Raw genomic sequence first — 907,432 nt, forward strand, 5'->3', positions numbered from 1 at the left:
GGTCCTTGAAAAGCGATGTATCGGTGGCATCGTCAGGCAGCGGAATGCGCCTGTTCTCACCGGATGGGAGATGCAGGAAACTGTGCGATGCGAAGAAATTGATTGCCCGCGCCAGAAACACGTGTCGCTTGTCGCCGTCGAACTCGACGCCCGCGCCAGCGGCGAGATCGTCTTTCTGCGCTTCGAAGATCGGCGTCGCCTCTTCCAGCGCCGTGCCGCGTTTCCACAGCTTGATCACGCGCGGATAGCCGGACTCGGTCTTGTCGGCATCCTCGAAGGCGGCCGAGACGATGACCGTATCCTTGTCCAGCCAGCCGAAATTCGACTTGGAAGCCGGCGCACAAAACCCGCCCTCGATGAACGATCTGGTTTCGATGTCGAATTCGCGCATCTCGCTGGCGTCGCCACCATCGGGCGACATCGAGAGCAGGCAGCGGCTGAAGTCCGGATAGAGCCGGCTGGCGCCGCTGAACACCCATTTTATCCCCTCCTTCGCCGCAAGCTGGTCGAAGTCGATGATGGTTTCCCAGACCGGCTTCTCGGTCTTGTAGGAAGCGACCGTCGTGCGGCGCCACTGGCCGAGCGCATTGGTCTTGTCCTGCCAGAAATTATAGACATGGCCGGCGATCGCCGCGCCGACGGCGATATTGTCCTCGGCCGTCATCAGGTCGAGCGCCGTCTGGAACGACGCCTGATAGGACGGATCGCCCTGCAATTCGCCGACCGCGATCTCGTTCTGGCCATGTACCCAGTCGAGCGACTGTTTGGCGGTCCTGTCCTCCAGCCAGAGGAAGGGATCCGCGGCGCCGGCTTCTGGCTTGGTGATGGGCTTGGTCATGAAACCTCCAATAGGCATGCTTGTGGGCATGCAACATCGACATGCCGCGTCCGATATTCAAGAGTTGCGGCAGCTGGCCAGAGGATTCGGGCCTTCTCGCGACCGAGAAAAAGCAGCCTCGATCATGTCTTGCCGATCCGGCGCACGGACGAGCGATAGAGCGCGAAGACCACCAGGACCGCATCGAGACCGAAGATCACCACGGGCAGACCGAGCGGACCGATCCCTTGCATCAAGAGGCCGGCGCCCGGCGGGCCGACAATGCCGCCAAGGCCCCACAGCAGGGCGAAGGCAGCATTGCCGGTGACGAGCAGCGTGCCCTTGAACCGGCTGCCGAGTTCGACCAGCGCCATCGTATAGACGCCGTAGCCGACCGCGCCCATCACCAGCAGCACGCCCCAGATCAGCGGCGTGGTGATCAGCAGCGGCAGCAGTGCCGCGCAGATTGCCGTCGCCACCGCGCAGGCGACGATCATCGGGCGGCCGCCGAACCGCTCCGCCATTAGGCCGAGCGGAATCTGCAGCAGGATGTTGCCCAGGGAAAGCGCCATCACCAGAGCGGCGAGCATGGCTTCCGGCAGGCCATAGCCGGCGCCGAAGACCGGGACCAGCGCATAGGTGCTTTGCTGGACGGCGGCCGAGACCAGCACGGCCAGCAGCAGCGCCGGCGCCATGCGGGCAAAGCCGATGAAGCTGCCGGCGGGCTGCCCGTCATCCTCGAACCCGGTAAGCTTCGAGGAGACAAGGCGCAGAATGACCGCGCAAAGCAAGAAGCCGCCGATGCCGACGCTGAAGGGCGCCCAACCCGACGTGCCGACGAAGGTCAACGCGAAAGGCCCCGCGGCATAGCCGGCGCCCATCAGCGTGTTGAACACACCCATCACCCGGCCGCGCCGCGAAGGCGGCGCCAGCGACAGCGCCCAGACCTCGCCAAGAATGTAGAGCGGATTGATAACGACGCCGATGATGAAGCGGATGACGTACCAGGCCACCCAGTTCTGCAGATAGCCGATGCCGAGGAAGCACAGCGCGCCGATCAGCGAGCAGCCGACCGCCAGGTTGCGCGCACCGACCAGCCGCACTGCCGCCGGCACGAACGAGGCCGACAGAATCAGCCCGAGCGGCATCATCGCCGCCGACAGGCCGATCAGCCCGGGCGACATACCTTGCTTCTGCATCAGGAGCGTGAACAGCGGCGAGCTCAGCCCTTGCGCGGCGCCGAACATGGCAAGTGCGGCGGTAACGCCGGCGAGCGCTGCCCACTGCGTCCCCGCTTCGCCTTCGCTCGAGCTGGTTGCGACCATTCCATCATCCAGGTGAGGTGCCGGCCATGCGGCTGGCAGGCTTCACCAGCTATTGGTTCGACCAGAGGAAAGGAAGGGCCGGACGGGGAATCCGCTTGCACCAACAATCCCGGACCGATCGGTTGACGCCGACCGGTCGGGGATTGAATGAAGGTCTGGCGCGATTCCTGGCGACACTACGGAAAATACCGGGCAATCGCGCCTTTCTTGCCATCGACATAAGGCTTCAGCCACTTGTCATCGATGGAAATCCCGTCATCGTCAGAGGGTCCCTTGCCGATCGTCCTGCGCCAGGCGCGGAACTTGTAGTGGTCGAAGACGTCAAGCATGTGCACGGCATAGGCCGCGGCAAACGTCTTGTCGCCTTCCACGATCACCAGATTCTCGTCGTTTTCGTAGGACGCCTTGTAACCAAGGTTGTGGCTGCCGGTGATGACGGTGGCGTTGTCCTCCATCGGATCGATGATAACGATCTTGTCGTGCACGATCGCATGGCCGACGGTCAGCACCTCCGCCTGGAAATCGCGCGCGATCGTGGCGCCGGTCAGGTTCGCCGCGCGGACGATGGAGACATTCGGCGCTTCCCAGACCTTCTCCGGATAGACGAAAGGAGCCTTGCCATCCTTATTCGACTTGTGAGTGACCGGATCCTTGGTCGGCGCGACATAGTTGGGCATGGCGGTTTCATCGCTGATCGCGCCTTGCACGATCAAATTCGGATCGGCCTTCGCCGCCGCGACGGCCTGGTCGACAATCGAGTTTTCGCCAAGCAGCGAAGGATTGAACACCAGGAACAGCACCGCCCGCTTCGCCGCCTTGATACGGGCAAAGACATCTTCGAGATCCACCGGCCGCACCGAAATGTCCTTCTTGTTGCGGTTGGGGTCGTTCGGCGAGAACCACACCGTCATGCCGTCCAGCGCCGCCGTGGCGCCGTTGAGCGGATTTGGCATGTGGTTCTCCTTGCGGAACGGCACACCTTGCGTCTGCGCGACGTGCCCGGCGGCGGTTTCGCTGGCTGGTTGAGGAAACACGTCCGCCTTCATGCGCTGCCAATAGTCATTGAAGACCTCGGCCATCGCGGGATCGTCACGGACGAAGGCATTGTTGGACTGGCCGCAAATGCCTGTCGAGGTCCAGTTGGTGCTTCCGGTCATCACCGCTTGCGGTTTGCCCTGGGCATCGCGGTAGACGGCAAACTTGTTGTGGCCGATATGGTTGTTGTTGAAGAGGCGGTCCGTCACCACCACACCCGCATCGTGCAGACGCTGCCTGTACGGTGCATTGCCGGCGTCCCAAGCCTTGGTTTGGTCATCCTTGCCAGAATTGGAAAGGATAACCTCGACGACATCCTTCGCGGCGATGATGGCGTCGCACAATTCGTCATCACCAAGCTCGTAGAGGGCAAGCCTGACCGTGCCTGCCTCGGTCTCGGCCCGTTTCAGAAGGCTGGTCAGGACATCAGGCACGTCGCCATGCAGATAGGCGCGTATCTTGCTGGTCCGGTCCTGCAGGATCGCAGCGATCTTCTCGCGCTGCCCGACCTTGATGCCGGCCTCCTGCAACGCATGCGACATCCATTGCGTCGACAGCACACCATTGGTGAAGGCAACGCGCGCCTTGCCGAACATCTGACCCAGATAGATCGGCGGACTGACCGCGCCCTTGCCGAGATAACCGAGCGGGCGCGCCGGGCCGGTGTAGGCGGGTTTGCCGTCAACGACCTGATCAGGGCGCACCGGCACCGCATCGAGGCCTGGCTTCATGTCACCGACCGGGCGCACCCGGTAGGCGATCATTTCGCCATCCGGCCTAACGTCGATGCTGTCGCGCCGGCGCCGCACGGTAAGATCGCGCCAGAATGTCTTCTGCACCGGCCAGACGCCGGTGTCCTGCGGAATCCATCTCGGATTGCGCTGCCCTTTGAACGGCACCCAGGATGCCAGGCAGCGCTCCTCGCCGGTGTCGGGATAGAGGCGAACGATCTCGAAACCGAGGCAACCCGGGATCATTCCTTCAAGATCCCAGGAAAGGAACGCGACTTCGTTGTTTGTCGCGGCACGCACTTTGACGACGTCAGGCATGGCTGTCCCTCCAAAAAATATTCAACGCACAAGTATGTCAGGAGTAAAAGACAGTATTGTAACGTACCGACATCCTTCCCATCGGCCGCGTTCAGGCGCCGGTCGGCGCGCCGATCTGGCCAAGGCGATGCCGCGGCCACGCGGCTGCCGTTCCGGCATGTCGCTTCCCTCGCCCTAGTGGTCGCCGCCTCCGCAATGGCCGGCGGGCCGCCGGTCCATTATGCCGCCCGCTATTCGCATCGTACGAGGACCATCATGACCGCCGCCCTGAACCCCTTAGAAACGGCTCTGGCGCCCGACCGTGCCCGCCGTGGCGGCCGCGCTGGAAAGCGCGCCGGAGGTTCGACCGCCTTTGAGCAGCCGGCTTTCCGTCAGCTGAAAAACCCGCTGGCGCCGACCAGGCTGGTGTCTGACGACGAACTGGAATCGATCCACCTCGCCTCCCTGCGCGTGCTCAGGGAGATCGGCGTCGACGTTCTGCACGACGAAGCCCGCCGCATCATGAAGGCGCATGGCGCCGATGTGCGCGAACGCTCGGAGCGCGTGCGCTTCGACGGCGACATGATCCTCGATCTGATCTCGAACTGCCCGTCGGAATTCACCATCCATGCCCGCAACCCCGCGCATAACGTCCGCTTCGGCGGCAACAATGTGATCCTGTCGATGATGGCGTCGGCGCCGAACTGCTCCGACATTGATCGCGGCCGCCGGCCCGGCAACCAGGCCGACTACCGCAATTTCCTGCGCCTTGCGCAGATGCACAACATCCTGAACTGCACAGGCGGCTATCCGGTCGAGCCGACCGACATCCATCCGTCGGTTCGCCACCTCGAATGCATCCGCGACCTCGCCACGCTGACCGACAAGGTGTTCCACATCTATTCGCTCGGCAAGGAGCGCAATGTCGACGGTATCGAGATCGCCAGGATCGCGCGCGGCATCAGCCATGAGCAGTTGCTGGAAGAGCCGTCCGCCTTCACCATCATCAACACCAATTCGCCGCTCAAGCTCGACGTGCCGATGATGGAAGGCATCATTCAGATGTCGAGCAAGGGCCAGGTCGTTGTCGTCACGCCCTTCACCCTCTCAGGCGCCATGGCGCCGGTCACCATTGCCGGCGCGCTGGTGCAGCAGAATGCCGAGGCGCTGTCCGGCATCGCCTTTGCCCAGATGGTGCGCAAGGGCGCGCCGGTCGGCTATGGCGGCTTCACCTCCAATGTCGACATGAAATCCGGCTCACCGGCCTTCGGCACGCCCGAATATATGAAGGCGCAGCTCGTCGGCGGCCAGCTTGCCCGCCGCTACAACATCCCCTACCGCACCTCCAACACCTGCGCCGCCAACACGGTCGACGCACAGGCAGCCTATGAGAGCGTGTTCTCGCTGTGGGGCGCCATCCAGGGCGGCGGCAATCTGATGATGCACGGCGCCGGTTGGCTCGAAGGCGGCCTGCGGTGCTCCTACGAAAAGACCATTCTGGATATCGACCTGTTGCAGATGGTGGCCGAATTCCTGACCCCGCTCGACCTGTCCGAAGAGGCGCTCGGCTTCGACGCCATCCAGTCGGTCGGCCCTGGCGGCCATTTCTTCGGCACCCAGCACACGCAGGACCGCTACAAGACCGCCTTCTATTCGCCGATCATTTCCGACTGGCGCAATTTCGAGACCTGGGCGGAAGCTGGCTCGCCAACGGCGATGGAGAAGGCCAACAAGGTCTGGAAGGAACGGCTGGCATCCTATGAAGAGCCCTACATGGACCCGGCAATCCGCGAAGAGCTCAACGACTTCGTCCAGAAGCGCACGGCCGAAGGCGGCGCGCCGACCGATTTTTGATCGTGCTTGTGGTGCGTAGTGACGCCAGCGACCGAAACCTCTGATTCAATTTACGCAAAAACGGACCTATCTTCATGAAATCCCACGTAAAAGCGGTTGTCATCGGCGGCGGCGTCGTCGGCTGCTCGGTGCTCTATCACCTGGCCAAGGCCGGCTGGACCGACATCATGCTGATCGAACGCTCGGAGCTCACCTCCGGCTCGTCCTGGCACGCGGCCGGCGGCTTCCACACGCTGAACGGCGACCCCAACGTCGCCAAGCTGCAGGCCTACACCGTGCAGCTCTACAAGGAGATCGAGGAAATCTCGGGCCAGTCCTGCTCGCTGCACCTGACCGGCGGCGTGATGATGGCCGATACGCCCGAGCGCATGGACTTCCTGCGGCTGGCCCACGCCAAGGGCCGCTATCTCGGCATGGACACCGAGCTGATCACGCCGTCCGAAGCCAAGGCGATGTTCCCGCTGATGGACGAGAAGAACTTCGTCGGCGCCATGTGGGACCCGGTCGAAGGCCATCTCGACCCGTCCGGCACCACCATCGCCTACTCCAAGGCGGCGAAGAAACTCGGCGCCGAGATCGTGCTGCGCAATCGCGTCGTTGATCTCACGCAGCAGCCGGACGGCACCTGGAACGTCGTCACCGAGCAAGGCACGGTCCACGCCGAGCATGTCGTCAACTGCGGCGGCTTGTGGGCGCGTGAGATCGGCCGCATGGTCGGCGTCGAACTGCCGGTGCTGGCGATGGAGCACATGTACCTCTTGACCGAGCCGATGCCGGAGGTCGAGGAGTTCAACAAGTCGACCGGCCGCGAGATGATCGGCGTGCTCGACTTCAAAGGCGAGATCTACACCCGCCAGGAGCGCAACGGCATCCTGCTCGGCACCTATGAAAAGGCCTGCAAGCCATGGTCGCCGGTCAACACGCCCTGGGATTTCGGCCATGAACTGCTGCCGCCCGATCTCGACCGCATCGCGCCGTCGCTGGAAATCGGCTTCAAGCATTTCCCGGGCATCGAAAAGGCCGGCATCAAGCAGATCATCAATGGCCCCTTCACCTTCGCGCTCGACGGCAACCCGCTGGTCGGTCCGGTGCAGGGCCTGACCAATTTCTGGTGCGCTTGCGCCGTCATGGCCGGCTTCAGCCAGGGCGGCGGCGTCGGCCTGGCGCTGTCGAACTGGATGGTGCATGGCGATCCCGGCTTCGACGTCTGGGGCATGGATGTCGCCCGTTTCGGTGAATGGGCCGGCCTGCGCTACACCAACGCCAAGGTGCGCGAAAACTACTCGCGCCGCTTCTCCATCCGCTTCCCCAATGAGGAACTGCCAGCCGCGCGGCCTGCGCAGACGACGCCGCTCTACGACACCATGCTCGCCAATAACGCCGTCATGGGCGACTCGTGGGGGCTGGAAACCCCGCTCTGGTTCGCGCCAAAGGGCAAGGAACCGAAAGACATCGTCTCCTTCCACCGCTCCAACGATTTCGGCCCGATCGGCGAGGAAGTGCGCGCCACGCGCGAGCGCGTCGGCGTCACCGAGATCGCCAACTTCGCCAAATACGAAGTGTCGGGACCTGGCGCGGAAGAGTTCCTCAACCGGCTGATGACCAACCGCATGCCGAAGACCGGCCGCATCGTGCTGACGCCAATGATCAACGAATTCGGCAAGCTGATCGGCGACTTTACCATCGCCAAGGCCGGTGAAGACCGCTTCATGATCTGGGGTTCGTCGGCCGCGCAGAAATACCACATGCGCTGGTTCGAGAAGCACCTGCCGAAAGACGGTTCGGTGCGCATCCATCGCTTCGACCAGACGCTTGTCGGCCTGTCGATCGCCGGACCAAAGTCGCGTGATCTGCTGCAGAAGCTCGTCGACGTCGACATCTCGACCAAAGCCTTCCGCTTCATGGATTTCCGCGAGATGGCGGTCGGCGGCGCGCCCTGCATGGTCAACCGCATCACCTATACCGGCGATCTCGGCTACGAGATCTGGATGGCGCCGGCCTACCAGCGGCTAGTGTACAAAGCGATCAAGGATGCCGGCGAGGAGTTCGGCCTGGTCGATTTCGGTATGCGCGCTTTGTTGTCGATGCGCCTGGAAAAGAACTTCCCGACCTGGTTCCGCGAGTTGCGGCCGATCTACGGACCGTTCGAAGGCTCGATGGACCGCTTCATCAAGCTCGAGAAGAACGATTTCATCGGCCGCGAAGCCGCCGCCAAGGAACAGGCGGAAGGACCAAAACTGCGCCGCGTCTCCTTCATCGTCGACGCCGCCGATGCCGACGTCATGGGTGACGAGCCGATCTGGGCCAAGGTCAGCAAGGATTACGGCACGGTGGAGAAGCCGCATGGCTACGGCGCGCCGCGCTTCGACGACAAGGGCAAGGAAGTGCGGGGCTCCAAGGCCGCCGAGGGCGCTTCCGCCGTGCGCGGCATCGCCGACGGCGAGTGGCGGGTGGTCGGCTGGGTGACGTCGGGCGGCTTTGCCCACTACGTCCAGAAGTCGATGGCGCAGGGCTACGTTCCTGCAGCCCTTGCCGAGGACGAAAGCGCCGGCCTGTTCGAGATCGAGATCCTCGGCCACCGCCGCCCGGCGCGCATCAATGTCGAGGCGCCTTTCGACCCGAGCGGCGAGAAGATGCGGACCTGAGGTTCAGCCATGGACAGCGCGGCGCCAAAGGGCAGCTTCGGTCGCCATCGCAAGATCATGCCGTTCGAGCCCGGCTCGATCGAGGCGCTGCGCGAAGGCTCCCGCCAGAAGGCGGCTTCGCTCAACCAGCATGTGCTGGGCTATGGCGCGCAGGCTGAAGCGGAATGGGCGGCGGCGGGCATTGCCGCCCCCGATCTTCCGGTGATGCGCCAATACCGGCTGGAGCGCATCCGCGCCGAGCTGAAGCGCCGCGGCTATGCCGGCGCCCTGCTCTACGACCCCGTCAACATTCGTTACGCCACCGACAGCACCAACATGCAGCTGTGGGTGGCGCACAATCCGACACGGCATTGCTTCGTCGCCACCGAAGGTCCGGTGGTGCTGTTCGACTATTTCTCCTGCGAGCATCTGTCCGACCATTCCGGCGTCGTCGACGAGGTGCGTCCGGCGGTCTCCTGGATGTATCTCTATGGCGGCGAGCTCACGGAGCAAAAGGTCCGCCGCTGGGCCGCCGGCATTGCCGATCTGGTCAGGGAACATGGCGGCGGCAACAGCCGCATCGCGGTCGATCACCTCAATCCGGAAGGCGTCGAGGAACTCGCGCGTCTCGGCGTCTCCATCGGCAATGGCGAAGCGGTGATGGAGAATGCCCGGCTTATCAAATCACCGGACGAGATCCTCGCCATGCGCCGCGCCATCATTGCCTGCGAGGCGGCGATGGGCGAGATGGAACAGGCTCTGCGGCCCGGCATTTCCGAGAACGAGTTGTGGGCCGAGCTGCACCGCGGCAACATTGCGCGCGGCGGTGAATGGATCGAGACGCGGCTGCTGGCGTCCGGCCCGCGCACCAATCCGTGGTTCCAGGAGTGCTCGTCGCGCACCATCGAAGCCGGCGACCTCGTCGCCTTCGACACCGACCTGATCGGCCCCTACGGCTTCTGCGCCGACCTGTCGCGCACCTGGCTGTGCGGCGATGCCAAGCCGACCAATGAGCAGCGCGACCTGTTCCGCATCGCCGCCGACCAGATCGAGCACAACACGCAGTTGATGCAGCCGGGCATCTCGTTTCGCGACCTTGTCGAGCGCTCGGCGGTGCCGCCGGGAGACTGCTTCCCGACGCGCTATGGCGTGCTCTATCACGGCGTCGGCCTGGCCGACGAATACCCTACCTTGCCGCATGCCAGCGACTGGACGCCGGACACGCCGGACGGCGTGCTTGAACCAGGCATGGTGCTGTGCGTGGAAAGCTATATTGGCCGGCTTGGCGGCCGCGAAGGCGTCAAGATCGAGGAGCAGATCCTGATCACCGAGACCGGCAGCGAGCAGCTTTCAACCTACCCGTTGGATGCGAGGCTGCTCGGCTAGCCCAGCCAAGGCTTCGCGCATTGCCCGGACGGTCTTTTCCGGCGTCGTCCTGGCAGTGATGAAGGGCAGGCCCTTGCGCCGTGCCGTCCAGCCGACAATCGCCACCTTGCGCGCCGCCGGCTCGAAACGCTGCGCTAACGCCCAGCTTTCGCAGTCGATCGCGGCGACATCTGCCCTGCCCTCGGCAACAGTAACGATCGAAGCGCGATGACCGCCGCTTTCGCTGCGCGAGGAAAAGATATCGAGACTTTCGCCGGCCGCCTGCAGATCACGCGTCAGCCCGATCATGCCCGACATGGAATCCAGGCTGTTGAAGGTGAAGCGCTTGCCTCGCATCAGGTCGAGCGGCAGCAGTGCCTTGCCGTCCGCGGGCGAACGGGCTTCCGATCCCTCGCCTGTCCGCATCACCAGCGCGCTGGAATAGAGCTCACCCTGCCCGCCCTCATAGGCGTCATAGCTTGGCTGGCCGATCACTTGCACATGGCTCGACAGGCCGAGTTCCATCGGCCCCCAGCAGGTCTGCGCGAAGAGCAGCGCCGGGTGCAGCCAGAGCTTGTGAAAATCAAGTTCATCCGGCGGCAATGTCGCAGGATCCGGCGCGATCCAGGCTCCCTCGGCATCATGGATGCCGCCCGGCACCGGCGGCAGGTCGCCATTGCGGCGCACGATGGTTTGCGGTGCGTCGATACCCTTTTGCCGGAAGACATCGCACAGCAGCGCCCACTGCGCATCGACCTCGCCGCGCACTTCGGGCCAGTCATACATCGGCAATGCCGCAATCGATTCACTCATGCCGATATCAAATCATCACGTCTGGAAAAAGGATCGCAAAAACGCGGCGTCCAATCAGAATTGGCCGACACGGAACCCGAGGGATGCCCCGAATTATTCCTTGGGCGGCTCGGCGGGCACCGGCGCCGTGCCGAGCCCATTGATGTTGCGCGCCCGGATGCGTGGCTTGAACGCCCGCCCGTGCTCAGGCGCACGCCGCAGCACCGGATGCACGATCGGCTCCTTCGCCTTGAAGGCATAGGCTTTGATCAGCGCGAAATAATTCGGATAAGCATAGCCATTGTTCATCCGCAGCCATTCGTCGCGACGCTCGCGAAACAGTTTCGGCAGCCTGTACCAGGCCACCGTAGGCGTCTTGTGATGGACGAAGTGCAGATTGTTGTTGAGGAACAGGAACGACAGCGGCGAGCGCTCGATGATCACCGTACGGCCTTCCGGATGCTCGGACCACTGATGCTCGGCAAAGGTGCGGATCGCGATCAGCGACTGGCCGAGCCAGACCGGCGCCAGAATGTAGAGCCACAGCGGAATGCCGAAGCCGAACTGCACGATCGGCGCCACGATGGCGAGGCCGATCGCATGCAGCAGCCATGCCTTGCGGATCGCCTTGTCGCCGGCCATCATCTGCTTGAAATCGTCGATGAAGAAGCCGATGCAGGACAGCCAGGGGCCGAAGAAGAAACGGCCGACCATGGTGTTGTTGATCTTGAGCAGGAACTTCATCGTCGGCGGCAATTCGTCATGCTGCCACAGCGCCTGGTAGTAGCTTTCGGGATCATCGAGCGGGTCGGTCAGCCGCTCGTCGGCATGATGGCGCAAATGCAGCGTCTTGAAGCGGCGGAACGGCCAGACCAGACCGATCGGCAGGAAGACGAAGGCTTCGTTGATCAACGCGCTGCGCGTCGGATGGCCATGCAGCACTTCGTGCATGATCGACGACTGCAATGCCAGGATGAAGCCGAGAAGAGCGAGCGCGAGGATGGGATAGGACGGCCAGAGCAGGAAACCGGTGCCAAGCCACGTTCCGTAACAGAAGAAAGCGAGAACCACGGTAGGCCATTCGATGGCCGGTACGTTGCGTCGCTTGATGCTCTTGCCTGTCATGCTATCGACCACTGCCCCTCAGTCGCCGGAACCCCAACTGGTTCCTGACAGCATAGTGTCAGGAGAAACGATTCCACTCAACGCGACAAAGTATACAAAATGTTGCGATTGCGCATTTTTGACCGCACATGTTACACATTGTAAACAACCTTAGGGATTCATTTACGCCTGGGACACCTCACCAAGCTGCTTTGGCGCAAATTTTTCCTCAAGATTCGGAGAAGCAGACGATGGACAAACGCGATCTGTCAGCAATCTTCCGGGAGCGTCTGAAGCTGCTCCTGACACGCTCCGACCTCAACCAGTCGGCCTTCGCGTCAGCAGTCGGCATCGACCGGTCGGCGTTGTCGCAGCTGATGTCAGGCGCGTCGACACGACTGCCGCGCGCCGAAACGCTGCTCAACATCGCCGCCGAATTCAAAGTGTCGCTGGACTGGCTGCTGGGCCTTAGCCAGGACGAAGGCGTCACCGGCGAAATCCGCGAAAGCCTGGAGATCGAGGAAGCGCCTGACGGTTTCGACCGCACGCTGCTCGCCAAATGGTTCGCCGAGGCCGCGGGTACCAAGATCCGCTACGTGCCGGCCGGCATTCCCGACCTGCTGCGGACCCGCGCGCTGGTCGACTACGAGGCCAACATCACCAACAGGAGCCGCCTGGCGCAGGCCAGCGAGACGCAATACCGCATCGAATACAACCGGCGTCCGGAAACCGACATGGAAGTCTGCATGCCGCGCCACACGCTGGAGATCTTTGCCCGCGGCCTTGGTGTGTGGGACCGTTTCCCCGAGGCCGACCGCCGGCAGCAACTCGCCCATATGGCGACGCTGCTCGACGATCTCTATCCGACCTTCCGCCTGTTTCTCTATGACGGCCGCATGCGCTATTCGATCCCGCTCACCATCTTCGGCCCCTACCGCGCCGCTATCTATGTCGGCGACATGTATGTCGTGCTGAACGCCACCCAGCCGGTCCAGGCGCTGACCCAGCATTTCGACAATCTGATCCGCGCCGCCGACGTCAATCCGCACGAGGCCGCCGCCTTCGCCCGAAATCTGGCCGGCATGTCGTTCCCGTCAGGCTCTGTCTGATCGACCGCAATCAGGGTCATCCGATTGCTTGGCTCCGACATGGTCGAGGGCCACGCCATTCGCATTGCCGAAGGTCGCCACAAATCATTGACTAGACATAAAGACTTCTTTATATCCTTATTCGAATTTGAAACACGAAAGCCAATCCGATGACCACCACCAATCCGATCGATGCCCTGCTGGCTGAAAAGGGCGTGCTGCTGGCCGATGGCGCCACCGGCACCAATCTGTTCGCGATGGGTCTGGAGGCCGGCGAGGCGCCGGAGCTGCTGAACGAAACGGCGCCCGACACCATCACCAACCTGCACCAGAATTTCGTCGATGCCGGCGCCGACATCATCCTGACCAACTCCTTCGGCGGCACCCGCCACCGGCTGAAGCTCCACCATGCGCAGGATCGCGTGCATGCGCTCAACAAGCGCGCCGCCGAGATTGCCCGCGCCGTCGCCGACAAGGCCGGCCGCAAGGTGATCGTCGCCGGCTCCGTCGGCCCGACCGGCGAATTGCTGGTGCCGCTTGGCGCCATGACCTATGACGAGGCGGTCGACGCCTTTGCCGAGCAGATCGAGGGTCTCAAGCAAGGCGGCGCCGAAGTCGCCTGGATCGAGACCATGTCGGCGCCCGACGAGATCCGCGCCGCCGCCGAAGCGGCGATCCGCGTTGGCCTCCCCTACACCTATACCGGCTCCTTCGACACAGCCGGCCGCACCATGATGGGCCTGCTGCCGAAGGAAATCCATGGCGTCGTTGACGGGCTGTCCGAAGCACCGCTCGGCGTTGGCGCCAATTGCGGCGTCGGCGCTTCAGACATCCTGGCCTCGCTGCTCGACATGACCGAGGCGAAGCCGCAGGCGACGGTGATCGTCAAGGGCAATTGCGGCATTCCGGAATTCCGCGGTACTGAGATCCATTATTCCGGCACGCCGGAACTGATGGCCGACTATGTTCGCCTCGCCGTCGATGCCGGCGCCAAGATTGTCGGTGGTTGCTGCGGCACTTCGTTCCAGCACCTTGCCGCCATGCGCAAGGCACTCGACGCCCACACCAAGGCGGGTCGTCCGACGGTCGAGACGATCGTCGAGCGCATCGGTCCGATGCGCAACAAGGTGGCGACGGAAAACACCGCCGAGACCAGCGAGGCCCGCCGCGAGCGCCGCCGCAGCCGGGCCTGAGGATTTCGATTATTCGCTGTTGTCGGCGTAGCTCGATTGCGCCGACCTGAAATCGACGACATTGTCGCCGCGCATCGTCATCAGCGCGCCGGAAGAAGCTGGATCGGTGATCTGTTCCAGCATGGCGCGGAAGCGGTCATTGGTCAGCGCCGACATTGCAGTGTGACGCGCCTGCGCGACATCGTCGCTGATGCGTCTGGATTCGGCCGATGGGGCTGATGAAACCGTCGAAGCGTCTCGCACCGGCGGCGGCGAGTTGGCGATAGTCCTGATCTGCAATTCCGGCTCCCTCAAGCCCTGTAAACAAGTCCGGTGTAGCAACAGGAAATTGCGATCCGGTACCGGAAATCTCGCGCAATTTAACGATCATGCCGGTTAACGCTGCGCCAGGATCCGTTGAGATTCAGGTCAGGCCGAGTCGAAAACGATGGGTTCCGAGAACCGGAGCGGAGCGTACTTTTGGGTACGTGAGCACCGGAAGCGCAGGAAACCATCGTTTGCAGGCCGGCCTCACCTGAATATCGACGGATCCAAAAAAAGGCCGGCAAGGGAATGACCCCTCGCCGGCCTGCCTCACCCGCCCGTGGGCCGGTTTCCCCTGTCAGAACGATCCCATCCGAAGGAAACCGGCCGTCATCGCCACTACCGGTTACCGCCCAGCGCCGAGGCAAGGCGCACAAGCGAGAGGAACTCGGACCTGTATCCAAACGGGTCGGCTCCTCGGGCGGCAGTGGCAATCTCCATGATCTTGTCGTAGCCGAACTTCGCGGTCGCATCCTCGTCGCGCAGCTTCTGGCCGAAGGCAGCCACCGCGACGGAGAAACGCTGGTCGGTGCTGGCCTGGTCGAAGGACGCCACCTCGTTGGCCGAGGTCACCGGCGTGGTGATCAGCTTCGAGACGTCCTCGTTGGGCAGCTTGTAGCGGATCTTGACGAAGGCATATTCGTCCGCATTGGCGACGCCGCCATTGTTGACCGTGGCCTGGCCATAGCGCAGCGGATCGATCTGCTCGCCGCCGCTGCCCTTCGGGGTGATCTCATAGATCGCGGTGACCGAATGGCCCGAGCCGATATCGCCGGCATCGACGCGGTCATTGTTGAAATCCTCGCGGTTGAGAGCCCGGGTCTCGTAGCCGATCAGGCGGTATTCGGAGACCTTGTTGGGGTTGAACTCGACCTGGATCTTCACGTCCTTGGCGATCGGGAACAGCGTCGAGGAGGCATCCTCGACCAGCACCTTCTCGGCCTCGGCCAGCGTGTCGATATAGGCGGCGGTGCCGTTGCCGTTCTGGGCGATGGTCTGCATCATCTGGTCGTTCAGATTGTCGTGGCCGAAGCCGAACACCGACAGGAAGACGCCGCTCTTGCGCTCCTGTTCGATCAGGCGCTTGAGATCATCGTCGTCGCTCTGGCCGACATTGAAGTCGCCATCGGTGGCCAGCATCACCCGGTTGACGCCGTCCTTGACGAAGGATTGCTGGGCAAGCTTGTAGGCCTCCTTGATGCCGGCCTCGCCGGCCGTCGAACCACCGGGCGTGAGATTGTCGATCGCGTTGAGGATCTTGTCCTTCTCGGCAGCCCTGGTCGGCATCAGCACGGTGCCGGCCTCACCGGCATAGGTGACGATCGAGATCGTGTCGTCGGCCCTGAGCTTGCTGACCAGCAGCCGGAATGCAGATTTGAGCAGCGGCAGCTTGTCCGGCTCGTCCATCGAGCCCGAAACGTCAATCAAGAAGACCAGATTGGCCTTCGGCTGCTCGGTCGGCTTGATGTCGAAGCCCTTGATGGCGACATGCATCAGCTTGGTTTGCGCGTTCCACGGCGTCGGCATGACGCTGACGGTCGAGTTGAACGGCGTCGACACCGAGTCCGGTCCCTTCCAGTCATAGGGGAAGTAGTTGATCATCTCCTCGACACGGACCGTGTCGGCCTGCGGCACGGAGCCTTCCTTCAGCGAACGGCGCACAAAGGAGTAGGAGGCCGTGTCGACATCGATCGAGAAGGTCGAGACCGGATCTTCCAGCGCGGCATGCACCGGATTGGTCTTGAAGTCCTGGACGCGGTTGCGGTTTTCCTCCTGCGGCGCGATCTGATCCGCCGGCGCCATGGTGGGCTGCGGCGCCATCAGCTTGGACTCGGCAGCCGGCACGCGGGTGAGCCGCGACGTGCTCGGCGCGGTGCTATTCAGCGTGAATTCACCTGTCGGCGCCGGCGGTGCCGGCTCGGCCACCACCGCGCGTTCATTGGCAGTCTGCTGAGCAGTACCGCCGGCCTGGGCCGCTTCGGATTTCGGCGGCGAAGCCGGCGCCACAAGCACGTTGGTCGCATCGCGGCTTTCCACATCCGCGTCGGCCTTCTTGTCCTTGGCCAATTCGGTCGGAGCCTGCTTCGGCTCGGCCGGCTTCAACGTCGCCGGCTTGTCGGCCAGCGTCTCGGTGATCTTTTCGTCGCCGCCGAATTTGGCCGGCTGTTCCCTCAGCAGATGGAAAGTGGCGTATCCGGCGATCGGCAGGGCGACGAGCCCGGCAAGGGCCGGCGTGGCAATGAGTTTCTTTTGCATGATCTCGCTCCAGAGCTTTTGTGCTCGCTCTGTGAGACGAAGGCCGCCGACCGATCCTTGGGTGACAGCAGAAATATCTTCCTGGTCATAGGCGCGCAGGGCGGCTTCGAAGGCGCGCGCCTTCGCGCTCTCGCCCGGCGCCGGTGCCGCGATATCGCGCAGCCTGTTGAGTTCGTTGTCGTCGACCATGGTCACACTTCCCCGGCTGAACGCATCAGCGTCTTCAGCCGTTTCTTCGCTTCATGGATGTGCCAGGAAACCGTCGTCTCCGAGATCGCCATCGCCTCGGCGGCGGCCGCATGGCTCAAGCCCTCGCCATAGACCAGCAGGACGGCGTCGCGCTGCTTGTCCGGAAGCTGCCGCACCGCGGCCCACAGCGCCTCGACCGGGTCTTCCGGTTCGGCCGGGGCCTCGCCCGAAATCAGCGCATGGACACCATAGGCCTCGGTCTTCACCGTCTCGCGCGCGGTCTTGCGCATCATGTCGCGCGCCGCATTCATCGTCACGGAATAGAGCCATGTCGTGAAGGCACCGCCGCCGCGATAGTCGCGGATCGCCTTGCCGAGCCGCACGCAGACTTCCTGGGCGATGTCCTCGGCATCGGCCTTCTTGCCGCACCAGCGATAGGCGGCGCGATAGACGAAGTCGTAGTGGCGCTCCAGCAATTTGCCGAAGGCCCCCCTGTCTCCGCCCTTCGCCCGCCCGATCAGTTCGGCGTCGGAGGCTTCGCTCTCATCCAGCATCATCGCCATCATTTGCCTGTTGGACGAAGGCTAATGGCTAATCCTTGGGGTGATGCAAAGATTTTTTTGGTAAACGGCCTCTCCTTCTGCAGAGGCCTTACCCGAGCGTCTCCGCAAACAGCGTGATCAGCCTTTGCCAATGCCGTTCGGCGCCGGCTTGGTTGTAGACGCTGTGGTCAGGCACGCACCAGCCATGCGCCATGCCGACATAGTTCTCGATCGTGTGGTCGACTTCGGCGTTGCGCAGCGCCTCCTCCAGCCGTGTCGACTGCTCTGGCGGGAAACTCCTGTCGACGCCGGCCATGCCGACATAGACACGCGCCTTGATGGATGCAGCCTTGCGGTGCGGGCTGTCGGCGGCATCGCTGGCGAGATTGCCGCCATGGAAACTTGCGGCGGCCCTGATCCTCTCGGGATAGGCCGCAGCGGCGTTGAGCGCCCGCGCGCCGCCCATGCAATAGCCGACAGTGCCGATCAGTCCCCTAACACCTTCGCCGGCGAGCGCATCGAGAAAGGCCTCGCCGTCGCTGATGGTCATCTGCTGTGTCGTGCCGGTGACCAGCGCCATCAGCGCTGCCTTGCTGTTTTCCTCGGTGAAGGCGGTCTTGGCGTCGAACGGACCATAGGGCGCATTGCGGTAGAAGAGGTCAGGCACCAGCACCGCATAACCTTCGCCCGCCAGCCGCTCGGCTATGCCGTCGAGCGCCGGACGCGGACCGAAGGCGTCCTGGTAGAGAATGACACCGGCTCTGGCCGAGGAGGTCTTGGCCGAGCGGAACAGGCCCGCCTTCGCCACGCCGTCACGGGTCTTGATCCTGAGGTCCTGCTTCGTCATTGCCTGCTCCATTTGTCAGATGCGCGATACATATCCACGCGGCCTGCCACGGCAAGGCATTCCTTGAAAGTACCCGTCAACATTTCGCGCAGCATCGTGTGACGATCACAGGCCGGCGAATGCCGCCATATGGAAGGCCTGGACTTCAGGCGGATAGCGATATTCCGTGCCATAAGGACAGGCATTGCGATCGAGGCAGCCGCCGCACCGGCACGGTTCGCCATTCCTGCCCCGCACATGCGCCAGGCAGGCCTGATAGGCGAAGCCTTCCGTGGAATAGGCATCGACCGGACAGGATTTCAGACAGGGTTTCTCGACACAGGCGTCGCAGAGATGAATTGCCTCGCCCTGCTCCGGAAGCGCGATCTCGTCCTCGAACAGCAACGCGCCGCGATAGGCATGCCAAAGCCCATATTGCGGATGCATGAGGATGCCGAGCGGCGACGGTTTCAGCCCCTCCGCCCGAACAGCCCATTGCTGGAACGGCAGGTAGGGCTTGTCGGAGGGCGAAACGGCGCGCGCACCAAATGCGTGCGCCACATCGCCAATGACCTGCCGCGACCAGCTGTCGAGCGGATTGGCGATTGTGCACGGCTGCTTTTCGCGCCAGCGCAGGAAATGCCGCCAGGGTGCCGCCCCCGCCTGCCCCACCAGCAGCACGGATTTCGCTGGAAAGCCCGAGGCGCCGTGAGGGGCGTCCTCGCCGTCAGAGAAAACAAAGCCGCCGCGCAGGACGAGGCCGTTGGCGCCGAGCGCGGCCGTGATCTCTTCGATCATGCCGCGCGCAATCATCCCTTCTTGTCCGGGTCGGAGAAGGCGCTCCGCCAGACTTCCTTGTGGATGATGTTGGCGACTTTAGCCCCGCCTGACTCGGGCTCCTTTCAAGTGAAGGCGTCGGGCATCGACCCCTTCTTCTTGGCGATGAACTCCTTCAGGGCCTCGTCGATGCTCGGATCAAGATAAGGCGCCTCGTAGCTTTCCAGCCAGCGGCGGGCAAGCTCATTGGCGCGCTGCGGCGCGGTCTTCTCGCCTTCGGCCAGCCACTGTTCGTAGGAATTGTTGTCGGCGATGCTGGAGCGATAGAACGCCGTCTGGAAATTGGCCTGCGTGTGGTCGCAGCCGAGATAGTGGCTGCCCGGGCCGACCTGGCGAATGGCGTCCATCGCCTGGCCGTTCTCCGACAGGTCGACGCCTTCGGAGAATTTCTGCTGCATGCCGAGCTGGTCGATGTCCATCATGAATTTTTCATAGCAGGACGCCAGCCCGCCCTCGAGCCAGCCGGCCGAGTGGAGGACGAAGTTGGTGCCGGCAAGGATCGTCGAGTTCAGCGTGTTGGCGCTTTCATAGGCCGCCTGCGCATCCGGGACCTTGGACGCGCAGAGCGAACCGCCGGTGCGGAACGGCAGGCCGAGACGGCGTGCGAGCTGAGCAGCGCCATAAGACACCAGCGACGGCTCCGGCGTGCCGAAGGTCGGCGCGCCAGACTGCATGGAGATCGACGAGGCGAAGGTGCCGAACAGCACCGGCGCGCCCGGCCGGATGAGCTGCGTGAACGAGGCGCCGGCCAGCACCTCGGCCAGAACCTGCGTCAACGTGCCGGCGACCGTCACCGGGCTCATCGCACCGGCAAGGATGAACGGCGTGACGATACAGGCCTGGTTGTGGCGCGAATAAACCTTCAGCGCGCCCAGCATGGTTTCGTCGAACACCATCGGCGAGTTGGCGTTGATCAGGCTGGTCAGCACCGTGTTGTTCTCGACGAAATCGTCGCCGAAGACGAGCTTGGCCATGGCGACGGTGTCCTCGGCGCGTTCCGGCGCGGTCACCGAGCCCATGAACGGCTTGTCCGAGTATTTTATGTGCGAATAGATCATGTCGAGGTGGCGCTTGTTGACCGGCACGTCGACCGGCTCGCACACAGTGCCGCCCGAATGGTGGATCGACGGCGCCATATAGGCGAGCTTCACGAAATTCTGGAAATCCTCGATGGTCGCGTAGCGCCTGACACCGTCAAGGTCGCGCACGAAGGGCGGCCCATAGACCGGCGCAAAGACGGTAGCATTGCCGCCGATCTGCACCGAGCGCTCGGAATTGCGGGCATGCTGGGTATAGATGGACGGCGCGGTCTTCAGCAGAGAACGGCAAAGCCCCTTCGGGAAATGCACCCGCTCGCCCTTGACGTCGGCGCCGGCCTCTTTCCACAGCTGCAACGCTTCGGCGTCATCGCGGAAGATGATGCCGATCTCTTCGAGCACCGTATCGGTGTTCTTCTCGATCAGCGCGAGGCCTTCCTCGTCGAGCACCTCATAGATGTTGATCTTGCGCTTGATGTAGGTGAGTTGGGTGCCGGGTCCGCCGCCGGAACGCGCGGCGCGCCTTGCCGCCGCTCCGCCGCTCGCGCCTCGCCCACGCCGCGCGTTTGACGCTTCCTGGTCGACTGCCGCGTGTTCGCTCATGATCGCTCTTCCCTGAATATGGCCTGGCCTGACGATGGCTGGTCCGTAGCGTTGTGGCCGCATGGCGCGGCTTTCGCCGGATCGTAGCCATGCACCCTATTCGAAACGGCCCGTCCGCGCCAACGCCTGTCGCAAAATCGACAAGAAAACCAATAGATTTTCCAGTCGCTTTCCTTTTGCGGGAAGTCGCAAATCAGCTATGGATAGCCGCCCGTTGCGGGTTAGGTATGAACGCTAATATTTTGTGCCTTGCGACACAGTCGCGATGCCGTGAGGAGCTGGATAAAAATGTCCGACGACGAGATCATCCTTTCTGAACTTTCCGACGACGAGTTGGTGCAGCAGATGCACGACGACCTTTATGACGGGTTGAAGGAAGAGATCGAGGAAGGCACGCGCATCCTGCTCGAGCGCGGCTGGGCGCCCTATAAGGTGCTGACCGAGGCGCTGGTCGAAGGCATGCGCATCGTCGGCGAGGATTTCCGCGACGGCATCCTGTTCGTTCCCGAAGTGCTGCTGTCCGCCAACGCCATGAAGGCCGGCATGTTCATCCTGCGCCCGCTGCTCGCCGCCACCGGCGCGCCGAAACAGGGCAAGATGGTCATCGGCACCGTCAAGGGCGATATCCACGACATCGGCAAGAACCTCGTCGGCATGATGATGGAAGGCGCCGGCTTCGACGTCATCGACCTCGGCATCAACAATGCGGTCGAGAAATATCTGGATGCGATCGAGCAGCATCAGCCCGACATCATCGGCATGTCGGCGCTTTTGACCACCACCATGCCCTACATGAAGGTCGTCATCGACACGATGAAGGAAAAGGGCATTCGCGACGACTATGTCGTGCTGGTCGGCGGCGCGCCGCTCAACGAGGAATTCGGCAAGGCCGTCGGCGCCGACGCCTATTGCCGCGATGCCGCGGTGGCCGTCGAGACCGCCAAGGACTTCATGAAGCGCAAGCACAATGTCCGCGCTTCGGCCTGACCCAAGGCATCAGGATGAACGATGAGAAAAGCCGCGCCTTGCAGCGCGGCTTTTTTGTTCCCAGATGATGGGAGAGGCTGCCGATCAGTTGGCGACAGTGTCTTTGACCGCCCTTGCCGTCGATTTGACATCCTTGCCGACACCTCGAATGGTGTTGGCGCAGGCGGTGAGTGCAAGTGCGCAGGCAAGGATGGCTATCGGCGCAATACGTAGCAGTTTCATGGACGGTGTCTCCCTCGACAGGTAAATTAGCCCCGCAGCGAAAGCCGCTCGACTTGGTCAAGACGCAAAAAACGAAACCGAATCAAACTGACAGGCTGCTTGTCATCGCCTGCGGGATGATTGCGCGCGAGGTATTGGCCGTCAAGGAACAGCTCGGGCTGGATCACCTGGAACTGACCTGTCTGCCGGCGGAGTTTCATTTTTATCCCGACCGCATCGCGCCCGCCATGGACAAGGCAATCGAGAAGGCCAAGACGGAGGGCTACGAGCACATCTTCGTCGGCTATGCCGATTGCGGCACCGGTGGCCTGCTCGACCGCGTCATCGAGAAGCATGGCGTCGAGCGCATGGCCGGCCCACACTGCTTCGCCTTCTATCAAGGCATGGAGGCCTATGCGAAAGTCGCCGACGACGACATGATGTCTTTCTATATGACAGACTTCCTGTGCCGCCAGTTCGACGCCTTCTTCATGAAGCCGCTCGGCCTCGACAAGCACCCGGAGCTGATCAAGGACTATTTCGGCAATTACGAGAAGCTGGTCTATCTGGCCCAGACCGATGATCCGGAACTCGACAAGGTCGCGCAAAAGGCCGCCGCCCTGCTCGGCCTTGCCTATGAGCGGCGCGCGACCGGCTACGGCGACCTGACGATCGAAATGGCGCAAGCGGCAAAGGTCGCCTGATCCAAATGCGCTAGGCGGCCTCGTCCTCCGCCCTTAGCGCCGCCAGCACGTCCGCAAAGCTCGTCTTGCAGACAAAACCCAGCCGGTCTCTTGCTCGCGACGCGTCATAGACACGGTCGATGGAGGAAAACATCGTCCAGCCCTTTCGCGCATAAAGCGTCGGAAAGTCCGGGAAATGGCGTGCGACGACGGCTGGCGCATCCCTGATCAACGCATCGCAATCGTCGGGCCGAAACGGCGTCGGCGCACAGATGATAAAAGTATCGAAGCCAAGCTGCGGCGCCTTCTCCAGGGCAGCGACATGGGCTTCCGCCGCGTCTTCCACCGTCAGCCGGCGGAACAGCAATTCGTTTGCCTTGGTGTTGGCATCTGATTGTTCGATCGTATGCGCCATGTCATCGGCTTCGGGGAAGAAACGGGCCGTGCGCAGCACGACCACCGGCAGGCCATGCCGCAGATGGTAGAGGCGGCAAAGATGTTCGGCCGAAAGTTTGGTGACGCCATAGATGTTGCGCGGCTCGGGCGACATCGCCTCGGTCAGCCAGGCGGCCTTGCGCGCACCGCCCTTGAAGCCGTCGCGTATCGCCTGCGAGATCATCAGGGAGGTGGTCGAGGTGAAGACGAAGCGCTGCACGCCGCTCGCCACCGCTGCGTCGAGCAGGTTCAGCGTGCCTTGCACATTGGTGGCGACGAAATCGCTGTTGGCGCGGCTCTCTATATTGGGCTTGTGCAGCGCGCCGCTGTGAATGATGGCTTCGATTCGATTATCCCCGATCACCTGCATGACCAGATCGCGATCGGCGATCGAGCCGATCATCTGCGTTTCAACCGAAGGGACAGGGTCGAGGCCGATCACCTCATGGCCAAGCGCGCGCAGGCGCGGCGCCAGCGCGCTGCCCAGCCAACCCGACGATCCCGTGAGCAAGATTCGCATGCGTCACACCATGATTTCTGATGGCGACGCTGTTAAGCACGGATGACAGGCGCGAGCGACCCGGTAAAATCAGCTATCGGCCGGTAATGGTGCCGCTCCGGACATTAACTGCCATTTTTACAGACTGACATTTTAGAGACTCAGGGAGTTCAGGATGATCCTTCGTCCCCTTTTCGCCGCCATCGGCCTGCTCTGCTGCACCCTGCCCGCCCTTGCCGACGGCCAGGTGCAGAAGCTGATCACGCCTGCCGACAAGGTCCGCCTCGACAGATATGGCGAGACGCGCAAGGCGGCGCTCGCCGAGGCGAAAGCGGGCGACCCGGCCGAGGTCAAACAACTCGATGTCTTGCTGGCGAAGCCGCTGGTGTCGTTCTCCGACAAGGATCTGACCGGCAACTGGAAGTGCCGCACCATCAAGGCAGGCGGTTTGAGCCCGCTCGTCATCTATGGCTGGTTCAAGTGCAAGGTGACCGACGATGGTTCAGGCTGGCGGCTTGAAAAGATCAGCGGCTCGCAGCGAACCCAGGGCCGCTTTTTCGACGATGGCGAGAAGCGCGCCATCTATCTCGGCTCCGGCTCCGTCAACAACGATCGGGCAAAACCTTATGGCAGCGGTCCGCAGACCGACCAGGTCGGCTATGCCTTCCGCACCAGCGCCAGCGAATGGCGCATCGAACTTCCCGCGCCCTATTACGAATCGAAGCTCGACATCATCGAGTTCAAGCGCTGAGCGTGGTCATCAAGATTTAACCCCATTCCGGCACAAATCCGGCCAGCATGCGGCAGCCGGCCGCGTGCAAGGCAGGAAAGCGGGCCATGTCTTCACCGGTTGGAACCAGCGCGCCGATCGTCGTCGTGACCGGCGGCGGCCAGCATGTCTGGGCCATGATCAACGCAATCACCGATCGCGTTGGTCCTGTCAGCGTCATCCTCGAAACCCCTGAATCCAAAAAGCAATTGCTGCGTGGGCGAGCCCGCCGCCAGGGTTGGGTCTCGGCCATCGGCCAGCTTGGCACGATGGTGCTGAGCAGGTTGGGCAAGCGCCTCCTGGCTGGCCATGGCGCGCGATTGATCGCGGAGGAAAGACTGGAGGTCGAGCCGCGACCAAGCCAGGAGATCATCCAGGTGGCCTCGGGCAATGGGCCTGAGTGCCTGCAGGCGATCCAGAAGATCCAGCCAGGCGTCGTGCTGCTCAACGGTTGCCGACTGATCTCGGCCGGTATGCTGAGCAAAATACCCTGCCCCGTGCTCAACTACCATGCAGGCATCACGCCGAAATATCGCGGCATGAATGGCGGCTATTGGGCTCTGGTGTCAGGCGATGCGCAGAATTTCGGCACGACCGTCCATCTTGTCGACGCTGGCGTCGACACGGGCGGCGTGCTGAAGCAGGCGCGCGGCAGGCCGAAAAAAGGCGACACCATCTCCAGTCACGCGCTCCGCCAGGCGGCGTTCTCGCGCGACATCTGCGTCGAGGCCGTCAGCGATGCACTGGCCGGAAAACTCACGACGATCGATCCCGGCCTGCCTTCGAAACAGTGGTATCACCCGACGATCTGGTTCTATGTCTGGACCGGCCTCAGAACCGGAATCTGGTAGGTCTCGTCAGCCTGGAGCCGCACAGGGCCAGACGGCTTTTCGGCACGCCGACCCTGCCGCCGCTGCGCCCCGCGAACGAATAAACACGCCTTTCATTTTACGACATTGAAATGCGTCGCTTTTGAATGCGCGCGCGTCGTCCCATAACAAGCGGGTCCATTGCGCATCCGGCAATGCTCTGAGATCGAGGAGCGAGAATTCATGGCCGATCTTATCGTCGTCTACTGGCGCGACATCCCTGCCCAGGTCATCGTCAAGAAGGGCCGGCAGAATGCCAAGCGCGAATTGCCGCTGCGCTTCACCGAGGCCATCGACATGTGCGCCATGCGCACCGGCGCCGGCGGCACCGACGACTATCTGGCCGAATGGCGCAAGGCCGATCCCGTTCCGGTCGGCGACGATCTCGAAGCCGAGGTCGAAAGGGCTTTCCAGGACCTCGACGCGAAATATGACCGCGAGCGGCTGGTCGCTCTGGTCAAGGCGGGCGGCAAAGAAAATGTCTGAGACCCAACCGACTGTTACCCAGGCCACCCTGGTCAAGAAGGCAGCGCCGAAATCCGACTACAAGCCGGCCGACGTGTCGCCGCAGCGGCGCGTGCAGCGCTCCTTCGCGGTGAGATTGTGGTCGATCCGGCATTCGCGCCTGCTCGAATGGTTCTATTCCCGTTTCGCCGACATGTTTCTGCTCCTCCATCCCCTGTGGAAAGGCATCGGCTACGGTCGCGTCGAGGCTCCGATCAAATTCGTCGAGAAGCGCGTCAAGGGTTTCATGTTCGACTGCCGCATGTGCGGCCAGTGCATCCTGTCTTCGACCGGCATGTCCTGCCCGATGAATTGCCCCAAGCAGTTGCGCAACGGTCCCTGCGGAGGCGTGCGCGCCAACGGCAATTGCGAGGTCGAGCCCGATATGCCCTGCGTCTGGGTCAAGGCCTGGGAAGGCTCGCAGAACATGGTCAACTCCGACAAGATTCTGGCCGTGCAGAAGCCGGTCGACCAGTCGCTGCGCGAAACCTCCGCCTGGCTGCGGGTCACCGCGCAGGCCGCCGCCGCCCGTGAAGCCGCGGCCGCGCCAAAGACCGGAGCCGCCGCATGAGCGCCCGTCAGCGCGACGAGAACCCGGCAGGCATTCACCTGCCGCTCGATCCCCTGCCCGGCCACTCGTCCCGCGGCCGGCTGGAGCGCGTGCTGCGGCGCGGTGAATTCGCCGTGACGACCGAGCTCAATCCCCCTGACAGCGCCGATCCGGAGGACGTCTACAACAGGGCCAAGATCTTCGACGGCTGGGTCGACGCCATCAACGCCGTCGATGCCTCCGGCGCCAACTGCCACATGTCCTCGGTCGGCATCTGCGCGCTGCTGACCCGCATGGGCTATGCCCCGATCATGCAGATCGCCTGCCGCGACAAGAACCGCATCGCCATCCAGGGCGACGTGTTGGGCGGTGCCGCCATGGGTGTCGCCAACATGCTGTGCCTGACCGGCGACGGCGTGCAGGCCGGCGACCAGCCCGGTGCCAAGCCGGTGTTCGACCTCGATTCCATGTCGCTGCTCGAAACCATCCGCATCATGCGCGACAACGGCAAGTTCCTGTCCGGCCGCAAGCTGACGACGCCGCCGCAGGTGTTCCTCGGCGCTGCCGTCAATCCGTTCGCGCCGCCCTTCGACTTCCGCCCGATCCATCTCGGCAAGAAGATCGCCGCCGGCGCGCAGTTCGTGCAGACGCAGTATTGTTTCGACGTGCCGATGTTCAGGACCTTCATGCAGAAGGCGCGCGATCTCGGCCACACCGAGAAGGTATTCGTCCTGTGCGGCGTTGGCCCGCTCGCCTCGGCCAAGACCGCCAAATGGATCCGCTCAAACGTGCCCGGCATCCACATCCCGGATGCCGTCATCAAGCGGCTGGAGGGCGCGCAGGATCAGAAGAAGGAAGGCAAGCAGCTCTGCATCGACATCATCAACGAGGTGAAGGAAATCCCCGGCATCTCGGGCGTGCATGTGATGGCCTACCGCCAGGAGGAATATGTCGCCGAAATCGTCGATGAATCGGGCGTGCTCAAAGGCCGCCAGCCCTGGAAGCGCGAAATCCGTCGCGACGACCAGATGGTTGCCGACCGGCTCGACCACATCCTGCACGACGAGATTACCGAAACCCAGGTGGATATGGTGAAGACCGCGCATTGATCCGCGCGGAGGACCACCATTCGCTTGATCGAAAAGAGATAACGATATAAAGAACTCTTTATATCACGACGGAGAGATTTCATGACCCGGACCATCGTTGCCTCGGCGACACGAGAAATCATCATCGGCTTCGACCAGCCCTTCTGCGTGATTGGCGAGCGCATCAACCCGACCGGCCGCAAAAAGCTCGCCGCCGAGATGGTGGCCGGCAATTTCGAGACCGTCATCAAGGACGCGCTGGAACAGGCCGCCTGCGGCGCCACCATGCTCGACGTCAATGCCGGCGTCACCGCCGTCGACCCCAACGCCACCGAGCCGGCGCTGCTGGTGCAGACGCTGGAGATCGTCCAGGGCCTCGTCGACCTGCCGCTGTCGATCGATAGTTCGGTCACCGCCGCGATCGAGGCGGCGCTCAAGGTCGCCAAGGGCCGCCCGTTGGTCAATTCCGTCACTGGCGAGGAAGAAAAACTCGAGGCCATCCTCCCGCTGATCAAGAAATACAACGTCCCGGTCGTCGCCATCTCCAATGACGAGACCGGCATTTCGATGGATCCGGACGTGCGCTTCGCCGTCGCCAAGAAGATCGTCCAGCGCTGCGCCGATTTCGGCATTCCAGCGCACGACGTCGTCGTCGACCCGCTGGTCATGCCGATCGGCGCGCTGGGTGACGCTGGCCGCCAGGTGTTCGCGTTGCTGCGTCGGCTCCGCGAAGAGCTCAAGGTCAACACCACCTGCGGCCTGTCCAACATCTCGTTCGGCCTGCCGCATCGCCATGGCATCAACGCCGCCTTCATCCCGATGGTGATCGGCGCCGGCATGACATCAGCCATCATGAACCCGGTGCGTCCGCAGGAAATGGAAGCCGTGCGGGGCGCCAATGTGCTCAACGGCACCGACGAGAATTGCACCAACTGGATCAGGACCTACAAGGACTACAAGCCGGCCGAAGGCGGCCATGCTGTCGCGGCGCCGACGCAGGTCAATGCGCCTGGCGATGGCGCGGCCAACGGTGGCCGCCGCCGCGGCGGCCGTGAAGCCCGTATGGGTCGGGGGTAAGCGCGCAATCGTGAACCGGACTGCAAACCACGCTGGACCGATCGCATCATCGATGCGGTCGGAGGCGTCTGCGTTGCGGTCAGGCGATACCCAATATGGCGTCGAACAACGCCATTCCCGCCCACGATCCGAATATGCCGGTCACGCCGCCTATGACGAAGTCATCGTCATAGGCGGGCCACAGCCCGTTGAGCAGCAGCATCGCGACAACCGCGCCGAGAATTCCGGTGGCCAGATATTGCGGATTGCGCAGCCACGGTCCCTTCAGCAGCCGCACCATGGTAAAAGCGGTGAATATGCTGGACAGCAGGAGATCGGACATGATTGGCCTCTGGACCATCAGACAGTCCGCCCAATAGTGAAACGATCCGTTAAACGGTATCGACAATCCCTTCCGAGACACGTGTACGCATGAACTCGCCTGCCAACATTACCGATCCACTCGTGCTGTTCATGCCGTCGGGCAAGCGCGGGCGGTTTCCTGTCGGCACGCCGGTGCTCGATGCCGCGCGCCAGCTCGGCGTCTATGTCGAGAGCGTGTGCGGCGGCCGCGCCACGTGCGGGCGCTGCCAGATCGAGGTGCAGGAAGGCAATTTCGCCAAGCACAAGATCGTCTCCTCCAACGACCACATCTCGCCCAAGGGGCCCAAGGAAGAGCGCTACGAGCGCGTGCGCGGCCTGCCTGAGCGGCGTCGCCTCTCCTGCTCTGCGCAGATCCTCGGTGACCTCGTCATCGACGTGCCGCAGGACACGGTCATCAACGCACAGACCATCCGCAAGGATGCCGACACCAGGGTGATCGCCCGCGATACGGCGATCCGCATGTGCTATGTCGAGATCGAAGAGCCCGACATGCACAAGCCGCTCGGCGACCTTGACCGGCTGAAGATCGCATTGATGAAGGATTGGGGTTTTAAAAACCTCGAATTCGATTTCTACCTGCTGCCGCAGGTGCAAGGCATATTGCGCAAGGGCAACTGGACCGCCACCGCCGCCATCCACAAGGATGCCGACAGCGACATCGCGCGTGTCATCGCGCTGTGGCCTGGCCTCAAGAACGAGGCCTATGGGCTGGCCTGCGATATCGGCTCGACCACCATTGCCATGCATCTGGTGTCGCTGCTGTCAGGCCGCGTCGCCGCTTCGTCCGGCACATCGAACCCGCAGATTCGCTTCGGCGAGGATCTGATGAGCCGCGTCTCCTATGTGATGATGAATCCGGACGGCCGCGAAGGCATGACGGTGGCCGTGCGCGAGGCGATCTCCAGCCTTGTCGACAAGGTCTGCGCGGAGGGCAATGTCCAGCGCAACGACATCCTGGATTCCGTCTTCGTCGGCAATCCAATCATGCACCATCTGTTCCTCGGCATCGATCCGACCGAACTCGGGGGCGCCCCCTTCGCGCTCGCCGTCTCGGGCGCAGTGCGTATCAAGGCCTCCGACATCGGCCTCAAGCTCAACCAGGGTGCGCGCCTCTATATGCTGCCCTGCATCGCCGGCCATGTCGGCGCCGACGCGGCGGCGGTGACGCTGTCCGAAGGCCCGCATCGCCAGGACGAGATGATGCTGATTGTCGACGTCGGCACCAATGCCGAGATCGTGCTCGGCAACCGTGCGCGGGTCGTGGCGGCCTCCTCTCCGACCGGTCCGGCTTTCGAAGGCGCCGAAATCTCCGGCGGCCAGCGTGCCGCGCCCGGCGCCATCGAGCGCGTGCGCATCGATCCCGACACGCTGGAACCCAAATACCGCGTCATCGGCTCGGAACTGTGGTCCGATGAGCCCGGCTTCCTCGACAGCGTGCAGGCGACCGGCGTCACCGGCATCTGCGGCTCCGGCATCATCGAGATCGTGGCGGAGATGTATCTCGCCGGCATCATCTCGGAGGATGGCGTCGTCGACGGATCGCTTGCCGCGCGCTCTCCGCGCGTCACCGCCAATGGCCGTACCTTCTCCTATGTGCTGAAGGAAGGCGAACCGAAGATCACCATCACCCAGACCGATGTGCGCGCCATCCAGCTCGCCAAGGCAGCCCTCTATGCCGGCACCAAGCTTTTGATGGAAAAGCAGAACACCGAGCATGTCGACCGCATCCACTTCGCCGGCGCCTTCGGCTCCTTCATCGATCCGAAATACGCCATGGTGCTGGGACTGATCCCCGATTGCGACCTCGACAAGGTCTCGGCCGTCGGCAACGCCGCCGGTGCAGGTGCGCGCATGGCGCTCCTGAACCGTGGTTATCGCCGCGAGATCGAGGAGACGGTGAGCCAGATCGAGAAGATCGAGACCGCGCTGGAACCGAAATTCCAGGAGCATTTCGTCTACGCGATGGCGCTGCCCAACAAGGTCGATCCGTTCCCGAAACTGTCGGCGGCGGTGAAATTGCCACCACGCAAGACGGTCAGCGAGGACGGCATCGCCGGCGACGCCACGCCGCGCCGGCGCTCGCGCGAAGGCCACGCGGCCAGGCGTAGCCGCGAATAGACGCGACCTTCACAGATCGCCTCAAATCTCAAACTCATTTGCATACGAATGTTTCCGGATCGAACCGATCCGGAAACCGAAACGCTGTTTTCGCGAAATCTATCCGATACATGGCAGGCGCATTTACCCCGCATCGAAAGGCGGCCGGAGATAATCCTCGGTCGCCGTTCTTCAAGGGAGATGAAAATGTCGATGTTCGAAAATCTCGGCCGCTTCGGTGTGACCATCAGGCAGAACCATGCCAGGAACAAGGCGATCCGCGCGCTGAACAGCCTGCCGGCGCATGTCCAGAAGGATATCGGCTGGCCGGCCTCGCCGCCCAGCGACCCACAGGCCGCGCTCGCGTCGCTGCTTCTGGGCACGGCGCGCTGATGACCTTTGCCGACAAATGCAAATTGCTTGGCAGGCGCCCGGGATCCCGGACATCCCCGGCGGCTGCCAGCAACCGGCTGCGCGCGGCACTTTTGCCGCGCCGCTGATGGCGGCGGCGCGCATCACACCGCCGTGTGGACACCGGGTAAATCTTGACATTTTCGGCCAAGGTACGATCTTCGCAAGAGAGGGGAAATTCTCTTAGTCGGCTGCAGCCGAAGTTCGTGTATCCGCATGCCAAGTTTGAAAAGCCACTTCGTGTCGTTCGTGCTCAGGTACAGCCGCAAAAAGGCCTTTTCCAGCCCGGAAAACCTGCGGCGCTGGATCGCGGCCGCGCGCAAGACCGAGGATCATCATCCGCCGGCTTCGCTACATCAGCGCTTGCACATCCAGACACGCACAGTCGACGGCTTTCCGGTTTACGAAATCGCCCCCAAGGCCGGCGAGCAGAGGCGAATTCTCTATCTGCACGGCGGCGCCTATGTCTTTGAAATCACGCCCTATCACTGGCACCTGATTGCCGACATGGCCGACCGGCTGGGCTATGGCATCACCGTGCCGATCTATCCCATCGCTCCGGAGCACGATTTCCACGCCATGTTCGGCATGGTCGGCGACGTCTATCGCCAGATGCTCGACGAGACGGAGGCGGAAGACATCGTCTTCATGGGTGATTCCGCCGGCGGAAACATGGCCGTGGTGCTGACCATGATGGCCGCGGAAGAAGGCTTGCCCCTGCCCGCGCGCCACGTGCTGATCTCGCCCGGCCTCGACATGTCGCTTTCCAACCCGAAGCTGTTCGAGGCAGAGCGCAACGACCCCTGGCTCGGCATCGCGGGTGGTCTCGAAGCGATCCGGATGTACAGCGCCGGCATCGATCGCAGCGACTGGCACATCAGCCCGATCTATGGCGACGTGTCGGTGCTGCCGACGACGCTGCTTTTGACCGGCTCGCACGATCTCTTGACGCCCGACAATCTGATCTTCGCGCAAAAGGCGCGGGACGCTGGTGTCGAGGTCGAGGTCGTCCACGAGGAAGGCATGTTCCACGCCTGGCCATTGATCGACATGCCGGAAGCACGCCGCGCGCGCCAGCACATCGTGGCGTTCCTCGGCGAGAATCGCTCGCCGGTCAGGCAAGACGGGAAAACAAGGTTTCAAGCGCCCTCCGCCGAGGCGGCGGAGTAGCGCTTTCAATCCGGCGACGGATCAGAACTTGCCGGTTTCCCGGAACACTTCGAAGGTCGCGCGGATATGGTCGGCGACGGCTTTGACCGGAGCGCTGGCGTCCGGCGCCACCACCATGGCCAGATTGTAGGTGCCGATATCGGGCATGCCGTCCTTCGGGCAGAGCTCGACCATGTCGTTGCCGAGGAATGATCGGGGCAGCGGCGCGACGGCCAGGTCGGCCATGATCGCGGCACGCTGGCCGGCCGTGTGCGCGCTCATATAGGCGACGCGGTAGTTGCGGCCCTCGCGCCCCAGGGCTTCGAGCGCGCCGGCACGCCAGGCGCACCCCTCTTCCCACAATGACACCGGCAGCGGTTCGCGCAGATGCGCGCAGCCGCCCTTGGCGCCGGCCCACACGATCGGCTCGGTGAGCAGCACCTCGGCGCCGAGCGCGCTGGTCTTGTAGGAGTTGGTCAAAAGCGTGATGTCGAGCGCCCGGTCGTCCATGCGCCGGCGCAGATTGCTGCTCTGGTCGATGGTGACGTCGACGGCGATCGACGGATGCGACTGCGCGAAACGCTTCAGCACATGCGGCAGCACGCGCTCGCCATAATCATCCGGCGAGCCGAGCCGCACCACCCCGACAATCTCGGGAATGATGAACTTCGACACCACTTCACGGTTGATCGACAGCAGCCGGCGGGCATAGCCGAGCAGCATCTCGCCATCCGTGGTCAGCGACACCGACCGGGCGTCGCGCGCGAACACTGAGCGGCCGAGAATGTCCTCCAGCTTCTTGATCTGCATGGAGACCGCGGACGGCGTGCGGAAGACGGCATTGGCGGCAGTGGTGAAGCTGCCGGTCTCGGCAATCGCCACGAAAGTGCGCAAAACGTCGAGATCGAGCAGCGGCAGCGGATGATTGAGCGGGGCGTTCATCGGAAGCGACCTTCAAATTTTCTGATACAAAGCATCATTCCATTTCGTTTGATTGAACACCGGATTGGGAGGATAGTCAACTCCATCGGTTGAGGTTGCTGCCACAAGCAGCCACGAAACGACCACGACACAAACCTGCAATCGACATGAAATGGGGTTGAAACACGCCGCGTGTAAGACCTCCCAAATCAAACGCCGGAATGTCCCCGGCCCGGCACCAAAGGAGAATGAAATGTCTATCCTGTCATCCCTCGGTCGTATCGCGACTGAATTCAGCGCGGCACGCGCCCGCTACCAGACCGAACGCGCCATCCGCTCCCTGCCGATCGAACTGCAGAAGGATATCGGCTGGCCTGAGGCTTCCGACACCAAGACCGGCACTCGCAACGGCGTTGGATCCTGGGCTGGAGCAAAGTAGATCGTGTGTACCAAATGCTGAAGGCCTGCCGCGCCCCCAGCCCGGCAGGCCTTCTTTATTTTATTTGTATTCAAATGAGTTCTGAAGCCATGCCGCCAACGCATGACGCATATGAGCAAGCCGCATAGCAGCTCTGATTTCGAATTAATGCCTTGTAAATAATCACAAATTTCAAGCAGCTTGCCCAAATTTGTCGCAATCCGTGTCGCATTTCATATCAAGCGCTTCGTTTTTGCGATTTAGTTTTACGCAGCACAAGCCTATATCAGCGGCAGCAAACGAGCTGCCCCACTCCATCAAGCGAAGGCGACCCGTCTGAGCAACCGATAGGAGATGATGATGAAGCTTTTTGCCCGCCTCTTTACCCGCCGCGAAATGAACCTGACGACCGCTCTCGAGCGTCAGCGCCTTGCCAACACCATGCCCGGCCAGACCGGTGCGATGGCTGCGGCGCGCCTCGGCTTCGTGGCCTGACCATTTTTCAAGGCAGCGTCTCCCTGCCGCTGCTTCAAGACTGTAACGCCGCCTGGCTCCCGCCACGGCGGCGTTTTTGTTTTGCCTTTGTACATTTTGCCTGTCGCGTGAACAGTTGATGCCGCTCCCCGGAGCATTACCGCACACGGATTGCCCATTTGCGACCCATGTCGCAAATATTGTCTCGCAAAGGCAGCGTAGCCAATTGACAGCCAAGGTTTTTCCTGATGTCGCTATGCTATTCGCGACATCCTGTTCGCGCCATGGCCAGATGAGGTTCCCGTGAACGCCATCAAGCATCCGATCAAGCGATCGTTTGTGTTTTTCCTTGTCCCCGACTTCACCATGATCGCTTTTGCGACCGCACTTGACCCGCTGCGCTCCGCCAACCGCATGCTCGGCTACGAGGCCTATCGTTGGCGCCTCGCCAGCATCGACGGCAAGCCGGTGCGCGCCTCGAACGGCGTCGAATGCGCGGTCAACACCTCGCTGGAGGAAGAACGCAAGAAGATGGCAGGCCCCGACCGGCCGAACATGGCCATCGTCTGCAGCGGCGTCAATGTCGAGCGCTACCAGAACAAATCGGCCTTCGCCTGGCTGCGCGAGGAGTACAATCGTGGCGTCGCCGTTGGCGGCCTGTGCACCGGCGCGCACATCCTTGCCGCCGCCGGCCTCTTGTCCAACAAGCGCTGCGCCATCCATTGGGAAAACCTGCCGGGCTTTTCCGAGGCGTTCCCGAAGGCCAATGTCTTTGCCGACCTCTTTGAGGTCGACCAGAACATCTATACCTGCGCCGGCGGCACCGCCGCGCTCGATATGATGCTGAAGCTGATCGGCGACGATTTCGACGAGAGCCTCGTCAACCGGGTCTGCGAACAGGTGCTGACCGATCGCGTGCGCAGCCCGACCGACCGCCAGCGCCTGCCGCTGCGCGCCCGCCTCGGCGTGCAGAACTCGAAGGTGCTGACCATCATCGAACTGATGGAAGGCAATCTCTCCGAGCCGCTGTCGCTGATCGAGATCGCCGACCATGTCGACCTGTCGCGTCGCCAGATCGAGCGCCTGTTCCGCACCGAGATGGGCCGTTCCCCTGCCCGCTACTATCTGGAGATCCGGCTCGACCGCGCCCGGCACCTGCTGATCCAGTCGTCGATGCCGGTGGTCGAGGTCGCGGTCGCCTGCGGCTTCGTCTCGGCCTCGCATTTCTCGAAATGCTACCGCGAGCTCTACGCCCGCTCGCCACAGCAGGAGCGCGTCGACCGCAAGCAGTTGCTGGCGGCCTGATCCCCCGGATCAGGCTCAGGCCGGCTGCGCCTGCGCCGTGCGCATCGCCTCGACGCGGATGTCCTCGGTCAGCCGCGCTTTCAGCGCAGAGAATTCCGGACTGGTCTTCAGCGTGTAGTGGCGCGGATGCGGCAGGTCGATGGCGACATCCGACTTGATGCTGCCGGGCCGCGCTGTCATCACGATGACGCGCGAGGCCATGAAGATCGCCTCCTCGATGTCGTGGGTGACGAACAGCACGGTCTTCTTGCGCCGCTCCCAGATGCCGAGGAGCAGCTCCTGCATCAGCCCGCGTGTCTGGTTGTCGAGGGCGCCAAACGGCTCGTCCAGCAACAGGATCTCTGGATCGTTGGCGAGCGCCCGGGCGATCGCCGTGCGCTGCTGCATGCCGCCGGACAGCTGCTTCGGCCAATGGTTTTCAAACCCCTTCAGCCCGACCAGATCGACATAGGAGGCGACGATGTCGTCCCGTTCCTTTGGCGCCATGCCGCGTTCGCGCAGGCCGAAGGCGATGTTCTCGCTCACCGTCAGCCACGGGAACAGCGTGTAGGACTGGAAGACCATGCCGCGATCCGGTCCCGGCCGCGTCACCGCCTTGTCGTCGAGCAGCACACGGCCTTCACTCGGCGCTTCCAGGCCGGCGACAATTCTGAGCAGCGTCGACTTTCCGCAGCCGGACGGCCCCAGAATGGTGATGAAGTCATTGGCGGCGACCGCCAGGTCGATCGGCATCAGCGCCTTGACCGGCAGTCCGCCACGCACGCCAGCAAAGGTGCGCGAGACGCCCTCGATGAGGAGCTTGCTCACGCCAGGCTCCATGGAAAGAGCCAGCGGTTGAACGCCTTGAAGGCGAAATCGGACAACAGCCCGATCAGCCCGATGACGATGATGCCGAAAATGATCTGTCCGGTCGCCAGCCGCGACTGGCTGTTGATGATCATGTAGCCGATGCCGGAGGACGAGCCGATCAGCTCGGCGACGATGACATAAGTCCAGGCCCAGCCGAGCACCAGGCGCAGCGTCTCGGCGATTTCCGGCGCGTTGGCCGGCATGATCACCCTTTTGACGATGCCGTTGTTGGTCGAGCCCAGCGTATAGGCGGCCTCGACCAGATCGCGCCGCGTCGAGCCGACCTTGACGGCGACGATCAGGATGATCTGGAACACCGAGCCGACGAAGATGACCAGCAGCTTTTCCAGTTCGCCAATGCCAGCCCACAGGATCAGCAGCGGAATGAAGGCCGAGGCGGGCAGATAGCGGGCGAAGGAGACGAAGGGTTCCAGGAACGCTTCCACCGGCTTCCAGGCGCCCATGGCGATGCCGATCGGCACGGCGACGACCGAGGCCAGCACGAAGCCGCCGAAGACGCGCCAGATGGTGATCAATATGTCGAGCCAGAACCGGTCCTCGACCAGCAGCCGCCACCCATCCCGCAGCATCGACAGCGGATCGGCGAGGAAGATGCGGTTGACGTGGCCGCCAAGCGTGATCCAGGCCCAGAAGGCGATGAACAGCACGAAAAAGGAAATGCCGAGCCCGGTTCTCAGGCCCGGCGAGACTGGATGCAAGGGGCGCATCTTCACATCGTCCCCATCAAATTATCACGTGTCCAGGAGAGAGCGGCGGCGCCAGGCGCCACCGCAGGATGGGCAGAGGCCGGACAGTCAGTTCGCCACCGCGCTGGTGTCGGCCAGCGTGGCGACATCGGGCGCTTCCTTGATCAGCCCCATTTGCAGCAACAACGCGCCCGCGGTCTTGGAAAAATCCTGGAATTCTTTAGTGAAGAACTGCTGGTTATCGGCCTTGTCGGCCCATTTCAGGTACTTCGCCGAATCCTCGAATTCCTTGGCCGACTGCTTCACGTCGGCGCCCATGATCTCGTAGGATTTCTGCGGGTCCTTCTTGATCAGGTCGAGCGCCTCGAAATAGCTGTCGGCGAGCGCCTTGGCGGCGTCGGGATTGGCCTTGAGGAATTCGGGCGTGCAGCCGACCGTGTCGAGCACCATCGGATAGTCGAGAGTGGTCGCCAGTATGTGGCCCTGGTCAGCCTTGTCGCGCACGGCCGAGATGAACGGCTCGTAGGTGACCGCTGCATCGTTCTGGCCGGCGAGGAAGGCCTGTGCCGCCGCGTCCGGCTCCAGATTGACGACCGTCACATCCTTGGTCGACATGCCGTTCTTGTTCAGCACCCAGGCGAGCAGGAAATAGGGCGACGTGCCCGGGGCCGAGGAGGCGACGTTCTTGCCCTTGAGATCGGCGACCGTCTTGATGTCGTTGCGCACGACGATGCCGTCGGCGCCATAGGATTTGTCGAGTTGGAAGATCTGCTTGGTGGTCACCCCGCTGGCGTTCCACACCAGCCAGGTCTCGACCGTGGTGGCGGCGCATTGCAGGTCGCCGCTGGCGATGGCGAGCGGACGGCTGGCCTGCGGCACCTTCTTTAAGGTCACGTCGAGGCCGTGCTTCTCGAAGAGCCCTGCCTGTTTGGCAAGTGTCAGCGGCGCGAAGCCGGTCCAGCCGCTGATGCCGATGGTGACCGATGTAGCGGCCATCACCGGCGCGGACAGACCGGCGGCAAACGTCAAAGTCGCGGCGAAAACGGCGATCCTGTTCATGTCGGTTCCCCTTTTTTGTGTGGGCGAAATTGTTCACAGACGCCTATCGGCTTGTCAATCAACAGGAACGTGTTCGGCGGCTGCCAGCAGGCTCACCTCACCACTTACGTTGGGCAGAATTGAAGCCCTGCCCATGGACAGTCGCCGCCACGGCGCTCGGCCGATGAAATGCGATCGTCCTCGTCGTCACCGCTGGTTGGCTCGGTCGGCTCAGCGACTGTCCAACATCCAATTGCGGTTGCGCCACATTTTCTCGCCGATCTGGCAGTCGGCGGCGGGCTTGTCCTGCGTCAGCACCACCGGCGGATGATCCGCCTCCTCCGCCGCCCATTGCGGTGAGGCCGGGCCGGCAAGCTCCAGCACCAGCTTGCGGCGGATGGCTTCGGGAAATTGCGTCCAGTCATTGACCGGGATCATGAAGGCGCCGGGGCCGCCGATGACGCAGTCGCTGTAGTAGCGGTCAAGATCGTTGACGTCGTAGGCGCCGGAAAGGCCACCCCGGGTCATCAGCGGCAGGCCGTTGATGACGATGCCTTGTCTGACCACGCCGTCGCGGGTGAGATTGACCGGAGCGCCCTGGTTGTTGGGCCCGTCGCCGGAAATGTCGATGACCCGCTTGGTCCCCTCATAGCCGCTTTCGGCAAACAGATCGCTGCCGAATTCCAGCGCGCCGGAGATCGAGGTGCGCCGCGCGCTGTTGGGCGGCTGCGCGGACAATTGCGCGACCACCCGCTCCGCGTCGGCACGGTTGGCGATGACAGTCCATGGCACGATGACGCGCTGCCACGTGGTGCCGGCCCATTCGACATAGGTGACGGCGATCTTGCCATGGGCGCCATCGGCGATCGCCTGCAGCACATTGTCATGCGTCAGCGCCGCCGCGTAGCCATGACGCTGGATCTCGAGTTCGTCCGCCGACATCGACAGCGAAACGTCGACCGCCAGCACGAGCTCGACATCGACCGGCTCATCCGCGCGAGACCCAGGCATCAGCCACAACATCAGCGCCAGCGCGGCGCAGCCGGAAAGGAGATGTCTTGCGCGCGACAAAGCAGACATGCCGCGAGGGTAAGCGAAAACCACCTGCTTAAAAAGACAAAAGCCCGGCTCGAAGCCAGGCTTTTGCAATAAGTCCCGTGGTCCGCCCGACCGATCAGCTGCGCGGCTTGAGGTTCTCCGGGTCATAAAGCGGCTTGTAGCCGACACCGGCGACTTCGACCGGATAGGTCTCGCCGAAATACTCGACATTGAGCTTGCGACCTTCCTGCGCATACGAATGCGGCAGATAGGCGAGCGCGATGTTCTTGCCGATCGTCGGGCCATAGGCGACCGAGGTGGTGAAGGAGCGGCGGCCGAGCTCGTCGACCAGCGTTTCCCCGGTGGCCGGGTCCAGCACCGGCATGGTGCCAACGGGATAACGCGCCACGCCCTTGGAATCGGTGTTTTCGGTCATCACCAGCGTGCACAAAGTCGCCGGCTGGTGCTCGCGCGCGCGGTATTCAACATGCTTGGCCTTGCCGCAGAAATCGTTCTCTTTGACCTTCGGTCGGGCGAGATCGGCTTCCAGCAGATTGTACTCGGTCAGAAGGTCGGCATTCTGCAGGCGCAGGCTCTTTTCCATGCGGCGCGTGTTGGCATAGGTCTCGACGCCGAACGGCATGACGCCGGTCGAGCGCAGCGCGTCCCAGACGGCCAGGCCGTCCTCATAGCGCATATGCAGTTCCCAGCCCTGCTCGCCGACATAGGAGATGCGGAAAGCGGTGACATCCTTGCCGCCGATCCTGACCGGCTTGATCGCCGCGAAGGGGAAATTCTCCGGCGAAAGGCCCTCGGGATTCTCGACCACCTTCTTCAAGGTGGTCCGGGCATTCGGACCCCAGATGCCGATGGTGACGTATTTCTCCGTCACATCGGTGATGGTGGCGTCAAAACCTTTGTCCTGCGCGGTGCGCTGCATATAGCGGAAGTCGCGCGGGCCGGCGTCGGCGCCGTCGATCACTCGGCAGCGATCGGCCATGCGGATCACGGTGAAGTCGGCGCGCACCATGCCTTCCTCGTCGAGGAAGTGGGTGTAGATGCCCTTGCCGATGTTGTTGTCGCCGCCGATCTTGGCCGCGCACAGCCATTCCAGCAGCGCGACGTGATCTGGCCCTTCGACGTCATACATAGAGAAATGCGACAGGTTGACGATGCCGCAATCCTCGCTCATCGCCAGATGCTCGGCATTGGAGACGCGCCAGAAATGGCGGTTGTCCCACTCGTTCTCGCGCACGGGAACGCGGTTGCCATATTTCTCGAGCAGGTGCTCGTTGGCGGCATAGCCATGGGCACGCTCCCAGCCGCCCAGTTCCATGAAATAGCCGCCGAGTTCCTTCTCGCGCTCCCAGAACGGCGAACGCCTTATGTTGCGGCCCTTGGAGAAGGGCTCGCGCGGATGCACCGCGGGATTGTAGACCTTCATCGCCGTCTCGGTGCAGCGATCCCAGATGAACTGCTCCTTCGTCTGGTGCGGATAGAAGCGCGCATAGTCGATGGCGTGATGGTCGATCGCCGTGCGGCCATCCGTCATCCAGTCGGCGATCAGCTTGCCCATGCCGGGGCCGTCCTTGACCCAGATGGCGACGGCATACCAGAGCCCCCGCACCTTCTGGCTTTCGCCCATGGACGGGCCACCGTCGGCCGTGACCTGCAGCAGGCCGTTGAAGGAATGGCTTTCATTGTAGCCGAGTTCGCCCAGGATCGGCGTCAGCTCCATGGCGCGTTCCAGCGGCGCCAGGATCTGCTCCATGTCGAGGTCGCGCTGCGACGGCGACAAACGCGCTTCATGCTTTTCAAGGAGATCGCGCGGATGGCAAAGGCGCGGGTTGTTTTCTTCGTAATAGCCCCATTCGATCTGCCCGCCCTCGGCGGTCTTGGGGTCGCCGGTGTCACGCATATAGGCCGAGTTGCCCTGGTCGCGCAGCAGCGGCCAGCCGATCTCCTTGCCGGTGCCGGCGAACTCATTGTAGGGCCCGAAGAACGTCAGCGGATGGTCGATCGGCATAACCGGCAGGTCCTCGCCGACCATTTCGGCGATCAACCGACCCCAGATGCCGGCGCAGACGATGACATAATCGGCCTCGATGGTGCCGCGGTCGGTCACCACGGCGCTGATGCGGCCGTCCTTGACGACGAGCGACCTGGCCGGCGTGTTGGCGAAGGATTTGAGCTTGCCTGACGCTTCAGCCTGGTCGACCAGCTTGCCGGCAACGGTCTGCGAGCGCGGGATGACAAGACCTGCGTCCGGATCCCAAAGGCCGCCCTGCACCATCCCCTCTTCGATCAGCGGGAATTTCTCCTTGATCTCGGCCGGTTCGATCAGGCGCGCGCGTGTGCCAAAGGCCTTTGCCGAGGCGATCTTGCGCTTGATCTCGTCCATGCGGCTGTCGTCGCCGACGCGAGCCACTTCGAGGCCGCCGATGCGGGCGTAATGGCCCATCTTCTCGTAGAAATCGATGGAATAAAGCGTCGTCCAGCAGGACAGAAAATCATGGCTGGTTGTGTAGCAGAAGTCGGAAGCGTGCGCGGTCGAGCCGATATCGGTCGGGATACCTGATTTGTCGATGCCGACAATATCGTCCCATCCGCGCTCGATCAGGTGATGGGCGATCGATGCGCCGACAATACCGCCGAGGCCAATGATGACGACCTTCGCCTTTTTCGGAAACTCTGCCATTGCCCGCGACTCCAGATGCTATTGCGGGCAGCGCCGGCGCCCGTTTGATCGGCGCACAATATGCAGACGACAGGCACGGCGCTACCGCCTGTTTGCGACACGCTGCGGGTGCGGCGCGACCCCGGGAAAACGCCAGCCGTCAGGCGAAGGCCCAGACGTCCTCGGCCTGGAAACCGACCTGGTAGCCCGCCGTCTTCAGCTTGACCACGACCTGGCCGATCTCGGTGGCCGGCAACGCGCCGACCTCGACCTTGATCAAGCCGGGGCGGTAGCGTTTCAGATCAAGCTGTTCGAAGACCATCCAGTCGGCGCCTTCACAATCGACGAGGAAAGCATCGATATGGCTGATGCCGTTGCGGTCGAGCAGCGTCTGCAGCGTTTCCGACGGCACCTCGATATCTCTCAGGTGCGGTGCGAATTTGTTGAAATTGGCGTCGGCCTCGCCCCAGGCATTCTTGCCCGACATCAAATTGGTGTCGGTCACCGAGGAGCAGCCGATGAATTCGATCGGCAGTGTGCCGGCCTCAAGGGCCGCCGCGTCGAAAGTGTGGACGGTGATCGTGCCCTTGGTTTTTGTGACGGCCACCGGCTCGATGATGAAGCGCTCCTTGTCGGGATAGTTGGCGCGCAGCCGCTTCTGATTGTAGGGGATCGGCTCGACCAGCATGGCGCGGGCGCCGGCAATCCTGTGCAGCCACGGCGTCACATCGTCGAACAGCGCGCCATCGCAGGCGCCGACATTGACCATCTGGAACGGCTGAGATGCACCACCGAAGCGCGCTTTCAGCGCCGCCTTGGCCAGGAATTTCGTGCCGCGCAGCGACGGCCCGCGATCGAGCAGGCCGGAGGGAAGGCTGAGCGACAAGGCAATGCGCGCCAGGCTGGAGAGCGAACTCATGGCTTTTCTCCCGGAATGACGTGCAAGGCCGCGCGGTTTTGGCCACGAAACGATGCTTTCCACAGCGCCATGAACGGCGTTGCCAGCAGCAGAAAGGGCGGGATCAGATGCGGGAAATAGATGCGCGTATCGTGGATCGGAAAGACCGTGAATTTCGCCAGCGCGCCCAGCACCAGCGCCGCGAACAGGATGCCGGCGCGCCGATCAGGGCGGAAGCCGGCGCGGCTGGTGGCGAACCAGCCGGCCAGCGCCAGCACCGAAACGCCGACCCATCTGTCCAGGTTGACGGCGCGCAGCATCGATGTTGCAAACGCCCTGAGATAGGCGATGACCGAGAAGGCCGGCTCGAACCCGTCCATATTGTAATGCTGTTCGATGCTGGAGAACCACAGATGCGGCCACCAGCCGGGATGCTGGGCCCAGTGCGAAATGGCGAAATAGGCGACGAAGGACGCGGCAAAGCCGGCCAGCGCGCCCCACGCCTTTTGCCGGAAAGCGGCCAGCAGCACCGCGAATATGGCAAGGAAAACAATATTGTCCGGCCGCACCATGAAGGCGAGGAACAGCAGGATCGCCGTCGCCGCCTCGCGGCCTCTGACATAGGCGTAGAGCCCGCCGAGCAGCAGCGCCGACGTCAGCAGGTCCGGTGTCGAAGCGCGCGCCGCATCACCGAAATCAGCCATGATCAGCACCGCGCCGACCACCGGCGCCAAGGCTAGGGCCTTTTCCCTGTGCAGCCAGAGCAGCGTGATCGCGCCGAACAAGAGCACCGAAAACACCTGCACCAGCCGCATCGCCGCGACCGGCGACATCACCGCGCTCAGTGTCGACAGGATCTCGGCATAGAGGAATTTGATCCGGTACATGCCGAGCAGCGAATGGAAGTCGGCGGCGTTCTCCGTCATGTGGCTGCGGAAGCCGCCGCCATCGTCGGTCAGCACCTTGTAATCGCCGGCCGACACGCCTGATTTGACGGTGCTGTAGGCATAGTCATGCAGCGCCTGCACGTCGGGATAGGTGCCTTCCTCCGATATTGCGAGATAGGGCAGCATGTCCCAATTGGCGTCCGGCATCCCCCACGCCGTGAACGCCGTCAGAAGGATGTAAAGCGCGAAAGCCACAGCGCCGATCGGTGCGGCCAGCCGTGCATAGGTCCCCTCGCCCCACGCCAGACCGGTCTCGGTGAGCCGGTCGAGCGGGTTTTGCGTAGCGGGAGACCTGGTCAGCATTTTTGTGCTCAACGGACTTTCTTTAACGGACCTGGCTTTTGACGAAATCCTTCACGATCGACACGATGCCGCGCGACAGCAGGCTGTCGAAGGCATCGACGAAGCGGTCGACATGCTCGCGCTGGCAGATCAGCGGCGGCTCGAGCCGGATGACGTTGCGGTTGTATTCGGTGAAGGCGACGAGCACGTCGTAGTCGCGCAGCAGCAGCGCGCCGACAAAGCCGGACAGCGAGCCCTTCAGCTTGTCGTCGAGCACGCTGACGATCGGGCGCAGCACCATCGGCAGGGTCTGCGAGAAGTCGTGGAACTCGAGGCCGACCATAAGGCCCTTGCCGCGCACGTCCTTGATGATCTTCGGGTACTTTTCCTTGAGCGCCCGTAGCCGCTGCAGCAGATAGTCGCCGGTGACGGCGGCGTTGTCGATCAGCCCCTCGTCATAAAGCACGTTGAGCGCCTCGATCGAGGTAACGCACGCCTCGCCCATGCCGCCAAAGGTCGCCATGGCATGGATCATCGCCGTCTTGGGCGTGCCATAGGCCTTCATATAGATTTCACGCCTGGCGATCATGGCACCGACAGCCGCCTTGCCGCCGCCGAGCGACTTGGCCAGCGCGGTCACGTCAGGCACGACGCCGTAATGTTCGAAGGCATAGAAGCGGCCCGAGCGGCCATAGCCGCACTGCACTTCATCGGCCACCCACAGCACGCCATACTGGTCGCAGAGCGCGCGCAGCTTCTGCCAGTATTGCGCCTCCGCCTGGATGATGCCGCCACCGCCCTGGATGGTTTCGAGCACGATGACGCCGACCTCCGGATCGCTGCGGAACAGCCGCTCCACCGCCTCGATGTCACCGAAGGGAATGCGCACCGTATTGTCGGCCACCTTGAAATCGGCGCGGTAGAGCTGGCCGTCGGTGATGCCGAGCACGCCCTTGGTCTTGCCGTGGAAGGAATTCTCGGCATAGACCACCTTCGGCCGCTTCGGGCCGGCGGCGCGTTCGGCGAGCTTCACCGCCGCTTCCATCGCCTCCGAGCCGGACGAGCCCAAGAACACCATGTCGAGATCGCCGGGTGAGCATTTGGCGAGGTTGTGCGCCAGCGCTGCCGCATATTGCGACATGAAGGCGATGGCGATTTCCTGGCGCTTCTCCTCCTGGAATTTTTTGCGTGCGTCCAGGATACGTGGGTGGTTGTGGCCGAAGGCCAGCGAACCGAAGCCACCGAAGAAATCGAGGATCTTGCGGCCGTTCTGGTCGATGTAGAACATGCCTTCGGCACGCTCGATCTTGATCTTGTGGAAGCCGAGCAGCTTCATGAAATGCAGCTGGCCGGGATTGAGATGCGCCTTGAACAGGTCGGTCATTCCAGCCACGTCCATCGCCTTGGCCTGCTCGACACTGATCAGATCGGGCTTGGCTATTGCTGCGGGCGACAGTGCCGGCGCGCTCACCAGGGTGCGCGCATTCGTCTGTTCGGGCTTGGCCATGACGGTCATTTCAATCTCCTGTCCGCGCTACGACCAGCGTCGTGCGCCATAAATTTGGCGGGACCACTACTCGGCGGGCACATGTTTGGTGGCGACAGCAGGCCCGGCGTTCTTGGCGCGGTACTCGCTGTAGGCGGCGATCAGCATGTCCTCGTCGCGATATTGCGGCACCCAGCCGAGTTGGCGCTCGGCCTTGGACACGTCGAGTACGCATTCCTCGTCGGCGATCAGATATTGCTCCGGATCCATGATCGGCATGTTCATGAGGTCGAGCAGGTCGAGCGTGCGCTTGACCGCCCAGCCCGGCGTCGGCAGCAGGATCGACTTCGAGCCGGCATGGCGGATCAGGTCGCCGAGCAATTTCTTCACCGGCGGCGGGTTGAGCGAACCGAGATTATAGGCCTCGTTGGGCACGCCGGCCTTCCAGGCGGCGCGGGCAGCTTCCGCGCAATCGAAAACGGAAATGAACTGATAGGGGTTTTTACCCAAGCCGATCATCGGCACCGGAAGGTTCCAGTCAATCAGCTTGAACAGTTTTTCGAGAATGCCGAGCCGGCCGGGGCCGATGATCAGGCGCGGCCGGAACAGCGAGATCGACATGCCGCGCTTGCGCCATTCGGCGGCGAGTTCCTCGGTCTTCTGCTTCGACCAGCCATATTCGCCGAGCGGCGCGACCGGGTGTTCCTCGGTCATCGGCTGGGTGACCGTGTGGCCGTAGATCATATCCGTTGTGTAGTGGACGAGTTTTCGCGCACCAGCCCTGTCCATGGCCTGCATGATGTGCTCGGTGCCATGGAAATTAACTGGGAAAAAGAAGTCGTGCCGCTTGGCGCGCACCTGGATCGGCGACAGCATCTTGGCCGACAGATTGTAGACCATGTCGCCAGCCTTGAGCCCGACAGCAGCGACCGAAGCCGAATCCGTGACGTCGCATTGGACGAACCGGACATTGCGGTAGTGCGCAAGGTCGCTCCTGGCGATGTCGGCGACGATTACCTCTTCGCCATCCGCCACAAGCTTCGGGGCAAGGTGACGGCCGACGAAGCCGTCACCGCCGAAAATCACATGTCTCATCGAACGGTCTCGCTTATCTGGGTCTTGTCGGGCGTGATGGAAGCGGTCTGGTCCTCATGCCCTCGCCCACTTTGCGCGATCAGCACGGTGCCGACGCAGATGAAGGCGATGCCGGCGATGCGCCAGCCATTGATATCCTCGCGGAACACGAAATAGGCGAAGATGGCGACGGCGACATAGGCAAGGCTGAGGAAGGGATAGGCGAAGGAAAGCTCGACCTTGGACAGCACATAGAGGTGCGAGGCCATGGAAATCACGAAGGTGCAAAGTCCCAGGAACACCCAGGGGCTGAAGACGATCTGCAGCAGCTTGAAGAGCGGATTGACGCCCTCGAACGAGATCGGTCCAAGCGACATCATGCCTTGCTTCAGCATGAGCTGCGCGGCGGCATTGGTCATGACCGTAAAGAGAATGAAGACGATATATTTCATGCCCCGCGCGCCCACCCCGTGATTTCTAGTAATACAAACCCGAAAAGATTTCGTGAACTCACAAGACTGTTTTGAGTAAACTTGCCGTTAATCATTCGCTAACTACGATTCATTCCAATTCTATCTATTCGGCGGCCTGCGCGCCGCGCCGCCGCAGGTCGATGCCGCCGGCCGTGCGCGCCCAGAAATCGGACATGAAGGCAGGGTCGCGCAGCACTTCCATCCTCGGCCAGTCCGCGAAGGAGGCGGCGAAAATTTCAGCGCCCATGCGCGCATCCTTGTAGGGATTGACCGCCCCGCCGGCCGCGACGGTGATGCGGTCGAGTTCGCCAAGCAAGGCGAGCGTCGCTGCTCCCTTGTTGGGGAAATCCAGCGTCAGCGTGTAGCCGGGCCGTGGGAATGACAGCAGCGCCGGCGAGCGGATCGAACCGAAGCGTTTCAGCACGGTGAGGAAGGAGCCCTGCCTCACCCGGCGGGCCGTCGCGAGCAGTTCAGGTACAACGATGCGTGCGGCCTCCTCCGGCACCACGCTCTGGTGCTGGAACAGCCCATTGGGGCCATAAAGCCGGTTCCAGTCGCGCACACTGTCAAGCGGGAAGAAAAAGCCTTGATAGCCGGCCTGGCGCGGCGCGATCGCGCGACCTTTCTCCCACCGGTAGGCGGCGTTGAAAGCGGTCAGGAACGGCCGGTTGAGCACATTGAACGGCGGCTGGAACGGCACGGAAAGATTGCTGCCGGCGCGGGAGGCCTCGTGCGAGCCATGCTCGGCGTGGTTAGCGGTGAACAGCAACCCGCGCCCACTGTTGCGGCCGCCGGCGAGCTGATCGATCCAGGCCACCGCATATTCATTGGCCTGGTCCGCCGCTTCGGCCAGATCGAAGAATTCGCCGAGATCACGAAACGGCGCCGTCTTCTCGACGATGTCGAGCGAAGGCACCCGCATCAACCGGATCGAGGCCGAGAGCATCAGGCCGGTCAGCCCCATGCCGCCGATGGTGGCCGCAAACAGGCGCGGATTGTCCGTGGCCGAGCAGCGATAGGTCTTTCCATCGGACCGCAGCAGCGTGAAGCTTTCGACATGGCAGCCGAACGTGCCGCGCCGGTGGTGGTTCTTGCCGTGCACGTCATTGGCGATGGCACCACCGAGCGTGACGAATTGCGTGCCCGGGACGACGGCCGGAAAGAAACCGTAAGGTGCCGCGTGCGCGATGATGTCGGATAGCAGCACACCGGCGTCGGCTTCGAGCACGCCCGTCTCGGCGTTGAAGGCTCCGATATGGTTCAGGGTGCGCATGTCGACGACCGCCCCGGCCTGGTTCTGGCAGGAATCGCCGTAGGAACGCCCATTGCCATAGGCGAGCAGTGAGGCTTCCTTCGCCTGACCGCTCTTCAGCAGCGCAATGGCAGCGTCGGCGTGGATCGCGCGTGGCGCAGGCGGCGTGGCAAGGCCGAAGCTCAAAAAACGTTCGGCCATGCCTACCAGCCCCCGATGACCAGCAGCACGGCGCCGATCGCCACAACGATCTGGCTGCGCCAGTCACGGATGATGAAGACGACCGGGTCGTCGTTCATCTCGTCGCGGCGCGCCAGGATCCAGACGCGCATGGTGAGGTAAAGTACGATGGGTGGCAGCGGCCAGATCAGCCACGGATGCGGGTAGAGCTCGCGCACCGCGACACTGTCCATGTAGAGCGCCAGAACCAGCGCCGAGGAGAAGGCGGAGGCCATGCCGGCCTGGGCGACGATCTCCTGGTCTTCGGTGCGATAACCGCGCCCGGCGATGCGTTCGCCGGGCGGAATGGCGGTGGTGCGCAGCTCGACGAAGCGCTTCACCAGCGCCAGCGACAGGAAGAAGAAGATCGAGAAGGCGAGCAGCCAGAACGAGACGGCGACGCCGGTGGCGGCCGCACCGGCGATCACGCGGATCGAATAGAGACCGGCCAGCGTCAGCACGTCGACCAGCAGCATGCGCTTGAACGACAGCGAATAGGCCGTGGTGACGACCATGTAGCCGCCAAGCACCGCCAGGAATTCGAGCGACAGGAACAGCCCGGTGCCGATGCCGATCGCCAGCAGCACCGCGATCGCACCCAGGCCGAACGGGATCGACAGCGCGCCGCTGGCGAACGGCCTGTTGCGCTTGGTGACGTGCTTGCGGTCGAGCGCGAGATCGAAGAAATCGTTGAGGATATAGATCGCCGACGCCACCGCGCTGAACGAGACGAACGCCAGCAGGCATTGCCAGATCATGTTGGTGTTGAAATATTCGTGCGACAGCACCATCGGCACCGCGATCAGCGAGTTCTTCAGCCACTGGTGGGCGCGCAGCATCTTGACGACGGTGCGCAAGGTCGGCTTCGGCGCCGGCATGGTTTCGGCGCCATGCGCCGCCTGCCAGCGCGCGGCATGGCGGTCGGGCGCGACGACGATTGCATTGCGCGCGGCGTCGAAGACCTGGAGATCGTGGCGGCTGTTGCCGGCATAATCGAAGCCACCATCGCCATAGGCTGATATCAGCGAGGCACGCTTCTTGCCGGAGGTGAGATTGTCGAGACCATCGGTCGCCAGCACCCGGTCGAAAATGCCGAGATGACAGGCAATGGCGTCGGCGAATTTGCGCGGCGTACCGGTCGCCAGCACGATCTTGCGGCCTTCGCCGTGCTCGGCGCGCAGCCGGTCGAGCAGCGTCGCGCGATAGGGCAACGTCGCGGGGTCGATGTCGATGCGCTGCGCGATCGCCTGTTTCAGCCGCGCCGGCCCGCCGGCGGCCCAGAACGGCACCAGGAGAATATAGAGCGGGTTCTTCTTGAGGAGGAGGAACAAGCCTTCCCACAACAGGTCGGTCGCGATCAGCGTGCCGTCGAGATCGACCGCAAGCGGTATTGCGTTCCTGTCCGACCGCGCATCCATGCCCGTCCTGCCCTGCCAGCCTATGACCCGGAAAACCGGAATCCCATTGCGCCGCTTCTCGGCGTCTTGGGGCTGGTATAGCGGGGGATGGCGTAGCGAACGTTAAAACGCCTGGTTGCAGGCGGCTGCCGCGGCGGTATTTCCGGCGTCATTGTTAAACAAGCGCAACCGGAAACGATAAAAGGCCGAGCAAATGCCCGGCCTTTCCAATCATGCCGCCTGGATTACTTGATGCGGGCGACGCCGCCGGAAATTTCGACGGTTTCCGAGCCGGTCAAGGCTTCAAGATCACCGTTCGGCAAGGTGACGAAGCAGCCGTTCTGGCAGAATTCGACGGTTTCACCGCCGGCCAGCGCAAGGTCGGTCTTGCTGCCGCCCTCCGTGACGACCAGCGTGCGGGTCTCGGCGTCCTTGTTGACCGCGCTGGCGGCATGAGCCGAGCCGCTCACGGCGAGCAAGGCCACGGCAGCGACGAGAGACTTCCACATGTTGCAATATCGGTGTTCCCACCGCCTCTGTTGCATTTCGCAAGGCATTCTCGCCCTTTGCATGAGAGCTTATATGAGATGGAAGCTGAACCGCAACTGAATGCCGCATTCATGCCGCAATTGGTTTTGGCTGTCCGCAAGCATACGTCCGACCCTGTTAATTTCGCCAGCCGGCACGATATGATGTCGAGGCGGCAACGCGAAAAGAGACCATGCACGACAACTGGCTTGAAACGATCGGCGTTGGGGTTGAGTCGCGAAGGATTGCCGCGGGGGTGACCCATTATGTACCCGCGTCCATCAACCATCGGCTTGGGATCCACGTCGGAGCGCCGGTCAACGCCTCGTGCCACTGCGACGGCAAACATCACCGCCGGGTCCAGTCGGACGGCGACATCGATATTGTGCCCGCCGGGCTCGATGGCGACTGGAAGGATGACGCGGACTGCACCATCCTGCGGCTGTGGGTCAGTCCGGCGCTGGTTCGGCGCGCTGCCGAGGACCTCGATATCGATCCGGACAGGGTCGTCGTCAATCCGCAGTTCCAGCGCCGCGATGCCAGGATCGAACACATCGCCCATGCGCTGGCGACCGGCCTGAACCCGGACGTGCCATCCGACCGGCTGTATTTCGAAAGCCTGGCCAAAGCACTGGCTGTCCAGATCATCCAGGGCGCTGCGTCAAAACCGGAAGCTCCCGCCAGGCAAACGCTTTCTTTCGGCCAGAAGCGCAGGCTGACCGATTTCATCGAAGCCAATCTCGACCAGGATCTTTCGCTGGATGAGATGGCGCAAGTGGCAGCCATCAGCGTCTCGCATCTGAAAGTGCTGTTTCGCCACACCTTCGGCATGCCTCCCCACCAATATGTCATCCATCGCCGCGTCGATCGGGCCAGGGCTCTGTTGCATCAGGGAAAAATGCCGCTTAGCCAGATTGCGCTGGAAGCAGGCTTTTCGCATCAGAGCCATATGGCGCAAAGCATGAAGCGCCTCCTCGGCGTCACGCCGGCAACACTGATCCGCTTGCAGCGGTAAACTACGGTCTGGCATTTTCGCCGTGCTTTGGCTTTCGAAGCCAATCATCCGTTCTTGCGCTCCACCATCCAAATCTGAGCGACCCGAGCCCGCCGATTTGGCATTCCGGACGTCCCACTGGTCAGGATGAAGGATACGGGCATGTTTGTTGTGTTGGGCGCGGCAGGAAAGATCGGACGGGCCACGATTGGCGCGCTTCGCAGGCATCACGTTCCGGTCAGAGCCGTGGTGCGAAACCCGTCGCACGCCGAGGAGTTCCGTGCACTCGGTTGCGAGGCAGAAATTGCCGATCTACGCGATACGCCAGCATTGGTGCGGGCAACAAAGGGCGCCACCGCTGTTCAGGTCATCTGTCCAGTCAGCGTCCGCGCCGACGATGCGCCAGCGGAGATGGAAGCCACGATCCGGTCCATCGTCGACGCACTCAATCAAGTCAGACCGGAAAGTATCCTGGCAATATCGGACTATGGCGCCCAGCTTGCCGCCGGCACCGGCATAACGCTCACCTTTCATCATCTGGAAGCGCAGCTGGGGACGGTACCAGCGGCGCTGACGGTGTTGCGTTCCGCCGAGCACATGCAGAACTGGAACCGCTTGGTCGGCCGGGCAATCGAGACCGGCGTGCTGCCGAGCCTGCACCATCCCGTGACAAAATCCTTCCCGACGGTGTCGGCCGGCGATGTCGGGCTGATGGCAGCGGACCTGCTCCTTTCGGGCAGCGGCGATGCGTTGCGCGTGGTCCACGCCGAAGGGCCAAACCGCTACAGCACGGCCGATGTGGCGCGAACGCTTGGCGACATTGCCGGCCGCAAGATCGTCGCTCGCGAATTGCCAAGGCAGGACTGGGTTCCCGCCCTTGTCGGCGGCGGCATCGGCACGAGCTACGCTGAACTGGTCGCCGCGATGTTCGACGCCCACAATGCCGGCCGCATCGATGTCGAGCACGGCGTTGGCGAAGTCAGGCGCGGCGATACCGATCTGCGCGCGGCATTGACGGCGTTGGTCGCGAGAAGCTGACGGGAACCGGCCCTAGTCGGGATCCGGCTTGCGCAGCTTGCGTCCCGATTTGGCGAGCTTTTTCGCTTCGGCCGCGGCGTCCGCCTTCGCCTGTTCCTGTTCGACGAAGTCGGCCTCGATCTTGTCGTCGTCTGTCGGCCAGGCCTTGGGCTTGTGCACCTCGACGACGGCACGCGGTGTCGACGGGATCTCGATATGCTGGTCGCTGAATTTTTCCAGCACGGCGAAGCGGACGTCGTTCTGCACGATGTTGCCGTTCGTCACATCGGCCAGGAACACACGGATTTCGAACTCAAGTGCCGCTGGTCCAAAATTGGAAAACAGCACGAAGGGTTCGGGGTTCTTCAGCACCATCGGGTGGCTGCGGGCGATTTCCAGCAGGATGGCATGCACCTGCTTGACGTCGCTGCCATAGGCGACGCCGACCTTGATGTCGATGCGGCCGAGCTTGTTGCGATGCGTCCAGTTGCCGACGGCGTTGTTGATCAGGTTCGAATTGGGCAGGATCACCGACTGCCGCTGGAAAGTCTCGATCTCGGTGGCGCGCACGCTGATCTTCTTGACCGTACCGCTGACGTCGCCGGCGACGATCCAATCGCCGACCTTGAACGGCCGCTCGGCCAGCAGGATCAGGCCGGAGACGAAATTCGACACGACATTCTGCAGGCCAAAGCCGATGCCGAGGGAAAGCGCACCGGCGACCAGCGCCAGGCTGGAGAGGTCGATACCCGCCGCCGATATGCCGACCAGCCCCGCCACGGCGACGCCGGCATAGCCGACCGCCAGCCGGATCGAATTGCGCACGCCGGTGTCGACCTTGCCGCGCGCCATCACCGACCCGTCGAGCCAGCCCTGGAACCAGCGGGTCAGGAAATAGCCGATGATGAAGACGATGATGCCCGAAAGGATGCCAGTGACCGAAATCGTCACCGAGCCGATGGTGATCCCGGTCGCCAGCTTGTAGGCCCAGGCCTGGATGTCGCCGGGCTGGAACCCCCACATCAAAAGGATCAGAGGCAGGAAGACCAGCACGATCATCAAATTGATGGCGACACTGACGACGAGGCCGAGCTGGTCGAGTGCTGCGTCCTCGTAACTGGAGTTGGCCGACAGCCAGCGCCCGACAGTGGTGTTGGCGAACGCCCCCTCCTCGCCGATCGCCTGCGCCGACAGGAAGCCGATATAGGCGGTGATCAGCGCCGTGCCTGTGACCACCACCTGCAGCGAGACGAACAGGGCAAGGCCGATATAGCCAAGCAGGGCGGCGGCGATGGTGAACAGGCCAAGCGCCAGCGCCAGATAGCGCAGCCAAGCCGGCCATGGCCGCCAGCTTCCGTCGCGTGCCTTGAACGGCCGCAGCATCGCCATCAGGATCAGGATGATGCCGACGACAATGGTGGCGACGAAACTGCGGGCGATGGTCAGCGACAGTGGCGAGCCCATCTTGTCGTTGACGATCGACAGGAAATTGTTGACGCCGATGACCACGGCCATGGCGGTTGTCAGCCGCACCAGCCAGCGCGCCGGGCCGGTTTGGACGGGAATGAGCCGCCAGTTCGGCAGCCGCGGCTCAAGCGCGGCATTGGTCAACCGGTTGACGCAGAACACCACCGCGATGACTGCCGCCAGCGCATTCAGGAAGACGCCGATGTCGCCGCGCAACACATTGTAATAGTTGAAAAAGAACACCGTGGAGGCCAGGAACACGCCGACCGCCAGCGTCGGCAGCAAGGTCGACCAGAATGCTACGGACAGGCGGCTGAGATAGGACGGATCCTCGACTGCCGGATCGGCTTCGAATATGCGCCCGAACAGGCGCCTGCCGCCGACCAGCAGCACCAGCGCCAGCCCGAGCGCCACGAAGGTCGCCGCGAGGATGGCCTGGAACTTGAACTTGAACGCGAAGCTCAGCCAAGACGACACCGCCTTGTAAAAGTTGGCGTATTCGTCCCGGGCGTCGGAAAACACCTGTGGGCTCAGCGCCTCGGACAGTGCGTAGCGCTTGGTCAAAAAGTTGCGGAACTGCTCGCTGCGCATATTGCCGATCTTGTCGATCAGCCCGCTGATGCGGATCGACAGGTTCTGCGCGCTGGCGACGACCGCGTTGATCTCGGCCTTTTCCGACGCCAGCGCCTGGCGCTCGCCGGTCACGATGTCGGGCTCCTGCGGCTGGCCCGCGGCCGGCGGCGGACCAAGCACCTCGATGCGATTGTTGATGTCGGTAAGCCGTGGACGGAACACCAGCGCGCTGGTCAGCGCCGCCCGCGACAGATCCTCCAGTTGCAGACGGATGTCCACAAGCGAGGCATCGTCCTCGCCGTTCTGCTGTATCTTCTTCTCGAGATCGTCGGTCTTGGCAGTCAGGCCCTGGATGACTTTCTGCTGATCGGTGATCAAGCCGGCGGAGCCCTGGCCAAGCGCCTGCGCCATCGCCTCGAACGAAGGCGACGCCGAAATGACCAGCGTGAAAACCAAAACGAGGCGAAGCAATCTCAAAAGCATGACTATCGGCGACTCACCGGCGGCAAGGGCATTTAAAAGCCTGTCCTTGATAAAGACGGCCATATCGTGGGGCAAGCCGTCGCATCGCGGCGTCGGCCAGTCGAAAGGCCATGGCGCAATATTGGCTTTGCGGATGCGGCCTGCTCTATAGTCTGCCGCATCGCCCGAACCGGATGACAATGATGGCAGAGTACTCGGCCTTTTCGCTGCTTGCGAACGCGCTCAAGGGAAACAGGGACTGGAAGCCGGCCTGGCGCAAGCCCGACCCGAAGGCTTCCTATGATGTCATCATCATTGGTGGCGGCGGCCACGGGCTGGCGACCGCCTATTATCTGGCCAAGGAACACGGCATCACCAATGTCGCCGTGCTGGAAAAGGGCTGGCTCGGCTCCGGCAATGTCGGCCGCAACACCACGGCCGTGCGCTCGAACTATCTGCTGCCCGCCAATACCCGCTTCTACGAACATTCGATGAAGATGTGGGAAGGCCTGTCGCACGAGCTCAACTATAACGTCATGTTCTCGCAACGTGGCTGCCTGAACCTGGCGCACACGCCGGCCCAGTTCGACGACTATGCAAGGCGCGGCAACGCCATGCGCCATCTCGGCGTCGATGCCGAACTGATGACGCCGGCGCAGATCAAACGCCTGATCCCGGCGATCGATATCTCCGGGGATGCACGCTTTCCCGTGGTCGGCGGCCTGATGCAGCGGCGCGCCGGCACCGCCCGCCACGATGCGGTGGCCTGGGGCTATGCGCGCGGCGCCGACCGGCGCGGCGTCGATATCATCGAGAATTGCGAGGTCACCGGCTTCCTGCGCGATGGCGACCGCATCACCGGCGTCACCACGTCGCGCGGCGATATCAGGGCCAAAAAGGTGGCGGTCGCGGTGGCCGGCAGCACCGGACGCGTCATGCAATTGGCCGGCATCGAGACGATGCCGATCGAGAGCCATGTGCTGCAGGCCTTCGTGACGGAATCGCTAAAACCCTTCATCGACACGGTCGTGACCTTCGGCATGGGCCATTTCTACATGTCGCAGTCCGACAAGGGCGGCCTTGTCTATGGCGGCGATATCGACGGCTACAACAGCTACGCCCAGCGCGGCAACCTGCCCATCGTCGACGAGGTGATGAGCGAGATGCTGGCACTGTTCCCGGGCCTTGCCCGCGTGCGCATGCTGCGTTCGTGGGGCGGTGTGTGCGACATGTCGATGGACGGTTCGCCGATCATCACCACCGGCCCCCTGCCCGGCATGTATCTCAATTGCGGCTGGTGCTATGGCGGCTTCAAGGCGACGCCGGCCTCCGGCTGGACCTTTGCCTGGACCATCGCCAAGGACGAGCCGCACGATTTCAACGCGCCGTTCACCCTCGACCGCTTCCACCGCGGCCTCGTCATCGACGACAAGGGCCAGGGCGCGAATCCGCGGCTCCATTAGGAAACATCCTGTGCTGATCACCTGCCCCTATTGCGGCCCGCGCGACGTCATCGAGTTCACCTATCAGGGTGACGGCAACCGCGAGCGTCCCGACCCCGCCTCGCAGAATTTCGAGGCGTGGAACGCCTATGTCTATGACCGGCTGAACCCGGCCGGCGACCACAATGAGATCTGGCAGCATTCCGGCGGTTGCCGCGCGCACCTGCGCGTCGTGCGCAACACGCTGACGCATGAGATTTCGAGCGTCGCTTTCGTGCGCGGTGATCATGCTTCAACCGCGCGCCGCAAGGCGGAGGACAAGGCATGAGCCCGCGCCGCACCGACACTGGCGGCCGCATCGACCGGCTGAAGACGATCCGCTTCACCTTCGACGGCGTTGCCTATACCGGCCATGCCGGCGACACGCTGGCCTCGGCGCTGCTGGCCAAGGGCGTCATGCTTTTTGGGCGCTCGTTCAAATATCACCGTCCGCGCGGCCTGCTGACCGCGGGCGTGGAGGAGCCCAACGCGCTGGTGACGGTGCTGAAGGGCGAGGTGCGCGAGCCCAACATTCCGGCGACCATGGTCGAAATCCATGACGGGCTTATCGCCGTCAGCCAGAACCGCTTCCCTTCGCTGGCCTGGGACATCCATGCCGTCAACCAGCTCGGTGGCAAGATCCTGTCGGCCGGCTTCTACTACAAGACCTTCATGGGGCCGGTGATCGGTCCGCTGAAAGGCACGCGCTTCTGGATGTTCTGCGAGCACTTCATTCGCCGCGCCGCAGGTCTGGGCAGCGCCGGATCGGCGAAGGATCCCGCCCGCTACGAACGCATGAACGCTTTTTGCGACGTGCTGGTGGTCGGCTCCGGCCCGGCCGGCCTGATGGCCGCCAAGGCCGCCGCCGATCAGGGCGCGCGCGTCATCCTGGCCGATCTAGAGCCGCGTTTCGGCGGCTCGACCAATTGGTCCAATGAAACCATCGACGGCGCGCCGGCAGCCGATTGGGCGCGCCGCACCGTCACCCAGCTCGAAGGCCGCGACAATGTCCGGCTTTTGCCGCGCACCACGGTGTGGGGCTATTACGACAACAACACGCTTGCCGCGCTCGAACGGGTCAGCGACCACAAAGACCAACCCGCCAAGGGCGAGCCGCGTCATCGCTATTGGGCGATCCGCGCCAGATCCGTGGTACTGGCCACCGGCGCCTTCGAACGGCCGCTGGTCTTCCCCGGCAATGACAGGCCGGGCGTGATGCTGGCGCATGCGGCGGAGCGCTATGCCAACGAGTTCGGCGTGTTGCCGGGCGAGCGGATCGCGCTGTTCACCAACAATGACAGCGCCTATCGCGCGGCCATCGCCTTGAAAAAGGCTGGTGCGGCGATCGTCGCCATCGCCGACGTCAGGTCCGAGCTTTCGCCAGAGATGCGCAAGCTGGCGACGGAAGCCGAGGCCGAGATCTTGGCCGGCCATGCCGTCGTCGCCACCGAGGGTGGCAAGGCGCTCTCCGGCGTCAAGGTGCAGCGTTTCGACATGGTCACCGGCGCGCTCTCCGGCGATGAACGAAGCATCCATGCCGACTGCCTGCTGATGTCGGGCGGCTGGTCGCCGACCATCCATCTGGCCAGCCAGGCCGGCGCCAAAGCGCAATGGAATGCAGCACGCCAGGCTTTCCTGCCGCCAAAGCCGACGCAAAAATGGCCAACACAGCAGTGGATTGGAGCCGGCGCTTTTACCGGCAGTTTTTCCACAGCCGAGGCGATCGCTGAAGGCCGTGCCACCGGCCTTGCAGCGGCCGGTGGAACGAGCACGCCAGCGGCATTGCCAACGGTCGAAGCCGTGCCCGGCGACCCCGATCCGGCGCCCGTCTTCGAGATCAGGGCCAAGGGCAAAAGCTTTGTCGACTTCCAGCACGACGTGACGGCGGAGGATGTCCGCCTGGCACACCGAGAAGGCTTCGTCTCGGTCGAGCATCTGAAGCGCTACACCACGCTCGGCATGGCGACCGACCAGGGCAAGAGCTCCAACGTTCCCGGCCTCGCCATCATGGCCGAGGCGCTGGGCAAGCCGATCCCCGAAGTCGGCACGACGCGCTTCCGGCCGCCCTTCGCGCCCGTTTCGATCGGCTCGCTGGCGGCCGAACGCTTCGGCGACCTGAAGCCGGAAAGGCTGACGCCGATGCACGACTGGCACCTCGCCAATGGCGCGACCATGTATTGCGCCGGCCTCTGGTATCGGCCGATGATCTACGGGCTTTCAGGCGAAACGATCGAGCAGGCCTATGTGCGCGAGGCCAAGGCGACGCGCGAAAGTGCTGGCATTGTCGATGTCTCGACGTTGGGCAAGATCGCCGTGCAGGGCCCCGATGCCGCGGCCTTCCTCGACCGCGTCTACACCAACATGTTTTCGACGCTCGCCGTCGGCAAGGCGCGTTACGGGCTGATGCTGCGCGAGGACGGCTTTGCCTTCGACGACGGCACCACCTGGCGGCTCGGCGAACAGGATTTTCTGATGACCACCACCACGGCCAATGCCGGCAAGGTGATGCAGCATCTGGAATATTTCCTCGACGTGATCTGGCCGGACCTCAAGGTTCACGTCACCTCGGTGACCGACGAATGGGCGGGCGCCGCGATCGGCGGCCCGAAAGCCAGGCAGATACTCGCCGCCTGCGTCACCGGCACCGCGGTCGACAATGCGACACTGCCCTTCATGGGCATCGTCCATGGCCAGATAGCGGGCGTGCCGGTGATGATTTGCCGACTTTCCTTCTCCGGTGAAATGGCCTTCGAGGTCTATTCCGGCGCCGGCCATGGCACCCATGTCTGGGAAGCGCTGATCGAAGCCGGCAAGCCGTTCGGGCTGGTCACCTATGGGTTAGAGGCTCTGGGCACGATGCGCATCGAGAAGGGCCATGTCACCGGCGCCGAGATCGACGGCCGCACCACGGCGCGTGACCTGCATCTCGACTGGATGCTGTCGAAGAAGAAGCCGTTCATCGGCTCGGCGATGATGGACCGCGAAGGCCTGATCGCGTCCGACCGGCTGGAACTGGTCGGCCTGATCGCGCTCGACAACCGGCCGCTCAATGGCGGCGCGCATATTGTCGAGGCGTTGGACGAGGCCAATCCGCACGGCTCGATCGGCCACATCACCGCCTGCTGCTATTCGCCGGCACTCGGCAAGCACATCGCGCTGGCGCTGGTCCAGGGCGGCAAGGCCAGGCACGGCACGCGTGCCCATGTCTCCGATCCCTTGCGCAACAGGTTCGGACCGGTCGAGATCGTCTCCAACCATTTCTACGATCCGGAAGGGACCCGCATGCATGGTTGAGCGCCAATCCCCCCTCGAGCCGGAGTTTCATGTCGGCTCGCATGGCAATTTCGAGCATGGCGTCGAGATCCTGCTGACCGAGACAAGGCCGGGCTCGATCGTGCAGCTCGCCGCCTGGCCGGGCGAGGAGAAGAACCTGATCGCGACCATCCGCACCGTCACCGGGCTGACGCTGCCCGACGGCGCAGGCGGGGGCTCGAGCGACGGCGTGAAATCGGTGTTCGGCTTCGCGCCTGGAAAATTCACAGTGGCCGATGAGGCAGAAGGGCTGGCCGCTGCCTTCGCCAAGGCGGTGACGCCGGCCCTCGGCACGGTGACGGACCTGTCGCATGGCCGCACCGCCATCCGCATCGCCGGGCCGAAGGCCGAATGGGTGCTGGCGAAATTCTTCGCCATCGACTTCGCGCTGCCGGCCTTCCCGGTCGGCGCCGGCCGCTCGACCGCCCATCACGATGTCTTCGCCCAGATTCAGCGCACCGGCGCCGACCAGTTCGACATCTATGTCTTCCGCTCCTTCGCGCGCTCATTCTGGAAGGCGCTCTGCCATGCCAGCGAGGAAGTCGGCTACGAGGTGCAGTAGGCGGCGCGACGTCGCTTCTGGCCTCAATGCCGGCCGGTTCTGCCGCTAGAGAATCGCGCCGCCGGCGGCCATGGTGGAAAAACGTGGCCGCCAGATCGGCCCAAGGGGCATAAAAATCCCGTCTCAGGCTCGGCACTTTCGTTTGGTTCGAACATCCCCATGACCGCAGAACTATCCGCCGGCGCCACGGATCGCTCCGATGTGACGGCCAGAGCCTTGCTCCTGCTGCCGCTGACGGTCGCCTGCGGTGTGTTCATGACCAGCCTCGACCAGAATGTCGTGGTGACGGCGCTGCCCGGCATCGGCGAAAGCCTTGCCCGCCCACCGAGCCAGCTCGGCCTGTTGATCACCGTCTATGTCGCCAGCCTGATCATATCGATGCCGCTCGGCGGCTGGGCCGCCGACCGCTTCGGCCTGCGCAATGTCTACTGCTTTGCCTTGCTGGTGTTCGCCACCTCCTCGGCGCTCTGCGGCCTGTCGAACGACATCTGGACACTGGTCGGCGCCCGCGCGCTGCAGGGATTTGGCGGGGCGCTGATGGGCACGCTCGACCAGGTCGTCATCCTGTCGAGTTTTCCCCGCAACCGGACGCTGAAGATCAACATGTATATCTCGGTCGCCAGCCAGACCGGGCCGCTGGTTGGGCCGCTCGTCGGCGGCGCGCTGACCACCTACATTTCCTGGCGCTGGATTTTCTTCATCAATGTGCCGTTCGCGCTGGCGGCGGCAGTCCTTGCCGCCTCACTGTTCCCGACCATGACCAAGCCCGTTCGCACGCGGTTCGATTTTCCAGGCTTCCTGCTGGTCGGCAGCGGCATGATCCTGCTGGTGTTCGGCATGGACTCGCTGGCCGCCAAGGACGCCGGCGGCGGCATGATTGCCGGCGAACTGGCGCTGGCGGTCGTCATCCTGTCGATTGCCTCGCTCTACTGCCTGCGCGTGCCCAATCCCCTGCTCGATTTAAAACTCCTGCGCATCCGCACCTTCCGCATCTCGTTCCTCACCGGCGGCGGGCTGGACACGATCGGGCTGAGCTCCGTCGCCTTCCTGCTGCCGCTGATGTTCCAGCTCGGCTTCGGCATGAGCGCGGTGCAGGCGGGATCGCTGACTTTCGTCGCCGCGCTCGGTTCGGTGATCATGCGCCTCTTCATGCCGCGCGTCCTCAACCGGTTCGGCTTCCGCCGCGTGCTGGTCATAAACACGCCTGTTGTTGCCGCGATGGTCGCCGGCTTCGCCTTGATGCAGGCGACGACGCCGGTCTGGATCGTGCTTGGCTACATCTTTGCTTTCGGCGTTTTTCGTTCCGTCCAATGGGCCTCGACCGGAAATCTCGCCTATTCCGACATCGCCCCCGACCAACTCGCCCGCTTCAGCGCGCTTTACTACATTCTCTGGCAGCTCGCGGTGGCGGTCAGCGTCGGCCTGGCGGCGGCCATGCTGTCGTTCCTGGCCGGCGGCGGGCCTGCCGTGACCAATGATTTCCGGATCCTGTTCGCGATCGAGGGCGTCATCACGCTCTGCGCGCTGCTTGCCTACCTCAAGCTGACACCGCAGGACGGCGCCCATGTCAGCGGCCACGGTGCACAGATGAATACGGAATAGCCTTTGCCGGGCAGCCGCTCTATTCGCTGAACGTCACCCACTCTTCCAGCGGCACGCGGTCGGTGCGGAAGGCGTTTTCCGGCTTGGAGGTGTCCTCATAGCCGAGCGCCATGCCGCAGACGACGATCTCCTCGTCGGGAATGTTGAGCACCGGCCGGATCTGCCGGTGGTAGGGCGCGAAGGCCGCCTGCGGGCATGTGTGCAGGCCCCTGCCCCGCGCCGCGACCATGATGTTCTGCAGGAACATGCCGTAGTCGATCCACGAGCCCTGGTTGAGCCGGCGGTCGATGGTGAAGATCATGCCGACCGGCGCGTCGAAGAAGACGAAGTTGCGGTCGTGCTGGGCACGCATCTTGTCGACCTCGCGGCGGCCAATGCCGAGCGCGCCATAGAGGCCGAAGCCATTGGCGCGTCGTCGCGTCAGATAAGGTTCGAAGAACTGGGTGGGATAGTAGCGATACTCGTCCCAGTCGGCCTTTTCGGCGCGGATACCGGAATTCAGAATGGCATCCGAGATCTGCTGCTTGGTCTCGCCCTTGGTGACGTAGACCCGCCATGGCTGCATGTTGGTGCCGGACGGCGCGCGCGCCGCAACCTCCAGAATGTCGCGGATGGTGTCGTCGTCGATCATGTCGGGCAAAAATGCGCGCACCGAGCGGCGCGACACGATCGCCTCGTCGACGATCTCGGCCTCATCCGCGATTCGAGCCTTCTTTTCCAACATGGGCCGTCCCTTAGCCTTTGCGTCGATCGGACGTCCCCACTCGCCGCTCGCGGCGGAGCCTTTGCATGAACCGTCAAAATCCTGCAAGCAAATCTTGAGCATTGGTGAAAATCTACTTGATTTTTTCATGAGCTTGATTTCTCATGAAATTCGGATTGAAATTTTCATGAAGTGAGCGTTTTGGCGTCTCCTACCGCGCGAACATTGCAGGGACCTGACGAACGCGTGCTGGCCAGCGATATCCGCGCGCTACGCCGGGCGCGCGGGCTGACGCTCGCTGAAATAGCGCTGAAACTCGACCGTTCGGTCGGCTGGGTCAGCCAGGTCGAACGCGGCCTGTCGACGCCGTCGCTCAGCGATCTCAGGGCGTTTGCCGAATTGTTCGGCGTGCCGATCAGCCTGTTCTTCAGCCATGACGTGCCGGTCGAAAGCGAGCGCGGCGTGGTGGTGCGGGCTGGCAGGCGCCGCACCCTTGGCACCAGCGAATCCGGTCTGGTGGAAGAACTCCTGTCACCCGATCTCGGTGGTAGTTTCGAGATGGTGCGCTCGATCTTCGCGCCGGGCGCGCAGATGAAGACCGAGCAGCTGCGGCCGACCGAGGAAGCCGGCTATCTCGCCTCGGGTGTTTTCGAGATCGAGATTGCGGGCGTCTGGCACCGGCTCGGCGAAGGCGATTCCTTCCGCTTCGAAGGCAAGCCCTATCGCTGGCGCAATCCAGGCACCGAGCCGGCGGTTGTCATCTGGGTGGTTTCGCCGCCGGTTTATTGAAATAAGATTTGGGAGAAGAACATGGCGGGTTTGCCGAGCACGGCGCGCGTGGTGATCATCGGAGGTGGCGTCGTCGGCACCTCCTCGCTCTATCATCTCGCCAAGGCGGGCTGGACCGACTGCGTGCTCCTGGAAAAGAACGAGCTGACATCAGGCTCGACCTGGCATGCCGCCGGCAATGTGCCGACCTTCTCCTCGTCCTGGTCGCTGATGAACATGCAGCGCTATTCGACCGAGCTCTATCGCGGCCTCGCCGACGCGGTCGACTATCCGATGAACTACCACGTCACCGGCTCGCTGCGCCTTGCCCATACGAAAGAGCGCATGCAGGAATTCCAACGCGCCAAGGGCATGGGCCGCTATCAAGGCATGGATATCGACGTGGTCGGCGTCGACGAGATCAAGCGCCGCTACCCCTTCATCGAGACGCATGATTTGAAAGGCGCGCTCTACGACCCGAGCGACGGCGACATCGATCCGGCGCAATTGACCCAGGCGCTGGCCAAGGGGGCGCGCGACCTGGGTGCGAAAATCATCCGCTTCTGTCCCGTCACCGGCGTGCGCCGCGAGAAGGACGAATGGGTGGTCACCACGCCGCAAGGCGAGATCCGCTGCGAAATCGTCGTCAATGCCGCCGGTTATCGTGCCGCCGAGGTCGGCCGGATGTTCGGCCGCGAGGTGCCGATGATGGTGATGAGCCACCAGTACATCCTGTTCGAGGAAATCCCCGAACTGGCGGCCTGGTCGAAGGAACAAGGCAAGAAGCTGCCGCTGCTGCGCGATGTCGATACGTCCTATTACCTTCGCCAGGAAAAGGCCGGCATGAATCTCGGCCCCTATGAGCGCAATTGCCGTGCGCATTGGGCCACCCCTGGCGATCCGATGCCGGAGGATTTTTCCTTCCAGCTCTTCCCCGACGATCTCGACCGGCTGGAACATTACCTGGCAGACGCCGTCGCCCGCGTGCCGATCCTGGGCACGGCCGGCCTGTCCAAGGTCATCAACGGACCGATCCCCTATGCGCCGGACGGTAATCCGCTGATCGGGCCGATGCCCGGCGTGCCCAATGCCTTCGAGGCCTGCGTCTTCACTTTCGGCATCGCCCAGGGTGGTGGCGCCGGCAAGGTGCTGGCCGAATGGGTCACCCAGGGCCAGACCGAATGGGATATGTGGTCCTGCGATCCGCGCCGTTTCACGTCCTTTGCCTCGGCGCCGGATTATTGCGTCGCCAAGGGCATGGAAATCTACGGCAATGAATACGCCATCCAGTTCCCGCGCCACGCCTGGCCGGAAGGGCGCGACCGCAAACTGTCGCCGATCCATGATCGCACAAAAGCGCTCGGCGGTCGCTTCGACGCCTATAATGGCTGGGAACGCGCCACCTGGTACGCGAAGGACGGCGACGACATTTCCGAGGAAGCGACGCTGACTTTCCGCCGCGACGGGCCCTGGCAGCATCGCGTGCGCGAAGAATGCCTGGCGGTGCGCGACGCCGCCGGCATCCTCGACCTGCCCGGCTTCTCGCGCTTCCGGTTGCAAGGCCCTGGCGCGCGTGACTGGCTGGCGACGATGATCACCGGCCTGGTGCCGAAACCTGGCCGCATCGGCCTCGGTTACTTCTCCGACGACAAGGGCCGTATCGTCACCGAGATGTCGATCATGGCGCTTGCCGAAGACCTCTTCTTTTTGATCACCGCTTCCGTTGCAGAGCAGCACGACTTCGAGTGGCTGCAGTACCATCTGCCGCAACCCAATGAACTCACTCTGCAAAACCTCACCGAGGCCTTCAGTTGCCAGATCCTGTCCGGGCCGAAATCCCGCGACATCCTCTCGGAATTGACGGCCGCCGACCTTTCGCTGCCCTGGCTTTCGCACCAGTCGGTGCAGATATCAGGGCACTGGTGCCAATTGGTGCGTGTGTCCTTTGTCGGCGAACTCGGGTGGGAAATCCACACCAAGGTCGATGACACGGCAGCGGTCTTCGACGCCGTGTGGGCGGCGGGACAAAAACACGGACTGAAGCCATTCGGCATGTACGCACTGGATTCGCTCAGGCTCGAAAAAGGCTACCGCACCTGGAAGGGCGATCTGTCGACCGACTATTCCATCCTGCAAGGCGGGCTCGAGCGTTTCGTCAAATGGGAAAAGCCCGATTTCCGCGGCAAGGCAGCACTTCAGAACGAGAAGCAGCAAGGCGTGAAGAAGCGCTTCGTCACGCTGGTCGTCGAGAACCCCGGCGATTGCGACGCGCCCTACATGTCGACGCTGTGGCATGGCGGCCAGATCGTCGGCGAGACCACCTCGGGGGGCTGGGGCCATCGCATCGACAAGTCGATCGCGCTCGGCATGCTGCGCGTGGATTTGACCGAGCCCGGCACCTCCGTCGAGGTCGAAATCTTCGGCGACCGTTTCCAGGCGGTCGTGCAGAAGGACGAGCCGCTCTGGGATCCCAGGAACGAAAGGCTGCGCGCATGAAGAATGTCATCCTCACCGATGGTGGCATGGGCCAGGAACTGGTCCGGCGCAGCAAATCCGAGCCGACGCCGTTGTGGTCAGCCAGGGTCCTGATCGACGAACCCGATCTGGTGCGCGACCTGCATGCCGAATTCATTCGCGCCGGCGCCCGCGTGATCACCATCAACACCTATTCGGCGACACCTGAGCGGCTAGCGCGCGAGGGTGCCGAGGACCTGTTCAAGCCGCTGCAGAAGCGCGGCATCGAATTGGCCAGGCAAGCGTGTGACGAGGCCGGCGAGGCAGCGATCGCCGGCTGCCTGTCGCCGCTTTTCGGCAGCTACGCCCCGGCGCTGACCATTTCCTATCAGGAGACGCTCGACATCTACCGCCGTATCGTTGCCGAGCAGGCGGATGGCGTCGATCTCTTCCTCTGCGAAACCATGGCCTCGTCCGATGAGGCGCGGGCGGCCGTCACCGCGGCATCGGAAAGCGGCAAGCCGGTCTGGGTGTCGTGGACGCTCGCCGATCACGGCACGCCGCGGCTGCGCAGCGGCGAAACAATAGCCGCCGCGGCAAGCGCGCTCGATGGCCTGCCGATAGCGGCGCGGCTGCTCAACTGCTGCCGGCCGGAAACGATCGCCGCCGCCTTGCCTGAACTGATCGACCTCGGCGGCCCGGTTGGCGCCTATGCCAATGGCTTCACCTCCACGGAGGCGCTCAAGCACGGCGGTACCGTCGATGTGCTGCACGCCCGCCACGACCTCGCCCCGGACGCCTATGCCGAGCAAGCGATCGGCTGGGTGGAGGCAGGTGCTGACATCGTCGGCGGCTGCTGCGAAGTCGGACCGCCGCACATTGCCGCGCTGCGCGATCGACTGCAGCAGGACAGTTACGAAATTTCGGGGGTTTTGCATGCCTAGACCATCGTCTCGCATTTCCGGCATCGTGCCTTCGGGCAAGGATGGCTGGGAGGTTCACTTCGCTGCCTGGACGCGCAAGGAAGCCGGTGAGGACATCATCATGCTGTCGGTCGGCGATCACGACTTCGACACGCCCTCGCAAACGATCGAGGCCTGCGTGACCGCGGTTCGCGGCAGCAACCACCACTACACCCCGCTGCCCGGCCTGCCGCGCCTGCGCCAGGCAATGGCGGCCGCCTCCAGCGCCTGCACCGGCATCGAGACGACGCCTGATCAAGTGATCGCCACGCCGGGCGGCCAGGCCGCCCTCTATGCGGCCGTGCAGGCCGTTCTCGACCAGGGCGACCATGCCATCGTGGTGGCACCCTATTATGCCACCTACCCCAACACGTTCAGCGCCGCCGGAGCCAGTTTCACCGTCGTCGAGACGCCGGCCGAAGACGGGTTTCAGCCTCGCGCCGACATGATCCGCGCGGCACTCAGGCCCAACACCCGCGCCATCCTGATCAACACGCCGAACAATCCGACGGGTGCGGTCTATTCGCGCGAGCGGCTGGAACAGCTGGCGCAAATCTGCCGCGAGCATGACCTCTGGCTGCTGTCTGACGAGGTCTACTGGACGCTGGGTGGCGGCGAGCATGTCTCGCCACGCTCGCTGCCCGGCATGGCAGAGCGCACGCTGGTCATCAATTCCATGTCCAAGAGCCACGGCATGACCGGCTGGCGCATGGGCTGGCTGACCGGTCCGCAGGACATGATCACGCTGCTCATCAACCTCAATCTGGTGACGACCTACGGCTTGCCGGCCTTCATCTCGATTGCCTGCGCCGAGGCGCTCGAGAACCGTTACGGCGTCAAGGAGATCGCCGAGCGCTATGCGGCGCGCCGGACCGTCCTGCTGGATGCCGTGCGCGGCATGAACAATGTCAGCGTGCGCGGTTCCGAAGGCGGCATGTATGTCATGCTCGACATATCCGATGTCGAGCCGGACGACGAGAAATTCGCCTGGGCCCTTCTCGACCAGGAGAAGGTCGGCGTGATGCCCGGCTCCAGCTTCGGCGAAGCGGCCGCCGGCCACATCCGCATCAGCCTCTGCCAGCCGGAGCCCGTACTGCAGGAGGCCGCCGCTCGGCTGCGCCGTTTTGCTTCCACCTATCGCCGCGAGGCCGCATGACCAGGACCATCCCCACCAAGGCCCGCGCGGTGATCATCGGCGGCGGCGTTTCCGGCTGTTCGGTCGCCTACCATCTGGCCAAGCTCGGCTGGACCGATATCGTGCTCCTGGAACGCAAGCAGCTGACCTCGGGCACGACCTGGCATGCTGCCGGCCTGATCGGTCAGTTGCGCGGCTCGCAGAACATGACGCGGCTGGCGAAATATTCGGCCGACCTCTACGTCAAGCTGGAAGCCGAGACCGAGGTCGGCACCGGCATGCGCCAGGTCGGCTCGATCACGGTCGCGCTGACCGAGGAGCGCAAGCACGAGATCTACCGGCAGGCGTCGCTGGCGCGTGCCTTCGACGTCGATGTGCGCGAGATTTCGCCGAATGAAGTCAAAGAGATGTATCCGCATCTCAATGTATCAGACGTCGTCGGCGCCGTGCATCTGCCGCTCGACGGCCAGTGCGACCCCGCCAACATCGCCATGGCGCTGGCCAAAGGCGCACGCCAGCGCGGCGCCACCATCGTCGAGAATGTGAAGGTCACCAAGGTCCACACCAGGGATGGTCGCGTTACAGGCGTGTCCTGGGCGCAGGGTGACGAACAAGGCATGATCGAGGCCGACATTGTCGTCAACTGCGCCGGCATGTGGGCGCGTGAATTGGGCGCCCAGAACGGCGTCACCATCCCGCTGCACGCCTGCGAGCATTTTTATCTCGTCACCGAGCCGATCCCCGGCCTCAGCCGACTGCCGGTGCTGCGTGTACCGGACGAGTGCGCCTACTACAAGGAAGACGCCGGCAAGATGATGCTCGGCGCCTTCGAGCCGGTGGCCAAGCCATGGGGCATGGACGGCATCCGCGAGGATTTCTGCTTCGACCAGTTGCCCGAAGATATGGACCATTTCGAACCGATCCTCGAAATGGGTGTCAACCGCATGCCGATGCTGGCGACCGCCGGCATCCACACCTTCTTCAACGGCCCCGAAAGTTTCACGCCGGACGACCGCTACTATCTCGGCGAGGCGCCGGAACTGCGGGGCTACTGGATGGCGACCGGCTACAATTCGATCGGCATCGTCTCCTCCGGCGGCGCCGGCATGGCGCTGGCGCAGTGGATCAACGATGGCGAAGCGCCGTTCGACCTCTGGGAAGTCGACATCCGCCGCGCCCAGCCGTTCCAGAAGAACCGCCGCTATCTCAAACAGCGCGTCTCCGAAACGCTCGGACTGCTTTACGCCGACCATTTCCCCTATCGGCAGATGGCGACATCGCGTGGCGTGCGCCGCTCGCCCCTGCATGAGCACCTGAAGGCGCGCGGTGCCGTGTTCGGCGAGGTCGCCGGCTGGGAGCGCGCCAACTGGTTCGCACGGGAGGGCCAGGAGCGCGAGTACCGCTATTCCTGGAAGCGGCAGAACTGGTTCGACAACCAGCGCGAGGAGCATCTGGCGGTCCGCAACAAGGTCGGTCTGTTCGACATGACCTCGTTCGGCAAGATCCGCGTCGAGGGTCGCGATGCCTGCGCTTTCCTGCAAAGGCTGTGCGCCAACGACATGGACGTGGCGCCGGGCAAGATCATCTACACGCAAATGCTCAACCAGCGCGGCGGCATCGAGAGCGATCTCACCGTGTCCAGGCTTTCGGATACGGCCTACTTCCTCGTTGTGCCCGGTGCCACGCTGCAGCGCGATCTGGCTTGGCTGCGCCGGCATGTCGGTGAAGAGTTCGTGGTCATCACCGATGTTACGGCGGCTGAAAGCGTGCTCTGCCTGATGGGTCCGGATGCGCGAAAGCTGATCCAGAAAGTCAGTCCCAACGATTTCTCCAACGAGAACAACCCGTTCGGCACGTTCCAGGAGATCGAGATCGGCATGGGGCTGGCCCGCGCCCACCGCGTCACCTATGTCGGCGAACTCGGCTGGGAGCTCTATGTCTCGACCGACCAGGCGGCACATATCTTCGAGGCGATCGACGAGGCCGGCGCCGATGTCGGCCTGAAACTCTGCGGCCTGCACACGCTGGATTCCTGCCGTATCGAAAAGGCTTTCCGGCATTTCGGCCACGACATCACCGACGAGGACAATGTGCTGGAAGCAGGCCTCGGCTTCGCGGTGAAGACGGCCAAGGGTGATTTCATCGGTCGCGATGCCGTGCTGAAGAAGAAAGACGCCGGATTGAACCGCCGGCTGGTCCAGTTCCGGCTGAAAGACCCGCAGCCCCTGCTCTTCCACAATGAAGCCATCCTGCGCGACGGTAGGATCGTCGGCCCGATCACCTCGGGCAATTACGGCCACCACCTCGGCGGCGCCATTGGGCTCGGCTATGTGCCGTGCCCGGGCGAGAGCGAGGCGGATGTGCTGGCCTCATCCTACGAGATCGAGATCGCCGGCGAACGGTTTGCGGCGGAGGCCTCGCTGAAGCCGATGTATGATCCGAAGGCGGAAAGGGTGAAGATGTAGCCCTCCACCTTCTCCGCTTGTGGGAGAAGGTGGATCGGCGCGTAGCGCCGAGACGGATGAGCGACTATCTGAGGTGTCAAGTTGCATTTGCGAATTCGTTACGCGCGTCGCGTGCTTTTGCATTGAGAATGACGAGCAGCTTGCGGGCGAGCGCAATGCGGATGACCATTTTCTCCTTTCCGGCAGTCTGCAACCGTTGCTTGAAAGCTGCCAGATGCGGATCATATTTGGCAACGATGCTGGCAACGAGAAAGAGGACGCCGCGCGGCCCTGCCCGACCGCCGCGCACTGGTCTTCGACCGCTGCGCTTGCCACTGTCATTGGCGATCGGCGCCAGGCCGGCCAACTTGGCGATGGCCTTGTTGGAGAGGATGCCGATCTCCGGCAACTGCGCCATCAGCCGCGCCACGGTGCGAGAGGCAACACCCTTGAGCGAGCGGAAGGCTCGGTCGAGGCATGCCCACAGCGGATCGTCATCGATGAGCGTGGCGATCTCACCTTCGAGCCTGCGGCTCTGGCGCGCAAGCAGCGCGATCACTTCATCGAGGCTGGCGATAGTTTCGGCGTCGGCGGTGCTCTTGCGCTGCTTTTGAATGGTGAGATCTCCTCCCACCTGGGAAAGCCGCGCAACCAGCGCCTTGAGCCGCTGCTGGGCCGCGCTCGGCGGCGGCGTCGGCTTGAGCCGCTTGACGGCACCATAACGGGCAATCACGGCGGCATCGATTCTGTCGGTCTTCTCCAGGAAACCCATTGCCTCGGCGAAGTAGCGAACGCTCCTCGCGTTGGCCATGCCGCAGGGTTGGCCCATCTCCCACAAGAGCAGGAAGGCCAGCCGTTCGTAGCCGCCACTGGCCTCCATGATGACGAGTTCGACATCATGGTTCTGACACCAGGCGGCCAGATCGGCGATGCCTGCCGCATCGTTGGCGAAGCGGTTTGCCGCTCCCATCGGCTCGATATGGGCGTCGAGCCAGTCTTTCGAAATATCTATTCCACAGAGGGTCGTGTTCACGGTAACCTGCCTTGTGCGTGCGATTGGAGCCAAGCGACTATTCGGTCGTGCGTGACGAAGACGAAGATCCCAGGCTCATCCACGGTTGTAGCCGCAGGGGTGTCGGGCGACTTCGCCAAGCCTCGAATCGGATGGCCGTCCGGTTCGAGGCTCAGTCGCTTCCATCGCACAAAGTCTCCTCCGTGCAGATACAAGGGGTGCGCGACAAAGCGCAGCGTGAAAAGATCGAAGGATCTCAAGCGCTTATTACTGCAAAGCAGAGATCCTTCACGCACCCCTCATCCGACCTCGCTTCGCGAGGCCACCTTCTCCCACAAGGGGAGAAGGGAAAGTCGCGCATCGCTCAAAACCGCTCCAACCTCGTCCGCACCTTCGCCAGAAACGCCGCCCGCGTCTTTGGCGTCGAGGCGTCCATCAGATAGTGCGCCAGGAAGAACGTGCTGCAGCGTCGCGCGCACAATGCCCGCATGCCGCGCAGCAAGGTCTTGCGCCCGGGCTGGCCGACGACGACGCTCCACCAGGTCGGCGCGCCGCAAGTGGTGATGACGCCGACCTTGGTGACATGCGTCATCAGCGATTTGATCCGCCCCTTGCCCGCCGGCAGTTTGAAGGCGACGTCCGTCGCCCACACCCGGTCGAGCCAGCCCTTCAGCATCGCCGGCAGCCCGTACCACCAGGTCGGATAGACGAACAGGATCGCTTCGGCCCATGCCAGCAGTTCGAAATGCGGCTTCAGCGCCGGGTCCTGCGGCGCCTGATTGTTGTAAGTGCGCCGCTCGTCGCAGCCCATCACCGGGTCGAATTTCTCGGCATAGAGGTCGAGCAGCCGCACCTGGCAGCCCCTGGCCTTGAGCACATCCAGAGCGGTGTCGCGGATTGCCGCGCAAAAGCTTTCCGGCACCGGATGGCAATAGACCACGAGGACACGCATCAGAATGCATCCATGCTCGCCGCAACCTTCGTCATGAAGGATTTTCGCGTTTGGTCGGTCGACAGGTTCATCGCGTAATGCGCGAGATAAGTCACCGGCGCGCGGGGCTTTACTGTGGCGCGCAGCATGCGCTTGACCAACCTGCGTGGCGGATCGCCCATCACCATGGCGCGGAACCGGCTGCCGCCATAGGTGGTGACGGCCGCGACCTTACGGATGTTGTGCAGCGACGGCTGCACCTTGCCGTCGACCAGCCTGAACGACACGCCGGGCAGGAAGACGCGGTCGAAAAAACCCTTGAGGATCGCCGGAAAGCCGTAGTTCCAGACCGGATAGGAAAGCACCAGCGCCTCGGCACGCAGCAGGCGCTCGACATAAGGCGACGCCGGGTCCGCGGCGCCGCGCTGGTTGTGATAATCCAGCCGCTCCTGGCGCATCAGCCGCGGGTCGAAATCCTCGGCATAGAGGTCACAGTCATCGATCGTATGGCCCGCTGCGGTCAGCCGCTCGACGATCAACCGGTGCAGGCCGGCATTGAAGCTGGTCTCGACCGGATGGGCGTAGAGGACGAGGATGTTCATCAGCCTGCCTTTTGCAGCCCCTTGAACAAAAAAGTCCGGCCGGAACGATAGTCATAGTCCGGATTTTCCCAGGCGATCATCTTGCCGGGATTGAGCAGGCCTTGCGGGTCGGTCTCGCGCTTGAAGGCGAGTTGCACGGCATCCGTCTGCTTCATGCCACCCTCCTCCAGCGTGTAGCGATGCGGGTTGAAGATCGGGCAGCCATTTTCCTCATGCAGGCGCACGATCTCGTCAAGCCGCGCCTCGGTGGTGAATTTTACCAGCGGCAGGCCGAAACAGGTGATGTTGCCGTCCAGCCGCACGAATTCGAGATGCGAGAACACTTCGCCGGGAAACATCGCATCCATTTTCTCGACCAGCGCCAGCTGGTTGGGAAAGGGATAGAGCGACTGCAGATAGGTGATGTCGGGATCGACGCGCAGCGCCCTCAGCGTCGTGTGGTTCCAGGCCAGCTCATAGGCCGGCGGCAGGCCTTTCTTCTCCTCGGGCGTCGCGGTGGCGGCGTTGAAGATCACCTCGCCGCCGGCGCGCCGGGTGAAGGCGAAGAAAGCATCCAGCCCGTGCTGCGCCACCATGACGACGCAGATGCTTTGCCCCTCCCTGAAAAACTTCTGGTGGCGCTTGAAATAGAGCTGCGGCACAGGCGCGGCGATCGGCGTGATCAGCTTGGTCAGGATGCCGTCCTGGCAGGCCAGCGCATTGCCGTAGCGTGCCGCGTCCATGAAGGCACCGAAGCCGACAATGACGTCAACCCAGTCATAGGCCGCCGTCAGCGGCATCTCGACTTCGGTGATGATGCCGTTGGTGCCGTAGGCGTGGGTCACCTTGTGCAAATCCTCGCCGGTGAGTTCGAGCGCCTTCGGCTCGGCCTCCATCGTCACCACGCGCAGGCGCAGCACATTGCCGAAATCGCGCAACCCGCCGAAATTGATCGAACCGACGCCGCCCGAGCCGCCGGCGATGAAGCCGCCGATCGAGGCGGTGTTGTAGGTCGAGGGCGACAGCCGAAGCTCCTGCCCGGAATGCGCACGTGTTGCCTTGTCGATATCGGCCAGAATAGCACCAGGCCCGGTCACCACGCGCCCCGGCGCGATCGACTTGATCTCGTTCATCTCGGCAAGGTTCAGCACCACGCCGCCCGACAAGGGCATCGCCTGGCCGTAATTGCCCGTGCCGCTGCCGCGCGGCGTCACCGGCACGCCATGCCGGTGACAGGCGGCGAGCACGCGGATCAACTCGGCCTCGGTCTTCGGCGTCACGATCAGGTCGCCGGTGACATGGTCGAGTTGTTGTTTCAGCACCGGGCTGTACCAGTAGAAATCGCGGCTCTTCTGCTGGACGATGGCCGGATTGTCGTCGAGCTTTATCCCGTCGAGATCGCGTTTGAGCGCCGAAACGTCCATCATTCCACCATCAGTCCGTCGAGTTCGGAATAGTCGGGCAATTGCCGCTCGATCGCGCGGCCGCCGCGCACGACGATGCGATCGGATTCGGGCCGCGACAGCAATTCCGTCCAGCTTCGAGCTTTGAACAGGATGAAATCGGCATCGCCGCCGGCGGCAAGCGTGCCAAGCCCATCAAGCCGCATCACCTTGGCCGGCGTCGCGGTGACCGCTAGCGGCCAGTCGGCGACCGGATGATCGAAATGCAGGATGCGCGTCGCCATGCGATAGACCTCCAGCATGTCGAGATCGCCATAGGCATAGAAGGGATCGCGTGTGTTGTCGGAAGCCACGGCGACAGGAATGCCCCTCGCCTTCATCTCGTGCAGCAGCGTCACGCCACGCCAACGCGGCGTGGTCTGGTTCGCGCGCCGATCCTGCAGGTAGAGATTGCACATCGGCAGCGACACCACCGCCAGCCCGGCCTTCGCCACCTTGTCCAGTGTGTCCAGCACCTCGAGATCGGGCTGCCGCGCCAGCGAACAGCAATGGCCGACGAGGATCTTGCCCTCGAAACCGTTCCATAGTGCTGCCTCGGCGATCTTCTTCAGCGAGATCGCCGCAATGTCATCGGTCTCGTCGGCATGGAAATCGAGATCGAGCCCATGCTTGATCGCTTGCGCGAAGACATGATCGAGCAGTTCTTCCAGATCCGGCACCATATAGGTGACGACGCCGAGCACGCCCTTGGCGGCGGCGACCCGTTTCGCCAGCCTGTCGAACCATTTCTTGTCGCGCACGCCTTCGATGCCGAGCAGGCAGGCGCCCTGCAACTCGATGCGGCCGCGCCAGGCCTCGCGCATCGTCTCGAACACCGGCCAGGAGATGTCCTCCTGCGGCGCGACGCTGTCGAGATGGGTGCGCAGCGCCCTGGTGCCATGCGCATAGGCCGAGCGCAGCGAGAAATCCATGCGTTTGGCGAGATCCTCGGCGCTCCAGCGCGCGACGCGGTCGGCGCCGGCGGCATTGAGCGCGCCCATGAAGGTGCCGTCGGGATTGGGCTTCCGCGGCCAGATATGGCCCTTGTCGATATGGGTGTGGCAGTCGACAAAGCACGGCAGAACGATGCGGCCGGCAAGATCGACGGCACCGGGTGGCGCCGCTGCCCGATCATGCACTGCAATGCCGGCGATCTTGCCGTCGGTGACCGTGATATCGGCCAGCGCAAAGCCATCGCCGTCATAGGTCGCAGTGAGCCCCGGCGTCAGCGAGGCGTGAAGGCGGGCGTTGGTGAGCCGGTATGAAGCTGAGTCCGGAATCAAGGCACTACCGCTCCTGCTTCAGCGCGCTTTCGTGCCAGCGCCTGAGAATAAGATGCGAAATCAGCGACAGCACGAGGAAGATCAGGATGCCGGTCAGCGAGATCAGGAACAGCGCCGCGAACAGTCTCGGCGCGTTGAGGCGGTAGCCGGCCTCGATAATGCGCGAGGCGAGCCCGGACGACTGGCCGGTGGCCCCGGCGACGAACTCGGCCACCACGGCGCCGATCAGCGACAGGCCGCCGGCGATCTTCAGCCCGCCGAGGAAATACGGCATCGCCGCCGGCAGCCTGAGATAGCGCAGCTGCTGCCAGCGCGTCGCGCCGTTGAGCTTGAACAGGTCGCGCAGATTGCGGTCGACCGAATTCAGGCCGAGCGTGGTGTTGGACAGGATCGGAAAGAAGGCGACGATCCAGGCGCACAGCAGAAGCTTGGTTGTCTGGTTGTTCACATAGATGTTGATCAGCGGAAAGATCGCCACGATCGGCGTCACCTGCAGCACGATGGCGAACGGGAAGAACGACATCTCCACCCATTTCGATTGCGCGAACAGCACCGACAGGCCAACGCCGCCGATGACGGCCAAGGCCAGGCTGAGGAAGGTGATGCGCAAGGTGACCAGCAGCGAGGAGAACAGCAGGCCGGCATCGTTGTAGAGCGTCTGCAGCACCACGCCGGGGCGCGGCAGGATATATTGCGGGATCTCGTCCCACACGCAGATGCGATCCCACAGCCAGATCGCCAGGATCATGATCGCCAGCGGCAACACCCAGCGGCCGACCCGCTCGAGCCGCTCCTGACGCACACGGCGCGCTTCCTCGGGGTCGAGTTTCAACGTGCCGTCAATGACCGTCATGATGCGGGCCCGCTGTTGAATTGATGGCATTGACCAGCACGTCGGAAGCCTGGCGGCAAAGGGCTGCATAGTCGGGCGAGGTGCGAAACGCCTCGTCGCGCGGATAGGAGGCCTCGATGGCGAGTTCGTCGAACACCCGGCCAGGCCGCGCCGCCATGACGACGACCCGGTTGGACAAAAACACACTCTCAAAGACGCTGTGGGTGACGAAGACGACGGTGAAGCGTTCGTCCTGCCACAGTTCCAGCAGATCGTTGTTGAGCTTGAAGCGGGTGATCTCGTCCAGTGCTGCGAAGGGTTCGTCCATCAACAGCACGCGAGGCTTGGTCACCATGGCGCGCGCGATCGAGACGCGCATCTTCATGCCGCCCGACAGCTCGCGCGGCACGGCGTTCTCGAAGCCGGTCAGGTGCACCCGCGCCAGCATCTGCGTGATCGCCGGGGCGGCCTTGGCGCGGGAAATGCCTTTCAGCCTGAGCGGCAGCCAGACATTGTCGAAGACGCTGGCCCAGGGCAGCAGCGTCGGCTCCTGGAAGACGAAGCCGATATTGGCGCGGTCGAGCGAACCGCCGCCGCGCCAATCGAGCACGCCGGAGGTCGGCGTCGACAGGCCGGCGATCAGCCGCAGCGCCGTCGACTTTCCGCACCCGGACGGCCCGAGCAGGCTGAGGAAATCGCCTTCCCGGATCGTCAGGTTGACATTGCTCAGCGCCGTCACGCCGTTGGAAAACACCTTGCCGACGCCGCGCAGCGCCAGCAAGGTCGGAGCGTCCGATGCCGGCGCTCGCGCCACCTTTTCCCCTATCATACTCAGGCTGGCCTATTTCTTCAGGTCGAGCCCGACGCCCTTGTTGACGAAGGCCAGCGTGTAGGCCTTCGAAATGTCGATGCCCTCCGGCGTAACCTTGGCCTTGACCATCTTGTCATAGAAACTCTTGATGCGCGCGTCGGTCATGGCGCCGATGCCGAGCTTCTCGGTATCGCCGGAATCGGCAAGGCCGAACTTCTTCATCTGCTCGATCGAGAAGGCGATCTGCTCGTCGCTCATGTCAGGATTGTCTTTCTTGATCATGTCGTTGGCGGCCTTGTTGTCGCCGTAGAGGTACTTGTACCAGCCCTTGGCCGAGCCATCGACGAAGCACTGGACCACCTCCGGCTTCTTGTCGATCGTGGCCTGCATCACTTCGATCGTCGTCGAGTAGGTGTCCCAGCCATAGTCGGCGAGCAGGAACTGGTTCGGCACGAAGCCGCCTTCCTTCTTGACCGCGAACGGCTCCGAGGTGACGTAGCCCAGCTGGATCGACTTCTTGTTGGCGAGGAAGGGAGCGGTGTTGTAGGTGTAGGGCGCGCGCTTGGCGGCGTCGAAGCCGAGTGCGGTGACCATCCACTGGAAGAAGGTCTGCACGCCTTCGTCGCCAAGGATGTACTGGTCGGCGTTCTTCAGATCTTCCCACTTGTCCAGCCCCTCGCCGGGATGGGACATGAGGACCTGCGGATCCTTCTGGAAGTCCGCCGCAACCACGCGCATCGGGATGCCTTGCTGGACCGCATCGAAGGCCGACAGCAGATTGCCGCCCATGTAGAAATCGATCTTGCCGGCCAAAAGCATCGGCCGGCCGCTGACCTGCGGGCCGCCCTGCATGATGGTGACGTCGAGGCCGCAGGCGGCGTAGGTGCCGTCCGCCACGGCCTGGTAGTAACCGCCATGTTCCGGCTCGGCCAGCCAGTTGGTGCCGAAGGTGACTTTTTCATTCGCTGCGGCCCCCAGCGTGCTGGCCGCCAGCAGGGCCACCGCCGCTACCGAGATCTTCTGTTTTGCATACATCGACAACCACCCTCTGTTTGCTCCGGCGCCACGCGCCAGGCTCGACACCAAAGATTCAAGAAGCAAGACACATGCCACCGGCGTCTCGCGCCGGAACCCGCCCGCCTGCACCACAGCCATCTGCGAAAGCCGGAAAGGTCGTGCTGCACCGAAGGCATCGTGCCTATTTTTTGAACGCCTGTCCACAATCGCACCGGCAACATGCACCACCATCTTGAAGCTGTGATGCGTCCCGCCTTAGGCTGACGGCATCCAGGAGATTGCCATGTTCAGATTCCTCACCCCGAAATCGATCAAGCCGCCCTTTGCCCGCTACAGCCACGGCGTCGAAGTGCCGGCGGGCAAGCGGCTGGTGCTGTGCTCGGGCCAGGTGGCGATCACGGCGGACGACCAGATTCCCGAGGACGCCGGCGCCCAGGCCGAACTCTGCTTCCGCAACATCGAGGCAATCCTCGGCGAGGCCGGGCTGGGGCTCGCGGACATCGTGCGCATCAACGCCTACGTCACCGACCGCGCCCATTTGCGCCCCTATATGGATGTCCGCGACAGGCTGTTTTCGAGCCCTGCGCCGGCCTCGACGCTGATGATCGTTTCCGGCTTTGCTCGCGCCGAATTCAAGGTCGAGGTCGAAGCCATCGCGGCCGGGTGATCGACAGCAGGCCTGTGCCGCGCTAGGTCTCACCGTTCATCGAAGAGGCATGACATGACCGCTGCAAGAAGACGCGTCTGGTGGGGCGACTACCGGACAACCGAATACGCCTCGATCGATCCGGAGGCGACGATTGCCGTTCTGCCGGTGGCGGCGATCGAGCAGCATGGGCCGCATCTGCCTGTCTCGACCGACACCTCGATCATGAACGGCATGCTGGACACGGTCATTTCGCGCCTGCCAGACGATCTCGACATCCGCATCCTGCCGGTCCAGGCCGTGGGCAAATCGAACGAACACCTGCATGCGCCGGGTACACTCACTCTGCCGGCAACGACGCTGGTCGAAGCCTGGACCGAACTTGGCGTGTCGATCGCCCGCGCCGGGGTGCGCAAACTCATCGTCGTCAACTCGCATGGCGGCAATGAAGAGATCATGGGCATCATCACGCGCGAATTGCGGGTGCGCGAAAAGATGCTGGCGGTGAAGACGAGCTGGCAACGCTTTGGCCGCCCGGCCGGCATGTACAGCGAACTCGAGGACCGTCACGGCATCCATGGCGGCGATGTCGAGACCTCGCTGATGCTGCATTTCCGGCCGGACCTCGTCGACATGGCCAAGGCCGATAATTTCGTTTCCAATGTCACCAGGGCCGAAAAGGAATTTTCGCTGCTGCGCCACACCGGCACCCACGCCTTCGCCTGGATCGCCAGCGATCTCAACCCCAATGGCGTGGTTGGCGACGCCAGCATAGCGACGGCGGAAAAAGGCCGGCTGACCGCAGAGCATCAGGCCGACGGTTTCATCAGCCTGCTCAGGGATGTGCGCAAGGCGAAGCTCGCCGACTGGCTGAAATAGCCGCTTAGCCACAATCGCGCCTTCGCAAAAAACACTCCCGTATATGAGATTTTGACAAACTTTGCCAAAATGGTTCATACTGGACGGGATATGGAGGCCGATATGGCAACAATGAACGTATCATTGCCTGATCCGATGAAGGATTGGGTTGAGGCGCAAACCGAAACGGGTCGCTACGCCAACGCGAGCGACTATGTGCGCGATTTGATCCGTCGGGATCAGGAGCGCAACGACAACATTGCCGCCATGCAGCGCTTTGTCGATGACGGATTGAAGAGTGGTATCGGCAATCGATCCAGGGACGCGCTTTTTACTGAGGCGGTCAAACGCGCTGGAAAGTCACCCGGCAACGGGTAATGGGATTTCGCCTTTCTTTAGCCGCGGAAGAGGACATCATCGGTATTGCCGAGCAAGGGGTGCGCCTGTTCGGTGCTGTGCAGGCCAGACAGTATCATGACGAGTTGTTCGCGATCTTTGACCTGATCGCTGCCGGTCCCCGAATGGCACGGGAGCGGCTTGAATTGTCGCCACCAATGCGTATCCATCCCTTCAAGGCCCATCTTGTCGTCTACCGGATCGAAGCCGACGGCGACGTGTTCATTGTCCGGGTACGCCACGGGCACGAAGATTGGGCGAATGAAGGCACTCGATAGTCCTACAACGATGTATGGGCACAGCTAGCCCTCGATCTTCAGCGCGAACGGCGTGCCTTCGAAGGCGTCGGCGCCGCGCCCGATCGACTGGATCGCCTCAATCATCCGGCCGTTGCGCTCCAGCAGTGCGTCGGCCACGGCGATGAGCCGCGGATTGGGTGTCGCCGAGGGCGACAGCGCCCGCAACGTCTGGGCCAGTTCGGCTTCGTCGCGTTTCGGCGCCAATGCGGCGGCGATGATGTAGGCCGAAGCGGTCGAGCGGCTGATGCCGGCATAGCAATGCACGACCATGGGCTTTGCCCGGTCCCAGCGGCGGGCGAAATCGAGCACGTCGCGGACATGCTCCTCCCCCGGCATGGTCATGCCGTCCTGCGCCACCGCTATGTCGTGCATGACGAGATGCAGATGGTTTTCCCTCGCTATCGAGGCCGGACGCGTCACCTCGGTTCCGATGGAGAGCAGCGACAGCATGCGGTCGGCGCCGGTCCTGGCCACCGTTTCCTCGATCTTCGCCAATGAGCAGACATGGATCATTGTTTTGAACCTTTTTGTCGATCCTCGCGCCGCGTCGCCCATTCGGCAAGGGCCGATTCGAGCCGCCGCCATTCCTCCTGACACCCCGGCAGGCCGGCGCGCAGGACATGCGGCCGATCGCAGAAATGCCGAAGCAGGACGCCGCGTTTGCCAAGCGCTGAAAACAGGCTGGCGGCATCCGGCAGGCTGAAATAGCGGAACAATGTGGTGCCGCCCGCTACAGGCACGCCGAAACGGCCGAAGAGTGCATCGAGCCGCGCCGCGCCCTCGGCCAGGGACGCGCGCATCGCATCCTGCCAGCCAATATCGGCAAGCGCGCGAATGCCATAGTCCAGCGCTGGACCGGCGACGGCCCACGGCCCGAATTGCGTTTCCAGCCAGCCAACCGTCGCTGCATCGGAAAGCGCGAAGCCAAGCCGCAGGCCGGCCAACCCAAAGAACTTGCCGAAGGAACGCAGCACGACGAGCCCGCGCTGATCGACATCACCGGCGAGGCTGTGTTCACGCGGGCCGACATCCATGAAGGCCTCGTCGACGACCAGCAGCCCGCCTCTGGCGCGTAGCCCGGCGGCCAGTGCCAGCAGCCGGTCGCGCTCGATGACGCGACCGTCGGGATTGTTCGGATTGACGATGATAGCAAGGTCGGCATCCGCCAGCGCCGCAAAATCGCTGACTTCGGTCACCTGATGCCCGGCAATCGCCGCTGCACGTGCATGTTCGGCATAGGTCGGCCCCAGCACCAATGCCTTGCCGGGCCTGACCAGCGATGCCACGCGCGGCAGCAGGATCTGCGTGCCGGGCGCCGCGACGACATTGGCCGGCGACGGCGCGCCATAGGTGCCGGCCGCGATCTCCGTCAGTTCACGCGCCCGTGCCGCTTCCGGCAATCGCCACAGCGAGGTGGCGGGCAGCTCGAAAAGCGGGTAGGAGTGCGGGTTGATACCGGTCGAAAGGTCGACGAAAGGCTGAAGAGCGTTGGGGAAAAGCGCCCTCGCCCGGCCAAGACTTCCACCATGGTCCACCGCTCCTTCAAGAAGCTTCATGTCAGTCCTGATCGCTTTCCTGTCATTGGCCGTCGAATTCGTCCTGGGTTACCCGGACTGGCTGTTCCGCGCCATCGGCCATCCGGTGACGTGGTTCGGCAGGCTGATATCCTTTCTCGACTTGAGGCTCAACCGCGCCACTGATCCCGACGCGCTGCGTCGCCAACGCGGCGTCCAGGCGCTGCTGGTCATCGTGCTGGTGCCGGCGGTGATCGGCCTCTTCGTCCAGCTTGTCCTGCTCTGGTTCGTGCCGCTGGGGTTCTTCATTGCCGCGCTGCTGGCGACGTCGCTGCTGTCGCAGAAGAGCCTTTACGAACATGTCGAGGCCGTAGCTGACTCGCTCGATTCGGGCGGCCTCGCCATGGGCCGTGTCGCCGTCTCGCGCATCGTCGGCCGCGATCCCGAGGGGCTCGACCGTGCTGCCGTCTGCCGCGCGGCGATCGAGAGCCTGGCCGAGAATTTTTCCGACGGCATCGTCGCCCCCGCCTTCTGGACCGGTGTTGGCGGACTCGCCGGCGGCGCTGCCTACAAGGCCGCCAACACCGCCGATTCGATGATCGGCCACCGCACCCCCCGCCACGAGGCTTTCGGCTGGGCGGCGGCGCGCTTCGACGACTGGATCAACCTGCCGGCATCGCGGCTGACGGCGCTGCTGATCGTGCTGGCGGCTTTCCTGGTCAAGGACGCCGATCCCCGCAGTGCCTGGCAGGCGGTGTCGCGCGATGCCAAAAAACACCGCTCGCCCAATGCCGGCTGGCCGGAAGCGGCCATGGCCGGCGCGCTTGGCCTGGCGCTTGCCGGGCCGCGCAGCTATGGCGGCATCGTGGTCGATGATGTCTTTATGGGCGAAGGCGGCCGCCGCGACGTCGACAGCGGCGACATCAGGCGGGCGCTGACGCTCTACCGCGTCGCTGACTACCTGCTGATCGCGTTGTTCGCCGTGGTTTCGGTCATCGCCGTTCTTGCGTTCTAGAACTCGATCCCCTGCTGCGCCTTCACGCCTGCCGAGAAGTGGTGTTTGGTCACGCCCATCTCGGTGACCAGATCGGCCGCCTCGACCAGCGCCGGCTTGGCGTTGCGGCCGGTGACGACGATATGCAGGCCCTCGCGGCGCGCCTTCAGCGCCGCGACCACCTTGTCGAGATCGAGATAATCGTAACGCAGCGCGATGTTGAGTTCGTCGAGCACGACAAGGCTGATCGAGGGGTCGGCGATCAACTCGAGCGCCTTGGCCCAGGCGGCCTCGGCGGCGGCGATGTCGCGCTTCAGATCCTGCGTCTCCCAGGTGAAGCCCTCGCCCATCGCGTGCCAGACGACGCGGTCGCCAAAGGCAGAAAACGCATCCTTCTCGCCGGTGTGCCACTTGCCCTTGATGAACTGCACGACGCCGACGCGCTTACCATAGCCAAGCATCCGCAGCGCCAGGCCGAAGGCAGCCGTGGTCTTGCCCTTGCCCGGACCGGTGTTGACGATCAGCAGCCCCTTTTCGACCGTCTTGCTCGCCACCTCGGCATCCTGCACCGCCTTGCGCTTGGCCATCTTGGCGCGATGGCGCTCTTCGTCCTTATTGTCGATGTCGGTCATGTCACCTCACCTTGAGCGGCAGCCCCGCCACCATCAGCAGCACCGTATCGGCGATCGCCGCGACCTGCTGGTTGAGCCGGCCGGCGTCATCGCGAAACCGGCGCGCCAAGGCATTGTCCGGCACGATCCCTTGCCCGACTTCGTTGGAGACCACGAACCAGGGTCCGCGTGGTCGTGACAGCACATCCGCCAGCCGCCGGCACGCGGCTGCGACGTCGTGATCGGCCAGCATGTGATTGGTCAGCCACAGCGTCAGGCAGTCGACAAGCACCGGCTGGTTGTCGGGCAATGCCTCGAGCGCGCCGGCAAGGTCGAGCGGCGCGTCGATGGTCGTCCAGCCCTCGCCGCGCCGCGAGCGGTGCAGCGCGATGCGCTCACGCATCTCGTCGTCATAGGCTTGCGCGGTAGCGATATAGGTCCATGGCGACGGCAACGCCGTCACCAGGATTTCGGCATGCGCGCTCTTGCCGGAGCGCGCACCGCCGATGATGAAGGTCAGCTTGTTGCGATCAGGCAAAGCTGTCGCGCAGGCTGGTCGCCGTGCCGGTAAAGCGTCCGCGCACCACGCCGACGACGGCGCCGAGCACCAGCCAGAACACCAGATTGGTCAGCGTCACCGCCACCACGAACTGGTGGTGCAGACCTTCCGGGATCGGCGTCTCGAAGCTGTCGGGCTGCGGCGCACCCACAATGTGCGGAGCAACGATCAGCGCCACGGCAAGAATGGCCAGCGGCAGCGACTTGCGGAACGCGATCAGGCCGAGCCCGATGGCGGTCGCGATCACGGTCGCCACCCACCAGATCTGGCGCTGCGTCAGGTCGGCGGCAGGCATGGCGGGCAGTTCCGGCGGCAGGCCGAGACCGGGCGCCAATGTGAAGACGGCAAAGCCGGCCAGGCCCCAGAAGACGCCCTGGCGCCAATTGCCGATACCGCCGGCGAATTCCGAAACCGCGACCAGGATCAGCGCGAAGCCGATGCCGGTGACGACATTGGACACGACGTTGAAGGCAAAGCGCTCGAAGCCGTCGGCCGGTGCCCAGCCCTCGTCTTCGGCCGGAGCGGCGGCTACGGCCGGAGCCGGGGTGGCGGCGCTCATCGAATTTGCCGCCGGTGGGGCCGAACTCATCGCGGTGCCGCTGGCGGCCCCGGTTGGCGTCGCGGGTGCGGCGGCATGGTCATGGCTATGGCCGCCTTCGGCCTGTTCGTAGACTTCCGCCTTGAGGATCAGTGGTACGGTGGCATAGGCCTGCATGCAGGCAAGGACAACGCCGGCCACGAGCCCTGCGATCGCCGCGATGAACACGACGTTGCGAAACAGATTCATGATGTCAGATCCTCGTCAGTGGCAGGGAAACGCCATCGAATGCCGGTTGTCATGACCGGCATTGTGCACAGCATCGATATGCGAGAAGCCGACAAAGCCGATGATGAACGTGCCGAGCAGTGCGGCAAGCGCCAGCTGCATGAAGCGCGACTGCGAGGAGACGGAGGTGCCGAGGGAGATGGAAGCGGTATTCATATCTTGTCCTTTCACCCTCCACCCGAGGGCCTGTCAGTTTTGCCGTCGTCGGCAGGTCTCCTGGCTCACGGATCAGCGCCCTTCCCCACCTTCCCGAAGACGAATCTTCAGTGGCATATGGAGAGGACTACCGCACACAGTTGCGGGGGCAGCCACGGCATTGGGCAAGAATTTCGCCCGCACCGCATTCCCTCTTGGCTCCAAAACGGAACCGACGACTGCATGACTATAGGGAAAATCACGACACGCGGCAAACCAAATTCCGCCGGCAAACAGCGCGATTGCGCCATGCCGTTTCCAGGCACGAGAATTGACAATTCTTCCTGCCGGGTGTCGGCTGGCCGCCTCACAGGAAGCCAGCCATGCAGCCCACTGCCAGCGAGCGCGCCCCCTACAATGGCCTGACCCAGGCCGAACCGACCCTGCCCTCGTCGGCCTATTGGGACGGTGAGAGCTACCAGCGCGACCTCGATGCCATCTGGTACAAAAACTGGCTGCTCGTCTGCCGCGAGGCCGATCTGGCCCAGCCACTGGCCTTCCGCCGATTCCGCATCGGCACGCAGGACATCGTCGTGCTGCGCGACGACACCGGCGCCTTGCGCGCCTTCCACAACACCTGCCGGCATCGCGGCTCGCAGCTTTGCCAGGAGAGCGAGGGCCGGCTGAAGGCGCGGCTAATCACTTGTCCCTACCACGCCTGGTCCTATTCACTGCGCGGCGACCTCGTGCGCGTGCCGTCGAAATCGTTGCCGGACGGCTTCGACAAGGCCGACCATCCGCTCTACCGCGTCGCGCTCTCGGTGTGGCGCGGTTTCGTGTTCATCAATCTGCAGGAGGATGCGGCGGGCTCCGCGCAGGCATCCTTCGACCCGGCCTCCGGCAATCTCGGCAACTGGCCGCTGGAAACGCTGTTATCGGGCCATGTGCTGCGCAAGGTGATGCACTGCAACTGGAAGATCTTTTGGGAGAACTTCAACGAGTGCCTGCACTGCCCGGGCGTCCACAAGGACCTGTCGCGGCTGGTGCCGATCTATGGCCGCGGCCTGATGAGCCGGCACGACGACCCCGAATGGACGCACCACGCCGACAATGACGCACCGGAATTTTCCGGCGGCCTGCGCGCCGGCGCCGAGACCTGGTCGCGCGACGGCCAGGCGCACGGGCCGGTCTTCTCCGGATTGACGCCAGCCGAACGCGCCGCCGGCCAGACCTACGCCACCAGCCTGCCCTCGATGTTCATCGTCGGCCATGTCGACTATGTAAGGACCGTACGCCTGGTGCCGCTCGGCCCGGAAGAGACCGAACTTGTCGCCGAGTGGCTGTTCGCGCCCGAGGCGCTGGCCGCGACCGATATCGACAACATCGTCGCCTTCGGCACACAGGTGCTGGAAGAGGACGCCGCGATCTGCGAGGTCAACCAGAGGGGCCTGCGCTCGATGCGTCACCAGGCCGGCGTGCTCATGCCGGAGGAGTATGAACTACACCGCTTCCACAACTGGGTGCGCGAGCGCCACGCGGCGCTTGTACCAAAGCCCTGATCGTCAGAGAGACTTCGGCAAGTAACGCCACGTGACAAAACCGCAAACCGCCGCCAGCAGGCCGAGCGTGACGAACACCGAGCCCAGTCCGAAGAAGGCCAGCACCACCGAATAGACCAGCGGCGGCGTGAGTTCGGAAAAGTCGAGATAAGTACGATAGACCGCCGCCATCTGCGCCCGTTCATAGGAGCGCACCGAACGCATGAAGGCGGTCGAGCCCAACGCATCGAGCGCTATGGTGAAAAAGGCGCCACACAGCAGGAAGGCGCCGGTGAGCAGCGGCACGGTTTCGCCGACGACACCCGCCGCCAGAAGCATCGCCGACATGGCGAAATAGGCGAATGTCATGGTGCGCCGGCCGCCAAAGCGTTTTCCGGCCTTGCCCCAGAAAATCGCCATGAACAAAAGCGCGTTGCCGGCCGAAACCAGCAGGCCGCCGGCCAGCTTACCCTCGCCGGTGATCACCATGAACAGTGGCCCATAGACGAAGAATGTCGTCCAGAAGCAGGAGCGGCCGAAGGCGATCAGCCAGGCAAGCCTCAATCTCGGCTGCGCGACGAAGCGGCCGATATTGGCGAGCGGATTCGCCGGCCGTGTCTTGCCGGGTCGGATCGATGGGTTGTCGCCCAGTCGATAGGTCCAGAACAGCGCCAAGAGCGCCAGCGCGAACACCGCAACCGCGCCATGCGCGGCGTAGATGCCGAAGCGGGTGTAGAGGAAGATGCCGAGCGTCGGACCGCCGGTCCAGGCGAACATCGACCACGCCATGCGCAGCGATTCTGCCTGCATGAAGTCGGTCTTGCGGATGTGGTCCATGATGTAGAGGTTGAGCGTGATCGAAAGCGCACTGGCGCCCATCACCCGACACAGCATGCCTGCCAATTGCCCGGCCAGCGTGTGGGTGACGAAGAACAGCGAACCGATGGCGAGCAGGCAGGCGCCGGCGGTGTAGACCCAGCGCCGGGCAAAGCGGCGGATCAGCATCGGCATGAACAAGGTCACCGACAGGCCGAGCAGCGCCACGATGGTGTAGAGGATCGAGACGATCTGCTCGTTGTGCAGGATTTCGTAGGCCTGGATTGGGATGACGCTCGACACCGTGGCGCGGGCGAAGGATTCGACCGCATAGAGCGAGGCGAAGGTGCGCGCATCCGCGGCCCTGAGGGCCGGGAGCCAGATCGGATGGCGCACATGGGTGGACATTGCTTCCCCAAAGCAGAATCACCGGCCAAATCTGCCTTGGCCGTTCCCGGGCGATTAAGAGGAAACCGACGCATAGGCCGTGAAAAGCGAAGTCGGTCAAAGACTTCCCGGCGCTGGCCCAAGGTGTGTTGAGATTCAGGTCAGGCCGAGCCGAAAATGGCGGTTTTCGAGAACCGGAGTGGAGTGGACATTCAGGTCCGTGAGCACCGGAAGGGCAGAAAGCCGCCGTTTGCAGGCCGGCATCACCTGAATATCAGCATACCTCAAAGCGTCGCTTGATCCGGTGCCCCGGCCTTCTTCTGTCCGGTCCAACCGTGATAGTCCTGAGGCGGGGCTGAATCAGATCGCGAGACCATGACCATCCATACGCCGACCGCACCCGTTCCGGAGCCATCCAGGCGCATCATCGCCATCGACATCGTGCGCGGCATCGCGCTGCTGGCCATGGCGAGCTACCATTTCACCTGGGACCTGGAATTCTTCGGCTACACCGATCCAGGCCTCACCGCCTTCGGCTGGTGGAAGATCTACGCGCGCTGCATCGCCTCGACCTTCCTGTTCCTGGTCGGCGTCAGCCTGTACCTCGCGCACGGCCAGCAAATCCGCTGGAACGGTTTCTGGAAGCGTTTCGCCATGGTCGCCGGAGCGGCGATCGCCATTTCGGTGGTCACCCGCATCGCGACGCCGGACGGATTCATCTTCTTCGGCATCCTGCACCAGATCGCGCTCGCCAGCCTGCTCGGCCTCGCCTTCCTGAGGCTCCCGGCTCTGCTGACCCTTGTCGTTGCAGCGCTGGTCATCGCGGCGCCCATCTATCTGCGCTTCGAGGCGCTGGACCATCCCTGGCTGTGGTGGATCGGCCTCTCGGCGATCAATCCGCGATCCAACGACTATGTGCCGCTGTTTCCATGGTTCGGGGCGGTGCTTATCGGCATTGGGGTGGCGAAACTCGCTTCCGCCTCCGGCCTGCGAGCCCGCCTTGCGAGCCTCATGCCCGGCCGCTGGGCCAATCCGCTGGTTTTCATCGGCCGCCACAGCCTCGCCTTCTACCTGATCCACCAGCCGCTGCTGATCGGCTGCGTCTGGCTGTTCTCGCAAGTCATGCCGGCCCAGGTCGAAACGGTGCAGGTCAATTTCCTGAAGACCTGCCAGCGCTCATGCGAGCAGACGCGCAACGCGACCTTCTGTTCGAGCTATTGCAGTTGCATGCTGACGACGCTCGAGGGCGAGGCCGCGCTTGATCGGCTCGAGAACAACGACCAGAGTGCGGAATTCCGGGCGCATCTGGGCGATCTGGCCGCCAGTTGCACGGGCCAGACCGAGGACAAGGTGGACGAGGGAGGAACACAATGACCGAAACCCAGCCGAAGCCCGGGGTGATACCGTGGCCGCCGGTGATCTATGTCGCGGCAATCGCCATCAGCGTCATCCTCGGCCTGCTCTATCCGCTGCCCTGGATCGGCGACCTGCTGGGCGACCTGCTGTTCGCCGCCGGCTGGGTGGCGCTGTTCGGCGTCGCGGCACTCTGGTTCACCGCCATCCGCACCATGGTCCGGGCCAGGACGACACTCAACCCCAACGCGGTGCCCGACCACCTCGTCACCACAGGTCCTTTCGGCGTCACCCGCAACCCGATGTATCTCGCCAACACGCTGCTTTTGATCGGCGTCGCCTTTGTCACGGGGATTGTCTGGTTCCTGCCGCTGGCGTTCATCGCCGCCTTCGCCACGCAGAAGGTCGCCATCGAGCGGGAGGAAAAGATGCTGGCGGCGAAGTTCGGCAAGAAATACCGCGATTACGCCAAAAGGGTGCGGCGCTGGATCTGAGCGGCGTTAAGTATTGACGCCGAGCTCCACCAGCCGCTCGACGCAGGACTCCTCGGCCTGGTCGAGTTCGGCCAGCGTCTCCTCGAGGTCGCGGCGCTTTTGCCTCAAATCCTCGCGCTTTTCCTCGATGCGCTTGATCATCAGCTTGAGCTGCCCGACCTCGCCCGGCGGCTCCTTGTACATCTGGATGATTTCGCGGATCTCGTTGATCGAGAAACCGAGCCGCTTTCCGCGCATGATCTGCCGGATGAGATGGCGGTCGGACGGGCGAAACAGCCGCGTGCGGCCACGCCGCACCGGTTGCACCAGCCCCTCATCCTCATAGAAACGCAGCGTCCGCGTCGACACGTCGAATTCGCGGGTCAGTTCGGTGATCGAGTAATATTCCCGCATTGTCGCTCCATGCCCGAACCCTAGGCAGCGCCACGCGGCGCTGCCTCCCGTCCCGAACCAACCCTTGCCCGCCGGAATCGACATGGCCCCCGCGCAAGCCTCGCACGGCATTTACGTAAAAGTCAATTGAGGCCGCTACCTCACCCCGAACCACCAGCTTGCAAGGCCGAGGAAAGCGAAAAAGCCGACGCAGTCGGTGACGGTGGTGACGAAAACCGCCGACGCCACGGCCGGATCGATCTTGAACCGGTCGAGCATGAGCGGGATCAGGATGCCGGCAAGAGCGGCCGCGAACATGTTGATGATCATCGCCGCGCCGATGATCCCGCCCAGATTCGGATCGCGAAACCAGGCGGCGGCAACGATGCCGATCAGAACGGCAAAGACAATGCCGTTGATGAAGCCCACACCCATTTCGCGGCGGATGATGCGGGCGGCATTGTAGATGTCGATATCCTTCGTCGCCAGCGCCCGCACGGTGACGGTCATGGTCTGCGAACCGGCATTGCCGCCCATGCCGGCCACGATCGGCATCAGCACGGCGAGTGCCACGATACGCTCGATCGTGTGGTCGAACAGCCCGATCACCGAGGCCGCCAGGAATGCGGTGAAAAGGTTGACGAGCAGCCAGGGAACGCGCGAGCGCGAGGTTGCAAACACCGTGTCGGAGAGTTCCTCGTCGCCGACGCCGCCCATGCGCAGCAGATCTTCCTCGGCTTCCTGCTGGATGACGTCGACGACATCGTCGATCGTCAGCACGCCGACCAGCCGCTCATTCTCGTCGACGACGGCGGCCGACAAAAGGTCGTACTGCTCGAATTCCCGCGCCGCCTCTTCCTGGTCCATGGTCGCCGGTATGGCATGGCGCGTCTCATGCATGACATCCTCGACCTTGACCGCGCGCTTGGTGCGCAGGATCTGGTCGAGATCGATGGCGCCGACGAGCTTGAAGGTCGGATCGATGACGAAGATCTGGCTGAAGCGATCGGGAAGGTTCTTGTCCTCACGCATGTAGTCGATGGTCTGGCCGATGGTCCAGAACGGCGGCACCGCGACGAACTCCGTCTGCATGCGCCGCCCGGCGGTCTCTTCCGGGTAATCGAGCGAGCGGCGCAGCCTGATCCGTTCGGTGAACGGCAGCTGCGACAGGATCTCGTCCTGGTCTTCCTTTTCGAGGTCTTCGAGAATGTAGACGGCGTCGTCGGAATCGAGTTCCTGCACCGCCTGCGCGATCTGCGCATTGGGCAGATGATCGACGATCTCCATGCGGATCGCCTCATCGACCTCGGTCAGCGCGGAGAAGTCGAAATCGGCGCCCAGCAGTTCGACCAGGGCTCGCCGCTGTTCGGGATGCAACGCCTCGATCAGGTCGCCCAGTTCCGACTGGTGCAGGTGGTCGACTTCATGCTTGAGGGTCAGAGTATCGCGGTCGGCGATCGCGGCGCCGATCTGGGCAAGGAAGGACGAAAGGACGGCACCGTCCTCGCCATAGATGTCGGCATGGGCGTCGTCAGTCGCCTTGGCGGAGATCGTCTGCTTGTCCTCCACCAGCGCCTCCCGCCATCCCGGAAAAAATTGTGTCTCAGGTCTAGAGCATCGGAGCTTAAAGCGGAAACCGGTTTCGCGGAAATCCGATGCATCTCGCCTGCGGACGCGATTCGATTTGAGAACTTATCGCTCTAAGGCACGGAATATCAAACGAAACGCGCGCTCCACGCCACCCGGCGAGCGTATCGCGGATGCTTCACCTGACAATGCCTTTCCCGTCAGGAACCAGCCAATCCCGGCTTCAGACGGCGCGACAGCCGATGTCGCTGGGGAAAGAGCACCCCGGCGCGATTGGGGCAGAATTGTCATGATACGGGTCCAGGCCTGAAGCCTGGCCTTTGAGTTGCCGCACAATCAGCCCAGGACAAAAACGGCCCTTGAACAGCAAGCCCGGGAAAACGAGCAAGGCAATTGGCGACCGGCGCATGCGCATTGTCGTCGCCGAGCGCAATCCATTCGTCATATCGGCGCTGCGTGAAATGCTCGAATGCGACGGCCGTTTCGACTTGTTGGGCAGCGTGCAGAGCGGCAAGCAGTTCCTGGATCTCGCTGTCAAGGGCGGCTTCGACGTCGCAATCATCGGCTGGAAGCTCGCCGACATGGACGGCGCGGATGTGCTGGCCGAGGTCCAGAGCCGCAAGCTCGACGTGCGCATCACCGTCTTTTCCAACGACCATGACATCGGCATCCTGAAGCAATGCGTGCGGCTGGGAGCGCAGGGCTACTGTTTCCAGTTCGACGATCCGGCCATCATCTTCGACACGATTCTGGCGGTCGCGCATGGCCGCATCTGCATCCCCTATATCGACATCAACAAGGTCAACGACACGCCGCTGGCGCAGCTCACGGTGCGTGAGCGCGAGTTGCTGGCGGTGCTTTCCGACGGCTGGACCAATCTGCAAATCGCCACGCGCACCGGCATTTCCGAGAACACGGTGAAGTATCACCTCAAGAATCTCTACGACAAGCTCGACGTCCGCAACCGGGCGATGGCCGTCGCGCTCTATGCGCGCGAGAGGCGTACCCAGAAGCAGCCTTTCGGGTAGGCCAACCGGGTAGGCCGTCCCCACCCGCGCGCGGCGAGATCTTACCCGCCAAGGTGTTGTTGGCTTTAGCCGTCGAAACGAAACTCCCCCCACCGCTTTGCTGGATCAGGAGGAGTTCGCATCATGGCCGGTTTCACCCATCTTTTCATTCCCGGGCCGACCAACATCCCCGAACAGGTCCGGCAGGCGATGAACCTGCCGATGGAGGACATGCGCGCCGCGTCCTTCCCCGATCTCACTTTGCCGCTGTTCGAGGACATCAAACGCGTCTTCAAGAACGAGACCGGCCGCGTCTTCATCTACCCCTCCTCCGGCACCGGCGCCTGGGAAGCGGCGATGACCAATGTGCTTAGCCCCGGCGACCGCGTGCTGATGTCGCGCTTCGGCCAGTTCTCGCATCTGTGGGTCGACATGGCCGAGCGCCTCGGCCTCGAGGTCGATGTCATCGACTGCGAATGGGGCACCGGCGTGCCGCTCGAGCTCTATGCCGAGCGGCTGAAGGCGGACAAGGAGCATCGCATCAAGGCCGTCTTCTGCACGCAGAACGAGACGGCGACCGGCGTGACCAGCGATGTCGCCGGCTGCCGCGCCGCGCTCGACGATGCCAACCACCCTGCCCTGCTCTTCGTCGACGGCGTGTCGTCGATCGGCTCGATCGACTTCCGCCAGGAGGAATGGGGCGTGGACTGCGCCGTCAGCGGCTCGCAGAAAGGTTTCATGCTGCCCGCCGGCCTCGGTTTCCTCTCCGTGAGCAAGAAGGCGCTCGTCGCTTCGCGGACCGCCACCCACCGGCGCTGCTTCTTCTCCTTCGAGGACATGATCCGCGCCAACGATGCCGGCTATTTCCCCTACACGCCGGCGACGCAGCTGCTGCGCGGCCTGCGCGCCTCGCTCGACCTGATCGCCGAGGAAGGGCTGGACAACATCTTCGCCCGCCATCATCGCCTCGCCGAAGGCGTGCGCAAGGCGGTCGACGCCTGGGGCCTGAAACTCTGCGCCAAGGCGCCGAAATGGCACTCCGATACGGTCAGCGCCATTCAGGTGCCGGAAGGCATCGACAGCGGCGACATCGTCAAGCGCGCCTACCGCACCTACCAGACGTCGCTCGGCGGCGGCCTCAACAAGGTGATGGGCAAGGTCTTCCGCATCGGCCATCTCGGCTGGCTGAACGAGGTGATGGTGCTCGCCTCGCTGTCGGCGGCCGAAATGGCGTTGCTCGACTGCGGCGTGCGGCTGGCGCCGGGCTCCGGCGTCGGCGCCGCCATCCAGCATTTCCGCGCCTCGGCCGCCGTGCCGGTCGCCGAAGCCGCCTGAGGGAGCCGACGATGAGCCACACCATCAACCATTTGAAAAAATTGCGGCTGCAGCGCAGCGAGCTGGCGGTTCCCGGTTCCAGCCCGGAGATGATCGACAAGGCGGCCAACAGCGCCGCCGACTTCGTCTTCCTCGACATCGAGGACGCGGTCGCCCCGCCCGACAAGGAACGCGCCCGCAAGAACATCATCCAGGCGCTGAACGACATCGACTGGCGTGCCATGGGCAAGACCGTCTCGGTGCGCATCAATGGGCTCGACACCCATTACATGTACCGCGACGTGGTCGACGTCATGGAACAGGCCGGCGACCGGCTGGACACGATCCTCGTGCCAAAGGTCGGCGTGCCGGCCGACCTCTACATGGTCGAGGCCATGGTCAACCAGATCGAGATGGCCAAGGGTTTCAAGACCCGTGTCGGCTTGGAAGCGCTGATCGAAACAGCGCTCGGCATGGCCAATGTCGAAGCGATTGCCGCCACTCCCGGCCGGCTGGAAGCCATGCATTTCGGCGTCGCCGACTATGCGGCGAGTTGCAAGGCGCGCACCGTCAACATTGGCGGCCTCAACCCGGACTATCCCGGCGACCAGTGGCATTTCGCGCTATCGCGCATGACGGTCGCCTGCCGCGCCTATGGCCTGCGCGCCATTGACGGGCCATTCGGCGATTTCTCCGATCCGGAGGGCTACATCGCCGGCGCCAGGCGCGCCGCGGCCCTCGGCATCGAAGGCAAATGGGCGATCCACCCGTCGCAGATCGCGCTCGCCAACGACGTCTTCTCGCCGCCGGAAAAGGAGGTCGCGCGGGCCAGGCGCATCCTTGAGGTGCTCAAGGAAGCCGAGGCCCTGGGCAAAGGCGCCGCCGCACTCGACGGCAAGATGATCGACGCCGCGTCGGAACGCATGGCGAGGAACGTCCTGGTGGTCAACGAGGCCATCGAACGCGCCGGCCAAACCGCCACGCATTGACTGTTCAGGGAGGACGACAATGGACATTCACGAATATCAGGCCAAGGAACTGCTCGCCCGGCACGGCGTGCATGTGCCGCGCGGCGGGCTGGCCTACAGCCCCGAACAGGCGACCTACAGGGCGCGCGAGATCGGCGGCGGCAAATGGGTCTTGAAGGCGCAGGTTCATTCCGGCGCGCGCGGCAAGGCCGGCGGCATAAAACTGTGCGCCAATGACGAGGAGATCTCGAGCGCCGCCGAAGCCATGCTCGGGCGCAAGCTGGTGACGCAGCAGACCGGACCGCGCGGCAAGCTGATCTCCCGGCTCTATCTCGAGGAAGCCGTCGATATCGCCCAGGAGCTCTATGTCGGCTTCGTGCTCGACCGCAAGGAAGAGCGCGTCATGATCGTGGCCTCGGCCGCCGGCGGCATGGAGATCGAGGATATTGTCGAGAAAGAACCCAATTCCATCCTGCGCACATCGGTCGATCCCGGCGTCGGCATGCAGCGCTTCCAGGCGCGCGAGATCGCCTTCGGGCTCGGCCTCGACCACAACCTGATCGGCAAGGCGACCGAAACCATCTTCAGCTGCTACCAGGTGTTCCGCGACTACGACGCCTCGATGCTGGAGATCAATCCGCTGGTGGTGACGCGCGACGGCAATCTGATCGCGCTCGACGCCAAGATGTCTTTCGACGAGAACGCCCTGTTCCGCCGGCCTGAAATCTCCGAGCTGCGCGACAAGAGCCAGGAAGACCCGCGCGAGACTTTCGCCAGCGACCGCGGCCTCTCCTATGTCGGCCTCGACGGCAATATAGGCTGCATCATCAATGGAGCGGGGCTCGCCATGGCGACAATGGACATGATCAAGATCGCCGGCGGCGAACCGGCCAACTTCCTCGACATTGGCGGCGGCGCCTCGCCCGAGCGGGTGGCGAAATCCTTCCGTGCCGTGCTCGGCGACAAGAATGTCGAGACCATCCTGGTCAACATCTTCGCCGGCATCAACCGCTGCGACTGGGTCGCCGAAGGCGTGATCAAGGCGATACGCGAAGTCGGCGTCAACGTGCCGCTGGTGGTGCGTCTCTCCGGCACCAAGGCCGAGGAAGGCCGCCGCATACTGGCCGATTCCGGCGAGGCGGTGATCGTCGCCGACACGCTGGCCGAAGCCGCCGAAAAAGCCGTCGCCGCCTGGCGCGCGGCCGCCAAGAAAAAAGCAGCCTGAGGGAGGTCGAGAAAATGGCAATCCTGCTCAACCGCAGCACCCGCGTCATCGTCCAGGGTTTCACCGGCAAGATCGGCAGCTTCCACGCCGAGGACATGAAACGCTATGGCACCAAGCTGGTCGGCGGCGTCACCCCCGGCAAGGGCGGCCAGACGCATCTCGGCCTGCCCGTCTTCAACACGGTCAAGGGCGCCGTGCGCGAGACCCGCGCCGAGGCGAGCATCGTCTTCGTGCCGCCACCCTTCGCCGCCGATTCGATCATGGAAGCCGCGGACGCCGGCATCAAACTCTGCGTCTGCATCACCGACGGCATCCCCTCGCAGGACATGATGCAGGTCAAGCGCTACATGCGCCGCTATCGTTTCGAGGACCGCATGAGGCTGATCGGCCCGAACTGCGCCGGCATGATCACGCCGGGACAGGCACTGATGGGCATCATGCCGGGCAGCATCTATCTGCCCGGCCGCGTCGGCATTGTCGGCCGCTCCGGCACACTCGGCTACGAGGCCGCCTCGCAGATGAAGGCGCTTGGCATCGGCGTGTCGACCAGCGTCGGCATCGGCGGCGACCCGATCAACGGCTCCTCCTTCAAGGACATCCTGAAGCTGTTCGAGCAGGACGACGAGACCGACGCCGTGGTGATGATCGGCGAGATCGGCGGCCCGCAAGAGGCGGAAGCCGCGATCTGGGCGCGCGACAACATGCGCAAGCCGCTTATCGCCTACATTGCCGGCCTCTCCGCCCCGAAAGGCCGCCGCATGGGCCACGCCGGCGCCATCATCTCCGCCTTCGGCGAGTCGGCGCAGGAGAAGGTCGAGATCCTGAAGGAGGCCGGCGTGATCATCGTGCCGACACCGTCATCGTTTGGCGAGGTGGTGGCGGATACGCTGGCACGGATGAAGAAGGCGGCGTGATTTCCGCGCCTCTGCACGCTGGGGGTCCCTAACATACGCCCGCGCGAGCCTCCCCGGTCATAGGAGAGTCGGCGATCACCCTTGCCGGGCGCCGCTCGCCGAGAATCGAAACCTCTGGCGCCGTGCCGGGCGTGCCAAGCCCCAGCGGCAGCAGCGCCAATGCTATGTCATGGCCAAACGCGTGGGAGCAATCTGCCGCCTGAGCGTCACCATGAGTTTAGTGCGTGCATTCGCTTAGCAAGGTTGTGATTTTCGCATCAAGATCGCGAGCGACGGCAAGAGCCTCCAAACTGCCATAAGGGAGCAGACAACTCTCCATTTTGTCGTAGGAGACATGCACGCCATCGGGACGTTCATCAACAAGGACTGTGACTGGAGCGTAAGATCCAGCATCGGGAACGTGCTTGACCATTTCTTTCATGATGAATGGATTGCCCACCAGGAACCGCATGCTCTTGGGAGTCTCGGTTCCAGTTTCGCGGCGCAGAATGGCGCCCAAGTCGAATTCCGCGAAAAGCATGGGACCTGTGCGGCCCAGGCCGCTTTGCACAACGCGCTCCAAATCCGAGAAGGAATTTACAGCCCTCGTCGCCTTGAAAAATTCGACAATGTCAGGTTGCCCGACCGCTGACTTGAGCGCGGTCACAACGGCGTCGAATGGTTTGGAACACGTCAGGCTGAAACGCTCAACCTCGACCTTTGCGATTGTCATTTCTCTCTCCGCAACAGTTCTCAAGAATAAAGGCGCGCCCGATCGCGCCGGATTATGCCACCGCCGATTACGCTTCCAGGAAGGTCCGGACGTGGCTGACGAACAACTCGTGGTACTGAAACAGGGCGCCGTGGCCGGAATCGGGATAAAGGACCAGCTGGGCGTTGCTCAGAGCCTTGAACATTGCGTAGGCGTTGTCCGCCGGCAGCATGGTGTCGTGGCTGCCGCTGACCACAAGGGCGGGCTGGCGGATGGCGCGCAGAATGGCGTGCTCGGGATCAGGTGTGGCGCACCAGGTAATAAGCGCCTTGGCCTGCGGATCCGTCACCGCGCTGCCGTTATCGGTGTCCCGATCTTCCTTACGCACCTTCGCCCGTTTCAGGAAAGCCAGACCGGCCGACTGGCTGGCGGACGACTTCGTGAAGAATAGTGGCAGGCGGACGTCCGGCGCGTCGGTTTGGGAAAACGCGTCCTGGAGAACCGTCAACAGATGCTCTTCTCCGCCTCTCGGAGCCGTGCCGACGAGGATGAGCTTGCGCACCAGCCGTCCGTGCTCGGCAGCGATCTGCTGGGCGACGCAGCCGCCGAGGGAAAAGCCAAGAAGGTCGACTTCGGAGAGGCCGAGCAGTTTGATAAAAGCGACCGCGTCTCGGGCCATCGCCGCGATATTGTCGGGCGTTTGGCCTGTCGAGCGGCCGACCCCGGCGTTATCGAAAGCGATCACCGGTCGATCGGTGGCCAGGACATTCACGACGGCGGGGTCCCACGCGTCGATGTTGCCCGAGAAATGCTGCAGGAGAACAAGCACCGTTCCGGTCGATGGGCCGAGGCGGCGATAGGCGAAACGGATTCCGCCCCCTTCGATGTAACGGGTGGGCGCTGTTTCTAGCGTTGCGGCGTCCTGGCTCGAGGTGTCGAACTCAGTCATGTCATCCTCCGGATGCTTGGCACAGATAATCGAGTGGGCGTAGCTGGTGCGGTTTTGGCTAGGTTTGAGCCGCTCGCGGACCAAGGCATTCCGTAGTCCGCCGAGCACGCATTGTGCTCCCGGCACGAAGGCGCCGGGAGCACAAACGTCACTTCACCAGCGCGGCCTCTTCAATCACCGCGGCGACTTCCTTCGCGTGGACGACCAGGGAGGCATGGCTGCCGGCGACATCCGTCGTCTGGGCCTTCATCCTTTCGGCGAACAGCTTCTGGACCTCGGGTGCGATGACCTTGTCTTTCGTGCTGATCACATAGAACGTCGGCTTGTCGTGCCAGGCCGCCTTATCGACGGGAGCCTCGAACGCCGTGTGGTTCAACGGGAGCTGATGGTTTGCCAAGGATTCGGCGATCTCCGCGGGAAGGTCAGCCGCGACTGCAGAGGGAAACACTTTGGGATCGATGTAGAGGTTGCCCTTTTCGTCTGGATGAATCGCCGCGGCGCCTTCGGTTGCCGGACCGCTCTTGGCTAAGCTCGCCAGAGATTCTCCCACGTCGGGCGCGAATGCGGAGACGTAGACGAGCGCCGAGACGTTGGGATCGTCACCTGCCTGCGTGATGACCACACCGCCCCAGGAGTGGCCAACGAGGACGGTCTTGCCGTTCTGTTTGGCGAGCGCCTGTTTGGTGGCGTCGACGTCCGCTGCGAGCGAGGTCAGCGGGTTTTCGACGAGCGTTACGTTGTAGCCCTTCTTCGTAAGGATATCGGCAACCGGCTTCCAGCTCGTCTGGTCGACGAAAGCGCCATGGACGAGCACGATATTGTGGGCCGCCCCCTTGGGCAGTTGAGCTGATTGGGCGGGGGCGGCGACTGTTGCTCCGGCCATGAGGACGGTGGCGACTGAGAGTAGAAGATTTCGCATTGGTTGCTCCTGTTGAGATGACGGACGACGCGGGTCCGAGGAAAGGCAGGCGTGTCGGCAACACTCGCGGTTCTCCCATCTGCCGTTCGGGTGATGGTTGCCGCGCGACCTGTTGGCTCGACTTGCGATCAACTAATACGTGGCGCATTTGGACGTTAGGCCTCAATCGTCCGAATATTGTGTCTGACCGTCCGTCGTACTAACATCGGAAGGATGGACATCCTCGCTGAAGTGCTCGATCGCGTTCGCCTTGGCGGAACCTTGCTGTTCCACTTCGAGCTCGGCCATCCCTGGAATCTGTCATTGCCGGCGCGCCCGTACGCCCTGTTCCATTATCTCAGCCGTGGCTCGGCTACCCTCGCGCTCGAAAATGGACGAGAACTCCACATGACCGAGGGCGACTTTGTTGTCGTCACGCGTGGCGAGCCCCATGTGATCTACTCGGATCGCCGGACAGAGCCGTTACCGATTCTCGACATCGATCGACTGGCTGGGCGTCTTGGCCTCATTCGTCACGGAGGCGGCGAGCAACCGCTCGCGACGATGATCTGTGGCAATTTCACTGTGGCGCGGCCCTCGCGCGGCAGCGTGTTGGAATTGCTGCCGCCCCTGCTTCTCCTGAAGCCGACGGAAGACGGCGGATGGCTCGAGGCGATTCTGCAACGCATGGTGAGCGAGGCGGCGCACGCGCGTCCCGGCCAAGGAGTTGCACTCTCACGACTGACAGAAGTGCTCTTCGTCGAGGTGCTGCGAAGCTGGATCAAGTCGCTCGACCCCGGGGAAGGCGGTTGGCTGGGGGCGATGGCGGACCCGCACATAGGACCGGCCCTTCAGTTGATCCACGAACGACCGGATCGACCCTGGACGCTTGGCGAACTCGGGCAAAGCGTGGGACTTGGTCGTTCGGCGTTTTCGGCCCGCTTCACCAAGCTCGTCGGCGAGTCCATGTACCGTTATCTGATCTCACGCCGGATGTCGGAGGCCGCATTTCTGCTCGAAACGAGCGACGAGGGGATAGCACGGATTGCGTTCCGTGTCGGCTATGAGACCGCGGCCGCGTTTTCGAAGCTGTTCCATCGACATCACGGCCTATCGCCTGGCCGTTACCGAGCGGCTCGCCGGTCTGACGGTGGCCGGAGGCAAGGGGGCGTTCTGGAAGCAGAAGTCGCCGATTGACCTCCCGCGCTTGTGATGGCGTGCTCCTACAGGAGCCAAGATCAGGCCAAGATTGCGCAACAAAACTTAACATCACTTCACGCATGCAGCCATTTTCACCTGAGATAGTCCGGAGCATCGGGGGCTCTTACTGCCTCTCTGCTCTGGAGTATGCATGTTCAAAATGGTTTGTGGACTCTTCGCCGGCCGGGCCTCCATCGCGGCGATGGCAATCCTGTTTTCAACGCATTCTGAGATGGTGCTGGCGGCAGACGCCATTGCCGTCGATACCGATGCCGACGATACTGGGGACCTGACCCCGCCGCCCGATCCTTCGCGCTTCGGGCGCTTCGAACAGAAACTGGCCGACTGGCATGTCGTCCTGGGCGGCGGCGCCATCATCGTCCCCAAATATGAGGGCAGCAACGAGTTCAAGGTCATGCCGGTGCCTTTCATATCGGCGACGTTCCTCGACACGGTGAGGGTAGATCCGACGGGCGCCAACATCGCCGTCTATGAACACGGGCCGTTCGAACTCAGCGCGCGGCTTGGCTATGACATGGGCCGCAAGGAAGATGATGCCGATCGTCTGCACGGCCTGGGGGATGTCGACATGGGTGCGGTCGTCGGCGCCAAGGCAGCGGTGAAACTCGGTCCGGCGAAAATCTACGCGCAACTGGACAAGACCATCGGCGGCAGCGACGGCCTGGAGGGCACGCTTGGCGTCGAGGTGACGCGGCCTCTCTCCCAATCGCTGATTGTCGGCGCCGGCGCATCGGTCGTCTTCGCCGACGAAAAATACATGCAGGCCTATTTCGGCGTCACGCCGGAGCAATCGGCTCGCTCGGGGTTGGCCCAGTATGATGCCGGCGCAGGGTTGAAGCGCGCCGATTTTTCGATTTCCGCCACATATATGCTCAATCGCAACTGGATGTTGCGTGGCCAGGCGGGGGTCGGCATTCTTATGGGGGACGCTGCCGACAGCCCCATTGTCGTCAACAAGGTCCAGCCCTCGGGAATGCTTCTCGTCGGATATCGGTTTTGATGCCCACACACAGTGCAATGCAGGCTGCGGCAAGCTCCGGCCGGATCGATCTGAACGCCGAGTTCAAATCGGCGAGGCAAGGCCCGCATATCCTCATTGTCGAAGACGATATCGAGATCGCGCGGATGCTGGGCGAGACGCTCACTGAAAACGGCATGATCGTCGAAATCGCCGGCAACGGCGCCCGCATGAACGCCGCGCTTCGCAACCAGAAATTCGATCTCATCGTGCTCGATATCATGCTGCCTGGCGAGAACGGCCTCAGCATCTGCCGCCGGCTCCGTGCGCACACGAACGTTCCGATCCTGATGCTGACCGCGCTTGGCGAGGAAATCGACCGCATCTTCGGACTGGAAATCGGCGCCGACGACTACGTGACCAAACCGTTCAGCGCGCGCGAACTGACGGCAAGGATAAGGGCGCTGCTGCGCCGCACGGCCTACGCTCCCGACGAACGGGACCGGACAAAGGTGCTTCGCTTCAACGGCTGGCGCCTCGATCCCGTTCGCCGGCAATTGCATGATCCCAGCAATGCGCGGGTTGCGACCACGACGCATGAATTCGATCTTCTGCTGGCGTTTTGCCGCAATGCGGGCCGGGTTCTGTCGCGCGAGGAGCTTCTCAGCGTCACCCATGCCGGGCTTGCCGGGCCGATCGAGCGAAGCGTCGATGTCCATGTCAGCCGGATCCGCCAGAAGATCGAAAAGGATGCGCGCGATCCGGTTCTTCTCAAAACTGTCCGGCTGGGTGGCTATATCTTCACCGCCACGGTGGAGGAAGCGTGAGGGATTTGGTCAGCCGCTTCCTGCCGCAGTCGGTGCGTGGGCAGTTCGCTGCGATCATTTTCATGGCGGTGATCGCGATCATGTCCGCCGGATCGGTCGTCGAAGGCTTGATAGACAATGTCGACCTTCCCGTCGTGGACGACAGCGCCAGGCGGGCTGCCGTTGTCGCTGCCTTGTTGCGCGAAACGCCAACCGAAGCCCGCGGCGCTGTTCTGGCCGCGGCGACACGCGCCGGCTTTGATTTCAAGATCCTGCCCAGGGAACTGGTCAGCACTATTCCAGATTCCTATCTGCAATGGCGAAGCATCACATGGCTTCTGCAGATCGAGAGCAGTTCGATCGCTGGGCGCTGGATAAGGATCGGCGGCCAATACGCGTTTGTTATCGATCTGGACCAGCAGAGCGTCCTGGCACATTTCGGCATGCCCGATTCCTGGCTGACCTCAGGCTTCGTCCGTGTCTCGTTCTACAGGTTCATGGCTTTCGTCGCCTTGCCCGTGCTGCTCTGGCTGTTTGCGGTCTGGGCCGTGACGGAGCCGTTGAAGCGCATCTCGAACGCTGTGGGGGAAGCCGAGATCGAGAATGGCAACGAGCTTTTCGCCGAACGCGGCTCCATCGAAATGGTCGGCCTGGCCCGCGCGCTGAACAGGATGCGAACGCGTATCCGCACCATGATCGAGAACCGCACGCGCATGCTGCGCAGCGTCAGTCATGATCTGCGCACGCCGTTGACGCGGTTGCGGCTTCGCGCCGAGCGCATGGATGACGGCCCCGTTCGAACCGCCATCCTGTCCGACGTCCGGCACATCGAGGACCTGATCGACGAGACCCTGACCTATCTGCGCAACGACGTCTCGACGGAAAAGCTGCAGCGGGCCGACATAGCCAGCGTGCTGCAGACCGTCTGCGCCGAATTTTCCGATGTCGGGTTTTCGGTTTCCTATTCCGGGCCGGACAGGCTTCTGGGCTGGTGCAAGCCCAATGCGCTGGCGCGCGCCATCACCAATCTTTGCGACAACGGCGTCAAATTCGCCGGCAACGTCACCGTCGCATTGATGCAGACCGACACGGCGGCGCGCATCGCGGTTGGCGACGATGGGCCGGGAATTTCGATGACTGCGCGCTCCCGCGTTTTCGAACCCTTCTTCAAGGAGGACATGTCGCGCGGCGTTGCGTCCAAACACGGTTTCGGTCTGGGTCTCTCGATCGTGGCGGATATCATCCAGGGCCACGGCGGCAAGATCGAGTTGCACGACAACCAGCCAAGCGGCCTCGTCGTGAGCGTCGATCTGCCGAATGGACCCGAGGTCCAGCCGTTATAGGAGGGGCGGCGCCGTACTCAGGCTCTGATGATCGCCAGATTGCCGGAGGTTATCTCAAGGCGTCCGAAGGCTTGCTTCAGGAAATTTTGGTGCGGTCGAGAAGACTCGAACTTCCACGGGTTGCCCCACAGCGACCTCAACGCTGCGCGTCTACCAATTCCGCCACGACCGCACGTGGTAGGAGCCGGAACCGACCGGCTCGCGGCGTGTAGCAAATCGTTTCCGGCGAAACAAGTGCGCGATGAGCAATAATATCCGGCGATTGGCACATTGGTCCACAGGATTGGAAAACACGGCCGGAACTGGACGTTTGCGCGCAATATCGCCATATGGGAGCGATGCATGTCGCCCAAAAACCGCGAGGCGGCCTTGGGCCATGATGTGCATAGGCGAAAAAGAAAAACCATGACACAACGCAGCCAGATCGCCACGTCGTTCCTGCCGCTCCCCGGTTCGGCACCGGTCGAGTGGCGCATCGAGCCCGGCCTTACCGCCTATCCCGATGCGCTCGCCTTCATGGAAGCGCGGGCCGAGGCGATCCGCAGCGGCGGCGCCGGCGAAATGGTCTGGCTTGTCGAGCATCCCCCGCTTTACACCGCCGGCACCAGCGCCCGCATCGAGGATTTGATCGAGCCCGACCGCTTTCCCGTCTTTTCGGCCGGCCGCGGCGGCGAATACACCTATCATGGGCCAGGCCAGCGGGTCGCCTATGTCATGCTCGACCTGAAGCGGCGGCGCGAGGATGTGCGCGCTTTCGTCGCCGCGCTCGAACAGTGGATCATCGGCACGCTCGCCGCCTTCAACGTGCGCGGCGAACGCCGCGAGGACCGGGTTGGCGTCTGGGTGGTGCGGCCCGATCGCCCTCGCCTGCCGGACGGCTCGCCCGCCGAGGACAAGATCGCCGCAATAGGCATTAGGCTGCGGCGTTGGGTGAGCTTTCACGGCATCGCCATCAATGTCGAACCTGAGCTAACCCATTTCGGCGGCATCGTTCCCTGCGGCGTGCAGGACCACGGCGTCACCAGCCTCGTCGACCTCGGACTGCCCGTCGGCATGGCCGACCTGGATCTGGCGCTGAAATCAGCCTTCGAGGATGTGTTCGGCCCCGTTGCGGCTTTGCCTGCCGAGGTCGCCCGCAAGACGGGTTGACCCTTTCGGGCCAAACCAGCTCAAAGCAATTGCGCCGACGCCCACAGAACGCCGCAGCCATGGATGACGAACACCGCCAGCAGCGCGCCGGCAATGGCGAAGCGGTCGACGGTACGGATCGGCTTCAGCTCGTAACGCGGCTTCACCCCGCTGCCCATCGTCAGCAGGCTGAGGATTGAAAAGACCGCCCCGGTCGCCAGCAGAAAGCCGGAGGAAAAGCCGGCCTCCCACCCCACCGCCAGGAAAGCCGAGAGCAGGAAGAACGAGGCCAGCGCCAGCGCGACCGGCCCCGGGCAGATCTGGCGCAGCACCTGGCCACCGTCGAATTTCCACACCGGCACCAGATTGGCGATGTTGAACAGGGCCGCGCAGCCGGCCAGCGCGGCCAGCAGCGCGGCCGCGGCCTTGTGCCCCTCGCTGCCCGCAAACGCGCTCGCGGCGATGGCGATCGGCACCAGGAAGGCGGAAAAGCCCGCCCCCATCAGCGCCACGAAGGCCACTTCGAAACGGCTGTTGTAGGGCCGGCCGCCAATGGCGATGCCGCCGAGCAGCGGAATGAAGATCATCCGCGCCTTGCGGTGGCCCATCAGCCGGAATGCCGCCATGTGGCCGAGTTCGTGCAAGGCAACGACCGACGTCAGGATGGCGGCCAGCGCCAGCCCGCCGAGGTGGAGGCCGAAGAACGGCCACAGGATCAGTGCCGACAGCACGGCAAAGCCGACCTGGCTCAGCGGATGCTCGAACCAGCCGCCCTTGCGGTACTGCCCGGTCATCGCCCAACGCTGCAGCTTGGACAGCTCGCGGCGCATGGCGAAGTAACGGAACACCAGAAAGGCAACGCCGCGGTAACGATCCGTCCGGCCGAGCGTCACCCGCGTGCCGCTGCCTTCGGAAACCAGCTCTGCGGTTTCGCGATAGTCTTTCCAGAACGAGGCATCGAGCGCGGTATCCTCAAGCACACGCATCGAGAAGCGGCTGCCCTCGACGACATCGTCAAACCGCGCCCTGCGCTCGATCGGCTCGCCGTCGCGGCCTTCCCACGACAGCATGATGCGGGACACACCCTCCCCGTCCAGCGGCTCAGCCGATAGGATCTCACCGGACCAGCCGGCATCGCTGCCAAGTGGCCACAGCGCCTGCCAGAGGCGCCCGCGGTCCATCGCAATCACGCGGCTGACCCTGACCGTGCGCAAACCAAGCGGCACGGTCATCAAGAGAAAGATCAGCCCGAGATTGCTGGCCACCAGAATGGCCGTGACGATGGGCGACACCTGGATGTTGCTCCCTGCCTGAGAGGCGCACCCTAGCGCCGCGGCGGCAAGAAAGGCTTAACGGGGAAGCGGGCTTCACCCGCCACGAACGACGGCGGCGAGAGCCGCCAGATCACATGGCGCCGATCCAGATCGCCATGGAAATGAGGAAGGTGCTCATGCAAACCAGTGAGATGACATCCTGAACCAGATCGGTCATAACTCTCTCCTGTTGTTGATATGTTCGCAATTTGTTCTAATTTTGTTTCAATGTCAACACGCTGGAGATATAGGAGGCAGAGGGGCAATTTGGCACGGTTAGTGAAAGGTTAACCGTCCGCTGGAAGGGGCGGGTGAAGCTGCTATCGCCTACTGAGGGTTCCGGGCCATTCGCGACAGGAGCGCCGCGAAAGCTACGATTGCGGGCAGCCACAGACTTCCCGGTTGAAGCCCTGTACGCACCGGTATGAACCGCCATGCGGACAACCGAAGATCAATGAATAGACGGCCGTCAGGACGGCTACCAAAAGTAGCAACGCCGCAACCCCGAAAACGATCTTTTTCACGGTGGCCTCCGACCAGCGAGTGCCCGGATCGTATCACGCCGAAGCGGTTCTGCGATCACGCCATTTCGCGCGTGCCTGGCCAGTTGGTCTGGCCACCTGCTCTCCACTATCCAACCGCAACGCGCCCCGGACATGGGCGCCGACCTTTACCTCGGCCGCTTGGTCATTTTCCCACGCGACTTTGGGGAGGACGATGCATCCTTCTCACCAAAGTACCCTCGTCATTGGCAAATTTCTCGTGATATTTCGCCTGTGGCTGTGGAGAGTATTGCAGTGGCTTGGCGGGTTTTCGGAGTTTTGGCTATTGGCTTGGTCCCGGTCGCTTTCCCAAGTTGCGCCTCGGACGCAAAGGCTGCCTCCGCTGGCGCAACCAGTTGCCGCCGCACCATTTGAGCGACTGGTTGCTGCCAGCCAAGGGACAAATTTTCTGCCTCTAACCCATGGCGCCGGCTTGGATCGCCCGCGCACGGCAGCGACACCTGTCAGGCCATCTTTGCCATTATCTTGGCCATATCTGCCGTGTCGAACGCCCTCAGTGTCTGAGTTCTTATGTTGCCTAGCGATGCGATCGACAGAGCTAGTGCCGTCGCTGCAATGTCATCGTCCGCTTCGGCAATCGCCACGACATCATATTGGCCAAGTGTCCACAACAGGGTGTGAACCTTGATACCGCTTTTGCTGGCCATCGCCTTGAAGGCCTCAGCACGCTTCTGAGTATCCCTTATGGTCTTGATACCTTGATCTGTGAAATTCGACAGCAATACGTAGTAAGCCATTGGTTCCTCCCACAGTGGGGAGCGGGCGGGCACTCACGGCGCGTCCGCCGTCTCCCATAGCCCTACGATAACACGAGCCGGGTGTGCGAACCACAGGCGGCCGGACACGCCATCGCGCACCATTGCACAGCCTAAAGCGGCACGACCTTGCCGTCGGCGAGCGTGACGCGGCGGTCCATGCGCGATGCCAGCTCGTGATTGTGGGTGGCGATCAGCGCCGCGAGGCCCGATTGCTTGACCAGCGCGCCCAGCGCCTCGAAGACATAGGAGGCGGTGACCGGGTCGAGATTGCCGGTCGGCTCGTCCGCCAGCAGCACCAGCGGGGCGTTGGCCACGGCGCGGGCAATGGCGACGCGTTGCTGTTCGCCGCCGGAGAGTTCGGACGGACGGTGCGAGGCGCGCTTGCCGATCTGCATATAGTCGAGCAGTTGCGCGGCGCGCTCGGCCGCTTCCTTGCGCGGCAGGCCCTTGATGAGCTGCGGCATCATGATGTTTTCCAGCGCGGAAAACTCCGGCAGCAGATGATGGAACTGGTAGACGAAGCCGACATCGTTGCGGCGGATCGCAGTGCGTTCATCATCGGAGAGCCGCCCGCAGGCCCGTCCAGCCAGGATCACGTCGCCGGCGTCGGGGCGCTCCAGCAGGCCTGCCGTGTGCAGCAGCGTCGACTTGCCGGTGCCCGATGGCGCCACCAGCGCCACCATCTCGCCGCGCTTCAGCGAGAAATCGGCGCCGTTCAAAATAGTGAGCTTGCGCGGCCCTTGGACATAGTGCCGCTCGACGCTCTTCAGCTCGATAATGACCTCGGCCACTACTCGTACCTCAAGGCTTCGACCGGATCGAGGCGAGCCGCCCGCCATGCCGGAAACACCGTTGCCAGGAAGGACAGCCCAAGCGCCATGATGATGACATAGGTCGTCTCGCGCGGATCCATCTTCGCCGGCAGCTGGCTGAGGAAATAGAGCTCCGGATTGAACAGCACCTTGCCGGTCATCCAGGAGAAGAACTGGCGGATCGATTCTATGTTGGTGCAGATGACGACGCCGAGCAGCACGCCGGCGAGCGTGCCGGTGACGCCGATCGCCGCCCCCGTCATCAGGAAGATGCGCAGGATGGCGCCGCGCGAGGCGCCCATGGTGCGCAGGATGGCGATGTCGTGCCCCTTGTCCTTCACCAGCATGATCAGTCCCGAAATGATGTTGAGCGCCGCCACCAGCACGATCAGCGTCAGGATCATGAACATGACGTTGCGCTCGACCTGCAGGGCGGAAAAGAACGTCTCGTTACGCTGGCGCCAGTCGACCATGTCGATCGGCCGCTGCGCCGCCTCTTCCACCTTCGGTTTCAGCGCGTCGACATTGTCGGGATTGTCGACATAGATTTCGATCGTCTGCGCGCGGCCATCCATGTTGAAATAGAGCTGCGCTTCGGAGAACGGCATGTAGACGATGGACGTGTCATACTCCGACATACCGACTTCGAAGATCGCCGCGATCTTGTAGCCTTTCATGCGCGGCGTCGTGCCGATCGGCGTCACGTCGCCATCGGGCGAGATGAGCGTGATGGTGTCGCCGAGCGTCAGGCCGAGATTCTGCGCCATGCGCTTGCCGATGGCGACGCCCTCGCCCGAATCGAAACTGGCGAGCGAACCCTGCTTGATGTTGTTGGCGACGATGGCGATCTTGCCGAGATCTTCGCCCCTGATACCGCGCACCAGCGCGCCGGTGCCGCCGCCGACATTGCCTTGCGCCAGCACTTGGCCGTCGATCAGCGGAATGGCGTATTTGACGCCGGGCACGCCGTTGATGCGGCCGGCGACCTGGGCGTAGTCCTCAAGCGGCGAATCGAGCGGCTGCACGATCAGATGGCCGTTGACGCCAAGGATGCGCGTCAAAAGTTCGGCGCGGAACCCGTTCATCACGGCCATGACGACGATCAGCGTCGCCACCCCCAGCATGATGCCGAGGAAAGAGATCGAGGCGATGACCGAGATCACCGTCTCCTTGCGCCGCGAGCGCAAATAGCGCCAGGCAACCGTGCGCTCGAAGAAGGAGAACGGGCCGGCGCCCGCCGATCTTGCCGCCGCCGCCTCGCTCATGCGGCGACACCAAAGCGTTTTTTCGCGTCGGCGATGGGCAGCGTTTCGCGTTCGCCGGTCCTGCGATTCTTGATCTCGACCTCGCCGGCGGCCACGCCGCGCGGTCCGACGATCACTTGCCAGGGCAGCCCGATCAGGTCGGCTGTGGCGAACTTGCCGCCCGGCCGCTGGTCGGTGTCGTCATAGAGAACATCCTTGCCGGCCGCGGTGAAGGCGGCATTCAGCTCTTCGCTGACACGGTCGCAATCGGCGTCGCCCACTTTCATGTTGATCAGGCCGATGTCGAACGGCGCCACGGCGTCGGGCCAGATGATGCCGTTCTCATCATGGCTGGCTTCGATGATCGCCGCGACCAGGCGCGACGGGCCGATGCCGTAGGAGCCGCCGGAGGCGAAATGGTCCTTGCCGTCCGGTCCGGTCACCTTGGCGCCCATCGGCTTGGAATACTTCTCGCCGAAATGGAAGATGTGGCCAACCTCGATGCCGCGTGCCGAAACCTTGTCGCTCTCGGGCACCTTTTCCCAGGCGGCTTCGTCATGCATCTCGTCGGTGGCGGCGTAGGGCGTCGTCCATGTCTTGACGATATCCGCGATCTCGCCGTCATTGGCGAAATCGGTATTGGCGCCCGGCACGGCAAGCGAAAGATAGTCACGATGGCAGAAAACCTGGCTTTCGCCGGTATCGGCCAGGATGATGAATTCGTGGCTGAGGTCGCCGCCGATCGGCCCGGTGTCGGCGCGCATGGGAATCGCCTGCAGGCCCATGCGGGTAAAGGTCCTGAGGTAGGAGACGAACATCCGGTTGTATGCAGACCTCGCGCCCTCGAAGTCGAGGTCGAAGGAATAGGCGTCCTTCATCAGGAACTCGCGCGAACGCATGACGCCGAAGCGCGGCCGCACCTCGTCACGGAACTTCCACTGGATGTGGTAGAGGTTGAGCGGCAAATCCTTGTAGGATTTCACATAGGCGCGGAAGATCTCGGTGACCATTTCCTCGTTGGTCGGGCCGTAGAGCATGTCGCGATCCTGGCGGTCCTTGATGCGCAGCATCTCCTTGCCATAGTCATTGTAGCGGCCGCTTTCGCGCCACAGATCGGCCGACTGGATGGTCGGCATCAGGATCTCCAGCGCGCCGGCGCGGTTCTGCTCCTCGCGGATGATCTGGCAGACCTTGTCCAGCACCCGCTTGCCAAGTGGCAGCCAGGAAAAACTGCCCTGCCCCTGCTGGCGGATCATGCCGGCACGCAGCATCAGCCGATGTGAGACGATCTCGGCCTCGCGCGGATTTTCTTTGAGGATAGGCAGGAAATAGCGCGACAAACGCATGGACTGGTCCGTGAATGAGAACGGCCACGCCAGAATCGGCGCGACGCAGGCTTGCTTGCCCCGGCTTCATAGCCATTTCATGACGGAATGGAAACCCGGGCATGGCGGCACATCAGCGCGCTACGGCCCAGAATACTCCGGTTTCCGGACCAGGCCGCGCCGGCATCGAGCCTGACAAACCTCTTCGGATTTGGCCGCCAATTCTTTGCGCGCGTCAATCCAGAACATGCCGCAAAGGCTCCGCCGAGCCTTGCTGGTCGTTTCCCAAGCAAAGCATGCCACACTATTGTGCAGTGCAGCACGAGAATGCCTGTTTCGAGGCAAAATTCTTCGTGACATTTTCATTCGGCTTAGGCTAGTGTGCCGCGATAACCGAGAGGGCGGAGAAAAATCTGCCCTCCTACGCGGTCAAAGTCTTGGGAGGATGCGATCTAGGCGCGGTTACTCGCTGCCGCCGGAAACCGGAAACAGATCGGACGCGTTTAATTGCAAGGCCTCGTGCCTTGCATTTTTTTTGTGCAATCATCCGGTTAGCTTGGCGAGTTGCCAAGCCACATGACGCGGCGTCAGCAGGCATGCGACTGCGGAGCACGGCGGCGTCTCAAACCCCGTCCGCAGCTTACCAATACTGTAAGAGTACCCTTGGCGGCCGATCTATTTCGCCGGGGTCTGGCCGAAATCCGGCACGATATGCGGGATGTCGTTGAGGCTGTAGCCGAGCCCGTGCGTCAGCCCATAGAAAATGCCCATGAGGATCGCCGTGGCGATGGTGGTGCGGATCACCGCGCGCAGCATATGCGGCCCGCGCGGCGCGCTTGGAACCGTGCCCAGCGTCACGTCATGATCGTCGTCCTGCGTCCTAACGCTGAACGGCAGCACGGCGAACAGCACCACCCACCAGGTCGCGAAAAACAGGGCGGTGAACGAAACCCAGCTCATGATTGCTCCAGTTCGATCAGCGTGCCGAAGAAATCCTTCGGATGCAGGAACAGCACCGGCTTGCCATGCGCGCCGGTTCTCGGATTGCCGTCGCCCAGCACGCGCGCGCCGGCGCCCTTGAGCTGGTCGCGCGCAGCCAGGATGTCGTCGACCTCGTAGCAGAGATGATGCATGCCGCCCGACGGGTTCTTGGCCAGGAACGCGGCGATCGGAGAGCCCTCGCCCAGCGGTTCCAGCAACTCGATCTTGGTGTTGCCGACATTGACGAACACCACCGTAACGCCATGCTCCGGCAAAGCCTGCGGCTCCGTCACTTCGGCGCCAAGCGTGTTGCGGTAGACGGCAACGGCAGCGGCCAGATCCGGCACCGCAAGCGCGACATGGTTGAGGCGTCCAAGCATGTGCGAGCTATCTCTCTTCTGTCCAGTGGCTGGCGTCATACGGCAAATCGGCTGAGATCAACAGCCATTCACCAGGCGCGCACTGTCGCACTTTGGTGAACATTCTGCCGAATCACGATCGAGGCTATTCCGGCCGGCGACCGCAAAGTACAAACGGCAATGTCTTACATCCGCCCTGCCCGCGCCCGCGTTTTCACCTTCGATCTCGGCTCATTCAAGATTGCTGCCTTGCTCGACGCTGTCGACATCAGAGACAACCTCGCGGCAGCTTTCGCGGCCGGACAGCCGCCAACCGCGGTGCATCAACTCGCGGTCTCGAACTTCATCGACCGGGATCGATTCGAGCATTGTTTCATCCCGACGCTGATCGACACCGGATTCGAAAGGATTCTGTTCGATACCGGATGCGGCGATGAGGGCAGTTCACTCCTGGACTGCTTGCAGGACCTTGGGCTCGGGCCTGATGATATCGATGTGGTGGTCATCACCCACGGCCACCCGGACCACATCGGTGGGCTTATCAGCAACGGCAAACCCGTTTTCGGCCGGGCACGCTATGTGTTCGGCAAGGCTGAATTCGCTTTCTGGACCGAGGCAACAGCGGTGCGCGCGGCCAGGTTGGCCAACCGTGATCTGTTCCGGCAGATTTGCACCGGGCTGGCTGACCGGGCAACGTTCATAGCGCCTGGAGATGAGGTGCTGCCGGGCATTACCGCCATCGACGCGTCAGGCCATTCCCCCGGCCTGCTGGCATTTCTCGTCGAAAGCGGCGGCCAGCGATTGCTGATCTGGTCGGATGCGTTCCTGCACTATGTCGTGTCCATCCAGCATCCGGAGTGGCATGCGGATTTCGATGATGACAAGGAACGGGCGATTGAGACGCGCAAGCGTTTGCTGAAGATGGCGGCGGACCAGCGCCTGCTGGTTGCCGGCCATCACATGCCGTTTCCAGGCCTGGGCTACATCGAATCGGTGAACGGTTCTTTTCGCTGGCTTCCGGTCAGCTATCAGCTGAACGGGTAGCGAACCGCTGCCGCCCCTCACCTGGTGACGAAAACCGTAACCAGTGGCTTCTTGCCCCAGGCTTCGTTGGCAGCGCCGCGCACCGCGCGCCGCACCGCTTCCTGAACCAGGTCGAGGTCTTTGCGCCGCTGGCGGGGAATCGAATCGACCGCACCGACGGCCGCATCGATCATCAGATCCTCCAGCGTCTCGCCGCTGGCGTCGGCCTCGGCGACGCCGATGGCGACCAGATCGGGATCACCGGCCAGTTCGTATTTGTCGTCGAGCACGACATTGACCGCGACATGGCCGGCAAAGGACAGTTTGCGCCGGTCGCGAATGCCCATCGCCTGGTCGGTGCCGATCAGATTGCCGTCCTTGTAGATGCGGCCGAACGGCACCTGGTCGATGATGGTGGCGGGGCCGGGAGCAAGCCGCAGCATGTCGCCGTCGCGCACCTGCGCCACCTGGCCGATGCCGGATGTCGACATCAGCGATCCCTGGGCCACCAGATGCGCCGCCTCGCCATGCACGGGAACGCCGATCTGCGGGCGCACCCATTCATACATCTTGCGCAACTCGCTGCGCCGGGGATGGCCGGAGACATGTACCAGCGCGTCGCCGTCCTCGATGATCTTGATGCCGAGATCGATGAGGCGGTTCTTGATCTCGAGGATCGCCTTCTCGTTGCCGGGAATGGTGCGTGAGGAAAACACCACCGTGTCGCCCGCCGTCAGCGACACCGATTTCATCTCGTCGCGCGACAGTTTCGCCAGCGCCGCCAGCGGCTCGCCCTGGCTGCCGGTGCAGATGATGACCAGGTTTTCGCGCGGGATGAAGCCGAAATCCTCCTCCGCAATGAACTCCGGCAGGCCGTCCATATAGCCGAGCTCGTCGGCGACATCGATGACGCGCTTCAGCGAGCGGCCGAGCACCAGGCACTGGCGGCCGGCATCGCGCGCCGCCTTGGCAATGGAGACGATACGCCCGACGTTGGAGGAGAAGGTTGTCACGGCGACCCGGCCGACGGCACTCTGGATGACGCCCTTGAGCCCCTCGCCAACCGCCACTTCCGACGGTGATTCCCCTTCCCGCAGCGCATTGGTCGAATCGCAGATCAGCGCCAGCACGCCCTTGTCGCCATAGGCACGAAACCGCGCCTCGTCGGTCTTCGGCCCGATCGTCGGTTCAGGATCGATCTTCCAGTCGCCGGTGTGGATGACGGTGCCGGCCGGCGTGGTGATGGCCAGCGACATCGGCTCGGGGATCGAGTGCGCCACCGGAATGGCTTCGATCTCGAACGGACCGACGGTGAATTTCTCGCCGGCCCGATAGATCGTAAGCGGAATCTTCGGTGCCCCCTGCTCGCCCTGCCGCTTGGCTTCCAGCAGCCCGGCACTGAACGGCGTCATCCATACCGGCGCCTTCAGCTTCGGCCAGGTGTCGAGCAGCGCGCCGTAATGGTCTTCATGCGCGTGGGTGATGATGATGCCACGCAGATTGGCGAGGTTTTCCTCGATGAAGCGCGTGTCGGGCAGGATCAGGTCGACGCCCGGATGCGCCGCGTCGGGAAAGGTGACGCCGACATCGATGACGATCCATTCGCGCGCACTCGGCGGGCCGTAGCCGTAGAGGGCGAAGTTCATGCCGATCTCGCCGACGCCGCCGAGCGGCACGAAGACGAGTTCGGCGTTTTCCGCTTTCGCCATGATTTTTCCCTTCCTGGCCCTCAGGCCAGCCCATTATACCCGAGCGGACGCCACTGCGCCGAAATGCACGTCGCCGGCCGCGATCGTCAGGACAGTCCCCTCATCGTCGCGGATCACGAAACGGCAGTCCTCGTCAATGGTCTCGAACACCCCACGCACCACATTACCGTCAATTCTGACGGCAACCTCGCCGCCAAGTCCCGCCGCGCGCGCCAGCCAGCGCCGCCTGACGGCAGAGAGGCCGCGGCCTTCATCCCACAGACGGGCATTCTCGCTCCAGGCATCGGACAGCGCCAGGAACAGCGTCTCGGCATCGCATGTCGCGCCCAGAGCCTGCAGCGATGTCGCGGGATAAGGCAAATCCTTAGGGTGCGCCACCACATTGACGCCGATGCCGACCGCCACCGCAAAGCGGCCACCCTCCAGTATCGCCGACTCCAGCAGGATGCCGGCGAGCTTCGCGCCCGAGGCAAGCACATCGTTCGGCCATTTCAGCTCGAAACGGTTTTGTCCCTGGCTCGCGCCATCAAGCCCGACGGCGACGCGGCCTTTCGGCACCACGGCGTCGAGTGCGTCGGCAAGCGACAGGCCGGCGACGAAACCCAGCGTCGCGGCGAGGCGCAGTTCACCACCGGTGATGACGAGCAGGGTCGCCGCGAGATTGCCTTCAGGCGACACCCAGGCGCGGCCGCGCCGGCCACGCCCGCTTTCCTGCTTCTTGGAAACGACCCACAGCCTGCCCGGGTCGCCTGCCCTTGCGTGGTCCAGCGCCACCGTGTTGGTGGAGCCGACGCTGTCATGGGCCTCGAGCCGGAACCCTTCCGACAACGAGGTTGGGGCCAGCCGAAATGCCATCCCGTCAGAAAAATGTCTTGGCGGCGGCTTCGGCATAGGTGCCGATCGGTCCGCCGATCAGCACATAGAACAGCACGAAGGCGCCGCAGACGCCGAGCACGACACGCAATTCGCTGGCCATCGGCACGAAGCCGCCGACCGGTTCGTCGAACCACATGATCTTGATGATGCGCAGATAGTAATAGGCGCCCACCACCGAGGCCAGCACGCCGATGATCGCCAGCGCGTAGAGGTTGGCGTTGATGGCGGCGAGGAAGACATACCACTTCCCCCAGAAGCCGGCGAGCGGCGGAATGCCGGCCAGCGAGAACATCAGGATGGTGAGGATCGTCGCCATGATCGGGTTGGTCGAAGACAGCCCGGCCAGGTCGCTGATCTGTTCGACATTGCCTTCCTTGCGCCGCATGGCGAGGATGAAGGCGAAGGTGCCCAGCGTCATCACCAGATAGATCAGCATGTAGATGGCGACGCCACGCACGCCGGCCTGGCTGTTGGCGGCAAGGCCGACCAGCGCGTAGCCCATATGGCCGATCGAGGAATAGGCCATCAGCCGCTTGATGTTGCTCTGGCCGATGGCGGCGAAGGCGCCGAGCGCCATCGAGGCGATCGAGATGAAGACGATGATCTGCTGCCAGTCGGCGGCGATCGGCTTGAAAGCGCCCATGGTGACGCGCACGATCAATGCCATTGCCGCCATCTTGGGGGCTGCCGCCAGGAAGGCGGTCACGGGCGTCGGTGCGCCTTCATAGACGTCGGGCGTCCACATATGGAACGGCACCGCCGAGATCTTGAAGGCAAGGCCGGCAAGCACGAAGACCAGACCGAAAACGAGACCGAGCTGGCGCTGGCCACTGCCGAGCGCCGAGGCGATTTCCTGGAAACCGGTGTTGCCGGTGTAGCCGTAGACCAGGCTGATGCCGTAGAGCAGCATGCCCGACGACAGCGCGCCAAGGACGAAATACTTCAGGCCCGCCTCGGTCGAACGCAGATTGTCGCGGTTGATCGCCGCCAGCACGTAGATCGCCAGCGACTGCAGTTCGAGGCCGAGATAGAGCCCGATCATGCCGTTGGCCGAGATCATCAGCATCATGCCGAGCGTGCACAGCAGGATCAGCACCGGATATTCGAACTTGTCGAAACGCTCCGCCTTGGCAAAGCGCATCGACATGACGAGCGTCACCGCCGAGCCGACCAGCGCCAGCACCTTCATGAAGCGGGAGAAGGGATCCTGGATGAAGGCATTGCCATAGGCGCTGCCCTGCCCCGTGGAAAAGATCAGCCAGACGCCGGCGACCACCAGCACGGCGACGGCAAGGCCGGTCACCGTATTGGCGGTGTTGGCGCGCGAATAGGCGCCGACCATCAGCAGCGCGAGCGCGCCGATGGCAAGGATCAGCTCGGGCGTCGAGAGCGACAGGCTGGAGAGAAGGTCCGGCGTCATGGTTCGCAAAACCCCTGGTCAGTTCGCCGCCGCGGTTTGCGCGGCGCCGATGGATGCGGTGACATTGGTGACGAGCGACTTGACCGATTGGGCCGTCGCATCGAAGACGGGAGCGGGATAGACGCCGAAGAAGATGACCAGCGCGACCAGCGGGTAGATGATCACCTTCTCGCGCAGCGACAGGTCGAGCAGCCCCTTCAGGCTGTCCTTGGTCAGCGCGCCGAAGATCACCCGGCGGTAGAGCCAGAGCGCGTAGGCCGCCGACAGGATGACGCCGGTGGCGGCGAAGAACGCCACCCAGGTGTTGACCCGGAACACGCCGAGCATGGTCAGGAACTCGCCGACGAAGCCACTGGTGCCGGGCAGGCCGACATTGGCCATGGTGAAGACCATGAACACGGTGGCGTATTTCGGCATGTTGTTGACCAGGCCGCCATAGGCGGCGATCTCACGCGTGTGCATGCGGTCATAGATGACGCCGACGCACAGGAACAGCGCGCCGGAAACGAGGCCGTGGCTGAGCATCTGGAAGATGGCGCCCTGCACGCCTTCCTGGTTCATGGCGAAGATGCCCATGGTGACGAAACCCATATGGGCGACGGACGAATAGGCGATCAGCTTCTTCATGTCGTCCTGCATCAGCGCCACCAGCGAGGTGTAGATGATGGCGACGACCGACAGCGTGAACACCAGCGGCGCGAACATTTCCGACGCCAGCGGGAACATCGGCAGCGAGAAGCGCAGGAAGCCGTACCCACCCATCTTAAGCAGAATTGCGGCCAGGATCACCGAGCCCGCCGTCGGCGCCTCGACGTGCGCGTCGGGCAGCCAGGTGTGCACCGGCCACATCGGCATCTTCACCGCGAAGGAGGCAAAGAAGGCGAGCCATAGCCAGGTCTGCATGTTGGCCGGGAAGCTGTGCGTCAGAAGCGTTGGAATGTCGGTCGTGCCCGACTGATAGAACATCGCCATAATGGCGAGCAGCATCAGCACCGAGCCGGCAAGCGTATAAAGGAAGAACTTGAACGACGCGTAGACGCGCCGCTTGCCGCCCCAGACACCGATGATGATGAACATCGGGATCAGGCCGGCTTCGAAGAAAACGTAGAACAGCACGATATCCAGCGCGCAGAACACGCCGATCATCAGCGTTTCGAGCAGCAGGAAGGCGATCATGTAGGCCTTGACGCGCTTCTCGATCGCTTCCCACGAGGCCAGGATACAGAGCGGCATCAGGAACGTCGTCAGGATGACGAACAGCATGGAAATGCCGTCGACACCCATGTGGTAGGAAATGCCGGAGTCGAGCCAGGCGGCCTTTTCGACGAACTGGAAGCCGGACTGCGAATTGTCGAAGCCGGTCCAGATGAACACCGAGATGATGAAGGTAAATGTCGTCGTCAACAGCGCGATGGCGCGAATGTTGCGGCGCGCGTTTTCGCTATCATCCCGGATGAACAGGATAAGCAGCACACCAACCAGCGGCAGGAAGGTGACCAGCGAGAGGATTGGCCAGGCGGTCATCAGAGCATCATCCAGGTGACGAGTGCGGCAACGCCGATCAGCATGGCGAAGGCATAGTGGTAGAGGTAGCCGGTTTGCAGCTTGACGACGCGGTTGGTGACATCGACGACGCGCGCCGAAATGCCATCCGGCCCAAGCCCGTCGATGACGGTGCCGTCACCGGTCTTCCACAGGAAATGGCCAAGGCGCTTGGCGGGCCGCACGAACAGGAAGTCGTAGAGTTCGTCGAAATACCACTTGTTGAGCAGGAAGGCGTAGAGCAAGCGATGGTTGGCGGCGACGCTCCGGGGCAATTCCGGTGAGCGGATGTAGAACTTCCAGGCCACCGCGAAGCCGATCAGCATGGCGATGAAGGGCGCCAGTTCGACCCACAGCGGCAGTTCGTGGATTTCGTGCAGGATGTGATTGTCCGGCAGCGTGAACAGCGACGCCTTCCAGAACTCGGCATAGCCTTCGCCGATGAAGGAATTGTGGAAAATGATGCCGGCAAACAGCGCGCCGGCGGCCAGCACGAACAGCGGCACCAGCATCACCGGCGGCGATTCATGCACATGATGCATCACCTCATGGCTCGCCCTGGGCTCGCCGTGGAAGGTCATGAAGATCAGCCGCCAGGAGTAGAAGGAGGTGAAGCAGGCGGCGATGACCAGCAGCACAAAGGCGAGGCCGGCAACCGAATTGTGGCCGGCAAAGGCGCTTTCGATGATGGCGTCCTTGGAGAAGAAGCCGGCGGTGCCGATGACGGTCACAGGAATGCCGACGCCGGTCAAGGCCAGCGTGCCGATCACCATCATCCAGTAGGTGGTCGGGATCAGCGACCTCAGACCGCCCATCTTGCGCATGTCCTGCTCGTCGGAGACGGCATGGATGACCGAGCCGGAACCGAGGAACAGCAGCGCCTTGAAGAAGGCATGCGTGAACAGATGGAAGATCGCCGCGCCATAGGCGCCGACGCCGAGCGCCACGAACATGTAGCCGAGCTGCGAGCACGTCGAATAGGCGATGACGCGCTTGATGTCGTTCTGGACCAGACCGACGGTCGCCGCGAAGAAGGCGGTGAAGGCGCCGATGAAGGTCACCACGGTCAGCGCCGAATGCGACAGTTCGAACAGCGGTGACAGCCGCGCCAGCATGAACACGCCCGCCGTCACCATGGTAGCGGCGTGGATGAGTGCGGAGACCGGCGTCGGGCCTTCCATGGCGTCCGGCAGCCAGGTGTGCAGCGGCACCTGCGCCGACTTGCCCATGGCGCCCATGAACAGGAGCAGGCAGACGACGGTCATGGCCGCCTGCTTGTCCAGCGCATGGCCAAGGAAGGTCAGCACGGCAGCACCTTGCGGCGCGCCTTCGGCCGGAGCGAACGTCGCCGCATTGGCGAAGATGGTGCCGAGATTGACCGACCCGAACAGCACGAACACGCCGAAAATGCCGAGCGCGAAGCCGAAATCGCCGACGCGGTTGACGACGAAGGCCTTGATGGCCGCGGCATTGGCCGACGGCTTCTTGTACCAGAAACCGATCAGCAGGTAGGAGGCGAGACCCACGCCTTCCCAGCCGAAGAACATCTGCACGAGGTTATCGGCCGTCACCAGCATCAGCATCGCGAAGGTGAACAGCGACAGGTAGGCGAAGAAGCGCGGCCGGTTCGGATCGTGGTGCATGTAGCCGATCGAATAGATATGGACCAGCGCCGACACGGTGTTGACCACCACCAGCATCACCACCGTCAGCGTGTCGATGCGCAGCGCCCAGGAGGCGTCCAGCCCGCCGGACTGGATCCAGTGCAGCACCGGCACGGTGAACACCTCGCCATGGCCGAAGCCGACGCTGAAAAAGGCGACCCACGACAGCACAGCCGAAATCACCAGGAAACCGGAGGTGATGTATTCGGACGCCTTGGCGCCGAGCGACGTGCCGAACAGGCCGACGATCAGGAAGCCGAGCAGGGGAAGGAAGACGATGGCCTGATACATGGTGGTTCCGTCAACCCTTCATCATGTTCACGTCTTCGACCGCGATCGAGCCGCGGTTGCGGAAGAAGACGACGAGAATGGCAAGTCCGATTGCGGCTTCAGCCGCCGCGACCGTCAGCACGAACAGCGCGAACACCTGGCCGACCAGATCGCCGAGCGCCGCCGAAAAGGCGACGAAGTTGATGTTGACCGCAAGCAGGATCAACTCGACCGACATCAGGATGACGATGACGTTCTTGCGGTTCAGGAAAATGCCGAACACGCCGAGCGTGAACAGAACAGCCGATACGGTCAGATAATGTGCGATGCCCACGACCATCTCAGACTCCTTCGCCCGACTTGACCTTGCGGATTTCCATGCCGGTGGCCGGCGTGCGGCCGACCTGGGCTGCGATCGACTGCCGCTTGACCCCTTCCTTGTGGCGCAACGTCAGCACGATGGCGCCGATCATGGCAACCAGCAGGATGAGGCCCGAAATCTGGAAGTAGTAGAGGTAGTCGGTATAGAGGATGTCGCCGAGCGCGGCCGTGTTGGAGCGCGTGGCGAGATCGGGGATGGGCTTCGACACCGTCGCGGCCAGCTTCGGCGCGAATGTGTAGCCGCCCAGCACGATGATCAGCTCCGCCGCCAGGATCAGCCCGACCAGCGCGCCGATCGGCGCGTATTGCAGCGCACCCTCTTTCATTTCGGCGAAGTCGACGTCGAGCATCATGACGACGAACAGGAACAGAACCATGACCGCGCCGACATAGACGACGAGCAGGATCATCGCCAGGAACTCGGCGCCGGTCAGCATGAATAGGCCCGCGGCGTTGAAGAAGGTCAGGATCAGGAACAGCACCGAATGCACGGGGTTGCGCGATGAAATGACCATGAACGCCGACGCCACGGCGACAAAGGCGAAGAGGTAGAAAAAGGCCGCCTCTAGTCCACTCAGCATTGGGGTTCCCCCGGGTTCCTGTTCAAACAGGACGCTCGTCCTGTTTGATTTCTGCGACCGCCTCCGGTCGTCAAGTTGCGTGTTCCTTAGACGAGGCCCCTCGCCTCGTCCATGCGTCAAATATCAGCGGTACGGCGCATCCAACGAGATGTTGCGCGCCAGCTCACGCTCCCACCGGTCGCCATTCGCCAGCAGCTTGTCCTTGTCGTAATAGAGCTCCTCGCGCGTTTCCGTCGCGAACTCGAAATTCGGCCCCTCGACGATGGCATCGACCGGGCAGGCTTCCTGGCAGAAGCCGCAATAGATGCACTTCACCATGTCGATGTCGTAACGCACCGTACGGCGCGTGCCGTCATTGCGGCGCGGGCCGGCCTCGATGGTGATGGCTTGCGCCGGGCAGATCGCCTCGCACAGTTTGCAGGCGATGCAGCGTTCCTCGCCATTGGGGTAGCGGCGCAGCGCGTGCTCGCCCCGGAAGCGCGGGCTGACCGGCCCCTTCTCGTGCGGGTAGTTGATCGTCTCCTTCGGCGCGAAGAACTGGCGCATCGACAGGAAGAACGCGCTGACGAAATCCTGCAGAAGCAGCGATTTTGCGGCCTGGGACAAAGCGGACATCACGCAAACCCCGTGATCTTGAGGAACGCTGCAGTGGCGACCACCATGAACAGCGAGATCGGCAGGAACACCTTCCAGCCCAGCCGCATCAGCTGGTCGTAGCGGTAGCGCGGCACGAAGGCCTTCACCATCGAAATGCCGAAGAACACGAAGCAGACCTTCAGCACGAACCAGATGACGCCGGGCACCCAGGTGAAGGGCACGAAGTCGAAGGGCGGCAGCCAGCCGCCAAGGAACAGGATGGTGGCCAGCGCGCACATCAGGACGATGGCGACATACTCGCCGAGGAAGAACAACAGGAACGGCGTCGACGAATATTCGACCATATGGCCGGCGACCAGTTCCGATTCGGCTTCGACCAGGTCGAAGGGCGGCCGGTTCGTCTCGGCCAGGGCCGAGATGAAGAAGATGATGAACATCGGAAACAGCGCCAGCCAGTTCCAGTCGAGGAAGGTGTTGGGCAAGCCAAGCCTGGTGCCGATTCCATCATGCTGCGACAGCACAATGTCGGACAAATTGAGCGAGCCGGCGGTGAGCAGCACGGTGACGATGACGAAGCCGATCGAGACTTCGTAGGACACCATTTGCGCGGCCGAACGCAGCGCGCCGAGGAACGGATATTTCGAGTTCGATGCCCAGCCGCCCATGATCACGCCATAGACCTCAAGCGAGGAGATGGCGAAGACATAGAGGATGCCGACATTGACGTTGGCGATCGCCCAGCCTTGGTTGACCGGAATGACCGCCCAGGCCGAAATCGCCAGCACCGCCGACACCAGCGGCGCCAGAAGGAACACGCCCTTGTTGGCGCCGGACGGGATGACCGGTTCCTTGAAGACGAATTTCAACAGATCGGCGAAGGCCTGCAGCGTACCCCAGGGGCCGACAACGTTCGGGCCACGGCGCAACTGCACCGCCGCCCAGATCTTGCGGTCGGCGTAGAGGATGTAGGCCACGAAGATCAGCAGCACCACGATCAGCACGACCGACTTCAGAAGGATCAGCAGCGCCGGCAGCACGTAGAAGGAGAAGAAGGTGTCCATGCTTATTCCGCCGCCTGCTTGAAGCCGCTCTTGGCCAGTGCCGAGCATTCCGCCATCACGGCCGATGCCCGCGCGATCGGGTTGGTCAGATAGAAATCCTTGACCGGGGAGGTGAAGGTGCCTTTGTTCAGCCGCCCACCGAGCTTCGCCACGCCGGCGATGTCCTCGGCATTGCCGGCCGCGACCTGATCGATGCGGGCCAGATGCGGGTACTCGCCATAGAGTTTGGCGCGCAGTTGCGGCAGCGAATCGAATGGCAGTTTCTTGCCCAGCACGTCGGACAGGGCCCGCAGAATCGCCCAGTCCTCGCGCGCGTCGCCCGGGGCGAAGCCGGCGCGGTTGGTCTGCTGCACGCGCCCTTCGGTGTTGACGTAGGTGCCCGACTTTTCCGTGTAGGCAGCTGCCGGCAGGATGACATTGGCGCGATGCGCGCCGTGGTCGCCATGCGTGCCGATGTAGACGACGAAGGCACCGCCGGTCTTGCCCATGTCGATCTCGTCGGCGCCGAGCAGGAACAGCACGTCCGTTTCGCCCAGCATGCCGGCGACATCCTTGCCGCCCTCGCCCGGCACGAAACCGAGATCGAGGCCGCCGACCCTGGCCGCCGCATTGTGCAGCACGGCAAAGCCGTTCCAGTCGGCGCGGGCGGCATTCACGGCAGTGGCGAGCTTCGCCGCCTGGCCGAGCACGGCCGCGCCGTCGGCGCGCGCCAGCGCGCCCTGGCCGACGATGATCAGCGGATGCGTCGCCTTCTTCAGCGTCTGGAAGAACTTGCCGTTGCCGTCGGCCAGATCCTTGAGCGAATCCGGCCCGGCGCCGAGCAATTCATATTCGTAGCGCGTGTCGCCGACATCGCCGATGACGCCGACCGGCAGGTTGCCGACCCGCCAGCGCTTACGGATGCGGGCGTTGAGCACCGAGGCTTCGAAACGCGGATTGGCGCCAATGATCAGCACCGCGTCGGCCTGCTCGATACCTTCGATGGTCGGGTTGAAGATGTAGCTGGCGCGTCCAAGCTCCGGATCGAGTGCGGCGCCATCCTGGCGGCAATCGACATTCTTGGAGCCGAGCGAAGCCATCAGCAACTTGAGCGCATAGATTTCCTCGACAGCCGCGAGATCTCCGGCAATGGCACCGATCTTCTCTGGCGTCGTCTTCGACACCGCGTCCTTGATTGTCGCGAACGCTTCGGCCCAGCTTGCCGCAACCAGCCTGCCGTCCTTGCGCACATAGGGACGGTCGAGGCGCTGCGTGCGCAACCCGTCCCAGATGAAGCGGGTCTTGTCGGAAATCCACTCCTCGTTCACCTGCTCGTTGACGCGCGGCAGGATGCGCATCACTTCGCGGCCACGGCTGTCGATGCGGATCGCCGAGCCGACGGCGTCCATGACGTCGATGGATTCGGTCTTGGTCAGTTCCCACGGCCGCGCCTGGAAGGCGAAGGGTTTGGAGGTCAGCGCGCCGACTGGGCAGAGATCGATGACATTGCCCTGCAATTCCGAGGTCATCGCCTGTTCGAGATAGGTGGTGATCTCCGCATCCTCGCCACGGCCGATCAGGCCGAGTTCGGAAATGCCGGCGACTTCCGTGGTGAAGCGGACGCAGCGCGTGCAATGGATGCAGCGGTTCATCACCGTCTTGACCAGCGGGCCGATATACTTGTCTTCGACCGCCCGCTTGTTCTCGTGATAGCGCGAGGAATCGACGCCGAAGGCCATCGCCTGGTCCTGCAGGTCGCACTCGCCGCCCTGGTCGCAGATCGGGCAATCCAGCGGATGGTTGATCAGCAGGAACTCCATCACGCCTTCCCGGGCCTTCTTGACCATCGGCGTGTTGGTGAAGATTTCCGGCGGCTCGCCATTGGGGCCGGGGCGCAAATCGCGCACGCCCATGGCGCAGGAGGCCTGCGGCTTGGGCGGCCCGCCCTTCACCTCGATCAGGCACATGCGGCAATTGCCGGCGATCGACAGCCGCTCATGGAAGCAGAAGCGCGGCACTTCCGCGCCCGCGTCTTCCGCCGCCTGCAGCAGCGTGTAGTGGTCGGGTACAGTGATCTCTTTCCCGTCGACCTTGAGCTTTGCCATTCGCTTCAAACCCCTGCGGATTTCCCGCAATCTCATTTCCCGGGCGCGACAGACGCGGCACCCGGCATTTCATTCACTTCTTCGCGGCCAGCACAGCCGCCTGGGCAGTCCAGTCGTCACGGCCGATGCGGCCGTTGAACGACAGATAATCGTCGACCCAGGCGATCTCCTGCGGCGACCAGGCGGCGATCTGGGCATAGGTCCAGATGCCAAGCCCGTTCAGCACCTTTTCCAGCTTCGGGCCGATGCCCGAAATCGCCTTGAGGTCGGACGGTTTCGCCGGCTTGTCCATAGCCTTGGGCTGCCTGAAATCCTCGGGCAGCAGCACATCGGCGGCCTCGCCGGCTGCCGGAGCCGCATTCACCGCCGGTGCCGTGGTGGCGGCTTCCTTGGCGGCGATATCGGTGACCTCCTGCGCGAAGGACTGCGCCTCGGCAATCATGGTCTTGGCCGTCGCCCGCGCCTTGATGGACGACGAGTTCGCGTCCTCGAATTGTTCGACGCGAGCCTCGAAATCCTCGATCAGCGGCTGCATCAGGCGCTGTGATGCCTCGGCGGCTCCTGTGAGTGCCCCCAGCCAGACGCCGAAGGCGTGATTAGCGAACCCGATGCCGAGCGCCGACATCGCCGCCGCGCCCGCGACAGGGTGCACGAAAAGGTTGATGGCGCTGGCCATCTCCTTCGGCATCATCCTGGTCAGGTCCTGGTTCATCTTTTCGATCTGGTCCAAATTGGGCATCAATGGATAGGGTGTCGAATACGGCGCCATAGAATTCTCCCGGTCGTTTCTTCGTTCGCCCGCCCCGTTATTTTCGCTTCGGGCTTTCACCCGCACTCACAATTCCTTTATTCCGCCGCCACCATCACCGGTTCGGCCCGATGCGCGTTGCGCGAAAACTCGTCGATGCGCCGCTCCACCTCGCCGCGGAAATGCCGCATCAGGCCCTGGATCGGCCATGCCGCCGCATCGCCCAGCGCGCAGATCGTGTGGCCCTCGACCTGCTTGGTGACGTCGAGCAGCATGTCGATCTCGCGCTTCTGCGCCTCGCCGCGCACCAGCCGTTCCATCACCCGCCACATCCATCCGGTGCCTTCGCGGCACGGCGTGCACTGGCCGCAGCTCTCATGCTTGTAGAAGTAGGACAGCCGCGCGATCGCCTTCACGACATCGGTCGACTTGTCCATGACGATGACGGCCGCGGTGCCGAGGCCGGATTTGAGGTCGCGCAGCGCGTCGAAATCCATCGGCGTGTCGATGATCTGCTCGGCCGGCACCAGCGGCACCGAGGCACCGCCGGGAATGACCGCCAGCAGATTGTCCCAGCCGCCGCGAATGCCGCCGCAATGCGTCTCGATCAGCTCGCGGAACGGGATCGACATCGCCTCTTCGACGGTGCACGGATTGTTGACGTGGCCGGAGACGCAGAACAGCTTGGTGCCGACATTGTTGGGCCGGCCGAAGGACGAGAACCAGGCCGCGCCCCGGCGCAGGATGGTTGGCGCCACTGCGATCGACTCGACATTGTTGACGGTGGTCGGGCAGCCATAGAGGCCGACATTGGCCGGGAATGGCGGCTTCAGCCTGGGCTGGCCCTTCTTGCCTTCCAGGCTTTCGAGCAGCGCCGTCTCCTCGCCGCAGATATAGGCGCCGGCGCCGTGATGCATGTAGACGTCGAAATCGTAGCCTGACGTGTTGCCCTTGCCGATCAGCTTGGCCTCATAGGCCTCGTCGATGGCACGCTGCAGCGCCTCGCGCTCGCGGATGAATTCGCCGCGCACATAGATGTAGGCGGCAATCGCGCCCATGGCGAAGCCGGCGAGCAGCGCGCCCTCGACCAGCGTGTGCGGGTCGTTGCGCAGGATGTCGCGGTCCTTGCAGGTGCCAGGCTCGGATTCGTCGGCATTGATGACGAGGTAGCTTGGCCGGCCGTCGCTCTGCTTGGGCATGAACGACCATTTGAGGCCCGTCGGGAAGCCTGCGCCGCCACGGCCGCGCAGGCCGGACGCCTTCATCTCGTTGACGATCCACTCGCGCCCCTTGGCGACGATGCCGGGCGTGTTGTCCCAGGCGCCGCGAGCCATGGCGCCGGCCAGCGACTTGTCGAAGAGGCCGTAGATGTTGGTGAAGATGCGGTCTTTATCCTGAAGCATTTTTCGTCCCTCAGACCGGCTTCTTGCCGAAGACGCGGATGTATTCGGCGACGCCGCCCTTGGCGAGCGCCTTGGCCTGCTTGACCCAGTCGTCGCGCTCGATGCGGCCGTGGAAGGAGAGATAGCCGTCGACCCAGTCGCGCTCGGCCTTCTTCCAGGAAGCGACCTGCGCGAAGGTGAAGATGCCCAGCGTATGCAGGACGCCCTCGATCTTCGGGCCGACGCCGGAGATCAGCTTGAGATCGTCGACCGCGGCCGGCCTATCGATACCGGCCGGACGGTTCTTGTCCTCCAGCGACGTTTTTGCCGGCTTTGCCGCCGGCGCCTTGGCTTCCAGCGCCTTGAAGGCAGCAGCCGGCTCGGCATTGGCCTTCGGCCCATTGCGCTGTTTGGAGACCTTCTCGACTTCCGGCGCTGCCTTGTTGGCATTGGCGGCCGAATGCAGCGGCGCCGAAACGCTAGCCGCCTTCTCAGCCGCCGGCGCCACCTTGGTCTTTGACGGTGTCTTCAAGGCCGGGCTGGTTTCAGGCGCGTCGGTCTTCGGCTTGCTGGCATTGGACGGTGCGACAGGAGCAGGTGTCGGAACGGGCGCGGCGATGATCGCGTCGGGTGCCGCCTTGGCGGCCTTTGCGGCCTCCCTGGCCTCCCGATCGCGGGTCGACTTGAGGATCGCCTTTTCGCTTTTCAGCGTCGTCAGGCCGGAAGCCGGCTCCGAGCCGGTGCGGCCATTCTGCGGTCCCGGCGCCACCGAGGCGCCCTTGCCCGCATCATAGAGGTCGATGATTTCAGCCAGCCGCTCCGGTGTCAAATCCTCGAACGTGTCCTTGAAAATCATCACCATCGGCGCGTTGACGCAGGCGCCAAGACACTCGACCTCTTCCCACGACAAGGTGCCCTTGTCATTGGTGTGGAACTGGTCGTGATGGATTTTCGAGCGGCAGACATCCATCAGTGCTTCCGAGCCGCGCAGCATGCAGGGCGTGGTGCCGCAGACCTGGATGTGCGCGCGGGTGCCGACGGGATTGAGCTGGTACTGCGTGTAGAAGGTCGCGACCTCGAGCCCACGGATGCGCGGCATGCCGAGCATGTCCGAAATCGTCTCGATCGCTGCCTTGGTGACCCAGCCTTCCTGTTCCTGCGCCAGCATCAGCAGCGGAATGATCGCCGACTGCTCGCGGCCCTTCGGGTACTTCTTGATCCATTGCTTCGCCGCTGCCGCGTTCGCCCGGTTGAAGGCGAAGGATACTGGCTGGACGCTGGCTTCTGCGAGACGGCGGACTGACATTTAGCGATCGACCTCACCAAACACGATGTCGAGGGAGCCGAGGACGGCGGTGACGTCGGCCAGCAGGTGGCCGCGGCACAGGAAATCCATGGCTTGCAGATGCGCGAAACCGGGCGCGCGCAGCTTGCAGCGGTAGGGCTTATTGGTGCCGTCGGAGACCAGATAGACGCCGAACTCGCCCTTCGGCGCCTCGACGGCCGCGTAGACCTCGCCGGCCGGCACGCGATAACCCTCGGTGTAAAGCTTGAAGTGGTGGATCAGCGCTTCCATCGAACGCTTCATCGCCGCGCGCTTGGGCGGCACCACCTTGCCGTCGAGGTTCGACACCGGACCGGTGCTTTCCTTGCCAAGCAGCAGGTCGACGCACTGGCGCATGATCCTGGCCGACTGGCGCATTTCTTCCATGCGCACGAGATAGCGGTCGTAGCAGTCGCCGTTCTTGCCGATCGGAATGTCGAAATCCATTTCCGAATAGCACTCATAGGGCTGCGACTTGCGCAGGTCCCAGGCCGCGCCAGAACCACGCACCATGACGCCCGAAAAGCCCCAGGCCCAGGCATCGGCCAGCGAAACAATGCCGATATCGACATTGCGCTGCTTGAAGATGCGATTGCCGGTCAGCAGACGATCGAGGTCGTCGATCGACTTCAGGAACGGGTCGATCCACTTGCCGATGTCCTCGACCAGCTGGCGCGGCAGATCCTGATGGACGCCGCCGGGGCGGAAATAGGCTGCATGCATGCGCGAGCCGGAGGCGCGCTCATAAAACACCATCAGCTTTTCGCGCTCGACGAAACCCCACAGCGGCGGCGTCAGCGCTCCGACGTCCATGGCTTGCGTCGTCACATTGAGGATGTGCGACATGATGCGGCCGATCTCGCAATAGAGCACGCGGATCAACTGGCCGCGTTTCGGCACTTCGATGCCAAGCAGGCGCTCGGCGGCGAGCGCGAAGGCATGCTCCTGGTTCATCGGCGCGCAATAGTCGAGCCGATCGAGATAAGGCACAGCCTGCAGATAGGTTTTTGCCTCGATCAGCTTTTCGGTGCCGCGATGCAGCAGCCCGATATGTGGATCGACGCGATCGACGACTTCGCCGTCGAGCTCCAGAACGAGGCGCAAAACGCCGTGCGCCGCAGGGTGTTGCGGGCCGAAGTTGATGTTGAAATTGCGGACGGAGGTCTCAGCCATTGTGGCGCCTCAATTCGTCTTGGCTTTTTCATCGCCAGGCAGAACGTAATCCGTCCCTTCCCATGGCGAGAGAAAATCGAAATTGCGGAATTCCTGCTTGAGCTCGACCGGCTCGTAGATGACGCGCTTGGCTTCGTCGTCGTAACGCACTTCGACAAAACCGGTCAGCGGGAAATCCTTGCGCAGCGGATGGCCTTCGAAACCGTAGTCGGTCAAAAGGCGGCGCAGATCGGGATGGCCGGAGAACAGCACGCCATAGAGATCGTAGGTCTCGCGCTCGAACCAGTCGGCCCCCGGGAATACACCGGTGATCGACGGCACCATCGTCTCCTCGTCGGCCTGCACCTTGAGCCGGATGCGCACATTCTGCTTCGGCGAAAGCAGGTGATAGACGACGTCGAAGCGCTTGGGCCGCGACGGATAGTCAGCACCGCAGACATCGATGATCGAGATGAACTGGCAGCGCTGATCGTCGCGCAGGAAGGTCACGACTTCGATGAGGTTGCGCGGCTCGACATGCATGGTGAGCTCGCCATAGGCGATATCAGCGTCGTTGACGCGACCAATCAGCCTTTCGCCGAGATAGGTCGACAGTTCGCTAAGGGATGCGGCCATGGATTTACCGTTCGATCGTGCCGGTGCGGCGGATTTTCTTCTGCAGGAGAAGAATGCCGTAGAGCAAAGCTTCGGCGCTCGGCGGGCAGCCGGGCACATAGATGTCGACCGGCACGATGCGGTCGCAGCCGCGCACCACCGAGTAGGAATAGTGGTAGTAGCCGCCGCCATTGGCGCAGGAGCCCATCGAGATGACGTAGCGCGGCTCCGGCATCTGGTCGTAGACCTTGCGCAGCGCCGGCGCCATCTTGTTGGTCAGCGTGCCGGCGACGATCATGATGTCGGACTGGCGCGGCGATGCGCGCGGCGCGACACCGAAGCGCTCCGAGTCATAGCGCGGCATCGAGGTGTGGATCATCTCGACGGCGCAGCATGCCAGACCGAAGGTCATGAACATCAGCGAGCCGCTGCGCGCCCAGGTGATCAGCGCCTCGGTCGAGGTGACCAGGAACCCCTTGTCGGCGAGCTCATTGTTGATTTCGAGGAAGAAGGGATCATCCTCCCCCACCGGCCTGCCGGTGTTGGGATCGATGATGCCCTTCGGCTTCGGCGCGACGAGGGTGCCTGAACTGTCGTTCAATCCCATTCCAGCGCTCCTTTTTTCCATTCATAGGCAAAGCCGATGGTCAGCACTGCCAAAAACACCATCATCGACCAGAAGCCGAGCATGCCGATCTTCGAGAAGGACACGGCCCAGGGAAACAGGAAGGCCACTTCCAGATCGAAGATGATGAACAGGATCGACACCAGGTAGAAGCGGATGTCGAATTTCATGCGGGCATCGTCGAACGAGTTGAAACCGCACTCGTACGCGGAAAGCTTTTCGGGATCGGGATTGCGATAGGCCACAAGGAACGGTGCGGCCAGCAGCGCCAGGCCGACGACCAGCGCCACGCCGATGAACAGGACGATGGGCAGGTACGAACTGAGAAGTGCGTTCATGCAGCGGCTTTCCGTTGGCGCCAATCCACTTTGATTACAGCACCGGACCTTATTGCGGAAGCGTGACAGATTAACCGCTGAACCGTTTTAAGGGGCCTATGCTGCAACGCGGCGAGGGTTAGCGCAGCACTTCCAGCGAAGCAAGTCAAACCTTGTTCAAAACGCCGACCTGGACGGCATATCCGGAGAAACTGGTCCGATCCGCTCCTGTTTGATTTCCTTCTATTTTTACTCCACTTTTCTCTCCTGACAGGGTTGCGGCCAAAACCCTGCTAGCATGGACCGGAATCACCCGTCAGACCCACAGTCGAAGCACCTCAGAGTGATGCCTGCATGAAGGAAAAAATCTCGCTTGCGATGGCTCGGCGCATCGCGCTCGCCGCACAGGGGTTTCTCGATCCCCGCCCAAATGGCACACCCGACCGCCGCCACTTCGCCCGCGTGCTCTCCCGCACCGGCCTGCTGCAGATCGATTCCGTCAGCGCGGTGGTGCGCGCGCATTATATGCCGCTTTATTCCCGCCTTGGCCCCTATCCCCTGGCCTTGCTCGACAATGCCGCCGTGACGCGCAAGCGCATGGTCTTCGAATACTGGGCGCACGAGGCGTCCTTCCTGCCGGTCGAGACCTACCCGCTGATGCGTTGGCGCATGCAGCGCGCCGAGCACGGCGACGAGATGTATCTGGGCCTGGCCAAATGGGGCCGCGAGCATGCCGCCTATATAGAAGAGATCTACCGCGAGGTCGTCGCGCGCGGCCCGATCGCGGCTTCGGCGCTGGAAGGCCAGAAAGGTTCGGGCGGCTGGTGGGGCTGGAGCCATGCCAAGCATGCCTTCGAATGGCTGTTCTGGGCCGGGCGCATCACCACGGCACACCGCCGCGGCTTCGAGCGCTTCTATGATTTGCCCGAGCGCGTGCTGCCGCAGGCGATCCTCGATCTGCCGGTGCCGGCGGCCGAGGACGCGCACCGCGAATTGCTGCGCATCTCGGCTCGTGCCCACGGCGTGGCGACATCAGGCGATTTGCGCGACTATTTTCGGCTGTCGCCGGCCGACATGAAAGGCCGGCTGGAGGAACTGGTCGAGTTGGGCGAGCTCGTGCCAGTGCGTGTCGAAGGCTGGGACAAGCTGGCTTATCTCCATAAGGACGCCCGCCTGCCCCGGAAAATCGGGGCCCGCGCCTTGCTGGCACCGTTCGACCCGGTCGTCTTCGAGCGCTCGCGCTCGGAGCGGCTGTTCGATTTCCACTACCGCATCGAGATCTACACGCCCGCCGAAAAGCGCCAATACGGCTATTACGTCCTGCCCTTCCTCCTCGGCGATAGGATCGTCGCGCGTGTCGACCTCAAGGCAGACCGGCCAGCCAGCGTCCTGCGCGTCCACGCCGCCTACGCCGAACCCGGCGCGCCACCTGAAACCGCCGCGCAACTCTTCGAGGAACTGCAGCAGATGCAGGGCTGGCTTGGCCTTGAACGCATCGAAGTGACGCCCGCCGGCGATCTGGGTCCGGCGCTCGCCGACATCGCCATGTCGTAGCCGCGCGTTGACACCACTGCCTCCAAGAGCCTAAATCCGCTCCAGACGGTCCCTTGCCCGCAACGGCAGGGGCTAAGAGGGAATGCGGTGCGGGATTTCGATCTCAAATCCGCGGCTGTCCCCGCAACTGTAAGCGAAGAGCCAAGGCCGAAAGCCACTGGGACGTTCCCGGGAAGGCGGCACCCAAGGCGATGACCCGCGAGCCAGGAGACCTGCCGTCTGCGACAAAAGAATCCGATCGCCCGGCGGGTTTCCGGGCAAGGAGCCCGGCTTTTGGACCAGAACGGCAGTTTTTCGGCTGGCACAGCGGACAATGCGTCCGCCGACGGCGAAGCCTTGGCCGGCGTCACGGTCATCGTCTGCGCCTCGTGCCGCGACGAGACCGGCTCGGATGCCCATCCCCGCGCCGGCGAACTTTTGGCCGAAGACACGCGCCAGGCCGCAGTGGATGAGAACATCCGCATCCGCACGGTCGAGTGCCTAGGCAATTGCAAGCGCCGCCTGAGTGCCGCGATCCTGCGCGATGGCTGCTGGAGCTACGTCTTCGGCGACCTGACCGCGACCAGCGGCACCGACCTCGTCACCGGCGCCAAACTCTTCGCCACTTCGACGGACGGCCTCATTCCGTGGCGCGGCCGGCCCGATTCCCTCAAGCGCGGCCTCGTGGCCCGCATTCCTCCCCTCGACCTGTTGAAGGATTGATCATGAGCGCTTCCGTCACCCGCGTCCCCTGCACTGTCGTCACCGGCTTCCTCGGCGCCGGCAAGACGACGCTGGTCCGCCATCTCCTGGAAAACGCCGGCGGCAAGCGCATTGCCATCATCGTCAACGAGTTCGGCGACATCGGCATCGACGGCGAGATCTTGAAGGGCTGCGGCATCGACACCTGCCCGGAGGAAAACATCGTCGAACTGGCCAATGGCTGCATCTGCTGCACCGTGGCCGACGATTTCGTGCCGGCGCTCGACCAGATCCTGTCGCTCAACCCGAAGGTCGACCACATCCTGATCGAAACCTCGGGCCTGGCCCTGCCCAAGCCGCTGGTCCAGGCCTTTCAATGGCCAACGGTGAAGAGCCGCGTGACCGTCGACGGCGTCATCGCCGTGGTCGATGGCCCAGCGCTGGCCGAAGGCCGCGTCGCCAACGACATGGACGCCCTGCAGGCGCAGCGTGCCGGTGATGACAGCCTCGACCATGACGACCCGGTCGAGGAACTGTTCGAGGACCAGATCGCCTGCGCTGACCTGATCATCCTGTCGAAGAGCGACCTGATGGATGCCGCCGGTTCGGCCCGCGCCAACGCCATCATTGGCGAACACTCCGCCCGCGCCGTGAAGATCGTGTCGACCTCGCATGGCAAGGTGGACCCCTCGGTGCTGCTCGGGCTCGGTCTCGCGGTCGAGGACGATATCGAGAACCGCAAATCCCATCATGACGGCGCCTTCGACCACGAACATGACGACTTCGACACCTTCATCGTCGACATCCCGTCGATCGCCAATCCGGACGAGCTGGCACAACGCGTCGCCGCCGCCGCCGAACAGGAAAACGTGCTGCGCGTGAAAGGCTTCGTCGAGGTCGGCGGCAAGCCGATGCGGCTTTTGCTGCAGGCCGTCGGCCCGCGCGTCAATCATTACTATGACCGTGCCTGGACGGCCGAAGACGACCGCCGTTCGCGCCTGGTCGTGATCGGCCTCAAGGGGCTGAACCGCCCGGCAATCGAGCGTATACTCGCCGGCTGATTTCAGACACGGGCCGCGATGCATATCCTCACCACGACCTCCGCCTCGCTCGACGACCTCGCCGAGCCGGTCGATCTGCGGCAGACGCCGGCGGATATCGTGGCCTTGTCCTTCACCGACAGCGACCTCGCCGGACTGGCGGCCGCCTGGAAAGCGGATGCCAGCCGCCTGCCCTCGATGCGGCTGGCGGCGCTCCGCGACCTGCGCCATCCCATGTCCGTCGACCTCTGGGTCGACAGCGTCGCGCGCCGCGCCAAGATCATCCTGGTGCGCATCCTCGGCGGCTACGACTGGTGGCGCTATGGCTGCGACCAGCTGGCCTCGACCGCCCGAGAGCGCGGCATCCAGCTGGCGCTGTTGCCGGGCGAGAGCCACGACGAGGATTTGCGCCTGATCGAAGCCTCGACGCTGCCGCGCCAGGAATTGGACGCGCTGCTCGGCTATTTCCGCGAGGGCGGCCCGGCCAATATGGGCGCGCTGGTGCAGAGGCTGGCCAGGCTGGCTGGGCAGGACGCGGCCGTTGTTGAGCCGGTGGCGGTGCCAAAGGCCGGCTACTACCAGCCAGGCCGCGGCGTCGTCCCCCTCCCCCTCGAGAGGGAGGGAAAGGTCGCGCCCATTCTCTTCTACCGCTCGATGCTGCTGGCCGCCGACGTCGCGCCCATCGACGTCCTTTTCGACGCGCTGCGGCAGCGCGGCATGACGCCTGTCCCCATCTTCGTCTCCAGCCTCAAAGACCCGACATCCCTGGCCTTCGCGGAAACCGCCCTCGCCACGCTCAGACCCGCCGCCATCATCACCGCCACCGCCTTCGCCTCCGGTGCTGAACCGGGCGTCGAAACCCTGTTCGACCGCGCCGGCGTGCCGGTCTTCCAGGTCATCGTCGCCACCACCCGCCGCGACGTCTGGGAAAACAACCAGCGCGGCCTGGCGCCCGCCGACCTCGCCATGCATGTCGTGCTGCCAGAACTGGACGGCCGCATCCTCGCCGGCGCGATTTCCTTCAAGGGCGAAAGCGATGTCGATCCCGCCCTTGGCCACCGCGCCTTCGCCAACCGGCCGGAACCGGATCGAGTGGCGCAGGTCGCTGACCGCGTGGCAGCCTTCATCAAGCTGCAGGAGACGCCCCGCGCCGAGCGCAAGCTGGCCGTCCTGATCCCCGACTATCCCAGCGCCCCTGGCCGCACCGGCTACGCCGTCGGCCTCGATGTGCCGTCCAGCGTGCTGGCCATGCTGCATGACCTGAAGGAGCAGGGCTATGGCGTTGAGGGGATTCCGCAATCGCCGCGGGCGTTGCTGGATCTATTGGAGCGGGGCGGCGACGGGCTAGGGTTGGAAGACTATGTCGGACTCTCGAAAGAGTTGCCCGCCGAGGTAATGACTGCCGTTGAGGCGGCGTGGGGAAAAGCAGAAGAAGAGACAGGTTTGCGCGAGGGGGGCGCCTCGCACAAGCCTTCGCTATCGAGCAAAAAACACTTCCCTTTCCGCGCCACGACCTTCGGCAACATCACCGTAGCCCTCGCCCCAGACCGCGGCCGCTCCGCCGATCGCCGCGCCGACTATCACGACCCGACACTCGCGCCCCGCCACGCCCTGCTCGCCTTCGGCCTGTGGCTGCGCAAATCGCTCGGCGTGCATGCGCTCATCCATGTCGGCGCCCATGGCACGCTGGAATGGCTGCCGGGCAAGACCGTTGCACTGTCGCAGACCTGCTTCCCCGAGATCGTCACCGGCGCATTGCCCGTCATCTATCCCTTCATCGTCTCCAATCCCGGCGAGGCGGCGCAGGCCAAGCGGCGCATTGCCGCCGTCACCCTTGGCCATCTGCCGCCGCCGCTGACCGGTGCGGGACTTGACGAAAACCAGCACAAGCTCGAACGCCTGGTCGACGAATACGCCCAGGCCGACGGCCTCGACCGCCGCCGCCGCGACCGTCTGGCCAGGCTGATCGTCGACACGGCGCAAAAGACCGGCCTCGCCGCCGAAGCCGGTGTCGCCAGGACCGACGCGCCCGACGAGGCGCTGCGCCGCATCGACGCCTGGCTCTGCGATCTCAAGGACTTCGCCATCAAGGACGGGTTGCATATTTACGGCCGCGCACCCGACGATGAGTCCGACGCCATGCGCCGCCAAAGCGCCGAGGCTGAAAAGGCCGCACTGCTTGCCGCGCTCGATGGCCGCCACGTCAAGGCCGGGCCGGCCGGCGCGCCGGCGCGGGGCCGCTCCGACGTGCTGCCCACCGGCCGCAATTTGTTCACGTCGGATCCCCGCACCATGCCGACGCCGACCGCCTATGATCTGGGCAAGGCGGCGGCCGAAGAAGTGGTGCGCGGCTATCTGCAATCGCATGGCGACTGGCCGCGTTCCCTGGTCATCGACCTCTGGGGTTCGGCCTCGTTGCGCACCGGCGGCGAGGAGATCGCGCAAGGCCTGGCGCTGATGGGCTGCCGGCCGCAATGGGATGCCGCCACCGGCCGCATCACAGGCATCGAAGTGCTGCCGCCGGCCACGCTCGGCCGCCCGCGCGTCGACGTCACCTGGCGCATATCGGGCCTGTTCCGCGACATGTTCCCAACCCAGATCGCGCTGATCGACGCCGCCGCCAACGCCGTCGCCGCCCGCGACGAGGAGGATTCGGAAAACCCGCTCGCGGCCCGGACCCGAGCGGATGGCAAGATCAGCCCGCGCATTTTCGGCACCTCACCCGGCACCTATGGCGCCGGCGTCGAGGATCTCCTGTCTAGCGGCGACTGGGCGGCGCGCGAAGAGATCGGCCGCGCGTATCTCGACGCCACCTCACACGCCTATGGCGGCGCCGGCGGCGAAGGCATCTCGGCGCCCGGCGCCTTCGAAACCCGCATCGCCGAAGCCGATCTTCTGGTCCACACTGGCGACGACCCCGGCCGCGACATCCTCGAAGGCTCCGCCGACGTCGCCTTTATCGGCGGCTTTTCGGCTGCGCTTGCCGCGCTTGGCCGGAATGCCGATGTCATCGTGCTCGATACGACAGACCCGCAAAAGCCGAAGCCGCGCTCGGTCAGCGAGGCCGTATCGCGGGTGGTGCGCGCCCGCGCGATCAATCCCCGCTTCATATCCGGCCAGATGCGGCACGGCCCGCGCGGCGCCTCCGAATTCGCCGAGACGGTCGACCGACTGGTCGGCTTCGCCGAAACCACGCACGCCATATCGGGCGCGCTGATCGAGGCCGTGCACGACGCCTATGTCGGCGACGCGGACGTTCGCGCCTTCATCCTTCGGGAAAATCCGGCAGCCGCCAAAGTCATTGCCGAACGTTTCCTGTCGGCGCGCCGGCGCGGACTCTGGCATCCCTTGCGCAATTCCATCGACGACGATCTCGCCGCGCTGATTGCCGAGGCCGAGGCGCTGGGAGTGGCGGCATGAACGCCTTCTCACGTCGCGGCGCCTGTCCGGCCCTGTCGGCGCCGATGCAGACCGGCGACGGGCTGTTGGTGCGGCTCAACGCGGTCTATGTGGGATTGTCGCCGAAGCTGTCGATCGGTCTGGCCGAATCCGCCCTGCGGCATGGCAACGGCATCATGGAAGTGACAGCGCGTGGAAGCCTGCAGATACGCGGACTGACCAGGGAAAGCGCTGCACTGCTCGCGGCGGAAGTCGATGCGCTGGGCATTGCGGTGCGCACCGGAGTGCCGGTGGAGACAGGGCCGCTGGCGGGCATCGACCCGCGGGAGATCGCCGATCCGCGACCGCTGGCTGAGCGGATCAGGGCGGCGGTTGAAGAGGCCGGGCTGACGCCAAGACTGGGGCCGAAGGTGTCTGTCGTGGTGGATGGCGGCGGGCAGCTAACACTGGATGCGGTGACGGCCGATGTGCGGTTGAAAGCGTTGCGGAGTGGTGCCGGGGTTCGGTGGCAGGTGTCTGTTGCGGGTGATGGGCAGAGTGCAAGATTGCTGGTCGCGGCGGAAGACCACGCGGCCCGCGATGTCACGGTTGCGGTGCTCAGAATGGTGGCCGAGAAAGGCCGCGAGGCTCACGCAAGAGATTTGTCGGAGCGGCAATTAGTATCTCTCGCAGGCTGGCATTCTGTGGCGCCCCCCTCTGTCCTGCCGGACATCTCCCCCACGAGGGGGGAGATCAGCAGCTTCGCCGCCGGCTCCCTTTCTGAAACCATGCCGCATGTTTCGGCGCCTGGAGTTGGCGAAACCGGCGGCGCAGGCATAATCTCCCCCCTCGTGGGGGAGATGTCCGGCAGGACAGAGGGGGGCGCCTCGCGCAAACCTATCGGCCTTTTCCCCATAGCCGGCGACACTTTCACTCTCGGTATAGGCCTCCCCTACGGCAGCATGCCGGCGGATAAAATCATCGACCTTGCGCAAAGCGCCGTCACCCTCGGCACCAGCGAAATCCGCCTCGCCCCGGGCCGCGCCCTGCTCTTCCTCGGCCAACCATCCGCCGCCAACCAATCCCTCCAAACCATCGCCGCCGCCCTCGGCTTCGTCACCTCCCCTTCCGACCCGCGCACGCGCATCGCCGCCTGCCCCGGCACGCCGGCCTGCGCCTCCGGCCGCATCGCCACCCGCACCATCGCCGAGACGATCGCCGCCGAAAACGCCGACACCCTCGACTTCACGCTGCACATTTCCGGCTGCGCCAAGGGCTGCGCGCATCCCGGTCCGGCGGCGCTCACAATCGTCGGCGGCGAAAATGGAGCCGGACTTGTCGTGAACGCGACGGCAAAGGCCCTTCCTGCGGGCTACAGGCCGGGCTATGACGCCGCGCGCGGTATCGGTCGCGTCGCGGCGGTGATCCGCAGCGCACGATTTCAAGGCGAGACCGCCGCTGCTTGCCTGACAAGGCTCGGGCCGGCGGCAATCGCCGAGGCTTACCGACAGGCCCAAACTAAAAAACGGAAATGAGCATGGCCGCCTACGACTACATTCACGACGGCACGGCGATCTACGAGCGCTCCTTCGCCATCATCCGCGCCGAGGCGGACCTTTCTCGCTTCTCCGAAGCCGAGGCTGATGTGGCGATCCGCATGATCCATGCCTGCGGCCAGGTCGAAGCATCGAGCCATTTCGTTTTCTCGCCCGACTTCGTCGCTTCAGCGCGCAAGGCTCTTGCCGCCGGCGCACCGATTTTCTGCGACGCGGAAATGGTCTCCCACGGCGTCACCCGCGCCCGGCTGCCGGCCGGCAACGAGGTGATCTGCACGCTGCGCGACCCGCGCACGCACGACATTGCCAAGGCGATCGGCAACACCCGCTCCGCCGCCGCCATAGACCTGTGGGGCGAACGCATAGCGGGTTCGGTCGTCGCGATCGGCAATGCGCCGACCGCACTGTTCTACCTGCTGGAAAAGCTGCGTGATGGCGCGCCGAAGCCGGCGGCCATCATCGGTATGCCGGTCGGCTTCGTCGGCGCCGCTGAATCGAAAGATGCGCTGGCCGAGAATTCTTATGGCGTGCCCTATGCCATCGTCCGCGGCCGGCTCGGCGGCAGCGCCATGACCGCAGCCGCGCTCAATTCCCTGGCGAGGCCCGGCCTGTGAACGCGCTTCCCAATGCCAATTCACGGGGCAAGCTCGTCGGCGTCGGTACCGGTCCGGGTGACCCCGAACTGTTGACGCTGAAGGCCGCGCGCGCCCTAGCCGAGGCCGATGTCGTCGCCTATTTTGCCAAGCGCGGCAACAACAGCAATGCGCGGGCCATCGTCGAGGCGCGCTTCCGGCCGGATATGCTGGAACTGCCGCTGCTCTATCCCGTCACCACCGAAATCGACAAGGATCACGACGACTACCGCTCGCAGATCACTGGTTTCTACGAGGAGTCGGCGCAGAAGGTCGCCGAACACCTCGAAGCCGGCAAAATGGTTGCCGTCCTGTCCGAAGGCGATCCGCTGTTCTACGGCTCCTATATGCATCTGCATGTGCGCCTCGCCCATCGTTTCCCCACGGAGGTCATCCCCGGCATCACCGCCATGTCCGGCTGCTGGTCGCAGACCGGTGTGCCGATCGTACAGGGCGATGATGTGCTGACCGTATTGCCCGGCACGATGAGCGAGTTCGAGCTGACCCGCCGGCTGGCCGACACCGATGCCGCCGTCATCATGAAGGTCGGCCGCAACCTGCCCAAGATTAGGCGTGCGCTGGAAGTCACCGGTAAGCTGACTCGCGCCGTCTATGTCGAGCGCGGCACCATGGCCGGCAGCGTTTCGACAAAGCTCGCCGACAAACGGGACGACAAGGCGCCCTACTTCGCCATCATATTGGTCGCCGGCTGGTCCGGCCGGCCCGGCGCGCTAGGGGCACAGTCATGAGCGGCCGTCTCACCGTCATCGGCCTCGGGCCTGGCAACGCCGACCAGGTCACCCCGGAAGCCAGCCGCGCCGTGGCCGAGGCAAAATTCTTCTATGGCTACAAGCCTTATCTCGACCGGCTGGATCTGCGCCCGGACCAGACCCGTGTCGCCTCCGACAACCGCGAGGAGCTCGCCCGCTCCAAGGATGCCTTGATCAAGGCCGCCGAGGGCCATGAGGTCGCCGTGGTTTCCGGCGGCGATCCCGGCGTCTTTGCCATGGCGGCCGCCGTCTGCGAGGCGATCGAGGCCGGCCCGGCCGAATGGCGCGCGGTCGATGTCGCCGTCGTGCCCGGCATCACCGCAATGCTCGCCGTTGCCGCCCGCATCGGCGCGCCGCTCGGCCATGATTTCTGCGCCATCTCGCTGTCCGACAATCTGAAGCCGTGGGAGCTGATCGAACTGCGCCTCCTGGCGGCGGCCGGCGCCGGCTTCGTCATCGCGCTCTACAACCCGATCAGCAAGGCGCGCCCCTGGCAGCTTGGCCGCGCCTTCGAATGCCTGACCGCGATCCTGCCCGGCACCACGCCGGTGATTTTCGGCCGCGCCGCCGGCCGTCCGGACGAGCGCATCGAGGTTTATCTGCTGGCTGACGTCGACGCGCAAAAGGCCGACATGGCGACCTGCATCATCATCGGCTCGCCGGAAACACGCATCATCAAGCGCGGCGATAAACGGGCGCTGGTCTACACCCCGCGCTCCGCAGCGGGCTCGACAAAATGATCGACCATCGCGGCGAGTTCATCGACGGTTTCAGCCGAAGGCACGTCCGGCAAAGTCGGCCTGCGGACCATGACCACGTCGATGCCAAGCGCTCGCGCGGCGGCAATCTTGCCGTACGTGGCAGCGCCGCCGCTGTTCTTGGAGACGACCAATTCGATGCGATGCTTTTCGAGCAGCGCGCGTTCGTCCGCCTCGCCAAACGGCCCGCGCGCCAGCAGATAGCTCGCATCCGGCACGGCCAGCTTCGGCTCGACGGGATCGACGCTGCGAATGAGGTAGTGATGCTGGGGCGCTGCTTCGAAAGCGGCAACCTCTTGCCGGCCAAGCGCCAGGAAGACACGCCGCGGCGCCGGACCAAGCGCTTGCGCGGCCTCGCCTGTTGTATCGACCTCAGTCCAGCGGTCGCCTTCGACTGGCTCCCAGCCGGGACGGCGCAAAGCAACGATCGGCACACCGGTCAGCCGCGCCGCTTGCGCGGCATTGGCGGAGATTCGCGCCGCATAAGGATGCGTGGCGTCGATCATCAGATCGGTGCCGGCCTCCCGGAGATAGGCGGCCAGACCCTCTGCGCCGCCAAAGCCTCCGCTTCGCACGGGCACGCGTTGCGCGACGGGGCTTTCGGTGCGGCCGGCCAGCGACAGCGTGACCGAGGTTCGTACCGCCAGCTTGCCAGCCAGTTGCCGGGCTTCCGTGGTGCCGCCGAGGATCAGAATGCGGTGGGTCATCATGCCTGCTGAAAGTTCGCGCGGCGCCGGACCGAAATGGCTGACGGTGATCGGCATCGGCGAGGACGGTTTAGCGGGTCTCGGCGACGAGGCCAAGCAGCGGATTGCCAAGGCCGAGATCATCTTCGGCGGCAAGCGGCACCTGGCGCTGGTCGCGTCCTTCGCCAAGGGCGAGCCACGTCCCTGGCCGGTGCCTTTCGATGCCGGGATGGCCGACGTGCTGGCCCTAGCCGGCAGAAACGTCTGTGTGCTCGCCTCCGGCGATCCTTTTTTCCATGGGGTGGGCGCCACCCTCGCCCGCAAGGTCAAGCCGGGGGAGATGCATGTCATTCCCGCGCCATCGGCCGTTTCGCTGGCGGCCGCCCGCCTTGGCTGGGCGCTGCAGGATATCGAGATTGTCTCGCTGCATGGCCGGCCGCTCGACCTGATCCGACCGCTGCTGCAGCCCAATGCGCGCATCCTGGCGCTGACGTCGGATGCCGAAGCGCCTGATGCAATTGCCCGCCTGCTCACCGAACTCGATTTCGGCGCCTCGCGGCTGACGGTACTGGAGGCGCTGGGCGGGCCAAAGGAGAACCAGCGCTCCGCCCGCGCCGATACCTTCGACCTAGAAAACATCAATCCGCTCAATGTGCTGGCCATCGAAATTGATTCGAATCCGCAAGCCCGCGTCCTGCCGCTCACGGTCGGTCTTGCCGATCATCTGTTCGACCATGACGGGCAGATCACCAAACGCGAAATCCGCGCCATCACCCTGTCGTCACTGGCGCCGAGGCGCGGCGAATTGCTGTGGGACATCGGCGCCGGCTCGGGCTCCATCGGCATCGAATGGATGCTCGCCCACCCCTCGATGCGCACGATCGCCATCGAAGCCGACCCGACCCGCGCCGTCCGCATCCACCGCAACGCCGCCGCCTGTGGCGTTCCCGGCCTTGTCGTGGTGGAAGGCAGCGCACCCAAGGCGCTGGCCAGGCTGGACACGCCGGACGCGATCTTCATCGGCGGCGGCGGCAGTGATAGCGGTGTGTTGAACGCTGCCATCAAGGCGCTGCGTTCCGGCGGCCGGCTCGTCGCCAACGCGGTGACGCTGGAGATGGAAGCCCTGCTTCTCGCGCAGCACGCAAAGCTTGGTGGTGACATCATCCGGATAAACATTTCGCGTGCCTCGCCGGTCGGTTCGATGCAGGCATGGCGGCCGGCCATGCCGGTCACGCAATGGAGCTGGGTGAAGCCATGATGGTCGCGGGCATCGGCAGCCGCAAAGGCGTGAGCGTTGAAGACGTGCTTGCCGCGGTTGAAACCGCTCTGGAAGCGCACGGGCTGGCCATGACGGCGCTTTCCGCACTGGCGACCGCCGCACTGAAGAAGGATGAAGCAGCAATTGCCGCCGCCGGCCGCGCGTTGAACCTTCCGGTCATCATCGTCGATGACGCGGCCCTTCGGGGCGTCTCGGGGGAAACGCTGAGCCACTCCGATCTGTCGCAAGAACTCGCCGGCACGCCCTCGGTTTCCGAAGCATCTGCCCTTGCGGTAGCCGGTGCCGGCGCAAAACTGCTTGGTCCCCGCATTGTGCTTGGCCCGGTCACCTGTGCCATCGCCATCAGCGGAGACGCGCCATGACCGTTCATTTCATCGGCGCCGGTCCGGGTGCCGCCGACCTCATCACGCTGCGCGGCGCCAGGCTGCTGGCAAGCTGCCCGGTCTGTCTGCATGCCGGCTCAATCGTCGCGCCTGAATTGCTGCAGCATTGCGCGCCGGGGACGAAACTGATCGACACCGCGCCGATGTCGCTCGACGAGATCGAGGCGGCCTATGTCGACGCTCACAAATCAGGCCATGATGTCGCCCGCCTGCATTCCGGCGACCTGTCGGTGTGGAGCGCCGTTGCCGAACAGATCCGCCGGCTGGAAAAGCACGACATACCCTACACGCTGACGCCAGGCGTCCCTTCCTTCGCCGCCGCCGCCGCAGCACTTCGCCTCGAGCTGACCATTCCCGAAGTCGCGCAAAGCCTGGTGCTGACCCGCGTTTCCGGACGTGCTTCAAAAATGCCGCCCGGCGAAACGCTGGCCGGCTTCGGCCGCACCGGCGCCACGCTCGCCATCCATCTTGCCATCCACGCAATCGACCGCGTCGTCGCCGAATTGACGCCGCATTATGGCGGCGATTGTCCGGTGGCGATCGTCTTCCGCGCCTCCTGGCCGGACGAGCGGGTGCTGACCGGTACGCTGGAAACGATCGAGGCGCAGCTGGCCGCCGATCCGATGGAGCGCACCGCGATTATCTTCGTCGGCCGCTCGCTGGCGGCGGAAGGTTTTGGCGAAAGTTCATTGTACGACGCCCACTATCAGCGGCGTTTTCGCGGACGGGACGGATTGTGAGCGGCACCAGCAAAAACAATGGCGGCAACGCCACGCTCGAACAGGCGCTCGCCCGGCTGAACTTCAAGCCGCGCCCGCTGGAGCCGGGCCATGTCTGGCTGGCCGGCGCCGGCCCCGGCGACCCCGGCTGCCTGACGCTGGAAGTGCTGGCGGCTTTGGCCGAAGCGGATGCGCTGGTCTACGACGCGCTGGTCTCGCCGGATGTCGTCGCCGTTGCCGCAAACGCCGAGCTGTTCTTTGCCGGCAAGCGCGGCGGCCAGCCGTCGATGAAGCAGGATGACATCACCGCTCTGCTGGTCCGGCTGGCGCGTCAGGGCCGCCGCGTTATCAGGCTCAAGGGCGGCGATCCCTATATTTTCGGTCGTGGCGGCGAAGAAGCCTTGGCGCTCGCACGCGAAAACATTCCATTCCGCGTGCTGCCGGGCCTGACGTCCGGCCTCAGCGCGCTCGCCGCCACCGGCATCCCGGCCACCATGCGCGGCATCAACAAGGCGGTGATCCTGGCGACCGGCCACGCCGCCGGCACTGATGACGATATCGACTGGGCGGCGATCGCCCGCACCGGCCAGCCAGTCGTGGTCTATATGGGCATGGCCAATTTGCCCCTCATCGCCGCAGCACTGCTCGATGGCGGGCTGTCGCCCTCGACGCCGGCGGCGGTGATCGTCGCCGCCACCACGCCGCAGGAGCGGACCGTCGTCGCCACGCTCGCCACAATCGCCGAGGAAGCGGCCGCCGCGGGGCTGACCTCGCCGGCGCTGATCGTCGTCGGCGGCATCGTCGCCATGCGGGCGGCATTGACGAGGCAGGCATGACGGCCCGCGCCATCATCATCGGCGCGCCGCGCTCCGGCTCGGGCAAGACCAGCGTCACCATCGGCATCTTGCGCGCGCTCACCCGGCGCGGCCTGAAAGTGCGCGGCGCCAAATCCGGCCCCGACTATATCGATCCCGGTTTCCACACCGCCGCCACCGGCCTGTCCGGCGTCAACCTCGACAGCTGGGCGATGCCGCCATCGCTGCTCAATGCGCTGGCCGCGCAACAGGCCGACGACACCGATTTCGTCATCCTCGAAAGCGCCATGGGCCTGTTCGACGGCATTCCGGCCGCGCCGGGGCGAACCGGTTCGGCCGCAGATCTCGCCCGGCTCTACGGCCTGCCGGTGCTGCTGGTGCTCGACGTGTCAGGCCAGTCGACCACGGCCGCCGCCGTCGCCAAGGGCTTTGCCACCTACGATCCGGATGTGCGCATGGCCGGCGTTGTGCTCAACCGGCTGGGCAGCGAACGCCATCGCAAGCTGTCCGGCGACGCCATCGAGGCGATCGGCCTGCCCGTCGTCGGCGCCATTCTGCGCGATCCCACGCTCAATCTGCCCGAACGGCATCTCGGCCTCGTCCAGGCTGGCGAGTATGATGATCTGATGGCGCATCTCGACCGGCTGGCCGACATGGCGGAGAAGTCGCTCGACCTCGATGCCGTGATGAGGCTGGCGACGCCCCTCGCTCCGGCGGCTGGCGGATTCGCCGACGCGCTGCAGCCGCCCGGCCAACGCATCGCGCTCGCCGAGGATGGCGCCTTTACTTTCCTTTACCCGCACGTCGCCGCCTATTGGCGCAAGGCCGGCGCGGAGATCGTTCCGTTCTCGCCGCTCGCCGACGAGGCGCCCGACGACAGCTGCGATGTCTGCTGGCTGCCCGGCGGCTATCCCGAGCTCCATGCCGGCAAGCTTGCAGCCGCCGAGACCTTCAAAGCCGGCATGGCAAGATTTGCGGCGACGAAGCCGATCCATGGCGAGTGCGGCGGCTTCATGGTGCTTGGGGAAGCGCTGGAGGATGCATCAGGCGAAACGCATCGCATGCTCGGCCTGCTTGGCCATGCCACCAGTTTTGCAAAGCGAAAGATGAATCTCGGCTATCGCGAGGCGCGGTTGCGCGCCGATTGCCCGCTGGGCGCACAGGGCGCGCTGATCCGCGGCCATGAATTCCACTATGCGCAGATGACGGCCACCGGGAATGACGAGCCGCTGGCCGACCTCGCCGACGGCCTGGGCAATCCGATCGGGGCTTCCGGCTACCGGCGTGGTCATGTCAGCGGTACCTTCTTCCATGCGATAGCGAGGGCCAGTGCATGAAGCTGCCGAATTTGACCCTTTCGCCCCGGCAAATCCTCGACGATGTCGCGCTCTGCCTGGTCTTCTTCACCCGCCTGCCTTTGCCCGACCTCGACTTTCGCGGCCGCGGCCTTGCCGCCGCGATCTGGGCCGCACCGGTCGCCGGCCTCCTCGTCGGGCTGATCGGCGCCATCGTCTTTGCCACGGCGGAACGGTTCGGCCTTGCCATGGGGCCGGCGGCAGCACTTGCCCTTGTTGCAACCGTGATCGCCACCGGATGCCTGCACGAGGATGGACTGTCCGACGTTGCGGACGGCTTTGGCGGTGGCAAGTCGCGCGGCCGCAAACTCGACATCATGCGCGACAGCCGAATCGGCGCCTATGGTGCCATGGCGCTGGCGCTGTCGCTGCTGATCCGCTGGAACGTGCTTTCGGAACTGGTGGATCCCACTCAGGCTCTCTTTGCCCTTGTTGCCGCGCATGCGGCCTCGCGCGGCGTGCTGGGCGCCTTCATGCACCTCTTGCCGCCGGCGCGCTCCGATGGCCTCTCGGCCGGCGCCGGCGCCGTCTCGCTTGAAACCGCCATCGCCGGCGCCGTGCTCGGCGCGATCCCGCTGCTCCTGCTCGGAGCCGGCGGCGCCATCGCCGCGCTCATCCTGCTTGGCCTGCTCTTTGCCGCCTTCCATGCCCTTTGCCTCAACCAGATAGGTGGCCAGACCGGCGACACGATCGGTGCCCTGCAGCAGGTCAGCGAAATCGCGGTGCTTCTCGTCGCTTCCGTAGCGCTTTCCTCTTGACCTGATTCCCTTTCGGAGACCTTGCCCCCATGCCCTTCAAATCCCTCGATGAATTGCGCGCCGCTTGCCTCGATCTGCCCGCCGGCAGCGATACCGCCGCAAAGGCCGTTGCCAGCCGCCAGGACACGCTGACCAAGCCGCAAGGCAGCCTCGGCCGGCTGGAAACCATCGCCGCCTGGCTGGCGCGCTGGCAGGGCCGCGACATGCCCAAACTTGACCGGGTGAAGGTGTTCGTCTTTGCCGGCAATCACGGCGTCACCGCGCAAGGCGTGTCGGCCTATCCCTCAGAAGTCACCGTGCAGATGGTGGCGAACTTCGCCGGCGGCGGAGCCGCCATCAACCAGCTCGCCCGCATCGCCGGCGCCGAGCTCGATGTCATCCCGCTCGATCTCGACCATCCCACCGGCGACTTCACGCAAGTACCGGCAATGGATGAGAAAGCCTTCCTTGCCGCTGTCTCGGCTGGCTATGACGCGGTGACGAAGGACCTCGACCTGGTCTGCTTCGGCGAAATGGGCATCGGCAACACCACACCTGCGGCCGCCATTTCGGCGGCGCTGTTCGGCGGCGGAGCGGAAAAATGGACCGGACGCGGCACCGGCGTCGACGATGCCGGCCTGAAGCGCAAGGTGGTCGCCATCGAAGCCGGCCTCAAGCGCCATGCCGCAGCCCTCGCCGATCCGCTGGGCGTTGCCGCGGCACTCGGCGGGCGCGAACTCGCCGCCATTTTCGGCGCCACGCTAGCCGCGCGCCATCTCGGCATACCCGTGCTGCTCGACGGCTTCGTCTGCACCGCTGCCGCTGCCCCGCTGGCCAGGCTGCATCCGACCGGCCTCTCCCACACAATAGCAGCCCATGTTTCGGCCGAATCGGGCCATCGCCGCCTGCTCGAAGCGCTCGGCCTGCCCCCCCTGCTCGATCTCGGCATGCGCCTCGGCGAAGGCTCCGGCGCCTGCCTCGCCGTCAACATCGTCCGCTCGGCGCTGGAGTGCCATGCGAGGATGGCTAGCTTTGCCGAGGCGGGTGTGTCGGAGAAGTAGGGCAATTCCAGGAAAAGCGTGTAACGGTTTTCTGGGAAAGGCGCGTAGCGCTTCCCCTTGGGAATTGCGTCAAAACAAAGAGATAAAACGGTTCCCCGTTTGCGTGAAACAGGGAACCGCGCTGGTCAAGGACTTTGCTGTAACGGCTCGACGCGGGGCGGTCTCCCGCGCCGAAGACGGTCAAAACTTATACGACACACCAATCGTGACAGTGTGCAGGGCCGGGCTAATGTCTTCGACATAGTTGTTGAAGACGACAGTCTTTGAGCCGAAATCCGCGTAGCGATATTCGCCACGAACCGTGATGTTGTCGGTGAGGGCGTATTCAGCGCCTGCACCTATGGTCCATCCGTTGAATGAAGCCGAGTGACTTTCCTGTCGGCCGACATCTCGAGTGTCTGCTTTTCCATTGAGGTAGGCGTAACCGCCCGTACCGTAGATCAGCACTCGATCAAATGCGAAACCAGCCCTGGCGCGGACGGAAGCAACCCATCTCGCCTTGAAGCCATTGATGTCGCCTCCGCTTCCACCGTCGTCGCCATCTATGCCGGTTGCGTTGATGTCCGCCTCGCCACCGAACACGAAGGAGCCGGATTGCCAGTTGTAGCCGGCATGCAAGCCGCCGACGACACCGCTTCCATCCGCATTGTCCTGGTCAAAGATGTTCGGGCTGGCCTCAGTAAAACCCCATGGCTGATCGACCTTGCTCCACCCGCCGCCGATCTGCGCGCCAATGTAGCCGCCCGTCCAGTTGTAACTCGATGCAACCGGCAACTCGACCGTCGCGTCAGCGGCAAGTGCTGTGCCAGCCATCAGAGCCGCGAAGAATACAGAACCGATAAAAATGGAAGCCCGCATGCCTTTGATCCCTCGAACGAAGCATTGCCCTGATGCTGACAATACTACAGCCCGTTCGCATCAGACGTGACATTTCCGCAACAACTAAAGAAAACAAGCTGTTCAACGCCTAAACCAGGATCGTCCGTGCCACGTCACGGAACCGTGGACGACGACCAGACCGGCAAAACACCGGGTATACCGACGTCTTGCTGTCCCCTCATCAAACCTACGAAAACGCCGTCGCTCGATCTCGGCATGCGGCAACGCCACGAAGCCATAGCATCTGGAACGGAACCAGACACCGGCCGCGCGTTTCCGATCGCGACTCGGAGGATGGCTACAGGTCCGCGATCCGGGCGGCGGCATGCAGGATCTGGCCCATTAAACTCTGAATATCTTCATGGCCGATGCTCAGACCGGCATCGAGCCGTTCCTTGGGGTGTTTCTGCTGGCGCATGGCTGGGAAAGCGGCGGCATTGGCACGGTCGTCGCGGTCACGTCCATGGCTCGAGACGCGCCAAACGCATCTCGCTTTCAGGGTCTTTCCACCAAGTCTTCTAGGAATTTGGTGGGTGCGCACAGGATTGAACTGTGGACCCGCTGATTAAGAGTCAGCTGCTCTACCAACTGAGCTACGCACCCACTCGGCCGGCAAAAACCGGCGTTGGCGGGCATATAGCCGCCACCATCGGTCATGTCTAGCCCTGCCGGAATCATTTCCCGACAAATCGACAAACGCTTTCCGCGATCAGATGAAGAGCTTGCCGTCCGCCACCTTGACCGCATGGCCGCCAATGCGCGCAGAGGCCAGTTTTCCGCCCTGCACGGTCAGTTCCAGGCGGATGCGCGACGGCCGGCCCATCTCCAGCCCCTGCTCGATCCACAGCTGCGAAATGCCATCCGTCGGAGCATCGAAATGCATGATGGCGCCGGCAAAGGCCGCCGCCGCCGAACCGGTCGCCGGATCTTCATAGGAAGGCGTGCCCGGCACGATCATGCGCACATGGAAGGCGCTTTCGTGGTTCACCGTCTCACGGCAATAGACATAGGGGCTGGCGAAGGCCCACTCGCTCTTGCGCGGCGCCAGTTCCGACCAGGCCTGGTTGTCCAGCCGGATGCGGCCCGCCGCTTCGAGATTGGCGACCGGAATGGTCACATAGGGCACGCCCGCCGACCAGAAGGCGACGCGGTGATTCTCGAAGCCGATCTCATGCGGCGCCAAGCCGAGGGCGGCACCGATCGCCTGCGGATCAGCCTCGAGCTGCAATGGCTCCGGCAATTTCGCCAGGTCGAACTCGGCGAAGGCTGCGCCGTCATGCCTGCTGACGGCGCAGCGCACCGGACCGATGTTTTCCTCCAGCACGAAGATGCCGGCCCCGCTTTCGCCAGCCAGTTCGGCCAGCGCGATTGCGGAACCCACGGTCGGATGGCCGGCGAACGGCATTTCATAGTCGGGCGTGAAGATGCGGATGCGGTTTTTATGCTTGGGGTTGTCCGGCGGCAGCACGAAGACCGTCTCGGACAGGTTGAATTCGCGCGCGATGGCCTGCATCGCTATCGTGTCCAGACCTTTGCAATCCAGCACCACGGCCAGCGGGTTGCCGGCCAGTCGCTCGGTCGTAAACACATCGTAAAGCAAGTAATTCCGGGTTTGCATCCCTGCCTCAATCCCAACATGGGCGAAATTTAATTTGATATTTGAACCGGTAACCCTGATCTGTGAACAGATAGGGACATTACGCATCATAGGGGTCCGACGTGGACCAGATTGTCAATCTGCCAAAGACGGAATCGGTTTCCGCCATCGAGACGGCGCTCGGGCTCGATAAGAACGGGCGGAGTAAGACGCGCCGGCGTGGCTGGCTCTATGCTCTGCTGACCCTGATCGTGCTTGCCGCCGGTCTTGGCCTCTATCAGTGGTATGCGGGCACGCCCGCCAGGATCGATTTCACCACGGTGCCGGCCGCCAAGGCCGACCTTACCGTCAAGGTGTCGGCGACGGGCACGCTGCAGCCGCTCACCCAGGTTGATATTTCCAGCCAGCTCTCCGGCATCATCCGCTCCGTCTCGGTCAAAGAGAACCAGCAGGTGAAGAAGGGCGACGTGCTGGCCGCCCTCGACACCGCCAAGCTGCAGGTGCAGATCGAGCGCGCGGAGGCTTCCGCCAAGGGCGCGGCGGCCAATGTCGAGGACGCCACGGTGACGCTCGCCGAGAACGAGAGCGCGCTGGTGCGCGCGGCCGCCTTGACCAAGCGCGGCATGGCGACCGACCAGTCGCTCGAGGCGGCGACCGCGACGCGCGACCGCTCGAAGGCTGCGCTTGATAGCGCCAAGGCCAATCTCGCCATCGCCAATGCCGATCTGAAATCGCAGCAGACCGACCTTGCCAACAGCACCATCTACGCGCCGATCGACGGCATCGTGCTGACGCGCTCGGTCGACCCCGGCCAGACGGTCGCCTCCTCGCTGCAGGCGCCGGTGCTGTTCATCATCGCGGCCGATCTGAGGAACATGGAACTGGTGGCGGCGGTCGACGAGGCCGATATCGGTGCCGTCAAGACTGGCCAGCATGCCCGCTTCACCGTCGATGCCTTCCCGGACCGTCCGTTTGACGCCGAGATCCGCGACATCTCCTATGCCTCGGTCACGACGGACGGCGTCGTCACCTACAATGCGCGGCTCGAGGTCGACAACAACGAACTGTTGCTGCGCCCGGGCATGACCGCCACGGTTTCGGTCGTCACAAGACAGGCCAAGGATGTGCTCACCGTGCCCGCCAGCGCCTTCCGCTATCGCCCGACGCAGCAAGCAACCCGCGCATGGAGCTTCAGCGACCTGTTCACCGGACGCATGGGCCGTCCGGGCGGCAATCGCCAGCGCCAGGCCGCAACGGCCCCGACCGACGGCTCGCGCACGCTCTATGTGCTGGAGAACGGCCGGCCGCATGCGGTCAACGTCAAGATCGGCTCGACCGATGGCGAACTGACCGAAATCACCTCCGGCCTCGACGAAGGCGCGCAAGTCATCACCGCCTCGCAGCTGCGGAGCTGATTCCGTGGCCGCCGGCGCCCCCCTCATCACCTTCGACAAGGTCTGGAAGAGCTATGGCCAGGGCGAGGCCCGCGTGCACGCGCTGGCCGGCGTCGACCTTGCCATCCGGCGCGGCGAATTCGTCGCCATCATGGGCCCGTCCGGCTCGGGCAAATCGACGGCGATGAACATCATCGGCTGCCTCGACACACCGACGGCCGGAACCTACTCGTTCATGGGAATCGACGCCGGCCGGCTCGACCGCAACCGCCGCGCCATGCTGCGCAACCTCTATGTCGGCTTCGTCTTCCAGGGCTACAATCTGCTGGCGCGCACCACGGCGGCAGAAAATGTCGAACTGCCGCTGATCTATCGCGGCGTGGCTAGCCGCGAGCGCCGCGGCCTTGCCATGCAGGCGCTCGCCCAGGTCGGTCTGGTCGGCCGCGAGCATCACACGCCGGCCGAACTCTCCGGCGGCCAGCAGCAGCGCGTGGCCATCGCGCGCGCCATCGTCACCCGGCCGACGCTGCTCGTCGCCGACGAGCCGACCGGCAATCTCGACACCGCCCGCACGCACGAGATCATGGAGTTGCTGACAAAGCTCAACAAGGAGCTCGGCCTGACCGTCACCATGGTCACGCACGAGGCCGACGTCGCCGACTATGCCGAGCGCACCATCCGCTTCCTCGACGGCCATCTCGCCTCCGACACCGTGAATGTCGAGGTGGCCTGACCATGATCTGGGAAACCGTCCGCCTGTCGCTGCGCTCGATCCGCCGCAATGTGCTGCGCTCGTTCCTGACGCTGCTCGGCATCGTCATCGGCGTCGCCGCCGTCATTGCCATGCTGACCATCGGCTCCGGCACCACGCAGAAGGTCAAGGCCGACATCTCCAAGCTCGGCAGCAATCTTCTGGTTGTCCGCGCCGGCCGCCCGGCTGGCCCCGGCGGTCCGGGCGGGCTTGACCAGGTGGTGCGGCCGCTGGCCGAGAAGGACCTCGCGGCGCTGGTCGCGCATCTCACCGGCGCGCGCGCCATTTCGCCGGCCTCGCAAAAACAGGTGCGCGTCATCTTCGGCACCGAGAGCCTGACCTCCGGCGTCACCGGCACCGACAGCGCCTATCTCGATGCGCGCGACTGGAAGCTGGTGTCAGGCCGGCCGTTCAGCGATTCCGAAACCCGCTCGGGCACGGGCGTGTGCCTGATCGGCGAGACGGTGCGCCAGCAATTCTTCGGCGCCGGCGATCCCGAAGGCGAGATCATCCGCGTCAACCGCACCTCCTGCAAGATCATCGGCCTGCTCGAGCCCAAGGGCTACACCGGCTTCGGCCAGGACCAGGACAATGTCGTCCTGATGCCGCTGCATGCCTATCAGCGCCGCATCGCCGGCAATCGTGACATCGACAACATCTACATCGCCGCCGATGACCGCACGCCGACCAGCGAGTTGCAGCCGCGTGTCGAGGACATTTTGCGCGATATCAGGCGCATCACGCCGGATCGCGAAAGCGATTTCGCCATCCGCGACATGACGCAGATCGCCGATGCCATGGCCAGCGCCACCACCACCATGACCGGCATGCTGGGCGCGGTCGCCGGCGTCAGTCTTCTGGTCGGCGGCATCGGCATCATGAACATCATGCTGGTCTCGGTCACCGAGCGCACGCGCGAGATCGGCATCAGGCTGGCCATCGGGGCGCACGAAAAGCACATCCTCATCCAATTCCTGGTCGAGGCGACGGTGCTGTCGCTGCTCGGCGGCATCATCGGCATCCTGATCGGCCTGGGGCTCGCCGGCCTCGCCTCGGCGACGCTGACCATCCCCTTCGCGCCAAGCCCGGCGGTCATCCTGCTGGCCGTCGGCTTCTCGGCGCTGATCGGCATGGTGTTCGGCTTCTTCCCGGCGCTGCGCGGCGCACGCCTCGATCCGATCGACGCGCTGCGGCACGAATAGGGCCACCCAGTCGGAAACGCTGCCGGCGCTCCAATCCGGTTTTTGCACAGCCTTCGACGCTTCCGCCCCGCCCCGCCACTGTCGCCGCGCGGTTCACGATGCTAGGCCAAGATATCTGTGATCGGGGGCGAATAGCGCATGAGCAAGAAGACACGACTGATCGTGACGATGGTCATCATCGAGGCCGCCCTGGCAGGCATCTGGTGGTATCTCGCCCGCTTCGGCATGGCCAATCCCGATCGCGTCACACCGGATTTCCAGGCGGTCGTCGGCCAGACCATGGGAATGGCCATGGGCGGCTTGCTGGGTATCGGCTTTATCATGTTCTTCGTCGCGGCCCGCAACGATCGCAAGGCGGCACAGGACAAGGCGCGCCGTTAGTCAACGCCGGAAAAATGCCACTCGATCAGCGGCTTCATATGCAATGCCAGCCCGTCCGGCAGGTCGCCGGCATGGCGGATGATCACCGGCCCGTCGATCTCCGGATCGGTTTCGCTGGCGACGAAGGCTGAGATTCGCCGCGCGATCTCATCGGCTGGCTCGTCGACATGATAGCGACGGAAGATGACGGTCCCACGCGTGGTTGACAGGGCGTGCCAGCGCACGCCGCGCCTGGCGGCCGAGAGGTCGAGGCCTGTCTCCTCGCGAACCTCGCGGATCATGTTGAAGTCGACATCGACCTGACCGTCGCGAAAGTCGTCCGGCTCGAACGAACCGGCGGCGAAATAGACGCGCCCGGCATTGACCGTGTGTGAGCCCATGCGGATCGCCACCAGCGCACTGTCGCCGGCCACCAGCATGGCATGGGCATAGGCGTGCTCGGCGCCTGAATTCTCGCGCCGCTTCCGCCAAAGCATGAAGGTGGAGTAGTTGACCGCATGGCAGCGCCCGACCAGACGGTTGTCGCGGTACGCGAGTTGCGACAGCAGCACCACCGTGCCGTCGAACAGCGCCGGCTTGACCGCTATCTCGCGCTGCCAGTTCTCGGCGATCGCCTCCGCATTTTCCCTGGCGAAAGGATGTGGGCCGGAATCAAGCCGGACGTCGATTGCATCGACCGGCAGGATGACATTGCGTGGCAGGTCGAAACTCATGCGTATCAGGTCCCAATCCTGCCTATCGAGGCCAAATCTTGCCTATCGAGCCATGTCCAGCGTGATCGCCACCGGGCAATGGTCCGACGCTTTCGGCCGATCCCAGCCGGCGCGCGGAAAGCGCTCGACTTCCTGGCCGGCCGGAAAGATCGTGCGCCAGGGCTGGCCATTGCGGATGATGTCGGGAACGGCAGTGGCGTTCTTCGCCGCCAGCCCCTTGGACAGCAGGATATAGTCGAGCTGGCAGAGATGCCGCTCTTCGGGTCCGCGCGTGTGATAGAACGTCCAGCGGTCCATTTCCGGCCGACGCTCGATGACGTTCTCGCAGAAGCCGCCGGCCGTCAGCACGTTGATGCAGGACTGCGCCTCGTCGACCACCTCGAAACGGTAGCCGTCGACATCATCGCCGGTGATCTTCACGCGCTGGCGGTAATCATTCATGTCGCCACAGATCGCCCATCGCTTGTCGGCGGCATGATCCGGCGCACGGCTTGCGCCTCGGCGATGCGCACCGGCATCGTCGCCTCGCGCCCGTCGAGCCCGTTGCGCGGCGAGCCCATCGACTTGAAATGCACGAGATAGAGCGTCAGCGGCACGCCGCCCACGGTGATGTCGACTTCCAGGCAGTCGCGCCGGAAGATGCGTTCATTGGCCTGGCTGCCGAGGGTCGCCAGTTCCGGCGTGTGCAGCCCGAACTGTTCATAGGTGACGTAGGCGTGGCTGGTCATGCGCACGAATTCGATCGGCTGTCCCTGCGCGGTCTCGTTGCGCATCATCACGGCGACATCGATGCCGCGCGAGTCATTGCCTGCGGTGGTGTATTTCTGCCGGTAGCCCTGCCCCACCATCTTGAACAGATAGCCATATTCGAAGGCCTTCAGCGCCTCGATATTGTCGACCTCCTGCATGCAGATGATGTCGGCGCGGGTGGCGGCGATCGCCAGCGCCGTCAGCTGGCGCGTATCGTCGGACTGCGCGATGGCGCGGGCCTGTTCCAGCATCTTGTATTCGGCTTCGCTCCGTATATCGAACAGCGCCAGCGTCCGATCTTCGTTGAGCTGGTTGCGGTAGCCGGAAAAATCGAACCTGTTCATCAGGTTCTCGACATTGAAGGTGGCAAGGCGCAGCGACATGCCCTGACCTTTGCCTGCAAGAGCGCCGGAACACAAGATCGCAAGACCACAAGCCAAGATCGATTGGACTGACGGCATTCGCGCCATGGTTGACGGAACCTTTCCGTTCATCCGCCGTTCAGACGCAAAGATCCACAGTAGGCCCATTCCAGGGTAGGCGTGGGGCCTTTAGCTGTTGGAGAGTGTTATGAACTCGCTCTTTTCATCCACGGTCAAATCGGGGCTTGTCGCCCTGGGCATCGTTTCAGGCATCACGGCGCCATCCGCTGCCGGACCGATCATGCAACCGGACCTGTCGCTTCCCACAAGCACGGCGGCGCCGACGGTCACGCCGGTCCGCGAAGAATGGGCGGGCGGTAATGACCGCCAATTCTCCAACGACAATTGGAGATGGCGCCGGTCAGGCAATTGGAACGGTGGTCGGCGCTGGAATGGTGGGGGCAACTGGAACGGTGGGGGCAACTGGAACCGCGGAAACTGGAATCGTGGAAACTGGGACCGCGGCGATGACTGGCGTTGGCGTCGCCATCATCACCGCTCCTATGATGACAGTGCGGGTGCCGCGATCCTTGGCCTTGGCCTGGGGCTTGGCCTCGGCAGCATGTACAACAACTACAACAACTACGATTACTATGCGCCAGCACCGCGCCGCTACTACCGCGCCGGGCGGCTTTCGAATGCCCATGTCCGGTGGTGCTATAACCGCTACCGGTCGTATCGCGCCTGGGACAACACGTTCCAGCCCTATGGCGGCCCGCGCCAGCAATGCTGGTCGCCCTATAGCTGAGCAGCAGTAAACGTAGCTAAAATGAAAACGGCGCCCTGGTGGCGCCGTTTTGCTCTGATCAAGAAGAACGGATTTCGCTCAGTTCTTGGCCTTGTCGACCAGCTTGTTCTTCGAAATCCACGGCATCATCGCGCGGAGTTTCGCACCAACCTCTTCGATCTGATGGCTGTCGTTCATGCGGCGGATGCCCTTGAAGCGCGACAGGCCGGCGCGGTATTCCTGCATCCATTCCGAGGTGAACTTGCCGGTCTGGATGTCCTTCAGCACGCGCTTCATCTCGGCCTTGGTCTCGGCGGTGATGATGCGCGGGCCCGAGACATACTCGCCCCATTCGGCGGTGTTCGAGATCGAGTAGTTCATGTTGGCGATGCCGCCTTCATAGATCAGGTCGACGATGAGCTTGACCTCGTGCAGGCACTCGAAATAGGCCATTTCCGGCGCGTAGCCGGCTTCCACCAGCGTCTCGAAACCGGCGCGGATCAGTTCGACCAGGCCGCCGCACAGCACGACCTGCTCGCCGAACAGATCGGTCTCGCATTCCTCGCGGAAATTGGTCTCGATGATGCCCGAACGGCCGCCGCCGACGCCGCAAGCGTAGGACAGCGCCAGGTCGAGCGCATTGCCCGAGGCGTCCTGGTTGACGGCGACCAGGCAAGGCACGCCGCCGCCCTTCTGGTATTCGCCGCGCACCGTGTGGCCCGGGCCCTTCGGCGCGATCATGACGACGTCGACGGTCGACTTCGGCTCGATCAAGCCGAAATGCACGTTGAGGCCGTGGGCGAAGGCTATCGCCGCGCCGTCGCGGATGTTCGGCGCGATCTCGTTCTTGTAGATGTCGGCCTGCAATTCGTCGGGCGTCGCCATCATCATCAGGTCGGCCCATTTGGCGGCGTCCGCCACGCTCATCACCTTGAGCCCGTCGGCTTCGACCTTCTTGGCGGTCGCAGAGCCAGCCTTGAGACCGATGGCGATTTCCTTGGCGCCGGAATCCTTGAGGTTGAGCGCATGCGCCCTGCCCTGGCTGCCATAGCCGATGATGGCGACCTTCTTGCCTTTGATCAGGTTGAGATCGGCATCACGATCGTAATAGACGCGCATTTTTACTTCCTTCCCGTTTCTTGAATCAGAGGCCCTGCGGCCCGGTTTTTGCTCCGAAAAGAGCGAGAAACTGCTGCGTCGCCCGCACGGCATCGCCGCCGATCGTCGCCTCAGTCAATTCCAGCCGGTCGCCGAGCAGCAGACGGATCTGCACGTCACGGGCGACCAGCCCGAAAAAGGTACGGAATGCCGTCTCGGCATCCGCGAAATCGAGAAGCCCGGCCTGGCGCCCGGCCTCGAGCACCGGCTTCAGCCGCCTGGCCAGCGCGAAGCGGCCATTCTCCAGCACGACGGCGCCGAGGTTGTCCTTGCCCGAGCCGGCATGACCGACCGCCACCCGGTTGAGTGCGATCGAGGTGTCGCTGGAAATCACCTTCAGCCAGTCGGAAGCAAAACGCTCGAGGCTTGCCGTCAACGAGCCAAGGTCGAGCCCCTTGCCGTCGACTGGAGCCACGCGCACCTTGGAGGCCTGCCACTGCACGGTTGCCGTCAACAGCCCGTCGCGGTCGCCGAACCATTTGTAGAGCGTTTCCTTGGAGCAACTGGCCCGCCGCGCCACGGCGGTCATGGTCAGCTGATCGCCCTCCTCGACCAACAGCCGCAACGCCGCATCCAGAACGGCCTTCTGCCGCTCCGTCAGCGTCTCGCTGGTGTCGATGTCAGGCACGATGTGCAACACGCTCTTCCCTCGCGGACAGGCAAGCCGATGATTCCGGCAAGCCGTACCGTACGTTACGGTTCGGCATATTGCGCAATCCGTCCTGGCGCGCAAGGGGGCGGTGCGGAAAAAGATCCTGGGCCGCGAGCGCCAGCGCTGTCATTGAGGCGTCGCGGCACAGCGGCCAGGATCAGTCAAGGACGGGCGGATCACGCAGCCGGCCGAGCAGCGCCGACATCATCTTCAGCTCATCCGCTGAAAGTTTGGCGCCAACCAGTTCGGCGATTGACCGTCCGTAGATGGCCCACATCCGGCGGCGCGTCTCGCGCCCCTTGGCCGTGATACGGATGGTCTGGCCGCGACCATCATCGGCCACCGGCAGCTTCTCGACCAGACCGTCGGCTTCGAGCCGGGCCAGCAGCCGCGAGATGTTGTACTGCGCAAACAGGGTGCGCTCGATCAATTGAAACGGCCGCAGGCCACCCTCGCCCGCCTCGGCGAGCTCGTGCAGCACGTCGTACCAGGCGAGCGGCGGCAGGCCGCTTTCCTTCAGCGTGTCTTCGGCACGTTCCACCAGTTGACGCGAAACGCGCATCAGACGGGCCCAAGCCGTGATGGCTTCCGGCGAAGGCGTGGCTTTCTCGGTCATGGCCCACCTTAGGCGATAGATGCAGATGCATCAAGCTTGACGATAAATGCATTTGCATCTATATGAATGCAATTGCATCAACATCGAAAGGCAAGCCGATGAAACACGAAATCTGCAAGGTCGCCGACGTCCCTGAGAGGGGCAGCCTGATCGCCCCGTTCTTCGGCCGCGAGGTCCATGTCTGGCGCAGCGGCGGGCGCATCCGCGCAGCCGCCAATGCCTGTCTGCATTTCGGCGGACCGTTGGACTGCAAGGATGGCAAGCTGGTCTGCCAATGGCACGGCGCCGCCTTCGACATGACATCGGGCGATCGCCTCGACGGCCCAGCCCCCAGGAATTCCCGCCTGATGTTCCTGTCGACGCGCGTCGAAAACGGCGCGCTGAACTATGTCTGGGGAGAGTGAGATGACCGACAAGCTCATCCTCGTCAGCCACCCTCTCTGCCCCTATGTCCAGCGCGCGGCGATCTCTCTGACCGAGAAAGGCGTGCCGTTCGAGCGCATCGACATCGACCTTGCCGACAAGCCGGATTGGTTCAAGGCGATCTCGCCGCTCGGCAAGGTGCCGCTGTTGCGCGTGCAGCGAAATGGCGACGAAACGACAATCTTCGAATCCGCCGTCATCCTCGAATTCCTCGAGGAGACACAGGCCAATCCCCTCCACCCGGCCGACCCCTATGCCCGTGCCCGGCATCGCGCCTGGATCGAATACGGTTCGGCCATCCTCAACGCCATCGGCCGGCTCTACTCAGCGCCGACCGAAGCCGGCTTCCTGGCCGAATCCCGCGCGCTGACGGGGATGTTTGACCGCCTTGAGGCCGAACTGGCGGACGATGCCTTGCGGAGCGGGCCATGGTTCGCCGGCGACCGCTTCTCGCTCGTCGATGCGGTGCACGGGCCTGTCTTCAGATATCTCGACGCTTTCGACCGGATCGGCGATTTCAGCATTCTGGATGGTAAGCCGCGCGTCCAGGCCTGGCGGCAGGCGTTGAATGATCGTCCGTCGATCAGACACGCCGTCGCGCCGGATTATCCGCAGCGCCTCCATGCTTTCCTGCAAGCAAAGGGATCCTTTCTGTCGAGCCTTATCCGCCGAAACGATCCGGCCACTGCGCTTCGACAAGCCCTGCCCGCCTGAACGGATCGATCACCGTGCCGGCGACCATCGAGGCCAGAAACTGCGGTGCCGGCGGAATCTTTGCGATGGTCGCCACCAGCCTGTCGCGGATGAAGGGCAGCGCCGCGGAATCCGACTGGTAGAACGGCGTGAACGCCAATGACAGCGCCTGGAAGACACGCACATGCCAGCGCCGCGCCCTGGCATAGGCTTCGAGCGCTGCCTCGATGCTCTGCGTGCGCGCCAGCGCGTGGCTGAGTGCGGCAGCGTCTAGCAGTGCCATATTGGCCCCTTGCCCGAGCTGCGGGCTGGTCGAATGCGCGGCATCGCCGATGACGGCTAGCCTGCGGCCAACCGGCAGCTCCATCGTATGGTGGCCGTAGCGCGCCAGCGACAGCTGGTCGAAACTGTCGATCTGGCTGGTGAACGCCTCGCTTTGCGGCCACAGCCGCACCACCCTCTCCTTCCAGGCGTCGATGCCGACAGCGCGCACCGCGTCGGCATCATCAGGCTTCAGGCTCCAGAAGAAGGCCGCCATCTTTTCGGCGCCCGGTTCAGGCCTGCCGATCGGCAGCACCCCGATCATCACGCTGGCCCTGTCGTAGCGCTGCAGCAGCGCGTGTTCGTCAAAGCCTTCGCCACGCCAGCCGAGCGATGCCCAGAAGGCGCCATATGCGAGTGGCCGTGGCGCGCCTGCATTGGCCACGCCCTGCCGCAGTTTCGAGCGCGAACCGCTGGCGTCGACGACCAGGTCGAACGGCCCTGCCCTTCGTCCATTGCCACAAAGCAGAACCGCCCGTTCGCCGGTTTCCACCGTCTCGATTTCGACGCCGGTCTCGATGGCGATGGCCTCACGCCCGGCGGCGCGGAAAAGCACGCCGAACAGCGCCGCACGGTGCACGGCCAGGCCGAAACGGCGGCGGCGCTGGGCGTCGTAGCGGACGTCGAGCACGGTGCGGCCGGTCGAGGCATCGGCGCCATGCAGCCGGTCGATGCGGGCGCCGAGCGCCAGTATATCGTCGAGCAGTCCGAGATCGGCCAGAACGGTCAAGCCGGTCGGCTGCAGGATCAGCCCGGAACCGACAGGCTTCGGCTCGTTGAAGCGCTCGAAAATGGTGACCCTGTGGCCGGCACGCTTGAGATAGAGCGCCACGGCCAACCCCGCCGGACCGGCGCCCGCAATTGCGATGTCGTAGGAAATGCCGATGCCCCCAAGCCGAACTGGCCGGGACAATCCTTCAGCCGCCGGATGAAATCAAGTCGCTGCCCCGGACGCTGCCCGGCCGCTCAAGTCTGCGCTGCGTCGAAACCGGCACGTGCCTCGCGCACCGCATCGTGGTTGAGTTCGGCCCATTGGATGAGATGATGCAGGGCGCCGAACATAGAGCGTCCGAGATCGGTGAGGCTGTATTCGACGCTGGGCGGCTTGGTCGGGAACACTTCGCGACGCACATAGCCGTCGCGCTGCAGGTCGTGGAGCGTCTGGGTCAGCATGCGCTGCGAGATGTCGGGCACCAGCCGCCGCAATTCCCCGAAGCGATAGGGCTGCTCGGCCAGCGCCGCCATCAGCAGCGAACTCCATTTGCCGTTGAGCCCCTGGATGACCTCGCGGACCGGGCAATCGGCAAGGTTTCCGCCGCCGGTCATGGCCTTGTAGACGTCGAGTTTGGATCTCAGATTGACGATCCGGCTGTCCATGGCTGGTTCCCTGCATGTGCCTACCTCCCGAAAAACTGCCTTCTTTACGGCGCCGGGTCAATTCCTATTTTAGCGCTGGTCTCTTTTTGAGACCAATGTACGCACTCGCCGCTTGGCGCAACGACAGGACCTCCCAATGACCGAAACCCTTCTCGTCACCGGTGCTGCCGGCCAGCTCGGCCGCGGCGTCATCCGCTATCTCATGGACACGCATAAAGTTCCGCCGGCAAAGATTATCGCCACCACCCGCAATCCGGAAAACGTGGCCGATCTGGCGGCGCGTGGCGTCGTTGTCAGGGCCGCCGACTTCAACGACGCAACCTCGCTGGAAAACGCATTCAAGGGCGCCGACAGGGTGCTGATCATTTCGACCAGCGATCTCGATCTCAAGACCGGCAGACGCCTGAAGCAGCATGAGGCCGCGGTGGCCGCTGCGAAGAAAGCAGGCGTTTCACATTTGCTCTACACCTCGATGCCCAATCCGGAGCCTGTTTCGCCAGTGCTGTTTGCCGGCGACCACTACGGCACTGAGCAGGCGATCAAGGCCAGCGGCATCGCCTATACGATCTTCCGCAACGGCTGGTACCAGGAGAACCTGTTCATAGCCCTGCCGCACGCCATTGCGTCGGGACAGTGGTACACGTCGGCGGGCGATGGCCGCATCGCCCATGGCTCACGCGACGACATGGCCGCGGCCATCGCCGCGGGCCTCGCCTCCGGTTCGACCGACAGCAAGACCTACACGCTGACCGGCCCGCAGGCCTATACGACAGCCGAAATCGCCGCCCTGGTGAGCGAAGTCACCGGCAAGCCGCTGGAGGTCATTCAGCTGCCCGACGAGGCCCTGACGGAAGGCGTGAAGGCGGCCGGCGTTCCTGAGGAGTTCGCTCGCGTCATCGTGTCTTTCGACGCCAACACGCGGTCCGGCCGCATCGCCATGGCGACTGACGCGGTCGAAACGCTTTCCGGCAGGAAGCCGCGGACGCTGAAGCAGTTCCTCGAAGCCAACAAGGCCGCACTGGCTGGTTGAAACGAGAACAATTCCAGGAAAGCTAGAGCGGCGGGAGATCTTCCTGCCGCCGCTCTACTTCTTGAGCAGGCCGAGCCGGACCAGGCTCTCGCCGGTGGCGGCCAGTGCGTCCTCGCACGAGCGTGGCGCCCAGCCGAGCCCACGCACCGCCTTGGCGTTGCTGGCATTCTTGACCTTGCCCAGCTCCGTCACCAGCTGCGCGGCTTCGGGATTGAACAGCCCCATGATCCGCACCAGCCAATCGGGAAGCTCACGCGTCGTGACGCGCGCCGCCGCATCGCCGAGCCGCGTTTTCAAGGTCTGCGCGATTTCCCGCACGGTCATGAAATCCCCCGATACCGCCAGGAAGCGCTCGCCTTTGGCGGCCGGATTGGTCATGGCACGCACATGCGGGTCCGCCACGTCGCGTGCATCGACCACGCCGAAGGACAGACGCGGCAGCCCCGGCATGGCACCGTTCATCATGCGCTGGACGAATTCGGTGGAGGCCGAATGGTCGGAGCCGAGCACAGGCCCGAAATGCTCATGAGGTCGGCCATGGCAAAAGAAAGCCTGTCGCCAGGCTCGACGCCACCGGCCTTGAGCATGGCCAGAACATCGGCTTCACGCTTGGCGGAGCGCACCGTGGTGCGCACGCGGTGGCCCGCGTTCAGCAGGGCAAGGACACAGTGCGCGCCGAGGAAGCCAGATCCGCCGGTGACAAGCAAGGCGATCGAGCTTGTCAGATCGCCACCTGCGTGCCGATCTCTACCACACGCCCGGTAGGGATCTGGAAATACTCGGTCGCGTCGGCCGCCGTACGCGCCAGCCCGATGAACAGTCGGTCCTGCCACACCGGCATGCCGGAATTGGGCGAAGCCTTGAGCGAACGCCGCGACAGGAAGAACGACGTCGTCATGATGTCGAACTTCCAGCCCTGCTTGCGGCAGATCGCCAGCGCGCGCGGAATGTTGGGCTGTTCCATGTAGCCGAAAGTCAGCGTCACCCGCATGAACAGCTCGTTGACCGTCTCCATCTTGACCCGGTCGCTGTCGGGCACCACCGGCTGTGGCGCAGTCACCACCGAAAGGATGACGTTCTGCTCATGCAGCACCTTGTAGTGCTTCAGGCTGTGCATCAGCGCTGTCGGTGCACTCAAGGGATCGCTGGTCAGGAACACCGCGGTGCCGGATACAAGCTGCGGCTTCTTCTTCAACAGATTGCCGGCGAGGAAATCGAGCGGGATCTCGTTGCGGCGGGTCTTGTCGAACAGATAGCGGCTGCCGCGCACCCAGGTCCACATACCCAGCACGATTGTGAAGGCCACCAGCAATGACGCCCAGCCGCCTTCGAACACCTTGACGATGTTGGAAGCGAAGAAGCCGATATCGATGAAGGCAAACAGCACCGTCAAGCTGATCGCAACCCAGAGCCGCCATTTCCAGATGCGGGTCATCACGACATAGAGCAGCACCGTCGTCACCAGCATGTTGCCGGTCACCGAGATGCCATAGGCAGAGGCGAGCTTGCTGGACTCGCCGAAGCCGACCACCAGCATCATCACCACCAATGCCAGCAGAAGGTTGACACGCGGCATGTAGATCTGGCCGGACTGTTTTTCCGAGGTGTGCAGGATTTCGAGGCGCGGCAGCATGTTGAGCTGCACTGCCTGCCTGGTCAGCGAGAAGGCACCCGAAATCACAGCCTGACTGGCGATGACCGTCGCGGCGGTCGCCAGCACCACCATCGGGATCAGTGCCCAGCCCTCGTTCATCTCGAAGAACGGATGACCGACGACGCCATTCTTGGCCAGCACGAAGGCGCCCTGCCCGGCATAGTTCAGCAGCAGACAGGGAAACACGATCGACAGCCAGGCAAGCACGATGGGCTTGCGTCCGAAATGGCCGAGATCGGCATAAAGCGCCTCGGCGCCGGTGACAGCCAGGAAGATGGCGCCGATGGTGACGAAGGCGACGTCGGGCGAATGAATCAGGAAGGCGACGATGTAGTGCGGGCTGATCGCCCAAAGGATTTCCGGATCGGCGATGATGTGCTTGAGGCCCGAAAGACCGATCGCCAGGAACCAGACCGCGGTCACCGGACCGAAGACCAGTCCCACACCGCCCGTGCCGAAACGTTGCACCGCGAACACCACGGCGAGAATCACAAGTGTCAGCGGCACGACATAGGGCTGGAAGGTGGGGGTGACGACATTCATGCCTTCGACCGCCGACAGCACCGAAATCGCCGGCGTGATGACCGCATCGCCGAAAAACAGCGAGGCGCCGACAATGCCGATGCCCAGGATCACCGCCGAGCGCTTCGGGAAACTGCCGCGCGCCAGCGCCATCAGCGACAGCACGCCGCCCTCACCGCGGTTGTCGGCGCGCAGCACGAACATGATGTATTTGATGGTGACGATGATCGTCAGCGACCAGATGATCAGCGACAGCACGCCAAGGATATCGCCGCGTTGCGCGACGGTGCCGTGAGACGACGCCACCAGCGCCTCGCGAAAGGCATAGATCGGGCTGGTGCCGATATCGCCGTAGACAACGCCCAGCGCGCCCAGCATCAGCACCTTGGTGCTATGCTGTTCGATTTCCGGATGGCTCGACTGTTCGACGGGTTCTGCCTCACTACCAGTGTTGGCAAGGGCCATGGACGACACTCCGATAAGCGCGCGGTGCTCTACGCTTGCTGCAATGCAATATCAAGTGCCGTAGCGTGATGGCTCCCATGTTGGCAACGCTAGGCTCCTTGGGAAATGGCCGTAATCCAATGGTCGCGGGCTGAATTCGCGGCCGTGGGGCATGGAGGGCGCCCATAAAAGCTGCCATATCCGCCTTTAGATAGCGACTTGCGTGCCGATTTCCACGACACGTCCGGTCGGGATCTGGAAATATTCGGTTGCATCGGCCGCCGTGCGGGCCAGGCCGATGAACAGCCTGTCCTGCCACACCGGCATGCCGGAATTGGGCGAGGCCTTGAGCGAACGCCGCGACAGGAAAAACGATGTCGTCATGATGTCGAACTTCCAGCCCCGCTTGCGGCAGATCGCCAGCGCGCGCGGAATGTTGGGCTGTTCCATATAGCCGAAGGTCAGCGTCACCCGCATGAACAGGTCGTTGACCGTCTCCATCTTGACCCGGTCGCTGTCTGATACCACCGGCTGTGGCGCCGTCACCACCGAAAGGATGACGTTCTGCTCATGCAGCACCTTGTAGTGCTTCAGGCTGTGCATCAGCGCTGTCGGTGCACTCAAGGGATCGCTGGTCAGGAACACAGCCGTGCCTGGCACCAGGTGCGGCTTCTTCTTCAACAGATTGGCGGCAAGAAAATCGAGCGGGATTTCGTTGCGGCGGGTCTTGTCGAACAGATAGCGCGTGCCGCGTATCCAGGTCCACATGATCAGCCCCATCAGGCAGGCAACCGTGATCGATACCCAGCCGCCTTCGAATATCTTTACGATGTTTGCCAGGAAGAAGCCGCTGTCGATGATGCCGAACAGCAATGTCAGCGGCAGCGCGACCGCCAGCCTCCATTTCCACAGCTTGCGCATGACGACGAACAAAAGGATCGTCGTCATCAGCATTTCGCCGGTCACCGAGATGCCGTAGGCGGAAGCCAGCGAACTCGAACTGCCGAAACCGACGACCAGCAGCATCACCCCCAGAGCGACGAGCAGATTGATGCGGGGCATGTAGATCTGGCCGAGTTGCATTTCGGACGTATGCTGCACCTCTATGCGTGGCAGAAGGTTGAGCTGCACTGCCTGGCGGGTCAGCGAAAAAGCACCTGATATGACTGCCTGGCTAGCGATGACGGTTGCGGCCGTCGCCAGCCCCACCATCGGCATCAGTGCCCAGTCGGGCAGCATCTGGAAGAATGGATTGGTCGGCCTCCCGCCATTGGCCAGCACAAAAGCACCTTGCCCGAAATAGTTGAGCAGCAGGCATGGGAAAACCACGGAAAACCACGCCAACACGATAGGCTTGCGCCCAAAATGGCCGAGATCGACATAAAGTGCCTCGGCCCCGGTCACCGCCAGGAACACCGCGCCGACAGTGACAAAGGCGGCCGTGGGTGTGCTGGCGAGATAGGTGACCGCGTAATAGGGATTGATGGCCAGCAGGATCGATGGATCGTCCAACAGGTGATAGAGCCCTGCTACGCCGATAGCCAGGAACCATAGTGCGGTCACCGGCCCGAACACCGCCGCCACCTTTCCCGTGCCGAAGCGCTGCACCGAGAACAGAATGGCCAGGATGAGCAGCGTGATCGGCACGACGTAGGGGTCCAGTGTCGGCGTCACCACCCTGAGGCCTTCGACCGCCGACAGCACGGAGATGGCCGGCGTTATGATCGAATCGCCGAAAAACAACGCCGCGCCGCAAAGGCCGATTGCCAGAATAAGTCGCGCACCTTTGGGATAGGCGGTTCGCGCCAGCGACATCAGCGACAACGTACCGCCTTCGCCCTTATTGTCGGCGCGAAGTACGAAGGCGACATATTTTATCGTCACGATGATCGTTAGCGCCCAGACGATCAGCGACAGTACACCAAGCACCTGAGCGCGCGTATCGATACCGGGCGAAGCGTGAAGCGCCTCACGGAAAGCGTAGATCGGACTGGTGCCGATATCGCCATAGACAACGCCGAGCGCACCCAGCATAAGAACTTTGGTGCTGTGCTGTTCGGCCCCGGAATGGCTCGATTGCTCGACGGTTTCGGCCTCGCTATCGCGACTGGCAAGGTCCATAGACCACTCCCCGACGAGCGCGCGGTGCTTCACGCATGCTACGATGCGATGTCAGTTGCACGCTATGGCTGCCATACCTGCAAGGCGAAACTCTACCCTTACCAACCGCAGGCCCTGAGAAACCGCCCCACCGTGCCGGCCATGCCATACTCCAACGCGTCGGCTGTCAACCCATGTCCGATTGACACTTCGGCCAATGCCGGAATGCGCTTGGCCAGGGCCGGCAGATTGCCCACCGTCAGATCGTGCCCGGCATTGACCTGGAGGCCGGCGGCGAATGCCGCGTCGGCTGTTTTCCCCAATCTTTCCAGTTCTTTGTCGGCTTTTGCGGAATCGGAATGGTAGCTGCCATAAGGGCCGGTATAGAGCTCGATCCGGTCGGCGCCGGTGTCTCGCGCGGCTGTCATGCCGGCGGGATCGGCGTCGGAAAACAGCGACACCCTGAAGCCGCCCTTCTTCAGGCGCCTGACGATCGGTGTCAGCAACGCCGCATCGGCGACGAAGTTCCAGCCATGGTCGGAGGTTGCCTGCGCCGGATCATCGGGAACCAGCGTCACCTGTTCGGGCTGATGCTTTTCCACAAGCGCCAGGAAATCCTCGCTCGGGTAGCCCTCGATATTGAATTCCGCCTGCGGGAACTCATCGTCGATCAGCGCCCGGATTTCGGGCAGGTCGGAATGCCGCGTGTGACGCTCGTCGGGACGCGGATGCACGGTCAGCCCATGCGCACCGGCGGCAAGCGCAAGCCGGCCGATGCCGGTGACGCTGGGCCATGGCAGGTCGCGCCGGTTGCGCAGCATGGCGATGGCGTTGAGGTTGACGGAAAGCTTTGCGGGCATGTCTGGCGTCCGTGAAATCAGGCGGTTAGCGGCGCACCATGGCCACACGTTAAGCCGCAGCGCGCTCTGGATTGGGCATCTATAGCGCCTTTGATGGGAACAGATAGGGGTTTCCGGTGTTCCAGAAGACCAACGCGTTCCGCCAAAGGAGGCACAACCCGTGAATTTCCTGCAATCCGTGCCGACGATCCGTCGCATCGACACCGATCGCGACGACCTGTTCGCCATCGACGTTGTCGGTCATGTCTCGGCGGCCGATGCGGAAAACATGTTCGGTCTGCTGGAGGCGGCCTATGCGCTCCATCAGCGAATCGACGTGGCCGTGCGCATCGTCGATCACGACGGTGTCGACTGGGCCAACGTTTCCGACGAGACCCTCAAGCTGGGCGCCGCCCATGCACTCGAGCATATAGGCCGCTGCGCGGCGATCGGCATGCCGGACTGGACAGCGGACGCGCGACACGCCTTGCCCACGTCGTCGCCCATCGAATTCCGCCATTTCGACGCCGAGGATGAAGCCGAGGCCTGGGAATGGCTTGGGGTCCGGCACGTCGGCGTGCGAGAAACGCCGTCGTCGTAACTCTATCTGACGATGGTCAATCGCTCGGCAGCTCGCGTGATCGCGGTATAGAGCCAGCGCTGGCGCGTTTCCTTGAAGGCCCAGCTTTCATCGAACAGCACGATTTCGTTCCACTGCGAGCCCTGCGCCTTGTGCACGGTCAAGGCATAGCCGTAGTCGAAATCATCAAAACGCTTCTTCTGCTGCCAGGGGATATCGGCGTCGGGATCCTCGAACGCCGCCTTGAGCAGCTTGATCTTGGCGACTCCGCGGTCGGGATCGTCCTCTTCCGGCGACACAAGAAGATTGATGCCCGGCTTCACCGTCTCGCGGGACGAGGTCATCACCTTCCACAAGGAGCCGTTGAGCAGCCCCTTGGCGGGATCGTTGCGCAGGCAGACCAGCTTGTCGCCGGCCTGGGGATAGTCGGCATTGAAGCCCTTCAGCTCGCGCAGGCGCTGATTGTAGCGGCGGCGGGTGCGATTGGTGCCGACCAGCACCTGGTCGGCCTTCAGCACCAGTTCCTGGGTGACGTCTTCCTTGCCGATCACCTGCGCCGTGCCATAGTCGCCGCGCATGAATTCGCGGCCTTCGCGCACGTCGAGCGCCAGCCGCAGGATCGGGTTGTCGCGCGCCTGCCGGTGGATCTCGGTGAGCAGGAAGTCGGGCTCGTGATCGGTGAAGAAGCCACCGCCCGAGATCGGCGGCAGCTGGCCGGGATCGCCCAGCACCAGGATCGGCGTGCCGAAACTCATCAGGTCGCGGCCGAGCTGCTCGTCGACCATCGAACATTCGTCGATGACGACCAGTTTCGCACGCGAGATCGGGCTCTGCCGGTTGAGCGAAAAAGTCGGCGACATCGAGGTCTTGCCGGTCACCTCGTCTTCCACTGATTCCTCACCCTTGGGCCTGTAGATCAGCGAGTGGATGGTGCGGGCATTGACCGCCCCCTTGGAGCGCAGCACTTGTGCGGCCTTGCCGGTGAAGGCTGCGAACTGCACCTGACCGTCGACATGTTCGGCGAAATAGCGCGCCAGCGTCGTCTTGCCGGTGCCGGCATAGCCGAACAGCCTGAACAGCTGCGGCTTGCCGGCCTGCAGCCAGCGGGCGACCGCTTGCAGCGCCTCGTCCTGTTGGGGAGAAAATTCCATCTGATCGTGTGACCGGATTCGCAAGGGAAAGACAAGACAGCCGCCACCATCATCGACACTGGCGACGGTGAACTCGCCCGCGCTTTCAGGCTATCAGGCAAAAACAAGAACGTAAAGGGAACAAGAGCTGGCCGCGCGCAATCAGCTGGTGGCGCGCGGATCGTTCTCGAGCAGGATCGGCTTGCCGTGCGGAGTGGCGTGCGCGGCGCGCTCCCAGGCCCGCGCCGTCGCATCGACGTCGGACTTGGCGGCTAGCCCCTTTGAGGCAAGCAGGCTCTCCAGCGCCGCCAGCCAATGCTCGTAATAGTCATGACCGTCGGCCGCCGCACCTGGCTTCTTCACCTCCGCCGACAGCGCATCCGCCCACTCGCTCCACGAGAACAGGCCCTTGTCGTGTAGCGCCACTGTCATGGCGAACGCCTCGGCCTGCCAGGGCTCCGCGAAAACCGGCGCGTCGAGACTCGCGGGCAAATCGGCGGTCGTCGCTTTCGCTTCACGCCGGCTCAAGATAGCTCTCCCAGGCGTCTATCGAGATGACAAGCGTCGGATCAGCCCCCTCGCCCCAGATCTCCGTGCCGTCGAAAACCACCGTATAGACCCATTGCGGATTTTCTCCTTGCCCATGCGCGTTGCTGTCGGGAAAGACGAAGCCTTCGCGCACCGCCTCGATCTTGCCTTGCCTGCCACGCGCATAGCGCGGCAGCCTTGTGTGGCCGGTCCGGTTGAAATTCTTCGTCCGCACGGCGTCGCCAGCCTTGAACCGCGCCGGCTCCGCCATCGGCCGGTTGCAGGGACCGCCCTTGGCCAGCACGGCAGGCACGTTCTCCGCCTTCAGCACCCGTTTCGGGGTGGACGCCTTGTCGATCGCCTCGCCCGCCTCGAGATCGCGCTCGCTGACGAAACCGTGGCGCTTGAGCAGGGTTTCCAGCGCCTTGATCCAGATCTGGTAATAGCTGGAGGAATAATAGTCGGCCGGATGCAGCGATTCCCGCGCGTGCCGGCTCTCATCGATGTTCCAGGCACCCATGGCGCCGGCGCAGAGCGTGACGCCGAGTGCGCGCTTTTCCCATTCGGCATGGAAGTAGGGCTCGTCCTCTTCGGGCGCGACCGGCCCGAATCCCATCTGTCCGCCGAGGTCCTGCGGCCCGTTCATGCCGGCTCTCTCGCCAGCGCCGTGCCGATCATCGCGTCACGACTCACCAGTTCGGCCAACTGCTCCTCGCTCCAGCCTTCCGTGCCTGCCGGCCGCATCGGCACGACGAGATAGCGCAGTTCCGCCGTCGAATCCCAGACGCGTATCTTGGTGGTGGCCGCCAGCGTCAGCCCGAATTCCTCGAGCACGCCGCGCGGATCGATCACCGCTCGCGACCGGTAGGGCGGCGCCTTGTACCACACCGGCGGCAGGCCGAGCACCGACCATGGATAGCAGGAGCACAGCGTGCAGACGACGAGGTTGTGCGTCTCCTCGGTGTTGAACACCGCCTGCATGTGCTCGCCCTGGCGGCCGGTATAGCTCAGCGACTCGATCGCCGCCGTCGCATCGCGCTTGAGCCAATCCGCATAGGCGGGGTCGCTCCAAGCCTTGGCCACCACCCTGGCGCCGTTGCGCGGGCCGATCTTGGTCTCGTAAGTATCGACGATGATGTCGATCGCTGCCGGATCGATCAGCCCCTTGCGGGTCAGGATGGTCTCCAGCGCCCGCACGCGGGCGGCAAACGGATCGAGTTCGTTGTCGTGGTCGTGATCATGGGACATGGCCGCAAATTACGGTTCCGCCCCGCCGGCCGCAAGCATGACGGCTTGGGCCAGCAGAAATAGCGCCTGGTGGCCGGCTATTCGGCGGCCGTCTTCTGGGGCTCGGCCGGAATGTCGTCGTTGATGCCGAACAGCGAGGGCTGTTCGGGATTCTCGACCGCAGGCAATTCGGCCTTGCGCTTCGGCATGAGCCCGACCAGCCAGCCCGAGAAATTCTCCATATAGACGTAGATCACCGGCGTCACGAACAAGGTCAGCGCCTGCGAGGCCAGCAGTCCGCCGACAACGGCAACGCCCAGCGGCTGGCGCAGTTCGGCGCTGGCGCCGGTACCGAGCGCGATCGGGAACGTGCCCATCAGCGCCGCCAGCGTCGTCATCATGATCGGCCTGAAACGCATCAGGCAGGCCTTGTGGATGGAGTCCTTGGCCGACATGCCCTCTCGTCGCAATTCAAGCGCCACGTCGACCATCATGATGCCGTTCTTCTTGACGATGCCGATCAGCATCAGAATGCCGATCACCGCGATGACGGACAGATCCATGCCGGCGAAGCGCAAGGCAACGACAGCCCCCAGCACCGCCGACGGCAGGCCGGTGAGGATGGTGAGCGGATGGATGAAGCTCTCATACAGGATGCCGAGCACGATATAGATCGTCAGGATCGCGCCGCCGATCAGCAGGCCCTGGTTGGCCAGTGAATCCTGGAAGGTCTTGGCGGTGCCGGCGAAGGACGTCGAGATCGCCGTCGGCATGCCGATCTGCTCCTTCAGCGCGCTGATGCGAGCGGTGCTGTCGCCAAGCGCCACGCCTTGCGGCAGATTGTAGGAGATGGTCACGGCCGGAAGCTGGCCGAGCTGGTTCACCGTCAGGGCGCCGGCCGTGCGATCGACGCGGGCGAAGGCGCCGAGCGGAACCAGCGAGCCGCTCGACGTCCGCATCTGGATGGCGAGCATCCGCTCGGGCGACCACTCGATCTTGGGATCGAGCTCGGTGATGACCTCGTAGCTGTCGGCCGAGCCGAAGATCGTCGAAACCTGGTCCGTGCCGAACCCGCCATAGAGAGCGGTGCGCAGCGTGTCGGTATCGATGCCGAGCTGGGCAGCCTTGTCACGATCCACCACCAGCGATGCCTGCAGCGCATTGTTCTGCAGGTCGCTGGTGACGTCGGTGAAGGTCGCATGGTCGGCCGCCATTGCGTCATTCAGTTTCTGCGCCCAGATATCGGTCTGGACGGTATCGAGGCCCTGAACCACCAACTGGTAGGCGCTGGCGGACGAGCGCGAACCCAGCCTCAGGTTCTGCACCGGCTGCATGTAGGTTTCGATACCCGGCACGCCAGCCAGTTGCTTGCGCAGATCCGCCTGCACCTTGTCGATGTCGGGTCGCTGGCTCTTGTCCTTCAACTGCACATAGAGCTGGCCCTGGTTCAGTGCATTGCCGCCGCTGCCTGCCGACCATGCCACATGCGAAACATAGGGCGAGTGGGAAAAGACGCTTGCCACCTGCCCTTGCAGCTTCACCATGGCGTCGAACGAAATGTCCTGCCGCGCGATGGTGGTGACCGAGATCTGGCTGATATCCTCTTGCGGGAAGAAGCCCTTCGGCGAGACCTCGATCAGCCATACCGACGCCGCGGCGGTGCCGATGAAGACGAGGAACACCAGGAAGGTGTGGCGCAGGCAGAAGCTCAGGACCCGGTCGTAGCCGCGCGTAACGAGGTCGTGCTTGTGGCCAGGGGCGTGCGCTTCGCGATCGGCCTTGGTAACCGACAGCAGCCGCGAGCACAGCATCGGCGTCAGCGTCAGCGACACGAACATCGATGCCAGGATGGCGACCGTCACCACCACGGCGAACTCGTTGAAGATGCGCCCGATGACACCGCCCATCAGAAGCACCGGGATGAACACGGCCACCAGCGAGATCGAGATCGAGATGATGGTGAAGCCGATTTCGCGCGCGCCCTTCAGCGACGCATCGAAGGCCGACAGCCCATCCTCCTCCATGTGACGGAAAATGTTTTCCAGCATGACGATGGCGTCGTCGACGACGAGGCCCACCGCCAGCGTCAGGCCCATCAGCGATATGTTGTCGATGGAAAAGCCGAACAGGAACATCGCCCCAAGCGTGGCGATCAGCGAGATCGGCACCGCCACGGCCGGGATGATGGTCGCCGTCACCCGGCGCAGGAACACGAAGATGACCATGACCACCAGGGCGATGGTCAACAGCAGCGTGAACTGCACGTCGTCGACCGCCTGGCGGATCGAGGTCGAACGGTCGTTGAGCAGCTTGATCTGGGCGGCGGCCGGCATCTGGTCCTGGAAGGACGGCAGCATCGCCTTGACCTTGTCGACGACGTCGACGGTGTTGGCGTCTGGCTGGCGCTGCACGGCCATGATGATCGCGCGGGTGCCGTCATACCAGCTCGCCGTCGTCGTGGTCTGCACCGAATCGACGACACGGGTCACCTCGCCCAGCCGCACCGGATGGCCGTTCTTGGTGGCGATGATGAGGTTGGAGAAGCCGGCGGCGTTGGTCAGCTGGGTGTTGGCAGTGATGGTCAGCTGCTGCTTGTTGTTCTGCAGCACGCCGAGCGGCGTATTGCTGTTGGCCGATGCGACCGCCGCCTGCAATTGATCGATCGAGATGCCGCGCGCGGCGAGCGCCGTCGGATCGATCTGGATGCGCACGGCATATTTCTGCTGGCCGAAGATCGAAACCTGCGCCACGCCGTCGATGGTCGACAGCGACGGGGAAATGACGTTCTCGGCGAAAGCATCAAGATCTGTCAGCGGAACCGTGTCGCTGACCAGCGACATCAGGAGGATCGGCGCGTCGGCCGGATTGACCTTGCGATAGCTGGGAGGCGATGTCATCTGCGGCGGCAGCGATTTCTGCGTGCGCGCGATCGCGGCCTGCACGTCCGCGGCGGCGGCATCGATATCGCGGTTGAGCACGAACTGGATGGCGATCGAGGTCTGGCCGAGCGAGTTGCTGGTCGAGATCGAATCGATGCCGGCGATGGTCGCAAACTGCTTGATCAGCGGCGTCGCCACCGATGTCGCCATGGTTTCCGGCGAGGCGCCGGGCAGCGAAGCCGAGACATTGACCACCGGGAATTCGGCGCTCGGCAGTGCTGCCACCGGCAGGAATTTGTAGGCGAACAGTCCGCCCAGCACGAGGGCGAACGACATCAGGAGAGTGGCGACGGGCCTGCGAATACAGAATTCGGAAATCATCGGGCCGCCTCGCCGGCGTTGGTTGCCTCGGCCACCTTGGGCGCGGCGGCCGCGGCGCCTTCGTGCACGGCGGCGCCATTCTTCAGCCTTGTCTGGCCTTCCGTGACTACCTTCTCGCCGGCTTTGAGGCCTTGGCTGATGGCGCTGTTTTGGCCATCCGTCAGCGCTACCTGCACCGGCCGCATCTCGACCGTGCTGTCCGGCTTGACCACATAGACGAACGGTCCCTTCTGGCTGGGCTGGACCGCGACGGTCGGAACGGAGGTCATCTGCGGCATGACGCCAGCGTCAAGAACGACATTCACATATTGGCCCGGCCACAGCGAAAGATCGGCATTGGGTATGCTCGCGCGCGTGGCGATCGTGCCCGAGGCGGTGTCGACGCTGGAATCGACGAAATCGAGCGTGCCCTTGCCGATAGCCGTCGGGTTGCCGTCCTTGGTCAGCGTCACCGCCCCTTGCTGGGGATTGGCAAGCGCCTTGTGCAACAGCGCAAGGTTGCTTTCCGGCAGGTTGAAGTTGACCTGCAACGGGTCCATCTGCGTGATGGTCACCAGCGGTGTCGAGCTACTGCTGTTGCCGTTGCTGGTGGTCACCAGATCGCCGACGGCAACGTTGACCGCACCGAGCCTGCCCGCGATCGGCGCCGTGATTGTGGCAAAGCCAAGCTGGACATTGTCCGCGTCGATCGTCGCCTTGTCGGCGTCGACAGTCGCGGCCGCCGCCTTCTGCGCGGCCACGGCCTGATCGTAGGTCTGCTGCGTGCCGGCCTGCTTGGCGACAAGGTCCTTGGCGCGCTGAAAATCGGAATTCGAACTGGCAAGCAGCGCCTGGTCCTTGGCGAGCGTGGCCTGGTCCTTGGCGAGTTGCGCCTTGAGCGCCCGGTCGTCGAGCGAGAACAGGGTGTCGCCGGCCTTCACCATCTGCCCGTCCTTGACGTCGATCGACACGATCTGGCTGGAGACCCGCGCGTTGATGCTGACCACGGCGGGTGAGGAGACGAAGCCGATGGCGTAGCGCCGGATCGGGAAGTCAGCCGTGGTCGCCGTCGCCGAAACGATCGAGGCCGAACGGGCGCCACCGCCACCGGCCCCCTGCTTGCCCCCGGCTGCCTGCTTGTCGGTTGCCGCCTTGTCCGACGCCGCGACCTGCTTGGCGCCGATGAGCTGCTCAACCTTGCCCAGCGTGTCGGGAGACAGATAGAGCCAGGCCGCGCCCGCACAGGCGACGACAAGCAATGAAGGAATGACTTTTCCACGCATCGACAAAAGGCCTCTCCGTCCGACACGCCGCAGTCAGGTGGTCGTATTCTAGCGCAATCCACGGCTCATTGCCGCGATTTCGCCGAATAGATAGGACACGCATTTGTTGGAAAAGGGCCAAAACACGGCATTACGAAGATTTAATGTGCACTGCACAATGAGTGGGCAGTGCCGTCACTGCCGCGGGCCGAAGCCCGTCGAACCGCCGGGGAACCCTATTTCAGCATTGGCCACAGCGTCGCCGCCAAGAGCACGCCCATGGCGATGTTGAACCATTTCAGCCGCACCGGATCCGACAGGAATCCCCGCAGCGCCGTGCCGAATCCTGCCCAGACCGAAACGCTCGGCAGGTTGACGATGGTAAAGGCGGTCGAGATCAGCGCCACCGACAGGAACGGGTGTTCGGCATTGGCATAGACAGCCATGGCGGTGATCGCCATCACCCAGGCTTTCGGATTGACCCACTGGAATGCCGCCGCATCGATGAAGCGCATCGGCCGCGCTTTCGTCTCACCCTTGCCGGTCAGCGAGCGCGACATGGCGATCTTCCAGGCAAGGTAGAGCAGATAGGCGCCCCCGGCGATCTTGAGTGCCGTGTGCAGCGCCGGAAACGCCGTCAACACAGCGCCAAGGCCAAGGCCGACGGCAAGCAGCAGCACCAGGAAGCCCATGCTGATGCCAAGCATGTGCGGAACGGTTCTGGCGATACCGAAATTCACCCCCGATGCCAAGAGCATCAGGTTGTTCGGCCCCGGCGTGATCGAGGTCACGAAGGCATAGACGAGCAGTGCGAGGAATGCGTCGAGTGACATGTTATCCTCCCAGATACGTCAGCATTATTGTCTCTTTTTTGCTGGCCACGCAAAGGCCAGCGCCCGGCCACCGATCGAACCAGGCGTTGTGAGCGTCGGCCCCCTTGCCGGTGGTGTGCCTACATGCCCTGCGGGCCGCGGTTCATGGCCGCCACGCCGGTGCGGCAGATCTCGACCAGGCCGAGCGGCTTCATGATGGCGATGAACTGGTCGAGCTTGGAGCCCTTGCCGGTGATCTCGAAGATGAAATGCTCGGTGTTGGCGTCGATGACGCTGGCGCGAAAAGCGTCGGCCAGCCGCAGCGCCTCGACGCGAGCCTCGCCGGAGCCGGCCACCTTGACCAGCGCCAGTTCCCGCTCCAAGGGCCGCTCCTGCCCAAGCTCGTGCGAGCGGACAGTCAGATCGACCACACGATGGACCGGCACGATGCGCTCGAGCTGGTTCTTGATCTGCTCCATCACATGCGGCGTGCCGCGCGTCACGATGGTGATGCGCGACAGGTGCTTCTCATGCTCCGTCTCGGAAACGGTCAGGCTCTCGATGTTGTAGCCGCGTCCGGAGAACAGGCCGATGACCCGGGCGAGCACGCCGGGCTCGTTGTCGACCAGCACGGAAAGCGTGTGGATCTCCGGCCGCTCCGTTTCCTTGGCGATGAAGTAGGCGGAGCCGGTCGGTTGAAGGTGCTGTGCGTTCATGACATGGATCTCAAATTCTTGATCTAATTCTTTGTTTTCGCACGGCTTCTTCGACAAGCCCTGCCTTGGCCCGTCGATTAAACCAGTTCCCTGCCCTTGGCGTCGATGGCGTTGGCCACGGCCTCGTCGGTGGCCTCGTCCGGCAACAGCATCTCGTTATGCGCCTTGCCGGACGGGATCATCGGGAAGCAGTTGGCGAGGTTCGCCACGCGGCAGTCGAACAGCACGGGTTTCCGGACCGAGATCATCTCCTTGATGGCGTCGTCCAGCTCGTCCGGCTTCTCGCAGCGTATGCCATGGCCGCCATAGGCCTCCGCCAGCTTGACAAAGTCAGGCATCGCCTCGGTGTAGGAATGCGACAGCCGGTTGCCGTGCAAGAGCTGCTGCCATTGCCGCACCATGCCCATATACTGGTTGTTGAGGATGAAGATCTTGATCGGCGCCTTGTACTGCACCGCGGCACTCATCTCCTGCATCGTCATCTGCACCGAGGCGTCGCCGGCAATGTCGATGACCAGCGCATCGGGATGCGCGATCTGCACGCCGAGTGCCGCCGGCAGGCCATAGCCCATCGTGCCCAGACCGCCTGAGGTCATCCAGCGGTTCGGCTTTTCGAAATGATAGTGCTGCGCCGCCCACATCTGGTGTTGGCCGACTTCGGTGGTGATGTAGGTGTCCTTGTCCTTGGTCAGTTCGTAGAGCCGCTGGATGGCGTATTGCGGCATGATCACGTCGTGGTTCATCTTGTAGGCGAGTGAATCGCGCCCACGCCATTTTGCGATCTGCTCCCACCAGGGATAGAGCGCCTTCTTGTCGGCCTTGGCGGTTGCCCGCCACAGCCGCACCATATCCTCCAGCACCCGGCCGACATCGCCGATGATCGGCACCTCGGTGTGCACGTTCTTGTTGATCGAGGACGGGTCGATGTCGATGTGGATCTTCTTCGAGTTCGGCGAGAACGCATTGAGCCGGCCGGTGATGCGGTCGTCGAAGCGCGCGCCGATGCAGATCATCACGTCGCAATCATGCATGGCCATGTTGGCCTCGTAGGTGCCGTGCATGCCGAGCATGCCGACCCAGTTCTTGCCCGACGCCGGATAGGCGCCGAGCCCCATCAGCGTCGAGGTGATCGGGAAACCGGTAAGGTCGACCAGTTCGCGCAGCAGATGGCTCGCTTCCGGACCGGAATTGATCACGCCGCCGCCCGAATAGATGATCGGCTTCTTGGCGCTGGCCATCAGCTCGACCGCGGCCTTGATCTTCTCCAGGTCGCCCTGAACCTTGGGCTGGTAGCTGGTGCGCGGCGCGATCTGCGGCGGGACGTAGAAACCCTTGGCGAACTGCACGTCCTTGGGGATGTCGACCACAACCGGCCCCGGACGGCCCGTGGTCGCGACGTGGAAAGCCTCATGGATGGTCGCGGCGAGCTCGTTGACGTCCTTCACCAGCCAGTTGTGCTTGGTGCAGGGGCGCGTAATACCGACCGTGTCGCATTCCTGGAACGCGTCGGAGCCGATCAAGGAGGTCGGCACCTGGCCCGTCAGGCAGACCAGCGGGATCGAATCCATCAGCGCATCCTGCAGCGGCGTCACCGCATTGGTCGCGCCGGGGCCTGACGTCACCAGCATGACGCCGGCCTTGCCGGTCGAGCGCGCATAGCCCTCGGCCGCATGCCCGGCACCTTGCTCGTGCCGCACGAGAATGTGCTCGACGTCGTCCTGCTGGAAGATCTCGTCATAGATCGGGAGAACCGCGCCGCCCGGGTAGCCGAAGACATGCTTGACGCCATTGTCCTTCAGCGCCTGCACCACCATTTCGGCGCCTGTCATCTCGCGCCGTTCACTTTGTCCGTTGCTCATCGGTCTGGTCCCGTACTGTCGCCATCTGGGCGTTGCCATTTGGGTGTTGTTGGTCGTTTAGTCGTGTTTCGGGCAATAAAAAAGGCCCCCGAGGGAGCCTATGTGTTGCGCATGGGAGGTTTTCGCCCGGCGGTTACACCGCCTTGCCCACGCGCCTTCCTACGAGAATGAGTGCCTTTTTCATGGTCGCGGACACTACGGGCCGGCAAGGCGCCCTGTCAACGGCAAAAATCGAGCCGGCGATGAAGGCGCTTCCCAATTCGACAAATGCGCCGTCACGATTTCGCGATGGACACCGCATCGCGCCGACACCACACCACCGCCCTTCGCAAGAGCGCTCCAAACCGGCTCAGAAACAGCGTTCTCCGGATAAGTCCTTGAAGCCACGCGAAACTATGGTGGGGCGTGACGAAGCCCGTCCTCTCTGCCGATACTTCATCGTCCGGCTTGCAAGTCGGGAGGAGCCACCATGACGGCCTGGATTTCACGGAGGAAAACTTATGCTCGACAAGGCCCCAAGCAAGAAACTGTCCGACCTGCTCGACCAATTCGGCGGCGCCCTGGCCGCCAATGACATCGACAAGGCCATCGGTTGTTTCCAGGAGGATTGCTACTGGCGCGACCTCGTCACCTTCACCTGGAACATCAAGACCATGGAAGGCAAGGACCAGATCCGCGACATGCTGAAGAGCCAGCTGTCGAAGACGAAGCCGGCACATTGGGCGCTCGCCAAGGGCGAGGACGCGACCGAGAGCGGCGGGCTGATCGAGGGCTGGATCAGTTTCGAGACCGAAGTCGCGCGCGGCTTTGGCCATATCAGGCTTAAGGACGGCAAGATCTGGACGCTGCTGACCACCATGGTCGAATTGAAAGGCCACGAGGAACCGGCCGGCTTCGCACGGCCGATGGGCGCCAAGCATGGCTCGGGCAAGAACCGTCCGACATGGAAGGAAGAGCGCGAGAAGGAGGCGGCCGAGCTCGGCTTCAAGACGCAGCCCTACACGCTCATCATCGGCGGCGGCCAGGGCGGCATCGCGCTCGGCGCGCGGCTGCGGCAGCTCGGTGTGCCGACCATCATCGTCGAGAAGAACGAGCGGGCGGGCGACAGCTGGCGCAAGCGTTACAAGTCGCTCTGCCTGCACGATCCGGTCTGGTACGACCATCTGCCCTATATCGATTTCCCGAAGAACTGGCCGGTCTTCTCACCCAAGGACAAGATCGGCGACTGGCTGGAAATGTACACCAAGGTGATGGAGCTGAACTACTGGTCCTCGACGGAGGCCAAGAGCGCCTCCTATGACGACAAGACGAAGGAATGGACCGTCGTCGTCCGCCGCGACGGCAAGGACATCACCTTGAAGCCGAAGCAATTGGTGCTGGCGACCGGACAATCCGGCAAGGCCAATCTGCCGAAATTCAAGGGTATGGAGACCTTCAAGGGCGATCAGCACCACTCCTCGAAGCACCCCGGCCCCGATGACTATGCCGGGAAAAGAGCCGTCGTCATCGGCTCCAACAATTCCGCCCATGACATCGCGGCGGCCCTTTGGGAGGCCGGCGCCGACGTCACCATGGTGCAACGCTCGAGCACCCATATCTCCAGATCCGACACGTTGATGGAGATCGGACTGGGTTCGCTCTATTCGGAGCAGGCGCTGCAGAATGGTATCACCACGGCCAAGGCCGATCTCATCTTCGCCTCCCTGCCCTACAAGATCCTGCACGAGTTCCAGATCCCGGCCTATGCCGAGATGAAGAAACGCGACGCGGCGTTCTACAAGGGACTGGAAAAGGCCGGTTTCATGCTCGACTGGGGCGACGACGAGTCCGGCCTGTTCATGAAGTACCTCAGGCGCGGCTCAGGCTATTATATCGACGTCGGCGCCTCCCAGCTGATCATCGATGGCTCAATCAAGCTGAAGAGCGGCGTCGACGTCGAAGAGATCAAGCAGCATTCGGTTCTGCTCAGTGACGGATCCGAACTGCCCGCGGACCTCATCGTCTACGCCACCGGCTATGGCTCGATGAACGGCTGGGCCGCCGATCTGATCTCGCGCGAAACCGCCGACAAGGTCGGCAAATGCTGGGGCCTCGGCTCCAACACCACCAAGGATCCCGGCCCCTGGGAAGGCGAGTTGCGCAACATGTGGAAGCCGACGCAGCAGGAAGCCTTGTGGTTCCATGGCGGCAATCTGCACCAGTCGCGCCACTATTCGCAGTTCCTGTCGCTGCAATTGAAGGCCAGGCATGCCGGCTTGCCAACGCCGGTCTACGGGCTGCAGAAGGTGCATCACAAGGGATAGCCGGCAAGCGCGGGAGGTTTTCCGCCATCCCGCATCGGCAATGAGAAACCCCGCGCGGCATCTCCGCTGCGCGGGGTTTCGTTTCAGTCACGCAGCATCACCCCCCGCGCCTTGGCCCAGCGCTCGAGGATCTTGCGTTCATCCGGCGTAGCCAGACGATTGCCGAAACCGCGCACCTGCACCGCCCGATGCTGTGGATCGAGCTCGATCGTCAGCAAGCATTCGATCTTGCCGAGCGCCTTGCGCCGCAGCGTCCAGATCGAGGCGTAGCCGCCAATGCATTTGGTCGCGTAGGACGACACGCAGTGATGCATCGCCCTCGACTCGGCAACGAGATCCTCCGCCGTCTTCAGCTGGCGGACAGAGAACCACTCGCCATGCGCCCTCGCTTCCTTGGGCGGCGGATGCCATTCCCAATCCTGCAGGCGCGAGCCGGCCCATGCGTTGTTTTGCGCCGGTGCGCCGGCAGCGGGTTGAGCCCGCGCGGCGGCACGCCGGCGCATCGCCTCGATGCGTTCGATCGCGGCAAGGTCGCGATGCCAATCCGACATCTGCCGGTTCAGCGAGGCAAGCGTGCGGCCCTTCAGGCTATACGCCTTGTCGCGCCGGTGCATGGCGGCGATATAGTCGCTGAGGTCGTCGATCTCCTCCTTCGACGTTGGCTGCCCGCAGAAGAAGCGAACCACCTCGCGCCAGAAGGCCAGATCGCCACGCGGCGTGCGCGCGATCTTGGTGCGCGCAAGGCGAGCGGCCAGTCCGCAATCCTCGGTGTAGGAGCGAGCAATCGCGAACCAGAACGCCTCGTCGAACGTGAAATCGCCAGACAGGTTGAGGAAGCAATGCACCTCCTTGCGCGACAGCCACGCATTGGCGCCTGCCTTGTAGAGCGACCCACCACCTGCAACCACGACGTACCAGGCAAGGCGAAGCGCGATCTCCTGGCCATCCAGCCCCGACCGATCCAGCCAGATGGCCTCGAGCGCGGCCGAAACCGGATAGCGCGCATAGAGGTAGCGCGCAGCCGCCAGCCGCAGCCGCGCCGGGTCGCGCGTCTTCAGCTTCGGACGCCACAAGGCCCTGTCGCGGATCGCCACGCCGGCATGACCTCGGCGTACCTCGTCGAGCGCCCGTTCGAAATCCGGAGCAGGGCGCGGCATGGCGCAAACCCGCCGCAGCGATGCTTGATATGCTTCAATGCGTTGGCGCTCGGCGTCCTGCCTGCGCTGGATCATGGACCTGGCCATGGCCGTCTTTCCCGATTGGAACCCTGTCAGCCGCACGCAATTCCAGCGCCGGCACGGAATGTGTCGATCTGGATTGGCGTGACATTTGACAGGTCTCCTCTGGGATGACGGGTTGGAACGGGCAGGCTCTCTAGGCCCGCAGAAACTTTCGTGCAAGAGCCAATCTTTCAATATTTACAAGGGCCTGAGGGAGTGTTGCAAAGCCGCATCTCAGGCCTTCAGACAGCCACCGTCGTCGGCCGGGAGCGTCGGCTCCCACCGTTCATTGATCTCAGCGGCATCGATACAGTCGCGGACAATGGCCGCGGCAACGCATCGCAGCTTGGCGGCCGTCAGATCGTCAGGAAATGGAATCCGCTGTGGTGCGGATCAGCCCGTTCGACCGCCGTGGAGGCGCGAAATGCGTGAACAAGTTCTCATCATGCCTCCTTCAAGAGTGTGGTCGATACGGGTGCGGCGGATGAAAAAGGCCGCATGTTGGGCGCGGCTAATACTCCGGACCCATCCCGACAGCAATATGGCGCGCTCGGCCGGCATCGGCCGGCTCGAACGAACCGACCGCGCCGAACAGGCTTGGCTCACCTTGGGATACCATCAGTCGTTCGGCGCTAGCGCCACGCAAACGCTCGCGACAGCGCTCCGGCCGGAATGCCATCACCGCATTGTCACCGTCGAAACAGAAACACATGGGCTGCCTCCTGCCTGCAGGGTTGCATCAGGCGTGGTTGCTGAAATCGTGTACCACCCGCTGCAGCAACGGCACGTAATCGCGAAACGCCCGCGTCTTCATGTTCGCGACCTTGCCGCCCTCGTCCCAGATGCGGACCCGCACCGCTTCCTCATGGAATGGGTTCTTGCGAAAATCGGCCACCTCTTCGGCGCTCATCGGCCCTCCCTGCAGCGACAGCGTGTGGACCGAAGCCGGCGACAGCCTGGAGAAATAGGTCGGGTCGGTCGCGCAGAGATAGCGCTTGGCCGCGACATGCAGCCTCACGCATTCGACGATGACAGGCGGAAAGAAAGGCGCCAGCACCTCGCCGCCGGCCTCGTCATGATGCTTGTCCTCGACATCGTCGGGCGAATAGGTGCCGAACTCGCTGGTGTAGTGGCCGATGTCGTGCAGCAGCGCCGCGGCCACCAGCGCTTCGGGCGCACCATCCTGTTCCGCCAGCCAAGCCCCCTGCAGCATGTGCTCGGACATGGTCACCGGCTCGCCGAGATAAGATTCCGCGCCCCGGCGCTCAAAAATGTCGGCGATGAATTCGACGATGTTGTCGGCGTTCAGATCCTGGCCGCTCATTCGGCGGCCTCCTTGAAGCTGTGCTCGATCGCGGCGAGCGTCGACAGCAGGCCGTCCTTGTCGGCGTAGCAACCCTGCAGCCAGCGCTTGCCGGTGCCGGAAAACGCCTTGCGGGCATGCATGACACGCGTGTTGTCGACGATGAAGGCCTGGCCAGGTTGAAGTTTGAACGTCACTTCGAAATCGGGATCCTCGATCAGCTCGGCGAACCGGCGATAGGCGGCATAGTAGGCGTCCATATCGGCGAAGGGCACGTCGACGACAGGCGCCAGCGAGCGGTTGTTGAAGCGGATGCAGATCAGCTCGCCATCCGGCCCGAGCTCGATCATCGGCCGCTTCGCCTGCAGCCGCACGCCGGACGAGCCGGCATATTCGAAGCGCGCCGGACAGGAACTCAACAGCCGGAAGCCTTCAGGGTTTTCGGCCTGCAGCGCGGCCGCGACGGCAAAACCGTCGATGACGCTCGACTCGCCACCCTCCACCGTATTCTCGACACAGGCCAGGATCTGCAACGTCGGCACCGGATCGCGATAGGGATTGTCGGTGTGCGCCTGGAGGCCGAGATTGGTGTAGGCGAGATTGTTCGGATTGACCTCGGCGCGCACTTCGAACCAGCGGCCGTAATTGGTCTCCCTGATATAGCCGAACAGGTCGGAGACCTTGCACAACGCGCCGGATTCGGCCGGCAGTCCGTCCATCACCGCAAAGCCGTAGGTTCGCACCGCCGAAAGCCATTCGCGCAGGACGCTGCGGCCGTGAAAGGCCGCCTTGTAGCTGGCGCGCGGCACCGAATTCTGCATCGTCGCCTTGGTCCAGCGCTGGATGACATCGCCCGTCCAGCCGGGCTCACGAAGCTCGTCGCGATCATAGGCGTTGGCGCTGAGCCACTGCGCGGGAAAGCTGACCGTCTTTCCTTCCGGCACGAAACTGACTTCCAGCGCGCCGCCCTTGATCTCGGCCGCGCCGATCCTCGTCTCGGCCGGAATGTCGAGGATGGTGATCAGCCGCTGGCCATTGCCAGCGCTGCGCGTCTTGTCGTCGAGCGCATTGTCGCGCAGCCACATGGCGTGAAAGCGGGTGCGCCTCCCGCCCTGCCAGCCAAGTTCGATCGTTCTGCCTTCGTCGCCAATCAGCGCGTGGGTGAGCATGGATCCGTTCCTGTCCTCTACGCCCCGCGGCCCGGTCCGCAGGGTTTCGATTGCATGTTGGCGACAAGAAAGGCATAACTCAAATTATCATTTTTTGGCCAAAGACCACAAATTTCTAATGCCTCGAAAACCCATTCCCGCCCTGCCTCCCCTCGACTGGCTGCGCAGTTTCGAGGCTGCGGCACGGCTGTCGAATTTCACGGCGGCCGCGGCCGAACTCGGCCTGACCCAGGCGGCCGTCAGCCAGCATATCCGGCTGCTCGAGGAGCGGTTGAAGACGCGCCTGTTCTCGCGGCTGGCGCGCGGCGTCGCACTGTCGCCGGAGGGTGCCGCCTATCTGCCGCACATCCAGTCGGCTTTCGCCACCATCTCCAGCAGCACGACGGAACTGTTCGAGCCGCGCGCTGTGCAGACCGTGTCGATCCGGGTGCCGATCTCTTTCGCCTTGCTTATCCTGGTCCCGGCGCTGCCCGATCTCGCCGAGGCGCTGCCGCGCATCCAGCTCGATCTGGTGACGATCCATCGGCCGACCGACTATGATTTGCCGGGATCCGCGCTCGACATCCGTTTCGGCAACGGCTCCTTTCCCGGACGCGAGGCCGGCAGGCTGACTGCCGAGCGGCTTGTGCCGGTGGCTAGTCCAGCGCTGGCCGGTGCCGCCGACTGGACGGCCCTGCCGCTGCTTCTGGTCGCCGGTGCGCGCGAAATGTGGGCGGAATGGTTCGCGGCAGCCGGACTGGCCGGCCACCCCCAACGATCGCACCGCTTCGACAGTTTCGTCGCGGCGATGGAAGCGGCGAGCGCCGGCGCCGGCGTGCTTCTGGGGTCGCGGCCGCTTGTTGACGCGGCGCTGAGGAACAGGACCCTGGTGCCGCTTTCCGATTTCGAGCTCTCCAGCAGCTCAGGCCATTTTCTGACCAGCGCATCGACCGCGCGCCTGACCAGCGCCGAACAGGATTTCCGCCAGTGGCTGCTGGGGCACCTGTCCAGAAAGGCCCCGGCCTGATCGTCACGGTCTGGCGCGATGTGGCGCCGACACGCTTCCAGCAGATCAGCGTGCCGATCAGCCCGCCATGCCGGCGTCAATCGAGATGGCGCACGCGGCGTCGCTTGCGCGCGGCCTTGATGGCAGCGATGCGCTCGGTGTCTTCTTCCCGGAGATGCCGTCCACGCTCGAGGATCTCGAGCGTGTATTCCTCGTAGGTCAGGCCCAGCCGTTCGGCCTTGTCCATGCGCATCAGCATCACCTCGCGGCTCGGCGCCTTCCATGCCTTGGCGTGCGCGGCCTGCCAGGCCAGGAAGATGAAGGGATCGCCTTTGCCCCAGGGTGGCCCCTTGTATTCATCAAGAGGCGGCCCCCCATTATGGGAGCGCTTTGGCCGTCTCGCCATGATCTCAGCCCCTGACCAGCGCGACGAGATAGTCGGCGCCTGCCTCCAGGGCATGGAAAGTGCAGTCCGATGGCGCGCCGAGCGCCAGGCAGTCCCCGGGCTCCAGCCTGTGCACCACATCGCCTTCGGTGAATTCGAGCCGTCCGGCAATCAGCCAGATCTGCTGCTTGATGAAGGCATAGGAGGCCGCCGGCAGGCTGACCCTGGCGCCCGCCGGCAGATGCACCTTGACCAGTTCGAGCGGCATGTCGCTGGCCGGTGACAGATGTCGCCTGACATAGCCTGTATCGGGATCGCGCCACGCCGGCTGGTCTGCTTCGCGCAACAGCCCGCCGCCTTGCAATTCCGCGCGCGCGATGAGGGTCGACAGCGTCATGCCGAAAGCCGCCGCGATGCGCACCAGAAGGGTCGCCGTCGGGCTGGTCATGCCGCGCTCGATCGTGCTCAACATGGCCTTGGAGACACCGGACCGCTCGGCAAGCTCGGCCAGCGACCAGTCCCGCATGACCCTCTCCGCGTGGATCCGTCTGCCAATGGTCGAAGAAATATCGTTCGCTATATCATCCATTCGTCCATTATAGCGAAAGACAGGGATCGGAGAAGAGCCATTTCGCGACAATTTTCGCCAGGCACTTAATCCTCTCTACACCATCCGACCTCATCCGACCTTAACCCCGTTCCGCTAGGGTCCGATCTCCAGGGAAATGGGGATTGGCCTGTCCATGTTTGTCGAACGCGAAGCTTCCGTTGGAGAGCCGACATTGCAGGAGCGCCGCGACGCGGAGCAGAATGACCGGCGCATCCTGGGCAATGTCGTGCAATGCGACGGCGCGCGCGCCACAATCAGCGCCTATGCGGACGATGTCGACGGCGCGGTGACCGGCCTGTGGACGGTCGGCAAGATGATTTCCATCAATCTGGGCACGACGCGAACCGTTGGCCTGGTCTATGGCATCGGCAAGTCGGACCGCGCCTGGAGCAATGAAGGCCAGAACGCTATCGAGGTCAGCATCGAGCTGATCGGCGAAGTGCGCGATGGTGCCGAGCCCGGCGCCAAGCCGATCTTCGACCGTGGCATCACCACCTATCCGCATATCGGCGCGGTCGCACACCGCATCCGCAGCCGCGACCTGCAGGCCGTCTACGACCTGGCCGGTCGCCATTCCATCACCATCGGCTCGCTGTCGCAGGATGAGGCGATCGCCGCCAACATCGCCATCGACGACACGCTGGCGCGCCATTTCGCCATTGTCGGCACCACCGGCGTCGGCAAGTCCACCGCCGTCTCGCTGCTGCTGCGCAAATCGATCGCGGCGCGACCGGACCTGCGCATCCTGATCCTCGACCCGCACAATGAATTCGCGGCGTCACTGCCGGAATATTGCGTCAAGGTCGATTCCAAGACGCTCGACCTGCCGTTCTGGATGTTCAAGCTCGAGGAATTCGCCGAGGTGCTGTTTCGCGGCCGTGAAACGGTGCCGGAAGAGATCGACGCCCTGCGCGACCTCATTCCGCTGGCCAAGAGCCTCTACCGCAACCCGAATTCAGGCGCCTATCTCAGGCGCGGCAACGATGCGCTGACCGCCGATACGCCGGTGCCTTACCGCATCGCCGATCTGCTCAAGCAGATCGACGAGCGCATGGGCATGCTCGAAAGCAAGAACGAGCGCCCGACGCTCAAATCGCTGAAGACGCGCATCGAATCGGCGTCCGCCGATCCACGCTATCGCTTCATGTTCAGTTCGCGCCTGATCGAGGACACCATCCACGAGACGATCGGCAACATTTTTCGCGTGCCGCATCATGGTCGCCCCGTGACCTGCTTCGAGATGGCCGGCATGCCTTCCGAGGTGGTCAACTCCGTTTGTTCGGTGCTGGCGCGCCTGGCCTTCGACCTCGCTCTGTGGAGCGAAGGCAAGCTTCAACTGTTGTTGCTGTGCGAGGAAGCGCATCGCTACATGCCGGCCGATCCGCGTCTTGGCTTCGCGCCGACCAGGCACGCGCTGTCGCGCATCGCCAAGGAAGGCCGCAAATATGGCTGCTATCTCGGCGTCGTCACCCAGCGCCCCGGCGAGCTTGACCCGACCATCCTGTCGCAGTGCTCGACCTTCTTCGCCATGCGGCTCGCCAACGAACAAGACCAGGCGATCATCCGCTCGGCCATCGCTGACTCCTCCGCCTCCACGCTTGCCTTCCTGTCGTCCATGGGACAGCGCGAAGCCATCGCCTTCGGTGAAGGCGTGGCGACGACCATGCGACTGAAATTCGAGAGACTGCCCAGCCACCTGCTTCCCGGCACGGCCAAACGTGAAGAGACCGAGTCGCCAAGGGCTGGCGACGATGTCGACCTGGTGGCGATCGTCGAGCGCCTGCGCAACGTGCCGAAACCGACGCCGCAGGCGATGGCCTTCGCCGAAGTGGTCGATTCCGGCCGCCAGGCCGGCGATCCCGACTACCGCAAGCCGGCAACCGGCCGCGTGCAATCAGACGACGATTTCGACATGCGCTACGGCCTGAAGCCCGCCACCTTCGGCCTGCGCCCCCAGAACGACTGAACCCCGAGCGTCACGACCATTTGCTTGGCAGTAGTGAGAAGCCGCGCATCACGCTTCCGGGCATAGGCTTCGTTGGAAAGCTTGGGTAAATCCCGTTAGGAAATTCGTCAGGCTGAGTCGATTGGTGTCGACTTCGAGAACCGGAGCGGAGCGGACATTGAGTACGTGAGCACCGGAAGCGCAGAGCCGGCATCAAGCGACCAGCATCACGAATTTAGTGGCGGGATTTTAGGCGCAGACGCGGTTGCGGCCCAGCCTCTTCGCCTCATAGAGCTGGCGGTCGGCGCGGCGATAGAATTCTTCGGCCGTTTCCTTGCGGTCCCAGACGGCAAGGCCGACGCTGGTGGTGATCTTGAGCCGGACATTGCCGGAGAGGATCGACATGTTGGCGATCGCCTTGCGGATGCGCTCGGCGAATTTGGCCAGCAGGTCCGCCTCCATGTTGGGCGTTACCACGGCGAACTCCTCGCCGCCCAGCCGCGCCACCACGTCGTGATAGCGTGTCATGTCCTTGAGGCAGCTGGCGACGGCCCTGAGCACCTCGTCGCCGACATCGTGGCCGTGGGTGTCGTTGACCTGCTTGAAATGGTCGAGATCGAGGATCATGAGCCCGACCGGCTTCTCGATGCGGCGGAACTCCTCGAGATATTCCTTCAGCGCATCGTCGAAATAGCGGCGGTTCTGCATGCCGGTCAGGCTGTCCGTCAGCGCGGCGTGCTCCAGCGTTTCGGAGCGGGCGCTGAGCGAAACCGTCATGGCGCGCAGCTTGCCTTCTTCCGTCGCCTGTTTGCGGATCAGCGGGTAGATGAAGAAGATGCCGAAGAACAGCGCGGTCGCAAGCAGCACGCCGGTCGCGAACAACAGCTTGTTGAGGTAGATGACCTTGTCCAGACCAGACTGGGTATGGAGTTCCGTGGCGAAGGATTGCAAGAGCCCATAAGCGTGCAGCGTCACCAGGCCAGCGGCCAGGATCACGAAAATAAAGACGAAAAAAGCGGATTCCGCCTTATGGAAACGCATCTGCTCCCCAATGGAAAAGTGCCCATCGACCTTATGGCACGGACCGCCTTACGGAGCGTTAATCCCGGCAACTTCGGCGCGAACCCTTCCGTCATGGTCAACTTTTTAAGTTGCATTAGCAACAAGTGTTTGCATCGTGGTTTCAAGATCGTCACCGGGCCGCAATCTCTGCCATTCCGGCCCCAGCTGATGGCGAAACCAAGTCGCCTGCCGCTTGGCGTATTGCCGGGTTGCGATCTTGGCGCGCTCGATCGCCTCGGGAAAGCTCAGCTGTCCCGCCATCGCCGCCTGCAGGTCGCGAACGCCGATCGCCTTCATAGCCGGCAAATCTGGATCAAGGCCAAGGGCCGCAAGTTGCCTGACTTCCTCCAGCGCACCCTTGTCCAGCATCTGGTCGAAGCGCCTTTCGATGCGATCGACCAGCGCGGCCCGGTCCGGCTCGATGACCAGGAAACGCGCCGTTTGCCTGTCGATGAGCGGCCGGCCGCGCTCCGCTTGCCATTCCAGGATCGATCGGCCGGAGGCGTCGAGCACTTCGAGCGCCCGGACGATGCGCTGGCTGTCGGTTGGCTTGAGCTGCATGGCGGCTCTCGAATCCTCGCGCAGCAGCAGGCCGTGCAGCTTGACCGCGCCTTGCTCTTTCAGCTCGTAGCGCCAGCGGTCGCGAATGCGCGGCGGAATGTCGGGCATTTCCGAAATACCCTCGGCCAGCGCGCGGAAGTAAAGCCCGGTACCACCAACGAAGACCGGCCGCCGCGACAGCATGCCGTCATCGATGAGTTTCATCACGTCACGCAGCCATGCGCCGGTCGAATAGGCGGTGCCGGGATGGACATGGCCGTAGAGAAAATGCGGCACGCGTGCGAGATCGGCCGCTTCCGGCCGGGCGGTCAGCACGTCGAGCACCGAATAGCCCTGCATGGAATCGCTGTTAACGATGACGCCGCCTGCGCGCTCGGCCAAGTCCAGCGCCAGTGCCGACTTGCCGCTGGCGGTTGGCCCGGCTATCAGGATCGCATTCTTCACGCGGCCTTCGCCCGCATCCGCGCCGGAATTCTCGATGCCGCTCATTGCCACGCTTGTTTCCCGTCCCGCTGACCGCGCTCTGTCGCCGTCACTTGCGAATATGGCCTCGCGTTCGGTGGGCGCAAGCACTGTCGTCTGGCTGGCCGAAGGCATTGCCTGCGATCTTGTCCTGCCGCAAGAGGCTGACACCGCCAATACCACGGCTGCCCTGCGCGCCGCATTGGCCGCGGAACCGGTCGATGTGATCGTCCAGCAGGCCCAAACGCGACGCAAGAAAATCCTCATCGCCGACATGGATTCGACCATGATCGACCAGGAATGCATCGACGAACTGGCCGACGAGATCGGCGTCAAGGAGCACGTCGCGGCGATCACCGCGCGATCGATGAATGGCGAGATCGCCTTCGAACCGGCCTTGCGCGAACGCGTCGCGCTGTTGAAGGGGCTCGATGCCGCCGTCGTCGACCGCATCGTCGCCAATCGGCTGACATTGGCCTCGGGTGGCCGCGCGCTGGTCCAGACCATGCGCGCCAATGGCGCCTGGGCGGCGCTCGTCTCGGGCGGCTTCGAGGTCTTCACGACGCGCATCGCGGCCATGCTCGGCTTTCAGGAGAACCGCGCCAACCGCCTGCTCGAACAGGATGGACGTTTCACCGGCCTGGTCGGCGAGCCGATCCTCGGCCGCGCCGCCAAGGCAGAGGCGCTGCTGGAAATTTCCGCACGGCTTGGCCTGACGCCGGCCGACGCCATCGCCGTCGGCGATGGCGCCAATGACCTCGACATGATCCGCCTCGCCGGCACCGGCGTGGCGCTTCACGCCAAGCCGACCGTGGCGGCGCAGGCCAAGGTTCGCATCGACCATGGCGACCTCACGGCACTGCTCTATCTGCAGGGCTATCGCCAGGAAGAGTTCGTCCAATGAAACCCATGCGCACCGAGCGCCTCATCCTGCGCAATTGGGAAGAGCGCGACCGCGAGCTCTTCCATCGCATCAATTCCGACGAGCGCGTCATGGAATTCTTCCCGTTCCGCCGCGACCGTGCCGCGGCGGACGCCAAGATGGACGAATTCCGCGCCTGGATCGATGAGGACGGCTATGGCTTCGCCGCGGCCGAGATTGCCGCGACTGGCGAATGTATCGGTTTCGTCGGTCTCCTCGATACCGATCACGTGCCATCCCTGCCGGCCGGCACCATCGAGATCGGCTGGCGGCTCGCGCCCGAATTCTGGGGCAAGGGCTATGTCACCGAGGCGTCGGAAGCCTGGCTGGCTTACGGTTTCAAGACATTGGCCGTCGACGAGATCGTCTCCTTCGCGGTCGCGGCAAACCACCGCTCGACCGCCGTCATGAAACGCCTCGGCATGACAGCCGACCCAGCGGCTGACTTCGACCATCCCGACATTCCCGACAGCCATCCCGCGCTCAAGCGGCATGTGCTCTACCGGCTTTCGCGCGAGGATTGGCAGGCAAGAAAAAAGGCGGCCGGTTAGCCGCCTTTTTTGAGGTCGCCGGATTGAAATCTCAATCCATCCGGATCGTCACGAAGCGCAACTCGCCTGTCTTCGACGCCAGCATCAGGAGCGCGTTCTTGCGGCCCTGCTCCTTGAGCGCACCGATCCGGTCCATGACATCCTTGGGCGTGGCGACCGATTCCTGCGCGATCTCGGTGATCACCTCACCCGGCTGGATGCCGCGCTCGGCGGCGGCCGAGTCCTTGGCCACGTCGGTGATGACGACGCCGGAGACATCGGCGGCGATGCTGAACTTCTTGCGCGTCTCGTCATTGAGTTCGCCGACGGTCATGCCGAGCACCGAGGCGGTCGAAACGGCCGGAGCCTTGTTGCCCTTATCCTGGTCGGTATTACCGTTCCCGCCACTGGCGAGCTTCTCGCCATCCTCGAGCCGGCCGAGCGTCACCTTCACCGTCTGCTCGACGCCCTTGCGCACGATCAGCACGTCGACGGCCTTGCCGACGGGGCTTTCGGCGACGACGCGCGGCAGGTCGCGCATTTCATGGATGTCCTTGCCGTCGAACTTGATGATGACGTCGCCGGCCTGGATGGTGCCGTTGTCGACCGGCCCGCCCTTGATGACGCCGGCCACCAGCGCGCCCTTGGCTGTCGCCATGCCGAGGCTTTCGGCAATGTCGTCCGTCACCGGCTGGATGCGCACGCCGAGCCAGCCGCGCCGCGTCTCGCCAAACTGGCGCAACTGGTCGACGACGCCCGAGGCAAGCTGCGAGGGGATGGAGAAGCCGATGCCGATCGAGCCGCCGGACGGCGAGATGATCGCCGTGTTGATGCCGATGACTTCGCCGGCGCTGTTGAACAGCGGCCCGCCCGAATTGCCGCGATTGATCGCGGCATCGGTCTGGATGAAATCGTCGTAGGGACCGGAATTGATATCGCGGTTGCGCGCCGAAACGATGCCGACCGTGACCGTACCACCGAGGCCGAATGGATTGCCGACCGCCATCACCCAGTCGCCGACGCGCATCTTGGTGGAATCGCCGAACTTCACCGCGGTCAGCTTGTGGCCCTTCGGATCGACTTTAAGCACCGCGACGTCGGTCTTGGTGTCGGTGCCGACCAGCGTCGCCTTCAGCGTCACGCCATCGGAGAAATTCACTTCGATGTCGTCGGCGTCGGCGATCACGTGGTTGTTGGTGACGACGATGCCTTGCTCGGCGTCGATGACGAAGCCGGATCCCAGTGACTGCACCTTCTGCCCGCTATTGTCCTTGTCGCCGCCTCGGTTCTTGAAGAAGTCGTCGAAGAAGTCCTGGAACGGTGAGCCCTCGGGAAGCTGCGGCATCGGCACCGCGCCCGGCCCTTCCGTGCCCTTCACCGTCTGCGAAGTCGAGATGTTGACCACCGCGCCGAGCACGCCCTGCGCCAGGTCGGCGACCGAAGCAGGCCCATCGGCCGCGAAGACCGGCGTCACGAAGGACGGGGCGGCGACAGTGCCGACAAGCAGCGCTGCCGTGCCGGCGATCAATGTCCGCCGTGCCGCGCGCAAAAGGGGTGTGGATGTCATTCGAGAAGCCTCCCGGTCTTTCTGAAAGAGAAAGCGCAACGGCGAAAACACCGCGTTGCGCTATGTTGGCAAAAAATACGGCACGTTTGCGGCTACGACTACCGGCAGAGGATTAATCGTCCGTTTTGCCACGGACGAAAAACGGCCATCTCACCCGCCCCGCACCAGCCAGACAATGCCGACACCGATGGCGATCGCGACCAGCCCGGCGATCCGCAAGGCGTTCTCCGGCATCGACAGCACCTCGCCCGCGAGCTTCTTCGCCAAGCCGGGAAAGCCGCCATAGACCAGGCCCTCTATGACAAGGACCAGGCCTATTGCCGCGAAAAAGTCCTGCACCGGCTATTGCTTGCCGGTGCTGGGTTGTGTCGCAGGCGCCGCCGGCGTCGGTGAGGCGGGTGCCGCCGGTTTCGCCGGCCCTTCCTTGCCGTCGGGGTCGCGGAAGTAGCGGAAGAACTCCGAACTCGGCGACAGCACCATGGTCGTCCCGGTATTGTCCAGGGCCGTGCCATAGGCATTCATCGACCGGTAGAAGTCGAAGAAGGCCGGGTCGCGCTTGTAGGCGTCCGCGAAGGTGGCGCTGCGCTGGGCTTCGCCCTCGCCGCGCAGGATCTCGGACTCCTTCTGCGCTTCGGCAACGATCTCGACCACTTCACGATCGGCGCGTGCCGTGATGCGCTGTGCCGCTTCATTGCCGCGTGCCCTAAGCCGGGCGGCCTCGGCCAGGCGTTCCGCCTTCATGCGGTCGTAGGTCTGCTGTGAAACCTCGGCCGTGAGGTCGGTGCGGCGGATGCGGACATCCTCGATCTGCAGGCCGAGCGAGGTGGCGTCGGGCCGGAGTTGATCGCGCACTTCGCGCATCATCACCGCACGCTGCTCCGAGAGCGCCGCCTCGAAATCGCGCAGACCGTAAACGCGGCGCAAGGCAGCGTCGAGACGCGTCCTCAGCCGCGCCTCGGCCAATTCGATCTGACCGGACACGGCGGCACGGAAGACGCGCGGATCCGAGATGCGGTAGGCGATGAAGGCATCGACCTCATAGAACTTGCCGCCCGACACCTGGACGCGGATGTTGTCGAGGTCGAAGCGCAGCACCCTGTTCTCGATCAGTTGCACCGTGTCGGCGTCGAAGAACGAGAACGGCGCCTTGAAATAGATGCCGGGCTCGGTCTTGACGTCGACGATCTCGCCGAACCTCAACACCAGCGCTTGCTGGCGCGCATTGACCACGAAGACCGAGGAATAGATCAGGAACAGGATGACCGCCGCGATGACGACGAAAATGGGAAGACGGTTGGCCATCACTGGGTACCTCCCGTGTTCGCGGCAGGCGCGGCCGGAGCCGGCGGTTTCGGCTGCAATGCCGGCAGCGGCAGATAAGGCACGACACCTTGTCCGTTGCCCTGCTCGACGATGACCTTGCTCGAGTCCTTCAGAACCCTCTCCATGGTTTCCAGATAGAGGCGCTTGCGGGTGACATCCGGGGCCTTGGCGTATTCGTCATAGACCGAGATGAAGCGCTGGGCCTCACCTTCGGCTTCCTGCACGACGCGGTTCTTGTAGGCGGCCGCGTCTTCGCGGATCTGTGCCGCCTGGCCGCGCGCCTGGCCGAGCTTCTGGTTGGAATACTGGTTGGCCTGCTCGACGAACTTGTCCTCGTCCTGCTCGGCACGCTGCACCTCGTCGAACGCATCGGCCACTTCGCGTGGCGGTGCCGCATCCTCGATCGACACGGCATTGACGTTGAGACCGGCCTTGTAGCCGTCCAGCGTCGACTGGATGATTTCGCGGACCGACGCGGCTATGCCCTGGCGGTCATCGCGGAAGATGTCCTGTGCCGGCCGGCGGCCGACGGCTTCGCGCATGGCGCTTTCGGCAACCTGCCGCAGCATGCCGTCCGGATCCGAGACGTCGAACAGATAGGCGCGGGGATCGGAGACCTGGTAGGCCACCGAAAACTGCACGTTGACGATGTTCTGGTCGCCCGAAAGCATCAGGCCATTGCCGCTGGTGTTGCCGCCGCCAATGTCGACGAGCTGCTCGGAAATCTTCGCCGTTTCGACGGTTTCAAGCGGCCACCAATGGAAATGCAGGCCAGGCTGGGAGAGTTCGGCCTTCGGCTTGCCGAAGCGCAGTTCGACCGCGACCTCGTCGGGCTGCACCGTATAGACTGCCTGGAATGCCCACAGAGCGACCAGCACCGCGGCGATCAGCCCGAACACCGCCGGACTGGCGCCACCGCCGCCGGGCAGAGCGCGCCGCAGCCGATCCTGGCCGCGGCGGATAATGTCTTCGAGGTCGGGGGGCGACCCTTGCGGGCCGCTTGGCCCCTTTGGCCCCTGCCCCCAGGGCCCCTGATTGTTACCGCCGCCGCCCCACGGGCCGCCGCCTCCGCCACTCTTGTCGTTCCAGGGCATGAATGTCCTTTCGCTTGGAATTCCCTCAAGCGCCGGAGTTACGGCGCAAATCCAGTGTTGTTCTTCTATAGGGACGCCACGGCACGCTTTCAACGCGATGCGCCGCCGGCATCATCCGTTTTGGGCCGGTAGCGACCCTTTGTCGTCCTTCAATGCACGTTTTGTTTATCAAAGTATCTGGCGGCGGCGCTCGTAAACCGAATAGCGCGTTGCGTGGCTGTCCTTTTCCCCGGCCGGAACCTCCTGCGAACTGACCATGCGCCATGTCTCAGCGTCGATCGGCGGGAAATGCGCGTCGCCGTCGACGGCGGCCAGCACATGGGTGACGTGCAGCCGGTCGGCCAGCGGCAGCGCCTGGGCATAGATCTCACCGCCGCCGATGATGCAGGCCTCGTCCACGCCGCTCATGCAGCGGACGCGCACCGTTGCCAGCTGAATCGCGGCCTCCAGCGTATGCGCCACCTCGACGCCCTCGGCGCGCCAGGTCTTGTCACGGGTGACGACGAAGTTGAGCCTGCCCGGCAGCGGCCGGCCGATGCCTTCATAAGTCTTGCGGCCCATGATGATGGGTTTGCCCATCGTGTCGGCCTTGAAGCGCTTGAGATCGGTCGAAAGCCGCCAGGGCAGTCCGCCGTCCCGCCCGATCACGCCGTTCTCGGCGATGGCGACGTAGATTGCCACATGCATCAGTTCGCATCCCCGCCATTACTGTCCGACGGTTGGAGCAGCAGGATATCGATGTCGTGCTCTGGGTAAAAATCGTTCGCGGTCATCTCGAAAGTTGTCGGCCCGACCTTTTTGACATTATCGCCACAGAACGAGACCAGGGCTTTTTGATTGCCCTTGTCGACGGTCAGCTTGAACTTGCCGATGGTGCCCGCCGCCCAGTTGCCGCCGGTGGTCAGGATATAGGCGATGCGGCTTTCATAATATTTGGGATAGCCGTCCGGATTGTCCTTCGCCGCCTTGCGCACCGCGTTCTCGAACGTGTCGTCCATGCAGTAGCGGGTCTTGTATGTCGCGTATTGCCCCTGGAACTGGCCGTCATAGAAGAAGCTGACCGACGACGTGCCGCCGACGCTCGGCTTGTAGCGATGGGAAACGTGAACGTCCTTGTTGGCCGGAAAGGTCGAGCGCCACCAGTAGGTCGAGCGCAATTGCCAGAACGGCGCATAGGAGGATTTCATGCCGCTGCCGTCATCGGCGGTGTCCTCGATGATGATGCCGCGGTTGACCCAGTCGTCGGCCACCGCTTGCGGCAGCTTCGCCAATGCCGCCTTGGCCGCACCGCCGAACGGGTTGAACGGCACATTCTGCGCCTTGAGATCGGCGCTGATATCGATGCCGAGCGCGAACACCTTCTGCTCGAGCTGAGGCTTTGCCGCGACACCGTCGATCGTCACTTCGAAGCCGAGGAAATTGTCGCTCTGGTTTTCGGGGATCGCCGGCATCTCTTCGGGATCGCCCGAAATGTCGGGCATCGGGAAGGCGACGATCGCGTCGACATCCTTGTCGGTGTTGTTGTGGAAGACGTAGTCGACCGTCACCTTTTCGGGCGAGATGAAGAGATCCTCGCTTTGCATCGCAACAGCATCGCTGCGCGACAGGATCAGGCCGCCTGTGCCAAGCTCGGCAACAGAATCGTTGGCCAATGCGGGTGCCGCCGAAAGCGCCAGCGCCGCAGTCAAAACATATCGCAACATCGAAGCCCCCTCGGCAAGAATGCCCTGGTGACCCTAGCCGTTTCAATGTGGCGTTTCAAAGCCCTTCCGCATCCGCGCACGTTCCAAAGCGGTCTGGACACGCAAGGCAGCGGTCTGGACTAACAGCTTCCGATCGGGCAGGAGTTCGCCCATGCGCAAGCTTCTCGTCATCGGCATCGGCGCCGGCAATCCCGACCACATGACGGTTCAGGCCATATCGGGCCTGAACCGTGCCGACGTGCTGTTCATCCCCGACAAGGGCGCCAGGAAGAACGACCTTGCCGAATTGCGGCGCGAGATCTGCGACCGCTTCGTCACCAACCCGAAATCGCGCCGCGTCGAATTCGACGTGCCGGTGCGCGCCGAACCGATATCTTCCTACCGCTCTACTGTCGACGACTGGCACGAAGCCATCGCCGCCATCTACGAAGCCCTGATCCGCGACGAGATTGCGGAAAATGGCTGCGGCGCCTTCCTGATCTGGGGCGATCCCTCGCTCTACGACAGCGCGCTGCGCATCCTCGAACGCGTGCGCCTGAGGAACAATGTCGCCTTCGAACTGGAGGTCATCCCCGGCATCACCGCCATCCAGGCGCTTGCCGCCAGCCACAAAATGGCACTGAACCGCATCGGCGATTCCATCCTGGTCACCACCGGCCGCAGGCTGGCCGAAGAAGGTCTGGCCGGCAATGCCGGCAGCACAATCGTCATGCTGGACGGCAAATGCGCCTTCAACACGCTGGCCGACCCGGACGTCATCATCCATTGGGGCGCCTATCTCGGCACGCCGGACGAGATCATCATCTCCGGCCGCCTCGGCGATGTCGGCGCCGAGATCGAAAAGGTCCGGGAGGAAGCCCGCCGGCAAAAGGGCTGGATCATGGACACCTATCTGCTGCGCAAACCCGGTGAACCTGACGATATGTAGTCACCGGCCTGTAGTCGCATGGCAAGTGGGTAACAAGACCCGCGAGACGGATTGGCAGCCCGCAACACCGGCTTCGAATGGTGTGCTGCAGCCGGTGGCCGTCTACTCGGCGAAGGCCGTGCAGCAGGCGGGCTCCTTCATCAAGACCGGCAAGACCGGCGCCGCGACCGAGAAGCAGCTGTTCGACTGCCTCCTCATCACCAAGGACAATGTCGACAAGTACGCGGCTCGGTTCACGCTCTCGGAGCAGGAAACCGACGAGGGGTGGCCTTCCGGTCGCCCCTCTCCTGCTCCCGCCGATCACTCAGCCCGCATCGATCTCCGCCTGTAGCGCATCCATATGCGTCGCCGCCGCCGCGGTGGCCGCGCGCTCGATGGCGCGGAAACGGCTGACCACCGCCAGGCCGATGGCCGTCAGCTGCGCGCCGCCGCCCTTGCGGCCTCCAGTCTGCGCGGCGACCAGCGGCTTGCCGAACACCCGGTTCATGTCCTCGACGAGATCCCAGGCGTGCTTGTAGGACATCTCCATGCCGCGCGCGGCGGCCGAGATCGAGCCGAAGGTGGCGATCTGCTCCAGAAGCTCGATCTTGCCCGGACCGATCCGCCCGTCGGGATCGAGATTTATCCGCAAGCTCAGCGATGGCATCTTTGCTCCTCTGCGGTCGCCCCAGCCCTGCTGTCAAGTTGCCTCGATGTCAAAGCTGCTTCGGCGAAACCGTTATTCCAAAACAATATAGCGGCGATCGCCGCTTCTGTCAGCCATCGACCTCGAGCGGCAGGCCGGCGCCGGTGTTGGCCCGGTCGAAACTCACTGTCTTGACCACGGCGAAAACGTTGCCACCGAGCCGCAGTTCCAGCGCCTGCCGCGACTGTTCGGTGATGCGGGCGAGCACCGTTGCGCCATTGCAGTCGATGCCGACCTCGACCGCCGGCCCCTCGCCCGGGCTGATCGCGACGATCGTGCCTGGCAGGATGTTGAGCGCGCTGAGGCCTGTCGGTTTCTCGGTGGCGATCATGACATCGCGGGCGCGGATGCGGACACGCACCGGAGCGCCAGTCTGCATTGCAAGGCGCGGCACGCGGATCTCGCCGGCGGCCGAGCCGAGCACGGTCATTCCGAATGCCTCGTCGTGGCGCAGCACCTTGGTGTCCAGCACCGCGCCACCCTCGCCGCGTTCCTCCGCCGGCAGCAGGTCAAGCCTTTGCATCACCGCTTCGGTCGGCCCACTGGCAACGACCTTGCCTTGCGCCAGCATCACCACGTCGCTGGCCAGCCGCGCCACCTCGGCGACCGAATGACTGACATAGACGATCGGGATCTTCGTCTCGTCGCGCAGCCGTTCGATATAGGGCAGGATCTCGGCCTTGCGCGCCTCGTCGAGCGAGGCCAGCGGCTCGTCCATGAGCAGCAGTCCGGGGCTGGCCAGCAGCGCCCGCCCGATCGCCACGCGCTGCTTCTCGCCGCCGGAGAGTTTTGCCGGACGCCGCCCGAGCAGCGGGCCGATGCCGAGCAGGTCGATGACGGCATCCATGTCGGCGTAGCGCTCCTTGGCCGGCGTGAACCAGCGGCCGTAGCGCAGATTGCTGGCCACGCTCATATGGGGAAACAGCCGTGCGTCCTGGAACACCATGCCGATGCGCCGCCTGTGCTTTGGCACGAAAATGCCGGCATCCGTGTCGACCAGCACACGGCCCTCCACCTCGATGCAGCCCTTATCAGGCCGGATCAGCCCGGCGATCATGTTGATGAGCGTGGTCTTGCCCGAGCCTGACGGACCGAACAGCGCCGTCAGCCGCCCGGCGCTCTCGAAGCGCGCCTCGACGGCGAAATCACCGAGCCGGTGGCCGATGTCGACGCGGACGCTCATTCGATGTCCATCCGCCGCCCGACGCGCCGCGCCAGCACTTCCGAGGCGACCAAAGCCGCCATCGAGATGACGATCGAGATCAATGTCAGCCGCAGCGCGCCCTCATCGCCGCCCGGGACCTGCGTAAAGGTGTAGATCGCCGAGGGCAGCGTCTGCGTCTCGCCCGGAATGTTGGAGACGAAGGTGATGGTCGCGCCGAACTCCCCCATCGCCTTGGCGAAGGCCAGGATGGCGCCGGCGATCAGCCCGGGCAGGATCAGCGGCAGCGTGATGGTGGCGAACACCCACAAGGGATTGGCGCCAAGTGTTCCCGCCGCCGCCTCCATCTTTCGGTCCACCGCCTCGATCGACAGCCGGATTGCGCGCACCATCAGCGGAAAGCCCATGACGCCGCAGGCCAGCGCCGCACCCGTCCAGCGAAACGAGAAGACGATGCCGAAATGTTCGGCCAGGAAGGCGCCGGCCGGACCGCGCTTGCCAAAGGTCAAAAGCAGGAGATAGCCGGTCACGACAGGCGGCAGGATCAGCGGCAGATGAACCACGCCGTTGAGCAGCGTCTTGCCCCAGAATTGCCCGCGGGCAAGCAGCAGCGCGATGGCTATGCCCGGCGGCAGGCTGGCGAGCATCGCCACGGTCGCCACCTTGATGGACAGCCGGACCGCATTCCATTCGTCGGGAGTGAGGTCCAGCAGCCAGGTCATATTGCGCTATCAGGCCCTGTTCAGTTGCTCGGCGTGAGCACGGTAAAACCCTGTTCCTTGAAGAGCGCGCCGGCTTTGGCGGACTGCAGGCATTTCAGGAAAGCCGTCGTATCCTTGTCCTTCGAATCGGCGGTCTGGGCAACCGGATAGATGATCGGCGGATGCGAATCCTCCGGGAAGGTGCCGACCACCTTGACGCCCTTGTCGGCATGCGCGTCGGTGGCATAGACGATGCCGAGAGCGGCCTCGCCTGTCGAAACCAGCTTGAGCGCCGCGCGGACATTCTCGGCCTGCGCCACCTTGCCCTCGACCGAGGACCAGACGCCGAGCGATTCCAGTGCCGCCTTGCCGTACTTGCCGGCCGGCACCGCCTTGAAGTCGCCCATGGCGAGCTTGCCGTCGCCGACGAGCTTGGCAAGGTCGAAACCCTTCTCGATCTTGGTCTCGACCGTCGAATCCTGCGGCGCCACCAGCACGATCTCGTTGCCGAGCAGCTTCACCTCGGTGTCGGGCTTGGTCAGCTTCTTGTCGGAAAGATATTTCATCCAGTCGAGGTCGGCCGAAATGAAGACGTCGGCCGGCGCCCCGCCCTCGATCTGCTTGGCCAGCGCCGAGCTCGCCGCATAGGAAACGGTCGCGGCCTCGCCGACATCGGCCTCGCAGGCCTTGTTCACCGCGTCGAGCGCGTCCTTGAGGCTGGCCGCGGCAAACACCACGACCTTGTCTTGCGCATATGCGGCCGGCATCGCTGCCATCAACGCCGCCGCCAGACCGCCAATGGCGATCGCCTTCAACCCGAAACCTTTGCGCGTCATTGAAAACTCTCCCTGGTTTGAAATCCTTGCGGCGCGAAGCCTGCCGATCGATATATCCGCATGAATATAACAAGGAAAGGCCTGGCGCCTGTCGAAAACGCCTATGCCCCGCCGATTGTTCTGGTAAGACGGACGGGAAACCCTAATGCATGTCGCCCAAAAGTGATCTCGGTTTTGGGAGAACGACATGCATAAAAGCAATGGAGAGCCCGATGAAGATCAGTGCCCGCAACGTGCTCAAGGGAACGATCACCGAGATCGTCAAGGGAGCCACCACCTCGCATGTCAGGATCGACATTGGCGGCGGCGCCATCGTCACCGCCTCGATCACCAATGAAGCCGTCGCCGACCTCAAGTTCGAAAAGGGCAAGCAGGCCTATGCCGTGGTCAAGGCCTCGGACGTGATGGTCGGCATCGACTGAGCCGTCTGCGGCTCAAACGGCGATCGGCGCCTGGATCGATGCGTCGGCGACGTAGTTTTCCAGCCGGAAATCCTCGAAGCGGAAGGCGAACAGGTCCTTCACCTCCGGATTGATCCACATCGTCGGCAATGCCCTTGGCGTGCGCTGCAACTGCTCGCGCGCCTGTTCGAAATGGTTCGAATAGAGATGCGCGTCGCCCAGCGTGTGGACGAAATCGCCCGGCTTCAGCCCGGTCACCTGCGCCACCATCAGCGTCAGCAGCGCGTAGGACGCGATGTTGAAGGGCACGCCGAGGAAAATATCGGCCGACCGCTGGTAGAGCTGGCAGGACAGCCGGCCCTCGGACACGTAGAACTGGAACAGGCAGTGGCAGGGCGGCAGCGCCATCGCCTCCACCTCGGCCGGGTTCCACGCCGAAACGATCAGCCGCCGCGATTGAGGATTGCGGCGTATCTCCTTGAGAAGGCCCGCGATCTGGTCGATCGAGCCGCCATGACCGTCCGGCCAGGAGCGCCACTGCCTGCCGTAGACGGGACCAAGGTCGCCATTCTCGTCGGCCCATTCGTCCCAGATCGTGACGCCATGGTCAGTCAGGTATTTGATGTTGGTGTCGCCGGCCAGGAACCACAGGAGTTCATGGATGATCGACTTCAGGTGCAGCTTCTTGGTCGTAGTGACCGGAAAACCGCGCGCCAGGTCGAAACGCATCTGGTAGCCAAAGACGGAGCGCGTGCCGGTGCCGGTGCGGTCGCTACGGTCGGCACCGTTGTCCAGCACATGCTGCAAGAGGTCGAGATATTGGCGCATCGGTTCCGGCTCGATTCGAGATTTCACCAATCATAGCGCATGTGTGCGCCGGCGCCACGCCTGTCTGAGATTCTTTCCCCACCCGGACAGGAAGCGGAGCGCTCTTCAGAACTCACTCCGGCGGACCGAAAGAGCAGAGAGCGTGCCGATCGGTCGCCAGAGCAGAAAATTGTCAGACGTCTCAGAGGGCGCCGAGTTTGCCCAGATCCTTGGCCACCAGATAGTAGAAGGTCACGCGGCTCTTGGTGTTGTCGGCGTGCATCGCCTTGCAGGTCTTCTCGATCGAGGCGTCGGCTTTCGCCCCGTCGCTGACGCCGAGCTTCTTGGCCACCCAGCTCTCCTTGACGCGCTCGAGCTCCTTCGGATCGGTGCAGGACACCAGCGAGGAATCGCGGTTCCTCAGCGCAATGCCCAGATGCTTGACGATCTTTTCGACCGCGTCGGCGCTGGCGCCCGCGTCGTATTTCTTCACGTCCGCAAGATAGTCGGCCATCAAAATTCCCCTCGTCGGCGCCACGGATCCGATCGATGAGGGCTGTGGCGCGCTTCGCTTGTGCGCTAGGTCGGTAACTCCTCACCGCTCGCAAAGCTTCCGTTGAGACCGCGCCCAAGTCAACCCTTGCCGTCGCAATTTGACACAGGGACAAAGCACCATTGCGGCCTTTCATTTCCACGCAACGCCCCCTATATTCGTTTTGTCGGCTTGACCGACTATGGCGATAAATGGGCGATGAAATAAGCCGTTCGGACCCGGGGGCGGTACCCGGCGCCTCCACCAAAAGCCGCTGTTGACGACAGAGCGGTTTTTGCTGGGGGCGAAATAGGATCGACGAAGGTGTAAAGATCGTACTTTTGCCCGGCATTGTACCACCGTCATCGGGCTAAACTTATAGTTGCCAACGACAACTATGCGGAAGCACGTCTCGCTGCTTAATGCAGTGCGATAGCTTCAAATCAAGCCCTAGGGGTTCGCACTTCTAGGCGGGGTTCGGAGGTACCTGGCAACAGAAACCTCCACTTCTCCCTCCCTCAATCCATGTCACGCGCAACCGCGGCCTTTTTTGCCGTCCGGACTGCGCACGGCCTTTGGCCGCGAAGCCGCCGCATCGCGTGTCTCTTTCTCCAGGCCAAGAAATGCAAAACGATTTCGATCGAGTCTTCGTGCTGACCGGTGGCCCGGGCTCCGGCAAGACCACTTTGATCGCAGCCCTGCGTCGGGCAGGCTTCGCGACTTCAGTCGTAGCCGGGCGTGGCATCGTCCGCGACCAGTCCTCGATAGGCGGAACCGCCCTGCCCTGGAGCGACCGCACACTGTTCGCCGAACTCATGCTGTCCTGGGAGATGCGCTCATATCAGAACGCGGTCGAACAGAAGGGACCGGTCTTCTTCGATCGCGGCGTGCCGGAAACGCTCGGCTATCTCAGGCTGAGCGGCCTGCCCGTGGCGGACCACGTCAGTACCGCCGCCAAGCGCTTCCGCTACAATCCGCGCGTGTTCATCGCTCCGCCCTGGCCTGACATTTTCGCGCAGGATGAGGAGCGCAAGCAGACGCCAGACGAGGCCAAGTGCACTTATCATGCGTTGGCCGAAATCTATACGGAGCTGGGTTACGAGCTGGTTCCGCTGCCCCTGGCGCCGGTCGAGACAAGGCTGCGTTTCGTATTGGCCGACGCAGGGTTGAATTAAAAAAGGCCGGGAAAACCCGGCCTTTTCATGCGCTTGCGAGCAGTGCCTACTCCGCCGGCGCTTCCACCGCCTCGCGCGAACGGCCGAGCGTGACCTTGGCCAGCGTGAAGGAAATCACTGCGCAGAGCGTAATGCCGGCGACCATCGGCAGCGGCGTGCCGTCGAAGAACACGCCGGCGACGCCCATGGCGAGCGCGCCGATGGCGAAGTGCAGCGTGCCCATCAGCGCCGAGGCCGTGCCGGCGATCTCGCCATGCTCTTCCATGGCCAGCACCGAGGTGGTCGGAATGACCAGGCCAAGGAAGCCATAACCAACGAACAGCAGGGCTGCCATCACGTCGAGCCGATCGACGCCCGTCGCCATGATCGCGAGCAGCACCACCATCGTCGAGGCGTAGCCGGTCACAGCGACACGCACCACGCGCCGCAGCCCAAAACGCTCGGCCAGCAGGCCCGTCAGCTGCGACATGCCAATAAAGGCCACCGCGTTGATCGAGAAGAACACGCTGTAGACCGAAGGCGACAGCCCGTAGTGGTCGATCAGGATGAAGGACGAACTCGACAGATAGACGAAGAAGCTCGCAATGCCGAAGCCGGCGATCGCCACCAGGCCAAGGAAGTTGCGGTCACCCATCAGGAAGCGGTAGCCGGCAAGCGCGGTGCCGAAGGAGGAACCGACGCGTTCTTCAGCCGGTCGCGTCTCCTTGAGCGAGGTGGCGAGCAGGATGGTGGCAAGGGCTGCCGCACCAGTCACCGTCCAGAACACGGCGCGCCAGCCGAAATTCTCGATGATCTGGCTGCCGGTCAGCGGCGCCAGGATCGGCGACACCGAGAACACCAGCATCAGCAAGGACATCAGCTTGGCCGCCTCATTGCCGGTGTGCAGGTCACGCACGATGGCGCGAGGCACCGCCATACCGGCGCTGGCGCCAAGGCCCTGCAGGAAGCGGAAGGCGATCAGCCACTCGATGGTCGGCGCCATGGCCGAACCGATGCCACCGACCATAAACAGCCCAAGCCCGCCATAGAGCGGCAGCTTGCGGCCGACCATGTCGGAGATCGGCCCGACGACGATCTGGCCGAAACCCATCGACAGGAAGAAGATCAGCAGGCTCATCTGCACAGCGGCGGTGCCGGCGTGCAGATCCGCGCCGATCGACGGCAAAGCGGGAAGATACATGTCGATTGCGAAGGGGCCGATGGCGGACAACAGGCCGAGCACGACCGCGATGCGGAGGAATTTGGGACTCATGATATTGGCTTCTTTCGAATTCTGGTTGCCGCCGCCAGGCGACGTCTAACCCAAGGACGTTCCATCCCGTGAGGTTCCGACACTCCAGCAGCGAATTCTGATCGTCCCGGGCGCGAAATCTCTTTATCGCATGTCCACAAATTTAGACAGTCTTGTCTAAATCGTCAATCACCTCTATATAGATTTTCATGAGAGCGAGCGTTTCTCCTGACATTTTCCCGCCACGCGGCCATGAGGCCAAGCGCCTGTCGATCGTCGACGCCGCCGCTGGCGTGTTCTGCCGCGAGGGCTTCGCCGGCGCCAATATCGACCTGATCGCCGCGGAGGCCGGCGTCTCGCGCCAGACCGTCTACAACCACCATGGCGACAAGGAAAAGCTCTTCATGGCCGTGGTGCGCGACCTCACCGATCGCTGCAATGTCGGCATCTTCGCCACCATTGCCACCTTCCCTGACCAGCCCGGTGATCTCGAAGCGGATTTGATCGGCTTTGCCGTGCGCCTGAACCAGAACTGCATCTGCAACCGCGACGGAAAATTCCTGCGCAAGCTGATCCAGACCGAAGGCGAGCGCTACCCCGAACTGTTTGCCGAATGGCGCGAACAGGGTCCGGGCACGACGTTGCCTGCGATCGCCGCCCGCTTCGCCCGCCTCGCCTATGGCGGTTACCTGACGATCGACGACCCCGACGTCGCGGCGCGCCAGTTCTTCGGCCTGGTCAACGCCGAACTGCAGACCACCTTCATGCTCGGCGGCACGCCGCGCGAGGACGAAGTGGTGCGATCGGCGACGAATGGCGTGCGCACCTTCCTGCGCGCTTTCGGCAAGCGCCCTGCCCCGGGCAGCGTCAAAAAGCACATTGCGCTGGCTAACGCATAACATTTGCGGTTGCCGGTAAGCCGCCTTGCCGATCAAATCGTCGGCAATAGTCCTCGCTTCGACGCGACGGTGGGCTATATCAGGTTTACGCCGCGCTCAAGCTTGATTACAGCTATGCGGACGATTCAACGGAACCCGACCACCACATGGCCGACGACCACATCCGCTACGACATTCTGGCCCAGGAGGCGTTGCGCGGCGTCATGCGCAAGGTCCTGGCCGAGGTCGCACGCACCGGCCTCCCCGGCAACCATCATTTCTTCATCACCTTCCTGACCGGCGCGCCCGGCGTGCGCGTCTCGTCGCGTCTGCGCGAGCGCTATCCCGAGCAGATGACCATCGTCATCCAGTTCCAGTACTGGGACCTCAAGGTGACCGACACCGGCTTCGAGGTTGGCCTGTCCTTCTCCGACGTGCCGGAGAAACTGGAAATCCCATTCTCGGCCGTGCGTGGCTTCTACGATCCCTCGGTCAATTTCGAGCTTGAGTTCGACGTCAAGACCGATGCGCAGCCTGAAGAGGAACCGGCCCAGCCCGCGTCAGAGCCGTTGACCATCGTCTCCGAGAAGAAGCCGAAAGCCGAGAAAAAGGCTGCCGCCGAGCCGGAGAAGAAGCCCGCCGCGACCGAGGCCGGCGCCAAGGGCGCCGAAGTGGTTTCGCTCGACGCCTTCCGCAAGAAATAGGTTCGCGGTCCGCGCCATGGCCGACATCGTCAATCTCCGCCAGGCTCGCAAGCAGAAGGCGCGGGACGAGAAGACGCGCGTCGCCGAGCAGAACCGGGCCCTGCATGGCCGTTCCAAGGCGGAGAAGCACCGCGACCGGCTGAATGCCGACAAGGCTGAGAAATTTGTCGCCGGCCATCGCCTCGACCCGTCCGGCAAGGACGAGCAGTGAGTCTCCGGCCGTGAGCGTCGTCGAAAAGCGCTCAGTGACCATTCGCGGCCATCGCACCAGCTATTCCCTCGAAAAGCCCTTCTATGACGACCTCGTCGCCATCGCCGCGGCGAGAAAGCTGACGCTGGCCGCGCTTGTCGCCGAAGTCGATGAGAAACGGCCCCGCGACACCAACCTATCCTCGGCGCTGCGGCTGCATGTGCTGGAATGGGCGAAGCGCGGAGCCAGCTTGGACTAGACGCCCTCGACCGCGTCCGCCTTTTTCCCGCGCCTGGTGCCGAAGCCAAGCAAGGTCGAATGGTCGCGTTCCTCGGCCTGTTTTCTCGACCGCACGCGCATCAGATCCTTCCAGCCGGCATAGCCGACCAGTTGCAGGCTTTCGCGGGTCACGACCGGCAGATGCGAGACATTGGCCATCAACAGCTTGTCGGAGAGGCCTTCGAGATATTCGTCGGGATAGGCAAGCGTCACCTTGCTTCCGGCAAGCAGGTCACTGAGCCTCGTCGTCCTGTGCTTGCCGGCACGGCGCCAGCGCAGGATCGCCGGTGGATCGATGAGGCCGAGCACCCGCCTGTTCTCGTCGATGACCGGGAAGCTCGGATGCCGGGTTTCCGGCGCGGTCAGGAAGGCGGCGGCGCCGTGCAGCGTCATCGTCGCCGGCACGCTCTCGACCTGCGCCGTCATCACCTCGCGCACCCTGGTCAGCGCGAACGGGTCGACGCGGTATTCGCGCACGAGGTGGTGCCCTCGCCTGGCGATCTTCTCGGTCAGGATCGACCGCTTCATCAGCAGCACGGTGACGGCATGCGCCGCAGCACAGGCCGCGATCAGCGGCACCAGCACATGCGTGTTGCCGGTCAGTTCCACCGCAAAGAACGTCGCCGTCAGCGGCGCCCGCATCGTGCCGCCCATGGTCGCCGACATTGCAAGCAGCGCCCAGAAGCCCGGATCCGCCGCTGGCAGGATGCCGGCGAGCACCGCCCCCATTGCGCCCCCCATGATCAGCAGCGGCGCCAGCACGCCGCCGGAAGTTCCCGAACCGAGCGCCACCGACCAGATGATAGCCTTGATCACCAACAGCAGCAGCGCGGCGGTCGCGACCGTGCGGCCATCCAGCATGTCGGCGATGTTGTCGTAACCGACGCCGAGCGCCCGTGGCTCGATCAGCCCGCCGATGCCGACCACCAGGCCGCCGATCATCGGCCACCACATCCAATGGATGGGCAGTTTCTGGAAAGCGTCCTCGCAGGCATAGACCATCTGGGTGAGCAGCCCCGACAGCAGGCCGGCGCAGATACCGACCAGAACCCAGCCGCCAAGTCCGGTGAACGAGACCGCCATGCCGCCCTGAAACGGAAAGATCGGCCCTGGCAGATGCAGCGCGGTGCGCTCGACCTCGGCAATGATCGCGGCAACCGCCACGGGAATGAAGGAGCGCGGCGTCCATTCGAACAGCAGCAGTTCCACCGCCAGCATGATGGCCGCGATCGGCGTGCCGAACACGGTGGTCATGCCGGCCGCGGCCCCCGCCACCAGCAGCGTCTTGCGTTCATTGTCGCTGACCGGCAGCATCTTTGCGATCAGCGAGCCGATGGCGCCGCCGGTCATGATGATCGGCCCTTCGGCGCCGAACGGTCCGCCGGAGCCGATAGAGATCGCCGACGACAGCGGCTTCAGGATCGCCACCTTGGCGCCGAGCCGTGAACGCCCGAGCAGGATCGCCTCGATCGCCTCGGGAATGCCATGGCCGCGGATCTTCTCGCTGCCGTAGCGCGCCATCAGGCCGATGATCAGTGCGCCGATGACCGGCACCACCACCGCTGCAAGCCCAAGCGGCGTGTCCTGCAATTTCAGCTCGGCGAGCGTGAACTGGCCGAAATAGGCAATGTTGGTGGCAAGCCGGATCAGTTTCAAAAGCGCAATGCCGGCGAACAGCCCCGCCGTGGCGACCACCACGGCTATGGTGGCAATGGTCAGCACCCGCGCGTCGGTGGTGAAATCGCTGAGATGGCTGTTTTCGGAGGGCTTCATGGCGGGCTTTCTGGCGGCGGCCGGATCTCGAATGTGCGGCATGGCGGAGATGCCGGCGGGCTTTTCGGCTCGCTATGTATCGTAACACGATATAAATTCAAGCCGGTTTTGCAGCAAAACCGTTTGAGCCTTTAGCCGGAATGGAACAAATGTCTGGAATGACGCAGCCCAGGAAATCTCGCCCCGCCATCGAACTGGCCGACTATCAGCGGCTGTCCGAGTTCCGCTATCTGATCAGGCGGTTCCTCGAATTCAGTCAGTTGCAGGCGGAAGACGCCGGCCTGACACCGCGCCAGCATCAGGCCTTGCTGGCGATCAAGGGCTATCCGGGCGGCGGACCGGTGACGGTCGGCGATCTGGCGGAGCGCCTGCGCATCCGCCATCACAGCGCCGTCGAACTGGTCAATCGCCTGGGCGACGCCGGATTGGTCGTGCGCGACCAGGACAAGGACGACCATCGCCGGGTGCTGCTGCGGCTGACCGAGCGCGCCGATGATTGCCTGGCCGAGCTGTCGGCGGCGCATCTCGACGAGCTTTCGCGCATCGAACCCATGCTGAGGCGCTTGCTCGATCATGGCCGGGAGTGACCCTCGGCATCCTGCGCTGGATGGCACCTTTATTTTCGGGCGCCCGCATCTTTTGGCTTCCCGGCATCGTCTAGGCGATGAGAGGCTCAAAAGGCGCAAGGCAATCGAGAGGAAGACCAGCGATGAAACGCCAACTGATACGCTACAAGATGAAGCCCGAACGAGCCGACGAGAACGAGCGGCTGATCCAGGCCGTTTTCCAGGAATTGCGCGACAAATCGCCGGACGGCGTCCGCTACATGACGTTGCGCGCCGCCGATGGGACATTCATCCACCTGGTCGAAACGCAGACCGATGCGCATTCTGATAGCATCACCGGCCTGGCCACATTCAAGGCCTTTCAACGCGGCTTCGGGGATCGCTGCAGCGAACCTCCGCAACGCGACGAGATGGCCGTGATAGGCAGCTACCGGATGCTGGATGCGTGATCCAGGCAGATGAGGTCGCAGAACGGAGGCTCATGAACATTCCTATTTCTGGCGGGCAGCATGGGCTCTTCGAGCGCCTGTTTGCGGAATTGCGCCCCAAGCTGCACCGCTACTGTGCCCGCATGACCGGCTCGGTCTTCGATGGCGAGGATGTGTTGCAGGAGACGCTGGCCAAGGCGATCGAGGCCTTGCCCGGTGCCGGCCCGATCGCCAATCCTGAAGGCTGGTTGTTTCGCATCGCACACAATGCGGCGCTCGATTTCCTGCGCCGCCGCGCCCGCGAACAGGCCTATTCCGACGAGGATCTGGACATGATCGTCGACCCGGCGAATCCCACCATCGATCGCCAGGCCGCTTCTGCGGGGCTCCATACCTTCATGCGCCTTCCCGTCACGCAGCGAAGCAGCGTCATCATGATGGACGTTCTGGGCTACTCCTTGCAGGAGATCAGCGCCATGCTCGATACCAGCATTCCCGCGGTCAAGGCCGCGCTGCATCGCGGCCGCGACCGGCTGCGCCAGATTGCCAACGAACCCCACGACCGCCCTCTTCCAAGACTGGGCGCCGCGGAACGTCAGTTGCTCAACGCCTATATCGATCGCTTTAATGCCCGTGATTTCGACGCGGTGCGCGACATGCTGGCTGAAGAGGTGCGGCTGGAACTGGTGGCCAAGACACGGCTGAACGGCCGCGAGGAAGTCGGCACCTATTTCGGCAACTATTCCCGGGCGCAGGATTGGCATCTCGTGCCCGGCTTCGTTGAAAACAGGCCGGCGATCCTCGTGCACGATCTCAACGACCCGGCGACGCGACCCGCTTATTTCATCGTGCTGGCCTGGCACGACGGCAGGCTTGCCGCCATCGGCGATTTCCGCCACGCCCGCTACGTCGCTGACAGCGCCGATATGCACGCTCTTTGAAACGATTTCGGGACGCGAAGGCTTCGCCCTACTGCCCTACTGCCCTATTGCTACTGCAACGACTTCAACAAATTGTCGATCGTGAACGGATTGGACTTCGGCTTGGCTGGCGGCGGCGGGTTGTCATTGGCTTGCGGCAACGGCGCAGGCTCGACCCTGGGCGCCTGTTCAGCGGCCCTGCGCTCGGCTTCGAGCCTGGCCTTTTCCTGTGAAGCGATGCGCATCGCCTCTTCCGCCTTCTGGCGTTCCTGCTCGGCCTGCGCCTTGGCCACTTCGTCGGCGGCCTGCTGCTCGGCCGCGGCCTTGGCATCGGCATCGGCTTTCGCCTTGGCTTCGGCATCAGCCTTGGCTTTCGCTTCAGCGTCGGCCTTCGCCTTGGCCTCCGCTTCAGCCTTCGCCTCCGCATCGGCTTTCGCCTTTGCTTCTGCCTCAGCCTGGGCTTTGGCCTCCGCTTCGGCCTGCGCCTGGGCCTCAGCCTCCGCTTTCGCCTTGGCGTCCGCCTCGGCTTTCAACCGCGCCGCCTCTTCCTGCTGGCGCAGTTCCTCGGCGGCCTTGTCGCGCGCGTCCTGCAGGGCCGCGTAGTAGCGCACCTCGCGCCGCAGCCGCTGCTTTTCGAGCAACGCCGCCTGCATCGCCTCGACGCGCTGCTGTTCCTTCTCCAGCGCGCGCTGGGTCAGGAACTGCGCCAAAGGCTCGCTGTCGAACTGCCGCTTGAGGGCGCCGAACGGCCCCTGGGCGATGAAATTGACGGCCGGCTCGGAGCCGACCAGTGCCTCGTCGCCGGGCCGGTAGGTGATGGCGCCCTTGGCGGAAACCGTGCTGGTGTTGAGATCGGCAGTGACATCGGCGGACAAAGTCGCCGCCGGGTTTTCGAGACTGATCGGCGGCGCCCTCAGCGTACCGCCCGCAATCGTGAAGGCGATGTCGGCATTGCCGGCGGGGAAATTGCCATCGGCGGCGATCCCGGGCGCGAAATCGGCGGTCTTGGCCGCGTCGATGTCGCGCCCGATCGCATCGGCCTTGGCCAGCAAAGCGCTGAACGCGTCGGGATTGACGCCCGCGACCTGCAAACCCTTGAGCGCCGCAGTGCCGGAACCCGAGAGGGCGGCGATCATCGCATCGACCGACTTGCCGCTGGTCGACAGCGTCGTCGAGAAATCGCCGACGCCGCCAATGCCGGCATCCGGCAGCACGTTCGCCAGATCGGCGCCCGCAAGCTTCATCTGGCCGCTGAAAAGCCCAGTGCCCTCATTGTTCTTCAGCTCGAACAGGCCGGTCAACGCCCCGCCAAGGAGTTTTGCCTTCAGGTCCGAAACGCGGATGCCTTCCTGGTCGAGCTTCAGCGAAAAAGCGGCGTCATAGGCGGTGGCGAGCGGTCCCGCTGCCAGGGCCGCCGTCGTCAGGTCGAGATCGGCGGTGAACGGCAGGCTGGACTTCTGGCTGAAGGGGGCTGCCGGCCAGGCGCCGCTCTTGTCGCTCGCGCTCTTGTCGGCTGCATTTTTGTCGGCAAGGAAAGCGGAATCGCCGAACAGCGCCACGGCCATCGGATCGAGGTCGAGCTCGTCGAGTGCCAGCGCGCCGGCCAGATGTGGCACGCCGTCCTTGACGTCGATGTTGACGTCGCCGGACACCGCCGCCTCGTTGATCGCGCCGCTGACATTGTTCAGCACCAGCAGCCCGTTGCCGTAGTCGCTCTGCGCCGAGAGCGATGTCGACATGCCTGCCCCCATGCCCGGCAGGCCAATGCCTGATGTCATCAGCCACGGTTCGATGTCGGCGGCATCGAGGTTGATCTTGCCCTTGGCGGTGGGGCCTTGCGGGGTGTCCGCGACGGTTCCCTCGAAACTGGCCTTGAAGTCATTGCCGGCAAGGCTGAAAGTCGTCGCCAACCCGCCGCCCAATGTGCCTTTGGCCTGAATGTCGGTGGTTGCCTCGCCCAGCATGCCGAGCGGCAGCGCAGGCAGGCCGTAAAGCGCCAGCAGCGCGGTCGCGTCGGGGTTTTTGGCGTTGAAGGTCAGTGTCACCGGCGCCTCGAGAAGCTTGTCCGGCGCGCCCTTGCCCGACAGCGAAGCCGAAAAGGCCGAGCCGCCGGCCTTGCCCTGCCCGCTCACCGCCAGGCCCGTCGTGCCATCGCCATTGTCGGCGGCACTTGCCACGAGGTCGACGCGTGCGTCCTGGAACAGGTCCGGATAGGCGGCAGCACGGCTCGCCAGCCCCTTCAGCACCGCATTGTCCGGATAATGCTGCGCGGCGACGTCGATCAGCGGCTTGAGGTCCACAGCGACAACCGATGCGTCGAGCTTGCCGGTCGGGCTCGCCGGAAAATCCTTGATCCGGCCCGTGGCACTGATCGAGGCGCCGGCCAATCCGCCGACCGACAGCCGGTCGACTTCAAGCAAGCCGTCGCGCAGCCTGAGCGCGGTATCGACGGTGTCGGCGGTCAGCCCGCCGGCGCTGACCGGCCCGGCCTTGATCTGGAAATCGAGATCGCGGTCGGCAAAGCGGTTGGCGCCCTTGTCGCTGACGAAAATCGAGGCGAAGGCCGCCAGCCCGTCGACGTCGAGTTCACCGCCTTCGAGCCGCATCAGCACCGCTGGTCGGGCTTCGTCAGGCTGGCTGGAATCGATGCGGCCGGAGAATTTCGCCTTGCCCAGGATCAGCTCGAGATCGCTGAAGGCCTGACGCTTTTCCGTCAGATCGACCTTGGCCTTGAAGCCGGCGGCGGGCAGACGGCGGATCGCCTCGTCGACATCTTTCGACAGCCAGGCAGCAAAACCGGAAGGCTGCGCCACGGCCAGCAGCAGCGAGCCGCTGAAGCCGAAGTGACCCTCGACGCTGAGCATGCCGTCAGCTTCCAGCGTGGTGCGTCCGGGCAAGGTCGCGGCGAGCGATTTCACCGCCCAGCCGCCCTCGGCCGGCTCGGCGGACAGATGCACGTCACGCACCGTGGTGTCGCCGGCCACCACCGCCGGCAGCTTGACCTCGACGGTGCCGGGGATGGTCGGCTTCGGCAGTGCCAGCAGCGCCTGCTCCAGCCCGGCAATGCGCTGGTCGAGCGTCAGGCCGGCGCCGGCCTCTGCGCCCACCGCCTCGTCGAACTGCACCTGCGCGCCATTGGCCTCGATGGCGAAGTTCGGCTTCTGGCCGAGATCGACAGAAGCCTTGCCATCGGCGGTGTAGGGATTGTCCAGCGGCCCGGTCTCGAAGCGGAATTCGTCGACGCCAAGCTTCTGGTGGTCGAGCGAGAACTTGCCGTTCAGGCGAAAGCCGGGATCAGGCTTGCCGGCGCTGACCTTCACCGTCTCGCCATCGGTGCCGCGCAATTGAGCTGAATTCTTATCGGCGCCGGAGATCTTGAACTGGCCGGAATAGACGGCAGCACCTTTGACGATGCCGGCATTGCCGTCGGTTTCGATGACCAGCGGATAGGCGTCGGGATCGGCCTTCAGCCGCAGCCGCATCTGGCCATTGCCTTCGGCCTTGCCGGTCGATGCCGCGACCGTGGTGCGCAATCCGTCGAGCCGCAACGTGCCATCCAGGCGCCACGGGCCGGCCAGCGACTTGGCCGAAATGGTCGAATTGATCTCGGAGAAGATATGGCTGCGTCCGCCGGCGGCGTGGCGCAGTTCGATCTGCCCCTCCGTCACCGTCAGCTTCTCGATCGAGATCTGGTTGAGGTCGAAGGGCGAGGACGGCCGCATAGCCCAGTCGACGGTGCCGTCATTGGCAATATCGATGGTCGCCTTCGGATGCACCAGCCGCATGTCGAAGATCAGCACCTCTCCGCGCAGGAAGGGCGCCAGTTCCGCATCCATCGAAAACGTCTCGACGGTCATGGCCGGCTGGCCATTGGGGCCACCGGCCACGGCAACGTTGGAGAAGGTCACCGAGGGAAATGGCAGCAGCCTTGCCGTGGCGTCGCCCTGCACGGTCACCTTGCGGCCAAGGATGGCGCTTGCCTCGCGCTCGAACTCGGCGCGGTAGCCGGTCCAGTCCACAAAGTACGGGACCACCAGCGCCGCGCACAGCACCAGCACGAACAGGCCACCGAAGATCACGAACAGGCGTGCGAGCATCAGCTCCGAACAGGTTGATTGAAATTCTGCCGCACTCTACCTGCATCCGCGTGTCGATAAAGAGGCAATTCATCCAGTATTGCGTCATCCCGGGCGATCTGAAACAAATCCGGCAAAAGCGGAGATTTTTCAGATGTCAGGCAAGAACTGGGACCGCGTGCCGATCGACGCGCAGAGCGTCGATGCGCCGCTTTCGCAATCGGCGATTTTTCTTGTCGTCACCGTCGCCGGCGAACAACCGGCCCTTGCCAAGGTTTGTTCCGTGCTCGGCGAGCTTGATGATCTGGTCAAGACTGTCGGCTTTCGCGACCTTGGCGGCCGCCTGTCGTGCATTGCCGGCATCGGCCGCGACCTCTGGGATCGCCTCAGCCCCGGCCGGCGGCCGCTGGAACTGAAACCGTTCGCGCCGATCAAAGGCGCGGTCCATTCGGCGCCATCGACGCCGGGCGACCTTCTCTTCCACATCCGGGCCGAACGATCAGACATGTGCTTCGAGTTCGAGCGTATCCTGCTCGACCGGTTTGGCCCTGATGTGAACGTCGTCGACGAAGTGACGGGCTTTCGCTATTTCGACGCCCGCGACCTGCTCGGCTTCATCGACGGCACCGCTAACCCGACCGGCCTCGACCTGCCGGCCTCGGCGCTGGTCGGCGACGAGGATGGCGACTTTGCCGGCGGCTCCTATGTCGTCGTCCAGAAATATCTGCACGACATGCAGGCCTGGGCGCGCATTCCAACGCCCGAGCAGGAGGCTATCATCGGCCGCACCAAGATCGACAACATCGAAATCGATGATGACGACGCGCCGCGCAAATCGCACAAGTCGCTGGCCACCATCGAGGATGCCGACGGCAACGAATACGACATATTGCGCGACAACATGCCGTTCGGCAGGCCCGGGCAGAATGAGTTCGGCACCTACTTCATCGGCTATTCCAGGTATCTCTGGGTCACCGAAAAGATGCTGCAGCGCATGTATGTCGGCGATCCGCCGGGCGCCTACGACCGCCTGCTCGATGTCTCGACACCGCAGACCGGCACGACATTCTTCGCGCCAACCCGCCCAATGCTGCAGGCCCTTGTCGAGGGCGTGCAGCAGCAGCTTCCCGCAGCACGGTAAAGCGGCTGCCGACAGCCCTTATCGCAGGGATCAGCGTGCGTCGCGCTTGGCTTGCGCCACCTTGCCCGCCTTGCGCTGCCGGCCGAGTTCCGCCGGCCGCACCAGCTTCGGCGCCCGCTCGTTGGTCACGGCCCGCATGCCCTTGTGAGCCGTGCGTGAATTGTGTGCGGGACCGTCCGCCGGCGCACTTTGCTTCATGGCCAGCGCCTTGCGTGCATTCCCGACCAGCGAAATGCGAGCCGCCAGCTGGCGTCGCCGTTCGGCCTCGCCATTCAGCCGCCGCATCGCCATGGCCAGCACCGCCAGTTTCACCTGCGAACCACTATCGGCCTTTGAGGCGGCAGCCCGTTTCGGCGCGCCCTTGCCGCGTATTTCACGCCGGCGGCGGTGTGCTTCGGTCTGCGCCTTGTCGCGCCGCTCGCGCAGCAGCTTGACCAAGCCGGAAAGGTCGGCATCGGAAAGCTCCTGCACCGCCGGATGGTGTGATCTCTCCACCAGTTCCTTTTCGTCGGCGCTCAGCGCGCGGGCTTCTTCCTTGCGTGAAATGGCCATGACAGTTCTCCTCCGCTGGCAACGCCTGACTTGTCAGGCTTGCCGCGGAAGGAGCCTCGACCCGAATGGTGGCGCGGTCAAGACGAGCTATTGGTTGCGGCCTCAGCCGAAAAATTGTCTGCTGGCGATCCACGACAGTGGACTAACTCGGTAGCGATCAAATGACTGGGAGATCGAAATTGGCGAAACGGCTGCCATATCGCGAGGGCTCGGTCTTTCGGATTCCCCTGCCCGATGGAGGCTTTGCGAGCGGAGTGGTGGCGAGAATGGCCCCGCGAGGACGAATACTTCTGGGCTACTTTTTCGGGCCGAAAATGTTTTCGGCGGATATAGCCGCGAGCGATCTTCTGCCGAGTGAAGCTGTTCTCGTCGGGCGATTTGGCGATCTACATCTCATAGACGGCAAGTGGGAGATCTTTGGAGAGATGGGCGGCTGGAACCGGGCCGATTGGCCTATCCCAGAATTCATCCATCACGACGCGCTACACATCTTGCCAGACACGATCGTCCGATATTCAGACGACGATATCGTCCTGGGAACCAGAGAACGGAGACCTGTGATCCCAACAGGCCTCGCTGAAGATGGACTGATGGGTGCGGAGTTTGTCGAAATCAGTTTGAGCGAGCTACTGGCGGACAGACCGTAAATGCGGGTAGTTGGCTTGCGCACCTGCCAATTTTCTAACCTCGACCGATCCACCCCACAGCCGGCAATATCTTGCCGGGATTCATGATGTTTTGCGGGTCGAGCGCCTGCTTGATGGAACGCATGATATCGACACCGTGGCCGAGTTCGGGCCGCAGGAAGCCGATCTTGCCCTGGCCGATGCCATGCTCGCCGGTGCAGGTGCCGTCCATGGCGATCGCCCGCAGGTTGAGCCGCGCGACGAATTTCTCCGACAGCGCGATCTCCTTGGGGTCGTTGACATCCATCAGCACCAGCACGTGGAAATTGCCGTCGCCGGCATGGCCGACGATCGGCGCGATCAAGCCCATTTCGGCGATATCGGCCTCGGTCTCGGTGACGCATTCGGCAAAGCGCGAGATCGGCACGCAGACATCGGTCGACAGGCCCTTGGCGCCCGGCCGCAGCGTCAGCGAGGCCCAGTAGGCATCGTGCCTGGCCTTCCACAGTTTGGTGCGTTCCTCGGCGACGCTGGTCCACAGGAACGGCCCGCCGCCATTTTCCTCGGCAATCATGCCAAAGGTCTCGGCCTGTTCGGCCACGCCGGCATCGCTGCCGTGGAACTCGACGAACAGGCACGGGCTCTCGGGATAATCGAGCTTGGAATAATTCTTCATCGCCCGCATCTGCAGCGCGTTGACCAGCTCGATGCGCGCCACCGGAATGCCCATCTGGATCGTCGCGATGACGGCGTTGCAGGCCGCCTCGACACTTGGAAACGGGCAGACGCCGCCCGAGATCGCCTGCGGAATGCCTTGCAGCTTCAGCGTCAGCGAGGTGATGATGCCGAGCGTGCCTTCCGAGCCGACCAGCAGCCGCGTCAGATCGTAGCCGGCCGAGCTCTTTTTCGCCCGCTTGCCGGTCGTCACTGTCTCGCCGTCGGCCATGACGGCCGTCAGCGACAGCACGTTCTCGCGCATGGTGCCGTAGCGCACCGCATTGGTGCCGGACGCCCGCGTCGCCGCCATGCCGCCGAGCGAGGCATTGGCGCCAGGATCGATCGGGAAGAACAGGCCGGTGTCGCGCAGATGACGGTTCAGGTCCTCGCGCGTCACGCCGGGTTCGACCGTGCAGTCGAGATCCTGCGGATTGACCGCAAGGATGCGGTTCATGCGCGATGTATCGACCGAGATGCCGCCGCCGGGCGCGTTGGTGTGGCCTTCCAGCGAGGAGCCGACGCCAAAGGCGATCACCGGCACGCGATGCGCGGCGCAGGCGCGCACGATCTCCTGCACCTCGGCGGTCGTCTCGGGGAAAGCGACACCATCTGGCGCCTGGGTCGGTATATAGGTGGTGGTGTGCGCATGCTGGGCGCGGATCGCCTGGCCGGTCTGAAAGCGCTCGCCCAGCTGCTGCTTGAGGATGCCGAGCACCGCCGCGATGCCTTCCTCATTGCGTTCGACCGGATTGAGGTCGCTCAGAGCCATGAATTCCTCCGCGAATGGACCAGCGTCCACGCTTGTTATGCGATTATGGATGCGTAGTCTCACCCACCAGGCCGTGTCCAGCACCAGAACAAGGAAGTTTCCATGTCCATCCCCGCCCCCTTCGTCTCCAAGCCCATGGACATCGAGAAGGACTGGATCGACTACAACGGCCATCTCAACATGGCCTATTACAACGTGCTGTTCGACCGCTGCTCGGACGAGGCCTTCGAGGCGATGGGCATGGGGCTGGACTATGTGAAACAGCGCCGTCTCACCATCTACACCGCCGAAGTCCATGTCTGCTACGTCCAGGAACTGCATCTGGACCACAAGGTCCAGGTGTCCTTCCAGCTCATCGACCATGACGAGAAGCGGCTCAGGGCCTACCAGGAAATCCGCCATATCGACGGCTGGCTCGCCGCCACCTCCGAGACGCTGTCGCTGCATGTCGACATGTCGGGGCCGAAGGTCGCGCCCTTCCCCGCCGATGTGATGGCCAAGGTCGAAGCCATGCGCGCCGCCCATTCAGTGCTGCCGATGCCCGAGCGGGCCGGCCGTTCGATCGGTATCAAACGCAAATAGGGCGAAGCCGACACCGCTCCGAACAGAGTGACGGGACCTCAAAGCCACACCGGCAAGCCAAAATCGCGGAACCCTCAAATCGGCCGGCGCCAGTGCTTGATGCCGCCCGGCACCCGCATTAACCTTACCGAGGTTTTAACGGGAACAAGCCAATTGAGCCGTTGAACGACTCAGCGGAGCGGTCGAAAACGTCCGCACTGGGTTGTTTTACGGACGGCGGGGCGAAGCCGGTTCGAGGGACGTGCATGAAAACCGACATCAAGATCGAGGTGGACAGGCTGGCCGCTGATCCGCGCATCACGGACTATGATTTCTGGCGTTCGCTCAAGAACGTCGACAACGAGATCTTCCACATCGCCAACAACAACGAGCCGATCCCGTTCGACATGATCCGCTGGCGCAGCATCTTGAAGCGCGCCCGCCTGAAGCGCGGCCACGCGTAGCCTGGCGAAACGGCTCGCGAAGATCAAATCACGCAGTTCACGGCGACCGCTTCACCGCCGCCAGCGGCGAGCGCGCCACCACCGGTGACGACTGGATGATGGCCGTATTCGTCATCGCATAGGGAATGATCCGGTCGATTACCCGTTCGAGTTCGGCTACCGAGCCGACATGCGCGAGCGCGATGAAGCAATCCTCGCCGGTCACGCGGTCGCATTGCGCGATCTCAGGCGTTTCGCGGATGATCTCGGCCACCACGGACAATTGCCCAGGCACCGGCCGGATGCGCAGCCATGCCGACAGCTTCAGGCCCAGCGCGGCGGGGTTGATCTTGACGCAATAGGCCTCGATCACGCCGTTTTCCTGCAGCCGCTTGATGCGCTCGGCAACACTCGGCGCCGACAGGCCGACCGAACGCGCCAGCTCCGCCGTGCTGGCGCGCGCATCCTTTTGCAGCAGGCGCAGGATCTTCATGTCGGCCGCGTCGAGATCGATATTTTCAGTTCGAAGGCGTTTCACGGATAAATCCTTGCCTTTGGAAATGAGATTGCGAGAGAGGCCGGCCATTCGCCATATAAAGTGGAAAAACTGCCTGCGATACTGATCCGATGAACGATCAGACGCAAGCACCCGCTGCCCGCCCTGCCGCCCTCGACAGCCTGGCGACAAGACTGCCGCCGCATGTCTGGTTCGGCGTCAGCGCCGTCTTCCACTATCTCGGCCCGGCCTTCGCCGTGCTGCTTTTCCCTCATGTCGGCGTGCTCGGCATGGCGTGGCTGCGCATCGCCACCGCGGCACTGATCTTCGCGCCGCTGACGCGCCCCTGGCGAAGCTTCGCCCGCGCCGATCCCCCGACGCGGCTGCTGTTGCTGGCCTTCGGCGCCTGCCTGGCGGTGATGAACTGCTCCTTCTACCTGGCGCTCGACCGCTTGCCGATCTCGTTGGTGGCGGCAATCGAATTCGTCGGCACCATCGGCGTCGCGCTGATCGGCCTCAGGAGCGCCCGCAACCTCGTTGCCCTTGCCGTGGCCGTCACCGGCACCTTGCTGTTGATCGACGTCAAATGGTCCAGCGATCCCGTCGGCCTGTTCTGGGCCTTCCTCAACGGCGCGCTCTTCGTCGGCTACATCGTGCTCGGCCACCGTGTCGCCCGTTCGGGCGCCGGCGACGGCATTGCGGGCCTCGGTGCCGCCATGGCGGTGGCATTCATCGTCGTGCTGCCTATCGGCTTCAGCGACGCGCTGCCGGCGTTCTTCTCGCCGCCACTGCTCATCGCCGCCATCGGCGTCGGCATCTGCTCCTCGGTCATTCCCTATATCTGCGACCAGCTTGCCATGTCGCGATTGCCGCGCTCGAGTTTCGCGCTGATGCTGTCGCTGCTGCCGGTCACCGCGACGCTGATCGGCGTCATCGTGCTGCACCAGATTCCAAGCCTCGGCGATTGCCTGGGGATCGCACTGGTCGTCGCCGGCGTTGCCTTCCACAAGCCGGCGAGCACCGATTAGGCAAACCGCCTACGCCAGCTTCTGCTTCAGGAAAGCGATCGTCCTGCCCCAGGCGAGATCGGCCGCCTTCTTGTCGTAGCGGGCCGCCGACGTATCATTGTTGAAGGCATGGTTGGCGCCTTCATAGACATAGACCGTGTATTCGACATGCGCGGCATCGAGCGCTTTCTTGAAGGCATCGATGCCGGCATTAGTGCGATCGTCCAGCCCGGCATAGTGCAGCAGCAGTGCCGCCTTGATCTTCGCCGCGTCGGCGGCATTCGGCTGCATGCCGTAATAGGCGACGCTGGCAGCGAGGTCGGGCGCGTTGACAGCCAGCATGTTGGCGGTGCCGCCGCCCCAGCAGAAGCCGATGGCGCCGACCTTGCCGTTGCCGTCCTTGTCACCTTTCAGGAAAGCGACGGTCGCCACGGCGTTGGCGACGGTCTGCGCCGGATCGAGTTTGGTGAACATGTCGCGCGCCTTGTCCTCGTCATCAGGCGTGCCGCCAAGCGGCGACAGGAAATCCGGCGCCAGCGCCACGAATCCCTCCAGCGCCACGCGCCGGGCGACGTCGCGTATATGCGGGTTGAGCCCCCGGTTTTCGTGGATGACGATGACGGTGCCGAGCTTGCCGGCCTGGTTCGCCGGCCTAACCAGATAGCCCTTCATCTCGCCGCCACTGCCGGGATAGCTGATGTCCTCGCCTTTCACGCGGGCATCGTTTTCGGCAACGATCGCCGCCTGGGCGGAATTCGCCGCCAGCATCGGCGCGATCGCGGCCGCCGCGGCACCCGATCCGGCAAGCCTGGTCAGCTGTTCCATGAATCGGCGGCGATCGAGCGTCAGATGCGTGTATTCGTCATAGGCATCGATCATCGCCTGCGTGATGACAGGTTTGTCAGCAATGGGGGATCTGGTCACGGGGGCGCTCCTCGACTTTGGTGTCCTTGCGTTCGCAAGATAGGGGCTAGCCTCACATCGTCCAGTCACGGCTCAGTCACGCTCCCGTTCCCTGGCAAGCCGCGGCAACCATCATCACAATTTTGTCATCGGCGACAAATCTTGATGGCGCTGCCACAATAGTGGGGGAAACTGACTATCCGGCCGGTCCATGACGCGGCCGCGGTCCTAAGGGCCTGACGTGAAAGGAAAACTGATGACCATGACCTCGCCGATCCTGGCAACCGCCTTCATGGCTGCCACAGCCGCCATTCTGGCGATGCGCGCAACCATTGTGGCGGCGAACCGGAAGTCCATGGTCAAGGTCCGCAGCCGCCAGCGTCATCCGGCAAACACGAAAACCCAGGGTTGAGGTGAAGTCATGGACGTACAGGATATCGTGAACACCGTCTCGCAGAAGGCCGGCCTCGACCAGGCAACGACCGAAAAAGTCGTCGGCACCATTTTCTCGGTACTCGAGCACGAGGCGGAAGGCACCAGCGCCTCATCCTTCTTCGCCAGGATTCCCGGCGCCGATGCACTGGCGCAGAAATATGACGTCATGGCCGCCGCACCGGCCGGCGGCGGTGGCGGCTTCCTGTCGTCGCTGCAAGGCGCGCTTGGCGGCGTTCTCGGCGAAAAGGCGGGCGCGCTGGTCAACGGCCTCGCCGCCCTCAAGGCATCCGGCCTCGATCTGGCGCAGATCCAGAAGGCCGGCGAGACGTTGGTCCAGCAGGCCGAAGCCGCCGCCGGCCCCGATCTGACCAACCAGGTGCTGGGCTCGGTGCCCAGCCTGAAGAGCCATCTCGGGCTCGGCTAGAGCAATTCCAGGAAAAGCGTGTGCGGTTTTCCCGGGAAAAGCGCGCAGCGCTTTCCCTTGGGACTAGAGCAGTTCGCCGTTTCCGTGAAACGGTGAACTGATCTTGCGCCAGGACCGCTTCTGGCTAGCGCGACACGGCTATTTCGGCAGCGCGTAAGCCATCACATAATCCCCCGGCTTGGTGCCGACCGAGCCGTGGCCGCCGGCGACGATGACCACGAACTGGCGCCCGTCGGCGACCGTATAGGTCATCGGCGTCGACTGGCCGCCGGCGGGCAGCCTGGCCTGCCAGAGTTGCCGGCCCGACGTCAGGTCATAGGCGCGCAGATAGTTGTCGACCGCGGCACCCAGGAAGGCGACGCCGCCGGCAGTGATGATCGGCCCGCCAATGCCCGGCACGCCGACCTTCAGCGGCAGCGGCAGCGGCGTCATATCGTAGACGGTACCGTTGCGATGCTTGTAGGCGATGGTGCCGGTCCGCAGATCCGCGCCCGCGACATAACCCCAGGGTGGCGCCTGGCAGGGAATGCCGAGAGGCGACAGGAACGGCCCCATCACCACTGCGTAGGGCGCGCCCTCGTTGCGGTTCAGCCCCTGCTCGCTGCCCTTGGTGTCATCGCCCGGCGGCGGTACGTCCGCGCGGGGCACGAGTCTCGACGTAAACGCCAGATAGGTCGGCATGCCGAACATCACCTGCCGCACCGGATCGACTGCCACCCCGCCCCAGTTGAAGACTCCGAAATTGCCGGGGTAGATCAGCGATCCCTGCACCGACGGCGGCGTGTAACGGCCTTCGTAGCGCAGCTTGTGGAAGGCAATCCTGCAGGCCATCTGGTCGAACATGGTGATGCCCCACATGTCGGCATCCGTCAGCGGCTTCGGGCTGAAGGAGAGATCCGACACCGGTTGCGTCGGCGACGTGTGATCGCCCTCGACGGCGCCGCCGGGCGCCGGCACTTCCTTGACTGCAACAAGCGGTTCGCCGGTGCGCCGGTCAAGCACATAGAGGTCGCCCTGCTTGGTCGGCCCGACCAGCGCCGGCACCACTGTGCCGTCGGCCTTGGTGATGTCAATCAGGCTCGGCTGCGCCGGCACGTCCATGTCCCAGAGGTCATGGTGCACGGTCTGCCGCACCCAGCGCAACTGCCCGGTGTTGAGGTCGAGCGCGGCGATCGAGGAGGAGAATTTCTCGACATTGGCGCTACGCCCGGCGCCGAGCTGGTCCGGCGTCTGGTTGCCGAGTGGCACATAGAGCAGCCCAAGCTTCTCGTCGGCGCTCGGCGTCGACCACATGTTGGGCGAGTTGGCGGTATAGGTCTGGCCCGCCGCCAGCGGCGTCGTCTGGTCCGGGTTGCCGGAATCCCACTTCCACACCAGGGCGCCGGTGCCGACATCATAGGCGCGGATGACCCCCGACGGCTCCTGCGTCGAATAGTTGTCGTTGACCGCGCCGCCGACGATGATCTTGCTGCCTGATATCAGCGGCGCCGAGGTCGAATAGTAGTAGCCCGATTTCGGATAGGGCATGTTGGTCAGAAGGTTCAGCGTGCCGCCCTCGGCGAAGGCCGGACAGACCTGACCGCTGGCGGCGTCGAGCGCGATCAGCCGCGCATCCGAGGTCGGCAGGTAGATGCGGGTCGCGCAGGGCTGGCCGGCGGCGATGGCGGTATCGGCATAGTAGGACACGCCGCGGCAGGTCTGGTGCTGGCGGTCCTTGTCGAGCTTGATCTTGGGATCGTAGCGCCATTTTTCCTTTCCGGTCGCGGCGTCCACCGCGATGGCGAAATTATGCGGCGTGCAGATGTAGAGCGTGTCGCCGATCTTCAGCGGCGTCACCTGATAGGTGGTCTCGCCGATGTCGTCGGGCCCCTTCACATCGCCGGTGCGATAGGTCCATGCCGGCTGCAGATTGGCGACATTGTCCGGCGTGATCTGGTCGAGCGGCGAATAGCGTTGGCCAAACTGCGTGCGTCCGTAATAGTGCCACTCGCCAGCCGGCACATCATTACCCAGATTGGCTTTGGGAATCACCTTGTCGGTGTCGAGCGCGCCGTCAATGCCTTTCGGGTCGGCGGTCATCGAATAGCCGGCCACCGCCAGCGATGCCAGCACGGCCAGGATCAGCGGCGCGCGCCCGTCAGGCCCGGCAAGGCCCCGCCTTGCCCACGGCGTCAGCAGCCACAGCCCGACCAGCACGATGATGCCGCCGCGCGGGCCGAGCTCCCACCAGTCGAAGCCGATTTCCCAGACCGCCCAGGCCAGCGTGCCGAGCACAATCGCCGCATAGAGCCAGAGCGCCGTGGAACGGCGCCGGTAGAGCAGCCAGGCGGCGATCAGGAAGGCGAGGCCGACGACGATGTAGTACCAACTGCCCCCCAGCGAAGCCAGCCAGATGCCACCGCCACCAAGCGCCAGACCGAGGAGAAAGAGAACGAAGGAGGTGATGGTGACAGCCAAGATGATACTCCTTCGACTGTTGCGCGCTCGCGCGGCCATGGGCAACCCGGCGCATCGCTCCTGCCCTGCGCACAGCTTTCTCCCGCCTGCCCCGCCTGTCAAGCTGCCCACACGCCAAGGTGGCAATCCATCTTGCTTGCGTCAGGGTTTTCCCGCAGTCTCCATGGATCATCTTTCCCGTGGAGCAAGCAAAATGCCGTCATTCCTTCCGCCGCTGACGCGCATGGCGCTTGTGCTCTACTGCCTCGTCCCGCTCATTGCTGGCACGGTGGCCGCGCCGGCGCAGACAATCGGCGAGATCAATAACGCGAACGGCTTTCACGAGATGCTGATGGGCATTGGCCCGGGTTTCACCGCGGCCGTCAAATCGGCGCCGGGAACGCCGCCGCAAAAGGTCCAGGATGCCCTTGCCGCCGCCATGGAAGGTGCCTTTGATCCGGAGAAGATGGAGGCGGCCATCGAAGCCCGGATGGCGGACAAGCTCAGCGCCAGGGACCTGTCCGAGCTGGCTTCGTTTTATGCTTCACCCCTGGGCAGACGGGTCACCGCTCTGGAGATCCAGGCTTCGTCACCGCAAGCAAGGGAGGCCAAGAAGATCGGGGGCGCCAAAATCCTCGACGAGCTTCCATCCAGGGATCCGGCCAGGCTCGCATTGTACAGGAAGATGATGGACGATATCAGCGCCGTCGACACCGGAGAAGCCGTCGGCTTGAACATGGGCTATGCGATGCTTTCCGAAATGCTGGGCGCGGCCGGAAAGCCCCTGCCCGACGACCAGGTAATGGCCCTGCTGCGCAAGCAAACCGAAGGGCTTCGCCGTGACATCGCCAACGATGCCATGGAATCTGCAGCCTATATCTACCGGGATATGTCCATGGCCGACCTGAAGCTCTATGAGGCCTTCCTGGCCTCACCCGCCGGCAGCCGCTATTACGACCAGATGCAGGTCGCCCTGGGCGCGGTGATGACGGACGAGGCGCGCTCGTTCGGCCATCGATTTTTCGTCGCCCTCGGCTACCGCAAGGCCTGAACGACGGTATCCCGGGCGAGCGAGAGCTAAATGGCTGGCGAAAATCGATACTCGCCCATCCTAGTGGGCATCTTCCTGTCACAGATGCTCATCGGCACGCTGGTCGTGGTCGTTTTCCTTTGGATGGGCAAAGCCATCATCCCGAGACATGGCGGCGGTCTGTATGTGCTTGATCGAGTGCAAGACCCTTATCTCTATTGGGGTCTGCTGGCCGGAATTTTGTTCAGCCTCGTGTTCTTGCCCATCAGGTATCTCTACCAAGGTCCCAAGGGTTAAGCCCTGCCCGCATCGCGGAGCCGCATCCGAAGCCCATTCTTACCGCGCGGGCACTTTACCGGGAACAAAACGTAGACAGTTCTGGTCTTTCCCTGCCGAATCACTACATTCGGGGGGAAGATGTCCGGCTTTTCCGAAGACATGCCCTTTTTCGACGAACCCAATGCGCGGCCGACGGCCCCGTCGGGCATTGCCGCGCGCGCCATGGCTGCCCGCGGCGGCCAGAACAGTCCGCCCGATTATCTGAAGGGGCTGAATCCGGAACAAAGGCTGGCGGTGGAGACCACCGAAGGCCCGGTTCTGGTGCTGGCCGGCGCCGGCACCGGCAAGACGCGGGTGCTCACCACCCGCATCGCCCACATCCTTGCCACCGGCAAGGCCTTCCCATCGCAGATCCTCGCCGTGACCTTCACCAACAAGGCCGCGCGCGAGATGAAGCAGCGCATCGGCATCCTGATCGGCGAAGGCAATGTCGAGGGCATGCCCTGGCTCGGCACCTTCCATTCGATCGGCGTGAAGCTTTTGCGCCGTCATGCCGAGCTTGCCGGCTTGCGTTCCGACTTCACCATCCTCGACACCGACGATGTCGTGCGGCTGATCAAGCAGTTGATCCAGGCCGAGGGCCTCGACGACAAGCGCTGGCCGGCCAAGCAGTTCGCGCAGATGATCGACGGCTGGAAGAACAAGGGCCAAGGCCCGGCCGATATCGCCGAGGGCGACGCGCGCAGCTTCGCCAACGGCAAGGGCCGCGAGCTCTACAAGGCCTATCAGGAGCGGCTGCAGACGCTGAACGCCTGCGATTTCGGCGACCTGCTCTGCCACCCCATCCGCATCTTCCGCGCCAATCCGGACGTGCTGAAGGACTACCACCGGCGCTTCAAATACATCCTCGTCGACGAATACCAAGACACCAACACCGCCCAGTACATGTGGCTGCGCCTGCTGGCACAGAGGGCAGAAGGCCGCGCCACCGTTAATATCTGCTGCGTCGGCGACGACGACCAGTCCATCTATGGCTGGCGCGGCGCCGAGGTCGACAACATCCTGCGCTTCGACAAGGATTTTCCCGGCGCCACCATCATAAGGCTGGAGCGCAACTACCGCTCGACCGCGCACATCCTTGGCGCTGCCTCCCACCTCATCGCCCACAATGAGGGCCGTTTCGGCAAGACGCTGTTCACCGACCGCAACGACCCCGAGGATGGCAAGGTCAATGTCCACGCCGCCTGGGATTCCGAGGAGGAAGCCCGCGCCATCGGCGAGACCATCGAGGCCTATCAGCGCCAGAAGCATAATCTCAACGACATGGCTATCCTGGTGCGCGCGTCCTTCCAGATGCGCGCCTTCGAGGACCGCTTCATCACGCTCGGCCTCAACTATCGCGTCATCGGCGGTCCGCGCTTCTATGAGCGCATGGAAATCCGCGACGCGCTGGCCTTCTTCCGCGTCGTTGCCAACAGCGGCGACGACCTCGCCTTCGAGCGCATCGTCAACGTGCCGAAGCGCGGCCTGGGCGAAGCCACCATCCGCCAGATCCACGACACGGCGCGCGCCCTGCGCATCCCGATGCTGGAGGCCGCCGGCAACCTCGCCGAAAGCGACGAACTGAAGCCGAAGCCGCGCGCCGCATTGCGCGAAGTGGCCGCCAATTTCGAGCGCTGGCAGAAGGCGCTGGAAACCAAGCCGCACACCGAGCTCGCCGAGACCATTCTCGAGGAGAGCGGCTACACCGACATGTGGAAGAACGACCGCTCGGCCGAGGCGCCGGGACGGCTGGAGAACCTCAAGGAACTGATCCGCTCGATGGAGGAGTACGAGTCGCTGCGCTCCTTCCTCGAACATGTCGCGCTGGTCATGGATGCCGAGCAGAATGCCGGGCAGGACGCCGTCTCGATCATGACGCTGCATTCGGCCAAGGGCCTCGAATTCGAGACGGTTTTTCTCCCCGGCTGGGAGGAAGGCCTGTTTCCCCACCAGCGCGCGCTCGATGAAGGCGGCCGCTCCGGGCTGGAGGAAGAGCGCCGGCTCGCCTATGTCGGCCTCACCCGGGCCAAGAAGAACCTGCATATCTGGTTCGTCTCCAACCGCCTCATCCATGGGCTCTGGCAATCGACCATCCCGTCGCGCTTCCTCGAGGAACTGCCTGAATCCCATGTCGAGATCGCCGAAAGCGGCAATTCCTATGGCGGCTACGGCAACCCCTATGGCGGCGGCTCCTTCGCCTCCGGCCGTGGCGGCCGCCAGAATCCGTACGGCGCCTCGCGCTTCGACAATGTCGGCGCCAACACCGAAAAATCCGGCGCCTTCTCCAACACCTATTCGACACCCGGCTGGCAGCGCGCGCAGGCCAACCGCACGGAAGCGACCGACCGCAACTGGGGCACGCGCTCCGGCCATCAGGTCGAGCGCATCGGCTATGGTGAGACCGACTCGGGCTACGGCGCCGGCCGCACCAGCGTAAAGGGCCGCACCATCGACGGCGAACTGGTCGCCAAATCCGTCGCAGACAAGCCCTCGCCCTTCAGCGTCGGCGACCGCGTCTTCCACCAGAAATTCGGCAACGGCAACATCTCGGCCATAGAAGGCAACAAGCTGACCATCGACTTCGACAAGGCCGGCCAGAAACGCGTGCTGGACGGGTTCGTCGCGGCGGTGTGAGCTGCCCGGTTCCGAGCAGCTCTCAGCGCAGTTCCGGCAGTGCCTCCCTCACCGATACCTTGCCTGGTTCCACTTATGGCCCAGCAACGACAGGATGATGATCAGGCCGTTGAAGAACTGCACGTAGAAGCCGCTTAACCCTGCCGCCACCACGCCGGTCTGGATGAAGGACACGGTGACCGCGCCGATCGCGCCACCGGCCACCGTGCCGATACCGCCCCAGGTTGGCGTGCCGCCGACGAACACCGAGGCCAGGACCGGCAGGAGATAGCCGTCGCCGGCTGTCGGCCACCAGGTGAAGTTGATCATCACCGAGAACGTGCCGGCGATCGCCGCCCCGATGCCGACGAAGACGAAGACCTTCACCCGCACGCGCTTGACGTCGATGCCCATCTGCTGGGCGCTGTCAGGATTGTCGCCGACCACCCTCACCTGCGCGCCGAAACGATGCCTGTTGTAGAGCATCGCCGACAGTACGACGAAGGCGATGGCCCAGAATATCTGCACCGGAATGCCGTATATCTGGCTGGAGAAGATCTTGTAGGCCCAGCTGCCGCTGAGGCTGGTCAGCGCCATCGATTTGCCCTCGTTGATGATCTGGATCAGCCCACGCAGCAGGAAATTCATGCCGAGCGTGGCGATCAGCGACGACAGCCCGCCATAGACGACCAGCGACCCGACGAGGAAGCCGAGCAGCATGCCTGTGACGAGTGCGGCGGCAATGCCAAGGAACGGATCGTAGCCGGCCTGCACCACCAGGGCGAAGACCCAGGAGGCAAACCCCATCGTCGCCGGAAACGACAGGTCGATCTCGCCGCAGGTGACGACGAAGACCAGCGGCACCACCACGAACAGCGCCACGGGGAGCGTCGTCAGCACGGAACTGTAGAGATACCAGGTGGTGAACACGGTCGGGTTGGCGACCATGAACACCGCCATCATGACGATGAACACGGCGAGCGTGCCGAGCGATGCGCGGTTGTCGAGGACGAAGCCGCGCAGCCAATGGTCGGATGGATGTTTCCACTCCTGGCGGGCGGACCCGGCATGAGCGCGCAGAGGGCTTTCGAGATCGGGTTCCATGGTCTTGCTCATCGTGCTTGCTGCTCCGCTTCGCCGGCCTCGCGCAGTCCGGGCAACCCGCCGGGATGCGCGACGTCCTCCATGAAATTGATCAAATCTTCCGCCGACTTGACCGCGCTGCGGTCGGCGGTCAGCGCCACCTTGCCGCGATCGAGCACCACGAAGCGGTCGGCGATGTCGAAGACGTGATGGATGTTGTGGCCGATGAACAGGATCGAGCGGCCGCTCGCCCGCACCTGGCGCACGAAGTGGAACACCTTGGCGGTCTCGGTCAGCGACAGCGCCGTGGTCGGCTCGTCGAGGATGATCAGCTCGGCCTGCTTGTAGATGGCGCGCGCAATCGCCACGCCCTGGCGTTCGCCGCCCGACAGCTGGCCGACGATCGAGTGCGGCGTGAACACTTTCGAGGTGAAGCCGATCTCGCGCATCAGCCGGCTTGCCTCCTCGATCTCCTTGTTGACCTTCAGCCAGCCCATGAAGCCAGTCAGTTCGCGGCCCATGAAGATGTTGCGCACGATGGTCTGCTGCACGGCCAGCGCCCGGTCCTGGAACACCGTCTCGATGCCGGCGTCGCGGGAGCGCGCCGCGCTCCAGCCGCTCACCGGCTTGTCGCGCACGAGGATGTCGCCGCTGGTCGGCCTGACCACGCCGGACAGGATCTTGATCAGCGTCGACTTGCCGGCGCCATTGTCGCCGATGAGGCCGACCACCTCGCCGCGGTCGACGCTGAGATTGACGCCGCCCAGCGCATAGACCTGACCATAAGACTTCGTGATATCGCGCAGTTCGATGATGCGTTCGGCCATCGGATCCTCGCTTTCATTGTCGCATGCCGGCCTTTGCCGGCGGTCCTGCCGGCCGGGTCCAACCCGGCCGGCAGCCTTGGGAGGTCAGCGCAGCGCCTGCTTGGCGAGCTCTGAGACGATCTCATAGTTCTGCGGCGTGACGAAGCCGGCACCGGTGTCGACATTCATCGGGGCCAGACCCAGCACCACCTGCTGGCAAAGGCTGAGGATCGGCAGATAGCCCTGCATGAATGGCTGCTGGTCGGCTGTCAGCTGCACCCATCCACCCTTGAAGCCCTCGACGATCTGCGGGCTGGTGTCGAAGCCGAAATTGAAGATATCGCCGGGCTTCCGGCCCGCGGCCTGCATGTAGGTCGGCACATTGCCGAGCATCTGCCCGCCGGGATAGCCGACCGCCTTGACACCCGGATTGTTGAGCAACGCCGCGGTGATCACCGGGATGGCGAGGTTGGGATCGGCCGCCCACTCGGTTACGGAATTGATCTGAACGACATCGACGCCCGCCTCTTTCAGTGCGGCGACCGTTCCACGCTCGCGTGCGCCCCGGCTCTCATTGTCGAAGGGGCCGATCATGATCGCCTTGTCGCCGGATTTCAGCCCGGCCAGCTTGAACGCCTCGGCGCCGAGCGCGCGGCCCTGCTGCTCCTGCTGGGCGCCGACATAGCCGCCGCCGAACGCCGCCACCACCTTCGGCACCGGCACGTTCTGGTACATCATCTTGATGCCGTCCTTATGCGCCTGCTCGGCCAGCGGCATGATCGCGTCTTCGCCTGGGTGGCCCATCATGGCGATGCCGTTGGGCTTGACCGCAACCGCCTCGCGCAATTGCTGCACCATCTTTTCGACGTCCCAGCCGGAGAAGATGTAGTCGACTTTCGGCCCGAGATCGGCCGCCGCCTGCTTGGCGCCATTATAGACGATGGTACCGAAAGCGTCGCCCTCGGCGCCGCCGACGAAGAAGCGGATATGGACATCCTTGCACCATTGGGCGTCGAGCGCCCGTGCAGGCAAGGTCGAGATGGCGGCGCAAAGCGCCGTGGCGGCGGCCACGACGGTCGTGCGCAGAAGTGTCGTTCTGATCGCGATGCTCATGCACTTGTCCTCCCTTTGTTTCCCTCGTCAGCCGAGGGGGCTGTTGACGATTGCTTCGCCACTTACGAACCGGCTCCTCCGCCGGCCAATTCTCTCATCAAATTTGTCCTCACGTCGGATTTTGCAGGTAGCTGGCGCCTCCCCGGCATTGTTTGAGATATTCCAACGCCCGCGCCTGCCCCGTGATTTCGAGATCGTCGCGATAGACCGGGTCATGCCAGCCCTCGATGTCGATGGCGCCCTTGTAGCCGGCCAGCCGCAATTCGCTGATCACCCGCGTCCAGTCGCTGTCGCCGAAGCCGGGCGTGCGCATCTGTACGAAAGGCAGGCGGCCAAACACGCCGTGCTCGCGGATGACGTCCCAGCGCACGGTGGCGTCCTTGCCATGGACATGGAAGATGCGCGGCGCCCATTTGCGGATCTGCGGGATCGGGTCGATCAGATAGACGAGCTGATGGCAGGGCTCCCATTCGAGACCCAGATTATCGTCAGGCAATTCGTTGAACATCAGCTCCCAGGCGTCCGGATTGTGGGCGATGTTCCAGTCGCCGACCGCCCAATTGCCGTCCATGGCGCAATTCTCGAAGGCGATGCGCACGCCCTTGTCGGCGGCGCGCTTGGCCAGCGGTCCCCACACCTCGCGAAAGCGCGGCAGGCTGTCGGTCAGTTTCTTGCCGCGCAAGCGCCCGGTGAAGCCACTGACCATGGAAGCGCCGAACAGATGCGCGTTATCGATGACCGTTTCCCAGGCCGCGAGCACGCCGCGATCGACCTCGCCGCTCTCCAGCGGATTGCCGAACACACCGAGGGAAGACACGACGACATCGGCATCGCCGATCGCCTCGCGGATCTCGCCGGCAAGGCGCGGAAGGTCCTTGCCGCCCAGCGTCTGCCAGAAGAAGGGCTGGATGCTCTCGAAACCAAGCGGCAGGATCTGCCTGACATAGGCAGCGGGGTCTTCGAGATTGGCCCGCACCATGGTGCCGATCCGGATGTCGAGAAGCGGGTTTGGCATCATGGTCCTTCCCTTGCAATCGCCACGCGCCGGCCGGTCTCGGCGCTCTCGATGGCGCCAAAAACCATGGCCAGGCTTTTGATGTTATCGGCGCCATGCGTCTCCGGCTCGGTGCCGGTCTCGATGGCGTGCATGAAATCCCTGATGATGCCGAGATGGCCGCCGACGCGGTCGGCTGGATCGAGCGGCGGCACGTCGATCGGCTGGGTCTTGGCGAACAGCCCATCGCGGCCCGTCGCCACCACCTCTGCCGTCAAGAGGTCATGGCCGTCCCAGATGAGGCTGCCGCGCTCGGCGACGATGCGCCAGCTGCCTTCCCAGCTGGTGCGGAAACCGTCGGCGCACCAGGAGCCGGCATAGGTGAAGACCTTGCCACCACCAAGATCGAAGACCGCGCTTGCCGACGATCCCTGCCGGTACCAGGAATTGGCCGGCTCCCATTCCTGGCAGTAGACACCGGCCGGCTCACCGCCGGCCATATAGCGGGCGGCATCGAAAGTGTGGATGGCCATGTCGAGCAGCAGCACATGCGCCATCTCCTCGCGAAAGCCGCCGAAATGCGGCGCGACGAAGAAATCGGCATGGATGCTGGTCGGATTGCCGATGGCGCCGGAGTCGAGAAAGCGCCTGATGCGCCTGACATTGGCAACGTAGCGGCGGTTCTGCACGACGGCGTGGATGCGCCCGGCCTGGCGGGCCGCCTCGACGATGGCGCGGGCATTCTCCGGACTGTCGGCCAGCGGCTTTTCGGTCAAGAGGTGGCAATTATGGGCAAAGGCCGAAAGCGCGACCGCGCGGCGGGCGGCGGGAACCACGACATCGAACACCGCGTCGGGCCTCGTCTGGTCGAGCACCGCGTCAAGGCTGGTGCCGATGATAATGCCGGCGAGGTCGTATTCGTGCGCCCTCGCCTTCGCCCGCTCGGCGTCGAGATCGACAAGGCCGACAATGGCAAGCCCGTCGATCTGCCTCGCGGCATCGAGCCATTGCCTGCTCATCGCACCGCAGCCGACGAGGACGACATTCATCATCCGGCACTCCTCCCGTCCGGTCCCTCCAGACCGAATGTCACGGCATCCACGGCATCGCCGTAAACGTTTTCCGTAAACGTTTACGAGAACACACCCGATAGCGTAGAATGTCAATCGGCTGTTCGCGAAAATCGTCCCGAAGCCTTGGCCTAGGCGGCAGCCAATGATAGCCAAGGCAGAGGGGGAGAATTGTCCTTGGCGTCCAGCATCCACGACCTAGCGCGTCACCTGAACATTTCGATCGGCACCGTGTCACGGGCGCTGAACGGCCGCGCCGACGTCAATGCCGACACGCGCCAACGCGTGCTGGACGCCGCCAAGAAGCTGAACTATTCACCCAATCAGTCCGGCCGCAGTCTCAGACAAGGCGCGACCCACTCGATCGCCTTCATGCTGCAGCCGCATCCTGGCGACCAGCAATATGGCGAACCGTTCTTCATTCCCTTCCTGATCGGGCTGCAGGGCCGCCTTGCCGAAAGCGGGCTCGACCTGACCGTGGTGATGGGCGCGCCGGGCGACTATCAGCAGGAGCGCCTGCGCCGCGTCGTCGAGACCCGCCGCGCCGACGCCGTGCTACTGGCCTGGACGCGGCGCGAGGACGAGCGCATCGATTATCTCACACAGGTCGGCTTCCCCTTCGCCACGCTCGGCCGCAGCCGCAGCGGCGGCAAGGCCTACCCCTCGCTCGACCTCGATTTCGAGAAGGCCGGCAGCGATGCCGTCGACCGGCTGGTGGCGCGCGGCCATCGCCGCATCGCCGCCATCCGCCCTTCCCTCAATCTCAATTTTGGCTATCTGTTCCTCGACGGTTATCGCAAAGCCCTGAAGCGGCACGGCATCGACGTCGACCCCGCGCTGATCGCCGATGGCTTCATCAACGAAGCCGGCGGCTACCAGGTGACGCCGCGCGTGATGCTGGCAAAGGACCGGCCGACGGCTATCATCTTCAACAACGACGCCATGGCGCTCGGCGGCTGCAAGGCGCTCGCCGAGATGGGCATCCGCCCCGGCCACGACATCGCGGTGTGCGTCATCGTCGACACGCCGCTCTGCCGTTATTTTTCCCCGGCGCTGACCGCCTTCCGCCCGCCATTGGAGCCGATGGGAAGGCGGCTGGCCGAAATGCTGCTGGCCTCGCTTCCCGCCTTCGCCGGCCCGGAAGGCCCGCGCATCACCCGCGAAGTCTGGCCGCTGGAACTGATCGCGCGCGACAGCGATTGATGGCGCAGGCGATCAATCCACCTTCTTCTCGCCCCGCTCGCCAGCCTTGACGATATCGCCCGTCGTGAACAGGATTTCCTTCAATTCCGCCCGCCAATCCTTCTTCTGGCGTAGCAGGAATTCCAGGTCCATGCCGAAATGCTTGAACTCCTCGCCTTGCGCGTTCTGCATGATGGCCCGCGCCTGCGGATCCTTCTCCACCGAGATGCGCTGTTCGTACCAGCCGATCGCTTCCGCCTCCTCGATCAGCGACGTGATCATGCGCGCAAAGGTCCGCACCTTCTGCGACAGCTCTTCAGGCGGTTCGTGATACTGGTCGAAACCCATGTCGTCCTCCCCTCGATGGCCGCTAAGGCGACAAAGCCCGGCCGTACCCATGAATGCCTGGAAGCGTCACCGGTTCCGCATCACCGTTGCAATTCCGCCAGCGCACGCTCCAGCGGTGCCGGCGAAATCTGGATCGGTCCGGAGAACGGCACGTCCATGTCGAGGATCAGGTAGATCGCCCCGGCGATGAGCGCGGCCGACACGACGTAGGTCGCAAGCGTGATCGCATTCTTCGGCGCCCTGAACCCGAAACTGGCGAAGATCAGCGCCAGCCACGCAACCAGCATGGCAATCAGCGGCCAGGGGATCGCACCCTCCGACTGTTCGATCAGCACCCAGCGCATTTCCAGCACTTTCTGCAGGCGCTGACGCGCATCCTGCAACAGCGGGCTATGCGTCGCATCGGACAGCGTCAGCGCGTTCAGCCGCGTGCCGATCTCCGTCAAAAGATGTTCGGACAGCTGGTTGGACACGATAGGCGTTTCGCTGGCCTGCAGCGAGCCGGCCGCCACCCGCGGCACATAGGCGACCAGCGGCTGGCGCACCATGTCGGCATCCGCACCGTACTGGCGCAATGTCCTGTCGAGCAGGATCATCTCCGTCGCATAGGCGTGCACATTGTGATCGATCGATTCGAAGGTGTTCTTGGCCGAGTTGATCATCAGGCCGAGCACCAACGAGGTCATGACGCCGAACAAATTGGCGGCGAGCCGCACCACATTGTTCGTGTCGTCGTCGCGATGTCTGGCCGGCAGCCTCGGCCAGATCGCCATGCTGACCAGCGGCGCCGCCGCCAGGCACAGGAAAATCACCAAGGCGATCAGGGCTTCGCGCATGAAGCGCATTTCTGCACGGCGTGCACCGCTTGCCAATGACCCCGGCACCGATCACGCCGCGAAAGTCGCGGCAAGGCCAGGTGTCTCGCGCGAAAGCTCGCCGCTCACGACACCGGTGGCGCGCCGCCCTCTTCGGTGCGCCGCGCGATGAATTCGTCGAGCACTCCGGCGGTGGCGGCAGCCGAAGCTGGCGGCTCGAAATCGGCAAGGATGCGTTTCCAGATGCCGGTAGCGCGCTCGCTGGCGGTCTTTGATCCGCTTTGCGTCCAGTTGCCGAAATTCGACCAGTCGGCCACCAGTGGCTCATAGAATGCGGTGCGGTAGCGCGCCATCGTGTGGCTGGCCGAGAAGAAATGCCCGCCAGGCTGCACTTCGGCGATGGCCTCGAAACCGATCGCGTCTTCGTCGCCAGGCGTTGCCGCGCAAAGCTCGGCAATCGACTGCACCGCCTCGATGTCGGTGATCAGCTTCTCGAACGAGACGCTCAGGCCACCCTCCAGCCAGCCCGCGGCGTGGATGCACACGGTGGCGCCGGCAAGCACCGAGCCCCAAAGGGCGAACTGCGACTCATGGGCTGCCTGCGCATCGGAAATGTTAGCGGCACTGCCGGCGCCCGAACGCCAGGGAAGGCCGATGAAGCGAGCCAATTGGCCGGCTCCCAGTGTGGCCTTGACGTGTTCGGGCGTGCCGAACGCCGGAGCGCCCGACTTCATGTCGACATTGGAGGAGAAGGAGCCGTAAAGCACGGGTGCGCCCGGTCGCACGATCTGCGCCAATGCCAGACCGGCCAGCGCCTCGGCATGCTGCAGCGTCAGCGCGCCGGCGACCGTGATCGGCGCCATCGCGCCTGCCAGGCAGAACGGCGTGATGACCAGGACCTGCCCGGCGCGGGCGAAGTCGATGATGCCTTGCGCCATCGGAATGTCGAGCTGGCGCGGTGAGTTGGTGTTGATGATGGTGTAGCAATGGGCGCCGGCGCGGAATTCATCCTCTGACTGCCCGCGCGCCAGCCGGATCATCTCAAACCCATCCTCGACCTGCGGCGTGCCGCGCGCGAAGACAAAGGGGAACTTGTCGGACTGCGTCAGCTGCGCGCGGTTGACCGCATAGTGGCGAAAACGGTTGTCGACATCCTGCGGCTCGATGCAGGGGCAAAGCATGTGCAGTACGTCGAAATGCTGGATGAGCTTGGTCAATTCCTCGAAGGCGCCGAGCGTTCCCGGCCGGCGGCCGCGTTCGAGATCGGTGACGTTAGGCGCGCCTGCGCCGGCGAGGAACGTCATCGAGCCGAGTTCGAGCAAAAGATCGCGACTGCGGTCGCCCGCCAGCGCTGGAATTGATTTTGGCGCCGAGGCCAGTGCCGCGGCCACGATGTCGCGGCCGATGCGCACCATGTCAGTGTCCGGGTCCACAAGCGCACCGGCGCGAGCGAAGATCTCCCGCGCCTGCGGCAACAGCACCTTGATGCCGAGCTCCTCCAGCACGCGCAGCGCCGTGTCGTGGATGGAAGCCACCTGGTCATCCGAAAAGATCGGCTGCGGCAGGAACGGGTTCTTCAGCGACCGGTAGTTGGGCCGGCGGCTGCTTTCGCTGCCGGCTTCGCCCGTGCGTCCACGCCGGCGCTCGCGCCTCATGTCTCGTGCCGCGTCATCGATCATCGCAAAATCCTCCTCATTGCCGCATCGCCTTGCCCGAGGGATCGTAGGGTGACGCCGCGATGACGCGAGCCGGCCGTTCGACGCCGACAATGTGCACCGAAAGCGCCGTACCCTCCTCGGCAAAATCGCCGTCCACCAACGCCAGCGCGACGCTTCTGCCGATCGTGTAGCCAAAGCCGCCCGAAGTGACGAAGCCGACGCGGCGGCCGTCACGCCAGACCGGCTCGAAGCCGCTGGCGTCGGCATCGAGCGCATTGATCTCCAACGTCACGATCCGTTGCGCGGTGCCGGTATCGCGCTCCTTCAGCGCCGCCTCGCGGCCAACGAAATCGCCCTTGTCGAAGGCAATAAAGCGGTCGAGGCCGGTCTGGCGTGACGTGTAACCCTGCGTGAATTCGCGCGACCAGATGCCGAAGCTTTTCTCCAGCCTTAGCGAGTTGAGCGCGTAGTAGCCGATCTCGGCCAGCCCGAGATCCTCGCCGGCGGCGAGCAGCGTCTCACGCAGCGCGGCATGCATGGTCACGGGGCAGTTGATCTCGAAGCCCAGCTCGCCCGCGATGGACAGGCGGGCAAGCCGTGCCTGCACCATGCCGATGTCGAACGCGCCGCAGGCCATGAAGGGCAGCGCCGCACTGGAGACATCCTGATGCGTCGTACGTTCCAGGATTTTGCGCGCATTCGGCCCGGTCAGCAGGAAGCCGCCCGTCGCGTCCGAGATGTCGGTGACGGTGACGCCCTCTCCTGCCCGGGTCTCGAACCAGCGCATGTGGAATTCCCTGAGATAGTAGGAGCCCATCAGCCAATAGTCGCCGTCGCCCCAGTTGATCACGGTGAGGTCGCCCTTCAGCCGTCCATCCGGCCCGAGCATCGGCGCCAGCCGCGCCTGTCCCGCCTTAGGCAGCCTGCAGGCCAGCAGCCGGTCGAGCCATGCCCGCGCACTTGGCCCCGACACGGAATAGCGCGCATAGGCCGAGATATCGACGAGACCGGCGGCGCGCCGGACCTGCAGCGCTTCATCGCCGACGATGTCGAAGGCGTTGGAGCGCTTGAGCGTGGTGTTCTCGCGAAAGCCCATCGGCGCGAAATAGGCCGGGATTTCCAGCCCCCACGACGCCGTCCATTCGCAGCCCGCCGCACTCATGCCGTCATAGGCGCCGGGGCGTTTCAAGGGCCGGCCCGCCGGCAGCCGCTCATTGGGGAAAGTCATGACGAAACGGCGCGCATAGAATTGCCGCGTCGTTTGTCTGAGATATTCGCGGTTGGCGGCGAAGGCGCCGTAGCGCGCAATGTCCATGCCGAAAATGTCCGCCTGCGGCTCGCCATGGATCATCCATTCGGCCAGCGATTTGCCGACGCCGCCGCCCTGACTGAAGCCGGCCATGACGCCGCAGGCGACCCAGTAGTTTTTCAGGCCGCGCACCGGTCCCACGATCGGATTGCCGTCGGGGGTAAAGGTGAAGGCGCCGTTGACCCATTTGCGGATGCCGGCGCTCGCCAGGCAGGGAAAGCGCTCATGCGCCTTGGCGAGTTCCGGGCTGATGCGGTCTATGTCCTCCGGGATCAGCTCGATGCCGTAGTCCCATGGCGCGCCGTCCATGTTCCAATGCTTGGGGTTCTGCTCGTAGACGCCGAGCAGCACGCCTTTGCGCTCCTGGCGCAGGTAGGAAAAGCCGTCGAGATCGACCGCAAGGCCGAGCTCCCGGTCGAGAGCGGCGATCTCCGGAATGTCCTCGGTGACGAAATAATGGTGCTCCATCGGCGTCACCGGCAGGTCGACGCCGGCCATGCGGCCGAGCTGCTTGGCCCACAGCCCGCCGGCGTTGACGACATGCTCGGCGATGATGGTGCCCTGCTCCGTGACGACGTCCCAATGGCCGTCCGCGCGAGACTTCAACTCGACGACACGGTTGCGCAGGATCACGTCGGCGCCGCGCTTCTTGGCGGCACCCGCATAGGCATGCGTCGTGCCATAGGGGTCGAGATGACCCTCATTGGCATCGTAGAGACCACCAAGCACGCCAGTGACGTCGACGATCGGACAGATTTCCTTGATCTCGTCAGGGGTCACCAGCCTGGCGGTTTCGATGCCGACCGACTGGAATACCGCCCAGGCCGATTTCAACCATTCCCAGCGCTGGGGATCGCTGGCCATGTTGACGCCACCGGTCATGTGCAGGCCGATATTCCAGCCGGATTCGGCCTCGATCTCGCGGTAGAGCTTGATGGTGTAATCCTGCAGAGCCGCGACGTTGGGATCGGCGTTGAGCGCATGAAACCCGGCTGCCGCATGCCAGGTCGAACCGGCGGTCAGTTCGGCACGCTCGATCAGTGCCACGTCAGGCCAGCCGAACCGCGTCAGATGGTAGAGCACCGAGGCACCGACCACCCCGCCCCCGATGACGACTGCACGGTAGTGCGACTTCAAGGCTTCCCTCCCGGTCTGTCAGAAGCGCACCATATACGCACTAGACATAAGTGTCCAGTACTGCGCTTGCAGGCTCGGACGGATGCGTGGGGATGATCCATTCTTCCGCCCCGCCGCGTGTTTTTTCCGGCTTGTGAACGCGCCAGCGGGCGGACATGCCGCACTGTCACGCAAGCATCATGTTCGCGCCGTAGATCGCTTTCGGGGGGCGGCGCGCGGCATCATCGATGTACCGCCTCTTTAAGCTTTTTCGCTCTTCGGCCGCTCCGGCACATCTGTCACAAAGAGGATCATCCATGAAACACCTGCACCGAACCGCCTCGCTCGGCGTCGCGCTGGCCTTGTTCACTGCCTTGTCGCCAGCGCTCGCCGACAGCACCGCGACCGTCGGCGGCCTCGTCAACAAGGGCCTGGTCGGCGTCGGCCGCATCCCAGCCGCGCAGCGCGACAAATTCGGCGAGACGTTCGGCTCGGGTTCCGGCATGGCGATCGACACATCGGGCTGGACGCATGATGCGGGCACCTACAAGGGTTCGCTCTGGCTGCTGCCGGATCGTGGCTACAATGTCGCCGGCACCACCGACTACCGGCCGCGCCTCAACACCATCGGCATCGAATTTACCCCGGCCGCACCTGGCGCCGCTGGCCAGGAACAGACCGAAGTCAAGGCGACGCTTGCCGACACCATGCTTCTGACCGACGACAAGGGCGCCGACGCCACCGGCCTCGATCCGCTGTCGGATGTACGCGCCGCCGCCGGCGATATGCCGATGTTGCCCGCCGCCACCAATGGCAAGCTCGCCCTCGACAACGAGGCGATCGTGCGGCTGCCCGACGGCTCGATGTTCATCTCCGACGAATATGGCCCCAACATCTACCGCTTCTCGGCGCAGGGCCGCCTGCTGTCGGCGACCCAGCCGCCGGCGGCGCTGGTGCCGATGCGCAAGGGCGCGCCGAACTTCTCCTCGGACAATCCTGGCCCCGGTGCCGCCGAGCCCGACCCGAAGGATCCCGAGACCGGCCGCCAAAACAACCAGGGCCTGGAAGGCATGGCGATGACGCCGGACGGCAAGTTCCTGATTGCCGTGCTGCAGTCGGCGACCCGGCAGGATGGCGGAGATTCAGGCTCGACCCGGCAGAACACCAGGGCGCTGGTCTATGACGCCTCCGACCTCGCCCATCTCAAGCTGGCGCATGAATATGTCGTGCCGCTGCCGGTGTTCAAGGACGCCAAAGGCAAGACCAAGGTCGCCGCGCAAAGCGAGATCGTGGCGCTGTCGGACACGTCCTTCCTGATGCTGGCGCGCGACAGCGGCAACGGCCAGGGCGTCAAGGGCGACACCTCGCTTCTGCGCCAGATCTTCGTCGTCGACGTTTCGGCCGCGACCGACATCGCGGGCGGCCCTTTCGACGCCGCCGACAAGCCGGTCGCGCCCAAGGGCGTGCTTGATCCGTCGGTGACGCCGGCCAAGCTGACGCCGTTCATCGACATCAACGACAATACGCAGCTCAATCGCTTCGGCCTGCACAATGGCGCCCCGAACGACGACAACAATCTCTCGGAGAAGTGGGAAGCGATGTCGCTGGCCAGCGTGCTCGATCCGAAGCTGCCCGACGACTATTTCTTGTTCGTCGCCAATGACAACGACTTCCTCGCCCAGGACGGTTTCCAGGTCGGCGCCCCCTACAAGGCCGATGACGGCGCCAATGTCGACACCATCTTACTGGTCTATCAGGTCACGCTTCCCGACCTCGCCAAGAAGTAAGACCGTCATCCAGGCGGGCGCGCTTGGCGCGTCCGCCTGAGATTCTGAAAGCCTACTTCAAGAACTCCGCGTCCTTCGGCACGCCGGCATCGATCGGCTCGGCCGTCCTGCTCGACACGGCCATGATCTTGCCGGCGGCGGACAGGTTCGGCCGCACGAAGACCTGCGCGGGACCGTTGACGCGGCTGTAGAGGTCGATGATGTCCTGGTTCATGAAGCGCACACAGCCCGACGAGGCGTTCTTGCCGATGGAATCCCACTCCGGCGTGCCGTGCAGCCGGTACATCGTGTCCTTGCCGTCGCGGAACAGATAGAGCGCGCGGGCGCCGAGCGGGCTTTGCGGGCCTGGCGGCATGCCGTCCTTGAATTTCGCCAGTTCCGGCCGGCGTTGGATCATTTCCGGCGGCGGCGTCCACACCGGCCACTTCTTCCGCGCCTGGACCACGGCGCTGCCAGTCCAGCCGAAGCCGGCCTTGCCGAGGCTGACGCCGTAGCGGATGGCCTTGCCGCCATCGCGCACCAGATAGAGGAAATGCTCGGAGACATCGACGACGATGGTGCCGGGTTTCTCTCCGGTCGGGTCGGCCACGATCTGGCGCACGAACTTCGGATCGAGCTTGGCCACCGGGATCGCCGGCAGTTGATAGCCCTCGTCGGTGCGCGCCGCGTACATGGTTGCGGTATCGCCGAACGCCGCATCGGGTGGCGCCGCGGCCACCGGTGGCGGCGTCACCACCTCCGTCGTGGTGCACGCCGAAAGAGCCATCGAGGCCGCGCCCAAAGCGGACGCACCGAGAAACGCGCGCCGGTTCAGGCGCTCGGAAAACAGCGGACTATCGGACATGACCCCCCCGGCTATTCGCAAGATCTGATAGGAATGCGGGCCCCACGCCCCCGCGATCAATAGCCCATTCCGGAAGCTTTGAGAACATGGTTAGACCGAGATGCGCCAGGAGACCTCCGGCCAAGCTTTTCCGACGCCGCATCGACCTGCCTCGTTGAATCGGCAATGATGGTGGGGCCAGATCACCTTTGCCGAGTTGCCAGCCATGGACGAAAAAATGCCCGCGCGCCGGCGCACCGGCGACCTGACCAGCGGCCCGATCCCGCGCACGCTGCTGCTGTTTGCCTTGCCGGTGCTGGGTTCCAACGTGCTGCAGTCGCTCAACGGGTCGATCAATGCCGTCTGGGTCGGCCGCTTTCTCGGTGAATCGGCGCTGACCGCGACCTCCAACGCCAACCTCGTCCTGTTCCTGATCCTGGGCACCGTGTTCGGCATCGGCATGGCGGCGACCATCCTGGTGGCGCAGTCGGTCGGCGCCCGCGACCTGCCCGAGGCGCGCCGCATCGTTGGCACCAGCGCTACCTTCTTCTTCTTCGTTTCGGTGGTCTTCGCCGTCTGCGGCTGGATCTGGGTCGATGCGATCCTCAACACGCTTGGCACGCCGGCGGACGCCTTGCCGCTGGCGCGTTCCTATCTGCGCATCATCTTCGTCGCCGTGCCGATGATGAACCTTCTGTCCTTCGTCATGACCGTGCTGCGCGGTGCGGGCGATTCACGCACGCCCTTCATCTTCATGGCGCTGGCGGTCGTCCTCGACATCGTGCTCAACCCGCTGCTGATCCGCGGCATCGGCCCCTTCCCCGAACTTGGCATCGCCGGTTCCGCCACCGCGACGCTGATCGGCCAGACGGTGAGCGTGATTGCCATCCTTGTCGTGCTTTATTCGCGCAAGCATCCGCTGCGCCTTGCCGGTGCCAACCTCGCTCTGCTGCGGCCCGACCCTGCCTTGCTGCGCATCGTCGTCTTCAAGGGCGTGCCCATGGGCCTGCAGATGATCGTCATTTCGGCGGCAGCGCTGACAGTGATGGGCATCGTCAATTCCTACGGTTCGCAGGTCGCCGCCGCCTACGGCATCGCCGCGCAGCTGTGGACCTACATCCAGATGCCGGCGCTGGCCATCGGCGCCGCGGTCTCCTCCATGGCGGCGCAGAATGTCGGCGCCGGCCGCTGGGATCGGATCGGCCGCGTCGCCGCCTCCGGCGTCGGCTTCAACCTCGTCCTGACCGGCGCCCTGGTCGCGCTGCTGTGGCTCTTCGACCGCCCGATCCTCGGCCTGTTCCTGAGCAGCGACAGCGCGGCGATCGACATCGCCGCGCACATCAACACGGCCGCATCCTGGTCGTTCATCCTGTTCGGCATCACCATCGTGCTGTTCGCCACCGTGCGCGCCACCGGTGCGGTGATGCCGCCACTGATCATCCTGGTGATTTCGGTGCTCATCGTGCGCACCGGCTTTGCCTATTTCATGCGCGGCGTGATCGGCGAGGAAGCGCTGTGGTGGAGTTTCCCGGCCGGGTCGATCACCTCGCTGGTGCTGGCCGCCGCCTACTACCGTTTCGGCGGTTGGCGCACATTGCACATGATCGAGAACAGGCCGGCCGCCGGCGAGCCGCCGGACACTGGCCTTGGCGTGCCGCGCGGCCGCGCCAACATGGCGCCCGAGACGCCGAACGGCTGAAAGCTGAGTTTACTGCCGTTGGCGACGCCGAGCCGTCAGCGACTATCGCGCATGCTTCGCGCCAAACGCGAGCGCCACCAAGGAAAAGATCGTGATCATGCCGGCAAAGGCCAGGCTTGCCGTCGTCGCGGTGGTCCAATTCGACAGAATGCCGATACCGATGACTGGCAGCGCATTGCCACAAAAGCAGCAGATGAAAAAGGCCGATACCACCTCGGCGCGCCTTTCGGCAGGCGCAATCTGGTTGACCACTTGCAAACCGCCACGATAGCCGAGCGCCGACGCCACGCCGCAGCAAGCGGTGGCGATGATCATGATGGCCATCGAGCCGAAGAATTGTGCCGCCACCACCAATCCGACAGTGGGGATGATCAAGACCAATGCCGTGAACATGGTGACACGGCTCGAGAGCCGCGTCGTCGCCAGAATGGTCAGGGCGGCCACGATCGTCAGTTCGAAAAACAGCGCGCCGGCTGCGGCATGGTTGGTCACCCGGAGTTGCTGCGCCAGGATGCTCGGCGCAAGTGCTGCGTAAAAGCCGACCAGTGCCATGGCGCCGAAGCCGGTCAGCGCAGGCGCCACGAAGCGGGCTCGGACGTTGCCAGGCACGGAAAGCTTGGGCCGCATCGAAATGTCCGCCAGTTTCCCTGGTCGTGAAACGGTCTCGCGCGTGCGCAGGATCAATATGGTGACCAGGACAAGCACAGCCAGATTGACAACGAAGGTCAGCCTGAGCGGCCATGGTGCATATTCGGCCAGCAGACCCGCTCCCAGCGCGCCAAGTCCGAGACCCAGGAAATTGGTGCTGGTGGCGATCGTAGCGGCACGCGACCTATCGCTGGTCGCGATCAGTTCGGTCAGCCATGCCGTGCCGGTCCCCGTACCGACGCCGATCGCCAGGCCCATCAGAATCCGCGCCGCGTCGAGCCACGCAACATTTTCGGCGAACAGGAAAAGCAACGTGCTGACGACGGCCACACCCATCGCCGCCAAGGCAGCAGGCCGGCGGCCGATTACATCCGACAAGCCGCCGAAGATCAAAAGCGCCGCAAGATTGCCGATCACATACACGGCATAGATCAGGGTCAGCGTGATCTGGGAGAAACCGAACGCCTGCTTGTAGATGATGTAGAGCGGGGTCAATGCCGTGCTGCCGGCAAACAAGACGGCGATCATGGCAGCAACGACCGCCCTTGCCGCAGCACCGCCAAATTCATTGTTACGTGTCAGGACGATGCTGTGAGCGGTCATTTCGACATCTTGGTTGTTGGGAAATCTCATCACCAACGCCTTTGCAGGGCGTGCGTTCCTCGCCCTGAATTCACTCCTGACAAGTTTGAAGTTCGCCCATGGCGCTGGGCGAAATCCTCTCTTACCTTTGACCGGATTGGTAAGGGGGAATCCATGGGCAAAGGCAGGGTCGAGGCATTCACCGACGGCGTGGTGGCCATCATCATCACCATCATGGTGCTCGAGCTGAAAGTGCCGCATGGCGAGGATGTTTCCGCCTTGTTACCGTTGTGGCCGGTCTTCTTCAGCTACGTGCTGTCCTTCATCAATGTCGGCATCTACTGGAACAATCTGCACAACATGTTCCACACCGTGCAGCGCGTCGACGGCCGCGTGTTGTGGGCGAACCTCAATCTTCTGTTCTGGCTGTCGCTGATGCCGGTCACGACGGCCTTCATGGGCGAGAACCATTTCGCGCCGGTGCCGGTCGCCGTCTATGGCGCCGATCTGGCTCTATGCGCGATCGCCTATAATATTCTGGCCGCTGCGCTGCATCGCCTGCACGGCAACGACACCGCCTTCGCCAAGGCGCTGGGCAACGACCGCAAGGGCAAGCTCTCGCTGGCTGTCTACATCGCAGCCGTCCTGCTGACCTTTGTCAATCAGTGGATCGGCGTCGCGCTTTATGTGCTGGTCGCGATGATCTGGCTCGTGCCGGATACGCGCTTCGCGCGGGTGATCGAAAAGTAGCGCTTTTTGTCTGACGCTCTACTTGCGCATCGCCTTCAGCTTTTCGGCGACCGACGCCGCAAGATCGGCATAGCGCTCCTCCAGCCGTTCCGCTGCCTTGATGACCGAGAAGTCATGGCCGAATTTCTCCAGCGCCATGCGCAGCTTCTCGACGAACTCGGCCTGTTTTTCCAGCGCGGAAAACAGTGTCTTCACCTGGGCTTCGCTGATATCGGGGTTGGCCAGCATCTGCGGCACCTCGCGCCCCATCTGGTCACCGGTGGCGGTCTGCTCTTTCAGAATTGCGATCCAGTCCGTCAATCAAAAATCTCCATTTGTGGGGCAGCATGCGCAGCCGCGGCCCTGCTGGTCAACCCGAAGACCTGCTGACGAAGGCTTGCGCAAGCCCGTTCCGGCGCTAAGTTCGGCGCCATCGAGAAAAGGACGCTGTTGCTCATGATCACCGACGCCGAAATCCAGACCGCCCTGCCCGCGCTTGGCCCGGGCAACACCGCCGTCATCACCGGCGCCGCCAGCGGCATCGGTCTGGCAGCCGCCAGGCGGCTTGCACTGATGGGCATGAAGATCGTGCTTGCCGACATTGCCGGCGCGCGCCTTGATGATGCCTCTGGCGCCGTCTCGGCCATTGCAGGCGACGATGCCGTGCTTGCCGTCGCCGCCGATGTTTCGAAGGCCGATGAGGTCGATCGTCTCGCCGACCGGGCATTCGGCGCCTTCGGCGAGGTCTCGCTGCTGATGAACAATGCCGGCGTCGGCGACAATCCGGGAAAACCCTGGGAAAACCGCGATGGCTGGAAACGGCTGCTCGACATTAATTTCTGGGGTGTTGTGCATGGCGTCGAAGCCTTCGCGCCGCGCATGCTGGCGTCGGCCAAGCCGGGCCTGATCATCAACACCGGTTCCAAGCAAGGCATCACCACGCCGCCCGGCAACCTCGCCTACAATGTCTCCAAGGCCGGCGTGAAGACATTCACCGAAGGCCTGGCGCACGCGCTGCGCAACGAACCGGGCGACCGAATGTCGGCGCATCTGCTGATCCCCGGCTTCACCTATACCGGCCTCACCGAGGGTGCGACGGAGAAGCCCGCCGGCGCCTGGACCGGCGAACAGGTCATTGATTTCATGCTGGAATCCCTGGTCAGGGGCGACTTCTACATCCTGTGCCCGGACAATGACGTGGCGCGGCCGCTGGACGAGAAACGCATGGCCTGGGCAATTGGCGACATCATCCAGAACCGCCCTGCTCTGTCGCGCTGGCACCCCGATCACAAGGATGCGTTCGCGGCCTTCATCAAAGGTTGATCCGAAAGCCCTCAAGCCGCGTGCTTTTTCGGAGCTCGCTTTTGCGCCACGGCCTTCTTAGCGGCCATGGCGGCGATTTTTTCGTCATGCCGCCGTGCCGCCCGCTCACACTTGTCGCGGATTTCCTCGACTTCGGATTCCGTCAGGTGCTCGATGCCGATGAAATTGTTATGGCCCTCGCTGACCCGGATCAGTTCATCGAGCTTGGCCTGGATCGCCGCGCCATCGCGGTTCTGGGTGTTCTGGATCAGGAACACCATCAGGAAAGTGATGATGGTCGTGCCGGTGTTGATCACCAATTGCCAGGTATCCGAGAAGCCGAAAAACGGCCCGCTCGTCGCCCAGACGACAACGATCAGGCAGCAGCCGGCGAATGTCAGCGGCAGGCCGGTTATGTGAGCGACCCAATTGGCGATCCTGGTGAAGAGCTTTTCCATCTGTCGAGATCCTCAATGAACGCCGCGACAAGAAAACAACCGGCGACCGTCTCGGGTTCCCGCCGGCAACAAATACATCGGGTGCAATTGGGCACACGCAAAGCGCGAAAGCAGCGGAAAACACACCTTATCGGTTCAATGTCATAGTAGCTGTGCAGGCAAAAGTGCCTGTACGCTCCGCTTCACAGCGGTTTACCTCCAGCCCCTTCCGCCGCGCCACCCCCGCATGGCGGAAGGGGTTTCAGTTCAGAGAGCGCGGATGATGGCCTGCGCGGCGGTGACGGCCAGGGCCAAACCGTTGTCAGCGAAAGCCTAAACGGCGTCGTTTTCCCAACGATCGAGGAAGGCCTCGATCGGCATGGACTGGATGTCGGGAACCGCCCTGGCGAGTTTCTCGACCGGCCAGTCCCACCAGGCGAGTGCTTCGATCCGCGCCGCTATGTCGGGAGCAAAGCGCGGCCGGAGCGGTTTTGCCGGCACGCCGGCGACGATCGTGTAAGACGGCACGTCCTGCGTCACCACCGCATTGGCGCCGATGACCGCGCCATTGCCGATCGTGATGCCGGGCATGATCACCGCGCCGTGGCCGATCCAGACGTCATGGCCGATGGTCACGGCCTTCGCCTGCCGCCGCTCGCGGAACGCCGCATCGACGCCCAGCCATCGAAAATACTCGTTCGGCCGATAGCTGACCTTGTGCTGGGTCAGCCGCTCGATCGGATGCTCCAGCGCATTGATGCGGCTGTTGGCGGCAATCGAGCAGAATTTGCCGATGGTTGTGTAGATGGCTTCCGAATGGCGCTCGAAATAGGAGAAGTCGCCGACGCTCACCTCGCGCAGCACCACCCGTTCACCGATCAAGGCGTAGCGGCCGAGCTTGCACGCCTTCAGCTCCGCGGTCGGATGGATGCGCGGCTCTGGGTCTTTCAGGACGAGGTTTTCGGTGCGGTCCATGCGGCGCTTTACTTCAGGGCAATTGCTCCCGCAAGGCAGGAGCAATTGCCCGTGGGGCCGATCAGCACAAAAAGACGCCCACCGACCTATTTCGGCTTGCCTTTGCTCCACACCACGTTCTGGCCGTAGAGCGGCACTGTGGTGACCGACATCTTGGCCGAGCCGTTCTGGACCTGGCGCGAATGCGAGAGATAGATCAGCGTCTCGTTGGTCTTGTCGTAGATGCGGTTCACCACCTGCTTCTTCCAGATAAGGCTGATGCCTTGCTTGAACACCTCCTCGCCGCCCTCGCTCATGTCGATGTCGCCAATGGTGATCGGTCCGGTCTGGCGGCAGGAGATCGACGAATCGGAGGGATCCTCGAACCAGTTGCCCTTGTGCAGGCGGTCGATGATGCTGCGGTCGAAATAGGACACATGGCAGGTCACGCCATCCACTTTCGGATCCTTGATCGCTTCGACGATGATGTCATTGCCGACCCAGTCGACGCCGACCTTACCGACTTCCTCGGCGACGGCGCTGCCGGCGCCAAGCACGACGCACGCGGCCAAGGCGCCGCCGATCAGTTTTCGCCCAATCCGTTCGCGCCTAACCAGTTCGAGCAAAGGAGCCTCCTGCGGTTCGAGTTGCCGGTATCAGGTGGGACACGTCGTGCGGCTTTGCAAGCGGATGCGTCAACACCACCGCGGTTGCGGCATCGCGGCACTTTGCCTGCGCAAGGCCAAACCGCTAAGAGACTGTTTCGAAATTCGCTCTGGCGAGTCATATGGTGGTGGTTTCGAGAACCGTAGCGCAGCGGACATATGGTCCGTGAGCTCAGTTCTACTGCACGCAGTAGAACGGGGAAGCGCAGAAAACGCCATCAGATGGCCGCCAGAGTAGAATTTCCAAACAGGCTCCAAGACTGTCGCACCGGCGCGGCATCGAGCCGGCGCGATGATTTCTGCAGGCGGACTTTTGTAATGATGCGTTCTATCCTGGTCGGCATTCTCGTCCTGATGGCAGCCGGCATCGGCTGGCTGACCTTCGACTGGTATCGCGGCCATTATGGCGGCGAACCGTTCGGCGCGCCCTTCACCCTCGTGGACCAGAAAGGCGCACCTATCACCGAAGCCGCCTTCCGGGGGCAGCCCAGCGTCGTCTTCTTCGGCTTCACCCACTGCCCCGAGGTTTGCCCAACCACCCTGTTCGAACTGTCCGGCTGGCTGAAGACGCTCGGCGACGACGGCAAGACCTTGCATGCCTATTTCGTCTCGGTCGACCCGGAGCGTGACACGCCGGCGGTGATGAACGCCTATGTGAGCAATTTCTCCGACCGTATCACCGGCATCACCGGCGACCCGGACAAGGTCCATGCCATGGCCAAGTCGTTCGGCATCTACTGGAAGAAGGTCGACACGGGCGACGGCGACTACACGATGGACCACACGGCCTCGGTGCTGCTGCTCAACTCCAAGGGCGACTTTGCCGGCACGATCGCCTATGGCGAAAGCGCCAGCGCCGCCGTGGAGAAGCTGAAGCGCCTCGCGGCCAAGGGTTGACAAGAATTCATATGACCCAGACGCGGCTGCATTTCACCACCGGCAAGATCGAGGCTGAGCGCATTTTCGCGGCGCTTGAGCTGGCCTTCGAGGATGAAGGCCTGCCGATCGCCGTGCTCGAGGTCGACGAAGACCAGGACATCCACGAGGTCTCGCTCTATGCCGATGGCGATGTCGATACGGTCGAGGCGCGGGTCAAGGACATTCTCGCCGGCCTTGCTTTGTCGAAGCCGGTCGAGCGCGAAGTGCTGCCTGACATCGACTGGGTGGCGCGTTCGCTGGAGGGCCTGAAGCCAGTGCGCGCCGGCCGTTTCTTCGTCCACGGCGCGCATGACCGAAGGAAGCGCCACAGCGGCGAACTCGCCATCGAGATCGAGGCCGGCCTTGCCTTCGGCACCGGCCATCACGGCACCACATCAGGCTGCCTGGAAATGCTGGAGAAAGTGGTGCGGCGCGAGCATCCGCGCAATGCGCTCGACCTCGGCACCGGCAGCGCCGTGCTGGCCATCGCCGTCGCCAAGCTGGCGCATATTCCGGTGCTCGCCACCGACATCGACCCGGTGGCGGTGAAGGTCGCCGCCGCCAATGCGCGGCTCAATCACGTCAAGGCGCTCATCGAAACGGTTACCGCACCGGGCTTTCACCACCCGATCTTCGGCAGGCGTGCCCCCTTCGATCTGATCGTCGCCAACATATTGGCGCGGCCGCTGATGCGGCTGGCGCCGCAAATGGCCGGGCACATCGCACTTGGCGGCTCGATCGTCCTGTCAGGCATTCTCGAGCGCCAGCGCGACGCCGTCATCTCGGCCTATGTCGGCCAGAATTTCCGGCACGTGCGCACCTTGTACCGCGAAGGCTGGGTGACGATCCACCTCAAGCACTGAGACCGGCAAGGCAATTGCCGATCCCCGACAGTCCCAACACCTAGAACTTGATGCCCAGATTGGCCTTGAACCCATTGTCGAAGGCATTCCGCCCAAACTGTCCGGCATAGGATAGGCCAAGGGTGGCGTTGCGCGCCAGCTGCACGTCGAAGCCGGCCTCGACCAGCATCGCATCCCTGGCGATCGGCACGCCGGCAATGGTGAAGCCGTCACCGCCGGCAAAGGCGACGGTCGACAGCGGCGTCAAATCGCCGAAGGCATGGCGCCAGCCGAACGTGCCGCGCGCGGTGGCCGCCACGCCGCCAAGGATGATGTCGGTGGAGGCCCTGACGCCGAGCGTAGTGAAGGTCGCATCCGACGTCGAGCTGCTGCTGGTCAGCGCCGCGGCGCCGCCGCTCTCCGCGAAGCCGTCCGTGTGCAGGTTCACATAAGCGAGATTGGCGAAGGGCTCGAAGGCAAACGGCTCGGCATCGGTCTTGTAGACCAGCTCGCCGAAGGCCTGCGCGGTCGCGGCGTCGTAGTCGGCCAAAAGACTGTCGGCAAAACCCTGGAAGGCGACGGAGCGCGATGTCGAGATCCGGTGCCAGGTGTAGGCGGTCCCGGTGCGGAAGGCGATGGCGCCCCAATTGGTCCCGCCATAGAGGCCGAGATGATAGTTGTCGCTGTCGCCGGAGGAATGCCTGTCGTCGGCATCGAAGCTGGTGCGGCTGTAGCCGCCGACCACGCCGATGCGCCAGTCGCCGGCCAGGCCGTCGGCGCCGACCAGTAGGCCACCCGTCGAACGGTCGAAGGCGGCCGCATTGCCGTCGCTGTCGGCACCGCCCCAGGAGCCAAAACCCTGCGACCAGATGGCGAAGCTATCCGTGTCGGCGACAACCGGCTGAACGCCGTCCTCGCCATAGGCCATGACCGGCAGCGAGGCGGTCTTGCCGCTGTCGCCGAAGGCTCCGCGCAGGCGCGCCGTCACCGCGTCCTGCAGCAAGTGGCTGTCCTGGAGAAGCATGCCCTTGGCCGAGGCATGGATTTCGCCCGAAAGCTGGTCGAAAGCAGCCTGCGCCGCCGCATCGCTCGGCAAGGCAAGCATCGCGCTGACCAAGGCACTGCTAGCCGCGCTGCCCAGCCCGTTACCGGTGGCGATCTGGTTCGGTGTCACGCCAGCGGAGCTGAAGGTCTTCGTCTGGGTGACGTCGACATAGGCATGCGTCGCATCCGACGTGGTGCTCAGCTTAACGAAGGCCGAGACCTGCGGATCGCCCACCAGGGTGAAGGTCCCGCCGACGCTGGCGGCTTCGAGCACCGTGTAGCGGGTTCCCGCCACCAGGTCGCTCGGCCCAATGTTGGTCACGGTCAAGCCGGCGCCGCTGACGATAGTGGCCGCGCCGGACACGTGGATCAGATCAGAAAGACCAGCTGAATTGAGTTCCACCGCATAGGTTGAGCCGGCCTCGAACTTGGCGGTGTTGTTGACGGTCAGCGTGCCGATCGCGTTTTTGCCGGGCGCGACCGTGCCGGAGGCATCGAGCACGCCAACCGTGCCGCCGCCGCGGAGTGTGGCGCCGCTGTCGACTGTAACCCCCGCATTGCCAAGCGAGCCGGAGACCAGCAAAGTGCCGGCCTTTACCTCAACCCCGCCCGACAACGGGCTCGAACCCGACAGCTCGAAAGTTCCCGTCCCGTCCTTGATCAGCCCGTTGCCGCCGGTGATGACGCCCGAAAAGACCGTCGAGCCGTTGTTGCCTCCGGTCGTCAGTCTGCCTGCCCCGGCATTGACCGCTCCCGCGCCGGCGAGCGAACCAATCGCCTGGTCGAAATTGTTGAAATCAAGCGTTGCGCCACTTTCGATCGTATAGGCGCTGTTTGCGCTGAAAATGCTGGCGCTCAGGCCCGCCTTCAGCGTGCCCTGGGCGACGTCGGTGGCCGTGGCATAGGTGTTGTTGCCGGCAAAGCCGTCCACCGTCAGCGTTCCGGCTCCTGTCTTGGTGAACGTCCCGCTCGGCGTGCTGTCGTCTCCCATGCTGGCGCTCGTGGTGACGTCGAAGCCGTTCGTGTCGATGGTGCCGCCGGCGGCGCCGAACAGGATCGAAACATTGGCAAGGGTAAGGTTCGCGCCCGCCTGCAGCGTGCCCCCATCCAGCGTGATCGGACCCAAACCCAAAGCATGATCGGCCGTAACCTGGATTGTTCCCTGCTCGATCCGTGCGCCTAAGCCGAAACTGTTGCTGTTGTTGGTCAGCACGAGCGTGCCGGCGCCGGTCTTTACGATCGCAGAGCCCTCGTCATAGTCCGAAATCAGGCCGGTATAGGTGGCCGTTCCCGAACCGACGTGAATGGTCGGGCCGGCGTTGACGAGCAGATCGTTGGCGATCGAAATACCGGACTGGATATCGATCACCGTTCCACCGAAGGCGGAGAGCGGACCGGTTCCAAGCGCGCTGTTGTTGCCGAGGCTGAGCGTGCCGCCATAGAGGTTGGTGCCGCCGGTGTAGGTGTTTGCTCCATTCAAGGTAAGCAAGCCATCACCGCTCTTGGTGAGGCCCGCGCCCGAGATCACTCCATCCGCCGTAAAATGAGCACCGCCATCAACCGTGAAAACGGTGTCGGAGGCCAGATTGAAACTGGCGCTTGCGTCCAGATCGGGAATGAAATTGTTCGTTTGCACATTGATCGCGGCCTGCCCGGAGGCAGCGAAATTCAGGCCGCCGTTTGTAAACCGGTAGCCGCCAGAGGTGCTCGTGGCATTCAAGTTCAGCGTGCCGACCGTGTAAGGTCCGCCCGACAGGTCAACGCCATAGCCGAGCCCCTGATCCGCAGCATCGTGGTTGAAGTTCGCGACCGCATCGACGCCGTTGGGAACAGTTGCGGGAGTCCAGTTCGCGGCCGTACCCCAATTGCCGCTGCCGTGAACGAAATCCTCGGCCGCGGCGGCACCAGACATGATCGGCGTCATGGCGCCCGCAACAAGACCGGCTATCAGCAGAGCCGAAAGCGACGTGGACGACAAAAGCGAGCCCGCAAGCCGGACATACACCTCGCCTTTGGCACGCGCCGCGGAAACAGGTTGTCTCATCCAAATCCCCCCGACCAACCATCTATTGGCTGAATCGACCCCTTGAAGCCCCTGGCGACGCCACGAAACACGCTGCCGAGATGTAAGCCGTAAAGATTACCGGAACCAAGCAACATAGAGCTCGGAAAGAAATCAGAATCCGTTGCGAATTTGCATCAATCAATAGTTGGCCACACCAGATGCCAGACTGCGAACAAGCACGGTTTTTGCCGGCTGACTGGCTCGGAATATAGTCCTCATTTTCAACATCGATCCTGCGACCGCCGCGTGGCCAGCATCGTGGTTTTCGACAACATGCCGGAATCGGTCCATCAACACCAACCTTGACCGGTGGGCCCCCCTTACGACCAAGACAAGAAAACCCGAAACAGATAGCTTCCCGTGCGAAGTGACGCACGCCCAAAAAACAGCGGTTACTGACTTTTTCTGGTTACAATTGTCGGGCGCCGACAGACAGGGCAGCAATGCCGGGTCGTGTCCGGGAGGCAACGACTACCCAACCTTCGTGCCGCCGCTGGACCAGCCCCATTTGGTTGTCAGCCAGCCAGCGCTGTAGCAGGTTGCGCCAACCGGAAATCGATTCCGATTTCCGGACCCATAGGCTACGGTCGCGCAGACATCAGGAGGCCCATCATGTTCCAGACCTTCGATTCCGCGGGCGACCCTTCGGTTGGCAAGCCGCGCGTGGCGGCGCTGCGCCAATGGCTGGCGGCCAATGGCCTCGACGGCTTTATCGTCCCGCGCGCCGACGAGCATCAGGGCGAATATGTCGCCGATCGTTCGGCGCGGCTGAAATGGCTGACCGGTTTCAGCGGCTCGGCCGGTGTCGCCATCGTGCTGCGCGACCGCGCCTTCATCTTCGTCGACGGGCGCTACACGCTGCAGGTGCGCAGCGAGGTCGATCTCGACATTTTTTCGGTCGAAAGCCTGGTCGACAACCCGCCCGCTGTCTGGCTCAAGGACAATATCGGCAAGGGCGCGCGGCTGGGCTTCGATCCATGGCTGCACACGATCGGCGAGGTCAAGGCGCTGCAGACCTCGGCCGACAAGACCGGCGCGGTGCTGGTGCCGCTCGAGAAAAACCCGATCGACATCATCTGGAAGGACCAGCCCGCCGCGCCGGTGACGCCGGTCGAGCTGCACCCGATCGGCTTTGCCGGCGAACTCGCCAAGGACAAGCTGGCGCGGCTGGCGACCGCGATCGGCAAGGACGGCGCCACCCATGCGGTGCTGACCGACCCCTCCTCCATCGCCTGGACCTTCAACATCCGTGGCGGTGACGTGCCGCACACGCCGCTGGCGCTCGGCTTCGCCATCCTCGCAGCGGATGGGTCGCACCAGTTGTTCATGGACAGCCGCAAATTCTCGCGCCAGGTTGCGGCTTATCTCACCCAACTTGCCGATCCGCACGAGCCTGGCGAATTCGAGGCGGCGATCGCAGCGCTTGCCAAGGGTGGCGCGAAAATCGCGCTCGACCCGGTGCTGGCGGCCGACCGGCTGCGCATGCTGGTCGAGGACAATGGCGGCACGGTGGTTGCTGCGCCCGATCCGGCCCGCATCCCGCGTGCCACCAAGAACCAGGCCGAAATCAACGGCTCGCGCGCCGCGCACCGTCGTGACGGCGCGGCGGTGGCCAAGCTTCTGTGCTGGCTAGAGCGGCAAAAACCCGGCTCGCTCGACGAGATCGCGGTCGTCACCAGGCTGGAGGAGAGCCGCCGGCAGACCGGCGAGGAAACGCAAATGCCGCTGCGCGACGTGTCCTTCGACACCATTTCCGGCGCCGGCCCGAACGGCGCCATCATGCATTACCGCGTGTCGCGCGCCACCAGCCGAAAGCTGCAGGCGGGCGAGCTGTTCCTGCTCGATTCCGGCGCGCAGTATCAGGACGGCACCACCGACATCACCCGCACCGTGCCGATCGGCCAGCCGACCGAGGAGATGCGCGAACGCTTCACGCTGGTGCTGAAGGGCATGATCGGCATTTCCACGCTGCGCTTTCCCGCCGGCACGCGCGGCTCGGAGATCGACGCCATCGCCCGCATGGCGCTGTGGAAGCATGGCTGCGACTTCGCCCACGGCACCGGCCATGGCGTCGGCTCTTATCTCGCCGTGCATGAAGGTCCGCAGCGCATTGCCCGCACCGGCACCGAAAAGCTGCTCGAAGGCATGATGCTGTCCAACGAACCCGGCTATTACAAGGAAGGCGCCTACGGCATCCGCATCGAAAACCTCATCCTGGTGACGCCGGCCGAACAGATCGAGGGCGGCGATATCGCCATGCATGGCTTCGAGACGCTGACGCTGGCGCCGATCGACATCAGGCTGGTGCGTTCAGACCTCTTGACGCGCGAGGAGCTGCATTGGCTTGACACCTACCATGCCCGGGTGCTGGCCGAGATCGGGCCGATGCTCGACGGCGAGACCCTGGCCTGGCTGGAAAAAGCGACAGCGCCGCTGCCGCACGACGCCAAGATTTGATTTTCTGACGCACCGGGGGCGTATCGAGATTCAGGGCAGGACGAGCCGGAGTCGAAGACGGGCGCAAGGCAACCAAACAAGGTGGTTTCCGAGAACCGGAGCGGAGCGTACGTTTTGTACGTGAGCTCAGTTCTACTGCGACGCAGTAGAACGAGGAAGCGCAGGAAGCCGCCGTTTGCAGGCCGTCATCACCTGAATATCGACACGCCCTACCCCACGAACTGCCGCGCCAGGATCAACACCGCCGCGCCCGCCAAAAACATCGACATCAGCCCGCCGCGCAGCGAAACCGCGGCCGTGACGACCAATGCCGCCCATTCCGCCGGTCCGGCATTCAGCAGCTCCGGCGCCACCAGCGTCGTCAGCACCGCCGCTGGCACGGCGTTGAGGCCGGCCTCGACGCGCGGATGGATGTTCTCGAAGCGGGAGATGACCAGATGCCCGCCGATACGCGTGAGATAGGTGGCGATCGCGCCGGCGATGATGATCCAGAAAGTCGTGCTCATGGCCTCGTCTCCACGCCGCTATGGTGCGGTGGCAGGATGACGGCGAGCAGCACACCGGCAATGGCGCCGATCGAGACATGCCAGGGCGAGCCGACCGTCTTGTAGGCGATGATCGAGGCGCACGCACTGGCGACCACCACCGGCAGCCACAACGGCCGCTTGCGGAAGCCCATCACCAGGCCAAGGAAATAGATCGGCAGCAGGAAATCGATGCCCAGCGCATGCGTGTCGGGGATGAGCTTGCCGAACACAGCACCCAGCGCGCTTTCGACCACCCAGAACACATAGACCGGCAAGCCAAGCCCCAGATACCAGGCGAAGCCGACCGTCTGGCCGGACGCCGCCCTCGCCTCGGCCACGGCGAACTGCGGATCGGTGAGGATGAAATAGCCGATCACTTGCTGGAAGACAGGCCAGTGCGCGATGCGACGGCCGATGCCGGCGGAATAGAGCACATGGCGGAAGTTGACGGCGAAGATCGACAGCACGATCAGCCACGGCGCGACATGCTGGCCGAACAGCTGGATGCCGACCATCTGGCTGGCGCCGCCATAGACCAGCGCGCTCATCAGAAAGGCTTCGAGGACCGAGAAACCATTGTCGACGGCAAGCGCCCCGAACAGCACCGCGAACGGCGCCGACGCCACGACGACAGGCATGGAAAGCCGCACGCCTTGCCAGAAGTCGCTTCTTGTGCCGCTCTCGGAAATCACGTCCGTCGCCATCGATCGCTCCAGGGTCGAAACCGTCGATGTAGGTAGTGCAGCCCGCCTTGTCACACGAATTCGCTTGAGCCAAACGATCAGCGGAAATGATCGTCGCCGGGTTCGAGATGGAACTCAGTCCTTTGCGATTCTACCCTCGATCGCCCTGCCCCAGTCGAGCAGCGGCTTGGCGCGCATGGTGAAATCGACGAGTTCCTCGACCAGTTCCGGCCCGTGAATGCCGGCCGGATCAACGACATGGCGGACGGCAAAATGCCGGTTGCGGATCGCGGCGACAAGATCCTTGTCCGTGACGTGCTCGAAGCCCCGCGGCGTGCGTTTCATGGCGTCTTCGGCGCTAAGCTCGAGGCCGTTCTTCTTCAGCGCCTTCACCATGGCGCGAAACCTGTCGGGCCACGTCTCGATGGCGCGCCGCATCGCCAGCAGCAGCGCTGCCTCCGGCTGCCACCAGGCGACGCCGGCAAAGCAGCCCTCAAGCCCGATATGGATGTAGAACACGCCCTGCACGGCCTTGCTGCCGTCGGGAGACAGGATCGCCGAGACATGCCGGTTGTACGGCCGCTTGTCCTTGGCGAAACGCACGTCGCGATTGATGCGGAACAGCGACTTCTTGCGGTCACCGCGCAAACCGAGCCCTGCCTCTGCAAAGCGCTGTGTCAGCGTGTCGACGAGATCGCCAAGAGGATCGCGCAGTTCCTGTTCGAACAGGTCGCGATTCTCCAAAAACCACTCCCGGCTCTGGTGGAAATCCAGCGCCTTCAGGAACGGAATGGCCTTTGGGCCGAAGCCTTTGAACGCCATCACGCCTTGCCGACCCGTTGCAGCCAGGTGTCCTCGTCGATGACTTCGACGCCGAGTTCGCTGGCAAGCTTGAGCTTGGAGCCGGCGCCGGGTCCGGCGACCAGCAGGTCGGTCTTGGCCGAAACCGAGCCGGCGACCTTTGCGCCGAGACGTTCGGCCATCGCCTTGGCTTCCGAGCGCGTCATCTTCTCCAGCGTGCCGGTGAAGACGATGGTCTTGCCGGCGACCTCGCTGTCGGCCGAGACGGTGACGATATAGGGCTTGGGCTTGACCTGCTCGAGCAGCTTGTCGAGCACGTCGTCATTGCGCTCATTGCCGAAGAAATCGCACAGCGCATCGATCACCGTGTCACCGATGCCGTTGACCGATGGGAAGACGGTGTGCGGATCCTCCGCCGCCGCCGTCTCTTTGCCGACGCGGATCAGTTCCTCGATGGTGGAAAAGGTCTTGGCGAGCACGGCCGCCGTCGTCTCGCCGATGTGGCGGATGCCGAGCGCGAAGATGAAGCGATCGAGCTCCGGTTCGCGGCGCGAATCGATGGCTGCGAACAGCTTGTCGAGGCCTTCATAGTTGCGATCCTCGACACTGCGCACGTTCTTGCGCGTCTTGCCGGACGCCGCTTCGCGCTGCCTGGCCTGCTCCTCGCGTCGCTCGGCCAGCGCCTTGGTGACGGCGGGACGGCGATCCCTGAGCGTAAAAATATCGGCGGCGGTCTTGATCAGCCCGGCATTGAAGAAAGTGTCGATGTTTTCGGCGCCCAGTCCCTCTATATCGAGCGCCCCGCGCGAGACGAAATGGCGCAATCTTTCCACGGCTTGCGCGGCGCAGATCAGTTCGCCGGTGCAGCGTCGGCGGGAATCCTCCTTGCCGGTCTTCTCGTTGATCTCGCGCGTCGCCGGCGAGCCGCAGACCGGACAGGTGTGCGGGAATTCGTAAGGCACGGCATCGGCCGGACGCTTGTCGATGACGACACTGACGATCTGCGGAATGACGTCTCCCGCCCGCTGGATCACCACCGTGTCGCCGATGCGCACGTCGATGCCGTCGCGGATCGGCAGGCCGTTGCTGTCGAACCCCTTGATGTAGTCCTCATTGTGCAGCGTGACATTTTCGACCACGACGCCGCCAACGGTGACGGGCGCAAGCCTTGCGACCGGCGCCAGCGTGCCGGTACGGCCAACCTGGATGTCGATCTTCTGCACGGTCGTCATTGCCTGTTCGGCCGGGAATTTGTGGGCAACCGCCCAGCGCGGTTCACCGGTGACGAAACCCCAGCGGCGCTGCAACTCCAGCTGGTCGACCTTGTAGACGACACCATCAATGTCATAGCCGAGCGAGGAGCGTTGCTCCTCGATCAGATGGTACTGCGCGACCAGTTCCTCGACCGACTTCGCCCGCACCATCAAAGGGCTGATCTTGAACCCCCAGTCCGCGAATTTTTGCACCGATTCATACTGGGTCGGCGCTGGATCCGCGGTCGTGAAGCCCCAGGCATAGGCGAAGAATTTGAGATTGCGGCTGGCTGTGACCGAAGCATCCTTCTGGCGCAGCGAGCCGGCCGCCGTGTTGCGCGGATTGACGTAATCCTGGCCGCCGGCCGCCGCCGAGCGCGCTTTCAGCGCCTCGAACTCCGCATAGGTCATGTAGACCTCGCCGCGTATCTCGATGACATCCGGCCAGCCCGAGCCTTTCAGCTTCGCGGGGATATCGGCGATGGTTCGGAGATTGGCGGTGATGTCCTCACCGACGGCGCCGTCGCCGCGCGTCGCGCCCTGCACGAACACGCCATTCTCATAGCGCAACGACGCCGACAGCCCGTCGATCTTCGGTTCGGCGGTGAAGGCGATATCGAGGTCCTTGTCGCGGTCGAAGAAGCGCCGGCCGCGCTCGATGAAATCGGTGACATCCTCGTCGGTATAGGCCTTGGCGAGGCTGAGCATCGGCACGGCATGGCGCACCTTGGCAAAGCCCTCCGCCGGCGGCGCACCGACCCTGCGCGACGGCGAATCCTCGCGCACCAGGCCGGGAAAACGCTCCTCGATGGCAAGGTTGCGCCGCCGCAGCGCATCATATTCGGCGTCCGTGATCGTGGGCGCGTCCTCGGCATGGTAGCGCCGGTCGTGCCCGGCGATCTCCTCCGCCAGGCGCTTCAGCTCGGCTTCAGCCTCGCTTTCGCTGAGCGAATCGACAGGTTTTTCGGCCATGCTTTTCTTCCCCGAACGGTGGCGCGCCACAATAGAGCATGATCCCGAAAAGTGGGAACCGCTTTTCGGAAAAGATCATTCCTGAACAGCAGGATGGAGCCATATCCTGACTCGCTGCCATATCCTGCCCCGTCAATGACGCTGGATGGCCTTACGCCGCGTTTGTGTTCTCGCGCAGCAGCCTTTCGGCGGCGGCGCGTGCCTCGTCGGTGATCGTGGCCCCGGCCAGCATGCGGGCGATCTCTTCCTGCCGCGCCGGCCTGTCCATCTCGGCAATGCCCGTCGCCACACGGTCCGTGCTGCCCGATTTTGAGATCAGGAAATGCGTCGCCGCGCGCGCCGCAACTTGCGGCGCATGGGTGACCGACAGTACCTGCACGCGCTTCGACAGACGCGCCAGCCTTTGGCCGATGGCATCCGCCACGGCGCCACCGACGCCGGTGTCGATTTCGTCGAAAACCAGCGTCGGCGCCGAGCCACGGTCGGCCAGCGCCACTTTCAGCGCCAAAAGGAAGCGCGACAGCTCGCCGCCCGACGCCACCTTCATCATCGGGCCTGGCCGCGTGCCGGGGTTGGTGCGCACCCAGAACTCGATCTGGTCGATGCCCTCTTCCATGCGGGTCTCGGCTTCGCTCTTCATCTCGACGATGAAGGCGGCGCGTTCGAGTTTCAGCGCCGGCAACTCGGCCATGACAGCCTTGGTCAGGCCGACCGCCGCCGCGTGGCGAAGCGAGGAAAGCTGTGCCGCGGCGATGTCATAGGCCTCGCGTGCCGCGGCGGCCTGCTTTTCCAGCCCGTGCAGGCGTTCCTCGCCGGCGTCGAGATCGGCGAGATCGGCAACCATCGTGTCGCGCAATTGCGCCAGATCGTCGACGGCGACACTATGCTTGCGAGAGGCCGCGCGCAGCGAAAACAGCCGCTCTTCCGCCTTCTCCAGCCGCTGCGGGTCATACTCCGTGGCGCGAAGTGCCGCCTCGACGCCGGATTGCGCCGCGTCGAGCGACAGCATGGCTTCGTCCAGCGACTTGACCACATCCTCGAGCAGGCCGGGCGCCTCCGTCGCCTTGCGCTGCAGCCGTCTCAGCAGGCTGGCGAGCTGCGGCAAGGGCGAGGACGGGCCGGACAGCACATCCTGGGCGTCATGGATTTCGGAAGCGATCTTTTCGGCGCGCATCATATGGGCGCGCAATTCGGCAAGTTCCGTCTCCTCGCCGGGCTGCGGATCGAGCTTGGTCAGTTCCGTCACCGCGGCACGCAGGTAATCTGCCTCGCGCGCCGCCGCCGCCACCTTGGCGCGGTGGCGTGTAAGCTCCTGCTCGCCGGCGCGCCAATGGCGCCAGGCTTCGCCGGTCGAGCGAACCGCGCCGAGATGGCCGCCGAAAGCGTCGAGCACGTCGCGGTGGGCGCCGGGATCGACCAAGGCGCGCTCGTCGTGCTGGCCGTGGATCTCGACCAAAGCGCGCCCGACATCGCGCATCAGGGTCACGCTGGACGGCTGGTCGTTGACGAACACGCGGGTACGGCCGTCCGCCGTCTGCACACGGCGCAGGATGATGTCGCCATCGTCCTCGATGGCGTTTTCGACGAGCAGCGCCCGCACCGGATGGTTGCGCGGCACATCGAACACGGCAATGACCTGGCCCTGTGCAGCGCCATGGCGCACCAGAGAAGCGTCGCCGCGCGCGCCGAGCGCCAGCGACAGGGCATCGAGCAGGATGGATTTGCCGGCGCCGGTTTCACCCGTCAGCACGGAAAGGCCCGGCTGGAAGTCGATATCCAGCTTCTCGATCAGGACGATATCGCGGATCGACAGTCTGGAAAGCATCAGAACCCGGACCTCAGGCAATTCCAGGAAAAGGGCGTAGCGTTTTTCCCATGGGAATTGCGTAGAACAAAAAGTTAGGACGGCTCAGCGCTTCAATCAAACCACTGAACCGCCGTGGAGCGGCACGCGACCGATCGGAGTCGCAGCGCCGCACTATCTTTTTGTTTCAGCATCGGATCAATCCGAAAAGCGCGCTACGCACGCTTGCGCCTGACAGATCAGGCGCCGGTGATCAGCTTGCCGGCCTTGGAAATCCACGATCCGGCATTCTCGCGCGGCGAAAGCCCATTGCTCTGCAGGAGCTTGTAGGAATCCTTGTACCACGGGCTGTCGGGATAGTTGGTGCCGAGCACCGCGGCGGCCGTCTGGGCCTCCGAGGTCAGCCCCATCGCGTAATAGCTTTCGGTGAGGCGAGCCAACGCTTCCTCGACGTGACGCGTGTTGGAATAGTTCTCCACCACGGTGCGGAAGCGTTTGACGGCGGCGATATATTCGCGGCGCTCCAGATAATAGCGACCGATCTGCATTTCCTTGCCGGCGAGCTGGTCGTTGGCGAAGCGGATCTTCTCCTTGGCGTCGTCGACATATTCCGACGTCGGCCAGCGCGTGACCAGATCCTGCATCGTCTGCAGCGTCTGGCGCGCTTCCTTCTGGTCCTGCGTCACGTCCTTGATCTGGCGATAATAGCTCAGGCCGATAATGTACTGCGCATAGGGCGCGTCATCGGTGGACGGATAAAGCGCCAGATAGCGCTTAGCCGACGAGATCGCTTCGTCGTAGCTGCCCTTTCGATAGTCGGCGAAAGCGCCCATCACCATCGACTTGCGGGCCCATTCCGAATAGGGGTGCTGGCGGTCGACGGCGTCGAACTTCTTGCTCGCCTCGTCCAGGCGTCCGGCATTCAAATTGGCGAGACCCTGGTTGTAGAGAACGTCGGCCGGCTCGGTCTGGTCGACATATTTCGACAGGTCGATGTCTTTCTCCGACGACATGCAGGCCGACAGAAAGAGCGATGGAACAACCAGCGAAAGCGCCAGGAGAACAGACCGCTGGGGCGCTTTCGATTGACCGACTCGCTTGAAGAACATGATTGGATTGCGCCCTTTCGGCGTTATTTCAGTGCCTCTTGCATGCTGTTGTCTCAAAACTGGTCCCCACTTTTGAGCGACATGCACTAATCGACGGCGCAGCCATAAACCATAACCGCCTTGCCCGGCAACGCTATCTCCGGGCAATCGCGCATTTTTGTGGCGGCGCGGCGACGCTGGCGCATCGCTGTAATTTCGTCGAGCGCTGATGCATTCCTGCAACAGTTGGCATCCCGCTGCAGGGTGCGAAAACAGTGCGGAGTTCAGATCATCCAGGGCGCGTAGAGAGGCGCATTGACGGCGCTCATCTCTGCCGCGCGGCCACGCTCGCGGCGGGTCGTCTCGACGATCTCGAAGGCCGTGCGGTCCGACAGCAGACGCCGCAGCGCCGCCGCGTTCAGCCTGTGGCCACCGCGATAGGAACGGAAACAGCCGATGAAGCGGGCGCCGGCCAGAGCGAGGTCGCCCATGGCGTCAAGCGTCTTGTGGCGCACGAATTCGTTGGGATAACGCAGGCCGCCCATATTGATGACGCGGTTGTCGTCACCGATCACCAGGGAATTCTCGAGCGAAGAGCCAAGCGCATAGCCGGCCGCCCACAACCGCTCGACATCCTTCATGAAGCCGAAGGTGCGGGCGCGCGCAATATCGCGGCGAAAAATGTCGGCATTGATGTCCGACGCAAAGAGCTGACGGCCGATGGCCGGGCTTTCGAAATCGATCTCGACCTCGAAGCGGGTGCCGTCATAGGGCCTGAACTCCGCCCAGGAAGCACCGTTCTCGATGCGAACCGGCTTGACGACCCTGATATAGCGCCGCTTGACCGGCAGCGTCTCGATGCCCGCCTGGTCGATGGCCTCCACGAAGGCCATTGCGCTGCCATCGAGGATGGGAACCTCGTGGCCGTCGATCTCGATGAGAACATTGTCGATGCCGAGCCCGAACAACGCGGCCATGATGTGCTCGACCGTGGCGATATGCTCGCCCGAGGGATCGCCAAGCATGGTGCACAGATCGGTGGCGCCGATCTCGGAAAACAGCGCGCGGAACTCGCGGCCCTGCCCTTCGGCGCTGACCAGCTGAAACACGATGCCGGTATCGGCATCCGCCGGCAGGAAACTGATGGAAACTTCTTTGCCGCTGTGAACGCCGGTGCCCGTAAGCGACGCGCGCGTCTTCACTGTCGTCTGGTAGTCGTGCAAGACAATCCCCATAAGCCCGATATGCCTAAGTCCGCTTCTCCAGCCCGAGGGCGCGGCTCTTGTTAAATCGGCAGGCAGGGCCACTTCCCCGAAATCCCGGCAGACCGACTATGGTAGGCAGCGAAGATAATGTCCCGCCAAGGAGACTCCAAATCACGGTTTTTTACCCTCTGTAACCGCGAACCAGAGTAAGCTCCACATCGTAACTATTTGATTCTACAGCACTTAAAACGTTAACAGGCAAGCAATTCCTTGCTTGCCTGTTAACAATTGTTACGGTCCGTTAACCGCTCAGTTGGCCTGGCGGCGCAGGAACGCCGGAATCTCCAGCTGATCGTCGTCCTGAGTCGCCCTGGTCTGCGGCGTCAGGCGGCCCTGGTCGTCCAGCTGGCCGCGGCGCGGCGCATAGAGCTGGGCGTCCTGGCTGGCGAGACGGCGCACTTCAGGCGCTGCCTGGCGCAGCTTCGGCTCGCGCGGTTGCGCCGGCTGCAGCCTTGCGGGTTCCTCCTCGCGGCGGGTCAGGCCGTTGGTCAGGCGCTTCAACAGACCCATCGGGCCGCTGTTGTTCTCGTGGTCCACCGGGCGGCTCTTGGCGTCGACCTCGGCCTTCACCACCGGCGGAAAGTCCTCGACGCGCGGCATGCGCTGCGGTGCCATCGCCACCGGCTGCTGGACCTCGCGCAGCATTTCGCGCGGCTGCGGGGCCGGCTGCATCTGCTGGACAACCGGCTGCGGCATTGGCTGCTGCGGCGGCGCCTGGAAGATCTTGCTCTGCGGGCGGAAATCGTCCGCATGGGCGACAGGAGCCGGACGGGCCTGCGCCATGGCGGCGGCGTTTGCCTCGGCAAGCTGGATGGCCTCGGCGACCGGGTCCGCGGCGCGCGGCTCGTAGACAGGCTGCTGGACCGGCGCCGGGCGGCTCTCCACGGCGGCCACGGCCGGACGGACGGCCGGCTTCGGCGGAGCCGTGCGGATCGAGATCGGCGCCGCGGCGATTTCAGCGGCCGACTTGTCGATGCCGGTGGCGACCACCGAGACGCGGATGACGCCTTCGAGTTCCTCGTCGAAAGTAGCGCCGAGGATGATGTTGGCATCCTGGTCGACTTCCTCGCGGATACGGGTCGCCGCTTCGTCGACTTCGAACAGGGTCAGGTCGCGGCCGCCGGTGATCGAGATCAGCAGGCCCTTGGCGCCCTTCATCGAGGTCTCGTCGAGCAGCGGGTTGGCGATCGCAGCCTCTGCGGCGGCCATCGCACGGCCCTCGCCCGAAGCTTCGCCGGTGCCCATCATCGCCTTGCCCATTTCGCGCATCACCGAACGCACGTCGGCGAAGTCGAGGTTGATCAGGCCTTCCTTGACCATCAGGTCGGTGATGCAGGCGACGCCGGAATAGAGCACCTGATCGGCCATGGCGAAGGCGTCGGCGAAGGTCGTTTTGTCATTGGCCAGCCGGAACAGGTTCTGGTTGGGGATGACGATGAGGGTGTCGACGCATTTCTGCAGTTCCTCGATGCCCAGATCGGCCGTCTTCATGCGGCGCTGGCCTTCGAAGTGGAACGGCTTGGTGACGACGCCGACGGTGAGGATACCCTTTTCGCGCGCGGCGCGGGCAACGACCGGAGCAGCACCCGTGCCGGTGCCGCCGCCCATGCCGGCGGTGACGAAGCACATGTGGGTGTTGGACAGATGATCGATGATCTCGTCGATGCACTCTTCAGCCGCCGCGCGGCCGACTTCCGGCTGTGAGCCGGCGCCGAGGCCTTCGGTGACATGCGCGCCGAGCTGGATCAGCCGGTCGGCCTTCGACATGGTCAGCGCCTGCGCGTCGGTGTTGGCCACGACGAACTCGACACCGCGCAAGCCCGCGGTGATCATGTTGTTCACGGCATTGCCGCCGCCGCCGCCGACACCGAACACGGTGATGCGCGGCTTAAGCTCGGTGATGTCCGGCTTCTGCAGATTGATGGTCATTGTCTCCGTCCTTTGCCTTTCACGCCGCTTCGCCGCCGCGGCCGCCTATGGGGCTGTCCCCGTCAATTAGAAACTGTCTCTCAACCACTGACTCATGCGATGCAGTTTTCCACCCGTTCCGGTCATCCTGAGACCGGAAATGCCTTTTGCAGGATGGCTCTCAAAACTCGCCATCTGCGGATAGATCAGAAGCCCGACGGCGGCCGAGAAGGCCGGTCCCTTCGCCGCTTCGGGCAGGCCCGCCACGCCGAGCGGGCGGCCGATGCGCACATTGCGCCCCAGGATGCGGCGCGCCGCTTCCGGCAGGCCGGCCAGCTGGCTGGCGCCGCCGGTCAGCACGACACGCTTGCCGACGGCATTGCCGTAGCCGGACTTGTTCAGCCGGTCGCGCAACAATTCGAGCGTCTCGTCGATGCGGGCGCGCACGATGCGCGTCATCACCGAACGCGGGATCTGCAGCGGCACGTCGCCATCGTCGCCGATCGGCTGGATCGAGACCAGGTCGCGGTCATCGGCACTGCCCGGCAGCGCCGAGCCATGCATGACCTTCAGCCTTTCGGCGGCGTCGAGCGAGGTCGAGAGCCCCTTGGCCATGTCGAGCGTGACGTGATTGCCGCCGATGGCGATGGCGTCGCCATGAACGAACTTGCCTTCCGAAAACACCGAGATCGTCGTCGTGCCGCCGCCCATGTCGATGCAGGCGGCACCCAGTTCCAACTCGTCGTCGACCAGAGCCGCCAGCCCGCTGGCATAGGGCGTCGCCACCATGCGCTCGACCGACAGATGCGAACGGTTGATGGAAAGCTCCAGATTGCGCATCGGCGCTGCGTCACCCGTCAGCACATGCATGTCGACGCCAAGCGCGTCGCCGACCATGCCGCGCGGATCGCGCACGCCGCGCTCGGCATCGAGCGAGAAGCCGACGGGCAGCGAATGGATCACCTCGCGCTCGGCCTTGAGCGCCTGCTTGGCGCCGGCGCCGAGCACACGCTTGATGTCGGCCTCGTCGGCCTCGTGGCCGCCAAGATTGATGGTCGCCGAGAAGGCTTCGCTCTTCAGCCGGCCGGCGGTCATGTTGACGATGAGCGAATCGACCGTCAGCCCCGCCATGCGCTCGGCGGCGTCGACGGACAGGCGGATGGCATGCTCGGCCCGGTCGAGATCGACGACCACGCCCGACTTCACGCCTTGCGACTTCTGATGACCGATGCCGATCACCTGGATCCGGTGCGAACGGCCGCGCAACAGCTTGCCGTCATCGTTCGGCTTGAGCTTGGCCACCATACAGCAGACCTTGTTCGAGCCGACATCCAGCACCGTCAGAGTGCCGGACCGGCGCGACGAGGCATCGCCTGAACCGCCAAGCCAGCTCATATCTTCGTCTCCGACTTGCGCTTGAGGGTCTTCGGCTTTTCGTTGAGCGCGGCCTCGCGCTGCGTCGCCGCTTCGGGCGTCAGCTCCACGACCAGCCGGTCTGTCAGGCGCATGTCGACAGCGGCGATGTCGCGCGACAAAAGCCCCTTGTCCTTATCCATCTTGGCCAGTTGGGCGAGTGCCTGGTCTTCCTCGTCCTCGGGCAGCTTGACGGTGATGCCGTTGTCGAGCTTCAGGTCCCAGCGGCGATCGCCAACGCGGATATAGCCTTTTACGCGGGTCGCCAGGTCCGGGTACTTTTCGACCTTGGCCAGGAAGTCCGGCGCCTTGGCCGGCGCGCCCTCGCCGATCAGTAACGGCAGCAGCACCTGCTTGCCGCCGGAGAACGGCGCGATGACAGCGCCATCCTTCTCGATGACCGAGAGATCATTGCCTTGCTGCCAGAGCGCGAAAGCCTCGCGCTCCTCGACGCGCACTTCCAGCGTGTGCGGATAGACCTTGCGCACCGCCGCCACTTCGATCCACGGCAGGCCGGAGATGCGCTCGCGCGCGGCCTCCGCGTCGAAGCCGATCAGCGAGGTCCAGCCATCGAGTTCGAGCCTGTCGAGAATGTCGATCTCGGAGGTCTGGCGGTTGCCGACCACCTTGACCTGATCGACGGCGAAGCCGGTGCGGGCGGTGATGCTCTGGATGATGCCGTCGGCATGACCGCCGAGATAGGCACCATAGGCGCCGCTCGAAGCGAGCAGCACCGCCGACATCATCGCGGCGGAGAAGCGCGGCGCCTCGAATTCACCATCACCCAGGCGCGCCAGGATACGCACCGGGCGGCGAAGCATGCGCGGCAGCACGAAATGGCCTGATGACAACGACAAGCCGAACAGCGACGGCCCGGCCGCGCCCTTCCCCTTGCCTTGTCCCCATTTCAACGCAGACACGAAGCGTCCTCCACCATCCAACTCAACAACTCACCAAACGAATGCCCGGCATGGGCCGCAATTTCAGGCACCAGAGACGTCGGCGTCATGCCCGGCTGAGTGTTGACCTCGAGCCATACAACTTCGCCATTTTCGGAGTGACGATCGTCATAACGGAAGTCCGACCGGGAAACGCCCCGACAGCCGACAGCTTGGTGAGCCTTGAGCGCCAGTGTCTGTATTTTTTGGTAAATATTCGGTGAAACTTTTGCGGGGCATTCGTGTTTTGATCCGCCCGCGACATATTTTGAATCGTAATCGTAGAAGGAATGGCCGGTCGGAATGATCTCGCAGACGCCGAGCGCCACATCACCCATGACGGCGCAGGTCAGCTCGCGCCCGTGGATATAGCGCTCGACCATGACGGTATCGCCATATTTCCACTCGGACGAGCCTACGACCTGCGGCGGATGCGACTGCCCCTCCGACACGATGACGACGCCGAAGCTCGACCCCTCATTGACCGGCTTGATCACATAGGGCGGCTTCATCGGATGCTTGTTCTGGATGGCGAAGCGATTGGCGACCTTCGATTCGGCGACAGGCACACCCACCGTTTTGACGATCTTCTTCGCCTGCTCCTTGTTCATGGCGAGCGCCGAGGCGAGCACGCCGGAATGGGTGTAGGGAATGCCGAGATATTCGAGGATGCCCTGGATGGTGCCGTCCTCGCCGAACGGGCCGTGCAACGCATTGAAGGCGACGTCAGGCTTGAGTTCGGCAAGCACCGAGCCGACATCGCGCCCGACATCGACGCGGGTGACCTGGTAACCCTCATTCTCCAGCGCATCGGCACAGGCCTTTCCGGAAGACAGGGACACGGGCCGCTCGGACGAAAAACCTCCCAGCAGGACGGCCACATGCTTGCTTTTCATTCCCCGTCATCCCCTCTCACGGCGGACCAAAAACCAAGATTTCCGCAACATTGAGTCCGAGTCTCCCGGCAGGTTGCCCCCCAGACGGAAAACGCGGGTAACGCGTCGAACGACTCAAATCAGGAAACGCTTTCCAGCAGAGAATCAGAGAGTTGATTCACTGGCAAGTGCTTATGATTCCGAGAGATTCACTTTCTGAGAAAATGGCTGCGAAAACCGTGCCGCTGAGTCCCTGGAGCAACGGTTTTGCGCGTTTTGGGAAGGTGCTGAAGTTCATGCATCACATGAACTTCAGCACAGGTCAGAGAAGCTGACCCAAAAACTCCTGAACGGCATGTCCGGGCCGGAAATTGCCGATGCGCTTGATCTCCCACTGCAGCCGGATGCCCGAATGTTCGAGCACGCGGGCGCGCACCGTCTCGCCGAGATATTCAAGGTCGTAGCCGGTCGCAGTGCCGGTGTTGATCATGAAATTGCAGTGCATCGGCGACATCTGCGCGCCGCCGATCATCAGGCCACGGCAGCCCGCCTTGTCGATCTCCTTCCAGGCCGACGTGCCTTCGGGATTCTTGAAGGTCGAGCCGCCGGTCTTTTCGCGGATCGGCTGCACGGTCTCGCGGTGATTCTGCACCGCATCCATCGCCGCCTTGATGGTGGCCTTGTCCTCGGCAAAGCCTTCGAACACGGCCGAGGTGAAGATCAGCCCGACAGGGGCCGCCGAATGGCGATAGGCATAGCCCATCTCGGCATTGCTCATCGTCTGGACATTGCCCTTGCGGTCGAGCGCACGCACCTCGACCACGCGCTCGCGCGTCTCCACGCCATTGGCGCCGGCATTCATCCTCAGCGCCCCACCGATGGCGCCCGGAATGCCGTGGTAGAAATGGAAGCCACCAATGCCGGCTTCCAGCGCCAAGGCCGCGACACGCTTGTCGGGCGTGGCGGCACCCGCCTTGATCCTGATCGGCGAAACGATCTCGGCCTCACCAAAGCCCTTGGCCGAAAGCCGGATGACGAAGCCTGGAATGCCCCCGTCTCTGACCAAAAGGTTCGAACCGACGCCGACAATCGTCAGGGGGATTTCTTCAGGAACCGCGCGCAGGAACGCGGCAAGGTCTTCTTCATCGGCCGGCTGGAAAAACACCTCTGCCAGGCCGCCGGCGCGGAACCAGGTGATCTTGTCCATCTCGGCATTTGGCGTGAGACGGCCGCGCAGGCCGGCAAGCCGGTCACCAAGTCTGTCGATCAGGGCCTGGCCGTGCATCATGAGGCGGCAAGCTCCTTTGGCAGAGCATAGGCCCATTGGGTGATGTTGCCGGCGCCGAGGAAGACGACGAAGTCGCCGGGCTTGGCCAGGCCGCGAATGATCGGCGCGATCGCTGTCGGCCCCTCGATATAGCGCGCGTCACGATGACCGCCGGCGCGGATGCGCGACACCAGTTCGTCCGAGCTGACGCCGTCGATCGGGTCTTCGCCGGCAGCATAGACCGGCGCGACAATCACCGTGTCGGCGTCGTTGAAGCAGGCGGAGAACTCGTTGAACAGATCGTGGAGCCGGGTGAAGCGGTGCGGTTGGGCAATGGCGATGACGCGGCCCTTGGTGGCGCTGCGCGCCGCCTTCAGCACCGCCGAGATCTCGACCGGATGGTGGCCGTAATCGTCGAACACATCGACGCCGTTCCAGGATCCGGTATGGGTGAAGCGGCGCTTGACGCCGGCGAAGGACGACAGGCCCTTCTTGATCGCCTCGCCGGACAGGCCGAGCTCATGCGCGACGGCGATCGCGGCGGTGGCGTTGGAGACATTGTGGCGGCCGGGCATCGGCAGGCGCAGGCCTGAAATCGTGCTCTGGCTGCCGGTCTTGCGGTCGCGGATCACCACGTCGAATTCGGAGGTGGCGCCCGCCATGCGGTGGTTGGTGAAGCGCACATCGGCTTGCGCGTTCTCGCCGTAGGTGATGACGCGGCGGTCCTCGATGCGGCCGACCAGCGCCTGCACTTCAGGATGGTCGGTGCACATCACGCCAAAGCCGTAGAACGGCACGTTCTCGACGAACTGGCGGAACGCCTCGCGCACCTTGTCGAAACTGCCATAGTGGTCGAGATGTTCGGGATCGATGTTGGTGACGACGGCGATGTCGGCCGGCAATTTGAGGAAGGTGCCGTCGCTCTCGTCGGCCTCGACCACCATCCACTCGCCGTCGCCCATGCGCGCATTGGTGCCATAGGCATTGATGATGCCGCCATTGATGACGGTCGGATCGAGCCCGCCGGCTTCGAGCAAGGTCGCGACCATCGAGGTCGTCGTCGTCTTGCCATGCGTGCCGCCGATCGCCACCGCCTGGCGAAAGCGCATCAGCTCGGCCAGCATTTCGGCGCGGCGCACGATCGGCAGCAGCTTTTCGCGCGCGGCCTTCAGTTCCGGATTGGTCTTCTTGATCGCCGTCGAGACGACCACCACCTCGGCATCGCCGAGATTCTCGGCCTTGTGGCCGACGAAGCATTCGATGCCCTTGTCGCGCAGCCGCTGCACATTGGCGCTGTCGGCCTGGTCGGACCCTTGCACCTTGTAACCGAGATTGTGCAGCACCTCGGCGATGCCGCTCATGCCGATGCCGCCAATGCCGATGAAATGCACAAGGCCGATGGTCTGCGGCATCTTCATGCTTGCGTCCCTTTCTTGAAATCCGAAACGGTTTTTTGGGACGCAATAGCCTCTGTGAGATCGGCGAGCAACCGTGCCGCGTCCGGCCTGCCGACCGATTTCGCGCCCGCGGCCATCGCCGCCAGCCGCTCGGGATTGTCCATCAGCCCGCCAATCAGGGCCGCGATGCGCTCGGGCGACAGCGTCGATTGCGGGTGCACCTCGCCGCCGCCGGCGGCGGCAAGGGCCGCCGCGTTCGCCGCCTGGTCGTGGTCGAGCGCAAAGGGATAGGGCACCAGCAGCGCCGGCCGGCCGATGACGGCGATCTCCGAGACGGTCGAAGCACCGGAGCGCGAGATCACCAGATGGGCAGCGGCCATGCGCGCCGCCATGTCGGTGAAGAAGGGCGAGACCTCGACGGCGACGCCAAGCGCGGCATAGGCCGTCTTCACCCGCGCCACGTCATCCGCGCGCGCCTGCTGGGTGATCACCAGCCGTTTGCGCTGTGCATCGGAAAGCAGCGCGATGGCGCCCGGCATGGCATCGGAAAAGAATTGCGCGCCCTGGCTGCCGCCGAACACCAGCAGGCGGAACGGCTCTTGCCCCGTCGATGCCGCATAAGGCGTCTTGGCCGCTTCCAGCACCGCCGGCCGAACCGGATTGCCCGTCGTCACCGTCTTTTCGCCGGCGGCACTCGTATCCTGCGGCAGGAAGCCGCCGGCTATGGCATCGACACGGCCGGCCAGCGCCCTGTTGGCGCGCCCCATCACCGCGTTCTGCTCATGGATCAGCGTCGGCACCTTGCGCCGCGTCGCCGCATAGAGCGGCGGCAGGGTCGGATAGCCGCCAAAACCGACCACCGCGTCCGGCTTGATCCGTCCGATAATGGTCGAGGCCTGGCGCACGCCGCGCCAGATTTTCCAGAAGGCGCCGAGCACGGCGATCGGATTTTTCGAGCCCATCGTCGCCGACTGGATCGGATGGACTGCGGCAGCCGGGAAATGGCCGGCAAATCGCTCGGCGCGGTCGTCAGTCGCCAGATGCACCGTCCAGCCGCGCCCGTTCAGCTCATGCGCCAGCGCCTCGGCCGGAAACAGATGTCCGCCGGTTCCGCCCGCCGCGAGTAGGATGACGCCTCTCGCCATGTCACTCCGCCGGCAAGGTGCGCTGTGGCAGCGCAAAACCCATCTGCTTGCGCTTCTCCGGCCGCTTGCGGGTCAGCGCCAGAACCATGCCCATCGAAATGGCGATGGCGATCTGCGAGGAACCGCCATAGGAGATGAAGGGCAGCGTCATGCCCTTGGCCGGCACCAGCTGCAGGTTGACGCACATGTTGATGACGGCCTGCAGACCGAACACGGTGACGAGACCGCCGACCGCATAACGGGTGAAATCGTCATGTTCCTTGAGCGCCGTGTTGAGGCCGCGCAGCACGATGAAGGCGAAGATCGACATGATGAAGAAGCACATGATCAGCCCGAACTCCTCGCCAGCGACCGAGAAGACGAAGTCGGCGTGGCTGTCGGGGATGACCCGCTTGACCGTGCCCTCGCCTGGGCCGACGCCGAACCAGCCGCCATTGATCAGCGCGTCGCGTCCCATGTCGACCTGGAACGTATCGCCTTCGCCGGTGAGGAACTTGTCGATGCGCAAGGCAACGTGCGGAAACACCGTATAGGCAGCGAAGACGCCGCCGACGCCGGCAGCGCCCAGCACGATGATCCACAGCCAGGGCAGTCCCGCCATGAAGAACATGATGCCCCAGGTGCCTGTCGTCAGCATGGTCTGGCCGAGGTCCGGCTGCGCCACCAGCAGCGACACGACCAGCACCAGAAGCAGCATGGCGAACAGATTGCCCGGAATGTCGGGCTGGCGCTTGTGTTCGGCGAACAGCCAGGCGCACATGATGACGAAGGCCGGCTTCAGGAACTCGGACGGCTGGATCGACAGGCCGGCCAGCGAGACCCAGCGCCGCGCGCCCTTCACCTCGACGCCGATATAAAGCACCGCCACCATCAGCACCAGCATCAGGCACAGCATGATCAGCGACATGCGCCGGATCTCCCTGGAATCGAGGAAGGAGACGGCCAGCATCACGCCGAGCGCCGGCACAGTGAAGATGATCTGCCTGGTGGCGAAGTGGAAACTGTCGAGGCCGATGCGTTCGGCGACCGCGGGACTGGCGGCGAAGGACAGGACGATGCCCAGCCCCATCAGCGACAGGAACGCCGCCAGGAACCAGCGATCGATCGTCCACCACCAGGTTGCGACAGGACTTTTATCGAGACGGCTCTGCATTATCGTGCCCCTCCGATGGGTTTGACGCCATCTATAGCGCTCGCAGCTTGCCTGAAGGCTTCGCCGCGAACTTCGAAATTCTTGAACTGGTCGAAACTGGCGCAGGCCGGCGACAACAGCACCACCACCTCGCCGCTGTCGTCCTTGGCCGCATCATGCGCTGCGTGCGCGACCGCCGCGGCCAGCGTGCCTGAGATCTCGTAGGGCACCGCCTCGCCCAGCGTCGCCGAAAAGGCAGGGGCGGCCTCGCCGATCAGATAGGCCTTGGCGATGCGCGGGAAGAAGCCGCGCAGCGGCTCGATGCCGCCTTCCTTGGGCAGGCCGCCGGCGATCCAGTAGATGCGCGGAAAGCTCGACAGCGCCGGCGCCGCCGCGTCGGCGTTGGTCGCCTTGGAATCGTTGACGAACAGGACATGGTCCTTGCGGCCGACCTGCTCCATGCGGTGCGCGAGGCCCGGAAAACTTTCGAGCCCCGACTGGATTTCGCCGAGGTCGAGCCCGACCTTGAGGCAAGCGGCGACCGCGGCAAGCGCGTTCTGCGCATTGTGCTGGCCGCGCAACGAACCGATGCCTTCGAGGAAGGCGACCTTGCTGTAGCGGCCGTGCACGGCCTCCATCAGATTGGTGCCGTCGGCGAAATAGCCGTCGGTCAGCGGCAGCCGCTTGGAAATGCGGATGACCTGCTGCCCTGCCCGTTCCAGCCGCTCTGCGATCTGCGCACACCAGGAATCGTCGATGCCGATGATCGCCGTCTCGCTGCCCGCCACCAGCCGCTCCTTGATCGAGGCGTAGTGCTGCATGGTGCCGTGGCGGTCGAGATGGTCCGGCGTCAGATTGAGCAGGATGCCCGCCGTCGGGTTGATCGAAGGCGCGAGGTCGATCTGGTAGGACGAGCACTCGACGACAAAGTGGCGATCGGGCTTCGGCGGATCGAGCGTCATCACCGCGCGGCCGATATTGCCGCCCATCTGGGTGTCGCGGCCTGCCGATTTGAGGATATGTGCCGTCAGCGCCGTCGTCGTCGACTTGCCGTTGGTGCCGGTGATGGCGATGAACGGCGCCGTCGGCGCCTGCAAAATCCGCTCGCGGCAGAACAATTCGATGTCGCCGATCACCTCGACACCGGCGCCCTTTGCCAATTCCACCGTCCAATGCGGCTTGGGATGCGTCAGCGGCACGCCCGGCGACAGCACGAAGGCCGAGAATTTCGCCCAGTCGGCGCCGCGCAGATCGGCGGTTGCGATGCCGGTCGCGGCGGCCTTGGCGACGCTGTCGGGATTGTCATCCCAGGCAAGCACCTGCGCCCCACCCTCGATCAATGCCCGCGCGGTCGCGATCCCCGAGCCACCGAGGCCGAAGAGCGAAACCTGTTTGCCTGCGAAGGATGCGGCGGGGATCAAGGGAGGGCTTCCTATCTGAGCTTCAGGGTGGAGAGGCCGACCAGCGCCAGGATGACGGCGATGATCCAGAAACGGATCACCACCTGGCTCTCGGTCCAGCCGAGCTTTTCGAAATGATGGTGGATCGGCGCCATCAGGAACACGCGCTTGCCGGTCATCTTGAAGTAGCCGACCTGGATGATGACCGACAAAATCTCGACCACGAACAGGCCACCGACGATGACGAGTACGATCTCGTGCTTGGTGGCGACCGCGACCGTACCGATCAGGCCGCCCATGGCCAGCGAACCGGTGTCGCCCATGAAGATCGCCGCCGGCGGCGCGTTGAACCAGAGGAAGCCGAGGCCGGCGCCGATGACGGCGCCCAGCACGACCGCCAGCTCACCGGTGCCGGGAACGAAATGGATCTGCAGATATTCGGCGAACACCGCATTGCCGGAGAGATAGGCAATGACGCCGAAGGACGCCGCCGCGATCATGATCGGCACGATTGCCAGCCCGTCCAGGCCGTCGGTGAGGTTCACCGCGTTCCCGGCGCCGACGATGACGAAGCAGGAGAACGGGATGAAGAACCAGCCGAGGTTGATGATGAATTCCTTGGCGAAGGGAAATGTCAGCGACGAGGAGAACGGCGCCTGGCCATTGTGCATGATCACCCAGGCGGCGATGCCGGCGATGATGAATTCGAGCCCCAGCCGCGCCTTGCCGGAAAAGCCGAGATGCGACTGCTTGGTCACCTTCAGATAGTCGTCATAAAAACCGATCGAGCCGAAGCCCAGCGTCACCAGCAGCACCACCCAGACATAGATGCTCGACAGGTTCGCCCATAGGAGTGATGAGCCGATGATGCCGGACAGGATCATCAGCCCGCCCATGGTCGGCGTACCCGCCTTCTTGAAATGCGTCTGCGGCCCGTCGGCGCGGATCGGCTGGCCCTTGCCTTGCCTGAGCCGCAGCGAATTGATGATGGTCGGTCCGAAGATGAAGACGATCAGCGCAGAAGTGATCAGCGCTCCGCCGGTGCGGAACGTGATGTAGCGGAAGACATTGAAGACCGAGATCTTGTCCGCGAAATCGACCAGCAGTGTAAACATGCGCTTTCGTCCCCCGACTTGACCTAGGTCAGTTTGCTGGTTGTCGTTTCAGCCGGGTACTTGCCCAGCAGCGCATCGACCAGTTTTGCAAAACCGATGCCCTTCGACGATTTGATCATCACCACGTCGCCAGGCTTCAGCGCGGCAAGCAGCACCGGCTTCAATTGCTCGACGCCGGCGCGGTATTCCATCTTGATGTCGCCCGGCAGCGCTTCCGCCAGCGCCCGCATTTCGGGGCCGCCGAGAAAGACCGTCTGCGTGCCGGTGCCGACGATGAGGTCGGCAAGGGCGGCATGCAGCTTGGCCGAGTGATCGCCGAGTTCCAGCATGTCGCCGAGCACGGCGATGCGGCGCCCCTCACCCGTCACCGGCGTCGCGTTGAGCAGCGCCATGGCCGCCGCCATCGAGGCCGGATTGGCGTTGTAGCTCTCGTCGATCAGCGTGATCGGGCCACCGGGGTGGCGCAACACATGGCGCTTGCCGCGGCCGCGCTCCGCCGAGAGATCGGCCAGTGCCAGGGCCACCTTGTTGAGATCGGCGCCGACCAGCTGCGCCGCGCCCAGCACCGCCAGCACATTCTGCACCATGTGGCGGCCAGGCGCGCCGATGCGGGCGATCATGTCATGGCCGCCGATCCGCGCGGCGATGTCGGAATGGTCGGCATGCAATTCGCATTTGGTGAGCTTGAAGGTCGAGCGCGCATTCTCGCCGAAGCCGTAGACATGCTCGACGCCGGCGGCATGCGCCATCTTGTCGAGCAGCTTGAAGCGGCCATCGTCGCGGTTGAGGACGGCGGCGCCTTCGGGCTCCAGCCCCTCGAAAATCTCGGCCTTGGCCTTGGCGATCTCGTCGAGATTGCGGAAGAAGCCGAGATGCGCCGCCGCGATCATGGTGACGATGGCGACATGCGGCCGCACCATCTTCACCAGCGGCCGGATCTCGTCGGGATGGTTCATGCCGATCTCGAACACGGCATAGTCGCAGTTATCGGGCATGCGCGCGAGCGTCAGCGGCACCCCCCAATGGTTGTTGAAGGACTGTGCCGAAGCATGCACCTTGCCGACCGCCGACAGCACATGGCGCAGCGCTTCCTTGGTGGTGGTCTTGCCGGCCGAACCGGTCACCGCGATAATCTTGGCTTGCGAGCGGGCACGCGCCGCCACACCGAGCTTTTCCAGCGCGACCAGCACGTCCTCAACGACGATGATCGGCGCCGTCAGCCGGCCGAGCGACGGCAGCTTGCCTTCCGCCACCACCAGCACGCCGGCGCCGGCCTTGATGGCCGCGGTGGCGAAGTCGTGGCCATCCATCGCCTCGCCCTTGATGGCGAAGAAGGCGTCACCCGGCTGCAGGCTGCGGCTGTCGATCGAAATGCCCGATATGCCCTCGGGCATAGGCCCGAGCGGCCGCCCGTCCATGGCGGCAACCAGCGCGTCGGAGGTCCACAGCAAACTCATGCGGCACGCTCCCGCAGCGCCGCGCGGACTTCCTCGTGGTCGGAGAAATGCAAGGTTTCGGAGCCGATCGTCTGGCCTTCCTCGTGCCCCTTGCCGGCGACGATCAGCGTGTCGCCGGCATGAAGCATGCCGACAGCCTCGTGGATCGCCTTGCGCCGGTCGCCGATTTCGATGGCGCCCGGGGCAGCAGCCAGAATGGCGGCGCGGATCGTCTCGGGCACTTCGGAGCGCGGATTGTCGTCGGTGACGATGACGACATCGGCAAGCCGGGTCGCGATCTCGCCCATGATCGGCCTTTTGCCCCGGTCGCGGTCGCCGCCGCAGCCGAACACGACCATGACGCGGCCGGTGGTGAACGGGCGCACCGAAGCCAGCACGTTTTCCAGCGCATCGGGCTTGTGGGCATAGTCGACATAGACCGGCGCACCACTGACCGTGGTGCCGACGAGATCGAGCCGGCCCGGCGCCCCCTTCAATTTTTCCAATGCGGCCAATGCTTTGGCGACAGGCGTTCCAGTTGAAATGGCAAGCCCCGCCGAGACCAGCGCATTCGAAATCTGGAAATCGCCGGCCAGCGGCAGGTCGATTTCGTAAAGCACACCCTCGGCCTCGACCTCAGCGCGCTGGCGATGGCGTTCGTGCTCGACCCGCTTCAGCGTGAGGAAATCGCCATGGCGGCCAACCGTCAGCACATTGAGCCCGGCTGCCTGTGCCGCCTGGATGGTCGGCGCCGACCACGGATCGTCGGCGAAGATGACCGCCGGCGCGCCCTTCGGCAGCAGCGTGTCGAACAGGCGCAGCTTGGCGCGATGATAATCCTCGACCGTCGGATGGTAATCCATGTGGTCGCGGCCGAGATTGGTGAAGCCGCCGGCTGCGAGCTTCACGCCGTCGAGGCGGCGCTGGTCGAGCCCATGGCTGGAGGCTTCCATCGAAGCATAGGTGACGCCGGCATCGGCCAATTCCCGCAGCAATTGGTGCAGGGCGACCGGATCGGGCGTGGTCAACGAGCCATACTCGTTGCGGCCGGGCGCCACCACGCCGGTGGTGCCGATCGACGCCGCCGCATAACCCGCCTGCTCCCAGATCTGCCTGGTGAAGGCGGCGACCGAGGTCTTGCCGCTGGTGCCGGTCACAGCCACCATAGTCCGCGGCTGCTTCCCGAAATAGCGGGCAGCACTCAGCGCCAGCGCCAGGCGCGGATCGTCGACTGTCAGCACTGGAACCGGCAGTCCGGCAACGGAATTGCTTTTGCCTGCCACGACCGCCAGCGCGCCGCGCCTGGCTGCGTCGGCAGCGTAGGCCGCACCGTCCGCCTTGGTGCCGGCGAGCGCAAAAAAGACGACGCCCGGTTTTACCTGGCGGGAATCGGACGAAATCCCGGTAACCTCCAGATCGGCGGAAGCTGTTCCTTCGACTGGCAGGACACCGGCTAGATCTCTGAGCTTCATCGAGTTCCGTTCACCGCAATAAAATAGCGCGCAGTCGCCGGCGCGCCCTAAGAATCACTCATAGGAAACCAACGTTGCACCATTTTCATGGCTGAAATCTGGTTTCACGCCAAGCATGGCTGCCGACCGTCTGATGATATTACCCGCCATGACCCCCGCATTCGCGGCCGCGACGTCGGTCATCCCGGGCTTTTCCGGGTGGGGAGCATCGGCGATCGTAAACACCAGATATTGTGGATCCTCTATCGGGAAGGCGGCGACGAAGGTGTTGAAATTCAATTCCTTAGAGTAGCGACCGTTAATGACCTTCTCAGCCGTTCCGGTCTTGCCGCCAACTCGGTAGCCGGGGACTCTGGCGTTCCTGGCCGAACCCTTCTCGGCGTTGAGCGAATAGAGGTAGCGCATGCCCTCGACCGTCTTTTCGCTGACGACTTTTTTGGCGATCGCCATTGCCTCCTGCTGGGTGCGCACCAGGAAGGTCGGATTCATCAAATAGCCGCCATTCATCAGCGCCGCGCAGCCAACAGCCGCCTGCAGCGGCGTCGTCGACACGCCATGACCGAAGGCGATGGTGAACGAATTAACCTGTTTCCAGACCTTCGGTTCGGTCGGACGGGCGACTTCCGGCAGTTCGGTCTGCATCCTTTCCAGAATGCCAAGACGATGCAGGAATTCCCGGTGGCCTTCGATGCCGACCAGTTCGGCCTCCCTGGCCGACCCGATGTTGGACGAATAGAGGAACACCTCCGGCAGCGACAGCACACGGTTCTTGCCGTGGAAATCGTGAATGGCCTGATGGCCGACCCGGATCGGATGCGAAGCGTCGAAACGACTGTTCATCGTCGCCTTGCCGGAATCGAGCGCCATGGCCGAGGTGAAGCTCTTGAAGGTCGAGCCCATCTCATAGAGGCCCGCCGACATACGGTTCAGCCGGTCCTTCTCCTGTGCATTGTAAGGGTTGTTCGGATCGAAATCCGGCACCGAGGCCATGGCGATCACTTCGCCGGTCTTGACGTTGAGCACGACGGCGCCGGCGCCGATTGCGCGATAGCGCTCCAGTCCGGCGGCGATTTCGTCGCGCACCACATGCTGGACGCGCAGATCGATCGACAGCTTCACCGGCTTGAGATCCTTGGCCACCGCCAGGCCCGACGCCTGCAGGTCGCTCAGGCCCTGCTCGTCGATATATTTCTCCATGCCGGAGATGCCCTGGTTGTCGATGTTGGTCAGGCCGACAATGTAGGACGAGGTTTCGCCGCTCGGATAGAAACGGCGCTTCTCCGTGCGGAAGCCGAAACCGGGAATGCCGAGCTGCATGATGTCGGCCTGCTGCTTGGGCGTCAGCTGCCGCTGCAGCCAGACGAAGCCGGCGCCGCTCTTGAGCTTGTGGTAGGTCTGCTCGTAATCGATCTCGGGCAGCACGGTCGACAGCTTCTCGATCGCCTCGTCGGCATCGACGATGCGGCGCGGCTCGGCGAAGAGCGACGCTGTCTTGATGTCGGTCGCAAGCACTTCGCCATTGCGGTCGACAATATCGGGCCGCGAGGCGGTGATCCGGCTCTGTGGGCCGCCCGACAGGTCAGGCGTCTGGAAGCCGAGATAGACCAGCCGCCCAGAAATGGTCGAGAAGATGCCGAAGAACACCGCCATCGTCATCACGATGCGCGCCTTGCCCTTGCCGCCGGTCGCCTTGCGGGCGCCCTCGACGACGATCGATCCATCTTCACCCGTCCTGGCGCGACGCTTCAGCAGTTTGCCGATCATTGGGCGATGCCTCCGGTCACGACGGGATCCTTGCCGTCCGCAGGCGCCTTGTCGGAATTGTCGGCCATGCCGCCCTGGCGTCCGTTCAGAATGTCCTGGATGTCCAGGGCCTTGGCCGGCAGATCGCTCAGGCCGACGATCTGGCGCGCGCTAACCGGCTCGAGTGCGAGCTGCGACTTGTAGAGTTCAGCGAGCTTCTGCAGCCGCGACGGCTGGGTGAGCAGGCTCCAGTCGGCCTTGAGCAGGTCGATCGTCTCCTCCTCATAGCGTATCTGGTTGTGGATCTTCTGCACCGCCGCCAACTGGTCCTCGGCCTCGCGCTTGGTCTTGTAGGTCAGGGCCGCCGCCGAAACCATGACGGCGATCAGGACAATGTCGCTGGTACGGAACACGTGCTTACCTCTCCCCCGGGCGATCGATGCCGGGAAGCTTTGGAAGGCCGAAAATCGAAAAATCACCGGCGCGCGCCGGCGCCTCGGTGCGGATCGCCGCGCGCAGCCTTGCCGAGCGGGCGCGCGGATTGGCAGCGACCTCGGCGTCGCCCGCCGTCACGCCGCCGCCGGCCTTGCGGAAGGTCGCCGTGCGCGCCTGCGCCTCGGGTAGATGACGTGAGCCGGTGGCGACGTCGGCGCGGTCGGCGATGAAGCGCTTGACGATGCGGTCTTCCAGCGAATGGAACGTCACCACCACCAGGCGTCCGCCGGGCTTCAATGCACGTTCGGCAGCGAACAACGCCTTGGCCAGTTCGCCGAGTTCGTCATTGACGTAGATACGCAGCGCCTGGAAGACGCGGGTCGCCGGGTGGATCTTGTCCTTCGGCGCGCGGCCAATATGCGTCTCGATGGCGTCGGCCAGTTCCAACGTGCCCTCGAACGGCTTCTTTTCGCGGCGCGCTTCGATCATGCGGGCGATGCGGCCGGCGTGGCGCTCCTCGCCGAGGAAGCCGAAGATGCGGGCAAGATCGCCCGGCTTGAAACTGTTGACGACATCGGCAGCACTCAGGCCCGCCTGCGCCATGCGCATGTCGAGCGGCCCGTCGAAACGGAAGGAAAAGCCGCGCTCGGCCTGGTCGAGCTGCATGGAGGAAACGCCAATGTCGAGCACAACGCCGTCGGCGCTTTCGACATGTTCGTCCAGCGTCGAGAACGGCGCCTGCACCAGTCTCAGCCTGCCGCCCGATTGTACCTCGAGATCGCGGCCGGCGGCGATGGCATCGGGATCGCGGTCGATCGCCACGACGGAAGCGCCGGTCGCCAGAATAGCCCTGGTGTAGCCGCCGGCGCCGAACGTGCCGTCGATGATGATGTCGCGCTCCGCCGGCGCCAGTGCCTCGAGCACTTCGCCAAGGAGGACCGGAATGTGGCGGACCGATCCGCCAACGGCGTGGATGTCATCGCCGTCGCCCACCGTCATTCCGGTCGCTCCCCAGGCTTCGTCCCCTGCCGAAGCTGCAAAAGCCTGGCCCGCGCCTGCGCCCCATAGGCCGCAAGCCGTCCCGGCTCCCAGATCTGAAAGAAATTGCCGCGCCCGACAAAGGCCACCTCCGCCGAAATGCCGGTATGCTCGCGAATGAAATCGCTCATCGTGATGCGGCCGTCCTGGTCGAGCTTCAGGAACGCTCCGTCGCCATGGCAGAAGAACGACATGTCGTCCGCCGTCTGCAGGAAGGGATCCTCCTGCGCGATGCGCTGCTCGTAGCGGTCGAGCAGGTCGAGCCCGCCGACATCCATTGCCGGCAGGTCCAGGCAGCGCAGTGCATAGAGTTCCGAATAGCCGCGCTTCTGCACGACGGCGCGGAAATGCGCCGGAACGGACACCCGCCCCTTCGCATCGATCCTGCTCACCGTGTTCGACAGAAACCGGTCCATTAAACGTTACAGCCGCTTGCGCCGCCGCACCCCTCTTTGTCGTCTTGCACGCGCCGCCGCAGCGCGTTCCCTGCCCCGTATCAGCCTCGCCCGCACGGGCAAAAACCGGCAAACGCGCAGCCGCAGCGGCTGCCCGATTGGCGTACGCTTTACCCTGACGCGGAACGAAGGCTTTGATGTCTCGATGGGATATCATGGGGCACTATGGGCGTCAACGGGAATAGGCTTCACAAACACGCGCCGCAACCATTCCGAGCAGCCGTTACGGCACGTCTCGTCTTTATGGATCATTAAGCCTAACGAACCGTTTAGAGCCCGCTGGCCCAAAAGAGGTGGCTTGCCGCCGATCACCCGCGCGCATAGCGTCGAGCGACGTCTTCCGCCCAGAAAACAAGGATCGAGCTCATGTCCGAGACGGCAAATTCACGCGCCGCCGAACTTTCTCATTTGCGCAGCCGCGATTTCGCCAACGGCGATCCGATCCCCTTGCCGCTGACCATGGCTTCGATCTTTCACACGCCGGGCGTCGAGACCGGGGTCGATCAATATGGCCGCTACGACAATCCAACCTGGCGCGCCGTGGAACATGTGCTCGGCCATTTGGAAGACGCGCAATGCGTGAGTTTTCCCTCTGGAATGGGCGCGATTTCCTCGGTGTTTTTCGCGCTCCTGAAATCAGGCGACCGCGTGCTCCTGCCGGCGGACGGTTATCACGCGACGCGCGCGATGGCCGAACGCTTCCTGAAGCCGCTCGGCATCACCTGCGATACCAGGCCGACGCCGACCTTCCTTGACGGCGGTTTCAAAGGCTATTCGCTGGTCTTCGTGGAAACCCCATCCAATCCGCGGCTGGATATCTGCGACATCTCGGCGATCGCCAAGGCTGTCCACGAACAAGGCGGGGCCCTTGTCGTCGACAACACGACGATGACGCCATTCGGTCAGCGTCCGCTCGACTTCGGCGCCGATATCGTCGTCTCCGCCGACACCAAGGCGGTCAACGGCCATTCGGATGTACTGTTCGGCCACGTCGCCAGCCGCGACGCTGACATCATATCCAAGGTGACGAACTGGCGCGCAATGGCCGGCGGCATTCCCGGACCGTTCGAAGCCTGGCTGGTGCATCGCGGCCTCGAAACACTGGAGGTGCGCTTCGACCGCATGTGCTCGTCCGCCGAAACGATCGCGCAGCGGTTGAAGGAACATCGCGCGGTGCGCGGCCTGCGTTTTCCCGGCCTGAACGGCGACCCGTCGCACAACCTTTCCCGCGCCCAGATGGAGCGCTTCGGCTTCCTCATCTCCTTCGAACTCGCCTCGGAGGACAAAGCCGAGGATTTCATCAACAATTGCCCATTGATAGAGGCCGCGACCTCCTTCGGCGGCGTCCACACTTCGGCCGAACGACGCTCGAAGCGAGGCGATGCCGTACCGCCCGGCTTTGTTCGCCTGTCGGTCGGCTGCGAACCGGTGGAAGAGCTCTGGAAGGCCATCGAGACGTCGCTGAACGGGATCGGCGGCTAATCGCACCAGCTTCGAGCGACGGCCGGGCTTGGTTCTTACAGGCGAACGCCGAAAAGACTTGAATCGACAGGCGCGCCCGAGGGCGCAACCTGCTGATCTCAAAGGACTTCTCTTCGAGGACGAAACTGCCAGCTGGCCTGTAAGCCGGGTTCTGTATGGCCCTCGCCCCTCGCGGGACGAGAACGTGGCGGCCATTCATCTTGGGCGCATGTTGCCATGCGCCTCACGCAACCTACCCGGACGGTGAGCCGGAAACAGCCCTCGAGGGTTTCCCCTCGCACCGCCCCTATTCGGTTTTGCTCCCGGTGGGGTTTACCGTGCCGCTCCTGTTGCCAGTCGCGCGGTGGGCTCTTACCCCACCCTTTCACCCTTACCCCGACAAAGTCGTGGCGGTTTGCTTTCTGTGGCACTTTCCCTGGGGTCGCCCCCGCCGGCCATTAACCGGCACCGTGTCTCCATGGAGCCCGGACTTTCCTCACTTGCGGCCTTTCGGCGTTTGCGAGTGCGGCCGCCCAGCCAGCTGGCAAGGCGTATAAAGGGGTTCAGCCGGGAAAACGCAAATGAAAAAGCCGGCTTGTCCGCCGGCTCTCGCAACTTGCGATCAAAGGGCGGCCATCTGAACCTTGACCTTGCTGCAATAGGCGGCCGAGACCGGGTTCATCCGCGTCGCGGCATGGCCGGCATTGTATTTCAGGATCGTGCCGCAGGTCGTGCCACCGCCAAGGTTCTGCGCCAAAGCGAGATACTTCATGCCGTATTTGATGTTGGTGTCGGGATCGAACAGGCCCTTGGCCGAACCGTTGTAGCCCATCATCCGCGCCGTCGCCGGCTTGACCTGCATCAGGCCGATCTCGCCGGCACTGCCGACCATGTTCGGCCGATAGTTGCTCTCGATGGTGATGACGGCATTGGCCAGCGACACCGGAACGCCGTAGCTTGCCGCATAGCGGGCAACGATCGCGGAATACTGGCTGCTGCTGGCCACGGCTGCCGTCGACGCGGCGACATTCCTGAGACCGATCGATGCCGTTGTCGTCATGTCGACGGTCTTGCGGCCACGCTTCGTCTGCCTTTTGGCGGAGGATTTCTTCGCCTTGGCCCAGCTGGCCTTTTCGACCTTCGCGGAAGCCTGCTTCGCCGTCGCCTTCACACTCCTGCTGCTTTTGGCCGAAATGGCCTTGCCTTTGGCGGTCGCCGCGACGAGCCCTTCATCGGCTCGTGGGCTCAACGGCGCGGCATCAGCCGCGCTGAAGGCAAAAGTCATTACGCCGGCAGCAAGAGCTGCCGTTACAACGGTCAATTTCTGCATGTGATCCTGTTCTGTCTGGACCACGCGAAGATGTTCGCGCGGTGCGGCTTGATTAATATCGGAACATCTGGGGGCTAGAGGTCCGACAAACTGTACGAATTGCCCTTTGAGGCCCGAATTGGCGCCAATGAAGGCGGGGCAAGTCACTTTGAGTGACAGTTTGTAACCTGGCAGTGGAAAAGATTACTTGGGCGACACCTTGCCGCCGCGTCAGCCGCTCACGGAGGCAAGCAAGTTCTGCAGCGTGCGCATGGTCGAGCCATCGGCCAGCCCGTCGATCAGACGGGGCCGGAAATGCCGTTGGAAGGCCTCGACGACAATTTGTGTCTGGTGGTCGAAAATGCCTGATATCTCAACGCCATAGCCATAGAGCGCCAGCATCGACTGCAGCGCTTCGACATCGGCACCGCGTTCGCCGGCCTTCAACGCGGCTCCGCGCCTGATGGGAGCCGCCGGCACGAGATGGCCGACACCGGCCTTGAACAGGGCGGCCCACGGGAACTTCTCGCCCGGATCGATCTTGCGGCCCGGCGCCACGTCGGAATGCGCCAGCACCCGCATGGCGGGGATCGCATGCCGTGCGGCAATTCCCTTGCACAGACCGATCACCGCCTCGATCTGGCGCCGGGGAAACCCGGGATAGCCCAGCGAATGGCCAGGATTGACGATCTCGATGCCCACAGAGCAGGAATTGATATCGGTGCGTCCGAACCAGGAACTCTTGCCGGCATGCCAGGCGCGGTCGCTTTCCCTGACCATCTGCACGATGTGGCCATTCTCATGGACGAGATAGTGGGATGAAACCTCGCTCGCCGGATCGCACAGCCACGCTTCCGCTCCGGCCCCCGTCGCCATGCCGGTATAGTGCAGGACGATCATGTCGGGTTTCAGCACATCGCGCCTTGGCCCGAAATTCGGCGACACCCTGACCTCGGCGCTCGGCTCGTCGGGCAGGAAGCCGCTCATGCGTGCCGCAGGCCCCGCTCGATCATCTCATAGGCGGCGTTGATCGCCGCGACCCTGGTCGTGGCAATCTTGATGAATTCCTGCGGCAGGCCGCGCGCGATCAGCCGGTCGGGATGGTTGTCGGAAACCAGCTTGCGGTAACGCTTCCTGACCTCCTCAAACGGCCTGCCGCGCTCGATGCCGAGCACGACATAGGGGTCGCCGGCGCCAAGATTGACGTGCCGGGCCAGGATCGACTCGTAATGCGCCTCGTCGATGCGGAAGATCTCGGCGATACGGTGCAGGAAGATGCCTTCGCGTTCATGCACCAGCCCATCGGCCTTTGCGATGTGGAACAGGCCGTCGAGTATGTCTTCCAGCATCACGCAATTGGAATGCCCGGATCCGCATAATTGCGCCATGCGCTCGGCATAGGTTTCGAAACCAGCCACGTCCCGCTGGGCGAGATCGAACAGCCGCGCGACGTTGCGCGTCTCCTTCGGCGGCACTTCGAAGATTTCCTGGAAGGCGCGCACCTCATCCTGGGTGACGATGCCGTCTGCTTTTGCCATCTTGGCCGAGAGCGCGATCATCGCCACTGAAAAGGCGACGCGGCGGCGCAGGTCCGCATCGCCGGAGAACACCGTGCGCACGGCCTCCACGACATCGGCAACGCCCGACGAGGCTGAAGACGATACCCGCGTGATGAAGTCGCCGAGGCGGTCCCAAATCGACATGGCCGCTTCTTAGAGCGAACCGGTCCATGCTATCAAGCCAATAACGGGGTTGTGAACGACACGCATCCCGACAAGTCGATGGGTCGGCCTGCGAGAAAAGGCCGGCACAGGGCCGGCCTTCCTCCCAAGACACACTTACTGCTTACTCACTACAAACTACTGCGCGGGCGCAGGAGCAGGCGTTGCCGGAGCCGGCTCGGCGGGCTTGGTCGACTTATCGGCCGGAGCCGCAGGCTTCATCGGCTGCTCCGCAGCCGGCGGATTGGTGCTCTGCGTGGTGGTGGTGTCAGTGCCCTTGCCGCTGTCGCTGCAGGCCGCGACGCCCAGCAGGGCAAGGGCGGACACGGAAGCCAGAATGAGCTGTTTCATAATATCTCTCCTTCAACACACGCTCACATCGCAGTGAACGGTTACAGAGGAAATGCGCCACGCGGCCATGAGTTTCGTAACGTTGCGTTTCCGCGTGTAACATCAACGGGATGCGTTGCTGCCGGCGCCTTGGCGCATTAACAACGAAAGCTGAAAACGAAAAAGCCGGAGACTACAGCCATGGCCGCGAAATGGGATTTCTGGATCGACCGGGGCGGCACCTTCACCGATGTCATCGGCCGTGACCCGCAAGGGCGGCTGCATCCGCGCAAGCTGCTTTCGGAGAATCCCGAAGCCTATGCCGATGCGGCCATCCAGGGCATCCGCGACCTGCTTGGCGTTGAAACGGGCGCCACGATCCCGCCCGGACTGATCGGCGACATCAAGATGGGCACTACGGTCGCCACCAACGCGCTTCTGGAGCGCAAGGGCGACCGCGTGCTCCTACTCATCACCAAAGGGTTCCGCGACGCGCTGAGGATCGCCTACCAGGCACGGCCCGACATCTTCGCCAAGGAGATCATCCTTCCCGAGCAGCTTTATGAGCGTGTCATCGAGATCAACGAGCGCGTGCTCGCCGACGGCCGCGTCGAACAGTTGCTCGACATCGCCGCTTGCCGACCGGCGATCGAGCAGGCCAAGGCAGACGGCATCGACGCCGTCGCCATCGTCTTCATGCATGCCTGGAAATACCCCGATCACGAGAAGGCGGTGGCAAAGGTCTGCCGCAAGATCGGTTTCGCCCAAGTCTCGGTCAGCCATGAGGTCTCGCCGCTGATCAAGCTGGTCGGCCGCGGCGACACCGCCGTGGTCGACGCCTATCTCTCGCCCATCCTGTCGCGCTATGTGCAAAGGGTGGCGGGAGAGCTGGGCGCGGCGCGCGAGAGCGACCAAACCCCTCGCCTGATGTTCATGATGTCGTCGGGCGGCCTCACCGCCGCCGACATGTTCCAGGGCAAGGACGCGCTGCTGTCGGGTCCCGCCGGTGGCGTCGTCGGCATGGTCGAGACGGCCAAGCTCGCCGGCTTCGAAAAAGTCATCGGCTTCGACATGGGCGGCACCTCCACCGACGTTGCCCATTACGATGGCGAGTACGAGCGCGCCTTCGACACCGAAGTCGCCGGCGTGCGCGTCCGCGCGCCGATGATGCGCATCCACACCGTCGCTGCCGGCGGCGGTTCGGTCCTGCATTACGAGGCCGGCCGTTTTCGCGCCGGACCGGATTCCGCGGGCGCCAATCCCGGCCCCGCCGCCTACCGGCGCGGCGGCCCGCTCGCCGTCACCGACGCCAATGTGATGCTCGGCAAATTGCAGCCCGATTTCTTCCCGGCGATCTTCGGCCCCGGCCAGGACCAGCCGCTCGACGTCGAGACCGTGCGCGCAAGATTCGCGGCCCTGGCCGACCAGATCGGTGACGGTCGCTCGCCGGAAGCGGTTGCCGAGGGCTTCGTCACCATCGCCGTCGAGAACATGGCCAACGCCATCAAGAAGATTTCCGTGCAGCGCGGCTACGATGTCACCGAATATCTCTTGAACTGTTTTGGTGGCGCCGGCGGCCAGCACGCATGCCTGGTCGCCGATGCGCTCGGCATGGAAGCGGTGCTGATCCACCCCTTCTCCGGCCTGCTTTCGGCCTATGGTATCGGCCTGGCGTCGGTCTTTGCCTCGCGCCAACAGGCGTTGCTCATGCCGCTTGCCGAGGAGTCCCGAACCGAGATCGCCGGCCTCATCGCCACCTTGAAAAAGGCCGTGATCGCCGAATTGGCCGTGCAAGGCATCGCCGAGGACGCCGTGGCCGCCAAGCCCGTCCTGCACATCCGCTATGATGGTACCGACACGACGCTGCCGGTGAATTTCGAAAGCGACTCGATTTTCCAGGCAAAGCGCGACTTCGAAATCGCCCACAAGGCGCAATTCGGCTTCGTTTATGACGACAAGCCGATGATCGTCGAGACGGTCGGCGTCGAGGGCAGCGAAATCGGCGAGAGCAGCGCCGAAGCCTACGCGCCCGCCGGACCCGCACGGGTTGAAGCCGGCGCTTCCGGAACGCGGCGCATCTACACCGAAGGCCGGTGGCATGAAGCCGGCATCCATCGTCGCGAAAACCTGCGCCCATCCAATCTGGTCGCAGGCCCCGCTCTCATCATCGAACCGAACCAGACCATTGTCGTCGAACCGGGCTGGCAGGCCGAAATCACCAACCTCAACCATGTCGTGATCCGCCGCACCGCAAGGAAAGCGCGCGCCGCCGCCCTTGGCACTGACGCCGACCCGGTGATGCTGGAAGTCTTCAACAACCTGTTCATGTCGATCGCGGAGCAGATGGGTGTCACGCTGCAGAACACCGCCTATTCCGTCAACATCAAGGAAAGGCTGGATTTCTCCTGCGCCGTCTTCGACCACACCGGGGCGCTGGTCGCCAACGCGCCGCACATGCCGGTGCACCTCGGCTCCATGGACCGCTCGGTCGAAACCATCATCCGGCTGAACTCGGGCGACATCCACCCGGGCGACGTCTTTGCCTTGAACGCACCGTACAATGGCGGCACGCATCTGCCCGACATTACCGTGGTGACGCCGGTCTTCGACGACGCCCAGAAAGAGATCCTGTTCTGGGCCGCCTCGCGCGGCCACCACGCCGATATAGGCGGGACCGCCCCCGGCTCGATGACGCCGCTCGCCACCACGGTCGACGAGGAAGGCGTGCTGTTCGACAATTTCCGCATCGTCGACCGCGGCAGGTTCCGTGAAAAAGAGCTGCATGCGCTGCTCACCGACCATCCTTACCCGGCCCGCAATCCGCACCAGAACATCGCCGACCTCAAGGCGCAGATCGCCGCCAATGAGAAAGGCGTCGCCGAACTGCGCAAGATGGTCGCGCATTTCGGCCTCGATGTCGTCGAGGCCTATATGGGCCACGTCCAGGACAACGCCGCCGAGAGCGTGCGGCGGGTGATCGAGCGGTTGCCCGACACATCGGCCTATGAATATCCCACCGACACCGGCCAGGTGATCAAGGTGAAGATATCGGTCGACCGGCAAAAGCGCGAAGCGACGGTCGACTTCACCGGCACCTCGCCAGTCATGAAGAACAATTTCAACGCACCGGAGCCGGTGGCCCGCGCCGCGGTCCTCTATGCCTTCCGTGTCATGGTCGAGGACATGATCCCGATGAATGCCGGGTGCCTCAGACCCATCAACATCGTCATTCCCGACGGCTGCATGCTGAAGCCCGCCTACCCCGCCGCCGTCGTCGCCGGCAATGTCGAGACCTCGCAGCATGTTACCAACGCGCTGTTCGGCGCCATGGGCGCCATGGCCAACGCGCAGGGAACGATGAACAACCTGACCTTCGGCAACAAGAAGTACCAGTACTACGAGACGATCTGCTCAGGCTCGCCGGCCGGCCATATGAACTCCGGCCGCGGCTTTGCCGGCACCTCCGGCGTACACACCCACATGACCAATTCGCGCCTCACCGATCCGGAGGTGCTGGAATTGCGCTTTCCCGTGGTGCTGGAGGATTTCCACATCCGCGAGGGATCCGGCGGCAAGGGCAAATGGAGTGCGGGCGACGGCACCAAACGCAGCATCCGCTTCCTCGAGAAAATGGAATGCGCGATCCTGTCCTCGCACCGCAACCGCCCGCCGCAGGGGCTGGACGGCGGCGGCGATGGCGAGGTCGGCTCGACCAGGATCCGCCGCAAGGACGGCACGACCGAGATGCTGAAGGCCTGCGACCAGACCGTGCTCGAGGCCGGTGATGCTGTGATCCTGGCGACGCCGACGCCGGGGGGCTTTGGCAAGCTGTAAAGAACACGTCAACAGGCTGTCACCGGCCTGTCATGACGCTGCGCTACCCGCTTGCGCCAAAGCAAATGGGGAATCACTTTGCCATGACGGACGTCTCCTCGGATCTGGTTTTTCGCCGCGGCAAGGAAGTTGGAAAGGCCGTCTACCAGAACCGCGCGCTTTCCAAAGCCGGCATCTCCGAGCGGCTGTTCGCCTTCCTGTTTTCCGGCCTCGTCTATCCGCAGATCTGGGAAGACCCCGATGTCGACATGGAGGCCATGCAGCTTGGTCAGGGCCATCGCATCGTCACAATCGCTTCCGGCGGCTGCAACATCCTCGCCTACCTCACCCGTTCGCCGGCACGGATCGACGCCGTCGACCTCAACGCCGCCCACATCGCGCTGAACCGCATGAAGCTGGAGGCGGTGCGCCGTCTGCCCTCGCAGGGCGATCTGTTCCGCTTTTTCGGCGCCGCCGACACCAGCCACAATTCGCAAGCCTATGACCGCTTTATTGCGCCGCATCTCGATCCGGTCAGCCGCCACTATTGGGAGCGCCGCAACTGGCGTGGTCGCCGGCGCATCGCCGTCTTCGACCGCAATTTCTACCAGACCGGCCTGCTCGGCCTGTTCATCGCCATGGGCCATCGCACGGCGAAATTCTTCGGCGTCAACCCGGCCCACATGATGGAAGCCAGGAATATCGGCGAGCAGCGCCGCTTCTTCAACGAGGAGCTGGCGCCGGTCTTCGACAAGAAGCTTTTGAAATGGGCGACCTCGCGTAAGGCCTCGCTGTTCGGCCTCGGCATTCCGCCGGCGCAGTACGATTCCCTGATCACCTCAGGCGACGGCACCATGGCCAGCGTTCTGAAGGCCCGGCTGGAAAAGCTCGCCTGCGATTTTCCCCTGGAAAACAATTATTTCGCCTGGCAGGCTTTTGCCCGCCGCTATCCAAATCCCGGTGAGGCCGCCCTGCCCGCCTATCTGGAAAAGCAGAACTACGAAACCATCCGCGGCAATATCGACCGCGTCGCCATCCACCATGCCAATCTGATCGAATTCCTCGCCGGCAAGGACGCGGGCACCGTCGATCGCTTCATCCTGCTCGATGCGCAGGACTGGATGACCGATGACCAGCTCAACGCGCTGTGGTCGGAAATCAGCCGCACCGCCTCCGCAGGCGCCCGCGTCATCTTCCGCACCGCCGCCGAGCCCAGCCTGCTGCCAGGCCGCGTCTCGACCTCGCTGCTCGACCAGTGGGACTATCAGGACGAGGCGTCGCGCGAATTCTCGGCACGCGACCGTTCGGCCATCTATGGCGGCTTCCACCTCTATGTGAAGCGCACGGCATGAGCATGACCGAGCTGCCGGCCAGCCCCGAATTCAAGGCCAATCATGCCGAACTGATGGACGGCGTCTACCACTGGCAGCGCCACATCTATGACCTGACTCGCAAATACTATCTGCTCGGCCGCGACCGGCTGATCGATGGGCTTGAGGTGCCGCAAGGCGGCACCGTGCTGGAACTCGGCTGCGGCACCGGCCGCAACATCATCCTGGCCGCCCGCCGCTACCCTGATGCCCGCTTCTTCGGCCTGGATATCTCGGCCGAGATGCTGGAGACGGCCGGCAAGGCGATCGACCGCGAAGGCCTGTCCGGCCACGTAACGCTGACACGAGGCGACGCCACCGATTTCGACGCCGCGGCACTTTACGGCATCGAGCGCTTCGACCGCGTCTTCGTCTCCTATTCGCTGTCGATGATCCCAGGCTGGGAAAAGACGGTGTCGGCGGCACTCGCCGCACTATCCCCCAACGGCTCGCTGCACATCGTCGATTTCGGCCAGCAGGAAGGCCTACCGGGCTGGTTCCGTACCTTGCTGCGCGGTTGGCTGAAAAAATTCCACGTAACGCCGCGTGAATCGCTGCGCGAAGTTCTGGAATCGGAATCTCGGCGAACCGGCGCAACCTTCCGTTTCCGCACGCTTTATCGCGGTTACGCCTGGCTGGCGATGATCAAGATCGCCAGCTAACATTGCTGTTGGGACGGCGCACCATCCGCCGATGAAGCGATGGATACTACGATCAACCAGATCGCACATTGTTATGTGACCCCAGGAGTGGTACATTATCTCCATACTGGAAGCATGTGATGATCGTCGGTTTTAGAGACGGATGGCTGCGGGCTTTCTTTGTAGACGACACCCGCTCCCGCAACATTCCGTCCGATCTCGAAAGCCGCTTGTTCCGCAAGCTCCAGATGATTGACGACGCCACGGTCGATCAGGATTTGCGCGTACCGCCCAGCAACCATTTCGAGAAGTTGCGCGGCAATCTCGAAGGCTTCCATTCGATCCGCGTCAACCAGCAGTGGCGACTGATCTTCCGCTGGGACGGCGGTCGCGGTGAAGCGTCGGACATCTATCTCGACGACCACAGTTATAAGTGAGCTGAAACATGTTGATGACCGCACGCAAGCCAACAACGGTTGGCGAGATTCTCACCGAAGAGTTCATGCAGCCGCTCGGCTTGACGCAGGCGGCTTTGGCCGAGGCGATGGGCGTTCAGCGCAAGCATGTGAACGAATTGTGCAACGACCGCCGCAACGTGACGGCGGCAACCGCGCTCATTCTGGCCCGGGTGTTTGGCAACAGCCCGGACTTCTGGCTGAACGTCCAACGCCGCAGCGATCTTTGGGCGGTTATGAATTCGCCCGACGAGCGGGCACGTGTTGACCGCGCCAAGCCTTTGGCGACAGCCGCATAGACAAGATTTCAGGGTAGAGCTTTGTTTTGACGCAATTCCGGACGGAAAACCGCACACACTTTTCCTGGAATTGCTCTAGTGCAGCGCCTTCACCAGCGCCCCCACCATCGTCTGTGGGCGATAACCGACCTTGGCCGGTGTCAGCCCCAGCCGCACGATCACCAGTTGCTCCGAGGGAATGATGGCGACGGTCTGCCCGTCATGCCCTTCCATCCAGTAGGTGTCCTTGGGCAGGCCTGCCGCGACGCCGGCGCCCGGGTTTTCCTCATCGCCCGGCGCCTCGATCCACAGCTGGCCCTTGCCGTAGACTTTCGAGACGGGCGCCGGCTCGCGCATCCAGTCGACGAAGCCCGTCGGCAGGACCTGGTTGCCGTTCCACACCCCGCCCTGCAGCAGGAACTGGCCGAAGCGCGCCCAGTCATGCGCGGTGGCATAGAGATAGGACGAGCCGACGAAAGTGCCCTGCTCGTCGGTTTCAAGCACGGCGCTGTGCATGCCGAGCGGCCCAAACAGTGCCATGCGTGGCCATGTCAGCGCCTTGGCCTTGTCGCCGATCGCGTCCTGCCAGAGCCGCGACAGCATCACCGCCGTGCCGCTCGAATAGGAAAATACTTTGCCGACCTCGCCCGCCAGCGGTTTTGATTCGGCAAAGCCCGCCATGTCGGGCTCGAGATAGAGCATGCGCGTGACATCGGCGACGTCGCCATAATCCTCGTTGAACTCCAGCCCGCTCGACATCGCCATCATGTCGGCAAGGCTGATCGCCGCGCGGCCGTCCGCCTTCCACGGCGCGAACAGGCCCTTGTTGTCGACGGCCATCTTGCCGTCCTTGACCAACGTGCCGACGATCGCGGCATTCACCGTCTTGGTCATCGACCAGCCGAGCAGCGGCGTCTTGGCCGAAAAGCCGTCGCCATAGCGCTCAGCGACGACGCGGCCGTTCTTGACCACGACCACCGCGCGCATGCCCGAACCAGTCAGCGCCGCATCGTCGAGCAGCTTGGCAATCACCGGATCCTGCGATGCCTCGACACGCTCGCCTTCGGGCCACAGCGTATCCTGGCTGGTTGGCGAAGGCTCGACATGGACCGTCGTGCGCCGCGCCTTGCCGACATCCCCGTCGGGGATCGAGGCGCAGCCGAGCCCATCGCGGGAAACCGCCTCGCTTTTGCCGAGGAAGCCCAGCAGGCCCGCCGAAACCGTGCCCCGGTTCTTGTCGACCGAGACCCGCATCAGCCGCAGCAGCGGGTGTCCGGGCGCCTGCACGTCTACGGCAAGCACTTCGTTGGCATCGCGCCCGGCGATGAAGACGTTGGAGCAGACGATCTTGGCCGAATAGCCCGAACCGACGCGGATCAGTTCGGGCGGCGCGATGTAGAGCCAGGCAAACAGGGCGGCGACCGCCAGAACGATCAGGCCAAGCAGCCATTTGACGATCTTGACGACGAACCGCATCCGCTTCCTCCCGGGCTTTCGCCCGACCCTTATGTCATCGAATTGCCGCCATTGCTTCCGCAAAATCAGGGCTGTTGTCGAGCGCCGTCAACGGATTATCAACCATGATCGGCGATCACAGGAGGCATGTCGCCCAAAAGTGCTGAGCGGTTTTGGGACCACGACATGCACGAAAAGGGATAGGCTGGGCGATGCTGTGGGGCGATCGCCTGGAGGGGGCTCGACCAATCGTCGGCCATCGGTTCACAGACCCATCAGCGACCGGCTGTTTCCGGCTTGGAAGTTGTGATGCGCCGTCTTGCGGCCCTTTTCATGCTGACGCTGCTTGGCGCCTGCTCGACCGTGGACGATCTGTCGCCGTTGTCGCCCCCCGGGTCCAGCAGCCCGACAGTCGCCGTACGCGCGCCGCGCTTCGAGGATTCCAAGCCGCATGAATGGGACAGCGGCGCGCCTTGGAACTATGCCGTTCACGGCACCGACGTCTCCAAGTACCAGACCTCGGTCGACTGGCCGACAGCCAAGGCGAGCGGCATTTCCTTCGCCTTCATCAAGGCCACAGAAGGCGGCGACCGCTTCGACGAGTATTTCAACGAGCACTGGGCGCGCACGAAAGCCGCCGGCGTTCCGCGCGCGGCCTATCATTTCTTCTATTTCTGCACCCCGGCTGCCCAGCAGGCGCGCTGGTTCATCCAGAACGTTCCCGTCGACCGCTCCGCCATGCCGCCGGTTCTCGACATGGAATGGAACCCGAAATCGCCGACCTGCCGGCTGCGTCCCGACGCCGCCACGGTGCGCGCGGAGATGACCACCTTCCTCCAGATCGTCGAGCGGCATTACGGCAAGAAGCCGATCATCTACACCTCTGTCGACTTCTTCGACGACAACGAGCTGTCGACCTTCCGCGGCTACGCCTACTGGTTGCGCTCGGTCGCCGGCCATCCGCGCGAGAAATATGGCAGCCACCCCTTCACCTTCTGGCAATACACCGGAACCGGCATCGTTCCCGGCATGACCGGCAAATCCGACATCAACGTCTTCAACGGCTCGGAAGCCGCATGGAACAAGTGGCTGCGGCAGAACACCCGTTGATACCTGGTTCAACGGCAGCGAATCCCTAGATCAAGTTGCTCCAGCGAGACTCCCGTTGAACCGGGTTCAACGGCAGCGAATCCCTAGATCAAGTTGCTCCAGCGAGACTCCCGTTGAACCGGGTTCAACGGCAGCGAATCCCTAGATCAAGTTGCTCCAGCGAGACTCCCGTTGAACCGGGTTCAACGGCAGCGAATCCCTGGACCACATTGTTCCAGCAGGACGCCCGTTGAACCGGGGGCAGCGGCAGCGAAGCCCCAGGGAATAAGTGGTTGCGGCAGAACACCCGTTGACACCGGGCCTGCCGCCTGCTTTTCGACACAGCCAGCGGTAAAGAGTGCAACCGCCCGTAATCCGGGGCATTGGGTTTCCAGCCAAGCACGACAATGCCCTCTTCGTTTCGAAAGGAAGCTGATGCGACTGCGTTCCCAAGCCCTCGCGGCGCTATTCCTGTGCGCCACGGCCTTGCCGGCGATGGCGCAGGAATGCGGCGGCGATTTCGAAACCTGGAAACAGGGCGTGGCGGCGGAAGCCAAGGCCGCCGGTGTCGGCGCCGTCGGTCTCGATGCGCTGGAGGATGCCACCATTGACGAGCGGGCGCTGGCGCGCGACCGCGCCCAGGGCGTCTTCACCCAGACCTTCATCGAGTTCTCCAACCGCATGATTTCGGCCTACCGGCTGAAGCAAGGCGCGGCGAACATGAAGAAATACGCCGATGTCTTCGCCCGTGCCGACCAGCAGTTCGGTGTGCAGGCGCCGGTCATCACCGCCTTCTGGGCGCTGGAGACGGATTTCGGCGCCGTGCAGGGCGATTTCCACACGCTGAGCGCGCTGGTGACGCTTTCGCATGATTGCCGCCGCCCGCAGCTGTTCCGCCAGCAGCTGGTGCCGCTTCTGGAGCTGATCGATCGCGGCGTGCTGCCGGCCGACGTCAAGGGCGCCTGGGCCGGCGAGATCGGCCAGACGCAGATCCTGCCTTCGGATTATCTCGCTCGGGGCGTCGACGGCGACGGCGACGGCAAGATCGACCTGCGCAACAGCGTGCCCGACGTGATCATGACCACGGCCAACAAGGTGCTGTCGCGCGGCTGGAAGCGTGACGAACCCTGGATCCAGGAAGTGCACGTGCCCGACGAGATGCCCTGGGACCAGACCGGGCGCACCAACAAATTGCCGCTGACGCAGTGGGCGCAGTGGGGCGTCACCAATCCCGACGGCTCGCCGCTTGTCGACATGGGCCTCAAGGCCGGCCTGGCGCTGCCCATGGGCCGCAAGGGTCCGGCCTTCCTCACTTACGACAATTTCGACGTCTATCTCGAATGGAACCAGTCCTTCACCTATGCGCTGACCGCGGCCAACCTCGCCGCGCGGCTCGCCGGCGCGCCGGCGCTTGATCCGCGCAACCCGGACCAAGGCCTCAACAACGAGCAGATGAAGGCGCTGCAGACCAAGCTCGAGGCGCGGGGCTACGACGTCGGCACGGTCGACGGCATTCTGGGCACCAACACCCGCGAAGCGATCCGCAAGGAGCAGATACGGCTTGGCCTGCCGGTGGACGGCTGGCCAACGCCGGAGCTTTTGGCGAAGCTGTAACGAGAGCGGTGCTACTCACTATTCACTGCTCTCCTCGCCCGCATGAAATCAATGAACGCCCGCAAGGCCGGCGGCACGTGCCGCGAACTTGGGTGGTATAGATAGAAACCTGGAAAGCTGGGCGACCAGGCTTCCAGAAAACGGACCAGCCTGCCTTGCTCGATCCAGGGCCGAACCTGGTATTCAAACATGTAGGCAATGCCCACGCCATCCAGCACGGCATTGAGCATCAGCTCGGTATCGTTGACGGTCAGGCTGCCTTCGATGGCGATTTCCAGAGCCCGTCTGCCGCGCGCGAACTCCCATCGATAGAGATTGCCGCCGCCCGGCCATTCGAATTTGATGCATTGGTGCTGGTGCAGTTCCTGCGGATGACGAGGTATGGCCCGGTTCTCGAGATAGGCCGGAGCGGCCACCGCGGCCATCTGCAAATCCTCGCTCAGTTTCACCGCCACCATGTCCTTCTCCAGCCGTTCGCCGAGCCGGATTCCTGCATCGAACCGGCCTTCGACAATGTCGGCCAGCGTGTCGTCGACGATGACGGTCAGCGCGATATCAGGATAGGCGCGCTGAAAGTCTCCGAGGATCGGCGCGATGAACCGCATGGCGGCGACACGCGGCACATTGATGCGCAGCGAACCCGCCGGCCGATCGCGCGCCGCATGAACATCGGCAATGGCGCTTTCCAGTTCACCAAAGGCGACGGCAAGGCGCGAAAAAAGTGCATCGCCAGCCGCGGTCGCGGAGACACTGCGCGTCGTGCGGTTGAGGAGCCTGACGCCGACGCGCGCCTCCAACTGCCGGATAGACTGGCTGAGCGCCGGCGGCGACACACGCAGCCTCGCGGCGGCACGAACGAAACTGCCTTCTTCGACGATGGCGGAAAATGCCTTGAGTTCGGTGAATTCGGATCCGCGCATTATGTATCCATGGATTAACAAGCCAATCAGATAATAGGGCATTATCTGATCAATTGCATGCCGCTATTTCTCAGCCATCGGCCACATCGCACCCAAAGCTGCGGGCCAGAATGGTTGAAGGAAATTGATCATGTCCCAGTCTCTGCACGGCAAAACCGCAATCGTCACCGGCAGTTCGCGCGGCATCGGCCGGGCGATCGCCGAAGGGCTCGCGGCTGAGGGCGCTGCCGTCGTCGTCAATTATGTCGGCAACCAGAAAGCCGCGGATGAGGTCGTCGCCGGCATCGCCGGCAAGGGAGGAAAGGCAATCGCCATCCAGGCCGACATATCAAGCGTTTCGGATGTCCGCCGCTTGTTTGACGAGACCGAGAGCAGGCTGGGCGCGATCGACATCGTCGTCGCCAATGTTGGCGTCGCCGTCATCAAACCGCTGACCGAAGCAACCGAAGCCGATTTCGACCTTGTCTTCGGCACCAATGCCAAGGGCACCTTCTTCACGCTGCAGGAAGCAGCGCGCCGGGTAAGGGATGGCGGCCGTATCATCGCCGTCTCCACCGGCGGCACAAAGATGTTCTTCACCCAGACGGCGCTCTACCTCGGCAGCAAGGGCGCAGTCGAACAGTTCGTCCGCGTGCTCTCGCGTGAACTCGGATCGCGCGGCATCACCGTCAATGCGCTGTCGCCGGGCTTCACTGACACAGACCTGCTCCCCGAGCGCGATCGCGCCGTGGCGGCCGGCATGTCGCCCTTCGGCAGGATCGGCGCGCCGCACGACGTTGCCGATGTCGCGGTCTTCCTGGCCAGCGACGAGGCCCGCTGGCTGACCGGCGACAACATCCAGGCCGGCGGTGGCGTGGCGTAAGGATAGGCAGTAGGCAGTAGGCAGTAGGCAGCAGGCAGCAGGCAGCAGGCAGCAGGAAAATAGCAAAGGTGACATTCAAAGCGGCAGTATAATAAACGATCCCTACTCCCTATTCCCCACTGCCTATCTCCTAATCCGCCATCGTCTCCAGGCTGGCGAAGCCCTGCGGCGCGTCGCCCTCGTCGAACGGCGTCGTCACCTCGACGAATGTGTCGGGATAGAAGCCGTTGAAGCGTGTGCGGAGCGACAGCGAGTAGGCGCCGATATGGCCGATCTCGATCCAGTCGCCGGTGTCGACGGTTTCCGGCAGCCAGAACGGCCTGGACAGGATGTCGACGGAATCGCAGGTCGCGCCGCAGACCTTGAACGGCACGACGTTCTTTTCAGCGCCATTGCGGGTCCTGATCGCCGGATCGGGAATGAAGCGTGCCGGCAGCGTGATCTTGCCGGTCCATGAATCCGACAGCGATGCCCAGATGCCGTCATTGATGTAGAGCCGCTTGCCCTTGCGCAGGAGCACGCGCACGATCAGCGACAGGCAGCGCGCCACGATCACCCTGCCCGGCTCGGCCACCAGCGGCATCTGGTCGAACTGATATTCCTTCAGGTCGCCGGAAAGCCGCGACATGATCTGGCCGAGCGACGGCATCTCGATCTGCTTGCGGTTGGGATCATGGCCGTATTCGGCCGGAAAGCCGCCGCCGACATCGAGACCGGCGATGTCGAATGTCAGCCGGTTGCGCACCCAGTCGGCCGAGGCCAGCGCCCGCTCATACGTGTCGGGATCCTCGATCTGGCTGCCGACATGGAAACACAGGCCGACCTTGTAGCCGGTGCGGTTCAGCCGCTCGGCGAGTTCGACCGCATAGGCCGGCCCGGCGCCAAACTTCTTCGACAGTTCGTAGGCCGCCGACCCTTTCGTCTGGATGCGCACGAACACGCTGATCGAGCCCGGGTCGATGTCGAGCGCCCGCACCACCCGCGTCAGCTTGGTGATCTCGTCCTCATGGTCGAGCGAAATGACGCGGATGCCGTATTTCTCCAGCGCCAGTTTGATATCCGACTGCGCCTTGACCGGGTGCATGTAGAGCATCTCGGCATCGGGAGAGACCGCGCGCACGGCAGCGAATTCGCCGGGCGAAGCGACGTCGAAGGCAGTGACGCCGGCCTCGACCAAGGTCTTCAGCACGATCTGCTCGCCATTGGTCTTGACCGCATAGGCGGTCTTGCCGGGGAACATGCCCATGAACTGCCTGGCATCGGCCTTCAGCACCTGCGGGCGAAAGCAATAGACCGGATCGTCAGGACGAAGCGCCAGTGCCGCCTCGCGGGCATTCTCGAATCGCTGCATTGACGAATCCTCGATCTCGGCTGCGCACAATTAATCCAAGCTAGCGGCTAATGAAAACAATTCTGTGTCTCGTGCCCCTGACGCTGCGCGCTAGTCTTGGCAGCATCGTTTGCCGGCGATCAGGTTTCGGGTGGCGCTTGTCGCCGGACCCGATATGCCTGTGTCTGGCCGGGTGACATTCGAGCCGGCATGTCGGGGGGAGGACGATCCGCATGGCAATTGCCGCTACATCCGCACCACGCGGACCGATGACGCTCACCGACTGGGGGCAGTTGCTGTTGCTTGGCGCCATCTGGGGCGGTTCGTTCTTCTTCGCCCGCATCGCGGTGGCGGAGCTTCACCCGCTGGTGCTGGTGCTGTTTCGCGTCGCCATCGCGGCAATCGCGCTGCAGATCTATCTCGGCCTGCGCGGTCCGTCCTTCCGCCTTGCCTTTCCCCATGCCGGCCTGTTCTTCCTGCTGGCCTTCACCAACAATGTCGTCCCCTTCTCGCTGATCTTCGCCGGCCAGACCGAGCTTGGCGCCGGCGTCGCCTCTGTGCTCAACGCGACGACGCCGTTCTGGACGCTGATCCTCGCCAACGCGCTGACATCGGACGAAAAGCTCTCCTGGAACAAGCTCGCCGGCATCGGGCTCGGCGTCGCCGGCACCGCCGTCATGATCGGTCCCGGCCTGCTCGCCGGGCTCGGCGGCCCGGTCTGGGCAAAATTCGCGCTGATCGGCGCGTCTTTGTCCTATGGCGTCGCGCTGATGGTCGCCCGCCGCTTCAAGGGCGTGCCCTCGCCGGTCATCGCCACCGGCCAGTTGACCGCCTCGACCATCATCATGATACCGATCGTGCTGCTCACGCACGGCCCCGCCGACCTGTTCTCGGCCTCGCCGTCAGTCTGGGCGGCGGTGCTGGCGCTGGCGCTTTTGTCCACCGCCTTCGCCTACATCCTCTACTTCAACCTCGTCGCCTCGGCCGGCGCCACCAACGCCTCGCTGGTCACACTGATCGTGCCGGCCAGCGCCATGCTGCTCGGTTTTCTTTTCCTGGGCGAACGGCTGGAACTGTTCGAGATTGGTGGCGTGGTGCTGATCGGCCTCGGTCTCCTCACAATCGACGGACGTGTCCTTGGAAGACGTTAGGCGCGAAAATCGAAGTCGATTTTCGCGGCGGTAGCGCTGCCATGACACAGCATCGACACCTCCCCGCCACAATTTATTCACAGGTCGGAAGCGGGTTTTTGCCGAGAAGTTTCAACGGCTAACGGCAAAAGCAGGGTCGCAATTTTCACAATCACGTCGCAATGCAGCACATTTTCCGCTTGCCTGTGGCACAAATGAACCTAGACTCTTAGGCATAGCTCTTTAAGAGGAGGCTATGTCATGGGACTCACGAGGCCAATCAACGCATTGATGATTTGTGCTGCGTTTGCTTTCATCGGCGCCCTCATTATGGGCGTCCTTCCCTGAACCCGCCAAGACGGGGAAGACCAGCACCTGATAGTCTAAGCAATTCGAAAGGCCGGGTTTTTACCCGGCCTTTTGCTGTTCTGGCTAAAGCGCGTCGCGTCTGAACGGATTCATGCGACGCGCTTTAGGTCTTCGTTCTCGTGCATGTCGTTCTCCCAAAACCGGGGCCACTTTTGGGCGACATGCATTAAACCTCACGCCGCAGCCGAACCTGCCACCTCCGCCTCGTGCGAGCGGATGCCGATCATGTGGCAGATGGCGAAGACGAGGTCGGCGCGGTTCATCGTGTAGAAGTGGAAGTCGCCCACCCCGCGTTCGACCAGGTCGAGAACCTGTTCGGCGGCGACGGCGGACGCCACCAGCGCATGGGTCTGCGGGTCGTTCTGCAGGCCCTCGAAGCGCTCGGCCAGCCATGCCGGCACCAGCGCGCCGCATCGCGCCGAGAAATTGGCGACCTGGGTGAAATTATGCACCGGCAGGATGCCGGGAACGATCGGGATGTAGATGCCCGCCCGGCGCGCACGCTCGACATAGCGCTCGTAGAGATCATTGTCGAAGAAGAACTGGGTGATAGCCCGCGTCGCGCCATTGTCGACCTTGCGCTTCAGCATGTCGATATCGGTGGCGAAGTCCGGGCTTTCCGGATGCTTTTCCGGATAAGCCGAAACCGAAATGTCGAAATCGCCCGCGTCCTTCATCGCGCCGACCAGTTCGGCGCCGTTGGCATAGCCGTCGGGATGCGGGCGGTAGGCGGTGCCAACGCCCGCGGCCGGATCGCCGCGCAGGGCGACGAAGCGCTTGACGCCCATAGCGGCGAATTCCTGGATCACCGCGTCGACCTGATGGCGAGCGGCATCGACGCAGGTCATGTGCGCGGCCGGCGTCAGGCTGGTCTCGTTCAGGATGCGACCGACGGTGCGCGCCGTGCGCTCACGCGTCGAGCCGCCGGCGCCATAGGTCACCGAGACGAATTTCGGCTTCAGCGGCTCCAGCCGCGTGACCGTGTCCCACAGCCGCGCCTCCATCTCGTCATTCTTGGGCGGGAAGAATTCGAAGGAAACCTTGACCTTGTCGCCAATGTCGGGGCGGCGGGAAAAGCGGAACTGGTTCATCAGGCGATTTCCCCTATCGAATTCACTTTGGTCTGCTGGCTGTCATTGGCAGGGTCGGCGATCAGCAGGCGCCGGTCGCGGCCAAGCCAGAGTTTGACGGTGAGCCTGGGCTCGCTGCCGCCGCGCGGCTCGAATTCCTGGGCATCCTCGAGATCAAGGCCGGCCTCGGCAAACCACTCGCCGATCTGCCGGTCGGAAAAGCCGAGCCGCATATGTGCGTGCTCTTCGCGCAGGAATTCCAGCGTGTGCGGCGCGAAGTCGACGATGACCAGCCGGCCCGACGGCCGCAAAAGCCGCGCCGCCTCGTGGATGGCGCGGGCCGGATCGTCGAGATAGTGCAGCACCTGGTGGATGGTGACGAGATCGAAGGCATCGCGCTCGACCGGCGGCGAGAAGATATCGCCTTGCCGCACCTGCGCATTGGAAACGCCGGCCTTGTCGAGATTGGCGCGCGCCACGGTCAGCATCTCGCGCGACATGTCGATGCCGACACCGCGCCGGTAGAGCGGCGAGAAGATTTCCAGGAGCCGCCCGGTACCGGTGCCAAGATCCAGCATCGACTGGAACGGCCGCTTGCCAACCAGCTTCAGCATCGCCGCCTCGACCGCGCGGTCCGGCACATGCAGCGAGCGTATATGGTCCCAGCTTGCCGCATTCACGGAGAAATACTCCGCCGCCCGGTCCTGCCGCTTGCGCTTGACCGAGGCCAGCCGCTCGAGGTCGCGCTCGACCTGCGGATCGGCGCCGCGAATGCTGGAAACCAGCCCCATGACGAAGTCACGCGCGGAATCGGCATCCGACAGGCGGAAGAACGCCCATGATCCTTCCTGGTAGCGGTCGATCAGCCCGGCCTCGAGAAGCAGCTTCAAATGCCGCGAAACGCGCGGCTGCGACTGACCAAGAATTTCGGTAAGATCGGAAACGGTGAGGTCGCCACGCGACAACAGTGCCAATATGCGCAGGCGGCTGGATTCGGCCGCCGCCTTCAGCGTATCCACCATGGTGTCGAGCGAAACATGCATCAGCGTATTCTCTTTTCAGCGCATTCACTTTGAAAAAGATATAAACATATGTTTATGTCGATTTTCAAAACCTTGCAAGCGCTATGTCGCTCCCGGACAAGAAAATGCCGCATGCGTGATTTCCCGGTGCGCGCCGCCCAAAAATGTGGTGCGGTCCTGGGACGATGACAGGCACCAGCACAGAGATGGGCAGAATGACCGGGCCGCGCGAAATGTTCGAGGCACGCGAAGGCGAGCAGAGGCTGGAACAGGATCCGGCAACGATGCCGGCGGATGGCGGCGTCGTCTTCATCGGCCGCATCGCCTCGCCCTGGACGACACGGGAGAGCTGCCCGAAAAACATGCGCACGGCGCGCGAGACCGGGCAGCAGGCGGTGCTGACCATCGACGCGCCCTATCGTGAAGGCCTGCGCGGGCTGGAGCGTGCCAGCCATGTCATCGTCCTGTCCTGGCTGCACCACGCGCCGCGCAATCTGATTGTGCAAAAACCCCGCCATGCGGCTGAAGCCAAAGGCGTGTTCGGCCTGCGCTCCCCTGCCCGGCCGAACCCGATCGGCCTGCATGTGGCAAGGCTCATCGGATTGGACATCGCCGCCGGGCGCATCGATCTCGACGCCATCGACGTGCTCGACGGCACGCCGGTCATCGACATCAAGCCCTACTTCGCCTCGACCGACGCCATACCAGAGGCGATCATCGAAGGACGCGAGGAGCGATGACAGCACCGACCGGCCGCCGCCGCGCCATCGCCAAGGCGCTGACCGCACTTCTGCCGCTGGCGCCCTATGCCGACATGGAAAAGATCCGCGCCGACGCCGGCGCAGTGCATATGAAGACCTTGCCGCCAGGCATTGCCGTGTGGCTGGCGACGATCGCCCACATTCGTCACATGCATACCGACTACGAAAAGCTGCTGGCCGAGGGTTATGACCGCGACTCCGCTCGCTTCTTTGTCATCGAGCAGACCAACATCATGCTCACCCGCTGGCGCGCGACCCGCCTGCTCGATGCCGACGACGAGGAGGAATGAGGCCGCTATTGCTTGGTCAGCACGGCGATCGCATTGTAGGGCTGGCCATCGGCCTGGCCGACCCAGGTCCAGGACAGGTTTCCCTTGAAAAACCGGACGGTGATATCGCCGCCATCGATGCACTTGTCCTGGCCGTAGGTGATGCTCTCATGGAATTCCGCCGACGTCTCGTCCCTCGACGTCTGCGACAGCGATCCGCCGCAGCCGAGTGACGGATAATCGATCGACGCGCCGTCATCGCTGATTGTCATGGCGATCGACCAGTCGGCGCCGGCGTCACCCGCCGGGCTCTGGTGGCCACTGCCGATCCACTTGCCGGTCAGCGTCTGCGCCGGCGCATTCGCCGTGCAAGGCAGGTTCTGGAAGATCGGTGTCAGTTCGGTGCCGGTCTTCTCGCAGCGATAGGTCTGGCCGTTTTGGCAGAGTTCGTCGCCTTGTTTCACGCACTGCGCGCTGGCCTCGCCCGCGGCGAAAATCATCATGGTCGCGATGACCGTCCCAAGCCTGCCCATATCCCCCTCCCGTCCCGAGCTATCGAACTATAAGGCAATTCCAATCCGGTGTATCGGCTGGACCGTCATGGAGGACGAACAGCGCCAGACGGCTGGCCCTACGCCTTCTGTCCGGGGCCGGTAGGCTGATGACCCGTCCCGCCCGCGAGGAGGCCCTGATGGACCAGACGACGGCAACACAGGCTTCAAAGCCGCTGCCCACAGTCGGCGACCGCCACGTCGACCCGCATTCCTACCCCGACGGCATCGCCTTCCTCGACGGCCAGTATCTGCCGATGTCGCAAGCCAAGGTGTCGGTGCTGGACTGGGGCTTCCTGCATTCCGACGCCACCTACGACACGGTGCATGTCTGGAACGGCCGCTTCTTCCGCCTCGACCTGCATCTCGACCGCTTCTTCGGCGGACTGGAAAAGCTGCGCATGACCATCCCCTTCGACAGGGATGGCGTGGCCGAGATCCTGCACAATTGTGTCGCCCTTTCGGGCCATCGCGCCGCCTATGTCGAAATGCTGTGCACGCGCGGCGCATCGCCGACCTTCAGCCGCGATCCGCGCCAGGCGATCAACCGCTTCATGGCCTTCGCCGTACCCTTCGGCTCGGTCGCCAATGCCGAGCAGTTGCAGCGCGGCCTGCGCGTCGCCATCAGCGACAAGGTGCGCATCCCGCCGGCTTCGGTCGATCCGTCGATCAAGAACTACCATTGGCTCGATCTGGTGCGCGGCCTCTACGACGCCTATGACAGCGGTGCGGAGACCGCGCTCATTCTCGACTTCAACGGCAATGTCGCCGAGGGCCCGGGCTTCAACGTCTTCTGCGTCAAGGACGGCAAACTGTCGACGCCGGCCATCGGCGTGCTGCCCGGCATCACGCGCCGCACAGTCTTCGATCTCTGCGCCGAAGAAGGTCTTGCCGCCGCCGCCGCCGATGTCAGCGTCGCCGCGCTCAAGGCGGCCGACGAGGTCTTCATCACCTCGACCGCCGGCGGCATCATGCCGGTGACCGAGATCGACGGCGCGGCGATCGCCGACGGCAAGGTCGGGCCGGTTACCAGCCGGCTAATGGCGCTCTACTGGCAAAAGCACGACGATCCGGCCTGGTCGTCTCAGGTGAAGTATCCCTGATCAAAGGGCGTCCGTTCAAAAAGATTCCCCCTCGCCTCTGGAAAATCACCGTATAGACCGTATATGCCCGAAAGCGGAGAAGCCTCCGCTTTCGTCCAAAATTGCGCCCGCAGGGGCAAGGATTCCACATCATGACAAACAAGGTTTGGTTCATCACCGGATCGTCGAAGGGTTTTGGCCGTGTTTGGGCCGAGGCTGCACTGGCGCGCGGCGACCGCGTTGCCGCGACCGCCCGTGACGCTGGCACGCTCGCCGATCTGGTCGAGAAGTATGGCGACAACATCGCCGCGATAAAGCTCGACGTCACCGACAAGAAAGCCGTCGATACGGCCGTTGCCGAGGCGCACAAGCGCTTTGGCCGGCTCGACGTCGTCATCAACAATGCCGGCTATGGCCATTTCGGCGCCATTGAGGAGGTCAGCGAGCAGGAAGCCCGCGACCAGATCGAAACCAATGTGTTCGGCGCGCTGTGGGTCACGCAGGCGGTACTGCCGATCATGCGGGCCCAGCGTTCCGGCCGCATCATCCAGATCTCGTCGATCGGCGGCGTCAACGCCTTCGCCTCGCTCGGCCTCTACCACGCCTCGAAATGGGCGCTGGAAGCCTTCAGCCAGTCGCTCAGCATCGAGGTCGCGGAATTCGGCATCCATGTCACGCTGGTCGAGCCAGGCGGCTTCTCCACCGACTGGTCCGGTGCCTCAGCCAAGGTCTCCAAGCCGATCGAGGCCTACGCGCCCGCCCGCGCCAAGATGGCCGAGCGCCGCGCCAATTCGGTCGCCGGCGACCCCGAAGCCACCGGTCCGGCGATGCTGGCCATCGTCGACGCCGCCGAGCCGCCGCTGCGGGTGTTCTTCGGCGATGGCGGCCTGCCGATGATCCGCCAGGAATACGCCAACCGCCTCGCCACCTGGGACAAATGGGACCACGTGTCCGTCATGGCACAAGGCGCGAACAAGAACCGCAAGGGCTGAGGCAAGCTTCTGCTACGCCGCTCAAGGGGCGGCGTAGCCCTTCGGCCACGATTCAACCGCGCAGCTATGTCTGGTAAATCCACTGCTCCGGCACCCGCGCCGAGATTTCTTCGCCCGCCCTGATCGTTCCGGGCTTCTCGACCCAGGCGACCACGCCACGCAGCCGCTTGGCCACTTTGGGAAAGAGCAGCGCGCCGGCTTCGATGTCGGCCATTCCGGCATTTTCAGCGATCGATCGCCCGGCGATGCGGCATGGTCCGTTCTGGGCGTCGACCTTGAGGGTCACGCCATCCTTGAAGAACAGCAACGTGCCGGCCGGCAGCATCGACAGATGCGGCACGCCCTCGATCACCAGATTGGCGCCGATCCATTCCGGCTTGATGTCGGGAAGGCCCATCCGCTCGGCGACGATGGCAAGTTCGTCCGCAGCCACGATCGACAGCTGCCGCTCGTTGCGCATTTCGGTGCCGCGCGGATACCAGGGTTCGCGCCCGCCCGAGCGCCGCGTCGATCCGGCATGGAAATCGCCCAAAATGCCATCGAAGCCAAGCCGCAATTCCTCCACCGGTCTTGTCTGGAAATGCTCCGCCGGCGCGACATAGAGCGCTGCGGCGCGAGCGGAAAGCTTCTTCGCCGGAATGATTTCGACCGGCTTCTCGGCTTCGGGGAAAAGATCCAGCATGGCGTTCGGTCCTTGAATCATGCTCCCCGTTTTTGCCCTTCGGGCGGCAAGGCCGCAAGAGCGGTTTGGGCCATAATGCGCAACTCTTCGGCCGAGGCGCCGTCCCGCGCCTGGATCGACATGCCGTTCATGACGCCGGCGATGTATTTGGCGAAGCTCTCGACGGAGAAGCCTTCTGGCAGATCGCCCGCCGCTTGGCCCATGGCCAGACGCTCCGCGATCGCCGCCTCGCTTGCCTTGCGATAGGCCTTGAGTTCATCCGCGATGGCCTGCGCCCGCGGTGAGGCTGCCAGGGCACCGCTGACGAAAAGGCATCCGCCCGGCTTGCCGGGCCTGGAATAGGCCTCCGCCGCGCCCAGCAGCAACCGCCGGATCGCCTCGGGCGTCGGCACCGGCGCGCTCAGCGCGTCCAGCGCAAAGCCGATCTCCGTCTCGTGGTAGCGCGTCAGCGCCTTGCGGAACAAAGTCTCCTTGTCGGTGAAGGCGTTGTAGATCTGCGGCGGCGTCAGCCCCATCGCCTCGCGCAGCATCGCCAGCGACGTCGCCTCATAGCCATGCTCCCAGAACAGATGCATCGCCGCATCCAGCGCCCGGTCGGGGTCGAACGCGCGGGGACGACCACCCCTAGCCTTTTCCAAATTATCCATAGTGATCGATACGAAACCTGTTGACTTGCTCGCCGTGCGTAACGTAACAATTGATACGAAACATGGCAAGCCGGAAGACGATGTTCCGGCAAGGCCGTGCAGCCGAGGACAAGGAGAGACCAAATGCCCATCACCGTGACCGCGCCGGAAGGCGTACTGACAGAGGCCGGAGAACGCGAGATCCTGCCGCGCCTCAGCGCCGCCCTCATCGAAGCTTCCGGCGCCACCGGCAATTCCTTCTTCAGCGCCATCGTCGGCGGCACGGTCCACATCCTGCCGTCCCGCCACATCTATGCCGGCGGCGCCAACAGGCCTGTCGTGATGGTGGAATTGAAATTGCCCAATATCGGCCTTGGCTCGATCGAGGCCCGCCAGGCCTTCATCACCACGGCCGCCGGCATTGTCGTCGAACTCTGCGTGCCCGGGCACAAGCCCGAAAATACCTGGATCAATATCGTCAACGCACCTGACGGCGGCTGGGGCATCGGCGAAAGGCAATTTACCGGCGACGCTCTCATTGCTGCCGCCACCGCCGCCGCGCACTGATCTGACAGGGAAAGACAGGATGCGGCTCTCCCCCTCGCTGTTCTTCGCGACCAATTGCGAGCCGGCACTGGCCTTCTACGAACAATGCGGCCTTGGCCGGGGAACCATCCTGCTGCGCTGGGGCGACAACGGCATGCCGGTGCGCACCGAAGCCATGCGTGGAAAAATCCTGCATGCCCGCTTCGAAGGTCCGGGCGTGCTGTTCCATGCCTCCGACAATGACGATGCCGAGCCGATGAAAGGCTCCGCCATGATGCTGGAATTCGACGAGCTGGAGGCCATGCGCGCACTTTTTGTCCGTATGGCCGCCGGCGGCCGCATGACCGTGCCCCTGGCGCGGCAATATTGGGGAACCAGCTTCGGCATGCTGGTCGACGCGTTCGGCGTGCAGTGGATGTTCAGCTGCTCAGGTGAATGAAGGCGGGGATCACGATCTTCTTACCGGAAATGGAATTGGTGCCGCATTGCCGCCGCGCCGGATCGCTTTCATTGTGGCGAGACACCTCGGAGGTTCTCATGCGACCGGCGACGGCAATCGCGCTACTTTGGCTCGTCTGGGTGGTCACCTGGATTGCGGCCGCCGTGTGGGCTGATCCGGCTCAAAAACGCGCCACCATCGGCGCGGAGGTCCGCTACCGTGTGTTCTGGCTGGCCGGCACCGTCCTGCTGTTCGTCCCGGCGCACGGCTATGAGGGCAGGTTGAGGTTGTGGACACCAAGCCTCGCCGGGGCCTGGGCTTGCATTGCCCTGATCGCCATCGGCCTCATCTTCTCGTGGTGGGCGCGTATTCATCTGGGCAGGCTGTGGTCGGCCTCGGTCACCGCCAAGGCAGACCACCGCATCGTCGATACCGGTCCCTACGGCCTCGTCCGCCACCCGATCTACACAGGATTGCTGCTGGCGCTCCTCGCCACCATGGCGGCGAAAGGCACCGTCTGGGGCATTGCAGGTGTCGCACTGCTCACCATCGGCATCGTCATGAAGGCAAAACTCGAGGAGCGCTTCCTGCGCGGCGAACTTGGCCCCGCATATGACGACTACGCGCGGCGGGTGCCGATGCTGGTCCCCTTTACGCCGGCCTGACACGCCAAGGTGCGTTGGAACGCCAGCTCAGCTCGATTTCCCCGCCCCGCTGCCTTGCCGAAAATGGTCGACGGCACCGTCAATCTGAACCCAATCATGTTTCGATTGCTCGAAGATCGACTTGACCGGAGGCGGATATTTCGGGTCAGTCAGGGCGCCGACGGCGACGCCGATCATTGACGGCAGCCTGTCCGCTTTCCAATAGACCGTCGAGCCGCAGGCGGGACATAAGTAGTTGTGCACTTTGCCGCCGCTCGCCGCATCGCGGGTGAATTCCTTCGCGGTTCCAGAGATGGCAACAGCGTCAGCCGGATAAAAGGCGCCAACGCCGAAGGGCGCGCCGGTTCGGCGCTGGCAATCGAGACAGTGGCAGGCGACAACCAGCATTGATGGTCCTGTCAGCGTCAGCGTAAGGGCACCGCAGCTGCATCGGGCATCGACCATTGGAACTCTCCTTTCTGAAACGAGATCGCATTGATACAAGCCGACCGCGACACCGGCTGTGTCGAGGGTCAGGTTCAGGCTGAACGGGATTGGAAGACGGGCGCTAAGCGGCCCGATTGATGATGAAAGTCCGAATGGCCTTTTCAGGCCAGCGTCACCGCGAGATTGCTCAAAGCATGCGGATAAGCGCGCCGCCTATCGAATACCCCGCGCCAAAGGCGCAGATCAAGCCGAAATCACCGGGCTTCATGTCAGCATGGTTCTCCGACAGCGCGACGATGGCGCCGGCGCCAGCCGTGTTGCCCAGCCGCTCCAGAACCATCGGCGCGCGATCGTGATCGACATCGTGGCCGAACGACAGTTTCAGGATCATCGCATTCATGCGGGCATTCGCCTGATGCAGCCAGAAGCGCCGGATCGCCTGCGGCGTCAGCCCGTGCTCGGCCAGGAACTCGACGATGAATTTCTGGCCGGCGACGGTGACTTCCTTAAACACCTTGTTGCCGACCTGTTTGATCAGATTGCCTTCCAGATTGATCATGTAGGGATCATCCTGGGCCGTGCGGGTGTGGTAGCCCAGATTGGTGCGGATGTTGTTCGACATCTGCGTCCACAGCCGCGTGTCCAGCACCTCGAAACGCCCCGGCCGTTTGTCGCCCTGGGCAAGCCCCTCCACCACCATCGACACCGAGGCGTCGCCGAAGATGAAATGCGTCTGCCGGTCGCGGAAATTGAGATGGCCGGTGATGATTTCCGGCGTGGTTACCAGGATGCGCTTGTGCGCGCCCGAGCGCACCAGATTGACCGCCATGTGCAGCGCCGCCGCCGCGGACGAACAGCCGAGCCCCATGTCGAAGCCGGCGCCGGTCGTGCCGAGCGCCTCCTGCATTTCGATGGCGATCGCCGGATAGGGCCGCTGGTGGTGCGAGGCCGAGCAGATGATCAGGTCGATCTGGGACGGTTCAACTCCGGCATGGTCGAGCGCCTTCCTGGCCGAAGCGATGCCGAACTCGGCCTCCAGCGACAGCGCATCGTCGGGCCGCGCTGGAATGCGCGGCGTCATCCGCGTCGGGTCGAGAATGCCTTCCCGCTCGATGACATGACGGGATTTCACGCCCGAGGCATGGACGATGAAGTCGCTGTCGGATTTCTGCAGCAGCGCCTCGCCGGTGCCTTGACGGCGCGCATTCTCCGTGTCGACCCAGCTGTTGAAGCTCTCGACCAGTTCTTCATTCGTTATGACAGCTTCAGGAATTTCAGCGCCGATGCCGCTGATGATGACGCGATGCATGTTTCAGTCCGTCCCATCCGCAGGCGTTGCGGCTTCATGTGGGCGCCGAAACGCTTCGGCGCAACACTTTTCTCATCCAGCCGGTTTACGCCGGCTTAAACCAAATGTTCAGGCCCGGCTTGAACCAGGATTTCACCAGGCGCACAGCTTGGTGTTGGTCTGCGGGTTGTTCCAGCAGGCGCCGTCGTCGCGGCTACGCACGAACTGCCCCGGCAGCGGCACGTTGCGGCGACCGAGATTGACATAACCATAGGCAAAGCCCGGCCCGTCGATCTCCAGCACATAGGTCGGGTAGCCCGGGGCCGATATCCGGAAGCTGCCGGCATCGTCGATCGCGCGGTAGCTGCACGGAAAATAGCCGTCATCCGACGTAAAGCAGCGCGCCCGCTTCGCTTGCGCCGAAACCGAGAACGCCAGAAGTGCCGCCGCGCACACGCCGCCGCCATAGAGCAACCTTTTCAAACTCATCATTTCCCCCTGCCACGCAGCCATCATGGCCCCAGCGATGAATTGGGCATGACGGCGAAACGGGGTCAAGCGGCCACAATGGACCGCGTGCGAAGTGGATAAATTCTTTCATACGATGTGTTGAGATTCAGGTCAGGCCGAGTCGAAAATGGCTGATACCGAGAACCGGAGCGGAGCGTACTTTCGTACGTGAGCTCAGTTCTACTACGACGCAGTAGAACGGGGAAGCGCAGGTATCAGCCATTTGCGGGCCGGCATCACCTGAATATCAACATATCCTAGCCAGCCCTCTTGGCGACAATGAAGATGCGAGGGAAGCGCAGCAACACCTTGCCGTCGGCGGTCTTCGGATAGGCCTTGGCGATCTTGGCCGTATAGCTGTCGAGGAACATCTTGCGCTCATCGGCGTCCAGCGGATCGAGGAACGGCTTCAGCCCCGTCGATTTCACCCATTCGACGATCGCCTCGGCGTCGGCCAGGGGATGGTTGTAGGCCGTATGCCAGATGTCCAGCCGGTCGGCGAGCGGCGACATCAGGTCATAATAGAACGAGACCGGCGGCAACGGGCCGCGCGCCGCACCCTTGAGCTTGTCGGCGAACGGCATTTCGGCGGCGGTATCCCGCATCATTTGATGCGAGGGCTCAAGCAGGTTATCGGGCATCTGGACGGCCAGCGCGCCACCGGGCGCCAGAAAGCCCATCAGCCGCTGGAACACCGCCGGATGCGTGGGCAGCCACTGGAACACCGCGTTGGCGAAGATCACATTGACCGGTTCGGCCGGCTGCCATGTCGACGCGTCCGCAAGGTCGAAGCTGACATTGGGCAGGCGCACCCTCGCCTTCTCGATCATGTCGGGCGAGGTGTCGAAGCCACTCACCTGCGCATCCGGCCAACGCTGGACCAGAAGCTCGGTCGAATTGCCAGGCCCGCAGCCTATGTCGACGACCCGGCGCGGAAAATCGACCGGCACTTGCGCGACCAGATCGCGTGCCGGCCGCGTGCGCTCATCCTCGAATTTCAGATATTGAGCGGCGGACCAGTCAGCCATTTGAACTCCCCATGTGGCTTTGAGAATTCACCGCCCTGACGATCCCCTACCGCGTCAGCCGCTTGTGCGTCATGCGATGCGGGGCCGCCGCCTCGGCGCCCAGGCGCCGCAGCTTGTCCTTCTCATATTCCTCGAAATTGCCTTCGAACCATTCGACATGCGCGTCGCCTTCGAAGGCGAGCATGTGGGTCGCCATGCGGTCGAGGAACATGCGATCGTGGCTGATGATGACGGCGCAGCCGGCATAGGCTTCGAGCGCGTCTTCCAGCGCTCCCAGCGTTTCGGTGTCGAGGTCGTTGGTCGGTTCGTCGAGCAGCAGGACATTGCCGCCGTTCTTCAGCATCTTGGCCAGATGGACGCGGTTGCGCTGACCGCCGGAGAGGTTGCCGACCTTCTGCTGCTGGTCGCCGCCACGGAAGTTGAAGGACGAGCAATAGGCGCGGCTGTTGATCTCGTGCTTGCCGAGCTTGATGATTTCAGCGCCGCCGGAGATTTCTTCCCACACGGTCTTGTTGCCATCCAGTGCGTCGCGGCTCTGGTCGACATAGCCGAGCTTGACCGTCTCGCCGATGCGCACGGTGCCCGCATCCGGCTTTTCCTGGCCGGTGAAGGTCTTGAACAGCGTCGTCTTGCCGGCGCCGTTCGGACCGATGACGCCGACGATGCCGCCCGGCGGCAGCCGGAACGACAGGTTCTCGATCAAAAGCTCGTCGCCAAAACCCTTGTTGAGGCCTTCGACTTCGATGACCACATTGCCGAGACGCTCGCTCGAGGGAATAACGATCTGCGTATCGGTCGGCTTGCGGTTCTGCGACTGCTCGACAAGTTCCTCATAGGCCTTGATACGCGCCTTCGACTTGGTCTGGCGCGCCTTCGGCGAGGACTGTATCCATTCGCGCTCGCGCCAGATCGACTTCTGACGAGCGTCGTCCTCGCGGCCTTCCTGGATCAGGCGCTTGGCCTTGGCGTCGAGATATCTGGTGTAGTTGCCCTCATAGGGAATGCCGCGGCCACGGTCGAGCTCGAGGATCCAGCCGGTGACATTGTCGAGGAAGTAGCGGTCGTGGGTGATGATCAGCACCGAGCCGGGATAGTCGCGCAGGTGCTTTTCCAGCCACGCCGTGGTCTCGGCGTCGAGATGGTTGGTCGGTTCGTCGAGCAGCAACAGGTCGGGCTGTTCCAGAAGCAGCCGGCAGAGCGCGACGCGGCGACGCTCGCCGCCCGACAGGTTGGTCACTTCGGAATCGGCCGGCGGACACTGCAGCGCGTCCATCGCCATCTCGACCTGCTGGTCGAGATCCCAAAGGTTGAGCCGGTCCATCTCGTCCTGCAGCTTGGCGGACTCGTCGGCCGTCTCGTCGGAATAGTTCATCATCAGCTCGTTGTAGCGCTCGATGATGGCGGTCTTCCTGCCGACGCCGTCCATGACGTTTTCACGCACGGTCTTTGAGTTGTCGAGCTGCGGCTCCTGCGCCAGGTAACCCACGGTCGCGCCCTCGGCCAGCCACGCCTCGCCCTGAAACTCCTTGTCGAGCCCGGCCATGATGCGCAGGATGGTCGACTTACCCGAGCCGTTAGGCCCGAGAATGCCGATCTTGGCGTCCGGATAGAAGGACAGATGAACATTATCGAGCACCTTCTTGGTGCCATAGGCCTTCGACAGGCCGGACATGTGATAGATGAACTGGCGTGCCACGCGCGCTTTCCCTGAAAAACTGACTGGATTTGCCGATTTGAATGGAGGTTGGCCGCTATGTAGGCGATGCAGCGGCGAACGGCAATCGCTTTTGCCAGATCAAGCCGAACACACGGACAAGTGTGTGCTTCCCGCCGAAGTTTTCCGCCGGTCACCAGGCGCGTTGAAATCTCCGGTTAACCCTTCAGCGTCAAAACAGGATGGGGGTGGAATCGCTGGCTGGCCGCGATTCCTGTAGAGAAAGCGGATCGACGGCAGTGCTGAACAGTTTCCTGCTCCTCGCCGAGGCGGTCGTTTACTTCAGCGTCATGGTGACGCTTTTCCGCTTCCGCAAGCGTATTGGCCTCGGCGTCTTCGTCTGCGCGCTCGGCGTCATGCATTTCCTGGAAACCTATCTCGCCAGCGTCTTCTATGTCGCCTTGCCGTTCGGCTTGGTTTCGCCGGGCTCGGCGGTGCTGTTTTCCGGCAAGCTGGTCATGCTGCTCCTGCTCTACATCAAGGAGGACGCCGCCACCGTGCGCCAGCCCATCTATGGCCTGCTGCTCGGCAATGCACTGATGATCGGGCTGGTGCTGCTCTTGCGCCTGCACGTCATCGCGCCGCTCCCCGACGGCAAGCTGCCCGACATCGGCTTCATCGACGAGATGGGCTGGCTGATGGTGTGGGGCACGACGCTCTTGGTCATCGACGCCATCCTGATCATCCTCCTCTATGAAAGACTGGGGCGCACCCTGCGCAAGGCGCAATTCGCGCGCATCCTGATTTGCGTCGCCTGCGTGCTGACCTTCGACCAGGCGGGCTTCTTCACTGCACTGCATTTCGTCGCCGGCGCGCCGATCGCGGTCTTCTTCGGCGGCTGGTTTGCCAAGATGGCGGCGGCGCTGGCCTTCAGCGGCATGCTCGTGGCCTACCTCAGATGGTTCGAGGCCCGCGACATCGCGCTGCCGCGTGGGCTGACCGACATTTTCGAAACGCTGACCTATCGCGAGCGCTATGAGGCGCTGGTCGAGCATGCCGGCCGCGACGGCCTGACCGGCCTGCTGCACCGCGGCCGCTTCGACGCCGACGGTGAAGCCGCCGTCGAGGTCAGCCTGCGCACGGCGAGGCCCCTCAGCCTGCTGATCATCGATGTCGACCATTTCAAGTCGATCAACGACCGTTTCGGCCATGCCGAAGGCGACAAGGTGCTGAAAGGGGTAGCAAGCCTGCTTAGCGAAGTGGCGAGCGCCGGGGACCAGGTGTTCCGCATCGGCGGCGAGGAATTCGCCATCCTCAGTTCGCGCCCGCATCCGGTCGCCAGGCTGTTTGGCGAAAGCATCCGCCACGCCGTCAAGGCATCGGCGGTGGCCAGCCGTTTCGAGCTGACCGTCAGCGCCGGCGTTTCAACCGTCAGCGAAACGACGCGCTGTCTTGCCGATCTGTTCGCCCTCGCCGACCAGCGCCTCTACAAGGCGAAGTCGACCGGACGCGACCGCGTCGTCGGCGAGCCGGCCGGCCATGAGCCGGACGCCGCCATCGCCTGGACCAGGTCGGCGCAGTTCTGATCTAGGATTTTCTCTGTCGCGCAATGCCGGTCAGCAGTGTCCTTACTGGAACCCGATCGCGTCGACGGTGCCTATCGGGCAACCGGCCTTGTTGGTCGGCACCGAGGCGAGCAGCAGGTCCTTGAGCGAAGCGTTCGGGCCGATCGGGCCGGCAAGGCCGAGCGTGAGTTCGCCGATCAGCCGCCGGCCGTTCGACGGATCGATGACGCAGGACACCCGCACGCGATCCCCTGCCCCGGCGCCGAAGGCGGTGTCGAAGGCGCCACGGATCTGGTCCGCGGTCAGCTTGCCGCCAATGGTCTTGGCGAAGAGATCGCGGACCGGCGAGGCGTTGACCTGTCGCATCAGGCCGAGCGCATCGGAGAAGTATTCCTGCTGGCTCTTGCCGTAGCAGGTGCCGTGCTTGATCCATTCATGCCGTTCCAACTGGGAGGCCGTGCCCGGCATCACCTGATCAAGCTCCTTGCGGGTACCGGCGTCCAGATTGACCGGCGGCAGGTCCTTCCAGTGAGCCGGATTGTCGTTGGCCTTGTCGCTTGCCGCCACCTGGCAATAGAAATTGCCGTTCGGCTGCGGCCACAAGCCATGCAAGGTGAAGTTGGTGGCGTCGAACTCGCTCGGGTTCTGCGCCCTGCATTCGGTCTTGCTCGACTTGGTCTCGCAAAAAGCCGGCTGCCAGCTCAGCGCGAAGACATATTCGGGTTTTCCCGAGGCGGCAGGCTTGCCTTGTCCGCCAGGTGCCGCCGGCACCGTCGCCGCACTGCTGCCCGAGAGATGGCCGCAAGTGACCTTCACCCAGCGGCGCTCCGGATCGGCGCGGGGCACCAGGATCAGATAATGCGTCGGCGCGTCCTTGTTGCCGGCAAGCAGCTGGTAGCTCTGCCCGGCCTCGGTCGAGACATTGCCTGGGTTCTTGCCGTTCTTGATGGCCTGCGTTGCCGGACAGGCAGCGTCGGCCACGAAGGTGCCGCTCATCTTGACCTCGGCACGCGCAGCATTGGCCAGCGACACCGCCAGCATGGCCAATCCGAAAACGACACCAATGCGCATGAGAAATCCCCGGCTGAGAAGTGGGCGACAGACTGAAGCTGTCTCCATGTCAGAATTGCGTTATTTTGCGGGTCGAACGCAAGAAACATCGTCGCGCAAAAGCAATTGCTGTGGATTGACGCAAAACCGGCGCCGGCGCAAGAAAAGCCAACAACGATAAAATGAGGGAGAGAGCGGGCGGCCATGCCTTTCAATCAACAACGCATGGTCCGTTCACCGACCGGCGCCGATCTCAATCTCCTCGTCAGCCAGGCTGAAGACGAACCACGCGCGGTCGTCCAGATCAACCACGGCCTGGCCGAGCACGCCGCGCGCTATGCCCGCTTTGCCGATTTTCTCTCCGCGCGCGGCTTCCACGTCTATGTCCATGACCATCGCGGTCACGGCGCGACCAAGGCGCCTGACGCACCGCTCGGCAAATTCGCCGACGAGGATGGCCCGGCCAAGGTGATCGCCGATGTCGACGCCATCCATGATCTCATCGCCAGCGAATGCCCAGGCCTGCCGGTCATCCTCTTCGGTCATTCGATGGGCGCGTCGGTGGCGCTGAACTACCTTTTGGGCCACTCGCCGCGCATCCATGCCGCCGCGATCTGGAACGGCAATTTTTCGCAAGGGCGGCTTGGGCAGGTGGCGCTCGGCATCCTCGCGTGGGAACGGATGCGGCTGGGCTCCGACGTCCCGTCCCGCTTGTTGCCGAAACTCACCTTTCAGGCCTGGGGCAAGGCGGTGCCCAACCACCGCACGCTGTTCGACTGGCTGTCGCGCGACGAGGCCGAGGTTGCGAAATACATCGCCGACCCGCTGTGCGGCTGGGATGCATCCGTGTCGATGTGGCGCGACGTTGTCTCGATGGCAATCAACGGCGGCAAGGATGCCACCTTCGCCGGCGTCCGGCGCGACCTTCCCGTCGCCGTCGTCGGCGGCGAGAAAGATCCCGCCTCGGACTATGGCAAGGGCATCATCCACCTTGCCAATCGCATGCGTGGGATGGGCTTTTCGAATCTCGTTTCAAAGGTTTACGCCGACACCCGCCACGAAAGCCTGAACGAGCTGAACCGCGATATCATCATGAACGATTTCGCCACCTGGGCCGACAGCGTGCTGAAATAGCGACCTGAATCCTTTTCGAACCGGCCCGTTGGCCTATTGCAAGGGCCGTGACAGCCGATGCCGGGCTTGATAGAGGCTCTGCTTTCGCGGCAATCATGGTGATTGCGGCAATCACGGTGATTTATGGCCGAACCACCCCTGAAAGGCGTCCGCGTCGTCGAACTCGCCCGCATCCTTGCCGGGCCATGGGCCGGGCAATTGCTTGCCGATCTCGGCGCCGACGTCATCAAGGTCGAAAGTCCCGAGGGCGGCGACGACACCCGCAAATGGGGCCCGCCCTTCGTCATGAGCCATGACGGCGAGAACCTGTCGGCCGCTTATTACCATTCCTGCAACCGCGGCAAGCGCTCCATCGCCATCGATTTCTCGACGCCGGAGGGTGCGGAGACCGTGCGCCGGCTGGTCGCCACGTCGGATGTGCTGATCGAGAACTTCAAGCTCGGCGGCCTGAAGAAATACGGGCTCGACTATGACAGCCTGCGCAAGATCAACCCGCGCCTTGTCTATTGCTCGATCACCGGCTTCGGCCAGGACGGGCCGTATGCGCCGCGCGCCGGCTACGACTTCATCATCCAGGCCATGGCCGGTATGATGTCGATCACCGGCGAAGTCGGCCGCGAGCCGCAAAAGGCCGGCGTCGCCATCTCGGACATCTTCACCGGGCTCTATTCCGTCATCGCCATACAGGCCGCGTTGCGCCATGCCGACCGGACTGGCGAAGGCCAGCATATCGACATGGCGCTGTTTGACACGCAGATCTCGGCGCTCGGCAACCAGAACCTCAACTACCTCGTCTCCGGCAAGTCGCCGGTGCAGATGGGCAATGCGCATATGAACATCGCGCCTTACGAGGTGGTGCCGGTTCGGGACGGCCACATCATCCTGGCGGTCGGCAATGACGGCCAGTTCGCCAAATTCTGTGCCGCAGTCGGGTTGGATGAACTGTCGACCAATCGCGACTTTGCCACCAATCCAGCCCGGGTCGCGAACCGGGTGAAGCTGCGCGAACGCATCGTCGAGGCGCTGAGCACGCTCGATCGCGACCCGCTGCTGGCAAAGCTGGAAGCGGCAAGTGTGCCGGCGAGCCCGATCAACACGATCGGCCAGATGTTTGCCGACCCGCAGACGATTGCGCGCGGCATGCGGCTCGACCTCGACGACGGCCATGGCAATCTTCTGCCTTCGGTGCGCGCGCCGATGGTGATGTCGGGCACGCCGCTGGTCTACGAGCGCCCCTCGCCGCGCCTGGGCGAACACACCGACGAAATCCTTGCCGAACTGGAGAGATCAGCGACATGAAGACCGGTGGACAACTGATCGTCGATGCGCTGGAAGCGAACGGCACCGACCGCATCTTCTGCGTGCCGGGCGAATCCTATCTGGCGGTGCTCGACGCGCTGCACGATTCATCGATCCGCACCATCGTCTGCCGCCAGGAGGGGGGTGCCGCGATGATGGCCGACTGCCAGGGGCGGCTGACCGGCAAGCCCGGCATCTGCTTCGTCACCCGCGGCCCCGGCGCCACCAACGCATCCGCCGGCATCCACATCGCCATGCAGGATTCGGTGCCGCTCATCCTGTTCATCGGCCAGGTCGCCAGCCACGCCAAGGAGCGCGAGGCGTTCCAGGAGGTGGATTACAAGAGGTTCTTCGGCGACATCGCCAAATGGGTGGTCGAGATCGACGACGCCTCGCGCATCCCCGAATTCGTCACCCGCGCCTTCGCGGTGGCAACGTCGGGCCGGCCTGGTCCAGTCGTCATCTCGCTGCCCGAAGACATGCTGACCAGCGAGGTCGAGGCTCCGGAAGCGCTTCCCCATACTCCGGTCGAGACCTATCCCGGCGGGGCCGAACTCGATGCGCTGGAAATGCTGCTCAACGGCGCCAAGCGACCATTCGTCATCCTGGGCGGCACACGCTGGAATGAGGAAGCCGTCGCGCGCATGCGCACCATATCGGAGACATGGTCGCTTCCCGTCGGCTGCTCTTTCCGCCGCCAGATGCTGTTCGACCATCTTCACGCGAACTACGCAGGCGACGTCGGAATCGGCATCAACCCCAAGCTGGCGGCGCAGGTCAAGGCGGCCGACGTCGTGCTGTTGATCGGCGGGCGCATGGGCGAGATGCCCTCTTCCGACTACACGCTGCTGAAAAGCCCCTACCCCGACCAGACGCTGGTGCATGTCCACGCCGACGCCGGCGAACTCGGCCGCGTCTACCGGCCGACGCTGGCGATCAACGCCTCGCCCGCCGCCTTCGTCGAGGCCTTTGCCAAGCGCAAGCCGGCCCGAACGCCATCCTGGGCAGGCGAGACGGCGAAAGCGCACAGCGCCTATCTCGAATGGTCGACGCCACCGCAGACGGGTCCGGGCGACGTGCAGATGGGCCCGATCATGACATATCTGGAACAGGAACTGCCCCACGACGCCATCTTCGCCAACGGCGCCGGCAATTACGCCACCTGGGTGCATCGTTTCCACCGCTTCCGCCGTTTCGGCACGCAGGCGGCGCCGACCTCCGGCTCGATGGGCTACGGCACCCCGGCGGCGGTCGCCGCCAAGGCGCTTCATCCGGATCGCACCGTGATCGCCTTTGCCGGCGACGGCTGCTTCCTGATGAATGGCCAGGAGTTCGCCACCGCCGTGCAATATGACCTGCCGATCATCGTGATCGTCGTCAACAACGGCATTTACGGCACCATCCGCATGCACCAGGAACGCGAATATCCCGGCCGCGTCGTCGCCACCGATCTCAGGAATCCCGATTTCGCGTCGCTGGCACGCGCCTATGGCGGCCATGGCGAGACGGTCGAGAAGACGGCCGACTTCGCGCCGGCCTTCGAGCGAGCGCGGGCCAGCGGCAAGCCGGCCATCGTCGAAATCAGGCTCGATCCCGAAGCGATCACGCCGACCCGCACGATGACCCAGATCCGCGACAAGGCGTGATCCAAACAAAAGGGGCGGCAGCCCGCCCCTTTTGTCCAAGCGGTTCCGCTATTTCGCCGCCTCGATCTGGCCGCGGATCTCGCCATCCTTGTTGGCGGCGGTGTGAACATTGACATAATAGTTGCCGGCGGCCAGGTCGGCGGCCTGCGCGTCCGTCAGCGTTGCCGAGCCCTTGATCGGGCTCTTGAGCTTGCCTTTGAACGGGATGACGGGAGCGGCATTCGCACCCATCGCCGCCGGGCCGTGAATATGCGCTGCCGTCGCCGGTCCGCTGAGGCCGGAATATTTGACGTCCCAGCTGAGCTTTTTCTTGGTGGTGTCGAAGGTGAGCGTGGCGGTGCCTTTGCCCTTGGTGGTGACGGGCGGGTTCTGCTGGCCGCCATCGAGCGTTGCCTTGTACTTCACCACCTCGGCCATTGCTGGCGAAGCGAGCAGAAAGGCGGTCGATACGGCCAGGGCCGAAAGCACCGGCAGGAAAGAATATGTGCGCATGAAGAACCTCCGATTGAATGTCGCACACGTCGCTGCTCCCCCGGCGCGCGCATGCCTCAACTGCAACGGCTGGGAGACGCAATGTTTCCCTGAACACGGATTTGTGAAGAAAGGGCGATCGCTCGCCCCTTCCGGCGTCCCGAGAGAGCCGTCAGACCGCCGCCAGCGCCTGCGTCAGGTCGGCGATCAGATCGTCCGGATGCTCGACACCGATCGACAGCCTGACCGTGGTCTCCAGGACGCCGATGCGCTGGCGCACGTCGAAGGGAATGCCGGAATGGGTCATGGCCGCCGGATGGCTGGCGAGCGACTCGGTGCCGCCGAGACTTACCGCCAGCTTGAAGATCTGCAGGGCGTTGAGAAACGCGAAAGCCGCCTTCTCTCCGCCTTTGATGTCGAAGGAGAAGGTCGAGCCGGCGCCGCTGCATTGCCTCACATAGGCGCGCCCCGCCGGCGTATCCTCGCCCAGGAACGGCAGATAGTGCACCTTCTCGACCTTGGCATGATCGCGCAGGAATTCCGCGACCAGGCGCGCATTGTCGTTGGCCCGCTCCATGCGGATTGACAGCGTCTCCAGCGAACGGCCGAGCATCCAGCAGGAATGCGGGTCGAGCTGCGTGCCGATCGCGCCGCGCAGCGCTTTGATCGGCTTGGTGACCGCCTTGCTGCCCATGGCCGCGCCCGCGATCAGGTCGGAGTGGCCGCCGACATATTTGGTCAGCGAATAGACGGAGACATCGGCGCCATGTTCGATCGGCCGCTGGAACACCGGGCCGAGCAGCGTGTTGTCGCAGACGATGATCGGTGCTGACCCTTGGCTCGCACCAATCTCGTCGGCGATCATCCGCATCAGCGCGATATCGACCAGGCTGTTGGTCGGATTGGACGGCGTCTCGATCAGGATGACCGAAACGCGCCCCTTCGCCACCGCGGCATCGGCGGCTGCGCGCACCGCCTTCTCGTCGACACCATCGGCGAAGCCGACAGCGCCGATGCCGAAGCCCGACAGCGTGCGTGTCAGCAGCGTCTCGGTGCCGCCATAGAGCGGTTGCGAATGCAGTATGACGTCGCCCGGACGGGCATAGGCGAGCAGTGTCGTGGCGATCGCCGACATGCCGGATGAAAACAGGATGCAGGCATCCGTGCCCTCATAGATCGCCAGCCGGTCCTCGACGATCTCGCTGTTGGGATGGTTGAACCGTGAATAGACGAGACCCGACGCCGTGCCGCTCGGCGGTTCCTTGCGGCCGGACGTGTAGTCGAAGAAATCGCGCCCCTCTTCTGCCGATTTGAACACGAAGGTCGAGGTCAGGAACACCGGCGGCTTGACCGCGCCTTCCGAAAGCTGCGGATCGAAGCCATAGCTCAGCATCAGCGTCTCCGGATGGAGCTTATGGTTGCCGATATGGGTTTTCGACGGGCGTGGCGCGGTCATGGCTTTTCCTGCTTTCGAGGGATGTCGTGCCGCAATTTATGCGATCTAGATCGGCCAGTCCTTGCTATTTTCGGCCGCGCATGGCTGCTTGCCGGCAAGAAATTGCCTGGAGTGATAGAAAGTGCAGCAGAAGATAGCCGACGATTTCGACCTGAGGATTCTGCGCGAATTGCGTGATGACGCCCGCATCACCAACAACGAGCTCGCCGAGCGCATCGGCCTGTCGCCGTCGCCTTGTCTCAGGCGCGTGCGGCGGCTGGAGGAGACGGGCGTCATCAGGGGTTACACCACGCTGGTCGATCCCGCCGCCTTCGGCTGGAGCATGGTCGCCATCGCCACCATCCGGCTCAGCCGGCAGAACGAGGACGAGATCGTCATGTTCGAGGAGGCGATCCGCGGCTGGGACGAGGTGCTGGAATGCCATCTCGTCACCGGTTCGCGCGATTATGTGCTGAAGGTGGTGACTGGCAACCTCGAACAATACGAGCGCTTCATCAAGGAAAAGATCGCGCGGCTGAAATGCGTCGCCTCGATCGAGACCAGCTTCGTCATGAACACCATAAAGGAACGGCGCCTCTGACATTTGGCCAGGGGCGCCGCTCCATCTTGTCGGTTGAGCATGATCTTTTGCGGATCACGCTCGCGCAGGTTTACTTAATCGCCTTGTCGGTGATCGCGGTGGTGTAGGCGCCTTTCGGCTCCTTGGTGATGATCTTCTGGTCGAGCAGCGCCTTGGCGGTGCGCTCATAGGTCGCCGGGTCGAGTTTGCCGTCGGCATTGTCGATCAGCTTGGCGACTTCGCTCATCATGCGCTTCTGGTGGTTCTCGTCCTGGCCGCCGCCATCCATGACGATGCCTGCCGCTTCGTCATTGTTGTCGACGGCGTATTTCCAGCCCTTCATCGAGGCGCGCACGAAACGCACCATCTTGTCGGCAAAGGCCGGATCCTTGAGCTTGTCTTCGGACGCATAGAGCCCGTCCTCGAGCAGGTCGTTGCCCATCGCCGAGTAGTTGAACACGGTGAGCTGTTCCGGCTTGTAGCCGGCGTCGATCAGCTGCCAGTACTCGTTGTATGTCATGACCGAGATGCAATCGGCCTGCTTCTGGATCAGCGGCTGCACGTCAAAACTCTGCTTGAGCACGGTGACGCCGTCCTTGCCGCCATCGGTCTTCAGGCCAAGCTTGTTCATCCAGGCGTAGAACGGATATTCGTTGCCGAAGAACCAGACGCCGAGCGTGTGGCCCTTGAAGTCGGCTTCTGTCTTGATCGGGCCGTCCTTCGGGCAGACCAGTTCCATGCCGGCCTTCTTGAACGGCTGGGCGATGTTGACCAGCGGCACGCCCTTTTCGCGCGCGGCGAGCGCGCCGCCCATCCAGTCGACGATGACATCGGCGCCGCCGCCGGCGATCACCTGCTCGGGCGCGATGTCGGGGCCGCCAGGCTTGATGTCGACGTCGAGGCCTTCTGCTTCATAGAAACCCTTGGCCTTGGCGACATAGTAGCCGGCAAACTGGGCCTGCGTGACCCATTTCAGCTGCAACGTCACCTTGTCGGCGGCCATTGCCTGGAAAGCGGCCAGCGACATCGCGCCGGCCAGAACGGGAATAATCAGTTTTTTCATTCTTTTACCCTCTGAAGTTAGTGTCCTAAACCCACCGCCCCTATCCACCACGGACAGAGGGATGCCAAAACGTGACGGCTCTTTCGACAAGAGCGACCACGCCATAAAAGACCGAACCCGCAAGTGCTGCAACTGCGATTTCGGCCCAGACCATGTCGATGTTCATCCGCCCGACTTCGGTCGAGATGCGGAAGCCCATGCCGACGACGGGCGTGCCGAAGAACTCGGCGACGATGGCGCCGATCAGCGCCAGCGTCGAGTTGATCTTCAGCGCGTTGAAGATGAAGGGGGCGGCTGCCGGCAGCCTGAGCTTGATCAGCGTCGGCCAGTAGCCCGACGCATAGGTTCGCATCAGGTCGCGCTCCATATGGCCTGAAGCGGCGAGCCCGGCGACCGTGTTCACCAGCATCGGGAAGAAGGTCATGATGATGACGACCGCCGCCTTGGACTGCCAGTCGAAGCCGAACCACATGACCATGATGGGCGCCACGCCGATGATCGGCAGTGCCGAGACCATGTTGCCGATCGGCAAGAGCCCGCGCCGCAGGAACGGCACGCGGTCGGCGAGGATCGCGGTGATGAAGCCCGCACCGCTGCCGACGACATAGCCGAAGATCACCGCCTTGAAGATGGTCTGCCGGACATCGGCGCCAAGCACTGGCAACGAACCGGCGATGCGCGCTCCGATGGCGCTTGGCGGCGGCAACAGGATGAAGGGGATGCCGGCGCCACGCGTCACCGCTTCCCAGATGATCAGGATCCAGGCGCCGAAGATGGCCGGGATGATCAGGCGCAGGGCGTTGCGGGCCGAGCCCGCCATCGGGCGAAGCCCTGACAGCACCGCAACGCAGCGCCAGCCAAGCAGCCAGGCGGCCGCGAGCAGCAGGAAGTACGGCGCCAAGGCCGTGCCTTCGAACCCCGCAATGCCCGAGATCAGCAGCCAGGCAACGAGATGAGCGCCGACGAACAGCACGACGGCCTCTGCAAGCAACGGAATCCTGATCATCGAGATCAGCGCCGCCACGATCGCCAGGCCGAACATCAAGCCCTTGGTTCCGAGATAGGGATAGTTGATGCTGACGGTCGGGTCCGCAAGCGCTGCCGCTTCCGGCTTCGACATCGCGCCGAGCGCGATAGCGATCACGCACAACACGATCGCAAGCACCGCTTGCCAGGAGGGTTTCAGCCAGTTCATGCCGGCCTCCCGCCCATGGCGCGGTCGACGATGCGCCCGGCAATGCCGACCACCATGACCAGCAGTGCCGCCACGATCGAACCGGCGACCAGCGCCGACCAGATGTCGATGGACTGGCTGTAATAGGCGCCGGCGAGGAGCTTGGCGCCGATGCCGGCGACAGCACCTGTCGGCAGTTCGCCGACGATGGCGCCGACCAGGCTCGCCGCTACCGCCACCTTCATCGAGGTGAACAGGAACGGCACCGAGGCCGGCACGCGCAGCTTCCAGAAGGTCTGCGAGGCGCTGGCATTGTAGGTGTGCATCAGGTCGAGATGCATGATCTCGGGCGAGCGCAGCCCCTTCACCATACCGACGGTGACCGGAAAGAACGACAGATAGGTCGAGATCATCGCCTTCGGGATCAGCCCGGTGACGCCGATAGCCGCGAGCACCACGATGATCATCGGCGCCACCGCCAGGATCGGAATGGTCTGCGAGGCGATGATCCACGGCATCAGGCTGCGGTCGAGCGTTGCCACATGCACGATGCCGACGGCGATGATGATGCCGAGCGCCGTGCCGAAGGCGAAGCCGAGCAGCGTCGACGACAGTGTCACCCAGGCGTTGTAGACGAGGCTGCGGCTCGATGTGATGGGCCGCAGGAACGTGTTTTCGAAGAAGTTCACCGCCACCTGATGCGGCGCCGGCAGCGTCGGCTTCGGCTGCGCCAGCGTCTTGCCGATGAACTCGACAGCGCCGGGCGTTTGATTGGCCCGGCTGTCGAGATCACGCTGGAACGGCGCGTTGAGGATGACGGCAAAGACGTACCAGAGCACGACCACGCCGGCGAGGATCGAGGTTACGGGGACGAGCTTGGAACGGAAGGAGTCCATCAGGAGCGCTCCCCTTCTCCTCTCCCCGCCGGGGAGAGGGTGGCCGGAGCGAAGCGGAGGCCGAACGTGCTCGTTTTCGCTGACGCGACGTTCATTCTTTTCGTCATCCTAGGGCGGAGCGGCGCGAAGCGTCGCGCAGACCCTAGGATCCATTCCGTGACGTTGGTCGAAGGGCGCAAGCGGCTGAGAATGCCCGCCAAGCAGTGCGAGGCGCAAGGAGCCATGTTCAGCACCGTTGCGGAGCGCAGAGGTAACGGCATGGATCCTAGGGTCTGCGCCGCGTCGCTTCGCTCCTTGCTCCGCCCTAGGATGACGAACGCGTGGGGCGTTCTCTGGCGAGGCCGCTCAATCATCATAGCTGTGCCCTGCCCGCAGCCCATCGCGCACGCGCGCGGCGATCGCCAGGAACTCGGGCGTCTCGCGGATGTCGAGCGGCCGCTCCTTCGGCAGCGTCGATTCGATGATGTCGCTGACGCGGCCAGGGCGCGGCGACATGACGACGATGCGCGTCGACAGATACACGGCTTCCGGAATCGAGTGGGTGACGAAGCAGATCGTCTTGTTGGTGCGCGCCCACAGCTGCAGCAATTGCTCGTTGAGGTGGTCGCGAACGATCTCGTCCAGCGCGCCGAACGGCTCGTCCATTAAAAGCAGGTCGGCGTCGAAGGCCAGCGCTCGGGCGATCGAGGCGCGCTGCTGCATGCCGCCGGACAACTGCCAGGGGTATTTCTTCTCGAAGCCCGACAGGTTGACGAGATCGAGCGTGCGCTTGATGCGTTCCGCCTGCTCCGCCTTCGACAGCCCCATGATCTCCAGCGGCAGCCCGACATTGCGTTCGATGGTGCGCCACGGAAACAGCGCGGCGGCCTGGAAGACATAGCCATAGGCGCGCTTCTCGCGCGCCTGTTCGGGCGTCATGCCGTTGACCGAGATCGTGCCCGATGTCGGCTTCTCCAGATCGGCGATGACGCGCAGCAGCGTGGTCTTGCCGCAGCCCGACGGTCCGATGAAGGAGACGAATTCCCCCTTGCCGATGGTCAGGTCGACATTGGACAGCGCCTGGACGGGGCCGTCATTGGTCTGGAAGGTGAGGCCAAGTTTGCTTGCCGCGACGACGGCTGGCGAAATCCCTGTCATCGGCCGTTGCCTGCCTGTTCCCGCCAACGGGGCGCCGGCCGGAATCCGATTGCTTTTATCGCGATGTTGTTTTCCACTCGCCCTGTCCCATTGGCCCTGTTCCACGCAAATCGACGCCCGGAGTTCCCCGATGTCGCCCAAACCCACTTGTCATCTTATCCGCCCTGAAAGCACTTATGAAGGCAAGCAGGGATTGACCTATTTCGCCGGCATCGCCACGGAGTCGGTCGGCTCCTCCGGCATCTGCATGCACGTGCTCACCATGCCGCCTGGCGCCCGCGCCAAAGCGCATCTGCACGAGAACCATGAAACGGCGATCTACGTGCTCTCCGGCGAGGTCCATACCTGGTATGGCGACCGGCTCGAACACCACATCGTCGTCAAGGCCGGCGACCTCTTCTACATTCCGGCCGGCGTGCCGCACCTGCCGGCCAATCTGAGCAGCGCCCCGTCCTCGGCCGTCATTGCCCGGACCGATCCCAACGAACAGGAGAGTGTCGTCCTGCTGCCGGAACTGGATGCGCTGGTCGCCTGAGGTCGACGGGATCGCCGTCATTTGCACCGCGAGACTTCCCCCATCACATTGCCGTCCGCATCGGCGATCGTCAGCTTCTTGGCGTTCTTGGCACTGCGCTTGATGGTGAAATTGGTCGGCGCCTGTCCCTCTTCGCCTTCCGCCTCACATGTCGCCGTGACCACCAGCGATCCGTCAGCCTGCGCTTGCGTCTTCGTGAACGTGCAGGCGCTGGCGGCGGTAATCAATTCCTTGTCGGTCAAAAGCAGCATCTGATCGGCGGCGACTTCCTGGCCGTTGCGGTTGATGCAGCCATATTTGTCGCCATAGGGTTTCGACAGATCAATGCTTGCCGCGGAAGCCTGTCCCGCCGCCAGCACAAGCGTCATCGCAACAGACAAACCGAAACCGCGCATGCTCATCCCCCAGATCCCAATGCTCACAACATCACGAACATGATTGCAGCGGCCCCAGTTCCTCAAGGCCGGGAATGGTGACGACGAAGCCATCCGCACCCTTGTTGGTGACCACGACTGTTTCAATCGTCGTTCCCGCCTCGCCTTCGGCGGAACAGGTCGAACGCAGCGATTGCGGGCCTGGCACAGGGGCCAATTGCTGCTCGAACCGGCAACCGCTGCCATAGGTCTCGATGCCTTCCGCGGTCAGCAGGATGTAGGCATCACTGTTCTGATAACCGGCCTTGATGCCGGCACAGCCGACATCATTGCCCCAGGAGCCTGCCAGCACGCCAGCCGCGGTCGCCGGGCCACCGGCAACTGCCGCCAAGACCATCGAGATGAGCGCGGCCGAACGCGCCAAGCTTAAACCCCCGTCGCCGGGATGCCGGTGCGTTCCACCTTGCGTGGCGCGGTGATCTCCTTCCACGTCGACAGCGCCCGGTTGACCGCGGCGTTCGGCTCGCGGCCGACGAACTGGCCGTGGCCGGGCTTTGTCTTCACCTCGGCCTCCTCGATCGACAATTCGCCGCGGGAGAAGACGAAGCGCGGCAGGCCGGTCACCTCGACGCCTTCGAAGACGTTGTAGTCGATGACCGACTGCTGCTTCTTCGAGGTGATGGTTTTCTTGCGCTTCGGATCCCAGACGATGATGTCGGCGTCGGCGCCTTCGACGATGGCGCCCTTCTTCGGATACATGTTGAGGATCTTGGCGATGTTGGTCGAGGTCACCGCGACGAACTCATTCATCGTCAGCCGCCCGGTGTTGACGCCCTTGGTCCACAGCACCGGCAGACGGTCCTCGAGGCCGCCTGTGCCGTTGGGGATCTTGGTGAAATCGCCGACGCCGAAGCGCTTCTGCTTGGTGGTGAAGGCGCAATGGTCGGTCGCCACCACCTGCAGCGACCCGGCCTGCAGGCCGGCCCACAGCGAATCCTGATGCAATTTGTTGCGGAAGGGCGGGCTCATCACGCGGCGCGCCGCATGGTCCCAATCCTTGTTGAAATACTCCGTCTCGTCGAGCGTCAGATGCTGGACCAGCGGTTCGCCGAACACGCGCATGCCTTTCTGGCGTGCCCGGCGGATCGCCTCGTGCGCCTGCTCGCAGGAGACATGCACGACATAGAGCGGCACGCCGGCCATGTCGGCGATCATGATGGCCCGATTTGTCGCCTCGCCTTCCACTTCCGGCGGCCGCGAATAGGCATGGCCCTCGGGACCGTTGTTGCCGGCGGCGAGCAGTTTCTGCGACAGGGCCGCGACCACGTCGCCATTCTCGGCATGCACCAGCGGCAGCGCGCCAAGGTCGGCGCAGCGCTGGAACGACGCATACATCTCGTCGTCGTCCACCATCAGCGCGCCTTTGTAGGCCATGAAGTGCTTGAACGAGGTGATGCCCTTGTCGACGACGGTCGCCATCTCGTCGAACACCTGCTTGCCCCACCAGGTGATGGCCATGTGGAAGGAATAGTCGCAGGCAGCCTTGGACGTCTTGTTGTCCCACATCTGCAGGGCCTCTAACAGCGATTGCTGCGGCGCCGGCAGGCAGAAATCGACCACCATCGTGGTGCCGCCGGCAAGGGCGGCCCGCGTGCCGGATTCGAAATCATCGGCCGAATAGGTGCCCATGAATGGCATTTCGAGATGGGTGTGCGGGTCGATGCCACCCGGCATGACATAACAGCCGGTGGCATCGAACTCGTGGTCGCCATGCAGATCCGAACCGATGGCAACGATCTTGCCGTGCTTGACCAGCACATCCGCCTTCCACGTTCGGTCGGCGGTGACGATGGTGCCGTTCTTGATGACTTTGGTCATTGTCTTGTTCCCTTGTTCTCTTCGCGCTTCTTTGCGAGCGGCGTTTGGAATCTAGATGGCTAAGTTCACTCTACGATGACGGCGGTCTCCACAACCGCGTGGAACAGCACGTCGGCGCCGGCCGAAGCCCATTCCTTGGTGATCTCCTCGGCCTCGTTGTGCGACAACCCGTCGACGCACGGGCACATCACCATGGCGGTCGGCGCGACGCGGTTGATCCAGCAGGCGTCGTGGCCCGCACCCGAGACGATGTTGCGGTGCGTATAGCCGAGGCGGTCCGCGGCATCGCGGATCGCCTTCACGCAGCCGGCATCGAAGGTGACCGGATCGAAATGGCCGACCTGCTCGACCTTGTACTGGATGTCGAGCGCCTCGCAGATCGTGTCGATGCCTTCGCGGACGCGCGCATCCATGGCGTCGAGCACTTCCTTCTCGGGCGAGCGGATGTCGATGGTGAAGACGGTGCGGCCGGCGATGATGTTGCGCGAATTGGGATAGGCTTCCATGTGCCCGACCGCGCCGACGGCATCCGGCTGGTAGTCCATAGCGATCTCGTGCACCAGTTCTATCACGCGGGCCATGCCGAGCCCGGCATTGCGGCGCTTGGGCATCGGCGTCGAGCCGGTATGGGCTTCCTTGCCGGTCAGCGTCACCTGCAGCCATTTCAGGCCCTGGCCATGGGTGACGACGCCGATGTCGATGTCCTCGTCCTCGAGGATTGGACCCTGCTCGATATGCAGTTCGAAGAAGGCGTGGATTTGGCGCGCGCCGACCTTCTCGGTGCCCTTCCAGCCGATGTGCTCCAGCTCCTCGCCGAATTTCTTGCCGTTCTTGTCCGTGTGCTCGTAGACGTCGGCCTGGTCGAGCACGCCGGCGAACACCCCCGACGCCATCATCGCCGGCGCGAAGCGCGCGCCTTCCTCGTTGGTCCAGTTGGTGACGACGATCGGATGTTTCGTCTTGATGCCGAGATCGTTGAGCGAGCGCACGATCTCCAGCCCGCCGAGAACGCCAAGCACGCCATCATATTTGCCGCCGGTCGGCTGGGTGTCGAGATGGCTGCCGACATAGACCGGCGGCAGGCTGGGGTCGGTACCTTCACGGCGGGCAAACATCGTGCCCATCTCGTCGACGCCCATTTCGAGCCCGGCGGCATCGCACCAGCGCTTGAACAGATGCCGGCCCTCGCCGTCCTCGTCGGTCACGGTCTGGCGATTGTTGCCGCCGGCAATGCCGGGGCCGATCTTCGCCATTTCCATTATCGAATCCCACAAACGGTCTGAATTGATTCGCAGATTCTCGCCGGGTGCGGCCATTCAAAATCCTTCCATTTCATTCAAAATCGGACGGCGGTTCCCAACGCCGCCCGATTTATAGACCAGGCTAGTCGATCGACCGCAGCACTTCACGCACATGGTCGATCAGTTCGTTGATCTGGCCCTTGGTGATGATCAGCGGCGGCGACAGCGCGATGATGTCGCCGGTGGTGCGGATCAGCGCGCCGCGCTCGAACGCCTTGACGAAGGCCGAGAAGGCCCGCTTGGTCGGGCTGCCGGCGATCGGCGCCAGTTCGATCGCGCCGATCAGGCCGATGTTCCTGATGTCGATGACATGCGGCTCGCCCTTCAGCGAATGCAACGCGTCCTCCCAATAGGGCGCCAGTTCCTCGCCACGGGTGAGCAGGCCCTCTTCCTTGTAGGTGTCGAGCGTGCCCAAGGCCGCGGCGCAGGCGATCGGATTGCCCGAATAGGTGTAGCCGTGGAAGAACTCGATCATGTGCTCGGGGCCGGTCATGAAGGCGTCGTGGATTTCCTTCTTCACGAACACCGCGCCCATCGGGATGACGCCGTTGGAGACGCCCTTGGCGGTGGTCATGATATCGGGAACCACACCGAAATAGTCGGCCGCGAACGGCGCGCCGAGACGGCCGAAACCGGTGATGACCTCGTCGAATATCAAAAGGATGCCGTGCTTGGTGCAGATTTCGCGCAGCTTCTGCAGATAGCCCTTGGGCGGCAGGATGACACCGGTGGAGCCGGCGACCGGCTCGACAATGACGGCGGCGATGGTCGAGGCGTCATGCAGGGCGACGATGCGCTCCAGTTCGTTGGCGAGCTCCGCGCCATATTCCGGCACGCCCTTCGAGAAAGCGTTCTTTTCCGGCAGATGCGTGTGCGGCATGTGGTCGACGCCGCCGAGCAGCGTGCCGAACATCTTGCGGTTGGAGACGATGCCGCCGACCGAGATGCCGCCGAAGTTGACGCCGTGATAGCCGCGCTCGCGGCCGATCAGGCGGGTGCGCGCGCCCTCGCCCTTCATGCGGTGATAGGCGATCGCCATTTTCAGCGCCGTCTCGACCGATTCCGAACCGGAATTGGTGAAGAAGACATGGTCCATGCCCTTGGGTGCGATGTCGACCAGGCGGTTGGCCAGCTCGAACACGATCGGGTGACCCATCTGGAAGGCCGGCGCGTAATCGAGTTCGGCGGCCTGGTGCTGGATCGCCTCGGTGATCTTCGGCCGGCAGTGGCCGGCGTTGACGCACCACAGACCGGCGGTGCCGTCCAGCACCTTGCGGCCATCGCTGGTGGTGTAATGCATGTCCTTGGCGGACACGAACATACGCGGCGCCTGTTTGAACTGCCGGTTTGCCGTGAACGGCATCCAGAATGCGCTGAGATCGTTCGGCGTGACTTTCAGCCGGTTGGACATGACCAAGACTTCCCCTTGTAACCTGTTTCGGTGCGTCCAACGCTTGGTCTTTGCGCCGTTTTCATGCTACGCAAATTTTTGACCGATTGGACAAACGTTAGCACCGCCCTGTCGGCGGTCAAGGGATTACTAGCGGAAATGCGGCTCCTGAAGTGCGTTCCACAGCCTAGGGAAAAACTGGTCCAGAGAATTGGTCCAGATGACCGCCAACATGAGGGTTCGCAACGGTGAACACCGGCACAGAAGCCCCTCGCCGCACGCGTATCCAGCAGGAAAAGCGCGAACTCATCCTGGAGGCGGCGCTCGAAGTGTTCTCCACCCATGGCTTCCGCGGCTCGACCATCGACCAGATCGCCGAAGCGGCCGGCATGTCGAAGCCCAACCTGCTCTATTACTTCCGCCGCAAGGAAGACATTCACGAGACATTGATGCAGCGCCTGCTCGACACCTGGCTGGCGCCGCTGCGCGAACTCGACGACATCGGCGATCCGATGACTGAGCTGCGCAGCTACATCAGGCGCAAGCTTGAAATGGCGCGCGATTTCCCGCGCGAGAGCCGGCTGTTCGCCAACGAAATCCTGCAGGGCGCGCCGCGCATCATGCCGCTGCTGGCGGGCGAGTTGAAAACGCTGGTCGATGAGAAAGCCGCCGTCATCAAGGGTTGGATGCGCGCCGGCAAGATCGCCAAGACCGATCCCTGGCACCTGATCTTCTCGATCTGGGCAACGACGCAGCACTACGCCGATTTCGACGTCCAGGTGCGCGCCGTGCTCGGGCCGAACCGCGGCGGCGACGGCCGCTTCGAGGACGCGGCAAGATTCTTGGAGCAATTGTTTCTTGAGGGGCTGAAGCCGAGGGGCTGACCCCCCGCCCACGACGGCTCAGGCGCTACGCCGCTCGGCCGGCATCGCGTCCAGCAAGGATTGCAGCTTGGCGATCGAGTTCTGTTCGGCGAGCGGCGTGTAGACGATCAGCTTCATGTCCGAGCCGTCATCGATCGACAGGCTCATATGCTCGAACACCATCGCGCCGGCGGTCGGATGGCGCAGATGTTTCATGCCCGACAGGCGATGCACGACATCGCGCTGCGGCCACCATTCCCGGAATTCGGGACTTGAGCGCATCATCAGCGCGATCAGCCGTTCGAAATCCGGATCGCCGACATATCTGGCGCTCTCAGCGCGAAACGCGGCAAGGGTTGCGCGCGCCACTTGTTCCCAGTCCGCCAGCAAATGCCGCCGGTGCGGATCGGTGAACACGCCGTGGATGATGTTGCGGGCGTCACCTTCGAGCTGGCCGTAATCGCCGAAAATGGCAACCGCCGCATCGTTCCAGGCCAGCACATCCCAGCGCGGACCGACGACATAGGCGGGCTGCAGGACAAGGCTTTGCAGCATATGCAGCAAGGGGCCTTCGACCTTTCCCGCCGCGATGCGCCGCCGCTCCGGCAGCTGGCGGCCAGCGAGCGTGAACAGATGCCGCTTCTCTGCAGCGTCCAAGCGCAGCGCGCCGCTGAGCGCCGTCAGCACCTCCACCGAAGGGCGCACATCCCTGCCCTGTTCCAGCCAGGTGTACCAGGTGGTGCCGACACCAGCGATCATCGCCACCTCTTCGCGACGCAGGCCCGGCGTGCGGCGCCTGAGACCGGTCGAGATGCCGGTCGCCGAGGGCGTCAGCCTTTCACGGCGCGAACGCAGGAAAGCCCCGAGTTCGCGCCGGCGGCTGTCTTCAGCGGAATGGGAGGGAGCGTCCATGACGCTTATTATAGCAGTATTGATACCAGGATAAAGTTTGAACTGTTTGAGATCGGCCAGACGTCCCATCTTGCATCTGGAGCAGCAGACAGGAGGCTCTGGACATGGACCTGAAAGACAAGACAATCCTTATAACTGGCTCGACCGACGGCGTCGGCCGCGTCGTCGCGCAAAGGCTGGGCGCCGACGGCGCCCGGGTGCTGGTGCATGGCCGCGATGCGGCGCGCGGCAAGGCAGCGGTCGCCGAGATCGAAGCGGCTGGGGGCAGAGCCGAGTTCTTCGCCGCCGACCTCGCCTCGCTGGCCGAAATTCGCCACCTCGCCGAGGCGGTACGTGCCCGAACGAACCGGCTCGATATCCTCATCAACAATGCCGGCATCGGCACGGCAGCCGCCAAGCGGCAGGTCAGTGCCGATGGCTACGAACTGCGCTTCGCCGTCAACTATCTCGCCGGTTTCCTGCTGACCTCGGAGCTTCTGCCGCTGCTGAAGGCCAGCGCCCCGGCGCGCATCGTCAATGTCGCCTCGGCCGGCCAGCAAGCGATCGACTTCGGCGACGTGATGCTCACCCACGGCTATAGCGGCGTACGCGCCTATTGCCAGAGCAAGCTGGCGCAAATCCTGTTCACCGTCGATCTGGCGGAACAGCTGAAAGGCACCGGCGTCACCGTCAACGCGCTGCATCCGGCGAGCTACATGAACACCACCATGGTCCGGCAGGCCGGCGTGACGCCATGGAGCTCGGTCGAAACCGGCGCCGAAGCCATCGTCAACCTTGCCGCCTCACCCGCGCTCGAAGGCCGCAGCGGCCTCTATTTCGACGGACTGCGCGAAGCCCGCGCCGATGCCCAGGCCTACGACGCCACGGCAAGACAACAATTGCGAAGCCTCAGCCGCGACCTTGTCGGCGCGGCCTCCTCAAAATCCAGGGAACGGCACTCATGACCAACAGAACAGAACACACAGTCATCATCGGCGGCTCATCCGGCATCGGCCTGGCAACCGCGCGAAAATTGCTCGGCCCGGGCATGAAGGTGACGATCACCGGGCGCAACCAGGACAAGCTCATCAGCGCTTGGAAGAGCCTCGGCGGTGCCGCCGACAAGGCCGCGTTCGATGCATCGAAGCCGGACGAGGTCCGCCAGTTCTTCGAGCGCCTCGGCCCGTTCGACCACCTCGTCCTGGCGGCCAGCGGCGGCAAGGGCCTCGGCCCGTTCGAAACGCTTGACCTTGCCGATATCGGCAGCGGCGTCGAAGAGAAAGTGCGGCCGCAACTGTCCTGCCTGCAGGCCGCTTTGCCGACACTGAACAAATCGGGCTCGGTCACCTTCATATCGGCGGTGTCGGCTCAGGCCACAATGCCTGGCATCGCGGGTATCGGCGCCATCAACGGCATGCTCTTGACCGTGGCGCCGATCCTGGCGGTCGAACTGAAGCCGCTGCGCGTCAACGTCGTGGCGCCCGGCGTCATCGACACGCCGTGGTGGGACTTTTTGCCCGACGAACAGCGGCAAGCGGTCTTTGCCGAGTACGCCGGCAAGACGCCGGTCGGCCGCATCGGCCGCGCCGAGGATGTCGCCTCCGCGATAGCCTTCCTCGTCTCCAACGGCTTCATGACCGGCCAGGTGCTGACCTGTGACGGTGGGTTGCGGTTCGCGGCGTGACGTCGACTGTCAGAGCGACTGTGCGATCAGAGTCAGGAAACCGCCGCCCAGCGCGACATTGCCGACGAAGCCGTTGATGCGCGCCGCGCGGTCCGGGCCCTGATGATCCCAGAAATTGTGGAACATCGGCGTGGCGACGATCAGGAACAGCACCAGCACCGCGCAGGCGAGTGCCGTCCAAAGGCCGGCCATCACCAGGACACCGGCGATCATCTGCAGCACAATGCCGGCCCACAACGCCAGCCGCGCCTGCGGCACGCCGCGCGCGGCCATAAGCCCTGTGAGGAAAGCCGCGTTCTGGATGTTGCGCAGGCCGGCGACGACGAAGGCGCCGCCGAGTAACAGGCGGCCGAGAAACAACAAGGTCGATGGCAAATCGGCAGGCATGAAACACTCCCTTTGAAAACAATGGGAGCGCCGCCTCCTCGACGGCGCTCTCATGGCTATGGAAATATCAGGCAGCCTTGGCGGCCGGCATCGGATGAATGGCCTGGAACGGGACGCACAGCCGGTTCCAGGTGTTGATCATGCCGAGGGCGACGGACAGCTTGACCAGTTCCTCTTCCGAGAAATGCTCAAGCGTGCGGGCATAGAGCTCGTCCGATACGCCATTGTTGGCGATCAGGGTCACCGCCTCGGTCCAGGCGAAGGCGGCGCGCTCGCGTTCGGAAAACAGCGGCGATTCCTTCCAGGCCGCGACGAGATAGAGCCGCTGCTCGGTTTCGCCGTCGCGCCGCGCCTCGCGGCTGTGCATTTCGACGCAGAAGGAACAGCCATTGATCTGCGAGGCCCTGAGCTTGATCAGGTGCAGCAGGCTGATCTCCAGCCCGCATTCGTCGACGGCCTTGTTGAGTGCCGATACCGCCTTCATGATCTCCGGCGCCTTGGCGAAAAACTGCATCCTCTGTTTCATCTGATGTCCTTTCACATTTGCTTTTGAGGGGTTGAACTGGATTTCTGCGGCCGCTGGTGGCGCGCCACGAAAGCGCAGCTGGCGGCAAAGGATCGCGGATCGCCTTCTGCCGCGTAATCCGCCACGATGTCGGACAGCTTCACTTCAGCAAGCGCTGCCCGGTAGGCGCGCTCTGCCTTGAGCATCGCGGCATTGATGCCGCAGGGTTTGACATAGGCCGAGGCATCGATCTTGACCGGACCGTTGCGGCGGATCTCACCGCAGCGAAATGCCGGTTCACGCCCTTCTATGGCCAGCACGATATCGAGCAGAGTGATGCGTTCGGCCGCCCGCGCCAGCCGATAGCCGCCCGCCGGCCCCGGCACCGATTCCAGGATGCTCGCGGCGGTCAGCATGTTGAGATGTTTCAGCAGATAGCTCGCCGACAGGCCGAAACACTCAGCGAGAGCAGCGCCCGGCATGGTGCTGTTGCCCTCGACGCTCGCCAGCGTGGCGGTGCAGTGGATGGCCGCCTCAACGCCCTCGCCCAGCTTCATGATGCCGATCTCCATTTCATGGATATCTTTTATCGTGGATACTTTTCATCTGCAATAGGAAAATGAAAAACGGCGCCCGAAGGCGCCGCTTTTTTGTTGAATGCCGCCCCTACTCCGCGGCCACCTTGGCCATCGGGTTGTTCGGATGCGTCGTCCAGTTGGCGTAGATCGGCGACACCGGCTTGCCGGTGCGCTGGTCCATGACGCCGGCGGCCAGCGGCTCCATGGTGATGCAGTTCTCGACCGGGCAGACATTGACGCACAGATTGCAGCCGACGCATTCGGCCTCGATCACCTCGAAATGCCTCACGCCATCGACCATGCTGGTGATCGCCTGGTGCGAAGTGTCCTCGCAGGCGATGTGGCAGCGGCCGCATTTGATGCAAGCGTCCTGGTCGATATGCGCCTTGGCGACATAGTTGAGGTTGAGATACTGCCAGTCGGTGACGTTGGGCGTGGCGCGGCCGATAATGTCGTCGAGCGAGCGGTGGCCCTTCTCGTCCATCCAGTTTTCGAGACCCGCGATCATCTCCTGCACGATCTTGAAGCCGTAGGTCATCGCCGCCGTGCAGACCTGCACATTGCCGGCGCCGAGCGCCAGGAATTCGGCGGCGTCGCGCCAGGTGGTGATGCCGCCAATGCCCGAGATCGGCAGGCCGCGTGTCTCTGGATCGCGCGCGATTTCAGCCACCATGTTCATGGCGATCGGCTTCACCGCCGGGCCGCAATAGCCGCCATGCGAGCCCTTGCCATCGATGGTCGGCATCGGCGCGAAACTGTCGAGGTCGACACCAGTGATCGAATTGATGGTGTTGATCAGCGACACCGCGTCGGTGCCGCCGGCATGCGCGGCACGCGCGGGCTTGCGGATGTCGGTGATGTTGGGCGTCAGCTTGGTGATGACGGGCATGCGCGTATACTGCTTGCACCAGCGCACCACCATTTCGATATATTCCGGCACCTGGCCGACGGCCGCCCCCATGCCGCGTTCCGACATGCCATGCGGGCAGCCGAAATTGAGCTCGATGCCGTCGGCGCCGGTCTCCTCGACCAGCGGCAGGATGGCTTTCCAGCTTGCCTCTTCGCAAGGCACCATGATCGAGGCGATCAGCGCGCGGTCGGGCCAGTCCATCTTGACCTGCTTCATCTCGCGCAGATTGGTCTGCAGGTCGCGGTCGGTGATCAGCTCGATGTTGTTGAGGCCAAGCAGGCGCCGGTCGGCGCCCCAGATCGCGCCATAGCGCGGGCCGTTGACGTTGACGACCGGCGGGCCTTCCTCGCCCAGCGTCTTCCACACCACGCCACCCCAGCCTGCCTTGAAGGCGCGGATGACATTGTAGGCTTTGTCGGTCGGCGGCGCCGAAGCCAGCCAGAACGGATTTGGCGATTTGATGCCGACGAAATTGTTGCGGAGGTCTGCCATGACAGGTCCCTTTCAGCCGAGACGAAGAAGCAGTTCAACGGGTGCGAGAATACCGCCTTCAAGCGCGGCGGTGATATTGGCGATCTTGCTGCGGGCATCCTCGCCCATGACGAGGCCGACGCCGGGCGGCGGCTTCTTGCCCTCCGCTTGCGCGGCGGCCATCCGGGCACGCATCGCGGCGAAGAATTCGATGGCGAAAGCACCGCGCCGCCGCTCGGCGACGACGGAGAAGCCGGAAGCCGTGGCAGCCGAGCGATAGTCGTCGGGCGTGGCAACGAAGGACATGCTCTCGTCCGAAGCCCATGGCAGCGGATAGGTCAGCGCGCCGTCCTTGAGCCGCATCACGTCGTAGACGGCGAAGACGCCGCCCGGCTTGAGCACACGCGCGGCCTCGCCCATCAGCTTTTTCTTGTCGGGAAGGTTCATGCCGACATGCAGGATCATGGCCGCGTCGAAGCCGGCATCGGCGAACGGCATGTCCAGCGCGCTGCCTTGCACGAAGTGCGTCCTGTCGGCCATGCCCGCGCGCTTCGACAGGCTGGTCGCGATATCGACATAGCTTTGCGTGAGATCGATGCCGGTGACATCGGCGCCGGCTTCGTTGGCGGCAAAACGGGCGGGACCGCCCACACCGGAACCAATATCGAGCAGCATGGCTCCTGGTTTCAGCCCCATCTGCCCGATGAGTTCCCTTGTGGCGGCGACACCGCCAATGTGGAATTCGTCGACCGCTTCGAGATCGTCGGCACGCAGATGGGCAACGTCCACGCCCGTATCGGCGAGCGCGGCAAGGATGCGCTGCTCGAGACCCGCTATGTCGTAGTGACGGGCGATGCCCGGTTCCACCGTGGCCATGATCCTTATCCCTGCGTCAGACTCCTGTGTATGCTTTCCGCCGCATCGCGCCCTTGCGCCACGGCCGAGACGGTCAGGTCGTCACCGCCAAAGATGCAGTCGCCGCCGGCCCAGACTTTCGCCAGCGATGTCCGCCCTTCCCCGTCGACCTTGATGCGGCCGGCTTCGAGCTCGATCGAGGCCTCGCTGCCGTTGAGCGCGGCCGGGACAAAGCTCTGGCCGATCGCCTTGAACACCTGGTCGGCGACGAGCGTCAACGTCTCGCCGGTGCCGGCGAGCTTGTCGCCCTTCAATGCCGTGTATTCGAGTTCGATGCCCGACACCTGGCCGGCCTCGGCGATCACCCGCTTCGGCTGCAGCCAGTGGCGGATGGTGACGCCGTTGGCGGCGGCAAGATCCTGCTCGAACCCAGAAGCGTTCATGTGCTCCTGACCACGACGGTAGCAGATCGTCACCTCCTCGGCGCCGAGCAGCTTAGACTGCACGGCGGCGTCGATCGCCGTCATGCCGCCGCCGATGACGACGACGCGCCGGCCGACCGGCAGGCCGGAGAGATCGCTGGCCTGGCGCAGCTCGGCGATGAACTCCACCGCATTGGTGACGCCTTCGGCATCCTCGCCATCGGCGCGCAGCGCGTTGACGCCGCCAAGCCCCATGCCGAGGAACACCGCGTCGTAGTTGCGGATCAGGTCGGAAAGCTGGTAGTCGCGGCCGAGCGCCTTGCCGTTCTGGATGTCGATGCCGCCGATCGCGGTGACATATTCGACCTCGGCCTGGGCGAAATTGTCGACGCTCTTATAGGCGGCGATGCCGTATTCGTTGAGGCCGCCGGCCTTCGGCCGTGCTTCCAGTATGGTTACGTCATGGCCATGACGGGCGAGCCGGTGCGCGGCGGCAAGGCCGGCCGGGCCGGCCCCGACCACGGCGACCGTCTTTCCGGTCGGCTCCGCGCGCGGGTAGAACTGCTTGTTCTCGGCCATGGCGACATCGGTGGCGTAGCGCTGCAGGCGTCCGATCTGCACCGGCTTGCCTTCCGCCACCTCGCGCACGCAGACCTCTTCGCACAGCGTCTCGGTCGGGCAGACGCGAGCGCACATGCCGCCCAAAATGTTCTGGTCGAAGATGGTCTTGGCTGAGCCGATCGGGTTGCCGGTCGAGATCTGACGGATAAACAGCGGGATGTCGATCGAGGTCGGGCACGCGTTCATGCATGGCGCGTCATAGCAGAAATAGCAGCGGTCGGATTCGACCAACCCCTCATGATGATCGAGCGGCGGATGCAGGTCGGAAAAATTATCGGCGTACTGCTCGGCCGCAAGCCTGCCGCCGACGATACCTTCCTTGAACTGGCCTTCTGGCATTGTCAGTTCCCCATGTTTTCGTTTTGGGGAAGGCTAGCACGTTTTATTTTTTTATCAATTGGTCAATTTTCGGCGCAAGCTGCTGAAAAGCCTTGATAAAAACATGATTTTTTCACTCATGTTATGCGATGGAGGGTTGCTCTTGCCTGGGTGCGCTGCCCTCGTCGACCGGCCGGCCATGGATTGCCCGCACCTCGTCCGCCACCAGTTCCTGCAGCCGCCACAGATTTCGGTCATGGATGCCGAACGCTTCGAGGTGGCTGACCGTGTTGTAGAGATATTCGGCGCCGGAGCCGATATGGCCGCAGGCCCTGGCCAATATGCTCGCCACTCTGTCCAGCGGCTGGCCCGGCGACGTTCCCCTGCCCTTTACGCCAACCCAGAAACCGAGTGCGCGGAGCGCGCCTTGCGCCGTATGCACCGGCAGCCACCGAACCGAGCTGACGCTCTCATGGTCGCTGATCTCGCGTCGCAGCAACCTTTCGATCTGCGCCGGCTTTTCACCCTCCGGCAAGCGGTAGATCACCCCGTTGCAGCGTCCGCCGCGCTCGAGCGCCATCATCAGCCCCGGCTGCGCGGCACTGCCGCGCCAGCGCACCATGTCGAGACAAAAGGAGCGGTGCCAGCCGAAGGCCGTGGCGAGCCGTTGCTCGACCGATTCGAATTCCGGCTTCCAGATCAGCGAGCCGTAGGCAAACACCCACAGCGGCCCCTCATCCGCTTCGCCGGACAGCCGCGATGCAAGTGTCTGGAAATCCCCGTCCTTCAGCTCCGTCCAACTCAAGTCTGGGCCGGGATCGGCCTCTTCCCTGTGGCACAGTGCGACAAGCTCCGGCGTGAGCGACATCTGGCGCATGAACACCCCCATTGCCGTAGAGAAATCGAAAATCGCGGGGCACGCAACCGAGAACGCATGTCATGGGCAGGCATTATTGTCCCGGGCGGTTGTCGGATTCCCGTATCCTGGATCGTCCTGCGGTGGATCGAACGACGATCGATGCTGAACGGTGAGGAGACCGACCATGCCGAAATCCCCGATGCCCTTCTTCTGGTACGAGCTGATGACTTCCGACCTCGACGCCGCCGAGGCCTTTTACACCAAGGTTGTCGGCTGGACGGCGCAGCCCTTCGACAAAGCGCCCGGCATGCCGCGCTACATCGTCGTGAATGTCGGCGAGCGCGGCGTCGGCGGGCTGATGACGATGCCCGAGGAAGTCGAGAAGCTGGGCGCGCCGCCCGCATGGCTCGGCTATATCCACACCAAGGATGTCGACGCGTCGACGAAATCCTTGAAAGCTGCCGGAGGAGCCGTCCACCGCGAGCCTGACGACATTCCGGGCGTCGGCCGCTTTGCCGTCGTCGCCGACCCGCAAGGCGCGACCTTCATGTTCCTGCAGCCCAACGGCCCCGACCAGCCCGTCGTTCCGGCCAGAACGCCCGGCCATATCGGCTGGCATGAGCTCTACACCAGCGACTGGAAGGCCGCGTTCGACTTCTATTCCAGCCAGTTCGGCTGGGCCAATGCCGGCGATTTCGACATGGGCCCGATGGGCATCTACCGGACCTTCAAGGCCGGCCCCGAATCCGGCGGCGGCATCATGAACAAGCCCGCGCAAATCCCCGTCCCGGTCTGGCAGTTCTATTTCAACGTCACCGGCATCGACGCGGCCGCAAAACGCGTCACCGACAATGGCGGCACGATCCTGATGGGGCCGATGGAAGTGCCCGGCGGCAGCTGGATCGTGCAGTGCCAGGACCCGCAAGGCGCGCATTTCGCGCTGATGGCGCCAGTGCGCTGACGGCAGCATCGCCGACACGAAGCGACGGCCTTTCATCGCACCATCGATGGAAGGCCGTATTGCTCTGCTTGCCGCTCTATTCCGGCGTCAGCACCGCGACCTTCAGCTCGGCCTTTTTCGCCCCGCTGAACTGGACGATGGCCGGGCCGGCCGCGAGCTTGAAGCGCACGCTCTTGCGGATGCCGGGGCAGGTCTTCACGCCGCTATAGCCGGCCGACTTGATGGCCTTGCCGTCCTGGATGACATCGATCCAGGCTTCGCCCGACAGGCTGATCTGAATGGCTCCCCCGGCCGGCACGTCCACGCTGGCGACGGCACCGAAAGTGCCCTGCGCCGGCGCGCGCTCGGGCGGCAGCGTAAAACCGGCTTTCTCCGCCGGAACCAACGCCAGGTCCGCGGCAGCACCCACCGCTAGCTCCGCTCCAGCCGGCGTTGCGGGCGCCGCGGTAAACAGCGCCTGTTCTCGCGCCACAGGCCATTTGAAGGCCTCGCAACCGGCGTCCTCGGCCATGGCCAAGCTGGCGCCTGCAAGGAGTGCGAATAGGCTGATGACGACTTTTTTCATGGCAAGCGAACCCACAGGTTTAGAGTGTTCATCTCAATACAACCATAGCGATATAAATGCAACCCTGACGAGAACGATATGAAAGGTCAAACTGGGGAACATTTCCAATCACCGATTGTTGATGGCGCGCCATGGGAAGTGAATGGTCCATCGCCGGGCAACAATCTATGGCCGAACCGGGAGGGTGAAAATGGAGTTTTAGATGAAGCTTTTTGAAGGCCTCTCCAGATACCAGCCGCAAGCGCTCGGCGTGCTGCGTATCATGACCGCGCTGCAATTCGTCGAACATGGCAGCCAGAAACTGTTCAACTTCCCCGCCAGCGCCGAGCCTCACGTCCTCACCGGGCTAACGACGGCCGCCGGCATCCTCGAATTCGCCGGCGGCATCCTGCTGGCGCTCGGCCTGTTCACCCGCCCGGTCGCGTTCCTTCTGGCCGGCGAGATGGCGATCGCCTATTTCATGGCGCACTACCCGCGCGATTTCTTCCCCGTCAACAACAGCGGCGATTCGGCAATCTCCTTCTGCTTCATCTTCCTCTATCTGGTCTTCGCCGGCGCCGGCGCCTTTGCGCTGGACAATCGCGGCAAGGCCTGATGTCCCCGCGGGGGTGAGCTTTCACCCCCGCATCCGCTCGAAATTCGCATCGAACAGTGGTGTTGCCTGTATGCGCGCCGCATGGCGCTTGCCTAGCAACTCGATTTCGAAGCCGTCGCTTTCGTCGGCGATCTCCTTCGGCACATAGCCGACGGCGACCGACTTTTTCGAATGATGCGCGTAGCCGCCCGACGTCACCCAGCCACGCACGGCGCCGTCGAACCAGATCGGCTCGTCGCCGATAACATCGGCGTCGTCGGCGTCGAGGATGAAGCTGCGCAGCCGCAATTTGCCGCCTTGCTTGCGCTCGGTCAGCGCCGCCGCCTTGCCGATGAAATCCGCCTCCTTGCCATAGGCGACGAAGCGGTCCAGCCCGGCTTCGAGCGGCCCGTAGATCGGCCGGTATTCGCGCCCCCATGAGCCGTAGTTCTTCTCCAGCCTGAGCGCATTGAGCGCGCGCGAGCCGAACAGGCCGATGCCGAATTCTTCGCCCGCCGCCATCAAAGCATTGAACGCCGCGCGTTGATATTCCGGCGCCACCCAGATCTCGTAGCCGAGATCGCCTGTATAGCTGACGCGGCCGACCAGGCACGGCGCCATGCCGATATCCATCCTGGCCACCGCCATGAACGGAAAGGCCGCGTTGGAGACGTCCGCGCGGCTGACCTTGGCCAACACTTCCCGCGCCTTCGGCCCGGCAATGGCAAGGCCGGTGAGCTTCGCGCCCAGCGCCTCGATCTGGACCGAGCCGTCGCCAGGCAGATGCGCCTCGAACCAGCGCATATGGTACTGCTCGGCAATGCCGGAACCGGCGAGGAACCAGCCGTCGCTGCCCAGATTGGCGAGTGTGAAATCGCCGATCAGCCTGCCGTCGTCTTTCAGCATCGGCGCCAGCGTCATGCGGCCGGGTTTCGGCAGTTTGCAGGCAAGCATGCGGTCGAGCCAGGCCGCCGCCCCTTCACCCGTCACCTTGTATTTGGCGAAGCTTGAAATCTCCGCCAGGCCGACGCCGTCGCGCACCGTCGCGACCTCCCTGGCGACATGAGAAAAATCGCTGGAACGCCGCCAGGAGAACTCGTCCTTGATGCCTTCCGGCGCGTACCAGAGCGGCACTTCGAGCCCATAGGCGACGCCAAACTGCGCGCCCTTGGCCGACAATAGATCGTAGACCGGCGTCGTCTTCAGCGGCCGGCCGGCGGGCAATTCCTCATTGGGGAAGCGGATCGAAAAGCGCCTGGAATAGTTTTCGCGCACCTTGGCGTTGGTGTAGGCCATGGTCGCCCAGTCGCCATAGCGCGCCACATCCATGGCCCATATGTCGGCGCCGGGATCGCCCTCGATCATCCAGTTGGACAGCGCCAGCCCGACGCCGCCGCCCTGGCTGAAGCCGGCCATGACGCCGCAGGCAACCCAGAAACCCGGCAGGCCGCGCACCGGCCCGACCAGCGGGTTGCCGTCGGGCGCGAAGGTGAAGGGGCCGTTGATGATCTGTTTGATGCCGGTGTTCTGGAAGGCCGGGAAATGCCGGAACCCGACCTCCAGCGACGGCGCGATGCGGTCGATGTCGGGCGCCAGCAATTCATGGCCGAAATTCCAAGGCGTCTGATATTCCGACCACGGCCTGTTGGCCTTCTCGTAGGTGCCCATCAGCATGCCGCCGCGCTCCTGGCGCAGATAGAGCTCGCCGTCGAAATCGACCGCATGGATGATCTCCGTGCCGGTCTTGGCGTTCCAGGCGGCGACTTCCGGCATGTCCTCGGTGATCAGGTACATGTGCTCCATGGCCAGCACCGGCAGTTCGAGCCCGACCATGCGGCCGACCTCACGCGCCCACAGGCCGCCGGCATTGACGACATGCTCGGCCACCACCTCACCCTTGCTGGTGATGACGCGCCACATGCCATCCGGCCGCCGCACAATGTCCTCGACCTTGGTGAAGCGCTCGACCTCGGCGCCCAGTTTACGGGCGGCCTTGGCATAGGCGTGAGTGACGCCGGAGGGATCGAGATGCCCATCCTCCTTGTTGCGGACGGCGCCGACGAACTGCTTGGGGTCGAGCAGCGGCATCAGCTCGGCGGCTTCGTTGGGCGAGATCACTTCCAGGTCGATGCCGAGATAGCGGCCCTTGGCGACGACGCCGCGCAGCCAATCCAGCCGCGCCTCGGTCGCGGCGAGGAGCACGCCGCCGGTCAGGTGCACGCCGGTCGCCTGGCCCGACAGTTCCTCGATCTCCTTGTAGAGGCTGATCGTGTATTTCTGCAGCTTGGCGACGTTGGGGTCGCCATTGATTGTGTGCATGCCGCCCGCCGCGTGCCAGGTCGAGCCGGATGTCAGCTCGTCGCGCTCCAGAAGCATCACGTCGGTCCAGCCATGGCGGGCGAGATGGAACAGCACGGAACACCCGACGACACCGCCGCCAATGACCACGACCTTTGCATGCGATTTCATGGATTTTTCTCTGATATCAAAGGATTGGATGGGTGAGATGAATCAGGATGGGAGGCATCACGGCTCGCCCTGTCCGATCGCTTCCTTGCGCCTGGCCACATAGGCCTCCAGCGCTTCGCGCACGACGATGTCCATTGCCGGCTCGACATAGTCTTCCAGCGCCTTTTTCCACAGCCGCGTCGCGCGCGCTGTTGCATCGAGGCTGCCGGCCTCCTGCCAGGCTTCAAAATTCTGCCAGTTGGACAGCATCGGCTGGTAGAAGGCGGTGGCGTAGCGCTCGAGCGTGTGCGGCTCGCCGAAGAAATGGCCGCCCGTCGGCACCGCGCCCAACGCCTCGATGGCGAGTTCGGCCTCGTCGACCACGATCGGCCGCAGGAACTCCATCATGTGCTGGATCATCTCGACATCGATAATGAACTTTTCGAACGACGCCGTCAGCCCGCCCTCCTGCCAGCCGGCGGCGTGGTAGACGAGATTGCCATGGCCAAGCACCGCGCCCCACAGCGCCATCAGCGTCTCATAGGCGCCTTGCGCGTCCGCCGCGTTGGAGGCCGAGCCGGGCGTCGTCCGGTAGGGCAGCCCATAGCGCCGCGCCAATTGCCCGGATGCAATATTGGCCTTGGTATTTTCAGGTGTACCGAAGGCCGGCGCGCCGGACTTCATGTCGACATTGGAGGTGAAGGCGCCGTACATCACCGGCGCCGCCGGCCGCACCAGCTGCGTCAGCACCACGCCGAACAGCGCCTCGGCATTCTGCTGCGCCAAGGCACCCGCCAGCGTCACCGGGCTCATCGCCCCCATCAGCGTGAACGGCGTCACCGCCACCGACTGGCCGAACTCGGCCATGGTCATCAGCCCCTCGGCCATCATCTCATCGAAGCGGCGCGGCGAGTTGACCGAGATGATGGTGGCGATGCCCGGATCGTCGCGCATCTGGTCCAACGTCAGGCCGCGCGCGATCGCCATCATCTCGATGCCGTCCAGCGCCCTGCCCCGGCCGATGGCCGAGACATGAAAGCTCTTGTCGGTCAGCGTCAGATTGGTGAAATAGGTGTCGAGATGGCGCGAATTGGCTGGAAGTTCGACAGGCGCGCAGACCTGGTTGCCCAGCATATGAACGCAGTTGAAATGCTGCGCCAGCCGGGTCAGGTCCGCATAGTCTCTGAGATTGCCGGCGCGGCGGCCACGCTCCATATCGTGCACATTGGGCGGGCCGGCGACGAGGGTGAAATTGATGGTGTTGCCACCAAGATGAATGGCGTTGGCCGGATTGCGCGGCGTCAGCGTATAGCTGGACCGGGTGGTCTTCAGTGCCTCGTCGACCATGCCGCGATCGAGGCGGACATTGGCCGAGGCGTGATCAACCCTGGCACCCGCCTGCTCGAACAGCGACAGCGCCCGCGGACTCATCACCTCAATGCCGAAATTCTCCAAAATATGCATCGAAGCCTGATGGATCGCCTCGATCTGGTCGGACGACAGCAACGCCATCGGCGGATAGGGATTGGTCACCCGCCTTTGCGGCAGCTGCGGGATGGGCGCTGGCCCCCGGTTGCTGGTGCGCTCGGCGCCGCGCTTGCGTCTTGGTTCGTTCATGCCGGCATCAAAGCTTCGGCAAGGCGGGCAAGCTGTCAGAAATACGCCGTTTACGGGCGCGATTTTAGCCAAGGCGGCATTTCTGCAAAACGACTTTATAAAAAGCGACAGTAAGCGGCGGAATACTACTATGGCATTTTCTCGGACGCTCATGCCGATGATGCGTTAACGGCGGCGGCAAGATTCCCTTTATGATTTCGGCCTATTGCTCACCCAATGCGTAGGTCGAGTTTTAGTAAAATTGTAGCGGTTGGCGTGTTGCTGGCACTTTCGGCCTGCGCGACCGCGCCCAGCCACATCAACAATGTCTGTGCCGTCTTCGACCAGAATGACGGCTGGTTCGACAATTGGCAGTCAGCGGCCGAACGCACGGAGCAGAGATACGGCGTGCCGGTCCCCGTGCTGATGGCGACGGTGCGCAAGGAATCCGGCTTCAAGAGCAATGCCCGGCCGCCGCGCACCAAGCTCCTCGGCTTCATTCCCTGGAAGCATGTCTCCTCGGCCACCGGCTTCTCGCAGGCGCTCGACGGCACCTGGTCGCAATATCAGCGCGAAACCGGCAACTGGGCGGCGCGGCGTACCAAATTCGCCGACGCCGTCGATTTTGTCGGCTGGTATCATTCCAAGACGGCAGACACCTACGGCGTCGCCCGCAACGACACCTACAATCTCTACCTCGCCTACTATCTCGGCTGGACCGCCTATGGCCGCGGCAATCGTGGCGACGCCGGCGTGCAGGGTTACGCGCGGGCCACCGACAAGATGGCGCGGGACTATGAGGCGCAGTTACGGCAGTGCGGAAGCTGACACTCAGCCCCGTTAGTGCCGCCTTGTCGTATCTTTCGGCTTTGAGACACCGGTTTCGGAAGTCTCGTCGCGGACTTCGTGGCGACGGGCTCGCAAGACGGCGTCCGTGTCCTCGACAGCCTTTCCGGTCGCATCGGCCTCCGCATTGGCGTTTTTGCCGCTCGGGCGCGCCGGCGGCGAACCGGCAAAGCCTGGCCCCGTGCCATGTGGCGCATCGTCCGGCACGCCTTCATGCGCGGCATGTTCCTTGTCGAACTTGATCACCGGCTCCATCTTGGCCAGCACGTCGTCGGCCAACCAGCACAGGCTCATATGGCCGTCGCCCAGATGCTTGACCGGCGGCACCTTGGTCTCGCACAGATTGTCCGGCACCAGTTTCTTGTAGCCGCAGCGCGTCTGGAACGGGCAGCCGGTTGGCGGGTTCATCGCCGAGGGAATGTCGCCCTCCAGCACGATGTGCCGCTTGACCACGCTGGTATCGGCGATCGGGATCGCTGACAAAAGCGCCTCGGTATAGGGGTGGTAGGGCGGCGCGAAGATCTGATCGGTCGTGCCTTGCTCGACGATATAGCCGAGATACATGACGACGACGCGGTCGGCGATGTAGCGCACCACCGACAGATCGTGGCTGATGAACAGCATCGTCGTCTTGTTCTTGCGCTGGATGTCCATCAACAGTTCGGTCACCGCCGCCTGCACCGACACGTCGAGTGCCGAGACCGGCTCGTCCGCCACCACCACCTTGGCGTCGCCGGCAAAGGCGCGCGCCACGCCGATACGCTGCTTCTGGCCACCCGACAGCTGGCGCGGCTTGCGCGTCTCGAAGGCGCGCGGCAGCTTCACCAGGTCGAGCAGTTCCAGCATGCGCTTGCGCCGGTCGGCAACCGTCTTGCCGACATTGAATTTCTCCAGCGTGCGGATGATCTGCGAGCCGACCGAATGGCTGGGGTTTAGCGTATCGAACGGGTTCTGGAACACCATCTGGATCGACGACACGGTTTCGACACTGCGGCTCTCGATGCCGGTCGACTGGATCTGCTTGTTGCCCAGCGTCACCGTGCCGGCACTTGCAGTCTCCAGCCCGAGCAGCACCTTGGCCAGCGTCGACTTTCCGCAGCCGGATTCGCCGACGATGGCGACGGTTTCGGATTCGCGCGCCATGAAGGAGATCGTCTCGTTGGCCTTGACGACGCGGCCTTCGCTCGAGCCGAACACCTCGCTGCCGCCGACCTTATAGTATTTCCTGAGATCCTCGATCTTGAGCACCGGCGCGCCAGGCACGACGCGCTCATTGACCTTCTTGGCGCCGGGCGGCAGCGCCTCCCAGTCGATCTCGTTGAAGCGCACGCAGCGTGAGAAATGGCCTTCGTGGCCGGCGACCTCGACCATCGGGATTTCCGCGGCGTTGCAGACGCCCTCGACGAAATGGTGGCAGCGCGGGCCGAAATTGCAGCCCTTCGGCCGCTCATGCGGCAGCGGCAACTGCCCGGGGATGGAGATCAGCGGCCGTGAATTCTTGTCGGCGCCCGGCAGCGGGATCGAGCGGAACAGCCCTTGCGTATAGGGATGGCGCATCCGGTCGAACACGTCCTTGATCTTGCCGGTCTCCACCGCCTCGCCCGAATACATCACGGTGATGCGGTCACAGGTTTCGAGGATAAGGCCGAGATTGTGCGACACGAAGATCATCGACGTACCGAACTTCTCGCCCAGCCCCTTGACCAGTTCGACGATGCCGGCTTCCACCGTCACGTCGAGCGCCGTCGTCGGCTCGTCGAGCAGAAGCAGCGCCGGCTTCGACAGCAGCGCCATGGCAATGACGATGCGCTGCTGCTGGCCGCCGGAGAGCTGGTGCGGATAAGAGCGCATCATGCGCTCGGGATCGGGCAGCTTGACCGCGCGCACCATTTCGAGGGAGCGTTTGTAGGCCTCTTCCTTCGACACCTTGTCGTGGATCAGCGGCACTTCCATCAACTGCTGGCCGACCTTCATCGCCGGATTGAGGCTGGCCATCGGCTCCTGGTAGATCATCGCGATCTTGTTGCCGCGGATGGCGCGCAGCTCCTCCTCGGAGAGCTCGCCCATGTCCTTGCCCTGGAACTTGATCCTGCCGCCGACGATCTTGCCGATGTTGGAGAGGTCTCGCATGATGCCGAGCGACACGGTCGACTTGCCGCAGCCGGATTCGCCGACGATGCCCATCGCTTCGCCGGGCATGACCGTGCAGGAAAAATCCATGACCGCCGGTATTTCACCCTTGCGGGTGAAGAAGGAGATCGACAGGTTTTCGATCTCGATGATCGGCTCTGCGGGATTTCGAACTGCCTCGTTCATGGGTCGCTCCAATCCAAATTCTACCAGATGCGGGCCGGAGCCCGTCAATCAGTCTTTCATCGATTGCTCACGCAGCGAGTCGGCCAAGAGATTGAGCCCCAGCACGAACGACATCAGCGCGATCGTCGGCGGCAACGCCGGATGGATGAAGGAGCGCAGCAGCCGGCTGGCGTCCTTGATCGCCGTGCCCCAGTCGGGGCTTTCCGGTGCCAGGCCGAGGCCGAAATAGCCGAGCGTGCCGAGCAGGATCGTTGTGTAGCCGATGCGCAGGCAGGCATCGACGATCAGCGGTCCGCGTGCATTGGGCAGGATTTCCCACAGCATGATGTACCAGGGTGATTCACCGCGCGTCTGCGCCGCCGCCACATAGTCGCGCGTCTTGATGTCCATCACCAAGCCGCGCACGATGCGGAACACGCCCGGGCTGGAGGCAAACACCACGGCCACGAAGATGTTGAGCTGGTTGGGATCGATGTGGACGATGTGCAGCGGGTCCCTGTCGAAGACAAGGCCGAGATAGATCCAGCCGCCTATGATCAGCGTCAGGCCGAGCAGGATGTACAGCCGATCTGGCCGGTTTTTGTAGCGCGTCCAGAACAGCACGCTGAAGAAGATGATCGGAAACAGGAAGAACACGCCGGCCATGGCATAGGGGATCGGCGTGTCCATGATGCCCGGCGTCACCAAGAGGTAGAACAGCAGGATCACCGGGAAGGCCAGCACAAGGTTGGCCAGGAACGACAGCACGGTATCGATCTTGCCGCCGTAATAGCCGGCAGGCAGGCCTAGCGTGATGCCGACCATCAGCGCGAAGCCGGTCGCCGCCGGCGCGATGATCAGCACGATCTGGCTGCCATAGACCATGCGTGAAAACACGTCGCGTGCCAGCTTGTCGCCACCGAACAGATAGACAAGCCCTGATTGCGGCTCGATGGCGCCGGGCAGCATGTCCTTCATCACCGGGACCTGTGCCAGCGGATCGAAAGGCGAGATGGTCGATGCGAAGATCGCCGTGAACAGCCAGAACAGGCAGATGCCGACGCCGACGATGCCGACCCCGCTGTCGAACAGCTGCCCGTAGAGCGCCAGCTTCTTCTTGTAGGCGAAGCTCGCCCCCATGACGATGATGAGCGCGATCCAGACCGGCCAGAAGCGCGACAGCACTTCGAGAATGACGGTGAAGGCACTGATATATTGGACCTGCATCCGCTTCGCCCCCTACTGAACTCTGATACGCGGATTGAGAAACGCGTAGCCGACATCGGAAATGAGCTGTGTGATCAAGACGATGAACACCGAGACCAGCGAGCAGCCAAGCAAAAGGTCGATGTCGTTGTTGCCGGCGGCCTCGACCAGCGTGTAGCCGAAGCCCTGGTAGCGGAACATCACCTCGACGATGACGACGCCGGTGAGCAGCCAGGGAAATTGCAGCATGATGACGGTGAACGGTGCGATCAGCGCGTTGCGCAGCGCATGTTTCACCACCACGCCGCCGAAGGAGAGGCCCTTCAGCCGGGCGGTGCGGATATATTGCTGCGTCATCACCTCGACCATCGAGGCGCGTGTCATGCGGGCGATGTAGCCGATGCCGTAGATCGCCAACGTCATCACCGGCAGGGTGAAATTGTAGAAGGTGATGCCCTGGCTTGCCGACGCGGCCGAACCGTTCAGCCAGCCGAGCCATGAGGCGAAGATGACGGTGAAGATGACGCCCGACACATATTCGGGCGTCGCCGTCGAGGCGATCGAGGCGACCGAAAGCACCCGGTCGGTTCGCGACCCCTCGCGCATGCCGGCCAGGATGCCGATCAAGAGCGATACCGGCACCATCACCGCCAACACACAGAACATCAGGATGCCAGTGGCGCCAAGTGCGGGAAACAATTTCGAGGCGACCGTTGTCTTGAACTTGGTCGAGCAGCCGAAATCGCCTTCGACGACGCCGGCGAAGGTCGGCACGACCGGGTCATTGCAGAACGAGAAACGCTGCGCCGGCTTGCCGGTCGCCGGGTCGGTCACCGGCTGCTTTGGCATGACGCCCAGCCACTGCCCGTAGCGGACAAAGAAGTTCTGCCGGTAGCCATGATTGACCAGCCAGCTCTCGAGCTGCTCGGCCGACGTGTGCATTTCGGTCTGGCTGATCGCCAGCTTCTTCAGATTGGGTTCAAGGTTGATCAGGAAAAAGACGATCATAGTCAGGCACAGCATCGTCAGTGCCATGGTGCCAAGACGCCTGATAACGAAGGAAAGCATGGCGGCCCCCTGCCGGTCTGGTTGGGGTTGGAGCCCGTTGAAAAGTCACCTCAGCCGCGACGGCGGAACTGGCTGTCAAACAGGCCCTCGGATGCAATCAACCCAGTTTATTGCACGACCTTGCCAGAGGAGTCCGCAACTTTTGCTGCGCCGACTTCTGGTTTTGGAATCATGCAGAGAGGGAGAAAGGGGCGAACTGCCCCTTCCTCCTGCTTGGCCTGATCACGCCTGGTCGAGCCAGATCTTGCCGTAGTCGCGCTCGAAGGTCGGATGCATCTTGTAGTTTTGCACCGCCTTGACCGAGTGGCTGTAGAGCTTGCGCCAGTAAGGTTGGATGATGATGCCGGAATCCTGCAGGATCTGCTCGATGTCCTTCATCATTTCCTTGCGCTTGGCCGCGTCGGAAACCGCAAGCGCGGCGTTCAGCTTGGCATCCCAGTCTGGGTTCGACCAGGCACACTCGTTCCAGGCCTCACCGGTGCGGTAGGCCAGCGCCAGAACCTGAACGCCGAGCGGACGCATGTTCCAGTTCGTCATCGACAGCGGATACTTCAGCCAGTCGTTCCAGAACGTCGAGCCCGGCAGCACGGTGCGCTTCACCTTGATACCTGCGTCGCGCAGCTGGGCGGCGATCGCGTCGCCGGTGTTCTTGTGCCAGTCCTCGTCGACGGTGATCAGTTCATGCTCGAAATCGGCCTGACCGGCTTCCGCCATCAGCGCCTTCGCCTTGGCCGGATCGCGGGTAAGCTTGGGCAGCTCGTAATATTCCGGATGGATCGAGCAGACATGGTGGTTCTCGGCGACCGAGCCGGCATTGCCGTAGCCGAGCTGGAGCACGACATTGTTGTCGACGCCGAGTTGCAGCGCCTTGCGCACCTTCTCGTTGTCGTAAGGCTTGTGGGTGACGTTGGTGCGGCAGACGATAGTCGAGGCGGTGACGACTTCGGACTTGACCAGGTCCATCTTGTCGAGGATCGACACATAGTCGGCCGACGTTTCGAAATTGGTATGCACTTCGCCGGCCTCGAAAGCGCTGACCATGGCGGCCGGATCGGTGCCGTAGTCGATGAACTCGATGCCGTCGAGATAGACGTCGCCGTCCCACCACTTGTTGTCGGCGCGGCGCTTGTAGACCACTTTCTGGCCGACATCGTAGGAGACGAGCTCGAACGGACCGGTGCCGATCGGGCAGGCCTTGAAGTCGCCGCCCTTTTCGTCGAAGGACTTGTGGACGATGAGCGCCACATAGTCGCAAATCCCGGGAATGATCGAGATGTCGGGCTTGGTGAGCGACAGCTTGACGGTCATGTCGTCGACCTTGGTGACCGCGCCTTCACGCAGCTTGCCGGTCTTGTCGTCGAACAGCGTGCCAAGACGGCCGGGCATGGAATTGCCTTCAGCGGCCTTCTCGCCCCAGCGGTTGAAGTTGTGCACCACGTCGTCGGCAGTGAAAGCATCGCCATTGTGCCAGGTCACGCCCTTGCGCACATGCAGCACGTACTGGGTGGCATCGTCGTTGACGTCCCAAGACTCAAGCAGATAGGGGCGGAACGTGTATTCGGTGGTGTATTTGACCAACGGCTCGAGCGCCTGGCGCTCGGCATTGGCGATTTCCGACCAGTCGGACTTGCGCGGGTCCTTCGGATCCTTGATCCACTGGGCGACCTTCAGGATGCCGCCCTTCTTGGGGGCATCTTCGGCTCTTGCCTCGGTCGGCGCCGCAAGGCCGAGCAGGCCGTAAGCCATCGCCGTCGACGCGCCGAAGACGCTGGCGAGCGCCAGGAATTCGCGGCGATCGACCTTACCTGCCTTGGCTTCTTCGGCCATGGCCAGGATGTGATCCGGAACGCGATCGCCATTACTCTTGTAGATTGTCATGACTAACTCCCATTGTTGGCTTTCCGCCGATTAACATTCCGCATCCAGGCCGTGATGTCAAAGACGGCTTGGATTGGGAACATGTTGGCGAATGTGCAACTTTGAAAAGGGAGCGGTACGCGTGATAGCGACAGTCTTGACGCAAAATTGCTAGTGCGCCCAGATTTCGCCAAAATCTCCTCAGGGGGATTAAACTGAACCATTGGCACGGGTTACGACAGCGCCAGTCCCGGCCATGGTGAGGGCCAGGCCTCAATATTCCTTTTCGTAGAAGATACCGCCCTTGGCCTCGCCGGCGTCCGTCGCCTCGCCGCGCAACTTCACGCCACGCCCGACATTGAGGTCGATGGTCGCCTTGCCCGAACCAGGCTTGTCGCCCTTCTGGATGGTCACATAAGTGCGGTCGTTCAGGTACTTGCCGGCCGAGACCGCCGTGCCGCCCTTGTCGTCTGTGGTGACGTCGAGATCGTCGACGCCGATGGCGCTGCGCAGATTCTCAAGCAGCGACGTCGAGCCGCCGACACCGGCCAGTTGCCCGGCCGCTTCCGCCAGCTGCGCGATCTGCAGCGGCGACAGGTTCGACATGGACCGGCCGAAGATCAATTGCGCCAGCACCTCGTCCTCCGGCAGCGCCGGCACCGAGGAGAAGGTGAATTTCGGATTGGTCGCCTCGCCCGACACCACGATGGTGACGGTGGCGCTGGTCGTGGTCGTGGTCGCCGTCAGGTTGAGGTAGGGCACCAGCGAGCCGGAGAAACCGACCGTGCCCTCGGTGAAGGTCAGCCGCTTGCCCAGGATCGACAGCCGGCCGCGCTGCAGGGTGAAGGTGCCGACCGCCTGCGGCGACGAGGCCGGGCCGGTCAGCCTGAGCGAGCCGCCCAGTTCGGCATCGACGCCCCTGCCCTGGATGAAGATCTGGTTCGGCGCGTTGACGGTGACATCAAGCGCGAGCCCGCTGCCGCCGCTCTTGCCTGATGTCGTCGCCGGGCGCAGCGCCTTGTCCTGCGCCCTCACCGCTTCGGGCGCGTTCTTGTGCTTGACGTCGAGCGCCGAGAGCGAGGCCGGCAACTTATCCGGGACCGTGATGACGGTCTTGGCGAGATTGACGGTGCCGGCAATCACCGGTGCCGATACCAGCGGCCCCTTGATCGTCAGGTCGCCGCCGAGATTGGCGGTCACCACGCGTCCGTCCGTATAGCGCCCGTCAGTAAGCTTGATCGACAGGTCGGCCGGAAAACCTTGCGCCGGGTTGATGCCGACCGTGCCGCTGGCCGACAGGCTGCCGCGCGTCGACAATGTTCCGGTCAGCCGGTTGATCCTGGCGACGCCGCCGCCGATAGACACGTCGGCTGCGAGATCGTTGACGGCCAGGCCCGAGCGCGCGTCGACCAGCCGCGCGCCCGATGTGCTGACGCTGCCGCCGATGACAGGCGACGTCGCCGGGCCACGCACCTGGACATTGACATTGGCAGTTCCCGACAGCGACAAGCCCTGCGCCGCAAGCTTCTGGCTGAGCATGCCGAAGGGCACGGCGCCATTGAAGTCGAGCACCAGCGCCGGCGTGCCCGCCGTCGTCACCGTGCCGCCGCCCTTGAGGCCAAGGCCGGCGCCATCGCCGATGTTGGCGTTGAAGGTCAGCTTGTTGCCGGCAAAGGTACCGGAGGAGGACACGCTCACCGCGCCGACACCGGCGCCTCGGGTTTGCGACGTCTGCACGCCGGCCGCGTCTATGTTGAAGGCAACTGCAGGGCTCGCCGGCGCGCCGGTCACCTTCACCGTACCGGAAATCGAACCGGCGGCATCGAGACCCGGCGAGAACCCGTTGGCGAGCGACATTGGCACCTTCGCGAGCACCGCATTGATGTCGAGCGCCTGCCCGACCTTGCCGGTCACCGTCGCCGTGCCGCCGCCAAGGTTGAGCACCAGCCGGTCCAGCGTCGTCGTGCCGTTGGCGATGCTGACCGTCGAAGCCTGGGCGATGGCCGCCTTGATGCCCTGGACGGTCGCCTGGCCGGAAGCGAGTTCGATAGTGGTCGTGCCATTGGCCACCTTCACGCGGCCGGCGGCCTTGGCCGGAATGCCCTTGACCGTGGCGCCACCGGAAAAGCCGGTCCAGTCGCCGTCGCGCTTCAGATCGACATCGATGCCGCTGATCACGGTGCCGCCCGACGTGACGGTGTCGGCGCGGATCTTACCCGAGATCACCGGCGCGGCGAGATAATTGGCGATCAGCGCATCGATCGAAACCGTTTTCGCCTGGAGATCGCCGCGCGTGATCGACGCGGTGGCCGCCTTGATGGCGACCTGAGGTGCCGCGCCGTTCTTCGTGAAGGCGATCGTGCCGCGCACGTCGCCCTCCGCCTTTTCCAGAGCCAGCGCGGCGAGTGGGCCGATATCAGGCAGGTCGAGCGAGATGGTGCCTTCCGGCACGAACTTGTCGTCCAGCGCCAGATCGCCGGAAATCCGGTTCTTGCCCAGCGACAGCAGCAGGCCATTGATCGCGCTTTTGCCGTCCGCCGTCGCCAGCACCGCGCTGCCTTGCAAGGCCTGTCCCGCGACAGTGCCGGTCAGTTGCACGTTCGCCGCCGGGTTGGCGGCATCCGCCTTGCCGGTGGCGGTGAGCTTCAGCCCGGTGATCTCGCGCTCCGCCACCAGCAGCCGATCGCTGTTGACCGTCAGCGACAGATCAGGCGCGATGGCCGGTCCCTGTGCGTTCAGCGCAAAGGCAATGGCGCCCTTGGCGTCCTTCGACAGCGGCGAGACATCGGCAAGGGCGCCGGTGATATCGGCGGCCAGCTTGTTGTCGGCAAGGCTCGCCTGCCCCTGCGCGGTCAGTCCGCCCGAGACCAGCTTCAGCCCATCGACATTGATACCGCCATTGGGGTCGCGCTTCAGCGTGGCGCTGATCTGCGCGCGCTGGCCAAGCATGCCACGCGCCGCCGCCGGCAAGGCCGATGATGGGGCATCCGCACTGAGCTTGAGGTCGATGGCGCCATCGCGCAACGACACCTGGCCGGCGACCTGGCTGTTCAGCGCATCGCTCTTGAGCGAGCCGCTGTCGATGGCGACGCCGTCCGAGGTCAGCCGGGCGTTCAGCGCGGCCGTCACCTTGCCGGCGATCAGCGGCGCGATGGCGGCGTTGTCGAGACCGACCTTGTCCACCGACACCGTGCCGGAAACCGGTCCAGCGCGGTTCTTGAGATCGAACGCATCCGAGTGCAGTGCCAGGACAAGCCCGTCCACCTTGGCCGGGCTGGTGGTGATTGACGGCAGGATCGCGGAGACGTCCAGGCGGGCTCGCGTGCTCTCGCCCGCCACCTTCGCCGACAAGGACCGGATCTCGATCCTCACCGGGCTCGCGGCGCTTCCGACCGTCAGCGGCAGGCTCGGTCCCGAGGATGTAAGGTCGAGGGCAAAATCGCTGGCGCCGTTCGGATTGATGGTGCCGGAGGCCGTGCCGGAAATCTTGTCGCCAGACAGCGTCGCATGGTCTAGGGCGACGCCGCCGGCCAGGGTGTAGACACCGGCCGCATCGACCGCGAGCGGCCCGAGCTCGGCCTGGCGGGTCTGGCTGGTCTCGACGCCGGCAAGCTGCGCGTTGAACCGAACTTCGGGAGCGGATGGCGACCCGGTCACTTGCGCGGCGCCGCCGAGCGTGCCCACCGCATCGAGCCCGGGCGCAAAATCATTGGCCAGGGCCGCCGGCAGCGCGGAGAACTGTGCCGCGAGATCGAGCGTCTGGCCGGCGCTGCCCGACAGCGTCACCGAACCGCCGCCGACATCGAGCGCCAGCTTCTCGATGCTGGTCGTGCCATTGGCGATGGTCAGGGTCGAGGGTTCAGCGATTGCTGCCTTGATGCCGCGAACCGTGGCTTCGCCCGAGGCGATCTCGACGCTGGTGGTACCCTGGGCGATCTTGACCCGGCCGGCGGCGGTCGCCGGAATGCCCGCGATCGTGGCGCCACCGGTGAAATTGGTCCAGTCGCCGTCGCGCTTGAGGTCGACGCCGATGCCGCTGATTTCGGTGGCGCCCGAGGTGACGCTGTCGGCCTTGACGGTGCCCGAGATCGCCGGCGCCTTGAGATAGTTGGCGATCAGCGCGTTGACAGCGATCGCCTTGGCCGTCACCTCGCCACGTGCGATCGAGGTGCTTTTCGCATCGATGGTGACGGACGGCGCGTCGCCGTCCTTGGCAAAGAGGATCGTGCCGTTGATGTCGCCGGTCACCGCCTGGCCGGCGAGTGCGGCCAGCTGGTCGATTGCCGGTGCGGCAAGCGTCAGCGTGCCGAGCGGCATGAACTTGTCATCGAGCGCCAGGTCGCCGGAAACCTTGTTGTCGCCGAGCGAGACCAGAAAACCGTTGATCGAGCGCTTACCCTCGCTGGTCACCAGCGCCGCCTTGAGATCGAGCGGCTGGTCGTTGACCGACCCGGTCAGCGAAACATCGGCCGAGGGGCTGGCTATATCGGCCTTGCCGCTTGCCGTCAGCTTGATCGCCTTCACCGTGCGGCCCGAGGCGGTCAGGCTGTCGCTGTCGGCGGAGACGGTAAAATCCGGCGCCGTCCTGGCGCCGCTTGCCGACAGCGCGAAATTGACGCCGCCGGCGACCGGCACGCCTACCATCGGCGACAACACCGAGACATCGCCCAGCGTGCCCTTGATGTCGGCCTGGATGTCGCTGCCTTGCGCGCTGGCGGTGCCGCTGGCGCTGAGCGAGCCGGAGGTCAACGAGATCGAATTGGCGGCAAAGGCCCCTTGCGGATCACGCGTCGCGGCGGCCGAGAACTTCACCCGTTCGCCGAGCACCGAGCTGATCTGCGGCGGCAAGGCGGTCGACACCGCATCGGCATTCATCTTCAGCTTCATCGACAGGTCCGCGAGCGCCACCGTCATCGTCAGCGAGGCGTTCAGCGCATCGGAGCGCAGCGTGCCCTGGTCGATGGCGATGGCGTCCTTGCTCAGCGATCCCGCCAGGTCGACATCGACCTTGCCGGTGACCAGCGGCGCCAGCGTCGCAACGTCGGTCTTCAGCCCGCCCGCCGTCAGCTTGACGGCGACCGGGCCGGCGCGGTTCTGGATATCGAAGCCGTCGGAATGGATCTGTGCCGAAATATCGTTGAGCTGGGTACCGCCCGCCACCACCGAAGCCAGCGAGGCACCGATGTCGACGATCGGCGCCTTGCCGTCACCGAAGGCGCGGGCGGTGGCGTTCCTGATCGCAACGGTGATCGGTTGCGCCGCACTTCCCACAACGATCTGCACCGGCGCGCTTTTGGCGGCAATTTCGACAGACAGATCGCTGGCGCCGGCCGGATCGGCGATGCCGGTCGCGGTGCCATGGATTGCATCGCTTTCGATGCTGGCCCGGTCGATACTGATGCCGCCGGCGGATGTCGCGGTGCCAGCGACGTCGAAGCTGGTCTTGCCGGCAAACAGCGACCTCAGATTGTCCGGCAGGAAGGGCGCGAACTCGCCATCGCCCTTGGCCTCGACATGATTGCCCTTGTCGGTGAGTTGATGACGGCCGGTCAGCTGCGTGACGATCTTGCCGTCGACCACGAACGTGGCGATACCGTTCCAGTTGGCCAGCGGTCCGGTGCCCGAGACCGCTATGTCGACCGGCGGCGTATCGGGCAGCTTGAGCAGATTGGCGATGATGCCGCCCGCCGGCTCCGACGCCTTCAGGTCGAGGTCGAGTCTGTCGTCGGCCGGCGCAAAGTGGATCTTGGCGTCGACATTGCCTTGCTTGCCGTCATGGCGGGTGACGTTGAGCACCGTCTCGACCGCCAGCGGCGCCGCGTCGGCCTTGAGCATTCCCTTGGCGGCGAGTTCGGCGATGCCGCTGCCGGCCAGTTGCTGGCCCAGCGCGATTTCCGGCAGGTCGATCTCCCTGATGTCGATGGACACCGGCAGCGTCGTGGTGCCGCCCTGCGCCGGCGGCTGCGTGCCGACCACCGGCAGGCGTGCCAGTTCGATGCGTTCGGCGGCGATCCGGTCGGCACTGAAGCTCTTCGACAAAAGCGCCAAGGGCGACCAGTCGACGGCGACCTTGCGCGCCACCAGCCAGGCACCCTGGCGGTCTTCCAGCACGACATGGTCGACGCTGAGCGCGCCCGACCAGATGCCGTCAATGCCGCTGACCGTGACCTTGCGGTCGTCGCTGGAGGCCAGCCGCGAAATGATGCCGGCGAGATTGTCGCGTCCGCGCTCGGTCTTGGTCAGCACGACCAGCGCGCCAATCGCGCCTGCGACTACGATCAGCAACGTGTAGAGGACAATGCGAAGGATGCGCCACACCGTCTTCATGTCAGAACGCCTGCCCGATGCCGGCATAGATGCCAAAATGCGGATCGTTGGGATCGCGGTTGAGCGGAACGGCCGCATCGATGCGCAGCGGGCCGAACGGCGTGACGTAGCGCAGGCCGACGCCGGCGCCGACCTTGACGTCGGAGAAGTTGGGAACCGACTTCGTCGACACCGTACCGGCATCGACGAACGGCACGATACCGATCGTATCGGTGACGGCTATGCGCATTTCGACCGAGGTCTCGAAGAAGGACAGGCCGCCGATCGGCTGGCCGGTGAAGTCTTTCGGGCCGATGCCCTGATAGGCATAGCCACGCACCGAACCGCCACCGCCGGAGTAGAAACGCCGGTCGGCCGGAACGTTCTGCAGCCCGGTGCCGACGATCGATCCGATGGCGACACGCTCGGCCAGCACGAATTTCGAGGCCGTATCCAGCGACTGATAGGCCGATCCCTCGCCTTTCAGCTTGAGGAAGGCGGCGCCACTCATGATGTCGTAGCTCGGCTCGGCATAGGCCAGCACCCGGAAGCCCCTGGTCGGGTTCAGCCTGCTATCCCTGTTGTCGTAGACATATTGCAGGGGAACACTGGCGATAAGGTAGGTGTGCTTGCCGAAGGCATCCGTGATCCTGGAATAGTCGAGCGCCACTTCCGCCGACACGGTCTGCTGCTTGTCGAGTTCGTAGGACAGGCCGGTGCTGCCCTTGACCGAGAAATGGTCATACGCATCAGGATGCTCGAGCACCGTCTTGAAGCCGGCAAAGAACTTCGACGCCGGCCCGATCACGCCGGGTTTCTCGAACATGATGCCGGCATTGTAGTTCAGATCGGACAGGTTGTTGCTGCCGATGCCGCTAATGGCGCCATCAATGCGCAGCTTTTCGGCGTGGCCAAACAGGTTGCGGTGTCCCCAATAGCCTTCCAGGCCAAGCCCTTCCGTGTTCGAGAAGGTGCCGCCCAGGCCGAAATAGCGCGGCTTGCGCTCACTGACCTGGACGCCGATCGGAATGTTGCCGTCGGCGTCGAGCTTGTCGGCTTCCTTGAAGGTGACGCTGTTGAAGACTTCCAGCGCCAGCAGCCGGTCGCGCGCGTCGCTGATCTCCTGCGGCGAATACTGCTTGCCGCGCTTCAAGCCAGTCATGTATTCGGTGAAATCGCGATCGACCTTTTCGGTGCCCTCCACCGTGGTCGCGCCATAGCCGGCAACCGGCCCGGCCGCCACCGTCAGCGTCACGTCCAGCGTCGAGGTGGCGTGGTCGGCGACGATCCGCCGGTCGGTCACCTTGGCCAGCGGCCTGCCCTGCTCCTTCAGCGTCCGCACGATCAGCGCCTCGGCCTTGAGCACCGCCCCGGATCCAGCGTCGCCGCCTGATATCAAGCCGTAATCGGCGCTCATCAGCCCCGCCGCGTCGCCTTCGAGCCGGATAGTGCCGAGGGTGAATTTCGGGCCGACCGCGATATTGATCGTCACCGGAATGGGCTGCGGACCCTTGAATTCGGCGTCCGGCGGCAGTTCGTCGAGCGGCTTGCCGTCGATGGTGATGGTGACCACGCCTTCGTAGCGGGCATCGGCAAAAAGGGCGGCGACCAGTTGTTCACGGTCGCTGCGCGCCTTGGCCATCAGCCCGAGCGAACCCGAGACGGGCCGGTCCTCATCGCCCTTCAGCGCCGAGGCGTTTTCGAGCCTCTTCACCAGATCCTTGTCGGCATCGGGCGCGGTGATGGTCACGGCATAGCGCAGCGGATCGACGATATCGGCGTCCTCGTCGTTGGACGATCCCCACAGCTTGATGCCGAAAAGCTCGAAAGCGGCCGCGGGCCTTGATTCGGCAACCAGCGCGGTCGCGCACAACATGGCCAAAAGCAGGGCGCGCGGAAGCACGCGCCCTGGCGCGGCCCCCCCTGACATCTGCTCTTCATGCGCCGGCATTAAGACAACCTAGGTTACAAAACTAAAATTGGAATGAAGTTCTGAAGCGCTCGTAAAGGGGCCACAATCCAATTGTCTGAAATAGGACGGGCTTGGAATTCACACCTTTTGCGTCGCCGCAAGAATGCGTGATCCCCTGTCCTATGGAGGTACTACCGGTCATCGGCCGGAAAGGAAACCGTTGGCAGGCGGAACCCTGCCGCGTCCTGCGTTGACAAGCTTGACTGAAGCTTGAACATGCCTGGACGTCTGCAATTGTCTGGAGGGTGTTATGGCAATGCGCGCGGCTCGTGGTCTGTCGATCCTGATCCTTCTTTTCTTCGCCTTAGCCTGGAATGGTGTCGCGCAAGCGGCCGAGGCCCGGCGAATCGCAACGACGGACAATTCCGACTATTTCGGCTTTGATCTCAGATCCGACCAGAATGTCACCCTCGACCAGTGCAAGACGACATGCCTTGGCGATCCGGCCTGCCGCGCCTTCACCTACAACACCAAGGCCAAATGGTGCTTTCTCAAATCCGACTACAACCAGCTGAAACCGTTCAACGGCGCGGTCGCCGGCAAGGTCGTCAAGATTGACGGCGATCCCGATATCGGCGCGCCGCCGGAGCTGACCTTCTTCCCCAACTGGATGGCCGATCAAGCCCAGCAATACCGCAACAGGCTGCTTGGCCCGGCCTTCGACAAGCCGACCGAAGGCATGGCCGCCCTGATCAGTTCGGCCGAACAGGCCGTGCTGACCGGCGACCATCGCTCCGCCATGCATAAATACGAGGCCGCGGTTTCGGTGATGCCCGATGATGGCCAGCTCTGGCTCAATCTGGCGCGTGAAACGCTGGCCGTGCAGCCCGCCACCAACACCTCCGAAGCATCCACCTTGCCGATGAACGCCACTTCGGCCGCCTTCAACGCCTATAAGCTCTTGCGCACGACCAAGACCCGCGCCGACGTGCTGGCGCTGCTTGGCGCCGGTCTCGACAAGCGCGATCTCTACCGCCCGGCCCTGCAGGCCTATGAGGCGAGCCTTGCGCTCGTGACGTCGCCGGCCGTGCAGGCCGACTATGCCGATCTCAAGGCCCGCAAGGGCTTCCGTGTCGTCGACCACAGCGTCGATGCCGACACCAGCGCGCCGCGCATCTGCGCGCAATTCTCCGAAGAACTGGTCAAGACCGGCGTCGACTACGCGCAGTTCGTTACCGTCGACAACGCGCCGCCAAAGGGCGTCGAGGCCAAGGACAAGCAGATCTGCGTCGAAGGCCTCGAACACGGCCAGCATTACGACGTCACCTTCCGCGCCGGCCTGCCGGCAGCCATCGGCGAAGTGACCGCCGCTCCCGTGGTGCTGTCGATCTATGTGCAGGACCGCGCCCCGTCCGCCCGCTTCACCGGCGACAGCTTCGTACTGCCGGCCGGCGCGCGCCGCGGCATTCCGGTCGTCACCGTCAACATGAACGCCGCCGAAATGAAGCTCTATCGCATCGGCGACCGTTCGCTGGCGCAGCTTCTGTCGGGCTACCAGTTCCTGCACCAACTCGACAGCTATGACATCTCCAACATTTCCGAGCAGATGGGCGCGCCGGTCTGGCAGGGCAAGCTCGACATCGTCAACGACCTCAACAAGGAGGTCACCACCTCCTTCCCGGTCGACGAAGCACTGCCGCAGCGCAAGCCCGGCGTCTATGTGCTGACCGCACAGGCCGTCGACGGCAAGGGCGACGACTACAATTCGCTGGCCACGCAGTGGTTCGTCGTCTCCGACATCGGCCTGTCGACCTATACCGGCCAGGACGGGCTCAATGTCTTTGCCCGTTCGCTGGGCTCGGCCAAGCCGATCGCCGGCGCCGAACTGACGCTGGTTGCCCGCAACAACGAGGTGCTCGGCACCGCGACATCGGATGCCGACGGCCACGCCGTCTTCAATCCCGGCCTGACGCGCGGCGACGGCGGCATGGTGCCGGCCGTGCTGATGGCCAAGCAGGGCGACAATGATTTCGTCTTCCTCGACATGTCCAAGGCCGGCTTCGACCTGTCCGACCGCGGCGTCACGGGACGCGCGGCGCCCGGCGCCCTCGACGTCTATGCCTGGACCGAACGCGGCATCTACCGCGCCGGCGAGGATGTCCATGTCGCGGCCCTTGCCCGCGATGGCGCCGCCAAGGCGGTCGAGAACCTGCCGCTGACCTTCATCTTCTCGCGTCCCGATGGCGTCGAGGACCGCCGCATCGTCAGCGACGGCGCTTCGGCCGGCGGCCATGCCGTCGAGCTGCCGCTCGAACCCAACGCCATGCGCGGCACCTGGTCGGTGTCGATCCATACCGATCCGAAGCAGCCGGCTGTCGCCAGCCAGATGTTCCTGGTCGAGGATTTCGTGCCGGATCGCATCGAATTCGACATGAAGGCCGACAAGCAGGAAATCGAGCGCGGCGAAACCGCCAACATCAACATTGACGGCCGCTTCCTCTATGGCGCGCCGGCGGCTGGCCTGGCGCTGGAAGGCGAACTGACGCTGTCGACGGCGCGCGACTGGGACCGCTTCCCCAACTTCTCCTTCGGCCTCGCCGACGAGCAGTCGGCTGAGCCCACCGTCACGCCGCTGACCAACCTGCCGGTGGTTGGCGATGACGGCAAGGCGACCTTCCCTGTCACCGTCGACCAGTTGCCTTCGACGACCAAGCTGGTCAACGGCAAGGTGACGGTGCGCATGCGCGAAACCGGCGGCCGCGCCATCGAACGCTCGCTCAACATCGGCATCCGCCCGCAAGGCCATATGATCGGCATCCGTCCGGACTTCGCCGACGATGAGGTGCCGCAGGGCGGCACGGCCAAGTTCAGCCTGATCGCGGTGGCTCCCGACGGCAAGCGCGAGACGCTGAAAGGCGCGCAGTGGACGCTGGTCAAGGTCGAACGCAATTACCAATGGTACCGCTCCAACAATTCGTGGAGCTACGAACCGGTCACGTTTACCAAATCGATCGCCAATGGCCAGATCGACCTCGGCGCCGATGGCGACGCCACCGTCTCCGTGCCGGTAGATTGGGGCCAGTACCGGCTCGAGGTCGAAACCTCGGACCCCGAAGGGCCGGCCACCAGCTACGAATTCGACGCCGGCTGGTATGTGGCCTCGACCACGACCGAAACGCCTGACGGCCTGGAAATCGCTCTCGACAAGGACAATTATGCCGCGGGCGAAGTGGCCAAGCTGAAGGTCTCGCCGCATTTTGCCGGCGAACTTCTGATCAACATCGGATCCGACAAGCTGTTGAAGACCGTCACGGCCACCGTGCCGGCCGGGGGCAGCACCGTCGACATCCCGGTCGGCGACGATTGGGGCGCCGGCGCCTATGTCACGGCCACCCTGTTCCGGCCCGGCGATGCGCAGGAGACGCGCATGCCGGCCCGCGCCATCGGCGTGAAGTGGCTGAAGGTCGATCCGGGCGCAAAGAAGCTCGCCGTCACACTGACGCCGCCGGACAAGACCATGCCGCGCCAGCAGCTGTCGATCCCGGTTTCCGTGGCCGGCGTGCAGCCGGGCACCAACGCCTATGTCATGGTCGCCGCCGTCGATGTCGGCATCCTCAATCTGACCAACTACAAGGCGCCAGACCCGGAGAACTGGTTCTTCGGCCAGCGCATGCTGGGCATGGAGATCCGCGACATCTATGGCCGCCTGATCGACGGCTCGCTCGGCGCCACCGGCAAACTCAGGACCGGCGGTGACGGCGCCAACATGCAGACGCAAGGCAGCCCGCCCACCGAAAAGCTGGTCGCCTTCTTCTCCGGCCCGGTCCAGCTCGACGCCGACGGCAAAGCACGGATCGACTTCGACATCCCGCAGTTCAACGGCACCGTGCGCGTCATGTCTGTCGCCTGGACCAAGGAAGCGGTCGGCCATGCCACGTCGGATGTCATCGTGCGCGATCCGGTGGTCATCACCGCCGGCCTGCCGCGCTTCCTGGCGCCCGGCGACAACACGGTGATGCGGCTTGACGTGGCCGACACCGACGGCCCGGCCGGCGACTATGCCTTCTCGATCGACACGACAGGCGACCTGTCGACCGGCGACAAGCCCCTGCCCCAGAAGCTGACGCTCGCCCAGGGCAAGCGCCAGACGCTGACCGTGCCGCTGATCGCCAAGACGCCGGGCAATGCCTCGCTTACCATCAAGCTGGCGCACGCCGACGGCACGAAGGTCGAGCAGACGCTCTACGTGCCGGTGCGCCCGGCGCAATTGCCTCTCACCACGCGGCTTGTGGTCGACCTCAAGGGCAATGGCGGCGCGCTGCGCGTCGACAAGGAACTGCTGGCGGCAAGCCTGCTGGAAGGCGCTACCGTCAGCGTCGGCGTTTCGCAGACGGCTGCCTTCGACGTGCCCTCACTCCTGATGACGCTCGACCGCTACCCCTATGGTTGCGCCGAGCAGACCACCAGCCGCGCCATGCCGCTTCTCTATGTCAACGAGATGGCCTCAGGCATCGGCATGGAAAGCGACCCCAACCTGCATGGCCGTATCCAGGATGCCATCTACAAGGTCCTGAGCTACCAGTCCTCGAGCGGCAGCTTCGGCCTGTGGGGTCCAGGCTCCGGCGATCTGTGGCTCGACGCCTATGTCAGCGAGTTCCTGACCAGGGCACGCGAGCAGAAATACGACGTGCCGGCGCAGGCCATGAACCAGGCGCTGAGCAATCTGCAGAACTCGCTCGGCTACGACCAGAGCGTACAGGACCGCGGCAGCGAGATCGCCTATGCCCTCTACGTCCTGGCCCGCAACAAGAAGGCCTCGATCGGCGACCTGCGCTATTATGCCGACACCCAGCTCGAAGCCTTCTCGAGCCCGATGGCCGTTGCCCAGCTGGCGGCGAGCCTGGCGCTCTACGGCGACACCCAGCGCTCGGAGGCGACGTTCAAGACCGCGCTGGAGCTCGCCAAATCGAGCACCGACTACGACTGGTACCGCTCCGACTACGGCTCGGCGCTGCGTGACGGCGCGGCGATGCTGTCGCTGGCGGCGGAATCGAAGCCGGCGTCGTCGGTCGTGCCGGAGCTGATCAAGCTGGTGACCAGGCAACGGGCGGAAGTGCGCTGGACCAGCACCCAGGACGATTCCTGGATGCTGCTGGCGGCCCGCGCGCTGAAGGAAGGCAATGACTCGATTGCGCTGACCGTCAATGGCGCGCCGCATTCGGGCGGCTATTCCAACCAGGTCAACGGCAGCGAATTGGTCGACAGCCCGCTCGAAATCGCCAACACCGGCAAGACCCCGCTGCAGGCCGTCGTCACCACCGTGGCGTCGCCGATCCAGCCCCTGCCGGCCGGCGGTGACGGCTTCACCATCAGCCGCACCTACTACAAGCTCGACGGCACCGAAGCCAATGTGACGGAGGCCACCCAGAACGAACGTTATGTCGTCGTGCTCAAGGTCACCGAGCAGAACAGCTGGCCGTCGCGCCTGCTGGTCACCGACCTGTTGCCGGCCGGCTTCGAGATCGACAATCCCGGCCTGGTCTCCAGCGCGCAATTGACGAACTTCTCCTGGCTGGCGCAGACCGACGCCGCCCATCTCGAATTCCGCGACGACCGTTTCGTCGCGGCGTTCAACCCGGCCGACGGCGACCACGACCACAATCTGACGCTCGCCTATGTCGTGCGCGCCGTGACGCCGGGCACCTACGCCCATCCGGCGGCAACCGTGGAAGACATGTACCGGCCGCAGTATTCGGCTCGCACCGCCACCGGCATGATGGAGATCAAGGCGCCGTAAGGCGCCTGTGGTGGCGATCATGAACATGGCGATGGCGCTCATGACAGCTTCCTTCTCCCCGTCACTATACGGGGAGGTGAGCCGTGGTCCGCGCAGCGGGCGAAAAGCCAATTGCTTGGCTTTTCGAACGGTGAACGCCCGAAGGGCCGTGGCGCCGGCAGCCGGATGAGGGGCGCCGCCATGCTTTCAAGAAAGTCCCTTCGACGAGCGGCCATAACTCTAGCTTCCTGTGCGGCCATTCTCGCGGTCTCCGTCGCCACCCTGTGGGAGCTCGACCGCGCCTTCCCGCCCCCCTTGCCGGCGGAACTCACGGTCTCGACCGAAGTCCAGGACCGCGATGGCCAGCTGTTGCGCGCCTTCGCCACGCCGGACGGCTACTGGCGGCTCGAAACCCGGCTCGACCAGGTCGACAAGCAGTTCGTCGACATGCTGGTCACCTATGAGGACAAGCGCTTCTGGGACCATCAAGGCATCGACGTGCTGGCGCTTGGCCGCGCCGCCGGCCAGTTCGCCACCAGCGGCCACATCGTCTCCGGCGGCTCGACGCTTTCGATGCAGCTCGCCCGCCTGATCGAGCCGCGCGAAAGCCGAAGCCTCGGCTCCAAGATCAAGCAGATGCTGCGCGCCATCCAGATCGAGCGGCGGCTGTCCAAGCGCGAGATCCTCGAACGCTATCTGACGCTGGCGCCCTATGGCGGCAATCTGGAAGGCGTGCGCGCCGCTTCGCTTGCCTATTTCGGCAAGGAGCCGAAGCGGCTCACCGTCTCCGAAGCCGCCCTGCTCGTCGCCTTGCCCCAATTGCCGGAAAAGCGCCGGCCCGACCGCAATCTCGCAATCGCCCACGCCGCCCGTGACCGTGTGCTGACCCGCATGGTCTCGTCGGGCCTGATCGGCGAACGCGAGGCCGCGCGCGCCGCCCTTGACGATGTGTCGGGCCTGCGCCGAACGTTGCCGGCGCTCGCCCCGCACGCCGCCTATGCGATGCTGCCCAAGGCTGTTCCCGGCGAGCCGCTCAAACTGACAATTCGAAAAAGTGTCCAGGAAGGGCTTGAGCAGGTCGCGCGCGATGCCGCCACAAAGCTTGGCCCGCGCCTGTCCGTCGCCATGGTGCTGGCCGATTCCCGCACCGGCGACATTCTGGGCGAAGTCGGCTCGGCCAATTTCTTCGACGCCAGCCGCTCCGGCTGGATCGACATGACCAAGATCGTGCGCTCGCCCGGCTCGACGCTGAAGCCGTTCATCTATGGCCTTGCCTTCGAGCAGGGACTGGTGGCGCAGGAAACGCTGATCGAGGACAGCCCGGTCGATTTCGGCGGCTACCGGCCCAAGAATTTCGACATGGGCTACCAGGGCGATGTCAGCGTCCGCCAGGCGCTGCAATTGTCGCTCAACGTGCCGGCGATCCGCGTGCTCGACGCCGTCGGTCCAGCGCGGCTGACCGCGCGCTTCCGCCAGGCCGGCGTCAACCCGATCCTGCCGGTCAACGAGGCGCCGGGCCTGGCCATCGGCCTCGGCGGCGTTGGCGTCACGCTGCGCGACCTCGTCCAGCTCTATACGGGGCTCGCCAATGGCGGCAAGACGCACACGCTGCATGACGGCACCGAGCCGGCCAATGCCGAGCGCACCACCGCCACCATCCTCAACGACCAGGCGAACTGGCAGATCATCGACATCTTGTCGGGGGTCAAGCCGCCGGAGGGCGCCTTGCAGCGCGGCATCGCCTACAAGACCGGCACGTCCTACGGCTACCGCGACGCCTGGTCGGTCGGCTTCGACGGCCGCTATGTCTTGGGTGTCTGGGTCGGGCGTCCCGATGCCAGCGCCGTGCCGGGCCTTTCCGGCTATGTCTCGGCCGCCCCCATCCTGTTCGAGGGCTTTGTCCGCTCGGGCCTAGCCACCGTGCCGCTGCCGGGCAGGCCGCCCGGCGCCTTCACTCCCAAGCGCGAGGACCTGCCGGTGACGCTCGCCCGCTTCGGCGCCGGCGCGGATGGCCTGGTGCAGGCGACGCCGACCGAGCCCGCACCGACAATCATCTTCCCGCCGGACGGCGCCCGCGTCGACCTCGCCACGAATTCCGCCGACGCCACGCCGCTGGTGCTGAAACTGCAGGGCGGCCGTGCGCCGTTCCGCTGGCTGGCCAATGGCAAGCCGCTCACCGGCATCGATCGCCGCCGCACCGCGACGTGGTTGCCCGACGGCGCTGGTTATTCGACCCTGACCGTGATCGACGCGGCCGGGCGAGCGGCCAGCGTGAAAGTGTTCGTTGAATAGAGCGCGCCAGGCGATTCTGCGCGTTGGCTTTTACGCGCTGACGGTTGCCGTTGCCGTTCTGCCGGCACATGCCGACCCTCTCCCCGCCGGCTTCGTCCGCCTCGCCGATATCGCCCCGTCGATCCGCCAGGACATCCGCTACGCCGGTGCAGGCAATTTCCTGCACCGCAAGGTGACCGGCTACGACGCCCCCGTCTGCATTCTCACCTTGCAGGCGGCGCAAGCCCTTGCCGGCGTCCAGCAGGCAATCGCCGCTCGGGGCCTGACGCTGGTCGTCTTCGACTGCTATCGCCCCGCCCGTGCCGTCGCCGACATGGGCGAGTGGACGCGACAGGGCGGGCCGCCCGATCCGCAATGGTATCCCGGGGTCCGGCGTGGCGACCTCATCGCCAAGGGCTATGTCGGCGAACTGTCGACCCATTCGCGCGGTTCGACCGTCGATGTCGCGATTGCGCGGGCCGACGGTCCATCCGTCGCCAAACCCGCCTGCGGCGCCATCGATGCCGATACGCTCGACTTCGGCAGCGGTTTCGACTGTTTCGACCCGATGAGCGAGACGGCGCACCGCCCGCTCGGCAATGAAGCGACAGAAAACCGCAGGCTGCTCGTCGAGGCCATGCGCGCCGGCGGTTTCAAGAACTACGCGCGCGAATGGTGGCACTATACGCTCCGGCATGAGCCCTTTCCCACCCAGCGCTTCGATTTCCCGGTAGGCGCCGAGTGATTTGCCGGACCAGGCGACCTTGCCTCGGCACCGCGCATCCCTAGATAGGACCTCGAATCCGCCCCGAGCGCCGGCGAGGAAAATATTTCCCAACGCGACGGAAGATCGTCGAAGATTTTCTTCAGAAGGGCAAAAAAGGCAACATTCGATGCATCTAATTTCTATCAGTTCGCTAGATTTGGCGCGGGTTCAACGGAGGCAGAAATGACCAAACCTCATTTCAGGAAACTGCTCGGCGCACTGGTCGCCACATCTGTCCAGTTCGGCACGCTCGGTTTCGCGTTCGCCGACACCACCATCCTCAACGTGTCCTATGATCCGACGCGTGAGCTCTACAAGGCCTATGACGAGGCATTTGCCGCCCACTGGAAGGCCGAGACCGGCGAGACGGTGACCATCCAGCAGTCGCATGGCGGATCGGGCGCCCAAGCCCGCGCCGTGATCGACGGCCTCGACGCCGACGTGGTGACGCTGGCGCTCGAGGGCGACATCAACGCCATCGTCTCCAAGTCGAAGAAGATCAATCCCGACTGGCGCAAGAAATTCGAAAACAATTCAGCGCCTTACACCTCGACCATCATCTTCCTGGTCCGCAAGGGCAATCCCAAGGGCATCCACGACTGGAGCGACCTGGTCAAGGACGGCACCCAGGTGATCACGCCCAATCCCAAGACCTCAGGCGGTGCCCGCTGGAACTACCTGGCAGCCTGGGCCTACGCCAACGCCCATGATGGCGGCGACGAGGCCAAAACCAAGGAGTTCGTCGGCAAGCTCTACGCCAATGCCCCGGTTCTCGACACCGGCGCACGCGGCTCGACCGTCACCTTCGCACAAAAGGGCATCGGCGACGTGCTGATCGGCTGGGAAAACGACGCCTATCTGGCGCTCGACGAATTCGGCGCCGACAATTTCGAGATCGTCTATCCGCCGACATCGATCCTGGCCGAGCCGCCGGTGGCAGTCGTCGACGCCAACGTCGATGCCAAGGGCACGCGCAAGGTGGCCGAAGCCTATCTCGGCTGGCTCTATTCCAAGGAAGGCCAGACGATCATCGCCAAGAACCACTATCGCCCGGCCAAGCCCGAACTGGTGGCGGCCGTCGATCTGCCCAAGACCCCCGATATCAAGCTGATCTCCATCGACGATCCGCTTTTCGGCGGCTGGAAGAAGGCGCAGCCTTATCATTTCGGCGACGGTGGTATATTCGACCAGATCTACAAGCCGGCCCAGTGAGGTTCGGCAGTCGCGAAGAAGCCCGCGAATGGGCTTCTTCGGCAAAGTCTGGTTGAGTAAGAAGGGACGATCCAGAACTCCATGACCACAGCACCCGCGCATGCGGGGTGGCGATTCAGGCAGCCGAGTGTCATTCCGGGTTTCGGATTGACGCTCGGCTTCTCGCTTGCCTACCTCACCCTCATCATCCTCATTCCGCTGTCCGGGCTGATCTGGCGCTCGGCCGCGCTCGGCTGGGCTGACTTCTGGGCGATTGCCAGCGACCGCCGCACGCTCAATGCGCTGGAAATCAGCTTCGGCACCGCCTTCCTCGCGGCGGCCGTCAATGTCGTCTTCGGCACGCTGGTAGCCTGGGTGCTGGTGCGCTACCGCTTTCCCGGCCGCCGCATCGTCGATGCCATGGTCGACCTCCCCTTCGCCCTGCCGACGGCGGTGGCCGGCATTGCGCTCACCACGCTCTATGCGCCGAACGGCTGGATCGGCAAATTGCTGATGCCGCTCGGCATCAAAGTTGCCTACACGCCGCTCGGCATCGTCGTGGCATTGGTCTTCATCGGCCTTCCCTTCGTCGTGCGGACGGTGCAGCCCATCATGGAGGAGATCGACAAGGAGGTGGAGGAAGCCGCCGCCACGCTTGGCGCCAGCCGCTTTCAGATCATCACCCGCGTGCTGTTCCCGGGCCTGGCGCCGGCCATCATCACCGGCTTTTCGCTGGCCTTTGCGCGCGGCGTCGGCGAATACGGCTCGGTCATCTTCATCGCCGGCAACCTGCCCTACAAATCAGAGATCGCGCCGCTTTTGATCGTCATCCGGCTGGAGGAATACAACTACCCGGCGGCGACCGCGATCGCGGCGATCATGCTGGCCCTGTCGTTCGTCATGCTTCTGGTCGTCAATCTCGTTCAGACATGGAGCCGCAAGCGCTATGGCTGATCCCGAAATCAAATCCTACGAACCCTACCATGAGAGCCGCTCGGCGGCGGTGACCGAAAGCCGTCCCGCGCAAGCCGTCCTGATGGCGATCGCTTTTGTCTTCCTCGGCGTCTTCCTGCTTTTGCCACTGATCATCGTCTTCCACGAGGCGCTGGCGAAAGGCGTCAGCGCCTATACGCAGGCATTGGGCGAGCCGGACGCGCGCTCGGCCATCCGTCTGACACTGCTTGTCGCTGCGATCTCGGTGCCGCTCAACGTCGTCTTCGGCATCTCTGCCGCCTGGGCGATCGCCAAGTTCGAGTTCAAGGGTAAGGCGTTTCTCACCACGCTGATCGATTTGCCCTTCTCGGTCTCGCCAGTCATTTCCGGCCTGGTCTATGTGCTGCTGTTCGGCGCGCAAGGGCTGCTCGGCGGGTGGCTGAAGGCACATGGCATCCAGATCCTGTTCGCGGTGCCCGGTATTGTGCTTGCCACCGTCTTCGTCACCTTCCCCTTCGTCGCCCGCGAGCTGATCCCGCTGATGCAGGAACAGGGCAATGGCGACGAGGAGGCCGCGCTTTCGCTCGGCGCCAATGGCTGGCAGACCTTCTGGTATGTGACGCTGCCCAACGTCAAATGGGGCCTGCTCTACGGCGTGCTGCTTTGCAACGCGCGCGCCATGGGCGAATTCGGCGCGGTGTCGGTGGTGTCGGGCCATATACGCGGTCTGACCAACACCATGCCGCTGCATGTCGAAATCCTCTACAACGAGTACAATGCCGTCGGTGCCTTTGCCGTCGCTTCACTGCTTGCCGGGCTGGCGCTCGTCACGCTGGTCTTGAAAACACTGCTCGAGATGCGCTACGGCGCCGAACTCGCCGCGACGCGCGGGCATTAGAAGGTTTTGTAAATGGAAGTTCGCGTTGCCAACGTGCGCAAGGAGTTCGAGCGGTTTCCGGCGCTCCATGACGTTTCGCTCGACATCAAGTCGGGCGAACTGATCGCTTTGCTGGGGCCGTCAGGCTCCGGCAAGACGACGCTGCTCAGGCTGATCGCCGGGCTGGAACGGCCGACGCGCGGCAAGATCTTCTTCGGCGACGAGGATGCTTCGCAGAAGTCGATCCAGGAGCGCAATGTCGGCTTCGTCTTCCAGCACTATGCACTGTTCCGGCACATGACGGTGGCCGACAATATCGGCTTCGGCCTGAAAGTCCGGCATGGGTCCTCGCGGCCACCGGCGCAGGAAATCCGCCGCCGCGCTTCCGAGCTTCTCGATCTCGTCCAGCTTTCAGGATTGGAGAAGCGTTATCCGGCGCAGCTGTCCGGCGGCCAGCGCCAGCGCGTGGCCCTGGCGCGTGCCATGGCGATTGAACCCAAGGTGCTTTTGCTCGACGAGCCGTTCGGTGCGCTCGATGCGCAGGTGCGCCGCGAACTGCGCCGCTGGCTGCGCGAGATCCATGACCGCACCGGCCACACCACCGTTTTCGTCACCCACGACCAGGAAGAGGCGCTGGAGCTTGCCGACCGCGTCGTGGTGATGAGCCAGGGCCGCATCGAACAGGTCGGCACCGCCGACGACATCTACGACACGCCGAACTCGCCTTTCGTCTACGGCTTCATCGGCGAATCGAGCTCGCTTCCCGTCAAGGTCGAGAATGGCGAGATCTGGCTCGCTGATCGCCCGATCGGGCTGTCGGCGCCGCATGCGCCCGAGGGCGAGGCGACGCTCTATTTCCGCCCGCACGACGTCGAACTGCTCGACGGCTGCAGCGGCTGCATCGCCGGTACGGTGGCCGCCAGCCGCCGCGTCGCCGGAACACGGCGCGTCGAACTCGAGATCGGCGGCGAACGCCAGCGGGTCGAGATCGAACTGCCGGTCGGCCATCCAGCGGCGCAGAAGAGCCGGGTGGCGTTCCGTCCGGGGCGCTGGAAGCTGTTTCCAGCGGCCTGATCTCCAGGTCAGACCCTATTCCAGCCAGTTCTCGACCTTCAGCTTCCGTATCCGGGTGAACTCCCCGATGTTGGCCGTCACCAGCGTGGTGCCCAATACGCAGGCGTGAGCAGCAATAAAAAGGTCATTGTAGCCAATGGGTTGGCCAACAGCCTCCAGCTCGGCGCGAAGTGCGCCGTACTCGGCATCCACCGGCACGTCGAGCGGCAGGACGGGGATCTCGGCCAGCAGGTCCTCGACCTTCTTGAGCAGCTTGGTCGATCCCTTCCTGGCGCAGCCATATCGCAATTCAGAGGCAACGACGATGCTGGTGCATACAGCGGCGTCTCCCTCGCGCACCATTGCACCGGCTGCCTTGCCGGCCGGGTTCCGGATCATGTCGCTGATGATGTTGGTATCCAGCATGAACCGCATCAAAAAATGTCCTCGGCTTCGACAGGCGCATCATTGATCTCTGGAAAGTTGTCCTCAGGACCAAGCGGCGCCTCTTTCGCCCATTGGGCGAGCAGCGCGGCAAGCCCAGGTTTGCGGAGCGGCTCAATGACAAGGCGGTCGCCTTCGCGGCTGATCAGAACCTTGTCGCCGGGGAGTTCGAACTCGACAGGAATGCGCACCGCCTGGCTGCGGTTGTTTCGGAACAGTTTCGCCTCCTTCGGTGGTGGCGTTGTCGTGTGGCGATGCTGGGGCATGCTTGCCTCCATTTGTATATGCCATATGTATATGCCAAATGACAGTCCTGGGCAAGCAACAGAAAAAAGGCAGGCCGAAGTCTGGAACAGAATTCTAAGGAACCACTGTGTTGGCCATATCTTTTCTCGCGGCAAGGTGGCGGAGCCATTACCCATGCCTCGCCCCGCCCCCTGCGCCACGGCTAAGGTCGGGCCATAACGCATTGCCTCCGGAGCCCTTTTTCATGAAGCGATTTTTTCTCGGCATTGCCACTGTTGCCGGCCTGTTCCTCGCATCCTCCCAAGCCTGGTCGGCCGACAAGCTGCTCAACGCCTCCTATGACGTCGGCCGCGAACTGTTCGTACAGGTCAACAAGGCCTTCGTCGCCAAGCATCCGGGCGTGACCGTCGACCAGTCGCATGCCGGCACCTCGGCGCAGGCGCGCGCCATCGCCGAGGGGCTCGGCGCCGATGTCGTCACCTTCAACCAGGTCACCGATATCGATTTCCTGGTCAAGAAAGGGCTCGTCTCCGCCGACTGGCAGAAGGACTTTCCCGACAACGCCTCGCCCTTCTATTCGCTGCCTTCGTTCCTTGTCCGTGCCGGCAATCCCAAGCACATCAAGGACTGGAACGATCTGGTGCGCGACGACGTGCAGGTGATCTTCCCCAACCCGAAAACCTCGGGCAATGCGCGCTACACCTATCTGGCGGCCACCGCGTACGCCAAGGAAGCCTTCAAAGGCGACGACGCCAAGGTGAAGGAGTTCATCACCAAGCTGTTCAACAACGTGCCGATCTTCGACACGGGTGGCCGAGCCGCGACCACCACCTTCGTGCAGCGCGAGATCGGCGACGTGCTGATCACCTTCGAATCCGAGACGCGCGGCATCCGCAAGGAGTATGGCGACGACAAGTTCGAACAGGTCACCCCCTCGGTCAGCCTGCTCGCGGAATTCCCGGTGGCGATCGTCGACAAGGTCGCCGACCAGCACGGCACGCGCGAACTGGCCAAGACCTATCTCGATTTCCTCTACACGCCCGAAGGCCAGGACATCCTCGCGCAGAACGGCAACCGGGTGCGTGACGCTGCCGTCGCCGCCAAATACAAAGCCAATTTTCCGGAAGTGCGCCTGCTGACGGTGGATGACGTCTTCGGCGGCTGGGATAGGATCCAGAAAGAGCACTTTGCCGCCGGCGGCCTGCTCGACCAGGCCTATGGCAGCCGCTGACGGTTGCGGCATGGATTGAACAGATGAGGAAAGCCGGCCTTGAGCCGGCTTTCTTCGTTTCTGCCATCAGCCGGGACGAATACGGCGCCATCCCGGCAAACGTTACAAAGAATCAACGCGTTTGTGCCTAACGTGCCTTTTGGCGTCTTGTTTTCGCGAAATACCATCGCGCGGCGGAACCGTCATTATTTGCACACAAACAGCCGCCAGATGCGGGGTGGTTGGGGCTTCAACGGGTTGACTCGGGCATGCTGACAAAAAAAGGCAAATACGGCCTCAAGGCCCTCGTGCATCTTTCCAGCCTGCCGGTTGGCCAATTGGCCTTCGTCAACGACATAGCGGTCGCCAACAATATCCCGAAGAAATTCCTCGATGCCATCCTGGGCGAGTTGCGCAATGCCGGCTTCGTCCAGAGCCGCAAGGGCAAGGAAGGCGGCTATCGCCTCGCCCGCCCGGCCTCCGAGATCAAGATCGGCCATGTCGTACGCGTGCTGGACGGCCCGCTGGCGCCGATCCCCTGCGCCAGCCGCACGCAGTACCAGCGCTGCGAGGATTGCGACGAGGCGACCTGCCAGGTCCGGCATATGATGCTGGAGGTACGCCAGGCAATCGCCGAGGTGCTCGATAACAGAAGCCTCGCCGCCATGCGCGATGCCGACAACGACGACTTCCCGGTCGAGCTGTCCTCGCAGATTTAGATCGACGGCTGGGGAGCGGCGTTTGTCATCGTAAGATTCCCTGATCGCCCAGGGCGACGCCAATGACAGGCGGCGATACCGGCTCATGAATTGGCCAGCAGGCGCATCGCGTCGGCAACGGCATCGGCGACGGGACGCGTCGCGTCGATTGTCAGCGCCCGCTCATCGCTGCCCGGCGGCTCGAGAATGGCGAACTGGCTGTCGACCAGGCTTGCCGGCATGAAATGGCCCTTGCGGCTGGCGACCCGCCGCCTTGCGGTCGTCGGGTCGATCTCCAGATAGAGGAAGACGATATCGGGGCAAAAACCGCGCAGGCGTTCGCGATGGCTGCGCTTGAGCGCCGAGCAGGCCGCGACCACGCCCTGCCCTTCGCCGATCGACGTCGCGATGCGCTCGCCGATGGCGTCGAGCCAGCCTTCACGCAACTGGTCGGTGAGCGGCTCGCCGCTTGCCATGCGCGCCACATTCTCCGGCGGATGCAGCCTGTCGCCTTCGATGAAGACGGCATCCAGCGCGGCCGCCAGCGCGATGCCGACAGCCGACTTGCCGCAACCGGCGACGCCCATCACCACGATGGCCAGAGGCATCAAGCGGGGAGCGCCCGCCGGCGCCTGCGCTGCTTCTCCGTCCACGGCTAGAGCATGATGCCGAAAAGTGTGAAGCGGTTTTCGGACGACATCATGCTCTATCTCCTTGATTTAGAGGCGGATTCAGATTTCAGGTCGATCCGACCTGAAATCATTCGGCTCTAGCGGCTTGCCGGCGCGCGGCCGTAGAGCAGCAGCATGGCGACAATGACGACGCCATAGATGATCTGCCGCCCCGCCTCCGGCATCTGCATGACCGACAGGATGGACTGCAGAAGCGTGATCAGGATGACGCCGGCGACGGTGCCGAGATAGGACCCGCGCCCGCCGAGGATCGAGGTGCCGCCGAGCACCACCGCGGCGATCGACGGCAGCAAATACGCATCACCCATCGACTGCGCCGCCTTCGAGGCATAGCCGGCCAGCAGCACGCCGCCAAAGGCCGAGAGCCCGCCGGAGACGGCGAAGGCAATCATCACCACGCGCCTCGTGTCGATGCCGGAGAGATAGGCAGCACGCTCGCGGTTGCCGATGCCGTAGACGGTCCGGCCAAAGCCGGTGCGGGTCAGCACGAAGACCATCGCGGCCCCGATCAGCGCCCAGATGATGACGGCGTTGGGCACGCCCGGAATGGCAAAGCCGGTGGCGAGGAAGCGCATCGCGCCGGTCGCCGAATCCTGAGGCGAGAAGCCGCCGGTGTAGACCACCATCAGCCCCTGTGCGACGGCGTTGGTGGCAAGCGTGATGATCATCGAGGGAATGCGCAGATAGGCGACGCCGATGCCGTTGACGACGCCGATCAGCACGCCGCAGAAGATGCCGAACGGTATGGCCAGCGCCACCCCAAGCGGACCGTAGGCGGCCGCCGCGCAGGCCATCATCGCGCCCGCCGCCACCGACCACGGCACCGACAGGTCGATCTGGCCGAGCAGGATAACCAGCATCATGCCGGTGGCGATGACCCCGAGGAACGAGGCCACCTTCAATTGCTGCAACAGATATTCAGGCGACAGGAAGCTTCTGGAATAGAGGCTGCCGACGAACAGCAACAGCACGATGCAGGCGAATGCGGTCAGCACCGCCGGATCGGCGCGGCGGATGAATTTCGGCATGCGGCCGGCAATGCCGCCAAGCGTCGTTTCGCTCACAGGAACCACTCCAGCCGGTTGCGGACCCGAAACAGGGCGAAGGCGCCGAGGCTGACCGCGATCAGCAGGATAACCCCCTGGAACAGCGGCTGCCAGAGCGGATCGAAATCGAACACGAACAACAGATCGCCAATGGTGCGGAAGGCCAGCGCGCCGAAGATGGCGCCGATGGCGCTGCCCTTGCCGCCGAACAGCGAGACGCCGCCCAGCACCACGGCGGCGATCGAGAACAGCGTGTAGGCGTTGCCGCTGGCATAGGCAGCGTCACCCGTATAGGTGAAGAAGGTCAGGAACAGCCCGCCGATCGCCGCCAGCAGTCCGGCCAGCGTGTAGGCGGCGAACTTGCCGCGCCTGATCGGAACGCCCGACATATAGGCCGCCGTCTCCGACGATCCCGCCGCGTAGGCCGCGCGGCCAAGCACCGAGCGGCTGAACGGCACCCAGATCAACAGCACGATGGCGAACAGCACGACGAGGCTCGCCGGCACCAAGTCGAAGACGCGTCCGGTCATCGCATCGGCCAGATCCTCATTGACCGAACCGCCCGGGAAGGGCCGCAACAAAAGGCCGATGCCATAATAAACGGCCCCGGTGGCGATGGTGGCGACGATCGGCTGCAGCCGGCCGTAGATGACGATGGCGCCGTTGATGGCGCCGCACAGAAGACCGGCCGCCAGCACGGCGATGACGCCGAGCGCCGTCTGCATGGGTGTGCCCACCACCAGCCAGGAGGCCAGGCAGTTGGTCAGGAGAAAGATCATGCCGACGGACAGGTCGATGCCGGCGGTGATCACCACCAGCGTCTGCGCCATGGCGACGAAGGCGAGCAGCACGCCCTTGTTCGCCGCCGTCTGCACCACATTGGCGGTGAAGCCGGCCGGGTGGTTCGAGGTGTAGATGATGAACATGACGATGAAGATGCCGAGCGCCAGCAGCGTTCCGCGCTGCTCCGCCAGCCAGTAGCGCCAATCCTTCACGCACTTGCTCCCAGGCCCACCGGGCTCTCCTCGCCATGGATGTTGAGCGCGCTCGCTATCAGCGCCCGCTCGGTGATCTCGGAGCCGACCAGTTCGCGCTTGAGCGCGCCGTCATAGAGCACCAGCACGCGGTCGCAGCAGCCGATCAGCTCGTCATAGTCGGTCGAATAGAACAGGATCGCCGCCCCGGCGTCCGCCAGCTTGCGCATCAGCTGATAGAGCTCCTGCTTGGTGCCGACATCGATGCCCCGCGTCGGATCGTTGAGCAGGATGATGCGCGGCTGGCGCATCAGCCATTTGGCGATGACCACCTTCTGCTGGTTGCCGCCCGACAGCGCGCCGACCGGTATGTCGAGACCCGCCGTCTTGATCGCCAGCAGGCCGACCATGTCGTCGATCAGCCGCTGCTCGGCGGCGCGGTCGATAATGCCGCCTTTGGACAGGCGGTCGAGCGCGGCGAAGGACAGGTTCTCGCGCACCGTCATCGGCAGCATCAAGCCCTCGGTCTTGCGGTCCTCCGGGATCAGCGCCATGCCGATGCCGTCCTGCCGCGCCTTGGCGGGGCTGCCGATCGCGACCGGCTTGCCATCGATCAGCACCTCGCCGGAAAGGCCGCGCAGCACGCCGAAGAAGGCAAGCAGCAATTCGCGCTGGCCCTGGCCGTCGAGACCGCCGAGGCCGACCACCTCGCCTGCCCTGACGGTCAGCGAGATGTCATGCAACCGGTCGGTCCACGAGAGCTTGCGGGCTTCAAGCCTGGGTGCGGCCGTAGCTGGCACGGCCGCCGGCTTGGCCGGGAAGATGTGGCTGTATTCGCGGCCGATCATCAGCTCGACCACCTCATTGTCGCTCTTCGAGCCGGCCTTGTAGCTGGCGACATTACGGCCGTTGCGGAACACCGTGCACTGATCGGCAAGTTCGGCGATCTCGTTCATGCGGTGCGAGATGTAGAGCAGCGCCAGACCTTCCGAACGCAGCCGTTTCAGGACGCCAAAAATCTTCGAGACATCCGCCGCCGTCAGCGCGGATGTCGCCTCGTCGAGGATAAGGATGCGCGGCTTTCTGGCTAGCGCCTTGGCGATCTCGACCATCTGCCTTCTTGAAAGGGGAAGATCCTTGACCAGCGCCAGCGGATGGATGTCGGCCGCACCCGCGCGGGCAAGCGCTTCCTCCGCGACGCGTCGTTGCGCCTTGCGGTCGATCATGCCGAAGCGTTTGGGGGGATCGGAAATGACGATGTTGTCGGCGACGCTGAGATCTGGAACCAGCGACAGCTCCTGGAAGATGCAGACGATGCCTGCCTGGTTTGCGGCGGCCGGCGACAGGAAGGTCACCTCCCGGCCATCCAGCGTCATGCGGCCCTCATCGGGCGCCACGACACCGGCCATGACCTTGATCAGCGTCGACTTGCCGGCACCGTTTTCGCCAAGGATGGCGTGGATGCTGCCGGATGTGACGACAAGCTCCGCCTTTTCCAGAGCGCGCACGCCACCATAGCGCTTGGATATGCCTTCCATCTGGAAGAGCGGAACCGCACTGTCCATCGGCCCTCCCCGGGGCGCTTTGAGCGTATCAAATGACCGGCGCCGCGGGAGATGCCACGGCGCCGGGAGTGCAGCCTACTGGTCCGCCTTGGTCTGCCCCATGATTTCCTGTGCGGTGAAATTGATGCCGCAGGTCGGGAAGGAATTGCCGACGAAGAAATTGTCGGACTGGTCGGGGAAGAAATCCTGACCAGCCTTGAAGTTGGGATCCTCGACGATGGCGAGCGGCAGCTTGACCGACTGCGGGACGACATTGCCTTCAAGCGCAGCGATCGCCGTCTTGATGGCAACCGCCACCTGCGCCGGGCCGGTACCGGCCGACGAGCACTTCAACCCGTCGGCCGCGTGGGCCGCGCAGAATTTGCGGAAGCCGTTCTCGGTCTCGCCGCCGAACGGCACGAAGGGATGCTTGGCATCGATCATCGCCTGCACGATGCCGGTGTCGCCGCCCTGTCCGGTGACGCCGTCGAAGGGGCCGTTGGTGGCGATCGCATCGGCCGACGCCTTTTGCGCAACGCCGTCATCCCACTTGCCGACCACCTCGGTGACGGCCCATTTCTTGCCCGACGCATCGAGAACCTCGTGGATGCCATTGTGGCGGTCAGTGTCGACCGATGTGCCGGCAACACCGCGCACCTCGAGCACCTTGCCGCCATTCGGCACATGGGAGACCAGCCATTTGCCCCACAGCTCGCCAAGACCCTTCTGGTCGACATTGACGTTGATGGCGTCCTTGGTGTCGAGAATGTTGTCGAAGGCAACCAGCACGACGCCGGCTTCCTTGGCGCGCTTGATCACAGGCCCGAATGCGGTCGGGTTCTGCGCGTTGACGACGATCGCGTCATAGCCGGAATCGATGAAGTTGTTGATCGCCGAAATCTGCGCCGGCACGTCTTCGCCGGTCGAGACGACCTTGAATTCCTTCAGCTTGGCGGCGACGTCCTTCTGTGCCGCATAGGCCTTCGCGGTCTGCACCATCTGGATGCGCCACGTATTGGCGATATAGCCGTTGGCGAGCGCGATGCGGTACGGCCCGGCCTTCTTGGGGAACTTGAAGAATTGCGTGTCGGCCGCCCAGGGTGCGAAACAGTCAGGCTCGGCAGCCGGACCCTTGACGATTTCGGGACCCGCGGCAATCGCGGACGAGCTCAGCATAACGAATGCAGTGGCGGCAACGATGCCACCGACGAGTGACTTGATCATCGATAATCCTCCCGATTGCAGTTCTGATTTGTTGCTTCAGTTTCATGCAATTCCCGCGTTTCCGGCAGGCCCTCCCGCCTTGCCCAGTCACGCCTGCCCAGGTGCCAACGACCTTCGCGCCACCTCCCCTTGCCGTCCCCATCGACCGAAGAAAAACTATCATATTATACATAATAAACAAGCGTGAGCTGTTGCTTATGTATAATAAACAAGCGCAGCACTTCTGAGGCGAGGCTCGTTCGCTAAAATGGTAGCGCTACCATAGCGTTGTGTAAAGCGCCATTTGAGCGCGCTCTAAAAAGCGTGTTCAGCGGGCTGTGCTCTCGCGGCGCTTGAGTTCGAATCCGAGGTCGACGATCCGCTGTTCCGGCCTGTTACCGGCGATCGCCGACAATGCCATGGCCACCGCCCGCCTGCCGATTTCATAGCGATGCGTGCGGATGCTGGTGATCGAGGGAAACGCCACCTGCATCATGTCGAGGTCGTTGAAGCCGACAATGCCGATGGTCTTCGGCACATCGATCGCCGCGCGGTGGCACTCGAACAGCACGCCGAGCGCGATATCGTCATTGTTGCAGAACACGCCGTCGAGCGTCGGCATCTTGGCCAGGGCATCGCGAAACAGTTCTCGCCCGAGCGGCACGCTGGACAACAGCGGCGTGGTGGTGACAAGGCGCGGGTCGAACAGCCCGGGCTTCTCCATCGCCGCGCGATAGCCTGCGAGGCGCCGCTGCGAGCGCGGGTCCATGCGTGCGCCGATGAAGCCGATGCGGCGATACCCCGCCTCGATCAAGTGCTCGGTCGCCGTCCTGCCGCCGTCGAAATGCGAGAAGCCGACCATCATGTCGACGGGATCGGGCCCGGTCTCCATCACCTGCACCACCGGGCAGCCGGCATTTTCGAGCAGTTTCCGCGAGGTTGGCGTCTGGTCGATGCCGGCCACGATCAGCGCTGCCGGCCGCTGCGAGCCGAACAGCTGCAAGAGCCGCTCCTCCTCGAGGCCGGAATAATGGGTGTTGCCAAGCTGGATGCGGAACGGGCTGTCCGACAGGCTGTCATAGATGCCGCGCACCACTTCGGCAAAGACGTTGTTGGTCAGCGACGGCACCAGCACGCCGAACACTTCGGCGCGCGCCGAGGCCAGCGCCCGCGCATTGGGGTCCGGCACATAGCCGAGCTCGTCGACGGCGGCCTGGATCTGACGGCGCAATTCCTCCGAGACGCGCTCCGGCTCGCGCAGCGCCCGCGACACGGTGATGGCGCCAACGCCGGCCTTGCGCGCGACATCCGCTATGGTCGGGCGGCCGCCGCCCCGTCGCGAGCGCGGCTTGATCAACGCCATCGCCCGCGCATATGGCCGCCCAAGCGCGCCCGCAATACGATCATCTCAGCTGTCGCCATCTCACCGGCCTGTTGCCGCAACCCTTGGTCTCTGGGGTCGCGCAGCCCTTGCCTATTGTCAAGCCGAGGCGCGCCTCAGGCTACCATGACAGCCCTGGGCCTTGCCTTCCACATGAACAGCCCGATCGCCCCTATGTTCAGCAAATTCCAGGCGATGCCGTTGAGGAAGGCTACGGCGTAGGAACCGGTCAGGTCGTAGATCCAGCCGGACATCCAGCCGCCGATCGCCATGCCGAAAATCGTCGCCATCATGACGATGCCGATACGCTGGCCGGCCTCCTTGGCGGGCAGATATTCGCGCACGATGATCGCATAGCAAGGCACGATGCCGCCTTGCGACAGGCCGAACACCAGCGACACGACATAGAGCGAGGCGAGCCCGTCGAACGGTATGTAGAACAACAGCGACAGGCATTGCAGCACCGAACCGATAAGCAGCGTCTTCACGCCGCCGATGCGATCGGCGACAAAGCCCGAGGCAAGCCGGCTGACGACGCCCGCCGCCATCATGATCGACAGCATGTCAGCGCCATGTGCCATGCCGTAGCCGAGATCCATGCAATAGGCGACGATGTGCACCTGCGGCATCGACATCGCCACGCAGCAGCCGAGACCTGCGACGACGAGCAGCCCTTGCATCGCGGCCGGCGACATTGGAATCGGCTGCACCGATCGGCTTCCCGGCGAGCCGTCGGCAGTGGCCTCCGGAGCACCGCGCCGCAGCATCAGCACCAGCGGCACCATGGTAACCAGGCAGAAGATGCCGATCGCCGCATAGGTGAAGCGCCAGCCTTCCGCCTTGATCAGCGTCGGCATGATTGTTGGCCAGAGCGCGCCGGCGAGATAGTTGCCGGCGGCCGCCGCCGTGACAGCAACGCCGCGCCGGCGATTGAACCAGTGCGAGATATCGGCGATCAGCGGCCCGAAGATCACCGACGTGCCGACACCGATCAGCACACCTTGCGCAAGGGTGAATTGCAGGATCGAGGTCGAAAGTGCGGCAAGCAGCAGGCCGGCCGAGAGCGCCACGGAGGAAATCAGCGCCGGGATCCAATAGCCCATGCGATCGATGGCGCGGCCGACCAGCACATTGCCGGCGGCAAAGCCCACCATGGTCGCGGTGTAGGGCATGGATGCCGCGGCGCGGTCGACGCCGAACTCGCCCTGCACGGCGGGCAGCACCACGACGACGGCCCACATGCCGACCGCACCGATCGTCGCCAGCACCATCGAGATGGCCAGGCGCATCCAGGCGTAGGAGCTGTCGATGCCGGGGCTTGGCCGGCTGAAGTCGGTTCGGGTCAAAGGCGTTTCCTGCCGGCGGTCTCGAAAACCGGCCTCCGTTTGCGCCACTATCGGCGCATTCTCGAAGTGCAGCAGCGCCAGAACTGGCAAATCCGTGGCTCCAGAGCGGACAGGAAGCCGGGAACCGACGCCACACTCTGGAGTTTTCCGACCATCAAACCACAAAGGAGTCCCAGCCATGACCCCTGCAGGCAGAAATGGTCGGCCGAGGTGACGGAGCATAGCAATGCCATGGATCTCGAGGATCACATCTTCGAAGCCGACGATGCCAAGAAGATCGCCGCCTCGCTCAAACGGTCGGCCGTACACAGCCACCGCCGCAAGGCCGAACCTTTCCAATCCGCCATGTCGATGCTGAATTTCTACATCAACCGTGCCGGCAAGAACCTGCCCGCTGCGCGCAGGCGAGTTCTTGAGCACGCCAAGGATGAATTGCGCGTGGCCTTCGACCGCGAGAAGGAAGATTAGCGGTCTACCGCGACTTGATCACGTGGTCGGTGTTGGCGAGCAGCTTGCGCACCGCGGCGCGCGCCGCGTCCGGGCGTTGCAGTCGGATGTTTTTCTCGATCGCCTCGTGCAGCTTCTGCACGTGATTGAGATCGTCGACCGCCCGCGTGGTGAAGGTGAAGAGATGGTCGAACGCGGATTCGATCAGCACGCCGAGTGGAACCAAAAGGTCATTGCCGGAGGCCCGCAGGATGGCCAGGTGGAAGCGTGTGTCGGCGCGCGTGCGCTCCTGCAGGCTGGCCGCCTCCCCCATCTCGCGGCAGGCCTGGCTGATCTCGGCCATCTGCTCTTCGGTCCGCCGCATAGCGGCGAAGGCGGTGGCTTCCGGCTCGATGATGTGGCGGAATTCCTGCACCGTCTTGAGGAACACCTCGCGGTCGGGCGACGTCGCGTACCAGGCGAGCACGTCACGGTCCAGCAGGTTCCAGCGTTCCCTGGGCTCGACCCAGCTGCCGATCTTGGGGCGTGAAGCAAGCAAGCTCTTGGCCATCAGCATCTTGATCGCCTCACGCACCGCGGACCGGCTGACGCTAAAGGTTTCCGACCATTTCGCCTCGTTGGGCAGGATGGTGCCGGGCGGATAGTCGCCGCGCACGATCCGCAGCCCAATTTCGCTGGCCAGCGAGGTGTGCACGCTGGCGCCGGGAATGCGCGCCGCGTCGGGCCGGCGAACACCGGAGGGGCGTTCGGCGGATGCCGGCTTTTTCGGCGATTTTTCCTTGTTCGGCTTTGCGTCCCGCATGGACTTCAGAAAGGCCGGTTTGCGGAAGCTGTCAAGCGCGGCGGGGGCGTTGGGCCGCAAAGCCCGCTTCTATGCACAACCCAGCCGCGATTTTATCCCCGTTCGGCCTATTTGACGTATTTGCGCCAGCTATGCTCGGGACGGAAGCCCAGCATATCGCGCGCCTTGCGGTTCGACAGCAGCGTCTCGTACTCGCCGAGTGCGGCCTTGACCGGCACATTGGGATAGAATCGCTTCAGGAGTTCGGCCGTCGGCAGGTCGGACGATGTGTCGTCATTGGCAGCGTTGAACACCTGGTAGCCGAGCCCGTCCTTCTCGATGGCGCGCAGCGTGATCTGGCCGAGATCGCGCGCGTCGATATAGCTCCAGGCGATGCGCTTGCGGAAACCGGGATCGGCGAACCATTTCGGGAACAGCGAATACTCATGCGGTTCGATGACATTGCCGATGCGAAGCGCATAAATGTCGGTGCCGTTGCGCTGCGCGAAGGCACGCGCGGTCTTCTCGTTGACGACCTTGGATAGCGCATAGCTGTCCATCGGGTCGACGTCATACTCCTCGTCGAGCGGGAAATATTTGGGGTCGCGCGGCTCGTTGGCGAACACCAGGCCGTAAGTCGTCTCCGAGGAGGCGACGATCACCTTGCGGATGCCGAGCTTCACCGCTGCCTCGATGACATTGTAGGTGCCCATCGCATTGATACGGAACACTTCATTGTCGGGCGTGATCATGATGCGCGGGATGGCGGCGAAATGCACAACCGCATCCACCGGCTGCGGGCGCAGCGACGGATCGAATTCGTGCAGGCCCATATAGCTCGACAGCGCGTTGAACACCTGCCCGCTATCGGTGATGTCGGTGATCAGCGTGCGCACCTTGGGATTGTCGAGCGGCTTGGTGTCGATGTTGAGCACCTGGCAGCCCTGTTCGACAAGATATTGCACGACATGACGCCCAGCCTTGCCGCTGCCGCCGGTGAACATGATCCGCTTCGTCATTCTGGTCTCCATGACAGGCTCTGGAATTACCGTCTATTGTCAGACAATATTGCTTTCTGCAACCGCATATGGCTAAAACATCGGCGCAATTATCGATAATCCGGGATAGGACGACGACATGAACACCACCACCGCGCGCGAAAAGATCGGCTTCATCGGCCTTGGCCTGATGGGGCACGGCATTGCCAAGAACATCGTCGACAAGGGCTATCCCCTGACATTCCTTGGCCGCAAGAACCGCAAGCCGGCGGAGGACCTGCTTGGCCGCGGCGCCAGGGAAGCATCGACCTCGCGCGATGTGGCAGTGGCGTCCGATATCGTCTTCATCTGCGTCACCGGTTCGCGCGAAGTGGAAGCCATCATCCGTGGCCCCGGCGGCCTCAAGGAAGGCTTGAAGAAAGGCTCGGTCGTCGTCGATTGTTCGACCTCGGACCCGGTCTCGACCGTGGCGCTAGCGGCCGAACTCAAGGCGCTGGGCATCGACTATGTCGACGCGCCGCTGAGCCGCACGCCGAAGGAAGCCTGGGAAGGCACGCTCGACGCCATGGTCGGCGCCCCCGACGCCGTCTTTGCCAGGGTCAAGCCGGTGATCGAGACCTGGGCCGGCCGCATCGTCCATATCGGCGACACCGGCGACGGCCACCGCATGAAGCTGCTCAACAATTTCATCTCGCTGGGCTACGCCGCCATCTATTCCGAGGCGCTGGCCCTGGCCGAAAAGGTCGGCATCTCGCCGCCGCGTTTCGACAGCGTCATCCGCAACGGCCGCATGGATTGCGGCTTCTACCAGACCTTCATGCGCTGGACGCTGGAAGGCGACCGCGACGCCCACAAATTCACCATCGCCAACGCCTTCAAGGACCTGACCTATCTGGAATCGATGGCGGGAGCCGCCGGCATTGCCAACCCGCTCGGCAACGCCACCAAGAACGCCTTCGCCGGCGCCCATGCCACCGGCCCGGCCGAACAGTTCGTGCCGATGCTGGCGACGCATATCGGCAAGGTCAACGGCGTCGACCTGATGCCGACCAAGGATGGCAAGAAGCAGACGATCTAAGGCTCTAACTCTTTATTTTGACGCAATTCCCTCGGGAAAGCGCCACGCGCTTTCCCGGGAAAACCGTCTCACACTTTTCCTGGAATTGCTCTGACGGCCGGACGGCTACCGCCGCCGGCTTCCGATCCCCTCATCGGTGTCGGCGAGCAGCTTGTGCACGGCATTGCGCGCCGCCGCCGGCCGTTGCAGGCGGATGTTCTTCTCGATCGCCTCGTGCAGTTTCTGCGCCCGGTTCTGGTCGCCGACCTGCCGTGTCGTGAAGACGAAGAGGTGGTCGAGTGCGGACTCGATCAGCACGCCGAGCGGCACCAGAAGGTCGTTGCCCGAGGCCCGCAGGATGGCGAGGTGGAAGCGCGTGTCGGCACGGATGCGTTCCGGCAGGTTCGCCGCCTCCCCCATCTCACGGCAAGCCAGGCTGATCTCGGCCATCTGCTCGTCGCTGCGCCGCATGGCGGCAAAGGCGGATGCTTCCGGCTCGATGATGTGGCGGAACTCCTGCACGGTGCGCAGGAAGGCTTCACGGTCGGGTGCGGTCGCGTACCAGGCAAGCACGTCGCGGTCGAGCAGGTTCCAGCGCTCCTTCGGTTCGACCCAGCTGCCGATCTTGGGACGTGATGCCAAAAGGCTCTTGGCCATCAGCATCTTGATCGCCTCGCGCACCGCCGAGCGGCTGACGTTGAACGTCTCGGCCCATTTGGCCTCGTTGGGCAGGATGCTGCCGGGCGGATAGTCGCCGCGCACAATCCGCAGACCTATCTCGCTGGCGAGCGAGGCATGAACACTGGACCCGGGAAAGTGCGCCGCATCCGCCCTGCGCACGACCGCCGGATCGCGGCTGGCTTGCGCCTTGGCCCGGCTGGCTTGTTTCTTTGCCTTGTCCTGGGGCATCCACGTTCCAATAGGGTCGGCCGCCCGTCGCCCGGAGATGCTCCGAACCCTGTGTCGCGCCGATCCCGTCACCGAAAAATCCAAACCACGGACGCGTCAAGGCCGGAGCCTGTTGCCCCTTGCCACGGCGTCTCGCTCAGGAATTGACGGGGCGCCCGTTGCCGAGCGCCCCGGATCGAAAGACCTATTTCTGGATGCAGGTGTCGACCGTATCCTTGGTGCATTCGTCGAGGCCGGTGAAGACCGGATCGTCGACCTTCTTGCCCGTGATCAGGTCGATCATCACCGACGGCGCCTTATAGCCCATTTCAAACGGCCGCTGGCCGACCAGCGCGGTGACCAGGCCATCCTTGGCGATTGCCACTTCGTCGCCGATCGTGTCGGCGGCACCGATGACGAAGTCGTTCTTGGCCAGCCGGTCCTTCAGCGGTCCAACCAGGTCGCGATAAGGCTGCGGAGCGCCGAACAGCGGCCAGCCGCCCATGATGCCGAAAGCGTCGAGCTTGGGGTTGGCGGCGAGGATGTCGGTCATCGCCTGAACGCCCTTGGCGCCGTCGTCATTGGTGAACACCGGGCAGCCGGCGACTTCGGTCCATCCGCCTTCACCGGCAAGTGTCGCGAGACCTTCCTTGCCCGTCAGAGCGTCGCGCATGCCTTGTGCGCGGCGCAGGATGTTGTCGGCAGCCGGATTGCCTTCGATCGTGCAGATCGTGCCGCCCTTCGGCTTGGCCTTCTTGATGTACTCGCCGATCTTCTTGCCCATCAGATAGTTGTCGGTGCCGAGATAGGTCTTGCGAAGGGCTGCGTCTTCCTTTGCAAGGTCGGCGTCAACGGTCATGATCGGGATCGACGGATTGGCGCTCTTGATCGTCTGCGCGATCAGCGGCGCGTTGGACGGCGAAATCGCCATCGCCACCGTGTCGGGCTTGCTCAGCATATCCTGGACGATCTGCGCCTCGCCGGCCTCGTCGGAAGTCGACGCCGGACCGGTGTAGAAGCACGCATATTCCGAGCTCGCGTTCTCCTTGTTCCATTTCTCGCAGCCCTGATGGATGGCTTCGAAGAATGGATTGTCGAGACCCTTCACCACGATGACGAGCTGCTTCTTGGCCAAAGCCGGCCCGGCGCCCAGCGCCATGGCGGCGACGGCGGCGAGCAATACTGTTTTCCTCATGTCAGTCCTCCCTTGGAAACAGACGGACACGGCGTGCCCGCCATACAAATCGACCTGATGCGAGATGGCAGAGCCAACGCTCGTGCCGCCGGGCAAGGCCGATAAGCATTTTCAGATGCGACCGGACCGGCAACGTGCCGGAGCGGCCGATAACCTCCCGCGATCCCGCCGCAACGACGGCCTGGGACCAAGTATCTTTCTCCGACCGTCAGCTAATAACGGCGCGGCGTCAACGTCAATCGCTATTTGTCCTACAAAACGGATTTTTCAGAATCGTAGGTCGCTATTCGTCTGACAAATACCTGTTTCTTGTCGATCCGACAATTGACGCCCGCTCGGGCATTCGGGTAAATGCCGGTCAACGTTGCTTCCGGGAGGAATGGGGAGCACGATGTAAACGCTGCGACCTGGAACAGGCTGGCAGCAAGGCATTGGGAGGCTATAGGCTGGTGGCGGTTCTCGAACTCACCAATATCTCGAAGCATTTCGGCGCCATCCAGGCGGTCAACGACGTGTCACTGTCGATCGAACCCGGCCAGGTCGTCGGCCTGATGGGCGACAATGGCGCGGGCAAGTCGACGCTGGTCAAGATGATCGCCGGCAATTTCCACGCGAGCCATGGCACCATGCGCATGGACGGCAAGGAATTGATCCTGAACAAGCCGGCGGAAGCCCGCCAGCACGGCATCGAGATCGTCCACCAGGATCTTGCGCTCTGCAACAATCTGACGGCCGCAGCCAATGTCTATCTCGGCCGCGAGCTGCGGCGCGGCTTCGGCCCGTTCCGCATCCTCGACTATGCCGCCATGTACAAGCGCGCCGGCCAGCTCTTTGCCGAATTGAAGTCCGAGACCCGCCCCCGCGATCTCGTCAAGCAGATGTCGGGAGGCCAGCGCCAGGCGGTGGCGATCGCGCGCACCATGCTGTCGCAGGCCAAGATCGTGCTGATGGACGAACCGACGGCGGCGATCTCGGTCAGGCAGGTCGCCGAAGTGCTCAACCTGATCCGCCATCTGCGCGACCAGGGCATCGCGGTGGTGCTGATCAGCCACCGCATGCCCGACGTGTTCGACGTCGCCGACCGCGTCATCGTCATGCGGCGCGGACGCAAGGTCGCCGACAAGGCAATCGCATCGAGCTCGCCCGAGGAAGTCACCGGGCTCATCACCGGCGCCATCGAGCAGGTCTCGTAAGCGCGGCTAATTTCACCAGGCTGGCGCGGATCGCAGCCGGCAGGAAAGGTCGATAATGGCAGTCACCCTTGACCAGACGATCGCACAGAAGCAGCACAGTTTCTTCTCGCGGCTGTTCTCCACCCAGACCTTCTGGGTGGTGATCGCCGTCATCCTCGCCTGCATTTTCCTGTCGTTCGCCACCGACGCCTTCGCAACGTCGAAGAACCTTTACAACATCACCCGCAACATCACCTTTGTCGCCATCGTCGCGCTCGGCATGACCTTCGTCATCATCACCGGCGGCATCGACCTGTCGGTCGGCTCGGTGCTGTGCCTGTCGTCGATGGTGCTGGCCGTCACCATGCATGCCGGCTACTCGATCGAAATCGGCATCCTGGCCTCGATCGCCACCGCGCTCGCCATCGGCGCCTTCAACGGCATCCTGACCGCCTATCTCGGGTTTCCACCTTTCGTGGTGACGCTCGGCATGCTGTCGATTGCCCGCAGCCTGGCCATGGTCGCTTCCAACAACACCGTCGTCTTCCAGTTCGGCCCGGATCACGACAAGCTGCTGGCGCTCGGCGGCGGCGCCTGGGTGTTCGGCATCGCCAATCCGGTGCTCTACATGATCCTTTTGGCGCTGATCACCGGCTTCATCCTGCGCTGGACCAAGTTCGGCCGGCACATCTTCGCCATTGGCGGCAACGAGCACGCGGCGACGCTGACCGGCGTCCCGGTGAAGCAGATCAAGGTCGCCGTCTACATGATATCGGCGCTGTCGGCGGGCATTGCCGGCATCATCCAGACCGGATGGCTCGGCGCCGTCACCACCAATCTCGGCACCGGCATGGAGCTGCAGGTGATCGCCGCCACCGTCATCGGCGGCGCCAACCTGGCCGGCGGCGTCGGCACCGCCTTCGGCGCCATTGTCGGTGCGGCTCTCATCGAGGTCATCCGCAACAGCCTTGGCCTGCTCGGCATCAATGCCTTCTGGCAAGGCACATTCATCGGCGGCGCCATCCTGCTGGCGGTGCTGTTCGACCGCATCCGCAATTTCAGGCGCAGCGACTGATTCAAGCGCCTTTCCTTCTCCCCTGGGGGAGAAGGAAAGTGCCAGGCGTTATTCGTTTCACCTCCTATCGCTCAGTCTGAAAATCGGCCGAAGCGGCTCGCCTTGGTTATCGGCCAACAGCCGATGTCTTGACGGAAACCCGAAACCGGCCGCACAATCCTCGATGCAGGCGAAGGGAGGCCAGTCGTCTGCGGGAGGATATACCCATGACGGAAGCGATCAGGCTCTACTGGGGCCGGTTCGGACATGTTTCTGTCCTGAATGTCGCAAGCGACTTCGTCACCCATGCCCATGTCGAGGCGCATCTCATCATCTGGCTCGAAGGCACCGCCGGCGAGATGACCATCGGCCGCGAGACGGTGCGGCTCGGACCCCGCACCGCCGCCGGCATCAATTCCTTCCAGCCGCACAGCCATGTTCTTTCGCAAAACGGGACGCCCGGTCTGTTTCTCGCCTTCTACATCGATCCCGACTGGGCGCGCCGCCGCCGCGACCTGCCCTCTTCCGCGCCGCTGTTCGCCCAGGCCGCGATCACGCTGGAGCCCTGGCTGCACCAGGCCGCCGCCAGCCTGCTCGACCATCTGACCGACAATGAAAGCGTCGACGACGTCGCCAATTACGAGATCGAGCGCTTCATCGATTCGGTGCTCGATGCCGCCGATGCCTCGGCACCGCAGGAGGCGCGCACCCGCATCAACACCATGCAGGATTTCCGCGTCCGCAAGGCCATCCAGCTGATGAAGGCCAATGTCTGCGAGCGCATCTCCTTCGACGACGTGGCGCGCAGCGTCGGCCTGTCGCGGCCGCATTTCTTCGCCCTGTTCAAGGAACAGACCAATCTGACGCCAAATGTCTACTGGAACACGCTGCGCATGGAGGAAGCGGTGCGGCAGTTGCAGTGGTCGCAGGAGCCGCTGATTTCGGTCGCCTGCAATCTCGGCTTCACCACGCAAGGCAATTTCTCGCGTTTCTTCCGCGACCATGTCGGCGTGCCGCCGACGCTCTACCGCGAGGCCGCGCGGGCGAATGCCTGAGCCCGCCTGCCGGGCCTGAATTTTCAGACTCCTTGATACGCGCACAAGACGCATTGATAAGCGTCACTCGGGCCACCGCCCTACCCTTGCCCGACTGTCGCATTCGCAAGGGACGTCCTATGGCAAAAGTCACCATCTCCAGCGTCATCGACGCGCCGGTCGAAAAGGTCTGGGCGCGCATACGCGACTTCAACGGACTGCCATGCTGGCATCCGCGCATGGTCGAAAGCCATATCGAGGACGGCAAGAACGCCTCGACGATCGGCTGCGTGCGCAATTTCGAGCTGATCACCGGCGCGCGGCTGCGCGAAAAACTGCTCGACTTTTCTGATGAGAATTTTCTCGTCAGCTATTCCATCCTGGAAACGCCGCAGCCGCTGACCAACCACAAGGCGACGCTGCAATTGCGCCGCGTCACCGACGGCGACCGCACCTATGCCGAATGGACCGCCAGCTTCGACGCCGCCCCTGAAGAAGCCGACAAGATCGCCGCCGGCATGGGCGCCAATGTCTTCCAGGGCGGCTTCAACGCCCTGAAGAGCCATTTTTCTGGCCAGGACTGAGAACAGGAGCGTTCCATGGCGCTTGCCCTCCAGACTTTCCCGACCGTCAAGGATGCCAACGCGGCACTGAAGGCGGCCGGGACCCGCTATCTCGGCGGGGGCACACTCGTGGTCCGCGCGGCCAATGAAGGTGATGTTTCGGTCTTCGCCCTTGTCAGATCGACCGACCCGACGCTCAGGGGGATAGCGGTCGCCGACGGCAAGGCCCGCATCGGCGCATCGGTGACGATGGCGGCGATCGCCCGCCATCCGGAGCTTGGCGCGCTCGCCAAGGCCGCACGCGCCGTCGGCGGTCCGGCGATCCGCAACATGGCGACCATCGGCGGCAATCTGTTCGCGCCGGCGCCCTATGGCGACTTCGCCGTGGCCTTGCTGGCGCTCGACGCCACGGTCGGCACCGAGGATGGCGAATTGCCGATCGAGATCTTCCTGGCCAGGCGGGACGGCAGCCGCTCCATCGTCACGTCAGTCAGTTTCACACTGCCAAAGGCCGACGGCTTCCGTTTCCTGAAAGTGTCGCGGGTCAAGCCCAAAGGCGTTTCGGTGCTCAGCATCGCGGCCGTTCTGGAACGGGCTGCCGACGGCACCGTGTCCTCGGCACGGATCGCGCTTGGCTGCATGGCGGACCGGCCGGTGCGTGCCAAGGCGGCGGAAAAGGCGCTCGAGGGGAAGAAACTCGACCAGAATGGCATCGCGGCAGCACTGGCCGCTGCCACCGAGGGCATCGCGCCGATCACCGATCCGATCGCTAGCGCCTGGTACCGCGCTGAAGTCCTGCCGGTCCATCTCGGCCGGCTGCTGCTGACCTGAAATCACCGTTGGGGGGCGCGCGTCTGTCCGATCCGTCGGGCAGGCGCGCAAGGAGGAAACATGGCGAAGGTCCCGGTTCAATTCATACTCAACGGCTCCGAGAAAGCCGAATTCATCGACAGCGGCACGACGCTGCTCAACGCTTTGCGCGACAAGATCGGCGACACCTCGCCGAAAGGCGGCTGCCACCAGGGCACATGCGGCGCCTGTTCGGTCATCATCGACGGCGAACTCAGGCTCTCCTGCCTGACGCTGGCCGAAACCTGCGATGGCGCTGCCATCACCACGACATCCGGCCTTGCCGAAGGTGGCGTGCTGCATCCGCTGCAGCGCGCCTTCCTCGACACATTCGCCACGCAATGCGGCTTCTGCACGCCGGGCATGATCATGGCCGCCAAGGTGCTTCTCGACCAAACGCCCAATCCCAGCCGCGACGAGGTGGTGGAAGCGCTGTCGGGCAACATCTGCCGCTGCACCGGCTACGAGCCAATCATCCAGGCGGTGCTCACGGCGGCCCGCGCCAATTCGCAGAACGCAGCCTAGAGCCGGATGATTTCAGGTCTGTTCGACCTGAAATCTGAATCCGGCTCTAAATCAAAGAGATAGAGCATGATGTCGTCCGAAAACCGCTTCACACTTTTCGACATCATGCTCTGAGGGAAGCAATGATGGAACTGCGCAAGAACTACTTCGCCGATGTCCGCAAGGACGATCTGCACGAGATCGGCCAGCCCCGGCCCCGTTCGGATTCACCCGGCCACGTCACCGGCAAGACCGCCTTTTTCGCCGACCGCAGCTTTCCCGGCATGCTGCACCTGAAGATGGTGCGCAGCCCGCACCACCACGCCCGCATCCGCTCGATCGACACCTCGGAGGCCGAAAAGCACCCTGGCGTGGTCAAGGTGCTGACCGCCAAGGACGTGCCGCACAATGTCTACACCATCCTGATCCTGATCCAGATCGGCCCGGAGGACGAGACGGTGCTGGCCGACGGCAAGGTGCGCTGGAAAGGCGAGGCCGTGGTGGCGGTGCTGGCCGAGACCGAGCGCGCCGCGCAAGAGGCCGCCGCCAAGGTCAAGATCGACTACGAAGTGCTGCCGGCCGTCTTCGACATGGAGGAAGCGCTGAAGCCCGGCGCGCCGCTGGTCAACGAATATCACGGCCAGAACTATTACCTTTATGACAGCGGCGAGTGCCGCAAGGTGCGTTTCGGCGATGTCGAGGCGGGCTTCGCCGGCGCCGATCACATACTGGAGCAGAGCTACCAATCCTCGCCGATCGAGCATGCGCCGACCGAGACCACCGGCTGCGTGGTGGCGCCCGAGGGCAATGACCGCTTCACCTGCTACACCAACACGCAGGCGATGTTCTTCACCCTCGACAACACCTCGATCATCCTGCAGATGCCGGGCTCGAAGCTGCATTTCGTCGGCGGCACCGTCGGCGGCGGTTTTGGCGGCAAGGTCGACGTCATCGTCGAGCCCATCGCCATTCTCGGCGCCAAGCTAACAGGACGACCGGTCTGTTTTATCTACAGCCGCGAGGAGGAGATGCAGATCTCCTCGCCTCGCGCCGCCGAGAAGGTCGTCATCAAGGACGGCGTCATGAAGGACGGCCGCATCGTCGCGCGAAAGGTCACCGGCTACACCGATGCCGGCGCCTATTCGCGCCACTCGCCCTATGGCGCGCAGAAGGGTGCCGGGCACTATCCCGGCCCTTACACCATTCCCAATGTCTGGATCGACACTTATTGCGTCTACACCAACCGCACGCCGTCCTCGGCCATGCGCGGCTTCGGCGTCACCATCGGCGACTTCGCACTGGAGGTGCAGATGGACAAGCTGGCGCGGTTGATCGGCATGGACCCGCTCGAATTCCGCTTCATCAACGCCTATCGCGACGGCGACATGAAGGCGCACCGCCAGCCGACCGAGGGGGCGGCACTCATCGAGTGCATGCAGGAAGCCTCGCGCGCCGCCAACTGGCCGGTGGCGGAGAAATATATGGCGATGTCCTCCTACAGGAAGGGAGCCTGATATGGCGATCCGGCGCGGACGCGGCGTTGCCGCCATCAACTATCCCACCGGCATGAATCTCGGCGGCGACCCGACCCAGGCGCTGGTGCATTCGACGCCGACCGGCAATTTCATGGTGACGCTGTCATCGGTCGATCTCGGCCAGGGCATGAAGCAGATCATGGCGCAGATCTGCGCCGAGACCATCGGCGTGCCCACCGACCGCGTCGTCGTCGACACCGCCGACACCGACACCGGTCCGCATTGCATGGGCACCTTCGCCTCGCGCGGCACCCACCGCGCCGGCAATGCCGTCATCCAGGCGGCCAGGGAAGCGCGCCAGGTGATGCTGGAAGTGGCGGCCGAGGAATTGGAAGTGAATGCTTCCGATCTCGAGACCGACGGCCAGGGCAACATTCTGGTCAAGGGCGCACCGCAAAAGTCGATCTCGATCTTCGATGTCGCGCTGTCCGCCCATTTCAAGCGCGGCCGCTCGATATCGGGCCGCGGCATGTTCCTGATCCCGCGCTCCTATCCGGAGAAGGAAACCGGCGCGATGAAGCCCTCGACCTGTTACGCCCACGCCTGCACCGTGGCCGAGGTCGAGGTCGACGACGAGACCGGTGAGGTCACGGTTTTAACGGTCAAGAACGTCTTCGAGATCGGCCGCGCGCTGAATCCGAAAATGGTCGAGCAACAGCTGGTCGGCGGTTCTTGGATGGGCATCAGCCACGCGCTCTACGAAACCACCGAGCCCTATTATCCCAACCGCGACCATGGCGGCACCGACTTCAACCAGTATCTTATGCCGGGGCCTGGCGATCTCGCGCAGACCGAGATCATCGTCCTGGAACGACCCTCGGCCGATGGGCCTTACGGCGCCAAGGGACCGGGCGAAATGTGCGCCAACCCGCAGATCCCGGCGGTCGCCAACGCCGTCTTCGACGCCGTCGGCGTGCGCATCGACACGCTGCCGATCACGCCGGAGCGCATCCTGCGCGCGCTCAAGGCGCAAGCGGCGAACTGAGATGCCCGAGGTTAACGCCGAGACTGTCGCGACCTCGGCGGAGGCGGTGGCGCAGCACCTTGCCGCCTCGCGCTATCTGGCCGACGACAGCCTGGCCACCGCCATCTTCCTTGCGATACGCCTGGGCAAGCCGCTGCTGCTCGAAGGCGCGCCAGGCGTCGGCAAGACCGAAGCGGCCAAGGCGATCGCCGAGCTGCTCGGCCGCGATCTGGTGCGGCTGCAATGCTATGAAGGCATCGATGCCGCGCATGCGCTGTACGAATGGAACTACCAGCGCCAGCTGCTCGCCATCCGTCATGCCGGCGAGCATGAGATCGACATCTATGACGACCGTTTTTTGATCGCTCGCCCGCTCCTGCAGGTGCTGAAGGCGCCGCAGCAGCGCGTGCTGCTGGTCGATGAGATCGACCGATCCGATCACGAGTTCGAAGCGCTGCTCTTGGAATTCCTCTCCGATTTCCAGATCAGCATTCCCGAGCGCGGCACCATCCGCGCCGCCGCCCAGCCGATCGTCATCCTGACCTCGAACCGCACCCGCGAACTCGCCGAAGCGCTGCGCCGGCGCTGCGTCTACCACTGGATCGGCTACCCCGATGCCGAGCGCGAGGCCGCCATCATCATGCTGCGCGCCGGCGATGTCGCCGAGGCCACCGCACGCGCCGTGGCGGCAGCCGTGCAGACCATCCGTGCCCGGCCGCTGGCCAAGCCGCCCGGCATCGCCGAGGCGGTCGAGTGGGCCAATGCCGCGACCATCCTCGAAAAAGGCGGCAGCCCCTGGCCGGAAGCCTTCCGCCGCGCCATCGGCGTATTGATCAAGGACGAGGAGGACCTGTCCTACATCGCGCCTGAGCTCGGCCGGATTGTCGAGGAGGCGCTGGTGTGAGCCGCGAGGTCATTTCGCAACGCTGGCGGGACAGCGCCCCCCTCTGTCCTGCCGGACATCTCCCCCACAAGGGGGGAGATCAGATGCCACGTTGGCTTTCGCCAATCTTCAGCGCTGCAGAATTGAGCGGCGCGCCAAAGCTGCCAATCTCCCCTCTCGTGGGGGAGATGTCCGGCAGGACAGAGGGGGGCGCGAAGGAATGATGCGTGGGGAAAGCTTGCCCCGAGCCGCCGCGCCGTTCTTCGGCTTCGCGAGGCTGCTTCGCCATCACGCCTTCCCCATCGCCCCCGAGCAGGTCACCGGCTTCATGAAAGCCGTGACGCTTCTGGGCCCCCGCTCGATGAACGACATCCGCGAGGCGGCGCTTGCGACGCTAGCGCCCCCGCCCGACCGCCACGGCGAATTCGACGCGCATTTCCGCGCCTATTTCTACAACGGCACCAAGCCTTCGATCGAAGGCGAAAAGGACGACGAAACCCGCATCAAGGACGATCGCGGCACGCGCGAGGAAGAAGATCAGACTGTCCGCAAGGAGGAAGGTGGCGAGCTATCCTCCGCACTGGAACAGTTGAGCACACGCGACTTCCAGCGCGACGACGACAGGCTGGCCGCCTTTCGCCGAAAACTGTCCTCCGCTCTCCCCGCCCGCCGCTCTTTCCGCACCGTGCGCACCCCTTCGCGTGGCAAGCTCGACCTGCGCCGCTCGCTCAGGGAAATCGTCAGCGCCGACGGTGACGTGCCCTCGCCGCTGCTGCGCCGCCGCCAGACCGTGCCGCGCAAGCTGCTGCTCTTGATCGACGTCTCCGGCTCGATGAAGCTGCACACGGCGGACTATCTCAAGCTGGCGCATGCCGCCGTGCAAGGTGCTGACCGCGCCGAGATCTTTACCTTCGGCACGCGGCTCACCCGCATCACCTCGGCGCTGCGCATCCGCGACCGCAACCAGGCGCTGGCCCGCGCGGCGGCGCAGGTCGATGACTGGGACGGCGGCACGCGCATGGGGCCGACACTGCTTGCCTTCCTCTCCGTTCCGCGCTTCTCGTCCTTCGCGCGTGGAGCAGCGGTCGTCATCCTGTCCGACGCGCTGGAGCGCGGCGACCATGCCGAACTGGAGACAGCGATGCGCAGGCTGAGCGCCCGCGCCTTCCGGCTGTCGCTGGCCACGCCCTTGGCCGGCGACCCGCGCTTCCGGCCGGCAACGGCGGCGCTGCGCGCCATCCTGCCTGACCTCGACGACCTCATCGACGGCTCGTCGCTGACCAGCCTGACCGATTTCATCCTGTCGCTCGCCCGCCCTGCCCCCACGGCTTCGACAATCTGGAAAAGGGTATCGTGATGCAGAAAGCCATCGACGCGCATTTCCACATCTGGCGGCAGAAGGACCAGCCTTGGCTGGTGGGGCCAATGGTGCCGCGCATCTTCGGCCCCTACGAGCCGATCCGCCGCGACTATCCGATCGGCGAATTCCTCCAAGACCAGAAGGGATCAGGTGTCGAGAAAGCCGTCTATGTCCAGACCAACTGGGCGAAGGAGGATTTCGAGAAGGAAGTCGCCTTCCTGCAGCAGACCGCTGACGAGACCGGCTGGCCGCACGCCATCGTCGGCTATGCCGACATGACGGTCGACGATGTCAGGCCGCAGATCGACCGGCTGATGAAATACAGGCTGCTGCGCGGGGTGCGCATGCAGTTGCACTGGCACGAGACGCCGGCCTTCCGCTTCGCCGCCTCGGCGGATCAGGTCATCGACCCCAAGGTGCGGGCCAACGTCGCGCGATTGAAGGATTACGGCCTGTCCTTCGACCTGCAGCTCTTTCCCGCCCAGATGAAGGACGGAGTGACACTGGTCGGCGAGAACCCTGAGACCAACTTCATCCTCACCCATGCCGGCATGCTGACCGGCATGGAGCCGGAAGTCACCGAGACCTGGAAGGCTGGCCTGCGCACGCTGTCGGCGGCGCCGAATTTCTACGCCAAGCTCTCCGGTCTCGGCACCTTCGTCCACCGCAACGACCCGGCGCTGATCGCCTATATCGTCGACAACGCCATCGACATCCTGGGCGCGGATCATCTGATGTTCGGTTCGAACTTCCCGATCGAGAAGCTCTGGACCAGCCACGCCGAACTGATCAAGGCACACCGCGATGCGGTGGCGAGGCACGGCGCGGCGGCCGAGGCTGACATTTTCTGGAATACGGCCGAAAAGGTTTATCGGCCGGTTTAGCTGCGACCTACCTTCTCCCCTTGCGGGAGAAGGTGGCCTCGCGAAGCGAGGTCGGATGAGGGGTGCTCCAGGGAACGCCCACGTCTCACTCCGCTGGAACACCCCTTGTATCTGCACGGAGGAGACTTTGTGCGATGGAAGCGACTGAGCCTCGAACCGGACGGCCATCCGATTCGAGGCTTGGCGAAGTCGCCCGACACCCCTGCGGCTACAACCGTGGATGAGCCTGGGATCTTCGTCTTCGTCACGCACGACCGAATAGTCGCTTGGCTCCAATCGCACGCACAAGGCAGGTTACCGTGAACACGACCCTCTGTGGAATAGATATTTCGAAAGACTGGCTCGACGCCCATATCGAGCCGATGGGAGCGGCAAACCGCTTCGCCAACGATGCGGCAGGCATCGCCGATCTGGCCGCCTGGTGTCAGAACCATGATGTCGAACTCGTCATCATGGAGGCCAGTGGCGGCTACGAACGGCTGGCCTTCCTGCTCTTGTGGGAGATGGGCCAACCCTGCGGCATGGCCAACGCGAGGAGCGTTCGCTACTTCGCCGAGGCAATGGGTTTCCTGGAGAAGACCGACAGAATCGATGCCGCCGTGATTGCCCGTTATGGTGCCGTCAAGCGGCTCAAGCCGACGCCGCCGCCGAGCGCGGCCCAGCAGCGGCTCAAGGCGCTGGTTGCGCGGCTTTCCCAGGTGGGAGGAGATCTCACCATTCAAAAGCAGCGCAAGAGCACCGCCGACGCCGAAACTATCGCCAGCCTCGATGAAGTGATCGCGCTGCTTGCGCGCCAGAGCCGCAGGCTCGAAGGTGAGATCGCCACGCTCATCGATGACGATCCGCTGTGGGCATGCCTCGACCGAGCCTTCCGCTCGCTCAAGGGTGTTGCCTCTCGCACCGTGGCGCGGCTGATGGCGCAGTTGCCGGAGATCGGCATCCTCTCCAACAAGGCCATCGCCAAGTTGGCCGGCCTGGCGCCGATCGCCAATGACAGTGGCAAGCGCAGCGGTCGAAGACCAGTGCGCGGCGGTCGGGCAGGGCCGCGCGGCGTCCTCTTTCTCGTTGCCAGCATCGTTGCCAAATATGATCCGCATCTGGCAGCTTTCAAGCAACGGTTGCAGACTGCCGGAAAGGAGAAAATGGTCATCCGCATTGCGCTCGCCCGCAAGCTGCTCGTCATTCTCAATGCAAAAGCACGCGACGCGCGTAACGAATTCGCAAATGCAACTTGACACCTCAGATAGTCGCTCATCCGTCTCGGCGCTGCGCGCCGATCCACCTTCCCCCGCAAGGGGGGAAGGAAGAGCGTCGCCATAACCCCCTACTGCGTCGGCAGCATGCCTTCGACGTCGCCGGCCGCGTCATTGAGCGCGTCCTTGGGCGAGGCCGACTGGTCGACGATGCGCGACAGATTGTCGACGATCGTCTGCGTCACCTTGACCCCGTTGGTGCCCGGGAAAGCATACCACGGAACCATCCGCGGCATCTGGCTAAGCCCGGCCTGGAACAGCGGGTTCTTCTTGTAGAAATCGCCGAGATAGTCTGATGATTTCGCCGCCAGCTCGTTGTTGGGGACATAGCCTGTGCCGGGCACGACGACGGACGCGCCATAGGGGCCGGCGGCGAATTTCGCGAACTTCCAGGCTGCCTCCTGCTTGGCCGCGTCCTTGGTCAGGATGACCACGGCATTGCCGCCGGTCGGCAGATGGCCGTTCACGGGATCGATCAGCGGGATCTTGGCGGTGCGCAGCGTGAACTTGTCGCCGACATTCTTGATCGTGTTGACCAGCGCACCGGTGGTCTGGAATTCGAAGCCGACCTTGCCGGCCGCGAAGGCCTGCTCGCCCGCCGGCTTGGTGAAGACCGGCATGCCGCCCTCCTTCACCATCCGCTCGAGGATCTCCACCGCCTTCTCGCCTTCCGGCCCGTTGAAGGCGACCTTGCTTTCGTCCTCGTTCAGCATCTTGCCGCCGGCGCCGAACAGCAGCGCCGAGAACATCCAGTCATCGCCCTGCCAGCGGAAGTCGATGCCGTCGACGCCATTGCCGAGCGCCTTGATCTTGCCGCCGAGCGCGATGACCTCATCCCAGGTCTTGGGCGGATTGTCCGGATCGCCGCCGGCCGCCTTCACCAGATCGGCATTGTAATACATGATCGGGTTGGAGGTGGCGAAGGCGAGGCCCACCTGCTTGCCGTTGACCTGCGCCAGCTTCAGGATCGTGTCGGAGAAGCCGAGCTCCGCCATGTTGCCTTCCTTCTTGACCAGCGGGCCGAGATCGACGGCGACGTCGCGCTCGTTGAGCATGCGCAGGCGGTTGAGGCCGATGAAGGTGATGTCGGGCATCTCGTCGGTGCCGGCCTGGCGAAGAATGGTCTGGACGCCTTCTTCATAGGTCGCCGACGGGCTGGCGAACTGGATCTTGATGTCGGGATTCTCCTCCATGAACTTCTTCGAGATCGTGTCCATCACGTTCTTGAAGAAGCCGGGCATCGGGTAGTGAACCGTCAGCGTCGTCTCGGCATAAGCCGGAAGGGCTGCCGCCAGCGACACCGCCGCCGCGGCCAAAATCCTGGAAATATGCTTCATTGGTCGTACTCCTTGTTGGCCCGGTCAGCCTTTGAGACCGGTCATGGTGATGCCCTCGACGAAGCGCTTCTGCGCGAGCAGGAAGGCGGCGACGAGAGGAAGGGTGATGATCAGCGTGGCGGCCATCAGCGCGCCGTAGTCGTCGCCGGCCTCGGCGGCGCGGAAATACATCAGGCCGAGCGGCGGCGTGGCGTAGGCCTGCTTGCTGACGACGATCAGCGGCCAGTAGAGATCGTTCCAGTGCGCGACGACGGAAAAGATCGCAAAGGCGGTGACCGCCGGCCAGGCATTGGGGACGATGACGCGCGCGACGATGCCGAGTTCGGACATGCCGTCGAGCCGCGCCGCGTGCAGCAGGTCGTCGGGCATGGCGCGGAAGAACTGCAGGAACATGAAGATCGCGAACACCGATATGGTGAAGGGCGCGACCAGCGAGGTGTAGCTGTTCAAGAGCGACATTCTGTCGAAGGCGACGTAGAGCGGCAGCGCCGTCGCATGGATCGGCACCAGCAGGCCGAGCATGACCAGCACCATCATCAACCGCGCGGCGCGGAACTTCAGCTTGGCCATCGCATAGGCGCAAGGGATCGCCACCACGACCTGGAAGAAGAAGATCAGGCCGCAGACGAGAACGCCGTTCCACAGCAGTGCCGCCATCGGCACCTTGGCAAACGCCTTGGCGAAATTCTCGGCGAAGTAGAAATGCTGCGGGATGAGCGCCAGCGACGAGGTGAAGATGTCGCTCTGCGTCTTGCCCGCCGTCGAGATCATGAAGATGTAGGGCGCAAGGACCATCAGCGCGCCGAGCGAAAGCAGCGCGAAACGGATGATGCGGCCGGCCGGAATGCCCATCATGTGTAGTGCACCCGCCGGTCGATCACGCGGTATTGCACAAGCATCAGCACGACCAGGATCGCCAGGAAGACGACCGTCATCGCCGAGGCGTAGCCGACGCGCAGATAGACGAACCCCTCCTGGTAGATGGTGAAAAGCAGCACTTCGGAGGCCTTGTTGGGGCCGCCATCGGTCAGCATCTTCACCGTCTCGAAAACCTTCACTGCATTGGTGATGCTGATGGTGACGACGAACAGCGTCGTCGGCCCGAGCATCGGCCAGGTGACCAGGAAAAACCGGTCGAGCGCCGATTTGGCGCCGTCGACATGGGCGGCGGCATAGAGCTCGCGCGGGATCGCCGTCAGCCCCGCCAGGAACAGCACCATGTTGAAGCCGACCGACTGCCAGATGCCGATGATCGACAGGCTGTAGAGCACGGTGTTCGACGCGCCGAGCCAGTTCGGGCCGGGAATGCCGGCAAGCGAAAGCAAAGCGTTGAGCGGCCCGATCGTCGGATGGAAGATGTATTGCCAGACCGTCGCCATGGCGACGATCAGCGAGGCGACGGGCAGGAAATAGACGGTGCGGAAAAAGCCGCGCGCCCGCCCCTCGCCTTCGATCAGCAGCGCAACCCCCAGGCCAAGCACGATCGAGACCGGCGCAACGATCGCCGTATAGACCGAGGTGTTCCACAGCGACCGGCGGAAGGTGCGGTCGTTTAGAAGATGCGCGTAGTTCTCGAAGCCGACGAAGCGGAACTTGCCGTAGCCGAGCTCGAAATCGGTGAAGCCGAGAAAGATGACGGCGGCCACCGGCAACAGCACGAACAGCAGCAACAGCACGATGGCCGGCGCCGCCAGCAGCCAGGCGGTCCGGTCTTCGCTGCGCGCACGCCGTGCCGCGGCGCTCGCGACATTGCCCGCCAGCGCGACGCTAGACATAGGCCGGCTCCTGCCGGGCGCCCGCCGCGATGCGCAGCCGCTTTCCCTCCGGCCCGAAGACCATCGCCTGTTCGGGGGCCAGGACGACACCCACCTTCATTCCGGCAATCAGGTCCCTCGCCTCCTGTGGCGCCAGCTTGGCGACGACGCCGTCGCCGGAGGCGTCGAGACGGCAATGGGCAATGACTTCCGACCCGAGGAATTCGAGCCGTTCGATCCGCCCGGCAAGGCCGCTGCGCCCGCTGGGAGACAGTTTGACGAATTCCGGCCGAATGCCGAGGCTGACCGGGCCGTTCGCCACCTTCTCCAGTAAAGCCAGCCGGATGCCTTCGAAGCCGACATGGCCGTTCTCGGCTTGCGCCGGGATGATGTTGATCCTCGGCTGACCGACGAAACGCGCCACCTCGATATGGGCGGGATCGTTGTAGATCACATCGGGTGCTGCGAGCTGCAGCAGATTGCCGCCGATCATCACCGCCACCCGGTCGGCCATCGAAAGCGCCTCGGCCTGGTCGTGCGTCACATAGAGCGTCGGCACGCCGGCGCGGCGGTGCAGTTCGACGATCTCGCCGCGGGCGTGGACGCGCAGATTGGCATCAAGATTGGAGAGCGGCTCGTCCATCAGGAAGATGCTGGGATGGCGCACCATGGCACGCGCCAGCGCCACGCGCTGCCGCTGGCCGCCCGACATCTGCCCCGGCTTGCGGTCGAGCAGATGGTCGATCTTGAGCAAACCCGCCATCTCGCGGACATCGCGCGCGATGCCGGTGCGAATATCCTTTTGGCCGGGCAGCAGGGGGCCGACCAGCGGCAGGCGCTGCGACCGGCTCAGCCGCTTCATGGCGAGCGGCACGGCGATGTTCTGCCCAGCTGTCAGATGCGGGTAGAGCGCGTAGGACTGGAACACCATGGCGATGTTGCGCTCGGCCGCGGCGACCGGCGACATGTCCTTCCCGCCGACGAAGATTTCGCCGCTGTCGGCATGGTCGAGCCCCGCGAGGATGCGCAGCAAGGTGCTCTTGCCACATCCGGAGGGGCCGACGAGCGCGATGAATTCGCCGGCTTCGACATCGAGGCTGACGCCGTTCAGAATGGCATTGCCGCCAAAGGACTTCTTCAGACTGCGAAGCGATAGCGCGCTCATGACGCGACCCGCTTTCGAGCCTTGTGCGCCTCGTGCGGATAGACCTCGGCCACCACATCATCGAGGACGTAGGCCGTCATGCCGGGGATGGCGACGATCTCGCTGGTGACGGTATCGCTGAATTGGTGGATGACGGCGCCAAGCAGCCGCTCGCCTGGCATGTCGCGCTCCATGTCGCCGACGACGAAGGCGGCCGACGGACCCCAGACCAACGATGTGTTTTCGTATTTGCCTTGCCATGCCCGGTGCAGATGGCCGCTAGCGAACAGCGCGACATCGTGGGTGGCGATCAGGTCGTAGAGGCGTTGGCGCTGCGCCGGCCTGACGCTCCAGTAGCCGGTATCGCCCTCGCCGGGCGCATCGACGAACAGCGGCTTGTGGGCGAAGAGCGCGACGCGCCGGCCGCCGCGGCTTTCCAGCACGGTCCGCAGCCAGTCGAACTGCGCCTCTTCCTCGGCATCATCAAAGCCCATCAGCAGGCTGTCGAGCCCGATGAGGCGCCAGCTCCCGGCGTCTTCCATCCAGTAATCGGGTCCGACCAGCCGGCGCCAGCGCTCCAGGCGTCCGGCATTGACCGGCTGCAGCGAGCCGGGCAGATGGCCGACATCGTGATTGCCGGGCACCAGCAGCATCGGCGCGGAGATTTCCCGCATCAGATCCATGCAGAAGGCGATGTCGTCATCCCTGTCGGCACCGTCGACGCTGAGGTCGCCGGTGTGGATGACAAGGTCGGCGCCGCTTTGCTCGATCCAGGCGGCCAGCGGCGCCCAATTGCCGTTGAAATGCGCCTTGGTCGGGCTGAAATGGGTGTCTGTGATCTGAACGATTCTCATGCCGGCTCCACCATGCGAGCCGCGCCCCCAGGCAAACGTCATCGCATGGGGGCTTCCTTAGTGCCGTTCCATGTCACTTCCTTAACAGTGGCTGGGATAAACGATGCAATTGCAGGAAACGGTCGTCGAAGAGCGCTAGAGGCACGCGCTGCAACGCGGAAACCGAAAAGATTTCAGCTGCTTACCGTAGTTACGCGACACATTGGCCGCGCTCACAATCTTGTGACGGCGCGCGAAAAGCTCATTTCACCTCGAACTGCGGATCGACAGGGATCTGCATTGCCGTGACCAGATGGTTAGTCTGGCCTGCCAGCCCGATGATCGACACCAGCTCGCCATGCTGCGCGTCGGTCATGCCCTTGGCCCGCGCCGCGGCCGTATGCGAGTGGACGCAGTAGGAGCAGCCATTGGCGGTCGAGACGGCTATGTAGATCATTTCCTTGGTCAGCGGATCGATGGCGCTGTCCGCCAACATCACCGCCTTCAGCTGCTCCCACACCCGCTTCAGCGACACCGGATCATTGGCCAGCCCGCGCCAGAAATTGTTGACGAAATCCGATTTGCGCGTCGCCCTGATATCGTCGAACACGGCCTTCACCGCCGGGATTTTCTCGACCTCGGTATCGCTGAGGAGTCTTGTGGTGGCCATGGCGTTTTCCTTCGTTGTATCGATGGATCAGGTCGTTGAATCAGGTCTCGAGCAAAGGTGGCTAATCGGCTCTTCTGATTCAGTTTTCGTGCGTATCGGAGCAAAGCCTTGACGATTCGCCGAAGCATCTCGGCTTCGTCATCCTAGGATGGAGCAGGCGCGAAGCGCCGTCGCGGAGACCCCTGGATGACGAAGGGGTTGAGGTCTTCGCCAATTATCAACGTATACGCACCGGCCAGCACCCTAGTGAACCGCCGCGTACATGATCTTCTCCTCCGTCGCCTCCGCCGGCGAATACTCCTCGACGATGCGGCCCTGTCGGCAAACGAGTATCCGGTCCGACAGGTTCATAATCTCCGGCAAGTAGGACGAGATGACCACGACAGCGAGCCCCTCATCGGCCAGCCGGTTGATGATCTGGTGGATCTCGGCGATGGCGCCGACATCGACGCCGCGCGTCGGTTCGTCGAAGATGACGATGCGCGGCTGCTGCACCAGTCCCTTGCCGATCACCACCTTCTGCTGGTTGCCGCCCGACAGTTCGACGACGCGGGCATTGTCGTTGATCGCCTTGATGTTGAGCGTCTTGGTCCATTGCGCCGACAGCTGCCGCATCTCCTGCTGGTTGATCACCCAGGCCTTTTCGCGGCCCGCGGCGAGCAGCCCGCCGAACAGGTTTTCGGCAATGCCCATCGTCTCGAAAATGCCTTCGCTCTTGCGGTCCTCGGTGACGTAGACGATACCGTCGGCAACGGCTTCGCTTGGCACAAGATAGCGCACGGGCCTGTCGTCGAGCTCGATCGCACCGCCGCGCAGAAAATCGCGCTTGTAGATGCCCGAGACGATCTTGAAGGTCTCGGTTCTGCCCGAGCCGATCAGCCCGAATACGCCGGTAATCTGGCCTTCGAAGATCGAGAAGGAATTGTTGCGCACGACATTGCTCATCGAAATGTCCTGCACCGACAGCACTTTCTTGCCCGCTTTGCGCAGCCTGGCCTCGTCGCGCTGGCGGTAGATCTGGCCCGACAATGTGCGCCCGACCATGGCGGCGACGATCTTGTCGCGATCGAAGGCCGACGTGTCGTCGGTGATGACCAGTTCGCCATCGCGCAAAATGGTGATGCGGTCGGCAATGGCAAGCGCCTCTTCCAGCGCGTGGCTGATGAAGACGATGGAGACGCCGCTGGCCTTCAGCCGGCGGATCAGTGCGAAGAAGTGGCGTTTTTCCTCCGGCGTCAGCGTCGCCGTCGGCTCGTCGAAGATGATGATCTCGGCATTGTGGTGCACCGCGCGCGCGATCTCGACCATCTGCCGCTTGGCCGCACCCAGCGTCGCCACCATGGCGTTCGGATCGACCGGGAAATTCAGCGACTGCAGGAATTGCTGTGCTGCAATATACGTGCCGCGCAGCCGGTTGAGGAATTTTTCAGTGCCGAGGTAGAGGTTCTGCGCCACCGTCATCGACGGCACCAGGCTGGTTTCCTGGAACACCATGGCGATGCCGGCCTCAAGGGCCGCGTGCGGCGAGGCGTAGGCGATCTCGCGGCCCTTGTGGAACATCTTGCCCGACGTGGCGTCGACCACTCCGGCGATGATCTTGGTCAGCGTCGATTTGCCGGCGCCGTTCTCGCCAAGCAGCGCGTGGATTTCACCCTTGCGCAAGTCGAAGCTGACATTCTTGACCGCGGGCACACCACGATAGTTTTTGGTGACGTTTTCCAGGCGAACGATCGGTTCCATCAAAAACCTCCCGCGTCGAGCACGCAATCGCCGCCCTTGGAGGCGATGAACAGCCGGCCGGCCTTTTCCACGACGCTGCAGATGCCGTGGCGCGTGCCGTTGGCGCGGCTGTGCAGGCTGAATTGCGGCTGCATCCTTGCGTCGAGCCTGACGACCAGCCCATAGGAGCGGCTTGGCGACCACGGCTTGTGGATGCCCATCGTGCGGATGCCGCCGCATTGCAGCGGTTCGAGGAAGCTGCGGTTGGAGGCCAGCGCCGGCGCGATCCAGTAGGCCGGCGGCACCTGGTCGATCATGTCCTGGCGGTAGTGCGTTTCCTGCAGCACGAATTCGATCAGCCGGTTGCGCGGCGCAAACAGCGCCAGCCAGGCACCGCCATCTCCGGCCGACGCCAGCCGCGCGGGATAGCCGGGCAGATGCGTCAGCACCGTCGAACGGTTGCCGGTGGCGCCATCGAAGCGGATGAGCTGATGGCGCCAGCTCTCGCTGACCAGCACGTCCCCGCCGAGAGGAAGGAGCCCATAGGGAAAAGCGAGAGCGCCGGCCACCTTGCGGAACGCGCCCCCCGTCGCGTCGCGTTTCCAAAGCGAACCGGACGCACCCTTCTTCATCAGATCGGCCGCCCATTGCGAGGGCGCATGCTCGGCCGACCCATTGGCCAGCCACAACGTGCCGTCTTCGGCATAGGCAAGCGCAGTGATGCAGCTGAGATCAGCCGGCAGCGAAACCTCCTTGCCTGATGTCAGCAGCTTGCCGCTTTCGAGAGCCACCGTCAGGTCACCCGATGGCGCCAGCGCCTGCGCCGTGATGGGCGACGGAAAGGTCTCGATCACCTTGGGCTCGGCTCCGGCGGCAAGCGAATAGATTGCGTTGCCGCTGGTAGCGAGCAGCCGGCCACCATCGGCCAGCAGATTATCCGGCTCGGTTAGCTCGGCGAAGGTTGGCGCGTCATCCAGCCGCGTGTTGGGCCGGAAAGCGCCGTCGAGCGGCGGGATGGTCACCGCCTTGCCGCGAAACATATCCAGGATCGGATCGAGGATCATGGCTTTGCTCCCCAATAGGAAGCGGGGCTGGTCCAGTTCGGGTCGGCGCCTGATATCTTGTAGCGGCCGACGCGGTTGTTGAGGATGCCGCCGACGAAGAGATAGCCCTTGTGTTCGCGCATTGAGGTGACCATCGGATGCGCGCCGCCGGAGAGGTCGCCCATCGCCTCGACAATGCCGCCCTTCTCGTTGAATTTCACCACGCCGCCGGTGTTGATGTTGGGGAACAGCCACTCGTCCTGCGGCAGCCGGCGGGTCATGCGCTTGCGCATGTCGGGATGGCGCAGCGACAGATCAAAGCTCGGCGTGCGCATGCCGAGCCAGGCCATCCAGTAATTACCGTCCGAGGCGCGGTTGATGTTGTCGGGATAGCCCGGCATGTCGCGGATGACGCATTCGGCGGTGCCGGCCTTCGGCCCTTCCAGCCAGTAGCGATGCACCCGGCAGGCCCAGCTTTCGGCGAAGAACAGCGATTTGCCGTCATGCGCCATGCAGACGCCGTTGGTGTAGCGGTAGCCGTCGAGCAGCGTCTTCGTCGACCCGTCCTTCGGATCATAGACCAGCAGCCGCCCGGTGGCGCGGTTCTCGATCGAATCCAGCGCCCAATCGTGGGCGTCGTAGCGCTTCGTGGAATCCGTGAAATAGATGCGGCCGTCCGGCGCGATGTCGCAGTCATTGGGATCGCGCAGCCGGGCATCGTCGACGATCGAGGTCCAGGAGCGCGCGGTCTCGGCCGAGAGGCGCTTGACCTCCCGCTGCGGCGAAACCGAGTAGAGCCCCATGGCGCCAACGCAGCTGATCAGATTGCCTGACTTGTCGAAGGCGAGCCCCAGCGGAAAGCCGCCAATATGGGCGAACACCTCCGACTTCACATAGTCGGGCGCGAAGAAGCGGACGATCTCGCCATGGCGGGTGCCGCAATAGAGATGGTCGTCGCGGTCGAGGATGACGTCTTCCGGCCCCTCCAGTTCGCCAAGCCCGATATGGTCGGCCGCCGACAGACGGTTGTCGAGTTCGTAAGGCGTGCCGGAACCCGGTACCGCCGACTGCGTCTCGCCCATTTTGAGATAGACCGGCGCGACATAGACTTCGTTCAGCACCTTGTGGCGGTTCTTCAGCCAGCGGATGTCGATGGTCACCGCCACCGCCAGCATGATGCCGAGAACCATCTGGTTGGTGCCGGTGCCGTAACCCAGCCGGATCAGCCCATTGGTCATGGTGAGCACGATGATGGCGCCCATCAATCCCTTGATCACCGAGCCGCGCCCGCCTCCCAGGCTGACGCCGCCGACCACCGCCGCGGTCAGCGCCATGATCTCGAGGTTGAGGCCGGTGCCCGGCCCTGCCCCGCTCAACCGGCAAGCGATGAGAAAACCGCCGATCGAGGCGCAGAAGCCGGAGAAGACATAGGTCATGAACACGGTGCGACGCACGCGGATGCCGGCATTGTGTGCCGAACGCCGAGAGCCGCCGACCGCCAGCACATGCCAGCCGGGCCGCGAACGCGTCAACGCGATATGGGTGACGATGGCGAGGATGATGGCCAGCCAGACAGAGACGGAGAGCCCCCAAAAGGTGCTGTCGCCGATGAAGTCGAGCACATCGGATGTGGCGGTCGAAAGCTGCACGTCGGCGGCATAGGTGGTGACCAGTATGTCGAACAGCGCCCGGCCGAAGATGAAGGTAACCAGCGTGGTGAGAAAGGCGCGTAGCCTGAGGTACCCGACGAGATAGCCGTTGATGGCGCCGAAGATCAGGCCGGTGGCGAGCGAGGCGGCCAGCGCCAGCCAGATCGACTGTTCGAGGATGAAGAAGACATAGACGGCGGAGAAGCAGGACAGCGCGAAGATCGAGCCGACCGACAGATCGATGCCGCCGCCCAGCATCACCACCGTCATGCCGGTGACGACCATGGAGAACTCGCCGAGCTGGCGGGTCGATTCCTGCAGCGCGTTCAGCTTGAAGAAGCCCGGAATGATCGAGCCGAATGTCGCCAATGTCACCACCAGCGCCAGGAAGGGAATGGCGTTGTCGGTCCAGCGTTTTGTCAGGATCTCGCCGACCAGATGGTCGGGCACGAGATTGTAGCGCCAGGACTGCAGGCGTTCGCGAAAGGACATTGGCTGCCGTTGATCAAGAGAAAGAGGTGGCCGAACTGGATCCGGCCACCTCGTGGAGTCTATTCGACCGCGCGGCTTACTTCGCCGCCGCTTCGGCCTGCAGCGCCTTCAGATCCCAGCAGCTGTCGGGCTTGAGGTCGGCCTTGGTCGTCGCCTTCTCCAGCGTGTAGATGTAGGTGTGCGAGGTGCCGGCCGGCTGGCCGCTCTGCAGCAGGAACTTGATGATGGCGTTCATGTCGCCCGACTGGCGGGCAAGCTCGGTCATCACCACGGCCCCGTAGGTGCCGTCCTGAAGCTTGTCGCAATCGGCGGCTTTTTCACCGCCGCCTGTGGTGACCAGGAACACCTTGCCGTCGAGCTTGGCGTCGCGGATCGCGGCCGATGCGCCGGTGGCGTCACCGTCCCAGAAATCGATGATCGAGCAGATGTCCGGGTTCTGCTGCAGCATCGTCGTCGTCACATTGCGCGAGGTCGTCGCATCCCAGTTGGAGTCGGGCTTGGCGACCACCTTGAAGTCGGGATGCTTGTCCAGCACCTTCATGATGCCGGCATACTGGTAGAGGCTGGAGGAGTTCGCCTGGTCGCCCTGCACCAGCCCGATCTTCTTCGACGAGTTTTCACCGCAGCCCTTGATCGCCGCTTCGGCCTCGAGCTGGCCCAGCCGGTCCCAGTCGCTGCCGACAAAGGCGTCGGCCGGGAAGTTGGCGGGGTTGTCGACCAGAAGCACATAGGTGCCGGCGGCCTGCGCCTTCTTCATCAGCTTGGAATAGGAGTTGAGGTCCGGCGCGTGGATGATCAGCACGTCGGGCCTGGTGTCCGACGAGATGGCGTCGGTGATCGCCTGCGCGCCGGCATCGACCACCCAGTTCGGATCGCGCGTCTCGAACGTGCCGCCCCAGGCCTCGACCTCCTTCTTCAGATAGTGCGCCCAGCCCTGCGCCAGGTCGAAGCCCATCGCCAGCGGCACCAGCATGACGCGCTTGCCCTTGAGCGCCTGTGCGTAGGCCGCCGGGCCCGGATCGTCGGCGGCGAAAGTCGGCGCCACGAAGGCGGTAATGGCGAGCGCCGTTGCGGCGGCCATAAGTGTCTTGATCAGTCTCATGTCACGTCCTCTGGTTCGGTTTCATTGCCGGCCGATCGTCGCGATCACGCCGGGTACCCCAAGCAAGATGGGCTAGCCCATCCGCTCTAAATGTCGCCCTGTTGCGCGGTCTGTTCGTCGCGCGGATTGATGATGCCGTCGACGATGATGGCCCCGAGCAGGATCGCCGCCTTGATCAGGTTCTGGTAGAGCAGCGGGATGTCGATGATGGTCATGGCGTTGAGCAGGATGCCGATCAGCGCCGCGCCAACCAGCACATTGCGCACCCCGCCCCTGCCCCCCGACAGGCCGATGCCGCCGATCACCGCCACCAGCACGATGTCGTAGAGCAGTGTCGAATTGACGACACGCGTGTTGATCGAATGCAGGCTGGCCGCCGTCAGCAGGCCGGCGATCAGTGCGACGAAAGCGGAGAGCACGTAGCGCAGCACCAGCATCGGCCGCACCGGAATGCCGATGTTGCGCGCCGCCACTGGATTGTCGCCGGCGAAATAGATGTAGCGGCCCCATTTGGTGTAGCGAAGGAACAGGAAGAACAGGAAAGCCAGCCCGGCGAAGACGAACACCTCGATCGGGATATCGAGGAAGCGCAGGCCGCCGAGCAGTTCGACCCAATGGCCCTGCGGCACCGGTACCGCGTCCTGCGTGATCAGTTGCGAACGCACATAGCCGAAAACGAAGGAGCCGGTCGCCAACGTCACGAAGATCGCCGGCACGTCGGCATAGGCGACGAGAAAGCCGTTGAGCAGGCCGATGACAAGCACGCCTGATAGTACATAGGCGAAGGCCAGCCCGTCCGAAGTGCCCGTGTCGAGCAGTTGCAGATACCAGGCGACCGACATCGCCATGATCGCCACGGCCGACAGGTCGATGCCTCGGCCGATGATCACGACCGCCATGCCGAGCGCCAGGATGCCCAGAACCGACACGGACCTGACGATGGCGACAAGGTTGTTGGGGTCGATGAAGCCCGGCAGGCCTATGGCCGCGGCAACGAACAGCACCACCGCGATGGCAAAGACAATGCCTTCCTGATTCAGGCTCCTGAGATTTGGCCAGCCGATCGCATTCATGTCTGCATTTGCCCCGATGGCAGCGCTGCCATCCCGAAGGCAAAAGCTAATCGGCTCAACGCCGGTTCGTCAAATGAATCCGCGTTCAGAACGCGGCCTTATACCGATATTCGCCGAGTGGACGCATCGATTGCCAAAACTGGCGCAATGCCCGGAAACTCCTGCATTTTTGGCAATCGATTGCGCTATCGCAGCCATTTCGCGAAAGTGCTGCATCAAGGCGAAAGGATGAGGCGGAATTTATCTCCGCATCAGGCGAGAAAATCCAATTTTCAATTCCCCGGCACGTGACCGGAAACCTCGGCTCCCGCAGCTCGTGGCAGCACCAGAAAACGCAACGCCGCCACCAGCCCGATGGCGCCGATCACGAAAAAGGCGATTCGAAAATCGACGAGGTCGAGCGACGGTTGCGCCCTGGCGATCTGCGACAGATTGAGGATCGCCGCGGCCACGGCAACGCCGAACAGCATCGCCACCTGCTGCAGCATCGAGGACAACGTCGCCGCCGAGCTCCGCCGCGCGGCGTCGATGTCGGCGAAGGCCAGGGTGTTGAGCGCGGTGAACTGCATCGAGCGCGACAGGCCGGCGATCAGCATCAGCACCACCACCAGCGCCTGCGGCGTCTGCGGCGAGATCACCCCGCAAGCCATGATCGAGGCCGAGGCGATGATGCCGTTGACCACCATCACCGAACGGAACCCGAAACGCCGCAGCGTCGGCGTCGTCACCGTCTTCATGCCGAGATTGCCGACGAAATAGGCCAGGATCATCAGGCCGGCATCGACGGGCGACAGGCCGAAGCCGAGCTGGAACAAAAGCGGCAACAGGAACGGCGTGGCGTTGATCGCCACCCGGAAGATGGTGCCGGCTGCAAGCGTCGAGATGGCGAAGGTCAGCACCTTGAACGAGGAGAGGTCGAGCAGCGGATGTGGCGCGCGCCGCAGATGCCGCACCGCCAGCCAGCCGATGACGATGCCCGCCGCGATCAGCAGCACCGTCGGCAGCATGCCATCCTCGGGATGCGCGATGCGCTCGAGGCCGTAGAGCAGGCAGGCGAGCCCGAGCGACGTCAGGAAAAACCCTGGCCAGTCGAGCGGCTTGGGATTGGCCACGCGATCGCCCGGGATGAAGCGGGCAACCAGCGCCAGCCCGATCAGCCCAAGCGGGATGTTGATGAAGAAATTCCAGTGCCAGGACAGAGTGGTGGTGATGAAGCCGCCAAGCACCGGACCGACCACCGGCGCGAACAGCGCCGGCCAGGTGATCAGCGCGGTGGCGTTGAGCAGCTCGGATTTCGATGCATTGCGCAGGACGAGGATGCGGCCGACCGGCGTCATCAGCGCACTGCCCAGCCCCTGCACGGCGCGAGCGGCAACGAATTGGGTCAGATTTTGCGAGAAGCCGCAGGCGAGCGAGGCCAGCGTGAACAGCGCGATAGCCACGAGGAAAATGTTGCGCGCGCCGAAGCGGTCGGCGAGCCAGCCCGACAGCGGCACGAACACCGCCATGGTCAGCATGTAGACGGTGATGCCGACGCTCATCGCCACCGCCGGCACGCCGTAGGACTGGCCCATCTGCGGCAGCGAGGTCGAGATGATCGTCGAATCCAGCAGCTGCATGAAGAAGGCGATGGCGACGATCAGCGCCACGCGCCGCGCATTGGTGGCCGTTTCGGGTAAGGCTTCAGTCTCGGGAATGGCAGTCATGTCGGTACGGGTTTGAACAGCATCTGGCCGGCTGCGTCCATAGCCAGCGCAACAAACTTTCGTGTCGCGTCGCGGCCTGCTATGGGATGGACGGGGCGAGAGGAAAGTGCGCGCGCAAAATGAAGCCCATCTATATCGACTATCTCAATGCCTTCGACATCGAAGCGCTTGCCATGACCGATGGCGAAATCATCGCTGCGGTCGAGGCTGGCCTCGTCGCCCAGGGCAAGGGCCAGACGGTGATCGAGCCGCGCGTCCATCTCGAACCGGATCCATCCTTCCACGGCCATTTCAATGTGCTGCGCGGCTACGTCGCGCCACTCGACACGGCAGGCGTGAAGATAGTCGGCGACTATGTCGACAACTATCTGCACGGCCTGCCCTCGGAATCCGGCATCCTCAATCTGTTCGATCCGCGCACCGGCACGCCGCGCGCCATCCTCGACGCCACCGTCATCACCGACATGCGCACCGGCGCCGTCACCGCCATCGGCGCCAGGCATCTGGCGCGCAAGGACTCGAAGGTGCTCGCCCATATCGGCGCGCGCGGCACCGCCTATTGGAATGTGCGGCTGCTCGACCATCTCTTCGATTTCGACGAGATCCGCGTCCATTCACGCCGCCCGGAAAGCCGCGACGGCTTTGCCGCCAAGCTCGCCGCCGACCTCGGCAAGAAGGTCACGGCCGTAGCCGACTGGAAAAGCTGCGTGGAGGGCGCCGACATCGTCGTCGAGGCTTCGCGTCTGCCGGAGCCGCAGCCGCTGCTCAAGACCGAATGGATCAAGCCCGGTGCGCTGGTCGTGCCCTATGGCACGATGAGCGCGGTGGAGCTGTCGCTGACCGACATCATGCAGAAGATGGTCGTCGACGACTGGGGCCAGTGCAAAAGCGGCAAGTTCGGCTCACTGCGCGCCCATGTCGAGACCGGCCGGCTGAGCGAAAAGACGTTGCATGCCGAGCTCGGCCAGATCGCCGCCGGCCTCAAGCCGGGCAGGCAGAGCGATGACGAGACCATCCTGTTCTGGCATCGCGGCCTGTCGCTCTCCGACATTGCGCTGGGCAAGGCGATGCTGGCCAAGGCAGGGGAAAAAGGCATCGGCCAGAGGCTGCGTTTCGCATGAGCGCGCTCATCCTCACCGGAGCCGGCGTCGGTGTCGGCGATGTCGCCACCGTCGCCCGCCAGGGGCGCAAGGTGGAGATCGGACCCGAAATCATCGGCAGGCTCGACAAGGCGCGAAAAGTGCTCGACCAGGCCGCCGCCTCCGGCCAGCAGATCTACGGCCTGAACACCGGGCTCGGCGCCAATCTCGGCACAACAGTCGACGGCGATGCCAGCGCCTTCCAGCGCCAGTTGCTGGAAGGCCGCAGCGGCGCGGTCGGCGAAACTCTGCCGATCGAGACCGTGCGCGCCACCATGGTCGCCCGCGCCTCGATGCTGTCGGCCGGCGGCTCCGGCCTTTCGCCCACCGTGTTCGTTGCGCTGGTCGATGCGCTCAATGCCGGTGTCCATCCGGTGATGCCGTCGCTCGGCTCGATCGGCGCCGGCGACCTCGTGCTGATGACCGCGCTTGCCCGCCTGCTGATCGGCGAAGGCGAAGCCGATTACCAAGGCCGCCGCATGCCGGCGGCCAAGGCGCTGATGATGGCCCGCCTCGCGCCGATCAGCCTGGCGCCGAAAGACGGGCTGTCGCTGATCAACGCCTCGGCGGTCTCCGCCGGCAGCGGCGCCCTCGCGATCACGGATGCGCTGGCGGCGCTGGCCCAGCAGCAGCAGGCCGGCGCGCTGACCATGGAAGGTTTTGGTGCCAACCGCACCATCCTCGATCCACGCCTGCAGATGGCGCGGCCGGCTGCCGGACAGCAGGAGGCGGCGAAGGCCTTGCATGACCTTCTCGCCCGCGACGAGATGCCGGCGCCCACGACGATTCAGGATCCCCTGTCGATCCGCTGTATGCCGTCGATCCACGGCGCGCTGATCGAGGCTATCGGCCAGGCAAAACGCGCCGTCGAGATCGAACTCAACGCCGCCGCCGACAACCCGCTGGTGATCGGCGACGACGAACTGGTGCTGTCGACCGGCAATTTCCACACGGCCTCACTCTCGCTTGCTTTCGAGACGCTCGGCCTGGCCATCGCGCAATGCGCCGCCGCGAGCGTCGCGCGCTTCATCCAGCTCACCGGCTCGGGCCGCAACGGCCTGACCAAATATCTGTCGCCGATCGGCGGCGCCTCGGCCGGTTTCGTGCCGTTGCAGAAGACGGCGACGTCGATCCTGGCTGCCATCCGCCACAAGGCCAATCCGGTGATGCTCGACTTCCTGCCCGTTTCGGAAGGCGTCGAGGACCATGCGACCCAGTCGCCCCTCGCCGTTTCGAAATGCGCCGGAATGATCGCGCTGTGGCGGCGGCTGATCGCCTTCGAATTGATGGCTGCCGCCCAGGCCGTCGATTTGCGTGAAGGATTGACGCTGGCGCCGCGCACCGGCGCGATCTATGCGGCGGTACGCGCGCATGTGTCGATGCTGAAAGACGACCGGCCGCTTGGGAACGACGCCGAGGTGCTCCACGCCATGCTCGCCGATGGAGCGTGGCGAGGCGCAGCGATGATCAGCAAAGAATCCGAATAATCAGCTCTTTGCGTCTACCCTTTTCATGAACAGGCTGAGCTCGGCCGGGTCCATGTGCACGACGTGCCTGTCCTCGGGATAGGCGCCGCTGTTGACGTCGGCGACATATTCGGAGAACGCCGCCACCCGCTCGGCCTGCAGCCTGTCATACTCGGCGGCGAAGTTGCGGTAGACCTTGGAGTGGCGCGGCATGTGACCCCGGTTCTGGCCGAGAATGTCGTCGGCGAACAGATATTGCGCGTCGCAGCCGGTGCCCGCCCCCATCGACAGCATGATCAGCGAGGTGCGCTCCGAGATCGCCTTGGCGACCTCGACCGGCACCACTTCGATCTCGGCGCCGACAGCACCGGCGGCCTCCAGCTGCTTCACCGCTTCGAAAACCTGGATGGCTGTGTCGGCGGTCTTGCCGACCGCCTTGAAGCCGCCGGTCCAGGTGGCGCGTGACGGAATGAGGCCGACATGGCCGATGACGGGAATGGCATCGTCCGCCATCCGTTTGATCGTGGCATAGCCGGCGCTGCAATAGACCGCGTCGGCGCTTGCCTTGTAGAGCCGGAAGGCCCAGCGCACGAAATCATCCGCAGTGCCGATCTCGAAGAAATTCTCGCCCGGCATGGTGAACAGGCTGGGCGCGGCATCGCGATACTGCGGGTTGAGCACCAGTTCGGGCGGCACCGAGACGATGTCGACCCCAGCCCGCTCGGCGGCCTGCGCCTCGTCCAGGTTGAGCACGCGCAGCATGGTCAGCTGGCGCTTGCCCTTCATCGCGCGCAGATCGGCGACGGTCGGTCTCTTTCGGCTCATTAAAACGTCCCCTTTGTGATGCTGGATCGGTTGCCGCGCGTCAAATCTGGATCATCACCTTACCGGCCTCGATCTTTACCGGATAGGTCACGAGATTGACGCAGACCGGCGCGCCCTTGGCGGCACCTGTCTTGTAGTTGAAGCGGCCATTGTGCTTCGGGCATTCGATAATGTCGTCCATCACCAGCCCGTCGGCCAGATGCGCCTTCTCATGCGTGCAATAGCCGTCGGTGGCGAAGAACTCGTCATCGGGCGAGCGGTAGATCGCGAAGGTGCGGCCGCCATGGTCGAAGCGGATGACATCCTCTTCTTCGACATCATCCACCGCGCACGCTTCAACCCAATCGGCCATCTCGGTCTCCTGCAAAAAATTCGCGATCGCTATTCGGCCGCCGACATATCGACCTCGTGAAACTCGCCGCGATAGGGCCTGGCCGTCGGCGGCAGTTCGCGCTTGAGATAAAAATCCTCGTATTTCAGCTGCCGCAGCAGGACCGGCCAGACCTCGCGATAGGCGTGCCACATCGACGGGTTTGGCTCCGGCAGATCATGCTTGATCAATTCATGCAGCTTGGGCAACGCGTGATACGGCACCATCGGGAAAATGTGATGTTCGACATGGTAGTTCATGTTCCAGTAGATGAAGCGGCTGATCGGGTTCATGTAGACGGTGCGGGTGTTGAGCCGGTGGTCGACGACATTGTCGGCCAACCCGATATGCTGCAGCAGGCCGGTCATCACCATGTGCCAGGTGCCGTAGAGACGCGGCAGGCCGACCAGTACCAGCGGCTGCCATGATTCCAGCGCGATCGCGAAAGCGATCGTCGCAACGTACACGGCCATGTGCCAGCGGGCGGCGACCACCGCCTTGTGCTGTTCCATCTCGGGGATGTAGCTCTTCTCCTCCTCCGACAGCGTGCCGAAGGCCTGGCGCACCAGCGTCGGCAGCGAATAGCGGAAATCGAGAATGCCGGTGAAGGCCAGTGCCGCCTTCAGCAGGTCCGGCGGGCGCATGACCGCGATCTCGGCGTCGCGGCCGACGATGATGGTGTCGGTGTGGTGGCGGGCATGGCTCCAGCGCCACTGCACGGGATTGCGCATCAGCATGAAGGAGGCGATGTGGTAGACGACATCGTTCATCCAGCGCGTGCGGAAGGCCGTGCCGTGGCCGCATTCGTGCCAGCGCGAGTCGCTCGACGAGCCGTAGAGCACGCCATAGACGAACAGGAACGGGACCACCCACCACGAGCCCCAGAACCAGACGATGCCGGCGGCCGAACCCAGGATCGCGGCGATCCAGATGATGGTGTCGCGGATCGCCGGACCGTCGGAGCGCTGCATAAGCTCCTTCATCGCCTTGCGCGGCACGTCGGTGTGGTACCATTCGGCCGAGGCCAGGCCGGTCTCGATCGCGGCCCGGGTGCTTTCGCCGACCAGGCTGTAATCGCGCTTCGTCTTGGCCGCCGTCGTCATCGTCGCCTCCCGCGGCCCCTATAGGCCGTTGGCGCGGAATTTTCCGTCGAGGAATGTTTTCGCGCGCGGCACGTCGTCCTCGGTCAAATGCTCGATGATGACGGGGATGTTCGGGTGCTTTTCGCTGAGCCGCTTCAGGTAAAGGTCATAGTTGAGCGAGCCGAGGCCAGGCGCCGGCAATTCGATCTCGCCGACGCCGCGGAACGTCAGTCCCTCATGCGCGTCCTGGTCGCCGATGTCGGCGTGCTTTTCCGACTTGTCGCTGCCTGAGCGCTTCACATCCTTGGCATGCGCGATCCGGATCTTGTCGGTCAGCGTGTCGAACACCTGGTTCAGCACCTGGTCCATGCGGTCGATGTTGTGCGCCTCGAAGTAATTGGTCGGGTCCATCAGCAGGCCAAGGCCGGGATGGTCGACCTGCGCGAACATCCTCACCGTCTCCTCGACCGAGCCGACGACATTGTTGACATAGGTTTCGAGCAGGAAGACCGCGCCATGGTCATAGGCGGTCTGGGCAAGGTCCGAAATCACCTTGCGGCATTCCTCGAAACCTTCCTCGGTCTTGTTCCTGGGGTGATGCACCCAATCGGACTCGGTGTTGTAGGTCCCGGTCTCCGAGATCACGTAGGGCGAACCGAATTCGCGCGCGTTGCGGATGATTTCCTTGAGATAGCCGACGCGTTTCTCGCGCTCGGCTTTGTCGGGATGGATGATGTTGGTGTAGCCGGAGATGCAGCAGACCGGCAGATTGTGATCGCGGAACGTGTCGCGCACTGTCCTCGCCTTGTCCCGGGTGATCTGCCCGGCCGTGAGATCGATATCCCGGAAATGCAGGTCGAGCTGCACGGTGTTGAAGCCGAGCGCGCGGATGCGCCTGGCGGCCTCATCGAGTTCGTAGGGAAAGTAGCCGGTGAAGACCCCTGCCTGCATCATGATGTGAACTCCTGCCGGTAAACGATTCAGCCGCCACGCTTATTGCGCGGTGGCGTACTTTCAGTTGGTCGAGATTTCAGAAAGCCTGACGGTGCGGCCTTCCGCCATCGAGCGATAGCCGGCCTCGACCAGCGCCATGGTCTTGACGTTGTCGGCAACGGAGAGGGCCGGTGGCGTGCCGGTCTTCACCGCATATTGCAGCTGCTCCATCACGCCGATGAAGGCATGCGGAAACCACATCGTGTCCCAACTCGGCGTCACCCATTCGCCGCCTGTCGTCTGCGTCGAGGCATAGGTCAGCGTCGAAGCGACGCCCGTCGGCCAGCCGATCGTGCCCTTGGCGACACCCTTGGTGCCGTCGACACGCCAGTTGATGTGCTGGTCGTCGCGATAGCCCTGCTCGCGCGGACCGGACCAGACATCTTCCAGCGAAACGGCGAGCACCCCGGAGGGGAAGCGCAATGTCGACACGGTGATGCCGTCCGAATGGTCGAAAGTCGTGCGCGGATCCTTGCGCGTCAGCGTCGTGATTTCGTGGGGATCGCCGAACAGGAAGCGCAGCACATCGAGATGATGCACGCTCATATTGGCAAGCGTCAGCCGATCGTAATCGGCAAGGAAAGCCTGCCAGTGCGGGATCGCATGCATATCGATCTGCGCGAAGACGATGTCGCCCAGCGCACCGCTGTCGATGATCTGCTTCAGGACGCGCATCGACTGGTCGTAGCGCATGTTCTGGTTGACCGAGAGGATCTTGCCTGACTTGGCGGCCTCGTCGCGCAGCTTGATCGCCTCCTCCACCGTCAGCGCCAGCGGCTTCTGCGCCAGGATCGCCTTGATGTGCGGCTGTTTCAGCGCGTGACGGATGAGAGCGGGCTGCTGGTCGGGCGGAAAGGCAAGGTCGACGATTTCGACCTTGGAATCCTCGATCAATTGCTCGGGCGTATCGTGAACGATCGGAATATCCCAGCGCCTGGCCACCTTCTCGGCGCTGGCCTTCGTCCGCGAGGCGATCGCCACCACCGGGAAGCCTGCTTGCGCATAGGCGGCCAGATGGCATTCGGCCATGATCATGCCCGCACCGACGCAACCGATCCGGTATTCCCTGCTGCGAACCTTCACATCCGGTTCGAAATCCGTCCCTGCCATCCATTCCTCCCTGGAGGACAGCATATAGCGCCACGGCTTGCCGGTCAGCCAAGGCCGGCACCATCATTTCCCATCACCGCCGTCATCGGCGACACCAATCACTGGGGGCAGCGTTTGTTAGGCTTTATGGATGACCGCCTCGCCCTGCTCACCGACACGGATGGCGATCCGGTCGCCGGAAGCAATCCCTGCAATGTCGCAGACCACCAGCGGCATATGGATGTCGTAGAGAAACTCGGCGACGATGGCGCCCACCGCCAGGATCGGGTCCGGCCGCTCCAAAAGAATGCCGGCCGGCGCGGTACCCCGGCGGATCGCTTCGGCCAGGACGGACGACGACGAGGACGACCCTCGCCCGCTCGGCATGACCAGGATCCTGCCGGCGACATTCTGGCCCAGCCCAGGATGCGAATGGTCGATGATGTCACCCGTCTCGGCGTCGATGCCGCCCCAGAAACTGAGCGGCTGCGAGAACACCAAGGCCAGGCCGTCCGCCTCACCGGCAAGTTGGAAAGTGCCCAGCCGTTCGACGGCGTCCTTTGCAATCGGCTGCGTCACGAGGCACCCCGCACGACATGTCCGGCCGCCGCGGAGCGGATGCAATCCGCCATCTCGGCGAAGGCGACGGTCACACCGATATTGCCCGGCGCGTAATGCGCCCATTTGCCGGAATTGGTCATCACAACGCCGTCGAGGCGCTCGAGGATGGAGGTGACATAGGTGCAGGTGTCGGCGACCGGGATCAGACCGAACGCCTCCATGCCAGCCAGAGCCCCTTCCTCTTGCAGCCGCGTCAGCGTCGCGCGTCCGGTGTTGACATAGATCGGGATGCCCCTGCCCGGTGCTGCCTCGCGCAGCATGGGCAACAGGCGCATCCACTCCTCATGCGAGAAATGCGGCGTGCCCAATGACACGGCGGCCAGCGGCGCCCCGTCGGCCACGCCGGACAATCTGGACAGCGCATGATCGATGTCTGCCTGGGTGATGCGGATCGTCTCTTCCGGCGCGTGGCCGTGGAACGCCTGGTCGAGAGTGTTGGCCTCCGGCGTGATGCCGACCGCATGGAACAATGCCACGGCACCGGTCGTCGCGGCCGCCGCGCCCAGCGCCTTCATCTGATCCTCGTCGCGCGGCGGCAGCAGGCCGGCAATGACCGGAATGCGATCGCCACTGGCTTGCCCAACGATCAGCCCGACGCCGACGAACAGGCTGTCGCTCGGTTCGGCCTCGGCGATGTCCAGTTCGAACAGGATGCGGCCGCGCCGGTTTTCGCTGAGATGCAGGCCCCAGGCCGGCGCGCGCCCGGTCATGGCGCAGCACAAATCGATGAAGTCGCCATAACGATTGGTGCGCGCGCCGATCACCGAATTGGCAAAGACGATGGCGTTGGATTCGCCCCAGGCGATCTGCTGGCCGAAACTTGGCCGGAACCGCGTCTGGTAGGGCGCGCAGGTGAAGGTCGCCTGGCAGCCTAGCTCCAGATGCGCCTTCATCAGCCGCCGCGCCGGCACCTCTTCCGCCGCCGGCATTTTCACCATGCCGGGATGGATGAGGTCGAACGAGCCGACATTGAGCGTCGTCGGCACCTGCACGCGGCCGGCGCCCTCGACCAACCGTTCGACGAAATCGAGCCCGGCCTTGCCGTGGTAGAGGCAGCCATCGATATGGGCGCCTGAGATGTCGAGCAGGCCGCGCGCGCCCACCGCGTTGGAAAAGGCGACGAGGATTTTCATGGCGGCGGCTGCCGATGGGCCTTGCTCGCCGTCGAGCATGGATTGGTCCTGTGCGGTCAGTTCCAGCGTCATCGGAATGCTCCGGGCTTATGCCCGGCTATGCTGTTCCCTATTGTCGCTTGTCTGGCAAGAGCCAGACCAAGGATCAGCTCGCAGCAATCAACACCGTGCTCTCCGGCGACCAGCGCAGCACGACATCCTGTCCTTCCGCCAGCCTGTCGGCGCCGGTGTTCTGCACGATGACCTTCAGCGTCTGGCCGTCACGCTCGACGAAATAGGTGCTGTTGTTGCCGGCGAAGATGCGCTTGGAAACCTGACCCTTCAGCGTGTTGGCATCGCCATCCGAAGCTCCGGCATCGGTGGCAATCCGAATGCGCTCGGGCCGTACGGCGCAGCTCGCCTTGGCGCCGGCGGCAAGCGTCGCGCCCGCACCTGCGGCAATCGCCGTGCCGTCCGGCAGGCGGATGCCGTTGCCGGTCGTATCGCCGCGAAAGATGTTGGCGTCGCCGAGGAAGGTGGCGGCGAATTCGCTTTTCGGCCGGTCGTAGATTTCCTCCGGCGGCCCTTCCTGCACAAGCCTGCCGTCGCGCAGGATGCCGATGCGGTCGCTCATCGTCAGCGCTTCTTCCTGGTCATGGGTGACGAAGATGGTCGTGATGCCGATCTCGCGCTGGATGCGCTTCAACTCGATCTGCATGTCGACGCGCAGCGCCTTGTCGAGCGCGCCGAGCGGCTCGTCGAGCAACAGCACGCGCGGCTTGGTGACGATGGCGCGCGCCAGCGCCACGCGCTGCCGCTGGCCGCCGGAGAGCTGGTGCGGACGCCGGCCGCCGAGCTTGCCCAATTGCACCAGGTCGAGCGCGCGCTGCACTTCCGCTGCAATCACCGCCTTGGCCTCGCCGCGCACCGAAAGGCCGAAGGCGACATTGTCGGCGACGCTCATATTGGGAAACAGCGCATAGTTCTGGAACACCATGCCGATGCGCCTTTTCTCGACCGGCACACGCTCGACACTCTCGCCGCCGATGGAAATGCGACCACTGTCCGGAAAATCGAAGCCCGCGATCTGCCTGAGCAAAGTGGTCTTGCCGCTGCCCGACGGTCCGAGCAGCGCATAGAAGCCGCCATCGGCGAAATCGATGGAGACATCGTCCAGCGCCTTGTGCGCGCCAAAGCTGCGCGAGACGTTCGCTACCTGCACGCCGGCCATTATTTCTCTCCGCCGAATTTGAAGAAGCGCGCCGTCAGCAGCATCAGCGCCATCGACACGACAATGATGATGGTCGACACCGCATTGATCTCGGGCGTGAACCCCTTGCGGATCGCGGCATAGATCTCGACCGGCAGCGTCGTCTGGCCGGGCGTCGACAGGAAGTAGGAGACGACGAACTGGTCGAACGACACGGCAAACGCAAACAGCCCGCCGGCGATGACGCCCGGCATGATCCACGGCAGCGTCACGCGCATTGTGACCTGCCACTGATTGGCGCCGAGCGATCGCGCCGCCTCCTCCAGCTCCGGCGCGAAGGTCTGCAGCCGCGCCGAGACGACGACGATGACATAGGGCAGCGCCAATGCGACATGGCCGAGCAGGATGGCAAACAGGCCGCGCCCGATGCCGACGCCGAAGAAGAAGATCAGCATCGCCGTGCCGGTGATCAGCCACGGAATGGCGATCGGCGGAAAGAGCAGCGCCTGCAGCACCTTCTTGCCGCGAAATTCGTAGCGGTAGAGCGCCAGCGACGCCGCCGAGCCGAGCGCCACGCTGATGATCGTGGTGATGATTGCGATCTCGAGGCTGTTCCAGGTGGCCGCGATCAGCTGGTCGTTCTGCCACAGCGAGGCGTACCACTCGGTCGTCCATTCGAACGGCAATTGGTAGAAGGGCGAGACGTTGAACGACATCAGCGCCATGATGATGATGGGCAGATAGAGAAAGGCGAGCAGCAGCAAGATATAGAGGCGGCCGAGCCCTTCGAGGATGCGGGTGGTCGCCATCACGCGGCCCTCCGCAACACCGGCGAGGCAATCGCCAGGATGACCAGCACGACGGCGAGCAGGATGAAGGAGAGCGCCGCTCCCAGCGGCCAGTTGAAGACGGCGACGAACTGGTCCTCGATCACAGTGCCGTAGAAGGTGCCGGTGCGGCCGCCGAGGATGCGCGGTTCCATGAACGAGCCGACAACCGGCACGAAGATCAGTGCCGCGCCTGCCACCAGTCCCGGCATGGACAGCGGGATGATCACCCGTTTCAGCACCTGCAGCCGCGAGGCGCCAAGCGAACGCCCGGCCTCGATCAGCGAATCGTCGATCGCCTGCAAGGTGAGATAACAGGTCAGCACCATGTAGGGCACGTAGGAGTGCACCAGCCCGATGATGACGGCCGGATAGGAATACATCAGATCGATGTTGATCTTGAACGGCAGCACGGCGTTCAGCGCCGTATCGAGTATGCCGCCTTCGCGCAAAACCATCGCCCAGGAGAAGATGCGCACCAGCCCGTTCGACCAGAACGGCAGGATGACCAGCAGGAAGATCGCTTCGCGGCTGCGGCCCTTCAGCACCTTGGCTAGCACGTAAGCGGCGGGATAGCCGATGACGACGCACCACAGCGTCACTTCGAGCCCAAGCCGCAGCGAGGCGAGCAGCAGCGTGAGATAAAGGCTCTGCGAGAAGAAGGCGGCGTAGTTGCCAAGGGTGAAAGCCCAGGGCTTTCCCGACAACGGCAGGTCGGTCATGAAGGAGAAAAAGACCATGGCCGACAGCGGCAGGAAGATCGCCACCGTCAGCCAGAGATAGGCCGGCGCCAGCAGCGGCAGAGCCGATCTCAACCCGCTGCGCGATGCGGTCGCGCTTTGTGCTGCCATGCCACCCTCCTCCCCAGGATTGAAAGCACCAGCCGGCGCGAACCGCCGGCTGGTCCGGACGTGGGTTTTATTTCACGTCGACCTTGAGCTGCTGCCAGAGCGCCAGGTAGGCCTCGCGCTGGGCATCGGTGATCGGCGCCTGGAACTGGATGCGCTTGGCGACCTCGGGATCGCCCATCACCTTGCGGTTGAAGGCATCCTGCGGCAGCGCCTCCACCGCCTTGGTGTTTGCCGAGACAGGCGCGCCGACCTTGGTGACCCATTCGACGTAGAATTTCGGGTCGATCATCCAGTTGATGAAGGCCTGCGCGCCTTCGACATTCTTGGAGCCGACCGGAATGGAGAAGGCATCCAGCCAGGCGACGGCGCCTTCCTGCGGAATGACCAGCGAAACCGGCAGCTTGAAATGCGTCTTGGCACGGTCGGCCGAGCCGCTCCAATAGGTGCCGATGTCGATCTGGTTGGAGGCGACCATCTGGTTCCAGTCGTTCTCCGAGCTCCAGAAGGTCTTGATCTGCGGCATCAGCGAGGTGAGCTTCGTCTTGACCGCATCCATATCCTTGATGTCGTTGATGTTCTGGCCGGTGGCGATAGCGCCGAACTGCACCGCCTCGACGGCGTCGTCGCGAATGACGACGCGGCCCTTGTGCTTGGGATCCCACATTTCGGCGATCGACGTCGGCGGCTTGTCGAAGGATTTTTCATTGATGGCGAGCGCCGTCAGGCCCCACACCCATGGCACGCCATAGACCTTGCCGTCATGGTCGAGCATCGGCGAACCGGCTTTGTCCTTGCTGATGTCGGCATAGTTCGGCAGCTTCGAGGTATCGATCGGCTGGATCAGTTTTTCCGCCATCGCCTGGTCATTGAAGGCGGCGTTGATCATGACCACGTCGTAAAGCCCCGGATTGGTCCGGATCTTGGTCAGCATTTCCTGTTCGGAATTGAAGAAGTCGTTGACGACCTTGTTGCCGGTCGCCTTCTCGAAGGCGGCGACCGCCCAGGGCTCGTCGGCGCCGTAGCCTTTCCAGTTGAGCACATGCACTTCGGCGGCACTGGCGGCCAGCGTGAGTGCGGTGGTGAAGACGGCGGTCGCCGTCAAGAGAGCAGTCAGTCTTGGCATGCGCATGTCGGTTCCTCTCTTTGTTTGCCCGCTTGGCGGGGCTTGTCAGGCTGTCTGATGGGCCTTCTGGTTCTGGCCCGGCGTGCCGGTCGCGGCGGCCTGGCTCAGGAAAGTCTGGATTTCCGCATCGGTCGGCGCCGATGAGCCGCCATGGCGGGTGACCGAAATGGCCGCCGCCGCATTGGCGTAACGCCCCGCCTCGAAGGGATGCACGCCGCGCGCCAGCGCACTGACGAAAGCGCCGATATGGGTGTCGCCGGCGCCATTGGTGTCGACTGCCGAGACCTTGAAGCCGGGAATGGTCTGTGCCGTGCCGTCGGCCAGCCTGACATGGCAGCCCTTGGCCGCCGAGCGGATGACGACACCGGTTGCCTGCGGACAATGGTCGTCAAGAAGCCGCGCCGCCAAAGCCTCGACATCACCTGGGCCGGCAATCTCGGCCGCTTCCGTCGCGTTGCAGCTGAGCCATGTGGCGCGGGCAAGCACCCGCGACAGGATCGGGCGCGGAATGTCTGAAATAATCGGCGTCGGGTCAAAGACGAACGGCGTTTGCGCAGGCAGCGCCTCGATCCAGTCTGCGAGCGCGTCGCGGCTGCCCGCATAGCTCAGCGTATAGCCCGAGGTGAACACCCAATCATCGGGCGCTACCGATAGCGCCGCCATCATGTCGAGGGTGAGAATGCTCTCCGCACCCGGCCACGAGACGAAAGTGCGTTCGGCATCGCTCGAGATCATGGCAACGCAATTGCCGCTGTCCATCGCGGGCGATGGCGGCGTCAGCGTCTCGATGCCCTCCGCGGCGAAGGCGGCGCGCAGGAAATCGCCGTTCGGCCCGCTGCCGAGCTGGCCGCCGAACACCACCGTCATGCCGGTGCGGCTGGCCGCGACCATCATGTTGAAGCCGCCGCCGGCGACCTGGGCAAAGCTCGATGCCGTCTTCTCGGTACCCGGCGCCGGCAAGGCGTCGATGCGGTAGACGTAGTCCACCACCGCGCTGCCGATATGGACGAGGCGCGCGCTCATGCCGCCGCATCCTTGCCGGAACCGGTCTTCTTCACCCTTGCCGCCACGAGATCGGCAGCAAGCGCGCGCACCTTTGACATGTCGATGCCGACAAGCCGGGCAATATGCTGCTGTGGCAACAGTGAAAAGCCGGTGCAGGCGCCGGCCATGCCGGCGGCTATGGCGCCGATCGTGTCGGTGTCGCCGCCGAGATTGGCGCTGATGACAGCCGCTTGCCAGGGATCGCCGCCGGCGACTTCCAGCACCGCGAAGGCCGCCGGAACCGATTCCTGGCTGGCAACGCCGGTGCCGACCAGGTCGGTGATCAGCCGGATCGCATCCCCCGTCACCTTGCCGCGCACCAGATCCTGCGCCCAGACGATACGCGCGGCGATGTCGCCGCCGGTCACCCAATGGCCAAGCGTTGCCCCTCGCCTCGCCGCCGCAACGGCACTGTCGGAGGCGGCACGCCAGTCGCCGCCGGCAACGCCGCGACTGACGGCCGCCGCAACCGCTGCGGCCGAGGCTATCGCGATCGAGGTGTTGTGCGTGGCCCGGCAGGTCTCCGCCACCTTGGCGACGAACGCATCGAGCGGCTCCGGCGGCATCATGATGCCGACCGGCGCAATGCGCATGGCAGCCCCATTGGTGTCACCGCTGCGCCCCGCTTCCTCGGCCGGCACGCCATTGTTGATGGCATCGATGGCACGTTTGGTCGATGGCCCCAGCAGATCATAGCTGCCGCGCGCCTTGACCTCGCGCTCCCAGTCGAGCAGCGCGTTGACCCAGCGTGCATGATCGAAACGGTGGCCTGACTCGACGAGAATGCGGCCGAGCAGAAGCGCCTGTTCCGTATCGTCGGTGATGGTGCCGGCCAACAATCCCTTCGACACCGGATGGTCGGCGAAGGGCGCGACGAAATCGTCGACATGGCCGTAGAGCTCTGCGATGCGGGCCGGCGACAGGAGCTGCGTCGGCATGCCGAGCGCGTCTCCCAGCGCCCCGCCGACAAGCGCGCCCATGGCACGATCGAGAATGGTATTATCCGCCATCGCTCAAAACCTCATATGCAGCGCGAAATGCGCGGGATTGAGCAGGCTGGTGACATATTCGATCGGCCGGTCGTCGGCCGCGCGCGTCAGCCGCCGCCCGCGCAGGAAGGGCGTGCCTTGCGGGCAACCCAGGATCGCCGCGTCCTCGGCATTGAGCATCTCGATGCCGACCCATTCTTCGCCATGGTCGGGGATGAGGCCGGCGGCGCGCAGCGTCTGATGGAGCGATCCTTCGCGCAGGCCGCGCAGCGGCACATCCTCAAGCTCCGGCGACAGCGGCAGGCGGCTGCGCTCGATGGAGATCGCGTGGCCGTCGCTGGCATTGGTTCGCACACGGTCGACGGCGATGAAGAAGGGGCTTTCGATCTCCAGCAAGGCGGCGAGATCGGCGTCCTCGATGACCTCCAGCCGCAGCGTCCTCGTCTCGGCATTGGCGCCCGCATTGGCCAGCGCCCGCGACCAGCCGATGGCGTCGTCGACCGGCTTGCCGTCGAAGGTGACGAAGGAGCCGATGCCGACCTTGGTGGTGATCAGACCGCGGCTGGACAGTTCCTTGAGGCCCTTGCGGACCGTGTTACGGCTGACGGAGAAGCGCTGGACGAGTTCGTTCTCACTTTGCAGGCGGTCGCCGAAGCCGAGCACGCCGGAGCGGATTTCATGCTCCAGAACGGTCGCGATCCGCTCGGGCTTGCCCGTGCCGGGAGACAGTTGAACCGTGCGCCGCTTCATATGCATACCTGTTCAGTGAACCTGTATAGTCCTGTTCAATACATGCCCATATACGTCCTGTCAATATGATGCCACCACAGGTCAAACAGGCCGCCCTTGTTCCCGGTAGTGTGGTAGGTTCCGCGTCGAAGGAGCAACATGTCCCAATCAACGCAGCATAAGAATCCCAAACTGATCGTCGTGGTCGCGTTCGACCGCGGCGAGGACGGTGAATTGTTTCCCGCCTTCGGCCCCGCCGACCAGCAGAGCGAAGACCGCGCCATACGCACCGCCCGAGCTCTGGCGGCAAAACACGTCGGCGTCATCGCCTGGAGTCGTGATGCCGACCCGACACTTGGCGACTATGGCCCGCCGACCACGCTGTTTGTTAGCGGCGACGTGCCCGACATGGAGTAGCGGCGACGCCCTCTGTAGGCTCGGTAAAATAAAATCTGGTTTTAATATTTACCGATGGAGAGGAACCGTTTTCTCTCGATTCCGTTTATCTACAGGTCGTTTATTCCAATGGCCTCGATAGAGAGGAATTTCCAGATGAACTTCAAGATGCTGAGCATGGGCGCGATGGCGCTTGCAATGATGACCGGCTCGGCGCTCGCCGCCACCCACACCTCCGCGCTGGACGATCCGGCAAAGATGGCGCCCTTCTACACAGACTCCGGCATGAAAACCATGAAGTCCGAGAAGGAATTCAAGGCAGCCTGGATGGCTATGAAGGACGAAGACCGCGCCTCGATGACGAAGGATTGCGGCGACAATGTCATCGGCAAGTCGCATGACAATTTCTGCAAGATGACCAAGCAGCTCGGCGGCGCGAACTGACGCTCCGCGATTTGGGCCAAGGCCCGATTGACCATTTGGACAAGGCGGGCCCGGTGCCCGTCTTTTCCTTTCGGCCATAAGCCGGCGACGCCGCCGCTGGCGGATTCAATTCGCGACAACGGTTCAGCAAAAGTGTAGCGTCAATCCTTGGAGCGGCAGAACGCCGCTCGTCTGGCTTTTGCCCATGTTCCAACCCATTGCGAATATCGAGGATGCGCAGACGCTGGCGCAGGCGATCGTCAACACGATCACCGAGCCGTTCCTGGTGCTCGACGAAAAATTTCGCGTGCTGGCCGCCAGCCGCTCCTTCTACAAGACATTCGAGGTTGACCCCGCGCAGACCCAGGGCACGCTGCTCTATGCGCTCGGCGACGGTCAGTGGGACATTCCCGCACTTCGCCTGCTGCTGGAGACGATCATTCCCGAGAAGACCGCCATGGACGGTTTCGAGGTCGAGCATGATTTCCCGCGGATCGGCCGCCGCACCATGCTGCTCAATGCCCGCAAGGTGCTTTACGACCACAGTTCAGCGATCACCATCCTTCTCGCCTTCAACGACATCACCGCCCGACGGGTGATCGAGAGAGAGAAAGAGGAGCTGCTCAAGCGCACCGAAGATCTGCTCAACCAGAAAGACGTGCTGCTGCGCGAAATGGAGCACCGGGTCGCCAACAGCCTGCAGATCATCGCCAGCATCCTGCTGCTGAAGGCGCGCTCGGTCACCTCGGAAGAGACGCGCCAGCATCTCAAGGACGCCCATCAACGCGTCCTGTCCGTGGCCGAGGTGCAGCGCCATCTCCACACCTCGGTCGGCATCGACGAGATCGATGTCGGCTCCTACCTTTCGAAACTGTGCGGCAGCCTCGCCACTTCGATGGTTGGCGAGGCCCAGCCGATCGAAGTCACCGTTACGACCGAAGGCGGCAGGATGGATTCGCAAAAGGCAGTCAGCCTCGGACTGATCGTCACCGAACTGTTGCTCAACGCCATCAAATATGCCTTCCCCGAGGAAAAGGACGGTGCTCGGATCCAGGTGAGCTACGAGACCGCCGGCAGCGACTGGAAACTGACGGTTTCGGACAATGGCGTCGGCAAGGTCATCAACGACGTGCCGGCCACCGGCCTTGGAACAGCCATCGTGGAGGCGCTGGTGAAACAGCTCGAGGCCAAAGTGGAAGTCATCGGCGACAACGACGGCACCAGCATCTCGGTCACCCGGGCAACGTTCACCTCGCGGGTGCCGCGCGCGGCGTAAGAACCGCTACCACGAGGCCTGCCTTCCCGACAGCGCCTCGCCCTGGATGGTCTCGATATGGCCGCGATCCGCCACCATCCGCCGCAGGGCGTGAAGATCATCGCGAATTTCGCAGAGTGTCGTTCGGAGTGTCGCGGGCATTGGCCAGCCTTCCGCAAACTCAACTGCCTCGGTGCAAGCCTGTTCCCTAATGCAAAAGCCCGCTCCGGGATACCGGGGCGGGCCTTGGGGGAGGATGAAGGGGTGGGACCCTCTCCTCTTGTTTCCACGGGGGGTGTGGACCGAAATCACCATACTCGATTCCTTCGGAATTTCGCATCACAAGCCGGCTTGCTTGCATCACAATCCGGTGCGCCTCGGCCTCGGTGCGGTCACGAAATCGCGATAGCCCCGACGATTTGCAGGCAGCTAGAGGCGCCCCAGCACGACAAGGATGATGATGATAAGCAAGACAAGCCCGAGCCCGCCGCCGCCATAGTATCCCGTTCCATAGAACGGCCCGCCGCCAAGCCCGCTAAAGCCGCCAAGCAGCGCAATGACAAGAATGATGATGAGTATCGTGCCTAAGCTCATTTTTCCCGCTCCCTTGGGCGCCGATGCGCCGGCCTCGAACACCGTCGCTTGCGGTGTTTCGAAGATGAGAACGTTCGAGCCGCCTTACCGTTCCGCCCGACTGTTCGCCGGCGAACAATCCCGATGGATACAGGGCGGGAATTGAAAGCGCCGACACGCGGGAAAGCCCGCCCGAGTGGCGGGCTTCCGACCGGCCTGAGGCCAGACCGTCGAAGCCTCACGGCTCCATCCCTGGCAGGCTTCAGCGACGGGCGATCAACAGGCAGAGCTGACGCAGGTCGCGATCATAGCTGCCCTCGCTGCTGAGCACGTCGACACAGCGCTTCTTCATGCGCGCCACCTGGCTGCTGGACATCTGGGCCACGACACCCGGCAGGCTCGGATTGCTGGAGGTCGAGAGATTGCTTGGGTTGGACGGATTGCTGGGATTGGTTCCGACGCCAATGCCCACGCCGATGCCGCCCGTGCCACCGACATTGGCGCCGAGTCCGGCGGTGGCACCACCAATACCGCCAACATTGGCGCCCACGCCGGTGCCGTTGCTGCCACCGATGGAAGCGCCGAGCCCGGCGCTAGTGCTGTTGGAGCCCCCGACATTGACACCGGCTCCGGTATTGATGCCCCCGCTGCCACCGACAGAGGCGCCGAGCCCGGCGCTGGCGCTGTTGGAGCCGCCGACATTGGCACCGGCCCCGGCGTTGCTGCCCCCGCCGCCACCGATAGAGGCGCCGAGCCCAGCGCTGGCGCTGTTGGAGCCGCCGACATTGGCACCGGCCCCGGCGTTGCTGCCGCCCACCGAAGCGCCGACGCCGAGCCCGGCTGCGCTTGCCGGCATGGAAAGAACGAGGACCATTGCACTACCCGCCAACACACTGGCGACTGTCTTGATGGTGAAAGCCATAACACTCTCCTGTAGTCGTTGCCCTATGACAGCCGGCGCACAGCCGATTGCAAATTCAGTTACGCTCCAGGTGAGATTCGGTTTCAATCGGCGCACACTTACGCAGCTGATGGTATTTATTGATGAAATGCACAGATTATAAGAGTGATAAAACTATAATACATATGTAAAAAATATTCTCAGATCGAGAGCGATAATCGTCGATATACCTTATCGCGCGGAAAGAAACTCGATTCCATAGAGCACCAGCCACTCCCATATTGCTGACGGACATCTCCGTCTAGCGCATGTCGTGACGATTGGACATCGGCCACGATGGCTGTGCTCGCAGAACCCAGCGGGCGGTGTTGGAAAACCAGGCCGTCAACAGGCTTGAGGCAGTTCCAGGAAATGTGGAACCGGTTTTCCCGGGAAAAGCGCGCGGCACTTTCCCTTGGGAACTTCGCCAAAACAACGAGATGGGCAGGTTGGCGCTTCTGTGAAACGGCGAACAGCTGTAAAATACGCGGTTGGCCACAAGCCAAACAAAACCGGCCACTCCAGCCTTTTCGATCGATAGTCTGGCCTCAGAATAAGCGGTAGAACAGCCTGTAGCGCACACGCTCCATGTAAGCGCGATACTCCGGCTCGGCGGCCAGAAGGGCTTCCTCGCGCAGGATACGATACAGCTGCATATAGGTGATGACCGCATAGACCGCGAGGTTGTGGAAGGAAAAGGCCGACAGCAGATAGAGCACATGGCCGGCAAGGTAGCCGGCATAGATCGGGTGCCGCACAATCCGGTAGGCGCCGCCGGTCATCACGCCGCGATTGCCGGGCAGGATGGCGAAGGAACGGCCCAGCGATATCTTGCCCCAGATGACAAACAACAGCGCGACGAACTGCAGCGGCGCGGCGAAATAGACCGGAACAAGCGCAATGCCAGGCTGGAGGCTGATCAACGCAACCCCGAAACTGGCGGTCACGGAGACGACGACCGTAAGCGGATTCCAGTCACGCGTCACCGGACGCCGCGACAGAAGCAGCCAGGTGAAAGTGAGTATCTCGGAAATCGCCACCAGCGCGGCGTTGAGCCGGGTCGGGTCCTCCATGACCTGGGACACGCCGCGATAGACGAACAGCCCCGCGCAGGCCAGGGCACAGAGACGAAAGAAGCCCTCGCGCAGGTCGACCAGTATGTCACGCCTTCGCGCGGCGGAGAAAAATCCGCCCTCATTACTATGCGAAAACGCTTCACTTTTTGACGTGAGCAACGCAAACACCCCAATGATCCCTCAAAGGGACCATTGCACGCAACCATTGCCGTGCGGTTAACCCGGAACATCGGATCGGCGCGAAATCACGCCCGCGTCCGGCGCGAGATCAGGTTTGGACACTGTCGGAAGCGGGCCTACAATTTATGCTTGCATTTTTGGAACGAATAGGGAACAATACGCGGATTAACCGCTAAGCTGACCAAGGTTTTTCGGGGGAGGACCAGCAATATGGCGAGCTGGAAAGGTGCGGGATTGCCCGCCGCCGCGATAGGATTGCGCGTAGAACGCGCGAAGCGCCGAGGCCGACCGCGAGAAGGCGCTGAGCCTCGGGCGAAATAGAGACAAGGTTCGGGAGGGCTGGCGGATGACGCGTTGGAAAGGTGTGGGCGTGGCGGCGATAGCCGCATTGTCGTTCGTTGCGCTGAAGGTGTTGCCCTGGGCGCTCGGCTTTGCCGGCGGCAAATATCTCTATCAGACTGTGGCGGGCTCGCCCGATCCGCAAATGCTGACCACGGCTCAGGTGAGCGAACAGATTGAGAGCCAGGGGAGCCAGATATTCAAAGCAATCAAGCAGGAATTCCCAGAAGACTACGACGCCGTCGTGGAAAAGATCACGGCCGTGGCCAGACTGGGAAATGTCGACCAGGTGCGAAACACCAGCAGGGTGGCGGTGGCCGATCTCAGGCAACGATACGCATCCCTTCTGTCCTCGGCTCCGGACAGCAAGGCTGCGGAAGCCCTGCGCGCGCAATTGGACATGCTCAACCATGTCATGGCGCGGGAAACAGCTGCCACCTGTGACAACTACCTTCGCCAGGGGCCGGGCGCGCTCAGCACGCCGGACCAGGATTTTCTGGGTGACATGGACAAGATAGGCGCCACCCTGTTCCACGCTTTCGGCGCGGCGAAAAAGGGCGGTCTGCCGGCCGCTTCGGCCAGCGACGAAGACTGGTCGCTGCTGGCCGACGCTTTCATCAAGGCTGGCGGCACTCCCGTCGAGATGAATGCCATTGCCAATGTCAGCCTGGAATTCGAAGGTCTCTGCCCGGCCGTCGCGAAACTTTATACGTCTGCTCTGTCGCTGCAGGGTGAGCCCGGGCGGCATATCAAAACCACTTTGCTCTATGAGATCGCCCGGAACTAGTCGGGTCTGCGGATCCGCGCGGTGATCAGGATCTGTCATGCCTGGCGAGCCTCTTTGGCTCGCCAGGCATACCCGGCTTCGAGAGGCCGACTGGCCGCCCCGGTTCACCGTTTCACGGACACGGCAACCACTCTAGCCCAAAGTTGAATTGCTGAAATACTTCGTGAAATCAGGTCTTTGCGTCAGAATCTTACCATCCGCATCGCGCAAAATGCCCGCTTTGAAGAGAAAGTCGCCGATCGCTTCCATCTTGGCCGGATCCATCGTGCCGATGGCGCCGTTCTCCGCGCGCAGATAGTGTCCGTCGATCAGCGCCTTCAGCGATGCTTCGATCAATGCCGGATTGGTCAACGCATCCTTGTTGGCGGCGATCAGCAGCGCGGCGGCTTCGGCCGGATGATCCACAGTGAACTGATAGCCGCGCCGCGTTGCCTGGATAAAGGCCGACGCCAGTGCCGGGTTTGCTTGGAGATACGCCTCGCTCGACGAGATCAGCGTTGTATGCTCGTCGGGCACGCCGTAGTCGGCATAGACGAAGCTGCGCTGCTTGATGCCTTTGAGTTCGGCCTCGACGCCCTCCCAGGTCGAGACCTCGAGCGTGAAGTCGACCGAGCCGTTGGCCAGCGCTTCATAGGCGGAGGTGCCGAGTGTCACAGTTTCGAAATTGCCCTTGCCGCCGTCGTGGCGGATGATGGTCGAGATCAGTGCGTTTTCCCAGGCGCTGCCGAAACCGCCATAGGTCAGGCCATCAAGGTCCTTCGGACTTTTGATCTCGCCGCGCTCCGCATTGAAGACCACCCGGCCGGTTTCGGACTGCACCACGGCATAGACGGCCTTCAGATCGGCCCCGGCGGTCTTCTGGGTGAACAGGCTGATGGTGCCATTGATGCCGAAATCGGCGACGCGGTTGGCGACCAGCGTGCCGGCGCCGGTATCGCTATAGGGCAGAATGTCGACCTCGAGGCCGGCCTCGCGGTAAAACCCCTTGTCGCGCGCGACGAACAGCCCGATGTGGTTGGTGTTGACCGTCCAGTCCAACGCGACGGTGACTTTTGGCGTCGCGGCGAAGACGCGGCTTGATCCGGCGATCAGCGGAAGACCGCTGGCAAGGGTGAGCAGCAAAGCCTGCCGGCGTGTCAGATCAGTCATGGTCATATCCTTTGGATGGTTGAGGGTTGAGCAGAATGTCGAGTATCTCGGCTTCGAGTGCGCCGGCCTGTTGCGCGGCGGCGCCGGCCGGATCGCGCGGACGCGGCAGCGGCACCCTGATTTCACGCAGCACACGGGCCGGTCGCGCCGACAGCACATAGATGCGGTCGGACAGGTACACGGCCTCGCGCACATCGTGGGTGATCAGCAGCGCCGTCCAGCGATGGTGGCGCCACATCTGCTCGAGCCAGCGCTGCATGGCCGCGCGGGTCAGCGCGTCGAGCGCGCCGAACGGCTCGTCGAGCAAAAGCATGTCGCGCGCCTGCACCACCGTGCGCAGCAATGCCGCGCGCTGGCGCATGCCGCCCGAAAGCTGTGCCGGAAAATGCCGCTCGAAGCCGGCAAGGCCGAACTCGGCAAACAGCGGGGCGACACGCGCCCGCGCCGCCTTGCGCCTGATGCCTTGCACCTCGAGCCCGAGCGTCGTGTTGTCGAGGATGCGCCGCCATGGCATCAGCGCGTCGCGCTGCGGCATGAATGCGAAATGCCGGCCATGGTCGTCGAGCGGCATGCCGTCGAACAACATCTCCCCTTCGCCATGCTCGGCACCCGTCAGAAGCTGGAACAGCGTCGACTTGCCGGCGCCCGAAGGCCCAAGGATCGAGACGAATTCACCGGCACCGACGCTGAGCGAAATGTCGGCAAGCACGTCGAGCCCGCCAAACGCCTTGCGCACATGCCGCAATTCGAGCCGGCTCATCGCCATGGCCCCTTTCCTGCAGATTGCGGGTCGGCCCGCTCCCAAGGCATGGCGAGGCGTTGCAAGAGCACCGTCAGCCCGAACAGGATCAGCGTGAGCGCGACACTGACACCGACCGCGGCCAGCACCAGATCGGGGCGGAAATTGTTCTTGGCGTTGAGCATGTAGATGCCAAGCCCCTTCGCCGCCCCGGCATATTCGGCGAAGATGGCGCCGACCACGGCATAGGTGATGGAGATCCGCAGGCCGGCGAAGAAATAGGGCAGTGCCGAAGGCAGCCGCGCCAGCACGAAGACGCGCCAGCGCCCTGCCCCCATGGCGCGCAGCATCTGGCCGATCTCCACCTCGGTCGCCTCGTAGCCCTGCACCAGAGCTACCAGCATCGGGAAGAAGGTGACCAGCGCCACCAGCATGATCTTCGGCGTCAAACCGAAGCCGAACCACAAAACCACCAGCGGCGCGATGGCCACCAGCGGCAAGGTCTGGCTGACGATGAAGACGGGAAACAGCGCGCGCCGCAGCGGCTGGAAGAAGTCGACCAGCATGGACAGTGTGAAAGCGGCACCGAGCGAACAGGCAAAGCCGATCAGCGTGGCGCGGATGGTGGGGATGGCGTTGTCGATCAGCGCATCACGATTGAGCATCGCCTGTTCGAAGACGCGTGAGGGCGCCGGCAGGATCGTCGGCTTGATGCCGGAATAGGTAGCGTAGAGCTCCCACGCCATGAGGAGCAACCCAACGGAGATGACGGCGGGGGCTGCCTTGGCAAGGGAAGCCGCGAGCGGGCGCGGCGCGACTGAAGATGAAACCACGGGCATAACCTTTGACGGGGACGCGCGGAAGCGCGGCCGGCCTAGACAGCCGACGGGCTGTTGGCGGAAACCGTGACGTCGAGGGTTACGTGGCCGGCGCCCGGCCCGAAGCGGCAGAAGGCTTCGTTCAGCGCCGAAAAGATTGCGCCGGTATCACCGCGCAGTTTGGTGCAAAAATTCTTGGAGCGATCGTAGACGCCGGACTGCTTGAGGAAATCGATGCAGCCGTAGATCTCGTCCATGTGGTCGCCGATGCCCATCACATAGAGCGAGAATTGCGCCGCCGCCGGCTGACCGGTGGCAGCAGCATTACGCACGGCGGTGATGGCGGCTTGCTTTCGTGGGCCGAGCGGTCCGACAGGACCGCCAAACGCATCGGAGCGGCAGATCGGATCGTCCGGCTCGCCCGGGCAGCCCCGCGAAATGGCGGCCGACAGCACGCAATGCTTGCCGCTCTGCGCCGCCGCTACGAACAGGTCGCGCAGCGCCGGGAACAACACTTCGGGCGGCCCGACCAGCAAGGTCGAGATGTCATCGGTCTCGATCCGGAGCCTGTCCCGGTAGGGATCGAGCGCGCTGAGCGCGCCCAGGATGACGCCGACGAAATCGTCGGCCATGGGATATAGGGAAATCTGTGCGCCTGAAAACATCGCCCGCCTCGCTCCGCTGGTATTACCCAGATCAGCTTCTAGGGTCTGTGGGCTTGCCGCCCCCGTCTCAGCCCCGACCGTACGGAGCACCCCTGTGGATGGGCGCGTTAAAGCACCATTCGAATGGAAGGGGAAGCCGTTTTTTAAGCGCACCGGGCCAAAAGCATTGCACCAGGGGTCGCAAACCGATGCCAACGGCGACGCCACGGCGCCCACCGCGAACAGCAACAACTGCGAGTGATTGCCCAAAAAAGAAAAGCCGCCGGACACCCGGCGGCTTTCGATATCATTCCCAACGATGCTTTATGCCAACCGTTAGGATACGGCCTTCTCGCGTACCGGCAGCTTCCAGCCCGGCCTGACGAAATGGCAGGTATAGCCGTTCGGATATTTCTCCAGATAATCCTGGTGCTCGGGCTCGGCTTCCCAGAAGGCGCCGGCCGGCGCGACTTCCGTGACGACCTTGCCGGGCCACAGGCCGGAAGCATCGACATCGGCAATGGTGTCTTCGGCGACGCGCTTTTGCTCATCGCTTGTGTAGTAGATCGCCGAACGGTAGCTCATGCCGACATCGTTGCCCTGGCGGTTGCGCGTCGTCGGATCGTGGATCTGGAAAAAGCGCTCCAGCAGCGTGCGATAGCTGATCACGGCCGGATCGAAATTGATCTCGATGGCTTCGGCATGGGTACCGTGGTTGCGATAGGTGGCGTTGGCTACATCGCCGCCACTATAGCCGACACGCGTGGAGATGACGCCGGGATAGCGCCGTATCAAATCCTGCATGCCCCAGAAACAGCCACCGGCAAGCACTGCGCGTTCGGTCGAAGTCGCCATGTCACGTCTCCTCAAAAAGGCAATTCCACCTCATGTAGCGGTTTCCCGCCCGGAATTGCGCAGACAAAATTGGATTTCCCAATAGATGGGCATTGTCGTCCGCTTCGTCCAGTCGCGCGGAAACAACGCGGCCATGAGCGAACGATATCACGACGCGGTCGGGGATCGAACCGCTTCAGTTGCCCGGATGCAGGGTCTGGCTGTCGACGGCAAGCGGCGGATACAACGTGCCGGGCGGAATGGCGGCAAAGCTGATTGCCACAGGCGGCGCCGTGCGCGACCAATTGAAAAGAACGGTCTTGACCGGGAAGTTGCCCAGCCATGTCCGCAACTGCGGCGGCACGTCATGCCCCGGCCAAACCATCAGCATGCCGTGGTCGCGCAAGCGCTGGCTGGTGATCCAGGGCGCGAACCGGGTATCGAGATCGGTGAAGATCGACGGCTTGTCATAGGCATTGAGGCCCGCCAGCATGGCCACCTGGGTATCGCCGCCGACAATGTCGAGCCTGCCTGGCGCCGCGGCGTGCCAGACGGCCTCGGCCTCGTCCGCGATCGGCTGTGCCGGCCAGCAGACGGCGTCCAGGCGCCCCCGCACATTGCAGCCCGTCCAACGGAGCGCCGCATAGGCGCTCGACATGGTGAGGATGCAGAGGAACGCGCAGATCGCCAGCCTTCGCATCTCGATGGCGCCGAGCCGGTGGCCGAGAAAGGCGAGCACCGTGACACCGACGAGATTGTACATCGGCGCGCCCCAGGACTCGCCTGTGCCGGTGAACAACGAGGCCACCATGATCAGGGTCGCCGGGCCAAGCCCCATCCACACGAGATAGACCAGAATGCCGCGCTCGACCGGCACTTCCGGGGCGGGCGAGCGCCGCAGCAGCCCGGATATCGTCAGCACCAGAAGAAAGCCGGAGAGCCCGGCCATCTGGACACCGATGTAGTAGAGGCGCACCCGGTTTTCGGTCACCCATTGGTCGCGGGCTGCGAAATAGGTCAGTGGCAGGAAATCGATACGGTAGAGCGCGATGGCCAGCGGCGCGGCAACGGCGAGAAAAACGGCAAGGCCGAGCCATGGCCAGGGCGTCGCCAGCCGGATGCGCGCGCGTGCGTCATACAACAGCCAGAGCGCGCCGAAGGCAAGCAGCAGGCCGGTGGAGAACTTGGCATAGAGCCCGACGCCCGACACCAGTCCAAGCGCCAGCCACCAGCCCGGCCCGCCGCCACGGCCGGCGCGCCAGAGCAGCCAGCAGATGGCCGCCCAGAACGGCATCTGCGCGTAGTCATGATTGAATTGCGGGGTCGGCCAGCCGAAGAAATAGACCGACGGCATCAAAAGCACGGCGGCCAGCGCGCGGCTTTGCCCGAGCATGTCGCGGGCCAGCAGATAGACCAGGATGAAGGTCGACGAGATCGTCAGCTGGGCAAGCATGTATTGCGGCCAGCGGAAAGATCCGGTCAGAAGATGGCTGGTTTCGAGCAGCCAGCCCGGAAGCTGCGGGTGCTTGTAGGTCAACAGCACCCATTCGCGGCCCCACATGAAACCTTCCACCACATCGCCGGGCGGGGCGGGATCGATCAGTGCCGGCACCACCGTCCAGCACAGGATCTGCACCAGGCACAAAAGCGCCAGCAAATACCAGGGATGGCGGAGCAGACCTGGCCATACCGATGACGGTTCGAGGCCGGCGGCAGTCAGCCCCGCCGGCGCCCAACCATCCATGGAGTCGTCTATTCCCACCATGCGGCGCTTAAACCACATCGTCCGGTTTGCCGAACAGCCCCAACGTCAAAGCTTACGAAAAAGTATACTTGCAGGCCATTGCAAGACCAAGATTGGGCGGGAATTTCGGCGCTCCGTTGCCCTCCCCCGGCAGAACAGCCGCCCATTTGATCCTGCCTGAACATCCCGGATATTCGATGCGTCACCAGCATGCCGTCATCCATCATCGCGCGTTCGACTTCTGGCTGGCACGCGCGGCGGTTCTCGTCATCATCTGTCTGCAACTCCTGGTGATCAACGATCTCTCGTTCGGCCCGCGCTGGCTGGCGCCGGCGCTGGAGGCCGCCCTGCTCGTGCCCCTGTCCGTTGCCACCGCCTGGACACAGGTCGCCAGCCAGAAAGCGGTCGAGGAGGAGCACTGGTATCTGGTTGGCCGGTTTCGCGTTGTCATCCGCAGGACGGCGCTGGCGATGACCGGTGTCGTCAGCGTTATGAATTGCGGTTCGCTGGTGTTCCTGGTGCGCGCCTTGCTGGCGGGCCATGCCGGGTCCAGCGGCCAGACACTATTGATCGACGCGCTCAACATCTGGGTCACCAATGTCATCGTCTTTGCCTTGTGGTTCTGGAGCACGGACCGCGGCGGGCCGCCGACCTGCGGCCTGGTCAACCGCGCCCATTCGGACTTCCTGTTCCCGCAAATGACCCTGAACGACCGCGAGATCCGCGACTGGCTGCCGGGCTTCGTCGATTATTTCTTCCTCGCCTTCACCAATGCGACGGCGTTTTCGCCGACCGACACCTTGCCGCTCTCCCAGCGCGCCAAGCTGTTGATGATGGCCGAGGCGATGATCTCGCTGCTGACGATCGCACTGGTCGCGGCCCGCGCCGTCAACATCCTTGCCTAGGCCCAGAAACAAAAAATAGCCCGCCCGGCGAACCGGAGCGGGCTATTGGATGGTATCCGAGGCTGCGGCCCAGGGTGGACGATCCTCGCCCTCAATCCGCGCCGAGGTCGCGTTCGAAGACCACCTGATCGCGCAGCGGGATGCCGTTCACAGCCGAGCCTTCTGGGTAGCCGGTCGATGGCCCAAACGCATCCTGCACGATGCGCCACATCCGAAAACCCTGTCTCTGGTAAAATCGCAGATTGCCTATATCGGCCGCCGCGGTCGACACGATCAGGCGCCGACCGTGACGCTCGCGGCAGCGGGTGATTGCCGCCGCGACAAGGGCACGCCCCAGCCCCTCGCTCTGCCTTGCCGGACGAACCGCCAGGCTCTTGAGCTCGAAGACACCGCCCTCGCCTGTCTCGATGAGCTGCACATGGCCGATGATCCTGTTGCCATCGCGCGCGACCAGCACCTCGCCCTCATCGATATAGCTGGAAACCTGCGTGGGAGAATCGTCGGCAAGCGCAAACAGCGGCAGCAATATTTCACGGTCGCCGTCATATCGTTCAATCTGCATCCGTAACTCCGGGCCGGATCAACGCCGCCGCGAGTTCGGCAACCTTGCATCGGATATAGCAATGGCAGGTCTGAAGTCGCAACGCAAAATGCCCGCCCCGGCTTGAGCCGAGGCGGGCATTGGCTCGATCGAGCCGTCAGGCGCGAATTCTCGGACGCAGGGCAAGGCCTGGAGCTATTCCCCGATCACGCCCCGCCGCGTGCAATCCGTCACTCAAACCAGCCAAACGTAACCCTAACCACCAAGACCGCGACCAGGATTGAGAGCGGCACCGCCATGAACAGCCCAGCTTCTAATAATCGGGTTTCCTTGTCACTGAACATTAGGCCTGCCTCATCAAGCTTCGCTCAGATAGAAGCTGCGAAGCCTGTTTCAGTTCCGAATGCCGGCGACGTGCGATCCACGACCGATTTGGCTTAACGTGGTTGCCTGGAGAGCGAAATCAGTTCGGTTTCCCCAATGAAGCCGGCCATCTATTTTGCAATGACACGGGAGGTCGGCGCATCATTCGATTGGCGCTCCATTCCGCCCCGACAAGACGCGGGGGCTTCCGAAGCAATTTAGCCCGCCCAAATGCTGGTATTCCTGGAGACGCTAGAAGGCAGACTGAGGGCGAAAGTGCCCCAAACAAAAAGCCCGCCGGCCGCAGCCAGCGCGCCTTGCCCTTCCTTCGTTCGCATGTTTCGCCGATATGAGTAGGGGTGCATACATATTCGCCAGTCGGCGCTGCCATCCTCAAGGCCCTGCCGGTCAGGCCCAGTGGCCTTCCGCTGCCAGTCCCCTCTAGCAACCAAGCCGCTGGGCCGCAGGGGCGCGATTTGCGCCAAATATGCAGCGCGAAGGCGCTGAACAGAAGGTGTTGCTCGATGCTCCGGACAGACAATGGCGCGGCGCTGAGGCTTTCAGATTTTGCCGACCCTAACGATGCAGTAATTGCCGCAATCGAGCTCTATGGGCCGGAAGCGCAGACCGCGGCGGCCTACTGTGCCATGGAAGCACACTTCGCCGGGCGACTGGCCGATTTCCGCCTCTGGTGCGAAGTCTTTCGCGTCTTCAAAACCAGATTCCATTGAGAGGCACATATATCGGGGCCTAATGCCGCCACGGCCATCAGCGCGTTCGCGCCGCGCAGCCCGCCGGGGAGATAACGAAGCAACCATCAGAAATACGGAAGCCCGCTTCTGCGGCCTTTCAGTCTTCCGTCGCCGGCTTGAACTTCCGCACGATCACCTCGAACAAAATATCCGAGAGGCGGCAACGATCGCCGCGCGTTCTTCGGGCGAATAATGCGCGGCATCGTCGATGGTCATGAAGGTGACGTGACGGGTCATGAGGCGGCCTGAATCAATTGGCGAGATGTCAATCGTATCACTTTGTTAAGGCGAGATTTTCGGGCGACACGCGGCGGCTCTTTCCTTCTCCCCTTGTGGGAGAAGGTGGATCGGCGTGCAGCGCCGAGACGGATGGGGTGCGTGACGGAGCGCGGCGGCGCCAAGCTGGAACACCCCTCATCCGACCGAGCTTCGCTCTGCCACCTTCTCCCGCAAGGGGAGAAGGGAAGGCCTGCGCGCACCGCATCTCACCCGTTCCCCATCCTCTCCACCTCCCCCGCCGACAGGAACAACAGCACCACGTCGCTCATGCCAAGCAGCGGCGTGAAAGTGACGATGGTGATCCCGCTGGTCGCGTTGGTGCGGGTCAGGCCTTCGGAATAGATGTCGAGCGGCGGTTCCTCGTCGAACCAGACGCCATGCAGCGTCTCGCCCTGCCATTTCTCGCGGCCCTTCTCAAAACTCTTGAACGACAGCACGCTCTCGCCGGTCTGCACATCGCCGCCGCCGCCATGGCGCACGACGACGCTGTCGAGCGCGCCGCGATTAAGGACACGAATAAGCCGGTTGAGTGGGGCGGAAAAGCAGCTTCAATCGGACTAGAAGTCGCAAAGAAACTTATAAATAGGCGGATAGAATTCGGTCATTGCGAGGGCGACGTAGCGCGTGGGGATATCCACAATTCTGGCAACATCCGCGAGCGGAATTTTGCCCTCCTTGAACGGCCCGTACAATTCGTCACGAGCAGCCAACGGGAAGAGTACTGCCAGCGCCTGTGTTATGGCGATCCGATCAGTCAGGACCTTCATCCCATCTTCCTTGAAATCTTGCATTTCGGTAGGCAATGAGAGGCGTTCGATCAATTTTGCAAAATCTGCCTCGGATTTGACCTGTGAGCCGACCGGGTCCAGCAGGTGGATCAATTCCTTACAGGCAACGAAGCGCCTCCAATCGTCGGGAAGCGCCTTAGCCACCGTGATTTCAGCTACGTTGATTTCTGGGCCGCCGGGCGAGGTCGGATAAGACCAGTGCACCACAGAGCCTCGCAGGACGGTCGGATCGACGTCGGCATAGAACCAATAGATCTCGCCGTCGAAGCCAAGCTTCCTGACAGCAGGAATAACGTCATCGATGATATCGATCGGGACTTCGGTCCTTTTTGAAAAGGCCTGAATCAATTTCGCGGCTGACATCAAATTCCCCAAAAAATAAGGGCCTTGGAATAATCCAAAGCCCTTATCTCTGTCTATAGTGTTTAGTTGTCAAAGAGTCTTGACGAATTCCCGCACGTCCATCTTCGGTCGCGCCGTCTTCGGTGCACCATCCAAGGTATCACCATCCATCTTGCGCTGGAGAGACGCAGAGTGCGCCTGATCGCACAGCTCATTGGGCTCAATCAAATCTTTGTCGCCACGGAAGAACTTCACATTGACGAGATTCATATCCGGCTGCCGAGCGTAGAGGCAGCCCATGATATGATCGGTAGTAGCTTCAGACATATCAACCTCCTTGTCGGTTGAGTTGGCACCACGCCAACCTTCATGTTGACATCAATAGCTCATATATGAGCAGGCGCATCACCTTTTAAGGCGTGCGCCTACAACATTTGTAGCCAAAGTCAAGATGACCGGTTCCCATTAACATCATCCTAACACGTCCTTAACGAGTTGGAAGTGGGTCTAGGCCGGTTTTCTCGTTTGCCATGCCGTTTATAGCGCAGACAATGTCCACATTGCGACAAACAGCAGAAATGTTATCGACGCAGTTAACGACGTTTGTTCACTGCAATCAATGTCCTGAAAACCAATCTGTTCCATGTCAAACATCAAATTGCTGAAAGCCGAGCACGGCCGTGATTCCATAGGCGGACTCGGACAATCGTGGAATGTGACCTATAAATAGCTGGTTTTCAGGATTATCCAAGTCAGGCGCAAAGCCATGGCATCTGCTGGAACTGGTAGAGGGAACCGAGCCTGCGTTCAGCTTGGAAAGCTGACGATCTGAACAGCCTCCCAGGACAGTGGCCTCACCCCTTCCCCATCCTCTCCACGTCGCCTGCCGACAGGAACAACAGCACCACGTCGCTCATGCCAAGCAGCGGCGTGAAAGTGACGATGGTGATCCCGCTGGTCGCGTTGGTGCGGGTCAGGCCTTCGGAATAGATGTCGAGCGGCGGTTCCTCGTCGAACCAGACGCCATGCAGCGTCTCGCCCTGCCATTTCTCGCGGCCCTTCTCAAAACTCTTGAACGACAGCACGCTCTCGCCGGCCTGCACATCGCCGCCGCCGCCATGGCGCACGACGACGCTGTCAATTGCCCCAGGAACGTTGCGGCCCATGATGGTCTGACGAATAGCGTCCGCCGGGATCATGCCGGTGCCCCAGGCCGCCTGCTGCTGCGGCGGGCCGACCAGCACGCGCTGCGGGTTGTCGCGCGTGCCCTCGCCGGTCACGCCGGCGGCCCACAGCCGCACGGGCGTGTCGAAAACCTTGCCTTGCCACCACGCGGGATAACGGCCGGTGAGGTGCATCGCCCATTCCGCGCCGCCAGCCCGGGTCTTGCCGAGCTGGTTGCCGGCCATGAACAGCCTTTCGCGGTTGAGCGCTCCTGCCGCGTGAAATTCGGCCTGGCGCCGATACGGTTTGTATGCCGCCAGCAGGTTGCGGCGTCTGCGGCGGTCAAGCTCCGCCAGAAGCGCCAGATATTCCGTCTTCGCTGATATCGGCGGGGTCTTCGAGGAACGGCCTGAGGACGGTTTCGAGGCCACGGATACGGCTGCGGATCTCTTCATCACTCAAGGCGTCCAGATGGTTGATGGCGACATCGAAATCCCTGGGCAGCACCGAAAGCACGATCTTCAGATACTGGTCGGGCTTGTCGGCCCGCACTTCGGCGATGACGCCGGCGCCATGCGCGCGGAAATCGGCGCGCACGGCGGCCAGAAAATCATCGCCCAGCGTCTTTTTCGTCTGCTTCGCGCGGGGCTTCGGCGCGACCGCCGCGCGGGCCGGCTTGCGCCTTGCCGGCCTGGCCTTGCGGCGTGCCGGCCTGGCGATGGCTTCGTCAGCCATCGGCCTGGTCCATCGTCTTTGCGGCGGTATCGCTGGCCGCCTTGCTTGCCTTCGGCATCGATCCAGTCGGCTTCCTCGAGCGGGTTCTTTTCTTCGCCCGCTTGGCTCGTTTCGGCTTTGCCACCGCGGCAGGTTTTGCGGCACCGGCGCGTTTTGCCACGCTGGCCTGCGCTTTGAGCCGCGCCAATATGAGACCCATGGCGTGGCCGCCGATGCCGGCTTGGGGAAAACCAAAGCCACCAGCCGGGTCCCGCACCATGCCGATCAGCACGCCGGATGCCACCGGCTCGACGCGCCCCAACCGCACCTGCGGCGGCGCGCCCTCGAATTCGCCGATGGCGCTGACGATTTCGCGGCCGTCATCGTCGGTGATGATCGTGGCGTAGCGTTGGGTCATTGGATTTCTCGCAAAGGTCGCGCCCTACGGCGCCCCCCTCTGTCCTGCCGGACATCTCCCCCACAAGGGGGGAGATTAGCAGCTCAAGCGCCCCGCCTTCCTTGCGACGTTGTGATTGGCGAAGCCGCCGGAAAATAGCCGATCTCCCCCCTCGTGGGGGAGATGTCCGGCAGGACAGAGGGGGGCGCTGGCCCGCCAGCCTACAAAGTTGGCGGCCGGGCGGATCGGCTGGCAAGGCGCCCAAAACACAAAACCCGCCTCGGCGGGCGGGTCGTTGGCGCAAATCAGCACCATGGACGAAAATGTAGCATGGCTGCCCTCACCCGGTCAAGGAAAAAATTCCTAGATCATTAAAGCCCCTCAAGCCTCCTCCTTGATCAGGCTCTACGCAGCCGCCGAAACCCGCATCCCCTAGCCGGCTTTTCATCAGCCGGCAGCTGTGGGACCATCAGAAGAAGCTCATGGAATGATTCGCGTCGTACGGCCTTTTAGGAGAGGACGATGGACAGGCCAGCCATGGCATCCGTCTTCAGGATGCGGCATGCTCCAGCCACGGTTTCCGGTGTGCGCAGCACCGGTCAGGGCCAGGCTGATCCGATCATCCGCGTGAACTCGCTTGGCGACGCGATCCGCTTTGTCGCCAACGCCTACCCCAACTACGACATCAGCGCCGCCGCCATCACCTGCGGCGATCCGTCGATCCCGCGCCTCGGCAGCCTCGAGGTCAAGGCGGTGTGGCGCGAATATGGCGAGCGCCTGACGAAGGAATAGGCCGGTAGCCGGGCCAGCGCCTGCCCGGCACCCGCGGCCGAAACAAGCCCGCGCCTGGCTTCGGATCGGAAACGGCGCTGGCGCGTTTCTCCTTTGGTCAATGGAGGGAACCCTATGAACGTCGCCAATCTGCAACTCGAAGGCCTGCTGATGGCCGTCGCCTCGATCAACCACGTGCTGGTTCGCAAAGGGGTGCTGACATCGGAGGAAATCGACATCGCGCTACGCAAGGCCGAGGCCAGCGAAACCGGCGAGGAGCGGTCCAACGGCATGTCGGCGTCGAGCCGCGACGCTGTCAATTTTCCGATCCGGCTGCTGGAGCTCGCCAACCAGTGCCAGCCGGAGGCCGACATGCCGTCCTTCTCGAAACTGGCCCGCATGGTCGGCCAGATGAAGGAACCGTATAACGATCAGCTGTGAGGCCCGGGCAGTTCACCGTTTCGCGGAAACGGCGAACGCCTCCAATTTTGTTGCTCGCCTCACGCCCTGCCCGGCCAGCCCAGGTTCAGCGCCAGTACCCTGCCCGGGCCATGCACGGCGGCAAACAGCAGTCCGGCCATGAACGAAAAATGGTCGACGAAGAAGCCGAACTCGGCCTGGTTGCCGGCCCAGTGGCTGGGCCCGTGGAAGGCGAAGCCGAGGAACAGCACATAGGCGGCGGCTATCAGCGCTGCCTGCGTGAAGAAGGCGCCGCTCAGGAAGCACAGCACCAGCGCCACCTCCAGGATCGCCGCGCACCATGCCAGGAACAGCGGAAACGGAAAGCCGGCGGCTGCGATGAAGCCTGCGGTGGCACCCATGCCCATGAATTTGAAGGTCACGGCCATCAGGAAGACGGCGGCGAAGATCAGGCGGGCAATGAGAAGGGCCGCGGTCTGCCACGGCGATTGGGTGAAGTCCGACATGCTGTCTCTCCAGGGTTGCAATGGATATCGACCCAAGGACGAGCAATGCCGCGCAGTTCCGACACCGGCCTGGAATTTTTTCCGCAAGCGCTGCCGGCGCCGGCCTGACGCTCACGGATAGGACGCCGTCGCCAGGCTCCAGCCTTGCCGCGACCCGCCCCAAAAGCTACCCTCGCCAAGGGGGCGTGATCCGTTTGCGAGGAGAGCCAGCAATGGCGACGGTCCGGTATCTCGTCAGCGATGTCGAGTTGGCGATAGAATTCTACACCAGGCATCTGGGGTTCGCGCTGCGGCAGCAGTTCGGTCCGGCGATGGCCATCCTGAAGCGCGACGACCTGACGTTCTGGCTCGCCGGCCCGATGGCGTCGGCGGCGAGACCGATGCCGGATGGCCGCACGCCGCAGCCGGGCGGCTGGAACCGCGTCGTCATCGAGGTGCAGGACCTGCCGGCGCTCGCCGCCCGCATGCGCGAGGCCGGCCTGCCGTTCCGCAACGAGATTGTCGACGGCCCCGGCGGCCGCCAGATCCTTTGCGAGGACCCGTCCGGCAACGTGGTCGAGCTCTTTGAACCAAAGGCATGATACCCGGGGCGCGTGGCCCTTGGCGCCAGCGTTCCCCAACAATTAGCGATGCCGAAACTTGTCCGTAACCGGCAACGTGGTATCGTTAGCCGGGGCTAATGCACAGGCATGTCCGGTGCATCTATTGGGGGGGTGAGTTTTGGGCATGAGCGTCAGGTTCAGGACGAAGTCCTATCTGGTCCGGTCACCGGTCCTTGAGTGTAACGGCTGTGGCGGCACCGGGCAGGTTTTCCAATGCCCGCGCTGGACAAGCTCCAACGGGCTTTGCTGTCCCGCCGGCACGCACCGGCGCGGCTGTCCCGGCGCCAGCGCGCCTTGCGCCGAATGCCGCGAGGCCGATCGCCATGCCGCTGGCCCCGCCTCTGCATCGGCCTGACGGCCCGCGATCCGCGTCGGGCTTCTATCGTCCGCCTGCCATGGAACCAGCAGCCCCGGTCGCTGTTATGTCTGATCCCGGCATCCTATATACTGATGCCCCGCGACCGTGCGGCTGACAGAAAGCGAGGCACGCAATGCCCGACGACAAAACGAAGATCAAGCAAGACCGCAAGCTGGTTTCGAGCGAGGAGACCTACGAGGTCGCCGCCTTCGCGCGCAAATACGGCATCCCGCAGAGCGAAGCCCAGACCATCATCAAGCGCTACGGCCCGTCGCGCAAGAAGCTCGACAATCACATGGCCGCGCGCGGATAGGACGGCCGCAAGCCGCAACCATTTCGCCGGCATTGCGTTGAAAGATGCTGCGGGCCGCATCAACCGGGTTGGTAGCTACCAACCCGGTTGGCTGGTACGATAAACGGGATTTTTTCCCGGTTTCCGGCCAACGAAATGGCGAGCATCTGTTCCGCCCGGCCCCTGGCGTGCCAGACTGACGAAAGCCAGACCGAGGGAGGCCGCGATCATGTCCGACACCACACGCAGAACCGGCAGTTGCCTGTGCGGCGGTGTGCATTTCGTCGTCACCGGCCAGCCGACACGCGTCGGCCTTTGTCACTGCAAGGACTGCCGCAAGGCCAGCGGCTCGGCCTATTCGGCCTTTGCGATCTGGCCACGCGACGCCTTTGAGACATCGGGCGAAGTCGCCTCTTACGGCACGCGCAGCTTTTGCCCGACCTGCGGCAGCCGCGTCGCCTGGGTCGGCGACACCGAGGTCGAGGTGATGCTCGGCAGCCTCGACGTCGCGCCGACCGACCTGGAGCCGCAATACGAATTGTGGATCAGCCGCCGCGAAACCTGGCTGCATGCCTTGCCCGGCACCGAACAGTTCGATCACGACCGGCCCGATGACGGGCCAGCGCCGGAAGACGTCGCTCCGCCGGCGCCGCGACCTCTGTCGGACGCCGTCATGCACGATTGAAAATTGATCTTTCGGGCCCGGAACCCTCCTTTGTCGGCGGCGTTATCCGGCGCCCGTCATGAGTGCCGTTGTTGCAGAGCCGCGGTCACTGTCGGGCGACATGCCACGGAGATTTCAGTTGAACGACAAGATGTTCCCCCGACCGATCCGCCTGAAATTCGCCGCCGAGCGTGAACGCGTGGTGCGCAGTGCCTGGGAGGGGCTGGAATGCCTCGGCGACTGGCCCGCCAGCCGAGGCCGGCGCTACCAGGCGGCGCTGCGCTGTTGCCGCGACGCGCTGGACGGCTGGACGCCGCCGGAAAAGGCGATGCGGGCGATGATCGACGCCGCGCGCGAAGCCAGCATCCTCCAATAGCGGGAAAACCAAAGGCGGGAAGAGCAATGGCCGATGTGATGCTGTCGACACCGGTGCGGATCAAGCCGCATGGCTCGGACACGATCCGTGAGGTGGCAACCCTTCAGGACGCCAGTGAAATCCTGATCGACTGGCCGCATGCCAGCCGCGGTCCCTTCTACCAGGCCGCGCGCGAAAAGATCGAGGCGGCGCTGGAAGACAAGGACGCCACGGCACAGGCGCAGGAAGCCTTCACGGCGCTGTGCGATCATGCCGGCGTGCTGGTTCGCTGACCCAACAAAAAAGCAGGCAATGCCCTCGCCCGCTTTTTGTAGATGCCGATCCCTATTTTTGCGCCGGTAGATCGCCATCGACGATCGGGTAAGAGGTCTCGAACCCGAAACTCTTCGGAGCCATCAGCATCAAGGCGATCAGGATAGCGATAAAGGCAATAAACGTGGCTGTGCTGGCAATATCTCTCAAGGCGCCGTCCTTCCAAAATTGAATTCTTGAAAGAAACGTTTTCCAGGATACGAGGTTCCGTCTTGGGCAATAATGCCGCCAGCCCCGCTTTCTACTGAGCCGGAGGCTGAGCTGGCACTTCGCCCGGCTTGATCACCGGGGTCTTGCCTACGTCGGGCGCCGGCGTGGCCATGCCCTGGTCACCGGTGGCCGGCGGCTTCAGCACCCCGCCGCAATCATTGAGCTTTTCGCTCAGATTGCCGCCACCTGGCTGCTGCTTGCCTTGATCGGGTTGCACCCTGCATTTGTCGGCCTGCGGCCCCAGGTCGGTGCCCTGCTGCTGATCCGTCTGTGCCGCCGCCGGCATGGCCAGGGCCAGCATCAGCGACGCGATGGCCAGAGGTTTCATCTGTGCCTCCTTTTGCTTTGACGGCCGCCCGCGGCAGCCTTCCTCGCAGGAACAACGCCCAACGGCCCGAAAGGTTGGCGAACAAGGGTGGGCGCTCCCGCGCGTCCGCCCGCAACCAAATCCAGCCTCCGGCCGTTGCCGGCAAGGAGGCATCACCATGTTCCGTGATTTTCAGACGATGGAGGTCGATACCGGCGAGGCCGGCATATTTGTCCGCCGTGCGGGCAGCGGTCCGCCGCTGCTGCTCTTGCACGGTTTTCCGCAGACCCATCTGATGTGGCGCGATGTGGCACCTGAATTGGCCAAGCGGTTTACCGTCATCTGCGCCGACCTGCGCGGCTACGGCGCCAGCTCGTGCCCGCCGTCGGACAGCGCGCACGCCCCTTATGCCAAACGGGCCATGGCCGCCGACATGGCGGCCCTGATGGCCAAGCTCGGCTTCGGCAGCTTCATGGTCGCCGGCCATGATCGCGGTGGGCGGGTCGCCTACCGCATGGCGCTCGATCATCCCGGCCGCATTGAAAAGCTTGCGGTGCTGGACATCGTCGCAACGGCCGACGCCTGGGATCGGGCCGACGCCAGACTGGCGCAGGGCTATTGGCCCTGGTCACTGCTGGCGCAGCCCGAGCCCTTGCCGGAGTTGATGCTGCGGGGATCCGCCGGGGCGGTCGTCGACAACGCGCTCGGCGGCTGGGGGTCATTGCCGTCAACGTTTCCGCCCGAGATGCGCCAGGCCTATGTTGATGCCTTGCGCGATCCCGCCCACATCCACGCCATCTGCGAGGAATACCGCGCGGCGGCGACGCTCGACCGTGAGCACGACCATGCCGACAAGGCCGCTGGCCGGCGCATCCGCTGCCCGGTGCTGGCGCTGTGGAGCGGGCAAGGCGCGCTTGCCGATTGGTATGCGGGCGAAGGCGGGCCGTTGGCTCTTTGGCGGGGCTGGGCCGATGATGTCCGCGGCCGGGCCATGCCCGGCGGCCATTTCTTCCCCGAGGAGGCGCCGGTACAAACCGCGCGGGAATTGGCGGATTTCTTCGGCCAACCAGATCGCGCCTAGAGGTCGACCTTGCCAGCGCCGCCTAAGGGACCGGGAAGCGAGGTTTCGCTGCATCGTCCGATGGGGCGGCAGGCGGATCGGTCCTTTGCGGGCACTCCTCATAGCGGTGGTCGCGGCCGCCGCAGAAGGAACAGCACATGGCTTCGCGGCCCTCGTTTCCGGGCCACCATTGCGGCGTTTCGTAAGGCTTCCTGCCACCCATGCCCAGCAATGCGCGACGCCTGGTTTGGTTGCGCGGACGGCCTCGCGCCGCGTCTTGCCCCGCGCAAGGCGCGGCCCGTCGCGGAACCGGCGGACAGACGATGGGTTTTATGGGACAATGCACGCAGCCCCGAACCAAAGAGAAGCCGCCATGTCCGCTCGCCTTCCTGTCCTGTTGATGACCTTGGGCACCATGCTCGCGGCGACCGCTGCAGCCGAGGCGCGACCCGACAGCCGCGGCATGAGCTGCACCGAGATCCGGGCCATGATCCAGAGCCGCCGCGCCGTGGTGCTGACCACGGGACCGAACACCTATGACCGCTATGTCAGGCAGTTCGGCAATGAATGCGACTGGCCGCAAGTGCCGATGTCGGCCTATATCCCGGCGCGCGACGGGCACTGCCCGGTCTATCGCTGCGAAGAGCCGGTCGACAACTTCCCGAATTGACGCCTCGCCGTCCTGACGGCATAACCATCCGAGCTTCTCCCGCTTCGTCTAATGGTAGGACAGCGCCCTTTGAAGGCGTGAATCGTGGTTCGAGCCCATGAGCGGGAACCAATTCAATGACTTAGGTGGTGGCCGTCTTGTTCGTCATCTCTCCCCTGGGCACTCAAAGATGGCGCCTCTGCCTTAACGCTTATTCAATTCTCCCTATATTAGAATACGCTAATGCGATTCTCTATTCTCCTTTTTTGCCTGGGAGCCTTCTTCTGTTGGGATTTCGCCGCCAACAATGGCGACTTCACCACTAGGCTTGGCATGCGAGTTGCCAACCTGATGCAGAAGTCAGGGATTTGACGCCGGCCAGGCACGCGATCTAACCGCTAGGCCGAACCGCCTCCAAACCAGCGGATGAACTCGACTTCCTTCCCGGTCACTTCCCGCACGGTCTTCAACAGCGCCTCGTGCAGGATCCGCATAGAGCGGTAGTGATCGCATGTAGGCGATATGAGCGGCTTCACGATGCTCTTGTGCAGCGCTTCCGCTGCCGCCAGGAAGCACTCGATTTCAGCCTGCGATAACTGCTTGGAAGGTTTGGTTCTAGCCATTGGCGATCTCCGTTTTGAGGGGTTCGCCGCAACGAGGAATATATTCCTCCACATGGGCGCCTCTCGCAAGCGGAACAAACAGGGGATTCACACATTCGGGGTTTGGATCTAGAATCTGCCCATGGACACGATCTTCGATGACCTATCCAAGGCCCTCAGAGCGCGCCGTGTGGACGCTTGGAGTCCTGTTCGCGCCATTGCCCTCGACTTTGCTGGCAAGCTGCTCATGGGCCTTGCCATCGGCTTGGGAGTCGGCCTTGGAACGGCAATCGCGGGCTAGCATTCGGCGCTGCCGGCTCAGAGCCTTGGCTTCTTTCCGCTGCTTGGTGGCGTTCATTTGTTCGCCGCGGTGGTGATTGCAATGCCAGCATGCGGCGACCAAGTTTTTGAGATCGTCCGTCCCGCCCTTCATCTTTGCCTTCCGATGCTCGATTGTCAGTGCTAGCTCGCCGGTCTTCTTGGTGGTGAGGTCGCGATGACAGTAGAAGCATTTGCCGTCCTGACGCCTATAAAGCTTGCGTCGCGCAAAGGCTCGATATTGCGGATTTCTTAGTGTCGGCATGCATATCCCCCAAACAAAAGGGATCATGTCCGCGTAAGAACGTCAATCCTTGCATTAGAGGATGCTTGACTAAGCCGCCGGCCACGGCAAAGTGATCCCTGTGGACAGGACAAGGCATTTTGGACATTCAGCACATCATTGCTTTTGCGAGGGGCAACGTGACGACCATCGTCCTAGCTGTTGTCGCAGCGGGGGGTGGCCGCATGCTTGATTGCGACTGTTGCAGGCCGCAAATCCAATCGCCCCAGAAAAACTCTCATCTAATGAACTTCGCTTTCGAAACGTCTTCGCCATGATGTCGGAGGAGCGCCGGCAATCGCTGATCTCGTACTATGCGCGGAAACATGAATGCAGCCGCGAGGAAGCCATGCTGCGAGCCGTAGAGGATAGATCCCGAGACGAAGGGCGCTGGTAGGGGGCGCCGGAGAGACTCGACATTCGAATGATGCCAATCTGATAGTCTGGGGTGTATGTTTGCGGTCGGCGTATGGTCCCAAATGTCCGCCAGTGAGGCGGCTCCGGTGACGCTGAGCCGTTGCTATGTCGTCGCTGACCTCGGATGTACAGGCAGCGACGGCAGCAAGGGGAAATAAACTCCTAGAGCGGCCACCACGCTCAAGCCTGCCCCTTCGGTTTTGCCTTGGCGCGATCTGCCGCTCGCCCGTCTGAACGGTTTGGAGAGATCAAAGGCGCCCTTTGAAGGCGTGAATCGTGGTTCGAGCCCATGAGCGGGAACCAGCACAATTAGCCTGCCCCAAGCCTGCCTTCCGTGATCACACCATAGGCCAAAGCGGCCACGTGGTTCACAGTGCAATCACAAGCGGTCGATTCCTTCGGGATGTAGCCACTGCGAAAGCCCGCTGCAGGTCGCTCCTGTGGCGGGCTTTTCCCATGGGGACCAAGGTCCCATGGCCCTCACGCAAAGGTCTGACGTAACCGCTTTGGTTCCGGTATCGTCCATTGGACGTTCCGTTACTTTATCCAATCGCGATATACACCTCCTTCATTTGAATGCTTCAGCTGTATCAGCCTTGCCGCATATATAGCCAGCCGGCAGCCGCCCCACGCCGGTAAGGCCCGGCACATGACTTTCCCCCAACCAGGTGTGCCGGGCCGCCGCCGTTCTGTCGGCTCGAAAAAGCCCGCGCTCTCGGCTAGAGGCGCGCGGGCCGATCGGAGAGCCGATCTTCAGCAGGGATGCCCCCATCCTGCCGACAATAGAAACCATTAGAAACGACTAATGTTCCATCAGCCGTGATTCACCTTCGATCGAATACCGGTTCCGCTGCTGCAAAATCGCCATTCAATTAGCGCTAACTTAATTAGCTATCTGCAATTTTAACGAATCGTTGACCGCGCTGTCCTATTTTGGAACAGCGCGGTCAAACCCCAACCGGACCGCGTGGGCGGCTCCGGCAACCCAGCCCCCGTTGCACTGTCGGAGCCGCCACCACACCCATATAAAATACCAGCAATGGTTGAATCAACAGTTACCACGCGTGCTTTCCAGTGCGCTAACGACGCCATTTTTCCAGGCAGTGCCGCGGATCGGGGAATGCGTTTCGCTTTCGATCGAGGAAGCCCGCAGGACCTTCAGGTCTCGCGCTCCGTGCATATCCCCGAGCCAACATTCGAAGATGTCGCCATCATGGTCGAGGTGACCAAGGACATCCTCTAGCTAGCGCTACTGGCGCGGCCAGGGACGATGCGTTCTACGCCGACGCCCAGCCTCACGCGACAGTGATTGGAGCCGGTGAAACTTTGCGCCGACATGCGCGTTTTTCGCCAGCAACTTTGTCGAGGTTGCGATGCAAACTGCGTGGTTCTCCAAGCCGGTGGTGGTTTCGGTCGGTGTGGCCGGCGCCACCCGCAACCTGTCCAATACACAGCAGGCCATCGAATTGTTGACGACACATTGGCGCGACGCCGGCAGCCCGAAACATCAGTCCGCGCTGCGCGCCTGCCAGCGAGCGACAAGCGGCGACGTGCCTCCCGATATCGCCAGGGAGGCTTTCATCGATGCCGCGCGCGAGGCGCATATACTGGTCGAGTAAGCCGCGCCGCATTCACGGATCGCAACGACAATTCACAATTTCGTGATCAAGGGAACCGTTTGAAACGGCAAGCGTTTTTTTGCGGACGTCTTTTTGTCAGGCAACATCAGGAGGCGTTTATGCGCATCATGAATCTCGTCACGCTTGCCCTCATCATCCTTGGCGGTCTCAACTGGCTGTCCATGGGTGTGGTCGGCTATGACGTCATCGGCACGGTCCTTGGGGGCGCCATGCTGGCCCGCCTGGCCTATCTGATCATAGGCCTTGCAGCCATATGGCAGCTCATGCCGGGCTTCCAGAGCTTCACCATTGGGGAAGTCGATGCCGAAGGGCATCTCCCTCATCACCGGTGACCGGCAAGCCGGGGCGGCGGAGGACCCGCCGCCCCGGTTGGACATGACGCCAATCCCTTTTTACGGGCCATACGGGACGTTCAGATGCCGAAGCCCAGCGCTGCGCTATCATCGGCCTCGACGCCGGCTTGCGGCACGATGATCGATGCCAGCGGCGCACTGAGGCGCCAGCTGAGACGGCCGGGCGAGCGCTCCAGTTGAGCCGAGCCGCCCAGCGACTGCGGCGCCACCCGCTGCAGGACAACTGTGCCGAACCCCTTGCGCGCGTTCTCCTCGCGACTGTCGTCCGAACGGGGCGTGGAAGTCTCGGTCCAAAGCAGCTGGAAGTCGCGTCCGCCCGACGCACCGACACTCTTGGTGCCCAAGTCTTTGGCACCCAAGTCTTTGGTACCCAAGTCCTGGGCGCTTGAGCCGATTGTCCAGGTGATCTCGACCTGGCCGTCTTCGCTGCCAAGCGCGCCATATTTGGAGGAATTCGTGCCGAGCTCGTGGAAGGCCATGCCGAGATTCTGCACCGCATTCGACTGCAGCGTCAGGACCGGGCCGGAGAGCAGGATCTGCTCCTCGCGGCCGAAAGGCTTCAGATGTTCCTGGATCAGGTCGAACAGGCTGGCGCCGGCCCACTCCGAGGTGACGAGCAGATCATGCGAGCGCGACAGCGCCATGATGCGGGCGCGGATCAGTTCCTCGAACTCCTGCGGGTCGCTCGAGCGCTTGCTCGTCTCCCTGACCATCGACAGGATGACCGCGAACTGGTTCTTGACGCGATGATTGACCTCCCGCATCAAGAGCCTGATGCGGCGCTCGCTCTCCTTGGCGGCGGAAATGTCGCGGGCGATTTTCGAGGCGCCGACGATCTCGCCCAGGGCGTTCTTGATCGGCGAAACCGTCAGCGAGACGGAGATAAGCGTGCCGTCCTTGCGCCTTCGCGTCGTCTCATAACTCGCCACGCGGTGGCCACTGCGAACCCTGCTGATGATCTCGGTCTCCTCGCTCTTGAGGTGATCGGGGATGAGCATGAGGATCGACTGGCCGATGGCTTCCTCGGCGGTGTAGCCGAACATGCGTTCGGCCGCCAGGTTCCAGCTCGTGATGATGCTGGTCAAATCCTTGCTGATGATGGCATCGAAAGATGAATCGACGATGGCCGCGAGGCGTGCGTCGGCGGTCGCGCTCTGTTTTTCGTTGTTTGTTGCGATGTCCGCCGTTGCCGCCACGATTTCGCTCATAGGCATGAGGTAGCGCGCAAGCGGATCAAGGCAATCTCCCCGGGCGCAATTCGCATACGGCGCGCCACGGGCGAAACCGGCTTCACTTCGAAGGCCGGTCGCTCGTCTTGCCGTCGCCGTCGGGCAGCACGCCGAACTCCTGCGATTTGACGCCCTGCTCGGCCGTCAGGAATCCGTCCGAGGAAAGACCGCGCCGCAGCAGTTCCCGGACCGCTGCCGACCGGCTTGGCATGCGCTTTTCGAAGCGCCAGTTTTCCAGCGCCGCCAATTCGTCCGTGGTGAGCATGATCTGCAGGCGTTCCGGGCGTTCCAGTTCAGCCATGTGCGCGCTCCTCGCTCAGGACTAAAAATACGGTGAGTTAGTATCTAACTCATTCAACTTATAATTATGGTAGCCCTCATGACGCGTCAAGACCGGCCAGTGAGCCCTCCGCACATCAAACGCATGATGCTCATCGAACGCCTGATGCCCTTTCCTGTAATTACACTAACTTACTGATTTTATTTGGATATTCCGAAAATTTCACTTGCCACCCCGGCATCCCGGGCGCATGCTTCAATCCAGACAGAAAACCGTTCCCCATGGGAGGTTTCGATGCGGTATGATTATTCCATGCGTCTGCGCGACGACGTCAATTCGGCGGTCGAGAAGGCATTCAAGACGGCCGGCATCGTCAACATCACGATGACGGCCGAGCAGGTCAGGATCATGAATCTGGCCGAGAATGTCGCCCTCGAGGACATTGAATATCTGGTTTTGCAGGCTGCCCAACTGCTTGGCGCGGCAATCGAATTCGACACATTGAGCAGCGGGTTGGCGCTCTCCGGAAACGGGATTGTCGAGGGTGAGGAACCAGCGATCAGCCCCCTCATCCTTTCGCAGCCGGCCTCGATCCAGTGATGTCGCTCTGACGCAGATCCCCCTCCGGTGGCGGCGTCGCTTCCAACATGTGGATAAACGTATGGCGCGGGCCTGAGCCTGCCCGGGCGCCCCATGATCACAGTCCGTTGAGGCGGCGCTGGACACCTATGGCAACCGAGCGCACGCCCTATATGGTGCTGCAAACCCCAAGCGGAGCAGCGCAGCCATGACCCTCGCGACACGAAAACTCGGCAGCCAGGGATTGACAGTCTCGGCCATCGGCCTCGGCTGCATGGGCATGAGCCAGTCTTACGGCCCGGCCGACGAGGCCGAGTCCATCGCCACGCTGCATCGCGCCATCGAACTTGGCTGCACCTTCCTGGATACCGCCGAGGTCTATGGCCCGCACACCAACGAGGCATTGCTCGGCCGGGCACTGAAGGGCAAACGCGATCAGGTGACGATCGCCACCAAATTCGGCTTCCGCATCGAAAACGGCAAGCAGCTCAGCGGGGTCGATAGCCGGCCCGAGCATATCCGCGAGGTTGTCGAAGCCTCGCTCGGCCGGCTCGCCACCGACCATATCGACCTGCTCTACCAGCACCGTGTCGACCCTGATGTGCCGATGGAGGATGTCGCCGGCGCGGTCGGCAAGCTTGTGGCCGAGGGCAAGGTGCGCTTTTTCGGCCTGTCGGAGGCCGGTAGCGCCAACATCCGCCGGGCGCATGCCGTCTTCCCCGTCTCGGCGCTGCAGAGCGAATATTCGCTGTGGGAGCGCAATCTGGAGCCGGAGATCATCCCGCTGCTCAAGGAACTCGGCATCGGCCTGGTGCCCTTCTCGCCGCTCGGCCGCGGCTTTCTCACCGGCGATGTCAAGCGCGCCGAGGATTACCCCGAAGGCGACTACCGCCGCAACGACCCGCGCTACCAGGGCGAGAATTACGACGCCAATGTCGAGGCCGCCGGCACGGTGCGCGCCATCGCAGCTGCCCGGGGCGTCAAGCCAGGGCAGATCGCGCTGGCATGGCTGCTCGGCAAGGGCATTGGCTTCGGCATGGATATCGTGCCGATCCCCGGCACCAAGCGCAGAAAATATCTGGAGGAGAATGTCGCCGCCGCCTCGCTGAAACTCGACGCCGCCGAAATGGCCGCGCTGGACGAGGCGCTGGCGCCGGAAAAGATCTCCGGCCCGCGCTACGGCGAACGGGGGATGGCGATGGTGGATCGGTAGCGCTTGGAGCCGCGATCAGGGCGCGTGCTGTCGATCGTCAAACTCAATTGCGAATACCGAAACATGTTCGGCCGACATCAGCGCCGGCTCGTTTTTGCCGCCTGATCTGAAGCCCTCGCTGTACATGAGGTTCTGACGCCGACGATGCGCAGCGCCTGCGGCCGTTGGAATTTTGCCGTTGCTTGGGTTATGATCAGCCGGATGCTTCCCTCTGGAAAATGGCGGTGAAGGCATGTTGCGAAGGAGCTTTTCCAGCTATTTGAGGCAAGGCCTCCTGCTCGCGTTCCTGGCGGCGTTCAGCGCACTTTGGCTCGCCCAGGCCCACGCCGAGCGGCGCGCTGCCATTGTCGTCGGCAACAGCGAATATCCGTTTGCCCCGCTGACCAATCCCCGCAACGACGCCAAGCTCATCGCCAATACCTTGACCGAGCTCAAATTCGACGTCCTGCTCTTTTACGATGTCAAGAAATCGGCGGAGAAAGACCTGAACGACGCGATACGCGCGCATCTCATAGGCGCCGACATGGCGGTCTTCTATTACGCCGGCCATGCCCTGCAGTATAACGGCCAGAACCTGCTGCTCCCCGTGGATACGCGGATCTCGTCGGCCAAGGAGGTCGCGGCCGACGCCATGAGGCTCAACGACCTGATCGATATCGTGAAGAACGATCCGGTCGGCGTGAAAGTCTTCATCCTCGATGCCTGCCGCAACAATCCGGTGGCCAAGGAGAAGGGGTTGCAGCAAGGCCTCGCCTACACAGAGGCCGGCAGCGGCCAGGTGCTGGTCGCCTTTGCCACCAGCGCCGGTGAGGTCGCCTATGACGGGACGGGCATCAACAGCCCCTATTCGTCGGCGCTCGCCAACGCCCTGCTCATGCCGAATCTCGATGTGTACGACACGTTCCGCACGGTGCGGGGCGACGTTCGCCAGGCGACAGGCGGCTCCCAAATTCCCTGGATCACCGGCTCGATCGAAACGAAATTCGTCTTCCGGCAGGGTGACGCCGGCAAGCAGGTTGCGCAAGCCGAGCACGCCGCCGAGGCGGACGGCGGCCTGACCATCGATGAGGTGTTATGGTCCTTCATCAGCGACAGCCAGAATCCGGAGGACTTCGAGCGCTTCGTGAAGGTCTTTCCGAACAGCCGCTACGCGGCCGAGGCGACGGAGAAGAGCCGCTTCAAGGTGGCTGCGTTGACCAAGCGCGGACTCTATGTCAACGGCAATTTGGTCTCCAGCTCGATCGCGGCCACGGCGCCGATCGGGGCGAGTGACAAGGCGTTGAGCGAGGAGTTCGTGTTCCAGCAGGCCGGCGAGCGCGCCGTCAGCGAGACCTTTCGTATTTGGCCGAGCAACTTGCCCGACACACAGCGCGGCATGCGGACGATGGTCACGGATTGCGATCTCTACGCCGCCGATCCCAACGATCCACAGCGCGCGGTGCCTGGTGTCACCAACGGGCTCGTCAACGTTCGGGACGCGTTGCGCGCTTGCGCTTTTGCACTGGCGGCCGACATCAACAACCCGCGCCTGCAGTTCCAGTTCGGCCGTGTTCTGGAAATTGCCAGGCGCTATAGCTGGGCCGAGCATTTCTACGAATTGGCCGGCAATCAGCAATACAGCGCCGCGCTCATCAACATGGGCTACATGGCGCGCGTCGGCATGGGGCGCGAGATCGACTACGGCCGCGCGTTCGACCCTTACGTTCGGGCCGCCGCGCTTGGCAATCTCAGAGCCAGGACCGACATCGGCTCCGCCTATATTGCTGGCCAAGGCGTACCAAAGCTGCCGGAGGAAGGCGTTCTTTGGTATCGCCTGGCCGCATCAAGCGGCTGGGCGAATGCGATCACCGCCCTCGGCGACGCGTACCGCCTCGGCACTGGCGTCAAGCAAGACTACGTCCAGGCAGCCTCCTTGTATTCAGCAGCAGCCGATACCGGCCAGATCGATGCGATGGCAAATCTGGGACAGGCTTACCTCGCGGGCGAAGGCGTGAAAAAGGACGTACCCCGAGGACTCGAACTGCTGCAGCGCGCAAACGACATGGGCAACAGGTATGCACCCTATTTTATGGCACAGCTATATCTGAAAGGCGACCGCAAGCTGCCTGCCGATCCTCGCCGCGCCCTGGCCCTCCTTGAGCTTTCCGCGAACCGGGGAAATGAGTACGCCTACGTCCGTCTCGCCTGGGGGCATCGCGACGGTGTATTCACCGGCGGCAAGCCTGACCTGCGACGAGCTTACTTCGACGCCTCGCTCGCCGCGAGGCTTCGGGCCGATCAGGGAGAACAGGCGAAGGCAGAGATAGCCAAGAAAATAGACCCCGCAACCCGAAAAGAAATAGACGGAGAAGTTGAACTATACATCAAACAAAATGGTCCGTAACGCGTGATAGGCGTTGCGCGATATTCGAAACGATTACCGCTCCGCTAATTGGTGCCGAACAGGGCGATGGATCAATAGTGAGAATCGCCGTGCTTCGGGCTCGATTTGTCGCGTCGAGGCGTGCTTACCTTGGTGACATTGGTGACCTTGGTTACCTTGGCGCATCGTCCATCCTTCAGCGAAAAGCCGAAATCGCAGATGATGGGCCGTCCTGCAATCGTCCAGCATCCGCTCAGCATGACTGACGTCGAAACCAAGGCGGCGGCCGAAGCCATCTTTGCCAGCAGCAATCTTGCCATTTGCGTCGCTCCAGCCTTGGCCGAAAAACGGCCGCGGCATCGCACCAGGACTTTCAACGTCACGCAGTAATAAGAAAATACGCCTACTGCCCCGCAGTCAAGGGGAATGCGAGCGAGTGTACCAGCCTTGCTCACTGACGGACTGCCAACCGAGTTTGACGAAGGCATGTAACCGGAGTGTGCCGCCGTTGCGGAGCTTTCTCGCCACAGTTGCGTAGGCTGCAGCTCGACGACAAATGTGCCGACATCACACGGCGCGCGGCGCATCGACCTGAACGTTTGACACCTACAAATCGCCGTTGGTAGATTCCTGCATCCCTCATGTGAGCGCCATCCAGATGAGAAAGCTCAAGGAGCTCTTCCTTCGAAAGGATAAGCAGGATCCAGGAGATGAAGATCCAGGAAATATTTATGTATACAAATCAGAAGAAGAAATTTCGACAATTATTGTTACAACCTTGGGTGTAAATCATGATTTCCTCGAAGAAATCATCGTTACGACCAAGCGCAAGCTTCCAGGAAAGAGCGACCGGCTCATCTATCTGACCGACAATTCGGACTTCACGATATTCCGCCGTTACCGTGTGATTTTCGAGTATCTGCCTCCATTGGTTGAGCAGCGGCTGCACGCAGCCGACATGCCCTGGCAGGCTTATTTGCGGGAGCGCTGGGGGCTCCTTCTTGCAAAATGGCGCCCTCGCCGTGTCCTGGCTTACGGCACGACTATCGACAGTTTCCTGGCGGCGGCACCCACGGCATCCCGTCCGCAAGGCACCGGACATGCCCAAATCATGAGGCTGGACATCCTGTTTGTCGCTGATGTCCGCTTCGAAGGCGGCACCTCCACGGCGCTGGCCGTGGAAATCCGAGCTGCCGCCCGCACGGGTGTCAAGACCGGCTTGCTGGCCGTGAAGGGACCTTTGCTGCGTCACCCCTACCCGATGCATCCGGACTTGCGGGCACTGCTTGATGGCGGCGCGACAGAACGGATCGACCCGGACACGAAGGTCGATGCCGACCTCGTCCTGGTGCACCATCCGGCGATAATGTCCAACCGCTTCACCAGGCGGACCGGCATCCGGACCGAACGTCTGGTCATGGTTCTCCATCATCCCATGGTCGACCGGCGGGGCAAGCTGCAGTACGACCTCGCGCGCATCGTTAGCAATTGCCATTGGGCGTTTGGCGTCAAGGTTTGGCTCGCCCCCGTCAGCGCCGTCGTTCGCGATGCCTTGCCCCGTCATTTGCCTGCGGGCGCGGAACTCCTGCCTGAAAACTGGACCAATCTGATCGATCTCGACGACTGGCCTCGCAGGCCGGACGGCCCGCCGCACAATCCGGCCGTCATCGGCCGCCATGCCCGCCCGGATAAATTGAAATGGCCGAGCAGGGCCGCCGACGCGCTGCGTATCTATCCTGCCGACGCAGCCCGCTACAGCATCAGGATCCTGGGCGGCGGTCCCTTCCTTAGCGAACTCTATGGTCCGCTGCCGGCCAACTGGGAAATACTGCCCTTTGCATGGGCAGGTATTCCCGGGTTTCTCCAAGGGCTCGATTTCTACGTCTACTACCATAACGATTCCTGGTCGGAGGCTTTTGGCCGCACGATCCTCGAAGCGCTCGCAGTAGGTCTCGTCACGATTCTCCCCGCGCACTTCCAGCCATTGTTCGGTGACGCAGCGGTCTATGCGGCGCCGAGAGATGTTGAGCGCGTCATCGGCAAGTTCATCGCCGACGCAGAGGCCTACGCGCGGCAATCGGCCTTGGCCAGGGAGTTCGTTGCCCGGCACCATTCTGCCGAGCTCTTCCCGCAACGCCTTGAGAGGCTGTTCAACATTTCCAAACCACGGGATGCGGGGGCCGTGCGGGCGTCGATGATCCAGCCTTTGCCGATACGTCAGGTGCTGTTTGCATCGTCCAACGGCATCGGAATGGGGCATCTCGCGCAGCAGATGGCAGTGGCCCAGCGACTGCCGCGAGGGCTGAAGCCCGTTTTTGCGACAATGTCCTACGCCATGAAAATTGCAACCGACGAGGGGTATCACGCTCACTTCCTGACCCACCACCGCGGCATCGATGCCGCGCCTGAGGATTGGAACGACGTGCTTGCCGAAGAACTGTTCGACCTGATCAGTCATCTGCGTCCCGCGGTATTTGCCTATGACGCCACAGCTGTCTTCGACGGTGTCGTCGCAGCCCTGGCAATGGACCCCAACCTGTTCTCGATCTGGGTACGGCGACCGATGTGGCGGGAATCGCACCGCCTGTTCCTCGAGATGGCGGACGCTTTCGACGCTGTAATAGAGCCTGGCGAACTGGCCGGCGAATTCGATCACGGCCCGACGTCGGAAGTACGCGATAAGGCTCTGCTGGTTCCGCCGGTGTTGTTGCTGGAGCCAAGTCAGCGCCTGGACAGAGCCGCCGCGCGCAACTTCCTCGAAATACCCGATGGCATGACCGTCGTCGCCCTGCAACTCGGCTCCGGCAGCAATTTCGACATGCGCGGCGTCCGCAACGGCGTTCTCAAGGCCCTCCTTGACCGTCCCGATACGCTGGTGCTGGACATCCGCTCGCCGATCCGCGCCGATTTCGAGTCAGACGAGCCGGTCGGTCGGAGGCATCGGATCGTCGAGCTGTTCCCGAGTTTCCGCTACAGCCGGGCATTCGACGCCGCGGTCGTCGCGCCTGGCTACAATACGTTTCATGAGAACATCCTTGGCGCGGTGCCGACCTTGTTCGTGCCCAACGAGAGCGACGAGATGGACCTGCAGCTCAACCGCGCCCGCTGGGCAGAGCTTGGCGGTCTTGGCCTACTGATGCGGCGCGACCATGACCTTCCCCATGTTGACCGCTTCATCGAACAGCTGCTCGACCCCTCCGAGCGCGAAGGAATGGCGGCGCGCTGCGACGCGATCCCCTGGACCAACGGCGCCGATGTCATCGCGAACTATATCGAAGACCATGCCAGGATTGTCCGAACTGACTGGGACATCACCAAAGATAGCTGATGTATAGCGGCCAGAGCGGCCAGCAAAAAGCTCGAACGTCGCAAAAATCCTTTGCGACAGGGGGATTGCATCTATCTTCTACGCACGCCGTCCAACGGGGTTGGTGCGACGGTAATGCCAGACAAGACCCATGGCCTGCTGGAATGCCCAGGCAGCACCGCGCTATAAGAGGTTCTCGACCTGAAGGCCGCGCCAAAAGATCGCCCATGGAGATTTAGCCATCAGGACGTCAAATCTGGATTTCAGCGCCTGCCTGTTCATCGAACAAGACTGAGCAGCCTCGTGCAAGCGCCACCGTGGAAAGGGCGTTCGCCACCACATCGTCCGGCGACACGAAATCGCCGGTCAGCACCCGCAACTCTTCCACGCCTTCAGCCATCGAGACAAAATTTCCGACCACTCGATCGTGCCTGCAGGCCTCGACCACGCAGAGCAGATCGATCAGTTCGAAGCTGCGCATGTTCAGCCTCCAATAAAAATGTCCCTTGCCGGATCGTGAAACGCATTGGCGGAGCGTAATGTTCCGACAGACCCCGAGTTACCCCCAACCAGGGTTCAGATGTCAGGATCGGCGAGAATGCGAGACAGCGTGCTGCGCCCCAGCGCACTCATGGCGCGGTTGGTGCGACGGTAATACCAGACCAGCCCCATGGCCTGCTGGAATGCCCAGGCAGCACCGCGCTTCCATAAGAGATCCTCGACTTGAAGGCCGCTCCGAAAGGCCGCCCTTCGCTCGCGGTCGAGAAGATGCCACCCCACCACCAGATCCAGCGACGGATCGGCTGGCCCGAAACTGCCGCCATCGAGCACGCCGACGAGACGCTCGCCCTGCACGAGAAGGTTTGCTGGGATAAGGTCCTTGTGGCTCATCACGACGGACCCGGCGCAGGGCAACTCCCGCAACCGGGCCCACAGATCGCGCAGCCGAGCCACATCAAGAAGGCCCTCGCTGTTTTCAAGGCAGACAGCCATCCAATCGTCATGATCGGGGAGATGTCCGCCACGTCCTTGCCCGTCGAAGCGCCGGCCCCGCGTGTCCGCCTGGCGCAACGATGCCACGAGGCGTGCAAGGTCAAGTGCGAACATCGTCGATCCACTTAGCCCGTGCGGCGTGGCGACCTCGCCTTCGATCCATGTCTGCAATGCCCATGGCATTGGATATCGAGGACCGGGCTCGCCGATCCCAATCGGTTGCGGCGTCGGAAACAGGCAATGCTTTCCGATCTCGACCATCGCAGCGGCCTCCGACCGAAGCATATCGGCGCATTCGGTCGGATTCATCGCCCGCAACGGGAACCGCGCAGCGCTCTTTGAGCCAATGCGGAAGATGGCGTTGACGGTTCCCGACGATCCAACCGAGGTGATGTCCTCATGGCGATACTGGGGAAACTGATCGCGGATCATCTTGCGGGCGATATCGATGTCGATGTTCACCTGATCGTCATGCATCATGAGTTCTCGTCCTGCCGGGCATGATCCGCTGGCGCCGACAACCGGGATACGGTGCAAAGCCGTTATAAGCGCCTTTACCGGCAGGTCGAACCAGCGCTCGCAATGATCGGCATCCGCTCCTATCCCGCCGCCGCGGCCGGCACCTTCCTTGGCGCAGCGCGCGGCCGGCGCATGCGCCGTTTGGCGACGAGCTTCAGCGCCACCGGCGGCTCGTGCGACAGCGCGTCTGTCACGGCGTCGACCATGCCGTGGGCGACGAAATCCGCGTTGATGTCCTGGGCGAGCTTGGCCGCCGCTTCCTTGTCCCCGTTGCCGGTTTCCGACCAGAACACGATGCCCACCCGCAATGCCGCCTTCGCCCGCTTCAGCCGCCGAACCAGGAAGCGGGCGTGCTTGACGGAATCGCGGTTCAGGAAGCCGACCACCACGGTGTCGATGGTCTCGAGCTCGAGGCGGCGGATGCTCGCCGGTTCCATCTCGGCAAAACCCGCCTTCGACGCGGTCGCCCCCTGGACCTCCAGCACCTGTGCCAGCATCGCCGCGGCGGCATCGTCGAGGTCGCCGCGCCCGCCGGCGCACAGCACCGACAGGCCGGTGCCGTCGGGCAGTTCGGTCGCCTCCTCTTCAACGGCGTCGCCGGGTTCGCCCTCCGCCTCGGCGACATGCGGCGCATCGTCCCCGTCCGCCTCCTCCTTCGCGTCGTCTTCGAGATTGGCCACCAGCGCAAGCGCACTGGCCGCCACTTGCCGTCTCTGCTGGTCGCCCATGACGCCGCGCGCACGGTCGCGCTCGCCCAGCAAAAGGGCCGGGATGGCCACCTTGTCGTAGAATTCGACCAGATATTTCTCCTCGAGCATTTCCTCGGCATGGTCGGTGGCTTCGTCCGGATCGCCGGCCAGGAGCCGCTGGTAGAGCCGCGCATGCGGTTCGAGCACCGGCTCGTTGCCGAACAGCACGTCGAGGAATTCAAACTGCGGCACGTGCCTGCCAAGCACCACCAGGCAGACAGTGAGCGGCGTCGACAGGACGAGCCCGAGCGGCCCCCACAGCCACGTCCAGAAGATCGCCGCGACGATGATCGCCAGCGGCGACAGTCCGGTTCGCGAGCCGTACAGCCAGGGCTCCACGACGTTGCCGGTGACCAGTTCCATCACCACGAACAGGGCCGCCGTCCACAGCACGAGCGACCAGCCGGGCGCCACGGCCAGCGCCAGGAACAGCGGCAAAAGCATGCCGATGGCCGGACCGATATAGGGAACGAAACGCAGCGCCAGCGCCAGCAGCCCCCACAGCAGCGCATTGGGAATGCCGAGGATCCACAGCCCGATCGCAATCGGTATGGCGTAGACGATGTTGACCACCAATTGCATGAGCAGGTAGCGGCCCACGCGCTTGGCTGCATCTTGAAGCGCCTCGGTGGTGCGATGAAGGTCGCCATAGCCGACAAGCCGGATGAAGCGGTCGCGCAAATCCTCCCGCTCGAGCAGCATGAAGATGACGACGACGATGATCAGTCCGGCCGATCCCAGCGGGCTGATCAGCGGACCGACGATGTTCTGCAGGACTTCGAGCGGCCTTTCGCGCGCCACGATCTCGACCGGCACCGGCTCGCGCGGCTGCTTGTCGGGCGTGGCGGCCGGCAGCGTGGCGTCCTGCCGGTCGATCTCCTGGCCGACACGCTCGACCACGTTGCTCAATTTGGCGATGATCCCGCCCCCGACGCCGGTTTCCTTGAGCGACCGGATCTTGGCCAGGATGTTGGTCTGATAGACCGGAATGTTCTGCGCCAGTTCGCTGACCTGCGTGGCGACGACGAAGCTGAACAGGGCAAGGGCCGCGAATGCGCTCAGCACACTGACGATGACGGCGGCGATGCGGGGAATGCCGACCCGTTTGAGCGCCGAAACCAAAGGCGCCAGCGCGAAGGTCAAAAGCAGCGCGATCGCGATCGGCAGGAACACCTCGCGGCCGAAATACAGCGCAGCCACCGTCGTCACGGTGGTCGCCACATTGGGCAATGCGGTTCGCGGACGGGGCGCGGCGGCGGAAAGAATATCGTCCAACCCATGCGCCTCGGACGCCGTCTCGTTTCGACGATTGGCCGCCACTTGCTGTCTCTCCCCCTGCCAGCGGCCATGGTCCGATATATTGAGCCGGCGTGCAACATTTGCCGGCAGACCGCTGGTTACCCTTCAATTCCGGGAGGGTCAGTATGTTCCCTGCGGCCGGAGGCAATGGAGAGAAGTGATGTTGTCCGCCCGTCGGGGTTCACGTTCCAGGGCGGGCGGCAAGCTTGGCGTGACGCTGCACAGGTCGGATCAGCGCGCCCGGTGCCTTGCCAGCGCGTGCTCGATCAGCACGTCGATCACCTTGCTATAGCCGATGCCGGCCGCCGCCAGCGCCTTGGCGTACATCGAGATGTCGGTGAAGCCGGGCAGCGTGTTGACTTCGTTGACCAGCAGCGAACCGTCGGCGCGCAGGAAGAAGTCGACGCGCGCCATGGCCTCGCAGCCGAGCGCCCGGAAAGCCCGCGCGGCCATCTCGCTCGTCCTGGCAACAACATCCGCCGGGACATCGGCGGGCACCTTCACCACCGCGCCTTCGGCGTCGAAATACTTCGCTTCGTAGGTGTAGAACCCATGCTTGTCGGCCGGAATGATCTCGCCTGGCGGCGAAACCGTCAGCGAACCGTCGGCCCGCTCCAGCACCGAGCACTCGATCTCGCGGCCGTCGACGAACTCCTCGATCAGCGCCTTGCTGTCATAGCGCAAAGCCGTTTCGACGGCCTGCTCGAAACCATCCCTGTCATGCACCTTGCTCACCCCGAAGGACGAGCCCTGGCGCGCCGGCTTGGCGAAGAAGGGCAGCCCGAGCGCCCCGGCAATTTCCTGGAACGAACCGACGTCGCCTTTCAGCACGGTGACCGAGCGGGCCACGGCAAGCCCCGCCTCGCGCAGCAGCCGCTTGGCCACATCCTTGTCCATGGCAGCCGCCGAAGCCAGGATGCCGCAGCCGACATAGGCGACGTCGGCAACCTCGGCATAGCCTTGCACCGAACCGTCCTCGCCGAACGGCCCATGCAGCACGGGAAAGACGACATCGACAGGGTCGGGCTGCTCGCCATTCTTGGTGAGAGCCACCAGCCGGCCCTTGCCGCCGGGCAGCAGCGCGACCTCCACGCCATCCTCCGGCACCTGAGCCCCTGCCCCGTCGGCGCCAGCCTCGGACGAAGGCTGCAGCCGCCATCTGCCGTCCCTGGAAATGGCGATCGGCACCACCTCGTAGCGCGTCCGGTCGATCGCCTTCAGCACATTGGCGGCCGACAGCCGCGACACGTCATGCTCGGCCGAACGCCCGCCATAGAGGATGGCGACCCTTGTTTTTTCCTTCATTGAAATCCCCAAAAAAATCAAATGGTGATGGCAATGCCGCGATTGGCAAAGAAACGATCGAAATCAGCTGGCGCCAACACTGCGTTTGCCTGTGTGACGCTGGTATGGCCGGATGGGTTGTGAAAGCGAAAACCGTCATCCGACGCCGCGGTGACCAGCACCAGATGGCCGCCCTTCGACGGCGGCTCGCCCTCGGGCCAGCGGATCGAACTGCTGACGGAGGCGATGAAGAAACGTGACTGCCTGAGGATCGCCGGAATGTCGGATGTCGCGACATTGGTCATCACTTGCGCCTCGAGGCTGAATTCCGCCTGCACGAAGCTGACGAAGGGCGCGTAGATCAGGCCCTTGATCGAGCCTTCGTTGACGACATAGCCGCCATATCGGGTGCAGCGTCTGGCCAGTTCGATCGTCGGCACGATCTCGCCGCGCGTCGCCAGGATCATTTTCAGGCACGCCATGCCGCAGATGTTGGCGGCCCAGACCGCATATTCGTCGAGGCTTTCCGCGCCCGATCCCTGCCACAGCAGATCGCGCCTGAGCGCCACTTCCGCGCCATCGGCGAGCACGGCCAGCGTCATGTCTGGCGTTTCCCATTGGCTGAAAAACGGCACGGCTTCAGGCAATGGGCTCATACGGGTTCTCGGGCGGTTGGCACCATCTCGTATACGAGGATACGAGATGGTTGGAAAGCCGCTTCCTTGCCTGGACCGTGATTCCCGCCGCCTTTGCCCGGTTAGCATTGGGGCCAGCGACCTGGCAACGACAGGAACGCAGTCGATCCCCGTTGGGTCAGGAAGCGCGCAAAATGCCGCCGGACGGCGGTCGCAGACTGAATTCCTTGAAAGTCCCTAGAAGGTGATCTTCACCGAAGCGACGCTGCGCGTGTGCGCACCGTGATGGACGGCCTCGATGTTGTTGCCGTCGGGGTCGAGCAGGAAGGCGGCGTAATAGCCGGGATGATAGGGCCGCTCGCCCGGCGCGCCATTGTCCGTGCCGCCGGCCGCCAGCCCGGCCTCGTAGAAGGCATCGACCATCGCGTGGTCCCTGGCCTGGAAGGCCAGATGGTGACGCCCGGTGAGTTTTCCCAGCGCTGCCCGGCTGTCGGCGCTGGAGATGAACAGCTCATCGGACCAGAAATAATCCTCGCCGGTCCCGCCGATCGGCACGCCGAGCACCTGGAAGACCGCCTCGTAGAAACGCCGGCTGGCGGCGAGATCCCTTACCACCAGTTGGATGTGGTCGATGAGCCGGCCGCGATGCAGTTCCTGGGTTTCCACGAAAATTCCTCCTCGCAATGTTCCGACTTTAAATTCGCTTCGGGCGTCGTCAATGCGGGCGGGCGCAGGCTACTGACAGGCGCTGCCTTCCGGCGTCGTCGCCGAAAATCCCGTCCGTCGGTCCTTTGCAAATGAAAAGCCCGCCGGAGAGGGGGAAACCGGCGGGCTTTGGAAAGCCTCGTTGAAAAGGCCTTCAGACGTCTGCGGGGGGTCAGACACCTAGGAACACCTGTCAGCTGAAGAAGTTCCACGCCGATCTCTTTTCAGGAGAAAATTCTCCTGACGGGAACTTTCCGATCAAACCGGAGTTTCGTGGCGCGGCGGGAGGAACATCGATTGGATTGTTTTCAGAGACTGGAAGCGCTTATCGACAGCGCCGGGGCCGGCGACGTCGAGGAGGCAAACGCCTTGCTGCGACGCTTCAAGGGCAAGTCGCAAGCGGTCGACACGGCAATGGACGAGTTCATGCTCGACTTCATGACATTGGTCTTCGTCGTCGAGACCGGCGAGGAAGGCTTTGAAAAACCGCTCCGCAGACTGGCGCGCACCAGGCTTGCGATACTCAAGCATCTGGTCACCGTGACGGCATAGAAATGCCGCCCTGCATGACCGGCCTACCCTTTCAGCAGCGCCGCCAGCCGTGGAATGCCCTCGGTCACCGCGCGGCGGTCGGCCAGCGTGAAGGACAGCCGCAGCGTGTTGCGCCCGGTGCCGTCGGCGTAAAAAGCGTTGCCGGGCACGAAGGCGACGCGCGCCTCCTTCACCGACCGCGCCAAAAGCTCGGTGGCGTCGGACCCTTCCGGCAGCGTCGCCCAGACGAACATGCCACCTTCCGGGCGGCTCCAGGTCACGCCCTCCGGCATGTGGGCTTCCAGTGCGCCCAGCAGGCCGTCGCGGCGCTCGCGATAGGCGCCGATCAGTTTGTCGACCTGGCCGTCGAACACGGATTCGGCGACGCGGTGCATGACCAACTGGTTGATCGACGGGCTGTGCAGGTCGGACGCCTGCTTCATCAGCACCAGTTTTTCCACCACATGGCGCGGCGCGCACACCCAGCCGACGCGCATGCCCGGCGACAGGATTTTCGAGAACGAGCCGCAATAGAGCGTGCGCGCCTTGTCGATACCGCCCGACCTCGCGCAATCGAGCGCCAGGATCGGCGGCACGCCCTCGCCGTCATAGCGCAGCGCGCGATAGGCGGCGTCCTCGATGACGGCGATGTCGAGTTCGCCGGCAAGATCGAGCACCGCTTCGCGCTGCTTCCGGTCCAGCGTGTTGCCGGTCGGGTTGGCGAAGTCGGGCACCAGATAGGCGAACTTGACCTTGCCGCCCCCCCTTGAAGAACTGGTGGGGGCGGCCGCCGCCGCGCGATAGGCGTCCGGCGTCATGTTGCCGCCTTCCGGCCGCAGCCGGTCATAGCGCGGCTCATAGGCGTTGAACGCCTGCAGCGCGCCGAGATAGGTCGGCCATGTCACCAGCGCGGTGTCGCCCGGCGACAGGAACAGTTTGCCGAGATAATCCAGCGCCTGCTGCGAGCCGGAGGTGATGAAGATGTTGGCCTCGTCGCAGGCGACACCGAGCTTGCCCATCTGCCCGGCGATCCAGCGCCTCAACGGCAGATAACCTTCCGACACCTGGTACTGCAGTGCCGCACCGGCCTCCGCACCGCCCAGCACCTCGGCATAGGCATCGCGGATGGCGTCGGCCGGAAACAGCGCCGGATCGGGAATGCCGCCGGCGAAGGAGATGATGTCGGGCTGGTCGAGCAGCTTCAACAGTTCGCGGATTTCGGAGGCCTTCATGCGCGACGAGCGCGAAGCCAGCAGGTTCAAAAGGGTCAAGTCACGCCTCCCCAGACGATTTTCATATAGGTCAATGTAGCTGACCTATATCCGCTTTGTCAGGCAATTTGAATAGTGCCTGAAAGCCTTCCGCTATACGCCAGTCGTCGCCGGGGCGGAACGGCGTTGCATCTAAAGGCTCTTCTTGAAGCCAATATGGCTGCCGGTGAAGCCAAGGTTTTCATAGAAGCGGTGCGCATCCGCCCGCCCCTTGTCGGTGGTCAGCTGCACAAGACTGCAGCCGCGCGCCCGGCATTGCTCGATCGCCCATTCGAACATCAGCCGGCCGATGCCGCCCGAGCGCCGATGGCCGGCGACCCGTACCGCCTCGATCTGCCCGCGCCAGGCGCCCTTGCGCGACAGCCCGGCCAGGAAAGTGATCTGCAACGTGCCGATCACCTCGCCGCCATCCACCGCCACCGCCAGCAACTGGTTGGGATCGGCATCGATGGCATTGAAGGCATCGAGATAGCCCCGTGCCAGTGGCAAGGATGTATCCTCACGGGCGGCGCCCAGCGGATCGTCGGCGAGCATGGCGACGATTGCCGGCAGGTCGGAAGCTTGCGCCTTGCGGAAGGTGATCATGGTGCCGGGATAGCGCGGGGCCGCGGTGCAAGCAACGGTGCGCCTTCCTTCCCCCCTTGTGGGGGAAGGAAGAGGTGCTAACTAATCTCGCCCTCATACGCCGCCTGCGCCTCCATCAACGCCGCGTCCAGCCTTTCGCCCTCGGCATAACCAGCCAGATTCCCCGGCCGCTCGATACCGGGCATCTGCCTCGGGCATGGCTCGGCCGCTCCGATCACCATGCGCACCGGGATGACGCCGGCCCACACCGGATGGCCATAGTCCTCCTCGTCGTCGGCGACGCCCTTGGCGCGCACCTTGGCTGATGCTTCTTCGATGCGCATGCCGATCACCATGGTCGCCTTGGCTTCCTGGGCCGAGATCGGCCGCAAGGTTTCTGATCGGCCGGGATAGAAGCGGTCGACGACGCCGGCCAGCGCCTTCATCTTCTCCTCCGGTCCATCAACGATCCGCGCGGTGCCAAAGCACATCGCCGAGCGGTAGTTGGCCGAATGGTTGAAGCCGGTGCGCGCCAGCACCAGCCCGTCGAGATGCGACACGGTGAGACAGGCCGGCGTGCCGCCGCGCAATTGGCGCAGCATGCGACTGGCCGACGAGCCGTGCCAGTACAGCATGTCGCCCTCGCGCCAGTGGATGGTCGGCGTGCAATAGGGCTGGCCTTCGAACGTGTAGGCGACGTGGCACAGCAGCCCGGCATCCAGCACCGCGAAGACGGCCGCATGGTCGTAGCTGCCGCGCTCATGCAGGCGCTTGACCCGGTTGCGGCTGGTGGTCGGAAAGCTGGCGGAAACGTCGTTCACGGCTTGCGTCCTCGGCTGTTGTCTGCCAACCATGCGCCATGGCATTGGTCGAGAAAAGAACCAATCACAGCGATAAAATTCAGACCAATCCGCCGGATTGGTCGGCGCTGATCCCGGTCCTGCCGGGCGACGGACCGCGCAGCCGCGAGCTTTACGCGGCGCTGCGGCGGCTGATCGAGACCGGCGCGCTGGCCGCCGGCGCCAAGCTGCCGACCACCCGCGACCTTGCCCGGCGCTTCGGCCTGTCGCGTTCGGCGGCGGTCGCCTGTTTCGAAATGCTGATCTCGGAGGGCTTTGCCGTGGCCAAGGTCGGCGCCGGCACCTTCGTCGCGCCCGATGTGCCATATCTGCCGACAACGCTGGTCAAGCCGCGCCCGCCGGAGATCGACGCCGCTATCTCGCTGCCTTGCGGCCTTGGCGTGGCGGTGTCCGACCCGCGCACGCTCAACCTGTTCCGCATCCTGCTGTCGCGCCACCTCGCCCGCCCCGGCCCCGAGCATTTCCGCTACGGCGATCCGCGCGGCGGCCTGCCGCTGCGCACCGCGATTGCCACGTATCTACGAACCGCGCGCGGCGTGCGCTGCGACGCCGGCCAGATCCTGCTGACCTCGGGCACGCAGCAGGGGCTCGACCTGCTGGCGCGCGCGGCACTTCGCCCCGGCGACGCCGTCTGGCTGGAAAACCCCTGCTATCCCATGGCGCACGCCGTGCTGGCCGGCAGCGGCGCCAGGATTGTCGCCGTGACGGTCGACGCCGAGGGGCTCGATCCCGAGATCGGCGAACGTCTCTGCCCAAAGGCACGCGCGGCCTATGTCACGCCCTCGCACCAATATCCGCTCGGCGTGACCATGACGATGCGCCGGCGGCTTGCCCTGCTCGACTGGGCGCGGCGCAACGAGGCCTGGATCATCGAGGACGATTACGACAGCGAGTTCCGCTATGCCGGCCCGCCGTTGACCTCGCTGCAAGGCATGGATGGCGCGGGCCGCGTCGCCTATCTCGGCACCTTCTCCAAGGTGCTCTTCCCCGGCCTGCGCATCGGCTATGTCGTGGTGCCGGAACCCTTGCTCGATGCCGTCATGGCGATCAGGGCGCGCTCCGACCGTTACCCCTCGACGCTGGCCGAAGGCGCGCTGACCGACCTGTTGAACGAGGGCCATTTCGCCGCGCATCTCCGGCGCGTGCGTCGCCGTGTGCAAGCCGCGCGCGACGTGCTGGTGGCGGGCCTCCAGGCGCATTGCGGCGACAGGCTCGATGTGACGGTGCCCGAACAGGGGTTGCATCTGATGGCGATGTTAAGGGGCAACGGACCGGACACGGCGATCGTCGAGGCGGCGAAGGCCGTGGGTGTCGGCGTGCGGGCGCTGTCCGCGATGTTCATCGACGGCGCGCCGAGACATGGCCTGGTGCTGGGCTTTTCCGGGTTTTCGGATGAGGAGTTGAGGGGAGCGACGGTAAGGTTAGGCGGGGTGATGCGGTAACCGCTTAATCCGCATCAGCGGCAGGCTTCGCCTTCCCGCACTGCGCCAGCACCTTGCCGATGGCCCCCTTCGAACCCTTCAGCGGAAAACTGCTCGAACCGTATTTGGCCGAACTGACCGTCACATCCCCCTTCCCCCGCAACAGCTCCAGCAGCGGATCGGCCTTGGCCAGATCCGCCACGAAATAATTGTACATTTCCTCCAGCTGCAGCGTCCTGGTCACCGTCTTTCCGTCGGCCTTGAAGTCGAACGCGACGCTGATGCCAGGCTCCAGTTGCTGGCCGCTGGTACCGAGGTCATAGCTCAGCACCGGCTTGTCGAAACAGGCCAGCATCAGATACGCGTCGCCCTTCGGGCCGCCGCAGACCGAGGCGGTCAGCACGCTGCCGCCCTCGTCTTCCTCCATCTTCGCACTCCAGCCGCCGCACGACGCGGCAAACGCCGGCTGCGCGGCCTGCAATGCGGCCACGGCACCGGCGACGACGAGATATCCAGCTCTCATGACTTCCCCCTGACAATTGCGGCACCCGCAACCAGCATATAGGAAAAGCGATCCCGTGACATTGCCCGTTGCGGCAAGGTCGTGTGGTCCGGGTTTGGAGAGCGTTGTGTCGAGAGTTCGTCTGTGTCTTCTGCTGGCCGCCCTGGTGGCCTTGCCTGTCACCGCCCATGCGCAGTGGAAGCCGGTCGAGAAGGTGGTAACCTATGCCATTTCGGGCCAGTCCGGGCTGGAGCTCTACCGGTCGATCGGCGAGAACGGACCGAATGTCGGTATTGCCCGCGCCATCGCCTACACCAACTTCAAGCTGACCTGGGGAGTCAGGGACTACAAGCCCAGGGGCAAGGATTGCGTGCTGACGGCGGCGAAGCCGAAACTGATCATCATCTACACCTTGCCAAGCCCTTCCGCGCCGCTGCCGCCCGCCGTCCAGAAGAACTGGGAGGTGTTCATCGCCGGCGTCAGCGCCCATGAGAAGGTGCATGGCGCCAGCATGATAAAAATGGTGCATGACATCGAAGCCGCGACAGACGGACTGACCGTCGCCGATGATCCCAAATGCAGCAAGACCAGGGCCGAGGTGGTCCGTCGGCTCGACGCGATCTCGAAGGCGAGGATACAGGCAAGCCGGGATTTCGACCGCGTCGAGTTCGGCAAGGGCGGCAATCTGCAGAAGCTTGTCCTCGCTTTGGTGAATGGCGGCTGAGCGCCTTCAAGCCTCGGACACCAGCCCCTCGAGCAGCGCCAAACCTTCCGGCCAGTCGCCCAGGCCGCTTTCTGCATTGATATGGCCGAACGGCCCGATGACGGCCAGGCGGCTGCCCCATTGCGTCGCCCGCGCCTCGGCATACTCCGCCGAGCCATAGGGATCGTCGGTACTGATCACCACAAGCGAGGCAAAGCGCAGCTTGCCCTGCGGAATCCCGGCGAAGGTCATGCCATATCTGGGAAAGACCGCCGACGCCGGATCGGGAACGCCGACCAGCAAGGCCGCCTTGACGGGCCTTTGCGAAATCTTCTGCCAATGCGCGATCAGCAGGCAGGACAGGCTGTGCGCGACCAGCACCGGCGGCTCGGGCGCCGCGATCACCGCAGCCTCCAGCGCCGCCAGCCAGTCGGCGAAATCCGGCAGGTCCCAGCTTGAGGGCTGGAAGCGCCGCATTGCCGGATTGGCGTCTTCCCAGCGCGATTGCCAATGCGCCGGGCCGGAACCGCCGCTGCCCGGCAGGATGATGAAATGCGTCATGTCGCCTTGCTCCTATCGATCACAGGTGCATGGTGGCGTCTTGAATTGCCGTCGGGAATGGGAAATCATCGGAGAAATCACGTCCTTACCGATGGATTCAAGGTGACCATGAAGACCAGCGATGAGCGCGCGCCGCTCGACCCGACCGACATCGCCATCATAGAGGCCATGCAGGAAAACGGCCGCATCGGCATATCGGAGCTTGGCCGCCGGGTCGGACTGTCGCAGCCGGCCACCTCCGAGCGGGTCAAGCGGCTGGAGGAGCGCGGCATCATTGCCGGCTACACCGCGGTGATCGACCCGGCCGCCCTTGGCCTCGGCATGATGGCGATCATCCGGGTGCGCACCACGCATGAGCACATCCGCCCCTGCCTGAAGCAGTTCGCCGAAATGCCCGAGATTACCGAAGTGCACCGGCTGACCGGCGAGGACTGCTTCATCCTGAAAGTGCTCGTCCCCTCGCCCGCCCACCTTGAAACGATCGTCGACGCCGTGGCGCGCCGTGGCGCGGTCACCACCGCACTGGTGCTGCGCAGCGAGACGCCAAAGCCCATCGGCCGCGAGCTGATCCGCGCGAACACGGTTTCGTGAGGGCCGAACCGGTCATCAATCCGTTGCAGTGCGGACCTAACTGCTGAGCGAACTGGACCTGGAATTCATGACGACAGGACGAGGCAAACGCCTGATGATCGCGGCCGCCGCCGCATCGTTGTTCGGCCTTGCCTTTACTTTGCCGGCAACTCTTGTCCGCGCCGGAACAGGCAGTGTCCAACCCGGCCCGCTATCGCGCGCCGACGCCTTTGCCCGGGCGCAGGCGCTGACCGCCCTTGGCCGGAAAATGTTCTTCGACCCTGCGCTCTCGGCTTCGGGCAAGCAGGCCTGCTCGTCCTGTCATGACCCGCGCCACGCCTTCGGTCCGGCCTCGGCGGCACCCGTCGAGATGGGCGGGCCAACGCTCGACCGGCCCGGCGTGCGCGCCGTGCCGTCGCTGCGCTATCTCCAGGCGGCGCCCGCCTTCACCGAGCATTTCTACGATTCCGAGGACGAAGGCGACGAGAGCGTCGACAATGGCCCGACCGGCGGCCTGACCTGGGACGGCCGCGCCGACCATGGCAAGGATCAGGCGAAAATCCCCCTGCTCTCGCCCTTCGAGATGGCCAACAAGGATGAGGCCGCCGTCACCGCCGCCTTGCGCAAGGCCGCCTATGCCGGCGAGTTCAAGGCGGCCTTCGGCGACGACGTGTTCGACCACGCGAGCGATACCTTCGACGCCGCCGCCGAGGCACTCGGCACCTTCGAGCAGAGCGCTGCCGACTTCTATCCCTATTCCAGCCGCTACGACGCCTTCCTCGCCGGCAAGGCGAAGCTGACGCCGCAGGAGATGCGCGGCCGCGCGTTGTTCGAGGACGAGACCAAGGGCAATTGCGCCAGCTGCCACTTGAGCGAACCGGCCAATGACGGCGAGCCGCCGCAATTCACCGATTTCGGCCTGATCGCCATCGCCGTGCCGCGCAATGCGGCAATCCCCGCCAATGCCGACCCCGCCTATGTCGATCTTGGCCTCTGCGGCCCGCTGCGCACCGACTTCAAGGGCCGGGCCGAATATTGCGGTCTGTTCAAGACGCCGACGCTGCGCAATGTCGCGCTGCGCAAGAGCTTCTTCCACAATGGCGCCTTGCACACGCTGCGCGACGCGGTCGCTTTTTACGCCAGCCGCGACAGCGATCCCGGCCATTGGTATCCCAGAAATGCCGATGGCACGATCAGGAAATATGACGATCTGCCAAAGGCTTACTGGGGAAACTTGAATAGGATCCACCCTTCGATGGCAAAAAGCCCGGCGACAGACCGGCGCTCAACGACGCCGAGATCGACGACATCGTCGCCTTCCTGGGCACGCTTACCGACGCCGACCAGCGGGAGGCGCCAGCGAACTGAACCACCTTGCCCGGTTTGGCCTGTCCGCCGGTGAAAAGAAGGTGCCTCGATCTTGCCGGATTAGATGCGCCGCACGCTTGGGGCCGGTAAAGAAAGACATATCCCATTAGCGCTTCCTAAACCGCCTTGCGTTATTCCTCGTCACTCGATGGTGGGACGCAGATGAACGCATTCAGGCGAGCGGCCGGATTTGTTGTGATCCTGTTGACCGGCGTGGCGACGCTGGCGGCGTTGCATATCGATGCCCAGCGAAACTTCGCGCTGGCCAAGGAGCGCTATGTCGAGAACTCCCAGGCGGCTTCCAGAGCGACGGCCAAGACCGTCGAAGACGCCTTGCGGGCCGTCTACGAGAATGTGCGCACCCTGAGCTATCTGCCGAGCGTGCGGAACCTCGACCGGCATGGCACGAACCTTGGCGATGAGGGCCGCGCGACGATCCAGCAGATCTACAACAACCTCGCCAACAATGTCTCGATTTCCGAGGTCTACTTCCTGCCGCTGGATTTCGATCCGGACCGCTTCGATGCCGCGACCGGCAAGCTGGAGGAGCCGATCCTCCAGTTCGACCAGTTGATCGTGAATGCCAAGGCGAGATCCGATGCCGCCGGCGGCGCCAAACAGGCGAAGCTGGACGAGAATGCACTGACCCGCCCGCCGGAAGAGGTCGAGACCTATGAATACCACGAGCTGGCCAAACAGCTCGCCTGGCTGAAGACGAACTATCCGAATTCGAGCGCCATCGACGGGTTGAATGTGCCGATCATCGGCACGAAGGAGCTCATCACCTGCGACAACACCGATTTCATCCATTCCGGCAATGACGCCGATCGCTCAGGCTTCATCCTTTCGGTCCCGGTCTTCGGCCAGGATGGCAGCCTGCGCGGCTCCGTCTCGGCGATCATGCTTACCTCGGCGCTGCGGAAACTGTTGCCGGGCAGCGACTATGTCATCGTCAATTCAGGCTACGGCTTTGAATCCGACCAGCACAAGATGTCGACGGCCCTGGCGGCGGACTCCCGTGCCTTCACGGCGGCCGACCCCAATCTGATCTATTCCGAAGTCATTCCGCTCTCGCTCAACGATCCCAGAAGCGCATGGCGTCTGTGGGCCGGTTTCCCCAACAGCCGGTTCGACAACAACATGGACGTCCAGTCCGTGCGTCAATTCGAACTGGCCGGTTATGCGGCGGTGGCGGTGGTTACGCTGCTGGCGCTGGCATGCTGGTACGCTATCGGGCGCACGATGACGATGCAGGTCGAGGCCGCAGAGACCCTTGAGCGTCGGGTCGAGCAACGCACCGCCCAGATCCAGCACCTCGCCACGCATGATATTCTCACCGGCCTGCCCAACCGAGGCCTGCTGGCCGACACGATGGACGAGGCATTGCGAAGCCTCAGGGACGACGAGAAGCTGGCCGTCCATTGCGTCGATCTCGACCGTTTCAAGCCGGTCAACGACACGCTCGGCCATCCCATAGGCGATCAGCTTCTCGGCGCGGTGGCGAAGCGGTTGAAACACCATGCCGGCGAAACCGCCATGGTCGCCAGAATTGGCGGGGATGAGTTCGTCATCCTTCAACTCCTGCTCGACGGCAACGACGAGGCCGGTGTGCTGGCAAGCCGTGTCATTCATGCCCTGTCCGACGAATTCTCCATCCAGGGCCACAAGATCAACATCGGCGGCAGCATCGGCATCGCCGTCTTCCCCGACGACGGGCAAAATTCGGAAACCCTTATCCGAAATGCCGACCTTGCCTTGTACAAGGCCAAGATGGAGGGCCGCGGCACGTGCAGGTCGTTCGAGCCGGGAATGGATGCAAGGCTGCAGGAGCGGCGCCAACTCGAATCCGAACTGGCGCTCGGCGTGAAAAAAGAACAATTCGTGCTGCATTATCAGCCGCTGCATGACGCAAAGACCTCGCAGCTCACTGGCTTCGAAGCGCTGGTGCGATGGAACCATCCGCGCCTCGGCCTGCTGGCGCCGTCGGAGTTCATCCAATTGGCCGAGGAGACAGGCGCCATCGACGCGCTTGGCGAGTGGATCATGCGGCGTGCCTGCGCCGACGCCGCGAAATGGCCCCAGCCCGTCAAGGTCGCGGTCAATCTTTCGCCGGCCCAGTTCAAACAGCAGGGGCTGTCGCTTCAGGTTGCCGCGGCGCTCGCGGCTTCAGGCCTGCTGCCGTCACGGCTCGAACTGGAGATCACCGAGTCGGTGCTGTTGGCGAACAACGAAAACACGCTGAACACGCTGTACAGTCTGCGCGACCTCGGCATCTCCATAGCCATGGACGATTTCGGCACCGGCTACTCCTCGCTGAGCTATCTCAGGTCGTTCCCGTTCAACCGCATCAAGATCGACCGCAGCTTCGTCAGCCTGATGTGCGAGAGCAGCGAAAGCCGGGCGATCGTCAAGGCCGTCGCTGAACTCGGCACCACGCTCGGCATGACAACGACCGCCGAAGGCGTCGAGACCGAGGACCAGTACAGGCTGGTCAAGGAGAATGGCTGCACGGATGTCCAGGGCTGGTATTTTGGCCGCCCGATGCCGGCCTCCGAGCTTCATACGCTTTTCGAACAGCCGGAAGCCCTGACCGCGTAATCTGCCAGACGGCACGATGGCACCGGACGCCACAGCGCTGGTGGCCGCGCAGGATGCTTTTTGGCAAGATCGATAGTGGCAGCCAGACCAGTTCACCGTTTCACGGGACCGGCGAACCGCTCTAACTCCTTGTTTTGACGCAATTCCGGACGGAAAAACCGGATGTAGGCACGTAAAAAACATGCTAGGAATTACATCCTACCAGCCCCTCCGATACGGAGGGTGCGCTAATGCGTAGGTTGGCGCTAGCGGTGGCGGTGATTCTAGGTGGATTATGTGGCGAAGCCAACGCCATAGTGCGTGTACCTCTCCACGTCTGTCAGGGGTTCCAGCAGACGGTTGGCGGAGACGCGGATCGACCTGATACTAAATATAACCTCGCCTGCGGTTGTCAGAATTTTGTCGATGCCGTTTGCTCTATAGCAAACACAATAAATGACCCTGACGAAAGTGGCGTCAACAACAACACCAGACGATTGGTCGGCGTCTGGCACAACACCACGATTATTCGGAATTTCATCCCTGAGATATTCCCAAAAACCTCTTTGTTTGCCGGGGAAAATCACTTTGTGGTTGTTTTCCCACGAGGACGTAACAACGCTGGATTCGGCGAACTTGCGCACGGCAGTTATGTTGCTGGTACCAACCCGTCTAGAGAACTTAATCGTGCTCTTCAGTTCGGCCGCGAATGCGGGAGTGTTCCCGGTATTTTCTGCGTCGATGGAGAAATACAAGCTGACCTCGCCGTCATCCAAGCTGGCACTAATTTTCGGACGCTTGAGCGCCAGCCACGGCCTTTGCCCGAAAGCAAATTGCTCTCTAGCAACCTTGTTAGCCTCTACGGAGGCATTGGTGGCCACTACCGACAGAGCGGTGACCTTTCTGGCCTCATGCAAGTTCAAAAAGACAAGCCATATTCCGCCAGCAGTGAAGAGCACGGATAAAGCGGACAGGATAACCGCCCCAAGGGACCACTTAGCTACCTTTTGCTGTGCCGCCAGATCAGCCTCGCCGCGCTTAGTGTCGCGATCGGCTTCAAGTTCATCACGAAGGCATTTTATGAGGTCGAGGCCGGTCGCGAGTCCGCAGGATTGCGCTATTTCCTGGTCGGTGTGGGATGCAAATTCTGCGGCGTAATGGTCTGCCTGCTTATCGTACTGGACACTCTCGGATGATAAGTACCAACCCATCATTGCCGCAAGGACCACACAGACGAAGGCGGCCGCGATGCCAACTGTTAGGGTATGGTTGCGATCACCTTTCAACGAAGTCCCCTCCTGCCTGCGCACATAGTGCTTGCGCTGTAACCACTACACAAGCGCTCGAAATACGGGCAGTGTGGATGGCATGGGTGGAGCAGAAAATCAGATGGGCCTACGCGCCTTCTACTGGCGCGTCATACGTATTGCTTTCGCTGGCAAACTTGGTGTTGCTCAGGCAGCATCGGGAGCGGTTGCCACCTTCTCCGGTGCAGCCATTTGGTACTCAGGCAAGTGGGAATCCGCAGTGAACGTGATTCCTTTTGCTGTCTTTGCGGCTGTTTTTATTGCTGCGGTCGTCGTGGGATTGATTGTCGCTCCACACCGGATTTATCTGACGGAATATGCTAAGAATTTGGATCTGAAAAGGATTCCGGACTCTGTCCGTAGGTTCGTCTCTACACACGACAAGTTCACGCTGGAGGAGGCCGCGTGCCTTTTGGCTGAAACAGACATGCGCCAAGATAACATTGTTGGCCCCGCTTCTGGATTTCTTCACACCCTTCAAGAGAGGGCGATTGAGGGAAAATTGAAGATACTCAACGACCCACACAAAACGATACAAACATACGGTTTTATGCGCCGTTTGCCAGCTACAAATGGTCAGCAATTTCAATTGAATAATGGACTTGAAATCACAAAGAGTGACCTAGAAAACTTAGCAACTGAGTTTAGCGCGAGCATTCCCGGACTAACATCATGACCGATAATCCCAATCACCGCTTCGAAGCCGGCGCAGGCAGATATCTTGGCGCGCAGCCATGCGGTCGAGCAGCATCGCCCCTTTTGTCGAGGCGCAAATCTCCGAAACGGCCCAGCGATGGTTGCTCAACAAGCATGCGACACCTCGAAACAAAGCAAAGAGCCTGACACAGAATCACGCCGAAAGCCCAGACCGCCAGCCCTCCTCAAGCCGAGAGTCAATCCGCCGCACTGCACTGCCAGATGTGTGCATTCCGTAGCCGCTTGCGGGGGACTGGCGCGACCGTGGCCTGAGCTTTCTGAGCAATGTCTTTGCTTTACGAAGGCCCCCTCTCCGGCCGCTTCGCGGCCACCTCTCCCCCACTTCCGTGGGGGCGAGGAACCCAAGCCTGTCAAGGCCTCACAGCGCCCTTATAACCCCCCCATCCACGCGGATGTTCTGGCCGGTGATATAGCCCGCCCCCTCCGAAGCCAGGAACGCAATCGTCGCGGCGACCTCCTCTGATGTGCCGTAGCGCTGCATCGGCACGTTGTCGCGGCGCTCTTCGACGGTCGGCAGGCTGTCGATCCAGCCGGGCAGCACATTGTTCATGCGCACATTGTCGGCGGCGTAAGTGTTGGAGAAGATCTTGGTGTAGGCGGTCACTCCGGCGCGGAACACGGCCGAGGTCGGGAACATCACGTTCGGCTCGGCGACCCAGGCCGTCGAGATGTTGATGATGGCGCCGCCCTTCTGCTTGACCATTTGCGGCGCCACGATGCGCACCGGCCGGATGACGTTCATCAGATAGACGTCCATGCCGGTGCGCCACTGCTCGTCCGTGATCTCCAGGATCGGCGCGCGCGGCCCGTGGCCGCCGCTGTTGACCAGCACGTCGATGCGGCCAAAACGCTCCAGCGTCAGGTCGGCGAGGCGCTGCAAATCGTCGCTCGACTGGTTGGAGCCGGTGACGCCGAGCCCGCCCAGCTCCTTGGCCAGCGCCTCGCCCTTGCCCGAGGAAGAGAGAATGGCGACCTTGAACCCATCCGCCGCCAGGCGCTTGGCCGCCGCCGCCCCCATGCCGCTGCCACCGGCCACGACAACAGCCACTTTTTCTACACTCATTGGGTCTTCCTCTCAGGGTTGGCGGGCACCGCAAGCGGTGTTTTCGGGATTTGAACGGTGATATAGCTGGTTCTGCCGCGCGGTTCGAACCAGAATGCCTGAAATCAACCAGTAGAAAAACTCCTGCATGCCCGAAGCCTTCCTCAGCCTGCCGCCGCTGAATGCACTGCGCGCCTTCGAGGCCTCGGCGCGCCATCTCAACTTCCGCATCGCCGCCGAGGAGTTGAATGTGACCCAAGGCGCGGTGGCCCAGCACATTCGCGGCCTGGAGACCCATCTCGGCACGAAACTGTTCGAGCGGCTGCCCCGCGGCCTGGCGCTGACCGATCAGGGCCGCGCCTATGTGCCCAACATCCGCCGCGCCTTCGACCTGATCTCGGAGGCAACCTTGCTGCTGCGTCCCGAGCCGGCACGGCTGACGATCAGCGTGACGCCGAGCTTCGCCACCAAATGGCTGATCCCCCGGCTGCAGGATTTCATGGCCGACAATCCGCTGGTCGACTTGCGCGTGCTGGCGAGCGAAAGCCTGTCGAGCTTCCAGGCCGATGGCGTCGACATAGCGGTGCGGCAAGGTCGCCCGCCCTTCGGCGCCGGCCTGGTCGTCGACCTGCTGTTTCCCCAGCAGATCATCGCAATCTGCAGCCCGGCCTTGCTGCCGGCCGGCGCCACCGAAATCCCGGCGGCCGAAATCCAGCATCACGTGCTGCTGCACGACGCGCACAATCTGTGGCCGGAATTCATGGAAAAGGTGGTCGGCCTGAAGATGACGGCAGAGCTGAAACGCATGCGCTTCAACCAGACCAGCCTCGCCATCGACGCGGCCATCGCCGGCCAGGGCATAGCGCTGGCCAGCCGCTTCCTCGTCGCCGCCGACCTCGCCGCCGGCCGGCTCGTCCAGCCGGTCAGCGGCGAAATGCGTGGCACGCAGGATTTCCATGTCGTGATGCCGAGAAAGCAGCGCCATCCCGAGCCGACGCAGGCCGTGCGGCAATGGCTGCTGGACGCGGGGGAACGGGCGTTGTTGTGAGGCCGACACGGCCATTCCCACGACGGTGCGAAGGCCAATCGGATCGACCAATGCATCCTGGCCGATATCACATACTGTCGGCACATAGCCGATTGCAGTCGGCGGTTTTGATTTCCTGCATAAAGACCTTGAGCGATTCTTGAGCAGTAGGAGGAAGCTTTGCCGCCAACGGAACAAACATATCAACCAAGGCTTGGCGACGATCCGTAGAGACGCTCTGTGCCAGATAAGGGCCACCGGATCTTAGCGACTCAACGAGAGTTATCTCGTTCTCATCCGTCAGTGTCGGATCAGCCAGAAAAATAGAGGCGCCGCGAAACATCTTTTCTATGCCTCGTCGAGCTTTGGCGCCATTGGCGCGCAGCATTTCCGCAACGTTTGGTTGGTGCGCAAGGAAATCATCGAAAGCTGGCTGAGAAGCACCCGCCACCCGAATCGCAAGCGCCATTGACTGTGTGGCTTCGTTGACCAGTGGTGATTGGGTAGCTTGACCGTAAAGTCTCACCAACGATCCACTTTTGTCCATCACCAGAGCCAGCGTGTCCAGGTCACTCATATCGTACGGTGGCGAGCCTATGAGAGCGTCACCGTTCCAGATTTTCTGGAGTGTTTCCCGGTCCCTAGGGTCATCAAGCCTTGGCAACCTGCCTTCAATCTGTCGCTGCCTCAAAAGTTCATCGAATCTGGAGAACAAATCCTTCGCGTAAGCCGGGGCGGTTGGTGGAACGTGAGCAAGCGCTGATGTCACGAAAAGCGCGGCAAAGATCGAATACAGTAGACGCTTCATACCGTTCCTTACTTGATAACTTTCAAGGGCCGCCGACGCTGCGCAATCAAGGCCAGGCGGTAGTCTATGTTGTCGACCGGAGCGCCGCGCTCCTTTGCTTCAAGCAGGCGTTTCCGAGCGTCCCCGAATCTGAGCATGCGCTTTTCATACAAGACTGCCAACGCCAACCTGTGGGACCATTCGGCTGGCTCCATGTCGATCGCATGCAGCAGAGCTTTCTCCGATTCATCATATCGGTCCGTCATTTCGCGGAGAAAGATGCCGTACTGATTATAGGCAAAAGCCGAAATGCCGCTCAGCTCGAATAGCTTGTCAAAAGTCTCTTGAGTCTCCGCTGGCGTATCTGTTTCGAAGGCCATCAGCGCCACAAGATTCTCCCAAACCTTGACATAGTCCGGCTTGAGTTCGATTGCCCGTGAATACGCCGCCTTGGCATCGCCAAAGCGGTTCAGATGATGATGATGAAGAAAACCGAGATTGAACCACGACCAGGCATCGTCAGGATCGATCTCAACGCATCGTTGCGCAAGGCTTTCGGCCTCGTGGTAGCGGCCGAAACGACGACGCAGCAATCCTGACAACTTCCCTATGGGCCAGCTATAGCGTGGATCAATTTCCATCGCCTGGCGATAGGCTTCCTCGGCCGAGAAATAGTTGCCAACCGTATCGAGCATCCAGCCGAAGGATGCCCAGGCGACATCGGCTTTTTCCGTGACTCCGTCGAGGCGGCATTGCTTGAACGACTGATAGCTCGCTTCCGCCAGTTCGCGCGCCGATTTCCCGAGGCGATGTGTGTCGGCGAGGCAATCCCATATCGTTGCGTCGCGCGGGTGAGCGACTATCCCACGCTGCAACACGGCCAGGGCTCGCGGTGCTTCCCCATTTTCGCGCATATACTCCGCAAGCCAGACGCAGTCCTGTGCAGTGTGCACTTCGCGCTCCGCGCGCGAGATGCATTCGTTGCTGAACTCCAGAAGATCGAACTCCTTAAATTGCTTCGCGAAGAAAATGCTTGTTGAAGCGCTTTGATGCGTATCAATTTTCCATCGCTCGTACAAAACGATGATCGGCTCCCGTCCAATTCCATAGACCCACGAAAATTCATCGACCATTTGCCAAAGCCGGTCCCTGTCGGACACCGCATCAACTGCTCGCAGAAGGGCAGAAACGGCAGTGTCTACATTGCCTTCCCAAGCCTCCAGATTGATCAACTCTTCCCAGGCGTCATAGCTGGACGGGTCGCTATCAATGCTTTCGGTTAACGCCTCGCGGGATCTGAATTGAAGTCCGATAGGTTCGTCGGTCGTCATTGGCTGCTGCTGAAGTGTTACCGAAAACAACGATGTCGGACTAAAGCTGGACACTAGACAGTATATCTACAATCGCCAACCCATATGAGCAACGCACAGCATCTCGGCCTAGCCCGACAGGTAGGCATGGCCCATGCTGGAATCACCAAGGTTCGGTTACTCCGACATTGTCAGCTCCATGGCGCGGCGATACGACTGCTGGATGCAGTCGAATCCTCCCCAAAAAATCGTCGTCATCGGTGGTGGCATTGCCGGCCTGTCGCTTGCGGCAGCGGTGCGGGATTGGGCTGAAGTCACCGTCCTCGAGCGCGAGCCGCATCTTGGCTATCACGCCAGCGGCCGCTCCGCCGCCTTGTTCACCGAGACCTACGGCAACCGGCTGGTGCGGGCGCTGACGCTGGCCAGCCGGCAGCAAATAGTCGAGGGCGGCTTTGTCGCCCATCGGCGCGGCGCGCTGCATGTCGGCTGGACCGGCGATGGCGCGGCAATAGACCGGCTGGCCGATGAATTGCAGGCGCTGGTGCCCAGCGTGCGCCGCCTGTCGGCGGCCGAGCTCCACGCGCTGGTTCCCGCCATTGCCATTGAAGCCACTTGCGGCGGCGCCTACGAGCCGGACGCGGTGGATATCGACACCGGCAAGATGCTGGCGGCCAACGCCTCGGCGCTGAAGGCCGGCGGCGGCTTGATCCGCGCCGGCGAGGAGGTGCGCGCCATCTCTCAAGACGGCGGCGGCCTGCGGGTGGAAACGAGTGGCGGTGTCTATCCAGCCGACATCGTCGTCAACGCCGCCGGCGCCTGGGTCGATGTCGTCGCCGGCCTGGCCGGGCTCTCCGGCCTCGGCTTCCAGCCCAAACGCCGTACCGCCTTCCTGTTCGACCCGCCTGCCGGCACCGACATCGCCAGCTGGCCGCTGGTGGTCGACCTGCACGAACAATTCTACTTCAAGCCCGACGCCGGCAGGCTGATCGGCTCTCTCGCCGACGAGACCGACTCCGAGCCTTGCGACGCCTGGCCGGAGGACATCGACGTCGCCATCGCCGTCGACCGCATCGAGCAGGCGACGACGATGCGCATCGGCCGTCCGTCGACGCCATGGGCGGGCCTGCGCACCTTCGCGCCCGACCGCACGCCGGTCGCCGGCTTCGACCCCCGCCTGCCCGGTTTCTTCTGGCTCGGCGGCCAGGGCGGCTATGGTTTTCAGGTGTCGCTGACCTTGGCCCGGCTGAGCGCGGCGCTGATGCGCGGCGAGCCCTTGCCGGAAGATGTCGCCGCCCTCGGCGTCACCGCCGCGGCGCTGGCGCCTGACCGCTTTCTGGTCCCGGCGACGACACTATGAAACCCACACTGCCGTTGCTGCTCAGCCTCAATGGCGGCTATGTCGACACGGCCGGCTTCCTGGCGCTGCAAGGCCTGTTCACCGCGCATGTCACCGGGAATTTCGTCACCCTCGGCGCCTCGCTGGTGCTCGGCATTTCGGGCGTGCTGGCAAAGCTGCTGGCGCTGCCGGTGTTCTGCATCGTCGTCATCCTGACCCGGCTGGCCGGCGAGCATTTGCGCCGGCGCGGACATCAGGCGCTCGGCGTGCTGCTCTCGATCAAACTGGCGCTGCTCGTCATCGGCGCGGCGCTGGCGATCCGCTTCGGCCCTTTCGCCAGCGGCGATAGCGCTGCCGCGATCGTCACCGGCATGGTGCTGGTCGCCGCCATGGCGATCCAGAACGCAGTGCACCGGGTTCATCTGGCGGCGGCCCGCCCTCGACGCTGATGACCGGCACCACCACCCAGATCATGATCGACCTCGCCGATCTCATCGGCGGCCCGGCACTGGAGGCCCGCCCGGCGCTCATTGCCCGCCTGCGGCGCATGGCGGCGGCGGTCGCCGTCTTCGCCGCCGGCTGCGCGGCTGCCGCCCTCGGCTATGCCTACGCCAATGTCTGGTGTTTTATCGTTCCGCCGGTGATCGCACTCGCCGCGCTGCTGCTGCGGCTTTCCGCGCCGGAGGCGGAAGCCAAATAGGTAGCCTCACCCTTCATCCGTCCAGATCAGGCGCAGCAGGCGCAGCAGCGTCGCCCGCTCCTTCTTGGTCAACCTTTGCAGAAACCTGTCCTCGTGCCGGCGAACCTGTCGCCGCCAGCCCGGCATCGCCTGTCTGGCCGCCGGCGTCAGGGTCAGCATCCGCACGCGCTTGTCCTCGGCGTGGTCGTCGCGCTCGACCAATCCGCGCTCTTCCAGTTCGGCAAGCAGCGGCGCCATGTTGGCGCTCTTCATGCCGAGCAGGCGGCACAGTTCCGCGGCGCGGATGCCTGGCCGCTCATCGATCAGAGCCAGCATGCCATAGGTGACCGGGCGCAGGCCCGCTTCGGTCAGCTCGACCGCGAAATCATTGAGCGCGAAGGCCGAGGCGCGCTTGAGATTGTAGCCGATCTGCGCATCGAGCGCGTCGTCGGACATCATTTCTGGCCCGATGTGAGGCTGGGTTTCGTCCATGCCAACCGATCGCCGCGATGCCGGCTCTTGTCAAGCGAAAAAGACTATGCGACATAGCAATCGAGATAGCTATGCTCCATAGCAATTTCCATGACTGCGATCATGACTGCGATGGAGCGGGAGGAGACCGACCATGACCGATGAGACCGTTGCCTTCGATGTCGATGACGGCATCGCCTGGGTGCGCTTCAACCGCCCGGACAAGCGCAATTGCATGAACCCGGCGCTCAACCGGCGCATGATGGAGGTCCTCGATGAACTCGAGTATCGCGCCGATGTCGGCGTTCTGGTGCTGTCGGGCGAAGGCAGCGCCTGGTCGGCGGGCATGGACCTCAAGGAGTATTTCCGCGAGACCGAAGCCAAGGGGCTCGGCGCCGTCCGCAAGGCGCAAGCGGAAGCCTATGGCTGGTGGCGGCGCCTGCGCTGGTACGGCAAGCCGACCATCGCCATGGTCAATGGCTGGTGTTTCGGCGGCGGCTATGGCCCGCTCTTCGCCTGCGACCTCGCCTTCGCCGCCGACGAGGCGCAGTTCGCTCTGTCCGAGATCAACTGGGGCATCCTGCCCGGCGGCGGCGCCACCAAGGTGGTGGTCGACCTCCTGTCGATGCGTGACGCCATGTACCACGCCCTGACCGGCGAACTCATCGACGGCAGGAAAGCCGCCGCTTGGAAATTGGTCAATGAAAGCCTGCCGCTGGCGGAGCTGAAGGCGCGGGTCACCGAGGTAGCCAACATCCTCTTGAAGAAGAACCCGATCGCACTGAAGGCGACCAAGGACGCCATCCGCCGCGTCGGCGAAATGACCTATGACAATGCCGAGGACTATCTGGTGCGGGCGCAGGAGGCGGCCAACTCGCACGACAATGAGGGCCGCAAGGAAGGCATTCGCCAGTTCATCGACGAAAAGAGCTACAAGCCAGGTCTCGGCGCTTACGACAAGGCCAGATGACGCGATAAGCCATCGACGCAATCTGGGAGGAGATGCGCATGCCGGCCTTGACGACTTTAGACCCGGTGGCCCTGCATGCCGGCGCGCAGCCGGACCGCGTCGCCTGCGTCGACCTGGCCTCCGGCCGGCGCTGGACCTATGCCGCGCTTGACGAGGCCATCCAGCGCACTGTGCGCGTCCTCGAAACCGGCTACGGCATCAAGCCCGGCCAACGGATCGCCACGCTGGCCCGAAACAGCGCCGATCTCCTGATCCTGCAGCAGGCCGCAATGCGGCTCGGCGCCATCTTCGTGCCGGTCAACTGGCGGCTTGCCAGTGCGGAACAGCAGGCGATCCTTGCCGATTGCGATCCGGCGCTGCTGTTGCATGACGCGGCCCCGCAGGCGGCATTGCCCGGGCGCTGCATCCCTGTCGATGTCGCCGCCTTCACGGCGGCGGTCGAGGCAGAGACGCTGGCGCCGCGCCGTCCCCTGCCCGCTGACGATGCGCCCTCGATAATCCTCTACACATCGGGCACGTCGGGCCGGCCAAAGGGCGTCATCGTCACCGAGCGCAATGCCTTCGCCACGGCGGTCAATTTCAGCGTGCTGGGCCGGGTCGGCAATGCCAGCATCTTCCTCTGCGACGCGCCGATGTTCCATGTCATCGGCCTCATCACCAGCCTGCGCCCGACGCTGCTTCAGGGCGGCACCGTGCTGATCTCGCCCGGCTTCGATGCCGGTGCCACCAATCGCCGCCTCGCCGATCCTGCCCTCGGCGTCACTCATTATTTCTGCGTGCCGCAGATGGCCAGGATGCTGCGTGACCACCCCGACTTCGCGCCGTCGCGCTGGACCTCGCTCACCGCCATCTTCACCGGCGGCGCGCCAAATCCGGCCACGGATATCCGCTGGTGGCTGGCCCAGGGCGTGCGCATGGCCGACGGCTTCGGCATGACCGAGGCGGGCACGGTGCTTGGCATGCCGGTCGAGGCCGGCCGCATCGCCGGCAAGGCAGGTTCGGCCGGCCTGCCGGCGCCGACGATCGGCCTGCGCCTCGTCGACGACGATGGCCGCGACGTCGCGGCCGGCGAGCCCGGCGAGATATGGCTGTCCGGCCCCTCGATCACGCCAGGCTATTGGAACCGGCCGGAAGAAACGCAGCGCGCTTTCACCGCCGATGGCTGGTTCCGCACCGGCGATATAGCGCGGCGCGACGGGGAAGGCTTCGTCACCCTCGTCGACCGCCGCAAGGACATGTTCATTTCCGGCGGCGAGAACGTCTATCCCGTCGAAATCGAAACCGTGCTGCTCGACCATCCCGGCATCGCCGAAGCCGCCGTGATCGGCATCGCCGATGCGCGCTGGGGCGAAGTCGGGCGCGCCTTCGTCGTGGTGAAACCCGGATGCGCCGTCGATCCGGCCGATCTGGCAAGCCATTGCGGCGCCCGCATCGCCCGCTTCAAGGTGCCGAAAGAGTTCCTGCTCACCGATGCACTGCCGCGCACCGCATCCGGCAAGATCCAGAAACACATTTTGCGCAGCTGGACAGCACCTGTCCGCAAGCACAGCTGAGGCAGACCGCCATTCAGCCGGCGGACGCGGAGCGGAAAACCGCCGCCGCAGCCGCGACGATCTCCGCATTGTCCTTCGCCACCGTTCCATCCGCCAGCGTCCTGCCGTCTTCCAGCCCGACGCGCGTCGACCAGCGCTTTTGGCGGGCTAGCTCGACGAACGGCCAGACGGTGGCGTCCACGCCGTGCAGCAGGATCGGCCGCCGCACTTCGGTGCGCTTGAGCACGGCGGCGATGCCGGTTGCCTCGTCAAGTGCTGCGGCGAGGTCCGGTATGTCGATCTCGATCAGGATGCGCAGCACCCGGTCGTGGCCGGTGAGCGCCACGAACCGCTCGGCGTCTTCTGTCGTGGCGAGCCCGGCCTCGATGCCGACGCCGCGCTGGCGCAGCAGCTCCATCAAGGCGGGCGCATCGGCCTCGGAGAGGTTGACCGAGGCATAGTCGGGCAACTCGCGCCAGCCGGAGGTCGCCGCGCGGGTGCGCGCGACATCGTTCTCGATCCAGGCGCCGGTCGACACGCCGACCAGCGTGCCCGGGCAGGCCCGGCGCACGGCCAGCACCGTCGCATCGACGGCGGCCAGGCTTTCACGCCCATCGGCGCCGCGCGGATGGATGTGCAGTTCGCCAGCACCGGCCGCGACGCAGGCAACCGCATCGCTGGCCATGGCCTGCGCCGTCAGCGGCAGCTTCGGGTGAAAATCGCGCGCGCGCGCTCCATTGATGCAGGCCTGGACGATCATGGATGCCACCTTGGACAAGGGAGACGGCAGTCTAGCCGCGCGACAAGGCAGGGCAAAGAGTAGCGCGGCGTCTCTCCTGACAGTGCGGCCCCGCCCCCATTCCGCAGCATTTGAATAAAACCCGCCTGTGGATATTTACCCCGCATTCCGCCGGGCCAGCCAAGATAAATTAGGGCGGGATCATGGAGGGAACCATTGACCAGCGATTTTTCAGCCGCCCGCATCCATCTCGAACGCGCCTATCACTATCTGCGCGGCAATGACGAGACGAGCCGCGCGGCATGCGAGGCTCTCGACCTGCTGATCGAAATGGTGGCGGAGGCACAATACAGGCGGCCCGAGGCCGGTGTGCTGGAATTTCCACAAGCGGCGACGGCGCGGCACCCCGTCTGATTGAAGCGCGTCGACGCGCTTCAAGTCTTTGCCTTGTGCATGTCGTGTAACCGCTACACACTTTTGGGCGACATGCGTTCTGCTTGATGTATGTCCTTATCCCAAAACCGCTGCGCACTTTTGGGGGACATGCGTTCTGCTTGATGCATGTCCTTATCCCAAAACCGCTGCGCACTTTTGGGGGACATGCGTTCTGCTTGATGCATGTCCTTATCCCAAAACCGCTGCGCACTTTTGGGGGACATGCATCAGGACGCCTTGCGGGCCGGTGCTGCGCGTGCCGGCCCGGCCGCCCGAGCGACGATCTGCTCCAGCGGCTCGGGCCGGTGCAGCAGGAAACCCTGGCCGAAATCGACGCCCATCGTCTGCAGGATGCCAAGCGTCTCGGCTTGCTCTATCTTCTCGGCCACGACGGTGCAGCCGACGCTGCGGGCAATGCCCGATATGGCCGAGACGATCTCGCGGTCGAAGCGGCTTTCGGCCATGTGCTCGATGAAGGAACCGTCGATCTTGATGGCATCGACGGGAAAGCGTCTGAGATATTCGAACGAGCTCATGCCGGCGCCGAAATCGTCGAGGCTGACCTTGCAGCGCCGCTCGCGCGCCTTGCGCACGAACGTCTCGGCGGCATCGAAATTGGTGACGGCGGCGGTTTCGGTGATCTCGAAGCCGATGCCGGAATGCGGCGCCCCGGTCTCCTCGATGATACTGTCGACGAAGTCCCACAGTCCGGGATCGCTCAGCGTCTGCGCCGACAGGTTGAAGCCGAGCGTGATCGCGCCGGACTTCATCGCCGCGCCATGCCGCGAGAGCGCGGTTCGGATGATCCAGCGATCGAGCCTGGCGGCGATGCCGAAGCGTTCCGCCGCCGGGATGAATTCGCTGGGCGGGATCAGCTTGCCGCCGCGACCGACAAGCCGCGCCAGCACTTCGACATGGCGGTTTTCCTGCCACGGCCGGCCCAGCCGGTGGATCTCCTGGCCGAACAGTTTCAGCCTTCCGTCCTCCATGGCGTCGACCGTGTCGGCGGCGAGCCGCGCCGCGTTGAGGCCGCCGGTGGCGGCTTCAGCCGAAAACACCGCGAAGCGATCGCGCCCGGCGGCCTTGGCCGCGTAGCAGGCGTCGTCGGCGCAGGCCAGCGCATCGGCCACCGTGGTGGCCCGGTCGTTGACGATGGCGATGCCGATGCTTGCCGCGAGCCGCCGCGCGGTCGCGGCAAGGCCGAGATCGGCGCTGCGCACGGCCGCCAGTATGGCCGCGGCCAGCCGCTCGGCTTGCGCGGCGTCGCAGTGGGGCACCAGCAAAGCGAATTCGTCGCCGCCGAGCCGCGCCGCATGCGCCGACGGCGGCAGGCAGCGGCCAATGCCCGCCGCCACGCTCTTCAGCGCCAGGTCGCCGGCGGCGTGGCCGGCGAAGTCGTTGAGCGCCTTGAAGTAGTCGAGATCGACATAGAACACCGCCAGCGGCACGCCCTTGGCGATGTGGTCGGCAAGCAGCCTGTCGAAGGCGGCGCGGTTCCACAGGCCGGTCAGCGCGTCGTGGCGGGCGGCGAACGCAAGCTCCTGTTCGCGCAACTTGTCCTCGGTGATGTCGCGAACCGTGCCGAGGATCTGGCCGGCAGCGCCCGCGGCGGCGACGTAACGCACGAGCGATTCGATGTGGCGGATCTCGCCGTCGCGCTTGACGATGCGGTATTGCGAGGCGGTTACACCGTTCGAGCCAGGGGACGGCCAATGCGCCCGCTCGGTAGCTTCCTTGTCGTCGGGATGCAGAAAACTGTGCCAGAGGTCGGCCGCCACCTCGTCGGCATCGGCGACGACGCCGAACATCTCCCTGGTGCGCGCATCCCAATAGCTTTTGTGGGTGGCGATGTCGTAGTGCCAGATTCCGGTGCCGCTGGCGGCGAGCGCCAGGCGGAAGCGCATCGTGACCTGCTCGAGCGCGGCCTCGGCCGCCTTCTGCTTTGAAATGTCGGTCTGTACGCCCATCAGCCGCAGCGGACGCCCGTCGGCGCCGCTTTCGACGATGCCGCCGCGGTCGAGCACCCACACCCAGTGGCCCAGCTTGTGCTTCAGCCGCAGTTCTGTCTCGATGGCATCGGTCAGCCCGGCAATGTGGCGGTCGCCGCTGGCCAGCGCCCGCTCGCGGTCGTCGGGATGGGTGAGCTGCAGCCACAGATCACTGGTGTTAGCGAGTTCATCTTCTTCATAGCCCAGCATTCGCGCCCAGGTTGCAGAATAGAAGCAGTCGCCGCTGCGAAGATCCCAGTCCCAGACGCCAAGATGGGCGCGCTCCAGGGCCTTGGCCCAGAACGCTCCATTGCGACTTTTCTTGCCTAGACGCGCCATAGTCCGTTTTTCGCCTGTCCCATCCGCGGGCAATCTGCATCAGAACCAGAGAAGAAACAGTTACCGGGACGCGGCAGGCATGCCTTCTCGCCTGCAATATTTCGTGGCGCTCCGTCTTTCGATTGGCCGGCAAGAACCGGAGTTTTGCGCTCTCCCGATGGTCCTAGGGATGGCTCAGGTCATCGGCGACATCGATGCGCCGAGACCCAGCCAAACACGAAAGGACGCTCCCAATGACCAAACAGGAAGACAACAAGGCCGTCGTCGTCAGATGGTTCACCGACTTCTGGGGTGAAACCTGCGATCTGTCCGTCGTCGACGATATTGCCGCGCCCGACATGCTGCTCAAATATTCGCTGCATGAACCGCGCCGGGGCCGCGACGACATCAGGGCCTTCATGACCGATTTCCGCGCCGCTTTCCCGGATCTCAACTTCTGGGCCACCACCGATCTCATCGCCGAGGGCGACTATGTCGTCGGCCAATGGGAGGGCGGCGGCAGGCATACCGGCCCGGCCTTCGGCGATTTCCTCGCCGGTTCGCTGCCCGCCACCACCGGCCGCGCCATGCGCTTCACCGGCACCACGGTGCTGAAGGTGATCGACGGCAGGATCGTCGAGGAGATCGGCCTCGACGACGGCGTCGCGGCGCTGACCCAGCTCGGCCTGATCAAGGCTGCCTGATGCGCAGGGCCATCGTCGACCAGGCGATGGCCCGCTTCGACTGCGGCCGAAGCCCGGCAACCTTCGGGTTTGGAACGGCTCCGGCGCGGTCACTACGTCTGCATTCAACGACGACATCGTCGTCAACGAATCCTTGACAGAAAAGGAAGAATTATAGGCACCTAATATTTATGATGTTCATCCATCCAAAAGTGTAACTGAATAGTAATACTTCAACAGCGAAATACCTCCTGTTAATGCTTGGGCAGCGGGTGGGTTTTCCTCGATGGGTGCGCACACAGCGCAGCGGAACGGCGAGCGCCGGCCGCTTGGCGTTTTTGACCTGGACATCGCCGCGACCAGGAGCGGCTGGATGCTGACCGCCCTGTGCCTGGCCTATGCCTTGGCCGCGCTTAGCCTGCAGCCGGGCCGCTATCTGCACCTGGCGCAATCCTACACAAAGCCATTCGTCTTCTTCCTGCCTACGCTTCTTGCCGCCGGCCTCGGCGTGATGGCGCTGACATTTGCCAGGCATAGCCCGACGCGGTTCATGCTTGACATGCTCAAGCAGCGCTGGCTGGGCGCCGCACCGGTGATCCTCCTGTCCTTTCTCGGCATTACCGCCTTCACCACCTTCAAGATCGCCATCCCGGAGATCGTGCCATTCTATGCCGACCGCATGTTGGCGGAGCTTGATCTTGGGCTGCATGGCGCCGATCCCTGGACATGGGCGCACCGCGTCGTTCCCGAACGCATTTCGGCTGTCATCTTCATCGGCTACGGATATGGCTGGCACGTGCAATGGTTCGGCACCTTGCTGTTCGTCGCCTTCTGGAACAACCCGGCAGCGCGTTTGCGTTATCTGTGGGCGCTCGCGCTGACCACGATCCTGTGCGGCACCGTTCTGGCCATGGCGCTGTCTTCCGCCGGTCCGATATTTCACGACCAGTTCTACGGCGGCGACCGGTTTGCCGCCTTGCAGACCGCGCTCGCGCAGAACGACTACGCCGCGTCGGTCCATGTCTATGCCCACTATCTGCTCATGGCCTACACAAGCGGCCACCCCGAACTGGGCAGCGGCATCTCCGCCATGCCAAGCATGCATGTCGCCTTCGTCACGCTCAACGCCTTTTTCCTGAGCGGTTTCGGGCGCCGCTGGGCCGTGGCCGGCTGGTCCTTCGCGGCGCTCATCCTGTTCGGCTCGGTCTACACCGGCTGGCACTATGCCGTGGACGGCTACCTTTCGATCCTTGTCGTGTCCGTGATCTGGTACCTGACCGGCCGTTTCGTTCTGCCGCGGACGAGCCGCGACACCGCCGGGATGCGCCTGCCTCTGCCCGAACCGGCGTCGCAATGACCGGGATTGCCTGAGGCCCGCCGAACCACCCCACCGCATTTCGAAAGAGGCCAGGCGGCGTGAACGCCGCCTGGCCTATTTGCTTACTGGCTCGGCGCCATCGTGTGCTCGCACGACACTTTCGGGTTCATGTCGGCGAAAGTGCCGGTCGGGTTGCCCTTCCAGGCCCAGACATGCAGCTCGTAGAATTCCCCCAGGCCGTAGCGGTTGGGGGCGCTGTTGAAGTTGAACAGCTGTCCATCCAGCGACGCCGGTCCCTTCGAGGTGATATATTCGACCGCCACCAGCTTAAGCCGGCCGTCGGCCATCGGCTCGTACATCACGGCCTCGGGACGGGCGATGTCGATCTTGTCGTCCTTCAGGTACTGGCCGCTGACGTAGTGGATGCCCATGGCGCCACCGTTGATGCCGCTGGCGCAGGGAATGGGCGCATAGCCCTCGGCTGTCGCCGCCTTGACGTCGAGAAACCGGCTGTTGGCCGCCCGCACCTTCTCGGCCAGCGGATTCGAACCCGTCTCGGTGGTGGCCGCTTCCTGATGCGCCTGCGCGAAGGAGGCGCAGACGGCCAGCATGGCCCCCGCCATGACGAGCCTGTTGCGAAGATTTGATATCATGTCCATTCCATTCTTCTTGAAAAAGCACAGCTGGCCGGCCGCCGGAAATACGGCGGCGCGAAAGGCAAGCGCTGTGACTGTTGTTGCTTGGAGATCCCGAAATCGATGTGACGACTGCCGGGAAGGATCATCCCTTCGGCAGATACGGGATCGTTCCGGCCAAATCGGTATCGTCGATCAGCTGGAAGCGGCTGTCGCTGCCGCCCTGACGCGCCGAAACGAAAGGCGCATAGGCCGGATCATTGGTGAAGGCGCGCGCCGCCGCTTCCGACGGGAACGCCATCAGGGCGATCAGCGTGGTGTCGAGCGGCTTGCCTTCAAGCGTCTTCACATTGCCGCTGCGCGACAGGTATTTGCCGCCATGCTTGTGGACGATGTCGTGCACCGAGGCCGCGTAGGCAGGCACCCATTTCGGATCCTTCATCTTGATATCAGCGATGACGTAAGCAGTCATGGTCGTCTCCTGGTTGCGGCGCACAGGGTTATCCCGTGCGACCGGCCAAAGGGCTCGCATGGCAGGACCGTCGCCAACCAGTCCGCGATCTGTACTGGGGTGGTACAGTTTCCGTACTGGCCGCTTCATTCATGAAGGCCTAATGTTCGGCCCAGCTTCGAGGGAGGAGCACCGATCATGAGCCAGCACGGATACAAGCAGTTCTGCCCGCTATCGATGGCCGCCGAGGTGCTGTGCACCCGCTGGACGATGGTGCTGATGCGCGAATTGGTGGCGGGTTCGACCCGCTTCAACGACCTGCGCCGCGGCGTCCCCAAAATGTCGCCGACCCTTCTGTCGCAACGGTTGAAGGAGCTCGAACTGGCAGGGATCGTCGAGCGCAAGGAGGTGCCGGGCGAGAAAGGCATCTTCGACTACCGGCTGACCGAGGCCGGCCGCGATTTGCGCCCCGTCGTCGAGGCGATGGGCTTTTGGGGGCAGAAATGGGTCGAGTCCCGGCTGTCGCTCAAGAACCTCGATCCGTCGCTGCTGATGTGGGACATGCGGCGCAATCTGAACCCCTCGCCACTCCCCGAAGGGCGCACGGTGATACAATTTCTGTATCAGGATCTGCCGGCATCCAAACGCTCGTGGTGGCTGATCGTCGAAAAGCACGGCGAAGTCGACCTGTGCTGGTACGATCCGGGCTTCGATGTCGACCTCTACGTCTCCACCGACCTGCACACGATGACAGCAATCTGGATGGGGTTGCTGACCGTCGAGAAGGCCGGCGGAAAGGTTGCCCTGACCGGCGACCAGGCTATCGGCAAGAAGATGCAGACCTGGCTCGGGCTCAGCCCGTTCGCGGTGGAGCCCAAACGCGCGGCGTAAATGATACCGCAATGAGTATTTGCCGCTGCCTTGTCGGTCTGGCGCCGGCTCAGGCGCGCTTGCGCTCCCTATCATTCGCAAGGTGATAGGGTTGCACGAGGACTTCGGCAGGAATGTTCCATTCCTTGTTCAGCTTGAAGACCATATCCAGTGTCAGAGCCCGCTTTCTGTTCAGCACCTCGGTTGCCCGAGGCGATGACCCGATCACCTCAGCCAGAGCCTTTCGCGACAGGTTGAACAGTTGCATGTGCGACTGAATAGCTTCAACGGGATCGGGCGCTTCGATCGGGTAGTGCTTATCCTCATAAGCCTCGATCAGCGTTGCCAGAACATCGAAGCGGTCACCATCGAGAGAGCCGACCTCTGGCTCATTCTCGAAATATTTGGTGATTTCGGCGATCGCCCAATCATAATCGGCTTCGGTCTTAATGGGTCGAATATTCTCCATCACACCTTCTCCGGATCAACCTTGTCATACTCTTTATGCGTCCCGACGAATTTGATCAGAACGCGGTGAAACTTGTAGGCGACGTGGACAATCAAACGGTATTTATTGCCGCCAATGTCGAAAATGACGCGATTGTCGCCCACGAAATCGACTGTCGCTCCAAACGCATCCTTGATGTCGGCCGGGGTCTTCCAATCAGCATTGCTGACAGCCACATACCAAGCCGTCAAAGGAGCTTCGGCGTGATTGTGTTTGGCCCAAAAAACCTTCAGCGCTTTCTTGGCGATGATCTGCACGGCTTGATATAGCAACTTCCCAAATTGGGAACAAGTGAAAATTCCCAATCTGGGAAGAACCCGTGCGAGGCATCCTGACAGTTGTCAGGAAACGGGTGGCGAGGCCGGCTTCCGGCGGCTTCAATGCGGCCATGTTCATCACCCTGGCCAAGAATCTGAAATCCACCCCACTGCCGGTCACCGACAATCCGCGGTGGGCGCGCATTGTCGCGCGCGACAAGTCGGCGGACGGCGAGTTCTGGTATTCGGTGGCGACGACCGGCGTCTACTGCCGGCCCTCCTGCCCGTCGCGGCGCGCCAACCCCGCCAATGTCCAGCTGCACGACACGCTGGCTCAGGCGAAGGCGACCGGCTTTCGCGCCTGCCGGCGCTGTAACCCGGATGGTCCCTCGCTGGAGGCTGGCAATGCCGCGATGGTCGCCGACGCCTGCCGCAGGATCGAACAGAGCGAGGAAGAGCCATCGCTCGGCGAACTGGCTGATGCCGCCGGCCGCAGCGCCGGCTATTTCCACCGCGTCTTCAAGGCAATCACCGGGCTGACGCCGAAGGACTATGCTGCCGCACACCGCGCCGCCCGGGTCCGCCAGGGTCTCGAAGACGGCGCCAGCGTCACAGTGGCGATCTACGATGCCGGCTTCAACTCAAGCGGACGCTTCTACGAGAAATCCACCGGCATGCTCGGCATGACGCCGACGCGCTACCGTGCGGGCGGCGCCAATGAGGATATACGCTTCGCCGTCGGCCAGACCTCGCTCGGCGCCATACTGGTCGCGTCGAGCCGCAAGGGCGTCGCCTCGATCCTGCTCGGTGACGATCCGGACGCGCTGGTGCGCGACCTGCAGGACCGTTTCCCCAGGGCGCGGCTGATCGGCGGCGACCGCGACTACGAAGCGCTTGTCGCCCGCGTCGTCGGTTTCGTCGAGTCCCCACAGCTCGGCCTCGACCTGCCGCTCGACGTGCGCGGCACCGCATTCCAGCAGCGCGTCTGGCAGGCCTTGCAGGACATCCCGGTCGGCGGCACGGTGTCCTATGCCGAGATCGCCGAGCGCATCGGCTCACCCAGAGCAACCCGCGCCATCGCAGCCGCCTGCGCCGCCAATGCGCACGCGGTCGCCATTCCCTGCCACCGCGTGATCCGCAAGGACGGCGCGCTGTCCGGCTACGCCTGGGGCGCCGAGCGCAAGCACGCGCTGATTGAACGCGAGGCCGGCGGATCGGCGCGGGCCCACCGGTCCTCGCGGGCCTGACGAGGACCGGCGATGCGCACGATGGCAAGGTCATCCGCCGCCGGTGCGAACAGCCAGATCGCCAACGGTGCTGCCATCGACGCGAAGTCACAGGTCTTGGCCGCCATCGGCGAACTGGTCGATGCCGGCAAGGCCGAGTGGAGCCGTACTGCGAGTGGCGAGATCGAACTGCGGCTGTTGTCGGGTGAGGTTTTCCTGCTGGGTGAGGTGTCCGTCACGCGTGTCGCATGAACATCTTCAAAATCAGCTCTCGTAGGGTGCTTACCTTGGCATCGCTAGCCCCTCAAACCCTGAGATTTGAATTTGAAAGCAAGCATCGGAGTGAGGGACGCAAGGCACGCGGCTAGGGTTCAAGCACAAACACAGGAGCGAAGACAATGAACCCGATACAAACCCACATGCCGACGACAGCCCGCAACACCGCCACCCTCGACACCGTCGCCTACGCCGTCGGCCAATCGGCGATCGGCAAGATCCTGGCGGCGCGCAGCGCGATCGGGGTCTGCGCCATCCTGATCGGCTCCGACGCCGAGGCGCTGGAGCAGGACCTCGCCGACCGTTTCCCCGGCAAGGTGCTGGTCGAAGACGAGGCCGCCCTGCGCGGCGATCTCGCGGCGATTGCCCGCTTCATCGAAACGCCCGGCGCCGGCCTTGGCCTGCCGCTCGACATGCGCAACGGCACGCCGTTCCAGCAAAGAGTGTGGGAGGTGTTGCGCGCCATCCCCTGTGGCGCCACCATCACCTACACCGCGCTTGCCCGGCGCCTTGGCCGGCCGAACGGCGCGCGTGCCGTGGCGACCGCCTGTGCCGCCAACGCCATCGCGCTCGGCATTCCCTGCCACCGCGTTGTCCGTGCCGACGGCACGCTGTCGGGCTACCGCTGGGGCATCGAACGCAAGCGCGCTTTGCTCGATAAGGAGGCCGCGATATGAACGCCCACGCCAAGGTTGCCGCACCCGTTGTGGAAGCCGCCGAAACACGCGTCGCCACTTACGACTGGCCGGCGCTGGCCGCCGAACTCGACGGCTTCGGCTGCGCGGTGATGGAAAAGCTGCTCACGCCCGAAGAGTGCCGGCAGATCGCCGGCCTCTACATCAAGGAACAACATTTCCGCAGCCACATCCACATGGCCAGGCACGGTTTCGGTAAGGGCGAGTATCGCTACTTCCGCTATCCCTTGCCGGATCTGCTCGGCGGGTTGCGCAGCGCGCTCTATCCCAGGCTGGGCGAGGTCGCCAACCGCTGGAACGAGCGCATGGCGATCCCGCTGCGCTACCCCGCCACGCATGCCGATTTTCTCGACCAGTGCCACGCCGCCGGCCAGGTCAGGCCGACGCCGCTTCTGCTGCAATATGTCCCCGGCGACTTCAACTGCCTGCACCAGGACCTCTATGGCGACCTCGCCTTTCCCCTGCAGGTGGCGATCCTGCTCTCCGAGCCGGGCAAGGATTTCACCGGCGGCGAGTTCGCGCTGACCGAGCAGCGGCCGCGCATGCAGAGCCGGGTCGAGGTGGTGCCCTTGCGCCAGGGCGACGCCGTGGCCTTCGCCGTCCACAACCGGCCGGTGCAGGGAACGAAAGGCAACTACCGCGTCAACCTGCGCCACGGCGTCAGCCGCCTGCGCTCAGGCATGCGCCACACGGTCGGCATCATCTTCCACGACGCGAGGTGAAGTGCCGGCTCACGTCTCCCAATAGGGCGGATCGCCAAAGGCATCGCGTAGCCATGCGGTGAGCGCTCGCAGTTTGGCGGATCCGCGCCTGTCCTCGGGACAGGCGATATAGATGGTGGCCCCTTCAGGCTCGGCGCCGACATCGATGACCGTCAATCGCTTGTCGGCGATCTCGGTCCGGATGAAATAGGCGGGGAGCAGCGCCAGGCCGAGGCCGGCAAGCGCGGCGTCGCGCATCAAGATCCCATTGTTGACGCGCAACGCGGTTACCGGGCGGATCGTCACCAGCCGCCGCGAAATCTTGAACCGCCAATCGGCGGCACCGCGGATGGAATAGATGATGCCCTTGTGGCGTTTCAGGTCGTCGGTGGTCGCCGGCAATCCGAACCGCTCGACATAGTCCGGCGAGGCCACCAGGAAGCGACGGCTGGAAGCCAGCTTCTTGACGATGACAGGTCCGCCATCGACGACCGGCCCGTGACGCACAATGGCATCGTAGCCATCGGCCACCATGCTGACGAAACGATCGTCGACATCAAGCGTCAGTTCGATCCCCGGGTGCCTGGCCAGGAAGCCGTACAGCGCCGGGCCGAGATGGAGGATGCCGAAACTGGTCGGCGCGGATATCCTGAGCGGTCCGGCGAGTTCGCCGCGATCCTCGGCGATTTCGGCTTTCGCATCGGCCACCTCCTGCATGATGCGCTTGGCGCGCTCGTAAAAACCGCGCCCCGCTTCGGTGATGAAGAGTTTGCGGGTGGTGCGGTCCAGCAATCTCGTGCCAAGGCTGCGCTCGAGTTCCGACAGCCGCTCGCTGATGACAGATTTGGACAGGCCCATGCGCCTGGCCGCCTCGCTGATCGAGCCGGATTCCGTGACGGCGACAAACGCGGCGGCGGCTTCAAGCTTTAGCATTGTTCGGCTTTCCCGAATTCACAATCAGGCGACCGACGCCTAACGAAACCAAGGGCACGGTGCCATAGTTGAAAGGACCGCGATACACGCGGCGGTGACAAAATCTTGGGGTAATTCATGATGTTTCGTCCTTTGGTTATCGTGCTTGGTCTGCTGTCGCTCGCCGCGCCGGCCTCGGCGCGCGTGATCCCGTTTCCGACGGGCTTCAAGGCGCAGTCGATCGCGACCAACGGCACCAGCCTCTATGTGCGCGTCGGCGGCAAGGGTCCCGCCGTCATCCTGCTGCACGGCTTCGCCGACACCGGCGACATGTGGGCGCCGGTCGCGATAAAGCTGATGAAGGATCACATGGTGATCGTGCCGGACCTGCGCGGCATGGGCCTTTCGGCGCATCCGGACGGCGGCTACACCAAGAAGAACCAGGCGCTCGACATCGCCGGCGTGATGGACGCGCTGAAGATCGACAAGGCCGAGCTGGTGACGCACGACATCGGCAACATGGTCGGCTATGCACTGGCCGCGCAGTATCCCAAGCGCATCACCAAATGGGTTGTCATCGACGCGCCGCTGCCGGGCATAGGTGACTGGGACAAGATCAAGCAAAGCCCGCTGCTCTGGCACTTCAACTTCCGGGGCCCCGACATGGAGCGTCTGGTCGCGGGCCGCGAGCGCATCTACCTCGACCGCTTCTACAACGAACTGTCGGCCGACCCGAAGAAGATCGACGAGGCGACGCGCGTCCACTATGCAAAACTCTATGCACGGCCGCATGCCATGCATGACGCGTTCGAACAGTTCAAGGCATTCGACCAGGACGCCATCGACAACCAGGCGATGCTTGCCACCGGCGGCAAATTGCCCATGCCGGTGCTGGCGGCCGGCGCGGAGAAATCGGCGGGCACGACACAGGCCGACACCCTGCGTTTCGTCGCGTCGGACGTGACGGGGGCCATCGTGCCGGCATCCGGCCATTGGATCATGGAAGAAAACCCGGATGCCACGGTCAAGCTCATCACCGATTTCCTCTCCAGGTAACAACAGCAAGGCGATCGGCGCTGACGTGACCGAGCTTGCGACCAGCCACGTTCCCATGCTCTCCAAACCGCGCGAAGTCGCAGATGTCATTCTGGCGGCCGCGGACTCGGTGAAATAAGCGGGAAAGCCGATCCCAGCGACAGGGCACTGCCGACAAATCCATCAGCCGTCGGCAGCCACCATCTCCAGGATCCAGGGGCAGGCATAATAATCGGCAATGCGGTTGATGATGCCTCCGTCGGCATGGATGCGCACGAAATATGCTGGCCGCCAGACCTCGCCATGCAGCCTGTCGACGACCAGCACGGCCTCCCCTTCGATCGTGTCCGGCCGCATGCGCCAGGGCTCGCCGCGGTCGTACTCGACGAAATAGGGCGAGTCGGAGAGCAGGCCATTGTAGCAGTCCGAAACCCGCAGCCGGGCGTCGGCGCTGGTCAGCGCCCGCACCCCGTCCCAGTCCCTGGCATTGAAGAGCTCGACATAGCGGCCGAGCAGCCGCTCCAGTTCAGGGTCGTGCGCGGGTGCCGCGACCGGTTGCGCCGGCAAGGCGGCGAGCTTGGCCCGGCCGCGATTGAGCGCCGACTTGACGCCGCCCGATGTCGAGCCGACCAGGCCGGCGATCTCCTCAAGCGAATGGTCGAAGACATCCTTGAGCAGCACGCAGGCGCGCTCCTTCGGCGGCAGGTGCACAACCAGCCTTTCGATGGCGCGGCCGGCGCCCGGGCCGGCGGGCTCGACAGGCAGCACGATCTCATCGCTGGCATAGCCTGCTTCGGCCTTGAGCCGCGTGCGGCGGGTGCGGATGAAGTCGATGCACCTGTTATGGGCGATGCGGAACAGCCACGGCCGCAGCGCCTGTGTATCGTCGAGCAGCCCGATCTTGCGATAGGCCTCGAACAGCGCCTCCTGCATGATGTCCTCTCCGTCGAGGGCCGAGCCGGTCATGCGCGCGCAATAGCGGTGGAGACGGACGCGCAAATGCGAGACCGTCTCCAGGAACGCCCTGTAGCGCATGTCGAAAAGGCCTTCGGGATCGAGGCGCGGCTCGATGCGCCTCATCTCAGGGGAATTGCGGATCTGCTGGTTCATCGCGGCGCGTCGCTCAGCCTTGCCGCAGCATCGCGCAAGCGCCGCGCATCCACAAGCACCAAGTGCGACCCGAGCCCATGCCTACGCCGCCCTGCCGGCAACCTTGTCGCTGACGGCGTTATCACCGGCATCCGGCAGCCCAAGCCTCGGCCGCACCCAGGCGGCCAAGCGGCCGATCGCGTCATCGGCTTCCGGCGCCCGGCCGGCCATCATCTGGAAGGAGTGCAGCATGTCGTCGAAGATGTCGAGGCGCGTCTCGACGCCAGCCTGCCGCGCGCGCTCGGCGAACATGCGGCTTTCGTCGACCAGCGTCTCATCGGCGCCGGCCTGCAGGAAGACTGGCGGAAAGCCACTCAAATCGGCATAGAGCGGGCTGACCTCCGGATCCAGCCGATCGTAGTCGCCGATGAAGCTGGTCACCAGCCAGTCGACGCCGCCCTTGGCGAAGAAAGGATCCTTTTCGCGGTTGGTTTCATAGCTGGCAGCGGTCAGCGCCATGTCGAACCAGCCGGAGATGATCAGCGTGGCGGCGGGCAGCGGACGCTCCTGCGCCCGCAGCCGCTGCAGCACGCCATAGGTCAGCACCGCGCCGCAGGAATCTGCGGCAAGCGCGATCCGCCTGGTGTCGAAGTCCTGGTCGATGAGCCAGTCCCAGGCTGCCATCGCCGCCTCGAGCTGGGCCGGATACTTGGCCTGGCTGGCCAGCGGATAGCCATACAGCAAGGCCCGGCAGCCGACGGCCTTGGCCAGATGACCGACCAGCTTGCGGTGGGTGTAGATCGAGCCGCCGAGGAAGCCGCCGCCATGCGCATAAAACAGCACGCGCCGCTCGTCGGCGCCCTTCGGCACGACCCATAGCCCAGGCACGCCGCCGGCATCCACCTCGATATAGTCGACGCCGCCGGGTTCGCCGGTCAGCGCCGTCCAACTGCTATCGTTGAACTCAACGAACGCCTGCGGGCTCAGTTTGCCGGCATTGGCGCCGATCGCCGCGTAGTGGTTCCTGTTTGCCTCGCTCTCGATGCTCGCCATGATGCTCTCCTGGTTATGGATCGCGGACCGCGCGACCTTTCGAGAAGCAAAGACGGACGGGCTGACAAAAAGGATACGTCGCCGCGGACGATTTTTCCGCCCCGGCTAACCCTCGCCCCGAAACATCGCGGCGTGGCGTTGGGCGAATTCAACGAATGGCGTCGGCCGCACGCCGAACATGTCGTGCGTCGCCAGATGCACCCGCGATTTCGGCCGGCGCAACCGCTCGGCCAGTTGTTCGTCCAGCGCGTCGGCGAAGCCGGCTGGAACGCCGCTGGCCAGCAGGTTGCGCCGCCGCTCTGCCGGGCTGACATCGACATAGCGAACCGGCTTGCCGATCGCCTTGGATATAAGCGCCGCGATATCGCTCATCGTCAGCGCCTGCGGCCCGGTCATATCGAGGCTCTCGCCTGCATGGCCGCCATCGCGCAGCAGCCGGAAAGCCACCTTGGCGATATCCTCGACATCGACCGGCGACAGTTCGGTCTCGCCGAGCGCGAGATAGAAGGCGCCCTCGGCGGCAATGGTCGGCGCGTCGCGCAGGTAGACCTGCATGAACTGGCTGGGGCGCAGATGCGTCCATGCCATGCCGGCCGCTTCCAGATAGCGTTCGACCTCCTCATGCATGCGGGTGAAGCGGAACTTCGTCGCGTCGTAGCCGATGTTGGATTCGGCGCCGGAGAACTTCACCACATGCGCGACGCCGGCCTGCCTGCAGGCATCGACGAAGCGGCACTGCGTTTCCGTCATGTCGTCGGCGGCGGTCGAAATCATCAGCACGCGATCGATGCCGTCGAGTGCCGCGCCAAGCGTGTCCGCCTGGCGCATGTCGCCCGTGACCAGTTCGACGCCGGCAAGTCCGCCGAGCCCTGCCACCGACGCCCGGTCGGGATCGCGCACCAGCGCCCTCACCTCATGCTTGTGCCGCGCGAACTCGCGCATGACCGCCTTGCCGTTCAGCCCCGTGGCGCCCGTCACCAGGATCATCGTCATCTCCGTCTGGGATTGAGGCGGCCGCCACGCCGGCGACCGCACCTTGAAGACGAAGAGACGAGGGCAAAGGATTCTGCCCAAACAGTTTTTTGACAGGAACCTTCGCCGTGCCCCTCACTGCGCCGGGGCGTAGCGGTTCACCACCATGCCGCAGGCATAGGCTTTCGAGCCGAGAAGCCGGAGGTTTCGGAAACCGCCCTGGTCGAAGATGCGGCGGCCGGCGCCCAGCACGGCCGGATTGACGAACAGCTGGAACTCGTCGACCAGCCCGGCCGCAATCAGCGACGAGGCGAAGCCGGCGCCGCCGAAGACGATGATGTCGCCGCCCTCGCCCGCCTTCAGCGCGTTGACCTCACGAGGCAGGTCACCGCTCACCACCGTGCTGCGCTCCCATCGCGAGGTTTTCAGCCTGTCGCTCGGCACCACCTTCCGGACCTCCACGATGCGCTGGGCGAAGGCGTAGAACGGATCGGCCGGAAATTTCTTCGCCGCATTGCCCCAATGGGTCAGATACCCCTCCTCGGCCATCTTGCGGCTGAGCAGGATGGTGTCGATGCCGGCGAAGACGGCGTTGAAGTCCTGCTTCAGCTCCTCGTCCCAGCCGATGTCGTGGCCCCATTCCCAGAGCTGCCAGCGATGGTCGTCATTGGCGCCGACAAAACCGTCGACCGACATCTGCATCTGCAAGATGAGCTTCTTCATCGTCGTCTCCTCGTTTGCTCAGCTCAAGGGGATTGCTTTACTTTTGGAACCATTGACGCAGGTCAAAAATGATGTCAATAGTAAAGTGATTTAAAAATGGAACCATAGACATGTCGACGCGCGAAAGATCCGGCTGCCCGATCAGCCTGTCGCTGGAACTGCTCGGCGACCGCTGGACGCTGCTCATCATCCGCGATCTGGTCTTCGCCGGGAAAAAGCATTTTCGCGAGTTCCTGCAGTCGGATGAAGGCATCTCCTCGCGCACGCTGGCGGAGCGGCTGCAGACCCTGCAGGACGAAGGCATCCTCACCCGCAGCGACGATCCGAGCCACGGGCTGAAGGCGATCTACCGGCTGACAGAAGCCGGCATCGACCTGTTGCCGGTGCTGGCCACGCTCGGCGCCTGGGGCAGCAAGCACCGCAAGGCCGACGACCATCTGGCGCAGGTCGCCGATGAACTGACGGCCGGCGGCGAACCGGCGCTGGAACGGATGAAGGCGGCGCTGCGGGCCGAACATCTGGCGAAAACATGATCGCCGAAGCTCCTGAAGGATGGCCCGCCGGGGCGTTGCGCAACCGCACGGCGATATCGGATCGTCAGCGATCATCGTACTGATCGTGAAGGCGGACCCAATCGCCCAGCGTATGCGACGGCCCGTTTTCATTGCGGCCGATGGGAGTGAGGTCGAGATAGCTATAGGTCCCGATCAGGTTCTCGCCGCCCCGGCCCCGCACCTGGAAAGTGCAATAGATCTGGCCATCGTCATCCCTGTAGAAAACGGTCGTGCCACCGCGATCCCTGCCTGTCATCGCGACCTCTTCGAAATTGAACAGCACCTGGCCCGAGCTGATCTGGTCCTCGGTGAACGATACCTGGAAGTCGAAATTGAAATCGCTGCCGAATGACGAAACCCAATCGAACTGCCAATTCATCCGCGCCTTGAAATCCATGAGCTCGGCCAGAGGCGCGCGCGCGCAGACGACCAGGGAGACGTCGTGATGCCTGAGATGCTGGTTGGCGGCGTCGATGTGGTCGCAAAGGAACGAACAACCGGTGCAGCGATAGTCCGCGTTGGGCGGAAACATGAAGTGATAGATGATCAACTGGCTGCGGCCCTCGAAAAGATCGGCTAGCGATTTCCTTCCCTGGGTCGTATCGAACGCGTAGGGCTTGTCGATGCGCAGCCACGGCAGCGCGCGCCGCTCCGCCGCGAGTTGTTGACGCTGGCGCGTCAACGCCTTCTCTTTTACGAGATGCGATTTATGCGCTTCAAACCAGTCCGAGTAAGGCGCGATGATGTGGTCGGTCATGTCGTGCTCCTTCCGCACTCTGGCATATGCTGACAGCCTCGTTGCCCGTCTTGAAGACGTCGTTGAAAAGCGCGATCCGACAATGGCTGCACAATTTTCGCGACAAGAGCACAGGTGATCCAGCCCGACGCGGACACGCCGCTTGACAAATGTACATGTTATGTTCTCTATTCGTTCCTATCCATCAGCAACCATGGATATGCAGCCGGATGGAAACGACAGCCACCATCCTGCATGCCGATCTCGACGCCTTCTATGCCTCGGTCGAGCAGCTGCTTGACCCGTCGCTGCGCGGCAAGCCGATCGCGGTCGGCGGCGGCGTGGTGCTCGCCGCATCCTATGAAGCCCGGGCCTTCGGCGTGCGCGGCGGCATGCCGGGGCGCAAGGCGCGCGAGCTTTGCCCGCAGCTGATCTTCGTCGGCGGCAATTTCAGCCACTACCAGCGGCTGGGCGACGCGGCGATAAAAGTGCTCGACGATTTCACGCCGGTGGTCGAGCGCATTTCCATCGACGAGGCCTTCGCCGATGTCGCCGGCTGCACGCATCTGTTCGGGCAACCGCGGGACATCGCCACGGCGATCCGCCATCGCGTGCGGGCCGAACTCGGCCTGCCGATCTCGATCGGCGTGGCGCGCACCAAGCATCTGGCCAAGATCGCCTCGCAGGTCGCTAAGCCCGACGGGCTTGTGGTGGTCGATCCCGGCACGGAGCTCGACTTCCTGCACGATCTGCCGGTCTCCTTGATGTGGGGCGTCGGTCCGGCGACCAAATCGCGGCTGGCCGAGATCGGCATCCAAACCATCGGCGAGCTGGCCAGGACGCATAGCGGAGCGCTGACACGGCTGCTCGGTCCCGCCGCCGGCGAAAAGCTTGCCGCTCTCGCATGGAACCGCGACCCGAGGAAACTGGAGACCAGGCGCCGGGCGCACTCGGCCGGCGCGCAATCGGCGCTTGGCCAGAAGCCGGCCGTGGCGCGGGTGATCGTGCCCACCTTGCTGCATCTGGCCGATCGCGTCGCCAGCCGGCTGCGCGCCAAGGCGCGGCCCGGCCGCACGGTGACGGTGCGCGTGCGCTTTGCCGATCTCAGCGCCGTCACGCGCTCGATCACGCTCGACCAGCCGATCTCGGCGACCACCATGCTGGCCGAGATCGCCGGCGACCTGGTGCGCGGCGTGCTCGCCGACCATCCACGCGAAAAGACCATCTCGCTGCTGGCGATCTCGGTCTCGCATCTGGAGGAGAGCGCGGAGCTGCAGCTCGACCTGCCGCTCGGCCTCGCCGACGAGAAGCGCCGCCCGGGCAGCAAAAAAGGCCTCGCCCGCTTCGGCGCCGACCGCGCCATCGACAAGATCCGCGAACGTTTCGGCAAACAGGCCGTCGGCTACGGCACGGTGGCGCTGGAAGCGGCGCGCTCGGTGCCCGACGAATTCAGGGAACTGGCGGAAAAGGAGCTGTAGACGGAGGAGGCGCCCAGGGATTCAGGCCATGAAATCCATGACGGAGTTCTCCAAAAATCCCCGGTCAATCCACCATCGAGCACACCTCGTTGAAGAGTCGCCCGGCACCCTCACCCTTCCAATCTGATTCCGCAAACCAGATAGTAGCAGTCAACATAGCGGGTGCGTTCAGGAGTGCCGCGTTCCGGCATTGCCCTGTTATCGTCGTGATAACTCTGAATGAGGCGCGAGCATTGCGCCACTTTGACCGCCCTCGCGTTCGGAAACAAAGTTTCGACCACGGTTCCACCCATCCCGAGAGAAACGGCCGCGAGGAGAAGACACCCGAGACTGGCGGCAAGGAAAAGAGATACGTTGCGCATTGTTCTCAACGGATACGGTCGGGTGGAATTCTTGACAACGAAGAACCTGTATCGTGCTTAATATGTGTATGGTGGCGCTCTCATTCTATCAATCTGTCAGTAAAGCGGCGGTAAATTACTTCGCCGCCTGCTGAATAGTCGGGCTAAATCCAAGCGGGCTTTGTCGCCAGACTGCTTGCCAAATCCCGCCATGCCGCCCATACAGCGGGACGGGCGGATCGCCCATCCCGAGAGGCCCGCGCCTCTCCCATCCTGCCGGGAATACTGTCCGATGTCAGCGACGCCATGCCTTTGGTCGAAGCCGTGACGGCCTCCTCCCCCTCCCTTGCCGACCTTGGATGGTCGGAGTTTTTCGGCGATCAGCTTGAAGCGAGCGATGCAAACCTCATCCCGACCCGCATTGCCATGGTGCACAGAGACCGGCTGAGCGGCCTGTCCCAGACGGGACAAACCGACCTGTCCCTGGCGCCGCAGGCCACCACCGGCGACTACGCCGTCGGCGACTGGGTGCTGGTCGAGCCGCATAGTCACCTCGTGCAGCGTCGCCTGACCCGCAAGACGGTTCTGGAACGCCGCGTCCAGGGCGGCAGGGGACCACAGCTGGCTGCGGCCAATGTCGACACGCTGTTCATCGTCACGTCCTGCAATGCCGACTTCAACATCGCCCGGCTCGAACGCTATCTGGCGCTGGCCAACGAGGCCGGAACGACGCCTGTGATCCTGTTGACCAAGGCCGATACGGCCGAGGACGCCGAGGCGTACCGGAAGCAAGCTGCCGCGCTGCAGCGCGAATTGGCGGTGGTGACGCTGAACCCGCGCATACCGGGCGCCGCGAGCGCACTCGCCGCCTGGTGCGGCGCGGGGCAGACGGTGGCGCTGATCGGCTCCTCCGGCGTCGGCAAGTCGACACTGGTCAACACGCTGGCCGGATCGGCGCAGCAGTCGCCGCAGCAGACCGGGGCCATCCGCGAACACGACGCCAAGGGGCGCCACACCACCACGGCGCGGTCCCTGCACGCCATTGCCGGTGGCGGCTGGGTGATCGACACGCCGGGCATGCGCACGCTGCAGGTCAGCGATGTCGGCTACGGCATCGATACGCTGTTCGCCGAAATCACCGAGCTGGCACCGCTGTGCAAATTCCGCGACTGCACGCATGTGCATGAACCGGGCTGCGCGGTGCAGGCTGCCTTGAAGGCCGGCACGCTCGATCCGGAGCGCCTTGCCCGCTGGCGCAAACTGTCCGATGAAAACCAGCACAACACGCCGGTGCAGAGCGGGCCGCGAGGAGCCAAGTCACCCGCCGGCCGCGGCAAAAGGCGCTGAACGGCTGCCCTACTGCCTACTGCCCTCACAGCCGCGCCGTGCCGAAAACCCGGTCCCAGAACAGCGACGTCACACCGAAATTGGCGCTGTCGTCGATATGATGGTGCACCGCGTGGCGGCGCTTGAGCGTGTAGAGATAGCTGGGATGGGCGGGATGCCAGTGGTGGATCATGTGGTGGACGCTGATGTACCAGAGATAACCCAGCATCAGCCCGCAGCCGACCGCGCTGGCGGTCGCGAAATCCGAGAGCACCCAGACGGGCAGCGCGATCAACGCATGCACGCCGAGGCTGAGCCAGGTCGGCGTGCCCACCGGACTGCGCTCGTCGACGTGATGACGGTCGTGCAGGTCCCTGATGTAGGGAACATGATGCAGGACGAAGCGGTGCAGGACGTATTCGATCAACGTCCACAGGCCGAGACAGATCAGCACCGTGCCGATCCAGTCCGGCGCGCTCTCTTCCCCGGCCTCGATCAGCCCGGCCACGCCCAAGAGAGCGATCGCCAGCGGATAGACCACGAAATCGCTGTAGTAGCCGATCAGACCGAGTTGCATTCCGGACGCCCCACCTGATTTCGACGCCGCCCCAGAATCGATGCCATCAGACTGCCGAACTCGCGGATGAGGTGCAATGCAGATGCATCTGACATAGCGTCGCAATTTCCCGACATGATCGACTCAAGAAGCGGCAGATCTTGTACCGGCGCCGCAAACGGACATGCAAAAATGGCAAAACGCAGTGCGGGCCTGTTGATTTATCGTCGAGGCGATGGGGATATCAGGGTGCTTTTGGTTCATCCCGGCGGCCCGTTCTGGGCAAGGAAGGATGAAGGCGCCTGGTCGATCCCGAAAGGCCTCGTCGGCGAGGGCGAGGACGAACTGACGGCAGCGCAACGCGAGACCGGGGAAGAGCTTGGCATCACGGTCGACGGCCCCTTCGCACGCCTTGGCGACTACAAGCAACCGGGCGGCAAGGTCGTGATCGCCTGGTCCGTGGAGGCCAGCACCGAGATCGATGTCGCCGCCATCAAGAGCAACACCTTCACCATGGAATGGCCGCCGCGATCCGGCTCGATGAAAGAGTTTCCGGAGGTCGACAGGGCCGGCTGGTTCAGCCTGCCCGAGGCCGAGGTAAAAATTCTGCAGGGCCAGCGCCCGATGCTGTCGGATCTGGCGAAGCGGCTGGGGATCGGGTGATTGCCGGCAGCAAACTGCCAATCTCCCCCTCGTGGGGGAGATTGGGGGAGATCGGCTGTCACCCTGCAAACCGCGCCGCCGTCCATGCGCCGCCCGCCGCGTTCGATGCCACCGCTGCGGCGACAAACTTCACGCCGCGCGCGCCGTCGACAACATCCGGCACCTGTGCCGCGCGCGCGGCATCGACCACGCCACCGGAGCGATGCGCGCGGATGATGTCGGCGGCGTCGCGGTAGAAATTGGCGAAGGCCTCGATATAGCCTTCCGGATGCGCCGCCGGCATGCGCGAGACGCGCCGGCTTTCTTCGGTCGAACCATGGCCGCCGCGCACCAGCGTGCGGGTTTCCTCGCCATAGACGGAAAAACGCAGTTCCTCCGGCCGCCCGCCCGACCATTCGAGGCCGGCTTTGTCGCCATAGATGCGCACGGACAGATCATAGTAGTGGCCGGGCGAGGTCTGGCTGGCCAGGATCGTGCCGCGCGCTCCATCCGTCCAGCGCACCATGACATGCGCATTGTCGTCGAGCCGGCGCCCAGGCACCGCGGTGAACAGGTCCGCCGACACCGCCTCGGCCTCGCAACTCGAAATATAGCTCGCCAGATTGAAGGCATGCACGCCGATATCGGCCAGCACCGCCGACTGCCCGGCCCTGGCCGGGTCGGTGCGCCACTCCGCCTGCTTCTGGCCTTCCGCGTCGATCGGCCTGGTCAGCCAGTCCTGGATATAGGCGCCATGCACCGAGACGATGCGCCCGAGTTCACCTGCCATCACCATTTCGCGCGCCTGCCGGACCATGGCGTAGCCGGTGTTGTTGAGCGTCACGACGAAGCGGCGTTTTTTGGCGCGCGCCAGCGTCACCAGCGCTTCGGCGTCGCGGAGCGTGGTCGACAGCGGCTTGTCGCAGATCACGTCGATGCCCGCCTCGAGGAAGGCGGTGGCGATCGGCGCGTGCAGATGGTTGGGCGTGACGATGACGACCGCCTCGATGCCATCGGGCCGCGCGGCTTCGGCCAGCGCCATTGCATGATAATCGGCATAGCTGCGCTCCGGCGCGATGCCGATCTCGGCGGCCGAGGCAGCGGCATTCTCCGGGTCGGATGACAGCGCACCGGCCACCAGCACGATCTGGTCGTCGAGGCGCATGGCCAGCCGATGCACGGCGCCGATGAAGGCATTGCGGCCGCCGCCGACCATGCCGACCCTCAGGCGCTTGCCCGCCGACCCATCCGATGTTGCGTAGACCATGCTTTCTCCTCCACCTATCACTTCGTCATCCTGGGGCGAAGCAAGGAGCGCAGCGACGCGGCGCAGACCCCAGGATCCATGCCGTGACTTCAAGGCGTTGCGGCGGTGCAGAATCTTCTCTTCCGCAGCGTTCTTCGGCAACCGTCACGGCATGGATCCTAGGGTCTCCGCAACGGAGCTTCGCTCCTGCTTCGCCCTAGGATGACGACGGTGAGGACCTACCACTTTCGAACACAATTTCCAATTTCCGTATTGTAATACGATTGTGCCACGCTAGCCTGAGATCATGAGTGGGGCAGGCAAATCTTCGGGACGATCTCTTGCCGACGAGGCGGCGACGCGCAAGCGCGGGCGCTCTCTTGCCGCGTTGGGCTATACCCAGCCGCAGACCTATGAGGAATTGCGCGCCGTGCTCTCCTCCGGCACCGTGCATTTTCCCAAGCGGCTGCGCCAGGTGGCGATCTTCATGTGGCAGCATCCCAGCGATGTCGCGCTCGGCACCATCGCGCAGGTGGCCGCGCAGGCGGGCGTGCAGCCCTCGACGCTGGTGCGCTTTGCCCAGATCTTCGGCTATTCCGGCTTTTCCGATTTCCAGGGCCTGTTCAAGGAGCATGTCAAGGGTTCATGGCCGGAAGGGCGCGGCGAGCCGCGCACCGAGGTCGAACCCAATGCCGCCATGCATTTCCTGCACGGCATGGTCGGCGCCTCGCAGGCCTCGCTTGGCCGCATCGAGACCGGCTTCGACGTCGAGAGCTTCGAAAAGATGGTGACGCTGCTGGCGGCCGCCGAACTGATCTATGTCATCGGCTCCAAGCGCGCCTTTCCGGTCACCGCGTATTTGTCGCTGACGCTGTCCCAGCAAGGCGTGCGCAACGTGCTGGTCGACAATGTCGGCTCCTCGGCGCTCGACCAGGTCGGCTGCATCGGCAGCCGGGATGCGGTGCTGGCCGTCTCCTTCAGCCCCTACAATTCGATCACGCCCGACCTGGTCGCGGTGGCGCATGAGCGCAAGGCCCGCATCGTCACCATCACCGACAGCACGTTCAGCCCGCTGATCGCTTTGTCGGACAGCTGGCTGGAAGTGGTGGAATCCGACTTCGCCGGCTTCCGCTCGCTGGCGGCATCGCTGGCGGTGGGCATGGCGCTGGTCCAAGGCGTCGCGGCAAAACGCGGCGCATGAGGCGCTGCTGGCACAATTGACTATCGGGAATTGCCGTTCCATATTTTAAAAAATAGAAACTTTGTTCCGGGAGGAGGAATGGAGCTTCATCTCCAAGGCAAGGTCGTGCTGGTCACCGGCGCGACGCAAGGCATCGGCCGCGCCATTGCCGAGGCGCTCGCGCGGGCCGGCGCCGGCGGGCTGCTGATCACCGGACGCGACCGCAAACGCGGCGACGCCGTGGCGGCGGAATTGTCGGCCATCGGCACGCCGACTATCTTCGTCGCCGCCGACCTTGGAGACACGCAGACCCCAGCCTTGCTGGCGCAGGCCTGCATTGAGCGCTTCGGCCGCATCGACGGCCTCGTCAACGCCGCCGGCCTGACCGACCGCGCCTCCTTCCTCGATGCCGGCCTCGACGACTGGGCCGCGCTGTTCGCCGTCAATGCGCGCGCGCCGTTCTTCCTGATGCAGGCGGCGATTGCCGACATGAGGAAGCGCGGGGAGCCCGGCGCGATTGTCAACATCCTGTCGATCAACGCCCATTGCGGCTCCCCCGAACTCGCCGTCTATTCCGCCACCAAGGGTGCGCTGGCGACGCTGACCAAGAACGCCGCCAACGCCCACCGTTTCGACCGCATCCGCGTCAACGGCATCAATGTCGGCTGGACCGACACGCCGGCCGAACGCGTGATGCAGTCTAAGACATTGGGTCACGGCCCGGGCTGGCTCGACGCCGCCAATGCCGCGCAGCCTTTCGGCAGATTGCTCAAGCCGGACGACATCGCCAACCTGTCCGTCTTCCTGCTTTCCGACGCGGCCGGGCCGATGACCGGCGCTGTGATCGACCAGGAGCAGTCGGTGATCGGGGCGAACCGGTGAACGCGGCTTCGACAGCGCCGGAAACACTCGGTCCAGCCTTGCTGGACCAGCTTCCGGCCGCTGTCCGGACGCCTGGATATGACCGGACAACCCTTGCGCCAGGCATGGCGCATCTCGGCGTCGGCGCGTTCCACCGCTGCCATCAAGCCGAATACACCGATGATTTGCTGGCGCGCCAGTTCGACCGCTGGGGCGTTGTCGGCATCAACATCCGTCCGCCCACCCTTGCCGACACGCTCGGCCGGCAGAGCGGGCTCTACACAAGGCTGATCCGCGAAAACAGCCATATCGAGGCCCGCATCATCGGCAGCATCGTGAAGGTGGTGGACAGCCAGGCAAGTGCCGGGCCGGCACTCACGGTGCTGTCCTCACGCGATATCGAACTGGTGACGATGACGGTGACGGAGAAAGGCTATTGCCACATCCCGTCGAGCGGCGCGCTCGATCTCGGCCATCCCGACATTGTCCATGATCTCGCCAACCCTCATGCGCCGCGCAGCGTGCCCGGCATCCTCGCGCGGGCGCTGGAACTGCGCCGGGCCACGCATGGCCGGCCATTGACGCTGCTCTCCTGCGACAACATCCCGGCCAACGGCGTCATCCTGGAAACTGTCGTGCGGAGCTTTGCCGAGCGGCGCGGCAATGGCTTGGCCGAATGGATCGCCGCCAATGCCGCCTTCCCGTCGGCCATGGTCGACCGCATCGCGCCGGCGGTGACGCAGCACGATCTGGACAGCGTCGAGCAATGGTTCGGCTACCGCGACGCCGCCGTCGCCGTCGGCGAGCCGTTCCGGCAATGGGTGATCGAGCAGAAATTCGCCGGCCGCGTGCCGCGCTGGGACCTGGTCGGCGCGACCTTTGTCGACGATGTCACGCCGTTCGAGCATCTCAAGATGCGGGTGCTGAACGGCACCCAGACGACGCTCGCCACGCTCGGCGTGCTGGCCGGGCTGGAGCATACATCGGATGCCATCGCCGACCCGCTGCTATCGGCCTTCACCAGGCGCATGCTGGTCGAGGAAACGCTGCCGACGCTGATGCCGGTGCCCGGCATGGACCCATCGGCCTATGTCGAGCAGAGCCTCGGCCGGCTTAAGAACACGGCGATCCGCCACCGCAACCACCAGATCGCCACCGACGGCTCGCAGAAGATCGTGCAGCGCCTGCTCAACCCGATCCGCGACCGCTTGCGGCTGGGCCAGACCATCGGCCTGCTGTCGGTGCCGGTCGCCGGCTGGATGGCCTATCTCATCCAGGCCTCGGACCGCTTCGGCAAACGCTGGCCGGTCTCCGATCCCTATGCGGGCAAAGTCGCCGAGATCGCCGACGCAACCGGGCGCGATGCGCCGGCTTTGGCCTCGGCCATCCTTGCCATCGACACGATCTTCGACCCCGGCCTTGCCGCGAACGCTGCGTTTCGCGCGGCCGTGACTTCGGCGCTGGGCGAGCTGCTTTCGGACGATCCGATGGCGGCTGTCCGGCACGGTCTCGAACAAGATGAGGTCGCAAGGTTGAAACGATCCAAACAATAGGCATTATGAAGGCTGGGAGGCACTATGAAACTTGGACTGCTCACCGCACCCTTCGCGGAGACGCCGCTTGCCGATGTCGCCGCCTGGGCCAGCTCTGCCGGCTTCGAGGCGCTGGAAATCGCCTGCTGGCCGAAAACCTCCGGCGCGACCCGCCGCTATGCCGGCACCAGCCATATCGATGCCGCTTCCACCTCTCCCGCGCAGGCGAAAGAAATCACCGCCTCGCTCGCGGAAAAGCACCTGACCATCTCCGGCCTCGGCTACTATCCCAACCCGCTGCACCCCGATGCCGCGCACCGCGAGGCGGTCATCGGCCACCTGAAGAAGGTGATTGAGCTCGCCGCCAATATGGGCGTGCCCGTGGTCAACACCTTCTGCGGCGGCGATGCCTCGAAAACCGTCGACGTCAACTGGCAGGACGCGCTGAAAGTCTGGCCCGAAATCGTCGCTTTTGCGCGCGGCCACGGCATCAAGCTTGCCTTCGAGAACTGCCCGATGATCTTCAGCTATGACGAATGGCCGGGCGGGCACAACATCGCCTATTCGCCGCAGGTCTGGCGCCGCATCCTGGAGACCTGGGGCGGCGACATCGGCATGAATTTCGACCCCTCGCATCTGGTCTGGCAGATGATCGACCAGGCCCGCTTCATCAGGGAGTTCGGCCCCTACATGCTGCATGTCCACGCCAAGGATTTGATGATTGATCATGATGGTTTGTACGAGCGCGGAATCCTCTCGGCCGGGATAGGCTGGCAGGTGCCGCGCATGCCGGGGCTGGGCGATGTCGACTGGAGCGGCTTCTTCTCCGGCCTCTACCGCGCCGGCTATGACGGATCGGTCATCATCGAACACGAGGACAGGCGGTTTGAAGGCAGCGACGAGCAGGTGAAGCGCGGCTTTCTGCTCGCCCGCGACGTTCTGCGGCCCTACGTCAAGTGAAAAGCATGTCGCCCAAAAGTGTCTCGCGGTTTTGGGGCAACGACATGCCTAGGGAAAAGCATGTCCGCAACGACATGCGGAGGACGACGAGTTGAGCCGCCTGACTCTCTTTCTGAACGGCATGCCTCAACGACTTGGAACTGAAACTGAAAAACAATGTGGAGGAAGACTGAAATGAAGAAAATCCTGACCATGGTCCCGCTGCTGGCGGGTGCTGCCTTGCTGGCCTCGGTGGGCGTCTCGTCGGCCGCCGGCAAATACACGATCGGCATTTCCAATACCGTCCAGGGCAATGGCTGGCGCGAGGAGATGGTGTGCGCCATGAAGGCGCAGGCGCTGGCCTCCGGCGAAGTGGCAAAGCTCAACATCGCCCACCGCAACACCGACGCCGCCGGCCAGTTGGAAGACATCCGCAACCTGATCAGCGCCAAGGTCGACGCCATCGTCGTCAACCCGGCCGATCCGGCCGGCATCAAGGCGGGCCTGGAAGAAGCCACCAAGGCCGGCATCGTCGTCGTCGCCGTCGACCAGGCGGTCACCGAGCCGTCGGCCTACATCATCTCCAACAACCAGGAGGAATATGCCTATCTCGGCGCCAAATGGCTGTTCCAGCAGATGGGCGGCAAGGGCGAGGTGTTTTACATGCGCGGCGCCGCCGGTGCTTCTGCCGACAGCGATCGCGACAAAGGCTTCAAGAAGGCGCTGGCCGAATTTCCCGACGTGAAAGTGGCGCAGGAAGTCTTCACCGGCTGGCAGCAGGACCAGGCCAAGCAGCAGATCCTCTCCTTCCTGTCGACGGGAACGCCGATCAACGGCATCTGGACGTCTGGCATCGACAACGTCATCGTCGACGCGCTGGTGGAATCGCAGGCGCCGCTGGTGCCGATCGTCGGTGCCGACAATGCCGGCTTCGTCGGCCAGCTGAGCTCGGTCAAGGGCCTCGTCGGTGCCGCCGTCACCAACCCCGGCTCGATCGGCGGCGCGGGCGTCACGCTCGCCCTGCAGATCCTCGACGGCAAGAAGCCGGCGCAGCAGACCGTGCTGGTGCAGCCGCAGCTCTGGGAAAACGCCACCGAGGAGGGCAAGGCCAAGCTGAAGGCCGCCGCCGACCCCTCGCTCAGCCCCGAATGGCCGGTCTCGATCTCGATCCCGGACTGGACGACGTACACGAAGGACCAGATCGTCGCCTGCAAGGGGCCGGGCGAGTAAGCTGGGTTTTGATTGTGTAGCGAGGACGGCGAACTGCCGTCCTCGTTCCTCAGCTTAGCGCTCTACGGCGCCCCCCTCTGTCCTGCCGGACATCTCCCCCACAGGTGGGGAGATTGGCTGTGATCTCGGCTTTCGCCAATTTTCAACGTTGCAAGACGAGGGCGGACGCCGGAACTGCCGATCTCCCCCCTCGTGGGGGAGATGTCCGGCAGGACAGAGGGGGGCGCCGTAGAGTGCCAGCAAGAGAATTTCTGATGCGGATAGCGATTTGACCACCAGCCCCCTCCTCGACGCCTCCGGTGTCGCCAAGAATTACGGCGCGGTTGCCGCGCTTCGCAACGCGTCGCTCTCCGTCCTGCCGGGCGAAGTGCATGCGCTGATGGGCGCCAATGGCGCCGGCAAGTCGACGCTGGTGAAGATCCTGACCGGGGCGATATCAGCCAATGCCGGGCGCATCCTGATCCGGGGCGAGGCGCGCGACATACGCTCGCCCGCCGCCGCACGCCGCGCTGGCCTGCTGCCGGTCTACCAGGAGCCGTCGCTGATCCCCGATCTCGACGTGCTGTCCAATCTGCGGCTGACCGGCACGCCGGTCGAGCCGTTCCGCGCCTGGGTGCGCGAGCTCGGCATTGCCGACCTCGACCTGCGCGACACCGCGCGCGACATTCCGCTCGCCGTGTTGCGCGTGCTCGACCTCGCCCGCGCTCTGGCCGTCGAGCCCGACGTGCTGCTGCTCGACGAGATGACGGCGGCGCTTCCCGCCAACCTCGCCGAAAAGGTGCTGGAAGTGGTGCGCCGCCAGGGCGATTCGGGGCGCGCCGTGATCTTCATCTCGCACCGCTTCGTCGAGATCTCGGCGCTTTGCGACCGCGCCACCGTGCTGCGCGACGGCGAGACCGTCGGCGTCGTCGACATCGTGCCCGGCGTCGAGGAAAAGATCGTCGAGCTGATGCTCGGCACACGCATCGTGAAAACCCATGTCGCGGCGCGCAGCGCCGCCGAGAAGGCGGTATCAGCCCCTCCCCGGCCGCGGCTTTCCGTGCACAATCTGCGGGTCGGCGCCAAGCTCAACGACGTCTCCTTCGATCTCAGGGATGGCGAGGTCGCCGGCGTCGTGGCGCTCGAAGGCCAGGGTCAGGATGAATTGTTCGCAGCCCTTGCCGGCTCGATCCGGCCCTCGGGCGGCACGATCGAGGTCGATGGCAGCCCAGTGAAGTTTTCGCACCCGATCGACGCCATCAGAGCCGGGATCGCTTATGTGCCGGGCGACCGGTCCGAGGCGCTCGCCATGCAGCGCTCGGTGCGTGAAAACATCGCGCTGCCCTTTAGTGCGGCGCTGCGCAACTGGGGACCGATCCCCATGCGCCGCGAGCGCGCCAAGGTGCTGAGCGCCATCGAGCGCCTGCAGATCGACACACGCGCGCAAGGCGAGGTGCAGCGCCTGTCCGGCGGCAACCAGCAGAAGGTGACCATCGCCCGCTGGATCGCGGCGGATGCCCGCACCATCCTGTGCTTCGACCCGACGCGCGGCATCGATGTCGGCACCAAGCAGGAGATCTATAAATTGCTGCGCGAGCTCGCCGGCCACGGCAAGTCGGTGCTGTTCTACACCTCGGAACTGGAAGAGGTGCAGCGCGTCTGCGACCGCGTCATCGTCATCTTCGGCGGCCGCCTGGTCGATATTTTTCCGGTCGAGGAGGCCGACGAGCCGGCGCTGATGCGCGCCGCCTACGGCCTGCCGCGCGGCGCCAAGGCCGATATCGGCATATTGGCCGATCCCCAGTCCCCGTCTTCGGGGACGAAGCCATGAGCCATTTCCTGCGCCGCCAGGGCTGGGTCATTGGCCTGTTCGCCCTGCTCATCGTGCTGTTCATCGCCACCAGGATCATCCAGCCCGGCTATGGCAGCGGCGATTTCGGCTCGCTGGCGCGGGCCGTGCTGCCCTATGCCTTCGCCGTCGCGGCGCAGACGGTGGTGGTCATCGCCGGCGGCATCGACCTGTCGGTCGCCGCCATGATGGCGCTGACCAGCGTCACCGCCGCCTCGATGATGGCGGGTGCCTCGGAAGAATACGCGCTGTTCGTCGTGCCCTTCGTGCTCGCCATGGGTCTTGTCCTCGGCGCGCTCAACGGCCTGTTGATCGTCGTCACCCGCGTGCCCGACATCGTCGTCACGCTCGCCATGCTGTTCGTGCTGCAGGGGGCGGCCTTGCTGGTGCTCGACGCGCCGGGCGGCGCCGCCGCCGAATGGCTGAAGGCGCTGATCTCGGGCACCGTGCCGATATCAGGCCTGCCCGACGCCATCGACGCCTGGGTCCCGAAGGCGCTGCTGGTGCTCATCGTCTGCCTCTGCGTCATCTGGATACCGCTCAGGCGCTCGCGCCTCGGCCTGTCCATCTACGCCATCGGTTCGAGCGAACTGGCGGCGTTCCGCTCAGGCGTGCCGGTCAAGCGCACCCGCATCATCGCCTATGCGCTGTCGGGCCTGTTCGCCGCCTTTGGCGGCCTGGCGCTGACCATGAGCACCGGCATCGGCGCCCCCATCCCCGGCCCTTATCTCCTGGCCAGCGTCGCCGCCGTGGTTCTGGGCGGCGTGGCGCTCGGCGGCGGCAAGGGCGGCCTGCTCGGCCCCATCGTCGCCGTCTTCGTGCTGCGCCTGGTGCGCACGGACCTCACCCTGCTCGCCATCGACCCCAACGTCACCGCCATCATCGAAGGCGCCATCATGGTGGCGGTCGTGATGTTCGGCGCGTTCATCACCATGCGGGGGCGGCAGTGATGGGTGGGCATGAGATGAAGCGCTGCGCCCTACGACGCCCCCCTCTGTCCTGCCGGACATCTCCCCCACGAGGGGGGAGATCGGCTGTTATCGCGGCCTTCGCTAATCTCCAAAGGTGCAAGAAGGGCGCCAGCACCAAAGCTGCCAATCTCCCCACCCGTGGGGGAGATGGCCGGCAGGCCAGAGGGGGGCGCCGTAGAGCGCTATCCTCGCTCGCCTATCGCCCCGCGCCACCCCAATCACGAGCCACCCCATGAGCACGTCAGCGATTACGCCTCCCCCCGTCCCCTTCGGCCGCCGGATAAAACGCTTCATGGCCGACCGGCCGCTCGTCCCGCTGATCATCCTGCTGGTCATCCTGGTGGTGATCCTGCAGATCCTGCGCCCCGGCATCGTCAACGAGCGCTGGATCGCCAACACGATAAAGTTCGCCATTCCGCTGGCGATCCTCGCCGGCTGCCAGACCATGACCATGCTCACCGGCGGCATCGACCTGTCGGTCGGCACGGTGGCGACGATGAGCGCCTTCATCATGGCCACGCAAATCGTCAACCAGGACCCGGCCGTGGCCTTCCTGCTGGCGATGATGCCGGCGGTGCTGATCGGCCTGGTCAACGGCATCGGCGTCGGCGTCTTCCGCGTCCACCCGCTGATCATGACGCTCGGCACCAGCCTGATCGGCACAGGCTGCCTGCAGGTCTACCAGCGCACTGTGATCGCCTCGGGCGCGAAAATCCCCGACTTCCTCGCCTGGCTCGGCACAGGCGTGACCCGCCTGCCGGACGCATGGGTGCCTTCGGAAGCGGCGCGCCAGTGGTTGACCGACGCAGGCATCGGTTTCAGCTTCCCCAACGCGCTTCTGCTCTACGTGCCGCTGGCGGCGCTGATCGTCTTCACGCTGGCCCGCACCGGCTTCGGCCGCCTGCTCTACGCCGTCGGCGACAATGAGCACGCGACGCGTCTGTCGGGCGTGCAATACTGGCAGGTCATCACGGCGCTCTACGTGACCTCCAGCCTGCTCGCCGGCATCACCGGCCTGCTCTATATCGGCCTGATCAAGGCCCCGTCCCTCTCGCTCGCCGAACCCCTGGTCCTGCCCTCAGTGGCGGCGGCCGTCATCGGCGGCACCTCCATCTTCGGCGGCCGCGGCGGCTACACCGGCACCATCGTCGGCGCCCTGATCCTGACCGTGCTGACGACGCTGCTGACCATCCTGCAGATGCCGGAGGGGGCAAGGCGGATATTGTTCGGGCTGATCGTGCTGTTTGTCACCGCGGCTTATCTGCGGATTGTGGAGGAGCGGTAGGGGGCGAGCGGCCAATTCGGGGGCCGACAGCGGACGATCCGGTTTCAACCAACTTCTGCGGTAAGCTGTCGTTCCCAAACCAACCCACAATCGGTCGTCGCGTCGACAAGCCGCCTCCCGAGAGCCGACCTCATCGTCGGCAAATGGCCCAGTGTTAGATCTTCAAAAATCGATAGGCGAAGCGATCGGTCTCGCCCTTGCTCCAGGCATCGAACACCTTGATCGAGTACGAATCGTCCTTGTTCGCGAGGATGGTGCTTTCCGCGCCAAGTCTCCCGCGGGCCAAGGTATCCCGCACGACGACAGCGCCCCGGCGACGCATCGCTAAGGACGTATCGCTCGGTGGAAGGCCCGGAAACATCACCGGAGGATGCCTCAGCAAGTTAGGAGCATATGCCCCCTTGTAGATAGGAGCATATGCTCTTATATCGGTTTGCAGCAGATACTCCTAAACGGGAAAGGAACAGACTATGAGCGAAGCAACTATTCTGGTCAGCGGTGCAACCGGCCGGACCGGTGGCGCGGCGATCGACGAACTGCTTAAGTCCGGCAAGCAAGTGCGCGCCTATGTGCGCTCGAATGACGATCGTGCGGCGGCCTTTAGAAAGCGTGGGGTTGAAGTCGCCATCGGCGATTTCACCGGCATCGACGACATCAGGGCCGCGATGGAGGGCGTCACGTCGGCCTATTTCCTACATCCGATCGCGCCCGGCATCATCGGGGCTGCTGCGTATTTTGCACAGGCTGCAAAGGAGGCCGGCGTCTCGGCGATCGTCAACATGTCGCAGATCTCGGCGCGGCGTGAATCGGCGAGCCATGCCGCCCAGGACCACTGGATTTCCGAACGGGTCTTCGACTGGTCGGGCGTGGCGACCACCCATTTGCGTCCCACGTTCTTTGCGGACTGGCTCGTCTATCCGCATTTCGCCAAGGAGATCTGGGCAAAGAAAAAGATCGAGTTTCCGTTCGAGAACGGCCGTCATGCTCCGATCGCGACCGACGACCAGGGTCGTGTCATCGCCCATATCCTCGCCAATCCGGAAGGCCACGGGGGCAAGACCTACACACTCACCGGCCCGATCGAACTCAACCACACCGAGATCGCAGCAGCCATGAGCGAGGTTCTCGGCGCGAAGATCGAATACGCGCCGACCTCCATCGACGAATTCCGCAACAAGATGGAGAACGTTTACAAGTTTCCGCCCTTCCTGACCCAACATCTTGTCGAGGTCGCTCAGAACTACCGTGACGGTATTTTTTCGGGCGCAAACGATGCGGTCGAGAAGATTACCGGAACGCCGGCTCTCTCTGTCCAGCAATTCATCGCTCAGAATCGGGCTGTTTTTGCCTGAACACGGGCGCGAACCAATGGAGGGTTCAAATCATGTCGAATGATCAGGATCAGCGTCACCCCTTCCTCGACGATCTGACTGTTGATGCCGAGCTGATCAGCTCGGTGCTACGAGAGCCGGTGGTCGGGCGCGATGATATCCGGCTTGCGGTCGATGCTGTCGGGACTTTCTACGCTTCGCAGACGCCTGTGTATCTCCAGACTGTCGGTTCACGACTTTTTCTCGAATACGAGGCCGTTTTGACGAGCGGTGAACTACTGAGCGCGGTTGTCGTCGTCGATCACAATCCCGATGGGTCCGTGCCGCGCGTCAGCGTACGGATGAGCCCGCTGGGTTCTGTCCTGTCACTGGCCTCGTCTCTGCGGGCGACGCTTTCGACACGGCTTCCCGCAAGCCTGTTCCTTTGAGCAGGACGATCAGATGTCGCCGCTCAATCAATCTCTCGGAATCGACCAATGCGCCTGCTTCGCGACGCGAAAGGCGGCGCGCCGGATTACGCGCTTCTACGACTCGCATCTTGAGCCCGTGGGTCTGCGCATCACGCAATTCCTGACACTCGCTGCCTTGAGCGAGGTGGAATGCGTCGCCGTCAACGCCCTCGCCGAGCGGCTCGATATCGAACGAACTGCGATGGGGAAAATGGTCGGCTTTCTGGAGCGTGACGGCTTCGTTGCGATCGAGGCGTCGCCCACCGATGGCCGAAGCCGCCTCATCAGGCTGACGGAAGCGGGTCACCATCTGCATGAGAAAGCTGCTCCGCTTTGGCAGGAAGCACAAAAGCAGTTCGAGGAACTGAATGGCGCCAACAGCACAAGCGAGATGCGGCAGAGACTGTCGGACATGAAATTGGACGTTGGCAAGTCCACGCCACCGGTTGGAACCAAACATTCAGCGAATTGATCGACGCGCACGACGCGGCATAGCCGATTGAACTGATCCGGAAACCTGAAAGGACGTTTATCATGACAAAGACATGGTTCATCACCGGCGCAAGCAGTGGCTTTGGACGGCAGTTGACGGAGCTCTTGCTCGAACGCGGAGATCGCGTCGCCGCCACGGTTCGCAAGCCCGACGCTCTCCACGACCTCGCCACCAAATATGGCGAGCGGCTTTGGGTCGGCATCCTCGATGTGACAGACAGTTCCGCTGTCCGTGACATCGTCGGCAAAGCCTTTGCCGAGCTCAAGCGGATCGACGTCGTCGTCAGCAATGCCGGCTATGCCCTTTTCGGCGCCGCCGAGGAGGTTGCTGACGCACAGATCGAACGCCAGATCGACACGAATCTTGTCGGCTCGATTTCGGTTGCCCGCGCGGTGATCCCTGATTTGCGCCAGCAAGGGGGTGGCCGGATTGTCCAGATTTCGTCTTCCGTAGGACAGTCGGCCTATCCGACGATGGGCGTCTATGCCGCCACCAAATGGGGCATTGAGGGCTTCTACGAGGGCACTATCCCGGAGATCGCGCCGTTCGGCATCGAGGTGACCCTGGTCGAACCGGGTGCCTCGCGCACAAACTTCGCGTCGTCCAGCGCGGATGCCGGACAGATCCTCGACGTCTACGACCAGACGCCGGTCGGGGACTTCCGTCGCCTGGTCGCATCGGCTGGTCTCGCCATGTTTCCCGGAGATCCTCGCAAGGTCGCTTCGGCGATCATCGCATCAGCGGAGCAGACCCCGGCACCCAGGAGGCTAACGCTTGGAAGCGACGCCTACGCGCTTGTCCATACCGCGCTGACTGAACGTCTGGCCGCGCTCGAGAGCCAGAAGGCATTGGCCCGCTCCACCGATGTGGACGCCTAGCCAGAACACCGGCGGCGGCCTCGGACACGCAAAGCGATCGTCGAATTAGCGTGGGCGCAATGCGTCGGTCCGCAACTGGCCTATCCGAGTCCGAGCCTGCGGCCTAGCTCTCGCTGCCAAGCAGGCGCGACCAACTCTTCCCAACCTCACCCACCCCGCACCATCCCCCCAATCCCCTCCAGCAACGCCCCCTGCTCCCCCACCCAGAACCAGTGATCTTCCCCCTCCACCTCGACAAACCGTGCCCCCGCTATCCTTCCCGCCAAATACCGCCCGGCCTCGACCCGCACCGCCCGGTCACCCCTGCGATGCAGCACCAGCGTCTTGGCCGAGACCTTTGACAGCAACGGCCGTACGTCGGCGTCGCGCAGCGCCTGCAGCAGGCCGGCAACGGCGCCGGGGCTGGAGGCGGCCCGGAGCAGGCCGGCCCACCAGGCGCGCGCCTGGCGGTCGGAGGCGACACTTGGCGCGAAGGTTTCGATTTCGGCCGGACCGCCCCAGCCGGCGAGCAGGCGCTGTTGCCAGAGATCATATTGCGCCGATGTGAGCGCGAAGGGATAGTCGGGCGCGCGGCTGCCCTTGGCGAGCGAGCCCCACAGGACCAGGCCGGTCAGCCGGTCGGGATGGTCGACGGCAAAGCGGATGCAGCCCGGCCCGCCCTCCGAGGCGCCGACCAGCACGGCGCGGCGGCTGCCGGCGGCGTCCATGACAGCCAGAATGTCGCGCGCGGTGGCCTCGACGGTCGGGCGGGCGCCGACGCGGTCGGACAGGCCCATGCCGCGCCGGTCGAACAGGATCAGCCGGCCGAGCCGCGACACGGCGGTGAGCCAGGCGCGGCAGCTCCTGTCTTCCCAGATGCGCTCGACATGCGAGATGAAGCCGGGAACAAGCACGATATCGGCGGGGCCGCTGCCTATCGTCTGGTAGGCGATATGGATGCCGTCCACGGCGACATAGCGGGTTCTCGGCATCTCCGGTTCGGCATCGCTGGCGCGCAGCAGAGCGAGCGTAGCCGGGTCCGGCGCCACGCCGAGTTCGTCGCGCAGCAGCCGCACGCAGGTCTCGCCCTGGCGCTCGGCCGCCGCCCGGTCGCCGGCGGCCAGATGGGCGCGGATCAAATGGCGGTGCGCGCTTTCGCTCAAGGGGTCAAGTGCAACGAGGCGCGTGGCGTGCATCACGGCAGTCCGCGCGGCGCCGCCGGCGATCCTGGCTTCCACCAGCCGCTCCAGCGCCTGCACCAGCCGGCTGCGCAAGGCCTCGCGGCGGAAGAACACCCATTCCTCGAATTCGGGACAATCCGGCAGCGAAAAGCCGGCGAGGTAGTCGCCGCTGTAGAGGCCGGCGGCCTCGTCGAGAAGCCCGGCGTCGCAGGCACGGTCGAAGGCGATGGAGTCGGCCTCGACCGACGGGCGCAGGCTGAGCGATGCCGCGCTGGCTGATATGATCTCCTCGCCGAAGGCGACGCGGATCTTGTAGAGCGTGCGCCGCAGGCGCGCGCGGGCGGCTTCCGCGTCGGCTTCGGGCCACAGCAGCGTGGCGGCGACGTCGCGCGCCACCGGTCCGCCGGCCTCGGCGAGGTAGATGAGAAGTGCCGCCGCCTTGCGCAAGGCAAGGTCTACCCGCTGCCCGTCCAGCCGGAATTCCGGAAAACCCAGAAGTCTGAGTTGTATCAGCTCCATCGATCCGCACGCGGCCGCGCAAGGAGAGGACGTTGAGGGGACGCCGGCCTTCTATCCATCCCCGCGAAATCGAGCCGATCCGGCCCGATCAACTCCCTTGGAGCGAGAAATGTCACCGGTCAATACATCAAGCCACCGCACACCAGAACCGCTTGCCCACGGCGTCCCCGTCGCCGGGCATGGAGGCTGAGCCATGTGCCAGACCTGCCTCTCCTGGTACGCGCGCTGCGTCGCCCCCTATTTCGTCCATGCCGGCTGTTCGGCCGGCGCCTTTTCGCAAATGCGCAGGCGCGTCATCCCGCGGGCTGAAGGTGTCGTCGTCGAGGTCGGCTTCGGCTCGGGCCTCAACCTGCCCTATTACGACGCCGCCAGGGTGGAGCGGCTGGTCGGCATCGACCCTGACGGCACCATGCTCGGCCTCGCAGCACCCAAGAGCCGCGCCATGCCCTTCGCCGTCGAATGCATCCGCGCCGGCGGTGAAAGCCTGCCCCTGGCCGATGGCATCGCCGACACCGTGGTCGTTACCTATGCCTTCTGCACTATTCCGGACCCTCAGGCCGCGCTCAGCGAAATTCGCCGCGTCCTGAAGCCGAGGGGCCGGCTGATCTTCATCGAACACGGCCAGGCCGAGGGGCCGCGCGGCCGCCGCTGGCAGCAGCGGCTGAACCGGCTATGGGGATCGATTGCCGGCGGCTGCCACCTCAACCGCGATCCGCTGCGGCTGATCGGCGGGGCCGGATTCCGCCTGCTCGAAGTGCAGCACGGCCGCTTCCCCCTGCCCCTATGGCAGCTGGGCAGCCACCACGCCGGCATCGCGGCGGCGGGCTGACCGGTCAGGCTTGTCTTGCCCCGTGCATCGATGTCGCGCCGGGAGTCGCACGCGCCATAGCCGCCCTCAGAACGCCAGGCTCCCCTGCTGCGCCTCCTCGGCATTGGGGTCGCCAGGGGCCGTGGCCCAGGCGAGTTCGACCAGCGTCACGGTGCGCTTTCCCGTGCCGTCGAGCTGGCAGACGATCAGGCCCTGCTCCTCGATATAGGTCAGCAGGCGCCGGGCGCGGCGCAGCGAGTGCGAACCGTAGGCGCGGGCGATCGCGGCGTCGCTCGGGCACGGCCAGCCCTCCTTGGCCGCGCGCGCGATCATCATGAACACGCCCTGCATGTCGTCGGGCAGCAGCGAGGCGCGCACGGAAACGTCTCGCCACGCGTCGTCCTGCGTCGTCTCGGAGCCGAGCCCGGCGCGGGCGCGCGTCAGCATGCGGCGGAATTCGGCGAGGTCCGGCACCACCGAGGCGAGGCCCTCGATGCGGCAGCGCACGACGAATTCCTGGTAGAGCACGCCGATCACGCGAAAACCCGCATCGGGCTGCGCCAGGATGGCGCGCAGCACGCGGTCGACTCGCTCGCGCCGCTCGGCCAGATCCTCGGCGCTGATTTGCGGCTCCGCCGGTTCGGGGCGGATTTCCAGCGCCGCCGATTTCGCCGCCATCAGCTGGTCGAGCAGGTCCGGCGACGCCACCCGGCGCGGGGTGCGCACCGTCTCGGGCGGCGGCGCCGCCAGGATGATCGCGCGGGCGTCCTCCAGCGCCGCCTCCGGCATCGCCATCAGCCGCGGCGTGCCGTTGCGCGGGCTGGTGTCGGTCGGGCCGATGCGCAGGCCGAGCGGCCGCCGAGACAGCGCCGGCCCCAGCGCCATGAACTGCCCGCGCTCCAGATCGCGAAACGCTTCCGCCTGGCGCCGCTCCATGCCCAAGAGATCGGCGGCGCGCGCCATGTCGATGTCGAGGAAGGTGCGGCCCATGAGGAAATTGGAGGCTTCCGCCGCGACATTCTTGGCGAGCTTGGCCAGCCGCTGCGTGGCGATGATGCCGGCGAGCCCGCGCTTGCGGCCACGGCACATCAGGTTGGTCATGGCGCCGAGCGAGAGTTTGCGCGCCTCGTCGGAAACCTCGCCGGCCACCGCCGGCGCGAACAGCTGCGCCTCGTCGACCACCACCAGCATCGGGTACCAATGGTCCCGGGCGACCTCGAACAGCCCGCCGAGGAAGGCGGCGGCGCGCCGCATCTGGTTCTCGGCGTCCAGCCCTTCGAGGTTGAGCACGGTCGAGACACGGTGGATGCGCGCCCGCTCGCCGGCCGCCTGCAGGCCGCGCTCGGTGTGCTCCTCGGCATCGATCACCAGATGGCCGTAGCGCTCGCCGAGCGAGACGAAGTCGCCTTCGGGATCGACGATGGTCTGCTGCACCCAGGGCGCGCTCTGCTCGAGCAGCCGGCGCAGCAGATGCGACTTGCCGGAGCCCGAATTGCCCTGCACCAGAAGGCGGGTCGCCAGCAGTTCCTCGAGATCGAGGTTCGCTGGGGCGCCCGCCGTGGTGTGTCCCATCTCGATCGCAACGGTCATGTCTCGACTCAAAAAGGTCTCCTGCGCGGCATGGGGCTTAGCAACCCAGGCGCGGCCCGTCGAGCACCGATGGCCGGAAGCCCGGCGTTGCGCACAGATGTGAGGGAAGGTCCGGCAGGAACGGCCGCCGCCGGCCGCCCCTGTGGATAGTAACCACCTGTTCACCATGGGCCGGCGTTGCGATTGCAGAGGCCGGCCATCCGTTTAGCCTGACTTTGCATCGCGCCCCAACGGGATGCACCCCAACGCCCCCAATGGCGGCCGGCGTCTTCAAGTTTCGTTTGTGTATACGCCGGTCGTCAGTTTTGTCAGTTACAGCACCGCACCTTGCCGCGGCACCGGTGCCAGGGGCGGCGCATCCAGCCCCTCGAAAGGGTCGCGCCAGGCGTCGATGGCTTCGAGCCGGCGATACCAGCTGATGAGCGCGGGATAGTCGCCGAGCGGCAGGCCGGCGGCATCGTTGAACGGCAGGAAGGCCGCCATGCGGAAATCGGCATAGGAAAGCGACGTTCCGACCAGCCATTGCCGGTCGGCCAGCTCCGCCTCAAGGATCGCGGCCCCCTTGTGGAACTCTTCCAGCCCCTCTTTGACCTTGTCCTCGTCGATCGGCCCGAGGCGATAGCGCTGCTTGGTGCCGCGCTCGAAATGCACGGCGTCGCAGGCGCGCATGAAATTCTCCTTGCCCCAGCTCAGCCAGCGGATCATGTCGGGTTCGTCCTCGTCGGTGCGCCAGAAATCGGAACGCGTCGCGCGCGACAGCCGGCAGGCGATGGCGTCCGCCTCCCACAGGCTGCCGCCCGGCCATGCCAGTATGGGAATGGAAAGATTGGGATTGAGCGGCCGGAATCGCTCCGCTTGCCCCGGCGAAAAGGGTGACGCGAATTCGAAAGTCACCTGCGCCTGGAGATAACGCGCCACCGCGACCGCCAGGCGCGGATTGGGATTGCGGCTGAAATACAGTTTCATTTCACCCGCGCCCGGCTCGACCTTGTCATTCATGAATGCCTCTCCTGATCCTGGCGAATATGCCAGACCAAGGACGCGGTCGGCAGCTGCAATCCGACAAAGTGTGGGTTGACCACCATCGATGGCGAGGCGACACTTCATCTCGCACCAAGGCAGGAGGAATTGCGATGGACGAGCCCGAACGGTGGCGCCACATGTCGACGGCGCCCAAGGACGGCAGCCGGATCCTGGTCACGGTCCGTCCCTCCGAACAGGGGCCGGCCGAAGTCGACCTCGCCTACTGGTCGCGCGGCGACCAGTTCGCCGGTGAAGGCTGGCGGGCATCGGATTCCTCGCCCGGCCGCGTCGTCGAATATGCCGAACCCGAGCTGAAGTGCTGGATGCCCATGCCCTCGGCCAACCTCAGCCGCGGCGGCTCAATGCCGGCGCCCTGGGAAGGCGACGACGCGCAACAACTGGACGGGTCCGGGATTTAGCGAGCGCGGACGGTGAAGCCGCCGATCTCCCCCCTCGTGTGCGCGAAGTGCATTCCAGAGCGTTAACTCGGCATCGGTCATGGCTTTGCGCATGGACCGTGCGTGTAATCGATTCTGTGGAGGCAATGGAGTATGAGGCATGGCTGCCTTTTAGATTGACGCTAGCGCCCTACGGCGCCCCCCTCTGCCCTGCCGGGCGTTCGTCGTTCAGAAAGCCAAGCAATTGGCTTTCTGTCCGCTATGCGGACCACTCCTCAACCCCCACGAGGGGGGAGATCGGCGGCTTCATCGCCGGCTCTTTAAAACAAAAAAGCCGCCGTCGCCGGGTTCGGGCCGTCGCGGCCATCAGCCGAATCCATGCCCGCGATCGTCTTCAGGTCCTGCGCGTCCAGTTCGAAGTCGAAGACATCGAAATTGGCCGCGATGCGGTCCTGGCGGACCGATTTGGGAATGACGATCAGCCCTTGCTGGAGATGCCAGCGGATGATCGTCTGCGCGGCCGACTTGCCGTGCTTCTTGGCAATGCCGGCGATCGTCGGGTCGCCGAGCAGCCGGCCGCTGCCGAGCGGGCTCCAGCTCTCCGTTTGGATGTTATGCCCGGCATGAAATTCCCTGAGCTCGCGCTGCTGGAAGCGCGGATGCAGCTCGATCTGGTTGGCCACCGGAACCACGCCGGTCTCGCCGATGATGCGCTCCAGATGGTCCCTGTTGAAATTCGAAACGCCGATCGACTTGATGCGGCCGGCCTGCTTCAGTTCGATGAGGGTCTTCCAGGCCTCGACATATTTGTCGCGGCTGGGCACCGGCCAGTGGATCAGGAACAGGTCGATCTGCTCGATGCCGAGCTTTTCCATCGTGTCGTCGAAAGCGCGCAGGGCCGCGTCGCGCTCGTGCGCGCCGTTGCGCAGCTTCGAGGTGATGTACAGCTCGCTTCTCGCCACATCGGCGGCGCGGATCGCCTCGCCGACGCCTTCCTCGTTCTGGTAACCCTGCGCGGTGTCGATCAGCCGGTAGCCGGCCTTGATCGCCCAGCCCACGACATCGGCGGTGATGCCGTGATCGACCTGCCACACGCCAAGGCCTAGCTGGGGAATGGCGGCGCCGTCGTTCAGCGTGATCAGTTCGGGCATGGTCGGGTCCTTTACGAAGAAATGTCCGGGCGGTCGCCCGACCCAGCCTATCTAGGCACGCGCCGGGACGACGGCCAGTCGCCGGCGGATAAATTCGCCGGCGACTTCGCGGACCTGATGTCTTCGTCAGGGGAACCGGCTCATTTCGGCCGGCGCACCGCCCGCACCACCGGGGTGGATGTACTGCCACAGAACAGGCGGTCGGCACCGTCGGATTCCAGCCCCGATACGGTCATGCCGGCCGGCAGGTCGAGCCGCTCCAGAAGCTTGCCGGTTTTCGGGTCGACGCGGCGCAGATCGCTCTCGTCGCCCTCCCAGGTGCCGTGCCACAGCTCGCCATCCACCCAGGTCACGCCGGTGACGAAGCGGCTGGATTCGACGGTGCGCAGGATTTTCCCGGTCTCGGGGTCGATCTGGTGGATCTTGCGCTCGCGGTACTGCCCCACCCAGAGCGTGCCTTCGGCCCAGGTGAGCCCGGAGTCGCGGCCGCCGCCGGGCGCCGGGATGGTGGAGAGCACCGCGCCCGTATCGGGATCGATCTTCTGGATGCGGTCATTGGCGAGCTGGAAGAAATACCGGCCGTCAAAGGCGGTGCCGGCATGTGCGGCGACATCGATCGAACGCAGCGTCTGCCCGCTTTGCGGATCGAAGGCGTTCAGCCTGTCGCCCGAGGCAAACCAGACGTTCTCGCCGTCAAAGCTCACCCCATGTATCCGCTCCACGCCGGGAAAGGGTCCGTATTCGCGCAGGATTTCGGCCGGTGAATGTTTCATGTCTTGATCCTCGATCGTGGTCGTCATCCAAGGGCTCACGCAGGGCGCAGCTAGGCCGGCCTCACCTGAATATCGCCGCACCTTAGCCGTTCGGCAGCGGCGCCGGGAGTAACAAGGTGGTCGTGAATCCGGCCACCGGCGGCGTCATCCAGCGACGCGCCCGGCCATGGCCGAAAGACTGCACTTTGCCGGCCTCGGCGAGCGGTTCGAGCGCCCGCTGCACGCTGCGCTGGCCGGTTGCGAGCGCCAGCGCGAGCGCCGAGGTCGACCAGGCTTCGCCATCGGCCAGCAAGGCCAGAACGGCGGCGTGGCGCTCCTCGATCGGCCGCGCCAGCACCATCACCGCGCGCGCCAGGCGCGGCGCCAGCGTGAAGCCGCGCTTGGTGGCGCTGATGTCGGCCAGCGCGGCAAGCTCAGCGCGCAGCCGGCCGATCTCGACGCGCAGCCGGGCGCGGTGCGATTCATCGGCATGCTTGCCGCCAAAGGCCCGCGCCACGAGCTCTTCGCGCGATACATCCCCGGGCCAGGCTTCAGCAAATGCGCGCGCCAGCGCGAACAGCACCGGCCGGCTGGCCAGCGAAACCGTTCTGTCCCCTGCACGCACGGCGTAGCGAAAGGCATCGACGACCAGCGCCGGCGATGCCTGCAGCGCCTCGACCTCTTCGAGCAGCAACGGCCGCTCCGTACCTTGCGTGATCAGCCGCGCCGCCGGCGTTTCCAGCGCCAGGGATGCGGTGGCGACCTCGGCCATGAGGCCTGGAATGCCCGCCTGCCGGGCGGCGTTGCGTGCCCATTCCAACGCCGCGCGCGCCGGCCGGGTCCGCAGGCGCCGCATGGCGATGCCGGCGACGGCGAGCTCATGCGCGGCCCGCGCGGCCGGCGGCAGCGGCGTCGGGTCGAGCCCGGCCAGCACATGCTCGGCCTCGTCGAGCCGGCCGATCAGCAGCAGGCGCCGCACTTTGAGGTGGCCGGCATGCGCCGCGTTCAGCCGGTCGCCATGCTTTTCCAGCGTCGTGCGCGCCGCGTCGAGCGCCTTGGCCGGCCAGCCCAGATCACGCGAGACCAGCGCGATCTCGGCTTCGGCGACGACGCATCTGGCGCGCGCGACAGCCTCTTTCGGGCTGAAGGCGCGCGCGGCCCGCCGCAACAGAAGCTTGGCGCGATCGAAATCGCCGAGCTGCGCCATGGCGATGCCACGCAGCGCCAGCGCCGGCGCGTCCTCGCGCAAGGCGACGCGGTCGAGCGCGCCGAGCGGATCGCCCGCCGCCAGCGCCAGCGCCGCCGCGGTGATCAGCGAGTCCATTCAAATCCCGTCACACTTGTAACTCCCACCCCGGCACGTTTGCGCCCTAACTTAAATCACCACCGCCGGTCAGCAAGCGGCGTTGGCCCGATGGAGACCTAGCCATGTGGCTGAGGCCGCCATCGGCACCGTTGACGCCAATTCCGGCACTCGTTAGCCTGAGCATCTCAGGTATTAATAGTAAGCATCTCATTAGGGATAGTTGAAAATGCCTGCAACCGACAATCTCGAACACACCGCACGGCCCCGCCACCCCTGCTGCGCCGTGCCGGATGATTCAAATCCCGTCGCAGATGTAACTCACCTCACCCAGCCTCATCGCTCTAGCCTGGATCCCAAGGCGATCACGGCCCGCGACGGCACCATGACTGACAAAGGAGAAGACCAATGACCAAGCACATGACGATGAAGACCCCGCCGATCGTTTCGCGGCAGGAATGGGACGCCGCCCGCGAAAAGATGCTGGTGAAGGAGAAGGCGACGCTGCGCGCCAAGGACGCGCTCGCCGCCGAACGCCGGCGCATGCCGTGGATGGAAGTGGACAAGGCCTATGTATTCGAAGGCCCCAACGGCAAGGCAAGCCTGCTCGACCTGTTCGAAGGCCGCCGCCAGCTGATCGTCTACCGCGCCTTCTTCGAGCCGGGCGTCTATGGCTGGCCCGATCATGCCTGCCGCGGCTGCTCACTCGGCGCCGACCAGGTCGGCCACCTCGCCCATCTCAACGCCCGCAACACCACGCTGGCCTACGCCTCACGGGCACCGCAGGCCGACATTGTCAGGCTGAAGGCGCGGATGGGCTGGGAGATGCCCTGGTACACGATCACCGACAGCTTCGACAAGGATTTCGGCGTCGACGAGTGGCACGGCCACAACGTCTTCATCCATGACGGCGACCGCGTCTTCCGCACCTATCTCATCAACAGCCGCGGCGACGAGCAGATGGGCACGGTCTGGAGCTATCTCGACGCTACCCCGCTCGGCCGCCAGGAGATCTGGGAGGATTCGCCCGAAGGCTATCCCCAGACCCCGCTCTACAGCTGGTGGAACTGGCACGACAATTACGAAGCCGGGGCCGACAAGAAATGGGCCGAAGTGGCCGCCGCCGGCGAAGCCGCCTTCAGGGATAAGGGTGAGTAAGCAGGGACTGGACAGGAAAGCGCTCCTCTCCCTCGCTCTTGGCGAGGGAGAGGAGCCCAAATCCTGAAGGACCGCGACCATCAAGGAATTAAGATCATGAGCGATACCCACATAAGCACCGCCAGCGCGACCCGTGAAAGCACCACCACCCTTGGCGTCGCCGACTGGCTCTGCCTCGCCGCGGCGCCCACCTTTGCCCTGATGGCCCTGCTTTCCTGCCTTCAAGGCGGCGACGCGGCCATGTTGTGCATGGGCGCCTCCCCGCTCACCGGCCCGTCTTTAACCGGGATGCCGGCCATGTATCTCTTGATGAGCGCCTTCCACCTGGCACCCTGGCTGCGGGTGATTTCCGGCCGTCACATCCGATAGCGCCGGCGCGCCTGCATCAAACATCCCACATTTCGGAGAAGACAATGAGGCTGGTCAGGCTGAGAGCGCCGGGTGGCTTGGACAGGCTCGACCTGGTCGAGGAAGATCCGCCGCAGCCGGGGCCGGGTGACGTGATGGTCAGGATCCGCGCCTGCTCGTTGAACATGCGCGACGATTTCGCCGTGCAAGGCAAGACAAAGCTGGCCGACCGCCGCGTGCCGCTGTCCGACGGTGCCGGTGAAGTGATCGCCGTCGGTGGCGGTGTCGATGCGCTCAAGCCCGGCGACAGCGTCGTCAGTGTCTTCTATCCTTGGTGGCTGGACGGCGACATGACGCCCGCCACCAGGCGCGACATTCCAGGAGAGTTTCGACGGCTTCGCCAGCGAATATGTCTGCATGCCCGCGCAGGCCTTCACCAAAGCTCCCGCGGGCTATACGCACGCGGAAGCCGCGGCGCTGACCTGTACCGGCGTCACCGCCTGGCGAGGCCTGGTCGTATCCGGCAAGGTCAAGCCCGGCGACACGGTGCTGGTTCTCGGAACCGGCAGCGTGTCGCTGTTTGCGCTGCAATTCGCCAAGGCCGCCGGCGCCCGGGTCATCGCCACCTCGTCCGATGAGGAAAAGCTGGAGCGGCTAAGCCGCCTCGGCGCCGACGCCGTCATCAACTACAAGGCCGTGCCGGACTGGAGCCGCAAGGTTCGGGAATTGACGGGCGGACGCGGCGTCGACCACGTGATCGAGGTCGGCGGCCCGGCCACGCTGGCGCAGTCCATAGCCGCCTGCCGCACAGGCGGCCACATCGCCCTGATCGGCGTGTTGACCGGCTTTGCGGCCGATGTCTCGATCCCGGCCGTATTCTCGAACCAGATCCGCATCAGCGGCATTTCGATCGGCAGCCGGGCGGACCAGGAGGACATGATCCGTGCGATAGACGTCAATCGCATCAAGCCCGTCATCGACCGCCGCTTCCCGCTGCGCGAGATCGCCGCCGCCTTCACGCACTACGCAGCGCGGAAGCATTTCGGCAAGGTCTGCCTGGAGCTTTGAGCCCTGCCTGACCGCAGCCGTCGCGAAACGGCTGCAACGTTCCCTCACGCATCGGCCGCCTGGACCGTCAGCGCCCGCATGACTTCGGCTTCGAAGGCGCCGGGAATCCGGCCGGCCTCGGCCAATTGCCTTGCGTGCCACGCGCGCGCCATGCGGCCGTCGGCCAGGAGCATGGCGCGGTTGCACAGGCCCGGTACGGACTCCACGACATGGGTGGAGATGATGACGGCATGGCGGCCACTGGAAGCCAAGGCCAGGATGATGCACTTCACCTCGAAGGCGGCAAGCGGATCGAGGCCGTTCAGGGACTCATCGAGGATCAGCAGCGGTGGTGCGCCGAGCAGGGCCGCGGCAATGGCGATCTTGGCCCGCGTGCCAAGTGAATATTCAGCGATCGGCCGTTCGATCCAGCGATTGAGCCCGAGCCGATCGGCAACATTGACGCCAGGCCAGTCGTCTTCGGCACAGCCGCGGATCGAGGCGACGAGTTGGAGATATTGCCGCCCGCTCAGCGCCGCCGGCAGATCGGATGGATCCACGGCAAGGCCGAAGCCGGACTTGGCGCGTTCCGGTGCCCTGGCAAGGTCGGCGCCGTCGATCGCCACGGTTCCCCCGAGCGGCCGGATCTGGCCGGTGATGGCTCTGAGCAAGGTGGACTTGCCCGAACCGTTGGCGCCGAGCAGGCCAAGGACGTCGCCCCGTTCGAGCGACAGATCGATGCCGCTGACCACCGCCCGGCCACCATAGCTTGCACTGAGCCCGCGAACCGCGAGGATTTCGGCAGGATCGATGCTGCTAGCCATGGCGATATCTCCGTTGCGCCCGGTACCACAGAAACAGCACAAGGCCGGCAAAGCCGATCAGCACCGTGCGCCCATATTCGAGCGTCTCGTAGCTGGCGTAGGCGATGGCGCTGAGGAAACTCAGCGCGGCAACGAACGGCGCGGTCATGAAATAGGCGGCAAACACCGCATAGGCGCCGTTCAGCGCCAGCAGCCAGAAGCCGCTGGCGAGCGGCATCGCCCAGGCCGACGGTTCCGCCGCCAAGGCGGCACCCGCCGGCAAGAGAAAGAAAGCGACCGACAATTGCAGCGGCAACCGCGCCAGGCGCAGCCAGGCCCTGACGAAACCGAGCGGAGCCGTGCGCAGCACTGGCGAGCCGAGCGGATGGAAGCGCGCGCTTAACATGAATACCAGCAGGCCGCCGGCCAGCCCGGCCATGGCCGCCGGCACGGCATCATGGTGGGCAAGGCTGATGGAGCCGGCAACGACCGCCGCAAGGCTGAACAGGATGGCTGCCCCTACCAGCCGCCATGAAAGCCTCACGCGGCCGGCCGGCAGACCCCAGGCCCAGCTCGAGAGCCAGGCCGGCGTCGAACGATCGAAGGCGCCGAGCGAGGGCCGGCGCCCGCCCGGCTCCCCAGCCGGATCGGCACTATCGGTGCGGACCAGGTCGCGAGCGCTCCGCAGGCGCAGCACCGCCACCGCGCCAAAGCCGGTGCCGAACAGCATCGCGGCACCGAGCCCCCAGACCGGCGCCAACGGCTTTGCGATGACGAAACAACCAAGGCTAACCGCCACCGCGACGACGAAGGCAAGGGGAATGCTCAGCGCACATGCCGCCACCGCCGCCATGCGCCGTCGTTCCATGAGCGAGAGCGGCAACGCCCTGAGAAAAGGCGCGAAGGCGCGCGACAGGCAAAGTCTTGCGATCGCGCTGCCGGCGAAGCCGCCAAGGCAAAGAAGTGCCGCCGGCAGGCCGGCCGCCCACAGCATCCGCGCCTGTCGCAGCGTGGCGGATTCGGCCTGCAAGGCGACGACGATGTCGGCAATGGCGTAGACGAGCAACGCCCCACCGCCAGCCACGATCCATACAAGATCGCGTCGGCGCATCGAGCGCAGGCCGGCCGAGAGCTCGCGCCAGATCAGGGTCAGGACAAGCCTGTCGTGCCGCATCGTTCCATCTTCGCGATCGCCAGCCCGTTGGATATCGACATAGGTCGGCGACGATTGTGCCGCCAGTAGGGCCGTCGTGGCTAAGTCCCCGGGACGGATCGCACATCAGCAACTGCTAATTGACAGCCGATAGGAAACGGCGCTCACTGGCTCGCACAGGTGGATCGCAGCATCAGGCGGGCGATATCGACCGCCGGCGTCACCTCGGGGAGGATGCCATGCCAACCGTAATCGGCCATCACAACATCACGAAAGACAGCAAGCATTGGCTCAGTTCACCCAAGCGCAAGGAGCTTTTCGGCTCGCTGGGGATCACCAACATCCGCACCTTCGTCGATCCGCAGAACCCGAAACGGGTGGCCGTGATGATGGACGTGCCGGATATGGATAAGATGGCCGCGCTGATGCAGAGCAAGGCAGCCGCCGACGCTATGGCGCACGATGGCGTGGTGCCGGAATCGCTGGTGATCCTCGTCGAGGCGAAGGCGTAGCCGCTTCTCCAGCCAAAAATTGGCACGATTTGGCGGCCCGCACGGGCAAGCCGCTCATGGGCGCGGGATCTCTCCCGCGCCCACGCAATTACCTCAATTGCACTTCGGCTTGGCGCTGTTGCAGGCGTCGACCAGCTCGGCCGGCGGATCCTTGTGGAAGACGGTCTTGAAGGATTCCAGCACGTTGGATTGCACCACCGGCAGCGACTGCACGCCGACCCAGGCGGGCGTGGGTTGCCCGATCAGCGCCTTCATCATCGCCAGCGCCTCGGCCACGCCCTGGTCATAGGGGCGCTGCGAGCCGGTTGCCTTGAGCGGGCCGCCCTTGGCGATCTCGATCGCCGATTGCAGGCCGAGATCGACCGTGGTGATCGGAATGTCGATGCCTTGCGCCCGCATCGAGGACAGCGTGTCGAGCGCCGGCTGATCCCACACCGCAAACAGGCCTTTCACATCGGGATTGCCGGTGAGGAAGTCGCCGGAGATCTGCGAGACCTTCGAGGGATCGGTGAAGTCGACCTGCTTCAGCACGATGTCGGGCCGGTTCTTCTTCATCCACTCGCCGACGCCCTTGGTGCGCTCATTGGTGCTGAAATAGTCGACACCGAAATTCACCAGGCCGATCGTGCCGCCCTTGGGCATGCAGGAGGCCAGGATCTGCGCCGCGATCTGGCCGTTACCCTGGCTGTCGGCCGAGATCATCGAGGCAAAATCCTTTGGCGATGAGAGGCCAACCGGAATGCTGTCCATGAACACCAGCTTGATGCCGGCTTCGCCCACCTTCTTGTAGGTCGGCGCCGTCGCGGTGAAATCGACGGGGATGGAGATGATGCCGTCGGGGTGCTGCTGGATGGTGTTCTCGATGTCGGCGATCTGCTTGTCGACCTGATATTCGGCCGACGCCACGCCGGTGACGGTGACGCCATATTTGGCCAGCGTTTCGCTGATGCCTTGCACCTGCAGCTGCGACCAGTCGAGGTTCACCGTCTGCATGGAAATGCCGACCTTGAACTTGCCGGCCTTGACCTTGGCGGCTTCGTCATCGGTCAGTTTCAGCTCGTCGGGCGAGGCTGCCTTCTCGCCATGCGGGCCCTGGCCGACAATGCCCTTGGGACCGAGCGTCGCCATGTCGACGCCGGTGACGCAGGTGTCCGGCGTCTGCGCCAAACTCATGGACGTCGACAGCGCGAAGGCGCTGGCGGCGAGGCTCAATGTACTGAACAGGATTCTTGCCGATTGTTTCATGACTTCCTCCGTTGATTGTTTGTTTTGCCGTTTGGAGCCGGCGGTTTCTGCTGATGTCCGTGGATGCGCGCCTTACCTCCTCGTGAACGCGACCGCGGCGACGATGATTGCCCCCTTGATGACGAGTTGCAGCGACGAGCTGACGCCGAGCAGCACCAGCCCGTTGTTGAGCGTGCCGATGATCAGGCTGCCGAGCAGCGTGCCGAGCACGAAGCCGCGGCCGCCGAACAGGCTGCAGCCGCCAAGGATGACCGAGGCGATGACGTCGAGCTCCATGCCTTGCACCACATCGGGCCGCGCCGCGTGCGAGCGCGCCGACAGGATCAGCGACGCCAGCCCGGCGAGCGTGCCGGTCAGCACGAAGGCAAGCGTCGTGACCTGCTTGATGTGGACGCCGGAATAGAGCGCGGCCGTCGGGTTGCCGCCGGCGGCGTAAACCCGCCGCCCATAGACGCTGTAGTGCAGCAGCAAGATGCCGGCGATGGTGACGCCGAGCGTCCACAGGATCGGCGCCGGTATACCGAGCACCGAGCCCTCGCCGAAGATCGCGAAATAATATTCGTTGGTGATGATGACCGGCTTGGTGTTGGTGACCATCAGCGCCAGGCCGCGCGCGCCGCTCAGCGTGCCCAGCGTCACCAGGAAGGACGGGATTTCGAGGCGCGTGGTCAGGACACCGTTGAGCAGCCCGATCAGCGCCCCGGTGCCCAGCCCCGCCGCGGCACCGACGACCCAGTTGTTGGCGACAAAGGCCATGGCCAGCGATGCGCTCATGCCCGAAAGCGCCAGCGTCGAGGCGACGGACAGGTCGATCTGCCTGGAGATGATGACGAATGTCATGCCCACCGCGATGATCGAGACCAGTGTCGTCTGGCGGCCGATGTTGAGAAAATTGTCGATCGACAGGAACCAGGGTGACGCTAGGCTGAAGACGATCAGCATGACGGCGAAGGCGACATAGAGCATGTAGGGCCGCTCGCCCTGCAGCAGATGTTGTAACGCGGAGCGACCGCCTGGCTGAGCGGCTGCAGCTTTCGCCGGGCTTTGGATGTCGGTCATGCCGCGTGCTCTTCCGATGGCTGCGATATCTGAATGAGGTGATGGAGGTCCTCGGCGCTGCCGAATTCCGGCCGCGCGACAGTCCTGGTGATCCGGCCATCGACGACGATCGAGATGCGGTCGCAAAGCTGCAGCAGTTCGGAGAGATCCGAAGACACCAGCAGCACGCCACTGCCGGCCACCGCCGCGGCGCGAATGACGCCGTAAATCTCCTCGCGCGCGCCGACATCGACCCCGACCGTCGGCTCGTCGAGCAACAGCACGCGCGGCCGCGGCTCGTTCCACTTGCCGAACACCACCTTCTGCTGGTTGCCGCCCGACAGGTTCTTCACCATGGTCGACGCGCCTGGCGCCTTCACGGCCAGCCGGCGCATCGCCGCATTGGCATGCTCGCTCGCCGGCCGGCGCTGCAGCCAGCCAAGGCGCGAGAAATAAGGCAGGCGCGGCAAAGTCAGGTTGCGCTCGATCGAATGTTCGAGAACCAGGCCCTGGACGTGCCGGTCCTCCGGCACCAGCGCGATGCCCAGCCCGATCGCCGCCGCCGGGTCTGTGCCCTTCAGCGACACGCCGTCCAGGCTGGCCTCGCCCGACTGGACCGGCCGCAGGCCGAAGATGGTCTGCAGGATTTCGGTGCGACCGCTGCCGATCAGCCCGGCAAGGCCGTGGATTTCGCCGGCGCGCAATTGGAGACTGGCCCCGTCGAGCCGGTCATTGCTGACGCTTTTCAATTCGAGCACGGGATTTTCAGATGAACCGGCGGATGGCGCCATGCCTTGTCCAGATGCGGCGCCATCCGCCTTCAGCACAGCGTGATCCGCCCCGACAATCGCGCCGACCAATTGCCGCATATTGGTCTGCGCCGTGACGAAGGTCCCGGCGTTCTGGCCGTCGCGGAACACAGTCACCCGGTTCGAGATGCGGAACACTTCGTTGAGGCGGTGGGTGACGTAGATCACCCCGACGCCACGTGCTGCGACCGCCCGGATCGCCTCGAACAGGATCTTCTCCTCATCATCGGTCAACGCCGAGGTCGGCTCGTCCAGGATGAGCAGGCGGACATCGCCCATCAGCGCCTTGGCGATCTCGGTCATCTGGCGATAGGCGAAGGGCAGCGACCCGACCATGGCGCGGGCATCGAGCGGAATGTTCTGCGATTTGAGGAACGCCTCGGCCTGCGCTACCAGCTGGCGTTTTTTCAGGAAGCCGAGCCGGGTCTTCGGCTCTCGCCCCAGAAGCAGATTGTCGGCGACCGACAGCGACTCGACCAGGCTCAGATCCTGGTAAACCACCGCAACGCCGGCATCGCGCGACTGGGCCGGCGAAGAAAACGAGACAGGCTTGCCGTCGATTTCGATCGAGCCGCCATCATGCACATGCACGCCGCTCAGGATCTTGATCAGCGTCGATTTGCCGGCGCCGTTTTCGCCGAGCAGTGCGTGGACTTCGCCGGAGAGGATTTCGAGACCGACGCCGCGCAGCGCATTGACGCCGCCGAACCGCTTCCTGACGCCCTCGACGCGCAGCAAGGGCGTCCCGGAAAATGGCGCAATCGAACCCTGTTCGACCATGACGCCCGCACTTCCTCCCGTTGACGCGTCCCCTACCCTGTCGAGTCCCTTTTGAGACTTCTCTTACTTTTTTTGTGACTTTTCCATCAGGACGAGGAAAAGTCAAACGGAGTCATGCCTGCGGCTGGAATGAATCCGGCCCGATCTCGCCATGCTCGGTGATGACAGCGTCGAAGCCATCCATGGCCGAGAAAAAGGCCCGCTTGAGCTTGCCGATCTTGCTCGAGTCGATGACCAGATAGTTTTCGCGCGCCAGGCTCATCACCTTCTGCTTCACCACCGCCTCGTGGAAATGCTCGCAGGTGGCGCCGCGCTTGGCATCGACGCCGGCGGCTGACAGGAAGGCCACGTTGATGCCGACGCTGTTCAAAATGTCGAAATCATGCGTGCCCGAGAAAGAGGCCGAGGCTGGATGATAGACACCGCCCAGCATGATAATCGTGACATTGGGCTTGCGGCTCAGGCGTTCCGCCACATTCATGGCGTAACATATTGCCGTTATTTGATAATTTTCGGGAATGAGATCGACCAGATGGATCAGCGTCGTGCCGCAGTCGATGAAGATCGTCTCGTCGGGCCGTATCTTGCGCACCGCATGCGCGCAGGCTTCGCGCTTGGCCGCCGCATGGCTGTCGGCCGCCGTCGCCAGTTCATAGGGAATATCGGCTTCGATCTCGGCCGCCGCCAAAATGTGTCCGCCGAGATAGGCGATCTGTCCCTGGTTGGTGGCGATGTCACGCCGCACCGTCATCTCGGAAACGCCGAGCAGCGCCGCCGCTTCGCTGAGATGGATGACCCGCCGCTGCGACAGCAGATCGATCAGCCGTGCCGTTCTTTGCGCTTTGCGAACCGTCATGCGTTGGGCCTGTGCATCCTGAAATGTGAGGATTTTAACAACCGCCCGCATTCAGATGCAAGTCCACAGTCCAAGTCCGCCCTAGGTCTCTTTAGGTGCGGCGCGAGAGATAGTCGCGAAGACGAAGCAGGCGCCGTTGAATCTCCGACGTGTCAAACAGAAACGGGCCGCCACCGGGTCTGTAGCTGGCAAGAGCTATAACCGCATTTTGAACAACCTCGTCATCAGGATAGGCCTCGTCGAGCAACACCTCCAAGCTGTCCGCGGTTGCCAGGCTGGTGTCCTCCCCGCTGACGAACCTTGTCAGCAGCAGGCTGAGGTCATCCACGATGTCACCCCTTTCCCGCCCCGAACCGCAGCCCGTCCATCAAGAGCTTGACCAGCCGGCGCGAACGGTCGCGCCACTCCGGCGTGTCGGGCGCGGAATAGATGCCACCAAGTGCGTGCAGCACATCCGAGGCATCGACATCGTCACGGATGGTACCGTCGGCCACCGCCGCCTCGACCAATTGTCGCAAGGCTTGCGAGACCCGCCCCGACGTGTCGGAGAACAGGGTGGAATTGGTTGTCAGCAGGATGCGCAGGCTGGTCGCCAGGCCGCGCTTGGTGGCGATGTAGTCGACGAAGCGCCGCATCCACACCTCGAGCGCGACATCGGAGGGATGTTTTTGGGCAAGCTCGGCGGCGGCGGCGCACAGCGCCTCGACCTCGCGGCGGTAGACCACCTCGACCAGATGCTCGCGCGTCGGGAAATGCCGGTAGAGCGTGCCGATGCCGACGCCGGCACGGCGCGCGATCTCCTCCAGCGAGGCATCGATGCCGCGCTCGGCAAATACCGAAGCCGCCACCTCGACCAGCCGGTCGCGGTTGCGCTGGGCATCGGCGCGCAGCGGCTTGGGTTCCGCGGCGGTGTCTTCAGCGATGACGGCTTCGGCCAATTTTTTCTCCACGGACAAAATATCGGGACTTGAACCCAGCCGGGCCAGCCCCCACGTAACAAACGGAGGCACCTCCGCTTTAAGTGGAGTGCTTTCATCATATAGGCAGGGAACCCCGTATGTCACGCAATTCGAACCTGCAAGGTAAAGCCGTCTTTGCCCGCTGGAGATTGGCGAAGGCGGCCAGGCTGCCGATCTCCCCTCGCGGGCGGAGATTGGCTGTCACCAGCGCTTCCGCCAACACCTAGCCGTCCGCCCCCCTTGCCCTTGCCCGCCTCGACACCAATTCCTTCCCCTCAGCGTCAAGCAACTGGAGCCAGACGCCCATGACGAAAATCCCCGTCCATCTCGATATCAACGGCCAGCACCACGAGTTGCAGCTCGAACCGCGCGTCACGCTGCTCGATGCCTTGCGCGAGCGGCTCGGCCTGACCGGCACCAAGAAGGGCTGCGACCATGGCCAGTGCGGCGCCTGCACCGTGCACATAGACGGCGAGCGCGTGCTGGCTTGCCTGACGCTGGCCGCGCAAGCCGAAGGCCGCGCCATCACCACCATTGAGGGGCTTGCACGGGAGGGCGAATTGCATCCCGTGCAGGCTGCCTTCCTCGAACAGGACGCCTTCCAGTGCGGCTATTGCACGCCGGGCCAGATCATGTCGGCGGTGGCCTGCATCCGCGAGGGCCATGCCGGCTCGGACGAAGAAATCCGCGAATACATGGCCGGCAATCTCTGCCGCTGCGGCGCCTATCCGCACATCGTCGCCGCCGTCCGCCAGGCAGCCCAGGAGTTCGCATCATGAGGGATTTTTCCTACCTGCGCGCCAGTTCGGCTGACGCCGCCCGCCAGGCGGCTGCCCTGCCCGGCGCCATGCTGCTCGCCGGCGGCACCACGCTGATCGACCTCGCCAAATGCGGCGTCGCCGAGCCCGACATGCTGGTCGACATCACCCACCTCAAGGGGCTGGACCGGATCGACGTGAACGAACGCGGCGCCACCATCGGCGCGCTCGCCAAAATGGGCCATGTCGCCGACCACGCCGACGTCAAGAGCCGCTTCCCCGCCATCTCCGAAGCACTGTGGCAGGCGGCGTCGGCGCAGATCCGCAACATGGCGACCATCGGCGGCAATCTGATGCAGCGCACGCGCTGCCCCTATTTCCGCGACCCCTCCAACTTTTCGGCCTGCAACAAGCGTGTATCAGGCAGCGGCTGTTCGGCGATCGGCGGCGTCACCCGCGGACACGCCGTGCTGGGCACCAGCGAGGCCTGTATCGCCATGTATCCTGGCGACCTCGCCACCGCTTTGGTCGCCTTCGACGCAACAGTTCATCTCGGCGAGCGCAAGCTTCTGGTGGACGACTTCTTCCTGCTGCCCGGCGCCACGCCCGACAGGGAACATGCGATCGAGCCGGGCGAGATGATCACCGCCATCGAAATTCCCGGCTCCGCCGCCGCCCGGCGCTCGACCTATCTGAAGATCCGCGACCGGCAATCCTATGAATTCGCCGCGGCAAGTGCGGCGGTCGGCATCGAATTCGAAGCCGATGGCCGCACTATCCGCGACCTGCGCGTCGCGCTCGGCGGCGTCGCGACCAAGCCGTGGCGTGTCCGTGCCGTGGAAGACGCCCTGAAGGGCAAGGTGCTGGAGCCGGAAACCGTCCGCGCCGCCAGCCTGCTCGCCGTCGAAGGCGCCGTCGACCAAGGCGCCAACCATTACAAGATCGAACTCGCGCCGCGCGTTGTCGCGCGCGCCATCCTCAAATTGGGAGAGACGGCATGACCGTTCACAACATCAGAGTTGGTGAATCGAGACGGGGCGACGCCTCCGACGGCGCACTGGCGGAAGCCGTTGGCGGCCGGCTGTCGCGCGTCGACGGCCCGGCCAAGATCACCGGTGCCGCCAAATACGCCGTCGAGCAGCAGCTCGAGCACCTCGCCTATGCCGTGCTGGTCGAAAGCACGATTGCCTCGGGCAAGGTGCGCGCGATCGACACTGCGCAGGCTGAGGCGGCGCCGGCTGTGCTGCAAGTGCTGACGCCGGACACCATCATCAGCCTGAGGACCGCATCCGACTGGTTCGGCACGCCGCCACCGGACAAACCCTACTGCCCGCTGGCGCGCGACATCACCTTCTCCGGCCAGCATATCGCGGCAGTTGTCGCCGAAACCTTCGAGCAGGCGGTCGCCGCGGCGGCCCTCGTCAAGGTCAGCTATGACGAGACGCCTTCCATCGTCGATCTCAGCGACGGCAAGGCCGGCGACGGCATTCCGATCGATGCCATGACCAAGGAATGGGGCGATGCGCCCGCAGCCTTCGCCGCCGCGCCGGTGCGCATCTGCGCCGCCTACAACACGCCGCGCGAATACCAGGCGCCGATGGAGCCGCATGGCCTGATCGCGCGCTGGGAGGGCGATCATCTGACCGTCTGGGAGCCGAGCCAGTGGTTGGACGGCATGGCCCGCACCTACGCCGAATGGTTCGAAGTGCCGTTCGAGAATGTGCGGCTGGTCTCGCCCTATATTGGCGGTGGCTTCGGCTCCAAGGCGCTGGCGCTGAGCCATGGCGCGGTGGCGGCAAGTGCCGCCAAAATGCTGGGACGGCCGGTGAAGCTGGTGATGACGCGGCCGCAGACCTTTACCGGCTATGGCGGCCGCGCCGCGACGCGCCAGACGGTGACGATCGGCGCCAACCACGACGGCATGATCCAGTCGATCGTGCATCGCGGCGTCAACGAAACCTCCATCGACGGCATGTGGGTCGAGCCGCTCGGCTCGGTCACCTCGATCATGTACGCGACGCCGAATTTCTCCTCGAAGCAGAATGTCGTGCGGGTCAATTCCGTGGTGCCGGGCGCCATGCGGGCGCCGGGCGAAAATCCGTCGGCCTTCGGCATCGAAAGCGCCATCGACGAGCTCGCCTATGAGGTCGGCATCGACCCACTGGAGATTCGGCTCAGAAACTATGCCGAGCAGGATCCGCACGCCAGAAAAGCCTGGTCGACCAGGCAGTTGCGAGAGGCTTTTGCCGCGGGCGCCGAGCGCTTCGGCTGGTCCAGGCGCTCGTCGAAACCGCGCTCGATGCGCGACGGCAACCAGCTGATCGGCTGGGGCGTCGCCGCCGGCACCTATCCGGTGCGGCGCGCCTACGGCGAGGCTCTCGTGCGCATCCTGGCCGACGGCTCGGTCGAGGTCGAAAGCTCCTCGATCGACATGGGCCAGGGCACCTACACCATCCTGGCGCAGACCGCCGCCGAGACGGTCGGCGTGCCGGCCGACGATGTTGTGGTGAAGCTCGGCGACTCCCGCTTTGCCCGCGCCGGCGTCAGCGGCGGCTCGCGGCTGGCTGGCGTGATGACGGGGGCGGTCCACAAGGCCGCGACCTCGGCGCTCGATCAAATGGTGGGCCTGGCGATCAGCGATCCGCGCTCGCCCTTCCACGCGCTGCAGGCCAACACTCTGGTCGTCGCCAATGGCCGCATCGGCTCGCCGCGCGGCGACGGCCCCGATGTCTCGATCGCCGAACTGCTCAAGAGCGTCGGCCGCGACCGCATCGAGGCGACCGGCGACACCATGCCGGCCAACTCGACGGCGGAAGACCGCTACAAGAACTACACCACCATCGCCATGGCGCTGCCGCACACCGAGGGCGATTATTCCCGCTACTCCTGGTGCGCGCATTTCATCGAGGTGCGCGTCGACGAGGATTTCGGCACGGTGCGCGTGTCGCGCGTGGTGTCGGCGCTGGATTCCGGCCGGCTCTACAACCCGAAGCTCGCCGAAAGCCAATGGAAGGGCGGCATCATCATGGGCATCGGCCAGGCGTTGCTGGAAGAAGGCATCATGGATCGTCGCCATGGCCGCATCGTCAACAACAACCTCGCCGATTACCTGGTGCCGACCAATGCCGACATCCCGGACATCGAGGTGATCTCGGTCGGCATTCCCGACCCGCACTCCTCGGCGCTCGGCGGCAAGGGTGTGGGTGAGCTTGGCATCGTCGGTGTCGCGCCCGCGATCGCCAATGCGGTGTTCCACGCGACGGGAAAGAGGGTGCGGGATTTGCCGATCACGCTGGAGAAGCTGATCTGAGGGTGGAGCGCGTAATCTCCCTTTGCGCTGGAGATTACGCGACCGGTCGCGTTCGCCCCTACCACTCCAACCCGAATACCAGCTTGCCGAAATGCAGGCCGCCGGCAGCCATGTGGGTGTAGGCTTCGGCCGCGTCATCAGGTGAAAACACCTTGTCGACGACCGGCTTGATCCCGGCGGCGCCGATGGCGCGGGCGGCGTCGCGAAGGTCGGACACCGATCCGGTGTTGTTGCCGATCACTTTCAAGGCCTTGATGATGATCGGCAGCAGGTTGATCGTGGCCTCGGCGCCGGTGACGAAACCGATGGTGAACAGCGTGCCGCCGGGCGCCGTGGCGTTGATGGCGCGGGCGAAGGTCGCGGTGCCGCCGGTCTCGACGACGAGGTCGGCGCCAAGGCCGCCGGTCAGTTCCAGCACCTTGCCGTCCCAGTCCGGCGTCGCACGGTAGTTGATGAGGTGATCGGCGCCCAGCGCCTTCGCCCGCTCCAGCTTCTCGTCCGACGACGAGGTGATGATGACGGTGGCGCCAGCCGCCTTGGCAAGCTGCAGGGTGAAGATCGAGACGCCGCCGGTGCCGAGCAGCACGACGACCGAACCCGGCCCGACATTGGCGGTGCGCAGCGCGTTCCATGCCGTGGTGCCGGCGATCGGCAACGTCGACGCCGCCTCGAAGGAGAGATGCGCCGGGACCGGCACAAGCGAATTGGCCGGCAGCGCGACATATTCGGCCAGCGACCCCGGCAACGAGATGCCGCGCATCTGCGTCATTTCGTAGGGCCGCGGCCTTCCGCCGATCCAGCGCGGCTTGGCATGGGCGACGACGCGATCGCCCATGCTGAAACTCGTAACGCCCTCGCCCAGCGCGACGATCTCACCGGCGCCGTCGGCGACCGGGATGAGTGGAAAGCTCGGCCCGGGATAATTGCCGCTCGCCACCGCGACGTCGACGAAATTGAGGCTGGCCGCACGCTGGCGGATCAGCACCTCGCCGCGCTGCGGTTCGGGGGTGGCGACGGTGGCGGCGCGGAAGGCGTCGAGCCTGGGTTGGCTCAGTTCGATGGCTTTCATGATTTCACTCCGGTGGGACGATTGATGGTTGAGTGAACCTATCTGCTGCGCTATTTCTGGATAATCATTCCATTTTGCATTTGAGTAATGCCAGATATGCAGCAATCTCACGAACCGGCGGCCCTTGCCGAAATGGCGGCCTTCGCGGCCATCGCCGAGGCGCGCTCCTTCACTAGGGCAGCAGTGCGTGTCGGGCGCGACGCGACCATCCTGTCGCGGCGCCTGCAATCGCTGGAGGAGCGGCTGGGGGTCAGGCTGCTGCACCGCACGACACGCAGCGTATCGCTGACCGAAGCGGGTGCCGAATTCCTGGTACGCGTGCGCGCCATCCTCGCCTCCGTCGACGAAGCCGAGGCCGCCGCGTCGGCGCATGCCGACGGCAGCCCGCGCGGCCTGCTCAGGCTGGCGCTGCCTGGCACGTTCGGGCGCATGTGGATCGGACCGCTGCTGCCGCAATTCCTTGCCGAATTTCCCGATATCCGCATCGAGGCCGAATTCTCCAACCGCTTCGCCGATCTGGTCGCCGAGAATTTCGACGTTGCCGTGCGGCTCGGCGCGCTTGAGGATTCGCGCCTTGTGGCGCGCAAGGTGGCGACGCGGCGCCGGCTGCTTTGCGCCGCCCCCGCCTATCTCGCCCGAAGAGGCAGGCCGGATACGCCGCAGGCGCTGCTCGAACATTCCTGCCTGGGCTTCAGCGGCTTCCAGACCTTTCCGGCCTGGGAGATGACCGACCGCGAGGGCCGGCGGGCGCGCGTCGAGGTTTCCGGGCCGTTGGTCAGCGACGACGCCGAGGTGCTGGTCGAGGCCGCCGTGCAGGGGCTCGGCCTGATGATGAGCACCGACTGGCTGATCGGCCGCGAACTCGCCGACGGGCGGCTAGTGCCTGTCCTGGAGGAATGGACGCTGGCCGACGAAGGCGCCGTCTATGTCGTCTTGCCCTCGGCCAAGGGACAAGCCGCCAAGACCCGCGCCTTCGCCGACTGGATCAGCAAGCGCTTCGCGCCGGAGCCGCCCTGGCGGCAATGAAGTGCCGTCATCCGGTTTTCGCCAAACTCCCCACCTATCCTGGAAAATCCCAGTTCGACCGGTTCAGGACATCGCTGGGTGGAAGAATCTCTTCGGGCTTGAGCTCTCGGCGCTGAACCTCATCGGCGACAAATTCCTCACGGGGTCCCCACGCTCCACCACTGCCGATTTTTAGCGGGATTTTATCCGGCGTCAGACATTGCGAAAGGTTTATGTCAAACGTACCCGGAGCCATGTCGAACCAGTCGCACGCCTCGCCGAGAACACTGTCCGTGCGGCCCATGCTCTCCGGGATGACATTGCGGCCGAGGTGAATAGCCGGCGAATCTGCCGACTGACATTTCTCGCATATGGAGAGCCGCTCAAACGCGCCGCCCTTGGCGGCCCTGAAGGATAGTGCCTGCCCCGTTTGGTCGTTGCGGATATCTAGGATTCGCCGTCCATCGGGATACGATATTTCATCGTAGGTCCACGGATCGTGCCGCCGCAATGCCCTGACCGCACCTTGCCATTGCATGTGCATGGCAAAATCCGGTGGGCGCTTGACAGCGGTTGCAGCTTGGGGTGGCGGATGGTCGAAGTGCAGCCATTGGGCAACGTCCAGCAAATTGGCAGGCAGCTCGACCTCCTCGGCGGACACCGGGCGCCGTTCGAGTCTGACAATCGCCGTCGATTGAAACAGCGAGCCGTTCACAAACACCCTCGTGGCGATCTGGATACCATCAGCCGTCAGGCAACTCAGCCATTGAAGTCCAGGGGCCGGCTTGTCTGGATCGCGCCGCACAACGTCCCGCACGTCGCATCGCTCGCCGGCATGCGTCTCGGTCTGGCCGGTTTCCGTTACTGCGCGAATTCGTTCGTAGGATGTCGACGTCTCACGGTTTACCGAAACAGAGGAATAGTTTGGATCCCGAAGGAATGAGACCGTTATTTGCTTTGCCGGATTTCCGTAGATGACCGCCCCCAGTTCGTCCACACGGACCCAGCCGTCATGATGTGTGACGATCCTCGTATGGGATCCGGCCGAATTTCCCGATGGTTGCACCGTCATCGTCGCGACATAGTCGGGGACATTGGCCGACGGCGCATACGGTATGTCGCCTGCCCACGCCGGAGAACCTGCCAGAACAAGGCCCGCCATGATCGGTAGTCTCATCATGGCTTCTCCCCCCGCGTGCCACGCAGCTCCGACCGTACGATTCCCTGCAAGAGCGGCGATTTTGCGACGGCTGTGCGACTGGGCTCCGCTGGTTTTTACTTCGCCTCACCCTGCCCCTTCATGAACTGGCTGAGCAGATCCACCGGCAGCGGGAACACCACCGTCGACGAGCGCTCGCCGGCAATGTCGTGCAGGGCCTCGAAATAGCGCAGTTGCATGGCCTGCGGTTCGGCCGCCAGCATCCGGCCCGCCTCGACCAGTTTCGCCGCCGCCTGCTGCTCGCCATCGGCATTGATCACCTTGGCGCGCCGCAGCCGCTCGGCCTCGGCCTGCTTGGCGATGGCGCGGATCATGCTCTCGTTCAGGTCGACATGCTTGATCTCGACATTCGACACCTTGATGCCCCAGGCGTCGGTGCGCTGGTCGAGGATTTCCTGGATGTCGCTGTTGAGCTTGTCGCGTTCGGCCAGCATCTCGTCGAGCTCGTGCTTGCCGAGCACCGAGCGCAGCGTGGTTTGCGCCAGCTGGTTGGTGGCGGCCATGTAGTCCTCGACCTGGATGATCGCGCGCTCGGCGTCGACGATTCGGAAATAGAGCACCGCGTTCACCTTCACCGAGACGTTGTCGCGCGAAATCACGTCCTGCGGCGGCACATCCTGCACCACCACCCGCAGGTCGACCTTCACCATCTGCTGCACGAAGGGGACGAGGATGATGAGGCCGGGACCCTTCACCCCGGTGAAGCGGCCGAGCGTGAAGACCACGCCGCGCTGATATTCCCGGAGGATACGGACGGCCGCGGACAAGAACATGATCACGACCAGCGCAACGACCAGATAGGCCACATAACCAACCATCATTGCCTTGCTCCATTCCTTCCCGGATCGCGCCGCCGCACGGTGAGCACGAGGTCGCTGATGTCAGTCACCTCGACGCTGTCGCCGGCCACGATCGGTTCGGCTGCCTTTGCCCGCCAGCGCTCGCCCAGGGCCAGCACATGACCCTCGCCGCCTTGCCAGTCGAGGATCTCGACCGGCAGGCCGCGCATCGCGTCGCCACCGACGCGCGGCGGGTTCTTGCGTGCCGCCCAGACATAGGTGCCGGTCAGCAGCGCCAGCCCAAGCGTCAGCGCGGCGGCGGGACCGATGACGGCCCATGACATGGCAAAGCCCGGCCCCTCTACCCGCAGCAGCATGGCGGCGCCGAACAGAAAGGCGGCCACGCCGCTTACGCCGAGCACGACGGTGGGATTGAGGGCCTCGATGACGAGGAAGGCGATGCCGAGCAGCATCAGCGCAAGGCCGGTATAGTTGATCGGCAGGAGGTCGAGCGCGTAGAGGCCGAGCACGAGGCAGATGGTGCCGATGACGCCGGGCGCGACCGCGCCGGGACTGGTGAACTCGAAGACGATGCCATAGACGCCGACCAGCATCAGGATGACCGCGATGTTCGGATCGGTGATGACGGCAAGCAGCCGGATGAACCAGCCGGGCTCCAGCGTCTCGACCGGCAGCCCCTTGGTCGCCAGCACCACTTTTTTGCCGGCCACGTCGACGGTGCGCCCGTCGGCCAGTTGCAACAGCTCGGTGGTGTCGTGGGCGACGAAGTCGATGACATGCTCCTGCAGCGCCGCATTGGCCGACAGGCTTGCCGCCTCGCGCACCGCCTTCTCGCCCCAGTCACCATTGCGCCCGCGCAGTTCGGCGAGCGAGCGGATCAGGGCGACCGCGTCATTGGTCACCTTGGCCATCATCGCGTCGCCCGCCGGCCGACCGTCCTCACCCTTCTGGTCGCCCTGGTTCTTCTGGTCGCCCTGAGTCTTCTGCTCGCCCTGAGTCTTCTGATCACCCTTGTCGCCGCCCGGGAGCGACGGCAGCCCGCCGATCTCGACCGGCGTCGCGGCGCCGAGATTGGTGCCGGGCGCCATCGCCGCGACATGGGTAGCGTAGAGGATATAGGTGCCGGCGCTCGCCGCATGGCCGCCGGCCGGCGCGACATAGCCGATGACGGGCACTGGCGAAGCCAGGATGTCGGCGATCATCTCGCGCATCGAGGTGACCAGCCCGCCGGGCGTATCGAGTTGCAGGATGAGGACCGTGGCGTCCCGCTTGGCGGCGACATCGAGCGCTTCCTCGAGTTGCCTGGTGCTCGCCGGCCCGATTGCGCCGTCAATGGCGACGCTCAGCGCAACCTTCTCGCTCCCAGCCGAAGAGAGGGGAGAAAATGCAGCCACGGCGACAAAAGCCGCGGCAAGAAGGGCCACCCGCGCGAAGGACACGCTCAACGCTCCATGGACTCAATATGGGTGGTGTCCCAGCGAAGTCCAATGGGGAGTTGATGCCGTCGGCTGGCACTGGAATTGTCATGGAACGCGCCGCTGCACTTTCCCGATCGCTGTGGCCGATCAGCCGCAGCCGATCGACGCGCCAGGAAGCCGCTGATTCCTCGGCAAGGCGGAGAGTCGCGACCTCAGCAGGCCCGCACTATGATCCGGGTGCCGCGAGGGGCATACCAATGTCCGAAACGAGCTTGACGAGGTCGGCCTGACGCTTCGTGCCGGTTTTGGCGAAGATACGGTTGAGGTGAGTCTTCAACGTGTTCTCTCCGATGCCGAGCGACAGCGCGCTCTCGGACGCACTCAATCCGCTGCCGATCCGCAGCAGGATACGGGCCTCCGCGGGAGTGAGGTCGAACAGCGTTGTGAGAATGGCCTCCGGCGGCGGCGACGAGGACGTCGTGGTCGATACGAAGACAGCGGCACAGGCTGGCCGGAAAGATGCGCGCGCCGTTCCTTCGGTCAACGGCAACACATAGGCGACGGCGGGCGGCTGACCCCGGGCTGAAATGGGCAGCCCTATGCCGCGAGAGCCAAGCAAGTCATCCGCGCTCGCGGCACTTGCGATGGCTTCCAGCAGGGCGCGGGCTATCACCGGGTTCTGCGCCTGGAGCTGGCCCTTCCTGGAAAGAATGGGGCCTTGCTCAGAAAACATCCGATCGGCAGCCCCGTTCGCATGGACGATTGCTCCGTCAGCGCCGGTGAGAACGATAGGCACGGCGAAATAGTCGAGCGTCTGGCGATAGTGGTTGGCGGTAATGCGGACCTGATCAAGCAGATCGCCAATCAGGGAAGCACGGCGCAGATGCGGCGAGAGCGAAGCCAGGAAACGCTGCTCTTCGGCGGTTATCACCCCCCTGCTGGTTCGCGTGGTGCAGCCCAGGAGCCCGATTCGGTCCTTTGTATGAACGAATTTGGTGACGCAGGCCTCGCGCAATCCCTGCGGTTTGGCCCAGTTCTGAAAAAATGGCGTCTGTTGCAGCTCGGCCTCACTCATGAGTGAAAGCGTCGCAACGGGCGTGTCGATGTCGCCATCGACCGCGGCCCTCAATCCAGGAATTGCATCAAAGTCATAGTCTTCTTGAAGCACCCGCATCTTCTCGGCGTCCCAGGGAGAATGAGCCGCGAAACGGCCGCGATTATCGCCGGTGCTGGCAAGCGCAATTGTGGTATAGGCCGCGTCGACAGCTTCAGTGATGCGGGTCATTACTCCGGTCCAGCCTTCCGGATTCACCACGCAATCGTATATGCCGCCTATGATCGAATAAAGGACTTCGCCACCCAACCCTTCCACCACCACCCTCGCCTCGACAAATCCCATATAGCTGCTCAAGATTTAGCGGCATCATACTTTTGGGTGACGCCACGGGTGATTGAGCTCGATTAAGGGGTTAAGTCGAGAAGTTGAACGCCCGGCGACTAATGTCGCTGGTAATTCCGGGAATGGGAAGGATCGGGTTCGACATTTTTTGAAGTCGCCGAATTGGCTGCTTAGGGGGGCGGCTCCAATGAAGTGTGTCCAAAATCTCGCCGGGACTCCGTTTCCCGGACAGACTTCCATGAATTCGGCGCTTCGGCACAAGCTGTGCTCGCAAGCGAGTTGGCTTGCACTGCGATCCGCCATCGGCATCGCCACGGCTGCGGGCGTTAGTCTGCTGGCGCCCGCCCAGGCCTGGGCGGATTGTGTCGTCGGCGGGACCACTGTCCAATGCGACACGACCTCCACCACCGACACGACCTTTCCCGCCAACGCGCCCAATGACCGCAACTATCAGGGCTTGTTGCCCGTGCCGATCGGCGTCACCATCGATGTGGGAACGACGGTGAGCGGGTATGGCTTTGCGGTTACCAACACCGGCACCGGCGGCGTCACCATCACCAACAATGGCGCGATCAGCGTCGATGCCGGCAACACGCCGACCGCGGGCGGCACAGCGGCCCTGTCGGTCTCGGCGGCCGGCGGCGCGATCACCTACACAGGCGGCAGCATCACCAACAACGGCGCCGGCAACGCGTTCGATGTGTCGCAGACGGGTGGTGCCGGTTCGGTGAACATCAACGTCACCGGCAATGTCTCAGCGGCAACCGGCGAAGGCATCGTCGTGCGCGACGTGACCACCAGCACTGGCATCAGCGTCACCACCGGCGCGGTGACGGCGCTGACGGCGGGCAAGGACGCGATCGACGTCCAGAGCCAGTCGTTGACAGGCAATATCACAGAGGTCGCCAACGGCAATCTCCAGGCGGGCAACGCCGGCATGGTGGCCGCGATCCTCAACGCTGCGGGGATCGGCAACATCGACGTGACCGCCAACGGGTCGCTCGACGCCCGCTTCGGCATCGACGCCGAGAACTTCGGCTCGGGCTCGACCAAGGTCACCACCGTCGGTCCGGTCACCGTGACCACCGGCAACGGCATCTTCGCGCTGTCGACCGGCGGCGACGTCACGGTCAACGCCGGCGATGTCACCTCCACCGGCAACACCGCCATCATCGCCCAGCAGACCAAGGTGGCCGGCTCGGGCATCATCGACGTGACCGCCGGCAAGGTCTCCGGCACGACCGGCATCGATGCGCATAACTTCGGCACCGGCGCAACCAGCGTCACCGCCAACGGCACGGTGACCGGCAGCTTCGCCGAAGGCATCAAGGTGGTCGGCAACGCGGCGGTCACCGTATCGGTCGCCGACACGGTGACCGGCGCGACGCGCGGCCTCAGCCTGGTTGGCGGCACCGGCGGTTCGGGCGACATCTCGGTGACCGGCACCGGCGGGTTCGCCGGCGGCAGCGGCGATGCGGCAAACATCCTCAACAACGGCTCGGGCACGGTCACCATCGACATCTCGGGCGCCAGCAGCTCGACCGGCGGTGAAGGCATCGTGGTGCGCGACGTGACCACCAGCACCGGCATCAGCGTCACCACCGGCGCGGTGACCGCGCTAACGGCGGGCAAGGACGCGATCGACGTCCAGAGCCAGTCGTTGACAGGCAATATCACAGAGGTCGCCAACGGCAATCTCCAGGCGGGCAACGCCGGCATGGTGGCCGCGATCCTCAACGCTGCGGGGATCGGCAACATCGACGTGACCGCCAACGGGTCGCTCGACGCCCGCTTCGGCATCGACGCCGAGAACTTCGGCTCGGGCTCGACCAAGGTCACCACCGTCGGTCCGGTCACCGTGACCACCGGCAACGGCATCTTCGCGCTGTCGACCGGCGGCGACGTCACGGTCAACGCCGGCGATGTCACCTCCACCGGCAACACCGCCATCATCGCACGACAGACGGGAGCTGGCGCGGGCGCGATCGCCATCACCACCAGCGGCACGGTCGAAGGCGCCATCGCCGCGATCGACGCACAATCAAATGCCGGCCACGCGATCGGCATCACTCTTTCCGGCGCGACGCACAACAGCTCTCAGACGGCCGCGGCGCTGGCCATCAACACTGCCGGCGGCGCCACCACGCTCATCAATAACGGCGCGCTGCTTGGCCGGGTGACGCTTGGCGACTTCGTCGACAAGGTGACCAACAACGCCACCTGGACGACCGGCGGCACCAGCCAGTTCGGCGCAGGCTTCGACAGCTTGATCAACGCGGCCTCGGCAACGCTCGTCACCGCCAGCAATGGCGCATCGCTCGAGACCACGACCTTCAGCGGCCTCGAATCCCTGTCGAATTCCGGACTTTTGACCATGCAGGACGGCGGCGCCGGCGACCGCACCCTGGTTTCGGGCAATGTGACGCTGACCGCTGGTTCCACCTACGCCATCGACATCGGCGGAGCTCAGTCGGATCTGCTCCATGCCTCCGGCACCGCCGACATCACCGGCTCTACGCTGGCGGTCAACATACAGGGCGGCCTGCAGTTCGGTTCCCACTACACGGTGCTGACTGCCGATCTCGGACTGGCCGGCCACTTCGCCAGCGTGACGGGGATCACCAACACCGCGTTCCTGTCGGTGACCGATACCTATGACGCCAACAACGCCTATCTCGACGTGTTGAAGACGAAAAACTTCGCCGATGCCGGGCTGACGCCGAACCAGATCGCCACCGGCCAAGGGCTCGACAGCATTCCGGCATCCGGATCACTGTTCAATGCCGTCGCCGGTCTGGCCACCGACGCCGAGGCGCAAGCCGCCTTCGACCAGCTTTCCGGCGAAATCCACGCCTCGGCCAAAGGCATGCTGCTTGAGGACTCCAGCTTCATCCGCGACGCCGCCAGCAACCGCATCGCTTCAGCTTTTGGCGACAGCAGCACGGCAGCACTCCCGGTGATGGCCTATGGCGAGGGCGGTCCCGAAATGGTCGCCGCAGACACAGATCGCTTTGCCGTCTGGGGCCAGGCTTTCGGCTCATGGGGCAACGTGGATTCCGACGGCAACGCCGCCGCCTTCGACCGCTCGACCGGCGGCCTGCTGGCTGGCGCCGACACGCTGCTCGGCGACTGGCGCGTCGGCCTGCTCGGCGGCTACAGCCATTCCTCCTTCAACGCCGACGATCGCAATTCCTCCGGCAAGAGCGACAATTACCATCTCGGCCTCTATGGCGGCACCAATTGGGGCGCCATCGCTTTCCGCACCGGTGCGGCCTATAGCTGGAGCAGTCTTTCGACACATCGCTCCGTTGCCTTCAACGGCTTCACGGATGGGCTCTCGGCCGACTACGATGCGGGCACCGCACAGATGTTCGGCGAACTCGCCTACAAGGCCGAAACCAGCGGCAGCTTCAAGTTCGAGCCCTTCGCCAACCTCGCCTATGTCAGCGTGCATACTGACGGCTTCAGCGAAACCGGCGGTGCTGCCGCGCTGACCAGCGCCGGCACGAGCACCAACGCCACCTTCACCACGCTCGGCCTGCGCGGCTCGACCGATTTTGCGCTTGGCGGCGTCAATGCCACCGCGCGCGGTATGCTCGGCTGGCGCCACGCTTTTGGCGACGTCACGCCGTCCTCGAGCTTCGCCTTTGCCGGCGGCGACGCCTTCACCATCGCCGGCGTGCCGATCGCGAGGGACGCCGCCGTCATCGAAGCCGGCATCGACATGAAAATGTCGCCCAATGCGACGCTCGGCCTGTCCTATTCCGGTCAGTTCGGCGGTGGCGCCGTCGACAACGGCGCCAAGGCAAACCTCAGCGTCAAGTTCTGACGACAACAGGCCGCCGGCTCACGCCAAATTGGCGGCGCCATGCGTCCCTTATTCCGGCGCCGGCACCGGCGGCTTCGAGGTCAGCGCCGTGCCGGCGGCCGCGACGATGACGGCGGCGATGCCCGCCAGTTGCGGCGGGGTCAGGCTTTCGTGCAGGAACAGGAAGCCGGCTAGCGCGCCGAGCCCCGGCTCCAGGCAGGTCAGCGTGCCGTAGATGCGGGCCGGCATGCGGGTCAGCGCCACCATCTCCAGGAAGAACGGCAGCGCGCTGGAAAACAGGCCGACGAGCAGCGCACTGACCAGGATCGATGGCGCCAGCAGCCCGGTACCCGCCTGCGCAATGCCGAAGGGCAGCACCAGCACGGCGGCGATCGCCATGCCATAGGCGGTGGTGCGGGTGCCAAGCTCCGCCCCCGCCTTTTGCGCCAGCACGATGTAGAGCGCCCAGAAGCCGCCCGCCGCCAGCGCCAGCATCACCCCGGTCGGATCGAGAGGCTGCAGCGAATGGATGAAGGGCGACAACAGGATGATGCCGGCCAGCGCAAGCGCGATCCAGGCAAAATCGCTGGCGCGCCGCGACGTCAGCGTCGCCACCAGCAGCGGCCCGGAAAATTCGAGCGCCACGGCGACGCCGAGCGGGATCCTGGCAAGGGCTGCGTAGAACAGCAGGTTGAGCGCGCAGAGCGTCACCCCATAGGCGACCAGCCACGGCAATGTGGCGCGCGACGGCCGCATCTGCCAGGGCCGCAGCACCGCGATCAGCATCAGCGCGCCGATGACCAGCCGCAGCGTCGTCGTGCCTTGCGCACCGATCTGCGGGAACAGGGTTTTTGCGAAGGTGGCGCCGATCTGGATCGACACCATGGCCCCCATCAGCGCCACGACGGGCAAGGGTGCCGCTTCGCGATTGGCAACCGGCATCGATGTCACTTTGGCTTTGTCCTTCCCTGCCGGGCAGAAACCGCCTGGCGGCATGGGATTAGGCCGAACCGGCCCGCCTGTCGTGAGGCAGCGCGGACGGCTTGATAGGTCAGGACAGGTGTCGAGGCGCGCCGGCGCCCTCCCCCGCTTCAGCCGCTGAACGACACGCCCCGGCGGCGCATGCCCGCCTGCACGCCGCGCACGATCAGCCGGGACAGCATTTCCATGTCCCAGGGCATGCCCGGACGCCAGACATCCAGCAACAGGGCTATGCGCGTTTCATCGGCGTTGTTCATCACCTCGTGCGGATAGGTGTCGTCCCACAGCATGCCTTCGCCGTCGGTGATGCGTTTTTCCTGATGGTCGATCATCATGATGGTTGCCGGGCGGCCGTCGGCCTGGCGCGGGATGACCAGGCCAAGGTGAAACCGCATGATGCCGCGGAACGGTCCACGATGGCTGGGTATGTGCTTGCGCGGCGCCAGGAACGAGATCGCGGCCGATTTGACTTCCGGGCATTCGGCAAGCAAGCGGCTGAGAACCGGCATCCGCGCCAGGTTCTCCGGCACCGCCATGTCATAGGCCTTGAGCACGAACATGCGCCAGTCGAGGCCGTCATTGGCCGAGATATCGGCCTGCTCCGGCATGATGTCGTGGAAGCGCGGGACCTTGCCCAGATGCACGCCAAGCGCTTCATCGCGGATGTCGCGCCAGGCATTGGTGAATTTCGCCGCGTTGGGAAATTCGCTGGCGCTATCGAGGATCGCCGGCGCGTCTATGCGCCTTTCATAGACACGCCGGATAACATCGGATGCAAGATCGTAGGTGCGGGACATCTCACGGCCTCCGTTGCATCATAAACGGACGGCCCCCGATTTTGGTTACACATTTTGTTCACGACGCCGTGCGCAGCCCAGCCGGGTCGTCACGGCGACGGTCCGAAACGACCTCGACGGCTACCCGGCATTTCGGGCAATTGCTTCACCGATCCGGCGCCGGCATCTTGTGGCCGGCGGCGTCCCGATGCTATTTAAGATACCTCTAATATTGATCCGGAAGCGCATGCTGCTGTTGAAGCGGGTTATCGCGCCGGGTGTATTAGCCTGGATCGGGTGGAGGGCGGCTGGGGATGGTCACCACGGTATTCATTGTCGACGACCATCCGCTGCTCCTGCGCGGCCTGGCAGACCTGATTGCCCGCGACTCCGGCTACAGGGTCATTGGGACCGCCCTGGACGGCAGGAGTGCCCTGACCATGATTCGGCAGGACCTGCCCGACGTCGCGGTGATCGATCTGAACATGCCGGGATTCAGCGGGCTCGACCTTGCCTTCGAACTCGGCAAGGAGACGCCGACCACGCGCTGTGTGATGTTGACGGCCGGCGCATCACAAAGTCAGCTCTACGAGGTGATCAAGGCCGGCGTCGCAGGGATCGTGCTGAAGGAGGCCGCGATCGGGACGTTGCTTCGATGCATTCACCGTGTCGCCGCCGGCGGCCACTGGTTGCCGGCCGAAATAGTCGGCGAAGTCCTCGGGTTGCATTCGACATCGGCATTGCGAAAAACACGCTGAAAATTGAAATGAACAACATATATCGCAAGCTGGAGGTCGCCGCGCGGCGGTGTGAGGCGCCGGCGGGCCCGGCTTCTTTGCCGTGTGGAAGGCCTTTCCAACATCTGCAGCTTGGCCGGATGCCTGCTTTTGAGGGAAGCAAGCCGCGTGGTCAGCCGACGAAAGACGGCGACTATGCTGCATCGCAAAAAATAGTGATTCCAGTTCATTCACCGGACAACGCGAACCAGCCTAAATAGGTAAAATGTAGATTGTCAAATTTCGAGATATTTTTAACAAAAATTCGGACGCTTCCTGTCTCCATGAGCAGAAATGCTTCCAATCAACCGAAGCGCGCAGACCCGAATAACTCCAACCAAAAAGTTGAAATGCTATCCAGAATCGCCAGAAACCGAAAAATCGGTGACTTTTTGCCCATTTTTTGCCTTGCTCACATAAGTATTTCAGGTCGCTAAATTTTTTGTGTTGCGCTGCACAATGTCGTGACCGAACCATCCGCCGGGGGACTCGTTTGCGACTGGACATATACCGTGAAGGATTCCGCCGGGTTGACCGACTTGAGCCGCCCGTCCGTCGATTGCGAGATCGACCCAGGCAGGCTCGCACGGCACGGGTTTGATGGCGCAGCGGCCGGTCTCATGCGCATTGGCCTGCCGTTCGAAACGACCCGTTGCCAGCTTCACTACGGACATCACGCCGCCGGCGGAAGCCGCTGATGGCAAACGCCCGCGACGTCCAGCTGGATGCACTGAGGGCCATCGCCGTGACGATGGTGATGTATTCCCATTTCTTCGCGGCGGGAGGATCTTCGTTCTGGGGCCATATCGGCGTGCGGCTGTTCTTCGTTCTGAGCGGCTTCCTGATCACCCGCCTGCTCCTGGAAGCGCGTTCGGCCGCCGCGTTTGAAGCCGGTCCCGCGCTGCGGTCCTTCTACATCAGGCGGGCGCTGCGGATATTCCCTCCCTATTTTGCCGTGCTGGGTTTCGTCTGGCTGTTTGATCTGGAGCAGTCCAGGGGATCGCTGGTCTGGCATGCGCTTTACCTGTCGAATTTCTGGTATGCGCTGCGCAATGACTGGACGCCCTGGGTTCTCTGCCATTTCTGGAGCCTGAGCATCGAGGAGCAGTTCTATATTGCCTGGCCGCTGGTCGTCCTGCTGGCCCCATACCGGCGCTTCGAACAGATCTGCATTGGCGTCATCGCGCTGTCGCTGGCCTATCGCTTCTACTGGCCGGTCACCGCCAACCCTGCGCTGGCGCGCGACCTGCTGCCGCCGGCATCCATGGACGCGCTGGCGTCGGGCGGGCTGCTTGCCTGCTGGCGGTTGAGGGGCGCCGGCCTGCCGCAATGGATGCGGCTGGGCTGGCCTGCCTTCGCGGCCGCGTTCCTGATGATCGAGTGGTTTGTCGCAGCACCTCCGGATCCGACGCTGGAATGGGCCCGCTGGCTGCTGCTGCAAGTCCTGCCCCTGGTGCCGCTGATGGCCATCGTCGCCGCCTGTTCGCGCGGCCTTGGCGGCATCCCTGGCAGGTTTGCGGAACTGCCGCCGCTGCTCGCCCTCGGCCGTGTCAGCTACGGCGTCTATCTCTACCATCCGATATTGCTGTCGCTCGCCATCAAGTCGCAGGCCTGGATTCCGCTCAATGTCTCGGAGCAAGGGCCAGGACGGTTCCTGGTGGCTAGCACCGCCACGATTGTCGTGGCCTCGATTTCCTGGCTGGTTTTCGAAAGGCCGCTCAACAGCCTCAAGCGTCACTTCCCTTATGTCCGGCGAACCCAGGCCGCCGGCTGGTTTGCCAGGCCGGCGCAAGCCTATGCCGGCGGATCGCCCGATGGCCGCACGCCATCCCTCGACCTCCCGCGAACGGATGCAAGACCATGACCGCCGCGCCGCTCGTCTCCGTCCTGCTGCCGGTCTACAATGCCGGACCCTACCTCGCAGCAGCACTTGGAAGCATCCTGCGGCAGGACTACGGCCGCCTGGAGGTCATCGCGATCGACGACGGCTCGAGCGACAATTCGCTCGAGATCCTCGAGCGATACCGGCAGGCCGACAGCCGCGTCTCGATCATCTCGCGCGAAAACCGCGGCCTCGTCGCGACGCTCAACGAAGGGCTGGCGGCAGCCCAAGGCGAGCTGGTCGCGCGGATGGACGCCGACGACGTCGCCTATCCCTGGCGCCTGTCGCGCCAGGTGGCGCTTTTCGAGCAGCGGCCCGAGCTTGGCTTTTGCGGCGCCGGCGTCGACATGTTGATCCGCGGCCGCATCGCCAGGGGCAGGCCCGATCCGGTGTTCCGGTTCGGCCGCATGCCCATATTGGCGATGTTCTTCACCATCTTCATGCACCCCACGGTCGTCTACAACAGGAAGGTCATCGAAGACGCCGATCTCCACTACGACCCGACCTACCGGCACGCCGAGGATTTCGATCTCTTCGGGCGGCTGGCCGCTCGCTACCCGGCGGCCATGATGCCCGAAAACCTGCTCGTCTACCGCGTCCATCAGGCAAGCGTGACCAGCCGGCACGGCAAGGAGATGCGCAGGACGCATTTGCGGATCGTGGCCGAGAACCTCGAGCGCGAGGGCCTCGCGGAGGCCACGCGCGACCTGCGCGACATCGGCGAAGCGGTCAGCTTCGACACGGTTACCCGTGCGGCCGACTTCATCGTCGCGCTGGAGGAGCGGATCCGCTCTCTGCCGGCCGAGACGCGGCCGAGCTTCGAAGCCGGCGCGCTCAACCTGTTCTATTTCCTTTACCAGCTCGTCGCCGACGAAAGGCAGCCCCCTTTGACGCATGAATTGCTGAGGCGGACCGCGAAGTGGAACGCCATCCGGCGGCGCGAGAAATATGCGCTGCGGCCGGGCGCCTGGGCGCCCTGGCTGAGCCTCGCCTCGCTGGCGGCCGGCAAGCAGGCGGACGCGGTGGAATATTTCTTCAAATCCGCGCCCGCCGCGGCGGTTCTGGCATCTCATCAGGTGGGCTAGAGGAATGACCGTCAATGCCCACCAACCTCTGCGGCGCGATCGTTCGACGGCGCTTGGCCTCGCCCCGGCCGATCCACGACCGGAGCGATCGGTGCCCGAGGTCAGCTTCATCATCTGCACGCGCAACCGCGTCGCCGTGCTCGAGGCCTGCCTCAAGTCGGTGCAGGCCGCGTGCCGTGCCCATGCCGGCTTCGCGGCCGAGCTCGTGGTCGTCGACAATGGCTCGAGCGACCGCACGGCGGAACGCCTGGCCAGCATCGCCGCGATGTCGGATATTCCATTCACGCCCGTTAGCGAGCCACGCCGCGGACTGGCGGCGGCCCGTAACGCCGGGTTGAGGCGCGCCAGGGGGCGCGTGCTGGTCTTCGTCGATGATGATTGCGCGGTGCATTGCGACTATCTGCGCGACCTGGAACGACATTATGCTTCCGGCGAACAGGGGCTCATCCGCGGAGGCCGTGTCGAGCTCGGGGATCCCAGGGACTTGCCGTTTACGATCAAGCGATCGCGGGTGTGCGAGCGGCTGACGCCCGATATTCATCCCGGCGGCTTCGTGCTGGGCTGCAACATGACGATGCACCGCGACGTCGCGGCCCGCATCGGCGATTTCGACGAACGCTTTGGCGCGGGTGGGCCCTTGCGGTCGGCGGAGGATACCGACTACCTCGTGCGAGCGGTGCTGCTCGGCATCCCGGTCGAGTACGTGCCTGACATGACGATATTCCATCATCACGGCCGGCGGGACCGCAAAGCCATCGAAAAGCTCCACCGCGACTACAGCCTGGGCAATGGCGGGCTCTGCCTGAAACATATCCGCCACGCGCCCTGGCTGCTTCGCCATTTCTACTGGGCCGCGAGAGGGGCCTTGCGGGAATTGGCGGGCGGACCCGCTTTCGATCGTGACCTCGATCTGTCGCATCGGCCGATCGTCGGCATGAATGTGCTCGGCGCCGCCAGATACGCGCTGCTCCTGCTGGCGAGACGGCCGCAGGCCGAGCCGGCGCGGCAGGATCAACAAGCCAATGCCGAGGCACCACTGTGATGCCATTGCTCCCGCCTGGCCTCCCGATGCTGTTCCGCACGTTCGGAACGCGGCAACTGCGCCTGGTTCCGGCCGTGGTGGTCCTCGGCCTGGTCGGCGCTGCCCTCGAAGGGTTCGGCATCGGCCTGATCATCCCGCTGCTGGGCATCATCATGGGACACAGCGATGCGACGGGAATGGCCGGCTTCTCCGCTGTTCTCCAGCAGGTCGGATCGGGCTTCAGCGAGCGCGACCGGCTTGTCGTCATCTCGGCCGCCATCCTCGGCTCTATCGTCCTGAAGAACATCTTCGCCTTCGCCAACACGCTGCTGACGACCTTCATCTCCGGCAAGGCCAGTCATTCGATCCGCAGCGCCCTGTCGGAGCAGCTCCTGCGGGTCGGCTACCCCTTCTTCCTGCGGCAGAGCCCCGGACGGCTGCTCAACATCATCTCCAACGAATCCTGGCGGGCGTCCGATGCGATCCAGATCATGCTGTCGGCGATCATCAGCGCATCGGCCGCCGCCATCCTCCTGGCCTTCCTGCTGCTGTTGTCCTGGCGCATGACGCTGTTGGTCACGCTCGGACTGGCGCTCGTGCAGATCGCGCACGCCATCCTCTCGGCCAATCTGAAGGAGCCCAGCCGCAGCGTCGCTTCGCGCAACAGCCACCTCGCCTCGCAGATGCTGCATCTGGTGCATGCCGGACGCCTGATCCGCATCTTCGGCCAGGAGGGCCGGGAGAAGGCGATCTTCGACACCGCGTCCGATGGGGTCCGCCGCGCCTCCTTCGTCCTGCAGGTCCGCCAGGGTGCATTGCCGCCGCTGACGGAGGTTCTCCACGCCATGCTGTTCCTGGCGGTGGTGATCGGCGCCTGGCTTGCGCAGGTGAGTTTCCCGCTGATCATCGCCTTCGTCATCCTGCTCTACAGGCTGCAGCCGCATATGCGGGCCCTGCAGGGATCGTGGAGCCAGCTGCAGGGCTTGAGCGGATCGCTGGAAGAGGTGACATGGATGCTGGATCCGGCAGACAAGCCCAGGCCGCCACAAGGCGACGGACCGTTCCACGGTTTGCGCCGGGGCATCAAGTTCGATGACGTGACATTCACCTATTCCGGCACGGACCAGCGTGAAGTGGTGCTGCATGCGGCGACGTTCGAAATCAACAGTGGCCGCTCGACGGCGCTGATCGGCCGCTCCGGCGCCGGCAAGACGACGATCGTCAATCTTCTGTGCCGCTTCGTGGAACCGGACACGGGCAGGATCCTCGTCGATGGATCGCCACTGGACCGTATCGACGCCAACCAGTGGCGGCGCCACATCGCGCTAGCCAGCCAGGAGCTGGAGCTGGTCGACGGCACCATTTTCGAGAACATAAGCTACGGGCAGGATGCGGCGACGCTCGCAGACGCCGAGCGCGCCGCGAGGCTGGCCGAGGCGCATGAGTTCATCGAACGGCTGCCTCAGGGCTACGAGACGCTGGTCGGCTACAGGGGCGTCAATCTGTCGGCGGGACAGAGGCAGCGGATCGCGCTGGCCAGGGCGCTGGTGCGCGACCCCGATCTGCTCATCCTCGACGAGGCCACCAATGCCGTCGACGGACTGTCGGAGGCGGCCATCGTCGAGACGCTGAAGTCGAGAGCGGGACGGCGCACGACCATCGTCATCAGCCACCATCACAGCACCATCTCGTTCTGCGACGACGTGGTGATCCTGAGCCGTGGCCGGGTGAAGAAGCAGGCCCCTTTCGGCGCCCTGGCGTCGCTCTCAATGGACGAGCTCTACCAGCATGAACCGCAGGACTGACAAGGGCCGGAGCCGGGATTCCCGGTGCGCCGCTCGGCCGTGCGAATCAAAGGCCCGTGCCTTGCCGCTGGCACCCTGCGCGATCGCACCAATGCCATGCGGTGCCCGGACTCGCTACCGTTCCTTCGCGGCGGACCTGTCGATCCGCCCGGGCCGGTGCCCATCGCTTACTCTCCAGATGCGGCGCCGGCCTCCAACTCCTGCAGCGCCGCGCTGCCCCCACCCCGCTGCTTCGCAGCGACCCTCCCCACAAGGGGGAGGGTGAAGAGGCGCCTTGCCTGCCGGCGGAACAGCACTTTTGTTGGGGATCGGATCGTAAAAGGCTCGCTCCCCACCTCCCCTTGTGGGGAGGTCGGACCGCAGGTCCGGGTGGGGGTGCTGGCGCAAGCTATGCAGAACCTGGTTTCCTCGCCCCCACGAATGTGGGGGGTCCGAAGGACGGGCGAGACCCGTGGCTCGCCCCGGCACGGTGGCTCGGGCGAAGCCCGAGACGGAGCGGGGGAATGGCTCGGCTTCAAATGAGTTCAGAGGGAGCTGGCGAGCGCCGCGCTGCCCCCCTCCGACCGCTTCGCGCCAAGTCTTAGGGCGTCGCGCTGCCCCTACCCCGATCCGCTTTGCGGATCGACCTCCCCACAAGGGGGAGGGTAAAGATCACCCCGCGATCGCCATCGGCACGGCGCTCTTGTTGGGGATCTGGATATCGATCTCCAGCGTCGACATGGTCTCGCCTCGGTCCATCGAGACCTGCAGGTAATCCTGGTCGATCTGCACGTGCTTGGCGATCACCGCCATGATCTCCTCGCGCAGGATGGAGACGAGGTCGGGCTGGCTGCGGTTGCGGCGCTCATAGGCGAGCAGCACTTGCAGCCGCTCGCGCGCCACCGGCGCGCTGGAGCGCCGCTTGAAAAGGTCGAACACGTTCATCATGCCGCCCTCCTTCCCAACAGACGGTCGAGGAAACCTTTGCGCTCGAAGGGGACGACGACCGGCAGATCCTCGCCTTCCAGCCGCCTTGCGGCGTCGATATAGGCCTTGGCCGCGGTGTTGAGCGGCTCAGACAGCGTCACCGGCGCACCGAGGTTGGAGGCGCGCAGCACGTCCTGGCTTTCGGGAATGATGCCGAGCAACGGCACGGACAGGATTTCCAGCACATCGTCGATGCTGAGCATTTCACCGCGCGCGGCGCGCCCCGCGTCATAGCGGGTGACCAGCACGTGCTTGGCGATCTGCTCGCCCTGTTCGGCACGCATGGTGCGGGCGTCGAGCAGGCCGATGATGCGGTCGGAATCGCGCACCGACGACACTTCCGGATTGGTGACGATCACCGCCTCGTCGGCAAAGCGCATGGCGAGTTGCGCGCCGCGCTCGATGCCGGCCGGGCTGTCGCAGAAGACATAGTCGAACACCGAGCGCAGCTTGTCGATGACCTCGCCGACGCCCTCTTCGGTCAGCGCGTCCTTGTCGCGCGTCTGCGAGGCCGGCAGCAGGAACAGCGTGTCGACCCGCTTGTCGCGGATCAGCGCCTGCGACAGCTTCGCCGTGCCCTGGATGACGTTGACGAGGTCGAACACCACGCGGCGTTCGGCCCCCATGATCAGGTCGAGATTGCGCAGGCCGACGTCGAAATCGACCAGCGCGACCTTCTTGCCGGTCTTGGCCACGGCGGCACCGAGCGCCGCCGTCGAGGTGGTCTTGCCGACGCCCCCCTTGCCCGATGTGACCACCACTACCTTGCCCATGAAAAAGCCTCCATTGTTGTTCGTTTTATCCCGGGCCGGCTTGCCGGCCTTCAGTTGGCCGCACCGGCCTGTTTTCTCAGTCGGCCGCCCTGACGACCGTTCTCAGCTCAGTGTTTCGACGCGCAGGCCGTCTCCATCGAGGAAGGCCTGCACCGGTTTTCCGCGCGACACCCCTTCCATCTCCTCGGCGGTGATGTACCAGCCGTCGACCGACAGAAGCTCGGCCTCGTTGCGGCGGCAGAAGATGCGCGCGGCGGTGTTGCCCAGCGCGCCCGCAGAAGCCCGCCCGCGCAGCGTGCCGTAGACATGGATCGAGCCGGCGGCGACGATCTCCGAACCGGACGCGACCGAGCCCAGCACGATGACATCGCCATGCGCATGCATGATCGCCTGGCCGGAACGGATCGGCGTCTTGATCATCAGCGTGCCCGAATCGTAGTGCGAAACCTGCGGCCCGCTTTCGTCAGTCTTGCTTGCGCCAGCCTTGCCCTTGCCGGCGGCGCCGGCATCCGCGCGGCCCTCCGTGCCATGGTCCGGCGCCCTGCCCTCGGCAGCCTTGCCGTCCGGCTTGCCGGAACCCTCTTGCCCGCCCTTGCGGCCGGGCAGCAGCCCCTCCGTCGTCGCCTCCTTGGCGCCGACCAGCAGAGGCGGCAGGTCAGGCCCGAGCGAAGCCCCTTCCAGTTCGATGGCATAGATGCGGATGCCGCGCGTCCCCAGCTCCGCCACCAGCGCCGCGATCTCGCTCGGCGCGGGCTTCAAAACGTTCAGATCGAGCAGCACCGGCCGCCCGGCAAAATAGCCTGGCGAGTTGCCGATCCAGTGATCCAGCCCCTGCAGCCACTCCACCATGGGCGCTTCCGGGGTCAATGTGAAAGCGACGAAAGAACGGGCACGAAAGCGAATGGATTTGGCCTCGAGGGGAGCGGCAAAGGTCACGGCTGGCGAATCCTTACTGAGAGGTAAACGCTAGCGAGGGAATGGTTAACGAATGGTTAACGGAGGGGAGCAACTTGGCAGTCTTCGAGGAATTGGAAGGTCGCCAAAACGCCAGTTGCGGCCGCTGCCCGCAACACACTGAATGTCTTGATAGAGGCCGGGAGCGGACTGTCCAGTTTTCGGCGGGGGCTGTCGCTAAAGCTCCCCTTGGCTACTTACTTCACATGCCAGTTTTCGGCCCTAGCCTCTTCCATAGTCAGAGCTGATAAGTCGCAAAACGCGAGGTTGACCGAGCAAAGGGCCGGGGCGACTAACCGGCTTCGATAGCGCACCGCTTCTCGGTTTGCGTCTTGGGCGCCGGGCCATGGCTTTAGCGGCGGGCTCCCGGACATTGTCAGCATCTCGCGCGAGTCGAGGCTCCAGCCCCCGAGCGGTCTTGGCGATCCGTCCGGCTGCTCTGTCTGCATCCAATTACGAGCGGTGCGATCAACCCTTTCAATCCTCTTATCGATCTCTTATCGATTTTTCCGAGTAGCCCTCGCACCACCAATTGCAATGGGTCCGCACAACTGGCGAGCGGTGCGGGTCAGGCCAAGTCCCGCCGGCCGGAGCCAGCGGGCTGAGATGTGCGGTCGACGTGTGCTATTGTGTCGCCGCCTCGTCGCATGTTGATGGCACCAACGACCTGGATGTCGTTCCCTGTCGGCAGACCGCCGCGAAATAACCAAATCCCGCGTAGTGGTCACCGCGTGTTGTTTCCGAAGCGCTCGAGAAACCAGGGCGGCTTCGCGCGTCTGGTACGCGACGGAGGTCGACTTCCGTCAAATCACTCCTTAAGCAACGGAAAGTGCAGGAGCATCGAAATGGTCAGACTTGCCGCCAGTATAGCCCTGCCTGGTGCCCGGGCCGTTCAAGACGGTGTAGGGGAACACTGTCGGGATTGCGCTGGCGTCGTCGAGGCGAGCAATCTGTTCCACCGAGAGGCGAACGTTTGCCGCTGCAAGATTGTTTTCAAGCTGCGCAACGGTCCGCGGTCCGATAATCGGGAGCGAGCCCTTGGCTGCAACCCAGGCAATCGCGACCTCCCCAGACGTCACGCCGACCTCCTGCGCGACAGCGATCAAAGTGTCGAGAATTTCTGTTCGCTGTAGCGAATTTTCCGGCTGGAAAACGTTTCCGCCGAATCCTTCGCGACGGCCCTTCTCGCCTCTGCGATACTTACCGGTGAGCATGCCGCCGCCGAGTGGTGACCATGCAACCAGACCAAGACCTAGCGCCTTGCCTGCAGGCAGCAACTCCTGCTCGGTCGTACGTTCGACCAGGCTGTGTTCGTACTGCAGGCCGGCGATCGGAGCGACACCGCGAAGCTCGGCGATAGTAGCCGCCCGCGCGACACGCCACGCCGGGAAATCAGAGAGGCCCGCGTACAGGATCTTTCCCGAGCGTACGAGATCATCAAATCCGCGCACGATCTCCTCGGCCGGTGTCACACCATCCGACATGTGGATCCACAGGAGATCGATGTAGTCGGTCTTCAGACGCTTAAGGCTGTCCTCGACCGAGATAACCATCGCCTTGCGGCTGTTGCCAGTCGCCAAGATACCGCCTCTGGAACCTGCCGGCATCGAGTACTTCGTAGCCACAACGAAATCTTCACGTCGCCCGGCCAAGGCCTCGCCCAGGAACTCTTCGGCTTGGCCACCTTGGTAGACACCCGCAGTGTCGATGAAGTTGCCGCCGGCTTCCGCATACGCATCGAAAATGCCCAAGGATTCGTCGCGTTCGGCGCCGTACCCCCAGCCCGTACCGAAGTTGCCCGTTCCGAGAACCAGTTCGGAAACCCGCAGTCCAGTGTGCTCGCCGAAAAGTTTGTATCGCATAGGTGTCTCTCCATTCGTTTATTGATGGCGATCGCAATCAAACCATCTGCGCACTAGATATTTGACTTTGATGGCGACCGCAACTAAAAAAGCGCGATGAGATCGGAGTTTGAAAATGCGTGTTTCAAAGGAGAAGGCCTCGGCGAACCGAGATGCATTGCTGAAGGCGGCGAGCAGGCTGTTCCGCCAGCGTGGTATTGAAGGAGTCGGCGTGGCCGAAATCGCCAAAGAAGCGGGTCTCACTCACGGCGCGCTCTATGCTCATTTCTCATCTAAGGATGAACTGGCAGCAGCGGCGTTTTCCTATGGCTTTGCGCGGAATATGGCAGATACCCGCGCTTGGGCCGGGGATCGAAACCCCAGCTTTCAGGATTACATGGGAGGTCTGCTGTCACCGTTCATGCGTGACAAACTTGAAACAGGTTGTCCGATGGCCGCTTCCGCCAGCGAAATTGGGCGGCAGGACTGTGGCGTGAGCGCCAGCTTTACCGACGCGTTCCAAGAGATGGCCGCCATGCTGGAAGGTTCGATCGAGACGATCATTCCGGCCGCTGAAAAGCGCAAACTTGCGATAGCCGCCGTCGCCGCAGAAATTGGTGCCATGGCCGTGTCTCGTGCTATCGCGAAGACGGACGTGGCCTTGGCGGACGAAGTGTTGCAAGCCGTTCTCGAGACAGTCGCCGCTGCCTATCGGGGAAGTCGGCGGATTGGATAATCTTAGCTAGGTCGTGAACTCATAAAACGGAGACGGCCGGCCTTGGAGGGCCTTGGTTCAATGCACCGCGAAAAGGTGACTATCCTCGAGATCGGCCCAGCGACCTATCGGATCAGCTGTGCGCAGATCAAAGATGGCTGACAATACGCCGTCAACGAACAGCCCGACTGCGGCCACAGATGAGCTCCACCGGATCGAAACGGGCGTGTCAGCAGGCAAGTCGGTCACAGCTTTGGCATTGAAGGCGGAGACGATCCGTTTGCCCTCCTGCTTTCTCATGTCGAGCAAATAGAAGTATGCTGTTTCGTCATTTCTTTCGAATACGGCCCCGAACCGCCCTAGGTCGTCAGTCGCGCTTTCGTAGACATCGATCATAGCTGCTCCTCCTCGCAAACTTGGCCAACGCGACGAATGTTCGCAAGCTGGATGTTCACCGATAGGTCGCTTTCAACGCGAGCCAGATTGTGATTCAGCGTTCGCATGAGCCGATATGATCTGACCGACGTCGAGTGGCGTGTGATCGAGCCGCTGCTGCTCAACAAGTCCAGAGGCGTACCGCGCGTCGATGACCGGCGCGTGCTGAACGGCATCTTCTGGGTGCTGCGATCGGGCGCACCATGGCGGGACCTGCCCGAGCGCTATGGCCCGCGCACCACCTGCTACAACCGCTTCGTGCGATGGCGGAAGGCAGGCGTGTGGGACCGGCTGATGGACGCCATCACCGCCGCCCACGACGGCACCATCCAGATGATCGACAGCACCTCCGTTCGCGCCCACCAGCAGGCAGCGACGGCAAAAAGGGGGGCCAGATCACTGTCTCGGTCGATCACGCGGCGGGCTCACGACCAAGATTCACGTCGTCGTCGACGCGCAGGGCCTCCCGATCCGGCTCGGCCTGACCGCCGGGCAGACGCACGATGGGCAGGTCGTTGACCGGCTGCTCGATCATCTCGGCCCGCGCACCATCGTGCTGGCCGACAAAGCCTATGACGCCGATCGCATCCGCGAACTGATCCAGGAGCAGGGCGCGACGCCCAACATCCCGCCGAAGAGCAACCGGCGCTGGAAGCCCTGCTTCAGCAAGCGGCTCTACCGCGAGCACAACCTTATTGAGCGCTTCTTCTCCAAGCTGAAGCACTTCCGCCGCGTCGCGACCCGCTACGACAAGCTCGCTGCCAACTTCCTCGCCATGATCCAGCCCGCCTCAATGCGCCTGTGGCTCCGCGCTTATGAGTCTACGGCCTAATTTATCGGCATCCCGAAATAGGCTCTACTAACTCCCGTTGCGACAGCAGCCCCATGCCCTATTCACTGGGTGCAATGGAGGTAAGTATCATGGGCTTGCGCAGGTGGAATCCGCCCCTGACGCCGGCATTGACACTCCAAGACCATTCCAACGAATTATGACGTCTGCTTTTAGGAGCCTCCATAAGAGCCGCAAAGCTGCCGTCTACTAAGCGGGATTAAGAGTAAACCGGTCACGCAAGCTTGCGGCGTATCGCTATCGCGGTCACCAGAGGTACGCACCGAACAGCCCCCTCAATGGCGCTTAAAATACTGCACCTCCTTCTCATGTTTCTCCGCCGCCTCGCGCGTGTCAAACGTCCCCAGATTCCGTCTTTTCCCGGTCTTCTCGTCCTTCTTGCGGGAATAAAGCCGGTATTTGCCGTCCTTGAGTTTGCGGATCATCTCGCTCTCCCCTGATCAGGATTTGGCGCCCTTCCTGGCCTTGAGGCTGCGTGCTGCCTGCTCCACCGCCGCGCGGTCGGTGCCCAGGCGGTCGAGCAGCGCTTGCGCCTCGTCGCCCGAAATGCCGGTGCGGATGGCCAGTTCCTCGACCTCCAGCACGTCGGTGCTGGCGATCTCACGCGTCTGCGGCAGCGCGTCGTCGGCCGTCAGCGGCAGGGCTGCTTCCCTGTCGATCTCGGCCTCGGCCCGGTGCCAATGATGCTCGGGATCGCCGCCGCCTTCACGCTCCCAGATCTGGTATGCGCGTTTCTGGATCTTCTCGTGCCGGTCGTCGCCCATTGTCGTTCCTCCTTCGTGTCAGGGATGAACGCCGGGCTTGCGCGAATGATCCAAAAAATTTGCGTGATCGGAGGGATGGGTGAAACGGCAAGGTTTGCGCCCTACGACGCCCCCTCTGCCCTGCCGGGCGTTGTCGTTCGGAAAGCCAAGCAATTGGCTTTCCGTCCGCTACGCGGACCACTTCTCAACCCTCACAAGGGGGAGATTGGCTGTAACCTCGCATTTCGCCAATCCTCCATTGGCAAGCGGCGCGCGGCGCCTATTCGCACTGGCGCCTCGGTCCACCGGAGTATGGCTGGTAGCTGTTGTCCTCGGGACGGTAGGAGCGGTAGCGGCTGAAGCAGGATTGGACGTGGTCGTCCGAAAGGTCCGCTGTCGCAACCAGCGGCGCCGCGCCGCCCTCGACATAGCTGACTACGTCGGGCTGCTGCGCGGCCTGGCCGGCGTCGGCACTGGTTTCGAGATAGGGCGAGACGCAGGGGCGCTGCTGTCCGCTGTAGGACATGTAGCTGTTGTCGTCTGGATTGTAGGAGCGGTAGCGGTCCGCGCACCAGCTGACATGAGCAGCCGGCAGCCTGGCCTGCTGCTCGTCCGCATCGGGCGCCACCGCGCCTGTCTTGGTCGGGTCGACGGACTGCACCCTGGCGGCGGCGTCGGGTGCCGGGGCCTGCGCGGCGGCCACGCGCTCCAGGCCCGGCGCGGCCTTGTCCACGGGCTGTGCGTCCTTGGTCCACAGCTGCGAGACACTGTCGGCGGGCCTGGACTGATGCACCGGCTTGGCCAGTATCAGCCAGGCGGCGAAAGCCAGCCCGCTGGCAAAGACCGCAAGGGTGAGGACGAAGCCTGCGACCAGTGCCAGAACCGCTTTCATCACACACTCCTTGCGTCCCCGCTAATAGAATGCGGAGCACCGGGACTGGTTCCGGCGAGCGAGCGTATTGCACGGTCAGCACTGGAGCGGCATGCGGATGCGCGAGGCGGCAGGCCTTGCTGCTCAAACCGGCAGTTGCACATCCACCGAAAACTGGTTCTCCACGGCCAGCAATGCCCTGGCCATTTCCTTGTCGCGCTGGCGCTTTTGCAGATACCCGGCCAGCAGCCAGTCCAGCGAGAACCGGCCGGCGCCGACGGCGGCCAGCACGAACATGCCGCCTGATATGGCCAGGTCCTTTTCGAAATGCAGCAGCTCGTTCTGGCTGGCGAAGTTGGTGTGGAACAGCAAGGCCGTGGCCAGGCAGAACAGGCCGAGCCCGATGCCGCCCAACCGCGTCAGCAGACCTGATGCCACCGAGAGCCCTGCCCCCAATTGCAGCGCGATGGTGGCGACGAACAGCGGCAGCCCGACGCCAAGTGCTGCCATCGCCCTGGCGGCGCCGTCGAAATGGGTGGCCAGCGTCACGCCCTCATGCAGGAAGATGAAGGACATGAGCAGGCGGCCGGCAAGCAGGGTGACGTCCCTGATGTGGTATTTCGTGGCGAGGCCGGAAAGCTTCGCGGCGATTTCGTTCGGTGTCATGGTCAGCCTCCAATTTTTGAGCACAGGCAAGCGCCGCCAGCCGTGGGGCGCGCGAAAACGGCGCCTGACGGCTGTGAGTTCGAAAAGGCCGGAGCCGGCTCGAGGGAGAGGCGCCGGCTCCGGCAATGGGCGCCAGCCACGAGCGCCCAAACTGGTGATGGTGGTGGTGGAGGATGGGTTAGCGCCAGCCCCCACTCCGTCTCGGCTTCGCCGAGCCACCTCTCCCCCGCTTTGCGGAGGGAGAGGAATTGGGGCGCGGCTTTACTGCGTCACCTTGGTGTCGATGGCCTTCTGCAGGTCGGAAAGCTCCTCGCAGCCGGCGGGGCAGAGTTTCTGCAGCGAGGCCAGCTGCTCCTTGGCCTTGTTCATGTCGCCGGTCTCGACATAGAGCTCGCCCAGATATTCGCGGGCCGCCTTGTGGTCGGGCTTCAGCTCCAGCGCCTTGTTGTAATAGGTCAGCGCGGTGGTGACGTCGCCGGTCTTGCGCAGCGTGAAGCCGAGCAGATTATAGACGTCGGCCTGCTGGTTGTCCTGTGCGAGATCGCGCAGTTCGGCCAGCGCGCCCTTGTAATCCTTGGCGGCGATCTTGGCCTGGACGGCGGTGAGGTCGGGTGCGTCGGCGCCCTCTATATCATCCACCGCATAGGCCGGCATGATCGTTGCAACGGGAACGACGGTCAGCACGGCAATCGCACCGAGCAGGCCGAACAGGGCGTTTCTGCCCAAAAGAAGCTGTTTCATTGTCTTTCTCGCTTAGGTCTGAGTTACCCGTTCAAATCTGAACGGGAGAGAAGCCATAGGCATTGCCGTCTTTCACGAAGACGCCGGTGCCGGGGAACGGGAAATGCGACCCGGAAATGCGGATGTTGTCCGCGATCACCCGGTCGATGATCTTGTGGCGCGTGGCAATCGCGGTCGGCCCATCCTGGTCGTAGCTGCCCTGCCATTCCGGGTGCGGCGCCAGCAGCGCCGGCACATACATGGTGTCGGCCGAGATCATCAGCTGCTCCTTGCCGGAATTGGCGAGATACACCGAGTGGCCGGGCGTGTGGCCGGGCGCCGCGACAATCTGGATGCCGGGCGCCACTTCCGCGCCGTCCTCGACCAGCTTCCAGTTCTTCCATTTCGGGAAGTTCTCGGCGATCCGCTTGCCCGCCGGCTTGCGGCCCTCGGGCAGCTTGGCCAGCCGGCTCGGGTCTGTCCACCAATTGTATTCGGTGGCGTTGACGATCAGCTCGGCATTGGGGAACACCGGCGTGTTGGTGCCCTTTTCCATCAGGCCCCAGACATGGTCGGGGTGGAAATGCGAGATCATGATTGTGTCGATCGCCTTATAGTCGATGCCGGCGGCGGCCATGTTGGCCGGCAGATGCGTGGCATTGGCCTGCCACTGGCCGACGCCCGAGCCCGCATCCATCATGATCAGCTTGCCGCCCATCTTGAGCACGACGACGGTGAGCGGGATGGGCATGAAGTCGGTGGTCAGCCCCGCCTTGGCGAGGGCCGCCTTGGTGTCTTCGACCGAGACATCCTTGATGAAGGCCGGGTCGTGCGGCTTCTTCCAGATGCCGTCATAGATGGCGGTGACCTCGATGTCGCCGACCGTGTATTTGTAGAAGCCGACGGTCGGCTCGACCGGTGTTTCGGCGAAAGCAGGGCGGGTGAATTCGAGTTTGCCGGCAAGGCCGAAAGCGGCAGCTGCGGCGGCGGATTGAAGCACTGTGCGGCGTGTCATGCTGAACATTGTGGTCTCCTGTGGGTTGCGGTGGCGGCAAAAAATCGCGGTAGGAGCGACGGAGGGCCACGCCACATGGCCCCCCGTCCTGATCGCGGACCGGGACGGGACCTCGAGGCTGTCCCACCCCTGAACTCAGTTGCCCCAGATGCCCTGGCCTGGTTCGTCCGCCTCAGATTTCGTTGTCGCCCGGACACCGTGCCGGACCATGTCGGCCTTGCGGATCGAGGCGGTGTGGGTGTTGTCGACCGTGGCGGCCGTCTGGTTGGCGGTGCGGTCGTCAAAATGGTCGCTGCCGGCAAAGGCGCCGGTGGTGGCCACGAGGATGGCGGCGGCGGTGAGAGCGAGGGTTTTCATGTCGATGCGTCCTGTTTGTGAGGTTTGAGAAGGCGTTCGAAGGTCGGGGGCGCTCAGCGGCCCCAGAGACTGTCCTCGTTGTGCCGGTTGATGATGTCCTGGACCGACCCTTGGCTCGGCCCGGTCGTCACCTCGGTGTCGACGCCGGCCGGGTGCGCGGTGTGGGGGATCGAGGCGGTGGCATTGGTGTCGACGGAAGCGACAGGCTGGTTGACATTGTCGCCGCCGAAATGGTCGCTGCCGGCAAAGGCGGCACTCGAGGCAAGCAACATCGCAGCCACGCTGAGAGCGAGCTTGGTCATTTCAGGTAAATCCTTGTTTCGTTTCTTCGCGTCGCGGGCCGGTTTGGCCCCGCTGAAGGGAAGACCCGGCAAGGCGGTGCTTTATTCCCGAGGGTGGTGAGCTTTTTTTGGAAGGGGCGGGTTCAAGGGGTCGCGGCCAGGCAGAACTTTGGTTCCTCGCCCCCACGAATGTGGGGGAGAGTGGCTCGGCGAAGCCGAGACGGAGCGGGCGATGGCGCAGACCTGTGCCAGCTTATGTTCCTAGAGAGGTCGCGCTTTACGAAGGCCCCCTCTCCGACCGCTTCGCGGCCACCTCTCCCCCGCCTTTAACGGGGGCGAGGAACCGGCTTTGCGCGGCTCTCCAGCCGCTCAGACACAATTCAGAAACAAGTTTCAACAATTCGGAAAAACTGGCGAAAAGATCGGATGGCATAACCATCCTGCGGGGGACTGCGTGGACTTCCTTTTCCGAAGCTTCGGTCCGCCATCGACAAGGGTCAAATTGCAGCGGCGGCACAGCCGAAAATGCCTGCTCGAACGGCGACATGAACAGCCGGGCGATACGCGGCCAGGACGAGAAAGTATGGAAATGGATTACGGTGTCGATATCGTCGGCCTGGACAGGGACGCGGCAAGCCAGGGCAATTCACCCGAGACTGGGCTGGCCCAAAACGGGCTGGCAAGCGTCGATGCGCTAGCTAGGCTCGCTCACGATTCGGCATCGGCTGCTCGCAGCCAGATCCTGTTGGGCGCCGATTTCGCGCGGGCAGGCCAGCCCTACGAGCGGCTCGACGCGGTCTTCGAAGAGCTCGCTCAAACATTCGCCACCTTGCCGGCGGTGATCTCCGACGGACGTGCCTGGACGTATCAGGAGCTGGACCGCCGCGCCAACCAGTTCGCCCGTGTGCTGATCAAGCGCGGCGTGCGGCCTGGCCACCGGGTCGGGCTCATTCTCGACCGCTCGGCGGAGACCTATATCGCCTTGCTCGCCGTGGTGAAGGCGGGCGCCGCCTTCGTGCCGCTGGCCACCGCCTTTCCGCAAGAGCGCATGGCGCTGATCATCGAAGACGCCGGCGTCAGCCTGATCGTCACCATCGCCACCTATGCGTCGCGGGCCGACCAGCTGCCGGTTCCCCATGTGCTGATCGACAGCGCCGCCGCCGAGATCTCCAAACAGTCCGGCGCGCCGCTGAAGCCGCAAGAGGCGCCGGCGGAAGACATTTGCTACATCCTGTACACGTCGGGCACGACCGGCAGGCCGAAGGGCGTGGCCATCCGGCACCAGAGCTTCGTCAACTTCATCCGTGTCGCCGCCGCGTCCTACGGCTACAGGCCGGGCGATCGCGTCTACCAGGGCATGACGATTGCCTTCGACTTTTCCTCCGAGGAGATTTGGGTGCCGTTCGTCGCCGGCGCGACCGTGGTGCCCGCGCCCGGCCAGATGCCGCTCGTTGGCGAGGAGCTGGCGGATTTCCTGCGCCACCATGAAATCACCTGCATGGCCTGCAGCCCGACGCTTCTGTCGTCCATGACATCGGATGTGCCCAGCCTGCGCACACTCCTGGTCGGCGGCGAGGCCTGCCCGCACAATCTGGTGGTGCGCTGGTCGAAGCCGGGGCGGCAGATCCTCAACACCTATGGCCCGACCGAGGCGACCGTCACGGCAACGATGGGCGCGCTGACGCCGGACAAGCCGGTCACCATCGGCGTGCCGCTGCCCACCTATTCCATCGTCATTCTCGATCCGTCGCTGCCGGAACTGGCCGAGCCCAGTGAACTGGGCGAGATCGGCATTGCCGGCATCGGGCTCGCCGTCGGTTACCTGAACAGGCAAGACCTGACGGAACAGAAGTTCATCGCCGATTTCATCGGCCTGCCGAACAACCCGTCGCAGCGCATCTACCGCACCGGCGACCTTGGCCGGATCAACGGCGATGGCGAGATCGAATATGCCGGGCGCATCGACACCCAGGTGAAGATCCGCGGCTATCGTATCGAGCTCGGTGAGATCGAGGCGGTGCTGCTGGACCAGCCGGAGATCGCACAGGCTGCCGTCACCACCTGGGAGATCGAGCCCGGCCGCGTCGAACTCGTCGCCTATTACGCGCCCAAGGCCGGACAGCCGGCGCTCTCGCGCGCCGATCTCGCCCAGACGATGAAGCGGCGCCTGCCGGATTACATGGTGCCCTCCTATCTGGAGGAACTGCCCGCGATCCCGATGACGGTCTCCAACAAGGTGGACCTTCGCCAGCTGCCGAAGCCGACAAGCGTGCGGCTTTCCGCCGACCGGGCGATGGTAGCGCCCGGCAATGACGACGAGCGCTTCCTGGCCGAGGCGCTGGGCGCGGTGCTGAAATTCGACGAGGTGTCGGTCGAGGACAATTTCTTCGACGATCTCGGCGCCAACTCGCTGCTGATGGCGCATTTCTGCGCGCGTGTGCGCACCCGCAAGGAATGGGCGACGACGTCCATGCGCGACATCTATCTCCATCCGACGGTGGCGCGCCTGGCCAAGCACCTCAGCGTCTCGGAAGATATGACGGCCGCCACCAACGAGCCTGTTCTCACCCGCCGGGCGTCGAATTTTGCCTACTGGACCTGCGGAATGGCGCAGTTGCTGTTCTACGGGGTCTACAGCTATGTCGGCCTGTGGGCGATCAACATCGGCCTCAACTGGATGTATGAAGCGCTCGACGATCCGCTGCAGCTCTATATCAGATGCGTGGCGCTCTCGTCCGGCGTGTTCTTCGGCATGACGGGCTTTGCCGTCCTGGCGAAATGGGTGCTCGTCGGCCGCTGGAAGGCCGAAACCTTCCCCATATGGGGCCTGCGCTACTATCGCTTCTGGGTGGTCAAGACCTTGATCCGCACCGCCCCCGTCGTGCTGTTCCGCGGCAGCCCGCTCTACAGCCTCTATCTGCAGCTTCTCGGCACCAAACTCGGACACAACGCCGTCATCGAATCCAAATCCGTACCGGTCTGCACGGATCTGATCTCGATTGGCGCCAACACCATCCTGCGCAAGGAATCGATGATCCTCGGCTATCGGGCGCAGTCAGGCTATATCCACACCGGACCGCTGACCATCGGCCGCGATGCCTTCATCGGCGTGGGCTCCACGCTCGACATCGACACCTCTATTGGCGACGGCGGCCAGCTCGGCCATTCGTCCTCGCTGCAGCGCGGGCAAAGCATCCCGGACGGCGAACACTGGCATGGGTCACCGGCCGTGCCGACCACGGCGGACTATTGCAAGGTGCGCAATGTAAATCCTTACCAGGTCCGCCGCTTCCTCTATGAGGCCGTTCAGCTGGTGGTGCTGTTTGCCATCGTCACCCCACTGCCATTCCTGTTCCAGAGCTATTGGGAAAGCGTCGGCGACGACTACCAGGAGACGATCGGCCTTGTCGCGGTCGGCACCACGGTCACGCTCTTTGGCTATATCGCCGTGGCCTTTCTCGTGGCGACGCTGGTGCCCCGCTTGACAAACCTGGTTCTGAAGCCAGGCCGCACCTACACGCTTTACGGTTTCCGCTACTGGCTGCAGACCGTCGCCGAATTCACCAGCAACTCGCGCGTGCTGGGGCTGCTGTTCGGCGACAGCTCGGCGATCGTGCATTACATGCGCGCCATCGGCTGGAACCTCAACAAGGTGGTGCAGACCGGCTCCAATTTCGGCTCCAACCAGCAGCACGAAAACCCGCTTCTGTGCGAGATCGGCACCGAGACCATGGTGTCGGACGGCCTGTTCATGATCAACATGCACAAATCCGCCTCGGCGTTCCGGCTCGAGCGGACGCGCATCGGCGAGCGCAACTATCTCGGCAACAACATCTATTATCCGCCGGATGGACGCACGGGCGACAACGTCCTGCTCGGCACCAAGGTGATGATCCCCATCGATGGGCCGGTGCGCGAGAATGTCGGGCTCCTGGGTTCGCCTGCCTTTGAAATCCCCCGCATGGTCAACCGCGACAAGGAACTCATCGCCGGGGTCGACGAGGCGGACCGACGCCAGCGCATCCCGAACAAGAACCGCCACAATCTGGTGACGATCCTTCTGTTCCTGGCCACGCAATGGGCGATGCTGTTCGCAACGCTGGCGATCTGGGATCGCGCGCTGAACTACTACACCGAATGGGCTGAGGTGGCGCTGTTCGTCGCCGTGCTCCTGACCTCGGCGATCACCATTCCGTTCTACATCCTGGTCGAACGGGCCAGCCTTGGCTTCGGCCGGCTGAAGCCGCAGATGACGACGATCTACGACGTCGCGTTCTGGCGCCACGAACGCCATTGGAAGCTTGCCGATTCGCCGATCGTGCGCCTGTTTGCCGGCACGCCGTTCCGGCCGATGATCCTGCGCATGCTAGGCGTCAAGGTCGGCAGCCGCGTCTATGATGGCGGAGCTAACCTGACCGAGCGCTCGCTGGTCGAGATCGGCGACGATGTCACGCTCAACGAAGGCTGCGTCATCCAGGCTCACTCGCTGGAGGAAGGCGCGTTCAAGTCCGACTATATCCGCATCGGCAAGGGCTGCACGCTCGGACCGTCCGCCTTTGTCCACTACGGCGTCGTGATGGGCGAAGGATCGGTGGCAGACACAGATTCCTTCGTCATGAAGGGCGAGGAGCTGGAACCCCACTCCATCTGGCGCGGCAACCCGGCCAAGCTGCATCGCTTCGTGATCCCGGTCACGGACGACGGTGCCAAGGCGTCGGCTTGAAGGCCGGAGAAATCCGCCTCGCCCCTGTGACCAAGGCCAATCGGGCCTTGGTCGCGTCGCTGGAACTGGCGCCGGAGCAAATGGATTTTGTCGCTGGCAATGAAGCCTCGCTGGAGGAGGCGCAATCCGACGAGGACGCGCGGCCACGTGTCATCATGGCCGGGGATCGTATCGTCGGTTTCCTCATGTACGACGCGCCGGATGATGACGACGAGGCGCGCATCTACCGCTTCATGATCGACCGCGCCTGGCAGGGCAGAGGCTACGGCAAGGCCGCGTTGCGCGAGGTGCTGCACGAGATCGGCGGGCTCGGTCACGTCAGGCACGTCTCGATCTGCTACGAACCGCAGAATGAAGCGGCACGCCAGCTCTATCGCACCGCCGGTTTCGTGGAAGAAGGGCTCGACGAGGATGGGGAAATGATCGCCGACCTCGTCCTGCCTAGAGGATGATCGTCAATGCGGCCACCCTCCCCTGAAGCCGCGTTGACCGAGGCGATGGCGGCAATCGCGCCGCAAGGTGTCCGGACCGGATGCCGGGTGATAGGCGACGCGGACGAGGCCCACCTGCTGCCCGAGGAAGCGCGTTCCATCCCTGCGCGCCAGCCGGCCATGCGCCGCGCCAGCGGTGCCGCCCGCTGGGTCGCGCACCGGCTGCTGGCCGATACCGGCATCAGCGACCTCGCCATTCCGCGCGCCCCATCCGGCGCCCCGCTCTGGCCGAACGGGATAGTTGGCTCGCTCGCCCATGACGACGACATGGCCGTGGCGGCGGTCGCGCCTGTCGGCGGTATCGTCTCTCTCGGCATTGACGTCGAGCCCGCCGAACCCTTGCCGGACGACATTTTCGCGATCGTTGCAACCGGCGCGGATCGCACCGGCGCGGCGGACCCGCGGCTAGCCGGCCGCATCCTGTTTGCCGCCAAGGAGGCGGTCTACAAGGCGGCCTACCCGCTCGATCGCGAGGTGCTGGGCTACGAGGACATCGCCGTGGACCTCGATGCCGGCCGCGCGACGACGAAGACCGGCCGCAAGGTCAGCCTCGCCTACTGCATCGCCCCGCGTGTGGTCGTGTTGGCGTTTGTCGGCAAATAGCGCAGCCTATTCGCCCACAATCTCCCGATAGGTCCTCATCGCGCCGTCCTGGCCGCGTATCCGCCAGGTGTCCCCTTCGCGGCCCTCGATAGGACACGGCCCGAGCGGCACCTTGCCGCCGCCTTCCGGCAAGTCGAGCACATAGACGGGATTGCAGATGCCGGACAGGCGCGCCCTCAGCGCTTCCACCAGCGCCTGGCCTTGCGCGATCGTGGTGCGCCGATGCGCCATGCCGCGCGCGAGGTCGCCGTGGTGCAGGTAATAGGGTTTTACTCCCAGCCGGTACATCAGCTCGCGGCAGAGCTCCTCCAATACCTCGACCGTATCGTTGACGCCCTTGAGCAGAACGCTCTGGTTGAGCAGCACGAAGCCCGCCTGCCGCATGGTGCGGCACGCCACCTCGGTCGCGGGCGTGATCTCCCGCGCGTGGTTGAAATGCGTGACGACGGTCACCATCAGCCGGCCCTGCAGCGCGGCGACCAGCCCGGATGTGATGCGCGACGGCAGCGCGACTGGCACGCGGGTGTGGATGCGCAGCAGCCGCACATGCGGGATCGCCTCGATGCGCGCGACGATTTCGGCCAGCGCCTTGTCGGGCAGCGAGAGCGGGTCGCCGCCGGTCAGGATCACCTCGCGGATCTCAGGATGATCCGCGATATAGGCCAGCGCCGGCTCGAGCGCCTCGCGCGTATAGCCGCGGCCGATCGAGGTCAGCGATTCCTTGCGGAAGCAGAACCGGCAATAGACCGCGCATTGATAGGTCGGGAACAGCAGCACCCGGTCGGTATGGCGATGCGTCAGTCGCGGCACCGGGCTGAAGTCATGGTCGGCGATCGGATCGCCCAGCTCGCCCTCCGCCTCCTCCAATTCGTCCGGCGACGGGATGACCTGCGCGCGGATCGGATCGGCCGGGTCGTTCCAGTCGATCAGGTCGAGATAGGCTTTTGGCGCACGCACCTTGTGGTGCGCGGCAGCAGCTTGGGCGGCGGCGCGCTCGACCGGCGACAGCGGCAGGCGGTCGAGATCGCGCACATGCCGCACGCCCTGGCGGACATCGTCCTGCCAGGTGGTGTCGGGGGCGGCGCGGGTTGCATCTTTGAGGTCGGTCATGGCAGGTCTCGGAGTGGTCGCGCGGACCTATCGACCGGATGGACGACGCGGTCAACCGTCACTGGAAGCCAACGGCGCAAGCCGCGCCCGTAGAGCACCGGCCCTGCCAAGCAGCCAAACCTCACCCTCCAGGCCAATGTCCTTCAGGCGGCGGTCGGAAAACCGCGAAATCCGGCGCAACGCGCGGCGACGCTCAAATGCCGCCGTGCTGCGTATGGCAAGGCCGCTCATCGCGGCGCCAATGGGTCCAAGGGTCAAGGTCATGTCAGTCTCCTATTCGCTGGGCGCAAGCGTGCCGGTGCCGCCCATCGGGCGAGCATGACGATTGCTCACACTATGTCAGGTCATCAGGCGCTTCGACGGAAGGAAACTTGATGTCTGCGCGCCGGTACGCCCTGATATTGGGCATTTCTGGGCTGGACGACAAACCACTCTTTGTGCAGGATTTGTGAGCAATGCTCACAGGTCGAGATCATGCCGCGAAGATTGCCGCCCCTCACCGCCCTGCCCGCTTTCGACGCCGCCGCAAGGCATCTGAGCTTCTCCAGGGCGGCGGACGAGCTCAACCTTACCCATGGCGCGGTCAGCCGCGCCATCCGCAACATCGAAGACAGGCTCGGCATCCAGCTTTTCGATCGGGGAACGCGATCCGTGCGCCTGACCGCCGTCGGCGCGGCCTATGCGGTCGAGGTCGGCAAGGCGCTCGACCAGATCGCCGCCGCCACCATCGCCGCCACGCCCGACCGCTCGACGCGCATCCTGAACGTCTCGACGTCGGACGGCTTCGCCGGCCGCTGGCTGGTGCCGAGGCTGCATCGCTTCCACCGCGCCAATGCCGATATCGACGTGCGACTGGCGACCTCGGGTGTGCTGGCCGATTTCGTCAGCGACGGCATCGACATCGCCATCCGCTATGGCAAGGGCGGCTACACCGGCGTGACGGCGGAATTTCTCGCTGACGAGGAGGTCTTCCCGGTCTGCAGCCCGGAACTGCTGCAAGGTGAACATCCGCTGCGCCTGCCCGGGGATCTCAGGCACCACAAATTGATCCATGACGCCTTTCGCATCGACTGGGCGACATGGCTGCAACAGGCCGGCGTCGATGGCATCGACCCCAAGCGCGGTGTGCGCTTCGATTCCGCCACCTTCGCGGTCGAGGCCGCCGTGCATGGCGAAGGCGTGCTGCTCGGCCGCAGCGCGCTGGTCTCCGCCGACCTCGCGGCGGGACGGCTGGTGCGGCCCTTCGACCTCGCGCTGAAATCGGCGGCCAGCTACTACCTCGTCTATCCCGACGGCGCGTTGCGGCAGAAGAAGATCAGGGCGTTCCGTGACTGGCTGTTTGCCGAGGTGGCGGCTGACTGGGTCGGGATGTCTCGGAGGGATTGAGGCGAACCACCCGCCTACGCTTTTGACCCACCCACCAACCCCAGCCGCAACAAACTCTCGGCCGTGGCGACGATAGCCTCCTCGGCCGGGCGCGGCGTCCAGCCAAGCAGACGCGTCGCCTTTTCGCTGGTGGCGTCCATCATCACGCCGAGATGCCTGGCCAGCATCTTCGTCGTCGGATCGCCACGCAGCGCCAGCAGGCGGATCATCCAATTGGGAATCTCCCTGGTCGGCACCTTGGCTGCTGCCGCGCCCATCCTGCGCCGCAGCACTTTCGCAACATCCGCCATCCACAGGCTGTGGCCCGAAATACCGATGAAGCGCTCGCCCTTGGCCGCAGGACTGGTCATCGCCAGCAGATGCAGATCGGCCAGGTCGCGCACGTCGACATAGCCTGAGTTGACCCGGGGACAACCGGGCATGCCGTCCATCAGCCGCTTGATCAGCCCGATCGAATGCGAGAAATCAGCGGCGAGCACCGGGCCGAGCACGGCGACCGGATTGACGACGGAGAGTTCGAGGCCGCCGCCCTCGCGAGCGATGAAATCCCAGGCGGCGCGCTCCGACAGCGTCTTCGATCTCTGGTAGGGCGCGACGGCACCGCTGAGGTCGGACCAGTCGGTCTCGTTGAACGGCCGTGTCTGCGGCGCATGCCCCATAGCGACAGCACCGATGGCCGAAGTCAGCACCACGCGTTTTATGCCGGCATCGCGCGCGGCCTTGAGCACCCGCAGCACGCCGTCGACGGCGGGCCTCACCCAATCCTCCTCGCGCGTCTGGCTGCCGGACGGCGTCGGCGATGCGCCATGCATGACATAGGCGCAGCCGGCGACCGCCTCCGCCCAGCCGGCGTCCGCGGTCAGGTCGGCGGCGACGAAGGACAGCCGATCGCCGGGCTCGGCGCCGCCTTCCCTGAGCATCGCGCGCACCTCGGCTTCGCGCTCGAGCGAACGCACCGTCGTGCGCAGGCGATAACCGGCGTCGAGCAGCTTCAGCATGCAGTGCGATGCAATGAAGCCTGAGCCTCCGGTCACCAGCACCAGTTCGTCGTTCATGTCAGTCTCCTGATGTTCATTGGCCATCAGCTAGGCGCACCAGATCGGATTGTGAATGCTTGAAAATCCGCATAAGTTGCGCGAAAGTACGAAAATGACCGACGATCCTTTCTCCGACATCCTCAAATTCACCAGCGCGCAAACCATGGTTACAGGCGGCTTCACCGCCGGCGAGCCATGGGCGCTGCGCTTTCCGGCGCCCGAAAAAATCAAATTCTTCGCCGTGGTGAAGGGCAGTTGCTGGATCCGCCTCGAGGGCGAGGAGGAGCCGGTGCATGCGAAAACTGGAGACGTGCTGCTTTTGGCATCGCGGCGCTCCTTCATCCTCGCCAGCGACCTGTCCGTGCCGCCGCTCGACGCCATGGCGGTGTTCTCCGGTTGCAGGATCGCCCAACTCGGCGACGGCAAGGATTTTACGCATATTGGCGGCCACGTGCTGCTCGACCAGGCGAGCGGGCGGCTGCTGGCCGACGTCTTGCCGCCATGGATCCACATCCACGCCTCGTCGCCGCAAGCGACAATCCTGCGCTGGATCCTTGACCAGCTGGTGCGCGAGCAGGCGGATGGCCAGCCGGGCGCCAGCCTTGCCTCGGCGCAGCTCGCGCAATTGCTGTTTATCCAGGTATTGCGGGCGCATCTGCAGACATCGAGTCTTATGCCCGCCGGCTGGCTGCGCGCGCTCGCCGACCCGCGCCTGGCGCCGGCGCTGCGGCTGATGCATGGCGACCCTGGCCGCGACTGGCATCTGGAGGAACTCGCCAGAGCCGCCGCCATGTCGCGCACCAGTTTTGCCTTCCATTTCAGGCAAACCGCCGGCGTCGCGCCGCTGACCTACCTGACGCAATGGCGCATGCATCTGGCCGAGCGCGCCTTGCGCGAGGAAGATACGCCGGTGGCGGTGCTTGCCCGCTCCCTTGGCTACACCTCGGAAAGCGCCTTCAGCAATGCCTTCAAGCGCGCCACCGGCACCGCGCCCAAGCGGTATCGAACCGCGGGGAAAGCCGAACGGTCGGGTGACGCCGAAGCGCGGTCGCTGAGCCTGGTATCTTGAAAAATCAGGGAAGGCGGAGGCCCGAGACAGGTGGCCAGATCGGGACTGTCCAGCTGTCTCGGGCCTGATGCATGCCGCCCGAAAAGGGGGCATCGATTTTCAGGGAACCGACATGCATTGAAGGGCTCCGCGCACAGAGTGGACGTTGGTATCAGCGGCACCAGTCGTCATATGAGGGGTGTCGACCAGGACCTGCGCTACTCCTTGGCGCGATAGGCTTCCGGTATGACGAACACTTCGTCGGCCCGGCCATAGCCGCCGTCGGCGACCTCCTCGACCAGCACCATGGTGGTGGGCCGCACGCCTTCGCCGAAAAAGTCGACGAACATGGCTGTGGTCCGATGGATGAGGTCTTCTTTCTGCGCCTTGGAGAGAGCGGCCTGCGGCAGCTTGATGTTGGCGAATGGCATGATGGTTTCCTTTTCTGTTGGGGTTGGGTTTTCAGGCTTTGGGATGGAGCAGGTCGGCAAGGCCGATCCGCTCCAGGAGTTGCGCGCGCACGCGGTCGGCAACGCCGTTGACGATCGCGGCGCCATCGTCGGAGGGATCGATATGAACGCGCAGCGGGCGGCTGCCATGCGGCATGGCGACGAGGTCGACGATTGCCTCGGCGACCTCGGCCGGATCGGCATCCGCCGGTTCCAGCGACGCCAGCCCCTTCAGCGCCTGCTGGTCGGCACCGGCATAGGGACCGGACCAATAGGCGCCGGCGCGCTCGGCATCGGCGGGTGCCGCCGCGTGGTGGAAATGCTCCGTGCCCTTGGTGAAGGCGCCCGGCACCACGATCGTCGTTTCGATGCCGAAGCGGGCGAGTTCCAGCGCATAGCTCTGCGCCAGCGCGTCCATGCCGGCCTTGGCCGCGAAATAGGGGGCCAGGAAGGGCGGCGTGCCGCCGCGCGTGCTGCTCGAACCGACCCAGATCATCTGCGCCCGGCCGAGAGACCGCATATGCGGCAGGGCAGCCCGATTGACGCGCTGCGTGCCGACGACATTGACGTCATAGAGCTGCGTCAGCTGTTCGGGCGAAAACGCCTCGGCCGGCCCGAACCCCATATGCCCGGCATTGTGGATCAGCACGTCGAGCCGGCCGGCTTCGCCGAGGATCCGCCGGATCGCCGCTTCTGCAGAGCCATCGGAGGTGACGTCGAGCGCGATGGGCTTGAGCACCACGCCCTCGTCACGCGCAAGCGCCTCCATTTCGGCTGCCGCCGCACCACCGCGTGCCGAGGGATCACGCATCGAGGCAAAGACTGTGTGGCCGGCTCTTGCGAGCGCCCGCGCAGTCATCGCGCCAAAACCGCTGGAGGCGCCGGTGATCAGGATTGTCCGTTTCATCTCGGCCTCCCTCAGATCACGCCGCCATTGGCGCGGATGATCTGTCCGTTGACCCAGCCACTGTCCGGCCCGGCCAGGAACGACACGACGCCGGCAATGTCGTCGGGCTGGCCGAGCCGGCCGAGCGGGATCATCTTGCCGATGGCCTCGATCTGCGTCGCGCTCTTGCCGTCCATGAACAGCGCGGTCTCGACCGGCCCGGGCGCCACCGCATTGACGGTGACGCGGCGCGCGCCAAGCTCCTTCGCCAGGATATGCGTCATCGCCTCGACCGCCGCCTTGGTGGCGGCGTAGACGCCGTAGCCCGGCTGATAGAGGCCGACGACGCTGCTCGAGAAATTGACGATGCGGCCGCCGTCGCGAAGGCGTTTCGCGCCCTCGCGCGTGCCCCGGAACACGCCGCCGAGATTGACCGCGATCTGCGCGTCGAAGGAGGCGTCGTCGGTCCCGGCGATGGGCGACAGCTTCATGATGCCGGCATTGTTGACAAGGATATCGACGCCGCCGAACGCCTTCTCGCCGGCATCGAAAAGGGTGGCAATACCGGTGGGATCGGCGATGTCGGCCTGCACGGCGATCGCCTTGCCGCCTCCGGCCTCGATCGCGCCGCGGACCGCGTCGGCCTCGGCGCGGCCCCGTGCATAATTGACGACGACGGCCAAACCGTCGCGGGCAAGCCGCTGCGCGATCGCCGCACCAATGCCCTTGGAGGCGCCGGTCACGATCGCGGTTCTGATTGGATTGCCCGTGCTTGTCTGCTGGCCCGTACTTGTCTGCTGGTTTGTCATGGAAGTCTCTCCGAATTGCTGGTGACGCGGATATAGACGCAGCGAGCCGCCGGATAATCAGCCGTGCCTTGACATCACTATTCGGAAACTGCGAACAAAGAGCATGGATCGCCTGGACACGATGCGGCTCTTCGTTCGCGTGCTGGAGCGGCGCAGTTTCACCGCTGCCGCCGCCGATCTCGGACTGCCGCGCTCAACCGCGACGGAAGCGATCCGCCGGCTCGAGGAACATCTCGGCGCACGCCTGCTGGAGCGGACGACGCGGCAGGTGAACGCCACGCAGGACGGCGAGGCCTATTACCGGCGCTGCCTGCCGATCCTGGCCGAGATCGAGGACGCGGAAGCCGCCTTCCGCAACGCCGAGCCCTTCGGCCTGCTGCGCATCGACGCCAGCACGCTGCTCACCCGCACCTTCCTGCTGCCGCGCCTCCCGGAATTCCTCGCACGCTATTCGCGCATCGACCTGCAGATCGGCCAGAGCGATCGGCTGGTCGATCTCGTGCGCGAAGGCGTCGATTGCGTCATCCGCGTCGGCGAGCCGCCCGACAGCGGCATGATCATGCGCCGGCTGGGGATGATCCGCGAGATGACCTGCGCCAGCCCCGCCTATCTCTCTCGCCACGGCACACCCGCCTCCCCCGACGCGCTCGACGGCCACCAGGCGGTTGGCTTCGTCTCGTCGCGCACCGGCGAGGTGCTGCCCTTCGAATTCACCGTCAACGGCAAGACCCGCGAGATCCGGCTGCCGGGCCGCGTCGCCGCCAACAATTCCGACACCGCCGCCGATCTGGCGCGGCTCGGCCTCGGCCTCATCCAGGCGCCGCGCTATCGCTTCGAGAAGGACCTTGCTCAGGGCATGCTGGTCGAGGTGCTGGCCGACTACCCGCCCTCGCCGACGCCGCTATCGGCGCTCTACCCGCAGAACCGCCAGCTCTCGCCGCGCCTGCGCGTCTTCCTCGACTGGGCCGCGCGCATCTTCGCCGAGGCCAACCTGTAGGGATGCAGCCGCTGCTCGTCATGGGTATCTCGCCGTCATCGACCCCATCGCCGACGAACCCTAGGTATTGAAGCAAAATGGCACTATTCTACGCAATCTGGGGTCTTGGGGTACGCGGATGGATTTCAGCACGGGCCATGGCTACCTCCTCATCGGCGGCCTTATCCTGGTCGGCACCGGGCTGCTCATCCTGTCGCTGATCGTCAATCTTCGCGTCGCTCACAGCGTGCGCCACGACGTGCGCCATCGCGAAAAGCTGCTTGAATATTATCGCAACATCTTTTCACAGTTGGGCGTGATCCTGATCGGCATCGGCGTGTCGCTGTTCATCTTCTTCTTCCAGCAGAACTATCAGGACCAGCGCCGGCGCGAGACGGAGTTGCAGCAGGTGCTCGCCAAACTCGCCGCGCGCATTGCCCGCGGCGCGCCGGTCATGCAGTCGCTGGAAGAATTCGACGAGCTCTTGGATGAAGGCGGCCCCTATCTCAGCCCACAACTCGGCGGCAAGAACACCGCCGTCAGTCTCAACGGGACAGAGCTCGGCAAGCAGGCGGCCAGGATCCTGCTGGTCGAGCGCGACGTCGATCTGGGCGACTTCGAGGTGCTGAACCTGTCGCGCGATTTCGAATCCTCTTTCGTCGTCAACGAGCTCGATTCCAGGCTATGGTTCGACATCGTGGGCGACGAGAGCGAGATCAAATACGCCACCACCCAGCTCGCCCTCGACTACAAGGACCTGCGGGACACGATCGGTGGCGATCCGGCGGAGGCAGCGGTCGCCGACCCGGAAAAGGAGCGCCGCGTCAAGCGGGAGGTGCTCGACATCTTCTACGATGCCGATCTGCTGCGCCAGCGCTCCAGGCGGCATCTGGCCCGCGCCTGCTGGCTGTTCAGCCAAGGGCGCGGCTTCGTCGGCGCGGCCCCGGTCAATGCGATCGAGGCCGATGCCAGGTCGCACCAGGAATGGCTCGACCGCTCGAAGCCGGTGTTATCGCAGGCGAAGTCGGGCAGCGGCGACTGCTTCAAACTGCTCCGGTACGGCCAGGGGTCGTGAGCCGGGAGCGAGCGGGCAAGGTCCCCCTGCTCCGGTGACAAAGCCAAACACCTTCAAAGACCGGGTTGGCCGGGAGACACATTCATAGTGGTCCGAGCGTTGGTGCCGGACTTCGACAATGGCGCCCCAGATTCCAAAGGAGTAGGCTTCACTCTGTACATAAACCTCTTGGCTGGTCGAACGAGGTATTCGATGAAACCCCCTTCGACGGCCCCCATTCTCATCCAGTTCAGTGCTCGCAAAATTGGAGGTAGACCAAAGCGAGGGGTTCGTGAGTGGGACAGCCTCGACCTTCTTGCTACGTCACGAGGATAAGATCACCGTTGCCGCCGCAAGGGCCGCGAGGACCTGCTGGTAGGTCTCGGCGACAAGTGTGAACGTGCCATTTTCCGCAATGATAGCGCAATGACCGGTTTTCGTTTCATGTACTTCGACAATGGCGTCAGCATTGAACCACGTAGGAATTGAAGCCTTCCCACCCACAAATAGGCGAAAAGTCACAATTCTTGCCTGGGTCATTATTCGCGCGGCGATAACTTCTGCCGTCTCGGCCGTTTCATCGCTCCAATTGCTACAAATTATGCTAGTCCCCGACTTTTAAGTATGTCTGTCGACATACAAAAGCTGAACCAAATTTCTAGGATTCAAAGACGACGTGAGCCCGTCGCTGTTTACGAATTCGATCATCGTTTCCTCCCTCGCAATTTGCTACATTGATCGCTTACCCCTATGTAGTCAACAAGTATTCAAATCACACTGCGCAATTGGTCAGCTTTACTTAAGTACGGAAATGACATGGATCGCCCCATACGCCGAGACCGATGCTGCCGGGCATGTCTGGGAAGCGGCTCCGACTCTTCAGACTAGTTGTCTGAAGTGGGCCGGAAGCGGACTGTCCGTTTCCGACCCCGCCAGTCACCTTAGTTCGTCGCTAAGCGCGCGCTCGTTGGGATCGATCGAACCCAAATTCTTGGCAACCCGGAATCGACCGCCCTGCGCCTGCGCGATGTACATGTTCATGCGAACATGGTGCTGGCCGGGGACCATTTCGGCCGGTCCACCCGGTCCCTCGCTGATGCGGGCGTGATCGAGAGCCCGGATGACCGCGTCCCGCTCAGCACTGCCCGCTTCCTTCACCGCCGCTTCCCACATCTTGATCGCCCGGTAGTGCCCGGTGCATCCGCTGCCCGCAGTCAAGGTAGCCCCACCAGGGAACCGTTCACCGTAGCGGCGCAACAGCGCGCGACCGAACGGTTCGTCGAGTTCCTGGTAGTAGTCGAGGCAGCTGTAGAGGCCTTCAATCTGATCGGACGGCACGAGATTGAAGAAGTTCTCGTCGAAGTAGGTACAGACGATCTTGCCGCCGCGTTTGCCGAAACCGGCCTTGTGCAACTCTTCGAGGAACGGCGTCAGGCCCGGCGGGACGATGGTGTTGAAAACCACATCGGTGCGGCTCGCCATGATCTGCTGCACCGTCCGCCGGAAATCGACGGTGTCCAGCGGAAAATACTCCTCGCCGACGATCTCGCCGCCATTGGCCCGCACCGCCCGGCTCGCCGCCTTGTTCAGCAAATGGGGCCAGATGTAATCGGCCGACGGCAAATAGAACCGCTTCGCGCCGGTGCTGTTCATGAGCCATGGTATCAGCGGCTCGACCTGCTGCGCGGGCACAGGCCCTGTGCAGAAGATCAGGGGATCGTTTTCCTGTCCCTCATACTGCTCGGTGTAGATGTAGAGCGTCTTGCCCCGCGTGACCGCCTCGCTCTTGATGGCCAGGCGGGTCGAACTGTAGATGCCGCCGACCACCACGTCGACCTTGTCGACGTCGACGAGTTTCGCGGCCTTTGCCTTGGCAGCGCTGTCTGTGGTCTCGCCATCCTCGATGACGAGTTCCACCGGCCGGCCGAGGAGGCCGCCTTTGGCGTTGATGTCGTCGACGAGCATGGTGGTGAGGTTCGCATTTGCGACGCCCATGAAAGACAATGGGCCGGTGAGTTCGGCGACAAGGCCGATCTTGATGGGTTTCGGATCCATTTGATTTCTCCAAATCTGGGGGTTCGTCGGGGCGCGCCGCCGCCGGGCGGCAGGCGGCGCTCAGCGCGGGACCTCAGGCCTCGTAGTGGCCGAGCAGCAGTGCCGCCTGCGGCTTGCCGACATGGCCGGCTTCCTGCAGGATCGCTGGCACCTCCGGATCGGACACGAAATTCTTCCAGCCCTCGGCGTCCCAGTCGAAGATCGCCCAGACGCGATCGGGCTCGCTGGGGTCGCGGAAGACGGTCGCGCCGTTCGAGCCGTGCAGCCGGCGCTTGTCAGCGCCCTTGGTCGAAAAGATACGGATGAAGTGGTCGATATCAGCCACTTTGGTCGTTGCGAGAAGCATCTTGATTTCCTCCTGTCGGTCACGGCCATCATTGGTCCGTCGACAGGATCACGATGCGCGCCTCGCTGCAGGCGCGCATGGGGTGGATTCCCTATGCTCGCGTTTCGCCAGGTCGGACAAGGCCGTGCTCCACCGCGTAGAGCGCGGCCGCGGCACGGGTGGTCACGCCGATCTTGGAATAGACGCTCTCGATATGGTGGTCCGCGGTCTTGGGCGAGATATCAAGCTTTCGGGCCACCTCCTTCGCCGTGAGTCCGGTGGCGATCAGGCGTAGCACCTCGATCTCGCGCGGCGTCATGCCGGCAAGCGCTTGCGGCCCGGCCCGCCGCGATGGCTGCCCGGCGAAGGACAATACGGCCTCCGCGGCGTCGGGGCAGATACAGCCGTCACGCACGGCGGCGCGCAGCTGGGTCGCCGCCGCCTCGCTGGACAGCGCCTTGCGGTGCGGACGTTCCTCTCGCGACGTCTGGAAGGCTTCGGCAGCGGCCAGGATCCTTGCCGCCGGCGACAGGTCCGAGCCGCCGACCTTGCGGTGATAACCCGAGCCATCCAGGCGCTCGTGATGGCGAAGCACGAGGGCGGCCATCGCCTCGCCCTCGCGGCCGAACGAGGCCAGGGCCCGCTCGCCGTAATAGGCGTGCAGCTGTGCCGCGTCGCGTTCGCGCACCGACAGCGGGCCGTTGCGCATCCAGGTCGCCACCGGCACCACGAGTTCGCCAATGTCGTGGATGCAGCCCGACCAGCGCAGCGCGCGAACGTCAGGCTCGGGCAGTCCGATCCGTTTGCCCGCACCCGCGGCCAGTTCCGACACCATCCTCGAATGGCCCTGCGTAAACGGCATGCGCATGTCGATCATGTCGGCTATGGCGAGGAACGCCTCGTCGCAAGCCCCCTCGTCCAGCGTCGCCGGCGGATCCGGCTCGAGCGCCAAGATGGTGTCGCGGTCGACGGTCGCGCCAATGCCCTCCATCAGGGCCGCCGCGTTGGCCGAGACGAGCCGGGCCAGACCGGCTTCGTATGGACCATCGCCGCGGCTGGCGACGGTTTCGGCCATCCCGTCGATGCCGACGGCATCGCTGAGCGCAATCGCATCCTGCGCCAATGTGATCAGGCGCACGGCGGGCAGCACGTCCTCGCCACTCAGCCCGCGCGGCAGGCCCTTGCCGTCCCAGCGTTCGTAGATCTGCCCGAGATTGCGCCGGATCTCGTCGGACAGGCCGAGCCGCGCGCCGATCCGCTGCGCGACCTCGCAATGCGCTGTGAGCACCGGACGCGCCACCGCGAGCGCCTGCGACATCGCGGCCTCGATCGCCCTGGCCTGCGCGTCAGGCTCGAGATCGTAGTAGAACCGCTTGAAGGCCTGCACGAAGACCCTGCCCAGTTCCGCACGGTTGCCCATGTCGAGACCGACAAGATCCTGGCGCAGGGCGATTTCGTCGCCGAACGTGGCCGACAGAAGGTCCGTGTCGGCATTGCAGCCGACATAGCGCAGCATCGACTGATGGTAGGCGTTGCGCCGAACCTCATCGGAAACACCCGCAAGCTCGGCGATCCGCATTGCAAGCACGCAGGATTTCAGCGCGAAGTCGCGAGAATGGCCAGTGGCGAGATCCGAGGCATAGGCCAGGACCATCATGAAGTCAGCCCGGCGTATCGAGACATCTGTCATCGCACACCCCCAGTGACCCGTATGCTAGCCCCGTGTGCCGTCAATACCTAGGGGAAAATCCCAAGGCCGGATGTAGAAGAAACAGAGCGTTCTGTTTTGGACCGGAATGCGGAATGGCAGCTTTACGCTGGGAATAGTCAGAAGTGGACGTTTAGGCATCCTGACTACATCGATTGTCCGAAGCGGACGAGAGAAACCGCTATCGCCAGGCATTCTAGAGGGCCGCGAACTGCGGCGCAATGTGGTGGGCAGGCGGGAATGGATGCGCCTCGCGTTGCCTTGACTGTCGAGCGCTTCCCGCGACGCGTCCGACGCAGGCGCGGGAAGTCTCCGTGTCATGACTGATCCGTCCCGGACCTAGGCCTTGGCGGCGTTGTGTGCAGCCTCGAATACATCGCGCGCAGAGGTCGTACCCGCTACGTGCTCCGTACCCCCGACTCCGAGGTCCATCCATCCTGCATTCACGGCCTCGAACATTTCTTCGGCAGGTCCGGTGTGGCCCTTCGGGATGCCGAATTGCTCGAACGCTTCCGCCCACCCCGCACGCGGGATTGCAAAGGCTTCCACGTCGAGATTCAGGACTTCACCCAATTGCTTCGCGACGTCATCGGCGGTGACCATCGAACCAATTTCGACGATGCGCTGCCCCGACCACGCGGGCCCGGTCAAAAGGGTTGCGACCTCCGCGCCGATGTCGTTCGTCGCGACCATGGTCGATTTCCGGTTTGTCGGATTGTAGTGGACCGGTAGCGTTCCGCCCTGCGCGACCTGCAAGCCGTAAAGAAAATTTTCGAAGAATCCGCCTGCGCGCACAAATGCGATTGGCGATATCAGGTCGCGAAAACCTTGCTCCAGAAGCGACAAGGCCGTGATCACCCCGTGCCCGCTGGTTCTGTTCGCACCCATCGACGAAAGTGCAACCACTCGCGGCGGCGCTGCCTTGGTGAGCGCCTCGATGTAGTTTGCAATCACGCCCTTTGCTTCTTTGTAATCGGGCGACGGCGCCCAGACAGAGGGCAACATCACGAACGCGCCTTCGACGCCTTTGAGCGCTTGCTCGATGGCTGCCGGATCATTCCAATCGCCGTCTACCAGTTCCACGCCCCGGCTCGCCCAGTGAGCCGCCTTCTCGCGATTGCGGACGAGCGCGCGTACCTCCTTGCCGTGCGCCAACAGATGTTCTGCCGTTGCGCCGCCAACTTTTCCCGTGATTCCCATGACTAAAAACATGTGTTTTCTCCTGTTGAGGGACAGAGCACTGCCCCGGTTGGTTCAATGGATGAGCGGTAGAATGGCCCGGAGACGGGGATCGCGCAGATAGAGGCCGCCCCATGTCATCGCGCCCAGAAGCAGGGAAACGATTTCCGGCGGCGACCCCAACTCACCAATGCGGACATGGGCGCAGATGGCACTTCCCAAAAAGCCCGTCACCAGGATGGCGCCGAGGACGGCGGTGGCCGGGATGGCGTAAAGGATGGCGCAGGCGAGTATGATCGGACCCACGATACGGGTCAGGTCCATCGCGAACCCGGTTTCCTGCGACATGCTCGCGATCTGTGCCGGCGCGAAAAGCTGAATAGTGCCGTCTGCCGCCAGAGCGACAACGACAAACGCGCTCACTATCCGACCGGCCCACCGGGCGCGATGCAAGGTCACAGTTTCAGGCGTCTGATGCAGGTTCATAATTTCGGACACTTGTCATTCTCCGATGGGGCGATCCCATATTCGAAGCTTACTGTGCCTCTTAGGTGTGATAAACACCAAGGAAACGAACCAACTGTTCTCTTTTCGGGAAACAATATCGGGGCACGAAAATGCAGAATCTCGAACCCATCCTCATCTTCATAACGGTAGCGGAAATGGGGAGCTTCACCCGCGCGGCCGATAGCCTGGGCATCCAAAAAGGGAGGGCCTCAACGGCCGTCCGGAAGCTGGAGGAAGATGTCGGTGTCAGGCTCCTGCACCGGACGACGCGCAGCGTGCAGTTGACGGAGGACGGACGCGCATTTCACGCCCGTGCGCGCGATCTGCTTGCTGACGTCGATGATCTGCACTCGATGTTCGCAAGCGATCGCGTCGCACTTCGCGGGCGTTTACGGGTCGATCTTCCGACCGAGGTGGCGCGCACAACGATCGTGCCGGCCTTGCCGGATTTCATGGCGACACATCCCGAGTTGGAACTGGAGGTGTCGAGTACGGATCGGCAGGTTGATCTGGTTCAAGAGGGGTTCGACTGCGTGTTGCGACTTGGCCCCATAAGGGACGAGACGCTGATTGCCCGCCCGCTGGGCCTGTTGCGCATGGTCAATGCCGCCAGTCCCGCCTATCTGGCGCGCTATGGCGTCCCTCGATCGCTGGAAGATCTCAAGCGTCAGGAACATCGGACAATTCATTTTTCGACGATTCTGGGCGCAAGACCCCATGGATGGGAATATCCGGACGGCGACAACTACGCGACGCTTCAATTACCAGGTGCGCTGCACGTCAACAGCGCTCAGACCTACGAAGCCGCTGCCCTCGCCGGCCTTGGCCTGATTCAGGCTCCACTCTTGGGGGTTGGCCAATACTTGGAGAGTGGAGCGCTGGTGGAGATCATACCCGATTTTCGTCGCCGTGCGCTCGCCGTGTCCCTCGTCGTGGCACATCGGAGCAATCTGTCGCGCCGAGTCCGCGCTTTCATGAAATGGATCGAAGATGTGCTGACGCCGTATCTGGAATAGCCAAACGCAGCTTTCCGGTGATGAGCCCGACCGCGTGAACGTCGACGCCGCCCGTCGAAGCCGATGCCAGGCACACCAGGAATGGCTCGACCGCTCGAAATCGGTGTTATCGCAGGCGAAGTCTGGCAGCGGCGATTGCTTCAAACTGCTCCGGTACGGCCAAGGGTCGTGCGATAAGGCAAGGCCCGCCGCTCTGCTGACAAAGCCAAACACTTCAAAGACCGGGTTGGCGCCGGATGCGGACAGGCCGCCTTAGGCTGGAACACACGGGAGCGGACATTCAGGTCATCCGCGAACACCGTGGTGACCTGACCCAATCCGGTCGTTCGGGGGGCGAACGTCTCGAATGGGATTCGAAACTGGCATTGGATCGTTGACGTTCGCCCGCAGCGATGAACTCACTCGGGGTAGCCCCCAACGTCCTCCGGCCCCGGCTTGTTGAAAAGGACAAATACCAAGGGATTGCCGGGCTCGGACATTGCATCGCTGCGCAGGCCCGATATCTCTCCAGCCACGCCGCTTGCGTACTCCGCAACCACTTCGCCGAAGCTATCGCGCTGTATGGCCAGCTTCTGTCCGGCTTCGACCTTGTCGTTGAGCTTCACCAGATGCTCGACGAGCCCGCCGGCGGTAGCCAGGATCGGGAAAGCACTGTTGCCGACAAAGACGTGCACGTCCTTGCCCGTACGTCCCATCGGGCCGGCAACGATGCCGTGATGCTTGAGGACGTTCATCGTGCCTTCCACGAACAGGGAGATCATCTCGAGGTCCAGGACACGTGCAGCGCCGATCTCCGGACAAAAGGACGGAATGCCCGCGGCGATGAACGCGTTATGCAGGACACTGGGATACACATGATTGTCGAAGATCTGGCCGACCGGGTAAAGCTCCAGCATTGCCTTGATCTCGGGCACATCCATGCCGCCAATATTGAAAGCCGCGACATCGAATCCGGTTGTCCCGGTATGGAAATCGATCGCGAAGTCGGCGTTCGGCCGGAGCAGCCGGTTGAACAGGAGCCCTGCTTGCCGGCTGGCCGCGGTGACACCGTTCTCGTTCCCGGGCCATTCGCGATTCATGTCGATCAAGTCAGTGCCCCTGCCGAAATTGGGCCATCTGCGCTGCATGCCTTCCATGGCCGGGCGGGAGACGTCCGTGACCGCCATCACGGTGCCCGACATCTGCGCCGGGTCGAGCTGGCTCATCACGGTCTGGATCGTATGCACGGAACTCATCTCGTCGCCATGCACGCCACTCACCAGCACGCCGCGCTTGCCCGGCTTTGCTCCCTTGGCGACGGTCACGGACACATGCCAGTGCTGTCCGGTGGGCATCTCCACGCCCTGGAAATACAGAAGGTGCTTCTTGCCGGGTTCCAGGTCGCTGACGTCGAGCGTGCTGACGACTTTCTTCCCCTGGATCACATCGCCGACATAAATCGTCGCCGATGGCGCACTCGCCGCCGGAGCGGACGAGGAAGTCGCCGAGTCCTCGGCGTTCGCCGAGCCGGCGTTGGCCGCCAAGGCGGCAGCGGCGCCGACCGTTGCAATGGATGCCATTAAAAGATCGCGGCGATCAATGCCCTTTGCAGATTTGTCCGACATGATGGGGCCCCTTTGCAGAAATCCCCCGCGACTTCAAAATACTGACATGCCGCCGAACAGGCAAGCTTGCATGATTTCCGTGTCGCAAGCACAGGATGCTTGCCGTGCGCGCCACAACAAGGAGAGCTATCTTGACATCGTCATGGTCGGCGCCGTCGGCCCCTGGTGGCGCTGGTCGCGTTCGGCTCCTTCTGGGGCGAAGACCACCCGGACCCCGGCCTGCTCAGAAGTTATTCCCTTGACAATACGCTTTTCGAGGAAATGATTCCGTGGAAACCAAAGCAACGTCACGGAGAGTTCCATGCCTCGTGCCTTGTTTGCTTGCCTGGGTCTCGTTCTCAGTCTTGTCGTGCCCCTGGCTCTGCCGGCGCCCGCCCATGCCGTCACGGTCAACATCAATATCGGCACCAGCCTCAACAATGGCCGGGCGATCACATGCCGAGACGGCGAGAGGCTGCTGCGCAGCCGTGGTTTTTGGGACGTCCGCCGCGTGGATTGCCGCGGGCGCCTTTTCACCTACAGGGCACGCCGCGCCACCGCTCTGTTTGAAATCGGGTTGAACGCGCGCAATGGCCGTGTCGTAGACCTGCGCCGCATCAGGCGGTGAGCGCGTTGCGGGTCCGGCCGCCGCGGCCAATCGCGTGAGGCGCCCGTCGCAAGCAGCGATCACGTCCTGGCGCGAGCGGCAAGATGTAGAGGATTACCTGATGGCCGATTTGGTGAAACTGGCATTGAAGGTGGCGCTGGCGGCCTCGGTGCTCGTGCTTGGCGGCATTCGTACCCATGCCGCCGATCTGGTTATTGCAATGCCGAACTGGTCGTCGGGCCAGGCGACGGCCAACATCCTGAAGGTGGGTCTCAAGAAGGAGTTCGGCCTCGATGCGGAGGTGGTGGAGATGGGCACCATGATCGCGTTCGCCGGCCTCGACTCCGGCCAGGTCGACATCCATCCGGAAGTGTGGCTGCCGAACCTCGACACCCTGGTCAAGAAGTATGTCACCCAGGCCGGTACGGTCGCGATCAGCCCGATCGGGGTTCCGGCCTGGCAAGGCATCTGCGCCAACCGGACAGCGGCGGACAAATACGGCTTCAAGGACATTTCCGACCTCAGTGATCCGAAGAAGACCGAGGCGCTCGACACGGACGGAGACGGCAAGGGCGAGATGTGGATTGGCGCCCAGACGTGGTCGTCGACCACGATCGAGCGCATCCGCGCCAACAGCTACGGCTATGCCAGGAACCTGACGCTGCTGGAGATGCCGGAAGATGTGGGCATGGCGGCCGTCGATGCGGCGGAGGCCTCGGATCGGCCGATGGTCTTCGCTTGCTACGCGCCGCATGTGGTCTTCAAATTGCACGACATCGTTCGGCTGACCGAACCACCATACGATGCCGCCAAATGGAAGATCGTCCTGCCGACGGAAGATCCGCAATGGCTTGCGAAATCGCAGGCCGCCGTTGGCTGGGACACGGCCCATTACCACATCGCCTACGCGACTTCGCTGCGCAAGAAACATCCGGAGGTGGTTCGCTTCCTGGAGCACGTCGACTTCAAGCCGGAGGAGGCGATCGCCATGAGCTATGCGCTGCAGGTCGAGCGACAGGCGCCCTATGCATACGCCGAGCAATGGGTGGCCACTAACGCGGCGCGCGTCGAAGGATGGGCCAAGCAATGACCAGACGCTCGAAGACGAGGTTCGGCACGGACGAACGGGCAAGGGGAACCGGCGGCAGGCACGCGGCAGGTCTGGCGGTTGTGCTGGCGCTGGGGCTGGTTTTTTCCACCGCCGCGTCCCTTGCCGCCGGGACCCAGGTCTACGATCCCAAGACACGTCAGTGGACGGACTACAATCGCACCAAGGCCTACCAGTATTACAAGCTGCACAAGCAGGTCCCGGAATCCTTCCGTCCGCAACTGGTCAAGTTCCGGACCGCCGAGCAGCCCGGCACCATCATCATCGATGGCAACCAGCATTTCCTCTATCTCGTCCAGCCCGGCCAGCAAGCGATCCGCTACGGCATCGGCGTCGGCAGGGACGGCTTCGGATGGGCCGGTATCGTCAAGGTCGGGCGCATGGCGGAGTGGCCGACCTGGACACCGCCGGCCGAAATGGTTGCCCGGGATCCAAAAGCCCGGCCCTGGGCCAATGGCATGCCCGGGGGACCCGACAATCCGCTCGGCGCGCGGGCGCTCTACCTCTATGAAGGCGACCACGACACGATCTACCGAATCCACGGCACGCCCGAACCGTGGACGATCGGTCTGGACGTGTCTTCCGGCTGTATCCGCATGAACAATGGCGACATCATCGACCTGCATTCCCGTATCAAGGTCGGGGCGAAGGTCATCGTGCTGATGCAGGGGGCTGCCCTCTACAAGGGCGTCTGACACAAGGGCGTCTGATCGAGGACGGGCGTACAGTTCGACAATGGGGATAAGACAATGGCTATGGTGACCCGCAGGCAGTTCCGGATGAGGCACTGGACCATTCACGGATCAGCCTCGATTGTCATCGCGACGGTTCTTGGGGCATGCCAGAGCGCCCCGACACCCGACAAGATGTCGAGGACCACAGTCGAAACCGCACCTGCCGATCTCCAGCTTCTTTGTGCCGGTGAGGCGGCCAAAGCGAGCGGGGTCGATAGCAGCAAGGCGTTGCCGACCAGTTCGCGCAAGCTCGATTCCAAGAGCTACCAGGTCGAACTCAACGTCGCGGGAAAGCCAACGAGTTGCATCGTCGATACCGACGGCAAAGTGGCTTCGGTTCAACCGGCCTAACGGAAGAAGAACGCAAATGCGTTGAAGCGGTGGCGCCGATGCTTTCACTCGCTGGGCGGATGCGACCATGATCGCCGGAGTCGTCACCAGTGATGTCTGCTTTCAGGTATCGGCAAAGCCAATCCTTACGGCAGGCATAGGCGCTTTCCCGACAGGCAGCTTTGGGCCGATTCCGGTCAGGCGGCTTTCGGGAACTGCCCTGCGAAAGCAGACGCTAACCGGTAGAGCGCCTCGTTCCGACATGCGGGCTTTTGTGACTTGTCTTCGCCGTCAACTCGGGTCGGGCGTTTCAGAAGGCCTCAGTCGCGCCTAGCCAGTTGCTGGGCGGCGTGGCGAATGGCATGCACCGCGTCGGGGTTGGTTACGGGATAGCAGGTGATGAAGCGTTCGACCGAAAAGTCCGCGAATTCGGTTTTCAAGCGGGCTTCGATCCTGGCCGCCTCGGCGGCCTCGCCCACGGACGTATGCGCCAGCGCCAAAAACAACAGCACATTCGGAGAATTTAGCGTGCTTCTGCACAGCGCCGCAATGGCTTCCCTGTGCCTGCCGAGGGTGAACAGGATGCGGCCCAGCATGCCGAAATACCAAGGTGGGGCCAGCGGATTGAGGTGCATGGCGCGCTCGATGAGCGGCATCGCCTCGGCTGGATCGCCTGCGACTAGCGCCTTGCTGCCGGCAAGCATCGCCAGTGTATCGGCATGGTTGGAGCCATATTCGAAGGCGCGGCGATACGCGCGCTCTGCTCCTTCGAGATCTCCGAGACATCCCCTGAGATCGCCAAGGCAATTGCAGGCAACACTGTCCATCGGATCGAGCAGAATCGCGTTTTCAACCGCGGTCCGCCAGTTCTCGATCGAGACCTGAGCATCGTCGCCGAAGCCGTTGGCGCCCTCGATCGAATAGGCATAGGCAAGCGCGGTCCAGGCCCTGACCAGGGTGGGGTCAAGTTCCAGCGCGCGCGAAAACAGGCGTATCGCTTCCGCGATGCCAGCGCGGCTGAATGTGTCCTGCTGTTCAACGCCAAGCAGATAGCAGTCGTAGGCCCGCAGACTGGCGGGCGGTTTGCGGCGAATGGCTTTGCGGCCGACCGTGGCTAGCGCGCCGTAGCTGCCGGCGATCACATTGATGACGGTTTCGGTCAGGCTGTCCTGCAGCGCAAAAATATCCTCGACCTGGCGGTCATAGCGCTCGCTCCACAGGCTGACGCCGTTGTCCGCGTCGGCGAGTTCTATTGATAACCGAACCCGCCGCTCGTCGGCGCGCAGTTGACCCGACACGACATAGGTGGCGCCAAGCGCCTTGCCGTCGGCGGCGAAGTCGGCTGGCTTGCTGCCCAGAGATTTCATGGTGTGGAAGGCGATAACCGGCAGGTCCGCGTAGCGCGCCAGGTCGATGGTGATGTCCGACGACAGGCCGTCGGCAAAGCGGCGCCATCGCTCTTCCGACGTCTGGCATTCGATGGGGAATATGGCGAGCACCGGAGAGGCGCCTGGCAAACGCGGCGGCCCGTCCATGCCCGCGCCGATAGCTCCATTGATGTGAGAGGCCAGCGCGACTTTGTTGCGCACGCCGAGCTTGTCGTAGATCGAGGCGAGATGCGTGCGCACCGTCGAGGGGGCGATGAACAGCGCCTCGCCGATCTCGCGATAAGTCAGTCCGGCGGCGAATTTTTCAGCCACCGCGCGCTCCCGATCGGACAGCGCGTCGTGACCCGGCGAAGATGTCGCGATGCGGCTCATGGCAGACCCGATCGGCACGGTTTCAGCTGTTGCCGGGGCAAAATACTACAAATGCAGGAACTCGAATACAGCATCTGCCCGATCCCAACGCAGGCGCACGCAATGCAAGCTCCTTACCGCAAAATTGGTTGCAATGGGCCAAGGGAGACTCTCATGCGCGTTGTTTCGATTGGGCTGGTATTCGCGGTTCTGGGTTTGTCCGCAGCATCGACGCCGTCATTCGCAAGCGGATGCAGGCAACTGCTGGAGTCGGACGTGAAAATCGCCAGCATGCGCCTCTATGCCGACATGTTGGCCAATGCCGCCCGTAGGGGCTGGAACTACGCGCCTGAATGGATCGTCAGTGGCTCAAAGCGGCATTTCGACGAGTTGAAACTCCGATTAATCGACCTCGGCTACGAGATCGTACCGGTCGGTCGCCGACTTCAATGCGACATCGAAGGCTGATCGCCAAGTAGTGCTGGTACTCGGTTTCAGGATTGATGACATGTCATTCCGCAGCCTTGCCCAGTCGGCATCAACGAAGCAAAGCCGCGAGTGAGTGATTCTCTTCCTCGAACTGGGCAGGCTCTCGTATGGCGAAAAACCTCGCGGACAAAAACGTAGACCTGAAGCCTCCATGGATGACGTCTCTTTTGGGCAACAGCCAAGATATTCTTAATGACCAGTATGCGGCGCAAAGCGGACGTCGTGTTGTGGCAGCGCGACGCTGTGAACCGTCGCATCGATCTTTGCGACGATCCGACATGGGGCAAGTATGTCTGGAACGATGAGCTGCGGCACAAGACGCGTGCCCCGACGCCGCTCGTTACCCCTGTCAGCCGCTAATCGCCCACACGCCGCAACGTACCGAGATGATTGTCGTCGAGGAAACCAATGGTCATGGCCGATGCCTTGCCGTCCGGGCCGACGACGAAGCTCACGCCGGTTGGCCTGTCCGGCGTCTCGGCGTCGGGATAGGTCAGGAAAAGATCGCCATCGAAATGCGCCAGGGAATAGGACCGGGCGCCGTGCGGGCCGACCTTGAGCACGAGGCCGTCTCCCGCACTCGCCACGACCGCGTCGCCGAAGAAGTCGTTGGCGTAGCGGCCGGCATAGGCACTTGCCGGCCTGGCCGGCCGTGCCGGAGATGGCGGCGCGGCATAGGTGGCCTTGGCCGCCTCGACTACCGGGCCGAACATTCCGGCATAGATTCCGTCCCATGCCTTAACCCAGTCCTTCTGAACCGAACCGTCGAAGACGAGGTCCGCGAAACTGTCGGACAATCCCTCCGGCACGCCTGTCGGGAAGGCGTTGGCGATGATGACGATGCCAAGCTTATCCTGCGGGAAGATCGTCACCAGCGTGCGTGCGCCGACGCTGAAGGCACCGGCATGGCCCCAGCTCAGGCCATGCCGGCCGAATTCGACATTCCAGCCGAGGCCGTAGAAGGACTCGCCGCCGGAGACAGGATTCTTGCCGCGCGTCATCAGCGGCACATGCGTCTGATCCAGCGCATCGGCGGCAATCAGCGTCTTGCCGGCATAGACCCCGTTGCCAAGAATGAGGCGCACCCATTGCGAGAGATCGCGCGCGGTGGAACTGACGCCGCCCGCGGGCGCCTGCGCATCCGGATCGCGCTCTATCTTGGCGGCCCAGGCGCCATCGACCTTGATGTGCAGCGCGGCACGATCGGCGTGCTTGACGAAATCCGAATGACGGGAACTAGTCGAGGCCATGCCGAGCGGACGGTAGAGCTTCTCCTGCGCGACCTCCTCCCAGGACTTGCCTGTCGGCATTGCGGCCGCGACGGCGCCCTCGGTCAGTCCGAAATTGCTGTAGGAGTAGCCGGCACGGAAGCTCGACGATGGCGGCACGAACCGCAAGCGATGCAGGATCTCGGCGCGGTCGTAGCCTATGTCCTCGAGGTCGTCTCCGGCGGTGCCGGGCAGTCCGCTGCGGTGCGAAAACAGGTCGCGGACGGTGAGTTGGCTGGTCGGATAGGGATCGGCCAGCCGGAAGGCGGGATCGAGGTCGGCGACCTTCGAATCCCAGGACACGATCCCGTCGCTCACCAGCGCCGCCACGACGGTGGCGGAGACCGGCTTGGAAAGCGAGGCGATCTGGAACACCGTGTCGGCGTCGACCGCCTCAGGCTTGCCCGCCTCGCGATGGCCGAAACCTCTGAGGAAGATCACCTCATCGTCGTGCACCACCGCGATGGCAAGACCGGGCACGCCTCCGTCCGCGACCGCGCCTTGGGCGAGCGCGTCGAGCTTCGACAGGGCGTCTGCGATGCGCTCCGGCGTGATGGTGTCGGCCGACGCGGCACGCGGCCAAAGCGCCAGTACGGCGATGCAGACCCAGATTCGCCAATGCCAGGGGTTCCGATCCAGCCGCACGCTCGAGCCTCCTCTCCTGCATTATTCACCTGGCTATGATACAGGCCGGCGCAAACGAGGCCAATGCCTGCCGCCCCGCTGTCCACCTTCGTCGCAATCGACCATGACCACGATTTCGGGCAATCTGACAGATGATGGCGCCCCATGGGGAGATGGGCGCCACCAGGGAGGACTGACATGACCGGCTTGCCACGCTACGAGGACGCCGTTGCGCGCTTCCGCATCGAGGATGAGATCGCCAGGCTCGATGGCGATCCCCTCACCGGCATCAACGGCTATGTCGAATGCTGCGGCCGCCACACCGGGCAGAACCGGCTGGCGCTGCGCGCGATCTCGGCCGGGGGCGAACTCCGGCTGTTCAGCTTCGACGACCTCGCTGATATGTCGGGCCGCGTCGGCAACCTGCTCAAGGATGCAGGCGTCGGGCCCGGCGATGTCGTCGCCGGCATGCTGCCGCGCATTCCCGAACTCATAGCGCTCATCCTCGGCACCTGGCGCATCGGCGCCATCTACCAGCCGCTGTTCACCGCTTTCGGCCCGAAGGCGATCGAGCATCGGCTCGGCTATAGCGGCGCGAAATTGGTGGTGACCAATCCGGCCAATCGCGGCAAGCTCGACGAGATGAAGACCTGCCCGCCGATCGCCACCATTCTTGGCCCCGGCGATCCCCTGCCCGCTGGCGACATCGACTTCCGCGCCGCGCTTGCCGCCGCCTCCCCTGACTGCGAACCCGTGATGCGCAAAGGCGAGGACCTGTTCATGATGATGTCGACCTCGGGCACGACGGGCCTGCCCAAGGGCGTGCCGGTGCCGCTCAACGCGCTGCTCTCCTTCGGCGCCTATATACGCGATGCGATCGGGCTGCGCCCCGACGACGTCTTCTGGAATATCGCCGATCCCGGCTGGGCCTATGGCCTCTACTACGCCATCACTGGCCCGCTGCTGCTCGGCATCGCCACCACCTTCAACGAGGGCGCCTTCAACGCTGGGAACACCTATGACGTCATCGAGCGGCTCGGCGTCACCAGCCTTGCCGGCTCGCCCACCGCCTTCCGCCTGCTGCTCGCCGAAGGGCCTGAGGCCGCTGCCCGCATCAAGGGCCGGCTGCGCGTGGTGAGCAGCGCCGGCGAGCCGCTCAACCCGGAAGTGATCCGCTGGTTCGACGCTCATCTCGCCGCGCCCATTCACGACCATTACGGCCAGACCGAGAACGGCATGATGGTCAACAACCACCATGGCCTCGCGCATGCCGTCCGCGCGGGCTCGGCCGGCTTTGCCATGCCGGGTTATCGCATGGTGGTGCTGGACGATGAAGGCAACGAGCTCGGCCTCAATCAGCCCGGCATCCTCGCCGTCGATGTCGCCAATTCGCCGCTGCGCTGGTTCGACGGCTACCACCAGGCCGAGACGCCGGCGATCGCAGGCGGCTACTACCGCACCGGCGACACGGTGGAATACGAGCCCGACGGCTCGGTCTCCTTTATCGGCCGCGCCGACGATGTCATCACCTCGTCGGGCTACCGCATCGGCCCCTTCGACGTCGAAAGCGCGCTGATCGAACATCCCGCGGTCAACGAGGCGGCGGTGGTCGGCGTGCCCGACCCGCAGCGCACCGAGATCGTCAAGGCCTTCGTCATCCTGGCGCCGGCCTACCAGGGCAGCACGGAACTCGCCGAAGAACTGGCGCAGCATGTCCGCAAGCGGCTCTCGGCCCACGCCTACCCGCGCGAGATCGATTTCGTCGCCGAATTGCCGAAGACGCCGAGCGGCAAGATCCAGCGGTTCCTGCTGCGGCAGGCGGAGGTGGAGAAGCGGAAGGGGTAGCGGGCCGCTCATACCGGACCAACCCGGGCGACGACGTTGGTGCAGCGCCGTATGCCGTGGTGCAGGTTTGGCGCTATCTAATCGCTGTGACCCTGCCCGCAGCGTCGAGGCGACAACCGACCTGCGCTTGCCGGACTTCGATGCCACCGCGTCCTGCATAGTCTATTCGCACCTGGATCGGCGCCGTCAGCGCACCCCCACGTCGACGCAAGGCACCTGCGCTGACCGCGCGGACACGAACGGCGCCAAGCGGCTTGGCGGCGGACATGATCGCGGCGCGACAGGCCAGCACGACCGCGGCTGGCGTGCCGGGTTTGGCTTTCAGCGCTTCCAGGGGTGCAAAGGGATATCCCCTGGCGAGGTCGCCCTGACCGGCTTTGGTGGGCCTGAGGACGGTCGGCAGGGCGATCGATTGCCTGGCGGTCTTGGCAGTGGCAGTCGTGGCAGTGGCCGTCGCGGCAGAGCCTGTCGCGGCAGAGCCTGTCGTGGCAGAACCGCTGGCTGTCGCGGCGGCGGCCGAACCACCGGAAGCGGCCACCGATCCGGTTTCGGCGGACGGATCGGCGCCCAGGCCGACACCTGTCGAAAGGCCTCCGCCTGTGGCGCCAACGTTGCCGCCGGCACTGACGCCTGCGGAGCCGACATTGCCGCTGGCACTGACGCCTGCGTTGCCAACATTGCCGCTGGCGTCGACGCCTGCGTTGCCTGCGCCGACCGAAGCGCCGACGTTTGCTCCGCCGACACCGCCGACGCTCGCGCCCACCCCTACGGATGCGCCTTTCGAGCCGGCGCTCACTCCAGCACCGAGCCCGAGGCCGCCGACCTTGCCGCCTACGCCTGCATCGAGAGCCGACGCAGGCCCGATCGCGATGCCGATCGTCAATGCGGCCGCGACGCATTTTTTCACTGTCATCATCCTCCCTGCGCCATGCATTTCGCTCACCTGTCTTTCACTGCGAAAGTGGTCGGGTTGGCAGCAATGCGGGGGGAAGAGCGAAGGTTGCCAGCAGGACAGGTTGCGGTGACCTTGGACCCTTCACCTTCCGTTTTTTCGGCACGCCCGGTTTACGGGCCGCGACCGGACGCGACGGCGAACTTGCAAGCGCGGTCTTGGAGGCCTTGGGCGCGCGCACCACGGCCGCGGTCCGACGTTTTTCCTTGGTGCCGTCGATCTTGGCGCTGTCGATTTCCTCGCGCGCGGCACTGAGGCTGCGTGCCAGGCCGTTGGCCCTTTCACGCTCCTGGTCCAGCGCCGCGCTCAAGTCCATCGAGCTCTGTTTCAAGGCGTCGCTTTCCCTATGCGCACTATCGAGGTCACGCATGGCTGTATCTGCCCGTTGACGTTCCAGTTCGAGCGCATTTCGAGCCTGGTTTGCAGCGGCGTCGGCCACTTGCCTGTCCTTCACGGCCTTGGCCTGCTCCGCTGCGGCCAGATTTGCGCCTGTCTTGAGCGCATCGATCGTCTGGCGAGCCGTGGCGAGTTCCTGTTCCTTGAGCTCGACTTTATGGCGCTCCCCATCCAGCGCCTGCGTCGCGGCGGCGTCGGCCGCTTGCTGGTCCTTCACCACCTTGGCCTGCTCCGCTGCAGCCAGATTTGCGCCTGTCTTGAAAGCTTCGATCGTCTGACGAGCCGTGGCGAGTTCCTGTTCCAGGAGCTCGACTTTACGGCGCTCCTCATCCAGCGCCTGCTTCGCGGCGGCGTCGGCCGTTTGCTGGTCCTTCACGACCTTGGCCTGCTCAGAGACGGCCAGATTTGCGCCTGTCTTGAGAGCATCGATCGTCTGGCGGGCCGTGGCGAGTTCCTGTTCCAGGCGCTCCACTTTATGCCGCTCCTCATCCGGCGCCTGCTTCGCGGCGGCCTGGGAGGCATCCGGGGGTGCTTCAGGCTTCGCGCCTTTCTTGCTGTCCCAGAGACTGGCTTCCGCCCTGAAATTTTCGATGGCTCGCTGCGCCGTCTCCAGATTGAGCGTGAGCGATTCGTCCGTCAGCTTCTGCTCTTTCAGGGCCTGCGCTTGCCTGGCCAATTCAGCCCGTGCCGCGGCCAGTTCGCGACGTAAGGCCTGCTCATCATCGCCTCTCGCAATATCGGTGCGCTCCGAAACCGCGACCGGCGAACGGTCATTGGCTGCAGTCGCGGACGCATCCGGCGCCAGCTGGCTGTTTGCCGGAGATGCCAACAGCAGAACGAGGATTGACGAAACGAGGGACGGCACAGCGTTCCACCCGCTGCCAGATATCCCGTGAAGGAAGATCGAAGGCCGTCGTTTGGTAAAGGTGAAGTCAAGGCGCAGACATTTGGACCTGGTACCCTGCAAATGATTCATCACTTGACTCCACCTGGCGCGACCCTCACCGCGATCGTATTCTCCACTCAGTTCGAGCCACGGCGCTGGATGCCGCGTCACCTGGACGCTACCTCCTATTTCGCTGCTTGTTGTCATTCGAACGAACGAATGGAGTTTTCCTCTGCTCCATGCTGCAAAGACGGCTCCGTTTGAATCAGCAACGGTGATGCACCGGCGGGTGGCCTCGATAAGAGACTTGGCCATCCGGACCCAAGCGGGAAGCTGGCTCTGGAGTGGTCGAGCACCAAAACCTTGACTGCCCGCGCGTGCCAGCCTCTTGTGCCCATAGGTTCGGCCAACAAGGGAGGTGCCCACCATGGAAAAGATCATCCTGGACTGCGACCCTGGGCACGACGATGCCATCGCCATTCTGCTCGCGGCCGGAAACCCGAAGATCGACCTCCTCGGCATCACCACGGTTTCGGGCAACCACAATGTCGAGAACACCACGCGCAATGCGCTTTCCGTGTGCACCGCCTATGGCATCAAGGTGCCGGTGGCGAAGGGCTCTCCCGGCCCGCTTATCATCGATCAGGTGCTGGCCGTCGAGATTCACGGCGATACCGGGCTCGACGGCCCCGTGCTGCCGCCCGCCTCGTTCGAGCTCGACAGGCGGCATGCCGTCGACTTCATCATCGACACGGTCATGGCGCATGAGCCGAAGACGGTGACGCTGGTGCCGGTCGGTCCCTACACCAACATCGCGCTTGCCGTGCGCAAGGACCCGCGCATCGTCGAACGGGTGAAGCGGGTCGTCGCGATGGGCGGCAGTTTTACCCGCGGCAACATCACGCCGGCGGCGGAGTTCAACGTCTATGCCGACCCGGAAGCCGCCGACGTGGTGTTCCGCGCCGGCTGGGACGTGACCATGGTGGGGCTCGACCTCACCCACCAGGCGCTGGCCACCCCCGACCTGCAGGATCGCGTGCGCGCCGTCGGCGGCCCGATGGCCAAGTTCATCCTCGATATCTGGGCGTTCATCGCGACCACGCATGGCGGCCTGCTGCAGATCGAGTTTCCCGCCATCCATGACGCCTGCTGCGTCGCGGCCATGATCGACGGAAGCGTCTTCACCACCGAGAAGGCCGACATCCGCGTCGAAATTGCCGGCCGGTGGACCAAGGGGATGACGGTCTGCAATTTCGAGAAGATGGGCGGCATGCGCCATTTCGGCGGCACGGCGAGCGAGCAGACCGACTTCCGCCACACCGTGGCGATGAAGCTCGACCATGCGAAGTTCTGTGACCTGATCGTGGACGCGCTGGAGCGGCTAACCAGGCAGAAGGCGTGATCCAGGCCACCGCTTGGCCCGACCTTCTTTCTTAGCTTTGGTCCAGCTTCGTCCGGATTTCGCCGATGGCATTCACGATCGCGTCGCCGGCCTGGCGATCAATCGCGATCTCAACAATGCCCTCGGTCGTCTGGATCGAGAGGATACCGAGCGTACCCCTGTCATCCTCGACGGTGCCAACGTGGATTTCAGTTGGCACGAAAGGCCGTGCCTTGTCCTTACGCTTCATCGGATACCCACATCATCAAACAACCGACAATCGTGCAACTTTCCAACACATACAAGCTCGCTCAGGTTGAAATCTCGCCTGGTGTGAAGATCCCCGTTTGACCCTTCGCGCGGCCGGACGCTTCATGGCCCTCGGTGCCGTCCAAGCATTGGCCTGGACGTTGATCCAGAGCCATTCGCGCAGTTCGCACCTACGGGGCCGTTGCGCCTGTCACAGCACATTCATTGTTGACGGCTATCTTTGATGGGACGTCGTTTTCGGCTGCAATGCAGGGAAGCGCCATGCTTGTTCACCCTCAGTATGATAGCAATTGCCCCAAAACCTCCGTGGAAGTGTCGGAGGGTTTTGGAGGTTGGTTTGCCCGCATATGCGAGGACGACCAGGAAACTTTCCATCAATTCAGGCGTGAGCGCGATGCGATTGCCTTCGCGGACACCCAACGCATGCGCCTTGGGCTGCCCTGTCCGCCGTTGGAGCGGACGGCATCTAGCGGCCATAAGGCGATCAGAAAGATCAACCAAATAGCAGATGTACTAAGAACCAGGGGGCTCGGTCGGTTCCTCCAGTTGTCGACGCTATCGTTAAGCGAGCCAATCAGGTCGCAAAGGCTCCGGTATCGCGTCGCCAGTGATGCAAGGCAGGCATTGTCCAAGATCAAGGCGGCAAGCCGACATCGCGGATTGTTTATCGATTGCGGATCAAACATCGGCCAGGCATATAAATTCTTTTCTCGGTACTACACGCCCGATTACTATGACTACGTTCTTGTAGAGCCCAACAAGAATTGTTTGGAACACCTTCATAGTTTGCGCTCGGAAAACGTAGCTATTGAGGTTGTGGCCAAGGCTGCGAGCGTGAAAGATGGTTATGCCGAATTCCTTGGTCCCCCAGGGCGGTCGGACCTTACCTACGAAGGTTGCTCCATAGTTCCAAGCCACAACGGAGGCTTGTATCCGTCGCAGCGATTTACGCCGGAGCTTGTCGAAACGTTTTCGCTGTCACAGATGATCCAGGCCAAGCGTGGCCTGTATGAAGTCATTGTTCTCAAACTCGATGTCGAAGGGGCGGAGTACGAGATCCTGGACGACTTAATCCGTTCGGGGCTCCATCGCGATCTCCACGCAACGTATGTCGAGTTCCATTCCCTCTACATGAGGAACTCAGAAGGGCGCAAGACTGCCGTGGTGGAACGCAAGATTGTTGATGAGTTCCAGCAGGCAGGCACTCATATAAGCAGATGGATATAGCGTCTGCCATCGGAATGGACTTTGTCTTCGGCGCTTCTCGGCGCCCGCCTGCCTGACGCAGAACAGGGTTCAGTGATTGATCAACGCATCATCGGCGCCGGGATCTAGGTATGGGACGGAACATAGACATCGGCGATGAAGTGGCATTGACGGCGACTATCCTGATGGTTCGTCGCAGTGGCCGAGCGTGTGTGAACATTGCAAGTCACAGCCTCCCAGTTGCCATTGAGCCTCCGCGGAAAGCAAAGCCCGGCGACCAGGTGGCGATAACGGGGCACGTGACGCGCGTCGATGATGAGGCCGGTAAGATAACTGTCAAGATAAGCGCTCGGGTCGTCGTCGAGATCGACACCGCAACGGCCCACCGAAAATTGCACCCATCCGAACGACAGAAATCGTTTCGCGAGAGATGGTCATGAACCCCGCACAGGCCAGAGGCCGCACGGATCGTGCTCTATTTCTGGCGTCTGGTGTCACGAGACATCATTTTTCCGACGATCCTATTATCGCCGACGATATCGCTGACAGGGTTTCAAAGGCGGCCGGGACCAATACGATCCAGCGATTTCCTGGGAAATCAGTGCGCCACGCCATCCGATGCGTGCAGCAGCCTCCAGGCCAAGCCGAGACGACCGTGGAATTGTGAAACACACTGCTCCGCGGCCACATCCTCCAGGCCGTCATCGACCAGCGCCTCGATGCTTCGCCGCATCAAGGCGAGCTGCATCTGCCTGGCGTGTTCCAAATTGGCCTCTCGCATGATTTCCGTGACGTGGTAGGCGACGACGGGCTGGCCGAGGCAAGACATGAGCGCGTTGGCCTCGGCTGTTACAGCGGTCACTGCGTCTTCGATCTTCATTCTGGCGACCCTCATCAAGAATGATGCTGACGCCTCCCCGCAAGGCGACGGTGGTCCGTCGCTTCTTTTGATTTCAGCCTGCCGCGCGCGACCGAAAGTGGCGCGCCAAGCTTATGATTGCTGTCTTCTCCGGCCTCTCGAGCAGCCTCGTTTGGCCTGGAAAGAGTATCCGTCAAATTTGATTCAAAGGCGACCGGATAGTTAACTGATGGTTAATGGCGGCACTTGCCATGCCTCCCCGATCGGGATGTTTCGCCTCGGCGTTTTCTGCCGCGCAATAGCCGCAAAGCTGCCCGATGGCTGCCTGGCCTGTTGATCCGCCACGAAGAAAGGTTCTGTCATGCGGTTGGTCTGGACGGTCATGTTTGCACTGGCGAGCAGTGCTGCCTTCGCGGCCTCGCCCGAGGACGATTATATCGCCGCGCGCGACAAGGCGATTGCCGACATCGCGGCGATGGAGAGCACGAACGCATCGGTGGAGACGCTCGATGCGGCCAATGAAAAGGCCCGCGCCGATCTTGAAAAGCGCCTTTCCGCCCTGCTCGGCCCCTTCACGGTCAAGGATTTTCCGGCCGCCGGCAAGATCAACATCGAAAGCCTCAGTTCCTCCGATGTCGGCTTCGGCATGCTAGACGGGCTGCGCCACGGCACCGAGGATGGTCCCAGCATCGTGGCCTCGACACGCGGGCTGGTCGAGCACTGGCTGCAGTCTCGCGCCGCCGAGACGGACGCCGATCTCAAACTGCCCACCAGCTTCGACGCGGCGCTCAAGCTCGATGCCTTTTACACCCAGGCCATCGGCAGCGACGCCGCCTTCACCGGCACGCTCGACTTCGCGGTGAAGAAGCCCGACGGCGCCGACATGGCGATCGCCCGCCTCGGCGGGTGGGCACAGGATATCGGACCGAACTCCGACCAGGAGGTCGTCGTCACGGTCGTCAAGGGCAACAGCGTCCTGATCGCCGAAGCGCCCGCTTCACCGCCCGTCCCGAAGATCGCGGCCTGCGACGCCGCATGGACCGCCGCCGACGCCGCCGCCCAGAAATTGGCCAAGCAGGCCACCGACGACAGCGACGAAAACACATCCGACGCCGCCAACGCCGCCTGGACGAAAGGCGACAACGACTTCCGCGCCTGCATGGGCAAGAGCCTGCCGGACACCCCGACCTATCAGGCGCTGCTTGCCCAGGCGCAGGCGCTGGCGGATCACATGGCGGGGAAGTAGGGACGCAAAAAGGGCGCGGCGCCGACGCCCTCTTGTCACCTTCGCACCCCACCACCATATCGTCGGCGCGCTGGCACACTGAACGCAGTTGCCAGCACCGCAAAAAATGGTTGAAAGGAAAGTCCCGAACGCGCCCGGCGCGGCGGGCGGATGAACAGCGTGGGAAAATCTGAATGACGACGGACACGAAAGCGACGGAAACCAGGGCATTCGAGGCGGATGTTTCGCGGCTGCTGCACATGATGGTGCATTCGGTCTATTCCGATAAGGACGTGTTCCTGCGCGAGCTGATTTCCAACGCCGCCGACGCCTGCGAAAAGCTGCGCTTCGAGGCCGTCAGCCGTCCCGAATTGCTGGGCGACGATCCCAAGCCGCGCATTTCGATTTCGGCCGATCCGGACAACAAGGAGATCACCGTCGAGGACAACGGCATCGGCATGAGCCGCGACGACATGGCCGAGGCCCTGGGCACGATCGCCCGCTCGGGCACGCGCGCCTTCATCGAGCGCGTCGGCTCAGGCACGGAGGACACGCAGCTCATCGGCCAGTTCGGCGTCGGCTTCTATTCCGCCTTCATGGTCGCCGACCGCGTCGATGTCATCAGCCGCCTGGCCGGAAGCGAAGAGGCCTGGCGCTGGTCCTCCGACGGCAAGGGTTCCTACGAAATCGCCCCCGCCCCTCTCGAAGCAGCACCCAGGCGCGGCACCCGCGTCGTGCTCCATCTGATGGACGACGCCGTTTCCTACACCGGCTCCTACCGGCTCGAGCAGTTGGCCAAGTCGCAGTCGGGCCATGTGCCGGTGCCGATCACGCTCATCGAAAAACCCGGCGCCGAGGCGCGCGACATTGCCGATGGCACGGCACTCTGGGTGCGACCGAAGAGCGAGATCAAGCCCGAGGAATATACCGACTTCTACCGCAGCGTCGCCGGCCAGTATGACGAGCCGGCCGCCACCATCCATTTCCGCGCCGAGGGCCGGCAGGAATACTCCGTGCTTGCCTTCGTGCCCGGCTCGCGCCCGTTCGATCTGTTCGACCAGGACCGCAAGGGCCGCATGAAGCTCTATGTGCGCCGCGTCTTCATCACCGACGATGCCGACCTGCTGCCGCGCTATCTGCGCTTCGTGCGCGGCCTGGTCGATTCCGCCGACCTGCCGCTCAACGTCTCGCGCGAAATGATCCAGGAAAGCCCGCTGCTGGCCTCGATCCGCAAGGGCCTGACCAACCGCGTGCTGGGCGACCTCGCCAAGCTGGCGGAGAACGAGGCCGAGGCCTATGCCAAGGTCTGGGAGAATTTCGGCGTCGTCCTGAAGGAAGGGCTCTACGAGGATTACGAGCGGCGCGAGCAATTGCTGAAGCTCGCCCGCTTCCACTCGACCGCCTCGGGCGAAGGCTGGCGCGGCCTGGCCGACTATGTCGCGGCGATGAAGGAAGGCCAGAAGGCGATCTTCTTCATGGCCGGCGACGACCGCGCCAGGCTCGAAGCCTCGCCGCAGCTCGAAGGTTTCAAGGCGCGCGGCATCGAGGTGCTGCTGCTCACCGACCCGGTCGACAGTTTCTGGGTGACGATGGCGCCGGACTTCGACGGCAAGCCGTTCAAGTCGGTGACGCAAGGCGTCGCCGAACTGTCCGACATTCCGCTGCTCGACGACGCAAAGAAGCCGGATACGGCTGCAGCGCCGGAGGTCGACGGCTTCCTGGCCTTCGTCAAATCGGCGCTTGGCGATGCCGTCTCGGATGTGAAGGCCTCCGACCGCCTGACCGAGAGCGCCGTCTGCCTGGTCGCGCCCGAACATGGCCCCGACCGGCAGTTCGAGCGGCTGATGAACGCCGCCGGCCGCCTCGACAAGGCGGCCAAGCCCATCCTCGAAATCAACCCGCGCCACGAGCGCGTGCTGGCGCTCGCCGGCCTCGGCGACGAGGACCAGGCCTTCAAGGATGACGCGGCCCATCTCCTCTACGACGAGGCGCGCGTGCTCGACGGCGACAAGCCGGCCGACGCCAGGGCATTCTCGGAGCGTCTGGCGCGGCTGATCGCACGCGGCATCGCGAAGGGCTGAGCGCAGGCCGATTCTGGTAAAATCGACGCCGATCGCCCCGGACGCTCCGGCGACGTTTCGCCTCCAGCGAGTGCTAAAAAGCCTGGGTGCCGCCAAGCACCCAGGCTTTTCTGCGATGATGCCTTCTCAGTTCTTGCCGACGCTGGCGGCGGCCTGTTCGATGAGCTTGGCGACCGCAGCCGGATCGGAGACATAGACCGCGTGACTGCCGGGCACTTCCACCGTCGTCGCGCCGGCCCGGCTCGCCATCTGGCGCTGTGCCGGCGGCGGGATCATGTGATCGTCGGTGGCGACCAGATACCAGCTCGGCTTCACTCTCCAGGCCGGCTTGGTGACCTTGCCTTCGAGTGCGGCCACGCCCCACGGCACCTGCGAGTCCGCCATGAAGGAGGCGAGCGAGGGGCGCACATCCGCGGCGAACGAGGCGGCGAACTTGGCCTTGTCGAGCATCAGGAAGCCGTCGACGGGCGGCAGGATCGGCGGTACCGAAGCGCCGGGAGGGGGGTTGGCGATGAGGGTCGAGACCGACTCGCCGGCATCCGCCGCGAAGGCCGCGATATAGACGACACCAGCCACCTTGGGATCGGTGCCGGCTTCCGACACCACGACGCCGCCATAGGAGTGGCCGACCAGGATGACATTGCCGGGAGCGGCTGCGATGGCGCGCCTGGTGACAGCGACATCGTCGGCGAGCGAGGTGGTCGGGTTCTGGACGATGGTGACGTCGTAGCCATCCTTCTTGAGCTGGTGGTAGACCCCTTCCCAGCCGGAGCCATCGACGAAGCCACCATGAACGAGGACGACGGAATTTGCTGCGTTCTTGGACATTTGAGTTCTCCTTTTCAAAGTGTTGTTTGCGTTGGTTGCAGGAGGACTATGCGACGCAGCCGCCGCGCTCGCTTTGAGGCGGCCTTCAGGACCTCTTGATTTTCCCTTGAGATGGCTTTGATTTTGCGGCCACCACACGGCTACAGTGTCCGGAATCGTTATTGGCCGGGTTCCGGAGCCAGCAATTTGCCATATCTTTTCGAGGATTTCGCCCTGGACGGCGACCGGCGCGAACTGCGTCGCGGCAACAGCCTGATCGCCGTCGAGCCACAAGTGTTCGACCTTTTGCAATATCTCATCCGCAATCGCGAGCGGGTGGTGAGCAAGGACGACCTGGTCGATGCGGTCTGGCAGGGACGCATCGTCTCGGACGCCACGCTGGCCAGCCGCGTCAACGCCGCGCGCAGCGCGCTTCAGGACAATGGCGAGCAACAGCGCCTTGTCCGCACCTTTCCGCGCCGGGGCTTTCGGTTCGTCGGCACCGTGCACGAGGAGGCCGGCGCCGAGGCGACAGCACCGGTCGAGCCGGCGAAGCCTGGCCTTGGCATCCCCGCCCGCCCTTCCATCGCCGTGCTGCCTTTCGTGAACCTGAGCGGCGATCCGGATCAGGACTATTTCGCCGACGGCATGGTCGAGGACATCATCACCGGCCTGTCGCGGATCCGCTGGCTGTTCGTGATCGCGCGGAACTCCTCCTTCACCTACAAGGGCCGCGCGGTTGATATGAAGCAGGTCGGACAAGAGCTTGGCGTGCGCTATGTGCTGGAAGGCAGCGTGCGCAAGGTGGGAAGCCGCGTGCGCATCACCGGCCAGTTGATCGACACCGAGGATGGCGGCCATCTCTGGGCCGAACGCTACGACCGCGAGCTGACCGACGTGTTCGCGCTGCAGGACGAGATCACCATCAGCGTGGTCGCGGCCATCGAGCCCAATCTGCGGCGGGCCGAGATCGAGCGCGTCAAGCGTCAGCGGCCCGACAGTCTCGACGCCTACGATCTTTTCCTGCGCGCGCTGCCCGACGTCTACACCTTCATGCCGCAAGGTGCCGCCAGGGGTCTGCCGCTGCTCGATCAGGCGCTGGCCATCGAGCCGAGCTATGCCCTTGTCCACGGCTTTGCCGCCTGGGCGCATCAAACCCTTTTCATTCGCGGCGGCATGCAGGCGGAGCATAGCGGGAAGGCGTCCCGCCATGCCCATGCGGCGATCGAGCACGGCTCGGGCGACGCCATGGCGCTGGCGCTGGCCGGCTTCACCATCGGCCTGGTCGAGCATGACCGCAAGCTCGCCGACGAGGCGTTTTCGCAGGCGCTTTCGCTCAGCGCATCCTGTGCCTTCGTCTATGCCTTCGGCTGCGTGCCGGTGGCCTATGGCGGCGATGCGACACGCGCCATCGACTGGGGCGAGCAGGCGTTGCGGTTGAACCCGCTGGACGCCATGAACTGCGTGCCGCAAGGCATGATCGGCTTCGGCAACTTTCTCGCCGGTAGGCACGAACAGGCCATTGCTGCCGGACGGCGGGCGGTGGAGATGAACCCCGGCTTCAGCATCCTGCACGGATGGCTGGCCGCACCCCTTGCCCGGCTCGGACGGATCGAGGAAGCAAAGGCTGCGGGATCACGGTTGATGGCGCTCGACCCGCATTTCACCATCGGCCGCTGGTCCGCCGCCGTCGGTCTCGCGCCTGCTATCATCGACGACGTCACCGAGGCCATGCGGCTGGCCGGCCTGCCGGCATAGAAGCCGCCGGCAAATTCAACCTACCAGATCGAACGGCCATGCCGGCGCCGCCGCGATGCCGTCCGCCGACACGGCGTCCATCGCAGCCGGCGACGCGCCCGATGTCCGCTGGCTCAATCGCCTGGTGTAGACATCGGGCCACCAATCACCCAATCTTGGCCCCGGGAACAAAACAGGCGCTTCAAAGAAAGCGCACCGGGTGCTCATGAAACGACAATGGACATTGTATGATCCACGGCTGGCGTGGCTGCTGGTCGCGCCGGTGCTCCTGCTGCTGATCTTCTTCCTGGTGCTGCCGATCGCCGTGATGGCCGCCTACACCTTCTTCACCTTCGTCACCGCAGGCGTTGAAACCAGCGCGCTGACGACGGCGAACTGGCACGAATTCCTGACCGACAGCTATTATGCCGGCTTCCTTTTGAAGACGCTGCGGGTCGGCGCCATCACCGCGCTGCTTTGCGGGGTGCTGGGTTATTTCCCGGCCTATTTCATCTGGGCGACGACCTTCAAGCACAAATGGCTGCTGCTTCTCCTGCTCATCGTGCCGTTCTGGATCAGCTTCACCATCCGCACCTTTTCGTGGATCAACATCCTGGGCGAACAGGGCGTCATCAATGTCGCGCTGCTGAAGATGGGCATCATCAGCGAGCCGTTGCCGATGCTCTACAATGAGGGCGCGGTCATCCTGGGCATGCTGCACTTCCTGCTGCCCTACATGATCCTCAACGTCTATGTCAGCCTCGAGGGCATCGACCGTACCCTGATTTCGGCCGCGCGCTCGATGGGTTGCACCAGCGCACAGGCGTTCCGCGAAGTCACGCTTCCGCTTTCGCTGCCGGGCCTGGCGGCAGGCCTGCTGCTCTGCTTCGTGCTGGCCGCCGGCAGCTATGTCACGCCGCAACTGCTCGGCTCCGGCCGCGACGCGCTGTTCGGCAATCTGATCTACGACACCATCATGGGCGAGCTGAACTGGCCGATGGGCGCCACGCTTTCGATCGTGCTGTTCCTCGTGCTCGGCTCCTTCGCCGCCATCTACACACGCTTCATGGGCATGTCGCAGATCGTCAAGGGACTGGGCGGATGAAGGCGCGGCGGAAACACGAAGGCAGATGGGCCTGGCGGCTGACCGGCTTCGTCACGGTCTGCGTCTACATCTTCATGTTCGCGCCGATCGTAGCGACGGTGATCCTGTCGTTCAACGCCTCGATGTTCGGCGGCTTCCCGATGACCGGCTTCAGCCTGCAATGGTACGGCAAGCTGATGGCCAACGAGCCGGTGCTGGCCGCCTTCCGCACCTCGCTGTGGATCGCGCTGGTCACATCAGCCGTCACCACGGCAATCGGCGTCGTCACCTCGTTTGCGCTGGTGCGCTTCGAATTCCGCGGCAAGCAGGCGCTGAGCACGCTGGTGATCCTGCCGGCGCTGGTGCCCGAGACCATTCTCGGCGTCGGCCTCCTGGTGCTGATCAAGGCGGTCGACCAGCCGCGGACCATGCTTCTCCTGGTGCTCGGCCATATACTGCTCGCCGTACCCTATGTGGTGCTGATCACCCAGGCGCGCATGGTCGGTATCCGCCGCGTCTATGAGGAGGCGGCGCTCTCGCTCGGCGCCTCGCGCTTCTCGTCCTTCCGCGAGATCACGCTGCCGCTGCTCATCCCCGCCGTCGTCGGCGGCGCGCTGCTCGCCTTCACCATCTCGTTCGACAACACGTCGGCCAGCTTGTTCTGGCGGCCGGCGGGCGTCGAGACCATGCCCACCCAGATCCTTTCGATGCTCAAGATCTCGATCAGCCCGGAGATCAACGCGCTCGGCACCGTGATGATCCTGGTGACCGTCGGCATCCCGCTGCTCGGCGGCCTGATCCTGCAAAGCCTGACCAGATTGAAACGACGCGGTGAACCAAAGGAGCAAGCACGATGAAACTGTCCAACGGCAAGCGGCTTGAACGGCTGCACGATAGATATCAAAACGGCGATCTCAGCCGCCGCACTTTCCTGACGCTGACCGCCGCCGCGGCCGCCGCGGTCGGCCTCGACATGCCCTGGATGCGGCAGGCGCTCGCCGCGGTCGAGGAGGTTCGCTTCGACGGCTGGGGCGGCACGGTGCAGGACGCGATCGACAAATACGCCTTCAAGCCCTACACGGCCAAGACCAAGATCAAGGTGGTCCAGGGCACGTTCGGCGACGAGGACGAGATCATCACCAAGATCAAGACCGCCAAGCCCGGCGACTACCAGGTCATCCATTCCTCCGGCGTCAACTACTACATCAAATATGTGAATGGCGGCCTGACCTCGGAGATCAACGAGGCCAACATTCCCAACATGGCCAATGTGCTGCAGCCGATGATCGATCCGTTCCGCAAGCTGACGCCGAAACTCTCGGCCGTGCCTTACGACTACGGCACGACAGGCATCGCCTACAACACCAAGGTGATCTCGCCCGAGGAGGCCAAGGAAAAGGGCGCCGCCCTTCTGCTCGACAAGAAATACGCCGGCAAGGTCGGCGGCTATTCCGACATGACCACTCGCGTCTGGTACGCCGCGCTCGCCACCGGGCAGGATCCCAACAACCTCAAGGACATGGATGCGATCTGGGCCAAGGTGCGCGAGACGCGCGACCTCGCCAAAAAGTTCTGGAGCTCCGGCGCGGAGCTGATGGACCTGCTTTCCAAGGGCGAGATCGTGGTGACCGACGCCTGGTCGGGCCGCGTCGCCGCCTTGCAGGACCAGGGCCATCCGATCGGCTATCTCGACCCGGCCGGTTCCTATGCCTGGATGGAGGACATGCTGATCCTGAAAGGCTCGCCAATGGCCGAGTGCGAGGAGTTGATCAACTTCATGCTCGACCCGGCGACCGCCATCGCGGTCGCCGAAGGCCAGAGCTATCCGCCGTCGCTCGATCCGACAAAGGTCAAGCTCACCGAGAAGATCGAGAAGCTGCCGGCCTTCGACAAGACCGGCACGATGAAGTCGCTGACCTTTGCCGACCCGGTCTACTGGGCGACCAACGAGGACGCCTGGACCAAGCAGTGGAACAGGATCTCGAAAGGTGCCTGACAGAAACGACCTTTCAGAAGTGCCCCGGCCGGAAGCGGCCGGGGTGGCAAGGCCCGGCGCGGGCGCACCCGCTCCGAGCGGCGCCGGGACCGGCCAGCCGGCGGTCGAGTTCCGCGACATCGACATCGCCTATGGCAAGTTCGTCGCCGTGCGCGATTTCTCGCTCTCCATCGCCAAGGGCAGCTTCGTCACGTTGCTCGGGCCTTCGGGCTGCGGCAAGACGACGATCCTGCGCTCCATCGCCGGCCTCGTCGACATTTCGGGCGGCCAGATCATGATCGACGGGCGCCGGGTGGACGATGTGCCGATCTACAAGCGCAATATCGGCCTGGTCTTCCAGAGCTATGCGCTGTTCCCGCACAAGAACGTCTTCGACAACGTCGCCTTCGGCCTGAAGTACCGCAACGTGCCGAAGCCCGAGATCGTGCGCAAGGTGCCAGGCGCTCGAAATGGTGCGGCTGCCGGGCAGCGAGAAGAAGCTGCCGTCGCAGCTGTCGGGCGGGCAGCAGCAGCGCATCGCGCTTGCCCGCGCCATCGTCTTCGAGCCGCAGGTGCTGCTGCTCGACGAGCCGCTGTCGGCGCTGGACGCGAACATGCGCGAGGAGATGCGCGTCGAGATCAAGAAGATCCAGAAGGAAACCGGCATCACCGCCATCTTCGTCACCCACGACCAGGAGGAAGCGCTCTCCATGTCGGATCGCATCGTGGTGATGAACGCCGGCGCTGTGGAGCAGATCGGAACCCCGCAGGAGGTCTATGAAACGCCCGCCACGGCCTTCGTCGCCGACTTCCTCGGCAAGGCCAACATGCTGGCCGGCACCGTGAGCCGGTCCGGCCAGGCAATGGCGGTGACGCTTGCCACTGGCCAGACGGTCGAGGTCGCCTGTCCAAGGCCGCCTGCACAGGGCAGCAAGGTCACAGTCGTGCTGCGGCCGCAGAAACTGTCGATCGGCGCGGCGGCAGGCCCCAACAGGCTGTCCGGCCGTGTCGTCTCGGCCTCGTATCTGGGCGGCAGCGCCATCTATGAGGTCGACATCGGCGGCAAGACCGTCATCCGCGCCAACGCGCCGATCACCGGCCGCGTCCTTCGCGAAGGCGAGGCGATCGACCTCGGATTCGATCCCGAAGGCTGCGTTCTGCTCGATGAGGACGGTCAGCGCATTTCGTGACGCAAGTCGCCCAGGAGCCGGCCCGGCTCGAGCGGCGCTACGCGGCCGGCTTCATTGCCCCGCCGAGACGCTCGCCAGGCGGTTGGGATGCCTGAGATGGGTTGGCGTGATGCCGGTCTGCTGGCGGAAGACGCGGCTGAAATGGCCGGCATTGGTGAAGCCGCAGCGATAGGCGATGTCACCGATCTGCAGGTCGCTGCCTTCGAGCAGCGACTTGGCATGATGCACTCTCAGCGCCAGATAGGCCGCCATCGGACCGATGCCGAGTTCGGTGCCGAAAAGCCGCTCGAGCTGGCGCCGTGAGCAATTCAGGCGGGTTGCGATCTCGGCGACCGACAGCGTCTCCTGCAGGTTGCTCTCCATCAACAGCAAGGCACGCTTGACCGACCGGCTCGACGCTGCCGGAAACAGGTCACCGACGGGCTGCACGTCCCGGCTGCTCCTGATGCGGTCGAGCACCAGGATCTTGGCGGCCTTTTCCGCCGCCTTCTGGCCGATGAACTGGGACACGAAATAGCCGGCAAGGTCGGCCGCACCCGTGCCGCCGGCGCAGGTCGAGCGGCCGCGGTCGACGGAAAACAGGCTGTCGGCATGCGCGTTGACATCGGGGAACTGGCTACGGAAATCCTTGATGTGGAACCAGCTGACGGCCGCGGCGTAGCCGTCGAGCAGGCCGTAGCGCGCCAGCACGAAGCTTCCCGTGCACAGCGCCGTCAGCGGCACCCCCTTCTCGGCCGCCCGCAACAGGAAGACCTCCTTGTCGGAACTCAGGCTGCGGTTGGTGTCGAGCAGGCCGCCGACCACCACGATGTTGTCGAAATCCTCAGGATTGCCGATCCCCTTGGTGGGCAGCAATTCGACACCGCAACTCGCCCGGATCGGCAGGCCGCGTTCGCCGACGATCTCCCAGTCGAACTCGATCCTGCGGCTGCGATCGCCCTCGTCACCCGCCAGCCGCAGCGTGTCGATGAACAGTGACAGCGGCGACAGCGTGAAGTCGCGCACCAGGAGAAACGCAAACCGTCTTGCCATTATACTTCCGCAACTCGTTCGCCCGCCTTAGCCGATGCCGCAACTTACCACCAGCCTGGAAGGGCAAATTTAAGCGTTTTCTACTACAGTCGTTCGATGAGCTACAGTTCAGGAAAGGTATCCGGGTCGAATTGGCCATCACTGGATTCAGCCTCGGCCGCGTGAGACGGGCCGTTTTTTCTTCCGCCAACTTGCCGGCGGCGATCGCTTTCGTCGTGCTTCTGGTCTGCTCAATCGTCGCCGACCAGCAGAACAGAAGGGTCTCCGACCAACTGGCGCGCGCCGACGTGCTGGCAAAGGTCAACATCATCCGCGCCAAGCTCGAAGGCAACATCAACGGCAATCTTCAGCTTGTTCAGGGGTTGGTCTCGGCCATCGATACGGAACCCTATATGGGCCAGCAGCGATTTGCCTCGCTTGCCGGAAATCTGTTCCAGCAGAAATCGCAGTTACGCAACATTGCCGGCGCGCCCGACCTGGTCATCTCGCTGATGTACCCGATGGAAGGCAACGAGAAGGCGATCGGGCTCGATTACCGCAAGAACGAAGCGCAGCGGACGGCGGCGCTGCGGGCGCGCGACCATCGGGTGCTGGTGTTCGCCGGCCCGGTCGACCTTGCCCAGGGCGGGCGCGGCTTCATCGGCCGCATTCCGGTCTTTGTTCCGACCGCGGGCGGCGGCGACCGTTTCTGGGGCATCGTCTCGGCGGTGGTCGATGTCGACCGGCTCTACGCGGCGAGCGGGCTGACCGACCCTGATCTCGACATCGATGTCGCGCTCACCGGCAAGGATGCGCTGGGCGGCGCCGGCGAACGCTTTTTCGGCGCCGGCCAGGTCATCGCAGGAAATCCCGTATCGGCCGCTGTGCAGCTGCCATCGGGTTCCTGGCAGATTTCGGCCATCCCCAAGGGCGGCTGGCCGGCGGCTCCGAAAAACGAGTGGGCCTTGCGGTCGCTCATGTTGCTCGCCGGAGCGCTGGTGGTGCTGCCGATCATGGTGGCCGGCCGGCTGTTCGGCGAGAGGCAGAAAAACTACGCCGAGCTGAGGCGCCTGTCCGGGCGCCTGGAGCTGGCGCTGGAAGCCTCTGGTATCGGCGTTTGGGAACACGATCTCACCACCAACGAAATGGTGTGGGATGACCGCGTCAACGAGATCTACGGCAAGTCAGCCGACGGCAAGCCGCGCGGCTATGATGACTGGGCGCAGGCGATCCATCCTGAAGATCTCGCGCGGGCGAGACAGGACTTCGATCTCGCCGCGGCCAAACAAGGCCCCTATTCCTCACAATACCGGCTCCTACGCCCCGACGGCACCGTCCGCCATGTGCGCACGCGCGCGACCTACTTCCAGGACATCGGCGGAACGCCCAAGCTGATCGGCGCCGAATGGGACGTGACCAGCGACGTGCTGCTCAACGAAAACCTCATTCGCGAACGCCAGTTGACGGAATCGAAGAACGCCGAGCTCAATCTCGCCAAGGCACATATCGAATATGCGGCGCTGCACGATTCGCTGACCGGCCTGCCCAACCGCCGCTATCTCGATGAACTTCTGGCCGAGAACGGCAAACCGGACCGGCGCACGGCACTGCTGCACCTGGACCTCGACCGCTTCAAGCAGATCAACGATACGCTCGGCCACGCTGCGGGCGATGCCATGCTGGTGCATGCCTCCAAGGTTATCCAGGCCAATGTGGGCCGTGACGATTTCGTTGCGCGCATCGGCGGCGACGAGTTCGTCGTGGTGAGCCATGGGCTTGACGACGACGGACTGTCGGCACTTGCCCACCGCATCATCGAGGACATGCGCCAACCTGTCGATTATCGCGGTCATCCGTGCCGTTTCGGGGTCAGCATCGGCATTGCCGCCAACAACGGCGTCGACGTGAAACAGTTGCTGGTCAACGCCGATCTCGCGCTCTATCGGGCCAAAAGCCGTGGGCGCAACCGTTACGAGTTCTTCAACGAGGAGCTGCAGAGCGAGATCGTGCGGACCAAGCAGATCGCCGACGAGATCCTGGGAGGGTTGGAGCGGAACGAATTCGTCGCCTACTATCAGCCGCAGTTCGACGCCAGCACGCTCGAGATCGTCGGCGTCGAGGCGTTGTCGCGCTGGAAGCACCCGCGACGCGGCATCCTGGCCCCCGACGCCTATCTCAAGGTGGCCGAAGAACTCAATGTCGTGGCGCTGATCGATCGAATCGTCCTCAAACACGCGCTGGAGAATTTCGAGCGTTGGTCGCGCAGCCATCTCAACATCCCGCGCGTGTCGGTCAACGTCTCGGCCAGGCGGCTGGAGGACAGGGACCTGATCGAGGGTCTGCGCAAGCTCGCCATCAAGGCGGGAACGGTGTCGTTCGAACTGGTGGAGTCTATTTTCCTCGATGAAAACGACGACCTGGTCACGTGGAATATCGACCACATCAAGGAACTCGGCATAGACATCGAGATCGACGATTTCGGCACCGGCCACGCCTCGATCGTCTCGTTGCTCAAATTGCGTCCGCGCCGCCTCAAGATCGACCGCCAACTGATCACACCCATCACCGGCTCAATGGCGCAACGGCATCTGGTGGCGTCGATCATTGAGATCGGCAAATCGCTCGGCATCGAAGTGGTCGCCGAGGGCGTCGAGACGATGGAGCATGCGCGCATCCTCAAGGAACTTGGCTGCGATATCCTGCAGGGCTACCTTTTTGGCCGCCCGATGGAGGCCAAGGCCTTCAAGGCCTTCGCCCTGTCGCGTAAATGGCTGGCCGCGAGCTAGATTGCCCCTAACCAATGGCGTTGCCTTTGACCGCCGACGTGCCCGTTGCGGATCGATCGCCACATCGCTATATGGCTCCTGTCGGAAAAGGCAGGGTTGGTTTGGTAAGCCCAACTCCTCTCGGTAACGAGAGCTCTGGTCTTTGGCTTCGTGCACGAGATCCCCACGACGAACATCGGACGCTGATCGAGCGTCCAATCGTTCGTCCGTGTGGCTCCCAACGCGAGGAACGCTCCGGTCGAACATCGACCAAGGAGCAGTTCATGCACAGCCACCACCCAATTTCCCATGATGTCGTCATCTCCGGCGCCGGCCCGGTCGGCCTGTTTCTCGCTTGCGAGTTGCGTTTGGCAGGCCTCTCGGTCCTGATACTGGAAAAGGCCGAAGATCCCCGTTCGCCGCTGAAGCGGCTGCCCTTCGGCATGCGCGGTCTCTCGGCACCCACTATAGAGGCCTTCCATCGACGCGACCTGCTGGACGCCATTGCGCCGCCGACGACGAAGGATGGCTCGGGCAAATTGGTCGCCGCGCACTGGATGCAGCAGCCGCGCCGCCCGGGCGGCCATTTCGCCGGCATCCAGTTCCATCTCGACGCCGTCGACAGTTCGAAATGGCCCTATCGCCTGCCAGGCCCGGCGGGCACCAGCATGGCGGTCGAGATGGAGCAGTTGGAAACCATGCTCGCCACCCGCGCGACCGCCATGGGCGTCGAGATCAGGCGCGGCCTTGGCGTCGAAATCTTCGACCAGTCGGACGAGGACGTGACGATCCGCGCCGGTGGCGAGATTTTTCGCGCCCGCTGGCTCGTCGGTTGCGATGGCGGCCGCAGCACGGTCCGCAAGCTTGGCGGCTTTGCCTTCACCGGCACGGATGCCGAGTTCACCGGCTATTCCGTTGAGGTCGAAATAGCCGATCCGGACGCGCTCAGCCCCGGCCGCCACTACACGCCGACGGGCATGTATACCTACTCACGGCCAGGAACCATCGCGATGGTCGAGTTCGACGGCGCAACTTTCCACCGGACAGAGCCGATCACACTGGAGCATGTGCAGGCCGTGCTGCGCCGCGTGTCCGGAACCGACGTCACCCTGACGGCGCTGCGCCTCGCCACGACCTGGACCGATCGCGCCTACCAGGCATCCGCCTATCGCAACGGGCGGGTGCTGCTCGCCGGCGACGCCGCGCATATCCATTCGCCGCTCGGTGGCCAGGGGCTCAACCTTGGGATTGGCGATGCGATGAACCTCGGCTGGAAGCTCGCCGCCACCATCCGTGGCGACGCGCCGGCCGGCCTGCTCGACAGCTATTTCGATGAACGCCATCCGGTGGGAGCGCAAATTCTCGACTGGTCGCGCGCCCAGGTCGCGTTGATGCGGCCAAGCCGCAGTTCACGCGCGCTCGAAGCCATCATCCGCGACCTCATCGACACGCGCGACGGCGCGACCTACTTCGCCGAGCGCGTCTGGGGCGTGTCGCTGCGCTACGACGTCGGCGGCAGCCACCCACTGGTGGGCCGCAGCGCGCCCGATTTCGAACTGGCCGACGGAACGAGACCCGGCGAACGCTTGAGGACCGGCCAAGCCCTGCTGCTGGACTTCGCTGCCCGCCCTGCCCTCCAGGCGCTTGCAAGCCGCTGGAGCGGGCGGATCGCCTATGTCGCCGAGGACGCCAGGGAGCGCCTGGGCCTGAGCGCCCTGCTCGTGCGCCCCGATGGTGTCGTCGCCTGGGCCGCTGATGGTGAGCCTGATCTGGAGGGCGCCGCTCAGGCCGCGTCGCGATGGTTCGGCGAACCCGGACAGGTGGCTGCGTATGCCAAAGGAACTGTTTGAGCCTGATTTCGGTTGTCTGCTGTGCGAAGTGTCGTTTCACGAAGGCACCTGACGAGCGAACATGAAACATGGCAGACAAGAAGCGCGATTCCTTGCGAAAGGTCCTGGGTGGCATCGTCGCGGCAATTGCCGGCGCGCCTGATCGCACATCCGAGCAAGGCGTGAGCACCGCTAAAGCGTCAGTAGTCGCCGAATGGCCGCTGCCGCCATCGGCAACACTTGGCTCCGCCTTGCGCCTGAAGGGGATCGAACGCGAAATTCGAGCCCGTCTGCCGTGGGCTGTAAGGAAATTTGCCAAGGCTGAGACGGGCCGCATCGTCTTGCGCATGTTGAAAACCGACGCGGATGCCTTCCAGGCGGCCTCGGCAACCATCTCCAGGACACTGGAAGGGATCGAAGCCCTGGCCGTGCTTCCGCGCGAGGCAGAGGACATTCTCACCATCTCCGCCCGCGAGCGCCACAAATGGCTGAAGGACGGCCGCTTGAGGAGCATCGGCACCCGCACCGTCAAGATGCGCGGGCGATCCAAGGCCGTGACCTTCCATGTCTTCGATCCACGCCACATCGAGGATGTTCTCGATCGCGACCTGGCGAGCGCCTGGCGGGAGGAAGATGCGCAAGAAGCGTCCGAAAACAGACGGCGCGGTGCCGGCAAGGCCGCCCTGACACGCGCAGGAAAACGACAGCGCAAGGCGCGCAGCGCCAGGACTTCGGGAAAGGATGACGCTCCACCGCCGAAGCTGGAGGGCTGGGACACATTCGAAGCGGAAGGCCTGCTGCGCTGAGCCGAGGACGCATTCAACCAGTCCGAACCGTTAAATCCCGTGGTCCGGAAAAACCAGGCGGTTGTCGGGAATCGCCCCGGCCGTTCGTCCTTTGGGTGCAACCAAGAACCGAACCAACCACCCGGAGCCTCCCATGATCCCCACCATCACCGCCTTCGAACGCTCGCCCGATGGCGGCAAGGGACTGGCGCGCGATACACGTGTTCGCTGGGCGCTCGAAGAAGTGGGGCAGCCCTATGAGGTTCGTCTTGTTTCCTTTGCCGGGATGAAGGCGCCTGACCATCTGGCCATCCATCCGTTCGGCCAGATCCCCACCTATGAGGAAGGTTCTCTGTGCCTGTTCGAGACCGGCTCGATCGTCTTTCACCTTGCCGAGCAGCATGCGGGCCTGCTGCCCAGGGATCGTGATGCCCGCGCCCGCGCCATCACCTGGATGTTTGCCGCCCTCAACACCGTGGAGCCACCGATCCTCGAATTGACGACGGCGAGAATATTCGAAGCCGACAGGTCCTGGAGCGAGCAGCGCCTGCCATTGGTCAAGGACCGTGTTCGCGCCCGGCTGGACCAGCTCTCGGCCTATCTGGGCGCCGCCGAGTGGCTCGATGGTGCGTTCAGCGCCGGCGATCTGCTGATGGTGTCGGTGCTGCTTCGACTACGCATGTCGGGCATTCTGGACGAATATCAAAACCTGGCTGCCTATGTGGCGCGCGGGGAAGCCCGGCCCGCTTATGCCAGGGCCTTCGCCGCGCAATTTGCGGTCAACGCCGCATCATAAAGCTGACGCAGCAAGGCGCGGCGCTTCCAGCTTGACCGCATGCCCCAGGCGGCGACAGCTACGGATAGTTCGCCCTTGCGACCACCGGGCTCAAATCGCCCTGCAGTTCCTTCGGCAAAGGCAGGCTCGAGCATTGCAGGTGCACGTCGCGGGCGTAAAGCTTTCGCTGCTTCTGCTCGGCCTCCTTGGTGGCCGCGATGATGCCTAACCCGTACGGGCCAAGGGCGACGAATTCCCAGCCCGGGTGCTGTTTTTCGCGCGCCGCGTAGGCCGCAGCCGCCGCGCGGGCCTGCTGGCATGCTGGCGACGCCCATTTCGGATCCTGCGGCGAAAGCGACGCGCCATAATCGACGGGAGAAGTCGCGCATCCAGCCACAGTCGCGGCCAATGCGGACATTGCAATCGCCATCGCAATTCTCATCCCCAGCCCTTCCCGTGAATTGCATCATCCTGAATTCCGCGCGCGTGGCGAAATGGCGCCCCGTATCTGGCGGAACCCGCCGGCCAATCACGTGTACGCGATGTCCAGCCCCTTGCGCTTGCCATAGGCCTCGGTTCGTGTCGATCTTCCCGCGGCCAGATTCAGGCCGCGTGCCTGGAACTAAATGACGGGCGAGACTGTTCCGTTGTAACTTTAACACAGCGCTGACGCGCCAGGCCGCGCAAGCGGCGACCTCCAGGAGTTCCAAGCATGAATATTTCGTCCGGATTTCGTAGAATCGCGGTTGCCGCCATCGCCACCGCGGGCATCGGCTTTACCAGCGCCGCGCATGCCGACAGCGGCACGATCCGCTTTGCCGTCTACAAGGCGGCCTTCTTCGTCGGCGGCTCCGGCGGCGAAGGCACGTTCACTTTCCACGGCAAAACCTATCCCATCTCGATCGGCGGCGTCTCGGGCGGCCTCGCCTTCGGCGTTTCCAAGACCTATTTCCACGGCACCGTTCGCCATGTCAGGCGCGCCCGCGATGTGACGGGGGTCTACGGTGCGGCTGGCGGCGGCGGTACGCTCGGCAAAGGCGCCCAGGTGATCGTCATGACCAATGACAAGGGCGCCCAGCTTGAATTGACTGGCAAGCAGGTCGGCCTGCAGGTCAACGCCGATCTCAGCGGCTTGGCCATCTCGCTGAGGTAAGGGGGCCTATTCCTTCGACGGTAAGAGGTCGGACGGGAAATCCAGAAGGCGGCGTCGGCTCGACAGCCGCCTTTTCCTTGGCCGAAGACCGACACGCTTTTGATCCAGACACGAGGTTGGACACATGGCGCTCAAACGGATGGACAATGTCGGAATCGTCGTCGATGACCTCGAAGAGACGATTGATTTCTTTCGCGAGCTCGGCCTTGAGCTCGAAGGGCAGGCCACGATCGAAGGTGAATGGGCCGGACGTGTCACCGGACTGGGCGATCAGCACGTCGAGATTGCCATGATGCGTACGCCGGACGGTCACAGCCGGCTCGAACTGTCCCGCTTCCTCACGCCGCCGGTCGTCGCGGACCACCGTGACGACCCGGTCAACGCTCTGGGGTACCTCCGCGTCATGTTCACCGTGGACGATATCGACGATACGCTTGAAAGGCTCCGCAAGCGCGGCGCGCGGCTCGCAGGCGAGGTCGTCCAGTACAAGGACGTGTATCGGCTCTGCTACATTCGCGGACCCGGAGGGCTTCTCATCGGCCTCGCCCAGGAGCTCGGCTGAGCGCATACGACGCCGATGTCAGCGAGCGCGTCTCCGTTAGCTCCGCAGCCCCGGCGCTTCCTGCCCCGTGCGCTCGACATATTCGGTATAGCCGCCGCCATAAGTGTGGATGCCTTCCGGCGTCAGCTCCAGCACACGGTTCGACAGCGCTGCCAGAAAATGCCGGTCGTGCGAGACGAACAGCATAGTGCCCTCATACTGCGACAGCGCCTCGATCAGCATCTGCTTGGTGGCGATGTCTAGGTGGTTGGTCGGCTCGTCCAGAACCAGAAGGTTGGGCGGATCGAACAGCATCAGCGCCATCACCAGCCGCGCCTTCTCGCCGCCTGACAGCACGCGGCACTTCTTCTCGATCTCGTCGCCGGAAAAGCCGAAGCAGCCGGCAAGTGCGCGAAGCGGCGCCTGGCCGGCCTGCGGGAAATTATCTTCGAGCGTCTGGAACACGGTGCGCTCGCCTTCGAGCAGCTCCATGGCGTGCTGGGCGAAATAGCCCATTTTCACGCTCGGCCCGCGCGCCACCGTGCCGGTGTCGGGGTCGGAGGCGCCTGCCACCAGCTTCAGCAGCGTCGACTTGCCGGCGCCGTTGACGCCCATGATGCACCAGCGCTCGCGGCGGCGGACCTGGAAGTCGAGCCCCTCATAGATGCTGCGGCTGCCATAGGCCTTGTGGACATTCTTCAAGGTGACGACATCCTCGCCGCAGCGTGGCGCCGGCTGGAACTCGAAATTCACCACCTGGCGGCGCTTGGGCGGCTCGACGCGGTCGATCTTGTCGAGCTTCTTCACCCGGCTCTGCACCTGCGCCGCGTGCGAAGCGCGCGCCTTGAAGCGCTCGATGAAGGCGATCTCCTTGGCAAGCATGGCCTGCTGGCGCTCGAACTGCGCCTGCTGCTGCTTGTCGGCTATCGCCCGCTGCTGCTGGTAGAATTCGTAATTGCCGGAGTAAGCGGTGAGCGAGCCGGCATCGATCTCGACGATCTTGTTGACGATGCGGTTCATGAACTCGCGGTCATGCGAGGTCATCAGCAGCGCGCCGTCATAACCCTTCAGGAATTGCTCCAGCCAGATCAGGCTTTCGAGATCCAGATGGTTGGACGGTTCGTCGAGCAGCATGACATCGGGCCGCATCAAAAGGATGCGCGCCAGCGCCACGCGCATCTTCCAGCCGCCGGAGAGTTTTCCGACATCGCCGTCCATCATCTCCTGGCTGAAACCGAGGCCATCCAGCACCTCGCGGGCGCGGCCGTCCAGCGCATAGCCGTCGAGCTCCTCGAAGCGATGCTGCGCCTCGCCATATTTCTCGATGATCTCGTCCATCCGGTCGGCCTGGTCGGGATCGGCCATCGCCGCTTCCAGTTCAGCCATCTCTGCCGCCACGTCGCTGACCGGCCCGGCGCCGTTCATCACTTCGGCGACGGCGCTGTGGCCCGCCATGTCGCCGACATCCTGGCTGAAATAGCCGATGGTGACGCCGCGATCGACCTGCACCTGGCCCTCGTCCGGCTGCTCCTGGCTGGTGATCATGCGAAACAAGGTCGTCTTGCCGGCGCCGTTCGGCCCGACAAGGCCGACCTTCTCGCCCTTCTGCAAGGAAGCCGACGCCTCGATGAAGACAAGCTGACGGCCGTTCTGCTTGCTGATGCTTTCAAGTCTGATCATGCGGTTTCCGAAGGAATTGGAACTTGGGAGGATTTTCCCCGGGCCATACGCGATGGCGAGCGCCAGAGGAAGAGGCGCAAGCGCCGCAGACAGCCGCGGCGCTTCTTCCTTCCCCCTTGTGGGGAAGGTGGATCGGCGAGCAGCGCCGAGACCGATGAGGGGTGCTCCAGCGGAAGGAGACGTTGGCGTTCCCTGGAGCACCCCTCATCCGACCTCGCTTCGCGAGGCCACCTTCTCCCACAAGGGGAGAAGGGAAAACCCTGCCAGACACACTTCAGAAACAAGATTCAACATGCGGGAAAAACTGAAGAAAAGATCGTCTGCGATAACCATCCTCGTAGCAACCGGACAGCGGTCGCCACATAACGCGAAGGGATGGTCCCGACAATGCAACGACGTTCGACCGGATGGATGGGTGCCCTCGCAGGCATTTCGCTCTCCATGCTTGCGGTCGCGCCATCGGGTGCGGAAGCGGCGGTTACCCGGAGCGAATATTGCAGCCGGCTCGGTTCTCAACTCGACGGAGCCATCCGGACCAAGGCCGAACCCGGTGCCAGTGCGAGCCAGATCGCCACGGCAACGGCACTGCAGGACAAGGCAAACCGGTTTTGTGCCGAGCGCAAGGAGGCGCAAGGCATCCGGACCTACGCCAACGCCCTGAAACTTCTTGGAGTGACACCGGTCGACCTCGACCAGTGACAGCAGCCATCAAAGGAAAGCCTATCATGAACAAGCCCCTCCTCTGCGCCCTTGGTTTCGCCATCGCGCTCGGTCTGGCTATGCCGGTTGTCGGCACCGCCACGGCCAATGCGGCCGCCACCACCACCGCTGCGCCGACCACGGCTCCGGCTCCCGCCGCGCCGACCACGGCTCCCGCCGCCGCTGCGTCGACTACGGCTCCCGCTGCCACGGCCAAGCCGGCCCAGGCTGCCGCGCACAAGCACGTCAAGAAGCATGTCAGGCACGGCAAGAAGCACCACCGGCATCTGAGGAAGCACGGCCACCGGCACGTCGCCAAGAAGCACACCCTCAAGCGTACCCACAAGAAGCACGGCCACGCCAAGGCGGCTTGATCGCCAGCTTTCTTTCTGACTTCCTCCCGGGAAAAGGCCGCCATTCGCTGAAAAGCGCGGGCGGCTTTTTCTTGCCTGCAGCAAGGCAAGTCAGATCCGCTGAAAGTTCGTCAAAACAGAAACTTACGGCAATTCCACGATTCAGATCGTGAACCGCCTCAAGCCACACCGAGTGCGGCCCGAACCTGCGGCCCGCTCATGCCGCTGTCGAAGACTGATGTGCCGGGATCGAAGCGGCGGCCCTGCGACAGCGGTCCGACCACGACCGGGTCGAAGCCGGCATCGCCCACCAGCCGCGCCGCGAGCGCAATAGCCTCATCGTCATCGCCGGCAAGCGGGATGCCGACCCTGTCGCCGGCGCGATGTGCCTGCGATTGCAGCGTCGTCCACATGACCGTGCTGAAAGCGCGAACCAGTTTCGCGCGCGGCAGCAGCAGGGCGACCGCGAAAGCCACGCCGTCTTTGCGGGCAAGTGCGGCGTCGCCGAAGGCGCCGTCACGCGGCGGGTCGGGCACCGTGGCGTCGAGCAGCACCTTGTCGCCGAGCGCGGCCGCGATCTCGGCCGCGACACCGGGCCAGGCCCGAAACGGGATGGCGGCCAGCACGGCATCCGCGCCGGCAACGGCATCGAGGGCCGATCCCGCCGTGGCCTTGCCGCCAAGGCCGGAAAGCATCGAACGCAGCCGTTCGGGATGCCGCACGCCAAAGCTCACCTCATGTCCAGCCTGCGCCCACAGCCGTCCGACCGTGCCGCCGATCATGCCGGCGCCCAGAATTCCAACTCTCATCGTCGCCTCCTGTTCGCTCACCACGGCAGTTTCTTGCCGTCGCGGAAAAAGCCGCCGGTCGGGCCGTCATCAGGCAAGGTGGCGGCCCAGACGATGCCGGCCGCCCCTTGCGCCACCGGGCGTCCGCCCGCCCCGCCCATGTCGGTGGCGACCCAGCCGGGGCAGATGGCATTGACCAGCACGCCGGAGCCGCGCAGTTCCGCCGCCAAAACGCAGGTCAGCGCATTGAGCGTCGCCTTCGATGTCGAATAGGCTGGCGCCCCCGCTCCCATCGAGGCCAGCGAACCACCTTCGGACGACACATTGACCAGTCTGCCGTGGCCGCCGGCCTTCAGCAGCGGCGCAAAGGCGGCCGCCACCCGCCAGGCGCCGAAGACATTGGTCTCGAACGCCTCGCGGATAACCGTCCAGTCCGGCCGCAAAGCGCGCGAGCCGGTGTCGTAGTGGATGGCGGCATTGTTGATCAGCACGTCGAGCCGGCCGAACCGGCGCTGCACCTCATCGGCTGCCGTTGTCGCCGCGTCGGGTGCTGCGACATCGAGCGCGATGGCCTCGACGTGACCCTCGAGCCCTTTCGCCGCGGCCTCGCCCTTGGCCAGATCGCGCACGCCGAGCAGCACGGTGAAACCAAGTTTCGCCAGCTGGCGGCCGGTTTCCAGCCCGATGCCGCGATTGGCGCCGGTGATGAGCGCGACTTTGTTGGGGCGCGTGGTCATGGGCCACTCCTGGATTTCGATTGCTTGGAGAAAAATGGCACGAGGCAGATTGATTTATTAGGCGGCCGAGGTCGCAATCATTATGCGATCGGATGCATGAGTTGAGGGGTTGATTTCCAACATTGCATTCTCTGTCGCTCCCCAATCCCGCACTCAGCATCGCTACGAATGCTCCGCCGCAGGAATCGGGTGTCGTCCGATGTCGTGCCATGCGATCGTCCACCCACAACGGGGACCTGCCATGCTCACGCTTCACGATTATCTGCCATCGCAAAATGGCTGGAAAGTCAGGGTCCTGCTCGGCCTTCTGAAGATCCCTTACGAGACCCACATGGTCTCGATCTTCGAGGGCGAGAGCCACAGCGATGCATTTCACGAACTCAACCCCGCAGGCGCGGTCCCCGTGCTCCAGCTCGAAAATGGCAGCGCCATTGCCGAGTCCAATGCGATCCTCACCTATCTCGCCGAAGGAACGCCCCTGCTGCCGGCGGACCGCTTCCGGCGTGCCAAGGTGATGCAGTGGCTGTTCTTCGAACAATACAATGTCGAGCCCGTCATCGGCTCGCTGCGCTTCTGGACCTTGACCGGAAGGCTCGAACGCAACCACGCCATGGTTGCCGGCAAGCGCGAGGCCGGCGCCCGCACGCTGGCCGCCCTGGACCGCAGCCTTGGTAAGACGCCGTTCCTCACCGGAGACGACCTCACCATCGCCGACGTCGCCATCTACGCCTACAGCCACCGCGCCGGCGATTGCGGCTTCTCGCCGGCGGACTATCCCGCATTCCTCGCCTGGACCGGCCGCGTGCGCGACGCCATCGGCCCCGGCTACCCCGTCCACCCCTACAGCATCGACCCGCATTCGGGCGGCTGAGAGCTACTTCTTGCCCTGCGGATAGATCGTCTCGCCACGCTTCAGCATCGCGACGAAGGTCTCGATCTTCTTCTTGCGGCCGGCCTCGGTCTTCATGTTGTGGGTGCGGAAGGCGAGCGAGAAGCGGTTTTGCGCGCTGAGTTTTTCCAGCATCGCCTTCGCCGCCGGCTCGGCATCGATGGCCGCCTGCAAATCGTCGGGGATTTTCATCTCCTTGCTGCCGCCATAGGCGCGCGCCCAGCGCCCGTCGGCCTTGGCGGCTTCGACCTGTTTCAGCCCATGCCCGGTCATGCGGCCCTCCTCCACCAGCCGCGCGACATTGTCGATGTTGATCTTGCTCCAGATGCTCTTCTTGCCGCGCGGCGTGTAGCGCTGGAGAAAACTGTTCTCGTCCAGCCCCTTACGCACCGCGTCGATCCAGCCGAAGCACAGCACCACATCGATGGCCTCCTTCGGCGTGATCGACTTCAGTCCCGACCCGACCTTGTGCACCTTGATCCACACTTCGTTTTCCGTGGCGTGGTGCTGGCCGAGCCAGGCATAAAAACTCGCAGCGTCGGGGAATTCCCGGACCTTGTCGGGATCGACCTTGACCGGCGCCATCAGCGGGCCTGCCGGTTCTGTGCCGTTGTCGTTTGCTCCACGATTTCTCCTGCTTTCACTGTCGTCCTGCCTCCTGCATCGTGGCACGGATCACTGCCAGTTTCCGTCAGCAGAAAAACGTGCGGCTGCGGCTGCGAAGCGACGGAACGCATCATCCATCGCCGTGCGGTTTGAACGCAACCGACCAGATGGAGGAGCGCGACACTTTCCCCACCGTGCTATATCACCGCAAGCCGTCGGGCTTTGGGGACATGCCACAATGAAATCTCTGCTCTTCGGCCTCGCCTTGTTGCTGCCGGGCGTGGCGCTGGCCGAACCGATCGAGACCCGCAAGATCATCACGGCGCTGACCGGCGACTTCAACGGCGACGGCGCTCCCGACCTTGCCATGGTGGTCGAGACCGGGCCGACCGACCCGATGGACATCCATTTCTTCCTCGGGGACAAGGAGCACCATTACCTCAAGCCCGTCGAAATCGTGCGCGAACAGATCGGTGGCGAGTGGAACGGTTACGACCAGCCGGGCTATGAGAACTCCGACGCCGAGCCGGAGCTGACGATGCTGCCCAACGGCTCGATCAAATTCTATCTGCCGGCGCCGGAGATCGGCAGCGAGCGCACCAACCAGACGCTGATTATCGCCTACCGCAACGGCGCCTTCATCGTTGCCGGCTTCGCCTATGATTCCGATGATTACCTGCAGGAGAATGCCGCCAGCGCCTGCGACTACAACGTGCTGACCGGCAAGGGCACCAGCTCGAAGCAGCAGCCGGACGGCGGCACCAAGCACAAGACCGTGTCGGCTGAAGGCCGGACCATCGCATTCCGGGACTGGAACTCGGGCGACGCCTTCGCCGCTTGCCAGGAATAAGGGGCGCGCCCTGCCCTTCGGCCGGCATCAGGCCGGTGGTGGCATTGCCGGCGTCAGGCCATGGCGGCGCATGATCTCCATCATCGCAGCTTTGTCAGGCGGCCCGCCGGCAGCGGCGTTGAGCAAGCCGAAGGCCTCGCGGAAATAGTCCGGACCAATTGCCGCCGGCGTGATGACGCACAGCGCCTTGGCATCCCTTGTGCCATTATTGTCGAAGCGATGCACGGCGCCGCGTGGGATGCACAGCGCCTCCCCCGGCCCAACCTCGATCGGCTTGCCGTTCACGGTCCAGGTCAGGACCCCGTCAATGCCGTAGATCGTTTCCTCGTAATGATCGTGGCTGTGCGCCGGCGCGGGCAAGCGCTGCGCTCCCGGCACCATCAGTTCGAAAGCGGCGACGCTGCCATTCGAATTCTCGCCCGACACCAGGAAACGGACCGACAGCCCCTTGGTGCCGATGGTCTCATTGGCCGGGTTGACCTGAAGATCCATGGCTGACATTGCGCAAACCCCTCCGGTAAATTACATTTACTAGCCATCAGTAAACTCAATTTACCGGATCGTCAATGGCCACCTCAGCCGAAGTCCTGCAGACCAAGACCACCGACCTTTTGATCGGCGCCCTGCTGCGCGTGCCGGCGCAGGCCATCCAGCGCCGGTTGATCAAGGAGCTCAACGCCGCCGGTTTCGACGAATTGCGCCTGCCGCACATGGCCGTGCTGCAGTTTCCCGGCCCGGACGGCACGCGCCCCGGCACCATCGCCGAACGTGCCGGCATGAGCAAACAGGCGATCAACCAGCTGCTCAGCAGCCTCGAAGGCTACGGCTATATCGTCCGCTCCGACGGCGAAGGCAGCGCGCGCGTGGTTCACGCCACCGAACGCGGCCACGCCGCCTTCTGGAAGATGGTCGACATATTGCGCGACATCGAGGAGGAGTGGCGCACCGAGCTCGGACCGGAGCGCTTCGACCAGCTCAAAGCGCTGCTGTTCACCGTCTGGGACAGCCCACTGGTGCGCTGACCGCAGCCGCGTTCATGTGAGGCATCATCGGCATTTCCGATGGCGCTATCGGTTTTTTCCGTTTTCCGTCGGCACACCGGCCTGCCAATCCCCTGCCCTTGTCCCATCAAAGCAAAGGCAGAGCGACATGAACCTTTCGAACCAGAAGATCCTGATCGTCGGCGGCGGCTCCGGCATGGGCCTGGCGCTGGCCAGGCGTTGCGTCGAGGCTGGTGCCACGGTCATCATCGCAGGACGTAGCGACGACAGGTTGCGACAGGCGCGCGAGACACTTGGCAATCCCGCCGGCCTGGAGGTAGCCGTCGTCGACATCGCCAGGGAAGACCAGGTTGCGGCGCTGTTCGCCGAGGTCGGTGGCCTCGACCACATCGTCAGCACGGCGGCCGACATAGAAGGCGCCTACAGGCTGCTGCCGGAGCTTGACCTGAAGGCGGCGCAGCGCATGGTCAACAGCAAGCTCTTTGGCCCGCTACTGCTTGCCAAGCACGGCGCGCCACGGCTTGCCGCGAGCGGCTCGATGACCTTGATCTCCGGCATCGCCGCTTACCGGCCGGCCGCGCGCGGCTCGGTCGTCGCCGCCGTCAATGCCGCGCTCGAAGGGCTGGTGCGGGCGCTGGCCGTCGAACTCGCGCCGCTCCGCGTCAACGCCGTTTCGCCCGGCTGGGTCGACACCGAGATCTGGGCGCAGGTCGCCGGCGACCGCAAGGCCGAAATGCTTGCAGCGATGGCCGAGCGGCTGCCGGTCGGCAGGGTCGGCCAGCCCGAAGACATCGCCGACGCTATTTTCTTCCTCATCGGCAACGGATTTACGACCGGCACGACGCTGCATGTCGAAGGCGGGCACCGGCTGGTTTAGCTGGCGACAGTCTTCGCCAGGGAGTTGTTTGGAAACAATGCCTTGGAGCTGTCAGCCGATTCAACTTCTGAGCCCGTCTCGAGCCGTTCCGGCGCCAGCGTGTCGCGCGCGGCGGCAAGCAATTGCCTGAGCGCCGGCGGCTGGATGCGCCGGCGTCGCCAGACCATCGTCAGCGGTGCCGGCCGCATTCGACCGGGCCACGGCAATTCCACGAGCTCGCCGCGCGCCAGCGCACCGCTGACGGCGAGACGGGGAATGAGGCCGAGCCCGGCACCCGTCGCCACCAGCCGGGCAATGGCGCCGATGCTGCCGACTTCGGCCGCGGGTTTGGGCGGAGCCATATCCGCCTCGGCAAAAGCAGTGTCGAGCATGTGCCGGTAGATGCATCCGGGCTCCGTCGCCACGAAGCGCAGCGCGGCAAGGTCTGCCAGGCCACCCGGCGCGAGGGCTTGCCCGGGAGCAGCGACCAGCACCAGCGGTTCGGCCCCTATCGTGCGCCTGGCCAGGCGTCCGTCGGCCGCGCCCCGCGCACCGTCCCGACGCTCGAAGCAGAAAGCGACGTCGATGTCGCCGTCCTCCAGCAGGCGCCGCAGCGTGCCGCTGTCGGCCACCTTCATCCGCACGGTGATGTCTGGATGTCCGGCCTGGAACCCCGGCAGCCAGGGCGCCAGCCGGGCCGCGGCGATCGTCTCCAGCGCGCCGATGGTCAGCGCCCCGCTGGTGCGTCCGGCAGCCGCCAGCACCGCCGCGCGCGCCTCGCCGTCGAGCCGCAGCAGCTCTTCTGCGATCGGCATCAGCGCCAGTCCTGCCGGCGTCAGTTCAAGACCGGACTTCGAGCGCGTGAACAGGGCAGCGCCCAGTTCGGCCTCGAGGGTCTGGATCTGGTCGCTGACACTCGATTGCGCGAGATGCACCGCCTCGGCGGCACGCGTGATATTGCGGCTGCGCGCCACCGCGAGAAAGGTCTTGAGCAGTCTTGGATGCATCGCGCGGCCGACACCAGGCCTATTGCAGCTGCGGCTTCTTCAGAAAACTGCCGCGATCGGCGGATTTGACGCGCAGCCAGGTCTCGCGGCCGTCGCGCACCACGCGCATCGGGATCTCGGCGCCGGCCGAGCCGCTGTCCCACAGCTTGCGATAGAAATCGGCGAGACCGTCGACCGCGCCGTCGCGGACCTCGGAGATGACGTCGCCCTGGCGCAGGCCGGCTTTTGCCGCCGGGCCGCCCTCGGTCACGCTCATCACCACCACCTTGCCGTCGCTTTCGGCCGACAGGGCGCCGAGCCACGGACGCGGCGGCTTGGCCACCTGGCCGCGCGTCAAGAGATCGTCGAGGATCGGCGGCAACAGGTCGATCGGCACCACCATGTTGATATCGGCGACCTCGCCGGCGCGGCTCATCTGCAGGCGCAGCGAACCGATGCCGAGCAGCGCGCCATCGGCACCGAACAGCGGCGCACCGCCCCAGGACGGATGCGCCGGCGCGATGAAGATCGCCTCGTCGAGCAGATACTCCCAATAGCCGGCGAATTCCTGCTTGGTGACGATCTTGGCTTCGACCGCCCGGCCGATGCCGTCGGCAAGCACCACCGCGTCGCCGATCCTGGCCTTGCCGGCATCGCCAAGCGCCACGGCCGGCAGGCCGGTCGGCGCCAGCGCCTGGACCAGGCCGAAACCGGATTCCTGGTCATAGGCCAGCGCGTGCGCCGGGATGACGCGGCCGTCATACGCGGTCAGCCAGACCTCCTCGGCCTCGGTGATGAGATAGCCGATGGTCAGCACCAGCCCGTCATTGCGAATGACGACGCCGCTGCCCTCCCTGAGCGTACCCAGCGCGCCGGCCGTGAAGGCATCCTCGGGAACGGTCGCGCGCACGGCAACGACGGAGCGCGGATTGGGATTGATGGCCATGATTTTGTCCTGCGATGCAAATGCTTGGCGGCTTCTTCTATAGGTATGCCTCGGAGGGGATGGTGCAAGGTGCGCATCGCTAGTTCTTCCTTCTCCCCCTGTGGGAGAAGGACAAGCGCAGCACCCGCATAAAACAATAGTTCAATGCAAGTTGAACTTCCACCTCCGCAGCCCTAGCTATAGATGTGTCCGCTCAATCCCGTCCTTCCCTTCCCCATGAGGCCCGACATGACAGACTACACCCCGCCGAAAGTATGGACCTGGAACAAGGCAAATGGCGGCACCTTTGCCAGCATCAACCGTCCGATCGCCGGGCCGACGCATGACAAGGAATTGCCCATCGGCAAGCACCCCTTGCAGCTTTATTCGCTGGCAACGCCGAACGGCGTCAAAGTCACGGTGATGCTGGAGGAACTTCTGGCGCTGGGCCACAAGGGCGCCGAATACGACGCCTGGCTCATCCGGATCAACGAAGGCGACCAGTTCGGCAGCGGCTTCGTCGAGGTCAATCCCAACTCCAAGATCCCGGCCCTGATGGACCGCAGCGGCGCCACCCCGGTGCGCATCTTCGAATCCGGCTCGATCCTGGTCTATCTCGCCGAAAAGTTCGGCGAATTCCTGCCCACCGAGCAGCCGGCGCGCGCGGAAGTCCTGTCCTGGCTGTTCTGGCAGATGGGTTCGGCGCCGTATCTGGGCGGCGGCTTCGGCCATTTCTATGCCTACGCGCCGCAGAAATTCGAATATGCCATCGACCGCTTCGCCATGGAAACCAAGCGGCAGCTCGATGTGCTCGACCGCCGGCTGGCCGAAACTGAATATCTCGGCGGCAAGGACTACACGATCGCCGACATGGCGGTGTGGCCCTGGTATGGCGGGCTGGCGCTCGGGCGCATGTACAATGATTCCGGCGAGTTCCTGTCCGTGCAGGAATACAAGCACGTCCAGCGCTGGGCGAAGGCGATCGACGCCCGCCCGGCGGTCAAGCGCGGCCGCATGGTCAACCGCGCCTTCGGCGAGCCGGCCATGCAGTTGCATGAGCGCCACGACGCCAGCGATTTCGACACGAATACGCAGGACAAGCTCGCCGCCGAATAGGCGGCGGCAAGGCTGACAAGAAAAACCCGCCACCAGATTGGTAGCGGGTTTTTCAAATGCCAGATGTTGAACCAGTTAGTGCAGCACTTCGACGATCTGACGGGTCTCCGGGTCGACCAGGACAGTCTGGTCGTTGATCACGGCGACGCGATACTTGACGTTAGGCACTTCGCGCAGTTCGACCTTGTCGGGCACCGGCGAGCCGAGCTTGAGCTCGAGGCCCAGCAGATTGACCGACGCCAGCGGCTGTTTCTTGACGTATTCGCGAACCACCGTCTCCTGCTCCGGCTGGACGACGATGGTGTCCGCCAGAGCCGTACCGATGCCGCCCATCAGGATGATCGCGGCTGCCGCACTCGAAAGATAATGTTTCATAACAAACCTCCTTGGTAGCTATCTGGGTTCCGCCCTTGAGGAAAACTCTGACGTCACCGCAAGGTTCCACTCCAATTTGTGGAATAGATGTACGGCTTTCACGATATGATGATTTCAATTTTTCTCGGAATGGAGCGACGTTCCGAAATTCTGCTTGAGAAATCCGGAGATCATTACGAATATCAGAATATTATACACTTTCCTCGGAAGGCGCATATCAGGTGCTTTCTTCCGAAGGGGCCGCGATCCGCCGAATGCCTTAGAGACAGCTAACGTAGAGCGCACCGTGTCGTTCCCAGATGCCGTCGTGGAAGGCATCAAAAAGGCCCGCCCGGCCGGGAGCAGGGCGAGCCTCAAACGGTGCCGGCGGAGGTGGCAGCCTCACCGGTCACATTGGGAAAACGCCGGCGCCGGCATCCGGTTCCAGCGCCGATAACGTGACCCATTCAGCGGCAACCATGTGACGGTCATGACGTTGTCCGCCCGGACGAAATCTCCAGCAAGAATGCTCACGCCATGGCTCCCCCCGTGACCAAGCATCCCTTCATGCTGGTCGTTATCGCGCTGACGGCGCCCTTTGCCGGCCTTGCCTGGCGCACGCGCGAATGGATGGGCTGGCAGCGAGTCGTCTCACTGCCGATCTATCCCCGGTGCCCACCGTCGCGATGCAGCGGCCGAACAGCGTTGGCCTCACCCTGATCTGCGGCTTTGCGCGCGCGACTGTAGATCAGCCGGATGACGAGCGCGAAGTAACCGACCTGGAGGACAACCAGCACCGCTATCGTCCAGCCCAGCGCCTTCCAGAAAGAACCGGTGGCCATATAAGTCCAGACCGCGACGATGATGGTCGTGGCTGACATTCCTACGAGAAACTGCCCAAGATACATCGATACCCAAAGCCGCCGAAACTGCCCGTTTCGAACGACTCTCCCGCTTGGAGTCCCAATGCCCGCACACAACGTTTCATTATTTTAGCAACTGCGCAACTATGTGATCGTCCGACCCGTAACCACCCTCGAAATTTGTTGCGCGCTGACCCGGTCAGGAGCAATTTGATGCTCACGGACTGAGGTAATGCAGAAAACAAGTCCGGGGGGATGGGGAAATGACGCTCAAACTGATCGGAGCCGGTTTCGGCCGCACCGGCACGTGGTCGACTTTTGCCGCGCTGAACAGGCTCGGCCTGCCCTGCTATCACATGCAGGAAGTGATTATGAACAAGGCCAACAAGGGCCATCTCGATTTCTGGCGCAAGGTCGCCAACAGCCCGCCCGGCAGCCAGCATGACTGGAACCGCGTCTTCGCCAACTATACGGCGACCGTCGACAATCCCGGCTGCTGCGTGTGGAAGGAATTGCTGGCCGCCTACCCCGACGCCAAGGTGCTCTTGACCCTGCATCCGCGCGGCGCCGAGGCGTGGTACGAAAGCACGATCGACACGATCTACTTCACCGAGAATGTCTGGCAATTCAAGATCCTGGAATGGCTGACGCCCTTCGGTTGGAAATTCGGCGACATGTCGCGCAAGCTGATATGGGGCCGCACGCTGGACGGCGTGATGAACGACCGCGCCAAGGCGGTGGCGCGCTACAACACCTATGTCGAGCAGGTGAAGGCCGCGGTGCCGCCGCACAAGCTGCTGGTCTACAAGGTGACCGAAGGCTGGGCGCCGCTCTGCGATTTCCTCGGTGTGGCGCTGCCCAACGAACCCTTCCCCAACCTCAACGACCGCGAGACGATCAAGAAGATCATCCGCGACATCATCAAGGGGTCGTATATCATGCTGGGGCTGGCAATCGCTGCCATAGTGGCGGTGGTCGCAGCGCTGTGGTGGTGGCTAGGCTAGTCACACCCGCACGCTCAAGTCCGAAGGCGTCCGAATCCCTAGCTGCGAGGACCGGGAACTAACCATCGCACCCCGAGTTTCGCTTTCAGTCTTTCAAGGATTGGAGGCCAGCATGGCACCGCGCAGCAAACCACGCACCGGCGATGACGACAGCCCTGACGTCGAGGGGCCGACGATCGAGCAGCAGAACGCGATCAAGCGCGGCCAGATCCTGCCCGGCTCCGTGTCGGAAAACGGCGACATGCGCTACGGCGTCGAAAAGGACGGTGACCTGACGGAGGAGGACGACGACAACGCCCTCCAGGACAGCGATGACGCCTTGCCGAACGACGAAGAAGAAGCGGCAATCAAGCGGCACCCGACGCGCGAAGGTCGGTTCGACGAGACATGAGGGCTGGAAATTCCCAGCCCTTTTCAGAGCTGCAAGCGCTCCCTCCCCGCAATGCCCGCGTAATCCGTCCATGCCCGTGCGCAACCGCGACATGGCAGCGCCGCTCAGCCGGCGCGAGGTCTGCAAGTTCGAATTCCTGAACATCGGCAAGAGCCTGTTTGCCTCGCCGCTCAGACTAAACGAAGTTCAATTTGACCTGCCTGCGCAAAGGCCTTGTGTGGTGGAAGGTAGCACACCATCGTCGGACGGCAGGAGACCGATATTCCGCCCTTTCCGCCGCCCGCTTTTGCCCCTCGACAGGGTACAGGAACTATATCTCAATTGGCTAAAATAGCGGAACATCCAATGGACATTGCCGGAACCGAACATGACCCATCGGACCTTTGCTTCAGCCACCTAAGACCTTGGTCCCAAAAGGAAACGCAAAAGGCCGATGAGGCTCTCCCTCGGGAACATCCTGCGTCCGCCGTCGTTTGCGGCAAGGTCTCCGGACCGGACTGGATTTCGGAGGATGAGCGATGCGCCATCGGTCCATCATCACCAGAACAGGCCACGGCCCGGGTACGGCGGTCGCCGTGTTGATAGTCGGGCTGGCGGTGGTGGGGATTGTGTTCCTCGTCCTGGGCGGCTTGCTCTATTTCGGCGAGCAGCCGCCTGATCAACGCGCGCTGTCTTCCGTGCCAGCCCGGTCGGCCCAGGCGGCCGATCACAGGGCGGTCGATTGATAAGGCCCTGCGCGGCCGTCATGCATCATCAAAGATTGCGGCGGCCGCCGCCGAGAACCGGCCTGTCGCCTCAGAATTTGTAGTTGATCTTGCCGACCACGACATTTTCCGTGTTGCGATTGTCGACGAAGAAGCCCGGAATTGTGTCGCTTTCGCCGCTTTTCGTGCCAAAATCATAATAATTCCATTCGACGCCGGCGGTCCAATGGTCGGTCAATGCATATTCGGCGCCCAGGCCTGCCGTCCAGCCGACCCGGGATCCCCCGCCAAATGACTGGTGAAAACCGTCGACCTCAGCGATTTTATACTTGGTGAAGGCGACACCGGCATCGCCATAAATCAGGATCCGGTCGATCGCATATCCCAGGCGGCCACGCACCGAGCCCAGATAATCCTGCTTGGTCTCGCAAGTTGTGCCCAGGGCAGTAGAGCATTGACCGTCGCCCTTCACGGTCGAGCCCGCAAGGTCGCCCTCAATGCCGATGACGAATTGGTTGATCTGGTAGTTGTAGCCGATCTGGCCGCCGAAAATGCCGCCAGACCCGTTTGTGTTGAAACTGTCGAACGTGGCGCCCGACCAGCGACTGTCGTTCCAGCCACCGCCCGCCTGGACACCGCCATAAAACCCGGTCCAGGAAAAAGGCATGGCGGCGACAGGTTCGACGATATCCGCCGCCAGAACCGGAGACGCGGCTGCAAGAAATGCAACGGAACACAGCAGTGCGAGCTTCATCGATATCTCCGCATCAGTCGCCCTTCCCCCCGCGTCACATCGATACCACAAGACCGATCGCCGGCTGTAACTGAAAGAACGGAAAGTTTCAGGCGAGCGTGTTTTTAAGTGCGTCCCGTTGCACGGCAGCAACAAATAGGCCGCAGCTTGGCAGGAAAGCCTAATAAGAGGTGCTGACGCCCAGCATCTTGCCAACCCTCGCCACCGCTTTGCCCCGCCGATAGACCGTGCGGTCCTTCGGCACGGCCACCACCGCTTCGGGCACGTGCTGCGCCGGCATGGCGACGAAGTCGGCGCTGGCGCCGACGGCAATGCCATAGTCCGCCAGCCCCAGCGCCCTGGCGCCGGCATGGGTCACCACATCGAAGGCCGCCTCGAGCTCGCGGTCCTCGTAGAAGCCGGAGCGGTAGCCGATCATATTGGCCCGGTTCAGCATGTCGCCATCGCCATAGGGCCACCAGGAATCGCGGATGTTGTCGGAACCGCTGAACACGGTGACGCCGGCCTGCCGCAGGGCCGCCACCGGCGGGAAGGCATGGTTGCCGGGCGCGTTGGTCATGATCGCCACGCCAGCCGCCGCCAGCATCGCGCCGGCCTTCGCCAGGGCGTCGGCCGGGATGTCGCCAAGACCATAGGCGTGGCTGACGGCGACATGGCCCGCCATGCCGAGCGCCTTTGTCCGCGCGGCGATCTCCTCGACCTGGAACAGGCCGAGCGCGCCGCCATCATGCAGGTGGATGTCGACGCCGGCGCCATGCTTCTGCGCCAGGGCGAAGACCACATCGAGATGGCCGTTCACGTCACGGTCGAAGCTGGCGGGGTCGAGCCCGCCGATGAGATCGCAGCCGAGCTTCAGCGCCTCGTCCAGCAGTTCCGCCGTGCCCGGCGAGGACAGGATGCCGCTTTGCGGGAAGGCGACGAGCTGGATGTCGATGAGGTCGCGGTATTTTTCGCGGACGGCCAGGATGGTTTCGACATGGCGGAGTCCGACCGAGGCGTCGACCATGACATGGCTGCGCATGGCCAGGCTGCCATTGCCGACGCAGAGCTCGAGCTGGTTCTTCGCGCGCTCCGCCATCGGCGCGGCGGCGGCAAGGTTTCGCGCCTGGAAGGCGACACGCTCGCGCACGTCGAAGCCGTTGGTGCAGGGAATGTGCGGGCGCCAGGCATCGCCATAAAACGAGGTGTCGAGATGGATGTGCCCCTCGACGAAGGCCGGCACGACAAGCTGGCCGCTGAGATCGATGTCAGCGGGGTCGATGGCGGCGAAATCGGCCGGCGGCGCCTTGCCGGCCGGCGCGATGGCGCGGAAGCGGCCGCCGGTGACGAAGAGATCCGCCAGCGACCCATCGGCCAGTTTCGCATTGCGGAAAATCGTCTGCTCGCTCAAAATCGCTTGCTCGCTCATGGGCGCCATCCCTGCCGAAAGCGCCAGTCCTCGCCGCCCGCCCGCTGCGGGTCAATGCGGCAGCGACGAAAAACTGTTTCGCGCATTGCCCCTGGTTCCGGCGAGGCGGGGCGCGAATCCGCACCGCGGCTCTTGCCTATTCCGCTTTCACGGAAGTTTCGGCGGCCCCGCAATGTGCCATTGTGTTATCGCGGCGGTACGAGCCGCCCTGGTTGACGCGGGCGCCCAGCCATCCCAACAATGCGCCCCCCGCCCGCGTCGACCATGGCAGGAGCCGGTGTTGTGACCCGATCCGGTAGGTCCGGCCTACTGCGACCCCGTTGCCGCTTCAGCCGCCAACCAGCGCCTTTGTCGTCACCAGATTGACGCCGGCCTCGGCGAATTCGCGATTATGTCGGGCGATGATCTGCTCGGCGCTCTCGGCGGCACTGTCCAGCGTGCTGTGGGCATCGGAAACCACGGTGACGCCGAGCCCCCTGGCGATCGCGCCCTTGACGGTTGCCGCGACGCAAAAATCGCTCTGCGCGCCGAGGATCACAACCCCACCGGCCCCCTTGCCCGACCACCCAGTCGCCAAAGGCGGGATTGCTGAAGGCGTCGCGCACGGATTTGGCGAAAGTCGGCTCGTCCTCAGCCTGGCCAAGGGCGGACCATACCGGCCAACCTGCCTCACCCGGCGCCAGCGGATCGCCCTCAGGTCCATCATGCCTGACGAAAGCGACCTTGCGTCCACCGCGCCTTGCCCAGTCGATCACCGCCCGGGCACGCTCCGCAATGGCGGGCGCGTCGTGGATCGGCGGCTCGTGCAGGCCGTCGAACATACCGGTCTGGAGGTCGATGACGATGAGGGGCGCGTTCGCAGTGAGGCTGGGGACTGACATGGTTTTTACATAGCATGCAGGAATCAAGGCTCAAGGATTATGCCGACGGCCGCCCACAACTAGGGCAGCCTTGCCAATCCGACAAAAGCCAGCAGCGGGGTGATATCGTGGCGGTCGGCGGCTTTGAGCGCCGCGATATAACCCGCCCGCCTTTCGTTCATTTTCTGCAGATCGGAGCCGGCGGTCCAGTCTATCGGGTCGACCTTGTATATTTTCTCTAACACGGCATCGGCAAGGATGCGGGCATGGCGCCCATTGCCGTTCGCGAACGGATGGACGAACACGATCCGGTGGTGCAAACGCACCGCAGCCTCTCTGGGCATATAGGTGCCCTTATCCGCCCAGTATCGCGCGTCATCAAGAACCACCCGCAATTGCGACCCGATTTGCGCGGGATCGACGCCGATGTTCTTGCCGGTAGTCCTGAAGGCTCCTGCCCAGTTCCAGACCTGGCCAAACAGCTGCCGGTGAAGCTCTATGGCAAAGCCGTCGCTGAGAATGTCCTTCCTTCTTGTCCGGGAAAGCCAAAGCAGGCCGGAGGTGATGTTGGCTTGCTCCAGCTCATCGAGTTCGGCCTGCGTGGTGATGTGCCTGTGCTTCAATCCGGCGAGCTCGTTGGGATCAAGCGGCGTCGCGCCCACGGGATAGTCGGGCGCAATCATTTGTCCTGCCAGAAATCGGACGGCATCTCATACAGCAACTCGCTTGTCAGGCGGCTCACTTCCCGTTCCGTCCGGTTGCCCCCCACTGCCTGGTCTTCGAGGGCCATGTGCTTGCCGGCGGTGGCGACAATCGCCTTCGCCTTTTTGCGTGCCTGGGCAACGATGATGGCCTCGATCGTCTCGGGCGGAACGAACGCATAGACGAACCGGCACCCCATCGCCTCGGCCGTGGCCTGCATCGACTTCAGGGTGACGCCACCTTCGAGTTCGGCCTGCTCCACCTGGGCAATGCGGGCGCGGGTTACGCCCATGCGCCCTGCAAGCTGCGCGCCCGACATGCCGAGCGCCTTCCGCACAGTTCTTATCCAACCTTCAACAGGTATCTGGATATTCCCGGCTTGGGCGAGATCCACCACTGCCTGGTATTGTTGGCGAACAGCCTGTTTTAAGCTCATTGTAAACTCATATATTGACAAACGGCTGCATACTGTAAATATTTATGTATACAAATTTTTCTGAAAAGTCAACTTATATATTGACATTTTCAAAGCTCTCCAGCATGTTCACCCCGGTGCCCCTGCAAACAGCACCACCCCATCCCCTCCAGCCGCGGGCCAATCCCTGATGGTTCGGTCGTAGCCGCCGGTCAGCACCGTGCCGTCGGGGGCGAAGGCCACTGCGTAGATCGGGCCGGTCTGGCTGTCGAATAGGGCGATCTGGTTGCCGGTTTCCATGTCCCACAGCCGCGCCGTGCCGTCGAGCGAACCTGACAGCAGGCGCTTGCCGTCGGCCGACAGCGCCAGCGCATAGACCGTGCCTTCATGGCCCTCGAAGCGCTTCACCTCGCGGCCGCTGTCGAGATCCCAGACCTTGATCGTCAGGTCGCCGCTGCCGGTGATCAGACGATGCGCGTCGGCGGTGAACACGGCGCCATAGGTGCCTTGCTCGTGGCCGTGCCAGCTGCGCAATTGCTTGCCGCTTTCGATGTCCCAGAGTTTCAGCGTGCCGTCGATGCTGCCGCTGAGCGCCTGCTTGCCGTCGGGCGAAACGGCGACCGCGCTGATCGACCAGTCGTGCCCGGTCAGCACATGCAGAACGGAATTGTTGACGAGGTCCCAGACGATGACGTTGCCGGTGTCATGCCCGCTGACGGCGCGCTTGCCGTCCGGGCTGATCGCGAGCTTGTTGACGCCGCCATTCTGGCCAGCCTGGAAGACATGCAGCACAGCGCCATCGGCGAGTTTGCGCAGCACGATCTCGCCATCGTCGCCACCCGTCAGCGCGCTGACGCCGTCGGGCATGTAGAGCGCCGTGCGCGCCATGTCCTTGTGGACACCGAGATTTCGGATCAGCTGCTTGCCGCCAATGTCCCACAGCTTGATCACACGATCGGTGCTGGCGCTCATGATCGATCGGCCGTCCGGCGCCACCGCAAGCCAGACGACCGCGTCGCGATGGCCGTCGGGCTGCGTCGGCGCCGCCGGCGGCGGTGGCGGCAACGGCGCCACGGTGGGCGGCGGAATGACCGCGACCTCCGGCGGCGCGACGGGCGCCGGCGGCATGGCCACGGGTGGCGCCGCCGGCACAGCCACCGGCGGCGGGTTGGCGGCTATCGGTGGCGGGGCGGGTTGCGGGGCTGGAGCTGGCACAGGGGCCGGTGGCGCGCTGGCGACATCCTGGCCCTTCGGCTCGGCAGGTTTGGGTTCGGTAAGTTTGGGTTCGTCGGGCTTGGGTTCACTGGGCTTGGGCTCGGCCATCTTCGGTTCATTCGGCCGGGCGGTCACCTCGCCGCCGCCCCACGGGCCGAACCGGTCGACGGCCAGCGCCGCCAGCACGATCAACGGCAAGGCGAGGAAGATCTTGCGCAGACCGGGCCTGCCGGTCTCCTGCACTTCGGCCGCGCGGCCGAACAGCGGCGCTCCGGTCAGATGCGCAGGCCGCCCCGGCAACAGCCCGGCCCAGAACAGCACCGCGCCGGCGAGGCAGGCGAACGCCAGCAGCGAGAAGGCCACCAGCTGCGTTGCCCAGGGCTCACGCATGGCCGTCAGGCCGAAATCCTTGCCGCCCGGCAAGAGATAGAGATGGACGAGGCAAGCCGCGGCCAGCGCCATCAACAGCACCGCAAGCAATCTGTCGGCGAGCCTGGTCATGGTGCGGGGCTCATGCGGTAACCCCGCCGGTGACGGCATCGGCGTCGATATCGGCAGGTTGTGGTCGCATCGAATTCCCTCGCCGCAGCCAATCTTACGCAAGGCCGCGGCGGAGTCGAGTGGCCGCCGGTGCGAATGCCGCGTGGGCGCGAACGCACGGAAATGGCTGGACATTCCTTGCTTCGTTGGGCGCGACCTACTTCAGCTCCACCCAGACAGGCGCGTGGTCGCTGGCGCCGTCCTCACCGCGCACGTCGCGGTCGATACCCGCCCCTTTCAGCCGGCGGGCGAGCGTCTTCGACAGCAAGATGTGGTCGAGCCTGAGGCCCGCATCGCGCGGCCAGCGGTTCCGCCGATAGTCCCAGAAGGTGTAGAGCGTCTCTTTCGGATAGATTTTTCGCAGCGCGTCGACCCAGCCCTGCTCGATGAGGGCGGCGAAGGCGGCGCGGCTTTCCGGCTGCACCAGCGCGTTGTCGTCATAGGAGCGCGTGGCATAGATGTCGCGCGGCTCGGGCACGATGTTGTAGTCGCCGGCCAGCACGACCGGCAGGCCGGTGTCGAGAAGCTGCGCCGCATGCGCCTCCAGCCGCGCGTGCCAGGCAAGCTTGTACTGGAATTTCGGCCCCGGCTGCGGATTGCCGTTCGGCGCATAGAGGCAAGCGATGACGATGCCGTCGACCGCCGCCTCGATATAGCGGCTTTGCCGGTCGGCATCGTCGCCGGGCAAGGCATCGCGGGTCAGCACCGGCTCCGCGCCGCGCGCCAGGATGGCGACGCCGTTCCATGTCGGCTCGCCCTTCCACACCGCGCCATAGCCGGCATCGGCAAGCGCGGTGCGCGGAAACTGCATGTCGCGCGCCTTGAGTTCCTGCAGGCAGACGACATCGGGCTTTGCCGCCGCCAGCCAGGCCAGCAGGTTTTCCAGCCGGCTGTTGATGTTGTTGATGTTGAAGGTGGCGAGTTTCATGGTTGGATCAGGAGGCGATCCGGCCTGCCCAAGCCTTCACCGTCTCCGCCAGCGTCTTCAGATGATCGGCGGTGGAGAATCCCGAAATGCCCTTGCGCGGCTTGAGATCGTGGTCGCCATCCTCCAGCCAGATCACCTCGATCTGGTCCGACAGCCCATACCCCGCCACTTCGTCGCGCGTGCCGAACTCGTCTCGCGTGCCTTGAAAGATCAGCGTCGGCGTCTTCAGCCCGGTCAAATGTTTGGTGCGCAGCTGGTCGGGCTTTCCAGGCGGATGGAAGGGATAGCCGAGACAGACCAGCCCTGAAATCTCCCCCTTGGCGAACATCTCGTCCGCAACCATGGAAGCGACACGCCCACCCATCGACTTGCCGCCGATGATCAGCTTCCCGGTCACGCCCCTGGCCCTGAGGTCAGCGATCGCCTTGATATATTCCGGATTGACCGTCTCGGCGCGCGGCGGCGGCTTGCGGTGGCCGTAACGGCGCGCCGCCATATAGTGGAATTCGAAGCGCGCGACCTGGACACCGGCCGTGGCCAAAGCCTTGGCGGTTGCGGTCATCGAGGGAGAATCCATCGATGCGCCGGCGCCGTGGGCGAGCAGGATGGTGACGGGAGCGGTGTCGAAGCCGTCGAAGAGGAAGCTGGTCATGGGACGTCTCGCGCGGCAGTGACGCTGCCAATCTCCCCCCTCGTGGGGGAGATGCCCGGCAGGGCAGAGGGGGGCGCCAAGGAATGCCGGCCTTCAGTCAAATCTCTCCAGGGCGAGACGGCCTGAAATGAGCCGATCCGTTGGCGGGACAGCGCCCCCCTCTGTCCTGCCGGACATCTCCCCCACAAGGGGGGAGATCGGCTGTCATCGCGACCTTCGCCAATCATCCTCACCCCGCCGTCCGAGCCAGCTGCATATCCACGAACTGCACGCCTTTGGCCGCCACCCCGGCCCATTCGCTATCCGCATCGAGTTCCAGATACCGCACCCAGAGCCGCCGCGCCTCGGGCAGATTGCCGGCGTCGAATTCCAGCCTGGCCAGGTTGAACACCGGATCGGCATAGCTCTTGTCGAGCGCGATCGCCTTCTGCAAATGCCGCCGCGCGGAGGCGTCGCGGCCCTGCTCGTTCATCAGCCCGGCGAGATTGAACCAGGCTTCGACGAAGGCCGGATCGAGCTTTATCGCACGCGCATAGTCATGTGCCGCTTCCGCCGCGTGGCCGCCGGCGCGCAGGCAGTTGGCGCGGTTGAAGGCGGCGATGGCGTCGCTCGGGTCGATGGCGAGGCAGCGCTGGTAGAGCGCGGCGGCACCATCATGGTCGCCCCCCTCCTCCACCGCTTCGGCCTCGGCAAAAAGCTCTTCCAACGTGTCGTCACCACTGGCGGCGGCGCCCAGATCGAACAGCAATTGCCCGTCGAGCTCGCTCTGGCCGCCTTCGAGATAGATCGCGTCGGGGCGGCCGTGCTGCGAGCCGACATTGAGCGATTTGGCGGTGAGCGAGGCCACCGGGCCTGAGCGGTGCACGGAGCGCGCGATCGCGCCCCAGGTCGCCCCGCCGGCCACCAGCCCGGCATATTTGCGCGCCAGGATCAGGTCGCGGAAGGAGTAGGGTTCGCAATCATGCTCGAAGGCATCGAACAGGCTGAGCAGGTCGAGGTCGGTGCCCGACAGCCTGGATTGGTCGATCAGCGATTGCCGCGACAGTGACGACGCCTCCGGCGCCTTCATCAGGCCGAGCAGGCGCAGAAAACCGTTCTCGCTGATCAGTATGCGCCCGGCCGCGCGCTCGGCGGCGACGCGGCGCTCGATCCCGGCATCGCCGTTTTTCGTTAATCCGGCCTTGGCCAACAACGCCCGGCCGAACACGACATGCGTCGTGCGCCTGGTGATGCCGCGCCTCAGCTGGCCGTGCTGGCGCTCGACCTCCCGCGCGGCGAGCCGCAAGGGAAACGCCGCCAGCGCACCGATGGTACCGAAAACGGCCCCCGGAACCGAAACGGCCGGTGCCGTCATTTCTTGCTCTTGCCGACCGCCTTGAGCAGACTGGCCTTCAACGGATTCTCAGGCGCGCCACCCGCTGCCGCCTTCTTGGCGGCGGGTTTGGCCGCCACTTCGTCGGCCTTGCTCTTCGACTTGGCCGGCGGCTTCGACTGCGACAGGCTGGCCTTCAGCGCGTCCATCAGATTGATGACATTGCCACGCTCGGGCGCGGCCGCGATGATCGGCTTGTGGCCCTTCAGCTTCTCGCGGATCATCGCCATCAGCGCGATCTCGTAGCGGTCCTCATAATCCTTCGGATCGAAGGTGGTTTCCTTCTGCTTGATCAGCGCTTCGGCGAGTTCGAGCATTTCCGGGTCGGGTTTGCCGGCCGGGATATTGCCGAAATATTCAGCTGTGCCACGCACTTCGTTCGGATTCCTCAACGTACACACGAACATGCCGTTTTCGCGCGCGCCGATCGTCACCACCCGCTCGCGGCTGGACAGGACCAGCCGGGCGATCGCCAGCTTGCCGGATTTGCGCATGGCTTCGCGCAGCACGGCGAAGGTTTCCTCGGCCATCGCGCCATCCGGCGCCAGGTAATAGGGCGCGTCCTGGTAGATGACATCGACCTCGCCCTCGTCGACGAAGGCCTCGATGTTCATCGTATGGTTGGATTCGATACGCACCGTGTCGAGGTCGGCATCATCGATGATGATGTACTGCTTGTCCTCATACTCGTAGCCCTTGACCAGGTCCGAGCGCTCGACGAGCCCGAGTTCGGGATCGACCGGCTTCATGTTGATGCGGTTATGGGTCTTCTTGTGCAGCTGATTGAACGAGATGCGCTCGCTGGTCGTCGTCGCCGGATAGAGCCGGACCGGACAGCTGACGAGGCTGAGCTTGAGATAACCCTTCCAACTTGCCCTGGGCGCCATGATACACTCCTACGCGGCCATGCACTGATACTGCTCAGCGCTTTTCGTCCGAAGGACGATTGACGCCGTGGAAATCCTACACCGACCCCGCACAATAGCGGCAAATCCCTGACGAAATGTTTTAGGCTGCCGGAGGGTCACGGGCGCAGAATAATTCAAATTGTATGAAGCGTCGATGGCACCCAGCCCTTCGGATCAAGCCGAGGAAGATGACCCGGCATCCCTCTTCTTCGTCATCCTAGGGCGGAGCAAGGAGCGAAGCGACGCGGCGCAGACCCTAGGATCCATGCCGTGACCTTTAAGCGTCGCTACGGTCCAGAATTCTGATCCGCCGTATTCCACGACCGTCGTCACGGCATGGATCCTCGGGTCAGGCCCGAGGATGACGAAGCGCGAGGTGGCCTCACCATCCAGTTCCGCGAAACAGTTCGAACCAGTCTGGATTCGCCTTTTCGATCAGGTCGATCTTCCATTGGCGCAGCCGGCGCTTCAACGATTTCTCGCGCTGGATGGCGTCGGTGATGTCGAAGTATTCCTCATACCAGACCAGTCGTTGCACACCGTATTGGCTGGTGAAGCGCGAGCCTTCGCCTGACTTGTGCTCGGGCATACGGCGGCCAAGGTCGTTGGTCACCCCGATGTAGATCGTGCCGCGTTTCTGACTCGCGGTCATGTAGACGTAGCCGGTCATGCGACGACTTTAGCCGGCGCTACAGTTGGCGACCATTCTGAACCCGCTGCATTCTAAGGCCAACGTCACGGCATGGATCCTAGGGTCTACGCGTCGCTTCGCTCCTTGCTTCGCCTAGGATGACGAAAGATAGGTAGGCAAATCCCGGGCAAAGTCCTCGATATCTGCCCAGGGATCACCCGACGTCTCCAGCAGCCCCGGCAGCGACGAATAGTTCAGGTCCTGCGGCGCATCGATCGCCTCCAGATCGCTCCAGCTCACCGGGGTCGAAGCCGGCAAATTGGTGCGGGCGCGCAGCGAATAGGGCGCCGCGGAGGTGTGGCCGCGGGCGTTGCGGTGATAGTCGATGAAGATACGCTTCTTGCGGTTTTCCTTGCCCATGGTGGTGGTGAATGTGTCGGGCGCGGTCGCCGCCAGATGCGTGGAGATGGCGCTGGTCGCCTGGTGCAGCTTCTTCCAGTTCTGCTTTGACGTCACCGGCACGGTGATGTGGATGCCGCTGCCTCCTGACGTCTTGGCGAACGGCACCAGCCCCAGCCCCTCGAGCTCGCCCTTGATGTGGACGGCGGCTTCCACCACTTCGCGCCAGGAAATCCCCGCGCCCGGATCGAGGTCGAAGACGATCTGATCGGGCTTGTCGAGGCTGGTGCGGTGCGTGCCCCAGGTGTGGAACTCGACGACGCCGAACTGCGCCAGAGCCAGATAGCCTTTTGCGCCCTCGACCGAGAGATAGGATTTGGTCTCGCCCTCGGAATTGGTCGCCTGGAACGTTACCACCGAAGGCGGCATGCCGGTGAAGGCGTGGCGCTGGAAGAAGCAATCTTTCGGCAGGCCGGTCGGGCAGCGCACCAGCGACACCGGGCGGCCAAGGATGTGCGGCAGCATGAAGTCGCCGACCAGCGCGTAATAGACGGCGATGTCGAGTTTGGTCGGACCCGTCTTGCCGAACAGCCGCCGCTCCGGATTGGTCACCCAGATGGTGGCGAGATCCGCCTCCGAGATCAGCCGCTTGCGCTTGGCCGAGACCGGCGTCGACAGGCCGACATCCCTGAGACCGCGAAACACGCCATGGCGCAACGCATTGTCCGCCGTGCGGTTGGCGTAATGGATGCGCGCCGAAAACAGCGGCTTGACCCAGTGCATCTCGCGCATGATCTCGCGCGGCACGCCTTCCGGCGCCGTGGCGCCCGATGTCAGCGGCTCCAGCCGGGCGAGCAGGTCGGCTGCCGTCGCGGCATCGAAGCCGGTGCCGACCTTGCCGCGATAGTGCAGCTCGCCTTCCTCCCACTCGGCCATGCCGAGTGCCGCCAGCCCTTCCGCCGCGTCCGAAATCGTGTAACCCGCGATGACGAAATCGTCCTTCTGCAGCGCCTTGCACTTGGTCCAGCTCTTGGTGCGGCCGCTCTGGTAGATCGCGCTGGCGCGCTTGGAGATGACGCCTTCGAGCCCGAGCTCCGTCGCCTGGTCGTACAGCCCCTGCCCTGAGCCCTCGACATGGTCGGAGAACTGGATGGCGGAATTCGCCCCGAGCCCGCCAAGCAGCTCGGCCAACAGCGCCTTGCGCCGGATCAGCGGTGCCTTCAGCAAATCCCAGCCGTCGAGATGCAGGAGGTCGAAGGCATAGAAATGCAGCTTGCTGCCGGCGCCCTCGGCCAGCGCATCCTGCAGCAGCGCGAAGCGGCTGATGCCCTTGGCGTCGAGCACGACGATCTCGCCGTCGATGATCGCCTCGCGGCAGGGCAGTTTGGCGAAGGCATGCGGCAGGTCGCCATAGCGCTTCGTCCAGTCGATGCCGCCGCGGGTGATCAGCCGCACCTGCCCGTCGGACAGATGCGCCATGGTGCGGTAGCCATCGAATTTGATCTCGTGCAGCCAGAGTTCGTTGGTGTTCTCGGCGGGGCCTTCGCCGCCCGGCGGCCTCAGCGCCTGCGTTGCCAGCTGCGGCTCGATGCGGCTGAGCGCCGGCGCCTTCACCGCGCCCGGCAGTTCGCCGGGCTTTAGGGAACCCGGCTTTGGCGCGGACCTGGCCGCCGGTTTCGCGGCGGCCGCCAGTTCCTCGATAAGCAATCCGGACTTCACGCTTTCCGGCCGCGCTTCGAGGATGTCCAGCGCCGTGTCGGCGGCGAGGTCGCGCTCCTTGAACAGCAGCCAGTTCTTCTTGTTCTCGTCCTCGCCAGGCTTGGGCTTCAGGCGGGTCAGCATCCAGCCGCCATTGAGCTTTTCTCCGGCGAGGCGAAACTTGAAAGCGCCGGTGCGCAGGCTCTTCTCGACATCGTCCATCGGCGCCCAGGTGCCGGTGTCCCAGACGATCATCGGCCCGCCGCCATATTCACCCTCGGGAATGACGCCCTCGAAATCGATATATTCGAGCGGATGGTCCTCGGTCTCGACCGCCAGCCTCTTGTCGGCTGGATTGAGCGAGGGCCCGCGCGGCACTGCCCAGCTCTTCAACACGTCGCCGACCTGCAGGCGCAGATCGTAGTGGTCCGCCGTCGCGTGGTGCTTGTGGACGACAAAGCGGTTGCCGTCGCCGCTGATCAGCCCGCCGGCCGGTTCCGGCGTTTTGGAGAATTCGCGCTTGGCGCGATAGGTCTTGAGTTTGGCGGGAGCAGGCATGGGTCAGCGCCCGAAGCGCTTGGCAAGCAGGAGCAACCGCCGCGTTCCGGAACGGATGGCAGTCACGCTGTCAATCGTCGGCAGCCGGCGTCAGCTCGAGCTCGGCCGGCGACAGGCCCTGCTGCAGCTGGCTCAGCCGGAACTCATCCACCCAATAAGCCTCGCCGTCGACCAGCACGCGTGCACGGTAGGCACCGTCCGAAAAGCTTTGCGCGGTGATGTAGACCTTGTGGCGGTCGAGCGCCTTGCGCACCGCGGCGCGCTTGGCATTCTGGCCGGTGACGGGACTGAACATGACGCTGCCCTCGGTCGCCCTGACACATCGGGCGACTGGGCTCAAGGATGACGGAGACTAGCTGTCCTGTCAATTTCAAGCGCCGGAGCCGACCCTTGGTCTCGCGAAAACCCGCATCCCTGTCGAAATCCGCTCCCGGCGAACGACATTGGTGCGGCGCCAACGAGGCGCGATCATCTCAAACTGGGAGCACCACCATGGCCAAGATGCTTGTCATCTACAAAACCCCCGCCGATCCGGCGGCCTTCGAGCGCCATTACCACGACATTCACGTGCCGCTGGCCAAGCAATTGCCCGGACTGCATCGCTATGAGATCAGCAGGGCGCCGATCATGAATGTCCTGCCGGGCGAGACGCCCTACAGGGTCGCGACGCTCTACTTCGACAGTCTGGAGGCCATTCGCACGGCCTTTGACAGCGAGATCGGCCGGGCCTGTGCGGTGGACCGGCGCAAATTCGCCGGGGACGACGATCTGGTGACGATGCTGCTCTTCGACACCGAGACGCTGTGAGCCGTCAGTTGTCGCGCACGGCCATCAATTCCTGCTCCCGAAGCCGCTTCGGGAGCCGTTCTTCAATTCTTCAATTCTTCAACCGCCGAAATCGCCGCATCACGCCCTGCACGGCCTTGTACAGCCCGGGCTTGGAGCGCACGAAAAGCTCGATCTTCCCGCGCAGCTGGATATAGGTGGTCGAGCCCCGGCCGCGCAGCGTCACCGCCTCGCACAATTCTGCCAGCACCGCGCTCGAAGCGCCGATGTGCTGCTTGTAGCCCTGGCTGCCGACCGACAGGTCGAAACAGTCGAGCCCCTGCGCCACCCCCCACATCATCAGCTTGCCGATCGTCGTCAGGCCTGGCGAGGCGTTGGCCACCGCGTCGTGGTCGATCCCGAGCAGAAGCGCGTGCAAGGTGCCCTTCATGACAAGTACGTACATGACGGCGAGATAGGCTTCACCGACACGCAGCCCAAACAGCCGCACCGAGCCGTCGGACAGGCCTTGCAAGGCGGCGTTGCGGTAGAAATCGACGACCGGCGCCTGGGTCAGGAGGTCAAAGCGCCCGAGTTCGCGGAAGCGGTTGAGCCTGAGCTCGAGCAGCGTCGCGAAATGCGCCTCCACCATGTCGGGCGTCTCGGCTTCGACCAGATCGAGCTTGCCCATCTGTTCGAAGCGGCGGCAGTGCTTGTGGAAATTCTTGGCGAAGGACGATTTGCAGATGCGCTTGATCAGCGTCTGGGGATCGCCATGCAGGGCCAGGCTCGAAGCGATCTGGATGGAATCGCGCGCCTGCGAAAGCAGCGCCAGCGGATTGGCGACGCCGTGAATCTCTCGCGGAATCCCCTCTATGTGGAAGCGGTCCGTCGGCGGCAGCACGGCGCGCACCGCGGCCCAGGCGGCGTCGGCGCTCTGCGTGGTCCAGGGTCTCGCATCGGCCAGCAGCGGCGCGGAATAATCGCACACGCCGCAGCTCAGCCATTCGATCACATAATGGCCCATGGCCCGGCGGCGCATCAACGGCAACAGCATGACCGGCGCGCCCGTTGCGGCGTCGTTGACCTCGACGACCAGCAGTTCCGCGCTTTTGGGCATCAGCCGGTTTGCGATCCCTTCCACCCAGGCAAGGCCCTGATGGCCCGTGCACACGCCGGTCGCCTCGAGGCGCAGCCACAGCGGCCTTACGGAATCGAAACTGGTGTGCAGCCGCGCGGCAAAGCGCGCGGCGGCGCCCCAACCGGCGATAATTGGGGAAAGGGGTTGGCCCGGTGCATCCCCCACCGCGACTATTCGCACTGCCTGGCCTGTCACGTACTTCTCCGTCGTTCAGGCCTGCACTCAACGTCCTCCACGCGAACGCCGCAAACCTCGCATCAGTCTCTGGGCCACATTGAGCAGCCCTGGTTTGGATCGCACGAAGGCCTCGGTCCGGTTGCGTAGATCGATGGCGTTGCTCGCCGCCCTGCCCCGCATCGTGTATCCATGGCAGAGTTCCACAAGAACCGAACCCTTGGCGCCCATATGTTCCTTGTAGCTCTGGTTGCCGACCGACAGGTCGAAATAGCCGAAGTCTTGCTCGCGTGCCCACCTCATCAACCTGCCAATGATCGCCATTCCAGGTGAGACATTGGGCACGGCGCTCTGGTCCATTGCTATCAGCAGAGCATGAACAGTCCCTTGATGGACCAGCAGATATTGAACCGCGATCAGGGAGCCGCCGACGCGCAGCCCGAAGAGCCGCACCGAACCGTCCGACAAGCCCTGAATGGCCGCGTCACGGTAGAAATCGACAACCGCCTCCTGCGTCAGCAGGTCGAAGCGGCCAAGCTCGCGGAACCGGCTGAGCCGCATCCGGACCAGTTCGCCGAAGATTTCCTCCACCTGGTCCGCCGAAACGGCCTGGACGAGTTCCACATCGCCGAGCCTTTCGAGCCGGCGCCAGTCCTTGCCGAATTCCTTGACGAAAGATGGCCTGCAGAGACGCTTGAGCACGGTTTCCGGGTCGCCGTCGATGGCAAGACCGAAGGTGGTCTGGACGGAATCGCGCGCGGTCGTCAGCAACGCCAGGGGATTGGCGACGCCGCCGATCTGCTGCGGTATTCCCGTGATATGGAAGCGATCCGCCGACGGCAGCACGGAACGCACCGCGGCCCACGCAGCCTGCGCCGATTGGGCGGTCCACGTACCCGCATCGGCCAGCAACGGTGCCGAATAGTCGCACACGCCACAGCTCAGCCACTCGATCACCCGATGCTGGAAGGCTGATCGCAGCATCAGCGGCACCAGCATCAAGGGCGCGCCCGTCACCGCGTCGTTCACCTCAACGATGAGCGGCTCCGCGCCTGCCGGCATCAGCCGCGCCACGATTCCCTCCACCCACGCAAAATGCTGGTGGGCGGTGCAGACACCGTCCCTTTGGAAGCGCAGCCAGAGCGGCCTGACCGCTTCAAGGCTTGTGTGCAATCGCGCCGTATATGCATCGTTCGCCCGGACGATCACCGGACGGGAGGTTTCCCCAACGGGCAAGCCGTCATCCACCGTAGCAATTTGCACCGCCTGGCCAGCCACATCCATCTCCTATCGCTTTACCGCGGCGAACGTGACCGCCCGCCGCCAGGAGCCCAAGCGGCTGTTACGCTGCTGGTCCGGATGCTCGATGTTCCACATGCGGTGATGCGCGAAATACCATGATGCCGCGAGCACGAAGGTCTCGGAGACCGCGGAGCCCAGCAGCGCCCATGGTGGGGACGCCACGGCCAGCAGAACGGCGATCAGCGCCAGCCCGACGATGGCGCCGCCCATGGTGATGAAGGCGACGATGCGGAAATCACCGAAGATCTCCAGGACGATGCGGGGCATGATGTAGAGCATGATCGGGATGAAATTCACTGTCACCAGAAGCCCGATGAACCCGACCGAGGCATCCTGCAGGGCCTGGGATTTGATCATCGGCAGGACGAACAGGATGGCGCATCCATAGGCCAGGCCGCCGAGCCCCATGACGACCGACCAGATCTTCGCCTGCGACCAGACGCGGCGCGTTTCATTGTGCCGCATCAGCTTGGCAAGCTCCGGCTGCGTCATGTTCACGAAGGCAAGACTGATGATGCGCAGCGGCGCGAACAGCACGATCACCGCCGCCAACGGCGCGTAAGCCGCGGGTCCGGCAATGCCGGCGACCAGCAGCGCCAGGCACTGGCCCTGGATGTTGGTGGTGGTCGCGCTGAACGCCGACCAGCACAGCTGGCGCCAGAGTCTGGTATAGCGCCGCCGCGTCGGCATGCGGAAGCTGATGCGAAGCGTGCGGCGCGCCAGCCGGGCCAGGACGAAGATGCCGATCACATTGGCTGCGGCAAGGGCATAGAAGACGGTCTGCAGCGCGGCGTCGGCGTACCAGATCGCTAGGCCGGCGAACACGGTGCCGGCGATTGTGAAAGCCGCGTCGCTGACGGAGACGATCACCTGCTGGCGGCGGGCGAAGAATGCCGTGCGCATATGGCTGCGCAGCGACCATGCGCCGACGAAGCAGCCGGCCGCAATGCCGCTCGGGTCGCCCAGGAGGCGCATCAGAACAGCCGTGCCGACGGCCATCAGCAGCGCCACCACCAGCGCCGCGGATCCAAAGGCCACGTCATGGGCGTCGACGCCGGCACTGTTGGTGCTCTTGCCCATCCATATCGAGGCCGGAACCGCGGTGAGCGACCTGATGTAGGACAGTCCGACGCCGCCCATCACCATGGCTATGGCGAAAAGGCCGTAGCCTTGCGCCGACAGCATGTGCAGCAGCGCGATGTTGAGGGCAAAGTGAAAGCCGCTCTGCATCGCCTCGCCGCCGATCATCAGCACGAGGCGCCGCACCAGATGGAGGGGGAACTTCACGGCCGCGTCTCCGCCTGCCGGGTGCTTGCCGTCCGGCCCGGCCTGGCGATGGCAGCCTTTAGCTTGTCGGCGGCGATCGCCGCGATCGCGGCCGCGGCGACCGGTTCGCTGAACACCGTCTCGTAGCGCTTGCGCCCGGCGGCGACGAAACCGCGCCAGGTCTCGGGGGCGAGGATGATCTCCTGCAACTTCGCGGCCAACGCCGCTGCATTGCCTGGCGGAACATGCCAGCCGGTCTCGCCGTCGGCCACCACTTCGACCAGCCCGCCGATCGCCGACACCAGCGGCGGCCGACCATAGGCCATCGCCTCGATGGCGACACGGCCGAGCGATTCCGGACGCCGCGACGGCACGGTGACGATGTCGGCCCAGCGATAATGCTCCGAAGGGTCCGGGATGAAGGGCAAGGCGCTGACCTGACTGGCCAGCCCCATGCTCTCGACCAGGTCGGCCAGCGCGCGCTCGCGCTCGACGCTTTCGAAGGCGCCGCCGACCAGCCGCACCTCGATCCTTGACTTCAGTTCGGCCGGCAGCGAGGCGATCGCCTCCAACAGCACTTCCTGGCCCTTGATCCGGTTTACGCGGCCAAGCAGCAGCACCCGCAGCGGGCGCTTGCCGTCATAGGTCATCGCCTCCGCCGCCGCCGGACCGGCAACGCCATTGTAAACAACGTAGGAGCGCGCGGATCTCGGCTCGCCGAACGTGTCGCGCGTCGCTTTCGAGTTGAAGATGAGATCGGCACGGCTCCAGTGCATCAGGCCGACGAGGATCCGGCGCAGCACGCCTTCGGGAATTTCATGGATGTGCAGCAGCGCCTTGGCCGGCAGCAGGCGCGAGGCCAGCGCATAATCGGCGACGATCGAGGTGTTGACATAGACGAGGTCGCAAGCGCTGAGGCGCCGCCATGCCCGCCACAGCGCCACCGGCAGCCGCGCCATCTCGATGGTCGCCAGCCTCAGCATGGCCTGGCGCCTGAGCACCCAGAGCGGCTCGAAGACGATGCGGCTGGCATGGGGCTCCAGGATTTCGACGATCGGCCCGCTGCGCGGCAGCACCACTTCGATGTCGGCCAACGGAAACGCGGCGCGCAGCGCCGCCACGCTCTCCGCGAAGCTGCGGTCGGAGCCGTAGAGTTCGTACCCCTGATGGATGCAGGCAATCCGCATCTTCACGCGCATCTTTCTGTCAAGGGTGGTGTGACGATTCCGCCGCCTGACGCTATCGGCGACCGGAGACGTCAAGCCCAAGACCCCTTTGGACTTCACTGGTTTTCAGTGCGGTCACGAAACGGATCTGGATCCGGTTCACCACACCAACGCTGCACGCCTTCCGCCGATTCTGGCGCGCAGAAGTCCATCAGCAAGGTTCATGCCGGGCTAATATATCCATTTATATCCATTCGCGGGCCGACTGGCCCCGGCATCGCCTCGTTTCGGTACACATACGTTCGGAAGGTTGACCGATAGTGAAACAACTCCGGCGGCTGGAACAAATATTTTACAACCCGGATGCGACAATGGCTGGAATCGGGCCTGGCAGGCTTATTGCAAGGCCGAGACGGGACAGCCTTCCACAGCGGATTGGACGGATTTGAAAGCGCCAGCAGCCATGAAACCGGAACAGCCTTCCATCCTGATCCTGGGAACGCGCGGCATCCCCGCGGCCCATGGCGGCTTCGAAACCTTCGCCGAGAGACTGGCGCTTTTCCTGGTCGCACGCGGCTGGAAGGTCGGCGTCTACTGCCAGGAAGAGGTCGAGCGGGTCGACCAGCGGGTGCGCCTCGACAGCTGGCGCGGCATCGACCTCATCCACGTCCAGGTCGCCTCGGAGGGCCCGCGCGCGACGCTGGAATTCGACTGGCAATGCGTGCTCGACGCCGCGCGCCGGCCCGGCGTCTGCCTGGTGCTTGGCTACAATGGCGCGGTGTTCCTCACCTGGCTCAGGCTGATGCGGCGCAAGGTCATCACCAATATGGACGGCATCGAGTGGCGCCGCCCCAAATGGGGGCGCGCGGCGCGCACCTGGTTCTGGCTCAATGAGTGGATCGGCGCCTGGGCCTCGCACAGGCTGGTCGCCGACCATCCCGTCATTGCCGATCACCTGGCGACGCGCCGGCCGCGCAGCGCCATTTCCACCATCGCCTATGGCGCAGATCCGGTGACATCGGCACCCGAGGCGCCGGTGCGCGCGCTCGGCCTCGAGCCCGGCAAATACCTGATCTCGATCGCGCGCATCGAGCCCGACAACAGCATCCTGCCGATCGTCGAAGCCTTCTGCAGCAAGAAGCGCGACATGAAGCTGGTGGTGCTGGGCACGCTGTCCGACCAGATTCCCTATCATGTCGCGGTCCGCAAGGCGGCGAACGCCTCGGTGGTCCTGCCCGGCGCCATCTACGACCAGGCGGCGGTCAAGGCGCTGCGCTATCACGCCCGCGCCTATATGCATGGCCACACGGTCGGCGGCACCAACCCGTCGCTGGTCGAGGCGCTGGCCGCCGGCAACATGGTGATCGCGCACGACAATCCTTACAACAGATGGGTCGCCGGGGCCGCCGCCATCTATTTCACCGACACGCAGAGCTGCGCCGAGCGGATGCAACAGGCGATGGAGGATGACGTGCTGGTCAAGGCTTGCGGCGAGGCCGCCAGGACGCGCGCCCGCGAAGCCTTCCGCTGGGAGGATGTGCTGCAGGCCTACGAGAATGAAGCCTACCGGCTGCTCGGCGTGACATCAGACCGAACGGCCGCTATCGACCGCCCCTCGCCCGGCGCGGTATGACGGGCTGGTCGCGCCGGCGGCTTCTCACCACCGCGCTGTCGACAGCGCTGGTGCCCGCCGCCGCATCGCTGGCGCCACTTTCCACCTCCTCCGCCCTTGCCGCCAATAGCGAATGGCGTTTCCGCCGCGGCGTCAACGCCTGGCCCTGGTTCGCGCTGACACGCGAATTTCCCGCACCGCGCACCGACTATGACTGGCCGCCCTTCCAGTCGCAGCGGCCGGTGCCGACCCCGGACGACCTTGGTCGGCTACGCCAGACCGGGCTCGATTTCATCCGCCTGCCCGTCGATCCCGGCCCGTTCCTCGCTGGAGACGACGCCACGCGCGGCAAATTGCTGGACATGCTGGACGCCGCCGTCGCCGTCACGCTCGACGCCGGCCTCGGCATCATCGTCAACGTCCAGGCCAATGGCGCCACCCATTACTGGAACCCCGATCGCATGCTTTCCAGCACCGAGGCTCCGGCCTTCCACCTCTACCGGGCGCTGGTCGGCGAGCTTGCCGGCAGGCTGGCGCGCTTCGCCCCAGGCATGGTGGCGCTGGAACCGGTCAACGAACCGGCACAATCCTGCGATTCCAACGTCTGGTCGCAGGTCCAGGCATCCCTGCTGACGGCGGCCCGGGCGTCATCCCGCACCTTACCGCTGGTCGTCACCGGCGGCTGCGGCTCGATGGTGAGCGGGCTGGCGGCACTCGATCCGGCGCCGCTGGCATCCTTCGAGCCGATCCTGTTCACCTTCCACTTCTACGAGCCCTATCTGTTCAGCCACCAGGGCGCGCCCTGGATGCGCGAGCCGGTCTACCGTTCGCTGAACAATGTGCCGTGGCCGGCCTCCGCCGGTTCGCTCGACGCGACGCTCGCCTCGGTCAGGGCGCGCATGGCGCAGGATAGCGAGACCCCGGAAGCGGACAAGCAGGCCGCCTATGCCGAAACCGAGCGCGTGCTGAAAGTCTATTTCGACGCCCGGCCCGACCGCTGGTTCATCGACAAATATCTCGGCCAGGCGCGCGCCTGGGCCGATGCCCACGGCATCGCCCCGGAACGCGTCATCATGGGCGAATTCGGCGCGCTGCGCACCGATGCCCGCTATGTGGCGGCGCCCAACCCCGACCGCGCCCGCTACATATCAGATGTCCGCCAGAGCGCCGAGGCGGCCGGTTTCCCCTGGGCCTTCTGGGACCTCTTCGACGGCATGGGCATGATGGACGACACCACGCGGGCGCTGGACCCGGCAATCGTCGAAGCGCTGGGGTTGAGGATGCCGGGGTAGCGCCGACCGTCGAGATTAGCCGAAAGCTTCGTCGCTTCGTCATCCTAGGGCGGAGCAAGGAGCGAAGCGACGCGGCGCAGACCCTAGGATGACGAGACGCGGGGAACCCGACGCTAACGACGCAGCGGCAAGCCCTTTGGCTGGCCATCCCCCGGTTCGCGCGCCCGTTGCCCCACCACCACCCTTGCCGGCCGGTACAGCACCAGCGCGATTACCACGAATTTGGTCATCAGCGTGGTCTTCGACGCCAGGCTTTCTGAGGTGTTGAGCAGGATCAGCCAGCCCAGCATCAGCAGCCAGATGCCGGCATGGCAGCGGCGCGCCACTTCGTGCATGAACAGCGCGAAGCCGACGAACAGCAGCAAGGTGAAGAAGGCGCCCTGGTAGAGCACCATGCGGATGATCGGGTTCTCGATGCCCTGCTCGAGGCCGCTGATGCGGCGCAGGCTTTCGATGAGGTCGATGTCCGGCCCGACGATCAGGTCGCGCAGTTCGAAATGTTTGAACAGTTCGAACATCTCGACGCGGGCATTGGCGCTGCCGGAGTCCGACACGAAGCGCTCGAGCAGCGCATCGAAAAAGCCGTAGGCCGCCGCGACCGCGATGACCACCGGCACCAGCGCGGCAAGGATCAGGCCGAGTGCCGCGCCAAGCAGGTTGACGCGCCCCGTGCGCAAGCCGCGCAGCCCCTGGATGAGCAGGTAGCAACCGCCGAGCACGATGGTCAGCACCATCGCCGAGCGGCCGCCAAAGGCGACGAGAGCCGCAAATTGCAGGCCGATCAGCCCGAGCCGCAGCGGCATGGACAGGGATCTCGAACCGGAGAGCAGCGCCAGCACATAGATCGAGGTGACCGTGGCATTGGACAGCGGATGGCCCTGGAGCGCCGTCGAGCGCAGGTCGCTCATGAACACCTCGCCGTCGAGGCGATAGGGAAAGATCAGCGTCTTGGTGGCGAACTCGAACAAAGCGAGCAGCGCGTTCACGGTCATGATGGCGTGAACAACGGTCTGCATCCGTGCGAATGTCTTCTCGTCGTCCTCGGCCAGCATCATCACCAGCAGCGCCGGCGCCACGAAAGTGTCGATCATGCCGGCCATGCCGGGACGCTGCCTGGCGACGACGACCACCAAGAGCACGATCGAGATGACCGCCATCAGCGCGCTGGCCGGCCGCCGGTCGGCGACGGCCACCATATAGCCGATCGGATTGCCGAAGGTGCAGGCGCGCCAGGCAAACACCAGCACGAGCAGATAGGTTGACGGATGGATCTTGGTCGCCGGATTGCCGGTCAGGCCATCGTAATTGTAGCCCACCAGCCACAGCATGCCGCCGGAGATGGCGAACAGCAGCGCCACCGTCGCGACCAGGCCGAAGCGCGTGATCCAGTCGACAGTATCGCCGGTGCGGCCGGAGACTTGACCCGAACCGACCCAGCCGGCCGCCGGGTTGGCCGCCCGGGTGGCGGTCCCCGTCGCGGCCATGTCAGGCCGCCTCGTCGACCAGCAAGGCGCCGGTCGGCAACCGCCCCATGACGGAAATGGCCTGCGAGGCCGCCGTGACGTCGCGCATCGGCGTCGAGTTCAGCGTCGCGACCATCACGATCTCGTCGACCATGGCGACCAGCGGCGAGGCGTTGAGATTGTCGGCCAGCGCGCCGCCGTCGACGACGACGAGGTCGAAGTTGCGGCCCGCCTGGGCCAGCATGTGCTGCGTGAAATAGACGCCCTGCGCCTCGGAGAAGACGGCCTTTTGCCGGCCCCTGCCCAGAACCGCGACATTACTGCCGGCGGTGTGCTGGCTCACCGCCTCGAAGGCATATTCGCCGCGCAGCACGTCGAGCAGACCGGGCTGCGGCTCCTTCTTGCCGCCGCTGGCATTGTTGGTGTCGATGAACAGGACCCGGCTGCCCCTGGCGGCCGCGGCATTGGCGAGCAACCGCGCCACCCGCCCGCGATGCGCGGCGTCTTCCGGCGGCGACGTCAGCAGGATGGACGGCACCAGCGGCCAGTTCGGCGGACGCCGGCTGGAGGCGAACAGCCGCCTCAGCGCCAGGCCCGCGACCGCATCCGTCTTCTGCCCGGCCGCGGCGGCGCCGCCGCCGAAAGGCCACCAGCGGCGGCCACTGCCTGCCTTTGCGGGCAGCACGCCGAACACCGGTGCGTCGATGGCCGATTGCATCTGCGCGCTGGAAAGCACGGTCGGCGAGGAATATTCCATGATCAGCGCCAGCGCGGTGCCCAGCCCCAGCCCGCCGAAGAGGGCGCCGAAAACCAGCAGCGGCAAAGGCGGCCAGCTCTTGTTCAGGGCGGGCATGGCGTTGGAGATGATGCGCGCATTGGTGCTGTCGACATTGATCTGCTCGCGCGTTTCCTGCGCCCGCTGCAGATAGGTGGCGTAGACCGAGCGCACCGCCTCGAGGTCGCGCTGCAATTCGCGCAGCCTGACCGAGGCCTGGTCGGTGTCAAGCGACTTGCTCTTCATGCCGGCGACCTTGGCCTCCAGCGCCTGCTGGTTTGCCAGCGCCCGCTCGTAGTCGGTTTCGGCGGCGGCGCCGATGCGTCCGAGTTCGCGCGCGATGAGGGCGCGCGTGTCGCGCAGCTGCTGCTGCGCCGCGATCATCGAGGGGTGGCGCGGCCCAAGTTCCGTGCCAAGCTGCGAGACCTGGTCGACAAGCGTCGCCTCCTGCGCCCGCAGGCTCGAGATGACCGACGAGCGCATCGCTTCCGAGGTGGCGTCCGGCGCGCCGCCGGAGCGGCGCAGCTGGTCGACCTGCGCCTTCAGCGCCGCGGTGCGGCTCTGTGCGGCCGAAAGCTGCGTGTTGATCTCGGTCAGTTCCTGGTCGCTGACCAGATTGCCCGCCGCCATCACCATATTGTGGGCGGATTTGTAGGCCTCGACGGCGTTCTCGGCCTGCTGCACCCGCTTGCGCTGCTCCTCCAGCCGCGCGGTGATGGAATCGGAAGCGTCCGTGGCCATTTTCGCGCGCGCGCTCGCCTGATCGGCCAGATAGGCCTGCGCGATGGCATTGGCGAGCTTCGCCGCCTTGTCGGCGCTCTTGGCGGTGACGATCACGTCGAGCACCAGCACCTTGTCGGCACGCTTCACCGCCAGCCGGCGGCGCAGCGCATCGAGCGTCTTGCCCGTTCTGTCGGTTTCGGCCGACCCCGAGCCCAGCACGCCGCCGAGCAAGCGGCCCAGCAACCCGCCCTGCCCGTTGAATTCCGGATCCTCGGTCAGGTTGGTCGCCTCGATGGCCCGCAGCAGCACGCCCGTCGACTGAACGACGCTGACCTGGCTTTCCACCATGGTGATGCCGCCATCGGGCGGAACGCGGCTCGGATTGACGTCGTTGGTGACCACTTGCAGATCTTGCGGATCGATGAGGATTTCCGCCACCGAACTGTAGAGCGCCGGCGTCAGCAAGCCATAGGCCAGCGCCCCGAGGGTCAGCAGCGCGGCGGTCAACAAGATAAGGAAGCGGCGGCGCACCAATATGCGCTTGAGGTCACCCAGCTCGACGGTCGAGGATGCATAGGACGCCGTCGGCACTGGCTCCGGGGCGGCATATTGCATCGCCTCCGGAGCGGGTTGTTGCGGCAACGAGAGCAGGGATGATTGCAAAGGTCGCTCCGACAACACTCCGTGTGCCTGCAAGTTTAAATTGCAGCTTCGACCTAGCTATTCCTCCAACTGTTAAAACACTGTTAATTATGTTGAGAGCTCTTCTGATTTTTGGCACGGAGTTTGCCTAATAAAGGCACGTGCGTGTCGACACGGGGCCAGCGAGCAGGAGACGGATGGAAATGGGGCAGCAGATCAGTCCAGACCATCCGTGCGGCCATCTCTCCTGCCCTATTTTCGAACACCAGCCCGATACCGATCACGATGCTGGGGGTGCGACATGCAAGTGAGCCTGCGACTGGACAGCGAATGCGTCCGTGCTTTTCACCTGCTGCTGTTGGAGCGCCTGGCGGCACTGGCGCAGGTCGAGGTGTCCGTCGATGCCAGGCCGGCTGGAAGCGGCATTCCAGGCAGCGCCGCGGCATTGTTCCAGCTTGAGACAGCCATCCACGGCCTGCCGGCGGACGGGCTGGCCAAGCGCCTGCCCCTATCGGCGCTGGCGCCCTACCGGACGCAGCCGCCCGCTTCTCCCGATCTGGTGATCGACCTCTGCGGCGACGTGAGCCTGGAGGGAACGCGGGTCTGGCGCGTCACCTATGACGGCGCCGCCGGTGAAGCGGCCTTGCTGGCGCTGATCCTCGACGGCCGCACGCCGATTTCCCGCATTGAGGAGCGCGCCGCCACCGTCGCCGAAGGACGCCTGGGCACCGAATATGGCGGCATCGCGCTCGCCTCCTTCCAGGACATGCTGGCGCGCACCGCAAGCCTGATCCTCGCGGCAATGCCCCCCTCGGCAACGAATGGCGCGGCGCGGGCCGCCCTGCCGGTGCTGCCCGAACCGGCGCAGGCCGTCGCCCCGCCGCAGATACCCTCGCCCGCCAAACTCGGCATCAGGGCGGGCAAGGCGCTGGCGCGGCGCATCGTCCAGAAGATCTACCATCTCTGCTACAACGCCCCGCACTGGAAGGTCGGCTGGCGCGAGACCAAGGGGCTGGATCTGTTCGACCTGCGCGCCCATCCGGCAACCGGCTGGCAGGTGCTGCCCGACGATGGCAGCCGCTTCTACGCCGATCCATTTCCGATCCTGTACCAGGGGCAAGTGACCCTTTTCGTCGAGGATTATATCCACCGCCTGGGTCGGGCCATCATCTCCGCCGTGCCATTCGGTCCGTCCGGGCCGATCGGGCGTCCCGAGCCGGTGCTCGACCTGCCCTACCACCTCTCCTATCCCTTCGTCTTCGAGCGCGACGGCGAGGTCTGGATGGTGCCGGAAAGCTGCGCAAACCGCACCGTCGATCTCTACCGCGCCACCGCCTTCCCCGGCGGATGGGTCAAGGAAGCCACGCTCTTGTCCGACATCGTCGCCAGCGACGCCACTCTGGTCGAGCATGGCGGGCGCTGGTGGCTGTTCGCCACTGTCCGGGACGGCGGCGGCGCCTTTTCCGATGCGCTGCATCTGTGGTCGGCGCCCGACTTCCGCGGACCCTGGACACCGCATCCCAAAAACCCCGTGCTGGTCGACATCGCCTCTGCCCGGCCGGCCGGCCGCATGGTTGAGCGCAACGGCCAATTGCTGCGTCCGGTGCAGGATTGCCGCAGGAGTTATGGCGCGGCCCTTGGCATCGCACGTGTCGCTCACCTTGATTTGAACTGCATGGAGCAAGTCGTCGAGACCATCTTAACTCCTGGGGCGCTATGGAATGGGCGCAAGCTGCACACGCTCAACGAGGCGGGCGGCCTGGAATTCATCGATGGCTCGGCGATCGCGCCGCGCTGGAAACACTGGAAACAGAAGCGTTCGCCGTTAACGTAAACAATCGTTACTACCAGCCACCCGTGCTGGTTGCTTGAGGTTGATATGGGGCCGGAAGATATTTCCACTGCAGATTGTGCAGGCGCAAGATGACCAGCAGAAAGGCAAAGACATGACCACCGCCGCGGCTGGCCCGACCGAAGTCGACGTAGCGATCATCGGCGCCGGAATGGCCGGCACCACCCTGGCAACGCTGTTGGGAAACGCCGGCCGCAAGGTGGCGCTGATCGATCCGCACCGCGTTCATCACGACGAGTTCCGGGCCGAGAAGATCGGTGCGGATCAGATGCAGCTGTTCGAGAAGCTCGGCCTCGACAAGATGGTCATGCCGCTCGTCACCCCGTTTACCGACATAGATGTCTTCCGCCTCGGCCAATTCTTCGCCCGTGAAAAGAAGTGGGAGTACGCATTTTCCTATGGGGCGCTGATCAATGGCCTGCGCGACGCATTGCCGCCGCAAGTGCCGATCACGATCGGCAAGGTGGCCGAAGTGTCGACCGGACCTAACCGGCAGCGGCTTGTGCTGGCCGACGGCGCCGTCATCGATGCCCGCCTGCTGGTGGTGGCCACCGGCTACAGCGAATTGGTGCGGCGCGCCATCGGCGTCGAGCGCATCGAACTGTCGAAGGCGCATTCGCTGTCCATGGGATTCGACCTCGCCATTGCGCCGCGTGACTGCGCCTATCGGGCGGTCACCTGCTACGGCAAGCGGGCCTCGGACCGTGTCGCCTATCTCACCGTCTTTCCCATCGGCGACAAGATGCGCGCGAACATGTTCGTCTATCGCACCGTCGCCGAACAATGGACGCGGGACTTCCGCGCCGATCCGCAGAAAATGCTTTGCGAGCTCATGCCCGAAATCGCGACGCAGTGTGGTAACTTCGAGGTGGCGAGCCCTGTCGAGGTCAGGCAGGTCAATCTGACCACGACGCAGGGCCATCGCCGCGACGGCGTCGTCTTCATCGGCGACGCATTCGTGACGACATGCCCGACGCCGGGCGTCGGCATCGGGCGGGTCATGGTCGATGTCGATCAGCTCCATTCCGTTCACATTCCGCGCTGGCTGGAAACACCAGGCATGGCGGCTGACAAGATCGGCGCTTTCTATGACGACCCGGTCAAGGTGGCCGCCGACAAGGCAGGCATGCGAGTGAGCTTCTACGCCAAGCAGATCACCACCGAAACCGGACTGGAATGGCGCGTGCGGCGCCTGCGCAACAACGCGGCGCGTCAACTGATGATCATCGGCCGCAAGATGCGCCATTTGGGACCGCGGCGGGAGCCCGGCATGGCGTGAGGGTCCTCCACCCTCTCCCCCATTGAAGGCAGAGGCGTGTTCCCTTCTTCTCCCTTCAGGGAGAAGGGAAGCGCGCCAGCCTTGTGATTGCGGTGGCTGGCGGACGGTGGCAGTCGCGGGCTCTCAGGATTGGCCGTTGCCTGGCGAGCCAACGGATTCCCGCATCAAGACCCGGCAAGGTTCGAGCCGCGCTCTCGGCGGCCCCTCCTCGCCTTCAATCCGGGCAAACAGCGCCTCCATGGCGTGGCCGGCGATCTGGTGCACCGGTTGCACCACGGCGGCAATGGCCGGCCATGTCACCTGCATCCATTCGGCGTCGTCGAAGCCGACCAGCGAAATGTCATCGGGGCAGTGCCAGCCGCGCCGCCGGAACTCCGACAGCGCCACCAGCGTGCCCTTGAGGAACAGCGAATAGACGGCCGTCGGCCGCTCGCCTTTCGCAAAATAGTCGCGCAGCTGCGCCCTGAGCGGCTCGACATCGGTTTCGGCAAGCACGACATCGATGCGCACGTCCGGCGCCAGGTGCAGCGCGGTGGTGCGGAACCCGTCGAGGCGGGCGCGTACCGTGGCAGCCTGCTCGCCAAGGCCGACGACAAGGATGTGACGATGGCCCTTGCCGATCAGTTCGCGCGCCACTTCGGCGCTGGCCGCCGCACTGTCGGCCGACACCGTGTCGAAGGCGTCGTCCGACAGCACGCGGTCGATCAGCACGCCGGTCATGCCGTTGGCCTTCATGAAGGCGGCCGCCGGGCCATGCTCGTTGCGCACCGGCGCCAGCACCACGCCTGCCACCCGCCAGTCATGCATGCGGGCGAGGATTTCCGTTTCGCGCGCTTCGGATTCGCGGCTCGACGCCGCCACCAGCGTGTAGCCCCGCTGTTCGGCGAGGCTTTCGAGTTGCGTGACCATCTGGCCGAAGAACTCGCTTTCGAATTCCGGCATGATGGCGCCGATGATGCGGCGCTTGGCCCGGCGCATGTCGGAGGCCAGCGGATCGACGCGGTAACCGAGCTGTTCAATGGCATCTAAGACGCGCTGCGCATTCTCGGGCTTGACCGTGGCGACGCCGGCCATGACCTTGGAGACGGTGGCGGCCGACACGCCGGCGCGGCTCGCCACGTCGTGGATCGACGGACGCCGCTGCTGATCTTGCGCCATTGCTCCTCCCGAGGCGCGGACAGAGGCATTTTCTGTCCGTCGCAGAAACGAGTAAATCGATTTTTCGCAGTTGTAAATCGGTTCATCGGCGGTATTTTAGCCGCGAAGCCACATGTCGCCCAAAACTGAAAAACGGTTTTGGACAACGACATGGGCAAAGCAAAAATGCGCGGCGTCGGACCGCGCCGGGAGGAATCGTCGTGCCAGACAAGGATTTGCCGCTGGTGATCAGCGCGCCGGAACCGCGCTCGCTGGAGCTGATCTTCACGCCGCCGCAGCTGGCGCGCTTTCGGGCGAAATACCGCATCGTGGAGACCACGGCCGACGGCGTCGCCAAGCTCCCGGCCGATGTGCTGGCGCAGGCCCGCTATATCGTCGGCCAGCCGCCGATCTCTTCCGAGACGCTGGGTCGGATGACGGCGCTGCGCTGCGTCTTCAATGTGGAGTCCAACCTCCTCAACAACATGCCTTACGAGACGCTGTTCGCGCGCGGCATCCATGTCGTCACCACCGGTCTGGTCTTCGCCGAGCCGGTGGCCGAGCTCGGCCTTGCCATGGCGCTGAACCTTGCCCGCGACATCGTCGATGCCGACCTCGCCTTCCGCAAGGGCGAAGAGCTGTGGGGCGGCGACGGCAACCAGACGGCGCGGCTGCTGTCGGGCGCCAATGTCGGCATCATCGGCTTCGGCGATCTCGGCCGCGCGCTGAACCGGCTGCTGACGGGTTTCCGCGTCAGCACCAAAGTCTTCGATCCCTGGCTGCCGCCGTCGATCCTGATCGACAATGGCGTCGAGCCGGCTTCGCTGGACGAGGTGCTGACATCGAGCGACTTCGTCTTCGTCGTCGCCTCGGTGACCTCCGAGAACCAGGGCTTTCTCGGCGCGGACGCTTTCGCCAGCATGCGCAAGGGCGCCGCCTTCATCCTGCTCAGCCGCGCCGGCGTCGTCGATTTCCCCGCCCTTATGGCGGCGGTGAAGAGCGGCCATATCGTCGCCGCCAGCGACGTCTTCCCAGAAGAGCCGCTGGCGAGCGACCATCCGGTCCGCACCTTGCCCGGCTTCCTGCGCTCGGCCCACCGCGCCGGGGCGCTCGACATCGCTTTCAAGCGCATGGGCGACATGGTGCTGGAGGACATGGACCTGATCGACCGCGGCCTGCCGCCGCTGCGCTCCAAGCGCGCCGAGCGCGAAACGGTCTCGCGCATGCGCTCCAGGCCGGTGGACCGGAACTGACGGAGGCGGCCGTTCAGGCGATTTGTCCGTGGCTTGATAAACACCGCACTCCACAGACAAGCTCAAACCGCAATGGCGCGCGCCATAACGTGACCCTGGTCGGCGGCATAGCAATTGCATATTACTAAATTAGTGAGAACTTAACTAAAGAGCAAATGAGGGCAGATTCCAACCTGAGGGTTGGGCTGGAAAGAGACATGTACTTTCCGCAATTTCTGGTCGGTATGTCTGCAACGACAATTGGCGTTGCGATCTGGGCCTGTTTGGAGACCGGGTCGATCTGGGCGACCCTCGGCTGGTCGGTGCTGACGCTGGTCATCTTGCAGGTCGGTTACGTCGGCCTGGTCGTTCACCTGGTGTTTATGCGATCATCGGAACCATCGGACGCACGCTCGGCAGCGGATCCGACAAGCCCGCTTTTGTTCCAGACTTTTTGAACGGGCAGGATTGAACGCCGCGCCGGCGCCGCATGGGTGACATGGCGAGGGGCTAGCTCCATGAGACAGTTGCTAGGACACGTTGCATTGGCATGGCTTGTGCTGCCAGGCGATGCAGACTCCCATGATTGGTATACGGGCAAGACTGATCCCGTTCTTCACTATGACTGCTGCGGTAACAAGGATTGCTACCCGATCGATTCCAACAACGTCAGGATGACAAAAGACGGCTATTTTGTCAGGATGCCGCGACCTGCTTACTTGAATGAGTCCCAGGAAGAGGAGTGGTTTATCCCTAGAGAGCGTGTCCAGACGTCGCGTGACGATCGATACCATATCTGCGAGCGCTTGATGACGTTCTACCGGACGATCATTCCTCACTTGAGGTTCGAGGCCTATCACAGATTCAGGTGGACGTGTTTCTTCGCGCCGATGGGCACTGGTTCAATCCAACCGGAATGAACATTCCGCTGACTGGGGGATGACGAAGCTATCTGGAGGCGCGTCACAGCCATGCGACCCGCTCGGCCCGGCCTGCCGAAGGCCTGGCGACAGCTTCAGGAACAGGCGAGGCCTTGCGGCCTCGTGCCGAAGATCTGGCTGATTCGTAAGCCCGGAAGCCCGCGGGCCTCTCGTTGTGATGGAACGATCGTCCTCCTGAAAGGTTTTGCAAAAGGCCGGGCGGCGGGACGCCCGACCTACTCCAGAAGGCCCGTCACGATTCGCGTCGGTGGCGGGCCTTTTCGTTTTGCTGCGCTCATGACATGCGGAACCTTCCTGACAAAGCGACGTTGGTCCTCGCCGGTCAGGCAGACAATTCGCAAAAAGGAACATTCCATGGGAAGCACCAGCGACAAGGCCTCGGGTCTCGCCAATGAGGCCGTAGGCAAGGCCAAGGAAGGCGTCGGCAAGGCCGTCGGCAACGACCGCCTGCGCGCCGAAGGCGCGGCGCAAGAAGCCAAGGGCAAGGTCCAGAAGGCCGTCGGCGACGCCAAGTCCGCCGTCAAGGACGCGACCAACAAGACCGCGGCCGCGATCAACAAGAACCTCTGAGGGTACTTTGCTTTCTAAAGAGAAGGCCGCCGTCGAACCGGCGGCCTTTCTTCATTCGCGGATTTGAAATCGGCGGGGAACGCATTGCCACCCCAGAGATTGAGGAACCAGCGCAGCCCGCGCATTGACCCAGGGATTTTCAGTCATGGCGAAGCAAGCATCCAAATTGGCCGGAACGGCCGCGACCATCCACGATCAGAAACTGCAGCGCGGCGAAGGCGGCGAACTGCACCAGACCGCGTCCGGTTCGACAGCCGTACTGACCACCGCACAGGGCGGCCCTGTCTCGGACGACCAGAACTCGCTGAGGATCGGTGCGCGTGGGCCAACCGTGCTCGAGGACTTCCACTTCCGCGAAAAGATCTTCCATTTCGATCACGAGCGCATTCCCGAGCGCGTCGTCCATGCGCGTGGCTATGGCGCGCACGGCTATTTCGAAACCTATGAATCGCTGGCCAAATACACCCGCGCCGACATCTTCCAGCGCGCCGGCGAAAAGACGCCGGCTTTCGTGCGCTTCTCCACCGTTGCCGGCAATAAGGGCTCCGCCGATCTTGCCCGCGACGTCCGTGGCTTCGCCGTAAAACTCTACACGCAGGAAGGCAATTGGGACATTGTCGGCAACAACATGCCGGTGTTCTTCATCCAGGATGCGATCAAGTTTCCCGACCTGATCCATGCCGCGAAGGCCGAGCCCAACAGCGATTTCCCGCAGGCACAGACCGCGCACGACAATTTCTGGGATTTCATCTCGCTCACGCCGGAAAGCATGCACATGATCATGTGGGCGATGTCCGACCGCGCCATCCCGCGCTCGCTGCGCTTCATGGAAGGGTTCGGCGTCCACACTTTCCGGCTGCTCAACGCGAAGGATGAATCGACCTTCGTCAAATTCCTCTGGAAGCCGAAGCTCGGCCTCCAGTCGGTCGCCTGGAACGAGGCGGTCAAGATCAACGGCGCCGACCCCGACTTCCATCGCCGCGACCTCTGGGACGCGATCCACGCCGGGAATTTCCCCGAATGGGAACTGCAGCTGCAGCTCTTCGACCAGGCCTTCGCCGACAGCTTCGACTTCGACATCCTCGATCCGACCAAACTCATCCCCGAGGAGGTGCTGCCGCCGATCGCGGTCGGCCGACTGGTCCTCGATCGCATGCCCGACAATTTCTTCGCCGAGACCGAGCAGGTGGCGTTCATGACGCAGAACGTGCCGCCCGGCGTCGACTTCTCCAACGACCCGCTGCTGCAGGGCCGCAATTTTTCCTATCTCGACACGCAGATCAAACGGCTGGGCAGCACCAACTTCACCCACCTCCCGATCAACGCGCCGAAATGCCCCTTCCACACTTTCCAGCAGGACGGGCACATGGCGATGCGCAACCCGGTGGGCCGCGCCAACTACCAGCCCAATTCATGGGATGAAGGCCCGCGCGAATCTCCGCAAAAGGGCTTCCGATCCTTTGCCGAAGCCGAAGCCGGACCGAAGGCCCGCCTGCGGGCGGAAAGCTTTGCCGATCACTACAGCCAGGCACGCCAATTCTACATCAGCCAGCACCCCGTGGAACAAGGCCACATCGCCTCGGCGCTGACCTTCGAACTGAGCAAGGTGCACACCCCGGTCATCCGCGAGCGCATCGTATCCCACCTCCTCAATATCGATGATGCGTTGGCTCGCAAGGTGGCGGATGCGCTGGGCCTGAAGGCGATGCCGAAGCCCGCCGATGCGGGGGCGCCGACGCGCACCGACCTTCCCGCGTCCGACGCGCTCAGCATCCTCAAGAACGGCCCCGGCCGCTTCGAGGGACGCAAGCTCGGCATCCTGGTGACCGACGGCACCGACGCAGCTCTGCTCAATGCTCTGAAGCAGGCGCTGACCAAGGCCGGCGCCAAGTTCGAGATCATCGCGCCGAAGGTCGGCGGCGCCAAGGCCAGCGACGGCAGCTGGATGGACGCGCAGCAGATGATCGCCGGCGCGCCGTCTGTTCTCTACGACGCCATTGCGCTGCTGGCGGCAAAGCCTGCAATGGCCGGGCTGCTGAGGGAATCGACCGCCCGCGACTTCGTCGCCGACGCCTTTGCGCACTGCAAATTCATCGGCTTCGTCGAGGCGGCGGCACCACTGCTGGACAAGGCCGGAGTTGTCGAGGACGAGGCGGTGATCCCGCTTGCATCCGCCAAGGATGTCGCGGGCTTCATCACCAGGCTCGGCGACCTGCGCCTCTGGGCACGCGAGCCGAAGGTGAAGCTGGGCTGAACCACGAACTGAACCTGGCTGCGCCCACGCGACCGAGGCGCGGCCAGATCCAGCCGCGTGCGCATTGAGGCATCCGTGCAGCCAGATCAGCCAAGACCTGCCGGGTGAGCGTCAGGCGGCGCGGCCGAACTCGTTCTCGACAATGTCGAGCAGCAGGCCATTATTGTCTGCGCCGACGGGTGCCCTCGACCGCCAGTCGCATGCTGAGCGGTCGAACTCGATCGGTGCCGCGTAGAGCTGGGCGAAGCCAAGCACCAGCCGTTCGGCGTCCGCAAGCGACAGGTCGCAATGGCGGCTGGCCAGTCCAGCGGCCAGGACCGGGACGTTGACGATTCCAAGATCGTAAATGGTCTTGATCAGCATGCGATTGAGGTCGTCACGCAGTTCGATCGGGTAGTTGTGCATGGCAAACTCCTGTCCAGCGGACTGGGTTTTCCCTCGCTTTCACCATGCGCTCAGCGATTCGTTAAAGCAAGCAGATTGTCAAAAAAGTATTAATAAAATCAATTAGTTAGTATATTGGGCCAGTGATGCAACCGAAGCATTTTGAGTGGCTGATGCAACAAATGTATTTGACTACCTCGGAACCAAACAGGCCATTGGCAGATTGTGAGGCCCATAAGTCACTTACTCATTCGGCTCACCGGCTGCATCGCCGGAAGGAAGGGACCTCCACGATGGCTGACAATCTCGAGCGTCCTGAACGGCTGCAGGTGATGCTGAACGAGGAAGAATTCGCGGCCCTCGACACATGGCGTTTCGACAAGCGCATGCCGAGCCGCGCGGCCGCCGTGCGTGAGCTGCTGCGCCGTGGCCTGGCCGCCGAGGGCTTCCTGCATGCCGACAGCGGCACGCGTTCCGGGGATTTCGGTCTTCTGAATGGCGAACAGCACGCCCGCAAGACGAAGCCTTCGGAGGGGTGAGGATGCACGGCGCGGCCCACAGGGCGGACGGCGGTTGCCGACGCGCACAACAACAAAGGTGATGTCGTTTCCGCACTGAACTATCAGCGACTTCGGTCTTCCGGGGAGGCGTTTTATTTCCATTCCCTCGGAACCTGCCCTGTTCCACGACATTACGTCAGCTAGTCCGATCGGTCACTCCAAGCAGGTTGCCGATTGGGCAAGAGCCCGCCGGCCTTATCGGCATGGCGGGTTCTCTGCATCTCTCGCGCGGAGATTTGGGTGGACAGACCCCTATATGCCCTCGCCGAGTTTTTCTCCAAGCCGCCCGGCTTCTACGTGATGCTGGCGGCTGCCCTTGTCTGTGCGCTGCTCACCAGCGCGACGCTCGGAACCTACATCATCTCGATTTCCGCCTTGTGCCTGACGGGCGTGGTTCTCATCCAGAACTACCGCGACACCGCGGCCATGCAGGCGAAGCTCAACGAAATAATCGTCGCCCTGGACACCGCCCGCAACGAGGTGGTGGGGCTGGAACACGCCTCGCCCAAAGCCATCGATGCCGAGCTGAAAAACGTAGAAAACCGCGCCTCGACCGCCCCGGCACACGAGACGACCCAGCCAGACGCCTAGCCTTTACTTGCCTTGGCGGTTTTGGCCGCCTCGCAGGCGCGGCGAAACGCCTCCACCTCCCTTTCGGTGAGGTGCTCTATGCCGATAAAGTCATTCTTGCCGAGACCGGACCGGATCAGTTCGTCGAGCTTGACCTGGATCGCCGCGCCGTCCCTGTTCTGCGTGTTCTGGATGAGAAAGACCATCAGGAAGGTGATGATGGTGGTCCCGGTGTTGATGACCAGCTGCCAGGTTTCGGAATAGTGGAAGACCGGGCCGGTTGCCGCCCAGATCAACACCGATGCCGTGCACAGGGCGAAGGCCCATGGCCTGCCGGTGGCATGAGCGACCGCGCCGGCCATGCGGTTGAACGTCTTTTCCATGAAGATGCTTTCGAAAGTTGGAGGTTTGCCACAACTTCCGTGTCGATTCTCGGTTCCGAGATTTTCGCCCTCGCACCCCTCGCGGCGGAACATTTCCTCGCGGCGCGCATTTTGGCTGCCATTGAAGGAGAACCCCTTGGCCCGACTGCCGCAGGACAAAAACCGGATTGAACGCGCCACCCGCGCGTCGCAGTCGATCATTGCCGGAGAGCGTCAGGCGCGTGAGGACAAGACGGCGCGGCTGCGGGCACTGCGGCTCTCTTCGGACGCCCCGTCGTCGGCCGCGCCCGCCCCGCCCAAGCGCAAGGCCGCCGCTCGCAAAACACCACGAGAAACGAGCCGCGTCGACTGACGTCGTGCGCGGGTCAGCTTTACTACATCGTCCACGCTCATGCTTTGCTGCGCTTGGCCGGGTAATGCTTGCTGGCGTTAGCACTTGGCCGACTGGCTCAGCCGGTCCGCTGCCAAAGGCGATCGCGCTGCGAACGTATCTCAGCCAGCAACGCCGCTTCGTCGGTAAAGCCGTGCTGGAACGCCAGCAACACGCTTGCCGCCAATTCCTCGCTCTCGACGGCCGACCGTTCCCAATTCGCGTCGGCACGGACCTGATCGAAGATCCGCTGGCACATGGCGAGGTCTTCCGGTCCAAGAAAGACAGACTGCCAGGCAAAGCCGAACATTGAAACCACCCTCAATGGCAGAGGCCGCGTGCCACAGTCGTCATATGATCGTCCGAATTTCAAACTGGCCTACTACGCGCGCTGCCATTCGTAGGCCGGCAATACTTATTTGCGTACGATCCAGTCCAGAATGTCCGGATCGATCTCGTCCAGTTCGGTCAATTCGCGCGCCAGCACCCGGGCGTGCATGCGCCATTCCCGTTCGGCGACGCGATGTTCCACGACCGATTTCCTGAAGGCGCCGCGCAGGATCTCGCAGTCCAGCGCAGTAACTTTTTTGTCTGAATGGTCCTCCGCCATTTCAGTCTCCGCGTAGATGGCGGGAGCACCTGAGTTGGCTACCAAGCGTCCGTATGCCGTGGAAGGCGGACGACGTGGGGAGTGTACGCTTTCGTACAGAAATGGCGAGTCAATTCGTCGTGGGGAACGTTGCCGCCGCTTCATGGTTGTGCCTGCAAGGAGGCCGTCAAACCAACCCAGCGTTGTCGAGACCTTGCGGATTGTCAGGGGGCTCCTCGGTCTCGCGCGAAAGGCAGTCATCGATGCCCATCACCTGGAGGCAATGATGGAGATTGATACGCTGATGCAGGCCGCGTAGGCAGAGACGGACAGGCGGATTGCCGTCCTCGAACGGACCGCCCTGGCAACGAGATAGGCGCCTTCACGGGACCAGGCTGGCCTAGGTCCAATAAACTGCCTTTCCAACTAGCCGGCGGATTTTTCCGGAGAGCGCCCGAACATGGCGCACCGACAAGGGATATGTCGGTTTCGTACCAAGAGGCGCTTGGTACGTTTCCGACACTAACTTTGACGTCGATCTTTTCGTATGCGAGCGGCGAGAGGGAACGACGTGGATCGAATTCAGTGCCGCATTCCTAGGTCTTTTCGGTCCAGGCCCCTATATACGGGTTATCGTTCGCACGTAATCACGGGCGCGGACGGCTGGGAGTTCGGGTGGCTCTTGCCCTGCATTGGGCGGTGCTATGTCTGATCCCACATGGGACGGAAGTCCTCAATACCGAAATGAACTGCTGCGATTCATGCCTGCGGATGATCTCGCATTGCTGGCGCCGCATATGCAGCGCTGCGCGTTGCCTGTGCGCATGATGCTGGTGACACCCAATATCCCGATAGAGGCCGTCTATTTCATCGAACAGGGCATTGGTTCGGTGGTCGCCAGCACGGCGAGCGGCCATGATGCGGAGATTGGGTTCATCGGCTTCGAAGGCATGACCGGTTCCGCCCTGGTGATGGGAGATGACCGTGCCGCGCATGCCTGTTTTGTGCAGCTCGAAGGTGAAGCCATCCGCATCGATGCCGCCCCGTTCAACGCGGCCCTTGCGGCGAGCCCGACCTTGCGCCTGTTCCTGCTGCACTTCGTCAACACGCTGCACACCCAGACCGGCTGCACCGCGCTGGTCAACGCCAGGCTGAAACTCGAAGAGCGGCTGGCACGCTGGCTGCTGATGTGCGACGATCGGGTGCCGGGCGAGAGCCTCGCCATGACGCACGAATTCCTTTCCATCATGCTTGGCGTGCGGCGGCCGGGCGTCACGGTCGCCCTGCAATTGCTGGAAGGCCGCGCGCTGATCCGCTCGCGCCGTGGCGAGATCGTCATTCGCGACCGCGCCGGGCTGCTGGAACTCGCCAATGGCGGTTACGGCCAGGCCGAGGCCGAATATGCCAGGCTCATCGGTGAAATCATGCCAGGCTGATCGGCGAGATCATGCCAGGCTGATCGGTGAGATCATGCCAGGCTGATCGGTGAGATCATGCCGGGCGGATCCGCGAGATCGTCTCTCGCTGAGCGCCGCCCGATCAAGGGCTCATGCCTGGGTGGTCGCCCTTAACATTTGATATTGAAGGCGGCTTCGGACGAGCGCTATGAAAACCGACGTTCCCCATTGCTTTCCAGGGAGGTTGCGATGGATAACATGATGCCGAACGGCAAGGTCCGCCCTTGTGTGGAAGTGGTCGAGGCCTGCGGCGAATGGTTCGTCCGCGTGGTCGAGGAAGACCAGGAACTCACCCGATCTTTTGAGATTGAATCCTTTGCCCTGGCCTTCGCGGAAGGCCACAGGATGCGCCTGGGTCTTGCCGACTTCATACGGCTTTAGGGCCCTTCGGATTCAATATCCGGGCCTCGCGCAAAAGCGAGGTCCAGTTATGCGGCCCAAGGAAGGCCACAAGCTCGTGGGCCTGCGCCGTGGTGATGCCGGTTTCATTGACCAGACGGCGTACAGTGTCGTTCGTCGCAGCCGATAGCCTCTCGTGCTCGTCAACCATTTTTCGGATGTCCCTTCCGTGCGACCCAACGGCTAGCCGCACGCAATGGTTCCTGGCCTGAACAAGGATTATCCCGCGGCTCCGCACCGCCGCGCACTATTGGCCGAAGGTCCCATTCGCGGCGCCGCGATGTTGTGCGAGATTGGCGCAATATAAGCGACTACTTGAATAATGGTTCGAACGGCTGTCGAGGGGCGGTGTCGTGCCAATTCGCAAGAATCTTGCCGCGAATCTGCGACGGCTGGTCAGCGGCCATGCGTCGGTGGCAGCGGTATGCCGCGGATTGAACATGAACCGCACCCAGTTCGAGCGCTATCTGCAAGGCAAGAGCGTGCCCAACCGGGCCACCGCCAGGCTGATCTGCACCTATTTCCGCATCGACGAGGATGATTTGTACCGCGCGCCGGAAGTCCCCGCGCCCGAACACAAGGCCCTGTTGCCGATCCACCAGACGCTCTACGAGAACATGGTGCGCGGCCCGGCTCCCGCGGTCGCCGGCGGCACCTATTTCACCTACTTCACGGTTCCCGACCGTCCCGACCTGCTGGTGCGGTCAGTTACCTTCGTGCGGCGCGAGGCCGAGCTGGTGACCTTCAGGCGCGTCACACGCTGGGCCGAGGGCCATCGCCAGGGCGGAGCGCGGGTGCTCGGCTGGCATTATGGCGTGGCGATCTCACGCCTGAACTGGATCTATTTCGCCGGCATCAACCGCCGCCAGACCAGGGAGCCGTCGGTGATGACCGTGCAATGGGCACCCTTCTCGGACCCGGTTCTGGTCGGCAAAGCCTTCGTCCTGACCGGTTCGGGACCGGCCTGCGTGTCGGTCATCATGCGCCAGGAAGTCGGCAGGATCAGCCTCAGGCAGGTGCTGGGGATGTGCCGACCCGTCAGCCTAGATGACCCGCGCCTCGACCAGCTTGTGGCCAGCCTTGTGCGCGAAGGCTAGAGTGCCGTCCCGAACCAACAGACATTGGCCCGGGCTAACAGGGATCCGCGATGCTCAACAGCTTCGACTATGGCGGCAAGGAAGCCGATACCGTGCATGCGCTGGAGGAGGACATCATCTTCGGCCGGCTGGCGCCCGGCACGCGCCTGGTCGAGGATGTGCTCTTGGCCCGCTTCCCGGTGTCGCGCCACACAATCCGCCAGGCGCTGTACCAATTGGAGAGGCTGGGAATCGTCACGCGCGAGCGCAACAAGGGCGCCATGGTGCGCCGGCTCTCGCCGGAGGAGGTGCGACAGATCTACGAAGTGCGCGAAATGCTGCAGCGCCAGGCCGCGCTGATGATCCCGCTGCCGGTCAGCGAGGCGCTGATCGCGCAACTGGAGGAGATCCACCGCATCTACAGCGGCCATGTCGACGCAGGCTATCTCAGGGGCATCCACGAGGCCAATGACCGCTTCCACCTCACCATGTTCTCGGCCTGCGGCAATGCCTATCTGGTCTCCTCGATCGAACACTATATGCGCCTCAGCCTGCCGGTTCGGGCCAACTCGCTGGCCGACCGGGAAAAGCTCGACGTCTCGCGCCAGCACCACGCGATGATGATCGAGGCGCTGAAGCGCCGGGACAATTGGGTGCTGGCGCAGCTCTGCGTCGACCATCTGCAGCCGAGCAAGGTGTTTTATCTCCAGGAGATCGAGACGGCGCCGGCAGCCACCGGCTAGCTGAAGCAACGACCATGCGTCCGTAATGGCGCAAAGGGAACAAGGAGATAGTCGCCGAACGCTCGCCTATCTGACCTTGACGACGACCTTGCCCTTGGCACGCCCCGCTTCGACGTAGGCCAATGCCTCGTTCGTCTTCTCGAACGGAAAAATCCGATCGATGACAGGGCGTATGAAGCCGGATTCGATGCGCGAGGTGATCTCGCCCAGCTGATCGCCCTGCGCCCACATGAACAGGAAAGAATATCCGACACCGGCACGTCTGGCCTTGCTGCGTATGCCGCGGCTCAGCAGGCGCAGGACTAGCTTCAGGACCATGTTCAGCTTCTGCTTTCCGGCAAAATCGGGATCCGGCGGGCCGGAAATGGAGATGAGTTTCCCGCCCGGCTTCAGCACATGCAGCGATTTTTCGAGCGTTTTGGCGTCCTGGCTGTTCAGGACGACGTCGTAGCCTTGCAGGATTTTCTCGAAATCGTCTTTCTTGTAGTCGATGACGATATCGGCTCCGAGACCTTTCACCAGATCGGCATTCGCCGCGCTCGCCGTCGTCGCGACGGTCGCGCCGAGATGCTTCGCCAGTTGGATGGCGAAGGTCCCCACTCCGCCCGAGCCGGCCTGGATAAACACCTTCTGGCCCTTCTTCAGCCCGGCTGTCTCGACCAGCACCTGCCAGGCGGTCAGGCCCACCAGCGGGATCGAGGCGGCTTCTTCCATGCTGAGGTTTTTTGGCTTCAGCGCCACGTCGGCTTCATCCATGGCGATGGATTGGGCAAACGTGCCGATCCGCCCGTCGCGCGACCGCGCATAGACTTCGTCACCGAGCTTGAATTTGCGAGCTTTCGATCCGGCCCGCACGACGATCCCTGCCACGTCATGGCCCAGGATGAACGGCGGGCGATAGGGCAATATCGGCTTGAACTCCCCATCCCGAAGCTTGGAATCGAGAAGGTTCACCCCGGCGGCGTGAATTTCGACCAGGACATCATTGTCCCGCAACTCGGGTTCCGGCATCTCGGCGAGCCGCAGGGCGCCCTTCTTTTGATACTTGTCGACAACAAAGGCTTTCATCATGATCGCTTTCTAATGGTTTTCGGTGGCCGGCACGAACTGGCAAGCCGCAAGGCGTCGCTGGTCGCACTCGCGGATACGCCGGACAAGATCGGCGATGTTGCTGTTAAATCCGCGGCTTCATTCAGACAGGCAGGCGAAATTGCTTGCGCAAGATTTTGTCGAACATCCCTGTCGGCGCGAACCGGCGCAGCATGCTTACCTGCCGCGCTGCCTTGCCGGCGGTGTAGCGCCGCAGCGGATGCCGGTCGGTCGCAGCCCGCAGAACCACCTTCGCCACCACTTCCGGCAGATCGGCCTTGGGCATCACGTCGCGAAGCAATGCCTCCAAACCGGCCCGCGCCTCATCATATACCTTCATGACGGAATCGGGCTCGAATCCGTTCTGGTCGAACACGGTGCGCACGAATGCCGGTTCGATGACCGAAACGCGAATATTGAAGGCGCGAACCTCATGGTCGAGCGATTCCGAATAGCCTTCAAGCGCGTGCTTGACGGCTGAATAATGGGCCGAGTACGGCGCAGGGACCAGCCCCAGGATCGAGCCGATATTGACGATGCGCCCCTCGCCCAGCCGCCGCATCGACGGCAGCACCGCGTTGGTCATCCGCATGACGCCAAAGAGGTTGACGTCGAACAGCGCCTGCGACTGCGAGACCGAGGACTCTTCCGCGCCTCCCAGCAGCCCGATACCGGCATTGTTGACCAACAGGTCTATCCGGCCGGTCTTGCCGAGGACAGTTGAGACAAGGGACGCTACAGACGCGTCGTCGGTGACGTCGCAAACCAGCATCGATATCCCGTTCGAGCTCTGGCCGGATGCCTTGCGGCTGGTGCCGAAGACAGTGAAGCCGGCGCGTGCCAAAATCTCGGCGCTGGCACGGCCAATACCTGAGGAGGCGCCGGTCACGATCGCGGTCTTTCCCGAATTCCGGTTCATTGTGAAGGCTCCAAACGTAAGAGGTCTTGCCTGCGATCGGCGATTGAATTATGATCGTAATATCACATTATGCTCATAATGCAATAGGGAAATGAGAAGGAACCATCATGCGCTATGACAAGGGCCGGAAGGACGCATCACGCAGCCGGATCATGGAGGTGGCTTCGCACCGCTTCCGAGGTGACGGCATCGCCGCGTCCGGATTGGCCAGCATCATGAGCGACGCCGGGATGACGAATGGCGCCTTCTATCCGCACTTCCAGTCAAAGGCCGACCTCGTCCGCGAGAGCATGGCATCGGCACTGGAGACCCAGTCGCAGCAATTGCAGCAGGCACTGGCCTCAGGCGGCCTGGAACTGGCGATGGCGATGTATCTGTCGCCCGAGCACCGGGATCATCCGCAGACCGGCTGTGCTTCCGCCGCGCTGTTGCCGGAAATCGCGCGACAACCGCCCGAGACGCGCTCCCTCTACACCGAAAAGCTGCTGACCCTGGTGCACCAGTTGGCCAAGGACCTGCCGCCGCGCACCCGCGATCCCGAAGGCGTGGCGTTGGGTGTCTTCGCTGCGCTCATCGGCGCCCTTCAATTGGCCCGAGCGGTGGAGGGAACGGAATTGTCGGACCGCATCCTGGCGGCGGGCGCGGATGCGGCGCGTGCGCTGACCCAGCCGAGGCAGAAGGATGAAGCATCCTAGAGCCGTTGACGATCAGCTACTGCCTCGAAGTGTCGACGACAGAAGGTCAGAACCGACCGGCGGCGAAAGGCGCAAGTCTTTCGCTGTTGGGCCGCCGGCCGGCGATGAGGTCGCCAACCAGCCGCGCGGTGATAGCCGAGAGCGTCAGCCCGAGATGGCCATGGCCGAAGGCGTAGAACCTGCTGGCCCGACGCGGCCAGGGCCGCCGGGCAGCAGGCGGCTGAGACCCGCCATCGGCGGCAGCCGGCGCGAAAAACGGTGAAACTTTTCGCGCGCCGTTCCCGTTGCTTTGGGGATCGCCTCGCAGGCGATCGCAGACCTCCGATCAATGCCTCGCCGGTCCTGCCGGTGGGGCCTTTTCGAGGCTGACGGCGCGGAACAATCAGACAGCCGGGAAGTTTTCAAATCGCCGGACGCCGCGATGTCCGGCCGATCCCGGCGCTGGCCACCGTTCACGCCAACGGTGGGTTGTTGCGCAGCAATCCGACAGCAAAAAGAACTTTCGCTTGGGCATACGAGTGAAAAACGGGAAAGATTCAAGCTTTCGCATGACATATTTTAGAAAGCTGAGTTCGTTTCGCTCCGACAATTGGAACTTTTACCCAAATCCTCCCGTTACGCCCTTGATCGTTGCTTAGACGGTCACAAAGCAACAGGGAAGGATCCTATTATGAAAATCAAGATGATCTGCCTTGGCGCCATGGCGCTTTCGATGGTCGCCGGCTCGGCTCTCGCCGCATCGGGCAGCAGCGGCACGTCCGCTCTCGACGATCCGGCCAAGATGCAGCCCTTCTACACGGACTCCACCATGAAGAAGATGCGCAGCAATGATGAGTTCATCAAGGCCTGGAAAGCGCTGACGCCCGAAGACCAGAAGATGATGATGACGGCCTGCGAGGATGAGGCCAAGAACGCCAATGCAACCAACAGCCATCCGGAATTCTGCAGCAGCGTGAAGGCCAACGGCGGCAGCAAGTAAACGCGCCCGCCACGACCATGCAAACAGCCCCGCACGCGGGGCTGTTTTGTCAGTGGACGACCAGCCCTCGGTCGCCATCGCCCTTGCCGCCCGAGCGCGCCCTCGGCCATAATCCGCCATTCCGCGGAGACACCGATGTCGCTCAGCCCCTTGCTCAATGCCTCGCCCGTCATCCAGCTCCACGCGCTGATCGCCATCGCCGCGCTGTTGCTCGGCGCGGTGCAGCTCTGGCGCACCAAGGGCGACCGGCTGCACCGCGCGCTTGGCCGCGTCTGGGTGGCACTGATGGCGACGGTCGCCGGCTCCGGCCTGTTCATCTGGACGATCCGGCTGTGGGGGCCGTTCAGCCCGATCCACCTTCTGTCACTGTTCGTGCTGGCGATGCTGTGGCGCGGCGTGCGCGCCGCGCGCGGCGGCAACATTGCCGCCCACCGCCGCATCATGCAGGGCACCTACATTTTCGGCCTGATCGTCACCGGGCTTTTGACCTTCATTCCCGGCCGCACCATGTATGCCGTCGCCTTCGGCCCGCAGGGCGCGACACCACAGAAGCTGGCGATCTTCGCCGCTTTGGTCATCCTCGCGGCAGCGGCCGGCCTCTATGCCGCGCGTGGTGCGCGGGTGCCAGGCTAAGTGTCAGCCTATCCCGGCGGAGCCTCGGTATCCCGCCCTTTCCGACCGCCTCCTTGTTCTGGCCATGTTGCACTGCGAAAAGCATGTTGCATTGCGATTTCGGCCGGTCGGGCCGAGACGCGGGGCGGGCTGGGCGCAACGAAGGAGCTGTCGTGGCGGCATCGTTTCGGCCTGATATACAGGGATTGCGCGCGCTGGCGGTCGGCGGCGTCGTGGCCTATCATTTCGGCCTCACCGCACTGCCGGGCGGCTTTGCCGGCGTCGACATCTTCTTCGTCATTTCCGGCTGGCTGATCACCACGCACCTGATGGGCGAGATCACCGAGACCGGCCGGCTCGACCTCTGGCGTTTCTATGCCAGGCGCGCCCGGCGCCTTCTGCCGGCGGCGCTGTTCGTCATCCTGGCGACGCTTGGCCTTGGCTATTTCATCCTGGCGCCGCAGGAGCAGGCGCTCTATTCGCGCGGCGCCATGTTCGCCTCGGCCTACGCCATCAATCTATGGCTGCTGCGCTGGTCGTTCGACTATTTCGCCGCGGATGCCTTGAGCAATCCCTTCATCCATTTCTGGTCACTGTCGGTGGAAGAGCAGTTCTATCTCGTCTGGCCGGCGCTGTTGCTGTTCGCTGCCTGGCTGCGCCCGGGTCGGCGCATGGCTGTGGTGGTGATCGGCGTCGCCGGCCTCGCCTCCTTCGCCGCTTGCTTGTGGCTCACCAGCCTCTCACCGGCCTGGGCCTTCTACTTCTCGCCGCTGCGCGCCTGGGAGTTCGCCGCCGGCGGCCTGGCGACGCTGGCGCCGGCGGCCTTGTGGCGGCAGCGGCCATGGCTACGATCGGCGCAGGGCTGGCTCGGCCTGGCGCTGATCGCAGCGGCCTATCTCAGCTTGAGCGAAGACCTGCCCTTCCCCGGCTGGTACGCGCTGTTGCCGGTGGCAGGCACGGTGCTGGTGCTGCTGAGCGGCGCCGGCGAAGAACACGACGAGCAGCCAGCCAGGCCGGCTCGCTGGCAGGCCCTCGCGCCCGCTTCCCTGCTTTCGCTAGCGCCCCTGCAGTGGGTCGGCACGCTCTCCTATTCGCTCTATCTCTGGCACTGGCCGGTCATCGTCTATGCCGGCATGCTGGCGCCGGATCTCACCACCCCGCAGCGCTTCGGCTGCGGCGCGCTGGCGCTGGCGCTGGCATTCCTGACCTATCATTTGATCGAGAACCCGGCGGGGCGCGGCGGCTGGCTGACCGTTGGCAAATGGGCGCTCGCCCCCGCACTGGCCCTGACAAGTGTGGGCGTGGCGGCGGCCTATGCCAACGCGCATCTGGCGACACGCAACATCGACCCCGCCCAGCGCGGCATCGAGCGGGCCGCCGAACAGCCCTCCATCGCGCGCGCCGTCGACAAGAACTGCCTGCTCGACTTCCACACGGTGAAGCCCAAACCCTGCACTTTCGGCCCGGCCGACGCCGCCCAGACCATCGTGCTGTTCGGCGATTCGCACGCCGACCACTGGTCGACGCCGCTGGTCGAGGCGGCCAAGCGCAACGGCACCAAGGTGGTCACCTATCTCAAATCCTCCTGCCGCGCCTCGCGGCTTTCGACCTTCAACACGGTGCTGAAGCGCGACTACACCGAATGCGACGCCTGGCGCGAACAGGCGATCGCGGACATCATCCGCCGCAAGCCGCGCCTGGTGGTGATCTCGGAATTCTCGATCGGTAACCTGACGCGCGACATGCCCGCCGCGGGCCGCAAGGCCGAGACCGCGCGCTGGCAGGCCGGCCTGCGCTCCACGCTGCAGGCCTTCAGCCAGGCCGGCGTCGAGACCGCCGTCATCCGCGACACGCCGATCGACGACAGTTTCGCCGATTCCTGCGTGGCGCGTGCGCTATGGTGGCGCGAAGCCCCCTCGCGCTGCGACACGCCGAGGGCCGAGGCCGCCAACGACAACGCCGCGGCGCAAGAGCGCGCCGTGGTCAAAAGCATGCCCGACACGCGCTATGTCGACCTCACCGACCGCTTCTGCGGTCCGACGGAGTGTCACGTATTCATCGGCGGTAAACTCGCTTTCCGTGACCGGCATCATCTGGCGACAGCATTTGCCGAGACGCTGGAGGGCCCGTTGGAGAAGGCGCTGTTTTGAGGCGGTAAAGCGGTCTTCCCTCTCCCTTGTCGGAGAAGGGAAGAGCCACTCACCTAGCCTCGGCCAGTTCCGCCACATAGCGCTCAAGTGTATCTCTCCGCGCTCTGGTCTGGTCGGTGGATCGTAAAATCCATGGAACAGGCCCGCCTCCCGAGAGTTATATTAGACCAACCTTGAAAAGGAGATAGCCATGAAGAAGCTCCTGCTTGTCTCGGTTATCGCCATTGCTTCGGCGGCGGCGATGATCGCCCCGGCCGCCGCCCGCAGTCACGTCTTTATCGGCATCGGCGGCTACGACAATTATTACGGCAGTGACTATTACGATCGCTATGGGGACTATGGTGGCGGGCGTTATGTCTATAGCCCCTACGACCCCTATGATGACGGTTACAGGCCGCGTTATTTCCACCGGCACCACCGTTGCCATATCGAAGTGATCAATCACTGGCGTCATCATCACAGGATCGTCGAGGAAGTCCGCGTCTGCGGATAATCTGATCCCCGTGAACTGATCCGGCCGGCATCGCCGGCCGGATTGTTTCGCGCCCCCCTCACCGCCCCATCATCATCATCCCATAGTGCACCGCCAGCAGGTCCAGCCCGACCTTCAACAGCTTCGTCACCACATCCCTGCCCTCGCCCGTCTGTTCCGCCAGGCTCTTGATCGAGCCGCCGGCGCAGCAGACTTGTCGCACCACGGCAGCCACTTCCCAATGCCCCAGTGCCCTGGTGGCGGCGGCATGCGCCCGGCCGGCGTCGAGCACGCTGTCGGCGATGCCGCCGCCCTTGCGGCCGCCGTCGACGCGCTCGGTCCAGCGCATCGGCTTCACGCTCGCCTGCTGGCTGCACTGGAAATCCTCGCGATAACGCTGGCCGGCCTCGCGCTGCTGGCGCGACAGCGAGGTGATGCCGAGGAGCGGATCGACATTGCGCACCCGCACGATGCCGCCGGTGGAGGTGTAGCCGTCATTCGACACTTCATAGACGCGCCGTGCTTCAGCCGTGCCGGCGGCCAGCCGCTTGCGGCCGAAGGCGTCGTCGCTGAGCGCGAAATCATGGCCGAGCTCGCGGCGGATGCGCACCTGCTCGGCCTCACCCTTCGGCAGTTTCGGCGCCTGCGGTTTGGCGGCTTTGGCTTTTTTGGGCATGGGGTGGCTCCTTGGGTTTTGGGGTGGTGTTTTTGGTTAGAGAGATCATCAAGCAATCACCGGCCTCGCGGGCGCTTGCACCGCTCGCCGCGCCAGCAACTCGCGCATCGTCCGCCGCTCCCGCACCTCGATGCAGAGCTGCGCGCTTGACGGGCAGAACTGGGCGTTGCCGGTCTTAACCTCGCCGCGCACGAAGCGCTGGATGGCCGCCTGCAGATCGGCAAGCTCGGCGTCGCGCACCGCGCCGAGATAGCCGCGCATCTGCATCTCGACGTCAGTCAGGGCGGATTGCGGGAAGCATGAGAACATCGCGGCCAGCGCCTTCGTCGCCTGCTGCAGTTCGGCTGCGGTCATGGCTGCGGATCTCCTCGATGATGGCGTTGGCGGCGTCGGTGTGGGTTTTCGGCCGCTGCCAGCCGGACTTCTTCCCCGAAAAACCGGGAGTTGGTGTGTTCCTGCCCGCAGGAGGCAAATGCTGCGCATTTTCAGGGGAAGACACACCCATCCCTTTCTCTTCACGAGCCGAAAAATGCTGCGCATTTTCAGGGGAAAAAGCGGAAGCTTTTTCACTCTGGTTTCTGGAGTCTGGAGAATGCCGCGGCAAAGCGCCGGCATTTGCCGCCCCATGCGCCTTTGTTTTCAGGGCGGTAACGGCGCCGCCGCGTGCGCCGGCGGCGGCCCTCGCCTCGCTTTTGACCTGCGCCTTGTGCAATTCCCTGGTCAGCCTCTTGTGGCCGATCTCGCCCGCCTCGCGCTCGAAGAAGCTCAACAGATCGGCGCTGATGGCGCGCCATCTTTTCAGGGAAAGGCGCGCGACCCGCGCCAGCTTGGCGTCATCGTCGGGCAGCCGGCCGCCGGCGTTCCACATCGCCATCAGGATGAGCATGTAGGCGCCGATCTGCTCGGTGGAGAGTTGCAACGTGTCGCCGACGAAATCGGAGACGTAGAGCTGCATGAAGGGCCGCTCGCTCATGCCGGCCCCATGTCTGCACGCAAGCTAATGGAACCAGCCGCCGGCCTGCACGTTATGACGCGTCGATGCCAAGGGGAGGTTTGCCGATGACGGCGTTCATGCCGATTACGCTGCGCTTTTGCGACAACAAGACCATGCTGGTCGGCTCGGTGGCCGACGCCGAGACGGCATTGCGACACCAGTGGCCCGACAAGACTGCACCCGCCTTTCTCGAAGCCGCAAGGCTGGTCCGGCTGTCGGTCGAGGGCAGTTGCTGCCCACGCACCGCCTTCGAGGCCTTCAGCAAGACTGCCAGGCAACAGGGCATATTGGTGGTGAAGCCGAGAAGCCGCGCGCATGACTGGCTCGACGCCGCCGCCGGCCCGTGACGCCGGGGCGATGCAACCGCGTGGCGGCCTTGCGCGTTTATAAGCGCGGGCTTTATAGTCTCGCTGAGATCGAAGGTGAACGCCGTGGGTACGCTGAAAACCGGAGTGCCGCTCAAAGTCAGCTTGGAAGGGCAGGTCGAGGAGATCGACAGCGTCAGCGACGCGGCAGATTTCCTGCAGCGCTGGCCGATCGAGCGGCGCGGTCACATCTACCGCAGCGCGCTCAACGCCTGCAGTGCCGCGATCGCCGCGCAGATCTCCGAATCCGACGCGATAAAGGTGTTCACCGGCTTTGCCCGCGTGTCCGGCATCCTGGTTGCCGAAGGTGGCCCGCCGATGCGGCTGGAGGCGCGGACCGTGCAAAGCCGCATGCCCAAACAGGGCCGGCAGATACCGAAATAGGCTCACTGGCAAACCCGCCGCTGAAACCGCTCCTGGTGGTAGCCGCAGTAGCTTTTCTGCCCCTTGGTTCGCATGCCGCAGCACAGCATATCGGCGCCGGGCCGGCCGCCTGGCGGGTCGTTTTCCGGATCCTCTTCCAGCGTCAGGTCGAGCGGCGCGCGGCAGCGATCGAACAGGCAGGCGATGAAGCGCATCGCCACGCCATGCGGCTGGCGGCCGATCGGTCCACGCTGCGGCGCCGGCACTTCCAGACGATAGGCTTCGCCATCGGCGATCAGCACGCCCACTTCGCGCACGAACAGGCGCGTCGGCAGCCAGGCCGGCGAGGAATCGCGCCTGGGCCGCGCCTTGTTCTTGCGCCCGCCCTCGGCGGCATAGACGCCGGCGCGCTTTTGCGCCACCGTCTCGCCGCTGGCCCTGCCATTTGCCCGCTTTGCGGCCGCCGGCTTGCGCATTGTCCTTTCGCCGGCGCCTTGTCTCGCGACCGGCGGCATCCCCCGGCCATTGGCAAAGCCGATCGCGCCCAGCATGGCGTTGCGGTGGACGATGCCGATGATGGCGTTGCGTGACACCGGGCTGCCGCGCAGCGCGCTGAACGCCGCCGCGATCCTCGAGACCGAAAGCCCCTCCTTCAGCCAGCGGGCGATCTCTTGCAGTTCGGCGCGGCTGTAGCTTGCCATGTCCAGGCTCCATCCAGGGGACCGCCTTCGCCGCGCTTGTGGGCGCGCCGTCGGTCAGGGTTCAGGCCCGGTCCGGGCCACGGTCAGGGGTTCGGTGCGAAAGCCGGCTCGCGGGCCGGATCAGCCGGAGCGGATCGCGTGTTTGGCGGTCAGGCGCGACAGCCGAGCCTCCGCCGTCTTCCTGTCGGGGGCGGAAACCGCCCTGCACGGCTCGAACACGGTGCGGTCCTGCGTGCGGATGCAGGAGCGCGCATAGGGACCGGGCCGTTGGAATTGGGGGCCGGAGCCGAGGGGAGCGGCGGCTCCGGCCGTTCCGGCCGCCGGGGACAGGCGGGCCGGACCCGAGGCGTCAAAGCGCTCGGGCTTCGCCCCGGCCGGGGAGGACGACGGCCGGGACGGAAGGGTGGCGACTTCGGTCACCTTGTTTGCCTCGCGAGACGCTGGCGCTACCGCGCCATGAAAGCTGGACAGGTTCTGCATGGCCAGATATAAGCATAACTCAAAAACATATGCAAGCCATTCTTTCATAGACGAGAGCCGCTTTCATCGCTCACATGGGTGCCATGGCCAAAACGGAACTATCGATCAAGGTCGGGGCGGCGATACGCCAGGCGCGCAAGCAGCGCGGCCTGGTCATGCGCCACATTGCCGAGCACAACGACACCGATGTCGCCGCCGTCGGCAATTGGGAAACCGGCCGCAACCTGCCCAAGACCGAGAACCTGTTGAAGACCGCCGCCTTCCTGCGCGTCGACCCGGTGGCGCTGGGCAAAGGCGAGGTCGTCTTCCTCGACGATGCCGACGCGTTATCCGATGCCGAGATCGTCACCGATGCCGGCCCGATGCCCGCCGGCTCAATGGATATCGAGGTGCTGGGTGCGGCGGTCGGCGGCGATGACGGCGACTTCACCTTCAACGGCGAGCCGGCCGGCTACGTCCAGCGCCCGCCGGGCGTGCGCAACCTGCCGAAGGTGTTCGCGCTGCATGTGCTCTCCGACTCGATGGTGCCGCGCTACGAACCCGGCGACCTCATCTATTGCGGCGGCCGCGACGCGATCCCCGGCGACCATGTGGTGATCGAGACGTTTCCGGAAGAAAATGAGAAGAACGGCAAGGCCTTCGTCAAGAAACTGGTCAAGCGCACCGCGAGCGAGCTGGTGGTCGAGCAGTACAATCCGCCGAAGACGCTGACCTTCAACCGCTACGCGATCAAGCATGTCTGGCGGGTCATTCCGCTGAAGGAATTGCTGGGATATTAGAGCCCTTTTTTCCTTCTCCCTTGCGGGAGACGGAAAAACCAGCGTCGGCACCGCTCCAAAAACTCAAGCCCGCCTCGCCCCCTCCACCAGCACCTCGCGCTCGCTCAGCATCTGCGCTTCGCTGCGCACGCGCTGGCGCTCGTCGACGAAGGCCGCCTGGATCGACACCGCGGTGCCCGGCAGCCCGTCGGCGCGGCAGGCCGAGCAGACGATGCGGCCTGAAAGCTCCGCCAGCGGCGTGCTGCCCGTCACCCCGAAACGCCGGAGTTCATCCGGCTTCCACCATCTGTTGCGGCCGCAATCGGCGCACTCGACCGATATCGAGACGACGTGCGCGATGACTGGTTTCCTGCCCGGCAACGCCATGCCTCTCCACCCCTTTCGTTCCTGATTTGTTCACATAATCCTGTGTTTTGAGCCGGGAGTCGAGTCGCAGTTTTAACACTTTTCCAAAAGTTTCCCTTTTATCAATTTTTGAGTTATGCTCTTAAAAACTCACAAATGTGAGTCGCCTACCGCATCAGACCCGGGAGCAATGATGGATGCCGCCGATTTCGCCCGCGCTTGCGGTTACACCGGCGACAGCCCTGCTCTGCTTGAAGCCTTCGAGGCGATCCGCCGCAACGGTATCGCGCAGGCCCGCCAGGATCATTTCCGGCGCAAGGCCGTCATCGACGAGTTGAAACAGTCCGAACCGCTGTTCCTGGCCGCGATCGGCCCGGCGCTGTCGGCGCAGGAAGCCATCGAGGACACTACCCGCTTCATCGCCTGCTGGCGCAATATGCCGCGCTGGCGCCAGGAGCGGCGCCTGCCCGATCTTGTCCGGGCTAGGCAGCAGCATCTCGTGGCGCGTTTCTTCCGCCGCTACGGCCATCGCCTGTGGGCGCTCGAAGCGGCCTGAAACCCGGCACACTGGACCAGCCATTTGCGGGTTCCATCCGCTGAATTTTCTTTCTAGATTGCGTCGGGGTGGCTCTTCGACGTGCATGATTTGGAATGTTCAGGACTGCCCGCTCAAAATTTCAAACCTGGATCACGGCCGGCGCGGGGACCATCGCGGCGCTGTTCGTCGCCGGCCTGATGGGCGCCTTCGGCGCCCTGCCCGCCCACGCCCCGCCGCAATTGCCGCTCGACACCGCCATCGATGCCGGGCGCTGGCGCGTCCAGCCGCTGCGCGCCTATGTCAGCCACGCCAGGACATATGGCGTGCTGCTGAAGCCCGGCCAGAAGGCGCTGGTGCTGGTGGCCGACATGACCAACCGCACCGCGCAATCCGACAAGGCCTATTTCGATGTCTTCAAGCCGGACGGCATCGCCCTGCCCGATCCCATGCCGATGATTGCGCTGACACGCGATGCGACACTGACGCCGGAACTGCATCCCGGCATGACCGAGCGCATGGCCTATGTCTGGCCGCTGGCCGGCGACGCCGCTGTCCCGGCCAGCCTGAGCTTCGGCGTCACCGCCGAGATCTTCAAGCCGCGCGACAACCTCTATGGCATGCCCGGCTGGTTCAATCCCTACCGGCTCGGCACAATCACCTTGCCAATCGCCGACGTGCCGGGAACCGGCTCATGAGAATCCGCATCCTCGGCAATCTCGTCATCCTCTGCGCGACCGTGGCGCTGAGCTACGGCATGCAGGCGACGAAGCCGCATTATGCTGACCTCACCGCGCCGATCCCGGTCGACGGCGCCATGCACGACAAGGTTCGCGCGCGCAGCTTCGATGTCCGGCTCGACAAGGTCGTCTTTGCCCGCCAGCTCAAGACCAACCAGTTCGGCCAGCAAAAGCTTTTGACCACCAGCGGCCTGTGGGCTGTGGTATCGACCAGCCTCACCGCCACCGCTGCCTCCACCACAGTCGCCGACGGCACCTGGCAAGGCCCGACAGGGCTGCGCTACCACCAGACGGAGCGGCTTGGCTACCGCCAGGACATGCCGCCGCATGGCGTCGATCCGGGCTTGGAGAAGAGCGGCCTGTTCGTGTTCGAAATACCACCCGACCAGATAAGCGGCGCCAGCCTGCTGGTCGCCGCGCGCCAGTTCGGCCCTCTCGACGCCCAGGCGCGCATCAGCCTCGATGGGATACCGACAAGCGCCGACGGCCAGCCCACGGATGTGCTGCCGGAATACGATTTGGATGCGCCGCAAGGCCAGACACTTCAGGGCAAGTCATGAGCGCCGTTTCGACAGAGCCGGCGGCCGACCCGCAGGCCGAGAAAAAATGGCGGCGGCACAGCCTTGTGGCGCTTGCCATCCTGCTGCCGCTGGCGCTGGCCGAGACCAGCTATGACAGCCTGTGCGAATGGCTGCATGGCGAGGACCTCATCGCCAGGGGTGTCGATTTCGGCCAGTCGGTGCCATTCGGCGGCAGCGACTGGAAACTGGCCGATCTGCGCGGCGGCAAGGCCGACCGCCTGCCCGACCACGCCTTCGCCGTCATCGCCACTTTCACCGTCACCATTGGCGACCCCGACCTGCAAAAGCAGTGGCTGGGCTGCAAGCTGATGCTGACCGACGCCGCCGGCCGCCGCTGGCTGCCGGATGTCATCGCCGGCGTCAGCCTGCCGGCGGGTGTGATGAACTGCACCTCGGCGATCTTCTCCGGTGCCAAAAAGGGCGACACCATCACCATTGGCGACACATTTATCGTGCCCGAGGACGCGGTGAAAACCATTCGCCCCGCCGTGGGGCTTGGCAGTGAGCGCCCATGGTATCTGCGCTTTCGGCGGCCGCCGAAATAACAGCGTCCTTCTCCCCGTTCACGGGGAGAAGGGAACTCATCTACCCTTTGACAGCGAAAACGCTATCTCCAGCACGGCGGCGAGAAAACATATCCTGATCGGCTCGATCAAAATGCCGGTCGAGGAATCCTGGAACGGGCTGCCGAACAGCAGCGTCACGCCATGGGAGAGGATCTGCCAGACATCGAGTTCGTGCGGGCCGATCAGCCGCGTCGCGCCGAGCCACAGCCAGGCAGCGCCCCAGTCGATGAGGCGATAGCCGATGATCAGCGTGCACAGAAGCAGAAGGCTGGAGCTCACCGTCAGCCGCACGCCATTGGCGATCGGCAGGTAGCGCGAGCGGTAGCCGGCGATGAAATGCTCGACGAAGTCGCGCAGGAATTTCGGCAGGCCGGCATAGCGCTTGCCGAAGCGCTCCACCCGATTGTGTACGCGCATCAAGGCGGCATCGTCGCGCACGTCATAGCCGTAGATCAGCGCCGCCATGACCAGCCAGATCAGCGGCAGGAGCATGTAGAAGAACAGGTTGATGGCGACCGTCGAGGGCGCGACCGAGGTGAGCTCGACCGGCACCATCAGGGCCGCGTTCGCCACCGGCACCGGGCTCGCCAGCCCGTCGGCCGTCGCCTCCAGCACCGACCAGAAGGAGCGGCTCATCAGCCATTGCAGCGCCGTATCCTTCCAGCGGCTGATCACATAGAGACCGACGAAGATCCAGTTGGTCTCGCAGATCACCACGACGATCTGCCAGAACGAGGCGGTCTTGGTTTTCGTCTGCATGAACTTGGCCACCCGGCGGATCAGCCAGGACACCGCCACCGAGATCAGCAGCCAGCGCGAATCCAGCACGTCGAGCACATCAGCGCTCTGGCCGAAACCGGCCTGGTCGAGCGTGGCGCGCGAATATTGCCGCACGATATCGCCGAGGAACCCCCAGGCCGCGTAATAGGCAAAGAACGGCAAGAGGGCGATGGTGACCATACGCACCAGCCGCGAGCCGCGACGATCGGCAGTCTCCTGCTCCTCGGCGGCCTTGTCCGCGCCGCGCTGCGCGGCCAAGAGATGCGGCAAGCCGGGGCGCAGCACATGGAACATCGCCACCGTCACCACCAGCTGCGCCAACGCCACCAGCGTCAGCATGGCGAGCCCGGCGAAATGATTGGCGAGCGCCACTTTCGCCGCCAGCTGCAGCAACAGATCGCCGGCCAGCACCCCGGCCAGCACCAGCGCGACGAGCTGCGGCCAGAAGCGCCGCAGCAGCGAAAAACTCAAGCTGGTCGGCCTGATGATATCGGCAAACATGAGGTCTCTCACGATGCCACCCGCCCCAGGCCTTTCTAGCAAGGCCCGATCGTTTTGCAACCGGGCCGGGAAACGGCCGCGCACCTCCTCGGTGCAATGCCGGGATGTCATGGGTGTCACGCCAGCCCTGATTCCGTCGAATTGCTGCGCTGATTGATGGCCTCGAAAACCGCTGGAAGGACCGCCATGAAACGCCTTGTTCTCGCCGCCCTGTGGATGATGGCGCTTGCTCTGTCCGCCCATGCCGCAAGCGATAAGATGACCGGGCTTGCCGACGCCACGGTGTTGATCGTGCGCCATGGCGAAAAGCCCGACAGCGGCCCGGGCCTGTCGCCCGAAGGCGAAGCCCGCGCGCAGGCCTATGTCGCCTATTTCCAGCCCTTCATGCTGGACGGCGTCGCCTTCCGGCCCGATATGCTGGTGGCCAGCACCGATTCCAAGAACAGCGCACGCGAGCGGCTGACGCTCACCCCGCTCAGCCAGGCGCTGAAACTCCCCATTGACCAGCGCTTCGCCGACAAGGACGTCAAAGCCCTCGTCGCGGCACTCTCCAGCGAAACCCACGGCAAGTCGATCCTGATCGCCTGGCATCACGGCCAGCTGGGAAAACTCATCAAGGCCTTCGGCGCCGACCCGCAGGCCCTGCTGCCGAACGGCAAATGGCCCGGCGATGTCTTCAACTGGGTGGTCGTGCTGCGCTTCGATCAGGCCGGGCACCTGGTGCCGGGCTCGGCGCGGATTATTGAGGAGAAGTTGCCAGGGTAGATGCGCTGGTGCGAGGCGCGCAGACCTTTCGCCCCTACCTTCGCACCCGCGACTTCAGCCATCGGTCAAACGCCACCGCCAGGATCAGGATGAGCCCAATCACGATGCTTTGCGTGTAGGACGACACATTGTTGAACTGCAGCCCGTTCTGCAGCACGCCGATTAGCGCCGCGCCCACCACCGTGCCGCCGACCGAGCCGATGCCACCGAACAGCGAGGTGCCGCCGATGACGACGGCGGAGATCACCGTCAGCTCATAGCCGATGCCGGCGACCGCTTCCGAGGAATTGAGCCGCGCCGACAGCACGAAGGCGGCGAGCCCGGCGAAGAAGCCGACGATGACATAGACCGAGACCAGGATGCGGTCGACGCGCAGGCCCGACAGCCGTGCGGCCTCGGCATTGCCGCCGACGGCGTAGACGGCGCGGCCATAGCGCGTGTAGCGCAGCACGATGTGGCACAGGATCGCGGCGACGGCGAAGATGATCGCCGGGACCGGCACCGGGCCGATCAGCCCCGTGCCGAACCAGCGCATCGAGGCGTCGAAGCCCGAGATCGGGCCGCCATTGGAGATGGTCAGCGTCAGCCCGCGAAACACCGTAAGCCCGCCCAGCGTGACGACGAAGGGCGGCACTTTCAGGCGGGTGATGGCAAGCCCCTGCACGCCGCCGGCGGCGGCGCCGACGATGACGGCGGCGAGCAGCGCCGCGAACCAGCCATAGCCCTGCGTGCCTGAGGTCGACAGCGACAGCGTGTTGGCAGCACCGCCCTTGGCGACGACGGCGGCGACCATGCCGCAGAAGGCCAGCAGCGAGCCGACCGAGAGGTCGATACCGGCGGTGAGGATGACGAAGGTCATGCCGAGCGCGATCAGCCCGGTGATCGAGATCTGCCGCGTGATGTTGAACAGATTGATCGGGTCGATGAAGCTCGGCTTCAAAACGGTGAAGACGACGACCAGCGCCGCCAGGAACAGCAGCGGCCCGAAACTCATCAGCAGCCGCGCGATCGTCGCGCCGCCGCGCTGGCTCTGCTCTTCGGCGATGCTCATCGTGCCTGATCCTCCGCATCCTGCCCAAGCGCGTCTTGCCCAAGCGCGTCTTGCCCAAGAGCATCCTGCTTGTCGAGCGCCATCAGTTCCATCAGTTTTTCCTCGTTTGCCTCGACGCCCGGCATCTCACCAGTGATGCGACCCCGGCGCATGGTGACGATGCGGTCCGACACCGCCAGCACTTCAGGCAGTTCGGACGAGACCATCATCACCGCGATGCCGCGCGCCGCCAGTTGCACCAGGATCTGATGCACCTCCGCCTTGGCGCCGACATCGACGCCGCGCGTCGGCTCGTCGACGATCAGCACTTTCGGGTCGCGCGCCAGCCAGCGCGCCAGGATCACTTTCTGCTGGTTGCCGCCCGACAGGCCCTCGATCGCCTGCTCGGCCGAGGCCATGCGGATCGACAGCATTTTCCTGAAACCCGACAGCGCATCACGCTCGCGCCGCTCGGCCATGAAGCCTAAGCCGTTGCTGAAGCGGCCCAGCGAAGCGACGGAGAAATTCGGCAGGATGCCCAAGGCGGCGAAGATCGCCTGGTGCTTGCGGTCCTCCGGCACCAGGCCGATGCCGAGCGCGATGGCGTCGGCCGGCGAGGCCGGAGCGATCGGCTTACCGTCGAGCGTGATGGTTCCGGCCGCGATGCGGTCGGCCCCAAAAATGGCGCGTGCCAGCTCGGTGCGGCCGGAGCCGACAAGGCCGGCGACGCCGAGGATTTCGCCGGCCTTGAGATCGATGTCGACGCCGTCGAGCACAATGGCATGCGGCGCCTCGGGATCGCGCACGGTGCGCAGACCACGCACCGACAGCACGACATTGCCCGCCACCGCGCGTTGCACCGGCCGCGCGTAAAGTTCCGAAGCGGCGCGGCCGACCATTTTCTCGATGATCCGCGGCAGCTGGATCGGTCGTCCCTTGTCGCGGTCGAGATGCCCGGCCAGCCGGCCGTCGCGCAGCACCGTCATGCGGTCGCAGATCGCCGACGCCTCCTCCAGCCGGTGGGTGACGAACATGATGGCGACCTTGTCCTGGCGCAGCCGGCCCATGATCGACAACAGCCGCTGCACCTCTGTTTCGGTCAGCGCCGAGGTCGGCTCGTCCATGATGATCAGCCGGCTCTTTAGCGATAGCGCCCGGGCGATCTCGACCAGTTGCTGCTCGGCCACCGACAGCGCCGAGACCGGCGTCATCGGATCGATGGAAAGGCCGACGCGGGCGATGATGTCGCGCGAATCCCGCTCCATGCGCTTCCAGCTCACCAGCCCCAGTGGCCCGACCGGCGCGCGGCCGATGAAAATGTTCTCCGCCACCGTCAGCGTCGGGATCAGGCTCAATTCCTGGTAAATGGTGACGATGCCGAGCCGCTTGGCATCCTGCGGGCTGGACGGCGCATAGTCGGCGCCGTCGAAAGTGATGCGCCCGCTGGACGGCGGCATGACGCCCGACAGGATTTTGAGCAGCGTCGATTTGCCCGCGCCGTTTTCGCCGAGCAGGCCGAGGATCTCGCCGGGGTGGATGTCGAGCAAGACATCGCTCAGCGCGGTGACACCGGCGAAATGCTTGGTGACGCCCTCGACGGCAAGCAGGACAGGTGCGGCTTCAGCTGGCAAGGGTTGCTCCCGGATCGTGGTAAGTCGCGGGACAGCGCCCCCCTCTGTCCTGCCGGACATCTCCCCCACGAGGGGGGAGATTGGCAGTTTCGCCGGCAGCGCCTTTTTTGCAAGGCTGGTAATTGGCGAAAGCGGAGACAACGGTCGATCTCCCCCCTCGTGGGGGAGATGTCCGGCAGGACAGAGGGGGGCGCGACAGAACGCGACGTCCCCCCTTCATGCGCTCAGCTTTCACAAGCCCCCTACTTCGTCTCGCTCAACCTCTCCGCCTTATCAAGATTGTCCTTGCCGATGACGATGGGCGTCAACAGCACCAGCTTTTCCTTCGGCTCGGTCTTGTTCTTGGCGTAGGCGACCGCGATCTGCACCGCGGTGCGCGACTGCTGGCCGGGGAACTGTTCGACCGTGCCGGCGAGCTTGCCGTCGCGCACGGCAACCAGCGCTTCCGGCAGCGCGTCGAAGCCGTAGATCTTGACGTCGGTGAAGTTGCGCGCCGCACAGGCCTCGAGCGCGCCGAGCGCCATGTCGTCATTGGCGCAGATGATGGCGTCCGGCTTGCCATTGGCGGCGAGGCCGGCTTCCGTCACCGACAGCGCTTCGGCGCGGGCAAAGTTTGCGGTCTGCTCGAAGATGATCTGGTACTTGTCCTTCAGGGGATCGAGCACATTGTGCACGCCCTTGTTGCGGTCGATCGCCGGACCGGCGCCCGGCTGGCCCTGCAGATGGAACAGCTTGGCGCCGTTGGGGAACGCCGCCACCATGGCGCTGGCCTCGGCCTCGCCGCCCTTGACATTGTCGGCGCCGACATGGGCGAGAATGCCCTGGACACCGTCGACGCGGCGGTCGATCGTCACCACGGGAACACCGGCCTTGACCGCCTCCTCGATCGCCGGCGCCAGCGCGTTGACGTCGAGCGGCGAAATCACGATGGCGTTGACCTTCTGCACCAGTGCCGCCTCGATGTCTGCGGTCTGCTTGGTGGCCGAATTCTGGCCGTCGCTTTCGGTCAGGTTGACGCCTTGCGCCTGCGCCTCGGCCTTGATCTCGTTCAGCATGTGCACGAAGAACGGAAAGCCGAGATTGGGCACCGAGCCCAGTATGGTCAGCTTGTCCTCGGCGAACACCGAAGGTGCGGCAAGCACCATGGCGCCGGCGGCCACGGACGTCAGCAGGAATTCACGTCTGTTCATGGTTGATCTCCTCCACAGAACGCACGCCCCGGAAACCGGGACGGTTTCAGGAAGGATCATGCGTCGGTTCAAAGTGTTGGAGCATCCTCCTTGCGCGGGACAGCGCATGCCGCTCCAGCTGATCGCCGTTGCAAAAAACTGCCTCCCATCGGCGTCAGCAAGGGGATGCTAACCCAGGGTCAACCATTTGTGCAACATCGATATAACAGTGCTGGGCGGCGAATTATCGGAATTGTCGGAATTTTGGCTGCCGGGCGTCCTGCCCTGCATGATAGACGCGGCGCTCCGCCGACCATATCGGCTCCAGCTGACTGTCACATTCTGGTTGAAAGGCTCCCTCTCAGTGTGTATAAATACACATGAATAGCGCCGAAATTATCCGCCAGTTGCAAGCTGATGGTTGGTTCGAGGTTGCCCGAAAGGGCAGCCATGCGCAATTCAAACACCGTGACAAGCAAGGGCGGGTCACCGTCCCTCATCCCAAGCGCGATATCCCAATAGGCACTCTACGCAGCATCGAAAAGCAATCTGGACTGAAACTGAGGTGACGGACATGAAGCAGTATATCGGACTTATCCATAAGGATGCCGGCAGCGACTTCGGTGTGTCTTTCCCTGATTTCCCAGGTGTGATTACCGCCGGAAAGGATCTGGATGACGCACGGTCCATGGCTGAAGAGGCGCTCACCCTCCACATCGAAGGGCTGGTCGAGGATGGCGAAGCCATTCCGGAGCCTTCCAGTCTGCAGGCCGTGATGGCGGACGCCGATAATCGTGACGGTGTCGCAATCCTGGTCGCGGCCAAGACCGAGGCCAGGAAGGCGGTGCGTATCAACGTGACGTTGCCAGACGACGTTCTGCGGCGAATCGATGCCTTTGCCGAAGCCCACGGCTATACGCGATCCGGGTTTCTCGCAAAGGCGGCTGAGAAAGCGATGGAGCTTGAATCGGCCTGATGCATGTCGCCCCAAAAGTAATCCCTGGAGAATTGCATGAAGCCGCACATCATCTGCCATATGCTCGCCTCGCTCGACGGCGGCCTCCACCCCAGCCGCTACACCGCCAGCCCGGACGGGACCCGGGCCGAGTGGTCCGGCCTCTATGAGCAGATCCATGGCGATCTCCAGGGCGACGGCTGGATCGTCGGGCGTGTCACCATGGCCGAGATGAGCAGGGCCGGCGCGCACCCGGCGGCGCATACCGGCAAGGTCGAGCGGCCGCATCATTTCGCGCGACGCGATGCGGGCACCTATGCGGTGGCGCTCGATGCCTCCGGCAAACTCCACTTCGCCAAGCCCGATGTCGGCGGCGACCATGTCGTGGTGCTGCTCGGGCGGGACGTCGCCGACAGCCATCTGGCCGAGCTCGCCGCCGACGGCGTGTCCTACATCGTGTCGGAAACGGCCGAGATCGATCTCGCCGCCATGCTCGACGTGCTCGGGCGGGAGCTCGGAATCCGCCGGCTGCTGCTCGAAGGCGGCGCCGGCATCAACGGCTCCTTCTTCGCGGCGGGACTTGTCGATGAACTCAGCCTTCTGGTCGCGCCCGCGCTCGATGCACGGGCGGGAAACCAGGGCTTTGTCGAGTTCGGCGAAAGCGGCCTCGCCGGCAAGATGCAGCTGTCGCTGACAAGCTGCGAAACACTGGCGCATGGGCTCATCCACTTGCGCTACGCCGTCAGCCCTGGCTGAGGCCGCAGCCCATCAATAGCGCATGGCGTCGAGATCGGCGATCAGCGTCGGGCCGGTCGGATGCCAGCCGAGCCGCGCCTGGGTCAGCGCGCTTGAGGCCGGCAGGTCCATCGGGGCAAACATTCCCATCCAGCCGAAGTGCTGCGCCGCCTGTTCCGGCGCGATGGAGACGACCGGCAATTTGAGGCCCCGGCCAAGCGCCTCGGCGATGGCGCGCACCTCGACGCCTTCCTCGCCGACCGCATGGTAGCGCGCGCCCGGCTGGCGCTTTTCCACGGCAAGCCGGTAGAGCCGCGCGGCGTCGGAGAGATGCCCCGCCGAATAGCGATTGCGGCCTTCGCCGACATAGGCCGAGACGCCCTTGTCGCGCGCGATCTCGATCAGCGGCGAGATCAGCCCCTGCTTGACCGGATTGTGCACCTGCGGCAGCCGCACGACCGACAAATTGATGCCGGCCTCCAGCAAGGCATTGCCGGCGAGTTCCGAGGCGATGCGCGGATTGGGATGGCTGGCGTTGAAGACGTCCTCGACCGCCAGTTGGCCATGTCCGGGGCTGCCCATGCCGACGCCCGACGTGATCACCAGCGGCCGGTCGGATCCGGCCAATGCCTGGCCGAGTGCCGCGATCACGCGCTTGTCCTTTTCGCAGTTCTCGGCAAAGCGCGAGAAATCATGGTCGAAGGCGGTGTGGATCACGGCGTCCGCTTCGGCCGCGCCGCTGCGCAGGCTTGTCGGATCCTCAAGGGTTCCGCGATGCACTTCGGCGCCCGCGGCCGCCAGCGCCTCGGCGCCGGCATCGGAGCGGGTGACGCCGATCACCTGATGGCCGGCCTGGATGAGTTCGGGAACGAGCGCCGAGCCGATGAAGCCGGTGGCGCCGGTCAAAAAGATACGCATGCAAAATCTCCTGCACAGTTGCCCGCGCAGTATCCCCGGTCTATTATTCCATTAAAGTAGTGATCTTATCATGGTATAATCTTTAACAGGATGGCTAACAGGATGCCCACCCCAGGTTCACTCGCAGCCTTCCTGAAAGACCGGCGCACCCGGCTCGACCCCGCCTCGTTCGGCTTTTCCGGGCGCCGGCGCACGCCCGGGTTGCGCCGCGAAGAAGTCGCCCAGCGCGCCAACATCAGCCCGACCTGGTACACATGGCTGGAACAGGGCCGTGGCGGCGCGCCCTCGGCCGATGTGCTGAACCGCATCGCCAAGGGGCTGCTTTTGACCGAGGCGGAGCGCGAACATCTCTTCATGCTGGGGCTCGGACGCCCGCCCGAGGTCCGCTACCGGGGCGACGAAGGCGTCAGCCCCCGGCTGCAGCGCCTCATCGACACGCTCGAGGCCAGCCCCGCTCTGGTCAAGACCGCCACCTGGGATGTCGTCGCCTGGAACCGCGCCGCCGAGATCGTGCTGACCGACTACGGCACTATCCCAGCCGGCCGGCGCAACATATTGCGCTTCATGTTCCTCACGCCCCACATCCGCGCCAAGCAGCATGATTGGGAAAACCTTGCCCGTTTCGTCGTCGGCGCTTTCCGGGCCGATGCGGCGCGCGCCGGCGCGGTCTCCGAGGTCACCCAGCTGGTGGACGAACTGTGCAGCGGCAGCGCCGAATTCGCCACGCTGTGGCAGGAGAACGACGTGCTCGCCCATGGCGACGGAACAAAGCGCCTGAAGCACCCGGAACTGGGTGACATCGAGCTGGAATATTCGTCCTTCGCCGTCGACGGCCGGCCGGATTTGAACCTGACCGTCTACAACCCGGTCGACAGCGAGGTCGCCGACCGCATCCGCTCGCTGGCCAAGCGCCTGAGGTAAAGACCGGCGCCACTGCGATGGCGCCTCCTCAACGCCGCTCGCACACCGCCTTCAGGATCTGCAAGGTCGGCCCCCAATAGAGATTGGCATGCGGACGGATCGCCGGTTCGGCGAAGTCGCTGAGCGTCAGCGTCAGCAGCGTTCCCCCATTCGCTGCAGTCAGGGCGAAACTGACCCGCGTGTGGTTCTCGGGCACGTCCGCCAGGCGCGAGGCCGACAGCGTGCTCCAGTAACTGTAGGAGAACACCCGCTCCGGCTGGAACGCGCGGACAATGCCACGGTTCTCGAACGCCATGCCATGCAGCAGCCCGCGTATCACGACCGCGCCGCCGGCATGCCCCTCCAGGCTGACGGTCAGTCCCTCGTCGGACATCCATTGCGGGATCATCGCGGGCATCGTCAGCATGTGCCAGACCTCAGCCGGCGCTGCATCGATGGCTACGGTCTTGACGATCGGCGCGGAGTCTGGAGAACCCGTCACGGGCGCAAGGCCCACGCGATGGCGGCAGCAACGTGGCCAGGATCACGCCAGGCGTCGCAAGCCGCCAAAGGCACGGCGTTCGCCCGCCGGATCATTCGAGAGACCATAGTTTGCAAGATCCTGCCTGGAAGGTAGCGAGGCATCATCATACACCGGCCGCACAGATAGGCAGCTGACTGCGTTTCGCCGATCGCCGCTGGTTCCCGGTCAAGCCGGTGGCCTTTGGCGGCCAATTGTCAGCGTCCGCCCACGATTGTCACCACCGTGTTTGAGGAGGCCGGCAACCCGGCCGCGAAATTTCCAGACAGGCACCTTGTACGAATTTCATTATACATTATATGCAATTGTATATTGATAGGAAACCAGGTGCTCGATATGACCATGATCCGTGTAAATGACGTGCTGAGCGTCGGTCCTCAGCCCTCGATCTCCGAAATCCGGTCGCTTGCCGGCCATGGGTTTGCGGGAATGATCAACGCTCGACCTGACGGCGAAGAGGCTTCCCAGCCCGGAAACGCCGCCGAGCGGGAGGCGGCTGGTCATGCCGATGTTCCCTACACCTTCATACCCGTGACGATGCCAACCATCACCGAGGCGGACGTGCGGGCCTTCCAGAGGGCCATGGCCGATGCCGGCGGCCCGGTCTTTGCTCATTGCAAGACCGGCACGCGTGCCCTGACCCTGTATGCACTGGGCGAGGCGCTCGACGGCCGTATGTCATCCCAGGATATGGCGGCCCTCGGACAGAAGCTCGGCATCGACCTGTCGGCGGCGTCGCGATGGTTCGAAGCGCACAGGCAACTGCGACCGGACGTGAAGGGGTTCTTCGATCCCCGGACAGGAAGCGTGCAATATGTGGTTTCGGACCCGGACACCCGAAAATGCGCCATTGTCGATCCGGTTCTTGATTTCGACGAGAAGTCAGGAGCGACCACGACGCGCAACGCCGACGCGATGCTTTCCTACATTGCCGAGAACGGGTTGAGCGTCGAATGGATTCTCGACACCCATCCTCATGCCGACCATTTTTCGGCCGCGCAGTATCTGAAGGAGAAGACGGGCGCCCCCACCGCGATCGGGGCACCGGTGGTCGATGTCCAGCGCCTGTGGCGCGGCATCTACAACTGGCCCGAACTTCGCGTCGACGGCTCGCAGTGGGACAGGCTGTTCTCGGATGGCGACACTTTCAAGGTCGGTTCCATGGCGGCGCGCGTGATGTTTTCGCCCGGTCACACCCTGGCGTCGATCACCTACGTGATCGGCAATGCGGCCTTTGTTCACGACACCATCTTCATGCCTGACAGCGGCACGGCCCGTGCCGATTTTCCCGGTGGTGACGCTCGCGTCCTGTGGAAATCGATCCAGAAGATCCTGGACCTTCCGGACGAAACCCGCCTGTTTACAGGCCATGATTACCAGCCGGGTGGACGCGCGCCGAAATGGGAAAGCACGGTCGGCGAACAGAAGCGCGCCAATGCACATCTGGCCGGCGTGAACGAAGAGGCCTTTGCCGGATTGCGAGTGGCGCGTGACCGAACGCTGCCAATGCCGAAACTCATCTTGCATGCCTTGCAGGTCAACATCCAGGCGGGGCGTCTGCCCGAGCCGGAGCCGAACGGCACGCGCTATCTGAAATTTCCCCTCGACGCATTGCAAGGAGCAGTGTGGTGAGCGAGTTCCAGCCTGATGCGGTGAACATGTCGCCCGCCGCCATGGAATCGCGCGCGGGCGAAGTGGCGGCCTTGTTGAAGACACTGGCGCATCCAATGCGGCTGATGCTCGTCTGCACCCTTGTCGAAGGCGAGTATTCGGTCAGCCAGCTGGAAGAAACGCTCGACATCCACCAACCGAACCTTTCCCAGCAACTGACGGTGTTGCGCGACGCCAACATTGTGGAAACGCGGCGAGACGGAAAACAGATCTTCTACCGGCTGACCGCCGAGAAGGCCGCTCAACTGGTTGCAGCGCTTTACACGATCTTTTGTGCGGAAGGCCGGCCATGACCTCTTATCTCGTATCCCTTCTTGGTGGAGCCCTTATCGGTCTTTCATCGGTCATCCTGCTGATCCTGAACGGCAGGATCGCCGGCGTAAGCGGGATTGTCGGCAGGGCGGTCCAGGGCATCGGTGTCTGGACAAACGGTGCCTTCGTCGCCGGATTGCTGCTTGGCCCGGTGGTGTACTTCGCGGCCTTTCATCATTGGCCTACCGTGACGGTGACGGCGTCGCTCCCATTGGTGATGCTTGCGGGATTGCTGGTCGGCTTCGGATCCCGAATGGGTTCGGGTTGCACCAGCGGTCATGGCGTCATGGGGCTGGCCCGGCTATCGCCACGTTCGATCGCCGCGGTCCTGACATTCCTTGCGAGCGGCATCGTGGCTGTCGCGTTTCTTCGCGGAGCAGTCCTGTGAGACACACCAAACTACAGCCTGTTGCCGCCCTGGCCGCGGGCACCCTTTTCGGGCTTGGTCTGGCGCTGTCGGGCATGCTCGATCCTGTGCGCGTCCAGGGCTTTCTCGACGTCTTTGGCGCGTGGGATCCGAGCCTGGCCTTTGTGCTGGGCGGTGCCGTCGCGGTTGCGATGGGAGGCATGGCCTGGCTCCGGCGGATGTCGCGACCGCTGCTGGCGGATCGCTTCCATTTGCCAATGAAGTCGCGGATCGACGCCCGTCTGATCGTCGGCTCGGCGATCTTCGGCCTGGGATGGGGCCTGGGCGGGTTTTGCCCCGGCCCGGCGCTGGCTTCGCTGTCGCTTGGGCTGATGCCAACCCTGGTCTTCGTGGCCTTTATGCTGGCGGGCATGGTTGCCCATGACCGCTTCTTCGTCGGGCGGCCATCGTGAGCGCTACTTTGTTTGCCGCCCTGGGCTCTGGTGGCCTGGTCGGATTCACCCTTGGACTTGTCGGCGGCGGCGGATCGATCCTTGCCACGCCGCTCCTGCTCTATGTCGTCGGCGTCGCCCAACCCCACATTGCCATCGGCACAGGCGCGCTTGCGGTGGCCGCCAACGCATTCGCGAACTTTGGCAGCCATGCCTTGAAGGGTCACGTCTGGTGGCGCTGCGCGCTTGTGTTCGCAGCATTGGGTTCCGTGGGGGCTCTGGCGGGATCGACGCTTGGAAAGTCAATCGACGGGGCGCATCTGCTTTTCTTGTTCGGGCTGCTGATGCTGGTGGTTGGCGGTTTGATGGTCCTTCCCAGGCGTAGCACTTCGACCACGGCCCGGCCCGTCGACGCCAGAATGTGCGCGATGACCGCCGCGGTCGCCATCGTCGCCGGCGCGGCCTCCGGCTTCTTCGGCATCGGTGGCGGCTTCCTCATCGTTCCCGGGCTGATCCTGGCCACCGGAATGCCGACAATCAATGCGATAGGCACGTCCCTGCTTGCCGTCGCGGCCTTCGGTCTCGCCACGGCCTTCAACTACGCGCTATCGGGAATGGTTGAATGGCAGTTGGCCGGCGAATTCATCGTTGGCGGCATTGGCGGGGGCTTGATCGGCATGCTGGCGGCGACCCGCCTGGCATCCTACAAGAACGTGCTCAACCGCATCTTTGCCGCACTGATCTTTGTCGTTGCGGGCTATGTCCTCTACCGCAGCATCGGCGCGTTCACTTTGGGGTAGCGGCCGATCCGGAGTCCTGGAACAGGCGCCGGTGTCTGAGCCGGGAAACTTCCGCATCATCCCTTGTGTTCGAACACCGCCCCGTAGTGATACGGCGGCAAATCGACCATTCGCAGAAGCCGGAAACCAGTAGCCTCCAGAACCGCCGCCACCGCTTCGGGTGACATGCGCATCTCCGTCCTGGGGCCGCGCGGCTGACCAAGCACGGTCGTCTGCTCTCGCGGCAGCCGATGCCAATTGACAAGCGCAAACAGACCGCGCGGCTTAAGCGTACGGGCGACCGCTTTGACGAGGGCCGGCTGATCGGGCACTCCGTGGAACGTATTGGCGATCAGGGCAAAATCGATTTTTTCGGGGATCAGTTCCGCGACTTCGCTGGCGTCCGCGACAATCCACTTGAGGACCGAAACGCCGAGCTGCTTCACCTCGGCCTTGGCCGCCACGATCATTTCCGGGTCGAGGTCGAGCGCATAGACGCGGCCACTGACGATTTTCGCAAGCGGAGCGGTGAAATAGCCATCGCCACAGCACAGGTCCAGAGCTGTCATGCCCGGCTCAACGCCCAACGACAGCAAGAGGCCCGACGGGTCCGGCCAAAGCGCCTCCCACCAATCGCGGTCAGGCATGGAGGTGGCGGGAAACATTCCAGTCATGGGCGGACGCTCTAGAATTGCGCTGTTGGGCAGCTTTGACTGGCAGGCCGACAAAGGCAACGCTTTCGTTGCCGACGGCGGATCGAAGTGATGGCGGTCAGCGAAATCTGCCCGGCGCACCAAAGGCGGCGCCCCCCATAAGTTCTGATAGCCGGGGCACCGGAAACCGTCATCCAGCCGCGCCGGGCGCAGCCGCATCGGCCATGCCGCTCTCCTCACCCTTGCGCGATTGCCGGCTGATCAACGCGACGGCGGCGAAGGCCGCGATGCCGAACAGGCCGACCATGACGTTGAGCCACAGGGCCGGGAAAACGCCGAAGCCCGATATCATCAGCGTCAGGCCGAACGGGGCGAAGGCGGAACTGAACTGGCGCGCCGCGGTGATCCAGCCGACATAGGAGCCGTAGCGTTCATGGCCGAACAATTCGAGCGGCAGCGTGCCGCCGACAATGCTCATCAGGCCCGAGCCGAAGCCGAAAAGCACGGCGAACAGCATGGCGCCGGGAACGGAGGGCGCCACCATGAGCAGCACCGCAAGGCCGCCGGCCAGTCCGGCCGTCGCGCCGAGCGCCAGCGATGTCTGCGACAGGCCGCGGCCGAACAGCATGTTCACCAGCCGGCTCGCCACTTGCGATGGGCCAAACAGGCTGGCGACCAGCACCGAGGCGCCACCGAGGCCGACCAGAGTGAGCAGCGGCACCATCTGCACGAGAACAGCCGAAAGCATGAAGCCCTCTATGGCAAAGCCGGCCAGCACCAGGACGAACAGCAGCGACCATCGCCCGCCGGGCACCGGCCCGGACAGGCCCGCCGTAACCGGGACGATCCGCTCCCGCGCCTTGCCGATGCTGCCCGAAAGACGAGCCAGCCACCAATGGATCGGCAGGCAGACAAAGGCGTTGAGCGCGGCAAAGAGAATGAGCACCTCCCGCCAGCCAAGATGCTGATGCAGCAGCGTCGTCAGTGGCCAGAACAGCGTCGAGGCGAAGCCGGCGATCAAGGTGAGATGGGTAATGCCGCGCCGCGCGCCACCAAGTTGCACGATGGCGACGAAGGCGGTGCTGTAGAGCACGAAGCAGGAGGCGAGTTCCATGGCCAGCACGCCGAGCGCAAAGCCGGCGCGCCCCGGCGCCAGCGCGCACAACAGCAACGCGCCTGCCGCCGCCAGCGATCCCGGCACCATCAGACGCCCGGCCCCGACCCGGTCCGCCAGGCTGCCGGCGAACGGCGCCAGTATAGCGCTTGCCAGCAGCGACACCGACAGCACGGCGAACACCCATTGCTGCGACCAGGCGAGTTCCGCCGCCACCGCCGGCGCCAGGATGCTGTAGCTGTAGTAGAGCGTGCCGTAGCCGACGATCTGCGTGGTGCCCAGCGCCCAGATGGCGGAGGCGGGGATCCTGGCGTCGCTCACTCGGCGGCTTCCATCTTGCCGGCACAGCCGCAACCGCTTTTGCCGACGGCCTTGGCGTCGGCATCCGCCACGCAGCAGGCATCGATCGCCGCCGGCGCCGGCCCGCCGCAACAGCCCTGCGACGCACGCCCCGCCGGCACCGTGCAGACGCCGGTTTCGGGCAGCACCAGTTGCACCGCGTCGGCCGCCGCCATGTCGCCGGCGAGCGCCGCCGCGACCGAGCGGACCTGTTCGTAGCCGGTCAACAGCAGGAAGGTCGGCGCGCGGCCATAGCTCTTGATGCCGACCGTGTAGAAGCCGGGCTCCGGATGGCTGAGTTCGCGGTGGCCGTGCGGTGGCACGTCGCCGCAGGAATGCTCGTTGGGATCGATGAGCGGACCGAGCGCCTTGACGCTCTCCAGCCATGGGTCGAGATCGAGCCTGAGCTCCCGGGTCAGCGACAGGTCCGGGCGCTGCCCGGTCGCGGCGATGATGCGGTCGACGGGGCCGAGTTGAGCCAAACCCTCCTGGCCCTGCCCCTCGACGATCAGCCTTCCGTCACGCTCGCGGATCGCAAGCGTGGCAAAGCCGGTCACCAGTTGGACGCGGCCGCTTTCGGCGAGCTCGCGCACATCGGCGCCGAGTTCGCCGCGCGCCGGCAATTGGTCGGCGTCGCCGCCGCCATAGATGCGCACGAGGTCGGTTCCGCGCACCGCCCAGATGAAGGCGGTGCGGGGTTCGGTCTCCGCCAGCCTGGCAAGGTCGAGCAAGGCATTGGCCGCCGAATGGCCGGAACCCGCGACCAGCGTCGTGCGGCCGGCATAAAGCGCGCGGTCGCGGCCAAGAATGTCGGGGATGCCATAGGCGATGCGGTCGGCAGACTCCGCCTCGCCTTCCGCCGCGATGCCACCGGCGCCGAGCGGGTTGGGCGTGCGCCATGTCCCCGAGGCGTCGATGACCGCGCGGGCACTGTCGCGCCTTGTCCCATTGGCGGTCTCGACCACGAGCATGAAGGGCCGCGTCCCGCGCTCACTGCCGCGCACCTTGTCGGCGCCCCAGCGCGATATGGCAACGACACGCGCCTTGGTTTCGATGGCCGGCGCCAGTTCCGGCAGGTTGGCGAGCGGCTCGAGATAGTGCGCCACGAGTTCATCGGCGGTGGGAAAGGCTTCCGCGTCAGGCATCCGCCAGCCATGGGCTTCGAGCAGTCTCCTCGCCGCCTCGTCGACGCAATAGCGCCAGGGCGTGAACACCCGCACATGGCCCCAATCCCGCAGATTGGCCGCGACACCGTCGCCGGCTTCATAGAGCTTCACCGGCAGGCCCCGGGTCATGAGATGAACAGCGGCGGCGAGGCCAACCGGGCCGGCGCCGATGACGGCGATGGGCAGATCGTCTTGCAGGACCATATTTTCCATCCTCCCGGTATTATCGAAATAGCAGAGAAAAATTCAGGCGGCCGCGTCACCCGCTGCCGGATTGCAGGCGGCATCGGCGCAGCATTCGTCGGCCAGGAAGCCGATCAGATCGTTCATCATCGGATAGTTGGCGCGGCAGATCAGCGTCGTCGCCTGCCGCTCCTGGCTGACCAGCCCGGTCAGGATCAGCCGGTGCAGATGGTGCGACAGCGTCGAGGCGGCGATGCCGAGGCTCTCTTGCAGGAAGCCGACCGGCCGGCCAGCCTCGCCGGCCCGAACCAGGATACGATAAAGGTTCAAGCGCGTCGGATTGCCGAGCGCCTCCAATTGCTTCGCCGCTTGTTCGAGTTTCATGGAAATAGCATGCGGCCAGCGACAGGAGCCGTCAAGTCCTATTTCGATATTTTTCGAAATAGCCTCAGACGACCCGCTTGCCGCTTGCGTCGACGACGACTTCGCCGTCCTCCTTGGTGAACGGGCCGATGTCGGGATTGGGCAGGATATCGAGCACCGCTTCGGACGGCCGGGCCAGCACGACGCCGAGCGGCGTTACCACGATCGGCCGGTTGATCAGGATCGGATGCGCCAGCATGAAATCGAGGATCTCGTCGTCGCTCCATTTGGGATCGCCAAGGCCGAGCTCCGCATAGGGCGTGCCCTTCTCGCGCAGCAATTGGCGCGGCGTCATCGCCATCGCCTCGAGCAATTCGACGAGCCTGGCGCGCGACGGCGGCGTCTTCAGATATTCGATCACCTGCGGCTCCTCGCCGGATTGGCGGATGATCGCCAGCGTGTTGCGCGACGTGCCGCAATCGGGGTTGTGATAGATGGTGATGGTCATTGCGCGGCTTTCATCTCAGTGAGGGTCTTGGGTTCGGCCAGCAGCCATCCGGCCAAGGCGAGCGCCAGCAGCGCCCCCGCCAGTTCCGCCGCTATGAAGGCCGGCACATCGGAGGGCCGGATGCCGGCAAACGTGTTGGAGGAGGCACGCGCGATGGCCACCGCCGGATTGGCGAAGGAGGTCGAGGCCGTGAACCAATAGGCTGCGGTGATGTAGAGCCCGACCAGCCAGGGGATGGCATCGCTGCGGAAGCGCAAGCCGGCAAGGATGGTGAAGACCAGGCCGAAACTCGCGACCAGTTCGGCCAGCCACTGCCCCTGCCCGCTGCGCACCGTCGCCGAAACCTCCAGCAAGGGCAGCTCGAACATGGCATGCGCGACCAGCGTGCCGGCGAGGCCGCCGAGAATCTGGACCGTGATGTAGCCCAGCACGGCCAGCCAGCCAATGTCGCGCCGCAGCCCGAAAACCAGCGTGACGGCCGGATTGAAATGCGCGCCGGAAACCGGCCCCAGCGTGGTGATCAGCACCACCAGAATGGCGCCGGTGGGAATGGTGTTGCCGAGCAGCGAAAGCGCGACATCGCCGGTCAGCCGGCTGGCCATGATGCCGGAGCCGACCACCGTGGCGACCAGCATGGCGGTACCCAGCGCTTCGGCTGCGAGACGGCGGCGAAGATCGGTCATGTCAAGCTCAACATTTGCAGGTCACGGCCTGGAGGATCGGCTGGCAAAGCTCCGGCGCGCCATTGCAGCAATCCTCCATCAGATAGGCCAGCAGATCGCGGAACCCGGTCATGTCGGCCGTGTAGCGGATGCTGCGCCCGTCGCGTTCGGCATGCACCAGCCCGGCCTGGCCGAGGATCTTCAGATGCGCCGACATGGTGTTCTGCACCGTGCTGAGCCGCGTCGCGATCTCGCCTGCCGGCACGCCCTTGGCCCCGGCCCGCACCAGCAGCCGGAACACTTCCAGCCTGGTTTCCTGGCCGAGTGCTGCGAGCGCCTGCAGTGCTGTTGCCTTGTCCATCAATCCACATATCCAGATGTATGGATTAATGGCAGCGAACCATGACAACGCTGTGACAGTGGCGGCTCGCGGGTTTCGGACCGAATGCGAAAACGCCTTGCCATCGTAACGCTGTTCGCACGCGTCCTGCGCGAAGACGAGAAGCGGCGTCCTAACCCAGCCCGCCGCTGCCCTTCGAAGCCTCACCCCCAGCGCATCGTGCCGACAAAATCGATGAACGCCCTGAGCGGTGCCGGCGTGAGGCGGCGGCCGGGATAGTAGAGGAACGGGCCGGAAAATTCCTGCCACCAGGGCTCGAGCACCGGCTCCAGCCGGCCATCGTCGAAATAGGGGCGCAGCCAGTCCTCGAACAGCGAGACGATGCCGCCGCCGGCGACCGCCACTTCGAGCGCAAGCGCCATCGCCGTGCCGGTGCTGACCAGCAGCGGGCCGGTCGGCTCGACGCTCACCACCTCGCCATCGCGTTCGAACTCCCAGGGCGGCGTCAGGCCGCTGGCGAAGCGGCCGCGCAGGCAGGCGTGATGCAGCAGGTCGCGCGGATGCTCGGGCCGGCCATGCCGGTCGAGATAGGCCGGCGCGGCGGCCGTGGCGTAGTGCTGCCGGCGCGGGCCGATCGGGACGGCGATCATGTCCTGCTCCAGCCGCTCTTCATAGCGGATGCCGGCATCGCAGCCGCTCGCCAATATGTCGACGAAACTGTCCTCGGCGGTCACTTCCACGCGAATGTCGGGATAGGCGGCGAGGAAAGGCGGCAACAGCCGCGGCAGCACCAGCTTCGCCGCGACGACCGGCACGTTGAGCCGCAGCGTGCCGGCAGGGCGGCCACGAAAGCCGTTGACCACGTCGAGCGCCGCCTCGACTTCGTCGAGCGCCGGGCCGAGCCGCTCGAGCAGCCGGGCGCCGGCCTCGGTGGGCGCGACGCTGCGCGTGGTGCGGTTGAGCAGCCGCACGCCGAGCCCGGTCTCCAGCCGCCGTACCGTCTCCGAGAGGCTCGAGGCGCTGACATTGCCCACCCGTGCCGCTTCGCGAAAGCCGCCGGCGCGCGCCACCGCCACGAACGCCTGTAGGTCGCCAAGATCCGCTGCCATTGTTCGCCCTTCCGTACAGGCTGTGCCGATTGCGCCATATTATCGCGCAGGCGCGCTTTGTCTACATTGGGCCGATCCAAAGGAGATGAGACCATGACCGACATCAGCAAGGCCGGAACCTTCAAGCTCGGTGACCGCACCGTGAAGCGCCTCGGCTACGGCGCCATGCAACTGGCAGGACCGGGCGTCTTCGGCCCGCCGAAGGACCGCGACGCGGCGCTCGCCGTGCTGCGTGAGGCGATCGCCAGCGGCGTCGACCACATCGACACATCGGATTTCTATGGCCCGCACGTCACCAACCAGATCATCCGCGAGGCGCTGCACCCCTACCCCGCCAACCTCACCATCGTCACCAAGGTCAGCGCCCGGCGCGGCGCCGATGCATCCTGGATTCCAGCAATGTCGCCCAAGGAGCTGACCGAGGCCGTGCACGATAATCTGCGCAATCTCGGGCTTGATGTGATCGAGGTCGTCAACCTGCGCTCCATGCATGGCATCCACGGCCCCGCCGAAGGATCGCTCGAGCCGCAGTTGAACACGCTCGCCGAATTGCAGCGCCAGGGCCTCATCCGCCATATCGGCATGAGCAACGTCACATCGACCCAGATCGCCCAGGGACGCAGCATCGCCGATATTGTCTGCGTACAGAACCAGTACAATATCGCGCACCGCGACGACGACGCGCTCATCGACGCGCTTGCCGCCGACGGCATCGCCTATGTGCCGTTCTTCCCGCTCGGCGGCTTCACGCCGCTGCAGTCGGACACGCTGGCCAATGTCGCCCGGAAACTCGGCGCGACCCCGATGCAGGTGGCGCTCGCCTGGCTGCTACGCCGCGCGCCCAACATCCTGCTCATCCCCGGCACCTCTTCGGTCGGCCATCTCCGCGAGAACCTGGCAGCGGCCGAACTCGACCTGCCGGCCGACGCGCTCGCCGTGCTGAACGGCATAGCGGACGAGAAGGCCGCCGCCTGAGACTTCCAGCAATATTCCCTGCCGGGGTGGAAACGTCCTCCCCGGCAGTGCCCACACCCCAAGCTCTCTCGGCTTCACAAAGCGCGTTGACGGCTCGGGTCAAAACATTTATAGAACCATTTAGTTCCAGAACTAATTGGTTCCATAATGACTGCTGAGCTCTCCCTCGACGACACATTCGCCGCCCTCGCCGATCCGACGCGCCGGGCGATCCTGGCTCGGCTGCTCGAGGGTGAGGCCTCGGTTGCCGAGCTGGCGCAACCCTTCGCGCTCACCGTTCGCGCGGTCTCCAAACATGTCGGCGTGCTGGAGCAGGCCGGCCTCGTCACCCGCAGCCGGGCGGCGCAAAAACATCTCAGCCGCATCGAGCTCAGACCACTCCGCGACATCGACCGTTGGCTCGATGACTACCGCAAGCTGTGGGAAGGCCGCTTCGACCGCATGGAGGACCTGTTGCGGCGCGGCGCGGACAGGCCGGAATGAGCGCGCCCGCCGACCGCAGCTTTGCCATCGAGCGGATCTTCAACGCGCCGGTCGAACGCGTCTTCCGGCTGTGGACCGATCCGCTTCTGGTGGCGCAGTGGTGGGGCATCAGGGACTGCACCATTCCCCTTTGCGTGCTCGACGTGCGCGTCGGCGGCCGCTGGCGCATCGACATGCTGACCGCGGGCGGCGCGCTCTATCGCAACCAGGGCAGTTACCTCGAAGTCGTCGAGAACGTCAGGCTGAGCTACCGCGACGAACCGGATCCTGAAATCCGCGAATGGGCCGGCAAGCCGCCGGGCCGGAGCCGGCACACAGTGAGCTTCACGGCCAGCGGCGCGCGCACCCATGTCCATTTCGAGGTGACGTTGGCGACCGCCGCCGACCGCGAACGCCTGCTGGCGCTCGGCATGCGCGGCGGCTGGATGCAGAGCTTCGACCGGCTGGAACAGTTGATAGGCAAGGGAGCCGACCATGCTGGCTGAGAACGCCAAGCCGACCACGCAAGCCGTGCTGTCGCGGGATGGAACAGCGATCGCCTGCGAACGGCGCGGCCAGGGCCATCCGCTCATCCTCGTCGACGGCGCGCTCTGCTCGCGTGCCATGGGTCCGAGCGGCCCGCTGGCCAAGGCGCTGGAAGGCGGTTTCACCGTGTTCCGCTATGACCGCCGTGGCCGTGGCGACAGCGGCGACACCGCGCCCTACACGGTCGAGCGCGAGGTCGATGACATCGAGGCCGTGCTGCGGGCGGCCGGCGGCGAAGCCTATGTCTGGGGCATGTCTTCCGGCGCCATGCTGGCGCTGATGGCGGCAGTCCGCCTGCCCGGCATCAGGAGGCTCGCGCTCTACGAAGCGCCGCTGATCGTCGACAACAGCCGCGCGACCACGCAAGGCGACTGGGCAACGATCCGGCAAGCCATCGCCGACGACAGGCGCGGCGACGCCGTCAGCGCCTTCCTCAAATCGGTCGGCATGCCCGGCCTGCTGATCGCGGTCATGAAGCTGACGCCGATCTGGCGCAAGCTCAAGGCAGTGGCGCATACGTTGCCTTATGACGGCGCCATCGTCGCCGGCGACCAGCTCGGCAAGCCGCTGGACCCCGCCCGGTGGACCGCGCTCGGCGTGCCGACCCTGGTGACCGATGGCGGAAAAAGCCCGCCCTGGATGCGCCATGGCAACAAGGCGTTGGCGCAGGCGCTGCCCAATGCGCGCTACCAGACGCTGGCCGGCCAGAACCACATGCTGAAACCAGCCGCGCATGCGCCGGTGCTGACGGCGTTTTTCAACGGGCGGGATTGAGCGACCAGCCGCTTCGGCGCAGTGGTGTTGCGGCTTGCGGAGCCGTCGCGGCCCGTGCCATCTGTCTGATACAACCACCCGATCCGGATGAGCATGGCATCGCGACCACCCCCCGCCGGCAGGCCCGGCAAGCCGCCCGGCGTCAGCCTCAACCGCGCGCTGTCGAAACTCGGCCTGTGCTCGCGCACGCAGGCCGAGCTGCTGATCGCGGAAGGGCGTGTGCGCGTCGGCGGCAAGGTGGTGCGCGATGCCGCGCTGCGCGTCGACCTGAACCGCGACCGCATCGTCGTCGACGGCGAGCCTGTCATTGCCGAGCGCAAGGTCTATGTCATGCTCAACAAGCCGCGCGGGCTGGTCACCACCCGCGACGACCCGCAGCAGCGCGACACCGTCTATGCCTGCCTCGAAGGGCTCGATTTGCCCTTCGTCTCGCCGGTCGGCCGCCTCGACAAGGCGAGCGAAGGCCTGCTGCTGATGACCAACGACACGCATTTCGCCAACCGACTGATGGACCCGGCCTCGCATCTGCCCAAGACCTATCATGTGCAGGTCGGCACGGTGCCTGACGAAGCGATGCTGGAGACGCTGCGCGCGGGCGTAAGTGTCGACGGCGAGACGCTGACCGCCAATTCGATCGTGCTTTTGCGCAGCGGCGGCCGCACCGCCTGGCTGGAGATCGTGCTCGACGAGGGCCGCAACCGCCACATCCGCCGCCTGCTCGCCGCGCACGGCATCGAGGTCAAGCGCCTCATCCGCATCGCCATCGGCCGGCTGCCGCTGGGCGACCTTGCCAAGGGCACGGCGCGGCATTTGACGCCGGAGGAACTGGCGCTGCTGGGCGGCTGAGCGAGCGTCCCGATGGCGTTTACGTCAGCGACGGTCGCAGTGGACCAAACTGAGAGATCAACCTTATCCCAGGCGGAGCAGCTATTACATCCGGAATGCGGTTCACCATGCAGGATGCTGAGGTGTGTACGCCATCGGCGCGGTCGATCCGGATTTTGGATGATGGCCTTCCATCAACGGCCCACGTCATGTTTTCGGACTCGCCCTCCGCAAGGAGACGCAGTTCAATGTGCGCGCTTGCCGTAGGCCCTTCTACGGTTTCGACCAACGCGATGATCCGAAGACCGAGCGAGATGCCGGGCTCCAAAAACCTATTGAGGATACGACACCACATCGGTTGATTGGAAAGTACTGGCTCGCGCCGCTCGGTTACGTTTTTGATGGTAAAGCCAAGCGCATGCATCACGTGCGCCGGTACGCCTTTATACAGCTCTCCTAATTGGCCGGGCACCTTGGTCACTTTTTCCAAAAACTCGGCTTGCGTCATGTCTACGCCATAGGCACGCATCATGCGTTCGTTCGCCAGCTCTGCGTTGGTCAAGCTGCGATGCGTGAGCGAGCGAAGCTCGGTGCACGGCCCCGCAATCAGCATTCCCGCCCAGATGCGGGAGAAGTCCCAAATGCCAGTCCCGGTGAATGTAACGCCGTTCCGCTTGGCCAAGGCATCAATCTTTTCGGCCAAGGAGGGATCGGCGCCTTGCGGAAAATAGGACTCTGAGCCGTGGCAGATGACATTGATGCCGGCTCCCAAAAGGCGTTGATAAGCGGCAAAGTTGAGGCTCAGCCTCTCGGTTTGCACAACCAACGCGATGTCCGCATCCAAAGTCGCGTAGTCGGCGGTTTCGCAGTCCTGGACGACGACGCCCAAGTCTTCGTTCAGCCCGGCGAGCCGCCCTAAATCCTCACCGATCTTGGGACCTGCCCGGTTCACCGCCGCAACGATTGGCCAGCCCTTTTTTACGAGAATGCGCACAGCCTCCATTCCATAGTACCCGACGCCGTAGATCATGACCTTGGGCCTGAGACGTGCCGGGGCTTTTGCGGCGGTGCCGTGGACGACGCTCATCAAAGGGCCTTGGCGGATGAACTCGGACGAGAAGGCTTGCACGCCTTATGCTGCATCATGCCGTCAACGTCTGCTGTTTTTACGAACCGCGCATCGAAAGGGGGCTCTATCGTACCATAGGACTATGGAGCCTCGCTCAGCAGCGTCGAGAACCTTATCGCCGCTCTGTGTGAGGCCATGAAAGACGTAGCCGTCGAATTCAGCCACGTTCTCTCGCACAGCATCCCAAACCACCTTTCGCCTGACGGAACTTGTACCCGTCGTCACGAGAAGGCGCAGTGAGGCAGGACGTAGTCCATCGGTCACGATCGGTAGCCAGTATTTGCATGGTATATTAGCAAATGTTAAATTAAAGACTGGAACCGCGATTGGTATGCGGCTCGCGACCATTCCGGCGATCGCTCGCCGCCGTGGAGAAACTGGTAACCAGAAACCGGAACACGGGAGGATGAAATGACTTTCAAGCATTGTCTGCTGGCCGTCGTTTTCACGTCACTCTGCATGGGATCTGCTCAGGCCCAGTCTGCGAAAGAAGCCATCGAAGCCGCTAATGCCGACTTCGTGAAGGCGTACAACAGCAAGGATGCGGCCGGGGTTGCCTCGAAATACATGGATGATGCGGCCGCATTCCCACCGGACATGGCGCGGGTCGACGGCCGCCAGAATATCCAGAAGCTGTGGCAGGGCGCGATGGATATGGGCATATCGGAGCTCAAGCTCACGACGCTTGATGTCCAGGAAAGCGGAGATTTTGCGTTCGAGTCCGGGAGTTTCTCCCTCAAGGCGCCGGGCAAGGATTCGAAGCTGGTGGATGCCGCCGGGAAGTATGTCGTGGTCTGGAGGAAGGGTCAGGACGGAGGCTGGAAGCTCTACCGGGATATATGGAACTCCGACCCCGCGAAATGACTCCGCATGCAGCCATCCCCGCCTGCGGATGGTGCTCGCAAGCGACTGATCTGGCTGTAGGCCTGAACGCGGGGAATAATGGCGATAAGGGTGATCGGTACGGGCTTTGGCCGGACAGGAACGGACTCGATGCGCGAGGCGCTGACGATCCTTGGCTTCGGCCCCTGTCACCACATGTCCGAAGTCATGGGCAATGAAGACCAGAAGCGGCTTTGGCGTGCGCTGGCGAAGGGCGCGGCACCAGACTGGAATCAGCTGTTCGCGGGCTACGCGTCCTGCATCGACTGGCCCTCGGCGCACTATTGGCGTGATCTGATTGAGTTCTATCCGAAGGCCCGGGTCATCCTGACATACCGCTCCCCGGAAAGCTGGTGGGCAAGCTTCGAGAAAACGATACTCGCGGGTATCAGCCAGAGCACAGATCAGGAATCGCTGGGTCTTGCCTTGATCTCCAGGCAAGTCTTCGACGGCCGGCCGCACGATCGCGCCAATGCCATCGCCGTCTACGAGGCCAACGTAAGGGCGGTCATTGCGACAGTGCCGCCTAGTCGGCTGCTGGTCCACAATCTCGGAGATGGGTGGAAGCCGCTCTGCCTGCATCTCGATGTGCCGGTGCCGGACAAGCCCTATCCCAATCGCAACACCACCAAGGACTTTCAGTCGGCTCTTGCACAGAACTAGTTGCCGTCTGCAAGGGGCGCGTTAGCGGACATTCCGTACGGCGACCGTTGCACGTTTAATTAGCCACAATGTTAACGAATGAGAGCCGCCTGATCCGCGCCCGCGAAAGATTTTCGCCGCCGTACCGATGATTTCCACCCACCCGCGCTGTCTTCACCTATAGGCGCCGGAATTGTCCGGGCCGGAAAAAAGCGAGGTGATCCATGGGATCGTTGCAAGGTCAAAATGTCGTCGTGGTCGGAGGCAGCCGGGGTGTCGGCCGCTCGATCGTGGAAGCTGCGCTCGGCGAAGGCGCAAATGTGCTTGCCGTCGCCCGCGGCGCCGAAGCCCTGAAGGAGCTCGCCTGGGAGGCGTCTGGAGTCAGGACGCTGGCCGCCGACGCCACGCAGGACGTAGCACCGGATAGGGTGTTCGCCGCGCTGCAGCCGGATGTGCTGGTGATCTGCGCCGGCGCCTTCGCTCCGTCGGCCTGCATCCAGGACCAGAGCTGGGACGATTTTTCGGCGAATTGGGAGACGGACGTGAAGGCGTCGTTCCTGTTCTGCAGGGCCGCGCTGCAGGGCCGGTTGAAGCCGGGCAGCCGCGTGGTGCTGATCTCCAGCGGCGCGGCATTCAGCGGCGGACCGCCGAACTCCGGCGGCTATTCCGGCGCCAAGCAAATGCAGATGTTCCTTGCCGCCCACAGCCAAAAAGAGGCCGACCGGCTTGGCCTTGGCCTGCGCTTCATGGCGCTGGCGCCGATGCGCATCATGGCCGGCACCGGCGTCGGCCAGCGCGGCATTTCGAGCATCTCCGCCTATCTCGGCATCAGCCCGGCGGATTTCCTGGCCAGCCTGAGCGATGTGCAGACGCCCGCCGATGTCGGACGCGCCGTGGTGGCGCTCGCCGGCGGCAAGGTGCCAGGCATCGCCTTCACGGTGAGCGGCAGCGGTCTTGCCGCGGCGGCATGAGGCGCGCAGGATGCGAGGCGAACTCCGCATGGCAGGCTCGACATGACAGACGCTCCCGGCCCGCTTGAGCCGCTGGGCTCGACAGGCGGGCCGATCCTCGATCGGCCTGCCTTCGAGCGCCTGACGACGACCCATCGCCGTGCCCTGAAGCTCCACTGCTACCGGATGATGGGTTCGCTGCACGAGGCCGACGATCTCGTCCAAGAGACGTTCCTCAAGGCCTGGCGCGGCCGCGCGCAATTCGACGGGCGCGGCTCGCCGCGCGGCTGGCTCTACACGATCGCCACCAACGCCTGCCTCAACGCCATCAAGGCGCGGTCGTCGGCGCACCGTATCCTCGAAGAGCCCGCGCGGCCGCCGAGCGAAGGGCGCGCCGCCGCCGGGCTGGCCGCCGAACTCTCCTGGCTGGAGCCCTACCCCGACGCCGAGCTGCCGGACCTCATCGATGGCGAGCCTGGCCCAGATGCGCGCTACGAGACAAGCGAGGCCGTGCGGCTTGCCTTCGTCGCCGCCATCCAGCTGCTGCCGCCCAGGCAACGCGCATCCCTTTTGCTGTGCGACGTGCTGGGCTGGTCGGCGCTGGAGACCGCGCAATTGCTGGGCGGCTCGACCGCCTCGGTCAACAGCGCCTTGCAGCGGGCGCGCGCGACGCTTGGCGAGCGCTATCCGCAGGGTCGTCCCCAGCAGCGATCGCAGCCCAACCCGGAGGAAGGCGTGCTGCTCGAACGCTATATCAGCGCCTGGCAGGCCGCCAATCTCGACGGCTTCATCGCGCTGCTGCGCGAGGACGCCACCTACCACATGCCGCCATGGCGCGACTGGTATCGGGGTCGCCCGGCGATCCACGGTTTCTTCAAAACCGTGTGGGGCAATTTCGCCGGCTATCGCGCCGTGGCGACACGGGCCAACGGCCAGCCCGCCGTGGCGATCTACGCACGGCGCCATCAGGAGCCGGAATGGCGCGCCCAGTCGCTGCATGTCATCGAGCCGGCCTATGGCGCCATCGCCTCACTCACGGTCTATGTCGCCCCGCTCGGCCCCGGCCTGTTCGCCGCGTTCGGCCTGCCGCCGGTCTGGTCCGGACCGCAAGCGTAGCCGTCGCCCACTTCTGCTGACAGAAAGCTGGCAGGAGGCCTGGCCTATAGAGCGGCCGGGAAGCCCGGCCGCGGCTTCAGCCATCAAGGAGCCAATAATGAATTTCGTCTCTGTCCGCATCATCACCTCGGATGTTCAGCGCCTCGTGCGCTTCTACGGCGAGATCACCGGCATGCCGGTGACGGTCTACACGGAGGACTTCGCGGAACTTGCGACACCTTCCTGCACGCTGGCGATCGGCAGCACGCGCACCTTGATGCTGTTCGGCGGCGACATCGCCCGGCCCGCCGACAACCACACGGCCATCCTTGAATTCCGCGTCGGCGACGTCGATGCCGAATTCATCAGGTTGTCGGACTTCATCAGGGATACGACCGTGCAGAAGCCGACCACCATGCCCTGGGGCAACCGCTCGCTGCTGTTCCGCGACCCCGACGGCAAAATGGTGAATTTCTTCACGCCGGTGACGGCGGAAGCGATCAGGAAGTTCGATAAGTAGCCGCCGCTACTTCTGGTTCCATTTGCGCACGACCGGCTCGCTGAGATCATGCTCGTAGCCGAGCACGCTGATGCTGGCCGTATCGAGCACGAACAGCGCGCCGCCTTCCGGCGGCAGGCCGAGCCAGCGGGCGGCGAGCACGCGCAGGAAATGCGCGCTGGAAAAGATCAGGATCGAGCCGCCGGCTTCGCGAAGCTGTCTGATGATCCTGTCGGCGCGGGCACCGACATCGGCAGCCATCTCGCCTTGCGGGCAGCCGTCGCGAAACACGTTCCAGCCTGGCCGCTCGGCCAGGATGTCCTTGGTGGTGCGCCCCTCATAGGCGCCGTAGTCCCATTCCTGCAGATCGTCGTTTCTGACGCTTGTCGCGCCAAAGCCGGCCAGCACGCTAGTGTTGTAGGCGCGCTGCGAGGGGCTCGACCACACCGCCGAGAACGACAGGCCCTTGAGCCGCTCCGCCACGCCCCGCGCCGCGGCCTCGCCCGCCGGCGTCAGCGGCATGTCGGTGCGGCCGGTATGCTGCCCCGAAAGGCTCCACGCCGTCTCGCCATGCCGGACCAGATGGATTTGCGGTAGCACGCTGCTCATGCGCTCGGCCTTTCGTTGATGTCGGGCCAAGCTTTAGCGGTCGGCGCAAGGGAGCGAAAGACCCGGCGACCGTGGCGGCACTCAAGCGCCGCTTCGCCACCTGCGTTTCGCAGCTTGGGTGGCGGCGGTCCTTGTGCATCACCGCTAGCTTACCAATCCGTAAGGTCCTTTGCCGACGAGTTTCACGAACCTGTCATGTCCACTCGCCTATCCTTGATCCATCGCGGGCTGCGAGACGAGGGACACTCCTATGAAAACACTATCTCTGACGTTGGCTGCGGGCACGCTGACGGCGGCATTGGCTGGCGCGCTTTCCAGCGCCATCGCCGCACCCTACAAGCACGTCCTGCTCATCAGCGTCGACGGGCTTCATGCGCTCGATCTGGCAAACTATGTCGCCGCAAATCCGAAAAGCTCGCTCGCCGCGCTCGCCGATACCGGGATTTTCTATCCGAATGCGCTCGCCAGCGCCCCGTCCGACTCGTTTCCTGGCCTTGTGGCACAGGTCACCGGCGGCACACCCAAATCGACGGGCGTATTCTACGACGACAGCTACGACCGCACTTATTTCGCGCCGGCCTCGGATTGCAAGGGCGAGCCGGGCGCCGAGGTGGCTTTCGCCGAGAACATCGACGTCGATTCGACGCGCCTTGATGGTGGCGGCAAGCCAGGCGATTACCGCAGCCAGATCGACCCGGCAAAGCTGCCGATGACGCTGATCAACGGCAAATGCTCGGTGGTCTATCCGCATGATTTCGTGCGGGTCAACAACGTCTTCGAAATCGTGAAAGCGCATGGCGGCCGCACGGCCTGGTCCGACAAGCACCCGGCCTATGAATGGCTGAACGGACCTTCGGGCAAAGGCGTCGACGACCTCTACGCATTGGAACAGGACAGCTTGATTCCCGGCACCAAGGTCAAGACGACGGGCAGCTTCAAGGCCGAGCGCGACTTCGATGAAGCGCGGGTCCAGGCGGTGATCAACGAGATCAAAGGCCTCGACAGCACCGGCTCGCATCCCGCCGCGGTTCCCACGCTTTTCGGCATGAATTTCCAGGCGGTGAGCGTGGGCCAGAAGCTTCCTAAGGCCGGTCCTGGCGATGAGGCTGGTCTGGTGGGCGGTTATCTGGATGCCAGCGGCACGCCTGGCAACGGTCTCGCCGGGCAGCTCGCCTATGTAGATGGCGCTGTCGGCGAACTGATGGCCGCACTCAAGGACAACAAACTCGCCAATTCGACCCTGATCATACTTGCCTCGAAGCATGGCCAGTCGCCCATCGACCCGGCGTCGTTCCAGCCACTGGACGACGATCCCTATACGAAGACACCGGGCTATGCCTTCCACATCGCCGACGACGCCGCGCTGATCTGGCTCAAACCGCAAGACAGGGTCAGAAACCTCGCGGCCGCGCAGGATTATCTCGAGAAATCGAGCAAGGCTGAAGGCATCGCCCAGATCCAGCCGCCGAATGCCCTTGCTCTCGCTTATCAGGATCCGGCCACCGACAGCCGTACGCCGGACTTCATAGCCACGGTCAATCCGGGCGTGGTCTACACATCCGGCTCGAAGATTGCCGAGCACGGTGGCGCCAATGTGAACGATCGCAACGTGGCGCTTCTCATCAGCGGTCCTTCGCTCAAGCCGAGGTCGGTGCCAGCTCTGGTGCAGACGACGCAGGTAGCTCCCACGATCCTGCGGGCTCTTGGCTATGACGCGAACGAACTCCAGGCTGTGAAGCTCGAAGGCACCCAGGAGCTGCCGGCGGCACCGTTCTAGGCGTTCAGCTCCGCAGCAACAGCCTGACGGATTGGCTGACAGAATGCGCGATTTCGACCTCGCGGCGCTGACGCTTGCGTATTTGCGCCCGTTTGTTCGGCTTGTAGTCGGCTGGATCGCGTCGAACCTTCGCCAGGGGCAAGGCATACATCGTCCGACATATTGGCCTACCCCCGGATTCCACCCAAAAGCTGTCATAGTCCGCGGTGATGCGGCGGCGCAAAGCATAGTCCCTCGAAAAGACGTGGCCTGCGTTTGATGCCGCGACAAGGCCACGCAGTTTGAGTGAGGATGCCAAATTCTGGGCGACCAGGAGCAGCAGGGTTTTCGGTCGCAAACCTTCCATGGCTTTGGTCAGTATCCGGGAATCCTCGAGACCTTGCGTACCGGTCGACATCGACTTCAGAGCGCCAATATAGAGAATCTCGCCACCGCCACCGAGTTGTAGAAGCGACCGGTGCACAATCGCGAGCCCCATTTCGATGACGGGACGTCCTTCCAGGCGCAGGAGAAGGCGCCATTCCGCCTCTCGGTACAAACCTGCCTGGCCCGTCAGTTCTACCGTGACTTCACCGGCAACGGTCGACATTGCCAGGAGATGACGACCGCGCGTGTGGCTCTCGACCAAGGCGGCGTCAGTCAAAAGACGCCCCGCCGCGGTGTAGTGACCAATGACGGCGATCGAACGATGGATACGCATCAGATTGGCGGCGAGATACGGCCGAACCGGCTTCAGCGCAATGTCGGGATATTGGGCAAGGATTGCAGTGAACGGCTCAGCACCGAGGGCCGATCGAATGGCGGCGATATCGCGCCGGAACATCCACCGAAGCGCCGCCCATTTGCTTTCATGCACCCAATTGTTCAGCTTGTGCCGAAACTTGGAGGGCGACCGTTTTATTGGGCCTGTTGGCCGTAATGGCCGCGGAGCGCCGATGGCAATCATCATTTGCTGCATTCTCGGTGGGACGTGTCAGTCAAAGGCAACTGATGATCTCAATGTTGGATGTCGCAACTTACGGCCACCTCGCCGCGGATATACGAATTCGTAAGGGAGCCATTAAGGTCGACCTGCTCGCGCATGTCTTCGACGCGAGGTTCTGCTCTTCGTCGCAATCACCCCGGTTGCGGCGCAACCGAGCCAAGGCCAACACCGGAAGATCGCCATGGCGCGCGCCCTCGCCTGGCCCTGATCCACATGATGCTGGCCCTGTGAGCAGACCGGCGGCGCAACTATATCAGGAGGAGCCACCAAGGCTCCCGCCACCCCCAAGGGCGCCAGCCCTGCACAACAGGTCAGATCATCATGTACAAACATCTGCTCATCGCCACCGACGGATCGGAACTGGCCGACAAGGGCGTTGCCCATGGCCTCACATTGGCAAAAGGCATCGGCGCCGCCGTCACCTTCGTCACGGTCTCGGAACCGTTCCCCATCTTTGCCTGGGGCGGCGCCATGGCCGGTTATGCGGCGGGCGACGAACTGGCCGTCTACCAGGAAGAGGCGCGCAAATATGGCAAGGAGGTTCTGGCCAAGTGCAAGGCCTCGTCCGACGCAGCCGGCGTGCCCGCCAAGCTTGTGCACGTCGAGGACAAACGGCCCGCCGAAGCGATCCTGGAACTGTCGCAGGCGCAGGGCTGCGACCTGATCGTGATGGCCTCGCATGGCCGCCGCGGACTGGGCAAGCTGCTTCTCGGCAGCCAGACGGCCGAAGTGCTGTCCTATACCGCAATCCCGGTGCTGGTCGTTCGCTAAGGTGTGACCCCGAGAGCTGGAACCGGCTTTCGGAATCATGCTCAAGTAGACAGCCGGGGGCGCATCCCGGCGCGGACGTCAGGCGCCAAGATTCGTTCGACCGCGCCGGAGGAAAACAACGAATGGCGCATGAGGGCCGCACAAGGACAATTGCTGCGAGAACGTCGGAATCGGCGGCCATGCTGGCGGACGTCAAGCGGGCGATGGCGATCACTGCCCGTCTCAACCGCTTGACGTTTAACGACGCGGACGAAGTCCGCTTCCTGTTCGGCGAGCTGATCGGCAGACAAGTGGACGGCAGCTTCCTGCTGATCCCGCCCTTCTACGCGACTGGCGGCGCCGGGACCCGAGTAGGGCGCAATGTCTTCATCAATCAGAACTGCACTTTTTATGATCTTGGCGGGCTCGACATTGCCGACGATGTGCTGATCGGGCCGAATGTCAGCCTGATCACGTCAGGCCATCCGCTCGAACCGTCGCGGCGCCGCGCCTTCACCACCGCGAGGCCGATCGTCATCGAACGCAACGTCTGGATCGCCGCCGGCGCTACGGTGATCGGCGGCGTGACGGTCGGCGAAAACGCCGTCGTCGCGGCAGGCTCGGTGGTCACGAAAGACGTTCCCGCGAACACGCTTGTCGGCGGAAACCCGGCGCGGGTTATCCGGTCCATTGCCGAGTGAGGCCAACCTCACCGCAGCGCCTCCAGCGCGAGATACACTCCCAGCGCCAGCAACCCCGCAAAAAACACCCTTCGAAAAGTCTCGACGCTCATCGCCTGCCGCAGCGCTTGGCCGATGAACATGCCGGCCAGCGCTGGCAGCAGCGCCAGGATCGAGCCTGTCAGCTGCGCCGTCGGCGATGCCAGCGCGCCCGTCCTGAACAGGCCGATGGCAAGGGCCGCCGTCGAGACGGTGAAGGAGAGGCCGAGCGCCTGGATGAGATCTTCCTTCTCCAGCCGCAGCGATTGCAGATAAGGCACCGCCGGGATGACGAAGACGCCGGTGGCGCCGGTGACCAGCCCTGTCGCCACGCCGACCAGCGGTGACATCAAGGCCTCGTGGCGCGCCGGCGTGGTGAAGCTGAGCTTGAACAGGCCAAAGATGGCGTAAAGCACCAGCGCCGCCCCAAGCCCCACAGAGGCCGCGCCCGCATGCGCGCCTGTGAGCACCCCTGCCCCCGCGACGGCGCCCAGCATGATGCCGGCCATCATCGTCCACAGCCGCCTGCACAGGCCGGCGAAGGCGGGGCCGGTGAACAACTGCCAGAGATTGGTGACCAGCGACGGGATCAGAAGCAAGGCGGCGGCCTCGGCCGGCGGCATCGTCACCGCCAGCAGGCCCATCGCCACGGTCGGCAGGCCCATGCCGGCGACCCCCTTGACGAAACCGGCGGCGAGGAAGACCGCGCCGATCCAGGCGATGGAGCCGGCGCTCAGCATGCCCACGGGATCAATCATGCAGCAGCATGTCAGCGGCATCGGCATCCGGTTTTGCCGGCACGGCATTGTGGCTGGCGGGAACAGTCGTCGTGCATCCGCGCGGGCCAGGCTGTGCCTGCGCCATGGCAAGCGAGGCCACGGCGACCGCCAGCACGATCGACATGCCTTCAAGAATACCGAGCCGGCCCGTCGCCTTTTCGCTCATCGCAAATCTCCATCGCAAAAGATTTGACGGACATCGGGCCCGCGCACAATGTGGAAGTTGCGCTGTCAGCCTTCGTCCAGGCCGAAGGCTGAAGCCAACGCCATGCACCTCGCAGGGAGCAAGAAATGCGCTTCGATCTCACCGATCTCCGGCTGTTCCTGCTGGTGGCCGAGCGCGGCAGCATCACCCACGGCGCCGAGCTTGCCGGGCTGGCGCTGGCCTCGGCGAGCGCCCGCATCAAAGGCATGGAGGAGCGGCTCGGCGCGCCGCTGCTGGAACGCCGCCGCCGCGGCGTGGTGCCGACGGCGGCCGGCCAGGCGCTGCTGCATCATGCGCGCGCCGTGCAGAACCAGATCGAGGCGATGGCCGGCGACCTCCGCGCCTATGCCGGCGGCCTGCGCGCCCGTGTCCGGCTGATGGCCAACACCGCCGCCACGGCCGAGCTTTTGCGTGACATCCTGCCGGCCTTCCTCGTCGCGCATCCCGGCATCGACATTGATTTGGACGAGCGCCCCAGCCACGAGATCGCCGAGGCGGTGGCGAGCGGTGCGGCCGATCTCGGCATCGCCGCGACCTGGGCCGGCCTCTCGCATCTCGAACAGAAACCGTTCTTCATCGACCGGCTGGTGGTGATCCTCGCGCGGAACTGGCCGGGGCTTGCCGGCCGGCATAGCGCCAGCCTCGCCGACATGCTGGGCGAATCCTTTGTTGGCCTCAGCCTCGGCCACGCCCTGCAGGAGCACATCAACCGCCAGGCCGCACGCCTGGGCCGCCATCTGCACATCCGCATCCGCGTGCCCGGCCTCGACAATGTCTGCCGGCTGGTCGCGCAAGGCGCCGGCATCGCCATCGTGCCGGAGAGTGCGGCGCCGCTCGCCCCGCACATTGCGCAGCTTGCGGCTCAGCGACGACTGGGCCACGCGGCAGCTCAATTTGTGCGCCCGCAGCTTCGACGAGTTGACACCGCAGGCAAAGCTGCTGGCCGCGGCCCTGGCCGGAGCCGAAACGGGTGGCCTGCCGGGCCGTTACCAGGGCAACGGACCCTCATCATAGAAATAGCCGCCGGTCGGACCGTTTTTGTCCAGGGTCGCCAGGCGAACAATGATCTCGGCCGCCTGCCCCACGGTGCGGTAGCCGCTGTGTCCGTTGAAGTCCGTCGCGGTATAGCCGGGATCGGCCGAATTGACCTTAATACCCGCTGCGGCAAACTCCTTCGAGAAGGCAACGGTGGCGGCGTTGAGCGCCGTCTTGGAGCTGTTGTAGCCAAGGATATTGATCGCATAGAACTCACTGGCCGGATCGGTCAACCCGCCGAGTGACCCCAGCCCGCTGGAAACCATCACCACATTGGCGCACGGGGCGGCCTTGAGCAGCGGCAGGAAGGCCTGCGTGGTGCGGATCGGGCCGAACACGTTGACCTCGTAGACATCCTTGATGATGGCTATGGGCTCTTCACTGGGAGCGAGCATGGAGCCCAGGATGCCGGCATTGTTGACGAGCGCATCGAGGCGTCCGTCCTCCTCAAAAACGCGCAGGGCGGCGGCCTCGACGCTGGCGTCGCTGGCGACGTCGATCTCCAGCATGCGCACATCAAGGCCCTTTTGCCTGAGCTCGGCCGCCGCAGCTTCGCCGCGTTCCCTGTCGCGGCTGCCCAGCCAAATCCTATAGCCCGCTTCGCCCAGCCGGCGCGCGGTTTCGTAGCCTATGCTCTTGTTGGCACCGGTCACCAATGCGGTCTTGTCTGTCATGTCCATCTCCAGTTTGATCTGTGGTTGGTCTGCGGCAGAGATGGGGCGGACCGCTGGCAGCTGCGTGCCGAAAACTGGTGAGTTCTTGCCTATTCCTGCCGGGAGCTTGATTGCCGGCGGCGCCGATGCGATCTACAGGCTGTGATGAAATCGCTCGACAACCTCAAAGCGCTGGTGATGCGCCATGCGCGCGGCCGGCTGACCGAAACCGGCATCCCCCGCGTCGCCATCATGAAGGGCGAGGCGACGACCGGGCCGTTGCTGGGGCTCTACGACCCAAGGCTTTGCCTGGTCCTGCAGGGCGCCAAATCCGTCATGATCGGCGATCAGCTGCTGCATTACGACGCCGGCCGCTACTTCATTGCCGCGGTCGAAGTGCCGGCCGTCGGCAGGGTTTTGCAGGCCAGCCCACAGCATCCCTACCTCTCCGTCAGCCTGGCCTTCGACACCACGCTCATCGCCTCGCTGCTGCTCGACATGCCGCCCGTTGCCGAGGCGCCGATCGGCCATGGCTTTGCCGTCAGCCGGGCCGACGAGGCGCTGGTCGATGCGTGGCTGCGCATGATTGAGCTCATCGATCATCCGGCCGAAATCCCAGTGCTGGCGCCCTTGCTCGAACGCGAAATCCTCTTTCGGCTGCTGCAAGGTCCGCAAGGCGCCATGCTGCGCCAGATTGCCGGCGCCGATAGCCGCCTGTCGCAGATTCGCCGCGCGCTGGCCTGGATCCGCGACCACTATGCGGAGCCGTTCCGCGTCGAGGATCTTGCCCGCATGGCCGGCATGAGCGCCTCGGTGTTCCACCGCCACTTCAAGGCGGTCACGGCGATGACGCCGATCCAGTACCAGAAGCGCATCCGCCTCAACGAAGCGCGCCGCCGCCTGCTCGCCACGTCGGGCGATGCGGCCGGCGTCGCCTTCTCCGTCGGCTATGAAAGCGCTTCCCAGTTCTCCCGCGAATATGCCCGCCTCTTCGGCGCACCGCCGGTGCGCGATGTCGGCCGCCTGCGCGCCACGCCGGTGCCCACCGAGCTCGCCTGATCCCCTTGAATTCGAAGATGCAAGAGCAAGGCGGGAAGACCACGCCTTGCCAGCCCGTGCGCCGCGCCCTCGAGCGGCCCGTGCGTCGGCTTCGACCGATCTACCACCAGGCGCTTGATCCCACCTGCCTGAATGGAGAAGAGATGGTCATAGCCCAGAGGCGATACGGGTCTTGCTGTTGTTAAAAATTTCCCATATTGTCTTTTCACATAAGAAAGAAAATGGCGTCTATTTCTCTCATTTGTGAAAGACGGGCACTTTGCGGGAACATCTCGATCTGACCGATCGGCGGCTGGTCAAACAGCTGTCGCAGGACGCGCAGCCGGGCATCAACCGACTCGCCGAGATCTTGGCGATTTCGGTGCCCACGGTGCGCTCGCGGCTGCGCAATTTGCTCGACCGCAACCTGCTCAAGATCGTCGGCCTGCTGAACCTGACCGAACGGCCCGAACTGATCTCGGCCATTGTCGGCATCAACGCTCAGGGGCGCGGCCGGGCCCGCGAACTGGCGCAGCGCATTTCCGAACTGCCCTTCGTCAACTCGGCTTCGGTGGTCACCGGGCGCTTCGACATCATCGTCGACGTGACGGTGGCCGGTGACGTCGCCGACCTCTACCGCGTCACCAGCGAGCTGATCCCGGGCGCCGGCGAGCCGGGCGAGGTCGTGCGCAGCGAGACCTTCGTCGTCATGGCGTCCTGCAACAAATGGGTCAGCCTGCCAGAAGGCTGCTGGTCGGACGACCGCAAGGAGCCGGCATGAGGATCGCGGTTCTCGGCGGCCTCGGCCTGCAAGGCCGGGCGGCCATCGCCGATCTCGTCGCCAGCGGTGTCGATGAGGTGATCTGCGTCGATACCGCGCCGGATGGCGCGGCCCGGCTGGCTGATCTGACCGACCTTTCCCGCGTGCGCTTCGTCGTGCCAGAAGGCGCGATCGGACCGGCGCTTGCCGATGTGCTGGCTGACGCCGACTCCGTCATCGATTTGCTGCCGCAGCCGCTGATGCGCGAGGCGGTGCAAGCCGCGATCGCAACCCGCACGCCGCTGGTCACCACCAATTACGGCAAGGCCATCGCCGACCTGGCGCCGGAAGCCGAACGGGCCGGCGTTTCGGTCATGACCGAATGCGGGCTCGACCCCGGCATCGACCTTGTGCTCTACGCCCGCGCCGCAAAACAGTTCGATGCGATCACATCGATCGATTCCTATTGCGGCGGCATCCCCGAGCCGAAGGCGATGGCCAAGCCGCTTTGCTACAAGGTGAGCTGGAACTTCGACATGGTCCTGGTCAGCCAGAACCGCGACAGCGTGATGATCGAGGACGGCAAGCGCGTCGAAGTACCCGCCGCCCGCCAGCATGACAGCCCTTTCATCCATGAGATCGAAGTCGCCGGCCTCGGCCGGCTGGAAGCCTTCCCCAATGGCGATGCGCTGCATTATGTCGAGATGCTTCCCGCCGCAAAGGGGCTGCGCCGCTCCGGCCGCTACACGTTGCGCTGGCCGGGATGGTCGGCCTTCTGGGCGCCGTTGAAGGAGCTTGGTTTTCTCTCCGAGGACAAGGTGCCCGGCACCTCCAGCAGCCCGCGCGAATTCCTCGGCCGGCTGCTCGGCCCGCAACTGCAATACGGCCCCGGCGAGAAGGACCTTTGCGTGATGCGCAATGTCTTTTCCGGCCTCGAAGGCGGCCGCGCCAAGACCGTGACATCCGATCTGATCATCGAGCGCGACCTCGCGTCGGGCCTGTTCGGCATGAGCCTCGGCGTCGGCTATCCCGCCAGCATCGTGGCGCAGATGCTCGCGCGGCGCGAGATCATCACGCCGGGCCTTTTGAACCCGCTGCTCGACGTGCCCGACGAACCCTTCTTCGACGAATTGGCCAAACGCGGCATCAAAATTGCCGAGACGGTGGCCTGGGACTGAGGATTTCGAACGGTGGCCGCCGCCGGCAACGGCGCTGCCGCTCAAAAAAGCACCCCGAAGGGTGAAACAACAACGTGGAACAATAAAACAAGGAGGAATGCCAAATGAAGATTGCCAGACTTTTCATCGCCGGACTTGCGCTCGCGGGCTTGACCGCTGCCGCCAGCGCCGGGACGCTGGACGAGATCACCAAGCGCGGCGAATTGCGCGTTGCCGTGCAGACGCAAGGACCGCCCTTCTCGTTGGTCGGCGCCAATGGCGAACGCACCGGCAGTTCGGTCGAACTCGCCGAGCTGATGGCCAAGGAAATGGGTGTGAAGATCAAATTCCTCGATTTCGACTGGGACGGCCTGATCCCGGCGCTGCTTTCGGGCAAAGCCGATCTTCTGGTCGCCGACATGACGCCGACGCTGGCGCGCGGCATGAAAGTCGCCTTCACCACGCCCTACATGTACACGGGCAGCACCGTCTTCACCAAGGCCGACAGCAAGTTCAAGACCACCGAGGACTGCAAGGCCAAGGGCACCAAGATCGCCGTGCTGCTCGGCGCCACCGGCGAAAAGGAAGCCAAGACCGCCTTCCCCGATGCCGACATCAAGAGCTACAAGGGCGGCGGCCCGCTGCTGCTCGACGCGGTCAACAACGGCCAGGCCGATTGCGGCGTCAACGACGTCTCGGCGGTCAAGGGCCAGTCGACCGCCTATCCGGCCGGCAGCTTCACCATCATGCCGGACCTCTTGTCGAAGGAGCCGCTTGCCTTCGCCACCCGCTATGACGAGCCGGACCTGCTGGTCTGGATGAACCTGTTCCTCAACCAGGTCACCATCGACGGCCGCCTGCAGAAGAACCTCGACTACTGGGTGAATTCCGACGCCTGGAAGAAAGACCACTGAGAAATTAGGGATTGGTGAGTAGGCAGTAGGAAATAGTGAATGGTGAATAGCCATTCGACACATTTCCCTACTGCCTACTGCCTACTGCCTACTGCCTACTCACTACTCACACCGCCACGCAGCCATGCTCGAAAATTTCAGTTTCCGCACCATCGTCGAATACCTGCCTTTGTTCGGGCAGGGCCTGGTCACGACCGTGTGGCTGTCGGCGATCTCCTTTGTCGGTGCGCTCATCGTCGGCATCGTCCTGTGCGCCATGGGCCTGCAGCGCGGCTGGCTGTTTCGCGCGCCGGCCAAGGCCTATATCGATGCCGTGCGCGCCACGCCCTTGCTGGCGCAGCTCTATTTCCTCTATTTCGGCCTGCCGCGGCTCGGCTTCGTGCTGCCGGAACTCGTCGTCGGCATCCTCGCTTTGTCATTGAACAGCGGCGCCTATATCGCTGAAATCATTCGCGCCGGCATCCTGTCGATCCCGCGCGGTCAGGTCGAGGCCAGCGTCGCCTCGGGCATGACCTATGTCCAGCGCATGCGCCTGGTCGTCCTGCCGCAGGCCTTCAAGGTGACGATCCCGCCGTTGCTCGGCCAGGCGATCGTGCTGGTCAAGGATTCCGCGCTGCTGTCGCTGATTTCGGTTGCCGAGCTGACGCGCGCCGGGCAGTTGCTCGCCTCCGACCGCTTCATGCCGGCCGAAGGCTTCCTCACCATCGCCGCCTTCTATTTGCTGCTCTACTACGGCCTCAAAGGGTTGGCTGTTGTCTCCGGCCGCTGGCTCGGCACGGCGGGGGCGCGCGCATGATCTGGCAACAATTCCTCAGCCTCGCCGGCTCCTATCCCCTCGCCTTGCGTGGCCTCGGCATGACCGTCGTGCTGTCGCTGATCAGCCTGGTGCTCGGCACCGTGCTCGGCTTCGGTCTCGGCATCCTGCGCACCGGCGGCAATAGGCTGCTCTCGGGCATCATCGGCGCCTGGGTCGACCTCATCCGCGGCACGCCGTTCCTGGTGCAGATCTTCCTGATCTTCTTCATCCTGCCGGAATTCGGCATCGAGCTCGACGCCTTCACCGCCGGCATCATCGCGCTGACCAACCTCGCCGCCTGCTTCATCTGCGAGATCGTCGCCGCCGGCATCCGGTCGGTGCCGACCGGTCAGGTCGAGGCGGCGCTGGCGTCCGGCCTGTCGCGCTGGCAGCGCATGCGCCAGGTGGTGCTGCCGCAGGCGATGCGCATCGTGATGCCGCCGCTGGTCGGCCAATATGTGCTCTTGATCAAGGATTCCTCCGTCGTCTCGGCCATCGGCCTGACCGACCTCACCCGGGTCGGCTGGCTGGTGGTGCAGCGCGTGCCGAACGGCCTGCTGGTCTTCTTCCTGGTCGGCGTCGGCTATTTCATCGTCTGCTATCCCCTCATCATGCTGGCCCGCCGGCTCGAACGCCGCATGGGCGCGGCGCATGGCGAGGTGCAGCTGTGACATCGAACTCCGAAGGGCCAACGACTATGACCAAAGCGGGCATGACCCAACCAGGCCTGACCAAGACCGGCATGATCGACTTTCGCGGCGTCAACAAATGGTTCGGCGCGCTCAACGTGTTGAAGGACATCACGCTCAGCGTCGAGCCGCGCGAAGTGGTCGTCGTCTGCGGTCCGAGCGGCTCGGGCAAGAGCACGCTGATCCGCTGCATCAACGGCCTGGAGACGATCAAGGATGGCGACCTCGTCGTCGACGGCCAGCGTGTCGGCGACCCCGCCACCAACATGACGCAGCTGCGCACCGAGATCGGCTTCGTCTTCCAGTCCTTCAACCTCTACCCGCACAAGACCGCGCTCGAAAACGTAACGCTCGCTCCGATCCACGTGCGCAAGATCCCCCGCGCCGAGGCCGAACATGCCGGGCGCGAATTGCTGGCCAAGGTCGGGCTGGCCGACAAGGTCAACGCCTACCCGGCACAGCTCTCCGGCGGCCAGCAGCAGCGCGTGGCGATCGCGCGTTGCCTTGGCATGCGGCCCAAGATCATGCTGTTCGACGAACCGACCTCGGCGCTTGACCCCGAGATGATTTCGGAAGTGCTCGACGTCATGGTGGCGGTCGCCGAGGAAGGCATGACCATGATGGTGGTGACGCACGAGATGGGCTTTGCCCGCAAGGTCGCCCAGCGCGTCGTGTTCATGGACGCCGGCGCCATCGTCGAAAGCGGCACGCCCGACGAGTTCTTCTCACACCCCAAAACCGACCGCAGCCGCACCTTCCTGAGCAAGATTCTCAGGCATTGAGGGCGGGCGGCATAAGAGCCTTCTTTAGACGTCGGGCTTCCCCTTGGCCGGCACCGAACCGATATACCGGCACTCACCTGACGTGCTTGGCCCACATCGCGCTCAGGAAGGCAGTGCTGTCGAAGGCAATGGGTTCCCCAGAGTCTTCGCCAGCAATGAGGGCGTTCTGCAGGGCACGAACCCCATGCCCTTCGCGCACGCGAGACGATGGATCGGCCAGTCGGTGAAATCGCCCAAGGCTCGCATAATTCTTGCGCGGCCCTTTGACCCGCCAGACCTCCACCCATTCGCCGGACCTGCGAAAGAAGAAATGCCCGACATAAAGATCGGCGCCGCAGAGATGGCGGATGGTCTGCGCCGCCTCCGGCCCAAGCTCGATGAAGTCGCGGCCGTCGGCATGAAGGATGCGCACCGAACCCTCGCCCGGCTCGAGCCGATAGCGTCGGCTTGCCGGCATTTCGTGGGAGCCGATCCGCATGGTTCCATGCTCGGTGAAGGCATTTTCCGTGACCACGGCGTCGCCGGCGAAGCGGTAAGTCGCGCCGGCCAGGAAATCGATCATGGTGCGGCGGACTTTCCACTCGCCGACGAGATGATCTGCCATTGTCCTCAATCTTCGCTGTCCTCGGCGGCCGCAGGAACACAGAGCGCAACCAGCGCACTTAGTCTAGGCATCATGGCAGCATACCCAGCGAGCGCAGGCCGGCAACGGCGCCACGATATTCGATGTAACCCTTGGGGCAGGTCCTGGCGGCGAGACGGTAAAGCCGCACGGCTTCTTCGTTGCGGGCCTGCAACCGGTCGAGTTCTGCGGTGTAGAAATTGGCCTCGCACACTTGCCCGCTTGTTTGCGCGGAGTCTCCGGTGCCGGCATCGGCAAGGGTCTCGGCGGATGTCTTTTGCCCCAGCAGCATCTTGATCACCGGCGCAGGCCACTTCGACATGTCGAGCTTGGCAATTGCTTCCCGCAAATGACTGGTGCCGCCACTGCGCCGGTCGATGATGTCGAGCCAGATCGCCAAATAGGCATTGTCGGGCGCAAGCGCCGCCGCCTTGGCAAAATCGGGCTCTGCCTTTGCCAGCATTCCGGAATAGAAATTCACGAAGCCCCGGCCCGCATAAGCGTTGGGAAAGTTCGGATCGAGCGCGATCGCCTGGTTGTAGTCAGCCAGGGCTGGGGCGAAATCGCCTTTTGCCGCCCGGGCGATCGCCCGGTTGCTGTATATTTTTGCCTGCTTCGGATCGAGACCGATCGCGCGGTTGAGATCGGCAAGCGCACGCTCGTATTCACCCAGCTCGTTCAGGACGAAACCCCGATCGTTCAGCGCCATGGCGTTTGTCGGTTCGAGCGTGATGACCTCGCTATAGTCGGTGATGGCGCGGTCCCTGTCGCCCTTTCTGAGCCATTCGGTGCCCCTGTCGTAGTAGGCTGCGGCCATCTTGGGATCGAGGCGGATCGCCTCGTCGAAATCGGCGATCGCGCGATCGCCGTCGCCCTTGCGCAACCACGCCAGACCTTTGTTGTAGCGGATGCTGGGGTCTGTCGGATCGAGGCTGATCACCTGGCTATAGTCCGCGATGGCCCTGCTATCGTCACCCTTGCGCGACCAGATCAGGCCACGACGATAGTAGGCATGGGCGTTTTTCGTATCGAGAATGATCACCTGGTTGTAGTCGGCCATCGCGCGATCATCGTCGCCCTTGCTGTCCCAGGCGTCGCCCCGGTTGTTGTATGAGCTGGCATTCTTTGGATCGAGCGAGATGGCCTGGCTGTAGTCGGCTATGGCGCGCTCCTTATCGCCTTTCCGTGCCCAGTTCAGGCCCCGGTTGTGATAGGCCCTGGCATCTCCGGGATTGAGCTTGATCGCGGCGTCGTAGTCGGCGATGGCACGCTCGTCATTGCCCTTGTAGGACCAGGCAACGCCTCTGTTGTAGTAGAATTCGGCGTTGTCCGGATCGAGGAAGATTGCCTGGTCCAGATAGGTTATCGCCCGGTCATAGTCGCCCTTGAGCACCAGGATGATGCCGTTGTTATAGTAGGCGGCCGACAACTCCGGGTTGATGCCGATCGCCTTGTCGTAGTCGGCGAACGCATCGTCGTTGTCGCCTCTCCTGATGAGAGCGCCGGCGCGATTGAAATAGGCCGCGGCGCGGTTGTCCGAAGCTTCCGCCTTGTCTTCGATGATTGCCGTGCAAGCGGCAATCTTGTGGGCAGCCTCCACCCCTTCATTGACACAGTCGGCATGGTCCTTGCCGGCAGCCGTCGCCGCAGTGCCGAGCGCGAACATCACTGCCACAGCAGTCAGGCCGGAACGCCAGTGGAACCTCATGGCGCCTTGCCCATCACGCGCAGTGCGCTGGTGGCGGCGGTGTACTCGATGAAATCGCGAGGACAGCCGCCAAGGGCCAGCCGGTAGAGCCGCAACGCCTCCTCATCATGGTGTTGCAGCCGCTGGAACTCCGCGACGTAGAAATTCGCCTCGCAGAGCTGCTCGCTTTTCTTCGTCGCATCCGGATTGTCGGCGGCGAGGAGCGTGGCCTCCGGCGTCTGCTGGCCAAGCAGCAGGCGAACCACCGCCGCCGGCCATCTCGTCATGTCGAGCTTGGCATCCACAAGGATGGAGGGCTGCCCGTTGCGCCGCCGCGCGAGATCGAGCCAGATCGCATGATAGGAATCCCCGGGCTTGATCGCGGCCGCCTGCTCGAAGTCGGCCTGCGCCTTGGCGGGCGGGCCGAAATAGAAGCTGGCAATGCCCCGGTTCCGGTAGGCGCTGGCATTTTTCGGGCTGAGGCGGATCGCTTCATCATAATCGGCCAGCGCGCCGGCATAGTCGGCCTTGTAGACCATCGCCAGGCCGCGCGTGTCGTGGGCTCTAGCGCTTTTGGGTCCGATGCGGATCGCCTGATCCAGATCGGCGATGGCCTTAGTATAGTCTGCCTTGTAGATCCTGCTGCGGCCCCGGCCGACATAGGCGTCGGCATCGTCCGGGTCGTGATCGATCGCCTGGTCGAAGTCGGCTATGGCGTAGTCGAACTGGCCCTTCCGGTTCCAGGCATTGCCCCGGTTGCGGTAAGCGCTGACAAATCCGGCGTCGATCAGGATCGCCATATTGTAGTCGGCGATGGCAAGGTCGTACTGGTTCTTGTCCATCCGCGCGAGCCCCCTGTCATTATAGGCCGGCGCATATTTCGGATCGACGATCACGGCCTGGTCGAAGGCCGATATGGCACGGTCAAGGTCGCCCTTATCCCACCACGCCAGGCCCAGATTGTCGTAAGCCAGCACATAGTTCGGATCGAAGGCGGTTGCCTTGACATAGTCAACGATGGCGCGGTCGGTCTCATGTTTCAGCGACCACATCCAGCCACGGCCATTGTAGGCCACCGCGTCGTTCGGAGCGAAGGCGATCGCCTGATCGTAATCCGCGATGGCGCGGTCGTAGTCCCGTTTGCGCTCCCAGATCCTGGCGCGGTTGCGGAACGTCTCGGCGTCGCCGGGATCGAGCCTGATCGCCTCGGTATAGTCCGACAGGGCCTGGTCCGTATCGCCTCGCTTCACCCAGGCGTCGGCGCGCCAGCGATAGGCTTCGGCATGGTTCGCATCGAGGCTGATCGCCTGGCTGTAATCCGCTATGGCGCGCTCCAGATTGCCCTTGGTGGTCCAGGCCAGCCCGAGGTTGAAATACTGGTTCGGATCTTGCGAGTCGAGAAAGATCGCCTGGCTGTAGCTGGTGATGGCCTGGTCGTAGTCGCCCTTGCGCAGATAGGCATTGCCGCGAAGATTGTACAGGCCGTTGTTTTCCGGATCGAGGCGGATCGCCTTGTCGAAATCGGCGATGGCCTTCACATAGTCGTGCTTTATATCGTTCCAGATCAGGCCGCGGTTGGCATAGGCAATGGCAATCTGCGGATTGAGCTCGATCGCCTTGTCATAGTCGGCCAGGGCGCGGTCAAAATCCTTCTTGTGGCCCCAGATCAGCCCCCGGTTGTTGAAAGCCTCGGCGTCTTTGGGATTGAAGGCGATCGCCTTGTCGTAGTCGGCGATGGCACGGTCGAACTCGCCGTTCCTGTCCAGCGCGTTGGCGCGGTTGAAATAGGCAACGGCCTGGTCGCTCGCCGAAGCGGCCTTGTCCTCCAGCACATTGGTGCAGGCGACGATCCGGTTGGGCGGTGTAAGCTTGTCGTTCGCGCAATCCTCCAGAAGGCTTCCAGCCTGGGCGGGAGCGCCGAGTGCGAGCAGGATCGCAGGAACAGCCAGAGACCGCCCTGCCCCCGCAGCCAATCGCAAAAATCCATGAAGCATCATGTCAGCGGAATCTGGATCGCAATTACTGGTTGTTGGCCTTATGCCGACTTGATCAGGCAAATTCCTGGTCGCCGCAAGTCACCGTGGAAAAGAAATCCGGTCAGGCCTGGTCTTAACGTCCCGGCAAGATGTTCAATCTGGCCGCGGACCAGCATAGCAGCCAAACCGGCCCCTCATTGAGGAGCCGGCTGCCTTGTGTGCAAGCAAAGGAGCACACCGTCTGGGATGGGCGGCTCAGGCCGCCGTCGGGTAATCCGTATAGCCCCTGGCATCGCCGCCATAGAACGTCGCCTTGTCAGGGGCATTCAGTTCGGCATTGCGCTTCAGCCGGCTGACGAGGTCGGGGTTGGCGATGAACAGCTTGCCGAACGCGACAAGCTCGGCATAGCCGTCACCGACCGCTTTTTCGGCCAGTTCCTTGTCGTAGCCATTGTTCACCAGCCAGGCGCCAGCGCCGCCGGCCTTGCGATAGGTGGCCTTGAGTTCCTCGTAATCGAACGGCCTGTCGCCCTGGCTGAAGTCGCGCGCGCCGCCGGTCGCGCCTTCGACGATGTGGATATAGGCCAGCCCGCGACCTCCGAGGCCCGCCACCACATGGTTGAACAGCGGCTGCGGATCGCTATCCGAAGCGTCGTTGGCGGGCGTCACCGGCGACAGCCTGATCCCGGTCCTGCCGGCACCGACTGCGCCCGTGACCGCGTCGACCACCTCGAACAGGAAGCGCGTCCGGTTCTCGATCGACCCGCCATACGCGTCGTTACGATGATTGGTGCCTGAACGCAGGAACTGGTCGATGAGATATCCGTTGGCGCCATGGATCTCGACGCCGTCGAAACCCGCCACCTCGATCGCCGCCTTGGCGGCGCGGCGGAAATCATCGACGATGCCGGGAAGTTCGGCCGCATCGAGCGCGCGCGGCTCGGAGGTCTCGGCGAACTCGCCGCTGCCATCCGGCTTGACCAGGAAGGTCTTGGAGTTTGCCCTGATCGCCGACGGCGCCACCGGCTTGCCGCCGCCGGGCTGCAATGTGTTGTGCGAGATGCGCCCGACATGCCAGAGCTGCACCACAATCTTGCCGCCGCCTCTATGGACGGCGTCCGTGACACGCCTCCAGCCGGCCAGCTGATCCGCGCCATAGAGGCCGGGCACGTTGGCATAGCCCTGGCCCTGATGGCTGATGGCGGTGGCCTCGGTCACGATGAGACCAGCCGTGGCGCGCTGGCTGTAATAGGTCACCGAGAGGTCGCCGGGCACCGCATTGGGCGAGCGATTGCGCGTCAGCGGCGCCATGACGATGCGGTTCGCCAGCGTCAGGTCGCCGGCCCGCAAGGGATCAAACAGGGTAGTCATGAGAAATGCCTTTCATGCATTCTGGGGGATCGGGGGAGGATCGTCAGAGATCGGACAAGGCGGCCTGAAAGGCGGCGATGGTTTCTTCGTTGCGCTTGTAGAACACCCATTGGCCGACCCGACGCGTCGTCACGAGGTCGGCCGATGCCAGCGTCGCCAGATGCGCCGAGACGCTGGACTGCGCCAGGCCGCGATGGTCGAACTGGCTGGCGCAGACACCCATCTCGAGCGGATGCGCCTGCGCGGCGAAGTGCTGTTCAGGCTCCTTCAGCCACGCCAGGACATCGCGTCGAAACGGATGCGCCAGTGCCTTCAATATGATGTCGCGGTCCATCTTCACCTCGCATCGATCTCATCCAATATATAGATCGGGTAGAGCCGATATGGCAGGAAATCCATGCCATTTTCGAAGGCAATCGGAGCAAGTTGGTCTCCGAACATAGCATGAAACCGAAATAGCGCCGCCGGGCGCCAGCCTCCGCGGCGAATGCGCCGCCATCGCGTCATGTCACCGCCAGCACCTTGCCCGTATCATGCTGGCGCACGAAATCCACGCGCTTGCCGTCCCAGTGGTAGGAGTAGTGCCGGCCCTGCACCGGCACGGGGATGACATCGGGCCAGAAGATGCCGATGCATTGTCCGTCCGGCATGCGCACGCTGTTCCAGACAAGTCCGTCGCTGCCCCCTGCCCGCAGCGCCCGCCCCTCCGCCTGCGAAGCGGTGTAATCGTCCGGGTCGAGCACACCGGGCACCGCGTTGACGTCGTCGAGGTCGCGGTCGACGCTGCCGATCAGCACGCGAAAGTCCGCCGTCCAGCCGGGATCCTCATTGGTGGCACGCATGAAATTCTGGTGGTGGTGGATGGTCTCGGCGAGAGCCACATCCTCGCTGTCGCCGGCATAATAGAGGCCGTAGCTGCCGTCGGAAAAACGCCCGGGCCGCAGCGTCGAACAATGCACGAAGGGCGCCATGACGAAGCTGGCGCCAGGGCCTGACACCCGCCTTGCCGCCGTGACCTTGCCGAGGTCGCCGATCTCCAGCCGGATCCGCGGGTTGGTCTTCTCCTCGACGGCGGCAAGCGCCTCCCAGTCGCGCGGGTCGGCAATGTCCTCGAACAGGTCGATCGGCGGATGGATGGAGCGGATGATGCGAAACGTCTGGGGCCAGTGGACGCGGCGCCGGACCGCAAGCCCACTCACCATGCACCACGCTCCGCATCGAGCCATTCGCGCATGGCGGCAAGGTCGGAGATTTCGCCGCGCAGCATCAGGTCGAGCGCCGACTGGCCGCCGAACGTGGCATTGGGCTTGCGGATCCAGGCATAGCCGCGCGCCGGCTCGGTGAAGAGATAGCGCAGGCCCTTGTGGATGCCCATCAGATGCGCCATGCGGGTGCGCAGGTCACGGTCGATCCGGCCGATGCCGCCTTCCTTCCAGCGTGCCCCAGTCTTCCAACGTGCCCAAGTGCGCGCCGACATGCCGCCGAGCAGGATGCAGGCCTCGAGGTCGGTGAGGTTCCACGCCTTGAACAGGTTGACCGTGGTGCGCGCCAGCGCGCCCGCCTCTTCTTCCGAAATGGCGCTGCCGACCGTGGCCGGCGTGGTGACGATGGACTGAAGCTGCATGTTGCTCACCCTGCTATTGGCAGAGATATAGCATGTATTTGCCAATTGGCAAGGATGAGGGCTGCAACATACTTGGGTTTCTCTCCCCACGCAGCTCGGCGACGCCCAGAAGGAAAGAGGATGACTCGGCTCTTGGAGAATTCAGCGAGACCTAGGCTGGGAACTCATAAATGCGAAGTAGAAGCCGAGGGTTACGCTGCAAGCGCCCGTTCTGCTAGAAATTTGGGGATGCTTCTGGGCGTCCTATCTATTGTTCGATCAGACATGGAGGCGAGTTGGTGAGTGCGCTTAATTCCGAGGCTCCCAGATGTGAATGCGGGGCACTTGAAACGCTTTCCAAGGAACCGTCGATTCCTATCGTGTTCGATGCTGAGCTCAATGAGTATCACATCGTTGGAACTGGTCAGCAGCAGGTCTTGATCTATCACTGCATCTTCTGCGGCGGACAAACGCCAGCCTCACGCAGGGACGAGCTTTTCATGCATGTGACCAAAGAAGAATTTGAAAAGCTTAGGAAGGCGACAAACGGCCTGAAGACGGTGGACGATGTTGTGGGAGCTTTTGGGCCACCGGACTTCGACCATCCAGCCGGAATCAGTTCCACAGAACCCGTCGGTCTCGGTCCGCGCAGAACCACCGACTTTAGACAGATAACTTTCAGTTCCCTATCAGACACCGCAGATGTCCACGTCGCCATAGGTTTGAACGACAAGGTCCAATTCAGCTTTACGCCCAAGCCCGTAGCGCGAGACTGACGGCAAGATGCAGATGATCGACGACGCCATTGTTCGTGTCCATCAGGAATCCACAATTAACCGTTTCGGCCGGCGTCGCGTTGCCGCCGGCCCAACTGCGTCGTGCCCTACTCCGCCGCCTCATACCCCGCGATGCCCTTGATCTCCAGAAAATCCTCCAGCCCGTATTCGGCATATTCGCGGCCGTTGCCCGACTGCTTGTAGCCGCCAAAGGGCAGGCCGGCGTCCCAGGCCGGATAGTTGATGTAGACATTGCCGGAGCGCATGCGTGCGGCCACGTCGCGCGCCTTCTGGATGTCCTTGGCCTGGATGTAGGAGGCAAGGCCGTAGACGGTGTCGTTGGCCTGTTCGACGGCCTTTTCGACCGTGTCGTAGGGCAGGATCGCCAGCACCGGCCCGAATATTTCCTCGCGCGCAATGCGCATGTCGTGGGTGACGTCGGCGAACACCGTCGGCCTGACATAGTAGCCGCGGTTGAGTTCGGCCGGGCGGCCGGGGCCGCCGGCCACCAGCGTCGCACCCTCGTCGATGCCGGCCTGGATCAGGTCCTGGATCTTGTCGAACTGCATCTGGCTGACGACGGGGCCAAGCTTGGTGTTGGCGCCGTCGGCCGGGCCGACCACGAACTTTTCCGCCGCCGCCTTGGCATAACCGGCGGCCTCGTCATGGCGGTCGCGCGGCACGAACATGCGGGTGGGCGCATTGCAGGACTGGCCGCTATTGCCGAAGCAGCCGGCGACGCCCTTGGTGACGGCGCGGGCCAGGTCGACATCCGGGAACAGGATGTTGGCCGACTTGCCGCCCAGTTCCTGGTGCACGCGCTTGACCGTGTCGGCGGCGGCCTTGGCCACCAATATGCCGGCCCGGGTCGAACCGGTGAACGACATCATGTCGACGTCGGGATGGCTGGAGAGCGCCTGGCCGACACCGGGACCGTCGCCATTGACGAGGTTGAACACGCCCTTCGGCACGCCGGCCTCGTCGATGATCTCGGCGAAGATGATGGCGTCGAGCGGCGCGATCTCCGATGGCTTCAGCACCATTGTACAGCCGGCGGCGAGTGCCGGGCCGACCTTGCAGGTGATCTGGTTCAGCGGCCAGTTCCATGGCGTGATCAGGCCGACGACGCCGATCGGTTCCTTGACGATCAGCGCACTCCCCTTGACGTGACGGAACTGAAAAGTCCTGAGCACTTCGGCCATCTTCTCCAGATGCGCCAGGCCGACGCCAACCTGGCTGTCGAGCGCCATCTGGCGCGGCGCGCCCATTTCGCGCGACACGGCGAGCGCGAGGTCCTTGGAGCGCTTCTTGTAGACCTCGATGACGCGGTTTAGGATATCGAGGCGTTCTTCGACCGAGGTGAAGCCGAACGAATTGAAGGCGCGCTTGGCGGCGGCCACCGCCTTGTCGACATCGGCCTTGGAGCCGAGCGAGATCTGCGCGAAGGCATCCTCGTTCGACGGATCGATGACATCGAGCGTGTTGGGCACGACAGGATCGACCCACGCGCCGTCGACATAGAACTGCAGATTGTGTGACATGGTTTTCTCCTTGGGGTGCTGCAGGGCCGTTCCGACCGTGATATCCAGCTAGAAATAACGATGCGCAAACAGCGCCGTCAAACGCAACCCCCGAAGTGGTTGAGCCAGCCCGCCAGTGATTGAGCCAGAGGCGTTGGGCCAGGAAGCGGTGCGGTCAGTTCGGCTTTGAACCGACATCGCATGGGGCTTCGAAACCCGCATTGGCAAGCCGCTGGCAAAACCGGCGAACCCAATCGTTGCCTTCGTCTCGAAGCATGTCCCACAGCGGCCATTCGGGAGCCGCTTCGACCGCATGTAGAATGGACCAGTTGAGCCCGTAGGCTGTGTCGCCGTCGGCAGGCAGCAACGATATCAGGCCGCTGACGTCATCCGTGGACAATGGCAGGACCAAGGCCTCGATGCACTTCTGCGCTGCGGTAGTTTGCTCGAAATTGAGGTCGTCCGTCAGCTTGGGAGCAATCCTGCAAAGGTCGCGGACGGCTTCTTGCATCACGTCAGCACCTTTTTCGCTCACGACAACAGCGTGTGTCCTGCCTCGACCAGATGCTGTCGCGCCGCTTCCTGGTCCGCCGCTTTCACCAGCAGATGATCGCCGTCGAAGGTGGACACCAGGAAGATGCCCAGCCCGTTTTCCGACAGCGGCTGGATGACCGACAGCACGATGCCGGTTTCGTCGAAAGCAAAGGGCCCCTGCAATTTGAAGGCGACCCAGTCGCCATCGTGCTTGACCGTGCCTGGAACGCGATCCTGCAGGCACGTGATCGAAAGCTCGTCGTCGGTCCTGGTGATGCTGACGAAGCCCGGCCCGTCCGCCCAGCCCGGAATGCCGTCACCCGCCCCGAGCCGCGAAATCGCGTACGACCCGGGCAGTTGCTTCAATTTGACCTTGGCCGCCATCGCCTTGTCCATGCCTCCGATTGTCCGCTATCGCGTCAATTTCTTGCTCATATAGACCGTCATGCCGCCCATGAACGGCTCCTCCCGGTTGATCGTATAGCCATGCCTTTTGTACAACAACACATTGGCCTCGAAAGCCCCATTGGTCAGCAGGCGCAGCTCCGCGCGGCCCGCTTCGAGCGCCTTCTGCTCGGCCCGCTCCAGCAGCAGCCGGCCGATCCCCTTGCCCTGCGCCTGCGGCGCGACGCAGACATTCTCGATCCACAAATGATCGCCGGCCAGCATGGTTTCGATCATGCCGACGATGCGGCCGTCGGCGACGGCGAGCTCGAACGGATGCTCGGCAACGGCCTTCCCGTAGTCGGCGCGCATCGGCAGCGGCTCGCGGCCGATCACCGGCACCCATTTGCCATAGGCTGATCGCACGATGTCCCTGATCGCGGCGGCGTCAGCGGGTTCGGCCGGCCGAAACCGGATGGAAGAATTGATGGTCATGACAATGCTCCAGACATGAAAACCCCCGCCGGCGGTGTCGCGGGCGGGGCTGGAAACGAACGAACCGGATCTATCCTGCCGGCCTTTGTCGTCGCGCAATCAGCTCGCCGCTCCGCAATGGGCGGCGGCGTCGCGTGCTGTTTGTGGGCGCGAGGACGAACATGACGCCAAGCTGGAGCAGGAAGCGTACGGCTGTCAAGGTTGGGGATTAGCCCAAGCCATCCCAGTGTCGTCGTTGCTGATCGATGCGCTGCGCTATGGCGACTGATCCACCTGGACTGCGCCCGCAGCCGTTCTATCTTCCTGCCGGAACGTGATCTGACGAAACCCCGGAGCCGTCGCCGTGACCGAAACCGACCTCTACCGAGGCTATATCGACTGCCTCAACAACCAGGATTGGCAGCGACTGCATCGCTTCGTCCATGACGAGGTCCACTATAATGGCGACCGCGTCGGGCTCTCAGGCTACCGCGCCATGCTGGAGCGGGATTTTCGCGAAATCCCGGACCTCTATTTCGATGTCCAGCTGCTGGTCTCCGAACCGCCCTTCATCGCCAGCCGCCTGCAGTTCAACTGCACGCCGAACGGAACTTTCTTCGGCCTGCCCATCAACGGCAAAAAGGTCTCCTTCAGCGAGAACGTGTTCTATGAATTCCTGAACGACCGGATCAGGAACGTCTGGTCGGTCATCGACAAGGCGGCGATCGAGGCGCAGCTGTAGCCTAGCCTCTTCGCTCCACTATCCGGGCGTTTGCGCCGCCCCTCATCGCCCTGCCGGGCAGTTCTCCCCGTATAGTGACGGGGAGAAGGACGCTATGATCGCCGATTTCGCCAATCGCCGGCGTTGCAAGAGGGTCGCCGGCGTTGCCGCCAGCCACTCTCGCCCCGCTTACCGGGAGATGTCCGGCAGGACAGTGAGGGGCGGCGCTGACTTTTCAAAATGAACCCAAACCGTTCGTAAAAATCGATCATTCCAACCAAAACAATTCGTTGGAAAGATCGTTTGAGGAATGACAGTCTCCCGGCATACCCGCCTGGAGCATTGCATTGTCTTCCCTTACCCACATCGCGAACGATATTCCCAAAGGCCTGATATCGGCCGACCTGGCCGCAGGGCGCAAGCGGCTCGATTCAGTGTGGAACGGCATCATTCCCGGCCTCGTGCTGGTGGCGATGATCACAGCCGTTGCCTTCTCGGCGCACAATGTTTCCGGCTTTGCCCTGTTCAGCCCGATGATCCTGGCCGTCGTCGCCGGCATGGTCTATTCCAACGTGCTCGGTACGCCGGCGCATGCCAAGGCCGGCATCGCCTTCTCGCAAAAGCGCCTGCTGCGCTTTGCCATCGTGCTGCTCGGCTTCCAGCTGACGCTCGGCCAGGTCGTCTCGATCGGCGCCGGCGGGGTCGGCATCGTGGCGGCGACGCTTGGCGCCACCTTCGTCTTCACCATCACGCTCGGCCGGCTGATCGGCGTCGACCGCAAGCTCGCGCAGCTGATCGCCGCCGGCACCTCGATCTGCGGCGCCTCGGCCATCGTCGCCACCAACATCGTCACCGATGCGCGCGACGAGGACGTCACTTATGCCGTCGCCTCGATCACGCTGTTCGGCACCGTCGCCATGCTCGGCTTCCCGCTGCTCGCACCCGCGCTCGGCCTCGACCAGCATGCTTTCGGCCTGTGGGCCGGCGCCTCCATCCATGAGGTGGCGCAGGTCATCGGCGCCGGTTTCCAGAACGGCACCCAGTCCGGCGAGATCGCCACCGTGGCCAAGCTGACGCGCGTTACCATGCTGGCGCCGATGGTCATCGCGCTCGGCCTGATGGCACGGCGCAAGACGAGCGGCGGCCAGCAGGCTGCGCGGCCGCCCATGCCGTGGTTCGTCGCCGCCTTCGTCGCCGTCGTGGCTCTGAACAGCCTGGTCACCGTACCGGCGGAAGTAAAATCGGCGATGGCGCTCGCCACCACCATCATGCTGACCATGGGACTGGCTGCCATGGGCCTGCAGGCCGACATTTCGCAGCTCCGCTCGCGCGGCCTGCGCCCGCTGGCGCTCGCCTTCTGCGCCTTCCTGTTCATCGGCTGCTTCAGCCTGGTGCTGGTGAAGTTCGTCTGAGGGCTCGGGGTTAGCCCTCGACGCCGTCTGCGCCGAGCGGTCCTCAATCGCGATTAAGCACGCATGATGGTGCGGGCCGGTCGCGCGGCGAGATCCACGCGCAGCTGATCGAGATGGCGGTTGGGGCGTTTACCCACGCGTTGAAAGCAGGGCCATAGGCTTGCGAGGTAGCGCCCTACGGCGCCAACGCTTATCCTGATGACGACCGCTCAGTCCTCGAACGAACTCGCCGCCGCATAGATCGCGGCGAGCGTTTCGATGCCGGCCTGGTCGGCCTTGTCGAAGCGACCGGGCAGCGGGCTGTCGAGATCGAGCACGCCGAAGACGCCTTCATCGTCCTCAAGCAGCACGACCAGTTCCGAACGTGAATCGGCGTCGCAGGCGATGTGGCCGGGAAAATCATGCACGTCCTTGATCAGCATCGAGGTGCCGAGTTGCACCGCCGTTCCGCAGACACCTTTGCCGACCGCGATGCGCACGCAGGCCGGTTTACCCTGGAATGGCCCCAGCACCAGCTCCTCGTCAGAGGCCAGGAAATAGAAACCGGCCCAGTTGAGGTCGGGCACCATCTGAAAGATCAGGGCCGCGGTGTTGGCGGCATTGGCGATCGAGTCGCTCTCACCGTCGAGCAGCGCTTTCAGCTGAGCGGCGAGGTCGCTGTAGAACGCGGCCTTGTCCGAGGTGTCGATGGCCTTGGCGGCAAACATGGCTTGTCTCCGAACTGAGAATCGCGGTTGCGTTTCCGCAAGCTCTCTGCACCAAACGACCACTTGACGATACTAGCTTGAATTCCAGTCGCCGCGAAAGTCGCAAGAAGATGCCCTGTCCGACATTCGGCAGCACGGCACCGAACCGTGCTGCCTTGATCAAGGAGGCAAGTCCATCAGCCGGCGGGTTTGTACGCTCCGGCTGCCTTCTTGGCCGCCGCGAGCACTGCCTTCATGTCGAGTTCTTCCAGGACAACCATCTCGGTCAGCGAGCCGCTCGCTCGCACCGCAAGGGACATGCCAATCCCCGCTGACTGGTCCGGCACCTCGCCATTGACAACGACGTCGTAGATGCCGCGCGTGAACATCACGCTGGTCATCTTGCCGCCAACGCTTTCAAAAAGCGCCTTGACCGCAGCCTGCCTGTCCGAGCCTTGCATCAATCCTTTGGCGGCATGGGGCGCATAGTTTGCCAAGATAGTCACTTTCATGGGTATTTCCTCCAAATGTCATTGTCTCGTGCTGCTCCATAATTCGAGCGGCACGGAGTGATTTGTTTTTCGGAACAATTGCAGGCGCCCTGGGACGCGTTGGCGGCCAAGGGCTCGCTGCCGGGCAAATATGCGCTGAAGCTAATATAATGACAATACCGGACACGCCGATACTGCCGACAGGAAGCTATCTGGCTGGACCGCGCTCGGCATGCGGCATCGAACTCGCGCCGCTGACCCGCGATGTGATTGTGACGATGAGGCTGAACGGCCAGTAGCGGCGAGGCGCGACCTTACATCGGACGCTTCGGCTCGCCCTTCTGTGGCGCGGCCGTGTCGGAATCCGATTTCTTGTGCTTGTCGGCGGCAATCCTGCGGATGCGGTCGAAGCGGCTTTCCTCGGTGGTTTCGGTCGTGACGACCGTCTGTGGCTTCTGCGCGAACACGATCATGGATCGATCTCCTGGGCTAGAGGCCTGTACGCCGGGAGAAAATCCCCCGGCGGTAGCAACCGGCTCCTGGAGCCGGCGCGGATTCAGGTCAGGCTAAAAGGTGACTCGTATGAACCACCTTCCAGACCGGCTGAATCCTTAGTAGCCGCCCATCCCGCCGCCGCCACCGCCGGCAGGCGCCGCATCCTTGGCCGGGATGTCGGTGATCATGGCTTCGGCGGTGATCAGAAGTGCTGCGATCGAGCCGGCGTCCTGCAGTGCGGTGCGCACGACTTTCGCCGGGTCGACGATGCCGGCCTTGATCATGTCGACATAGGTCTCGTTCTGGGCGTCAAAACCCAGATTGTGGTCCTTGCTGTCGGCGAGCTTGCCGACGACGATCGAGCCCTCGACGCCGGAATTCTCGGCGATCTGGCGGATCGGCGCTTCAAGCGCCCTGAGCACGATCGAAATGCCGGCGGTGACATCGGCATTGGCGCCGTTGAGGCCCGACAGCGCCGACCTTGCGCGCAGCAGGGCGACGCCGCCGCCGGGCACGATGCCTTCCTCGACCGCCGCGCGCGTCGCGTTCAACGCATCGTCGATGCGGTCCTTCTTTTCCTTGACTTCCGACTCGGTGACGCCGCCGACGCGGATGACGGCAACGCCGCCCGACAGCTTGGCCAGCCGCTCCTGCAGCTTCTCCTTGTCGTAGTCGGAGGTGGTCTCCTCGATCTGGCCCTTGATCTGGGCGACGCGCGCCTGGATGGTCGCCTTGGTGCCGGCGCCGTCGATGATCGTGGTGGTGTCCTTCTCGATCAGCACACGCTTGGCGCGGCCGAGCATCTCGATGGTGACGTTTTCGAGCTTGATGCCGAGATCCTCGGAAATCATCTGGCCTGCGGTCAGCACCGCGATGTCTTCCAGCATCGCCTTGCGGCGATCACCGAAGCCCGGCGCCTTGACGGCCGCGACCTTGAGGCCGCCGCGCAATTTGTTGACGACCAGCGTGGCAAGCGCTTCGCCTTCGACGTCCTCGGAGATGATCAGCAGCGGCCTGCCGCTCTGCACCACCGCTTCGAGGATCGGCAGCATCGCCTGCAGATTGCCGAGCTTCTTCTCGTGGATGAGCACATAGGGCTCTTCCAGCTCGACGCGCATCTTGTCGGCATTGGTGACGAAATACGGGCTGAGATAGCCACGGTCGAACTGCATGCCCTCGACGACGTCGAGTTCGGTTTCGGCGGTCTTGGCTTCCTCGACGGTGATGACGCCGTCATTGCCGACCTTGTCCATCGCCTTGGCGATCATCGCGCCGACGGTTGCATCGCCGTTGGCGGCGATGGTGCCGACCTGGGCGATCTCGGCCGACGACTTGACCTTCTTGGCCTTCGCCTTGATCTCGACGACGACGGCGGCAACCGCCTGGTCGATGCCGCGCTTCAAGTCCATCGGGTTCATGCCGGCGGCAACCAGCTTGGCGCCCTCGCGCAGGATCGAGGCGGCCAGCACGGTCGCGGTGGTGGTACCGTCGCCGGCGAGATCATTGGTCTTCGAGGCCACTTCGCGCACCATCTGCGCGCCCATGTTCTCGAACTTGTCGGCAAGCTCGATTTCCTTGGCGACGGTGACGCCGTCCTTGGTGATGCGCGGCGCGCCATAGGCCTTGTCGATGATGACGTTGCGGCCCTTGGGGCCCAGCGTGACCTTCACCGCATTGGTGAGGATCTCGACGCCGCGCAGCATGCGGTCACGCGCGTCGGTGGCGAATTTGATTTCCTTGGCAGACATTTTTTCAATCCCGTTCGAATTTGGAGTGGACGAACCCCGCGCGGAAGGCGCGGCGCTCCAGTCAGGCGGCCTTCTTGGCTTCGACGCTCTTGTCGATGACGCCCATAATGTCGGCTTCCTTCATGATCAGAAGGTCCTCGCCGTCGATCTTGACCTCGGTGCCCGACCATTTGCCGAACAGGATCAGGTCGCCGGCCTTTACGTCGAGCGGCACAAGCGCGCCGTTTTCGTCGCGTGCGCCGGGGCCGACGGCGATAACTTCGCCTTCCTGCGGCTTTTCCTTGGCGTTGTCGGGAATGATGATGCCGCCCTTGGATTTGGTATCGCCTTCGGCGCGCCGGATGACGACGCGGTCGTGGAGTGGCCGAAACTTCATGAAAACTTCTTTCTGGGGCCGGCTTAGGCGGCCGCTTCCCCCATATAGGCGCTTTGGCACTCGATAGATAGGAGTGCCAAAAATTATTCGCGGTCTCGATAAATATTGAAAAGTATTATTTCGGCCGGCGATTTCGTGATATCGCGAATGGTATAAATAATTCAAAAAATTGAATTTTGCCGGTTGAGTGCCTATTTATCGGACAAGTTCACTTTCACGATTTCAAACGCAAGGGAGATTTGTTCGATGGCCGACGGCAATCAGACGATCATGGAAAAAGCTGAAGCCCGCTTCGTCGACAAGCAGAAGAAGACGGCGGAGCGCAACAAGGCGACCGCCGAGTACATGTCCGAGGCGAAGGCCAGGGAGATCAAGACGGCGAAGCTCAGGACATTGCGCCTGGCCAAGGAAGAGGCAGACCGCGTCGCCGAAGCCCTGAACCCGACGCCGAAGAAGAAGCGGGCGACCAAGAAGGCCGCCGCAACGGAGGCAAAAACATGAGCCTGACCTTCCCCAACCGCAGCCGCAGCTATGACGAAGCCGGCAAGCGCATTCGTTTCGTCGGCCATGACGGCATGTTCCAGATTTCCTTCTCGGTCGCCGCCGATGCCATGACCAGGATGCAGCCGGCAACCGCGGCCAACGAGGCCGGTTACCTCGCCACATTCGACACCGAGAGCAGCGCCATCCGCGACGTGGCCTCGAAGGCCTACGGCCGCACGCGCAAGAGCATGTATGTGCTGACGGCCGACGACTTCGGCTGATCAGCCGAGGTCCATGTCCTCGATCATCGTCCGTATCTTCGCGGCTTTTTCGAAATGGTCGAGGCGGTGGGTCCTGATCCACCATTCCGCTGCTTCCATCAGCAGTTCGGGGTCGTCATTCCTGTTGGCGAAAAACGCGTAGAACGACACGCCGACGGCAGGCCCTTTCTCGGAAATCTTGCGGTCGCAGACCTCTAGTATCTTTTGCCTCAGGCTCGCTCTCACGGGAATCCTCTTCGTTCTGGTGCTGCGGGGTCCTGGCCACCCTCAGAGCCGGCGGCGGGAACGTTCAACCCTTGCGCTCCGCCCTCTCCCGGCGCCGGATGTCGCCGACATTCATCTGCAAGACCATGTCCTCGGCCTCGCGCGGGCTCATGCCGACCATCACTTTTTGCCTGATCACGGCTGGCTGGCCAGTGAAGACATCGACGATGGCCCAGCTCTGGGGCAGATCCATGCGCAGTGTATAGCGATTGGCCATGATTCTCAGCCCTGCAACATGAAAAACACCGTACCCAGGACCAGGATCGTCCAGGCGATCACCGACAGCTTCAGCGCCATTCCGCCATGCGTGGCCAGAAGGTCCCGCAGGCGCGCTACGATACCGGCCGAAGCGACCGGCGACGCCACGACGGCGACGGATGCCTTGACGCCGAGTTTTCCAAAGACCGGCAGCGGTGACGGTTCACGCACGAAAATGACCTCGAATGTCGGGGAAAGTAGAAGCGAGCAGGCTCGCGCCCCTGCCATAGCACTCTTTTCGCGAGCACCCTGCATGCCAAATGCAGATAGGTGGTTTTAACGTCGGCCCTTCGCGACCATGGTCGTCGGAGGCGACAATGCCGCAACCGCGCAAACCGGCCGCGACAAGAGGTCGGGCGCAGCTTCTCGGCTGTATGATTTTTGGAGGCCTCGCCTCGGGATCGAACCGAGGCTTCAGAGATTTGCCGTCTCCAGCGTAGCCGCTCCGCCACGAGGCCATTGCAACCGACCTAACGGGGAAATGCTTGCGGAAAAGTTAAGCCTGACGGCTGTTCTGTCGGCACTTTGCGAAATGTCGCTTGGCATCGCTCTTCGGCAGACTTTGTGCCCCGAAATCCCGAGGAGCGAGCGGTGCCGTGAGTATCCAGGCTGCGCGGACAATAAATGACCGGCACGCAGCGTGCCGCCAGGCGATTCAGAGCTTCAAATAACAGCCCTATCTCTTTGTTTGCAAACAATTCCAAGGGGAAGCCATCCAGGCCTTTCCTGAAAAACTCAGGCCCCTACGCCGCGGCGCTGCGGTCTTTCCCGCCGGCCTCGGCCTTGAAGATGCGGAACGTGTTGCGCCCTGCCGCCTTGGCGGCATAGAGCGCGGTGTCGGCCTGCGCGAAGAGATCGCAAGGCGCGCCTTGCCCGGCAAATGCAATGCCAACCGAGGCGCCCAGCCGCAGCGACTGGCCACGCACCACGACCGGCTTGCCCATCCCCTCGATGATCTCACGCGCCACGCCGGAGACGGCAGCCCGGTCGAGATGCGAGCCAAGCAGCACCGCGAACTCGTCGCCGCCGACGCGCGCCACCAGATCCGCCTCGCCGCAACCTTCGGCGAGGCGCTCGGCCGCCGCCTTCAGGCACTCGTCGCCGACGACATGGCCGAACGTGTCGTTGACCGCCTTGAAGCCGTCGAGATCGATCAGCAGCAGCGCGCCGAGTGGACGGCTGGCATCCGGCTGCGCCAGCCGCGCCTGGAAGCGGGCGCGATTGGCAAGCCCGGTCATGGGGTCGAATTCGGCGAGATAGCGCATCCGGTCCGACAGGATCTTTTCCTCGGTGATGTCTTGCTTCATGCCGAAGATGCGCACCGGCACATCAGCCTCGCACTCGACGGTCGCGGTGATGCGGATCCAGCGGCTGTGTCCGGCGAAGGTGGTGATCTCGGCGTCGAGGGTGAAGCCGCTGCGCTCGGCGATCGCGCGGCTGCGCAGACTGTCCAGCGCCTTGCGCGACTCCGCCGGATAGCACTTGATGATCTCCGAACGGTCGAGTGCTGCGCCGCGCGGCAGGTCGAACAGGTCGTAGACCACATCGGTCCAGTGCAATTGTTCGCCGGGCAGGCTGCATTCCCACACGCCGATGCGCGCGGCGACCGAGGCGCGGTCGAAGATCTTGCGGCTGTGCGCCAGCGCAACCTCTTGGCCGGCGATCAGCGCCGCCTGCGCGGCAAGTTCAGCCTTGAGCTTGGCGATGGCTGCTTCGCGGCGGCGCTCGGCCCAACGCGCATCCTGCCGACCCTTGCCGTTTCGTGTCGAAGCGGTGGGCCGCGCCGGACCTTTGAGACTGTAGGGTGTGTCGGACATTGCGGGGCTCTGCTGCCTTGGCGGACAGCCACCATGGCGCAGGAGCGATTAACACTTCGCTGACACTTCCCGAGCGGCAGCGGAATCTCCGGCGAAAATCCATCGATGCCAAGCTTGCGGCGAAGCGATCGCCGACGTCAACTTTTCCCCTTGAACACTCCCCCGATCTAGCCTACCCTCGACTTGAGAAAAGGTTTTTCCAAACAGTTCCGATCGGGCTCGGCCATTGGCCGGGCCTTGTTCCGGTCTGTAAGAGAAAACCTTTTCCCAACTAAGGATTCTCGATGGCAGCGGACGATCAGCCTGTTCCGGTCTTTCCCAAGCCCGTCACCTTGCGTGACGTGGCGGCGCGGGCCGGCGTCAGCGTTGCCACCGCCTCGAAGGCGCTCAACGACCAGGGGCGGATGACCGCCGAGACGCGCGAGCGCATCCGCGAGACGGCGCGCAGCCTCGGCTTCCGGCCCAACAGCCTGGCGCAGAGCCTGCTCAGGCGCCGCTCCTTCACCGTCGGCCTGCTCACCAACGATACTTACGGCCGCTTCTCGCTGCCGCTGATGTCGGGCATTTCGGACGCGCTGGTCGACAATGGCGTCTCGGTGTTCCTGTGCAATGTCGAGGAGGATCCGCGGCTGGGCCAGCTGCATGTCGAGGCCATGCTCGACAAGCGCGTCGACGGCATCATCGCTACGGGAAAACGCATCGACCGCCATCTGCCCGTCGATCTCGCCAATCTGCGCATCCCGGTGATCTATGCCTTCACCCAGCCCGATCCCGACGCCGTCGCCTTCGTCTCGGACGATGCCGGCGGCGCGCGGCTGGCGGTCGAGCATTTCTGCCGGCTCGGCCGCAGGCGCATCGCCCATGTCAGTGGGCCGGCGAGCTTTGCCGTGGTGCACGCCCGCGCCCAGGCCTATCGCGACGTGCTCGCCGAAAACGGCCTGCCGGTCACCGAGCCGCTGCTCGGCGCCTGGTCGGAAGCCTGGGGACATGAAGCGGTGGCGCAATTGTTCGACGGCAAAAGCCAACGGCCGGACGCCGTCTTTTGCGGCAACGATCAGATCGCGCGCGGCGTCATTGACGCCCTGCGCGAGCGCGGCCTCGACGTTCCCGGCGATGTCGGCGTCATCGGTTTCGACAATTGGGAGATCGTCGCGGAAGCGACGCGCCCGCCGCTGACCTCGGTCGACATGAACCTGGTCGCCCTCGGCCGCGAGGCCGGGCTGACCCTGCTTTCCCTGGTCGGCGGTCGGCCCGCCGCGCCGGGCATTCGAAAACTGCCGTGCCGGCTGGTGGTACGGCGTTCCTGCGGCCATCCGCTGGATGGCTGAAACGACGCGCCGCGTGATCGGCGCCAAGCCGCGGATAGCGGCCAACCCTGGAGGAGGAGAAGATGAGGAACGTGATTGCCAAACTGGCCCTGGCCGCTGCCGTACTGGGCAGTGGTCTCGGCACTGCCGCCGCCGACACCGCCAACATCTGGGTGCGTGCCGACGGCTCGAATTTCATGCCGCGCATCGTCGACGCCTACAACAAGGCGCATAAGGACCAGATCAGGCTCGACATCATCCCCAACGCCGAGATCATCCCGAAATATGGCGCGGCCGCCGCCGGCGGCACGGCGCCCGACGCACTGTCGCTCGACCTGATCTACACGCCCTCCTTCGCCGCCGCCGGCCAGCTGGAGGACATCACCGACTGGGCCAAATCCCTGCCCTATTTCGCCAGCCTGTCGCCGGCGCATGTCAAGACCGGCACCTACAAGGACCACATTTACGGCCTGCCCTTCTCGGCCGACGCCTCGGTGCTGATCTGGAACAAGAAACTGTTCAAGCAGGCCGGCCTCGACCCTGAAAAAGGCCCCACCAACTGGGCCGAAATCGCCGCCGATGCCGAGAAGGTCAATGCGCTTGGCGGCAACATCAAGGGTTTCTACTTCTCCGGCAATTGCGGCGGTTGCAACATCTTCACCTTCACCCCGCTGATCTGGGCCTCGGGCGGCGATATCCTCTCGGCGGACGGCTCCAAGGCGACGCTGGACAGCCCGCAATTGCGCGGCGCCATCGATCTCTACCGCTCGATGGTCAAGAAGGACCTGGTGCCGGCAGGCGCGCAGACCGACACCGGCGCCAACTTCTTTGCCGCCTTTGCCGCCGGCAATATCGGCATCTCGCCCTCCGGCGCCTTCGCCATCGGCGCGCTCAACACCCAGTATCCCAATGTCGACTACGGCATCACCTTCCTGCCGGGCAAGGATGGCGGCTGGTCGTCCTTCGCCGGCGGCGACAATTTCGTCGTCACCAAGGGCACCAAGAAGCTCGCCGTGGTGAAGGAGTTCCTGGACTTCGCCTATTCGCTCGAAGGCCAGACCATCCTCGCCAAATACGGCAGCCTGCCGGTGCGCGGCGACATCGCCAAGGACGCGCTGAAGGATCTCGACCCGCGCTACCAGGTCGCCGCCGAGGCCATGGCCAAGGGCAAGACGCCCTATTCGGTGGTGTTCAACGACCTGATCAACTCCGCCAACGGCCCGTGGACGCAGATGATCAACGAGGTCTTCTTCGGTGACGATGTCGATGGCGCCATAGCGAATGCGCAGGAGACCATGCAGTCGATCATCGACCAGGCGCCGCAGAAGTAGCGGCCGCCTGCCGGCCGCCCGCCTGTCTCCCTGGGCGGGTGGTCGGCGTGCTCCTTACCCTCCCCCTTGTGGGGAGGGTCGCTGCGAAGCAGCGGGGTGGGGTCAGCGCCAGCCCCCCACCCGGACCTGCGGTCCGACCTCCCCACAAGGGGAGGTAGGGCGGCCAACTGGATGCGACGCAAGAACAGGCAAAGCATGACCACCATCACCGCAAGCACCACCGCCCCGCCCCGTGCCCGAAAGCTGGTCGGTGCCGGCCGCCGGCAGTGGATCGGCCTCATCTATGTCGCGCCGGCGGTGGCGCTGGTCATGGTGTTCTTCGTCATCCCGCTCGGCATGACGGCGTGGATGTCGCTGCACAACTGGCCGCTGATGGGCGAGCATACCTTCATCGGGCTCGACAATTACTGGGCGATCCTGCGCGACACCAGGTTCTGGAATGCACTCAAATTTACCGGCTACTACACAGTGGTCGTCACCATCGCGATCTTCGCCGTCGCCTTTCCCCTGGCGATCTTCATCGAAAAACCGCGGCCGCTGACCAACCTCTACCGCACCTTCTTCTTCATGCCGGCGGTGGTCGGTTTCGCCTCCGCGAGCCTGCTTTGGTCGTGGCTGCTCAACGTCGATTCCGGCCTGTTCAGCCCGGCTGCCTACGACCTCGGCCTGATCGACAGGAAGTTCAACCTGCTCGCCACCTTCCAGCCGGCCTTCTGGTCGATCATCGCCATGGTGGTGTGGAAGGTCGCCGGCTTCACCATGATCATCCTGATGACCGGCCTGCAATCGATCCCGCAGGATCTGCAGGAGGCCGCCGTCATCGACGGCGCAGGACCGTTCGCCAGGTTCCGGGCGATCACCTTGCCGCTGATGCGCCGCACGCTGGCGCTGGCGCTGATCCTGTCGGTCGCGGGCTCGATCCTCGCCTTCGACCAGTTCTACATCATCCTGCGCGGCGGCCCGCGTAACCAGACGCTGACGGCGGTCTACTGGATCTTCAACCAGTCCTTCGTGTCGTTCAAGCTAGGCTATGGCGCGGCACTGTCCATGGTGCTGCTGGTCATCCTGGTGGCGCTCAGCCTCATCCAGCTGTGGCTGCTGCGCAAGCCCGAGGGGCTCGACTGATGGCGCAAGCGATTTCAGCCAGGGGCAAGCTCGCCGCACGCCTGGCCAGGCACTCCACCGGCATCATCGCCTCGCTGCTGTTCCTGGCGCCGATCGTGTGGACGGCGCTGTCGGCCTTCAAGCCCGCGGCCGAAGCGCGCCTGCCGCCGCTGCCGCCCTGGCCGACCACGGGCGTCTCGCTGGAAAACTATGCCACGCTCAACTCCTTCGGCGACGGGCTCTGGGTCTCGGCGCAAAACAGCATCTACGTCTCGGTGATGACTGTCCTTTTGTCGGTCATCGTCAGCGTGCTGGCCGGCTACGGCTTTTCGCGCTTCCGCTTTCCGTTCAAGGACCTGTTCTTCGTCCTCATCCTGTCGACGATCATGATCCCGTTCCAGTCGATCCTGACGCCGATCTTCCTGGTGCTGACCAGGCTTGGCCTGCACAACACGCTGACCGGCCTGGTCGGCGTCTATGTGACGCTGCAATTGCCGTTTTCGATCTTCATGATGCGCAACGCCTTCGACGCCGTGCCGCGCGAGATCGAGGAGGCCGCGCGCATGGACGGCGCCGGCAACGCCACCATGCTTTTGAAGGTCATGCTGCCGCTGGTCTGGCCGGGCGTCGTCACCATCGCGCTGTTCGCCTTTCTCGGCGCCTGGAACGAATTCCTCGCCGCGCTGGTGCTGATGACCGACCAGTCCAAATTCACGCTGCCAGTGATGATGACGGCACTGCAGTCGGGCCGCTTCGGCGCCATCGACTGGGGCGCCGTGCAGGCGGGCGTAACCGTGATGATGGTGCCGTGCCTGATCCTGTTCCTTGCTTTGCAGCGCTTCTACATCCGCGGCCTGATGGCCGGGGCCGTCAAATAGACAGAACGGAGTGAGTTCATGACCGCATCGCCATCCCCCCGCCCCACCACGAAGGGCAAGCCGAAACTCGCCTTCCGGCCGCTGCCGGTGCCGCAGGTCGATGTGCACGGCTTCTGGGGCGACCGCGCCGACGCGGTGGCCACCCGCACCGCCGACATCCTCTACGAACGCTGCGTCGAGGCGCGCATGCTGGAGCAGATCGATCCGGACCGCCCCTCGCCCGGCATCGTCATCCCCTTCCATTCACCCTCGCCCGATGAAGCGGACCGCCAAGGCGCCGAATTCACCGGCTCGACGGTGACGACGCAGATGTTCTGGGATTCCGATCTCGGCAAGACGATCGAGACCGCGGCCTATTCGCTCTACCGGCGCAAGAACCCGCAACTGGAGAAGAAGATCGACGCCGTCATCGACATGTACGGCAAGCTGCAGCAGGAGGACGGCTATCTCTCCAGCTGGTACCAGCGCATCCAGCCCGGCAAGCGCTGGACAAACCTGCGCGACTGCCACGAGCTCTATTGCGCCGGGCACCTGATCGAGGGCGCGGTCGCCTATTACCAGGCGACGGGCAAGCGCAAGCTGCTCGACATTATGTGCCGCTATGCCGACCACATCGCCTCGGTGCTGGGGCCTGAACCCGACAAGAAGAAAGGCTATTGCGGCCACGAGGAGATCGAACTGGCGCTGGTCAAGCTGGCGCGGGTGACCGGCGAGCAGAAATATATGGATCTGGCGAAGTACTTCATCGACCAGCGCGGCCAACAGCCGCATTATTTCGACGAGGAGGCGCGCGCCCGTGGCGCCGACCCAAGAGCCTATCATTTCAAGACCTATGAATACAGCCAGTCGCACAGACCGGTGCGCGAGCAGGACAAGGTCGTCGGCCATGCGGTGCGGGCGATGTACCTCTACTCGGGCATGGCCGACATCGCCACCGAATATGGCGACGACAGCCTGCGCGTCGCCCTCGACCGGCTGTGGGACGACCTCACCACGAAGAACCTGTACATCACCGGCGGGCTTGGGCCGTCGGCGCACAATGAGGGTTTCACCAGCGACTACGACCTGCCCAACGAGAGCGCCTATGCCGAGACCTGCGCCGCCGTCGGCCTGGTGTTCTGGGCGAGCCGCATGCTCGGCATGGGGCCGAACGCCCGCTACGCCGACATGATGGAGCGCGCGCTCTACAATGGCTCGATCTCCGGCCTGTCGCTCGACGGCTCGCTGTTCTTCTACGAGAACCCGCTGGAAAGCCGGGGCCGGCACAACAGGTGGAAATGGCACCGCTGCCCTTGCTGTCCGCCCAATGTCGGGCGCATGGTCGCCTCGATCGGCAGCTATTTCTACAGCCTGGCGGATGATGCACTGGCCGTTCACCTCTACGGCGATTCCACCGCCCGCTTCGACATTGCGAGCACGCCGGTGCAGCTCACGCAAGCAAGCCGCTATCCCTGGGACGGCGCCGTGGAGATCACGGTCGAGCCGCAGGCGCCGGTCGAGTTCACGCTGCATCTACGCATCCCGGCATGGAGCAGCAGTGCGACGCTTGAGATCAATGGCGAGGCGGTCGACCTCGAAGACATGACCAGCGACGGTTATGCCGCGATCCGGCGCAGCTGGCAGAAGGGCGACCGCGTCCGGCTCGACCTCGAAATGCCGATCGAGCGGCTCTACGCCAATCCCGAGGTCCGGCAGGATGCCGGCCGCGTCGCGCTGTCGCGCGGGCCGCTGATCTACTGCGTCGAGGCATCGGACAATGACGGCCGGCTGCATCGCCTGACCCTGCCGCGCACGGCAAGCATAGACGCGCATGAAGCGCCCGAACTGCTGGGCGGCGTGGTGACGCTTTCAGCGAAGGCGCGGGCCGATGCAGGCGACGGCTGGCAGGACGGACTCTACCGGCGCGAGCCGCCGGCCAGCGTCGAGACGCGCCTGACCGCCATCCCCTATTACGCCTGGGACAACCGCGAGCCCGGCGAGATGCTGGTGTGGCTGCGGGACGGCTGAGGCCTCCCGCTGCTCGACTATGTCCGGCTTGATTGGGCGGCGGCGGGCAGCGCCACGCTCTGTGCCGCTTGCGGCGCGCTGTTGTCGATATGCGCCCAGGCCGGCCGCTCGAACAGGAACATGCCGAAGCCCACGCGCTGGATGATGAGGTAGAGCACGACAGGGCTGATGATCGAGACCAGCAGCACCGCCAGGCTGAGCATGCCGGTGTCGGTCAGCATACCGCTTGCCAGTGCGGCGCCACGGAACAGCGACATCGGGATGGTGAAGGCGACATAGACGACCAGCGAATGTTCGCCGAGCCAGCGCAGCCATTCCATGACAGGGAATGTCGAGAGCAAGCCTCCAAGCACGCAGAGCGCCACCGCGCCGGCGACGGCCAAAGTAAGATGCAGCGGCGGCCATGCCGCCAGCCCCATCTGAATGCCGACCGGCTGCATGGCATAGCCCGGCGAATAGACGAGCAGGCCGTTGATAACTGCCCATAAAGCCAGGCCGGCGACGGCCAGCGCCGGGCGGGGCTGCGTCCATTCGACGAGCCGGAACACCGGCGGCGCCATGACGAAGCCGACATAGAAGAACACGAAATAGGCCGCGAACTGTTCGACCGCATAGCTGTCGGGATGCGGCGCCCACATCTGCAGTCCGGCAGCGATCGGGATGACGATCCAGGCCGGCACACGAAACTGCCGCAAGAGCTTGGCGGTAAGGCCGAACACCGCCAGCATGTAGATGAACCACAGCACGCCATAAGGCTGGACGACGGCCATCGCGAGATCGTGCAGCATGCCGCCGGGATCGCGGCTGAAGATGCCGATCTTCAACCCGATGGAGATGATCGCCCACAGCACGTAGAAATAGAGATGGTGGACGACGCGCCGGTCGAAGTAGCGCCGCCACGGCCGGTCGATCACCTGCGACAGGAACAGGCCGGAGATCAGGAAGAATTCCGGCATGCGGAACGGCGTCGCGAAGCCGATGACATAATGCAGGAAGCCGACGCCGCCCGTGTACTCGCCCGTGTTGTAGGCCGCGTACATCATGACCACGAGGATGATCGAGAGGCCTTTGGCCGTGTCCACCCACGGCATGCGCATCGGGCTGTTCATGGCAAATCCATCCGGGGCCGGCCGAGGCGGCCAGCCATCATCCGGCGACATCTAGCACCATCAGGCTTCCCAGATCGTAAACATGGAAGGTCTTGGGGTGGCAGGATGGCGGCGCCTAAGTCGTGAACTCACAGAGTATGACAGCGATGGGGTGGGAAACAGAGTGATGGGGTTGGCTTAGCCCTCCACTTCCCATTTTAGTTGGCTGGCGTCGACTGCGTCTGATCCCATATGCTCAACAAAATAGTCTCGTATCCTCTGGCGATGCCGATCCCATCGGGGAGACATTCGCACACTCTCACTCTCATACTCAGCTAGAAATACCCATTCCACGAATTGATCCGCTGTAACATTACCGGATTGTGGAATAAAATCGGTGACATCCATGAACTTGTCGCCGTGCATTCCTCCGCAATAGCCATGCCCAGCACAGACCGCATGCATAAGCGAGTAAAATCTATTATTTTCTTTCATGAAAATGCGCGATGATGAAGCGGAATGCCTACGCGCGCTGGCGCAATATATCCTTCTTGGGCGTAGGTCCGCAATGGGCCGTCTTCCGACCGAGACTCTTGGCGCGCAACCTCGTCGAGCGGTTACGCGACAATGAGACTACGCCCTAGCGCTTGGCCTTCGACTTGTTCAGCGCCACGGCAGCCCGCACCAGCGCCTTCAGCGCCTCTTCGTCGACCTCCTCACCCTTCTGAAAATCGATCGCCCGCCGCGTATTGCCGTCGAGGCTGGAGTTGAACAGGCGGGCGGGATCGGGCAGCGCCGCGCCCTTGGCGAAGGTCAGCTTGACGACGCTCTTGTAGGTCTCGCCGGTGCAGATCATGCCGTCATGCTCCCACACCGGCACGCCGCGCCACTTCCAGGTCTCGACCACGTCGGGATCGGCTTGATGGATGAGCGCGCGCAGCCGGGCCAGCATCTCGCCGCGCCAGTCGCCGAGTTCCATGATCCTGCCGTCGATCAGTTCGGAGGGAGATTTGCTCTCCTGCAATCCGGTCATGCTGCTTCTCCTCAAAACATGAACAATAGCGCGCTCACATGCGCTCGCCAGGCAATTGGCTGGCCTGCTTTACCCAGGCGCTGAATTGCGCCTCGTCGAACGCGTCGTCCTCATGGATGTCGAGGTAGCGCGTGTCCCGGCTTCGGGATTCGCCCGGCGGCGCCGGCTTCAGCGACGCGCCGCGAAAGAAGGCCACCTTGATATATCCTGTGAGGCAATGGAGGCCGAGGAACCAGCCCTCGCCTTCGATACCATAGAGCGGCGAGTTCCATTTGACCGCCTTGTGCACGCCGGGCACGGCGCGCTCGATGAGTGCGTCGAGCCGCCCGCCCATCTCGCGCATCCAGCCCGGCATCGCCGCGATATAGGCCTGCACGGGAGCATCGCCATAACCCTTGGCGATCTGCGGATTGCCGCCCGAAAGCAGCTTCCGCTCGGCCTTGGCAGCGGTCGATTTGGCCATGCGCTTTCCTCCTATCCGTTGACCCGCTGTGTGTTGCGTCCTTTCGCGACATAGGGCAGCACGAACATATAAAGGCCGCTGAACAGCATAAGGAAGAGCGGCGGCAGTGGCGAATAGACCACCCAGGCGGGCGGCTGTCCAAACGCCATGGTGACGAAATTGGCGACGACGGTCGCCGTGAAGATGATCGACAGCCAGCGATGCGCCTGCCTGATCCATGTGCTCCAGTCCAAGATGACCTCCCGTGAAACGTGTGAAACCGGGGGCGCTACCAGCGCGCCAGTTGCGTGATCTGGATGAGATTGCCGCAGCCGTCGTTGAGCTTGGCGATGGTCGAGCCGGTCACCTCGGTCGGCGCCATGGCGAAGATGCCGCCGCGCGCCTTGATGCGCTCATGATCGCCCTTGATGTCGTCGGTGAAGAACATCACCGCCGGCTGGCCCTGCTCGAACATCGCCTGCTGGTAGGCCTTGGCCGCCGGTTTGTCGTTGAGCGCCAGCTGCAGCTCGGTGCCCTCGGGTTCGTCCGGCGAGGCGACCGTCAGCCAGCGGAACGGCCCATTGCTGAAATCGGCCTTCTTGGTCAGGCCGAGCACGCCGGTGTAGAAGGCAAGCGCCTTTTCCTGCTCGTCGACATAGATGCTGGTCAGTTTGATCTTCATCGTCTTTCTCCATAGGTTTTGCTGGCGGTGGACCGCCCGGTGAAGTCGGGTGTCGGGTTCGATCGGCCGGCGGAGCAATTCCAGGAAAAGTGTGAAACGGTTTTCCGTTCGGAATTGCGTCAAAACAACGAGTCTAGTCCGTCCGGTCGAGAAGCTGCTCCAGCTTCTCGAAGAATTGCGGCCAACCCATCTTGGCGCCGCCATAGGCGCGCCGCTGATCGGGCCGGAAACCGGATTGCTCCATGCGCAGATGCGTTCCGGTTGGCGTCGGGGTGAGCGTGAAGGTCACCACGCTCCTGAGATCGAACGCCGGGTCCTGGTGCGCGAGGTTCCAGGTGTAGGACAGCGTCTTGTTCGGCTCGACGGCCAATACCTCGCAGTCGAGCACGCCGCCCCAATCGGCGCTGATGTTGAAGCGGTGGCCGACAGCGGGCTTGAAATCGTTCTTCATCAGCCACTCCTCGATCAGATGCGGTTGCGTCAGCGCGCGCCAGAGTTTTTCCGGCGGATGGGAAATCTGCCGCTCGACGACGACAGTGCGGTTTTCCGTGGCACTATCGTTCACTGGTCCATCCTTTTGAGCAAATCCTCGAGATCATCGAACCGAGCCTCCCAAAACCCGGCCATCTCACGTGTCCAGTCCATCAGCGGCGCCAGCGCGCCGAGCTGCGCACTGTAATGCGTCTGGCGACCCTCGTGGCGGTCGCGCACCAGCCCGGCCTGCTTGAGCACGCCCAGATGCTTCGACACGGCCGGCTGCGAGACGCCGGACTGGCTCGTCAGCGCGCCCACCGTCTGTTCACCCTGGCGGCACAGCCGTTCGAAGATCGCCCGCCTGGTCGGGTCGGCGAGCGTCCTGAAGAGCATGTCATGGGTATCAGGCATCTCAGATCGATAACCCGTTGGCTATTGGTTTACGTATAACCGCAGAGATATATGTTCGTCAAGCGGAAGATCGGAGCGCCCGAAATATCGGCGGGCGGCTAGGGAGCCGCATGGGTGCGGCCGATCTCCTGCGCCACCAGTTCCTGCAACTGCCATAGATTGCGGTCGCGTATGCCGCAGGCGTCAAGGTGGCGGATCGTCTCGAACAGATATTGCGCGCCCGAGCCCCAGTGGCCGACGGCCCTGGCCAAAGTCGCCGCGACCGCGGACTTGTCGAGCTTGCCGGCATAGCGCGGATTGGCCGGATCGACGACAAAGCCGAGCGCACGGCTCGCCCCGCCTTCCGTGCTGACCTGCAGCCAGCGCGGCACGTTGACGGCGGGCAGAATGGTCATCTCGCGGCGCAGCAGCGCTTCCAGATTTTCGGCGACCGGCGCGGCGATCTCGAACACCATGCCCTGGCACTGGCCGCCACGATCGAGCGCCATCATCAGGCCGGGCTGCTCGAGCGTGCCGCGAAAGCGCTGCACCGTGAAGCAGAATGACCGGTGCCAGCCGCGCGCCACCGCCCGCTCGCCACCCCTGACCTCGCCGGCCGGCTTCCACAGCAGCGAGCCATAGGCGAACAGCTTCAGCGGTCCAGGCGGTGCCGAGGCCAGGATCTCGTCGCGAAACCGCGCATAGTCGGCGTCCAGCATATGGACCATGCCCGGCGTCGGCCCGGCATCCTCGACCACCCGCATGGTCCGCGCCACCAGCGCCTCGGTCAGCGCCATCGGCGTCTTGCGCGGTACGGACTTGCCCGGTGCGGCGGAAATGGCCTTGTTCATCCTTGCGCTCCCAGCCTTGCCGCCATGTTGCCGAAGGCTGGGGGATTCTCAAGGGCGACCGGCGCGAAATCCGCCGGTCAATGCCGGGCGTGCGCGGCACGCACGCCCGGCAGGTCTGTTCTAATGCTTGGTGCTCTTGCCACCGATGGGGATGCGCTTTGCCTTGCTCTGCGCCTTCTCGGACTTCGGCAAGCTCACGGACAGTACGCCGTTGCGGAAATCGGCGGCGACCTTGTCCTCCGCGACTTCGAAGCCGATCGGGATGCGACGTTCGAAGCGGCCATAGAACCGCTCGGAGAACTGACGCTCCTTGTCGTCGGTTTCGGAGTGTTTTTCGCCGCGCAACGTCAGGACGCCGTCATCGAGCAACACCTCGATGTCCTTCTCCTCCATGCCGGGTATCTCGGCTGTGACGCGGATATCCTTGTCCGTTTCGGAGATTTCCACGCTGGGCCAACCGGTGCCGGCCAAAGAGAACCTGCCCATGGACGGAAGCCGCGACTCGAAGCCGCGGAACATGTCGTCGACCAGGCGGCTCATCTCGCGATGCAGGCCCATGAACGGGTCCCGATCGCCTTCGCGAAAGAGGGTCGGAGACTGGCTGGTGTCGCGGCCCCATGGCATGAGATCACGAATGGTCATTGCACTTTCTCCTTTCTTGATCCTGTTTTTGGCACGTTTGTATGCTCTGGCTGCCATGCTCCGGAGGACAACGCGCCGTCTGAAGCCGGCATCGCTCCCCGCCCCATCTGTGCTGCTGTTTTGGCTCTGCTTCTGGTCCGATCCGCTCAACCTTTGGGAACGCCCTCGCCCGGTCGCGGCCTCTCGCGACATCATCGCCTCCGGCACATGAGGCCCGAGTTCGACGGTCGCAAGACCGCCGCCCATGAAGCTGACGCCCACGTCTACACCGGCCCATCTGGCGACGGCATGGTCGATCTGGGGTTCGTTGCGGAGGGGTCAAGAGCTGGTAATGCAAAGTGATCGTCGGATGCACATACGCCCGCCTGGGGCAATCTGGCCGCCTTGCACAAGGCCGTTCGCGACGCCCGCGTCGAAGCACTGTCGGGCTTCCGCAGGGAGGTCGCCGGCGGCAGCTACCCGGGCAAGGCCGAGATCGCCGGCATTACCGACGTTGAGCTCAAGGCGTTTCGCGAGCAGCTGTAGGCTTACGTCTTCCGGCGGTCTTCGAGCCATGATTGTTCACGTCAAGGCGCGTCCCCATACCGGCGATGAGAATGGATAGACCTTCCTCAAACGGGGTCTTCATCCTCGATGCCTTCTTTGCCTTTCGCACCTCCTCGAGCACCATCGAGATGGTCGGGAAGCGTGCTGCGTCAAGTCGCGTCTCGGGAGGGACTGACACCGCCGGGTCGGCCTGTTCCTCGAACGTCGTCCCAAGCGTGAAATGAAGCGCGACCAAGACGCTGGACAGCGCATCGCCAGCGGGAAAGCCCGCGCGCAAGAGAATCTTCAGGGAATCCTCGACCATCCGCATGAGTGCGGTCCTGGAGATGTCGGCTGCCGCGACAAGACGCGCTCCGTCCCGACAGGAAAGCATCGCCTCGCGAAACCGCCGGCACGAAGAGCGAAGCCACACCTGCCAAGAAACCTCTCTGCGCGGAGGCCGGTACCAGGCGGCCAGCAGCGCATCCGCCATTTCGTCGACAAGCGCCTGCTTGTCCTTGATATGCCAGTAAAGGGTGGGATTCTGAACGTCCAGTTCCTTCGCGAGGCGGCGAACGGTAAGCCCTTCGAGCCCCACTTCGCCAAGCAATCCCAATGCTGTCGCCACCACCTTGGCGCGATCGAGTGGAGGCCTAGCCTTTTTGCCCATCCATCCCTCCTTCCAGGCGACTGACTGCTTGACTCTAGCAACGCTAGAGAACGATGCTACGCACGGCAAGGAAAAAACCGCCGCCATCGAGCGGCAGACGACCAATACATCGGGCTGGATCTGTCATTCATGGATGAGCAAGCTGCAATGACCCACACGGCAGTGTCTCGCGCCAACCGCGTGGTCAGCTGGGAAAGCCATGGGACCGGGCCGGGCCTGGTCGTGTTGCATGGAGCCGCGAGGGCAGCGCACCACTATCGCCCGCTTGCCAAGGCACTGTCTCATCGCTTCACCGTACATCTGGTCAATCGAAATGGCAGAGGCCTGAGCGCCCCCGCGACACCCGAGAAAGGCATCGCAGGACAGGTCGACGACGTCGCTGCGGTCTTTGAGGCAACCCGCGCAGCCTATTTGTTCGGGCACAGCGCCGGCGGCATGGTCGCCCTGGAAGCGGCACGCGTCGTCAAGGCTGAGCGGATGGCTGTCTATGACCCCGGAATATCGATCGACGGCTCATTCCCGAGCAGCCTTCTTAATCAGCTCACACGCGATCTCGAGCTGGATGACCTCGCAGCGGCTCAGACCCATCTGGCGAAGGCGGTTGGTGTGTTGCCCGCCTGGCTGCCGGATTTCGCGCTTCGCTGGCTGTTTGGAAAGATCCTGAGCGGGGATGGTGGCGCTGAACTCAGACAGTTGCTGCCGACGCTCCGAGACGATCTGGGTCTCATCGAGGCGCTGGCCGGCCCGGCAACCCGTTTCGACGATATTCGAATGCCAACTCTCGTCATCTGGGGGTCGAAAAGCCCGGCTTTCCTTGTCCAGGCTTGCAAGCAACTGGCCGCCGCGCTGCCCCAGGCTCAATCCCTCGCCCTTGCCGGCCAGGGACACAATGCACCCGACCTGACCGGCACGGCAGCTGTCGCCCGGCTGCTGGAACAGGTTTTCATGCCGCCGACAGCGCCTGCGCCGCCAACGACTTGCTCGCTCTCAGCGAACTGAAATCCATCCAAGCTGGTCCATGAACTGGATGAGCCTCGGCACCACGGCATCGGGTGCTGTCTCCCTGTTCCATTGCCTTCGCACTATGGCGGTGCCGACCGCCATTGCGAGTGGTAGAAGGCGTACAGGCAGCTGGTCGTCAGCCAGCTATGACACCAGAGGCATCGGCACTTTCAGCCCGTCGATCAGCGCGTCGCGGAACAGCGCGATCGGCCCGGCGAGCCGTCCGGCGGGCGGGCGGTGCAGCAGCCAGGCGCGCACTTGCGGTTTGAAGTCGGGACAGTCGATGACCTCCACCTTGTCGCGCCAGCGGCTGTCGGCGAAGGCGCCGGGCGTGACGATGCCGATGCCATGGCCGCGCGCCACCAGCGACATTCTGAGGTCGACGCTGAGCGCCTCCACCCCGACCTGGAATGGCAGCCTTGCCGCCTCGAAACTCTGGCGGATGAAGGCGCGAAACCCGCAGCCGTTTTCGTTCATCACCCAGGCAAAGCGCGACAGGTCGGCGAGCTTCGCCGGGTTCGGCACGCCGAGGCTGGGGGATGCGACCAGCAGCACCGATTGCGCGCCGAGATCGTCGCAGACCAGCTCGTCCGGCGGCGCCAGGCCTTCGGCGAGGCACACCGCCACGGCGTCGAGCTCGCTGCGCGCCACCTGCTCAACCAGCCTTGGCGACCAGCCTGAGGTGATGCGCAGCGTCAGTTGCGGAAAGGCGGCGCGCAGAGTGTCGAGCGGCAGCGCAAGTGCCGCGTCGGAGAGATAGGGCATGACGCCCAGGCGGAACTCGCCCTTGACCTCGCCTTGCGGCGACACGCCCGCCCTGAGATCCTCCAGCGAGCGCAGCACCCGCCTTCCATGCTCATAGGCTTCGCGCCCGGACGCCGTCGGCTTCAGCGGCTTCGACTGGCGGTCGAGCAGCGCTGTCGCCAGCCCATCCTCGAGATTCTGGATGCGGCGCGTGACGCCCGGCTGGGTGAGGTTGAGCCTGGCCGAGGCGCCGACGATCGAGCCGGTTTCCACCACAGCGATGAAGGCTTCGAGATCATGGATGTTCATGCGCATCTCGCATAGTGATTATCGAATTGATTGAATTGTAGCATGATAATGCTTCGGCATAAAGTCCTCAAGCAATATGCAACTTCCTGAGGACTCCATGACTGATACCAATGACGGCCAGCTGTGCGAGCGGCTGCCGGCTGCGACCATCACCGGCCCGCAGACGCTGCTCTTCGCCGCCTCCACCGGCATCATCGTCACCAATCTGTTCGCGCCGCAGACGCTGGTCGGGCTGATCGGCCCGTCGCTCGGCGCCAGCGCCGCCAGCGTCGGCCTCGTCGCCATGGCCACGCTGCTCGGCTATGCCGCCGGCCTGTTCTTCCTGGTGCCGATGGCAGACCTTGCCGAAAACCGCGCCCTGATCCTGCGCATGCTGGCCGCGGCCGCCCTTGCGGCCGGCGTCGCCGCCTTCGCGCCCACCATCGCCTCGCTGCTGGTCGTCCTGTTCGTCCTCGGCGCTGCCTGCTCGGCGATTCAGATCCTGGTGCCGATCGCCGCCTCGATGGCGCCGCCCGGCGAAGCCGGCCGCGTCATCGGCGATGTGATGAGCGGGGTGATGATCGGCATCCTGCTGGCGCGGCCGCTGGCCAGCCTGATCGCCGACGCCTGGGGCTGGCGCGCCTTCTACGGCCTCAGCGCCGCCGCGCTCGTCCTGCTCGCCGGCGTGCTTGCCTTCACCTTGCCGCAGCGCCGCCCAGAGGCGAAATCGACTTATGGCGCGCTGATCGCGTCGCTGTTCGGGCTGCTGCGCGACGAACCGGTGCTACGGCGCCGTGCGCTGACGGCAGCGCTGGTGATGGCGGCCTTCAGCCTGTTCTGGACGGCGGTCGCTTTGCGCCTCGCTGAGCCGCCCTTCGGCCTTGGCCAGCGCGGCATTGCGCTCTTCGCGCTCGTCGGCGCCGGCGGCGCCGTGGTCACGCCGCTGTTCGGCCGGGCCGGCGACCATGGCTGGACGCGATCCGCCACTATCGTCTGTCACCTCGTGCTGATCGGCGCGATGGCGCTCGCCGCCTGGGTCGGCGCCTCTCAGTCCGAAGCGTCATGGCTGCCGCTGGTGCTGATGGGCATTAGCGCCGTGCTGCTCGACATCGGCGTCACCGGCGACCAGACGCTTGGCCGCCGTGCCGTCAATCTGCTTCAGCCCATGGCGCGCGGCCGGCTCAACGGCCTGTTCGTCGGCATCTTCTTCATCGGCGGCGCCATCGGCTCCTTGCTGGCCGGTGTCGCCTGGAGCTGGGGCGGATGGACTTGCGTGTGCGCCATCGGCGCAGCCTTTGGGCTCGTCGCACTTCTGGTCGACTGGATCGGCGGGCCGGAATGACGCCAGCCGGCTCAGGGGAAGACGTTCACCCTCTTGACGCTCACCTCCGCCGATCCGAGGTTGTTGTGCCTATAGAAAAAGTTGGAGACGCCAGGCAGGGCGATCACCGCATCGTTGACGTAGAAATAGAGCTCGCCCGAGTTTTTGGGCTTGATCTCGGCGGTGAGCCGCATGTTGAGACATTTTCCGAGTGTCGTGGGTCCGACGGGATCGAGCGCGTATTCGTCATTGCCGAACCGGCCGATGCGCGCGATTGGCTTGAAATAAGGCTCAGCCCACCAGCGCTTGAGCAGCGAGGCCAAATAGTGGACGAGGCTGCCTTCCGCGACGCCCATCGTGTCGGCACAGCCTCTGTCCCGGATTGGGTCTGGGTCTTTCTCCCCGTCGATCCAGGGGTCCTTGGGATCAATGGTAACAATGACCTCGTAGCGAACCCCTTCCTGCAGCCAATTGCCGGTGTCACTGCACATCGCATTCGTCTTGAAACCAGCGGAGGTCGCACTCAGCCTTTCAACCCCCGTTGAATTTGCAAGCACCGGCTCCGCGCAGTAGGTTCCCATGGAATCGGCGACTTCGAATATCGTCTTGTTGACCGCGCACACGACAAGATAGGCCGACAGAGCCAGAAAGGCCGCCGGCAGCAAATACTCCCTGAGCAGCTTGTAGAGCCGCTGGGCGCCGTGATTGTTGCGGATGGCGCGGGCGATCACCAGGGAAACAGGCGTCGACGCAGCACGAGGCCCGCGCGCGCTCAGGAAGAGGTAGGTGGCCAGACAGCCGAGCGACGCAACGGCGAGAAACAGGCCTGCCCAGGCTATCCAGGCTGTCTCCGCAATGCTTTTCCATTCGAGTATGAAGCTGTGCTCCCAAGGTCGTCCTGCTGCCAGCGCACAGAAGCCCAGGACGACCGCCCCGATCAATGCACTGCGCCGGTGCGCATCGTTTCTGTCCGATGGGGGCACCCTTACACCCTGCCCCCTGTCAACATTCCAGGCCAACCGTGCCCGGTCGTCTATGCGTGTGCGCAGGACGCCGTTGATCCACAGGAAAAAGCCAAGCGCCACGACGAGGATCGCGGCCAGCCCGGAATGCGTCGTCACCGCATCCACCCAGGGCGCGGCGAGGCCGGGGAGGAAGCCGCTGATCAGCCCGATGACCGGCCCTGCAAGACCGTTCGCGGCCTGTTCCAGCTGCCCGGTTGCACCGAGCGTGACATATCCGGCAAGCAGCGGAAACGCCGCGAAGAGAACGGCAATCGACAACATCACGTAGTAAAGCCCGCGCCGCCACCAGACCGTGTCCTTCGTCAGTTGGAAGCGTTCCGTGCGGCCCTCGGCGCTTTGCGGCTTGAACGCACCCAATGCCTGGCCGAATTTCGTGTTCATGGTGGCCAGGTCGCGCTTGCGATCCTCTGGAAGCTCTAATTTGTCGACGACGCCCGCGGCTGTCGGCACTGGTCGGCCGCCTATCAAATCCGTGAAGGGAACCTTGAAGCCAAGCGGCGTCAGGACATCGAACTCTTCAGGCAACGAGATCGGCGCATAGTCGTCGCTGCCTTTCGCGATCCGGGTGATGACGCTGGCGTCGACGAGCGGCGTCACGCCTCTCCCCATCAGATCCTTCACATTGCGTGGATGGTAGCGGTAGAAGACGCCAAAGCCGGACCGGGAATCGTAGATGCGTCCGGCTTCGGACGCATAGTCCCAATAGTCAGCGACAACTTCCGACTTGAAGCGCAACTTCTGCTCGGCAGCCTCCCCGATCATCCAGCACAAAGGTATGTGGGCGAGCCTGTCATCGGCATAGCCGCCGCCGACATTGGCATGGCACCCGGCGAACCAAACCTGTTTGAGGCGGGGATCGGCGTCCTTTTCGCTCTCGGATACTTCATGGTTGGTTGCCGGCTCGGCCTGTGCGTCGTCTTGCTTGGCAGAGCCACTTTCATCCCACGGGATTGGAAAAAAAGTGCGCCGCTCATCATCGATGCTGAATGCCTGCCTTGCGCATTGCACGGCACGCAGAAGGTTCCTTTTCTCGAACGTGATCGGCCAGACCCATTTATGCACCGCCTTCGTCAACTCATCGACCGGCAGGCCGTAGGCGGCGACGGTATCCCAGACGCCGACGAAGGCGATCCGGATGTTTTTGGCTGCCCGCGGGTCGACGCCATTTGGTTTGACTTGATCGTAGGGACGGCTTCCCGTGATCTGGTTCCAAAAGGCAAACCACTGCTGGGCTATGTAGCGGGCGAACACAACCCAAGGTAGCTTGGACCCAAAGGCCTTCGGCCGGTAGGCGCGATATGCGGCATGGGCGTTGCGGTCGAGCTCCTCTTCGGATTCTGCTTTTACCAGCCCTTCGCGCGCGATCATGCCGACCAGCACGCGGATGGTGAAGGCGCCGCGGCTGAAGCCGAAGGCGAAGATCCTGTCGCCCGGCTCATAGTTGAGGCACAGGAACTTGTAGAGCGCCAGCACGCGCCGCTTGACGCCGAAGCCCAGGGCCAGGCCGATGATCTCGAACGGCTTGAATTGCGAGGTGCCGACACCGTCGCTGAAGACGGCGATCTGGTCAGCGCCGGTCAGGTCGAGCGCCTGGTAAAGGCGCCACACATTGGTCTTGAACGCCTTGGCGGCGCTGTTGCCGGTGCCGTCGGCAAAGACGACGATGTTCCTGCGCGGATCCTTGCCTGGAACATCTGCCATCGGTTCCCCCCTGCGCCCTATTGCTTTGCCGCGCGCACGTATTTGTCGATCTTGCCGAGCAGACCCCACGCGGTCAGCGCCAGCGAAATCGGCATCATGATCGGCGCCAGTCCCGGTATCGCGCCGAGAAGCGGGATGAGTTCGCCCAAGGGCGAAGTCGCCGCCGTCCCCGCCGCCCCTCCGGCCGCGGCCGGCGTGAGCAAGGCGCTTGCCAGCACTCCAATGATGCCGAGCGCGCTCTTGCGCCCGTCGAGCAACTTTCCCAGCCATTGGCCGAGCGCGCCATTGACCGGCGTCAGCACATTGGTGGCCGCCGAATTCGGCGGCAGGATGACAGGGTTGCCATCCAGACCCTGCGCCAGCTGACGCAGGAGCAAGGCCAGGCTGGCGGCCGCCGCCACGGTGGTCCCCGTTCCCGTTGCCGGCGTGGTGGTTGCCGGCGTGGTCGTCGTGGGTCCAGTTGTTGTGGTTGCGCCAGGCTGCAGTGCAACCAGCAGCGCCTGAATGAATTCGCTCACTTTGTCCGTCACGACAGGATCCCCTTCTTCTAGGTTCGGCGTGGGTATCGGAAGCGTCTGTTCGCCGTCTTCCTCAAGCCAGCGCTCGGTTTCGAGCCGCAGCTTGTTGACGCGCCGATTGAAGCCGTTCTTGTAGTGCTCGTAATCGCGGTGCGCGCGCAGCTTCGCGTCGTAGAGATCTATGATGTCGCCGATCACATCCGGCAGCGGCGCCTTCGGGATCGCGCCCAGGGTCTCGCCGCCGATGCCGCCGTCGACGGCCACCGCCGCTCCATTCTGGTTGAGCGCCTTTTGCAGAAAGGTTGCCGCGTCGCGAACCCCGGCGTGGACGGCGACATTGTAGACGGCGAGCGCCAGCGGACCAGGCATCGCGCCGCAGGACGATTTCGACCAGTATTCGGAGAAAAAAATCTCCTTGGCTTCCTGATAGCTCATATTGGCGACGTCGGCCTTGGAGACCGGCTTGCCGCGCCACGCCGCAAGCGTCTTGCGGGCGATGCCGAAATTGGTGGCCCCGCCAGGATCCTTCGGATCGTCGGAATAGCCGCCTTCGAACTCGCGAACGATTCCTTGGGCGCGTTCGAAATTGGTCCTGCCGCCATCGGCCGGTGGCGATACCGCCGCCTGGCCGGCTGTCGAGGCGCCGCTTCCATGGGTCGAGCCTGCTGACGTCGAGGGGGCCACCGGCGCGTCGGGCGGCGGCTGCAAGCCCAGCGCCGCAAGCAGCATCGTCAGCACATCGGGCGCCAGATCGGTTTCGTCGGGAATATCCGGATTGCCCGATGTCGCCTGGTCGGCAGGGCCCGTCGGCATCGGCGGCGTACCGGCGTTGGCGATGGTGGGAAGATCGACGCCGAGTGCCGCCGCCGTTATCTCTCCGCACACGCCATCCGCGGCGCCCGCGCCAAACTGGCGCTTCTGGAAATTCACCAGCGCCATCAGCGACAGCCGCCCGAAGGCACCGTCGGGCGTGCCCTGCAAATCGCCTTGCTTGACCAGCGACTGCTGCACTTTCTTGGCGAGTGCGCCCGACGAGCCGAAGCGGACAACCTGCTTCAGCACCGTGTCGTCGACCTTGTCGACGGACGACAATTCCTCGGCGGTGAACAGCAGATAGACGAAACGGGTCTGACTGGTGCCGTAGGCACTGTCGATGAAGGCGCGCCAGGGGCCTGTCTCCGGCGCCATGTTGCGTTTCGGCGATTGCGGCAGACCGCAGACCACCTGGCAGCCGGCGCTGGAATAGCCCACCTCCGGATTGTCGTAATAGGCGCTGTGGATATTGTCCCAGACGAAATCTCCCGAACTCGAGCCGAAATCCAGCCTGTCCTGAAGGTCGTAGTCCAGATTGTCGGCGGTGCGCCAAACCGGTTGGAAAGACGCCTGACGAAAGGCCCGGTGGGCACCTGACTTGCCTGCCTTGTGCGTGCCGCGCTCATGTTCGAAGCGGCCAGGCATCAAAAGATTGGTGCCGATGCCGCCTCTGGCCTGGGCACTCTTGATGTTGAGCAGCGATGGCACGGTCGAGCCCGGAAACAGCGCCACTTCGCCTGTCTCCATCTTCCACTGCCCAAGAGTGCAGCGCATGCGGCGGAAATCATAGGCGCTGAAATGCGCCGGCTGACTCTGCGCGAAAGTATTCTCGAAAGGATGATCTGGAGACAGGCCGCGAATGCCAAAGAACACCAGGCCTTTGGCGGGAACGGCATAGCCATTCCTCTTCGCAGCACGAGAGAGCAAGCTCGCGCTTACAGAAATGTCCGTCATTGGAGCCCCCCAATTCGGCAACCACAAATCGTATTCTTATATTACCTAATATGTCAAGTGACGCTGATTCGGGGGTAATAGAAGATAATTCAACTTGTTCTAAAAGTCTGCTCTCTTAAACTATTGCGAACTCGGTCAACTCCTGGGTAGCAACGGCCGATGGATTGACAATACGAGGTGCAACCTGGCCTCGTGAGGTCTCCCCGGGGGCGGCGCCGACGCCGTTCAGAACCGCCGCGCATACAGCGACCCCCGGGGGGAACAATGTTGCCGGCAAACTGTTTTAGTCCTGCGGAGGATACCATGAACGACGCGTCGGCGACGCCCGCGGGTCCCGTCCTTTCGTCGGCGGAGCGCGTGAATACGCTGTCGCATTTCCATCGCGCCGAGATCGCGCGCATGGCGGGCTGGCGTGATCGGCTTGACAGGACCACGAACTGGGCGATCACCGTGGTGGCAGCGATGCTCTCGGTCTCGCTGTCGACGGCCAGCGCCCATCATGGCGTGCTGTTGTTCGCCATGCTGCTGATCCTGCTGCTTTTGTGGATCGAGGCGCGCCGCTACCGCTTCTTCGACTTCTACCGGGCCCGCGTGCGCCAGTTCGAGCGCCACTATTTCGCGCAGATCTTCTCGCCGCAGCCCGACTTCGCCTCGGATTGGCTGCTCATCGTCGGCGAAGGCCTGCGCGCGCCGAAATTTCTGCTGTCGCAGCGCGCCGCCTTGGCGCGCCGCCTGCGCCGCAATTACATCTACCTCTTCCTGATCCTGCTCTTGGCATGGGTGCTGAAAATATCGACGCCCAGCCTGCAGGTCGGGGGCGTCGCGACCGGCTTCGTCGGCTCGATCCGCTATGCCGTCGACAGCGCCGCGCTCGGTCCCATTCCTGGCGTGGCGATCGTGGTCGGCGTGGCTGCATTCTACGCCTGGCTGTTCGCCATCGTCCTTTTCGCGTCCGGTGGCGACGGCGAACTCACCTTCGGCGACGTCCACGTCTGACCTCGATGACTTCCAGTCCGGCAACCGGCGGCTGCAACGCAAAGGCCGGCCATGCGTTGTGATGATCAGTCCGCCGCGACCTTTTGAAGGACCCCATGAACCGGCAAACGGCCATAAGGTCACACGGAGTTGCGGCCTTGCTTCTGCTAACCGCGTCCTTGCTGGCACCGGCAAGTAACGCCTTCGCCGCCCAGGCGCCCGGACATGCCTCGGGCATGGGCGGCTCGGCCGAGGGCCTGTTCGTCGCGGAGATCGTGCTTCTCCTACTGGTCGGCCGCGGCCTCGGCGAAATCTTCCAGCGCGACGGCCAGCCGGCGATCATGGGCCAGCTGATCGGCGGCATCCTGCTCGGGCCATCGCTGTTCGGCTGGATTTGGCCCGACGGCCAGCACCTGATCTTCTCCAGCGATCCGGCGCAGAAGGGCATGATCGATGCCGTCTCCCAGCTCGGCATCCTGCTGCTCCTGCTCCTGACCGGCATGGAGACGGACCTGCGCCTGGTGCGCCGCGTCGGGGCGGCCTGTTTTTCGATCTCGATCACCGGCGTCGTCGTGCCTTTCGTCTGCGGCTTCGCGCTGGCGCAGTTCCTGCCGGACGCGCTGCTGCCCGACCCGAGACAGCGCGTCGTTGCCGGGCTGTTCCTCGGCACGGCGCTGTCGATCTCCTCCGTCAAGATCGTCGCCATGGTGGTGCGCGAGATGAACTTCATGCGCCGCAATCTCGGCCAGGTCATCATCTCCTCGGCCATCATCGAGGACACGATCGGCTGGCTGATCATCGCCGTCACCTTCGGCATCGCCACCAATGGCAGCCTGCAGGTCCTGCCGCTCATCACCACCGTGGCCGAGGTGGCGCTGTTCATGGCGTTTTCCTTCACCATCGGCCGCCGGCTTGTCTTCACGCTGATCCGCTGGAGCAACGACTCTTTCCGCAGCGAATATGCCGTCATCACCGTCATCCTCATCATCATGGGCGTGATGGCGCTGATCACCAACCTGATCGGCGTCCACACGGTGCTCGGCGCCTTCGTCGCCGGCATACTGGTCGGGGAATCGCCGATCCTGTCCGACCACATCGAGAGCCAGTTGCGCGGCCTCATCACCGCGCTGTTCATGCCGGTGTTCTTCGGCATGGCCGGCCTGTCCGCCGACCTCACCGTGCTCACCGACCCGACGCTGGCATTGCTGACGCTGGCATTGGTCGCCATCGCCAGCATCGGCAAGTTCGGCGGCGCTTTCATCGGCGGCCGGCTGGCCGGCATGTCGCTGAAGGAAGCCACCGCCGTCGGCAGCGCCATGAACGCCCGCGGCTCGACCGAAGTCATCGTCGCCAGCATCGGCCTGTCGATGAACATCCTGTCCCACAATCTGTTCACGATGATCGTCACCATGGCCGTCATCACCACGCTGGCCATGCCGCCCATGCTGCGCTGGGCGCTCGGCCATCTGCCGGTCGGGCATGCCGAGAAGCAGCGCGTCGACCGCGAACTGCTCGACGAGCGCGGCTTCGTCTCCGGGCTGGAGCGCCTGCTGCTGCTGGTCGACGACAGCCCGGTCGGCAAATTCACCGCCTACCTTGCGGGCTTGATCAGCGGCGGCAGCGGCATGCCGACCACACTGCTTCATCTCCAGGACGGCGAGCTCGCCGGGCAGGCCGGCGACAAAGGTCCGGAACGGGCATCCAGGGAGGTCAAGAAAGGTGCCGCCAGGAGTGCAAGGGCCGTCAGCAAGGCCGAGGACACGCTTGTCGACAAGGTCCACCTCACAGCCCGCACCGAGCTTGAGGCCAGCGCCGAGACAATCGCCGCGGAAGCCCGCAAGGGCTATGGACTTCTGCTGGCCGGGCTGGAGAACACCCTGACCGACAAAGGCACCTTCAGCGGCGCGCTGAAGGACATCAGCAGCGGTTTCGACGGCCCGCTCTGCCTCGTGCTGAACGGCGCCAGGGCCAATGGAAAGATGCCGGTGCTAAGCGCCGGAACGACGATACTGGTCCCCGTCAACGGCACCGAAGTCGCCCGCCGCGCCGCCGATTTCGCGCTGGCGCTGGCGCGGCCGCACCGGACCCGCGTCAAGGTACTCTATGTCTCGCAAGCCAGGCAAGGAAGCCGGCCGGGCTCGGTGTCGCACCGCCGGGAGGAAGCCGTGCTCAAGGATGTCGCCGATCTCGCCGACCGCTACGGCGTCGCCGTCGACACCGCGATCCGCACGCGAGCCACGGCGGACAGGGCGATCGCCAGGGAGGTGGCCAAAGGGGCCGCCATGGTGGTCATGGGTGTCACCCAACGGCCGGGCGAAGAGCTGTTCTTCGGCGACACCGCGACAGCCGTGCTCGCTGCGGTCGCCTGCCCGGTCGTGCTTCTGGCCAGCGAACGCGTCAAGCGGGCCGATGCCAATGCCGAGGAGGCGGCGGCCGAAATCAGTGCCTGATCCTTCCGGCTCGGCTATCGGAACCTACAGGCCGAAGAACTGTCGTCCGATCATGTACCCCAGCGCCGCCGCGACGAGCGGAAACAGCGCCGGCGCGGCCTTGCTGAAGAAGGAAACTTTCGTGTCCTTGGGCGGCACATAGCGTGCGTTGCCGAGATTCTTGGTCATTGCGTACCCCCGCGCCAAACCAATCAGTTTCGCGCATGCCATTATCCAAAACCGCTGCGCGGTTCCGGCCGAAATGCATTAGCAGACGCTTATTGACAACATGGCCGAATTAACGGCTTGCAAAGAAATTCGATAGAATCGCCGACCATTGCGTGGCGTGGCCCTGTATCCAAAGGAAAATTCCACGCGTCGAGAACCGATCGGCCCCCTGCGGTCGCTACAGCCGGCATCCAGGGCCTGCTCGACCAGGAACCTTATTGTTGTCGCAGGCCCCAAGACATCAGCGCCAAGACATCAGAGCTTGGTTCCGTGACCGGAAGACCTGACGTCGCTCGCCAGAACCAGCCTGGCATCGTCCGCGACATAGCCGACATAGCGATAGTCACGGATGAAGCTGATCCGCCCTTCCCGCCACTCCAGCCACATGAAATGGGTTGGCTTCGGGGCCGCCCGATGTTCGAACACGGCGATCACCTCGCGGCCTTCGACCCATGCCGGCTTGAGCCACAGGCCCTCGCTCTTGGCATAGATCGTGAAGAACATCCCAACATCGGCCGCACCGGAGCGTGGCGGGTGCATGGACTGCTGAAGTCTCACATCCTCGGCAAGCAACGCGCGCAAGCCATCCCAGTCGCGCTGGTTGAACAGATTGATGTAACGGACCACGTTGGCTGAAGCGATGCGCGCGTCGGGAAACGGGTCGGTCCTGGCGTTGATCTCCCGAAGCCGGGCACGGCCGCGAGACAGGTGCGCTTTCACGGCATCGACCGAAATGCCAAGCAGGGCCGCGATCTCGGCCAGCGGTTCATCGAGCACATCTTTCAAGATGATGACGCTGCGCTGGACGACCGGGAGCTCAGCAAAGCGCGACACGGCCGTTTCGATTGCCTCCTTGCGCATCAGCGTCTCCACCGCATCGGCTTTGCTGTCATCGACGATTTCAAGCGCCGCTTCGATGGGCTCCGCAACGCGGGTTGCGCGACTGCGCAGCAGGTCCAGCGCCCTGTTGTGGGCAATGCGAAACAGCCAGGGCCTGAGCTGCGGCACCGCGCACAGTTCGTCCAGCGCAACGAAGGCCCGGGCAAAGGTGTCCTGCACCACATCCTCGCCATCGATGACCGAGCCCATCAGGCGCGCGCAATAGCGGTGCAGCTCCGGCCGCAGCGCGGCGGCAAGGGCAAGCAGCGCTTCGCGTCGGTCGCGTTCCACGCCAGGCTTCCCGCCGTTCAAGCCGCCGCACCCTCCATGATCGTAACGCCGGCGTCGCCGCTGAGGCCGAAGACGACACCCTCGGCATATTGCGGGTCCTCCAGCACCGAAACCACCCTGTCGCCGAACGCGCGGGGCGGCATCGGCGCCCCGAAGCGGGTGACGAATTGTTCCGGCGTGATGCCCATGGAGCCTGCGTAGGCGCCGGCCGCGGCGTCGCCGGTTCCGGTACCGAGGATCATCTGCCGCGGCAGGATCGCCTGGAAGCGGATGCCGAGCTCCTTCTCCTGCGAGACGCCATTGGCATATTTGGCCATGAACCAGAGCATGCGCTTGGAGCCGCCATAGCCGCCGGACATCTGCGATCCGGTAACGGCAGCACCACTCGACCCCACCAGCACCCGGCTGCCCGGCTTGAGCGGCAGGTTCAGCGCCGCCTGCAGCCAGTAGAGCCCGGCCTTGACGTCGGTCTCCCAGGCGATGGAGAAATCCTCCCATCTCAACTGATCCAACCGCCCCATCCGGGGTGTCGCGCCGGCATTCAGCACCAGTATGTCAGGGCTGATCTCGCCAAGGATACGATAGGCCGCGTCCTCGTCCGTGACGTCGGCGGCAATCGTGGCGACCCCGAGTCGCGCACCGACCGCCTCCAGCGCTTCGGCGCCACGCGCGACAACCGTCACTCGAGCATCATGCTCGACCAGCGCTTCGACCAATCCCAGGCCAAGCCCACGGCTGCCACCGGTGACCACGATTTTCTTGTCCTTGAGGCTCATCGACCCTGCTCCATTGCTTCACTGTAGCAAAGACGTTTGAGCATCGGGAAAAGAGTCAGCCCCGCGCCGATCAGCCTGTTCGACGACCGCCTACTTGTCGCCGTTCTCGAAGGCACCGATGCCTTGCGCGATGAGGTTGGTGGCCATGACCAGCGAGATGATCGCGGCCGAATTGAACACCACCACCCACCATTTGCCGCCGGTGAGGAAGCCGTAGCCGTCGGCGATCGCCAGCCCCCAGTCGGCCGATGGCGGCTGGATGCCGAGGCCGAGGAAGCTCAGCGTCGCGATCGAGAAGAAGGCGTAGCCGAGCCGGGTGATCAATTCGATCAGGATGGTTTCCCGGACATTGGGCAGGATTTCGAGAAACATGATCGCCAGCCGTCCCTCGCCGGCGAGACGGGCGGCGCTGACATAGTCGCGCTCGCGCTGTTCGCGCGCGGCGGTGCGCACCGTGCGCGCCACCAGCGGCGCATAGGCAAGGCCGATGACCGCGATGACGGTGAGGTTAGACGGACCGATCGCCACCAGCGCCATGGTCACCAGCACGATGAAGGGCAGCGACATGACGGCATCGAGCAGCCGCGCGCCGACCGCATCGACCAGGCCGCCGAAGGTGCCGAGCACCAGGCCGATGACGCTGCCGGCGGTGACACCCGCCAGCGTCGCCAGCGGCGCCACCAGGAGGATATCGCGCGAGCCGACGACGATGCGCGAAAGCACGTCGCGGCCGAGCTGGTCGGTGCCGAACCAGTGTACCGCGTCGGGCGGCGTCATCATCGACAGGAAATCCTCGGCATACGGATCGAACGGCACGAATTGCGCACCGAACACCGCGCAGGCAACCCAGAACAGAAGCACCGCCGAACCGACTACGGTCGACGGCGCCACATCGGGCAAAAGACCGCGCAGCCGGCCGATCCAGGAGAGCCGGATTTCACTGCGCATGGGGGACTGGGCGAGTTCGGTCATGGGGCGTTGCTCCGGCGCTGGCGCGGGTCGAGCAGCGCCTGCAGGAGATCGCCGATCGCGGCCGTCGACACGAAAATCGCAGCCATCACCAGCACGCCGGCCTCGAGCATCGGGAAGTCGCGCGCCTTGGCCGCGCTCAGCACCAGATTGCCGAGACCCTGTATGCCGAACAACGCCTCGATCACCACCAGCCCGCCGAGCAGGAAGCCGCTCTGCGTGGCGATGACCGCCACCGTCGGCACCAGCGCGTTGCGCAGCACGTGCTTGAACAGCACCTGCGCGGGGCTGAGCCCCTTCAGGATCGCGGTGCGCGTATAGTCCGCCGCGCGCGCCTCGATCACCCCGGCCCTGGTCATGCGCGCGACGTAGCCGATCAGGTTCAGCACCAGCGGCAGCGCCGGCAGAATGAGATAGTGGCTGGCCGTCCAGAAGCCGGCCCCGTTGGGCGCAGCACCGGTGATCGGAAACCAGGCCAGCCACAGGCCGAAGACCATCAGCAACAGCAGGCCGGAGACGAAATCGGGCACGATCGAGAGCGAGACCCCGGTCAGCACGATCAGCCTGTCGGCAAGGCTCCCCGAGCGCAGGCCTGCGACGACGCCGGCGCCGATGCCGATCGGCACCAGGAACAGCAGCACGACGCCGGCAAGTGCCGAGGAATTCTTGATGCTCGACAGGACGAACGGCGCCACCGGCGCGCGCATCGACAGCGAGTCGCCGAAATCGCCCGTGATCGCCCGGCTGAACCAGTGCCAGTACTGCTGAGGGATCGGCTGGTCGGTGCCGAGCTTGCGGTTCAACTCAGCGACCGCCTGCGCGTCGGCGAACGGGCCGAGCATGACGCGGCCGACATCGCCGGGCAGCACCTGCCCGGCGAGGAAGACCAGCGCGCTGACCAGCCACAGCGTCAACAGCAGCGAGCCCGCGCGTGCCGCCAGCGGCCGCGCCATCGAGGCGATGCCGCTCACACGAACGACACCTTGTCGAGCAGCAGATGCGAGATGGCGGTGAAGCGCACGCCCTCGACCTTCGCGGAGACGATGCGGCTGTACTGCGAGAAATAGCTGATGATCAGCGGCGTCTCGTCGAGCAGCAAATTCTGGATCTTGCCGGCGGCCACGCGCTGCGCCTGCAGGTCGCGGGCCTTGCCATAGTCGATGAGCAGCGCGTCATAATCCGGGTTGTTGAAATGCGCCGCGTTCCAGGCGCCCGAGCTCTTCAGCGTCGCGTTGAGGAAGATGTCGGGCGTGCCGCGATGGCCGAAATCGGTGATGCCGAGATTGGAGTCCAGCCACGGTGAGCTGCCGAACGTCGCCGAGCCGTAATAGGCGTCCTGCGGCAGCACGTTGAGCTTGATGTCGATGCCGGCCTTCCTGGCGAAGTTCTGGATGATCACGGCGTAGTCGGGAATGTCATAGGCGCGTTCGGTGGTCAGCGTCACCTCGAAGCCGTTGGGCACGCCGGCCTCGCCAAGCAGCCGCTTGGCTTCGGCAATGTCCTGCTTGCGCTGCGGCACCGACGGATCGGCCGACGGGAAGATCGGCGCGAACGGCGTGTCGTTGCCGACGACGGCGCGGCCCTTGAGCAGGCCCTTGACCACGGCCTCGCGGTCGATGGTCAGCGCCAGCGCGCGCCGCACGCGCTTGTCGGTGAACGGCGCCTGGTCGGTCCGCAGATGCGCCGGATCATGCGAGCTGGCCTGCACGCTGAGCAGCTTGAAGTTGGGATTGCCTTCGATCGCCAGCTCCAGCCGCGTGGTCGAGGGGATGACGTCGAGCTGGCCGGCCTGCAGCGCCAGCACCTGCGCCTGCTCGTCGTCGAAGAACTTGATCTCGACGCGGTCGGGCAGCGCCTTGTCGCCCCAATAGTCCGGGTTGCGCACGAAGCTCGCGCCTTGCTTGGGGCGGAAGGACTCCAGCTTGAACGGACCCGTGCCGTTGAAGGTCTTCTCGAAATCGCCGGCATAGTCGGCGGGCACGATGACGGCATTGTAGACGTCGGAGGAAACATAGAACGGGAAGTTGCTGTTCGACTGGTCGAGATCGAAGGCGACGGTCTCATCGTCGACGACCTTGGCGCCGCCCTTGGAGAGAATGCCCTTGTAGGCCGACAGCGCCGACGAGCCGCTGGCCGGATCGACCAGCCGCTCGAAGCTTGCCACCACATCCTTGGCGGTGACCGTGCGGCCGTCGTGGAACTTCACGCCGGGCCTGAGCTTGAAGGTCCAGCGCTTGGCCGTCTCGTCGGCTTCCCACGAGAGCGCCAGCTTCGGCTGCAGCCCGTCCTTGGGATCGTCGAGGATCAGATATTCGCCGACCTGGCTGATCACGCCGATGCTGGCCGGGTCGGTGATCGTGACGGGATCGATCGCCTTGGTTGGCTGGCCGAGCCCGACACGGACCGTGCCGCCAGCTGTCGCCGCGCGCGCCGCGCCCGGCGTGAACAGGCCTTGCGAGGCGGCAAAGCCGGTGAGGCCCAGAAGTGCCGCGTATTTCAGCAGGTCGCGGCGCTTCAGGAAGCCCTGCGCATATTCGTCGACCGCGACATTCCAGATGTCGCCGGTATGGCCGCGCGTCGACTGGTTGCGCAAAAGATCGATGTCGGAACGGTTCGTCATTGTCAGTCTCTCGTCAATTGGAGGATGTGGGAGAAAAAAGCCGTCGTCAGGCCGGCTGGCCGTCGAGATGGATGCGGTCGACCGCTTGCGGATAGAAGGCGATCAGCCCTTTGATTTTCGGCATTTCGTCGATCGGGTCGCGATAGCTCCAGGCAATGTCGGGGCGCACCGAACCGTCCTTCAGCAGGCCCGACCAGTAGGAGGCGATGCCCTTGTAGGGACATCGCGTCGTCGAGCTCGACGCCGTCAGCCGCTCCAGCCGGACATCCTCCGGACGCAGGTAGAAACGCGTCGGCAGATGGGTTTCGAACAGCAGCACCGGCCGGTGGCTGTCGGCGATGATGTCGCCGTCGAACCAGACCTGCACATGGCTGGAACTGTGCAGCACATCGATGCGCGCATAGGGATCGCGGGCGTGGACGAAGACTTCCTCTTCCTCCTCGAACCACTGGTCGACCGCCTTCCAGGTAAAGGCGATGCGGCCGGCGAGCGGCGAAAGGTTTTCATCCGGGGGCGCCGTGAACGACCACGCCGCATTGGCGGCGCGCCTGTCGCCGCTGTCGATGTCCCAATAGGCCGTTTCCCCGCCGACCGCGTGCGGTTCGCGATGCAGCGACGGCTTCAGCACCGACGCATCGACCGAGGACGGCGGGAAGAAATAGATCGGCAGGAAATGGTTGGAGCGCAGCACCAGCACGTTGCGGCTGTCGGCGATGGTGCGGCCGCCGAACTTGACGCGCACGCGCTTGGGGCTGTGCAGCACATTGACGAGACGCGGAGCGGTGGCTTCGCGGGGCTGGAGATTAGGCGCTGCGGTCACGGCTGCCTCCTCAGGACACGGCGCGCTGATTGGCGCGCTGCTCGGCGAAACGGTTGGCGGGGCGGGCAAGGCCGAGGCGATCGCGCAAGGTGCCCGGCGCGTATTCGGTGGGGACGAGGCCGCGCCGCTGCAGTTCCGGCACCACCTGTTCGGCGAAATTCACCCAGTCCTCCGGCAGCAGCGGGAACATCAGGTTGAAGCCGTCGGCGGCGCCTGAAACGAACCAGTCTTCGAGCTGGTCGGCGATCTGCTTCGGCGTGCCGGCGACCGTCGGCACCGAGCCGCTGTTGGCGAGCTTGCGGGCGATGTCGCGCAGGCTGAGATTCTGCTTCGACCATTGCTTGACGCGGTTGAGCGAGGTGCGCCCGCCATTGAAGGTGCTCTCGTCCGGCAGCGGCGGCAGCGGCCCATCCGGCGGATAGGCCGAGAGGTCGATGCCGCTCCAGCTCGACAACAGGTCGATGCCGACCTGGTCTGGGAGAAGCGTCTGCAGATATTCCTGCTTGTCCCGGCCCTCGGCCTCGGAAGCGGCGACGATGGGCAGGATGCCGGGCAGGATCTTGAAGCTCTCCGGCCGCCTGCCATGGCGTGCAAGCCGCTCATTGATGTCCTGGCGGTATTTGATGCCGTCTTCCCTTGTGCTGTAGATGGCGAAATGCGCATCGGCATGGGCGGTGGCGAAATTCTTGCCGTCCTCGGACGAACCGGCCTGGACGATCAGCGGATGGCCCTGCGGCGGCCGCGACACGTTGAGCGGGCCGCGCACCTTGAAGTGCTTGCCCTTGTGGTCGATCGGATGGACCTTGTCGGGATCGGCGAAATAGCCAGTCTCCTTGTCGATGAGCAGCGCCTCGTCCTCCCAGCTGTCCCACAGCGCCTTGACGATATCGAGGAACTCGCCGGCGCGTTCATAGCGGAAGGCGTGCTCGATATTGCCGTCGCGGCCGAAATTGCGCGCCTCCTCGTCCATCGCCGAGGTGACGACGTTCCACGACGCCCTGCCCTTGCTGATATGGTCGAGCGAGGCGAACAGGCGCGCCACGTTGTAGGGCTCGCTGTAGGAGCTCGACGCCGTGGTGATCAGGCCGATATGCTTGGTCACGGCGGCCAGCGCCGACAAAAGCGTCAGCGGCTCGAGGCGGGCATTGGCATAGTGCGCGACGCCGCTCTTGACCGAATCCCAGATCGACACGTGGTCGGCGACGAAGATGGTGTCGATGCGTGCCCGTTCGGCCGCCTGCACCAGCTCGCGATAATAGTCGAAATCGAGCACTTCGCGGCCGGGCGCGCGGGGGTGGCGCCATGCCATGCGGTGGTCGCCCTGCGGATTGAAGAAGAACGCGCTGAGGATCATGTGCGACATCTCTGTTCCTTCCCTGCGGATGCGGAAAACCGCCAGTGCCGCGGCCTGTGGCCGTGCCCCGAAAATTGTCCAGTCAGCGAAAGTTAGATTGCGCCCGGGCTTAATTCGAGTAATTTTATAGAGATTGTTCCATGTGAAAGCGGAAGCGATTGCCCCTGATCGCCGCGCGGACAGAAAGTGGTTTCGGGCATGTCCTCTTCATCGTCGTCCTCGGTTCTGAACGTCGAGCACCTCAGCGTTTCCTATCGCGGAGCCAGGCACCGCGCGGTCGATGACATCTCGCTCGAGATCGGCCAGGGCGAAGCGCTCGGGCTGGTTGGCGAATCCGGTTCCGGCAAGAGCTCGGTGGCGCTGGCGGTGCTGCGCTATTTGCCCAGGCATGCCCGGGTCGAAGCCGCGCAACTGGCCTTCGAAAATCGCGAGATCCGCGACCTCTCCGCCAACGAGCTGCGTCGGCTGCGCGGCGACCGCATCGCCGCCGTCTACCAGCATCCCGGTTCGGCGCTGAACCCGAGCATGACCATTGGCGGCCAGATCACCGAGACGATCCTGCGCCATCGCCCGATGCATCACGACGATGCGTTTGCGCGCGCCGCGCAACTGCTCGGCCGCGTGCGCGTCGCCAATCCCGAACGCGTGCTGCGGCTCTATCCGCACGAACTGTCGGGCGGCATGCAGCAGCGCGCCAACATCGCCATTGCGATCGCGCTCGACCCGGCGCTGCTGGTGATGGACGAGCCGACGACGGCGCTCGACGCCAGCGTGCAGTCCGAGATCATCGCCATCCTCGACGATCTGCGCCGCGAGCACCGCACCTCGATCCTGCTGATCAGCCACGACATCAATCTGATCCGCCGCGCCTGCGACCGGGTCTCGGTGATGCAATCCGGCTCGATCGTCGAAACCGGTGCCGCTACAGAAGTCTTCGACAATCCGCGTCACGCCTACACAAGGGCGCTGGTCGCCGCCATTCCGACGCTCAACCGCACCAAGCGCGACGGCAGGCTGGCCGAGGATGCGAGCCCGGTGGATCTCGCTTCCGACGCGCCGGCCGGGGAGCAAGCGCAAAGCGCCCTGCCCGCGTCACAACGCGAAATCGCCCTTTCTTGCCGGGGCATAAGACAATCCTTCGGCGGCCAGCCGGTGCTGCACGGCATCGACCTCGACATCGCCGGCGGCGAGACCTTTGGGCTGATCGGCGAATCCGGCTCCGGCAAGTCGACGCTGGCCCGCATCGTCACCGGCCTGCAGCCGCCGACGGCGGGCACGGTCGAGCTGTTCGGCAAGACCGTGGCGCCGCTGGTCGAGCGGCGCCAGCCAGGCGAGCGGCGCGACGTGCAGATGGTGTTCCAGTCGCCCGACCGCACGCTCAACCCGCGCCAGCGCATCGGCCGCATCCTCGGCCGCCCGCTGCGGCGGCTGGCCGGCCTGCCGCGCCGCGCCGTGCCGCAGCGCGTCGGCGACCTGCTGGCCTCGGTCCGCCTCGCCGGCACGACGGCGGAGCAGAAGCCCGGGACACTGTCCGGCGGCCAACGCCAGCGCACGGCCATTGCGCGGGCCTTCGCCGGCCTGCCAAGGCTGGTGGTGCTGGACGAGCCGACCTCGGCGCTCGACGTCTCGGTGCAGGCGACCGTGCTCAACCTGCTCAACGATCTGCAGAAGAAAGGGGATACCGCCTATCTCTTCATCAGCCATGATCTCAGGGTCGTGCGCTACATGGCCGACCGCATCGGCGTGCTCTATCGCGGCCGCCTGGTCGAGACCGGCTCCTCCGACCAGATCTTCGCCGGCCCCAACCATCCCTACACGCAGCTGCTGCTGGCGTCCTCCTCCAACGATGGGCAGGCGACGACCATGGCCGAAGCCGCCATCGAGACCGGCCCCGGCGGCTGCGCCTTCGCCGGCCGCTGCCCGCTGGCCGACGCCGGCTGCCTCCAGGCCGAACCTGTGGCCACGGAGGTCGAAGCAGGCCATTTCATCGCCTGCTGGAAACGCGCCGGCTGAGCGAGGCCGGAAGAACCGGCCGCGCCCCAGGAAACCCTACGCCGGCAGCGACGGCTCGGTGTTCGGCTCCAGCGCCTCTTCCGCCTCATGCTCGTCCGGCAGCACCTCGCCATGCACCCCCAGCGGCCGGCCGATCCACACCGGATCGACCAGATGGTCGCGCTTGGGGTTCTCCGTGTTCGGGTGGATGAGGATGCTCAGGCCGCCATGGTTCAGCATCAGCCACGGAACCAGCGCGCCGAAAATCTCGTTGGCGAAGGAGACCTGGTACATGGCCTGGTCATGCGGGCCGACTTTCCCGTCGTGCCAATTGCCCAGGCGCACGCGGAAACGCTCGCCGATGCGCAGCCGCAGCCATTCGGCATGTTGCCGCTCGGCCGGTCCATCGAAGTAGATATGGGCATGATAGCTGGCGATCTCGGCGAGCGGCCTTGGATTGTCCTTGCTCATCTCGATGCCCTCCTCGCGGCGTATCCCGCCATTCAGCCCAAGAACAAGGGTTTAAGCAAGGCCACCCGACCCGTCGGGGAAGATTGGTAACGGCCGGACGCGGCTCTCATCGGCCAGGCATCCGGTCACGCCGCGCGCGGCGCGAGGCTTTCGGCCCCGCGCGCATCGTGTAGTCTGACGGTTTTCCTGGGGAAACATGACACGATGAACACTGCCGAAACACTGCCCTACCTGTCGTCGGCGGTTCTCGATCGCCTGGCGATCTCGACGCCTGAAATCGTCGACGAGATCGAACGCCAGATCGTCGGCCAGAGGCGGGGCGAAGTCTGGTGCGCGCCCAAGGCCGCCGTGTGGCCGGGCGACGACCGCTACTTCATGGCCACGCTCGGCGTCGCCACCGTGCCATCAGTGCTGGCCACCAAGTCGCTGGTGGTGAACCCGCGCAACGCCGCGCGCGGGCTGGCCACGCTCAATTCGCTGATCACCCTGCTCGACGCCGAGACCGGCCTGCCGCTGGCCCTGGTCGACGGCAATTGGGTGACGGCCAAACGCACGGCGGGCCTCAGCGCCGTCGCCGCCAGGCGCATGGCAAGGCACGATGCGTCGTCCGTCGCCTTCATCGGCTGCGGGGTGCAAGCGCGCGGCCACCTGGAAGCGTTCGCCGACCTCTTTCCGCTGCGCGAAATCCGCGCGTTCGGCCGCGGCAAAAGCAATCGCGAAGCGCTTTGCGAGATGGCGCGGTCGCGCGGCCTGGAAGCAATCCCCTGCGACACGGCAAGGGCCGCGGTGGAGGGCGCCGACATGGTGGTGTCGACGGTGACCCTGGTGCCGGAACCCGAACCGTTCCTCGACGCGAACTGGCTGAAACCGGGAAGCTTCACCGCCATCACCGACCTCGCACTGCCCTGGCTGCCCGAAACGATGCGCCGCTTCGACCGCATCGTCGTCGACGATCTGGAGCAGGAGAAGAAGATGCCCAAACCCCTGGTCGACCCCACGCTGGTCGCCGGCGACCTGACGGGCCTGGTCTGCGGTGATTTTGCGGGGCGGGAGGGACCGGGCGAGGCTACGGCGTTTGTGTTCCGGGGCATGGCTGTTGGGGATCTGGCGGTGGCCGGGCTGGTGTATGTGCGGGCTCAGGCAGCGGGGGTGTGACACAGAAAGACTGGGAGTACTTTCACGCGATCCATTCCACAATTATTTGTTAATCATCGCGCAAACAAGCGACAGACCGTTCAAGAGAATGCAGGCCACCCGGTAAATTTCCCAAGGCGCCAGCCTAGACTTCGCCGGACACGTCGATAACAATAATCGCAATGCGATTTTTGGAGTTTTCCGGAAGTAGATATTTCAGCATTTGCTCCAATTCATCCGCCGAGGTCGGGCGGCTCAATCCTTCCGGTGGAGCGGGGATTGCTCCTTTGCGTTTGTCGCCGAACCAGAAAACGCAATAAATGCCGAAGCCTTTTGCTCCCGGATCGGGCGTATAAAAACGGTCCAGTTGCCCGATTGCCGCCGTCCATAATTCGGGATGGTTGTCGCGCTTCAGCTCGCAAAGAATTTTGTGAGCCGCAATCGACACGGCAATGTCCGCACGTTTGTCCCTTACCATATGCCCTTCAGGCTCAGAAATGATGCCAAGCGCTTGCAGCGGTGGCCGCATCAAAGTGAGGAGGTCGTCACGGCAAGCCTCTTCCGGACGCGGGTCGACCGGTTTTGCGTGTGCGTCGATATTCCAGAACTGTTTAAAGATATCGGTGTTCTCCCGCTCGATGCGCTTCTTAAGATCTCGCAACTGGTCAATGACCAGGGCCTGAAGATCGGCAACGGTCGCAGGTGGCCCGTTCGACAGCGCAGCTACAGTTCGTGGCCAGTTCGGACGGTCATATTCCACATCGCGCCGGCGCTTACGTTGATTAGCAAGGGCGTGCAGCATATGCGGCTTGTAAGATGCCAATTCCGTGTTTGCCACCAGCCTTTCGAGCGCCAGTGTCGCAGCTTCGGTCGGCTGCGCCGAAATCGTATCGAAAAGCTTGCGGCAATATTCGGCCGCGTCCCAGGCATTCGTATCGCCGCTCCATCCACCCGAAGGATATGGCGCTTCAGGAAAAAGGGTGCCGGTCAAACGCGCCATGAACTCAAGTTGTGGAAGCGACAGCGCCGTCTCGGTTGCCTGCCCTCCCGACGCAAAGCCGCTCCGGTCGCGTAGCTGAAAAATGATAGCGGGGTGGTTGCGCGCAAACGCCTCAACCCGATCCGCAAACTGGGCGGGCGAGAGCAGGTAGGCTGCCGCCAACCACATTGCATACCGTGGCTCATTGTTGGCCGCAGTTCCCAAAACCACGTTTGCAGCGAGCGCCAGAAACTCCGCGCGCGCATTCGGCAATTTGGTAATCGCATCCAGCATGTCGCCGAGGCGAAACAAGTTCGCATTTGGGAAATCGCGCAGCAATTCAAGCGCAATATCCTTTCGATAAGGCTCAAATGCCGCTGCGGTCAGAAGTTCGTGCAGCCCATCAACGCCCAGTTCCTCAGCTGACAGGCGAAGCCGCGCCAATGCAAGATAGGCGTCCCGCGCCAAGTCGGAGTGTTGCTTGACCAAACCGTCTTTCCAAGGCTGATGCAACTGAGTGGCCGTTTCATCCCGGTTGACGAAGCCTGGATTCGCAAGGTCGAAGACCAAAATGGCTTTCAAGAAATCATCCGTAAGGCCGGCAAATCCTTCCCCAATAGCCCAACGCTCGTTGAGTCCGGCGACGAGCGCGTGCCACCAGTCCCGACGCTTATGGGCCGCTGCAAGAGCCATCACATCCGCAAAGGTCGGCAAATCATTGCGCGACAACGCCGCTCGCAGGCCCGCAAGGGCACTGTCGATATGGTTTTCGCCAACCCATGCGGCAACTCTGTCGCGGGGCTCAAGGCTTCGGTCAACATCATTGTACAAACCGAAGTAAATCTTCCCGAGATGGTTTAACCAACCTAGATCCGCGCCGCTGCGAATGGCCTCGACCTTCTGCGCAAACTCCGCGCGCTGGCTCTCGCGTGCGGCGTCGTTTTCGGCCTGTCGATCCTTTCGTCCTTTGAAATATCCGTCATATAAGTCCGACTTCACCGAGGCTGCGCGAATCGGCTTGAGGCTGGGTTCCCGCTCAGCCAGTTCATACAGAGCCCCGAACATTTCGCCGGCCCGAGGCTGTTCCACCCTGTAGCAAAGCGTCAATGCGAGTTCATAGAAGAAGGCGCGTCTTGCGCTGCCGTCCTCGGCAGCCGTGAGTTGCTCTACAACGATACGAAGCAAAGGCCCGGACGGAAGCGCCTGCAAGGTGCTCCGCTGAAATGTCGAATACTTTTGCCACCGTTCGCTATCCGCAACCAGCGTGCCAAAGAAGTGGCTTGCCATGGCCTCCAGATTTTCGGGTGTCTCTATGATCGCATCGCGCAATTCCTGAACCTGGCTGTCGTCGTCGAATGCCAGACGCTTGTGGAGCCACCGCAGCGCGCGTTCCGCATCAAACGGGCCGGGCTCACGCCACGCGCGCACAAGGCTGCGTGTGAACAACGTCGCGACTTCACTATGCCTGCGGTTATGTTGGCCGTATTCGTTCTGCTGCGGCGTAGCGATACCGTCGAGCAGCGATGGCAGATCGGCAACCGGAATACTGTCGGCCAGTACCCATAGGGTTCCGGTCGCAAGGAAGTCTTCCTCACCTTGTAACGTATCGTTGACGAGCTGGACCACGTCAGCATGGCCAAAAGGATTCCCATAGAGCTGCTCTATAATCTCTGCCCGCAGCCGAAGGTCGTTTGCCGTTTTCCCGAGCCGCGTCCGGAAAGCCGCAACGATCGCGGATTTGCCTTCCTCACCTAGCCGAAGTAGCGCTTCCAACGCATGCACCCGCTCTGAATAGGGCGCATCCCCGGATATTACGGAGACAAGGTCGCGCTGCAGCTCAGCGTGTGGCGTGCCTAGTCGGAGTGCATCAATCACCACCGAGCGTATGCCGAATCCAGCATCTGGGTCGTTCAAGATCGCGCGGAACTCTTCAACCATGTCCGGCCGGGAGAGAGCTCCAATCGGAGGCGCGTCCCAGTTTCCAGACCGAAACCAGGGGTCAGACTTGGAAAGGCGGCCAAGAGAGCGCAGCAGCGCCATACAGGATGAAGGCGAGAGAGATGCTGCATCGCCGTAGGCGAGAACGCCGTAAGGGTCCGTCTCGATCAGTTCATCGGCATGTTCAGGAAGATGGATTGCAAGCCAGGCGTGGAGGCCGCGCAACTCCGATGCCGGATGCCCGTCAACGCCCATCAGAGCCATAACACGGCCAAATGGCAGCCCGTCGCGCACTTTTTGCGCGAGAAACGCTGCGGCCAGATATTCGGCCGTAGTGCGGTGGGCATAGTCGACGGTTTCGGCCTCGGGGCCAGCGACGAAAACCCTTCGGCCTAACGCCGCTTGTGCCTTTGCCGGATCAAGAAAAGTAAGGGACCGATAGCCTGGAGATTCAAGAGTTCCTTCCTGCTCAGTCAGGCTAATGGCCTCGACATCAGCGATCAGGCGCGCGGCGCAGATTCCTCCGGCCGCGTCGCGCAATTCCGCAGCTGAAAAAACGCCGACGCCTTTGCGGGCGTGGTCCTTGTCAAATTCTTGAAGCATGAGCCCGGTCGATAGCTCGAAGAGTTCCCGGCGTGTCTTGGGCCACGAACCGGTTTGCACCGCACGCGACAGCATGATGAGGTTCTGTGGGTTCTCTAGAAAATCACTGAGGCCCCGTCTCTCTGCCTCAACAAGAAACGAATCCGCATCACCCGGTTCTACGCCTTGCGCAGCGAGCACCGCACGCTGTTCATCATGAGACAGCTTCTGAAGCAGCAGGACCGGTGGCGTGCCCATTTGGTCAAAGTAAGGACCAAACGCAGCCAGATCACTGTCTCCAAGCCAATCCGGAGCCCGGCATGAAATTCGAACCTTTGCCGGACCGATGGCGAACAACTTCTCGACGACCTGGCCGACCGTGTCCAGGTCGCCGCGCCCAGTACGTCGTTCATCCAGGCCGTCGATAAAAAGCACTTTGCCAGCGAGCTTTGTAGGCGGCGTTACAAGAAATGCCCGTGCCGTAATTGACCGCACGCCTTCCGCGTGCGCTGCTTCGCGGAACAGGTAAGATTTTCCGGCTCCCGGATCTCCCAACAGAACAATGTTCGGCGCGCTCTCGAAGTCCGAGAACAGGCGCGGGCGCGCTTCTTCAGGTTTGTCATACGGGGCGTTGGTTTGACGGACAGTCCGAGTCATTCGTGAGACAATGCTTGCAAAGGAAAGCATCAAGCTCGGTGTTTGCAGGGCCGCTTGTCAAGCAACAGTGTTGATGGCTTTAAATTCTTCTGTAAACGCACGGGGCAGCCACGGCGGGGCCACGCGGAGTCTTATGCTTTCCTTGATTGGATCTGACTGCCCGTTAGTGGCAGAAAAATGCGGCCATAGCACAAATTTTTGCGATGTTCTCGAATGGCCTTACGCAAAGCGTTAGATCCTCTCGACGCCTTCGACAACTGATTTCGCCTCATTGCGGCGAAACGGCAGATTATACTACGAATCGTCGCCAGACAGCCATTTCAGATTCGGCCCATCCAGGACGTTCGAGACCTTGAAGTTAACGTCGGCGAGGCGTCCCCCTACCCCCCCGCCAGCCTCGGCAACAAAAAAATCTCCGCCCCCTCCGGCAGCTTCTTGCTCCACGTATCCCGATAAATCGTCCCGTCGATCGCAACCGCAATCCCACGATCGATCCAAGGCTCAAACCCGGGATACTGTTCAGCCAGTTTCCTGAACAGTTCCCTGATGTCCTTGGCCTCGACCTCGACCTTGCTCTTGCCGCCGGCGAGCTGGCCGAGCGCGCCCCAGAGGGTGACTTCGACCAGATCTACTCTCCCCGTTCCGCTTCGATGGCCGCCAGGATGCGTGGCGGCGACATCGGGATGTGGGTCATGCGCACGCCGGCCGCGTTCGACACCGCGTTGGCGATCGCCGCCAGCGGCGGCACGATCGAGGTTTCGCCGACGCCGCGCACGCCATAGGGGTGGTTGGGGTTGGGGATTTCCAGGATCTGCGTGTCGATCATCGGCAGGTCGGAGCACACCGGGATGCGGTAGTCGAGGAAGCCGGCGTTCTGCAGCCTTCCGTCCTTGCCGTAAATATACTCCTCGTTGAGCGCCCAGCCGATGCCTTGCGCCGCACCGCCCTGGTACTGGCCCTCGACATAGGTCGGGTGCACCGCCTTGCCGGCATCCTGCACCACCGTGTAGCGGATCACCCGGGTCGAGCCGGTCTCGGGGTCGACCTCGATGTCGCATATGTGGGTGGCGAAGGAGACGCCGGCGCCGTCGGCGACGAGCTCGCTGTGGCCGGCGATCGGCCCGCCGGTCTTGCCGGACTGGGCCGCGATCTCCTTCAGCGACAGTTTGCCGAGATTGCCGTGCTTCTCGCCCTTGGCGACCGCATGGCCCAGTTCCCAGACCACGTCGTCGACGGAAATGTCCCACATCTGCGCGGCGCGCTCGCGCAGGATTTTTATCGCGTTGCGGGCGGCCGAGATGGTCGCCATGGAGGAGGAGAAGGTGCCGCGGCTGCCGTCGGTCATGTCGTTATAACCGAGCGAAGAGGTGTCGGCGACCACCGCCTTGAGCTGGGCATAGTCGATACCGAGCTCCTCCGCCGCCACCAGCGACAGCGACGCGCGGGAACCGCCCACGTCCACCGTGCCGACGGCGAGCGAGACCGAGCCGTCCATGCCGATGTTGAGGTCCACGCAGGTCTGGCCGCCGAAATTGAACCAGAAGCCGCAGGCCATGCCCCTGCCCTGGTTCTTTTTGAGCGGCGCCTTCATGTGCGGATGGTGCTTCACCGCTTCCAGCGTCGGGCCGATGCCGATCGGGCCATAGACCGGGCCGTAGGACGAGCGTGTTCCTTCCTGCGCGGCGTTCTTGATGCGGAAGTCGACCGGGTCCATGCCGAGCTCCTTGGCGAGCTCGTCGACCGCACTTTCCACCGCGAAGGCCGCCATCGGTGCGGAGGGCGCGCGATAGGCCGCGGTCTTGGGCCGGTTGACCAGCACTTCGTAACCGACCGTCTTGACGTTATCGAGCTTGTAGCAGGCGAAGGCCGTCATGGCGCCGATCTCGGCCCAGGAGCCGGCATAGGGGCCGGCGCTGTAGCGCAGCGTCGCTTCGGCGGCAGTGATGGTGCCGTCCTTGCGGGCGCCGATCTTGACGTCGATCGAGGTGGCGCTGGTTGGCCCTGAGGCGCGGAACACCTCGTCGCGGGTCATCACCAGCTTCACCGGCCGCCCGGCCTTGCGTGACAAGGCAAGCGCCACCGGCTCGGCCCAGACATGGGTCTTGCCGCCGAAGCCGCCGCCGATCTCCGACGAGGTGACGCGCAGCTTCGAGGCTTCCATGCCGAGCAGCTGGGCGCAGTGCTGGCGGTAGACGAAATGGCCCTGCGTGCAGACCCAGAGGTCGGCGGTGCCGTCGGACGAGACGCTCGCCACGCAGGCATGCGGCTCGATATAGCCCTGGTGCGTCTGCTCGGTCTTGAAGGAGCGCTCGACGATGAAGTCGGCGTGCCCAAAGCCCTGATGGACGTCGCCATGGCCGAACTGGCTGCGCTTGGTGACGTTGGAGGGTTTTACCGGCTTTTCCTCCAGCCCCTCGGTGAAGATCGTGTCGTTGATCAGCGGCGCGTGGTGCTGCATCGCCTCGTCGACATCGGTGACATGCGGCAGGATCTCGTACTCGACCTCGATCAGCTTCAGCGCCTGCCTTGCCGTACGGGCATCGACCGCGGCGACCGCGGCCACCGCATGGCCGTCATAGAGCGCCTTGGTGCGCGCCATGCAATTGTCGAGGATGTCGTACATGGCGGCATCGCCATCGGTGAGGTCGGGCAGGTCTTTCGCCGTGATCACCGCCTTCACGCCGTTCAGCTTTTCCGCCTTCGACGTGTCGATCTTGAGGATCTTGGCGTGCGCATGCGGGCTGCGCAGAACGCGGCCGACCAGCTGGCCGGCCATGTTGAAGTCGGCGCCGTAGCGGGCGCGGCCCGTCACCTTGTCGACGCCGTCGGGGCGGATGGGGCGCGTGCCGACGGATGCGAATTTACGCCCGGAAAAACGCGGATCGAAATTCATCTTCAGGCTCCCTTCATCACAATTGCGGCGTCCTGGACGGCGCGCACGATCTTGTCATAGCCGGTGCAGCGGCAGAGATTGCCGGCGAGGCCGAAGCGGATTTCCTCCTCGGTCGGGTCGGGGTTTTTCGCCAGCAGATCCTTGGCCGCGATCAGGAAACCCGGCGTGCAGATGCCGCATTGCAGGGCCGCGTGCTCGAGGAATTTCTGCTGCAGCGTGTGCAGCTGGTCGCCATGCGCCATGCCTTCGACGGTCTCGATGCGCCGGCCTTCGGCCTCGGCGCCCAGCACCAGGCAGGAGCAGACCAGCCGGTCGTCGAGGATGATGCTGCAGGCGCCGCAGTCGCCGGTGCCGCAGCCTTCCTTGGCGCCGGTCAGGCCGAGCCGGTCGCGCAGCACGTCGAGCAGCGTCTCGTCAGGCTGGCAGAGATACTCGATATTGTCGCCGTTGATTGTCGTCGAGACTGCAATGCCAGCCATTATTTGCCTCCTGCACGTGCGTAGGCGGTCGTGGCGGCTCTCCTGGCCAGCACGCCCGCAACTTTGCGTCTGAATTCGATGGTACCGCGCTTGTCGTCGATCGGGCGGCAGGCGCCCGCGCAGACTTTTGCCAGCCGCTCGAGTGCTGCCTCGTCGAGCTTCCTGCCGATCAGAGCCTCGGCGGCTTCTTCCACCAGCAGCACCGTCGGCGCCGCAGCACCCAGCGCCACGCGGGCCGCCGTGACGACGCCATGCTCGTCGATCGTCAGGTTCACCCCGGCGCTGACCACGGCGATGTCCATCTCGGTGCGCGGAATGAAGCGCAGATAGGCATCGCCCGAGCGCGGCGAGCGCTTGTCGAGCAGGATCGCCTCGATGATCTCGCCCTTGGCGAGCGACGTCTTGCCCGGCCCGGTCGGCACGGCCTCAACGGCGATGGTGCGTTTGCCCGAGGGTCCGGCGATCACTGCCTTGGCGCCCGCGGCCACCAGCGCCGGCACGCTGTCCGCCGCCGGCGAGGCGTTGCACAGATTGCCGGTGATGGTGCAGCGTCCCTGCACCTGCTTGGAGCCGATCAGCTTGGCCGCCTCGACGACGCCGGGCCATGCCTTCTTCAAGGCGGCGTTCTCGCCCAGCACGGCGCAGGGGACGGCGGCACCAATGCTGAAGCCGTCGGCGGTTTCGCGGATGTCGCTCAGGCCCGCGATCGACTTGATGTCGACGATCAGGTCGGGCTCGACAAAGCCCCCCTTCATCCTCACCAGCAGGTCGCTGCCTCCGGCCAGAATGGCGGCCGTGCCAGCCGATCCGGCCAATTGGCCGACGGCATCTTCGATTGAAAGCGGACGTATGTAGCGCATCGTCTCCCCTTGGATATCGCGATTTCAGCGACCGTTATAAACACTCTCCTCATAATGGCTATCGGGTTCGTCATTTGCGACGATTGGTCCAGCCGCCGCAAATCGAGTCCCAAATCAAGCTGAATCGGCCTACGCCAGTGCATGTCGCCCAAAACTGCGCAGCGGTTTTAGGACAACGACATGCACAGAGATGAGACAGGCTCGCGGCCGGGTACACAAAAATCTAGGCGCCCGTGTCGGATCGGCCAGACCCCGTTCGTCCTTGGGACATCGAACAGGCATCATGAAAGGACAGGATATGCCCGGCACCGTACGTTTGCACCGCGTTCTCACCACCAGCCCGGAAAAGGTCTATCGCGCCTTCGTCGAAGCCGACGCGCTGGCGAAGTGGCTTCCGCCGAACGGCTTCACCTGCACGGTCGATCATCTCGAAGCCAAGGTCGGCGGCACGTTCAAGATGTCGTTCCGAAACTTCACCACGGGCGGCAGCCACGCCTTCGGCGGCGAATATCTCGAACTCGTGCCGGGCGAGCGCCTGCGCTACACCGACAGGTTCGACGACCCCAATTTGCCCGGCGAGATCCAGGTGACGGTGATCCTGAAGAAAGTCTCGGTCGGCACCGAAATCGACATCACCCAGGCCGGCATCCCCGACGTCATCCCGGTCGAGGCCTGCTATCTCGGCTGGCAGGAATCGCTGCGGAACCTGGCAAAGCTGGTCGAGCCGGAGATCAATCAGTAAGGCAGCTCCAGAACCTGCGCAGCGCCGCCGCCGATGACATGCCCATCGGCGGCGGCTGTGCGTCGAGGCCTTGACCGTGCGATCGCATGCATGAAATCCTCCCGGCCAAAGGGAGGCGTTTCCATGCGACATCTGCTGCTCGTGCTTCCCGCCCTGCTGCTGGCCACCTCTGCCGAAGCCAGGACCATCTACTACGGCAACAAGGTGGGAATGGAGCTCACCATCGTCAAAAAGTCGGGCATCGGCTCCGAGCACGCCAGCATCCTGGCCAAGCACAACAGGCAGAAGGCGGGCGTCTACTGCCGCGAATATGGCCACGATTTCTCCAAGGAGTGCATCGACGCGGAAATGAAGTCGCCCCTGCACTTCGAGATCACCGCCAATTGCAAGACCGGCAAGTTCACCACCTTCTATGGCGGCAACATGCTGTTCCAGGGCCGCAACAAGGGCACTGAGGTGACGACGGATTACCTGATCACATCGATCGATGACAATGTGGTGCTCGACGGCTCCGGCGCCTCGTCATACGATGTCACGCTGGACCAGTTCAAAGCCCTCTGCCCCAATCGCGTACGCTAGCAGCGTTTGCGGACCGCAAAGCCGGGTGGCCCCACATATCGGTCTCGGCTACGGTCAGAAGATGAACCTGCCGCTCCGCCGCATCGTCCTCATCGTCGCGCTGCTCAATCTCGCCTATTTCGGGATCGAGTTCGCTGTGGCGTTCACCATCGGGTCCGTGTCCCTGTTCGCGGACAGCGTCGACTTTCTCGAAGATGCCTCGGTAAATCTCCTCATCCTGCTCGCACTCGGCTGGTCGTTACGCGCTCGCGCCAAGGTGGGCATGGCGCTGGCGCTGATCCTGCTGGTGCCGGGTCTGGCAACACTCTGGACGGCATGGGAGAAGTTCAACATGCCCGTGCCGCCGCAGCCCATCGCCTTGACCTTGGCGGGACTCGGCGCGCTCGCCGTCAACCTCTCCTGCGCCTGGATGCTCGCCGCCTACCGTCATCACGGCGGCAGCCTGACGAAGGCCGCTTTCCTGTCGGCTCGCAATGACGCCATCGCCAACATCGCCATCATAGCGGCCGGGTTGGTTACGGCTCTTCTGTGGCGCTCCGCGTGGCCGGATCTGGTCGTGGGGCTGGGTATCGCCGCGATGAATGCCGATGCGGCACGCGAGGTGTGGCAAGCGGCGCGGGAAGAACACCGGGCCGAAGCGTAGCTTGCGCTTTCATGCCCTTGCCACCCTAAACCAGCTGGGAATTTCGAGTGGCATATCGAGTTTCGACGTGCTGGAGCGACCGGGCATGTTATGGGAGATACGACCGAACGGAGGCGGAAACCATGACCCTCACCAACCGGGATATCGTCGAGCTGACCGAGTGGCGGCGCAAGCTGCACCGGCAGCCGGAAATCTCCAATGAGGAGGAGAAGACCGCGAAAGAAGTCGTCTCCTTCCTCGCCGACACCGGGCCGGACAAGGTCCTGACCGGCCTCGGCGGACATGGCGTGGCGGCGGTCTATGACAGCGGCAAGGCCGGGCCGACCGTGCTGTTCCGCTCCGAACTCGACGCACTGCCGATCGAGGAGCTCTCCGGCGTGCCGCATGCCTCGCAAGTGCCGGGGAAGTCGCATATGTGCGGCCATGACGGCCACACCGCGATCCTGGCCGCGCTTGGCCGCCAGCTGGGGCGCGAGCGCCCGGCCAGCGGCCGCGTCGTGCTGATGTTCCAGCCGGCGGAAGAGACCGGCAATGGCGCCGCCGGCGTCGTCGCCGATCCGCGCTATGGCGAGATCGCGCCGGATTTCGCCTTCTCGCTGCACAATCTGCCCGGCGTGCCGTTCGGCGAGGTCAGGCTCAAGCCCGGCGTGGTCAACTGCGCCTCGCGCGGCATGCGCATCGTGCTCGAGGGCAAGACCGCGCATTCCTCCATGCCCGAGACCGGCATTTCGCCCATGCCGGCGATCTCAGAGCTGATGCCGGCGCTGCCCGCGCTCGGCCGCGCCACCTTCGCCGACGACGATTTTTCCATGGTCACCGTCACCCATGCCGAGATGGGCGAAGCCGTGTTCGGCATCGCGCCCGCGCATGCCGAGGTGTGGGCGACGCTGCGCACCCGTCGCGACGAGCGCATGGCGGATCTCTGCGCCGCGGCGCAAGCGCTGGTCACCGAGATCGCGGCCCGCCATCGCCTCTCAGCGCGCTGGGACTACCACGAGATCTTCGTCGCCAGCGTCAACGCGCCGGACGCGGTGGAGCACCTGCAGCGCGCGCTCGACGAAGAAGGCGTCGTGCATGGTGAAGAGGCCTTGCCGATGCGCGCCTCGGAGGATTTCGGCCTGTTTGGCCACAGTGCCCCATCGGCGATGTTCTTCCTCGGCGCGGGCGAGCGGCACCCTTCCCTGCACAATCCGGACTATGATTTCCCCGACAACTTGATCCCGATCGGCTCGAAAATCTTCATGCGCACGGCGCGCAACCTGCTGGGGTGAATTCGCCCGCCCTGGTTACGCGGATTTGAGGTAAGGGCGCTTCTGGATGCCACGCTTTTCCAGGTAGCTCGCGGCGGGAACCGGACGGCCGACGCGAAAACCCTGGATCTTGTCGATGCCGAATTCGCGCATCAGCGCGATCTGCTCGTCGGTTTCCACGCCTTCGACCAGGATCTTGTGGCCGCGATTGCGCACCAGGGCAATGATGTCCTGCAGCATCGCCATGCCTTTCGGGGTGCCACAGTCGTGCAGGAACGAGCGGTCGATCTTCACCGTGTCGAAATCGATCAGACGCAGCCACGACAGGCCGGCAAAGCCCGTGCCGAAATCATCGAGCCAGATCTTGATGCCGAGCAGCTTCAGGTCGCTGATGCAGCGCAGGATGTCCGAGTGCATCTCCATCTCGAGCCCTTCGGTGATTTCGAAGGCCAGCCTGTTGCCGGTCACACCGGTCTCGCCCAGAATGGTCGCGACGGACGCGGCGAAGCCAGGCGTCTTGAGCTGGATCGGCGAGACGTTGACACTGACGAGAGGGACGTGATCGTCCGCCAGCAGCTCGGCGCACACCGTGCGTATTGCCCAGCGGCCGAGTTCCAGGATCGCACCGGTGCGTTCCGCCACGGGAATGAACAGGCTCGGCGGAACCAGGGTTCCATCCAGCATCTTGAGACGCATCAGCGCCTCTACCGCCTCGACACGGCCTGACACGACATCCTGGATCGGCTGATAGACGAGTGAAACCAGGCCCTGTCCGATCGCGATCTTCAGCAGCGCCGCGAGGTTCTCGCTCTCGTCGCTGCTCTGCGGATCGGTCGGGTCGAACAGCCGGGCGCAATTGCGCCCACCAGCCTTGGCCAGATAGAGCGCGCGATCGGCCTCGTGGATGATCTTTTCCAGCTTGGCGCCGGCCTGCGTCCTGGTGAACGCGGCACCCACGCTCGCCGTCACGATCGAGATCCCGTCGCGCCTGAGCTCGTGGGTGATCGCCAGGTTCTCAACCGTGCGGCAGATGGCCTCGGCGAGCTCGGCGACCTGGTCCTTCTTGTCCATGCGGGCGAGCACGATGAATTCCTCGCCGCCATAGCGCCCGATCGAGCCATTGTAGTTCTTGATCAGATCGCTCAGCGCATTGGCGACATGGATCAGGCAGCGGTCGCCTTCCTGGTGGCCGTAGCAGTCGTTGAACTTCTTGAAGAAGTCGACGTCGATGAGGATGGCCGCGAACTTGCTGCCAAGCTTCTGCCAATCGCTCCAATAATCGCGCAGCTTCTCGTCGATCGCGCGCCGGTTCTCCAGCCCAGTCAGCGGATCCGTCCGCGACAGTCTGAGCAGGGCCTTGCCGCGTTCGGTCGCCTCCTTGTGCTGGATCTTGGCTTCCAGCGCGTTCAGGAAGACGTTGTAGCGCTCCTCATTCAGCTTCCAGTTCACATAGGAGGTGAAGGTGAAGCACGAAACGTAGAAAATTCCGAACACCATCTTGTATGTCAGCGATGCCGGCACAAAATAGTTCACAACATACAAGATAAACAATATGATTGTCGACGTTATGATCGACACCTTGAAGCTGAACGTGAAAAATAGATTGGCGCTCATCATGAAAATGGTGCCGAATACCATGTAGTAAGCGACGCTTTCCTTGTCCGCTCCCATGGATGCCGGGAGGAGCCAGCCGATATAGCCAAAGATGATCGCCGCGGCGCAGGTCACGTCGAGCCACTCCGTCGCCACGCCCCGGCGAAGCTGTGCTTCCAGGGTCAGCAGAGCGGTCAATCCGACCGCGAAGCGCGCCGTGATCGTGTAGGCCGCCACGTCGGGTATCAGCAGCAGGTCCGATACCGAAAACAGCACATAGATGACGACGGCGATCCAGAGCCCGGGCCGGGCATCTTTCCTTCGCTTCGCCAAGGCTTCGGCGCGGTAAAGGATGCGCAGTTCCGCCACCCCCAGTTCCTGGCGCGGATCATACGGTTCCACATCCGCCGTATCGGCCAATCTGGATGACGCGCGTTCGTTCACAAATCCCCGTTGCGGGGGATTTTGCGCTCCGAACTCTTTTCCAACTTCTGCCCCCACGCAGGACGACTCCTTGGGACGCGACGCGATTGCCATGCGGTAAAATGCGATGGCGCCAGACAAGTTTGCGTTAACTCGGACCCAGAATCTTATCTGCAAGATCGCTAATAAATTGAGATGGTTAGCGGGAAATTAATCATAACAATAAAATGCGTCCGAAGCGCCGTTGGCAAATGGTGCATTCTACGCAATAAGTTAACTGACTGTTAACCAAGGAGTCCTGGTGTGCAAACCGTGTTTGATGGCCAAAGCCTGATTACCGCAGAGATTATCGCCGGCAGCCTGCGCCGGGGTAAGCTCGAGCATCACGGCGAAGAGTTCGAAACCGCCCGTGCGGAACTGGCGCTCATCCTCCACGCCACACAGCAGCAGATCGAGCAGCAGAAATATCCCGCCGAGATCGTTCGCCGGCTGCTGTCGCTGCTCAGCGCGCTGCGGGCCAAGGTGCATCCGGACGTCTGGCAGGCCTTGATACCGGTGGCGCAGAACCACCCGATCCTGGAGTATTTTCTCCAGGATCCGCTGACGCACTGGTCTTTCACCAAGCCCAGGGGCTATTCCGGCGACGCGCAGCTGCTCGACTACATCTATTGCGACCCGCACGTGGCCGAGAGCGTGGCGAGCGCTTCCGAGGTCGGCAAGGCGCTTTACAGCCACACCCAGAACGTTCCGTCATGCGTGGCGGCACGCGAACGGCGCGATCTCCTGACCCGCTATGTCGACGAGACGGCGGCCAAAAACGGACCCGAAACCGAGGTGCTGGCGATCGCGGCCGGCCATCTGCGCGAAGCCAACCGCTCCGTCGCTTTGGCCGAGGGCCGTCTCAAGCGCTGGGTCGCGCTTGACCAGGATCCGCAGAGCGTCGGGCTGATCGCACGCGACTTCCAGGGCACCGCGGTCGAGGCCGTCGACGGCTCGGTGCGGACCGTGCTGACCAGAGGCCACAAGCTCGGCAAGTTCGATCTCATCTACGCCTCGGGCCTCTACGACTACCTCCAGCACAATGTCGCCGTGAAACTCACCAAGACCTGCCTGCAGATGCTGAAGCCGAACGGCACATTCCTGTTCGCCAACTACGCCGAGGGCACCCCTGACGCCGGCTACCGGGAAACCTTCATGGACTGGGTGCTGCTGCTGCGCTCGGAGGTCGACATGTGGAACATCGTCAACGCCAGCGTCGATCGCAACGCCGTCGAGGCAAAGGTGTATTTCGGCGAGAACCGCAACGTGCTTTACGCCGTGATCGAGAAGCGCGGGTAAGCAGGCGGCGCTGGCATCCGGGGGGTGCCGCGCCCAAAGGCGACGAAGGTCACCGCTGGGCCAAATACAGCCGACAATTCACGAATGGCAGGCTTCGGACCTGGACGGAGTGACCAATTCGCGGCTGCCGAAAGCAGATATCTCAGGCGTCGCTTCTGCGCCAGGAACATCTATACCGATAGGAACGGGTTGTCGGCGACAGCGCCCGTCCGGCTCGAGGTCGGTGCGCACGGGCGATAGAGCGCAGCGTGCTCGAGCACAGCCAGGCGTGTCAGAGGTAGTCGGGATGCTGTTGATTCAGCAAGGTCGACAGGGCCGTGATGATCTGCGGCAGGAAAAAGGGCTTGGTAATCATGACGCTTTCCGGAACACCCTCGGCGCCCCAGTGGATGGCGCTATCGCCACTCATGTAGATCACGGGGATTGTCGGGTTGGCCTGGCGCAGATGCCGTGCAACATCCCAGCCGGATTTGCCCGCCCCCAGGCGAATGTCGGTGACGAGGCCCTTGAACTTGCCCGGCTCGGCGTCGAAGGCCGCCAGGGCCTTGGCCGCATTGTGAGCCGCCACGACTTCGAAGCCGGCTTCTTCCAGGGCCGACTCGACGTCAAGCAGGATCAACTGCTCATCCTCCACGACCAGAACCGCGCCGTTGCTCATCTGGATAATCCCCTCGGCAGTCCCCCCACTACGGTTTCGACCACGATTTAGTTCCATATAATAAATTCAACTGGTTGTGAGACCGGCTTAAGTCTTGAAAGAATGGGTCGGACGATCCGCGCCTAGAGCTTCCGACGCGTTTCAATCGGCGACAGCATCCGGCGCATCTGTTCGACGATCGTTACGTCGCTATAGGGCTTGGGAAAAAACTGACTTCCTTCAGGTAGCCGGCTCTGTTCGATGATCGACCTGCCGGAAGCGACGATCAACTTGACCGGCGGCCATCGGTTTCGGATGTGGTGAGCCAATTTGACGCCGTCCATCGTGCCGGGCATGCCGACGTCGGTGAACACCAGAACGATGTCCGTTCGTGCCTCCAGCAGCCGAATTGCCTCGTCCGCATTGCTGGCCTCCAGCGCCTCGTAACCGGCATGGACGACAAGGTCGACTGCTCCCATCCTGATAATGGCGCTGTCTTCGACGATCAGGATGACGGCCTTGCGGTTTGCCGTCATGTCTCCGGCGTGCGCGGGACCAAGTTTAGCATTGGGCAATGGTTGCCCCGCGTCAGCGGATTTTGGTGTGGTCATCTGCCTATGCTGCCGCCGGTACACTGTCGATGACGTCGGCAAGGTGCCTAACAGATACGAGAGTTCCGGGATTTGCATCGGTCACGCTGATGTCACTTTGCAAGTTCCTGGCAAGCGCCTCGACGATACCGGTACCGAGCCCGGCCTTTGCGGCACTGTCGCCCATGCCGATCCCGTCATCGCGAACTGACAGGGTCCAATCCTGCCCGTGCGAACGGTAGTCGACCGAGATCTTGCCGGACCGCTCCTGCGGAAACGCATGCTTCAGTGCATTGATCACCAGTTCGGTGACGATCAGCCCCAAGCTGATCGAAATGTCCGACTTCACGACGCTGTCGTCGACGGAAACGACGATTGAAAGCCGGTCCTTGTCGGAGATCATCGACGCGCCAAGGCTTTCACTTAACTGCGTAAAATAGGTCCGCAGCGAAACGTTCTCCACGCCGGACTGGGCGAGGTGCCGCTGCACGGCCGCGATCGACATGACCCTGTTGTGGGCGTCATGCAGATGGCCGCGAGTCTCTTCGGACTGGACCCTGCGCGCGCTCTGCATCAGCACGCTCGCGATGATCTGCAAGCTGTTGGCGACCCGGTGTTGCACTTCCTGCATCAGGATTGCCTTGTCGCGAATGAGATCGTCCTTTTGACGGGCGTCCGCCCGAGCATCCGTGACGTCGGCTACGGCCACCAGAAGGCGAATTCGGTCATGATCGCCGTCTTCGAGCACACGCGCGTTCACGACCAGCTGGCGGGTCTTCTGGCCCGCCCGCTTCAGGTCGATCTCATAGGCCTCGATCTTGGCGCTGCCGGCGGCGGTTGCCTTGAGCAATGAGTTCAGCTTCGGCATGTCCCATTCGCCTGTGCCGATTTCCGAGAGCAATTTGCCTGAAACCGTTGCTGGATCGATCTGAAAGATCCGGCAAAACGAGGCACTGACAACAATGACCCTGAGATCATCGGTCAGGAACAGAAGCGGCTCGTTCGATGAAACGACCACTGCGAGCGTGCTCGCGGCTTCCAGATGGGATGCTGAAACGGATGCCATGAAAAAAGGCCCTCAAGGGCCGAAAGCTCGCGAAGCGAGCCATCACTCGGCAGGAACGCCGACCGGAATTCATACCCGGCCGAAAAACATGAGCCACCTTATCACGTTGTGGGTCGCTGGCTATGCAATTTAAGTCGGGCCTCAGATAGGCGGCTCATGTTCCGGAATTGACGGCAAGAACTCAGCCCCGTCTTCCTCAGGCGGCTCCGCTGTCGGAACTGCGGGGTCACGCTGAGCAATCGGCTCGTATCGTCGGGCGGGAACTGCACGTGCTCGCTGGCCCACTGATGGCCGCTGGCCCTGCTGTCCCTGATCCCGGTCCTGGTGCTATGCCTGCCCAAGCAGCGCTTCGTCGTCGATGCGCTGGGCGACAAGTTGAAGGCCGAAAGCAAGGGATCATGAGCACAGTCATCGTTGTCGGCCACGTTAATCACGACCAGGTCTGGTCGCTGTCAGCGCCCCTCGCCTCGGGCTCGCGCCTCACCTATTCCGATCGTGTTGTCAGGCTTGGCGGCGGCGGCTTTCACACCGGCACCCAGCTGGCGAAGCTCGGCAACGATGTCCGGCTGATCAGCAATCTGATGGACGACGACCATGGCCGGGCGGCACTCGCCAAGTTGCAGGCGAGCGGCATCGATACCGGCTACGTCACCATGTGGACCGGCGAAACCCGGTTCACCGAAATCCTGCTTGAGCCGAATGGCGAGCGCACAATTTTGAACCCCGGCGGCCAGTTGCGCCCTCCCTTCGCCGCACCGGAGCCTGTCAGCGGCGACGCCGCCTATCTCAACGCCCTGGTGCTCGACGATGGTCTCGTTGCCTCGCTGCGGACGATCCCGCTTGTCATCTCGCAGTTTCCGTTGCGCAGCCCATCGCACCGCCCGGCCGACATCGTCATCGGATCGCGCGCCGACTTTCCCGGCGAGGACGTGCAAGGGATCTGGGAGCGAGCGTCAAGGATTGCCGGGCCCCGCCTGAGGACGCTGGTGCTGACCGATGGAATGCGGCCGATCTCGCTCTATGACGGCAAGGCGCTCAATCATGTCACGCCGCTGAAGCAGGTCTCAGTGCCCGACACGATCGGCGCCGGCGACTGTTTCACCGGGATCTTCCTGCACGGCCTGCTGCAGGGGCTAATCCCTGAGCTTTCCGCTGAACAGGCAAGCCAGCAAACCGCCGAATGGCTGTCGGAACGATCACGTACCGGCTGAATTAGGGGCTCCGGCAAGGCCGGCTTTCATGAAAATGTCATAAAAATCAAATGGAAACCGACATTCGAGTGAACTAGAAAACATGTCCTGGAGAGATCGTGATCGAAGCGTCGGCAAGCCGGCGCATCATCGCCATGATCGGCGTCTTCCATCGCCCCAACGATGTCGCCGACCTTGTCGCCCGCGAAATCCACCTTGAAATCGCTGCCTTGCAAGAGACATGACATGTGGCTGAGTGAATTCGAAATTGTCCTGCGCGACCGCGTCATCCCGAACGGCGCCGTCAGGATCGAAGACGGCCGGATCGCCGAAATCCGCGACAGGCCTGTCGCGCATGCCGACATCGACGGCGGCGGCCGCCTGCTGCTGCCCGGCTTCATCGACATGCATGGCGACATGGTGGAGAGGGAAGTCGAGCCGCGCATCGGCGTGCATGTGCCGATGCGGATCGGCATTGCCGAGCTCGACAAGAAGCTCGCCTCCTGCGGCATCACCACCGCCTATGCCGCGCTCTCCTTCATCGGCGCCAGCGTCACCAGCGGCGTGCTGCGCTCGGAAGACCATACGACAGAAATCATCGACACCATTGCCGGGATGAAGGACCATCTGTTGGTCGACCACCGCACCCACGCCCGCTTCGAAGTGACCTTCACCCCGGCGATTCCCACGCTGCAGAAGCTGATGGACGCCGGCAGGCTGGATTTGATCTCGCTGATGGACCACACGCCCGGACAGGGGCAGTACCGCGACGTCGAACTCTACATCGCCCGCATCGCCAAGGAGCGCGGCATGTCCGTTGCCGCGGCCTCCGAGGTCGTCGGCAAGCGCATGGCCGGCCGCGAAGGACAAGGCAATGTGCTGAACGCCCTGCAGGACCTGTCGGCGCGTGCCCGGGCCGCCGGCATCGTGCTCGCCTCGCATGACGACGACACGCTTGAAAAGGTCGAGCTGGTCCATGGCCTGGGTGCCGCACTCAGCGAATTTCCGGTGACGCTGGAAGCGGCGCAGGAAGCCCGCAGGCTCGGCATGCATACCGCCATGGGCGCGCCCAACGCGCTGCGCGGCGAGTCCTATTCCGGCAATCTTTCCGCCCGGCAGGCCTATCAAGCCGGGCTGCTCGACATGCTGGCAAGCGACTACCATCCGGCCTCCATCCTGCCAGCCGTGCTCGGCCTGGCGGAGCTGCGGGGCGATGGCCTCGCGGCGGCGGCGGCGCTGACAAGCGCCAACCCGGCCAACGCCTTGGGGCTCACCGATCGCGGGGCCGTCGAGCCCGGCCTTCTGGCCGATTTCGTGGTGGCCGACCGCTATCCCGTGCCACGCGTCCGCGCCACCTTCCGCGCCGGCCGCATGATCTACGGTGATGGCACGCTTGCACTAGCGGGCAAGGCAGAACGCCTTGGTCCCGTGGCGGCTGAACGGCTACCGGCTGCCTAGAGCAGTCCCGGGAAAGGTGTGGAACTGCTTTCCTGCAGGAATCGCGTCAAAACAAAGAGTCAGAGCGGTTCACCGTTTCCGTCAAACGGTGAACCGCTCTAGACATCGAGCACGACCGTCATGCCGCGCACCTCGGCCATTTCCAGCAGCATGTCCTGCAGGGTTTCGACGGTCAGCGCCGCACCGGTTATGGCCAGCAGCTCGGTGATAGTCTCTCTCATGGAAATGACCGCGACTCCGGTTTTCTCGGAAAGCAGCCGTCCGATGGCCGCGCGGATCAAGGCGTCCTGGTCAGGCATGATTCCCCCTTTCATGCTGGATGACGGTATAAGTTTTCCCAAACGGTATGCTTTTTGCGCAACTTCTGCGAGCTTTAGCTTACGCTTGCAAGCCGTTTTGGTGTGTCTGATCTCCATTATTTGTCCGACCGTTGCTCGGCGATGACAGCGACGGCGCGCCCATAGGTTGCCGCTTGCTCCATGGCGGCAAACACGGCCGGCGGCACGTCGTGCCGACAGAGCCCGATGAGAGCCCTGCCCATGCCGAGCCGGCAATTCCGTAAATCCGTCGAAAATGGAACGCGCGCCTGTCGGCTACCGGAGACACCTGAGCACCGCCGGCAGGCAACCGCAGGAACAACGCGTTCCGACAAAGATTGACTGCTGGCCCTTGCCGAAGCCGGCGGGCTCGCTCATCCATGGCGTGCAGACAACAGCCTGGAACCAGCGATGACCGATGCCAGCCTTCATCTCGTCGAAGCGACGATCGACCAACTGCGCCGCGCGCTCGATGACGGCCTCGTCACCAGTGTCGAGCTGGTCGCGGTGTATCTCAGGCGGATCGCGCATTTCGACCGGCATGGCATCAGCCTCAACGCCGTCCCCGTGCTCAATCCCAAAATGTTCGAGGAGGCCGCCGCTTCCGACCAGCGGCGGCGCGAAGGCGCTGTGCTCGGGCCGCTCGACGGCATTCCCTACACCGCCAAGGACAGCTACAAGGTCAAAGGCCTGACGGTCGCCTCCGGCTCTCCGGCCTTCGAACATCTCGTCGCCAATGAGGACGCTTTCACCATCGCCCGGCTGCGCGCCGGCGGTGCTGTGCTGATCGGCCTCACCAACATGCCGCCAATGGCCAATGGCGGCATGCAGCGCGGTCTCTATGGCCGCGCCGAAAGCCCCTACAATGCCGATTACCTGACCGCCGCCTTCGCGTCGGGGTCGTCCAACGGATCCGGCACGGCGACGGCCGCCAGCTTCTGCGCCTTCGGGCTCGGCGAGGAGACCTGGTCGTCCGGCCGCGCCCCGGCCACCAACAATGCGTTGGTCGCCTACACGCCGTCGCGCGGCGTGATCTCGGTGCGCGGCAACTGGCCGCTGGTGCCGACCATGGATGTCGTCGTGCCGCACACGCGGACCATGCAAGACATGCTGGAGCTGCTCGACGTCATCGTCGCCGACGACCCGCAGACGCGGGGCGATTTCTGGCGCGCCCAGCCCTGGGTCGAACTGCCGAAGAGTTCTGAGCTGCGACCGCAACGCTACACCGATCTGGTGCTTGCCGGCACGCTGAGGGGCAAGCGGCTCGGCGTGCCAAAAATGTATATCGGCCGCGACAGAGAGGCCGATAAACCGATCGAGACCCGCGCCTCGGTGCTTGCGCTGTGGGAACAGGCGGCGGCGGCTCTACGCAGGCTTGGCGCGGAGGTGGTGGAGGTCGATTTTCCCGTCGTCTCCAATTACGAGCGCGACCGTCCCGGCGCCCGCACCATGGTCGAGCGCGGGCTGGTGCCGCCGGATTTCGCCGACCGCGAAATCTGGGATCTCTGCATCTGGGGCTGGGACGATTTCCTGCGCGCCAATGCCGACCCGGCCCTACCCGATCTCGCTTCGGTCGATGGCCCAAAGATTTTCCCGCAGCCGCCCGGCACATTGCCTGATCGTTACGAGGGTGGCTTCGACCTGGCGGAGTATGTCGAGCGCGCCAAATCCGGCGTCACGCCCTTCAGGGATATCCCGACGCTTGAAGACGGCCTGAAAGGGCTGGAAGCGACACGACGGATCGATTTCGAGGACTGGCTCGACGCCCAAGGCATCGACGCCGTGGTGCTGCCCGCCGCCGCCGATGTCGGCCCGGCCGACGCCGACGTCAACAAGGCGTCGGCGGACCTCGCCTGGCGCAACGGCACCTGGGTCGCTAACGGCAATCTGGTCTGGCGCCATTTCGGCATTCCGACCGTCACCGTGCCGATGGGTACCATGGCCGACATCGGCATGCCGGTCGGCCTGACCTTCGCCGGCAAGGCCTATGACGACGAAAGGCTGCTGCGCATGGCCGGCGATTTCGAGCGCGCCACCCAGCGCCGCACAAGCCCGCCGCGCACGCCCGAGCTGGCCGATGATGTGTTTTCAGGACGGAGCGCCAAGGCTGGCAACGGCAAATCGCCACCGCTGACAATTTCGCTTGCCGCCGAGACGCGGACTTCGGGCGGTCAGTACGAGATCGCGATCACACTCGACCTGCCGGTCGAGGTGGTGAACACCAGCATCAAGGTGCATGTCAATGGAGAGGCGGTGGCGATGCATCGAAGCGGCACGCGCTTCAGCGGGCGGGCGCTCGCGCCGGCCGCCGAGCATCAGCGCCTCCACAGCGTCTGGCGCGGCTCCTATGGCTCGATCGTGACGGCGGTGGTGCGGTTGGAAGATGGACGCACCGCCGGCGCCTATGTGGTTACCGGCGGGATCGGGTGAGGGCATGGTGCCGTTCAGCACAAGCGGAAAGCAGTTCCATGAGTTCTGTATTGACACCGCTGGGCTATGATGCACGGTTGGCGGCGATGAAGGCATCAATCGATCCAAGGAAGGTCGGCAGTTCGGCCTTGATCCTCTCGTCGCTCCACTCCCACCAGCGAATCGCCAGCAAACTCGCGATCTGGTCATCCGTAAACCTGTTCCGGATGAACCTGGCGGGATTTCCCGCGACGACCGCGTAGGGTGCGACGTCCTTCGTGACGACCGAGCCGGCTCCGACAACGGCACCATCTCCAATGGTTATTCCCGGCAGGATGATTGCGCGTCGTCCAATCCAGACATCGTTGCCGATTTTTGTCGGCCCGTTGACCACCAGGTCATCAAAGGCCGCGATCGAATTTGTCATGTGAACTTCAAATGGAAAAGTCGAGACGAAGTGCGTCGGATGATTGGCGCGGCAAAGGAACAGCGTCTCCTCCGCTATGGAGCAGAACGCTCCTATCTCAAGCGGCGAGGTCTCGTCACAGCCATAGATATTGCTGGGCTTCGTGTAAAAGAGCGTTCTTCGCCCGATCGATGCGTGCAGCGGTATCTTTTCCGGCTTTGGCGCTCGTCTAAGACCGAGCATGGTTCGAAGTTTTCTTGCAAATCCCATTTGTTTCTAAGCCATGGTTGGTCTTGACCGGCCGTCACGGAAAGGGCTTGCGTGCGGAGGCGTCCATTTCCATACCCATCAGGTCGGCTTTCGCAACACCTTCATGGTGAGATCCGCATCGTATCCGGCAGGACAAAGGCGGCGAAGAGCGCCAACATCGCTGCTACCCCCGCGCCGCCCAAAGCAAACCACGCTCGACAATCAGCGCCATTTCCGGCACCGCGAACTCGTCCGCCGTGTGCCCGAGCGAACTGTAGAAAACCTTTCCCGCGCCATATCTGCGCTTCCAGACCACCGGCATGACGACACCATCGATGCCCGGGAAATGCGCGTCGGTGAAAGTGGTGGTCGCCAGTACCTCGTTGCTCGGATCGACATGCATGTAATACTGCTCCGACCGGTAGGCGAAATCACCGACGCCTTTGGTGATCGGGTCGTCGGGCTGCGTGATCGCCACACGATAATCGATGATGTTGCCGGGGTGCGCGACCCATTGGCCGCCGGTCATGAACTGATAGTCGGGCTCGTTGCGGAAACTGTCGCCCATCGTGCCGTGGAAGCCGCCGAGGCCTGTTCCCTCGCGAACCGCGGCGGTCAGGTTCTGCAGCTCGGCCTTTTCGATCGTCGACATGGTGATGGCAGGCACGATGAGATCGAAGGAAGACAGTTGCGGATCGGCGAACATCGCCGTGCCTTGGCCCAGCGTGACATCAAAACCGTTGCGCTGAAGCAGCGCGCGGATGACGTTGGCGCTGCGTTCGGGCGTGTGGCCTTCCCAACCACCCCAGGCAATCAAAGCCTTCTTCGCCATGCCGTGAACCTCCTGAATCGCCTGCCGCGATCGATGGTTACATGGCGCGGCTGTCAGCGCCAGCCCAGGGCGGGCGCCACATGGGTCAGGATCGCCTCGATGACATGGGCGTTGTAGTCGACGCCGAGCTGGTTGGGCACGGTGAGCAGCAGCGTATCGGCCTCGGCGATCGCCTCGTCCTGCGCCAATTCCTTGATCAGCACGTCGGGCTCGGCGGCGTAGCTGCGGCCGAAGATCGCCCGCGTATTCTCCTCGATGAAGCCGATCTGGTCGCGGCTCTCATTGCCGCGGCCGAAATAGGCGCGGTCGCGATCGTCGACCAGCGCGAAGATGCTGCGGCTGACCGAGACGCGCGGCTCGCGCTCGTGGCCGGCCGCCTTCCAGGCCTCACGGTAGATCCGGATCTGCTCGGCCTGCTGGATGTGGAAGGGCTTGCCGCTCTCGTCGAACTTCAGCGTCGAGCTCTGCAGATTCATGCCGAGCTTGGCCGCCCATTCCGAGGTGGCGTTGGTGGCAGCGCCCCACCAGATGCGCTCGCGCAGGCCTTCAGAATGCGGCTCGAGCCGAAGCAGGCCGGGCGGGTTGGGGAACATTGGCCGTGGATTGGGTTGGGCGAAGCCTTGGCCGCGCAGCGTGTCGAGAAAAACCTCGGCGTGATGCCGCGCCATGTCGGCGTCGCTTTTGCCTTCCTGCGGCTGGTAGCCGAAATAGCGCCAGCCATCGATCACCTGTTCGGGCGAGCCACGGCTGATGCCGAGCTGCAGCCGCCCGCCGGCGATGATGTCGGCTGCCCCCGCATCCTCGGCCATGTAGAGCGGATTCTCATAGCGCATGTCGATGACCGCTGTGCCGATCTCGATGCGGCTGGTCTTGGCGCCGACAGCCGCCAGCAGCGGGAACGGCGAAGCGAGCTGGCGGGCGAAATGATGCACCCGGAAATAGGCGCCGTCAGCGCCGAGCTGCTCGGCCGCGACGGCGAGATCGATGGATTGCAGCAGCGCGTCGGAAGCCGAGCGCACCTGCGATTGCGACGAGGGCGTCCAGTGCCCGAATGACAGAAAACCGATTTTTTTCATGGACCTGAAGTATATGCGGGCGGCACATGCTTCAATGCCAAAACAGCGGGGTTACACACCGTCACCTTGCGCCATACTCTGGGGTTGAAGGCCGTGGAGGGTGGAATGCTGAAGGGGACGCGTATCATCGAGATCGAGGCGCTCGGGCCGGCGCCCTTCGCCGGCATGTTGCTCGCCGATCTCGGCGCCGATGTCATCGTCGTCCACCGCAAGCAGGCGCCCATGCCGGGCCTGCCCGAACGCTCGCTGCTCGATCGCGGCAAGCGCTCCATCGCGCTCGACCTCAGGGATGCCGGCGATGTCGCCGTGCTGATGCACCTCATCGCCACCGCAGACGGCCTGATCGAGGGATTCCGGCCCGGCGTCATGGAGCGCCTCGGCCTCGGCCCGGATGCCTGCCTGGCGGTCAGCCCAAAGCTGGTCTACGGCCGCATGACCGGCTGGGGCCAGCACGGCCCCCTCGCCCGCACCGCCGGGCATGACATGAACTATACCGGCGTGTCGGGCGCGCTCTGGTACGCCTCCTTGCCGGGCGAGCCGCCCATGGCGCCGCCGACGCTCACCGGCGACATAGGCGGCGGCGCGCTCTATCTGGTGATCGGCATGCTGGCCGGCATCATGAATGCGCGGGCCGGCGGCCCGGGCACCGTGGTCGACGCGGCCATCGTCGACGGCTCGGCCCACATGATGAACCTGCTGATGGTGCTCGGCCAGTCCGGCGGGCTCGTCGCCGAACGCGGTCAAAGCCTTCTCGACGGTCCGCATTGGTGCCGCGTTTACCGCTCAGCCGACGGCGGCTTCATCAGCGTCCAGTGCATCGAGCCGAAATTCTATACGCTGTTTCTCGACAGGCTCGGCCTCGCCGCCGATCCGCGATTCGCCAAGCAATTCGACCGCGATCTCTGGCCGGAGCTCGGCAGCCGGCTGGCGGCGATCTTTGCAGCTAAACCGCGCGACGAATGGACCAGCCTGTTCGAAGGCTCGGATGCCTGCGTCTCCCCGGTGCTCAGTCCATGGGAAGCAGCCCAGCATCCGCACATGGCCGCGCGCGGCTCGTGGCTGGCGGTGGACGGCGTCCTGCAGGCAGCCGCCGCTCCGCGCTTTTCCGGATGGGCGCAAAAGACGCCGGCGAAAGGTCCCGCGCGCGACGAACATGGCGCCGAGATTCGCGCGGAATTGGCGGACCCAGGTACAGCCGTTGAAATCAGCCCGTTTCAGGCTGCTGAAATTTACCATTGGCTGCCCGGCCCGACACTGGCTTGAGCTGACCGCCGCGCGGCTCAGCTATTTCCCGCAATGATGATCGTTGATCTTGTTCAACGCATTCGCATCCGGCCCCACCGGGTGGTAGGAACAGGCGCCCGCCGCCGTCGTGAACAGCTGCTGGTCGTAGTAGCGCGGACCGCCGAACAGGAAGCCGATGAGATCGTCATCGGCTGGAACGTAGCGTTCCGGCTCGGCCTGATGATGGCGATGCCTAGAGCCGGCGAATGCCGACATTGACATGCCACAGGCCATCGCCACGGCAAGAGCGCAGATCGCAAACCGTTTCGTCGTCATCGGCAACACCCTCCTGGCCGTTCGCATTTCTATATAGGCAAAAATCACCAGCCGAACAAAGGTTCCCTTGCGACGGTTTTGCCTGGCCCGCGATTTGCATGGCCGCCGGGGCAAACTGCAGCGCATCACCCCCCACACGCGCCAGGGTGTGTCGATATTCAGGTCAGGCGGAGTCGAGAACCGTAGCTTCCGAGAACCGGAGCGGAGCGTACTTACAGTACGTGAGCACCGGAAGCGCAGGAAGCTGCCGTTCGCAGGCCGGCCTCACCTGAATATCAGTCGGTCTGGATCCAGACTGACTTGGTCTCCAGATACTCATGCAGATGCTCGATGCCGCCTTCGCGGCCATAGCCGGACATCTTCATGCCGCCGAACGGCACCGCCGGGTCGATGGCATGGTACATGTTGACCCAGACCGAGCCGGCCCTGATGCGGCGCGCCAGTTTGTGCGCGGTGCCCAGATGCGTGGTGAAGATGCCGGCCGCCAGCCCATAAGGCGTCGCATTGGCGCGCGCCACGACCTCATCGAGCGTGTCGAAGGGCATGGCCGAAATGACCGGCCCGAAAATCTCCTCGCGTGCAATGGTCATCTTGTCCGATACCGAACCGAAGACGGTCGGCGCGATGAAGTTGCCGCCGTCATAAAGCGCGCCCGTCAGCCGCGAGCCGCCGGCGACCAGTTTCGCGCCCTCGTCACTGCCGGCCTTGATATAGCCTTCCACCTTGCCGGCCTGCCTGGCATTGATCAGCGGCCCGATTTCGGTTTCCGCCTCGATGCCGTGGCCGATGCGCAGCCTGCCAGCGAATTCCGCGACGCGGCGCACGAACTCGTCGTGGATTTCACGCGCCACGAAAAGCCGCGAGCCGGCGATGCAGATCTGGCCCGAATGCACGAACACCGCCATCGCCGCGACCGGAACGGCCTTGTCGATGTCGGCGTCGCGGCAGACGATGATCGGCGACTTGCCGCCGAGTTCCAGCGAAACCCGTTTAAGATTGGTCACACCCGCCCGCGCGATCGCCTGTCCGGTCAGCGTCGAACCGGTGAAGACGATCTTGTTGACGTCGGGATGTTCGGCGAGCCGCGCGCCGGCCTCCGCCCCGGTGCCGGTGACGATGTTGACGACGCCGTCGGGCACGCCGGCTTCCTGCATCAGACGCGCGATCAGCAGCGGCGTCAGCGACGCCTCCTCGGAGGGCTTCAGCACGATGGTGCAGCCTGTCGCCAGCGCCGGTGCGATCTTCCAGATCGAGGCGGCGGTCGGCGCGTTCCAGGGGATGATCGCACCGACGACACCCACCGGCTCGCGCCTTGTGAAGGAGACGATCTCGCCAGGGATCGAATTGTCGATCGCCTCGCCATGCAGCGCCGTCGCCATGCCGCCATAGAAGCGCAGCATGCCGATAACGCGGCGCCGGTTGGCCAGCGTGCGGGTGATCGGCAGCCCCATGTCGAGCGTGTCGGAAACGCTGAGTTCTTCCCAATGCGTCTCGAACAGATCGGCGATGCGCAACAGCACGCATTGCCGTTCATAGGGCGAGAATTTCGACCACGGCCCTTCGAAGGCCGCACGTGCGGCGGCCACCGCAGCGTCAACATCGGCGGCCCCGCCGCGCGGCACCGTGGTCAGCACCTCGCCCGTCGCCGGGTTCAGCGCCTGCATTTCCTGGCCGGACTGCGCCGCGACCCACTTGCCGCCGATGAACATCGGCCGGAATTCGCCATGGTAGAGCGTCGTGGCCTTCGCCCTCGGGTCGAAGCTCAGCGTCATCTCTTCCTCCTCACGGATTCCACCGCGACTATTACTCCCGGCGCGGTCGACCTCAACAAGGAAAGATGAGCTTGGGCTGCAGGCCGGCGGCGACCAGCACCGCAAACGCCGCCCGGGCGGCTGTCGGAAGCCGGCGTCAGGCACATGCTCGCATGGCGAAACAAGGGTGGTTCAGTCGAAGAAGCCCGCATCCTCTTCGCCGAGATACTTCCTGGCCGCTTCGGCGTCGATATCGAGCCCCAGGCCCGGCGCTTCGAGCAGGTCCACCATGCTGTCCCTGACGATCTGCGCCGGCAGGCCGATCACCAGATCCTCCCACCACGGGTCCGAGGCGCTGGGATATTCGAACGCAACGTAATTTGCCGGCAAGGTGGCGCAGACATTGATCAGCGCGCCGAGGCCGAGCAGGCCATTCGCGGTGCCGTGCGGCGCCATCAGGATCGAGTGCATATAGGCGTGCTCGGCAACCCATTTGAGCTCGGCAATGCCGCCGATATCGGCCGGGTCCGGACCGATGACCCGCACCGCCTGCGTCTCGATCAGTTCCTTGAAATTGTGCCTGAGGTAGATCTGCTCGCCGGTGTGGATCGGCGTCGAGGTGGAGGTGGTCAGCTCGCGATAGGCTTGCGGATTGACCCACGGCACATAGTCGCCGGTCAGCATGTCCTCGAGCCACATCAGATTGTACTTCTCGACCGCTCGGGCGAACTTGATCGCATCGGGCAGCATCCAGCCCGGGCCGCAGTCGAGCGCCAGGCTGACCTTGTCGCCCAGTACTTCCTTCATCGCGATCACGCAGTCGAGCATGTGATTGAAACCGCGTTCGCTGATCACGCCCTGATCCATGGCGCCGTGATAGCCGGCCTTCTTCTGCGTCACGCCGTAATGGAAGCCCTCGATGCTGTCCTTCATGTTGGAGTGGAACGAGATCCCCTGCTTGACCATGAAGAAGTTCTGCGGCTGCTCCATCATCCATTTGACGTCGGCGGCGTAGTCCTCCGGCCGGTCGCCGGCGCGTTTCCGGCGGATCGAGCCGTTGTAGACCCGCACCTTGTCGCGCACCTTGCCGCCAAGCAGTTTGTAGACCGGCACGCCCGCCGCCTTGCCGGCGATGTCCCATAAGGCATGCTCGATGGCGGAGACGGCGGCGCCATAGGGCTTGAACGAGCCGCGCTGGCGGATCTTCAGCATCACCCGCTCGACGTCGGTCGGGTCCTCGCCGATCAACGCCTCGCGGAAATGCAGCACAAAGGGCTTGAGATAGGTCTTGGTGAACTCGACCTCACCAAGGCCATGGAGACCTTCGTCCGTGACGATGCGGACAATCGGGTGCTTGCCGATGACGGCGCAACGCAGGTCGGTGATCTTCATGGCGCGGTCCTATTTCACGGACGAGAAAGCTGTCGGCGTGAGCAGCTGGCTGCTGATATTGGCGATGATCTGCCCGTCGCGCTGAGACTCGTCCACGGCCCTGTGCCATGCCGGATCGGTGACGAAAGCCGCCCATTTCGCCTCACGCTCGGCCATCGATTCCCAGGCGAGGAAATAGGTGAGGCGATTGCTGTTTTCGCCGATCACCGTGGTGAAAAACCCGGCTTGGCGGATGCCAAGCCTCTCCCAAATGGCCAGCGTTTGGTCTGAAAAGCGCTTGAGCAAAGCCGGCAGCCTGCCCGGCAGGCAGTCATAGATACGCAGTTCGTAGATCATGGTTTCGTCCGTTTCTTTCTTCGCCTCTCCCGTGGGAGAGGTCGACACGAATGGTCGGTCGTTGGCCCTGTGAGCCTGGGAGAATGATGGCAGGGGGGCTGGGCTAACTCCAGGTCCGGTCCCAGCTATATTCATTGTCCCAATGCTCGGTGGATTGCCATATCCCCGTGACACCGGGCTGCAGATGCTGGCTGATCACCTCGTCGACCACATCGTCTATGCCCAGCCCCGGCCTGTCGGGCACGGTAATGAAGCCGTCCTTGACGAGCGGCTTGGGGAGGCCGGTGACGATATCGTCCCACCAGTCGACATCGGCGGAGTGGTATTCGAGCGCCATGAAGTTCTCGGTCGCGGTGGCGACATGTGCCGCGGCCATCGCGGCGATCGGGCTTTCGGCCATATGAATGGCCATGGCGACGCCGTGATCCTGCGCCATGTCGCCGATCTTCTTGGTTTCGAGGATGCCCCCGCTGGTGAGCAGATCCGGGTGGATGACCGAGAGGCCGCCGCTCTTGAGCAGAGGCTCGAAGCCTTCCTTGAGGTAGATGTCCTCGCCGGTGCAGATCGGCACCGTGGTGGCTTGCTGCAATTGCCGGTACTGCTCGGTATATTGCCAGGGGATGACGTCCTCCAGCCAGGCCGGAACGTATTTCTCGATACGGCGCGACAGGCGTATGCCGTCCTGCAGCGAGATGTGGCCGACATGGTCGATGGCGAGCGGGATCTCGTATCCGATCACCTCGCGAACCTCGTGGATATACTGCTCGAGCAGATCGATCCCCTTTTCGGTGAAATGCAGGCCGGTGAATGGGTGCTGCACGTTCTGCGCATCATAGGCTAGATTGCGGGCCTTGCGCTCCCCGAGCGTGCCGCCACGGCCGCGTGGATTGGCATGAAACCCGTCGAGCGCGCCGGCGGGCGCGGATACGGCGCCCGCGACATGGGCGATCTGCATCAAGCCCAGGTCCATCTTGAGGAAGGTGAACCCGCGGTCCATGCGCTGCTTGAGGCGCTTTCCGGTTTCGGTGCCGCTCGGCTTCTCGGCATCGGTATCGCAATAGACGCGCACCTGATCGCGAAACTTGCCGCCGAGCATCTGGTAGACGGGGACGCCATAGGCCTTGCCGGCGAGATCCCACAGGGCGATCTCGACCGCCGACACGCCGCCGCCCTGCCGGCCGTGCCCGCCGAACTGCTTGATGCGGCGAAACAGGCGATCGATGTCGCAAGGGTTCTCGCCAAGCAGCCGGCTTTTGAGCATCAGCGCGTAGGTGGCGCTGGCGCCGTCACGCACCTCGCCGAGCCCGACGATCCCCTGATTGGTATAGATCTTGAGCAGCGCCGAGGTGAATGGTGCGCCGACGATTTCGGCAACCCGCATGTCGGTGATGCGAAGGTCGGATGGTTTGGAATTCGTGTTGACCCGATTGAGAGCCTCGCCGGCTCCATCCGTCTTTGGCATGATTTGTCCTCGTTTTGGCCGGGGGCTTGTCGCCCAAGGCGCCGCCCGGCATTGAGCGTTGCTAGCCCAGCTCGATCTCATGGGCTTGCAGGTAGTCGCGGTTCATCTCGACACCGAGACCAGGCTTCGACGTCAGCTTGAGGCTGCCGTTCGAAACATCGAGCGGTCTGTCGATGAGATGATCGTATTTGCCCAGGTTCCACTCCGACGTTTCGAGCTTGTAGAAGTTGGGAACGGTCATCATCACCTGCGCCCCCGCGACCACGTTGATCGGCCCTGCGGCATCATGTGGCGAGACCGGGATGTAGTAGGCCTCGCACAGGGCGGAAATCTTCTTGAGTTCCGTAATGCCGCCGGTCCAGGTGACATCAGGCATGATGTAGTCGGCGAGCTTGTTCTCGAGTACCGGCACGAAATCCCATTTCGTATGGCCGCGCTCGCCCCACGAGATCGGGGCACTGACCTTGTCACGCACCTGCTTCAGCGCGTTGAGGCTTTCGGGCGGACAGGGCTCCTCGAACCAGTCGATCTGGGCGGCCTCCTCGAGGCTGCGACAGAGACGAATGGCGGTGGGAACGTCGAAGCGGCCATGCGCATCGATCAGGATGTCGACGTCGGGGCCCGCCGTTTCGCGGATCAGCGCCGTGAGTTCGGCTGCCTCACGCTCGTCCTTGCGGGTCATGCTGCCATCGAGATAGCCGTCCCGCTGCTCGCGCGACAGCCCATCGGCGCCGCGGCCCTGATGCGGGAAAGGATCGAACTTGAGCCCCGTATGCCCGGACTCGACGATGTCGCGGATTTCGCGGACCACAGCCTCCTTGCTGGTGAATTTGGCCTGGTTGGGATGGGTGTAGAGCGCGATTTCATCGCGCACCGGTCCGCCCAGCAACTCGTAGATCGGCTTGCCGAGGACTTTGCCCCGGATATCCCAGAGCGCTATGTCGATGGCGCTCACGCATTCGACGGCGGCGCCGCGGCTGCCCATATAGGTAAAGCTGCGGAAAATCTTGTGCCACAGGTGCTCGATGCGCGCCGGATCCTCGCCGGTCACGGCGGCGCCGATCTGCCGCAGGATCGTGCAGAGCGCCCGGTTGGCCAGCTTCGTCGTGGTGGTGATCTCTCCCCAGCCACTCACGCCTTCGTCGGTCGTCACTTCGACGAACAGGTACTCTCCCCAATAAGACGCATCGGATTTGATCAGCCACGGCCGGATGCTCGTGATTTTCATCTCTCAACTACCCTTATCTGGAATGACCCGAAGAGCGGTGTTCCGGGCCGATTGTTCTACCCTGCCCGGGCGGCGTTGCGGGCGCGCATGTGTTCGAGGACATGCCGGCCGGAGCCCTCGACATGGCGGGCGATGAGTTCGGCTGCCTCGTCGGCATTTCCCGCCTTCACATGTGCGATGAGCTCGCGGTGCTCGCGAATGATGGCGGCACGCCGGGCGAGCGTGAAATTGAAACGCCGGCTCACGGCGCGCAGCACTTCGCGATGCTTCCACCAAAGCTCGGCGGCATGGCGGTTGTAGTGCCGCTGGTACATCACGGTGTGGAAAGCCGTGTCCAGCTCGCTGTGCCTGAACGTGTCGGCAAAATTGTTCTCTTCGATCAGGCCCTGGATACGTTCGAGTTCGGCAATGTCCTCGACGGTAGCCATGTTCACGAACCATCGCGTCAGGGCCGGCTCGATGAGCACACCGATCTCGTAGATATCGCGGACAAAATCCTGATCTATGGGCCGCACACGCGCCCCGCGATTGGGGAGAAAGATGACGAAACCCTCGCCGCGCAACAGCTGCAGAGCTTCGCGCACGGGATTGGTCGAGGTGCCGTGACGCCGGGCCAGATCGGTAACCACGAGCCGCTCATTGGCGGCGAGCCGGCCCTCGATGATGTCCTCCCTGATCAGTTCATAAAGCGAGGCGCCCTCGCTCGAGGCGCCGAGAGGATCGATCCCCTCGGGTGGCTCTGCTTTAAATTCCCGCGTCTCGGCCAAGGCCGGCTCCCCCTTCCGTGAATACACGCCTTTCTCGATATCACGCACGATTTCCATAAACAATGTACGATTTGTTGCGTTGACAGGCAATCTGCGATCTGAAAACGTATAAAGTGCTCGAAGGGATACATTTGAGGAGATGTCCCCGCAGCCGACGAGTAAAGCCGCTCGCCTCGATGCAGAGCGGCATGGGAGAGAAACCTGGAGGATACCTATGACGAGGATCACACTCGGCGGTGCCGTCCTGCGCGGCACTGTCTCCACTGCATTGATCGCATCGTTGATGTCCGCACCGGCTCTGGGCGCGGCGCCGGTCGACTTGAGCAAGTGGTCGCCTGAATATGTGCGCTCCATTGCGGGCACGCAGGAATTTGATACCGCGGCCGATTGCGCCAAGGTCACCCCGCTCGACTACAAGGGGCGACTGACCTTCTGGTATCAGGGCGTGTTCGAGGGCGACCCCGATCTCTTGCGCCAGTACTACAAGGATTTCTTCGAGACCTTCCGCAAGACCTATCCGAACATCCAGCTCGAGGAACAGGCCCTCACCTACAACGACCTCCTGGACAAGTTCCGCACGGCGCTGCTTGGCAATGCGGCGCCGATGGCGGTCCGCCTGCAAATCCTGGGTGGCACCGAGTTCGCATCAAAGGGCTATCTGCAGCCGCTGAAGCCCGAGGATGTAGGGTATTCGACCGATGATTTCTGGCCCGGCGCCATGAAAGCCGTGACCTGGGACGGCGTGACCTACGGCATTCCAACCAACAATGAAACGATGGCGTTCATCTGGAATGCCGATATCTTCAAGCGCGCGGGTCTCGATCCGGACAAGGCTCCGGCAACCTGGGACGATGTCGTCAAATATTCCAAGCAGATCCACGACAAGCTCGGCATTGCCGGTTACGGCCTCGTGGCTCGCAAGAATGCCGGCAATACCCCGTATCGCTTCATGCCTCAATTGTGGGCCTATGGCGGCGGCGTCTTCGACGAAGCCACGGCGAACCCGACCTACAAGGAGATCGAGCTCGACAGCCCGCAGAGCAAGGCGGCGCTGCAAGCCTCTTACGACATGTATGTCCGCGACAAGTCGGTTCCGGTTTCGGCGCTCACCAACCAGCAGGCCGACAACCAGCCGCTGTTCCTCGCCGGCCAGCTCGGCATGATGATCTCGCACCCGTCCGACTATAATGTCATGCTCGACCTGCAGAAGAAGGCGACCGGCACCGACAAGGACAAGGCGCAGACCGTCATCGACAACATGCGCTACGGCCTGATCCCGACCGGCCCCGACGGCAAGCGCGCAGTCGTGTTCGGCGGCTCGAACATCCACATCCTGAAGCCCGAATATGTCGAGGGCGGCAAGGTGGATGAACCGGCCGCGAAGGCCATCATCTGCATGTGGACCAGCCCGGAATGGTCGCTGAAGATGGCCTATGCCGGCTCGAACCCGGGCAATCTCAACGGCTTCAAGACCAAGTGGATGAAGGAACGCCTGGACAACATCAAGTTCCTCGATGTCACGACCTCGATGCTGCCATACGGCATCCCGTTCCCGGCGCTGCCGCAATCTCCCGAGATCATGAACATCATCATCCCGGACATGCTGCAGAATGCCCTGACCGGAGCGATGACCGTCGATCAGGCTGCGGACGACGCGGCCAAGAAAGTGAAAGACCTGATGGGCGGACTCTAGTCTAAGCCTGACCTGCGATCTTAACCGGCTGCTCCGAGGGTCAGCCGGTTCGTTCCGAAGAACAAGGGCACGCCAAAGTGACGATCGTGACCGGCAAGACCGAGGCTCGCCGAAGATTGCAACCCGGTAAATCTGGCGTGCTGCGCAAGATCTGGGAGCATCGCGCCGACTATGCGTACGTGCTCCCCGCGATCGCCGTGATGCTCATCGTCATTGCCTATCCGATCTACTACACGATCGAGCTGTCGTTCTTTAATACGCCGCCTGGCCTGCAGCTCCGCGACAAGACCTTCGTCGGCTTCAACAATTACACGGCCATCCTCACCAGTGCGGTGTTCTGGAAGGTCACCTGGAACACGCTGATCTGGACGGTGGGGTCCACCGGCATCTCCTTCGTCCTGGGGTTTGCCGCCGCGCTGGCACTCCACCGTGACTTTTTCGGCCGTGGCGTCCTGCGCGCCATCCTGATCATTCCCTGGGTCATCAGCGCGGTCGCCGCCTCCTATATCTGGAAGTGGATCTACCACTCGGACTTCGGCATCATCGGCGCGGTGCTGGTCGGCCTCGGACTGGCCGACCGGCCGCCGAATTTCATCGACAGCGTCTCGACGGTGCTGCCCTCGCTGATCGTCGTCAACATCTGGCGCGAATTTCCGTTTGCCATGATCATGATGATGGCCGGCCTGCAGACGGTTCCCGACCAGTTGCTGCGCGCCGCCAAAGTCGACGGGGCCAATGCGTGGCAGCGCTTCTGGCACGTCACCTTCCCGCATTTGAGAAACGTCTCGACTGTGACGATCCTGCTGCTGGCTGTCGCCAACTTCAACTCCTTCATCATACCCTGGATCATGACCGGCGGCGGTCCGTCGAACGCATCGCATATCTGGATCACCCACATCTATGAGCTCGCCTTCGGCCGGCAGCGCTGGGGGGTGGCGTCGGCCTACTCGGTGCTGCTGTTCCTCATCCTGATGACGTTCGGCTACTTCTATGTCCGCGCGCTAAGCGGCAACGACAGGAAGGATGGCAGCGCATGAGCACGATTGCCGAGACAGCCGCTCGAGGCCAGGCCCGTCGCCGCCTACGCTTCGACGGATGGCGGTGGGGCGGACGCATCTTCCTCGTGTTCATGCTGCTTTACACCGCGTTGCCGATGGTCTGGATGCTGCTCACCTCGATCAAGTCCGGCTTCGCCGCGATGCAGTTCCCGCCGCAATGGTGGCCTGACCAACCGACCCTTGCCAGCTACCAGAAGCTGCTCGATCCGCAGAACAGCGTCGGCCAGGACTTCCTCCGCTTCTTCTGGAATAGCCTTTTCGTCTCCACCGCCACGACGATCCTTTCGGTGATCGTGGCGGTTCCCGCGGCCTACGCGTTTTCGCGCTTCACCTTCCCGGGCCGGAACTTTCTGTTCTTCACCGTCCTGCTGCGCAACATGTTCCCGGCGGTGATCTTTCTCGTCCCGCTCTTCATCCTGATGCGCGCGATCGGGCTGGTGAACACGCATGGCTCGCTCGTTCTCACCTACCTCACCTTCGGCCTGCCGCTGGCGATCTGGCTGCTCAAGGGATTCTACGACAACATCCCGGTGCAGCTCGAGCAGGCGGCGCGTATTGATGGAGCAACGCGGTTCCAGGCCTTCATCCTGATCGTGATGCCGCTCTCGACGCCGGGAATCATCGCCACGGCGATCTATTCCTTCATCGGCGCGTGGAACGAGTACATCTACGCCTACACCTTCCTCTCCAAAAACGAGCAGCTGACGCTGCCGGTCGGCATCCAGCGCTTCTTCTCGGAAAACACGACAGACTTTCCGGGCCTGATGGCGGCCAGCTTCATCATGAGCGTGCCCGTCGTGGTGCTGTTCCTCGTCCTGCAACGATACTTCGTACGCGCCCTTACAGAAGGCGCGGTCAAGCATTAGGGAGTTGCCGATGGCCCATGTGGTCCTCAAAGATCTCGTCAAGACCTATGGCGGCTTCAAAGCCGTCAACGAGGTCTCGCTGACGGTCAATGATGGTGAGTTCGTTGCGCTCGTCGGCCCCTCGGGCTGCGGCAAGACGACGACGCTCAACCTCATCGCCGGGCTGATCCCGATCACATCGGGCGACATCGTCATCGGCGACCAGCTGGTCAACGACCTCGACCCCAAGGACCGGGACATCGCAATGGTGTTCCAGAACTACGCGCTCTATCCGCAAAAGTCGGTCTATATGAACCTCGCCTTCCCGCTGCAGATGCGCAAGCTGCCCAAGGCCGAGATCGACAAGAAGGTCCGCGAAGCTGCGCGGGTGCTCGACATGACACAGTTGCTCGAGCGCAAGCCGCGCGAACTTTCGGGCGGGCAACAGCAGCGTGTGGCCTTGGGTCGCGCGCTTGTTCGAGATCCGGCGGTGTTCCTGATGGACGAACCGCTCTCCAATCTCGACGCCAAGCTGCGCGTGCAGATGCGCTCCGAAATCAAGCGGTTCCATCAGGACCTCAAGGCGACGATCGTCTATGTGACGCACGACCAGCTCGAGGCCGTGACCATGGCGGACAGGATGGCTGTGATGAACGGCGGCTATCTGCAGCAATATGATTCGCCGGCGCAGGTTTTCGCGCATCCCGCCAACATGTTCGTCGCCAGCTTCGTCGGCAGCCCGGCGATGAGCCTTATTCCGCTGGAGGCATCGACGGCAAACGGCGACACCGTCCTGAAGAGCGCGGAAGGCTGGAGCCTCGGGCTGTCGCAGCCCAACGCGCGCAAGGCGCAGAGCGCGACCAGCAGGAAGATCGTGCTCGGTGCGCGACACTCGACGATCAGACTCCACAAAAGCGCGGTCCCCGGCGCCATTCCGGCCAAGGCCTATACGGTGGAACCAACCGGAGACGTCACCTTCGTGCAGGCGCTGCTCTCCGGCGCCATCGTCAACATCAGCGTGTCCCCCAATATTGCCGTCAAGCCTGACGAGCAGATCTGGCTCGAGTTCGACCAGGAGCGGATGCACCTGTTCGACGGCGAAACCGAAATGGCTCTCGAGGCCGCCTGAGACAGGCGTTTGGGACGTGGGCGTGGATGACGACGAAGCTCAAGATCACCGCGATCAAGCCCTACCCGGTGTGGGTGGGAACGCGCAACCAGATGCTGGTGAAGGTCGAGACCGACCAGGGCATCTTCGGCTGGGGCGAGAGCGGCCTGAGCGGCCGCGAGAGAGCCGTGACCGGCGCGGTCGAGCACTATCGCGAATTCCTCGTCGGCCGCGATCCCCTGCAGATCGGCCGGATCTGGCAAGAGGCCTATCGCAGCCAGTATTTTGAAGGCGGGCGCGTTTTGCAGGCGGCGATTTCCGCCATCGACATCGCGCTTCACGACATTAAGGGCAAGGCGCTGGGCGTGCCGGTCTACGAACTGCTCGGCGGCAGACAGCGCGACCGCATCCCCACTTTCGCCTCGACCGGTGACGAGGCCGAGGGCGATGTCGCCATCGAACGGGCCCGCGAATTGTACCAACAAGGCTGGCAGGCGATCCGCTTCTTTCCCGCCGGGCAAAGCAGCAAGGATATCTTCGAGCCGCGCGAGTCGATCGGCGTGACCGCGCGGATGCTGAACAAGGCCCGCGAGGCGCTGGGCGACGACGTCGTCCTCGGCATCGACTATCATCATCGGCTGTCGGTGGCCGAGGCGGCGAGCTTCTGCAACAAGCTCGGCCGCGGCGTGCTCGATTTCCTCGAGGAGCCGATACGCGACGAAACCCCGGAAGCCTACGAATCCCTGCGCACGATGACCGACATCCCGTTCGCCATCGGCGAGGAATTTGCCAGCAAGTGGCAGTTCCTGCCCTATATCGAGCGCGGCATCCACCAATTCAACCGGCTCGATGTCTGCAATGTCGGCGGGCTCACCGAAGCGATGAAGGTCGCCGGCTGGAGCGAGGCGCACTATGTCGACCTGATGCCGCACAATCCGCTTGGCCCGGTATGCACGGCCGCGACCGTGCATCTTGCCGCCGCGGTCCCCAATTTCGCCTGGCTCGAGACCAGGGCGCCCGAAAGAAAGCTGGGCTTCGACAGTTCCGAGTTCTTCCCGGTGCAACCACAACTCGACGGCCCCGCCTATCCGGTCGGCGACCTGCCGGGGCTCGGCGTCGAGGTCAACGAGGCGGCGATCCAGGCGCAGAGTTTCCGCTTCTGGGAAGCGCCCCACCTCAAGCGCCGCGACGGTTCTGTCACCAACTGGTAGTTCAATTTCAACCGGAGTCCACCATGACGCATACCTCCGACATAATCCGGCCGCCCAAGGACCTGATCGAGGGATTGAGGGAGATCGGCGCAGCGACCGTTGCCGGCACGCTAGGCCATATGGGCTTCCGCAATCCGCATATGGTCGGACCGGTGGCGCAGAACCACGGCAAGTCGATCGTCGGGCCGGCGCTGACGCTGCAGTTCCTTCCGCAGCGGCCGGACCTCTTCAACGAGGGAGAGTATGCCGACCCGGAGACGCAACTGCACCGGCACGTGCTCTATCACGCCCAGGAAGGCGACGTGGTCGTGGTCGACGCGCGCGGCGACATGAGCTCGGGTGTCTTCGGCGACATGATGTCGACCTACTTCAAGGGCAGAGGCGGCGCCGGCATCGTCATCGATGGATGCATGCGCGACAGGCCCAATGTCGAAAAACTCGACCTGCCGCTTTGGCTGCGCGGCTGGACGCCCAACTATCATGTGCAGACCAGCATCTATCCCAATGCCGTCAATGTTCCGATTGCATGCGGCGGCGTCACGGTGATCCCCGGCGACATCATCGTTGCCGACGATGATGGCGTCGTGGTGGTTCCCGTCGCAATGGCCGCAAAGGTCATCGAAGAAGCGAAGAAGCATCACGATTGGGAAGAGTTCTCGCGAGAGAAGCTCCTCCAAGGCGCCCCATTGCAACGCTACTATCCGCTGCATGACGACGCGCGCGCAGAGTACGAGGCGTGGCGCAAAGCAAACGGCTTGGGGAACCCAAATTAGCGCGGGGATCACTCGCTGCGGGCGGCAGCCCTTCCGGCGGCGCGATGGCCTCTCGCCGCAGCGTCGCGCGATATTTTGAGCCTGCCTCGCCCACGGGCGGGCTCACAGAAAACGTGACGAATCGAACAGCTCGGCGACGCCGTCCAGTCCCTTGTGCCAGCAACGGTCGAGATAGACAGCGAATGCGCCTCCGGAGGGACCTCGTCCGGCTGTACCTCGCCTTCCAGCAGCTCCGCCGCGACCAGCGTCGCGCCCTCGATCGGCAGCAGGCCGAGCCGGCGCGCGCGAAACCAGGTCGAAACGCCGGTATAGCGCGGCTCTCCGGTGGGCAGCCGCGTCCAGGCGCCCCCGGGCGGGAAGCGTTCCGCGCCGCTCGACGCGCAGAGTTGCGCCAGGTCTATATCGGTGAAGCGGAGCAGGTGGATCACCATGGTCTCGGCCCGCAGCACGGGCTCGGACGAGGTCGATTTCATCGACAGCGAGAAGGCGACGACCGGCGGCGCGGCACTCACCGAGATCAGCGAGGACACGGTCATCGCCACCGGCCTGTCGCCGGGATCGGCCGTGATCACGGCGCCACCCACCTATTGATTTTATTAAGTTTTTCCTGGGCGCTTTGGCCGGCGCCTGGGCACGAACGGCGAATCCCAACGAGCTCTATTCGAAGGAGTAGGTAAATCCTTCCGACGAGGCGCCGACGGTGACTTTTGTCATCTTCTTGCCCTCCAGCGAGCGATTGAGCACGCCGCGGCTGAGTTCCGGCAGCAGCGTGTTGGTGAGGATCGCGTCGATCATGCGTCCGCCGGATTCGATCTCGGTGCAGCGCGCCTTGACCATGTCCATGACACCGTCGCCGATCACCAGCTCGGCATCGTTGGTTGCCTTGAGGCGGCGCGCGATCTTGCCGAACTGGTGCCTGGTGATCGCCTCGATCATCGCGTCCGAGAGCGGATAGTAAGGGATCGTCACCACGCGGCCGAGGAAAGCGGCCGGAAACACTTTCAGCAGCGGGCCGCGCAAGGCGGTGTCCAGATCGTCCATGCCGGTGCGCAAGGTGCCGTTCTTCGTGCGGTCCATGATAACCTCGGAGCCGACATTCGAGGTGAGCAGGATCAGAGTGTTCTTGAAGTCGATCCGGCGGCCTTCGCTGTCGTCCATCATCCCCTTGTCGAAGACCTGGAAGAAGATCTCGTGTACGTCCGGATGCGCCTTCTCGACCTCGTCGAGCAGGATCACCGAATAGGGCTTGCGCCGCACGGCCTCGGTCAGGATGCCGCCCTTGCCATAACCGACATAACCGGGCGGCGCGCCCTTCAGCGTCGAGACCGTGTGCGCCTCCTGGAATTCGGACATGTTGATCGAAATCAGGTTCTGCTCGCCGCCATAAAGCGTTTCGGCCAGCGCCAGGGCTGTCTCGGTCTTGCCGACGCCCGAGGGGCCGCAAAGCAGGAACACGCCGACCGGCTTCTCCGGCGCGCCGAGGCCGGCGCGGCTGGTCTGCACACGTCTCGCGATCATCTCCATCGCATGGTCCTGACCCACAACGCGCTCAGCCAAGGTGGCGGCGAGCTTGAGCGCCTTCTCGGTCTGGCTGGACAGCATCCGTCCCGTCGGAATGCCGGTCCAGTCCTGGACAACGGCCGCCACGGCATTGCGATCGACCGACGGCAGGATCAGCGGGGTCTCGCCCTGCGCCTCGGCAAGTTCCGCCATCAATTCGCGCAGTCGAGCCAGATCTGCAGCGGAATCCGGCACAGGAACAGGCTCGTGCGCAGCAACGGCCTCCATCTTTGCCGCCTTTGTTTTCGCGGACTTGCTCTTCGAGCCCTTGGGTTCAGCCGTCTCGGGTTTCGGCGTTTTGGCCTCAGGCGCCTTCCTTTCATGCGACGTGGCAGCTGGCGCATCGACGGCCTCGCCCGGAGCGGCTTCCCCGCCCTCCACCGCGTCAAGCGGCACGCCCTCGCCCCGGAGTTTGGCGCGCAGATCGAGAATCTCGGCGACCAGCGCCTTTTCCCGATCCCAGCGTGCTTGCGCTGCCGCAAGCGTGGTCTCGGTTTCCGCCAACCCGGCCTCCACGCGAGCCTGTCTGTCGACCACTTCGATGCCGATCGCCGCCTCGCGGCCGATGATGCCTTCCTCGACCTCGAGCGCCTGGCGGCGCCGCAGAATGTCCTCGACCTCCGCCGGCGTAGCGTGCTGCGAGACGGCAACGCGGGCGCAGGCTGTGTCGAGGAGGCTGACCGCCTTGTCGGGCAGCTGTCTGGCCGGAATGTAGCGGTGCGAAAGCGAAACCGAGGCCTCGATCGCCTCGTCGAGGATCTGTACCTTGTGGTGCTGCTCGAGAACACCGGCGACACCGCGCAACATCAGCACGGCCACCGTTTCGGAAGGCTCTTCGATCTTGACCACCTGGAACCGACGGGTCAGCGCCGGATCCTTCTCGATATGTTGCTTGTATTCGGCCCAGGTCGTGGCGGCGATGGTGCGAAGCTCGCCGCGCGCGAGCGCGGGCTTGAGGAGATTGGCCGCATCGCCGGTTCCCGCCGCGCCGCCGGCACCGATCAGCGTGTGCGCCTCGTCGATGAAGAGGATGATCGGCGTCTCCGAGGCCTGGACCTCGTCGATGACGGCCTTCAGCCGCTTTTCGAACTCGCCCTTGACGCTGGCGCCCGCCTGCATCAGCCCGACATCGAGCATGCGTACGCTGACATTTTGAAGCGTCGGCGGCACGTCGCCCTGGGCGATGCGCAAGGCAAAGCCCTCGACGACCGCCGTCTTGCCGACACCTGCCTCGCCGGTCAGGATCGGGTTGTTTTGCCGGCGCCGCATCAGGATATCGACAATCTGGCGGATTTCGGGATCGCGGCCGATAACCGGATCGATCTTGCCGTCGCGGGCACGCTGGGTCAGGTCGGTGGCGTATTTGGCGAGTGCCGAATCCCCGCCCAAACCGCGTTTCATCGGTGTTTCGGCCGCAGCTGCGGCCGGAGGTGAACCGGCTTCGAGCGAGCCCTCAGTGACGTCGGCGAAGCGGGCTATGACCCCGTCCGCATCGATCTTGTCGAATTCGGCGCTGATTTTCGAAACCAGCCCTTCCAGCGCCGGTGTCTTCAGACAGGCGAGAAGAATATGCGCGCTGCGCACCTCCTCGACACCGAATTCCAGTGTGGCCAGGCTCCAGCCTTCCTGTATGGCGTGGAAGATGTGATCGGAGAATTCCTCCACCGAGGTCGCGCCGTAGGGAAGCTTGTCGATGGCGCGGGTCATATCGGCCGTCAGCCGGCTGACATCCAGCCCGGCATCGGCAACGATCATCTGCACATCCGAACGCTCGGACAGCACCAGTTGCTGGACGAAATGGACGAGCTCGACATAGGGGTTGCCGCGCATCTTCGCCGTGTCCGCGGCAGCCTTGAAGGCGCGCAACCCCGTGGGATTGAGCTTTGCAACCAGTTCCTTGCGCTTGAAACTCTGCGACGATCGGCGCTGTTCCATTGAACCTGCCCCCGAAATCTGCTGACCGTACCCTGCCATAGAAGCGGCCGCTTGACAAAGCCGTGTGACGAACGAGGCCTTCCGCCCCGGTTCAGGCGGCACCTCGCGGTTACACAAGCCCTGCAAACTCCACCCGGATTGTGGTCCGAACTATGCGAACCATTTCGCATGCCCGGCCCGCCAATCGCGCAGTGGGTTTCGTTGAAAGATTACCGGAGAATTCAGCTTCTGTTAGTTTTTGAGGAAGTGCTCAATTGTCGTGGCATGGGACCGATGATAACGTTGCGTCACATGGGTCACAGGGCCCTTTGCTGGGGGTAGGTGTGATTGATCTCGCACTCTGGCTGAATCCTCTGAACGGTGCGAACCCGTCGGGAGAGGATTTACGCAACGACCCGGCCTTTCACGAGCTGGAGCGGCTCACGGAAGCCCAGCTCAAGGTCGTCCATGACGGTGGCAACAAGGCTTCGCAATCAACCAGCTCCGTCGACTGGGCCGCCGTCCTCGAAAAATCGGAAGAATTGCAGTCGCGCGGCCGGGATTTGCGCCTTCTGGTCATCGTCACGCGCGCGCTGGCCAATGAAGAGAAGCTCGCCGGCCTCACCCAGGGGCTGACCTTGATCGCAAGGACTTTCGAGCAGTACTGGGATACGATGCATCCGGCTTTGCGGACGGGTGCCACACCCCGCGACGCGGCGCTGCGACGCATCAATGCGCTGCTTGACCTCCAGAACGGCCAGGAAGGCCTGCTGGGGAACCTCAGGCAGACCGTCTTCTTCTCACCGCGCGCCATTGGGCCGATCAGCGGGCGAGACCTGGAACAGGCAGCGCTCGACGAGCGCGTCATGCTCCAGGAAGCAGCCTCGGGCCTCGGAACGGCCGAAAAGGCGGCGCTGACGGCCGCCCACAACCAACTGCTGAATCGGGTGCGCACGGGATGCGCGGCGCAGATCGATCAGGCCGCGGACACTGTCACGACACTTTTGGCCGATGCGCGCGCCGCGATTTCGGCGCTGGAGGCGGTGGATACCGCGCTCAATGCCCGCATCGACGGCAATGGCGCGGCCGTTCCGGATCTGAAGAAGTTCCTGCAGCGCCTGCTGACGACGCTGGAGCGGAATTCCAGCGCCGGCGCCATGGTCAACGGTGCGACGAGGCCCGCCCCGCAGCCGGCTCAACCGGCATCGACGCCCACCCAAAACGGTCATGGAGCCGAGACGATGGCAAGTGTGGCAAGCTCTGTGGAACCCAGCGCCGGCCTGCCTGACCGGATCAACTCGCGCGACGACGTCGTCAAATGCCTCGATCTCGTGGTCGCCTTCTACGACCGCACCGAGCCGTCCAGCCCTATCCCGCACCTCGCCCGGCGCGTGCGCAGGATGGTGCACATGGATTTCGTGGAACTGATGGAAGATCTCGCCCCGTCGGGGCTGAAGGAATTCCGGCTGCTTGCCGGTGTCGCCGATCCCAAGAAGCCGGCCCAGAAGGATGAAAGGTAACCAGCATGCCAGCAGAGAGCAAAGCCAAGGTCATCGAAAGAAACCGCGCCCCGCGCGTGCAGATCGCCTACGACGTCGAAACCTACGGCAGCCCCACGACGATCGAGTTGCCGTTCGTCATGGCTGTCATGGCCGACCTTTCCGGCGCCTCGCAGACCAAGGAAGCGTCGAAGTCGGTTCTGGACCGCAATTTCGTCGAAACCGACGCCAATCGCTTCCCCAAATTCATGGAAGCGATGGGACCACGCGTGAAGGCGCGCGTGAAGAACACGTTGCCGCAAGCCGAAGGCGCCGAGCGGGACGAGGAACTGGCGATCGATCTCACCTTTTCCAAAATGGGCGATTTCGCGCCCGACAAGGTCGCCGAGCAGGTGCCGCAACTGGCCGAGATCCTCAAGATGCGGCGTCAGCTTGAGGAACTGCTGGGCTTCATGGATGGCCGGGTCGACGCCGAAAAGCGCATCGCGCAGCTTCTGAACAACGAGCCGCTGCTGAGCAAGATCGCCAGCCAGGCGATTTCTGACGGCAAGGGCGAGGAGTAAGTCATGGCCGAACAGCAAAAGACCGCAGCCGCTACCGCCGAGGCCGAAGCCATCGATCTTGGCGAGTTCAGCGGCCTCCTTGAAAAGGATTTCAAGGTCAAGAAGGACGACAGCGAGAAACTGCAGCAGTTGGTGCGCAACCTGGCGCTGGCCGCTCAGTCCCGCTCCGAGACGACGACCATCTCGTCCAATGCGATCAAGTCGATCAAGTCGCTGATCGCGGGCATCGACAAGATGCTGACGACGCAGGTCAACGAGATCCTGCATGCCCCGGAAGTGCGGGAGATGGAAGGCACCTGGCGAGGCCTTTGGTACCTCATCAACAACACCGAGACAGACACCAAGCTGAAGATCCGGGTGATGAACATCTCCAAGGAGCAGTTGGCCGACACGCTGGAAGACTATGAAGGCCAGATGTGGGACCAGAGCCCGATCTTCAAGAAAGTCTACACGGACGAGTATTCGATGCTGGGCGGCGAGCCGATCGGCTGCATCATCGGCGCCTACGAATTCTCCAACCATCCGCGCGACGTCGGCCTGCTGCGCAACATCTCGGGTGTCTGTGCCTCGGCGCACACGCCATTCATCGCGGCTGCCTCGCCGCGGCTGTTCCGTATGGACAGCTGGCAGGAACTGCCGAACCCGCAAGACCTGCAGATGATCGTCAACAACCCGGCCTATGCCTCATGGCAGTCGCTGCGCGAGAGCGAGGACGCCCGCTATATCGGGCTCACCATGCCGCGCGTGCTGGCACGCCTGCCCTACGGCTCGGAAACCGTTCCGGTGAAGGGCTTCACCTTCGAGGAAGAGGTGGGCGGCGACCACAACAAATATGTCTGGATGAACGCCGCCTTCCCGATGGGCGTCAACATCAACCGCAGCCATAAGCTCTATGGCTGGGGAACGCAGATCCGCGGCGTCGAGAATGGCGGCACGGTGCTCAACCTGCCGGTGCACGCTTTCCCGACGGACGACGGTTCGATCGCAATGAAATGCCCGACCGAGGTCGCCATCGACGACCGGCGCGAGGCGGAATTGGCGAAGCTTGGCCTGATGCCGATCTTGCACCGCAAGAACACCGATCTCGCAGCCTTCATCGGCGCGCACTCGCTCCAGGATGACGAGACGCGCGCCGGGCGCCTCGTCGACCCCGACGCCCAGTCGAACGAACGGCTGAGCGCCAACCTGCCCTACCTCTTCCCGGTGTCGCGTTTCGCGCATTACCTCAAGGCGATCGCGCGCGACAAGATCGGATCGTTCAAGGAACGCACCGATATGGAGATCTGGTTGACCGAATGGATCAACCGGTACGTGCTGGCCAATCCGGCCTTCGCCGACGACAAGGCGCGGGCCAAGCGTCCGCTTGCCGCTGCCGAGGTTCAGGTCGACAGCGTCGAAGGCCGGCCCGGTTACTACAACGCCCGTTTCTATCTGCGTCCGCACTACCAGCTGGAAGGCATCAACGCTTCCCTCCGGCTGGTGTCGGAACTGCCGTCAGTGAAGGGCTGAAGTCGCAGCGAAGTCATCTTGTTTCGTTTGAAAGCGGTGGAGAAAGACAATGCCGACCACAGAGAGAAGCGAGGCTCCTTCAATGAAGATCGATGGTTTTTTGAAAGTCCCGGACATCAAGGGCCCGAGCAAGCGCGACGGCCATGAAGACGAGATCGAAGTGCATGGCGTCGATTACAAGATGATAGCGCCCTACGACCCGAATTCGCTTTCGCGACGCGGCCGTGTGTCGATGGGAATGATCAAATTCATCAAGCACTACGACAAGTCGTCGCCATATCTGAAGAAGGCGCTGTTCGAGAACAAGGCGCTCGACGAGGTGGTGTTCTCGGCACGCCGCACCATTGACGGCGAGACCAGCGACTATCTGGTCGTGACGCTCACCGACGCCTCGGTCATGGAGTACGATATGCGGCAGGCCACCGACGAGGCCGATCTTATCGAGGAAGAAGTCAGCTTCGCCTACAAGAAGATCAAGTTCGTCTACGACAAGGACGACGAGATCGAAATGGACGTCTATGTCGGCAAGTGAGGCCAAGCGGCTTGGCGCGAAGTCGCAGCTTGCCGGCAGTTCGCGGGCAAAGCGCGAGGCGGTCCAGCCCTCGCTCTGGGATCGCCTCGTCAACGACTTGCCGGGGCTGGCCTCGGAGATCGACGGGCTGCGCCGGCTGCTGGATGAAGAACTCGGCGCCGAGCGCGTCGAGGCTCTTCTTGCCGGCAGCGCGCGCGGCATCGATACCGACGCCGAACTGACGCCCGAGCAGAGACGGCGCCTGCACCGACTGGTCTTCCAGGCCGAGCATCGCGCCGAGATCGAAAGCCGCGGCGTGGTGGTTTCGGCACGCGTGTTGAGAGAAGCCGTGCGGCGCGACATCGAGGCCCTGTTCAACACCGAGCGCTTCGAATCCGTACCGATGCTCTCCGATGCCGAACACGAACAGCCCCTGGACGAACTGCCGTCGCTGGCCGACTTTCCGGAGGTACGCCGCAGCGTGGTCAATTATGGCGTGCCGTCCTTTTCCGGCCGCTCTTCGCGGGATTTCGACCGCGATGTGCTGGCGCGCGAAATCCGCGCGGTGCTTGCCACTTTCGAGCCGCGCCTGAAGGAGAGCGCCACGACCGTCAACGTCACGCTCGGCGACAAGAACGTCGGCCTCAAGATCGAGATCGACGCGGTGTTGATCATGGCCCCGACACCGGAGCGCATGCGGCTGCGCACCACGATCAATCTCGACAACGGGCTGGCACGAACCGAATTCCGGGAGACCTGAGATGGATCGGGTCTTCGTGGAGTATTACGAAGAAGAACTGACCCATATCCGGGCGTTGGCCGCGGAATTCGCCGACATGCATCCGGCGGTCGCCCGTAATCTTTCCCTCGACACGGTCCCATGTCCCGACCCTTATGTGGAACGGCTGCTCGACGGCGTGGCCTTCCTGGCCGCCCGCACCCGTCTGAAGGTCGACGCGGAACGCTCGCGCTTCTCGCGCGCCGTTCTCGATGTGCTTTACCCGGATCTGGTGACGCCGGCGCCGGCGACGGCGATGGCCGTGCTGAAACCCGGCCAGCAGGTGCAGTCGATGATTGCTGGCCACGCCGTCCCGCGCGGCACACGACTTGTCTCCGGCCTCAATCCAGGGCTTTCGACGCGTTCGACCTTCACCACCGCGCAGGAGGTCACGCTCTGGCCGATCGCGATCACCTCGGTCAGCTATTTCCAGGATCGCAGCGCGCTCGCCGCCGCCGGAATCGCGCCGATCGGCGACGCGCGCGGCGAGGCGGCGTTTCGCGTCACCCTCGTCCGGACGGGAAAGGGCAAGCTCAGCGAACTGTCGCTTGACCGTCTCGACCTCTATTTCGCCGGGCGCGCCAGGGCGCCCTTGCTTTTCGATGCAATCTTCGGCGCTTGCTCGGGTCTCGGCGCGCGGGCGGAAGGCAAGACCAACCCGCTGACGGCGCTGCCTGAGCCCGAAATGATCGGCATCCGCGACGACGAAGCGCTGATGCCGCGCACCCGTCCGACCTTCGAGGGATACCGGCTGCTGCGCGAATATTTCATGATCCCGGAGCGCTTCCATTATGTGCGGGTCGCCGGCCTCCAGTCGGTGGTGCGCAAGTGCGATGGGGGGATCGAGATCATCTTCCTGTTCCGGCGTCCAGTGCCCGAGCTCGCCGATGTGACGGTTGCCGATTTCGAGCTGTTCGTGACACCGGTCATCAATCTCTTCGAACGCGAATGCAACGTCATCGAGATCGACCCGCGCAAAACGCGTCAGGTGCTGCACGCCGACCGCACCCGGGCGCGGGATTTCGAAATCTTCCGGGTCACCCGGGTCGAGGACGCCGACGCGGAGAGCGGCGAGGCGACAATTCCCGAATTGTTCAGCCTGGGGCAGAACCGCGGCAGCGGCTGGGTCTATTCGACGGAGCGACGTCCGCGCCGGGCCACCGAAGACGAGCGGCGCGAGGGCCTGACCCGCACCTCCTACACGGGCGACGATGTCTTTATCGCCGTCTCGCGGCCGGCAGGAAGCTCGCCAAACCGGCCACTCAAGCGTCTCGACATCACGGCGCTGTGCACCAACCGCGACCTGCCGATCCTGGACGACACGCCGACGCTGACGCTGGAGACGGCCGATCCGGTCGAAGCGGTGCGCTTGCTTGGAGCGCTGCGGGCGCCGCAGCCGGCAATCCCGGCGTCCCTCCCGGCCAGCGCCGCAGGCGAATCCCGCGCCGACAATCTTGCCTGGCGACTGGTGGCGCAGCTCTCTCTCAACTTCCTCAGCCTTGCCCAGGAAGGCCGTGGCGTGGATCCGCTGCATGCCTTGCTCGACCTCTATGCCGATCGCGGCGATCCCAGCCTTGCCCGCAATGTGCATTCGATCGTGCGTATCGATTCACGCCCGGTGATCGAGCGGCTCCAGATCGACGGGCCAATGTGTTTCGGACGCGGCACCGAGGTGACATTGCATGTCGACCAGTCCGTGCTGGCGGGTCAAAGTTCGCTGCTGCTTTCGGCCCTGCTTTCGCGGCTGTTCGCCCGCCATGCAGGGATAAACGGATTTGTCCGGACCCGTACGCGGTTGCTGCAGAAGCAGGAGGATGTGCCATGGCCGATGACGCCCGGCAATCGCTACCTGATCTAGCGGAGTCCGCAACGGTCGCGGCCGAACCGTTGCTGGAGAGCTTCGACTTTTTCGAGCTGTTGCGGCGCCTGGAGCAGCGCCGTGGATTGTTCGGCCATTCCGGAACGGCCGACCGCGAGCCGGCAAGACTTGGCCAGCATGTGCGCCTGAGCTTCTCGGCCCGCGACGTCATCAAGCTCCAGGACGCCGGGGAGAAGGCCCCCGCGCGGGTGACCGTCGCCAATCTCGGGCTGCTTGGGCCGGAAGGACCGATGCCATTGCACCTGACACGCTGGGTGCTCGACCGGCTGTCGCAGCGCTGGTTCACCGGGGCCGATGCCGAGCAGACCAGCGACACGACCTTCGTCGATTTCGTCAACATCCTGCAGCACCGCATGATGGCCCTTTACTATCGCGCCTGGGCTGACGCGCATCCGGCGGTGCAGGTCGAGCGGTCCGTCGGCGGGCGTGTTCGCGCCATGCTGGAGGCAATGTCCGGGATCGGTCTCCCCGGCACCCAGGATCCCGAACTCGACACTGTGCGACTGCGACAGGCTGGATCGCTCGCCAGCCAGATCGACGGCGCGGAGCGGCTGACGCAGTTTCTCGCCACCGCCTTCAAGGTGCCGGTGCAGATCAAGGAATTCGTCGCCGCTTGGATCAGCATTCCGGCGGCACTGCAGACGCGTCTCGGCAAGGCCCATGCCGGGCTCGGACGCGGCGCGACGATCGGGCCGCGGGTCTTCAGCCGCCAAAGCAGGATCGAACTGCGCGTCGGTCCGCTGAGCCTCGACGACTTCAGGTCGTTCTTGCCCGGCGAACGGCGTCTTGGCCTGTTCAAGAAGGCGGTGCGCGACATGATCGGCGAGACGCTCGACGTCGATTTGCGCATCGTGCTCGCGCGCGACGCCGTGCCGTCGCCACAGGTCGGGACCGTCCAGCTTGGCCGGACCGCCTGGCTGGCACGTCCCGCCGACAGGGGTGATGCCGACGATCTCAGATTGCACACCATCGTCGGCTGGCGGCCGCAAATGGCGGAGGCGGCCGCATGAGCCTGCTGCTGACGCTGGAACAAGGCCCCCGCTCGCAAGTGGTCAGGCAGACCCGGCTTGACGAGGGCGAATTGGTGATCGGGCGCAGCGCCGACGCCGGCTGGCAGATCGACGACCCGGACATGTTCGTCTCGCGCGCGCATTGCAAGATCCGCGGCGACCGGGATGGCTATTTCGTCACCGACACGTCGAGCAGCGGATTGTTCGTCGATGACTCCGACAGCCCCCTGGGTCCTGGCAGGTCGATGCGGCTGCAGAGCGGCATGCGGCTGCGCATGGGCGACTATATCTTCCACGTCGAGGTTCAATCCAAAGCGAACCGGACGTCGGTCGGCCCAGCCCCTGTCACCGGCCAACCCGCGCCTGCGTGGTCATCGCAGGGAGCGCGAACGCCTGCCAGCATCGGCGGTGACGACTTCTTCTCGGCCAAGGTCGAGGAAGAACCGCGCCCGCCACGCCCGTCGGACTTGCCGAACCCGTTCGAGCAGCCTGTTCCCGGGGCTTATGACCGCGCATCCAGCCAACGCAGTTCGCCCGCCTTTGACGACCCGTTCAGCCTCGACCCGGTGGCGACGTCGCCGTCAAGTGATCTCGCCGCTCCGGATCAGCCGGATCCGTTCGGCTTCGGCGAAATGCCTTCGCGCAACGATGCGTCCGGGCATGCGGCAAAGCCGGCCAGCTTCGATGACGATTTCAGCTTTGGGCCGGCCGCGACCCCGCCTCTCGCCAACGGCGCCGACCCGTCAGGACGTGTGCAGCATCAGGCTGAAAAGCCGCGCGCAGCACATCCCTGGGATGTGCCGGCTCAGGCAGCCGAGCCACCGCCGCCGCGACGCGCCGCTCCGACGCCCAGGCCGGCGCGCCCGGCGCAGTCCGCATCCGGCGATATGGCGCTGCGTGCCGCATTCTTGCGCGGCATGGGCGTCGAGGAGGCCGATTTCCCAGGCCGCGATCCGATCGCCGAAATGGAAAAATTCGGGCGTGAATACCGGCTGATGCTGGATGGCTTGATGCAACTCCTGCGCAAGCGCGCCGAGGAGAAGGGAAGCGCGCGCGTCGCCCAGACGGTGGTCGGTGCTTCCGAGGTCAACCCGCTCAAATTCCTGCCGACGGCCGAGGATGTCATCGTCACCATCATCTCGGAACGCAGTCCGGGCTTTCTCTCCGGCGAGGCGGCGATCAACGATGCGGTAAAGGACCTTGCACAGCATCACATACGCGCTTGGCGCGGCGTTCAGGCCGCGCTTCGGCGCATGATCGACCGTTTCGATCCGGCCGCGATCGAGGAAGAGCTCAAGTCCAATTCCGCCATCGGCAATCTGCTCTCCGGCGGGCGTAACGCCAAGCTGTGGGAGCTCTACCAGAAACGCCATCGCGACATCGCCCAGAGCGCGGAATCGAGCTTCCTGGGCGAGATCGGCGCAGACTTCAGGGACGCATATGAAGAGGAGGAGTAGGACATGATCGACAGACGCGAATTCGTCGTTGCCCTCGGCGCCACGGGGCTGCTTGCGGCTTGCCAGAGCGGCCCACCGAAACCATCGGTTATCTCGGTCAACGTGACCGGCGGCGCCGGCATGAATCCAGGACCGGGCGGCGGCGACAGGCCGGTGACGGTACTGGTGATGCGGCTTGCCAGCACCGGCAAGTTCAACTCGGCCGACTATTTCGCGCTGCAGGGCGATGCGGGCTCGGCGCTCGGTGCCGACCTCATCGGCTCCGACGCGATCTCGGTCGCGCCGGGCAAGACGGCGGCCAAGACCATCACGGTCGAGCCGAACGCCACGGCACTCGGCTTCGTGGCGCTGATCCGCGAGCCGGGCGGACGCAACTGGCGCACGACCAAGTCGGTATCGCCAGGGTCGAAATTCACCATCAATGTCAGCCTCGGCAAGGGCGGCATTTCCGCCTAGCGACAGGGGCCACGGATGGGCGTGTGCAGAAAGTAGTGGCATGAGCGATGCAAACAGGGTGCTGTGGTCGGAGGGCCTGTTTCTCAGGACCCAGCACTTCCAGCAGCAGGATCGGTTCTTCGAGGGCATGGTGCGCGGTGCATTGCAGGCCGGCCAGCTCCATACTTTCGGCTTCCAGCAACTGACCCTCGACCAGTCGCTGCTCGACGCCGGCCAGGTCTCGATCGTGTCCGCCCGGGGCATTTTCCCGGACGGCACGCCTTTCTCCATCCCGGAACTGATGGATGCGCCCAAGCCGCTGCCGGTCACGGCCGACACCGGCGCCGGTCCGGTGCTGGTCGCATTGCCGCTCGAGCCACCCGGTGGCGTCGGGTTCGATCCGGCGCATGCGGCATCGACGGGCGCGCGCTACCACGGCAAGATCGTTTCGGTGCGCGACGCCGTCCAGAGCGGCGCCGATCCGGAAGAGATCGAGATCGCCCGCCCGCAAGCCGCCCTGCTTGCGCCCGGCAAATCGGTCGGCGGTTATACGGCCTTGCCGATCGCCGACATAAAGGGTGTGCGCGCCGACGGCGGCATCTCGCTCGATGAGACGTTCCTGCCGCCGACGCTGATCACCGGCGCAGTCCACTGGTACCGGCAATTGTTGCAGGAGGTCGTCACCGGCCTCGACCAGATCGCCGAAGCGCATGGCAAGATGGTGATGGGCGGCGCCGGCCGCAGCGTCGAAGACCTTTTGATGCTGCACCTCGCCAATGCCGCTCGCCCGCGGCTTGCCCATATGCTCGCGCAGGATGTCTTTCATCCGGCCGAACTCTATCTCGAACTGGCCGGACTGGCCGGCGAGATGGCAACCTACGGCTCGAGCTCGCGGCGGCTCGGCGAATTGCCGGCCTACGATCACATGGCGCCCGGCCCCGCCTATATGGCGCTGGCCGATGCCTTGCGCTCGCTCATTCTCAGCCTGCGCTACATCGAGCCGAAATCGCGCGCGCTGCCGGTCATGCGGCACGCGACCAATGTCTGGAAAGTGCGCATCGACAACCCGAAGCTCTTGGTCGCCAGCCGCATCGTCATCCGCGTCGGATCGGAACTGTCGGAAGACGCGCTGCGCAAGATCTTCGTCAACCAGGCGACGGTCGGCGCCGCTGACCAGTTCGAAGGTCTTTGGAAGTCGCGCCTGCCGGGTATTCCGCTGAAACCGCTTCATTCGCAGCCACGCGAGATCCCCTACGATGGCGACCGGCTGTGCCTGGAGCTTGACCAGAAGAGCGAGCATTGGGCCTCGTTGCTCGACGCCCCCGGCTTCGTCATCGGCGTTTCAGGTGTCCTGCCGAGCGAGCCGCAGGTCGACTGCTACTCAGTGAACAGGTGAGGCCATGAGCCGGGATGATCCTTTCGGACTGTCGGAGGATCGCGAACGCACACGCATCAGGCTGGCGGGCGCCGCGCCACGGCCGATGGCGCCGCTGGCACCGGGCGCGCCGGTCAAAAGGGCGCGCGCCCATCCCAACACGCTCATCAATATCTTCGCGCCATTGCTCGAATTCGCGCCGGAGCTCGAAAGCGCGCTGGCGCCGGAGAACCCGGAAGCGATGCGCACGCGCCTGCTAGACGAGCTGGTTCAGGCGCGCGACGCCGCGATGGCGGCAGGCTCTTCGCTGGAGCGCGCCGACCAGGCGGCCTGGGCCGTGGCGGCGTTGCTCGACGACCTCGCGCTGAACACGCCATGGGGTGGCGCCAGCGCCTGGCCGCGCCAGCCGCTGGTGGTCATGCTGCGTGGCGATGTCGATGCCGGTACCCAGTTTTTCACCCGCCTTGACGAGCTGGAGCGCCATCCCAACCGCGACCGCGAGATGCTGGAGCTTCAGTATTACTGCCTGGCGCTCGGCTTCCGCGGCAAGTACCGGGTGCCCGGCCGCGCCGGCGACCGCTCGCTCAATGCCGTGCGTGTGGCAGCCGCGCGCTTCCTGCGCAATGCCGACGCCGAGGACGCGCCGCTGTCGCCGAACTGGAAAGGCGTGATCGCTTCCGACGAGCCGCAGCGCTTCATCGTTCCGATCTGGGTGATGGCACTTGCCGCGGTTGTCGTCGCCGCCGTCGCTTATATCGGTCTGTCGATGAGCTTGAGCAGCCAGGCGGTCGAACTCTCCGCCCTCGTGCGCACGCTGCCGCCGGCCTCGCGCGCCGACGTTGCCCGCGCCGCGCCCAAGCAGGATGCGCCCGCACCCGAACCGCCACAGCCGGTCGATTTCGCGCTGCTGCCCGCATTCAAGGCCGAAGCGCCGGCGAGCCTCAAGGACGCGCTCAGCGGCACTGAGAGCGTCTCGCTGGCCAAGCTGATCATCCAGTCCTCCAACCCCGAACTCTTCCAGTCTTCGCGGCCGACACTGTCGCAAGGCTATGAACCGCTGATCCAGTCGATCGCCAAGGTGATCCTCGCCAATCAGGAGCTGATCGGAAACATCACGATCGTCGGCCATACCGACAATGTGCGCCTGCAAAGGTCCAATCCGCTCGCGAGCAACCAGCGGCTCTCGGAGGCGCGTGCCCAAACCATAGCGGACCTCCTGGTGCAGGCTGGCGTGCCACAGGAGCGCATCCATTCCGAAGGCCGCGCCGACTCCGATCCGGTCGCCGACAACTCGACGCGCGAGGGCCGCGCGCTCAACCGGCGCGTCGAGGTCCTGGTCGAAAAGAGGCTCTGAGATGTTCATCCTGCGCTTCCTCTGGGCGGTCATCACTTCGCGCTTTCTCTGGACGCTGATCGGCATAGCGCTGCTTTCGCTTTTGATCTGGGTGTTCGGCCCGATCGTCCAGGTCGGCCAGTACGCGCCGTTCGAATCCGACAATGTGCGCATCGCCATCATCGCGGGGCTGATCATCCTGTGGCTGATCTGGCTGATCATCGCGCAACGGCGCGCGATCCGCGCCAACCGCATGTTCGTCGCCGAGATCGCGGCACCCGTGACCGAAAAGCAGCTGACCCCCGGCGAGGAGAGCGTTGCAGCCGTCGGTGCCAAGTTCGGCGAGGTCATGGCCGAGCTCAAGCGGCGCAAGCTCGGCGGACGGAAATTCCTGCGCGAGATGCCGTGGTATGTGATCGTCGGGCCTCCGGCCACCGGCAAGACCACGGCATTGCGCCAGTCGGGCCTCAATTTTCCAATCGATCTGACCGATGATCTGCAGGGTGTCGGCGGCACGCGCAACTGCGACTGGTTTTTCTCCGAGAACGCAGTGCTGATCGACACTGCGGGCCGCTACGTCCAGCAGGAGAGCCAGCCGGACGTCGACGCCGCAGAATGGCTGGGCTTCCTGGACCTTTTGAAGAAGCACCGGGGCCGGCGCGCGCTCAACGGCGTCATCGTCGCGCTGTCGATCGATGCGCTCTCGGAGGGCGACGAAGCGATCAAGGCGCACGGCCGCAAGATCCGCCGCCGACTGGCGGAGCTCAACGATCGCCTGGAGATTCGTCTGCCTGTCTACCTGATGCTGACGAAGGCCGACCTGATCAAAGGGTTCGAAGCCTTCTTCGGCGGCTTGTCGACAAGTGCGCGCGAGCAAGTGTGGGGAACCACCTTTCCGCTGGATGCCCGCGTCAACGCCGGCATGATCGAGGCGGAGCTGGCCAGGCTTGGCACCGAGCTGGAGCGAAGGTTGGTGCCGCGCCTTGAGGACGAAGACAAGCTTGCCTCGCGCGCCGAGATCTTTCGTTTTCCGGCGCAGTTGGCGAGCCTCCGCGGGCCGATCCAGGTGTTGATCGAGGCCATGTTCGGCGAAAGCCGCTACGAGGAAGCCGCATGGCTGCGTGGCCTTTATCTGACATCGGCGACACAGGAAGGAGCCCCCATCGACCGCCTGACCGCGGCGTTGTCATCGTCCTTCGGGCTGCCGCCGCGCCGCGCCATGCCGGCGGCGCGCGTCGAGAAGCGCAGCTTCTTCCTCAGGAACCTTCTCACCGAAGTGATCTTCAAGGAGGCGGGCCTTGGCACATTCGATCCGCTGGCGCAGCGCCGCCGCGCCTGGATCTGGCGCGGGGCCGCCGCCGCCTGTGCGCTCGCGGCCCTGCTGGCCGGCGGACTGTTCACCTGGTCCTACCTCGACAACCGCAATGCGATCACCGAACAGGCCGGCCAGTTCGAAGCCCTGCAGGGGCCGCTCACGCAAGTGGCCGCCACGCCGGCCGCGGTCGAGCAGCCGACCATGGATGGCGCGCTGGCGGCGATGGACGCGGTGGCGACCGCCCGAACGCCGCCACCAGACGCCGTCCATAATCTGCTCGGCCCGACCGCTTCGCCGGAGTTGGTGCGCGCGCAGACCGATACCTACGACCATGCGCTGCGCAACGTGCTCGAGCCGCATATGGTCGCCCTGCTCGAGGCCACGATGTGGCGGCAAATCCGCGATCCGGATTTCATGCTTGGCGCGCTGAAGACCTACCGGATGATGACCGGCCTGTCGCAGATGGACACCGATTTCGTCCAGAACTGGTGGGTGAACAGCCTGCCGCAATTCGCGCCGGCTCCGCCTTTCCCCACGGCCGACGCCGAAGAGCACCAAATCGCCGCCATCCGCCGCATGGCCGTCGACGACAGCTACATCGCCCCGGACAAGGCACTGGTCGCGGAGGCGCTGAAGACTGTATGCACGATCTCACTGCCGGAGCGCGCCTACAAGCAGCTCCTCGCCGACCCGGAAGTAGCCGCCCTCAAGGAATGGGTGCCGGCCAATTTCGCCGGGCCGAACGGCGCCAAGGTGTTCGCGCGCCGCTCCGACAAGACGTTGCGCGTCGGCGTTCCTGGCCCCTACACCTATGCCGGTTTCCACGACGCGATCCTCGACCGGGTCGAGGATGTAGCCGGACAGGCGGCCCTCGATCGCGCGGTGTTTGCCGGCGGCTGCTCGGAGAATTCGGAGACGTCGGTCTCGGCGCTCTCGCAAGACATCTTGAAGCTCTACTATGACGACTATATCGCCCAGTGGGACTCCTTCCTGCGTGACATGCGGCTTGCGCCGCTTACAGATCTCAACATCGCCAGTGAAAACCTCAAGGATCTTTCCAGCGCCGACTCCGCGCTGAAGCGCCTGTTGACGGCAGTGGTGCAGGAGACCGACCTCACCCGCTCCGACGATGCGCCGGCCGACGACAAAAGTGGCGCTGCCGCCAAGAGCGGCTCCAAGCTGCTCAGCAAACTCGGCAAGCTGGGCAAGGTGGTGACCTCGGGCGCCAAGCTCCTGCCGCGTGCCGGCTCCGCCAACCAGGTGGACATGACCGGCAGCTTGGTTGCTGATCATTTCAAGCCGCTCAAAGGCACCATCGCCCAGGTCGACGGCCAGCCGCCAGCGCTCGACGCCGCCGTCGTGGCGCTGACGGCGCTGTCGAATGTGTTGCAGACGGTGACCGCCAATCCCAACCCGCAGGATGCGATCAAGAAGCAGGGCGGCCTCGCCGAACTGACAGGCGCGGTCGCCAGGCAGGCGCAGATCCTGCCCTCGCCGATCAACGAGTGGCTGGGCGGCATTGCCGGCGACACCAGCGGCCTGTCGCAGAAGGCCGTCACCAACGAGCTCAACGCCATCTGGCGGGCTGACATCCTGCCCTTCTGCCAGGCGGCGCTCAACAACCGCTATCCGTTCAGCCCGGACAGCGCGGTCGATGTCAATGTGCGCGACTTCCAACGTCTGTTCGGACCGACCGGCCTGATCGATGCCTTCACCACCGACCATTTGATCAACTATGTCGACACCGCAAGCGAGCCGTGGAAATGGCGTGCCGATTTCGGCCTCGACCCGGCGGCGCTCGCAGCGTTCGAGCAGGCGAGGCATATTCGCGACGATCTGTTTCCGGGCGGCACCGGCCCGGTGATGAACTTCACGCTGGAGCCCAAGGACCTCTCCCCCAACGTGGCGCGGGTCACGCTTAACCTCGATGGCCAGAACCTCGTCTACTACAACAACGCCACCAGACCGCAACCGATGACGTGGCCCGGCAAGGATGGCACCGGGGTGATCTCGCTCGCCTTCCAGCCGGTCGACGGCTCGCCCGAAGTGATGCTCAACGAGACCGGCAGCTGGGCGTGGCTCAGAATGCTGCGCGGCGGCCGCTTCGCCGCGACCAAGCTCACCGACGTCTACAGCCTGCGGCTCGGCACGAAGGGGATGTGGGCCGATTTCGAACTCAAGGCCGCCAGCGTCGAGAACCCCTACACGCTCGAAATGTTCAAGAAGTTCACATGTCCGCCGCAGATCTGATCGTGCCCGGCTTCTATGGCAAGATGCCCGCCACCGGCGATTTCGTGACCCGGCGGCTGCCGGCGGATTTCGTGCGTGGATGGGACCGCTGGCTGGCGCGGCATATCGTGCCGCTGTTCGGACTCAAAACCTGGCCGCAGCACATTGCGCTGCGTTTCCTCAGCGGGCCTGGTTCCTTCGGCGCCTCGGCCGGCATTGTACTGCAAAGCGCCGACAGGGTCGGCCGGCAATTTCCATTGAGCGTCGTCGCAAGGCTGCCAAAGGCGCCCCTTAAGCTGGCTTTTTCGGACGCATGGTTCGAAAGCATCGAGACCCACGCCTTGGCTGCGCAGCGAGGCGAGTTGACGCCCGACGAACTCGACGCGGCACTGGCCGCCCTGCCCGTTCCGCTGATCGATGACGAGGGCGATCTCATCGACGAGTTCGTGGCGTGGACGGCGCATACGGATATTTTCGATGTCGATCAGCAAGCGCCGCAGCCGGTGCTGGAGCAGATCTTCGCCGCAAGCTGGGAGACCAGCTGATGCAGATCTGGAACCAGATGGGCTATCCGCATCAGTTCACCATGGGCATGGACAAGGCCGGCCACGAATGGATCGTGGTCGTGGTCAAGGGCACTTTCGATTTTCCGACGAACCCTGGCGGGCCGGTGCAGAAATCGGCTGAACAGGTTCCGCTGGTCATGGCCGACACGCAAACCGGTGTGCCTGGCTATTCGGCAACGTTGTGGGAGACGGATTTCGCTTTCCGCAAGCCGCGCTGCGACGTGATCGCCAATGGCTGCGCCTATGCGCCGGGCGGACGGCCGGCGGAGCGGGTGCCGGTCGGCATCAAGGTCGGCAACTGGTCAAAACTGTTCGAGGTGGTTGGCCACCGCGAATGGCGCTCCATCGGCCCCGTCTTTACCGCCACGTCGCCGCAACCCTTCCTGAAACTGCCGATCTCCTATGACGTTGCCTGGGGTGGCGTCGACAGGCTGGATCCAGAAGACAAGCTTCCCGCCAGCTATAAATACAACCCGGTCGGAACCGGATGGTCGCGCACCAAGAACCAGCGTCTCATTCCCGGCCTGCGGCTGCCGAACACGCAAGCGGTTAACGAAGAAATTCGTTCACCCTTCGGCGACTACAAGCCAATGAGTTTCGGACCGATGGGCCGTGGGTGGCCCGGCCGCATCGAGTATGGCGGCACCTACGACCAGAACTGGACTGATAACATCTTTCCCTTCCTACCCCCCGATTTCGATGAGCGCTATTTCCAGATGGCGCCACCGGACCAGCAGATCGACCATCCAAGGGGCGGCGAGGATGTGCAGCTGATCAATCTGACGCCGATGGGCAAGGAGGTTTTCCGCCTGCCGGCGACGGCGTTGCAGATGACCTTGTTCAAGGAGCAGGACAAGGTATTCGACGGTGAACGGTCTCCGGACACCATCCTGTTCGATCTAGAAAATCGACGATTCTCGCTGGTTTGGCGGTTGCAGCAGCGGCTCAAGCGCACGATCCTCGATTTTTCGGAATGCTGGATCGGGCCGCCGACGCAATCCATGCTGCGCGCACGAGCGACCGGGCGAACCTATGTCCGTGCAAATGGTGCTGACGCGGAAGAAGAAATCGAGGAGGCATGACACTCGAGCTCGACATCGTTTCGATCGGCATGGTGACCGCGGTCGGTCTCGACGCCCCCTCGGCATGCGCCGCGATGCGCGCCAAGCTCGATGGCTTCCAGGAAACCCGCTTCGTCGGCCCCGGCGGCGGCTGGCTGGTCGGCGCCCCGGTGCCGCTGCCGCGCAAGTTCACAGGAGAGAAACGGCTGGCCCACATGGCTGCGGCCGCCATCCTCGAGGCCTTCGAGCCCGTTCCTGACGCACATGGCACAGCAGCGCTCATCCTCTGCCTCGCCGAAGAAGACCGGCCCGGCCGGCTCGCCCCGGAAGCCGCACGCCTCGCTGCGCGCATCGCCGAGATCACCGGCATCGCCTCGCCGTACCGAACGCGAATCGTCGCCCACGGCCGGCCCTCCGGCCACGTCGCACTCGACCAGGCCCGTCGGCTGCTGGCCGACCGCAGCGTACCTTACGTAATGATCTGCGGCGTCGACAGCTATCTGGCGGGACTGACGATCGACCACTATCTGGCCGAACGACGCCTGCTAACCCCAGACAACCCTAATGGCTTCATCCCCGGCGAAGCTGCCGCTGCTATCCTCTGCACCCGCCCAGGCGGCGGCACCATGCGCCTCCTCGGCCTCGGCCTGGCCCGCGAGCCGGCCTATATCTACAACCATACCGATCTTCCTCTCCGCGGCGACGGCATGACCGCAGCCTACCGCATGGCTCTGGACGCCTCGGGGATGGAAATGCGCGATGTCGGTTACCGGATTTCGGATCTGATCGGCGAGAGCTATTTCTTCAAGCAGGCAGCGATTGCCTCGTTGCGGCTCGTCCGAGGCCATCATGGTTTCCAAGACTTCTGGAGCCCAGCTGAAAGTCTCGGCAATGTCGGAGCCGCTGTCGTGCCGATGACGGTTGGCATGGCCATAACCGCTGCCAAGAAAGGCTACGACCGAGGCGATCCGGTGCTGATCGAGTCTTCGGGCGACGACGGTGCCTGCGGTGCGATGCTGTTGACCGCGGGCCGAATGCCGCGGAGGCGGGTCGCCGCATGACCGTGTTCGCGAATGGGCTCGAGATCGCTTGCAAGGCGCAGACCAATCAGGTGATCGCGGCTTTTCCAGATGTCTGCTTCACGCCACCGCAGACGCCGGCCACGCCGCCCGGCGTGCCGATTCCCTACCCAAGCTTCGGCACGGATTCCGACACGGACAAAGGGACGAGCACAGTCAAGATCGGCGGCAAGACCGTCACGCAGAAGAACCAGTCCTACTACACCAAGACCATGGGGACCGAAGCGGGGTGTGCGCCGAAAAAGGGCGTCGTCAGCTCGCAAAACACCGGCAAGGAGTACGCCGAAGCTTGGTCCGGCAACGTCAAGATGGATGGAGAGCCGATCAGCCGGTTTACCGACATCTCAACGAATAACCATGCCTCGCCGGTCGGCAATGCACCGCCCTGGCCGAAGGTCGCGGCCGCCGACCTGAAACCCGGCCAGGACGCGGACTGCCTCGTCGGTTCCTATGATGACATCGCCGCTGCCTGCGCGAACGCGAAGCCTCCCGGCGAGGCGCATCATATCGTTCCGGACAAGGCCTACCGCACGGGCACGCGGGACCAGGCGATCGCCGCTGGGGCGGCTGGCGCCTCGACCATCACGCGGACCTTCGGCAGGCAGAAGCGGAACATCGGCGAGCGCGTGAAAAACGCGCCCTCGATCGGTGAAGGCGTCTGCATCTGTATCAGCAAGTCGGCGCACAAGAAGATCCACAAGAAGGAGCGGGCAGCGCTCAAGAAGCTCGGTCAAAAGGTACCGGCCAATCTGAAAGGCGCGGCCAAGAAGGCGCATATTGAGACTATGAAAAGCAACGGCACCTGGAACACCGCGAACCTCGGTGACATTATCGCTGAGTCGAAGAAGACGATAAGCGACATCAAGCAGGATAAGAACGGTAATCCAACGGCCGCGTGCATCGCGAAGGCAAAGGCCGCGGTAACCAGGCAGACGGCAAACATCGGGCCGAACCAGGTCGGCCGCACGTCAGGTACGCTTCCTAACAAGGCGGCAGCGAGCAAAATGCTGAACACGACAATATCATGAGCAACTACGATATCTGGGCGGCCTGTGCGCTGTCTGCCGACGGCTTCGCAATTTCGACCGGCCTGCTCGAGGACGGGCCGCAGTTCAGCAGGCTTACGCTACACCGAGCGCCGGGGATGCCTGAATGGAACTATGTGCATTTCGAATCGACGCTCGTGTGGCTGACGAGACTCGACGGCTGGCGTCACGGCGCGTTGCTCGCGGCCCTCGGCATCGACGGCGATGTCAGCTTCGTCGGCCAGCAATTTGCCAGCGAGCAGATTCCGGAGGCGGGCGCCGGCGACGACGAAGAGGGCCGTGGCTCGATGAGCCAAATTCGGCAATTGGGCGACGAACTGATTGCCTGCGGATATGGCTCGCAAGTCTATGTGCGCGACACACGGGACGCGTGGACAAGAATAGCCGACTCGGATGACGAGGCTTTGGGCGACAACGCATTCGAAGCCGTGGCGCGAAACGCGAATGGGGAGTGGGCGGCATGCGGCAACACCGCCGCAGCCTTCCGTGAGCCGACCGCCGCCGAGCAAGCCGAACTCGCCCGGATCGCAGAGACAGGCACGATGCCACAATACCTTGCCGCGAAGGAGCGCTTCGAGACCCAGGTGGCAGGCGAAATCGGCTGCCTGTACGTGCGGAATAAACGCCGCTGGACAGGCGTGGACTTACCCGGCAACACCTATCTTGAGGATGTTATCGTGCTACAGGACGGTCGCTTTCTAGCGGCGGGCGGCGGTGGTCTGATCGTCGCAGGTCGGGATCCCGATGGCTTCGAGGATTTCTCGCAGCCGGGCTTCGCCGAGAACTACCATTCCATCTGCCTAGTCGGTGGCCGGCCCCACCTTCTTGGCGATACGGTGATCCATGTCCTCGGCAAGGATTTGCAGTTGGAAGAGGAGATTGCCCTGCCGGACGAACTGCAAAGCCCGTTGCTCATTGATGTCGCGGATGGCGTGCTGTGGTATTTCGATCACAAGGGGGTCGCCAAACGGCGGCAAAACGCCTGGGTCATCACGGACCTGCCGGACGACGTATGGGAAGAAGTACGCCACGACGGATAAGCGGGCGCGGCAGCTTGCTTAGCGATCTATACCCCGTTCGCCCCGAGATATTCTCTGACCTTTTTGAGGTCCAGCTCTGTGATCGGGATCGGGCGCTTCGCCTCCAGCATGCGCATGACGAACAGCTCGCCCGCTTCGGGATATTCGGCGAACCGTTGCTGAGCGATCCGCTTGCCCTCCGGTCCCGCCACCCACAGCCCGTCCAAATGCGCCTCCAGCCGCTCGACCAGCCGCGCGAGCCGCTCAGCGTCCATGTCGGGATTCTCGTCCGGGTGCAGCAGGTGCCGGTCGTAGACTGTCCACAGGAACGCCGCCATCTCCGCGTGCTGGCGCACGATTTTCGGAAGGACGGGTGCGCGCGGCATCAGTTGAGGTTGACCGAGCCACCGCGGATACGATTTGCCGCACTGGCATGGCTGGTGACATATGTGCCGCGAATGGTGATATGACCGTCTTTTTCGAGGACGATGGTCGCTTTGCCGCAGCGGAGTTCGACGCGTTCCTCGCCATGGATCCGCACCTGGCGCCCGTCACTGAACGCCCGCGGCCGCGGGTCGCGGGTCGGATCGACAATGCGTCCGACGATCAGCGGAAGTAGTGGATCCCCCTCCTCGAACAACAGTGCCACTTCGGAGGCGATCGCGTCCGGACCCAGCGCGACGAGGCTCTTAGCCTTGAGGGCGGTCTCCTTTGGATTGCCTGCAAATACGACCAGCGGCGTGGCCTCCTCGAAGCCCAACAGAACCCCGATAACGACACCCTCGATCCGCGATTTCAACGCAACCATTTCGAACCTCAATTCTGCAGGATGTTGCTGCCCTTCATGACGATATCGCTCGAAGCGTCGACATTGATCTTTCCCGAACCTTTGACCGTAATGTCCTTTCCCTTGATGGTGATCGTTCCATCCTTCTTCATAAGGATCTCGGCACTACCGGTCTTGATCGTTATCGAGTCCTTGGCTTCGATGGTCAGGTTCTTGCCGACCACCATCCCCGCATCCTCGCCAACTTGGGTGAGGCTCTTCTTGCCGATCTTGAGTTCGTGCGCCCCGTCGATCTGGGTCGAGGCATCCTGGCCGACCTTGACGGTCCATGTCTTGCCGATCTCGGTGTTCTGCGCGCCGCCGATTTTGAGGCCCTGATCGGCGCCGATCTCGATGCTTTGGCTGGCCTCTACGTTCCAGCCATCATCCGCCCCAATATCGTGGCTCTGCCCCGCTCCCACCGTAACCGAACGTGAAGCCCCGATCGTATTCATCTGCGCCGCGCCGACGCTTCGTGTCTCAGTGGCGCCCACGGTATCGACGCGCGCCGCGCCGACCGTCACCGTCTGCACCAGCCCGACCGTCTGCGAGTGGCTGGCGTCGATGTTTTCCGTCGAATTGGCGACGACGTGGATCGTCTCGTTCGCCATCACCGTCAGCGAGCGGTTCGCACCCACCGTCTCCGTGTCGTTCGACCCGATGTTCGTCGTCTGGTCGACGCCGATCTTGACCGTCTTGTTGTTGCCGACGTCCTCATCGAGGTTATGGCCGACGGAGTGCTTGGCGTCATGGTCGATGCGGTCGGACTGGTCGTGCTGCACCGTCTTGTTGCGGTCGTGCTTGATCAGCAGATGGTGGTCCTTCTGCGCCTGGAAATTGACCAGTTCGGAACCGGCCTTGTCCTCGAACATGAGCTCGTTGTAACCGCCGCCGCCTTTCGAGGAATTGGACTTCCAGCCCGATTGCGTGGCGTTGCCCGGCAGCGCGTAAGGCGGCATCTCGGAGGCATTGTAGACGCGGCCGGTGATGATTGGCAGGTCCGGATCGCCCTCGATGAAATCGACGATGACCTCCTGGCCGATGCGCGGGATCTGGATGAAGCCCCAGCCGCTGCCGGCCCAGGTCTGAGACACACGCACGAAGCAGGACGAGTTCTGGTCCTTCTTGCCAAGGCGGTCCCAATGGAATTGCACCTTCACCCGCGCGTATTTGTCGGTGAATATCTCCTCGCCCGAAGGGCCGACCACCGTTGCCGTCTGCGGGCCGCGCATGATCGGTCTTGGCGTGATGCGCGGTGGCCGATAGGGCAATTTCGTGGGCGCTACGCCCAGCACCACCTTGAAATTCTCGCTGTGGGCTTCGTTCTGGGTCCGGTAGCCCGGATCGAACAGTCGGTATTCGGCACTCACAACCAGATATTCCGCATTCTGGTCGTCGCGCGGAAAGCTTTCGAGCGTGAACTTGCAGCCGGAAAAAAGGCCACGCACCGTACCCACGGCGGTATTGCGCTGATGCACTGCCTGAAGTTCCTCGCGGCGGATCCCGGCGATCGTATCGCCGCGCCCGACATCGAGATGCGCTCCGGGCTGGCGGTAGTTTTCGCCCGAAGCCTCCTTGTGGCTGAAAGACTGGGCGGACTTCGCCATCAGATCGGCGCCGGGCTTCTCGAAGTCATAGTCCGTGTGGGCGTAGGCGCCTGGCCGCACCGCACTGCCCGGAATCCATTCGGTGATGTATTCGACGTCGCGTCGCGAGCCATAGCCCTCGAAATTATAAAGCACCTTCTCGTAGCCTGGAGCCGGCTTCAGCTTGCTCATCGCATCGCACAGCACGAGCGTGTGCTTGTCCTCATCATGCTCGAAGAAATAGAAAATACCTTCGTGCTCGAACAACCGCTGCACGAAATCGAGATCACTCTCATCATACTGGACACAGTATTCGCGTGATGGATACGAGCCCTGCAGGCGCTTCTCGAATTTTGCGATACCGTATTTCGAAAAGATCTTTTCGACGATCTCCACAGCGGTCATGTTCTGGAAAATGCGGCAATCGGTGGTGTTGCCGAGGAACCAGAGCCACGGCCTGACGGTGGCCTCGTAGTAGGCCAGCCGATCCTCTATGCGTGTAAGCTTGAAATCCGACACCAGGCCGCTGAACCAGCGCTTTGGATCGGATTCACCTTCGACCGAAACGACGCCACCCAGCATCTTCAGCGGATCGACGTCACGGCTCTTGCTGACGAACCCGACAGTATAGGCAAAACTTCGGCTGATCTCATCACGACCGACGAGATGGGTGAAGGTCAGCACATCGGCGCCAACCGGCGTGTGTACAACCGTGGCACGTTCGTTCGGCATGGGGCGTGCCCCTCCTCGACGCGGCCGCCAGTGTGATGGATTGAAGCCCCCGCTCCGTAAACTGCGTCACGCTCGGGAGGTATTCGAATTCACCGCATCGGACCGCTGCAAGCCTAGCATATGTTTGATGGAGGCCAAACAGAAGCAATGGTTAAACCGTAGCGTGCATTCAAGTGAAGCGCACCTCTCCCACTACGCTGGCAAGATGCTAGAATGTCTAGGATTTCAGGTTTGCCAGTGGCGTCGAATGTTCATTACACTCCAGATCAGCAATGTTGACAGGCTGCCACCAGGCATCGCGGCGAGCTATGCCGCGCGCGACCGCAGCTTCGAAATCGGGCGCGAAAATTGTGACTGGACACTTTCCGATCCCGACAAGTTCATCTCGGGCCGGCACTGCGAAATCCGCTATCAGGCCGGCACGTTCTGGCTTCATGATGTCTCGCGCAACGGCACCTTCGTCAACGGCTCCAGCCAGCGCATGAATGCGCCGCATCGGCTAACCCAAGGCGACCGGCTGCTGATCGGCCGCTACGTCGTCGCCGTTTCGGTCGACGAAGAGCGCGTCGCCACCGGTCATCCGCAAGCCAGGACCGGTTCGACGCAACGCGAGTTGCCGCCCTCGACGGGGACACCGCTGAAACTCGGCAGCGCGTTATTCCACAATTTGGGGGAGCAGCGCCCGGCCGAGGTAACGCCGGTGCCGGCGTCTTCTGTGCTGCAGTCCAGCCCCGCTGTCCCGGCCAAGCAGCCAGGGGAAGCGGAGGGGATACTGCGCGATATCGCCAGGGCCGCCGGCTTATCGCCGGAGTTGTTGCAGTCGCGCGACCCGCATGACGTCGCTGCCGAGATCGGTGCGGTGTTGAGAACCACGGTCGAGCAACTGTCCTTGCTGCTCAAGGCGCGCGCCGCGGCCAAGGTGCTCGCCAAAAGCGCGCACCGCACCATGATCGGCGCCGAGGACAACAACCCGCTGAAATTTGTGCCGGGCACCGACGACATACTCGAGATCATGTTTGCCAAGCGCCGGGCCGGCTATCTCGATGCCAGACACAGCATCGAGGATGCGTTCCGAGACCTGAAGACCCACGAAATCGCTACCTACGCAGCCATGCAGGCCGCGCTCTCGAGGCTGCTCGACGACCTGTCGCCGGAGGCGATCGCCAAAAGAATCCCGCCTGCGTCCTTTTCGTCCAGGAAAAGCCAGGCCTGGGACGCGCTCGTCGCAACGTGGCGGACGATGGAGGACAAGCACGAAAACGGCATGCTGGATGTCTTCCTCGCTTATTTCGCCGAAGCCTACGCCAAGGCTGACAAGCAGAAATAGCCGCGCTCGGCAAATGTCGTCGGCAACGCTCCTACGGGCTGTGTGAGGGGCCTCGCAGAAGAAGCCGCTTCCTTGATCATCCTGCTTTCCGATTTCAATCGGCTTGCGGTGCGACTAGGATAGCGCATGGGTGCTTGCCTGGCTGGCAAAGCGGCGTGGCTTGGGGCGTGTGCAGGAATGTCATGTTTCGGCAGGATCAGTCTTTCCATCCGGCTCGCTGTTGATACCCAGCCTGGTAGGCGCCTCTCGACGGTGGCGCGCCGATGAGCTCGAAGGACGATCCCCCCGAGCCGCCGGACAAAACCGTCATCCGCGCGCCACGGCCAAGGCAAAAGCCGCGCGTGGCTCCCGATAGTTCCGGTGCGCCATCACCCTCCAGGGAATCGACGGTGTTCGACCCCGGGCTCGGCCGGCAAATGCCCCCCGGCTGGTCGTCCGAAACCATGGTCTTTCAGGAAGCCGGCCACGGAGCTGAGTCCGCGGCGGCGCCGGCGTTGCAGCAGGACGCCTTGCTCAATGCCACAGCTGGCGTGAAGTATGCCGCGGCAAATCCTATTCTTGCCGCCGCGGCCCCCTTGCTCATGCTGTTCGGTCAGCTACGGCTGATACCAGTCGAACGGCAAGCCGCAGCCTTGGCGGAGCATATCGCAGACGCCATCGAAACCTTCGACCACACTATCGCCAAAGCCGGTATTGGGGAAGAAGACGCACGGATCGCGAAATTTGCGCTTTGCGAAACCACCGACGATCTCGTCGGCAACCTGCCCTGGCCGAACAAGGAAACCTGGCTTCAGCACAGTCTGGTGGTGCAGTTCTTCCACACACGACCGACAGGCACCGGCTTCTATGAAGCGCTGAACAACATCCTCGCCAAGCCTGAAGCGCATTACGACCTGCTCGAATTGATGCATGCCTGCCTGTCGCTGGGGTTCGAGGGCCAGTATCGGGAATTGTCCGGCGAACGGAACACACTCGAGCGCGTCCGGCGCGACGTCTACGACACGCTGCGCTATTTCAGGCCGCGCGCCGCCGAGGACATTTCGCCCCGGTGGCAAGGCATGGCGGCGGCAATGGCCAGGCCAGGAGGGCGGCTGCCTCTATGGGCGATCGCAGCAGCCGCGGCGGCCCTGGTGACGGTGGCCTTTTTCGGGCTGCGGATATTGATCACCGATGAAGGCGATGCAACCGCCGGCGCGCTGCTGGCGCTCAATCCTTCCGCCCCGGTTACCATTGAACGCGCCAGCGTGGCGGCGCCCGCCGAACCGGTGCAAGCCAAGCCGCCGTCACCGATCCACCCGGACACCACGCAGATCGACCGCATCCGCGCGGCACTCGCCCAGCAGATCGCCGCCGGAGGGCTGGGCGTCGGCACGAAGGGCGACTTCATCGTTGTCGAGATCAGCAACCAGCTTCTGTTCGCATCCGGCCAGGCTGAGTTGAAGGCACAGTTCCAGCCGATCGCGGCCGATATCGCCAAGGCGCTCGACGCCGAAGCCGGACCGATCAAGATCGTCGGCCACACCGACAATGTGAAGCCGAAGAAGTCGAGCGCGTTCAAATCGAATTTCGATCTCTCGGTCGCCCGCGCGAAAGCCGTGCAGGCGATGATCGCCAGGCAATTGAAGGATCCATCGCGTCTGAGCGTAGACGGCAAGGGCGAAGACGAACCCATCGCCGACAACGCGACGGCGGACGGCCGCGCCAAGAACCGCCGCGTCGACGTGATGATCCCGAAACAGGAGACCTTGCAGGCCGGCTCGGCGGAGAACGGCAACTGATGCGCTGGATGCTGCGGATATTCAGCGTGCTTGCCTTGGCCGGCTTCTCGGCCGCCGTCTGGTATGCCGGACCGCTGCTCCGCTTCGCCGATACCCGCCCGCTCGGATCCGTGTGGCTCAGGGCGCTCATCATCGGACTGACGGTGGCGGTGCTGGCGTTGTTCTACGGCATCGGCTTCTGGCAAAGGCGCAAGGCGCAAAAGGCGCTCGAAGCGGCCATTGTGCGCAGCGACGAGCGCAACGACGATGCACAGGTGCTCGAAGCGCGCATGAGCGAGGCCATCGCGACGCTGAAGCGGACGAGCGGCAAGCGCAACTTCCTTTATGATATTCCCTGGTACATCATCATCGGCCCGCCAGGCGCCGGCAAGACGACGGCTCTGGTCAACTCCGGGCTGAAATTTCCGCTTGCGGGCTCCGGCAATGCCCAGCCGGTGGCCGGCGTCGGCGGCACGCGGTCATGCGACTGGTGGTTTACCGATGAGGCGGTGCTGATCGACACGGCCGGCCGCTACACCACGCAGGAATCGGACCGCGAGCGCGACAAGGCAAGCTGGCTTGCTTTCCTCGGATTGCTCAAGAAAAACCGCGTAAGGCAACCGATCAACGGCGTGATCCTGGCCATCAGCCTCGCCGATCTCATTGGCCTCGATGACCAGCATATCGAGGCGCATGTGACCGAGATAAGAAGCCGCCTGCGCGAACTGCACGAGACGCTGAAGATCCAGTTTCCCGTTTATCTGCTTTTCACCAAGGCCGATCTCGTCTCCGGCTTCATGGATTATTTCGGTCAATTCGACGAAGCACGCAGGCGCAAGGTGTGGGGCGCGACGTTCCAGACCGCCGATCGCACAAGGAACATGGCCGGCGAGGCGCCGGCCGAATTCGACGGGCTGGCGAAACGCTTGGCGGACGAAATTGCCGATCGCTTGCAGGAAGAGGCCGACCCGGTTGCGCGCATCGCCATCTTCGGCTTCCCGGCACAGTTCGGTGCCCTCAGGAACCGGATAGCGCATTTCATCGCCAGCTTGTTCGATGCCTCTCGATCGCAGGTCAATGTCAGCCTGCGGGGCCTCTACTTCTCCTCTGGTACTCAGGAAGGAACACCGTTCGACCAGGTGCTGGGCGCAATCGGCCGCAGCTTCGGCAGCACCTCGCAGGCGCATTTTTCCGGCACCGGCAAGAGCTTCTTCCTGCACGATCTGCTGACCAATGTGATCTTCCCGGAATCGGGCTGGGTATCCTTCGACCGAGCGGCCGAACGGCGCGCCAGGCTCGCGAGATTTGGCGGCCTCGCCGCTATTGCGCTGGCGGCCTCGGCGGCTCTCGGCGTGCTTGGCCTCAGCTTCTTCGCCAACAAATCGCTGATCACCTCCACCAGGCAGGCGATGGCACAGTATCGCGACAGCGCCGATTCGCTGCTCAAGAGCACGACAGTGACCGACGTCGACCTGGAAAACGTCATCGGCCCGCTCGACCAGCTGCGCAACCTGCCGGCCGGCTTCGAGAACGGCGACCAGGCAAAGCCGATCGAGGAGACGTTCGGGCTCAGCCAGCGCGAGAGGCTGCTGTCAGCCTCCAGGACCGCCTATCGGCAAGCGCTCGAGCGGACATTCCGCTCCCGGCTGCTGGTGCAGGCCGAGCGCACCATCCAGGCCAAGATGGCCGATCCCATCGCACTCTACGAACCGTTGAAGATCTACCTGATGCTTGGCGGCAAGGCTCCGAAGGTCGATGACGAGTTGATTGTTTCCTGGATGAGGCAGGATTGGGAAGAGAACCGCTATCCCGGCGAGAACAACCGCGAGGGCCGCGCGCAGCTCGAAAAACATCTGCGCGCCATGCTCGCGCTCGACGACGCCTACGATCCCGTCTTTGAGCTCAACCAGCCACTGATCGAGGCCGCGCAACGCTCGCTTGGGCGCATGAGCCTTGCCGACCGCGCTTCGGCGCTGATCAAGTCGGCGGTCTACGCCGCAAGGCTGGAGGACCTCTCCGTCGCCGCGAAAGCCGGCCCTGAGGCGCAGCTTCTGTTCGAACGCATGGATGGCAGCGACCTCGCCGATCTCAACGTTCCTGGACTTTACACGCGCGCCGGCTTCAACCGCTTCTTCCTGCCGCAGCTCTCGCGCATCGCGCAAATGCTCGTCAACGACCAGTGGGTGCTCGGCGGAGGCGGCGAACAGGGCGGCATCGACCAGGACCTGCCCAAGCTCGGCCCCGAACTGATCGATCGCTACGGCAAGGAATTCTCATCCGCATGGAACCGCGTGCTCGACCAGCTCAAGTTCAAGGCGTTGCTCAAGGACAGGCCGCAATATCTCGCGCTTTCCGCCCTCGCCGCGCCGGACTCGCCTCTCGATCAGCTGTTCACCGCGATCGCCGATGAGACTGCATTGACGAAGCAGAACACCACGGCCGACGGCGAGAGCAATGCGGCGCAGGAAGACCCCGCCAGCATGGCCAAAGGTCTGGCACGCATCGGCCTGCAGATCGCCGGCGGCAAGTCGCAGAGCCGAGCCGGATTGGGCTCGGCCGTAGCCCAGAATGCCGGTGCGAGCGTCGAGGCACAGTTTCGACCGTTCCAGGCCCTGGTCAGCGGCGTCAGTGGACGGCGGCCGCTCGATGCGTTGACGCGGAATTTCCGCGACATATTTCAAAGCCTCAAGCTTTCGGCAGATGTGCCTTCACAAACCGAACGCGTCAACGCCAACCTGCAGCTGCAGATCTCCACGCTGCGCGCCAATGCCTCACGCCTTCCGAAGCCGCTTGCGCGCATGGTCAACGCGGCAGCGGACGAGTTTGAAGGCAATGTCGCCGAAGCCTCGGTGGCCAACCTCAACCAGAACCTCGACCAGACGGTCACACGAGCCTGCGAGGAGGCGGTCAACGGTCGCTATCCCTTCGCCAGTGACGGCACCGAAGATATCTCGATAGCGGATTTCGCCAAGCTTTTCGCGCCGGGCGGGCTGATGGACCGCTTCTTCGCGCAGAACCTGGCGCCGCTGATCGACATGACCGGCCAGGAATGGACCTGGAGACAGGATGTCCGCTCCAGCCGCGACCTGGCGAAGTCGACCTTGAAATCATTTCAGTCGGCCGCCGAAATCCGCAGCGCCTTCTTCCCTTCCGGTGGCTCGGTGCCGTCGGTTTCGATTACCATCACGCCTTTTTCGCTGAACAGCGACGCCGACAACGCGGTTCTCAACATTGACGGCCAGACCGTCCAGAGCAGCCAGACGGGGAATGCGCCAAGCACAGTGACCTGGCCAAACGGCACTGCCTCTGGTTCCGCCAGCCTCAGCCTGATGCCGGAAATGCCAGGCCGCGACTCCGCTCTCAAATTCGAAGGACCGTGGGCCTTGAAGCGTCTGTTGGACAAGGCGACCATCACCGCCAATGGCGCCAACACCGAAGCCCGCTTCGTGATCGGCGGACGAGACGTCGCTTACACGATGCAGACCGGGCCGGGGACCAGTCCCTTCCTGCTGCCGGCCCTGTCCGGCTTCAGCTGTCCGAAGGCGTTCTGACATGGCTGTGTTCCAGCGCGCCGCCGGCCGCAGCCCTCATTTCGGTACTCTAACGTATTCGCTTGTGGCAAAGTGGCCTGGGCACCCTGCCCATGCTTGGTCACAGAGGACGCTCGCGAAGCGCTTGGTGGCAAATTGAGCTCTATCGCCCTTCCCATCGAAAGCTTCGGCGTGAGCCATAAGGGCTGCGTGCGCGACCACAATGAGGACAACTACCTGATAGAGCCGCAGACCGGCCTGTGGGTGGTGGCCGATGGCATGGGCGGGCACGAGGCCGGCGAGGTGGCGTCGGCCAGCATCGTCGATCATCTGGCGACGATCGGCATTGCGAGCTCGGCGCCGGACCTTCGCGCGCGCTTCGAAGACCGGCTGAGCCGCGCCAATTCAGAGATCCGCGACATCTCGCGATCCCGCGGCATCACCATCGGCTCCACCTTCGCGGCCTTGCTTGCAATGGACGGACGCTTCGCTTGCCTGTGGGCCGGCGACAGCCGCATCTATCTGGTCCGCAACGGCGTGATCTTTCAGGTCTCGAAGGATCACACCGAGGTTCAGGAACTGCTGGACCGCGGCATGATCAGCGCGGAGGAAGCGCTGACCTGGCCGCGCCGCCATGTCATCACCCATGCCGTCGGCGTCAGCGATGAGCTCGAGATCGATTTCCAGCAGGGCGAGTTGATGCCGGGCGATGTCTTCGTCCTGAGCACCGACGGCCTGACGGCGCATGTCAGCGACGCCGAGATCGAAGCAGCCGTGATATCCGCAACGCCGCAGGCGGCGTGCCGAAGCCTGCTGGAAACGGTGCTGGCGCGCGGCGGAACCGACAATGTGACCATCGTGCTCGTGAAGATCGGCGGCGGGCGCAACGGTGCGCTCCATTCGGATCGGTCCGGAGCGGAGAGCCTGGCGAGATGAGCGACGACGACAAGACCCGGATATCGACGAACGACATCTATACCGGCGTCGGCACGCAGCTCAGCGGCATTTACGAACTCGACGAGAGGATCGCCTCCGGCGGCATGGGAGAAGTCTATCGCGGCCACAACATCCAAACCGGCGACCATGTGGCGATCAAGATCGTACTGCCCGAATTCGCCCGCGATCAGACGATCCTGTCGCTGTTCCGCAAGGAAGCGTCGATCCTCAACCACCTGTCGCATGACGCGGTGGTGCGCTATCACGTCTTCACCATCGATCCGAGGATCGGCCGCCCCTATCTGGCGATGGAGTTCGTCGACGGCCAATCACTATTCGACGTGATGCGTCGCGGACCAATGCGGGGGGAAGAAGTGCGGCGGCTTTGCCACCGCCTGGCATCGGGGCTCGCCGCGGTGCACCAGGCGGGCGCGGTTCACCGCGACCTCTCGCCGGACAACATCATCCTGCCTGGCGGGCGGGTGGAAAGCGCCAAGATCATCGATTTCGGCATCGCCCGGTCGGCCGCCGTAGGCGGTGAAACGCTGATCGGCGGGAAGTTCGCTGGCAAATACAATTACGTCTCGCCCGAACAGCTCGGTCTCTATGGCGGTGAGGTCAGCGAGCAGTCCGATATCTATAGCCTCGGACTGGTGCTCGCCGCGGCATTGCGCGGAAAGCCGCTCGATATGAGCGGCTCGCAATACGAGGTGATCGAGAAACGCCGAACCGTGCCGGACCTGTCTGACATCGACCCCGATTTCCAAGAGCTCATTGCCGCGATGCTGCAGCCGGATCCGCGCGATCGGCCGGCCAGCATGGCCGAGATCGCCAGGGCAACGCGTGGCGAGGATGTCGACGCGACATTGCCGCCGGCATCATATGGTCCGCGTGACCGCTCGGGCTTGCCGCGCGCCGGCTGGACGGTGCTGGCCGAGTCCGGGCCGCAGCCTTCGACCTCCGCGGGCGAAAAACACTTTGTTGAACATGTGCGACCGGCGCATCTGTCACAGCCACGGCCTGCGCCAGCGCCCGCGCCGGCCAGCACGCCCATGCCGACTGCGCCGCGAAAATCGTCGCGGATGCCGGCTGTCGCTGGCGGCCTCGTGACGCTGGCGGTCCTTTTGGGGGGCGGCCTTTACTTCAGCGGCATCCTAGCGCCTCCGCCGGCCGAAGAGAAACTCAAACCGCTGACACCGAAGCCGGTGCCCAAACCCGTTGTTGAAGCCCCCAAGCCGGTGGCTGAGACGCCGCAGCCGGATGAATCGAACCCTCCGCCGCCGGTGCAGCCTCAGCCAGAGCCTTCAAAACCCGACAATGCCGCCACTATCGAGACGGTGAACCCACCTGCCCTACCGGATGCACAGGTGAAACCTCCGGTGCCGGCTGAGAACCAGGCGCCCGGGGTGCCGCCGGCAACAGAAGCGCGGCAACCCGCCGAGCAGGCGCCGGTAGCGCCGCCCGTCGGCAAGCCAGCGTCGCCTACGGTCCAGCCCGAAACCACGGCCAACAGTCAGGCGCAAGCGCCCCCGGTCGAGATCAAGCCTGCCCAAAACCCGACCGCGAACCCGCCGAAGACGTCCGCGCCAAGCCAGGCGGGGGCAGAGAGCAAGCCGGCGCAGCAGGCAAATCCGCCGGCGACAGAACCCAGTGCAACGGAGCTGGTCGAGATCCTTTCCAAGCTGGCCAGGCCGGAGGCTTCCCCGCCGCCGGCCTCGGAGAGCCGGTTGCCGGCGCAGCCAACCAGCCCGCCGGTCAAACCGGCGGCCCCGCCCCCGACGGCCAGCCAGCCGACACCACCAACTTCGCCATCAGAGCCGACGCAGACAGCGCAGCCGTCCCAACAACCGCAGGCGCCGGTAACCACACGGCCCGAAAATACCGAAGTCGCGATCAATGTGCCAAAGCCGGCGGTTCCGCCGGCGAAGCCGGTCGACGAGGCGGCGCAACGCGCCTCATGGGTGCGCGACTTCAGCGGCGGCGACTGTTTCTATGCGTCGCTGACATCACAAACCGCCAGTTCCGCCGCTATCGAAGGCCTCGCGACAGCCGTACAGCCCTTCGAGCAGATGCTCAACGATTTTCGCTCGAGGTTCCATCTCGAGCCGGACATCAATGTCCGTCTCATCGAGCAGCCTCAGTGTGAAGTGACCAACTTCCTGCGCGTCCTCGACCGGAACCGTGTGGAAAGTCCGCAGCTCGTTCTTGACCGGACATCGGTGCCGGATGGTGCGCCGATCGGCGGCACGCTGGTAACGCGCGGCGGCCTCATTTCCAACGTCATGCTGATCGACCACAGGGGCATCGCTTTCAACCTCGATGATCGCATCGTGGCGCAGACCGACAAGGCGACCTTCAACATCCCGATCGGTCTAGGCGCCGCCGACAAGGCGGCGGGCAAACCCCTACCGCAGATCATGCTGGTGATTACCGGACCGAAGGACATCCAGGCCGCGATGTTCTCGAGACCGACACCGGTCTCCGAGCTTTTGCCAAAGATCCTCGAGGAGATCGGCGCCGACGGCTCGCAGTTCTCCGCCACCGCCAAATATTTCCAGCTCGGCGGATAGATATGGACGCCGATGGACCTGTGCCCCTCGCATTCATTTTGCCGGCCTTCGTCACGCACAAAGCGTAGCTGGTTTCGCTTATTGGCGAACCTCTCCGGCCGCTTGGCATTTTCCGCGCTGTTCAGCGCGGCGCTGCTCGTTATCTTCTCGACCAAAAGCGCGCATGCCGAGTTCACCGTCTGCAACCAGACGCTCGACGTCGTCAACCTCGCGGTCGGACAGAAGGTCGACAATGCCGACCAGACCGACGGCTGGTGGACCATCGGCGCCAACCAGTGCGTGAACGTCATCCGCGAGGAACTGGCCAACCGCTACATCTACCTCTACGCGACCGACGTGTTCGGCCATGCAATCCTCAACGGATCGACCGAGATGTGCGTTGATCGGCGCCGCTTCTCCATCCGTGGCATCGAGGAGTGCTGGCAGCGCGGTCATATCGCGGCGCGTTTCGTCGAGGTCGATACGCTGGAGCAGGTGCGCTGGACCTATTTCCTGACCGGAAACAGCCCGTGACGCACAGCATCGACACGAGCTTCAAACAGAAGAAGCTGGCGCGCCTGGCCGAGCGCAGACGCAGACTCTGGCGCCGCGCTCTTGCAGGCGTTGCAACGCTCACCGTCATAGCGATCGCCACCGGCTTCTATCTTACCAAGGACAACTGGTCGTTCGGCGACGAGGATGAGGAACTGCATCCCGTCGAAGGCATGGAAGACGTGCCGCCCGACGCCTCGGTCTATGTGCCGGCCATCATCGACCTTGCCGGTGACCCGATGTGGATCACGCTTGCGCCCGATGCGGACACCGCCACGAAGGGCCACACGGTTGCGCGCCCAGCCGAACTCGACAGTTCCGGGGCCTCGCCACAGATCGAGATTCTGTCCGACGTGATGCTGAGCGCCAGCGAGAAGTTCATGACGACGATCCCGTCGACGCAGGAGGATTTTGCCTTCTTCAAGGCGCAGCGGCAGACTGCTGCGAAGCCTTCAACCGCTGCACCAGACGATCAGCAACCGACCTCGCCCGCACCTGCTCCCGCGGCGCCCAACGACCAGCCGGGCGATCTGGCGAACGACCTGCAGGCGCCGCCGGACGCGGGCGAAATCCCCGCCGGTTCGGCGCCTAAAGCCGACGCAGACGACCCCGAGGCCGGCTGGGGTGAGACCATCGACCAGGGCGAGGCAGCGCTCCCCGCCTTCAAGAAGACCGCGATCGAGAACAACACCACCGTCGCGACCGTCACCAGCGAATATCAGCGCTTCGCGGCGACGGAGGACACTTTCGTGAAGATCCTCAACGACCGCAGCCTGGATAGCGTGGCGCTCGACGCGCATTTCTCCGCGGACGACGCCAGGCTTGCGGGCGAGGCGCTGAAAGGGCTGTTCAAGCGCGATGGGCTCGAGGCCGGTTTCGTGGTCGCCATGCGCGGCTTCCGGCCGAACCGAGAGACGACGACGATGTCGCTGATGCAGGTCTCGGTCTACGCAAGGAACGTCTATGTCGGTACGCTGACGCGCAACGCAGCTGGCGCCTTCGTTTCGGGCGTCGACCCCTGGGTTCGCGAGGACCTCTTTAACTATTCCGGTGCCTCGGACCAGGGCGGGCCCAAGCGGCAGTACCGGCTGCTCGACGCAATCTACTCGACCGCGGCACGCAACAAGGTGCCGACCAGCGTGATCGGCGAAGCGATCATGTATCTGTCGAGGGGACAGGATCTCGACGCTTTCGCCAGCGAGGACCAGCGCCTGGTGATGATCTACTCGCAGACGCCGCGCGACCAGGGCGAGATCTCCGGACGGGTGCTTTACGTCGGCGTCCTGGGCAAGGACAAGAACCTCGACTGCTTCGTCTTCCAGCAAAGCGACGGCCAATACGCCTGCGTGACCGGCGATGATCAGGTTCGCTCGCTGAACGTCACCAACGGCATGGTCACGCCGGTCGCAGGCGTGATGACGTCGACCTTCGGCCCGCGCAAGCATCCGATCCTCGGCACGGTTCGGATCCACAAAGGCGTCGACTGGGCGGCTCCGGTCGGGACGCCGGTCATGGCCGCTTTCGACGGCGAGATTTCCTTCCAGGGCGATGGCGGCAGCTATGGCAATCTGGTGAAGATCACGCATGCCAACGGCCGCGAGACGCGCTACGCGCATATGCAGAAATTCGCCATCGCCAGCGGCATCGGTACCAAAGTGAAGGCCGGCGACGTCATTGGCTATATCGGCACCACGGGGCTTTCGACCGGCCCGCATCTGCATTTCGAGCTCTACGAGAACGGCGAGGCGATCGACCCGCTCGGGACAGTCACCACAGTCGCCACCGCCGTTTCCGTCAGTTCCGGCGGGGCCGGCGATTCCGCGGTCGAAACGCTGACCGACCGGATCGTCCATGTCGAAAGCGGCGGCAGCGCCCGCGCCAAGAACCCCAACTCGTCGGCAACCGGCGCCGGCCAGTTCATCACCAAGACCTGGATCCGGATGATGAACACCTATCGTCCCGACCTTGCCCGATCGCTTTCGACCGCCGACCTGCTCGCGCTTCGCTATGACGCGACGCTGTCGCGCGAAATGGTGCGCAACCTGGCGCGCGAAGGGGAAGCCTATCTGCGCGCCCGCGGCCACCAGATCACGGCAGGGCGCCTTTATCTCTGCCACTTCCTTGGCATGGAAGGAGCGCACCAGGTGCTGGCCGCGTCCGGCTCGTCGCAATTGAGCGCCGTTCTGGGCGCAGCCGTGATCCAGGCCAACCCGTTCCTGACCGGCAAGACCGTCGGCTACGTCATCGATTGGGCCGAGCGGAAAATGGGGCAGAAAGCGCCGCGCGTGGTGACCGATCAGAGCCAGCCGGTGACAACCACGACCGAGGTCCGGCAGACGTCGCCGGAGTTCGAGAAATACAAGCAGGCGATAACCGCACTGCTCAATTCAATCCAGGAGACGCTTGAGCCGGGCTGAGCAATTCCAGGAAAAGTGTGAACGGTTTTCCGGGGATAAGCGCGTAGCGCTTTCCCTTGGGAGTCGCGTCAAAACAAGAATTAGAACGGTGACCGTCCCGGCTCAAAGGCGGCACGATCGCCTGCTCGATCGGTTTTGACACTGGCATATCGGCAAATATTTGCAGAGGCCGGGTGCATCCGGTGAACCTAAGCTGTCGCCGGGGCTACACAAGCCTGAGAGCCATTTTTGGCCGAAGCGACTTTGTCGCTGACGAACTGAGCATGCGCAGAGATCAATAGCGCGCCCCGATGGGCCGGAGGGCTGATCCATGAAACTGTTTGCCATCCTTTTGAGCGGACTTGTCCTTTCCATCCTTGCCGCCTTCGGCGTCCAGGCCGCAACAACCGAGGGCAAGCGTGTCGCGCTGGTCATCGGCAACAGCAAATATGTCAACGCTGTTGCCTTGCCCAACCCGGCGAACGATGCCCACCTGATTGCGTCGACGCTGCGCAACGCCGGCTTCGATGTGATCGAAGGCGTCGACCAGGACAATGCCGGCATGCATGGCCTGATCAGCAAATTCACCGAAGAATCCTACAACGCCGACCTCGCGGTCATTTTCTACGCCGGCCACGGCATGCAGGTCGACGGCAAGAACTATCTCATACCGGTCGATGCCGATCTGACCTCGCCCGCCTATCTCAAGACCCGCACGGTTCAGATCGACGAATTCATGGCGGCGCTGCCTGCCGATCCCGCCGTCGGCGTCATCATTCTCGATGCCTGCCGCGACAATCCGCTGGGTCGTACCCTGGCCGCGGCGCTGCCCAAGAGCCGCTCGCTTGGCGCCGGCCTCGCGCCGGTGGATGCAAAGGCAGACGGCGTCGGCACCGGCGGTGTCTTAATCGCTTACGCAACGGATCCTGGCGCCATCGCTTTCGACGGCGACGGCGTCGACAGCCCCTACTCTCTGGCGTTGGCCAAGCACCTGACCGAACCCGGCGTCGAGATTCAGAGCGCGCTGACGCGCGTGCGCGGCGACGTGACGGACGCCACGCAGGGCCGGCAGCGCCCGTGGCACAACGCATCGCTTGGGCGCGAGGTTTTCCTCGGCAAGCCCGCGGCACAAACAGCCCCACCCGCCGTGGCGCCGGTGGCCGACGCCGCCAAGACGA

881 protein-coding genes, 3 tRNA genes, 2 other RNA genes, 11 pseudogenes and 3 riboswitches (2 of these 900 running past the window's edge) are annotated in these 907,432 nt (G+C 63.9%); of the genes and pseudogenes, 402 read left to right on the forward strand and 495 right to left on the reverse strand.

What is annotated here, in order from left to right:
* The 3 genes from MAFF_RS06020 to MAFF_RS06030 form a co-directional block, all read right to left on the reverse strand.
* On the reverse strand, positions 1-838 hold the 5' end (the start) of the coding sequence (locus MAFF_RS06020; protein WP_010909991.1) for a prolyl oligopeptidase family serine peptidase. 1,226 nt of this gene lie to the left of the window's left edge; the window shows 838 of its 2,064 coding nt (coding positions 1-838); the start codon lies at positions 836-838; its stop codon lies off the left edge, out of view.
* A gap of 122 nt (positions 839-960) precedes the next feature.
* Positions 961-2,142, reverse strand: a complete 1,182-nt coding sequence (locus MAFF_RS06025; protein WP_010909992.1) for an MFS transporter — start codon at positions 2,140-2,142, stop codon at positions 961-963.
* A 176-nt stretch (positions 2,143-2,318) separates the two neighbouring features.
* Complete coding sequence (locus tag MAFF_RS06030) at positions 2,319-4,226, reverse strand: phospholipase D-like domain-containing protein (RefSeq protein WP_044547883.1); 1,908 nt, start codon at positions 4,224-4,226, stop codon at positions 2,319-2,321.
* A 255-nt stretch (positions 4,227-4,481) separates the two neighbouring features.
* On the opposite strand from MAFF_RS06030, the gene MAFF_RS06035 reads away from it, so the two are divergent.
* The 3 genes from MAFF_RS06035 (at position 4,482) to MAFF_RS06045 (ending at position 10,069) form a co-directional block, all read left to right on the forward strand.
* Positions 4,482-6,059, forward strand: a complete 1,578-nt coding sequence (locus MAFF_RS06035) for a trimethylamine methyltransferase family protein (RefSeq protein ID WP_044550572.1) — start codon at positions 4,482-4,484, stop codon at positions 6,057-6,059.
* A gap of 74 nt (positions 6,060-6,133) precedes the next feature.
* On the forward strand, positions 6,134-8,704 hold the full coding sequence (locus tag MAFF_RS06040; RefSeq protein WP_010909994.1) for a GcvT family protein: 2,571 nt from the start codon (positions 6,134-6,136) through the stop codon (positions 8,702-8,704).
* Between the two features lie 9 nt (positions 8,705-8,713).
* On the forward strand, positions 8,714-10,069 hold the full coding sequence (locus MAFF_RS06045; RefSeq protein ID WP_044547886.1) for a M24 family metallopeptidase: 1,356 nt from the start codon (positions 8,714-8,716) through the stop codon (positions 10,067-10,069).
* Here MAFF_RS06045 and MAFF_RS06050 read toward each other — a convergent pair.
* Positions 10,034-10,861 carry a phosphate/phosphite/phosphonate ABC transporter substrate-binding protein gene (locus MAFF_RS06050; RefSeq protein WP_010909996.1) on the reverse strand — a complete coding sequence of 276 codons (828 nt, stop codon included), beginning with the start codon at positions 10,859-10,861 and terminating at the stop codon, positions 10,034-10,036. The genes MAFF_RS06045 and MAFF_RS06050 overlap by 36 nt on opposite strands.
* Positions 10,862-10,954: 93 nt before the next feature.
* A complete protein-coding gene (locus MAFF_RS06055; protein WP_032930644.1) occupies positions 10,955-11,965 on the reverse strand; it encodes a fatty acid desaturase in 1,011 nt (336 codons plus the stop codon).
* A 230-nt stretch (positions 11,966-12,195) separates the two neighbouring features.
* Between MAFF_RS06055 and MAFF_RS06060 the strand changes: the two genes are divergently transcribed.
* Together MAFF_RS06060 and bmt are read left to right on the forward strand one after the other, a co-directional pair.
* Positions 12,196-13,053, forward strand: a complete 858-nt coding sequence (locus tag MAFF_RS06060) for a helix-turn-helix domain-containing protein (RefSeq protein ID WP_027043871.1) — start codon at positions 12,196-12,198, stop codon at positions 13,051-13,053.
* Between the two features lie 149 nt (positions 13,054-13,202).
* Positions 13,203-14,225 (forward strand): betaine--homocysteine S-methyltransferase, encoded by a 1,023-nt coding sequence (gene bmt / locus MAFF_RS06065; protein WP_010909999.1) that lies wholly within the window; start codon positions 13,203-13,205, stop codon positions 14,223-14,225.
* Positions 14,226-14,234: 9 nt separating this feature from the next.
* On the opposite strand, the gene MAFF_RS39740 is transcribed toward bmt, so the two are convergent.
* The 6 genes from MAFF_RS39740 to MAFF_RS06095 all read right to left on the reverse strand — a co-directional run bounded on the left by MAFF_RS39740 (position 14,235) and on the right by MAFF_RS06095 (position 20,818).
* The gene (locus MAFF_RS39740) at positions 14,235-14,504 is read right to left on the reverse strand and encodes a hypothetical protein (protein ID WP_027046947.1); all 270 of its coding nucleotides are present in this window, start codon (positions 14,502-14,504) and stop codon (positions 14,235-14,237) included.
* 363 nt (positions 14,505-14,867) lie between these two features.
* Positions 14,868-16,973 (reverse strand): VWA domain-containing protein, encoded by a 2,106-nt coding sequence (locus MAFF_RS06075; RefSeq protein WP_044547894.1) that lies wholly within the window; start codon positions 16,971-16,973, stop codon positions 14,868-14,870.
* A 2-nt stretch (positions 16,974-16,975) separates the two neighbouring features.
* The gene (locus tag MAFF_RS06080; protein ID WP_044550574.1) at positions 16,976-17,536 is read right to left on the reverse strand and encodes an RNA polymerase sigma factor; all 561 of its coding nucleotides are present in this window, start codon (positions 17,534-17,536) and stop codon (positions 16,976-16,978) included.
* Between the two features lie 88 nt (positions 17,537-17,624).
* Positions 17,625-18,362 carry a dienelactone hydrolase family protein gene (locus tag MAFF_RS06085; protein WP_080512034.1) on the reverse strand — a complete coding sequence of 246 codons (738 nt, stop codon included), beginning with the start codon at positions 18,360-18,362 and terminating at the stop codon, positions 17,625-17,627.
* 105 nt (positions 18,363-18,467) lie between these two features.
* Entirely contained in the window at positions 18,468-19,154 is a 687-nt protein-coding gene (locus MAFF_RS06090) for a 4Fe-4S dicluster domain-containing protein (RefSeq protein WP_010910005.1), read from the reverse strand.
* Positions 19,155-19,243: 89 nt separating this feature from the next.
* Entirely contained in the window at positions 19,244-20,818 is a 1,575-nt protein-coding gene (locus MAFF_RS06095) for a trimethylamine methyltransferase family protein (protein ID WP_010910006.1), read from the reverse strand.
* 288 nt (positions 20,819-21,106) lie between these two features.
* Between MAFF_RS06095 and MAFF_RS06100 the strand changes: the two genes are divergently transcribed.
* Positions 21,107-21,805 carry a corrinoid protein gene (locus MAFF_RS06100; protein WP_032930649.1) on the forward strand — a complete coding sequence of 233 codons (699 nt, stop codon included), beginning with the start codon at positions 21,107-21,109 and terminating at the stop codon, positions 21,803-21,805.
* A gap of 84 nt (positions 21,806-21,889) precedes the next feature.
* Here MAFF_RS06100 and MAFF_RS37495 read toward each other — a convergent pair whose 3' ends face one another.
* Positions 21,890-22,027 carry an entericidin A/B family lipoprotein gene (locus MAFF_RS37495; protein WP_019858698.1) on the reverse strand — a complete coding sequence of 46 codons (138 nt, stop codon included), beginning with the start codon at positions 22,025-22,027 and terminating at the stop codon, positions 21,890-21,892.
* A 53-nt stretch (positions 22,028-22,080) separates the two neighbouring features.
* Between MAFF_RS37495 and MAFF_RS06110 the strand changes: the two genes are divergently transcribed.
* Complete coding sequence (locus MAFF_RS06110; protein WP_044547899.1) at positions 22,081-22,710, forward strand: DUF1638 domain-containing protein; 630 nt, start codon at positions 22,081-22,083, stop codon at positions 22,708-22,710.
* Positions 22,711-22,720: 10 nt separating this feature from the next.
* Here MAFF_RS06110 and MAFF_RS06115 read toward each other — a convergent pair whose 3' ends face one another.
* Positions 22,721-23,644: an NAD-dependent epimerase/dehydratase family protein gene (locus MAFF_RS06115; RefSeq protein WP_010910009.1), complete on the reverse strand. Its 924-nt coding sequence runs from the start codon at positions 23,642-23,644 to the stop codon at positions 22,721-22,723.
* A 154-nt stretch (positions 23,645-23,798) separates the two neighbouring features.
* Between MAFF_RS06115 and MAFF_RS06120 the strand changes: the two genes are divergently transcribed.
* From MAFF_RS06120 to MAFF_RS06145, 6 genes are all read left to right on the forward strand, one after another.
* On the forward strand, positions 23,799-24,374 hold the full coding sequence (locus MAFF_RS06120; RefSeq protein ID WP_010910010.1) for a DUF4893 domain-containing protein: 576 nt from the start codon (positions 23,799-23,801) through the stop codon (positions 24,372-24,374).
* Positions 24,375-24,460: 86 nt separating this feature from the next.
* Positions 24,461-25,243, forward strand: coding sequence for a formyl transferase (locus MAFF_RS06125; RefSeq protein WP_044550576.1), 783 nt, complete (start codon positions 24,461-24,463; stop codon positions 25,241-25,243).
* 201 nt (positions 25,244-25,444) lie between these two features.
* A complete protein-coding gene (locus MAFF_RS06130; RefSeq protein ID WP_010910012.1) occupies positions 25,445-25,747 on the forward strand; it encodes a virulence factor in 303 nt (100 codons plus the stop codon).
* A complete protein-coding gene (locus tag MAFF_RS06135) occupies positions 25,740-26,336 on the forward strand; it encodes a methylenetetrahydrofolate reductase C-terminal domain-containing protein (RefSeq protein WP_010910013.1) in 597 nt (198 codons plus the stop codon). Before MAFF_RS06130 ends, MAFF_RS06135 begins: the two co-directional genes overlap by 8 nt.
* The gene (locus tag MAFF_RS06140; RefSeq protein WP_010910014.1) at positions 26,333-27,424 is read left to right on the forward strand and encodes a methylenetetrahydrofolate reductase; all 1,092 of its coding nucleotides are present in this window, start codon (positions 26,333-26,335) and stop codon (positions 27,422-27,424) included. Before MAFF_RS06135 ends, MAFF_RS06140 begins: the two co-directional genes overlap by 4 nt.
* A gap of 81 nt (positions 27,425-27,505) precedes the next feature.
* Positions 27,506-28,480: a methyltetrahydrofolate cobalamin methyltransferase gene (locus MAFF_RS06145; protein ID WP_010910015.1), complete on the forward strand. Its 975-nt coding sequence runs from the start codon at positions 27,506-27,508 to the stop codon at positions 28,478-28,480.
* Positions 28,481-28,559: 79 nt separating this feature from the next.
* Here the strand turns inward: MAFF_RS06145 and MAFF_RS06150 are convergent, their stop codons facing one another.
* Entirely contained in the window at positions 28,560-28,802 is a 243-nt protein-coding gene (locus MAFF_RS06150) for a hypothetical protein (protein WP_244420730.1), read from the reverse strand.
* A gap of 89 nt (positions 28,803-28,891) precedes the next feature.
* Between MAFF_RS06150 and MAFF_RS06155 the strand changes: the two genes are divergently transcribed.
* The 3 genes from MAFF_RS06155 (at position 28,892) to MAFF_RS06165 (ending at position 32,521) form a co-directional block, all read left to right on the forward strand.
* Entirely contained in the window at positions 28,892-30,961 is a 2,070-nt protein-coding gene (locus tag MAFF_RS06155) for an ASKHA domain-containing protein (protein ID WP_010910017.1), read from the forward strand.
* 186 nt (positions 30,962-31,147) lie between these two features.
* On the forward strand, positions 31,148-31,333 hold the full coding sequence (locus MAFF_RS39945) for a hypothetical protein (RefSeq protein WP_032933507.1): 186 nt from the start codon (positions 31,148-31,150) through the stop codon (positions 31,331-31,333).
* A gap of 234 nt (positions 31,334-31,567) precedes the next feature.
* Complete coding sequence (locus MAFF_RS06165; RefSeq protein WP_010910019.1) at positions 31,568-32,521, forward strand: alpha/beta hydrolase fold domain-containing protein; 954 nt, start codon at positions 31,568-31,570, stop codon at positions 32,519-32,521.
* 21 nt (positions 32,522-32,542) lie between these two features.
* On the opposite strand, the gene MAFF_RS06170 is transcribed toward MAFF_RS06165, so the two are convergent.
* A complete protein-coding gene (locus MAFF_RS06170) occupies positions 32,543-33,442 on the reverse strand; it encodes a LysR substrate-binding domain-containing protein (protein ID WP_010910020.1) in 900 nt (299 codons plus the stop codon).
* Between the two features lie 232 nt (positions 33,443-33,674).
* On the opposite strand from MAFF_RS06170, the gene MAFF_RS06175 reads away from it, so the two are divergent.
* The 3 genes from MAFF_RS06175 to MAFF_RS06180 all read left to right on the forward strand — a co-directional run bounded on the left by MAFF_RS06175 (position 33,675) and on the right by MAFF_RS06180 (position 35,618).
* A complete protein-coding gene (locus MAFF_RS06175) occupies positions 33,675-33,860 on the forward strand; it encodes a hypothetical protein (protein ID WP_032930657.1) in 186 nt (61 codons plus the stop codon).
* 333 nt (positions 33,861-34,193) lie between these two features.
* Complete coding sequence (locus MAFF_RS37505) at positions 34,194-34,334, forward strand: hypothetical protein (protein WP_019858711.1); 141 nt, start codon at positions 34,194-34,196, stop codon at positions 34,332-34,334.
* Between the two features lie 345 nt (positions 34,335-34,679).
* Positions 34,680-35,618, forward strand: coding sequence for a GlxA family transcriptional regulator (locus MAFF_RS06180; protein ID WP_246723905.1), 939 nt, complete (start codon positions 34,680-34,682; stop codon positions 35,616-35,618).
* Positions 35,619-35,633: 15 nt separating this feature from the next.
* Here the strand turns inward: MAFF_RS06180 and MAFF_RS06185 are convergent, their stop codons facing one another.
* From MAFF_RS06185 to MAFF_RS06245, 13 genes are all read right to left on the reverse strand, one after another.
* The gene (locus MAFF_RS06185) at positions 35,634-36,425 is read right to left on the reverse strand and encodes an ABC transporter ATP-binding protein (RefSeq protein ID WP_044550579.1); all 792 of its coding nucleotides are present in this window, start codon (positions 36,423-36,425) and stop codon (positions 35,634-35,636) included.
* The gene (locus MAFF_RS06190; protein WP_044547904.1) at positions 36,422-37,195 is read right to left on the reverse strand and encodes an ABC transporter permease; all 774 of its coding nucleotides are present in this window, start codon (positions 37,193-37,195) and stop codon (positions 36,422-36,424) included. Before MAFF_RS06190 ends, MAFF_RS06185 begins: the two co-directional genes overlap by 4 nt.
* Before the next feature lie 87 nt (positions 37,196-37,282).
* A complete protein-coding gene (locus MAFF_RS06195; RefSeq protein ID WP_010910025.1) occupies positions 37,283-38,233 on the reverse strand; it encodes an ABC transporter substrate-binding protein in 951 nt (316 codons plus the stop codon).
* A gap of 210 nt (positions 38,234-38,443) precedes the next feature.
* Positions 38,444-39,292 (reverse strand): DUF1194 domain-containing protein, encoded by an 849-nt coding sequence (locus MAFF_RS06200; RefSeq protein ID WP_044547906.1) that lies wholly within the window; start codon positions 39,290-39,292, stop codon positions 38,444-38,446.
* A gap of 94 nt (positions 39,293-39,386) precedes the next feature.
* The gene (locus MAFF_RS06205; RefSeq protein ID WP_010910027.1) at positions 39,387-41,948 is read right to left on the reverse strand and encodes a GcvT family protein; all 2,562 of its coding nucleotides are present in this window, start codon (positions 41,946-41,948) and stop codon (positions 39,387-39,389) included.
* Positions 41,949-42,087: 139 nt separating this feature from the next.
* Entirely contained in the window at positions 42,088-42,846 is a 759-nt protein-coding gene (locus tag MAFF_RS06210; protein ID WP_044547909.1) for an FkbM family methyltransferase, read from the reverse strand.
* Positions 42,843-44,075, reverse strand: coding sequence for a glycosyltransferase 87 family protein (locus MAFF_RS06215; RefSeq protein WP_010910029.1), 1,233 nt, complete (start codon positions 44,073-44,075; stop codon positions 42,843-42,845). The genes MAFF_RS06210 and MAFF_RS06215 overlap by 4 nt, the downstream gene beginning before the upstream one ends.
* Positions 44,076-44,097: 22 nt before the next feature.
* Positions 44,098-45,570 carry an aspartate aminotransferase family protein gene (locus tag MAFF_RS06220; RefSeq protein WP_010910030.1) on the reverse strand — a complete coding sequence of 491 codons (1,473 nt, stop codon included), beginning with the start codon at positions 45,568-45,570 and terminating at the stop codon, positions 44,098-44,100.
* A 57-nt stretch (positions 45,571-45,627) separates the two neighbouring features.
* Complete coding sequence (locus MAFF_RS06225) at positions 45,628-46,635, reverse strand: NAD-dependent epimerase/dehydratase family protein (protein ID WP_010910031.1); 1,008 nt, start codon at positions 46,633-46,635, stop codon at positions 45,628-45,630.
* A complete protein-coding gene (locus MAFF_RS06230; RefSeq protein WP_044547911.1) occupies positions 46,632-47,066 on the reverse strand; it encodes an EamA family transporter in 435 nt (144 codons plus the stop codon). Before MAFF_RS06230 ends, MAFF_RS06225 begins: the two co-directional genes overlap by 4 nt.
* Before the next feature lie 124 nt (positions 47,067-47,190).
* Entirely contained in the window at positions 47,191-48,540 is a 1,350-nt protein-coding gene (locus MAFF_RS06235; protein ID WP_010910033.1) for an FAD-binding oxidoreductase, read from the reverse strand.
* A gap of 2 nt (positions 48,541-48,542) precedes the next feature.
* Positions 48,543-49,976, reverse strand: a complete 1,434-nt coding sequence (locus MAFF_RS06240; RefSeq protein WP_010910034.1) for a UbiA family prenyltransferase — start codon at positions 49,974-49,976, stop codon at positions 48,543-48,545.
* A gap of 224 nt (positions 49,977-50,200) precedes the next feature.
* Positions 50,201-50,464 (reverse strand): hypothetical protein, encoded by a 264-nt coding sequence (locus MAFF_RS06245; RefSeq protein WP_032930670.1) that lies wholly within the window; start codon positions 50,462-50,464, stop codon positions 50,201-50,203.
* Positions 50,465-50,739: 275 nt separating this feature from the next.
* On the opposite strand from MAFF_RS06245, the gene MAFF_RS06250 reads away from it, so the two are divergent.
* Both MAFF_RS06250 and MAFF_RS06255 read left to right on the forward strand, forming a co-directional pair.
* Complete coding sequence (locus MAFF_RS06250; RefSeq protein ID WP_244420731.1) at positions 50,740-51,498, forward strand: AraC family transcriptional regulator; 759 nt, start codon at positions 50,740-50,742, stop codon at positions 51,496-51,498.
* Positions 51,499-51,639: 141 nt separating this feature from the next.
* Entirely contained in the window at positions 51,640-52,515 is an 876-nt protein-coding gene (locus MAFF_RS06255) for an NAD(P)H-binding protein (RefSeq protein ID WP_032933511.1), read from the forward strand.
* 12 nt (positions 52,516-52,527) lie between these two features.
* On the opposite strand, the gene MAFF_RS06260 is transcribed toward MAFF_RS06255, so the two are convergent.
* Positions 52,528-55,017 carry a mechanosensitive ion channel family protein gene (locus tag MAFF_RS06260; RefSeq protein ID WP_044550581.1) on the reverse strand — a complete coding sequence of 830 codons (2,490 nt, stop codon included), beginning with the start codon at positions 55,015-55,017 and terminating at the stop codon, positions 52,528-52,530.
* Between the two features lie 182 nt (positions 55,018-55,199).
* On the opposite strand from MAFF_RS06260, the gene MAFF_RS06265 reads away from it, so the two are divergent.
* The 5 genes from MAFF_RS06265 to MAFF_RS06285 all read left to right on the forward strand — a co-directional run bounded on the left by MAFF_RS06265 (position 55,200) and on the right by MAFF_RS06285 (position 61,953).
* Complete coding sequence (locus MAFF_RS06265; RefSeq protein WP_010910039.1) at positions 55,200-56,459, forward strand: sarcosine oxidase subunit beta; 1,260 nt, start codon at positions 55,200-55,202, stop codon at positions 56,457-56,459.
* Between the two features lie 10 nt (positions 56,460-56,469).
* Entirely contained in the window at positions 56,470-56,766 is a 297-nt protein-coding gene (locus MAFF_RS06270) for a sarcosine oxidase subunit delta (protein WP_010910040.1), read from the forward strand.
* Positions 56,763-59,771 carry a sarcosine oxidase subunit alpha gene (locus MAFF_RS06275; protein ID WP_010910041.1) on the forward strand — a complete coding sequence of 1,003 codons (3,009 nt, stop codon included), beginning with the start codon at positions 56,763-56,765 and terminating at the stop codon, positions 59,769-59,771. The genes MAFF_RS06270 and MAFF_RS06275 overlap by 4 nt, the downstream gene beginning before the upstream one ends.
* Positions 59,764-60,351, forward strand: a complete 588-nt coding sequence (soxG, locus tag MAFF_RS06280) for a sarcosine oxidase subunit gamma (protein ID WP_010910042.1) — start codon at positions 59,764-59,766, stop codon at positions 60,349-60,351. Before MAFF_RS06275 ends, soxG begins: the two co-directional genes overlap by 8 nt.
* Positions 60,352-60,510: 159 nt before the next feature.
* Positions 60,511-61,953 carry an MFS transporter gene (locus MAFF_RS06285; RefSeq protein WP_010910043.1) on the forward strand — a complete coding sequence of 481 codons (1,443 nt, stop codon included), beginning with the start codon at positions 60,511-60,513 and terminating at the stop codon, positions 61,951-61,953.
* A 19-nt stretch (positions 61,954-61,972) separates the two neighbouring features.
* On the opposite strand, the gene MAFF_RS06290 is transcribed toward MAFF_RS06285, so the two are convergent.
* A complete protein-coding gene (locus MAFF_RS06290; protein WP_010910044.1) occupies positions 61,973-62,677 on the reverse strand; it encodes a nitroreductase in 705 nt (234 codons plus the stop codon).
* Positions 62,678-62,902: 225 nt separating this feature from the next.
* Here MAFF_RS06290 and MAFF_RS06295 point away from each other — a divergent pair, with 225 nt between their 5' ends.
* The 5 genes from MAFF_RS06295 to MAFF_RS06315 are packed head-to-tail and all read left to right on the forward strand — an operon-like array spanning position 62,903 to position 70,440.
* On the forward strand, positions 62,903-63,445 hold the full coding sequence (locus MAFF_RS06295; RefSeq protein ID WP_010910045.1) for a helix-turn-helix domain-containing protein: 543 nt from the start codon (positions 62,903-62,905) through the stop codon (positions 63,443-63,445).
* Between the two features lie 21 nt (positions 63,446-63,466).
* The gene (locus MAFF_RS06300; RefSeq protein WP_010910046.1) at positions 63,467-65,920 is read left to right on the forward strand and encodes a GcvT family protein; all 2,454 of its coding nucleotides are present in this window, start codon (positions 63,467-63,469) and stop codon (positions 65,918-65,920) included.
* Positions 65,917-66,822 carry a homocysteine S-methyltransferase family protein gene (locus MAFF_RS06305; protein WP_010910047.1) on the forward strand — a complete coding sequence of 302 codons (906 nt, stop codon included), beginning with the start codon at positions 65,917-65,919 and terminating at the stop codon, positions 66,820-66,822. Before MAFF_RS06300 ends, MAFF_RS06305 begins: the two co-directional genes overlap by 4 nt.
* A complete protein-coding gene (locus tag MAFF_RS06310) occupies positions 66,815-67,996 on the forward strand; it encodes a pyridoxal phosphate-dependent aminotransferase (protein ID WP_010910048.1) in 1,182 nt (393 codons plus the stop codon). Before MAFF_RS06305 ends, MAFF_RS06310 begins: the two co-directional genes overlap by 8 nt.
* Complete coding sequence (locus tag MAFF_RS06315) at positions 67,993-70,440, forward strand: GcvT family protein (protein WP_010910049.1); 2,448 nt, start codon at positions 67,993-67,995, stop codon at positions 70,438-70,440. The genes MAFF_RS06310 and MAFF_RS06315 overlap by 4 nt, the downstream gene beginning before the upstream one ends.
* 76 nt (positions 70,441-70,516) lie before the next feature.
* Here MAFF_RS06315 and MAFF_RS06320 read toward each other — a convergent pair whose 3' ends face one another.
* The 8 genes from MAFF_RS06320 to MAFF_RS06355 form a co-directional block, all read right to left on the reverse strand.
* Positions 70,517-71,452 carry an IS110 family transposase gene (locus tag MAFF_RS06320; protein ID WP_010910050.1) on the reverse strand — a complete coding sequence of 312 codons (936 nt, stop codon included), beginning with the start codon at positions 71,450-71,452 and terminating at the stop codon, positions 70,517-70,519.
* Between the two features lie 343 nt (positions 71,453-71,795).
* Positions 71,796-72,383 (reverse strand): NAD(P)H-dependent oxidoreductase, encoded by a 588-nt coding sequence (locus MAFF_RS06325; protein WP_010910051.1) that lies wholly within the window; start codon positions 72,381-72,383, stop codon positions 71,796-71,798.
* Positions 72,383-72,964 carry an NAD(P)H-dependent oxidoreductase gene (locus MAFF_RS06330; RefSeq protein ID WP_010910052.1) on the reverse strand — a complete coding sequence of 194 codons (582 nt, stop codon included), beginning with the start codon at positions 72,962-72,964 and terminating at the stop codon, positions 72,383-72,385. Before MAFF_RS06330 ends, MAFF_RS06325 begins: the two co-directional genes overlap by 1 nt.
* On the reverse strand, positions 72,964-74,367 hold the full coding sequence (locus MAFF_RS06335) for an FAD-binding oxidoreductase (protein WP_010910053.1): 1,404 nt from the start codon (positions 74,365-74,367) through the stop codon (positions 72,964-72,966). The genes MAFF_RS06330 and MAFF_RS06335 overlap by 1 nt, the downstream gene beginning before the upstream one ends.
* The gene (locus MAFF_RS06340) at positions 74,367-75,668 is read right to left on the reverse strand and encodes a cytosine deaminase (RefSeq protein WP_010910054.1); all 1,302 of its coding nucleotides are present in this window, start codon (positions 75,666-75,668) and stop codon (positions 74,367-74,369) included. The genes MAFF_RS06335 and MAFF_RS06340 overlap by 1 nt, the downstream gene beginning before the upstream one ends.
* A gap of 4 nt (positions 75,669-75,672) precedes the next feature.
* Positions 75,673-76,521 (reverse strand): ABC transporter permease, encoded by an 849-nt coding sequence (locus MAFF_RS06345; RefSeq protein WP_010910055.1) that lies wholly within the window; start codon positions 76,519-76,521, stop codon positions 75,673-75,675.
* Complete coding sequence (locus MAFF_RS06350; protein ID WP_010910056.1) at positions 76,508-77,329, reverse strand: ABC transporter ATP-binding protein; 822 nt, start codon at positions 77,327-77,329, stop codon at positions 76,508-76,510. Before MAFF_RS06350 ends, MAFF_RS06345 begins: the two co-directional genes overlap by 14 nt.
* A 12-nt stretch (positions 77,330-77,341) precedes the next feature.
* The gene (locus MAFF_RS06355) at positions 77,342-78,346 is read right to left on the reverse strand and encodes an ABC transporter substrate-binding protein (protein WP_010910057.1); all 1,005 of its coding nucleotides are present in this window, start codon (positions 78,344-78,346) and stop codon (positions 77,342-77,344) included.
* A 265-nt stretch (positions 78,347-78,611) separates the two neighbouring features.
* On the opposite strand from MAFF_RS06355, the gene MAFF_RS06360 reads away from it, so the two are divergent.
* The 4 genes from MAFF_RS06360 to MAFF_RS37510 all read left to right on the forward strand — a co-directional run bounded on the left by MAFF_RS06360 (position 78,612) and on the right by MAFF_RS37510 (position 80,506).
* Positions 78,612-78,995, forward strand: coding sequence for a RidA family protein (locus tag MAFF_RS06360; RefSeq protein WP_010910058.1), 384 nt, complete (start codon positions 78,612-78,614; stop codon positions 78,993-78,995).
* Between the two features lie 54 nt (positions 78,996-79,049).
* Positions 79,050-79,853, forward strand: a complete 804-nt coding sequence (locus MAFF_RS06365) for a creatininase family protein (RefSeq protein ID WP_010910059.1) — start codon at positions 79,050-79,052, stop codon at positions 79,851-79,853.
* 102 nt (positions 79,854-79,955) lie between these two features.
* Positions 79,956-80,210: a type II toxin-antitoxin system ParD family antitoxin gene (locus MAFF_RS06370; protein WP_027046965.1), complete on the forward strand. Its 255-nt coding sequence runs from the start codon at positions 79,956-79,958 to the stop codon at positions 80,208-80,210.
* Positions 80,210-80,506 carry a type II toxin-antitoxin system RelE/ParE family toxin gene (locus tag MAFF_RS37510; protein WP_010910061.1) on the forward strand — a complete coding sequence of 99 codons (297 nt, stop codon included), beginning with the start codon at positions 80,210-80,212 and terminating at the stop codon, positions 80,504-80,506. Before MAFF_RS06370 ends, MAFF_RS37510 begins: the two co-directional genes overlap by 1 nt.
* A 24-nt stretch (positions 80,507-80,530) precedes the next feature.
* Here MAFF_RS37510 and MAFF_RS06380 read toward each other — a convergent pair whose 3' ends face one another.
* Together MAFF_RS06380 and cobD are read right to left on the reverse strand one after the other, a co-directional pair.
* On the reverse strand, positions 80,531-81,040 hold the full coding sequence (locus tag MAFF_RS06380) for a tyrosine phosphatase family protein (protein WP_044547924.1): 510 nt from the start codon (positions 81,038-81,040) through the stop codon (positions 80,531-80,533).
* On the reverse strand, positions 81,037-82,083 hold the full coding sequence (cobD, locus tag MAFF_RS06385; protein ID WP_010910063.1) for a threonine-phosphate decarboxylase CobD: 1,047 nt from the start codon (positions 82,081-82,083) through the stop codon (positions 81,037-81,039). Before cobD ends, MAFF_RS06380 begins: the two co-directional genes overlap by 4 nt.
* Here cobD and cbiB point away from each other — a divergent pair.
* Entirely contained in the window at positions 82,082-83,056 is a 975-nt protein-coding gene (cbiB, locus tag MAFF_RS06390) for an adenosylcobinamide-phosphate synthase CbiB (RefSeq protein WP_010910064.1), read from the forward strand. The two genes, cobD and cbiB, sit on opposite strands and share 2 nt — an antisense overlap.
* Here cbiB and cobO read toward each other — a convergent pair.
* The 4 genes from cobO to MAFF_RS06410 are packed head-to-tail and all read right to left on the reverse strand — an operon-like array spanning position 83,053 to position 85,187.
* A complete protein-coding gene (gene cobO / locus MAFF_RS06395) occupies positions 83,053-83,667 on the reverse strand; it encodes a cob(I)yrinic acid a,c-diamide adenosyltransferase (RefSeq protein WP_010910065.1) in 615 nt (204 codons plus the stop codon). The two genes, cbiB and cobO, sit on opposite strands and share 4 nt — an antisense overlap.
* Before the next feature lies 1 nt (position 83,668).
* On the reverse strand, positions 83,669-84,184 hold the full coding sequence (gene cobU / locus MAFF_RS06400) for a bifunctional adenosylcobinamide kinase/adenosylcobinamide-phosphate guanylyltransferase (protein ID WP_010910066.1): 516 nt from the start codon (positions 84,182-84,184) through the stop codon (positions 83,669-83,671).
* A complete protein-coding gene (locus MAFF_RS06405; RefSeq protein WP_010910067.1) occupies positions 84,177-84,992 on the reverse strand; it encodes a CbtA family protein in 816 nt (271 codons plus the stop codon). Before MAFF_RS06405 ends, cobU begins: the two co-directional genes overlap by 8 nt.
* Before the next feature lie 15 nt (positions 84,993-85,007).
* The gene (locus tag MAFF_RS06410; RefSeq protein ID WP_044547928.1) at positions 85,008-85,187 is read right to left on the reverse strand and encodes a CbtB domain-containing protein; all 180 of its coding nucleotides are present in this window, start codon (positions 85,185-85,187) and stop codon (positions 85,008-85,010) included.
* A 33-nt stretch (positions 85,188-85,220) separates the two neighbouring features.
* Positions 85,221-85,418: riboswitch (cobalamin riboswitch) on the reverse strand.
* A 131-nt stretch (positions 85,419-85,549) separates the two neighbouring features.
* On the opposite strand from MAFF_RS06410, the gene MAFF_RS06415 reads away from it, so the two are divergent.
* The gene (locus MAFF_RS06415) at positions 85,550-86,725 is read left to right on the forward strand and encodes an aromatic ring-hydroxylating oxygenase subunit alpha (protein ID WP_010910069.1); all 1,176 of its coding nucleotides are present in this window, start codon (positions 85,550-85,552) and stop codon (positions 86,723-86,725) included.
* 3 nt (positions 86,726-86,728) lie between these two features.
* Here MAFF_RS06415 and MAFF_RS06420 read toward each other — a convergent pair whose 3' ends face one another.
* Complete coding sequence (locus tag MAFF_RS06420; protein ID WP_010910070.1) at positions 86,729-87,928, reverse strand: MFS transporter; 1,200 nt, start codon at positions 87,926-87,928, stop codon at positions 86,729-86,731.
* A 354-nt stretch (positions 87,929-88,282) separates the two neighbouring features.
* Here MAFF_RS06420 and MAFF_RS06425 point away from each other — a divergent pair, with 354 nt between their 5' ends.
* Positions 88,283-89,281: a heparan-alpha-glucosaminide N-acetyltransferase gene (locus MAFF_RS06425; RefSeq protein ID WP_010910072.1), complete on the forward strand. Its 999-nt coding sequence runs from the start codon at positions 88,283-88,285 to the stop codon at positions 89,279-89,281.
* A complete protein-coding gene (locus MAFF_RS06430; RefSeq protein ID WP_010910073.1) occupies positions 89,278-89,754 on the forward strand; it encodes a methyltransferase family protein in 477 nt (158 codons plus the stop codon). The genes MAFF_RS06425 and MAFF_RS06430 overlap by 4 nt, the downstream gene beginning before the upstream one ends.
* A 6-nt stretch (positions 89,755-89,760) precedes the next feature.
* Here the strand turns inward: MAFF_RS06430 and MAFF_RS06435 are convergent, their stop codons facing one another.
* A complete protein-coding gene (locus MAFF_RS06435) occupies positions 89,761-90,147 on the reverse strand; it encodes a MerR family transcriptional regulator (protein WP_006203215.1) in 387 nt (128 codons plus the stop codon).
* A 135-nt stretch (positions 90,148-90,282) separates the two neighbouring features.
* A complete protein-coding gene (gene mgtE / locus MAFF_RS06440) occupies positions 90,283-91,695 on the reverse strand; it encodes a magnesium transporter (protein WP_010910074.1) in 1,413 nt (470 codons plus the stop codon).
* 425 nt (positions 91,696-92,120) lie between these two features.
* On the opposite strand from mgtE, the gene MAFF_RS06445 reads away from it, so the two are divergent.
* The 5 genes from MAFF_RS06445 to sucD all read left to right on the forward strand — a co-directional run bounded on the left by MAFF_RS06445 (position 92,121) and on the right by sucD (position 97,141).
* A complete protein-coding gene (locus MAFF_RS06445) occupies positions 92,121-92,741 on the forward strand; it encodes a LuxR C-terminal-related transcriptional regulator (RefSeq protein ID WP_010910075.1) in 621 nt (206 codons plus the stop codon).
* Positions 92,742-92,864: 123 nt separating this feature from the next.
* Complete coding sequence (locus tag MAFF_RS06450; protein ID WP_010910076.1) at positions 92,865-94,055, forward strand: aminotransferase class V-fold PLP-dependent enzyme; 1,191 nt, start codon at positions 92,865-92,867, stop codon at positions 94,053-94,055.
* Between the two features lie 11 nt (positions 94,056-94,066).
* Positions 94,067-95,023, forward strand: a complete 957-nt coding sequence (locus tag MAFF_RS06455) for an HpcH/HpaI aldolase/citrate lyase family protein (RefSeq protein WP_010910077.1) — start codon at positions 94,067-94,069, stop codon at positions 95,021-95,023.
* Between the two features lie 19 nt (positions 95,024-95,042).
* Positions 95,043-96,227 (forward strand): malate--CoA ligase subunit beta, encoded by a 1,185-nt coding sequence (locus MAFF_RS06460; protein ID WP_010910078.1) that lies wholly within the window; start codon positions 95,043-95,045, stop codon positions 96,225-96,227.
* 14 nt (positions 96,228-96,241) lie between these two features.
* Positions 96,242-97,141 carry a succinate--CoA ligase subunit alpha gene (sucD, locus tag MAFF_RS06465; RefSeq protein WP_010910079.1) on the forward strand — a complete coding sequence of 300 codons (900 nt, stop codon included), beginning with the start codon at positions 96,242-96,244 and terminating at the stop codon, positions 97,139-97,141.
* Between the two features lie 28 nt (positions 97,142-97,169).
* Here sucD and MAFF_RS41405 read toward each other — a convergent pair whose 3' ends face one another.
* From MAFF_RS41405 to MAFF_RS06480, 4 genes are all read right to left on the reverse strand, one after another.
* The gene (locus MAFF_RS41405; RefSeq protein ID WP_157865925.1) at positions 97,170-97,301 is read right to left on the reverse strand and encodes a hypothetical protein; all 132 of its coding nucleotides are present in this window, start codon (positions 97,299-97,301) and stop codon (positions 97,170-97,172) included.
* Between the two features lie 57 nt (positions 97,302-97,358).
* Positions 97,359-97,853: a DUF302 domain-containing protein gene (locus MAFF_RS06470; RefSeq protein WP_010910080.1), complete on the reverse strand. Its 495-nt coding sequence runs from the start codon at positions 97,851-97,853 to the stop codon at positions 97,359-97,361.
* Positions 97,854-97,920: 67 nt separating this feature from the next.
* A complete protein-coding gene (locus tag MAFF_RS06475) occupies positions 97,921-98,781 on the reverse strand; it encodes an alpha/beta fold hydrolase (RefSeq protein ID WP_010910081.1) in 861 nt (286 codons plus the stop codon).
* Between the two features lie 148 nt (positions 98,782-98,929).
* Positions 98,930-99,700, reverse strand: a complete 771-nt coding sequence (locus MAFF_RS06480; protein ID WP_010910082.1) for an alpha/beta fold hydrolase — start codon at positions 99,698-99,700, stop codon at positions 98,930-98,932.
* A gap of 213 nt (positions 99,701-99,913) precedes the next feature.
* On the opposite strand from MAFF_RS06480, the gene MAFF_RS06485 reads away from it, so the two are divergent.
* From MAFF_RS06485 to MAFF_RS06500, 4 genes are all read left to right on the forward strand, one after another.
* Complete coding sequence (locus MAFF_RS06485) at positions 99,914-100,876, forward strand: AraC family transcriptional regulator (protein WP_010910083.1); 963 nt, start codon at positions 99,914-99,916, stop codon at positions 100,874-100,876.
* A 154-nt stretch (positions 100,877-101,030) separates the two neighbouring features.
* Positions 101,031-101,900 (forward strand): MipA/OmpV family protein, encoded by an 870-nt coding sequence (locus MAFF_RS06490; RefSeq protein WP_010910084.1) that lies wholly within the window; start codon positions 101,031-101,033, stop codon positions 101,898-101,900.
* Between the two features lie 17 nt (positions 101,901-101,917).
* Positions 101,918-102,685 (forward strand): response regulator, encoded by a 768-nt coding sequence (locus MAFF_RS06495; protein ID WP_010910085.1) that lies wholly within the window; start codon positions 101,918-101,920, stop codon positions 102,683-102,685.
* On the forward strand, positions 102,682-104,007 hold the full coding sequence (locus MAFF_RS06500) for a sensor histidine kinase (protein ID WP_010910086.1): 1,326 nt from the start codon (positions 102,682-102,684) through the stop codon (positions 104,005-104,007). The genes MAFF_RS06495 and MAFF_RS06500 overlap by 4 nt, the downstream gene beginning before the upstream one ends.
* Before the next feature lie 87 nt (positions 104,008-104,094).
* On the opposite strand, the gene MAFF_RS06505 is transcribed toward MAFF_RS06500, so the two are convergent.
* Positions 104,095-104,179, reverse strand: a tRNA-Leu gene (locus tag MAFF_RS06505).
* A gap of 233 nt (positions 104,180-104,412) precedes the next feature.
* On the opposite strand from MAFF_RS06505, the gene lipB reads away from it, so the two are divergent.
* Positions 104,413-105,156: a lipoyl(octanoyl) transferase LipB gene (gene lipB, locus MAFF_RS06510; protein ID WP_010910087.1), complete on the forward strand. Its 744-nt coding sequence runs from the start codon at positions 104,413-104,415 to the stop codon at positions 105,154-105,156.
* Positions 105,157-105,176: 20 nt separating this feature from the next.
* On the opposite strand, the gene MAFF_RS06515 is transcribed toward lipB, so the two are convergent.
* The 7 genes from MAFF_RS06515 to mce all read right to left on the reverse strand — a co-directional run bounded on the left by MAFF_RS06515 (position 105,177) and on the right by mce (position 112,511).
* Positions 105,177-106,427: a hypothetical protein gene (locus MAFF_RS06515; RefSeq protein WP_010910088.1), complete on the reverse strand. Its 1,251-nt coding sequence runs from the start codon at positions 106,425-106,427 to the stop codon at positions 105,177-105,179.
* A gap of 1,027 nt (positions 106,428-107,454) precedes the next feature.
* Positions 107,455-107,748, reverse strand: coding sequence for a GYD domain-containing protein (locus MAFF_RS06520; protein ID WP_032930708.1), 294 nt, complete (start codon positions 107,746-107,748; stop codon positions 107,455-107,457).
* Between the two features lie 131 nt (positions 107,749-107,879).
* The gene (locus MAFF_RS06525) at positions 107,880-108,608 is read right to left on the reverse strand and encodes an ABC transporter ATP-binding protein (RefSeq protein ID WP_010910090.1); all 729 of its coding nucleotides are present in this window, start codon (positions 108,606-108,608) and stop codon (positions 107,880-107,882) included.
* The gene (locus MAFF_RS06530; protein WP_010910091.1) at positions 108,560-109,846 is read right to left on the reverse strand and encodes a lipoprotein-releasing ABC transporter permease subunit; all 1,287 of its coding nucleotides are present in this window, start codon (positions 109,844-109,846) and stop codon (positions 108,560-108,562) included. Before MAFF_RS06530 ends, MAFF_RS06525 begins: the two co-directional genes overlap by 49 nt.
* On the reverse strand, positions 109,843-111,171 hold the full coding sequence (gene proS / locus MAFF_RS06535; RefSeq protein WP_010910092.1) for a proline--tRNA ligase: 1,329 nt from the start codon (positions 111,169-111,171) through the stop codon (positions 109,843-109,845). Before proS ends, MAFF_RS06530 begins: the two co-directional genes overlap by 4 nt.
* A 654-nt stretch (positions 111,172-111,825) precedes the next feature.
* Positions 111,826-112,110 (reverse strand): DUF1467 family protein, encoded by a 285-nt coding sequence (locus tag MAFF_RS06540; protein ID WP_010910093.1) that lies wholly within the window; start codon positions 112,108-112,110, stop codon positions 111,826-111,828.
* Entirely contained in the window at positions 112,107-112,511 is a 405-nt protein-coding gene (gene mce / locus MAFF_RS06545; protein ID WP_010910094.1) for a methylmalonyl-CoA epimerase, read from the reverse strand. Before mce ends, MAFF_RS06540 begins: the two co-directional genes overlap by 4 nt.
* 228 nt (positions 112,512-112,739) lie before the next feature.
* Here mce and MAFF_RS06550 point away from each other — a divergent pair, with 228 nt between their 5' ends.
* Positions 112,740-113,534, forward strand: coding sequence for an MBL fold metallo-hydrolase (locus tag MAFF_RS06550; protein WP_244420732.1), 795 nt, complete (start codon positions 112,740-112,742; stop codon positions 113,532-113,534).
* A gap of 17 nt (positions 113,535-113,551) precedes the next feature.
* Here the strand turns inward: MAFF_RS06550 and MAFF_RS06555 are convergent, their stop codons facing one another.
* The 17 genes from MAFF_RS06555 to MAFF_RS06635 all read right to left on the reverse strand — a co-directional run bounded on the left by MAFF_RS06555 (position 113,552) and on the right by MAFF_RS06635 (position 131,882).
* Entirely contained in the window at positions 113,552-115,222 is a 1,671-nt protein-coding gene (locus MAFF_RS06555; RefSeq protein ID WP_010910096.1) for a ribonuclease J, read from the reverse strand.
* Between the two features lie 33 nt (positions 115,223-115,255).
* A complete protein-coding gene (locus MAFF_RS06560) occupies positions 115,256-116,077 on the reverse strand; it encodes a biotin--[acetyl-CoA-carboxylase] ligase (RefSeq protein WP_010910097.1) in 822 nt (273 codons plus the stop codon).
* Positions 116,078-116,081: 4 nt separating this feature from the next.
* Positions 116,082-117,518, reverse strand: a complete 1,437-nt coding sequence (gene nuoN / locus MAFF_RS06565) for an NADH-quinone oxidoreductase subunit NuoN (RefSeq protein ID WP_010910098.1) — start codon at positions 117,516-117,518, stop codon at positions 116,082-116,084.
* A gap of 18 nt (positions 117,519-117,536) precedes the next feature.
* Entirely contained in the window at positions 117,537-119,042 is a 1,506-nt protein-coding gene (locus tag MAFF_RS06570; protein WP_010910099.1) for an NADH-quinone oxidoreductase subunit M, read from the reverse strand.
* The gene (gene nuoL / locus MAFF_RS06575; protein WP_010910100.1) at positions 119,042-121,015 is read right to left on the reverse strand and encodes an NADH-quinone oxidoreductase subunit L; all 1,974 of its coding nucleotides are present in this window, start codon (positions 121,013-121,015) and stop codon (positions 119,042-119,044) included. The genes MAFF_RS06570 and nuoL overlap by 1 nt, the downstream gene beginning before the upstream one ends.
* 10 nt (positions 121,016-121,025) lie before the next feature.
* On the reverse strand, positions 121,026-121,334 hold the full coding sequence (gene nuoK, locus MAFF_RS06580) for an NADH-quinone oxidoreductase subunit NuoK (RefSeq protein WP_010910101.1): 309 nt from the start codon (positions 121,332-121,334) through the stop codon (positions 121,026-121,028).
* Between the two features lies 1 nt (position 121,335).
* On the reverse strand, positions 121,336-121,956 hold the full coding sequence (locus MAFF_RS06585) for an NADH-quinone oxidoreductase subunit J (RefSeq protein ID WP_010910102.1): 621 nt from the start codon (positions 121,954-121,956) through the stop codon (positions 121,336-121,338).
* A gap of 123 nt (positions 121,957-122,079) precedes the next feature.
* Positions 122,080-122,571 (reverse strand): NADH-quinone oxidoreductase subunit NuoI, encoded by a 492-nt coding sequence (nuoI, locus tag MAFF_RS06590; RefSeq protein WP_032930717.1) that lies wholly within the window; start codon positions 122,569-122,571, stop codon positions 122,080-122,082.
* Positions 122,571-123,614: an NADH-quinone oxidoreductase subunit NuoH gene (gene nuoH / locus MAFF_RS06595; protein ID WP_010910104.1), complete on the reverse strand. Its 1,044-nt coding sequence runs from the start codon at positions 123,612-123,614 to the stop codon at positions 122,571-122,573. The genes nuoI and nuoH overlap by 1 nt, the downstream gene beginning before the upstream one ends.
* A gap of 2 nt (positions 123,615-123,616) precedes the next feature.
* Positions 123,617-125,698 carry an NADH-quinone oxidoreductase subunit NuoG gene (nuoG, locus tag MAFF_RS06600; protein ID WP_010910105.1) on the reverse strand — a complete coding sequence of 694 codons (2,082 nt, stop codon included), beginning with the start codon at positions 125,696-125,698 and terminating at the stop codon, positions 123,617-123,619.
* Between the two features lie 73 nt (positions 125,699-125,771).
* The gene (locus MAFF_RS06605; RefSeq protein WP_044547951.1) at positions 125,772-126,467 is read right to left on the reverse strand and encodes an NADH-ubiquinone dehydrogenase; all 696 of its coding nucleotides are present in this window, start codon (positions 126,465-126,467) and stop codon (positions 125,772-125,774) included.
* A gap of 77 nt (positions 126,468-126,544) precedes the next feature.
* Entirely contained in the window at positions 126,545-127,849 is a 1,305-nt protein-coding gene (gene nuoF / locus MAFF_RS06610) for an NADH-quinone oxidoreductase subunit NuoF (RefSeq protein WP_010910107.1), read from the reverse strand.
* Between the two features lie 10 nt (positions 127,850-127,859).
* Positions 127,860-129,134 (reverse strand): NADH-quinone oxidoreductase subunit E, encoded by a 1,275-nt coding sequence (locus tag MAFF_RS06615; protein ID WP_010910108.1) that lies wholly within the window; start codon positions 129,132-129,134, stop codon positions 127,860-127,862.
* On the reverse strand, positions 129,135-130,325 hold the full coding sequence (locus MAFF_RS06620; protein WP_010910109.1) for an NADH-quinone oxidoreductase subunit D: 1,191 nt from the start codon (positions 130,323-130,325) through the stop codon (positions 129,135-129,137).
* 9 nt (positions 130,326-130,334) lie between these two features.
* Positions 130,335-130,940 carry an NADH-quinone oxidoreductase subunit C gene (locus MAFF_RS06625; RefSeq protein ID WP_010910110.1) on the reverse strand — a complete coding sequence of 202 codons (606 nt, stop codon included), beginning with the start codon at positions 130,938-130,940 and terminating at the stop codon, positions 130,335-130,337.
* A 4-nt stretch (positions 130,941-130,944) separates the two neighbouring features.
* On the reverse strand, positions 130,945-131,526 hold the full coding sequence (locus MAFF_RS06630; RefSeq protein WP_013531090.1) for a NuoB/complex I 20 kDa subunit family protein: 582 nt from the start codon (positions 131,524-131,526) through the stop codon (positions 130,945-130,947).
* Entirely contained in the window at positions 131,517-131,882 is a 366-nt protein-coding gene (locus tag MAFF_RS06635; RefSeq protein WP_010910112.1) for an NADH-quinone oxidoreductase subunit A, read from the reverse strand. The genes MAFF_RS06630 and MAFF_RS06635 overlap by 10 nt, the downstream gene beginning before the upstream one ends.
* 333 nt (positions 131,883-132,215) lie before the next feature.
* Between MAFF_RS06635 and MAFF_RS06640 the strand changes: the two genes are divergently transcribed.
* The 8 genes from MAFF_RS06640 (at position 132,216) to MAFF_RS06675 (ending at position 142,212) form a co-directional block, all read left to right on the forward strand.
* Positions 132,216-133,415 carry a winged helix-turn-helix domain-containing protein gene (locus MAFF_RS06640; protein WP_010910113.1) on the forward strand — a complete coding sequence of 400 codons (1,200 nt, stop codon included), beginning with the start codon at positions 132,216-132,218 and terminating at the stop codon, positions 133,413-133,415.
* A gap of 29 nt (positions 133,416-133,444) precedes the next feature.
* Positions 133,445-133,649, forward strand: a riboswitch (cobalamin riboswitch).
* Between the two features lie 39 nt (positions 133,650-133,688).
* Entirely contained in the window at positions 133,689-134,117 is a 429-nt protein-coding gene (locus MAFF_RS06645) for a DUF1636 family protein (RefSeq protein WP_044547959.1), read from the forward strand.
* A 2-nt stretch (positions 134,118-134,119) separates the two neighbouring features.
* Positions 134,120-135,157, forward strand: a complete 1,038-nt coding sequence (gene cobW / locus MAFF_RS06650) for a cobalamin biosynthesis protein CobW (RefSeq protein ID WP_010910115.1) — start codon at positions 134,120-134,122, stop codon at positions 135,155-135,157.
* A gap of 18 nt (positions 135,158-135,175) precedes the next feature.
* Positions 135,176-138,556, forward strand: a complete 3,381-nt coding sequence (cobN, locus tag MAFF_RS06655) for a cobaltochelatase subunit CobN (RefSeq protein WP_010910116.1) — start codon at positions 135,176-135,178, stop codon at positions 138,554-138,556.
* Positions 138,553-140,049: a precorrin-3B synthase gene (cobG, locus tag MAFF_RS06660; protein WP_010910117.1), complete on the forward strand. Its 1,497-nt coding sequence runs from the start codon at positions 138,553-138,555 to the stop codon at positions 140,047-140,049. The genes cobN and cobG overlap by 4 nt, the downstream gene beginning before the upstream one ends.
* 2 nt (positions 140,050-140,051) lie before the next feature.
* Positions 140,052-140,684, forward strand: a complete 633-nt coding sequence (locus MAFF_RS06665) for a precorrin-8X methylmutase (RefSeq protein ID WP_010910118.1) — start codon at positions 140,052-140,054, stop codon at positions 140,682-140,684.
* Positions 140,681-141,451: a precorrin-2 C(20)-methyltransferase gene (locus MAFF_RS06670; RefSeq protein WP_010910119.1), complete on the forward strand. Its 771-nt coding sequence runs from the start codon at positions 140,681-140,683 to the stop codon at positions 141,449-141,451. The genes MAFF_RS06665 and MAFF_RS06670 overlap by 4 nt, the downstream gene beginning before the upstream one ends.
* Entirely contained in the window at positions 141,448-142,212 is a 765-nt protein-coding gene (locus MAFF_RS06675; protein ID WP_010910120.1) for a precorrin-3B C(17)-methyltransferase, read from the forward strand. Before MAFF_RS06670 ends, MAFF_RS06675 begins: the two co-directional genes overlap by 4 nt.
* Here the strand turns inward: MAFF_RS06675 and MAFF_RS06680 are convergent.
* Positions 142,176-142,937: a cobalt-precorrin-6A reductase gene (locus tag MAFF_RS06680; protein ID WP_010910121.1), complete on the reverse strand. Its 762-nt coding sequence runs from the start codon at positions 142,935-142,937 to the stop codon at positions 142,176-142,178. The genes MAFF_RS06675 and MAFF_RS06680 overlap by 37 nt on opposite strands.
* Position 142,938: 1 nt before the next feature.
* On the opposite strand from MAFF_RS06680, the gene MAFF_RS06685 reads away from it, so the two are divergent.
* The 7 genes from MAFF_RS06685 to cobT are packed head-to-tail and all read left to right on the forward strand — an operon-like array spanning position 142,939 to position 149,265.
* Entirely contained in the window at positions 142,939-144,174 is a 1,236-nt protein-coding gene (locus MAFF_RS06685) for a bifunctional cobalt-precorrin-7 (C(5))-methyltransferase/cobalt-precorrin-6B (C(15))-methyltransferase (protein ID WP_010910122.1), read from the forward strand.
* A complete protein-coding gene (locus MAFF_RS06690) occupies positions 144,171-144,557 on the forward strand; it encodes a cobalamin biosynthesis protein (protein ID WP_032933521.1) in 387 nt (128 codons plus the stop codon). The genes MAFF_RS06685 and MAFF_RS06690 overlap by 4 nt, the downstream gene beginning before the upstream one ends.
* Complete coding sequence (gene cobM / locus MAFF_RS06695) at positions 144,554-145,318, forward strand: precorrin-4 C(11)-methyltransferase (protein WP_010910124.1); 765 nt, start codon at positions 144,554-144,556, stop codon at positions 145,316-145,318. The genes MAFF_RS06690 and cobM overlap by 4 nt, the downstream gene beginning before the upstream one ends.
* Complete coding sequence (gene cobA, locus MAFF_RS06700; protein ID WP_010910125.1) at positions 145,315-146,133, forward strand: uroporphyrinogen-III C-methyltransferase; 819 nt, start codon at positions 145,315-145,317, stop codon at positions 146,131-146,133. Before cobM ends, cobA begins: the two co-directional genes overlap by 4 nt.
* Positions 146,130-147,449: a cobyrinate a,c-diamide synthase gene (locus MAFF_RS06705; protein ID WP_010910126.1), complete on the forward strand. Its 1,320-nt coding sequence runs from the start codon at positions 146,130-146,132 to the stop codon at positions 147,447-147,449. Before cobA ends, MAFF_RS06705 begins: the two co-directional genes overlap by 4 nt.
* On the forward strand, positions 147,446-148,225 hold the full coding sequence (gene cobS, locus MAFF_RS06710) for an adenosylcobinamide-GDP ribazoletransferase (protein WP_010910127.1): 780 nt from the start codon (positions 147,446-147,448) through the stop codon (positions 148,223-148,225). The genes MAFF_RS06705 and cobS overlap by 4 nt, the downstream gene beginning before the upstream one ends.
* A gap of 29 nt (positions 148,226-148,254) precedes the next feature.
* Entirely contained in the window at positions 148,255-149,265 is a 1,011-nt protein-coding gene (cobT, locus tag MAFF_RS06715) for a nicotinate-nucleotide--dimethylbenzimidazole phosphoribosyltransferase (RefSeq protein ID WP_010910128.1), read from the forward strand.
* Positions 149,266-149,445: 180 nt separating this feature from the next.
* Here the strand turns inward: cobT and MAFF_RS06720 are convergent, their stop codons facing one another.
* The 3 genes from MAFF_RS06720 to MAFF_RS06730 form a co-directional block, all read right to left on the reverse strand.
* Positions 149,446-150,123, reverse strand: a complete 678-nt coding sequence (locus MAFF_RS06720) for an outer membrane protein (protein ID WP_010910129.1) — start codon at positions 150,121-150,123, stop codon at positions 149,446-149,448.
* A 548-nt stretch (positions 150,124-150,671) separates the two neighbouring features.
* Positions 150,672-150,747, reverse strand: a tRNA-Lys gene (locus tag MAFF_RS06725).
* A 106-nt stretch (positions 150,748-150,853) separates the two neighbouring features.
* On the reverse strand, positions 150,854-151,762 hold the full coding sequence (locus MAFF_RS06730) for a PhzF family phenazine biosynthesis protein (protein WP_010910131.1): 909 nt from the start codon (positions 151,760-151,762) through the stop codon (positions 150,854-150,856).
* A 101-nt stretch (positions 151,763-151,863) separates the two neighbouring features.
* Between MAFF_RS06730 and MAFF_RS06735 the strand changes: the two genes are divergently transcribed.
* The 4 genes from MAFF_RS06735 to MAFF_RS06750 all read left to right on the forward strand — a co-directional run bounded on the left by MAFF_RS06735 (position 151,864) and on the right by MAFF_RS06750 (position 155,469).
* Entirely contained in the window at positions 151,864-153,156 is a 1,293-nt protein-coding gene (locus tag MAFF_RS06735) for an efflux RND transporter periplasmic adaptor subunit (RefSeq protein WP_010910132.1), read from the forward strand.
* A gap of 4 nt (positions 153,157-153,160) precedes the next feature.
* Complete coding sequence (locus MAFF_RS06740) at positions 153,161-153,868, forward strand: ABC transporter ATP-binding protein (protein WP_010910133.1); 708 nt, start codon at positions 153,161-153,163, stop codon at positions 153,866-153,868.
* Positions 153,869-153,870: 2 nt separating this feature from the next.
* Entirely contained in the window at positions 153,871-155,088 is a 1,218-nt protein-coding gene (locus MAFF_RS06745; RefSeq protein ID WP_010910134.1) for an ABC transporter permease, read from the forward strand.
* A 138-nt stretch (positions 155,089-155,226) separates the two neighbouring features.
* Positions 155,227-155,469 carry a hypothetical protein gene (locus tag MAFF_RS06750; protein ID WP_010910135.1) on the forward strand — a complete coding sequence of 81 codons (243 nt, stop codon included), beginning with the start codon at positions 155,227-155,229 and terminating at the stop codon, positions 155,467-155,469.
* Here the strand turns inward: MAFF_RS06750 and MAFF_RS06755 are convergent.
* Both MAFF_RS06755 and MAFF_RS06760 read right to left on the reverse strand, forming a co-directional pair.
* Positions 155,466-156,182 (reverse strand): hypothetical protein, encoded by a 717-nt coding sequence (locus MAFF_RS06755; RefSeq protein WP_010910136.1) that lies wholly within the window; start codon positions 156,180-156,182, stop codon positions 155,466-155,468. The two genes, MAFF_RS06750 and MAFF_RS06755, sit on opposite strands and share 4 nt — an antisense overlap.
* Before the next feature lie 42 nt (positions 156,183-156,224).
* Positions 156,225-157,315: pseudogene (locus MAFF_RS06760) on the reverse strand (endonuclease/exonuclease/phosphatase family protein).
* Positions 157,316-157,502: 187 nt separating this feature from the next.
* On the opposite strand from MAFF_RS06760, the gene MAFF_RS06765 reads away from it, so the two are divergent.
* Positions 157,503-158,102: a BA14K family protein gene (locus MAFF_RS06765; RefSeq protein WP_010910139.1), complete on the forward strand. Its 600-nt coding sequence runs from the start codon at positions 157,503-157,505 to the stop codon at positions 158,100-158,102.
* Positions 158,103-158,180: 78 nt separating this feature from the next.
* Here MAFF_RS06765 and ilvC read toward each other — a convergent pair whose 3' ends face one another.
* The 3 genes from ilvC to MAFF_RS06780 all read right to left on the reverse strand — a co-directional run bounded on the left by ilvC (position 158,181) and on the right by MAFF_RS06780 (position 160,507).
* Positions 158,181-159,200: a ketol-acid reductoisomerase gene (gene ilvC, locus MAFF_RS06770; protein WP_010910140.1), complete on the reverse strand. Its 1,020-nt coding sequence runs from the start codon at positions 159,198-159,200 to the stop codon at positions 158,181-158,183.
* Positions 159,201-159,225: 25 nt separating this feature from the next.
* Positions 159,226-159,879, reverse strand: a complete 654-nt coding sequence (locus MAFF_RS06775; protein ID WP_010910141.1) for a TetR/AcrR family transcriptional regulator — start codon at positions 159,877-159,879, stop codon at positions 159,226-159,228.
* A gap of 169 nt (positions 159,880-160,048) precedes the next feature.
* A complete protein-coding gene (locus tag MAFF_RS06780; RefSeq protein WP_010910142.1) occupies positions 160,049-160,507 on the reverse strand; it encodes a MarR family winged helix-turn-helix transcriptional regulator in 459 nt (152 codons plus the stop codon).
* Between the two features lie 98 nt (positions 160,508-160,605).
* On the opposite strand from MAFF_RS06780, the gene MAFF_RS06785 reads away from it, so the two are divergent.
* Positions 160,606-160,911 carry a Rieske (2Fe-2S) protein gene (locus tag MAFF_RS06785; protein WP_157865927.1) on the forward strand — a complete coding sequence of 102 codons (306 nt, stop codon included), beginning with the start codon at positions 160,606-160,608 and terminating at the stop codon, positions 160,909-160,911.
* Position 160,912: 1 nt separating this feature from the next.
* On the forward strand, positions 160,913-161,644 hold the full coding sequence (locus MAFF_RS06790) for a glutathione S-transferase family protein (protein ID WP_044547964.1): 732 nt from the start codon (positions 160,913-160,915) through the stop codon (positions 161,642-161,644).
* On the opposite strand, the gene MAFF_RS06795 is transcribed toward MAFF_RS06790, so the two are convergent.
* Positions 161,592-162,857 carry an FAD-dependent oxidoreductase gene (locus MAFF_RS06795; protein WP_010910145.1) on the reverse strand — a complete coding sequence of 422 codons (1,266 nt, stop codon included), beginning with the start codon at positions 162,855-162,857 and terminating at the stop codon, positions 161,592-161,594. The two genes, MAFF_RS06790 and MAFF_RS06795, sit on opposite strands and share 53 nt — an antisense overlap.
* A gap of 53 nt (positions 162,858-162,910) precedes the next feature.
* Positions 162,911-163,321 carry a winged helix-turn-helix transcriptional regulator gene (locus MAFF_RS06800; protein ID WP_010910146.1) on the reverse strand — a complete coding sequence of 137 codons (411 nt, stop codon included), beginning with the start codon at positions 163,319-163,321 and terminating at the stop codon, positions 162,911-162,913.
* A 136-nt stretch (positions 163,322-163,457) separates the two neighbouring features.
* Between MAFF_RS06800 and MAFF_RS06805 the strand changes: the two genes are divergently transcribed.
* Positions 163,458-164,351 (forward strand): SDR family oxidoreductase, encoded by an 894-nt coding sequence (locus MAFF_RS06805; protein ID WP_010910147.1) that lies wholly within the window; start codon positions 163,458-163,460, stop codon positions 164,349-164,351.
* A 54-nt stretch (positions 164,352-164,405) separates the two neighbouring features.
* Here MAFF_RS06805 and MAFF_RS06810 read toward each other — a convergent pair.
* The 4 genes and pseudogenes from MAFF_RS06810 to MAFF_RS06825 all read right to left on the reverse strand — a co-directional run bounded on the left by MAFF_RS06810 (position 164,406) and on the right by MAFF_RS06825 (position 169,931).
* Positions 164,406-165,064, reverse strand: a pseudogene (locus MAFF_RS06810) (NAD-dependent epimerase/dehydratase family protein).
* 8 nt (positions 165,065-165,072) lie between these two features.
* Complete coding sequence (locus MAFF_RS06815) at positions 165,073-166,992, reverse strand: potassium transporter Kup (protein WP_010910149.1); 1,920 nt, start codon at positions 166,990-166,992, stop codon at positions 165,073-165,075.
* Positions 166,993-167,178: 186 nt separating this feature from the next.
* Positions 167,179-169,092, reverse strand: a complete 1,914-nt coding sequence (locus tag MAFF_RS06820) for a potassium transporter Kup (protein ID WP_010910150.1) — start codon at positions 169,090-169,092, stop codon at positions 167,179-167,181.
* 98 nt (positions 169,093-169,190) lie between these two features.
* Positions 169,191-169,931 carry a pyridoxine 5'-phosphate synthase gene (locus tag MAFF_RS06825; RefSeq protein WP_010910151.1) on the reverse strand — a complete coding sequence of 247 codons (741 nt, stop codon included), beginning with the start codon at positions 169,929-169,931 and terminating at the stop codon, positions 169,191-169,193.
* Positions 169,932-170,091: 160 nt separating this feature from the next.
* On the opposite strand from MAFF_RS06825, the gene MAFF_RS06830 reads away from it, so the two are divergent.
* Positions 170,092-170,511: an STAS/SEC14 domain-containing protein gene (locus MAFF_RS06830; protein WP_032930751.1), complete on the forward strand. Its 420-nt coding sequence runs from the start codon at positions 170,092-170,094 to the stop codon at positions 170,509-170,511.
* Positions 170,512-170,513: 2 nt separating this feature from the next.
* On the opposite strand, the gene MAFF_RS06835 is transcribed toward MAFF_RS06830, so the two are convergent.
* From MAFF_RS06835 to MAFF_RS06875, 9 genes are all read right to left on the reverse strand, one after another.
* Entirely contained in the window at positions 170,514-171,641 is a 1,128-nt protein-coding gene (locus tag MAFF_RS06835) for an ATP-dependent DNA helicase (protein ID WP_010910153.1), read from the reverse strand.
* Positions 171,642-171,782: 141 nt separating this feature from the next.
* Positions 171,783-172,148 (reverse strand): nitrile hydratase accessory protein, encoded by a 366-nt coding sequence (locus MAFF_RS06840; protein ID WP_044547969.1) that lies wholly within the window; start codon positions 172,146-172,148, stop codon positions 171,783-171,785.
* On the reverse strand, positions 172,135-172,794 hold the full coding sequence (gene nthB / locus MAFF_RS06845; protein ID WP_010910155.1) for a nitrile hydratase subunit beta: 660 nt from the start codon (positions 172,792-172,794) through the stop codon (positions 172,135-172,137). The genes MAFF_RS06840 and nthB overlap by 14 nt, the downstream gene beginning before the upstream one ends.
* Positions 172,791-173,396: a nitrile hydratase subunit alpha gene (gene nthA, locus MAFF_RS06850; RefSeq protein WP_010910156.1), complete on the reverse strand. Its 606-nt coding sequence runs from the start codon at positions 173,394-173,396 to the stop codon at positions 172,791-172,793. Before nthA ends, nthB begins: the two co-directional genes overlap by 4 nt.
* 77 nt (positions 173,397-173,473) lie before the next feature.
* Positions 173,474-176,635 (reverse strand): efflux RND transporter permease subunit, encoded by a 3,162-nt coding sequence (locus MAFF_RS06855; RefSeq protein WP_010910157.1) that lies wholly within the window; start codon positions 176,633-176,635, stop codon positions 173,474-173,476.
* Positions 176,632-177,897, reverse strand: a complete 1,266-nt coding sequence (locus MAFF_RS06860; RefSeq protein WP_010910158.1) for an efflux RND transporter periplasmic adaptor subunit — start codon at positions 177,895-177,897, stop codon at positions 176,632-176,634. The genes MAFF_RS06855 and MAFF_RS06860 overlap by 4 nt, the downstream gene beginning before the upstream one ends.
* A 215-nt stretch (positions 177,898-178,112) precedes the next feature.
* A complete protein-coding gene (locus tag MAFF_RS06865; protein WP_010910159.1) occupies positions 178,113-178,709 on the reverse strand; it encodes a LysE family translocator in 597 nt (198 codons plus the stop codon).
* 119 nt (positions 178,710-178,828) lie between these two features.
* Positions 178,829-179,404: an acetolactate synthase small subunit gene (gene ilvN / locus MAFF_RS06870; protein WP_010910160.1), complete on the reverse strand. Its 576-nt coding sequence runs from the start codon at positions 179,402-179,404 to the stop codon at positions 178,829-178,831.
* Positions 179,405-179,481: 77 nt separating this feature from the next.
* Complete coding sequence (locus MAFF_RS06875; RefSeq protein ID WP_010910161.1) at positions 179,482-181,263, reverse strand: acetolactate synthase 3 large subunit; 1,782 nt, start codon at positions 181,261-181,263, stop codon at positions 179,482-179,484.
* A 500-nt stretch (positions 181,264-181,763) separates the two neighbouring features.
* On the opposite strand from MAFF_RS06875, the gene MAFF_RS06880 reads away from it, so the two are divergent.
* A complete protein-coding gene (locus MAFF_RS06880) occupies positions 181,764-183,566 on the forward strand; it encodes an NAD(P)/FAD-dependent oxidoreductase (protein WP_044547974.1) in 1,803 nt (600 codons plus the stop codon).
* 83 nt (positions 183,567-183,649) lie between these two features.
* On the opposite strand, the gene MAFF_RS06885 is transcribed toward MAFF_RS06880, so the two are convergent.
* From MAFF_RS06885 to tmpA, 3 genes are all read right to left on the reverse strand, one after another.
* Positions 183,650-184,810, reverse strand: a complete 1,161-nt coding sequence (locus MAFF_RS06885; protein ID WP_044547977.1) for a PcfJ domain-containing protein — start codon at positions 184,808-184,810, stop codon at positions 183,650-183,652.
* 715 nt (positions 184,811-185,525) lie between these two features.
* Positions 185,526-186,110 carry a (R)-1-hydroxy-2-trimethylaminoethylphosphonate oxygenase gene (gene tmpB / locus MAFF_RS06895; RefSeq protein WP_010910166.1) on the reverse strand — a complete coding sequence of 195 codons (585 nt, stop codon included), beginning with the start codon at positions 186,108-186,110 and terminating at the stop codon, positions 185,526-185,528.
* The gene (gene tmpA, locus MAFF_RS06900) at positions 186,107-187,258 is read right to left on the reverse strand and encodes a 2-trimethylaminoethylphosphonate dioxygenase (RefSeq protein ID WP_010910167.1); all 1,152 of its coding nucleotides are present in this window, start codon (positions 187,256-187,258) and stop codon (positions 186,107-186,109) included. Before tmpA ends, tmpB begins: the two co-directional genes overlap by 4 nt.
* 118 nt (positions 187,259-187,376) lie before the next feature.
* Here tmpA and MAFF_RS06905 point away from each other — a divergent pair, with 118 nt between their 5' ends.
* Positions 187,377-188,264, forward strand: coding sequence for a LysR family transcriptional regulator (locus tag MAFF_RS06905; protein WP_010910168.1), 888 nt, complete (start codon positions 187,377-187,379; stop codon positions 188,262-188,264).
* Between the two features lie 76 nt (positions 188,265-188,340).
* On the opposite strand, the gene MAFF_RS06910 is transcribed toward MAFF_RS06905, so the two are convergent.
* Positions 188,341-188,649 (reverse strand): hypothetical protein, encoded by a 309-nt coding sequence (locus MAFF_RS06910; protein ID WP_044547980.1) that lies wholly within the window; start codon positions 188,647-188,649, stop codon positions 188,341-188,343.
* A 4-nt stretch (positions 188,650-188,653) separates the two neighbouring features.
* Positions 188,654-189,217, reverse strand: a complete 564-nt coding sequence (locus MAFF_RS06915) for a helix-turn-helix domain-containing protein (RefSeq protein WP_010910170.1) — start codon at positions 189,215-189,217, stop codon at positions 188,654-188,656.
* 154 nt (positions 189,218-189,371) lie between these two features.
* Here MAFF_RS06915 and MAFF_RS06920 point away from each other — a divergent pair, with 154 nt between their 5' ends.
* Positions 189,372-191,204: an ATP-binding protein gene (locus MAFF_RS06920; RefSeq protein WP_010910171.1), complete on the forward strand. Its 1,833-nt coding sequence runs from the start codon at positions 189,372-189,374 to the stop codon at positions 191,202-191,204.
* 228 nt (positions 191,205-191,432) lie between these two features.
* On the opposite strand, the gene MAFF_RS06925 is transcribed toward MAFF_RS06920, so the two are convergent.
* On the reverse strand, positions 191,433-192,224 hold the full coding sequence (locus MAFF_RS06925) for a GGDEF domain-containing protein (RefSeq protein WP_010910172.1): 792 nt from the start codon (positions 192,222-192,224) through the stop codon (positions 191,433-191,435).
* Positions 192,225-192,329: 105 nt separating this feature from the next.
* Positions 192,330-193,295, reverse strand: a complete 966-nt coding sequence (miaA, locus tag MAFF_RS06930) for a tRNA (adenosine(37)-N6)-dimethylallyltransferase MiaA (protein ID WP_010910173.1) — start codon at positions 193,293-193,295, stop codon at positions 192,330-192,332.
* Here miaA and serB point away from each other — a divergent pair.
* Together serB and MAFF_RS06940 are read left to right on the forward strand one after the other, a co-directional pair.
* Positions 193,285-194,172: a phosphoserine phosphatase SerB gene (gene serB / locus MAFF_RS06935; protein ID WP_080512038.1), complete on the forward strand. Its 888-nt coding sequence runs from the start codon at positions 193,285-193,287 to the stop codon at positions 194,170-194,172. The genes miaA and serB overlap by 11 nt on opposite strands.
* A complete protein-coding gene (locus MAFF_RS06940) occupies positions 194,169-194,741 on the forward strand; it encodes a GNAT family N-acetyltransferase (RefSeq protein WP_010910175.1) in 573 nt (190 codons plus the stop codon). Before serB ends, MAFF_RS06940 begins: the two co-directional genes overlap by 4 nt.
* A gap of 31 nt (positions 194,742-194,772) precedes the next feature.
* On the opposite strand, the gene MAFF_RS06945 is transcribed toward MAFF_RS06940, so the two are convergent.
* From MAFF_RS06945 to MAFF_RS06970, 6 genes are all read right to left on the reverse strand, one after another.
* Positions 194,773-196,287 carry a DegQ family serine endoprotease gene (locus MAFF_RS06945; protein WP_010910176.1) on the reverse strand — a complete coding sequence of 505 codons (1,515 nt, stop codon included), beginning with the start codon at positions 196,285-196,287 and terminating at the stop codon, positions 194,773-194,775.
* A gap of 150 nt (positions 196,288-196,437) precedes the next feature.
* The gene (locus MAFF_RS06950; protein WP_010910177.1) at positions 196,438-196,626 is read right to left on the reverse strand and encodes a DUF2065 domain-containing protein; all 189 of its coding nucleotides are present in this window, start codon (positions 196,624-196,626) and stop codon (positions 196,438-196,440) included.
* Between the two features lie 3 nt (positions 196,627-196,629).
* Entirely contained in the window at positions 196,630-197,589 is a 960-nt protein-coding gene (hflC, locus tag MAFF_RS06955; RefSeq protein ID WP_010910178.1) for a protease modulator HflC, read from the reverse strand.
* Positions 197,589-198,704, reverse strand: coding sequence for an FtsH protease activity modulator HflK (hflK, locus tag MAFF_RS06960; RefSeq protein ID WP_010910179.1), 1,116 nt, complete (start codon positions 198,702-198,704; stop codon positions 197,589-197,591). Before hflK ends, hflC begins: the two co-directional genes overlap by 1 nt.
* Before the next feature lie 168 nt (positions 198,705-198,872).
* A complete protein-coding gene (locus tag MAFF_RS06965) occupies positions 198,873-199,391 on the reverse strand; it encodes a dihydrofolate reductase (RefSeq protein ID WP_010910180.1) in 519 nt (172 codons plus the stop codon).
* Positions 199,391-200,407 (reverse strand): DUF4424 domain-containing protein, encoded by a 1,017-nt coding sequence (locus tag MAFF_RS06970; RefSeq protein ID WP_010910181.1) that lies wholly within the window; start codon positions 200,405-200,407, stop codon positions 199,391-199,393. The genes MAFF_RS06965 and MAFF_RS06970 overlap by 1 nt, the downstream gene beginning before the upstream one ends.
* A gap of 151 nt (positions 200,408-200,558) precedes the next feature.
* On the opposite strand from MAFF_RS06970, the gene cobF reads away from it, so the two are divergent.
* Both cobF and MAFF_RS06980 read left to right on the forward strand, forming a co-directional pair.
* Positions 200,559-201,335, forward strand: coding sequence for a precorrin-6A synthase (deacetylating) (gene cobF / locus MAFF_RS06975; RefSeq protein ID WP_010910182.1), 777 nt, complete (start codon positions 200,559-200,561; stop codon positions 201,333-201,335).
* An 82-nt stretch (positions 201,336-201,417) separates the two neighbouring features.
* Positions 201,418-201,582 (forward strand): annotated as a pseudogene (locus MAFF_RS06980) (D-ribose ABC transporter substrate-binding protein); the annotation flags it as partial.
* Between the two features lie 57 nt (positions 201,583-201,639).
* Here MAFF_RS06980 and MAFF_RS06985 read toward each other — a convergent pair.
* The 4 genes from MAFF_RS06985 to modA form a co-directional block, all read right to left on the reverse strand.
* Positions 201,640-201,981: a winged helix-turn-helix domain-containing protein gene (locus tag MAFF_RS06985; RefSeq protein ID WP_010910183.1), complete on the reverse strand. Its 342-nt coding sequence runs from the start codon at positions 201,979-201,981 to the stop codon at positions 201,640-201,642.
* Between the two features lie 109 nt (positions 201,982-202,090).
* Complete coding sequence (gene modC / locus MAFF_RS06990; RefSeq protein ID WP_010910184.1) at positions 202,091-203,203, reverse strand: molybdenum ABC transporter ATP-binding protein; 1,113 nt, start codon at positions 203,201-203,203, stop codon at positions 202,091-202,093.
* Complete coding sequence (gene modB, locus MAFF_RS06995) at positions 203,200-203,904, reverse strand: molybdate ABC transporter permease subunit (RefSeq protein ID WP_010910185.1); 705 nt, start codon at positions 203,902-203,904, stop codon at positions 203,200-203,202. The genes modC and modB overlap by 4 nt, the downstream gene beginning before the upstream one ends.
* Positions 203,905-203,924: 20 nt before the next feature.
* Positions 203,925-204,719: a molybdate ABC transporter substrate-binding protein gene (gene modA, locus MAFF_RS07000; RefSeq protein WP_010910186.1), complete on the reverse strand. Its 795-nt coding sequence runs from the start codon at positions 204,717-204,719 to the stop codon at positions 203,925-203,927.
* Positions 204,720-204,931: 212 nt separating this feature from the next.
* Between modA and MAFF_RS07005 the strand changes: the two genes are divergently transcribed.
* Entirely contained in the window at positions 204,932-205,141 is a 210-nt protein-coding gene (locus tag MAFF_RS07005; RefSeq protein WP_010910187.1) for a TOBE domain-containing protein, read from the forward strand.
* Positions 205,142-205,153: 12 nt separating this feature from the next.
* On the opposite strand, the gene MAFF_RS07010 is transcribed toward MAFF_RS07005, so the two are convergent.
* A complete protein-coding gene (locus tag MAFF_RS07010) occupies positions 205,154-205,948 on the reverse strand; it encodes a thymidylate synthase (RefSeq protein ID WP_010910188.1) in 795 nt (264 codons plus the stop codon).
* A 181-nt stretch (positions 205,949-206,129) separates the two neighbouring features.
* A complete protein-coding gene (locus tag MAFF_RS07015; RefSeq protein WP_032930772.1) occupies positions 206,130-206,441 on the reverse strand; it encodes a DUF2853 family protein in 312 nt (103 codons plus the stop codon).
* A 165-nt stretch (positions 206,442-206,606) separates the two neighbouring features.
* Between MAFF_RS07015 and ssrA the strand changes: the two genes are divergently transcribed.
* Together ssrA and MAFF_RS07020 are read left to right on the forward strand one after the other, a co-directional pair.
* Positions 206,607-206,967, forward strand: a transfer-messenger RNA (tmRNA) gene (ssrA, locus tag MAFF_RS37005).
* Positions 206,968-207,082: 115 nt separating this feature from the next.
* Positions 207,083-207,634 carry an AAA family ATPase gene (locus MAFF_RS07020; RefSeq protein ID WP_010910190.1) on the forward strand — a complete coding sequence of 184 codons (552 nt, stop codon included), beginning with the start codon at positions 207,083-207,085 and terminating at the stop codon, positions 207,632-207,634.
* A gap of 46 nt (positions 207,635-207,680) precedes the next feature.
* Here MAFF_RS07020 and MAFF_RS07025 read toward each other — a convergent pair whose 3' ends face one another.
* A complete protein-coding gene (locus MAFF_RS07025) occupies positions 207,681-208,886 on the reverse strand; it encodes a multidrug effflux MFS transporter (RefSeq protein WP_010910191.1) in 1,206 nt (401 codons plus the stop codon).
* 188 nt (positions 208,887-209,074) lie between these two features.
* Here MAFF_RS07025 and MAFF_RS07030 point away from each other — a divergent pair, with 188 nt between their 5' ends.
* The 4 genes from MAFF_RS07030 to MAFF_RS07045 all read left to right on the forward strand — a co-directional run bounded on the left by MAFF_RS07030 (position 209,075) and on the right by MAFF_RS07045 (position 210,896).
* Complete coding sequence (locus MAFF_RS07030) at positions 209,075-209,764, forward strand: TetR/AcrR family transcriptional regulator (protein WP_010910192.1); 690 nt, start codon at positions 209,075-209,077, stop codon at positions 209,762-209,764.
* Between the two features lie 146 nt (positions 209,765-209,910).
* Positions 209,911-210,447, forward strand: a complete 537-nt coding sequence (locus MAFF_RS07035) for an SspB family protein (protein WP_010910193.1) — start codon at positions 209,911-209,913, stop codon at positions 210,445-210,447.
* 16 nt (positions 210,448-210,463) lie between these two features.
* Entirely contained in the window at positions 210,464-210,658 is a 195-nt protein-coding gene (locus MAFF_RS07040; protein WP_010910194.1) for a DUF4169 family protein, read from the forward strand.
* A 10-nt stretch (positions 210,659-210,668) separates the two neighbouring features.
* Positions 210,669-210,896, forward strand: coding sequence for a ribbon-helix-helix domain-containing protein (locus MAFF_RS07045; protein ID WP_010910195.1), 228 nt, complete (start codon positions 210,669-210,671; stop codon positions 210,894-210,896).
* Here MAFF_RS07045 and MAFF_RS07050 read toward each other — a convergent pair.
* On the reverse strand, positions 210,893-212,731 hold the full coding sequence (locus MAFF_RS07050) for a chloride channel protein (RefSeq protein WP_010910196.1): 1,839 nt from the start codon (positions 212,729-212,731) through the stop codon (positions 210,893-210,895). The genes MAFF_RS07045 and MAFF_RS07050 overlap by 4 nt on opposite strands.
* Positions 212,732-212,838: 107 nt before the next feature.
* Here MAFF_RS07050 and MAFF_RS07055 point away from each other — a divergent pair, with 107 nt between their 5' ends.
* The 3 genes from MAFF_RS07055 (at position 212,839) to MAFF_RS07065 (ending at position 214,624) form a co-directional block, all read left to right on the forward strand.
* Complete coding sequence (locus MAFF_RS07055; RefSeq protein WP_044550590.1) at positions 212,839-213,276, forward strand: MarR family winged helix-turn-helix transcriptional regulator; 438 nt, start codon at positions 212,839-212,841, stop codon at positions 213,274-213,276.
* 122 nt (positions 213,277-213,398) lie between these two features.
* Positions 213,399-213,704, forward strand: a complete 306-nt coding sequence (locus MAFF_RS07060; protein WP_044547993.1) for a hypothetical protein — start codon at positions 213,399-213,401, stop codon at positions 213,702-213,704.
* A gap of 32 nt (positions 213,705-213,736) precedes the next feature.
* Positions 213,737-214,624, forward strand: coding sequence for a sigma-70 family RNA polymerase sigma factor (locus tag MAFF_RS07065; protein ID WP_044547994.1), 888 nt, complete (start codon positions 213,737-213,739; stop codon positions 214,622-214,624).
* A 50-nt stretch (positions 214,625-214,674) separates the two neighbouring features.
* Here the strand turns inward: MAFF_RS07065 and MAFF_RS07070 are convergent, their stop codons facing one another.
* Positions 214,675-218,700, reverse strand: coding sequence for an AsmA family protein (locus MAFF_RS07070; protein WP_010910200.1), 4,026 nt, complete (start codon positions 218,698-218,700; stop codon positions 214,675-214,677).
* Positions 218,701-218,833: 133 nt separating this feature from the next.
* Between MAFF_RS07070 and MAFF_RS07075 the strand changes: the two genes are divergently transcribed.
* The gene (locus MAFF_RS07075) at positions 218,834-219,820 is read left to right on the forward strand and encodes a Dyp-type peroxidase (protein WP_010910201.1); all 987 of its coding nucleotides are present in this window, start codon (positions 218,834-218,836) and stop codon (positions 219,818-219,820) included.
* 30 nt (positions 219,821-219,850) lie between these two features.
* On the opposite strand, the gene MAFF_RS07080 is transcribed toward MAFF_RS07075, so the two are convergent.
* Positions 219,851-220,372 (reverse strand): hypothetical protein, encoded by a 522-nt coding sequence (locus MAFF_RS07080; RefSeq protein WP_010910202.1) that lies wholly within the window; start codon positions 220,370-220,372, stop codon positions 219,851-219,853.
* 179 nt (positions 220,373-220,551) lie between these two features.
* On the opposite strand from MAFF_RS07080, the gene MAFF_RS36855 reads away from it, so the two are divergent.
* Positions 220,552-221,019: an Imm26 family immunity protein gene (locus MAFF_RS36855; protein ID WP_157865929.1), complete on the forward strand. Its 468-nt coding sequence runs from the start codon at positions 220,552-220,554 to the stop codon at positions 221,017-221,019.
* 34 nt (positions 221,020-221,053) lie between these two features.
* On the opposite strand, the gene MAFF_RS07090 is transcribed toward MAFF_RS36855, so the two are convergent.
* The gene (locus MAFF_RS07090) at positions 221,054-222,484 is read right to left on the reverse strand and encodes an FAD-binding oxidoreductase (protein WP_044548000.1); all 1,431 of its coding nucleotides are present in this window, start codon (positions 222,482-222,484) and stop codon (positions 221,054-221,056) included.
* A gap of 102 nt (positions 222,485-222,586) precedes the next feature.
* Between MAFF_RS07090 and MAFF_RS07095 the strand changes: the two genes are divergently transcribed.
* Positions 222,587-223,066: a thioesterase family protein gene (locus MAFF_RS07095; protein ID WP_010910204.1), complete on the forward strand. Its 480-nt coding sequence runs from the start codon at positions 222,587-222,589 to the stop codon at positions 223,064-223,066.
* A gap of 245 nt (positions 223,067-223,311) precedes the next feature.
* Positions 223,312-223,509: a hypothetical protein gene (locus MAFF_RS07100; RefSeq protein ID WP_010910205.1), complete on the forward strand. Its 198-nt coding sequence runs from the start codon at positions 223,312-223,314 to the stop codon at positions 223,507-223,509.
* Between the two features lie 37 nt (positions 223,510-223,546).
* Here MAFF_RS07100 and MAFF_RS07105 read toward each other — a convergent pair whose 3' ends face one another.
* Entirely contained in the window at positions 223,547-224,026 is a 480-nt protein-coding gene (locus MAFF_RS07105) for an Lrp/AsnC family transcriptional regulator (protein WP_080512039.1), read from the reverse strand.
* 89 nt (positions 224,027-224,115) lie between these two features.
* Between MAFF_RS07105 and MAFF_RS07110 the strand changes: the two genes are divergently transcribed.
* Positions 224,116-225,012, forward strand: a complete 897-nt coding sequence (locus MAFF_RS07110; RefSeq protein WP_010910207.1) for an EamA family transporter — start codon at positions 224,116-224,118, stop codon at positions 225,010-225,012.
* A gap of 9 nt (positions 225,013-225,021) precedes the next feature.
* Here MAFF_RS07110 and MAFF_RS07115 read toward each other — a convergent pair whose 3' ends face one another.
* A complete protein-coding gene (locus MAFF_RS07115; protein ID WP_010910208.1) occupies positions 225,022-225,870 on the reverse strand; it encodes a dienelactone hydrolase family protein in 849 nt (282 codons plus the stop codon).
* A gap of 280 nt (positions 225,871-226,150) precedes the next feature.
* On the opposite strand from MAFF_RS07115, the gene MAFF_RS39950 reads away from it, so the two are divergent.
* Positions 226,151-226,306 carry a hypothetical protein gene (locus MAFF_RS39950; protein WP_080511806.1) on the forward strand — a complete coding sequence of 52 codons (156 nt, stop codon included), beginning with the start codon at positions 226,151-226,153 and terminating at the stop codon, positions 226,304-226,306.
* Positions 226,307-226,315: 9 nt separating this feature from the next.
* A complete protein-coding gene (locus MAFF_RS07120) occupies positions 226,316-226,753 on the forward strand; it encodes a hypothetical protein (protein ID WP_010910210.1) in 438 nt (145 codons plus the stop codon).
* 138 nt (positions 226,754-226,891) lie between these two features.
* On the opposite strand, the gene MAFF_RS07125 is transcribed toward MAFF_RS07120, so the two are convergent.
* Positions 226,892-229,249: a glucose/quinate/shikimate family membrane-bound PQQ-dependent dehydrogenase gene (locus MAFF_RS07125; protein WP_010910211.1), complete on the reverse strand. Its 2,358-nt coding sequence runs from the start codon at positions 229,247-229,249 to the stop codon at positions 226,892-226,894.
* Positions 229,250-229,433: 184 nt separating this feature from the next.
* Between MAFF_RS07125 and MAFF_RS07130 the strand changes: the two genes are divergently transcribed.
* The 3 genes from MAFF_RS07130 (at position 229,434) to MAFF_RS07140 (ending at position 233,174) form a co-directional block, all read left to right on the forward strand.
* Positions 229,434-230,240 (forward strand): DUF2059 domain-containing protein, encoded by an 807-nt coding sequence (locus MAFF_RS07130; protein WP_244420733.1) that lies wholly within the window; start codon positions 229,434-229,436, stop codon positions 230,238-230,240.
* A 30-nt stretch (positions 230,241-230,270) separates the two neighbouring features.
* Positions 230,271-230,516, forward strand: a complete 246-nt coding sequence (locus MAFF_RS07135; protein ID WP_010910213.1) for a hypothetical protein — start codon at positions 230,271-230,273, stop codon at positions 230,514-230,516.
* A 120-nt stretch (positions 230,517-230,636) separates the two neighbouring features.
* Entirely contained in the window at positions 230,637-233,174 is a 2,538-nt protein-coding gene (locus tag MAFF_RS07140; RefSeq protein ID WP_044548007.1) for an ATP-dependent helicase, read from the forward strand.
* 48 nt (positions 233,175-233,222) lie between these two features.
* On the opposite strand, the gene MAFF_RS07145 is transcribed toward MAFF_RS07140, so the two are convergent.
* From MAFF_RS07145 to MAFF_RS07165, 5 genes are all read right to left on the reverse strand, one after another.
* Positions 233,223-234,269 carry an ABC transporter permease gene (locus MAFF_RS07145; RefSeq protein ID WP_044548010.1) on the reverse strand — a complete coding sequence of 349 codons (1,047 nt, stop codon included), beginning with the start codon at positions 234,267-234,269 and terminating at the stop codon, positions 233,223-233,225.
* Complete coding sequence (locus MAFF_RS07150; RefSeq protein ID WP_010910216.1) at positions 234,266-235,063, reverse strand: ATP-binding cassette domain-containing protein; 798 nt, start codon at positions 235,061-235,063, stop codon at positions 234,266-234,268. Before MAFF_RS07150 ends, MAFF_RS07145 begins: the two co-directional genes overlap by 4 nt.
* A gap of 84 nt (positions 235,064-235,147) precedes the next feature.
* Entirely contained in the window at positions 235,148-236,155 is a 1,008-nt protein-coding gene (locus MAFF_RS07155) for a substrate-binding domain-containing protein (RefSeq protein WP_010910217.1), read from the reverse strand.
* 109 nt (positions 236,156-236,264) lie between these two features.
* The gene (locus tag MAFF_RS07160; protein ID WP_010910218.1) at positions 236,265-237,173 is read right to left on the reverse strand and encodes a sugar phosphate isomerase/epimerase family protein; all 909 of its coding nucleotides are present in this window, start codon (positions 237,171-237,173) and stop codon (positions 236,265-236,267) included.
* Positions 237,170-238,201, reverse strand: coding sequence for a Gfo/Idh/MocA family protein (locus tag MAFF_RS07165; protein ID WP_010910219.1), 1,032 nt, complete (start codon positions 238,199-238,201; stop codon positions 237,170-237,172). Before MAFF_RS07165 ends, MAFF_RS07160 begins: the two co-directional genes overlap by 4 nt.
* Before the next feature lie 195 nt (positions 238,202-238,396).
* Between MAFF_RS07165 and MAFF_RS07170 the strand changes: the two genes are divergently transcribed.
* Positions 238,397-239,422, forward strand: coding sequence for a LacI family DNA-binding transcriptional regulator (locus MAFF_RS07170; RefSeq protein WP_044548015.1), 1,026 nt, complete (start codon positions 238,397-238,399; stop codon positions 239,420-239,422).
* A gap of 12 nt (positions 239,423-239,434) precedes the next feature.
* Here MAFF_RS07170 and MAFF_RS07175 read toward each other — a convergent pair whose 3' ends face one another.
* From MAFF_RS07175 to MAFF_RS07190, 4 genes are all read right to left on the reverse strand, one after another.
* The gene (locus MAFF_RS07175) at positions 239,435-239,749 is read right to left on the reverse strand and encodes a hypothetical protein (protein WP_044548017.1); all 315 of its coding nucleotides are present in this window, start codon (positions 239,747-239,749) and stop codon (positions 239,435-239,437) included.
* 80 nt (positions 239,750-239,829) lie between these two features.
* Complete coding sequence (locus MAFF_RS07180) at positions 239,830-240,585, reverse strand: DUF4239 domain-containing protein (RefSeq protein WP_044550595.1); 756 nt, start codon at positions 240,583-240,585, stop codon at positions 239,830-239,832.
* A 104-nt stretch (positions 240,586-240,689) separates the two neighbouring features.
* Positions 240,690-242,243: a trimethylamine methyltransferase family protein gene (locus tag MAFF_RS07185; RefSeq protein WP_044548019.1), complete on the reverse strand. Its 1,554-nt coding sequence runs from the start codon at positions 242,241-242,243 to the stop codon at positions 240,690-240,692.
* 13 nt (positions 242,244-242,256) lie between these two features.
* On the reverse strand, positions 242,257-244,668 hold the full coding sequence (locus MAFF_RS07190; RefSeq protein ID WP_010910224.1) for a GcvT family protein: 2,412 nt from the start codon (positions 244,666-244,668) through the stop codon (positions 242,257-242,259).
* Positions 244,669-244,964: 296 nt separating this feature from the next.
* Here MAFF_RS07190 and MAFF_RS07195 point away from each other — a divergent pair, with 296 nt between their 5' ends.
* The gene (locus MAFF_RS07195; protein ID WP_044548021.1) at positions 244,965-246,434 is read left to right on the forward strand and encodes an esterase-like activity of phytase family protein; all 1,470 of its coding nucleotides are present in this window, start codon (positions 244,965-244,967) and stop codon (positions 246,432-246,434) included.
* Positions 246,435-246,486: 52 nt separating this feature from the next.
* Here MAFF_RS07195 and MAFF_RS07200 read toward each other — a convergent pair whose 3' ends face one another.
* Positions 246,487-247,278: a L,D-transpeptidase gene (locus MAFF_RS07200; RefSeq protein ID WP_010910226.1), complete on the reverse strand. Its 792-nt coding sequence runs from the start codon at positions 247,276-247,278 to the stop codon at positions 246,487-246,489.
* A gap of 205 nt (positions 247,279-247,483) precedes the next feature.
* Here MAFF_RS07200 and MAFF_RS07205 point away from each other — a divergent pair, with 205 nt between their 5' ends.
* Positions 247,484-248,956: an MATE family efflux transporter gene (locus MAFF_RS07205; RefSeq protein WP_044548024.1), complete on the forward strand. Its 1,473-nt coding sequence runs from the start codon at positions 247,484-247,486 to the stop codon at positions 248,954-248,956.
* Positions 248,957-248,998: 42 nt separating this feature from the next.
* Here MAFF_RS07205 and MAFF_RS07210 read toward each other — a convergent pair whose 3' ends face one another.
* Positions 248,999-250,207: an MFS transporter gene (locus tag MAFF_RS07210; RefSeq protein WP_157865931.1), complete on the reverse strand. Its 1,209-nt coding sequence runs from the start codon at positions 250,205-250,207 to the stop codon at positions 248,999-249,001.
* Positions 250,208-250,360: 153 nt separating this feature from the next.
* On the opposite strand from MAFF_RS07210, the gene MAFF_RS07215 reads away from it, so the two are divergent.
* A complete protein-coding gene (locus tag MAFF_RS07215; RefSeq protein ID WP_032930804.1) occupies positions 250,361-250,936 on the forward strand; it encodes a TMEM175 family protein in 576 nt (191 codons plus the stop codon).
* Positions 250,937-250,954: 18 nt separating this feature from the next.
* Here MAFF_RS07215 and MAFF_RS07220 read toward each other — a convergent pair whose 3' ends face one another.
* Positions 250,955-251,236: a hypothetical protein gene (locus MAFF_RS07220; RefSeq protein WP_032930805.1), complete on the reverse strand. Its 282-nt coding sequence runs from the start codon at positions 251,234-251,236 to the stop codon at positions 250,955-250,957.
* A 135-nt stretch (positions 251,237-251,371) separates the two neighbouring features.
* Here MAFF_RS07220 and MAFF_RS07225 point away from each other — a divergent pair, with 135 nt between their 5' ends.
* The gene (locus MAFF_RS07225; protein WP_010910232.1) at positions 251,372-252,238 is read left to right on the forward strand and encodes an SDR family NAD(P)-dependent oxidoreductase; all 867 of its coding nucleotides are present in this window, start codon (positions 251,372-251,374) and stop codon (positions 252,236-252,238) included.
* A gap of 11 nt (positions 252,239-252,249) precedes the next feature.
* Here the strand turns inward: MAFF_RS07225 and MAFF_RS07230 are convergent, their stop codons facing one another.
* The 3 genes from MAFF_RS07230 to MAFF_RS07240 all read right to left on the reverse strand — a co-directional run bounded on the left by MAFF_RS07230 (position 252,250) and on the right by MAFF_RS07240 (position 254,234).
* Positions 252,250-252,675, reverse strand: a complete 426-nt coding sequence (locus MAFF_RS07230; RefSeq protein WP_010910233.1) for a low affinity iron permease family protein — start codon at positions 252,673-252,675, stop codon at positions 252,250-252,252.
* 312 nt (positions 252,676-252,987) lie between these two features.
* A complete protein-coding gene (locus tag MAFF_RS07235; RefSeq protein ID WP_010910234.1) occupies positions 252,988-253,629 on the reverse strand; it encodes a DapH/DapD/GlmU-related protein in 642 nt (213 codons plus the stop codon).
* Between the two features lie 86 nt (positions 253,630-253,715).
* Positions 253,716-254,234, reverse strand: a complete 519-nt coding sequence (locus MAFF_RS07240; protein WP_010910235.1) for a CreA family protein — start codon at positions 254,232-254,234, stop codon at positions 253,716-253,718.
* Between the two features lie 357 nt (positions 254,235-254,591).
* Between MAFF_RS07240 and MAFF_RS07245 the strand changes: the two genes are divergently transcribed.
* Together MAFF_RS07245 and MAFF_RS07250 are read left to right on the forward strand one after the other, a co-directional pair.
* Positions 254,592-255,170, forward strand: coding sequence for an SCO family protein (locus MAFF_RS07245; protein ID WP_032930809.1), 579 nt, complete (start codon positions 254,592-254,594; stop codon positions 255,168-255,170).
* 11 nt (positions 255,171-255,181) lie between these two features.
* Positions 255,182-256,054 (forward strand): 50S ribosomal protein L11 methyltransferase, encoded by an 873-nt coding sequence (locus MAFF_RS07250; RefSeq protein ID WP_010910237.1) that lies wholly within the window; start codon positions 255,182-255,184, stop codon positions 256,052-256,054.
* A 40-nt stretch (positions 256,055-256,094) separates the two neighbouring features.
* On the opposite strand, the gene MAFF_RS07255 is transcribed toward MAFF_RS07250, so the two are convergent.
* Positions 256,095-259,121: an autotransporter outer membrane beta-barrel domain-containing protein gene (locus MAFF_RS07255; RefSeq protein ID WP_010910238.1), complete on the reverse strand. Its 3,027-nt coding sequence runs from the start codon at positions 259,119-259,121 to the stop codon at positions 256,095-256,097.
* Between the two features lie 633 nt (positions 259,122-259,754).
* On the opposite strand from MAFF_RS07255, the gene MAFF_RS07260 reads away from it, so the two are divergent.
* Positions 259,755-261,599 carry an aminopeptidase P family protein gene (locus tag MAFF_RS07260; RefSeq protein ID WP_044548030.1) on the forward strand — a complete coding sequence of 615 codons (1,845 nt, stop codon included), beginning with the start codon at positions 259,755-259,757 and terminating at the stop codon, positions 261,597-261,599.
* 209 nt (positions 261,600-261,808) lie between these two features.
* Here the strand turns inward: MAFF_RS07260 and MAFF_RS07265 are convergent, their stop codons facing one another.
* The 23 genes from MAFF_RS07265 to mraZ all read right to left on the reverse strand — a co-directional run bounded on the left by MAFF_RS07265 (position 261,809) and on the right by mraZ (position 289,122).
* Positions 261,809-262,105, reverse strand: coding sequence for an AzlD family protein (locus tag MAFF_RS07265; RefSeq protein WP_010910240.1), 297 nt, complete (start codon positions 262,103-262,105; stop codon positions 261,809-261,811).
* Entirely contained in the window at positions 262,102-262,830 is a 729-nt protein-coding gene (locus MAFF_RS07270) for an AzlC family ABC transporter permease (protein ID WP_010910241.1), read from the reverse strand. Before MAFF_RS07270 ends, MAFF_RS07265 begins: the two co-directional genes overlap by 4 nt.
* A 114-nt stretch (positions 262,831-262,944) precedes the next feature.
* Positions 262,945-263,634: a DUF2461 domain-containing protein gene (locus tag MAFF_RS07275; protein ID WP_010910242.1), complete on the reverse strand. Its 690-nt coding sequence runs from the start codon at positions 263,632-263,634 to the stop codon at positions 262,945-262,947.
* A complete protein-coding gene (gene ligA / locus MAFF_RS07280; protein ID WP_010910243.1) occupies positions 263,631-265,835 on the reverse strand; it encodes an NAD-dependent DNA ligase LigA in 2,205 nt (734 codons plus the stop codon). Before ligA ends, MAFF_RS07275 begins: the two co-directional genes overlap by 4 nt.
* A 151-nt stretch (positions 265,836-265,986) precedes the next feature.
* Positions 265,987-267,660 (reverse strand): DNA repair protein RecN, encoded by a 1,674-nt coding sequence (recN, locus tag MAFF_RS07285; protein ID WP_010910244.1) that lies wholly within the window; start codon positions 267,658-267,660, stop codon positions 265,987-265,989.
* A gap of 218 nt (positions 267,661-267,878) precedes the next feature.
* Complete coding sequence (locus MAFF_RS07290) at positions 267,879-268,748, reverse strand: outer membrane protein assembly factor BamD (protein WP_010910246.1); 870 nt, start codon at positions 268,746-268,748, stop codon at positions 267,879-267,881.
* 263 nt (positions 268,749-269,011) lie between these two features.
* Positions 269,012-269,962, reverse strand: coding sequence for a UDP-3-O-acyl-N-acetylglucosamine deacetylase (gene lpxC, locus MAFF_RS07295; protein WP_010910247.1), 951 nt, complete (start codon positions 269,960-269,962; stop codon positions 269,012-269,014).
* A 279-nt stretch (positions 269,963-270,241) separates the two neighbouring features.
* Positions 270,242-271,921: a cell division protein FtsZ gene (ftsZ, locus tag MAFF_RS07300; RefSeq protein WP_010910248.1), complete on the reverse strand. Its 1,680-nt coding sequence runs from the start codon at positions 271,919-271,921 to the stop codon at positions 270,242-270,244.
* 66 nt (positions 271,922-271,987) lie between these two features.
* Positions 271,988-273,295: a cell division protein FtsA gene (gene ftsA / locus MAFF_RS07305; RefSeq protein WP_010910249.1), complete on the reverse strand. Its 1,308-nt coding sequence runs from the start codon at positions 273,293-273,295 to the stop codon at positions 271,988-271,990.
* Positions 273,292-274,233, reverse strand: a complete 942-nt coding sequence (locus MAFF_RS07310; RefSeq protein WP_010910250.1) for a cell division protein FtsQ/DivIB — start codon at positions 274,231-274,233, stop codon at positions 273,292-273,294. Before MAFF_RS07310 ends, ftsA begins: the two co-directional genes overlap by 4 nt.
* Complete coding sequence (locus tag MAFF_RS07315) at positions 274,221-275,147, reverse strand: D-alanine--D-alanine ligase (protein ID WP_010910251.1); 927 nt, start codon at positions 275,145-275,147, stop codon at positions 274,221-274,223. Before MAFF_RS07315 ends, MAFF_RS07310 begins: the two co-directional genes overlap by 13 nt.
* A 301-nt stretch (positions 275,148-275,448) precedes the next feature.
* A complete protein-coding gene (gene murB / locus MAFF_RS07320) occupies positions 275,449-276,414 on the reverse strand; it encodes a UDP-N-acetylmuramate dehydrogenase (protein WP_044548032.1) in 966 nt (321 codons plus the stop codon).
* Positions 276,411-277,811 carry a UDP-N-acetylmuramate--L-alanine ligase gene (gene murC, locus MAFF_RS07325; RefSeq protein ID WP_010910253.1) on the reverse strand — a complete coding sequence of 467 codons (1,401 nt, stop codon included), beginning with the start codon at positions 277,809-277,811 and terminating at the stop codon, positions 276,411-276,413. Before murC ends, murB begins: the two co-directional genes overlap by 4 nt.
* Positions 277,808-278,935 carry an undecaprenyldiphospho-muramoylpentapeptide beta-N-acetylglucosaminyltransferase gene (murG, locus tag MAFF_RS07330; RefSeq protein ID WP_010910254.1) on the reverse strand — a complete coding sequence of 376 codons (1,128 nt, stop codon included), beginning with the start codon at positions 278,933-278,935 and terminating at the stop codon, positions 277,808-277,810. Before murG ends, murC begins: the two co-directional genes overlap by 4 nt.
* A gap of 1 nt (position 278,936) precedes the next feature.
* Positions 278,937-280,088 carry a putative lipid II flippase FtsW gene (gene ftsW / locus MAFF_RS07335; protein WP_010910255.1) on the reverse strand — a complete coding sequence of 384 codons (1,152 nt, stop codon included), beginning with the start codon at positions 280,086-280,088 and terminating at the stop codon, positions 278,937-278,939.
* The gene (gene murD / locus MAFF_RS07340) at positions 280,088-281,488 is read right to left on the reverse strand and encodes a UDP-N-acetylmuramoyl-L-alanine--D-glutamate ligase (protein WP_010910256.1); all 1,401 of its coding nucleotides are present in this window, start codon (positions 281,486-281,488) and stop codon (positions 280,088-280,090) included. The genes ftsW and murD overlap by 1 nt, the downstream gene beginning before the upstream one ends.
* A gap of 11 nt (positions 281,489-281,499) precedes the next feature.
* Positions 281,500-282,582, reverse strand: coding sequence for a phospho-N-acetylmuramoyl-pentapeptide-transferase (mraY, locus tag MAFF_RS07345; RefSeq protein ID WP_010910257.1), 1,083 nt, complete (start codon positions 282,580-282,582; stop codon positions 281,500-281,502).
* Positions 282,583-282,605: 23 nt separating this feature from the next.
* Positions 282,606-284,039 (reverse strand): UDP-N-acetylmuramoylalanyl-D-glutamyl-2,6-diaminopimelate--D-alanyl-D-alanine ligase, encoded by a 1,434-nt coding sequence (locus MAFF_RS07350; RefSeq protein ID WP_010910258.1) that lies wholly within the window; start codon positions 284,037-284,039, stop codon positions 282,606-282,608.
* Complete coding sequence (locus MAFF_RS07355; RefSeq protein ID WP_010910259.1) at positions 284,036-285,490, reverse strand: UDP-N-acetylmuramoyl-L-alanyl-D-glutamate--2,6-diaminopimelate ligase; 1,455 nt, start codon at positions 285,488-285,490, stop codon at positions 284,036-284,038. The genes MAFF_RS07350 and MAFF_RS07355 overlap by 4 nt, the downstream gene beginning before the upstream one ends.
* Positions 285,491-285,544: 54 nt before the next feature.
* Positions 285,545-287,254: a peptidoglycan D,D-transpeptidase FtsI family protein gene (locus MAFF_RS07360; protein WP_010910260.1), complete on the reverse strand. Its 1,710-nt coding sequence runs from the start codon at positions 287,252-287,254 to the stop codon at positions 285,545-285,547.
* Positions 287,251-287,646, reverse strand: a complete 396-nt coding sequence (gene ftsL, locus MAFF_RS07365; protein WP_010910261.1) for a cell division protein FtsL — start codon at positions 287,644-287,646, stop codon at positions 287,251-287,253. The genes MAFF_RS07360 and ftsL overlap by 4 nt, the downstream gene beginning before the upstream one ends.
* 4 nt (positions 287,647-287,650) lie before the next feature.
* On the reverse strand, positions 287,651-288,667 hold the full coding sequence (rsmH, locus tag MAFF_RS07370) for a 16S rRNA (cytosine(1402)-N(4))-methyltransferase RsmH (protein WP_010910262.1): 1,017 nt from the start codon (positions 288,665-288,667) through the stop codon (positions 287,651-287,653).
* A complete protein-coding gene (gene mraZ, locus MAFF_RS07375) occupies positions 288,664-289,122 on the reverse strand; it encodes a division/cell wall cluster transcriptional repressor MraZ (RefSeq protein WP_019859099.1) in 459 nt (152 codons plus the stop codon). Before mraZ ends, rsmH begins: the two co-directional genes overlap by 4 nt.
* 405 nt (positions 289,123-289,527) lie before the next feature.
* On the opposite strand from mraZ, the gene MAFF_RS07380 reads away from it, so the two are divergent.
* Positions 289,528-290,643, forward strand: coding sequence for a cystathionine gamma-lyase (locus MAFF_RS07380; protein ID WP_010910263.1), 1,116 nt, complete (start codon positions 289,528-289,530; stop codon positions 290,641-290,643).
* 124 nt (positions 290,644-290,767) lie between these two features.
* Here MAFF_RS07380 and rnpB read toward each other — a convergent pair.
* From rnpB to MAFF_RS07400, 5 genes are all read right to left on the reverse strand, one after another.
* Positions 290,768-291,167, reverse strand: an RNA gene (rnpB, locus tag MAFF_RS36950) — RNase P RNA component class A.
* Positions 291,168-291,244: 77 nt separating this feature from the next.
* Positions 291,245-291,952 (reverse strand): lytic transglycosylase domain-containing protein, encoded by a 708-nt coding sequence (locus MAFF_RS07385; protein ID WP_044548039.1) that lies wholly within the window; start codon positions 291,950-291,952, stop codon positions 291,245-291,247.
* A gap of 210 nt (positions 291,953-292,162) precedes the next feature.
* A complete protein-coding gene (locus MAFF_RS07390) occupies positions 292,163-292,918 on the reverse strand; it encodes an N-acetylmuramoyl-L-alanine amidase (RefSeq protein ID WP_010910265.1) in 756 nt (251 codons plus the stop codon).
* Positions 292,915-293,634: a J domain-containing protein gene (locus MAFF_RS07395; RefSeq protein WP_010910266.1), complete on the reverse strand. Its 720-nt coding sequence runs from the start codon at positions 293,632-293,634 to the stop codon at positions 292,915-292,917. The genes MAFF_RS07390 and MAFF_RS07395 overlap by 4 nt, the downstream gene beginning before the upstream one ends.
* Before the next feature lie 156 nt (positions 293,635-293,790).
* The gene (locus MAFF_RS07400; protein WP_010910267.1) at positions 293,791-294,003 is read right to left on the reverse strand and encodes a hypothetical protein; all 213 of its coding nucleotides are present in this window, start codon (positions 294,001-294,003) and stop codon (positions 293,791-293,793) included.
* Between the two features lie 180 nt (positions 294,004-294,183).
* On the opposite strand from MAFF_RS07400, the gene MAFF_RS07405 reads away from it, so the two are divergent.
* The 5 genes from MAFF_RS07405 to MAFF_RS07425 all read left to right on the forward strand — a co-directional run bounded on the left by MAFF_RS07405 (position 294,184) and on the right by MAFF_RS07425 (position 300,560).
* Complete coding sequence (locus MAFF_RS07405) at positions 294,184-297,816, forward strand: hydantoinase B/oxoprolinase family protein (RefSeq protein ID WP_010910268.1); 3,633 nt, start codon at positions 294,184-294,186, stop codon at positions 297,814-297,816.
* A gap of 32 nt (positions 297,817-297,848) precedes the next feature.
* Complete coding sequence (locus MAFF_RS07410) at positions 297,849-299,147, forward strand: DUF3419 family protein (protein WP_010910269.1); 1,299 nt, start codon at positions 297,849-297,851, stop codon at positions 299,145-299,147.
* A complete protein-coding gene (locus tag MAFF_RS07415; protein ID WP_010910270.1) occupies positions 299,144-299,827 on the forward strand; it encodes a class I SAM-dependent methyltransferase in 684 nt (227 codons plus the stop codon). The genes MAFF_RS07410 and MAFF_RS07415 overlap by 4 nt, the downstream gene beginning before the upstream one ends.
* Positions 299,828-299,946: 119 nt before the next feature.
* On the forward strand, positions 299,947-300,243 hold the full coding sequence (locus tag MAFF_RS07420; RefSeq protein WP_010910271.1) for a type II toxin-antitoxin system RelE/ParE family toxin: 297 nt from the start codon (positions 299,947-299,949) through the stop codon (positions 300,241-300,243).
* An 8-nt stretch (positions 300,244-300,251) separates the two neighbouring features.
* Positions 300,252-300,560: a HigA family addiction module antitoxin gene (locus MAFF_RS07425; protein ID WP_010910272.1), complete on the forward strand. Its 309-nt coding sequence runs from the start codon at positions 300,252-300,254 to the stop codon at positions 300,558-300,560.
* Between the two features lie 75 nt (positions 300,561-300,635).
* On the opposite strand, the gene MAFF_RS07430 is transcribed toward MAFF_RS07425, so the two are convergent.
* Entirely contained in the window at positions 300,636-302,015 is a 1,380-nt protein-coding gene (locus MAFF_RS07430; RefSeq protein WP_044548043.1) for a serine hydrolase domain-containing protein, read from the reverse strand.
* Positions 302,016-302,303: 288 nt separating this feature from the next.
* On the opposite strand from MAFF_RS07430, the gene MAFF_RS07435 reads away from it, so the two are divergent.
* The gene (locus MAFF_RS07435) at positions 302,304-303,104 is read left to right on the forward strand and encodes a glycoside hydrolase family 25 protein (RefSeq protein ID WP_010910274.1); all 801 of its coding nucleotides are present in this window, start codon (positions 302,304-302,306) and stop codon (positions 303,102-303,104) included.
* Positions 303,105-303,518: 414 nt separating this feature from the next.
* Entirely contained in the window at positions 303,519-304,697 is a 1,179-nt protein-coding gene (locus tag MAFF_RS07440; RefSeq protein ID WP_010910275.1) for a lytic murein transglycosylase, read from the forward strand.
* An 11-nt stretch (positions 304,698-304,708) separates the two neighbouring features.
* On the opposite strand, the gene MAFF_RS07445 is transcribed toward MAFF_RS07440, so the two are convergent.
* The gene (locus MAFF_RS07445) at positions 304,709-305,617 is read right to left on the reverse strand and encodes a LysR family transcriptional regulator (RefSeq protein ID WP_010910276.1); all 909 of its coding nucleotides are present in this window, start codon (positions 305,615-305,617) and stop codon (positions 304,709-304,711) included.
* Between the two features lie 130 nt (positions 305,618-305,747).
* On the opposite strand from MAFF_RS07445, the gene MAFF_RS07450 reads away from it, so the two are divergent.
* Positions 305,748-306,479: an SDR family oxidoreductase gene (locus MAFF_RS07450; RefSeq protein WP_010910277.1), complete on the forward strand. Its 732-nt coding sequence runs from the start codon at positions 305,748-305,750 to the stop codon at positions 306,477-306,479.
* A 130-nt stretch (positions 306,480-306,609) separates the two neighbouring features.
* Here MAFF_RS07450 and MAFF_RS07455 read toward each other — a convergent pair whose 3' ends face one another.
* On the reverse strand, positions 306,610-307,830 hold the full coding sequence (locus tag MAFF_RS07455) for an alanine racemase (protein WP_010910278.1): 1,221 nt from the start codon (positions 307,828-307,830) through the stop codon (positions 306,610-306,612).
* Positions 307,831-308,042: 212 nt separating this feature from the next.
* On the opposite strand from MAFF_RS07455, the gene MAFF_RS07460 reads away from it, so the two are divergent.
* Positions 308,043-308,960: a DMT family transporter gene (locus tag MAFF_RS07460; RefSeq protein ID WP_010910279.1), complete on the forward strand. Its 918-nt coding sequence runs from the start codon at positions 308,043-308,045 to the stop codon at positions 308,958-308,960.
* Positions 308,961-309,481: 521 nt separating this feature from the next.
* Here the strand turns inward: MAFF_RS07460 and metF are convergent.
* Positions 309,482-310,399, reverse strand: coding sequence for a methylenetetrahydrofolate reductase [NAD(P)H] (metF, locus tag MAFF_RS07465; protein ID WP_010910280.1), 918 nt, complete (start codon positions 310,397-310,399; stop codon positions 309,482-309,484).
* Positions 310,399-311,421 (reverse strand): ArsR/SmtB family transcription factor, encoded by a 1,023-nt coding sequence (locus tag MAFF_RS07470; RefSeq protein WP_010910281.1) that lies wholly within the window; start codon positions 311,419-311,421, stop codon positions 310,399-310,401. Before MAFF_RS07470 ends, metF begins: the two co-directional genes overlap by 1 nt.
* A 194-nt stretch (positions 311,422-311,615) precedes the next feature.
* Here MAFF_RS07470 and tsaA point away from each other — a divergent pair, with 194 nt between their 5' ends.
* Both tsaA and MAFF_RS07480 read left to right on the forward strand, forming a co-directional pair.
* Positions 311,616-312,140 carry a tRNA (N6-threonylcarbamoyladenosine(37)-N6)-methyltransferase TrmO gene (gene tsaA / locus MAFF_RS07475; protein WP_032930838.1) on the forward strand — a complete coding sequence of 175 codons (525 nt, stop codon included), beginning with the start codon at positions 311,616-311,618 and terminating at the stop codon, positions 312,138-312,140.
* Positions 312,137-312,451 carry a DUF2293 domain-containing protein gene (locus MAFF_RS07480; protein ID WP_010910283.1) on the forward strand — a complete coding sequence of 105 codons (315 nt, stop codon included), beginning with the start codon at positions 312,137-312,139 and terminating at the stop codon, positions 312,449-312,451. Before tsaA ends, MAFF_RS07480 begins: the two co-directional genes overlap by 4 nt.
* 5 nt (positions 312,452-312,456) lie before the next feature.
* Here MAFF_RS07480 and MAFF_RS07485 read toward each other — a convergent pair whose 3' ends face one another.
* Positions 312,457-312,963 (reverse strand): hypothetical protein, encoded by a 507-nt coding sequence (locus MAFF_RS07485; RefSeq protein WP_010910284.1) that lies wholly within the window; start codon positions 312,961-312,963, stop codon positions 312,457-312,459.
* Positions 312,964-313,121: 158 nt separating this feature from the next.
* Here MAFF_RS07485 and MAFF_RS07490 point away from each other — a divergent pair, with 158 nt between their 5' ends.
* Positions 313,122-314,084, forward strand: a complete 963-nt coding sequence (locus MAFF_RS07490) for a D-amino acid aminotransferase (protein WP_010910285.1) — start codon at positions 313,122-313,124, stop codon at positions 314,082-314,084.
* A gap of 131 nt (positions 314,085-314,215) precedes the next feature.
* The gene (locus tag MAFF_RS07495) at positions 314,216-315,055 is read left to right on the forward strand and encodes an SDR family oxidoreductase (protein WP_010910286.1); all 840 of its coding nucleotides are present in this window, start codon (positions 314,216-314,218) and stop codon (positions 315,053-315,055) included.
* 64 nt (positions 315,056-315,119) lie between these two features.
* Here MAFF_RS07495 and MAFF_RS07500 read toward each other — a convergent pair whose 3' ends face one another.
* Positions 315,120-315,737 (reverse strand): MOSC domain-containing protein, encoded by a 618-nt coding sequence (locus MAFF_RS07500; RefSeq protein WP_044550605.1) that lies wholly within the window; start codon positions 315,735-315,737, stop codon positions 315,120-315,122.
* Between the two features lie 17 nt (positions 315,738-315,754).
* Positions 315,755-316,312: a TetR/AcrR family transcriptional regulator gene (locus tag MAFF_RS07505; protein ID WP_157865933.1), complete on the reverse strand. Its 558-nt coding sequence runs from the start codon at positions 316,310-316,312 to the stop codon at positions 315,755-315,757.
* A 195-nt stretch (positions 316,313-316,507) separates the two neighbouring features.
* On the opposite strand from MAFF_RS07505, the gene MAFF_RS07510 reads away from it, so the two are divergent.
* The 3 genes from MAFF_RS07510 to MAFF_RS07520 all read left to right on the forward strand — a co-directional run bounded on the left by MAFF_RS07510 (position 316,508) and on the right by MAFF_RS07520 (position 318,013).
* Entirely contained in the window at positions 316,508-316,930 is a 423-nt protein-coding gene (locus tag MAFF_RS07510; RefSeq protein ID WP_044548050.1) for a hypothetical protein, read from the forward strand.
* A gap of 19 nt (positions 316,931-316,949) precedes the next feature.
* Positions 316,950-317,348 (forward strand): VOC family protein, encoded by a 399-nt coding sequence (locus MAFF_RS07515; RefSeq protein ID WP_010910289.1) that lies wholly within the window; start codon positions 316,950-316,952, stop codon positions 317,346-317,348.
* 98 nt (positions 317,349-317,446) lie between these two features.
* Positions 317,447-318,013 (forward strand): methyltransferase family protein, encoded by a 567-nt coding sequence (locus MAFF_RS07520; protein WP_032930843.1) that lies wholly within the window; start codon positions 317,447-317,449, stop codon positions 318,011-318,013.
* Positions 318,014-318,040: 27 nt separating this feature from the next.
* Here MAFF_RS07520 and MAFF_RS07525 read toward each other — a convergent pair whose 3' ends face one another.
* From MAFF_RS07525 to ettA, 5 genes are all read right to left on the reverse strand, one after another.
* On the reverse strand, positions 318,041-318,457 hold the full coding sequence (locus MAFF_RS07525; protein ID WP_010910291.1) for a GFA family protein: 417 nt from the start codon (positions 318,455-318,457) through the stop codon (positions 318,041-318,043).
* Positions 318,458-318,626: 169 nt separating this feature from the next.
* Complete coding sequence (locus MAFF_RS07530; protein WP_032930845.1) at positions 318,627-319,748, reverse strand: beta-ketoacyl-ACP synthase III; 1,122 nt, start codon at positions 319,746-319,748, stop codon at positions 318,627-318,629.
* A 132-nt stretch (positions 319,749-319,880) separates the two neighbouring features.
* Complete coding sequence (locus MAFF_RS07535) at positions 319,881-320,219, reverse strand: hypothetical protein (RefSeq protein WP_244420734.1); 339 nt, start codon at positions 320,217-320,219, stop codon at positions 319,881-319,883.
* Positions 320,220-320,494: 275 nt separating this feature from the next.
* Positions 320,495-321,265, reverse strand: a complete 771-nt coding sequence (tam, locus tag MAFF_RS07540) for a trans-aconitate 2-methyltransferase (RefSeq protein ID WP_010910294.1) — start codon at positions 321,263-321,265, stop codon at positions 320,495-320,497.
* A gap of 46 nt (positions 321,266-321,311) precedes the next feature.
* On the reverse strand, positions 321,312-322,961 hold the full coding sequence (ettA, locus tag MAFF_RS07545) for an energy-dependent translational throttle protein EttA (RefSeq protein ID WP_010910295.1): 1,650 nt from the start codon (positions 322,959-322,961) through the stop codon (positions 321,312-321,314).
* Positions 322,962-323,218: 257 nt separating this feature from the next.
* Between ettA and MAFF_RS07550 the strand changes: the two genes are divergently transcribed.
* On the forward strand, positions 323,219-324,505 hold the full coding sequence (locus MAFF_RS07550) for a GGDEF domain-containing protein (RefSeq protein ID WP_157865935.1): 1,287 nt from the start codon (positions 323,219-323,221) through the stop codon (positions 324,503-324,505).
* Between the two features lie 42 nt (positions 324,506-324,547).
* Here MAFF_RS07550 and MAFF_RS07555 read toward each other — a convergent pair whose 3' ends face one another.
* Positions 324,548-325,555: a ribonuclease T2 family protein gene (locus MAFF_RS07555; RefSeq protein ID WP_044548055.1), complete on the reverse strand. Its 1,008-nt coding sequence runs from the start codon at positions 325,553-325,555 to the stop codon at positions 324,548-324,550.
* 183 nt (positions 325,556-325,738) lie between these two features.
* Here MAFF_RS07555 and MAFF_RS07560 point away from each other — a divergent pair, with 183 nt between their 5' ends.
* From MAFF_RS07560 to MAFF_RS07570, 3 genes are all read left to right on the forward strand, one after another.
* Positions 325,739-326,668, forward strand: coding sequence for an alpha/beta fold hydrolase (locus MAFF_RS07560; RefSeq protein WP_010910299.1), 930 nt, complete (start codon positions 325,739-325,741; stop codon positions 326,666-326,668).
* A 123-nt stretch (positions 326,669-326,791) separates the two neighbouring features.
* A complete protein-coding gene (locus MAFF_RS07565; RefSeq protein WP_010910300.1) occupies positions 326,792-327,967 on the forward strand; it encodes a CaiB/BaiF CoA transferase family protein in 1,176 nt (391 codons plus the stop codon).
* Complete coding sequence (locus MAFF_RS07570) at positions 327,964-329,613, forward strand: thiamine pyrophosphate-binding protein (RefSeq protein ID WP_010910301.1); 1,650 nt, start codon at positions 327,964-327,966, stop codon at positions 329,611-329,613. The genes MAFF_RS07565 and MAFF_RS07570 overlap by 4 nt, the downstream gene beginning before the upstream one ends.
* 48 nt (positions 329,614-329,661) lie before the next feature.
* Here MAFF_RS07570 and MAFF_RS07575 read toward each other — a convergent pair whose 3' ends face one another.
* Positions 329,662-330,105 (reverse strand): CHRD domain-containing protein, encoded by a 444-nt coding sequence (locus tag MAFF_RS07575; RefSeq protein ID WP_010910302.1) that lies wholly within the window; start codon positions 330,103-330,105, stop codon positions 329,662-329,664.
* Between the two features lie 151 nt (positions 330,106-330,256).
* Positions 330,257-331,540, reverse strand: coding sequence for a cystathionine gamma-synthase family protein (locus MAFF_RS07580; protein WP_010910303.1), 1,284 nt, complete (start codon positions 331,538-331,540; stop codon positions 330,257-330,259).
* A 121-nt stretch (positions 331,541-331,661) separates the two neighbouring features.
* On the opposite strand from MAFF_RS07580, the gene MAFF_RS07585 reads away from it, so the two are divergent.
* Entirely contained in the window at positions 331,662-332,120 is a 459-nt protein-coding gene (locus MAFF_RS07585; protein ID WP_010910304.1) for an Lrp/AsnC family transcriptional regulator, read from the forward strand.
* 70 nt (positions 332,121-332,190) lie between these two features.
* Here the strand turns inward: MAFF_RS07585 and MAFF_RS07590 are convergent, their stop codons facing one another.
* The 4 genes from MAFF_RS07590 to MAFF_RS07610 all read right to left on the reverse strand — a co-directional run bounded on the left by MAFF_RS07590 (position 332,191) and on the right by MAFF_RS07610 (position 336,369).
* On the reverse strand, positions 332,191-333,162 hold the full coding sequence (locus MAFF_RS07590) for an ABC transporter substrate-binding protein (protein WP_010910305.1): 972 nt from the start codon (positions 333,160-333,162) through the stop codon (positions 332,191-332,193).
* Positions 333,163-333,202: 40 nt separating this feature from the next.
* Positions 333,203-334,357: an ABC transporter permease gene (locus MAFF_RS07595; protein ID WP_032930852.1), complete on the reverse strand. Its 1,155-nt coding sequence runs from the start codon at positions 334,355-334,357 to the stop codon at positions 333,203-333,205.
* Positions 334,354-335,232: an ABC transporter permease gene (locus tag MAFF_RS07600; RefSeq protein ID WP_010910307.1), complete on the reverse strand. Its 879-nt coding sequence runs from the start codon at positions 335,230-335,232 to the stop codon at positions 334,354-334,356. The genes MAFF_RS07595 and MAFF_RS07600 overlap by 4 nt, the downstream gene beginning before the upstream one ends.
* A gap of 345 nt (positions 335,233-335,577) precedes the next feature.
* Complete coding sequence (locus MAFF_RS07610) at positions 335,578-336,369, reverse strand: ABC transporter ATP-binding protein (protein ID WP_010910308.1); 792 nt, start codon at positions 336,367-336,369, stop codon at positions 335,578-335,580.
* Between the two features lie 130 nt (positions 336,370-336,499).
* On the opposite strand from MAFF_RS07610, the gene MAFF_RS07615 reads away from it, so the two are divergent.
* A complete protein-coding gene (locus MAFF_RS07615) occupies positions 336,500-336,904 on the forward strand; it encodes a cupin domain-containing protein (protein WP_010910309.1) in 405 nt (134 codons plus the stop codon).
* A 17-nt stretch (positions 336,905-336,921) separates the two neighbouring features.
* On the opposite strand, the gene MAFF_RS07620 is transcribed toward MAFF_RS07615, so the two are convergent.
* The 5 genes from MAFF_RS07620 to MAFF_RS07640 form a co-directional block, all read right to left on the reverse strand.
* On the reverse strand, positions 336,922-337,305 hold the full coding sequence (locus tag MAFF_RS07620) for a hypothetical protein (RefSeq protein WP_244420735.1): 384 nt from the start codon (positions 337,303-337,305) through the stop codon (positions 336,922-336,924).
* A 25-nt stretch (positions 337,306-337,330) separates the two neighbouring features.
* A complete protein-coding gene (locus MAFF_RS07625) occupies positions 337,331-337,702 on the reverse strand; it encodes a hypothetical protein (RefSeq protein WP_044548065.1) in 372 nt (123 codons plus the stop codon).
* A gap of 2 nt (positions 337,703-337,704) precedes the next feature.
* A complete protein-coding gene (hydA, locus tag MAFF_RS07630) occupies positions 337,705-339,156 on the reverse strand; it encodes a dihydropyrimidinase (RefSeq protein WP_010910312.1) in 1,452 nt (483 codons plus the stop codon).
* Positions 339,157-339,221: 65 nt separating this feature from the next.
* Positions 339,222-340,472: a Zn-dependent hydrolase gene (locus MAFF_RS07635; RefSeq protein ID WP_010910313.1), complete on the reverse strand. Its 1,251-nt coding sequence runs from the start codon at positions 340,470-340,472 to the stop codon at positions 339,222-339,224.
* Between the two features lie 67 nt (positions 340,473-340,539).
* A complete protein-coding gene (locus MAFF_RS07640) occupies positions 340,540-341,868 on the reverse strand; it encodes an aspartate aminotransferase family protein (protein ID WP_010910314.1) in 1,329 nt (442 codons plus the stop codon).
* Positions 341,869-342,095: 227 nt separating this feature from the next.
* Here MAFF_RS07640 and MAFF_RS07645 point away from each other — a divergent pair, with 227 nt between their 5' ends.
* Positions 342,096-342,731, forward strand: a complete 636-nt coding sequence (locus MAFF_RS07645; protein WP_010910315.1) for a TetR family transcriptional regulator C-terminal domain-containing protein — start codon at positions 342,096-342,098, stop codon at positions 342,729-342,731.
* Positions 342,732-342,749: 18 nt separating this feature from the next.
* Here the strand turns inward: MAFF_RS07645 and MAFF_RS07650 are convergent, their stop codons facing one another.
* Positions 342,750-343,622 carry a helix-turn-helix transcriptional regulator gene (locus MAFF_RS07650; protein WP_010910316.1) on the reverse strand — a complete coding sequence of 291 codons (873 nt, stop codon included), beginning with the start codon at positions 343,620-343,622 and terminating at the stop codon, positions 342,750-342,752.
* 104 nt (positions 343,623-343,726) lie between these two features.
* On the opposite strand from MAFF_RS07650, the gene MAFF_RS07655 reads away from it, so the two are divergent.
* Both MAFF_RS07655 and MAFF_RS07660 read left to right on the forward strand, forming a co-directional pair.
* On the forward strand, positions 343,727-344,566 hold the full coding sequence (locus tag MAFF_RS07655; RefSeq protein WP_010910317.1) for an SDR family oxidoreductase: 840 nt from the start codon (positions 343,727-343,729) through the stop codon (positions 344,564-344,566).
* Positions 344,563-345,285 carry an SDR family oxidoreductase gene (locus MAFF_RS07660; RefSeq protein ID WP_010910318.1) on the forward strand — a complete coding sequence of 241 codons (723 nt, stop codon included), beginning with the start codon at positions 344,563-344,565 and terminating at the stop codon, positions 345,283-345,285. Before MAFF_RS07655 ends, MAFF_RS07660 begins: the two co-directional genes overlap by 4 nt.
* A gap of 9 nt (positions 345,286-345,294) precedes the next feature.
* On the opposite strand, the gene MAFF_RS07665 is transcribed toward MAFF_RS07660, so the two are convergent.
* The 7 genes from MAFF_RS07665 to MAFF_RS07695 all read right to left on the reverse strand — a co-directional run bounded on the left by MAFF_RS07665 (position 345,295) and on the right by MAFF_RS07695 (position 351,229).
* Positions 345,295-345,672: a DoxX family protein gene (locus tag MAFF_RS07665; RefSeq protein ID WP_044548071.1), complete on the reverse strand. Its 378-nt coding sequence runs from the start codon at positions 345,670-345,672 to the stop codon at positions 345,295-345,297.
* A 67-nt stretch (positions 345,673-345,739) separates the two neighbouring features.
* A complete protein-coding gene (locus tag MAFF_RS07670; RefSeq protein WP_010910320.1) occupies positions 345,740-346,198 on the reverse strand; it encodes a carboxymuconolactone decarboxylase family protein in 459 nt (152 codons plus the stop codon).
* Between the two features lie 11 nt (positions 346,199-346,209).
* Entirely contained in the window at positions 346,210-346,734 is a 525-nt protein-coding gene (locus tag MAFF_RS07675; RefSeq protein WP_010910321.1) for an RrF2 family transcriptional regulator, read from the reverse strand.
* 109 nt (positions 346,735-346,843) lie between these two features.
* The gene (gene preA / locus MAFF_RS07680) at positions 346,844-348,157 is read right to left on the reverse strand and encodes an NAD-dependent dihydropyrimidine dehydrogenase subunit PreA (protein WP_010910322.1); all 1,314 of its coding nucleotides are present in this window, start codon (positions 348,155-348,157) and stop codon (positions 346,844-346,846) included.
* Positions 348,158-348,169: 12 nt separating this feature from the next.
* Positions 348,170-349,012 carry a class I SAM-dependent methyltransferase gene (locus MAFF_RS07685; RefSeq protein WP_010910323.1) on the reverse strand — a complete coding sequence of 281 codons (843 nt, stop codon included), beginning with the start codon at positions 349,010-349,012 and terminating at the stop codon, positions 348,170-348,172.
* Between the two features lie 5 nt (positions 349,013-349,017).
* Entirely contained in the window at positions 349,018-350,373 is a 1,356-nt protein-coding gene (locus tag MAFF_RS07690) for an NAD(P)-dependent oxidoreductase (RefSeq protein WP_010910324.1), read from the reverse strand.
* Positions 350,374-350,494: 121 nt separating this feature from the next.
* A complete protein-coding gene (locus MAFF_RS07695) occupies positions 350,495-351,229 on the reverse strand; it encodes a gamma-glutamylcyclotransferase (RefSeq protein WP_044550615.1) in 735 nt (244 codons plus the stop codon).
* 166 nt (positions 351,230-351,395) lie between these two features.
* Here MAFF_RS07695 and MAFF_RS07700 point away from each other — a divergent pair, with 166 nt between their 5' ends.
* Positions 351,396-352,172, forward strand: a complete 777-nt coding sequence (locus MAFF_RS07700; RefSeq protein ID WP_044548075.1) for a VOC family protein — start codon at positions 351,396-351,398, stop codon at positions 352,170-352,172.
* A 76-nt stretch (positions 352,173-352,248) separates the two neighbouring features.
* On the opposite strand, the gene MAFF_RS07705 is transcribed toward MAFF_RS07700, so the two are convergent.
* On the reverse strand, positions 352,249-352,737 hold the full coding sequence (locus MAFF_RS07705; protein ID WP_080511808.1) for a hypothetical protein: 489 nt from the start codon (positions 352,735-352,737) through the stop codon (positions 352,249-352,251).
* 202 nt (positions 352,738-352,939) lie between these two features.
* Here MAFF_RS07705 and MAFF_RS07710 point away from each other — a divergent pair, with 202 nt between their 5' ends.
* Positions 352,940-353,332 carry a DoxX family protein gene (locus MAFF_RS07710; RefSeq protein ID WP_010910328.1) on the forward strand — a complete coding sequence of 131 codons (393 nt, stop codon included), beginning with the start codon at positions 352,940-352,942 and terminating at the stop codon, positions 353,330-353,332.
* Between the two features lie 21 nt (positions 353,333-353,353).
* Here the strand turns inward: MAFF_RS07710 and MAFF_RS07715 are convergent, their stop codons facing one another.
* Both MAFF_RS07715 and MAFF_RS07720 read right to left on the reverse strand, forming a co-directional pair.
* Positions 353,354-355,780, reverse strand: a complete 2,427-nt coding sequence (locus MAFF_RS07715; protein ID WP_010910329.1) for a GcvT family protein — start codon at positions 355,778-355,780, stop codon at positions 353,354-353,356.
* Positions 355,781-355,837: 57 nt separating this feature from the next.
* The gene (locus tag MAFF_RS07720; protein ID WP_044548078.1) at positions 355,838-357,376 is read right to left on the reverse strand and encodes a trimethylamine methyltransferase family protein; all 1,539 of its coding nucleotides are present in this window, start codon (positions 357,374-357,376) and stop codon (positions 355,838-355,840) included.
* A gap of 216 nt (positions 357,377-357,592) precedes the next feature.
* Here MAFF_RS07720 and MAFF_RS07725 point away from each other — a divergent pair, with 216 nt between their 5' ends.
* Complete coding sequence (locus MAFF_RS07725) at positions 357,593-358,183, forward strand: transglycosylase SLT domain-containing protein (protein ID WP_010910331.1); 591 nt, start codon at positions 357,593-357,595, stop codon at positions 358,181-358,183.
* 12 nt (positions 358,184-358,195) lie between these two features.
* Here MAFF_RS07725 and MAFF_RS07730 read toward each other — a convergent pair whose 3' ends face one another.
* The 6 genes from MAFF_RS07730 to MAFF_RS07755 form a co-directional block, all read right to left on the reverse strand.
* The gene (locus tag MAFF_RS07730) at positions 358,196-360,517 is read right to left on the reverse strand and encodes a dipeptide ABC transporter ATP-binding protein (RefSeq protein WP_010910332.1); all 2,322 of its coding nucleotides are present in this window, start codon (positions 360,515-360,517) and stop codon (positions 358,196-358,198) included.
* 48 nt (positions 360,518-360,565) lie between these two features.
* On the reverse strand, positions 360,566-361,723 hold the full coding sequence (locus tag MAFF_RS07735) for an ABC transporter permease (RefSeq protein ID WP_010910333.1): 1,158 nt from the start codon (positions 361,721-361,723) through the stop codon (positions 360,566-360,568).
* A gap of 12 nt (positions 361,724-361,735) precedes the next feature.
* Complete coding sequence (locus MAFF_RS07740) at positions 361,736-362,770, reverse strand: ABC transporter permease (protein WP_010910334.1); 1,035 nt, start codon at positions 362,768-362,770, stop codon at positions 361,736-361,738.
* 222 nt (positions 362,771-362,992) lie between these two features.
* A complete protein-coding gene (locus MAFF_RS07745) occupies positions 362,993-364,648 on the reverse strand; it encodes an ABC transporter substrate-binding protein (protein ID WP_010910335.1) in 1,656 nt (551 codons plus the stop codon).
* 252 nt (positions 364,649-364,900) lie between these two features.
* Positions 364,901-370,954 (reverse strand): translocation/assembly module TamB domain-containing protein, encoded by a 6,054-nt coding sequence (locus MAFF_RS07750; protein WP_044548081.1) that lies wholly within the window; start codon positions 370,952-370,954, stop codon positions 364,901-364,903.
* 1 nt (position 370,955) lies between these two features.
* Entirely contained in the window at positions 370,956-372,884 is a 1,929-nt protein-coding gene (locus tag MAFF_RS07755; RefSeq protein ID WP_044548086.1) for an autotransporter assembly complex protein TamA, read from the reverse strand.
* Between the two features lie 271 nt (positions 372,885-373,155).
* On the opposite strand from MAFF_RS07755, the gene MAFF_RS07760 reads away from it, so the two are divergent.
* From MAFF_RS07760 to MAFF_RS07790, 7 genes are all read left to right on the forward strand, one after another.
* On the forward strand, positions 373,156-378,642 hold the full coding sequence (locus MAFF_RS07760; protein ID WP_010910338.1) for an alpha-2-macroglobulin family protein: 5,487 nt from the start codon (positions 373,156-373,158) through the stop codon (positions 378,640-378,642).
* 180 nt (positions 378,643-378,822) lie between these two features.
* Positions 378,823-380,913, forward strand: a complete 2,091-nt coding sequence (gene pbpC, locus MAFF_RS07765) for a penicillin-binding protein 1C (protein ID WP_010910339.1) — start codon at positions 378,823-378,825, stop codon at positions 380,911-380,913.
* Positions 380,906-381,637 carry a M15 family metallopeptidase gene (locus tag MAFF_RS07770; protein WP_010910340.1) on the forward strand — a complete coding sequence of 244 codons (732 nt, stop codon included), beginning with the start codon at positions 380,906-380,908 and terminating at the stop codon, positions 381,635-381,637. Before pbpC ends, MAFF_RS07770 begins: the two co-directional genes overlap by 8 nt.
* A 204-nt stretch (positions 381,638-381,841) precedes the next feature.
* Positions 381,842-382,870: a sulfate ABC transporter substrate-binding protein gene (locus MAFF_RS07775; protein ID WP_010910341.1), complete on the forward strand. Its 1,029-nt coding sequence runs from the start codon at positions 381,842-381,844 to the stop codon at positions 382,868-382,870.
* Positions 382,871-382,951: 81 nt separating this feature from the next.
* Complete coding sequence (cysT, locus tag MAFF_RS07780; protein WP_010910342.1) at positions 382,952-383,803, forward strand: sulfate ABC transporter permease subunit CysT; 852 nt, start codon at positions 382,952-382,954, stop codon at positions 383,801-383,803.
* Positions 383,796-384,680, forward strand: coding sequence for a sulfate ABC transporter permease subunit CysW (gene cysW / locus MAFF_RS07785; RefSeq protein WP_010910343.1), 885 nt, complete (start codon positions 383,796-383,798; stop codon positions 384,678-384,680). Before cysT ends, cysW begins: the two co-directional genes overlap by 8 nt.
* 12 nt (positions 384,681-384,692) lie before the next feature.
* Complete coding sequence (locus MAFF_RS07790) at positions 384,693-385,733, forward strand: sulfate/molybdate ABC transporter ATP-binding protein (RefSeq protein WP_010910344.1); 1,041 nt, start codon at positions 384,693-384,695, stop codon at positions 385,731-385,733.
* A gap of 15 nt (positions 385,734-385,748) precedes the next feature.
* Here the strand turns inward: MAFF_RS07790 and MAFF_RS07795 are convergent, their stop codons facing one another.
* Entirely contained in the window at positions 385,749-386,147 is a 399-nt protein-coding gene (locus MAFF_RS07795; RefSeq protein ID WP_010910345.1) for a type II toxin-antitoxin system VapC family toxin, read from the reverse strand.
* A complete protein-coding gene (locus MAFF_RS07800; protein ID WP_010910346.1) occupies positions 386,147-386,422 on the reverse strand; it encodes an AbrB/MazE/SpoVT family DNA-binding domain-containing protein in 276 nt (91 codons plus the stop codon). The genes MAFF_RS07795 and MAFF_RS07800 overlap by 1 nt, the downstream gene beginning before the upstream one ends.
* A 224-nt stretch (positions 386,423-386,646) precedes the next feature.
* Between MAFF_RS07800 and MAFF_RS07805 the strand changes: the two genes are divergently transcribed.
* Positions 386,647-387,633 (forward strand): sulfate ABC transporter substrate-binding protein, encoded by a 987-nt coding sequence (locus MAFF_RS07805; RefSeq protein ID WP_010910347.1) that lies wholly within the window; start codon positions 386,647-386,649, stop codon positions 387,631-387,633.
* Between the two features lie 248 nt (positions 387,634-387,881).
* A complete protein-coding gene (locus MAFF_RS07810) occupies positions 387,882-388,331 on the forward strand; it encodes an RrF2 family transcriptional regulator (protein ID WP_010910348.1) in 450 nt (149 codons plus the stop codon).
* Positions 388,332-388,414: 83 nt separating this feature from the next.
* On the opposite strand, the gene MAFF_RS07815 is transcribed toward MAFF_RS07810, so the two are convergent.
* The 7 genes from MAFF_RS07815 to MAFF_RS07845 form a co-directional block, all read right to left on the reverse strand.
* Entirely contained in the window at positions 388,415-388,918 is a 504-nt protein-coding gene (locus MAFF_RS07815) for a gluconokinase (protein WP_244420736.1), read from the reverse strand.
* 161 nt (positions 388,919-389,079) lie between these two features.
* A complete protein-coding gene (locus tag MAFF_RS07820; protein ID WP_032930880.1) occupies positions 389,080-390,066 on the reverse strand; it encodes an ABC transporter permease in 987 nt (328 codons plus the stop codon).
* Positions 390,063-391,043, reverse strand: coding sequence for an ABC transporter permease (locus MAFF_RS07825; protein ID WP_010910351.1), 981 nt, complete (start codon positions 391,041-391,043; stop codon positions 390,063-390,065). Before MAFF_RS07825 ends, MAFF_RS07820 begins: the two co-directional genes overlap by 4 nt.
* Positions 391,040-392,587 (reverse strand): sugar ABC transporter ATP-binding protein, encoded by a 1,548-nt coding sequence (locus tag MAFF_RS07830; protein ID WP_010910352.1) that lies wholly within the window; start codon positions 392,585-392,587, stop codon positions 391,040-391,042. Before MAFF_RS07830 ends, MAFF_RS07825 begins: the two co-directional genes overlap by 4 nt.
* 75 nt (positions 392,588-392,662) lie before the next feature.
* Complete coding sequence (locus MAFF_RS07835; protein WP_032930882.1) at positions 392,663-393,790, reverse strand: sugar ABC transporter substrate-binding protein; 1,128 nt, start codon at positions 393,788-393,790, stop codon at positions 392,663-392,665.
* 307 nt (positions 393,791-394,097) lie between these two features.
* Positions 394,098-395,132 carry a LacI family DNA-binding transcriptional regulator gene (locus MAFF_RS07840; RefSeq protein WP_010910354.1) on the reverse strand — a complete coding sequence of 345 codons (1,035 nt, stop codon included), beginning with the start codon at positions 395,130-395,132 and terminating at the stop codon, positions 394,098-394,100.
* A 134-nt stretch (positions 395,133-395,266) separates the two neighbouring features.
* Positions 395,267-396,496, reverse strand: a complete 1,230-nt coding sequence (locus MAFF_RS07845; protein ID WP_044550626.1) for an MFS transporter — start codon at positions 396,494-396,496, stop codon at positions 395,267-395,269.
* Positions 396,497-396,727: 231 nt separating this feature from the next.
* Here MAFF_RS07845 and MAFF_RS07850 point away from each other — a divergent pair, with 231 nt between their 5' ends.
* Positions 396,728-396,964, forward strand: a complete 237-nt coding sequence (locus MAFF_RS07850) for a DUF3175 domain-containing protein (RefSeq protein ID WP_044548096.1) — start codon at positions 396,728-396,730, stop codon at positions 396,962-396,964.
* A 4-nt stretch (positions 396,965-396,968) separates the two neighbouring features.
* On the opposite strand, the gene MAFF_RS07855 is transcribed toward MAFF_RS07850, so the two are convergent.
* Together MAFF_RS07855 and MAFF_RS07860 are read right to left on the reverse strand one after the other, a co-directional pair.
* Positions 396,969-397,745: a FadR/GntR family transcriptional regulator gene (locus MAFF_RS07855; protein ID WP_010910356.1), complete on the reverse strand. Its 777-nt coding sequence runs from the start codon at positions 397,743-397,745 to the stop codon at positions 396,969-396,971.
* Positions 397,746-397,852: 107 nt separating this feature from the next.
* Positions 397,853-398,743 (reverse strand): NAD-dependent epimerase/dehydratase family protein, encoded by an 891-nt coding sequence (locus MAFF_RS07860; RefSeq protein ID WP_010910357.1) that lies wholly within the window; start codon positions 398,741-398,743, stop codon positions 397,853-397,855.
* Between the two features lie 118 nt (positions 398,744-398,861).
* Between MAFF_RS07860 and MAFF_RS07865 the strand changes: the two genes are divergently transcribed.
* Entirely contained in the window at positions 398,862-399,800 is a 939-nt protein-coding gene (locus tag MAFF_RS07865) for an NAD(P)-dependent oxidoreductase (RefSeq protein ID WP_010910358.1), read from the forward strand.
* Positions 399,801-399,905: 105 nt separating this feature from the next.
* Here the strand turns inward: MAFF_RS07865 and MAFF_RS07870 are convergent, their stop codons facing one another.
* Complete coding sequence (locus MAFF_RS07870) at positions 399,906-400,688, reverse strand: FadR/GntR family transcriptional regulator (protein WP_010910359.1); 783 nt, start codon at positions 400,686-400,688, stop codon at positions 399,906-399,908.
* Positions 400,689-400,872: 184 nt separating this feature from the next.
* Positions 400,873-401,862: a sugar-binding protein gene (locus MAFF_RS07875; protein WP_010910360.1), complete on the reverse strand. Its 990-nt coding sequence runs from the start codon at positions 401,860-401,862 to the stop codon at positions 400,873-400,875.
* A gap of 449 nt (positions 401,863-402,311) precedes the next feature.
* Between MAFF_RS07875 and MAFF_RS07880 the strand changes: the two genes are divergently transcribed.
* From MAFF_RS07880 to MAFF_RS07935, 12 genes are all read left to right on the forward strand, one after another.
* Positions 402,312-403,055, forward strand: a complete 744-nt coding sequence (locus MAFF_RS07880) for an ATP-binding cassette domain-containing protein (RefSeq protein ID WP_010910361.1) — start codon at positions 402,312-402,314, stop codon at positions 403,053-403,055.
* A 55-nt stretch (positions 403,056-403,110) separates the two neighbouring features.
* Positions 403,111-404,109, forward strand: coding sequence for an ABC transporter permease (locus MAFF_RS07885; protein ID WP_032930886.1), 999 nt, complete (start codon positions 403,111-403,113; stop codon positions 404,107-404,109).
* Between the two features lie 206 nt (positions 404,110-404,315).
* Complete coding sequence (locus MAFF_RS07890) at positions 404,316-405,143, forward strand: AraC family transcriptional regulator (protein WP_044548101.1); 828 nt, start codon at positions 404,316-404,318, stop codon at positions 405,141-405,143.
* Positions 405,144-405,262: 119 nt separating this feature from the next.
* Positions 405,263-405,706, forward strand: coding sequence for an SRPBCC family protein (locus MAFF_RS07895; RefSeq protein WP_010910364.1), 444 nt, complete (start codon positions 405,263-405,265; stop codon positions 405,704-405,706).
* A 15-nt stretch (positions 405,707-405,721) separates the two neighbouring features.
* Positions 405,722-406,516, forward strand: a complete 795-nt coding sequence (locus tag MAFF_RS07900) for an FAD binding domain-containing protein (protein WP_010910365.1) — start codon at positions 405,722-405,724, stop codon at positions 406,514-406,516.
* 60 nt (positions 406,517-406,576) lie between these two features.
* Positions 406,577-407,059, forward strand: coding sequence for a (2Fe-2S)-binding protein (locus MAFF_RS07905; RefSeq protein ID WP_010910366.1), 483 nt, complete (start codon positions 406,577-406,579; stop codon positions 407,057-407,059).
* A 125-nt stretch (positions 407,060-407,184) separates the two neighbouring features.
* A complete protein-coding gene (locus MAFF_RS41145; RefSeq protein ID WP_044550630.1) occupies positions 407,185-408,552 on the forward strand; it encodes a xanthine dehydrogenase family protein molybdopterin-binding subunit in 1,368 nt (455 codons plus the stop codon).
* Between the two features lies 1 nt (position 408,553).
* Positions 408,554-409,558: a xanthine dehydrogenase family protein molybdopterin-binding subunit gene (locus MAFF_RS41150; RefSeq protein WP_010910368.1), complete on the forward strand. Its 1,005-nt coding sequence runs from the start codon at positions 408,554-408,556 to the stop codon at positions 409,556-409,558.
* Between the two features lies 1 nt (position 409,559).
* The gene (locus tag MAFF_RS07920; RefSeq protein WP_010910369.1) at positions 409,560-410,441 is read left to right on the forward strand and encodes an AAA family ATPase; all 882 of its coding nucleotides are present in this window, start codon (positions 409,560-409,562) and stop codon (positions 410,439-410,441) included.
* A 199-nt stretch (positions 410,442-410,640) separates the two neighbouring features.
* A complete protein-coding gene (locus MAFF_RS07925) occupies positions 410,641-411,777 on the forward strand; it encodes a vWA domain-containing protein (RefSeq protein ID WP_044548107.1) in 1,137 nt (378 codons plus the stop codon).
* Complete coding sequence (locus tag MAFF_RS07930; RefSeq protein ID WP_010910371.1) at positions 411,777-412,664, forward strand: amidohydrolase family protein; 888 nt, start codon at positions 411,777-411,779, stop codon at positions 412,662-412,664. Before MAFF_RS07925 ends, MAFF_RS07930 begins: the two co-directional genes overlap by 1 nt.
* Before the next feature lie 299 nt (positions 412,665-412,963).
* Complete coding sequence (locus MAFF_RS07935; RefSeq protein WP_010910050.1) at positions 412,964-413,899, forward strand: IS110 family transposase; 936 nt, start codon at positions 412,964-412,966, stop codon at positions 413,897-413,899.
* Positions 413,900-413,988: 89 nt separating this feature from the next.
* Here MAFF_RS07935 and MAFF_RS07940 read toward each other — a convergent pair whose 3' ends face one another.
* The 12 genes from MAFF_RS07940 to MAFF_RS07995 form a co-directional block, all read right to left on the reverse strand.
* Complete coding sequence (locus tag MAFF_RS07940; RefSeq protein WP_010910373.1) at positions 413,989-415,254, reverse strand: ABC transporter substrate-binding protein; 1,266 nt, start codon at positions 415,252-415,254, stop codon at positions 413,989-413,991.
* A 24-nt stretch (positions 415,255-415,278) separates the two neighbouring features.
* Positions 415,279-416,109: a carbohydrate ABC transporter permease gene (locus MAFF_RS07945; protein WP_010910374.1), complete on the reverse strand. Its 831-nt coding sequence runs from the start codon at positions 416,107-416,109 to the stop codon at positions 415,279-415,281.
* On the reverse strand, positions 416,106-417,029 hold the full coding sequence (locus tag MAFF_RS07950) for a carbohydrate ABC transporter permease (protein ID WP_010910375.1): 924 nt from the start codon (positions 417,027-417,029) through the stop codon (positions 416,106-416,108). Before MAFF_RS07950 ends, MAFF_RS07945 begins: the two co-directional genes overlap by 4 nt.
* A complete protein-coding gene (locus MAFF_RS07955; RefSeq protein WP_010910376.1) occupies positions 417,022-418,173 on the reverse strand; it encodes an ABC transporter ATP-binding protein in 1,152 nt (383 codons plus the stop codon). The genes MAFF_RS07950 and MAFF_RS07955 overlap by 8 nt, the downstream gene beginning before the upstream one ends.
* Entirely contained in the window at positions 418,170-419,006 is an 837-nt protein-coding gene (locus MAFF_RS07960; protein WP_044550633.1) for a metallophosphoesterase family protein, read from the reverse strand. Before MAFF_RS07960 ends, MAFF_RS07955 begins: the two co-directional genes overlap by 4 nt.
* A gap of 241 nt (positions 419,007-419,247) precedes the next feature.
* Positions 419,248-419,655 carry a carboxymuconolactone decarboxylase family protein gene (locus MAFF_RS07965; RefSeq protein WP_010910378.1) on the reverse strand — a complete coding sequence of 136 codons (408 nt, stop codon included), beginning with the start codon at positions 419,653-419,655 and terminating at the stop codon, positions 419,248-419,250.
* A 243-nt stretch (positions 419,656-419,898) separates the two neighbouring features.
* On the reverse strand, positions 419,899-421,395 hold the full coding sequence (locus MAFF_RS07970) for a sugar ABC transporter ATP-binding protein (RefSeq protein ID WP_010910379.1): 1,497 nt from the start codon (positions 421,393-421,395) through the stop codon (positions 419,899-419,901).
* Positions 421,395-422,438, reverse strand: coding sequence for a hypothetical protein (locus MAFF_RS07975; RefSeq protein WP_010910380.1), 1,044 nt, complete (start codon positions 422,436-422,438; stop codon positions 421,395-421,397). Before MAFF_RS07975 ends, MAFF_RS07970 begins: the two co-directional genes overlap by 1 nt.
* On the reverse strand, positions 422,435-424,558 hold the full coding sequence (locus MAFF_RS07980; RefSeq protein WP_010910381.1) for an ABC transporter permease: 2,124 nt from the start codon (positions 424,556-424,558) through the stop codon (positions 422,435-422,437). The genes MAFF_RS07975 and MAFF_RS07980 overlap by 4 nt, the downstream gene beginning before the upstream one ends.
* A 76-nt stretch (positions 424,559-424,634) precedes the next feature.
* A complete protein-coding gene (locus MAFF_RS07985; protein ID WP_010910382.1) occupies positions 424,635-425,660 on the reverse strand; it encodes a sugar ABC transporter substrate-binding protein in 1,026 nt (341 codons plus the stop codon).
* Positions 425,661-425,746: 86 nt separating this feature from the next.
* A complete protein-coding gene (locus tag MAFF_RS07990) occupies positions 425,747-426,733 on the reverse strand; it encodes an ABC transporter permease (RefSeq protein WP_010910383.1) in 987 nt (328 codons plus the stop codon).
* A 272-nt stretch (positions 426,734-427,005) separates the two neighbouring features.
* Entirely contained in the window at positions 427,006-428,439 is a 1,434-nt protein-coding gene (locus MAFF_RS07995) for a DHA2 family efflux MFS transporter permease subunit (RefSeq protein ID WP_010910384.1), read from the reverse strand.
* Between the two features lie 119 nt (positions 428,440-428,558).
* Between MAFF_RS07995 and MAFF_RS08000 the strand changes: the two genes are divergently transcribed.
* A complete protein-coding gene (locus MAFF_RS08000; RefSeq protein ID WP_010910385.1) occupies positions 428,559-429,560 on the forward strand; it encodes an ornithine cyclodeaminase family protein in 1,002 nt (333 codons plus the stop codon).
* Positions 429,557-431,065 carry an HAL/PAL/TAL family ammonia-lyase gene (locus MAFF_RS08005; protein ID WP_010910386.1) on the forward strand — a complete coding sequence of 503 codons (1,509 nt, stop codon included), beginning with the start codon at positions 429,557-429,559 and terminating at the stop codon, positions 431,063-431,065. Before MAFF_RS08000 ends, MAFF_RS08005 begins: the two co-directional genes overlap by 4 nt.
* Here MAFF_RS08005 and MAFF_RS08010 read toward each other — a convergent pair whose 3' ends face one another.
* From MAFF_RS08010 to MAFF_RS08075, 14 genes are all read right to left on the reverse strand, one after another.
* Complete coding sequence (locus tag MAFF_RS08010; protein WP_010910387.1) at positions 431,066-431,869, reverse strand: 3-methyl-2-oxobutanoate hydroxymethyltransferase; 804 nt, start codon at positions 431,867-431,869, stop codon at positions 431,066-431,068.
* Between the two features lie 40 nt (positions 431,870-431,909).
* Positions 431,910-432,221, reverse strand: coding sequence for a MocE family 2Fe-2S type ferredoxin (locus MAFF_RS08015; protein WP_010910388.1), 312 nt, complete (start codon positions 432,219-432,221; stop codon positions 431,910-431,912).
* A 29-nt stretch (positions 432,222-432,250) separates the two neighbouring features.
* Positions 432,251-433,342 carry a fatty acid desaturase family protein gene (locus MAFF_RS08020; RefSeq protein WP_010910389.1) on the reverse strand — a complete coding sequence of 364 codons (1,092 nt, stop codon included), beginning with the start codon at positions 433,340-433,342 and terminating at the stop codon, positions 432,251-432,253.
* 18 nt (positions 433,343-433,360) lie between these two features.
* Positions 433,361-434,275, reverse strand: coding sequence for a sugar phosphate isomerase/epimerase family protein (locus tag MAFF_RS08025; protein WP_010910390.1), 915 nt, complete (start codon positions 434,273-434,275; stop codon positions 433,361-433,363).
* Between the two features lie 60 nt (positions 434,276-434,335).
* The gene (locus MAFF_RS08030) at positions 434,336-435,424 is read right to left on the reverse strand and encodes a Gfo/Idh/MocA family protein (protein ID WP_010910391.1); all 1,089 of its coding nucleotides are present in this window, start codon (positions 435,422-435,424) and stop codon (positions 434,336-434,338) included.
* Between the two features lie 117 nt (positions 435,425-435,541).
* Positions 435,542-435,982: an aconitase X swivel domain-containing protein gene (locus tag MAFF_RS08035; protein ID WP_010910392.1), complete on the reverse strand. Its 441-nt coding sequence runs from the start codon at positions 435,980-435,982 to the stop codon at positions 435,542-435,544.
* Positions 435,979-437,229 (reverse strand): aconitase X, encoded by a 1,251-nt coding sequence (locus tag MAFF_RS08040; RefSeq protein WP_010910393.1) that lies wholly within the window; start codon positions 437,227-437,229, stop codon positions 435,979-435,981. Before MAFF_RS08040 ends, MAFF_RS08035 begins: the two co-directional genes overlap by 4 nt.
* 73 nt (positions 437,230-437,302) lie before the next feature.
* The gene (locus MAFF_RS08045) at positions 437,303-438,367 is read right to left on the reverse strand and encodes an ABC transporter ATP-binding protein (protein ID WP_010910394.1); all 1,065 of its coding nucleotides are present in this window, start codon (positions 438,365-438,367) and stop codon (positions 437,303-437,305) included.
* Positions 438,367-439,155: an ABC transporter permease gene (locus MAFF_RS08050; protein WP_010910395.1), complete on the reverse strand. Its 789-nt coding sequence runs from the start codon at positions 439,153-439,155 to the stop codon at positions 438,367-438,369. The genes MAFF_RS08045 and MAFF_RS08050 overlap by 1 nt, the downstream gene beginning before the upstream one ends.
* Positions 439,155-440,024, reverse strand: a complete 870-nt coding sequence (locus MAFF_RS08055) for an ABC transporter permease (protein ID WP_010910396.1) — start codon at positions 440,022-440,024, stop codon at positions 439,155-439,157. Before MAFF_RS08055 ends, MAFF_RS08050 begins: the two co-directional genes overlap by 1 nt.
* A gap of 67 nt (positions 440,025-440,091) precedes the next feature.
* The gene (locus MAFF_RS08060) at positions 440,092-441,153 is read right to left on the reverse strand and encodes an ABC transporter substrate-binding protein (protein ID WP_010910397.1); all 1,062 of its coding nucleotides are present in this window, start codon (positions 441,151-441,153) and stop codon (positions 440,092-440,094) included.
* Positions 441,154-441,192: 39 nt separating this feature from the next.
* Positions 441,193-442,170 (reverse strand): carbohydrate kinase family protein, encoded by a 978-nt coding sequence (locus tag MAFF_RS08065; RefSeq protein ID WP_010910398.1) that lies wholly within the window; start codon positions 442,168-442,170, stop codon positions 441,193-441,195.
* Positions 442,167-443,201 (reverse strand): ADP-ribosylglycohydrolase family protein, encoded by a 1,035-nt coding sequence (locus tag MAFF_RS08070; protein ID WP_010910399.1) that lies wholly within the window; start codon positions 443,199-443,201, stop codon positions 442,167-442,169. Before MAFF_RS08070 ends, MAFF_RS08065 begins: the two co-directional genes overlap by 4 nt.
* A gap of 3 nt (positions 443,202-443,204) precedes the next feature.
* On the reverse strand, positions 443,205-443,930 hold the full coding sequence (locus tag MAFF_RS08075; protein ID WP_044548111.1) for a GntR family transcriptional regulator: 726 nt from the start codon (positions 443,928-443,930) through the stop codon (positions 443,205-443,207).
* 138 nt (positions 443,931-444,068) lie between these two features.
* Here MAFF_RS08075 and MAFF_RS08080 point away from each other — a divergent pair, with 138 nt between their 5' ends.
* The 3 genes from MAFF_RS08080 (at position 444,069) to MAFF_RS08090 (ending at position 446,004) form a co-directional block, all read left to right on the forward strand.
* Positions 444,069-444,326, forward strand: coding sequence for a hypothetical protein (locus MAFF_RS08080; RefSeq protein WP_010910401.1), 258 nt, complete (start codon positions 444,069-444,071; stop codon positions 444,324-444,326).
* A 135-nt stretch (positions 444,327-444,461) separates the two neighbouring features.
* A complete protein-coding gene (locus MAFF_RS08085) occupies positions 444,462-444,749 on the forward strand; it encodes a hypothetical protein (protein WP_044548112.1) in 288 nt (95 codons plus the stop codon).
* Between the two features lie 184 nt (positions 444,750-444,933).
* On the forward strand, positions 444,934-446,004 hold the full coding sequence (locus tag MAFF_RS08090; RefSeq protein WP_010910403.1) for a sensor histidine kinase: 1,071 nt from the start codon (positions 444,934-444,936) through the stop codon (positions 446,002-446,004).
* Positions 446,005-446,010: 6 nt separating this feature from the next.
* Here the strand turns inward: MAFF_RS08090 and MAFF_RS41155 are convergent, their stop codons facing one another.
* The 4 genes from MAFF_RS41155 to MAFF_RS08110 all read right to left on the reverse strand — a co-directional run bounded on the left by MAFF_RS41155 (position 446,011) and on the right by MAFF_RS08110 (position 448,740).
* A complete protein-coding gene (locus MAFF_RS41155; protein WP_280113141.1) occupies positions 446,011-446,145 on the reverse strand; it encodes a hypothetical protein in 135 nt (44 codons plus the stop codon).
* Positions 446,146-446,412: 267 nt separating this feature from the next.
* Complete coding sequence (locus tag MAFF_RS08100) at positions 446,413-446,577, reverse strand: DUF3309 family protein (protein ID WP_064987425.1); 165 nt, start codon at positions 446,575-446,577, stop codon at positions 446,413-446,415.
* Positions 446,578-446,818: 241 nt separating this feature from the next.
* On the reverse strand, positions 446,819-447,478 hold the full coding sequence (locus MAFF_RS08105) for a hypothetical protein (RefSeq protein ID WP_048894781.1): 660 nt from the start codon (positions 447,476-447,478) through the stop codon (positions 446,819-446,821).
* A 566-nt stretch (positions 447,479-448,044) separates the two neighbouring features.
* Complete coding sequence (locus MAFF_RS08110) at positions 448,045-448,740, reverse strand: methyltransferase family protein (protein ID WP_032930909.1); 696 nt, start codon at positions 448,738-448,740, stop codon at positions 448,045-448,047.
* Positions 448,741-449,116: 376 nt separating this feature from the next.
* Here MAFF_RS08110 and MAFF_RS08115 point away from each other — a divergent pair, with 376 nt between their 5' ends.
* A complete protein-coding gene (locus tag MAFF_RS08115; RefSeq protein ID WP_244420738.1) occupies positions 449,117-449,878 on the forward strand; it encodes a hypothetical protein in 762 nt (253 codons plus the stop codon).
* A 132-nt stretch (positions 449,879-450,010) separates the two neighbouring features.
* On the opposite strand, the gene MAFF_RS08120 is transcribed toward MAFF_RS08115, so the two are convergent.
* The 6 genes from MAFF_RS08120 to MAFF_RS08145 form a co-directional block, all read right to left on the reverse strand.
* Complete coding sequence (locus MAFF_RS08120; RefSeq protein ID WP_010910408.1) at positions 450,011-451,027, reverse strand: ABC transporter substrate-binding protein; 1,017 nt, start codon at positions 451,025-451,027, stop codon at positions 450,011-450,013.
* Positions 451,020-451,787 carry an ABC transporter ATP-binding protein gene (locus MAFF_RS08125; protein ID WP_080512043.1) on the reverse strand — a complete coding sequence of 256 codons (768 nt, stop codon included), beginning with the start codon at positions 451,785-451,787 and terminating at the stop codon, positions 451,020-451,022. The genes MAFF_RS08120 and MAFF_RS08125 overlap by 8 nt, the downstream gene beginning before the upstream one ends.
* Positions 451,784-452,605, reverse strand: coding sequence for an ABC transporter permease (locus MAFF_RS08130; RefSeq protein ID WP_010910410.1), 822 nt, complete (start codon positions 452,603-452,605; stop codon positions 451,784-451,786). Before MAFF_RS08130 ends, MAFF_RS08125 begins: the two co-directional genes overlap by 4 nt.
* Before the next feature lie 35 nt (positions 452,606-452,640).
* Positions 452,641-453,249, reverse strand: a complete 609-nt coding sequence (locus MAFF_RS08135; protein WP_044548116.1) for a YkoF family thiamine/hydroxymethylpyrimidine-binding protein — start codon at positions 453,247-453,249, stop codon at positions 452,641-452,643.
* Positions 453,240-453,353: riboswitch (TPP riboswitch) on the reverse strand. Its footprint overlaps the gene before it by 10 nt.
* 211 nt (positions 453,354-453,564) lie before the next feature.
* The gene (gene msrA, locus MAFF_RS08140) at positions 453,565-454,083 is read right to left on the reverse strand and encodes a peptide-methionine (S)-S-oxide reductase MsrA (protein WP_010910412.1); all 519 of its coding nucleotides are present in this window, start codon (positions 454,081-454,083) and stop codon (positions 453,565-453,567) included.
* A 175-nt stretch (positions 454,084-454,258) separates the two neighbouring features.
* Complete coding sequence (locus MAFF_RS08145) at positions 454,259-455,806, reverse strand: glycosyltransferase family 39 protein (RefSeq protein ID WP_080511812.1); 1,548 nt, start codon at positions 455,804-455,806, stop codon at positions 454,259-454,261.
* 197 nt (positions 455,807-456,003) lie between these two features.
* Here MAFF_RS08145 and MAFF_RS08150 point away from each other — a divergent pair, with 197 nt between their 5' ends.
* On the forward strand, positions 456,004-456,711 hold the full coding sequence (locus MAFF_RS08150) for a hypothetical protein (protein WP_010910414.1): 708 nt from the start codon (positions 456,004-456,006) through the stop codon (positions 456,709-456,711).
* A gap of 91 nt (positions 456,712-456,802) precedes the next feature.
* Here MAFF_RS08150 and MAFF_RS08155 read toward each other — a convergent pair whose 3' ends face one another.
* A complete protein-coding gene (locus tag MAFF_RS08155) occupies positions 456,803-457,273 on the reverse strand; it encodes a GNAT family N-acetyltransferase (RefSeq protein ID WP_010910415.1) in 471 nt (156 codons plus the stop codon).
* Between the two features lie 866 nt (positions 457,274-458,139).
* Between MAFF_RS08155 and MAFF_RS08160 the strand changes: the two genes are divergently transcribed.
* On the forward strand, positions 458,140-458,346 hold the full coding sequence (locus MAFF_RS08160; RefSeq protein ID WP_019859288.1) for a hypothetical protein: 207 nt from the start codon (positions 458,140-458,142) through the stop codon (positions 458,344-458,346).
* Between the two features lie 506 nt (positions 458,347-458,852).
* On the opposite strand, the gene MAFF_RS08165 is transcribed toward MAFF_RS08160, so the two are convergent.
* From MAFF_RS08165 to MAFF_RS08190, 6 genes are all read right to left on the reverse strand, one after another.
* A complete protein-coding gene (locus MAFF_RS08165) occupies positions 458,853-459,125 on the reverse strand; it encodes a terminase large subunit domain-containing protein (protein WP_010910416.1) in 273 nt (90 codons plus the stop codon).
* A 78-nt stretch (positions 459,126-459,203) separates the two neighbouring features.
* A complete protein-coding gene (locus MAFF_RS08170) occupies positions 459,204-459,797 on the reverse strand; it encodes a hypothetical protein (protein WP_010910417.1) in 594 nt (197 codons plus the stop codon).
* A 69-nt stretch (positions 459,798-459,866) separates the two neighbouring features.
* On the reverse strand, positions 459,867-460,103 hold the full coding sequence (locus MAFF_RS08175; protein WP_010910418.1) for a hypothetical protein: 237 nt from the start codon (positions 460,101-460,103) through the stop codon (positions 459,867-459,869).
* Between the two features lie 527 nt (positions 460,104-460,630).
* A complete protein-coding gene (locus tag MAFF_RS08180; protein WP_010910419.1) occupies positions 460,631-461,395 on the reverse strand; it encodes a terminase large subunit domain-containing protein in 765 nt (254 codons plus the stop codon).
* Positions 461,283-461,675 carry a hypothetical protein gene (locus tag MAFF_RS08185; protein ID WP_010910420.1) on the reverse strand — a complete coding sequence of 131 codons (393 nt, stop codon included), beginning with the start codon at positions 461,673-461,675 and terminating at the stop codon, positions 461,283-461,285. Before MAFF_RS08185 ends, MAFF_RS08180 begins: the two co-directional genes overlap by 113 nt.
* Complete coding sequence (locus MAFF_RS08190; RefSeq protein ID WP_010910421.1) at positions 461,668-462,072, reverse strand: hypothetical protein; 405 nt, start codon at positions 462,070-462,072, stop codon at positions 461,668-461,670. Before MAFF_RS08190 ends, MAFF_RS08185 begins: the two co-directional genes overlap by 8 nt.
* A gap of 501 nt (positions 462,073-462,573) precedes the next feature.
* On the opposite strand from MAFF_RS08190, the gene MAFF_RS08195 reads away from it, so the two are divergent.
* Complete coding sequence (locus tag MAFF_RS08195; RefSeq protein WP_010910422.1) at positions 462,574-462,843, forward strand: hypothetical protein; 270 nt, start codon at positions 462,574-462,576, stop codon at positions 462,841-462,843.
* 114 nt (positions 462,844-462,957) lie between these two features.
* On the forward strand, positions 462,958-463,263 hold the full coding sequence (locus MAFF_RS08200) for a hypothetical protein (RefSeq protein ID WP_010910423.1): 306 nt from the start codon (positions 462,958-462,960) through the stop codon (positions 463,261-463,263).
* A gap of 59 nt (positions 463,264-463,322) precedes the next feature.
* On the opposite strand, the gene MAFF_RS08205 is transcribed toward MAFF_RS08200, so the two are convergent.
* A complete protein-coding gene (locus MAFF_RS08205; RefSeq protein WP_010910424.1) occupies positions 463,323-463,748 on the reverse strand; it encodes a DoxX family protein in 426 nt (141 codons plus the stop codon).
* A 212-nt stretch (positions 463,749-463,960) separates the two neighbouring features.
* On the opposite strand from MAFF_RS08205, the gene MAFF_RS08210 reads away from it, so the two are divergent.
* The 5 genes from MAFF_RS08210 to MAFF_RS08230 all read left to right on the forward strand — a co-directional run bounded on the left by MAFF_RS08210 (position 463,961) and on the right by MAFF_RS08230 (position 466,312).
* The gene (locus tag MAFF_RS08210; protein WP_044548122.1) at positions 463,961-464,329 is read left to right on the forward strand and encodes a VOC family protein; all 369 of its coding nucleotides are present in this window, start codon (positions 463,961-463,963) and stop codon (positions 464,327-464,329) included.
* Positions 464,330-464,841: 512 nt separating this feature from the next.
* On the forward strand, positions 464,842-465,021 hold the full coding sequence (locus tag MAFF_RS08215) for a DUF3606 domain-containing protein (protein ID WP_010910426.1): 180 nt from the start codon (positions 464,842-464,844) through the stop codon (positions 465,019-465,021).
* Positions 465,022-465,229: 208 nt separating this feature from the next.
* On the forward strand, positions 465,230-465,685 hold the full coding sequence (locus MAFF_RS08220) for a GFA family protein (RefSeq protein WP_010910427.1): 456 nt from the start codon (positions 465,230-465,232) through the stop codon (positions 465,683-465,685).
* Positions 465,686-465,803: 118 nt separating this feature from the next.
* On the forward strand, positions 465,804-466,040 hold the full coding sequence (locus MAFF_RS08225; protein WP_032930922.1) for a DUF982 domain-containing protein: 237 nt from the start codon (positions 465,804-465,806) through the stop codon (positions 466,038-466,040).
* Between the two features lie 26 nt (positions 466,041-466,066).
* A complete protein-coding gene (locus MAFF_RS08230) occupies positions 466,067-466,312 on the forward strand; it encodes a DUF982 domain-containing protein (RefSeq protein ID WP_032930923.1) in 246 nt (81 codons plus the stop codon).
* Between the two features lie 52 nt (positions 466,313-466,364).
* Here the strand turns inward: MAFF_RS08230 and MAFF_RS39960 are convergent, their stop codons facing one another.
* Both MAFF_RS39960 and MAFF_RS08235 read right to left on the reverse strand, forming a co-directional pair.
* A complete protein-coding gene (locus MAFF_RS39960; RefSeq protein ID WP_167316194.1) occupies positions 466,365-466,502 on the reverse strand; it encodes a hypothetical protein in 138 nt (45 codons plus the stop codon).
* Between the two features lie 91 nt (positions 466,503-466,593).
* The gene (locus MAFF_RS08235; protein ID WP_010910429.1) at positions 466,594-466,890 is read right to left on the reverse strand and encodes a hypothetical protein; all 297 of its coding nucleotides are present in this window, start codon (positions 466,888-466,890) and stop codon (positions 466,594-466,596) included.
* A gap of 157 nt (positions 466,891-467,047) precedes the next feature.
* On the opposite strand from MAFF_RS08235, the gene MAFF_RS08240 reads away from it, so the two are divergent.
* The 3 genes from MAFF_RS08240 (at position 467,048) to MAFF_RS08250 (ending at position 468,710) form a co-directional block, all read left to right on the forward strand.
* On the forward strand, positions 467,048-467,950 hold the full coding sequence (locus MAFF_RS08240; RefSeq protein WP_010910430.1) for an alpha/beta fold hydrolase: 903 nt from the start codon (positions 467,048-467,050) through the stop codon (positions 467,948-467,950).
* Between the two features lie 352 nt (positions 467,951-468,302).
* Complete coding sequence (locus MAFF_RS08245) at positions 468,303-468,599, forward strand: hypothetical protein (protein ID WP_044548124.1); 297 nt, start codon at positions 468,303-468,305, stop codon at positions 468,597-468,599.
* A gap of 37 nt (positions 468,600-468,636) precedes the next feature.
* A tRNA-Gln gene (locus tag MAFF_RS08250) sits at positions 468,637-468,710 on the forward strand.
* A 266-nt stretch (positions 468,711-468,976) separates the two neighbouring features.
* Here the strand turns inward: MAFF_RS08250 and MAFF_RS08255 are convergent.
* Together MAFF_RS08255 and MAFF_RS36610 are read right to left on the reverse strand one after the other, a co-directional pair.
* Positions 468,977-469,201 carry a hypothetical protein gene (locus MAFF_RS08255; RefSeq protein WP_044548125.1) on the reverse strand — a complete coding sequence of 75 codons (225 nt, stop codon included), beginning with the start codon at positions 469,199-469,201 and terminating at the stop codon, positions 468,977-468,979.
* A 142-nt stretch (positions 469,202-469,343) separates the two neighbouring features.
* Entirely contained in the window at positions 469,344-469,763 is a 420-nt protein-coding gene (locus MAFF_RS36610; protein WP_048894782.1) for an HNH endonuclease, read from the reverse strand.
* A gap of 1,555 nt (positions 469,764-471,318) precedes the next feature.
* On the opposite strand from MAFF_RS36610, the gene MAFF_RS41160 reads away from it, so the two are divergent.
* The 3 genes from MAFF_RS41160 (at position 471,319) to MAFF_RS08275 (ending at position 472,170) form a co-directional block, all read left to right on the forward strand.
* On the forward strand, positions 471,319-471,441 hold the full coding sequence (locus MAFF_RS41160; RefSeq protein ID WP_280113142.1) for a hypothetical protein: 123 nt from the start codon (positions 471,319-471,321) through the stop codon (positions 471,439-471,441).
* 130 nt (positions 471,442-471,571) lie between these two features.
* Positions 471,572-471,817 (forward strand): DUF982 domain-containing protein, encoded by a 246-nt coding sequence (locus tag MAFF_RS08270; protein ID WP_044548127.1) that lies wholly within the window; start codon positions 471,572-471,574, stop codon positions 471,815-471,817.
* Between the two features lie 119 nt (positions 471,818-471,936).
* Entirely contained in the window at positions 471,937-472,170 is a 234-nt protein-coding gene (locus tag MAFF_RS08275; RefSeq protein ID WP_010910434.1) for a DUF378 domain-containing protein, read from the forward strand.
* Positions 472,171-472,250: 80 nt separating this feature from the next.
* Here the strand turns inward: MAFF_RS08275 and MAFF_RS08280 are convergent, their stop codons facing one another.
* Both MAFF_RS08280 and MAFF_RS08285 read right to left on the reverse strand, forming a co-directional pair.
* Complete coding sequence (locus tag MAFF_RS08280) at positions 472,251-473,405, reverse strand: sensor histidine kinase (protein ID WP_010910435.1); 1,155 nt, start codon at positions 473,403-473,405, stop codon at positions 472,251-472,253.
* Between the two features lie 76 nt (positions 473,406-473,481).
* Positions 473,482-473,721 carry a hypothetical protein gene (locus tag MAFF_RS08285; protein ID WP_010910436.1) on the reverse strand — a complete coding sequence of 80 codons (240 nt, stop codon included), beginning with the start codon at positions 473,719-473,721 and terminating at the stop codon, positions 473,482-473,484.
* A gap of 273 nt (positions 473,722-473,994) precedes the next feature.
* Between MAFF_RS08285 and MAFF_RS08290 the strand changes: the two genes are divergently transcribed.
* The 3 genes from MAFF_RS08290 (at position 473,995) to MAFF_RS08300 (ending at position 477,875) form a co-directional block, all read left to right on the forward strand.
* Positions 473,995-474,300, forward strand: a complete 306-nt coding sequence (locus MAFF_RS08290) for a hypothetical protein (RefSeq protein ID WP_010910437.1) — start codon at positions 473,995-473,997, stop codon at positions 474,298-474,300.
* Positions 474,301-474,487: 187 nt separating this feature from the next.
* Positions 474,488-475,492 carry an aldo/keto reductase gene (locus MAFF_RS08295; RefSeq protein ID WP_010910438.1) on the forward strand — a complete coding sequence of 335 codons (1,005 nt, stop codon included), beginning with the start codon at positions 474,488-474,490 and terminating at the stop codon, positions 475,490-475,492.
* A gap of 232 nt (positions 475,493-475,724) precedes the next feature.
* Positions 475,725-477,875, forward strand: a complete 2,151-nt coding sequence (locus tag MAFF_RS08300) for a caspase family protein (RefSeq protein ID WP_010910440.1) — start codon at positions 475,725-475,727, stop codon at positions 477,873-477,875.
* Between the two features lie 71 nt (positions 477,876-477,946).
* On the opposite strand, the gene MAFF_RS39025 is transcribed toward MAFF_RS08300, so the two are convergent.
* Positions 477,947-478,309, reverse strand: a complete 363-nt coding sequence (locus MAFF_RS39025; protein ID WP_157865937.1) for a hypothetical protein — start codon at positions 478,307-478,309, stop codon at positions 477,947-477,949.
* Positions 478,310-478,512: 203 nt separating this feature from the next.
* Here MAFF_RS39025 and MAFF_RS08310 point away from each other — a divergent pair, with 203 nt between their 5' ends.
* Positions 478,513-481,182 (forward strand): glycosyltransferase, encoded by a 2,670-nt coding sequence (locus MAFF_RS08310; protein WP_244420739.1) that lies wholly within the window; start codon positions 478,513-478,515, stop codon positions 481,180-481,182.
* 229 nt (positions 481,183-481,411) lie between these two features.
* On the opposite strand, the gene MAFF_RS08315 is transcribed toward MAFF_RS08310, so the two are convergent.
* The 6 genes from MAFF_RS08315 to MAFF_RS08340 all read right to left on the reverse strand — a co-directional run bounded on the left by MAFF_RS08315 (position 481,412) and on the right by MAFF_RS08340 (position 487,306).
* On the reverse strand, positions 481,412-481,642 hold the full coding sequence (locus MAFF_RS08315; RefSeq protein WP_010910444.1) for a hypothetical protein: 231 nt from the start codon (positions 481,640-481,642) through the stop codon (positions 481,412-481,414).
* A gap of 95 nt (positions 481,643-481,737) precedes the next feature.
* A complete protein-coding gene (locus tag MAFF_RS08320; RefSeq protein ID WP_010910445.1) occupies positions 481,738-482,634 on the reverse strand; it encodes an aminoglycoside phosphotransferase family protein in 897 nt (298 codons plus the stop codon).
* A 119-nt stretch (positions 482,635-482,753) separates the two neighbouring features.
* Positions 482,754-484,742, reverse strand: coding sequence for an AI-2E family transporter (locus tag MAFF_RS08325; RefSeq protein WP_010910446.1), 1,989 nt, complete (start codon positions 484,740-484,742; stop codon positions 482,754-482,756).
* Positions 484,743-484,952: 210 nt separating this feature from the next.
* On the reverse strand, positions 484,953-486,026 hold the full coding sequence (locus MAFF_RS08330) for a D-alanine--D-alanine ligase family protein (protein WP_010910447.1): 1,074 nt from the start codon (positions 486,024-486,026) through the stop codon (positions 484,953-484,955).
* A 17-nt stretch (positions 486,027-486,043) separates the two neighbouring features.
* Positions 486,044-486,661 (reverse strand): C39 family peptidase, encoded by a 618-nt coding sequence (locus MAFF_RS08335; protein ID WP_080511814.1) that lies wholly within the window; start codon positions 486,659-486,661, stop codon positions 486,044-486,046.
* A 216-nt stretch (positions 486,662-486,877) separates the two neighbouring features.
* Positions 486,878-487,306 (reverse strand): VOC family protein, encoded by a 429-nt coding sequence (locus MAFF_RS08340; RefSeq protein ID WP_010910449.1) that lies wholly within the window; start codon positions 487,304-487,306, stop codon positions 486,878-486,880.
* 336 nt (positions 487,307-487,642) lie between these two features.
* Here MAFF_RS08340 and MAFF_RS08345 point away from each other — a divergent pair, with 336 nt between their 5' ends.
* Entirely contained in the window at positions 487,643-487,897 is a 255-nt protein-coding gene (locus MAFF_RS08345; RefSeq protein WP_244420740.1) for a hypothetical protein, read from the forward strand.
* A 23-nt stretch (positions 487,898-487,920) separates the two neighbouring features.
* On the opposite strand, the gene MAFF_RS08350 is transcribed toward MAFF_RS08345, so the two are convergent.
* The 3 genes from MAFF_RS08350 to MAFF_RS08360 all read right to left on the reverse strand — a co-directional run bounded on the left by MAFF_RS08350 (position 487,921) and on the right by MAFF_RS08360 (position 490,565).
* Positions 487,921-489,108: a PLP-dependent aminotransferase family protein gene (locus MAFF_RS08350; protein WP_048894830.1), complete on the reverse strand. Its 1,188-nt coding sequence runs from the start codon at positions 489,106-489,108 to the stop codon at positions 487,921-487,923.
* A gap of 171 nt (positions 489,109-489,279) precedes the next feature.
* Entirely contained in the window at positions 489,280-489,732 is a 453-nt protein-coding gene (locus tag MAFF_RS08355) for a GNAT family N-acetyltransferase (protein ID WP_010910453.1), read from the reverse strand.
* Between the two features lie 77 nt (positions 489,733-489,809).
* Positions 489,810-490,565 (reverse strand): pyridoxamine 5'-phosphate oxidase family protein, encoded by a 756-nt coding sequence (locus tag MAFF_RS08360; protein WP_010910454.1) that lies wholly within the window; start codon positions 490,563-490,565, stop codon positions 489,810-489,812.
* 5 nt (positions 490,566-490,570) lie between these two features.
* On the opposite strand from MAFF_RS08360, the gene MAFF_RS08365 reads away from it, so the two are divergent.
* The gene (locus MAFF_RS08365; protein ID WP_010910455.1) at positions 490,571-492,013 is read left to right on the forward strand and encodes a PLP-dependent aminotransferase family protein; all 1,443 of its coding nucleotides are present in this window, start codon (positions 490,571-490,573) and stop codon (positions 492,011-492,013) included.
* Positions 492,014-492,017: 4 nt separating this feature from the next.
* On the opposite strand, the gene MAFF_RS08370 is transcribed toward MAFF_RS08365, so the two are convergent.
* A complete protein-coding gene (locus tag MAFF_RS08370) occupies positions 492,018-492,515 on the reverse strand; it encodes a hypothetical protein (protein WP_244420741.1) in 498 nt (165 codons plus the stop codon).
* A 106-nt stretch (positions 492,516-492,621) separates the two neighbouring features.
* Between MAFF_RS08370 and MAFF_RS08375 the strand changes: the two genes are divergently transcribed.
* Positions 492,622-493,218, forward strand: a complete 597-nt coding sequence (locus MAFF_RS08375; RefSeq protein WP_010910457.1) for a DUF922 domain-containing Zn-dependent protease — start codon at positions 492,622-492,624, stop codon at positions 493,216-493,218.
* A 6-nt stretch (positions 493,219-493,224) separates the two neighbouring features.
* Here the strand turns inward: MAFF_RS08375 and MAFF_RS08380 are convergent, their stop codons facing one another.
* Complete coding sequence (locus MAFF_RS08380) at positions 493,225-493,758, reverse strand: RBBP9/YdeN family alpha/beta hydrolase (RefSeq protein ID WP_010910458.1); 534 nt, start codon at positions 493,756-493,758, stop codon at positions 493,225-493,227.
* A gap of 108 nt (positions 493,759-493,866) precedes the next feature.
* Between MAFF_RS08380 and MAFF_RS08385 the strand changes: the two genes are divergently transcribed.
* From MAFF_RS08385 to MAFF_RS08395, 3 genes and pseudogenes are all read left to right on the forward strand, one after another.
* The gene (locus MAFF_RS08385; RefSeq protein WP_010910459.1) at positions 493,867-494,349 is read left to right on the forward strand and encodes an Lrp/AsnC family transcriptional regulator; all 483 of its coding nucleotides are present in this window, start codon (positions 493,867-493,869) and stop codon (positions 494,347-494,349) included.
* 67 nt (positions 494,350-494,416) lie between these two features.
* Positions 494,417-495,696: pseudogene (locus MAFF_RS08390) on the forward strand (cytochrome-c peroxidase).
* Between the two features lie 162 nt (positions 495,697-495,858).
* Positions 495,859-498,294, forward strand: a complete 2,436-nt coding sequence (locus MAFF_RS08395) for a putative bifunctional diguanylate cyclase/phosphodiesterase (RefSeq protein ID WP_063825839.1) — start codon at positions 495,859-495,861, stop codon at positions 498,292-498,294.
* A gap of 272 nt (positions 498,295-498,566) precedes the next feature.
* Here the strand turns inward: MAFF_RS08395 and MAFF_RS08400 are convergent, their stop codons facing one another.
* Positions 498,567-499,559, reverse strand: a complete 993-nt coding sequence (locus MAFF_RS08400; RefSeq protein ID WP_157865939.1) for a hypothetical protein — start codon at positions 499,557-499,559, stop codon at positions 498,567-498,569.
* Between the two features lie 82 nt (positions 499,560-499,641).
* On the opposite strand from MAFF_RS08400, the gene MAFF_RS08405 reads away from it, so the two are divergent.
* Entirely contained in the window at positions 499,642-500,256 is a 615-nt protein-coding gene (locus tag MAFF_RS08405; protein ID WP_157865941.1) for a hypothetical protein, read from the forward strand.
* A 399-nt stretch (positions 500,257-500,655) separates the two neighbouring features.
* Here MAFF_RS08405 and MAFF_RS08410 read toward each other — a convergent pair whose 3' ends face one another.
* A complete protein-coding gene (locus MAFF_RS08410) occupies positions 500,656-501,360 on the reverse strand; it encodes an SDR family oxidoreductase (protein WP_010910462.1) in 705 nt (234 codons plus the stop codon).
* A gap of 127 nt (positions 501,361-501,487) precedes the next feature.
* Here MAFF_RS08410 and gcvA (MAFF_RS08415) point away from each other — a divergent pair, with 127 nt between their 5' ends.
* A complete protein-coding gene (gene gcvA / locus MAFF_RS08415; RefSeq protein WP_010910463.1) occupies positions 501,488-502,387 on the forward strand; it encodes a transcriptional regulator GcvA in 900 nt (299 codons plus the stop codon).
* Positions 502,388-502,454: 67 nt separating this feature from the next.
* On the opposite strand, the gene MAFF_RS08420 is transcribed toward gcvA (MAFF_RS08415), so the two are convergent.
* Both MAFF_RS08420 and MAFF_RS08425 read right to left on the reverse strand, forming a co-directional pair.
* Positions 502,455-503,174, reverse strand: a complete 720-nt coding sequence (locus MAFF_RS08420) for a hypothetical protein (protein WP_044548134.1) — start codon at positions 503,172-503,174, stop codon at positions 502,455-502,457.
* 8 nt (positions 503,175-503,182) lie between these two features.
* Entirely contained in the window at positions 503,183-504,484 is a 1,302-nt protein-coding gene (locus MAFF_RS08425; RefSeq protein ID WP_010910464.1) for a tetratricopeptide repeat protein, read from the reverse strand.
* A 133-nt stretch (positions 504,485-504,617) separates the two neighbouring features.
* Between MAFF_RS08425 and MAFF_RS08430 the strand changes: the two genes are divergently transcribed.
* Both MAFF_RS08430 and MAFF_RS08435 read left to right on the forward strand, forming a co-directional pair.
* Positions 504,618-505,820, forward strand: coding sequence for an NAD(P)/FAD-dependent oxidoreductase (locus tag MAFF_RS08430; protein WP_244420742.1), 1,203 nt, complete (start codon positions 504,618-504,620; stop codon positions 505,818-505,820).
* Positions 505,817-506,499, forward strand: a pseudogene (locus MAFF_RS08435) (YoaK family protein). The gene MAFF_RS08430 and the pseudogene MAFF_RS08435 overlap by 4 nt, the downstream one beginning before the upstream one ends.
* A gap of 6 nt (positions 506,500-506,505) precedes the next feature.
* Here the strand turns inward: MAFF_RS08435 and MAFF_RS08440 are convergent.
* A complete protein-coding gene (locus MAFF_RS08440; protein WP_010910468.1) occupies positions 506,506-506,937 on the reverse strand; it encodes a MarR family winged helix-turn-helix transcriptional regulator in 432 nt (143 codons plus the stop codon).
* Between the two features lie 166 nt (positions 506,938-507,103).
* Here MAFF_RS08440 and MAFF_RS08445 point away from each other — a divergent pair, with 166 nt between their 5' ends.
* Positions 507,104-507,919 carry a p-hydroxycinnamoyl CoA hydratase/lyase gene (locus MAFF_RS08445; protein WP_010910469.1) on the forward strand — a complete coding sequence of 272 codons (816 nt, stop codon included), beginning with the start codon at positions 507,104-507,106 and terminating at the stop codon, positions 507,917-507,919.
* A 32-nt stretch (positions 507,920-507,951) separates the two neighbouring features.
* Entirely contained in the window at positions 507,952-509,472 is a 1,521-nt protein-coding gene (locus MAFF_RS08450) for an AMP-binding protein (RefSeq protein ID WP_080511816.1), read from the forward strand.
* A gap of 13 nt (positions 509,473-509,485) precedes the next feature.
* On the opposite strand, the gene MAFF_RS08455 is transcribed toward MAFF_RS08450, so the two are convergent.
* Complete coding sequence (locus tag MAFF_RS08455) at positions 509,486-510,211, reverse strand: 3-keto-5-aminohexanoate cleavage protein (RefSeq protein ID WP_010910471.1); 726 nt, start codon at positions 510,209-510,211, stop codon at positions 509,486-509,488.
* A gap of 195 nt (positions 510,212-510,406) precedes the next feature.
* On the opposite strand from MAFF_RS08455, the gene MAFF_RS08460 reads away from it, so the two are divergent.
* Positions 510,407-510,604: a hypothetical protein gene (locus MAFF_RS08460; protein WP_032930954.1), complete on the forward strand. Its 198-nt coding sequence runs from the start codon at positions 510,407-510,409 to the stop codon at positions 510,602-510,604.
* A 248-nt stretch (positions 510,605-510,852) separates the two neighbouring features.
* On the opposite strand, the gene MAFF_RS08465 is transcribed toward MAFF_RS08460, so the two are convergent.
* The gene (locus MAFF_RS08465; RefSeq protein WP_010910472.1) at positions 510,853-512,952 is read right to left on the reverse strand and encodes an EAL domain-containing protein; all 2,100 of its coding nucleotides are present in this window, start codon (positions 512,950-512,952) and stop codon (positions 510,853-510,855) included.
* 233 nt (positions 512,953-513,185) lie between these two features.
* Between MAFF_RS08465 and MAFF_RS08470 the strand changes: the two genes are divergently transcribed.
* Both MAFF_RS08470 and MAFF_RS08475 read left to right on the forward strand, forming a co-directional pair.
* Positions 513,186-513,635, forward strand: a complete 450-nt coding sequence (locus MAFF_RS08470) for an ester cyclase (RefSeq protein WP_044548136.1) — start codon at positions 513,186-513,188, stop codon at positions 513,633-513,635.
* A gap of 265 nt (positions 513,636-513,900) precedes the next feature.
* On the forward strand, positions 513,901-514,971 hold the full coding sequence (locus MAFF_RS08475) for a phosphatase PAP2 family protein (protein WP_010910474.1): 1,071 nt from the start codon (positions 513,901-513,903) through the stop codon (positions 514,969-514,971).
* A gap of 83 nt (positions 514,972-515,054) precedes the next feature.
* Here the strand turns inward: MAFF_RS08475 and MAFF_RS08480 are convergent, their stop codons facing one another.
* Both MAFF_RS08480 and MAFF_RS08485 read right to left on the reverse strand, forming a co-directional pair.
* Positions 515,055-515,591 (reverse strand): hypothetical protein, encoded by a 537-nt coding sequence (locus tag MAFF_RS08480; protein WP_010910475.1) that lies wholly within the window; start codon positions 515,589-515,591, stop codon positions 515,055-515,057.
* A gap of 121 nt (positions 515,592-515,712) precedes the next feature.
* Positions 515,713-516,039 (reverse strand): DUF1330 domain-containing protein, encoded by a 327-nt coding sequence (locus MAFF_RS08485; protein ID WP_044550660.1) that lies wholly within the window; start codon positions 516,037-516,039, stop codon positions 515,713-515,715.
* Positions 516,040-516,216: 177 nt separating this feature from the next.
* On the opposite strand from MAFF_RS08485, the gene MAFF_RS08490 reads away from it, so the two are divergent.
* Complete coding sequence (locus MAFF_RS08490; protein ID WP_010910477.1) at positions 516,217-516,909, forward strand: winged helix-turn-helix transcriptional regulator; 693 nt, start codon at positions 516,217-516,219, stop codon at positions 516,907-516,909.
* 49 nt (positions 516,910-516,958) lie between these two features.
* On the opposite strand, the gene MAFF_RS08495 is transcribed toward MAFF_RS08490, so the two are convergent.
* Both MAFF_RS08495 and MAFF_RS08500 read right to left on the reverse strand, forming a co-directional pair.
* Entirely contained in the window at positions 516,959-517,357 is a 399-nt protein-coding gene (locus MAFF_RS08495; RefSeq protein ID WP_044548138.1) for a helix-turn-helix domain-containing protein, read from the reverse strand.
* Positions 517,357-517,653, reverse strand: coding sequence for a type II toxin-antitoxin system HigB family toxin (locus MAFF_RS08500; RefSeq protein ID WP_010910479.1), 297 nt, complete (start codon positions 517,651-517,653; stop codon positions 517,357-517,359). Before MAFF_RS08500 ends, MAFF_RS08495 begins: the two co-directional genes overlap by 1 nt.
* 131 nt (positions 517,654-517,784) lie before the next feature.
* Between MAFF_RS08500 and ada the strand changes: the two genes are divergently transcribed.
* From ada to MAFF_RS08520, 4 genes are all read left to right on the forward strand, one after another.
* Positions 517,785-518,900, forward strand: a complete 1,116-nt coding sequence (ada, locus tag MAFF_RS08505) for a bifunctional DNA-binding transcriptional regulator/O6-methylguanine-DNA methyltransferase Ada (protein WP_010910480.1) — start codon at positions 517,785-517,787, stop codon at positions 518,898-518,900.
* Positions 518,901-518,921: 21 nt separating this feature from the next.
* Complete coding sequence (locus tag MAFF_RS08510; protein ID WP_244420744.1) at positions 518,922-519,131, forward strand: hypothetical protein; 210 nt, start codon at positions 518,922-518,924, stop codon at positions 519,129-519,131.
* A 146-nt stretch (positions 519,132-519,277) separates the two neighbouring features.
* Positions 519,278-519,832 (forward strand): methylated-DNA--[protein]-cysteine S-methyltransferase, encoded by a 555-nt coding sequence (locus MAFF_RS08515; protein ID WP_010910482.1) that lies wholly within the window; start codon positions 519,278-519,280, stop codon positions 519,830-519,832.
* Positions 519,829-520,572 (forward strand): 2OG-Fe(II) oxygenase, encoded by a 744-nt coding sequence (locus tag MAFF_RS08520; protein ID WP_010910483.1) that lies wholly within the window; start codon positions 519,829-519,831, stop codon positions 520,570-520,572. Before MAFF_RS08515 ends, MAFF_RS08520 begins: the two co-directional genes overlap by 4 nt.
* 9 nt (positions 520,573-520,581) lie before the next feature.
* Here the strand turns inward: MAFF_RS08520 and MAFF_RS08525 are convergent, their stop codons facing one another.
* Positions 520,582-521,484, reverse strand: coding sequence for a LysR family transcriptional regulator (locus tag MAFF_RS08525; protein WP_010910484.1), 903 nt, complete (start codon positions 521,482-521,484; stop codon positions 520,582-520,584).
* A 120-nt stretch (positions 521,485-521,604) separates the two neighbouring features.
* Here MAFF_RS08525 and MAFF_RS08530 point away from each other — a divergent pair, with 120 nt between their 5' ends.
* Entirely contained in the window at positions 521,605-522,519 is a 915-nt protein-coding gene (locus MAFF_RS08530) for an alpha/beta fold hydrolase (RefSeq protein ID WP_044550663.1), read from the forward strand.
* Positions 522,520-522,681: 162 nt separating this feature from the next.
* Here the strand turns inward: MAFF_RS08530 and MAFF_RS08535 are convergent, their stop codons facing one another.
* The 4 genes from MAFF_RS08535 to MAFF_RS08550 all read right to left on the reverse strand — a co-directional run bounded on the left by MAFF_RS08535 (position 522,682) and on the right by MAFF_RS08550 (position 526,335).
* On the reverse strand, positions 522,682-523,608 hold the full coding sequence (locus MAFF_RS08535) for a sigma-70 family RNA polymerase sigma factor (RefSeq protein ID WP_044548139.1): 927 nt from the start codon (positions 523,606-523,608) through the stop codon (positions 522,682-522,684).
* Positions 523,609-523,689: 81 nt separating this feature from the next.
* Positions 523,690-524,640, reverse strand: coding sequence for an alpha/beta hydrolase (locus MAFF_RS08540; protein WP_010910487.1), 951 nt, complete (start codon positions 524,638-524,640; stop codon positions 523,690-523,692).
* A gap of 105 nt (positions 524,641-524,745) precedes the next feature.
* Positions 524,746-525,627, reverse strand: a complete 882-nt coding sequence (locus tag MAFF_RS08545; protein ID WP_010910488.1) for an SDR family oxidoreductase — start codon at positions 525,625-525,627, stop codon at positions 524,746-524,748.
* 120 nt (positions 525,628-525,747) lie between these two features.
* The gene (locus MAFF_RS08550; protein ID WP_010910489.1) at positions 525,748-526,335 is read right to left on the reverse strand and encodes a dihydrofolate reductase family protein; all 588 of its coding nucleotides are present in this window, start codon (positions 526,333-526,335) and stop codon (positions 525,748-525,750) included.
* Positions 526,336-526,445: 110 nt separating this feature from the next.
* On the opposite strand from MAFF_RS08550, the gene MAFF_RS08555 reads away from it, so the two are divergent.
* The gene (locus tag MAFF_RS08555; protein WP_010910490.1) at positions 526,446-526,868 is read left to right on the forward strand and encodes a winged helix-turn-helix transcriptional regulator; all 423 of its coding nucleotides are present in this window, start codon (positions 526,446-526,448) and stop codon (positions 526,866-526,868) included.
* Between the two features lie 64 nt (positions 526,869-526,932).
* On the opposite strand, the gene MAFF_RS08560 is transcribed toward MAFF_RS08555, so the two are convergent.
* Positions 526,933-527,646, reverse strand: coding sequence for a DUF899 domain-containing protein (locus tag MAFF_RS08560; RefSeq protein ID WP_010910491.1), 714 nt, complete (start codon positions 527,644-527,646; stop codon positions 526,933-526,935).
* Positions 527,647-527,855: 209 nt separating this feature from the next.
* Between MAFF_RS08560 and dinB the strand changes: the two genes are divergently transcribed.
* Both dinB and rsgA read left to right on the forward strand, forming a co-directional pair.
* Positions 527,856-529,103, forward strand: a complete 1,248-nt coding sequence (dinB, locus tag MAFF_RS08565) for a DNA polymerase IV (RefSeq protein WP_010910492.1) — start codon at positions 527,856-527,858, stop codon at positions 529,101-529,103.
* Between the two features lie 647 nt (positions 529,104-529,750).
* Positions 529,751-530,791 carry a ribosome small subunit-dependent GTPase A gene (gene rsgA / locus MAFF_RS08575; protein WP_010910493.1) on the forward strand — a complete coding sequence of 347 codons (1,041 nt, stop codon included), beginning with the start codon at positions 529,751-529,753 and terminating at the stop codon, positions 530,789-530,791.
* 25 nt (positions 530,792-530,816) lie between these two features.
* Here the strand turns inward: rsgA and MAFF_RS08580 are convergent, their stop codons facing one another.
* Positions 530,817-531,347, reverse strand: a complete 531-nt coding sequence (locus MAFF_RS08580) for a sterol desaturase family protein (RefSeq protein ID WP_032930973.1) — start codon at positions 531,345-531,347, stop codon at positions 530,817-530,819.
* A gap of 171 nt (positions 531,348-531,518) precedes the next feature.
* On the opposite strand from MAFF_RS08580, the gene MAFF_RS08585 reads away from it, so the two are divergent.
* A complete protein-coding gene (locus MAFF_RS08585) occupies positions 531,519-531,989 on the forward strand; it encodes an NUDIX domain-containing protein (protein WP_010910495.1) in 471 nt (156 codons plus the stop codon).
* 58 nt (positions 531,990-532,047) lie between these two features.
* Here the strand turns inward: MAFF_RS08585 and MAFF_RS08590 are convergent, their stop codons facing one another.
* Entirely contained in the window at positions 532,048-533,235 is a 1,188-nt protein-coding gene (locus MAFF_RS08590; RefSeq protein ID WP_010910496.1) for a Gfo/Idh/MocA family protein, read from the reverse strand.
* 286 nt (positions 533,236-533,521) lie between these two features.
* Between MAFF_RS08590 and MAFF_RS08595 the strand changes: the two genes are divergently transcribed.
* The 8 genes from MAFF_RS08595 (at position 533,522) to MAFF_RS08630 (ending at position 543,040) form a co-directional block, all read left to right on the forward strand.
* Complete coding sequence (locus MAFF_RS08595) at positions 533,522-534,415, forward strand: MurR/RpiR family transcriptional regulator (protein ID WP_010910497.1); 894 nt, start codon at positions 533,522-533,524, stop codon at positions 534,413-534,415.
* A gap of 78 nt (positions 534,416-534,493) precedes the next feature.
* Positions 534,494-535,276, forward strand: a complete 783-nt coding sequence (locus MAFF_RS08600; protein ID WP_010910498.1) for an SDR family oxidoreductase — start codon at positions 534,494-534,496, stop codon at positions 535,274-535,276.
* Positions 535,273-536,808 carry a mannitol dehydrogenase family protein gene (locus MAFF_RS08605; protein ID WP_044548141.1) on the forward strand — a complete coding sequence of 512 codons (1,536 nt, stop codon included), beginning with the start codon at positions 535,273-535,275 and terminating at the stop codon, positions 536,806-536,808. Before MAFF_RS08600 ends, MAFF_RS08605 begins: the two co-directional genes overlap by 4 nt.
* A gap of 24 nt (positions 536,809-536,832) precedes the next feature.
* Positions 536,833-537,747 (forward strand): sugar phosphate isomerase/epimerase family protein, encoded by a 915-nt coding sequence (locus MAFF_RS08610; RefSeq protein WP_010910500.1) that lies wholly within the window; start codon positions 536,833-536,835, stop codon positions 537,745-537,747.
* A gap of 174 nt (positions 537,748-537,921) precedes the next feature.
* The gene (locus MAFF_RS08615) at positions 537,922-538,956 is read left to right on the forward strand and encodes an ABC transporter substrate-binding protein (protein ID WP_044548142.1); all 1,035 of its coding nucleotides are present in this window, start codon (positions 537,922-537,924) and stop codon (positions 538,954-538,956) included.
* Between the two features lie 268 nt (positions 538,957-539,224).
* Positions 539,225-540,766: a sugar ABC transporter ATP-binding protein gene (locus MAFF_RS08620; protein ID WP_010910502.1), complete on the forward strand. Its 1,542-nt coding sequence runs from the start codon at positions 539,225-539,227 to the stop codon at positions 540,764-540,766.
* The gene (locus MAFF_RS08625; protein WP_010910503.1) at positions 540,763-541,734 is read left to right on the forward strand and encodes an ABC transporter permease; all 972 of its coding nucleotides are present in this window, start codon (positions 540,763-540,765) and stop codon (positions 541,732-541,734) included. The genes MAFF_RS08620 and MAFF_RS08625 overlap by 4 nt, the downstream gene beginning before the upstream one ends.
* A gap of 253 nt (positions 541,735-541,987) precedes the next feature.
* Positions 541,988-543,040 carry an ABC transporter permease gene (locus tag MAFF_RS08630; protein ID WP_010910504.1) on the forward strand — a complete coding sequence of 351 codons (1,053 nt, stop codon included), beginning with the start codon at positions 541,988-541,990 and terminating at the stop codon, positions 543,038-543,040.
* A gap of 154 nt (positions 543,041-543,194) precedes the next feature.
* Here MAFF_RS08630 and MAFF_RS41285 read toward each other — a convergent pair.
* Positions 543,195-543,317, reverse strand: a pseudogene (locus tag MAFF_RS41285) (class I SAM-dependent methyltransferase); the annotation flags it as partial.
* A gap of 193 nt (positions 543,318-543,510) precedes the next feature.
* Here MAFF_RS41285 and MAFF_RS08635 point away from each other — a divergent pair.
* From MAFF_RS08635 to MAFF_RS08650, 4 genes are all read left to right on the forward strand, one after another.
* Positions 543,511-544,392, forward strand: a complete 882-nt coding sequence (locus tag MAFF_RS08635; RefSeq protein ID WP_010910506.1) for an NmrA family NAD(P)-binding protein — start codon at positions 543,511-543,513, stop codon at positions 544,390-544,392.
* Positions 544,393-544,424: 32 nt separating this feature from the next.
* The gene (locus MAFF_RS08640; RefSeq protein ID WP_010910507.1) at positions 544,425-544,799 is read left to right on the forward strand and encodes a hypothetical protein; all 375 of its coding nucleotides are present in this window, start codon (positions 544,425-544,427) and stop codon (positions 544,797-544,799) included.
* 13 nt (positions 544,800-544,812) lie between these two features.
* Positions 544,813-545,292, forward strand: coding sequence for a MarR family winged helix-turn-helix transcriptional regulator (locus MAFF_RS08645; protein ID WP_010910508.1), 480 nt, complete (start codon positions 544,813-544,815; stop codon positions 545,290-545,292).
* A 62-nt stretch (positions 545,293-545,354) separates the two neighbouring features.
* A complete protein-coding gene (locus MAFF_RS08650) occupies positions 545,355-546,191 on the forward strand; it encodes an SDR family oxidoreductase (protein ID WP_010910509.1) in 837 nt (278 codons plus the stop codon).
* A gap of 146 nt (positions 546,192-546,337) precedes the next feature.
* On the opposite strand, the gene MAFF_RS08655 is transcribed toward MAFF_RS08650, so the two are convergent.
* Positions 546,338-547,870, reverse strand: coding sequence for an alpha/beta hydrolase (locus tag MAFF_RS08655; protein WP_044548144.1), 1,533 nt, complete (start codon positions 547,868-547,870; stop codon positions 546,338-546,340).
* A 193-nt stretch (positions 547,871-548,063) separates the two neighbouring features.
* On the opposite strand from MAFF_RS08655, the gene MAFF_RS08660 reads away from it, so the two are divergent.
* A complete protein-coding gene (locus MAFF_RS08660) occupies positions 548,064-548,699 on the forward strand; it encodes a class I SAM-dependent methyltransferase (protein ID WP_010910511.1) in 636 nt (211 codons plus the stop codon).
* A gap of 66 nt (positions 548,700-548,765) precedes the next feature.
* Here the strand turns inward: MAFF_RS08660 and MAFF_RS08665 are convergent, their stop codons facing one another.
* Both MAFF_RS08665 and MAFF_RS08670 read right to left on the reverse strand, forming a co-directional pair.
* Positions 548,766-550,268: an ATP-binding protein gene (locus tag MAFF_RS08665; protein ID WP_044548145.1), complete on the reverse strand. Its 1,503-nt coding sequence runs from the start codon at positions 550,266-550,268 to the stop codon at positions 548,766-548,768.
* A gap of 312 nt (positions 550,269-550,580) precedes the next feature.
* Positions 550,581-551,234, reverse strand: a complete 654-nt coding sequence (locus MAFF_RS08670; RefSeq protein WP_044550668.1) for a glutathione S-transferase family protein — start codon at positions 551,232-551,234, stop codon at positions 550,581-550,583.
* A 167-nt stretch (positions 551,235-551,401) separates the two neighbouring features.
* On the opposite strand from MAFF_RS08670, the gene MAFF_RS08675 reads away from it, so the two are divergent.
* On the forward strand, positions 551,402-551,710 hold the full coding sequence (locus tag MAFF_RS08675; protein ID WP_019859393.1) for a hypothetical protein: 309 nt from the start codon (positions 551,402-551,404) through the stop codon (positions 551,708-551,710).
* Here the strand turns inward: MAFF_RS08675 and MAFF_RS41410 are convergent.
* The 4 genes from MAFF_RS41410 to MAFF_RS08690 all read right to left on the reverse strand — a co-directional run bounded on the left by MAFF_RS41410 (position 551,651) and on the right by MAFF_RS08690 (position 554,916).
* Positions 551,651-551,851, reverse strand: a complete 201-nt coding sequence (locus MAFF_RS41410) for a DUF559 domain-containing protein (protein WP_080511819.1) — start codon at positions 551,849-551,851, stop codon at positions 551,651-551,653. The genes MAFF_RS08675 and MAFF_RS41410 overlap by 60 nt on opposite strands.
* Positions 551,852-552,009: 158 nt before the next feature.
* Positions 552,010-552,840 carry an aldo/keto reductase gene (locus tag MAFF_RS08680; protein ID WP_010910515.1) on the reverse strand — a complete coding sequence of 277 codons (831 nt, stop codon included), beginning with the start codon at positions 552,838-552,840 and terminating at the stop codon, positions 552,010-552,012.
* A 140-nt stretch (positions 552,841-552,980) separates the two neighbouring features.
* Positions 552,981-553,613 (reverse strand): Vgb family protein, encoded by a 633-nt coding sequence (locus MAFF_RS08685; protein WP_044550670.1) that lies wholly within the window; start codon positions 553,611-553,613, stop codon positions 552,981-552,983.
* A gap of 82 nt (positions 553,614-553,695) precedes the next feature.
* The gene (locus tag MAFF_RS08690) at positions 553,696-554,916 is read right to left on the reverse strand and encodes a hypothetical protein (protein ID WP_010910517.1); all 1,221 of its coding nucleotides are present in this window, start codon (positions 554,914-554,916) and stop codon (positions 553,696-553,698) included.
* Between the two features lie 387 nt (positions 554,917-555,303).
* Between MAFF_RS08690 and MAFF_RS08695 the strand changes: the two genes are divergently transcribed.
* From MAFF_RS08695 to MAFF_RS41295, 4 genes and pseudogenes are all read left to right on the forward strand, one after another.
* Positions 555,304-556,053, forward strand: coding sequence for a DUF899 domain-containing protein (locus MAFF_RS08695; RefSeq protein WP_010910518.1), 750 nt, complete (start codon positions 555,304-555,306; stop codon positions 556,051-556,053).
* Between the two features lie 96 nt (positions 556,054-556,149).
* Entirely contained in the window at positions 556,150-556,422 is a 273-nt protein-coding gene (locus MAFF_RS08700; RefSeq protein WP_010910519.1) for a hypothetical protein, read from the forward strand.
* 164 nt (positions 556,423-556,586) lie between these two features.
* Positions 556,587-556,658: pseudogene (locus tag MAFF_RS41290) on the forward strand (hypothetical protein); the annotation flags it as partial.
* A gap of 160 nt (positions 556,659-556,818) precedes the next feature.
* Entirely contained in the window at positions 556,819-557,469 is a 651-nt protein-coding gene (locus MAFF_RS41295) for a zinc-dependent alcohol dehydrogenase family protein (RefSeq protein WP_010910520.1), read from the forward strand.
* A 44-nt stretch (positions 557,470-557,513) separates the two neighbouring features.
* On the opposite strand, the gene MAFF_RS08710 is transcribed toward MAFF_RS41295, so the two are convergent.
* The gene (locus MAFF_RS08710; protein ID WP_010910521.1) at positions 557,514-558,272 is read right to left on the reverse strand and encodes an ATP-binding cassette domain-containing protein; all 759 of its coding nucleotides are present in this window, start codon (positions 558,270-558,272) and stop codon (positions 557,514-557,516) included.
* Entirely contained in the window at positions 558,265-559,425 is a 1,161-nt protein-coding gene (locus MAFF_RS08715) for a hypothetical protein (RefSeq protein WP_010910522.1), read from the reverse strand. The genes MAFF_RS08710 and MAFF_RS08715 overlap by 8 nt, the downstream gene beginning before the upstream one ends.
* Before the next feature lie 218 nt (positions 559,426-559,643).
* Between MAFF_RS08715 and MAFF_RS08720 the strand changes: the two genes are divergently transcribed.
* Positions 559,644-559,916, forward strand: a complete 273-nt coding sequence (locus tag MAFF_RS08720) for a hypothetical protein (protein WP_032930995.1) — start codon at positions 559,644-559,646, stop codon at positions 559,914-559,916.
* 93 nt (positions 559,917-560,009) lie between these two features.
* Here MAFF_RS08720 and MAFF_RS08725 read toward each other — a convergent pair whose 3' ends face one another.
* The 6 genes from MAFF_RS08725 to MAFF_RS08750 form a co-directional block, all read right to left on the reverse strand.
* A complete protein-coding gene (locus MAFF_RS08725) occupies positions 560,010-561,161 on the reverse strand; it encodes a substrate-binding domain-containing protein (protein ID WP_032930996.1) in 1,152 nt (383 codons plus the stop codon).
* Positions 561,162-561,233: 72 nt separating this feature from the next.
* Entirely contained in the window at positions 561,234-562,220 is a 987-nt protein-coding gene (locus MAFF_RS08730; protein ID WP_010910525.1) for an ABC transporter permease, read from the reverse strand.
* Complete coding sequence (locus tag MAFF_RS08735; RefSeq protein WP_010910526.1) at positions 562,217-563,788, reverse strand: sugar ABC transporter ATP-binding protein; 1,572 nt, start codon at positions 563,786-563,788, stop codon at positions 562,217-562,219. The genes MAFF_RS08730 and MAFF_RS08735 overlap by 4 nt, the downstream gene beginning before the upstream one ends.
* 112 nt (positions 563,789-563,900) lie before the next feature.
* Positions 563,901-564,644, reverse strand: a complete 744-nt coding sequence (locus tag MAFF_RS08740; protein WP_010910527.1) for a DeoR/GlpR family DNA-binding transcription regulator — start codon at positions 564,642-564,644, stop codon at positions 563,901-563,903.
* Positions 564,645-564,735: 91 nt separating this feature from the next.
* On the reverse strand, positions 564,736-564,972 hold the full coding sequence (locus tag MAFF_RS08745; protein ID WP_010910528.1) for a hypothetical protein: 237 nt from the start codon (positions 564,970-564,972) through the stop codon (positions 564,736-564,738).
* Between the two features lie 4 nt (positions 564,973-564,976).
* Positions 564,977-565,594 carry a TetR/AcrR family transcriptional regulator gene (locus MAFF_RS08750; RefSeq protein ID WP_010910529.1) on the reverse strand — a complete coding sequence of 206 codons (618 nt, stop codon included), beginning with the start codon at positions 565,592-565,594 and terminating at the stop codon, positions 564,977-564,979.
* A gap of 314 nt (positions 565,595-565,908) precedes the next feature.
* Between MAFF_RS08750 and MAFF_RS08755 the strand changes: the two genes are divergently transcribed.
* Genes MAFF_RS08755 through MAFF_RS08765 form a run of 3 tightly spaced genes read left to right on the forward strand, consistent with a single transcriptional unit; the run spans position 565,909 to position 569,671 of the window.
* Positions 565,909-566,382, forward strand: coding sequence for a (2Fe-2S)-binding protein (locus MAFF_RS08755; RefSeq protein ID WP_010910530.1), 474 nt, complete (start codon positions 565,909-565,911; stop codon positions 566,380-566,382).
* Positions 566,379-567,362, forward strand: a complete 984-nt coding sequence (locus tag MAFF_RS08760) for an FAD binding domain-containing protein (protein WP_010910531.1) — start codon at positions 566,379-566,381, stop codon at positions 567,360-567,362. The genes MAFF_RS08755 and MAFF_RS08760 overlap by 4 nt, the downstream gene beginning before the upstream one ends.
* Positions 567,359-569,671: a xanthine dehydrogenase family protein molybdopterin-binding subunit gene (locus MAFF_RS08765; RefSeq protein ID WP_010910532.1), complete on the forward strand. Its 2,313-nt coding sequence runs from the start codon at positions 567,359-567,361 to the stop codon at positions 569,669-569,671. Before MAFF_RS08760 ends, MAFF_RS08765 begins: the two co-directional genes overlap by 4 nt.
* 58 nt (positions 569,672-569,729) lie before the next feature.
* Here MAFF_RS08765 and MAFF_RS08770 read toward each other — a convergent pair whose 3' ends face one another.
* Positions 569,730-570,740 (reverse strand): zinc-dependent alcohol dehydrogenase family protein, encoded by a 1,011-nt coding sequence (locus MAFF_RS08770; RefSeq protein ID WP_010910533.1) that lies wholly within the window; start codon positions 570,738-570,740, stop codon positions 569,730-569,732.
* Between the two features lie 96 nt (positions 570,741-570,836).
* Between MAFF_RS08770 and MAFF_RS08775 the strand changes: the two genes are divergently transcribed.
* On the forward strand, positions 570,837-571,766 hold the full coding sequence (locus tag MAFF_RS08775; protein WP_032931005.1) for a LysR family transcriptional regulator: 930 nt from the start codon (positions 570,837-570,839) through the stop codon (positions 571,764-571,766).
* Positions 571,767-571,800: 34 nt separating this feature from the next.
* Here the strand turns inward: MAFF_RS08775 and MAFF_RS08780 are convergent, their stop codons facing one another.
* From MAFF_RS08780 to MAFF_RS08795, 4 genes are all read right to left on the reverse strand, one after another.
* A complete protein-coding gene (locus MAFF_RS08780; RefSeq protein WP_010910535.1) occupies positions 571,801-572,925 on the reverse strand; it encodes a hypothetical protein in 1,125 nt (374 codons plus the stop codon).
* Positions 572,926-573,020: 95 nt separating this feature from the next.
* The gene (locus tag MAFF_RS08785) at positions 573,021-573,785 is read right to left on the reverse strand and encodes a slipin family protein (protein ID WP_010910536.1); all 765 of its coding nucleotides are present in this window, start codon (positions 573,783-573,785) and stop codon (positions 573,021-573,023) included.
* Positions 573,782-575,203 carry an NfeD family protein gene (locus MAFF_RS08790; protein WP_010910537.1) on the reverse strand — a complete coding sequence of 474 codons (1,422 nt, stop codon included), beginning with the start codon at positions 575,201-575,203 and terminating at the stop codon, positions 573,782-573,784. The genes MAFF_RS08785 and MAFF_RS08790 overlap by 4 nt, the downstream gene beginning before the upstream one ends.
* 205 nt (positions 575,204-575,408) lie before the next feature.
* Positions 575,409-576,593 carry a LuxR C-terminal-related transcriptional regulator gene (locus MAFF_RS08795; RefSeq protein WP_244420746.1) on the reverse strand — a complete coding sequence of 395 codons (1,185 nt, stop codon included), beginning with the start codon at positions 576,591-576,593 and terminating at the stop codon, positions 575,409-575,411.
* A 226-nt stretch (positions 576,594-576,819) separates the two neighbouring features.
* Between MAFF_RS08795 and MAFF_RS08800 the strand changes: the two genes are divergently transcribed.
* Positions 576,820-580,410: an autotransporter outer membrane beta-barrel domain-containing protein gene (locus tag MAFF_RS08800; protein WP_244420747.1), complete on the forward strand. Its 3,591-nt coding sequence runs from the start codon at positions 576,820-576,822 to the stop codon at positions 580,408-580,410.
* 48 nt (positions 580,411-580,458) lie between these two features.
* Here MAFF_RS08800 and MAFF_RS08805 read toward each other — a convergent pair whose 3' ends face one another.
* Together MAFF_RS08805 and MAFF_RS08810 are read right to left on the reverse strand one after the other, a co-directional pair.
* Positions 580,459-581,340, reverse strand: coding sequence for an EamA family transporter (locus MAFF_RS08805; RefSeq protein WP_044550673.1), 882 nt, complete (start codon positions 581,338-581,340; stop codon positions 580,459-580,461).
* A 140-nt stretch (positions 581,341-581,480) separates the two neighbouring features.
* On the reverse strand, positions 581,481-582,167 hold the full coding sequence (locus MAFF_RS08810; protein WP_010910541.1) for an aspartyl/asparaginyl beta-hydroxylase domain-containing protein: 687 nt from the start codon (positions 582,165-582,167) through the stop codon (positions 581,481-581,483).
* A gap of 293 nt (positions 582,168-582,460) precedes the next feature.
* Here MAFF_RS08810 and MAFF_RS08815 point away from each other — a divergent pair, with 293 nt between their 5' ends.
* The 5 genes from MAFF_RS08815 (at position 582,461) to MAFF_RS08835 (ending at position 588,715) form a co-directional block, all read left to right on the forward strand.
* Positions 582,461-582,904 (forward strand): response regulator, encoded by a 444-nt coding sequence (locus MAFF_RS08815; RefSeq protein ID WP_010910542.1) that lies wholly within the window; start codon positions 582,461-582,463, stop codon positions 582,902-582,904.
* Positions 582,905-583,619: 715 nt separating this feature from the next.
* Positions 583,620-584,786 carry an acyltransferase family protein gene (locus MAFF_RS08820; RefSeq protein ID WP_010910544.1) on the forward strand — a complete coding sequence of 389 codons (1,167 nt, stop codon included), beginning with the start codon at positions 583,620-583,622 and terminating at the stop codon, positions 584,784-584,786.
* On the forward strand, positions 584,783-585,889 hold the full coding sequence (locus MAFF_RS08825) for a glycosyltransferase family 2 protein (RefSeq protein ID WP_010910545.1): 1,107 nt from the start codon (positions 584,783-584,785) through the stop codon (positions 585,887-585,889). Before MAFF_RS08820 ends, MAFF_RS08825 begins: the two co-directional genes overlap by 4 nt.
* 4 nt (positions 585,890-585,893) lie before the next feature.
* Positions 585,894-586,931, forward strand: a complete 1,038-nt coding sequence (locus MAFF_RS08830; RefSeq protein WP_052292081.1) for a glycosyltransferase family 2 protein — start codon at positions 585,894-585,896, stop codon at positions 586,929-586,931.
* Complete coding sequence (locus MAFF_RS08835; RefSeq protein ID WP_044548148.1) at positions 586,931-588,715, forward strand: ABC transporter ATP-binding protein; 1,785 nt, start codon at positions 586,931-586,933, stop codon at positions 588,713-588,715. Before MAFF_RS08830 ends, MAFF_RS08835 begins: the two co-directional genes overlap by 1 nt.
* Before the next feature lie 651 nt (positions 588,716-589,366).
* Here the strand turns inward: MAFF_RS08835 and minE are convergent.
* The 4 genes from minE to MAFF_RS08855 all read right to left on the reverse strand — a co-directional run bounded on the left by minE (position 589,367) and on the right by MAFF_RS08855 (position 593,270).
* A complete protein-coding gene (gene minE, locus MAFF_RS08840) occupies positions 589,367-589,642 on the reverse strand; it encodes a cell division topological specificity factor MinE (protein WP_010910548.1) in 276 nt (91 codons plus the stop codon).
* The gene (gene minD, locus MAFF_RS08845; RefSeq protein ID WP_010910549.1) at positions 589,639-590,454 is read right to left on the reverse strand and encodes a septum site-determining protein MinD; all 816 of its coding nucleotides are present in this window, start codon (positions 590,452-590,454) and stop codon (positions 589,639-589,641) included. Before minD ends, minE begins: the two co-directional genes overlap by 4 nt.
* 102 nt (positions 590,455-590,556) lie before the next feature.
* On the reverse strand, positions 590,557-591,390 hold the full coding sequence (gene minC / locus MAFF_RS08850; RefSeq protein WP_032931017.1) for a septum site-determining protein MinC: 834 nt from the start codon (positions 591,388-591,390) through the stop codon (positions 590,557-590,559).
* A gap of 833 nt (positions 591,391-592,223) precedes the next feature.
* Positions 592,224-593,270, reverse strand: a complete 1,047-nt coding sequence (locus tag MAFF_RS08855) for an aldo/keto reductase (protein ID WP_010910551.1) — start codon at positions 593,268-593,270, stop codon at positions 592,224-592,226.
* 115 nt (positions 593,271-593,385) lie between these two features.
* On the opposite strand from MAFF_RS08855, the gene MAFF_RS08860 reads away from it, so the two are divergent.
* Positions 593,386-593,985 (forward strand): TetR/AcrR family transcriptional regulator, encoded by a 600-nt coding sequence (locus MAFF_RS08860; protein WP_010910552.1) that lies wholly within the window; start codon positions 593,386-593,388, stop codon positions 593,983-593,985.
* A 57-nt stretch (positions 593,986-594,042) separates the two neighbouring features.
* On the opposite strand, the gene MAFF_RS08865 is transcribed toward MAFF_RS08860, so the two are convergent.
* Positions 594,043-594,360, reverse strand: a complete 318-nt coding sequence (locus MAFF_RS08865; protein WP_010910553.1) for a DUF2251 domain-containing protein — start codon at positions 594,358-594,360, stop codon at positions 594,043-594,045.
* Positions 594,361-594,465: 105 nt separating this feature from the next.
* Here MAFF_RS08865 and MAFF_RS37550 point away from each other — a divergent pair.
* Positions 594,466-595,231 (forward strand): annotated as a pseudogene (locus MAFF_RS37550) (IS5 family transposase).
* 293 nt (positions 595,232-595,524) lie between these two features.
* Here MAFF_RS37550 and MAFF_RS39965 read toward each other — a convergent pair.
* From MAFF_RS39965 to MAFF_RS08905, 8 genes are all read right to left on the reverse strand, one after another.
* Entirely contained in the window at positions 595,525-595,674 is a 150-nt protein-coding gene (locus MAFF_RS39965) for a hypothetical protein (protein ID WP_010910556.1), read from the reverse strand.
* 15 nt (positions 595,675-595,689) lie between these two features.
* A complete protein-coding gene (locus tag MAFF_RS08875) occupies positions 595,690-596,013 on the reverse strand; it encodes a DUF2934 domain-containing protein (RefSeq protein ID WP_010910557.1) in 324 nt (107 codons plus the stop codon).
* A 259-nt stretch (positions 596,014-596,272) separates the two neighbouring features.
* Positions 596,273-596,887: a BA14K family protein gene (locus tag MAFF_RS08880; RefSeq protein WP_010910558.1), complete on the reverse strand. Its 615-nt coding sequence runs from the start codon at positions 596,885-596,887 to the stop codon at positions 596,273-596,275.
* 120 nt (positions 596,888-597,007) lie between these two features.
* Complete coding sequence (locus tag MAFF_RS08885; protein WP_010910559.1) at positions 597,008-597,529, reverse strand: DoxX family protein; 522 nt, start codon at positions 597,527-597,529, stop codon at positions 597,008-597,010.
* Positions 597,530-597,790: 261 nt separating this feature from the next.
* Complete coding sequence (locus MAFF_RS08890; RefSeq protein ID WP_010910560.1) at positions 597,791-598,270, reverse strand: tetratricopeptide repeat protein; 480 nt, start codon at positions 598,268-598,270, stop codon at positions 597,791-597,793.
* Positions 598,271-598,301: 31 nt separating this feature from the next.
* Positions 598,302-599,273 carry an MBL fold metallo-hydrolase gene (locus tag MAFF_RS08895; RefSeq protein ID WP_044548149.1) on the reverse strand — a complete coding sequence of 324 codons (972 nt, stop codon included), beginning with the start codon at positions 599,271-599,273 and terminating at the stop codon, positions 598,302-598,304.
* Positions 599,274-599,399: 126 nt separating this feature from the next.
* Entirely contained in the window at positions 599,400-599,621 is a 222-nt protein-coding gene (locus tag MAFF_RS08900) for a DUF680 domain-containing protein (protein WP_010910562.1), read from the reverse strand.
* Between the two features lie 53 nt (positions 599,622-599,674).
* Positions 599,675-599,923 carry a DUF680 domain-containing protein gene (locus tag MAFF_RS08905; protein ID WP_010910563.1) on the reverse strand — a complete coding sequence of 83 codons (249 nt, stop codon included), beginning with the start codon at positions 599,921-599,923 and terminating at the stop codon, positions 599,675-599,677.
* Between the two features lie 562 nt (positions 599,924-600,485).
* Here MAFF_RS08905 and MAFF_RS08910 point away from each other — a divergent pair.
* Genes MAFF_RS08910 through MAFF_RS08920 form a run of 3 tightly spaced genes read left to right on the forward strand, consistent with a single transcriptional unit; the run spans position 600,486 to position 605,719 of the window.
* Positions 600,486-604,625, forward strand: a complete 4,140-nt coding sequence (locus MAFF_RS08910) for a Pls/PosA family non-ribosomal peptide synthetase (protein WP_044548151.1) — start codon at positions 600,486-600,488, stop codon at positions 604,623-604,625.
* Positions 604,622-605,077: a GNAT family N-acetyltransferase gene (locus MAFF_RS08915; protein WP_162034349.1), complete on the forward strand. Its 456-nt coding sequence runs from the start codon at positions 604,622-604,624 to the stop codon at positions 605,075-605,077. Before MAFF_RS08910 ends, MAFF_RS08915 begins: the two co-directional genes overlap by 4 nt.
* A gap of 6 nt (positions 605,078-605,083) precedes the next feature.
* Entirely contained in the window at positions 605,084-605,719 is a 636-nt protein-coding gene (locus MAFF_RS08920; protein WP_010910566.1) for a 4'-phosphopantetheinyl transferase family protein, read from the forward strand.
* Positions 605,720-605,725: 6 nt separating this feature from the next.
* On the opposite strand, the gene MAFF_RS08925 is transcribed toward MAFF_RS08920, so the two are convergent.
* Positions 605,726-606,829 carry a KamA family radical SAM protein gene (locus MAFF_RS08925; protein ID WP_010910567.1) on the reverse strand — a complete coding sequence of 368 codons (1,104 nt, stop codon included), beginning with the start codon at positions 606,827-606,829 and terminating at the stop codon, positions 605,726-605,728.
* Positions 606,830-606,880: 51 nt separating this feature from the next.
* Positions 606,881-607,093 carry a DUF1127 domain-containing protein gene (locus tag MAFF_RS37555; protein WP_010910568.1) on the reverse strand — a complete coding sequence of 71 codons (213 nt, stop codon included), beginning with the start codon at positions 607,091-607,093 and terminating at the stop codon, positions 606,881-606,883.
* A gap of 210 nt (positions 607,094-607,303) precedes the next feature.
* Here MAFF_RS37555 and gcvA (MAFF_RS08935) point away from each other — a divergent pair, with 210 nt between their 5' ends.
* The gene (gene gcvA / locus MAFF_RS08935) at positions 607,304-608,215 is read left to right on the forward strand and encodes a transcriptional regulator GcvA (protein ID WP_010910569.1); all 912 of its coding nucleotides are present in this window, start codon (positions 607,304-607,306) and stop codon (positions 608,213-608,215) included.
* A 14-nt stretch (positions 608,216-608,229) separates the two neighbouring features.
* Here gcvA (MAFF_RS08935) and MAFF_RS08940 read toward each other — a convergent pair whose 3' ends face one another.
* Complete coding sequence (locus MAFF_RS08940; RefSeq protein ID WP_244420749.1) at positions 608,230-609,270, reverse strand: SDR family oxidoreductase; 1,041 nt, start codon at positions 609,268-609,270, stop codon at positions 608,230-608,232.
* A 55-nt stretch (positions 609,271-609,325) separates the two neighbouring features.
* Here MAFF_RS08940 and MAFF_RS08945 point away from each other — a divergent pair, with 55 nt between their 5' ends.
* Entirely contained in the window at positions 609,326-610,321 is a 996-nt protein-coding gene (locus tag MAFF_RS08945; protein ID WP_044548153.1) for an AraC family transcriptional regulator, read from the forward strand.
* Between the two features lie 197 nt (positions 610,322-610,518).
* On the opposite strand, the gene MAFF_RS08950 is transcribed toward MAFF_RS08945, so the two are convergent.
* The 3 genes from MAFF_RS08950 to MAFF_RS08960 are packed head-to-tail and all read right to left on the reverse strand — an operon-like array spanning position 610,519 to position 612,444.
* Entirely contained in the window at positions 610,519-610,731 is a 213-nt protein-coding gene (locus MAFF_RS08950; RefSeq protein WP_010910572.1) for a tautomerase family protein, read from the reverse strand.
* 31 nt (positions 610,732-610,762) lie between these two features.
* The gene (locus MAFF_RS08955) at positions 610,763-611,656 is read right to left on the reverse strand and encodes an SDR family oxidoreductase (RefSeq protein WP_010910573.1); all 894 of its coding nucleotides are present in this window, start codon (positions 611,654-611,656) and stop codon (positions 610,763-610,765) included.
* Between the two features lie 11 nt (positions 611,657-611,667).
* Complete coding sequence (locus MAFF_RS08960) at positions 611,668-612,444, reverse strand: SDR family oxidoreductase (RefSeq protein WP_010910574.1); 777 nt, start codon at positions 612,442-612,444, stop codon at positions 611,668-611,670.
* 103 nt (positions 612,445-612,547) lie between these two features.
* Here MAFF_RS08960 and MAFF_RS08965 point away from each other — a divergent pair, with 103 nt between their 5' ends.
* Positions 612,548-613,441 carry a LysR family transcriptional regulator gene (locus MAFF_RS08965; protein WP_010910575.1) on the forward strand — a complete coding sequence of 298 codons (894 nt, stop codon included), beginning with the start codon at positions 612,548-612,550 and terminating at the stop codon, positions 613,439-613,441.
* A 118-nt stretch (positions 613,442-613,559) separates the two neighbouring features.
* Complete coding sequence (locus MAFF_RS08970) at positions 613,560-614,495, forward strand: hypothetical protein (protein WP_010910576.1); 936 nt, start codon at positions 613,560-613,562, stop codon at positions 614,493-614,495.
* Between the two features lie 303 nt (positions 614,496-614,798).
* Here MAFF_RS08970 and MAFF_RS08975 read toward each other — a convergent pair whose 3' ends face one another.
* The 6 genes from MAFF_RS08975 to MAFF_RS09000 form a co-directional block, all read right to left on the reverse strand.
* Positions 614,799-615,014: a hypothetical protein gene (locus MAFF_RS08975; RefSeq protein WP_010910577.1), complete on the reverse strand. Its 216-nt coding sequence runs from the start codon at positions 615,012-615,014 to the stop codon at positions 614,799-614,801.
* Between the two features lie 396 nt (positions 615,015-615,410).
* Positions 615,411-616,529: a substrate-binding protein gene (locus MAFF_RS08980; protein WP_010910578.1), complete on the reverse strand. Its 1,119-nt coding sequence runs from the start codon at positions 616,527-616,529 to the stop codon at positions 615,411-615,413.
* 73 nt (positions 616,530-616,602) lie between these two features.
* Positions 616,603-616,875, reverse strand: coding sequence for a hypothetical protein (locus MAFF_RS08985; RefSeq protein ID WP_010910579.1), 273 nt, complete (start codon positions 616,873-616,875; stop codon positions 616,603-616,605).
* 91 nt (positions 616,876-616,966) lie between these two features.
* Positions 616,967-618,544, reverse strand: coding sequence for an HD domain-containing phosphohydrolase (locus tag MAFF_RS08990; RefSeq protein WP_010910580.1), 1,578 nt, complete (start codon positions 618,542-618,544; stop codon positions 616,967-616,969).
* A 357-nt stretch (positions 618,545-618,901) separates the two neighbouring features.
* Positions 618,902-619,774, reverse strand: coding sequence for an NmrA family NAD(P)-binding protein (locus MAFF_RS08995; protein WP_010910581.1), 873 nt, complete (start codon positions 619,772-619,774; stop codon positions 618,902-618,904).
* A 42-nt stretch (positions 619,775-619,816) separates the two neighbouring features.
* Positions 619,817-620,239 carry a DoxX family protein gene (locus tag MAFF_RS09000; RefSeq protein WP_010910582.1) on the reverse strand — a complete coding sequence of 141 codons (423 nt, stop codon included), beginning with the start codon at positions 620,237-620,239 and terminating at the stop codon, positions 619,817-619,819.
* A gap of 119 nt (positions 620,240-620,358) precedes the next feature.
* On the opposite strand from MAFF_RS09000, the gene MAFF_RS09005 reads away from it, so the two are divergent.
* Positions 620,359-621,264, forward strand: a complete 906-nt coding sequence (locus MAFF_RS09005) for a LysR family transcriptional regulator (protein WP_010910583.1) — start codon at positions 620,359-620,361, stop codon at positions 621,262-621,264.
* A gap of 398 nt (positions 621,265-621,662) precedes the next feature.
* Here MAFF_RS09005 and MAFF_RS09010 read toward each other — a convergent pair whose 3' ends face one another.
* Entirely contained in the window at positions 621,663-622,868 is a 1,206-nt protein-coding gene (locus MAFF_RS09010) for a M14 family metallopeptidase (RefSeq protein ID WP_032931044.1), read from the reverse strand.
* A 301-nt stretch (positions 622,869-623,169) separates the two neighbouring features.
* On the opposite strand from MAFF_RS09010, the gene MAFF_RS09015 reads away from it, so the two are divergent.
* The 4 genes from MAFF_RS09015 to MAFF_RS09030 all read left to right on the forward strand — a co-directional run bounded on the left by MAFF_RS09015 (position 623,170) and on the right by MAFF_RS09030 (position 625,647).
* A complete protein-coding gene (locus MAFF_RS09015) occupies positions 623,170-623,475 on the forward strand; it encodes a hypothetical protein (RefSeq protein ID WP_010910585.1) in 306 nt (101 codons plus the stop codon).
* 100 nt (positions 623,476-623,575) lie between these two features.
* Positions 623,576-624,544 (forward strand): glycine betaine ABC transporter substrate-binding protein, encoded by a 969-nt coding sequence (locus tag MAFF_RS09020; protein WP_010910586.1) that lies wholly within the window; start codon positions 623,576-623,578, stop codon positions 624,542-624,544.
* On the forward strand, positions 624,541-625,257 hold the full coding sequence (locus MAFF_RS09025; RefSeq protein ID WP_157865947.1) for a L,D-transpeptidase: 717 nt from the start codon (positions 624,541-624,543) through the stop codon (positions 625,255-625,257). The genes MAFF_RS09020 and MAFF_RS09025 overlap by 4 nt, the downstream gene beginning before the upstream one ends.
* A 54-nt stretch (positions 625,258-625,311) precedes the next feature.
* Positions 625,312-625,647 (forward strand): hypothetical protein, encoded by a 336-nt coding sequence (locus MAFF_RS09030; protein WP_010910588.1) that lies wholly within the window; start codon positions 625,312-625,314, stop codon positions 625,645-625,647.
* A gap of 299 nt (positions 625,648-625,946) precedes the next feature.
* Here the strand turns inward: MAFF_RS09030 and MAFF_RS09035 are convergent, their stop codons facing one another.
* Positions 625,947-627,386, reverse strand: coding sequence for a LuxR C-terminal-related transcriptional regulator (locus MAFF_RS09035; RefSeq protein WP_157865949.1), 1,440 nt, complete (start codon positions 627,384-627,386; stop codon positions 625,947-625,949).
* A 153-nt stretch (positions 627,387-627,539) separates the two neighbouring features.
* On the opposite strand from MAFF_RS09035, the gene MAFF_RS09040 reads away from it, so the two are divergent.
* Positions 627,540-627,833 carry a hypothetical protein gene (locus MAFF_RS09040; protein WP_044548155.1) on the forward strand — a complete coding sequence of 98 codons (294 nt, stop codon included), beginning with the start codon at positions 627,540-627,542 and terminating at the stop codon, positions 627,831-627,833.
* Between the two features lie 213 nt (positions 627,834-628,046).
* A complete protein-coding gene (locus MAFF_RS39040; RefSeq protein WP_010910590.1) occupies positions 628,047-628,214 on the forward strand; it encodes a hypothetical protein in 168 nt (55 codons plus the stop codon).
* Here the strand turns inward: MAFF_RS39040 and MAFF_RS09045 are convergent.
* Entirely contained in the window at positions 628,211-629,767 is a 1,557-nt protein-coding gene (locus MAFF_RS09045) for a serine hydrolase (RefSeq protein ID WP_010910591.1), read from the reverse strand. The genes MAFF_RS39040 and MAFF_RS09045 overlap by 4 nt on opposite strands.
* Before the next feature lie 177 nt (positions 629,768-629,944).
* On the opposite strand from MAFF_RS09045, the gene MAFF_RS09050 reads away from it, so the two are divergent.
* Positions 629,945-631,591 (forward strand): acyl-CoA synthetase, encoded by a 1,647-nt coding sequence (locus tag MAFF_RS09050; protein WP_044548156.1) that lies wholly within the window; start codon positions 629,945-629,947, stop codon positions 631,589-631,591.
* Between the two features lie 73 nt (positions 631,592-631,664).
* Here MAFF_RS09050 and MAFF_RS09055 read toward each other — a convergent pair whose 3' ends face one another.
* Both MAFF_RS09055 and MAFF_RS09060 read right to left on the reverse strand, forming a co-directional pair.
* Entirely contained in the window at positions 631,665-632,504 is an 840-nt protein-coding gene (locus tag MAFF_RS09055) for a hypothetical protein (RefSeq protein WP_425280334.1), read from the reverse strand.
* A 37-nt stretch (positions 632,505-632,541) separates the two neighbouring features.
* A complete protein-coding gene (locus MAFF_RS09060) occupies positions 632,542-633,915 on the reverse strand; it encodes a hypothetical protein (protein WP_157865951.1) in 1,374 nt (457 codons plus the stop codon).
* Between the two features lie 337 nt (positions 633,916-634,252).
* On the opposite strand from MAFF_RS09060, the gene MAFF_RS09065 reads away from it, so the two are divergent.
* A complete protein-coding gene (locus MAFF_RS09065; RefSeq protein ID WP_010910595.1) occupies positions 634,253-635,227 on the forward strand; it encodes a nucleoside hydrolase in 975 nt (324 codons plus the stop codon).
* Positions 635,228-635,258: 31 nt separating this feature from the next.
* Here MAFF_RS09065 and MAFF_RS09070 read toward each other — a convergent pair whose 3' ends face one another.
* Entirely contained in the window at positions 635,259-635,456 is a 198-nt protein-coding gene (locus MAFF_RS09070) for a hypothetical protein (RefSeq protein ID WP_010910596.1), read from the reverse strand.
* Between the two features lie 227 nt (positions 635,457-635,683).
* On the opposite strand from MAFF_RS09070, the gene MAFF_RS09075 reads away from it, so the two are divergent.
* Positions 635,684-636,703 carry an FkbM family methyltransferase gene (locus tag MAFF_RS09075; RefSeq protein WP_244420750.1) on the forward strand — a complete coding sequence of 340 codons (1,020 nt, stop codon included), beginning with the start codon at positions 635,684-635,686 and terminating at the stop codon, positions 636,701-636,703.
* Between the two features lie 577 nt (positions 636,704-637,280).
* Here MAFF_RS09075 and MAFF_RS09085 read toward each other — a convergent pair.
* On the reverse strand, positions 637,281-637,562 hold the full coding sequence (locus MAFF_RS09085; RefSeq protein ID WP_244420751.1) for a hypothetical protein: 282 nt from the start codon (positions 637,560-637,562) through the stop codon (positions 637,281-637,283).
* Positions 637,563-637,902: 340 nt separating this feature from the next.
* Between MAFF_RS09085 and MAFF_RS09090 the strand changes: the two genes are divergently transcribed.
* Together MAFF_RS09090 and htpG are read left to right on the forward strand one after the other, a co-directional pair.
* Positions 637,903-638,787: a hypothetical protein gene (locus MAFF_RS09090; RefSeq protein ID WP_010910601.1), complete on the forward strand. Its 885-nt coding sequence runs from the start codon at positions 637,903-637,905 to the stop codon at positions 638,785-638,787.
* Positions 638,788-638,960: 173 nt separating this feature from the next.
* A complete protein-coding gene (gene htpG / locus MAFF_RS09095; protein WP_010910602.1) occupies positions 638,961-640,847 on the forward strand; it encodes a molecular chaperone HtpG in 1,887 nt (628 codons plus the stop codon).
* Between the two features lie 126 nt (positions 640,848-640,973).
* On the opposite strand, the gene MAFF_RS09100 is transcribed toward htpG, so the two are convergent.
* On the reverse strand, positions 640,974-641,675 hold the full coding sequence (locus MAFF_RS09100; RefSeq protein WP_010910603.1) for an alpha/beta hydrolase: 702 nt from the start codon (positions 641,673-641,675) through the stop codon (positions 640,974-640,976).
* A 186-nt stretch (positions 641,676-641,861) separates the two neighbouring features.
* Between MAFF_RS09100 and MAFF_RS09105 the strand changes: the two genes are divergently transcribed.
* Positions 641,862-643,412: a winged helix-turn-helix domain-containing tetratricopeptide repeat protein gene (locus MAFF_RS09105; protein WP_044548160.1), complete on the forward strand. Its 1,551-nt coding sequence runs from the start codon at positions 641,862-641,864 to the stop codon at positions 643,410-643,412.
* Positions 643,413-643,427: 15 nt separating this feature from the next.
* Here the strand turns inward: MAFF_RS09105 and MAFF_RS39045 are convergent, their stop codons facing one another.
* Positions 643,428-643,565 (reverse strand): hypothetical protein, encoded by a 138-nt coding sequence (locus tag MAFF_RS39045; protein ID WP_157865953.1) that lies wholly within the window; start codon positions 643,563-643,565, stop codon positions 643,428-643,430.
* A 52-nt stretch (positions 643,566-643,617) separates the two neighbouring features.
* Between MAFF_RS39045 and MAFF_RS09110 the strand changes: the two genes are divergently transcribed.
* From MAFF_RS09110 to MAFF_RS40590, 5 genes and pseudogenes are all read left to right on the forward strand, one after another.
* Positions 643,618-644,496: an ABC transporter permease gene (locus tag MAFF_RS09110; protein ID WP_010910606.1), complete on the forward strand. Its 879-nt coding sequence runs from the start codon at positions 643,618-643,620 to the stop codon at positions 644,494-644,496.
* Positions 644,493-645,332 (forward strand): ABC transporter permease, encoded by an 840-nt coding sequence (locus MAFF_RS09115; protein ID WP_010910607.1) that lies wholly within the window; start codon positions 644,493-644,495, stop codon positions 645,330-645,332. The genes MAFF_RS09110 and MAFF_RS09115 overlap by 4 nt, the downstream gene beginning before the upstream one ends.
* Positions 645,329-646,471, forward strand: coding sequence for an ABC transporter substrate-binding protein (locus tag MAFF_RS09120; RefSeq protein WP_010910608.1), 1,143 nt, complete (start codon positions 645,329-645,331; stop codon positions 646,469-646,471). The genes MAFF_RS09115 and MAFF_RS09120 overlap by 4 nt, the downstream gene beginning before the upstream one ends.
* 148 nt (positions 646,472-646,619) lie before the next feature.
* A pseudogene (locus MAFF_RS40585) lies at positions 646,620-646,986 on the forward strand (ABC transporter ATP-binding protein); the annotation flags it as partial.
* A gap of 327 nt (positions 646,987-647,313) precedes the next feature.
* The gene (locus MAFF_RS40590; RefSeq protein WP_244420814.1) at positions 647,314-647,640 is read left to right on the forward strand and encodes a TOBE domain-containing protein; all 327 of its coding nucleotides are present in this window, start codon (positions 647,314-647,316) and stop codon (positions 647,638-647,640) included.
* 51 nt (positions 647,641-647,691) lie between these two features.
* On the opposite strand, the gene MAFF_RS09130 is transcribed toward MAFF_RS40590, so the two are convergent.
* A complete protein-coding gene (locus MAFF_RS09130; protein WP_010910611.1) occupies positions 647,692-648,672 on the reverse strand; it encodes a GlxA family transcriptional regulator in 981 nt (326 codons plus the stop codon).
* Positions 648,673-648,833: 161 nt separating this feature from the next.
* On the opposite strand from MAFF_RS09130, the gene MAFF_RS09135 reads away from it, so the two are divergent.
* The 4 genes from MAFF_RS09135 (at position 648,834) to MAFF_RS09150 (ending at position 654,826) form a co-directional block, all read left to right on the forward strand.
* Entirely contained in the window at positions 648,834-651,437 is a 2,604-nt protein-coding gene (locus MAFF_RS09135) for a bifunctional diguanylate cyclase/phosphodiesterase (RefSeq protein WP_010910612.1), read from the forward strand.
* A gap of 263 nt (positions 651,438-651,700) precedes the next feature.
* Positions 651,701-653,266: an FAD-dependent oxidoreductase gene (locus MAFF_RS09140; RefSeq protein ID WP_010910613.1), complete on the forward strand. Its 1,566-nt coding sequence runs from the start codon at positions 651,701-651,703 to the stop codon at positions 653,264-653,266.
* A 68-nt stretch (positions 653,267-653,334) separates the two neighbouring features.
* Positions 653,335-654,051, forward strand: coding sequence for a hypothetical protein (locus MAFF_RS09145; RefSeq protein WP_010910614.1), 717 nt, complete (start codon positions 653,335-653,337; stop codon positions 654,049-654,051).
* Positions 654,052-654,184: 133 nt separating this feature from the next.
* Positions 654,185-654,826, forward strand: coding sequence for a glutathione S-transferase family protein (locus MAFF_RS09150; protein WP_010910615.1), 642 nt, complete (start codon positions 654,185-654,187; stop codon positions 654,824-654,826).
* A gap of 58 nt (positions 654,827-654,884) precedes the next feature.
* Here the strand turns inward: MAFF_RS09150 and MAFF_RS09155 are convergent, their stop codons facing one another.
* Complete coding sequence (locus MAFF_RS09155) at positions 654,885-655,247, reverse strand: hypothetical protein (protein WP_010910616.1); 363 nt, start codon at positions 655,245-655,247, stop codon at positions 654,885-654,887.
* A gap of 270 nt (positions 655,248-655,517) precedes the next feature.
* On the opposite strand from MAFF_RS09155, the gene MAFF_RS09160 reads away from it, so the two are divergent.
* Together MAFF_RS09160 and MAFF_RS09165 are read left to right on the forward strand one after the other, a co-directional pair.
* Entirely contained in the window at positions 655,518-655,958 is a 441-nt protein-coding gene (locus tag MAFF_RS09160; protein WP_010910617.1) for a hypothetical protein, read from the forward strand.
* Positions 655,959-656,082: 124 nt separating this feature from the next.
* On the forward strand, positions 656,083-656,520 hold the full coding sequence (locus MAFF_RS09165; protein ID WP_010910618.1) for a VOC family protein: 438 nt from the start codon (positions 656,083-656,085) through the stop codon (positions 656,518-656,520).
* Positions 656,521-656,556: 36 nt separating this feature from the next.
* Here MAFF_RS09165 and MAFF_RS09170 read toward each other — a convergent pair whose 3' ends face one another.
* The gene (locus MAFF_RS09170) at positions 656,557-658,179 is read right to left on the reverse strand and encodes an ABC-F family ATP-binding cassette domain-containing protein (RefSeq protein WP_010910619.1); all 1,623 of its coding nucleotides are present in this window, start codon (positions 658,177-658,179) and stop codon (positions 656,557-656,559) included.
* 387 nt (positions 658,180-658,566) lie between these two features.
* On the opposite strand from MAFF_RS09170, the gene MAFF_RS09175 reads away from it, so the two are divergent.
* Entirely contained in the window at positions 658,567-658,878 is a 312-nt protein-coding gene (locus MAFF_RS09175; protein ID WP_044548161.1) for a hypothetical protein, read from the forward strand.
* A gap of 26 nt (positions 658,879-658,904) precedes the next feature.
* A complete protein-coding gene (locus MAFF_RS09180; protein ID WP_044548162.1) occupies positions 658,905-659,252 on the forward strand; it encodes a hypothetical protein in 348 nt (115 codons plus the stop codon).
* A 158-nt stretch (positions 659,253-659,410) separates the two neighbouring features.
* Here the strand turns inward: MAFF_RS09180 and MAFF_RS09185 are convergent, their stop codons facing one another.
* Positions 659,411-660,040 (reverse strand): NADPH-dependent F420 reductase, encoded by a 630-nt coding sequence (locus MAFF_RS09185; RefSeq protein WP_010910622.1) that lies wholly within the window; start codon positions 660,038-660,040, stop codon positions 659,411-659,413.
* Positions 660,041-660,057: 17 nt separating this feature from the next.
* Entirely contained in the window at positions 660,058-660,756 is a 699-nt protein-coding gene (locus tag MAFF_RS09190) for an SDR family NAD(P)-dependent oxidoreductase (protein ID WP_010910623.1), read from the reverse strand.
* Between the two features lie 241 nt (positions 660,757-660,997).
* Between MAFF_RS09190 and MAFF_RS09195 the strand changes: the two genes are divergently transcribed.
* The gene (locus MAFF_RS09195) at positions 660,998-661,627 is read left to right on the forward strand and encodes a glutathione S-transferase family protein (RefSeq protein ID WP_010910624.1); all 630 of its coding nucleotides are present in this window, start codon (positions 660,998-661,000) and stop codon (positions 661,625-661,627) included.
* Between the two features lie 3 nt (positions 661,628-661,630).
* Here MAFF_RS09195 and MAFF_RS09200 read toward each other — a convergent pair whose 3' ends face one another.
* Positions 661,631-662,230, reverse strand: a complete 600-nt coding sequence (locus tag MAFF_RS09200; RefSeq protein ID WP_032931066.1) for a YdeI/OmpD-associated family protein — start codon at positions 662,228-662,230, stop codon at positions 661,631-661,633.
* Positions 662,231-662,489: 259 nt separating this feature from the next.
* Here MAFF_RS09200 and MAFF_RS09205 point away from each other — a divergent pair, with 259 nt between their 5' ends.
* Complete coding sequence (locus MAFF_RS09205; RefSeq protein ID WP_044548166.1) at positions 662,490-663,101, forward strand: hypothetical protein; 612 nt, start codon at positions 662,490-662,492, stop codon at positions 663,099-663,101.
* Positions 663,102-663,128: 27 nt separating this feature from the next.
* Here MAFF_RS09205 and MAFF_RS09210 read toward each other — a convergent pair whose 3' ends face one another.
* A complete protein-coding gene (locus tag MAFF_RS09210) occupies positions 663,129-663,602 on the reverse strand; it encodes a cupin domain-containing protein (protein ID WP_010910627.1) in 474 nt (157 codons plus the stop codon).
* A gap of 65 nt (positions 663,603-663,667) precedes the next feature.
* Between MAFF_RS09210 and MAFF_RS09215 the strand changes: the two genes are divergently transcribed.
* Both MAFF_RS09215 and MAFF_RS09220 read left to right on the forward strand, forming a co-directional pair.
* Complete coding sequence (locus MAFF_RS09215; protein WP_010910628.1) at positions 663,668-664,123, forward strand: MarR family winged helix-turn-helix transcriptional regulator; 456 nt, start codon at positions 663,668-663,670, stop codon at positions 664,121-664,123.
* Between the two features lie 127 nt (positions 664,124-664,250).
* Positions 664,251-664,979 (forward strand): SDR family oxidoreductase, encoded by a 729-nt coding sequence (locus MAFF_RS09220; protein WP_010910629.1) that lies wholly within the window; start codon positions 664,251-664,253, stop codon positions 664,977-664,979.
* On the opposite strand, the gene MAFF_RS09225 is transcribed toward MAFF_RS09220, so the two are convergent.
* Entirely contained in the window at positions 664,976-665,965 is a 990-nt protein-coding gene (locus tag MAFF_RS09225; protein ID WP_010910630.1) for a LysR family transcriptional regulator, read from the reverse strand. The genes MAFF_RS09220 and MAFF_RS09225 overlap by 4 nt on opposite strands.
* Positions 665,966-665,984: 19 nt before the next feature.
* Positions 665,985-666,890: a S1C family serine protease gene (locus MAFF_RS09230; protein ID WP_010910631.1), complete on the reverse strand. Its 906-nt coding sequence runs from the start codon at positions 666,888-666,890 to the stop codon at positions 665,985-665,987.
* A gap of 228 nt (positions 666,891-667,118) precedes the next feature.
* On the opposite strand from MAFF_RS09230, the gene yghU reads away from it, so the two are divergent.
* Positions 667,119-667,985, forward strand: a complete 867-nt coding sequence (yghU, locus tag MAFF_RS09235) for a glutathione-dependent disulfide-bond oxidoreductase (RefSeq protein WP_044550693.1) — start codon at positions 667,119-667,121, stop codon at positions 667,983-667,985.
* Between the two features lie 75 nt (positions 667,986-668,060).
* Here yghU and MAFF_RS09240 read toward each other — a convergent pair whose 3' ends face one another.
* A complete protein-coding gene (locus MAFF_RS09240; RefSeq protein ID WP_010910633.1) occupies positions 668,061-668,360 on the reverse strand; it encodes a DUF1236 domain-containing protein in 300 nt (99 codons plus the stop codon).
* A gap of 641 nt (positions 668,361-669,001) precedes the next feature.
* Complete coding sequence (locus MAFF_RS09245) at positions 669,002-669,220, reverse strand: exopolysaccharide production repressor protein (RefSeq protein WP_341872718.1); 219 nt, start codon at positions 669,218-669,220, stop codon at positions 669,002-669,004.
* A gap of 245 nt (positions 669,221-669,465) precedes the next feature.
* Between MAFF_RS09245 and MAFF_RS09250 the strand changes: the two genes are divergently transcribed.
* The 3 genes from MAFF_RS09250 to MAFF_RS09260 all read left to right on the forward strand — a co-directional run bounded on the left by MAFF_RS09250 (position 669,466) and on the right by MAFF_RS09260 (position 671,322).
* On the forward strand, positions 669,466-670,206 hold the full coding sequence (locus MAFF_RS09250; RefSeq protein ID WP_010910635.1) for a sulfotransferase family protein: 741 nt from the start codon (positions 669,466-669,468) through the stop codon (positions 670,204-670,206).
* A 112-nt stretch (positions 670,207-670,318) separates the two neighbouring features.
* Complete coding sequence (locus MAFF_RS09255; protein WP_010910636.1) at positions 670,319-670,597, forward strand: hypothetical protein; 279 nt, start codon at positions 670,319-670,321, stop codon at positions 670,595-670,597.
* Positions 670,598-671,115: 518 nt separating this feature from the next.
* Positions 671,116-671,322 (forward strand): hypothetical protein, encoded by a 207-nt coding sequence (locus tag MAFF_RS09260; RefSeq protein WP_010910637.1) that lies wholly within the window; start codon positions 671,116-671,118, stop codon positions 671,320-671,322.
* Between the two features lie 70 nt (positions 671,323-671,392).
* On the opposite strand, the gene MAFF_RS09265 is transcribed toward MAFF_RS09260, so the two are convergent.
* The 14 genes and pseudogenes from MAFF_RS09265 to MAFF_RS09325 all read right to left on the reverse strand — a co-directional run bounded on the left by MAFF_RS09265 (position 671,393) and on the right by MAFF_RS09325 (position 684,636).
* Positions 671,393-672,055: an outer membrane protein gene (locus tag MAFF_RS09265; RefSeq protein ID WP_010910638.1), complete on the reverse strand. Its 663-nt coding sequence runs from the start codon at positions 672,053-672,055 to the stop codon at positions 671,393-671,395.
* A 160-nt stretch (positions 672,056-672,215) separates the two neighbouring features.
* On the reverse strand, positions 672,216-673,463 hold the full coding sequence (locus MAFF_RS09270) for an amidohydrolase family protein (protein WP_010910639.1): 1,248 nt from the start codon (positions 673,461-673,463) through the stop codon (positions 672,216-672,218).
* A 328-nt stretch (positions 673,464-673,791) separates the two neighbouring features.
* Complete coding sequence (locus MAFF_RS40595) at positions 673,792-674,040, reverse strand: isochorismatase family protein (protein ID WP_244420752.1); 249 nt, start codon at positions 674,038-674,040, stop codon at positions 673,792-673,794.
* Positions 674,041-674,074: 34 nt separating this feature from the next.
* Positions 674,075-674,344: pseudogene (locus MAFF_RS40600) on the reverse strand (isochorismatase family protein); the annotation flags it as partial.
* Positions 674,345-674,403: 59 nt separating this feature from the next.
* Entirely contained in the window at positions 674,404-675,006 is a 603-nt protein-coding gene (locus tag MAFF_RS09280; RefSeq protein ID WP_010910641.1) for a mobile mystery protein B, read from the reverse strand.
* The gene (locus tag MAFF_RS09285; RefSeq protein ID WP_010910642.1) at positions 675,003-675,461 is read right to left on the reverse strand and encodes a mobile mystery protein A; all 459 of its coding nucleotides are present in this window, start codon (positions 675,459-675,461) and stop codon (positions 675,003-675,005) included. The genes MAFF_RS09280 and MAFF_RS09285 overlap by 4 nt, the downstream gene beginning before the upstream one ends.
* A 108-nt stretch (positions 675,462-675,569) precedes the next feature.
* Positions 675,570-677,156 (reverse strand): WD40 repeat domain-containing protein, encoded by a 1,587-nt coding sequence (locus tag MAFF_RS39050; protein WP_044548168.1) that lies wholly within the window; start codon positions 677,154-677,156, stop codon positions 675,570-675,572.
* Between the two features lie 196 nt (positions 677,157-677,352).
* Positions 677,353-678,123: an exodeoxyribonuclease III gene (locus tag MAFF_RS09295; RefSeq protein ID WP_010910644.1), complete on the reverse strand. Its 771-nt coding sequence runs from the start codon at positions 678,121-678,123 to the stop codon at positions 677,353-677,355.
* Between the two features lie 7 nt (positions 678,124-678,130).
* Positions 678,131-678,775 carry an alpha/beta hydrolase family protein gene (locus MAFF_RS09300; RefSeq protein WP_010910645.1) on the reverse strand — a complete coding sequence of 215 codons (645 nt, stop codon included), beginning with the start codon at positions 678,773-678,775 and terminating at the stop codon, positions 678,131-678,133.
* A 229-nt stretch (positions 678,776-679,004) separates the two neighbouring features.
* A complete protein-coding gene (locus tag MAFF_RS09305) occupies positions 679,005-680,129 on the reverse strand; it encodes a tetratricopeptide repeat protein (protein ID WP_010910646.1) in 1,125 nt (374 codons plus the stop codon).
* Positions 680,126-681,034, reverse strand: coding sequence for a Ku protein (locus MAFF_RS09310; protein WP_010910647.1), 909 nt, complete (start codon positions 681,032-681,034; stop codon positions 680,126-680,128). The genes MAFF_RS09305 and MAFF_RS09310 overlap by 4 nt, the downstream gene beginning before the upstream one ends.
* 403 nt (positions 681,035-681,437) lie before the next feature.
* On the reverse strand, positions 681,438-681,725 hold the full coding sequence (locus MAFF_RS09315; RefSeq protein WP_010910648.1) for a GIY-YIG nuclease family protein: 288 nt from the start codon (positions 681,723-681,725) through the stop codon (positions 681,438-681,440).
* Between the two features lie 114 nt (positions 681,726-681,839).
* Positions 681,840-684,341 carry a DNA ligase D gene (ligD, locus tag MAFF_RS09320; RefSeq protein ID WP_010910649.1) on the reverse strand — a complete coding sequence of 834 codons (2,502 nt, stop codon included), beginning with the start codon at positions 684,339-684,341 and terminating at the stop codon, positions 681,840-681,842.
* Positions 684,342-684,411: 70 nt separating this feature from the next.
* The gene (locus MAFF_RS09325) at positions 684,412-684,636 is read right to left on the reverse strand and encodes a hypothetical protein (RefSeq protein ID WP_010910650.1); all 225 of its coding nucleotides are present in this window, start codon (positions 684,634-684,636) and stop codon (positions 684,412-684,414) included.
* Positions 684,637-684,833: 197 nt separating this feature from the next.
* Here MAFF_RS09325 and MAFF_RS09330 point away from each other — a divergent pair, with 197 nt between their 5' ends.
* Positions 684,834-685,148, forward strand: a complete 315-nt coding sequence (locus MAFF_RS09330; RefSeq protein ID WP_010910651.1) for an EthD family reductase — start codon at positions 684,834-684,836, stop codon at positions 685,146-685,148.
* A gap of 70 nt (positions 685,149-685,218) precedes the next feature.
* Here MAFF_RS09330 and MAFF_RS09335 read toward each other — a convergent pair whose 3' ends face one another.
* Genes MAFF_RS09335 through MAFF_RS09350 form a run of 4 tightly spaced genes read right to left on the reverse strand, consistent with a single transcriptional unit; the run spans position 685,219 to position 690,176 of the window.
* Complete coding sequence (locus MAFF_RS09335) at positions 685,219-686,442, reverse strand: GNAT family N-acetyltransferase (protein ID WP_010910652.1); 1,224 nt, start codon at positions 686,440-686,442, stop codon at positions 685,219-685,221.
* Positions 686,443-686,469: 27 nt separating this feature from the next.
* Positions 686,470-687,705: a GNAT family N-acetyltransferase gene (locus MAFF_RS09340; RefSeq protein WP_010910653.1), complete on the reverse strand. Its 1,236-nt coding sequence runs from the start codon at positions 687,703-687,705 to the stop codon at positions 686,470-686,472.
* A 3-nt stretch (positions 687,706-687,708) separates the two neighbouring features.
* Positions 687,709-689,010, reverse strand: a complete 1,302-nt coding sequence (locus tag MAFF_RS09345) for a hypothetical protein (RefSeq protein ID WP_010910654.1) — start codon at positions 689,008-689,010, stop codon at positions 687,709-687,711.
* Positions 689,007-690,176, reverse strand: coding sequence for a glycosyltransferase family 4 protein (locus tag MAFF_RS09350; protein ID WP_080512051.1), 1,170 nt, complete (start codon positions 690,174-690,176; stop codon positions 689,007-689,009). Before MAFF_RS09350 ends, MAFF_RS09345 begins: the two co-directional genes overlap by 4 nt.
* Positions 690,177-690,618: 442 nt before the next feature.
* Between MAFF_RS09350 and MAFF_RS09355 the strand changes: the two genes are divergently transcribed.
* Both MAFF_RS09355 and MAFF_RS09360 read left to right on the forward strand, forming a co-directional pair.
* On the forward strand, positions 690,619-691,788 hold the full coding sequence (locus MAFF_RS09355) for a DUF1972 domain-containing protein (RefSeq protein ID WP_010910656.1): 1,170 nt from the start codon (positions 690,619-690,621) through the stop codon (positions 691,786-691,788).
* Positions 691,785-693,059 (forward strand): glycoside hydrolase family 5 protein, encoded by a 1,275-nt coding sequence (locus tag MAFF_RS09360; RefSeq protein ID WP_010910657.1) that lies wholly within the window; start codon positions 691,785-691,787, stop codon positions 693,057-693,059. Before MAFF_RS09355 ends, MAFF_RS09360 begins: the two co-directional genes overlap by 4 nt.
* A gap of 113 nt (positions 693,060-693,172) precedes the next feature.
* Here the strand turns inward: MAFF_RS09360 and MAFF_RS09365 are convergent, their stop codons facing one another.
* Complete coding sequence (locus tag MAFF_RS09365; RefSeq protein ID WP_010910658.1) at positions 693,173-694,543, reverse strand: VpsF family polysaccharide biosynthesis protein; 1,371 nt, start codon at positions 694,541-694,543, stop codon at positions 693,173-693,175.
* 1 nt (position 694,544) lies between these two features.
* Positions 694,545-696,635 (reverse strand): GumC family protein, encoded by a 2,091-nt coding sequence (locus MAFF_RS09370; protein WP_010910659.1) that lies wholly within the window; start codon positions 696,633-696,635, stop codon positions 694,545-694,547.
* A 328-nt stretch (positions 696,636-696,963) separates the two neighbouring features.
* On the opposite strand from MAFF_RS09370, the gene MAFF_RS09375 reads away from it, so the two are divergent.
* Positions 696,964-698,496, forward strand: coding sequence for a glucosamine inositolphosphorylceramide transferase family protein (locus MAFF_RS09375; protein ID WP_044548169.1), 1,533 nt, complete (start codon positions 696,964-696,966; stop codon positions 698,494-698,496).
* Between the two features lie 112 nt (positions 698,497-698,608).
* Positions 698,609-699,793, forward strand: a complete 1,185-nt coding sequence (locus MAFF_RS09380) for an FAD-dependent oxidoreductase (RefSeq protein ID WP_044550697.1) — start codon at positions 698,609-698,611, stop codon at positions 699,791-699,793.
* 123 nt (positions 699,794-699,916) lie between these two features.
* Here the strand turns inward: MAFF_RS09380 and MAFF_RS09385 are convergent, their stop codons facing one another.
* Positions 699,917-700,951: a LacI family DNA-binding transcriptional regulator gene (locus MAFF_RS09385; protein WP_010910662.1), complete on the reverse strand. Its 1,035-nt coding sequence runs from the start codon at positions 700,949-700,951 to the stop codon at positions 699,917-699,919.
* A 200-nt stretch (positions 700,952-701,151) separates the two neighbouring features.
* On the opposite strand from MAFF_RS09385, the gene MAFF_RS09390 reads away from it, so the two are divergent.
* From MAFF_RS09390 to MAFF_RS09410, 4 genes are all read left to right on the forward strand, one after another.
* Positions 701,152-702,183, forward strand: a complete 1,032-nt coding sequence (locus tag MAFF_RS09390; protein ID WP_010910663.1) for a hydroxyacid dehydrogenase — start codon at positions 701,152-701,154, stop codon at positions 702,181-702,183.
* Between the two features lie 197 nt (positions 702,184-702,380).
* The gene (locus MAFF_RS09395) at positions 702,381-702,620 is read left to right on the forward strand and encodes a hypothetical protein (protein WP_032931099.1); all 240 of its coding nucleotides are present in this window, start codon (positions 702,381-702,383) and stop codon (positions 702,618-702,620) included.
* 837 nt (positions 702,621-703,457) lie between these two features.
* The gene (locus MAFF_RS09405) at positions 703,458-703,673 is read left to right on the forward strand and encodes a CsbD family protein (protein ID WP_044548173.1); all 216 of its coding nucleotides are present in this window, start codon (positions 703,458-703,460) and stop codon (positions 703,671-703,673) included.
* Positions 703,674-703,818: 145 nt separating this feature from the next.
* A complete protein-coding gene (locus MAFF_RS09410) occupies positions 703,819-705,927 on the forward strand; it encodes a catalase (RefSeq protein ID WP_010910667.1) in 2,109 nt (702 codons plus the stop codon).
* A 111-nt stretch (positions 705,928-706,038) separates the two neighbouring features.
* Here MAFF_RS09410 and MAFF_RS09415 read toward each other — a convergent pair whose 3' ends face one another.
* Complete coding sequence (locus MAFF_RS09415; protein WP_010910668.1) at positions 706,039-706,332, reverse strand: hypothetical protein; 294 nt, start codon at positions 706,330-706,332, stop codon at positions 706,039-706,041.
* Positions 706,333-706,604: 272 nt separating this feature from the next.
* Here MAFF_RS09415 and MAFF_RS09420 point away from each other — a divergent pair, with 272 nt between their 5' ends.
* Together MAFF_RS09420 and MAFF_RS09425 are read left to right on the forward strand one after the other, a co-directional pair.
* Entirely contained in the window at positions 706,605-706,850 is a 246-nt protein-coding gene (locus tag MAFF_RS09420) for a hypothetical protein (RefSeq protein ID WP_032931102.1), read from the forward strand.
* A gap of 261 nt (positions 706,851-707,111) precedes the next feature.
* Positions 707,112-707,462 (forward strand): low affinity iron permease family protein, encoded by a 351-nt coding sequence (locus MAFF_RS09425; protein WP_010910670.1) that lies wholly within the window; start codon positions 707,112-707,114, stop codon positions 707,460-707,462.
* Here MAFF_RS09425 and MAFF_RS09430 read toward each other — a convergent pair.
* Positions 707,459-707,824: a low affinity iron permease family protein gene (locus tag MAFF_RS09430; RefSeq protein ID WP_044550700.1), complete on the reverse strand. Its 366-nt coding sequence runs from the start codon at positions 707,822-707,824 to the stop codon at positions 707,459-707,461. The genes MAFF_RS09425 and MAFF_RS09430 overlap by 4 nt on opposite strands.
* Before the next feature lie 136 nt (positions 707,825-707,960).
* On the opposite strand from MAFF_RS09430, the gene MAFF_RS37570 reads away from it, so the two are divergent.
* Entirely contained in the window at positions 707,961-708,176 is a 216-nt protein-coding gene (locus tag MAFF_RS37570) for a hypothetical protein (RefSeq protein WP_080511823.1), read from the forward strand.
* Positions 708,177-708,273: 97 nt separating this feature from the next.
* On the opposite strand, the gene MAFF_RS09435 is transcribed toward MAFF_RS37570, so the two are convergent.
* Both MAFF_RS09435 and MAFF_RS09440 read right to left on the reverse strand, forming a co-directional pair.
* The gene (locus MAFF_RS09435) at positions 708,274-708,504 is read right to left on the reverse strand and encodes a hypothetical protein (RefSeq protein ID WP_106406544.1); all 231 of its coding nucleotides are present in this window, start codon (positions 708,502-708,504) and stop codon (positions 708,274-708,276) included.
* Between the two features lie 105 nt (positions 708,505-708,609).
* A complete protein-coding gene (locus MAFF_RS09440) occupies positions 708,610-708,804 on the reverse strand; it encodes a hypothetical protein (RefSeq protein ID WP_032931104.1) in 195 nt (64 codons plus the stop codon).
* Positions 708,805-709,601: 797 nt separating this feature from the next.
* Here MAFF_RS09440 and MAFF_RS09445 point away from each other — a divergent pair.
* Positions 709,602-710,219: a Crp/Fnr family transcriptional regulator gene (locus MAFF_RS09445; RefSeq protein ID WP_425280335.1), complete on the forward strand. Its 618-nt coding sequence runs from the start codon at positions 709,602-709,604 to the stop codon at positions 710,217-710,219.
* Positions 710,220-710,429: 210 nt separating this feature from the next.
* Entirely contained in the window at positions 710,430-710,621 is a 192-nt protein-coding gene (locus MAFF_RS09450) for a hypothetical protein (protein ID WP_080511824.1), read from the forward strand.
* On the opposite strand, the gene MAFF_RS09455 is transcribed toward MAFF_RS09450, so the two are convergent.
* Positions 710,608-710,790, reverse strand: a complete 183-nt coding sequence (locus MAFF_RS09455) for a hypothetical protein (protein ID WP_044548174.1) — start codon at positions 710,788-710,790, stop codon at positions 710,608-710,610. The two genes, MAFF_RS09450 and MAFF_RS09455, sit on opposite strands and share 14 nt — an antisense overlap.
* A gap of 202 nt (positions 710,791-710,992) precedes the next feature.
* Between MAFF_RS09455 and MAFF_RS09460 the strand changes: the two genes are divergently transcribed.
* The gene (locus tag MAFF_RS09460) at positions 710,993-711,736 is read left to right on the forward strand and encodes a helix-turn-helix transcriptional regulator (protein WP_010910675.1); all 744 of its coding nucleotides are present in this window, start codon (positions 710,993-710,995) and stop codon (positions 711,734-711,736) included.
* Between the two features lie 50 nt (positions 711,737-711,786).
* Positions 711,787-712,458, forward strand: a complete 672-nt coding sequence (locus tag MAFF_RS09465) for a GntR family transcriptional regulator (protein ID WP_010910676.1) — start codon at positions 711,787-711,789, stop codon at positions 712,456-712,458.
* Between the two features lie 66 nt (positions 712,459-712,524).
* Here the strand turns inward: MAFF_RS09465 and MAFF_RS09470 are convergent, their stop codons facing one another.
* Complete coding sequence (locus MAFF_RS09470; RefSeq protein ID WP_044550705.1) at positions 712,525-713,526, reverse strand: NADP-dependent oxidoreductase; 1,002 nt, start codon at positions 713,524-713,526, stop codon at positions 712,525-712,527.
* A gap of 124 nt (positions 713,527-713,650) precedes the next feature.
* The gene (locus MAFF_RS09475) at positions 713,651-714,466 is read right to left on the reverse strand and encodes an oxidoreductase (protein WP_010910678.1); all 816 of its coding nucleotides are present in this window, start codon (positions 714,464-714,466) and stop codon (positions 713,651-713,653) included.
* A gap of 107 nt (positions 714,467-714,573) precedes the next feature.
* Between MAFF_RS09475 and MAFF_RS09480 the strand changes: the two genes are divergently transcribed.
* The 5 genes from MAFF_RS09480 to MAFF_RS09500 all read left to right on the forward strand — a co-directional run bounded on the left by MAFF_RS09480 (position 714,574) and on the right by MAFF_RS09500 (position 719,395).
* Complete coding sequence (locus MAFF_RS09480) at positions 714,574-715,161, forward strand: TetR/AcrR family transcriptional regulator (protein ID WP_010910680.1); 588 nt, start codon at positions 714,574-714,576, stop codon at positions 715,159-715,161.
* Positions 715,162-715,831: 670 nt separating this feature from the next.
* Entirely contained in the window at positions 715,832-716,140 is a 309-nt protein-coding gene (locus MAFF_RS09485; RefSeq protein WP_044548176.1) for a hypothetical protein, read from the forward strand.
* A gap of 135 nt (positions 716,141-716,275) precedes the next feature.
* Complete coding sequence (locus MAFF_RS09490; protein ID WP_010910682.1) at positions 716,276-716,773, forward strand: DUF2306 domain-containing protein; 498 nt, start codon at positions 716,276-716,278, stop codon at positions 716,771-716,773.
* A 152-nt stretch (positions 716,774-716,925) separates the two neighbouring features.
* On the forward strand, positions 716,926-718,902 hold the full coding sequence (locus tag MAFF_RS09495) for an acyltransferase family protein (protein ID WP_010910683.1): 1,977 nt from the start codon (positions 716,926-716,928) through the stop codon (positions 718,900-718,902).
* Positions 718,903-719,092: 190 nt separating this feature from the next.
* Positions 719,093-719,395, forward strand: a complete 303-nt coding sequence (locus tag MAFF_RS09500) for a hypothetical protein (protein ID WP_010910684.1) — start codon at positions 719,093-719,095, stop codon at positions 719,393-719,395.
* 58 nt (positions 719,396-719,453) lie between these two features.
* Here MAFF_RS09500 and MAFF_RS09505 read toward each other — a convergent pair whose 3' ends face one another.
* Genes MAFF_RS09505 through MAFF_RS09515 form a run of 3 tightly spaced genes read right to left on the reverse strand, consistent with a single transcriptional unit; the run spans position 719,454 to position 721,023 of the window.
* The gene (locus MAFF_RS09505) at positions 719,454-720,050 is read right to left on the reverse strand and encodes a DUF6456 domain-containing protein (RefSeq protein ID WP_010910685.1); all 597 of its coding nucleotides are present in this window, start codon (positions 720,048-720,050) and stop codon (positions 719,454-719,456) included.
* A 48-nt stretch (positions 720,051-720,098) separates the two neighbouring features.
* Positions 720,099-720,404 (reverse strand): hypothetical protein, encoded by a 306-nt coding sequence (locus tag MAFF_RS09510; protein WP_141245625.1) that lies wholly within the window; start codon positions 720,402-720,404, stop codon positions 720,099-720,101.
* On the reverse strand, positions 720,325-721,023 hold the full coding sequence (locus MAFF_RS09515; RefSeq protein WP_010910687.1) for a YdaU family protein: 699 nt from the start codon (positions 721,021-721,023) through the stop codon (positions 720,325-720,327). Before MAFF_RS09515 ends, MAFF_RS09510 begins: the two co-directional genes overlap by 80 nt.
* A gap of 86 nt (positions 721,024-721,109) precedes the next feature.
* Between MAFF_RS09515 and MAFF_RS09520 the strand changes: the two genes are divergently transcribed.
* The gene (locus MAFF_RS09520; protein WP_044548178.1) at positions 721,110-721,391 is read left to right on the forward strand and encodes a DUF982 domain-containing protein; all 282 of its coding nucleotides are present in this window, start codon (positions 721,110-721,112) and stop codon (positions 721,389-721,391) included.
* Between the two features lie 84 nt (positions 721,392-721,475).
* Entirely contained in the window at positions 721,476-721,793 is a 318-nt protein-coding gene (locus tag MAFF_RS09525) for a DUF982 domain-containing protein (RefSeq protein ID WP_032933611.1), read from the forward strand.
* Positions 721,794-721,795: 2 nt separating this feature from the next.
* Here MAFF_RS09525 and MAFF_RS09530 read toward each other — a convergent pair whose 3' ends face one another.
* Complete coding sequence (locus tag MAFF_RS09530; protein ID WP_044548180.1) at positions 721,796-722,473, reverse strand: GcrA cell cycle regulator; 678 nt, start codon at positions 722,471-722,473, stop codon at positions 721,796-721,798.
* A 554-nt stretch (positions 722,474-723,027) separates the two neighbouring features.
* Between MAFF_RS09530 and MAFF_RS09540 the strand changes: the two genes are divergently transcribed.
* On the forward strand, positions 723,028-723,732 hold the full coding sequence (locus MAFF_RS09540; protein WP_010910690.1) for an XRE family transcriptional regulator: 705 nt from the start codon (positions 723,028-723,030) through the stop codon (positions 723,730-723,732).
* 63 nt (positions 723,733-723,795) lie between these two features.
* On the opposite strand, the gene MAFF_RS09545 is transcribed toward MAFF_RS09540, so the two are convergent.
* Entirely contained in the window at positions 723,796-724,098 is a 303-nt protein-coding gene (locus tag MAFF_RS09545; protein WP_010910691.1) for a hypothetical protein, read from the reverse strand.
* Between the two features lie 172 nt (positions 724,099-724,270).
* Between MAFF_RS09545 and MAFF_RS09550 the strand changes: the two genes are divergently transcribed.
* From MAFF_RS09550 to MAFF_RS09565, 4 genes are all read left to right on the forward strand, one after another.
* On the forward strand, positions 724,271-724,633 hold the full coding sequence (locus MAFF_RS09550) for a hypothetical protein (RefSeq protein WP_080512053.1): 363 nt from the start codon (positions 724,271-724,273) through the stop codon (positions 724,631-724,633).
* A 95-nt stretch (positions 724,634-724,728) separates the two neighbouring features.
* Positions 724,729-725,310 carry a hypothetical protein gene (locus MAFF_RS09555; protein ID WP_044548182.1) on the forward strand — a complete coding sequence of 194 codons (582 nt, stop codon included), beginning with the start codon at positions 724,729-724,731 and terminating at the stop codon, positions 725,308-725,310.
* Positions 725,307-725,912: a hypothetical protein gene (locus MAFF_RS09560; RefSeq protein ID WP_032931128.1), complete on the forward strand. Its 606-nt coding sequence runs from the start codon at positions 725,307-725,309 to the stop codon at positions 725,910-725,912. Before MAFF_RS09555 ends, MAFF_RS09560 begins: the two co-directional genes overlap by 4 nt.
* The gene (locus tag MAFF_RS09565; protein WP_010910694.1) at positions 725,909-726,478 is read left to right on the forward strand and encodes a hypothetical protein; all 570 of its coding nucleotides are present in this window, start codon (positions 725,909-725,911) and stop codon (positions 726,476-726,478) included. The genes MAFF_RS09560 and MAFF_RS09565 overlap by 4 nt, the downstream gene beginning before the upstream one ends.
* Before the next feature lie 36 nt (positions 726,479-726,514).
* Here MAFF_RS09565 and MAFF_RS09570 read toward each other — a convergent pair whose 3' ends face one another.
* The gene (locus tag MAFF_RS09570; protein ID WP_044548183.1) at positions 726,515-727,780 is read right to left on the reverse strand and encodes a hypothetical protein; all 1,266 of its coding nucleotides are present in this window, start codon (positions 727,778-727,780) and stop codon (positions 726,515-726,517) included.
* 186 nt (positions 727,781-727,966) lie between these two features.
* Here MAFF_RS09570 and MAFF_RS09575 point away from each other — a divergent pair, with 186 nt between their 5' ends.
* A complete protein-coding gene (locus tag MAFF_RS09575) occupies positions 727,967-728,545 on the forward strand; it encodes a phosphoglycerate mutase family protein (protein WP_244420754.1) in 579 nt (192 codons plus the stop codon).
* A 34-nt stretch (positions 728,546-728,579) separates the two neighbouring features.
* On the opposite strand, the gene MAFF_RS09580 is transcribed toward MAFF_RS09575, so the two are convergent.
* The 3 genes from MAFF_RS09580 to MAFF_RS09590 form a co-directional block, all read right to left on the reverse strand.
* A complete protein-coding gene (locus MAFF_RS09580) occupies positions 728,580-729,596 on the reverse strand; it encodes an ABC transporter permease (RefSeq protein ID WP_010910697.1) in 1,017 nt (338 codons plus the stop codon).
* The gene (locus tag MAFF_RS09585) at positions 729,593-731,206 is read right to left on the reverse strand and encodes a sugar ABC transporter ATP-binding protein (protein WP_010910698.1); all 1,614 of its coding nucleotides are present in this window, start codon (positions 731,204-731,206) and stop codon (positions 729,593-729,595) included. The genes MAFF_RS09580 and MAFF_RS09585 overlap by 4 nt, the downstream gene beginning before the upstream one ends.
* Positions 731,207-731,448: 242 nt before the next feature.
* Positions 731,449-732,396, reverse strand: a complete 948-nt coding sequence (locus MAFF_RS09590; RefSeq protein WP_044548186.1) for a substrate-binding domain-containing protein — start codon at positions 732,394-732,396, stop codon at positions 731,449-731,451.
* A gap of 359 nt (positions 732,397-732,755) precedes the next feature.
* On the opposite strand from MAFF_RS09590, the gene MAFF_RS37580 reads away from it, so the two are divergent.
* From MAFF_RS37580 to MAFF_RS09600, 3 genes are read left to right on the forward strand one after another with little or no spacing between them, the layout of a single operon-like run.
* Positions 732,756-732,944: a type II toxin-antitoxin system HicA family toxin gene (locus MAFF_RS37580; RefSeq protein ID WP_010910700.1), complete on the forward strand. Its 189-nt coding sequence runs from the start codon at positions 732,756-732,758 to the stop codon at positions 732,942-732,944.
* A 5-nt stretch (positions 732,945-732,949) separates the two neighbouring features.
* Complete coding sequence (locus MAFF_RS09595) at positions 732,950-733,351, forward strand: type II toxin-antitoxin system HicB family antitoxin (RefSeq protein WP_010910701.1); 402 nt, start codon at positions 732,950-732,952, stop codon at positions 733,349-733,351.
* 36 nt (positions 733,352-733,387) lie between these two features.
* On the forward strand, positions 733,388-734,086 hold the full coding sequence (locus tag MAFF_RS09600) for a RibD family protein (protein ID WP_010910702.1): 699 nt from the start codon (positions 733,388-733,390) through the stop codon (positions 734,084-734,086).
* 12 nt (positions 734,087-734,098) lie between these two features.
* On the opposite strand, the gene MAFF_RS09605 is transcribed toward MAFF_RS09600, so the two are convergent.
* A complete protein-coding gene (locus tag MAFF_RS09605; RefSeq protein ID WP_010910703.1) occupies positions 734,099-734,983 on the reverse strand; it encodes an SDR family oxidoreductase in 885 nt (294 codons plus the stop codon).
* Between the two features lie 90 nt (positions 734,984-735,073).
* On the opposite strand from MAFF_RS09605, the gene MAFF_RS09610 reads away from it, so the two are divergent.
* Positions 735,074-735,904 (forward strand): helix-turn-helix transcriptional regulator, encoded by an 831-nt coding sequence (locus tag MAFF_RS09610; RefSeq protein ID WP_010910704.1) that lies wholly within the window; start codon positions 735,074-735,076, stop codon positions 735,902-735,904.
* 28 nt (positions 735,905-735,932) lie between these two features.
* Here MAFF_RS09610 and MAFF_RS09615 read toward each other — a convergent pair whose 3' ends face one another.
* On the reverse strand, positions 735,933-736,385 hold the full coding sequence (locus MAFF_RS09615; protein ID WP_244420755.1) for an SRPBCC family protein: 453 nt from the start codon (positions 736,383-736,385) through the stop codon (positions 735,933-735,935).
* Between the two features lie 375 nt (positions 736,386-736,760).
* On the opposite strand from MAFF_RS09615, the gene blh reads away from it, so the two are divergent.
* The 5 genes from blh to MAFF_RS09640 are packed head-to-tail and all read left to right on the forward strand — an operon-like array spanning position 736,761 to position 740,005.
* On the forward strand, positions 736,761-738,056 hold the full coding sequence (blh, locus tag MAFF_RS09620; protein ID WP_010910706.1) for a bifunctional sulfur transferase/dioxygenase Blh: 1,296 nt from the start codon (positions 736,761-736,763) through the stop codon (positions 738,054-738,056).
* 26 nt (positions 738,057-738,082) lie between these two features.
* On the forward strand, positions 738,083-738,388 hold the full coding sequence (gene bigR, locus MAFF_RS09625) for a sulfite-sensing transcriptional repressor BigR (protein ID WP_044550708.1): 306 nt from the start codon (positions 738,083-738,085) through the stop codon (positions 738,386-738,388).
* The gene (locus MAFF_RS09630; RefSeq protein ID WP_010910709.1) at positions 738,385-738,795 is read left to right on the forward strand and encodes a YeeE/YedE family protein; all 411 of its coding nucleotides are present in this window, start codon (positions 738,385-738,387) and stop codon (positions 738,793-738,795) included. Before bigR ends, MAFF_RS09630 begins: the two co-directional genes overlap by 4 nt.
* The gene (locus MAFF_RS09635) at positions 738,792-739,226 is read left to right on the forward strand and encodes a DUF6691 family protein (protein WP_044548188.1); all 435 of its coding nucleotides are present in this window, start codon (positions 738,792-738,794) and stop codon (positions 739,224-739,226) included. The genes MAFF_RS09630 and MAFF_RS09635 overlap by 4 nt, the downstream gene beginning before the upstream one ends.
* Complete coding sequence (locus MAFF_RS09640; RefSeq protein WP_010910710.1) at positions 739,223-740,005, forward strand: sulfite exporter TauE/SafE family protein; 783 nt, start codon at positions 739,223-739,225, stop codon at positions 740,003-740,005. Before MAFF_RS09635 ends, MAFF_RS09640 begins: the two co-directional genes overlap by 4 nt.
* Positions 740,006-740,061: 56 nt before the next feature.
* Here MAFF_RS09640 and MAFF_RS09645 read toward each other — a convergent pair whose 3' ends face one another.
* From MAFF_RS09645 to MAFF_RS09680, 8 genes are all read right to left on the reverse strand, one after another.
* Positions 740,062-740,856 carry a class I SAM-dependent methyltransferase gene (locus tag MAFF_RS09645; RefSeq protein WP_341872719.1) on the reverse strand — a complete coding sequence of 265 codons (795 nt, stop codon included), beginning with the start codon at positions 740,854-740,856 and terminating at the stop codon, positions 740,062-740,064.
* Positions 740,828-742,072 (reverse strand): arsenite efflux MFS transporter ArsK, encoded by a 1,245-nt coding sequence (gene arsK / locus MAFF_RS09650; protein ID WP_010910712.1) that lies wholly within the window; start codon positions 742,070-742,072, stop codon positions 740,828-740,830. Before arsK ends, MAFF_RS09645 begins: the two co-directional genes overlap by 29 nt.
* Positions 742,069-743,460, reverse strand: coding sequence for an NAD(P)-binding protein (locus MAFF_RS09655; RefSeq protein ID WP_010910713.1), 1,392 nt, complete (start codon positions 743,458-743,460; stop codon positions 742,069-742,071). Before MAFF_RS09655 ends, arsK begins: the two co-directional genes overlap by 4 nt.
* 42 nt (positions 743,461-743,502) lie before the next feature.
* Positions 743,503-743,823 (reverse strand): ArsR/SmtB family transcription factor, encoded by a 321-nt coding sequence (locus tag MAFF_RS09660; protein WP_010910714.1) that lies wholly within the window; start codon positions 743,821-743,823, stop codon positions 743,503-743,505.
* A 64-nt stretch (positions 743,824-743,887) separates the two neighbouring features.
* Complete coding sequence (gene arsC, locus MAFF_RS09665) at positions 743,888-744,310, reverse strand: arsenate reductase (glutaredoxin) (RefSeq protein WP_010910715.1); 423 nt, start codon at positions 744,308-744,310, stop codon at positions 743,888-743,890.
* Positions 744,307-744,993, reverse strand: a complete 687-nt coding sequence (locus tag MAFF_RS09670) for an aquaporin (RefSeq protein ID WP_010910716.1) — start codon at positions 744,991-744,993, stop codon at positions 744,307-744,309. Before MAFF_RS09670 ends, arsC begins: the two co-directional genes overlap by 4 nt.
* A gap of 7 nt (positions 744,994-745,000) precedes the next feature.
* Positions 745,001-745,333 carry an ArsR/SmtB family transcription factor gene (locus MAFF_RS09675; RefSeq protein ID WP_010910717.1) on the reverse strand — a complete coding sequence of 111 codons (333 nt, stop codon included), beginning with the start codon at positions 745,331-745,333 and terminating at the stop codon, positions 745,001-745,003.
* A 182-nt stretch (positions 745,334-745,515) separates the two neighbouring features.
* Complete coding sequence (locus tag MAFF_RS09680; protein WP_010910718.1) at positions 745,516-746,421, reverse strand: LysR family transcriptional regulator; 906 nt, start codon at positions 746,419-746,421, stop codon at positions 745,516-745,518.
* Between the two features lie 93 nt (positions 746,422-746,514).
* Here MAFF_RS09680 and MAFF_RS09685 point away from each other — a divergent pair, with 93 nt between their 5' ends.
* The 5 genes from MAFF_RS09685 (at position 746,515) to MAFF_RS09705 (ending at position 750,024) form a co-directional block, all read left to right on the forward strand.
* Positions 746,515-747,396, forward strand: coding sequence for an aldo/keto reductase family oxidoreductase (locus MAFF_RS09685; RefSeq protein ID WP_010910719.1), 882 nt, complete (start codon positions 746,515-746,517; stop codon positions 747,394-747,396).
* Between the two features lie 147 nt (positions 747,397-747,543).
* On the forward strand, positions 747,544-747,879 hold the full coding sequence (locus MAFF_RS09690) for an ArsR/SmtB family transcription factor (protein WP_010910720.1): 336 nt from the start codon (positions 747,544-747,546) through the stop codon (positions 747,877-747,879).
* Positions 747,876-748,364 (forward strand): SRPBCC family protein, encoded by a 489-nt coding sequence (locus tag MAFF_RS09695; protein WP_010910721.1) that lies wholly within the window; start codon positions 747,876-747,878, stop codon positions 748,362-748,364. The genes MAFF_RS09690 and MAFF_RS09695 overlap by 4 nt, the downstream gene beginning before the upstream one ends.
* A complete protein-coding gene (locus MAFF_RS09700) occupies positions 748,354-749,178 on the forward strand; it encodes an alpha/beta fold hydrolase (RefSeq protein ID WP_044548190.1) in 825 nt (274 codons plus the stop codon). The genes MAFF_RS09695 and MAFF_RS09700 overlap by 11 nt, the downstream gene beginning before the upstream one ends.
* A 93-nt stretch (positions 749,179-749,271) precedes the next feature.
* Positions 749,272-750,024 carry a pseudouridine synthase gene (locus MAFF_RS09705; RefSeq protein ID WP_010910723.1) on the forward strand — a complete coding sequence of 251 codons (753 nt, stop codon included), beginning with the start codon at positions 749,272-749,274 and terminating at the stop codon, positions 750,022-750,024.
* Between the two features lie 19 nt (positions 750,025-750,043).
* On the opposite strand, the gene MAFF_RS09710 is transcribed toward MAFF_RS09705, so the two are convergent.
* The gene (locus MAFF_RS09710; RefSeq protein WP_044548192.1) at positions 750,044-751,090 is read right to left on the reverse strand and encodes an NAD(P)H-dependent amine dehydrogenase family protein; all 1,047 of its coding nucleotides are present in this window, start codon (positions 751,088-751,090) and stop codon (positions 750,044-750,046) included.
* A gap of 453 nt (positions 751,091-751,543) precedes the next feature.
* Here MAFF_RS09710 and MAFF_RS09715 point away from each other — a divergent pair, with 453 nt between their 5' ends.
* The 5 genes from MAFF_RS09715 to MAFF_RS09735 all read left to right on the forward strand — a co-directional run bounded on the left by MAFF_RS09715 (position 751,544) and on the right by MAFF_RS09735 (position 755,221).
* Positions 751,544-751,996 (forward strand): YybH family protein, encoded by a 453-nt coding sequence (locus tag MAFF_RS09715; RefSeq protein ID WP_010910725.1) that lies wholly within the window; start codon positions 751,544-751,546, stop codon positions 751,994-751,996.
* A 78-nt stretch (positions 751,997-752,074) separates the two neighbouring features.
* Entirely contained in the window at positions 752,075-752,677 is a 603-nt protein-coding gene (locus tag MAFF_RS09720) for a sulfotransferase family protein (protein ID WP_010910726.1), read from the forward strand.
* 203 nt (positions 752,678-752,880) lie between these two features.
* The gene (locus MAFF_RS09725; protein WP_010910727.1) at positions 752,881-753,627 is read left to right on the forward strand and encodes an SDR family NAD(P)-dependent oxidoreductase; all 747 of its coding nucleotides are present in this window, start codon (positions 752,881-752,883) and stop codon (positions 753,625-753,627) included.
* Positions 753,628-753,669: 42 nt separating this feature from the next.
* Positions 753,670-754,722, forward strand: a complete 1,053-nt coding sequence (locus tag MAFF_RS09730; protein ID WP_010910728.1) for a sigma-70 family RNA polymerase sigma factor — start codon at positions 753,670-753,672, stop codon at positions 754,720-754,722.
* Positions 754,723-754,819: 97 nt separating this feature from the next.
* Complete coding sequence (locus MAFF_RS09735; RefSeq protein WP_010910729.1) at positions 754,820-755,221, forward strand: VOC family protein; 402 nt, start codon at positions 754,820-754,822, stop codon at positions 755,219-755,221.
* A gap of 6 nt (positions 755,222-755,227) precedes the next feature.
* Here the strand turns inward: MAFF_RS09735 and MAFF_RS09740 are convergent, their stop codons facing one another.
* Complete coding sequence (locus MAFF_RS09740) at positions 755,228-755,809, reverse strand: histidine phosphatase family protein (RefSeq protein WP_010910730.1); 582 nt, start codon at positions 755,807-755,809, stop codon at positions 755,228-755,230.
* 250 nt (positions 755,810-756,059) lie between these two features.
* Here MAFF_RS09740 and MAFF_RS09745 point away from each other — a divergent pair, with 250 nt between their 5' ends.
* Complete coding sequence (locus MAFF_RS09745; protein ID WP_010910731.1) at positions 756,060-757,586, forward strand: alkaline phosphatase family protein; 1,527 nt, start codon at positions 756,060-756,062, stop codon at positions 757,584-757,586.
* A gap of 4 nt (positions 757,587-757,590) precedes the next feature.
* Here MAFF_RS09745 and MAFF_RS09750 read toward each other — a convergent pair whose 3' ends face one another.
* Positions 757,591-758,535, reverse strand: a complete 945-nt coding sequence (locus tag MAFF_RS09750; RefSeq protein ID WP_244420758.1) for a VirK/YbjX family protein — start codon at positions 758,533-758,535, stop codon at positions 757,591-757,593.
* 357 nt (positions 758,536-758,892) lie between these two features.
* On the opposite strand from MAFF_RS09750, the gene MAFF_RS09755 reads away from it, so the two are divergent.
* Both MAFF_RS09755 and MAFF_RS09760 read left to right on the forward strand, forming a co-directional pair.
* Positions 758,893-759,342: a universal stress protein gene (locus MAFF_RS09755; protein ID WP_044548193.1), complete on the forward strand. Its 450-nt coding sequence runs from the start codon at positions 758,893-758,895 to the stop codon at positions 759,340-759,342.
* A gap of 122 nt (positions 759,343-759,464) precedes the next feature.
* Positions 759,465-760,022, forward strand: a complete 558-nt coding sequence (locus MAFF_RS09760) for a sugar O-acetyltransferase (RefSeq protein WP_010910733.1) — start codon at positions 759,465-759,467, stop codon at positions 760,020-760,022.
* 8 nt (positions 760,023-760,030) lie between these two features.
* On the opposite strand, the gene MAFF_RS09765 is transcribed toward MAFF_RS09760, so the two are convergent.
* Positions 760,031-760,780 carry a sulfite exporter TauE/SafE family protein gene (locus MAFF_RS09765; RefSeq protein ID WP_010910734.1) on the reverse strand — a complete coding sequence of 250 codons (750 nt, stop codon included), beginning with the start codon at positions 760,778-760,780 and terminating at the stop codon, positions 760,031-760,033.
* A 10-nt stretch (positions 760,781-760,790) separates the two neighbouring features.
* Positions 760,791-760,985, reverse strand: a complete 195-nt coding sequence (locus MAFF_RS09770; protein WP_044548195.1) for a hypothetical protein — start codon at positions 760,983-760,985, stop codon at positions 760,791-760,793.
* Between the two features lie 125 nt (positions 760,986-761,110).
* On the opposite strand from MAFF_RS09770, the pseudogene MAFF_RS37585 reads away from it, so the two are divergent.
* Positions 761,111-762,038: pseudogene (locus MAFF_RS37585) on the forward strand (LysR substrate-binding domain-containing protein).
* On the opposite strand, the gene MAFF_RS09780 reads toward MAFF_RS37585, so the two are convergent.
* A complete protein-coding gene (locus MAFF_RS09780) occupies positions 762,011-762,739 on the reverse strand; it encodes an SDR family oxidoreductase (RefSeq protein WP_010910738.1) in 729 nt (242 codons plus the stop codon). The pseudogene MAFF_RS37585 and the gene MAFF_RS09780 overlap by 28 nt on opposite strands.
* 135 nt (positions 762,740-762,874) lie before the next feature.
* On the opposite strand from MAFF_RS09780, the gene MAFF_RS09785 reads away from it, so the two are divergent.
* The 7 genes from MAFF_RS09785 to MAFF_RS09815 all read left to right on the forward strand — a co-directional run bounded on the left by MAFF_RS09785 (position 762,875) and on the right by MAFF_RS09815 (position 768,848).
* The gene (locus MAFF_RS09785; RefSeq protein WP_010910739.1) at positions 762,875-763,771 is read left to right on the forward strand and encodes an AraC family transcriptional regulator; all 897 of its coding nucleotides are present in this window, start codon (positions 762,875-762,877) and stop codon (positions 763,769-763,771) included.
* A 259-nt stretch (positions 763,772-764,030) separates the two neighbouring features.
* Positions 764,031-764,531, forward strand: coding sequence for an Lrp/AsnC family transcriptional regulator (locus MAFF_RS09790; protein ID WP_010910740.1), 501 nt, complete (start codon positions 764,031-764,033; stop codon positions 764,529-764,531).
* Entirely contained in the window at positions 764,528-765,688 is a 1,161-nt protein-coding gene (locus tag MAFF_RS09795; protein ID WP_010910741.1) for a saccharopine dehydrogenase family protein, read from the forward strand. The genes MAFF_RS09790 and MAFF_RS09795 overlap by 4 nt, the downstream gene beginning before the upstream one ends.
* A 104-nt stretch (positions 765,689-765,792) precedes the next feature.
* Positions 765,793-766,581: an ABC transporter substrate-binding protein gene (locus tag MAFF_RS09800; protein WP_010910742.1), complete on the forward strand. Its 789-nt coding sequence runs from the start codon at positions 765,793-765,795 to the stop codon at positions 766,579-766,581.
* A gap of 124 nt (positions 766,582-766,705) precedes the next feature.
* On the forward strand, positions 766,706-767,377 hold the full coding sequence (locus MAFF_RS09805; protein ID WP_032931169.1) for an amino acid ABC transporter permease: 672 nt from the start codon (positions 766,706-766,708) through the stop codon (positions 767,375-767,377).
* The gene (locus MAFF_RS09810) at positions 767,374-768,048 is read left to right on the forward strand and encodes an amino acid ABC transporter permease (protein ID WP_010910743.1); all 675 of its coding nucleotides are present in this window, start codon (positions 767,374-767,376) and stop codon (positions 768,046-768,048) included. The genes MAFF_RS09805 and MAFF_RS09810 overlap by 4 nt, the downstream gene beginning before the upstream one ends.
* A 41-nt stretch (positions 768,049-768,089) precedes the next feature.
* A complete protein-coding gene (locus MAFF_RS09815; RefSeq protein WP_080512054.1) occupies positions 768,090-768,848 on the forward strand; it encodes an amino acid ABC transporter ATP-binding protein in 759 nt (252 codons plus the stop codon).
* Between the two features lie 73 nt (positions 768,849-768,921).
* On the opposite strand, the gene MAFF_RS36615 is transcribed toward MAFF_RS09815, so the two are convergent.
* From MAFF_RS36615 to MAFF_RS09850, 7 genes are all read right to left on the reverse strand, one after another.
* Positions 768,922-769,452, reverse strand: a complete 531-nt coding sequence (locus tag MAFF_RS36615; protein WP_048894784.1) for a DUF6314 family protein — start codon at positions 769,450-769,452, stop codon at positions 768,922-768,924.
* A gap of 70 nt (positions 769,453-769,522) precedes the next feature.
* The gene (locus MAFF_RS09825) at positions 769,523-771,178 is read right to left on the reverse strand and encodes a tetratricopeptide repeat protein (RefSeq protein WP_010910746.1); all 1,656 of its coding nucleotides are present in this window, start codon (positions 771,176-771,178) and stop codon (positions 769,523-769,525) included.
* Positions 771,175-773,130: a tetratricopeptide repeat protein gene (locus MAFF_RS09830; RefSeq protein WP_162034350.1), complete on the reverse strand. Its 1,956-nt coding sequence runs from the start codon at positions 773,128-773,130 to the stop codon at positions 771,175-771,177. Before MAFF_RS09830 ends, MAFF_RS09825 begins: the two co-directional genes overlap by 4 nt.
* A 258-nt stretch (positions 773,131-773,388) precedes the next feature.
* Entirely contained in the window at positions 773,389-774,504 is a 1,116-nt protein-coding gene (locus MAFF_RS09835) for an alkene reductase (RefSeq protein ID WP_010910748.1), read from the reverse strand.
* A gap of 43 nt (positions 774,505-774,547) precedes the next feature.
* Positions 774,548-774,838 carry an ArsR/SmtB family transcription factor gene (locus MAFF_RS09840; protein WP_032931173.1) on the reverse strand — a complete coding sequence of 97 codons (291 nt, stop codon included), beginning with the start codon at positions 774,836-774,838 and terminating at the stop codon, positions 774,548-774,550.
* 169 nt (positions 774,839-775,007) lie between these two features.
* Positions 775,008-775,706: an RES family NAD+ phosphorylase gene (locus MAFF_RS09845; RefSeq protein WP_044548199.1), complete on the reverse strand. Its 699-nt coding sequence runs from the start codon at positions 775,704-775,706 to the stop codon at positions 775,008-775,010.
* Positions 775,700-776,128, reverse strand: a complete 429-nt coding sequence (locus MAFF_RS09850; protein ID WP_027044333.1) for an MbcA/ParS/Xre antitoxin family protein — start codon at positions 776,126-776,128, stop codon at positions 775,700-775,702. Before MAFF_RS09850 ends, MAFF_RS09845 begins: the two co-directional genes overlap by 7 nt.
* A gap of 278 nt (positions 776,129-776,406) precedes the next feature.
* Between MAFF_RS09850 and MAFF_RS09855 the strand changes: the two genes are divergently transcribed.
* A complete protein-coding gene (locus MAFF_RS09855) occupies positions 776,407-776,883 on the forward strand; it encodes a hypothetical protein (RefSeq protein WP_157865957.1) in 477 nt (158 codons plus the stop codon).
* Between the two features lie 107 nt (positions 776,884-776,990).
* On the opposite strand, the gene MAFF_RS09860 is transcribed toward MAFF_RS09855, so the two are convergent.
* The 4 genes from MAFF_RS09860 to MAFF_RS09875 all read right to left on the reverse strand — a co-directional run bounded on the left by MAFF_RS09860 (position 776,991) and on the right by MAFF_RS09875 (position 779,816).
* The gene (locus MAFF_RS09860; protein ID WP_010910753.1) at positions 776,991-778,424 is read right to left on the reverse strand and encodes an aldehyde dehydrogenase family protein; all 1,434 of its coding nucleotides are present in this window, start codon (positions 778,422-778,424) and stop codon (positions 776,991-776,993) included.
* A 154-nt stretch (positions 778,425-778,578) separates the two neighbouring features.
* A complete protein-coding gene (locus tag MAFF_RS09865; protein ID WP_044548202.1) occupies positions 778,579-778,938 on the reverse strand; it encodes a hypothetical protein in 360 nt (119 codons plus the stop codon).
* On the reverse strand, positions 778,935-779,321 hold the full coding sequence (locus MAFF_RS09870; RefSeq protein ID WP_044550741.1) for an ACT domain-containing protein: 387 nt from the start codon (positions 779,319-779,321) through the stop codon (positions 778,935-778,937). The genes MAFF_RS09865 and MAFF_RS09870 overlap by 4 nt, the downstream gene beginning before the upstream one ends.
* A gap of 27 nt (positions 779,322-779,348) precedes the next feature.
* Positions 779,349-779,816, reverse strand: coding sequence for a GNAT family N-acetyltransferase (locus MAFF_RS09875; protein WP_010910755.1), 468 nt, complete (start codon positions 779,814-779,816; stop codon positions 779,349-779,351).
* A gap of 85 nt (positions 779,817-779,901) precedes the next feature.
* Here MAFF_RS09875 and MAFF_RS39750 point away from each other — a divergent pair, with 85 nt between their 5' ends.
* From MAFF_RS39750 to MAFF_RS09885, 3 genes are all read left to right on the forward strand, one after another.
* A complete protein-coding gene (locus MAFF_RS39750; protein ID WP_162034351.1) occupies positions 779,902-780,084 on the forward strand; it encodes a hypothetical protein in 183 nt (60 codons plus the stop codon).
* Positions 780,085-780,159: 75 nt separating this feature from the next.
* Entirely contained in the window at positions 780,160-780,537 is a 378-nt protein-coding gene (locus tag MAFF_RS09880; RefSeq protein WP_010910757.1) for an ester cyclase, read from the forward strand.
* Positions 780,538-780,863: 326 nt separating this feature from the next.
* Positions 780,864-781,928 (forward strand): YeiH family protein, encoded by a 1,065-nt coding sequence (locus tag MAFF_RS09885; protein ID WP_063825841.1) that lies wholly within the window; start codon positions 780,864-780,866, stop codon positions 781,926-781,928.
* Between the two features lie 209 nt (positions 781,929-782,137).
* On the opposite strand, the gene MAFF_RS09890 is transcribed toward MAFF_RS09885, so the two are convergent.
* Positions 782,138-782,635 (reverse strand): GAF domain-containing protein, encoded by a 498-nt coding sequence (locus MAFF_RS09890; RefSeq protein ID WP_010910760.1) that lies wholly within the window; start codon positions 782,633-782,635, stop codon positions 782,138-782,140.
* Between the two features lie 176 nt (positions 782,636-782,811).
* Positions 782,812-783,126, reverse strand: a complete 315-nt coding sequence (locus tag MAFF_RS09895) for a GYD domain-containing protein (RefSeq protein ID WP_010910761.1) — start codon at positions 783,124-783,126, stop codon at positions 782,812-782,814.
* 149 nt (positions 783,127-783,275) lie between these two features.
* Here MAFF_RS09895 and MAFF_RS41165 point away from each other — a divergent pair, with 149 nt between their 5' ends.
* Positions 783,276-783,404, forward strand: a complete 129-nt coding sequence (locus MAFF_RS41165; protein WP_280113143.1) for a hypothetical protein — start codon at positions 783,276-783,278, stop codon at positions 783,402-783,404.
* A gap of 15 nt (positions 783,405-783,419) precedes the next feature.
* Here the strand turns inward: MAFF_RS41165 and MAFF_RS39975 are convergent, their stop codons facing one another.
* From MAFF_RS39975 to MAFF_RS09905, 3 genes are all read right to left on the reverse strand, one after another.
* On the reverse strand, positions 783,420-783,578 hold the full coding sequence (locus MAFF_RS39975) for a hypothetical protein (RefSeq protein ID WP_010910762.1): 159 nt from the start codon (positions 783,576-783,578) through the stop codon (positions 783,420-783,422).
* Positions 783,579-783,716: 138 nt separating this feature from the next.
* Positions 783,717-785,348, reverse strand: coding sequence for a chaperonin GroEL (groL, locus tag MAFF_RS09900; protein WP_010910763.1), 1,632 nt, complete (start codon positions 785,346-785,348; stop codon positions 783,717-783,719).
* A gap of 61 nt (positions 785,349-785,409) precedes the next feature.
* Positions 785,410-785,724 carry a co-chaperone GroES gene (locus MAFF_RS09905; protein WP_010910764.1) on the reverse strand — a complete coding sequence of 105 codons (315 nt, stop codon included), beginning with the start codon at positions 785,722-785,724 and terminating at the stop codon, positions 785,410-785,412.
* A 246-nt stretch (positions 785,725-785,970) separates the two neighbouring features.
* Here MAFF_RS09905 and MAFF_RS09910 point away from each other — a divergent pair, with 246 nt between their 5' ends.
* Both MAFF_RS09910 and MAFF_RS09915 read left to right on the forward strand, forming a co-directional pair.
* Positions 785,971-786,225: a hypothetical protein gene (locus tag MAFF_RS09910; RefSeq protein WP_010910765.1), complete on the forward strand. Its 255-nt coding sequence runs from the start codon at positions 785,971-785,973 to the stop codon at positions 786,223-786,225.
* Complete coding sequence (locus tag MAFF_RS09915; RefSeq protein ID WP_010910766.1) at positions 786,222-786,488, forward strand: DUF1488 domain-containing protein; 267 nt, start codon at positions 786,222-786,224, stop codon at positions 786,486-786,488. The genes MAFF_RS09910 and MAFF_RS09915 overlap by 4 nt, the downstream gene beginning before the upstream one ends.
* Here MAFF_RS09915 and MAFF_RS09920 read toward each other — a convergent pair whose 3' ends face one another.
* From MAFF_RS09920 to MAFF_RS09935, 4 genes are all read right to left on the reverse strand, one after another.
* Positions 786,489-786,713, reverse strand: coding sequence for a DUF6500 family protein (locus MAFF_RS09920; protein ID WP_010910767.1), 225 nt, complete (start codon positions 786,711-786,713; stop codon positions 786,489-786,491).
* 64 nt (positions 786,714-786,777) lie between these two features.
* Entirely contained in the window at positions 786,778-786,969 is a 192-nt protein-coding gene (locus MAFF_RS09925) for a hypothetical protein (protein WP_010910768.1), read from the reverse strand.
* Between the two features lie 5 nt (positions 786,970-786,974).
* On the reverse strand, positions 786,975-787,181 hold the full coding sequence (locus MAFF_RS09930) for a hypothetical protein (RefSeq protein WP_244420759.1): 207 nt from the start codon (positions 787,179-787,181) through the stop codon (positions 786,975-786,977).
* A 572-nt stretch (positions 787,182-787,753) separates the two neighbouring features.
* Positions 787,754-788,827 carry a sensor domain-containing diguanylate cyclase gene (locus tag MAFF_RS09935; RefSeq protein WP_010910770.1) on the reverse strand — a complete coding sequence of 358 codons (1,074 nt, stop codon included), beginning with the start codon at positions 788,825-788,827 and terminating at the stop codon, positions 787,754-787,756.
* A gap of 284 nt (positions 788,828-789,111) precedes the next feature.
* Between MAFF_RS09935 and MAFF_RS09940 the strand changes: the two genes are divergently transcribed.
* The 5 genes from MAFF_RS09940 (at position 789,112) to MAFF_RS09960 (ending at position 795,454) form a co-directional block, all read left to right on the forward strand.
* Positions 789,112-790,155 (forward strand): LacI family DNA-binding transcriptional regulator, encoded by a 1,044-nt coding sequence (locus MAFF_RS09940; protein WP_032931184.1) that lies wholly within the window; start codon positions 789,112-789,114, stop codon positions 790,153-790,155.
* Between the two features lie 62 nt (positions 790,156-790,217).
* Positions 790,218-791,465 (forward strand): ABC transporter substrate-binding protein, encoded by a 1,248-nt coding sequence (locus MAFF_RS09945; protein ID WP_010910772.1) that lies wholly within the window; start codon positions 790,218-790,220, stop codon positions 791,463-791,465.
* A gap of 195 nt (positions 791,466-791,660) precedes the next feature.
* The gene (locus MAFF_RS09950; protein WP_010910773.1) at positions 791,661-792,590 is read left to right on the forward strand and encodes a carbohydrate ABC transporter permease; all 930 of its coding nucleotides are present in this window, start codon (positions 791,661-791,663) and stop codon (positions 792,588-792,590) included.
* The gene (locus tag MAFF_RS09955) at positions 792,590-793,447 is read left to right on the forward strand and encodes a carbohydrate ABC transporter permease (RefSeq protein ID WP_010910774.1); all 858 of its coding nucleotides are present in this window, start codon (positions 792,590-792,592) and stop codon (positions 793,445-793,447) included. The genes MAFF_RS09950 and MAFF_RS09955 overlap by 1 nt, the downstream gene beginning before the upstream one ends.
* 18 nt (positions 793,448-793,465) lie before the next feature.
* The gene (locus MAFF_RS09960; protein ID WP_010910775.1) at positions 793,466-795,454 is read left to right on the forward strand and encodes a glycoside hydrolase family 127 protein; all 1,989 of its coding nucleotides are present in this window, start codon (positions 793,466-793,468) and stop codon (positions 795,452-795,454) included.
* A 17-nt stretch (positions 795,455-795,471) separates the two neighbouring features.
* Here MAFF_RS09960 and MAFF_RS09965 read toward each other — a convergent pair whose 3' ends face one another.
* The 9 genes from MAFF_RS09965 to MAFF_RS10010 all read right to left on the reverse strand — a co-directional run bounded on the left by MAFF_RS09965 (position 795,472) and on the right by MAFF_RS10010 (position 801,056).
* A complete protein-coding gene (locus MAFF_RS09965) occupies positions 795,472-796,563 on the reverse strand; it encodes an acyltransferase family protein (RefSeq protein WP_044550747.1) in 1,092 nt (363 codons plus the stop codon).
* Positions 796,564-797,182: 619 nt separating this feature from the next.
* Positions 797,183-797,575, reverse strand: a complete 393-nt coding sequence (locus tag MAFF_RS09975; RefSeq protein ID WP_010910777.1) for a DUF1801 domain-containing protein — start codon at positions 797,573-797,575, stop codon at positions 797,183-797,185.
* A 34-nt stretch (positions 797,576-797,609) separates the two neighbouring features.
* Complete coding sequence (locus MAFF_RS09980) at positions 797,610-798,038, reverse strand: DUF1801 domain-containing protein (RefSeq protein WP_044548208.1); 429 nt, start codon at positions 798,036-798,038, stop codon at positions 797,610-797,612.
* Positions 798,039-798,049: 11 nt separating this feature from the next.
* A complete protein-coding gene (locus MAFF_RS09985; RefSeq protein ID WP_032931192.1) occupies positions 798,050-798,271 on the reverse strand; it encodes a hypothetical protein in 222 nt (73 codons plus the stop codon).
* A gap of 35 nt (positions 798,272-798,306) precedes the next feature.
* Complete coding sequence (locus MAFF_RS09990) at positions 798,307-798,699, reverse strand: VOC family protein (protein WP_010910779.1); 393 nt, start codon at positions 798,697-798,699, stop codon at positions 798,307-798,309.
* A gap of 133 nt (positions 798,700-798,832) precedes the next feature.
* Entirely contained in the window at positions 798,833-799,264 is a 432-nt protein-coding gene (locus tag MAFF_RS09995; RefSeq protein WP_010910780.1) for an SRPBCC family protein, read from the reverse strand.
* The gene (locus MAFF_RS10000; RefSeq protein ID WP_010910781.1) at positions 799,261-799,584 is read right to left on the reverse strand and encodes an ArsR/SmtB family transcription factor; all 324 of its coding nucleotides are present in this window, start codon (positions 799,582-799,584) and stop codon (positions 799,261-799,263) included. The genes MAFF_RS09995 and MAFF_RS10000 overlap by 4 nt, the downstream gene beginning before the upstream one ends.
* 98 nt (positions 799,585-799,682) lie before the next feature.
* Positions 799,683-800,414 (reverse strand): gamma-glutamylcyclotransferase, encoded by a 732-nt coding sequence (locus MAFF_RS10005; protein ID WP_010910782.1) that lies wholly within the window; start codon positions 800,412-800,414, stop codon positions 799,683-799,685.
* 120 nt (positions 800,415-800,534) lie between these two features.
* The gene (locus MAFF_RS10010; protein WP_010910783.1) at positions 800,535-801,056 is read right to left on the reverse strand and encodes an Hsp20/alpha crystallin family protein; all 522 of its coding nucleotides are present in this window, start codon (positions 801,054-801,056) and stop codon (positions 800,535-800,537) included.
* Between the two features lie 384 nt (positions 801,057-801,440).
* On the opposite strand from MAFF_RS10010, the gene MAFF_RS37595 reads away from it, so the two are divergent.
* Positions 801,441-801,581 (forward strand): hypothetical protein, encoded by a 141-nt coding sequence (locus MAFF_RS37595; protein WP_244420760.1) that lies wholly within the window; start codon positions 801,441-801,443, stop codon positions 801,579-801,581.
* Here the strand turns inward: MAFF_RS37595 and MAFF_RS36860 are convergent.
* Positions 801,556-802,251 (reverse strand): TetR/AcrR family transcriptional regulator C-terminal domain-containing protein, encoded by a 696-nt coding sequence (locus MAFF_RS36860; protein WP_010910784.1) that lies wholly within the window; start codon positions 802,249-802,251, stop codon positions 801,556-801,558. The genes MAFF_RS37595 and MAFF_RS36860 overlap by 26 nt on opposite strands.
* A 129-nt stretch (positions 802,252-802,380) precedes the next feature.
* Here MAFF_RS36860 and MAFF_RS36620 point away from each other — a divergent pair, with 129 nt between their 5' ends.
* Positions 802,381-803,250 (forward strand): alpha/beta fold hydrolase, encoded by an 870-nt coding sequence (locus MAFF_RS36620; protein ID WP_010910785.1) that lies wholly within the window; start codon positions 802,381-802,383, stop codon positions 803,248-803,250.
* 147 nt (positions 803,251-803,397) lie between these two features.
* Here the strand turns inward: MAFF_RS36620 and MAFF_RS10030 are convergent, their stop codons facing one another.
* Positions 803,398-804,306, reverse strand: a complete 909-nt coding sequence (locus MAFF_RS10030) for a LysR family transcriptional regulator (protein WP_044550764.1) — start codon at positions 804,304-804,306, stop codon at positions 803,398-803,400.
* A 97-nt stretch (positions 804,307-804,403) separates the two neighbouring features.
* On the opposite strand from MAFF_RS10030, the gene MAFF_RS10035 reads away from it, so the two are divergent.
* Entirely contained in the window at positions 804,404-805,627 is a 1,224-nt protein-coding gene (locus MAFF_RS10035) for an MFS transporter (protein WP_010910787.1), read from the forward strand.
* Between the two features lie 11 nt (positions 805,628-805,638).
* Here MAFF_RS10035 and MAFF_RS10040 read toward each other — a convergent pair whose 3' ends face one another.
* Together MAFF_RS10040 and MAFF_RS36625 are read right to left on the reverse strand one after the other, a co-directional pair.
* The gene (locus MAFF_RS10040; RefSeq protein ID WP_044548212.1) at positions 805,639-808,332 is read right to left on the reverse strand and encodes a phospholipase effector Tle1 domain-containing protein; all 2,694 of its coding nucleotides are present in this window, start codon (positions 808,330-808,332) and stop codon (positions 805,639-805,641) included.
* 17 nt (positions 808,333-808,349) lie between these two features.
* The gene (locus tag MAFF_RS36625; protein WP_080511827.1) at positions 808,350-810,617 is read right to left on the reverse strand and encodes a glycosyl hydrolase 108 family protein; all 2,268 of its coding nucleotides are present in this window, start codon (positions 810,615-810,617) and stop codon (positions 808,350-808,352) included.
* A gap of 303 nt (positions 810,618-810,920) precedes the next feature.
* Between MAFF_RS36625 and MAFF_RS10050 the strand changes: the two genes are divergently transcribed.
* Both MAFF_RS10050 and MAFF_RS10055 read left to right on the forward strand, forming a co-directional pair.
* Positions 810,921-811,613, forward strand: coding sequence for a DUF2270 domain-containing protein (locus MAFF_RS10050; RefSeq protein WP_044548213.1), 693 nt, complete (start codon positions 810,921-810,923; stop codon positions 811,611-811,613).
* 215 nt (positions 811,614-811,828) lie between these two features.
* Entirely contained in the window at positions 811,829-814,042 is a 2,214-nt protein-coding gene (locus MAFF_RS10055) for a cation:proton antiporter (RefSeq protein ID WP_010910791.1), read from the forward strand.
* A gap of 24 nt (positions 814,043-814,066) precedes the next feature.
* Here MAFF_RS10055 and MAFF_RS39980 read toward each other — a convergent pair whose 3' ends face one another.
* From MAFF_RS39980 to MAFF_RS10090, 8 genes are all read right to left on the reverse strand, one after another.
* Positions 814,067-814,210 (reverse strand): hypothetical protein, encoded by a 144-nt coding sequence (locus MAFF_RS39980; RefSeq protein WP_080511828.1) that lies wholly within the window; start codon positions 814,208-814,210, stop codon positions 814,067-814,069.
* Between the two features lie 294 nt (positions 814,211-814,504).
* Positions 814,505-815,440 carry a sigma-70 family RNA polymerase sigma factor gene (locus tag MAFF_RS10060; RefSeq protein ID WP_010910793.1) on the reverse strand — a complete coding sequence of 312 codons (936 nt, stop codon included), beginning with the start codon at positions 815,438-815,440 and terminating at the stop codon, positions 814,505-814,507.
* Entirely contained in the window at positions 815,437-816,195 is a 759-nt protein-coding gene (locus tag MAFF_RS10065; protein WP_010910794.1) for an SDR family NAD(P)-dependent oxidoreductase, read from the reverse strand. The genes MAFF_RS10060 and MAFF_RS10065 overlap by 4 nt, the downstream gene beginning before the upstream one ends.
* 90 nt (positions 816,196-816,285) lie before the next feature.
* Entirely contained in the window at positions 816,286-817,167 is an 882-nt protein-coding gene (locus MAFF_RS10070) for an ABC transporter permease (protein ID WP_010910795.1), read from the reverse strand.
* A complete protein-coding gene (locus MAFF_RS10075) occupies positions 817,164-818,117 on the reverse strand; it encodes an ABC transporter permease (protein WP_010910796.1) in 954 nt (317 codons plus the stop codon). Before MAFF_RS10075 ends, MAFF_RS10070 begins: the two co-directional genes overlap by 4 nt.
* A 14-nt stretch (positions 818,118-818,131) precedes the next feature.
* Complete coding sequence (locus MAFF_RS10080; RefSeq protein WP_010910797.1) at positions 818,132-819,784, reverse strand: ABC transporter substrate-binding protein; 1,653 nt, start codon at positions 819,782-819,784, stop codon at positions 818,132-818,134.
* A 46-nt stretch (positions 819,785-819,830) separates the two neighbouring features.
* On the reverse strand, positions 819,831-820,604 hold the full coding sequence (locus MAFF_RS10085; protein WP_010910798.1) for a DUF427 domain-containing protein: 774 nt from the start codon (positions 820,602-820,604) through the stop codon (positions 819,831-819,833).
* 10 nt (positions 820,605-820,614) lie between these two features.
* Positions 820,615-821,967, reverse strand: a complete 1,353-nt coding sequence (locus tag MAFF_RS10090) for an LLM class flavin-dependent oxidoreductase (RefSeq protein ID WP_010910799.1) — start codon at positions 821,965-821,967, stop codon at positions 820,615-820,617.
* Positions 821,968-822,156: 189 nt separating this feature from the next.
* On the opposite strand from MAFF_RS10090, the gene MAFF_RS10095 reads away from it, so the two are divergent.
* Positions 822,157-823,971 (forward strand): dipeptide ABC transporter ATP-binding protein, encoded by a 1,815-nt coding sequence (locus tag MAFF_RS10095; RefSeq protein ID WP_010910800.1) that lies wholly within the window; start codon positions 822,157-822,159, stop codon positions 823,969-823,971.
* Between the two features lie 36 nt (positions 823,972-824,007).
* On the opposite strand, the gene MAFF_RS10100 is transcribed toward MAFF_RS10095, so the two are convergent.
* A complete protein-coding gene (locus tag MAFF_RS10100) occupies positions 824,008-824,421 on the reverse strand; it encodes a DOPA 4,5-dioxygenase family protein (RefSeq protein WP_010910801.1) in 414 nt (137 codons plus the stop codon).
* A gap of 204 nt (positions 824,422-824,625) precedes the next feature.
* On the opposite strand from MAFF_RS10100, the gene MAFF_RS10105 reads away from it, so the two are divergent.
* Entirely contained in the window at positions 824,626-825,576 is a 951-nt protein-coding gene (locus tag MAFF_RS10105; protein ID WP_010910802.1) for an ornithine cyclodeaminase family protein, read from the forward strand.
* 124 nt (positions 825,577-825,700) lie between these two features.
* Here MAFF_RS10105 and MAFF_RS10110 read toward each other — a convergent pair whose 3' ends face one another.
* The 5 genes from MAFF_RS10110 to MAFF_RS10125 all read right to left on the reverse strand — a co-directional run bounded on the left by MAFF_RS10110 (position 825,701) and on the right by MAFF_RS10125 (position 833,943).
* Positions 825,701-829,711: an NACHT domain-containing NTPase gene (locus MAFF_RS10110; protein ID WP_157865963.1), complete on the reverse strand. Its 4,011-nt coding sequence runs from the start codon at positions 829,709-829,711 to the stop codon at positions 825,701-825,703.
* Positions 829,712-830,091: 380 nt separating this feature from the next.
* Positions 830,092-830,337 (reverse strand): MoaD/ThiS family protein, encoded by a 246-nt coding sequence (locus MAFF_RS37605; RefSeq protein WP_019859698.1) that lies wholly within the window; start codon positions 830,335-830,337, stop codon positions 830,092-830,094.
* A gap of 2 nt (positions 830,338-830,339) precedes the next feature.
* Positions 830,340-832,604 carry a xanthine dehydrogenase family protein molybdopterin-binding subunit gene (locus tag MAFF_RS10115; RefSeq protein ID WP_010910804.1) on the reverse strand — a complete coding sequence of 755 codons (2,265 nt, stop codon included), beginning with the start codon at positions 832,602-832,604 and terminating at the stop codon, positions 830,340-830,342.
* 2 nt (positions 832,605-832,606) lie between these two features.
* A complete protein-coding gene (locus tag MAFF_RS10120; protein WP_010910805.1) occupies positions 832,607-833,083 on the reverse strand; it encodes a (2Fe-2S)-binding protein in 477 nt (158 codons plus the stop codon).
* Positions 833,083-833,943 carry an FAD binding domain-containing protein gene (locus MAFF_RS10125; RefSeq protein WP_010910806.1) on the reverse strand — a complete coding sequence of 287 codons (861 nt, stop codon included), beginning with the start codon at positions 833,941-833,943 and terminating at the stop codon, positions 833,083-833,085. Before MAFF_RS10125 ends, MAFF_RS10120 begins: the two co-directional genes overlap by 1 nt.
* Before the next feature lie 298 nt (positions 833,944-834,241).
* Here MAFF_RS10125 and MAFF_RS10130 point away from each other — a divergent pair, with 298 nt between their 5' ends.
* From MAFF_RS10130 to MAFF_RS10145, 4 genes are all read left to right on the forward strand, one after another.
* Positions 834,242-834,685 (forward strand): SRPBCC family protein, encoded by a 444-nt coding sequence (locus MAFF_RS10130; RefSeq protein ID WP_027044406.1) that lies wholly within the window; start codon positions 834,242-834,244, stop codon positions 834,683-834,685.
* 123 nt (positions 834,686-834,808) lie between these two features.
* The gene (locus tag MAFF_RS10135) at positions 834,809-835,264 is read left to right on the forward strand and encodes a hypothetical protein (protein ID WP_044548217.1); all 456 of its coding nucleotides are present in this window, start codon (positions 834,809-834,811) and stop codon (positions 835,262-835,264) included.
* Between the two features lie 61 nt (positions 835,265-835,325).
* Positions 835,326-835,907 carry a cation transporter gene (locus MAFF_RS10140; protein WP_010910809.1) on the forward strand — a complete coding sequence of 194 codons (582 nt, stop codon included), beginning with the start codon at positions 835,326-835,328 and terminating at the stop codon, positions 835,905-835,907.
* Between the two features lie 122 nt (positions 835,908-836,029).
* Positions 836,030-837,178, forward strand: coding sequence for an amidohydrolase (locus MAFF_RS10145; RefSeq protein ID WP_010910810.1), 1,149 nt, complete (start codon positions 836,030-836,032; stop codon positions 837,176-837,178).
* 15 nt (positions 837,179-837,193) lie between these two features.
* On the opposite strand, the gene MAFF_RS10150 is transcribed toward MAFF_RS10145, so the two are convergent.
* Positions 837,194-839,287 carry a putative bifunctional diguanylate cyclase/phosphodiesterase gene (locus MAFF_RS10150; protein WP_010910811.1) on the reverse strand — a complete coding sequence of 698 codons (2,094 nt, stop codon included), beginning with the start codon at positions 839,285-839,287 and terminating at the stop codon, positions 837,194-837,196.
* A gap of 189 nt (positions 839,288-839,476) precedes the next feature.
* Between MAFF_RS10150 and MAFF_RS10155 the strand changes: the two genes are divergently transcribed.
* Positions 839,477-840,511: a class I SAM-dependent methyltransferase gene (locus MAFF_RS10155; protein WP_010910812.1), complete on the forward strand. Its 1,035-nt coding sequence runs from the start codon at positions 839,477-839,479 to the stop codon at positions 840,509-840,511.
* A 271-nt stretch (positions 840,512-840,782) separates the two neighbouring features.
* Here MAFF_RS10155 and MAFF_RS10160 read toward each other — a convergent pair whose 3' ends face one another.
* The 3 genes from MAFF_RS10160 to MAFF_RS10170 form a co-directional block, all read right to left on the reverse strand.
* Entirely contained in the window at positions 840,783-841,169 is a 387-nt protein-coding gene (locus MAFF_RS10160; RefSeq protein ID WP_010910813.1) for a response regulator, read from the reverse strand.
* Between the two features lie 122 nt (positions 841,170-841,291).
* The gene (locus MAFF_RS10165) at positions 841,292-841,684 is read right to left on the reverse strand and encodes a response regulator (RefSeq protein WP_010910814.1); all 393 of its coding nucleotides are present in this window, start codon (positions 841,682-841,684) and stop codon (positions 841,292-841,294) included.
* A gap of 79 nt (positions 841,685-841,763) precedes the next feature.
* Entirely contained in the window at positions 841,764-842,804 is a 1,041-nt protein-coding gene (locus MAFF_RS10170; RefSeq protein WP_010910815.1) for a sensor histidine kinase, read from the reverse strand.
* 398 nt (positions 842,805-843,202) lie between these two features.
* On the opposite strand from MAFF_RS10170, the gene MAFF_RS10175 reads away from it, so the two are divergent.
* The 3 genes from MAFF_RS10175 (at position 843,203) to MAFF_RS10180 (ending at position 845,452) form a co-directional block, all read left to right on the forward strand.
* Positions 843,203-844,015, forward strand: a complete 813-nt coding sequence (locus tag MAFF_RS10175; RefSeq protein ID WP_010910816.1) for a carbohydrate kinase family protein — start codon at positions 843,203-843,205, stop codon at positions 844,013-844,015.
* A 98-nt stretch (positions 844,016-844,113) separates the two neighbouring features.
* Positions 844,114-844,239: a hypothetical protein gene (locus MAFF_RS41170; protein WP_010910817.1), complete on the forward strand. Its 126-nt coding sequence runs from the start codon at positions 844,114-844,116 to the stop codon at positions 844,237-844,239.
* Between the two features lies 1 nt (position 844,240).
* Positions 844,241-845,452: an alpha-D-ribose 1-methylphosphonate 5-triphosphate diphosphatase gene (locus MAFF_RS10180; protein WP_010910818.1), complete on the forward strand. Its 1,212-nt coding sequence runs from the start codon at positions 844,241-844,243 to the stop codon at positions 845,450-845,452.
* Positions 845,453-845,550: 98 nt separating this feature from the next.
* Here MAFF_RS10180 and MAFF_RS10185 read toward each other — a convergent pair whose 3' ends face one another.
* On the reverse strand, positions 845,551-845,751 hold the full coding sequence (locus MAFF_RS10185) for a hypothetical protein (RefSeq protein ID WP_032931219.1): 201 nt from the start codon (positions 845,749-845,751) through the stop codon (positions 845,551-845,553).
* Between the two features lie 429 nt (positions 845,752-846,180).
* On the opposite strand from MAFF_RS10185, the gene MAFF_RS10190 reads away from it, so the two are divergent.
* Complete coding sequence (locus tag MAFF_RS10190) at positions 846,181-848,199, forward strand: amidase (protein WP_010910821.1); 2,019 nt, start codon at positions 846,181-846,183, stop codon at positions 848,197-848,199.
* Between the two features lie 64 nt (positions 848,200-848,263).
* Here MAFF_RS10190 and MAFF_RS41415 read toward each other — a convergent pair whose 3' ends face one another.
* The 3 genes from MAFF_RS41415 to MAFF_RS10205 all read right to left on the reverse strand — a co-directional run bounded on the left by MAFF_RS41415 (position 848,264) and on the right by MAFF_RS10205 (position 850,741).
* Positions 848,264-848,827: a CatB-related O-acetyltransferase gene (locus MAFF_RS41415; protein ID WP_052292083.1), complete on the reverse strand. Its 564-nt coding sequence runs from the start codon at positions 848,825-848,827 to the stop codon at positions 848,264-848,266.
* A gap of 190 nt (positions 848,828-849,017) precedes the next feature.
* Complete coding sequence (locus MAFF_RS10200; RefSeq protein WP_010910823.1) at positions 849,018-849,665, reverse strand: ThuA domain-containing protein; 648 nt, start codon at positions 849,663-849,665, stop codon at positions 849,018-849,020.
* Positions 849,666-849,718: 53 nt separating this feature from the next.
* Entirely contained in the window at positions 849,719-850,741 is a 1,023-nt protein-coding gene (locus MAFF_RS10205) for an LLM class flavin-dependent oxidoreductase (protein ID WP_010910824.1), read from the reverse strand.
* A 105-nt stretch (positions 850,742-850,846) separates the two neighbouring features.
* Between MAFF_RS10205 and MAFF_RS10210 the strand changes: the two genes are divergently transcribed.
* Complete coding sequence (locus MAFF_RS10210) at positions 850,847-852,004, forward strand: CaiB/BaiF CoA transferase family protein (RefSeq protein ID WP_044548221.1); 1,158 nt, start codon at positions 850,847-850,849, stop codon at positions 852,002-852,004.
* Between the two features lie 21 nt (positions 852,005-852,025).
* Here the strand turns inward: MAFF_RS10210 and MAFF_RS10215 are convergent, their stop codons facing one another.
* The 7 genes from MAFF_RS10215 to MAFF_RS10245 all read right to left on the reverse strand — a co-directional run bounded on the left by MAFF_RS10215 (position 852,026) and on the right by MAFF_RS10245 (position 859,237).
* The gene (locus MAFF_RS10215) at positions 852,026-852,301 is read right to left on the reverse strand and encodes a hypothetical protein (RefSeq protein ID WP_044548222.1); all 276 of its coding nucleotides are present in this window, start codon (positions 852,299-852,301) and stop codon (positions 852,026-852,028) included.
* 275 nt (positions 852,302-852,576) lie between these two features.
* Positions 852,577-854,073 carry an aldehyde dehydrogenase family protein gene (locus MAFF_RS10220; protein WP_010910827.1) on the reverse strand — a complete coding sequence of 499 codons (1,497 nt, stop codon included), beginning with the start codon at positions 854,071-854,073 and terminating at the stop codon, positions 852,577-852,579.
* Between the two features lie 171 nt (positions 854,074-854,244).
* Entirely contained in the window at positions 854,245-855,444 is a 1,200-nt protein-coding gene (locus MAFF_RS10225; RefSeq protein WP_010910828.1) for a mandelate racemase/muconate lactonizing enzyme family protein, read from the reverse strand.
* A 9-nt stretch (positions 855,445-855,453) separates the two neighbouring features.
* The gene (locus MAFF_RS10230; RefSeq protein WP_032933650.1) at positions 855,454-855,780 is read right to left on the reverse strand and encodes an NIPSNAP family protein; all 327 of its coding nucleotides are present in this window, start codon (positions 855,778-855,780) and stop codon (positions 855,454-855,456) included.
* 103 nt (positions 855,781-855,883) lie between these two features.
* Positions 855,884-857,242, reverse strand: a complete 1,359-nt coding sequence (locus tag MAFF_RS10235; protein WP_010910830.1) for a mandelate racemase/muconate lactonizing enzyme family protein — start codon at positions 857,240-857,242, stop codon at positions 855,884-855,886.
* A gap of 61 nt (positions 857,243-857,303) precedes the next feature.
* A complete protein-coding gene (locus MAFF_RS10240; protein ID WP_010910831.1) occupies positions 857,304-858,470 on the reverse strand; it encodes a mandelate racemase/muconate lactonizing enzyme family protein in 1,167 nt (388 codons plus the stop codon).
* A gap of 56 nt (positions 858,471-858,526) precedes the next feature.
* Positions 858,527-859,237, reverse strand: a complete 711-nt coding sequence (locus MAFF_RS10245; RefSeq protein WP_032933651.1) for a GntR family transcriptional regulator — start codon at positions 859,235-859,237, stop codon at positions 858,527-858,529.
* Positions 859,238-859,451: 214 nt separating this feature from the next.
* Here MAFF_RS10245 and MAFF_RS10250 point away from each other — a divergent pair, with 214 nt between their 5' ends.
* From MAFF_RS10250 to MAFF_RS10275, 6 genes are all read left to right on the forward strand, one after another.
* Positions 859,452-860,930: an ABC transporter substrate-binding protein gene (locus MAFF_RS10250; protein ID WP_032931227.1), complete on the forward strand. Its 1,479-nt coding sequence runs from the start codon at positions 859,452-859,454 to the stop codon at positions 860,928-860,930.
* 77 nt (positions 860,931-861,007) lie between these two features.
* Positions 861,008-861,967 (forward strand): carbohydrate ABC transporter permease, encoded by a 960-nt coding sequence (locus MAFF_RS10255; RefSeq protein WP_010910834.1) that lies wholly within the window; start codon positions 861,008-861,010, stop codon positions 861,965-861,967.
* The gene (locus tag MAFF_RS10260; protein ID WP_010910835.1) at positions 861,964-862,854 is read left to right on the forward strand and encodes a carbohydrate ABC transporter permease; all 891 of its coding nucleotides are present in this window, start codon (positions 861,964-861,966) and stop codon (positions 862,852-862,854) included. The genes MAFF_RS10255 and MAFF_RS10260 overlap by 4 nt, the downstream gene beginning before the upstream one ends.
* 10 nt (positions 862,855-862,864) lie before the next feature.
* Entirely contained in the window at positions 862,865-863,962 is a 1,098-nt protein-coding gene (locus MAFF_RS10265; protein WP_010910836.1) for an ABC transporter ATP-binding protein, read from the forward strand.
* A 26-nt stretch (positions 863,963-863,988) separates the two neighbouring features.
* The gene (locus MAFF_RS10270) at positions 863,989-865,152 is read left to right on the forward strand and encodes a mandelate racemase/muconate lactonizing enzyme family protein (RefSeq protein ID WP_010910837.1); all 1,164 of its coding nucleotides are present in this window, start codon (positions 863,989-863,991) and stop codon (positions 865,150-865,152) included.
* Positions 865,153-865,175: 23 nt separating this feature from the next.
* The gene (locus MAFF_RS10275) at positions 865,176-865,925 is read left to right on the forward strand and encodes a ribonuclease activity regulator RraA (protein WP_010910838.1); all 750 of its coding nucleotides are present in this window, start codon (positions 865,176-865,178) and stop codon (positions 865,923-865,925) included.
* A gap of 8 nt (positions 865,926-865,933) precedes the next feature.
* On the opposite strand, the gene MAFF_RS10280 is transcribed toward MAFF_RS10275, so the two are convergent.
* Positions 865,934-866,509 (reverse strand): flavin reductase family protein, encoded by a 576-nt coding sequence (locus MAFF_RS10280; RefSeq protein WP_244420763.1) that lies wholly within the window; start codon positions 866,507-866,509, stop codon positions 865,934-865,936.
* A 73-nt stretch (positions 866,510-866,582) separates the two neighbouring features.
* Positions 866,583-869,420, reverse strand: coding sequence for a type VI secretion system ATPase TssH (gene tssH / locus MAFF_RS10285; protein ID WP_010910841.1), 2,838 nt, complete (start codon positions 869,418-869,420; stop codon positions 866,583-866,585).
* A gap of 323 nt (positions 869,421-869,743) precedes the next feature.
* Here tssH and tssA point away from each other — a divergent pair, with 323 nt between their 5' ends.
* The 17 genes from tssA to MAFF_RS10370 all read left to right on the forward strand — a co-directional run bounded on the left by tssA (position 869,744) and on the right by MAFF_RS10370 (position 890,084).
* Positions 869,744-870,919: a type VI secretion system protein TssA gene (gene tssA, locus MAFF_RS10290; RefSeq protein WP_010910842.1), complete on the forward strand. Its 1,176-nt coding sequence runs from the start codon at positions 869,744-869,746 to the stop codon at positions 870,917-870,919.
* Between the two features lie 5 nt (positions 870,920-870,924).
* Positions 870,925-871,461, forward strand: coding sequence for a type VI secretion system contractile sheath small subunit (gene tssB / locus MAFF_RS10295; protein WP_010910843.1), 537 nt, complete (start codon positions 870,925-870,927; stop codon positions 871,459-871,461).
* 3 nt (positions 871,462-871,464) lie between these two features.
* Positions 871,465-872,970, forward strand: a complete 1,506-nt coding sequence (tssC, locus tag MAFF_RS10300) for a type VI secretion system contractile sheath large subunit (RefSeq protein WP_010910844.1) — start codon at positions 871,465-871,467, stop codon at positions 872,968-872,970.
* An 82-nt stretch (positions 872,971-873,052) separates the two neighbouring features.
* On the forward strand, positions 873,053-873,502 hold the full coding sequence (locus tag MAFF_RS10305; RefSeq protein ID WP_162034372.1) for an Hcp family type VI secretion system effector: 450 nt from the start codon (positions 873,053-873,055) through the stop codon (positions 873,500-873,502).
* The gene (tssE, locus tag MAFF_RS10310) at positions 873,489-874,241 is read left to right on the forward strand and encodes a type VI secretion system baseplate subunit TssE (protein WP_010910846.1); all 753 of its coding nucleotides are present in this window, start codon (positions 873,489-873,491) and stop codon (positions 874,239-874,241) included. Before MAFF_RS10305 ends, tssE begins: the two co-directional genes overlap by 14 nt.
* A gap of 1 nt (position 874,242) precedes the next feature.
* Positions 874,243-876,117, forward strand: a complete 1,875-nt coding sequence (gene tssF / locus MAFF_RS10315) for a type VI secretion system baseplate subunit TssF (protein WP_010910847.1) — start codon at positions 874,243-874,245, stop codon at positions 876,115-876,117.
* Complete coding sequence (tssG, locus tag MAFF_RS10320) at positions 876,081-877,148, forward strand: type VI secretion system baseplate subunit TssG (RefSeq protein ID WP_010910848.1); 1,068 nt, start codon at positions 876,081-876,083, stop codon at positions 877,146-877,148. The genes tssF and tssG overlap by 37 nt, the downstream gene beginning before the upstream one ends.
* The gene (gene tagH, locus MAFF_RS10325; RefSeq protein ID WP_010910849.1) at positions 877,145-878,605 is read left to right on the forward strand and encodes a type VI secretion system-associated FHA domain protein TagH; all 1,461 of its coding nucleotides are present in this window, start codon (positions 877,145-877,147) and stop codon (positions 878,603-878,605) included. The genes tssG and tagH (MAFF_RS10325) overlap by 4 nt, the downstream gene beginning before the upstream one ends.
* Before the next feature lie 3 nt (positions 878,606-878,608).
* Positions 878,609-879,061: a type VI secretion system lipoprotein TssJ gene (gene tssJ, locus MAFF_RS10330; RefSeq protein WP_010910850.1), complete on the forward strand. Its 453-nt coding sequence runs from the start codon at positions 878,609-878,611 to the stop codon at positions 879,059-879,061.
* Positions 879,062-879,101: 40 nt separating this feature from the next.
* On the forward strand, positions 879,102-880,436 hold the full coding sequence (tssK, locus tag MAFF_RS10335; RefSeq protein WP_010910851.1) for a type VI secretion system baseplate subunit TssK: 1,335 nt from the start codon (positions 879,102-879,104) through the stop codon (positions 880,434-880,436).
* A gap of 4 nt (positions 880,437-880,440) precedes the next feature.
* On the forward strand, positions 880,441-881,769 hold the full coding sequence (gene tssL / locus MAFF_RS10340) for a type VI secretion system protein TssL, long form (protein WP_010910852.1): 1,329 nt from the start codon (positions 880,441-880,443) through the stop codon (positions 881,767-881,769).
* 1 nt (position 881,770) lies between these two features.
* Positions 881,771-885,313, forward strand: a complete 3,543-nt coding sequence (gene tssM / locus MAFF_RS10345; protein ID WP_010910853.1) for a type VI secretion system membrane subunit TssM — start codon at positions 881,771-881,773, stop codon at positions 885,311-885,313.
* Complete coding sequence (tagF, locus tag MAFF_RS10350) at positions 885,295-885,837, forward strand: type VI secretion system-associated protein TagF (RefSeq protein WP_010910854.1); 543 nt, start codon at positions 885,295-885,297, stop codon at positions 885,835-885,837. The genes tssM (MAFF_RS10345) and tagF overlap by 19 nt, the downstream gene beginning before the upstream one ends.
* Complete coding sequence (locus MAFF_RS10355; RefSeq protein ID WP_010910855.1) at positions 885,837-886,940, forward strand: DUF2169 family type VI secretion system accessory protein; 1,104 nt, start codon at positions 885,837-885,839, stop codon at positions 886,938-886,940. Before tagF ends, MAFF_RS10355 begins: the two co-directional genes overlap by 1 nt.
* Positions 886,937-887,980, forward strand: coding sequence for a 3-oxoacyl-ACP synthase (locus MAFF_RS10360; protein ID WP_010910856.1), 1,044 nt, complete (start codon positions 886,937-886,939; stop codon positions 887,978-887,980). Before MAFF_RS10355 ends, MAFF_RS10360 begins: the two co-directional genes overlap by 4 nt.
* On the forward strand, positions 887,977-889,026 hold the full coding sequence (locus MAFF_RS10365) for a DUF4150 domain-containing protein (protein ID WP_010910857.1): 1,050 nt from the start codon (positions 887,977-887,979) through the stop codon (positions 889,024-889,026). Before MAFF_RS10360 ends, MAFF_RS10365 begins: the two co-directional genes overlap by 4 nt.
* Positions 889,023-890,084, forward strand: a complete 1,062-nt coding sequence (locus tag MAFF_RS10370; protein ID WP_010910858.1) for a hypothetical protein — start codon at positions 889,023-889,025, stop codon at positions 890,082-890,084. Before MAFF_RS10365 ends, MAFF_RS10370 begins: the two co-directional genes overlap by 4 nt.
* A 26-nt stretch (positions 890,085-890,110) precedes the next feature.
* On the opposite strand, the gene MAFF_RS10375 is transcribed toward MAFF_RS10370, so the two are convergent.
* The 3 genes from MAFF_RS10375 to tssI are packed head-to-tail and all read right to left on the reverse strand — an operon-like array spanning position 890,111 to position 893,207.
* Entirely contained in the window at positions 890,111-890,449 is a 339-nt protein-coding gene (locus MAFF_RS10375) for a hypothetical protein (protein ID WP_010910859.1), read from the reverse strand.
* Positions 890,449-890,871: a DUF6484 domain-containing protein gene (locus tag MAFF_RS10380; RefSeq protein ID WP_010910860.1), complete on the reverse strand. Its 423-nt coding sequence runs from the start codon at positions 890,869-890,871 to the stop codon at positions 890,449-890,451. Before MAFF_RS10380 ends, MAFF_RS10375 begins: the two co-directional genes overlap by 1 nt.
* Positions 890,872-890,879: 8 nt before the next feature.
* Complete coding sequence (gene tssI, locus MAFF_RS10385) at positions 890,880-893,207, reverse strand: type VI secretion system tip protein VgrG (RefSeq protein ID WP_010910861.1); 2,328 nt, start codon at positions 893,205-893,207, stop codon at positions 890,880-890,882.
* 247 nt (positions 893,208-893,454) lie between these two features.
* Here tssI and tagH (MAFF_RS10390) point away from each other — a divergent pair, with 247 nt between their 5' ends.
* From tagH (MAFF_RS10390) to MAFF_RS10425, 8 genes are all read left to right on the forward strand, one after another.
* A complete protein-coding gene (gene tagH / locus MAFF_RS10390) occupies positions 893,455-894,534 on the forward strand; it encodes a type VI secretion system-associated FHA domain protein TagH (protein ID WP_010910862.1) in 1,080 nt (359 codons plus the stop codon).
* 263 nt (positions 894,535-894,797) lie between these two features.
* Positions 894,798-896,312 (forward strand): type VI secretion system protein TssL, long form, encoded by a 1,515-nt coding sequence (tssL, locus tag MAFF_RS10395; RefSeq protein WP_010910863.1) that lies wholly within the window; start codon positions 894,798-894,800, stop codon positions 896,310-896,312.
* Positions 896,312-899,842, forward strand: a complete 3,531-nt coding sequence (gene tssM, locus MAFF_RS10400; RefSeq protein WP_010910864.1) for a type VI secretion system membrane subunit TssM — start codon at positions 896,312-896,314, stop codon at positions 899,840-899,842. Before tssL (MAFF_RS10395) ends, tssM (MAFF_RS10400) begins: the two co-directional genes overlap by 1 nt.
* Positions 899,843-899,977: 135 nt before the next feature.
* A complete protein-coding gene (locus tag MAFF_RS10405) occupies positions 899,978-900,757 on the forward strand; it encodes a PP2C family protein-serine/threonine phosphatase (RefSeq protein WP_044550783.1) in 780 nt (259 codons plus the stop codon).
* The gene (locus MAFF_RS10410; RefSeq protein ID WP_010910866.1) at positions 900,754-903,327 is read left to right on the forward strand and encodes a serine/threonine-protein kinase; all 2,574 of its coding nucleotides are present in this window, start codon (positions 900,754-900,756) and stop codon (positions 903,325-903,327) included. The genes MAFF_RS10405 and MAFF_RS10410 overlap by 4 nt, the downstream gene beginning before the upstream one ends.
* A gap of 12 nt (positions 903,328-903,339) precedes the next feature.
* The gene (locus MAFF_RS10415) at positions 903,340-903,840 is read left to right on the forward strand and encodes a DUF1036 domain-containing protein (protein ID WP_010910867.1); all 501 of its coding nucleotides are present in this window, start codon (positions 903,340-903,342) and stop codon (positions 903,838-903,840) included.
* Positions 903,837-906,275: a M23 family metallopeptidase gene (locus MAFF_RS10420; RefSeq protein WP_010910868.1), complete on the forward strand. Its 2,439-nt coding sequence runs from the start codon at positions 903,837-903,839 to the stop codon at positions 906,273-906,275. Before MAFF_RS10415 ends, MAFF_RS10420 begins: the two co-directional genes overlap by 4 nt.
* A 310-nt stretch (positions 906,276-906,585) precedes the next feature.
* Positions 906,586-907,432 carry the 5' portion of a caspase family protein gene (locus MAFF_RS10425; protein ID WP_010910869.1) on the forward strand. The gene runs 482 nt beyond the window's last position, so only the first 847 of its 1,329 coding nucleotides appear in the window; its start codon is at positions 906,586-906,588; its stop codon lies off the right edge, out of view.

The organism is Mesorhizobium japonicum MAFF 303099 (assembly GCF_000009625.1).
Lineage (GTDB): Bacteria > Pseudomonadota > Alphaproteobacteria > Rhizobiales > Rhizobiaceae > Mesorhizobium > Mesorhizobium japonicum.

Coding starts and splice junctions, on each gene's coding strand:
- MAFF_RS08330 (WP_010910447.1), bottom strand. CDS start 486,026: ATGAAGGAAAAAACAAGGGTCGCCATCCTCTATGGCGGGCGTTCGGCC.
- MAFF_RS09215 (WP_010910628.1), top strand. CDS start 663,668: ATGGCCACCTCAGCCGAAGTCCTGCAGACCAAGACCACCGACCTTTTG.
- MAFF_RS06475 (WP_010910081.1), bottom strand. CDS start 98,781: ATGACTGAGTTCGACACCTCGAGCCAGGACGCCGCAACGCTAGAAACA.
- MAFF_RS08155 (WP_010910415.1), bottom strand. CDS start 457,273: ATGCAGATTGAACGATATGACGGCGACCGTGAAATATTGCTGCCGCTG.
- MAFF_RS06150 (WP_244420730.1), bottom strand. CDS start 28,802: ATGTCCGATCTCCTGCTGTCCAGCATATTCACCGCTTTTACCATGGTG.
- MAFF_RS08285 (WP_010910436.1), bottom strand. CDS start 473,721: ATGGCTGAACTGGAACGCCCGGAACGCCTGCAGATCATGCTCACCACG.
- MAFF_RS37555 (WP_010910568.1), bottom strand. CDS start 607,093: ATGACCTTGACCCTTGGACCCATTGGCGCCGCGATGAGCGGCCTTGCC.
- MAFF_RS09975 (WP_010910777.1), bottom strand. CDS start 797,575: ATGACCGGATTGCAGGAGAGCAAATCTCCCTCCGAACTGATCGACGGC.
- MAFF_RS09090 (WP_010910601.1), top strand. CDS start 637,903: ATGCGGTTGGTCTGGACGGTCATGTTTGCACTGGCGAGCAGTGCTGCC.
- MAFF_RS07695 (WP_044550615.1), bottom strand. CDS start 351,229: ATGCGCCAGATGTCGCTCACGCCGGAGCTTGTCGCACTGTGCCACAGG.
- MAFF_RS08080 (WP_010910401.1), top strand. CDS start 444,069: ATGTCCCAATCAACGCAGCATAAGAATCCCAAACTGATCGTCGTGGTC.
- MAFF_RS10145 (WP_010910810.1), top strand. CDS start 836,030: ATGACCCTCACCAACCGGGATATCGTCGAGCTGACCGAGTGGCGGCGC.
- MAFF_RS07735 (WP_010910333.1), bottom strand. CDS start 361,723: ATGCAGGTCCAATATATCAGTGCCTTCACCGTCATTCTCGAAGTGCTG.
- MAFF_RS08195 (WP_010910422.1), top strand. CDS start 462,574: ATGGACAGGCCAGCCATGGCATCCGTCTTCAGGATGCGGCATGCTCCA.
- MAFF_RS06530 (WP_010910091.1), bottom strand. CDS start 109,846: ATGAGCGAGGCGGCGGCGGCAAGATCGGCGGGCGCCGGCCCGTTCTCC.
- MAFF_RS08200 (WP_010910423.1), top strand. CDS start 462,958: ATGAACGTCGCCAATCTGCAACTCGAAGGCCTGCTGATGGCCGTCGCC.
- MAFF_RS09955 (WP_010910774.1), top strand. CDS start 792,590: ATGGCGCAAGCGATTTCAGCCAGGGGCAAGCTCGCCGCACGCCTGGCC.
- MAFF_RS06625 (WP_010910110.1), bottom strand. CDS start 130,940: ATGGCCGCATCCCTTAGCGAACTGTCGACCTATCTCGGCGAAAGGCTG.
- MAFF_RS10185 (WP_032931219.1), bottom strand. CDS start 845,751: ATGCCTGACCAGGACGCCTTGATCCGCGCGGCCATCGGACGGCTGCTT.
- MAFF_RS06050 (WP_010909996.1), bottom strand. CDS start 10,861: ATGAGTGAATCGATTGCGGCATTGCCGATGTATGACTGGCCCGAAGTG.
- MAFF_RS08515 (WP_010910482.1), top strand. CDS start 519,278: ATGAACCCGATACAAACCCACATGCCGACGACAGCCCGCAACACCGCC.
- MAFF_RS08770 (WP_010910533.1), bottom strand. CDS start 570,740: ATGAAAGCCATCGAACTGAGCCAACCCAGGCTCGACGCCTTCCGCGCC.
- MAFF_RS08360 (WP_010910454.1), bottom strand. CDS start 490,565: ATGGTTGGCAGACAACAGCCGAGGACGCAAGCCGTGAACGACGTTTCC.
- MAFF_RS10260 (WP_010910835.1), top strand. CDS start 861,964: ATGAGCACGATTGCCGAGACAGCCGCTCGAGGCCAGGCCCGTCGCCGC.
- MAFF_RS09815 (WP_080512054.1), top strand. CDS start 768,090: ATGACCCAACCAGGCCTGACCAAGACCGGCATGATCGACTTTCGCGGC.
- MAFF_RS10225 (WP_010910828.1), bottom strand. CDS start 855,444: ATGAAGATCACCGACCTGCGTTGCGCCGTCATCGGCAAGCACCCGATT.
- MAFF_RS41410 (WP_080511819.1), bottom strand. CDS start 551,851: ATGCCTCATACTCCATTGCCTCCACAGAATCGATTACACGCACGGTCC.
- MAFF_RS09010 (WP_032931044.1), bottom strand. CDS start 622,868: ATGTCGGACAAATCTGCAAAGGGCATTGATCGCCGCGATCTTTTAATG.
- MAFF_RS09160 (WP_010910617.1), top strand. CDS start 655,518: ATGAATATTTCGTCCGGATTTCGTAGAATCGCGGTTGCCGCCATCGCC.
- ftsZ (WP_010910248.1), bottom strand. CDS start 271,921: ATGACCATCAATCTGCAGAAGCCGGACATCACCGAGCTTAAGCCGCGC.
- MAFF_RS06540 (WP_010910093.1), bottom strand. CDS start 112,110: ATGAGCTGGGTTTCGTTCACCGCCCTGTTTTTCGCGACCTGGTGGGTG.
- hflK (WP_010910179.1), bottom strand. CDS start 198,704: ATGCCCTGGAACGACAAGAGTGGCGGAGGCGGCGGCCCGTGGGGCGGC.
- MAFF_RS06940 (WP_010910175.1), top strand. CDS start 194,169: ATGAAACCCATGCGCACCGAGCGCCTCATCCTGCGCAATTGGGAAGAG.
- MAFF_RS09055 (WP_425280334.1), bottom strand. CDS start 632,504: ATGACAGTGAAAAAATGCGTCGCGGCCGCATTGACGATCGGCATCGCG.
- MAFF_RS07980 (WP_010910381.1), bottom strand. CDS start 424,558: ATGTCCTTTCGCGAACGCCTGCAGTCCTGGCGCTACAATCTCGTGCCC.
- tssE (WP_010910846.1), top strand. CDS start 873,489: ATGTCGGCAAGTGAGGCCAAGCGGCTTGGCGCGAAGTCGCAGCTTGCC.
- MAFF_RS08535 (WP_044548139.1), bottom strand. CDS start 523,608: ATGAACCAGCAGATCCGCAATTCCCCTGAGATGAGGCGCATCGAGCCG.
- MAFF_RS09005 (WP_010910583.1), top strand. CDS start 620,359: ATGCAGAATCTCGAACCCATCCTCATCTTCATAACGGTAGCGGAAATG.
- MAFF_RS08300 (WP_010910440.1), top strand. CDS start 475,725: ATGTTGCGAAGGAGCTTTTCCAGCTATTTGAGGCAAGGCCTCCTGCTC.
- MAFF_RS08910 (WP_044548151.1), top strand. CDS start 600,486: ATGGAAATGGATTACGGTGTCGATATCGTCGGCCTGGACAGGGACGCG.
- MAFF_RS07730 (WP_010910332.1), bottom strand. CDS start 360,517: ATGAACGAGGCAGTTCGAAATCCCGCAGAGCCGATCATCGAGATCGAA.
- MAFF_RS06215 (WP_010910029.1), bottom strand. CDS start 44,075: ATGCTGACCAGGTCTCCCGCTACGCAAAACCCGCTCGACCGGCTCACC.
- MAFF_RS08215 (WP_010910426.1), top strand. CDS start 464,842: ATGCCCGACGACAAAACGAAGATCAAGCAAGACCGCAAGCTGGTTTCG.
- MAFF_RS06405 (WP_010910067.1), bottom strand. CDS start 84,992: ATGAATCTGTTTCGCAACGTCGTGTTCATCGCGGCGATCGCAGGGCTC.
- MAFF_RS08640 (WP_010910507.1), top strand. CDS start 544,425: ATGTCGAATGATCAGGATCAGCGTCACCCCTTCCTCGACGATCTGACT.
- MAFF_RS08855 (WP_010910551.1), bottom strand. CDS start 593,270: ATGCGATACAAACTTTTCGGCGAGCACACTGGACTGCGGGTTTCCGAA.
- MAFF_RS06705 (WP_010910126.1), top strand. CDS start 146,130: ATGACGGCCCGCGCCATCATCATCGGCGCGCCGCGCTCCGGCTCGGGC.
- MAFF_RS09110 (WP_010910606.1), top strand. CDS start 643,618: ATGAAACGACAATGGACATTGTATGATCCACGGCTGGCGTGGCTGCTG.
- MAFF_RS06905 (WP_010910168.1), top strand. CDS start 187,377: ATGCCTCGAAAACCCATTCCCGCCCTGCCTCCCCTCGACTGGCTGCGC.
- MAFF_RS08925 (WP_010910567.1), bottom strand. CDS start 606,829: ATGACCGACCTCAAAGATGCAACCCGCGCCGCCCCCGACACCACCTGG.
- MAFF_RS09845 (WP_044548199.1), bottom strand. CDS start 775,706: ATGGTGAGTGGGCTTGCGGTCCGGCGCCGCGTCCACTGGCCCCAGACG.
- MAFF_RS06415 (WP_010910069.1), top strand. CDS start 85,550: ATGCAGCCCACTGCCAGCGAGCGCGCCCCCTACAATGGCCTGACCCAG.
- MAFF_RS06290 (WP_010910044.1), bottom strand. CDS start 62,677: ATGTTGGAAAAGAAGGCTCGAATCGCGGATGAGGCCGAGATCGTCGAC.
- MAFF_RS41155 (WP_280113141.1), bottom strand. CDS start 446,145: ATGCCCGCGACACTCCGAACGACACTCTGCGAAATTCGCGATGATCTT.
- MAFF_RS08175 (WP_010910418.1), bottom strand. CDS start 460,103: ATGTCTGAAGCTACTACCGATCATATCATGGGCTGCCTCTACGCTCGG.
- MAFF_RS10210 (WP_044548221.1), top strand. CDS start 850,847: ATGCTGAAGGGGACGCGTATCATCGAGATCGAGGCGCTCGGGCCGGCG.
- MAFF_RS09910 (WP_010910765.1), top strand. CDS start 785,971: ATGGCCGACGGCAATCAGACGATCATGGAAAAAGCTGAAGCCCGCTTC.
- MAFF_RS08410 (WP_010910462.1), bottom strand. CDS start 501,360: ATGAGTGTAGAAAAAGTGGCTGTTGTCGTGGCCGGTGGCAGCGGCATG.
- nuoI (WP_032930717.1), bottom strand. CDS start 122,571: ATGTCCGCTTTGTCCCAGGCCGCAAAATCGCTGCTTCTGCAGGATTTC.
- MAFF_RS07110 (WP_010910207.1), top strand. CDS start 224,116: ATGAACGATCAGACGCAAGCACCCGCTGCCCGCCCTGCCGCCCTCGAC.
- MAFF_RS08835 (WP_044548148.1), top strand. CDS start 586,931: ATGCCATTGCTCCCGCCTGGCCTCCCGATGCTGTTCCGCACGTTCGGA.
- MAFF_RS08030 (WP_010910391.1), bottom strand. CDS start 435,424: ATGGCAGGGACGGATTTCGAACCGGATGTGAAGGTTCGCAGCAGGGAA.
- MAFF_RS08995 (WP_010910581.1), bottom strand. CDS start 619,774: ATGTTTTTAGTCATGGGAATCACGGGAAAAGTTGGCGGCGCAACGGCA.
- soxG (WP_010910042.1), top strand. CDS start 59,764: ATGGTTGAGCGCCAATCCCCCCTCGAGCCGGAGTTTCATGTCGGCTCG.
- MAFF_RS06640 (WP_010910113.1), top strand. CDS start 132,216: ATGAAGGAAAAAATCTCGCTTGCGATGGCTCGGCGCATCGCGCTCGCC.
- MAFF_RS08480 (WP_010910475.1), bottom strand. CDS start 515,591: ATGGACATGATATCAAATCTTCGCAACAGGCTCGTCATGGCGGGGGCC.
- MAFF_RS08965 (WP_010910575.1), top strand. CDS start 612,548: ATGGATCGCCTGGACACGATGCGGCTCTTCGTTCGCGTGCTGGAGCGG.
- tssM (WP_010910864.1), top strand. CDS start 896,312: ATGCGCTGGATGCTGCGGATATTCAGCGTGCTTGCCTTGGCCGGCTTC.
- MAFF_RS10055 (WP_010910791.1), top strand. CDS start 811,829: ATGGGCGGCTCGGCCGAGGGCCTGTTCGTCGCGGAGATCGTGCTTCTC.
- tam (WP_010910294.1), bottom strand. CDS start 321,265: ATGGCTGACTGGTCCGCCGCTCAATATCTGAAATTCGAGGATGAGCGC.
- MAFF_RS07635 (WP_010910313.1), bottom strand. CDS start 340,472: ATGGCCGCACCCGGCGAGAATCTGCGAATCAATTCAGACCGTTTGTGG.
- MAFF_RS37510 (WP_010910061.1), top strand. CDS start 80,210: ATGGGATTTCGCCTTTCTTTAGCCGCGGAAGAGGACATCATCGGTATT.
- MAFF_RS06800 (WP_010910146.1), bottom strand. CDS start 163,321: ATGGACAGCCGGATCGTCAATCTGAGATCCAAACTCGACGTCTACAAG.
- metF (WP_010910280.1), bottom strand. CDS start 310,399: ATGAACCAGTTCCGCTTTTCCCGCCGCCCCGACATTGGCGACAAGGTC.
- cobM (WP_010910124.1), top strand. CDS start 144,554: ATGACCGTTCATTTCATCGGCGCCGGTCCGGGTGCCGCCGACCTCATC.
- MAFF_RS06245 (WP_032930670.1), bottom strand. CDS start 50,464: ATGTGGAAGTCTCTCGTCGCTGCCGTGGCCTTGCTCGCCGTGAGCGGC.
- MAFF_RS10070 (WP_010910795.1), bottom strand. CDS start 817,167: ATGACCGAACTCGCCCAGTCCCCCATGCGCAGTGAAATCCGGCTCTCC.
- MAFF_RS07175 (WP_044548017.1), bottom strand. CDS start 239,749: ATGGGTTTCGACCAGTATCACGAACCGCCTGAAGAGCTGTCGCAGAAG.
- MAFF_RS09170 (WP_010910619.1), bottom strand. CDS start 658,179: ATGATCAGACTTGAAAGCATCAGCAAGCAGAACGGCCGTCAGCTTGTC.
- MAFF_RS09945 (WP_010910772.1), top strand. CDS start 790,218: ATGAGGAACGTGATTGCCAAACTGGCCCTGGCCGCTGCCGTACTGGGC.
- MAFF_RS07525 (WP_010910291.1), bottom strand. CDS start 318,457: ATGGTCGATGCCCGATGCAGCTGCGGTGCCCTTACGCTGACGCTGACA.
- MAFF_RS09420 (WP_032931102.1), top strand. CDS start 706,605: ATGGCTGACAATCTCGAGCGTCCTGAACGGCTGCAGGTGATGCTGAAC.
- MAFF_RS08310 (WP_244420739.1), top strand. CDS start 478,513: ATGAGAAAGCTCAAGGAGCTCTTCCTTCGAAAGGATAAGCAGGATCCA.
- MAFF_RS08520 (WP_010910483.1), top strand. CDS start 519,829: ATGAACGCCCACGCCAAGGTTGCCGCACCCGTTGTGGAAGCCGCCGAA.
- MAFF_RS06790 (WP_044547964.1), top strand. CDS start 160,913: ATGACCGACAAGCTCATCCTCGTCAGCCACCCTCTCTGCCCCTATGTC.
- MAFF_RS09595 (WP_010910701.1), top strand. CDS start 732,950: ATGAAGCAGTATATCGGACTTATCCATAAGGATGCCGGCAGCGACTTC.
- MAFF_RS08585 (WP_010910495.1), top strand. CDS start 531,519: ATGGCAAAACGCAGTGCGGGCCTGTTGATTTATCGTCGAGGCGATGGG.
- htpG (WP_010910602.1), top strand. CDS start 638,961: ATGACGACGGACACGAAAGCGACGGAAACCAGGGCATTCGAGGCGGAT.
- MAFF_RS06910 (WP_044547980.1), bottom strand. CDS start 188,649: ATGGCGAGACGGCCAAAGCGCTCCCATAATGGGGGGCCGCCTCTTGAT.
- MAFF_RS09835 (WP_010910748.1), bottom strand. CDS start 774,504: ATGACTACCCTGTTTGATCCCTTGCGGGCCGGCGACCTGACGCTGGCG.
- MAFF_RS07405 (WP_010910268.1), top strand. CDS start 294,184: ATGGCCGCGAAATGGGATTTCTGGATCGACCGGGGCGGCACCTTCACC.
- MAFF_RS09600 (WP_010910702.1), top strand. CDS start 733,388: ATGAAGCCGCACATCATCTGCCATATGCTCGCCTCGCTCGACGGCGGC.
- MAFF_RS08865 (WP_010910553.1), bottom strand. CDS start 594,360: ATGATCGATGTCTACGAAAGCGCGACTGACGACCTAGGGCGGTTCGGG.
- ligD (WP_010910649.1), bottom strand. CDS start 684,341: ATGCCTGCTCCCGCCAAACTCAAGACCTATCGCGCCAAGCGCGAATTC.
- ada (WP_010910480.1), top strand. CDS start 517,785: ATGTTCATCACCCTGGCCAAGAATCTGAAATCCACCCCACTGCCGGTC.
- MAFF_RS09560 (WP_032931128.1), top strand. CDS start 725,307: ATGAGAATCCGCATCCTCGGCAATCTCGTCATCCTCTGCGCGACCGTG.
- MAFF_RS06560 (WP_010910097.1), bottom strand. CDS start 116,077: ATGGCATTTCGGCTGGCCCCAACCTCGTTGTCGGAAGGGTTCCGGCTC.
- MAFF_RS07685 (WP_010910323.1), bottom strand. CDS start 349,012: ATGGCCACGGTGGAACCGGGCATCGCCCGTCACTACGACATAGCGGGT.
- MAFF_RS07800 (WP_010910346.1), bottom strand. CDS start 386,422: ATGCCCCAGCATCGCCACACGACAACGCCACCACCGAAGGAGGCGAAA.
- MAFF_RS08785 (WP_010910536.1), bottom strand. CDS start 573,785: ATGATGGTTGGTTATGTGGCCTATCTGGTCGTTGCGCTGGTCGTGATC.
- MAFF_RS08015 (WP_010910388.1), bottom strand. CDS start 432,221: ATGGCCGATTGGGTTGAAGCGTGCGCGGTGGATGATGTCGAAGAAGAG.
- MAFF_RS10370 (WP_010910858.1), top strand. CDS start 889,023: ATGAGCAACTACGATATCTGGGCGGCCTGTGCGCTGTCTGCCGACGGC.
- MAFF_RS06180 (WP_246723905.1), top strand. CDS start 34,680: ATGATCGCTTTTGCGACCGCACTTGACCCGCTGCGCTCCGCCAACCGC.
- MAFF_RS06120 (WP_010910010.1), top strand. CDS start 23,799: ATGATCCTTCGTCCCCTTTTCGCCGCCATCGGCCTGCTCTGCTGCACC.
- MAFF_RS09465 (WP_010910676.1), top strand. CDS start 711,787: ATGCTCAACAGCTTCGACTATGGCGGCAAGGAAGCCGATACCGTGCAT.
- MAFF_RS06675 (WP_010910120.1), top strand. CDS start 141,448: ATGAGCGGCCGTCTCACCGTCATCGGCCTCGGGCCTGGCAACGCCGAC.
- MAFF_RS09745 (WP_010910731.1), top strand. CDS start 756,060: ATGAAAACACTATCTCTGACGTTGGCTGCGGGCACGCTGACGGCGGCA.
- MAFF_RS09175 (WP_044548161.1), top strand. CDS start 658,567: ATGCAACGACGTTCGACCGGATGGATGGGTGCCCTCGCAGGCATTTCG.
- tssF (WP_010910847.1), top strand. CDS start 874,243: ATGGATCGGGTCTTCGTGGAGTATTACGAAGAAGAACTGACCCATATC.
- MAFF_RS09950 (WP_010910773.1), top strand. CDS start 791,661: ATGACCACCATCACCGCAAGCACCACCGCCCCGCCCCGTGCCCGAAAG.
- MAFF_RS10180 (WP_010910818.1), top strand. CDS start 844,241: ATGTGGCTGAGTGAATTCGAAATTGTCCTGCGCGACCGCGTCATCCCG.
- MAFF_RS06835 (WP_010910153.1), bottom strand. CDS start 171,641: ATGGAATTTTCTCCCCAACAGGACGAGGCGCTGCAAGCGGTCGCCCGC.
- cobF (WP_010910182.1), top strand. CDS start 200,559: ATGCGCAAGCTTCTCGTCATCGGCATCGGCGCCGGCAATCCCGACCAC.
- MAFF_RS08730 (WP_010910525.1), bottom strand. CDS start 562,220: ATGACCGACATCCAAAGCCCGGCGAAAGCTGCAGCCGCTCAGCCAGGC.
- MAFF_RS08040 (WP_010910393.1), bottom strand. CDS start 437,229: ATGACGCTGGAACTGACCGCACAGGACCAATCCATGCTCGACGGCGAG.
- MAFF_RS07870 (WP_010910359.1), bottom strand. CDS start 400,688: ATGCCCCAGGACAAGGCAAAGAAACAAGCCAGCCGGGCCAAGGCGCAA.
- MAFF_RS07255 (WP_010910238.1), bottom strand. CDS start 259,121: ATGAGACAACCTGTTTCCGCGGCGCGTGCCAAAGGCGAGGTGTATGTC.
- MAFF_RS07230 (WP_010910233.1), bottom strand. CDS start 252,675: ATGGAAAAGCTCTTCACCAGGATCGCCAATTGGGTCGCTCACATAACC.
- MAFF_RS09960 (WP_010910775.1), top strand. CDS start 793,466: ATGACCGCATCGCCATCCCCCCGCCCCACCACGAAGGGCAAGCCGAAA.
- MAFF_RS09310 (WP_010910647.1), bottom strand. CDS start 681,034: ATGGCGCCCAGGGCAAGTTGGAAGGGTTATCTCAAGCTCAGCCTCGTC.
- MAFF_RS09195 (WP_010910624.1), top strand. CDS start 660,998: ATGCTCACGCTTCACGATTATCTGCCATCGCAAAATGGCTGGAAAGTC.
- MAFF_RS39965 (WP_010910556.1), bottom strand. CDS start 595,674: ATGATCCGCAAACTCAAGGACGGCAAATACCGGCTTTATTCCCGCAAG.
- MAFF_RS09870 (WP_044550741.1), bottom strand. CDS start 779,321: ATGGCGGCCAAGGTCAAATTGAAGCAACTGCCCGGGTCGTACGCGATT.
- MAFF_RS08975 (WP_010910577.1), bottom strand. CDS start 615,014: ATGACCCAGGCAAGAATTGTGACTTTTCGCCTATTTGTGGGTGGGAAG.
- MAFF_RS08710 (WP_010910521.1), bottom strand. CDS start 558,272: ATGGCTAGCAGCATCGATCCTGCCGAAATCCTCGCGGTTCGCGGGCTC.
- gcvA (WP_010910463.1), top strand. CDS start 501,488: ATGCCCGAAGCCTTCCTCAGCCTGCCGCCGCTGAATGCACTGCGCGCC.
- MAFF_RS09205 (WP_044548166.1), top strand. CDS start 662,490: ATGAAATCTCTGCTCTTCGGCCTCGCCTTGTTGCTGCCGGGCGTGGCG.
- MAFF_RS08650 (WP_010910509.1), top strand. CDS start 545,355: ATGACAAAGACATGGTTCATCACCGGCGCAAGCAGTGGCTTTGGACGG.
- MAFF_RS07415 (WP_010910270.1), top strand. CDS start 299,144: ATGAGCATGACCGAGCTGCCGGCCAGCCCCGAATTCAAGGCCAATCAT.
- MAFF_RS09810 (WP_010910743.1), top strand. CDS start 767,374: ATGATCTGGCAACAATTCCTCAGCCTCGCCGGCTCCTATCCCCTCGCC.
- cobW (WP_010910115.1), top strand. CDS start 134,120: ATGAGCGCTTCCGTCACCCGCGTCCCCTGCACTGTCGTCACCGGCTTC.
- MAFF_RS09825 (WP_010910746.1), bottom strand. CDS start 771,178: ATGAGGTTCCACTGGCGTTCCGGCCTGACTGCTGTGGCAGTGATGTTC.
- MAFF_RS09590 (WP_044548186.1), bottom strand. CDS start 732,396: ATGAACAGACGTGAATTCCTGCTGACGTCCGTGGCCGCCGGCGCCATG.
- MAFF_RS07410 (WP_010910269.1), top strand. CDS start 297,849: ATGACGCTGCGCTACCCGCTTGCGCCAAAGCAAATGGGGAATCACTTT.
- MAFF_RS07960 (WP_044550633.1), bottom strand. CDS start 419,006: ATGAGAATCGTTCAGATCACAGACACCCATTTCAGCCCGACCAAGGCG.
- MAFF_RS09630 (WP_010910709.1), top strand. CDS start 738,385: ATGACCTCTTATCTCGTATCCCTTCTTGGTGGAGCCCTTATCGGTCTT.
- MAFF_RS09300 (WP_010910645.1), bottom strand. CDS start 678,775: ATGACCAGCTTCCTCTTCGACGGCTTCGACACCGCTCCCGTCACCATC.
- MAFF_RS10235 (WP_010910830.1), bottom strand. CDS start 857,242: ATGCCAAAGACGGATGGAGCCGGCGAGGCTCTCAATCGGGTCAACACG.
- MAFF_RS06455 (WP_010910077.1), top strand. CDS start 94,067: ATGAGCCACACCATCAACCATTTGAAAAAATTGCGGCTGCAGCGCAGC.
- cobN (WP_010910116.1), top strand. CDS start 135,176: ATGCATATCCTCACCACGACCTCCGCCTCGCTCGACGACCTCGCCGAG.
- MAFF_RS07030 (WP_010910192.1), top strand. CDS start 209,075: ATGAGAGCGAGCGTTTCTCCTGACATTTTCCCGCCACGCGGCCATGAG.
- tmpB (WP_010910166.1), bottom strand. CDS start 186,110: ATGAGCGGCCAGGATCTGAACGCCGACAACATCGTCGAATTCATCGCC.
- MAFF_RS07670 (WP_010910320.1), bottom strand. CDS start 346,198: ATGAAACAGAGGATGCAGTTTTTCGCCAAGGCGCCGGAGATCATGAAG.
- MAFF_RS06285 (WP_010910043.1), top strand. CDS start 60,511: ATGACCGCAGAACTATCCGCCGGCGCCACGGATCGCTCCGATGTGACG.
- MAFF_RS07510 (WP_044548050.1), top strand. CDS start 316,508: ATGCCCATCACCGTGACCGCGCCGGAAGGCGTACTGACAGAGGCCGGA.
- MAFF_RS06145 (WP_010910015.1), top strand. CDS start 27,506: ATGACCCGGACCATCGTTGCCTCGGCGACACGAGAAATCATCATCGGC.
- MAFF_RS07900 (WP_010910365.1), top strand. CDS start 405,722: ATGGCGCTTGCCCTCCAGACTTTCCCGACCGTCAAGGATGCCAACGCG.
- MAFF_RS09850 (WP_027044333.1), bottom strand. CDS start 776,128: ATGCAGCTTCAGTCCATCGTCACCACGCCGGCCACGGTCGGCAGCGCC.
- MAFF_RS10410 (WP_010910866.1), top strand. CDS start 900,754: ATGAGCGACGACGACAAGACCCGGATATCGACGAACGACATCTATACC.
- MAFF_RS09380 (WP_044550697.1), top strand. CDS start 698,609: ATGACCACCGCCGCGGCTGGCCCGACCGAAGTCGACGTAGCGATCATC.
- MAFF_RS10190 (WP_010910821.1), top strand. CDS start 846,181: ATGACCGATGCCAGCCTTCATCTCGTCGAAGCGACGATCGACCAACTG.
- MAFF_RS06265 (WP_010910039.1), top strand. CDS start 55,200: ATGGCAGAGTACTCGGCCTTTTCGCTGCTTGCGAACGCGCTCAAGGGA.
- MAFF_RS08945 (WP_044548153.1), top strand. CDS start 609,326: ATGCTTGAAAATCCGCATAAGTTGCGCGAAAGTACGAAAATGACCGAC.
- MAFF_RS07115 (WP_010910208.1), bottom strand. CDS start 225,870: ATGATCGATGCCTATGACGAATACACGCATCTGACGCTCGATCGCCGC.
- MAFF_RS08350 (WP_048894830.1), bottom strand. CDS start 489,108: ATGAAGGCCTCCGAAATCCGCGAACTGTTGAAGCTGCTCGACCAGCCC.
- serB (WP_080512038.1), top strand. CDS start 193,285: ATGCCGCTCATTGCCACGCTTGTTTCCCGTCCCGCTGACCGCGCTCTG.
- MAFF_RS06690 (WP_032933521.1), top strand. CDS start 144,171: ATGATGGTCGCGGGCATCGGCAGCCGCAAAGGCGTGAGCGTTGAAGAC.
- MAFF_RS09180 (WP_044548162.1), top strand. CDS start 658,905: ATGAACAAGCCCCTCCTCTGCGCCCTTGGTTTCGCCATCGCGCTCGGT.
- MAFF_RS07620 (WP_244420735.1), bottom strand. CDS start 337,305: ATGAGCATGCGCGGTTTCGGTTTGTCTGTTGCGATGACGCTTGTGCTG.
- MAFF_RS09990 (WP_010910779.1), bottom strand. CDS start 798,699: ATGAAGATCAAACTGACCAGCATCTATGTCGACGAGCAGGAAAAGGCG.
- MAFF_RS10065 (WP_010910794.1), bottom strand. CDS start 816,195: ATGAGCCTCAAGGACAAGAAAATCGTGGTCACCGGTGGCAGCCGTGGG.
- MAFF_RS08290 (WP_010910437.1), top strand. CDS start 473,995: ATGCGGTATGATTATTCCATGCGTCTGCGCGACGACGTCAATTCGGCG.
- MAFF_RS07875 (WP_010910360.1), bottom strand. CDS start 401,862: ATGAGGAAAACAGTATTGCTCGCCGCCGTCGCCGCCATGGCGCTGGGC.
- nuoN (WP_010910098.1), bottom strand. CDS start 117,518: ATGACGCCGGACCTTCTCTCCAGCCTGTCGCTCTCGACGCCCGAGCTG.
- MAFF_RS09580 (WP_010910697.1), bottom strand. CDS start 729,596: ATGAGCATCGCCGAAGAGCAGAGCCAGCGCGGCGGCGCGACGATCGCG.
- MAFF_RS08465 (WP_010910472.1), bottom strand. CDS start 512,952: ATGGCGCGTCTAGGCAAGAAAAGTCGCAATGGAGCGTTCTGGGCCAAG.
- MAFF_RS10375 (WP_010910859.1), bottom strand. CDS start 890,449: ATGCCGCGCGCACCCGTCCTTCCGAAAATCGTGCGCCAGCACGCGGAG.
- MAFF_RS07025 (WP_010910191.1), bottom strand. CDS start 208,886: ATGAGTCCCAAATTCCTCCGCATCGCGGTCGTGCTCGGCCTGTTGTCC.
- MAFF_RS07690 (WP_010910324.1), bottom strand. CDS start 350,373: ATGCCAGAAGGCCAGTTCAAGGAAGGTATCGTCGGCGGCAGGCTTGCG.
- modA (WP_010910186.1), bottom strand. CDS start 204,719: ATGACGCGCAAAGGTTTCGGGTTGAAGGCGATCGCCATTGGCGGTCTG.
- MAFF_RS10130 (WP_027044406.1), top strand. CDS start 834,242: ATGCCCGGCACCGTACGTTTGCACCGCGTTCTCACCACCAGCCCGGAA.
- rsmH (WP_010910262.1), bottom strand. CDS start 288,667: ATGACGGTGGGCGACGGCGATGACATCCACGCCGTTGGCGGATCGGTC.
- nuoF (WP_010910107.1), bottom strand. CDS start 127,849: ATGCTTCAGGATAAAGACCGCATCTTCACCAACATCTACGGCCTCTTC.
- MAFF_RS09210 (WP_010910627.1), bottom strand. CDS start 663,602: ATGTCAGCCATGGATCTTCAGGTCAACCCGGCCAATGAGACCATCGGC.
- MAFF_RS09260 (WP_010910637.1), top strand. CDS start 671,116: ATGCGCCATCGGTCCATCATCACCAGAACAGGCCACGGCCCGGGTACG.
- MAFF_RS08740 (WP_010910527.1), bottom strand. CDS start 564,644: ATGACGGTTCGCAAAGCGCAAAGAACGGCACGGCTGATCGATCTGCTG.
- MAFF_RS07565 (WP_010910300.1), top strand. CDS start 326,792: ATGGCCGAACCACCCCTGAAAGGCGTCCGCGTCGTCGAACTCGCCCGC.
- MAFF_RS06880 (WP_044547974.1), top strand. CDS start 181,764: ATGCTCGACAAGGCCCCAAGCAAGAAACTGTCCGACCTGCTCGACCAA.
- MAFF_RS08100 (WP_064987425.1), bottom strand. CDS start 446,577: ATGAGCTTAGGCACGATACTCATCATCATTCTTGTCATTGCGCTGCTT.
- MAFF_RS06315 (WP_010910049.1), top strand. CDS start 67,993: ATGACCAGGACCATCCCCACCAAGGCCCGCGCGGTGATCATCGGCGGC.
- MAFF_RS10355 (WP_010910855.1), top strand. CDS start 885,837: ATGCAGATCTGGAACCAGATGGGCTATCCGCATCAGTTCACCATGGGC.
- MAFF_RS07470 (WP_010910281.1), bottom strand. CDS start 311,421: ATGCATGTTTCGCTCGACACCATGGTGGATACGCTGAAGGCGGCGGCC.
- MAFF_RS09710 (WP_044548192.1), bottom strand. CDS start 751,090: ATGAGCGTCGTCCACGGCACCGCCGCAAAAGCCCCGGCACGTCTCAGG.
- MAFF_RS09780 (WP_010910738.1), bottom strand. CDS start 762,739: ATGGACATGACAGACAAGACCGCATTGGTGACCGGTGCCAACAAGAGC.
- arsC (WP_010910715.1), bottom strand. CDS start 744,310: ATGACCATCACCATCTATCACAACCCCGATTGCGGCACGTCGCGCAAC.
- MAFF_RS10205 (WP_010910824.1), bottom strand. CDS start 850,741: ATGAAAAAAATCGGTTTTCTGTCATTCGGGCACTGGACGCCCTCGTCG.
- murG (WP_010910254.1), bottom strand. CDS start 278,935: ATGGCGAGAGGCGTCATCCTACTCGCGGCGGGCGGAACCGGCGGACAT.
- MAFF_RS08050 (WP_010910395.1), bottom strand. CDS start 439,155: ATGGCGACCACCCGCATCCTCGAAGGGCTCGGCCGCCTCTATATCTTG.
- MAFF_RS08875 (WP_010910557.1), bottom strand. CDS start 596,013: ATGGGCGACGACCGGCACGAGAAGATCCAGAAACGCGCATACCAGATC.
- MAFF_RS08240 (WP_010910430.1), top strand. CDS start 467,048: ATGTTCCGTGATTTTCAGACGATGGAGGTCGATACCGGCGAGGCCGGC.
- gcvA (WP_010910569.1), top strand. CDS start 607,304: ATGCCGCGAAGATTGCCGCCCCTCACCGCCCTGCCCGCTTTCGACGCC.
- MAFF_RS08780 (WP_010910535.1), bottom strand. CDS start 572,925: ATGATGAGACTACCGATCATGGCGGGCCTTGTTCTGGCAGGTTCTCCG.
- nthA (WP_010910156.1), bottom strand. CDS start 173,396: ATGTCCCATGATCACGACCACGACAACGAACTCGATCCGTTTGCCGCC.
- MAFF_RS06825 (WP_010910151.1), bottom strand. CDS start 169,931: ATGCCCGCAAAGCTTTCCGTCAACCTCAACGCCATCGCCATGCTGCGC.
- MAFF_RS09755 (WP_044548193.1), top strand. CDS start 758,893: ATGTACAAACATCTGCTCATCGCCACCGACGGATCGGAACTGGCCGAC.
- MAFF_RS08315 (WP_010910444.1), bottom strand. CDS start 481,642: ATGCGCAGCTTCGAACTGATCGATCTGCTCTGCGTGGTCGAGGCCTGC.
- MAFF_RS07740 (WP_010910334.1), bottom strand. CDS start 362,770: ATGCTTTCCTTCGTTATCAGGCGTCTTGGCACCATGGCACTGACGATG.
- MAFF_RS08005 (WP_010910386.1), top strand. CDS start 429,557: ATGAGCGCGCTCATCCTCACCGGAGCCGGCGTCGGTGTCGGCGATGTC.
- MAFF_RS06750 (WP_010910135.1), top strand. CDS start 155,227: ATGAGCAAGAAGACACGACTGATCGTGACGATGGTCATCATCGAGGCC.
- MAFF_RS07070 (WP_010910200.1), bottom strand. CDS start 218,700: ATGCTCGCACGCCTGTTCGTGATCTTCGGTGGCCTGTTCGTGCTGGTG.
- MAFF_RS08815 (WP_010910542.1), top strand. CDS start 582,461: ATGGTCACCACGGTATTCATTGTCGACGACCATCCGCTGCTCCTGCGC.
- MAFF_RS10150 (WP_010910811.1), bottom strand. CDS start 839,287: ATGGCAATCGCGTCGCGTCCCAAGGAGTCGTCCTGCGTGGGGGCAGAA.
- MAFF_RS07200 (WP_010910226.1), bottom strand. CDS start 247,278: ATGTCCGATAGTCCGCTGTTTTCCGAGCGCCTGAACCGGCGCGCGTTT.
- MAFF_RS09020 (WP_010910586.1), top strand. CDS start 623,576: ATGGCCGATTTGGTGAAACTGGCATTGAAGGTGGCGCTGGCGGCCTCG.
- MAFF_RS07380 (WP_010910263.1), top strand. CDS start 289,528: ATGTCCGAGACGGCAAATTCACGCGCCGCCGAACTTTCTCATTTGCGC.
- MAFF_RS09370 (WP_010910659.1), bottom strand. CDS start 696,635: ATGCAATATGCCGCCCCGGAGCCAGTGCCGACGGCGTCCTATGCATCC.
- MAFF_RS06585 (WP_010910102.1), bottom strand. CDS start 121,956: ATGCTGAGTGGACTAGAGGCGGCCTTTTTCTACCTCTTCGCCTTTGTC.
- MAFF_RS09915 (WP_010910766.1), top strand. CDS start 786,222: ATGAGCCTGACCTTCCCCAACCGCAGCCGCAGCTATGACGAAGCCGGC.
- MAFF_RS09240 (WP_010910633.1), bottom strand. CDS start 668,360: ATGAAACATTATCTTTCGAGTGCGGCAGCCGCGATCATCCTGATGGGC.
- MAFF_RS06100 (WP_032930649.1), top strand. CDS start 21,107: ATGTCCGACGACGAGATCATCCTTTCTGAACTTTCCGACGACGAGTTG.
- MAFF_RS07180 (WP_044550595.1), bottom strand. CDS start 240,585: ATGCGCGAAGCCCTGATCGCCTTGGTGATTTTCCTGTGCCTGGCGGCG.
- cobS (WP_010910127.1), top strand. CDS start 147,446: ATGAAGCTGCCGAATTTGACCCTTTCGCCCCGGCAAATCCTCGACGAT.
- mraZ (WP_019859099.1), bottom strand. CDS start 289,122: ATGGACCGGTTTCTGTCGAACACGGTGAGCAGGATCGATGCGAAGGGG.
- MAFF_RS08255 (WP_044548125.1), bottom strand. CDS start 469,201: ATGGCTAGAACCAAACCTTCCAAGCAGTTATCGCAGGCTGAAATCGAG.
- MAFF_RS08270 (WP_044548127.1), top strand. CDS start 471,572: ATGCAAACTGCGTGGTTCTCCAAGCCGGTGGTGGTTTCGGTCGGTGTG.
- MAFF_RS08245 (WP_044548124.1), top strand. CDS start 468,303: ATGTCCGCTCGCCTTCCTGTCCTGTTGATGACCTTGGGCACCATGCTC.
- MAFF_RS07595 (WP_032930852.1), bottom strand. CDS start 334,357: ATGAACTGGCTGAAACCCTCCTGGCAAGCGGTGCTTGCGATCGTGTTG.
- MAFF_RS07485 (WP_010910284.1), bottom strand. CDS start 312,963: ATGGGCAGGCTTGGGACGGTCATCGCGACCATGATGATTTTCGCCGCG.
- MAFF_RS09510 (WP_141245625.1), bottom strand. CDS start 720,404: ATGACCGCAGCCGAACTGCAGCAGGCGACGAAGGCGCTGGCCGCGATG.
- MAFF_RS06345 (WP_010910055.1), bottom strand. CDS start 76,521: ATGACGGTCATTGACGGCACGTTGAAACTCGACCCCGAGGAAGCGCGC.
- MAFF_RS09925 (WP_010910768.1), bottom strand. CDS start 786,969: ATGGCCAATCGCTATACACTGCGCATGGATCTGCCCCAGAGCTGGGCC.
- MAFF_RS09280 (WP_010910641.1), bottom strand. CDS start 675,006: ATGATTGCGCCCGACTATCCCGTGGGCGCGACGCCGCTTGATCCCAAC.
- MAFF_RS09305 (WP_010910646.1), bottom strand. CDS start 680,129: ATGACGGCACCGGCCGTTTCGGTTCCGGGGGCCGTTTTCGGTACCATC.
- MAFF_RS08020 (WP_010910389.1), bottom strand. CDS start 433,342: ATGACGACGGCGGCCAAGACGAAGCGCGATTACAGCCTGGTCGGCGAA.
- MAFF_RS07940 (WP_010910373.1), bottom strand. CDS start 415,254: ATGAAGCATATTTCCAGGATTTTGGCCGCGGCGGCGGTGTCGCTGGCG.
- MAFF_RS06480 (WP_010910082.1), bottom strand. CDS start 99,700: ATGCGAAATCTTCTACTCTCAGTCGCCACCGTCCTCATGGCCGGAGCA.
- MAFF_RS09685 (WP_010910719.1), top strand. CDS start 746,515: ATGACCGACATCAGCAAGGCCGGAACCTTCAAGCTCGGTGACCGCACC.
- MAFF_RS07580 (WP_010910303.1), bottom strand. CDS start 331,540: ATGACCGCGCCACGCCCGTCGAAAACCCATATCGGCAACCATAAGCTC.
- MAFF_RS08275 (WP_010910434.1), top strand. CDS start 471,937: ATGCGCATCATGAATCTCGTCACGCTTGCCCTCATCATCCTTGGCGGT.
- MAFF_RS09520 (WP_044548178.1), top strand. CDS start 721,110: ATGACGGCGTTCATGCCGATTACGCTGCGCTTTTGCGACAACAAGACC.
- MAFF_RS09330 (WP_010910651.1), top strand. CDS start 684,834: ATGGCCAAGATGCTTGTCATCTACAAAACCCCCGCCGATCCGGCGGCC.
- recN (WP_010910244.1), bottom strand. CDS start 267,660: ATGCTTTCCAGACTGTCGATCCGCGATATCGTCCTGATCGAGAAGCTG.
- MAFF_RS07955 (WP_010910376.1), bottom strand. CDS start 418,173: ATGAGCGCGCTATCGCTTCGCAGTCTGAAGAAGTCCTTTGGCGGCAAT.
- MAFF_RS06410 (WP_044547928.1), bottom strand. CDS start 85,187: ATGAATACCGCTTCCATCTCCCTCGGCACCTCCGTCTCCTCGCAGTCG.
- MAFF_RS08490 (WP_010910477.1), top strand. CDS start 516,217: ATGAGCCAGCACGGATACAAGCAGTTCTGCCCGCTATCGATGGCCGCC.
- MAFF_RS09050 (WP_044548156.1), top strand. CDS start 629,945: ATGACCGGCTTGCCACGCTACGAGGACGCCGTTGCGCGCTTCCGCATC.
- MAFF_RS08180 (WP_010910419.1), bottom strand. CDS start 461,395: ATGAAGAGATCCGCAGCCGTATCCGTGGCCTCGAAACCGTCCTCAGGC.
- MAFF_RS07455 (WP_010910278.1), bottom strand. CDS start 307,830: ATGCAGCGATTCGAGAATGCCCGCGAGGCGGCACTGGCGCTTCGTCCT.
- MAFF_RS08715 (WP_010910522.1), bottom strand. CDS start 559,425: ATGCGGCACGACAGGCTTGTCCTGACCCTGATCTGGCGCGAGCTCTCG.
- tssL (WP_010910852.1), top strand. CDS start 880,441: ATGAGCCGGGATGATCCTTTCGGACTGTCGGAGGATCGCGAACGCACA.
- MAFF_RS06275 (WP_010910041.1), top strand. CDS start 56,763: ATGAGCCCGCGCCGCACCGACACTGGCGGCCGCATCGACCGGCTGAAG.
- MAFF_RS08595 (WP_010910497.1), top strand. CDS start 533,522: ATGAGTGGGGCAGGCAAATCTTCGGGACGATCTCTTGCCGACGAGGCG.
- MAFF_RS07215 (WP_032930804.1), top strand. CDS start 250,361: ATGGGCAAAGGCAGGGTCGAGGCATTCACCGACGGCGTGGTGGCCATC.
- MAFF_RS07425 (WP_010910272.1), top strand. CDS start 300,252: ATGTTGATGACCGCACGCAAGCCAACAACGGTTGGCGAGATTCTCACC.
- MAFF_RS07055 (WP_044550590.1), top strand. CDS start 212,839: ATGTCTGGAATGACGCAGCCCAGGAAATCTCGCCCCGCCATCGAACTG.
- MAFF_RS08150 (WP_010910414.1), top strand. CDS start 456,004: ATGCGTCACCAGCATGCCGTCATCCATCATCGCGCGTTCGACTTCTGG.
- MAFF_RS07005 (WP_010910187.1), top strand. CDS start 204,932: ATGAAGATCAGTGCCCGCAACGTGCTCAAGGGAACGATCACCGAGATC.
- MAFF_RS07855 (WP_010910356.1), bottom strand. CDS start 397,745: ATGCGGGACGCAAAGCCGAACAAGGAAAAATCGCCGAAAAAGCCGGCA.
- MAFF_RS07445 (WP_010910276.1), bottom strand. CDS start 305,617: ATGCGCGGATCCGAATTCACCGAACTCAAGGCATTTTCCGCCATCGTC.
- MAFF_RS07965 (WP_010910378.1), bottom strand. CDS start 419,655: ATGGCCACCACAAGACTCCTCAGCGATACCGAGGTCGAGAAAATCCCG.
- MAFF_RS08690 (WP_010910517.1), bottom strand. CDS start 554,916: ATGGACTCGCTGATCACCGCGGCGGCGCTGGCGCTGGCGGCGGGCGAT.
- MAFF_RS07360 (WP_010910260.1), bottom strand. CDS start 287,254: ATGATCGGCAAACTGCTGAAGCGTCGCGCCAGGACGGGTGAAGATGGA.
- MAFF_RS09675 (WP_010910717.1), bottom strand. CDS start 745,333: ATGGACAAGGCAACAGCACTGCAGGCGCTCGCAGCACTCGGCCAGGAA.
- MAFF_RS09155 (WP_010910616.1), bottom strand. CDS start 655,247: ATGAGAATTGCGATGGCGATTGCAATGTCCGCATTGGCCGCGACTGTG.
- MAFF_RS08010 (WP_010910387.1), bottom strand. CDS start 431,869: ATGAGCCGAAAGAGACCGACCGTCGCCGATCTGCGCGCGATGAAGGGC.
- MAFF_RS08510 (WP_244420744.1), top strand. CDS start 518,922: ATGGCAAGGTCATCCGCCGCCGGTGCGAACAGCCAGATCGCCAACGGT.
- MAFF_RS09440 (WP_032931104.1), bottom strand. CDS start 708,804: ATGGCGGAGGACCATTCAGACAAAAAAGTTACTGCGCTGGACTGCGAG.
- MAFF_RS06140 (WP_010910014.1), top strand. CDS start 26,333: ATGAGCGCCCGTCAGCGCGACGAGAACCCGGCAGGCATTCACCTGCCG.
- MAFF_RS07090 (WP_044548000.1), bottom strand. CDS start 222,484: ATGGCTCTGAGCGACCTCAATCCGGTCGAACGCAATGAGGAAGGCATC.
- MAFF_RS10305 (WP_162034372.1), top strand. CDS start 873,053: ATGAAGATCGATGGTTTTTTGAAAGTCCCGGACATCAAGGGCCCGAGC.
- MAFF_RS06630 (WP_013531090.1), bottom strand. CDS start 131,526: ATGGGATTGAACGACAGTTCAGGCACCCTCGTCGCGCCGAAGCCGAAG.
- MAFF_RS10275 (WP_010910838.1), top strand. CDS start 865,176: ATGACGCATACCTCCGACATAATCCGGCCGCCCAAGGACCTGATCGAG.
- MAFF_RS09760 (WP_010910733.1), top strand. CDS start 759,465: ATGGCGCATGAGGGCCGCACAAGGACAATTGCTGCGAGAACGTCGGAA.
- MAFF_RS08420 (WP_044548134.1), bottom strand. CDS start 503,174: ATGAAGCGTCTACTGTATTCGATCTTTGCCGCGCTTTTCGTGACATCA.
- MAFF_RS09035 (WP_157865949.1), bottom strand. CDS start 627,386: ATGAGCCGCATCGCGACATCTTCGCCGGGTCACGACGCGCTGTCCGAT.
- tagF (WP_010910854.1), top strand. CDS start 885,295: ATGTCCGCCGCAGATCTGATCGTGCCCGGCTTCTATGGCAAGATGCCC.
- MAFF_RS07705 (WP_080511808.1), bottom strand. CDS start 352,737: ATGAAAAAAGTCGTCATCAGCCTATTCGCACTCCTTGCAGGCGCCAGC.
- MAFF_RS10380 (WP_010910860.1), bottom strand. CDS start 890,871: ATGGTTGCGTTGAAATCGCGGATCGAGGGTGTCGTTATCGGGGTTCTG.
- MAFF_RS06230 (WP_044547911.1), bottom strand. CDS start 47,066: ATGAAATATATCGTCTTCATTCTCTTTACGGTCATGACCAATGCCGCC.
- cysT (WP_010910342.1), top strand. CDS start 382,952: ATGACCACAGCACCCGCGCATGCGGGGTGGCGATTCAGGCAGCCGAGT.
- MAFF_RS07895 (WP_010910364.1), top strand. CDS start 405,263: ATGGCAAAAGTCACCATCTCCAGCGTCATCGACGCGCCGGTCGAAAAG.
- MAFF_RS09905 (WP_010910764.1), bottom strand. CDS start 785,724: ATGAAGTTTCGGCCACTCCACGACCGCGTCGTCATCCGGCGCGCCGAA.
- MAFF_RS07790 (WP_010910344.1), top strand. CDS start 384,693: ATGGAAGTTCGCGTTGCCAACGTGCGCAAGGAGTTCGAGCGGTTTCCG.
- MAFF_RS07560 (WP_010910299.1), top strand. CDS start 325,739: ATGCCTTTCAATCAACAACGCATGGTCCGTTCACCGACCGGCGCCGAT.
- MAFF_RS08775 (WP_032931005.1), top strand. CDS start 570,837: ATGCAGCAATCTCACGAACCGGCGGCCCTTGCCGAAATGGCGGCCTTC.
- MAFF_RS08700 (WP_010910519.1), top strand. CDS start 556,150: ATGAGCGATACCCACATAAGCACCGCCAGCGCGACCCGTGAAAGCACC.
- MAFF_RS08530 (WP_044550663.1), top strand. CDS start 521,605: ATGTTTCGTCCTTTGGTTATCGTGCTTGGTCTGCTGTCGCTCGCCGCG.
- MAFF_RS09605 (WP_010910703.1), bottom strand. CDS start 734,983: ATGCGTATCTTTTTGACCGGCGCCACCGGCTTCATCGGCTCGGCGCTC.
- MAFF_RS09475 (WP_010910678.1), bottom strand. CDS start 714,466: ATGAACCGGAATTCGGGAAAGACCGCGATCGTGACCGGCGCCTCCTCA.
- nthB (WP_010910155.1), bottom strand. CDS start 172,794: ATGAACGGGCCGCAGGACCTCGGCGGACAGATGGGATTCGGGCCGGTC.
- MAFF_RS08540 (WP_010910487.1), bottom strand. CDS start 524,640: ATGGCGAGCATCGAGAGCGAGGCAAACAGGAACCACTACGCGGCGATC.
- MAFF_RS09680 (WP_010910718.1), bottom strand. CDS start 746,421: ATGGCAGCGGATCTTGGCGACCTACAGGCGTTCGTGGCGGTGGCGCGC.
- ligA (WP_010910243.1), bottom strand. CDS start 265,835: ATGGCCGAAAAACCTGTCGATTCGCTCAGCGAAAGCGAGGCTGAAGCC.
- MAFF_RS08635 (WP_010910506.1), top strand. CDS start 543,511: ATGAGCGAAGCAACTATTCTGGTCAGCGGTGCAACCGGCCGGACCGGT.
- MAFF_RS09415 (WP_010910668.1), bottom strand. CDS start 706,332: ATGCACAACTACCCGATCGAACTGCGTGACGACCTCAATCGCATGCTG.
- MAFF_RS07990 (WP_010910383.1), bottom strand. CDS start 426,733: ATGAATGCGATCGGCTGGCCAAATCTCAGGAGCCTGAATCAGGAAGGC.
- MAFF_RS07970 (WP_010910379.1), bottom strand. CDS start 421,395: ATGGAACCGATCGTTCGCCTGGAAAACGTCACCAAAAACTATCGTGGT.
- nuoL (WP_010910100.1), bottom strand. CDS start 121,015: ATGTATCAGGCCATCGTCTTCCTTCCCCTGCTCGGCTTCCTGATCGTC.
- MAFF_RS07755 (WP_044548086.1), bottom strand. CDS start 372,884: ATGCCGGCGCATGAAGAGCAGATGTCAGGGGGGGCCGCGCCAGGGCGC.
- MAFF_RS07140 (WP_044548007.1), top strand. CDS start 230,637: ATGTCCGGCTTTTCCGAAGACATGCCCTTTTTCGACGAACCCAATGCG.
- MAFF_RS07650 (WP_010910316.1), bottom strand. CDS start 343,622: ATGGACGCTCCCTCCCATTCCGCTGAAGACAGCCGCCGGCGCGAACTC.
- MAFF_RS08135 (WP_044548116.1), bottom strand. CDS start 453,249: ATGTTTTCAGGCGCACAGATTTCCCTATATCCCATGGCCGACGATTTC.
- MAFF_RS08075 (WP_044548111.1), bottom strand. CDS start 443,930: ATGAAGCGGCGCACGGTTCAACTGTCTCCCGGCACGGGCAAGCCCGAG.
- MAFF_RS06490 (WP_010910084.1), top strand. CDS start 101,031: ATGTTCAAAATGGTTTGTGGACTCTTCGCCGGCCGGGCCTCCATCGCG.
- MAFF_RS10050 (WP_044548213.1), top strand. CDS start 810,921: ATGAACGACGCGTCGGCGACGCCCGCGGGTCCCGTCCTTTCGTCGGCG.
- MAFF_RS07920 (WP_010910369.1), top strand. CDS start 409,560: ATGCCCGAGGTTAACGCCGAGACTGTCGCGACCTCGGCGGAGGCGGTG.
- MAFF_RS06460 (WP_010910078.1), top strand. CDS start 95,043: ATGGACATTCACGAATATCAGGCCAAGGAACTGCTCGCCCGGCACGGC.
- MAFF_RS06330 (WP_010910052.1), bottom strand. CDS start 72,964: ATGAACATCCTCGTCCTCTACGCCCATCCGGTCGAGACCAGCTTCAAT.
- MAFF_RS06255 (WP_032933511.1), top strand. CDS start 51,640: ATGTTTGTTGTGTTGGGCGCGGCAGGAAAGATCGGACGGGCCACGATT.
- MAFF_RS09130 (WP_010910611.1), bottom strand. CDS start 648,672: ATGGCAAGACGGTTTGCGTTTCTCCTGGTGCGCGACTTCACGCTGTCG.
- MAFF_RS09545 (WP_010910691.1), bottom strand. CDS start 724,098: ATGGCGTTGCCGGGCAGGAAACCAGTCATCGCGCACGTCGTCTCGATA.
- MAFF_RS09220 (WP_010910629.1), top strand. CDS start 664,251: ATGAACCTTTCGAACCAGAAGATCCTGATCGTCGGCGGCGGCTCCGGC.
- murC (WP_010910253.1), bottom strand. CDS start 277,811: ATGAAGATGCCGCAGACCATCGGCCTTGTGCATTTCATCGGCATTGGC.
- MAFF_RS06380 (WP_044547924.1), bottom strand. CDS start 81,040: ATGATCCATGTCTGCTCATTGGCGAAGATCGAGGAAACGGTGGCCAGG.
- MAFF_RS08365 (WP_010910455.1), top strand. CDS start 490,571: ATGGCATTGGTCGAGAAAAGAACCAATCACAGCGATAAAATTCAGACC.
- MAFF_RS08000 (WP_010910385.1), top strand. CDS start 428,559: ATGAAGCCCATCTATATCGACTATCTCAATGCCTTCGACATCGAAGCG.
- MAFF_RS06945 (WP_010910176.1), bottom strand. CDS start 196,287: ATGACATCCACACCCCTTTTGCGCGCGGCACGGCGGACATTGATCGCC.
- MAFF_RS06805 (WP_010910147.1), top strand. CDS start 163,458: ATGACCGAAACCCTTCTCGTCACCGGTGCTGCCGGCCAGCTCGGCCGC.
- MAFF_RS09660 (WP_010910714.1), bottom strand. CDS start 743,823: ATGAAACTCGAACAAGCGGCGAAGCAATTGGAGGCGCTCGGCAATCCG.
- MAFF_RS10165 (WP_010910814.1), bottom strand. CDS start 841,684: ATGACGGCAAACCGCAAGGCCGTCATCCTGATCGTCGAAGACAGCGCC.
- bmt (WP_010909999.1), top strand. CDS start 13,203: ATGACCACCACCAATCCGATCGATGCCCTGCTGGCTGAAAAGGGCGTG.
- cobG (WP_010910117.1), top strand. CDS start 138,553: ATGAACGCCTTCTCACGTCGCGGCGCCTGTCCGGCCCTGTCGGCGCCG.
- MAFF_RS09890 (WP_010910760.1), bottom strand. CDS start 782,635: ATGTTTGCCGCCAAGGCCATCGACACCTCGGACAAGGCCGCGTTCTAC.
- MAFF_RS08455 (WP_010910471.1), bottom strand. CDS start 510,211: ATGATCGTCCAGGCCTGCATCAATGGAGCGCGCGCGCGCGATTTTCAC.
- MAFF_RS08160 (WP_019859288.1), top strand. CDS start 458,140: ATGCTCCGGACAGACAATGGCGCGGCGCTGAGGCTTTCAGATTTTGCC.
- MAFF_RS07700 (WP_044548075.1), top strand. CDS start 351,396: ATGCCGAAATCCCCGATGCCCTTCTTCTGGTACGAGCTGATGACTTCC.
- MAFF_RS06225 (WP_010910031.1), bottom strand. CDS start 46,635: ATGAGACATGTGATTTTCGGCGGTGACGGCTTCGTCGGCCGTCACCTT.
- MAFF_RS08830 (WP_052292081.1), top strand. CDS start 585,894: ATGACCGTCAATGCCCACCAACCTCTGCGGCGCGATCGTTCGACGGCG.
- MAFF_RS10265 (WP_010910836.1), top strand. CDS start 862,865: ATGGCCCATGTGGTCCTCAAAGATCTCGTCAAGACCTATGGCGGCTTC.
- MAFF_RS08525 (WP_010910484.1), bottom strand. CDS start 521,484: ATGCTAAAGCTTGAAGCCGCCGCCGCGTTTGTCGCCGTCACGGAATCC.
- MAFF_RS06355 (WP_010910057.1), bottom strand. CDS start 78,346: ATGTATGCAAAACAGAAGATCTCGGTAGCGGCGGTGGCCCTGCTGGCG.
- MAFF_RS06885 (WP_044547977.1), bottom strand. CDS start 184,810: ATGGCCAGGTCCATGATCCAGCGCAGGCAGGACGCCGAGCGCCAACGC.
- MAFF_RS07125 (WP_010910211.1), bottom strand. CDS start 229,249: ATGGCCGCGCGAGCGCGCAACAGTCGAAGGAGTATCATCTTGGCTGTC.
- MAFF_RS09610 (WP_010910704.1), top strand. CDS start 735,074: ATGGCTAACAGGATGCCCACCCCAGGTTCACTCGCAGCCTTCCTGAAA.
- tssC (WP_010910844.1), top strand. CDS start 871,465: ATGGCCGAACAGCAAAAGACCGCAGCCGCTACCGCCGAGGCCGAAGCC.
- MAFF_RS09965 (WP_044550747.1), bottom strand. CDS start 796,563: ATGAACAGCCCGATGCGCATGCCGTGGGTGGACACGGCCAAAGGCCTC.
- MAFF_RS06040 (WP_010909994.1), top strand. CDS start 6,134: ATGAAATCCCACGTAAAAGCGGTTGTCATCGGCGGCGGCGTCGTCGGC.
- MAFF_RS06360 (WP_010910058.1), top strand. CDS start 78,612: ATGTTCAGATTCCTCACCCCGAAATCGATCAAGCCGCCCTTTGCCCGC.
- MAFF_RS09795 (WP_010910741.1), top strand. CDS start 764,528: ATGAGGATCGCGGTTCTCGGCGGCCTCGGCCTGCAAGGCCGGGCGGCC.
- MAFF_RS06685 (WP_010910122.1), top strand. CDS start 142,939: ATGCCTGCTGAAAGTTCGCGCGGCGCCGGACCGAAATGGCTGACGGTG.
- MAFF_RS06370 (WP_027046965.1), top strand. CDS start 79,956: ATGGCAACAATGAACGTATCATTGCCTGATCCGATGAAGGATTGGGTT.
- MAFF_RS07655 (WP_010910317.1), top strand. CDS start 343,727: ATGGACCTGAAAGACAAGACAATCCTTATAACTGGCTCGACCGACGGC.
- MAFF_RS08680 (WP_010910515.1), bottom strand. CDS start 552,840: ATGCCCGAACTGATCACGCTGAACGACGGCGCCGCCATTCCCCAGCTA.
- MAFF_RS10240 (WP_010910831.1), bottom strand. CDS start 858,470: ATGAAAATCACGAGCATCCGGCCGTGGCTGATCAAATCCGATGCGTCT.
- MAFF_RS10110 (WP_157865963.1), bottom strand. CDS start 829,711: ATGACTCGGACTGTCCGTCAAACCAACGCCCCGTATGACAAACCTGAA.
- MAFF_RS07350 (WP_010910258.1), bottom strand. CDS start 284,039: ATGAGTTTGCTGTGGACCTCCGACGCGCTGGTTGCCGCCATGGACGGG.
- MAFF_RS09770 (WP_044548195.1), bottom strand. CDS start 760,985: ATGAGCGAAAAGGCGACGGGCCGGCTCGGTATTCTTGAAGGCATGTCG.
- MAFF_RS06855 (WP_010910157.1), bottom strand. CDS start 176,635: ATGATTTCCGAATTCTGTATTCGCAGGCCCGTCGCCACTCTCCTGATG.
- MAFF_RS07390 (WP_010910265.1), bottom strand. CDS start 292,918: ATGAGCGGCTTCCTGCCCGACGAGCCGAGCGCCGAGGTCAGGGTGTCG.
- MAFF_RS06135 (WP_010910013.1), top strand. CDS start 25,740: ATGTCTGAGACCCAACCGACTGTTACCCAGGCCACCCTGGTCAAGAAG.
- MAFF_RS09185 (WP_010910622.1), bottom strand. CDS start 660,040: ATGAGAGTTGGAATTCTGGGCGCCGGCATGATCGGCGGCACGGTCGGA.
- ftsW (WP_010910255.1), bottom strand. CDS start 280,088: ATGCAGAGCCGTCTCGATAAAAGTCCTGTCGCAACCTGGTGGTGGACG.
- MAFF_RS09695 (WP_010910721.1), top strand. CDS start 747,876: ATGAGCGCGCCCGCCGACCGCAGCTTTGCCATCGAGCGGATCTTCAAC.
- MAFF_RS06085 (WP_080512034.1), bottom strand. CDS start 18,362: ATGACGAAGCAGGACCTCAGGATCAAGACCCGTGACGGCGTGGCGAAG.
- MAFF_RS08085 (WP_044548112.1), top strand. CDS start 444,462: ATGAACTTCAAGATGCTGAGCATGGGCGCGATGGCGCTTGCAATGATG.
- MAFF_RS07950 (WP_010910375.1), bottom strand. CDS start 417,029: ATGTCTAGCGTCGCGCTGGCGGGCAATGTCGCGAGCGCCGCGGCACGG.
- MAFF_RS07130 (WP_244420733.1), top strand. CDS start 229,434: ATGGCGCTTGTGCTCTACTGCCTCGTCCCGCTCATTGCTGGCACGGTG.
- MAFF_RS08055 (WP_010910396.1), bottom strand. CDS start 440,024: ATGGCAGCACAAAGCGCGACCGCATCGCGCAGCGGGTTGAGATCGGCT.
- MAFF_RS07250 (WP_010910237.1), top strand. CDS start 255,182: ATGACCCAGACGCGGCTGCATTTCACCACCGGCAAGATCGAGGCTGAG.
- MAFF_RS07355 (WP_010910259.1), bottom strand. CDS start 285,490: ATGAAGCTCAGAGATCTAGCCGGTGTCCTGCCAGTCGAAGGAACAGCT.
- MAFF_RS06080 (WP_044550574.1), bottom strand. CDS start 17,536: ATGGCGATGATGCTGGATGAGAGCGAAGCCTCCGACGCCGAACTGATC.
- MAFF_RS06025 (WP_010909992.1), bottom strand. CDS start 2,142: ATGGTCGCAACCAGCTCGAGCGAAGGCGAAGCGGGGACGCAGTGGGCA.
- MAFF_RS09940 (WP_032931184.1), top strand. CDS start 789,112: ATGGCAGCGGACGATCAGCCTGTTCCGGTCTTTCCCAAGCCCGTCACC.
- ftsA (WP_010910249.1), bottom strand. CDS start 273,295: ATGAGCTGGCTTGGCGGTTCAGGCGATGCCTCGTCGCGCCGGTCCGGC.
- MAFF_RS09410 (WP_010910667.1), top strand. CDS start 703,819: ATGGCGAAGCAAGCATCCAAATTGGCCGGAACGGCCGCGACCATCCAC.
- MAFF_RS09375 (WP_044548169.1), top strand. CDS start 696,964: ATGCAAGTGAGCCTGCGACTGGACAGCGAATGCGTCCGTGCTTTTCAC.
- MAFF_RS06060 (WP_027043871.1), top strand. CDS start 12,196: ATGGACAAACGCGATCTGTCAGCAATCTTCCGGGAGCGTCTGAAGCTG.
- MAFF_RS09705 (WP_010910723.1), top strand. CDS start 749,272: ATGGCATCGCGACCACCCCCCGCCGGCAGGCCCGGCAAGCCGCCCGGC.
- MAFF_RS06425 (WP_010910072.1), top strand. CDS start 88,283: ATGACCATCCATACGCCGACCGCACCCGTTCCGGAGCCATCCAGGCGC.
- MAFF_RS09255 (WP_010910636.1), top strand. CDS start 670,319: ATGGCACCGCGCAGCAAACCACGCACCGGCGATGACGACAGCCCTGAC.
- MAFF_RS06195 (WP_010910025.1), bottom strand. CDS start 38,233: ATGAACAGGATCGCCGTTTTCGCCGCGACTTTGACGTTTGCCGCCGGT.
- MAFF_RS06620 (WP_010910109.1), bottom strand. CDS start 130,325: ATGGCTGAGACCTCCGTCCGCAATTTCAACATCAACTTCGGCCCGCAA.
- MAFF_RS09190 (WP_010910623.1), bottom strand. CDS start 660,756: ATGACCACGCGCCCCAACAAAGTCGCGCTCATCACCGGCGCCAATCGC.
- MAFF_RS07195 (WP_044548021.1), top strand. CDS start 244,965: ATGAAACACCTGCACCGAACCGCCTCGCTCGGCGTCGCGCTGGCCTTG.
- MAFF_RS10105 (WP_010910802.1), top strand. CDS start 824,626: ATGAACACTGCCGAAACACTGCCCTACCTGTCGTCGGCGGTTCTCGAT.
- MAFF_RS10040 (WP_044548212.1), bottom strand. CDS start 808,332: ATGGCAGATGTTCCAGGCAAGGATCCGCGCAGGAACATCGTCGTCTTT.
- MAFF_RS09140 (WP_010910613.1), top strand. CDS start 651,701: ATGCACAGCCACCACCCAATTTCCCATGATGTCGTCATCTCCGGCGCC.
- MAFF_RS08395 (WP_063825839.1), top strand. CDS start 495,859: ATGAACGCATTCAGGCGAGCGGCCGGATTTGTTGTGATCCTGTTGACC.
- MAFF_RS09485 (WP_044548176.1), top strand. CDS start 715,832: ATGAAAATCAAGATGATCTGCCTTGGCGCCATGGCGCTTTCGATGGTC.
- MAFF_RS07660 (WP_010910318.1), top strand. CDS start 344,563: ATGACCAACAGAACAGAACACACAGTCATCATCGGCGGCTCATCCGGC.
- MAFF_RS07225 (WP_010910232.1), top strand. CDS start 251,372: ATGATCACCGACGCCGAAATCCAGACCGCCCTGCCCGCGCTTGGCCCG.
- MAFF_RS07775 (WP_010910341.1), top strand. CDS start 381,842: ATGACCAAACCTCATTTCAGGAAACTGCTCGGCGCACTGGTCGCCACA.
- MAFF_RS09355 (WP_010910656.1), top strand. CDS start 690,619: ATGAAACCGGAACAGCCTTCCATCCTGATCCTGGGAACGCGCGGCATC.
- MAFF_RS09515 (WP_010910687.1), bottom strand. CDS start 721,023: ATGAGCGAGCGGCCCTTCATGCAGCTCTACGTCTCCGATTTCGTCGGC.
- MAFF_RS08130 (WP_010910410.1), bottom strand. CDS start 452,605: ATGCCCGTGGTTTCATCTTCAGTCGCGCCGCGCCCGCTCGCGGCTTCC.
- MAFF_RS08065 (WP_010910398.1), bottom strand. CDS start 442,170: ATGAGCGCGCGCCTCGTCCATATCGGCAGCGCGGTGGTGGACTACGTC.
- MAFF_RS07050 (WP_010910196.1), bottom strand. CDS start 212,731: ATGCCGCACATTCGAGATCCGGCCGCCGCCAGAAAGCCCGCCATGAAG.
- MAFF_RS06130 (WP_010910012.1), top strand. CDS start 25,445: ATGGCCGATCTTATCGTCGTCTACTGGCGCGACATCCCTGCCCAGGTC.
- MAFF_RS07530 (WP_032930845.1), bottom strand. CDS start 319,748: ATGCATCGCGTCATCATCAGCGGCATCGGCGCTGAAATTCCTGAAGCT.
- MAFF_RS09935 (WP_010910770.1), bottom strand. CDS start 788,827: ATGTCCGACACACCCTACAGTCTCAAAGGTCCGGCGCGGCCCACCGCT.
- MAFF_RS08125 (WP_080512043.1), bottom strand. CDS start 451,787: ATGAGCCGGCTCGAATTGCGGCATGTGCGCAAGGCGTTTGGCGGGCTC.
- MAFF_RS08655 (WP_044548144.1), bottom strand. CDS start 547,870: ATGGAGCTGATACAACTCAGACTTCTGGGTTTTCCGGAATTCCGGCTG.
- MAFF_RS08320 (WP_010910445.1), bottom strand. CDS start 482,634: ATGATGCATGACGATCAGGTGAACATCGACATCGATATCGCCCGCAAG.
- MAFF_RS08980 (WP_010910578.1), bottom strand. CDS start 616,529: ATGGATCCGAAACCCATCAAGATCGGCCTTGTCGCCGAACTCACCGGC.
- MAFF_RS07715 (WP_010910329.1), bottom strand. CDS start 355,780: ATGAAATCGCATGCAAAGGTCGTGGTCATTGGCGGCGGTGTCGTCGGG.
- MAFF_RS41145 (WP_044550630.1), top strand. CDS start 407,185: ATGGAACTGCGCAAGAACTACTTCGCCGATGTCCGCAAGGACGATCTG.
- MAFF_RS36625 (WP_080511827.1), bottom strand. CDS start 810,617: ATGACGGACATTTCTGTAAGCGCGAGCTTGCTCTCTCGTGCTGCGAAG.
- MAFF_RS06765 (WP_010910139.1), top strand. CDS start 157,503: ATGAACTCGCTCTTTTCATCCACGGTCAAATCGGGGCTTGTCGCCCTG.
- MAFF_RS08060 (WP_010910397.1), bottom strand. CDS start 441,153: ATGCGCATGCCAAGACTGACTGCTCTCTTGACGGCGACCGCCGTCTTC.
- MAFF_RS09245 (WP_341872718.1), bottom strand. CDS start 669,220: ATGTCAGCCACGACCATCATCGTCGCGGTCTGGACTTATATGGCCACC.
- MAFF_RS08580 (WP_032930973.1), bottom strand. CDS start 531,347: ATGCAACTCGGTCTGATCGGCTACTACAGCGATTTCGTGGTCTATCCG.
- blh (WP_010910706.1), top strand. CDS start 736,761: ATGACCATGATCCGTGTAAATGACGTGCTGAGCGTCGGTCCTCAGCCC.
- MAFF_RS09315 (WP_010910648.1), bottom strand. CDS start 681,725: ATGACCGGCTACGTCTACATGACCGCGAGTCAGAAACGCGGCACGATC.
- MAFF_RS08590 (WP_010910496.1), bottom strand. CDS start 533,235: ATGGTCTACGCAACATCGGATGGGTCGGCGGGCAAGCGCCTGAGGGTC.
- MAFF_RS07500 (WP_044550605.1), bottom strand. CDS start 315,737: ATGCTGGATCTTTTCCCCGAAGCCGAGAAGCCGGTCGAAATCATTCCG.
- tssG (WP_010910848.1), top strand. CDS start 876,081: ATGGCCGATGACGCCCGGCAATCGCTACCTGATCTAGCGGAGTCCGCA.
- MAFF_RS06045 (WP_044547886.1), top strand. CDS start 8,714: ATGGACAGCGCGGCGCCAAAGGGCAGCTTCGGTCGCCATCGCAAGATC.
- MAFF_RS06720 (WP_010910129.1), bottom strand. CDS start 150,123: ATGCGGGCTTCCATTTTTATCGGTTCTGTATTCTTCGCGGCTCTGATG.
- MAFF_RS08470 (WP_044548136.1), top strand. CDS start 513,186: ATGACCAAACAGGAAGACAACAAGGCCGTCGTCGTCAGATGGTTCACC.
- MAFF_RS07830 (WP_010910352.1), bottom strand. CDS start 392,587: ATGGACAGTGCGGTTCCGCTCTTCCAGATGGAAGGCATATCCAAGCGC.
- lpxC (WP_010910247.1), bottom strand. CDS start 269,962: ATGGGGATTGTCTTGCACGACTACCAGACGACAGTGAAGACGCGCGCG.
- MAFF_RS06220 (WP_010910030.1), bottom strand. CDS start 45,570: ATGACCGTCATGGCCAAGCCCGAACAGACGAATGCGCGCACCCTGGTG.
- MAFF_RS06495 (WP_010910085.1), top strand. CDS start 101,918: ATGCAGGCTGCGGCAAGCTCCGGCCGGATCGATCTGAACGCCGAGTTC.
- MAFF_RS09700 (WP_044548190.1), top strand. CDS start 748,354: ATGCTGGCTGAGAACGCCAAGCCGACCACGCAAGCCGTGCTGTCGCGG.
- MAFF_RS09225 (WP_010910630.1), bottom strand. CDS start 665,965: ATGCATCCAAGACTGCTCAAGACCTTTCTCGCGGTGGCGCGCAGCCGC.
- MAFF_RS09980 (WP_044548208.1), bottom strand. CDS start 798,038: ATGGCCAAATCGACCGCTGCCAAGGCCGAGCGGAAGCTGCTTTCGGGC.
- MAFF_RS09655 (WP_010910713.1), bottom strand. CDS start 743,460: ATGGTCCTGCAAGACGATCTGCCCATCGCCGTCATCGGCGCCGGCCCG.
- MAFF_RS10035 (WP_010910787.1), top strand. CDS start 804,404: ATGACTGATACCAATGACGGCCAGCTGTGCGAGCGGCTGCCGGCTGCG.
- MAFF_RS07665 (WP_044548071.1), bottom strand. CDS start 345,672: ATGCCTGCCGATTTGCCATCGACCTTGTTGTTTCTCGGCCGCCTGTTA.
- MAFF_RS06235 (WP_010910033.1), bottom strand. CDS start 48,540: ATGGCCGAACGTTTTTTGAGCTTCGGCCTTGCCACGCCGCCTGCGCCA.
- ilvN (WP_010910160.1), bottom strand. CDS start 179,404: ATGAACGCACAGCACCTTCAACCGACCGGCTCCGCCTACTTCATCGCC.
- MAFF_RS07265 (WP_010910240.1), bottom strand. CDS start 262,105: ATGAGCACGACTTTCTGGATCATCATCGCCGGCGCGATCGCCACCTAT.
- MAFF_RS07165 (WP_010910219.1), bottom strand. CDS start 238,201: ATGATGAATGTCGTCCTCGTCGGCTGCGGTGCGATGAGCAGGCAATGG.
- MAFF_RS06445 (WP_010910075.1), top strand. CDS start 92,121: ATGCGCATTGTCGTCGCCGAGCGCAATCCATTCGTCATATCGGCGCTG.
- MAFF_RS06635 (WP_010910112.1), bottom strand. CDS start 131,882: ATGAACGCACTTCTCAGTTCGTACCTGCCCATCGTCCTGTTCATCGGC.
- MAFF_RS06205 (WP_010910027.1), bottom strand. CDS start 41,948: ATGGCAGAGTTTCCGAAAAAGGCGAAGGTCGTCATCATTGGCCTCGGC.
- MAFF_RS07395 (WP_010910266.1), bottom strand. CDS start 293,634: ATGTCGATTTGGGACCGCCTCGGCGACTTCATCACGCGGGTATCGTCT.
- MAFF_RS07535 (WP_244420734.1), bottom strand. CDS start 320,219: ATGATGAGTTTGAAAAGGTTGCTCTATGGCGGCGGCGTGTGCGCGGCG.
- MAFF_RS06915 (WP_010910170.1), bottom strand. CDS start 189,217: ATGGATGATATAGCGAACGATATTTCTTCGACCATTGGCAGACGGATC.
- MAFF_RS07080 (WP_010910202.1), bottom strand. CDS start 220,372: ATGGCCATTTCACGCAAGGAAGAAGCCCGCGCGCTGAGCGCCGACGAA.
- MAFF_RS08170 (WP_010910417.1), bottom strand. CDS start 459,797: ATGTCAGCCGCGAAATTGATTCAGGCCTTTTCAAAAAGGACCGAAGTC.
- MAFF_RS08220 (WP_010910427.1), top strand. CDS start 465,230: ATGTCCGACACCACACGCAGAACCGGCAGTTGCCTGTGCGGCGGTGTG.
- yghU (WP_044550693.1), top strand. CDS start 667,119: ATGACAGACTACACCCCGCCGAAAGTATGGACCTGGAACAAGGCAAAT.
- MAFF_RS08295 (WP_010910438.1), top strand. CDS start 474,488: ATGACCCTCGCGACACGAAAACTCGGCAGCCAGGGATTGACAGTCTCG.
- MAFF_RS06520 (WP_032930708.1), bottom strand. CDS start 107,748: ATGGCTTACTACGTATTGCTGTCGAATTTCACAGATCAAGGTATCAAG.
- MAFF_RS09100 (WP_010910603.1), bottom strand. CDS start 641,675: ATGTCCAAGAACGCAGCAAATTCCGTCGTCCTCGTTCATGGTGGCTTC.
- MAFF_RS06210 (WP_044547909.1), bottom strand. CDS start 42,846: ATGAGTTCGCTCTCCAGCCTGGCGCGCATTGCCTTGTCGCTCAGCCTT.
- tssK (WP_010910851.1), top strand. CDS start 879,102: ATGAGCGATGCAAACAGGGTGCTGTGGTCGGAGGGCCTGTTTCTCAGG.
- MAFF_RS09550 (WP_080512053.1), top strand. CDS start 724,271: ATGGATGCCGCCGATTTCGCCCGCGCTTGCGGTTACACCGGCGACAGC.
- MAFF_RS08475 (WP_010910474.1), top strand. CDS start 513,901: ATGGGTGCGCACACAGCGCAGCGGAACGGCGAGCGCCGGCCGCTTGGC.
- MAFF_RS07210 (WP_157865931.1), bottom strand. CDS start 250,207: ATGACCGCTCACAGCATCGTCCTGACACGTAACAATGAATTTGGCGGT.
- MAFF_RS08755 (WP_010910530.1), top strand. CDS start 565,909: ATGACGAAAATCCCCGTCCATCTCGATATCAACGGCCAGCACCACGAG.
- MAFF_RS07065 (WP_044547994.1), top strand. CDS start 213,737: ATGAACATTCCTATTTCTGGCGGGCAGCATGGGCTCTTCGAGCGCCTG.
- MAFF_RS07155 (WP_010910217.1), bottom strand. CDS start 236,155: ATGAGCATCGCGATCAGAACGACACTTCTGCGCACGACCGTCGTGGCC.
- MAFF_RS07490 (WP_010910285.1), top strand. CDS start 313,122: ATGGACCAGACGACGGCAACACAGGCTTCAAAGCCGCTGCCCACAGTC.
- MAFF_RS08665 (WP_044548145.1), bottom strand. CDS start 550,268: ATGACCGTTGCGATCGAGATGGGACACACCACGGCGGGCGCCCCAGCG.
- mraY (WP_010910257.1), bottom strand. CDS start 282,582: ATGTTTACACTGCTGGTCGATTTCGCGGACAAGATCTCGGTCTTCAAT.
- MAFF_RS07810 (WP_010910348.1), top strand. CDS start 387,882: ATGCTGACAAAAAAAGGCAAATACGGCCTCAAGGCCCTCGTGCATCTT.
- MAFF_RS07805 (WP_010910347.1), top strand. CDS start 386,647: ATGAAGCGATTTTTTCTCGGCATTGCCACTGTTGCCGGCCTGTTCCTC.
- MAFF_RS06170 (WP_010910020.1), bottom strand. CDS start 33,442: ATGAACGCCCCGCTCAATCATCCGCTGCCGCTGCTCGATCTCGACGTT.
- MAFF_RS08960 (WP_010910574.1), bottom strand. CDS start 612,444: ATGACAAACCAGCAGACAAGTACGGGCCAGCAGACAAGCACGGGCAAT.
- MAFF_RS09505 (WP_010910685.1), bottom strand. CDS start 720,050: ATGCCCAAAAAAGCCAAAGCCGCCAAACCGCAGGCGCCGAAACTGCCG.
- tssH (WP_010910841.1), bottom strand. CDS start 869,420: ATGGAACAGCGCCGATCGTCGCAGAGTTTCAAGCGCAAGGAACTGGTT.
- mce (WP_010910094.1), bottom strand. CDS start 112,511: ATGCTTGGACGCCTCAACCATGTCGCGCTTGCGGTGCCGGATCTGGCC.
- MAFF_RS08045 (WP_010910394.1), bottom strand. CDS start 438,367: ATGGCCGGCGTGCAGGTAGCGAACGTCTCGCGCAGCTTTGGCGCGCAC.
- MAFF_RS39950 (WP_080511806.1), top strand. CDS start 226,151: ATGACCATGACCTCGCCGATCCTGGCAACCGCCTTCATGGCTGCCACA.
- MAFF_RS09720 (WP_010910726.1), top strand. CDS start 752,075: ATGGCGATAAGGGTGATCGGTACGGGCTTTGGCCGGACAGGAACGGAC.
- MAFF_RS08425 (WP_010910464.1), bottom strand. CDS start 504,484: ATGACGACCGACGAACCTATCGGACTTCAATTCAGATCCCGCGAGGCG.
- MAFF_RS36615 (WP_048894784.1), bottom strand. CDS start 769,452: ATGGCAGATCATCTCGTCGGCGAGTGGAAAGTCCGCCGCACCATGATC.
- MAFF_RS08810 (WP_010910541.1), bottom strand. CDS start 582,167: ATGTCCCGCACCTACGATCTTGCATCCGATGTTATCCGGCGTGTCTAT.
- MAFF_RS09365 (WP_010910658.1), bottom strand. CDS start 694,543: ATGGCCGCGACGGGGACCGCCACCCGGGCGGCCAACCCGGCGGCCGGC.
- nuoG (WP_010910105.1), bottom strand. CDS start 125,698: ATGGCAAAGCTCAAGGTCGACGGGAAAGAGATCACTGTACCCGACCAC.
- MAFF_RS08120 (WP_010910408.1), bottom strand. CDS start 451,027: ATGACTGATCTGACACGCCGGCAGGCTTTGCTGCTCACCCTTGCCAGC.
- MAFF_RS09085 (WP_244420751.1), bottom strand. CDS start 637,562: ATGAAGATCGAAGACGCAGTGACCGCTGTAACAGCCGAGGCCAACGCG.
- MAFF_RS09450 (WP_080511824.1), top strand. CDS start 710,430: ATGGATAACATGATGCCGAACGGCAAGGTCCGCCCTTGTGTGGAAGTG.
- MAFF_RS08645 (WP_010910508.1), top strand. CDS start 544,813: ATGTCGCCGCTCAATCAATCTCTCGGAATCGACCAATGCGCCTGCTTC.
- MAFF_RS06260 (WP_044550581.1), bottom strand. CDS start 55,017: ATGCTTTTGAGATTGCTTCGCCTCGTTTTGGTTTTCACGCTGGTCATT.
- MAFF_RS37495 (WP_019858698.1), bottom strand. CDS start 22,027: ATGAAACTGCTACGTATTGCGCCGATAGCCATCCTTGCCTGCGCACTT.
- bigR (WP_044550708.1), top strand. CDS start 738,083: ATGTCGCCCGCCGCCATGGAATCGCGCGCGGGCGAAGTGGCGGCCTTG.
- MAFF_RS08430 (WP_244420742.1), top strand. CDS start 504,618: ATGCTGGAATCACCAAGGTTCGGTTACTCCGACATTGTCAGCTCCATG.
- MAFF_RS06030 (WP_044547883.1), bottom strand. CDS start 4,226: ATGCCTGACGTCGTCAAAGTGCGTGCCGCGACAAACAACGAAGTCGCG.
- MAFF_RS08405 (WP_157865941.1), top strand. CDS start 499,642: ATGGGTGGAGCAGAAAATCAGATGGGCCTACGCGCCTTCTACTGGCGC.
- MAFF_RS07495 (WP_010910286.1), top strand. CDS start 314,216: ATGACAAACAAGGTTTGGTTCATCACCGGATCGTCGAAGGGTTTTGGC.
- MAFF_RS07515 (WP_010910289.1), top strand. CDS start 316,950: ATGCGGCTCTCCCCCTCGCTGTTCTTCGCGACCAATTGCGAGCCGGCA.
- MAFF_RS09530 (WP_044548180.1), bottom strand. CDS start 722,473: ATGGCAAGCTACAGCCGCGCCGAACTGCAAGAGATCGCCCGCTGGCTG.
- MAFF_RS39040 (WP_010910590.1), top strand. CDS start 628,047: ATGACCAGTATGCGGCGCAAAGCGGACGTCGTGTTGTGGCAGCGCGAC.
- ilvC (WP_010910140.1), bottom strand. CDS start 159,200: ATGCGCGTCTATTACGATCGTGATGCCGATCTCAACCTGATCAAAGGC.
- MAFF_RS08450 (WP_080511816.1), top strand. CDS start 507,952: ATGCGCATGCCGGCCTTGACGACTTTAGACCCGGTGGCCCTGCATGCC.
- MAFF_RS06970 (WP_010910181.1), bottom strand. CDS start 200,407: ATGTTGCGATATGTTTTGACTGCGGCGCTGGCGCTTTCGGCGGCACCC.
- MAFF_RS08105 (WP_048894781.1), bottom strand. CDS start 447,478: ATGGCTTTCACCATCAAGACAGTCGCCAGTGTGTTGGCGGGTAGTGCA.
- MAFF_RS08860 (WP_010910552.1), top strand. CDS start 593,386: ATGCGTGTTTCAAAGGAGAAGGCCTCGGCGAACCGAGATGCATTGCTG.
- MAFF_RS07400 (WP_010910267.1), bottom strand. CDS start 294,003: ATGAAACAGCTCATTCTGGCTTCCGTGTCCGCCCTTGCCCTGCTGGGC.
- MAFF_RS08600 (WP_010910498.1), top strand. CDS start 534,494: ATGGAGCTTCATCTCCAAGGCAAGGTCGTGCTGGTCACCGGCGCGACG.
- MAFF_RS07270 (WP_010910241.1), bottom strand. CDS start 262,830: ATGGCGACGGACGTGATTTCCGAGAGCGGCACAAGAAGCGACTTCTGG.
- MAFF_RS09250 (WP_010910635.1), top strand. CDS start 669,466: ATGACGCTCAAACTGATCGGAGCCGGTTTCGGCCGCACCGGCACGTGG.
- MAFF_RS08625 (WP_010910503.1), top strand. CDS start 540,763: ATGAGCCATTTCCTGCGCCGCCAGGGCTGGGTCATTGGCCTGTTCGCC.
- MAFF_RS06350 (WP_010910056.1), bottom strand. CDS start 77,329: ATGATAGGGGAAAAGGTGGCGCGAGCGCCGGCATCGGACGCTCCGACC.
- MAFF_RS09690 (WP_010910720.1), top strand. CDS start 747,544: ATGACTGCTGAGCTCTCCCTCGACGACACATTCGCCGCCCTCGCCGAT.
- MAFF_RS10080 (WP_010910797.1), bottom strand. CDS start 819,784: ATGACGAACCGTTCCGACATCGATCTTTTGCGCAACCAGTCGACGCGC.
- MAFF_RS09570 (WP_044548183.1), bottom strand. CDS start 727,780: ATGTTTGCCGATATCATCAGGCCGACCAGCTTGAGTTTTTCGCTGCTG.
- MAFF_RS39980 (WP_080511828.1), bottom strand. CDS start 814,210: ATGACCAAGAATCTCGGCAACGCACGCTATGTGCCGCCCAAGGACACG.
- MAFF_RS10030 (WP_044550764.1), bottom strand. CDS start 804,306: ATGAACATCCATGATCTCGAAGCCTTCATCGCTGTGGTGGAAACCGGC.
- MAFF_RS41165 (WP_280113143.1), top strand. CDS start 783,276: ATGACAATACCGGACACGCCGATACTGCCGACAGGAAGCTATCTGGCT.
- MAFF_RS08615 (WP_044548142.1), top strand. CDS start 537,922: ATGAAGAAAATCCTGACCATGGTCCCGCTGCTGGCGGGTGCTGCCTTG.
- MAFF_RS07290 (WP_010910246.1), bottom strand. CDS start 268,748: ATGTTCTTCAAGCGAGTCGGTCAATCGAAAGCGCCCCAGCGGTCTGTT.
- MAFF_RS06335 (WP_010910053.1), bottom strand. CDS start 74,367: ATGGACGTTTCGGCGCTCAAACGCGATCTCGACGGGATAAAGCTCGAC.
- MAFF_RS08660 (WP_010910511.1), top strand. CDS start 548,064: ATGTGCCAGACCTGCCTCTCCTGGTACGCGCGCTGCGTCGCCCCCTAT.
- MAFF_RS07260 (WP_044548030.1), top strand. CDS start 259,755: ATGTTCCAGACCTTCGATTCCGCGGGCGACCCTTCGGTTGGCAAGCCG.
- minD (WP_010910549.1), bottom strand. CDS start 590,454: ATGGGCAAGGTAGTGGTGGTCACATCGGGCAAGGGGGGCGTCGGCAAG.
- MAFF_RS10000 (WP_010910781.1), bottom strand. CDS start 799,584: ATGCCTGATACCCATGACATGCTCTTCAGGACGCTCGCCGACCCGACC.
- murB (WP_044548032.1), bottom strand. CDS start 276,414: ATGATGCACGGCCAGGCCCTGATCGACAGACTTGGTGACCGGCTTGCC.
- MAFF_RS07600 (WP_010910307.1), bottom strand. CDS start 335,232: ATGGACTCCTTCCGTTCCAAGCTCGTCCCCGTAACCTCGATCCTCGCC.
- MAFF_RS41415 (WP_052292083.1), bottom strand. CDS start 848,827: ATGCTCGGTCTTAGACGAGCGCCAAAGCCGGAAAAGATACCGCTGCAC.
- MAFF_RS07420 (WP_010910271.1), top strand. CDS start 299,947: ATGATCGTCGGTTTTAGAGACGGATGGCTGCGGGCTTTCTTTGTAGAC.
- MAFF_RS08440 (WP_010910468.1), bottom strand. CDS start 506,937: ATGATGTCCGACGACGCGCTCGATGCGCAGATCGGCTACAATCTCAAG.
- MAFF_RS10095 (WP_010910800.1), top strand. CDS start 822,157: ATGTCCTCTTCATCGTCGTCCTCGGTTCTGAACGTCGAGCACCTCAGC.
- MAFF_RS10140 (WP_010910809.1), top strand. CDS start 835,326: ATGAACCTGCCGCTCCGCCGCATCGTCCTCATCGTCGCGCTGCTCAAT.
- MAFF_RS07925 (WP_044548107.1), top strand. CDS start 410,641: ATGATGCGTGGGGAAAGCTTGCCCCGAGCCGCCGCGCCGTTCTTCGGC.
- MAFF_RS07975 (WP_010910380.1), bottom strand. CDS start 422,438: ATGATCCTCGATCCGATCCTGGATATGTTTCGCGGCAAGGCGGTGACC.
- tsaA (WP_032930838.1), top strand. CDS start 311,616: ATGACCGGGCCGCGCGAAATGTTCGAGGCACGCGAAGGCGAGCAGAGG.
- MAFF_RS09670 (WP_010910716.1), bottom strand. CDS start 744,993: ATGACCGATCTTCGCCGCCGTCTCGCAGCCGAAGCGCTGGGTACCGCC.
- MAFF_RS37580 (WP_010910700.1), top strand. CDS start 732,756: ATGAATAGCGCCGAAATTATCCGCCAGTTGCAAGCTGATGGTTGGTTC.
- MAFF_RS07570 (WP_010910301.1), top strand. CDS start 327,964: ATGAAGACCGGTGGACAACTGATCGTCGATGCGCTGGAAGCGAACGGC.
- MAFF_RS06055 (WP_032930644.1), bottom strand. CDS start 11,965: ATGACAGGCAAGAGCATCAAGCGACGCAACGTACCGGCCATCGAATGG.
- MAFF_RS09565 (WP_010910694.1), top strand. CDS start 725,909: ATGAGCGCCGTTTCGACAGAGCCGGCGGCCGACCCGCAGGCCGAGAAA.
- MAFF_RS09805 (WP_032931169.1), top strand. CDS start 766,706: ATGCTCGAAAATTTCAGTTTCCGCACCATCGTCGAATACCTGCCTTTG.
- MAFF_RS10220 (WP_010910827.1), bottom strand. CDS start 854,073: ATGACGCTGAGCTTCGACCCGAGGGCGAAGGCCACGACGCTCTACCAT.
- hydA (WP_010910312.1), bottom strand. CDS start 339,156: ATGACCAAAGTCATCAAGAACGGCACCATCGTCACCGCCGACCGAACG.
- MAFF_RS40590 (WP_244420814.1), top strand. CDS start 647,314: ATGGCGGTGACGCTTGCCACTGGCCAGACGGTCGAGGTCGCCTGTCCA.
- MAFF_RS09270 (WP_010910639.1), bottom strand. CDS start 673,463: ATGAGCGAGCAAGCGATTTTGAGCGAGCAGACGATTTTCCGCAATGCG.
- MAFF_RS07235 (WP_010910234.1), bottom strand. CDS start 253,629: ATGGACCGCACCGAAAACCTCGTCCTGAAAGACCCAGAGCCGCGCATC.
- MAFF_RS08070 (WP_010910399.1), bottom strand. CDS start 443,201: ATGGCGGATAATACCATTCTCGATCGTGCCATGGGCGCGCTTGTCGGC.
- MAFF_RS08890 (WP_010910560.1), bottom strand. CDS start 598,270: ATGAAACAGCTTCTTTTGGGCAGAAACGCCCTGTTCGGCCTGCTCGGT.
- MAFF_RS08725 (WP_032930996.1), bottom strand. CDS start 561,161: ATGAAACAATCGGCAAGAATCCTGTTCAGTACATTGAGCCTCGCCGCC.
- MAFF_RS09730 (WP_010910728.1), top strand. CDS start 753,670: ATGACAGACGCTCCCGGCCCGCTTGAGCCGCTGGGCTCGACAGGCGGG.
- MAFF_RS10090 (WP_010910799.1), bottom strand. CDS start 821,967: ATGTCGCACATGATCCTCAGCGCGTTCTTCTTCAATCCGCAGGGCGAC.
- MAFF_RS09765 (WP_010910734.1), bottom strand. CDS start 760,780: ATGCTGAGCGCCGGCTCCATCGCCTGGATCGGCGCGGTCTTCCTCGCC.
- MAFF_RS06305 (WP_010910047.1), top strand. CDS start 65,917: ATGAAGAATGTCATCCTCACCGATGGTGGCATGGGCCAGGAACTGGTC.
- MAFF_RS07035 (WP_010910193.1), top strand. CDS start 209,911: ATGGCCGACGACCACATCCGCTACGACATTCTGGCCCAGGAGGCGTTG.
- MAFF_RS08900 (WP_010910562.1), bottom strand. CDS start 599,621: ATGAAAACCCTCGCTCTCACCGCCGCCGCCATCCTCGTGGCCACCACC.
- tagH (WP_010910849.1), top strand. CDS start 877,145: ATGAGCCTGCTGCTGACGCTGGAACAAGGCCCCCGCTCGCAAGTGGTC.
- MAFF_RS06730 (WP_010910131.1), bottom strand. CDS start 151,762: ATGCAAACCCGGAATTACTTGCTTTACGATGTGTTTACGACCGAGCGA.
- MAFF_RS06925 (WP_010910172.1), bottom strand. CDS start 192,224: ATGCGTTTCCATAAGGCGGAATCCGCTTTTTTCGTCTTTATTTTCGTG.
- MAFF_RS07185 (WP_044548019.1), bottom strand. CDS start 242,243: ATGATCGATGACGCGGCACGAGACATGAGGCGCGAGCGCCGGCGTGGA.
- MAFF_RS07615 (WP_010910309.1), top strand. CDS start 336,500: ATGTCGCCCAAACCCACTTGTCATCTTATCCGCCCTGAAAGCACTTAT.
- MAFF_RS07945 (WP_010910374.1), bottom strand. CDS start 416,109: ATGATGGGCATTCCGGCCGGCCGCATCATCCGTTTCGCGCTGCTTTCG.
- MAFF_RS07985 (WP_010910382.1), bottom strand. CDS start 425,660: ATGAGACTGATCAAGACACTTATGGCCGCCGCAACGGCGCTCGCCATT.
- MAFF_RS06155 (WP_010910017.1), top strand. CDS start 28,892: ATGAACTCGCCTGCCAACATTACCGATCCACTCGTGCTGTTCATGCCG.
- MAFF_RS08955 (WP_010910573.1), bottom strand. CDS start 611,656: ATGAAACGGACAATCCTGATCACCGGCGCCTCCAGCGGTTTTGGCGCG.
- MAFF_RS09455 (WP_044548174.1), bottom strand. CDS start 710,790: ATGGTTGACGAGCACGAGAGGCTATCGGCTGCGACGAACGACACTGTA.
- MAFF_RS09350 (WP_080512051.1), bottom strand. CDS start 690,176: ATGCGGATTGCCTGCATCCATCAGGGGTACGAACTCTACGGCTCCGAC.
- MAFF_RS07815 (WP_244420736.1), bottom strand. CDS start 388,918: ATGCCTCTGGCCATCGTGGTGATGGGCGTCGCCGGTTGCGGCAAGTCG.
- MAFF_RS07930 (WP_010910371.1), top strand. CDS start 411,777: ATGCAGAAAGCCATCGACGCGCATTTCCACATCTGGCGGCAGAAGGAC.
- MAFF_RS10100 (WP_010910801.1), bottom strand. CDS start 824,421: ATGAGCAAGGACAATCCAAGGCCGCTCGCCGAGATCGCCAGCTATCAT.
- MAFF_RS08630 (WP_010910504.1), top strand. CDS start 541,988: ATGAGCACGTCAGCGATTACGCCTCCCCCCGTCCCCTTCGGCCGCCGG.
- cobO (WP_010910065.1), bottom strand. CDS start 83,667: ATGACCGACATCGACAATAAGGACGAAGAGCGCCATCGCGCCAAGATG.
- MAFF_RS07575 (WP_010910302.1), bottom strand. CDS start 330,105: ATGCGCACATATTCTTTCCTGCCGGTGCTTTCGGCCCTGGCCGTATCG.
- MAFF_RS06035 (WP_044550572.1), top strand. CDS start 4,482: ATGACCGCCGCCCTGAACCCCTTAGAAACGGCTCTGGCGCCCGACCGT.
- MAFF_RS09750 (WP_244420758.1), bottom strand. CDS start 758,535: ATGATGATTGCCATCGGCGCTCCGCGGCCATTACGGCCAACAGGCCCA.
- MAFF_RS06075 (WP_044547894.1), bottom strand. CDS start 16,973: ATGGTCGACGACAACGAACTCAACAGGCTGCGCGATATCGCGGCACCG.
- MAFF_RS06755 (WP_010910136.1), bottom strand. CDS start 156,182: ATGAGTTTCGACCTGCCACGCAATGTCATCCTGCCGGTCGATGCAATC.
- MAFF_RS06325 (WP_010910051.1), bottom strand. CDS start 72,383: ATGCGTGTCCTCGTGGTCTATTGCCATCCGGTGCCGGAAAGCTTTTGC.
- MAFF_RS07480 (WP_010910283.1), top strand. CDS start 312,137: ATGACAGCACCGACCGGCCGCCGCCGCGCCATCGCCAAGGCGCTGACC.
- MAFF_RS07075 (WP_010910201.1), top strand. CDS start 218,834: ATGTCAGGCAAGAACTGGGACCGCGTGCCGATCGACGCGCAGAGCGTC.
- MAFF_RS08765 (WP_010910532.1), top strand. CDS start 567,359: ATGACCGTTCACAACATCAGAGTTGGTGAATCGAGACGGGGCGACGCC.
- MAFF_RS10360 (WP_010910856.1), top strand. CDS start 886,937: ATGACACTCGAGCTCGACATCGTTTCGATCGGCATGGTGACCGCGGTC.
- MAFF_RS08380 (WP_010910458.1), bottom strand. CDS start 493,758: ATGACGCATTTCATCATCCTGCCGGGCAGCGGCGGTTCCGGCCCGGCG.
- MAFF_RS08445 (WP_010910469.1), top strand. CDS start 507,104: ATGACCGATGAGACCGTTGCCTTCGATGTCGATGACGGCATCGCCTGG.
- MAFF_RS08685 (WP_044550670.1), bottom strand. CDS start 553,613: ATGAAACATTCACCGGCCGAAATCCTGCGCGAATACGGACCCTTTCCC.
- MAFF_RS06470 (WP_010910080.1), bottom strand. CDS start 97,853: ATGACAATCGCAAAGGTCGAGGTTGAGCGTTTCAGCCTGACGTGTTCC.
- MAFF_RS07020 (WP_010910190.1), top strand. CDS start 207,083: ATGCAAAACGATTTCGATCGAGTCTTCGTGCTGACCGGTGGCCCGGGC.
- MAFF_RS06300 (WP_010910046.1), top strand. CDS start 63,467: ATGGCGGGTTTGCCGAGCACGGCGCGCGTGGTGATCATCGGAGGTGGC.
- MAFF_RS07450 (WP_010910277.1), top strand. CDS start 305,748: ATGTCCCAGTCTCTGCACGGCAAAACCGCAATCGTCACCGGCAGTTCG.
- MAFF_RS06165 (WP_010910019.1), top strand. CDS start 31,568: ATGCCAAGTTTGAAAAGCCACTTCGTGTCGTTCGTGCTCAGGTACAGC.
- MAFF_RS06525 (WP_010910090.1), bottom strand. CDS start 108,608: ATGGCGGGCGGCTCGCCTCGATCCGGTCGAAGCCTTGAGGTACGAGTA.
- MAFF_RS06820 (WP_010910150.1), bottom strand. CDS start 169,092: ATGGACCTTGCCAGTCGCGATAGCGAGGCCGAAACCGTCGAGCAATCG.
- MAFF_RS09030 (WP_010910588.1), top strand. CDS start 625,312: ATGGCTATGGTGACCCGCAGGCAGTTCCGGATGAGGCACTGGACCATT.
- modB (WP_010910185.1), bottom strand. CDS start 203,904: ATGACCTGGCTGCTGGACCTCACTCCCGACGAATGGAATGCGGTCCGG.
- MAFF_RS09860 (WP_010910753.1), bottom strand. CDS start 778,424: ATGTCACACAATCTGCAGTTCTATGTCGACGGCGCGTGGGTCGATCCT.
- MAFF_RS08820 (WP_010910544.1), top strand. CDS start 583,620: ATGGCAAACGCCCGCGACGTCCAGCTGGATGCACTGAGGGCCATCGCC.
- MAFF_RS06875 (WP_010910161.1), bottom strand. CDS start 181,263: ATGAGCAACGGACAAAGTGAACGGCGCGAGATGACAGGCGCCGAAATG.
- MAFF_RS08610 (WP_010910500.1), top strand. CDS start 536,833: ATGAAACTTGGACTGCTCACCGCACCCTTCGCGGAGACGCCGCTTGCC.
- MAFF_RS08950 (WP_010910572.1), bottom strand. CDS start 610,731: ATGCCATTCGCCAACATCAAGCTGCCGCAGGCCGCTCTCTCCAAGGCG.
- MAFF_RS08670 (WP_044550668.1), bottom strand. CDS start 551,234: ATGAAACTGTATTTCAGCCGCAATCCCAATCCGCGCCTGGCGGTCGCG.
- MAFF_RS09715 (WP_010910725.1), top strand. CDS start 751,544: ATGACTTTCAAGCATTGTCTGCTGGCCGTCGTTTTCACGTCACTCTGC.
- MAFF_RS10250 (WP_032931227.1), top strand. CDS start 859,452: ATGACGAGGATCACACTCGGCGGTGCCGTCCTGCGCGGCACTGTCTCC.
- MAFF_RS10135 (WP_044548217.1), top strand. CDS start 834,809: ATGCGACATCTGCTGCTCGTGCTTCCCGCCCTGCTGCTGGCCACCTCT.
- MAFF_RS09875 (WP_010910755.1), bottom strand. CDS start 779,816: ATGACCATCAATTCTTCCATCCGGTTTCGGCCGGCCGAACCCGCTGAC.
- MAFF_RS07100 (WP_010910205.1), top strand. CDS start 223,312: ATGAAAACCGACATCAAGATCGAGGTGGACAGGCTGGCCGCTGATCCG.
- MAFF_RS06125 (WP_044550576.1), top strand. CDS start 24,461: ATGTCTTCACCGGTTGGAACCAGCGCGCCGATCGTCGTCGTGACCGGC.
- msrA (WP_010910412.1), bottom strand. CDS start 454,083: ATGGCGACTTCGACCGAACGCGCAGTGCTTGCCGGTGGCTGTTTCTGG.
- dinB (WP_010910492.1), top strand. CDS start 527,856: ATGGAAACGACAGCCACCATCCTGCATGCCGATCTCGACGCCTTCTAT.
- MAFF_RS09470 (WP_044550705.1), bottom strand. CDS start 713,526: ATGAAAGCCTTTGTTGTCGACAAGTATCAAAAGAAGGGCGCCCTGCGG.
- MAFF_RS07150 (WP_010910216.1), bottom strand. CDS start 235,063: ATGGCCGAACGCATCATCGAACTGCGCGATATCACGAAGTCTTATGGT.
- nuoK (WP_010910101.1), bottom strand. CDS start 121,334: ATGGTCGTGGGCATCGCACATTATCTGACCGTATCGGCTGTTCTGTTC.
- MAFF_RS06485 (WP_010910083.1), top strand. CDS start 99,914: ATGGACATCCTCGCTGAAGTGCTCGATCGCGTTCGCCTTGGCGGAACC.
- MAFF_RS10170 (WP_010910815.1), bottom strand. CDS start 842,804: ATGGCATCCGTTTCAGCATCCCATCTGGAAGCCGCGAGCACGCTCGCA.
- MAFF_RS08545 (WP_010910488.1), bottom strand. CDS start 525,627: ATGATCCTGGTGACGGGCGCCACGGGGCTGAACGGCAAGGCGGTCATG.
- MAFF_RS10125 (WP_010910806.1), bottom strand. CDS start 833,943: ATGCGCTACATACGTCCGCTTTCAATCGAAGATGCCGTCGGCCAATTG.
- MAFF_RS08825 (WP_010910545.1), top strand. CDS start 584,783: ATGACCGCCGCGCCGCTCGTCTCCGTCCTGCTGCCGGTCTACAATGCC.
- MAFF_RS09800 (WP_010910742.1), top strand. CDS start 765,793: ATGAAGATTGCCAGACTTTTCATCGCCGGACTTGCGCTCGCGGGCTTG.
- MAFF_RS08385 (WP_010910459.1), top strand. CDS start 493,867: ATGAAGACCAGCGATGAGCGCGCGCCGCTCGACCCGACCGACATCGCC.
- MAFF_RS08920 (WP_010910566.1), top strand. CDS start 605,084: ATGCGGCCACCCTCCCCTGAAGCCGCGTTGACCGAGGCGATGGCGGCA.
- tssM (WP_010910853.1), top strand. CDS start 881,771: ATGTTCATCCTGCGCTTCCTCTGGGCGGTCATCACTTCGCGCTTTCTC.
- MAFF_RS06095 (WP_010910006.1), bottom strand. CDS start 20,818: ATGAGCGAACACGCGGCAGTCGACCAGGAAGCGTCAAACGCGCGGCGT.
- MAFF_RS07860 (WP_010910357.1), bottom strand. CDS start 398,743: ATGACGAAGCGGATCATGTTCACCGGCGGCAGCGGCAAGGCTGGGCGT.
- MAFF_RS10075 (WP_010910796.1), bottom strand. CDS start 818,117: ATGGCGCGGCCGCTGGCGGCACGCGCGGGCTCGCTGCTGTTGACGCTG.
- MAFF_RS07675 (WP_010910321.1), bottom strand. CDS start 346,734: ATGAAGCTGGGCGAGGGCGTTGAGGCGGCCATCCACTGCACCGCCACG.
- MAFF_RS09500 (WP_010910684.1), top strand. CDS start 719,093: ATGAAGAAGCTCCTGCTTGTCTCGGTTATCGCCATTGCTTCGGCGGCG.
- tssJ (WP_010910850.1), top strand. CDS start 878,609: ATGATCGACAGACGCGAATTCGTCGTTGCCCTCGGCGCCACGGGGCTG.
- MAFF_RS07135 (WP_010910213.1), top strand. CDS start 230,271: ATGGCTGGCGAAAATCGATACTCGCCCATCCTAGTGGGCATCTTCCTG.
- MAFF_RS06745 (WP_010910134.1), top strand. CDS start 153,871: ATGATCTGGGAAACCGTCCGCCTGTCGCTGCGCTCGATCCGCCGCAAT.
- MAFF_RS09645 (WP_341872719.1), bottom strand. CDS start 740,856: ATGCGGCTGCGCCCGGCGCGGCTGGATGACGGTTTCCGGTGCCCCGGC.
- MAFF_RS08735 (WP_010910526.1), bottom strand. CDS start 563,788: ATGGTCGAACAGGGTTCGATTGCGCCATTTTCCGGGACGCCCTTGCTG.
- MAFF_RS39945 (WP_032933507.1), top strand. CDS start 31,148: ATGTCGATGTTCGAAAATCTCGGCCGCTTCGGTGTGACCATCAGGCAG.
- MAFF_RS07315 (WP_010910251.1), bottom strand. CDS start 275,147: ATGAAAAGCAAGCATGTGGCCGTCCTGCTGGGAGGTTTTTCGTCCGAG.
- MAFF_RS07865 (WP_010910358.1), top strand. CDS start 398,862: ATGAACACCACCACCGCGCGCGAAAAGATCGGCTTCATCGGCCTTGGC.
- MAFF_RS09060 (WP_157865951.1), bottom strand. CDS start 633,915: ATGAATCATTTGCAGGGTACCAGGTCCAAATGTCTGCGCCTTGACTTC.
- MAFF_RS06785 (WP_157865927.1), top strand. CDS start 160,606: ATGAAACACGAAATCTGCAAGGTCGCCGACGTCCCTGAGAGGGGCAGC.
- MAFF_RS07520 (WP_032930843.1), top strand. CDS start 317,447: ATGCGACCGGCGACGGCAATCGCGCTACTTTGGCTCGTCTGGGTGGTC.
- MAFF_RS09340 (WP_010910653.1), bottom strand. CDS start 687,705: ATGGATGTGGCTGGCCAGGCGGTGCAAATTGCTACGGTGGATGACGGC.
- cobD (WP_010910063.1), bottom strand. CDS start 82,083: ATGAAGCTTCTTGAAGGAGCGGTGGACCATGGTGGAAGTCTTGGCCGG.
- MAFF_RS08025 (WP_010910390.1), bottom strand. CDS start 434,275: ATGATGCAGGCAGGGGTCTTCACCGGCTACTTTCCCTACGAACTCGAT.
- MAFF_RS09150 (WP_010910615.1), top strand. CDS start 654,185: ATGATCCCCACCATCACCGCCTTCGAACGCTCGCCCGATGGCGGCAAG.
- MAFF_RS06200 (WP_044547906.1), bottom strand. CDS start 39,292: ATGTCTGCTTTGTCGCGCGCAAGACATCTCCTTTCCGGCTGCGCCGCG.
- MAFF_RS07760 (WP_010910338.1), top strand. CDS start 373,156: ATGGCAATGCGCGCGGCTCGTGGTCTGTCGATCCTGATCCTTCTTTTC.
- MAFF_RS09200 (WP_032931066.1), bottom strand. CDS start 662,230: ATGGCGCCGGTCAAGGTCGATCCCGACAAGGTCCGGGAATTCCCCGAC.
- MAFF_RS08905 (WP_010910563.1), bottom strand. CDS start 599,923: ATGACCAAGCTCGCTCTCAGCGTGGCTGCGATGTTGCTTGCCTCGAGT.
- MAFF_RS10365 (WP_010910857.1), top strand. CDS start 887,977: ATGACCGTGTTCGCGAATGGGCTCGAGATCGCTTGCAAGGCGCAGACC.
- miaA (WP_010910173.1), bottom strand. CDS start 193,295: ATGAGCGGCATCGAGAATTCCGGCGCGGATGCGGGCGAAGGCCGCGTG.
- MAFF_RS09480 (WP_010910680.1), top strand. CDS start 714,574: ATGCGCTATGACAAGGGCCGGAAGGACGCATCACGCAGCCGGATCATG.
- MAFF_RS07835 (WP_032930882.1), bottom strand. CDS start 393,790: ATGATCAAGTCACTCGTCGGTGGCATCGTTGCCGCCACTGCATTCGTT.
- MAFF_RS07610 (WP_010910308.1), bottom strand. CDS start 336,369: ATGACAGGGATTTCGCCAGCCGTCGTCGCGGCAAGCAAACTTGGCCTC.
- MAFF_RS06605 (WP_044547951.1), bottom strand. CDS start 126,467: ATGGCGCCGTATTCGACACCCTATCCATTGATGCCCAATTTGGACCAG.
- MAFF_RS08280 (WP_010910435.1), bottom strand. CDS start 473,405: ATGCCTATGAGCGAAATCGTGGCGGCAACGGCGGACATCGCAACAAAC.
- MAFF_RS06190 (WP_044547904.1), bottom strand. CDS start 37,195: ATGCGCCCCTTGCATCCAGTCTCGCCGGGCCTGAGAACCGGGCTCGGC.
- MAFF_RS08720 (WP_032930995.1), top strand. CDS start 559,644: ATGCCAACCGTAATCGGCCATCACAACATCACGAAAGACAGCAAGCAT.
- MAFF_RS07120 (WP_010910210.1), top strand. CDS start 226,316: ATGGACGTACAGGATATCGTGAACACCGTCTCGCAGAAGGCCGGCCTC.
- MAFF_RS08495 (WP_044548138.1), bottom strand. CDS start 517,357: ATGGAGAATATTCGACCCATTAAGACCGAAGCCGATTATGATTGGGCG.
- MAFF_RS07725 (WP_010910331.1), top strand. CDS start 357,593: ATGCGTAGGTCGAGTTTTAGTAAAATTGTAGCGGTTGGCGTGTTGCTG.
- cbiB (WP_010910064.1), top strand. CDS start 82,082: ATGTCAGTCCTGATCGCTTTCCTGTCATTGGCCGTCGAATTCGTCCTG.
- MAFF_RS09435 (WP_106406544.1), bottom strand. CDS start 708,504: ATGTTCGGCTTTGCCTGGCAGTCTGTCTTTCTTGGACCGGAAGACCTC.
- MAFF_RS08550 (WP_010910489.1), bottom strand. CDS start 526,335: ATGAAGAAGCTCATCTTGCAGATGCAGATGTCGGTCGACGGTTTTGTC.
- MAFF_RS08205 (WP_010910424.1), bottom strand. CDS start 463,748: ATGTCGGACTTCACCCAATCGCCGTGGCAGACCGCGGCCCTTCTCATT.
- MAFF_RS07385 (WP_044548039.1), bottom strand. CDS start 291,952: ATGCAGAAATTGACCGTTGTAACGGCAGCTCTTGCTGCCGGCGTAATG.
- MAFF_RS06865 (WP_010910159.1), bottom strand. CDS start 178,709: ATGTCACTCGACGCATTCCTCGCACTGCTCGTCTATGCCTTCGTGACC.
- MAFF_RS36860 (WP_010910784.1), bottom strand. CDS start 802,251: ATGGGCAAAAAGGCTAGGCCTCCACTCGATCGCGCCAAGGTGGTGGCG.
- MAFF_RS07555 (WP_044548055.1), bottom strand. CDS start 325,555: ATGCGCATTGGTGTCGTTTTCGGATTGGCCATGCTGGCGGTGTCGCTG.
- MAFF_RS09230 (WP_010910631.1), bottom strand. CDS start 666,890: ATGGCCATCAATCCCAATCCGCGCTCCGTCGTTGCCGTGCGCGCGACC.
- MAFF_RS08090 (WP_010910403.1), top strand. CDS start 444,934: ATGTTCCAACCCATTGCGAATATCGAGGATGCGCAGACGCTGGCGCAG.
- groL (WP_010910763.1), bottom strand. CDS start 785,348: ATGTCTGCCAAGGAAATCAAATTCGCCACCGACGCGCGTGACCGCATG.
- MAFF_RS09065 (WP_010910595.1), top strand. CDS start 634,253: ATGGAAAAGATCATCCTGGACTGCGACCCTGGGCACGACGATGCCATC.
- MAFF_RS09165 (WP_010910618.1), top strand. CDS start 656,083: ATGGCGCTCAAACGGATGGACAATGTCGGAATCGTCGTCGATGACCTC.
- MAFF_RS09575 (WP_244420754.1), top strand. CDS start 727,967: ATGAAACGCCTTGTTCTCGCCGCCCTGTGGATGATGGCGCTTGCTCTG.
- MAFF_RS09840 (WP_032931173.1), bottom strand. CDS start 774,838: ATGGACCGCGACATCATATTGAAGGCACTGGCGCATCCGTTTCGACGC.
- MAFF_RS41295 (WP_010910520.1), top strand. CDS start 556,819: ATGCCCGCGCAGGCCTTCACCAAAGCTCCCGCGGGCTATACGCACGCG.
- MAFF_RS06985 (WP_010910183.1), bottom strand. CDS start 201,981: ATGCCATCGCTGAGCTTGCGGATAAATCTCGATCCCGACGGGCGGATC.
- MAFF_RS08335 (WP_080511814.1), bottom strand. CDS start 486,661: ATGAGCCCATTGCCTGAAGCCGTGCCGTTTTTCAGCCAATGGGAAACG.
- tssB (WP_010910843.1), top strand. CDS start 870,925: ATGCCAGCAGAGAGCAAAGCCAAGGTCATCGAAAGAAACCGCGCCCCG.
- MAFF_RS08185 (WP_010910420.1), bottom strand. CDS start 461,675: ATGGCTGACGAAGCCATCGCCAGGCCGGCACGCCGCAAGGCCAGGCCG.
- MAFF_RS07905 (WP_010910366.1), top strand. CDS start 406,577: ATGGCGAAGGTCCCGGTTCAATTCATACTCAACGGCTCCGAGAAAGCC.
- MAFF_RS07205 (WP_044548024.1), top strand. CDS start 247,484: ATGGACGAAAAAATGCCCGCGCGCCGGCGCACCGGCGACCTGACCAGC.
- MAFF_RS41150 (WP_010910368.1), top strand. CDS start 408,554: ATGGCGATCCGGCGCGGACGCGGCGTTGCCGCCATCAACTATCCCACC.
- MAFF_RS10200 (WP_010910823.1), bottom strand. CDS start 849,665: ATGGCGAAGAAGGCTTTGATTGCCTGGGGTGGTTGGGAAGGCCACACG.
- MAFF_RS08235 (WP_010910429.1), bottom strand. CDS start 466,890: ATGAAACCTCTGGCCATCGCGTCGCTGATGCTGGCCCTGGCCATGCCG.
- MAFF_RS06435 (WP_006203215.1), bottom strand. CDS start 90,147: ATGCGGGAATATTACTCGATCACCGAACTGACCCGCGAATTCGACGTG.
- MAFF_RS06680 (WP_010910121.1), bottom strand. CDS start 142,937: ATGACCCACCGCATTCTGATCCTCGGCGGCACCACGGAAGCCCGGCAA.
- MAFF_RS07890 (WP_044548101.1), top strand. CDS start 404,316: ATGACGGAAGCGATCAGGCTCTACTGGGGCCGGTTCGGACATGTTTCT.
- MAFF_RS07010 (WP_010910188.1), bottom strand. CDS start 205,948: ATGCGCCAATATCTCGACCTCTTGCAGCATGTGCTGGACAACGGTGCC.
- tssL (WP_010910863.1), top strand. CDS start 894,798: ATGAGCTCGAAGGACGATCCCCCCGAGCCGCCGGACAAAACCGTCATC.
- MAFF_RS08485 (WP_044550660.1), bottom strand. CDS start 516,039: ATGACTGCTTACGTCATCGCTGATATCAAGATGAAGGATCCGAAATGG.
- MAFF_RS07885 (WP_032930886.1), top strand. CDS start 403,111: ATGGCAGTCACCCTTGACCAGACGATCGCACAGAAGCAGCACAGTTTC.
- MAFF_RS06860 (WP_010910158.1), bottom strand. CDS start 177,897: ATGCGTGGAAAAGTCATTCCTTCATTGCTTGTCGTCGCCTGTGCGGGC.
- MAFF_RS10010 (WP_010910783.1), bottom strand. CDS start 801,056: ATGACCATTCGTGATCTCATGCCATGGGGCCGCGACACCAGCCAGTCT.
- MAFF_RS07015 (WP_032930772.1), bottom strand. CDS start 206,441: ATGGCCGACTATCTTGCGGACGTGAAGAAATACGACGCGGGCGCCAGC.
- MAFF_RS07505 (WP_157865933.1), bottom strand. CDS start 316,312: ATGCATCTGTTCTGGGAGCATGGCTATGAGGCGACGTCGCTGGCGATG.
- MAFF_RS09735 (WP_010910729.1), top strand. CDS start 754,820: ATGAATTTCGTCTCTGTCCGCATCATCACCTCGGATGTTCAGCGCCTC.
- MAFF_RS06175 (WP_032930657.1), top strand. CDS start 33,675: ATGTCTATCCTGTCATCCCTCGGTCGTATCGCGACTGAATTCAGCGCG.
- MAFF_RS07430 (WP_044548043.1), bottom strand. CDS start 302,015: ATGCGGTTCGTCGTCAAGATCGTCAAATGGCTGCTTGGCCTGATCGTT.
- MAFF_RS06780 (WP_010910142.1), bottom strand. CDS start 160,507: ATGACCGAGAAAGCCACGCCTTCGCCGGAAGCCATCACGGCTTGGGCC.
- MAFF_RS07460 (WP_010910279.1), top strand. CDS start 308,043: ATGGCAATTGCCGCTACATCCGCACCACGCGGACCGATGACGCTCACC.
- MAFF_RS36620 (WP_010910785.1), top strand. CDS start 802,381: ATGGATGAGCAAGCTGCAATGACCCACACGGCAGTGTCTCGCGCCAAC.
- sucD (WP_010910079.1), top strand. CDS start 96,242: ATGGCAATCCTGCTCAACCGCAGCACCCGCGTCATCGTCCAGGGTTTC.
- cysW (WP_010910343.1), top strand. CDS start 383,796: ATGGCTGATCCCGAAATCAAATCCTACGAACCCTACCATGAGAGCCGC.
- MAFF_RS06815 (WP_010910149.1), bottom strand. CDS start 166,992: ATGGCCCTTGCCAACACTGGTAGTGAGGCAGAACCCGTCGAACAGTCG.
- MAFF_RS08560 (WP_010910491.1), bottom strand. CDS start 527,646: ATGACCGACCACATCATCGCGCCTTACTCGGACTGGTTTGAAGCGCAT.
- MAFF_RS08210 (WP_044548122.1), top strand. CDS start 463,961: ATGGCGACGGTCCGGTATCTCGTCAGCGATGTCGAGTTGGCGATAGAA.
- MAFF_RS07995 (WP_010910384.1), bottom strand. CDS start 428,439: ATGACTGCCATTCCCGAGACTGAAGCCTTACCCGAAACGGCCACCAAT.
- MAFF_RS08370 (WP_244420741.1), bottom strand. CDS start 492,515: ATGAGAGCTGGATATCTCGTCGTCGCCGGTGCCGTGGCCGCATTGCAG.
- MAFF_RS09285 (WP_010910642.1), bottom strand. CDS start 675,461: ATGAGCTTAAAACAGGCTGTTCGCCAACAATACCAGGCAGTGGTGGAT.
- MAFF_RS06920 (WP_010910171.1), top strand. CDS start 189,372: ATGTTTGTCGAACGCGAAGCTTCCGTTGGAGAGCCGACATTGCAGGAG.
- MAFF_RS08885 (WP_010910559.1), bottom strand. CDS start 597,529: ATGACACCGAACGAAATCGCCGCGAAGCTTTCCGGCCTCGCCACGAAA.
- MAFF_RS06965 (WP_010910180.1), bottom strand. CDS start 199,391: ATGCATGTGGCAATCTACGTCGCCATCGCCGAGAACGGCGTGATCGGG.
- MAFF_RS08760 (WP_010910531.1), top strand. CDS start 566,379: ATGAGGGATTTTTCCTACCTGCGCGCCAGTTCGGCTGACGCCGCCCGC.
- MAFF_RS09025 (WP_157865947.1), top strand. CDS start 624,541: ATGACCAGACGCTCGAAGACGAGGTTCGGCACGGACGAACGGGCAAGG.
- MAFF_RS06310 (WP_010910048.1), top strand. CDS start 66,815: ATGCCTAGACCATCGTCTCGCATTTCCGGCATCGTGCCTTCGGGCAAG.
- MAFF_RS09385 (WP_010910662.1), bottom strand. CDS start 700,951: ATGGCGCAAGATCAGCAGCGGCGTCCGTCGATCCACGACGTGGCGAGC.
- lipB (WP_010910087.1), top strand. CDS start 104,413: ATGACACAACGCAGCCAGATCGCCACGTCGTTCCTGCCGCTCCCCGGT.
- MAFF_RS07745 (WP_010910335.1), bottom strand. CDS start 364,648: ATGACAATCTACAAGAGTAATGGCGATCGCGTTCCGGATCACATCCTG.
- MAFF_RS37505 (WP_019858711.1), top strand. CDS start 34,194: ATGATGATGAAGCTTTTTGCCCGCCTCTTTACCCGCCGCGAAATGAAC.
- MAFF_RS06115 (WP_010910009.1), bottom strand. CDS start 23,644: ATGCGAATCTTGCTCACGGGATCGTCGGGTTGGCTGGGCAGCGCGCTG.
- MAFF_RS10115 (WP_010910804.1), bottom strand. CDS start 832,604: ATGAATTTCGATCCGCGTTTTTCCGGGCGTAAATTCGCATCCGTCGGC.
- MAFF_RS09120 (WP_010910608.1), top strand. CDS start 645,329: ATGAAACTGTCCAACGGCAAGCGGCTTGAACGGCTGCACGATAGATAT.
- MAFF_RS07440 (WP_010910275.1), top strand. CDS start 303,519: ATGCGACTGCGTTCCCAAGCCCTCGCGGCGCTATTCCTGTGCGCCACG.
- MAFF_RS08985 (WP_010910579.1), bottom strand. CDS start 616,875: ATGCTTCTCGCAACGACCAAAGTGGCTGATATCGACCACTTCATCCGT.
- MAFF_RS10005 (WP_010910782.1), bottom strand. CDS start 800,414: ATGAACAAGGCCATTTCCGCCGCACCGGGCAAGTCCGTACCGCGCAAG.
- preA (WP_010910322.1), bottom strand. CDS start 348,157: ATGGCAGACCTCCGCAACAATTTCGTCGGCATCAAATCGCCAAATCCG.
- MAFF_RS07795 (WP_010910345.1), bottom strand. CDS start 386,147: ATGCGGTTCATGCTGGATACCAACATCATCAGCGACATGATCCGGAAC.
- MAFF_RS06570 (WP_010910099.1), bottom strand. CDS start 119,042: ATGACCGCCTGGCCAATCCTCTCGCTGGTCACCTTCCTGCCGCTGGTT.
- MAFF_RS09070 (WP_010910596.1), bottom strand. CDS start 635,456: ATGAAGCGTAAGGACAAGGCACGGCCTTTCGTGCCAACTGAAATCCAC.
- pbpC (WP_010910339.1), top strand. CDS start 378,823: ATGCTTTCAAGAAAGTCCCTTCGACGAGCGGCCATAACTCTAGCTTCC.
- MAFF_RS09265 (WP_010910638.1), bottom strand. CDS start 672,055: ATGAAGCTCGCACTGCTGTGTTCCGTTGCATTTCTTGCAGCCGCGTCT.
- MAFF_RS10175 (WP_010910816.1), top strand. CDS start 843,203: ATGAGCACAGTCATCGTTGTCGGCCACGTTAATCACGACCAGGTCTGG.
- MAFF_RS09325 (WP_010910650.1), bottom strand. CDS start 684,636: ATGTTCAGTCCCGTCACCGGCCAGAATGCCAAGCGCGCCGCGGTGCGC.
- MAFF_RS08695 (WP_010910518.1), top strand. CDS start 555,304: ATGACCAAGCACATGACGATGAAGACCCCGCCGATCGTTTCGCGGCAG.
- MAFF_RS07590 (WP_010910305.1), bottom strand. CDS start 333,162: ATGAAAAAACTGATTATTCCCGTTCTGGCCGGCGCGATGTCGCTGGCC.
- MAFF_RS09115 (WP_010910607.1), top strand. CDS start 644,493: ATGAAGGCGCGGCGGAAACACGAAGGCAGATGGGCCTGGCGGCTGACC.
- MAFF_RS06450 (WP_010910076.1), top strand. CDS start 92,865: ATGGCCGGTTTCACCCATCTTTTCATTCCCGGGCCGACCAACATCCCC.
- MAFF_RS09490 (WP_010910682.1), top strand. CDS start 716,276: ATGTCGCTCAGCCCCTTGCTCAATGCCTCGCCCGTCATCCAGCTCCAC.
- hflC (WP_010910178.1), bottom strand. CDS start 197,589: ATGGCCAACCGTCTTCCCATTTTCGTCGTCATCGCGGCGGTCATCCTG.
- MAFF_RS09725 (WP_010910727.1), top strand. CDS start 752,881: ATGGGATCGTTGCAAGGTCAAAATGTCGTCGTGGTCGGAGGCAGCCGG.
- MAFF_RS06365 (WP_010910059.1), top strand. CDS start 79,050: ATGACCGCTGCAAGAAGACGCGTCTGGTGGGGCGACTACCGGACAACC.
- MAFF_RS10270 (WP_010910837.1), top strand. CDS start 863,989: ATGACGACGAAGCTCAAGATCACCGCGATCAAGCCCTACCCGGTGTGG.
- rsgA (WP_010910493.1), top strand. CDS start 529,751: ATGCCTTTGGTCGAAGCCGTGACGGCCTCCTCCCCCTCCCTTGCCGAC.
- tagH (WP_010910862.1), top strand. CDS start 893,455: ATGTTCATTACACTCCAGATCAGCAATGTTGACAGGCTGCCACCAGGC.
- MAFF_RS07040 (WP_010910194.1), top strand. CDS start 210,464: ATGGCCGACATCGTCAATCTCCGCCAGGCTCGCAAGCAGAAGGCGCGG.
- MAFF_RS41160 (WP_280113142.1), top strand. CDS start 471,319: ATGCGTTTCGCTTTCGATCGAGGAAGCCCGCAGGACCTTCAGGTCTCG.
- MAFF_RS09540 (WP_010910690.1), top strand. CDS start 723,028: ATGGGTGCCATGGCCAAAACGGAACTATCGATCAAGGTCGGGGCGGCG.
- MAFF_RS08145 (WP_080511812.1), bottom strand. CDS start 455,806: ATGGATGGTTGGGCGCCGGCGGGGCTGACTGCCGCCGGCCTCGAACCG.
- MAFF_RS09430 (WP_044550700.1), bottom strand. CDS start 707,824: ATGGAAAAGACGTTCAACCGCATGGCCGGCGCGGTCGCTCATGCCACC.
- MAFF_RS09395 (WP_032931099.1), top strand. CDS start 702,381: ATGTACTTTCCGCAATTTCTGGTCGGTATGTCTGCAACGACAATTGGC.
- MAFF_RS09405 (WP_044548173.1), top strand. CDS start 703,458: ATGGGAAGCACCAGCGACAAGGCCTCGGGTCTCGCCAATGAGGCCGTA.
- MAFF_RS08555 (WP_010910490.1), top strand. CDS start 526,446: ATGTCGACGCGCGAAAGATCCGGCTGCCCGATCAGCCTGTCGCTGGAA.
- MAFF_RS10120 (WP_010910805.1), bottom strand. CDS start 833,083: ATGGCTGGCATTGCAGTCTCGACGACAATCAACGGCGACAATATCGAG.
- modC (WP_010910184.1), bottom strand. CDS start 203,203: ATGAGCGTCCGCGTCGACATCGGCCACCGGCTCGGTGATTTCGCCGTC.
- MAFF_RS06555 (WP_010910096.1), bottom strand. CDS start 115,222: ATGGCGAAAGCGGAAAACGCCGAACTCGTCTTCGTGCCGCTCGGCGGC.
- MAFF_RS07640 (WP_010910314.1), bottom strand. CDS start 341,868: ATGTCCAACCGGCTGAAAGTCACGCCGAACGATCTCAGCGCATTCTGG.
- MAFF_RS10230 (WP_032933650.1), bottom strand. CDS start 855,780: ATGATCTACGAACTGCGTATCTATGACTGCCTGCCGGGCAGGCTGCCG.
- MAFF_RS08940 (WP_244420749.1), bottom strand. CDS start 609,270: ATGAACGACGAACTGGTGCTGGTGACCGGAGGCTCAGGCTTCATTGCA.
- MAFF_RS36610 (WP_048894782.1), bottom strand. CDS start 469,763: ATGCCGACACTAAGAAATCCGCAATATCGAGCCTTTGCGCGACGCAAG.
- MAFF_RS08800 (WP_244420747.1), top strand. CDS start 576,820: ATGAATTCGGCGCTTCGGCACAAGCTGTGCTCGCAAGCGAGTTGGCTT.
- MAFF_RS09360 (WP_010910657.1), top strand. CDS start 691,785: ATGACGGGCTGGTCGCGCCGGCGGCTTCTCACCACCGCGCTGTCGACA.
- MAFF_RS06430 (WP_010910073.1), top strand. CDS start 89,278: ATGACCGAAACCCAGCCGAAGCCCGGGGTGATACCGTGGCCGCCGGTG.
- proS (WP_010910092.1), bottom strand. CDS start 111,171: ATGCGTTTGTCGCGCTATTTCCTGCCTATCCTCAAAGAAAATCCGCGC.
- MAFF_RS06615 (WP_010910108.1), bottom strand. CDS start 129,134: ATGTCAGTCCGCCGTCTCGCAGAAGCCAGCGTCCAGCCAGTATCCTTC.
- MAFF_RS08970 (WP_010910576.1), top strand. CDS start 613,560: ATGGATTTCAGCACGGGCCATGGCTACCTCCTCATCGGCGGCCTTATC.
- MAFF_RS08355 (WP_010910453.1), bottom strand. CDS start 489,732: ATGATCACCTTCCGCAAGGCGCAAGCTTCCGACCTGCCGGCAATCGTC.
- MAFF_RS07160 (WP_010910218.1), bottom strand. CDS start 237,173: ATGATGCCAAACCCGCTTCTCGACATCCGGATCGGCACCATGGTGCGG.
- MAFF_RS09555 (WP_044548182.1), top strand. CDS start 724,729: ATGTTCAGGACTGCCCGCTCAAAATTTCAAACCTGGATCACGGCCGGC.
- MAFF_RS06090 (WP_010910005.1), bottom strand. CDS start 19,154: ATGATTGCGCGCGGCATGATCGAAGAGATCACGGCCGCGCTCGGCGCC.
- MAFF_RS07710 (WP_010910328.1), top strand. CDS start 352,940: ATGAAGCTTTTTGAAGGCCTCTCCAGATACCAGCCGCAAGCGCTCGGC.
- tmpA (WP_010910167.1), bottom strand. CDS start 187,258: ATGCTCACCCACGCGCTGATTGGCGACGAAGGCAGAACGATCGAACTT.
- MAFF_RS09895 (WP_010910761.1), bottom strand. CDS start 783,126: ATGAAAGTGACTATCTTGGCAAACTATGCGCCCCATGCCGCCAAAGGA.
- MAFF_RS06240 (WP_010910034.1), bottom strand. CDS start 49,976: ATGGATGCGCGGTCGGACAGGAACGCAATACCGCTTGCGGTCGATCTC.
- cobT (WP_010910128.1), top strand. CDS start 148,255: ATGCCCTTCAAATCCCTCGATGAATTGCGCGCCGCTTGCCTCGATCTG.
- MAFF_RS08895 (WP_044548149.1), bottom strand. CDS start 599,273: ATGTTCAGCATGACACGCCGCACAGTGCTTCAATCCGCCGCCGCAGCT.
- minE (WP_010910548.1), bottom strand. CDS start 589,642: ATGATGAACGTGTTCGACCTTTTCAAGCGGCGCTCCAGCGCGCCGGTG.
- MAFF_RS09145 (WP_010910614.1), top strand. CDS start 653,335: ATGGCAGACAAGAAGCGCGATTCCTTGCGAAAGGTCCTGGGTGGCATC.
- MAFF_RS08230 (WP_032930923.1), top strand. CDS start 466,067: ATGGCCGATGTGATGCTGTCGACACCGGTGCGGATCAAGCCGCATGGC.
- MAFF_RS09015 (WP_010910585.1), top strand. CDS start 623,170: ATGCCTCGTGCCTTGTTTGCTTGCCTGGGTCTCGTTCTCAGTCTTGTC.
- MAFF_RS39975 (WP_010910762.1), bottom strand. CDS start 783,578: ATGATCGTGTTCGCGCAGAAGCCACAGACGGTCGTCACGACCGAAACC.
- tssI (WP_010910861.1), bottom strand. CDS start 893,207: ATGCCGAACGAACGTGCCACGGTTGTACACACGCCGGTTGGCGCCGAT.
- MAFF_RS07435 (WP_010910274.1), top strand. CDS start 302,304: ATGCGCCGTCTTGCGGCCCTTTTCATGCTGACGCTGCTTGGCGCCTGC.
- MAFF_RS07095 (WP_010910204.1), top strand. CDS start 222,587: ATGTCCATCCCCGCCCCCTTCGTCTCCAAGCCCATGGACATCGAGAAG.
- MAFF_RS08990 (WP_010910580.1), bottom strand. CDS start 618,544: ATGACAGATGTCTCGATACGCCGGGCTGACTTCATGATGGTCCTGGCC.
- MAFF_RS07720 (WP_044548078.1), bottom strand. CDS start 357,376: ATGAACGAACCAAGACGCAAGCGCGGCGCCGAGCGCACCAGCAACCGG.
- nuoH (WP_010910104.1), bottom strand. CDS start 123,614: ATGGACACCTTCTTCTCCTTCTACGTGCTGCCGGCGCTGCTGATCCTT.
- MAFF_RS07750 (WP_044548081.1), bottom strand. CDS start 370,954: ATGAAGACGGTGTGGCGCATCCTTCGCATTGTCCTCTACACGTTGCTG.
- MAFF_RS39050 (WP_044548168.1), bottom strand. CDS start 677,156: ATGACCAGGCTCGCCGACAGATTGCTTGCGGTGCTGTTGATGGCGCTG.
- MAFF_RS10160 (WP_010910813.1), bottom strand. CDS start 841,169: ATGAGCAACGGCGCGGTTCTGGTCGTGGAGGATGAGCAGTTGATCCTG.
- MAFF_RS10215 (WP_044548222.1), bottom strand. CDS start 852,301: ATGACGACGAAACGGTTTGCGATCTGCGCTCTTGCCGTGGCGATGGCC.
- MAFF_RS07060 (WP_044547993.1), top strand. CDS start 213,399: ATGAAACGCCAACTGATACGCTACAAGATGAAGCCCGAACGAGCCGAC.
- MAFF_RS06665 (WP_010910118.1), top strand. CDS start 140,052: ATGGCCGCCTACGACTACATTCACGACGGCACGGCGATCTACGAGCGC.
- MAFF_RS09295 (WP_010910644.1), bottom strand. CDS start 678,123: ATGAAACTCGCCACCTTCAACATCAACAACATCAACAGCCGGCTGGAA.
- MAFF_RS09740 (WP_010910730.1), bottom strand. CDS start 755,809: ATGAGCAGCGTGCTACCGCAAATCCATCTGGTCCGGCATGGCGAGACG.
- MAFF_RS07245 (WP_032930809.1), top strand. CDS start 254,592: ATGATGCGTTCTATCCTGGTCGGCATTCTCGTCCTGATGGCAGCCGGC.
- MAFF_RS09040 (WP_044548155.1), top strand. CDS start 627,540: ATGCGCGTTGTTTCGATTGGGCTGGTATTCGCGGTTCTGGGTTTGTCC.
- MAFF_RS07840 (WP_010910354.1), bottom strand. CDS start 395,132: ATGGCGTTGATCAAGCCGCGCTCGCGACGGGGCGGCGGCCGCCCGACC.
- MAFF_RS06420 (WP_010910070.1), bottom strand. CDS start 87,928: ATGTCCACCCATGTGCGCCATCCGATCTGGCTCCCGGCCCTCAGGGCC.
- MAFF_RS07145 (WP_044548010.1), bottom strand. CDS start 234,269: ATGAGCAAGACCATGGAACCCGATCTCGAAAGCCCTCTGCGCGCTCAT.
- MAFF_RS10415 (WP_010910867.1), top strand. CDS start 903,340: ATGGACCTGTGCCCCTCGCATTCATTTTGCCGGCCTTCGTCACGCACA.
- MAFF_RS08675 (WP_019859393.1), top strand. CDS start 551,402: ATGGACGAGCCCGAACGGTGGCGCCACATGTCGACGGCGCCCAAGGAC.
- MAFF_RS07850 (WP_044548096.1), top strand. CDS start 396,728: ATGGATCTCGAGGATCACATCTTCGAAGCCGACGATGCCAAGAAGATC.
- MAFF_RS08190 (WP_010910421.1), bottom strand. CDS start 462,072: ATGACCCAACGCTACGCCACGATCATCACCGACGATGACGGCCGCGAA.